The organism is gamma proteobacterium symbiont of Axiagastus rosmarus (assembly GCF_059730925.1).
The window spans coordinates 396,145-1,318,890 of sequence record NZ_AP035925.1 but is presented as its reverse complement, the minus strand read 5'-3'; the positions used below and the strand labels follow the sequence as shown (position 1 = coordinate 1,318,890).

At 57.9% G+C, this 922,746-nt stretch carries 799 protein-coding genes, 24 tRNA genes, 3 rRNA genes, 3 other RNA genes, 7 pseudogenes, 1 riboswitch and 2 other annotated features (2 of these 839 cut by a window edge); of the genes and pseudogenes, 326 read left to right on the top strand and 510 right to left on the bottom strand.

The annotated features are described in order from the left end of the window. The 3 genes from AC6I8F_RS06065 to ypdK form a co-directional block, all read left to right on the top strand. On the top strand, positions 1–741 hold the end of the coding sequence (locus tag AC6I8F_RS06065) for an MFS transporter (protein ID WP_394516004.1). The gene continues 861 nt to the left of window position 1, outside the view; 741 of the gene's 1,602 nt are visible here — the last part of the coding sequence; the start codon falls outside the window, past its left edge; it ends in the stop codon at positions 739–741. A 5-nt stretch (positions 742–746) separates the two neighbouring features. Then, complete coding sequence (locus tag AC6I8F_RS06060; RefSeq protein ID WP_058758369.1) at positions 747–1,775, top strand: HlyD family secretion protein; 1,029 nt, start codon at positions 747–749, stop codon at positions 1,773–1,775. A 202-nt stretch (positions 1,776–1,977) separates the two neighbouring features. Further along, positions 1,978–2,049, top strand: coding sequence for a membrane protein YpdK (ypdK, locus tag AC6I8F_RS06055; protein WP_006120362.1), 72 nt, complete (start codon positions 1,978–1,980; stop codon positions 2,047–2,049). A 42-nt stretch (positions 2,050–2,091) separates the two neighbouring features. Here the strand turns inward: ypdK and alaC are convergent, their stop codons facing one another. Next, positions 2,092–3,327, bottom strand: a complete 1,236-nt coding sequence (gene alaC, locus AC6I8F_RS06050; RefSeq protein WP_058758368.1) for an alanine transaminase — start codon at positions 3,325–3,327, stop codon at positions 2,092–2,094. 119 nt (positions 3,328–3,446) lie between these two features. Further along, positions 3,447–3,971 carry a GNAT family N-acetyltransferase gene (locus AC6I8F_RS06045; protein ID WP_031280018.1) on the bottom strand — a complete coding sequence of 175 codons (525 nt, stop codon included), beginning with the start codon at positions 3,969–3,971 and terminating at the stop codon, positions 3,447–3,449. 426 nt (positions 3,972–4,397) lie between these two features. Between AC6I8F_RS06045 and AC6I8F_RS06040 the strand changes: the two genes are divergently transcribed. From AC6I8F_RS06040 to AC6I8F_RS06030, 3 genes are all read left to right on the top strand, one after another. Next, positions 4,398–5,360, top strand: coding sequence for an IS110 family RNA-guided transposase (locus tag AC6I8F_RS06040; RefSeq protein ID WP_021312959.1), 963 nt, complete (start codon positions 4,398–4,400; stop codon positions 5,358–5,360). A gap of 616 nt (positions 5,361–5,976) precedes the next feature. Next, positions 5,977–7,668 (top strand): LytS/YhcK type 5TM receptor domain-containing protein, encoded by a 1,692-nt coding sequence (locus AC6I8F_RS06035; RefSeq protein ID WP_498028786.1) that lies wholly within the window; start codon positions 5,977–5,979, stop codon positions 7,666–7,668. Beyond that, the gene (locus AC6I8F_RS06030; protein WP_021508252.1) at positions 7,665–8,393 is read left to right on the top strand and encodes a LytR/AlgR family response regulator transcription factor; all 729 of its coding nucleotides are present in this window, start codon (positions 7,665–7,667) and stop codon (positions 8,391–8,393) included. The genes AC6I8F_RS06035 and AC6I8F_RS06030 overlap by 4 nt, the downstream gene beginning before the upstream one ends. Before the next feature lie 35 nt (positions 8,394–8,428). Here the strand turns inward: AC6I8F_RS06030 and glk are convergent, their stop codons facing one another. Both glk and AC6I8F_RS06020 read right to left on the bottom strand, forming a co-directional pair. Beyond that, the gene (glk, locus tag AC6I8F_RS06025; RefSeq protein WP_058781785.1) at positions 8,429–9,394 is read right to left on the bottom strand and encodes a glucokinase; all 966 of its coding nucleotides are present in this window, start codon (positions 9,392–9,394) and stop codon (positions 8,429–8,431) included. Between the two features lie 154 nt (positions 9,395–9,548). Further along, a complete protein-coding gene (locus AC6I8F_RS06020; RefSeq protein WP_498028618.1) occupies positions 9,549–11,210 on the bottom strand; it encodes an alpha-keto acid decarboxylase family protein in 1,662 nt (553 codons plus the stop codon). A gap of 213 nt (positions 11,211–11,423) precedes the next feature. On the opposite strand from AC6I8F_RS06020, the gene mgrA reads away from it, so the two are divergent. Together mgrA and AC6I8F_RS06010 are read left to right on the top strand one after the other, a co-directional pair. Further along, positions 11,424–12,413 carry an L-glyceraldehyde 3-phosphate reductase gene (gene mgrA, locus AC6I8F_RS06015; RefSeq protein ID WP_021508249.1) on the top strand — a complete coding sequence of 330 codons (990 nt, stop codon included), beginning with the start codon at positions 11,424–11,426 and terminating at the stop codon, positions 12,411–12,413. 157 nt (positions 12,414–12,570) lie between these two features. Then, positions 12,571–12,915 carry a DUF2502 domain-containing protein gene (locus tag AC6I8F_RS06010; protein ID WP_288422156.1) on the top strand — a complete coding sequence of 115 codons (345 nt, stop codon included), beginning with the start codon at positions 12,571–12,573 and terminating at the stop codon, positions 12,913–12,915. Positions 12,916–12,965: 50 nt separating this feature from the next. On the opposite strand, the gene AC6I8F_RS06005 is transcribed toward AC6I8F_RS06010, so the two are convergent. Beyond that, on the bottom strand, positions 12,966–14,207 hold the full coding sequence (locus AC6I8F_RS06005) for an Nramp family divalent metal transporter (RefSeq protein ID WP_021508247.1): 1,242 nt from the start codon (positions 14,205–14,207) through the stop codon (positions 12,966–12,968). A 370-nt stretch (positions 14,208–14,577) separates the two neighbouring features. Here AC6I8F_RS06005 and AC6I8F_RS06000 point away from each other — a divergent pair, with 370 nt between their 5' ends. The 5 genes from AC6I8F_RS06000 (at position 14,578) to AC6I8F_RS05980 (ending at position 20,228) form a co-directional block, all read left to right on the top strand. Continuing rightward, entirely contained in the window at positions 14,578–15,768 is a 1,191-nt protein-coding gene (locus tag AC6I8F_RS06000; RefSeq protein WP_031279840.1) for a NupC/NupG family nucleoside CNT transporter, read from the top strand. Between the two features lie 192 nt (positions 15,769–15,960). After that, on the top strand, positions 15,961–17,049 hold the full coding sequence (locus tag AC6I8F_RS05995; protein ID WP_211727347.1) for an LLM class flavin-dependent oxidoreductase: 1,089 nt from the start codon (positions 15,961–15,963) through the stop codon (positions 17,047–17,049). Further along, entirely contained in the window at positions 17,049–18,032 is a 984-nt protein-coding gene (locus AC6I8F_RS05990) for an ABC transporter substrate-binding protein (RefSeq protein WP_132464867.1), read from the top strand. Before AC6I8F_RS05995 ends, AC6I8F_RS05990 begins: the two co-directional genes overlap by 1 nt. Then, complete coding sequence (locus tag AC6I8F_RS05985; protein WP_494260394.1) at positions 18,029–18,619, top strand: cysteine dioxygenase family protein; 591 nt, start codon at positions 18,029–18,031, stop codon at positions 18,617–18,619. The genes AC6I8F_RS05990 and AC6I8F_RS05985 overlap by 4 nt, the downstream gene beginning before the upstream one ends. After that, on the top strand, positions 18,612–20,228 hold the full coding sequence (locus AC6I8F_RS05980) for a rhodanese homology domain-containing protein (RefSeq protein ID WP_498028617.1): 1,617 nt from the start codon (positions 18,612–18,614) through the stop codon (positions 20,226–20,228). Before AC6I8F_RS05985 ends, AC6I8F_RS05980 begins: the two co-directional genes overlap by 8 nt. A 125-nt stretch (positions 20,229–20,353) precedes the next feature. Here AC6I8F_RS05980 and AC6I8F_RS05975 read toward each other — a convergent pair. Then, positions 20,354–20,429: transfer RNA gene (locus tag AC6I8F_RS05975), tRNA-Ala, on the bottom strand. A gap of 44 nt (positions 20,430–20,473) precedes the next feature. Continuing rightward, positions 20,474–20,549 (bottom strand) — tRNA-Ala (locus AC6I8F_RS05970). 361 nt (positions 20,550–20,910) lie between these two features. Between AC6I8F_RS05970 and AC6I8F_RS05965 the strand changes: the two genes are divergently transcribed. Both AC6I8F_RS05965 and AC6I8F_RS05960 read left to right on the top strand, forming a co-directional pair. After that, positions 20,911–21,699 carry a formate/nitrite transporter family protein gene (locus tag AC6I8F_RS05965; RefSeq protein WP_021508241.1) on the top strand — a complete coding sequence of 263 codons (789 nt, stop codon included), beginning with the start codon at positions 20,911–20,913 and terminating at the stop codon, positions 21,697–21,699. A gap of 111 nt (positions 21,700–21,810) precedes the next feature. Continuing rightward, positions 21,811–22,164: a YfeC-like transcriptional regulator gene (locus tag AC6I8F_RS05960; RefSeq protein WP_058758359.1), complete on the top strand. Its 354-nt coding sequence runs from the start codon at positions 21,811–21,813 to the stop codon at positions 22,162–22,164. A gap of 83 nt (positions 22,165–22,247) precedes the next feature. On the opposite strand, the gene gltX is transcribed toward AC6I8F_RS05960, so the two are convergent. Next, positions 22,248–23,669 (bottom strand): glutamate--tRNA ligase, encoded by a 1,422-nt coding sequence (gltX, locus tag AC6I8F_RS05955; RefSeq protein ID WP_021508239.1) that lies wholly within the window; start codon positions 23,667–23,669, stop codon positions 22,248–22,250. Between the two features lie 273 nt (positions 23,670–23,942). On the opposite strand from gltX, the gene AC6I8F_RS05950 reads away from it, so the two are divergent. The 5 genes from AC6I8F_RS05950 to AC6I8F_RS05930 all read left to right on the top strand — a co-directional run bounded on the left by AC6I8F_RS05950 (position 23,943) and on the right by AC6I8F_RS05930 (position 25,408). After that, positions 23,943–24,018: transfer RNA gene (locus AC6I8F_RS05950), tRNA-Val, on the top strand. Between the two features lie 41 nt (positions 24,019–24,059). Then, positions 24,060–24,135: transfer RNA gene (locus AC6I8F_RS05945), tRNA-Val, on the top strand. A 41-nt stretch (positions 24,136–24,176) separates the two neighbouring features. Next, positions 24,177–24,252 (top strand) — tRNA-Val (locus AC6I8F_RS05940). Between the two features lie 4 nt (positions 24,253–24,256). Beyond that, positions 24,257–24,332: transfer RNA gene (locus AC6I8F_RS05935), tRNA-Lys, on the top strand. Between the two features lie 719 nt (positions 24,333–25,051). After that, positions 25,052–25,408 (top strand): FlxA-like family protein, encoded by a 357-nt coding sequence (locus AC6I8F_RS05930; RefSeq protein ID WP_021508090.1) that lies wholly within the window; start codon positions 25,052–25,054, stop codon positions 25,406–25,408. On the opposite strand, the gene AC6I8F_RS05925 is transcribed toward AC6I8F_RS05930, so the two are convergent. Next, the gene (locus AC6I8F_RS05925; RefSeq protein ID WP_021508089.1) at positions 25,405–26,325 is read right to left on the bottom strand and encodes a LysR family transcriptional regulator; all 921 of its coding nucleotides are present in this window, start codon (positions 26,323–26,325) and stop codon (positions 25,405–25,407) included. The genes AC6I8F_RS05930 and AC6I8F_RS05925 overlap by 4 nt on opposite strands. A gap of 101 nt (positions 26,326–26,426) precedes the next feature. Between AC6I8F_RS05925 and AC6I8F_RS05920 the strand changes: the two genes are divergently transcribed. Beyond that, positions 26,427–27,428 (top strand): bile acid:sodium symporter family protein, encoded by a 1,002-nt coding sequence (locus AC6I8F_RS05920; RefSeq protein WP_021508088.1) that lies wholly within the window; start codon positions 26,427–26,429, stop codon positions 27,426–27,428. Between the two features lie 31 nt (positions 27,429–27,459). On the opposite strand, the gene AC6I8F_RS05915 is transcribed toward AC6I8F_RS05920, so the two are convergent. From AC6I8F_RS05915 to zipA, 3 genes are all read right to left on the bottom strand, one after another. Next, entirely contained in the window at positions 27,460–27,678 is a 219-nt protein-coding gene (locus tag AC6I8F_RS05915) for a DUF3820 family protein (RefSeq protein WP_021508087.1), read from the bottom strand. Position 27,679: 1 nt separating this feature from the next. Continuing rightward, a complete protein-coding gene (gene ligA, locus AC6I8F_RS05910) occupies positions 27,680–29,698 on the bottom strand; it encodes an NAD-dependent DNA ligase LigA (RefSeq protein WP_058781777.1) in 2,019 nt (672 codons plus the stop codon). A 72-nt stretch (positions 29,699–29,770) separates the two neighbouring features. Then, positions 29,771–30,754 (bottom strand): cell division protein ZipA, encoded by a 984-nt coding sequence (zipA, locus tag AC6I8F_RS05905; RefSeq protein WP_498028616.1) that lies wholly within the window; start codon positions 30,752–30,754, stop codon positions 29,771–29,773. A 217-nt stretch (positions 30,755–30,971) separates the two neighbouring features. Here zipA and cysZ point away from each other — a divergent pair, with 217 nt between their 5' ends. The 6 genes from cysZ to crr all read left to right on the top strand — a co-directional run bounded on the left by cysZ (position 30,972) and on the right by crr (position 35,925). Continuing rightward, positions 30,972–31,733, top strand: a complete 762-nt coding sequence (gene cysZ / locus AC6I8F_RS05900) for a sulfate transporter CysZ (protein ID WP_058781776.1) — start codon at positions 30,972–30,974, stop codon at positions 31,731–31,733. A 140-nt stretch (positions 31,734–31,873) separates the two neighbouring features. Then, complete coding sequence (cysK, locus tag AC6I8F_RS05895; RefSeq protein ID WP_021508083.1) at positions 31,874–32,845, top strand: cysteine synthase A; 972 nt, start codon at positions 31,874–31,876, stop codon at positions 32,843–32,845. Between the two features lie 16 nt (positions 32,846–32,861). Beyond that, on the top strand, positions 32,862–33,056 hold the full coding sequence (locus AC6I8F_RS05890; RefSeq protein WP_021508082.1) for a hypothetical protein: 195 nt from the start codon (positions 32,862–32,864) through the stop codon (positions 33,054–33,056). Between the two features lie 178 nt (positions 33,057–33,234). Continuing rightward, on the top strand, positions 33,235–33,492 hold the full coding sequence (gene ptsH / locus AC6I8F_RS05885; RefSeq protein WP_007889063.1) for a phosphocarrier protein Hpr: 258 nt from the start codon (positions 33,235–33,237) through the stop codon (positions 33,490–33,492). Between the two features lie 159 nt (positions 33,493–33,651). Beyond that, a complete protein-coding gene (gene ptsI, locus AC6I8F_RS05880; protein ID WP_021508081.1) occupies positions 33,652–35,379 on the top strand; it encodes a phosphoenolpyruvate-protein phosphotransferase PtsI in 1,728 nt (575 codons plus the stop codon). A gap of 42 nt (positions 35,380–35,421) precedes the next feature. Continuing rightward, the gene (crr, locus tag AC6I8F_RS05875; protein ID WP_010617547.1) at positions 35,422–35,925 is read left to right on the top strand and encodes a PTS glucose transporter subunit IIA; all 504 of its coding nucleotides are present in this window, start codon (positions 35,422–35,424) and stop codon (positions 35,923–35,925) included. Between the two features lie 244 nt (positions 35,926–36,169). On the opposite strand, the gene AC6I8F_RS05870 is transcribed toward crr, so the two are convergent. From AC6I8F_RS05870 to AC6I8F_RS05825, 10 genes are all read right to left on the bottom strand, one after another. Next, positions 36,170–37,531 (bottom strand): ATP-binding protein, encoded by a 1,362-nt coding sequence (locus tag AC6I8F_RS05870; RefSeq protein ID WP_021508080.1) that lies wholly within the window; start codon positions 37,529–37,531, stop codon positions 36,170–36,172. After that, complete coding sequence (locus AC6I8F_RS05865; protein ID WP_021508079.1) at positions 37,528–38,208, bottom strand: response regulator transcription factor; 681 nt, start codon at positions 38,206–38,208, stop codon at positions 37,528–37,530. Before AC6I8F_RS05865 ends, AC6I8F_RS05870 begins: the two co-directional genes overlap by 4 nt. Positions 38,209–38,381: 173 nt before the next feature. Continuing rightward, positions 38,382–39,266, bottom strand: coding sequence for a cysteine synthase CysM (cysM, locus tag AC6I8F_RS05860; protein ID WP_058758351.1), 885 nt, complete (start codon positions 39,264–39,266; stop codon positions 38,382–38,384). A gap of 72 nt (positions 39,267–39,338) precedes the next feature. Then, a complete protein-coding gene (cysA, locus tag AC6I8F_RS05855; protein ID WP_282996160.1) occupies positions 39,339–40,427 on the bottom strand; it encodes a sulfate/thiosulfate ABC transporter ATP-binding protein CysA in 1,089 nt (362 codons plus the stop codon). Beyond that, positions 40,417–41,289: a sulfate/thiosulfate ABC transporter permease CysW gene (gene cysW, locus AC6I8F_RS05850; protein ID WP_021508076.1), complete on the bottom strand. Its 873-nt coding sequence runs from the start codon at positions 41,287–41,289 to the stop codon at positions 40,417–40,419. The genes cysA and cysW overlap by 11 nt, the downstream gene beginning before the upstream one ends. Further along, positions 41,289–42,122, bottom strand: a complete 834-nt coding sequence (gene cysT / locus AC6I8F_RS05845) for a sulfate/thiosulfate ABC transporter permease CysT (protein ID WP_021508075.1) — start codon at positions 42,120–42,122, stop codon at positions 41,289–41,291. Before cysT ends, cysW begins: the two co-directional genes overlap by 1 nt. Then, on the bottom strand, positions 42,122–43,138 hold the full coding sequence (locus AC6I8F_RS05840; protein ID WP_132464837.1) for a sulfate ABC transporter substrate-binding protein: 1,017 nt from the start codon (positions 43,136–43,138) through the stop codon (positions 42,122–42,124). The genes cysT and AC6I8F_RS05840 overlap by 1 nt, the downstream gene beginning before the upstream one ends. A 220-nt stretch (positions 43,139–43,358) precedes the next feature. Further along, positions 43,359–44,261, bottom strand: coding sequence for a Dyp-type peroxidase (locus AC6I8F_RS05835; protein WP_498028615.1), 903 nt, complete (start codon positions 44,259–44,261; stop codon positions 43,359–43,361). A gap of 97 nt (positions 44,262–44,358) precedes the next feature. Further along, entirely contained in the window at positions 44,359–44,979 is a 621-nt protein-coding gene (locus AC6I8F_RS05830) for an RpoE-regulated lipoprotein (RefSeq protein WP_058758347.1), read from the bottom strand. 114 nt (positions 44,980–45,093) lie between these two features. Further along, positions 45,094–45,519, bottom strand: a complete 426-nt coding sequence (locus AC6I8F_RS05825) for a GNAT family acetyltransferase (protein WP_021508071.1) — start codon at positions 45,517–45,519, stop codon at positions 45,094–45,096. Between the two features lie 209 nt (positions 45,520–45,728). On the opposite strand from AC6I8F_RS05825, the gene amiA reads away from it, so the two are divergent. Both amiA and hemF read left to right on the top strand, forming a co-directional pair. Beyond that, the gene (gene amiA, locus AC6I8F_RS05820; protein WP_021508070.1) at positions 45,729–46,586 is read left to right on the top strand and encodes an N-acetylmuramoyl-L-alanine amidase AmiA; all 858 of its coding nucleotides are present in this window, start codon (positions 45,729–45,731) and stop codon (positions 46,584–46,586) included. A 47-nt stretch (positions 46,587–46,633) separates the two neighbouring features. Further along, positions 46,634–47,554 carry an oxygen-dependent coproporphyrinogen oxidase gene (hemF, locus tag AC6I8F_RS05815; RefSeq protein WP_021508069.1) on the top strand — a complete coding sequence of 307 codons (921 nt, stop codon included), beginning with the start codon at positions 46,634–46,636 and terminating at the stop codon, positions 47,552–47,554. A 72-nt stretch (positions 47,555–47,626) separates the two neighbouring features. Here the strand turns inward: hemF and maeB are convergent, their stop codons facing one another. Further along, positions 47,627–49,906, bottom strand: a complete 2,280-nt coding sequence (maeB, locus tag AC6I8F_RS05810) for an NADP-dependent oxaloacetate-decarboxylating malate dehydrogenase (protein ID WP_058781769.1) — start codon at positions 49,904–49,906, stop codon at positions 47,627–47,629. A gap of 352 nt (positions 49,907–50,258) precedes the next feature. Between maeB and tal (AC6I8F_RS05805) the strand changes: the two genes are divergently transcribed. The 3 genes from tal (AC6I8F_RS05805) to ampH all read left to right on the top strand — a co-directional run bounded on the left by tal (AC6I8F_RS05805) (position 50,259) and on the right by ampH (position 54,602). Next, the gene (gene tal / locus AC6I8F_RS05805) at positions 50,259–51,209 is read left to right on the top strand and encodes a transaldolase (RefSeq protein WP_021508067.1); all 951 of its coding nucleotides are present in this window, start codon (positions 50,259–50,261) and stop codon (positions 51,207–51,209) included. 69 nt (positions 51,210–51,278) lie between these two features. Continuing rightward, complete coding sequence (tkt, locus tag AC6I8F_RS05800) at positions 51,279–53,288, top strand: transketolase (protein ID WP_498028614.1); 2,010 nt, start codon at positions 51,279–51,281, stop codon at positions 53,286–53,288. 144 nt (positions 53,289–53,432) lie between these two features. Beyond that, the gene (gene ampH / locus AC6I8F_RS05795; RefSeq protein ID WP_166711959.1) at positions 53,433–54,602 is read left to right on the top strand and encodes a D-alanyl-D-alanine-carboxypeptidase/endopeptidase AmpH; all 1,170 of its coding nucleotides are present in this window, start codon (positions 53,433–53,435) and stop codon (positions 54,600–54,602) included. A 162-nt stretch (positions 54,603–54,764) separates the two neighbouring features. Here ampH and AC6I8F_RS05790 read toward each other — a convergent pair whose 3' ends face one another. Beyond that, positions 54,765–55,691: a DUF1176 domain-containing protein gene (locus AC6I8F_RS05790; RefSeq protein ID WP_498028613.1), complete on the bottom strand. Its 927-nt coding sequence runs from the start codon at positions 55,689–55,691 to the stop codon at positions 54,765–54,767. Then, positions 55,666–56,070: a hypothetical protein gene (locus AC6I8F_RS05785; protein ID WP_223815650.1), complete on the bottom strand. Its 405-nt coding sequence runs from the start codon at positions 56,068–56,070 to the stop codon at positions 55,666–55,668. The genes AC6I8F_RS05790 and AC6I8F_RS05785 overlap by 26 nt, the downstream gene beginning before the upstream one ends. Positions 56,071–56,306: 236 nt before the next feature. On the opposite strand from AC6I8F_RS05785, the gene AC6I8F_RS05780 reads away from it, so the two are divergent. The 8 genes from AC6I8F_RS05780 to rbsK are packed head-to-tail and all read left to right on the top strand — an operon-like array spanning position 56,307 to position 64,245. Next, positions 56,307–57,137, top strand: a complete 831-nt coding sequence (locus tag AC6I8F_RS05780) for a DeoR/GlpR family DNA-binding transcription regulator (RefSeq protein WP_021508063.1) — start codon at positions 56,307–56,309, stop codon at positions 57,135–57,137. A gap of 12 nt (positions 57,138–57,149) precedes the next feature. Then, positions 57,150–58,133, top strand: a complete 984-nt coding sequence (locus tag AC6I8F_RS05775) for a substrate-binding domain-containing protein (protein WP_058758342.1) — start codon at positions 57,150–57,152, stop codon at positions 58,131–58,133. Position 58,134: 1 nt separating this feature from the next. Then, on the top strand, positions 58,135–59,640 hold the full coding sequence (locus AC6I8F_RS05770; RefSeq protein WP_021508061.1) for a sugar ABC transporter ATP-binding protein: 1,506 nt from the start codon (positions 58,135–58,137) through the stop codon (positions 59,638–59,640). Continuing rightward, the gene (locus AC6I8F_RS05765; protein WP_021508060.1) at positions 59,633–60,622 is read left to right on the top strand and encodes an ABC transporter permease; all 990 of its coding nucleotides are present in this window, start codon (positions 59,633–59,635) and stop codon (positions 60,620–60,622) included. Before AC6I8F_RS05770 ends, AC6I8F_RS05765 begins: the two co-directional genes overlap by 8 nt. Positions 60,623–60,639: 17 nt before the next feature. Beyond that, on the top strand, positions 60,640–61,689 hold the full coding sequence (locus tag AC6I8F_RS05760) for an ABC transporter permease (protein WP_021508059.1): 1,050 nt from the start codon (positions 60,640–60,642) through the stop codon (positions 61,687–61,689). Then, positions 61,689–62,381 (top strand): D-allulose 6-phosphate 3-epimerase, encoded by a 693-nt coding sequence (gene alsE, locus AC6I8F_RS05755; protein ID WP_336698540.1) that lies wholly within the window; start codon positions 61,689–61,691, stop codon positions 62,379–62,381. Before AC6I8F_RS05760 ends, alsE begins: the two co-directional genes overlap by 1 nt. Further along, complete coding sequence (alsK, locus tag AC6I8F_RS05750; protein WP_021508057.1) at positions 62,378–63,274, top strand: allose kinase; 897 nt, start codon at positions 62,378–62,380, stop codon at positions 63,272–63,274. Before alsE ends, alsK begins: the two co-directional genes overlap by 4 nt. Further along, positions 63,271–64,245, top strand: a complete 975-nt coding sequence (rbsK, locus tag AC6I8F_RS05745; RefSeq protein WP_498028612.1) for a ribokinase — start codon at positions 63,271–63,273, stop codon at positions 64,243–64,245. The genes alsK and rbsK overlap by 4 nt, the downstream gene beginning before the upstream one ends. Positions 64,246–64,316: 71 nt before the next feature. Here rbsK and nudK read toward each other — a convergent pair whose 3' ends face one another. From nudK to AC6I8F_RS05705, 8 genes are all read right to left on the bottom strand, one after another. Next, positions 64,317–64,895, bottom strand: a complete 579-nt coding sequence (gene nudK / locus AC6I8F_RS05740) for a GDP-mannose pyrophosphatase NudK (protein WP_021508055.1) — start codon at positions 64,893–64,895, stop codon at positions 64,317–64,319. A gap of 418 nt (positions 64,896–65,313) precedes the next feature. Then, positions 65,314–65,898 carry a cytochrome c-type protein NapC gene (gene napC, locus AC6I8F_RS05735; RefSeq protein WP_031279803.1) on the bottom strand — a complete coding sequence of 195 codons (585 nt, stop codon included), beginning with the start codon at positions 65,896–65,898 and terminating at the stop codon, positions 65,314–65,316. 7 nt (positions 65,899–65,905) lie between these two features. Further along, positions 65,906–66,337 (bottom strand): nitrate reductase cytochrome c-type subunit, encoded by a 432-nt coding sequence (napB, locus tag AC6I8F_RS05730; RefSeq protein ID WP_058758336.1) that lies wholly within the window; start codon positions 66,335–66,337, stop codon positions 65,906–65,908. Positions 66,338–66,348: 11 nt separating this feature from the next. Further along, complete coding sequence (gene napA / locus AC6I8F_RS05725; RefSeq protein ID WP_498028611.1) at positions 66,349–68,835, bottom strand: nitrate reductase catalytic subunit NapA; 2,487 nt, start codon at positions 68,833–68,835, stop codon at positions 66,349–66,351. Further along, positions 68,832–69,110 carry a chaperone NapD gene (locus AC6I8F_RS05720; protein WP_021508051.1) on the bottom strand — a complete coding sequence of 93 codons (279 nt, stop codon included), beginning with the start codon at positions 69,108–69,110 and terminating at the stop codon, positions 68,832–68,834. The genes napA and AC6I8F_RS05720 overlap by 4 nt, the downstream gene beginning before the upstream one ends. Continuing rightward, positions 69,100–69,570 carry a ferredoxin-type protein NapF gene (gene napF / locus AC6I8F_RS05715; RefSeq protein WP_282954667.1) on the bottom strand — a complete coding sequence of 157 codons (471 nt, stop codon included), beginning with the start codon at positions 69,568–69,570 and terminating at the stop codon, positions 69,100–69,102. Before napF ends, AC6I8F_RS05720 begins: the two co-directional genes overlap by 11 nt. Positions 69,571–69,733: 163 nt before the next feature. Further along, on the bottom strand, positions 69,734–71,236 hold the full coding sequence (gene ansP, locus AC6I8F_RS05710; RefSeq protein WP_031279802.1) for an L-asparagine permease: 1,503 nt from the start codon (positions 71,234–71,236) through the stop codon (positions 69,734–69,736). A 290-nt stretch (positions 71,237–71,526) separates the two neighbouring features. Further along, positions 71,527–71,799, bottom strand: coding sequence for a YdgH/BhsA/McbA family protein (locus tag AC6I8F_RS05705; RefSeq protein WP_058770823.1), 273 nt, complete (start codon positions 71,797–71,799; stop codon positions 71,527–71,529). Positions 71,800–72,038: 239 nt separating this feature from the next. On the opposite strand from AC6I8F_RS05705, the gene narQ reads away from it, so the two are divergent. The 3 genes from narQ to acrD all read left to right on the top strand — a co-directional run bounded on the left by narQ (position 72,039) and on the right by acrD (position 77,713). Continuing rightward, a complete protein-coding gene (gene narQ / locus AC6I8F_RS05700) occupies positions 72,039–73,727 on the top strand; it encodes a nitrate/nitrite two-component system sensor histidine kinase NarQ (protein ID WP_127834420.1) in 1,689 nt (562 codons plus the stop codon). 41 nt (positions 73,728–73,768) lie between these two features. Then, positions 73,769–74,401 (top strand): response regulator, encoded by a 633-nt coding sequence (locus AC6I8F_RS05695; RefSeq protein WP_031279800.1) that lies wholly within the window; start codon positions 73,769–73,771, stop codon positions 74,399–74,401. A gap of 195 nt (positions 74,402–74,596) precedes the next feature. Then, on the top strand, positions 74,597–77,713 hold the full coding sequence (acrD, locus tag AC6I8F_RS05690) for a multidrug efflux RND transporter permease AcrD (RefSeq protein WP_498028610.1): 3,117 nt from the start codon (positions 74,597–74,599) through the stop codon (positions 77,711–77,713). A gap of 108 nt (positions 77,714–77,821) precedes the next feature. Here acrD and ypfM read toward each other — a convergent pair whose 3' ends face one another. Continuing rightward, positions 77,822–77,881, bottom strand: coding sequence for a protein YpfM (ypfM, locus tag AC6I8F_RS05685; RefSeq protein ID WP_104085366.1), 60 nt, complete (start codon positions 77,879–77,881; stop codon positions 77,822–77,824). A 394-nt stretch (positions 77,882–78,275) separates the two neighbouring features. Between ypfM and AC6I8F_RS05680 the strand changes: the two genes are divergently transcribed. Genes AC6I8F_RS05680 through AC6I8F_RS05670 form a run of 3 tightly spaced genes read left to right on the top strand, consistent with a single transcriptional unit; the run spans position 78,276 to position 79,985 of the window. After that, positions 78,276–78,644: an ArsC family reductase gene (locus AC6I8F_RS05680; protein ID WP_498028609.1), complete on the top strand. Its 369-nt coding sequence runs from the start codon at positions 78,276–78,278 to the stop codon at positions 78,642–78,644. A 1-nt stretch (position 78,645) separates the two neighbouring features. After that, entirely contained in the window at positions 78,646–79,773 is a 1,128-nt protein-coding gene (dapE, locus tag AC6I8F_RS05675) for a succinyl-diaminopimelate desuccinylase (RefSeq protein WP_058775673.1), read from the top strand. Between the two features lie 23 nt (positions 79,774–79,796). After that, positions 79,797–79,985, top strand: a complete 189-nt coding sequence (locus AC6I8F_RS05670; protein ID WP_021508042.1) for a YpfN family protein — start codon at positions 79,797–79,799, stop codon at positions 79,983–79,985. A 67-nt stretch (positions 79,986–80,052) separates the two neighbouring features. Here AC6I8F_RS05670 and ypfH read toward each other — a convergent pair whose 3' ends face one another. The 6 genes from ypfH to dapA form a co-directional block, all read right to left on the bottom strand. Then, entirely contained in the window at positions 80,053–80,748 is a 696-nt protein-coding gene (gene ypfH / locus AC6I8F_RS05665; RefSeq protein ID WP_021508041.1) for an esterase, read from the bottom strand. Positions 80,749–80,821: 73 nt separating this feature from the next. Continuing rightward, a complete protein-coding gene (locus AC6I8F_RS05660) occupies positions 80,822–82,798 on the bottom strand; it encodes a tRNA(Met) cytidine acetyltransferase TmcA (RefSeq protein WP_498028608.1) in 1,977 nt (658 codons plus the stop codon). After that, positions 82,798–83,661: a KPN_02809 family neutral zinc metallopeptidase gene (ypfJ, locus tag AC6I8F_RS05655; protein ID WP_498028607.1), complete on the bottom strand. Its 864-nt coding sequence runs from the start codon at positions 83,659–83,661 to the stop codon at positions 82,798–82,800. Before ypfJ ends, AC6I8F_RS05660 begins: the two co-directional genes overlap by 1 nt. A 206-nt stretch (positions 83,662–83,867) precedes the next feature. Continuing rightward, positions 83,868–84,581, bottom strand: a complete 714-nt coding sequence (gene purC / locus AC6I8F_RS05650; protein ID WP_031279423.1) for a phosphoribosylaminoimidazolesuccinocarboxamide synthase — start codon at positions 84,579–84,581, stop codon at positions 83,868–83,870. A 144-nt stretch (positions 84,582–84,725) separates the two neighbouring features. Then, a complete protein-coding gene (gene bamC / locus AC6I8F_RS05645) occupies positions 84,726–85,757 on the bottom strand; it encodes an outer membrane protein assembly factor BamC (protein WP_021506605.1) in 1,032 nt (343 codons plus the stop codon). A gap of 14 nt (positions 85,758–85,771) precedes the next feature. Next, complete coding sequence (gene dapA / locus AC6I8F_RS05640) at positions 85,772–86,650, bottom strand: 4-hydroxy-tetrahydrodipicolinate synthase (RefSeq protein ID WP_021506604.1); 879 nt, start codon at positions 86,648–86,650, stop codon at positions 85,772–85,774. 143 nt (positions 86,651–86,793) lie between these two features. Between dapA and AC6I8F_RS05635 the strand changes: the two genes are divergently transcribed. Continuing rightward, complete coding sequence (locus AC6I8F_RS05635) at positions 86,794–87,360, top strand: glycine cleavage system transcriptional repressor (protein ID WP_081049393.1); 567 nt, start codon at positions 86,794–86,796, stop codon at positions 87,358–87,360. A 142-nt stretch (positions 87,361–87,502) separates the two neighbouring features. After that, positions 87,503–87,970: a thioredoxin-dependent thiol peroxidase gene (gene bcp, locus AC6I8F_RS05630; RefSeq protein ID WP_021506602.1), complete on the top strand. Its 468-nt coding sequence runs from the start codon at positions 87,503–87,505 to the stop codon at positions 87,968–87,970. A 57-nt stretch (positions 87,971–88,027) separates the two neighbouring features. On the opposite strand, the gene AC6I8F_RS05625 is transcribed toward bcp, so the two are convergent. The 9 genes from AC6I8F_RS05625 to AC6I8F_RS05585 form a co-directional block, all read right to left on the bottom strand. Further along, positions 88,028–89,623, bottom strand: a complete 1,596-nt coding sequence (locus AC6I8F_RS05625; RefSeq protein ID WP_021506601.1) for a sensor domain-containing diguanylate cyclase — start codon at positions 89,621–89,623, stop codon at positions 88,028–88,030. A 166-nt stretch (positions 89,624–89,789) separates the two neighbouring features. Beyond that, the gene (locus AC6I8F_RS05620; protein WP_498028606.1) at positions 89,790–90,620 is read right to left on the bottom strand and encodes a phosphodiesterase; all 831 of its coding nucleotides are present in this window, start codon (positions 90,618–90,620) and stop codon (positions 89,790–89,792) included. A 12-nt stretch (positions 90,621–90,632) separates the two neighbouring features. After that, positions 90,633–91,619 (bottom strand): ABC transporter ATP-binding protein, encoded by a 987-nt coding sequence (locus tag AC6I8F_RS05615; protein WP_058770829.1) that lies wholly within the window; start codon positions 91,617–91,619, stop codon positions 90,633–90,635. Further along, entirely contained in the window at positions 91,616–92,428 is an 813-nt protein-coding gene (locus AC6I8F_RS05610) for an ABC transporter permease (protein ID WP_264442268.1), read from the bottom strand. Before AC6I8F_RS05610 ends, AC6I8F_RS05615 begins: the two co-directional genes overlap by 4 nt. Beyond that, positions 92,425–93,282, bottom strand: a complete 858-nt coding sequence (locus tag AC6I8F_RS05605) for an ABC transporter permease (RefSeq protein ID WP_498028605.1) — start codon at positions 93,280–93,282, stop codon at positions 92,425–92,427. The genes AC6I8F_RS05610 and AC6I8F_RS05605 overlap by 4 nt, the downstream gene beginning before the upstream one ends. Next, positions 93,282–94,304 (bottom strand): ABC transporter substrate-binding protein, encoded by a 1,023-nt coding sequence (locus AC6I8F_RS05600; RefSeq protein WP_498028604.1) that lies wholly within the window; start codon positions 94,302–94,304, stop codon positions 93,282–93,284. The genes AC6I8F_RS05605 and AC6I8F_RS05600 overlap by 1 nt, the downstream gene beginning before the upstream one ends. Beyond that, a complete protein-coding gene (locus tag AC6I8F_RS05595; protein ID WP_498028603.1) occupies positions 94,291–95,313 on the bottom strand; it encodes a substrate-binding domain-containing protein in 1,023 nt (340 codons plus the stop codon). Before AC6I8F_RS05595 ends, AC6I8F_RS05600 begins: the two co-directional genes overlap by 14 nt. A gap of 124 nt (positions 95,314–95,437) precedes the next feature. After that, the gene (locus AC6I8F_RS05590) at positions 95,438–96,046 is read right to left on the bottom strand and encodes a DsrE family protein (RefSeq protein ID WP_021506594.1); all 609 of its coding nucleotides are present in this window, start codon (positions 96,044–96,046) and stop codon (positions 95,438–95,440) included. A 27-nt stretch (positions 96,047–96,073) separates the two neighbouring features. Continuing rightward, positions 96,074–96,679: a DsrE family protein gene (locus AC6I8F_RS05585; protein ID WP_021506593.1), complete on the bottom strand. Its 606-nt coding sequence runs from the start codon at positions 96,677–96,679 to the stop codon at positions 96,074–96,076. A gap of 697 nt (positions 96,680–97,376) precedes the next feature. Between AC6I8F_RS05585 and bepA the strand changes: the two genes are divergently transcribed. Continuing rightward, entirely contained in the window at positions 97,377–98,840 is a 1,464-nt protein-coding gene (gene bepA, locus AC6I8F_RS05580; protein ID WP_021506592.1) for a beta-barrel assembly-enhancing protease, read from the top strand. A gap of 148 nt (positions 98,841–98,988) precedes the next feature. Continuing rightward, positions 98,989–99,336, top strand: a complete 348-nt coding sequence (gene arsC / locus AC6I8F_RS05575) for an arsenate reductase (glutaredoxin) (RefSeq protein ID WP_127834429.1) — start codon at positions 98,989–98,991, stop codon at positions 99,334–99,336. Here arsC and hda read toward each other — a convergent pair. The 3 genes from hda to upp all read right to left on the bottom strand — a co-directional run bounded on the left by hda (position 99,333) and on the right by upp (position 102,255). Next, positions 99,333–100,034, bottom strand: coding sequence for a DnaA inactivator Hda (gene hda, locus AC6I8F_RS05570; RefSeq protein ID WP_031279417.1), 702 nt, complete (start codon positions 100,032–100,034; stop codon positions 99,333–99,335). The two genes, arsC and hda, sit on opposite strands and share 4 nt — an antisense overlap. Before the next feature lie 92 nt (positions 100,035–100,126). Beyond that, positions 100,127–101,410, bottom strand: coding sequence for a uracil permease (gene uraA, locus AC6I8F_RS05565; RefSeq protein WP_031279414.1), 1,284 nt, complete (start codon positions 101,408–101,410; stop codon positions 100,127–100,129). 218 nt (positions 101,411–101,628) lie between these two features. Then, complete coding sequence (gene upp / locus AC6I8F_RS05560) at positions 101,629–102,255, bottom strand: uracil phosphoribosyltransferase (RefSeq protein WP_010617600.1); 627 nt, start codon at positions 102,253–102,255, stop codon at positions 101,629–101,631. Positions 102,256–102,495: 240 nt separating this feature from the next. On the opposite strand from upp, the gene purM reads away from it, so the two are divergent. Further along, positions 102,496–103,536 (top strand): phosphoribosylformylglycinamidine cyclo-ligase, encoded by a 1,041-nt coding sequence (gene purM, locus AC6I8F_RS05555; protein ID WP_104094092.1) that lies wholly within the window; start codon positions 102,496–102,498, stop codon positions 103,534–103,536. After that, on the top strand, positions 103,533–104,171 hold the full coding sequence (gene purN / locus AC6I8F_RS05550; protein WP_104094091.1) for a phosphoribosylglycinamide formyltransferase: 639 nt from the start codon (positions 103,533–103,535) through the stop codon (positions 104,169–104,171). The genes purM and purN overlap by 4 nt, the downstream gene beginning before the upstream one ends. 84 nt (positions 104,172–104,255) lie before the next feature. Here the strand turns inward: purN and pstB are convergent, their stop codons facing one another. From pstB to AC6I8F_RS05535, 3 genes are read right to left on the bottom strand one after another with little or no spacing between them, the layout of a single operon-like run. Then, positions 104,256–105,023 (bottom strand): phosphate ABC transporter ATP-binding protein PstB, encoded by a 768-nt coding sequence (pstB, locus tag AC6I8F_RS05545; protein ID WP_021506586.1) that lies wholly within the window; start codon positions 105,021–105,023, stop codon positions 104,256–104,258. Positions 105,024–105,035: 12 nt separating this feature from the next. Beyond that, on the bottom strand, positions 105,036–106,634 hold the full coding sequence (pstA, locus tag AC6I8F_RS05540) for a phosphate ABC transporter permease PstA (protein ID WP_059011377.1): 1,599 nt from the start codon (positions 106,632–106,634) through the stop codon (positions 105,036–105,038). Continuing rightward, positions 106,631–108,724 (bottom strand): ABC transporter permease subunit, encoded by a 2,094-nt coding sequence (locus AC6I8F_RS05535; protein ID WP_262257413.1) that lies wholly within the window; start codon positions 108,722–108,724, stop codon positions 106,631–106,633. Before AC6I8F_RS05535 ends, pstA begins: the two co-directional genes overlap by 4 nt. A 183-nt stretch (positions 108,725–108,907) precedes the next feature. Here AC6I8F_RS05535 and ppk1 point away from each other — a divergent pair, with 183 nt between their 5' ends. The 6 genes from ppk1 (at position 108,908) to AC6I8F_RS05505 (ending at position 115,357) form a co-directional block, all read left to right on the top strand. After that, entirely contained in the window at positions 108,908–110,968 is a 2,061-nt protein-coding gene (gene ppk1, locus AC6I8F_RS05530; RefSeq protein ID WP_021506583.1) for a polyphosphate kinase 1, read from the top strand. A 5-nt stretch (positions 110,969–110,973) separates the two neighbouring features. Beyond that, positions 110,974–112,497 carry an exopolyphosphatase gene (gene ppx / locus AC6I8F_RS05525; RefSeq protein ID WP_021506582.1) on the top strand — a complete coding sequence of 508 codons (1,524 nt, stop codon included), beginning with the start codon at positions 110,974–110,976 and terminating at the stop codon, positions 112,495–112,497. 27 nt (positions 112,498–112,524) lie between these two features. Next, positions 112,525–113,124 (top strand): tellurite resistance methyltransferase TehB, encoded by a 600-nt coding sequence (gene tehB, locus AC6I8F_RS05520; RefSeq protein WP_021506581.1) that lies wholly within the window; start codon positions 112,525–112,527, stop codon positions 113,122–113,124. Positions 113,125–113,383: 259 nt separating this feature from the next. Further along, positions 113,384–113,569: a YfgG family protein gene (locus tag AC6I8F_RS05515; protein WP_021506580.1), complete on the top strand. Its 186-nt coding sequence runs from the start codon at positions 113,384–113,386 to the stop codon at positions 113,567–113,569. Positions 113,570–113,693: 124 nt separating this feature from the next. Further along, positions 113,694–115,130, top strand: coding sequence for a magnesium transporter (gene mgtE / locus AC6I8F_RS05510; RefSeq protein ID WP_021506579.1), 1,437 nt, complete (start codon positions 113,694–113,696; stop codon positions 115,128–115,130). A 47-nt stretch (positions 115,131–115,177) separates the two neighbouring features. Continuing rightward, the gene (locus AC6I8F_RS05505; protein WP_010617609.1) at positions 115,178–115,357 is read left to right on the top strand and encodes a GDFGVC terminal motif YodC-like protein; all 180 of its coding nucleotides are present in this window, start codon (positions 115,178–115,180) and stop codon (positions 115,355–115,357) included. A gap of 54 nt (positions 115,358–115,411) precedes the next feature. Here AC6I8F_RS05505 and AC6I8F_RS05500 read toward each other — a convergent pair whose 3' ends face one another. From AC6I8F_RS05500 to AC6I8F_RS05485, 4 genes are all read right to left on the bottom strand, one after another. Continuing rightward, on the bottom strand, positions 115,412–116,188 hold the full coding sequence (locus AC6I8F_RS05500) for a DUF3750 domain-containing protein (protein WP_104188660.1): 777 nt from the start codon (positions 116,186–116,188) through the stop codon (positions 115,412–115,414). A 122-nt stretch (positions 116,189–116,310) separates the two neighbouring features. Then, the gene (locus AC6I8F_RS05495) at positions 116,311–117,075 is read right to left on the bottom strand and encodes an SDR family oxidoreductase (RefSeq protein ID WP_498028602.1); all 765 of its coding nucleotides are present in this window, start codon (positions 117,073–117,075) and stop codon (positions 116,311–116,313) included. Positions 117,076–117,085: 10 nt separating this feature from the next. Continuing rightward, positions 117,086–118,273, bottom strand: coding sequence for an arabinose transporter (locus AC6I8F_RS05490; RefSeq protein ID WP_072209712.1), 1,188 nt, complete (start codon positions 118,271–118,273; stop codon positions 117,086–117,088). Positions 118,274–118,326: 53 nt separating this feature from the next. Next, positions 118,327–119,643: an amidohydrolase family protein gene (locus AC6I8F_RS05485; RefSeq protein ID WP_498028601.1), complete on the bottom strand. Its 1,317-nt coding sequence runs from the start codon at positions 119,641–119,643 to the stop codon at positions 118,327–118,329. Between the two features lie 140 nt (positions 119,644–119,783). On the opposite strand from AC6I8F_RS05485, the gene AC6I8F_RS05480 reads away from it, so the two are divergent. Further along, positions 119,784–120,692 carry a LysR family transcriptional regulator gene (locus tag AC6I8F_RS05480; protein ID WP_136546898.1) on the top strand — a complete coding sequence of 303 codons (909 nt, stop codon included), beginning with the start codon at positions 119,784–119,786 and terminating at the stop codon, positions 120,690–120,692. Between the two features lie 6 nt (positions 120,693–120,698). Here the strand turns inward: AC6I8F_RS05480 and AC6I8F_RS05475 are convergent, their stop codons facing one another. The 3 genes from AC6I8F_RS05475 to AC6I8F_RS05465 form a co-directional block, all read right to left on the bottom strand. Beyond that, complete coding sequence (locus AC6I8F_RS05475) at positions 120,699–121,067, bottom strand: hypothetical protein (protein WP_498028600.1); 369 nt, start codon at positions 121,065–121,067, stop codon at positions 120,699–120,701. A 125-nt stretch (positions 121,068–121,192) separates the two neighbouring features. Further along, the gene (locus tag AC6I8F_RS05470) at positions 121,193–122,113 is read right to left on the bottom strand and encodes an NADP-dependent oxidoreductase (RefSeq protein WP_127834435.1); all 921 of its coding nucleotides are present in this window, start codon (positions 122,111–122,113) and stop codon (positions 121,193–121,195) included. 20 nt (positions 122,114–122,133) lie between these two features. Beyond that, a complete protein-coding gene (locus tag AC6I8F_RS05465) occupies positions 122,134–122,577 on the bottom strand; it encodes an ester cyclase (RefSeq protein ID WP_498028599.1) in 444 nt (147 codons plus the stop codon). Between the two features lie 95 nt (positions 122,578–122,672). Between AC6I8F_RS05465 and AC6I8F_RS05460 the strand changes: the two genes are divergently transcribed. After that, complete coding sequence (locus AC6I8F_RS05460; RefSeq protein WP_211727083.1) at positions 122,673–123,584, top strand: LysR family transcriptional regulator; 912 nt, start codon at positions 122,673–122,675, stop codon at positions 123,582–123,584. 113 nt (positions 123,585–123,697) lie between these two features. Here AC6I8F_RS05460 and guaA read toward each other — a convergent pair whose 3' ends face one another. Together guaA and guaB are read right to left on the bottom strand one after the other, a co-directional pair. Next, positions 123,698–125,278, bottom strand: a complete 1,581-nt coding sequence (guaA, locus tag AC6I8F_RS05455) for a glutamine-hydrolyzing GMP synthase (protein ID WP_021506569.1) — start codon at positions 125,276–125,278, stop codon at positions 123,698–123,700. Between the two features lie 72 nt (positions 125,279–125,350). Continuing rightward, a complete protein-coding gene (guaB, locus tag AC6I8F_RS05450) occupies positions 125,351–126,817 on the bottom strand; it encodes an IMP dehydrogenase (RefSeq protein WP_021506568.1) in 1,467 nt (488 codons plus the stop codon). Between the two features lie 168 nt (positions 126,818–126,985). Here guaB and xseA point away from each other — a divergent pair, with 168 nt between their 5' ends. The 4 genes from xseA (at position 126,986) to AC6I8F_RS05430 (ending at position 130,103) form a co-directional block, all read left to right on the top strand. Continuing rightward, a complete protein-coding gene (gene xseA / locus AC6I8F_RS05445; protein WP_104094134.1) occupies positions 126,986–128,353 on the top strand; it encodes an exodeoxyribonuclease VII large subunit in 1,368 nt (455 codons plus the stop codon). A gap of 125 nt (positions 128,354–128,478) precedes the next feature. Further along, the gene (locus tag AC6I8F_RS05440; RefSeq protein WP_498028598.1) at positions 128,479–129,492 is read left to right on the top strand and encodes a M4 family metallopeptidase; all 1,014 of its coding nucleotides are present in this window, start codon (positions 128,479–128,481) and stop codon (positions 129,490–129,492) included. Next, entirely contained in the window at positions 129,489–129,818 is a 330-nt protein-coding gene (locus tag AC6I8F_RS05435) for a protealysin inhibitor emfourin (protein ID WP_021314501.1), read from the top strand. Before AC6I8F_RS05440 ends, AC6I8F_RS05435 begins: the two co-directional genes overlap by 4 nt. A 102-nt stretch (positions 129,819–129,920) precedes the next feature. Next, positions 129,921–130,103 (top strand): con-10 family general stress protein, encoded by a 183-nt coding sequence (locus tag AC6I8F_RS05430; protein WP_071813581.1) that lies wholly within the window; start codon positions 129,921–129,923, stop codon positions 130,101–130,103. A gap of 86 nt (positions 130,104–130,189) precedes the next feature. On the opposite strand, the gene AC6I8F_RS05425 is transcribed toward AC6I8F_RS05430, so the two are convergent. The 13 genes from AC6I8F_RS05425 to AC6I8F_RS05365 form a co-directional block, all read right to left on the bottom strand. Next, the gene (locus tag AC6I8F_RS05425) at positions 130,190–132,628 is read right to left on the bottom strand and encodes a glucose/quinate/shikimate family membrane-bound PQQ-dependent dehydrogenase (RefSeq protein ID WP_282954681.1); all 2,439 of its coding nucleotides are present in this window, start codon (positions 132,626–132,628) and stop codon (positions 130,190–130,192) included. Positions 132,629–132,957: 329 nt separating this feature from the next. Then, positions 132,958–133,185 (bottom strand): zinc ribbon domain-containing protein, encoded by a 228-nt coding sequence (locus AC6I8F_RS05420; protein ID WP_058758301.1) that lies wholly within the window; start codon positions 133,183–133,185, stop codon positions 132,958–132,960. Between the two features lie 84 nt (positions 133,186–133,269). Continuing rightward, a complete protein-coding gene (gene der / locus AC6I8F_RS05415) occupies positions 133,270–134,760 on the bottom strand; it encodes a ribosome biogenesis GTPase Der (RefSeq protein WP_021506563.1) in 1,491 nt (496 codons plus the stop codon). A gap of 176 nt (positions 134,761–134,936) precedes the next feature. Beyond that, entirely contained in the window at positions 134,937–136,118 is a 1,182-nt protein-coding gene (gene bamB / locus AC6I8F_RS05410; RefSeq protein WP_058758300.1) for an outer membrane protein assembly factor BamB, read from the bottom strand. Between the two features lie 19 nt (positions 136,119–136,137). Next, positions 136,138–136,755 (bottom strand): YfgM family protein, encoded by a 618-nt coding sequence (locus AC6I8F_RS05405; RefSeq protein ID WP_021506561.1) that lies wholly within the window; start codon positions 136,753–136,755, stop codon positions 136,138–136,140. Positions 136,756–136,794: 39 nt separating this feature from the next. After that, on the bottom strand, positions 136,795–138,069 hold the full coding sequence (gene hisS, locus AC6I8F_RS05400) for a histidine--tRNA ligase (protein WP_413675810.1): 1,275 nt from the start codon (positions 138,067–138,069) through the stop codon (positions 136,795–136,797). A 105-nt stretch (positions 138,070–138,174) separates the two neighbouring features. Beyond that, positions 138,175–139,296 (bottom strand): flavodoxin-dependent (E)-4-hydroxy-3-methylbut-2-enyl-diphosphate synthase, encoded by a 1,122-nt coding sequence (gene ispG, locus AC6I8F_RS05395; RefSeq protein WP_021506559.1) that lies wholly within the window; start codon positions 139,294–139,296, stop codon positions 138,175–138,177. Positions 139,297–139,334: 38 nt separating this feature from the next. Next, positions 139,335–140,357: a cytoskeleton protein RodZ gene (gene rodZ / locus AC6I8F_RS05390; RefSeq protein WP_058758298.1), complete on the bottom strand. Its 1,023-nt coding sequence runs from the start codon at positions 140,355–140,357 to the stop codon at positions 139,335–139,337. After that, positions 140,347–141,081: a type IV pilus biogenesis/stability protein PilW gene (gene pilW / locus AC6I8F_RS05385; RefSeq protein ID WP_058770850.1), complete on the bottom strand. Its 735-nt coding sequence runs from the start codon at positions 141,079–141,081 to the stop codon at positions 140,347–140,349. Before pilW ends, rodZ begins: the two co-directional genes overlap by 11 nt. Positions 141,082–141,156: 75 nt before the next feature. Beyond that, positions 141,157–142,326 carry a dual-specificity RNA methyltransferase RlmN gene (rlmN, locus tag AC6I8F_RS05380; protein ID WP_021506556.1) on the bottom strand — a complete coding sequence of 390 codons (1,170 nt, stop codon included), beginning with the start codon at positions 142,324–142,326 and terminating at the stop codon, positions 141,157–141,159. A 187-nt stretch (positions 142,327–142,513) separates the two neighbouring features. Further along, positions 142,514–142,945, bottom strand: a complete 432-nt coding sequence (ndk, locus tag AC6I8F_RS05375) for a nucleoside-diphosphate kinase (protein WP_021506555.1) — start codon at positions 142,943–142,945, stop codon at positions 142,514–142,516. Positions 142,946–143,114: 169 nt separating this feature from the next. Next, positions 143,115–145,433 (bottom strand): peptidoglycan glycosyltransferase PbpC, encoded by a 2,319-nt coding sequence (gene pbpC / locus AC6I8F_RS05370; RefSeq protein WP_498028597.1) that lies wholly within the window; start codon positions 145,431–145,433, stop codon positions 143,115–143,117. Positions 145,434–145,439: 6 nt separating this feature from the next. Next, the gene (locus AC6I8F_RS05365; RefSeq protein WP_498028596.1) at positions 145,440–150,320 is read right to left on the bottom strand and encodes an alpha-2-macroglobulin family protein; all 4,881 of its coding nucleotides are present in this window, start codon (positions 150,318–150,320) and stop codon (positions 145,440–145,442) included. 146 nt (positions 150,321–150,466) lie between these two features. Here AC6I8F_RS05365 and sseA point away from each other — a divergent pair, with 146 nt between their 5' ends. Beyond that, positions 150,467–151,306, top strand: a complete 840-nt coding sequence (gene sseA, locus AC6I8F_RS05360; RefSeq protein WP_141496580.1) for a 3-mercaptopyruvate sulfurtransferase — start codon at positions 150,467–150,469, stop codon at positions 151,304–151,306. 232 nt (positions 151,307–151,538) lie between these two features. Here sseA and sseB read toward each other — a convergent pair whose 3' ends face one another. The 5 genes from sseB to trmJ all read right to left on the bottom strand — a co-directional run bounded on the left by sseB (position 151,539) and on the right by trmJ (position 156,338). Further along, a complete protein-coding gene (gene sseB / locus AC6I8F_RS05355) occupies positions 151,539–152,306 on the bottom strand; it encodes an enhanced serine sensitivity protein SseB (RefSeq protein WP_498028595.1) in 768 nt (255 codons plus the stop codon). Between the two features lie 52 nt (positions 152,307–152,358). Beyond that, a complete protein-coding gene (gene pepB, locus AC6I8F_RS05350; RefSeq protein WP_058758293.1) occupies positions 152,359–153,645 on the bottom strand; it encodes an aminopeptidase PepB in 1,287 nt (428 codons plus the stop codon). A gap of 57 nt (positions 153,646–153,702) precedes the next feature. Beyond that, the gene (locus AC6I8F_RS05345; RefSeq protein WP_498028594.1) at positions 153,703–154,872 is read right to left on the bottom strand and encodes an IscS subfamily cysteine desulfurase; all 1,170 of its coding nucleotides are present in this window, start codon (positions 154,870–154,872) and stop codon (positions 153,703–153,705) included. An 89-nt stretch (positions 154,873–154,961) separates the two neighbouring features. Then, entirely contained in the window at positions 154,962–155,459 is a 498-nt protein-coding gene (gene iscR / locus AC6I8F_RS05340) for a Fe-S cluster assembly transcriptional regulator IscR (RefSeq protein WP_031279392.1), read from the bottom strand. A gap of 135 nt (positions 155,460–155,594) precedes the next feature. After that, the gene (gene trmJ, locus AC6I8F_RS05335; RefSeq protein WP_031279390.1) at positions 155,595–156,338 is read right to left on the bottom strand and encodes a tRNA (cytosine(32)/uridine(32)-2'-O)-methyltransferase TrmJ; all 744 of its coding nucleotides are present in this window, start codon (positions 156,336–156,338) and stop codon (positions 155,595–155,597) included. A gap of 122 nt (positions 156,339–156,460) precedes the next feature. Here trmJ and suhB point away from each other — a divergent pair, with 122 nt between their 5' ends. Beyond that, positions 156,461–157,264 (top strand): inositol-1-monophosphatase, encoded by an 804-nt coding sequence (gene suhB / locus AC6I8F_RS05330; protein WP_058758291.1) that lies wholly within the window; start codon positions 156,461–156,463, stop codon positions 157,262–157,264. A gap of 47 nt (positions 157,265–157,311) precedes the next feature. On the opposite strand, the gene AC6I8F_RS05325 is transcribed toward suhB, so the two are convergent. From AC6I8F_RS05325 to AC6I8F_RS05315, 3 genes are all read right to left on the bottom strand, one after another. Continuing rightward, positions 157,312–158,325: an MFS transporter gene (locus AC6I8F_RS05325; protein ID WP_021506545.1), complete on the bottom strand. Its 1,014-nt coding sequence runs from the start codon at positions 158,323–158,325 to the stop codon at positions 157,312–157,314. A 201-nt stretch (positions 158,326–158,526) separates the two neighbouring features. Beyond that, on the bottom strand, positions 158,527–159,504 hold the full coding sequence (locus AC6I8F_RS05320) for a nickel/cobalt transporter (protein ID WP_058775651.1): 978 nt from the start codon (positions 159,502–159,504) through the stop codon (positions 158,527–158,529). Beyond that, positions 159,495–160,121, bottom strand: a complete 627-nt coding sequence (locus tag AC6I8F_RS05315) for a DUF1007 family protein (RefSeq protein WP_166719564.1) — start codon at positions 160,119–160,121, stop codon at positions 159,495–159,497. Before AC6I8F_RS05315 ends, AC6I8F_RS05320 begins: the two co-directional genes overlap by 10 nt. A gap of 158 nt (positions 160,122–160,279) precedes the next feature. Here AC6I8F_RS05315 and csiE point away from each other — a divergent pair, with 158 nt between their 5' ends. Beyond that, complete coding sequence (gene csiE / locus AC6I8F_RS05310; protein WP_058770857.1) at positions 160,280–161,548, top strand: stationary phase inducible protein CsiE; 1,269 nt, start codon at positions 160,280–160,282, stop codon at positions 161,546–161,548. Here csiE and AC6I8F_RS05305 read toward each other — a convergent pair. After that, on the bottom strand, positions 161,545–162,681 hold the full coding sequence (locus tag AC6I8F_RS05305) for a 3-phenylpropionate MFS transporter (RefSeq protein WP_058758286.1): 1,137 nt from the start codon (positions 162,679–162,681) through the stop codon (positions 161,545–161,547). The genes csiE and AC6I8F_RS05305 overlap by 4 nt on opposite strands. A gap of 124 nt (positions 162,682–162,805) precedes the next feature. After that, positions 162,806–164,059: a serine hydroxymethyltransferase gene (gene glyA / locus AC6I8F_RS05300; protein WP_021506540.1), complete on the bottom strand. Its 1,254-nt coding sequence runs from the start codon at positions 164,057–164,059 to the stop codon at positions 162,806–162,808. Between the two features lie 336 nt (positions 164,060–164,395). Here glyA and hmpA point away from each other — a divergent pair, with 336 nt between their 5' ends. Beyond that, positions 164,396–165,580: an NO-inducible flavohemoprotein gene (gene hmpA, locus AC6I8F_RS05295; RefSeq protein ID WP_498028593.1), complete on the top strand. Its 1,185-nt coding sequence runs from the start codon at positions 164,396–164,398 to the stop codon at positions 165,578–165,580. 51 nt (positions 165,581–165,631) lie between these two features. Here hmpA and glnB read toward each other — a convergent pair whose 3' ends face one another. From glnB to purL, 5 genes are all read right to left on the bottom strand, one after another. Beyond that, the gene (glnB, locus tag AC6I8F_RS05290; RefSeq protein WP_007886217.1) at positions 165,632–165,970 is read right to left on the bottom strand and encodes a nitrogen regulatory protein P-II; all 339 of its coding nucleotides are present in this window, start codon (positions 165,968–165,970) and stop codon (positions 165,632–165,634) included. 77 nt (positions 165,971–166,047) lie between these two features. Continuing rightward, on the bottom strand, positions 166,048–167,379 hold the full coding sequence (gene glrR / locus AC6I8F_RS05285; RefSeq protein WP_058758284.1) for a two-component system response regulator GlrR: 1,332 nt from the start codon (positions 167,377–167,379) through the stop codon (positions 166,048–166,050). Positions 167,380–167,381: 2 nt separating this feature from the next. Next, positions 167,382–168,053 carry a two-component system QseEF-associated lipoprotein QseG gene (gene qseG, locus AC6I8F_RS05280; protein ID WP_498028592.1) on the bottom strand — a complete coding sequence of 224 codons (672 nt, stop codon included), beginning with the start codon at positions 168,051–168,053 and terminating at the stop codon, positions 167,382–167,384. A 3-nt stretch (positions 168,054–168,056) separates the two neighbouring features. Beyond that, complete coding sequence (locus AC6I8F_RS05275; protein WP_058770860.1) at positions 168,057–169,484, bottom strand: sensor histidine kinase; 1,428 nt, start codon at positions 169,482–169,484, stop codon at positions 168,057–168,059. Positions 169,485–170,125: 641 nt separating this feature from the next. After that, positions 170,126–174,016 (bottom strand): phosphoribosylformylglycinamidine synthase, encoded by a 3,891-nt coding sequence (gene purL, locus AC6I8F_RS05270; RefSeq protein WP_498028591.1) that lies wholly within the window; start codon positions 174,014–174,016, stop codon positions 170,126–170,128. 270 nt (positions 174,017–174,286) lie between these two features. Between purL and mltF the strand changes: the two genes are divergently transcribed. Then, on the top strand, positions 174,287–175,744 hold the full coding sequence (mltF, locus tag AC6I8F_RS05265; protein ID WP_021506534.1) for a membrane-bound lytic murein transglycosylase MltF: 1,458 nt from the start codon (positions 174,287–174,289) through the stop codon (positions 175,742–175,744). On the opposite strand, the gene tadA is transcribed toward mltF, so the two are convergent. Both tadA and yfhb read right to left on the bottom strand, forming a co-directional pair. After that, complete coding sequence (gene tadA, locus AC6I8F_RS05260) at positions 175,741–176,235, bottom strand: tRNA adenosine(34) deaminase TadA (RefSeq protein ID WP_071813580.1); 495 nt, start codon at positions 176,233–176,235, stop codon at positions 175,741–175,743. The two genes, mltF and tadA, sit on opposite strands and share 4 nt — an antisense overlap. 57 nt (positions 176,236–176,292) lie before the next feature. After that, positions 176,293–176,931, bottom strand: coding sequence for a phosphatidylglycerophosphatase C (yfhb, locus tag AC6I8F_RS05255; protein ID WP_010618503.1), 639 nt, complete (start codon positions 176,929–176,931; stop codon positions 176,293–176,295). Positions 176,932–177,147: 216 nt separating this feature from the next. Between yfhb and AC6I8F_RS05250 the strand changes: the two genes are divergently transcribed. From AC6I8F_RS05250 to AC6I8F_RS05230, 5 genes are all read left to right on the top strand, one after another. Next, on the top strand, positions 177,148–177,987 hold the full coding sequence (locus AC6I8F_RS05250) for a MurR/RpiR family transcriptional regulator (RefSeq protein ID WP_021506531.1): 840 nt from the start codon (positions 177,148–177,150) through the stop codon (positions 177,985–177,987). A 182-nt stretch (positions 177,988–178,169) separates the two neighbouring features. After that, positions 178,170–178,532 (top strand): GtrA family protein, encoded by a 363-nt coding sequence (locus AC6I8F_RS05245; RefSeq protein ID WP_058781808.1) that lies wholly within the window; start codon positions 178,170–178,172, stop codon positions 178,530–178,532. Further along, complete coding sequence (locus tag AC6I8F_RS05240; RefSeq protein ID WP_152390556.1) at positions 178,529–179,440, top strand: glycosyltransferase family 2 protein; 912 nt, start codon at positions 178,529–178,531, stop codon at positions 179,438–179,440. The genes AC6I8F_RS05245 and AC6I8F_RS05240 overlap by 4 nt, the downstream gene beginning before the upstream one ends. After that, a complete protein-coding gene (locus AC6I8F_RS05235) occupies positions 179,437–180,858 on the top strand; it encodes a glucosyltransferase domain-containing protein (RefSeq protein WP_227746453.1) in 1,422 nt (473 codons plus the stop codon). Before AC6I8F_RS05240 ends, AC6I8F_RS05235 begins: the two co-directional genes overlap by 4 nt. Positions 180,859–181,154: 296 nt before the next feature. Continuing rightward, a complete protein-coding gene (locus tag AC6I8F_RS05230; protein ID WP_010617759.1) occupies positions 181,155–181,403 on the top strand; it encodes a YfhL family 4Fe-4S dicluster ferredoxin in 249 nt (82 codons plus the stop codon). On the opposite strand, the gene acpS is transcribed toward AC6I8F_RS05230, so the two are convergent. The 11 genes from acpS to rpoE form a co-directional block, all read right to left on the bottom strand. Then, on the bottom strand, positions 181,400–181,780 hold the full coding sequence (gene acpS, locus AC6I8F_RS05225; protein WP_010617758.1) for a holo-ACP synthase: 381 nt from the start codon (positions 181,778–181,780) through the stop codon (positions 181,400–181,402). The two genes, AC6I8F_RS05230 and acpS, sit on opposite strands and share 4 nt — an antisense overlap. After that, positions 181,780–182,511 carry a pyridoxine 5'-phosphate synthase gene (gene pdxJ / locus AC6I8F_RS05220; protein ID WP_058770863.1) on the bottom strand — a complete coding sequence of 244 codons (732 nt, stop codon included), beginning with the start codon at positions 182,509–182,511 and terminating at the stop codon, positions 181,780–181,782. Before pdxJ ends, acpS begins: the two co-directional genes overlap by 1 nt. A 60-nt stretch (positions 182,512–182,571) precedes the next feature. Beyond that, entirely contained in the window at positions 182,572–183,309 is a 738-nt protein-coding gene (recO, locus tag AC6I8F_RS05215) for a DNA repair protein RecO (RefSeq protein WP_058775641.1), read from the bottom strand. A gap of 3 nt (positions 183,310–183,312) precedes the next feature. Continuing rightward, complete coding sequence (gene era / locus AC6I8F_RS05210; protein WP_058758278.1) at positions 183,313–184,215, bottom strand: GTPase Era; 903 nt, start codon at positions 184,213–184,215, stop codon at positions 183,313–183,315. A 48-nt stretch (positions 184,216–184,263) separates the two neighbouring features. Continuing rightward, complete coding sequence (gene rnc / locus AC6I8F_RS05205; protein WP_021506523.1) at positions 184,264–184,944, bottom strand: ribonuclease III; 681 nt, start codon at positions 184,942–184,944, stop codon at positions 184,264–184,266. A gap of 118 nt (positions 184,945–185,062) precedes the next feature. Beyond that, positions 185,063–186,034: a signal peptidase I gene (gene lepB / locus AC6I8F_RS05200; protein ID WP_021506522.1), complete on the bottom strand. Its 972-nt coding sequence runs from the start codon at positions 186,032–186,034 to the stop codon at positions 185,063–185,065. 9 nt (positions 186,035–186,043) lie between these two features. Next, positions 186,044–187,843 (bottom strand): translation elongation factor 4, encoded by a 1,800-nt coding sequence (gene lepA / locus AC6I8F_RS05195; protein WP_031279376.1) that lies wholly within the window; start codon positions 187,841–187,843, stop codon positions 186,044–186,046. Positions 187,844–188,061: 218 nt separating this feature from the next. After that, positions 188,062–188,526: a SoxR-reducing system protein RseC gene (gene rseC / locus AC6I8F_RS05190; RefSeq protein ID WP_021506520.1), complete on the bottom strand. Its 465-nt coding sequence runs from the start codon at positions 188,524–188,526 to the stop codon at positions 188,062–188,064. After that, positions 188,523–189,479 (bottom strand): sigma-E factor regulatory protein RseB, encoded by a 957-nt coding sequence (rseB, locus tag AC6I8F_RS05185; protein WP_031279374.1) that lies wholly within the window; start codon positions 189,477–189,479, stop codon positions 188,523–188,525. The genes rseC and rseB overlap by 4 nt, the downstream gene beginning before the upstream one ends. After that, positions 189,479–190,135 carry an anti-sigma-E factor RseA gene (gene rseA / locus AC6I8F_RS05180; RefSeq protein WP_166712016.1) on the bottom strand — a complete coding sequence of 219 codons (657 nt, stop codon included), beginning with the start codon at positions 190,133–190,135 and terminating at the stop codon, positions 189,479–189,481. The genes rseB and rseA overlap by 1 nt, the downstream gene beginning before the upstream one ends. 27 nt (positions 190,136–190,162) lie before the next feature. Next, entirely contained in the window at positions 190,163–190,741 is a 579-nt protein-coding gene (gene rpoE, locus AC6I8F_RS05175) for an RNA polymerase sigma factor RpoE (RefSeq protein WP_010617748.1), read from the bottom strand. A gap of 442 nt (positions 190,742–191,183) precedes the next feature. On the opposite strand from rpoE, the gene nadB reads away from it, so the two are divergent. Further along, on the top strand, positions 191,184–192,791 hold the full coding sequence (gene nadB / locus AC6I8F_RS05170; RefSeq protein WP_058758275.1) for an L-aspartate oxidase: 1,608 nt from the start codon (positions 191,184–191,186) through the stop codon (positions 192,789–192,791). Here the strand turns inward: nadB and trmN are convergent. Next, the gene (trmN, locus tag AC6I8F_RS05165) at positions 192,788–193,537 is read right to left on the bottom strand and encodes a tRNA(1)(Val) (adenine(37)-N(6))-methyltransferase TrmN (RefSeq protein WP_058758274.1); all 750 of its coding nucleotides are present in this window, start codon (positions 193,535–193,537) and stop codon (positions 192,788–192,790) included. The two genes, nadB and trmN, sit on opposite strands and share 4 nt — an antisense overlap. Positions 193,538–193,674: 137 nt before the next feature. Between trmN and srmB the strand changes: the two genes are divergently transcribed. Next, the gene (gene srmB / locus AC6I8F_RS05160; protein ID WP_021506515.1) at positions 193,675–195,003 is read left to right on the top strand and encodes an ATP-dependent RNA helicase SrmB; all 1,329 of its coding nucleotides are present in this window, start codon (positions 193,675–193,677) and stop codon (positions 195,001–195,003) included. A 187-nt stretch (positions 195,004–195,190) separates the two neighbouring features. On the opposite strand, the gene grcA is transcribed toward srmB, so the two are convergent. Continuing rightward, a complete protein-coding gene (gene grcA, locus AC6I8F_RS05155; protein WP_021506514.1) occupies positions 195,191–195,574 on the bottom strand; it encodes an autonomous glycyl radical cofactor GrcA in 384 nt (127 codons plus the stop codon). A 263-nt stretch (positions 195,575–195,837) separates the two neighbouring features. Here grcA and ung point away from each other — a divergent pair, with 263 nt between their 5' ends. Further along, positions 195,838–196,515, top strand: coding sequence for a uracil-DNA glycosylase (ung, locus tag AC6I8F_RS05150; RefSeq protein ID WP_058781713.1), 678 nt, complete (start codon positions 195,838–195,840; stop codon positions 196,513–196,515). Between the two features lie 45 nt (positions 196,516–196,560). On the opposite strand, the gene grpE is transcribed toward ung, so the two are convergent. Continuing rightward, positions 196,561–197,139: a nucleotide exchange factor GrpE gene (gene grpE, locus AC6I8F_RS05145; protein WP_031279366.1), complete on the bottom strand. Its 579-nt coding sequence runs from the start codon at positions 197,137–197,139 to the stop codon at positions 196,561–196,563. Between the two features lie 122 nt (positions 197,140–197,261). Here grpE and nadK point away from each other — a divergent pair, with 122 nt between their 5' ends. The 3 genes from nadK to bamE all read left to right on the top strand — a co-directional run bounded on the left by nadK (position 197,262) and on the right by bamE (position 200,419). Beyond that, positions 197,262–198,140 (top strand): NAD(+) kinase, encoded by an 879-nt coding sequence (nadK, locus tag AC6I8F_RS05140; protein WP_058758272.1) that lies wholly within the window; start codon positions 197,262–197,264, stop codon positions 198,138–198,140. Positions 198,141–198,225: 85 nt separating this feature from the next. Then, positions 198,226–199,887 (top strand): DNA repair protein RecN, encoded by a 1,662-nt coding sequence (gene recN, locus AC6I8F_RS05135; protein ID WP_278426618.1) that lies wholly within the window; start codon positions 198,226–198,228, stop codon positions 199,885–199,887. 184 nt (positions 199,888–200,071) lie between these two features. Continuing rightward, positions 200,072–200,419 carry an outer membrane protein assembly factor BamE gene (gene bamE, locus AC6I8F_RS05130; RefSeq protein WP_021506509.1) on the top strand — a complete coding sequence of 116 codons (348 nt, stop codon included), beginning with the start codon at positions 200,072–200,074 and terminating at the stop codon, positions 200,417–200,419. Positions 200,420–200,469: 50 nt separating this feature from the next. Here bamE and AC6I8F_RS05125 read toward each other — a convergent pair whose 3' ends face one another. Then, positions 200,470–200,760, bottom strand: a complete 291-nt coding sequence (locus AC6I8F_RS05125) for an RnfH family protein (RefSeq protein WP_159378631.1) — start codon at positions 200,758–200,760, stop codon at positions 200,470–200,472. After that, positions 200,753–201,187: a type II toxin-antitoxin system RatA family toxin gene (locus AC6I8F_RS05120; RefSeq protein WP_021506507.1), complete on the bottom strand. Its 435-nt coding sequence runs from the start codon at positions 201,185–201,187 to the stop codon at positions 200,753–200,755. Before AC6I8F_RS05120 ends, AC6I8F_RS05125 begins: the two co-directional genes overlap by 8 nt. 159 nt (positions 201,188–201,346) lie before the next feature. Here AC6I8F_RS05120 and smpB point away from each other — a divergent pair, with 159 nt between their 5' ends. The 6 genes and pseudogenes from smpB to AC6I8F_RS05090 all read left to right on the top strand — a co-directional run bounded on the left by smpB (position 201,347) and on the right by AC6I8F_RS05090 (position 206,444). Next, the gene (gene smpB / locus AC6I8F_RS05115; RefSeq protein ID WP_021506506.1) at positions 201,347–201,829 is read left to right on the top strand and encodes an SsrA-binding protein SmpB; all 483 of its coding nucleotides are present in this window, start codon (positions 201,347–201,349) and stop codon (positions 201,827–201,829) included. 43 nt (positions 201,830–201,872) lie between these two features. Beyond that, positions 201,873–202,237, top strand: a transfer-messenger RNA (tmRNA) gene (gene ssrA, locus AC6I8F_RS05110). A gap of 323 nt (positions 202,238–202,560) precedes the next feature. Further along, a pseudogene (locus AC6I8F_RS05105) lies at positions 202,561–203,502 on the top strand (DNA primase family protein); the annotation flags it as partial. Positions 203,503–203,838: 336 nt separating this feature from the next. After that, positions 203,839–204,195, top strand: a complete 357-nt coding sequence (locus tag AC6I8F_RS05100; RefSeq protein WP_498028590.1) for a hypothetical protein — start codon at positions 203,839–203,841, stop codon at positions 204,193–204,195. Positions 204,196–204,302: 107 nt separating this feature from the next. Then, a complete protein-coding gene (locus AC6I8F_RS05095; RefSeq protein ID WP_498028589.1) occupies positions 204,303–205,133 on the top strand; it encodes a DUF5677 domain-containing protein in 831 nt (276 codons plus the stop codon). A gap of 219 nt (positions 205,134–205,352) precedes the next feature. Then, on the top strand, positions 205,353–206,444 hold the full coding sequence (locus AC6I8F_RS05090; protein ID WP_498028588.1) for a hypothetical protein: 1,092 nt from the start codon (positions 205,353–205,355) through the stop codon (positions 206,442–206,444). 521 nt (positions 206,445–206,965) lie between these two features. Here the strand turns inward: AC6I8F_RS05090 and AC6I8F_RS05085 are convergent. From AC6I8F_RS05085 to AC6I8F_RS05070, 4 genes and pseudogenes are all read right to left on the bottom strand, one after another. Beyond that, on the bottom strand, positions 206,966–207,265 hold the full coding sequence (locus tag AC6I8F_RS05085; protein ID WP_498028587.1) for a DUF1493 family protein: 300 nt from the start codon (positions 207,263–207,265) through the stop codon (positions 206,966–206,968). Then, positions 207,259–207,717 (bottom strand): annotated as a pseudogene (locus tag AC6I8F_RS05080) (STM2901 family protein). The gene AC6I8F_RS05085 and the pseudogene AC6I8F_RS05080 overlap by 7 nt, the downstream one beginning before the upstream one ends. A 264-nt stretch (positions 207,718–207,981) precedes the next feature. Then, positions 207,982–208,410, bottom strand: coding sequence for a tautomerase family protein (locus tag AC6I8F_RS05075; RefSeq protein WP_498028586.1), 429 nt, complete (start codon positions 208,408–208,410; stop codon positions 207,982–207,984). Between the two features lie 68 nt (positions 208,411–208,478). After that, on the bottom strand, positions 208,479–209,234 hold the full coding sequence (locus AC6I8F_RS05070; protein ID WP_498008050.1) for an SDR family NAD(P)-dependent oxidoreductase: 756 nt from the start codon (positions 209,232–209,234) through the stop codon (positions 208,479–208,481). 230 nt (positions 209,235–209,464) lie between these two features. Between AC6I8F_RS05070 and AC6I8F_RS05065 the strand changes: the two genes are divergently transcribed. Then, positions 209,465–210,379 (top strand): AraC family transcriptional regulator, encoded by a 915-nt coding sequence (locus AC6I8F_RS05065; protein WP_498028785.1) that lies wholly within the window; start codon positions 209,465–209,467, stop codon positions 210,377–210,379. 105 nt (positions 210,380–210,484) lie between these two features. Here AC6I8F_RS05065 and AC6I8F_RS05060 read toward each other — a convergent pair whose 3' ends face one another. Continuing rightward, the gene (locus AC6I8F_RS05060; RefSeq protein WP_498028585.1) at positions 210,485–210,874 is read right to left on the bottom strand and encodes a hypothetical protein; all 390 of its coding nucleotides are present in this window, start codon (positions 210,872–210,874) and stop codon (positions 210,485–210,487) included. A 449-nt stretch (positions 210,875–211,323) separates the two neighbouring features. Between AC6I8F_RS05060 and AC6I8F_RS05055 the strand changes: the two genes are divergently transcribed. The 4 genes from AC6I8F_RS05055 to AC6I8F_RS05040 all read left to right on the top strand — a co-directional run bounded on the left by AC6I8F_RS05055 (position 211,324) and on the right by AC6I8F_RS05040 (position 213,545). Then, the gene (locus AC6I8F_RS05055; RefSeq protein WP_021506488.1) at positions 211,324–211,677 is read left to right on the top strand and encodes a KPN_00521 family repetitive protein; all 354 of its coding nucleotides are present in this window, start codon (positions 211,324–211,326) and stop codon (positions 211,675–211,677) included. Positions 211,678–211,822: 145 nt separating this feature from the next. Beyond that, positions 211,823–212,302, top strand: coding sequence for a hypothetical protein (locus AC6I8F_RS05050; RefSeq protein WP_498028584.1), 480 nt, complete (start codon positions 211,823–211,825; stop codon positions 212,300–212,302). Positions 212,303–212,493: 191 nt separating this feature from the next. Then, positions 212,494–212,679: a YegP family protein gene (locus tag AC6I8F_RS05045; protein ID WP_021506487.1), complete on the top strand. Its 186-nt coding sequence runs from the start codon at positions 212,494–212,496 to the stop codon at positions 212,677–212,679. A 209-nt stretch (positions 212,680–212,888) separates the two neighbouring features. Further along, the gene (locus tag AC6I8F_RS05040; protein WP_031279356.1) at positions 212,889–213,545 is read left to right on the top strand and encodes an epoxyqueuosine reductase QueH; all 657 of its coding nucleotides are present in this window, start codon (positions 212,889–212,891) and stop codon (positions 213,543–213,545) included. Positions 213,546–213,582: 37 nt separating this feature from the next. Here the strand turns inward: AC6I8F_RS05040 and AC6I8F_RS05035 are convergent, their stop codons facing one another. Further along, positions 213,583–214,260 (bottom strand): SDR family oxidoreductase, encoded by a 678-nt coding sequence (locus AC6I8F_RS05035; protein ID WP_058770884.1) that lies wholly within the window; start codon positions 214,258–214,260, stop codon positions 213,583–213,585. A gap of 159 nt (positions 214,261–214,419) precedes the next feature. Then, the gene (gene mgtA / locus AC6I8F_RS05030; protein ID WP_349844258.1) at positions 214,420–217,143 is read right to left on the bottom strand and encodes a magnesium-translocating P-type ATPase; all 2,724 of its coding nucleotides are present in this window, start codon (positions 217,141–217,143) and stop codon (positions 214,420–214,422) included. Between the two features lie 751 nt (positions 217,144–217,894). On the opposite strand from mgtA, the gene AC6I8F_RS05025 reads away from it, so the two are divergent. From AC6I8F_RS05025 to AC6I8F_RS04990, 8 genes are all read left to right on the top strand, one after another. Beyond that, positions 217,895–219,463 carry an ABC transporter substrate-binding protein gene (locus AC6I8F_RS05025; protein ID WP_059009972.1) on the top strand — a complete coding sequence of 523 codons (1,569 nt, stop codon included), beginning with the start codon at positions 217,895–217,897 and terminating at the stop codon, positions 219,461–219,463. Further along, complete coding sequence (locus AC6I8F_RS05020; RefSeq protein ID WP_021506482.1) at positions 219,463–220,515, top strand: ABC transporter permease; 1,053 nt, start codon at positions 219,463–219,465, stop codon at positions 220,513–220,515. Before AC6I8F_RS05025 ends, AC6I8F_RS05020 begins: the two co-directional genes overlap by 1 nt. Continuing rightward, the gene (locus AC6I8F_RS05015; RefSeq protein WP_031279350.1) at positions 220,512–221,369 is read left to right on the top strand and encodes an ABC transporter permease; all 858 of its coding nucleotides are present in this window, start codon (positions 220,512–220,514) and stop codon (positions 221,367–221,369) included. Before AC6I8F_RS05020 ends, AC6I8F_RS05015 begins: the two co-directional genes overlap by 4 nt. Next, positions 221,359–222,192, top strand: coding sequence for an ABC transporter ATP-binding protein (locus tag AC6I8F_RS05010; RefSeq protein ID WP_058781693.1), 834 nt, complete (start codon positions 221,359–221,361; stop codon positions 222,190–222,192). Before AC6I8F_RS05015 ends, AC6I8F_RS05010 begins: the two co-directional genes overlap by 11 nt. Then, complete coding sequence (locus AC6I8F_RS05005) at positions 222,185–222,850, top strand: ABC transporter ATP-binding protein (protein ID WP_498028583.1); 666 nt, start codon at positions 222,185–222,187, stop codon at positions 222,848–222,850. Before AC6I8F_RS05010 ends, AC6I8F_RS05005 begins: the two co-directional genes overlap by 8 nt. 89 nt (positions 222,851–222,939) lie before the next feature. Continuing rightward, positions 222,940–223,485: a spermidine N1-acetyltransferase gene (speG, locus tag AC6I8F_RS05000; protein ID WP_021506478.1), complete on the top strand. Its 546-nt coding sequence runs from the start codon at positions 222,940–222,942 to the stop codon at positions 223,483–223,485. An 80-nt stretch (positions 223,486–223,565) separates the two neighbouring features. Beyond that, positions 223,566–224,435: a helix-turn-helix domain-containing protein gene (locus AC6I8F_RS04995; RefSeq protein ID WP_262257351.1), complete on the top strand. Its 870-nt coding sequence runs from the start codon at positions 223,566–223,568 to the stop codon at positions 224,433–224,435. Between the two features lie 4 nt (positions 224,436–224,439). Next, the gene (locus AC6I8F_RS04990) at positions 224,440–225,300 is read left to right on the top strand and encodes an FRG domain-containing protein (RefSeq protein WP_262257350.1); all 861 of its coding nucleotides are present in this window, start codon (positions 224,440–224,442) and stop codon (positions 225,298–225,300) included. 338 nt (positions 225,301–225,638) lie between these two features. On the opposite strand, the gene AC6I8F_RS04985 is transcribed toward AC6I8F_RS04990, so the two are convergent. The 4 genes from AC6I8F_RS04985 to AC6I8F_RS04970 form a co-directional block, all read right to left on the bottom strand. Further along, the gene (locus AC6I8F_RS04985; protein WP_058758247.1) at positions 225,639–226,061 is read right to left on the bottom strand and encodes a hypothetical protein; all 423 of its coding nucleotides are present in this window, start codon (positions 226,059–226,061) and stop codon (positions 225,639–225,641) included. A 99-nt stretch (positions 226,062–226,160) separates the two neighbouring features. Then, positions 226,161–227,093 carry a homocysteine S-methyltransferase gene (gene mmuM / locus AC6I8F_RS04980; RefSeq protein WP_498028784.1) on the bottom strand — a complete coding sequence of 311 codons (933 nt, stop codon included), beginning with the start codon at positions 227,091–227,093 and terminating at the stop codon, positions 226,161–226,163. Next, entirely contained in the window at positions 227,083–228,498 is a 1,416-nt protein-coding gene (mmuP, locus tag AC6I8F_RS04975) for an S-methylmethionine permease (RefSeq protein WP_166719519.1), read from the bottom strand. The genes mmuM and mmuP overlap by 11 nt, the downstream gene beginning before the upstream one ends. A gap of 133 nt (positions 228,499–228,631) precedes the next feature. Next, on the bottom strand, positions 228,632–228,970 hold the full coding sequence (locus AC6I8F_RS04970) for a DUF2002 family protein (protein WP_021506475.1): 339 nt from the start codon (positions 228,968–228,970) through the stop codon (positions 228,632–228,634). Between the two features lie 149 nt (positions 228,971–229,119). Between AC6I8F_RS04970 and AC6I8F_RS04965 the strand changes: the two genes are divergently transcribed. The 11 genes from AC6I8F_RS04965 to emrB all read left to right on the top strand — a co-directional run bounded on the left by AC6I8F_RS04965 (position 229,120) and on the right by emrB (position 241,686). Beyond that, entirely contained in the window at positions 229,120–229,437 is a 318-nt protein-coding gene (locus tag AC6I8F_RS04965; RefSeq protein ID WP_021506474.1) for a DUF883 family protein, read from the top strand. Between the two features lie 343 nt (positions 229,438–229,780). Further along, positions 229,781–230,023 carry a glutaredoxin-like protein NrdH gene (nrdH, locus tag AC6I8F_RS04960; RefSeq protein ID WP_021506473.1) on the top strand — a complete coding sequence of 81 codons (243 nt, stop codon included), beginning with the start codon at positions 229,781–229,783 and terminating at the stop codon, positions 230,021–230,023. Positions 230,024–230,027: 4 nt separating this feature from the next. Further along, positions 230,028–230,432, top strand: a complete 405-nt coding sequence (gene nrdI / locus AC6I8F_RS04955) for a class Ib ribonucleoside-diphosphate reductase assembly flavoprotein NrdI (RefSeq protein WP_021506472.1) — start codon at positions 230,028–230,030, stop codon at positions 230,430–230,432. Next, positions 230,411–232,549, top strand: coding sequence for a class 1b ribonucleoside-diphosphate reductase subunit alpha (nrdE, locus tag AC6I8F_RS04950; protein WP_498028582.1), 2,139 nt, complete (start codon positions 230,411–230,413; stop codon positions 232,547–232,549). The genes nrdI and nrdE overlap by 22 nt, the downstream gene beginning before the upstream one ends. Before the next feature lie 8 nt (positions 232,550–232,557). After that, positions 232,558–233,517 carry a class 1b ribonucleoside-diphosphate reductase subunit beta gene (nrdF, locus tag AC6I8F_RS04945; RefSeq protein ID WP_498028581.1) on the top strand — a complete coding sequence of 320 codons (960 nt, stop codon included), beginning with the start codon at positions 232,558–232,560 and terminating at the stop codon, positions 233,515–233,517. 607 nt (positions 233,518–234,124) lie between these two features. Further along, on the top strand, positions 234,125–235,321 hold the full coding sequence (gene proV, locus AC6I8F_RS04940) for a glycine betaine/L-proline ABC transporter ATP-binding protein ProV (RefSeq protein ID WP_021506469.1): 1,197 nt from the start codon (positions 234,125–234,127) through the stop codon (positions 235,319–235,321). Continuing rightward, the gene (gene proW / locus AC6I8F_RS04935; RefSeq protein WP_021506468.1) at positions 235,318–236,508 is read left to right on the top strand and encodes a glycine betaine/L-proline ABC transporter permease ProW; all 1,191 of its coding nucleotides are present in this window, start codon (positions 235,318–235,320) and stop codon (positions 236,506–236,508) included. The genes proV and proW overlap by 4 nt, the downstream gene beginning before the upstream one ends. Positions 236,509–236,571: 63 nt before the next feature. Then, positions 236,572–237,567 (top strand): glycine betaine/L-proline ABC transporter substrate-binding protein ProX, encoded by a 996-nt coding sequence (gene proX, locus AC6I8F_RS04930; RefSeq protein WP_058770893.1) that lies wholly within the window; start codon positions 236,572–236,574, stop codon positions 237,565–237,567. A gap of 713 nt (positions 237,568–238,280) precedes the next feature. Beyond that, on the top strand, positions 238,281–238,811 hold the full coding sequence (gene mprA, locus AC6I8F_RS04925; RefSeq protein ID WP_021506466.1) for a transcriptional repressor MprA: 531 nt from the start codon (positions 238,281–238,283) through the stop codon (positions 238,809–238,811). 149 nt (positions 238,812–238,960) lie between these two features. Beyond that, positions 238,961–240,133, top strand: coding sequence for a multidrug efflux MFS transporter periplasmic adaptor subunit EmrA (gene emrA, locus AC6I8F_RS04920; protein ID WP_058770894.1), 1,173 nt, complete (start codon positions 238,961–238,963; stop codon positions 240,131–240,133). 17 nt (positions 240,134–240,150) lie between these two features. Then, positions 240,151–241,686 (top strand): multidrug efflux MFS transporter permease subunit EmrB, encoded by a 1,536-nt coding sequence (gene emrB / locus AC6I8F_RS04915; protein WP_021506464.1) that lies wholly within the window; start codon positions 240,151–240,153, stop codon positions 241,684–241,686. Between the two features lie 42 nt (positions 241,687–241,728). Here the strand turns inward: emrB and AC6I8F_RS04910 are convergent, their stop codons facing one another. Next, positions 241,729–242,871, bottom strand: a complete 1,143-nt coding sequence (locus tag AC6I8F_RS04910; RefSeq protein WP_021506463.1) for a tRNA/rRNA methyltransferase — start codon at positions 242,869–242,871, stop codon at positions 241,729–241,731. 156 nt (positions 242,872–243,027) lie between these two features. Here AC6I8F_RS04910 and trxC point away from each other — a divergent pair, with 156 nt between their 5' ends. From trxC to AC6I8F_RS04885, 5 genes are all read left to right on the top strand, one after another. Further along, positions 243,028–243,447, top strand: coding sequence for a thioredoxin TrxC (gene trxC, locus AC6I8F_RS04905; RefSeq protein WP_021313847.1), 420 nt, complete (start codon positions 243,028–243,030; stop codon positions 243,445–243,447). 76 nt (positions 243,448–243,523) lie between these two features. Next, complete coding sequence (locus tag AC6I8F_RS04900) at positions 243,524–244,216, top strand: tRNA-uridine aminocarboxypropyltransferase (RefSeq protein ID WP_058758237.1); 693 nt, start codon at positions 243,524–243,526, stop codon at positions 244,214–244,216. Positions 244,217–244,302: 86 nt separating this feature from the next. Beyond that, positions 244,303–246,990, top strand: a complete 2,688-nt coding sequence (locus AC6I8F_RS04895) for a bifunctional acetate--CoA ligase family protein/GNAT family N-acetyltransferase (protein WP_498028783.1) — start codon at positions 244,303–244,305, stop codon at positions 246,988–246,990. A gap of 83 nt (positions 246,991–247,073) precedes the next feature. Then, positions 247,074–248,432, top strand: coding sequence for a CDP-diacylglycerol--serine O-phosphatidyltransferase (gene pssA / locus AC6I8F_RS04890; RefSeq protein ID WP_176428114.1), 1,359 nt, complete (start codon positions 247,074–247,076; stop codon positions 248,430–248,432). A gap of 3 nt (positions 248,433–248,435) precedes the next feature. Further along, a complete protein-coding gene (locus AC6I8F_RS04885) occupies positions 248,436–248,756 on the top strand; it encodes a YfiM family lipoprotein (protein WP_125310799.1) in 321 nt (106 codons plus the stop codon). On the opposite strand, the gene AC6I8F_RS04880 is transcribed toward AC6I8F_RS04885, so the two are convergent. The 9 genes from AC6I8F_RS04880 to rluD form a co-directional block, all read right to left on the bottom strand. Beyond that, the gene (locus AC6I8F_RS04880) at positions 248,757–250,058 is read right to left on the bottom strand and encodes an MFS family transporter (RefSeq protein ID WP_021506458.1); all 1,302 of its coding nucleotides are present in this window, start codon (positions 250,056–250,058) and stop codon (positions 248,757–248,759) included. It abuts the gene before it with no gap. Positions 250,059–250,269: 211 nt separating this feature from the next. Further along, positions 250,270–250,385, bottom strand: a 5S ribosomal RNA gene (gene rrf, locus AC6I8F_RS04875). Positions 250,386–250,608: 223 nt separating this feature from the next. Further along, positions 250,609–253,513: ribosomal RNA gene (locus AC6I8F_RS04870) — 23S ribosomal RNA — on the bottom strand. Between the two features lie 198 nt (positions 253,514–253,711). Then, positions 253,712–253,787: transfer RNA gene (locus tag AC6I8F_RS04865), tRNA-Ala, on the bottom strand. A 149-nt stretch (positions 253,788–253,936) separates the two neighbouring features. Further along, positions 253,937–254,013: transfer RNA gene (locus AC6I8F_RS04860), tRNA-Ile, on the bottom strand. A gap of 74 nt (positions 254,014–254,087) precedes the next feature. Next, positions 254,088–255,629: ribosomal RNA gene (locus tag AC6I8F_RS04855) — 16S ribosomal RNA — on the bottom strand. Together the 16S, 23S and 5S rRNA genes with 2 tRNA genes alongside form the textbook arrangement of a ribosomal RNA operon. Before the next feature lie 472 nt (positions 255,630–256,101). After that, the gene (clpB, locus tag AC6I8F_RS04850) at positions 256,102–258,675 is read right to left on the bottom strand and encodes an ATP-dependent chaperone ClpB (RefSeq protein ID WP_021507314.1); all 2,574 of its coding nucleotides are present in this window, start codon (positions 258,673–258,675) and stop codon (positions 256,102–256,104) included. A gap of 125 nt (positions 258,676–258,800) precedes the next feature. Further along, the gene (yfiH, locus tag AC6I8F_RS04845) at positions 258,801–259,529 is read right to left on the bottom strand and encodes a purine nucleoside phosphorylase YfiH (RefSeq protein ID WP_498028580.1); all 729 of its coding nucleotides are present in this window, start codon (positions 259,527–259,529) and stop codon (positions 258,801–258,803) included. Beyond that, positions 259,526–260,506 carry a 23S rRNA pseudouridine(1911/1915/1917) synthase RluD gene (rluD, locus tag AC6I8F_RS04840; RefSeq protein ID WP_021507316.1) on the bottom strand — a complete coding sequence of 327 codons (981 nt, stop codon included), beginning with the start codon at positions 260,504–260,506 and terminating at the stop codon, positions 259,526–259,528. The genes yfiH and rluD overlap by 4 nt, the downstream gene beginning before the upstream one ends. A gap of 129 nt (positions 260,507–260,635) precedes the next feature. On the opposite strand from rluD, the gene bamD reads away from it, so the two are divergent. After that, positions 260,636–261,376 (top strand): outer membrane protein assembly factor BamD, encoded by a 741-nt coding sequence (gene bamD, locus AC6I8F_RS04835; RefSeq protein WP_058759616.1) that lies wholly within the window; start codon positions 260,636–260,638, stop codon positions 261,374–261,376. Between the two features lie 11 nt (positions 261,377–261,387). On the opposite strand, the gene AC6I8F_RS04830 is transcribed toward bamD, so the two are convergent. After that, complete coding sequence (locus AC6I8F_RS04830) at positions 261,388–261,579, bottom strand: hypothetical protein (protein WP_132467019.1); 192 nt, start codon at positions 261,577–261,579, stop codon at positions 261,388–261,390. Positions 261,580–261,643: 64 nt separating this feature from the next. Here AC6I8F_RS04830 and raiA point away from each other — a divergent pair, with 64 nt between their 5' ends. The 3 genes from raiA to pheA all read left to right on the top strand — a co-directional run bounded on the left by raiA (position 261,644) and on the right by pheA (position 263,378). Next, positions 261,644–261,970: a ribosome-associated translation inhibitor RaiA gene (gene raiA, locus AC6I8F_RS04825; protein ID WP_021507319.1), complete on the top strand. Its 327-nt coding sequence runs from the start codon at positions 261,644–261,646 to the stop codon at positions 261,968–261,970. Positions 261,971–262,067: 97 nt separating this feature from the next. Further along, positions 262,068–262,192 (top strand) — a sequence feature (Phe leader region). After that, positions 262,069–262,116 (top strand): pheA operon leader peptide PheL, encoded by a 48-nt coding sequence (gene pheL, locus AC6I8F_RS04820; RefSeq protein ID WP_121497579.1) that lies wholly within the window; start codon positions 262,069–262,071, stop codon positions 262,114–262,116. (Overlaps the previous feature by 48 nt.) A 22-nt stretch (positions 262,193–262,214) precedes the next feature. Further along, positions 262,215–263,378 (top strand): bifunctional chorismate mutase/prephenate dehydratase, encoded by a 1,164-nt coding sequence (pheA, locus tag AC6I8F_RS04815; protein WP_338670853.1) that lies wholly within the window; start codon positions 262,215–262,217, stop codon positions 263,376–263,378. Positions 263,379–263,411: 33 nt separating this feature from the next. Here the strand turns inward: pheA and tyrA are convergent, their stop codons facing one another. Together tyrA and AC6I8F_RS04805 are read right to left on the bottom strand one after the other, a co-directional pair. Continuing rightward, complete coding sequence (gene tyrA, locus AC6I8F_RS04810; RefSeq protein ID WP_021507321.1) at positions 263,412–264,533, bottom strand: bifunctional chorismate mutase/prephenate dehydrogenase; 1,122 nt, start codon at positions 264,531–264,533, stop codon at positions 263,412–263,414. Positions 264,534–264,539: 6 nt separating this feature from the next. After that, on the bottom strand, positions 264,540–265,619 hold the full coding sequence (locus tag AC6I8F_RS04805; protein ID WP_275028201.1) for a 3-deoxy-7-phosphoheptulonate synthase: 1,080 nt from the start codon (positions 265,617–265,619) through the stop codon (positions 264,540–264,542). A 304-nt stretch (positions 265,620–265,923) separates the two neighbouring features. On the opposite strand from AC6I8F_RS04805, the gene AC6I8F_RS04800 reads away from it, so the two are divergent. Next, positions 265,924–266,445, top strand: a complete 522-nt coding sequence (locus AC6I8F_RS04800; protein WP_058780253.1) for a GNAT family N-acetyltransferase — start codon at positions 265,924–265,926, stop codon at positions 266,443–266,445. A 57-nt stretch (positions 266,446–266,502) separates the two neighbouring features. Here AC6I8F_RS04800 and rplS read toward each other — a convergent pair whose 3' ends face one another. From rplS to ffh, 5 genes are all read right to left on the bottom strand, one after another. Beyond that, entirely contained in the window at positions 266,503–266,853 is a 351-nt protein-coding gene (gene rplS, locus AC6I8F_RS04795; RefSeq protein ID WP_021507324.1) for a 50S ribosomal protein L19, read from the bottom strand. Between the two features lie 42 nt (positions 266,854–266,895). Beyond that, positions 266,896–267,660, bottom strand: a complete 765-nt coding sequence (gene trmD, locus AC6I8F_RS04790) for a tRNA (guanosine(37)-N1)-methyltransferase TrmD (RefSeq protein WP_021507325.1) — start codon at positions 267,658–267,660, stop codon at positions 266,896–266,898. Between the two features lie 35 nt (positions 267,661–267,695). Next, positions 267,696–268,244, bottom strand: a complete 549-nt coding sequence (gene rimM, locus AC6I8F_RS04785) for a ribosome maturation factor RimM (RefSeq protein WP_021507326.1) — start codon at positions 268,242–268,244, stop codon at positions 267,696–267,698. 18 nt (positions 268,245–268,262) lie between these two features. After that, positions 268,263–268,511, bottom strand: coding sequence for a 30S ribosomal protein S16 (gene rpsP, locus AC6I8F_RS04780; protein ID WP_007893313.1), 249 nt, complete (start codon positions 268,509–268,511; stop codon positions 268,263–268,265). Between the two features lie 142 nt (positions 268,512–268,653). Next, a complete protein-coding gene (gene ffh / locus AC6I8F_RS04775) occupies positions 268,654–270,015 on the bottom strand; it encodes a signal recognition particle protein (RefSeq protein WP_021507327.1) in 1,362 nt (453 codons plus the stop codon). 166 nt (positions 270,016–270,181) lie between these two features. Between ffh and AC6I8F_RS04770 the strand changes: the two genes are divergently transcribed. Beyond that, positions 270,182–270,976, top strand: coding sequence for a cytochrome C assembly family protein (locus AC6I8F_RS04770; RefSeq protein WP_010617128.1), 795 nt, complete (start codon positions 270,182–270,184; stop codon positions 270,974–270,976). 13 nt (positions 270,977–270,989) lie between these two features. Next, on the top strand, positions 270,990–272,276 hold the full coding sequence (locus AC6I8F_RS04765; protein WP_058776006.1) for an HlyC/CorC family transporter: 1,287 nt from the start codon (positions 270,990–270,992) through the stop codon (positions 272,274–272,276). Positions 272,277–272,333: 57 nt separating this feature from the next. Here the strand turns inward: AC6I8F_RS04765 and luxS are convergent, their stop codons facing one another. From luxS to mltB, 17 genes are all read right to left on the bottom strand, one after another. Next, positions 272,334–272,849, bottom strand: a complete 516-nt coding sequence (gene luxS / locus AC6I8F_RS04760; RefSeq protein WP_010617126.1) for an S-ribosylhomocysteine lyase — start codon at positions 272,847–272,849, stop codon at positions 272,334–272,336. Positions 272,850–272,999: 150 nt separating this feature from the next. Beyond that, positions 273,000–274,604: a glutamate--cysteine ligase gene (gshA, locus tag AC6I8F_RS04755; RefSeq protein ID WP_021507329.1), complete on the bottom strand. Its 1,605-nt coding sequence runs from the start codon at positions 274,602–274,604 to the stop codon at positions 273,000–273,002. 31 nt (positions 274,605–274,635) lie between these two features. Continuing rightward, positions 274,636–275,064, bottom strand: a complete 429-nt coding sequence (locus AC6I8F_RS04750; protein WP_021507330.1) for a YqaA family protein — start codon at positions 275,062–275,064, stop codon at positions 274,636–274,638. Further along, the gene (gene yqaB, locus AC6I8F_RS04745) at positions 275,061–275,627 is read right to left on the bottom strand and encodes a fructose-1-phosphate/6-phosphogluconate phosphatase (RefSeq protein WP_058771641.1); all 567 of its coding nucleotides are present in this window, start codon (positions 275,625–275,627) and stop codon (positions 275,061–275,063) included. The genes AC6I8F_RS04750 and yqaB overlap by 4 nt, the downstream gene beginning before the upstream one ends. A 270-nt stretch (positions 275,628–275,897) precedes the next feature. Further along, positions 275,898–275,974: transfer RNA gene (locus AC6I8F_RS04740), tRNA-Arg, on the bottom strand. A 55-nt stretch (positions 275,975–276,029) separates the two neighbouring features. Then, positions 276,030–276,106, bottom strand: a tRNA-Arg gene (locus AC6I8F_RS04735). Positions 276,107–276,164: 58 nt separating this feature from the next. Then, positions 276,165–276,241 (bottom strand) — tRNA-Arg (locus AC6I8F_RS04730). Between the two features lie 233 nt (positions 276,242–276,474). Then, a tRNA-Arg gene (locus tag AC6I8F_RS04725) sits at positions 276,475–276,551 on the bottom strand. A 9-nt stretch (positions 276,552–276,560) separates the two neighbouring features. Further along, a tRNA-Ser gene (locus tag AC6I8F_RS04720) sits at positions 276,561–276,653 on the bottom strand. A gap of 307 nt (positions 276,654–276,960) precedes the next feature. Beyond that, a complete protein-coding gene (gene csrA / locus AC6I8F_RS04715; RefSeq protein WP_058759760.1) occupies positions 276,961–277,146 on the bottom strand; it encodes a carbon storage regulator CsrA in 186 nt (61 codons plus the stop codon). Between the two features lie 249 nt (positions 277,147–277,395). Beyond that, positions 277,396–280,023, bottom strand: a complete 2,628-nt coding sequence (gene alaS, locus AC6I8F_RS04710) for an alanine--tRNA ligase (protein ID WP_215481437.1) — start codon at positions 280,021–280,023, stop codon at positions 277,396–277,398. 135 nt (positions 280,024–280,158) lie between these two features. Beyond that, positions 280,159–280,674, bottom strand: coding sequence for a regulatory protein RecX (locus AC6I8F_RS04705; protein ID WP_394521451.1), 516 nt, complete (start codon positions 280,672–280,674; stop codon positions 280,159–280,161). Between the two features lie 107 nt (positions 280,675–280,781). Beyond that, positions 280,782–281,852: a recombinase RecA gene (recA, locus tag AC6I8F_RS04700; protein ID WP_021507334.1), complete on the bottom strand. Its 1,071-nt coding sequence runs from the start codon at positions 281,850–281,852 to the stop codon at positions 280,782–280,784. Between the two features lie 93 nt (positions 281,853–281,945). After that, positions 281,946–282,440, bottom strand: coding sequence for a nicotinamide-nucleotide amidase (pncC, locus tag AC6I8F_RS04695; RefSeq protein ID WP_132467015.1), 495 nt, complete (start codon positions 282,438–282,440; stop codon positions 281,946–281,948). A gap of 102 nt (positions 282,441–282,542) precedes the next feature. Continuing rightward, on the bottom strand, positions 282,543–283,319 hold the full coding sequence (gene tam / locus AC6I8F_RS04690) for a trans-aconitate 2-methyltransferase (RefSeq protein ID WP_498028579.1): 777 nt from the start codon (positions 283,317–283,319) through the stop codon (positions 282,543–282,545). 213 nt (positions 283,320–283,532) lie between these two features. Beyond that, entirely contained in the window at positions 283,533–283,868 is a 336-nt protein-coding gene (locus AC6I8F_RS04685) for a zinc ribbon domain-containing protein YjdM (protein ID WP_498028578.1), read from the bottom strand. A gap of 86 nt (positions 283,869–283,954) precedes the next feature. Then, positions 283,955–285,037 carry a lytic murein transglycosylase B gene (gene mltB / locus AC6I8F_RS04680; protein WP_498009025.1) on the bottom strand — a complete coding sequence of 361 codons (1,083 nt, stop codon included), beginning with the start codon at positions 285,035–285,037 and terminating at the stop codon, positions 283,955–283,957. A gap of 471 nt (positions 285,038–285,508) precedes the next feature. On the opposite strand from mltB, the gene mutS reads away from it, so the two are divergent. Then, complete coding sequence (gene mutS, locus AC6I8F_RS04675) at positions 285,509–288,052, top strand: DNA mismatch repair protein MutS (RefSeq protein ID WP_059010927.1); 2,544 nt, start codon at positions 285,509–285,511, stop codon at positions 288,050–288,052. A gap of 93 nt (positions 288,053–288,145) precedes the next feature. On the opposite strand, the gene rpoS is transcribed toward mutS, so the two are convergent. The 17 genes from rpoS to cysG form a co-directional block, all read right to left on the bottom strand. Further along, positions 288,146–289,138 carry an RNA polymerase sigma factor RpoS gene (rpoS, locus tag AC6I8F_RS04670; protein WP_021507339.1) on the bottom strand — a complete coding sequence of 331 codons (993 nt, stop codon included), beginning with the start codon at positions 289,136–289,138 and terminating at the stop codon, positions 288,146–288,148. A 51-nt stretch (positions 289,139–289,189) separates the two neighbouring features. Further along, positions 289,190–290,314 (bottom strand): murein hydrolase activator NlpD, encoded by a 1,125-nt coding sequence (gene nlpD / locus AC6I8F_RS04665; RefSeq protein WP_058776000.1) that lies wholly within the window; start codon positions 290,312–290,314, stop codon positions 289,190–289,192. Positions 290,315–290,480: 166 nt separating this feature from the next. Beyond that, positions 290,481–291,107 (bottom strand): protein-L-isoaspartate(D-aspartate) O-methyltransferase, encoded by a 627-nt coding sequence (locus tag AC6I8F_RS04660; protein ID WP_021507341.1) that lies wholly within the window; start codon positions 291,105–291,107, stop codon positions 290,481–290,483. A 385-nt stretch (positions 291,108–291,492) separates the two neighbouring features. Continuing rightward, the gene (locus AC6I8F_RS04655; RefSeq protein WP_058780259.1) at positions 291,493–293,337 is read right to left on the bottom strand and encodes a glycoside hydrolase family 9 protein; all 1,845 of its coding nucleotides are present in this window, start codon (positions 293,335–293,337) and stop codon (positions 291,493–291,495) included. Between the two features lie 11 nt (positions 293,338–293,348). After that, positions 293,349–294,740 (bottom strand): OprD family outer membrane porin, encoded by a 1,392-nt coding sequence (locus AC6I8F_RS04650; RefSeq protein ID WP_498028577.1) that lies wholly within the window; start codon positions 294,738–294,740, stop codon positions 293,349–293,351. Positions 294,741–294,819: 79 nt separating this feature from the next. After that, entirely contained in the window at positions 294,820–296,187 is a 1,368-nt protein-coding gene (locus tag AC6I8F_RS04645; RefSeq protein WP_125310172.1) for a PTS transporter subunit EIIC, read from the bottom strand. A gap of 30 nt (positions 296,188–296,217) precedes the next feature. Continuing rightward, on the bottom strand, positions 296,218–297,288 hold the full coding sequence (locus AC6I8F_RS04640; protein ID WP_058771484.1) for an SIS domain-containing protein: 1,071 nt from the start codon (positions 297,286–297,288) through the stop codon (positions 296,218–296,220). A 158-nt stretch (positions 297,289–297,446) separates the two neighbouring features. Beyond that, the gene (locus AC6I8F_RS04635) at positions 297,447–298,490 is read right to left on the bottom strand and encodes a LacI family DNA-binding transcriptional regulator (RefSeq protein WP_166710913.1); all 1,044 of its coding nucleotides are present in this window, start codon (positions 298,488–298,490) and stop codon (positions 297,447–297,449) included. Between the two features lie 15 nt (positions 298,491–298,505). Continuing rightward, positions 298,506–299,549 carry a tRNA pseudouridine(13) synthase TruD gene (gene truD, locus AC6I8F_RS04630; protein WP_166710915.1) on the bottom strand — a complete coding sequence of 348 codons (1,044 nt, stop codon included), beginning with the start codon at positions 299,547–299,549 and terminating at the stop codon, positions 298,506–298,508. Continuing rightward, positions 299,546–300,028 (bottom strand): 2-C-methyl-D-erythritol 2,4-cyclodiphosphate synthase, encoded by a 483-nt coding sequence (gene ispF / locus AC6I8F_RS04625; protein ID WP_031279680.1) that lies wholly within the window; start codon positions 300,026–300,028, stop codon positions 299,546–299,548. The genes truD and ispF overlap by 4 nt, the downstream gene beginning before the upstream one ends. Then, a complete protein-coding gene (ispD, locus tag AC6I8F_RS04620) occupies positions 300,028–300,744 on the bottom strand; it encodes a 2-C-methyl-D-erythritol 4-phosphate cytidylyltransferase (protein ID WP_021507349.1) in 717 nt (238 codons plus the stop codon). The genes ispF and ispD overlap by 1 nt, the downstream gene beginning before the upstream one ends. Positions 300,745–300,747: 3 nt before the next feature. Next, positions 300,748–301,065, bottom strand: a complete 318-nt coding sequence (gene ftsB, locus AC6I8F_RS04615; protein ID WP_021507350.1) for a cell division protein FtsB — start codon at positions 301,063–301,065, stop codon at positions 300,748–300,750. 170 nt (positions 301,066–301,235) lie between these two features. Beyond that, positions 301,236–301,556, bottom strand: a complete 321-nt coding sequence (locus tag AC6I8F_RS04610) for a DUF3561 family protein (protein ID WP_021507351.1) — start codon at positions 301,554–301,556, stop codon at positions 301,236–301,238. Positions 301,557–301,610: 54 nt separating this feature from the next. Then, positions 301,611–302,216: an adenylyl-sulfate kinase gene (gene cysC, locus AC6I8F_RS04605; protein WP_104189662.1), complete on the bottom strand. Its 606-nt coding sequence runs from the start codon at positions 302,214–302,216 to the stop codon at positions 301,611–301,613. After that, positions 302,216–303,643: a sulfate adenylyltransferase subunit CysN gene (cysN, locus tag AC6I8F_RS04600; protein ID WP_058775992.1), complete on the bottom strand. Its 1,428-nt coding sequence runs from the start codon at positions 303,641–303,643 to the stop codon at positions 302,216–302,218. The genes cysC and cysN overlap by 1 nt, the downstream gene beginning before the upstream one ends. 10 nt (positions 303,644–303,653) lie before the next feature. Then, positions 303,654–304,562 carry a sulfate adenylyltransferase subunit CysD gene (gene cysD / locus AC6I8F_RS04595; protein ID WP_498028576.1) on the bottom strand — a complete coding sequence of 303 codons (909 nt, stop codon included), beginning with the start codon at positions 304,560–304,562 and terminating at the stop codon, positions 303,654–303,656. 9 nt (positions 304,563–304,571) lie between these two features. Then, a complete protein-coding gene (cysG, locus tag AC6I8F_RS04590; protein WP_498028575.1) occupies positions 304,572–305,987 on the bottom strand; it encodes a siroheme synthase CysG in 1,416 nt (471 codons plus the stop codon). A gap of 248 nt (positions 305,988–306,235) precedes the next feature. Between cysG and AC6I8F_RS04585 the strand changes: the two genes are divergently transcribed. Continuing rightward, positions 306,236–307,255, top strand: coding sequence for an aminopeptidase (locus AC6I8F_RS04585; RefSeq protein ID WP_058780265.1), 1,020 nt, complete (start codon positions 306,236–306,238; stop codon positions 307,253–307,255). 67 nt (positions 307,256–307,322) lie between these two features. On the opposite strand, the gene AC6I8F_RS04580 is transcribed toward AC6I8F_RS04585, so the two are convergent. Genes AC6I8F_RS04580 through cysJ form a run of 3 tightly spaced genes read right to left on the bottom strand, consistent with a single transcriptional unit; the run spans position 307,323 to position 311,580 of the window. Next, positions 307,323–308,057 carry a phosphoadenylyl-sulfate reductase gene (locus AC6I8F_RS04580; protein WP_058759741.1) on the bottom strand — a complete coding sequence of 245 codons (735 nt, stop codon included), beginning with the start codon at positions 308,055–308,057 and terminating at the stop codon, positions 307,323–307,325. After that, positions 308,054–309,778 (bottom strand): assimilatory sulfite reductase (NADPH) hemoprotein subunit, encoded by a 1,725-nt coding sequence (gene cysI / locus AC6I8F_RS04575; RefSeq protein WP_021507358.1) that lies wholly within the window; start codon positions 309,776–309,778, stop codon positions 308,054–308,056. The genes AC6I8F_RS04580 and cysI overlap by 4 nt, the downstream gene beginning before the upstream one ends. Next, the gene (cysJ, locus tag AC6I8F_RS04570; RefSeq protein ID WP_059010908.1) at positions 309,778–311,580 is read right to left on the bottom strand and encodes an NADPH-dependent assimilatory sulfite reductase flavoprotein subunit; all 1,803 of its coding nucleotides are present in this window, start codon (positions 311,578–311,580) and stop codon (positions 309,778–309,780) included. The genes cysI and cysJ overlap by 1 nt, the downstream gene beginning before the upstream one ends. A gap of 293 nt (positions 311,581–311,873) precedes the next feature. Here cysJ and queD point away from each other — a divergent pair, with 293 nt between their 5' ends. Continuing rightward, positions 311,874–312,236 carry a 6-carboxytetrahydropterin synthase QueD gene (gene queD, locus AC6I8F_RS04565; protein WP_176428100.1) on the top strand — a complete coding sequence of 121 codons (363 nt, stop codon included), beginning with the start codon at positions 311,874–311,876 and terminating at the stop codon, positions 312,234–312,236. Between the two features lie 207 nt (positions 312,237–312,443). Here queD and queE read toward each other — a convergent pair whose 3' ends face one another. From queE to rlmD, 6 genes are all read right to left on the bottom strand, one after another. Then, positions 312,444–313,115, bottom strand: a complete 672-nt coding sequence (queE, locus tag AC6I8F_RS04560; protein ID WP_021507361.1) for a 7-carboxy-7-deazaguanine synthase QueE — start codon at positions 313,113–313,115, stop codon at positions 312,444–312,446. A gap of 149 nt (positions 313,116–313,264) precedes the next feature. Next, on the bottom strand, positions 313,265–314,563 hold the full coding sequence (gene eno / locus AC6I8F_RS04555; RefSeq protein WP_021507362.1) for a phosphopyruvate hydratase: 1,299 nt from the start codon (positions 314,561–314,563) through the stop codon (positions 313,265–313,267). 77 nt (positions 314,564–314,640) lie between these two features. After that, positions 314,641–316,278 (bottom strand): glutamine hydrolyzing CTP synthase, encoded by a 1,638-nt coding sequence (gene pyrG, locus AC6I8F_RS04550; RefSeq protein ID WP_021507363.1) that lies wholly within the window; start codon positions 316,276–316,278, stop codon positions 314,641–314,643. 259 nt (positions 316,279–316,537) lie between these two features. Further along, complete coding sequence (gene mazG, locus AC6I8F_RS04545; protein WP_394515923.1) at positions 316,538–317,320, bottom strand: nucleoside triphosphate pyrophosphohydrolase; 783 nt, start codon at positions 317,318–317,320, stop codon at positions 316,538–316,540. A 109-nt stretch (positions 317,321–317,429) separates the two neighbouring features. Then, a complete protein-coding gene (gene relA, locus AC6I8F_RS04540; RefSeq protein WP_021507365.1) occupies positions 317,430–319,664 on the bottom strand; it encodes a GTP diphosphokinase in 2,235 nt (744 codons plus the stop codon). Positions 319,665–319,696: 32 nt separating this feature from the next. Continuing rightward, a complete protein-coding gene (gene rlmD / locus AC6I8F_RS04535; protein ID WP_021507366.1) occupies positions 319,697–321,013 on the bottom strand; it encodes a 23S rRNA (uracil(1939)-C(5))-methyltransferase RlmD in 1,317 nt (438 codons plus the stop codon). Between the two features lie 90 nt (positions 321,014–321,103). Between rlmD and barA the strand changes: the two genes are divergently transcribed. Next, positions 321,104–323,833: a two-component sensor histidine kinase BarA gene (barA, locus tag AC6I8F_RS04530; RefSeq protein WP_498028574.1), complete on the top strand. Its 2,730-nt coding sequence runs from the start codon at positions 321,104–321,106 to the stop codon at positions 323,831–323,833. 180 nt (positions 323,834–324,013) lie between these two features. Here barA and AC6I8F_RS04525 read toward each other — a convergent pair whose 3' ends face one another. The 6 genes from AC6I8F_RS04525 to AC6I8F_RS04500 form a co-directional block, all read right to left on the bottom strand. Next, positions 324,014–325,153: a glycerate kinase gene (locus tag AC6I8F_RS04525; RefSeq protein WP_021507368.1), complete on the bottom strand. Its 1,140-nt coding sequence runs from the start codon at positions 325,151–325,153 to the stop codon at positions 324,014–324,016. An 85-nt stretch (positions 325,154–325,238) separates the two neighbouring features. Continuing rightward, the gene (gene garR, locus AC6I8F_RS04520) at positions 325,239–326,123 is read right to left on the bottom strand and encodes a 2-hydroxy-3-oxopropionate reductase (RefSeq protein WP_127834493.1); all 885 of its coding nucleotides are present in this window, start codon (positions 326,121–326,123) and stop codon (positions 325,239–325,241) included. Between the two features lie 19 nt (positions 326,124–326,142). Then, a complete protein-coding gene (gene garL / locus AC6I8F_RS04515) occupies positions 326,143–326,910 on the bottom strand; it encodes a 2-dehydro-3-deoxyglucarate aldolase (RefSeq protein ID WP_021507370.1) in 768 nt (255 codons plus the stop codon). 52 nt (positions 326,911–326,962) lie between these two features. Then, positions 326,963–328,294 carry a glucarate dehydratase gene (gene gudD / locus AC6I8F_RS04510; RefSeq protein WP_125310155.1) on the bottom strand — a complete coding sequence of 444 codons (1,332 nt, stop codon included), beginning with the start codon at positions 328,292–328,294 and terminating at the stop codon, positions 326,963–326,965. Positions 328,295–328,304: 10 nt separating this feature from the next. Further along, complete coding sequence (locus tag AC6I8F_RS04505) at positions 328,305–329,651, bottom strand: enolase C-terminal domain-like protein (protein WP_104189651.1); 1,347 nt, start codon at positions 329,649–329,651, stop codon at positions 328,305–328,307. A 10-nt stretch (positions 329,652–329,661) separates the two neighbouring features. After that, entirely contained in the window at positions 329,662–331,008 is a 1,347-nt protein-coding gene (locus AC6I8F_RS04500; protein ID WP_058771607.1) for an MFS transporter, read from the bottom strand. A 507-nt stretch (positions 331,009–331,515) separates the two neighbouring features. Here AC6I8F_RS04500 and garD point away from each other — a divergent pair. Continuing rightward, on the top strand, positions 331,516–333,075 hold the full coding sequence (gene garD, locus AC6I8F_RS04495; protein ID WP_498028573.1) for a galactarate dehydratase: 1,560 nt from the start codon (positions 331,516–331,518) through the stop codon (positions 333,073–333,075). Positions 333,076–333,208: 133 nt separating this feature from the next. Here the strand turns inward: garD and AC6I8F_RS04490 are convergent, their stop codons facing one another. The 4 genes from AC6I8F_RS04490 to syd all read right to left on the bottom strand — a co-directional run bounded on the left by AC6I8F_RS04490 (position 333,209) and on the right by syd (position 335,910). Beyond that, on the bottom strand, positions 333,209–333,655 hold the full coding sequence (locus AC6I8F_RS04490) for a flavodoxin (protein ID WP_021507375.1): 447 nt from the start codon (positions 333,653–333,655) through the stop codon (positions 333,209–333,211). Between the two features lie 12 nt (positions 333,656–333,667). Continuing rightward, positions 333,668–334,447, bottom strand: coding sequence for a tRNA pseudouridine(65) synthase TruC (gene truC / locus AC6I8F_RS04485; protein WP_058780276.1), 780 nt, complete (start codon positions 334,445–334,447; stop codon positions 333,668–333,670). After that, positions 334,447–334,773, bottom strand: coding sequence for a YqcC family protein (locus AC6I8F_RS04480; protein WP_136547242.1), 327 nt, complete (start codon positions 334,771–334,773; stop codon positions 334,447–334,449). Before AC6I8F_RS04480 ends, truC begins: the two co-directional genes overlap by 1 nt. A 588-nt stretch (positions 334,774–335,361) precedes the next feature. Then, positions 335,362–335,910: a SecY-interacting protein gene (gene syd / locus AC6I8F_RS04475; protein WP_159377841.1), complete on the bottom strand. Its 549-nt coding sequence runs from the start codon at positions 335,908–335,910 to the stop codon at positions 335,362–335,364. Between the two features lie 62 nt (positions 335,911–335,972). Between syd and queF the strand changes: the two genes are divergently transcribed. From queF to xni, 3 genes are all read left to right on the top strand, one after another. After that, a complete protein-coding gene (gene queF, locus AC6I8F_RS04470; RefSeq protein ID WP_498028572.1) occupies positions 335,973–336,818 on the top strand; it encodes an NADPH-dependent 7-cyano-7-deazaguanine reductase QueF in 846 nt (281 codons plus the stop codon). Positions 336,819–337,004: 186 nt separating this feature from the next. Further along, the gene (ppnN, locus tag AC6I8F_RS04465; RefSeq protein WP_021507381.1) at positions 337,005–338,369 is read left to right on the top strand and encodes a nucleotide 5'-monophosphate nucleosidase PpnN; all 1,365 of its coding nucleotides are present in this window, start codon (positions 337,005–337,007) and stop codon (positions 338,367–338,369) included. A 38-nt stretch (positions 338,370–338,407) separates the two neighbouring features. Next, positions 338,408–339,175: a flap endonuclease Xni gene (xni, locus tag AC6I8F_RS04460; protein WP_498028571.1), complete on the top strand. Its 768-nt coding sequence runs from the start codon at positions 338,408–338,410 to the stop codon at positions 339,173–339,175. A 402-nt stretch (positions 339,176–339,577) separates the two neighbouring features. On the opposite strand, the gene rlmM is transcribed toward xni, so the two are convergent. From rlmM to AC6I8F_RS04440, 4 genes are all read right to left on the bottom strand, one after another. Then, a complete protein-coding gene (gene rlmM / locus AC6I8F_RS04455; RefSeq protein ID WP_021507383.1) occupies positions 339,578–340,678 on the bottom strand; it encodes a 23S rRNA (cytidine(2498)-2'-O)-methyltransferase RlmM in 1,101 nt (366 codons plus the stop codon). Next, entirely contained in the window at positions 340,671–341,066 is a 396-nt protein-coding gene (locus AC6I8F_RS04450) for a DUF423 domain-containing protein (RefSeq protein ID WP_021507384.1), read from the bottom strand. Before AC6I8F_RS04450 ends, rlmM begins: the two co-directional genes overlap by 8 nt. 50 nt (positions 341,067–341,116) lie before the next feature. Then, positions 341,117–342,034 carry a transcriptional regulator GcvA gene (locus AC6I8F_RS04445; protein WP_010616414.1) on the bottom strand — a complete coding sequence of 306 codons (918 nt, stop codon included), beginning with the start codon at positions 342,032–342,034 and terminating at the stop codon, positions 341,117–341,119. Positions 342,035–342,376: 342 nt separating this feature from the next. Further along, positions 342,377–342,601, bottom strand: coding sequence for a YgdI/YgdR family lipoprotein (locus AC6I8F_RS04440; protein WP_010616412.1), 225 nt, complete (start codon positions 342,599–342,601; stop codon positions 342,377–342,379). Between the two features lie 208 nt (positions 342,602–342,809). Here AC6I8F_RS04440 and csdA point away from each other — a divergent pair, with 208 nt between their 5' ends. Together csdA and csdE are read left to right on the top strand one after the other, a co-directional pair. Continuing rightward, positions 342,810–344,015, top strand: a complete 1,206-nt coding sequence (csdA, locus tag AC6I8F_RS04435; protein WP_104093651.1) for a cysteine desulfurase CsdA — start codon at positions 342,810–342,812, stop codon at positions 344,013–344,015. Between the two features lie 4 nt (positions 344,016–344,019). Next, on the top strand, positions 344,020–344,472 hold the full coding sequence (gene csdE / locus AC6I8F_RS04430; protein WP_104188437.1) for a cysteine desulfurase sulfur acceptor subunit CsdE: 453 nt from the start codon (positions 344,020–344,022) through the stop codon (positions 344,470–344,472). On the opposite strand, the gene tcdA is transcribed toward csdE, so the two are convergent. Together tcdA and mltA are read right to left on the bottom strand one after the other, a co-directional pair. After that, on the bottom strand, positions 344,460–345,266 hold the full coding sequence (gene tcdA / locus AC6I8F_RS04425; protein ID WP_021507387.1) for a tRNA cyclic N6-threonylcarbamoyladenosine(37) synthase TcdA: 807 nt from the start codon (positions 345,264–345,266) through the stop codon (positions 344,460–344,462). The two genes, csdE and tcdA, sit on opposite strands and share 13 nt — an antisense overlap. Before the next feature lie 60 nt (positions 345,267–345,326). After that, complete coding sequence (mltA, locus tag AC6I8F_RS04420) at positions 345,327–346,475, bottom strand: murein transglycosylase A (protein ID WP_021507388.1); 1,149 nt, start codon at positions 346,473–346,475, stop codon at positions 345,327–345,329. A 207-nt stretch (positions 346,476–346,682) separates the two neighbouring features. Here mltA and AC6I8F_RS04415 point away from each other — a divergent pair. The 3 genes from AC6I8F_RS04415 (at position 346,683) to AC6I8F_RS04405 (ending at position 347,017) form a co-directional block, all read left to right on the top strand. After that, positions 346,683–346,759: transfer RNA gene (locus AC6I8F_RS04415), tRNA-Met, on the top strand. A gap of 52 nt (positions 346,760–346,811) precedes the next feature. Then, positions 346,812–346,888 (top strand) — tRNA-Met (locus tag AC6I8F_RS04410). 52 nt (positions 346,889–346,940) lie between these two features. Further along, positions 346,941–347,017: transfer RNA gene (locus AC6I8F_RS04405), tRNA-Met, on the top strand. Positions 347,018–347,105: 88 nt separating this feature from the next. Here AC6I8F_RS04405 and amiC read toward each other — a convergent pair. Next, a complete protein-coding gene (gene amiC / locus AC6I8F_RS04400) occupies positions 347,106–348,341 on the bottom strand; it encodes an N-acetylmuramoyl-L-alanine amidase AmiC (protein WP_498028570.1) in 1,236 nt (411 codons plus the stop codon). Between the two features lie 232 nt (positions 348,342–348,573). Here amiC and argA point away from each other — a divergent pair, with 232 nt between their 5' ends. Beyond that, positions 348,574–349,902: an amino-acid N-acetyltransferase gene (argA, locus tag AC6I8F_RS04395; RefSeq protein ID WP_021506712.1), complete on the top strand. Its 1,329-nt coding sequence runs from the start codon at positions 348,574–348,576 to the stop codon at positions 349,900–349,902. 52 nt (positions 349,903–349,954) lie between these two features. On the opposite strand, the gene recD is transcribed toward argA, so the two are convergent. From recD to rppH, 12 genes are all read right to left on the bottom strand, one after another. Then, on the bottom strand, positions 349,955–351,802 hold the full coding sequence (gene recD, locus AC6I8F_RS04390) for an exodeoxyribonuclease V subunit alpha (RefSeq protein ID WP_058757057.1): 1,848 nt from the start codon (positions 351,800–351,802) through the stop codon (positions 349,955–349,957). Continuing rightward, positions 351,799–355,338, bottom strand: coding sequence for an exodeoxyribonuclease V subunit beta (gene recB, locus AC6I8F_RS04385; protein ID WP_127834500.1), 3,540 nt, complete (start codon positions 355,336–355,338; stop codon positions 351,799–351,801). Before recB ends, recD begins: the two co-directional genes overlap by 4 nt. Continuing rightward, entirely contained in the window at positions 355,335–358,232 is a 2,898-nt protein-coding gene (gene ptrA / locus AC6I8F_RS04380) for a pitrilysin (protein ID WP_498028569.1), read from the bottom strand. Before ptrA ends, recB begins: the two co-directional genes overlap by 4 nt. Before the next feature lie 107 nt (positions 358,233–358,339). Next, a complete protein-coding gene (recC, locus tag AC6I8F_RS04375) occupies positions 358,340–361,720 on the bottom strand; it encodes an exodeoxyribonuclease V subunit gamma (protein WP_498028568.1) in 3,381 nt (1,126 codons plus the stop codon). Positions 361,721–361,781: 61 nt separating this feature from the next. Then, the gene (locus AC6I8F_RS04370) at positions 361,782–362,072 is read right to left on the bottom strand and encodes a prepilin-type N-terminal cleavage/methylation domain-containing protein (protein ID WP_230857086.1); all 291 of its coding nucleotides are present in this window, start codon (positions 362,070–362,072) and stop codon (positions 361,782–361,784) included. A gap of 1 nt (position 362,073) precedes the next feature. Then, a complete protein-coding gene (locus AC6I8F_RS04365; protein ID WP_021506707.1) occupies positions 362,074–362,502 on the bottom strand; it encodes a DUF2509 family protein in 429 nt (142 codons plus the stop codon). Continuing rightward, entirely contained in the window at positions 362,499–363,038 is a 540-nt protein-coding gene (locus AC6I8F_RS04360; protein ID WP_159377848.1) for a prepilin peptidase-dependent protein, read from the bottom strand. The genes AC6I8F_RS04365 and AC6I8F_RS04360 overlap by 4 nt, the downstream gene beginning before the upstream one ends. Continuing rightward, positions 363,029–363,499: a prepilin-type N-terminal cleavage/methylation domain-containing protein gene (locus AC6I8F_RS04355; protein ID WP_058780284.1), complete on the bottom strand. Its 471-nt coding sequence runs from the start codon at positions 363,497–363,499 to the stop codon at positions 363,029–363,031. Before AC6I8F_RS04355 ends, AC6I8F_RS04360 begins: the two co-directional genes overlap by 10 nt. 202 nt (positions 363,500–363,701) lie before the next feature. Then, positions 363,702–364,496, bottom strand: coding sequence for a thymidylate synthase (thyA, locus tag AC6I8F_RS04350; RefSeq protein WP_498028567.1), 795 nt, complete (start codon positions 364,494–364,496; stop codon positions 363,702–363,704). Further along, a complete protein-coding gene (gene lgt, locus AC6I8F_RS04345; RefSeq protein WP_021506703.1) occupies positions 364,493–365,374 on the bottom strand; it encodes a prolipoprotein diacylglyceryl transferase in 882 nt (293 codons plus the stop codon). Before lgt ends, thyA begins: the two co-directional genes overlap by 4 nt. Positions 365,375–365,486: 112 nt before the next feature. Further along, positions 365,487–367,733 (bottom strand): phosphoenolpyruvate--protein phosphotransferase, encoded by a 2,247-nt coding sequence (gene ptsP, locus AC6I8F_RS04340; RefSeq protein ID WP_058757064.1) that lies wholly within the window; start codon positions 367,731–367,733, stop codon positions 365,487–365,489. Positions 367,734–367,745: 12 nt separating this feature from the next. After that, entirely contained in the window at positions 367,746–368,276 is a 531-nt protein-coding gene (gene rppH / locus AC6I8F_RS04335; RefSeq protein ID WP_031279497.1) for an RNA pyrophosphohydrolase, read from the bottom strand. A 684-nt stretch (positions 368,277–368,960) separates the two neighbouring features. On the opposite strand from rppH, the gene mutH reads away from it, so the two are divergent. From mutH to AC6I8F_RS04315, 4 genes are all read left to right on the top strand, one after another. Beyond that, positions 368,961–369,647, top strand: a complete 687-nt coding sequence (gene mutH / locus AC6I8F_RS04330) for a DNA mismatch repair endonuclease MutH (protein WP_031279494.1) — start codon at positions 368,961–368,963, stop codon at positions 369,645–369,647. 97 nt (positions 369,648–369,744) lie between these two features. Then, the gene (locus AC6I8F_RS04325; protein ID WP_021506699.1) at positions 369,745–370,455 is read left to right on the top strand and encodes a TerC family protein; all 711 of its coding nucleotides are present in this window, start codon (positions 369,745–369,747) and stop codon (positions 370,453–370,455) included. Between the two features lie 116 nt (positions 370,456–370,571). After that, positions 370,572–370,790, top strand: coding sequence for a YgdI/YgdR family lipoprotein (locus tag AC6I8F_RS04320; RefSeq protein ID WP_021506698.1), 219 nt, complete (start codon positions 370,572–370,574; stop codon positions 370,788–370,790). 143 nt (positions 370,791–370,933) lie between these two features. Next, positions 370,934–371,974, top strand: a complete 1,041-nt coding sequence (locus tag AC6I8F_RS04315) for an NADP(H)-dependent aldo-keto reductase (protein ID WP_498028566.1) — start codon at positions 370,934–370,936, stop codon at positions 371,972–371,974. Between the two features lie 188 nt (positions 371,975–372,162). Here the strand turns inward: AC6I8F_RS04315 and lplT are convergent, their stop codons facing one another. From lplT to AC6I8F_RS04275, 8 genes are all read right to left on the bottom strand, one after another. Continuing rightward, on the bottom strand, positions 372,163–373,353 hold the full coding sequence (gene lplT / locus AC6I8F_RS04310) for a lysophospholipid transporter LplT (RefSeq protein WP_498028565.1): 1,191 nt from the start codon (positions 373,351–373,353) through the stop codon (positions 372,163–372,165). Next, on the bottom strand, positions 373,350–375,500 hold the full coding sequence (aas, locus tag AC6I8F_RS04305) for a bifunctional acyl-ACP--phospholipid O-acyltransferase/long-chain-fatty-acid--ACP ligase (protein WP_498028564.1): 2,151 nt from the start codon (positions 375,498–375,500) through the stop codon (positions 373,350–373,352). Before aas ends, lplT begins: the two co-directional genes overlap by 4 nt. 90 nt (positions 375,501–375,590) lie before the next feature. Continuing rightward, the gene (locus tag AC6I8F_RS04300) at positions 375,591–376,982 is read right to left on the bottom strand and encodes an efflux transporter outer membrane subunit (RefSeq protein WP_498028782.1); all 1,392 of its coding nucleotides are present in this window, start codon (positions 376,980–376,982) and stop codon (positions 375,591–375,593) included. A gap of 12 nt (positions 376,983–376,994) precedes the next feature. Next, the gene (locus AC6I8F_RS04295) at positions 376,995–380,096 is read right to left on the bottom strand and encodes an efflux RND transporter permease subunit (protein WP_498028563.1); all 3,102 of its coding nucleotides are present in this window, start codon (positions 380,094–380,096) and stop codon (positions 376,995–376,997) included. After that, positions 380,093–383,242 carry a multidrug efflux RND transporter permease subunit gene (locus AC6I8F_RS04290; protein ID WP_498028562.1) on the bottom strand — a complete coding sequence of 1,050 codons (3,150 nt, stop codon included), beginning with the start codon at positions 383,240–383,242 and terminating at the stop codon, positions 380,093–380,095. The genes AC6I8F_RS04295 and AC6I8F_RS04290 overlap by 4 nt, the downstream gene beginning before the upstream one ends. Next, the gene (locus AC6I8F_RS04285) at positions 383,239–384,444 is read right to left on the bottom strand and encodes an MdtA/MuxA family multidrug efflux RND transporter periplasmic adaptor subunit (protein ID WP_127834511.1); all 1,206 of its coding nucleotides are present in this window, start codon (positions 384,442–384,444) and stop codon (positions 383,239–383,241) included. Before AC6I8F_RS04285 ends, AC6I8F_RS04290 begins: the two co-directional genes overlap by 4 nt. A 443-nt stretch (positions 384,445–384,887) precedes the next feature. Then, positions 384,888–386,618 (bottom strand): penicillin-binding transpeptidase domain-containing protein, encoded by a 1,731-nt coding sequence (locus AC6I8F_RS04280; RefSeq protein ID WP_021506690.1) that lies wholly within the window; start codon positions 386,616–386,618, stop codon positions 384,888–384,890. A 311-nt stretch (positions 386,619–386,929) separates the two neighbouring features. Then, entirely contained in the window at positions 386,930–389,203 is a 2,274-nt protein-coding gene (locus AC6I8F_RS04275) for a molybdopterin-dependent oxidoreductase (protein WP_498028561.1), read from the bottom strand. A gap of 196 nt (positions 389,204–389,399) precedes the next feature. Between AC6I8F_RS04275 and galR the strand changes: the two genes are divergently transcribed. Further along, complete coding sequence (galR, locus tag AC6I8F_RS04270) at positions 389,400–390,401, top strand: HTH-type transcriptional regulator GalR (protein ID WP_031279486.1); 1,002 nt, start codon at positions 389,400–389,402, stop codon at positions 390,399–390,401. 202 nt (positions 390,402–390,603) lie between these two features. Here galR and AC6I8F_RS04265 read toward each other — a convergent pair whose 3' ends face one another. After that, positions 390,604–391,056 carry a GNAT family N-acetyltransferase gene (locus AC6I8F_RS04265; protein WP_058757074.1) on the bottom strand — a complete coding sequence of 151 codons (453 nt, stop codon included), beginning with the start codon at positions 391,054–391,056 and terminating at the stop codon, positions 390,604–390,606. Further along, positions 391,056–392,309, bottom strand: coding sequence for a diaminopimelate decarboxylase (lysA, locus tag AC6I8F_RS04260; RefSeq protein WP_021506686.1), 1,254 nt, complete (start codon positions 392,307–392,309; stop codon positions 391,056–391,058). Before lysA ends, AC6I8F_RS04265 begins: the two co-directional genes overlap by 1 nt. Positions 392,310–392,419: 110 nt before the next feature. Between lysA and AC6I8F_RS04255 the strand changes: the two genes are divergently transcribed. Continuing rightward, the gene (locus AC6I8F_RS04255) at positions 392,420–393,340 is read left to right on the top strand and encodes a LysR family transcriptional regulator (RefSeq protein WP_058775880.1); all 921 of its coding nucleotides are present in this window, start codon (positions 392,420–392,422) and stop codon (positions 393,338–393,340) included. Here AC6I8F_RS04255 and AC6I8F_RS04250 read toward each other — a convergent pair. After that, entirely contained in the window at positions 393,337–394,500 is a 1,164-nt protein-coding gene (locus AC6I8F_RS04250; RefSeq protein ID WP_058775879.1) for an MFS transporter, read from the bottom strand. The genes AC6I8F_RS04255 and AC6I8F_RS04250 overlap by 4 nt on opposite strands. Positions 394,501–394,891: 391 nt before the next feature. Here AC6I8F_RS04250 and AC6I8F_RS04245 point away from each other — a divergent pair, with 391 nt between their 5' ends. Continuing rightward, positions 394,892–395,518 (top strand): hypothetical protein, encoded by a 627-nt coding sequence (locus AC6I8F_RS04245; protein WP_021506683.1) that lies wholly within the window; start codon positions 394,892–394,894, stop codon positions 395,516–395,518. 213 nt (positions 395,519–395,731) lie between these two features. On the opposite strand, the gene lysS is transcribed toward AC6I8F_RS04245, so the two are convergent. Next, complete coding sequence (gene lysS, locus AC6I8F_RS04240; protein WP_498028560.1) at positions 395,732–397,252, bottom strand: lysine--tRNA ligase; 1,521 nt, start codon at positions 397,250–397,252, stop codon at positions 395,732–395,734. Positions 397,253–397,261: 9 nt separating this feature from the next. Continuing rightward, positions 397,262–398,360, bottom strand: a protein-coding gene (gene prfB / locus AC6I8F_RS04235) for a peptide chain release factor 2 (RefSeq protein WP_104093670.1) whose coding sequence is annotated in 2 segments (ribosomal slippage) — positions 397,262–398,284 and positions 398,286–398,360 — 1,098 coding nt in all. Because the reading frame shifts where the segments join, the coding sequence is not laid out codon by codon here. A gap of 551 nt (positions 398,361–398,911) precedes the next feature. On the opposite strand from prfB, the gene AC6I8F_RS04230 reads away from it, so the two are divergent. After that, positions 398,912–401,674, top strand: coding sequence for an autotransporter domain-containing protein (locus AC6I8F_RS04230; protein WP_498028559.1), 2,763 nt, complete (start codon positions 398,912–398,914; stop codon positions 401,672–401,674). 3 nt (positions 401,675–401,677) lie between these two features. Here AC6I8F_RS04230 and recJ read toward each other — a convergent pair whose 3' ends face one another. Genes recJ through xerD form a run of 3 tightly spaced genes read right to left on the bottom strand, consistent with a single transcriptional unit; the run spans position 401,678 to position 405,044 of the window. Next, the gene (gene recJ / locus AC6I8F_RS04225) at positions 401,678–403,405 is read right to left on the bottom strand and encodes a single-stranded-DNA-specific exonuclease RecJ (RefSeq protein WP_104188409.1); all 1,728 of its coding nucleotides are present in this window, start codon (positions 403,403–403,405) and stop codon (positions 401,678–401,680) included. A 9-nt stretch (positions 403,406–403,414) separates the two neighbouring features. Further along, a complete protein-coding gene (dsbC, locus tag AC6I8F_RS04220; protein ID WP_088517215.1) occupies positions 403,415–404,128 on the bottom strand; it encodes a bifunctional protein-disulfide isomerase/oxidoreductase DsbC in 714 nt (237 codons plus the stop codon). Positions 404,129–404,150: 22 nt separating this feature from the next. Then, a complete protein-coding gene (xerD, locus tag AC6I8F_RS04215) occupies positions 404,151–405,044 on the bottom strand; it encodes a site-specific tyrosine recombinase XerD (protein WP_058757089.1) in 894 nt (297 codons plus the stop codon). A gap of 100 nt (positions 405,045–405,144) precedes the next feature. On the opposite strand from xerD, the gene fldB reads away from it, so the two are divergent. Next, a complete protein-coding gene (gene fldB / locus AC6I8F_RS04210) occupies positions 405,145–405,663 on the top strand; it encodes a flavodoxin FldB (RefSeq protein WP_021506675.1) in 519 nt (172 codons plus the stop codon). On the opposite strand, the gene AC6I8F_RS04205 is transcribed toward fldB, so the two are convergent. Together AC6I8F_RS04205 and sdhE are read right to left on the bottom strand one after the other, a co-directional pair. After that, positions 405,660–406,079, bottom strand: a complete 420-nt coding sequence (locus AC6I8F_RS04205) for a protein YgfX (RefSeq protein WP_498028558.1) — start codon at positions 406,077–406,079, stop codon at positions 405,660–405,662. The two genes, fldB and AC6I8F_RS04205, sit on opposite strands and share 4 nt — an antisense overlap. Then, the gene (gene sdhE / locus AC6I8F_RS04200; protein WP_010616925.1) at positions 406,054–406,320 is read right to left on the bottom strand and encodes an FAD assembly factor SdhE; all 267 of its coding nucleotides are present in this window, start codon (positions 406,318–406,320) and stop codon (positions 406,054–406,056) included. The genes AC6I8F_RS04205 and sdhE overlap by 26 nt, the downstream gene beginning before the upstream one ends. A gap of 228 nt (positions 406,321–406,548) precedes the next feature. Here sdhE and ygfZ point away from each other — a divergent pair, with 228 nt between their 5' ends. Further along, positions 406,549–407,532, top strand: a complete 984-nt coding sequence (ygfZ, locus tag AC6I8F_RS04195; RefSeq protein WP_021506672.1) for a tRNA-modifying protein YgfZ — start codon at positions 406,549–406,551, stop codon at positions 407,530–407,532. 52 nt (positions 407,533–407,584) lie between these two features. On the opposite strand, the gene trhA is transcribed toward ygfZ, so the two are convergent. Continuing rightward, positions 407,585–408,238 (bottom strand): PAQR family membrane homeostasis protein TrhA, encoded by a 654-nt coding sequence (trhA, locus tag AC6I8F_RS04190; protein WP_021506671.1) that lies wholly within the window; start codon positions 408,236–408,238, stop codon positions 407,585–407,587. 176 nt (positions 408,239–408,414) lie between these two features. Between trhA and AC6I8F_RS04185 the strand changes: the two genes are divergently transcribed. Together AC6I8F_RS04185 and AC6I8F_RS04180 are read left to right on the top strand one after the other, a co-directional pair. After that, entirely contained in the window at positions 408,415–409,146 is a 732-nt protein-coding gene (locus AC6I8F_RS04185) for a MurR/RpiR family transcriptional regulator (RefSeq protein ID WP_498002008.1), read from the top strand. A 124-nt stretch (positions 409,147–409,270) separates the two neighbouring features. Continuing rightward, positions 409,271–410,710, top strand: coding sequence for a 6-phospho-beta-glucosidase (locus AC6I8F_RS04180; RefSeq protein ID WP_275028172.1), 1,440 nt, complete (start codon positions 409,271–409,273; stop codon positions 410,708–410,710). A gap of 60 nt (positions 410,711–410,770) precedes the next feature. On the opposite strand, the gene AC6I8F_RS04175 is transcribed toward AC6I8F_RS04180, so the two are convergent. The 8 genes from AC6I8F_RS04175 to AC6I8F_RS04140 all read right to left on the bottom strand — a co-directional run bounded on the left by AC6I8F_RS04175 (position 410,771) and on the right by AC6I8F_RS04140 (position 420,974). Then, on the bottom strand, positions 410,771–411,514 hold the full coding sequence (locus AC6I8F_RS04175; protein ID WP_498028557.1) for an SDR family oxidoreductase: 744 nt from the start codon (positions 411,512–411,514) through the stop codon (positions 410,771–410,773). Between the two features lie 72 nt (positions 411,515–411,586). Continuing rightward, positions 411,587–414,460 carry an aminomethyl-transferring glycine dehydrogenase gene (gene gcvP / locus AC6I8F_RS04170; RefSeq protein ID WP_498028556.1) on the bottom strand — a complete coding sequence of 958 codons (2,874 nt, stop codon included), beginning with the start codon at positions 414,458–414,460 and terminating at the stop codon, positions 411,587–411,589. Positions 414,461–414,558: 98 nt separating this feature from the next. Then, positions 414,559–414,945: a glycine cleavage system protein GcvH gene (gene gcvH / locus AC6I8F_RS04165; RefSeq protein WP_058781308.1), complete on the bottom strand. Its 387-nt coding sequence runs from the start codon at positions 414,943–414,945 to the stop codon at positions 414,559–414,561. A 23-nt stretch (positions 414,946–414,968) separates the two neighbouring features. Continuing rightward, positions 414,969–416,066 carry a glycine cleavage system aminomethyltransferase GcvT gene (gene gcvT / locus AC6I8F_RS04160; protein ID WP_498028555.1) on the bottom strand — a complete coding sequence of 366 codons (1,098 nt, stop codon included), beginning with the start codon at positions 416,064–416,066 and terminating at the stop codon, positions 414,969–414,971. A 555-nt stretch (positions 416,067–416,621) separates the two neighbouring features. Then, the gene (gene ubiI, locus AC6I8F_RS04155; RefSeq protein ID WP_059011499.1) at positions 416,622–417,824 is read right to left on the bottom strand and encodes an FAD-dependent 2-octaprenylphenol hydroxylase; all 1,203 of its coding nucleotides are present in this window, start codon (positions 417,822–417,824) and stop codon (positions 416,622–416,624) included. Positions 417,825–417,844: 20 nt separating this feature from the next. Then, entirely contained in the window at positions 417,845–419,023 is a 1,179-nt protein-coding gene (ubiH, locus tag AC6I8F_RS04150; RefSeq protein ID WP_136546687.1) for a 2-octaprenyl-6-methoxyphenyl hydroxylase, read from the bottom strand. Then, complete coding sequence (gene pepP, locus AC6I8F_RS04145) at positions 419,020–420,342, bottom strand: Xaa-Pro aminopeptidase (RefSeq protein ID WP_127834523.1); 1,323 nt, start codon at positions 420,340–420,342, stop codon at positions 419,020–419,022. The genes ubiH and pepP overlap by 4 nt, the downstream gene beginning before the upstream one ends. 50 nt (positions 420,343–420,392) lie before the next feature. Continuing rightward, positions 420,393–420,974 carry a YecA/YgfB family protein gene (locus tag AC6I8F_RS04140; RefSeq protein ID WP_125309830.1) on the bottom strand — a complete coding sequence of 194 codons (582 nt, stop codon included), beginning with the start codon at positions 420,972–420,974 and terminating at the stop codon, positions 420,393–420,395. A 170-nt stretch (positions 420,975–421,144) separates the two neighbouring features. Here AC6I8F_RS04140 and zapA point away from each other — a divergent pair, with 170 nt between their 5' ends. The 3 genes from zapA (at position 421,145) to AC6I8F_RS04125 (ending at position 422,373) form a co-directional block, all read left to right on the top strand. After that, positions 421,145–421,474: a cell division protein ZapA gene (zapA, locus tag AC6I8F_RS04135; RefSeq protein WP_021506660.1), complete on the top strand. Its 330-nt coding sequence runs from the start codon at positions 421,145–421,147 to the stop codon at positions 421,472–421,474. A 39-nt stretch (positions 421,475–421,513) separates the two neighbouring features. After that, positions 421,514–421,697: non-coding RNA, 6S RNA (gene ssrS / locus AC6I8F_RS04130), on the top strand. 70 nt (positions 421,698–421,767) lie between these two features. Further along, a complete protein-coding gene (locus tag AC6I8F_RS04125) occupies positions 421,768–422,373 on the top strand; it encodes a 5-formyltetrahydrofolate cyclo-ligase (RefSeq protein ID WP_058757099.1) in 606 nt (201 codons plus the stop codon). 30 nt (positions 422,374–422,403) lie between these two features. Here AC6I8F_RS04125 and serA read toward each other — a convergent pair whose 3' ends face one another. Beyond that, on the bottom strand, positions 422,404–423,642 hold the full coding sequence (gene serA, locus AC6I8F_RS04120) for a phosphoglycerate dehydrogenase (protein WP_021506658.1): 1,239 nt from the start codon (positions 423,640–423,642) through the stop codon (positions 422,404–422,406). 279 nt (positions 423,643–423,921) lie between these two features. Next, on the bottom strand, positions 423,922–424,581 hold the full coding sequence (gene rpiA, locus AC6I8F_RS04115) for a ribose-5-phosphate isomerase RpiA (protein WP_127834524.1): 660 nt from the start codon (positions 424,579–424,581) through the stop codon (positions 423,922–423,924). Between the two features lie 182 nt (positions 424,582–424,763). Here rpiA and AC6I8F_RS04110 point away from each other — a divergent pair, with 182 nt between their 5' ends. Further along, positions 424,764–425,669: a LysR family transcriptional regulator ArgP gene (locus AC6I8F_RS04110; RefSeq protein ID WP_021506656.1), complete on the top strand. Its 906-nt coding sequence runs from the start codon at positions 424,764–424,766 to the stop codon at positions 425,667–425,669. 115 nt (positions 425,670–425,784) lie between these two features. Here the strand turns inward: AC6I8F_RS04110 and AC6I8F_RS04105 are convergent, their stop codons facing one another. Next, positions 425,785–426,516, bottom strand: a complete 732-nt coding sequence (locus AC6I8F_RS04105) for an oxidative stress defense protein (RefSeq protein ID WP_021506655.1) — start codon at positions 426,514–426,516, stop codon at positions 425,785–425,787. Between the two features lie 219 nt (positions 426,517–426,735). Between AC6I8F_RS04105 and AC6I8F_RS04100 the strand changes: the two genes are divergently transcribed. After that, on the top strand, positions 426,736–428,043 hold the full coding sequence (locus AC6I8F_RS04100; protein ID WP_166710971.1) for an MFS transporter: 1,308 nt from the start codon (positions 426,736–426,738) through the stop codon (positions 428,041–428,043). Here AC6I8F_RS04100 and AC6I8F_RS04095 read toward each other — a convergent pair. Then, positions 428,030–428,728: an IclR family transcriptional regulator gene (locus AC6I8F_RS04095; protein WP_136546694.1), complete on the bottom strand. Its 699-nt coding sequence runs from the start codon at positions 428,726–428,728 to the stop codon at positions 428,030–428,032. The two genes, AC6I8F_RS04100 and AC6I8F_RS04095, sit on opposite strands and share 14 nt — an antisense overlap. A gap of 61 nt (positions 428,729–428,789) precedes the next feature. On the opposite strand from AC6I8F_RS04095, the gene AC6I8F_RS04090 reads away from it, so the two are divergent. Further along, positions 428,790–431,066, top strand: a complete 2,277-nt coding sequence (locus AC6I8F_RS04090) for an FAD-dependent oxidoreductase (RefSeq protein WP_371815465.1) — start codon at positions 428,790–428,792, stop codon at positions 431,064–431,066. On the opposite strand, the gene argO is transcribed toward AC6I8F_RS04090, so the two are convergent. From argO to tkt (AC6I8F_RS04060), 6 genes are all read right to left on the bottom strand, one after another. After that, entirely contained in the window at positions 431,045–431,668 is a 624-nt protein-coding gene (gene argO / locus AC6I8F_RS04085) for an arginine exporter ArgO (protein ID WP_166710975.1), read from the bottom strand. The two genes, AC6I8F_RS04090 and argO, sit on opposite strands and share 22 nt — an antisense overlap. A 129-nt stretch (positions 431,669–431,797) precedes the next feature. Beyond that, a complete protein-coding gene (gene mscS, locus AC6I8F_RS04080) occupies positions 431,798–432,673 on the bottom strand; it encodes a small-conductance mechanosensitive channel MscS (RefSeq protein ID WP_021506650.1) in 876 nt (291 codons plus the stop codon). Positions 432,674–432,861: 188 nt separating this feature from the next. Further along, positions 432,862–433,941 (bottom strand): class II fructose-bisphosphate aldolase, encoded by a 1,080-nt coding sequence (fbaA, locus tag AC6I8F_RS04075; RefSeq protein WP_058757103.1) that lies wholly within the window; start codon positions 433,939–433,941, stop codon positions 432,862–432,864. Between the two features lie 104 nt (positions 433,942–434,045). Further along, positions 434,046–435,209 carry a phosphoglycerate kinase gene (gene pgk / locus AC6I8F_RS04070; protein WP_021506648.1) on the bottom strand — a complete coding sequence of 388 codons (1,164 nt, stop codon included), beginning with the start codon at positions 435,207–435,209 and terminating at the stop codon, positions 434,046–434,048. Positions 435,210–435,260: 51 nt separating this feature from the next. Beyond that, entirely contained in the window at positions 435,261–436,280 is a 1,020-nt protein-coding gene (gene epd, locus AC6I8F_RS04065; protein WP_166710977.1) for an erythrose-4-phosphate dehydrogenase, read from the bottom strand. Between the two features lie 398 nt (positions 436,281–436,678). Then, entirely contained in the window at positions 436,679–438,670 is a 1,992-nt protein-coding gene (gene tkt, locus AC6I8F_RS04060) for a transketolase (RefSeq protein ID WP_059011510.1), read from the bottom strand. Positions 438,671–438,943: 273 nt separating this feature from the next. Here tkt (AC6I8F_RS04060) and loiP point away from each other — a divergent pair, with 273 nt between their 5' ends. Next, the gene (gene loiP, locus AC6I8F_RS04055; RefSeq protein ID WP_021506645.1) at positions 438,944–439,699 is read left to right on the top strand and encodes a metalloprotease LoiP; all 756 of its coding nucleotides are present in this window, start codon (positions 438,944–438,946) and stop codon (positions 439,697–439,699) included. A 136-nt stretch (positions 439,700–439,835) separates the two neighbouring features. Here the strand turns inward: loiP and speB are convergent, their stop codons facing one another. The 7 genes from speB to speA form a co-directional block, all read right to left on the bottom strand. Next, positions 439,836–440,756: an agmatinase gene (gene speB, locus AC6I8F_RS04050; RefSeq protein WP_021506644.1), complete on the bottom strand. Its 921-nt coding sequence runs from the start codon at positions 440,754–440,756 to the stop codon at positions 439,836–439,838. 133 nt (positions 440,757–440,889) lie between these two features. Beyond that, positions 440,890–442,113: an HlyD family type I secretion periplasmic adaptor subunit gene (locus tag AC6I8F_RS04045; protein WP_369974314.1), complete on the bottom strand. Its 1,224-nt coding sequence runs from the start codon at positions 442,111–442,113 to the stop codon at positions 440,890–440,892. Then, positions 442,113–444,296, bottom strand: coding sequence for a type I secretion system permease/ATPase (locus AC6I8F_RS04040; RefSeq protein WP_498028554.1), 2,184 nt, complete (start codon positions 444,294–444,296; stop codon positions 442,113–442,115). The genes AC6I8F_RS04045 and AC6I8F_RS04040 overlap by 1 nt, the downstream gene beginning before the upstream one ends. Beyond that, complete coding sequence (locus AC6I8F_RS04035; protein WP_031279469.1) at positions 444,293–445,744, bottom strand: TolC family outer membrane protein; 1,452 nt, start codon at positions 445,742–445,744, stop codon at positions 444,293–444,295. Before AC6I8F_RS04035 ends, AC6I8F_RS04040 begins: the two co-directional genes overlap by 4 nt. 71 nt (positions 445,745–445,815) lie before the next feature. Continuing rightward, the gene (locus AC6I8F_RS04030; protein WP_498028553.1) at positions 445,816–458,799 is read right to left on the bottom strand and encodes an Ig-like domain-containing protein; all 12,984 of its coding nucleotides are present in this window, start codon (positions 458,797–458,799) and stop codon (positions 445,816–445,818) included. A gap of 200 nt (positions 458,800–458,999) precedes the next feature. Then, complete coding sequence (locus AC6I8F_RS04025) at positions 459,000–459,695, bottom strand: EAL domain-containing protein (protein ID WP_127834529.1); 696 nt, start codon at positions 459,693–459,695, stop codon at positions 459,000–459,002. A 706-nt stretch (positions 459,696–460,401) separates the two neighbouring features. Further along, entirely contained in the window at positions 460,402–462,381 is a 1,980-nt protein-coding gene (gene speA, locus AC6I8F_RS04020) for a biosynthetic arginine decarboxylase (protein WP_071813582.1), read from the bottom strand. 796 nt (positions 462,382–463,177) lie between these two features. On the opposite strand from speA, the gene metK reads away from it, so the two are divergent. From metK to ruvX, 8 genes are all read left to right on the top strand, one after another. After that, complete coding sequence (gene metK, locus AC6I8F_RS04015; protein ID WP_058771539.1) at positions 463,178–464,329, top strand: methionine adenosyltransferase; 1,152 nt, start codon at positions 463,178–463,180, stop codon at positions 464,327–464,329. Positions 464,330–464,850: 521 nt separating this feature from the next. Beyond that, positions 464,851–466,245 carry a sugar porter family MFS transporter gene (locus AC6I8F_RS04010; RefSeq protein WP_498028552.1) on the top strand — a complete coding sequence of 465 codons (1,395 nt, stop codon included), beginning with the start codon at positions 464,851–464,853 and terminating at the stop codon, positions 466,243–466,245. A gap of 104 nt (positions 466,246–466,349) precedes the next feature. Beyond that, positions 466,350–466,862: a SprT family zinc-dependent metalloprotease gene (locus AC6I8F_RS04005; RefSeq protein ID WP_088517903.1), complete on the top strand. Its 513-nt coding sequence runs from the start codon at positions 466,350–466,352 to the stop codon at positions 466,860–466,862. A 78-nt stretch (positions 466,863–466,940) separates the two neighbouring features. Further along, entirely contained in the window at positions 466,941–467,648 is a 708-nt protein-coding gene (endA, locus tag AC6I8F_RS04000) for a deoxyribonuclease I (RefSeq protein WP_058757110.1), read from the top strand. 73 nt (positions 467,649–467,721) lie between these two features. Continuing rightward, positions 467,722–468,453 (top strand): 16S rRNA (uracil(1498)-N(3))-methyltransferase, encoded by a 732-nt coding sequence (gene rsmE / locus AC6I8F_RS03995; RefSeq protein WP_021506632.1) that lies wholly within the window; start codon positions 467,722–467,724, stop codon positions 468,451–468,453. Between the two features lie 96 nt (positions 468,454–468,549). Then, a complete protein-coding gene (gshB, locus tag AC6I8F_RS03990; RefSeq protein WP_021506631.1) occupies positions 468,550–469,494 on the top strand; it encodes a glutathione synthase in 945 nt (314 codons plus the stop codon). A gap of 85 nt (positions 469,495–469,579) precedes the next feature. Beyond that, positions 469,580–470,143: a YqgE/AlgH family protein gene (locus AC6I8F_RS03985; protein WP_021506630.1), complete on the top strand. Its 564-nt coding sequence runs from the start codon at positions 469,580–469,582 to the stop codon at positions 470,141–470,143. Then, positions 470,143–470,559, top strand: a complete 417-nt coding sequence (gene ruvX, locus AC6I8F_RS03980; protein WP_058757113.1) for a Holliday junction resolvase RuvX — start codon at positions 470,143–470,145, stop codon at positions 470,557–470,559. The genes AC6I8F_RS03985 and ruvX overlap by 1 nt, the downstream gene beginning before the upstream one ends. A gap of 66 nt (positions 470,560–470,625) precedes the next feature. Here ruvX and AC6I8F_RS03975 read toward each other — a convergent pair whose 3' ends face one another. After that, positions 470,626–471,618 carry a type IV pilus twitching motility protein PilT gene (locus tag AC6I8F_RS03975; RefSeq protein ID WP_498028551.1) on the bottom strand — a complete coding sequence of 331 codons (993 nt, stop codon included), beginning with the start codon at positions 471,616–471,618 and terminating at the stop codon, positions 470,626–470,628. Positions 471,619–471,634: 16 nt separating this feature from the next. On the opposite strand from AC6I8F_RS03975, the gene AC6I8F_RS03970 reads away from it, so the two are divergent. From AC6I8F_RS03970 to hemW, 4 genes are read left to right on the top strand one after another with little or no spacing between them, the layout of a single operon-like run. After that, positions 471,635–472,342: a YggS family pyridoxal phosphate-dependent enzyme gene (locus tag AC6I8F_RS03970; protein ID WP_021506627.1), complete on the top strand. Its 708-nt coding sequence runs from the start codon at positions 471,635–471,637 to the stop codon at positions 472,340–472,342. A gap of 12 nt (positions 472,343–472,354) precedes the next feature. Beyond that, complete coding sequence (locus AC6I8F_RS03965) at positions 472,355–472,909, top strand: YggT family protein (protein WP_021506626.1); 555 nt, start codon at positions 472,355–472,357, stop codon at positions 472,907–472,909. Between the two features lie 20 nt (positions 472,910–472,929). Continuing rightward, positions 472,930–473,523: an XTP/dITP diphosphatase gene (locus AC6I8F_RS03960; RefSeq protein WP_021506625.1), complete on the top strand. Its 594-nt coding sequence runs from the start codon at positions 472,930–472,932 to the stop codon at positions 473,521–473,523. Continuing rightward, positions 473,516–474,646, top strand: a complete 1,131-nt coding sequence (hemW, locus tag AC6I8F_RS03955) for a radical SAM family heme chaperone HemW (protein ID WP_021506624.1) — start codon at positions 473,516–473,518, stop codon at positions 474,644–474,646. The genes AC6I8F_RS03960 and hemW overlap by 8 nt, the downstream gene beginning before the upstream one ends. A gap of 70 nt (positions 474,647–474,716) precedes the next feature. On the opposite strand, the gene AC6I8F_RS03950 is transcribed toward hemW, so the two are convergent. From AC6I8F_RS03950 to trmB, 4 genes are all read right to left on the bottom strand, one after another. Further along, positions 474,717–476,972: an Ig-like domain-containing protein gene (locus tag AC6I8F_RS03950; protein ID WP_498028550.1), complete on the bottom strand. Its 2,256-nt coding sequence runs from the start codon at positions 476,970–476,972 to the stop codon at positions 474,717–474,719. A 210-nt stretch (positions 476,973–477,182) separates the two neighbouring features. Continuing rightward, positions 477,183–477,899, bottom strand: a complete 717-nt coding sequence (locus AC6I8F_RS03945; RefSeq protein WP_104188379.1) for a YggN family protein — start codon at positions 477,897–477,899, stop codon at positions 477,183–477,185. A gap of 212 nt (positions 477,900–478,111) precedes the next feature. Continuing rightward, positions 478,112–478,438 carry a YggL family protein gene (locus AC6I8F_RS03940; protein WP_021313105.1) on the bottom strand — a complete coding sequence of 109 codons (327 nt, stop codon included), beginning with the start codon at positions 478,436–478,438 and terminating at the stop codon, positions 478,112–478,114. Beyond that, a complete protein-coding gene (trmB, locus tag AC6I8F_RS03935) occupies positions 478,438–479,157 on the bottom strand; it encodes a tRNA (guanosine(46)-N7)-methyltransferase TrmB (protein WP_021506621.1) in 720 nt (239 codons plus the stop codon). The genes AC6I8F_RS03940 and trmB overlap by 1 nt, the downstream gene beginning before the upstream one ends. 154 nt (positions 479,158–479,311) lie before the next feature. Here trmB and mutY point away from each other — a divergent pair, with 154 nt between their 5' ends. The 3 genes from mutY to mltC are packed head-to-tail and all read left to right on the top strand — an operon-like array spanning position 479,312 to position 481,803. Beyond that, a complete protein-coding gene (gene mutY / locus AC6I8F_RS03930; RefSeq protein ID WP_498028549.1) occupies positions 479,312–480,397 on the top strand; it encodes an A/G-specific adenine glycosylase in 1,086 nt (361 codons plus the stop codon). Continuing rightward, the gene (locus AC6I8F_RS03925) at positions 480,397–480,669 is read left to right on the top strand and encodes an oxidative damage protection protein (RefSeq protein WP_010617014.1); all 273 of its coding nucleotides are present in this window, start codon (positions 480,397–480,399) and stop codon (positions 480,667–480,669) included. The genes mutY and AC6I8F_RS03925 overlap by 1 nt, the downstream gene beginning before the upstream one ends. A 54-nt stretch (positions 480,670–480,723) precedes the next feature. Then, positions 480,724–481,803 (top strand): membrane-bound lytic murein transglycosylase MltC, encoded by a 1,080-nt coding sequence (gene mltC / locus AC6I8F_RS03920; RefSeq protein WP_021506619.1) that lies wholly within the window; start codon positions 480,724–480,726, stop codon positions 481,801–481,803. Positions 481,804–481,871: 68 nt separating this feature from the next. On the opposite strand, the gene AC6I8F_RS03915 is transcribed toward mltC, so the two are convergent. Then, the gene (locus AC6I8F_RS03915) at positions 481,872–484,019 is read right to left on the bottom strand and encodes an ornithine decarboxylase (RefSeq protein WP_150059346.1); all 2,148 of its coding nucleotides are present in this window, start codon (positions 484,017–484,019) and stop codon (positions 481,872–481,874) included. A gap of 560 nt (positions 484,020–484,579) precedes the next feature. Here AC6I8F_RS03915 and acuI point away from each other — a divergent pair. Further along, the gene (gene acuI / locus AC6I8F_RS03910; protein WP_275028147.1) at positions 484,580–485,572 is read left to right on the top strand and encodes an acrylyl-CoA reductase (NADPH); all 993 of its coding nucleotides are present in this window, start codon (positions 484,580–484,582) and stop codon (positions 485,570–485,572) included. A 17-nt stretch (positions 485,573–485,589) separates the two neighbouring features. Here acuI and AC6I8F_RS03905 read toward each other — a convergent pair whose 3' ends face one another. The 5 genes from AC6I8F_RS03905 to AC6I8F_RS03885 are packed head-to-tail and all read right to left on the bottom strand — an operon-like array spanning position 485,590 to position 491,632. Continuing rightward, the gene (locus AC6I8F_RS03905) at positions 485,590–486,369 is read right to left on the bottom strand and encodes a heme ABC transporter ATP-binding protein (RefSeq protein ID WP_498028548.1); all 780 of its coding nucleotides are present in this window, start codon (positions 486,367–486,369) and stop codon (positions 485,590–485,592) included. Then, on the bottom strand, positions 486,366–487,364 hold the full coding sequence (locus tag AC6I8F_RS03900) for a FecCD family ABC transporter permease (RefSeq protein ID WP_498028547.1): 999 nt from the start codon (positions 487,362–487,364) through the stop codon (positions 486,366–486,368). Before AC6I8F_RS03900 ends, AC6I8F_RS03905 begins: the two co-directional genes overlap by 4 nt. Continuing rightward, the gene (locus AC6I8F_RS03895) at positions 487,357–488,181 is read right to left on the bottom strand and encodes a heme/hemin ABC transporter substrate-binding protein (RefSeq protein WP_127834538.1); all 825 of its coding nucleotides are present in this window, start codon (positions 488,179–488,181) and stop codon (positions 487,357–487,359) included. The genes AC6I8F_RS03900 and AC6I8F_RS03895 overlap by 8 nt, the downstream gene beginning before the upstream one ends. Next, positions 488,178–489,215: a hemin-degrading factor gene (locus AC6I8F_RS03890; RefSeq protein WP_058781611.1), complete on the bottom strand. Its 1,038-nt coding sequence runs from the start codon at positions 489,213–489,215 to the stop codon at positions 488,178–488,180. Before AC6I8F_RS03890 ends, AC6I8F_RS03895 begins: the two co-directional genes overlap by 4 nt. Before the next feature lie 50 nt (positions 489,216–489,265). Then, positions 489,266–491,632, bottom strand: coding sequence for a TonB-dependent receptor domain-containing protein (locus tag AC6I8F_RS03885; RefSeq protein WP_127834539.1), 2,367 nt, complete (start codon positions 491,630–491,632; stop codon positions 489,266–489,268). Between the two features lie 342 nt (positions 491,633–491,974). Between AC6I8F_RS03885 and AC6I8F_RS03880 the strand changes: the two genes are divergently transcribed. Then, positions 491,975–492,262, top strand: coding sequence for an Rdx family protein (locus AC6I8F_RS03880; RefSeq protein WP_127834540.1), 288 nt, complete (start codon positions 491,975–491,977; stop codon positions 492,260–492,262). A 5-nt stretch (positions 492,263–492,267) separates the two neighbouring features. Here AC6I8F_RS03880 and AC6I8F_RS03875 read toward each other — a convergent pair whose 3' ends face one another. The 4 genes from AC6I8F_RS03875 to dnaK all read right to left on the bottom strand — a co-directional run bounded on the left by AC6I8F_RS03875 (position 492,268) and on the right by dnaK (position 497,260). Then, positions 492,268–492,807, bottom strand: a complete 540-nt coding sequence (locus AC6I8F_RS03875; RefSeq protein ID WP_127834541.1) for a PadR family transcriptional regulator — start codon at positions 492,805–492,807, stop codon at positions 492,268–492,270. A gap of 85 nt (positions 492,808–492,892) precedes the next feature. Next, the gene (locus AC6I8F_RS03870; RefSeq protein WP_498028546.1) at positions 492,893–493,666 is read right to left on the bottom strand and encodes a siderophore-interacting protein; all 774 of its coding nucleotides are present in this window, start codon (positions 493,664–493,666) and stop codon (positions 492,893–492,895) included. A gap of 443 nt (positions 493,667–494,109) precedes the next feature. Next, positions 494,110–495,246, bottom strand: coding sequence for a molecular chaperone DnaJ (gene dnaJ, locus AC6I8F_RS03865; protein WP_021508663.1), 1,137 nt, complete (start codon positions 495,244–495,246; stop codon positions 494,110–494,112). Positions 495,247–495,349: 103 nt separating this feature from the next. Continuing rightward, on the bottom strand, positions 495,350–497,260 hold the full coding sequence (gene dnaK / locus AC6I8F_RS03860; RefSeq protein WP_021508662.1) for a molecular chaperone DnaK: 1,911 nt from the start codon (positions 497,258–497,260) through the stop codon (positions 495,350–495,352). A gap of 297 nt (positions 497,261–497,557) precedes the next feature. Here dnaK and satP point away from each other — a divergent pair, with 297 nt between their 5' ends. Continuing rightward, positions 497,558–498,118 carry an acetate uptake transporter gene (satP, locus tag AC6I8F_RS03855; protein WP_211725043.1) on the top strand — a complete coding sequence of 187 codons (561 nt, stop codon included), beginning with the start codon at positions 497,558–497,560 and terminating at the stop codon, positions 498,116–498,118. Between the two features lie 39 nt (positions 498,119–498,157). Here the strand turns inward: satP and AC6I8F_RS03850 are convergent, their stop codons facing one another. The 3 genes from AC6I8F_RS03850 to tal (AC6I8F_RS03840) all read right to left on the bottom strand — a co-directional run bounded on the left by AC6I8F_RS03850 (position 498,158) and on the right by tal (AC6I8F_RS03840) (position 501,247). Continuing rightward, positions 498,158–499,468: an MFS transporter gene (locus AC6I8F_RS03850; protein WP_058757129.1), complete on the bottom strand. Its 1,311-nt coding sequence runs from the start codon at positions 499,466–499,468 to the stop codon at positions 498,158–498,160. Positions 499,469–499,581: 113 nt separating this feature from the next. Then, complete coding sequence (gene mog / locus AC6I8F_RS03845; RefSeq protein WP_058771520.1) at positions 499,582–500,169, bottom strand: molybdopterin adenylyltransferase; 588 nt, start codon at positions 500,167–500,169, stop codon at positions 499,582–499,584. A 124-nt stretch (positions 500,170–500,293) separates the two neighbouring features. Continuing rightward, positions 500,294–501,247, bottom strand: a complete 954-nt coding sequence (gene tal, locus AC6I8F_RS03840; RefSeq protein WP_058757131.1) for a transaldolase — start codon at positions 501,245–501,247, stop codon at positions 500,294–500,296. A gap of 213 nt (positions 501,248–501,460) precedes the next feature. On the opposite strand from tal (AC6I8F_RS03840), the gene yaaA reads away from it, so the two are divergent. Continuing rightward, positions 501,461–502,234, top strand: coding sequence for a peroxide stress protein YaaA (gene yaaA, locus AC6I8F_RS03835; RefSeq protein ID WP_058757132.1), 774 nt, complete (start codon positions 501,461–501,463; stop codon positions 502,232–502,234). Positions 502,235–502,353: 119 nt separating this feature from the next. Here the strand turns inward: yaaA and thrC are convergent, their stop codons facing one another. The 5 genes from thrC to AC6I8F_RS03810 form a co-directional block, all read right to left on the bottom strand. Further along, complete coding sequence (thrC, locus tag AC6I8F_RS03830) at positions 502,354–503,637, bottom strand: threonine synthase (protein WP_021508656.1); 1,284 nt, start codon at positions 503,635–503,637, stop codon at positions 502,354–502,356. Positions 503,638–503,640: 3 nt separating this feature from the next. Continuing rightward, positions 503,641–504,570 (bottom strand): homoserine kinase, encoded by a 930-nt coding sequence (thrB, locus tag AC6I8F_RS03825; RefSeq protein WP_104093879.1) that lies wholly within the window; start codon positions 504,568–504,570, stop codon positions 503,641–503,643. 2 nt (positions 504,571–504,572) lie between these two features. Next, entirely contained in the window at positions 504,573–507,035 is a 2,463-nt protein-coding gene (gene thrA / locus AC6I8F_RS03820) for a bifunctional aspartate kinase/homoserine dehydrogenase I (protein WP_021508654.1), read from the bottom strand. Between the two features lie 26 nt (positions 507,036–507,061). Continuing rightward, positions 507,062–507,185, bottom strand: a sequence feature (Thr leader region). After that, positions 507,121–507,192 carry a thr operon leader peptide gene (gene thrL, locus AC6I8F_RS03815; protein WP_128601299.1) on the bottom strand — a complete coding sequence of 24 codons (72 nt, stop codon included), beginning with the start codon at positions 507,190–507,192 and terminating at the stop codon, positions 507,121–507,123. It overlaps the preceding feature by 65 nt. 171 nt (positions 507,193–507,363) lie before the next feature. After that, positions 507,364–508,083 (bottom strand): tRNA/rRNA methyltransferase, encoded by a 720-nt coding sequence (locus AC6I8F_RS03810; protein WP_150361804.1) that lies wholly within the window; start codon positions 508,081–508,083, stop codon positions 507,364–507,366. Positions 508,084–508,692: 609 nt separating this feature from the next. On the opposite strand from AC6I8F_RS03810, the gene arcA reads away from it, so the two are divergent. Continuing rightward, positions 508,693–509,409: a two-component system response regulator ArcA gene (gene arcA, locus AC6I8F_RS03805; RefSeq protein WP_021508652.1), complete on the top strand. Its 717-nt coding sequence runs from the start codon at positions 508,693–508,695 to the stop codon at positions 509,407–509,409. Between the two features lie 50 nt (positions 509,410–509,459). Here arcA and creA read toward each other — a convergent pair whose 3' ends face one another. After that, positions 509,460–509,933, bottom strand: a complete 474-nt coding sequence (creA, locus tag AC6I8F_RS03800) for a protein CreA (RefSeq protein ID WP_022548913.1) — start codon at positions 509,931–509,933, stop codon at positions 509,460–509,462. 193 nt (positions 509,934–510,126) lie between these two features. Here creA and robA point away from each other — a divergent pair, with 193 nt between their 5' ends. Then, a complete protein-coding gene (gene robA / locus AC6I8F_RS03795) occupies positions 510,127–511,002 on the top strand; it encodes an MDR efflux pump AcrAB transcriptional activator RobA (protein ID WP_021508651.1) in 876 nt (291 codons plus the stop codon). A gap of 250 nt (positions 511,003–511,252) precedes the next feature. Here the strand turns inward: robA and gpmB are convergent, their stop codons facing one another. Continuing rightward, entirely contained in the window at positions 511,253–511,900 is a 648-nt protein-coding gene (gene gpmB / locus AC6I8F_RS03790; RefSeq protein ID WP_058781605.1) for a 2,3-diphosphoglycerate-dependent phosphoglycerate mutase GpmB, read from the bottom strand. A gap of 51 nt (positions 511,901–511,951) precedes the next feature. Between gpmB and yjjX the strand changes: the two genes are divergently transcribed. Next, the gene (yjjX, locus tag AC6I8F_RS03785; RefSeq protein ID WP_141496366.1) at positions 511,952–512,470 is read left to right on the top strand and encodes an inosine/xanthosine triphosphatase; all 519 of its coding nucleotides are present in this window, start codon (positions 511,952–511,954) and stop codon (positions 512,468–512,470) included. On the opposite strand, the gene trpR is transcribed toward yjjX, so the two are convergent. Both trpR and sltY read right to left on the bottom strand, forming a co-directional pair. Beyond that, on the bottom strand, positions 512,471–512,779 hold the full coding sequence (gene trpR, locus AC6I8F_RS03780) for a trp operon repressor (RefSeq protein ID WP_021508685.1): 309 nt from the start codon (positions 512,777–512,779) through the stop codon (positions 512,471–512,473). Between the two features lie 43 nt (positions 512,780–512,822). Then, positions 512,823–514,742, bottom strand: a complete 1,920-nt coding sequence (gene sltY / locus AC6I8F_RS03775; protein ID WP_498028781.1) for a murein transglycosylase — start codon at positions 514,740–514,742, stop codon at positions 512,823–512,825. 256 nt (positions 514,743–514,998) lie between these two features. Here sltY and atzF point away from each other — a divergent pair, with 256 nt between their 5' ends. The 10 genes from atzF (at position 514,999) to ettA (ending at position 529,442) form a co-directional block, all read left to right on the top strand. After that, entirely contained in the window at positions 514,999–516,795 is a 1,797-nt protein-coding gene (atzF, locus tag AC6I8F_RS03770; protein WP_498028545.1) for an allophanate hydrolase, read from the top strand. A 2-nt stretch (positions 516,796–516,797) separates the two neighbouring features. Continuing rightward, a complete protein-coding gene (gene uca, locus AC6I8F_RS03765) occupies positions 516,798–520,415 on the top strand; it encodes an urea carboxylase (protein ID WP_282954882.1) in 3,618 nt (1,205 codons plus the stop codon). A gap of 9 nt (positions 520,416–520,424) precedes the next feature. After that, positions 520,425–521,126 carry a GntR family transcriptional regulator gene (locus AC6I8F_RS03760; RefSeq protein WP_104093707.1) on the top strand — a complete coding sequence of 234 codons (702 nt, stop codon included), beginning with the start codon at positions 520,425–520,427 and terminating at the stop codon, positions 521,124–521,126. Between the two features lie 30 nt (positions 521,127–521,156). After that, a complete protein-coding gene (gene urtA, locus AC6I8F_RS03755; RefSeq protein ID WP_031279577.1) occupies positions 521,157–522,425 on the top strand; it encodes an urea ABC transporter substrate-binding protein in 1,269 nt (422 codons plus the stop codon). Positions 522,426–522,654: 229 nt separating this feature from the next. Further along, positions 522,655–524,220, top strand: coding sequence for an urea ABC transporter permease subunit UrtB (gene urtB, locus AC6I8F_RS03750; RefSeq protein WP_498028544.1), 1,566 nt, complete (start codon positions 522,655–522,657; stop codon positions 524,218–524,220). Continuing rightward, positions 524,220–525,296 (top strand): urea ABC transporter permease subunit UrtC, encoded by a 1,077-nt coding sequence (gene urtC, locus AC6I8F_RS03745; RefSeq protein WP_498007997.1) that lies wholly within the window; start codon positions 524,220–524,222, stop codon positions 525,294–525,296. The genes urtB and urtC overlap by 1 nt, the downstream gene beginning before the upstream one ends. Continuing rightward, positions 525,289–526,080 (top strand): urea ABC transporter ATP-binding protein UrtD, encoded by a 792-nt coding sequence (urtD, locus tag AC6I8F_RS03740; protein ID WP_058771510.1) that lies wholly within the window; start codon positions 525,289–525,291, stop codon positions 526,078–526,080. Before urtC ends, urtD begins: the two co-directional genes overlap by 8 nt. Position 526,081: 1 nt before the next feature. Beyond that, the gene (urtE, locus tag AC6I8F_RS03735) at positions 526,082–526,780 is read left to right on the top strand and encodes an urea ABC transporter ATP-binding subunit UrtE (RefSeq protein WP_021506813.1); all 699 of its coding nucleotides are present in this window, start codon (positions 526,082–526,084) and stop codon (positions 526,778–526,780) included. A gap of 113 nt (positions 526,781–526,893) precedes the next feature. Beyond that, positions 526,894–527,658: a DNA-binding transcriptional repressor DeoR gene (gene deoR / locus AC6I8F_RS03730; protein WP_058757230.1), complete on the top strand. Its 765-nt coding sequence runs from the start codon at positions 526,894–526,896 to the stop codon at positions 527,656–527,658. A gap of 116 nt (positions 527,659–527,774) precedes the next feature. Then, positions 527,775–529,442, top strand: a complete 1,668-nt coding sequence (ettA, locus tag AC6I8F_RS03725) for an energy-dependent translational throttle protein EttA (RefSeq protein ID WP_071813584.1) — start codon at positions 527,775–527,777, stop codon at positions 529,440–529,442. A 49-nt stretch (positions 529,443–529,491) separates the two neighbouring features. Here the strand turns inward: ettA and nadR are convergent, their stop codons facing one another. The 3 genes from nadR to serB all read right to left on the bottom strand — a co-directional run bounded on the left by nadR (position 529,492) and on the right by serB (position 533,315). Then, entirely contained in the window at positions 529,492–530,718 is a 1,227-nt protein-coding gene (nadR, locus tag AC6I8F_RS03720) for a multifunctional transcriptional regulator/nicotinamide-nucleotide adenylyltransferase/ribosylnicotinamide kinase NadR (RefSeq protein WP_058781598.1), read from the bottom strand. A 223-nt stretch (positions 530,719–530,941) separates the two neighbouring features. Further along, positions 530,942–532,324, bottom strand: coding sequence for a DNA repair protein RadA (radA, locus tag AC6I8F_RS03715; protein WP_021506810.1), 1,383 nt, complete (start codon positions 532,322–532,324; stop codon positions 530,942–530,944). A gap of 13 nt (positions 532,325–532,337) precedes the next feature. Beyond that, entirely contained in the window at positions 532,338–533,315 is a 978-nt protein-coding gene (gene serB / locus AC6I8F_RS03710) for a phosphoserine phosphatase (protein WP_021506809.1), read from the bottom strand. A gap of 107 nt (positions 533,316–533,422) precedes the next feature. Between serB and AC6I8F_RS03705 the strand changes: the two genes are divergently transcribed. After that, complete coding sequence (locus tag AC6I8F_RS03705) at positions 533,423–534,097, top strand: YtjB family periplasmic protein (RefSeq protein WP_238561547.1); 675 nt, start codon at positions 533,423–533,425, stop codon at positions 534,095–534,097. 154 nt (positions 534,098–534,251) lie between these two features. Here AC6I8F_RS03705 and AC6I8F_RS03700 read toward each other — a convergent pair whose 3' ends face one another. The 34 genes from AC6I8F_RS03700 to AC6I8F_RS03535 form a co-directional block, all read right to left on the bottom strand. Next, positions 534,252–534,572, bottom strand: a complete 321-nt coding sequence (locus AC6I8F_RS03700; RefSeq protein WP_058771506.1) for a hypothetical protein — start codon at positions 534,570–534,572, stop codon at positions 534,252–534,254. Positions 534,573–534,576: 4 nt separating this feature from the next. Continuing rightward, on the bottom strand, positions 534,577–539,004 hold the full coding sequence (locus AC6I8F_RS03695; RefSeq protein WP_498028543.1) for an RHS repeat-associated core domain-containing protein: 4,428 nt from the start codon (positions 539,002–539,004) through the stop codon (positions 534,577–534,579). A gap of 2 nt (positions 539,005–539,006) precedes the next feature. After that, positions 539,007–539,447 carry a DcrB-related protein gene (locus tag AC6I8F_RS03690; RefSeq protein ID WP_058771505.1) on the bottom strand — a complete coding sequence of 147 codons (441 nt, stop codon included), beginning with the start codon at positions 539,445–539,447 and terminating at the stop codon, positions 539,007–539,009. Positions 539,448–539,728: 281 nt separating this feature from the next. After that, positions 539,729–540,295, bottom strand: coding sequence for a hypothetical protein (locus AC6I8F_RS03685; protein ID WP_278707414.1), 567 nt, complete (start codon positions 540,293–540,295; stop codon positions 539,729–539,731). 13 nt (positions 540,296–540,308) lie between these two features. Then, complete coding sequence (gene tssI / locus AC6I8F_RS03680) at positions 540,309–543,008, bottom strand: type VI secretion system tip protein TssI/VgrG (protein WP_058757148.1); 2,700 nt, start codon at positions 543,006–543,008, stop codon at positions 540,309–540,311. Positions 543,009–543,316: 308 nt separating this feature from the next. Further along, a complete protein-coding gene (locus AC6I8F_RS03675; RefSeq protein ID WP_058780954.1) occupies positions 543,317–544,381 on the bottom strand; it encodes a hypothetical protein in 1,065 nt (354 codons plus the stop codon). A 20-nt stretch (positions 544,382–544,401) separates the two neighbouring features. Continuing rightward, positions 544,402–544,839 carry a hypothetical protein gene (locus tag AC6I8F_RS03670; RefSeq protein WP_498028542.1) on the bottom strand — a complete coding sequence of 146 codons (438 nt, stop codon included), beginning with the start codon at positions 544,837–544,839 and terminating at the stop codon, positions 544,402–544,404. Between the two features lie 23 nt (positions 544,840–544,862). Then, complete coding sequence (locus tag AC6I8F_RS03665; protein WP_058780952.1) at positions 544,863–545,921, bottom strand: PAAR domain-containing protein; 1,059 nt, start codon at positions 545,919–545,921, stop codon at positions 544,863–544,865. Positions 545,922–545,945: 24 nt separating this feature from the next. Further along, positions 545,946–547,904, bottom strand: a complete 1,959-nt coding sequence (locus AC6I8F_RS03660; protein WP_498028541.1) for a type VI secretion system Vgr family protein — start codon at positions 547,902–547,904, stop codon at positions 545,946–545,948. 16 nt (positions 547,905–547,920) lie between these two features. After that, on the bottom strand, positions 547,921–549,378 hold the full coding sequence (locus tag AC6I8F_RS03655; RefSeq protein ID WP_498028540.1) for a serine/threonine protein kinase: 1,458 nt from the start codon (positions 549,376–549,378) through the stop codon (positions 547,921–547,923). Between the two features lie 29 nt (positions 549,379–549,407). Further along, the gene (gene tssH / locus AC6I8F_RS03650; RefSeq protein WP_498028539.1) at positions 549,408–552,017 is read right to left on the bottom strand and encodes a type VI secretion system ATPase TssH; all 2,610 of its coding nucleotides are present in this window, start codon (positions 552,015–552,017) and stop codon (positions 549,408–549,410) included. Positions 552,018–552,071: 54 nt separating this feature from the next. Then, entirely contained in the window at positions 552,072–553,118 is a 1,047-nt protein-coding gene (gene tssG, locus AC6I8F_RS03645; RefSeq protein WP_498028538.1) for a type VI secretion system baseplate subunit TssG, read from the bottom strand. Beyond that, on the bottom strand, positions 553,115–554,989 hold the full coding sequence (gene tssF / locus AC6I8F_RS03640) for a type VI secretion system baseplate subunit TssF (RefSeq protein WP_498028537.1): 1,875 nt from the start codon (positions 554,987–554,989) through the stop codon (positions 553,115–553,117). Before tssF ends, tssG begins: the two co-directional genes overlap by 4 nt. Before the next feature lie 2 nt (positions 554,990–554,991). Beyond that, positions 554,992–555,567, bottom strand: a complete 576-nt coding sequence (gene tssE / locus AC6I8F_RS03635; protein WP_021506795.1) for a type VI secretion system baseplate subunit TssE — start codon at positions 555,565–555,567, stop codon at positions 554,992–554,994. Then, a complete protein-coding gene (locus tag AC6I8F_RS03630; RefSeq protein ID WP_021506794.1) occupies positions 555,557–556,381 on the bottom strand; it encodes a type VI secretion system accessory protein TagJ in 825 nt (274 codons plus the stop codon). The genes tssE and AC6I8F_RS03630 overlap by 11 nt, the downstream gene beginning before the upstream one ends. Positions 556,382–556,397: 16 nt before the next feature. Continuing rightward, positions 556,398–557,375, bottom strand: coding sequence for a hypothetical protein (locus tag AC6I8F_RS03625; RefSeq protein WP_021506793.1), 978 nt, complete (start codon positions 557,373–557,375; stop codon positions 556,398–556,400). A 10-nt stretch (positions 557,376–557,385) separates the two neighbouring features. After that, positions 557,386–558,177: a PP2C family protein-serine/threonine phosphatase gene (locus AC6I8F_RS03620; RefSeq protein ID WP_021506792.1), complete on the bottom strand. Its 792-nt coding sequence runs from the start codon at positions 558,175–558,177 to the stop codon at positions 557,386–557,388. Further along, complete coding sequence (gene tagH, locus AC6I8F_RS03615; RefSeq protein ID WP_498028536.1) at positions 558,174–559,994, bottom strand: type VI secretion system-associated FHA domain protein TagH; 1,821 nt, start codon at positions 559,992–559,994, stop codon at positions 558,174–558,176. Before tagH ends, AC6I8F_RS03620 begins: the two co-directional genes overlap by 4 nt. Positions 559,995–560,510: 516 nt before the next feature. Further along, positions 560,511–560,924 (bottom strand): hypothetical protein, encoded by a 414-nt coding sequence (locus AC6I8F_RS03610; protein ID WP_498028535.1) that lies wholly within the window; start codon positions 560,922–560,924, stop codon positions 560,511–560,513. A 100-nt stretch (positions 560,925–561,024) separates the two neighbouring features. Then, positions 561,025–561,432 (bottom strand): hypothetical protein, encoded by a 408-nt coding sequence (locus tag AC6I8F_RS03605; protein ID WP_481657358.1) that lies wholly within the window; start codon positions 561,430–561,432, stop codon positions 561,025–561,027. Then, a complete protein-coding gene (locus AC6I8F_RS03600) occupies positions 561,429–562,421 on the bottom strand; it encodes a hypothetical protein (protein WP_481657357.1) in 993 nt (330 codons plus the stop codon). Before AC6I8F_RS03600 ends, AC6I8F_RS03605 begins: the two co-directional genes overlap by 4 nt. Positions 562,422–562,570: 149 nt before the next feature. Continuing rightward, positions 562,571–563,053, bottom strand: a complete 483-nt coding sequence (locus tag AC6I8F_RS03595) for an Hcp family type VI secretion system effector (RefSeq protein WP_021313206.1) — start codon at positions 563,051–563,053, stop codon at positions 562,571–562,573. A gap of 314 nt (positions 563,054–563,367) precedes the next feature. Further along, a complete protein-coding gene (tssC, locus tag AC6I8F_RS03590) occupies positions 563,368–564,864 on the bottom strand; it encodes a type VI secretion system contractile sheath large subunit (protein ID WP_021506787.1) in 1,497 nt (498 codons plus the stop codon). A 2-nt stretch (positions 564,865–564,866) separates the two neighbouring features. Beyond that, positions 564,867–565,394 carry a type VI secretion system contractile sheath small subunit gene (tssB, locus tag AC6I8F_RS03585; RefSeq protein ID WP_021506786.1) on the bottom strand — a complete coding sequence of 176 codons (528 nt, stop codon included), beginning with the start codon at positions 565,392–565,394 and terminating at the stop codon, positions 564,867–564,869. Positions 565,395–565,473: 79 nt separating this feature from the next. Beyond that, positions 565,474–566,490, bottom strand: coding sequence for a type VI secretion system protein TssA (tssA, locus tag AC6I8F_RS03580; RefSeq protein ID WP_421039796.1), 1,017 nt, complete (start codon positions 566,488–566,490; stop codon positions 565,474–565,476). Between the two features lie 11 nt (positions 566,491–566,501). Further along, positions 566,502–567,215: a type VI secretion system-associated protein TagF gene (gene tagF / locus AC6I8F_RS03575; protein ID WP_021506784.1), complete on the bottom strand. Its 714-nt coding sequence runs from the start codon at positions 567,213–567,215 to the stop codon at positions 566,502–566,504. A gap of 14 nt (positions 567,216–567,229) precedes the next feature. After that, positions 567,230–570,859 (bottom strand): type VI secretion system membrane subunit TssM, encoded by a 3,630-nt coding sequence (gene tssM, locus AC6I8F_RS03570; protein ID WP_498028534.1) that lies wholly within the window; start codon positions 570,857–570,859, stop codon positions 567,230–567,232. A gap of 3 nt (positions 570,860–570,862) precedes the next feature. Further along, positions 570,863–572,104 carry a DotU family type VI secretion system protein gene (locus AC6I8F_RS03565; protein WP_498028533.1) on the bottom strand — a complete coding sequence of 414 codons (1,242 nt, stop codon included), beginning with the start codon at positions 572,102–572,104 and terminating at the stop codon, positions 570,863–570,865. 19 nt (positions 572,105–572,123) lie between these two features. Further along, on the bottom strand, positions 572,124–573,464 hold the full coding sequence (gene tssK, locus AC6I8F_RS03560; RefSeq protein ID WP_372771823.1) for a type VI secretion system baseplate subunit TssK: 1,341 nt from the start codon (positions 573,462–573,464) through the stop codon (positions 572,124–572,126). Positions 573,465–573,472: 8 nt separating this feature from the next. Beyond that, positions 573,473–573,970 (bottom strand): type VI secretion system lipoprotein TssJ, encoded by a 498-nt coding sequence (gene tssJ, locus AC6I8F_RS03555; RefSeq protein WP_021506780.1) that lies wholly within the window; start codon positions 573,968–573,970, stop codon positions 573,473–573,475. A 22-nt stretch (positions 573,971–573,992) separates the two neighbouring features. Beyond that, on the bottom strand, positions 573,993–574,589 hold the full coding sequence (locus tag AC6I8F_RS03550; RefSeq protein ID WP_031279568.1) for an SH3 domain-containing protein: 597 nt from the start codon (positions 574,587–574,589) through the stop codon (positions 573,993–573,995). An 865-nt stretch (positions 574,590–575,454) separates the two neighbouring features. Continuing rightward, positions 575,455–576,135: a pyrimidine 5'-nucleotidase gene (yjjG, locus tag AC6I8F_RS03545; RefSeq protein ID WP_498028532.1), complete on the bottom strand. Its 681-nt coding sequence runs from the start codon at positions 576,133–576,135 to the stop codon at positions 575,455–575,457. Between the two features lie 20 nt (positions 576,136–576,155). Next, positions 576,156–576,596, bottom strand: a complete 441-nt coding sequence (gene rimI, locus AC6I8F_RS03540) for a ribosomal protein S18-alanine N-acetyltransferase (RefSeq protein ID WP_058776442.1) — start codon at positions 576,594–576,596, stop codon at positions 576,156–576,158. Next, positions 576,568–576,978, bottom strand: a complete 411-nt coding sequence (locus AC6I8F_RS03535) for a DNA polymerase III subunit psi (protein ID WP_031279565.1) — start codon at positions 576,976–576,978, stop codon at positions 576,568–576,570. Before AC6I8F_RS03535 ends, rimI begins: the two co-directional genes overlap by 29 nt. A 106-nt stretch (positions 576,979–577,084) precedes the next feature. Here AC6I8F_RS03535 and rsmC point away from each other — a divergent pair, with 106 nt between their 5' ends. The 4 genes from rsmC (at position 577,085) to AC6I8F_RS03515 (ending at position 578,580) form a co-directional block, all read left to right on the top strand. After that, positions 577,085–578,116, top strand: coding sequence for a 16S rRNA (guanine(1207)-N(2))-methyltransferase RsmC (rsmC, locus tag AC6I8F_RS03530; RefSeq protein ID WP_152390458.1), 1,032 nt, complete (start codon positions 577,085–577,087; stop codon positions 578,114–578,116). A 144-nt stretch (positions 578,117–578,260) separates the two neighbouring features. After that, a tRNA-Leu gene (locus tag AC6I8F_RS03525) sits at positions 578,261–578,347 on the top strand. A gap of 31 nt (positions 578,348–578,378) precedes the next feature. Further along, positions 578,379–578,465 (top strand) — tRNA-Leu (locus AC6I8F_RS03520). 28 nt (positions 578,466–578,493) lie between these two features. Beyond that, positions 578,494–578,580, top strand: a tRNA-Leu gene (locus tag AC6I8F_RS03515). An 89-nt stretch (positions 578,581–578,669) separates the two neighbouring features. Here the strand turns inward: AC6I8F_RS03515 and AC6I8F_RS03510 are convergent. Continuing rightward, complete coding sequence (locus AC6I8F_RS03510; protein ID WP_058757170.1) at positions 578,670–578,954, bottom strand: DUF1435 domain-containing protein; 285 nt, start codon at positions 578,952–578,954, stop codon at positions 578,670–578,672. A 229-nt stretch (positions 578,955–579,183) separates the two neighbouring features. Here AC6I8F_RS03510 and AC6I8F_RS03505 point away from each other — a divergent pair, with 229 nt between their 5' ends. The 3 genes from AC6I8F_RS03505 to AC6I8F_RS03495 all read left to right on the top strand — a co-directional run bounded on the left by AC6I8F_RS03505 (position 579,184) and on the right by AC6I8F_RS03495 (position 581,780). Further along, complete coding sequence (locus AC6I8F_RS03505) at positions 579,184–580,278, top strand: GGDEF domain-containing protein (protein ID WP_498028531.1); 1,095 nt, start codon at positions 579,184–579,186, stop codon at positions 580,276–580,278. Between the two features lie 147 nt (positions 580,279–580,425). Further along, positions 580,426–581,220 (top strand): siderophore-iron reductase FhuF, encoded by a 795-nt coding sequence (gene fhuF, locus AC6I8F_RS03500; RefSeq protein WP_222951628.1) that lies wholly within the window; start codon positions 580,426–580,428, stop codon positions 581,218–581,220. Positions 581,221–581,315: 95 nt separating this feature from the next. After that, positions 581,316–581,780, top strand: a complete 465-nt coding sequence (locus AC6I8F_RS03495) for a YbaK/EbsC family protein (protein ID WP_058757173.1) — start codon at positions 581,316–581,318, stop codon at positions 581,778–581,780. Here AC6I8F_RS03495 and AC6I8F_RS03490 read toward each other — a convergent pair. The 4 genes from AC6I8F_RS03490 to AC6I8F_RS03475 all read right to left on the bottom strand — a co-directional run bounded on the left by AC6I8F_RS03490 (position 581,777) and on the right by AC6I8F_RS03475 (position 586,709). Beyond that, positions 581,777–582,997, bottom strand: a complete 1,221-nt coding sequence (locus AC6I8F_RS03490) for an MFS transporter (protein ID WP_021506769.1) — start codon at positions 582,995–582,997, stop codon at positions 581,777–581,779. The two genes, AC6I8F_RS03495 and AC6I8F_RS03490, sit on opposite strands and share 4 nt — an antisense overlap. Positions 582,998–583,226: 229 nt before the next feature. Next, positions 583,227–584,210: a nucleoside hydrolase gene (locus tag AC6I8F_RS03485; protein ID WP_166711096.1), complete on the bottom strand. Its 984-nt coding sequence runs from the start codon at positions 584,208–584,210 to the stop codon at positions 583,227–583,229. A gap of 12 nt (positions 584,211–584,222) precedes the next feature. Then, positions 584,223–585,245 carry a LacI family DNA-binding transcriptional regulator gene (locus AC6I8F_RS03480; RefSeq protein WP_477530640.1) on the bottom strand — a complete coding sequence of 341 codons (1,023 nt, stop codon included), beginning with the start codon at positions 585,243–585,245 and terminating at the stop codon, positions 584,223–584,225. Positions 585,246–585,320: 75 nt separating this feature from the next. Then, the gene (locus AC6I8F_RS03475) at positions 585,321–586,709 is read right to left on the bottom strand and encodes an MFS transporter (RefSeq protein ID WP_498028530.1); all 1,389 of its coding nucleotides are present in this window, start codon (positions 586,707–586,709) and stop codon (positions 585,321–585,323) included. A 585-nt stretch (positions 586,710–587,294) separates the two neighbouring features. Here AC6I8F_RS03475 and AC6I8F_RS03470 point away from each other — a divergent pair. Further along, positions 587,295–587,849: a histidine phosphatase family protein gene (locus AC6I8F_RS03470; protein WP_021506764.1), complete on the top strand. Its 555-nt coding sequence runs from the start codon at positions 587,295–587,297 to the stop codon at positions 587,847–587,849. Positions 587,850–587,864: 15 nt separating this feature from the next. On the opposite strand, the gene AC6I8F_RS03465 is transcribed toward AC6I8F_RS03470, so the two are convergent. Next, positions 587,865–588,818: a YncE family protein gene (locus AC6I8F_RS03465; protein ID WP_211725793.1), complete on the bottom strand. Its 954-nt coding sequence runs from the start codon at positions 588,816–588,818 to the stop codon at positions 587,865–587,867. A 415-nt stretch (positions 588,819–589,233) separates the two neighbouring features. Between AC6I8F_RS03465 and AC6I8F_RS03460 the strand changes: the two genes are divergently transcribed. Beyond that, positions 589,234–590,253 (top strand): glycosyltransferase family 32 protein, encoded by a 1,020-nt coding sequence (locus AC6I8F_RS03460; RefSeq protein WP_262265063.1) that lies wholly within the window; start codon positions 589,234–589,236, stop codon positions 590,251–590,253. Here AC6I8F_RS03460 and AC6I8F_RS03455 read toward each other — a convergent pair. Further along, on the bottom strand, positions 590,227–591,150 hold the full coding sequence (locus AC6I8F_RS03455; RefSeq protein ID WP_275028065.1) for a LysR family transcriptional regulator: 924 nt from the start codon (positions 591,148–591,150) through the stop codon (positions 590,227–590,229). The two genes, AC6I8F_RS03460 and AC6I8F_RS03455, sit on opposite strands and share 27 nt — an antisense overlap. Before the next feature lie 120 nt (positions 591,151–591,270). Here AC6I8F_RS03455 and AC6I8F_RS03450 point away from each other — a divergent pair, with 120 nt between their 5' ends. The 3 genes from AC6I8F_RS03450 to AC6I8F_RS03440 all read left to right on the top strand — a co-directional run bounded on the left by AC6I8F_RS03450 (position 591,271) and on the right by AC6I8F_RS03440 (position 595,174). Continuing rightward, complete coding sequence (locus tag AC6I8F_RS03450) at positions 591,271–591,660, top strand: tautomerase family protein (protein ID WP_021506760.1); 390 nt, start codon at positions 591,271–591,273, stop codon at positions 591,658–591,660. Between the two features lie 210 nt (positions 591,661–591,870). Next, positions 591,871–594,171 (top strand): phosphatidylglycerol--membrane-oligosaccharide glycerophosphotransferase, encoded by a 2,301-nt coding sequence (gene opgB / locus AC6I8F_RS03445; protein WP_211725797.1) that lies wholly within the window; start codon positions 591,871–591,873, stop codon positions 594,169–594,171. Between the two features lie 196 nt (positions 594,172–594,367). Beyond that, complete coding sequence (locus AC6I8F_RS03440) at positions 594,368–595,174, top strand: hypothetical protein (protein WP_481657351.1); 807 nt, start codon at positions 594,368–594,370, stop codon at positions 595,172–595,174. 25 nt (positions 595,175–595,199) lie between these two features. Here AC6I8F_RS03440 and AC6I8F_RS03435 read toward each other — a convergent pair whose 3' ends face one another. Next, the gene (locus AC6I8F_RS03435) at positions 595,200–595,910 is read right to left on the bottom strand and encodes a GNAT family N-acetyltransferase (protein WP_104093737.1); all 711 of its coding nucleotides are present in this window, start codon (positions 595,908–595,910) and stop codon (positions 595,200–595,202) included. Between the two features lie 105 nt (positions 595,911–596,015). Here AC6I8F_RS03435 and pdxR (AC6I8F_RS03430) point away from each other — a divergent pair, with 105 nt between their 5' ends. Next, complete coding sequence (gene pdxR / locus AC6I8F_RS03430; protein ID WP_481657349.1) at positions 596,016–597,467, top strand: MocR-like pyridoxine biosynthesis transcription factor PdxR; 1,452 nt, start codon at positions 596,016–596,018, stop codon at positions 597,465–597,467. Here pdxR (AC6I8F_RS03430) and AC6I8F_RS03425 read toward each other — a convergent pair. From AC6I8F_RS03425 to AC6I8F_RS03410, 4 genes are all read right to left on the bottom strand, one after another. Beyond that, positions 597,457–597,951 (bottom strand): RcnB family protein, encoded by a 495-nt coding sequence (locus tag AC6I8F_RS03425; protein ID WP_031279558.1) that lies wholly within the window; start codon positions 597,949–597,951, stop codon positions 597,457–597,459. The genes pdxR (AC6I8F_RS03430) and AC6I8F_RS03425 overlap by 11 nt on opposite strands. 39 nt (positions 597,952–597,990) lie before the next feature. Continuing rightward, a complete protein-coding gene (locus AC6I8F_RS03420) occupies positions 597,991–599,328 on the bottom strand; it encodes a serine hydrolase domain-containing protein (RefSeq protein ID WP_498028529.1) in 1,338 nt (445 codons plus the stop codon). A gap of 111 nt (positions 599,329–599,439) precedes the next feature. Then, on the bottom strand, positions 599,440–600,222 hold the full coding sequence (locus tag AC6I8F_RS03415; RefSeq protein WP_498028528.1) for a MetQ/NlpA family ABC transporter substrate-binding protein: 783 nt from the start codon (positions 600,220–600,222) through the stop codon (positions 599,440–599,442). An 18-nt stretch (positions 600,223–600,240) separates the two neighbouring features. After that, entirely contained in the window at positions 600,241–601,260 is a 1,020-nt protein-coding gene (locus tag AC6I8F_RS03410) for an isopenicillin N synthase family dioxygenase (protein WP_498028780.1), read from the bottom strand. A 206-nt stretch (positions 601,261–601,466) separates the two neighbouring features. Between AC6I8F_RS03410 and AC6I8F_RS03405 the strand changes: the two genes are divergently transcribed. Continuing rightward, positions 601,467–602,150, top strand: coding sequence for a YecA/YgfB family protein (locus AC6I8F_RS03405; protein WP_058776430.1), 684 nt, complete (start codon positions 601,467–601,469; stop codon positions 602,148–602,150). A gap of 48 nt (positions 602,151–602,198) precedes the next feature. Here AC6I8F_RS03405 and AC6I8F_RS03400 read toward each other — a convergent pair whose 3' ends face one another. Then, complete coding sequence (locus tag AC6I8F_RS03400; RefSeq protein WP_498028527.1) at positions 602,199–603,167, bottom strand: alpha/beta fold hydrolase; 969 nt, start codon at positions 603,165–603,167, stop codon at positions 602,199–602,201. Positions 603,168–603,222: 55 nt separating this feature from the next. Beyond that, positions 603,223–604,452, bottom strand: a complete 1,230-nt coding sequence (locus tag AC6I8F_RS03395) for an MFS transporter (protein ID WP_498028526.1) — start codon at positions 604,450–604,452, stop codon at positions 603,223–603,225. 233 nt (positions 604,453–604,685) lie between these two features. On the opposite strand from AC6I8F_RS03395, the gene AC6I8F_RS03390 reads away from it, so the two are divergent. Beyond that, positions 604,686–605,306, top strand: a complete 621-nt coding sequence (locus tag AC6I8F_RS03390) for a TetR/AcrR family transcriptional regulator (protein ID WP_498028525.1) — start codon at positions 604,686–604,688, stop codon at positions 605,304–605,306. Between the two features lie 33 nt (positions 605,307–605,339). Here AC6I8F_RS03390 and AC6I8F_RS03385 read toward each other — a convergent pair whose 3' ends face one another. From AC6I8F_RS03385 to AC6I8F_RS03370, 4 genes are all read right to left on the bottom strand, one after another. Further along, complete coding sequence (locus AC6I8F_RS03385; RefSeq protein WP_498028524.1) at positions 605,340–606,386, bottom strand: DUF1176 domain-containing protein; 1,047 nt, start codon at positions 606,384–606,386, stop codon at positions 605,340–605,342. Positions 606,387–606,465: 79 nt separating this feature from the next. Continuing rightward, the gene (locus AC6I8F_RS03380; RefSeq protein WP_498028523.1) at positions 606,466–607,644 is read right to left on the bottom strand and encodes an arabinose transporter; all 1,179 of its coding nucleotides are present in this window, start codon (positions 607,642–607,644) and stop codon (positions 606,466–606,468) included. Between the two features lie 44 nt (positions 607,645–607,688). Further along, positions 607,689–608,558 (bottom strand): SDR family oxidoreductase, encoded by an 870-nt coding sequence (locus AC6I8F_RS03375; RefSeq protein ID WP_498028522.1) that lies wholly within the window; start codon positions 608,556–608,558, stop codon positions 607,689–607,691. A gap of 160 nt (positions 608,559–608,718) precedes the next feature. Next, the gene (locus AC6I8F_RS03370) at positions 608,719–609,609 is read right to left on the bottom strand and encodes a LysR family transcriptional regulator (RefSeq protein WP_498028521.1); all 891 of its coding nucleotides are present in this window, start codon (positions 609,607–609,609) and stop codon (positions 608,719–608,721) included. A gap of 90 nt (positions 609,610–609,699) precedes the next feature. Here AC6I8F_RS03370 and AC6I8F_RS03365 point away from each other — a divergent pair, with 90 nt between their 5' ends. Next, positions 609,700–610,479, top strand: a complete 780-nt coding sequence (locus tag AC6I8F_RS03365) for an NAD(P)H-dependent oxidoreductase (protein WP_498028520.1) — start codon at positions 609,700–609,702, stop codon at positions 610,477–610,479. A 37-nt stretch (positions 610,480–610,516) separates the two neighbouring features. On the opposite strand, the gene AC6I8F_RS03360 is transcribed toward AC6I8F_RS03365, so the two are convergent. The 3 genes from AC6I8F_RS03360 to AC6I8F_RS03350 all read right to left on the bottom strand — a co-directional run bounded on the left by AC6I8F_RS03360 (position 610,517) and on the right by AC6I8F_RS03350 (position 612,427). Continuing rightward, the gene (locus AC6I8F_RS03360; protein WP_058757234.1) at positions 610,517–610,846 is read right to left on the bottom strand and encodes a DUF1493 family protein; all 330 of its coding nucleotides are present in this window, start codon (positions 610,844–610,846) and stop codon (positions 610,517–610,519) included. Positions 610,847–610,989: 143 nt separating this feature from the next. After that, a complete protein-coding gene (locus AC6I8F_RS03355) occupies positions 610,990–611,868 on the bottom strand; it encodes an AraC family transcriptional regulator (protein WP_498028519.1) in 879 nt (292 codons plus the stop codon). A 199-nt stretch (positions 611,869–612,067) separates the two neighbouring features. After that, a complete protein-coding gene (locus tag AC6I8F_RS03350; protein ID WP_498028518.1) occupies positions 612,068–612,427 on the bottom strand; it encodes a DUF1493 family protein in 360 nt (119 codons plus the stop codon). 263 nt (positions 612,428–612,690) lie between these two features. Here AC6I8F_RS03350 and AC6I8F_RS03345 point away from each other — a divergent pair, with 263 nt between their 5' ends. After that, positions 612,691–613,419, top strand: a complete 729-nt coding sequence (locus tag AC6I8F_RS03345) for a YuaM family protein (protein ID WP_498028517.1) — start codon at positions 612,691–612,693, stop codon at positions 613,417–613,419. 1,296 nt (positions 613,420–614,715) lie between these two features. Here the strand turns inward: AC6I8F_RS03345 and AC6I8F_RS03340 are convergent. From AC6I8F_RS03340 to AC6I8F_RS03305, 8 genes and pseudogenes are all read right to left on the bottom strand, one after another. Next, positions 614,716–615,675 (bottom strand): hypothetical protein, encoded by a 960-nt coding sequence (locus AC6I8F_RS03340; protein WP_498028516.1) that lies wholly within the window; start codon positions 615,673–615,675, stop codon positions 614,716–614,718. 461 nt (positions 615,676–616,136) lie between these two features. Beyond that, the gene (locus AC6I8F_RS03335) at positions 616,137–619,199 is read right to left on the bottom strand and encodes a type I restriction endonuclease subunit R (RefSeq protein WP_498028515.1); all 3,063 of its coding nucleotides are present in this window, start codon (positions 619,197–619,199) and stop codon (positions 616,137–616,139) included. Between the two features lie 4 nt (positions 619,200–619,203). Then, complete coding sequence (locus AC6I8F_RS03330) at positions 619,204–620,358, bottom strand: restriction endonuclease subunit S (protein ID WP_261460108.1); 1,155 nt, start codon at positions 620,356–620,358, stop codon at positions 619,204–619,206. Then, entirely contained in the window at positions 620,355–621,809 is a 1,455-nt protein-coding gene (locus AC6I8F_RS03325) for a type I restriction-modification system subunit M (RefSeq protein WP_498028779.1), read from the bottom strand. Before AC6I8F_RS03325 ends, AC6I8F_RS03330 begins: the two co-directional genes overlap by 4 nt. Before the next feature lie 5 nt (positions 621,810–621,814). Next, positions 621,815–623,314 (bottom strand): type I restriction-modification system subunit M, encoded by a 1,500-nt coding sequence (locus AC6I8F_RS03320; RefSeq protein WP_498028514.1) that lies wholly within the window; start codon positions 623,312–623,314, stop codon positions 621,815–621,817. Then, positions 623,314–623,541, bottom strand: coding sequence for a helix-turn-helix domain-containing protein (locus tag AC6I8F_RS03315; protein ID WP_050295921.1), 228 nt, complete (start codon positions 623,539–623,541; stop codon positions 623,314–623,316). Before AC6I8F_RS03315 ends, AC6I8F_RS03320 begins: the two co-directional genes overlap by 1 nt. A 110-nt stretch (positions 623,542–623,651) precedes the next feature. Continuing rightward, positions 623,652–623,935: pseudogene (locus tag AC6I8F_RS03310) on the bottom strand (integrase); the annotation flags it as partial. 100 nt (positions 623,936–624,035) lie between these two features. Further along, positions 624,036–624,120, bottom strand: a tRNA-Leu gene (locus AC6I8F_RS03305). Positions 624,121–624,369: 249 nt separating this feature from the next. Here AC6I8F_RS03305 and AC6I8F_RS03300 point away from each other — a divergent pair. Continuing rightward, positions 624,370–624,885 carry a YjjA family protein gene (locus AC6I8F_RS03300; RefSeq protein WP_021506733.1) on the top strand — a complete coding sequence of 172 codons (516 nt, stop codon included), beginning with the start codon at positions 624,370–624,372 and terminating at the stop codon, positions 624,883–624,885. A gap of 107 nt (positions 624,886–624,992) precedes the next feature. Here AC6I8F_RS03300 and pdxR (AC6I8F_RS03295) read toward each other — a convergent pair whose 3' ends face one another. Further along, complete coding sequence (pdxR, locus tag AC6I8F_RS03295) at positions 624,993–626,372, bottom strand: MocR-like pyridoxine biosynthesis transcription factor PdxR (RefSeq protein WP_498028513.1); 1,380 nt, start codon at positions 626,370–626,372, stop codon at positions 624,993–624,995. A gap of 120 nt (positions 626,373–626,492) precedes the next feature. Between pdxR (AC6I8F_RS03295) and AC6I8F_RS03290 the strand changes: the two genes are divergently transcribed. From AC6I8F_RS03290 to AC6I8F_RS03270, 5 genes are all read left to right on the top strand, one after another. Beyond that, on the top strand, positions 626,493–626,918 hold the full coding sequence (locus AC6I8F_RS03290) for a GNAT family N-acetyltransferase (protein WP_059011143.1): 426 nt from the start codon (positions 626,493–626,495) through the stop codon (positions 626,916–626,918). Positions 626,919–626,929: 11 nt separating this feature from the next. Further along, positions 626,930–627,535 carry an FMN-dependent NADH-azoreductase gene (locus AC6I8F_RS03285; RefSeq protein WP_498028512.1) on the top strand — a complete coding sequence of 202 codons (606 nt, stop codon included), beginning with the start codon at positions 626,930–626,932 and terminating at the stop codon, positions 627,533–627,535. Positions 627,536–627,547: 12 nt separating this feature from the next. Then, positions 627,548–628,027 carry a carboxymuconolactone decarboxylase family protein gene (locus AC6I8F_RS03280; RefSeq protein WP_058781936.1) on the top strand — a complete coding sequence of 160 codons (480 nt, stop codon included), beginning with the start codon at positions 627,548–627,550 and terminating at the stop codon, positions 628,025–628,027. Positions 628,028–628,122: 95 nt separating this feature from the next. Further along, complete coding sequence (locus tag AC6I8F_RS03275) at positions 628,123–628,758, top strand: hypothetical protein (RefSeq protein WP_021506729.1); 636 nt, start codon at positions 628,123–628,125, stop codon at positions 628,756–628,758. Between the two features lie 634 nt (positions 628,759–629,392). After that, complete coding sequence (locus tag AC6I8F_RS03270; protein ID WP_021506728.1) at positions 629,393–630,070, top strand: MarC family NAAT transporter; 678 nt, start codon at positions 629,393–629,395, stop codon at positions 630,068–630,070. Between the two features lie 112 nt (positions 630,071–630,182). Here AC6I8F_RS03270 and AC6I8F_RS03265 read toward each other — a convergent pair whose 3' ends face one another. The 3 genes from AC6I8F_RS03265 to AC6I8F_RS03255 are packed head-to-tail and all read right to left on the bottom strand — an operon-like array spanning position 630,183 to position 633,971. After that, positions 630,183–631,433, bottom strand: a complete 1,251-nt coding sequence (locus AC6I8F_RS03265) for a c-type cytochrome (protein WP_283342716.1) — start codon at positions 631,431–631,433, stop codon at positions 630,183–630,185. A gap of 4 nt (positions 631,434–631,437) precedes the next feature. After that, on the bottom strand, positions 631,438–633,207 hold the full coding sequence (locus tag AC6I8F_RS03260) for a GMC family oxidoreductase (protein WP_021506726.1): 1,770 nt from the start codon (positions 633,205–633,207) through the stop codon (positions 631,438–631,440). 32 nt (positions 633,208–633,239) lie between these two features. After that, positions 633,240–633,971 (bottom strand): gluconate 2-dehydrogenase subunit 3 family protein, encoded by a 732-nt coding sequence (locus AC6I8F_RS03255; protein ID WP_031279537.1) that lies wholly within the window; start codon positions 633,969–633,971, stop codon positions 633,240–633,242. 525 nt (positions 633,972–634,496) lie between these two features. On the opposite strand from AC6I8F_RS03255, the gene AC6I8F_RS03250 reads away from it, so the two are divergent. The 3 genes from AC6I8F_RS03250 to AC6I8F_RS03240 all read left to right on the top strand — a co-directional run bounded on the left by AC6I8F_RS03250 (position 634,497) and on the right by AC6I8F_RS03240 (position 639,045). After that, entirely contained in the window at positions 634,497–636,071 is a 1,575-nt protein-coding gene (locus AC6I8F_RS03250) for an ABC transporter substrate-binding protein (RefSeq protein ID WP_498028511.1), read from the top strand. A gap of 170 nt (positions 636,072–636,241) precedes the next feature. After that, positions 636,242–637,744, top strand: coding sequence for a helicase HerA-like C-terminal domain-containing protein (locus AC6I8F_RS03245; RefSeq protein ID WP_498028510.1), 1,503 nt, complete (start codon positions 636,242–636,244; stop codon positions 637,742–637,744). 23 nt (positions 637,745–637,767) lie between these two features. Next, positions 637,768–639,045: a DUF445 domain-containing protein gene (locus tag AC6I8F_RS03240; protein WP_498028509.1), complete on the top strand. Its 1,278-nt coding sequence runs from the start codon at positions 637,768–637,770 to the stop codon at positions 639,043–639,045. A 115-nt stretch (positions 639,046–639,160) separates the two neighbouring features. On the opposite strand, the gene lptG is transcribed toward AC6I8F_RS03240, so the two are convergent. Both lptG and lptF read right to left on the bottom strand, forming a co-directional pair. Next, positions 639,161–640,237, bottom strand: a complete 1,077-nt coding sequence (gene lptG / locus AC6I8F_RS03235) for an LPS export ABC transporter permease LptG (RefSeq protein ID WP_021506721.1) — start codon at positions 640,235–640,237, stop codon at positions 639,161–639,163. Further along, on the bottom strand, positions 640,237–641,337 hold the full coding sequence (gene lptF / locus AC6I8F_RS03230; RefSeq protein WP_031279533.1) for an LPS export ABC transporter permease LptF: 1,101 nt from the start codon (positions 641,335–641,337) through the stop codon (positions 640,237–640,239). Before lptF ends, lptG begins: the two co-directional genes overlap by 1 nt. Positions 641,338–641,604: 267 nt before the next feature. Between lptF and pepA the strand changes: the two genes are divergently transcribed. The 4 genes from pepA to AC6I8F_RS03210 all read left to right on the top strand — a co-directional run bounded on the left by pepA (position 641,605) and on the right by AC6I8F_RS03210 (position 647,267). Then, complete coding sequence (pepA, locus tag AC6I8F_RS03225; protein WP_021506719.1) at positions 641,605–643,116, top strand: leucyl aminopeptidase; 1,512 nt, start codon at positions 641,605–641,607, stop codon at positions 643,114–643,116. Between the two features lie 261 nt (positions 643,117–643,377). Continuing rightward, entirely contained in the window at positions 643,378–643,836 is a 459-nt protein-coding gene (locus AC6I8F_RS03220) for a DNA polymerase III subunit chi (RefSeq protein WP_021506718.1), read from the top strand. 5 nt (positions 643,837–643,841) lie between these two features. Further along, positions 643,842–646,697, top strand: coding sequence for a valine--tRNA ligase (locus AC6I8F_RS03215; protein ID WP_058757216.1), 2,856 nt, complete (start codon positions 643,842–643,844; stop codon positions 646,695–646,697). Between the two features lie 63 nt (positions 646,698–646,760). After that, positions 646,761–647,267, top strand: a complete 507-nt coding sequence (locus tag AC6I8F_RS03210; protein ID WP_370586218.1) for a GNAT family N-acetyltransferase — start codon at positions 646,761–646,763, stop codon at positions 647,265–647,267. A 12-nt stretch (positions 647,268–647,279) separates the two neighbouring features. On the opposite strand, the gene AC6I8F_RS03205 is transcribed toward AC6I8F_RS03210, so the two are convergent. From AC6I8F_RS03205 to AC6I8F_RS03190, 4 genes are all read right to left on the bottom strand, one after another. Beyond that, entirely contained in the window at positions 647,280–648,710 is a 1,431-nt protein-coding gene (locus tag AC6I8F_RS03205; protein ID WP_498028508.1) for an aminotransferase-like domain-containing protein, read from the bottom strand. A gap of 255 nt (positions 648,711–648,965) precedes the next feature. After that, complete coding sequence (locus AC6I8F_RS03200) at positions 648,966–651,056, bottom strand: putative bifunctional diguanylate cyclase/phosphodiesterase (RefSeq protein WP_498028507.1); 2,091 nt, start codon at positions 651,054–651,056, stop codon at positions 648,966–648,968. A 162-nt stretch (positions 651,057–651,218) separates the two neighbouring features. Further along, entirely contained in the window at positions 651,219–653,318 is a 2,100-nt protein-coding gene (locus tag AC6I8F_RS03195) for a putative bifunctional diguanylate cyclase/phosphodiesterase (RefSeq protein ID WP_498028506.1), read from the bottom strand. A 488-nt stretch (positions 653,319–653,806) separates the two neighbouring features. Further along, a protein-coding gene (locus tag AC6I8F_RS03190; protein ID WP_117111563.1) for an IS3 family transposase occupies positions 653,807–654,954 on the bottom strand; the annotation gives its coding sequence in 2 pieces (ribosomal slippage) (positions 653,807–654,717 and positions 654,717–654,954; 1,149 coding nt in all). A 143-nt stretch (positions 654,955–655,097) separates the two neighbouring features. Between AC6I8F_RS03190 and AC6I8F_RS03185 the strand changes: the two genes are divergently transcribed. Genes AC6I8F_RS03185 through AC6I8F_RS03165 form a run of 5 tightly spaced genes read left to right on the top strand, consistent with a single transcriptional unit; the run spans position 655,098 to position 660,307 of the window. Beyond that, the gene (locus AC6I8F_RS03185; protein ID WP_021509578.1) at positions 655,098–655,667 is read left to right on the top strand and encodes a spore coat protein U domain-containing protein; all 570 of its coding nucleotides are present in this window, start codon (positions 655,098–655,100) and stop codon (positions 655,665–655,667) included. 22 nt (positions 655,668–655,689) lie between these two features. Further along, positions 655,690–656,193, top strand: a complete 504-nt coding sequence (locus tag AC6I8F_RS03180; RefSeq protein WP_021509579.1) for a Csu type fimbrial protein — start codon at positions 655,690–655,692, stop codon at positions 656,191–656,193. A 24-nt stretch (positions 656,194–656,217) separates the two neighbouring features. Continuing rightward, positions 656,218–656,916, top strand: a complete 699-nt coding sequence (locus AC6I8F_RS03175) for a fimbrial biogenesis chaperone (RefSeq protein ID WP_370445701.1) — start codon at positions 656,218–656,220, stop codon at positions 656,914–656,916. Beyond that, positions 656,916–659,348: a fimbria/pilus outer membrane usher protein gene (locus AC6I8F_RS03170; RefSeq protein WP_498028505.1), complete on the top strand. Its 2,433-nt coding sequence runs from the start codon at positions 656,916–656,918 to the stop codon at positions 659,346–659,348. Before AC6I8F_RS03175 ends, AC6I8F_RS03170 begins: the two co-directional genes overlap by 1 nt. Further along, on the top strand, positions 659,345–660,307 hold the full coding sequence (locus tag AC6I8F_RS03165) for a Csu type fimbrial protein (RefSeq protein WP_215481556.1): 963 nt from the start codon (positions 659,345–659,347) through the stop codon (positions 660,305–660,307). The genes AC6I8F_RS03170 and AC6I8F_RS03165 overlap by 4 nt, the downstream gene beginning before the upstream one ends. 840 nt (positions 660,308–661,147) lie before the next feature. Here AC6I8F_RS03165 and AC6I8F_RS03160 read toward each other — a convergent pair. Then, complete coding sequence (locus tag AC6I8F_RS03160; RefSeq protein WP_021509584.1) at positions 661,148–662,470, bottom strand: MFS transporter; 1,323 nt, start codon at positions 662,468–662,470, stop codon at positions 661,148–661,150. A 401-nt stretch (positions 662,471–662,871) separates the two neighbouring features. Between AC6I8F_RS03160 and AC6I8F_RS03155 the strand changes: the two genes are divergently transcribed. From AC6I8F_RS03155 to AC6I8F_RS03140, 4 genes are all read left to right on the top strand, one after another. Beyond that, positions 662,872–664,716, top strand: a complete 1,845-nt coding sequence (locus tag AC6I8F_RS03155) for an Ig-like domain-containing protein (RefSeq protein ID WP_498028504.1) — start codon at positions 662,872–662,874, stop codon at positions 664,714–664,716. A 193-nt stretch (positions 664,717–664,909) separates the two neighbouring features. After that, positions 664,910–668,329: an Ig-like domain-containing protein gene (locus AC6I8F_RS03150; protein WP_498028503.1), complete on the top strand. Its 3,420-nt coding sequence runs from the start codon at positions 664,910–664,912 to the stop codon at positions 668,327–668,329. 12 nt (positions 668,330–668,341) lie between these two features. After that, on the top strand, positions 668,342–670,147 hold the full coding sequence (locus AC6I8F_RS03145) for an Ig-like domain-containing protein (RefSeq protein ID WP_215481558.1): 1,806 nt from the start codon (positions 668,342–668,344) through the stop codon (positions 670,145–670,147). A 197-nt stretch (positions 670,148–670,344) separates the two neighbouring features. After that, the gene (locus AC6I8F_RS03140) at positions 670,345–672,678 is read left to right on the top strand and encodes an Ig-like domain-containing protein (RefSeq protein WP_498028502.1); all 2,334 of its coding nucleotides are present in this window, start codon (positions 670,345–670,347) and stop codon (positions 672,676–672,678) included. Positions 672,679–672,790: 112 nt separating this feature from the next. Here the strand turns inward: AC6I8F_RS03140 and exbD are convergent, their stop codons facing one another. Continuing rightward, positions 672,791–673,213, bottom strand: a complete 423-nt coding sequence (gene exbD, locus AC6I8F_RS03135) for a TonB system transport protein ExbD (protein WP_021509588.1) — start codon at positions 673,211–673,213, stop codon at positions 672,791–672,793. 5 nt (positions 673,214–673,218) lie between these two features. Then, positions 673,219–673,947: a tol-pal system-associated acyl-CoA thioesterase gene (gene exbB / locus AC6I8F_RS03130; RefSeq protein ID WP_215800629.1), complete on the bottom strand. Its 729-nt coding sequence runs from the start codon at positions 673,945–673,947 to the stop codon at positions 673,219–673,221. 900 nt (positions 673,948–674,847) lie between these two features. Here exbB and metC point away from each other — a divergent pair. Further along, positions 674,848–676,038 (top strand): cystathionine beta-lyase, encoded by a 1,191-nt coding sequence (gene metC, locus AC6I8F_RS03125; protein WP_498028501.1) that lies wholly within the window; start codon positions 674,848–674,850, stop codon positions 676,036–676,038. Positions 676,039–676,143: 105 nt separating this feature from the next. Then, positions 676,144–676,803 (top strand): DedA family protein, encoded by a 660-nt coding sequence (locus tag AC6I8F_RS03120; protein WP_021509591.1) that lies wholly within the window; start codon positions 676,144–676,146, stop codon positions 676,801–676,803. Positions 676,804–676,824: 21 nt separating this feature from the next. On the opposite strand, the gene AC6I8F_RS03115 is transcribed toward AC6I8F_RS03120, so the two are convergent. Continuing rightward, positions 676,825–677,742 carry an AraC family transcriptional regulator gene (locus AC6I8F_RS03115; RefSeq protein ID WP_058771382.1) on the bottom strand — a complete coding sequence of 306 codons (918 nt, stop codon included), beginning with the start codon at positions 677,740–677,742 and terminating at the stop codon, positions 676,825–676,827. Positions 677,743–677,948: 206 nt separating this feature from the next. On the opposite strand from AC6I8F_RS03115, the gene dkgA reads away from it, so the two are divergent. Further along, the gene (dkgA, locus tag AC6I8F_RS03110; protein WP_021509593.1) at positions 677,949–678,776 is read left to right on the top strand and encodes a 2,5-didehydrogluconate reductase DkgA; all 828 of its coding nucleotides are present in this window, start codon (positions 677,949–677,951) and stop codon (positions 678,774–678,776) included. 183 nt (positions 678,777–678,959) lie between these two features. On the opposite strand, the gene ftsP is transcribed toward dkgA, so the two are convergent. The 3 genes from ftsP to parC all read right to left on the bottom strand — a co-directional run bounded on the left by ftsP (position 678,960) and on the right by parC (position 683,666). After that, positions 678,960–680,387, bottom strand: a complete 1,428-nt coding sequence (gene ftsP, locus AC6I8F_RS03105; protein WP_031280127.1) for a cell division protein FtsP — start codon at positions 680,385–680,387, stop codon at positions 678,960–678,962. 229 nt (positions 680,388–680,616) lie between these two features. After that, positions 680,617–681,354, bottom strand: a complete 738-nt coding sequence (locus AC6I8F_RS03100) for a 1-acylglycerol-3-phosphate O-acyltransferase (protein ID WP_498028500.1) — start codon at positions 681,352–681,354, stop codon at positions 680,617–680,619. Positions 681,355–681,392: 38 nt separating this feature from the next. Beyond that, a complete protein-coding gene (gene parC / locus AC6I8F_RS03095; RefSeq protein WP_021509596.1) occupies positions 681,393–683,666 on the bottom strand; it encodes a DNA topoisomerase IV subunit A in 2,274 nt (757 codons plus the stop codon). 408 nt (positions 683,667–684,074) lie between these two features. On the opposite strand from parC, the gene AC6I8F_RS03090 reads away from it, so the two are divergent. The 6 genes from AC6I8F_RS03090 to AC6I8F_RS03065 all read left to right on the top strand — a co-directional run bounded on the left by AC6I8F_RS03090 (position 684,075) and on the right by AC6I8F_RS03065 (position 689,388). After that, a complete protein-coding gene (locus tag AC6I8F_RS03090; protein ID WP_498028499.1) occupies positions 684,075–685,634 on the top strand; it encodes a BglG family transcription antiterminator in 1,560 nt (519 codons plus the stop codon). Between the two features lie 17 nt (positions 685,635–685,651). Continuing rightward, the gene (locus AC6I8F_RS03085; RefSeq protein ID WP_498028498.1) at positions 685,652–686,122 is read left to right on the top strand and encodes a PTS sugar transporter subunit IIA; all 471 of its coding nucleotides are present in this window, start codon (positions 685,652–685,654) and stop codon (positions 686,120–686,122) included. A gap of 23 nt (positions 686,123–686,145) precedes the next feature. Continuing rightward, positions 686,146–686,460 (top strand): PTS fructose transporter subunit IIB, encoded by a 315-nt coding sequence (locus AC6I8F_RS03080; RefSeq protein WP_058771378.1) that lies wholly within the window; start codon positions 686,146–686,148, stop codon positions 686,458–686,460. 11 nt (positions 686,461–686,471) lie between these two features. Next, complete coding sequence (locus AC6I8F_RS03075) at positions 686,472–687,563, top strand: PTS fructose transporter subunit IIC (protein ID WP_058771377.1); 1,092 nt, start codon at positions 686,472–686,474, stop codon at positions 687,561–687,563. A 9-nt stretch (positions 687,564–687,572) separates the two neighbouring features. Further along, on the top strand, positions 687,573–688,424 hold the full coding sequence (locus AC6I8F_RS03070; protein WP_498028497.1) for a class II fructose-bisphosphate aldolase: 852 nt from the start codon (positions 687,573–687,575) through the stop codon (positions 688,422–688,424). Positions 688,425–688,524: 100 nt separating this feature from the next. Then, positions 688,525–689,388, top strand: a complete 864-nt coding sequence (locus AC6I8F_RS03065) for a ketose-bisphosphate aldolase (RefSeq protein WP_021509600.1) — start codon at positions 688,525–688,527, stop codon at positions 689,386–689,388. 169 nt (positions 689,389–689,557) lie between these two features. Here AC6I8F_RS03065 and AC6I8F_RS03060 read toward each other — a convergent pair whose 3' ends face one another. Then, entirely contained in the window at positions 689,558–690,322 is a 765-nt protein-coding gene (locus tag AC6I8F_RS03060; RefSeq protein WP_498028496.1) for a transporter substrate-binding domain-containing protein, read from the bottom strand. Between the two features lie 162 nt (positions 690,323–690,484). Here AC6I8F_RS03060 and AC6I8F_RS03055 point away from each other — a divergent pair, with 162 nt between their 5' ends. Both AC6I8F_RS03055 and AC6I8F_RS03050 read left to right on the top strand, forming a co-directional pair. Next, complete coding sequence (locus AC6I8F_RS03055; protein WP_166712086.1) at positions 690,485–691,066, top strand: NAD(P)H-dependent oxidoreductase; 582 nt, start codon at positions 690,485–690,487, stop codon at positions 691,064–691,066. Positions 691,067–691,102: 36 nt separating this feature from the next. Further along, positions 691,103–691,411: a putative quinol monooxygenase gene (locus AC6I8F_RS03050; protein WP_021509602.1), complete on the top strand. Its 309-nt coding sequence runs from the start codon at positions 691,103–691,105 to the stop codon at positions 691,409–691,411. A gap of 72 nt (positions 691,412–691,483) precedes the next feature. Here AC6I8F_RS03050 and AC6I8F_RS03045 read toward each other — a convergent pair whose 3' ends face one another. The 9 genes from AC6I8F_RS03045 to nudF form a co-directional block, all read right to left on the bottom strand. Further along, positions 691,484–694,612 carry an Ig-like domain-containing protein gene (locus AC6I8F_RS03045; protein WP_498028495.1) on the bottom strand — a complete coding sequence of 1,043 codons (3,129 nt, stop codon included), beginning with the start codon at positions 694,610–694,612 and terminating at the stop codon, positions 691,484–691,486. A gap of 205 nt (positions 694,613–694,817) precedes the next feature. Beyond that, positions 694,818–695,696, bottom strand: a complete 879-nt coding sequence (locus tag AC6I8F_RS03040; RefSeq protein ID WP_498028494.1) for an OmpA family protein — start codon at positions 695,694–695,696, stop codon at positions 694,818–694,820. 47 nt (positions 695,697–695,743) lie between these two features. Beyond that, on the bottom strand, positions 695,744–697,867 hold the full coding sequence (locus AC6I8F_RS03035) for an Ig-like domain-containing protein (protein ID WP_498028493.1): 2,124 nt from the start codon (positions 697,865–697,867) through the stop codon (positions 695,744–695,746). A 258-nt stretch (positions 697,868–698,125) separates the two neighbouring features. Continuing rightward, positions 698,126–699,025 (bottom strand): LysR substrate-binding domain-containing protein, encoded by a 900-nt coding sequence (locus AC6I8F_RS03030; protein ID WP_059009799.1) that lies wholly within the window; start codon positions 699,023–699,025, stop codon positions 698,126–698,128. A gap of 271 nt (positions 699,026–699,296) precedes the next feature. Further along, a complete protein-coding gene (gene parE / locus AC6I8F_RS03025) occupies positions 699,297–701,192 on the bottom strand; it encodes a DNA topoisomerase IV subunit B (protein WP_059009801.1) in 1,896 nt (631 codons plus the stop codon). 46 nt (positions 701,193–701,238) lie between these two features. Further along, on the bottom strand, positions 701,239–701,820 hold the full coding sequence (gene yqiA, locus AC6I8F_RS03020; RefSeq protein ID WP_058771368.1) for an esterase YqiA: 582 nt from the start codon (positions 701,818–701,820) through the stop codon (positions 701,239–701,241). A 3-nt stretch (positions 701,821–701,823) separates the two neighbouring features. Next, on the bottom strand, positions 701,824–702,651 hold the full coding sequence (gene cpdA, locus AC6I8F_RS03015) for a 3',5'-cyclic-AMP phosphodiesterase (protein ID WP_031280131.1): 828 nt from the start codon (positions 702,649–702,651) through the stop codon (positions 701,824–701,826). A gap of 64 nt (positions 702,652–702,715) precedes the next feature. Continuing rightward, a complete protein-coding gene (locus AC6I8F_RS03010; RefSeq protein ID WP_021509611.1) occupies positions 702,716–703,141 on the bottom strand; it encodes a DUF1249 family protein in 426 nt (141 codons plus the stop codon). Continuing rightward, positions 703,138–703,773 (bottom strand): ADP-ribose diphosphatase, encoded by a 636-nt coding sequence (nudF, locus tag AC6I8F_RS03005; RefSeq protein ID WP_058776538.1) that lies wholly within the window; start codon positions 703,771–703,773, stop codon positions 703,138–703,140. The genes AC6I8F_RS03010 and nudF overlap by 4 nt, the downstream gene beginning before the upstream one ends. A 213-nt stretch (positions 703,774–703,986) precedes the next feature. Between nudF and tolC the strand changes: the two genes are divergently transcribed. The 3 genes from tolC (at position 703,987) to AC6I8F_RS02990 (ending at position 707,447) form a co-directional block, all read left to right on the top strand. Then, complete coding sequence (gene tolC / locus AC6I8F_RS03000; RefSeq protein WP_021509613.1) at positions 703,987–705,459, top strand: outer membrane channel protein TolC; 1,473 nt, start codon at positions 703,987–703,989, stop codon at positions 705,457–705,459. 141 nt (positions 705,460–705,600) lie between these two features. Continuing rightward, complete coding sequence (locus tag AC6I8F_RS02995; RefSeq protein WP_021509614.1) at positions 705,601–706,275, top strand: DUF1190 family protein; 675 nt, start codon at positions 705,601–705,603, stop codon at positions 706,273–706,275. Positions 706,276–706,283: 8 nt separating this feature from the next. Further along, on the top strand, positions 706,284–707,447 hold the full coding sequence (locus AC6I8F_RS02990) for a glutathionylspermidine synthase family protein (RefSeq protein ID WP_150059422.1): 1,164 nt from the start codon (positions 706,284–706,286) through the stop codon (positions 707,445–707,447). Between the two features lie 35 nt (positions 707,448–707,482). On the opposite strand, the gene ygiD is transcribed toward AC6I8F_RS02990, so the two are convergent. After that, positions 707,483–708,253 (bottom strand): 4,5-DOPA-extradiol-dioxygenase, encoded by a 771-nt coding sequence (ygiD, locus tag AC6I8F_RS02985; RefSeq protein WP_370445707.1) that lies wholly within the window; start codon positions 708,251–708,253, stop codon positions 707,483–707,485. 210 nt (positions 708,254–708,463) lie between these two features. Between ygiD and zupT the strand changes: the two genes are divergently transcribed. Next, positions 708,464–709,231 carry a zinc transporter ZupT gene (zupT, locus tag AC6I8F_RS02980; RefSeq protein ID WP_021509618.1) on the top strand — a complete coding sequence of 256 codons (768 nt, stop codon included), beginning with the start codon at positions 708,464–708,466 and terminating at the stop codon, positions 709,229–709,231. Between the two features lie 144 nt (positions 709,232–709,375). Next, a complete protein-coding gene (locus AC6I8F_RS02975) occupies positions 709,376–709,759 on the top strand; it encodes a cell wall hydrolase (RefSeq protein ID WP_021509619.1) in 384 nt (127 codons plus the stop codon). 53 nt (positions 709,760–709,812) lie between these two features. On the opposite strand, the gene ribB is transcribed toward AC6I8F_RS02975, so the two are convergent. Then, positions 709,813–710,469 carry a 3,4-dihydroxy-2-butanone-4-phosphate synthase gene (ribB, locus tag AC6I8F_RS02970; protein WP_010618704.1) on the bottom strand — a complete coding sequence of 219 codons (657 nt, stop codon included), beginning with the start codon at positions 710,467–710,469 and terminating at the stop codon, positions 709,813–709,815. Between the two features lie 109 nt (positions 710,470–710,578). Further along, a riboswitch (FMN riboswitch) is annotated at positions 710,579–710,728 on the bottom strand. Between the two features lie 171 nt (positions 710,729–710,899). Here ribB and ubiK point away from each other — a divergent pair. Further along, complete coding sequence (ubiK, locus tag AC6I8F_RS02965; RefSeq protein ID WP_010618705.1) at positions 710,900–711,205, top strand: ubiquinone biosynthesis accessory factor UbiK; 306 nt, start codon at positions 710,900–710,902, stop codon at positions 711,203–711,205. Positions 711,206–711,244: 39 nt separating this feature from the next. On the opposite strand, the gene hldE is transcribed toward ubiK, so the two are convergent. The 3 genes from hldE to AC6I8F_RS02950 all read right to left on the bottom strand — a co-directional run bounded on the left by hldE (position 711,245) and on the right by AC6I8F_RS02950 (position 716,939). Then, entirely contained in the window at positions 711,245–712,669 is a 1,425-nt protein-coding gene (gene hldE, locus AC6I8F_RS02960; protein WP_021509620.1) for a bifunctional D-glycero-beta-D-manno-heptose-7-phosphate kinase/D-glycero-beta-D-manno-heptose 1-phosphate adenylyltransferase HldE, read from the bottom strand. A 67-nt stretch (positions 712,670–712,736) separates the two neighbouring features. Continuing rightward, the gene (glnE, locus tag AC6I8F_RS02955; RefSeq protein ID WP_498028492.1) at positions 712,737–715,595 is read right to left on the bottom strand and encodes a bifunctional [glutamate--ammonia ligase]-adenylyl-L-tyrosine phosphorylase/[glutamate--ammonia-ligase] adenylyltransferase; all 2,859 of its coding nucleotides are present in this window, start codon (positions 715,593–715,595) and stop codon (positions 712,737–712,739) included. Positions 715,596–715,628: 33 nt separating this feature from the next. After that, on the bottom strand, positions 715,629–716,939 hold the full coding sequence (locus tag AC6I8F_RS02950) for a CYTH domain-containing protein (protein WP_498028491.1): 1,311 nt from the start codon (positions 716,937–716,939) through the stop codon (positions 715,629–715,631). 205 nt (positions 716,940–717,144) lie between these two features. On the opposite strand from AC6I8F_RS02950, the gene AC6I8F_RS02945 reads away from it, so the two are divergent. Together AC6I8F_RS02945 and AC6I8F_RS02940 are read left to right on the top strand one after the other, a co-directional pair. Continuing rightward, entirely contained in the window at positions 717,145–717,768 is a 624-nt protein-coding gene (locus AC6I8F_RS02945; protein ID WP_010618709.1) for a TIGR04211 family SH3 domain-containing protein, read from the top strand. A gap of 141 nt (positions 717,769–717,909) precedes the next feature. Next, on the top strand, positions 717,910–719,142 hold the full coding sequence (locus tag AC6I8F_RS02940; RefSeq protein WP_104188250.1) for a multifunctional CCA addition/repair protein: 1,233 nt from the start codon (positions 717,910–717,912) through the stop codon (positions 719,140–719,142). Positions 719,143–719,160: 18 nt separating this feature from the next. On the opposite strand, the gene bacA is transcribed toward AC6I8F_RS02940, so the two are convergent. Then, on the bottom strand, positions 719,161–719,979 hold the full coding sequence (gene bacA, locus AC6I8F_RS02935) for an undecaprenyl-diphosphate phosphatase (protein WP_031280132.1): 819 nt from the start codon (positions 719,977–719,979) through the stop codon (positions 719,161–719,163). Positions 719,980–720,170: 191 nt separating this feature from the next. Then, on the bottom strand, positions 720,171–720,530 hold the full coding sequence (folB, locus tag AC6I8F_RS02930; protein WP_021509625.1) for a bifunctional dihydroneopterin aldolase/7,8-dihydroneopterin epimerase: 360 nt from the start codon (positions 720,528–720,530) through the stop codon (positions 720,171–720,173). Positions 720,531–720,637: 107 nt separating this feature from the next. Here folB and plsY point away from each other — a divergent pair, with 107 nt between their 5' ends. After that, positions 720,638–721,237 carry a glycerol-3-phosphate 1-O-acyltransferase PlsY gene (plsY, locus tag AC6I8F_RS02925; RefSeq protein WP_021509626.1) on the top strand — a complete coding sequence of 200 codons (600 nt, stop codon included), beginning with the start codon at positions 720,638–720,640 and terminating at the stop codon, positions 721,235–721,237. Between the two features lie 30 nt (positions 721,238–721,267). Here plsY and tsaD read toward each other — a convergent pair whose 3' ends face one another. Next, positions 721,268–722,281: a tRNA (adenosine(37)-N6)-threonylcarbamoyltransferase complex transferase subunit TsaD gene (gene tsaD, locus AC6I8F_RS02920; protein WP_031280133.1), complete on the bottom strand. Its 1,014-nt coding sequence runs from the start codon at positions 722,279–722,281 to the stop codon at positions 721,268–721,270. A gap of 281 nt (positions 722,282–722,562) precedes the next feature. Between tsaD and rpsU the strand changes: the two genes are divergently transcribed. The 3 genes from rpsU (at position 722,563) to rpoD (ending at position 726,865) form a co-directional block, all read left to right on the top strand. Continuing rightward, on the top strand, positions 722,563–722,778 hold the full coding sequence (gene rpsU / locus AC6I8F_RS02915) for a 30S ribosomal protein S21 (protein ID WP_001144069.1): 216 nt from the start codon (positions 722,563–722,565) through the stop codon (positions 722,776–722,778). 118 nt (positions 722,779–722,896) lie between these two features. Then, complete coding sequence (dnaG, locus tag AC6I8F_RS02910) at positions 722,897–724,642, top strand: DNA primase (RefSeq protein WP_215787145.1); 1,746 nt, start codon at positions 722,897–722,899, stop codon at positions 724,640–724,642. Positions 724,643–725,020: 378 nt separating this feature from the next. Continuing rightward, the gene (gene rpoD / locus AC6I8F_RS02905) at positions 725,021–726,865 is read left to right on the top strand and encodes an RNA polymerase sigma factor RpoD (RefSeq protein WP_021509630.1); all 1,845 of its coding nucleotides are present in this window, start codon (positions 725,021–725,023) and stop codon (positions 726,863–726,865) included. A 48-nt stretch (positions 726,866–726,913) separates the two neighbouring features. Here rpoD and AC6I8F_RS02900 read toward each other — a convergent pair whose 3' ends face one another. The 3 genes from AC6I8F_RS02900 to AC6I8F_RS02890 all read right to left on the bottom strand — a co-directional run bounded on the left by AC6I8F_RS02900 (position 726,914) and on the right by AC6I8F_RS02890 (position 728,863). Then, positions 726,914–727,675: a substrate-binding domain-containing protein gene (locus AC6I8F_RS02900; protein ID WP_282954820.1), complete on the bottom strand. Its 762-nt coding sequence runs from the start codon at positions 727,673–727,675 to the stop codon at positions 726,914–726,916. A gap of 88 nt (positions 727,676–727,763) precedes the next feature. Continuing rightward, on the bottom strand, positions 727,764–728,279 hold the full coding sequence (gene mug, locus AC6I8F_RS02895) for a G/U mismatch-specific DNA glycosylase (RefSeq protein ID WP_141496450.1): 516 nt from the start codon (positions 728,277–728,279) through the stop codon (positions 727,764–727,766). Continuing rightward, positions 728,276–728,863 carry a TetR/AcrR family transcriptional regulator gene (locus tag AC6I8F_RS02890; protein ID WP_264250501.1) on the bottom strand — a complete coding sequence of 196 codons (588 nt, stop codon included), beginning with the start codon at positions 728,861–728,863 and terminating at the stop codon, positions 728,276–728,278. The genes mug and AC6I8F_RS02890 overlap by 4 nt, the downstream gene beginning before the upstream one ends. A gap of 136 nt (positions 728,864–728,999) precedes the next feature. Between AC6I8F_RS02890 and AC6I8F_RS02885 the strand changes: the two genes are divergently transcribed. From AC6I8F_RS02885 to AC6I8F_RS02875, 3 genes are all read left to right on the top strand, one after another. Further along, a complete protein-coding gene (locus AC6I8F_RS02885; protein ID WP_498028490.1) occupies positions 729,000–729,782 on the top strand; it encodes an SDR family NAD(P)-dependent oxidoreductase in 783 nt (260 codons plus the stop codon). Between the two features lie 196 nt (positions 729,783–729,978). Next, positions 729,979–730,054, top strand: a tRNA-Ile gene (locus AC6I8F_RS02880). 157 nt (positions 730,055–730,211) lie between these two features. Next, on the top strand, positions 730,212–730,619 hold the full coding sequence (locus tag AC6I8F_RS02875) for a hypothetical protein (RefSeq protein ID WP_498028489.1): 408 nt from the start codon (positions 730,212–730,214) through the stop codon (positions 730,617–730,619). A 47-nt stretch (positions 730,620–730,666) separates the two neighbouring features. Here AC6I8F_RS02875 and AC6I8F_RS02870 read toward each other — a convergent pair whose 3' ends face one another. The 26 genes and pseudogenes from AC6I8F_RS02870 to AC6I8F_RS02745 form a co-directional block, all read right to left on the bottom strand. Next, positions 730,667–730,885 (bottom strand): ogr/Delta-like zinc finger family protein, encoded by a 219-nt coding sequence (locus AC6I8F_RS02870; protein WP_498028488.1) that lies wholly within the window; start codon positions 730,883–730,885, stop codon positions 730,667–730,669. Positions 730,886–730,954: 69 nt separating this feature from the next. Beyond that, positions 730,955–732,127 carry a phage late control D family protein gene (locus AC6I8F_RS02865; RefSeq protein ID WP_498028487.1) on the bottom strand — a complete coding sequence of 391 codons (1,173 nt, stop codon included), beginning with the start codon at positions 732,125–732,127 and terminating at the stop codon, positions 730,955–730,957. Further along, the gene (locus tag AC6I8F_RS02860; RefSeq protein WP_498028486.1) at positions 732,124–732,651 is read right to left on the bottom strand and encodes a phage tail protein; all 528 of its coding nucleotides are present in this window, start codon (positions 732,649–732,651) and stop codon (positions 732,124–732,126) included. The genes AC6I8F_RS02865 and AC6I8F_RS02860 overlap by 4 nt, the downstream gene beginning before the upstream one ends. 3 nt (positions 732,652–732,654) lie before the next feature. Next, the gene (locus tag AC6I8F_RS02855; protein WP_498028485.1) at positions 732,655–735,117 is read right to left on the bottom strand and encodes a phage tail tape measure protein; all 2,463 of its coding nucleotides are present in this window, start codon (positions 735,115–735,117) and stop codon (positions 732,655–732,657) included. Next, the gene (locus tag AC6I8F_RS02850) at positions 735,107–735,232 is read right to left on the bottom strand and encodes a GpE family phage tail protein (RefSeq protein WP_071778604.1); all 126 of its coding nucleotides are present in this window, start codon (positions 735,230–735,232) and stop codon (positions 735,107–735,109) included. Before AC6I8F_RS02850 ends, AC6I8F_RS02855 begins: the two co-directional genes overlap by 11 nt. A gap of 32 nt (positions 735,233–735,264) precedes the next feature. Next, positions 735,265–735,543 carry a phage tail assembly protein gene (locus AC6I8F_RS02845; protein ID WP_498028484.1) on the bottom strand — a complete coding sequence of 93 codons (279 nt, stop codon included), beginning with the start codon at positions 735,541–735,543 and terminating at the stop codon, positions 735,265–735,267. 62 nt (positions 735,544–735,605) lie between these two features. Further along, positions 735,606–736,115 carry a phage major tail tube protein gene (locus AC6I8F_RS02840; RefSeq protein WP_498028483.1) on the bottom strand — a complete coding sequence of 170 codons (510 nt, stop codon included), beginning with the start codon at positions 736,113–736,115 and terminating at the stop codon, positions 735,606–735,608. A gap of 12 nt (positions 736,116–736,127) precedes the next feature. After that, positions 736,128–737,297: a phage tail sheath protein gene (locus AC6I8F_RS02835; protein WP_498028482.1), complete on the bottom strand. Its 1,170-nt coding sequence runs from the start codon at positions 737,295–737,297 to the stop codon at positions 736,128–736,130. A 309-nt stretch (positions 737,298–737,606) separates the two neighbouring features. Next, the gene (locus AC6I8F_RS02830) at positions 737,607–737,999 is read right to left on the bottom strand and encodes a tail fiber assembly protein (protein ID WP_498028481.1); all 393 of its coding nucleotides are present in this window, start codon (positions 737,997–737,999) and stop codon (positions 737,607–737,609) included. Then, complete coding sequence (locus AC6I8F_RS02825) at positions 737,999–739,231, bottom strand: phage tail protein (RefSeq protein ID WP_498028480.1); 1,233 nt, start codon at positions 739,229–739,231, stop codon at positions 737,999–738,001. The genes AC6I8F_RS02830 and AC6I8F_RS02825 overlap by 1 nt, the downstream gene beginning before the upstream one ends. Beyond that, the gene (locus tag AC6I8F_RS02820) at positions 739,228–739,836 is read right to left on the bottom strand and encodes a phage tail protein I (protein WP_411672562.1); all 609 of its coding nucleotides are present in this window, start codon (positions 739,834–739,836) and stop codon (positions 739,228–739,230) included. The genes AC6I8F_RS02825 and AC6I8F_RS02820 overlap by 4 nt, the downstream gene beginning before the upstream one ends. Next, a complete protein-coding gene (locus AC6I8F_RS02815; RefSeq protein WP_498028479.1) occupies positions 739,829–740,737 on the bottom strand; it encodes a baseplate assembly protein in 909 nt (302 codons plus the stop codon). The genes AC6I8F_RS02820 and AC6I8F_RS02815 overlap by 8 nt, the downstream gene beginning before the upstream one ends. A gap of 4 nt (positions 740,738–740,741) precedes the next feature. Then, the gene (locus tag AC6I8F_RS02810) at positions 740,742–741,092 is read right to left on the bottom strand and encodes a GPW/gp25 family protein (RefSeq protein WP_498028478.1); all 351 of its coding nucleotides are present in this window, start codon (positions 741,090–741,092) and stop codon (positions 740,742–740,744) included. Beyond that, a complete protein-coding gene (locus AC6I8F_RS02805) occupies positions 741,089–741,679 on the bottom strand; it encodes a phage baseplate assembly protein V (protein ID WP_429278532.1) in 591 nt (196 codons plus the stop codon). The genes AC6I8F_RS02810 and AC6I8F_RS02805 overlap by 4 nt, the downstream gene beginning before the upstream one ends. Before the next feature lie 69 nt (positions 741,680–741,748). After that, entirely contained in the window at positions 741,749–742,198 is a 450-nt protein-coding gene (locus AC6I8F_RS02800) for a phage virion morphogenesis protein (protein WP_498007933.1), read from the bottom strand. Then, a complete protein-coding gene (locus AC6I8F_RS02795) occupies positions 742,195–742,662 on the bottom strand; it encodes a phage tail protein (RefSeq protein ID WP_498028477.1) in 468 nt (155 codons plus the stop codon). The genes AC6I8F_RS02800 and AC6I8F_RS02795 overlap by 4 nt, the downstream gene beginning before the upstream one ends. After that, positions 742,595–742,915 (bottom strand): Rz1-like lysis system protein LysC, encoded by a 321-nt coding sequence (gene lysC, locus AC6I8F_RS02790; RefSeq protein ID WP_498028476.1) that lies wholly within the window; start codon positions 742,913–742,915, stop codon positions 742,595–742,597. The genes AC6I8F_RS02795 and lysC overlap by 68 nt, the downstream gene beginning before the upstream one ends. Continuing rightward, positions 742,836–743,186 (bottom strand): annotated as a pseudogene (locus tag AC6I8F_RS02785) (Rz-like lysis system protein LysB); the annotation flags it as partial. The gene lysC and the pseudogene AC6I8F_RS02785, both read right to left, overlap by 80 nt. Then, positions 743,183–743,557 carry a DNZ54_00345 family protein gene (locus tag AC6I8F_RS02780; RefSeq protein WP_498028475.1) on the bottom strand — a complete coding sequence of 125 codons (375 nt, stop codon included), beginning with the start codon at positions 743,555–743,557 and terminating at the stop codon, positions 743,183–743,185. The pseudogene AC6I8F_RS02785 and the gene AC6I8F_RS02780, both read right to left, overlap by 4 nt. Before the next feature lie 4 nt (positions 743,558–743,561). Beyond that, entirely contained in the window at positions 743,562–744,071 is a 510-nt protein-coding gene (locus AC6I8F_RS02775) for a lysozyme (protein WP_411672553.1), read from the bottom strand. After that, positions 744,052–744,267: an HP1 family phage holin gene (locus tag AC6I8F_RS02770; protein WP_411672586.1), complete on the bottom strand. Its 216-nt coding sequence runs from the start codon at positions 744,265–744,267 to the stop codon at positions 744,052–744,054. Before AC6I8F_RS02770 ends, AC6I8F_RS02775 begins: the two co-directional genes overlap by 20 nt. 9 nt (positions 744,268–744,276) lie before the next feature. Continuing rightward, a complete protein-coding gene (locus AC6I8F_RS02765; RefSeq protein ID WP_371221637.1) occupies positions 744,277–744,483 on the bottom strand; it encodes a tail protein X in 207 nt (68 codons plus the stop codon). Continuing rightward, on the bottom strand, positions 744,480–744,947 hold the full coding sequence (locus AC6I8F_RS02760; protein ID WP_498028474.1) for a head completion/stabilization protein: 468 nt from the start codon (positions 744,945–744,947) through the stop codon (positions 744,480–744,482). The genes AC6I8F_RS02765 and AC6I8F_RS02760 overlap by 4 nt, the downstream gene beginning before the upstream one ends. 91 nt (positions 744,948–745,038) lie before the next feature. Next, the gene (locus AC6I8F_RS02755) at positions 745,039–745,707 is read right to left on the bottom strand and encodes a phage terminase small subunit (RefSeq protein ID WP_498028473.1); all 669 of its coding nucleotides are present in this window, start codon (positions 745,705–745,707) and stop codon (positions 745,039–745,041) included. 3 nt (positions 745,708–745,710) lie between these two features. Next, positions 745,711–746,823: a phage major capsid protein, P2 family gene (locus AC6I8F_RS02750; RefSeq protein ID WP_498028472.1), complete on the bottom strand. Its 1,113-nt coding sequence runs from the start codon at positions 746,821–746,823 to the stop codon at positions 745,711–745,713. 52 nt (positions 746,824–746,875) lie between these two features. Beyond that, entirely contained in the window at positions 746,876–747,724 is an 849-nt protein-coding gene (locus AC6I8F_RS02745; protein ID WP_498028471.1) for a GPO family capsid scaffolding protein, read from the bottom strand. 144 nt (positions 747,725–747,868) lie between these two features. Here AC6I8F_RS02745 and AC6I8F_RS02740 point away from each other — a divergent pair, with 144 nt between their 5' ends. Together AC6I8F_RS02740 and AC6I8F_RS02735 are read left to right on the top strand one after the other, a co-directional pair. Then, positions 747,869–749,632, top strand: a complete 1,764-nt coding sequence (locus tag AC6I8F_RS02740; protein ID WP_498028470.1) for a terminase ATPase subunit family protein — start codon at positions 747,869–747,871, stop codon at positions 749,630–749,632. Beyond that, positions 749,632–750,660 (top strand): phage portal protein, encoded by a 1,029-nt coding sequence (locus tag AC6I8F_RS02735; protein WP_498028469.1) that lies wholly within the window; start codon positions 749,632–749,634, stop codon positions 750,658–750,660. Before AC6I8F_RS02740 ends, AC6I8F_RS02735 begins: the two co-directional genes overlap by 1 nt. A gap of 44 nt (positions 750,661–750,704) precedes the next feature. Here the strand turns inward: AC6I8F_RS02735 and AC6I8F_RS02730 are convergent, their stop codons facing one another. The 14 genes from AC6I8F_RS02730 to AC6I8F_RS02665 form a co-directional block, all read right to left on the bottom strand. Then, a complete protein-coding gene (locus AC6I8F_RS02730; RefSeq protein WP_498028468.1) occupies positions 750,705–751,538 on the bottom strand; it encodes a hypothetical protein in 834 nt (277 codons plus the stop codon). After that, positions 751,531–753,780 (bottom strand): AAA family ATPase, encoded by a 2,250-nt coding sequence (locus tag AC6I8F_RS02725; protein WP_498028467.1) that lies wholly within the window; start codon positions 753,778–753,780, stop codon positions 751,531–751,533. Before AC6I8F_RS02725 ends, AC6I8F_RS02730 begins: the two co-directional genes overlap by 8 nt. A 225-nt stretch (positions 753,781–754,005) precedes the next feature. Beyond that, on the bottom strand, positions 754,006–754,800 hold the full coding sequence (locus AC6I8F_RS02720; protein WP_498028466.1) for a hypothetical protein: 795 nt from the start codon (positions 754,798–754,800) through the stop codon (positions 754,006–754,008). Between the two features lie 3 nt (positions 754,801–754,803). Then, on the bottom strand, positions 754,804–755,001 hold the full coding sequence (locus tag AC6I8F_RS02715) for a hypothetical protein (RefSeq protein WP_022549167.1): 198 nt from the start codon (positions 754,999–755,001) through the stop codon (positions 754,804–754,806). Positions 755,002–755,266: 265 nt separating this feature from the next. Beyond that, on the bottom strand, positions 755,267–755,458 hold the full coding sequence (locus tag AC6I8F_RS02710; protein WP_498028465.1) for a hypothetical protein: 192 nt from the start codon (positions 755,456–755,458) through the stop codon (positions 755,267–755,269). 202 nt (positions 755,459–755,660) lie between these two features. Then, complete coding sequence (locus AC6I8F_RS02705) at positions 755,661–757,910, bottom strand: replication endonuclease (RefSeq protein ID WP_498028464.1); 2,250 nt, start codon at positions 757,908–757,910, stop codon at positions 755,661–755,663. Next, positions 757,900–758,292, bottom strand: a complete 393-nt coding sequence (locus tag AC6I8F_RS02700) for a hypothetical protein (protein WP_498028463.1) — start codon at positions 758,290–758,292, stop codon at positions 757,900–757,902. The genes AC6I8F_RS02705 and AC6I8F_RS02700 overlap by 11 nt, the downstream gene beginning before the upstream one ends. Next, positions 758,289–759,152 (bottom strand): DNA adenine methylase, encoded by an 864-nt coding sequence (locus tag AC6I8F_RS02695; RefSeq protein ID WP_498028462.1) that lies wholly within the window; start codon positions 759,150–759,152, stop codon positions 758,289–758,291. The genes AC6I8F_RS02700 and AC6I8F_RS02695 overlap by 4 nt, the downstream gene beginning before the upstream one ends. Next, positions 759,149–759,376: a TraR/DksA family transcriptional regulator gene (locus AC6I8F_RS02690; RefSeq protein ID WP_058771671.1), complete on the bottom strand. Its 228-nt coding sequence runs from the start codon at positions 759,374–759,376 to the stop codon at positions 759,149–759,151. The genes AC6I8F_RS02695 and AC6I8F_RS02690 overlap by 4 nt, the downstream gene beginning before the upstream one ends. Continuing rightward, the gene (locus AC6I8F_RS02685) at positions 759,376–759,603 is read right to left on the bottom strand and encodes a DUF2732 family protein (RefSeq protein WP_498028461.1); all 228 of its coding nucleotides are present in this window, start codon (positions 759,601–759,603) and stop codon (positions 759,376–759,378) included. Before AC6I8F_RS02685 ends, AC6I8F_RS02690 begins: the two co-directional genes overlap by 1 nt. Before the next feature lie 70 nt (positions 759,604–759,673). Then, on the bottom strand, positions 759,674–760,015 hold the full coding sequence (locus tag AC6I8F_RS02680; RefSeq protein WP_498028460.1) for a DUF5347 family protein: 342 nt from the start codon (positions 760,013–760,015) through the stop codon (positions 759,674–759,676). Further along, entirely contained in the window at positions 759,952–760,155 is a 204-nt protein-coding gene (locus AC6I8F_RS02675) for a phage filamentation protein Fil family protein (RefSeq protein WP_498028459.1), read from the bottom strand. The genes AC6I8F_RS02680 and AC6I8F_RS02675 overlap by 64 nt, the downstream gene beginning before the upstream one ends. 9 nt (positions 760,156–760,164) lie before the next feature. Beyond that, positions 760,165–760,674 (bottom strand): phage regulatory CII family protein, encoded by a 510-nt coding sequence (locus AC6I8F_RS02670; protein ID WP_498007917.1) that lies wholly within the window; start codon positions 760,672–760,674, stop codon positions 760,165–760,167. Positions 760,675–760,704: 30 nt separating this feature from the next. Beyond that, positions 760,705–760,968, bottom strand: coding sequence for a hypothetical protein (locus AC6I8F_RS02665; RefSeq protein ID WP_411672535.1), 264 nt, complete (start codon positions 760,966–760,968; stop codon positions 760,705–760,707). A gap of 127 nt (positions 760,969–761,095) precedes the next feature. Between AC6I8F_RS02665 and AC6I8F_RS02660 the strand changes: the two genes are divergently transcribed. From AC6I8F_RS02660 to AC6I8F_RS02650, 3 genes are all read left to right on the top strand, one after another. After that, positions 761,096–761,686, top strand: coding sequence for a phage repressor protein CI (locus AC6I8F_RS02660; protein WP_498028458.1), 591 nt, complete (start codon positions 761,096–761,098; stop codon positions 761,684–761,686). Next, positions 761,686–762,714, top strand: a complete 1,029-nt coding sequence (locus AC6I8F_RS02655) for a phage integrase (protein ID WP_498028457.1) — start codon at positions 761,686–761,688, stop codon at positions 762,712–762,714. The genes AC6I8F_RS02660 and AC6I8F_RS02655 overlap by 1 nt, the downstream gene beginning before the upstream one ends. 541 nt (positions 762,715–763,255) lie before the next feature. After that, positions 763,256–763,414 (top strand): hypothetical protein, encoded by a 159-nt coding sequence (locus AC6I8F_RS02650; RefSeq protein WP_498028456.1) that lies wholly within the window; start codon positions 763,256–763,258, stop codon positions 763,412–763,414. Positions 763,415–763,536: 122 nt separating this feature from the next. Here the strand turns inward: AC6I8F_RS02650 and AC6I8F_RS02645 are convergent, their stop codons facing one another. Together AC6I8F_RS02645 and AC6I8F_RS02640 are read right to left on the bottom strand one after the other, a co-directional pair. Continuing rightward, positions 763,537–763,755, bottom strand: a complete 219-nt coding sequence (locus AC6I8F_RS02645; RefSeq protein WP_262264709.1) for an ogr/Delta-like zinc finger family protein — start codon at positions 763,753–763,755, stop codon at positions 763,537–763,539. Between the two features lie 63 nt (positions 763,756–763,818). Continuing rightward, positions 763,819–764,754, bottom strand: a pseudogene (locus AC6I8F_RS02640) (phage late control D family protein); the annotation flags it as partial. Between AC6I8F_RS02640 and AC6I8F_RS02635 the strand changes: the two are divergent. Together AC6I8F_RS02635 and AC6I8F_RS02630 are read left to right on the top strand one after the other, a co-directional pair. After that, a pseudogene (locus AC6I8F_RS02635) lies at positions 764,755–765,360 on the top strand (phage terminase large subunit family protein); the annotation flags it as partial. After that, positions 765,361–766,404 (top strand): phage portal protein, encoded by a 1,044-nt coding sequence (locus AC6I8F_RS02630; protein WP_498028455.1) that lies wholly within the window; start codon positions 765,361–765,363, stop codon positions 766,402–766,404. A 57-nt stretch (positions 766,405–766,461) separates the two neighbouring features. Here AC6I8F_RS02630 and AC6I8F_RS02625 read toward each other — a convergent pair whose 3' ends face one another. From AC6I8F_RS02625 to AC6I8F_RS02610, 4 genes are all read right to left on the bottom strand, one after another. Beyond that, the gene (locus AC6I8F_RS02625; protein ID WP_498028454.1) at positions 766,462–767,607 is read right to left on the bottom strand and encodes an RES family NAD+ phosphorylase; all 1,146 of its coding nucleotides are present in this window, start codon (positions 767,605–767,607) and stop codon (positions 766,462–766,464) included. Between the two features lie 69 nt (positions 767,608–767,676). Continuing rightward, a complete protein-coding gene (locus AC6I8F_RS02620; RefSeq protein WP_498028453.1) occupies positions 767,677–768,426 on the bottom strand; it encodes a hypothetical protein in 750 nt (249 codons plus the stop codon). Positions 768,427–768,428: 2 nt separating this feature from the next. Then, positions 768,429–769,247, bottom strand: a complete 819-nt coding sequence (locus tag AC6I8F_RS02615) for a hypothetical protein (protein ID WP_498028452.1) — start codon at positions 769,245–769,247, stop codon at positions 768,429–768,431. Positions 769,248–769,533: 286 nt separating this feature from the next. After that, on the bottom strand, positions 769,534–769,722 hold the full coding sequence (locus AC6I8F_RS02610) for a hypothetical protein (RefSeq protein WP_215481585.1): 189 nt from the start codon (positions 769,720–769,722) through the stop codon (positions 769,534–769,536). A gap of 289 nt (positions 769,723–770,011) precedes the next feature. Between AC6I8F_RS02610 and AC6I8F_RS02605 the strand changes: the two are divergent. The 5 genes and pseudogenes from AC6I8F_RS02605 to AC6I8F_RS02585 all read left to right on the top strand — a co-directional run. Next, positions 770,012–770,761 (top strand): annotated as a pseudogene (locus AC6I8F_RS02605) (phage integrase); the annotation flags it as partial. A 10-nt stretch (positions 770,762–770,771) separates the two neighbouring features. Beyond that, positions 770,772–771,293 carry a hypothetical protein gene (locus AC6I8F_RS02600; RefSeq protein WP_498028451.1) on the top strand — a complete coding sequence of 174 codons (522 nt, stop codon included), beginning with the start codon at positions 770,772–770,774 and terminating at the stop codon, positions 771,291–771,293. 578 nt (positions 771,294–771,871) lie between these two features. Further along, the gene (gene yjjJ, locus AC6I8F_RS02595; protein WP_498028450.1) at positions 771,872–773,176 is read left to right on the top strand and encodes a type II toxin-antitoxin system HipA family toxin YjjJ; all 1,305 of its coding nucleotides are present in this window, start codon (positions 771,872–771,874) and stop codon (positions 773,174–773,176) included. Positions 773,177–773,303: 127 nt separating this feature from the next. Then, positions 773,304–773,837 carry a TetR/AcrR family transcriptional regulator gene (locus AC6I8F_RS02590; protein ID WP_498028449.1) on the top strand — a complete coding sequence of 178 codons (534 nt, stop codon included), beginning with the start codon at positions 773,304–773,306 and terminating at the stop codon, positions 773,835–773,837. Continuing rightward, on the top strand, positions 773,834–774,979 hold the full coding sequence (locus AC6I8F_RS02585; RefSeq protein WP_498028448.1) for an MFS transporter: 1,146 nt from the start codon (positions 773,834–773,836) through the stop codon (positions 774,977–774,979). Before AC6I8F_RS02590 ends, AC6I8F_RS02585 begins: the two co-directional genes overlap by 4 nt. Here the strand turns inward: AC6I8F_RS02585 and AC6I8F_RS02580 are convergent. Genes AC6I8F_RS02580 through AC6I8F_RS02570 form a run of 3 tightly spaced genes read right to left on the bottom strand, consistent with a single transcriptional unit; the run spans position 774,976 to position 780,385 of the window. Next, positions 774,976–776,829 carry a TolC family protein gene (locus AC6I8F_RS02580; protein ID WP_498028447.1) on the bottom strand — a complete coding sequence of 618 codons (1,854 nt, stop codon included), beginning with the start codon at positions 776,827–776,829 and terminating at the stop codon, positions 774,976–774,978. The genes AC6I8F_RS02585 and AC6I8F_RS02580 overlap by 4 nt on opposite strands. A 5-nt stretch (positions 776,830–776,834) precedes the next feature. Then, positions 776,835–778,076, bottom strand: coding sequence for an HlyD family type I secretion periplasmic adaptor subunit (locus AC6I8F_RS02575; protein WP_021509681.1), 1,242 nt, complete (start codon positions 778,074–778,076; stop codon positions 776,835–776,837). Continuing rightward, positions 778,073–780,385: a type I secretion system permease/ATPase gene (locus tag AC6I8F_RS02570; protein ID WP_498028446.1), complete on the bottom strand. Its 2,313-nt coding sequence runs from the start codon at positions 780,383–780,385 to the stop codon at positions 778,073–778,075. The genes AC6I8F_RS02575 and AC6I8F_RS02570 overlap by 4 nt, the downstream gene beginning before the upstream one ends. Positions 780,386–780,654: 269 nt before the next feature. Between AC6I8F_RS02570 and ddlA the strand changes: the two genes are divergently transcribed. Continuing rightward, positions 780,655–781,749, top strand: a complete 1,095-nt coding sequence (gene ddlA, locus AC6I8F_RS02565; RefSeq protein ID WP_021509683.1) for a D-alanine--D-alanine ligase — start codon at positions 780,655–780,657, stop codon at positions 781,747–781,749. A gap of 16 nt (positions 781,750–781,765) precedes the next feature. On the opposite strand, the gene AC6I8F_RS02560 is transcribed toward ddlA, so the two are convergent. From AC6I8F_RS02560 to AC6I8F_RS02545, 4 genes are all read right to left on the bottom strand, one after another. After that, complete coding sequence (locus tag AC6I8F_RS02560) at positions 781,766–783,190, bottom strand: GGDEF domain-containing protein (protein WP_058776404.1); 1,425 nt, start codon at positions 783,188–783,190, stop codon at positions 781,766–781,768. A gap of 292 nt (positions 783,191–783,482) precedes the next feature. Further along, positions 783,483–784,958: a SulP family inorganic anion transporter gene (locus AC6I8F_RS02555; protein ID WP_498028445.1), complete on the bottom strand. Its 1,476-nt coding sequence runs from the start codon at positions 784,956–784,958 to the stop codon at positions 783,483–783,485. Next, the gene (locus AC6I8F_RS02550; protein ID WP_159378467.1) at positions 784,955–785,596 is read right to left on the bottom strand and encodes a carbonic anhydrase; all 642 of its coding nucleotides are present in this window, start codon (positions 785,594–785,596) and stop codon (positions 784,955–784,957) included. The genes AC6I8F_RS02555 and AC6I8F_RS02550 overlap by 4 nt, the downstream gene beginning before the upstream one ends. 580 nt (positions 785,597–786,176) lie before the next feature. Further along, positions 786,177–786,986 carry a 5'-nucleotidase, lipoprotein e(P4) family gene (locus tag AC6I8F_RS02545; protein ID WP_058771313.1) on the bottom strand — a complete coding sequence of 270 codons (810 nt, stop codon included), beginning with the start codon at positions 786,984–786,986 and terminating at the stop codon, positions 786,177–786,179. A gap of 109 nt (positions 786,987–787,095) precedes the next feature. Here AC6I8F_RS02545 and AC6I8F_RS02540 point away from each other — a divergent pair, with 109 nt between their 5' ends. Further along, the gene (locus AC6I8F_RS02540; RefSeq protein ID WP_498028444.1) at positions 787,096–787,806 is read left to right on the top strand and encodes a purine nucleoside phosphorylase YfiH/LACC1 family protein; all 711 of its coding nucleotides are present in this window, start codon (positions 787,096–787,098) and stop codon (positions 787,804–787,806) included. Between the two features lie 31 nt (positions 787,807–787,837). On the opposite strand, the gene AC6I8F_RS02535 is transcribed toward AC6I8F_RS02540, so the two are convergent. The 4 genes from AC6I8F_RS02535 to AC6I8F_RS02520 all read right to left on the bottom strand — a co-directional run bounded on the left by AC6I8F_RS02535 (position 787,838) and on the right by AC6I8F_RS02520 (position 791,913). Next, positions 787,838–789,157, bottom strand: a complete 1,320-nt coding sequence (locus tag AC6I8F_RS02535; protein WP_058771315.1) for a gluconate:H+ symporter — start codon at positions 789,155–789,157, stop codon at positions 787,838–787,840. Positions 789,158–789,236: 79 nt separating this feature from the next. After that, the gene (gene idnO, locus AC6I8F_RS02530) at positions 789,237–790,001 is read right to left on the bottom strand and encodes a gluconate 5-dehydrogenase (protein WP_262257052.1); all 765 of its coding nucleotides are present in this window, start codon (positions 789,999–790,001) and stop codon (positions 789,237–789,239) included. A gap of 9 nt (positions 790,002–790,010) precedes the next feature. Beyond that, positions 790,011–791,042 carry an L-idonate 5-dehydrogenase gene (gene idnD / locus AC6I8F_RS02525; RefSeq protein ID WP_262257050.1) on the bottom strand — a complete coding sequence of 344 codons (1,032 nt, stop codon included), beginning with the start codon at positions 791,040–791,042 and terminating at the stop codon, positions 790,011–790,013. Between the two features lie 169 nt (positions 791,043–791,211). After that, positions 791,212–791,913, bottom strand: coding sequence for a response regulator (locus tag AC6I8F_RS02520; protein ID WP_058759838.1), 702 nt, complete (start codon positions 791,911–791,913; stop codon positions 791,212–791,214). Between the two features lie 500 nt (positions 791,914–792,413). Here AC6I8F_RS02520 and AC6I8F_RS02515 point away from each other — a divergent pair, with 500 nt between their 5' ends. The 3 genes from AC6I8F_RS02515 to AC6I8F_RS02505 all read left to right on the top strand — a co-directional run bounded on the left by AC6I8F_RS02515 (position 792,414) and on the right by AC6I8F_RS02505 (position 799,136). Further along, the gene (locus AC6I8F_RS02515) at positions 792,414–796,088 is read left to right on the top strand and encodes an ATP-binding protein (protein WP_498028443.1); all 3,675 of its coding nucleotides are present in this window, start codon (positions 792,414–792,416) and stop codon (positions 796,086–796,088) included. A gap of 99 nt (positions 796,089–796,187) precedes the next feature. Next, complete coding sequence (locus tag AC6I8F_RS02510; RefSeq protein WP_021509694.1) at positions 796,188–796,811, top strand: response regulator transcription factor; 624 nt, start codon at positions 796,188–796,190, stop codon at positions 796,809–796,811. Between the two features lie 318 nt (positions 796,812–797,129). After that, a complete protein-coding gene (locus AC6I8F_RS02505) occupies positions 797,130–799,136 on the top strand; it encodes a 2,4-dienoyl-CoA reductase FMN-binding domain-containing protein (RefSeq protein ID WP_498028442.1) in 2,007 nt (668 codons plus the stop codon). On the opposite strand, the gene rlmG is transcribed toward AC6I8F_RS02505, so the two are convergent. Beyond that, positions 799,137–800,255, bottom strand: coding sequence for a 23S rRNA (guanine(1835)-N(2))-methyltransferase RlmG (rlmG, locus tag AC6I8F_RS02500; protein ID WP_058771320.1), 1,119 nt, complete (start codon positions 800,253–800,255; stop codon positions 799,137–799,139). A gap of 81 nt (positions 800,256–800,336) precedes the next feature. Between rlmG and AC6I8F_RS02495 the strand changes: the two genes are divergently transcribed. After that, the gene (locus tag AC6I8F_RS02495) at positions 800,337–800,837 is read left to right on the top strand and encodes a M48 family metallopeptidase (protein WP_021509697.1); all 501 of its coding nucleotides are present in this window, start codon (positions 800,337–800,339) and stop codon (positions 800,835–800,837) included. On the opposite strand, the gene AC6I8F_RS02490 is transcribed toward AC6I8F_RS02495, so the two are convergent. Continuing rightward, on the bottom strand, positions 800,834–802,522 hold the full coding sequence (locus tag AC6I8F_RS02490; RefSeq protein WP_058771350.1) for a chloride channel protein: 1,689 nt from the start codon (positions 802,520–802,522) through the stop codon (positions 800,834–800,836). The two genes, AC6I8F_RS02495 and AC6I8F_RS02490, sit on opposite strands and share 4 nt — an antisense overlap. A 137-nt stretch (positions 802,523–802,659) precedes the next feature. Here AC6I8F_RS02490 and AC6I8F_RS02485 point away from each other — a divergent pair, with 137 nt between their 5' ends. The 3 genes from AC6I8F_RS02485 to sstT all read left to right on the top strand — a co-directional run bounded on the left by AC6I8F_RS02485 (position 802,660) and on the right by sstT (position 806,336). Further along, positions 802,660–803,646 carry a Gfo/Idh/MocA family protein gene (locus AC6I8F_RS02485; protein WP_498028441.1) on the top strand — a complete coding sequence of 329 codons (987 nt, stop codon included), beginning with the start codon at positions 802,660–802,662 and terminating at the stop codon, positions 803,644–803,646. A gap of 255 nt (positions 803,647–803,901) precedes the next feature. Further along, positions 803,902–804,873 carry a TerC family protein gene (locus AC6I8F_RS02480; protein WP_104188223.1) on the top strand — a complete coding sequence of 324 codons (972 nt, stop codon included), beginning with the start codon at positions 803,902–803,904 and terminating at the stop codon, positions 804,871–804,873. 227 nt (positions 804,874–805,100) lie between these two features. Further along, complete coding sequence (gene sstT, locus AC6I8F_RS02475; RefSeq protein ID WP_104188221.1) at positions 805,101–806,336, top strand: serine/threonine transporter SstT; 1,236 nt, start codon at positions 805,101–805,103, stop codon at positions 806,334–806,336. Between the two features lie 46 nt (positions 806,337–806,382). Here the strand turns inward: sstT and AC6I8F_RS02470 are convergent, their stop codons facing one another. Together AC6I8F_RS02470 and AC6I8F_RS02465 are read right to left on the bottom strand one after the other, a co-directional pair. Continuing rightward, complete coding sequence (locus AC6I8F_RS02470) at positions 806,383–807,873, bottom strand: UxaA family hydrolase (RefSeq protein WP_282955092.1); 1,491 nt, start codon at positions 807,871–807,873, stop codon at positions 806,383–806,385. Positions 807,874–807,877: 4 nt separating this feature from the next. Then, the gene (locus AC6I8F_RS02465) at positions 807,878–809,326 is read right to left on the bottom strand and encodes a tagaturonate reductase (RefSeq protein WP_498028440.1); all 1,449 of its coding nucleotides are present in this window, start codon (positions 809,324–809,326) and stop codon (positions 807,878–807,880) included. 298 nt (positions 809,327–809,624) lie between these two features. On the opposite strand from AC6I8F_RS02465, the gene exuR reads away from it, so the two are divergent. From exuR to AC6I8F_RS02420, 9 genes are all read left to right on the top strand, one after another. Next, entirely contained in the window at positions 809,625–810,377 is a 753-nt protein-coding gene (gene exuR / locus AC6I8F_RS02460) for a transcriptional regulator ExuR (protein WP_058759846.1), read from the top strand. 335 nt (positions 810,378–810,712) lie between these two features. Beyond that, positions 810,713–811,387 (top strand): DedA family protein, encoded by a 675-nt coding sequence (locus AC6I8F_RS02455; RefSeq protein WP_021509705.1) that lies wholly within the window; start codon positions 810,713–810,715, stop codon positions 811,385–811,387. Continuing rightward, positions 811,387–811,755 carry an EnvZ/OmpR regulon moderator MzrA gene (gene mzrA / locus AC6I8F_RS02450; protein WP_031280145.1) on the top strand — a complete coding sequence of 123 codons (369 nt, stop codon included), beginning with the start codon at positions 811,387–811,389 and terminating at the stop codon, positions 811,753–811,755. Before AC6I8F_RS02455 ends, mzrA begins: the two co-directional genes overlap by 1 nt. A gap of 173 nt (positions 811,756–811,928) precedes the next feature. Beyond that, the gene (locus AC6I8F_RS02445; protein WP_031280146.1) at positions 811,929–812,303 is read left to right on the top strand and encodes a DUF1090 domain-containing protein; all 375 of its coding nucleotides are present in this window, start codon (positions 811,929–811,931) and stop codon (positions 812,301–812,303) included. Positions 812,304–812,337: 34 nt separating this feature from the next. Continuing rightward, entirely contained in the window at positions 812,338–812,643 is a 306-nt protein-coding gene (locus tag AC6I8F_RS02440; protein ID WP_021509708.1) for an ElaB/YgaM/YqjD family protein, read from the top strand. A 1-nt stretch (position 812,644) separates the two neighbouring features. Further along, a complete protein-coding gene (locus AC6I8F_RS02435) occupies positions 812,645–813,040 on the top strand; it encodes a phage holin family protein (RefSeq protein ID WP_021312955.1) in 396 nt (131 codons plus the stop codon). Continuing rightward, positions 813,037–813,321, top strand: a complete 285-nt coding sequence (locus tag AC6I8F_RS02430; protein WP_010618800.1) for a YqjK-like family protein — start codon at positions 813,037–813,039, stop codon at positions 813,319–813,321. Before AC6I8F_RS02435 ends, AC6I8F_RS02430 begins: the two co-directional genes overlap by 4 nt. A 206-nt stretch (positions 813,322–813,527) precedes the next feature. After that, positions 813,528–813,938, top strand: a complete 411-nt coding sequence (locus AC6I8F_RS02425; RefSeq protein WP_010618799.1) for a DoxX family protein — start codon at positions 813,528–813,530, stop codon at positions 813,936–813,938. An 80-nt stretch (positions 813,939–814,018) separates the two neighbouring features. Further along, positions 814,019–814,993 carry a glutathione S-transferase family protein gene (locus tag AC6I8F_RS02420; RefSeq protein WP_021509710.1) on the top strand — a complete coding sequence of 325 codons (975 nt, stop codon included), beginning with the start codon at positions 814,019–814,021 and terminating at the stop codon, positions 814,991–814,993. 70 nt (positions 814,994–815,063) lie between these two features. Here AC6I8F_RS02420 and mdtI read toward each other — a convergent pair whose 3' ends face one another. The 4 genes from mdtI to rsmI form a co-directional block, all read right to left on the bottom strand. Continuing rightward, complete coding sequence (gene mdtI / locus AC6I8F_RS02415) at positions 815,064–815,393, bottom strand: multidrug/spermidine efflux SMR transporter subunit MdtI (protein ID WP_021509711.1); 330 nt, start codon at positions 815,391–815,393, stop codon at positions 815,064–815,066. Continuing rightward, positions 815,380–815,730, bottom strand: coding sequence for a multidrug/spermidine efflux SMR transporter subunit MdtJ (gene mdtJ / locus AC6I8F_RS02410; protein ID WP_058759849.1), 351 nt, complete (start codon positions 815,728–815,730; stop codon positions 815,380–815,382). The genes mdtI and mdtJ overlap by 14 nt, the downstream gene beginning before the upstream one ends. 559 nt (positions 815,731–816,289) lie before the next feature. Further along, an RNA gene (gene rnpB, locus AC6I8F_RS02405) (RNase P RNA component class A) lies at positions 816,290–816,666 on the bottom strand. A gap of 33 nt (positions 816,667–816,699) precedes the next feature. Beyond that, a complete protein-coding gene (gene rsmI, locus AC6I8F_RS02400) occupies positions 816,700–817,563 on the bottom strand; it encodes a 16S rRNA (cytidine(1402)-2'-O)-methyltransferase (RefSeq protein ID WP_058759850.1) in 864 nt (287 codons plus the stop codon). Between the two features lie 62 nt (positions 817,564–817,625). Between rsmI and AC6I8F_RS02395 the strand changes: the two genes are divergently transcribed. The 4 genes from AC6I8F_RS02395 to dolP are packed head-to-tail and all read left to right on the top strand — an operon-like array spanning position 817,626 to position 821,213. Further along, complete coding sequence (locus AC6I8F_RS02395) at positions 817,626–819,671, top strand: penicillin-binding protein activator (protein ID WP_498028439.1); 2,046 nt, start codon at positions 817,626–817,628, stop codon at positions 819,669–819,671. Further along, positions 819,629–820,024 (top strand): YraN family protein, encoded by a 396-nt coding sequence (locus AC6I8F_RS02390; protein WP_021509715.1) that lies wholly within the window; start codon positions 819,629–819,631, stop codon positions 820,022–820,024. The genes AC6I8F_RS02395 and AC6I8F_RS02390 overlap by 43 nt, the downstream gene beginning before the upstream one ends. A 14-nt stretch (positions 820,025–820,038) precedes the next feature. Continuing rightward, positions 820,039–820,626, top strand: a complete 588-nt coding sequence (diaA, locus tag AC6I8F_RS02385) for a DnaA initiator-associating protein DiaA (RefSeq protein WP_021509716.1) — start codon at positions 820,039–820,041, stop codon at positions 820,624–820,626. 14 nt (positions 820,627–820,640) lie between these two features. Then, positions 820,641–821,213: a division/outer membrane stress-associated lipid-binding lipoprotein gene (gene dolP, locus AC6I8F_RS02380; protein ID WP_021509717.1), complete on the top strand. Its 573-nt coding sequence runs from the start codon at positions 820,641–820,643 to the stop codon at positions 821,211–821,213. A 30-nt stretch (positions 821,214–821,243) separates the two neighbouring features. Here the strand turns inward: dolP and AC6I8F_RS02375 are convergent, their stop codons facing one another. Continuing rightward, complete coding sequence (locus AC6I8F_RS02375) at positions 821,244–821,945, bottom strand: pirin family protein (RefSeq protein ID WP_498028438.1); 702 nt, start codon at positions 821,943–821,945, stop codon at positions 821,244–821,246. 129 nt (positions 821,946–822,074) lie between these two features. Here AC6I8F_RS02375 and AC6I8F_RS02370 point away from each other — a divergent pair, with 129 nt between their 5' ends. Then, positions 822,075–822,974, top strand: a complete 900-nt coding sequence (locus AC6I8F_RS02370) for a LysR family transcriptional regulator (RefSeq protein WP_021509719.1) — start codon at positions 822,075–822,077, stop codon at positions 822,972–822,974. Positions 822,975–823,181: 207 nt separating this feature from the next. Here AC6I8F_RS02370 and AC6I8F_RS02365 read toward each other — a convergent pair whose 3' ends face one another. The 11 genes from AC6I8F_RS02365 to pmbA form a co-directional block, all read right to left on the bottom strand. Then, entirely contained in the window at positions 823,182–825,092 is a 1,911-nt protein-coding gene (locus AC6I8F_RS02365; protein ID WP_021509720.1) for a BglG family transcription antiterminator, read from the bottom strand. A 24-nt stretch (positions 825,093–825,116) separates the two neighbouring features. Beyond that, entirely contained in the window at positions 825,117–825,854 is a 738-nt protein-coding gene (gene dagF / locus AC6I8F_RS02360) for a 2-dehydro-3-deoxy-phosphogluconate aldolase (protein ID WP_021509721.1), read from the bottom strand. Continuing rightward, positions 825,851–826,972, bottom strand: a complete 1,122-nt coding sequence (locus AC6I8F_RS02355; protein ID WP_498028437.1) for a DgaE family pyridoxal phosphate-dependent ammonia lyase — start codon at positions 826,970–826,972, stop codon at positions 825,851–825,853. The genes dagF and AC6I8F_RS02355 overlap by 4 nt, the downstream gene beginning before the upstream one ends. Beyond that, complete coding sequence (locus AC6I8F_RS02350; RefSeq protein WP_260641951.1) at positions 826,956–828,089, bottom strand: amidohydrolase/deacetylase family metallohydrolase; 1,134 nt, start codon at positions 828,087–828,089, stop codon at positions 826,956–826,958. The genes AC6I8F_RS02355 and AC6I8F_RS02350 overlap by 17 nt, the downstream gene beginning before the upstream one ends. A gap of 92 nt (positions 828,090–828,181) precedes the next feature. Next, the gene (locus tag AC6I8F_RS02345; RefSeq protein WP_021509724.1) at positions 828,182–828,829 is read right to left on the bottom strand and encodes a DUF4310 family protein; all 648 of its coding nucleotides are present in this window, start codon (positions 828,827–828,829) and stop codon (positions 828,182–828,184) included. A 12-nt stretch (positions 828,830–828,841) separates the two neighbouring features. Then, complete coding sequence (locus AC6I8F_RS02340) at positions 828,842–829,618, bottom strand: DUF4311 domain-containing protein (protein ID WP_021509725.1); 777 nt, start codon at positions 829,616–829,618, stop codon at positions 828,842–828,844. A 25-nt stretch (positions 829,619–829,643) separates the two neighbouring features. Continuing rightward, on the bottom strand, positions 829,644–829,940 hold the full coding sequence (locus AC6I8F_RS02335; protein ID WP_021509726.1) for a DUF4312 family protein: 297 nt from the start codon (positions 829,938–829,940) through the stop codon (positions 829,644–829,646). A 2-nt stretch (positions 829,941–829,942) separates the two neighbouring features. Next, on the bottom strand, positions 829,943–830,299 hold the full coding sequence (locus tag AC6I8F_RS02330) for an SFCGS family glycine-rich protein (protein WP_021509727.1): 357 nt from the start codon (positions 830,297–830,299) through the stop codon (positions 829,943–829,945). 19 nt (positions 830,300–830,318) lie between these two features. Further along, entirely contained in the window at positions 830,319–830,657 is a 339-nt protein-coding gene (locus AC6I8F_RS02325) for a glycine dehydrogenase (protein ID WP_010617110.1), read from the bottom strand. 263 nt (positions 830,658–830,920) lie between these two features. Next, on the bottom strand, positions 830,921–831,307 hold the full coding sequence (gene cybC, locus AC6I8F_RS02320; RefSeq protein WP_021509728.1) for a cytochrome b562: 387 nt from the start codon (positions 831,305–831,307) through the stop codon (positions 830,921–830,923). 72 nt (positions 831,308–831,379) lie between these two features. Next, on the bottom strand, positions 831,380–832,720 hold the full coding sequence (gene pmbA / locus AC6I8F_RS02315; protein WP_058775743.1) for a metalloprotease PmbA: 1,341 nt from the start codon (positions 832,718–832,720) through the stop codon (positions 831,380–831,382). Positions 832,721–832,835: 115 nt separating this feature from the next. Between pmbA and yjgA the strand changes: the two genes are divergently transcribed. Next, the gene (gene yjgA, locus AC6I8F_RS02310; RefSeq protein ID WP_058759857.1) at positions 832,836–833,378 is read left to right on the top strand and encodes a ribosome biogenesis factor YjgA; all 543 of its coding nucleotides are present in this window, start codon (positions 832,836–832,838) and stop codon (positions 833,376–833,378) included. Between the two features lie 242 nt (positions 833,379–833,620). Here the strand turns inward: yjgA and mpl are convergent, their stop codons facing one another. Next, a complete protein-coding gene (gene mpl, locus AC6I8F_RS02305) occupies positions 833,621–834,976 on the bottom strand; it encodes a UDP-N-acetylmuramate:L-alanyl-gamma-D-glutamyl-meso-diaminopimelate ligase (protein WP_031280149.1) in 1,356 nt (451 codons plus the stop codon). 168 nt (positions 834,977–835,144) lie between these two features. Between mpl and fbp the strand changes: the two genes are divergently transcribed. Both fbp and AC6I8F_RS02295 read left to right on the top strand, forming a co-directional pair. After that, positions 835,145–836,152, top strand: coding sequence for a class 1 fructose-bisphosphatase (gene fbp, locus AC6I8F_RS02300; RefSeq protein ID WP_021509731.1), 1,008 nt, complete (start codon positions 835,145–835,147; stop codon positions 836,150–836,152). A gap of 219 nt (positions 836,153–836,371) precedes the next feature. Beyond that, positions 836,372–837,499 (top strand): DDE-type integrase/transposase/recombinase, encoded by a 1,128-nt coding sequence (locus tag AC6I8F_RS02295; RefSeq protein WP_498028436.1) that lies wholly within the window; start codon positions 836,372–836,374, stop codon positions 837,497–837,499. A gap of 127 nt (positions 837,500–837,626) precedes the next feature. Here AC6I8F_RS02295 and AC6I8F_RS02290 read toward each other — a convergent pair whose 3' ends face one another. Beyond that, positions 837,627–837,890 (bottom strand): helix-turn-helix domain-containing protein, encoded by a 264-nt coding sequence (locus tag AC6I8F_RS02290; RefSeq protein ID WP_021509732.1) that lies wholly within the window; start codon positions 837,888–837,890, stop codon positions 837,627–837,629. Between the two features lie 91 nt (positions 837,891–837,981). Between AC6I8F_RS02290 and AC6I8F_RS02285 the strand changes: the two genes are divergently transcribed. Continuing rightward, entirely contained in the window at positions 837,982–838,272 is a 291-nt protein-coding gene (locus tag AC6I8F_RS02285) for a helix-turn-helix domain-containing protein (protein ID WP_021509733.1), read from the top strand. Positions 838,273–838,369: 97 nt separating this feature from the next. Here AC6I8F_RS02285 and AC6I8F_RS02280 read toward each other — a convergent pair whose 3' ends face one another. Then, positions 838,370–839,929, bottom strand: a complete 1,560-nt coding sequence (locus AC6I8F_RS02280; RefSeq protein WP_498028778.1) for a methyl-accepting chemotaxis protein — start codon at positions 839,927–839,929, stop codon at positions 838,370–838,372. Positions 839,930–840,101: 172 nt separating this feature from the next. Here AC6I8F_RS02280 and AC6I8F_RS02275 point away from each other — a divergent pair, with 172 nt between their 5' ends. From AC6I8F_RS02275 to ppa, 3 genes are all read left to right on the top strand, one after another. Beyond that, entirely contained in the window at positions 840,102–840,515 is a 414-nt protein-coding gene (locus AC6I8F_RS02275) for a lysozyme inhibitor LprI family protein (protein ID WP_338670694.1), read from the top strand. A gap of 67 nt (positions 840,516–840,582) precedes the next feature. Beyond that, positions 840,583–841,032, top strand: coding sequence for a DUF441 domain-containing protein (locus tag AC6I8F_RS02270; protein ID WP_021509736.1), 450 nt, complete (start codon positions 840,583–840,585; stop codon positions 841,030–841,032). A gap of 100 nt (positions 841,033–841,132) precedes the next feature. After that, complete coding sequence (gene ppa / locus AC6I8F_RS02265) at positions 841,133–841,663, top strand: inorganic diphosphatase (RefSeq protein ID WP_021509737.1); 531 nt, start codon at positions 841,133–841,135, stop codon at positions 841,661–841,663. Positions 841,664–841,743: 80 nt separating this feature from the next. On the opposite strand, the gene AC6I8F_RS02260 is transcribed toward ppa, so the two are convergent. Genes AC6I8F_RS02260 through tamA form a run of 3 tightly spaced genes read right to left on the bottom strand, consistent with a single transcriptional unit; the run spans position 841,744 to position 847,606 of the window. After that, entirely contained in the window at positions 841,744–842,097 is a 354-nt protein-coding gene (locus AC6I8F_RS02260; protein WP_031280151.1) for a gamma-glutamylcyclotransferase family protein, read from the bottom strand. A gap of 2 nt (positions 842,098–842,099) precedes the next feature. After that, on the bottom strand, positions 842,100–845,870 hold the full coding sequence (gene tamB / locus AC6I8F_RS02255; protein WP_498028435.1) for an autotransporter assembly complex protein TamB: 3,771 nt from the start codon (positions 845,868–845,870) through the stop codon (positions 842,100–842,102). Next, positions 845,867–847,606 carry an autotransporter assembly complex protein TamA gene (gene tamA, locus AC6I8F_RS02250; RefSeq protein WP_498028434.1) on the bottom strand — a complete coding sequence of 580 codons (1,740 nt, stop codon included), beginning with the start codon at positions 847,604–847,606 and terminating at the stop codon, positions 845,867–845,869. Before tamA ends, tamB begins: the two co-directional genes overlap by 4 nt. Positions 847,607–848,060: 454 nt before the next feature. Between tamA and paeA the strand changes: the two genes are divergently transcribed. Further along, on the top strand, positions 848,061–849,404 hold the full coding sequence (paeA, locus tag AC6I8F_RS02245; protein ID WP_021509741.1) for a polyamine export protein PaeA: 1,344 nt from the start codon (positions 848,061–848,063) through the stop codon (positions 849,402–849,404). A gap of 56 nt (positions 849,405–849,460) precedes the next feature. Here the strand turns inward: paeA and AC6I8F_RS02240 are convergent, their stop codons facing one another. Beyond that, positions 849,461–849,667, bottom strand: a complete 207-nt coding sequence (locus AC6I8F_RS02240; protein ID WP_031280153.1) for a DUF1107 domain-containing protein — start codon at positions 849,665–849,667, stop codon at positions 849,461–849,463. Between the two features lie 313 nt (positions 849,668–849,980). Between AC6I8F_RS02240 and AC6I8F_RS02235 the strand changes: the two genes are divergently transcribed. Next, the gene (locus AC6I8F_RS02235; RefSeq protein ID WP_498028433.1) at positions 849,981–850,538 is read left to right on the top strand and encodes a YtfJ family protein; all 558 of its coding nucleotides are present in this window, start codon (positions 849,981–849,983) and stop codon (positions 850,536–850,538) included. A gap of 31 nt (positions 850,539–850,569) precedes the next feature. Here AC6I8F_RS02235 and cysQ read toward each other — a convergent pair whose 3' ends face one another. Continuing rightward, positions 850,570–851,316, bottom strand: coding sequence for a 3'(2'),5'-bisphosphate nucleotidase CysQ (gene cysQ / locus AC6I8F_RS02230; RefSeq protein WP_498028432.1), 747 nt, complete (start codon positions 851,314–851,316; stop codon positions 850,570–850,572). 281 nt (positions 851,317–851,597) lie between these two features. On the opposite strand from cysQ, the gene AC6I8F_RS02225 reads away from it, so the two are divergent. Continuing rightward, the gene (locus tag AC6I8F_RS02225) at positions 851,598–853,556 is read left to right on the top strand and encodes a bifunctional 2',3'-cyclic-nucleotide 2'-phosphodiesterase/3'-nucleotidase (RefSeq protein WP_498028431.1); all 1,959 of its coding nucleotides are present in this window, start codon (positions 851,598–851,600) and stop codon (positions 853,554–853,556) included. Between the two features lie 34 nt (positions 853,557–853,590). Here AC6I8F_RS02225 and bamJ read toward each other — a convergent pair whose 3' ends face one another. Then, complete coding sequence (bamJ, locus tag AC6I8F_RS02220) at positions 853,591–854,211, bottom strand: BamJ family beta-barrel-assembly machinery protein (protein WP_021509746.1); 621 nt, start codon at positions 854,209–854,211, stop codon at positions 853,591–853,593. 184 nt (positions 854,212–854,395) lie between these two features. Between bamJ and AC6I8F_RS02215 the strand changes: the two genes are divergently transcribed. Continuing rightward, positions 854,396–855,055, top strand: a complete 660-nt coding sequence (locus tag AC6I8F_RS02215; protein WP_150360361.1) for an OapA family protein — start codon at positions 854,396–854,398, stop codon at positions 855,053–855,055. 55 nt (positions 855,056–855,110) lie between these two features. Here the strand turns inward: AC6I8F_RS02215 and rplI are convergent, their stop codons facing one another. Genes rplI through rpsF form a run of 4 tightly spaced genes read right to left on the bottom strand, consistent with a single transcriptional unit; the run spans position 855,111 to position 856,551 of the window. Further along, positions 855,111–855,560 carry a 50S ribosomal protein L9 gene (rplI, locus tag AC6I8F_RS02210; RefSeq protein ID WP_021509748.1) on the bottom strand — a complete coding sequence of 150 codons (450 nt, stop codon included), beginning with the start codon at positions 855,558–855,560 and terminating at the stop codon, positions 855,111–855,113. 39 nt (positions 855,561–855,599) lie between these two features. Beyond that, the gene (gene rpsR, locus AC6I8F_RS02205; protein ID WP_000135199.1) at positions 855,600–855,827 is read right to left on the bottom strand and encodes a 30S ribosomal protein S18; all 228 of its coding nucleotides are present in this window, start codon (positions 855,825–855,827) and stop codon (positions 855,600–855,602) included. A gap of 4 nt (positions 855,828–855,831) precedes the next feature. Further along, positions 855,832–856,149, bottom strand: coding sequence for a primosomal replication protein N (gene priB / locus AC6I8F_RS02200; protein WP_031280155.1), 318 nt, complete (start codon positions 856,147–856,149; stop codon positions 855,832–855,834). Positions 856,150–856,155: 6 nt separating this feature from the next. After that, the gene (gene rpsF, locus AC6I8F_RS02195; protein ID WP_021509750.1) at positions 856,156–856,551 is read right to left on the bottom strand and encodes a 30S ribosomal protein S6; all 396 of its coding nucleotides are present in this window, start codon (positions 856,549–856,551) and stop codon (positions 856,156–856,158) included. A gap of 386 nt (positions 856,552–856,937) precedes the next feature. Between rpsF and AC6I8F_RS02190 the strand changes: the two genes are divergently transcribed. Beyond that, the gene (locus AC6I8F_RS02190) at positions 856,938–857,144 is read left to right on the top strand and encodes a hypothetical protein (RefSeq protein WP_021509751.1); all 207 of its coding nucleotides are present in this window, start codon (positions 856,938–856,940) and stop codon (positions 857,142–857,144) included. A 52-nt stretch (positions 857,145–857,196) separates the two neighbouring features. Here the strand turns inward: AC6I8F_RS02190 and yjfP are convergent, their stop codons facing one another. Next, positions 857,197–857,946: an esterase gene (gene yjfP, locus AC6I8F_RS02185; protein ID WP_021509752.1), complete on the bottom strand. Its 750-nt coding sequence runs from the start codon at positions 857,944–857,946 to the stop codon at positions 857,197–857,199. A 159-nt stretch (positions 857,947–858,105) separates the two neighbouring features. Here yjfP and AC6I8F_RS02180 point away from each other — a divergent pair, with 159 nt between their 5' ends. Then, on the top strand, positions 858,106–860,037 hold the full coding sequence (locus tag AC6I8F_RS02180) for a methyl-accepting chemotaxis protein (protein WP_058759865.1): 1,932 nt from the start codon (positions 858,106–858,108) through the stop codon (positions 860,035–860,037). A gap of 55 nt (positions 860,038–860,092) precedes the next feature. Beyond that, positions 860,093–860,419 (top strand): biofilm peroxide resistance protein BsmA, encoded by a 327-nt coding sequence (gene bsmA / locus AC6I8F_RS02175; RefSeq protein ID WP_498028430.1) that lies wholly within the window; start codon positions 860,093–860,095, stop codon positions 860,417–860,419. On the opposite strand, the gene AC6I8F_RS02170 is transcribed toward bsmA, so the two are convergent. From AC6I8F_RS02170 to nnr, 15 genes are all read right to left on the bottom strand, one after another. Then, positions 860,393–862,021: an isovaleryl-CoA dehydrogenase gene (locus AC6I8F_RS02170; protein ID WP_372771752.1), complete on the bottom strand. Its 1,629-nt coding sequence runs from the start codon at positions 862,019–862,021 to the stop codon at positions 860,393–860,395. The genes bsmA and AC6I8F_RS02170 overlap by 27 nt on opposite strands. A gap of 95 nt (positions 862,022–862,116) precedes the next feature. Then, entirely contained in the window at positions 862,117–862,851 is a 735-nt protein-coding gene (gene rlmB / locus AC6I8F_RS02165; protein ID WP_021509756.1) for a 23S rRNA (guanosine(2251)-2'-O)-methyltransferase RlmB, read from the bottom strand. A 138-nt stretch (positions 862,852–862,989) separates the two neighbouring features. Next, positions 862,990–865,428 (bottom strand): ribonuclease R, encoded by a 2,439-nt coding sequence (gene rnr, locus AC6I8F_RS02160; protein ID WP_021509757.1) that lies wholly within the window; start codon positions 865,426–865,428, stop codon positions 862,990–862,992. A 16-nt stretch (positions 865,429–865,444) separates the two neighbouring features. Then, complete coding sequence (nsrR, locus tag AC6I8F_RS02155) at positions 865,445–865,888, bottom strand: nitric oxide-sensing transcriptional repressor NsrR (protein ID WP_021509758.1); 444 nt, start codon at positions 865,886–865,888, stop codon at positions 865,445–865,447. Between the two features lie 195 nt (positions 865,889–866,083). Next, positions 866,084–867,382: an adenylosuccinate synthase gene (locus AC6I8F_RS02150; protein ID WP_058759868.1), complete on the bottom strand. Its 1,299-nt coding sequence runs from the start codon at positions 867,380–867,382 to the stop codon at positions 866,084–866,086. 175 nt (positions 867,383–867,557) lie between these two features. Next, positions 867,558–867,758, bottom strand: a complete 201-nt coding sequence (locus AC6I8F_RS02145; RefSeq protein WP_031280157.1) for a DUF2065 domain-containing protein — start codon at positions 867,756–867,758, stop codon at positions 867,558–867,560. Between the two features lie 56 nt (positions 867,759–867,814). Further along, positions 867,815–868,819 (bottom strand): protease modulator HflC, encoded by a 1,005-nt coding sequence (hflC, locus tag AC6I8F_RS02140; protein WP_021509761.1) that lies wholly within the window; start codon positions 868,817–868,819, stop codon positions 867,815–867,817. Between the two features lie 3 nt (positions 868,820–868,822). Further along, positions 868,823–870,058: an FtsH protease activity modulator HflK gene (gene hflK, locus AC6I8F_RS02135; RefSeq protein ID WP_021509762.1), complete on the bottom strand. Its 1,236-nt coding sequence runs from the start codon at positions 870,056–870,058 to the stop codon at positions 868,823–868,825. 79 nt (positions 870,059–870,137) lie between these two features. Further along, positions 870,138–871,418, bottom strand: a complete 1,281-nt coding sequence (gene hflX / locus AC6I8F_RS02130) for a ribosome rescue GTPase HflX (RefSeq protein WP_021509763.1) — start codon at positions 871,416–871,418, stop codon at positions 870,138–870,140. Positions 871,419–871,498: 80 nt separating this feature from the next. After that, positions 871,499–871,813, bottom strand: a complete 315-nt coding sequence (gene hfq, locus AC6I8F_RS02125; protein WP_010618006.1) for an RNA chaperone Hfq — start codon at positions 871,811–871,813, stop codon at positions 871,499–871,501. Positions 871,814–871,923: 110 nt separating this feature from the next. Beyond that, complete coding sequence (gene miaA / locus AC6I8F_RS02120; RefSeq protein ID WP_031280158.1) at positions 871,924–872,865, bottom strand: tRNA (adenosine(37)-N6)-dimethylallyltransferase MiaA; 942 nt, start codon at positions 872,863–872,865, stop codon at positions 871,924–871,926. Further along, positions 872,858–874,729: a DNA mismatch repair endonuclease MutL gene (mutL, locus tag AC6I8F_RS02115; RefSeq protein ID WP_498028429.1), complete on the bottom strand. Its 1,872-nt coding sequence runs from the start codon at positions 874,727–874,729 to the stop codon at positions 872,858–872,860. The genes miaA and mutL overlap by 8 nt, the downstream gene beginning before the upstream one ends. Before the next feature lie 42 nt (positions 874,730–874,771). Continuing rightward, entirely contained in the window at positions 874,772–876,427 is a 1,656-nt protein-coding gene (amiB, locus tag AC6I8F_RS02110) for an N-acetylmuramoyl-L-alanine amidase AmiB (protein ID WP_498028777.1), read from the bottom strand. Beyond that, a complete protein-coding gene (tsaE, locus tag AC6I8F_RS02105; protein ID WP_059012451.1) occupies positions 876,427–876,903 on the bottom strand; it encodes a tRNA (adenosine(37)-N6)-threonylcarbamoyltransferase complex ATPase subunit type 1 TsaE in 477 nt (158 codons plus the stop codon). The genes amiB and tsaE overlap by 1 nt, the downstream gene beginning before the upstream one ends. Before the next feature lie 3 nt (positions 876,904–876,906). Continuing rightward, entirely contained in the window at positions 876,907–878,424 is a 1,518-nt protein-coding gene (gene nnr, locus AC6I8F_RS02100) for a bifunctional ADP-dependent NAD(P)H-hydrate dehydratase/NAD(P)H-hydrate epimerase (RefSeq protein WP_072217103.1), read from the bottom strand. Between nnr and queG the strand changes: the two genes are divergently transcribed. Continuing rightward, positions 878,423–879,562: a tRNA epoxyqueuosine(34) reductase QueG gene (gene queG / locus AC6I8F_RS02095; protein ID WP_058771352.1), complete on the top strand. Its 1,140-nt coding sequence runs from the start codon at positions 878,423–878,425 to the stop codon at positions 879,560–879,562. The two genes, nnr and queG, sit on opposite strands and share 2 nt — an antisense overlap. Positions 879,563–879,993: 431 nt before the next feature. Here queG and AC6I8F_RS02090 read toward each other — a convergent pair. The 4 genes from AC6I8F_RS02090 to orn all read right to left on the bottom strand — a co-directional run bounded on the left by AC6I8F_RS02090 (position 879,994) and on the right by orn (position 881,296). Next, positions 879,994–880,069, bottom strand: a tRNA-Gly gene (locus AC6I8F_RS02090). Between the two features lie 199 nt (positions 880,070–880,268). Then, positions 880,269–880,344, bottom strand: a tRNA-Gly gene (locus tag AC6I8F_RS02085). Between the two features lie 91 nt (positions 880,345–880,435). Next, positions 880,436–880,511: transfer RNA gene (locus AC6I8F_RS02080), tRNA-Gly, on the bottom strand. Positions 880,512–880,747: 236 nt separating this feature from the next. Further along, entirely contained in the window at positions 880,748–881,296 is a 549-nt protein-coding gene (gene orn, locus AC6I8F_RS02075; RefSeq protein WP_021508132.1) for an oligoribonuclease, read from the bottom strand. Between the two features lie 102 nt (positions 881,297–881,398). Between orn and rsgA the strand changes: the two genes are divergently transcribed. From rsgA to mscM, 3 genes are all read left to right on the top strand, one after another. Continuing rightward, positions 881,399–882,448, top strand: a complete 1,050-nt coding sequence (gene rsgA, locus AC6I8F_RS02070) for a small ribosomal subunit biogenesis GTPase RsgA (RefSeq protein WP_031279822.1) — start codon at positions 881,399–881,401, stop codon at positions 882,446–882,448. A 93-nt stretch (positions 882,449–882,541) separates the two neighbouring features. Next, positions 882,542–883,438, top strand: coding sequence for an archaetidylserine decarboxylase (gene asd / locus AC6I8F_RS02065; RefSeq protein WP_021508134.1), 897 nt, complete (start codon positions 882,542–882,544; stop codon positions 883,436–883,438). A gap of 17 nt (positions 883,439–883,455) precedes the next feature. Next, positions 883,456–886,791: a miniconductance mechanosensitive channel MscM gene (gene mscM / locus AC6I8F_RS02060; protein ID WP_498028428.1), complete on the top strand. Its 3,336-nt coding sequence runs from the start codon at positions 883,456–883,458 to the stop codon at positions 886,789–886,791. A 46-nt stretch (positions 886,792–886,837) separates the two neighbouring features. Here mscM and mdh read toward each other — a convergent pair whose 3' ends face one another. After that, positions 886,838–887,773 (bottom strand): malate dehydrogenase, encoded by a 936-nt coding sequence (gene mdh / locus AC6I8F_RS02055; protein WP_498028427.1) that lies wholly within the window; start codon positions 887,771–887,773, stop codon positions 886,838–886,840. A gap of 420 nt (positions 887,774–888,193) precedes the next feature. On the opposite strand from mdh, the gene argR reads away from it, so the two are divergent. The 4 genes from argR (at position 888,194) to yhcN (AC6I8F_RS02035) (ending at position 890,147) form a co-directional block, all read left to right on the top strand. After that, positions 888,194–888,664 (top strand): transcriptional regulator ArgR, encoded by a 471-nt coding sequence (gene argR / locus AC6I8F_RS02050; protein ID WP_021508137.1) that lies wholly within the window; start codon positions 888,194–888,196, stop codon positions 888,662–888,664. A gap of 492 nt (positions 888,665–889,156) precedes the next feature. Then, positions 889,157–889,420: a peroxide/acid stress response protein YhcN gene (yhcN, locus tag AC6I8F_RS02045; RefSeq protein ID WP_021508138.1), complete on the top strand. Its 264-nt coding sequence runs from the start codon at positions 889,157–889,159 to the stop codon at positions 889,418–889,420. Between the two features lie 90 nt (positions 889,421–889,510). After that, positions 889,511–889,777: a YdgH/BhsA/McbA-like domain containing protein gene (locus AC6I8F_RS02040; RefSeq protein WP_021508139.1), complete on the top strand. Its 267-nt coding sequence runs from the start codon at positions 889,511–889,513 to the stop codon at positions 889,775–889,777. Between the two features lie 103 nt (positions 889,778–889,880). Further along, positions 889,881–890,147, top strand: coding sequence for a peroxide/acid stress response protein YhcN (yhcN, locus tag AC6I8F_RS02035; RefSeq protein WP_021508140.1), 267 nt, complete (start codon positions 889,881–889,883; stop codon positions 890,145–890,147). Positions 890,148–890,206: 59 nt separating this feature from the next. On the opposite strand, the gene AC6I8F_RS02030 is transcribed toward yhcN (AC6I8F_RS02035), so the two are convergent. The 5 genes from AC6I8F_RS02030 to aaeX all read right to left on the bottom strand — a co-directional run bounded on the left by AC6I8F_RS02030 (position 890,207) and on the right by aaeX (position 895,163). Then, positions 890,207–890,476 (bottom strand): barstar family protein, encoded by a 270-nt coding sequence (locus tag AC6I8F_RS02030; protein WP_021508141.1) that lies wholly within the window; start codon positions 890,474–890,476, stop codon positions 890,207–890,209. Between the two features lie 15 nt (positions 890,477–890,491). Further along, positions 890,492–891,946 carry an NAD-dependent succinate-semialdehyde dehydrogenase gene (locus AC6I8F_RS02025; RefSeq protein ID WP_498028426.1) on the bottom strand — a complete coding sequence of 485 codons (1,455 nt, stop codon included), beginning with the start codon at positions 891,944–891,946 and terminating at the stop codon, positions 890,492–890,494. Between the two features lie 111 nt (positions 891,947–892,057). Beyond that, complete coding sequence (gene aaeB / locus AC6I8F_RS02020) at positions 892,058–894,010, bottom strand: p-hydroxybenzoic acid efflux pump subunit AaeB (RefSeq protein ID WP_498028425.1); 1,953 nt, start codon at positions 894,008–894,010, stop codon at positions 892,058–892,060. 11 nt (positions 894,011–894,021) lie between these two features. Next, on the bottom strand, positions 894,022–894,951 hold the full coding sequence (gene aaeA, locus AC6I8F_RS02015) for a p-hydroxybenzoic acid efflux pump subunit AaeA (RefSeq protein ID WP_125310645.1): 930 nt from the start codon (positions 894,949–894,951) through the stop codon (positions 894,022–894,024). A gap of 8 nt (positions 894,952–894,959) precedes the next feature. Next, the gene (gene aaeX / locus AC6I8F_RS02010; RefSeq protein ID WP_021508145.1) at positions 894,960–895,163 is read right to left on the bottom strand and encodes a p-hydroxybenzoic acid efflux pump operon protein AaeX; all 204 of its coding nucleotides are present in this window, start codon (positions 895,161–895,163) and stop codon (positions 894,960–894,962) included. Between the two features lie 258 nt (positions 895,164–895,421). Between aaeX and aaeR the strand changes: the two genes are divergently transcribed. Further along, positions 895,422–896,339 carry an HTH-type transcriptional activator AaeR gene (gene aaeR / locus AC6I8F_RS02005; protein ID WP_031279824.1) on the top strand — a complete coding sequence of 306 codons (918 nt, stop codon included), beginning with the start codon at positions 895,422–895,424 and terminating at the stop codon, positions 896,337–896,339. A 150-nt stretch (positions 896,340–896,489) separates the two neighbouring features. Here aaeR and tldD read toward each other — a convergent pair whose 3' ends face one another. The 8 genes from tldD to csrD all read right to left on the bottom strand — a co-directional run bounded on the left by tldD (position 896,490) and on the right by csrD (position 909,016). After that, positions 896,490–897,935, bottom strand: a complete 1,446-nt coding sequence (gene tldD, locus AC6I8F_RS02000) for a metalloprotease TldD (protein ID WP_021508147.1) — start codon at positions 897,933–897,935, stop codon at positions 896,490–896,492. Between the two features lie 64 nt (positions 897,936–897,999). Further along, positions 898,000–901,818, bottom strand: a complete 3,819-nt coding sequence (gene yhdP, locus AC6I8F_RS01995) for an AsmA2 domain-containing protein YhdP (protein WP_282996000.1) — start codon at positions 901,816–901,818, stop codon at positions 898,000–898,002. 47 nt (positions 901,819–901,865) lie between these two features. Then, on the bottom strand, positions 901,866–903,335 hold the full coding sequence (gene rng / locus AC6I8F_RS01990; protein ID WP_021508149.1) for a ribonuclease G: 1,470 nt from the start codon (positions 903,333–903,335) through the stop codon (positions 901,866–901,868). Then, a complete protein-coding gene (locus AC6I8F_RS01985; protein WP_088516100.1) occupies positions 903,325–903,918 on the bottom strand; it encodes a Maf family protein in 594 nt (197 codons plus the stop codon). The genes rng and AC6I8F_RS01985 overlap by 11 nt, the downstream gene beginning before the upstream one ends. Before the next feature lie 8 nt (positions 903,919–903,926). Further along, positions 903,927–904,415: a rod shape-determining protein MreD gene (gene mreD, locus AC6I8F_RS01980; RefSeq protein WP_031279826.1), complete on the bottom strand. Its 489-nt coding sequence runs from the start codon at positions 904,413–904,415 to the stop codon at positions 903,927–903,929. Further along, positions 904,412–905,446, bottom strand: a complete 1,035-nt coding sequence (gene mreC, locus AC6I8F_RS01975; RefSeq protein ID WP_021508152.1) for a rod shape-determining protein MreC — start codon at positions 905,444–905,446, stop codon at positions 904,412–904,414. Before mreC ends, mreD begins: the two co-directional genes overlap by 4 nt. 268 nt (positions 905,447–905,714) lie before the next feature. Beyond that, positions 905,715–906,758 carry a rod shape-determining protein MreB gene (mreB, locus tag AC6I8F_RS01970; protein WP_003855260.1) on the bottom strand — a complete coding sequence of 348 codons (1,044 nt, stop codon included), beginning with the start codon at positions 906,756–906,758 and terminating at the stop codon, positions 905,715–905,717. A 311-nt stretch (positions 906,759–907,069) separates the two neighbouring features. Beyond that, complete coding sequence (gene csrD / locus AC6I8F_RS01965) at positions 907,070–909,016, bottom strand: RNase E specificity factor CsrD (protein WP_058759881.1); 1,947 nt, start codon at positions 909,014–909,016, stop codon at positions 907,070–907,072. Between the two features lie 306 nt (positions 909,017–909,322). Here csrD and msrP point away from each other — a divergent pair, with 306 nt between their 5' ends. From msrP to AC6I8F_RS01890, 15 genes are all read left to right on the top strand, one after another. Then, positions 909,323–910,327 (top strand): protein-methionine-sulfoxide reductase catalytic subunit MsrP, encoded by a 1,005-nt coding sequence (gene msrP, locus AC6I8F_RS01960; protein WP_058759882.1) that lies wholly within the window; start codon positions 909,323–909,325, stop codon positions 910,325–910,327. Beyond that, positions 910,328–910,930 carry a protein-methionine-sulfoxide reductase heme-binding subunit MsrQ gene (gene msrQ / locus AC6I8F_RS01955; RefSeq protein WP_021508155.1) on the top strand — a complete coding sequence of 201 codons (603 nt, stop codon included), beginning with the start codon at positions 910,328–910,330 and terminating at the stop codon, positions 910,928–910,930. A gap of 232 nt (positions 910,931–911,162) precedes the next feature. Continuing rightward, positions 911,163–911,615 carry a type II 3-dehydroquinate dehydratase gene (gene aroQ, locus AC6I8F_RS01950; protein ID WP_059011527.1) on the top strand — a complete coding sequence of 151 codons (453 nt, stop codon included), beginning with the start codon at positions 911,163–911,165 and terminating at the stop codon, positions 911,613–911,615. Between the two features lie 21 nt (positions 911,616–911,636). Further along, complete coding sequence (gene accB / locus AC6I8F_RS01945) at positions 911,637–912,104, top strand: acetyl-CoA carboxylase biotin carboxyl carrier protein (RefSeq protein WP_058759883.1); 468 nt, start codon at positions 911,637–911,639, stop codon at positions 912,102–912,104. 11 nt (positions 912,105–912,115) lie between these two features. Further along, positions 912,116–913,465 (top strand): acetyl-CoA carboxylase biotin carboxylase subunit, encoded by a 1,350-nt coding sequence (accC, locus tag AC6I8F_RS01940; protein ID WP_088516096.1) that lies wholly within the window; start codon positions 912,116–912,118, stop codon positions 913,463–913,465. A gap of 71 nt (positions 913,466–913,536) precedes the next feature. Next, positions 913,537–913,779, top strand: coding sequence for a YhdT family protein (locus tag AC6I8F_RS01935; protein ID WP_058771470.1), 243 nt, complete (start codon positions 913,537–913,539; stop codon positions 913,777–913,779). Then, complete coding sequence (panF, locus tag AC6I8F_RS01930) at positions 913,769–915,214, top strand: sodium/pantothenate symporter (RefSeq protein ID WP_498028424.1); 1,446 nt, start codon at positions 913,769–913,771, stop codon at positions 915,212–915,214. The genes AC6I8F_RS01935 and panF overlap by 11 nt, the downstream gene beginning before the upstream one ends. Positions 915,215–915,226: 12 nt before the next feature. Beyond that, a complete protein-coding gene (gene prmA, locus AC6I8F_RS01925; RefSeq protein ID WP_058759886.1) occupies positions 915,227–916,108 on the top strand; it encodes a 50S ribosomal protein L11 methyltransferase in 882 nt (293 codons plus the stop codon). 195 nt (positions 916,109–916,303) lie between these two features. Continuing rightward, on the top strand, positions 916,304–917,032 hold the full coding sequence (locus AC6I8F_RS01920; RefSeq protein ID WP_498028776.1) for a carbonic anhydrase: 729 nt from the start codon (positions 916,304–916,306) through the stop codon (positions 917,030–917,032). Between the two features lie 309 nt (positions 917,033–917,341). Beyond that, entirely contained in the window at positions 917,342–918,307 is a 966-nt protein-coding gene (gene dusB / locus AC6I8F_RS01915) for a tRNA dihydrouridine synthase DusB (protein ID WP_040679767.1), read from the top strand. 24 nt (positions 918,308–918,331) lie between these two features. Further along, positions 918,332–918,628, top strand: a complete 297-nt coding sequence (gene fis, locus AC6I8F_RS01910) for a DNA-binding transcriptional regulator Fis (protein WP_003855228.1) — start codon at positions 918,332–918,334, stop codon at positions 918,626–918,628. Positions 918,629–919,165: 537 nt separating this feature from the next. After that, positions 919,166–920,191 carry an amino acid ABC transporter substrate-binding protein gene (locus AC6I8F_RS01905; protein ID WP_058759887.1) on the top strand — a complete coding sequence of 342 codons (1,026 nt, stop codon included), beginning with the start codon at positions 919,166–919,168 and terminating at the stop codon, positions 920,189–920,191. A 66-nt stretch (positions 920,192–920,257) separates the two neighbouring features. Further along, positions 920,258–921,436: an amino acid ABC transporter permease gene (locus AC6I8F_RS01900; protein WP_021508165.1), complete on the top strand. Its 1,179-nt coding sequence runs from the start codon at positions 920,258–920,260 to the stop codon at positions 921,434–921,436. A gap of 15 nt (positions 921,437–921,451) precedes the next feature. Beyond that, complete coding sequence (locus AC6I8F_RS01895) at positions 921,452–922,552, top strand: amino acid ABC transporter permease (protein WP_058759888.1); 1,101 nt, start codon at positions 921,452–921,454, stop codon at positions 922,550–922,552. An 8-nt stretch (positions 922,553–922,560) separates the two neighbouring features. After that, positions 922,561–922,746, top strand: the beginning of a protein-coding gene (locus AC6I8F_RS01890) for an amino acid ABC transporter ATP-binding protein (RefSeq protein ID WP_283342576.1). Its footprint extends 576 nt past the window's final position; the window shows 186 of its 762 coding nt (coding positions 1–186); it begins with the start codon at positions 922,561–922,563; its stop codon lies off the right edge, out of view.

The window sequence follows — 922,746 nt, the reverse complement described above, 5'->3', positions numbered from 1 at the left end:
CTGATTCTGGCGCTGTCCGGTTCGGCGCTGCCGTCGGCCTATTTTGGTCAGGTGGAGGGGTTTCGCACGCTGCAGTTCGCGCCGCTGGCGTTGACCATCGGCCTGCCACAGCTGCTGATTGCACCGCTGGTCGCCAGCCTGCTGAATATCCGCTGGATTGACTGCCGCTGGGTGCTGAGCGTCGGTGTGCTGCTGCTGGCGACCGCCTGCCTGCTCGGCATGCAGATCACCACCGACTGGGCGCGGCAAAACTTCTGGCTGATGCAGATCTTGCAGGCGTTTGGTCAGCCGATGGTGATTCTGCCGGTGCTGATGAGCGCCACCAGCGTGGTCGCGCCGCCGGAAGGGCCGTTCGCCTCCGCCATGTTCAATACCGTACGCGGCTTTGCCAGCATTGCCGCCAGCACGCTGGTGGAGTGGTTTATCAGCCATCGTGAGCAGTTTCACTCCAGCGTGCTGGTCGATCAGGCTGCCAGTCGCAGCTGGCTGATGACCGCAGCGGATAGCCAGCAGGCCAGCAGCAGCCTGCCGCTGTTGGCCGACGGCAGCGCCAGCAGCGCGGCCAATCTCAGCGGCTTCGCCACCCTGCTGAAGCATCAGGCCATGGTGCTGAGCCTGAGCGATGCGTATCTGATGCTGATCGCCTTCGCTGCCGGGCTGTTAGTGCTGACGCTGTGCCTGGCGAAACGCGTCTGGCCACCGCAAACCCTGATTCAACCTGTTACCAAAACTCCGGAATAACTGTTATGCACGCTTTTGCTATGAAACGAACAATCCTGCTGAGCGCCCTGCTGCTGGTTTTGCTGGCGATGGCGTTCTGGCTCTGGTCAGCCATGACCGGCAACGACCATCGCACTGATGATGCCTGGGTGAATGCCGATTACACGCTGGTGGCCCCGAAGGTGTCCGGCTATATCGCCCACGTCAACGTGCAGGATAACCAGCGCGTGCGGGCTGGCGACGTGCTGGCGACGCTCGACGACCGCGACTATCGCGTGGCGCTGGAGACCGCGCGGGCGAATCTGCAGGTCAGCGACGCCAAACGGCTGAGCGCGCAGGCGCAGCTCGACCAGCAGCAGTCCACCATTGCCGAGGCCCGCGCCACGCTGGCCGCCAGCCAGGCATCGGCACAGTATGCCGGACAGAGCGCGGCGCGCTATAACCAGCTGTACAAGAGCGGCACCATAGCCGCTGACGATCAGCAGAAAGCCAGCTCAACCCAGCGTTCCGCCGCCGCTACGGTGCGCCAGAGCGCAGCGGCGCTGGCGGCGGCCGAACAGCAGGTGAAGGTGCTTGAGGCCGCGCTGCGTCAGGCGGAGGCTGATGTCGCGGCGGCGCAGGCCAGCGTCGACCAGGCCGGACTGAATCTCTCTTATACGCGTATTATTGCGCCGGTGGATGGCATGGTGGGTCAGCGTTCGGTGCGCGTGGGAGCCTGGGTCAGCGCGGGTACGCGTCTGCTGGCCGTGGTGCCGCTGCAGCAGACATACATCACCGCCAATTATCTGGAGACGCAGCTGGCGGATGTACGCCCGGGCCAGAGAGTGGTAGTGAAGATTGATGCATTGCCCGGCAAGACCTTCACCGGTCACGTTGACAGTATCGCGCCCGCTACCGGCGCCACGTTTTCCGCGATTGCCCCCGATAACGCCACCGGCAACTACACTAAAGTGGTTCAGCGTTTGCCGGTGAAAATTGTGCTGGATCCGCATCAAAGCGATCTGGCGCAATTACGTGTCGGCATGTCGGCGATTCCGCAGATTGAGACCCGATGAAAATGTGAGCAACTTCTCAGAAGTGACCTATTTATTTTCGGATCGATTCCGCGTAAATTAGCGCTCGATCCTGTTTCGGGGCAGCCCGAAGCGACCTGAGTAGAAAGCGTGTAGCGATGATGAACTCCACCTTTCTCTTATTCTGTTCGGGTTACGCTGGTTTGGGATCGCCATCATTGTAACCGCTCAGAGGAGTTGTTTTGTGAAATACGCCTTGATGGGAATCTCTTTCTTCGTCTTACTTTGGGTCGGCACCTTCGTGCTGATGCTGTAAAGACGCCAGCCGGGGCGACCGCTCAGTCGCCCCGATTTGTAGTTACTCTGCTTCTTCCACCGCTTTTACCGTTCCCGGCAAAATACCGTCGGCGCGGAACATCGCTTTAATGCCACGCACCGCCTGACGAATACGATCGCTGTTTTCAATCAGGGCAAAACGCACGTGGGTATCGCCGTAGTCACCGAAGCCAATGCCCGGCGAGACGCACACTTTCGCCTCCTGCAGCAGCAGCTTGGCAAATTCCAGTGAGCCCAGATGCGCGTAATGGTCGGGGATTTTCGCCCAGACGTACATGGACGCTTTCGGCAGATCGACCATCCAGCCCGCTTCATGCAGCCCTTTCACCAGTACGTCGCGCCGGCGTTTATACTGCTCGGCGATATCGCGCACGCACTGCTGATCGCCCTCCAGTGCCGCAATCGCTGCCACCTGCAGCGGTGTGAAGGTGCCGTAATCGTGATAGCTTTTGATGCGTGCCAGTGCCGCCACCAGCTCTTTGTTGCCGACCATAAAGCCGATGCGCCAGCCCGCCATGTTGTAGCTTTTTGACAGGGTAAAGAATTCCACCGCCACATCGCGCGCGCCCGGCACCTGCATGATCGACGGCGCTTTCCAGCCGTCATAGGTGATGTCGGCGTAGGCCAGATCGTGGATGACCAGCACGTTGTACTGTTTCGCCAGCGCGATGACGCGCTCGAAGAAGTCCAGCTCCACGCACTGCGATGTCGGGTTGGACGGAAAGCCGAGGATCATCATCTTCGGTTTCGGGTAGCTTTCACGGATGGCGCGTTCCAGCTCATTGAAGAAATCGACCCCCGCGACCAGCGGTACCGAGCGCACCTGCGCGCCGGCGATCACCGCACCGTAGATGTGAATCGGGTAGCTGGGATTGGGCACCAGCACGGTGTCACCGTGATCGAGCGTCGCCAGCATCAGGTGCGCCAGGCCCTCTTTCGAGCCGATGGTAACAATGGCTTCAGATTCCGGATCGATATCCACCTGATAACGCTCGGCGTACCAGCGCGAAATGGCGCGGCGCAGGCGCGGAATCCCTTTGGAGGTAGAGTAGCCGTGCGTGTCTTCACGCTGTGCCACCTGACAGAGCTTTTCCACGATGTGCGGCGGTGTCGCGCCATCCGGGTTGCCCATGGAGAAATCGATGATGTCTTCGCCGCGCCGGCGCGCAGCCATCTTCAATTCAGCCGTGATGTTAAATACATAGGGGGGCAGACGTTCAATACGCGAGAAACGACGGGGTGTGCTGTTATCAGCCATGATGTCCTCTGGATTACGTTAGCGCCCGGACCGTCCGAGCGACGCTGGTCACTGCCGTGACCGAAACAAGAACATAACGCGCTGATAACAATATTGTCGAGGGGGGACGGCAAATTTTCTTAGCCTGCTTCGTTTAAGCGCCCAAATACCCAATCGTTTACCCACTGGCCGTTGAGCCGGTAGTTATCGCGCAGCGTGCCTTCCAGCGCGAAACCGTTCTTTTCCAGAATGCGCCGCGACGGCCAGTTGCCCTCAATCACCAGCGCTTTGAGTTTGTGGAAGTCGGCCTGCAGCAGGAACGTGCACAATGCCTGCAACGCTTCGCTGCCGTAGCCCTGACCGGTACAGGCGTGGCGCAGCATGTAACCCACTTCGGCCTGACGATACGGATGCCACTCGGCGCTGCAGCCAAACAGGCCAATCGCTTCACCGCTGTCGCGCAGGCGCGCCACCAGGCACAGCATGTGAAAACTGCTCGGTTGCCACGGTGCCAGCCGCTCGTTAAAGCGCTGGCGGATGTCGTTTTCATCGGGGATCTCGCTCACCCAGGTCATGGTCGCGGCATCTTCATGAACCGCTTTGAAAATCTGCCAGTCTTCCGGCTGTAACCGGCTGAGGGACAAACGAGGGGTGAGTAATTGCATGGCCACGCTCCGCTGTTGTGCTTACGGCAACATAGCAAACCGCATCCGTGACAACCAGTGACCGCTGCACGCTTTGAGCAATCCTCTTTTTAGCACTCAGGATTTCCTCTTTTAAGGTTTTGTACTGGATAATCTGCGTTGCTTCCCTTCAGGGTCGGATGTTACGGGGGGATCTGGTCGCCATAAATGGCGCCCATAAATGGCGCCCCTTATATCCCGATCATTCTCCTCCGGGTATGATGATCCCCGACTGATCATCGGGAAGTTGCTGGTGAGATGGGGGCGCCCCCTGGGCATAAAGCCTGCTTCGTAGATTCATCCCCGGCAACTTAACTCCCGCCTTCAAGACCGGACGGTATCCTGTGCCCCGAGCACGCATCCATAAGGATGGTCATGGCGGTTTCCCTGTGCTGTTAAGGAGAATCTATGCAAACCCGTATGCCTGTCGGCATTGATGTTGCCTCCGGAAAGTTTGATGTGGCCGTCTGGAAAGGCGACACGTCTTACAAAACCAAAGTCTTTCCCAACACCCCTAAGGGCTTTATCGCCCTGAAAAAATGGCTGGAGCCGTTCGGCTGCTGCCATATCTGCATGGAGGCTACCGGCGCGTACAGTGAGCCGCTGGCCACCTTCCTGCACGACGAAGGCTATGATGTCAGCGTGGAAAATCCCGCGCGCATCAGGCGCTTCGGACAGGCGGAGCTGAGCCGTAACAAGACGGATAAAGACGATGCGCGCATGATAGCGCGCTACTGTAAACTGCACGGCCCGTCGCTGTGGCAGCCGGCGCCGCTGAATGAACGCAGGCTGAAGGCGCTGGTGAAGCGCCTGACGAATCTTCAGGAAATGCGGCAGATGGAAGAGAACCGGCTGGAGGTCTCGGATGCGGTGGTGCAGCCCTCAATCCGCGTGGTCATTGCGGCGCTGGATGCGCAGATAGACGAAACGAAGCGGGCAATAAACGACCATATCGACAATGATCCGGGCCTTAAAAAGAACAGGGAACTGCTGGAGTCCATCCCGGGCATCGCGGGCGTGCTGAGCAGCACGATGCTGGCGTATCTGGGGGACATGTCGAGGTTCAGCAGCAGCAAGGCGCTTGTGGCGTGGGTGGGTCTGAATCCGATGCGGCAGGAGTCCGGTGAGTGGAAGGGCAAAAGCAGGATATCGAAGATGGGCAACAGCGCGATGCGCAAGGCCCTGTACATGCCTGCGATAGTGGCGATGAAGTGGAATCCGGCGGTGAGTGCGCTGAAGAAACGGCTGGATGCGGGTAAGAAAACGGGAAAAGTCGTGGTGTGCGCGGCGATGAAGAAGCTGCTGCAGCTGGCTTATGGCGTGCTGAAATCGGGTCGTCCGTTCGATGCCGAAATATGTCTTGCCAGGTAACCGGCAAGACGGTATCTACGGTGTGTCAGTGGCCCATTTTACACGGCCCGCACCTTCATATCTGGTCGCCATAGATGGCGCCCCTGCAGTGCATCCGCGGTCTTGCAGGTTGCGCATTGATGCGCACCGGCAGTGCGCACCTTCATATCTGGTCGCCATAAATGGCGACCCTACGGTGCATCTGCGGTCCTGTAGGGTGCGCATTGATGCGCACCGGCAGTGCGCACCTTCATATCTGGTCGCCATAAATGGCGCCCCTGGAGTGCATCTGAGGTCTTGCAGGTTGCGCATTGATGCGCACCGGCAGCGCGCACTTTCATATCTGGTCGCCATAAATGGCGCCCCTGCGGTGCATCTGCGGTCCTGTAGGGTGCGCATTGATGCGCACCGGCAGCGCGCATCTTCGTATCTGGTCGCCATAAATGGCGCCCCTGCGGTGCATCTGCGGTCCTGTAGGGTGCGCATTGATGCGCACCGGCAGCGCGCGCCTTAAAAATTGATCCAGGCTATGAGAAACGTCTGCAGCTTGCCGGGACGCTGGCGGATCGCGATCACATTTTTTATCATGTCCGCAACCTTGCCTGCTCCGGAGAACACCGTGCCTTCCCATTTCGACATGCTGCTGGCGGTGTTTGACCGCGCCGCGCTGATGCTGATCTGCCTGTTCTTCCTGACCCGCACCCGCGTATTTCGTCAGCTACTGCAAAAAGATGAGCACTCAATCGGCGAAAAAGCCGTGGTGACCGCCATCTTCTCGCTGTTTGCGCTGTTCAGCACCTGGTCCGGCATCAACGTTGACGGCTCACTGCTCAACGTCCGGGTGATTGCGGTCATGGCGGGCGGCATTCTGTTCGGGCCGTGGGTCGGCATTGCAACCGGCGTGATTGCCGGCGTGCACCGCTTCCTGATTGATATCGACGGCATCACCTCGGTGCCCTGTCTGGTTACCAGCATCATCGCCGGTATCGCCGCCGGTGCCATCAACCGCTTCGTCAGCAAAGAGCAGCGCTGGCGCGCCGGCATCCTCGGCGGCATGCTGTGTGAAAGCCTGACCATGCTGCTGATCGTGCTGTGGGCGAAACCGATGTCACTTGGTTTAACCATCGTGTCGGAAATTGCGCTGCCGATGATTCTCGGTGCGTCGAGCATTGGTTTGATTGTGCTGCTGGTGCAGAGCGTCGAAGGGGAAAAAGAGGCGATTGCCGCGCGTCAGGCCAAGCTGGCGCTGGAGATTGCCAACAAAACCCTGCCGCTGTTTCGTCAGGTTAATAGCGACTCGCTGCGCAAAGTGTGCGCCATCATTCGCAACGATATCCATGCCGATGCGGTGGCGATCACTAACACCAAACAGATTCTGGCTTACGTCGGCTACGGCGAGCAGAACTACCACAACGGCGACGACGGCATCAGTCCGACCACCGCGCAGGCGATCGCCAGCGGTAAAATTATCATTAAGAATAATGATGAGGCACACCGCACCAAAGACATTCACTCAATGCTGGTGATTCCCCTTTGGGAAAAAGGGGAAGTGACCGGCACGCTGAAAATCTACTATCGCCGCGCCCATCGTATTACTGGTTCGCTGAAAGAGATGGCGGTCGGTCTGTCGCAAATCATCTCGACGCAGCTGGAAGTCTCGCGTGCCGAGCAGCTGCGCGAGATGGCCAATAAAGCCGAACTGCGCGCGCTGCAAAGCAAAATCAACCCGCACTTCCTGTTCAACGCGCTCAATGCCATCTCCTCATCGATTCGCCTGAATCCGGACACGGCGCGCCAGCTGGTGATTAATCTGTCGCGCTACCTGCGTTACAACCTGGAACTCAACGACGATGAACCCATCGACATCAAAAAAGAGCTGTGGCAGGTGAAAGATTACATCGCCATTGAGCAGGCAAGGTTTGGCGACAAGCTGTCGATGATTTACGACATCGATGAGGATCTGCACTTTTCGCTGCCCAGCCTGCTGATCCAGCCGCTGGTGGAGAATGCCATCGTGCACGGTATCCAGCCGTGTCGCGGCAAAGGCGTGGTCACGCTAAGCGTGAAAGATCTGGGCGATCGCGTGCGCGTGGCGGTGCGCGATACCGGTGCCGGCATCAGCGAAGAGGTGGTCAGCCGGGTGGCGCGCAACGAAATGCCGGGCAACAAAATAGGCCTGCTGAATGTGCATCACCGGGTGAAACTGCTGTCCGGCCACGGCTTAACCATCACCCGTCATCAGCCCGGTACGGAAATCGCCTTTACCCTCAGCAAAAGTGGTCAGCGGCTGTCCGGCCCGCTCACCCCGTTAGCGGAAACCTCAGCGTGAAAGCCATTATTGTCGAAGACGAATTCCTGGCGCAGCAGGAGCTAAGCTGGATGATCCAGCAGCATAGCCAGATCAGCATCGAAGCCTGCTTTGATGATGGGCTGGAAGTGCTGAAGTATCTGCAGACTCATCGGGTGGACGTGATTTTTCTCGATATCAACATCCCGTCACTGGACGGCATGTTGCTGGCGCAGAACATCAACCAGTTTATCCATAAGCCGCTGATTGTGTTTATCACCGCGTGGAAAGAGCACGCGGTCGAGGCATTCGAACTGCAGGCGTTTGACTACATCCTCAAGCCGTATCACGAGTCGCGCATCATCACCATGCTGAACAAGCTGGAGGCCAGCGCACAGCAGCAGCAGGCGCAGCAGCACAACCCGGCAGCCAGCGCGCCGCAAACGGTGAATTTAGTCAAAGATGAGCGCATTATCGTGACCGATATCAACGATATCTATTACGTTGAAGCGCATGAGAAGCTGACGTTTGTCTACACGCGGCGCGAAGCCTATGTGATGTCGATGGCGATCAGCGAGTTTTGCAGCCGTTTGCCTGAATCGATGTTCTTTCGCTGCCACCGTTCGTACTGCGTTAATCTGAGCAAGATTGGCGAGATCGAACCGTGGTTTAACAACACCTATCTGGTGAAGCTGCGCGATATGGATGCGCAGGTGCCGGTGAGTCGCAGCAAGGTAAAGGCGTTTCGCCAGCTGATGCATCTTTGAAGGCGAACGGCACGGGAAGCCGTTCGCCCGTCAGATTACAGCACGCGCCCCAGCGCCTGGCGCAGATGGGCACCGGCGCCAAGCAGGCCCGGCTGGTCATGAGTAATCATGTAGACCGGAATATCCACGAGGTAATCGCGGAAGCGGCCTTTGTCTTCAAACGCCGCGCGGAAGCCGGACGCTTTAAAGAACTCGAGGAAGCGCGGCACGATGCCACCGGCAATGTAGACGCCGCCAAAGGTGCCCAGGTTCAGCGCCAGGTTGCCGCCAAACCGTCCCATGATGACGCAGAACAGCGTCAGCGCGCGGCGGCAGTCAATGCAGCTGTCCTGCAGTGCCCGCTCGGTGACATCTTTTGGCTTGAGGTTTTCCGGCTCGCGCTGATCGGATTTCACAATCGCGCGATACAGGTTAACCAGTCCGGAACCCGACAGCACGCGCTCGGCAGAAACGTGACCCAGTTCGGCGCGCAGCACTTCGAGAATCGCGTCCTCTTCTTCGCTGTTTGGCGCGAAGTCAACGTGACCGCCCTCACCCGGCAGGCTGACCCAGCGCTTATCAACGTGCACCAGATGGCTGACGCCGAGCCCGGTGCCAGCACCGTAGATGGCAATCGGTTTATCCTGCACCGGCGATTTGCCGCCGAACTGCAGGACGTCCTGCGCCGTCAGCATTGGAATCGCCATGGAAACCGCGGTGAAATCGTTAATGATTTCCAGCGTAGTAAAGCCCAGACTTTCCTTCATCTGACGCGTTGAGAAGGCCCAGTCATGGTTGGTCATCTCCACCCAGTCGCCGGTGATCGGACAGGCGATGGCGATGCAGCCGTCGGTAATGTCCTGTTTTTGCTCATCCAGATAGTGACGGATAACTGCTTCAAGGTTGTCGTAGTCTGATGTTGAGAATGTTTTGGCCTGGGAGATGGCGCCGGTCTCCACCTCACACAAGGCGAGACGAGCGTTAGTGCCGCCCACATCGCCGACCAGGGCGTATTTTGTCATTCTTCTGCTGCTCCGCTTGGGTCATAAACAAGTGCAGGACACTATAAAAGCCTGCCAATAAAACAACAACGCTCACCTTGCACGATGAGCGTTGGTCATTCAGTGCGACGCACAGCCTGACTGTCGCCAGCCCAACTGTACAGAGGCAACTGTCCTAAACTTTGTGGCTATTGCGCTGGTGCAGCGCCGCCGTGACGGTGCGCAGCAGCGGCGGCAAATCCTGTTTCTCCATCACCACCTCAATCAGTGACAGGCAACGCGCCTGGCTGAGCAGCGCCATCACGGCGTCGAGCTGCGCCGTTTCACTGATGCGCCAGCTCTGAGCCGCACAACTCAGGCTCATTGCCTGCGGCAGCGCGGTCCAGTTCCACTGCGCGATGTCGTTGTAGCGCTGTTCCGCTCCATGGATCGCGCGTTCGACAGTGTATCCCTCATTATTCAGCAGAAAAATGATCGGGCTTAAGCCGTCGCGCTGGATCGATCCCAGTTCCTGAATGGTCAGCTGCGCCGATCCATCGCCGATGATCAGAATGACGCGCCGGTCGGGCTGCGCCGTCTGGGCACCAAAGGTGGCGGGTAAAGTATAGCCAATGGAACCCCATAAAGGTTGTACCAGCAGCTGCGCATCATGCGGTAAACGCAGCGCGGCAGCACCAAACGCCGCCGTGCCCTGATCGGCAAGGATAATATCACCGGGCTGCAGGAAACGCTGCATCGCCTGCCAGAAAGCCTGCTGACTGATTACGGCGGCAGCAGCGGGCGGTGCATCGTCCGGCATGTCGGCCTCGCCCGTGGCCCAGTGCGCGCAGTGGCGCTGATAAACCGGCAGCAGCGCGGCCAGCGCCTGCGCCATACTCAGCGGTGCGAAGGTTTCTCCGGCGACGCTGGCATGAAACGGCTGCAGATCAATCACCCGCTGCGCCGACAGCTGCTGGGTAAACCCGGCGGTCAGGGTGTCGGTAAAACGCACGCCGACGCACAGGGTGACATCGGTGTCTTCAATTGCCGCGCGCACGGTTTCGCGGCTGCCGCTGGCGGCGTAGGTGCCGACGAAGCCCGGTTGCTGCTCATCCAGTACGCCCTTGCCCATCAGTAGCGTGGCAGCCGGAATGGCGCGCAGCGCACGCAGCTCAGCCAGCGGTGCCTGCAGCTGCCAGCGGGCAGCGAGAAAATCGGCCAGCAGCGCCACGCGCTGCGCCGGTGCCAGCAGGGGCTCCGCCGCTGCGGCAAACGCCTGCGCCACGTCGCGGTTTTCAGCCGGTGCCGGGCTGGCGCTGGCGGACGGCAGCGTTACCGTGGCGGCGGCGACATCCACCGCCAGCAGCAAATAGCCCGGACGGTGCTGCTGTAGCGCGCCAGCGATGACCCGATCAATTTCAGCCACGGCGTTGTCGGCGCTCAGCACCGCGCTGGCGGCACTGACTTCCTGGGCCATGCGCAGAAAATGGCCGAAATCGCCGTCGCCGAGCGAATGATGCACGCAGTCGCCCTGCTGCTGGGCGTGGCTGGCGGGAGCGCCGACGATGTGAATCACCGGCACATATTCGGCGTAACTGCCGGCGATGCCGTTAATCGCGCTGAGTTCACCGACGCCAAAGGTGGTCAGCAGCGCGGCCGCGCCGTTGCAGCGACCGTAACCATCGGCCGCATAGGCGGCATTGAGTTCATTAGCGCAGCCGACCCAGGTAATGCCGGGATGGTCAATGACGCTGTCGAGAAATTGCAGGTTGTAGTCGCCGGGTACGCCGAACAGATGGCGGATACCCGCCTGGTGCAAACGATGCAGTAAATAGTCGCCAACGTTAAGAGTGTTCATCGACCGCTCCTGTGAAGGGGAATGATCAGGAGTATTAGCGATGTGGCTGAACTGGCGAGATTTTCACCATCATCGCGCTGTCATGCATGGCAAGCATTCGTTACGACGACAGAAAATTCTGTAAGTTGCGATCTTTGCCGCGTTACGGCGCAGTGTAAACGCATACACTGCTATGCTGATGCCACTTTCTCCCACCTGAGACAGGAACGCTGCATGAGTACTTTTCCCCACGCCGAACGTTATCACCAGATGCAGTATCGCCGCAGCGGCCGCAGCGGCCTGAAGCTGCCGGCGATTTCGCTGGGTCTATGGCACAACTTTGGCGACAGCACGCGCGTCGACAACAGCCGCGCGCTGCTGCGTCACGCATTTGATCGCGGTATTACCCATTTTGATCTGGCCAATAACTACGGGCCGCCGCCCGGTTCTGCGGAGAGCAACTTTGGCCGCATTCTGCGCGAAGATTTTCACGGCCTGCGCGACGAGCTGGTGATCTCCACCAAAGCGGGTTACACCATGTGGGACGGTCCGTACGGCGACTGGGGCTCACGCAAGTACCTGATTTCCAGCCTCGATCAAAGCCTGAAGCGCATGGGGCTGGAGTACGTGGATATCTTTTATCACCATCGTCCGGATCCGGAAACGCCACTGGAAGAGACCATGCGCGCGCTCGATCAGGTGGTGCGTCAGGGTAAAGCGCTGTACGCGGCGATTTCGAACTACCCGGCGGATAAAGCCGCCGCCGCTATCGCCATGCTGCGCGATCTCGGCACCCCCTGCCTGATCCACCAGCCGCGCTATTCGATGTTCGAACGCACGCCGGAACAGGGTCTGCTGGATGTGCTGGGCGACAATGGCGTCGGCTGTATTGCTTTCTCGCCGCTGGCCGGTGGCGTGCTGACCGACCGCTATCTGCAGGGCATTCCGCAGGATTCGCGCATCGCCAGCGGCAGCAAATTCCTTAACGAAAACCAGCTAACGCCAGAGAAGATGGCGAAAGTGCAGCAGCTCCAGGCGCTGGCGCAGCAGCGCGGTCAAAAGCTGGCGCAAATGGCGCTGCGCTGGGTGCTGCGCGACACGCGCGTCACGTCGGTGCTGATTGGCGCCAGTAAAACCGCGCAGATTGATGATGCCGTCGACATGCTGAGCCAGCCTGAATTAACGGCGGACGAGATCGCCGCCATTGAGCAAATTCTGGTGTAACCGTTTACCCGCCCGGAATTTTCCGGGCGCTGTCTTTAGCAGAAAACGCTGCACAACCTTTCGCTGACACTTTTTCAGACTAAATCTCAAGGCGTGTCTGGTCCGATATGGCACACTAGCGCCACGGTAGCCTCGATGCTATCGATGAGGAGAAAGTATGAAACGTGCAATTTTGTTTGCCGCTTTGCTGGCAACGTTATCCCCTCTGGCGCTGCACACAGCTGAAGCCAGTAGCGCTACCATCAATCTGGCCCCTGGCGTCACGCTGCATCTCGGCGATCGCGATCGTCGCGGCTACTACTGGGACGGCGGTCGCTGGCGTGAACCGCGCTGGTGGCACGATCGCTATCAGTACAACGATCATCGCTGGTGGCGTCACGAAGAGTGGAAACGCCATCGTGCCTGGGAGCGTGAACGTGAGCGCCGCTGGCACGAGCGCGAACGCCGCGAACACTGGCGTCACGATCGCCGGCACGACCGCCACGACCATCATCACCATTAAAAAAAATCCCGGCGCAGACGCAGCCGGGATTTTTTTATTCAGTCATTTGCTTACCAGCCGAGCGCTTCGCCCACCAGCAGATAGATATTCAGCGCCACCACCAGCACCACAATCAGACGTCCGGCATTTTGCATCAGGCGTGAGTTCACCAGTTCATCGCCCATGATGTCACGGTTCCCGGTGAACGACAGCAGCGGAATCAGCGCCAGCGCAATACCGAAGCTCAGCAGCACCTGGCTCATCACCAGAATGCGCGTCGGATCCCAGCCCGCCCAGATAACAATAAAGGACGGCAGCATGGTAATGGTACGACGGAACCACAGCGGAATGTGGAAGCGGATAAAGCCCTGCATCACCACCTGGCCGGCCAGCGTGCCCACCACGGTAGAAGAGAGGCCGGCCGCTACCAGACTCAGCCCAAACACAATCGCCGCCGCGTGACCCAGCAGCGGCTGCAGCGTCAGATAGGCCTGGTCGAGATCGACAATGCTGGTGTGACCGCTAAAGTGAAACGCGGCCGCTGCGGTGGCCATCATCGCCAGGTTAACGAAACCGGCAATGGTCATGGCGATCGCCACGTCGAGCTTGGTGGAGGAGTAGCGCTCCGCCTTGCTGCCTTTATTACCGTACTGCGTCAGCGCCGAGTGCAGATAAATGACGTGCGGCATAATGGTCGCGCCCAGCACGCCAGCCGCGAGGAATACCGCGTCCGAAGTGGGCAGGCTCGGCAGCGCCATGCCTACAACCAGATCGCTGACGCGCGGCTGCGAGAAGAACAGCTCAACGATATAAGCGGCGGCGACAAACAGCAGCAGCCCGCCAATCACCAGCTCCAGCGGTTTCTGTCCACGGTTCTGCAGCATCAGAATCAGGAACGTGGCGATACCGGTTAACACCGCGCCCTGCAGCAGCGAGATGCCAAGCAGCAGCTTAAAGCCGAGCGCAGCCCCGATGAATTCCGCCAGATCGGTGGCCATGGCGATGATCTCCGCCTGTACCCAGTAGAACCATACCGCCGGGCGCGGGAAGCGATCGCGAATATGCTCGGCGAGGTTTTTACCGGTGGCAATGCCCAGCTTGGCGGACATCAGCTGGATCAGCATCGCCATGATGTTGGCCCACACCACCACCCACAGCAGTTTGTAGCCGTACGCGGCCCCCGCCTGGATGTTGGTGGCAAAGTTGCCGGGATCGATATAACCAATGGCCGCGATGAAGGCCGGTCCCAGCAGCGCGAGCTTGATCTTTCTGGCTCCGCGAGCGGCGCGCTCGGCGGTGCGACTTTCTGACATAGTTTTGACCCTGTCCTAACGCTTGTCTGACCCATCCAGCTTACGGGGCATTCAAGGCAAGTGAAATTTGGTTATAGTTATCGCATTGATAGATGGTGCTATAAAGTATAGCCATTGCTATACCACAAGGTAAAGTTAGCGCTTGCTAAAAATTATGCAACAGGTTTCACTCTACTCCCGGGTCAAATTATAGACAATCTCTTTGTGGATATTTCTTGTGATCGATTTGTAAACAGGTTGTGAGCGGTGAGACTAATCTGAGAAATAAAGCGATACCGAATACTTATATTGTGGTTTTGATCTCGTTTTTAAGTAACGCGTTACATAGAATACGCAGCAAAATACAACCCTCCTCAAATTTGGAGCCGATATGTCCCATATTTTGCACTTCCTTTTAGCATTGGTGGTGGTAGCCGTGCTGGCGTTACTCGTCAGTCACGATCGTAAGAGTATCCGGATTCGCTATATCGTTCAGCTGCTGGTGATTGAAGTGCTGCTGGCGTGGTTCTTCCTTAACTCCGAAGCAGGCCTTGGTTTTGTTAAAGGTTTCGCCGGGCTGTTTGATCATCTGCTCAAATATGCAGCAGAAGGCACCAATTTCGTGTTCGGTAACATGAACGAGAAAGGCCTGGCCTTCTTCTTCCTCAATGTTTTGTGCCCTATCGTCTTCATCTCGGCCCTGATCGGTATTTTGCAGCATTTCCGCATCCTGCCGTGGGTGATTCGCGCTATCGGTACCGTGCTGTCGAAGATCAACGGCATGGGCAAACTGGAATCCTTTAACGCCGTCAGCTCTCTGATTCTGGGACAGTCAGAAAACTTTATCGCCTATAAGGATATCCTTGGCAAAATGTCACAGCGCCGCATGTACACCATGGCAGCCACCGCGATGTCGACGGTGTCGATGTCGATTGTGGGCGCCTACATGACGATGCTGCAGCCAAAGTACGTAGTGGCCGCACTGGTGCTCAACATGTTCAGTACCTTTATCGTGCTGTCGCTGATTAACCCGTACCGCGTGGACAGCGAAGAAGATCTGCAGCTGCAGGATCTGCATAAAGGTCAGAGCTTCTTTGAGATGCTGGGTGAATACATCCTGGCCGGTTTCAAGGTGGCGATTATCGTTGCGGCGATGCTGATTGGTTTTATCGCGCTGATCTCCGGTCTTAACGCGCTGTTTGATACCATCTTCGGCATCAGCTTCCAGGGCGTGCTGGGCTATGTGTTCTATCCGTTTGCCTGGGTAATGGGCGTACCATCCAGCGAAGCGCTGCAGGTGGGCAGCATCATGGCGACCAAGCTGGTTTCTAACGAATTCGTTGCAATGATGGACCTGCAGAAAATCGCCGGTCAGCTGTCGCCGCATGCGGAAGGCATTCTGTCGGTGTTCCTGGTCTCCTTCGCCAACTTCTCCTCCATCGGCATTGTCGCAGGCGCGATCAAAGGTCTGCATGAAGAGCAGGGTAACGTGGTATCACGTTTCGGCCTGAAACTGCTGTACGGCTCGACGCTGGTGAGCGTGCTCTCCGCCGCCATCGCCGGTCTGGTGCTGGGCTTCTGATCTATAGGGCGGGCTGCGGCTCGCCCTTCTCTTCTTTTATATACCTAAGCGTTATATCCCGCGCCAGTCAGCCTGCCGCCGCGTCACGCCCTGCTTCACCGTTTCCCGCAAACCCTTTGCACAATATCGAATTTCCGTTGTTGCCGTCTGCGCCCGTAGCTTTTCCTTCTGACCTCACCTCAGGAGAATCGCATGAGCATTCAGTTCCTTGGCATGATTGGCCACCGGCTTGCCTCAGAAATCATTCCCGCATCCGGCACGTTGTTCGATAAAGATTACATTGCCCGCTTTGCCCGCGCCCATGAAGCGGCCGGTTTCGACCGCATCCTTGTCGGCTACTGGTCCGATCAACCCGATGGCTTTCTGGTCACCGCTCACGCAGCGGCGCATACCCAGAAGATTAAATTCCTGCTGGCGCACCGTCCGGGGTTTGTCGCGCCCACGCTGGCGGCCCGCAAACTGGCTTCGCTCGACCATCTCACCGACGGCCGCCTGGCCGTGCACATTATCAGCGGCGGCAGCGACAGCGAACAGCGCCGCGACGGTGATTTTCTCAGCAAGGCTGAACGCTATGCGCGCACCGACGAATTTCTCAGCGTGCTGAAACAGAGCCTTGAATCGCCGCAGCCTTACGATCATCAGGGCCGGTTTTACCAGGCTGAGCAGGCTTTCTCTGCCATTAAACCGCTGCAACATAAGCTGCCGATCTATTTCGGCGGATCGTCACCGGAGGCGATTGACGTGGCGGCGCGGCATGCCGATGTCTTCGCGCTGTGGGGCGAACCGTTAAAAGGCGCGGCCGAGACGGTACGTAACGTGCGTGCGGCGGCGGCCGCGCAGGGGCGCCAGATTGCGTTTAACATCTCCTTCCGGCCTATTCTGGGTAACACCGAAAAAGAAGCCTGGGAGCGCGCCGAACATATCCGCGCCACCGCAGAGAAGCAGCTGGCGGAGACCGGCTATACCTTTGGGTTGCCGAAGCCGCAGAGTGTCGGTGCGCAGCGTCTGCTGGCGGCGGCGCATGAGAGCGATCGCCACGACAAAGTGTTGTGGACCGGCGTGGCAAAACTGGTGCAGGGCGGCTACAACTCCACCGCGCTGGTCGGCACGCCGGATCAGGTTTCTGAGGCGCTGCTGGATTATTATCGCCTCGGCATTCATAGCGTGCTGATCCGCGGATTTGACCCGCTGAATGATGCGGTGGAATACGGCCGTGAACTGCTGCCGCTGACGCGTGAAAAAGTGGCTGCGCTCAGCGCAACTGAAAAAAGGAGCGCCTGATGCGTCTCGCCGCTCTGTTTGCCGGTGTTGCGCTGGCCCTCGCGTCACTCCAGCCGCTGCTGGCGGCCGATAAAGTCACGCTGCGCCTTGGCGATGTTAAGGGCGATCGTTTTGCCGCCCTGAAAGCCTCGGGCGAACTGAACAATCTGCCTTACGATCTTAAGCTCACCGCCTTTGACTCCGGCGCGCCGGTGCAGGAAGCGCTCAATGCCGGGGCGCTCGACGTTGGCTTTACCGGTGATTTGCCGTTTCTGTTTGTCTATGCGGCAGGCGCGCCGGTGAAAGCCGTGGGTGCCTGGCAGAATAACCCGGACAGCATCGCCCTGCTGACCCGCCCCGACGCCGGCATTCACCGGCTGCAGGATTTGAAAGGTAAGCAGATCGCGGTCAACCGCGGCGGCTGGGGACACTATCTGCTGCTTGGCCTGCTGGAGCGCGCGGGCCTGACGCCGCAGGATGTCACGCTGCGCTTTCTCGGACCGGTGGATGGCCGCGCGGCGCTGACGTCCGGTGCGGTCGCGGCCTGGGCGCCGTGGGAGCCCTATATCGCCACCTCGACCGCCATCGACGGCACGGTGCGCGTACCGGACGGCGGGGGTAAAGGCATTATGTCCGGTTACTCCTACGCGCTGGCCCGCAATGAAGCGTTGCAGGACGCCGGCAAGCGGGAAGCGATTGCCGACCTGCTGGCGCGACTGGCGAAGGCGCAAATCTGGGCGCAACACCATCCGCAGGAATTCGCCGGCGTGCTGAGCAAAACCCTGAATATGCCCACCGCCATTACCCGCAGCTGGATTGACGATGCGCGCATCCGCCCGCTGGTGTTTGATACGCACCTGATTGCCACGCTGCAGAAATCCGCCGACTTTTTCCATCGTTATCAGGTATTGCCAAAACAGGTCGATGTCAGCCAGGCGTTTGACTTCAGTCTGTCCGCCGCCGCTAACCGCATCGCCCAGCACGCGCCGGGAGACAAATCATGAGTGATTATCAGCACCATCGCCTGCGCACCTTCGTCGCCCGGCTGGCCACCCTGCTCGACAGCCAGCCGGACGAAGCGACCATTTTGCGGCAGGGCAGCGGCTGGCTGGCCGAACTGATTCGCCACGATGACTGGCTGGATGAGGCGTTTACCCAGCCCCATCCGCAGCACTATCAACAATATCTGCTGTATGCCGATGCGCAGCAGCGCTTTTCCGTGGTGAGTTTTGTCTGGGGGCCGGGTCAGCAGACGCCGATTCACGATCACCGCGTCTGGGGCCTGATTGGCATGCTGCGCGGCGCCGAAATTTCACAATCGTGGCAGCCGGGCCCGCACGGTTTACAGGCAGAAGGTGCGCCGGTGCGGCTTGAACCCGGCAGCGTGGAGGCGGTGTCGCCGACGGTCGGTGATATCCATCGCGTCAGCAACGCCTTTGACGATCGCGTCTCCGTCAGTATCCACGTGTATGGCGCGAATATCGGCGCGGTTGAGCGCGCGGTCTACACCGCCGACGGCCACCAAAAACGCTTTATTTCCGGCTACAGCAACCGTTATCTACCTAACATTTGGGACCTTTCACATGACTAAACCGGTTTTCCCGTTTCGCCAGGCGGCGGAACTGCTGACAGCGCTGCGTCAGCAACAGGAAGTGGCGATCATTGACGTGCGCGATGAGGCGCTGTTTGCTACCGGGCATCCGCTGTTTGCCGTCAACATTCCGCTGTCAAAGCTGGAGCTGGAGCTGCTGGACCGCATTCCCCAACGTCACACCGCCATTACGCTGTATGACAACGGCGAAGGCCTGGCGCAGACCGCCGCTGAACGTCTCGCCGCACTGGGTTATCAGCAGGTCACGCTACTGGCCGATGATTTAGCCGGCTGGCAGGCGTCTGGCGGTGAGCTCTTTATCGATGTCAATTCACCCAGCAAAGCGTTTGGCGAACTGGTGGAACATCATGCCCGCACGCCTTCGCTCTCCGCCGATGAGGTACAGGCGCTGATTAGCAATGATGCCGACGTGGTGGTGCTGGATGCGCGGCGCTTTGATGAATATCACACCATGAGCATTCCGGGCGCCACCAGCGTACCCGGCGGCGAACTGGTGCTGCGCGTGCGCGATTTAGCCCCATCACCGCGCACCACAGTGATTGTGAATTGCGCCGGACGCACGCGCAGCATTATTGGCACGCAGTCGCTGGTCAATGCCGGTATTCGTAATCCGGTATTCGCGCTGCGCAACGGCACCATTGGCTGGACGCTGGCCGGTCATGCGCTGGAGCATGGGCAGAGCCGCCGCTATGGCAACGCCAGCGAAACCGCGCAACGTCAGGCCGCGAGCCAGGCACGCGCCATTGCCGATCGCGCTGGTGTGACACGCATTCCTCTGGCGACGCTGACGCGCTGGCAGCAGGAAGCACGCACCACCTACCTGTTCGACGTGCGTGATGCCGAAGAGTACGCCGCCGGTCATCTGCCGGGCAGCCGCCACGTGGCGGGCGGCCAGCTGGTACAGGAGACCGATCATTACGCCAGCGTGCGCGGTGCGCGTATCGTGCTGGTGGATGATGATGGTGTCCGCGCCAGTATGACCGGCTCCTGGCTGGCGCAGCTTGGCTGGCAGGTGGCGGTGCTTGACGCATTGCAGGCCAGCGATTTCAGCGCTGTCGGTAGCTGGCAGCCGCAGGTCGCGCCGGTTGCTGCGCCGGAATCGATCTCCCCCGCTCAGCTGGCCGAGTGGCTGGCGGCTGGCGACACGCAGGTGCTGGATTTCACCACGCTCGCCAATTACCGCAACAGCCATATTCCCGGGGCGGCCTGGCTGCTGCGTTCCACCCTGCAGCAGCAGGGCAAGGCACTACTGCCCGATGCTGGCCGCTATGTGCTGACCTGCGGCAGCAGCCTGCTGGCCAGCTATGCCGTGGAGCAAATTGCCACGCTGACCGGCAAACCGGTGCGGGTGCTGGCGGGAGGCAATGCAGCCTGGCGCGCCGCCGGTCTGCCCACCGAACAGGGCGAGCAGCGCCTGCTCTCGCCGCCCATCGATCGTTATCGCCGCCCGTACGAAGGCACCGATATTGAACCGGACGTGATGCAGGCCTATCTTGACTGGGAATATGGTCTGGTGGCGCAACTGGATCGCGACGGTACCCACGGTTTTCGCGTGCTGCAGTTGCAGCCACAGGCCGTGACGGTTTAACACGGAAAGGCGCTGCAAGTCAGCGCCATTGCACGCAGCCATTCGGCGAATGCAACGTCACACTGCGCAAACGGGCAGTATTATTATCGGGTTTTAAGTACGTTTGTTCTGAACGAACAGAGAATTGGTGGAGATAAGCGGGATCGAACCGCTGACCTCTTGCATGCCATGCAAGCGCTCTCCCAGCTGAGCTATACCCCCACATCTGGAATTCGTTTTTTCAGTGCAAACCGTTGGGAGCGGTTTGGTGGAGCTAAGCGGGATCGAACCGCTGACCTCTTGCATGCCATGCAAGCGCTCTCCCAGCTGAGCTATAGCCCCGTACCGAAAAAACCGCCGAGTTACCTCGACGGACGGCATAATATGAGACCGCTGTTTGAGTGTCAACGGCAAATTCTCGTTCTGCGTGCGATCGCTGAAAAAGGCGGCAACCCTGTGTCGCCGTGGCTTTTTTTTCAGCGCAGCGCGTGCTCGTCATCCCTGCCCTCAGCCGTTATCTCAACGCCGCCTCAACGGTGGGCCACGCCGAGGTTAACTTTAGGTTAAAGATGTTAGCGTCAGGCTTGTTTTCGTTAATGGTGCGTGTAAAACTTAGCGCGCTAATTAACCGGTTAGCCGTCCAGGGTATTCACTCGCTAACCGGCCAGCACGTCCTCCTTGTTTAATAAAAGAAAAGTGAACTATGTCGCTGCATACACCTAAAGAGATCGCGCAACTGGCGATTCAGGCCGGCGTGGCTAAAAGCCGTCTGCCGGTTTCCACCTTATTAATTCTTGGCTTTATGGCTGGCGCGTTTATCGCGACCGGCTTCCTGCTCGATCTGCACGTTATTAACCAGCTGCCTGCTGAATGGGGCTCGTTTGCCGGCTTCCTCGGTGCGGCGGTATTCCCGGTCGGACTGATTCTGACCGTGCTGGCGGGTGGCGAACTGCTGACCGGCAACATGATGACCCTGCCCATTGCCTGGTTCGCGCGCCGCATTAGCGGTTTCAGCGTGCTGCGTAACTGGTTTTGGGTCACCATCGCCAATTTTATTGGCAGCGTTGCGGTAGCATGGTTCTTCGGCCATCTGCTCGGCATGACCGAAGGCGACTATCTGAAGAAAACCGTGGCGATCGCGCATGCCAAAGTGAACGCCGATTTCATGCACGCGTTCATCTCCGGCATCGGCTGCAACTGGCTGGTGTGTCTGGCGGTATGGCTGGCCTTCGCCAGTAAAGATATGGTCGGCAAAATCTTCGGCATGTGGTTCCCGGTGATGGCCTTCGTGGCAATCGGTTTCCAGCACGTGGTGGCCAACATGTTTATCGTGCCTGCCGCAATTTTTGCCGGTCAGATGAGCTGGGCAGAATTTGCACCTAACGTGGTTGCGGTATTTTTAGGCAATGGTGTGGGCGGTGCGATCTTTGTCGGCCTCACCTATTTCCTCGCCTTCCGTCCGGCACAGGCGGCGGTCAGCGAAGCGCAGTAAACCGATTTTGCCTTTTGTCGCACAGCAAAAGGCATTTTCTGCCTTGATTACTTTTCCCCGTAACGTTTTGTTGTAATATGTAGAGCTAATGTATTTAACAGGGACAGCATCGTGAAAAAGGAATGGCTCACTCCCGAAGAGCTCGCGCTGGAAACGGGCTACAGTCGGCAGACGGTGAATAAATGGATCAAGCGTGAAAACTGGACGACCACGCCCAAGCCCGGTGTACAGGGCGGTAAGGCGCGATTAATCCACATTGATGAGCGTGTCAAAAGCTTCATTCAGTCCACCCGCCATGCAAACGAACCGGCGGCGAATTACGGCGCTCAGCAAAATACGTTACCTGCGTTATTAATAAATTCTGTCCAGCAAATGACGGCCACCGAACAGGAACAACTGGCGGCGCTGTTATTGCGGGAAGGGATCAGGGGCGTATTACAGCGGTTAGGAATCCAGGAAGAATAGAAAAGCCGGAAGCAGTGAGATGCTTCCGGCTTTTTTGTTGCCTGCCTCATCACAGCAGCCTGACAGGCCGCTGTTCAGCTCAATCAGGCCTGTGCTTCACGCTCCGCGATGAACGCCAGCGCTTTTTCGATACGCGCCACGCTGCGGCTGCGGCCGATGGCTTCCACCGTCACGTCGAGTCCAGGCGACTGACCGGCACCGGTTACGGCAACGCGCAGCGGCATACCGACTTTGCCCATGCCGAGCTCGAGTTCATCCGCAGCAGCCTGGATGGCGTGATGCACGTTTTCCGCATTCCAGTCGCTGTCGCTGATGGCCGCCAGCTTGTCGCGTACCACTTCCAGCGGCTGACGCGCCACCGGACGCAGATGCTTTTTCGCTGCATCCGCATCAAACGCGTCAAACTCTTCATAGAAGTAGCGGCAGGACGCGGCGATTTCGACCAGCGTTTTGCAACGCTCACCCAGCAGCGTCACCAGCTTCGCCAGCTCCGGTCCGGTGCGGGTATCGATATTCTGCTGCTCAATGTGCCACTGCAGCTGGGTCGCGACATATTCCGGCGGCAGCGTATTAATGTAGTGGTGGTTGAGCCACTGCAGTTTCTCGGTGTTGAAGGCGCTGGCCGACTTGCTTACCGCATCGAGGGTGAACAGTTCGGTCATTTCCGCCACGCTGAAAATCTCCTGATCGCCATGTGACCAGCCGAGGCGCACCAGATAATTAAGCAGCGCTTCCGGCAGGTAGCCGTCGTCGCGATACTGCATGACGCCCACTGCGCCGTGACGCTTGGACAGCTTTTTACCGTCATCGCCAAGGATCATGGATACGTGCGCATAAGTTGGCACTTCCGCACCAATCGCTTTCAGGATGTTGATCTGACGCGGCGTGTTATTGATATGGTCTTCACCACGAATAACGTGCGTGATGCCCATATCCCAGTCGTCGACCACCACACAGAAGTTGTAGGTCGGTGAACCGTCGGTACGGCGGATGATCAGATCATCCAGTTCCTGGTTGCTGAATTCGATCGGACCACGAATCTGATCGTCAAAAATCACCGAACCGTCCTGCGGGTTGCGGAAGCGCACCACGCACGGCTCATCGACAGCATGATGTTCATGGCTGTCGCGGCAGCGGCCGTCATAACGGGGCTTCTCGCCTTTTTCCATCTGCTCTTCACGCAGCGCTTCCAGACGCTCTTTCGAGCAATAGCATTTATAAGCAGTACCGGCTTCCAGCATTTCGTCGATAACGTCGTTATAACGGTCGAAACGTTTGGTCTGGTAGTACGGGCCCTCATCCCAGTCGAGATTCAGCCAGTTCATCCCATCCATAATGGCTTCGATCGCTTCCGGCGTGGAGCGCTCCAGGTCGGTATCTTCGATACGCAGGACGAATTCGCCCTGGTTATGGCGAGCATAAAGCCATGAGTAAAGCGCAGTACGCGCACCACCGACGTGCAGGTAGCCCGTCGGGCTGGGTGCGAAGCGAGTTTTGATTTTCATTCAGCATTGCCTTAAATGCGCAGGTTTCGTTGTCTGGATGACAAAAAAACGGGTTAACGCGGAAAAACAGTGCGCATATTCTAGCAGGTGAGGCTGATTCCTCAATCACTGTCACGCTGGCGGCGCGGGCAGAAGTGCGTTTTTCTGCTAATAAAACCAGCACATTGGCTAAAAGCGCTGCATGATGTCTAAATTTAAAGCGAACGCACATTTATGTTTTAAAAAGCGTTGACTCACTTCGAAGGATCCCTATAATGCGACTCCACACAGCGGGGGTGATTAGCTCAGTTGGTAGAGCATCTCCCTTACAAGGAGGGGGTCGGCGGTTCGAGCCCGTCATCACCCACCACTCTTAATGAGATGGCCCGCAGTGAACAAGAGATAAGATATGGGTGATTAGCTCAGTTGGTAGAGCATCTCCCTTACAAGGAGGGGGTCGGCGGTTCGAGCCCGTCATCACCCACCATATCTTAGTCAGATGACACTCTTGTTAAGCAGTACCGAAGTGGGTGATTAGCTCAGTTGGTAGAGCATCTCCCTTACAAGGAGGGGGTCGGCGGTTCGAGCCCGTCATCACCCACCACTTCGGGTCGTTAGCTCAGTTGGTAGAGCAGTTGACTTTTAATCAATTGGTCGCAGGTTCGAATCCTGCACGACCCACCAAATTCAGAAAAGAGCGCCCTCAGGGCGCTTTTTTCGTTTCTTCACATCCCACTCCCCAGGCTGACAGTGAAGCTGAAACTGCATTCAACTACGGTTGCACGTTTGGTAGCGGCGCAATTTATTGCGCGATGAATCGCGCCGCTACGAATAATGTGCGATTTGCGATTGCTATATCTGAGCGCTCTTACGTTCTCACGGCGCCTTTTTTCGTTTCTTCATATCCCACTTCCCAGGCTACCAGTTAAGCTGCAACTGCGTTAAACCATGGTTGCACGTTTGGTAGCGGCGCAATTTATTACGCGATAAATCGCGCCGCTACGAATAGGGTGCGACTTGCGGTTGCCTTACCTGGTTGCCCTTACGCCATCAGGGCGCTTTTTTCGTTTCTTCACATCCCACTCCCCAGGCTGCCAGTTAAGCTGTAACTGCATTCAATCAAAGTTGCACATGTGGTAGCGGCGCAATTTATTGCGCGATGAATCGCGCCGCTACGAATAATGTGCGATTTGCGATTGCCTTACCTGACCGCTCTTACGTTCTCAGAGCGCTTTTTCGCTTCAGCTGTGAAGAAAGAACCCGCTCAGCCTGAGGCCGTGCCCGCCCTATCCCCTTCCGCCCTCGTTCCTGACGAAACCTTTTCGCAAATTTAACACCTCTCACCCTCAAGCCGCAGCGGCTGCGTTCCGATAACGAAAGGGCACATTTGCAAGGAGAACGTTATGACCACCATTTCGACCAATACCAATATTGGCAGCAGCAGTACTTCCGGCTCCGGAAGCGCATCCGGCAGTAGCGATAGCGCCTCGAAAATCGCCAGCCTGACCAAACAAATCGCCAGTTTGAACGATGAACTGAAAGACATCGCGAAGGACAAAAGCCTGACCGAGAAGCAAAGAAAGGATAAGCAGGAGACGATTAACGCGCAGATTCAGCTGCTGCAGGCGCAAATCCAGCAGTTGCAGAAGCAGGAAAAGGAGAAAGCGGAGCAGAAGCAGGAGAAACAGGAGGTTACTGCAGTGAAAGCGGATGGTATCAACCGTCCAACCGACAGCAACCAACTTGACGTTTATGTTTAAAACGCCGGATTAAGCGCGCGATCCTGCGTCAGCAGCGCCGCCTGCTGACGCACTTCCTGCCAGATAGCCTCCGCTGCCGGGGTGAGTGACCGGTTTTTGCGTTTAATCAGCATCAGGCTGCGATTGATCTCCGGATAGAGCCGGCGCACCGTTAGCTTACGTCCGGACGGCAGCGGCAGCGCCAGTGCCGGTAAGATACTGATGCCAATGCCCGCTTCCACCATCGGATAAAGCGTGGCCGGATGGCCAATCTCCTGCACCACCTGCACGTTCAGCGCCAGCCGCTGCAATGCGGCATCGACCAGCAAACGGCTGCCCGACGCGTAATCCTGCAGCACCATAGCGCGACCAGCCAGCATTGACCACTGAGCCTGCGGCACCTGCGCCAGCGCATCATCCTGATGGCACAACAGTAAAAACGGCTCCTGCAGAATCTCCTCGCTATCGAAATCCGCATCCTGCAGCGGACCGATGACGATGCCAAAATCGACTTCCGCATTGCGCACGCTCTGCAATACCCACTGCTGCACGCGGTCGTGCAGAATCACCCGAATGTCGGGGTAGCGCAGTTGGCTGCTGGCCAGACATTGCGGCATCAGATGCGCCGAGGGCGTCTGGCTGGCCGCCACGCGCACCGTGCCGCTGCGCTGCTCGCCATAGCTGCGCACATCGAGCAGGGTGGTATTGAGCTCCTCCAGCAGTCGTTCCAGCCGCGTTGCCAGTTGCTGTCCGGCTTCGCTCAGTAACACCTCTCGCGTGGTGCGATCCAGCAGCCGTACGCCCATCTCCGCTTCCAGCTCTTTAATACTGTGACTGACAGCCGACTGGCTCAGCCCAATCGCCTGCCCTGCCTGGCTGAAACTGCCGTGCTGCGCCACCGCCACAAAGGTGCGCAACTGTCGTAAGGTGTAATTCATCGATTGTGCTCATAGATTAATGCAATAAATCAATTTTATTTCTAAACGCGTCTGACGCACAATCAGCAGCATCATTTATTACATTTAACCGGATTGTAACAATGGGCTTTTTACGACTTGACCCGATGATGGTCAAACTCATCATCACCGTGCTGCTGGCCAGCTTCTTCCCGGCCAAAGGCGGGTTTGTCGATTTCTTCGAATACCTGACCACCGCGGCCATCGCCCTGCTGTTCTTCATGCACGGTGCCAAACTGTCGCGCGAGAAGATCATCGCCGGCAGCAGCCACTGGCGGCTGCATCTGTGGATTATGTGCAGTACCTTCGTGATTTTCCCGATCCTTGGCCTGCTGCTGGTGTGGTGGCATCCGGTTAATGTCGGCGCGGAGATTTACACCGGTTTCCTCTACCTGTGTATCCTGCCGGCGACGGTGCAGTCCGCGATTGCTTTCACCTCCATGGCGGGCGGTAATGTTGCCGCGGCGGTGTGTGCTGCCTCCGCCTCCAGTCTGCTGGGCGTCTTTATTTCGCCGCTGCTGGTTAACCTGGTGATGAATGTGCACAGCGATGCGCCGGGTAACGGCCTCGAGCAGATTGGTAAAATCATGCTGCAGCTGCTGGTGCCCTTTGTACTGGGACACCTGGCACGCCGCTGGATTGGTGGCTGGGTGGAGAAGCATCGCAGCCTGATTGGCAAAACCGATCAAACCTCGATTCTGCTGGTGGTCTATTCGGCGTTCAGTGAAGCGGTGGTTAACGGCATCTGGCACCGCGTCGGCGTTGATACTCTGCTGTGGATTTTGGCTGGCAGCCTGCTGATTCTGTTCGTCGCACTGGCGATCAACCTTGGCGCTTCCCGGCTGTTTGGCTTTAGCCGTGCGGATGAGATTGTGGTGCTGTTTTGCGGCTCGAAAAAGAGCCTGGCAAACGGCGTGCCGATGGCTAACATTCTGTTCCCGGCCAGCGCGGTGGGGATTATTGTCCTGCCGCTGATGATCTTCCATCAGGTCCAGCTGATGGTGTGCTCGTTCATTGCCCAGCGCTATAAAGCCGGCAATGAGAAGAAGCTGGCGAAGCAACAGATAGAAGCGCAGAAGTCATAAAACATCAGGCCCGCAATTGCGGGCCTGTCACTTATTCACTGCGCTTGAGCGGTTTAACTAAGCCCTGTAAGCCTTCGATTTTGATCGCCAGCGTCAGCTGCATCAGCTCACCCAGTTTGCCGGCGGGAAACTCATTTTTACGCGCAAACCACAGCAGATACTCTTCCGGCACATCGATCAGCATCCGCCCTTTGTATTTGCCAAACGGCATCGCGGTATTGGCAATCTCAACCAGCTGCTGCTTATCCATCTCAGGCGCCCAGTAAGCGAATCATTTCGGCTTCATCGATCACCGCAATCCCCAGCTCCTGCGCTTTTGCCAGCTTGGAACCGGCGGCCTCACCGGCGATCAGCAGATCGGTTTTTTTCGATACGCTGCCGCTGACTTTGGCTCCCAGCGCCGTCAGCCGCGCTTTGGCATCGTCACGGTTCATCTGCGATAGCGAGCCAGTCAGTACCACGGTTTTTCCGGCGAACGGGCTGTCGATCTCTTCGGCTTTGACCACCACCACCGCCGGCCAGTGCACGCCCACCTCCTCCGTCAGTTGGCGGATCACTTCACGGTTACTCTCCTCTTCCATGAAGTTGCGCACGTGCGCTGCCACCACTTTGCCGACGTCCTGTACCGCAATCAGCGCATCAAGGTCAGCGTTCATGACCTTTTCCAGCTCGCCAAAGTGGTTCGCCAGGTTGGCCGCCGTCGCCTCGCCCACTTCGCGGATGCCGAGCGCATACAGGAAGCGCGGCAGCGTGGTGAATTTGGCTTTTTCCAGCGCGTCCACCACGTTTTGCGCCGATTTGGGCCCCATGCGGTCCAGTCCGGTCAGCTTGCCGGCGGTGAGACGGAACAGGTCGGCCGGGGTTTTGACGTACTCTTTTTCCACCAGCTGGTCGATGATTTTATCGCCCATGCCGTCCACGTCCATCGCACGGCGTGAGACAAAGTGCTTCAGCGCCTCTTTACGCTGCGCGCCGCAAATCAGCCCGCCGGTACAGCGCGTTACGGCTTCGCCTTCCACACGCTCTACGTCAGAGCCGCAAACCGGACAGTGGCTGGGGAACACAATCTCGCGCGCATCCGCCGGACGTTCGGATTCCACCACGTTGACCACCTGCGGAATCACGTCACCGGCGCGGCGAATCACCACTTTGTCACCGATACGCAGCCCCAGCCGGGCGATTTCATCGGCGTTGTGCAGCGTCGCATTACTGACTATCACACCCGCGACCTGCACCGGTTCGAGGCGCGCCACCGGCGTAATCGCGCCGGTACGTCCAACCTGAAACTCAACGTCGCGCACGATCGTCATCTGCTCCTGCGCCGGGAACTTGAATGCCACCGCCCAACGCGGTGCGCGCGCCACAAAGCCCAGCTGCTCCTGCAGCGCCTGCGAATCGACTTTGATCACCACGCCGTCAATATCAAAGCCGAGTGACGGGCGGTCCTGCTCAACCTGGCGATAAAATGCCAGCACCTCATCCGCGGTGTGCACCAGACGAATCCGATCGCTGACCGGTAATCCCCAGGCCTTAAACTGTTGCAGACGCTGCCAGTGGCTGGCAGGCATTTCGCCGCCCTCCAGCAGGCCAAAGCCGTAGCAGAAGAAGGTCAGCGGACGTTTCGCGGTGATACGCGGATCGAGCTGGCGCAGCGAGCCGGCTGCCGCATTACGCGGGTTGGCGAACACTTTGCCGCCGGTGCGTCGCGCTTCCTCATTCAGCTTCTCAAAGCCGCTTTCAGTCATGAAAACTTCGCCGCGCACTTCTACCCGCGCCGGAATATTGTCGCCATGCAGGCGCAGCGGAATGGCGTGAATGGTGCGCACGTTCGCCGTGATGTTTTCGCCGGTGGTGCCATCGCCGCGCGTGGCGGCACGCACCAGCAGGCCGTTTTCATACAGTAAACTTACTGCCAGACCATCCAGCTTCAGCTCGCAGCAATAGGTGAGATCGTCAGTGCTTTTCAGGCGATCCTGCACGCGCTTATTGAAGGCAAGAAATCCGGCTTCATCAAAGGTGTTATCGAGCGACAGCATCGGCACTTCGTGGCGCACCTGTTCAAAGGTGGCAAGCGGTGCCGCGCCCACGCGCTGGGTGGGAGAATCCGGGGTGATTAAATCTGGATGTGCACTCTCCAGCTCACGCAGTTCGCGCATCAATCGGTCATATTCTGCATCCGGGATTTCCGGCGTATCCATCACGTGATAGAGGTATTCGTGGTGGCGTAACGTGGTGCGCAGCGCGGTGATCTGCTCCTGAACCGATGTCATATTCTCTCGTCCGATAAAAAACCCCCGGCAAGCGGGGGTTATTTAGTTAAAGGGTGATACTGCTGGCGGCGCTTAGCCAATAACCTCGCGGATGCGTGCTTTATAGGTTTCCAGCTTTTGTGGTGTCATCATGCGACGCTCATCATCCAGCACCACGCCACCGACATCATCGGCGATGCGCTGTGCCGATTGCAGCATCAGCTTAAAGTTCTGATTGGCGTCACCGTAGGACGGCACCATCATAAAGATTGAGACGCCCGGCGTGGTGAAATCGCCCATTTCATCCGGATTGAACGAACCCGGTTTGACCATGTTTGCCAGGCTGAACAGCACCGGACCGCTGCCGGCCGGGCTGAGATGGCGATGGAAAATGTTCATTTCACCAAACTGGAAGCCGGCCTGCAGAATGCCCTGCAGCAGCGCTTCACCGTTCAGTGCGCCACCGGCATGCGCGGCAACGTGCAACACCAGCACCGCTTCTTTTTTACTGCCCGGCGCAGCGGGCTGCGGTTGCGGTGCAGCTTCCTGCACAGGCGCAGGTTCAGGTTGTTTAACCTCCGGCTCGGCGGCGGTAAACTCCGGTGCCGGCTGGGTGGCGGACAGCGGTTCATTATCCAGCAGCGGATCGGCCTGAATCGGTTGTGGCTGTGGCACGGGATGCACCACCGGCGCCTGCGGTTGTGGCGCAGGTGCAGACTGACGTACCGGCGCATCGTCCAGCAGCGGATCGCCGCTTAACGGCGTTTCCTGGCGTGGGAACGGCTGACGCACCGGTTCCGGCGCACGCGGAGCAGCAGGTTTGGTGACCGGCGCATCGAACTGCGGCTCGTCTTCGGCATCACGCTGACGACGCACGCGTACTTCGCCGACGCCATCGTCTTCGCTGTTCAGCAGATCATCGTCATCCGCTTCTTCACGCTGTTTCAGACGTTTGTGCGGGCGATCGCGAAACACGGAAGAGCGCTCTTTACGGCTGGTCCACAGTCCGTGAAGAAGCAGCGCTATTATGGCGATCGCGCCAACAACGATTAATATCAGACGCAAATCCTGCATCATTGTATTCTCTGTTGTTCCAATACCTTGCCACCACGGCAAACTTTATCCTCTAACTGTATTTGCCCAGCTACACAAGTGCAAGTCTGTGCAGTATTTTCTGACAAATAAGATAGCTGCCCCACGCTTTTTTGCTGTTTTTTCGCGCAAAGTGCGCCTGTCACCGATAAAAAGCCAGGTTATGATGTTGGCGCCGCTACATAAAGGAGAAAGGCTCGCTATGCCCGCTGAGAATTCGGTCTCATCCATGAATGGTATTCATTATTTTGCCCAGGGCTGGAAACTGGTGCGTCTGCCCGGTATCCGCCGCTACGTCATCATCCCGCTGCTGGTGAACATTGTGCTGCTGGGCGGTGCGTTTATCTGGCTGTTTCAGCGCCTCGGCCAGTGGATTCCACAGCTGATGTCGCACGTGCCGGACTGGCTGCAGTGGCTGAGCTATCTGCTGTGGCCGCTGGCGGTGATTTCGATTGTGCTGGTATTCAGCTATTTCTTCTCCACCATCGCCAACTGGATTGCCGCGCCGTTTTGCGGCCTGCTGGCGGAGCAGCTGGAAGGGCGTCTGACCGGAAAACCGCTGCCGGACAGTGGCTGGCTCGGCATGATGAAAGACATCCCGCGCATCATGAAGCGCGAGTTACAGAAGCTCGGCTACTATTTGCCGCGCGCGCTGGGCCTGCTGCTGCTCTATTTTATCCCCGGCTTTGGCCAGACCGTGGCGCCGGTGTTGTGGTTTCTGTTTAGCGCCTGGATGCTATCAATACAATATTGCGACTATCCGTTCGACAACCACAAAGTCAGTTTTCCTCAGATGCGTAACGCGCTGCGTCAGCATAAAACCGCCAATATGCAGTTTGGCGCGCTGGTCAGTCTGTTCACCATGATTCCGATCCTCAATCTCGCCATCATGCCGGTCGCGGTATGCGGCGCGACCGCCATGTGGGTCGATCGCTACCGCAGCCAGCATGCGCGTCATCTATAATGCATCAAAAAGCCTTATGCATTTTTGCATCAGGCTTATGGTCGCAGGCTATATAGATATACGATTTCTTTCCTTCCGCCGGGGGTCAGAACAGGTATGCTCTGAGGGTTCCCAATATTTCATACAGTTAAGGACGGGCTATGAGTAAGATCTATGAAGACAACTCTCTGACAATTGGTCATACGCCGCTGGTTCGACTGAACCGCATCGGTAATGGACGCATTCTGGCGAAGGTCGAGTCGCGTAACCCGAGCTTCAGCGTTAAATGCCGTATCGGTGCCAATATGATTTGGGACGCAGAAAAACGCGGTATTCTGAAACCGGGCGTTGAGCTGGTAGAGCCAACCAGCGGCAACACCGGCATTGCGCTGGCCTATGTCGCCGCTGCGCGCGGCTACAAGCTGACGCTGACCATGCCTGAGACCATGTCGATTGAACGCCGCAAGCTGCTGAAAGCGCTGGGCGCCAATCTGGTACTGACCGAAGGGCCAAAAGGCATGAAGGGCGCCATCGCTAAAGCAGAAGAGATTGTTGCCAGCGATCCGGACAAATATGTGCTGCTGCAGCAGTTCAGCAACCCGGCCAACCCGGAAATTCACGAAAAGACTACTGGCCCGGAGATCTGGGAAGACACTGACGGCGCCGTAGACGTTTTCATTGCCGGCGTGGGCACCGGCGGTACGCTGACCGGCGTGAGCCGCTACATCAAGAACACCAAAGGCAAGCAGGATTTGATCACCGTGGCCGTTGAGCCAACAGATTCCCCGGTCATCGCGCAGGCGCTGGCGGGCGAAGAGATCAAACCGGGCCCGCACAAGATTCAGGGCATCGGTGCCGGTTTTATTCCGGGCAACCTTGACCTGAAACTGATTGACCGCGTGGTGGCCATCACCAATGAAGAAGCGATCAGCACCGCGCGTCAACTGATGGAAGAGGAAGGCATTCTGGCCGGTATCTCTTCCGGTGCAGCAGTGGCGGCTGCCCTTAAGCTGCAGGAAGATGAAGCCTTCGCCAATAAAAATATTGTGGTGATTCTGCCCTCTTCCGGCGAACGCTATCTCAGTACCGCACTGTTTGCCGATCTGTTCACCGAAAAAGAGCTGCAACAGTAAACGACAGAGTCTGAAAATGATGAAAAAAGCACCCAAATGGGTGCTTTTTTGTGGCGCAGATCTCACTTTTACCACCGGGCAGATTGATTTCAGTGATGCGGCTCTGGTATTTAAGCAGCCAATTATTTCGGTGCCTGAAATTAATCTGCCTTTGAAGTGGATCAAGCTGAATCGATTTACTGATTTGGTGAAACGGCGAATCACGGCATAATCAGCAGAGTGACGTATTGCAGCAGTTTTGATCCGTCATCGAAAAAATGACTTTTTCATTCAAGCGCATTTTTTGGTCAGCGTGATGCCGTACCAGCGCACCTACACAGGCTAAAGTTACGGCTCCAGGCTAGACTTTAGATCCATAACACCAAACCTGATAAAGTTGGGGAAATAGAATGTTCCAGCAAGAAGTTACCATTACCGCACCTAACGGCCTCCATACCCGTCCTGCAGCTCAGTTCGTGAAAGAAGCGAAGGCTTTCCAGTCTGAAATCACTGTTACTTCTAACGGCAAATCTGCCAGCGCGAAAAGCCTGTTCAAACTGCAGACTCTGGGTCTGACTCAGGGTACGGTTGTTACGCTTTCTGCAGAAGGTGAAGACGAGCAGCAGGCGGTTGAGCATCTGGTCAAACTGATGGCTGAACTGGAGTAATTCCGCTCCGGCAAGCCATTAAACCGACTCCTTTGCCCCATTGAGTGCAATTATGTTGATCGCGGACAACCTGTCCGCGTTATTGCTTCCTTAGAGTACTGCTCCGCGACAGTGGCAACGCATTGGGTCAATGAGCCATCGTGATTAAAAGGTAGGGTTATGATTTCAGGCATTTTAGCATCACCGGGTATCGCTTTCGGCAAAGCACTGCTGCTGAAGGAAGACGAGATCGTCATCAGCCGTAAAAAGATTACTGACGACCAGGTTGAGCAGGAAGTTCAGCGCTTCCTCGACGGTCGCAGCAAAGCAGCCGGGCAGCTTGAAGCCATCCGTGTGAAAGCCGGTGAAACCTTCGGTGAAGAGAAAGCGGCGATCTTTGAAGGTCACATCATGCTGCTCGAAGACGAAGAGCTTGAGCAGGAAATCATCGACCTGATTAAAAAAGATCACGTAACCGCTGACGCCGCCGCCCACTCTGTGGTTGAAGGCCAGGCGAAAGCGCTGGAAGAGCTCGACGACGAATATCTGAAAGAGCGCGCGGCTGACGTACGTGACATCGGCAAGCGTCTGCTGCAGAACATTCTGGGTCTGCATATCGTTGACCTGAGCGCCATTGCTGACGAATCCATTCTGGTGGCGAAAGATCTGACGCCATCCGAAACCGCACAGCTGAACCTGAAAAAGGTGCTGGGCTTCATTACCGATCTGGGTGGCCGTACTTCACACACCTCGATCATGGCGCGTTCGCTGGAGCTGCCTGCGATTGTCGGCACCGGCAATGTGACCGCTACCGTGAAAAACGGTGATTTCCTGATTATCGATGGCGTGAACAACAAGATTTACGTCAATCCGACCGACGACGTGCAGGAAGAGCTGAAAGCGATTCAGACGCAGTATCTGTCTGAGAAGCACGAGCTGGCGAAACTGAAAGATCTGCCAGCGATTACGCTGGACGGCCATCAGGTTGAAGTGTGCGCCAACATCGGTACCGTGCGTGATGTCGCCGGTGCTGAGCGCAACGGCGCAGAAGGTGTAGGTCTGTACCGTACTGAATTCCTGTTCATGGACCGCGATTCGCTGCCAAGCGAAGAAGAGCAGTTCCAGGCTTACAAAGCCGTGGCGGAAGCAATGGGTTCCCAGGCCGTGATCGTGCGTACCATGGACATCGGCGGCGACAAAGATCTGCCGTACATGAACCTGCCAAAAGAAGAGAACCCGTTCCTCGGATGGCGTGCGATTCGTATCGCCATGGACCGCAAAGAGATTCTGCATGCCCAGCTGCGCGCCATTCTGCGTGCGTCTTCCTTCGGCAAACTGCGCATCATGTTCCCGATGATCATTTCGGTTGAAGAAGTGCGCTTCCTGAAGGCTGAGCTGGAGATGCTGAAGGCACAGCTGCGTGAAGAAGGTAAAGCCTTTGATGAGTCCATTGAAGTGGGCATCATGGTGGAAACCCCGGCTTCCGCAGTGATTGCCCGCCATCTGGCGAAAGAAGTCGACTTCTTTAGTATTGGGACAAATGACCTGACGCAGTATACTCTGGCGGTCGATCGTGGTAATGATTTGATTTCACACCTCTATAACCCAATGACGCCATCTGTACTGGGCCTCATTAAGCAAGTGATCGACGCATCACATGCCGAAGGGAAATGGACCGGCATGTGTGGTGAGCTGGCTGGTGATGAACGTGCTACACTACTGTTACTGGGAATGGGGCTGGACGAATTCAGCATGAGTGCCATTTCAATCCCAAGCATCAAGAAGATCATTCGCAATACCAATTTCGAAGATGCGAAGGCACTGGCAGAGCAGGCTCTGGCTCAACCCACAGCGGAAGATTTGATGAACCTGGTGAACAAGTTCATCAAAGAAAAAACGCTCTGCTGAGCCACGAGACGCTGGCCCCAAATTACTGCTTAGGAGAAGATCATGGGTTTGTTTTCTAAACTTTTTGGCGATAAATCAGAGAGCGCGTCAGGGACTATCGATATCGTTGCGCCTCTGTCAGGCGAAATCGTGAATATCGAAGACGTACCTGATGTGGTATTCGCAGAGAAAATCGTCGGTGATGGTATCGCCATCAAACCTACTGGCAACAAAATGGTTGCACCAGTGGATGGTACTATCGGCAAGATTTTCGAAACCAACCACGCATTTTCTATCGAGTCTGATAACGGCATCGAACTGTTCGTGCACTTCGGTATCGACACGGTAGAACTGAAAGGTGAAGGCTTCAAACGCATCGCTGAAGAAGGCCAGAAAGTGAAAAAAGGCGATGTGGTGATCGAGTTTGATCTGCCGCTGCTGGAAGAGAAAGCCAAATCCACGCTGACCCCGGTCGTGATCTCGAATATGGATGAGATCAAAGACCTGGTGAAACTCTCCGGTCAGGTTACCGTGGGCGAAACGCCGGTTATCCGCATCAGGAAGTAAACCGCGCTGATTGCGTGAAAACGGCACCCAATGGGTGCCGTTTTTGTTTGTTTCACACGCTGATGAATGATTTGCAGGCGAGCGCTTCTGGCAAAGCGCACCGTGCCTGTTTGAGGGCGGGACGACCGGGCAGAGGAGCGAAGCGTCCCGCGCCATGGATGGCGCGGGACGAGGCCCAGGGACGGTTTATGCCGTCTTTGCGATCTGTCCGGTCGTCCTGACCGCCTGCGCCTGGCATGATGATTTACGCCTGCTTCCAGCGCGGCAGCCGCAGTGTCACTTCCAGCCCGCCTTCCGGACGATTCACTGCCTGAACTTCGCCGTGATGGGCCAGAACCACTTTGCGCACGATCGACAGCCCCAGCCCGTAGCCTTTGCCCATTAGCGGTGAATTCACCCGAACGAACGGATCGAAGATACTCGACAGCTTCTCATCATCCACGCCCGGCCCCTGATCGCGCACGCGAATTGCCAGCCACTGATTCTCCGCCTGCAACTGCACGCTAATGTGCTGCCCCTGATGCGAGAAACGCAGCGCGTTGCGCAGCACATTCTCCACGCCGCGGCGGATCAGCTCAGCATTACCGCGCACGGTGTAATCTGCGTTCTCATCCACCAGAAAATCTACGTGCACACCGGGGATCTGCGCTTCGTAGCGCACATCGGTTACCACCGCATGCAGCAGGCCGGTCAGGTCAAAATACTGCTCGCCAGGCATGCTCTCATGTTCAGCGCGCGACAGCGTCAGCAGTTCGCCGATCATCTTATCCAGACGGCGCGCCTCCTCGTCGATGCGATTGAGTGAGGATGCTACCGACTCCGGCGTCTGACGCGCCAGACCGGTGGCTAATTGCAGGCGCGCCAGCGGGGAGCGCAGCTCGTGGGAGATATCGTGCAGCAGCTCCTCGCGCGCTTTCACCAGCGTATCCAGCCGTTCCACCATCGCATCAAAATCCTGGGCCACAATCGACAGCTCATCATGGCGGCGGCGCATCACCGGATAGAGCCGCACCGACAAATCACCGCGCGACACGCGGGCAAACCCCTCGCGCAGCTGACGCATTGGCCGCGTCAGGTTCCACGCCAGCAGCAGACTGAACAGCAGCCCCAGCGCGCCGGCAAAGGTAAACATCGGCTCGGGGATATTCAGAATACGACGCGGGCCTCCGCCACCCATTGAACTGTCTTCGCGCAGTCCTTTGACGTCATAGCGCAGTTCGTACTCTTTACCGTCAGCGCCCTTCACCCAGCGCACAATCACCTGCGGAAACGGGCCGTGAAACGGCTGATTAAAGGTCTCCGGCGGCGCATTGTCCGGCGTAGTGGCCGGTCTGGCGTGCTGAATCACTGAGAAAAACTGGCGATCGTTCGGCTCCCAGTCGGCCATCATATCGTCGAGCGAGCTGGGGCCGCCGCGCTCCAGTACCGACACCGCCGAAGCCATTTGCAGATTAACGATCCGACGCACCGCCACAATCTCCGGCGGCTCGTGACGGTTTCCTGACAAGGTAAAGCCCAGCCACAGCAGCTGGCTGATAATCACAAACACAATCCAGAAGCCCAGCAGGATCTTCCAGAACATGCGGCCACGGTAGCTGTGTTTCATCGAATGCGATAACCAATGCTGCGCACGGTTTCAATATTCACGCTGTCTGCGGTTAGCGCAGCCAGCTTCTGGCGGATGTTGCTGATGTGCACATCCACGCTGCGATCGTAAGCTTCACGCGGACGGCCCAGCCCCTTTTCCGACAGCTCATCTTTGGACACCACGCGGTCCGGTGCGCGCAGCAGCAGATCCAGCAGATTGAACTCCGACGCGGTGAGATCAAAAGCTTTGCCCTGCCACTCCGTGATACGCGTAGCCGGGTTCAGGCTGAGATCGCCCCAGCGCAGGACCTCTTTCTTATCCGGCACCGGTGCCTGATCTTCAAAGCGACGCAGCACCGCGCGCAGACGCGCCACCAGCTCGCGCGGATAGCAGGGTTTGGGCACGTAGTCGTCCGCGCCCATCTCCAGGCCGATAACGCGATCGATATTGTCGCCCTTCGCCGTCAGCATAATCACCGGCAGGCGGCTGTTCTGCCGCACCTGACGCAGCACATCAATACCGCTCATATCCGGCAGCATGATGTCGAGAATCATCGCGGTGTAGTGTCCGGATAACGCCCCTTCAATCCCGGCGCTGCCGGTCAGCACCAGCTGGGTTTCAAAACCTTCGGCAATCAGGTACTGGCTCAGCATGGTGCCAAGTTCAACATCGTCATCAACAAGCAGGATTTTCATCTTTTTCTCTCGTACAAAATTGCCGCTATTTTGTCCTGAGTGCCGCGGGAAAGCAGCCGGTTTTACGCGATCCTTACAGTGACCGCGTCAGAACATGCTTAGGGAGACTATAGACAAAAATGGCCCGTACGCCGCGTCACAAGGCGCACGAAGCCAGAAACAGGCGGGGGGAACTAGCGGTGAAAAACGCCGGTGGAGAGATAGCGATCGCCGCGATCGCAGACAATGGCGACAACCACACTGCCCGGCTGCGCCGTCGCGATGCGCAATGCGCCAGCCACAGCCCCACCTGAACTGACGCCGCAGAAAATGCCTTCGCGCTGCGCCAGCGCGCGCATGGTCTCTTCTGCCTCCTGCTGCGCCATATCTATCACTTCATCCACCAGTTCCGGACGAAAAATCCCCGGCAGATAGGCCGCCGGCCAGCGACGAATACCGGGAATACTGCTGCCCTCCTGCGGCTGCAAACCAATCACTTTCACCGCCGGAGCAAACTCTTTCAGATAGCGCCCGACGCCGCTGATGGTGCCGGTGGTGCCCATGCTGGAGACAAAATGTGTCATACGACCGTGGCTTTGCTGCCAGATCTCCGGACCGGTGGTGAGATAATGGCCGAGCGGGTTGTCGGGATTATTAAACTGATCCAGCACTTTGCCTTCACCGCGCTGCGCCATGGCCTGCGCCAGATCGCGTGCGCCCTCCATGCCCTGCTCGCGTGTCACCAAAACCAGCTCAGCCCCGTAGGCGCGCATCGCATCCTGACGCTCCTGGCTCATGTTCTCCGGCATCAGCAGGCGTAACCGGTAGCCTTTCAGCGCGGCAATCATCGCCAGCGCAATGCCGGTATTGCCGCTGGTGGCCTCGATCAGGGTGTCGCCGGGCTGGATTTCACCCCGCAACTCAGCGTGGTGGATCATCGACCAGGCCGCGCGATCTTTCACCGAACCTGCCGGATTGTTGCCTTCCAGCTTGAGCCAGATTTCGCTGCCGTTATCCGGCGTCAGGCGCTGCAACTTAATCAGCGGCGTATTGCCGATGGTGTTTTCCAGAGTGGTCACGGTGTCATTCCAGCCGAAAGGAGTACAAATAAATCGGGCGGGAAAATCCCGCCCGAAGGAGTGACAAAAATATCAGGCGCTTTCGGCAAAGGCAACCGGGCGCAGCGGCGTGGTGCCCTGATAGATACGTGCCTGTTGCAGACCAACAAACAGCCGTTCGCCGCGGATTGGCGCCGTCTGTTCACCGGCGAATACCACCGAGATTGGCTCGCTCTGCCAGCCGACGGGCTGAACCACCAGCTGCCAGAAGTGGCCACGCGGACTGATCTCCAGCACCTGCACCGGTAACGGCGTCTCCAGGCTACTCTGGCGTGACACGTCCACTTCCCACGGACGCAGGAACAGCTCCACATCGCCCTGATGCGCTGGCGTATAGCCCAGCGGCCAGCGATGTGCGCCAACATGGAACTGCGAGCCGTGCACTTCGCCGTCAAAGCGGTTCACTTCGCCAAGGAACTCCAGCACGAAGCGGGTCGCGGGCTCGCGCCACACGTCATCCGGTGCGCCCACCTGCTCAATATTGCCCTGACTCATTACCACCACGCTATCCGCTACTTCCATCGCTTCTTCCTGGTCGTGGGTCACAAACACGCTGGTAAATTTAAGCTCTTCATGCAGCTGACGCAGCCAGCGGCGCAGCTCTTTACGCACCTGGGCATCCAGCGCGCCAAAGGGTTCGTCCAGCAGCAGAATCTGCGGCTCAACCGCCAGCGCACGCGCCAGCGCCACGCGCTGTTTCTGCCCACCGGAGAGCTGTGCCGGGTAGCGGTTGGCCAGATGTGCCAGCTGCACCATCTCCAGCAGACGGGTAACGCGCTGGTTAATTTCGGCGCTGTTCGGACGCTCGCGGCGCGGCAGCACCGTCAGGCCAAAGGCAATGTTGTCGAACACCGTCATATGGCGGAACAGCGCATAGTGCTGAAACACAAAGCCGACCTGACGATCGCGGGCGTGCGTGCGGCTGACGTCTTTGCCATGAAAATGGATCTGCCCGCTGTTCTGGTGCTCCAGCCCGGCGATAATGCGCAGCAGCGTGGTTTTACCTGAACCGGACGGTCCGAGCAGCGCCACCATCTTGCCGGAAGGAATATCCAGAGAGATATCGTTCAGCACCGGCGTGCGGCCAAATGCTTTATTAATGTGTTTAATCTCAATGCTCATGATTTTCCTCCTGTTGGCGCTTCTGCTGATGCTCTAATCGCCACTGCACCACGCTTTTCAGAAACAGCGTCACAATTGCCATCAGGGTCAGCAGCGCGGCGGCGGTAAAAGCGCCCACGGTGTTGTAATCCTGATGCAGTAATTCAACCTGTAAAGGTAAGGTATAGGTTTCGCCGCGAATGGAGCCGGACACTACCGATACCGCACCAAATTCGCCGATGGCACGCGCGTTGGTCAGTACCACGCCGTATAGCAGCGCCCAGCGGATATTTGGCAGCGTCACGCGGCGGAACATCTGCCAGCCAGACGCGCCCAGCAGCACGGCGGCTTCATCTTCGTGGCTGCCCTGGCTCAGCATCACCGGCACCAGCTCGCGCACCACAAACGGACAGGTAACGAAAATCGTCGCCAGCACCATACCTGGCCAGGCAAACATCACCTGGATGTTGTGCGCATCAAGCCAGCCGCCAGCCGGGCCGTTCACACCCCAGAACAGCAGATACATCAGACCGGCCACCACCGGCGACACGGCAAACGGAATATCGAACAGCGTCAGCAGCAGCTGGCGACCGGGGAAAGTAAAGCGCGTCACCAGCCAGGCCAGCAGCGTGCCGAACACCAGGTTAACCGGCACGGTAATCAGCGCCACCAGCACCGTCAGCCAGATGGCATGCAGCATGTCACCATCCTGCAGGTTGCTAAAAGCCTTGCCGATGCCCTGCCCCAGCGCCTCCCAGAAGATGGAGACCATCGGCACCACCAGCAGGCCAATCGATACCAGCACGCCAATGCCGATCAGCAGCCATTTGCCCCAGTTCACCGGCTGACGCTCGGCATGATTGATCTGTGAAATCTCAGCCATCAGTGACCTCCCAGACGGCGGCCAAAGCGGCTCTGCAGGGTGTTAATCGCAAACAGCAGCAGCAACGACGCCGCGAGGATCACCGAAGCGATGGCGCTGGCGGCCGGATAATCAAACTCCTGCAGGCGAACAAAAATCATCAGCGAGGTCACTTCAGTTTTCCAGGCGATGTTACCGGCGATAAAGATCACCGCGCCAAATTCACCGAGGCTGCGGGTAAACGACAGCGCGGTCCCGGCCAGCAGCGCCGGCGCGACTTCCGGCAGCACCACGCGCCGGAAACTCTGCCACGGTGTGGCACCAAGGGTTTCCGCCGCTTCCTCATACTCCGGGCCTAACTCTTCCAGCACCGGCTGCACGGTACGCACCACAAACGGAATGCTGGTGAAAGCCATCGCTACTGCGATACCGAGCCAGGTGTAAGACACTTTGATATCAAAATGCGCCAGCCACTGACCGTACCAGCCGTTAACCGAAAACAGCCCGGCCAGCGTCAGGCCGGCCACCGCCGTCGGCAGCGCAAACGGCAGGTCCATCAGGCCATCCAGCAGCGTACGGCCGGGAAAACGATAGCGGGTCAGGATCCACGCCATCAGCATGCCAAACACCGCGTTAAACAGCGAGGCCACGCCCGCTGACAGCAGCGTGACTTTATACGCCGCCACCAGTTGCGGATTGCTGATCACCTGCCAGTACTGCGCCAGCGTCATCTGCGACAGCTGCATGATTAGCGCGCTGATCGGCAGCAGCAGAATCAGGCAGGTAAACAGCAGGCTGGTGCCGAGGCTGAGGCCAAAGCCGGGCAGAACGCGTTTCTGTGCAGAAGCCAACATCAGCCGCGCCCCGCTGCCAGTAATTTATCCAGCTCACCGCCGCTGGCGAAGTGGGTTTTCATCACCTGCGGCCAGCCGCCAAACGCGTCATTAACATTGAACAGCGCAGTCTGCGGGAAGCGATCTTTCTGCTCCGCCATCAGCTGCGGGTTGTTCACGCGATAGTAAAAGCCGGTGATGATTTTCTGCGCCTGCGGCGTGTAGAGGTAGTTAAGATAGGCTTTCGCCGCTTCCGCCGTCCCGTTGTGTTCGACGTTCTTATCGACCCACGCGACCGGGAATTCAGCAAGGATGTTGGTTTTCGGCACAATCACTTCGTATTGGTCTTTACCGTACTGGTTACGGATATTGTTCACTTCCGATTCAAAGCTGATCAGCACATCACCCAGCCCGCGCTCGGCAAAAGTGGTGGTGGCACCACGGCCGCCGGTATCAAACACTTCGACGTTCTTCAGGAACTTCGTCATAAACGCTTCGGTTTTGGCCTGATCTTTGCCGTCCGCCTGGTCGGCAGCGCCCCACGCAGCCAGATAAGTGTAACGGCCGTTACCGGAGGTTTTCGGATTCGGGAAAATCAGCTTCACGTTATCGCGCGCCAGATCGGCCCAGTCATGAATCTGCTTGGGATTCCCCTTGCGCACCAGGAAGGCCATGGTGGAATAAAACGGTGAGCTGCTGTTGGGCAGACGACTCTGCCAGTCGGCCGGGATCAGGTTACCTTTGTCGTGCAGCACCTGCACATCGGTCACCTGATTATAGGTCACGACATCGGCACGCAACCCCTGCAGAATGGCCAGCGCCTGTTTTGAGGAGCCCGCATGTGACTGTTTAATGGTCAGCTTGTCGTCAGGGTGCGCCGCGTTCCACTGCTGTTCAAACGGCGCATTCAGGGCAACAAACAGTTCACGTGACACATCGTAAGAGCTATTGAGCAGCTCTGTTGCCTGTGCCGCGCCCGCTAAACTCAGCGACAGCGCTATACCGCCAAGCCATTTTTTCGAAACCGAACGTGTCATGCTGCACCCTGAGAAATGGAGTTCGAGCCTATGCCATTAGATGCTGTCAGTGTATTTATAACTCTGGCGAAAGCTGTAACGGTTTTATATATCGTTTAGGGATTTCAAAGTCTAAAAAGGCATAAGCCAGCGGCAGAGTTTATGCGCAGGGCGGGATTAACTGAGCCGCGTCAAGCGGGGATGTGGTGCGCACGGCGGCGCACCGGTAAAACGCGATGGATTAACGTGACAGCGCCTGCAGCGCCGTCAGCGAAGGGGCAAAGAAGTAGCTGCCGCTCACCGGTTTGGTGAACCGTAACATGGCATCCATCTTGCCGTCGCGCTCGCCAAACATGCTCAGCAGCTGCTGCTCAATGTTATACAGACGATGACAGTACGAAATAAAATAGAGACCGTGGCGACCGCTGGCGGTGCCGTACGGCAGGCTCTGGCGCAGAATCTTCAGGCCTTTGCCCGCTTCTTTCAAATCCACGCGACTCAGGTGCGACGTCGCCGGCCGCTGATCGCCCGGCAGCTCTTCATTGTCCTGTTTGGTGCGGCCAATAATCGCTTCCTGCTTATCAATCGCCAGCCGGTTGAACTGCGGCAGGTTGTGCTCCCAGCGCTGGGTAAACACATAGCTGCCGCCGGCATCCGGGCCGTCAGCAATGATCGCCACCTGCTGGCGCGCCTCGCCCTGCGGGTTTTCGGTGCCATCAACAAAACCGGAAAGATCGCGATCTTCGACCCAGCGGAAACCGTGCGTCTCTTCTTCAATGGCGACCGCGCTGGCAAACGCCGTCAGCGCCGCCTGCGCCAGCGAAAAGTTCACGTCGTGACGCAGCGACTGAATATGGATCAACAGATCGCGCTGGGTCGCCGGTGCCGCACCTTTGCCGAGCGGCGTGAAAGCTTTGAGTTCGGGAGCTGAGTCGGTGCCCTGCAGATCGCGCCACAGCGCATCACCAAAGGCGATGACCGCACCAAGGCCGGCGTCCGGGAATTGCTGCTGTAGCGCAGCCAGCTGTTGCAGAAAGGCGTGGCAACCCTGACGCAGCGCAGCGAGGTCGCCGGTGGCGCGGGCTTCCAGCCAAATGGCAAAACGGCGGTGCTCCAGCAGGATCCCGTTCTGAAACTGAGACATGACAATGCTCTCCGGCATAAAAGTTAACGGCGTTTTTCGCCGGTATCATACCGGAAAGCCCTGCGCAGAAGATGCGTTAACGCAATTTTTTCGCCAGTTAACGCTGCCAGACGATCTTACTGATTTTCCAGCTTTTTAACGTATCATCTGACGGCATCAGCCCGGTCGGACCGTGCCACTCGCCGCTGTAGATATAGGCGATATGCTGACTACCCGGCGCGCGGCACTCAACATCGCGCACATCCAGCCCGGCAACCATTTTGCAATTATCAAACGCTTTGCTGAATTTATCGCTGAACGCATCACCGATTTTACTGCCGTCGGCGCTGCGCGCATCGCTATCGAGCACTTCAATGCGCTCGACGCTACGCTGGCCATTAATCACCAGCTTAACCTTACCGTCATCCAGCGCCTGCCAGAAATCCACTACCTGCCCGTTCTGCGTGCGCATGCCCTGACGCAGCTGATAATCATTGTTCAGCGCGGCGCTAATGGCGGACTCCGACATTGCCGTGTTGCTGTTCAGCCCGGCGACGCCCTGCTCGGTGACGGTGAGCGAACTGCCAAACCAGCTAAACGGATTGAGCGCCGACCAGTGATAGCTGAGCGGATTGTACCAGTGACTTTCGCTGGTGCTGGCAGGGGAAGAGGAACCGGAACTGGCGCAACCGGCCAGCACCAGGGCGCTGACCAGCAGGGCGGGACGAACAACTTTCATGCAAACTCCTTTCTTTTGTGCCGACTGGCGTGCCTGTTGGAGTCGCAAACCGGCAAAAAGTTTATTCGCTGTTGCTGCATGGCGGGCAGAAACCCGGCCGCGCGACGAGTGGAATCAGTATTCACGGTCTTCAATCAGGCGTTTGCCCAGCAGCAGTGAGTCGACCGGCTCGTAATCCAGCTTCTCGTAGAAAGCCACCACCTGATCGTTCTCTTCGCGCACCATCAGATGGATTTTCGGGCAGCCGCGCGCAATCAGCTTTTTCTCCAGCCGGTTCATCAGCGCATTGGCAAATCCCCGGCCCTGATAATCAGGGTGCACCGCCAGATAGTAGGCGGAGCCGCGATGGCCATCGTAGCCGCCCATCAGCGTGCCCACGACCTCGCCGCCTACCTCAGCCACCAGAAACAGCTCCGGGTCATGGTTCATTTTGCGTTCGATGTCGAGTTCCGGATCGTTCCACGGCCGTAACAGATCGCAACGCTCCCAGAGCGTAATGACTTCTTCAAAATCTTCCTGGCGGAAGGAGCGAATTTCCATCGGCGTTACCCTGCAATGAGGCACAATTCGCTGATTATCACGCATTCTTTGCCAGGCGCAACCCTCGCAGGGCGCAACGGCTGAAAAAAACGGCTAAATAGCGATTCGCGGCCTGAAATACAAAGTAATGTCCTGAAATGGTTCGGCAGTCGCCGCCGGACGGCGCTTAAGCTATAACACGGGGCAGGTTTACTCTCAGGGACATGTTAATGAACAAGATTTCACTGTTGCGGCGCCTGACCAATCGCCGCCAGCTGATCCTCTCCGGCCTGGCGCTGGCGGTGCTGTCGCCGCGCGCGGTCCAGGCGCAGGAAACGCGCGCGGCAGTGCCCGTCAGCGCACGCCATACACCGCCGAAACCGGCCACCAGCGGCAAGCGCATTGTGATGATCGATCCCGGTCACGGCGGCATTGATTCTGGCGCGGTGGGTCAGGAAGGCTCAGAAGAGAAGCACATCGTACTGGAGATCGCCAACACCGTGCGTACGCTGCTGCAGAACCACCCGAAGGTGGAAGTGCGGCTGACGCGCGACAGCGACCACTTCATTCCGCTCTACCAGCGCGTGGAGATTGCGCATCAGCACGGCGCCAACCTGTTTATGTCGATTCACGCCGACGGCTACACCAGCCCGGAAGCCAACGGTGCATCGGTGTTCGCCCTCTCCAATCGCGGTGCCAGCAGCGCCATGGCGCGCTATATGTCGCAGCGCGAAAACGACGCCGATAAAGTGGGCGGCGCGGCGGTGCAGGAAAAAGATAATTACCTTAACCAGATCCTGTTCGACCTGGTGCAGACCGATACCATCCGCAACAGCCTGACGCTGGGTAAACACGTGCTGGACCAGATTCGCCCGGTGCATCATCTGCACAGCCAGCACACCGAGCAGGCGGCGTTCGCGGTGCTAAAATCCCCGTCGATCCCGTCGGTGCTGGTGGAAACCTCGTTTATCACCAACCCGCGTGAAGAACAGCTGTTGGGCACCACGGCGTTCCGCCAGAAAATTGCCCGGGCGATTGCTGACGGTATCGTCAATTACTTTGATGAGTACGATCGTCGCCAGGCCTGATAGCGTTTTGTGCTAGAATCGCGGCAAATTTTTGCAATGAGTGAGCCATGAGCAATCCCGATATTTCGCGCGTCAAAGCCTATCTGCTGGCGCTGCAGGATGACATTTGCGCCGGTCTGGCGGCGGAAGACGGCAGCGCCAGCTTTGCCGAAGACACCTGGCAACGCCCCGGCGGCGGCGGTGGACGCAGCCGCGTGCTGCGTAATGGCAAGGTGTTCGAGCAGGCTGGGGTTAATTTCTCCCATGTTTATGGCGAGCAGATGCCCGCGTCAGCCACCGCGCACCGCCCGGAGCTGGCAGGCCGCAGCTTCGAAGCGATGGGCGTGTCGCTGGTGGTACACCCGGAAAATCCGTATGTGCCAACCAGCCACGCCAACGTGCGCTTTTTTATTGCCGAAAAGCCGGGCGCCGATCCGGTCTGGTGGTTTGGTGGCGGTTTCGATCTCACCCCTTACTACGGTTTCACAGAGGATGCCCGGCACTGGCATCAGACCGCGTTCGATCTGTGCCAGCCGTTTGGCGACGACGTCTATGCGCGCTACAAAAAGTGGTGTGATGACTACTTCTACCTGAAACACCGCAACGAGCAGCGCGGCATTGGCGGACTGTTTTTTGATGATTTGAATACGCCGGATTTTGACCACTGCTTTGATTTCATGCAGGCGGTCGGCAACGGTTTCATGCAGGCCTATCAGCCGATTGTAGCGAAGCGCAAAGAACTGGCTTGGGGCGAACGCGAGCGTCAGTTCCAGCTTTATCGCCGGGGCCGCTACGTTGAGTTTAATCTGGTGTGGGATCGCGGCACGCTATTCGGTTTGCAGACCGGCGGTCGCACCGAATCGATTCTGATGTCGATGCCGCCGCTGGTGCGCTGGGAATATGATTATCAACCCGCCGACGACTCCCCGGAAGCCGCGCTGACTCGCGATTTCCTGCCGGTGCAGGACTGGCTGGGGCTGGAAAAATAAGCCAGGTGCGCATTCATGCGCACCCTGCGGAATAACCCGATAAAACGCGCCCCCGTGGGGTTGCCCTGCCGGTCACAACGGCTCGGTCTGCGCCTCCACCACCGCCAGCGCCACCATGTTAACAATGCGCCGCACCGAGGCGATGCGCGTCAGCACATGCACCGGCTTGCGGATGCCCATCAGCACCGGCCCCACCGTCACCCCTTCCGAGCAGGACACGCGCAGCAGGTTGTAGCTGATGCGTGCGGCCTCAACGTTCGGCATGATCAGCAGATTGGCGGTACCTTTCAGCGGGCTGTCCGGCATCAGCTCGCGACGAATACTCTCCACCAGCGCTGCATCGCCGTGCATCTCGCCGTCAATCTCCAGTTCCGGCGCTCGCTGCTGAATCAGCGCCAGCGCCTCGCGCATCTTCCGCGCGCCGGGGGCATTCGAAGTGCCAAAACTGGAGTGCGACAGCAGCGCCACGCGCGGTTCGATGCCGAAACGCCGCACGGTTTCTGCCGCCAGCAGCGTGATATCCGCCAGCTGCTCAGCGCTGGGATCCTCATTCACATAAGTATCGGCAATAAACGTGTTGCCGCTCGGCAGCAGCAGCGCGTTCATCGCCCCGGCGACCTTGACGTCATCGCGGAAGCCAAACACCTTCTCCACCACGTCGTAATGTTCGCGGTAGTCGCCGATGGTGCCGCAAATCATCGCGTCCGCTTCGCCGCGATGCACCATGATGGCGCCGATCAGCGTGGGATTGCCAATCACCGCGCGCTGGGCGGTTTCCGGCGTAACGCCGCGCCGCTTCATCAGCTGATAATATTCATTCCAGTACTCCTTAAAGCGCGGATCGGACTCGTTGTTCACGATCTCAAAATCACGCCCGGCCTCGATTTTCAGCCCCTGCTTCTGTAAACGCATGGCAATCACGTTGGGACGGCCAATCAGGATCGGCTTCGCCAGCCCGAGCGACACCAGCTCCTGGGTAGCGTGCAGCACCCGCACCTCTTCACCTTCCGCCAGCACCACGCGCTGCGGCGCTTTGCGCGCCTGCGAGAAGATCGGCTTCATGAACAGATTGGTTTTATACACGAACTCGGTGAGCTGCTCGCGGTAGGCGTCAAAGTCAGCAATCGGTCGCGTCGCCACGCCGGAATCCATCGCTGCTCTGGCGACGGCCGGGGCTATCTGCACAATCAAACGCGGATCGAACGGTTTGGGAATAAGGTATTCCGGGCCAAAGCTCAGATCCTGATCGTCGTAAGCGGACGCTACCACGTCGCTCTGTTCCGCCTGCGCCAGGGCGGCAATCGCATGCACCGCCGCCAGCTTCATCTCTTCGTTGATGGCGGTGGCACCGACGTCCAGCGCGCCGCGGAAGATGAACGGGAAGCACAGCACGTTATTCACCTGATTAGGGAAATCCGAGCGCCCGGTACAGATAATCGCATCCGGCCGCACCTGCTTCGCCAGCGGCGGCATGATCTCCGGCTCCGGATTGGCCAGCGCCAGAATCAGCGGATTCGGCGCCATCTTCTGCACCATCGCTGGCGTCAGGGCTTTCGGACCGGAGCAGCCAAGGAAAATATCCGCGCCGCCAATCACCTCATCCAGCGTGCGCGCCCCGCTATCTTCCACGGCATAGGCGGCTTTGGTCGGCGTCATGTCCGCTTCGCGATCGCGGTAAATCACCCCTTTTGAATCACACACCACGATATTTTTCTGCTGCATGCCAAGCGCCACCAGCAGATTGAGGCAGGCAATGGCCGACGCGCCAGCGCCCGACACCACCAGCCGCACGTCGGCAATCGCCTTATTCACGATGGTCAGGCCGTTAAGCACTGCCGCGGTACAGATGATGGCGGTGCCGTGCTGATCGTCATGAAACACCGGAATCTGCATGCGCTGCCGCAGTTGCTGCTCAATGTAAAAACACTCCGGCGCTTTGATGTCCTCAAGGTTGATGCCGCCGAACGTCGGCTCCAGCGCGGCAATCACCTCAATCAGCTTGTCCGGGTCGTGCTCGTCGATTTCGATGTCGAACACATCAATGCCAGCAAACTTTTTGAACAGCACGCCCTTGCCTTCCATCACTGGCTTGCCGGCCAGCGCGCCAATATTACCGAGCCCCAGCACCGCCGTGCCGTTGGAGATCACCGCCACCAGATTGCCGCGCGCGGTGTATTTGTGCGCGGCCAGCGGATCGGCGGCAATTTCCAGACAGGGTGCCGCCACACCGGGCGAATAGGCCAGTGCCAGATCGCGCTGCGTCGCCAGCGGCTTAGTGGGTGACACCTGAATTTTTCCGGGGGTGGGATATTGGTGAAAATCGAGCGCGCTTTGCTTGAGTTGATCGTCCATCAGACATCCTTTTGCACGGCTGAAAAGCCCTCAGTATAAGAACGCGCGGCGCAAAAGAGGGTGAAGGCGCTCAAAGAACGCACAGTCGCCAGGGCACGGATTGCCACGGCTTCGCCTGCGGCTTTGGGACAGCCTGCTATGCTTAAGGGTGGCAAAACGCTGAGCTGAACCGATCAGGCAGGCCTGACTATCAGAAACGCGCCCCGACGTCACAATCAGAGAAAACGCATTTTCTTCATCCGGCGTCTGTTGCACTGTGTGGAACCTCCCTTCCCCGATAAGGGCGCACCTAAGACGATGACTGCCCGGGTGCCTGTTTTGCCCACATTATTGCTAATGAAGGAGTTAAGCGATGAACCAGCTAGATGCATTAAAACAGTTCACCACCGTGGTGGCGGACAGCGGCGATATCGAATCCATTCGCCATTACCATCCGGAAGATGCCACCACTAACCCATCCCTGATCCTCAAAGCTGCCGGCCTCGACGCTTACAAACACCTTATTGATGACGCCATTGAGTACGCGAAAAAACAGGGCGGCAGCAAAGAGACGCAAATCATCAACGCCAGCGATAAAGTGGCGATCAACCTCGGTATGGAAATCCTGAAAAGCGTACCGGGCCGTGTTTCGACCGAAGTGGATGCGCGCCTCTCTTTCGATCGTGGCATGTGTGTGACCAAAGCGGAGAAACTGGTCCGCCTGTATGAAGAGAACGGCATCGACCGCTCACGTATTCTGATCAAACTGGCGTCCACCTGGGAAGGCATCAAAGCGGCGGAAGAGCTGGAGAAGAACGGCATCAACTGTAACCTGACGCTGCTGTTCTCCTTCGCCCAGGCGCGCGCCTGTGCCGAAGCCGGCGTGTTCCTGATTTCGCCATTTGTCGGCCGAATCTACGACTGGTACAACACGCGCAAACCGCTCGATCCGTATGTGGTCGACGAAGATCCGGGCGTTAAATCGGTGCGTCGTATTTACGACTACTACAAAAAGCACCGTTACAACACCGTCATCATGGGTGCCAGCTTCCGTAAAGTGGAGCAGATTGTGGCGCTTGCTGGCTGCGATCGCCTGACTATTTCCCCGAACCTGTTGGAAGAGCTGGCCAACAGCGAAGCGCCGGTGGAGCGCAAACTGGAGCCATCAACCGAGGGCTTCCACCAGCCGGCACCGCTCTCCGAAGCGGAGTTCCGCTGGGAGCATAATCAGGATGCGATGGCGGTGGAGAAACTGTCCGACGGTATCCGCCAGTTTGCCGTTGACCAGCAGAAGCTGGAAGACGTGCTGGCCGCCCGCCTGTAATCCTGAACTCACCTTCTGCCGGACGGGTTGCGGCCCGTCCGCTTTTGCCCAATTACAAGGGAGAACCCTATGTCTTCACGCAGAGAGTTGGCTAACGCGATCCGCGCCCTGAGCATGGATGCGGTACAAAAAGCAAATTCCGGCCACCCAGGTATGCCGATGGGCATGGCTGATATCGCCGAAGTGCTGTGGCGCGACTTCCTGAAGCACAACCCGACCAACCCGGCCTGGGCGGATCGCGATCGCTTCATTCTGTCTAACGGGCACGGCTCGATGCTGCTGTATAGCCTGCTGCATCTCACCGGCTATGATCTGCCGCTGGAAGAGCTGAAAAACTTCCGCCAGCTACACTCAAAAACGCCGGGCCACCCGGAAATTGGCTACACGCCGGGCGTTGAAACCACCACCGGCCCGCTCGGCCAGGGGCTGGCCAACGCTGTCGGTCTGGCGATTGCCGAGCGCACGCTGGCGGCCCAGTTTAACCAGCCTGACCACGATATCGTCGATCACTTTACCTATGTGTTTATGGGCGACGGCTGTCTGATGGAAGGCATCTCACATGAAGTCTGTTCGCTGGCCGGCACGCTGGGCCTCGGCAAACTGATTGGCTTCTACGATCACAACGGTATCTCCATCGACGGCGAAACCGAAGGCTGGTTTACCGACGACACCCACAAGCGTTTTGAAGCTTATAACTGGCACGTGGTGGGCAGCGCCGAAGGCATCGACGGCCACGATCCGGACGCCATCGCGGCGGCCATCAAAGAAGCGCAAAGCGTCACCGACAAGCCTTCGCTGATTATCTGCCGCACGGTGATCGGCTTTGGCTCGCCAAACAAAGCCGGCAAAGAGGAGTCGCACGGGGCCGCGCTCGGCGAAGAAGAAGTGGCGCTGACGCGTAAACAGCTCGGCTGGAACTACGGTCCGTTCGAAATCCCGCAGGATATTTATCAGCAGTGGGATGCCAGAGAAGCCGGGGCCGCGCAGGAGAAATCCTGGGAAGATAAGTTCACGGCTTATCAGCAGGCGCATCCGCAGCTGGCGGACGAATTCAGCCGCCGCCTGAAGGGCGAAATGCCGGCTGACTGGGAAAACAAAACCAGCCAGTTCATTCGCGATCTGCAGGCTAACCCGCAGAAAATCGCCAGCCGCAAAGCCTCACAGAACACGCTGGAAGCCTTCGGTAAACTGCTGCCGGAGTTCCTCGGCGGTTCCGCCGACCTCGCGCCCAGCAACCTCACCATCTGGTCCGGTTCGAAGCCGATCAAAGAGGATCACGCCGGTAACTACATTCATTACGGCGTACGCGAATTTGGCATGACGGCCATTGCCAACGGTATCGCGCATCACGGTGGCTTTGTGCCTTATACCGCCACCTTCCTGATGTTCGTCGAATACGCGCGTAACGCAGCGCGCATGGCCGCCCTGATGAAAGCGCGCCAGATTATGGTCTACACCCACGACTCAATTGGTCTGGGCGAAGATGGCCCGACGCACCAGCCGGTTGAACAGCTGGCCAGTCTGCGCGTGACGCCAAACTTCAGCACCTGGCGACCGTGCGATCAGGTCGAGACCGCCGTGGCGTGGAAAGCGGCGATTGAGCGCCATCACGGTCCGACCGCGTTGATTCTGTCGCGTCAGAACCTGCTGCAGCCGGAGCGCAGCGCGCAACAGGTAGAGAACATCGCGCGCGGTGGTTACATCCTCAAGGATTGTGACGGCACGCCGGACGTCATCCTGATTGCCACCGGTTCCGAAGTGGAGATCACGCTGGGCGCCGAAGCGAAACTCAGCGCCGACGGCCACAAGGTGCGCGTGGTGTCGCTGCCGAGCACCGACGTGTTCGATAAACAGGACGTGGCCTATCGTGAATCGGTGCTGCCTTCCACCGTGCGCGCGCGCGTGGCGGTTGAAGCCGGTATCGCCGACTACTGGTACAAATACGTCGGCATCGACGGCAAAATTGTCGGCATGACCACCTTCGGCGAATCGGCGCCAGCCGGCAAACTGTTCCCGGCCTTTGGCTTTACCGTCGAGAACGTGGTGAGCCACGCCGAATCGCTGCTTAAGCCTGCCTGAGTGTCTGGCCCTTTCCCGCTACCGGGAGAGGGCCGTTTTATTTCACAGCCTGATACAGAAAAAAATCCGCCCCGCCCCCTTCCCGCTTTGCGCAAACTGATTACTATAGGTTTTCCTCCGATTCCTATAGCGGACGCTTTCCCGTTGAAAAAACGTACTCCTTTTTTACTGGCCTTAATGGTTGCCGTGCTGCCCTTTACCAGCGCGGCGCAGGTATCGACCGATCCGCTGCTGGCCTCGCAGATTGTTGATCGCTATGCCGAACATATCTTTTATGGCAGCGGTGCGACCGGTATGGCGCTGGTGGCAATTGACGGTAATCAGCGCGTGTTCGCCAGCTTTGGCGAAACCCGTCCCGGCAATAATGTGCGCCCACAGCAGGACTCACTGATCCGTATCGCCTCGCTGAGCAAACTGATGACCAGCGAAGTGATGGTGAAGATGGCCGAGCGCGGCCAGATTCGCCTTGACGATCCGCTGAGCAAATACGCGCCGCCAGGTGCCCGCGTACCGACTTACAACGGCCAGCCGATTCGGCTGATCAATCTCGCCACCCACACCAGCAGCCTGCCGCGCGAGCAGCCGGGCGGCAAACCGCATCGTCCGGTGTTTGTCTGGCCAACCAAAGCGGATCGCTGGCAGTGGCTGCGTGGCGCGCAGCTAAAAGCCGCGCCGGGCACGCAGGCGGCTTACTCCAACCTCGCCTTCGATCTGCTGGGCGACGCGCTGGCTAAAGCCGCCGGTATGCCTTATCCGGCCCTACTGCAGCAGCTGGTAACGCGTCCGCTCGGCATGAAGGACACCACCTTCACGCCATCACCGGATCAGTGTCAGCGCCTGATGATTGCCGAAAAAGGGGCCAGCCCGTGCAATAACACGCTGGCAGCCATCGGCAGCGGCGGCGTGTATTCCACGCCGGACGATATGGGACGCTGGATGCAGCAGTTTCTCAACTCGGCGGTGAATCACCGCACGCCGCAGATCGATCGGCTGCAAACGCTGATTTATCGCCGCGACCAGCTGACCAAAGTGGAAGGCATGGACGTGCCAGGACGCGCCGACGCGCTGGGCATGGGCTGGGTTTACATGGCACCGAAGGCGGGCCATCCGGGCATCATTCAGAAAACCGGCGGCGGCGGCGGCTTCATCACCTACATGGCGATGGTGCCACAGCACAACGTCGGCGTATTTGTCGTGGTGACGCGCTCGCCGCTGACCCGCTTCACCCCGATGAGCGATGGCGTCAACAACATGCTGGCTGAGCTGGTGGGCAACCAGACGGGCTCACCGATGATGATCGGCAATATCCGCTAAGCCTTTGACCAACAGCTAGTGATTTCTTGCTGCGAACCCTCCCCTAAATCATTCGTGCTGCAGGAAGGCGGCAAGGATGGGCATCCCCGGGAGCTTACTCAGGTAAGTGACCGGGGTGAAAGAAGGCGGCCAACGCCCCTGCAGTGCGAAGGATGACGGGGATTACTGAGTGACCCAGAGGGTGGGCCAGTCATCACTACTATGCCAGGCGTCACAGGTCTTTTCTTCCGCATACTCCGCCAGCACGAAAGCATTACCATTAAACTGCCAGCGTGTGGCCACACCGCAGTCGCCTAAACCGCGCCCTTTACTGAAGGTATACAGCTGGCCGTTACTGGCATCGAACTCGGCGTTCACCAGCTCCAGCTGATTATCAGTGCGCGACGGCGGGGTAAACGGCAGGTTGAGCGTGATGCCGCGCGACACATACGGCTGGCTGCGCGTGACTTCAAACGCCAGATCGATCACGTTGTAGGCCCCGGTTTCGCAGCTTATCAGCAGCAGCGCTTTGCTGTCGGTGAGTGGCGCAACGCTGACTTCCCGCCGCAGCGGATCGAGCGAGCAGTTATCGGTATTGACACGCCAGGTTCCGTAATCGATCAGGCCGGTGGTTTCCTGCTGCGTCAGCGGCGCGGGTGCGGGCAGCGCTGCCGGCAGCTGCGGAATTGAGGGCGGCGGTGGCACATCCCACTGCACGCGATCACCGCGCTTTACCCAGGCGCTGGCCCCGTTAACCCGCCCCTGTACGTCATCCATCAGCAGCAGCGCCGCTTTCATACCGCGCAGCGGAATACTGGCGCTGGCTTTATAGGTGAGCTGTAAATTGCTGGCATCCAGCGTCTGGGCGAGAAATTCGTCGATGGCGATGGCGTTGCTGGTGGCCAGATGATGCGGCTCCACCGTCCAGTGTTTGAGGTCCGGATTGAGGCGACGCTGATCAAGCAGCAGGTTGTCTTTAAGCGCCGCGCCCGGCAATGCACCGCTATAGGCGCTGCCGTAATCAATGCGCAGCAGCGGCCGATCGTTGACCCCGGCGTGACGCGAAATCGTCATCACCAGGCCATTATCGCCAGGAAAACTGCGTGCCACGCAGAACGCCGCGTTGTTGCAGGTGATCTGCCAGTCGGAAAACGACTTTTGCAGCGGCTCGGCCTGTACGCTGGCGATCAGCAGAAAGGGCAATAAAAGCAGCGACTTCATCCAATACGACATGAAAAAAAACGATCCCCGATTCCTGGAAAGAAAATGATAGCGCAATGCATGCGCGGTCATCAGGCCGAAACTGTGAAGTGGCCTGAAAAGCGAAGTTAACTGCTGAAAAAGCCGTCGCCTTATGGGCGATCTGTGTGGAATAGCGCAACAGCTCCATCATCCGGTGCGGCTGATTTCTGCTCAATCGGATTCGTCGGACAATTTTTACCCCCTTCACAAAACGGTCAAATACACATAAACGGTCATAAGCGGTCATGCTATGGTGCTGGCAGAGCGTCAACGTTGTGCACGGACTCTCTCATTCCCTCGCGTAATAACGCGCATTTATGTGAATGCGATCACTCAAATTTGAAATAAATAGATCTCATTTACATAAAAAATCCAGTGAAAATCACCTTAATGTCGCCGGGCCAGTTGGTCGCTGCGGACTCGTGCCCAGCCCACATTTTCACATTCCGGCATCCAGTAATTTATAGCCATCGGAGGGAAGTCATGTTGCCGATTGAAAGACAGCAGCGAATTATTGACGAGCTTAATTTAAATGGTCGGGTCATTGTCGCTGAATTAGTCACGCTGTGTCAGGTTTCGCAGGAAACCATTCGCCGTGATTTAACGCAGCTGGAGAAACGTGGCGTATTACAGCGCAGTCACGGTGGTGCAGTACCAGCCAAACGACAGGCCGCCAACATTCAGGGAAATACACGCGGTATTAACGAGTATGAATTATCTTTTCGCCAGCGCATGAATGAAAACGTCGAGGCCAAGATGGCGATAGCCAAACGAGCACTCGATTTTATCAGCCCCGGTGATTGTTTATTACTCGACAGTAGTACCACCTGCTGGTATCTGGCACGACAGCTACCGGATATTGAATTAACGGTGTTAACCAATTCTATCAGAATCGTCCAGACCCTTGCAGCGCGCGGCAGTATCCGCACCATCTGCCTGGGTGGAGAATATTCTGACCGTTATGAAGATTTCCACGGCGTCGTCGCAGAGCAGCCGCTACGGGAATTTCAGATCAATAAGATCTTTTTTTCCTGCAGCAGTTTGGGCAATGACGGTTATTTACGCGAAGGTAACGAAAACAACGCACATTTAAAACAGCAAATGTTGTTAGCGGCAGAAAGAAAACATCTGCTGCTGGACGGCAGTAAATTTCTGCGCCCCTCATTCGCGCGTATTTGTCATTACCGCGATGTGGATTTTCTCATCACTGACCAATTAAAAGACAAAGAGCTGGAACAAGAACTGGCGTGGAACGGCGTCAATATTATTGATTGCTCGCAACGCAGCCATTCGATGCAGCTAATAAAAAATTAATCCGGAGTCTTTATGAAAAAACATCTTATCGCCTGTTCTCTGCTTGCCCTGTTTGCCGCCGCTGGCGCGCAGGCCGCTGACAAAATCCGCATGGGCATCGTGGTAAAAATTGGCGGTATTCCGTGGTTCAACGCCATGGAAGCGGGCATCAAAAGTGAAGCGGCAAAACGCGGCATCGACGCGTGGATGGTCGGGCCAACCGCCGCTGACCCGGCGCTGCAGGTGCGCGCGATTGAAGATTTGATTGCGCAGAAGGTCGATATCATCGGCGTGGTGCCAAACGACCCGAAAGTGCTTGAGCCGGTACTGAAGCGCGCGCGTGAAGCCGGGATCATGGTGATTACCCACGAATCGCCCGGCCAGAAAGACGCTAACTGGGATTTCGAGCTGGTCGATGCACCGACCCACGGCATCAACCATATGAAAGCACTGGCGAAATGCATGCATGAAGAAGGCAAATACGCCATGTATGTCGGCAGCCTGACGGTGCCACTGCATCAGGAGTGGACCGACGCCGCGCTCAACTACCAGAAACAGCACTATCCGAAGATGCAGCTGGTGACCGACAAGTTCGGCGTCGGCGAATCGCTGGATGACTCCATCCGCACCACCAACGAGCTGATGTCTAAATACCCGGATCTGAAAGGCATTATGGCCTTTGGTTCTCAGGGACCGATTGGCGCCGGCCGCGCGGTCATGAACCGCAACAAGATCGATCAGGTGTGCGTCATCGGTGCCTTCAGCCCGGGCCAGGGCGCGTCGCTGGTACAGCGCGGTGCTATCAAGGGCGGCTATATCTGGAATCCGCAGACCGCCGGTGAAGTATTTGTGCGTATCGCCGACATGATGGAGAAGAAAGAGCCAATCACCGACGGCATGACCATTGAAGGGCTGGGCAAAGTGAAGGTGGATGAGGCGACGCACACCATTCTCGGTAACAACACCGAAAGTCTCGATAAAGAGAACCTGCCAAAACTGGTGAAAATGGGGCTGTAACATGCAAGAGGTCACTCCACAGACGCTGATTGCGCTCGACAACCTGTCGAAAACATTTGGTGGCAACCGCGCACTGAGCGATATCTCGCTGACCCTGCTGGCCGGCGAAGTGCACTGTCTCGCTGGCACCAACGGCTGTGGCAAGAGCACCTTAATTAAAGTCATTTCCGGGGTGCATGCCCCGGACAGTGGCAGCCGCATTACCCTCGGCGACGGCCAGAGTTTCCCGCGTCTGACCACCCGTCAGGCGCGCGACTTCGGTATCCAGGTGATTTACCAGGATCTGTCGCTGTTCCCCAATTTGAGCGTGGCGGAGAACATCGCCTTTGAGCATAACCTCAACGGGTTGCTCGGCTGGCACCGTCAGGCCCGGCTGCGCGACACCGCGCGCGGCATTATTGATGAGCTGAAATTCGATCTCGATCTGAATGAGAAAGTCGCTGCGCTGTCGATTGCCCAGCGCCAGCAGGTGGCGATTTGCCGCGCGCTGGTGGCCGATGCACGACTGGTGATCATGGACGAACCCACCGCGTCGCTGACGCGTACCGAGGTCAATCAGCTGCTGCGCACCGTGCGCTATCTGAAAGACAAAAACATCTGTGTGGTGTTTGTCAGTCACCGGCTGGATGAAGTGCTGGAGATTTCGGATCGCGTGACGGTGATCCGCGACGGCCGCAAGATGGGCTGCTGGCCAGCCAGAGAGATGACGCCGCATCACCTGACCGAACTGATGACCGGCCTGAAGCTCGACTACCAGTTAAAAGCGCCAACGCGCAACGCCGATCGGGCGATTCTCGAAGTAGAGAAGCTGACGCGCGCCGGTCAGTATCATGACGTCAATTTCAAACTCTACGCCGGTGAAGTGCTGGGCCTGTGCGGCCTGCTCGGATCCGGCCGCACCGAACTGGCGCTGTCGCTGTTTGGCATGACCAAACCGGACAGCGGCAAAATCTGGCTCGACAGCAAGCCGGTGCGTTTTCGCGGGCATGAAGACGCCATCAAAGCCGGTATCGGCTACGTTTCGGAAGATCGCCTGACGCTCGGCCTGGTGCAGCAGCAGTCGGTGGCCGACAACATGGTGCTGCCGATCCTCGATAAGCTGCAAAACCGTTTCCACCTGATCGATGAATACCGCAAGAACAAGCTGATCCTGCAGTGGATTCAGCAGCTCGGCGTGCGCGTGGCCGATCCTAACCTGGCGATCTCCACCCTGTCCGGCGGCAACCAGCAAAAAATCGTGCTGGCGAAATGGGTGCTGACCCAGCCGCGCATTCTGATCCTCGACTCGCCGACCGTCGGCGTGGATGTCGGCGCCAAGGCCAGCATCTATCAGCTGATCCACGAGCTGGCGAAAGAGGGACTGTCGATCATCCTGATTTCCGACGAAGTGCCGGAGGTCTGGTACAACTGCGACCGCATCCTGCACTTCCGCGACGGCACCATCCATGCCGAATACCAACCCGATACCGTGGCGCAGGAACAGCTGGCGGAGGTGATTAATGCCTGATTTCTCTCGTTTACGTCCGCACTCCAGCCAGGGCTGGCTCGCCTGGGTGCTGCTGGCTTTCATGGTGTTCTTCTCGCTGGCCAGCGATCAGTTCCTGACGGTGCAGAACCTGCTGGATCTGGCGGAAAGCTACGCCGTTACCGGCATTTTCGCCCTCGGCCTGTTTGTGGTGCTGGTGACCGGCGGTATCGATATCTCCTTCGCCGCCGTGGCGTCGGTGGTGCAATACCTGATCGCCTCGCTGTTTGTGCAGTTCCAGTTTGATAACGCGCTGCTCAGCATTCTGCTGGCTATCGTCTGCGGCACGCTGTTTGGCGTGATCAACGCCCTGCTGATCACCTCGCTGCGTGTGGTGTCGATCATCATCACCATCAGTATGCAGTCGCTGCTGTTTGGTCTGCTGATGTGGGTTACCGGCGGCAAAAGCCTCTACTCACTGCCGGACTGGTGGATCACCCTGCGCAGCGTGCTGCCGTTTAGCGTACAGGGCAACAGTTTTCAGATTGGCTTACCGCTGGCGATCATGCTGGTGATTGCCGCCCTCACCGCGCTGCTGCTCAACAAAACCAATCTGGGCCGTCAGCTGTATGCGGTGGGCGGCGATGCGGAATCGGCGCGGCGCATTGGCATCCGCGTGGGATTGATTCACGTGTTTGCCTACGGCTGGCTCGGGGCGATGGCGGCGATTGGCGGGCTGGTGCAGGTGTACCGCATGGGTGAAGTAGTGCCGAACGCGCTGGTCGGCGGTGAGCTGGATGTGCTGGCTGCGACGGTGCTGGGCGGTGCCAGCCTGATGGGCGGCAAAGGCACGGTCAGCGGCACGCTGATGGGCGTATTCCTGATCGCCATCCTGAAAAACGGCCTCAATCTGATCGGCGTCTCCAACTACTTCATGAACATTGTGGTCGGCGGCACGATTATGGTGGCGATTGCCGTCACCCACTACAAAAAACGTAAAGAAACCGACGTCAGTTTCGTCTGACGGGAGGAGCCATCATCATGAAATCTCTCTCTGCGCTGCGGCCGGACGGCACCAACATCGGCCTGATGCTGTTGATTGCGCTGGCGCTGGCCACCTTCAGCGTCATGCTGCCGGGCCGCTTTCTCACTGATTCGACCTTTATGAGCATGGCGTTTCAGCTGCCGGAGCTCGGCCTGTTAACGCTGGCGATGTTTATCGCCATCCTCAGCGGCGGCCTGAACCTCGCCATCATCGCCACCGCTAACCTGACGGCGCTGTTCATCGCCTGGACCCTGATGAGCGCCCTGCCCGCTGATGCCGGTACCGGTCAGCAGCTGCTGTGGCTGTTTATCGCCATCGTCGGCGCGATGGTGATTGCCGCCGTGATTGGCGTGATCACCGGCGTGATGGTAACGCGCATCGGCGCGCACCCGATTCTGGTGACGCTGGCCACCATGATGACGCTCAACGGCATCGGCATCTGGCTGACCAAAGGTGCGGCGGTGAGCGGTATGCCGCCGGTGGTGCAGTCGCTCGGCTCAGACACGCTGCTGGGCATGCCGCTGCCGCTGTGGGTATTCCTGGTTGCCGCCGCGCTGCTGGCGCTGTTCCTCGGCAAAACCCGCGCCGGCAAATGCATCTACATGGGCGGCAGCAACATCAACGCCACCTGGTTCAGCGGCATCAATACCCACCGTATGGTGATGCTGGTGTACGTCATCTCCAGCCTGCTGTGCGTGCTGGCCGGCCTGATCATGATGGCGCGCTTTAACTCGGCGCGCATGGGTTACGGCGATGCCTACCTGCTGCTGACCGTACTGGCCATTATTCTCGGCGGCACCGATCCCAACGGCGGTTTTGGCCGCGTGACCGGCGTGGTGCTGGCGCTGATTGCGCTGCAGGTGCTCTCCACCGGCTTCAACCTGATGAACATCAGCCAGCACGTCAGTCTGGCGATGTGGGGTGCCGTGCTGGTGGTGGTGCTGGCCTTCAAACAACTCAAAGCGCGCTTTAACGATCACCGTGCCGTCAGGCTCAGCAAGCTGGCCGCGGCGCTTAATCCTCTGACCGAAAAAAAGGAAGTATGATGCGTATTCAAGTCTCCCCGTCGTTGATGTGTATGAATCTGATGGAGATCAAGCACCAGCTGGCCGTGCTGGACTCCCGCGCTGACTTCCTGCACATCGACATCATGGACGGTCACTACGTTAAAAACATCACCCTGTCGCCGTTCTTTATTGAGCAGATCCGCCCGCATACCCAGGTGGCGATCGATGTGCATCTGATGGTGGAAGAGCCGACCGACTTTATTGAAGCGGTGGCCAACGCCGGCGCCGATTACATTTGCCCGCACGCTGAAACCATCAATCGTGATGCGTTCCGCGTTATCAACCTGATTCGCAGCTACGGCAAAAAAGTGGGCGTGGTGCTCAACCCGGCCACGCCGGTCTCCTTTATGCATCATTACATTCATCTGCTGGATAAAATCACCGTGATGACGGTGGATCCTGGCTATGCCGGTCAGCCATTTATTCCGGAGATGGTGCAGAAGGTGCAGGAGCTGAAGGCGCTGAAACAGGCGCACGGCCACCGCTACCTGATTGAGATCGACGGTTCCTGTAATACGCGCACCTACAACACGCTGGTCGGTGCCGGTGCCGAAGTGCTGATTGTAGGTACTTCCGGCCTGTTTAACATTCACGAAGATCTCGCCACCGCGTGGAACATGATGCGTGAGAGCATTGATGAAGCGCAGGGCCTGGCGCAGGTGTCGGCATGACAACACGCTGGCTCGGTATCGACATTGGCGGCACCGGCACCCGTCTGCAGTTGATGGAGGCGGGCCGCATCTGGAGCAGCTTTCGTAAAGTGCCCACCGCCAGCTGGGCGCAGCAGCCCGATGCGCTGGCCGCACTCGGGCAGCTGATTGCGGAAACGCTGGAGCAGCAGCCAGTCAGCGGTGTAATGCTCGGCCTGCCGGGCATTCTCAGCCGCGATCGCCAGCAGGTGATTTCACTGCCGTTCATTCAGGCGCTCGATCATCAGCCGGTAGCGGCGCTGCTGAGTGAACGACTGGGCGTGCCAGTGGCGATGGATAAAGACGTTAACCATCTGATGCTGTGGGATTTAATGCAGCTGGAGCAGCTGCCGGAAAATGCGGTAGGTCTGTATCCTGGCACCGGCATGGGCAACAGCCTGTGGATCAACGGCCGCTTCTACCATGGTCAGCATGGCGGAGCTGGTGAACTCGGCCACGTGCCGGTGGCCGGTAACGCGCTGCCCTGCCCGTGCGGCAACCACGGCTGCGCGGAAACCGTGACCTCCGGCCACTGGTTGAGCCACTGGGCGCAGGCCAATGCGGCGCAAACGCCGATGTCGGCGCTGTTTACCCATCATGGTTCTGACCCGGCGCTGCAGGCGTTTGTGCAGCGGCTGGCACAGCTGATCGCCACCGAGATGAACATTCTCGATCCGGAGTACCTGATTCTGGGCGGCGGCGTGCTGGCGATGGCAGATTTCCCGCTGGCGCAGCTGCGCAGCCAGATTCAGCAGCATTTACGGCCGCCGGCCACGCGGGATGGTTTGAAAATCATCTTCAGTCAATCCACCGATCACACCGGCTGTCGCGGCGCCTGCCTCGCCGCAGAACGGCTGTTCAGGAGCGCGCAATGAAAGGAAAAGTGTGTGTGTTTGGCTCGTTCAACCTCGACGTGGTCGCGGTGATGAACCGTTTCCCCCTGCCGGGCGAATCGCTCACGGCGCACAACAGCATGATGGGGCCCGGCGGCAAAGGGGCCAACCAGGCCACCGCCGCGCTGCGCGCCGGGGCGCGCGTGCACTATATCGGTAAGGTGGGTAATGACGATTTTGGCACGTTTGCCCGCCGCCATCTGGAGAAGACCGGTTTCGACGCCATTACGCTGTTTACCTGTAAAGAGAAACCCACCGGCAACGCGCTGATTTACGTGGCGGGCGATGATGCCGAGAACATGATATCGGTCTATCCCGGCGCAAATACCACCGTGACCGCGGCCGAAGTGGCGCGCTGTCAGCCCACCGTGGCTGCCGCCGATATTCTGCTGGTGCAGCTGGAGAACAACCTCAGCGCCATTCAGCGCATGATCGACAACGCGCGTGCCGGCGGCACGTTTGTCATTCTGAATCCGGCACCGTGGCAGAAAGTCAGCGATGCGCTGCTGGCTAAGGTGGATCTGTTAACGCCCAACAGCACCGAAGCGATGCAGCTGAGCGGGATAAAAGTGACCGATTTCGCCAGCGCGCAGCGCGCCGCCGAAGTGCTGCACCGTAAGGGCGCGCGTCAGGTGATTATTACGCTTGGCACCGCAGGCGCCCTGCTTTCCAGCGCGGAGCAGCAGCTACGTGTTCCGCTGTTTCCTGCCCAGCCGCTCGACACCACCGGTGCCGGCGATGCCTTCAACGGTGCGCTGGCGGCGCGCCTGGCGTCCGGCGATGCGTTACCGCAGGCGGCGCTGTTTGCAGCGGCGTTTGCCTCGCTGTGCGTCGAGCGTTCCGGCGCGGCCAATTCCATGCCCTCCTACGCCGAAGCGCTGGCGCGCATCCAGGCTCATCCGGAGTGTGAAGTGACGCCGTTAAATGCTCCGGAAATAACGCACATGGCGTAGTGGCGCAATGCATTGCGCCCTGGCATCTGCAGAGTCGGCATTCGTGCCGGCCCTGCGAATTACCGCCGCGGTTATGCCTGCAACCAGCCCATCAGCTGCGCATAGTGCAGTAACATAATGGTTTTGCCGTCGCGAATGCGCCCCTCTTTCACCATCGCCAGCGCCTGGGGAAACGGCAGCTCGAGTACGGTGATCTCTTCATCTTCCACGCCGCCGCCGTCGTTAGCGCGCTGCGCATCGCTGTATTCAGCGGCGAAAAAGTGCAGCAATTCGGTCACGCCGCCCGGCGACATGTAGGCCTCAAACAGCTTTTCGACCTTACCAACCTGATAGCCGGTCTCTTCCACCGCTTCTTTACGGATGCAATCTTCCGGCGTGTCGTTATCCAGCAGCCCGGCGCAGGTTTCAATCAGCTCACCGCTGGCGTTGTCATTAACATAGGTCGCGATGCGGAACTGACGAATCAGCACCACGCTGTTTTTTTCACGGTTGTAGAGCAGGATGGTGGCGCCGTTGCCGCGATCGTAGACTTCACGTTTGTGACGTACCACGTCGCCATTACTGCGGGTGAGTTCGTAGGTGTAGTTGCGCAGAATGAAATAATTATCAGACAACAACTTATCTTTGATGATGTTGATCTTTAACGACATAGCCGCTCCACTGCGTAGCTGAGGGAGCCTGAGATAATAGGCCGAAGCCGCAGGGAAAACTATCTGAATTGTGGAGCAGGTTGCCCGCGATGGCGTAAGGCTAACAGTTGAGCATTACGCCTTTTCAACCTTCATAGCACGTGTCGTAGCGGCGCTATTCATCGCGCATCCGGGCAGCTGTGCAGTGATTAACTTAGCGCGATAAATCGCGCCGCTACGATGTGTGCAGGATGAGGGTGAAGAAATAAAATGCCGCACGAATTGTAGCGGCGCCATTCTTTGCGCATCCGGGCAGCTGTGTAGTGATTAACTTAGCGTGATAAATCGCGCCGCTACGATGTTGTGTGGTTTGCGGCTGCCTCAACCGGTCGGCACGAAAACCCTGATACCGCACCGGCAGGCGCGGCCAGGGTCGCGATTAGAAACCGTTTGGCTGGTCTTTCATATCCGGCAGATGGTGGGCAATGCCTTTATGACAGTCGATACAGGTTTGTCCGTCCTGCACCGCTTTGCTGTGCATTTTGGCGGCGACCGTTTTCTGCGCGGTGAAGTCCATGTAGTCGAAGTTGTGACAGTTACGACACTCCTGCGAATTGTTGTTCTTCATCCGGCGCCACTCGTTCTGCGCCAGCTCAATACGCGTCTCTTCAAACTTCTGCGGCGTATCAATCAGGCCGAAGATCTTGGCGTACACCTCTTTACTGGCCTGGATCTTACGAATCATCTTCGGCCCCCACTCGTGCGGCACGTGACAATCCGGACAGGTGGCGCGCACGCCGCTGCGGTTGTTGTAGTGCACCGTCTGCATATATTCCTGATAGACGTTGTTGCGCATTTCGTGACAACCAATACAGAACTGCTCGCGGTTGGTCATCTCCATCGCGGTGTTAAAACCGCCCCAGAAGATGATGCCGCCAGCAAAGCCAAGAATCAGCAGCGTGCCGAGCGCCAGACGGCTGGGGCGTCGCCACCAGCGCCAGATACGTATAAGTTTCTGTTTCATCGCCACCTCACTGCCCAAAGCCGTCAGCCGGCTTAAAGGTGTTTTCCACCACCGGTTTGGCATCGGTCTGCGGCACGTGACACTGCAGGCAGAAGTAGCGACGCGGCGATACCGTGCTGCTCACCACGCCGTCGCGGTCGGTAAAGTGCGTCGGACTGACGCGCGGCGCGCCGGTGGTCAGATAGCTCTGGGTGCCGTGACACTGCAGGCAGCGGTTCACGTTCTTCGTCACCTGGTAGCCCTCCACGCTGTGCGGGATCACCGGCGGCTGATTAACATAGTTCAGCGGCTTGCGGCTCTGCTCTTTGGGCTGATGAATGGTGCCCTGCTGCGTTGCCGTCACTTCCGGTGACTGATTGAGATCGACGCCGTTATTAGCGTACACCACGCCGCCCAGCATCAGGGCGGCAACGGTTACAAGAGTGATAAAAGGTTTCATTGCATCCTGCCTCAGATTTTCACCAGCTTAACGGCGCATTTTTTGTAATCGGTCTGCTTCGACAGCGGATCGGTGGCGTCCAGCGTGATGTTGTTGGCCAGCACGCCGGCATCAAAGAACGGCATAAATACCAGCCCCTGCGGCGGCTGATTACGCCCGCGCGTTTCCACGGTGGCGAGGGTTTCGCCACGACGCGATACCACGCGCACCTTCTCACCGCGACGGAAACCGCGATCTTTGGCGTCCAGCGGATGGATATACAGCAGCGCCTGCGGCACCGCGCGGTGCAGTTCCGGCACGCGGCGCGTCATGGTGCCGGTGTGCCAGTGCTCCAGCACGCGACCGGTGCAGAACCACAGGTCATATTCGGCATCCGGCGCTTCCGCTGGCGGCTCGTACGGCAGGGCAAAAATGGTGGCTTTGCCGTCCGGCTTACCGTAAAAACGTACGCCCTCACCGGCTTTCACGTAGCTGTCGAAACCTTCACGGTAGCGCCAGCGCGTCTCTTTGCCGTCCACCACCGGCCAGCACAGACCACGCGCCTCGTGATAAGTATCGAACGGCGCGAGATCGTGACCGTGGCCGCGGCCAAAGCTGGCATACTCCTCGAACAGGCCTTTCTGAATATAGAAGCCAAACTCACGCGCTTCATCGTTGAGGCGATCGTCGGCCACTTCGCTCAGCGGGAACTGATTCACCTGGCCGTTGGCATACAGCACGTCGTACAGGGTTTTGCCTTTCAGCTCAGGCTGCTGAGCAATCAGCGCCTCTGGCCACACGTCCTCAACGCGGAAGCGTTTGGCAAAGGTCACCAGCTGCCACAGATCCGATTTCGCCTCGCCAGGCGCTTTCACCTGCTGATGCCAGAACTGGGTACGGCGCTCGGCGTTGCCATAGGCACCCTCTTTCTCTACCCACATCGCCGTCGGCAGAATCAGGTCGGCAGACAGGGCGCTGACGGTCGGATACGGGTCGGATACCACCACAAAGTTGCGTGCATCGCGCCAGCCCGGCATGCGCTCCTGCGTCAGGTTCGGCCCGGCCTGCATGTTGTTGTTACACATCACCCAGTAGGCATTCAGCTTGCCGTCTTTCAGCGCGCGATCCTGCGCCACGGCGTGCAGACCGACTTTGGCTGGCACCGTGCCCTGCGGCAGCTTCCACAGTTTTTCAGCTAAAGCGCGGTGTTTGTCATTGTTCACCACCATGTCGGCTGGCAGACGGTGCGCAAACGTGCCCACTTCACGCGCGGTGCCACAGGCCGATGGCTGGCCGGTGAGCGAGAACGGTCCGGTGCCCGGACGGGAAATTTTGCCGGTCAGCAGGTGGATGTTGTAGCACAGGTTGTTCGCCCACACGCCGCGCGTATGCTGGTTAAAGCCCATGGTCCAGTAAGAGACCACCTTGACGTTCGGATCGGCGTACAGCTCCGCCAGCGCGATCAGCTGATCCTGCTCTACGCCGCTCATGGCGCTGGCTTTTTCCACCGTGTATTCCGCGACAAATTTCGCATACTCATCGAAGCTGATCGGCGTCGACTCGCCGTTGTCCGGATTTTTCGCCGCCGCCTGCAGCGGATTGGTCGGGCGCAAACCGTAGCCGATATCCGTCACGCCTTTACGCAGCGTGACGTGATTCTGCAGGAAGGTTTTATCGACTTTATTGTTCTGAATGATGTAGTTAGCGATGAAGTTGAGGATCGCCAGATCGCTCTGCGGCGTGAAGACGATGGCGTTATCGGCCAGCTCGAAACTGCGGTGGCGATAGGTCGACAGCACCGCCACTTTGACGTTGTCATTGCTGAGACGACGCGCGGTCAGGCGTGACCAGAGAATCGGGTGCATCTCGGCCATGTTCGATCCCCACAGCACAAACGCATCGGCCTGCTCGATGTCATCGTAGCAGCCCATCGGTTCGTCCATACCGAAGGTACGCATAAAGCCCACCACCGCAGACGCCATGCAGTGGCGCGCGTTCGGATCGAGGTTGTTGGTGCGGAAGCCGGCTTTCATCAGCTTTGATGCGGCGTAACCTTCCCATACGGTCCACTGGCCGGAGCCAAACATGCCGACCGATTCCGGGCCGTTGGCTTTCAGCGCCGCCTTAAACTTCGCTTCCATGATGTCGAACGCCTGATCCCAGCTTACCGGGGTAAACTCGCCGTTCTTATCGAATTTGCCGTCGGTCATGCGCAGCAGCGGCTGGGTCAGACGATCTTTGCCGTACATGATCTTCGGCAGGAAGTAGCCTTTGATGCAGTTCAGACCGCGATTAACCTCCGCCTGCGGATCGCCCTGCGAGGCGACCACGCGGCCATTCTGCGTGCCGACCAGCACGCCACAGCCGGTGCCGCAAAACCGGCACGGCGCTTTTTCCCAGCGAATCGGCTCAGCCAGGCTGGTGGCCGCTTTGGTCACGGTCGGAATGGTGAGACCAGCAGCCGTTGCAGCAGCCGCCGCCGCATTGGCCTTCATAAAATCACGACGACTCAGGTTCATGATGCTTCCTTACAGGGTTCTTCAATTTCGTCTTGCTGGTGATAAACCAGCGATACCGCCAGCACATCCGGGATGTTGCGGGTGGCTTCAATGTTGCTCAGCAGCGTGGCGCTGTCGGCCGCGCCCAGCGTTAGCGCCAGCGTGCCGCGTGCGGCATCTTCCGCCGCGATGTCGCTGTCGGCAAAGTTCAGTAGCGCCTGCCGCACCGCCGCGATCGCGGTCGGACGTGCCTGAATCACCAGGCCACATACGTGCCAGCTGTCGTTATTCGTCATGATGCAGTCCTGTGGCTGAGACCGGACACGGCGCGATACAGGCGCCACAGCCGGTGCAGTGTTGCGGAAGGGTTTCCGGCTGACCGATGCCGTTGGGCATCAGGCGAAAACGGATCGCCTGCTGCTCACAACTCTCCTGGCAGCTGCGACAGTTAACGCCGAGAAAAGCGATACAGCGGCTGTCGATGCGGATGCGCCGGCTAAAAGGTTCAGTGTCGCGCGGCTGAAACAGCGGCTGCGGGCAGACGTCGGCACAGGCGGCGCAAAAGGTGCATTCCCCCTGCAGAAAGTCGAGCTGCGGCGCTTCGCCAGCGGCGATGCGGATAATGCCGCTCTCGCAGGCTTGTACGCAGCGGGCGCAGCCGTCACAGCCGCTCTCTCCCCGCCACCACGGCAACGCGATACCGCCGGCAGGCATGACGCGCTGCCCGGTAAAGAGTTCACGTCGCGACAGCGCCATCGGCTCACCTCAATGCGGGGATGTAGAGATGGTGCGTAAAATAACCTGAGGTTATGAAGGGCTATATCACCCGAAAGGTGTAATTCCCGATGCGGGATCAAGAGAAGGAGAATTGAAATAAAAACGGGGGCCGACTGGCCCCCGCAGGTGAGCATCGCTGCGATTAACGCGCGTTGTCTTCCGCCAGTTTAGGTGCCGCATCATCCTGATCGTCATGATGATGCTCGTGCTCTTTCATCGCTTCCGCCTGCACGCGCTTACGCACGCCAAACCAGCCGAGCACCAGCAGCACGGCAATCAGCGGAATTGAAGCAATGGTGTAAGTGCCGTTCGGGTAGTCAAACGCCATCAGCACCAGCACGCTCACCAGGAACAGCAGCGTCAGCCACGAGGTAACCGGCGCCCACGGCAGCTTGAAGCTGACATCTTCCGCTTTGCCCTCTTTGATGGCTTTGCGCAGACGCATCTGGCACACCACGATGAACGCCCACGAGGAGATAATCCCCAGCGACGCCACGTTCAGGACGATCTCAAACACCTGCGACGGAACGTAGTAGTTGAGCACCACGCCGATCACGTACACGCCGATGGTCACCAGGATACCGGCGTACGGCACCTGCTGCTTACTCATCTTCGACATGAACTGCGGCGCCGAGCCGCCCATCGACATTGAACGCAGAATACGTCCGGTAGAGTACAGGCCCGAGTTCAGGCTCGACAGCGCCGCGCTCAGCACCACGATGTTCATCACGCTGCCAATGTAGGGCACGCCCAGTTTGGAGAAGAAGGTGACGAACGGGCTTTGTCCGGCCTGATAGGCGTTCCACGGCAGCAGCAGTACCAGCAGCACCACGGAACCCACATAGAACAGGCCGATACGCCAGATCACGCTGTTAATGGCTTTCGGCAGCATGGTTTTCGGGTCTTTACACTCGCCCGCCGCCGTGCCCACCAGCTCAATCGAGGCGAAGGCAAACACCACGCCCTGTACCAGCACCAGCGCCGGCAGCAGACCGTGCGGGAACAGCCCGCCGTTGTCGGTGATCAGGTGGAAGCCGGTGGTGTTGCCGTCCAGCGGTTTACCGCTGCCGAGGAACACCACGCCGACAATCAGGAACACCACGATGGCCAGCACTTTCACCAGCGCGAACCAGAACTCCATCTCGGCGAACCACTTCACGCCGATCATGTTCATGGTGCCGACAATCGCCAGCGCGCCGAGCGCAAATACCCACTGCGGCACATCACCAAACGCGCCCCAGTAATGCATGTAAAGCGCTACCGCGGTGATATCGACGATACCGGTCATCGCCCAGTTAACGAAATACATCCAGCCCGCGACGTAGGACGCTTTTTCCCCGAGGAATTCACGCGCGTACGAAACAAAGCTGCCGCTGGAAGGGCGATGCAACACCAGCTCGCCCAACGCACGGAGAATAAAGAAGGAGAAGATACCGCACACCAGATACACCAGTGCCAGTGCCGGACCGGCCATCTGCAGACGCGCGCCGGCACCGAGGAACAGACCGGTACCGATAGCGCCGCCAATGGCGATCATTTGTACCTGACGGTTACCCATCGCTTTGTGGTAACCCGTGTCGTGAGAGTTAAGCCAGCGCCTTCTCGCAGCACGCTGTTCGGCTGGCGTTTTTTTAGTAGATTTCATAGCTTTCCTGTTTGTCCTGTCCATCAATCACCGCGTAACCAATCGATTGCGCCGGGCAGTGCGAAATGGGGTAAAACCGGCCCATGAGCGGCGGAACGATGCCGCGCGGCGAGCCGGGAAATTACGGCGATGAATCCTACCCGTTCTGCATGAACGAAGCAAAATATACTGGCTGACTGCACGGGTTGATTTGTAATAATCCGTCGCGACGCACAAAAAAACCGGCCAGTGGGGTGGCCGGTAATCGGTGGCTACAGGAAAAAACTACCAGAGGGGAATAATGAAGGGCATTAACGGTAAATCTCGGCGCTGCCGCTCCACATGCTGGAATCACCCGGATTCTGCATGCCAATGACGCGATAGTGGCTGGCGCCCATCTCTTCCGCTTTTTGCGACAGCTGACGGGTGGCGTCATCCAGCGAACCGCGCACGCCGCTCACCGAAACGGTGCCGCTGCTTTGCAGGTCCTGGGTTTGTGCCTCGCTCAACGGCGAGGCGGCAAAGGTAGTAAACGATGCGCTGGCAAGCAGTGCAGCAGTCATTACGGCATAACGTGTCTTCATGAGGTGCTCCTGTTGTCGTGCGGGAAAAGGGTTACGCGTCAAAGTATCGGCAAGCCAGTGCAAACCAGGCTGCGCGAGCGGTAAAAGCGTTCAATATTTCGCCAGCCAAACGCTGTTAATCCAGGGAAACGTAAAACGTGGTGAGTTTCTCTGGTAAAAGTAACCAGATGTGTCAATTTCGCGCTCGCACCCGCGCTGCGGCTGACTTATAATCCCCCGCTCTTGTAAGGGTTATTATTGTGATAGTGAAACGTCCCGTTACCCGCACCATTGCCCGCGCGCTGAGCGCGATTGTGCTGCTGTCGCTGTTAACCACCGGCCTGGCGCTGATGACGCTCTCCAGCAGTTTGCGCGATGCCGAAGCGGTGAATGTCGCCGGCTCGCTGCGCATGCAAATCTACCGGCTGGCGTGGGACAGCACGCGCGATCCGCAGCAGCTGGCGCACCATATGCAGCAATATCAGCAGACGCTGGAGTCACCGGCGCTGCAGCATCTGGAGCGTCCATGGGTGCCGATTGAAGTCAGCAGCCGCTATCGCTATCTGCGCGACAGCTGGCCGGTACTGCAGGAGACGCTGCAGCCGGCGCGGGCGCAGGTGTACCAGCAGCGCGTGGCGGGCTACGTCAGTGAGATTGACCGCTTCGTGCTGGCGGTGCAGCACTACGCCGAGCTGAAAATGCATCTGGTGGCCGCCAGCAGCCTGTTCGGCTTTCTGGCGATTGTCGCGCTGGCGCTGTGGAGCATTGGTTTTATCCGCCGCAACGTGGTGCGCCCGCTCGATTCGCTGGTCACCGCCAGTCAGTACGTCGAACAGGCCAACTTCAGTTTTCCGCCGCTTTCCGTGCATCAGCCCAACGAGCTGGGCGTGCTGGCGCAGGCGTTTACCACCATGGCGGAGCGGCTGCATTCGCACTATCGCCTGCTGGAGTGCGCGGTACGCAATAAAACCGAAGATTTAACCCAGGCCAACCGTACGCTGTCGCTGCTGTATGAAAGCTCGCAGATTCTCACCGGCAGCCCGCTCAATCCCGAGCTGATTCAGGGCCTGCTGCGGCTGGTGCAGCGGCGGGAAGCGCTGGAGGTGCTGCAAATCGCCAGCGAGGATATCGCCTTTCAGGCCGGCGTGCCCGCCGACGATCTCAGCTGGCAGCGGCTGCCGCTGCAGCAGGAGGAGCAGCGCCTCGGCGAACTGTGCTGGCAAACCCGCCGCGCGCCGCCGGCCGATGAGCTGATGCACAGCCTGGCCAACATGCTGGCGCGTGCACTGTGGATCTGGCAGACGCAGAAGCAGTATCAGCAAATGCTGCTGATTGAAGAGCGCGCCACCATTGCGCGCGAGCTGCACGATTCGCTGGCGCAGTCGCTCTCTTTTCTGCGTATCCAGCTGACGCTCCTGCGGCGCACAGTTGATAGTAGCCAGCCGCAGGCACAGGCGATCATCGCCGATTTCGATCGCGCGCTGGCCGAGGCGTATCAGCAGCTGCGCGAGCTGCTCACCACCTTCCGCCTGAGCATTGAACAGGCCGATTTAGTGCAGGCGATGCAGGCGATGATCGCCCCGCTGCAGGAGCAGTCGCAGGCGGCGATTACCTTTGACTATCAGCCTGGCCTGCAAACGCTGGATGCCCAGCAGCAGGTGCACGTGCTGCAGATTGCGCGCGAGGCGCTGCTCAATGCAATTCGTCACGCGCAGGCGCAGCAGATTCAGATTCGCTATCAGCGTGTCGCTGATGATGAGCACCTGCTGACCATCGAAGATGACGGCTGCGGTATCAATAGCGTAGAAGAGCCGCCGGGCCACTACGGGCTGACCATCATGGCCGAGCGCGCGGCGCGTCTCGCCGGCAGCTTACTGATTACCCCGCAGGCGCAGGGCACCTGCGTCACGCTGCGTTTTCCCGCCCGCCCCGCGCACCGGCTGGCTTAACGCATTACACTTAGCAAATGGATTGAAACTCTGGAGAACCTATGGCTCACCCTTCCCTGTCTATTATGATCGTTGACGATCATCCGCTGATGCGTCGCGGTATCCGCCAGTTGCTGGCGCTGGAACCGCGTCTGGAAGTGGTGGCTGAGGCGAATAACGGTACCGAAGCACTGGCCGAAGCGCGCCGTCTGGCACCGGATGTGATTCTGCTCGATCTGAATATGAAGGGCATGTCCGGGCTGGATACGCTGAAAGCGCTGCGCCACGAGGGCGTCGCGGCACGCATTCTGGTGCTGACGGTCTCCGACGCGCGCAGCGATATTTACGCCATGGTGGATGCCGGCGCCGATGGCTATCTGCTCAAAGACAGCGAACCGGAACTGCTGCTGGCGCAGGTAATGCGCGGCGCACAGGGCGAGAACGTGTTCAGCGAGGTGGTGGCAGAATATCTGGCGACCCGCCAGCCCAGCGTCAATCCGTTCAGACAGCTGACCGAGCGCGAACTGGATGTGTTGCAGGAAGTGGCGCGCGGCTTATCCAACAAAGAGATTGCCGCCACGCTGCACATTTCGGAAGAAACGGTAAAAGTGCACATCCGCAACCTGCTGCGTAAGCTCGACGTCCGTTCCCGCGTTGCGGCAACGGTGCTGTGGCTGGAGAGTCGCAATGTGTGATTGCGCACATAAAGCTGCTGCGACTTTTACACTTTCTCCATAATTTATCCACGATTCCCTAATTTGCCCCGCGTACAGTAAGCAGCAGCCGGAGTTTTCAGGATCGCCCTTGCACTCCGCCAGCGTGAAGCGCAGCGTGCGACACGCTTTTACTAATAACAAGTACAAAGTACGCAGCTGAGGAGTGTCGGTTTCATGTCGAACTTTTTTATCGACCGCCCCATTTTTGCCTGGGTGCTGGCTATTTTGCTGTGCCTGTGTGGCACGCTGGCCATTATCTCGCTGCCGGTGGAACAGTATCCGGATCTCGCGCCGCCTAACGTGCGCATCACCGCCAACTATCCCGGCGCATCGGCGCAGACGCTGGAAAACACCGTCACCCAGGTTATCGAGCAGAATATGACGGGAATCGATAACCTGATGTACATGTCCTCGAACAGCAGCAACACCGGCCAGGCGCAGATCACCCTCACCTTTACCGCCGGCACTAACCCGGATGAAGCGCGGCAACAGGTACAGAATCAGCTGCAGAGCGCGCTGCGCAAACTGCCGGCGGCGGTGCAGTCGCAGGGCGTCACGGTAAACAAAACCGGCGACAGCAACATTCTGATGATCGCCTTTGTTTCCACCGACGGCAGCATGGATAAACAGGATATTGCCGATTACGTTGCCAGTAACATTCAGGATCCGCTCAGCCGCATCGACGGCGTCGGCCAGGTCGATGCCTACGGCTCGCAATACGCCATGCGCATCTGGCTCGATCCCAACAAGCTGATTAACTACGCGCTGACCACCGACGATGTGGTCAGCGCCATCGAATCGCAGAACACCCAGGTGGCGGTCGGCCAGGTCGGCGGGTTGCCGTCGGTGGACGAACAGGCGCTGAACGCCACGGTTAACGCCCAGTCGATGCTACAGACGCCCGCGCAGTTTCGCGCCATTACGCTAAAAACCAACACCGACGGTTCAGTGGTGACGCTCGGCGACGTGGCCACCATCGCCATGGGTGCCGAAAAGTATGACTTTCTGAGCCGCTATAACGGCCAGCCGGCCTCCGGTCTCGGCATCAAGCTGGCCTCCGGCGCTAACGAGATGAACACCGACAAGCTGGTGCGCGCCCGCGTTGCCGAACTGGCGCAATACTTCCCGCACGGACTCGAAGCCAAAGTGGCGTTTGAAACCACGCCGTTCGTCAAAGCCTCCATTAAGGACGTGGTGAAAACCCTGCTGGAAGCGATCCTGCTGGTGTTTCTGGTGATGTACCTGTTCCTGCAAAACTTCCGCGCTACGCTCATTCCCACCATTGCTGTGCCGGTGGTGCTGCTCGGTACCTTTGCGGTGCTGTACGCCTGCGGCTTCAGTATTAACACCCTGACCATGTTCGCCATGGTGCTGGCCATCGGGCTGCTGGTGGATGATGCCATCGTGGTGGTGGAGAATGTCGAGCGCATCATGAGCGAAGAGGGACTATCGCCGCGGGCCGCCACGCGTAAATCGATGGGGCAGATTCAGGGTGCGCTGGTGGGTATCGCGCTGGTGCTGTCCGCAGTGTTTGTGCCGATGGCGTTCTTTGGAGGCACCGTGGGCGCTATCTATCGCCAGTTCTCCATCACCATTGTCTCGGCGATGGTGCTGTCGGTGCTGGTGGCGATGATTCTGACGCCCGCGCTGTGCTCCACGCTGCTCAAACCGCTGGCACAGGGCCAGCACCATGGCCGGCGCGGCTTTTTCGGCTGGTTTAACCGTCACTTCAATGCCAGCGCCGAACGCTACGAGCGCGGCGTAGCGCGCATTCTGCTGAAGAGCGGCCGCTGGCTGCTGCTCTACCTGGCGATTATCGGCGTGATGGCGTTCCTGTTTATTCGTCTGCCTACCTCCTTCCTGCCGCTGGAAGATCGCGGCGTATTTCTTACTCAGGTACAGCTGCCGCCGGGCTCGACGCTGCAGCAAACCTCGCAGGTGGTGGCCAAGGTTGAAGATTATTACCTGACTGCCGAAAAGGACAATGTGCTGTCGGTCTTCTCCACCATCGGTGCCGGTCCGGGCGGCAACGGACAAAACGTGGCGCGCCTGTTTGTGCGCCTGCAGGACTGGGAGCAGCGGCCAGGTCGCGATCGCACCTCGTTTGCCATCATCGATCGCGCCACCGCAGCCTTTAAAAAGATCAAAGAGGCACGCGTCATCGCCAGCAGTCCACCGGCGATCACCGGCATGGGCAGCTCCTCCGGCTTTGATATGGAGTTGCAGGATCACGGCGGCATCGGGCACACCGAGCTGATGGCGATGCGCGATCGGCTGCTGGCGCTGGCCGACAACAATCCGGCGCTGTCGCGCGTGCGCCACAACGGGCTCGACGACAGCCCGCAACTGCAGATTGATGTCGACCAGCGCAAAGCGCAGGCGCTCGGCGTGTCGCTGGACACCATCAACGACACCCTGACCACCGCCTGGGGCTCAACCTACGTGAATGATTTTCTCGACCGCGGCCGCGTGAAGAAAGTCTACGTCCAGGCCGCACCGGAATTCCGCATGCTGCCGGGCGACATCAACAAATGGTATGTGCGCAACAACAGCGGCGGCATGGTGCCGTTCTCCGCCTTCGCCACCAGCCACTGGGAGACCGGTTCACCGCGTCTTGAACGCTACAACGGCTATTCGTCGCTGGAGATTGTCGGCGAGGCGGCCAACGGCGTCAGCAGCGGCACGGCGATGGATGAGATGGAGAAACTGGTGGCGCAGCTGCCGCTCGGCGTTGGCTTCCAGTGGACCGGTGCCTCCTATCAGGAACGTCTCTCCGGCTCGCAGGCACCGGCGCTGTATGCGATTTCGCTGCTGGTAGTGTTCCTGTGCCTCGCGGCGCTGTACGAGAGCTGGTCGATTCCGTTCTCGGTGATGCTGGTGGTGCCGCTGGGCGTGGTGGGCGCGCTGGTCGCCACCTGGCTGCGCGGACTGGAGAATGACGTCTACTTTCAGGTCGGCCTGCTGACGGTGATTGGCCTGTCGGCGAAGAATGCGATCCTGATCGTCGAGTTCGCCAATGAGATCAACAGCAAAGGGCGTGAACTGCTGGAGTCGACGCTGGAGGCATCGCGGCAGCGCCTGCGGCCGATTCTGATGACGTCGCTGGCCTTTATTTTCGGCGTGCTGCCGATGGCGATCAGCAGCGGTGCCGGTTCTGGCAGCCAGCATGCGGTCGGTACTGGCGTGATGGGCGGCATGATCTCCGCCACGGTACTGGCGATCTTCTTTGTGCCGCTGTTCTTCGTGCTGGTGCGCCGCCGCTTCCCGCTGCGGGCAAAGCCGCACGACTGAGGCTAAATCCGGGCAAATAAAAAGCCGCCATGATGAATGGCGGCTTTATTGATGTGTGCGGTAAGAATAACAGCAAGTTGGGAAGTGCCCTGCTTTTCTCTTCACGAATTACTTACGTAACATCGCTTCGATAAATTCTTTCCAGTTCCCCAGTTCGTGTTCAACCATAATACCCTCTCTTCTTGTAGTGGCGATTTTACGCCGTTTTTTTCTACATGTGAATACGTTTCCACCTCTCATCACTATCGGCAACTACCGCAGAAAGCTTGAATTTGCTGAAACTGCGGAGTGACGCACATTTCAGCAACCTGTTAATGCGACTCATAAAAGCGCGGACTTAATCCGTCAGGCCCGTTTTTGCCGCCTAAGATAATTCTTAGATCACTAATGATGCCGCAGGCGACAATTTCGCAGGTAAGTGAAAGCGTTTACTGGCCCTGATTAGCGTCGTTTATTGGCGTCGCGGCGAGATGAAAAACAGCGCTGCTGAGCGTCTGACCTCACAGCCCACAGCGCGCTATGGTAAACTCGCGCTTTATTTAACACAGGACGGGAATACGCGATGACAGCGCAGTGGGTGATGTACGGAATTAAGAATTGCGACACCATAAAAAAAGCACGCAACTATTTGAGCACTTCCGGCATCGACTTTCATTTTCATGATTATCGCGCTGACGGGCTGGATGCGGCGCTGCTGCAATCCTTTATCGACCAGCTGGGGTATGACGTGCTGCTGAACACGCGCGGCGCCACCTGGCGTCAGTTGCCGGAAGCGGAACGCGATGCCATCCGCGATGCGGCCAGCGCCAAAGCGCTGATGCTGGCGCACCCGGCGCTGATCAAACGTCCGGTGCTGGCGGCGCCAGACGGTACATTGCTGGTGGGTTTCAAAGAACCCGTTTATCACGCCTTTATCCAGGAGAAGTCATAACATGTTCTGTCCGGTCATTGAGCTGGCTCAGCAGCTTATTCGTCGCCCCTCGCTTAGTCCGGATGACGCCGGTTGCCAGGCCATGTTAATTGCGCGCCTGGAGGCGATTGGTTTCCACGTCGAGCCGATGCACATTGGCGATACGCTTAACTTCTGGGCCACGCGCGGCCAGGGCGAAACGCTGGCCTTTGCCGGGCACACCGATGTGGTGCCGCCGGGCGATGCCAACCGCTGGATCAGCCCGCCGTTTGAACCGTCGATTCGCGACGGCATGCTGTTTGGCCGTGGCGCTGCAGACATGAAAGGCTCGCTGGCGGCGATGGTGGTGGCGGCCGAGCGCTTCGTTGCTGCCCATCCCAATCATGCTGGCCGGCTGGCGTTTCTCATCACTTCCGATGAAGAAGCCAGCGCCGTCAACGGTACGGTAAAAGTGGTTGAGCGCCTGATGGCGCGCAATGAACGTATGGATTACTGCCTCGTCGGTGAACCGTCGAGCACCGAAGTGGTCGGCGACGTGGTGAAGAATGGCCGTCGCGGCTCCATGACCGCCAATCTGACCATTCACGGCGTACAGGGCCACGTGGCTTATCCGCATCTGGCTGATAACCCGGTACATCGCGCAATGCCGGCGCTCAACGAGCTGGTGGCGACCGAGTGGGATCAGGGCAACGAGTTCTTCCCGCCGACCAGCATGCAGATCGCCAACGTGCAGGCCGGCACCGGCAGTAACAATGTGATCCCCGGCGAGTTTTTCGTGCAGTTTAACTTCCGCTTCAGCACCGAACTGACCGATCAGATGATCAAAGATCGCGTGGCGGCGCTACTCGATCGCCACCAGCTGCGCTATACGCTGGAGTGGAATGTGTCCGGTCAGCCATTCCTGACTTCACGCGGCAAGCTGGTGGATGCGGTCGTCAACGCCGTGGCGCACTATAATGAGATCAAGCCGCAGCTGTTAACCACCGGCGGCACCTCTGACGGGCGCTTTATTGCCCGCATGGGCGCACAGGTGGTGGAGCTCGGCCCGGTGAATACCACTATTCATAAGATCAATGAGTGCGTGAAAGCCTCGGATTTGCAGCTGCTGAGCCGGATGTATCAGCGCATTATGGAACAGCTGATCGCCTGATGGCACCTTGAAGGAGAAACCTCATGGAATGGTTAAAAGAGTACTGGTGGGTGATTGTGATTCTGCTGATGGTGGGCGTGCTGATGAACGTCTACAAAGACCTGAAGCGCATCGATCATAAAAAATATATGGATAACAAACCGGATCTGCCACCGCATCGCGATTTCAACGATAAGTGGGACGATGACGACGACTGGCCGAAGAAGAAGTAGTCGCCGCCGATCGTTTAGCGTACAAGGTCGCCCTGCACGGCGACCTTTGTTTTATGGCGCGCCGGTCTCACACCATCATCACCACATCATCGTCGCCCGGCTTCGCCCCGCTCAGCGCCTCATCAAAATAGCGGCGCGGCACGGTATAGCGCAGGTGATTCAGCGCCAGCTGCATGCTGCGTTCATCAATTGCGTGCGGCAGATCGTCAACGATATCCAGCGTCACATCGCCGCCCAGCGCGGTTAAGCGCTGCATCGCCGCTTCCGCATGCTGCATCGGCACCTGCTCGTCATAATCGCCGTGAATCAGGTGGATAGTGTTGCGCGTACTGGCCTGCTCCGGCAGCGTGACGTAGCGGCCGCTAAAGGCCACCACGCGTCCCGCCAGATCCGGCTGGGCTTTTACGCCTTCCAGCACCATGGTGCCGCCCTGCGAAAAACCGACCAGCGCGGTGGCTTCCGGCCGCACGCCGCTCTGCTGCTGCCAGTGACGCACCGACTCGACAAAGGACGGCATCACCGCATCCACGCCCTGCTGCTGCGAGCGGTCGTGTTCCGGTATCTCGGCATACCACTGGCGGCCCTGCGGCGCGCTGGCCGGATAAGGTGCGCCCACCGACACCACCTGCGCCTGCGGAAACGCCTGCGCGAACCAGCTGCCAATCTGCGCCATCGAATCGGGGTTGTCGTTCACGCCGTGATACAGCAAAAACAGCTGCGCGGCGTTATCCGGTTGCTGAACAATTACATATCGTAGTGCCATAACGTCCTCCTCAAATCACTATACGCCGCTGACGGCAAAGTGATATTGGGAAAATTTGAACGAGATAATGGATTTATTGCAATGTGCCGAGGCGCTGCTGCCAGTGCTGCGCGGCAGCGGCATCCAGCATGATGAGTGCGTCAGCCGCCTCCGCGCGCAGCCTGAGCATCAGCGCTTTACGCCCGCTCACGCCGGCCAGCCGTGCCGCTTCACTCAGCGTTTGTTTTTGTTGCAGTATGGCACACAGCAACGGTGGCGATGCGACACCCGCCAGCCGCTGCAGCACCGGATAGCTGGCTTCAAACGGCCGCTGCGCCCAGGCAAACGCGGCCAGCAGCGGCCAGTCGTCGGCACTGAGGGATTGATGGTCGGTGGACGACAGGGTCAGCGGCACCGCGATCAGCTTTTGCAGCCACGGCCAGTCGCGCGCCAGACGCTGCGCGGCGCGCTGCTGCAGGGCTTCACCGGCTGGCGTCAGCGCACAAATCGCCATCGCCGCATAGCAACCGCTACTGGCTTCGCGCTGTGAACCGATACGCACCAGCGTAAAGCCGCAGGCGCGCCAGAACTGCCACAACGCTGCGGTGTAGCCAAAGCTCACCGACAGATAATCCGCGCCCTGTGCCTGCTGCCGCGCCGTCGCCACCAGCGCGCGACCGATGCCGCGCTGGCGCTGCGCGGCCTGCACGGCGATGCGGCTGATGCGCAGCGAACGTAACGTCGCCGCTTCAGTAAAACCGGCATGTGCCGCTAATGACTGCGCCACCAGATTGCCGCGCGGACGACGTAAGCCGGCCCATACCGCCTGCGCCAGCGCAGCATCCAGTCCGCCCTCTTCCACCAGCCACAGCGCGCCGGTGACCTGCTGTGGCTGCCCGGCCAGCCAGAAATGCATGCCGGGTGCATCCAGCATACGTCGCAGGTCGAGCGGCGAGGTGCGATAGTGGGCGCTCGCCAGCAGACGATAGCCAGCCTGTAAGGCACCGGCGTGCTGCGCGGGCGTGGCGGCAAAAATCGTTGTCTGCGCGGGTGCGTCGCAGGCTTCGGCCTCAGCAAACAGCAGCGCCGCGCTCAGCCACTGCTCCAGCGGATCCTGCGCCGACCAGCGCAGCGGCTCATCCAGCTGGAAGTAGCGCACCTGCGGCAGCGTGGCGCAGAAGCGCAGCATGAAACCGCGCCCGGTACCTTCGTAGCCCTGCACCGTGGTGGTCAGCAGAACGCGCGGAAAACGCTGCACCAGCTGCTGTAACAGCGGCGCGGGGATGGCCGCGGCCTCATCCACAATCAGCCATTCTGCCAGCGGCTGAGCCTCCTGCGGCTGAGCGAGAATCGCATCCGGGGCCATAAAGCTAAACTGCTCAGCGGCGAACTGCGCCAGCACCTCCGTCGCGGCTTTGGCCGGCGCCGTCACCAGCGCGCTTTGCGTCTGGCGCGCCAGCATCCCCGCCAGTGCCGATTTGCCGCGACCGCGCGGGGCGATGATCACCGCGACACCGGGCGGCATGGCGCACAGCTGACGGACAATCTGCGCCTGCTGCTCGGGGGCGCGACACTGCCACGGCGCGAAGGACTGCGGTGCCGGCAGGCGCGGCGTCTGGTGCTGACGCAGCAGCATCACCTGCGCATCCTGCAGGATATGCTGTTGCAGATGGTGGATGAAATGCGGCGTGGCGATGGGCTGGTCGACATCGGCCCAGCGCAGGCTGTCGCGATCGGGCTGCGCCGGCCAGGCGTTCCAGTCTGGCGTCAGTAACAGCAGCCAGCTGCCGGCCCGCAGCGTCCCGGCCAGCGCGGCGAACGCTTCCGCATGAAAGCCGTGGCGCGCATCGAAAATGGCATGCCGGAATTCCCGGCCCAGCAGGGTACGCAGCGCTGCAGGCGCGACGCGCTGCGGGAAGTCATCGCTGTCGCTGACCGTTAACCAGTCACCGGGCAGTGCGGCCTGCCATGTGGCCGCCTCCTGGCGCGCCCAGCCAGCTTCACCGGCTATCACGCACAGACGGCGGATACCGGCTTGCTGCATCGCCGCCGTCAGTTCAGCGTGCAACATCAGTTACTGGCGAAGGTGTTGCACTGGCCTGGATTGCCACTGTCAAAACCGCGTTTGAACCAGGTGTAGCGCTGCTGAGAAGTGCCGTGAGTGAAGCTGTCCGGCACTACGCGCCCCTGACTTTGCTGCTGCAGACGATCGTCGCCAATCGCCTCGGCGGCGTTCAGCGCTTCCTGCAAATCGCCCACCTCAAGAATGTTCTCCTGCTGCATATAGTGACCCCAGACGCCAGCAAAGCAGTCCGCCTGCAGCTCCATCTTCACCGACAGCTGGTTCACCTGAGACTGCGTGGCGCCCTGCTGCATCTGGCGCACTTTCGGTTCGATCCCCAGCAGTTTCTGCACGTGATGCCCCACTTCGTGGGCGATGACGTAACCCTGGGCAAAATCCCCCCCGGCTCCGAGTTTGGTTTTCATGTCGTCATAGAAGGAGAGATCGATATACACCGTCTGATCGGCCGGGCAGTAGAACGGCCCCATTGCCGACTGGCCGGTACCGCAGTTAGTGCGCGTCGCACCGCGATACATCACCAGCTTTGGCGGCGCGTATTGTTTGCCCATCTGCTGGAACAGTTTGCCCCAGGTATCTTCGGTGGTGGCGAGGATCACCGAGGTGAATTTGGCCGCCTCGTTATCCTGCGCCGAATTGACCTGACGCTGCTGCTGCTGCGACACCGGCGCGCCGCCTTCCAGCAGCGCGGTGAGGTCGTAGCCGTAATAGCCAGCGACCGCGACCACAATCAGCAGAATAATGCCGCCCTTGCCGCGCGGCAGACGAATCTGGCGTCCGCCAGAACTAAAACCCGGCGAATCGCCGCGACGATCTTCCACATTGTCGCTTTCACGACGCCCTTGCCAGCGCATGGCCTGCTCCTGTTATCAATGACTTTTGCATGATTTTAGTTGGCGGCAGAGGTTAGTACCAGCAATGCGATGCCAGCGGAGCGAGATTGCGCGCAGGGCGCAGCGTGAAGGCCGTAAACAGACAATAAAAAAGGCCGCCAGCCAGGGCGACCTTCATGCGCTGAAAGGTTTGCGTCCGAACTACCGTGACGCACACCGGCAGAAGCTTAGTCCAGTTTGACACCCAGACGGTGTGCCACTTCTTCGTACGCTTCGATCAGGCCGCCGAGGCTCTGACGGAAACGGTCTTTGTCCATCTTGTCCATGGTCTCTTTGTCCCACAGACGCGCGCCGTCTGGCGAGAATTCGTCGCCCAGCGTCACTTCACCTTTGAACAGACCGAACTCCAGCTTGAAGTCCACCAGAATCAGACCGGCATCATCAAACAGTTTGCTCAGCACTTCGTTGGCTTTGAAGGTCAGCTCCTGCATGCGCGCCAGGTTAGCCTTGCTCACCCAGCCAAAGGTTTCGCAGTACGATTCGTTGACCATCGGGTCGTGTTTGGCGTCATCTTTCAGGAAGAGATCAAACAGCGGTGGATTGAGCAGCATGCCCTCTTCCACGCCCAGACGTTTCACCAGCGATCCGGCCGCCCGGTTGCGCACCACGCACTCTACCGGCACCATCTCCAGCTTTTTCACCAGCGCTTCGTTATCAGAAAGCAGCGCTTCCATCTGGGTCGGAATGCCCGCTTCCTGCAGTTTGGTCATGATGAAATGGTTGAACTTGTTGTTCACCATGCCTTTACGATCAAACTGCTCGATTCGTGCACCGTCTCCTGCTGACGTATCGTTGCGGAATTCAAGTACCAGCAGATCCGGATTGTCGGTGCTGTATACGGTTTTCGCTTTACCGCGATACAACTCAGCTCGCTTTTGCATCTTGTTAACTCCAAACATGAAAGAACCCGTGTTCAGCGGTGTTTCACCGCGCGATGACTGCCTGACGCAATCGTTTACCTCGCCGGGCGCTATTATGCCAAAACCAAAACAAAAAGGCCGGAGAATCTCCGGCCTTTATTGCATTTATTTGTTCAGCGCGCCCTGCAGGACCGCCACCAGCGCATCATTCTGCGCCTGGGTGAGTACGTGTCCTTTCGGATCGATGAACTGCAGGCTGCTGCGGTTATCGAGATCGCCCACCTGCAACTTGTAGTCGCCGTTTGGCAGTTCCGGATCTTTCGCGCCGATGGCGTCAAACGCGCTGCTGCCCGGCTGCTTGTAGGTCACTTTCAGACTGCCCTGCGAGCGGTTGTCATCGGTAACTTCCATGCCCATACGCTTCAGTGCCGCCGGCAGACGCTGCCAGGTGACGTTAAACGGTGAGCGCAGCACCAGCAGTGGCAGACCGGTGTCGTCCGCGCCGCTCTGGACATCAATCTGTCCGCTGGCACGTCCGGCAGCCGCATCCTGGCTGGCGGTATCGATCTTATCCAGACCGGTGCTGATGTCATTCAGCATCTGACCGGTATAGCGCTGAACCTGGACCGGCGTGGTGACCGTCTGGCCCTGCTGCTGCAGTTCCAGCAGACGTACGGTCAGCACCTGCTGATAGCCCTGGTTCTGCACGCTGATCTGGTAACGGCCGCGATACTGGTTATCTTCGTCAGCACGGTTCCACTGCACCCAGTCGGTGGTGAGCTGCTGCGCCGCATCATCACGCTGGGCAACCGGGAATTTGTACGACTGCACCACGTTCACCACCTGCGACCAGATGGAGCCACGGCTGCTGTCAACCGCCAGCACGCCGGTGTTACCGGTGAACTGCGCGCGGGTGCCGTTCATCAGCGCCAGCGGCTGCGCCGGTGGACGGATGTCGAGCTCTTTACCCAGCGCGCCTTTCGCCACGCTGTGCGGCACATCGTAATCACCATTCTGCAGCGGCAGAATCATGCCCGCCGGGGCTTTTAAATCATGCAGTTCAGGCGCCTGCAGGTAAGATTCATCACCGCTGACCTGGCGCTTATAACGCTGATCGCTGGAACAAGCTGTTAGCAGCATCAGGGTGGAGAGGCCCACCACGGTTGCCAGCGTCGAGCGCTTAACTGAATAACTCATTGATTCTCCCTAAATTATCGCAGACCCGCCTGGATCAGCGCCTGCGCGGTTTTCGCCTGACCGGCTTCGGTCAGCGGCGTCATCGGCAAGCGCAGCGTGTCATCGGCGATTAATCCTAGCTGTTTCGCGGCCCATTTCACCGGGATAGGATTCGGTTCACAGAAAAGCGTCTGGTGCAGGTGCATCAGACGCTGATTCAGGCGACGCGCTTCGGCAAATTTGCCCTCTTGTGCCAGCGCACAGAGTTCAACCATTTCACGTGCTGCAATGTTAGCCGTGACCGAAATAACGCCTTTGCCGCCCAGTTGCATGGAGTCCAGCGCTGTCGCGTCATCACCGCTGACAATAATGAACTCATCTCCAACCAGCTGTTGGATCTGCGAAATACGCGATAAGTTCCCGGTGGCCTCTTTGATTCCGATAATATTTTTGATTTCAGCCAGGCGGGCAACGGTTTCCGGCAGCATGTCACAGCCGGTACGTGACGGGACGTTATACAGCATCTGGGGCAGATCGGTGCTTTCGGCGATCGCTTTGAAGTGCTGGTACAGACCTTCCTGCGTCGGACGGTTGTAGTACGGGGTCACGGTGAGGCAGCCGACTACGCCGGTGCCGGTAAAGCGTTTTGTCAGAGAGATCCCTTCGGCGGTGGCATTCGCGCCGGTCCCGGCAATCACGGGAATGCGGCCATCGGCCAGCTCCAGGGTTTGCATCACCACATCGCCATGCTCTTCATGGCTGAGGGTCGCGGATTCGCCGGTGGTGCCAACAGAAACAATCGCCGCCGTACCGCTGGCGACATGATAATCAATCAGTTTTTTCAGACTTGCGCGGCAGACATCACCTTTTTCATTCAAAGGCGTAATGAGCGCAACAATACTTCCGGTGAACATGGGCTATCCCCTCGACAAACAAGTGCCTCATGTTACGTTTTCCGCCGAAAGAAAAGCAAGCGAGCCACGCCATTACCGCGCTTGTCAGCAGTTTTTTTTATGTTTACCTTATGGTTATTAGCGAACGTACAGGAAACGCCATTTTGCCGCAGTCACAGCCGCACCATCTGGTGATCACCGCTCTGGGCGTTGATCGTCCGGGTATCGTCAATACTATTACCCGCCACGTCAGCAGCTGCGGTTGCAATATTGAAGACAGCCGCCTGGCGATGCTGGGCGACGAGTTTACCTTTATTATGCTGCTCTCCGGCAGCTGGAACGCCATTACCCTGATTGAATCGACCCTGCCGATGAAGGGTGCCGAGCTGGAACTGCTGATCGTGATGAAGCGCACCAACGCGCGCGTGACGCCGCCGATGCCTGCTACCGTCTGGGTACAGGTAGAAGTGCCGGATTCACCGCATATCATCGAACGCTTCACCGATCTGTTCGATAAACATCAGATGAACATCGCCGAGCTGGTGTCGCGCATTACGCCCGCCCAGGACGACGAGCCGCCGGTGCTCTATATTCAGATGACCGCGCACAGCCCGGCGAATCATGCCAGCGCACCGTTTGAGCAGGCTTTCCATCGGCTGTGCGAAGAACTGCATGCACAAGGTTCAATTCGCCTCTATAGTGTCACCGACGACGCGCACAGCGCCGTCTGAATCAGGCTCCGGGTTATTCCGCCACACACTCTGCCGCGCCGGCATACCGTGTAGTGAAATAACCCTGAGGTAAACTCCACCTGGCGCTTTTGCCGCTGATGGTGTATTACCCACAGCATGAAGAAAAAAATGGAGAGTTGTGATGAATCCACTGAAAGCCGGTGACACCGCACCGAAATTTAGCTTGCCCGATCAGGATGGCGAACAAGTAAATTTGGCCGACTTCCAGGGACAGCGCGTTCTGGTCTATTTCTACCCGAAAGCCATGACGCCGGGCTGCACCACGCAGGCCTGTGGTCTGCGCGATAACATGGATGATTTAAAGAAGGCGGGCGTGGAAGTGCTGGGCATCAGCACCGACAAGCCGGAAAAACTGTCTCGCTTTGTCGAGAAAGAATTGCTCAACTTCACCCTGCTGTCGGATGAAGATCATCAGGTTTGCGAGCAGTTTGGCGTCTGGGGTGAGAAAACCTTTATGGGGAAAACCTACGACGGCATTCACCGCATCAGCTTCCTGATTGGCGGCGATGGCAAAGTGGAGAAGGTGTTCGACGATTTTAAAACCTCGAACCACCACGATATCGTGCTCGATTACCTGAAATCAGCCTGATTACCAACGGGTGCCAGCCAGGCACCCGTTTTTTTATCCTGCTGTGACGCTGCCCGGTTAATAGCGCGAAACCGTGCTGGCCAGCGCTTCCTGCCCGGCGATCACCACGCAGTTACGTCCGGCGTTTTTCGCCTGATACAGCGCATCATCGGCCTGCTTCAGAATCTGTTCCTGACTGCCGTGCGTCGGCTGCCAGCTGGCGATACCAATCGAAATCGTGATCTGCCCGACCGGATCAATCCAGCCGCCGGCAATGCTGGTGCGCACGCGCTCCGCAATCACCCGCGCTTCATCAGGGGCGGTGGCGGGAAGCAGCATCAGAAACTCTTCGCCGCCGTTACGGCACACCACGTCGGTCTGACGCGCGCTCTGGCGCAGCGTGCGCGCCACCTGTTTGATCACCTCGTCGCCAACGTCATGACCGAAGTTATCATTCACCCGCTTGAAGTGGTCAATATCCAGCGCCAGCACGGCAAACGGCTGCTGCATGGTATCGAAATAGTCGAGCACCGCGCTCAGGCCGCGGCGATTGAGCAGGCTGGTCATGGGATCGCTCTGCACCTCTGACTTGAGCCGGCCGATTTTATCCTGCACCAGACCAATGCCGGTGAGCAGCGCGCGCTTCACCTGCGCCGCTTCAAAGTACCAGGCGCGAATCACGCCAATTTCACCGGAAACGCCCTGGGTATCCATCTGGCTGGCTTTGCGCGCCAGCTGCCACAGCGGCAAGGCAATCAGCCGGGCCAGAATCACCGCCACCAGCAGTGTCAGCAGCGCAAACGGCACCGAATTCTTCAGCACCTGTAGCAGCAGCCCGGAGAGCGGCGCCAGCGTGACGTTTGTCGGCTTGAGCGCCACCACCATCCAGCCGGTGGTGGGCACCACAGCGTAGCCCGCCAGCTTCGCCGTACCCTCTTCCGTCAGCTGAACTTCGCCATTGCTGTGCTCCTGGCGCTGACGATCGCTGACGATGCCCGGCACGTTTTTGCCAATCAGCTGATTGTTCTGGTGATACAGCACGCGGTTTTCGCGATCCAGCACATAAACATGGGTGCCGTCACGATAGTACTGCTCGCCGAGCAGCACGTTGAGAATGCTCTTTTTCTTCAGATAAATAGTGCCGCCGACGTAGCCAAGATAGCGCCCATCGGTGCTCCACACCGGCCAGGAAACAAACACCAGCAGGTTATTGGTAGCAGAAATGGTGGGCCGGCTGACCATCGGCTGGCGCTGCGCCAGCGCTTCGCGCGAAGACTGGCTGGTGAGCTGCATGCCTTTCAGCATCAGCGATTCCGGCGAAATGGCTTTAATCACGCCGTTGCTGTCGACAATCGCCACCGAGTTAAAGCTGCTGGTCTGTTCGCGCAGTCGGTTCACTTCCTGCTGCAGCAGTTCGGGATTATCGAAATCTTTACCCAGCTGATTGGCGCTGTAGTGCAGCTGCGACTGCGCCAGCTGGAAAAACACTTCGGTGGTGGCCGCCAGCTTGGTGGCGTAAGCGCGATTGGCTTCGAGGGTGCTTTCGATCAGCACCATGCGCTGTACGCGCCAGGTAGCGTACAGCGTATTAGCCAGTGTGATGACGATACTGGTGATCGCCAGCAGCGCAATCAGCGTGCGCAGATCAGTTTTTGGCCGGATGCGCGTTAACATGGCGCAACCGCCCTGGTGAGTAGCTTCATAAGTTAGCGTGCCTGACTATCTTGTTATAATTGGAGGTGTTTACCCTGGTGAGGTAACAGACAATTGTACACCTCTGAGCCAAATTGACTACGACGCAGACCCTCAGGAACGCTTTTTTATTGTGCTATTACTGGTGCTAATCAATTAAACCCTGCGCATCGTAAAACGGCCACGGTCCTGGATAATCGCCGATTGCGCACAGATGCGTAGTCATCCCCTGCTGCGGCTGCCAGCGATGCAGCAGAAAACCGGGCGGCTCCAGCACAAAGTTCGCCGGACCGTGGTCACGCAAATCCAGTGCCACCTGATGCGACACACCGGGCGCCACGCAGGCCAGCGTGCCGGCAAAACGCGCCTGCACCGAGCGGTGCAGGTGGCCGCTCAGCACCCGTTCCACCTGGGGATGCTGACCAACGATGGCAGCCAGCGCCGCCGGATTGCGCAGCGGCTGCCGATCCATATGGCCAATGCCGCTCAGGAACGGCGGATGATGCAGCAGCACCAGCGTCGGCAAATCAGGCTCACGCGCCAGTTGCTCTGCCAGCCATTGCAGCTGTGCGTCATCGACGTAGCCCCACGGCTGATGCGGTACGCTGGAGTCGAGCGCCAGCAGCTGCAGATGATTCACACGCATCTGCCAGTTGAGCGTTTCGCCGTGCTGCAGGTAGTGATGCTCCGGAAACGCGGCGCGCAGCTGCTGGCGATCGTCGTGATTGCCCGGCATCAGCAGGAACGGCAGCTGCAGATGGCGCAGCGCCTCGCGCAGCGTCTGATACTCTTCTGCGGTGCCAAAATCCACCAGGTCGCCGGTAATCACCACCGTATCCGGGCGCGGCACCAGCTGATTCAGCGTGTCGATCACCCGCAGCAGCGCGGCGTGCGTATCGACTTTTTTATAGGACAAACGGCCATGGGCCTTGATGTGTAAATCACTGATTTGCGCAATCAGCGTGATAGCGTCAGACACAACAGCTCCTTATCAGGCAGAAAAATGCAGCGCAGCATCCTGCGCCAGCGTCCAGCTTACCGGCTGGCCGGCGTGCCAGGCTTCGCGCGCGTGGCGATCAACCTGGATCGGTGCCGCCAGACCGATATCAATGCTCAGCCGCTGCGCTGCGCCGAGAAAGGTGGTGCCGAGGATAAAACCAGGGCGTGCGTAGCGCTGGTCCGCCGCCAGCAGCACATCCTCAGGGCGGCAGAAATGCTGCGGATTGCCACGCGCATCGACCCCGACACAGTTAATCGCGCCGACAAAATCCGCGACAAACTGTGACGCCGGGCGCTGGTAAATATTTTGCGGCGTATCAATTTGCACCAGACGCCCCTGCTCCATCACCGCAATGCGATCGCCCAGCGCCATCGCTTCCTGCTGATCGTGCGTGACGTAGACGGCGGTGATCGCCAGCTGTTTCAGCAGCGCGCCAATCTCCAGCCGCAGCCGGTCGCGCAGGCGCGCATCCAGCGCCGCCAGCGGCTCATCAAACAGCAGCACCTTCGGACGCGCCGCCAGCGCACGAGCCAGCGCTACGCGCTGCTTTTGACCGCCCGACAGCTTGTCGATGCTGCGCTGCGCCAGCGCGCTGAGATCCACCAGGGCCAGCATCTCCTGCACGCGCGCGTCGCGTTCGGCGCGCGCCACACCCTGCACTTTCAGGCCGTAGGCGACGTTCTGCGCCACGTTGAGATGGGGAAACAGCGCGTAGTTCTGGAACACCATGCCCACGTTGCGTTTCTCGATCGGCAGCGCTGTCACGTTACGATCGTCAAACCACACTTCGCCGCCGTCGTCACAGCGCTCCAGGCCACTGATGATGCGCAGCGTGGTGGTTTTGCCACAGCCGGACGGACCGAGCAGCACCAGGGTTTCGCCAGGCTGCACCGTCAGATCGAGCGGCTGCAGCGCCAGCTGGTGATTAAAGTGCCGCGCACAGTGGCGCAGCGTAACGGTTACGGCCGCAGGGTTCATGCCGCCTCCTTATTAGCACGCGTCAGCGTACGGTTGAGCCAGTGATTGACCGCGTTGAGCATCAGCAGCAGCGGCAGAATCAGCAGAATAAAGATCAGCGTGTAGGCCGATCCCACTTCCAGTCGCATTGAGGCATAACTGTCTGCCAGCCCCACCGGCAGCGTTTTTGTCAGCGGCGTATGCAGCATCCAGGTGATGTTGAACTCACCCACCGACAGGGTGATCACCATAAACGCCCCGGCGAGAATGCCGTTGCGACAGTTGGGCACCACCACGGTAAAAAAGCGCTGCCACAGGCTGGCACCGAGACTGGCCGCTGCCTCTTCCAGTCGCGGCATCTCCACCGCCTGCATCACCGCCAGCACCGGGCGCAGCATAAACGGCAAGGTAAACAGCACGTGACCGATCAGAATGAACAGCCAGCTATCGCGCAGGCCGGAGAACTGGCCGTACAGCAGGATGATGCCCAGCGCGGTGGCGAGGCCCGGCAGCGCGACCGGCAGCATCAGGCACTCTTCGATGCGCGCCGCCCAGCGCTGCGGCGCTTTTAACAGCCCCCACGCTGCCGGCACGCCGATCAGCAGCGTGATCAGCAGGCAGGCCAGCGCAATCAGCAGCGACAGCCAGAAGGTGTCGGCGTAAAGCTGCCACACCTGGGTCACCCACTTCAGCGTCAGGCCGCTGCGCAGGCCGGTAAAGTAGTTGTTGGTCACGCCGGCCAGCATCGACAGCACCACCGGCACGATCATGAACAGCGCGGTGAGTAGGGTGACCAGCAGTTGCAGGCTGAACAGGCCGCGACGTCTCATGTCACCTCCTGATGGGCCAGTCGGCGCGCCAGCATCAGTGCCAGCCAGGCGACGCCGCCCATCACCACCGACAGCGCGGCGGCGGTGGCGAAATTGGCGTAGTTGGTGAATTCGCCATAAATGGTCAGCGGCAGCACCGCCAGATCGGTGCCCAGGGTAAACGCGGTACCGAAGGCACCCATGCTGGTGGCAAAACAGAGCGCGCCGGTGGAGAGTAGCGCCGGCTGCAGCCCCGGCACAATCACATCCCAGGTGATGCGCCACTGACTGGCGCCCAGCGAACGCGCCGCCTCTTCGAGAGAGCGGTCGAGTTTTTCACTCGCCGCCACCAGCGTGATGATGGCGCGCGGCAGTGAAAAATAGAGATAGCCAATAAACAGGCCGGTAAACGAATAGGCCAGCATCCAGCGCTCGTGGAACAGCGCCAGGCTGATTTGCGCCAGCAGTCCCTGACGGCCCGCCAGCATCACCACCAGAAATCCCACCACCACGCCCGGAAAGGCCAGCGGAAACGTCAGCAGCGCCAGCAGCGTGCTGCGTCCGCTGAAGCGCTGGCGTGCCAGAAAGCAGCCGACTGTCGCGGCGATGGCCAGCGTCACCAGCGTGACGGCGAGCGACAGCAGCACGGTATTCAGCAGGCTGAGCAGGTAGTGCGGCTGGGTCAGTACCGTCCAGTAGCCGCTGTGCCGGGTGCTGCGGTCGTCCTGCATTGCCATCTGCAGCAGACGGACAAACGGCAGCAGCCAGAAGGCGCAGAAGAACAGCAGCGCCGGCAGCGTCAGCCATAGCCAGCGGCTGCAGGCCAGGCGCGGTGTCCGGCGGCACGAAGCCGCCAGGGTGTCCGTCATCGCCATCAGCGAATCTCACTCAGATAGCGCGCCGAGAAGGTTTTCTGCGCTGCCGCCATCTGCTGATAGTCAACGGTGTGCGCACGCGCATAGTCGCTGTCCGGCAGGAAATATTTCTTCGCTTCTGCGCTCATGGCGCCGGTGCGCACCGGGCGCAGGAACGCGCTGGCCCAGATGGCCTGCCCTTTGTCCGACAGCACATAGTCGATCACTTTTTTGCCGTTTGCCGCGTGCGGTGCATTCTTCACCAGGCTGATGACGTACGGCACCGTTACCGTGCCCTCTTTGGGAATAACAAAGGCGACGTTAGCGTGATCTTTGTAGCGGGCGCGGTAAGCATTGAAGTCATAGTCGAGCAGAATCGGAATCTCGCCGGAAATCAGGCGCGCATACGCGGTCTGCTTAGGCACGATAGGCTGATTCGCCTGCAGCTTTTTGAACCAGTTCAGCGCCGGCGTGAAGTCCTGCATGTTGCCGCCCTTCGCCTGGTTGACTGCCACCGCCGCCACGTAACCGACAAAGGCGCTGGCCGGATCGAGATAACCAATCATGCCTTTGTATTCCGGCTTCAGCAGGTCGTCCCAGGATTGCGGCACCGGCGCGCCGCCCAGCGCATCGACGTTGACCATAAAGCCCATGGTGCCCGAGTGCAGCGCCACCCATTTGCCGTTGCTGTCTTTCATGCCGGCAGGAATGTCATTCCAGTGCGCCGGTTTGTAACTGGCGACCACGCCGGCGCTGTCGGCCTGAATGCCGAAGCTGACGCCGTAATAGACCACGTCGGCCACCGGATTGCCCTGCTCCGCCACCAGCTGCGCCAGCGCCTGGCCGGAGTTTTTGTTGTCCTGCGGCACCTGAATGCCGGTGTCTCTGGCAATCGCTTTGAGCTGAGTGCCCCAGTCGGCCCACTCAGGCGGACAGTTGTAACAGATGGCGGTTTCCGCCGCCTGCGTCAGGCTGGTAAACAACGCGCTGGCGCTGAGCGCGATGGCGCCGGCGTAAATTTTTACTTTTTTATGCAGCATCATGAGGTTCCCTGGTGGTGGCAATAAACGCGGGGGCAGCAACACTCTCACCGCTCCGCAACTGATGTGGCAGCACGCGGGTGCCGCGGCTGACGTTATGCAACAACATATCGATGGCGCAGGCGCCGAGCCGTTCGGCGGGCTGCGCTACGCTGGCCAGCGACGGGGCCATTTGTGCCCCCATCGCAATCCCGTCAAAGCCCATCACCGCCAGCTGCTGTGGCACAGGCACGCCCGCGCGCGCTGCCGCGCCAATCAGGCTGATGGCCAGCAGGTCGTTGGTGCAGATCACGGCGCTGAGCGGGGTGGCACCGCCGAGCATCGGGGCCAGCAGCGTAAAGTCTGATTGGGTGTGGCTGGCCATCTCAATCACCGGCAGCGCCGTCAGGCCCGCGTGCTGCATGGCGTCGCAATAGCCCTGATAGCGCAGGCGTGCACGGTCTGACTGCAGCATCGGTCCGGCGACCATGGCAATGCGGCGATGACCAAGCGCCAGCAGCTGTGCGGTGGCTTCGCGCATCGCGTGGCGGTTATCCACGCACACCGCCGGCCAGTGGCTGTGCTGCGGCACGTTATGCGCCAGCACAAACGGCAGACCAGCCGCCTGCAGCGTGCTGAGCACCGCGCTGTTATCCGCGTCGGCCACCGTCAGGACCAGGCCCGCCACGCGCTGACGCAGCATATGTTCAACGATGGCGGCTTCGCGCTCGGGCTGGTAATCGCTGGTGGCCACCAGCAGGCCATAGCCGGCGTCGCGCGCCTGGCGCTCCATCGCCTGTAACTGGCAGGAGAAGATCGGGTTAAGCAGCGAGGGCAGCAGCACGCCGAAGGTGGTGGAGTGCTGCGTGCGCAGCTGGCGCGCGATGTGGTTAGGACGAAAGCCGAGCTGCTCCGACGCCGCCAGCACTCTCTCCAGCGTGTCGTTCCGCAGCAGATGGGGATCGGAAAAGGCGCGCGCGGCCGTGGCGCGTGAAACGCCTGCCAGCTTTGCCACCGTGAGTAAGTCGGACATGTTCGCCTCGTAAAGTGCCGATGAGATCGATCTCATTGGCGCCTAAACTAACGGCGAACTGTGACAGTGACATCGCGAAGGGATGACGAAAAGATGACAGCAGCCTGCACTGCTGTCGGCAGGATTACAGCATCAGGAAGGCGTACCCTTCGTTTTGCAGCGACGCGACGGTGGTGCCGCTGGAGAGCGTATGCGTGACGCGGGTATCAATCCAGTCGCGCTCCAGCTGATGGAAGGCCACCGACTGGTCGCAAATGGTCACTTTCACCCCGGCTTTCTTCAGCTCATCAATCAGCTTCAGGTTAGGGTTATCGCTGCCGTATGCTTTACGGAACTGATCGTTATTGAGCGCGGCCGGCACCGCATCGCTGTTGATCGACACCACAAAGTTGAGCTGATTCAGCGGCACGCCGGCCGCGTAATAGAGGTTAGTGACGCGTGCCACGCGCTCAAGGCCGAGGTTCGGCTGATGGATATCCCCTTCGCTGCGGTTGATCTGAAACACAATCTTATTGCTCAGCCCGGGCGTGTTGGCCGGGTTGTAATCCGGCGTGTTAACAAAGTGAATTTTACCGTAACCGGCAATCGCCGGCGTGCTCCAGAAATCCGCCGGTTCGGTTTTCTGGTCAGCGAATTTCCCGCTGACTTTATCCACCAGTTCCGGCAGCTGCAGCACATTTCCACCGACAAAGCCCGCCAGCGCGGCGATAACAATATAGGATGCTGGACGCATGACACTTCTCCTTAACCAAAGACGCGATTACATCTGTAAAAAGGCATAGCCCTGATTTTCCAGCGTCGACACCGTGGTCGGGCTGGATAATGCATGAATCACCGACCGGTCGATCCAGTCGCGCGGATAGTGATGGAACGCCACCGACTGATCGCACACCGAGACTTTGACGCCCAGCTTGTTCAGCGCGCCAATCAGCGCGAGGTTGGGGTTATCGACGCCGTAAAACTGCTTAAAATGCGCGTTATCCAGCGTGGCGGGCGTGGCATCGCCGGTCATCGACACCACAAACTGCAGCTGTTCGGCCGGTACGCCAGCGGCGATGTACAGATTGACCACGCGCGCCACGCGCTCCAGCCCGAGGTTAGGCCGTTTGATATCGCCTTCATTGCGGGTCAGCTGGAACACCACTTTGTTGCTCAGCCCCACCGCCGGTTTAAACGCGGCGTCGGCTTCATAATGAATTTTGCCGTAGCCCGCGACCGCCGGCGTGCTCCAGAACCCGTCCGGATCGGCAGGTTCAGCGGAAAAATGGCCCGCGATACGCTGATACAGGTCATCGCTTTTGATTACGGCGGCACCGACCATCCCACCCACGATGGCAATCAGGGCATAGGAAACAACAGAACGCATAGAAACTCTCCGGCATGCACTGCGCGTTAATTCACAGTCCGTTTGAAAAAGTGCTTTATCTATACCACAGCGCGCGGCGGGCAAAACGCCTGTACTGGCGGGCTGTCCGGCGTTTGGCTGCCAGCAGAAATCATTGCGCCAGGTGATTGAATAAGGCTGTTAATTGAGCTGTGCAGGCGAGTTGAAAAATAGCTGGCCGGAAAAACCAGCAGTCACCAGGGAAAGGGATGCACAGCAGATGACAGCGCCTCATCGTGTGGGTTAATGCTGTCATCGCGCGCCGCCAGTTGACCAGTGAGCAAAACCTGACCATTCATTTCTGGGCTGGTGATGCACGACCAGAGCATCACGATAAAAATCACTGATGGATAAAGCGGGCCAACCGTGGGATTTCAGACGTGTTTTTCAGAGTAAACCTGGAAAAAACCATGCCAGATTCAATTATTTTGAGCAACTTTACGTAACTTTAATTTCATCAGTGCGCTGCGCCTTTTTCTTTTGCCTTTTCGCTATTCAATTTTTTGCTACAAATTTCGCGTCAGTCAGCCATTCTTTGCCATCACGTCAATGTGACGGCGGCATTTGCTTGTATCCTCACTGTGGTTAAGATAGAGCCGCGGCAGAAAAGGAAACGCCGCCACAGAACATTGGCATGACTTTCCTGTCCAATGGCAGGAGACTTTTACAGGATCAAGGCATGTTTAACCGGTTGAAAAAATCAGTGCTGGCGGCCCTTATTCCTGCGCTGCTGCTCACGCCTGCGGTCGGTGTCCGCGCCGATTTGAGCGACAATTTGCCCGACATGGGCACCACGGCAGGTTCTACGCTCTCCATTAATCAGGAGCTGCAGATTGGCGACTTCTACGTGCGCCAGCTGCGCGCCAGCGCGCCACTGATCAACGATCCGCTGCTTAATCAGTACATCAATGAACTCGGCCAGCGGCTGGTGGCACACGCCCATTCAGTGCGCACGCCGTTTCACTTTTTCCTGATTCAGAATGACGAGCTCAACGCTTTCGCCTTCTTTGGCGGCAATGTGGTGCTGCACTCGTCGCTGTTCCGCTATACCGATAACGAAAGCCAGCTGGCGTCGGTGATGGCGCACGAAATTTCGCACGTGACGCAGCGCCATCTGGCGCGCGCCATGGAAGAGCAAAAGCGCAGCGCCCCGCTCACCTGGGTCGGCGCGCTGGGTTCGATCCTGCTGGCGCTGGCCAGCCCGCAGGCCGGGATGGCGGCACTGACCGGTACGCTGGCCGGTACACAACAGGGCATCATCAGTTTCACCCAGGGCAACGAACAGGAAGCAGATCGCATCGGCATTCAGGTGCTGCAGCGTGCCGGTTTCGATCCGCAGGCGATGCCCGCATTTCTGCAAAAGCTGGCCGATCAAAGCCGTTTCTCGTCAAAACCACCGGAAATTCTGCTGACGCACCCGCTGCCCGACAGCCGCCTGGCCGACGCGCGTAACCGCGCCAACCAGATGCGCCCGGTGGTGGTGCAGTCGTCGCAGGATTTCTATATGGCGAAGGTGCGCGCGCTGGGTATGTACGCCACCGGCCGCAATCAGCTGACTGACGATTTGCTGAATGAGTACGCCAAAGGCAACACGCGGGAACAGCAGGCGGCGCAGTACGGCAAAGCGGTGCAGTTCCTGCAGGCGAAAGATTTTGCCAACGCGAAAAAGATCATCGCGCCGCTGCTGGCGAAGCAGCCGGATAACCTGTGGTTCCTTGATATCATGACCGATATCGACATCGGTCTGAACCAGCCGCAGCAGGCCATCAGCATGCTGAACGCCGCCCGCGGCAGCCAGACCAGTCCGGTGCTGCAGCTTAACCTGGCGAACGCCTACGTCGAGGCGAAGCAGCCGGCCAACGCCAGCCGCATCCTTAACCGCTACACCTTTGCGCACCCTGACGATCTCAACGCATGGGATTTACTGGCGCAGGCCTCAGCCGCGCAGGGGCTGCGCGATGAGGAGCTTTCGGCACGGGCTGAAAGTCTGGCGCTGAACGGCCAGCTCGATCAGGCCATCACCACCCTGAGTAGCGCCAGCGCCCAGGTGCCGCTCGGCAGCCTGAAGCAGGCGCGTTACGATGCGCGCATCGACCAGTTCCGCGAGTTGCAGCGGCGTTTTAAGCAGTATGCAAAAGGGTAAATAGCCGGTTACGCGGGTGGATGGCCGGCAGGATTTCGGTGCGCACCAATGGTTATTCGTAGGGTGCATATTGATGCGCACCAGCAGTTATTCGTAGGGTGCGCATTCATGCGCACCTGGCAACAATGGATTACCCAGGATAAAAAACATGGTCCGTATTTATCACAATCCGCGCTGCAGCAAGAGCCGCGAAACCCTCGCGCTACTGCAGCAACAGGGCATTGAACCGCAGGTGGTGCTGTATCTCGACACGCCGCCGGACATCGACACGCTGAAAACGCTGCTGCAACAGCTGGGCATGCACAGCGCGCGCGAGCTGATGCGTCGTGGCGAGGAAATCTATAAAACGCTGGGGTTGGCCAGTAACGATCTCAGCGAACAACAGCTGTTACAGGCGATGGTGGAGCATCCAAAACTGATCGAGCGGCCGATTGTGATTCAGGGCGACCGCGCCCGCATTGGTCGTCCGCCGGAAGCGGTGCTGGAGATACTCTAAAGCCCCAGCGCCTCTTTCACGAAGGGAATGGTCAGCTTGCGCTGTGCGCTGATCGAGGCGCGATCGAGACGATCAAGCGTGTCAAACAGCGTGCGCATTTCGCGGTCGAGGCGTTTCAGCAGGAAACGCCCAACGTCTTCCGGCAACTCAAAGCCGCGCAGGCCGGCACGCAGCTGCATCGCCTGCAGTTTGTCCTCGTCGGACAGCGGCTGTAAGCGGTAAATTTGTCCCCAGTCGAGACGTGACGCCAGATCCGGCAGGCCCAGATTGAGCTGACGCGGGGGACGATCGCCGGTGATCAGCAAGCGAGTTTTGCCGGTTTCCAGAATGCGGTTGTAGAGATCAAAGATCGCCATCTCCCACTCGGCTTCGCCGGCAATGCACTCAATATTATCAATGCACACCAGCGCCAGATTCTCCATGCCTTCAAGCACTTCCGGCACGAACCAGGTGCGCTTATCGAGCGGCACATAACCCACCGCTTCGCCGCGCGCGGACATTTCGGCGCAGGCTGCGTGCAGCAAATGGCTGCGGCCACCGCCTTCGCGCGACCAGAAGTAGAGATAGCTGCCGTGCTGTTGTGCCAGCGCGCCCTGCAGCGCCGCCAGCAGTGACGGATTTTCCCCCGGCCAGAAACTGGCAAAGGTTTCATCATCGGGTAGATAGAGTGGCAGTGAAAGCTGTGCCGGCGTGTTCAGAAGTACCTCAACGGATGAGCGGGCAGAAAACCGGGCAAGTTTATCACGATCCTCCGCAGAGATGAACCGGGCTTCCCTGCCCGCAGGATCCTTTAAAGCTCGCGTTTTTCTTCCGCGTCCAGCACCACCTCTTCCGGACGTAACAGACTGATTACGCGGAAAATCAGCGCCAGGCCAACGCCGACGATGGTGGCCAGCGCCATGCCCTTCAGCTCGGCGGCGCCCACGTGCACCTTCGCGCCGCTGACGCCAATGATCAGGATCACCGAGGTGAGGATCAGATTCTGCGCTTTGTTGTAGTCAACTTTGGATTCAATCAGCACGCGAATACCGGAAGCGCCAATCACGCCATACAGCAGCAGCGACACCCCGCCCATCACCGGTACCGGGATCGCCTGAATCGCAGCCGCCAGTTTACCGACGCAGGAGAGCAGAATAGCGAAGATTGCCGCGCCGCCGATCACCCAGGTGCTGTAAACGCGGGTGATAGCCATGACGCCAATGTTTTCACCGTAGGTGGTATTCGGCGTGGAACCAAAGAAGCCGGAGATCATGGTCGAAAGGCCGTTGGCGAACATCGAGCGATGCAGGCCGGGATCGCGAATCAGATCCTTCTTCACGATGTTGGCGGTGACTACTAAATGGCCCACGTGCTCGGCAATCACCACCAGCGCTGCGGGCAGGATGGTCAGCATCGCGGCCCACTCAAAGCGCGGCGTGTAGAAGGTCGGCAGCGCAAACCACGGCGCGTTTTCCACCGCGCTCCAGTCAACGATACCCATGGCCGACGACAGCGCGTAGCCGACCAGCACGCCAATCAGGATCGGGATAATGGCAAAGAAGCCACGGAACAGCACCGAGCCAAACACCGTCACCGCCAGCGTCACCAGCGAAATAATGATGGTTTTACTGTCCGCTGTGGTGCCGTCAGCGGGCAGCAGCCCGGCCATATTCGCCGCTACGCCAGCCAGTTCGAGACCAATAACCGCCACGATGGCCCCCATCGCCGCCGGTGGAAACATGACATCGAGCCAGCCGGTGCCGGCCTTCTTTACAATCAGCGCCACAATGCAGAACAGCGCGCCGCACAGGATAAAGCCGCCGAGCGCCACTTCATAACCGAGCGGCAGCAGCAGCAACACCGGCGAGATAAAGGCAAAGCTGGAGCCAAGATAGGCCGGGATTTTGCCTTTACAGATAAACAGATACAGCAGCGTGCCGACACCGTTGAACAGCAGCACGGTCGCCGGGTTGATGTGGAACAGAATCGGCACCAGCACGGTGGCGCCGAACATGGCGAACAGGTGCTGCAGGCTGAGCGGAATGGTTTGAAGAAGCGGTGGGCGTTCGCTAACGCCTATGGCTCTGCGAGTCATCATTTATCCCCTATACGTTTATTTTTATGCTCGTTCGTCAACACCGCACCTTATCGTAGTGGCGCAATTCATTGCGCCTTGTCCGGACGGGCGCCATAGCTTGCCCGGCATCAGCGCGATAAATCGCGCCGCTACAAAATGTGCATCCTGTCGATACGGTGTCTGACTGAACGGTATTTTTGCCAAAAAAAAGCCGACTCTCTGGCCGGCTGGTTTATTTATTTGGTTCCGAAAATCTTGTCGCCGGCGTCGCCGAGGCCCGGGATAATGTACCCCTTCTCGTTCAGGCCCTGATCGATCGACGCGGTGTACAGCTCAACGTCCGGATGCGCTTTCTCCAGCGCGGCAATGCCTTCCGGCGCGGCCACCAGCACCAGCACTTTAATGCTGTTGCAGCCGGCTTTCTTCAGCAGATCGATGGTGGCGATCATCGAGCCGCCGGTCGCCAGCATCGGGTCAACCACCAGCGCCATACGCTCTTCGATGTTTGACACCAGCTTCTGGAAGTAAGGCACCGGCTCCAGCGTCTCTTCGTCACGGTAAACGCCCACCACGCTGATGCGCGCGCTCGGTACGTGTTCCAGCACACCTTCCATCATGCCAAGGCCAGCACGCAGAATCGGGACGACGGTAATTTTTTTGCCTTTGATTTGATCGACGTCGACCGGACCGTTCCAGCCTTCAATGGTCACGCGCTCGGTTTCGAGATCGGCGGTGGCTTCATAGGTCAGTAAGCTGCCCACTTCCGAGGCCAGCTCGCGGAAGCGCTTGGTGCTGATATCATGCTCACGCATCAGGCCCAGTTTATGTTTGACCAGCGGGTGTCTGACTTCCACGATCTTCATGATTATTCTCCCGGAATTGAGTTGAGCTAAAAAAAAATCGCCGGATTATACCGCCTTTTTACCGCCGCGCCACCGGTGATTGGTCAGGTAACGTGCACAAATCGCCTGAGAATAAGGATTAGCGAAAAATCAGCACGCTGCAAAGGTGCCCTGAGATGGGACTCGCAAACGTTTGCCTGCGCTGGTAGAATTGCCGCGCTTAATTTTTGCCACCAACCGCAATCGCGTGGGGATTCCGCAGTGACCGACAAAACCTCTCTCAGCTACAAAGACGCCGGTGTTGATATTGATGCTGGTAACGATCTGGTTGACCGTATTAAAGGCGTAGTAAAGAAAACCCGCCGCCCGGAAGTGATGGGTGGACTGGGTGGCTTTGGCGCGCTGTGTGCGCTGCCGCAGAAATACCGCGAGCCGGTGCTGGTCTCCGGAACTGATGGCGTCGGCACCAAGCTGCGTCTGGCGATGGATCTCAAACGCCACGACAGCATCGGCATCGATCTGGTCGCGATGTGCGTGAACGATCTGGTGGTACAGGGCGCTGAGCCGCTGTTCTTCCTCGACTATTACGCCACCGGCAAGCTGGATGTGGATACCGCCTCCGCGGTGATCACCGGTATCGCTGAAGGCTGTCTGCAGTCGGGCTGTGCGCTGGTGGGCGGTGAAACCGCTGAGATGCCGGGCATGTATCACGGCGAAGATTACGACGTGGCCGGTTTCTGCGTCGGCGTGGTGGAAAAGTCTGAGATCATCGACGGCAGCAAAGTGCAGGATGGCGACGTGCTGATCGCGCTGGGTTCCAGCGGTCCGCACTCTAACGGCTACTCGCTGGTGCGTAAAATTCTTGAAGTCAGCCAGACCGATCCCACCACTAAACAGCTGGAAGGCAAACCGCTGGCCGATCACCTGCTGGCGCCGACCCGCATCTACGTGAAAAATATCCTTAGCCTGATTGAGCAGGTGGACGTGCATGCCATTGCTCACCTGACCGGCGGCGGCTTCTGGGAAAACATTCCGCGCGTACTGCCGGATAACACCCAGGCGGTGATTGACGAGAAAAGCTGGCAGTGGCCGGCGGTATTCAGCTGGCTGCAGCAGGCCGGTAACGTCAGCCGTCACGAGATGTACCGCACCTTTAACTGCGGCGTGGGCATGGTGATTGCGCTGAGCCCGGCCGACGCCGACAAAGCGGTACAGCTGATGACCGCGGCTGGCGAGCAGGCGTGGAAAATTGGCGTGATTAAGGCGTCAGATGCCGAAGAGCGTGTGGTTATTAACCCATGAAGAAACTGGTTGTACTGATCTCCGGCAACGGCAGCAATCTTCAGTCCATCCTCGACGCCTGCGAGAGCGGGCGTATCAACGGCAGCGTGGCTGCCGTTTTCAGTAATAAAGCCTCGGCCTATGGTCTGACGCGTGCGCAGCAGGCCAGCGTGCCTGCTCACGCGCTGTCCGCGCAGGATTTCCCCGATCGCGACGCCTTTGACCGCCAGCTGATGCAGCAGATCGACGCTTATGCACCGGATCTGGTGGTGCTGGCCGGTTATATGCGCATTCTGAGCCCGGCGTTTGTCGCGCACTATCACGATCGTCTGCTGAATATTCATCCGTCGCTGCTGCCGAAATATCCCGGTTTGCATACGCATCGCCAGGCGCTGGCGAACGGAGACGCGGAACACGGTACGTCGGTGCATTTTGTGACTGATGAGCTGGACGGTGGACCGATCATTCTGCAGGCGCGCGTGCCGGTATTTGCTGACGATGACGAAGCTGAGATCAGCGCCCGCGTGCAGCATCAGGAGCACGCGATTTACCCGCTAGTGATCAGCTGGTTTGTCGAAGGTCGCTTGCAGATGCGCGCGGGCAAAGCGTGGTTAGATGGCGAACCGCTGCCGCCGGAAGGTTATGCGCACGATTGATTGACCAGGTGCGCATGAATGCGCACCCTACGGGGCATCTCGTGAGATCGCCATTCACGGCGACCACGTGAACAACGTCCCTCTCTATCCAAACCGGCCGGTAATATAATCCTCGGTGCGCCGCGCCTGCGGTGCGGTGAAAATCCGGTCGGTTTCATCAAACTCCACCAGCTGCCCGTTATGCATAAACGCGGTGTAATCGGATACACGCGCTGCCTGCTGCATGTTGTGCGTCACCAGCACCAGCGTGAAATGCTGCTTCAGCGTGGTCATCAACTCTTCAATTACCAGCGTCGAGATCGGATCCAGCGCCGAGGTGGGTTCATCCAGCAGCAGCACTTCCGGCTCGATGGCGATGGCGCGCGCAATCACCAGACGCTGCTGCTGACCGCTCGACAGCGTCAGCGCATTCTGCCCCAGCTGATCTTTCACTTCGCCCCACAGCGCCGCCGCCCGCAGCGCACGCTCACAGGCCTCATTCAGCACGCGACGATCGCGCACGCCCTGCAAACGCAGACCGTAAACCACATTCTCATAGATCGACTTGGGGAACGGATTCGGGCGCTGGAACACCATGCCGATGCGCCGCCGCAGCGCCGGCAGATCCTGGTTCGCCTGCATCACCGCGTGGCTATCGAGCAGAATCTCGCCTTCGATGCGGCAGCCATCAATGACGTCGTTCATGCGATTGAAGCAGCGCAGCAGCGTCGATTTACCGCAGCCGGAAGGCCCAATCAGCGCCGTGATGCGATGCTTTGGGATCTGCAAATCAATGTTATTCAGCGCCTGGCGTTCGCCGTACCACAGCGACAGCTGGTTAACGGTGAGCGCAATAGCGTAATCGGGCGTCATGTGTAAACCTTATTAGTGCGTCATAAGCCGGTAGCGCTCGCGCAGCCGATGGCGCAGCACCATCGCCAGCAGGTTAAGCGACAGAATGATCGCCACCAGCAGCAGTGCCGTGGCATACACCAGCGGTCGATCGGCGTCGATGTTCGGGCTCTGGAAGGCCAGATCGTAAATCTGAAAACCGAGATGCATAAATTTACGGTCAAGATGCAGGTAAGGAAACACCGCATCGACCGGCAGCTCTGGCACCATTTTGACCACGCCCACCAGCATCAGCGGTGCGGTTTCGCCGGCGGCGCGCGCCACCGCCAGAATCAGGCCGGTGAGCATCGCCGGTACCGCCAGCGGCAGCACCACGCGCCACAGCGTTTCCGCCTGGGTTGCGCCCAGCGCCAGCGAGCCCTGACGCAGATTGTCCGGAATACGCGACAGCCCCTCTTCGGTGGCGACGATCACTACCGGCAGCGTCAGCAGCGCCAGCGTCAGCGCCGCCCACAGCAGGCCAGGCGTGCCGAAGGTAGGATTGGGCAGCGAGCGGGAGAAGAACAGCTGATCGAGGGTACCGCCAATCAGCCAGACAAAAAAGCCGAGGCCAAACACGCCATACACAATCGACGGCACGCCAGCCAGATTCACCACCGCAATGCGCACCAGCCGGGTGAGCGCGTTGCGCCCGGCGTATTCGTGCAGCCAGACGGCGGCCACCACGCCCAGCGGCATGACAATCACCGACATCAGCAGCACCATCAAAACAGTGCCGAAAATCGCCGGCAGCGCGCCATTTTCACTGCCGCCCGAGGTGGGCGAGTCACTGACAAACTGCCAGATCTGACTGAGGAAATGCCCGATTTTCTGCCCGAGGCTCAGGCTGTTTGGATACCAGGCGGCCACCACCTGCGCCAGCGGAATCAGATGATCGTCGCCCTGCACGTCGCGCAGCACCAGCGTATCGCGCTGGCTTTCATGCTGCAGATGCGCCAGCTGCTGCGCCAGCGCGCCGAAGCGTTTATGCAGCGCCGCGCTGTTGGCATCCAGTTCTGACTGATCCTGCAGGCTGAAGTGACCACCGCGCCGCTGCTCGTCAGCCTGCTGTTGCAGACTCTCCAGCTGCGCGTTAAGGCGCGCCATTTCAATACGCCGGATGTTGCTCGCCTGGCGCAGCTGCTCATGCACCTGCTTCAGCCGCTGCTGCAGCAGTGCATCGCGGTCGCGCGCGGTCAGCACCTCGTTGTCTTCACGCAGCTCCACCAGCCAGCCGTAGGCATTGCCGCCACTGCGTCGCTGTAGCACCAGCGCCTCTGCCGGGCGTCGGGTTTGCGCTTCGCCCTGACTGACGATGACGCGGAAATCCGGCGCGGCAAAATCGCGGTTGCCGGTTTTCACTACGTAGCGCCAGCGATCGCCCTGCTGCTGGCGATCCAGCGTTTCACCCAGCACCATCAGCGGTGCCCCCTGCGGCGGCTGGAACTGATACTGATCGACCGGCTGCGGCCAGAACGCCCTGACGCCCTGCCAGCCCAGCAGGCCGATTAATAAGGTAAATGCCAGCAGGCAGACGGCGACCGCACCGGCAGTCAGCCAGCGCCAGCGATCGTTTTGACGCAGCGCGCTCATGCCTGCCCCTCATGCTGACTGTAGCGCTGGCGCAGCCGCTGACGAATCAGTTCCGCCACGGTGTTGATCGCCAGCGTGAATATCAGCAGCAGCAACGCACTGAGAAACAGGATGCGATAATGGGCGCTGCCCGCCGCAGCTTCCGGCATTTCAATGGCGATATTGGCCGACAGCGCGCGCAGCCCGGCAAACAGTCCGCCTTCGCTCACCGGCGTGTTGCCGGTGGCCATCAGCACAATCATGGTTTCGCCCACCGCACGACCAAAGCCGATCATCAGCGCGGCAAAAATGCCTGCCGACGCGCCCGGCAGCACCACGCGCGTCAGGGTTTGCCACGGTGTCGCACCCAGCGCCAGCGAGCCCTGCCCCAGCGCCACCGGCACGCTGAACAGCGCATCTTCCGCCAGGGTAAAGATCAGCGGCACCAGCGCAAAGCCCATCGCCAGCGCCGCCACCAGCAGGTTACGCTGCTCATAGTGCGCCAGCTGTTCGCCCATCTGCGGCCACCACAGTGTCGGCAGCCATAGCGTCAGTAACGTCACCAGTAACAGCAGCGGCATCAGCAGCAGCACTTCAAACCCGGGCCGCCGCCAGCGCGCCGGCAAACGCGGACTGAGCACGCCGCACACCAGCAGCGTGGCGGCCAGCACCAGCGGCAGCAGCATCACGCCAGGCAGGGCGAAGCTGATGTGCGGCGCCAGCCACACGCCAGCGATCAGGCCAATCACCACGCTCGGCAGCGCGCCCATCATTTCAATGCCCGGCTTGACCCAGCGGCGCAGGCCCGGCGACATAAACCATGCGGTATACATCGCCGCCGCCAGCGCCAGCGGCGTGGCAAACAGCAGCGCCAGCGACGCCGCTTTCAGCGTGCCGATCACCAGCGGCATCAGGCTGAATTTGGCCTGATAGCTGTCGCCAGCGGCGGTGGACTGCCATACCCAGTCCGGCTGCGGATAGTTTTCATACCAGATTTTCTGCCACAGATTGCGCCAGCTGAAATCGGGCCACGGATTATCCAGCGCGAACTGCTGCCACTGTCCGGCACGCTCGACGATCAGGCTATCGCCGCGCGGAGACAACGCCAGCGCGCTGATGCCCGCGGCCAGCTGGCGCGTGACAATCGGGCCTGCCTGCTTGCTGGCGAACAGGCGCACCACGCCCTGCGCGTCAAAGCTGGCAAAAACGCGCCGCTGCGCCTCAGGCACGATGCCGAGCACACCCGCGCTGTGCGTGAAGGTGTGAATCTGCTGCAGCCGTGGCCCGTGGTCACCGGTGATGGCAAACCATTGCTGAATGCCACGCGCATCCTGAATCAGTAAGCTGCGCCCGCCCGCCAGCAGTTGCAGGCTGCGCGGTTGCTGAGTCAGCGTCTGGGTTTCCCGCAGCTGCGCGCCCTGCGGCGTAATCTGCCACACCCGCAACAGCCGTCCGGCACTGGTGTACAGCAGCGTGCCGTCCGGCGACAACCGCATCAGGTCGGCCTGCTCACCGGGCAATACAATCAGGTCGACGCGTTTCTGGCCGGCAAAGGTCAGCAGGCTGATACCGGCCGGCGTTTGTGCGGCGATGCGCCACTGGTGATCGCCCGGCACTGTCAGCGCCATCTGGCTGACCGCGCCCTGCGGCAGATGCAGCGGCCGATCGCCCAGCGGGAAATACCATTCACCGTGCTGGCCGTGGATGAGCGGTTGCATCAGCAACAGATCGCCCTGCATATTGAGCAATACGCTGCTGCCGTCACTGCTGGTCACCGCCGCCTGCGGCTGGCCGTTCAGCGCCAGCGCGTCGCCCGCTGGCTGGCCGTCGAGCGGAATAAAGCGCGCTTCGTTGCGGCTGATGCGCCAGCCGAGCTGGCCTTCGCTGCCCAGCGCCAGCGCCGGGGCTTTGTCCCACAGCTGCTGGCTGAGCGTCGGCTGCATGCCCGGCGCGCTGAACAGCGGCATCACCACCCAGATCAGCCAGAAGAACAGCAGCAGCATCAGCAGTAAAATTCCCACACCGCAGGCCGTGACGATGCGGCGCACGAACTGATCGATGGCGCGTCGACGACGGTCACTAAAGTGGACAGGAATACGATTTATGCTCATGCAGGCCAGAGTTACCCTTGAAGTTATGCCGCTATGTTGCCCGTAGCTGATTGATAAGACAACTGTTGAGGTTGGACAAGGCTGCCATACTCTCGCCATAATGGTGGAGGACACTGAGCGGAACCGCAATTATGCGTTAATTCCGCCGGACATTCCGTCCAGCAACAGCATCACGGAGTCAGAATGGGTCAGGAAAAGCTGTATATAGAAAAAGAACTAAGCTGGTTAACCTTTAACGAACGCGTGCTGCAGGAAGCCGCTGATAAAAGCAATCCGCTCATTGAGCGCATGCGTTTTCTCGGCATCTATTCCAATAACCTGGAAGAGTTTTACAAAGTGCGCTTTGCCGATCTCAAGCGCCGCATTCTGATTGGCGAAGAACAGGGGACGCCCACCACCCTGCGCCATTTGCTGAAAAAGATTCAGCTGCGGGTACAGAAATCGGATCAGGAGTTCGATGCGCTGTATAACGATCTGCTGCTGGAAATGGCGCGCAACCAGATTTTCCTGATCAACGAGCGCCAGCTGTCACCCAATCAGCAGGAGTGGCTACGCTACTACTTTAAGCATCAGCTGCGCCAGCACGTCACGCCAATTCTGATCAACCACGACACCGACCTGATTGAGTTCCTGAAAGACGATTACACCTATCTGGCGGTAGAGATTATCCGCGGCGAAGAAATCCGTTACGCCCTGCTGGAGATCCCGTCCGATAAAGTGCCGCGCTTTGTGAATCTGCCGGCAGAATCGCCGCGCCGTCGCAAACCCATGATTCTGCTGGATAACATTCTGCGCTACTGCCTTGATGAGATTTTCAAAGGCTTCTTTGATTACGACGCGCTGAACGCCTATTCAATGAAAATGACGCGCGACGCCGAGTACGACCTGGTCACGGAGATGGAATCCAGCCTGCTGGAACTGATGTCCTCCAGCCTGAAACAGCGCCTGACCGCCGAACCGGTGCGCTTTGTCTATCAGCGCGATATGCCCGATGCGATGGTGGAAATGCTGCGCCATAAGCTATCGATCTCCAGCTACGACTCGATTGTGCCGGGCGGCCGTTATCATAACTTCAAAGATTTCATCGGCTTCCCGAACGTGGGCAAAGCCAATCTGGAAAATCGTCCGCTGCCGCAGATTCGTCATATCGGTTTTGATGGCTTCCGCAACGGCTTTGATGCCATCCGCAACCGCGATGTGCTGCTTTACTATCCGTACCACACCTTTGAGCACGTGCTGGAGCTGCTGCGTCAGGCGTCGTTTGACCCGAACGTGCTGGCCATCAAGATCAACATTTACCGCGTGGCCAAGAATTCGCGCATTATGGATGCGATGATCCACGCCGCCTACAACGGTAAAAAGGTCACGGTGGTGGTCGAGCTGCAGGCGCGCTTTGATGAAGAAGCCAACATTCGCTGGGCGAAGCGGCTGACCGAAGCGGGCGTGCATGTGATCTTCTCAGCGCCCGGCCTGAAGATTCACGCCAAGCTGTTCCTGATCTCCCGCCGCGAGGGTGAGGAAGTGGTGCGTTACGCCCACATCGGCACCGGCAACTTCAACGAAAAAACCGCGCGTATTTACACTGACTATTCGCTGCTGACCGCCGATGCGCGCATCACCAACGAAGTCCGGCGCGTATTTAACTTTATCGAAAACCCGTATCGCCCGGTAACGTTCGAACACCTGATGGTGTCGCCGCAAAACTCGCGCGCCATGCTGTATCAGCTGATTGATAACGAGATTGCCAACGCGCAGCAGGGCAATCCTTCCGGCATTACGCTGAAAATCAATAACCTGGTGGACAATGGTCTGGTGGATCGGCTGTATGCCGCCTCATCGGCCGGCGTGAAGATCAACCTGCTGGTGCGCGGCATGTGCTCGCTGATCCCCGATTTGCCGGGCATCAGTGAAAATATTCGCATCACCAGTATCGTTGACCGCTACCTTGAGCACGACCGCGTCTATATTTTTGAAAGCGGCGGCGATAAAAAAGTATTCCTGTCGTCGGCGGACTGGATGACGCGCAACATCGATTATCGTATCGAAGTGGCGGTGTCGGTGCTCGATCCGCGCCTGAAACAGCGCATACTGGATATCATTGCCATTCTGTTAAGTGATACGGTAAAAGCCCGCATCGTAGACAAAGAATTGAGTAACCGTTATGTTCCGCGCGGCAATCGCAAGAAGGTGCGCTCGCAGCTGGCGATTTACGATTACATCAAGAAACTGGAACAACCCGAATAACGCCTATGCCAATCTCCCATAAAAGTACGCCGAAACCGCAGGAATTTGCCGCCATCGATCTCGGCTCGAACAGCTTCCACATGGTGATTGCCCGTGTGGTGGATGGCGCCATGCAGGTGCTGGGACGCCTGAAACAGCGCGTGCACCTCGCCGACGGGCTGGATGCGCAAAATCGCCTGAGCGAAGAGGCGATGGAGCGCGGGCTGAGCTGCCTGGCGCTATTTGCCGAGCGCCTGCAGGGGTTCAGTGCCGCCAACGTCACCATCGTCGGTACGCACACGCTGCGCATCGCGTCCAACGCGGAAGAGTTTCTGCAGCGCGCCGCGGAAGTCATCCCGTATCCGATCGAGGTGATCTCCGGCAATGAAGAGGCGCGCCTGATCTTTATGGGCGTTGAGCACACGCAGCCGGAGAAAGGCCGCAAGCTGGTGATTGATATCGGCGGCGGTTCAACCGAGCTGGTGATCGGCGAAGATTTTGAGCCGCAGCTGGTGGAAAGTCGCCGCATGGGCTGCGTCAGCTTCGCCAACCTCTACTTCCCGAAAGGCGAGATCAGCCAGGAGAATTTCCGCCGCGCCCGGCTGGCCGCCGCGCAAAAGCTGGAAACGCTGGCGTGGCAGTACCGTCTGCAGGGCTGGCAGTATGCGCTGGGCGCGTCCGGCAGTATCAAAGCGGCCTGCGAAGTGCTGCTGGCGATGGGCGAGAAAGAGAAGCGCGTGACGCCGGAAAACCTCGACATGCTGGTGAGCGAAGTGCTGAAGCACAAATCCTTTGCTGCCCTGAGCCTGCCGGGCCTGTCGGATGAGCGCAAGGCGGTGTTTGTGCCGGGGCTGGCGATTCTGTGTGGCGTGTTTGACGCGCTGGCCATTCGCGAGCTGCGCCTGTCAGATGGCGCGCTGCGTGAAGGCGTGCTGTATGAGATGGAGGGCCGCTTCCGCCATCAGGATATCCGCAGCCGTACCGCGCAGAGCCTGGCAAATCATTACGCCATCGACAGCGACCAGGCACGCCGCGTGCTGGAAACCACCGAACAGCTGTACAGCCAGTGGCTGGAGCAGAACCCGAAGCTGGCCAATCCCCAGCTGACGGCGCTGATGAAGTGGGCAGCGCTGCTGCACGAAGTCGGGCTGACCATCAACCACAGCGGTATGCAGCGTCATTCGGCCTACATCCTGCAGAACTCCAATATGCCGGGCTTTAATCAGGATCAACAGATGCTGCTGGCCACGCTGGTACGCTTCCACCGTAAAGCGGTGAAGCAGGATGAGATGCCGCGTTTCACCTTGTTTAAAAAGAAACAGTTCCTGCCGATGATCTTCCTGCTGCGGCTCGGCACCCTGCTGAACAATCAGCGTCAGGCCACCACGCGCCCCGACACGCTGAAGCTGAGCACCGACGATGGTCACTGGACGCTGACCTTCCCGGCCGGTTTCCTCAGCCAGAACACGCTGGTTCAGCTGGATCTGGAGCGGGAGCAGGCTTACTGGAATGACGTCACCGGCTGGAAACTGATGCTGGAAGAGGAGTAACGCGGGCTTCAGGCCCGCAATAGCACTATGACAACACGCCCCGATAACTATTTTGCGGAGAAATACGGCCTGACGCCGCCCCACTCCGAAGTGCTGGCCGCGCTGCCAAAACTGGCAGTGGGTAACGCGCTGGACCTCGGCTGCGGCCAGGGCCGCAACAGCCTGCTGCTTAATCAGCACGGTTTTACGGTGACCGCCTGGGACAACAATCCGCAGAGCCTGGAGCGCCTTAACAGCATCATCGCGGAAGAGCAGCTACAGCAGATACATACCGAACAGTGCGACCTGAATCAGGTGCGTTTCAACGGTGATTATCAGTTTGTGTTTTCCACCGTGGTGATGATGTTCCTGCAGCCGGCGACCATTCCGCAGCTGATCGCCGATATGCAGGCCAGCACGCGCAAGTACGGTTACAACCTGATTGTGGCGGCGATGAGCACCGACGATTATCCCAACACGCAAAACTTCCCGTTTACCTTTAAATCGGGCGAGCTGAGCCATTATTACCGTAACTGGCACATCGTGAAGTACAACGAAGAGGTCGGTGAACTGCATCGCCGCGATGAACACGGTCAGCGCATTAAGTATCGCTTCGCTACCCTGCTGGCGCAGAAAGCCAGCTACTGATGTCTGGCAACAAGATGGTCCGGTCGCCATCAATGGCGACCCTACAACGGATTAGTGCGGTTGGTGAAAGTATGCGGCTTTCGGTCGCCATCAATGACGCCCCTGCAGAGTCGATGACGCACGCTTCGCCCGCCGGCTGATATCGATCAAGGCAATCTTAACCTTTTCTGCTCATTTTTCACGCAGCGGTTGACCTCCCGGTCGGGTTGTGACTAAATGTTGCCACCGCCCAGCCGGGCTTTGACAGGAACCACCCCGCGTGAATAACGCCATCTCTGCACGAAGACGTCCCAAAACCGGTACCATGACCCGCATCGTTTTGCTGATCAGTTTCTTTATTTTGGTTGGCCGTCTGATTTTCATTATTCCCGGTGCCATCGAGCATCATCAGCAAAAGAAAGCCGCACCTGAACCGGTCACACTGAGCACCAGCGAGACGCGCTAAGGAATTTGCGGGTCATCGTCGCTCTGCCATCACATTGTCCGCCGCGGCAATGCTGCTTGTTACGTCCACTTTACCCGCAACGCGCTACACTTTGACCTGACTTTACAGACACAAAGGACGCGTTATGTCTGCTTCGCACGCACAACAACTATCAGAAACCCGCCAGCGAATTCTGCACCTTCTGCTCAGCGAGCACGATTTAGTCGATGTGCTGCTGGATAAATCCGTCGACCTCAATGCCGCCGAACTGCGCAAAATCACCGGCTGGCGTCAGCAGCTGGAGCATGAACTGCCGCAGCTGCACGCCGCCGACCTCGCGGACATTCTCGAAGCGCTGCCGGAAGAGGAGCGTCTGGCACTGTGGCGGCTGGTGCCCTACGAGCAGCGCGGTCGCGTGCTGGTGGAGGCCTCCGAAACCGTATGGGCCAGCCTGACGGAAGAGATGACCGACCGCGAAATCCTGCGCGCCATCGAGCCGCTGGATATTGACGATCAGGTCTATCTGGCGCGTTATCTGCCGCGCGATCTCACCGGCCGCCTGCTCACCACGCTCGATCCCAGCCTGCGCGCCCGGCTGCTGGACGTGATTGAGCTGGATCGCGATCGCGTCGGCCAGGTGATGGACTTCAATATCCTGACCGTGCGCTCAGACGTGACGCTGGCGACGGTGCAACGCTTTCTGCGCAAGCGCAAAAGCATGCCGGACGGCACCGATAAAATCTTCATCACCGACGAACACAATCAGCTGCTGGGTGAACTGGCGCTGACCGATATCCTGCTCAACAAGCCTAAAACGCTGGTGGCTGAGGTGATGAACGCGCGCCCCACCACTTTCCAGCTGGATGACAAAGCGGAAGAGGCCGCCAGCGCCTTCGAACGCTATAACCTGATCTCTGCTGCGGTGACCGATGCCAAAGGCAAGCTGATTGGCCGTATCACCGTGGAAGATGTGATTGACCTGGTGAACGAAGAGAACGAAAGCAACATCCGTAAGATGGGCGGCATCAGCCAGGGCGAGGACGTGTTTGCACCGGTGCGCAAAGCGGTGAGAAAGCGCTGGACCTGGCTGGCCGTCAACCTGTGTACGGCGTTTATCGCCTCGCGCGTCATTGGCCTATTTGAGGACACCATTTCGCAGCTGGTGGCGCTGGCCACGCTGATGCCGATTGTCGCCGGCATTGGCGGTAACACCGGCAATCAGACCATCACCATGATCGTGCGCGCGCTGGCGCTGCATCAGGTTGAACCCGGCAACTTTTCGTTTCTGATTGCGCGCGAACTGGGCGTGGCGCTGCTTAACGGCCTGTTCTGGGGCGGCATCATGGGCGGCGTGACCTGGCTGATGTACGACAACCTGCAACTGGGCGGCGTGATGATGCTGGCGATGGTACTGAATCTGCTGCTGGCGGCGCTGATGGGCGTGCTGATTCCGCTGATTATGACCAAACTCAAACGCGACCCGGCGGTCGGCTCCAGCGTGCTGATCACCGCCATCACCGATACCGGCGGCTTCTTTATCTTCCTCGGTCTGGCCACGCTGTTTCTGCTGCACGGCCACTAAAGCGCAGCTACAATCAGCGTTGATCCCTAATCAGCTGGAGAGCAGTGATGTTTAACGTGGATGATTTTGTGCAGGCGAAAACCGGTGGGCCAAAAATGCAGGTGCTGCGCGTTGCGGGCGATACGCTGTGGTGCGCCCGCGTTGACGATCCGATCAAAAAAGAGATCGAGGTGAAGGCCGACAGCGTCAATCTCTATCATGAAGACGGGGATTTCGGCGTCTGTTAACGGCTGCGAGCCCGCGCCGCCCGCGAGCAGATGCTGTCGCGGCGCGGCGCTGTCTCAGGGCTTATCCTTCTGTAAATTATCCTGCCCCACCCCGCCGATAAACGGCAGCCGCAGACGCAGCGGGGTGAAATCCAGCCCCAGATTCAGTCCCAGCAGATTCACCTCCACGCCCTCTTCCGCTCCCAGCGTCACGCCCAGCACGCCGAGCAGCGACAGCTGCACGCCGCGCCCGGATGGCGGCAGACCAAGCGGATGCAGCAGCGAACGGAAATCCTTACCGATAGCATTGGCGGGCAAATCGAGCTTCAGCGCCGGCACTTCACGGCCAATGTGAGCGAGGAAGGTGTTGCTGTTGGGGCCCGGCCACGCATGATAGGTGTTGGGCCACGGATAGGATTGAATCGCCGCTTCAATCTGCGGGATCATCGCCTGCGCAGCCGTACCGCGATGTGACACCAGCAAACGCGGACGCGCACCGTACCAGTAGCCGTCCGGCAGATTGCTGTTGCGCCGCACTTTATCGCCGCTGCCCCAGCTGATCACCTCATAACGGTTGTAGCGGGTTTCTCCGGCGCGCTTAAAGATAATCCACGGATGCACGGCCACCGCGCCTTTCCAGCCGTAGGTCGGCGCGGCATACACCTGCACAATCGCCTCACTGGCGAAGCGCTGCGGATCCGGTGCCAGCCCGGCCGAATCACGCCGCGCCGTCGCCCAGCCACCGCGTTCGGTGGTGAACTCACCGCTGCGCGTCGCCTGCGCCAGGCTGGCCGCCAGCGACAGTAACACCACACAGAGAAAAGAGAGTAAAACAGCTTTAACAGGCAACATGCATGGACATCCCGGTGGTGAAAAACGCTCCCGCCATGATGCGCCGAAACGGCAGCGTCTGTATTCACCAACTATGCGGTGGACAAAAAATGCGTTGCGGTGCCCGGTCAGCTGATTTTTCCTTAGTCAGGCAGGGCGATACCGCTGATATCGGCGCATATCGCCAGCAACTGCTGCTGCAGCCGTGGATTGCGCGCCTGCGGATTAGCCGCCAGCGCCTGACGGTGATAAAAATACTCCCCGCTGACCCGCGCCTCATCGGCGGTGGCTAACCACACCTGGGTACGATGCGCCTGATCAAGATCGTCGGGTGCCCCGGCACCGCCCATTTTGGTCGGCACCCAGCCTGGCTCCAGCGCATTGCTGTATACCTGCGGCCAGCGCCGGGCGATGGCAAACGCCAGTATGGCATCATGCAGTTTACTCTCAGCATAAGCCTGCGAAGCGTGCCAGCGCCGCCGCTGCCACAAAATATCATCCAGGTTAGCTTCGGCATGATGATGCATGCCGGAGCTGAGGTAAATCAGCCGCTGCGGCCGTTCAATCAGCGCCGTAAGAATATAGGGTGCCAGCGTGTTGATGGCGAACAGATGCGGCAGGCCATCTGCGGTTAACTGATAAGGCTCGCGATAGCCAACCGCCACGTTATGGATCACCGCATCAAATCTGCCGAGCGCATTAACCTGCTGCGCCACACTGCGGGCGCCGGCGATGGTTATCACGTCGCCGCTGACCACGGCTTCAGCCTGCGGTAGCGCCTCCTGCGCGGCGCGGGCACGCGCGGCGTTGCGTCCGTGCAGCACCACCTGATGGCCCTGCTCAACCAGCAGTTCAGCCGCCATCAGTCCGAGGCCGGTGGATGAACCGGAAATAAAAATACGTAACATGGAAAACTCCTTAAGCGTGAAGTGAAGCGGCGCGCGATGTCAGCGCCAGCAGCGCACCGAGCAGCGCACAGGCCGCACCAAACAGATAGACAGCGGCATAGCTGAAGTGGCTGGCGATGGCACCGGCAATCGGTCCGGAAATACCATAAGCGATGTCGAGAAAAGCAACGAACGCGCCCATGGCGCTGCCGCGACTGGCCGGCGGCACGCGCTTCAGCGCTTCCACGCCGAGGGCGGGAAAGATCAGCGCACAGCCAAGACCGGTAATCAGCGCGCCGGTGAGTGCCAGCGTTTCGTCAGGCGCAAACCACAGCAGCATCTGCCCCAGCGCCTCCACCAGCAGTGAATAAGCCGCCACGCGGTAGCCACCAATGCGATCCGGCAGATGTCCCAGCACCAGGCGCACGGCGATAAAACCAATGCCAAACGCGGTCATCACCCAGCCGGCCAGCTGCCAGTGGCGCGCGGCGAAGTAGAGCGAGGCGAAGGCCGTCAGGCCGGCCAGTCCGACGCCCTGCAGCATCAGGCCACAGCCTTCACGCCAGATGCGGCCAATCACCCGATAGAACGGCAAACGAGCCCCTCCGACCGCGCGATAACCGCTGGCAGCCGTGGCGATGAGCGCCGCCAGCAGCGGAGCCGCGATGCAGGCCAGCATCGCCGCCGCTAAGCCGACGTGCTGATACAGCATCATACCGGCAGGGGCACCGAGCGACAGCGCGGCAAACATGGCGATACCGGTCCAGGACATCGACAGACCGGCACGCTGTGGCCCGACCGAGGCGATTGACCAGGCCACGCAGCCGGTGACGAACTGGCTTTCGCCCATACCCGCCGCCAGCCGTCCGGCAATCACCAGCGCCAGACTGACCGCCGGTGAAAAGCCCGGCAGCGCGGCCAGCCAGTAGAGCACGCCAGCCAGCGCACACACCGCCGCGCCCTGCAGCGCCGAGCGCTTACCGCCAACGCGATCGGTCAGTTGACCGGCGTAACCGCGCGTCAGCACGGTGGCAACAAACTGTATCCCGATCACCAGCCCGACCCACAGGTTGCTGAAACCGAGATGCTGATGGATAAACAGCGGGATTACCGGCAGCGGCAAGCCGACCGCCAGATAACCGCAAAACAGCGCGGCAATCACGCCGGTCGCTGGTCGCGACAAATGCGCAGCTTCAGCCTGCGCGCTTAATGCAGACATAACAGCCTCCATAAATGAACAGACAGCGCGGCAGGCCGCCGCGCTGCGGAAAATCAGGCAAACAAAGAATGGTGATAGCCGCTGGCATTCAGCAGATAGTCGCGCGAAGCGGTGACTTCCGCGTTCAGCTGTGCCACATCGACGTTGAGCAACTGACCATGACGTTTACGCAGTTCACCCGCCACCATCACGGTATCAACATCGGCGCGTTGCACCGCCTGCACCACCGTTGCCGTCACGCTGGTCAGCGGGAAAACGCCGATACCATCGGTGCGCAGCATAATAACGTCGGCCTGTTTACCTGGCGTCAGCGTGCCCGTTTGCTGCTCCAGCCCGGCCGCACGCGCGCCGTTAATCGTTGCCGACTGCAGTACGGCTTTCACGCTAATCGGTGCCGGTACGTCGCTTTCGCCCCGGAAGCGGCGATAGCGCATCGCTGAGCGCTGCTGGTTAAACAGCGCCTGCATTTCACCGAACAGATCGCTGCCGAAGGCGGTATCGAGATCGATACCGAGCGCCGGCGTCATTCCGCGATCGACCGCCTGCTGCCAGGCAAAGCTGTCGTCGTCGAAACCAAACAGCGCATCCGAACGCGGATTCACGGTAATGTTGACGCCCGCGTCCGCCAGCTGCTGCCAGGTGTGCGCCGGTACGCGCGTACAGTGATTGAAAATGTTGTGCGGACCCAGCAAGCCGGGTTCGGCAAACTCCGCCGGCAGCTGCGCCAGGTCACCAATAAACTCGGTGAGAATGCGCATATCCAGCTCGCGCGCCACGCGCCACCACGCCAGATTGAGCTGACCAAACAGGCCAACCTGCACGCGACTGCCGGCGTGGTTCCAGCGGCTGGCGAGACGGGCCAGATCGCCCGGCAGATGATCGCTGGAAGCCTGCTTATCCATTGCTGCGCCAACCATGTGCAGCGCACGAATCCCGCTCTCCTGCAGCGCGTCGAGCGCCGCATCGGTATGCGCCGGACTGCGTGAACTGTGGCAGGCATCAATCACCGTGGTGATGCCGGCATCCAGGCATGCCAGCGCCGTCAGCCGGGTGCTGAGGTACATATCCAGCGGACGGTAATGCGCGCCGAGCGTTTCTGCCACCACATCGATATAGGCAAACAGGTCGTCAACGTTGGGCATCAGGCGGCGCATCGCGCCGAGCCACATATGGTGATGCGCATCCACCAGGCCCGGCATCACGATATGGCCGCAGGCATCAATCACCTGCGCATCGTCGGCGGAAAGGTTTTCCCCCACGGCGGCAATACGATCGTCCTCAATCAGCACATCGCCACAGACGAGGTCGGGCACGCTGGCGTCCAGCGTCAGGATAGTGCCGCCTTTAAAAAGGGTGCGCCGTACAGTCATAACATTCTCCTCAAAAGGGATCAGGAATCCGGCGGTCAGTGCCGGTCGCGTTTCGGGGCACACAATAAGTTGCAGCGCATTTTTGATAAAGGTAGGCTCAGGCAAATGATCTTTGCTAAAAATCAAAGATGGAGAACAGGATGAGTTTTGATGGCCGACTATTATCCGGCATGAGCGTGCTGGCAGCCGTGGTTGAAGCCGGCAGCTTCAGCCGCGCCGGTGAGGTGCTGGGGTTGTCCGCCTCGGGCGTCAGCCGGGCGATTTCACGACTGGAACAGCGTCTCGGCGTGCGCCTGCTGGATCGCACCACCCGCACCCTGCATCTCACCAGCGAAGGTGCCAGCCTGTATGAGCGGGCGGCGCCGCATCTGGAAGGGATTGAAGAAGCAGCAAACTACGTCTCCGGCGCCGCCGTGACGGTGCGCGGTACGCTGCGCGTGAGCCTGAATCCGCTGTTTTCCCGCTATGTGCTGGCGGCAAAGCTGCCGCTGCTGCGTGCCCGTTATCCGCATCTGGAACTGACGATTTTGCAGCAGCCCGATGTGGGCGATCTGGTGGCAGAAGGTATTGATGTGGCGGTGCGTTTCGGGCCACAGCCGCCGTCCACCATGACCTCACGCCTGCTGTTACAAACGCGCGTCCTGACGGTGGCCGCCCCGGACTATCTGGCACGCTGTGGTCGCCCGACGCAGCCGCAGCAGCTGACTGAGCACAATTGTCTGCAATACATCGATCCGCGCAGCAATAAGCCCTTTAGCTGGGAGTTTCATCGTGGCACGCAGCGGCTGACGGTCGCCACCCACGGCCATCTGACCACCACCGATCCGGATTTAATGGTACAGGCGTGCGTCGGCGGTGCCGGCGTAGCCCAGGTGCTGGCGCTGAGCGTGCAACATCTGATCGCCAGCGGTGAACTGGTCGAACTTTTCCCCGACTGGCCTGACGAAACCTATCCGCTGTTTATCACCCGGCCTTCGCGCCGTCTGGCCCCGGCGGCGGTGGAGGCATTTCTCGGTTTTTGCCTGGAGATTTGTGCGGAACAGAGCTGACGCAAATTACCGATTAGCCTCAGCGCGTGTTTGCCGATAATAGCCCACCAGCTGAACGATGAAGGTGAGCGTCGCGAGTAACAACAGTATCCCACCCAGGGGAATGGTGCCGAGCAGGAACCAGCCCATGACGCCTGATTCATACAGCAACTGGCCGCGATCTTCTCCCAGGATGTAACAGGGATGCACGTTGCCTTCGTCCAGCTGGCAGCCTGCCAGACTGGCGACATATCCCGCGCCCATCGCGCAGATCAGCGGCAGAAACGCGAGAAAAGCCGTACCGCACAGCATCGCAAGATAGAGAATGATGATGGATGTCAGCGAGCGTTTGCCAGGTGGTGCGCGCTTGCCCGCGGCTCTGAAATTAAACAGCACGTTTCCTCCTGAAGCCTCTGCCGTTAACGCCAGATTATTAACATATCCTTATCCCCTGCGACAAACCGGTAAACAAACGCCCGCGGGGTAGCGGGCGCATTTTTACTGCGACATGACGCCAGGCGTTAAGGGTTGGCGCGGATAATCACTTTGCCGCGTGCATGGCCGGTCGCCACCTTCTCCAGCGCGGAGCGCGCATCATCCAGCGAAAAGATAGCGTCGGTGATGACCTGTAACTGCCCGGCCTGGAACAGGCCGCTCGCCCGGGCAAGATACGGCGTCGCGCTGGCGAAGAAGACAAACTCGCCGTGATGGCCGCTGGCAGGCGTGATGCCGAACTCCACCAGCGTGGCAATGCGCCCGCCGGCGCGCAGCACGGACCAGGAGCGGCTCAGCGTTTCGCCGCCGACGCTGTCTATCACCAGGTCGATATCGCGCGTTGCTGCAAAGTCCTGCGTGCGGTAGTCAATCACCTCATCGGCACCCAGACTGGTCACCAGCGCGTGGTTTTTCGCCGACGCCGTGGCGATGACATAAGCGCCCGCCTGATGCGCCAGCTGAACCGCCATGCTGCCGACGCCACCCGCTGCGGCGTGAATCAGCACGCGCTCGCCGCGCTGCAGCTGGCCCACATCGAACAATGCCTGCTGCGCGGAGCCAAACGCGGTAGGCAGCGCCGCGGCCTGTTCGGCGCTCATCGCTGCCGGGACAAGGCATACGTCATCGGCGGCGATTACCAGGCTTTGGGCAAAAGCCCCGCCTGCACCCGGTGGCGTGCGCCCGAACACGCGATCGCCCGGTTTTAAATGGCTCACGCGCTCGCCAGCTGCCGTAATCACGCCGCAGAAATCCATGCCCGGCACGTAAGGCAGATCCACCGGGAAAACCTGCTGCATGTGCCCTGAGATGATTTTCACATCCAGCGGGTTAACGCTCGCCGCTTCAACCTGCACCGTCACCTCATCCGGACTGGCGGCGCGTAATTGACGTTCGCCAATCGTCAGCACATCGGCGGTGCCAAACGTATCAATCAATGCTGCTTTCATTATCAACTCTCCGGTCTGATTCAGGCTTGTGGCGGAAACTGGCCAAGCTGGAGGAACAGGCCAAACCAATCTTCCATGTGCCAGGTGGTGATCAGACGACCGTCCTCCAGCGCATGGAACTCATGCAGACGGAAGCTCACTTTCTTACCGGTCGGCGCGATACCGAAAATTTCGCCGAGATGGGTGCCGCTGATTTCCGCCCGCGCCGCGATGCGGCCAGGCTCCTGAATCATGTCATGCACCACGATCTGCACGTCCGGAAAAGCCTGCGCCAGCATGCGAATGATCGGCTTGATGCCTTCCGGTCCGGCAACTTGTCCTGGCGCCAGCGGAATGTCTTCCCATGACGGTGCCAGCACGCTATCGACCAGATCGGGGTTGTTGTCGCTGAAGGCCTGATAGAGCGTCTCTGCCGCCTGTCGTTCAATTTTGAGCCGTTGTACGTATTCTGCTGCTGGATTCATCGTTATTCACTTTCAGGTGAGGGTTGGTTGTGGAATTTTGCGCAGCGCCCTACAATTCGTCCAACAAATATTCAATATGAGTGATTATTTGCCGTATGGATTTTCATGGCATCGATCTCAATCTGTTAGTGGCTTTTGACGCGCTGATGAACGAGCGCAACGTCACGCGGGCGGCAACCCAGGTGGGCGTCAGCCAGCCGGCGATGAGTGCCGCTTTGTCGCGATTACGCACCCTGTTCGGTGACCCGCTGTTCATGCGCAGCGCGGAGGGTTTACTGCCAACAGCGCGTGCGCGCGATCTGTCCGGCCCCATCGCCGGGGCGTTGCGCCAGCTCGAAGCGACGCTGGTGGCAAAGCCCGCATTTGCAGCGGAAAAAGCGCAAATAAATTTCAAACTGGGCGTGTCGGAGTATCCGGCTTTCGTGTTGCTGCCTTCGTTAATGCAGGCGCTACAGGACGTCGCCCCCGGCGTGTCATTGAATGTGCAGGCGTTTACCAACCGCGATCACGCGGTCGATTTGTTAGATGCCGGCGCGATTGATGTCGCCATCGGCGTCATGCCTACGCACAGCGATAGCCGCATCATCTCCCGGCCGGTATTGCGCGACGAATTCGTCACCATCGTTGCCAGCAACCATCCGGCGGCCAGACGCGGCATGGACATGGAGAGCTACCTGGCGCTGCCGCATATTCTGGTCTCGCCGGAAGGTGAACTGTACGGCCTGGTTGATCAGGTGCTGGCGCAGCAAGGTAAAAAGCGCCGACTGGGGCTGACGGTCCAGCAGATGTTTACGGTGCCGTCTATCGTGGCGCAAACCCACATGACGGCGACCGTGATGAAGCGCGTGGCGCTGCATGCGCAGGCCAGTCGCCAGCTGGTACTGTTCCCTCCCCCGCTGTCGTTGCCCGAAATGGTGTTCAACCTGATCTGGCACCGGCGCAGCGACGCGCATCCCGCCCAGCAGTGGTTCAGGGAATTTATTGAACAACAGGCGGCACGGCTGTAGGCGCTGTGTGTGGGTTCTGCGCGGATAAGACGATGCGAAAGATGGCAGGATAAAAAAGCCCGCAGTTACGCGGGCTTTGAAGCTTCAGGTGCTGGCGGTTGCCAGTGCGGGCGTTATTCCCACTCAATCGTCGCAGGCGGTTTACCTGAAATGTCATAAACCACGCGTGAGATGCCGTTCACTTCGTTGATGATGCGATTAGAGACGCGGCCGAGGAAGTCGTACGGCAGGTGCGCCCAGTGGGCCGTCATGAAGTCGATGGTTTCGACAGCACGCAGGGAAACTACCCAGTCGTATTTACGGCCATCGCCCATTACGCCAACGGAGCGCACCGGCAGGAACACGGTAAAGGCCTGGCTGACTTTGTTGTACAGATCGGCTTTGCGCAGCTCTTCGATAAAGATGGCATCGGCACGGCGCAGCAGGTCGCAGTACTCTTTCTTCACTTCACCCAGTACGCGCACGCCCAGACCCGGGCCCGGGAAGGGATGACGGTACAGCATGTCGTAAGGCAGGCCGAGTTCCAGACCGATTTTACGCACTTCATCTTTGAACAGCTCTTTCAGCGGCTCAACCAGGCCCATCTTCATCTCTTTCGGCAGACCGCCCACGTTGTGGTGCGATTTGATCACGTGCGCTTTACCGGTAGCTGAAGCCGCCGACTCAATCACGTCCGGATAGATGGTGCCCTGCGCCAGCCATTTCACGTCGGTCAGCTTCAGTGCTTCTTCGTCGAACACTTCCACGAACACGCGGCCGATGATTTTACGTTTGGCTTCCGGATCGTTCTCGCCCGCCAGTGCGTCGAGGAAGCGCCCTTCTGCCGCAACGTGCACGATGTTCAGACCAAAGTGGTCGCCGAACATGTCCATCACCTGCTCAGCTTCATTCAGACGCAGCAGTCCGTTATCAACGAACACACAGGTCAGGCGCTCGCCAATCGCGCGGTGCAGCAGCATCGCGGTCACGGATGAGTCCACGCCGCCGGACAGGCCGAGAATCACACGGTCTTCACCCACCTGCTCACGGATGCGCTCTACCGCATCTTCGATGATTTTGGCTGGCGTCCACAGCGCTTCACAGCCGCAGATGTCGCGCACAAAACGCTCCAGCATGCGCAGGCCCTGACGGGTGTGCGTCACTTCCGGGTGGAACTGCACGCCGTAGAAACGCTTCTCTTCGTTAGCCATGATGGCAAACGGGCAGCTTTCGGTGCTGGCAACCGTCACGAAGTCTGCCGGGATCGCCGTGACTTTGTCACCGTGGCTCATCCACACGTCGAGGAGCGGTTTGCCCGCCGCGCTGATGGCATCTTCGATATCACGCACCAGCGCGCTCGGGGTTGTCACTTCAACCTGCGCATAACCAAATTCACGCTCGTTCGAGCCTTCAACCTTACCGCCCAGCTGCATCGCCATGGTCTGCATGCCGTAGCACACGCCCAGCACCGGCACACCGGCATTGAACACATATTCCGGCGCGCGCGGGCTGTTGTGCTCGGTGGTGCTTTCCGGGCCACCGGACAGGATGATGCCGTTCGGGTTGAACTGGCGGATTTGCTCTTCGGTGACATCCCACGCCCAGAGTTCGCAGTAGACGCCCAGCTCACGCACGCGGCGCGCGACCAGCTGCGTATACTGAGAACCAAAATCGAGGATCAAAATACGATGTTTATGAATATTTTCAGTCGTCATTGAGGCGTTTCCATTGGGATGGACTTAATAATAAAAGCGCCCGGCTGGAGCCGGGCGGGAAATCTTACGGGATTATGAACCCATGCGGTAGTTCGGTGACTCTTTGGTGATGGTCACATCGTGCACGTGGCTTTCGTTGATGCCGGCGCCGCTGATGCGCACGAACTCGGCTTTGGTGCGCAGATCGTCGATGGTCGGGCAACCGGTCAGGCCCATGCAGGAGCGCAGGCCGCCCATCTGCTGGTGCACGATCTCTTTCAGGCGGCCTTTATAGGCAACGCGCCCTTCGATACCTTCCGGCACCAGTTTGTCGGCGGCGTTATCGCTCTGGAAGTAACGGTCAGACGAGCCTTTGGACATCGCGCCCAGTGAACCCATCCCGCGGTAGGATTTGAACGCACGTCCCTGATAGAGTTCGATTTCGCCCGGTGATTCTTCGGTACCGGCCAGCATGGAGCCAACCATTACCGCCGACGCACCCGCAGCGATGGCTTTGGCGATGTCGCCAGAGAAACGGATACCACCGTCAGCGATGACCGGAATACCGGTACCTTCCAGCGCTTCAACCGCGTCGGATACCGCCGTGATCTGCGGTACGCCAACGCCGGTAACGATACGGGTAGTACAGATGGAGCCCGGGCCGATGCCCACTTTCACCGCGCTCACGCCCGCGTTAGCCAGCGCCAGTGCGCCTGCACCGGTCGCCACGTTGCCGCCGATGATTTCAAGGTCCGGATATTTTGCGCGGGTTTCACGGATACGCTGCAGCACGCCTTCGGAGTGGCCGTGCGAGGAGTCGATCAGCAGTACGTCAACGCCCGCAGCGACCAGCGCATCAACGCGCTCTTCGTTGCCGGCACCGGCACCCACTGCGGCACCGACGCGCAGACGACCCTGCGCATCTTTACAGGCGTTAGGTTTACGCTCGGCTTTCTGGAAATCTTTAACGGTAATCATGCCCAGCAGGTGGAAGCTGTCGTCAACAACCAGCGCTTTCTCGACGCGTTTTTCGTGCATTTTCTGCAGCACGACTTCACGCGCTTCACCCTCTTTCACCGTCACCAGGCGCTCTTTTGGCGTCATGACCGCGGTCACCGGCAGCGTCATATCGGTCACGAAGCGCACGTCACGACCGGTAATGATGCCCACCAGCTCGTTGTCGGCGTTAACCACCGGGTAACCGGCGAAGCCATTACGTTCGGTCAGCTCTTTCACCTCGGCCAGCGTGGTGGTTGGCAGCACGGTCTGTGGCTCCGTTACGACGCCGCTTTCGTGTTTTTTCACCTTGCGAACTTCATCCGCCTGGCGCTCAATCGACATGTTTTTGTGGATAAAGCCCAGACCGCCTTCCTGCGCCAGCGCAATCGCCAGACCGGCTTCGGTCACGGTGTCCATCGCTGCAGACAGCATAGGAATGTTGAGACGGATGTTTTTGGTCAGCTGGGTGCTGAGATCGGCCGTGTTGGGTAAAACAGTGGAGTGAGCGGGAACGAGCAGGACGTCGTCAAATGTGAGGGCTTCTTTCGCGATTCTTAACATTGCAATATCTCCACCTGGGGCGTTTAAAACAGATAAAATATTGCCGCGGCATTATACAGGCCGAAATCGGTTGCCTCCAGTGTTTTTTCGGAAAAAGTATTGATCCTCCGGGGCAGGCATGTAGTATCGGTTAATTAACCCTCTGATTTGAAATTTGATCCTCATCACATGTCGCTACCGCCAACCGCCAATATTTTTACTGTCAGCCGCCTGAACACCACGGTGCGCCAACTGCTGGAAAATGAGATGGGCCTGGTGTGGCTCAGCGCTGAAATTTCCAATTTCACTCAGCCCGCTTCCGGTCACTGGTACTTCACCCTGAAGGACGATGGCGCGCAGGTGCGCTGTGCCATGTTCCGCAACAGCAATCGACGCGTCAGCTTTCGCCCGCAGCACGGTCAGCAGGTGCTGGTGCGTGCCAGCATCACGCTGTATGAGCCGCGCGGCGACTATCAGTTGATTATCGAAAGCATGCATCCGGCCGGTGAAGGGCTGCTGCAGCAACAGTTTGAGCAGCTGAAAGCCCGGCTGGCGGCGGAGGGGCTGTTCGACCAGCAGTTTAAACAGCCGCTGCCGGAGCCGGCGCGCCAGGTGGGTGTGATCACCTCCGCCACCGGCGCGGCATTGCACGATGTGCTGCGCGTGCTGCATCGCCGCGATCCCTCGCTGCCGGTGGTGATCTATCCGACGGCAGTGCAAGGCGTTGATGCGCCCGCCGCCATCGTGCGCGCCATCGAGCTGGCCAACCAGCGTGACGAGTGCGACGTGCTGATCGTCGGGCGCGGCGGCGGTTCACTGGAAGATCTGTGGAGTTTTAACGACGAGCGCGTGGCGCGGGCCATCTTTGCCAGCCGCCTGCCGATCGTCAGCGCCGTTGGGCATGAAACCGATGTCACCATCGCCGACTTTGTTGCCGATCTGCGCGCGCCGACGCCTTCTGCCGCTGCCGAGCTGGTGAGCCGCAACCAGATCGAGCTGCTGCGCCGTTTGCAGTCTCAGCAGCAGCGCATGGAGATGGCGATGGATTATTACGTGGCGCAGCAGCAGCGCCGCTTCACCCGGCTGCAGCATCGTCTGCAACAGCAGCATCCGCAGCTGCGCCTGGCACGCCAGCAAACCACGCTGATTCAGCTGCAGCGACGTCTGCAGGAAGCGGCCGACCAGCGGCTGCGCCTGGCGCATCGCCAGCAGGATCGCCTGCTGCAGCGCCTGCAATCCCAGCAGCCGCAGGGACGTATTCTGCGCGCTCAGCAACAGTTACAGCAGTGGCACTACCGGCTGCAGCAGGGCATGGAAAAACAGCTCAATCACAGCCGGCAGCGTTTTGGTACGCTGGCAGCACAGCTGGAAGGCGTGAGTCCGCTGGCGACGCTGGCGCGCGGCTTTAGCGTCACCACCGATGCTCAGGGCCAGGTGGTGAAAAAGACCCGTCAGCTGCATGCCGGCGATCTGCTGCGTACCCGGCTGGATGATGGCTGGGTGGAGAGTCAGGTGACGGCGTTACAACCACAGAAGACGCGCAGCCGTAAGGCGTGATAATCTTTTCAGCCGCATAAATGGTTGATAAAACCCCTTAAATCGCGCGGGCTGCAGACGCAGCGGCGCGCGATTGATAAGCGGGTCTATACTTTCTGACATACCCATCCGTCAGGGAGTTCGACATGCCTTACAGCGTTATTCCTCCGTATATTCTGCGAAACATCATCGATAACTGTTCCGGCGCACAGCAGGATTACGCGCGGCGCACCCTCACCCACGTGCAACAGCTGATGGCGGAACATCCTCACACCGCCAGCGCAGCCAGCACTGCGCAGTCCGGCAGTGTTTTGCGTGCTATCTACGATGCGGGTAATACGCAAAATCTGCCCGGCACCCTGATCCGTGAGGAAGGCCAGCCCGGTAACGGTGACGTCGCCGCCGACGAAGCGTGGAACTATCTCGGCATCACCTATGATTTCTACTGGCAGATCTATCAGCGCAACTCGCTGGACAACAAAGGCCTGAAACTGGATGGCACCGTGCATTACGGCAAGGAGTACCAGAACGCCTTCTGGAATGGCCAGCAGATGGTATTTGGCGACGGCGACGGTGAGATCTTCAATCGCTTTACCATTGCCATCGATGTGGTCGCGCACGAGCTGACGCACGGCGTGACCGAAACCGAAGCCGGGCTGATTTACTTCCAGCAGGCAGGTGCGCTCAACGAATCGATGTCCGATGTGTTCGGCTCGCTGGTGAAGCAGTATCACCTTAAGCAAAGCGCCGATCAGGCCGACTGGATCATCGGCGAAGGGCTGCTGGCGGCGGGTATTAAGGGCAGCGGCCTGCGCTCGATGTCCGCGCCCGGTACCGCCTATGATGATCCGCTGCTCGGCAAAGATCCGCAGCCTGCCGATATGGATCACTATATCGACACGCGCGAAGACAACGGCGGCGTGCATCTTAACTCCGGCATTCCTAATCGCGCCTTCTATCTGGCGGCGACCGCGCTGGGTGGCTTTGCCTGGGAACGGGCCGGTCAGGCATGGTACGACACGCTGTGCGATAAGGAACTGCCGCAGGATGCCGACTTCAGCACCTTTGCGCGCTTTACCGTACAGCATGCCGCAAAACGTTTTGATAATACGGTGGCACAGGCGATCCAGTCCGCGTGGCACGAGGTAGGTGTAAGGTGAATATTCAGCTGACCGATGACGCCATCATTGAGCTGGCGCGTGAAGGCGGCATTGCATTTATCCCCGGCCTGCGCAGCGAGCGGCGATTTGCGCTGGCGCAGCTGCCGGAACCGCAAAAGCAGCGCGTGTGCAACGTGCTGGAGCAGGCGCTGCCGCTCGGCGAACCGGAGGAACAGGCCGCCAGCATCGGGCGCGGCGACCAGCGCTATTTCCGCATCCAGATTAGCTACGCGACCCACCGCGAAGCCGGAACGATTGTGATCCTGATTCCGGAAAACGTTGCGCCTCCTGAACTGCAGGCGCTGTGGCGCGATGGCGAAGAATAACTTAGACAGTTCCCACAGCATCGCCGTAACTAACTGACTATACTGGATAACGTGGCTAGCTAGTCCACATCAAAGAAAATACCCTTAGATGAGGTCTCTGCTATGACACAAACCAAGCAACGAGGCGGTGCCGGGAACTTTGCAGAGGACCCGGAGCGCGCCAGGGAAGCCGGTAGCGCGGGCGGCAAAGTCAGTGGGGGCAATTTCAGGAACGATCCTGAGAGAGCCAGGGAAGCTGGAAGAAAAGGAGGTCAAAAAAGCCGTCGCCCCTCCAAGCAGAAGTAAGTAAGGATCCTTACAGGAAGGAGTACGCCACGGAAGGTTAATAAAAAAGGCCGACATCATGATGTCGGCCTTTCTTTTACTGCGGCTTACTTGCTGTCGGGCAGCGCGTAAGCAATCACGTAATCACCGCGATCCGGCGACTGACGCGCACCGCCTGCAGAGATCAGGATGTACTGTTTGCCGGTTTTCGGCGAAACATAGCTGATTGGTCCGCCCTGGCTGCCCACCGGCAGACGTGCTTTCCACACTTCTTTACCGGTTGAGCTGTCGAAGGCGCGCAGGTAGTAATCCTGGGTGCCGGCAATAAATACCAGACCGCCCTGCGTTGCCAGCGTACCGCCCAGCGTCGGCATACCGACCGGCATCTGCGCATGCATTTTGATACCAAACGGACCGGTATCCTGCACCGTACCCACCGGCACCTGCCACACAATCTGACGGGTCTTCATGTCGATGGCCGACAGCGTACCGAACGGCGGTGCCTGGCATGGAATGCCCAGCGGCGACATGAAGCGGTTTTTGTTTACTGCGTACGGCGTGCCTTTCAGCGGTACCGCACCCATGCCGGTGTTAATGGCTTCACCGCCGTTGCTGGCAGCCGATTTGGTGGTGTCCTGCGGAATCATCTGCACCCACAGGCCGAGACGCATATCGTTAACGAACATGTACTGGTTGTTCGGATCGAACGAGATGCTGCCCCAGTTCATGCCACCGAGCGAGCCCGGGAAGCTGAGCGAAACATCGGTGTCCGGCACGGTGAACAGGCCGTCATAACGCATGCCTTTAAAAGCAATACGGCAAGCCAGCTGGTCAAACGGCGTAGCACCCCACATGTCTGACTCGGTCAGTTTCTGATTGCCAATGTTTGGCATTTCTACCGAGTGCGGCTGAGTTTTGGTGTACTGCTCGTTCGGGATATGGCCCTGCGGCATCGGCAGCTCTTCAACTTTGGTTAAAGGCTTGCCGGTCAGGCGATCCAGCACCCAGATCATGCCGGTTTTCCCGCCGATCACCACCGCAGGTTTGGTGGTACCGTCCTTCATCGGGAAGTCCACCAGGCTCGGCTGCATTGGCAGGTCGAAGTCCCACAGGTCATTGTGGACCGTCTGATACACCCACTTCTCTTTACCGGTGGTCGCGTCCAGCGCCAGCACCGACGCGCCATATTTGTGATCCAGCGCGGTACGGTTGGCACCCCACAGGTCCACCGACGAGCTGCCCATCGGCAGGAACACGGTGTTCATCGCCGGATCGTAAGAGATTGGCGCCCATGAGTTTGGCGTGCTGCGGGTGTAATCCTGACCCGGCATCAGCACGGCATTCGGATCTTCATTGCCCGGGTCAAACGCCCAGCGCATCTGGCCGGTGATGACGTCGAAGCCACGCAGAACGCCGCCAGGCATGTCTGTCTGGACGTTATCCGCGACGCGACCGCCCACCACGACCGTGGTGCCCGCTACCTGCGGCGGCGAGGTCAGCTGATACTGCGGGTCCGGCGCGCTGCCAAGACCTTGCTTCAGATCGACCACACCGTGGTTACCGAAGTTTTCACACAGTTCACCGTTATCGGCGTTGATGGCAATCAGACGCGCATCGATGGTGTTCATCAGGATGCGACGCTGGCAGCTATCGCCCGCCGCCAGCGTTACCGCTGGCACCGGCGTGGAGCCCGGCTGCGTTGGCTGCTGTACCGGTTTGGTGGCATCAAAGTACGCCAGCCCACGGCAGCGGTTCCACACCTGCGCCTGCGCATTGATTTCACGCTTCCAGATCTGCTTACCGCTGTCGGCTTCCACCGCAATCACGTTGTTGTGCGGCGTACACAGATACAGGGTGTTACCCACCTGCAGTGGCGTTTCCTGATCTTCTGCACCGTTACCGGTCGGGCTGATCGGAGTGTCGCCGGTATGGAACGTCCAGGCAACTTGCAAGTCTTTAACGTTGTCGCGGGTAATCTGGTCGATAGCAGCAAAACGGTCGCCCTGCGGCGTACGGCCGTAGCTGCTCCAGTCCTGCTGCGGTTTGCTTTTATCTACCGGGATCAACGGCAGCTGCTTGCCGGTGAAAGCAACAGTCGGATGCGGCTGGAACATCTGGACAAAGGTGACCACCATACCAACGGCAATCACTGCTGACAGCGCATACGAAAGCTTCGCCAGCGAGGCCTTGCCTTCACGCTTACGCAGCGCCGGCCAGGTAATAAACGCCAGCACCATCAGGCCGGCCGGCACCATCAGGCGCGACACCAGCGGCCAGAACTGCCAGCCAGCATCGTACAGCGCCCAAATCAGCGTACCGGCGAAGACCAGAATGAACAGCGTAACCGCCGAGGATTTACGGCGAAGGAACTGAATCGCCGACAGTAACATGACGATACCGGCAATAAGGAAGTACCAGCTGCCGCCCAGGGCCACCAGTTTACCGCCACCGATCGCGAAGAACAGGCCGATCGCCAGCAGGACCAGTCCGAATAACACGGACCAGAGACTCAACCCTTTACCGGGACGAGCGGAATTTTCTGCCATAACACAAACTCTCCTGAAAAAATAACGCGTGGCGGCCGGAATGCGGGAGCAGCCGGTCAATGTCTTCCTGACTGAGCAGGGACAGGAAGTTATCCGTTACGCTTTATTTTATATCTGTTGGTACGGGAGCTACGCCCGTTATGCAGCGCTTGTGAGCGAGGCCGCAGGATCAATATCCGCAGGCATTCGCGACAAGGCGGGCAGGATTGTACCATCCGGTACAATTAAAAGTGAACATCCATAACGTGGTAGTTACTGGGCAATAGCATTTTTGCTACAAACGCAGCGCGAAGCGAGCAGCCAGCACCACTTCGCGCTATCGCAAACCCTCATTCCATGACGTCTTCCGGGCGATAATGCACGCGCCTGCTGGAGATCAGGCCGTGACCGTGGGTACAGAAATAATCTATGGCACCGCACGCCTTCAGCACCTGCAGCGGCTGCTGGCAGTCGGGACAGCAGGCCAGCGCGGTGAAATGACGCTGGCAGTGCGGGCAATCGAAGCGTTGTTCGCTGTAAGTGAGCGGTTGCTGACAGTGAGGGCATGGGGTGAGCATGATGACTCCGGAATCGTGGCTGAGGATCGTGATAAACCGGATGTTACGCCAAAAAAAGAGGGCCCATCCGGGCCCTCATCATGTTTAGCGTTTGTTTTTCTTCAGATGCGATATCAGACGCTTACGCTTACGCTGCTGGGTTGGCGTCAGCAGGTTGCGTTTGCCCGCATACGGGTTATCACCCTCTTTAAACTGGATGCGAATCGGCGTTCCCATCACGTTCAGCGAGCGGCGGAAGTAGTTCATCAGGTAACGCTTGTAGGAATCCGGCAGATCCTTCACCTGATTACCGTGAATCACCACAATCGGCGGGTTATAACCACCGGCATGCGCGTATTTGAGTTTCACGCGACGGCCACGCACCAGCGGCGGCTGATGGTCGTCAGCAGCCATGTTCATGATACGCGTCAGCATGGAGGTATTTACGCGTTTGGTCGAGCAGTCGTACGCTTCGGTCACGGATTCGAACAGGTTGCCCACGCCGCTGCCGTGCAGTGCCGAGATAAAGTGCACGCGCGCGAAGTCGATAAAGCCGAGACGGAAGTCCAGCGTCTCTTTCACTTCATCTTTAATCTCCTGCGACAGGCCATCCCACTTGTTGACCACAATCACCAGTGAGCGCCCACTATTCAGGATAAAGCCGAGCAGCGACAGGTCCTGATCGGAAATGCCCGCGCGCGCGTCAATCACCAGCATCACCACGTTGGCATCTTCAATCGCCTGCAGCGTTTTGATGACGGAGAATTTTTCCACCGTATCAGTGATTTTGCCGCGCTTACGCACGCCCGCGGTATCAATCAGAATGTACTCGCGGTCATCACGCTCCATCGGAATGTAGATGCTGTCGCGCGTGGTGCCCGGCATGTCGTACACCACCACACGGTCTTCACCGAGGATACGGTTGGTGAGCGTTGACTTACCTACGTTGGGACGCCCGACAATCGCCAGTTTGATCGGCAGACCTGTCGGATCGAAGGCTTCTTCCTCTTCTTCCTCCAGCGCTTCACCGTTCTCTTCGGCGGCTAACGCGGCCCAGTAGGCTTCGTTTTCGTCCTCTTCGCTGACTTCCCGCGGCGCGATATCATCCATCCACGGCAGCAGCGCGGTTTCCAGCAGGCTGGTGACGCCACGACCGTGCGACGCGGCAATCGGGTGAATCTCACCCAGGCCGAGCGCGTAGAAGTCCAGCACCGCAGCATCCGGATCGAGACCATCAGTTTTGTTGGCAACGAGGAACGTCGCTTTATCGCGCGAACGCAGATGATTGGCGATCTGCTGATCCGCCGGCATGACGCCAGCACGCGCATCAACTAAAAACAGCACCACATCGGCCTCTTCAATCGCCAGCAGCGACTGCTCTGCCATGCGGTTTTCCACGCCTTCCTCGGTGCCATCAATACCGCCGGTATCGATAACAATAAATTCGCGCCCTTCCACTTCGGCGCGACCATATTTGCGATCGCGAGTCAGTCCAGGGAAATCGGCCACTAACGCATCACGTGTGCGCGTTAAGCGGTTAAACAGCGTGGATTTCCCCACATTGGGACGCCCAACCAGCGCGACCACAGGTACCATAACACTTGCCTCAGTTTTAAAAATAAATCGCCCGAATGGCGTGATTATAACGGCATTTGCCGTCAGGTTCAGGCCGCAGGCGCCAAGAATATCATGCCTGACTAAAAACAGAACGGCCCCTGACGAATCAGGAGCCGTATCAATGCGTGCGAAACGCTGCCCGTCGGGCCATCGCCTTAACGGGTGATGGCGTAGACCTCACCGCCTTTCGCCTGGATCAGCAGCTTGTCACCGGCCACGACCGGCTCGGTCTGGAAGCCATCGCTGTCCAGTTTCTGCTGCGCCACGAAGCGGCCGTCCAGGGTGTTGATCCAGTGCACATAGCCTTCGCTATCGGCGACCACCAGGTAACCGTTGAACAGCACCGGCGACGTCAGGTTACGGTGCAGCAGATCGCTCTGACGCCAGATCGCCACGCCGCCATCGGCGTTGAGCGCAATCACGCGGTCATCCTGATCCACCAGATAGATGCGACCGGCATCGACGATCAGATCTTTGACGCCGCCGATTTCACGCTTCCACAGAATCTGACCGGAACGCAGATCCAGCGCCGTCAGGTTACCGTTGTAGGCCAGCGCATAAACCACGCCATTGACGATCACCGGCGTGGTGTCGACATCGTTAAGACGATCGATCTCGGTCGCACCGCTTGGCTGGGAGATACGCTGCTGCCAGATCAGCTGGCCCTGGTTCATGATCACCGCGCTGACGCGACCGTTATCACCGCCAACAATCGCGCCGCCGAACGCCACCGCAGGCGCCGATTCACCGCGCAGCGACAGCGCTGGCATATCCAGATTCACGCTCCATTTCACCGCGCCGCTGCTCTGATCGAGCCCCTGCAGCATACCGTTGCTGGTGTGAATCAGCACCAGACCATCGCTGACCACCGGACGCGACAGCGCTTCACCGGCCACTTTGGTCTGCCAGGCAATGCTGCCGTCGCTGCTGTTCAGGGCAAATACCTGCCCCCGCTCGCTACCGATGTAGAGGCGATCGCCATTGGCCGTGATACCGCCAGACAGCAGTGCCGAAATGTTTTTCGAGAAGAAGCCGGTCTTCTCAGAGAGGTTCACTTTCCACTTCTCTTTGCCGTTGCTGGCGTCGAGCGCTTTCACGATACCGAAGCGGTCGGCGGCATACACGGTGCCGTCCTGCCAGGCGGGATGCAGATTGGAGTAGAAATCACCCACGCCGTCACCGACCGAGGTGCTCCACGCGGTTTCCGGCGTGAACTGGTTTTCAACCTTCGGCAGCGGGGCCATTTTCACTACATCTTCTTCGCCGCTGAACAGCGAGCAACCGCTGAGCAGAGTGACTGACATCAGCCCTGGCAGCAGGTATTTACGTAATTCCATGTGCGCTCTCTTGACTGGCTTAACTTAAGTTATTCATCTTCATCTGCAGCATCTGCTTCAGCGCAGGAGATGCCTGCGATTCCGCACCTTTGCTCCAGGCATCACGGGCGCCCTGCTTATCGCCTTTGCTCAGCAGTGCTTCGCCACGAATGTCCGCCACAATAGCTGTCCAGCCATCACCCTTCACATTGTTCAGGGTAGTAAGGGCGGCATCGGCCTGATTTTGCTGCAGTTGAATGCGTGCCAGACGCAGGTTGATCACCGCCTGCAGATTGGCATCTTTGGTGTCTTTCAGCCCGCTCTGTAACAGCGTGATGGCTTTGTCTAACTGGTTGGCGGCAACGTACTGTTTAGCCAGATCCAGCGCGGCCAGCGCACCGTAGGTGTTGTTGTTCTCGCTGGCGAAGCTGGCGACCGCTTCCAGCGTCTGCGGCTTGTCTGCCTGCATGGCGCTGGTCAGCTGCTGATACTGCGCCGACGCGGCTTTGTCCGCTCCTTCCTGATGGCTGCTCCAGAAACGCCAGCCACCCAGCGCAGCGATACCGACGATAACCCCGACCGCCAGTGCTTTGCCATTATTGGCAAAGAAGCGACGCAGCGCATCAACCTGTTCGTTTTCGTTGCTGTAAACTTCCACGCAATCCCTCTCCTTAAAATGCCTGTTGCAGTGCTGCGCTTACTGCAGCAGCGTGTGCAGCGTCGCGGCGGCGTCGCTCTGCGCCAGCGTCTGCTGATCGCCGGTGCGCAGGTCTTTAATCACCACCTGGCCCGCTTTCACTTCGTCTTCGCCCAGCACCAGCGCAATGCGTGCGCCCCACTTGTCTGCACGGGCAAACTGCTTCTTGAAGTTACCGCCGCCGAAGTTGGTCATCAGCTTCAGCGCCGGGTTGGCATCACGCAGTTTTTCCGCCAGTTGCATCGCGGCGGACTGCACGCCCTGCCCCGAAGCGATAACATAGACATCAACAATGCGCGTCGGTTCAAATTCCGGATTCACCGCCTGCACCAGCAGTACCAGACGCTCGAGCCCCATGGCAAAACCGACCGCCGGCGTTGCGCGGCCGCCCAGTTGCTCCACCAGACCATCATAGCGACCGCCGCCGCACACGGTGCCCTGCGAGCCGAGGCTGCTGGTCACCCATTCGAACACGGTGCGGTTGTAGTAGTCGAGGCCGCGTACCAGGCGCTGATTGATGCGGTATTTGATGCCGGCATCGTCGAGCAGCGCGCACAGGCCGCTGAAGTGTTCACGTGACTCCTCGTCGAGGAATTCACCCAGCGTCGGCGCGTCGTTCAGCAGCGTCTGAATATCCGGATTTTTACTGTCCAGCACGCGCAGCGGATTGGTATACATGCGGCGTTTGCAATCTTCGTCCAGCACCTCTTTATGCTGTTCGAGGAAGGCCACCAGCGCGCTGCGGTAGTTGGCGCGTGCTTCCAGTGAACCGATGGAGTTCAGTTCCAGCTCAACGTGGTCAGCAATACCCAGGGCTTTCCACCAGCGATGGGTCAGCATGATCAGCTCGGCGTCCACGTCCGGCCCCTGCAGGCCAAACACTTCCACACCCATCTGGTGGAACTGGCGATAGCGCCCCTTCTGCGGACGCTCGTAGCGGAACATCGGACCGATGTACCACAGGCGCTGCTCCTGATTGTACAGCAGACCATGTTCGATACCGGCGCGCACGCAGCCTGCGGTGCCTTCCGGACGCAGGGTCAGGCTTTCGCCGTTGCGGTCTTCAAAGGTGTACATCTCTTTTTCAACCACGTCGGTGACTTCACCGATCGCGCGGCTGAACAGTGGGGTTTGCTCGACGATTGGCAGACGGATTTCACTGTAGCCGTAGCTGGCCAGCACCTGCTTCAGGGTGCCCTCAATACGCTGCCAGATGGCGGTATCTGCCGGCAGGTAATCGTTCATCCCGCGAATCGCTTGAATATTCTTCGCCACGTTAGAATCTCTTAATACAAAAAAACCTGTCCGGCATCATACCTTATGAGGATGAAACCGCACAGGTTCAATCACAACTGGCGTGCGCCGGGCGCACACCGTCCTTTATTTTTCCAGCTGCTGCACGTTGATGCGGCGACTCTCGTCCAGCATGGTGGCTTTTGCACGGATGCGCGCTTCCAGCTGATCGATCATGTCATTGTTGTCGAGGCGATCGCGCTGGCGCACGCCATCTTCGTAGAAACCGCTTTTCTTGTTGCCGCCGGTGACGCCGAGCGTCGAGACCGTGGCTTCGCCGGGACCGTTCACCACGCAGCCAATGATCGAGACGTCCATCGGCGTGATGATGTCTTCCAGCCGCTCTTCCAGCGCGTTCACCGTGCCAATGACGTCAAACTCCTGGCGCGAACAGGTCGGGCAGGCGATGAAGTTGATGCCGCGTGAGCGGATGCGCAGTGATTTCAGGATGTCGTAGCCGACTTTGACCTCTTCAACCGGGTCGGCGGCCAGTGAAATACGCAGCGTATCGCCAATCCCTTCCGCCAGCAGCAGACCAAGGCCGATCGCTGATTTCACCGCTCCCGCACGCGCGCCACCGGCTTCGGTGATGCCAAGGTGCAACGGCTGATCGATGGCTTTTGCCAGCAGACGGTAAGATTCCACCGCCAGGAACACATCGGAGGCTTTGACGCTCACTTTGAACTGGTCAAAGTTGAGGCGATCGAGGTGATCAACATGACGCATCGCAGATTCGAGCAGCGCCTGCGGCGTTGGCTCACCGTATTTTTCCTGCAGATCTTTTTCCAGCGAACCGGCGTTAACGCCGATACGGATCGGAATATTGTGGTCACGGGCGCAATCCACTACCTGGCGAATACGCTCGTTGTTACCGATGTTGCCCGGGTTAATGCGCAGGCAATCGACGCCGTACTCGGCCACTTTCAGAGCGATGCGGTAGTCAAAGTGAATGTCCGCTACCAGCGGCACGTTGACCTGCTGCTTAATCAGTTTGAAGGCTTCCGCCGCATCCATAGTGGGCACGGACACACGCACGATATCCACGCCGACGCGCTCCAGCTGACGGATCTGATTCACCGTGGCTTCGACGTCCGTGGTACGGGTGTTGGTCATTGACTGAACGGCGATAGGCGCGCCATCGCCAACCGGCACCTTGCCGACGTAAATACGTGTAGATTTGCGACGGATAATGGGTGCTTCGTTATGCATATTCTCTCTCCACAATTACCCGGAAAGCGCGCTGCGCGTTATTGCGCACCCAGCGTCAGACGGGCAACCTGGTTATTACGGATAAAACGACTTAAATCAACGGGCTGATTCTGATATTGCACGTCAACCGCACCCGGAGCGCCAATTTTCAGACGATACGGAGCGGTGCCGGACAGGCTGAGTTTACCGCCGCTACGTTGCAATCCGCTGAACAGCTTCTTACCGGTCGCATCGGTGACTTCCAGCCAGCAGTCAGCTTTGAAGTTCATCACCACGGCGTTAGGATCGCCCGCGGGCTGGCTGACGGCCGCGGTACCGGTTGGCATTGAACCTGCCGGCACGCTGTTGGCCGGAGCCGGTGAGGTGGCCGCTGGCGGTGCGTTATCAATCGGCGCCTGGCTCGGTGACACCACTGCGTTGTCGCTGCTGGTTGCCGTGTTGCTGCTGGTCGCTGCTGGCGCAGAGTTAGTGCTGCCCGCGTTGTCTGGCGTGCTGACCGCACCGGCACCGGTGTCAATCGGCGTACCGGCCGCGTTAGTGTCGCTGTCGGTAGTGCTGTCCGTGCTGTTGTCACCCAGCGGAATCGACTGGCTGTTGTCGCTGCTGCTGCCGTTCTGGTCAGCCATCGACACCAGATCCGCCTGCGAGGCTTTATGGTTCTGCCACCACCAGGCGCCGGTCAGGCCGACCACCACGAAAATCACCAGCCAGGTGAAGATCATCAACCAGCCGTCACGCTTTTTACGACGCTTACCCAGTGAGAAGCTCTGCATAGGCTCAATTTTCGCCGCACGCACCGGAGCCTGCTTTGCCATCATCGGCAGCAGGTCATCTTCAGGTACATGCACCAGACGCGCATAAGAGCGAATGTAGCCGCGCAGGAAGGTCGAGGCCAAATCCGCCGGGGATTTATCCTCTTCAATATCACGCACGGTAGAAAGTTTCAGGCACAGGCGCTCAGCGACGTTTTGCTGGGTCAGCCCCATCTGCTCACGGGCCAGACGCAGGCGTTCACCTGTGGAATGTACTGCAGAATTCTCTTGAGTGGCTTCAGTATTCATTAGCTAAATAACGCTGGTACTGTATCGATTGTGGAAAACTTCGCGCCAACCGGTCGCCATAACGTGTAACGTCAGCAGCGTTTCCCTGTTGCGCGGCGAAACGTATCTGTAACCCCAGACTCTCTGCCGTTGCCGGCAAATGCTGATGGTAAACTTCTAAAAGCAGCGGCACTGAAGCCCACTGCTGCTGTTCAAGCCGTCGTTCCACTTCCGTCAGCAGCATACTGCCCTGCTCCGGTGCGGCATCCAGCGCGAGATCGAACTGCTGGCGCGCGGCGCGATCCTCTCCCGCCTGCAGGTAACAATAGCCCGAAAACAGCAGGGCATCCTGAGCGGCGTCGCTGTGCTGCGCTTCAGTTGCCAGCTTAAACTGTTGATGCGCTTCGTCATACTGCCTCAAACCGCAGAGAAACGCACCGTAATTGTTAGCCACATAACCATTCAGCGGCGCTAACTGCTGCGCGCGCTGGTAGTAATGGCGCGTCCGGGCGTTATTCTGCTGTGCCTGCGCGACGCGCGCAAGCGCCAGCGGCACCCGGTAATCGCGCGGCGCGGCCTGCTGCGCGCGCAGCAAATTGCGCTGCGCCGCGGCATAATCCTTCACCGCCAGATAGTGCAACCCCAGCTGCAGCCGGATATCAGCCGCGCCGTGCCGCGCCGGTGCTTCGACACACCCGGTTACAACAAAGCCGGCCAGCAGCGCGGCGGGTAATCCTTTACGCATCTCAGTCTCTCCCTGTCAGTTCAGCGCAGAGACTGCCACGCCTGACGCCCGATGCGTAGCAGCGGGCGCGATCTTTCAGAGCGCCTTCACAGAGATGGCTTCACCGGCCATTTTTTTACGCAGCGTACGCTTGGTGCGGTCGATAACATCGCCGGCCAGCTGACCACAGGCGGCATCAATGTCGTCGCCGCGCGTTTTACGCACGATGGTGGTGAAACCGTACTCCATCAGTACTTTGGAGAAGCGGTCAATACGGCTGTTCGAGCTGCGGCCATACGGCGCGCCCGGGAAGGGGTTCCACGGAATCAGGTTGATCTTGCACGGCGTCTCTTTCAGCAGCGCCGCCAGCTCATGCGCATGTTCGGTGCTGTCGTTGACGTGATCCAGCATCACGTACTCAATCGTCACGCGGCCCTGATTGGCGTTGGATTTGCCAATGTAGCGCTTCACCGCCGCCAGGAAGGCTTCGATGTTGTACTTTTTGTTGATTGGCACGATGTCATCGCGGATGGTGTCGTTCGGCGCGTGCAGCGAAATCGCCAGCGCCACGTCGATCATATCGCCGAGCTTGTCCAGCGCCGGCACTACGCCCGAGGTCGACAGCGTCACGCGACGTTTGGAGAGGCCGAAACCGAAGTCATCCAGCATGATCTCCATCGCCGGCACCACGTTGGTGAGGTTAAGCAGCGGCTCGCCCATGCCCATCATGACCACGTTGGTGATCGGACGCTGGCCGGTCACTTTAGCGGCACCGATAATTTTTGCCGCACGCCATACCTGACCGATGATTTCAGACACGCGCAGGTTACGGTTAAAGCCCTGCTGCGCGGTCGAACAGAATTTACACTCCAGCGCACAGCCTACCTGCGAGGAGACGCACAGCGTGGCGCGGTCGGCTTCCGGGATATACACGGTTTCCACCAGCTGATCGCCGACGCGAATCGCCCACTTGATGGTGCCATCGCTGGAGCGCATCTCTTCCGCCACTTCCGGCGCACGAATTTCAGCGCGCTGCATCAGCTTGCCACGCAGCACTTTATTGATGTCTGTCATCTGCTCGAAATCATCGCAGCAGTAGTGGTACATCCACTTCATGACCTGATCGGCACGGAACGGTTTTTCGCCCATCTCAACAAAGAATTCGCGCATCTGCTGACGGTTAAGATCCAGCAGGTTAATTTTTTCGTTTTTCGGGGAAACAACCACGGGGGAAGCGGACGACGGCGTCACAATCTGTTCGGACATAATGTTCTCTGGCCTCGTTGTTACACGTTACGGCTCTGGTTAAGAATAGGAAAAAAACAGCGCCCTCGCTGAGCCGGGCTCAACAAGGGCGCATAATTGTACTACATCTGCTGCGTGATGCCAGGGGAACGTCTTAGCCACCGGTTACAAGGTGTAAAGACGCCTGTCCGCATCCGCTACCGCGCACTTAGCGGGTACGTGGGCAGACTTCGTTTTCTGCGAAGAAGTAAGCGATTTCGCGTGCCGCAGATTCTGCAGAGTCAGAACCGTGGGTGGCGTTTTCGGTGAAGCTGTCTGCGTAGTCAGCACGCAGCGTACCGGCCAGCGCGTTGTCCGGGTTAGTTGCACCCATCAGATCGCGGTGACGCTGGATAGCGTTTTCGCCTTCCAGAACAGATACCACAACCGGGCCAGAAGTCATGAACTCAACCAGACCATCAAAGAACGGACGGCCTTTGTGCTCCGCGTAGAAGCCTTCAGCCTGCTCTTTGGTCAGGTGCAGCATTTTCGCACCAACGATTTTGAAGCCAGCGCTTTCGAAACGGTTGTAGATAGCACCAATCACGTTCTTAGCGACGGCGTTTGGTTTGATGATGGAGAAAGTGCGTTCGATTGCCATGATTACCTCTGATTAGCATCCTGAAGAAACCGGGAACCCGCTCCCGGTAAGAAAACGCGCCGATTATAGGGAGATCGGCGCGCCTTGCCTATGAGTGAAGAGAGGAATTATTGAAAATAATTGATTTCTGTCGGGGCAAACACGCAAAAAATATGCCATAGCGCTGCGTTTAGCCGCGCGTGAAAGACACCGAAGCCAGCTGCCCGGCCTCATCCATCACCACCAGCTGATAACGACCGGGCTCGCGCAGCACCAGCGAGGCGCTGCTTTTTCCCGCCGCCAGCTCCACCGGCTGCCCGTTTAAAAACCACCAGCGCTGCGTACCCTGCCCGCCCTGCACCGCCACCGGCAGCAGCAAGACGGCCTTACCGGGCAGCGGCTGCACGCGCTGGTCATTGATCACGCCGGTCACCAGCAGCGGCGCGCTGTCCCCCTGATTCAGCGGCGGGCAGGTCGCATCCACTGGCGGCAGGCGCTGCGCCCGCCGTTCGCCCGGTGGCAGCCACGGCTCAAGCGGCAGCGGCCACATCACGCGTTCCCGGCTTTGCGCATCCGGACAATCCGCCGCCACGCGCAGCCCTTTGCTGTTTTGCCAGAAGCGCTGGCGTAAGCCATTGACGCCTTCCTGACCCGGCGCCAGCAGCGTTGGCGGCACGGTCTGATTCAGCACCCAGCTGTAACGCCGCTGCCGGCAGTTCTCGTCGCCGGCGGGCAACGGCTGGCCGCCGGGCCAGCAGATACTGACGGCGCTGACCGTCGCCGGGCGCGCATCGCCGGGTACGCCGCGCGCCGGCAGGTGTCCCGCCAGCAGGTGATTAACCTGCTGCATCACCGGCACCGCCGACGCGTAACCGAACTGGCCGGCAACCGGCGTGGCATCCGGCCTGCCCACCCAGACGCCAATCAGATAGCGCGGCGTGATACCGACGCTCCAGGCGTCGCGATAGCCGTAGCTGGTGCCGGTTTTCCACGCCAGCGGCACGATATCGGCGACCGCCCCGCTGGCGGCAGGCTGCGCCTCACCGGCGAGGATGCGGCGTACAATCCACGCCGCGCCGGGCGACAGTAACGGACGCTGCAGCAGCGGCTGCTGCGGCAGCCAGCGCAGCTGCGCAGCATTACCGTGGCGGGCAAAGGCGCTGTAGGCGGCGACAATGTCGTCCAGCCGCGCGCCGGTGCCGCCCAGCACCAGCGACAGATTCGGTTCACCGCCCGCCGGAAAGCGCAGATTCAGGCCGACGTTGCGCAGCCGCGCGGCGACGTTTTTCGGTCCAAGCGCCTCCAGCAGCTGCACCGCCGGCAGATTGAGCGAACGCTGCAGCGCTTCGCTGGCGCTGACCGGGCCGTGAAAGCCGCTGTCGAAATTGCCGGGACGATAGTCGCCAAAGCGGCGTGGCACATCCTGCAGCAGCGATTCGCCATGAATCAGGCCATCATCCAGCGCCATGCCGTAGACAAACGGCTTGAGCAGCGATCCCGGCGAACGAACGCTGGCAATCATATCCACATGGCCAAAGCGGCTATCGTCATTGAAAGACACCGAGCCGACGTAGCCGCGCACCTTCATGGTGCTGTGGTCGACAACCAGCAGTGCCAGCGAGGTGCGCGGCGGCAGCCGGGTTTGCAGCGACGCAGCGAGGTTCTCCAGCTCACGCTGCAGCGACACATCCAGCGTGGAGGTAATTTTGCTGTCGGGCGACAGCGACAGCAGCCGGCGCGCCAGCAGCGGTGCCAGCTGCGGCAGCTGGCGCGGCGGCAGCCATACCGGCTCCTGTTTGATTTCGGCGACGGTATGCGCCGGCCACACCTGATACTGCGCCAGGCGATCCAGCACTTTATTGCGGGCAGCTTCAGCGCGCTGCGGCCAGCGGTCCGGGCGCAAACGGCTGGGTGCCTGCGGCAGCACCGCCAGCAGCGCCGCCTCGCCGCGGGTAAGCTGCGACGCCGGTTTGCCCAGCCACATCCAGCTGGCAGCGCCGACGCCCTCAACCGTGCCACCAAACGGGGCGCGGTTGAGATACAGCGTGAGGATCTCGCGCTTTGACAGATGCCACTCCAGCTGCAGCGCACGCCACGCCTGCACCACTTTGCCACGCAGGGTACGCGGCTGCGGATCAATCAGCCGCGCCACCTGCATAGTCAGCGTGCTGCCGCCGGAGACAATGTCGTGCTGCAGCAGGTTTTGCCCGACGGCGCGCACTATCGCCAGCGGGTTAATGCCAGGATGGTGCCAGAACCAGCGGTCTTCGTAGGTCAGCAGCGCCTCAATATAAGCCGGTGACACCTCGTCCAGCGTCACCGGATAGCGCCACACACCCTGTCGATCGGCAAAGCGCCACAGCGGCGTGCCATCTTCCGCTACCACCACCCGCGCCGGCTGTAACTGGCGCAGCGGCAGCGGATCGAGCCGGTCCAGCAGCCATACTGCACCCACCAGCAGCAGTAACAGCAGCGCCAGCCCGCACAGGCGTGGGTGGCGCTGCGTCACGGGCGCTTAACGCACATGAAGTTTTTCCGGCGTGGTGCCGATGGCGCGCCACGCGGGCACATACATCGACTCCACCTGCGGTGGCGGCAGACGATAACTGCCCGGCGTCACCGCGCGCGCCAGATACAGCAGCGTGCCGGGCGTGTAGCCATCCAGCGCCAGCGCGGCGACAAAGCGGTCGTCGCGGAACTCAAGATGTTTAATGTTGGCCTGCTGCATGTCCATCATGCTCTCTTTCAGCGCATCGGCACTGTCGCCCAGGCTGGCGCTGCTGTCGCTCAGGTTTTGATTTTCCAGCTCCAGTCCGGCCGGCAGCAGATCCACCACCAGCGCATCGCTGACGCGCTGACTGGCGCCCACCTTCAGCCGCACCACCAGCAGCTCGCCGCTCTTAAGGTTATTGAGATCGGCCGGTTTGCCGTCCAGCGTGAAGTATTCGCGACTGATGCTGAGCACGTTGCTGACCGGTGACGGCGCAGTGCGCGGATAGCCGACCACATTGAGCGTGCCGTACAGCGGCGACGGCGTGTCGCTGGTCAGCGTCAGGCCCTGCTGCAACTGCGGCGCGCTCAGCCCGAGACTCAGCGGCCGATCGCTGCGCAGCGGCTGGTCCTGCAGCGTGGCCCGCCAGGCTTCACCCGGATGCTGCTGCAGCGTCCGCGCGGCGAGGAACAGCGCATTGTTCTCCTGCGTAGAGAACCAGCGCTGCCCGTGCAGCGTTTGCGCCAGTCCAATCAGCAACGGCCCCTGCTGCGCCGGCAGCAGCTGATTTTCCGTCAGCAGCGCCAGCGTCAGCGCGCGGTCACGCAGCGGGCTGCCGTAATCGCCCAGCCACATGTCAGGCTGGCGTTGCAGCGCGATGCCCTGCATCAGCGCCAGCTGCGCGCGCTGCGTATCTCCCATCTGCTGCAACGCCACACCAAGCTGCACCAGCGCCAGTCCGGACTTCGCCTGGGCGCGTTGGTCATACAGCGCCCGCAGCGCGCCGAGCGGCGCCTGCTGCTGACGCGCCAGCACCAGCCCCGCGTAGGCCTGCACGCTAAAACGCAGCGCATCGGCATCGCTACTCCAGCTGGTTTCGATTTGCGCCGGATCCTGCAAATAACGCAGCAGGCGCTGGTCGGCGCGATTAATCACGCCCTCCGGCACGCTGTAACCCGCTTCGCTGGCGCGCAGCAGGAAGTCAGTGACGTAAGCGGTGAGCCAGAACTCCTCGCTGCTCTCTTTGCTCCACAGGCCAAAGCTGCCGTTACCGCGCTGCATGCCGGCCAGGCGCGCAATGCCGGTGTCAATTGCCGCGCGGCGCGCCTCATCACTGCTGGTTTTGATGCCCATCGCGCTGAGCTGGGCGTGATTGGTGAAGAGTGAAGGCCAGATACCGCTGGCGGTCTGCTCCAGACAGCCATAGGGATAAGCGTAAAGCTGGCTGATGTAGCTGGCGATATTCAGCGGCGGCTGAGAACTTAGCGACAGCTGGCCGCTCAGCGTGCTGGCCTGCAGGCCGTTGAACGCGCTTGCCATCACCTGCCAGCGCTGTCCGCTGTTCATTACGTTATCGAAACTCAGGGTTTGCGCCGGATAAGCCGGACGCACGCCAATCTTCCAGCGGCGCACGCTCGGTGCCAGCGTCTCATTCGGCAGGCTCAGCCCCGAAACGGTCACCTGCACGTCGCCCTCACCAAAACCGTCCTGCGCTTTAACCGGAATCGCCAGCGTGGTTCGCGCCCCCTTCGCCAGCTGCACCCTGGCCGGGATTTGGCCGTTGAGTGCAATCAAGCCACTTGCGTTGACCGCGACGTTCAACGTTTGAGGTTGATCGGTGAGGTTGGTCAAATCCAGCGCCAGTGTTGATTGATCGCCGCTGGCAAGAAAGCGCGGCGTCGCCAGTTCGCTTACCAGCGGTGCGGCGACCACCATTTTACGATCCGCCGCGCCGAAACTGTCTTCGCTCCACACCTGCGCCATCAGCCGCAGCTCGCCGTTGAAGGCCGGTACCGGCAGTTCCAGCGTGCCCTCGCCGCTGGCATCCAGCGTCACCGGTTGCAGCTGCTGCGCCACAATCTGCGCCTCGGTGACCGGCTTTTTACCGCCGCGCGACAGCGCATCGGCATCATCCCCGTCACCGCCAAAACGCAGCGCCGCCAGTTTGCCACCGCCCTCAATCAACTGTCCGAATACGTCATATTGATCGGCGTTGTAGCGCTTGCGGCCAAAGAAGCCGTTCCACGGATCGGGGGTGGCATAGTCGGTAATGCTCAGCACGCCGCTGTCCACCGCCGACAGCAACACCTGTACCTGCTGCGGCAGCGCACCGCCCTCGCGGCGGGCTTTAACCTTCACTTGCACAGTTTGTTCCGGCCGAATCCTGTCCGGTGCCTCAAGCGCCAGCGTCAGGCGGCGCGCGGCGGTTGCCATCGGCAGATGCAACAAGCCGACCGCGCGTTTTGGCGTAGTGCCGTTCGCTTTGTCGCCGTCGCGCACCACAATCGCGCTAAGATACAGATCGTGGCGTTTCCACTCCGCACTGACTGGCACATTAATGGTAGCGCCGCCCGCTGGCACATCCAGCGGTTGCCACCACAAGGTGCCGCTGCTCGACTCCACCAGCAAATAGCCTTTGCCAGCCGCCGGGGATTCCACCGTGACACGCGCGGTGTCGCCGGGTTGATAGGCGGCTTTGTCGATCTTCAGTTTGACCTGATCCGGACGCAGCGCGCCGGTGCCGTTGGTGTTGTCCTGCCACCAGTAACCTGCCTGGAAACGCACGCTGCTGACGATGTTGTCACCGGCATGCACTTCAAGACGATAGGTGCCCCACTCTACCGGGAAACTGACTTTCTGGCTGCCGCCCGCCGCAATGCTGATGCGCTGCTGCTCTTCCTGCAGATCTTTTTCATCGTAACGTGACTGCCAGCCTTCGCTGTCGGAGAAGCTCCAGAAGTAGTCGCGACGTTCGTGGATCAAACGCACATCAAGATCCTGCGCCGCCAGCTTTTCGCCCTGCGCATTGGCGTACACCACGTCAAATTCGGCGAGGCTGTTTTCCGGCACGGTTGGCTCATCGTTATAACGATCGGTGCGATAGTCGTACACCGATTCGCTGTTAAACAACGGACGAATGCCCGGCAGCGCGGCCGCAGGCCAGATCGCTTGCGTGGCGCGCCGCGTTACCGGACGACCGCCGGTCTCCAGCAGGCTGGCCTGCAAAATCAGGTTGAGCGGAGAGTGGCTCTCCGCCCAGCTGCTTTCGACCTTAAGCTGCAACCTGCCGCTGTCGTCCAGCTTTTCATCCACATCATCAAGGCTTCGTTTCAGTTCTTCAGTGATGTCGCCAAATTGGTAACCTGGCAACGCAGCGACCGCTTCACGCGCCGGACGCAGGAACAGCTGGCCTTGAAGTTCGTTGCCTGCCGCTGGCGCACCATACAAATAGCGACCTTCGATATCAAAGGTGACGTCGGCATCTGGCGACAGTGGCTGAGTGTTGCTTTTAAGCGACAGCGCCATCCGTTCGGGCAGGAAATCTTCTACATTGAACGGCCAGCTGCGCGGCTGGTTGTCGCCGCTGTTAATACGCAGCGTCCATTTACCGGTCATCGCCGAGGCCGGTAAGGCAAAACGTTGTTGATAAACGCCGTTCTCTGGTTGCCAGACGAAGGTTTGTGCCACTTCACCATTCGGCTGCACCACTTCAGCTTTCACCGGCTGCGGCGGCAGTGGTTTGCCATCGGCATCGCGCAGCAGCGCATTAACGATGACCGTTTCGCCGGGGCGATAGAGATCGCGCGGGCTAAAAATGAAGAACTGTTTGTCGTAGCCTTGCGGGCCATCAATCGGGAATTCGGCCAGATCCAGCGCCGGGCGATTAAGGTCGATGAGCGAAGTCTGGCCTTTACTGGTCGCCAGCAGCAGCTTGCCTTTGGCGTTAGCCGCTAAACGCAAATGACCCTCGCTGTCGCTGCTGCCAGTCGCCAGCTGTTGGCCTTTCTCATCCAGTAGCTGAATGGTGACATCTTCTAACGGCGCACCGCTGGCAAGACTTTGGCTAAAGAGTTCGAGCTGGCCCGGGAAGCGATGCAGCGACAAACCAATGTCACTTAACGTGAACAGTGTCGCCGGTTGCGTGTAGTTGTAGGTGCCGGCCTGTTTCATCACCGCCAGATAGACACCCGGCTGTTTCAGCGCCGCGACGTCGCCGAGCGGCAGCTGCATTTTTTCCCGCGTATTGCGTGCCGGGTTGAGATCGAAGCGGCCGCTGTAAACCAGATCGGCGTTTTTCAGCAGATCGCGCGATTCCCAGTACGACAAATTGTTGCCGTAATTCCACTGGGCGAGAAAATCTGCCAGTGAGGCATTTTTCACCCGGAAGAAATCAACATCGATCTGGTTAACGTTGAGCGCCAGCACCGGCAGTCCCTGCGCCAGGCGCAGCGGCAGCAGCGAGCCACGACTGGCGAAACCGACCATCGGCTGGATGTCGCGCGTGGTGAGTGTCTGGCTGAATGGGCTGGCTAAGGCACTGCCATCCGCGGCCTTCAGGCCGGCATTGACGGTGACGGTGAGCTTGCGCGCCGGCTGCGGATGACGGAAGCGCAGCACTTTGCCGTTCTGCGCCAGCTCCCAGCCTCCGTCGACCTTGCCGCTGCTGTCATCGGTGAGGCTGATCCAGTGGTTGAAATCCTGCTGACCGTCGAGCGCGCGGTTGAAGGTCAGTACCAGCGCCGCCGCGCCGTCCAGCTGCAGCTCGGAAAGGTCGATCACCGCGAGAGCGCGTGTCGCGGCCTGCGGCGCAGGCGTATCAGCCGCCTGCAGCGACGGCTGCGCGCCGCCCAGTAATGCGCCGCCGATCAGCACGCTGAACAGCAGTCGTTTTACACATCTTGCCATGGTAATTCCCTCACCAGCCCCAAAAGGTTAAACGTGTTGTGCTGCGCAATTTCACATCAAGCCGCCAACTTTAGCAATGTTACCCTTGAGATAGCCTTCACATTCCCGGACACTGGGCCTTTGCCGCTGATGGAGAAGAGGTTGCTATGACAGCCATGTTTGTGTCCGCTGATTGGTTGAATGAACATTACCACGAAGAGCGTTTGCAGGTGCTGGATGCCCGCATGCTGCCGCCAGGTCAGGAAGCGGTGCGCGATATCACGGCGGAGTATCTGGCCGGGCATCTGCCAGATGCGCCTTTTTTCAACATCGAAGCGCTGTCCGATCACACCAGTCCGTATCCGCATATGATGCCGCGCGCAGAGACCTTTGCCGTGGCGATGCGCGAGCTGGGCATCAGCCAGGATAAGCATCTGGTGGTGTACGACGAAGGTAATCTGTTCTCCGCGCCGCGCGCCTGGTGGATGCTGCGTGCCTTTGGCTGTGAACAGGTGTCGATTCTGGCGGGCGGCCTGCAGGGCTGGAAAGCCGCTGGCTTCAGCCTGGCTACCGGTCCGGTAAATCTGCCTGAAGGCGAGTTCGACGCGCAGTATGACAGCAGCCAGGTAAAGCGCCTGACCGATGTCCTGCTGATCAGCCACGAGGGCGGCGCGCAGATTGTCGATGCGCGCGCGGCCAACCGTTTCAATGCCGAAGTGGATGAGCCGCGTCCCGGCCTGCTGCGCGGCCATATCCCGCACAGTCTGAATATGCCGTGGAACAATCTGGTGGCCAACGGTGAGCTGAAACCGGCCGCCGAGCTGCGCGATCTGTTTGCAAAGGCAGGCATTAAGCTGGATCAGCCGATTGTCGCCAGCTGCGGCTCCGGCGTGACGGCGGTGGTGGTGATTCTGGCGCTGACCGCGCTGGGCGTGCGTGACGTGACGCTGTACGACGGTTCGTGGGGAGAATGGGGCAGCCGCGACGATTTACCGATTGAGAAATAAGTGTATCCGGTCGCCGTGAACGGCGACCCTACACGTAGGGTGCGCATTTATGCGCACCTGGGTGAAATCGGTGCGATTTTGATGACGCATTTATGCGCACCTGGGTGAATCGGTGCAATGTTGATGACGCATTAATGCGCACCTGGGTGAAATCGGTACAATGTTGATGACGCATTTATGCGCACCTGGGTGAAATCGGTGCGATTTACCGGCGCACTGATGCGCACCGGCACTAAATAATCCGCTGGCTGCCTTTGAAATCGCGCAGGAAACTGCCCCAGCGGCGCTCATAAAACGGCGTAATGTGCGCGGTGAAGAAATGACTGACACCCTGCTCATTACTGACCACTTCACAGATATCAATTGGCGCGTCATCGGGCAGCGTATCAGTCGCCACGCTGCCGGCCGCCTGAATAATCGCATCAATATCGCTGTCGGCTTCAATCCCAATCAACAGATTCGCCTGTTCATCGGCACGCTCACGAATGCTGGCAACGTAGGCGCGACGCACCTGTTTGTATTTCGCAAACAGCTGGGTCAGCGAATCGATCATCTGCGCTGGCGGCTCGGCCACTTCGGACAGCAGCAATGCATGACCGCCCTCCAGCACCGTTTGCTGGCTCAGCGCACTGCCCTCTTCGCCCAGCAGATGCGCGATCTCGCCGGGTGAAAACTCTTTGCCGGTCGGCAGTTTCGGATTGAGGAACAGCGTTTCGCCCAGCGTCATTTCAAACAGCGTGCGCGTCGGTAAACGCAGGTACGGCTGCTCACCCTGGATGGCTTCGCTCATCGCTGCTTCTGAGGTAAAGAAAGGGATCACGCTGCCGCCGCCCTCTTTCTCCCAGTGCTGTAATTCTACCGGCGAGGTGGCATCAAACTGCTCCGCGGGACTTTCGCCCGGCACCCAGACATCGGCCTCCAGCAATAGCTGAAAAAATTCCGGACGGTGCGCAGGCTCGGTGGCCGCCAGCTTCAGCACCTCTTCAAGACGGTTACTCATAAGGGATAGGCTTCCAAAAAAGACGGCAGGTTGCAGCCTGCCGTTGTCGGGATTATTTCAGTAACAGATTGGCAATGGTACGCACGCCAAGGCCTGTCGCACCGGCAGACCACTGATCCACCGCGCTTTTGCGATAGGTCGCGGAGCAGTCAATGTGCAGCCAGCCCTGCTGATAGTTGCTGACAAACCACGAGAGAAACGCTGCCGCGCTGCTGGCGCCCGCTGCATGTGCCGCGCTGGCGATGTTATTCAGATCGGCAAAGTTTGACGGCAGATGGTTGCGGTGGAATTCGGCCAGCGGCAGACGCCAGAAGGCTTCATTCTCGCTGGTGGCGCTGCCCAGCAGCGACTCCGCCAGCACGTCGTCAAAGGTAAACAGCGCATGGTAATCGTTGCCCAGCGCGGTCTTCGCGGCACCGGTCAGCGTGGCCGCATCAATCAGCAGCTGCGGACGCTGTTCGCTGGCGTCGATCAGTCCATCGGCCAGTACCAGACGCCCTTCGGCGTCGGTGTTCATCACTTCAACGGATTTCCCGTTGCGATAGCGGATGATGTCGCCAAGGCGGAACGCGTTGCCGCTTACCATGTTATCGGCGCAGCACAGGAACAGCTTCACGCGCTTATCCAGGCCGCGCGCAATCGCCAGCGCCAGCGCACCGGTTACCGTTGCCGCGCCGCCCATATCGGATTTCATCGAATCCATAAACGCGCTCTGCTTCAGGCTGTAACCGCCGGTATCAAAGGTGATGCCTTTGCCCACCAGGCAGGCGTACACCGGTGTGCTGTCGTCGCCGCCGGGGTTGAAGTCCAGCGTCAGCAGCACTGGCGGACGCGTCGAGCCGCGGCCCACGGTATGAATCCCGGCATAGCCCTGCTCACGCAGATCCTCACCTTTGATGATGCGATAGCTCACCGCGTCACCGCCTACTTCGCTGATCAGATCGATGGCGCTGTGCGCCAGCTGCTCCGGACTGAGATCTTCCGCAGGCAGGTTGATGGTGTCGCGCACCCAGTCAACGATCTTCAGGCGCCGATCGAATTCGGCCTGATCGGCCTCACTCAGCGTCGGCCATTCGACCTGACGCTGGCCTTTCGGGCTGCGGAAACCCTGCCAGAACGCCCAGCATTTCTCCAGATCCCAGCCTTCGCCGCTCAGCGCGACGTGGCGGATGCCCTGGCCGTCCAGCTTGCGTCCGGCACGTTGAATGCTCATCAGCGCATCGGCACCGGTCAGGTGAACGGTCATGCCACTTTCATTGCTGCTCAGCAAGGCTTTCTCGCCCCAGCGCGCGTCGGCGGCCTGGGAGCTGAGCGTAATCGTCATGGGTTGTGTTGTCATCGCGTGGCTCCGTTTGCGTTTGTTATCCCTGCGCACTGACCGGCGCAGGGCGAAAATTTAGCGGGAAGTGGCCGGCGTCAGCGCCCGTAAGCGCATTACCGCCTTATGTACCACCCCGATGGCATAATCGATCTCTTCCTGCGTGGTAAAGCGACCCAGCGAAAAGCGCAGCGAGCTGTAAGCCAGCTGCTGATCCACGCCCATGGCGCGCAGAACGTAGGAAGGTTCAAGGCTGGCAGAGGTACAGGCGGATCCCGACGACAGCGCCAGATCTTTCAGCGCCATGATCAGCGATTCGCCATCGACGTGGGCAAAACTGATATTGAGGATATTCGGCGCGCCCTGTTCGAGTGAACCGTTGAGCTGTACGTCGCTTAGCGTGCTGATGCCCTGCCACAGACGATGGCGCAGCGTAGCCAGGCGCGCACTCTCGTCCGCCATCTCTTCGCGCGCGATGCGATAGGCTTCGCCCATGCCGACAATCTGGTGCACCGGCAAGGTCCCCGAACGCATGCCGCGCTCGTGACCGCCGCCATGCATCTGCGCGTCGATCTGCAGTTTTGGTTTACGCCGCACCCACAGCGCGCCGATGCCTTTCGGCCCGTACAGCTTGTGCGCTGAGAACGACATCAAATCCACCGGCAGCGCGCTGACATCGAGCGGCAGTTTGCCCACGCTCTGCGTGGCGTCCACGTGGAACAGGATGTCGCGCGCGTGACACAGCGCACCCAGCGCGGCGATGTCCTGAATCACGCCGGTTTCATTATTGACGTGCATCAGCGACACCAGCACGGTGTCGTCGCGAAGTGCCGCTTCCAGCATCGCAGGCGTGACGATGCCGTCCGCGCCAGGCTGCAGAAAGGTGACCTCAAAGCCTTCGCGCGCCAGCTGAGCACAGCTGTCGAGCACCGCTTTATGTTCGGTCTGACTGGTGATGATGTGTTTACCGCGCGACTGATGCTGCTGCGCCGCGCCTTTGAGCGCCAGGTTATCGGCCTCGGTGGCACCGGAGGTAAACACGATTTCGCGTGGATCGGCGTTGATCAGTTCGGCAACCTGGTTGCGCGCCACGTCAACGGCCTCTTCAGCCTGCCAGCCAAAACGGTGGGAACGGGAAGCGGGGTTACCGAAGGTGCCATCCAAAGTGAGGAACTGCATCATTTTGCTGGCGACACGCGGATCCGCAGGCGTTGTCGCTGCGTAATCCAGGTAGATCGGTAATTTCATTGCGCTAAAACTCCGTATAAAAAATCATACGTCTTTATAGCACGATTCAGCCTCTCCTGGGTTAACAGCAGAGGCTGAACGGGAGAGGATCAGGCGCGCAGATTGACGTTGATGGTTTCCTGCACGCGATGCTGCTGGAAGCGACGGTTATCAACGCTGTTCTGGCGATCGGCCACGTCGAGGATCTCCTGGTTATTCACCAGTTCCGCCAGCGTGATGTTGTTGAGGAAATCGCTGATGCGCTCGCTCAGGTCGCGCCACAGAACGTGGGTCAGGCAGCGCTCGCCGCCCTGGCAACCCTCTTTACCCTGGCATTTGGTGGCGTCAACGGATTCGTCCACCGCGGTAATCACCGCGCCGACCGCAATCGCGCCGGCGTCTTTGCCTAACAGATAACCGCCGCCCGGACCCCGCACGCTGGCCACCAGACCGTGCTTACGCAGACGCGAGAATAACTGCTCCAGATAGGAGAGCGAAATGCCCTGACGCTCTGAAATATCGGCCAGCGGTACCGGGCCCTCGTGCGAGTGCAGGGCAACGTCCAGCATAGCGGTTACGGCATAACGTCCTTTGGATGTCAGTCTCATAGCATACAACCTCGTAAGCGTCCGCCAGCGAGTCGGCGGGTTATCTGAAGAATGGAGGCCAGTCTGACATTCCCGAGTATTTTGGTCAACTATTTAACCGAGTATTTCGCTCAACTATTTAACCTGGTGTTTTACTCAACTATTACCCTTGTCGTTTTTGGGTTTTTCAAACGACGACAGCATGCCGCGCAGAATGTTGAGTTCGTCGCGCTCCGGACGCGCACGGGTATAGAGGCGACGCAGTTTGCTCATCACCTGGCTCGGTGTGCCCTGGCGGATAAAGCCGCTGTTCAGCATCATCTGCTCGATGTGCTGATAGAAGCGCTCCAGATCGTCAACCAGCGGATACGGTGAGGCTTCATACTGCGGCTGCGGACTGGCTTTCTCCTGCGCGTCCAGCCACGCCATGCGCACTTCATAGGCGATAATCTGCACCGCCATCGCCAGGTTGAGCGAGCTGTACTCCGGGTTGGCCTGAATGGCGACATGATAGTGGCACTTCTGCAGCTCTTCGTTGGTCAGGCCCACGCGCTCGCGACCAAACACCAGCGCCACCGGCGCCTGCTGGCCCTCTTCCACGCTTTTGATGCCGCATTCACGCGAGTCAAGCATCGGCCACGGCAGAGAGCGCGAACGGGCGCTGGTGCCCACCACCAGGCTACAGCCGGCAATCGCCTCATCCAGCGTATCGACGATCTTCGCCTCACCGATCACATCGCTGGCACCGGCTGCCAGTGAAATAGCCTGCGAGTCCGGTTTCACCAGCGGATTGACCAGATACAGGTTGCTTAAGCCCATGGTTTTCATGGCGCGGGCAACGGAACCCATGTTGCCGGTGTGCGAGGTTTCTACCAGTACGATTCGGATATTTTGCAGCATAATAGATAGCGATAAGGAAATGATGGCGCGCATCCTAACATAAAAGCAGGACATTTGCTGAACACCCTGATATACTCCGCGCCGTTTTCACCCCGTTCTTTAACATCCAGTGAGAGATACCGATGCATCCGATGCTCAACATCGCCGTGCGCGCAGCGCGCAAGGCCGGAAATTTAATTGCCAAGAATTATGAAACCCCGGACGCCGTCGAGGCCAGCCAGAAAGGCAGCAACGACTTCGTTACCAATGTTGACCGTGACGCAGAACGTCTGATTGTCGAAGTGATTCGCAAATCCTACCCGCAACACACCATCATCACCGAAGAAAGCGGTGAGCTGGCGGGCGACGATCAGGATGTTCAATGGGTAATCGATCCACTGGATGGCACCACCAACTTCATCAAACGTCTGCCCCACTTTGCTGTTTCTATCGCCGTGCGCATCAAAGGTCGCACCGAAGTGGCGGTGGTTTACGATCCAATGCGTAACGAACTGTTTACCGCTGTACGCGGTCAGGGCGCGCAGCTTAACGGCTATCGCCTGCGCGGCAGCACGGCGCGTGACCTCGACGGCACCATTCTGGCTACCGGCTTCCCGTTCAAGCTGAAGCAGCACGCCACGCCGTTCATCAACATCGTGGCAAAACTGTTTACCCAGTGCGCTGATTTCCGCCGTACCGGCTCTGCTGCGCTGGATTTGGCCTATGTGGCCGCAGGTCGCGTTGACGGTTTCTTTGAGATTGGCCTGAAGCCATGGGATTTCGCTGCCGGTGAACTGCTGGTGCGTGAAGCGGGCGGTCTGGTGACCGATTTCACCGGTAACCACGGCTATATGCTGTCTGGCAACCTGGTGGCCGGTAACCCGCGTGTGGTGAAGGCGATGCTGGCCAGCATGCGCGAAGAACTGAGCGAAGCGCTGAAGCGCTAAGCAAAAAAAGGCGGCTAAATCAGCCGCCTTTTTTATTACTGACTTTGTTACCGACGCTCGTGGGTTAACACGGTGCGCGGCTGGGTACGCCGACCGACACCACCGAGGACCGCTGCCAGCACCGCCTCGATCAGCATCATGAAGAAGGCAAACCAGCTGGCTTTCGCCGTTGCCGCCGCGGCTTTCTCTGCGGCTTCACGCGCTTTCTGCTCCGCTTCCTGCTTCAGTTGCTGATATTTCTGCATCGCCTGTTGATAGCTCTGCTCAGTCTGATTAACGATCTGCTCCGCTTCCTGATCGCTTTTTCCGGTCCGCGCTTTAATAATGTTTTTCAGCGCATCACGGTCTGCAGCCTGCAGCGTATCGGCATGACGACTCAGTACACCACGGATCCAATTGGCAATATCATTGTCGGCATTCTGTGGATTCTGTGCCGTCTGTTTCGCCTGGTTTTGCGCATTATTCGCTTCGCTATTTACATCCTGCTGTAAATTTTCCGGCTGCAGTTCCGGTTTGCCGGTTTGACGCAGCGTGGTTTGCAATTCATTTTGCAAATCATCCAGGTTGATATTATTTTCCTGCAGCTTCTCTTTCGCCATATTGGTCACCGATGGCGCTACCGCAGAAATACCGTTCCCCAGGGCATTAAAACCGGAGCCTAAAATATTAAAGGCGCCGCCGATAATACCGCTGGCAAGTGAAATCGCCAGCCACAGCGTAATCAGGGTACTGACACCAAACATCAGCAGACCGTGCAGCGCACCTTCGCGCTGAGCCAGCCGTCCGGCAACGTAGCTACCGACCGCCAGCGCAATCAGCATGCTGGCCCCGGTCCAAATCAGCGCCCCTGTCCCCAGGTGTTCCAGCGGATTTTGTTCCTGCTGGGGATCGATGGTCGTGGCGCCGATCGCGGTTCCCAGCAGCCCCAGTAAAATATGAATGATTAATGCCGCAATCACCCCTGCAAATACGGCACTCCAGGAAATGCGTTTCAACGGTAAACCGCCGTGCGTTTCCACCACCGTTTCCGTGTTGCCATTATTAGTCCAGGTTTCAGGCATATTTATTTCCTCACAAACATTGACGATAAAGAGTAACGCATATAAGAGCACACCCTGTCCTTTTTGATATTATCTAGCGTAGACAGAGAAAACTCTTTTCACCAGATCGTCGGGCAAGAGAAATTAAACTCTGCGTCGCGGGCAAAAAAAAACGCAGCATATTCAGGGAACATGCTGCGCTTATTTTTTAAAGCGTATTAATTAAAAAGGACGCAGACCGCCACCGAAGCCGGGCGTAGCACTGTGCCATAAAATAAAGCCGGCCAGCAGCAACAGCAGGCTGCCAGCCAGCATCACGGCCGGCAACAACCACTGCGCAGTCCCTCTGTTGCTGACCCTGCCGAGGCGCACCGCCAGCACGCGCGAGCGCTGCACCAGCAAACCCAGCAGCGACACGGTGAGCGCGGTGCCCAGCGCCATGGTCAGCGCCGAGGCCACGCCCCAGCCATATACGCCAATCACTTTGGCAAACAACAGCATCATGATGGCACCAGAACAGGGCCGCAGCCCCATCGACAGCACCACCAGCGCCTGGGTTTTGCCGCTCACCGCACCGGCCAGCTGTTGCGCGCTCGGCAGGTGGGCATGACCGCAGCCGCAGTCAGCATGGTGCTGATGATGCGGCCGTACCGCGCGAATCTGTAGCCCGGTCGCCGGACGGAACGCGCGGCGTAACCCCTGCAGCGCGCGCCAGCCCACCCAGACGCCGAGCGCCATCACCAGCAAATAGCTACCTTTCTCCAGCCAGTAACTGGTGAGATGCAGCTGGCGCGACGAGGTTTGCAGCACTACCAGCATCAGCGTCACCAGAGCAATCGCCACCGTGCCCTGCAACAGCGCCGCCAGCAGCGTCAGCTTCATGCTGGTTTTCAGCTGCGCCGGATGGGTAGCGAGAAAGGTGCTGATCACCACTTTGCCGTGGCCCGGCCCCAGCGCATGCAGCACGCCGTAGGCAAGGCTGAACAGCATCAGCGTGACACCGGCCTGCTGCGGCTGCTGCGCCACCTGTTGCAGGAGCTGCGTCATCTCACGGTGCAGAACCTTCTGCCACAGTACGCTTTGCAGCAGAATCTGCGGCCAGTGCAGCCACAGCAGCGCGCCCGCGGTAATCAGCAGCGCAGCCAGCAGCCACAGCGGCCACCAGCGACGGGAAGCGCCAGGCAGTGAAATCAACGACATGTCAGGGTTACCGTCTGGGCAAACTGCTGGCCGAGATCCATATCCTCGGGCGGTGCGTCAGCTTTATCCAGCGACAGCGCGTACTGTTTTAGCGAGTCATCCGGTTTGGGCGTGTGTAAGTCAAACTGGCAATGGGCTTTCACGGTCTCATCCATGGTGATGGCTTGCGGATTGTCATAATACATATCAACAAAGTAACTGGGATCGAAGGTCTGGATGCGGTACTGCCTGGCGCTTAACGACTGCGGTTCACCGAACGGCACAATGAACTCCAGCACCGCTTTATTACCCTTGCGCGACAGCTGATACTCCTGCGGCAGGTTGAGAAATTTCACCCGATTTTTATCCTGCCACACTTCGGTAAAATAGTGCTGGCCCAGCACATTGGCCATTACCTGCGCCGCCAGCTTTTTCCACACCACCTCGCCGGGTTTGGCGTTGCCGGCATCGTACAGCAGATCGGCGGAGGTGATTTCATCCATGGTCCATACCATCTTCATCGCGCTGAGATGATCGTCCTTACCGAGCAGTTCGGTCTGCATATCAATAAAGCTGTGTGGATGCGCCCACACGGCGCCGCTGAACAACAGCGTAAAGCTAACGAGCGCAATTTTCATATGTTATAAAGTAACAAATTTTAAAGTCAGAAGGATACCGGGCCAGAAAAAACTGTGACCCGCCCTGAAGCTCTGAACAAAAGTCATGACAAAGGCCAGGGTCAGCGCGTGGAGTTGGCTATTCTTAGCTGAAAAATGACCTGCGGATAACACGATTGATGAGTTCAGCGCATTCTACTGCTCCCCTCTTCAGCCGCGCCCAGCGTCGTTGCCATCTGCTGTTGCTGCTGTTTCTGCCTGCTCCCGCGTTAACGCTTGAAAAGCTCTGCCAGTTGAATGGCGTGGACCCTGTTGTCGCCCGACAGGATATCGCGGATGTCGGAGATGAGATACAGCGCTTTCACCAGCTGGAATTACACCAGATGGTGGATGGCAGCTTTCGCATTCATGGCACGGAACTGGACCGGCGCCTGTGCCTGCTGCACTGGCTGCGCCGCGCGCTGCGCCTGTCGCAGGATTTCGTCTGCACCCATTTTGCGCCGGCACTGCGCCAGCGGCTGAAGGTGCTGAAAATCGAGAAAGCGCTGTGGGATGAAACCAATCTGCAGGCGCTGATACAGCACTGCAGCCTGCGGCTGGCGCGCGATTTCACGCCGCGCGACCGGCTGTTTCTGCAAATCTTCATGAAATATGCGCTGTGTCAGCGTCAGACGGCGCTGTTCAGCGAGCGCCAGCGCGCCTGGCTGGCGGCGAAGATTGAACGTAGCGCAGCGGATGACGTGATCCATCACTGGCAGAAACGTTGCCATCTGGCACCGGACGTCAGCGAAACCGATTTCTGGACGCTGCTGTTCAGCCTGATTCACGCGCCCGACGGCAGTCAGCTGGCGGACAGTCAGGCACACAAGCTGATGGCCGCGGTGGAAGCGCTGATTGCCCGCTTTGAGCAACTGGCGCAGACGCGCATCAAAAATCAGCAGCAGCTGAAGCTGCAGCTCTATACTCACCTGGCGCAGGCGCTGGATCGCAGCCACTTTGCCATCGGCATTGATAACAGCGTGGCGCTGGACGTGGCGCGTCTCTATCCGCGCCTGCTGCGCACCACGGCGCGCGCGCTGCAGCACTTCAGCAGCGATTTCGGCACGCAGTTTAGCGCGGAAGAAGTGAGCCTGGTGGCGGTGCAGTTTGGAGGCTGGCTGATGCAGGAGAGCGCGCTACAGGAGAAACAGGTGCTGTTACTGACCGGCGCTGACGCGGCGCTGGAACAGCTGCTGGAGCAGCAGCTGCGGGAAATGATGCTGCTGCCAATCAATATTACCTATCAGGATATGCTGCACTTTCAGCGTGAGGGCGCACCGCGCGATGTGGCGCTGGTGGTGACGCCCTACGCCACCGCCCTGCCGCTCTACTCGCCGCCGCTTATCCACGCTGAGCTGCCGCTGAGCGATCACCAGCAGCAGCGCATTCGTCAGCTGCTGGAGTCTTAAGCCGCGCGTGGCCGCAGGAATAGCGCCGGCAGCGCCACCAGCGCCATCACCCAGAACAGCTGGCCGTGCAGGTGAGTAAACAGCACGCCGCACACCATCGTCATCACCGCGATGCCGCCGCCCATTGCCAGCGCCGAATAGAGCGACTGCAGACGAATCACTTCTGCGCCTTTGCGCGCGGCAATAAAGCGCATCGCCGCCAGATGGCAGACGGTAAAGCTGCCGCAGTGCAGGATCTGCGCCACAATCAACAGCGGTAGCGTTGTGCTGGCACCCAGCAGCGTCCAGCGCACCAGCGCGCACACGCCGGATAGCAGCAGCAGATCGCGCGCGCTCCAGCGGCGAAACAGCCGGTTACTCAGGGCAAAAATCACGATTTCGGCCACCACGCCCAGCGACCACAGGTAGCCCACGACCGACGCGGAGTAGCCCGCTTCCTGCCACCAGATGGCGCTGAAGCTGTAATACGCGGCGTGTGCGCCCTGCATCAGCGTTACGCACAGCATGAAACGCCAGACGCTGTTCTCGCGCAGCAGGTCGCGCCACGCCGCCCAGCCACCGCTCGCGCCCTGGCGTAGCTCACCCTGCGGTCGGGTTTGTGGCGGCAGCAGCATGCCTGACAGCATCGCCAGCGCGCCTGCGCTCAGCAGTAGCAGAATCACCTGCGATGACCAGGCGCTGACCAGCATACCGGTAAGCGCCGAGCTGATAACAAACGCCAGCGAGCCCCACAGCCGTACCGGACCATAGGCCAGCCCGATTTGCTGTGTCCAGGTGGCCGCCAGCGCATCACTCAGCGGCACCAGCGGCGAGAAGAACAGGTTAAAACCAATCATCACCAGCAGCAGCCATAGCCACTGACTGCCCAGCCAGAAACCGAGCGCGAACAGACAGGTCGCCAGCGCCAGCAGGCGCAGCGCAACAATCAGCTGCGCTGGATTTTTCACCTGCGAAGCAATCAACAGGCTGCCGGCAAAGCGCGCCACCATGCCACAGCCGAGCAGCAGGCCAATTTTTTCCGCATCCAGCCCGTTGCCTTTCAGCCACACGCTCCAGAACGGCAGATAGATGCCATAGCAGAAAAAGTAGGTGAAGTAGCTCAGTCCCAGCCACCTGGCCGATCCGATGGTCATGTTTCCTCCTGTTGACGCTCCGCCGTGCGCGGAATGGCCGTTACTTTCTCAAAGCCGCCTGCGAAAGGGAATAAAAAAAGGATGGCTTGCGCCATCCTTCTTCACACTGCGGGTTTAGCGCTTATCAGGCATAAACCGGCAGACGGGCACAGATATCCAGCACTTTCTGTTTGGTGCGCTCGATAGTGGCTTCGTCGTTGATATTGTCGAGAACGTCAGCGATCCAGCCCGCCAGTTCGCGCACTTCCGCTTCTTTGAAACCGCGACGGGTCACTGCTGGCGTACCGATACGCACACCGGAGGTCACAAACGGGCTCTTCGGATCGTTAGGTACGCTGTTTTTGTTCACGGTGATGTTAGCGCGGCCCAGAGCGGCATCCGCCTCTTTACCGGTCAGACCTTTGCTCACCAGATCGATCAGGAACAGGTGGTTGTAAGTACCGCCTGAGACGATGTTGTAACCGCGCTCCAGCAGCACTTCCACCATCGCTTTGGCGTTCTTCGCGACCTGCTGCTGATAAGCCTTGAACTCCGGCTCCATGGCTTCTTTGAACGCCACGGCTTTGCCGGCGATAACGTGCATCAGCGGGCCGCCCTGACCACCCGGGAACACCGCGGAGTTCAGTTTCTTGTACAGCTCTTCGTCGCCGTTTTTCGCCAGGATCAGGCCACCGCGCGGGCCGGCCAGCGTTTTGTGCGTGGTCGAGGTCACGATGTGCGCGTGCGGTACCGGGTTCGGGTAGACATCAGCAGCGATCAGACCGGCAACGTGGGCCATATCAACAAACAGCCAGGCGCCGATGCTGTCGGCGATTTCACGCATTTTGGCCCAGTCGCACACGCCAGAGTAAGCAGAGAAGCCGCCCACGATCATTTTTGGCTTGTGGGTCTGCGCCAGTTCGGCCAGCTCTTCGTAATTGATTTTGCCGGTTTCATCGATGCCGTAAGGGATAACGTTGTACAGTTTACCGGACAGGTTGACCGGCGAACCGTGGGTCAGGTGACCACCGTGTGCCAGGTTCATGCCCAGAATGGTGTCGCCCGGCTGCAGCAGCGCGGTATACACCGCGAAGTTAGCCTGGGAGCCGGAGTGCGGCTGCACGTTAGCGTAATCCGCGCCGAACAGCGCTTTGGCGCGATCGATCGCCAGCTGCTCAACGATATCCACATATTCACATCCGCCGTAGTAGCGTTTGCCCGGATAGCCTTCGGCATATTTGTTGGTGAGCTGTGAACCTTGCGCCTGCATAACGCGTGGGCTGGTGTAGTTTTCCGAAGCAATCAGTTCAATGTGCTCTTCCTGACGCACCTTCTCCTGCTCCATAGCCTGCCACAACTCGGCATCATAATCGGCAATGTTCATATCACGCTTTAACATCCGCATCTCCTGACTCAGCAACTTTTTAACGGCAGTTTAAGCCCCGGCTGGGGGCGAAGGCCAACAGTGTAAACGGTTTTGCCAGGGGACGGTAGCGCCAATCCCCTCTTTTTACGCAAACGATTGGCAAGGCGCTGGCACGGGATTTTTACGCTTTTTAGCCGGGGAAGAAAACCGGATATTTGTTCATCAGCAGCGGGAAAATTTTTCAGCTTTGCGCGCCCGCCAGCAGATTGGCACTCGTCACCCCAGACAAAACGGGGGATTTACAGTGCGCGGCAACAGGCATAACATGCATTTAAAATACATGTTTAAAATTACTCTGAGGATCAGCCCATGCTTGACGCACAAACCATCGCCACCGTGAAATCTACCCTGCCCGCGATTGCTCAACTCGGCCCGCAGCTGACCGGTCACTTTTATCAGCGGATGCTGACGCAGCATCCCGAGCTGAAGAACGTGTTTAACATGAACAACCAGCGCAGCGGCAATCAGCGTGAAGCGCTGTTTAACGCGATCTGCGCGTACGGCAGCAACCTGGAAAATCTTGAGGCGCTGCTGCCGGCGGTGGAGAAAATTGCGCAGAAGCATGCCAGCCTGAATATTCAGCCGGCGCAGTACGCGATTGTCGGGGAAAACCTGCTGGCGACGATTAAAGAGCTGCTCAATCCAGGCGATGAAGTACTGGCGGCGTGGGGCAAAGCCTATGGCGTGCTGGCTGAGGTGTTTATCCAGCGTGAAGCAGCGATTTACCGTGCGTCGGAAGAAAAGGTCGGCGGCTGGCGCGGCGCGCGCGATTTTCGTATCCGTGCGATTACCGCGCAGAGCTCGGTGATCAAAAGCATTGAGCTGGTGCCGAATGATGGAGAGCCGGTGGCGGACTTCCTGCCCGGCCAGTATCTGACCCTCAGTCTGCGCCCGGCGGACAGCGACTACATTCAGCACCGCCAGTATTCGCTGACGCATCTGCCGGATGGCAAAGCCTATCGCATTGCAGTGAAGCACGAAGCGCAGGGCAGCGTCTCCGGCTGGCTGCATCAGCATGCGAAGGTCGGCGATATCGTGCAGTGCGCCGCGCCGGCCGGGGATTTCTTCCTGCAGGCAGCAGCGCAGACGCCGGTGACGCTGATCTCAGCAGGCGTCGGGCAAACGCCGCTGTTAGCCATGCTGGCCAGCCTGGCGGAGCAGCAGCATTCGGCCGCGGTATGCTGGCTGCACGCCGCCGAAAACGGCGCGCAGCACGCGTTTGCTGATGAGGTCGCGGCGCTGGGCGCGCAACTGCCGCGCTTTAGCCGCCACGTCTGGTATCGCCAGCCGCAAGCTGACGACGCGGGACGTTACGACGCGCAGGGTCTGATGGATTTAGCCACCGTCTCAACCGCACTGACCCAGCCCGAGGGTCAGTTCTGGATTTGCGGCCCGCTGGCTTTCATGCAGTTTGTTGCGCGCCAGCTGACCGACGCCGGCATCAGCGCCGACCGTATCCACTACGAAGTGTTCGGTCCGCACAAAGTGCTGTAAATGAAAAAGCCTGCACGCGGCAGGCTTTGTGTCTGGTGAGGAGCGAAGGGCTCAGATGGCCTCTTCGTCTTCCTCGCCGGTACGAATACGCACGACGCGCGCCACGTCAAAGACAAAGATTTTGCCGTCGCCGATTTTACCGGTCTGCGCGGTTTTCATGATGGTTTCTACGCAGGTATCGACGATATCATCGCCCACCACCATCTCGATTTTCACTTTTGGCAGAAAATCGACCATGTATTCGGCACCGCGATACAGCTCGGTGTGGCCTTTCTGACGTCCGAAGCCTTTCACTTCGCTGACCGTCATCCCGGTGATGCCCACTTCCGCTAAGGCTTCACGCACATCATCGAGTTTGAATGGTTTGATAATTGCATCGATCTTTTTCATCACAGATCCTTTTTTCGCTCCCTCCATGATGGACGGGTAACAATGAGTATAAGTGTTCCTGACGCTGCCGCAGCAAGCTACTCTTTAAATTCGCTGGCGTCCAGTTCGTGGCGCGACAGCAGCTTATAAAACTCGGTACGGTTGCGTCCAGCCAGACGCGCCGCATGCGTCACATTACCTTTGGTCATCTGCAGCAGTTTGCGCAGATAGTTAAGCTCAAACTGGTTGCGTGCTTCGACAAAGGTCGGTAGCGCCGTGTTCTCGCCAGCCAGCGCCTGCTCTACCAGCGCGTCACCAATTACCGGCGACGTAGTAAGCGCCACGCACTGCTCAATCACGTTAACCAGCTGGCGCACATTTCCCGGCCAGCTGGCACTCACCAGCCGTTTCATCGCATCGACCGAGAAGCTGCGCACAAACGGTTTGTGGCGATCGGCCGACTGGCGCAGCAGATGGTTGGCCAGCAGCGGGATGTCTTCGGCGCGTTCGTGCAGTGCCGGGATCCTGAGATTCACCACGTTGAGACGATAGTAGAGATCTTCGCGGAAGCTTTTCTTCTCCATCGCCTTCGGCAGATCGCGGTGCGTGGCAGAGATGATGCGCACGTTGATGTCGAGATCGCGGTTGCTGCCCAGCGGGCGCACTTTGCGCTCCTGCAGCACGCGGAGAAGCTTCACCTGCAACGCCTGCGGCATGTCGCCAATCTCATCGAGAAACAGCGTGCCGCCTTCCGCCGCCTGAAACAGCCCTTCGCGCGCACTTACGGCACCGGTGAAGGCGCCTTTAGCGTGGCCAAACAGCTCCGACTCCAGCAGCTGTTCCGGCAGCGCGCCGCAGTTGATGGCAATGAAAGGTTTGCCGGCGCGCGGACTGGCAGCATGAATCGCCTGCGCCAGTACCTCTTTGCCGGTACCGCTCTGGCCGTTAATTAATATACTGACGTCAGATTGCGCCACCATATGCGCCTGCTCCAGCAACCGCAGCATCAGCGGATTACGCGTGACTATCGCTTCGCGCCAGCCGTCATCGCTGACCGGCGCGCGCTGCGCCAGTGCTTCGTCAATCGCTTTGTATAGCGCATCGCGATCGACCGGTTTGGTCAGAAAGCTAAACACGCCCTGCTGCGTGGCGGCTACCGCGTCCGGAATCGAGCCGTGCGCGGTCAGGATGATGACCGGCAGTCCGGTATGGCGCTTCTGGATTTCAGCAAACAGCGCCAGGCCATCCATTTCATCCATGCGCAGATCGCTGATCACCAAATCGACTTTCTCTTTCTGCAGATGACGCAGGGCTTCCGGCCCGCTGGCCGCGGTCGCTACCTGATAGCCTTCACTGCTGAGACGCATACCGAGCAGCTTGAGTAAGCCCGGATCGTCATCCACCAGCAGTAAGCGTGCGGCCTGTTTCATGGTTACTGCTCCTCGCTTTGGGCATCGCTGGCACCGTGTGTGCTGTCGCCGCTGTCCGGCGCTTTGCGCGATGACAGCTGACGCTCGATGTCAGTCAGTCGCTGCAGTTTACGCTGGGTATCGTCCAGCGTTTGCCGCAGTTGCGTTTGCTGCTGACGCAGGCGATCCAGTTCGGCGTCATTGCTTTGCTGCAGCGCGGCGTAGCGGCCGCGCGCCTCGCTCAGCTCCAGCTGCGCGGCCTGGCTACTGCGCCACAGCTGCAGCAGCGGACGCACCGCCGCCGGATAATCCGCGCTGTAGCTGTCGAGCGTATCAACGTACTGACGGCGCTCCACCGGCGTCACGTTGCCGTTCGCCAGCAGGATGCCCTGCTTAAAGGCGCGCGCCCAGTTCTGTACCGGCCAGCGCCGCGCTTCCGCCCGCGCTTCGGCCGCCGACAGCCGCTCACCGCAGTCGATAGCGCGCTGCCAGTAAAGTGGATTGCTCATGGCCGCCGGTGCTTCAATCTGCCAGACATTCTGGCAATCGGTGGCCAGATAATCCGCCAGGCGCACGTCCGGCTCCGGCAGGTTCACCGCACCGCGCGGCGTACTGCTCTGGGGTGGCGCCTGACAGGCGCTCAGGCCGATGGCGATCAGTGCGCCGACGAGAAATCGGCTGGATGTGAGTTTCATTAATCAGGCATTCCCGGCGCTGGTAGTCAAAATGATACGAAAACAGACGTCCGCGTCCGTGCGCGTGACCAACTGCAAATCACCCTGCATCCTGCGCAGGCAATCTTTGGCGATGCTTAATCCCAGCCCGCTGCCTTTCACCGGCCCTTTGCGCTGCTGGCTCCCCTGATAAAAGGGCTCAAAGATCATCGCCTGCTCTTCAGCCGGAATCGGCGTGCCGGTGTTGGCCACCTCAATCCACACCTGGTTGCCCTTCTGCTGGCTCTGCAGCCAGATGTTACCGGATTCGCTACCGTAGTTCACGGCGTTCGAGTAGAGGTTATCAATCACCCGCTGCAACAGCGTCGGTTCCGCCAGACAATAGCGGGCCTGCAGATCGATATGCGTATGCATCTGGCGCGCGCTGGCGGGCAGTGAGTGCACCCTGACGACGCTATCAATGATAGCGTCGATAGCCACCGGTTCCAGCCGCATTGGACTCTCCGCCAGCCGGCGATTGTAGTCGAGCAGCTGTTCAATCAGCCGCTGCAGATGACGGCTGCTGGTGTCGAGAATGGCGACAACTTCCTGCTGCTCCGCATTGAGCGGGCCGGCAACCTGGTCGGCCAGCAGTTCGGTGCCTTCGCGCAGGCTGGCCAGCGGCGTTTTGAGTTCGTGCGACAGGTGGCGCAGAAACTCATGCCGCTGTGCCTCCAGCCAGCTAAGACGTTCGCTGAGCCAGACAATGCGCTGTCCCAGCGAGCGAATTTCGCGTGGCCCGCGAAAACTGACGCTATTGCCCAGCGTTTTGCCCTCACCCAGCCGGTTGATCATGCGTTCGACGCGCTTAACCGGGCCGATAATCATGCCGGTGAACAGCAGCACCAGCACCAGACTGATTAAAAACAGTATCAGCGCCTGCCAGCCAAAAAACTGGCCGCGATCGGCAATTTCGCGCTGCAGTTGCAGGCCGCGTGAAAACACCACTTCACGCGTGGCCTGCACCATGCGGGTGTTGGCGGCGGAGAATGCCTCCAGCGCGCTCGCCGCCGGTGCCAGCAGATTGCCGTTATCACACTGCAGCTTTTCCAGCTGCGGCAGCGCGCTCTGCAATATTTTGAACGTTGGCAAATCGGGCAGGCTGGCGGCATGGCTGCTGAGCATCTGGCCATAGCGACTCCACTGCGTTTGATACAGGCGTGCCAGACTGGCATCGCCCAGCACGCAATACTGGCGATAGCTACGCTCCAGCTCCAGCGCCGTGCGCGCCATCGCCTCGCTGCGACGCACGTCGGTGAAGGTGTTGCGGTTGGTGTCCGCCGCCTGATTACTCAATGCTGAAAGGCTTTCCCACGCCTGCCATGCCAGCACCAGCAGCGGCAGCAGCACCAGCAGAAAGGCCATTAGAACCAGTTGCCGCAGGGATCGGGGAAACAGACGCCATCTCTTCACAACCGCGCTTCCTTTGAGGTGAGTTGCAGGCATGCTAGCGAAGTCCGGCAAGGTTAGAAAGGCTGAAAACGAAAACGGCAGGCCTTTTGGCCTGCCGTGAGAGCGACGCCGCAGCATCGCCTGCAAAATAGGTGGAGCCTAACTCAACGTTGCGTCCGGTGCTTGATAACGTTGCAAAGCAAGCGATTATCGGTTGGGTGGACGGCAGGCTCCGTTTGGTGCGTCATTCGATATTTTATGAGCTCAACCGCAGTGCGGGGCAATCATAGACAGGAGAATGAGCAACATAATGAGTATAGCAACTATCGTGCCAGAAAATAAATAGCCTTGTTAATCAGCATACTGCCAGCTCAGAGAGGGAATTAACGACGCTTTCGGACCGGCTGGTCTGGAAAAAGTGTCGCCGATTAGCAACGGCTTTAACGCGCTAACTTCGCGCCCATAAAAAACAACGATTTAAATGTCACCTTTTAGCGACAGTTCAGTTATGGGATTGTCGTCATTTTCCGACATGCCACAGATGTCAGCGAATCACAGCGGATCGAGAGCAGTGCCCACGCGACAAAAAATAAAAAAGGCCGCGTTGAGCGGCCTTTGCACGGTGCCCGTGAATGGGCACCGGTAAGAGACAGGATTCAGGTTTAACCCAGCTGCTTGCGCGCGTTGCGGAAAATCCGCATCCACGGGCTGTCTTCGCCCCACTCCGCCGGGTGCCACGAATTGCTGACGGTCCGGAACACGCGCTCCGGATGCGGCATCATGATAGTGACGCGACCGCTTTCGTTGGTCACGGCGGTGATACCGTTTGGTGAGCCGTTCGGGTTCGCCGGATAGGTCTCGGTGACTTTACCGAAGTTATCGACGAAGCGCAGCGCCACCAGCCCTTTCGCTTCCAGCTCAGCCAGATGCGCACCGTCACGCACTTCAACAAAACCTTCACCGTGCGAGACGGCAATCGGCATGCGAGAACCGACCATGCCGTCCAGCAGCAGTGACGGGCTGGCGGCCACTTCCACCAGGCTGAAGCGTGCTTCAAAGCGCTCGGACTGGTTACGCACAAAGCGTGGCCACAGCTCGCTGCCCGGAATCAGTTCACGCAGATTCGACATCATCTGGCAGCCGTTACACACGCCCAGCGCCAGCGTCTGCGGACGATGGAAGAAGTTTTCAAACTCGTCACGCACGCGGCTGTTAAACAGAATTGATTTCGCCCAGCCTTCGCCCGCACCCAGCACGTCGCCGTAGGAGAAGCCGCCACAGGCGACCAGTGCGTGGAATTCCTCCAGACCACGACGGCCCGCCAGCAGATCGCTCATGTGCACGTCAACCGCGGTGAAACCTGCGCGGTGGAAGGCAGCGGCCATCTCAACGTGCGAGTTTACGCCCTGCTCGCGCAGCACGGCAACGCGCGGACGCGCGCCAGTGGCGATCATCGGTGCCGCCACATCCTCTTCCGGACGGAAGGTCAGCTGCACGTTCAGGCCAGGATCGTTATCGTCTTTCTTCGCTTCATGTTCCTGATCGGCACAGGCCGGGTTATCGCGCAGGCGCTGCATCTGCCAGGTGGTTTCAGCCCACCAGGTACGCAGGGTGGTACGGCTTTCGCTGTACACCGCGCTGTCGCCGGAGCGGATAACAAAACGGTCGCCCGGCAGCGCTTTACCGATGACGTGAACATTGCTGCTCAGACCGTGATCGGCAAACACTTTTTCCACGGCCGCGTGGTCGGCAGCGTTAATCTGCAGTACTGCGCCCAGCTCTTCCGTAAACAGTGCTGCCAGCGCATCGCTGCCCAGCGCGGCGATATCCGCCTCAATACCGCAGTGGCCGGTGAAGGCCATCTCAGCCAGCGTGACCAGCAGACCGCCATCCGAGCGGTCGTGGTAAGCCAGCAGTTTCTGCTCGCTGACCAGCGTCTGAATTGCATTGAAGAAGCCAGCCAGCTGCGCGGCATCGCGCACGTCGGCCGGCTTGTCGCCCAGCTGGCGATACACCTGCGACAGCGCCGTAGCGCCGAGGGTGTTAGCACCGTTGCCGAGATCCACTAGCAGCAGCAGGTTGTCGCCTTTCGGCTGCAGCTGTGGCGTCACGGTGCGACGCACATCTTCAACGCGTGCAAAAGCCGTAATGACCAGCGACAGCGGCGAGGTCATTTCGCGCTGTTCAGTGCCCTGCTGCCAGCGGGTTTTCATCGACATGGAGTCTTTACCCACCGGAATGGTGATCCCCAGCGCCGGGCACAGCTCTTCGCCCACCGCTTTCACCGCAGCGTACAGGCCTGCGTCTTCGCCCGGGTGACCGGCTGCAGCCATCCAGTTTGCCGACAGCTTCACGCGCTTCAGCGGACCGATCGCGGTCGCGGCCAGGTTGGTCAGCGCTTCGCCCACCGCCAGGCGGCCGGACGCAGCGAAATCAAGCAGCGCTACCGGCGCACGTTCGCCCATGGCAAACGCTTCACCGTGGTAGCTGTCAAGGCTGGCAGTGGTCACGGCGCAGTTCGCCACCGGGATCTGCCACGGCCCGACCATCTGATCGCGCGCCACCATGCCGGTTACGCTGCGGTCACCGATGGTCACCAGGAAGGTTTTCTCCGCCACGGTTGGCAGGTGCAGCACACGGTTTACCGCATCGGCAATGGTAATGCCGTCCCGCACCAGCGCGTCACCTTTAGCCTGCTGGCTGGCCACGTCGCGCGTCATTTTTGGCGTTTTACCCAGCAGCACGTCGAGCGGCATGTCGATCGGTTTGTTATCGAAGTGGCTGTCGGCAAGGTTCAGGTGCTGCTCTTCGGTCGCTTCACCAATCACCGCGTACGGCGCACGTTCGCGCTGGCACAGCTCATCGAACAGCGCCAGTTTGTCCGGCGCAACCGCCAGCACATAACGCTCCTGCGACTCGTTACACCACACTTCCAGCGGGCTCATGCCTGGTTCATCGCTGAGGATGTCGCGCAGGTTGAAGTTGCCACCGCGGCCACCGTCGCTCACCAGCTCCGGCATGGCGTTAGACAGGCCACCGGCACCGACGTCGTGAATAAACAGAATCGGGTTGGCTTCGCCCAGCTGCCAGCAGCGGTCAATCACTTCCTGACAGCGACGCTCCATCTCCGGGTTGTCACGCTGCACCGAGGCGAAGTCGAGATCGGCATCCGACTGGCCGGACGCCATAGAAGACGCCGCACCGCCGCCAAGGCCGATATTCATTGCCGGACCGCCCAGCACGATCAGCTTCGCGCCAACCACGATCTCACCCTTCTGCACGTGATCGGCGCGGATGTTACCAATGCCGCCGGCCAGCATGATCGGCTTGTGATAGCCGCGCAGCTCAACGCCGTTATGGCTGTTGACCTGCTCTTCATAAGTACGGAAATAGCCGTTCAGCGCCGGGCGACCAAATTCGTTGTTAAACGCGGCGCCGCCTAACGGGCCTTCGGTCATGATATCCAGCGCGGTAACAATGCGATCCGGCTTGCCGAAATCCTCTTCCCACGGCTGTTCAAAGCCGGGAATACGCAGGTTGGAAACCGAGAAGCCGACCAGACCCGCTTTCGGCTTCGCGCCGCGTCCGGTGGCGCCTTCGTCACGGATTTCCCCGCCGGAACCGGTGGCGGCACCTGGCCATGGCGAAATGGCCGTCGGGTGGTTGTGGGTTTCCACCTTCATCAGGATATGCGCGGCTTCCTGATGGAACTCGTATTCGCCCTGCTGCGCATCCGCGTAGAAACGCCCGACCTCGGAGCCTTCCATCACTGCGGCATTGTCTTTATACGCCGACAGGACGTGTTCCGGATGCTGCTCAAAGGTGTTTTTAATCATTTTAAACAGCGATTTCGGCTGTTTTTCGCCGTCGATAATCCAGTCGGCGTTAAAAATCTTGTGACGACAGTGCTCGGAGTTCGCCTGGGCGAACATATAGAGCTCGATGTCGTTCGGATTGCGGCCCAGTCTGGTGAAGGCATCAAGCAGGTAATCAATTTCGTCATCGGCCAGCGCCAGGCCGAGCGTGCGGTTAGCCTGTTCCAGCGCCTCGCGCCCACCGCCCAGCACGTCTACGCTTTTCAGCGGCTGCGGCTCATGATGCGCGAACAGCTGTTCTGCCGCGCTGAGCTCCGTGAACACGGTTTCCATCATGCGATCGTGCAGCAGGCTGGCCAGCTGCTGCCACTGCGCGTCAGTCAGCTGCGGTGCCTGTACATAGAAGGCCAGACCGCGCTCCAGGCGCAATACCTGTGGCAGGTCGCAGTTGTGGGCGATATCGGTGGCTTTCGATGACCAGGGAGAAATGGTGCCGGGACGCGGCGTCACCAGCAACAGACGCCCTTGTGGCGCATGTTCGGCGAGAGAAGGACCGTATTTCAGCAGACGCTGCAGGCGGGCTTGCTGTTCCGCGCTGAGCGGTGCGCTGACATCGGCGAAATGGACGTACTCGGCGTAAATATCACTCACCGGCAGATGAGCGTCCTGAAAGCGGGTCAGCAGTTTGTTTACACGAAATGCCGACAGAGCGGGCGAACCACGCAGAATTTCCATCATTAAAGATCTCTCGTCTTCGAAGCGCCGGGCGACGCTTCATGGGGCGCAACAGGGAAAACGGGCGGTATTATAGAGAAATGGCACGGGTTACGAAACCGTTTGCGCAGAAAAACTGAGCCTCAGGATTTGCCTGAATTTTGCGCAAATCTTGCTATATAAGTTGCCCTGTTGCGCTTTGTTGCGCAAAATGCCCCTCGCTCTGGGAGTGCAAAACAACATAAATACTGCCTTTAAAAGACAGAGGCCTGTGAGCCATTACGAGACAACTATTTGAAACGCCTGAAATTAAATTATCTGTTTATCGGTCTGATCACCGTGCTGCTTGCGCTGGCGCTGTGGCCGTCCATCCCCTGGTACGGGGGCGGAAAAGACGCGTTATCACAGATCAAATCGCGGGGAGTGTTGCGCATCAGTACCGTCAACTCGCCGCTGACTTACTACACCATCAATAATGCACCAGCCGGTATGGACTACGAGCTGGCGAAGCGTTTCGCCGATTATCTTGGCGTGAAGCTGGAAGTCACGGTGCGGCCCAACCTCGGCGACCTGTTTGACGATCTCGACGACGGCAAAGCCGACCTGCTGGCTGCCGGGCTGATCTACAACAGCGAGCGCCTTAGCCGTTATCAGAGTGGCCCGAGCTACTATTCGGTGTCACAGCAGCTGGTGTATCGCATCGACAAGCCGCGGCCCAAAAACCTTGGTGATCTGAAAGGCCGGCTGATTGTGCAGTCCGGTTCGGCCTATCTGTCAACGTTACGTTCCGCCAAAGCGGACAGCTATCCCGATCTCGACTGGGCCATTTCCACCGATATGGGCCAGAAAGCGCTGCTGGAAGCGGTTGCCGACGGCAAGCTCGACTATACCGTGGGAGATTCGGTGACCATCGGCCTGCTGCAGCGTATCCATCCACAGCTGGCGGTGGCGTTTGATATTACCGATGAAGAGCCGGTGACCTGGTATCTGCCGCGTAACGATGACGATAGCCTGAACGCCGCCATGCTCGACTTCTACAGTCAGATGGGGGAAGAAGGCACCATGGCGCGGCTGGAAGAGAAGTATCTCGGCCACGTCGGCACCTTTGATTATGTCGATACCCGCACCTTCCTGCGGGCGATTGATAACACGCTGCCGGATATCAAGCCGCTGTTTGAGAAGTACGCGTCCAGTATCGACTGGCGCCTGCTGGCGGCGATTTCCTATCAGGAGTCGCACTGGAATCCGCAGGCGACCTCGCCCACCGGCGTGCGCGGCATGATGATGCTGACGCGCAATACCGCTGACAGCCTCGACGTGAACGATCGTCTCGATCCGGAACAGAGCATTCGCGGCGGCAGCGAATACCTGCGGCGCATGATGGAAAAAGTGCCGGAGACCATCCCGGAAGATGAACGCATCTGGTTTGCGCTGGCGGCCTATAACATGGGCTACGCACATATGCTGGATGCACGCCGGCTGACGCTTAAACAGGGCGGCAATCCGGACAGCTGGGCCGACGTTAAGCTGCGCCTGCCGATGCTGAGCCAGAAGCGCTATTACGCGCAGACCACTTACGGCTATGCGCGCGGCCACGAAGCTTATAACTACGTTGAGAATATCCGTAAGTATCAGATCAGCCTGGTAGGCTATCTACAGGAGCAGGAGAAACGGCTGGCGCAGCAGTCGGCGCTGGAAGCGGAACTCGGTGCCGGTTATCCGGCCGTCGAACCGAAGATTGCGATGAACTAATCGGCGCGCAGCGCCTGCCGCTGCGCGCGCTTCTGTTCGCGCCGCATGCGGAAAAAGTCGCTCAGCAGCGTGGCGCACTCCTCGGCCAGCACGCCATGCGCAATCTCGATCTGATGATTCATGCCCGGATGGCCGATCACATCCAGCAGCGAACCGGCGGCACCGGTTTTCTCATCCTTTGCGCCATAGACCAGACGGGTAATCCGGCTGTGCACCATGGCACCTGCGCACATCACGCACGGCTCCAGCGTTACGTATAAGGTGGTGTCGAGCAGCCGGTAATTATCAATCACTTTTCCGCCCTGACGCAGCGCCATAATCTCGGCATGCGCGGTGGGATCGCACTGGCTAATCGGCCGGTTCCAGCCCTCGCCAATCACTCGGTCACCCTGCACCAATACCGCACCGACCGGCACTTCGCCCTGCTCCCACGCACGCCGCGCCAGTTCAAGCGCGTGGCGCATCCAGTATTCATCAGTTTGTGGGTTCAACGGGCAACTCCTGCGGATTAACAAGGCGGCGCATTATAGACGGAATCCAGCTGCGATTCACTCCAGCTGTTGCAGTTCACCGCGCGGCGTCACGCGCCATCGATGCTGGCAGAAAAACAGCAGCGGGTTATCCTGCTTACTGTCGCTGTAGCCGCTGTAAAGCTGCAGCGGCGTACCGATTTTTTCCTCGAGCTGCGCCACTTTTTCATGGCCGAGACAGCGCATGGCTAATACCCGGCCGCCACGGCCCGGTTTCATCTGGCTGGCGATCAGCTTCACGCGCGGCAGAAACGCGGAATCAAAATAGACCTGCTCCACCAGCGACTGCGGCGAGCCGGTAATCAGCCAGACATCGGCGTCTTCACTGCTGAGGTAGTCAGTCAGCCGCTGCTGCACCACCGGAAACGCGGTGACGCGCTCGCGAAACCAGCGGGCAAATTCGGCCTCACGCTGGCGCAGCGTGGCCTCACGATGGCCAAAGGTGATAGCCCACAGCAGCAGGCTCATCGGCCAGCGCGCGGCGCGGCCCTTTATCAGCATACCCATACCGATGACCGGTAGCAGCGGCACCACCAGCACCAGATTGAGCGGCTGGCGGCGCAGCAGATAACGCATAAACGTGCCAAACATGTCCTGCTGATGCAGCGTGCCGTCCAGGTCAAAAAATACCACGCGGCGATGCGAACCCTTTGTCAAACCCGACTCCTTTTTCTAAACGCGGCGATACCTGCTCTACAGTGTAGCCAGCATCGCGCGCCGGGGCGAAAGCTGTCATTTTTAATTCCAGTGGCTACAATGCCATTTGAATAGTTTATTCTCTGCGTCGGCGCAATGTCATCTGACATTCCTGGCCAGACATTTCCTTCCGCGAGCGGCTAAGCTGTGTGCGGGACTATGGATTAAGGATCGGACATGAGTTCATTGCTGCGAATTCGCCAGCTCTACCCACGCCTGGCGCTGAACGAGCGTCGGCTGGCGGATTTTTTGCTGTCGCAGCCTGATCGGGCACGGCATCTGAGTTCACAAAAACTGGCGGAAGAGTCAGGCGTCAGCCAGTCGAGCGTGGTGAAGTTCGCCCAGAAACTGGGTTACAAAGGCTTTCCGGCGCTGAAGCTGGCGCTGAGTGAGTCGCTGGCCGACCGCGATGCCATCACCGTGCACAACCACATTCTGAGTGACGATCCGCTTAAAGTTGTCGGCGAAAAGCTGCTGACGGAAAAAATTTCGGCGATTCGCGCCACGCTGGATATCAACAGCGAAGAGAAACTCACGGAAACGCTGCAGCTGCTGAAAAACGCCAACCGCATTCTGCTGGTCGGCATTGGCGCTTCCGGGCTGGTGGCGAAAGATTTTTCGTGGAAGCTGATGAAGATTGGCATCAACGCCGTCGCCGAGCAGGACATGCACGCGCTGCTGGCCAGCGTTCAGGCGATGGCACCCGGCGATGTGCTGCTGGCAATCTCCTACACCGGCGAACGTCGCGAGATCAACCTCGCGGCACAGGAAGCCGCAGCCATTGGCGCCGATGTGCTGGCGTTCACCGGCTTTACCCCGAATTCGCTGCAGCAGTGCGCGACGGTCTGCCTGTACACCGTCGCCGAGGAGCAGAGCACGCGCAGCGCGGCCATCTCCTCCACCAGCGCCCAGCTGGCGCTGACCGATCTGCTGTTTATGGCGCTGGTGCAGAACGATCCGGAACGCGCCTCCAGCCATATTCGTCACAGCGAGGAGCTGGTGAAAAAGCTGGTCTGATTGCCCCATGATCAGGGTATTCCCCACCCTGCCTTAGCCCGAAATTGATCATCGGGCGGGGCAATGCTTTTGTTGCCTGTCGCTATCCTTGTTTTGGCCCGATTAAACGCATTTTCAGCATCGGGCTTGCAGGATAATTTCCGATGTATATGATCAGGGCAAATTTACTCATCTCTCTCGTCATGCTGAAACTTATTTCCCGTTATGCAGGAATTGGCGTTATCAACACCGCGATTCACTGGACGGTGTTTGCGCTTATTCTCAAGCTGTTCGAGTCAGGCCAGGCTATGGCAAACTTTGGAGCATTCTGCGTTGCGGTGACGTTTTCCTTTTTTGCTAATGCCCGCTGGACCTTCTCTTCTGCAGCCACGCCCTTGCGTTACCTGCTTTATGTCAGCTTTATGGGAGGCATGGCGGCGCTGGTTGGCTGGATGGCCGACGCCTGCACGCTTTCCCCGGTGGTTACCCTGATACTCTTTTCCTTTATTAGCCTGGGTTGCGGCTTCATCTACTCAAATTACATCGTTTTCAGGGAAGTAAAATGAAATTGTCTCTCGTCGTGCCCGTCTTCAATGAAGAGGAGACCATTCCACTCTTTTATCAGGCGGTTCGTCATGAATTAGCCGGCTATCAGGTGGAAATTGTTTTTATCAATGACGGCAGTAGCGATGGCAGCGAAAACATCATCAATGCCCTGGCCATCTCGGATCCGCTGGTCATTGCGCTGTCATTCACCCGCAATTTCGGCAAAGAACCCGCGTTGTTTGCCGGACTGGAGCATGCCACCGGTGACGCGGTTATTCCGATTGATGTTGATCTGCAGGATCCCATCGCCGTTATCCATCAACTGGTTGAACGCTGGCAAGCGGGTGCCGATTTGGTTCTGGCTAAACGGAAAGATCGCAGCGCCGATGGGCATGTCAAACGTAAAACAGCCGAGTGGTTTTATCACTTTCACAACCAAATCAGCTCGCCGAAAATAGAGGAAAACGTTGGCGATTTTCGTCTGCTGTCGCGCGAGACGGTAGAACATATAAAAAGCCTGCCGGAAAGAAATCTGTTCATGAAGGGCATTTTATCCTGGGTGGGCGGTAAAACAGCGATTGTGGAATATGATCGGGCTGAACGCGTCACAGGGGTGTCGAAATTTAATGGCTGGAAATTGTGGAATCTGGCATTAGAAGGATTAACCAGTTTTTCCACCTTCCCCTTGCGCATCTGGAGTTACATCGGCGGTAGCGTCGCGTTACTCTCCTTTCTTTATGGATTCTGGATGATCATCGATAAACTGCTCTGGGGCAATCCGGTGGCGGGTTACCCTTCGTTGCTGGTTTCCATTCTGTTTTTGGGTGGAGTGCAACTTATCGGCATTGGTGTTCTGGGCGAATATATTGGCCGAATCTACATTGAGTCCAAACAAAGACCACGCTACGTGATTAAGAGCAGGAAATGAAAAAAACAGTTTTTGAGCGTCATCCCTCCGCCATGTATCTGATACTGGCCATCGCTTTACTCATCGGTTATAGCCCGGTTTATTTATCAACATACGGATTTTCCGACGACTGGTTCTATTTATACGCATCCACTACCGATGCATTCAGTATTTTCAAATGGGATATCTTATCGGGCCGACCTTTTTATGGTGCTATCCGCTACTTCTTCGCTTTCCTGATCGATGACGTGCAGGATTTGACGTATCTCAGGGTGCTTTCTTTATTCAGTCTGATTTTACTGGGCGGGTACATCATCCGTTTCCTTGAGCGTCGCAGCATTTTTGCCAGCGCGGTCCAGCGTCTGACGTTTGCCACGTTGATTTGTTTGCTGCCCTCATTTCAGGTTTTTGTCGGCTGGACAGTCTGCTTTCCTTATGTCCTGTCCGTGCTGCTGGCGGGCATCAGTTATTCAACACTGGCGGAAAACAAAGGCCTGGGCCGGGTGCTACTGTCGGCTATTTGCCTGACGCTTTCCTTTGCGATTTACCAACCCGCAGCCATGAGCTTTTTATTCTTTGCCCTGCTCGATCTGGGCATGACCCGGAATAATTATCAGCGCAGCGCGGTGATCAAGCTGATGTTGATGCTGGGATTTGGCATGGTGATGGCGCTGGTGCTGGCGAAAGTTCTGCCGCTCGTGCTGTTTAATGAAGTACTGGCCAGAACCAATATCACCTTAGCGCCGCTGAAAAAAATCACCTGGTTTATCGCTGAGCCGCTCAGAAATGCGCTGTGCAACTTTGATACCGGGCGCTCGATTGTCAGCATTATCATCTCCTGCTCACTGATCATCGTGGGCATTGTGAAGGCACCCGATTTCAAACCGCATAAAGCTTTTCTGTTCCTGTTTTTCCTGGTCGCGGCGGGCATTCCTAATCTTTTGGTGAGCGAAGACTGGGCAGCCTATCGCACGGTTATCGCGCTGTCGTTAATCACTACCTCAGCCTTCATTGCTGGCTTATTCGTGATCTTTAATAAGCTGAAGATAACCACGTCTGCCAGTATCGTTTGCCTCGTTATTGCAGTGCTCTCATGCATGCTGAATATTAAGAAGGGCTTTTCTACGCCTCAGCAGCGCGAGTATCAGTTGTTAAGCAACGCAATCATAGAGAACGTGCCTGCAGAATATTCTGGCCAGCTTTATTATCGTATCGATAGTGACAACTTACCTGCTGTCGCAAAATCCAAAAAATACGATGAGTTCGGTTCGCTTTCGCTGGGTATGCCATGGTCCTTTGCCGGTATGGCCGACGCGATTAAAAAAGAGCACGCGATGAAGTTTTCCTTGCCAAAGGCGCCCGTTATCTACGGCAGCGATCAATGTCCAGGTGACTGTCTGACGCTGGATGCCACCCACGTGCTGGCACCGGTAAAATAAAGGCCAGCGCCGCCACTATTTCGCTTACCACGCAACGGCTCTGCTTACCGTTGCGTGGTTTACTGGCTATGGCGCGACATCAGATCGGCTGGCGGCTGAATACTACGCTAAGTCATTTTTTGAACGCCACCCGGCGTGATAATATGCGTGCCGCTCAGCGGAACGCCCCGCTGGTTTACGCCTGCATCGATTGAACAATCACACTGCAAAGCGCTATTTCAGCAGGCGTTTTGCGCCAGAGAGCGGAATTAACCAAGAAACATGCAATGAAAACAAGCAACTGATGAGCTTATGCAATGGCACTGATAATTACTGAGCGCTGCATTAACTGCGACATGTGCGAGCCTGAGTGCCCGAACCAGGCGATTAGCATGGGTGAATCGATCTATCAGATCGACGCTGACCGCTGCACCGAGTGCGTGGGTCATTATGATGAGCCGACCTGTCAGAGCGTCTGCCCGATTGATAACACTATCCTTTCAGACCCGCAGCACGTGGAAAGTCGCGACGCGCTGTGGGAGAAATTTGTGCTGCTGCACGCTTAATCTTCGATAATCACCGTGGCGCAGGCGTAGTGGCGCTCGTCGGCCAGCGTGACGTGCACATGCTGCACGCCCAGCTGGCTGGCAATCACTTTGGCCTGTTCAAAGAAACGCAGGCCAGGCTTCCCCAGCGCATCGTTGTACACTTCAAACTGATTGAACGCTAAGCCGCCGCGAATGCCGGTGCCGAAGGCTTTTGCCGCCGCCTCTTTCACCGCAAAACGTTTGGCGAGGAAGCGCACCGGCTGCTGATGCGCCTGATACTGCTGCCACTCAGCTTCGCTCAGCACGCGGCGCGCCAGACGATCGCCGGAGCGTTCAATCACGCCGGCGATACGCTCGATCTCGACGATATCGCTGCCCAGCCCCAGAATGGCCATTAGCGGCGCGCTTCCCGCATCAGCGCTTTCATATCGCTGACCGCTGCTGCAAGACCGCTGAACAGCGCACGACCGATAATCGCGTGACCAATGTTCAGCTCATGCATTTCCGGCAGCGCAGCAATCGGCTGGACGTTGTGATACGTCAGACCGTGGCCAGCATTGACCTTCAGGCCGCGGCTGGCGGCAAAGGTCGCAGCGCTGGCGATACGCGCCAGTTCGGCATCGCGCGCCAGCCCTTCCGGTGCTTCAGCATAGGCGCCAGTATGGATTTCAATGTAAGGCGCACCGCTGGCGACCGCCGCTTCAATCTGGCGCTGATCGGCATCGATAAACAGCGACACCAGAATGCCCGCCTCGCTCAGCTGTTTGACTGCCGCGTTGACCTTGTCCTGCTGACCGGCCACATCAAGGCCGCCTTCGGTGGTCACTTCCTGGCGCTTTTCCGGCACCAGGCAGACAAAATGCGGTTTGATGTCGCAGGCGATGCCCACCATTTCGTCGGTGACTGCCATCTCAAGATTCATGCGGGTATGAATGGTGTCGCGCAGAATCCGCACGTCGCGGTCGGTGATATGACGGCGGTCTTCACGCAGGTGCACGGTAATGCCGTCTGCGCCCGCCTGCTCCGCGACAAACGCGGCCTGTACCGGATCGGGATAGTTTGTGCCACGCGCGTTACGTACGGTGGCGATGTGATCGATGTTGACCCCTAACAGCAACTCAGCCATGACAATCCTTAAATGTGTTCAGTATGTTTGCAGTGTAACGCGCGGAGCCTGTCAGGTGCATCACCCGCGCTCGTCGTTTGCCACGTTCGGTCGTTTTTTCGGCACAAACTGACGGAACAGCTCCTGGCTCTTCAGCGGCTTACCGCCCAGATAAGGTTTCAGCGCCATGCGCGTGAAGCGTTTGGCGGCACGCAGCGTATCAGCATCGGGAAATTCGCGCTCCCACAGCGCACGCAGCTGGCGGCCGGTGAAACTGCGCTGATTGACCACCAGACTGGCGATAAAGCCTTTCTCTTCGCGATAGCTGTAGGTCATGCTGTCGTCGACCGCCTCGCCGCTGCCGGCGCAGTGCAGAAAGTCAACGCCGTAGCCCAGATGGCCCAGCAGTGCCAGCTCAAAACGGCGCAGCGCTGGCTCGGGCGAACCATTGGCCGCCGCCAGCGTCTGGATACAGGAGAGATAATCGAAGAACAGTTCGGAGAAGGGAATTTCCTGCTCCAGCACCCGCGACAGCAGCTCGTTAACATACAGGCCGCAGTAGAGCGTGATGCCGCTGAGCGGCAGCGCCAGCGACACCGCTTCGGCGTTACGCAGGGTTTTGACTTCGCCACGGCCGCCCCAGCGCACCAGTAGCGGTGTGAAGGGTTGCAGTGCGCCTTTAAGCTGTGAACGGCGCGAGCGTGCGCCCTTGGCAAGGACGCGGACGCGTCCCTGACTTTCGCTGAACAGGTCGAGCAGCAGGCTGGTTTCGCTGTAAGGGCGACTATGCAGCACAAAGGCGCGTTGCCAGCCTTCCATCAATTAGTCGTCTGTATAACCCAGGCTGCGCAGCGCACGTTCGTCGTCCGCCCAGCCCGATTTCACTTTGACCCACAGCTCGAGATGGACTTTCGCCTCGAACATCTCTTCCATGTCTTTACGCGCTTCGATACCGATGGTTTTGATTTTGGCACCTTTGTTGCCAATCACCATCTTCTTCTGCCCTTCGCGCTCGACCAGAATCAAACCGTTGATGTCATAGCCGCCGCGCTCATTAGAGACGAACTGCTCGATCTCCACAGTTACCGAATACGGTAACTCGGCGCCGAGGAAGCGCATCAGTTTTTCACGGATGATTTCTGAGGCCATGAATCGCTGCGAGCGATCGGTGATGTAGTCTTCCGGGAAGTGGTGATCCGACAGCGGCAGGCGCTTGCGGGCGATCTCCGCAATCGCATCCACGTTTTTACCGGTTTCGGCGGAGATCGGCACGATCTCGAGGAAGTTCATCTGCTGGCTGAGGAACTGCAGGTGCGGCAGCAGGATGCTTTTATCCTGGATGTTGTCTACTTTGTTCACCGCCAGCACCACCGGCACTTTGCCATCACGCAGCTTGTTCAGCACCATCTCATCGTCAGGCGTCCAGCGCGTGCCTTCCACCACAAAAATTACCAGCTCAACGTCACCGATGGAGCTGCTGGCAGCACGGTTCATCAGGCGGTTGATCGCCCGCTTCTCTTCCATGTGCAGGCCGGGTGTATCCACGTAGATCGCCTGATAAGCGCCTTCGGTATGAATACCCATGATGCGGTGGCGCGTGGTTTGCGGCTTGCGCGAGGTGATCGACACCTTCTGCCCCAGCAGCTGGTTCAGTAAGGTGGATTTGCCGACGTTAGGCCGGCCGACAATCGCGATAAAGCCGCTGTATGTTTCGAGTTCGCTCATTCGGGTCCTGATTGGGCAGCCTCACTGCTGAGGCTGCGAAATGACAATTTATTCGAGGCCGAGCTTGATTAACGCCTGTTCGGCGGCGGCCTGCTCTGCTTTACGGCGGCTGGAGCCCACGCCCACCACCGGTTCAGCCATCCCACTCACCTGACAGTGAATGGTGAATTCCTGATCGTGCGCTTCGCCACGCACCTGTACCACCAGATAAGACGGCAGCGGCAGATGACGGCCCTGCAGATACTCCTGCAGGCGCGTTTTCGGATCTTTTTGCTTATCGCCCGGGCTGATCTGCTCAAGGCGATTCTGGTACCAGTCGAGAATCAGCTTCTCGACCGTCTGAATATTGCTGTCGAGAAAGATGCCACCGATCAGCGCTTCCACGGTATCCGCGAGGATGGATTCCCGGCGGAACCCACCGCTTTTCAGCTCGCCCGGCCCCAGACGCAGACATTCGCCCAGCTCAAACTCGCGCGCCATTTCGGCCAGCGTGTTGCCGCGTACCAGCGTGGCACGCATGCGGCTCATGTCGCCTTCGTCCACGCGCGGAAAGCGGTGATACAGCGCGTTGGCAATCACATAGCTGAGGATAGAATCGCCAAGAAATTCAAGACGCTCGTTATGTTTGCTGCTGGCGCTGCGGTGAGTCAGAGCCTGCTGCAGTAATTCCGGATGAGTAAAAGTGTAGCCCAGTTTGCGCTGCAGCTTGTTAATGAGGATGGGGTTCATGCGATTCCAGTTGTTCTGTGCGTCTGTGACTCTGCATACCAAACAGGGCTGAAGGTCCAGCTCGTTCTGTTTGGTGTGCAGTGGCTCCCTGACTCGCAGGAAGCCAACCGTTTTTAAATCAGTGAATACCGCCAATGCGACTCAGTCGCACGCCGGTCGGCCACTGTCCTTCCTGTTTCTCAAAGCTCATCCAGATAGCAACCGCTTTGCCGACCAGATTCTTCTCGGGCACAAAGCCCCAGTAGCGGCTGTCGGCGCTGTTATCACGGTTATCGCCCATCATGAAGTATTGCCCCTGCGGCACAATCCACGTGGCCTGCGGCTGACCCGGCTGCTGATAATACATGCTCGCCTGGCTCTGCGCTTCGTTCACCAGCAGGATATCGTGCGTGACGTTGCCCAGCGTCTCTTTGCGCGTGCCAAGACGCAGGCCGCCCCGCAGCGTTTCGCCCTGCGGCACCTGGTAGAAACCGTTGCCGGTTTCGTTACCATCAAAGCCGCTAAAGGTCTGGATGAAATCGCTCGGCTCAATGTTGGTATAGGTCACCGGCAGCGCCGTGTCACACTTGCCCGTACCGCAGCCTGGGTTGATGGTCAGCGTTTTGCTGTAAGGATCAAACACCACTTTGTCGCCCGGCAGACCGATCACGCGCTTGATGTAATCCACGCTCGGATCTTTCGGGTATTTGAACACCGCGACATCTCCGCGCTGCGGATGGCCGGTCGGGATCAGCGTGGTTTGCGTGATCGGATCTTTGATGCCGTAAGCAAATTTCTCCACCAGGATGAAGTCGCCAATCAGCAGCGTCGGCATCATCGAGCCAGAAGGGATCTGAAACGGTTCGAAGATAAACGAGCGCACGATCAGTACCACCGCCAGCACCGGGAACACCGACGCTGCGGTTTCAACCCAGCCCGGCTGCGCGGCCACTTTGGCCAGCGTTTTGCTGTCGAGCGAATTACCTGCCTGAGCCTGTGCCGCCGCCTGCTTTGCCCGGCGCGCCGGGGCCCACTTAAAGCGATCGATACACCAGATGATGCCGGTTAACAGAGTGGCAATCACCAGAATCAGGGCGAACATGTTAGCCATTAAAGTTCCTTATTTGCTGTCTTTACCGACATGCAGAATGGCAAGGAATGCTTCCTGCGGCAGCTCAACGTTGCCGACCTGCTTCATTCGCTTCTTACCTTCTTTCTGCTTCTGCAACAGCTTTTTCTTACGGCTGACGTCACCGCCATAGCATTTCGCCAGGACGTTTTTACGCAGCTGCTTCACTGTTGAGCGAGCGATAATGTGGTTGCCGATTGCTGCCTGAATCGCAATATCGAACTGCTGGCGCGGGATCAGATCTTTCATCTTCTCCACCAGCTCGCGGCCACGATACTGTGAGTTATCACGGTGCGTAATCAGCGCCAGCGCATCAACGCGTTCTGAGTTAATCAGGACGTCGACGCGCACCATGTCAGAGGTCTGGAAACGTTTGAAGTTATAGTCCAGCGACGCATAGCCGCGCGACGTTGATTTCAGACGGTCGAAGAAGTCGAGTACCACTTCTGCCATCGGAATCTCATAGGTCAGCGCAACCTGTTTGCCGTGGTAAACCATGTTAGTCTGCACACCGCGTTTTTCGATACACAGCGTAATGACGTTGCCCAGAAACTCCTGCGGCAGCAGCATATGACACTCAGCGATCGGTTCGCGCAGTTCAGCAATATTATTCAGCGGCGGCAGCTTCGATGGGCTGTCGACGTACACCACTTCTCCGTCAGTGGTTTCCACTTCGTACACAACCGTTGGCGCGGTGGTGATCAGGTCGAGATCGTATTCACGCTCCAGACGCTCCTGGATGATCTCCATGTGCAGCAGGCCGAGGAAGCCACAGCGGAAGCCAAAGCCCAGCGCTGTGGAGCTCTCTGGCTCATAGAACAGTGAGGCGTCGTTCAGGCTCAGCTTGCCTAATGCATCACGGAAAGCTTCGTAGTCGTCGGAGCTTACCGGGAACAGACCGGCATACACCTGCGGCTTCACTTTTTTGAAGCCCGGCAGCGCTTTATCCGCTGGATTGCGCTGCAGCGTCAGGGTATCGCCCACCGGCGCGCCGAGGATGTCTTTGATGGCGCACACCAGCCAGCCTACCTCGCCACACTTCAGCTCGGTACGGTCAATTTGTTTTGGCGTGAAAATGCCGAGGCGGTCAGCGTTGTACACCTGGCCGGTACTCATTACCTTGACTTTGTCACCTTTGCGCAGCGTGCCGTTTTTAATACGGATCAGCGACACCACACCGAGGTAGTTATCAAACCAGGAGTCGATGATCAGCGCCTGCAGCGGGCCTTCCGGATCGCCTTCCGGCGGCGGAATGTCGCGCACCAGACGTTCCAGCACATCCGGCACGCCGACGCCGGTTTTCGCCGAGCAGCGCACCGCATCCGCGGCGTCGATGCCGACGATATCTTCAATCTCTTCCGCCACGCGCTCAGGGTCAGCCGCAGGCAGGTCGATCTTGTTCAGTACCGGTACCACTTCCAGATCCATTTCCATGGCGGTATAGCAGTTCGCCAGCGTCTGCGCTTCAACGCCCTGACCTGCATCAACCACCAGCAATGCCCCTTCACAGGCCGCCAGCGAGCGGGAAACTTCATAAGAGAAGTCAACATGGCCTGGGGTGTCGATAAAATTGAGCTGGTAAGTTTCACCGTTTGGCGCGTGGTAATCGAGCGTAACGCTCTGCGCTTTAATGGTGATGCCGCGCTCGCGCTCCAGATCCATCGAATCCAGAACCTGCGCCGCCATCTCACGATCGCTCAGGCCACCGCAAATCTGAATCAAACGGTCAGAGAGCGTTGATTTGCCGTGGTCAATGTGAGCGATAATGGAGAAATTTCGTATGTGCTTCATTTATATGAATATCTTCACGTAGAAAATCAGTTGAAAACGTGAGCACAGACACATTCAGGCAAGTGAGCTTTACCCGGAACCCTGTCAGCCTCATTAATGACGACGCATATTACACTGTTAACGCCGCGCGTTAAAGAATGGAACTGCGGGGAATCGCAACAGAATTCAGCGATTAAGACGAAATGAAAAGGCCGCGCAATACGCGGCCTGAACGGGGATCAACTGTGGTTTTCCACTCGTAGCGCATCAGGCGGGAGCGCAACGCTGAGAATCACCGGCTGGAACGCTTCGCGATCGCCAAACCGGCTGGAAACCCCTTTGGCAACAATGAAGCCGCCAACGCCACCCAGCAGCGCACCGCAGGCCGCCGCCAGATCGCTGTGGAACAACATCTGGAACAGGCCCGCGACCAGGAACAGACCAAACAGTGGCGTCATATACACCAGCAACGCAGAACCGAGCAGGCTGCTTTCGCGAATGCCCAGCTCAATGCGCTGGCCCGGCTGTAGCGGCTCCGGACTGGCGATAGTCATCACATGGGCGTTTTTCGGTCCCAGCTGGTTGAGCGCATGGCTGCCGCAGCCTTTACGCGCTGAACAACTGTTGCAGGAGGTTTTCGCTTCCGAATGCAGAGTAGCGACGCCCTCTTTCCATGCCACCACGGTGGCCCATTCTCTCATCATTTTGTGGCACCTGAATCTATGCTGTCCGCGATACGTTTGGCAGTAGTCGGCGGCAATTCGCCCACCACGGTAATTTCACGATTATCGCGCACTTCGGTCTGCACCGTACGACGCCCAGTGCGCAATGACTGTGGCGAACTGCTTTTATCGGCAGGCGTGATGTTAATAGCGAAGCTGAACAGGCCATCGCTGTACAGACGGGATTCTACGGTTTTGTTCATCGCCGGAATATCACGCCGGCTTTGCGAAATCAGCTTCATGCCGGCCGGTAACCAGCCAGGCTGCCAGCTGAGCTGCACTTTGTCGCCTGCCGGTAAGGACAGCGACGGCGGCAGGTTGGCTTTTTCCAGCCCCTGCATCAGATTGCGTACGCCTTCATCGACGGCAAAACTGATTACGCGGAACTGCTCCAGCGTCTCACCGTCGCGATCCAGCAAATCAATCCGCAGCGGCAATTTGGTATCGACGTCCAGCCACACTACGTAGCTGTAGCGCGTGCCGTCACGCGACACGATGCGCACCACTTCGCACATCTGATCGGCCATGCGTGAGCGCCCTACCGGAATAAAATCGTAGGCATCGCCGAGGCGCGAGAAGTCAGCGAACATCAGCGCCGGCAGCGCATCAATAATGTGGTTGCCCGGCAGTGAGAACGGATCGAGACCCGGTTCGAAATAGCTGATGTCGTTGCCGCGCTGGATCACCTCACGGCGCGGTCCGTCCATCTGTAATAGCTGAGCGAACACGCGATTGTCGATGACCGCATGGCGGTAACGCAGGGATTCAATGCCCAGACGTGAGACATTGATATAGGCGAATTCGTAGTTGAGGTTCTGGCTGGCCTGCTCCATCTGCTGTAACAACGCCCCGGACGCAGATGTCTGCGCCGGGGCGGTAGATGACCAAAGCAGGCTGCCTGCCAGCAGGCTAACGGCACACCAAAGCTGCTTCATTACTGCTGTTGAGTTCCTAACGACTGAGTTCCGGGAACGTTAGCCTGCGCCTGTTGCGGCGCATTGCTTTCAAACTGCACCTGATCGGCATGCAGACGGCGTTGCAGTTCGTAATCCTGCAGCATGGCATTCACGCGGCGACGCTGCTCCTGCACCTGCTGATTTGAGCTGTTGGTGTCAAAAGCATCAGACGGCACGCCCAGGCTGACCGGTGACGCTTTACCCATCATCGGTAAGGTATTGAAGGCTGGCGCATCCGACGTTTCCGTCGCACTACCCGCTGGTGAGCTGTTGTAGTGCTGCACACCGACGATCACCGCCAGCGACACACAGGCCGCCACACCGATCTGCGTGACCTGAGCAACCCAGCCGCCACCGCGACGCCAGAACGGCATTTTCTGCCAGCGCGACGGCTCCGGCTGTGCTTCCGGGATCAACGAAGTCACTTTGCGCACCGGCTCGTTTTCGATCGCGGCAGCAACGCGTGCGGAGATATCAAAATGCAGCACTTCGCTCACATCGCCCCGCAGGGTGTCGCGGATCAGATGGTAGCTCTCCCAGCTTTTTTGTAGATCTGCATCCTTCGACAACGACGCCAGCAGCTCGTTATCTAAAGTTTCACCATCCATTAAAGCGGAAAGTTTTTCTTTCTGCATGTTTTGGTACCCTTCCAGTAGCCGTTATCACTGACGTTGGATAAGCGGTTGAACTTTATTATCAATGGCTTCCCGGGCCCGGAAGATACGTGAACGTACGGTACCTACCGGACAATCCATGATGGCGGCGATCTCTTCGTAACTCAGACCATCCAGTTCCCGCAGGGTGATGGCCATACGCAGATCTTCAGGCAACGCCTCAATCGTCCGAAAAACAATTTGTTTCAGTTCGTCTGACAACATTAAGTTCTCAGGGTTCGAAATTTCTTTTAGCGCACCCGCACTTTCGAAATTTTCCGCGTCAATCGCGTCCACATCGCTGGACGGCGGCCGGCGCCCCTGAGCCACCAGATAATTCTTCGCGGTGTTGACCGCAATGCGGTACAGCCACGTGTAAAAGGCGCTATCACCCCGGAACGACTCCAGTGCGCGATACGCTTTAATGAAAGATTCCTGAACCACATCAGGCACATCGCCTGACGGGACATAACGTGAAACCAGGCTCGCCACTTTATGCTGGTATCGGATCACCAGTAAATTAAATGACTTTTGATCTCCTTTCTGAACCCGCTCAACGAGAACCTGATCCGTTAACTGCTCGCTCATCCGAGGTAATGTCTCCCCAAATCTCTTTTATGCGTAAGTGAACTGCCAGCACATCTCATTTATTGTGAGCAAGCATGCGCTTAGAGTCCCGTTCTGGCCTGAAGTTCACCACGACCTGATATTTTCTGTACCGGTGCCCTGACATCGTTGTTGTTGATGGTCTTTCAGTGTAGCGACTTACCGCACTGGTGGTGTCGTTGGCGGCACCGATAATCGCTGGCAGAGTACCCTATGACGCCGCATTTTTCACCTTTATTCCCTGAATTTTCAGCGTGTTTGGTATAAAAAACACTAATCGCTTATTTTCAGACATAACTTACTGAAATCGCATTACAATCTGATTATTGCGTCGAATTTTCCCGCGTTTTTTGTTCAAAATACTTCACACCAGCGGCGTCCGGGCTTATGCTCGGGGAACCTTTTGTTTAGTAAATTAAACATCATGAACCCCATTCCCGATCATAGCTGTGATGTACTGATTGTTGGCAGCGGCGCGGCCGGTTTATCTCTGGCGCTGCGGCTGGCACCGCACTATCAGGTAACGGTGCTGAGTAAAGCGCAGATTAGCGAAGGCTCCACGCTGTATGCACAGGGCGGGATTGCGGCGGTGTTTGATGAAAACGACAGCATTGAATCACACGTCGAAGATACGCTGATTGCCGGTGCAGGCCTGTGCGATCGCGAGACGGTGAATTTTATCGCCAGCAATGCGCGCCCGTGCGTACAGTGGCTGATCGATAACGGCGTGGCGTTTGATCGCGAGCCACAGGATAACGGCAATGCGCGCTATCACCTGACGCGCGAAGGCGGTCACAGCCATCGCCGTATCTTACACAGCGCCGACGCCACCGGGCGCGCGGTCGAAACCACGCTGGTCAGCCAGGCGCTCAGCCATCCCAATATTCGCGTTATTGAGCGCGCCAACGCGGTGGATTTAATCCTCTCCGATAAAATTGGCCTGCCCGGAACGCGGCGCGTGGTGGGCGCGTGGATCTGGAATCGCAATCGCGAACAGGTTGAAACCTGCCGCGCCCGCAGCGTGGTGCTGGCCACCGGCGGTGCGGCGAAGGTATATCAGTACACCACTAATCCGGATGTCGCTTCCGGCGACGGCATCGCGATGGCGTGGCGCGCCGGCTGCCGGGTGGCCAATCTGGAGTTCAATCAGTTTCACCCTACCTGCCTGTTTCATCCGCAGGCGCAAAACTTTTTGCTGACCGAAGCGCTGCGCGGCGAAGGTGCCTGGCTACTGCGCCCGGACGGTTCGCGCTTTATGCCGGATTTCGATGCGCGCGCCGAACTGGCACCGCGCGATATCGTGGCGCGCGCGATCGATCACGAAATGAAGCGCCTGGGCGTCGACTGCATGTATCTCGACATCAGCCATCAGCCGGCCAGCTTTGTGCGTGCCCACTTTCCGATGATCTATGACAAGCTGCTGACGTTTGGCCTCGATCTGACACAGCAGCCGATTCCGATTGTGCCGGCCGCGCATTACACCTGCGGCGGCGTGATGGTGGATCAACATGGTCGCACCGATGTCGACGGGCTGTATGCGATTGGCGAGGTCAGCTACACCGGCCTGCACGGCGCTAACCGCATGGCATCAAACTCGCTGCTGGAGTGTCTGGTGTATGGCTGGTCGGCGGCCGAAGATATTGTGCGCCGTCTGCCGCAGATGCACGCCGTCGATCACCTGCCGGCGTGGGATGAAAGCCGCGTCGACGATGCCGATGAACGGGTGGTGATTCAGCACAACTGGCATGAGCTGCGGCTGTTAATGTGGGACTACATGGGCATCGTGCGTACCACCAAGCGGCTGGAGCGCGCCCTGCGCCGCATTACGCTGCTACAGCAGGAGATAGATGAATACTATGCGCACTTTCGCCTCTCCAACAATCTGCTGGAGCTGCGCAATCTGGTACAGGTGGCAGAGCTGATGGTGCGCTGTGCGCTGGCGCGCAAAGAGAGCCGCGGGCTGCACTTCACCCGCGACTATCCGCATACGCTGCCCGAGGCACAGCCAACGGTGCTGCAGCCGGTAGCCTAGCGGAACAGATAGAAATCGGTTACCAGGCTCAGCCAGTCCGCCGAATAGCTTTTATCTTCATCACGAATGGCGAGCCGCTCCTGCACGAGTTCGCCTGCGGCAGGTGAAAAGCCCAGCACCAGCCGGTTCGGCGGTCGCTGCGCGTAAGGTGCCACATCATAGCGATAACGCAGATGCCAGCCTTCGGCACGCGCCAGTGTAATCAGGTTTTCGCCGGCATCCGCGGGCAGCACCACGCAAAACAGCCCCTCTTCTTCAATCAGCTGTGCCGCACAGCGCAGCAGGGTGGGATGATCAAGTGTTGCCGTGCTGCGCGCGGTATCGCGCTCGACGCTGGCCGAGGCCATGCCCGGCGTGAAAAACGGCGGATTACTGACAATCAGCGAGTAGCGTTTTTCTGCCTGCTCACTCCAGCTGACGATGTCCTGCGCGTGTACCGCGATGCGATGCGCCCACGGCGACGCGGCGACGTTCTCCTGCGCCTGCGCGGCGGCGCTGCGCTCCAGTTCGACGGCATCGATACTGACGTCATCCGGCGTGCGCTGCGCCAGCATCAGCGCAATCAGACCGCTGCCGCAGCCGATATCCAGTATGCGCCGTACGCCTGCCACCGGTGCCCATGCGCCGAGCAGCACCCCATCGGTGCCGACCTTCATGGCACAGCGATCGTGCGCGACAAAAAATTGCTTAAACGTGAATCCATCTTTTCTTAACATCGCCCGCGCTGGCGGTTGCGGCTGAGACATACTTAACGACCATTGAATTTGCTCCTGCCGGAAGTGTAACGTGGTCGCGAAGTGAATTCACCTTCACCTGTGCAACACAAACAGATGAAGATTGTGGCTGAACTGTCTATAATCAGCGCCCCAAACTGAGGTAGACCATGACCGTAACCACATTCTCCGAACTCGAACTCGACGAAAGCCTGCTGGAAGCCCTGCAGGATAAAGGCTTCACGCGCCCGACTGCCATTCAGGCTGAGGCCATTCCTGCCGCGCTGGAAGGCCGTGACGTTCTGGGTTCGGCACCAACCGGAACGGGGAAAACCGCAGCCTACCTGCTGCCCGCTTTACAGCACCTGCTCGATTTCCCGCGTAAAAAATCAGGGCCGCCGCGCATTCTGATCCTCACGCCGACGCGTGAACTGGCGATGCAGGTTGCCGACCAGGCGCGCGAGCTGGCCAAACATACCCATCTCGATATCGCCACCATCACCGGCGGCGTGGCCTATATGAACCACGCGGAAGTGTTCAGTGAAAATCAGGACATCGTGGTCGCGACCACCGGCCGTCTGCTGCAGTACATCAAAGAAGAGAACTTTGACTGCCGCGCGGTAGAAACGCTGATTCTGGACGAAGCCGACCGCATGCTGGACATGGGCTTTGCGCAGGATATCGAGACCATTGCCGGTGAAACGCGCTGGCGCAAACAGACGTTGCTGTTCTCGGCCACGCTTGAAGGCGACAACATTAAAGATTTCGCCGAGCGCCTGCTGAACGATCCGGTAGCGATTGAAGCAGATCCGAGCAAAAGCGAGCGCAAGAAGATTCAGCAGTGGTATTACCGCGCCGACAATCTTGAACACAAAACCAAACTGCTGGTGCATCTGCTGAAGCAGCCGGAAGTGAAGCGCGCCATCGTGTTCGTGCGCAAACGTGAACGCCTGCATGAGCTGGTGACCTGGATGCACGAAGCCGGCCTGCGCAGCAGCTACCTCGAAGGCGAAATGGTACAGGCGAACCGTAACGAAGCGATCAAACGCCTGAATGACGGTCGCGTTAACGTGCTGGTCGCGACCGATGTCGCCGCGCGCGGTATCGACATTGATAACGTCACCCACGTCATCAACTATGACTTACCGCGCACCGCCGATGTCTATCTGCACCGCATTGGCCGTACCGGCCGCGCCGGACGCAAAGGTACCGCGATCTCGCTGGTAGAGGCACATGATCATCCGCTGCTGGGTAAAATCAGCCGCTACGTCAACGAGCCACTGAAATCGCGCGTAATCGATGAGCTGCGTCCGGAAACGCGTGCACCGAGTGCTAAAGTCACCGGTAAACCATCGAAAAAGGCGCTTGAGAAGCGCAAAGAGAAGAAAGCGAAAGAAGAAGAGAAACCGCGCGTGAAGAAACGTCACCGCGATACTAAAAATATCGGTAAACGCCGCAAGCCAAGCGGCAGCAGCACACCGGAGAGCGGTGCGGAATAAAACAGCATCGCGGCAATTAAATCGCCTCCCTGAGGCGATTTTTGGCTTTCTGGCCTGCTGAAATCGCAGTTTCGCGGCGTAAAATCCCTCAGTCGGCCCTCTTCTCTCTTCAGTAAATAAAAAAAAGCCGCGCCAGTAAGCACCGGCGCGGCCTGTATTGCTGTGTGCGTTTTCGTCAGCCGATCAATTACAGGCTTTCGGTAAAGGTACGGGTGATAACGTCACGCTGCTGTTCTGGCGTCAGCGCGTTAAAGCGCACCGCATAGCCCGACACGCGAATGGTCAGCTGCGGATATTTTTCCGGATGCTTCACCGCATCTTCCAGCGTTTCACGGCGCAGCACGTTAACGTTGAGGTGCTGACCGCCTTCAACGCGCACCTGCGGTTTCTGCTCCAGTGGAATTTCACGGTAAGCAATCTCGCCAAGGTCGCTGACTGCAACAACCTGATCTTCCGTGAAATCACCTTTTGCGCACAGGCAGCGGGCTTCGGCTTTCTCATTGTCCAGCAGCCAGAACGAGTTCAGCAGCTGCGGATTTTGTGCCTGAGTAATTTGAATACCGGTAATCATAGAGGCCTCCAGGGCTTAGCGCTGCGGCAGGAGCACAGCGCGGTTCTTCGGGTTATGTGATGCTCTGGTATATCACCGCGCTGACCGGCTCGTTTTGACCTGTATCAATTTCGTGCGGCCATGATTTTTGCTTCTACTCTAATAAATTGATTTATAACAACATTCACCATTAACTTTTTCTGCAATTGTTCAACTTATTTTTACCCTTCTGCTGCCCCGCCGGACACGCTAAGCTAAAGGCATCAATTTGCAGGGAGTCAATGATGGCTGAGAAGCTGACCTGGCACGATGTGCTGGCTGAAGAGAAAGAAAAACCTTACTTCGTGGAAACGCTGAAAGCGGTAGCCGAAGAGCGTGCGGCGGGCGTGACGGTCTATCCGCCGCAAAAGGACGTGTTCAACGCGTTCCGTCTCACCGAACTGGGCGATATCAAAGTGGTGATCCTCGGCCAGGATCCGTACCACGGCCCGAATCAGGCGCATGGCCTGGCGTTCTCGGTCCTGCCGGGCGTGGCCATTCCGCCGTCGCTGCTGAATATGTACAAAGAGCTGGAACAGGACATTCCTGGCTTTCAGCGTCCGCAGCACGGCTTTCTTGAAAGCTGGGCGAAACAGGGTGTGCTGCTGCTGAATACGGTGTTAACCGTGGAAGCCGGCAAAGCGCATTCGCACGCGCGTTTCGGCTGGGAAACCTTTACCGATAACGTGATCAGCGCCATCAACTCCCATCGCGAAGGGGTGATTTTCCTGCTGTGGGGAGCGCACGCGCAGAAGAAAGGCAGCATCATTGATGCGCAGCGTCATCACGTACTGAAAGCACCGCATCCTTCGCCGCTTTCGGCCCATCGCGGCTTTTTTGGCTGTCAGCATTTTTCCAAAGCTAATGCGCTGCTGAGCCAGGCCGGCCAGACGCCCATTGACTGGACGCCGGTGCTGCCCTGAAAACACAAACGGCCGCATCAGCGGCCGTTGTTGCACGGGAGCGGCTTAGCCTTTGGCTTTCGATACCGCAACCATCGCCGGACGCAGCAGGCGACCGTTGAGGGTGTAACCGCGCTGCATCACCATCAGCACGTGGTTTGGCGCCACTTCTTCAGACTCCATCATCGACATCGCCTGATGCACATCCGGGTTGAACGGCACATTAGTTTCGCCCACCACTTCCACGCCGAACTTACGCACCGCACCCAGCAGTGATTTCAGCGTCAGCTCGATGCCTTCAATCATCGAAGCCAGCTCGGTGTTCTCTTTATCCGCCACTTCCAGCGCGCGCTCCAGGCTATCAATCACCGGCAGCAGTTCGTTGGCAAACTTTTCCAGCGCAAACTTGTGCGCTTTTTCCACGTCCATTTCGGCACGGCGACGGATGTTTTCAATCTCAGCCTGCGCGCGCAGCTGGGCGTCACGCACGCCACCCTGCGCCTGCGCTAATTCCGCTTCCAGCTGGGCGATACGCTCATCACGCGGATCCACCTCAGTTGCTGTCTCCGCTTCCGGCTGCTGTTGTTCCTGTTGAATTTCGTCTGAGACTTGCTCGTTTGGGGTGTTCTGTTCTTTACTACTCATGAATTTCTCCGCGTTTTGCACATTCATCTCGCTGGTTGGCTTATTATGGGGATCAGTTTGACGGTTTCAAGTGAACCCATCACATTGCCTGGCCGTTTTGGCTTATGAGGAACACCCGCTAAATGAACAAACACTTTAACTGCATTGGGATCGTCGGCCATCCACGCCACCCCACTGCGTTAACCACCCATGAAATGCTCTGGCGCTGGCTGACTGACAAAGGCTATGACGTGATCGTGGAACAGCAAATCGCCCGCGAGCTGAACCTGCAGGATGTGCGTACCGGCAGCCTGGCGGACATCGGCCAGTATGCCGATCTGGCGGTGGTGGTCGGCGGCGATGGCAACATGCTGGGCGCCGCGCGCGTGCTGGCTCGTTACGACATCAAAGTGATTGGCATCAACCGCGGCAATCTCGGCTTCCTCACGGACCTCGATCCGGATAACGCGCAGCAGCAGCTGGATGACGTGCTGCAGGGCGATTATTTCGTGGAAAGCCGCTTTTTGCTGGAAGCGCAGGTATGCAAAGAAGAGTGTTCGCCGCGCATCGGCAGCGCCATCAATGAAGTGGTGCTGCATCCGGGCAAAGTGGCGCACATGATTGAATTTGAAGTCTATATAGACGAAGTGTTCGCCTTTTCCCAGCGCTCGGACGGGCTGATTATTTCCACGCCAACCGGTTCAACTGCCTATTCGCTGTCGGCGGGCGGGCCGATATTAACGCCGTCACTCGATGCGATTGCGCTGGTGCCGATGTTCCCGCACACGCTGTCGGCGCGTCCGCTGGTGATCAACAGTAGCAGCACCATTCGCCTGCGTTTTTCCTCGCTGCGCAGCGACCTGGAGATCAGCTGTGACAGCCAGATCGCTCTGCCAATTCAGGAAGGGGAAGATGTGCTGATTCGCCGCAGCGCCAATCACCTCAACTTAATTCATCCCAAAAATTATAATTATTTTAACACCTTAAGCTCAAAACTCGGATGGTCAAAAAAATTATTCTGAAAAGGCCTGCTGGCTACTTTACTGGATAAAAAACCAGTTTATACTGTATGAAAAACCATATCTGTTTTTACATACAGGTGATTGTATGCTGGCACAACTGACCATCAGTAATTTTGCAATCGTTCGTGAACTGGAGATCGACTTTCATCGTGGTATGACAGCGATCACCGGCGAAACCGGCGCAGGGAAATCCATCGCGATTGATGCGCTGGGCCTGTGCCTTGGCGGCCGTGCTGAAGCAGACATGGTGCGTCAGGGGGCCAGCCGCGCGGATATCTGCGCGCGCTTCCAGCTGAAAGCGTCACCCTCTGCCCAGCGCTGGCTGGCGGAGAACCAGCTCGACGACGGCAACGAATGCCTGTTGCGCCGCGTGATCAGTGCCGATGGCCGCTCACGTGGCTTTATCAACGGCACCTCTGTTCCGCTGTCGCAGCTGCGCGAACTCGGTCAGTTACTGATTCAAATCCACGGTCAGCATGCGCATCAGCTGCTCCTCAAAACCGATCACCAGAAACACCTACTGGATGCCTACGCCGCACACGACGATCGGCTGGCGGAGATGCGTCAGCACTATCAGCGCTGGCATCACAGCTGCCGCACGCTGGCACAGCATCAGCAGCTGTCGCAGGAGCGTGAAGCCCGCCGCGAACTGCTGCAGTATCAGCTGAAAGAACTCAACGAATTTGCGCCGCAGCCAGGCGAGTTTGAGCAGATTGATGAAGAGTACAAGCGCCTCGCGAACAGCGGTCAGCTGCTGTCCACCAGCCAGCAGGCGCTGCAAATTCTTGCCGACAGTGATGACACCAACCTGCAAAGCCTGCTCTACAGCGCGCGTAATATGCTGAGTGAGCTGGTCTCGCTGGACGATAAAGTCAGCGGCGTATTTAACCTGCTGGAAGAAGCCGCGATTCAGCTGAGTGAAGCCAGCGATGAGCTGCGCCACTACTGTGAACGGCTCGACCTGGATCCTAATCGCCTGTACGAGCTGGAGCAGCGTCTGTCGCGGCAGATTGCGCTGGCACGCAAGCACCATGTTTCACCGGAAGCGCTGCCGGTGCTGTATCAGCAGCTGCTGGATGAAGCGGAACAGCTGTCGCAGCAGGAGAGCGATCAGGAAAGCCTGCAGAGCGACGTCGTGGCTCATCATCAGGCCGCGCTGGCCTGTGCTGAAGCCCTGCATCAGCAACGCGTCACCTCGGCGCAGGAGCTGAGCCAGTTGATTACGCAAAGCATGCGCACCCTCGCCATGCCACACGGTGAGTTTGCCATTATGCTGGAATTCAATGCCGATCAGCTGACGGCTGAAGGTGCCAGCCGCATTGATTTCCGTGTCACCACCAACCCGGGCCAGCCGCTGCAGCCGCTGGGTAAAGTGGCCTCAGGGGGTGAACTGTCACGTATTGCGCTGGCGATTCAGGTGATCACCGCACAGAAAATGGAAACTCCGGCGATGATTTTCGATGAGGTTGACGTCGGTATCAGCGGTCCGACGGCCGCTGTTGTTGGCCAGATGCTGCGCCAGCTGGGCGAATCGACTCAGGTAATGTGCGTGACTCACCTGCCGCAGGTGGCGGGCTGTGGTCATCAGCACTTCTTCGTCAGCAAAGAGACCGACGGTGCGATGACCGAAACCCACATGCAGCCGCTGGATAAGCGTGCGCGTCTGCAGGAACTGGCGCGCCTGCTTGGCGGCAGCGAAGTCACACGCAACACGCTGGCGAACGCAAAAGAACTTTTAGCAGCCTGACACCGCACTTTTTTGCGGCCTGGTGGTCATATGCTTGCTCTGTAGAGGTTTCCAATAGCTCAAAGGTTTATTATCATCGGCAGTCATATCGCCATAATAAAGCCTGCCGTATGCAGAGTTCAGAATTTGATGGCAACAAAACTGCCTGATGAAAGGCGTTTGGCCCCAGAAAAGGAATGTATAGATGCGCTGTAAAACGCTGACTGCCGCGGCAGTGGTAATGTTGATGATGACCGCCGGATGTTCCACCCTTGAGCGCGTTGTGTATCGTCCGGATATCAATCAGGGGAATTACCTGGTCGCCAACGACGTTTCGAAGATTCACACCGGCATGACGCAGCAGCAGGTTGCTTACACGCTCGGTACGCCGATGATGCACGACCCGTTTGGCAGCAACGTCTGGTATTACGTGTTCCGTCAGGAGCCAGGTCATGAGAGCGTGAAGCAGCAGACGCTGACGCTGACCTTCGACAGCAACGGTACGCTGACTAACATCGACAACAAACCGCGCCTCACCGGCACTGAAGACTGAGTGAGCCGCAACAAAAAAGGCGCCTGAGCGCCTTTTTTAATGCCTGTAATTTACTTTTTCGTTGCCGCGCGCTCTGCCCGCTGCCGGCGCATCTCTTTTGGATCGGCAATCAGCGGGCGATAAATCTCTACCCGATCGCCATCCTGCAGCGTATCGCCCAGCTTGACCGGACGGCTGAAAATGCCGACCTTGTTGCTGCTCAGGTCAATATCTTTGCGCAGCGTAAGCAGTCCGGATGCCTGAATCGCCTGCTCAACCGTGGCGCCCTCTTCCAGGCTAACCTCACGCAGATACTGTTTATCCGGTAGCGCGTACACCACTTCAACGCTGATGTCAGCCACGGTAAACCTCTTTGGCGCGCTGGGTAAACGCCTGCACCATGCTGTTGGCCAGCTCTTTGAAGATGCGTCCAAACGCCATCTCGACCAGCATGTTGGTGAACTCAAAGTCGAGGCTGAGCTCAACCTTGCAGGCATCGTCGCCGAGCGAGATAAATTTCCAGCCACCGGTCAGCTTGCGGAACGGCCCATCGACCAGCTGCATATGAATGCTCTGGTTATCGGTCAGGGTGTTACGCGTGGTAAAGGTTTTACTGATGCCGGCTTTGGAGACATCCACCGCGGCGGTCATCTGGTTACCGCTGTTATCCAGCACGCGGCTGCCGGTACAGCCCGGAAGAAATTCAGGATAAGCATCCACATCATTCACGAGCCGGTACATCTGCTCAGCGCTATACGGGACCAGCGCTGAACGGCTAATCTGGGCCATAATGGTTCCTGTTGGTCACAAAACCGTTGAATTATACCATTTTAAGCTACCAAACAAAAATTCACGCCTTTGCCAGCTGTGCTAAAATAGTGTGTTTTTTACCGCCCCGCAGGACAGGGGATGCGCCCACAGACTGAGTGATGTAGACTACGCCGCACTATGACAAAGAAAAAAGCTCACAAACCCGGTTCAGCCACTATTGCCCTCAACAAACGCGCTCGCCATGAATACTTCATTGAAGAGGAGTTCGAGGCCGGCATGGCGTTGCAAGGATGGGAAGTCAAATCACTGCGCGCCGGTAAAGCCAACATCAGCGACAGCTATATTTTGCTGCGCGATGGCGAGGCCTATCTGTTCGGTTCCACTTTTCAGCCGCTGGCGGTGGCATCAAGCCACGTGGTGTGCGATCCCACGCGCAACCGCAAACTGCTGTTGAACCAGCGTGAACTGGATTCCCTGTACGGCCGTGTTAACCGCGAAGGTTACACCGTGGTCGCGCTGTCGCTTTACTGGAAAAACGCCTGGGCCAAACTGAAGATTGGGGTGGCACGCGGTAAGAAAGAACACGACAAGCGCGCGGACATTAAAGATCGCGAGTGGAAGATGGACAAAGCACGAATTATGAAGAATGCCAGCCGTTAACCACTGGAATCTTTTATAATTTTTTGCTAGAGTAAGAAGTCTTGGGGCTGATTCTGGATTCGACGGGATTCGCGAAACCCAAGGTGCATGCCGAGGTGCGGTAGGCCTCGCTAAAAAACCGCAAAAAAATAGTCGCAAACGACGAAAACTACGCTTTAGCAGCTTAATAACCTGCTTAGAGCCCTCTCTCCCTAGCCTCCGCTCTTAGGACGGGGATCAAGAGAGGTCAAACCTAAAAGAGATCGCGTGGATGCCCTGCCTGGGGTTGAAGCGTTAAAACTAATCAGGCTAGTTTGTTAGTGGCGTGTCTGTCCGCAGCTGGCAAGCGAATGTAAAGACCAGACTAAGCATGTAGTACCGAGGATGTAGGAATTTCGGACGCGGGTTCAACTCCCGCCAGCTCCACCAAAATTCTCCATCGGTGATTACCAGAGTCATCCGATGAAGTCCTAAGAGCCCGCACGGCGCAAGCCCTGCGGGCTTTTTTGTGTCTGTAATCTTCCGGGATAACCCGCCTGAATACTGAGAAATTGTTGTACGTTTGGTACATGCTATGGCGTAAGAAAAATGAGTACCAGGTTGAACGTAAACAATTCATCCTCACGCCGAACTTGATCGCGCCACTAATGGGAGAACAATCCCGCCGCCTGACTGGCTGACATATTGGCGTGTTCGATATTGCCACCGGCACGTTTAGTTCGCACAGTGTTCGGGCGAAAACCTCACAGGCGTTCCGGCGCTCATTGACGCGGTCCGCCGGGCATAATCACGACAAAGAGGATCGTATCCTCGCGGCGTTATTTATGGTGCTGGCAAACCGTTACGACTGGCAGATGTTTTTGGAGGTGACTGGTCCAGGTGGAAGCGGGAAAAGCGTTTTAGCGTCGATCGCCACGCTGCTCGCTGGCCGCGATAACACCACGTCAGCCACCATTGATACGCTGGAATCATCGCGGGAACGCGCCAGCGTTGTAGGCTTCTCGCTGATTATTCTGCCCGATCAGGAGAAGTGGAGCGGCGACGGTGCGGGAATTAAGGCGATTACCGGCGGCGATGCAGTAGCCATCGATCCCAAATATCGCGATCCCTACTCAACACAAATCCCGGCAGTAATTCTGGCGGTGAATAACAATCCGATGCGTTTCAGCGATCGCAGCGGTGGCGTTTCGCGTCGTCGGGTAATCCTGACGTTCCCGGAGGTGATACCGGCGAAAGAGCGCGACCCGCAGCTGTTGGATAAAATCAGCGCCGAGCTGGCCGTCATTGTTCGTCATCTGATGCAGCGCTTCGTATCACCTGATGAAGCCCGCGAGTTGTTGCAGACCCAGCAGTCATCTGGCGAAGCGCTGGAGATAAAGCGACAGGCTGATCCGCTGGTCGATTTCTGTGGCTATTTGATGCCGTTAAGCACACCGAACGGGCTGTTTATTGGTAACGCCAACATTCGCCCGATTAACCCAAAGCGCTATCTCTACCATGCGTATTTGTCGTTTATGGAATCGCGCGGACATCAGCACCCGCTAAGCCTGACCGCTTTCGGACAGGCGGTGCCGCAGACGCTGAAAGAGTACGAGCGCGTGCTGCTCAAGCGCCGGACGAATAACGGCATTCAAACCAATCTGACGTTGCATGAGGATAGCGAGGCCGATTGGCTGCCAGCATGCAGCGCCTGATTAATCATTTTAAAAAAACCGGCTTAGGCCGGTTTTTTACATTTGATGTAATTACCAATGCCAGCTAAGGTTAGATTTGAGCGAGTGCGGACGCTAGATCTATGTAAAAATGATATTTTGTAGCTGAATTAAAGAGTGGGAGCGCCTAGCAATTCAAGGTTAATATAAACTATAGTCTATCCTGACAGGCTATAGTTTGAAGCTGGTTGAACGAGTGCTTCCGCCCAATTGTTGTCAGTTAGCCGCGGTCGGTATGCCGGGATGGTTTCACAAACCCGTGTGCTAAAACTTTACTCGCAAGCAGGCTGGTTATCCAACAGTAAACTGAGGAATCTCATGGAAACGTTTCGAGTAGAAAGCAAAAAAATCACTTCGTATGGTATGTTTCTCAAGGAGTCATCACGACCTCCAAGCCGAGGCGGTAATACTAGAGCACTACATTCCCATGTTTTGGAGATCGAAGGTGAAAAGTTTAGCTTTTTAGCGCTTGGCTCTCAAAAATGGGTATTCAAATCGGATGTTGTTTCCTTTGAATATAAAATAGAAAATGGATACAAAAACATAATTAAAGATACTATTGTCACGACTGATCATAATGGCAATGTAGTATCTAGAGGAAATAGAGCGTTTAAGACGCACCTTCGGTCTGCTCCTGCAAGACTCCCTGGCAGCAGAAGAGAACAAAAAGATTGATTATTTACCTGACGCACGCATTAAGTCCATGCAAAGATGCCAATATTTGAATCAAACTAGTTATTTATTATGCAAAAATTAAATTTATTTTCTATTATCGGTGAATTATGAGTGGCGACGCCGACCTTTCCGAACTCATGCGCTTATGTTTTCTTTTAATAGAATCCAAAAATGGTGAGCAACTCCCTCTAGGGGATGAATGGAAAAATGATGCTCAAATTTTGAGTATAAAAATTTTTAGACATATTGCAACAGCTCAGCAGATTAGCGCAGGAATTAGCTTTGATTTTGGCATGGGGCAGGTTTTTTCTCATATCGATCACTCCTCAGTGGCTGTAGTCGTAAGGGCTGCCATCGAATCATATTTAGCCTTTAACTATATATTTGTGAATCAAGAAGAAAGCTTGTCTATTTATCGACATAAGCTTTGGTGCCGAGGCGGACTTATCGATAGAAGCAAGTTATTAGCAAATACTCCAGAGAGTAAACATGTTCTTTCACAGGAAGCCGAGTCTATAAAAGAACTTTATAATGATATATCTCGCGACCCACACTTTCATACAAACAACCGCGAACAAAAAAAAGAAATTGAAAAAGGAAATTGGAAACCAAAGGGAGGTTGGCACGCCATCAATAACAAGACCGATATTCATCAACGATACTTCAATGATATTTATAATCACTTAAGCGGTCATTCTCATGCAAGCTTTATAAGTGCTATACAAATTAGAGATGCAAGGAGTATTGAGCAACAAGCAATGCTGGCAGGTGGAGCGCGCCAAATACTGTGCATGGTGATTTCACACTTTATATTTTCCTACGTAAAGTTGTTTCCCGATGCAAAAACAGTAATGGCTAGAAATCCTGAACTAACAAAAATTGCGGAAAGATGGCACATACTTAAAGAGGAAGTAACTGCCTTCTATGGGCCTACCTAATGATAAAATATCACACAATATCAAAAAGTTATATTGATTCGAAAGCGAGTCAGGTATTGTTCCATACATTGGTTGCTTCTGGCACGAAGCGGACATATTCTATGTGGCCTGCTCTTTTTGTCACAATCCAAATAATAATGCACTTAATTTGTGGTATTTTCTCTTAGTGAGTCATAGATCATTTTATTTACAACTAATTAATGAAGGCTGGAAATAAGCATGGGTTTAACTAAGAATGGAATGAATTTCAAAGCAGTCATGCCTGATAAGTATCAATCTGCTCACAACCTGTGTTTTTTAATACATGACATTATGCTACAGGCGTTGAAGTCTGGAGAGACCGCAGGTATTTTTAATACCTCCCTAAAAATCTCTCATGAAGATGAAGAATTCCTCAAATCATCTAATAATATCTTTGATTTGTTAGATGCTAAAGATAGATCTCAAGATAAAGTAAAATTAATAAGGGCGACCGTTCTTCGAGCCGTTTTATCTGATGCACTACATTGTATATACGAAGCACTTAAGTGCTCAGAGAAAGGAAAGTTAAATATTACATACATGTTGATAAGAAAGCCAATTCAAGAAACTCTTTACTTGATTGAATCATTATTCATGGATGGCATTGAATTTTCAAAATCACTATCAGAAAACCCTCTAACACTCCGCCCCAAGAATGCCGGGGGAATTGAGAGTCATATACGGCGGATTTCTAACATAGTAACATTGCTAGGAGATGATCCGAGGTTTAGTGCGGATTATATAGCACGACTAAGATATGATAAGAATAATGAAGATAATTTTGATGGAATATGTAATTTAGCCATGCATCTTTTCACTGAACATAAAGCCATCAAGACTGAAAAGCTTAACGTGAATTTCATATTTTCTGATTGGAATAGTAAGCTTTCACAATGGTCATACTTATATAGTAGATTGCCATATTTGCTTTACTATTTCCACGTTATTATTGAATGCATATTTTCAGAAGTTGCTCAGACTCCAAGCGCATATATATTAGATATGCAAAGGCGCATTATATCTTCAGTATGTCTGTGGTGGAAAGATGTCGACGAAAATTATCAGTCTGATGAGCTAGTTAAATTTTATACAATATCTAAAATATGGCTAGACCGCCATTGCATAAAAAATGGATTTAAAGAACCAAATGAAGAAGAGCTAATAAAAATGGCGAATAGTGGTGCTTTTCCTAATGAAGATGAAGGCTCAGTAAAAAAAAGATACCATGATTTTACTTCTATGCATGAGTCGAACATAAATAAAAAAGATGACCTTTCCTCTATGGATTGACACTCTGTTGTATGGATAGCGTCCGCCCTAGAACGAGGCGAACCATTGTCAATGTGTAACGCCTGAAAAATTTGCATCATGCACAGTGGCTTCGCTCGCTTATCATCTTGGCTAAGGTGATCACCCTTAGTGCACACTAGTGTACATCCCTCCTCAAACCATTCACCATCTAAAATCATGAATTTAAAGGACAAAAATCAAAAGTGAACAGTGTGAACACTTTTCCTTAAAATCATTTTATTTTGGATTTAGCGCCGAGCATTCGGTATCCTAACGCAGCCGTTCCGGGGTATGAGATCCAATAATTGGTACACGTTTAGGTACACGGAACAAAGTTGAATTAGATAATAACACCCAAATACATGAGTTTGCGGTGTTTGTTCAGATTCCGCCAGCTCAAAAGCGGCCTTCAGACCTGAAAGCGATTTGCAGAATGCGCATCAACTCACCGCTACGTCAATTGGTAATAGTCAATGTCTGAATCCAGGGCTCACAACAACGAAACACCTTAAGATATTCGATCATTTATCCAGCCATCGCCCGGCTTCAGCAGAATCGATCAGGAGCTGAACAGTAAGTGGCTTATGCGCTTCGCTGAAATCATCTGGAAAGTATCGCTGAAAATTAATTGATTTGGGATCAATGCCAAACCTTTCAGAATACCTTTCAAGTAGCTCATAGGCATCAAGAGGATCCATACGAAAATCTTTATTCAAATCAGTAGAATGCTTTAAAGGATAACGTCGAAAGGTAAGAAGGCTTCTACCATTGTACTCGGCCAGAAGTGAATAAACTGCCTGCTCAATATCCTGCCTTACCATATCTTATCTTCCTCTGTAACAATGCGATTGTAACGTACCATAGACTGATAACCTATTTGCGCCACATCGCCCGCCAGGATCACCCAGCCAATCACAGGAATAGCACGCCCTACAAACGTCGAAAGCTTTGATGTCATTATTCTTTTAACTTCAAAAGGATTTGCGGGATTTTGAATCCAGGTAGGTAAGCGGAAAGGGAGCTGAATATCCCTAAGCAGTTTCCTTGAATACTTTGAGGCATAACTTGTGCCGGGCGTAGCATTACCCAGCTTGCCTCTGACGGTTATAGTGTTCTGACCGCTATAAATTGCTGCTGCCGCCAGAACATCCTTCGCGCCAGTGAAATGTTCTGCGGTTACGTCTACCATAATCCAGAAGAATAATTCTCCCGCACTGAGATTTGTTAGTCCACCATAAAAGTATGTTCCATTTAGCTATTCGGTGGTATCCATTACCTTCTCCTTTCGCTTTATACGAGTCAAATCTTAAACCCAGGGCCGGGCAATTACCATTCCTGTTTCATTCTATCCCTTATCTTCTTATGCTCTGCCGATTGTCAACTCAGCCAGCTTAGCTCAGGCAATCACATCTGATATTGATGTACATCTTTCCTTCAGCATGCGTAAGTAACATCAGACATACTCAATAGCCGCAACACTGTAATCTTCACGCCATTCCCTGAGACTTTCCTGCCACCCCTATCAAAAATATTTCCTTCAAATCGCCTCAGCATTGTCATCGCTGGCGCGAAGCGCTGCCAGATCGGCCTGCTGACCGAATATGCCCCAGTTTGCTTCTTCAATTTCCTGTATCACCACATAGACAGGCGCGACAGAAGTGCCTGACGGACGACGATCCAGAATCGCGGTCGCTCCCTCAATCAACTTCTTCTTTGCTACCTCATCCAGGCCACCTTTGATGACATATATCTGAAGGGACACAACCGGCAACCATGCGGGTTTTTCTCCCATAAAGACGGCAGCAGAAGAGTATTCGGCAAAGTAGGTCCATACCGTACTGCGAACCAGTGGGGAGTCTGGCAGCGCCTCGCAATTAAGTCCTAACTGCGTCAGATCTCTGGCAACCTGTTGACGCTCAGCCGCATCAAAGGTACCTGCTGGCGCATGAATGATCATTTTAGGCATCAAATATATCTCATTGCATCAGGGGAACAGGATGGATTCCGCACCGGGCGGAATCCATCATCGGGCAACTAAATTGACTGCCCACCGGAGACTTCAATACGCTGACCGGTGACCCAGCGGTTGTCCGGTCCCAGCAGGCTGGCAATCATCGGACCGATGTCATCAGGCAGGCCCACGCGACCCAGCGCGGTCATGCCAGCAAACGCCTGGTTGTAATCGGGGATGTCACGCACCGCGCCACCCAGAAAGTCGGTCTCAATCGCTCCCGGGGCTACGGTATTCACGGTGATGCCGCGGCTGCCCAGTTCTTTCGCCATATACACGGAAAGAATTTCAACGGCGCCCTTGGCAGCCGAGTAGGCCGAGAAACCCGGAAACGACACGCGGGTCAGCCCCGAAGAGAAGTTGACGATGCGTCCGCCATCGACCAGCAGCGGCAGCAGCGACTGCGTCAGAAAAAACACTCCTTTGACGTGTACGTTAAATAACGCGTCGAACTGCTCTTCCGTGGTTGCGCTAAAGTCGGCCATTTCCCCATGCCCGGCGTTGTTGATCAGATGGTCGAACGTGTCGCGTCCCCAGTCACCTTTCAGGATATTGCCCACGGCGGCGACGAAACCCGGGAAGGACGATACGTTGCTGGTGTCCAGTTGCAGCGCAACTGCCTTACGGCCAAGCGCCTGAATTTCATTCACCACGGCATCCGCCGCCTCTTTACCCGTACGATAAGTCACGATGACATCACCACCATGGCGGGCAATGCTCAGTGCGGTATTACGGCCAAGACCCCGGCTGGCGCCAGTTACAAGAGAAAGGGTTGTCATGAAATATCTCCTCAATAGTGGGAGAGTGATTCTAACAATCAACAGACTTCCAGGGTTGCCCAATAATTTTTAATTATTGCCTGATTATTTTTATATTTTTATTTAATGCCTTATTTACTAGAATGGCTGCATCTTAAATTATTAATTAATTGCCTGATAATATGAAAAAGCATCTTCACTCGTATGAGGAACGTCCTGCTGGGGACGACGAGTTTCAATCTGCCGGGAGGATGGCGGCTTTGCTGCAGGCGGCAAGGCATTATGCTGATGAACACCACAACGGAGCGGGCGTTGCTGCAACGCCAGTTGATGGGGTGTTCATTCTGCGCGAGACCGCGCCTACCGCGTTGCAATTCGCGATCACTAAGCCGTTGATCGCAATGGTGCTGCAAGGCAGCAAACGCGTAACCATGGGCAGCGATCGTTTTGATTTTGGTGCGGGTGAATCCTTGCTGATCACCATGGATGTGCCAACCGTGAGCCAGGTTATCAGCGCCAGTGCCGACACCCCTTATTATTCTCTGGTCGTGGAACTGGATGCGGCGGTAATTAGTGAACTGATGGCAAATATGGTCGGGCTGGAGGCTGCTACGGATTTGCCCGTAAGCATTGATCAGATCGAAGAAGATGTGGCAGAAGCCGCTTTGCGTCTGCTGAACATGCTCAGCAGGCCACGCGCACTCGCCGTGCTGGGCAGCCAGTTGGTGCGGGAGTTACATTACTGGCTATTGTCAGGACGGCACGGCAGTGCGCTGCGTGCCCTCGGCAGCACTGACAGCCATGCCCGCCGGATTGCGCGGGCAGTCGCGATCATTCGGGCCAATTATGCGCAACCGCTGCGCATGAAAACCCTCGCTGACGCCGCCGGTATGAGCCTCTCGGTGTTTCATACGCATTTCCGCCATGTCACCACGCTCACCCCGCTGCAATTCCAGAAACAGCTACGCCTGCTTGAAGCGCGGAGACTGATGCTGACGGAAGGGACAGCCATCGGCATTGCTGCTAATGCGGTGGGATATGAGAGCGTGACGCAGTTTACCCGTGAATATTCACGGCTGTTTGGTTCACCACCAGCCCGGAATATTCGGGAAACCCGCGCACTCGAGCGTTCAGCCCTGTCTGGTGAGCCTGCGTGGCGCAGTTGATTTTTCGCACAATGCTGTGTCAACATTCACGGTTAACGACGTCTCAAACAGGCAATAAATTATTCGAGTCTGTCGTTTCCGGAGAGAGGGTGACAAGAAGGATTTTTAAAAAACACTTCTAATATAGAGATTAACCAGCTTCACTTGGGTGAAGAGTCCTAACTTATTTTTCCTGGCCGTGTAAATGAAATGCTCTACCGCAGCAATACCTATCATGCCAAAAAATAATCCTGCACCTTCTGTTTCACCGACAAAAGAAAAAGCCGCCGTTAAAAAGATCAGTATATAAAGATAAATAACGACAACTGAAGACACTTCATTGGATAAGATCGCGATGACTGAACGCAGGTTAATATCCGAGGTGATTTTCTTTGTAAAAACCGAATTTATCTCTTTATAACCGGCTCTGAAACTAAGTAACTCAGCCTTGTTAAAATCATCACCCCGAATTTTTGATTGAATCTTCTTCAACTTCTTGTTGGTTTTTTCATCCATAATTCTTACCTCCCTAGCCTGACTCAGATAGACATTATAATGACCGTGTCTGCATTATTTGAAGCTTTTGAGTCAATCAACCTACTGCTCAGGGCTTCGGTAATCTCAATCAAAGTCATGCCTGATCGGCTATGGCGAGATTCGAGCTGTCTTTTACGTCTTACTTCCAGTACCTGCACAAAAAATCGCACGACTTTTAGGCTTGCGCTGCTGCCCCGCCTTTTCTCTAGCCGACTATGGCACTTAGCACTCATCGTTTCCTTATCCTCTGCGTTGCGCCAGCATTACGCATGCATGGCTCCTACGGCACACGGCTGCGCATTTATGCCAGAAACGCCCACAGAAACGGTACGATTCACTTACAGTTTATTCCTAATGCCCTGCGTTGCGCTCTGTGCCACTCTTAACTACGCTCATAACACTTATGATGCTTAATGAGGGAATATATTATGAAAAAGACGATTATTGCGTTATCCGCCATTCTTCTGACTTCTACGGCGTTTGCCGCCACACACGCAACCGATGAAACCGTCGCTGACGCCAAAGCGGGCGCCAATACGGCGAAAGAGAAACTGCATCAGGCGCAGCATCAGGGTGAAGAGCAGCAGCTCAAAGCCAAACATGCTGCCGAAGGCAAAAGCGATAGCCTGACCAGCAAAGCGAGCGAAAACTCGCAGAAAGCCTGGAACAGCACCAAAGAAGGTACTGAAAAAGGTTGGGACGCCACCAAAGAAGGCGCGCAGAAAGGCTGGAACAAAACCAAAGAAGGTGCCAGCGATCTGAAGAAGAAAGTCTCTGAGTAATTTCTTCTGATGTAGACAGCGATTGCTCTGCATTCATTTGATTAAAAAAACGCCTGGTGCACTGCATCAGGCGTTTTTACATCATAAGCATATTAATCCGCAGCGAACTTAGTTAAATTTCATTTGCAGGAGCTGCTCTCGCGGCATGGCAAATGGGATGGATTTGGCGCTGATGCAAATAGTTAATGATGTATCTCTGGTTGAAGTGCAACACGCGACGGACCGCGAACAGGCGAAATCAGAGGTATTACTCAGCGGTAGTTCTACCGGCATAATCATCCCCGGAAAAATCCTTGAGGCAGCAGTCAAAGTCACTGATAACCGCTATGTGCTGTTTGTCACGGATGACGTGCTCTACGAGGAATCACTGACTATTGTGCTGATTGATTCCTCTCAGGGCATTCAGGAAATTGTCACTATTGGCAATGAGTATAACTCCGGCACATTTGAGCAGTTGCATATCAGTGACCATTCACTTCAGTTTCGTTTTATCGGTGATTATATCTGGAGCCTGACACTGGAAGATTCACCGAAATTCCAGCTGCCATTTTTCAGCGATCCGAAAGGTGTGTCCCGCAGTAAAGCATTTACCCGATTCATGAACATCACGGCTTTACCCACGTGATAAACACGAACTCATTACCCCAAAAGTCCGCGATGCGGCCTTTTTTGTGCCTGCCAGCAACCGGATTGATACAAAACGCTGCGATCCCGCTCCTGGATTCGGGCAAATTCCTAATCAGTGATTGATTAATAAGCAGACTGCGCGAATAGTAAGCGAACCGGCCATCGGGTGCCGGCACAAGGAAAAAGCACATGGGATATTACGTACTGAGAAAAAGTGATACAGCATTGTCGCAGAAATACTGGTTTGTGCTTAAAGCCAGCAACGGCGAAACCATCGCCACCAGCGAGATGTACAGCTCTAAACAGGCGGCGGAAAACGGCATCCGCTCGGTGCAGCAGAACGGTGCGTCAACCACCATTCACGACGAGACCTGACCTCGCGCAGCCTGCGCAGTGATGCGCGAAGGTGGGTCATTGACCCTGCAAGCGGCGCAATGTTTTACGCGATCAATCGCGCCGCTAAGCATCTCCGGCAAGCGGGTACCACGCAGTACCACAGCCCCCCTAAAACGCCACCGGCGCTTTGCATCGGACGGCCTTTGCCCCTACACTTGCCGCATCGCCCTTAACCATTAATTAACTTTATGTCCGATACATTTCAACGCCAGCCGCTGCCCTTGCCGAATGGCCACAATAAAGTGCTGCTGCACTCCTGCTGCGCTCCCTGCTCGGGAGAAGTGATGGAAGCGATGCTGGCTTCCGGCATCGATTACACCATCTTCTTCTACAACCCGAACATCCATCCGCTGAAAGAGTACGAGCTGCGCAAAGAGGAGAACATCCGCTTTGCCGAGCAGTTTGGCGTGCCTTTCGTTGATGCCGATTACGACAAAGACAACTGGTTCGAGCGCGCGCGTGGCATGGAGTGGGAGCCGGAGCGCGGCGTGCGCTGCACCATGTGTTTCGACATGCGCTTCGAGCGCACCGCGCTGTACGCGCATGAACACGGCTTCCCGGTGATCACCAGTTCACTCGGCATTTCGCGCTGGAAGAATATGCAGCAAATCAACGACTGCGGCGTACGCGCGGCGGCGCGCTATCCGGATATGCTGTACTGGGAGTTTAACTGGCGTAAAGGTGGCGGTTCGTCGCGCATGATTGAGATCAGCAAGCGCGAGCGCTTCTATCAGCAGGAGTATTGCGGCTGCATCTATTCGCTGCGCGATACCAACCGCCACCGCGTGGCGAGCGGTCGCGAACGTATCGAAATCGGCGTGCAGTATTATTCGCCGGATGAGTAAGAAAAAAACCTGCTGGCGCTAACCAGCAGGCTAAGCATTACCAGTTCAGCAGCTGGCCGCGGTAATCCACGTAATGATGGCCACCACGCCCGCTAAACTGCTGCAGTTGCGTGACCATGCCCTGCGCACTCTCGGTGACGCTGATATCCGCGCCCTCACCGCCCATGTCGGTTTTTACCCAGCCCGGATGCAGTGACAGCAGCGTGCTGCCCTGCTGGTGCATCTGCGTCGCCAGCGCGCGACTCAGCATATTCAGCGCCGCTTTGCTGGCTGCGTAGAACGGCATCGCCGCGTCACGGTTCTCGTTGAGGCTGGCGAGACGCGACGTGGTCAGGCCCAGCACGCTCTGTTTATCGCGCAGCAGTGGCAGCAGGCTCTCCGCCAGGCGCACCGGCGCCACCGCATTGGTGAAGAACAGCTCGCTGAGCTGCACATCGTCCACGTCGCGCAGCTGTGACGCGTGCGGGCCGAGAATCCCGGCGTTGATCAGGATGCAATCAAAGGGTGCGTCGCCGAGCTGCCGGACCAGCGCGTCACGCTGCGCGCCATCGGTGATATCCAGCGCCAGCCACTGCAGCTGCGGATGCTGAAACGAAACCGCCGTGGAACGGTAGGTGGCGGTCACCTGCCAGCCCGCCTGCAGCAGTTGCTGCACCACGGCCAGGCCAATGCCTTTTGACGCCCCAATAATCAATGCTCGCTGTTGTTGGCTCATCTGTCTCTCGCTGGTTGGTGTGCCACGAAAAAGGGCAGGATACCCTGCCCTGTTGTCCTTACCGGAACACTAACGTTAGCACGACGATGACCACCATAATTATCAGCAGGTGGCACACCGTTTTATCCAGGTTGCGTTGTTTCATGACGCCTCCTGCACTCAGAACCACTGGCCAAAGCGCTTGATGTACAGCGTTTTCATGCCCTGCGCCACCAGGCAGTAACCGAGCAGCGTGGCCAGCAGCCACGGGAAATAGCTCCATGGCAGCGGCACCAGGCCGACCATTGCGCCGAGCGGCGAGAACGGCAGCAGAATGCCGGCAATCATTACGCAGGCAGTGGTCAGCAGCACCGGCAGCGCCGCGCGGCTCTGGATAAACGGAATTTTGCGCGTGCGCAGCATGTGCACCACCAGCGTCTGCGACAGCAGCCCTTCCACAAACCAGCCGGACTGGAACAGTGACTGCATCGCTGGGGTATTCGCCGCGAACACGTACCACATCAGCGCAAAGGTGGTGATGTCAAAAATTGACGACGTTGGCCCAATCCACAGCATAAAGCGTTTGATGTTGCGCGCGTCCCATTTGCGTGGTTTGCGCAGGAACTCGCGATCCATTTTGTCCCACGGCAGCGCCAGCTGTGACAGATCGTACATCAGGTTCTGAATCAGCAGGTGAATCGCCAGCATCGGCAGGAACGGAATGAACGCGCTCGCCACCAGCACCGAGAACACATTGCCGAAGTTCGAACTGGCGGTCATGTTCAGGTACTTGATGATGTTGCCGAACGTCTCGCGCCCCTTCATCACGCCCTCTTCCAGCACCATTAAATCCTTTTCCAGCAGGATGATGTCAGAAGACTCTTTGGCGATGTCCGCCGCGCTGTCGACCGAGATCCCCACATCGGCGTCCCGCAGCGCCGGCGCATCATTAATGCCGTCACCGAGAAAACCCACCGTATGGCCCTGCTGCTGCAGCGCACGCAGAATGCGTGACTTCTGCAGCGGCGTCAGTTTGGCAAACACCGAGCTGCGCGCCGCGGCCTGCGCCAGTTGCTCATCGCTCATCGCGGCAATCGCCTCGCCGGTGAGGATCTCGCCACAGTCGATGCCCACCTGCTGACAGATGCGCGCCGTCACCACTGGATTATCGCCGGTCAGCACTTTGACCGTTACGCCGTTATCATTGAGCGCGGTGATTGCCTTCGCCGCGCTTTCCTTCGGCGGATCGAGGAAGGTCAGCAGCCCTTCAATGGTCAGCCCCTGCTCATCTGCAACGCTCAGCGCCTGTTGCAGGCCCGGCTCCGCCAGCGCACGGCTGGCCACCAGCAGTACGCGGAAGCCCTGCTGATTGTACTGATGCGCCAGCGCCAGCAGCTCCGCGCGACGGGTCTCATTGAGCGGCTGAATCAGTTTGCCTTCGCGTTCGGCGCTGGCAATGCTCAGCATCTCCTCGACCGCGCCCTTACAGATCAGCATCTGCTGGTTGAGGCGGCGGTCACGCACCACCACTGAAACGCGACGACGCACAAAATCAAACGGCAGCTCATCCACTTTGCTGTAGTAGTCGCTCATGTCCGCGCTGATGCGTCCTTTGCCGTAACGCAGGATGGCGCGGTCCATCAGGTTAGGCGTGCCGCTCTGGTAATGGCTGTTGAGCCAGCTCAGCATCAGGACGCGCGAATTCTCTACCCCGGCACAATCGAGATGGTGCTCGAGGATAATGTTGTCCTGTGTCAGCGTGCCGGTTTTGTCGGTACACAGAATGTCCATGGCGCCGAGGTTCTGGATCGCGTTCAGGCGTTTGACGATCACTTTTCGGCGCGACATGGCAATCGCCCCTTTGGCCAGATTCGAGCTGACAATCATCGGCAGCATTTCCGGCGTCAGCCCCACCGCCACCGCCAGCGCGAACAACGCAGCATCCAGCCAGTCGCCTTTGGTCAGACCGTTAATCAGCAGCACCACCGGCACCATCACCAGCATGAAGCGAATCAGCAGCCAGCTGACGCTGTTCACGCCGCGATCGAAAGCGGTTTGTGTGCGGTTACCAACAATCGATTTCGCCAGGCTGCCGAAGTAAGTTTCCCCGCCGGTCGCCACCACCACCGCTTTGGCGCTGCCGCTGGAGACATTAGTGCCCATCAGGCATACGCTGCCCAGCTCCAGCAGCGATGCATCTTTGTCGCTGGCGCTGGCCTGCTTGCTGGCCACGTGACCGGTGACGTCATATTTCTCCACCGGCAGCGATTCGCCGGTCAGAATCGCCTGACTGATAAACAGATCGCGTGAGTCGAGCAGCCGCACATCGGCGGGTACCAGATCGCCCGCCGAGAGATAGATAATGTCGCCGGGCACCAGGCTGGTGATGTCCACTTCCTGTTTCTGCGGCGCCTGCTGTACCGATTCCCGGCGCAGCACGGTGGCGGTGGTGCGCACCATCGATTTCAGCGCCTGTGCCGCTTTGTTGGTGCGAAACTCCTGCCAGAAGCGCAGCAAACCGCTGAGCGTTACCATCGTCACAATGATGATGACACCGGTCAGATCGGTCTCCTCGCCATGGCGCAGCGGCATCCAGTAGTCGGTGAAAAAGCTCACCAGCGCCAGCGCCAGCAGCACATAGATGAACGGATTATTAAAAGCCTGGATCAGCTGTACCAGCGCCGGTGGCGCTTTATCATGCTCTACCTGATTACGACCATAAATCTGCAGCCGCGCTTCCGCTTCGCGTTCGACCAGCCCCAGCGCATCGCTGCGCAGGCGCAGCAGCGTTTCGTCGGCGGTAAAAGCGGCTTCGTCTTCAATCAGATAGCGTGCGGTTTTCTGACGTGCCGGACGCACGGTGTTCCAGGCTTTTTTTTCCTGGTTGAGTTTCATGTCAGTCATGATGACATTCCTCGTTTATTTTTTTACGGCAATAACGATCCCTGCGCGCCAGGCGCACAAGTCGAAAACATTAATTGTCACGGCGTGACCGGATTAAATTAAAAATAACCTGTCGGGAATTTCCATATTACCTCCCGGAAATAATGGGCGAAGAAAGTCGCTCGCTGAATAACGAGTGAAATAACATAATCCTGGATAACGCTGCGCGCAGCAGCAGCCTGAAGCGGCTTAACGCGCAGGGAAGCTCAGCACGCTGAAGATCAGCGCGCGCATCGAGGTGGAGGAAAAAGTGCGTTTAAAATCATGTGCATGATGCTATTCCCACGGGCATCAGCCCGCTGTGGTGTCATTATCAGGGAACAATCATCAGAAACAGGTGAGGATTGCTGCCCGCCATGTTGGCAAGCAGCGAAAAAAGAATTCGCGCGTCAGCTTGCCTTGTATTGCCATCGATAAGGGTGACTGTCCAACTGAATTCTCCTGTGTGAAGTTGCGGCTATTATAGGAGGGCGAAAAGCGAAGTAAAGTTAATTATCCTGGGGTTCAGGTTGATTTAATTTTCGTTGCGATTTGGTTGATAAAACGCGCGGGAATAAGGTGCGCCAGATTAATCCGATCGCGTTACGCCCTCTTGCTTATAACTGAAGCGCACCGCTTAGAACCTTACGGCATATGCATAGCCATAAATTGACTATTCTTCACTGTAACGCTCTCGTAAACTCGCGTTACTTTTTTAAGGCAAGGAAACAACATGAAAAAAATTATTCCCTCACTGCTGGCGCTGTCGCTGGTAGCCGCCTTCTCTGCGCAGGCCGCCACGCCGAAAGATACGCTGGTGATTGCGCAGTCTACGGATGATGCGGACAGCTTTGATCCGGCCCAGGGCTTTGAACTGACCACGGTGCAAGCGTTCACTAACATTTATCAGCGCCTGGTGCAGTCCGATCCGGCCAATCCGACCGATCTTAAGCCAACGCTGGCCACGTCGTGGCAGCCGGGCAGCGATAACCGCAGCCTGACGTTTGCGCTGCGCAAAGACGCGAAATTCGCCAGCGGTAACCCGCTGCGCCCGGAAGATGTCATCTTCTCGCTGGGCCGCGTGGTGAAACTCAACCTCGATCCGTCCTTTATTCTGACCCAGCTCGGCTGGAACAAAGACAACGTCGACAGCTTCCTGAAAAAGGTCGATGAAGACCACGTACAGATTAGCTGGAGCGCCAACGTCAGCCCGGCCTATGTGCTGAGCCTGCTGTCCGCGCCGGTCTCCTCGATCGTTGATGAAAAAACCGCGCAGGCCAACGCCAAAAACGGTGATTTCGGCCACGCGTGGCTCGGCACCCACTCGGCCGGCAGCGGCCCGTTCCAGATTCGCAAAGTGGTGCTGCATGAAGCGATACTGCTCAGCGCCAACCCGACCTCACCGGCCGGTGCACCGAAGCTGAAAAACATTCTGATCAAAAACGTGCCGGAGCCGGCAGCGCGCCGTCTGCTGCTGGAACAGGGCGATGTCGATATCGCGCGTAACCTCGGTGCTGACCAGATCGCTGCGCTGAAGGGCAAAGCCGGCGTGAAGACCGAAGCGATTCCGATGGCGTCGCTCTACTACATTCAGTTCAACGTCGGCGCCAGTCCGGTACTGAAGAACCCGGCGCTGTGGGAAGCGGCACGTTACCTGTTCGACTATAAAGGTATCGCCAATGACCTGCTGAAAGGCCAGTTTGAAGTGCACCAGACCTTCCTGCCGAAGGGTTTCCCCGGTGCGCTGAACGACACGCCTTACAGCTACGATCCAGAGAAAGCCAAAGCGATTCTGCAGAAGGCCGGCCTGACCAACGTCAGCTTTAAGCTCTCCACCAGCAATCAGCCGCCGTACCTTGATATCGCGCAGGCGCTGCAGGGCAGCTTCGCCAAAGGCGGCGTGAAGGTGGAAGTGCAGCCGGGCTTAAGCTCTGAAGTCTCCACCCGCGTGAAGGCGCATCAGTATGAAGCTACGCTCAACGCCTGGGGCGCGGATTATTTCGACCCGAACACCAACGCCGCGTCCTTCGCATACAATCCGGAAGATGGCAGCAAAACCATTGCTTACCGTTCAGACTGGCACATTCCGGAGCTGAGCAAACAGACGCTGGCGGCGACGGCCGAAGCCGACAGCAATAAGCGCGTTGCGCTTTATCAGGCGATGCAGCGTGAAGTGCTGAAGAACTCGCCGTACGTGATTGGCCTGCAGGCGCGTAACCTGATTGCGCTGCGCGACAATCTCCAGGGCTATGTGCAGGGGATCAACCCGGACATGGTGTATTACGCGCAGGTTTCGAAGTAATGGCAGCGTCAGCGTCATCGGCCGGGTTCGCCCGGCCACTCTGGCAGCGCTTCAGCCGCCTCGTCACCAGTCTGCTGTCGCTGCTGGTGACGCTGGTGGGTTTGTTAGCGTTTACTTTCATGCTGTCGCACCTGTCGCCAGTCGACCCGGTACAACAAATCGCCGGCGATCACGCCAGCGAGGCCACCTATGCTCAGGTGCGTCACGACCTGGGGCTGGATCAGCCGGTGCTGGTGCAGTTCTGGCGCTATATCAGCCATCTGGCGCAGGGCAATCTCGGCCTGTCGCACCTGACCAATCAGCCAGTCAGCGCCGACCTGATGCGCACCTTCCCCGCCACGCTTGAGCTGGCGACCTGTTCGATGATTTTCGCTGCGGTGTTCGGCGTGACGCTCGCGCTGCTGGCGGCGTGGAAACCGGGCAGCGTCATTGATAACGTGGCGCGCTTTATCTCGCTGCTGGGCTACTCGGTGCCGGTGTTCTGGCTCGGCCTGCTGGGCCTGCTGCTGTTTTACGCCGTGCTGCACTGGTCCGCCGGTCCGGGCCAGCTGGATGATATCTGGATTTATACCCTCGAACCGAAGACCGGCTTTGTACTGATTGATAGCTGGCTCTCCGGCGATGCGGAAATGTTTCGCAACGCGATTGCCCATCTGTGGCTGCCGGTGGTGATTCTCGGCCTGCTGGCGATGGCAGGCATTACGCGCCTGCTGCGCGCGGCACTGCTGGAAGAGAGCAGCAAAGAGTATGTGGTGCTGGCGCGCGCGAAAGGCGCTGGCCGGGCGCGCATTCTGCTGCGTCATATTTTCCCCAACGTGCTGGGCACGCTGATCACCGTTATCGCCCTCTCCTACGCCACGCTGCTGGAAGGGTCCGTGCTGACGGAAACCGTATTCGCCTGGCCGGGCGTCGGTCGCTATATGACCAACGCGCTGTTTTCCGCGGATGTTCCGGCGATTCTCGGCGCTACGTTGCTGATTGGCAGCTGCTTTATCCTGCTCAATGCCGTGGCCGACGCCCTCACCTGGTTAACCGATCCGAGAACCCGATGACTCAACAACTTCATGAACTGGAAACCGTGCGCCCGCGCCGGCGCCGGGCGCGTATCACTTCGCTGACCATCGGCCTGACGCTGGTGATCGTGCTGGTGGCCATGGCGCTGCTGGCGCCGCTGCTGGCGCCGTTTGATCCTAACGCGCAGGTGATTGAACAGCGTCTGCTGGCACCGTCGGCGCTGCACTGGTTCGGCACCGACGGCTTCGGCCGCGATTTATTGTCGCGCGTGATTTACGGCGCACGTCCGACGCTGCTGCTGGTGTCGCTGATCCTGGTGCTGACCATCCCGGTTGGCCTGTTAGTCGGCATCACCGCCGGCTACGTCGGCGGCTGGACCGAACGCGTGCTGATGCGCATCACCGATATTTTTCTGTCGCTGCCCAACCTGGTGATTGCGCTGGCGCTGGTGGCAATGCTGGGTCCGGGCCTGATGAACGGCGCACTGGCGCTGGCGCTCACCAGCTGGCCGCCGTTTGCCCGGCAGGCACGCGCGGAAACCCTGGCATTGCGCCGCAGCGATTACCTCGCCGCCGCGCGCATGCAGGGCATTACCGGCCTGCGCCTGATGTTTGGCCACATTCTGCCGCTCTGCCTGCCGACCGCCGTGGTGCGTGCCGCGCTGAGCCTCGGCGGGATTATTCTTTCTGCCGCCGGGCTGGGCTTCCTCGGCATGGGCGTGCAGCCGCCAACCGCCGAATGGGGCTCGATGGTAGCAGAAGGCAGTAAAGTGATTTTCGACCAATGGTGGGTGGCGGCAGCACCCGGCGCAGCCATTCTGTTCGCCAGCCTGGCGTTTAACCTGACAGGCGACGGCCTGCGTGACCGACTGGATACCCGCCATGCCAAATGATCTGTTAATTGATGCGCAGGGGCTGACGATCCGCAGCCACGACGCGCTGCTGGTGGATAACATCAGCTTTACTCTCGGCCGCGAACGCGTGGCGCTGGTCGGCGAATCCGGCTCGGGCAAATCCCTGACCGCGCGTGCGCTGATGGGCCTGCTGTCGCCCGCGCTGCAGCTGCAGGCTGACCGGCTGCAGGTGGCGGGCGCAGACGCCCTGCACCTGCGCGAGCGCGACTGGATTGGCCTGCGCGGCGGCAAAGTGGCGATGGTCATGCAGGATCCGAAATACGCGCTCAACCCGACGCGCACCATTGGCTGGCAGGTTGAAGAGCCGCTGGTGCTGCACCGCAAGCTGAGCCGTGCCGAGCGCAAAGAGAAAGTGTGCGAGATGCTGGACGCGGTGGGCCTGCCCGATCCGCGCCAGCTGATGAAGCGCTATCCGCATCAGCTCTCCGGCGGCATGGGCCAGCGCGTGATGCTGGCGATCGCACTGATTACCGATCCCGATCTGCTGATTGCCGATGAGCCGACCTCGGCGCTCGATCACGCCATGCGCGATCAGGTGCTGGCGTTGATTCGTCGCCTGGTGGAGCAGCGCAATATGGGCCTGCTGCTGATCAGTCACGATCTGCAACAGGTTTCCGAGCACTGTCAGCGGGTGATGGTGATGTACAAAGGCCGCCTGCTGGACACGCTGCCGGCGGCGCAGCTGTCAGACGCCAGCCATCCTTACACCCGCACGCTGTGGGCCTGCCGTCCGGGTAAAGCGACGCACGGCGAACGCCTGCCGGTGCTGGATCGCGCGGCGCTGGAGAAGATGCATGATTGAATTAGCCAACCTGAGCGTCTCGCACAAACAGGGTTATGAACTGCGCACCGTGGTGCACGATGTGAACCTGCAGGTGGCAGCCGGCGAGTGTTTCGGTCTGGTGGGGCCTTCCGGCTGCGGTAAATCCTCGCTGCTGTGGGTAATGGCCGGACTGAATCCGCACTGGCGCGGCCAGATGACGCTGGCGAATACCGCCGTGCAGCCGGGCAAACCCTTTACCGGCCAGCAGCGGCGCGATGTGCAGATGGTGTTTCAGGATCCCTACGCATCGCTGCATCCGCGCCACCGGCTGCGCCGCACGCTGGCGGAACCGCTTAAGCTGCTGCGACGCGATAACATCGACGATCGCATCAACGCGGGCTTCCGCCATGTCGGGCTGGATCCGGCGCTGGCGGATCGCTATCCACATCAGCTGTCCGGCGGACAGCGTCAGCGCGTGGCCATCGTGCGCGCCCTGCTGCTGGAGCCTAAGATCCTGCTGCTGGATGAGCCGACGTCGGCGCTGGATATGTCTGTGCAGGCCGAGATCCTGAATCTGCTTAACGATCTCAAACAGAATGATGGCCTGACGATGGTGCTGGTCAGCCACGATCCTGACGTGATCGATCATATGTGCGATCGTGCCGCGCGCATGGCGCAGGGCCGGATTGTTGGTTAGCATGGCATGAGCGCAACGCGGCGCGGTTTATCCCGAAGGTAGATTGCGCCGCTGCCCAACAGCCATTCAGTCATCTAAAGGAACACCGTATGACGGTAAAATTACGTCCGCTGGAGCGGGAAGATCTGCACTTTGTCCATCAGCTGGATAACAATGCCAGCGTGATGCGCTACTGGTTTGAAGAGCCGTACGAAGCGTTTGTGGAGCTTTCTGACCTGTATGACAAGCACATCCACGATCAGACCGAGCGGCGCTTTGTGGTGGAACACGACGGGCAAAAAGCCGGGCTGGTCGAGCTGGTGGAGATCAACCACGTGCATCGCCGGGCGGAGTTTCAGATCATCATCGACCCGGCGCATCAGGGCAAGGGCTTAGCCAGCAGAGCGGCAAAGCTGGCGATGGATTACGGCTTTTCGGTGCTCAATCTCTACAAGCTGTATCTGATTGTCGATCAGGAGAACGAGAAGGCGATTCATATCTACACCAAGCTCGGTTTCGAGGTGGAAGGCGTGCTGAAGCACGAGTTTTTCATCAACGGCGAGTACCGCAACACTATCCGCATGTGCATTTTCCAGCAGCAGTACCTGGCGCAGCATAAATCCGGTAATGCGATGGTGAAACCTACCGCGCAATAGGTTTAATATAAGTCGCAGGCTAAGATTTGAACCTGCCGATAATTTTGAAAATGTATTCAGATTATTTATGGAATAAACACATGGAAATACTCAAGGAGTTATGCCAGGCTTTTAACTACACAGTCAATGACTTATCAAGAATGATTGGTGTTGATGAAAAAGAAGTAAACGCTTGGATAAATAATAAATCCGAACCCGAGCTTAAATATTATCGGGATATGGCCTTGATTTTTGGAACAAGTGTATTTCATCTAAAAAACAATACAGGAAGGATAGTTACTACATCTGCTCATTATTGGATAACACAAGGCGTAATGGATGGTTTCTGGGGACATGCAGGAATAATATTAAACCAATCAAACTACACAAAGTGGTATCCTATCTCAGCTTACGAAAAAGTAAAGATTGAAGATGCCCTCGTCAGTGATTCACTATCGTTATCTTTAGAGACGTTAAATAATCGGCTACTATTAATCCGCAAAAAATCGATAAAACTACTACGTACATTGGACGATGCTTCTGATGGTACTGACGATTGGGAAATAGACTGGGATGATTATCAGGGTCTTGGTTGCGGTGAAATATATAACTTACTACATGAACATTTTGATCTAAACGATTATGATCCAGATTCGTTTTTGGACAATACTTCTGAAAAAGCTCGAGAAGTCATTTCGGCAATAATAAATGAATATAACCTTAATAGCGATAATTACAAAGAGTTAATATATGAAAGCATAATTCATCACACTGATGGCAAGAAAACCAAGATTATAATAAATGAAAACTGCATTCTTGACTTGGTTGAACAATTTGAAGATGAACAGACGTTCATAAGAATCGAGAATTATTTGGGTGATAAACTCTACTTTAATTTTGAGAAACTAGAAATGATTGAGATCCCCTTGTTTTTGTATCATAACAATCAACTAAATGATCAGGAAAAATAATAAAATGAAAAATAAAGAGATAACTACACTGCGTGGTTTTATAGGAATAATACTGGATAACGAAAATGACGAACAATACGATTATTTTTTCAGAGGTCACGCTAACAAGCATTACAAACTTGAGCCCTCGGTCTTTAGAAAAAATGAAAATGGTCAATATAAATGGGAAACCACAGAAGATATATTATTTAGAGAAATGATAATTTCCCACCCTGAAGAATTTGCATCTTCTAAACATACGATTGAAAAGCTTATTAAGATGCAACATTTTTCACTTCCAACAAGATTACTTGATATCACATCAAATCCTCTCATCGCCCTTTACTTTTCATGTAAAAACACAAATCAAACTGAGCTAGATAATAACGGAGAAGTTATAATCTTTAAAGTTAAAAAAGAAATAATAAAATATTATGACTCCGATTCTGCTAGTTGTTTATCAAATCTTGCAAAACTGTCAATCAGAGACAAAAGAAGTATAAGCTTTAATAAAAACACTGAAAACTTCAATGATCAGTTAGTTATCAAAAAGTTAGTTGGATTAGTGAGAGAAGAAAAAGCTCACTTTGAAAATAGGATCTCTCCCAGTACAATTAATGGGATTGTTTGCATAAAAGGAATAAAAAACAATACAAGAATAACATCCCAATCTGGTGCATTTTTCCTTTTTGGCCACCAAGTATCTTTTGATGAAGAGGGAATTAATGAAATTCACATTCAGAGGATCACTATTAAAAACAAACACTCAATATTAAAAGAACTAGACCTTCTTAACATTAACGAAAGCACTGTCTTCCCTCAAACTGATAGCTCAGCTAAATATATAGCTCAAAAATTCACCAGTGAGTTCAAGAAGCATAATTAATATATCAATTAAGAAATTGGCTCAGTATGAAAGTTATTCGGGTGTTAAAAGTCAGTTTATAGTTGGCTTTGAATTTTTATATTATTCAGCAGTACCTGGCGCAGCATAAATCCGGTAATTCGATGGTGAAACCTACCGCGCAATAAGTCAGTGCCCGTCATGAAACGGTGCGCCTGAAGGCGCACCCTACGAAAACGGTGAAACGCACCACGTGAGTGTAGTTCAGGTCTGTAGGGTCGCCATTCATGGCGACCTGGCGTTGTCTCGGCAATATGAATGCGAAGGCCCATCTGCCTGTAGGGTCGCCATTCATGGCGACCAGGTATCATGACAGCGCGTTATCCGCCGCGTGCGCCGACCACGTTGAGATGCGGCTGCGGGTGCGCTGGCTTCAGGTCATACATGCCGCCATAAAACGGATCGACCACCAGCCAGCCGGGGAAACCGAGCAGCGGAATATTGCCCAGCACGTACCACAGGTTGGCGCTGGCTTCGATGGGCAGCGTCAGCGGCACGTAGCCCGGACTCTCCAGCATCACCTGATAATGTTTCTTACCGAAATAGGTGCCATTGGATTTCGCCAGATCCACCGTCTGCGGCGTATAGCCCTGCGCCACCGCGCGGCCGGTTTCATCCTGCACGGTGAAACGCGCGCCCTGCGGCACAGAGTCAATTTTTACCGGTTGCGTTTCGGTGCCGACAATGGTGGCACAGCCGCTCAGCAGCAGCGCACAGGCGGGAAGAAGATGTCGCAGGTTCATAGCAGGTCCGCTTCAGAATCAGAAAGGACAGTCTAAACTGCCCTCTCTGCCTTTTCACCCGCCTCAATCGCGCTATCAGTGGCGCTTTTCTGCGCTTTATTACGGTTGACAACAGGCGGCAATCGCCGCGATATCCTGTGGCGTGGTGCGACAGCAGCCGCCTATCAGCCGTGCGCCCGCCTGTTGCCATTCGGGGAATTTATCGTGCAGCGTGCAGCCAGACGGCGCCGAGTGCCAGCTTTTGCTGACCGCATCATACTGCTCGCCGGAGTTAGGATAGACCAGCAGCGGCTTGTCCGTCAGCGCCTGTAGCGTTTGCAGCGCCGGCGTCACGCTCTCCAGCGCCACGCAGTTGAGGCCGACAGCGACCACCTGCGGCGCGGCATTGATGACTTCCGCCACCTTGCTCAGCGGCGTGCCGTCACTCAGGTGTTGCGCATCGCGCAGCGTGAAGGAGAACCACGCGCTGCTGTGCGGGAACTCCGCCAGCAGGCTAATCAGCGCCTGAATTTCACCAAACGACGGCAGCGTTTCACACGCCAGCAAATCCACGCCCGCCTCCAGCAGCGCCGCCACGCGCGGACGGTGGAAATCTTTCATTTCGGCAGCCGGCAAGGCGTAGTCGCCACGATACTCGGCGCCGTCGGCCAGATAAGCGCCGTAAGGACCGACCGATCCGGCCACCAGCAGCGGTGCCTCGCTGCCAGAAGCAGCACGATAATCGTCGCGCGCGCGCTGGGCCAGCGCCACGCTCTGGCGGATCAGCGCGCTGGCCTGGCCGCTATCCAGTCCGCGGGCGGCGAAGCCCAGCGGCGTCGCCTGATAGCTGGCGGTGATCGCCACATTAGCGCCGGCGGCGAAATAGTCATAGTGCACCTGATAAATCAGCTCGGGATTTTCCATCAGCACTTTGGCTGACCACAGCGTATCGGCCAGATTACAGCCGCGCGCCTCCAGCTCTGTCGCCAGCGCGCCATCCAGAATCAGGGTATCAGTGTGGGTCAGGGCCGCAGCGATGGGGTTACGCGACATCATCGGTCTCCTTAGCGTTGAAAGCGTGTTGGCGTTTTTGCGTCAGATAATAAGCAGCGTAGCAGAACAGTACAAAAGGAATGCCGCACCATAGTGCGATGCGCTGTGACGGGTCAAAGGCCAGCCCGATGCACGCCAGCAGACACAGGGTAAATCCGAGGATCGGCACCAGCGGATAGAACGGCGCGCGGTACGCCAGCTGCTGCGGCGTATTGCCCGCCTGCAGATAGCGACGACGGAACATGTAGTGTGAGGCGCAAATGCTCAGCCACACCGCTACCACAGCAAAGCCGGAAATCGCTGACAGCGCCACAAACACCGTATCCGGCGCGATCACGCTGGAAAATAGCGCCAGCAGGCCGCCGAGCATACTCACAGTGATGGCCAGCTGCGGAATGCCGCGCCGGTTCACCCGGGCAAAGCAGCGCGGCAGCGTGTTTTCATTGGCCAGCGACCACAGCATCCGTCCTGAGGCGTACAGTCCGGAGTTCGCCGCTGACAGGATCGCGGTGAGGATCACGAAGTTGAAAATATCCGCCGCGTACGGGATGCCGATCTTTTCGAACACCAGTACGAACGGACTTTTAACGATGCCCGCCTGATCCATCGGGATCAGCGCGGCCAGCACAAACACCGTGCCGATAAAGAAGATGATCAGGCGCGCCACGGTGGTGCGAATCGCCAGCGGCAGCGCTTTCTGCGGCTGCTCGGTTTCACCCGCCGCAATGCCGATCAGCTCGGTCCCGGAGAAGGCAAAATTCACCGCCACCATGGTCATCAGAATCGGCAGCGTACCGTGCGGCAGCCAGCCGGAAGCGGTCAGGTTATGTAATCCCGGTGCCGCGCTGCCGTCCTTCATCGGGATGAACCCCAGCATCGCCGCCGCGCCCAGCACGATAAAGGCAATGATGGTGATCACTTTAATGATGGAGAACCAGAACTCTCCTTCGGCAAAGAAGCGCGTCGAGACACTATTCAGCAGATAGATGGCGACACAGAACACCAGGCACCACAGCCACACCGGCACCGTCGGAAACCAGTACTGCATGCAGAAACCGGCGGCGGTGAGGCTGGAGCCGAGCGCCACCGTCCAGGTGAGCCAGTAGAGCCAGGCCACGGTGTAACCGGTCGCCGGACTGAGGTAGCGCGCGGCGTAGACGTGAAATGCGCCGGTTTCCGGCATCGCCACCGCCAGCTCGCCAAGACACACCATCACCAGCCATACCACCAGCGCACCAATCAGATAGGCCAGCAGCGTGCCCGCTGCGCCGGTGGTGGAGATGATGTAGCCGGTGTTGAAAAACAGCCCGGTGCCAATCACGCCGCCGAGCGACAGCATCACCAGATGCCGCACCTTCATGCTGCGCTTGAAGTTTGCCTGCGAAGGCGTCGGTTCAGTTTGCATTCTTTATATCCATATGGACGTCTAAACTTCTATATGGACACAGAGTTATACGCATCCGCGCGGCAATTTGCAACGTGGGAAAGGGTAAGGATTGGGAAAGCGTGTGCGGCCCCGCCGCGACGGGGCACACCAGTCAGGCGCCGAAGACGCCCTGCAGATAACGCTCAAGCGCCATGCGCGAGCTAAAACCGTGGGGAATACCGTAATGCTCCTGCGAATCCCCCATCAGGTAGAGAGGGAACTGCGTGTAGTGGTCGCAGGTTTTCATCTCTGATGCGGGTTCAGCGAAGTGCTGACTTTTTTCTTTCAGGGTGGGATGAATGATCAACGCTGTGCGCCCCATGCGGGCTTCGCGATTCACATAGACATAGTTTTCGCCACGGCGATAACCATAAGTTTTGGGTGTCAGGACGTCCATTTCGAATCCTGCTTTTTCCAGTACGCGCGCTACCTCATCCGGACGTAAATACATGCTTGCTCCTCTCTTCTCACAGCCCCGCAACCTTACATCAGCACGACAGCACAGGACATTCGGAATTTCCCTAAAGCCTGGCACACGGCTGCGTTTAGTCACGTTTCGTCTACACTTAGTATTACGTTTTAAGTCAAAGGGAGCGAAAAATGTTTAATCGAACCAGCAAAAACGATGACATTGATATCAATCAGGATGTAAACGAACTGGCCGATTCGCTTGAAGCCTTACTGAAATCTTACGGCAGCGAAGCCAAAGATGAAGTGGATAGCGCACGCAGCCAGGCGCAGGCCCTGCTGAAACAGACGCGCGCTAAACTCAACGGCAGTGGCAACCGCGTGACTCAGGCCGCGCGCGATGCGGGTTATCAGGTGGATGCTTACGTGCATGACAAACCGTGGTACGGCGTGGGTGTCGGTGCCGCCGTCGGTCTGGTGCTGGGCGCACTGCTGATGTCACGCCGCTAAATCGCTAAAAATCATCAGGAGCCTCGCGCATGCGGGGCTTTTTTTTTGCGCGTCACTCCGCATTAGCGCGCCGATGCGGCGGCTGTCAGCTGGTTAAAATTGCCGCAAAACCCTTTACAAAAATTTTTTCCCTGCGCCAGGGCGCATCATCGCTGGCATTCGCCCTAATCTGACTACTTAAATCACAAAACCCTATATCTGGTGGGCTTGACCACCAATACCACTACATCTAGTATTCAACACATCAACTCGCTACCAGATGTCAGCAGGGACGACGTTCGCAGCAAAAGGGTTTTTGCTTCGTATCTCGCAACCTGACCACAACCAGAGGGAAATACGAATCATGCGCATTATTATTTACACCAAGAGCCAGTGTGTCCAGTGTGACGCGACCAAAAATGCCATGGATCGCAGTGGCATCGACTATCAGCTGATTAACCTCGATAGCCAGCCGGAAGCCATCGATCAGCTCAAATCGCTTGGCTATCGCCAGGTGCCCGTGGTGATGACGCACAACGACCACTGGAGCGGCTTCCGTCCCGACAAAATCGCCGGCCTGCGCCAGCTCGCTGCCGTCGGGGGATAAAGCGATGTTTCCACTGGTCTATTTTTCCAGCCAGTCGGAAAACACGCACCGGTTTATCACCCGTCTCGGCCTGCCTGCGCGGCGTATTCCGCTCGACGCCACGCAGCGCCTGCACATCGACCAGCCCTACATTTTAGTGGTGCCGAGCTACGGCGGCGGCAGTGCGCGTGGGGCAGTGCCGAAACAGGTGATTCAGTTCCTTAATGATGACGCCAACCGGCGCGGTATTCGCGGTGTGATTGCTGCGGGCAATCGCAACTTTGGCGCGGGCTTCTGCCTGGCGGGCGACATCATTGCGCAGAAATGTCAGGTTCCCTATCTCTACCGCTTTGAACTGATGGGAACCGCCGACGATATTGCCCATGTTAAAGCGGGAGTGACCCAATTTTGGCAACGACAGACACCCTGAACAGCACACAGCTGGACTACCACGCGCTCAACGCGATGCTGAACCTGTATGACGCCGAAGGCCGCATCCAGTTCAGCAAAGATCATGAAGCCACACGCCAGTTTTTCCTGCAGCACGTCCAGCCCAACAGCGTGCCATTCGACTCGCACGGCGAGCGTCTGCGCTATCTGGTGGCCGAAGGCTATTATGAAGCCGGGGTGCTGAACCAGTACGATTTCGCCTTCCTGTGCCAGCTGCACGAAGAGGCTGACGCCTGGGGCTTCCGTTTTCACACCTTCCTCGGTGCGTGGAAATTTTATACCAGCTACACGCTGAAAACCTTCGACGGCAAACGCTATCTGGAAACCTTTGAGCAGCGCGCCTGTATGGTGGCGCTGACGCTGGCGCGCGGTAATGAAACGCTGGCGCGGGAACTGCTGGCCGAGATGCTGAGCGGTCGCTTCCAGCCGGCTACGCCCACGTTCCTAAACTGCGGTAAACAGCAGCGCGGCGAGCTGGTCTCCTGCTTCCTGCTGCGCATTGAAGACAATATGGAGTCGATTGGCCGCGCGGTGAATTCGGCGTTGCAGCTGTCGAAGCGCGGTGGCGGCGTGGCGTTTCTGCTCTCCAACCTGCGTGAATCCGGCGCGCCGATCAAGCGCATTGAAAATCAGTCGTCCGGCGTAATTCCGGTGATGAAGATGCTGGAAGATGCATTCTCCTACGCCAATCAGCTTGGTGCGCGTCAGGGCGCGGGCGCGGTGTGGCTGAATGCGCACCATCCGGATATCCTGCGCTTCCTCGATACCAAACGTGAAAACGCTGACGAGAAGATCCGCATCAAAACGCTGTCGCTCGGCGTGGTGATTCCGGATATCACCTTCCAGCTGGCCAAAGAGAACCGCGATATGGCGCTGTTCTCGCCTTACGACGTTGAGCGTATTTACGGCAAGGCGTTTGCTGATATCAGTATCAGCGAGCACTACGAGGCGATGCTGGCCGACGATCGCATCCGTAAAACCTTCATCAAGCCGCGCGACTTCTTCCAGACGCTGGCGGAAATTCAGTTTGAGTCCGGCTATCCCTACATCATGTATGAGGACAGCGTGAACCGCAGCAACCCGATTGCCGGTCGCATCAACATGAGTAACCTGTGTTCGGAGATCCTGCAGGTTAACAGCGCCAGCGAGTATCACGACGACCTGAGCTATCGTCGCGTCGGTAAAGATATCTCCTGTAACCTCGGCTCCCTGAATATCGCCCACGCCATGGACTCGCGTAATCTGGCGCAAACCGTGGAAGTGGCGGTGCGTGCGCTGACGGCGGTTTCCGAGATGAGTGACATCACCTCCGTGCCGTCGGTGGCGGAAGGCAATCGCCGTTCGCACGCTATCGGTCTCGGGCAGATGAACCTGCACGGCTATCTGGCGCGTGAGGGTATGGCTTACGGTTCGCCAGAGGCGCTGGATTTCACCAACCTCTATTTCTACTGCGTGACGTATCACGCCCTGCGTACCTCCAACCTGCTGGCGCAGGAGCGCGGCACGAGTTTTGACGGCTTTGCGCAGTCGCAGTACGCCAGCGGTGCCTATTTCGACAAATATACCCAACACAGCTGGCAGCCGCGCACTGCCCGGGTGGCGCAGATTTTTGCCGATGCCGGCATCGCCCTGCCCGACCAGGCGGACTGGCAGGCACTGCGTGCGTCGGTAATGCAGCACGGTTTGTATAACCAGAACCTGCAGGCGATCCCGCCGACCGGCTCCATCTCTTATATCAACCACGCCACGTCGAGCATCCACCCGATTGTGTCGCGCATTGAGATCCGTAAAGAGGGCAAAACCGGCCGCGTGTATTACCCGGCTCCGTTTATGACCAATGACAACCTTGCGCTGTATCAGGATGCTTACCAGATTGGTCCCGAAGCGATTATCGATACCTACGCCGAAGCCACCCGGCACGTCGATCAGGGCCTGTCGCTGACGCTATTTTTCCGCGATGACGTCACGACGCGCGATATCAACAAAGCGCAGATCTACGCCTGGAAGAAAGGCATCAAAACCCTCTATTACATTCGACTGCGTCAGATGGCGCTACAAGGCACGGAGGTACAGGGCTGCGTTTCCTGTGCACTGTGATGATGACTATGCAACTTAAACAGATTCAGGCGATTAACTGGAACCGCATCCAGGACGAGAAAGATCTCGAAGTGTGGAACCGTCTTACCAGCAACTTCTGGCTGCCGGAGAAGGTGCCGCTGTCCAACGATCTGCCGGCATGGCAGTCGCTCGACCCGCAGCAGCAGCAGCTGACGATTCGGGTATTTACCGGTCTGACGCTGCTCGACACCATTCAGAACGTCATTGGCGCACCGGGACTGATGGAAGATGCGCTGACGCCGCACGAAGAGGCGGTGCTGTCGAACATCAGCTTTATGGAAGCGGTACATGCGCGCTCTTACAGTTCGATCTTCTCCACGCTGTGTAACACCGCCGACGTGGATGCCGCTTACCGCTGGAGCGAGGAGAATGCCGCCCTGCAGAATAAGGCGAAAATCGTGCTGGATCACTACCGCGCCAGCGATCCGCTGAAGAAGAAAATCGCCAGCGTCTTTCTGGAGTCGTTCCTGTTTTACTCCGGCTTCTGGCTGCCGATGTACTGGTCAAGCCGCGGCAAGCTGACCAACACCGCCGATCTGATTCGACTGATTATCCGTGATGAAGCGGTGCACGGTTATTACATCGGCTATAAGTACCAGAAAGCGCTGGAAACCGTTGACGACGCGCGCCGCGCTGAGCTGCAGCAGTTCGCCATCAATTTACTGCTGGCGCTGTATGAAAACGAGGTGGTGTACACCGAAGCGCTGTATGCCGACGTGGGCTGGGCCGAAGAGGTGAAAACCTTCCTGCATTACAATGCCAACAAGGCGCTGATGAACCTGGGTTACGAAGCGCTGTTCCCGGCGGAGCTGACGGCGGTGAATCCGGCGATTCTGTCGGCGCTGTCGCCCAACGCCGATGAAAACCACGATTTCTTTTCGGGTTCCGGTTCATCGTATGTGATGGGCAAAGCGGTTGAAACCGAGGACGAGGACTGGAATTTTTAGTCGCGTGCGGTGCGCGGTAAAGGGTTGCGCATTTGCACTGTAAGCGGTGCGCATCAATGCGCACCCTACGGTTGGGTTAATGATGTCGCCTGAAATGCCCCCAGCGGTTAGGTTGATGCATCTGTAGGGTCGGCATTTATGCCGACCGGAACCCGCCCCAGCGGTTAGGTTGATGATACATCCACAGGGTCGGCATTTATGCCGACCAGGTTAATTTCATGCCGATCCCACCATGTTCTGCTCATTCATTTTCCTCTCCTGCATTCCCGCCGTTCCCCTGAAATAAGGTTAATTCCGCGCGTGATTATTTTACCTATTTAGCGCCATTCATCGCCGGAATATTTCGCCTGACTAAGCGTGATTTATCCGCCTTCCGGCAATAATTCTGGCCGAAACCGGTTTAATTTCACAAAAAATTCAGAAAAAATTTATCCCGTCTCATCCCTTGCAGGCACTGGAATTAGCCACTGTCGCACCATACGTGTCACGCCAGATATTTCCGTCAAGGGTTGTCAGATAATCTCACTATGCTACGGTATAGGCGCTTAAATTTACGCAGGGTACAACAAGAAATAGTCAGACATTTAACCAGGAATTTCATTACTGCATGGCAATTAAACTCGAAGTAAAGAATTTATATAAGGTATTTGGCGATCATCCCGAAAAGGCATTTAAGCTGATTGAAAAAGGCGAGAGTAAAGAGAGTATTCTGGCGAAAACCGGCCTCTCACTCGGCGTCAAAAATGCCAGTCTGGCCATTGAAGAAGGCGAGATCTTTGTCATTATGGGGCTGTCCGGCTCCGGCAAGTCCACTATGGTTCGCCTTCTCAATCGTCTGATCGAGCCGACACGCGGCCAGGTGATTATTGATGGCGTCGATATTGCCAAAATATCCGACGCAGAATTGCGTGATGTGCGCAGAAATAAAATCAGCATGGTATTCCAGTCATTCGCACTGATGCCGCACATGACGGTACTAAATAATACCGCGTTCGGCATGGAATTAGCTGGCGTGGCGCTGCAGGAGCGGCAGGAAAAAGCGCTCGACGCGCTGCGTCAGGTTGGACTGGAAAATTATGCTCACGCCTGGCCTGATGAACTCTCCGGCGGAATGCGTCAGCGTGTTGGATTAGCCCGCGCACTGGCGATTAATCCGGATATATTGCTAATGGACGAAGCCTTTTCCGCACTTGATCCATTAATTCGCACGGAAATGCAGGATGAACTGGTAAAACTGCAGGCGAAACATCAGCGCACCATCGTGTTTATTTCCCACGATCTGGATGAAGCGATGCGTATTGGCGACCGCATCGCCATCATGCAGGGCGGCGAAGTGGTGCAGGTCGGCACGCCGGATGAAATCCTCAATAATCCGGCCAACGATTATGTGCGCACCTTCTTCCGCGGCGTGGATATCAGTCACGTCTTCAGCGCCAAAGATATCGCCCGCCGCAGCGCCGGCGCGCTGATTCGTAAGGCCGCCGGTTTCGGTCCGCGTTCGGCGATCAAACTGCTGCAGGATGAAGACCGCGAATATGGCTACGTGCTGGAGAAACAGAAATTCATCGGCGTCGTCTCCACTGACTCGCTGAAAGCGGCACTCGCCGCCGGTGAAGGGCTGGATAACGCGCTGCTCGACGCACCGCTGGCGGTTCCTGCCGATACCTCGCTTAACGATTTGCTCTCTCATGTCGCGCAGGCGCCCTGTGCGGTGCCGGTGATCGGCGAAGATCAGCAGTACGTCGGTATCATTTCCAAAAGCACGCTGTTACGCGCTTTAGATCGTGAAGGAGCCCAGCCATGAGTGCACAAAACGCCAATCCATGGGAAAGCGCCAGCCAGACCAGCGCACCACCCGCCACCAGCAACGCCGCCGCAGCCAGCAGCGATCCGTGGTCCGCGACAGGCAGCAGCACACCGGCTGACAGCAGCGCCAGCGCCGCCGATGCCTGGGGCAACGCCGCCGGCAGTACATCGGATGCTGCCAGCAGTGGTGGACACGATGCCGTCAGCAGCGCCGCCAGCAGCAGCGACTGGCTGAGCAGCGCACCGGCCGCGGCACCGGAGCACTTCAGCCTGCTGGATCCGTTCCACACCACGCTGATTCCGCTGGATCGCTGGGTCACCGAAGGCATCGACTGGGTAGTTACCCACTTCCGCCCGCTGTTTCAGGGCATTCGCGTGCCGGTGGATTATATCCTCAGCGCCTTCCAGCAACTGCTGATGGGTCTGCCTGCGCCAGTGGCGATCGTGGTGTTTGCGCTGATTGCCTGGCAGATTGCCAGCCCGGCGATGGGCCTCGCCACGCTGATATCGCTGGTGCTGATTGGCATGATCGGTGCCTGGTCCCAGGCGATGGTGACGCTGGCGCTGGTGCTCACCGCCCTGCTGTTCTGCGTACTGATTGGCCTGCCGCTTGGCATCTGGCTGGCGCGCAGTGAGCGCGCGGCGCGCATCGTGCGGCCCCTGCTGGATGCGATGCAAACCACGCCGGCGTTCGTCTATCTGGTGCCCATCGTCATGCTGTTTGGTATCGGCAACGTGCCGGGCGTGGTGGTGACGATTATCTTTGCCCTGCCGCCGGTGGTGCGTCTCACCATACTCGGTATTAAGCAGGTGCCGGCTGACCTGATCGAAGCCAGTGAATCTTTCGGTGCCAGCCCGCGCCAGATGCTGTTCAAGGTCCAGCTGCCGCTGGCGATGCCGACCATTATGGCTGGCGTCAATCAGACGCTGATGCTGGCGCTGTCGATGGTGGTCATCGCCTCGATGATTGCCGTTGGCGGTCTGGGCCAGATGGTGCTGCGCGGTATTGGCCGTCTCGATATGGGGCTCGCCAGCGTGGGCGGCGTCGGTATCGTGATCCTCGCCATCATTCTCGACCGCCTGACGCAGTCGGTAGGTCGCGACAGCCGCAGCCGTGGCAGCCGCCACTGGTACAGCAGCGGGCCGCTGGGTTTGTTGCTGCGTCCATTCAGTAAAAAAGCCTGATTTCTTTGGGCGGCCCGCTGCGGTCGCCCGTCTCCGACGTCACACGTAAAATAAGGAATGACTATGCGCAAGACAGCTCTATTCGCCGCCGTCCTGACCACGGTTGCCGCGACGCACGTGTCCGCCGCCGACCTTCCGGGCAAAGGCATTACCGTTAAACCGGCTCAGAGTACCATTTCCGAAGAGACCTTCCAGACGCTGTTGGTGAGCCGCGCGCTGGAGAAGCTGGGCTACACCGTTGAGAAGCCGAGTGAAGTGGATTACAACGTGGCTTACACCACCATTGCCGGCGGTGATGCCACGTTTATCGCTACCAACTGGCAACCGCTGCATGACGACATGTACAAAGCCGCCGGCGGTGATAATAAATTTTATCGCCAGGGCACCTACGTCAGCGGTGCCGCGCAGGGTTACCTGATCGACAAGAAAACCGCCGATCAGTATCACATCACCAACATTGAGCAGCTGAAAGATCCAAAGCTGGCCAAACTGTTTGATACCAATGGCGATGGCAAAGCAGACCTGACCGGCTGTACGCCAGGCTGGGGCTGTGAAGCGGTGATTAACCATCAGATCGAGGCCTACAAACTGAGCGATACCGTGGTACACAACCAGGGTAACTACTCGGCGATGATTGCCGACACCATTACGCGCTTCAAACAGGGTAAACCGATTCTCTATTACACCTGGACGCCATACTGGGTCAGCGACGTGCTGAAGCCGGGTAAAGATGTGGTGTGGCTGCAGGTGCCGTTCTCCTCACTGCCAGGCGCGCAGAGTAAAGTGGATACCAGACTGGCCAACGGCGCCAACTATGGCTTCCCGGTGAACACCATGCATATCGTGGCCAACAAAGCCTGGGCGGAGAAAAATCCGGCGGCGGCAAAACTGTTTGCTGAAATGAAGCTGCCGATTGGCGACATCAATGCCGAGAACGCCGCGATGCATGCCGGTCACGCCTCAGAAGCGGACATCAACGGCCACGTTGACGGCTGGATCAAAGCTCATCAGGCGGAATTTGATAAATGGGTTAGCGACGCCATGGCGGCGGCGAAATAAGCCCACGCGGCACCTCGTCTCAGCCACGTGGTGCCGCCATTTTCCGCCCTCCCGCCCTGTCAGTAAGCGAAGCGTGCGCTATAGCGCACTGGTACGTCCTGTTAATTAACACAACATTGAAATAATTTTTTGGGTTACTATTACCCACATATGATTATTTACCCGCTTTTCCCACCAGCTATGTATCCTTTCCACCGCCCGCATCGGGTCGGCCGCGCCAGGATGAGTCTGCGTTATCGCTGGCATTCACCCTGCCACGTGCCGGTTATACCGCAGACGACGAACGGAATTCATCACGCCGCTGATGCTGGCGCGTTACCCGGACTAACCGGTGCCTTGTCGATTAACCCATTGATTTACTCCGGCAAAGCCAGCCGGGAAAAGTGTTTAGAAAACGTAAAGATCAATGCAAAGTGGTGAGCGATACTGTTCATTAATGATTGGCTTTGTTATGGTTAGCCACACAGTTATTCACCTAAGTTATTTTTACTCGCGAAATTATTCAATCCACTGAAGGTTTCGCTTAGCGAATTGATGACGATGGCGGCTTTGTCTGCAAAGCGGCTGGTCAGGGCGCAGAGCCCAGGGTTATGGACCGACCTGGAACGCCAGGTGCTGACAGTGTGACGGTGCAAACAATCACAGGCGGAAAATATGACTACGCTTAATCTGTCACCCTCATTATTATATTTGTTGCAACTAAGAGGTTTTTAATGGAAAGCTCGTTTACTCCCATTGAGCAGATGCTAAACATCCGTGCTAATCGCCACAAAGATTTTCCGCTGCAGGAGATCATCCTGACCCGTCTGTGCATGCACATGCAGGGTAAGCTGCTGGATAATCGCAACAAAATGTTGAAGGCGCAGGGAATTAACGAAACTTTATTCATGGCGCTGATTACGCTGGACGCGCAGGAAAACCAGAGCATTCAGCCTTCTGAGCTGAGCTCGGCGCTGGGTTCTTCCCGCACCAACGCGACGCGTATCGCTGATGAACTGGAAAAGCGCGGCTGGATCGAGCGTCGTGAGAGCGATAACGATCGCCGTTGCCTGCACCTGCACCTGACGGAAAAAGGTAACGAATTCTTACGTCAGCTGCTGCCACCACAGCATCAGAGCCTGCAGTATCTGTGGTCCTCGCTGACCGATACCGAGCAGGAGCAGCTGGAAGCCATCACGCGTAAGTTGCTTAACCGTCTCGATAAAATGGACGAAGATCAGGTTATCGCTTCCCTGTCGCGTTAATAGCAAGAACTGCGACACAATCACCCACCGAAATCGCTATTTTAATCCCCTTTTATCCGGCCAGCGTTGCAAACGCTGGCTTTTTCGACTCGGGCGACCGTGTTGATGGATCAACACATCCCGACTAAATGGCAAACGTGGAGAACGACATGAGTGCGACAGCGGAAGCTCAAAGCCCGCAACAGCCCGCGAACAAAAAGAAGAAGCGCAAAGGTGCGCTGATCCTGCTGGCTATCGTGTTTATCGTGATTGGTGTGGGTTATCTGGCTTACTGGTATCTGGTGCTGCGCCACTTCCAGGAAACCGATGACGCCTACGTGGCAGGCAACCAGGTGCAGGTGATGGCCCAGGTTTCCGGCAGCGTGAATAAAGTGTGGTTCGAGGATACGGATCGGGTAAAAAAAGGCGACATTCTGGTGTCGCTGGATAAAACCGATGCGCAGCAGGCATTCGAGAAAGCGCAGACCGCGCTGGCCACCAGCGTGCGCCAGACGCACCAGCTGATGATCAATGGCAAACAGTATCAGGCCACCATCAAGCTGCAACAGACCGCGCTGGATCAGGCCGAATCCGACCTGAAACGTCGCGAGCCGCTCGGTGCCGCCAATCTGATTGGTCGCGAAGAGCTGCAGCACGCGCGTGATGCCGTGGCCACGGCGAAAGCTCAGCTGGACGTGGCGATTCAGCAGTACAACGCGAACCAGGCGATGATCCTGAATACCGACCTCGAAAACCAGCCGGCGGTGAAACAGAGCGCCGCTGAGCTGCGCGATGCCTGGCTGGCGCTGCAGCGCACCGACATCCGCAGTCCGATGGACGGTTATGTCTCGCGTCGTAGCGTGCAGGTCGGTTCACAGATCTCCACCAGCACACCGCTGCTGGCGGTGGTGCCGGCCACCAACCTGTGGGTTGACGCCAACTTTAAAGAGACGCAGCTGGCAGGCGTGCGCATCGGTCAGCCCGCCACGGTCATCAGTGATATCTACGGCGATGATGTGGAGTATCACGGCAAAGTGGTTGGTCTGGATATGGGCACCGGTAGCGCCTTCTCGCTGCTGCCAGCGCAGAACGCCACCGGTAACTGGATCAAAGTGGTACAGCGCCTGCCGGTGCGTATCGAACTCGATCCGCAGCAAGTGGCGCAACATCCGCTGCGTATCGGCCTGTCCACGCTGGTGAAAGTAGATACCCAGAACAAAGATGGCGCCGCGCTGGCCAGCAATGTCCGCACCCAGGCCGCGTATGAAAGTAACGCGCTGGCAATCGACCTTGCGCCGGTTAACCAGCTGATCGCTGACATTGTCCGTGCCAACGCGCAATAACCTCGCGGGAGGCTGTTATGGCACAAAAGCCGCTTGAAGGTGCGCCGTTAGTTCTGATGACCATCGCCCTGTCGCTGGCGACGTTCATGCAGGTACTCGACTCCACCATCGCTAACGTGGCGATCCCGACCATCGCCGGTAACCTCGGGGCGTCCAACTCGCAGGGCACCTGGGTGATCACCTCGTTCGGGGTGGCGAATGCCATCTCGATCCCGATCACCGGCTGGCTGGCAAAGCGCGTCGGTGAAGTGAAGCTGTTCACCTGGTCGACCATTCTGTTCGCGCTGGCCTCATGGGCGTGCGGCATGTCCGAAAGCCTGGAGATGCTGATCTTCTTCCGCGTGATTCAGGGCGTGGTGGCCGGTCCGCTGATTCCGCTGTCGCAAAGTTTGCTGCTGAACAACTACCCGCCGGCCAAGCGCAGCGTGGCGCTGTCGCTGTGGGCGATGACGGTGATCGTTGCGCCGATCTGCGGTCCGATTCTCGGCGGCTGGATCAGCGATAACTATCACTGGGGCTGGATCTTCTTCATCAACGTGCCGATTGGCGTGGTGGTGGTGATGCTGACGCTGCAAACCCTGCGCGGACGCGAAACCAAAACTGAGATCCGCCCGATCGATATGGTCGGTCTGGTGCTGCTGGTGGTGGGGATTGGTTCTCTGCAGGTGATGCTTGACCGCGGTAAAGAACTCGACTGGTTTGGCTCAACCGAAATCATCGTGCTGACGGTGGTCGCGGTGGTGTCGCTGGCCGTGCTGCTGGTGTGGGAGCTGACCGACGATCACCCGATTGTCGATTTGTCGCTGTTTAAGAAGCGAAATTTCACCATCGGCTGTCTGTCGATCAGTCTGGCTTACATGCTGTACTTCGGCTCGATCGTCCTGCTGCCGCAACTGCTACAGGAGGTATACGGCTATACCGCCACCTGGGCAGGGCTGGCATCGGCGCCGGTGGGGATCATTCCGGTGATTCTGTCGCCGATCATTGGTCGCTTCGCCCATAAGCTGGACATGCGAAGGCTGGTGACCTTTAGTTTTATCATGTACGCGGTGTGCTTCTACTGGCGTGCGTATACGTTTGAGCCGGGGATGGATTTCGGTGCCTCCGCGTGGCCGCAGTTTATCCAGGGGTTCGCGGTGGCCTGCTTCTTTATGCCGCTGACCACCATTACGCTGTCCGGCTTGCCGCCAGAGCGTATGGCGGCGGCCTCCAGCCTGTCGAACTTTGTGCGTACGCTGGCGGGTTCAATCGGAACGTCGATCACCACCACCATGTGGACAGACCGCGAATCGATGCACCACAGCTACCTGTCGGAATCGGTTAATCCATTCAATCCGAATTCGCAGCAAATGTATGACCAGCTGCAAAGCATGGGTATGACGCAGCAGCAGGCGTCGGCTTATATCGCCCAGCAAATTACTAATCAGGGCCTGATTATCTCGGCTAACGAGATCTTCTGGGCATCGGCGGGGGTGTTTCTGGTCCTGCTGGTTCTGGTGTGGTTTGCCCGACCGCCGTTTGGCGCGGGCGGTGGCGGCGGTGGCGCGCACTGAGTGACAGAAACAAAAACGGGCCACAGCGGCCCGTTTTTTTATTTATGCGTTCTGACGCCACCACTCGGCGAGCAGGATACCGGTCGCGACCGAAACGTTGAGGCTTTCAACATTGCCGGTACCGCCAATCGACAGGCTGATATCGCCCTGCTGGAATGCGCTGTCTGACAGACCTTCACGCTCCTGACCCAGCACCAGTACCATTTTGGCTGGCAGCGCCGCCTGCGCCAGCGGCGTACCGGCGTGGCTGGATGTGGTCACGATGGTGTAACCGGCTTTGCGGAACGCTTCCAGACCCGCAGCAAAGCTTTCACCGCTGATCGCCTGAACGTGCTCTGCACCACCTTCAGCCGTGCGAACTGCGGCACCCGACTCCAGCAGCGAGGCATCATTGACCAGCAAACCTTTGACGCCAAAGTGTGCGCAGCTGCGCATGATACCACCAAGGTTGTGCGGGTTGCTGACATCTTCCAGCGCCAGTACGCAGTCTTTGCTCTGCGCCTGCTGCAGCCATTCCGCCACCGGCATGCCCATGCGCTTCTTAATAATGAAGCACACGCCGCCGTGGTGTTCAGTCCCGGACGCTTTCGCCAGCTCGGCGTCGTCCACCACGTGATAGGCTTTGCGGTTTGCCGCCAGCCAGCGCAGGGTTTCGCGGAAGCGCGGCGTGACGCTTTGCACAAACCAGGCACGGACGATGCTTTCGGGACGGCTCTGGAACAGCGCCTGGCAGGCGTTTTCGCCATACACGCGCGTCTCTTCCTGACGCTGACGGCGAATCAGTTCCGGGTCGATAACCGGCTTGCTGCTGGCCGCTTCGTCACCCGCATCCGCTTCAGCGGCGACAGGCGGACGTGACACGGTGCGCCACGGTGAATCACTGAAGCCGCGATCGTCCCGATCGCTGCGACGACCGCGCGCGCTATCGTCACGCGGACCGCGCGAACGGCCAGCATCGTCACGTGGACCACGCGAACGCCCGGCATCGTCACCACGAGCGGTGCGCGGACGACCGCTCTCTTCATTATTACGGGTGCTGCGAGGACCAGAGCGACGATTCTCTTCCTGGCGCGCAGCAGGACGGCCGCCTTTGCCGGTACGGGGATTTGGCTTCTGACCGCCCTCCTCATCACGTACATACATCACTTTTACCTTGCCGCTTTTGCCTTTAAATTCGTCGTTCATCTGTTCCTCCAGCATTGAGAGCGCGAAGATTACCTGATGTGTCGGCGCTTAGCTATCAACTATTGAACCTATTGCTTAATCCAGATTGAGCATAGCATTCAACCTTTTCATAATGTTCACCAATCCTAAGATTTACAGGTCCGGTTTGAGGTGACGATGAATACTGTATGTGCCTCCTGTCAGGCAACTAACCGCGTTCCCGAGGAACGTCTGGCCGACGGAGCCAAATGCGGTCGCTGCGGCGATGCGCTGTTTAGCGGTGAAGTGGTGAATGCCACGGCGGCCACGCTGGATAAATACCTGCAGGACGATCTGCCGGTCGTGGTCGACTTCTGGGCGCCATGGTGCGGCCCGTGCGTGAACTTCGCGCCGGTGTTTAAAGACGTCGCCGACGAGCGGCGCGGCAAAGTGCGCTTCGTGAAAGTGAACACTGAGGCGGAACCTGCGCTCAGCACGCGTTTTCGCATCCGCAGCATCCCAACCATTATGCTGTTCAAAAACGGTGAGATGGTGGACATGCTGAACGGTGCGATGCCGAAAGCGCCATTCAACGAATGGCTCGACGAATCACTCTAATCCCCCTGGGCCAGCCACGCGCTGGCCTTGTTTTTGCCCTTCTATTACACTGGCGTTTTTCCCTGTCCGCGATGCTATGTCTGAAAATGCCGTTCTGCGCCTGCGTGCGCAGCGTTTAGCGCGTGCCACGCGCCCGTTTCTCGCCCGAGGCAACCGCGTGCTGCGCTGTCAGCGCTGCCTGCTGCCACATAAAAACTGTCTGTGCGCGACCCTGCAGCCGCAACAGGCGCGCAGCCGGTTTTGCCTGGTGATGTTTGATACTGAACCAATGAAACCCAGTAATACCGGCCGGCTGATTGCCGACATTCTGCCGGAAACCCAGGCCTTTGGCTGGTCACGCACCGAACCCGACGCCGCGCTGCTGGCGGCGGTGCAGACGGCGGATTATCAGCCGATGGTGGTGTTTCCCGGTGCCTACGCCGATGCCGATCGCCAGGTGCTGACCACTCCACCCACCGGCGGCAAACCCCCGCTATTTATTATGCTCGACGGTACCTGGACCGAAGCGCGCAAAATGTTCCGCAAAAGCCCGTGGCTGGATAGCTTTCCGGTGATGTCACTGAATGTGGCGACACCGTCGCGCTACACGCTGCGCGAAGCTCATGCGCCGGGCCAGCACTGCACCGCCGAAGTGGCCGCCGCGCTGCTGGAACAGGCAGGTGATGTCCCGGCGGCGCAGGCGTTGCAGCAGCACTTTGAACGCTTTCGTCAGGCCTATCTGGCCGGCAAACCCCACCATCCGATACACGCACAAACAGACAATTTCTGAAGCTGGCTCGCAGCCTGACATCGACAAATCGGCAACCGGCGTAAAAGCGTTTACAATCATGCCAATCCCGAGAGCAGGAGCGAATGATGAGCCAACGTGGACTGGAAGCGCTGTTACGACCGAAATCAATTGCGGTGCTGGGTGCGTCGGTAAAACCGGGCCGCGCTGGCTATCTGATGATGCGCAACCTGCTGGCGGGCGGCTTTGGCGGTCCGGTGTTGCCGGTCACTCCCAAATACAAGGCGGTCAGCGGCGTGCTGGCCTGGCCGGACGTGGCCAGCCTGCCCTTCGCCCCCGACCTGGCGATTATCTGCACCCACGCCAGACGCAATCTGGAACTGTTACAGCAGCTGGGAGAAAAAGGCTGTAAAGCCTGCATTATTCTCTCCGCGCCGGCCAGCCAGCTGGAGGCGCTGAAAGCCTGTGCCAGCCAGTGGCAGATGCGCCTGCTGGGCCCCAACAGTCTGGGCCTGTTAGCCCCCTGGCAGGGACTGAATGCCAGCTTCTCACCGGTACCGATTGCAAAGGGCCGCATCGCCTTTATTTCGCAATCGGCGTCGGTGTCCAACACCATTCTCGACTGGGCGCAACAGCGCAACCTGGGCTTTTCGTGGTTTATCGCCTTAGGCGATAGCCTGGATATTGATGTCGACGACCTGCTGGATTTTCTTGCACGCGATGGCAAAACCAGCGCCATTTTGCTCTACCTGGAACATCTGAGCGACGCCCGGCGCTTCGTTTCTGCCTCGCGTAGCGCAGCGCGTAATAAACCGATTCTGGTGATCAAAAGCGGTCGCAGCCATCAGGCACAGGCGATGATCGGCACCGCCAGCGGGCTGGATGCCGCCTGGGATGCCGCCATTCAGCGCGCCGGTCTGCTGCGCGTGCAGGACACGCATGAGCTGTTTTCCGCCGTGGAGTCGCTCAGCCACATGCGCCCGCTGCGCGGTGAGCGCCTGATGATTATCAGCAACGGCGCCGCCCCGGCAGCGCTGGCGCTGGATGAACTCTATGCGCGTAACGGCAAGCTGGCGACGCTGGATGAGTCCACACTGCAGGCGCTGGCGGCCCTGCTGCCGGAGGGCATCGGGCGCGGTAATCCGCTGGATTTGAAAGATCATGCAACGCCCGCGCTGTACGTGGCCTGCGTAACACAGCTGCTCGACAGCCATGAACTGGATGCACTGATGGTCATCCATTCACCCAGCGCCGTCTCTCCGGCCAGTGAAACCGCCGCGCAGATTATTGCGGCGGTGGCCGCGCATCCGCGGGGTAAGCAGGTGACGCTGCTGACCAACTGGTGCGGCGAACACTCTTCGCAGGAAGCCCGCCGCGCATTCACCCAGGCCGGCATTCCGACCTGGCGCACGCCAGAAGGCACGGTGACGGCATTTATGCACCAGGTTGAGTATCGGCGTAACCAGAAACAGCTACGCGAAACGCCAGCGCTGCCGCTGGGCCTGACGCAAAACAGCGCCGAGGCACATCAGCTGCTGCAACAGGCACTGGATAGCGGCATTACCACGCTGGATACGCACGAGGTGCAGCCCATACTGCAGGCTTACGGGCTGGCGACGCTGCCAACCTGGATCGCCAGCGACAGCCAGTCTGCCGCTAAGATTGCCGACCAGATTGGTTATCCGGTGGCGCTCAAGCTGCGCTCGCCGGATATTGCACATAAGTCGGATGTACAGGGCGTGATGCTCTATCTGCGCAGCGCGGCAGAAGTTGAACAGGCAGCAGACGCCATCTTCGATCGCGTGCGTGAAACGCATCCGCAGGCGCGCATTGACGGTCTGCTGGTGCAAAGTATGGCCAACCGCGCCGGTGCACAGGAGTTGCGGGTGGTGGTTGAGCATGACCCGCTGTTTGGCCCGATCATCATGCTGGGCGAAGGCGGTGTGGAGTGGCAGCCGGACAAGCAGGCCGCCGTAGCGTTGCCGCCGCTGAATATGACGCTGGCGCGTTATCTGGTGATTCAGGCCCTGAAAAGCGGCAAAGTTCGCAGCCGCAGCGCGCTGCGCCCGCTGGACATCACCGGTCTGAGCCAGCTGCTGGTGCAGGTATCAAACCTGGTGGTCGACTGTCCGGAGATTCAGCGGCTGGATATTCATCCGCTGCTGGCATCCGCCAATACCTTTACCCTGCTGGACGTGACGCTGCAGCTGGCTCCGTTTCATGGCGACAGTGAGGCGCGGCTGGCGATTCGTCCCTATCCGCACCATCTGGAAGAGCAGGTACAGCTTAAAGATGGCCAGCGCTGCCTGTTTAGACCAATTCTGCCGGAGGATGAACCGCAGCTACGCGCCTTCATCGCCCAGGTCACCAAAGAAGACCTTTACTATCGCTACTTCAGTGAGATCAATGAGTTTACCCACGACGATTTGGCGAACATGACGCAGATCGATTACGACCGGGAGATGGCGATTGTCGCAGTACGCCAGCATAACGGTGCCGATGAGATCATCGGCGTGACGCGCGCGATCTCCGATGCTGACAATATCGACGCAGAATTTTCGGTATTGGTGCGTTCCGACCTGAAGGGTCTGGGCATGGGCCGGCGGCTGCTGGAAAAGATGATCCGCTATACGCGCGATCACGGCCTGCAACAATTGAACGGTATCACCATGCCGCACAATACCGGCATGATTACCCTGGCGCGAAAACTCAATTTTCGTGTGAATATTCAAATGGATGATGGCATTGTCAGCCTGAATTTACCGCTGGCTGACACCGGTGACCTGGCTGTAGAGAAAGGTAAAAATCCTCCTTAACCGGCCGGTTGATGTTATTATTTACCGTTAGGATCATGATTTGATGGCAAAAGGCCATACAATGAACAGAGAAGAAGTGCACTGTGATGTTGTCTAAATTCAAACGCAATAAACACCAACAACACCTCGCACAGCTGCCTAAACTGTCACAGTCCGTGTCGGATGTGACCACGCTTTACTCGCCCGCCGAGTTTCGTGAAACCCTGCTGACGAAAATCGCCACGGCAGAAAAACGCATCTGCATCGCCGCGCTGTATCTGGAAAATGATGACGGCGGACGCAGCATCATGCAGGCGCTGTATGCAGCGCGTCAGGCGCGCCCGGAACTGGATGTCAGCATTCTGGTGGACTGGCATCGTGCGCAGCGCGGCCGTATCGGTGCCGCGCGCGGCCTGACGAACGCCGACTGGTATTGCGAAATGGCGGCGCAGCATCCCGATATCGCGATTCCGGTGTATGGCATTCCGGTGAACACCCGCGAAGCGCTCGGTGTGCTGCATCTGAAAGGCTTTATCATTGACGATACGCTGCTCTACAGCGGTGCCAGCCTGAACGATGTTTATCTGCATCAGCATGACAAATACCGTTATGACCGTTATCAACTGATCCGTAATCCGCAGCTGGCGGACACCATGTTTCAGTGGATTGGTGAGAATCTCAAACATTCTGAGGCCGTCAACCGTCTCGACCAGGCCGAACGTCCCTCCAGCCCGGAAATCAAGAATGAAACCCGCCAGTTTCGCCAGGAGCTGCGCAGCTTCAACTATCAGTTTACCGGTGATGCCGGCAACGAATCACTGGCCGTCACGCCGCTGGTCGGGCTGGGTAAACGTAGCCTGCTGAACAAAACCATCTTCCATTTAATGCCCTGCGCCGAGCGTAAGCTCACACTGTGCACGCCGTACTTTAACCTACCGGCCATTCTGGTGCGCAATTTGATCCAGCTGCTGCGTCAGGGCAAAGAGGTCGAGATCATCGTCGGCGATAAAACCGCCAACGATTTCTACATTCCGCCACACGAGCCGTTCAAGATTATCGGTGCGCTGCCCTATCTGTATGAAATCAACCTGCGTCGCTTCCTCAGCCGGTTGCAGTATTACGTCAACAACGGCCAGCTGACGGTGCGTTTGTGGAAAGATGGCGACAACAGCTATCACCTGAAAGGCATCTGGGTTGATGACGAGTGGATGATGATCACCGGTAATAACCTCAATCCGCGCGCCTGGCGACTCGATCTGGAAAATGCGGTGCTGATTCATGATCCGCTCAACCAGCTGGCAGAGCAGCGCGATAAGGAACTGGCGCTGATCCGTCAGCACACCACGGTGGTGAAACATTTCCGCGAGCTGGAGAGCATCTCTGATTATCCGGCAAAGGTGCGTAAGCTGATTCGTCGTCTGCGTCGCATCCGTATCGACCGCCTTATTAGCCGTCTGCTGTAGCCGATGCGTGCGCTCATCCTCTGTGCGGTATTACTGTGTAGCGGATGTGCGCATGTGGCGCAGGATAGCTGGACCGGCCAGGATAAAGCACAACACTTTTTCTCCTCTGCCGCCCTGGCTGCCGCGGGCAGTGAGATCTCTCAGCATCAACATCAGGGCCGCGGGCAAAATCTGCGCTTCGGCCTGCTCTTTTCGCTAAGCTTCGGCGTGGCCAAAGAAGCCTGGGACAGCCGCCCAGCCGGGAGCGGCTGGAGCTGGAAAGATCTTAGCTGGGATGTCGCCGGTGCGGCCAGCGGCATTGCCTTATGGAACCTGAGCCAGTAATCACAGCGCAATCCCCTTGCCTTTGCGGTGCAGCATCAGCGATACCAGAAATGCCAGCGCGCCCATTGCCGAGACATACCAGAAGAAGGTGGTTTCGATGCCGTGCTTCTTCAGTAATAGCGCCACGTACTCGGCCGAACCGCCAAAGATAGCATTAGCTACCGCATAGGAAAGCCCCACGCCAAGCGCCCGCACTTCCGGCGGGAACATCTCCGCTTTAAGGATGCCGCTGATGGCGGTGTAGAAACTGGTAATAATCAGCGCCAGCATCACCAGCACGAACGCCAGCCCGCTACTTTGCACATTCTGCAGTAACATCAAAATCGGCACGGTACAGATAGCCGCGCCAGCGCCAAAGATCATCATTGATGCCCGCCGGCCAATCTTATCTGACAGCGCGCCCACAATTGGCTGAATCAGCATGAATACCAGCAGCGCGCCGGTCATCAACGCACTGGCGCTGCGCGCATCCATACCCGCCGTGTTCACCAGATATTTCTGCATGTAGGTTGTGAAGGTATAGAAGCTCAGCGATCCGCCAGCGGTAAAGCCAAGCACCATCAGGAAGGCACGTGAGTGGTTACGCAGCAGGCCCAAAATACTGCCGGCATCGCGATGTTCCCGGTGCTTTTTCTCGGAGGTTTCATTCAGTGAGCGACGCAACCACAGAGCGACCACTGCCAGAACCGCGCCAAGAAAGAACGGGATACGCCAGCCCCAGCTGCGCAGCGCTTCATCACTGAGGATTTGTTGCAGCACCACGACCGTCAGCACGGCTAACAGCTGACCGCCAATCAGTGTGACGTACTGGAACGACGCGTAGAAGCCTTTGCGCCCTTCCAGTGCCACCTCACTCATGTAGGTAGCGCTGGTACCATATTCACCGCCCACCGATAAGCCCTGAAACATGCGCGCCAGCAGTAAAATCACCGGTGCCGCAATGCCTATTTCGCCATAGCCGGGTAAACAGGCGATGACCAGAGAACCAAAACACATCATGCATACCGAGATCAGCATCGAACTTTTTCGGCCGTGACGGTCCGCGATGTAGCCGAATAGCCAGCCACCGATAGGACGCATTAAGAAGCCCGCCGCAAAAACGCCGGCCGTTTGCAGCAGCTGGGTGGTAGTGTCGCCGGCCGGGAAAAATACATGGGCAAAATAGAGCGAGAAGAACGAGTAGACGTAGAAATCAAACCATTCGACCAGATTGCCGGACGACGCGCCGACAATGGCCCAGATGCGTTGTTTACTGACGGCTGCCGCTTCCGGCTGGGCCGATTTTTGTTGTAAGTCGGTCATCTTTTACCTCATTTCCTTGCGAAGAACATCGCTAAAGCAATGAGTAAAGCATCTGGGAGCAGCGCGGGGGAATCAGAGCCCGTTCAGGATGACAAAATGTGACAGAGCTGGAGTTTTAGGGAGAGATTTTGCAAGGGGTGAAGTGGATTTGGCGATCGCCAGACATAAAAAAGCCCCGGACTCTCGTCCGGGGCTTTTTTACTGGTTTGATGCCTGGCAGTTCCCTACTCTCGCATGGGGAGGCCCCACACTACCATCGGCGCTACGGCGTTTCACTTCTGAGTTCGGCATGGGGTCAGGTGGGACCACCGCGCTGTTGCCGCCAGGCAAATTCTTTGTGCCCTGTCCCGCGTCTTTCGCACTGATGCCGCGTTGGCCGCGCTCGCAAAGTCAGTCACATACTCGTGTATGCTCCTTCCTTTCCTTCGCTTGCCGCCTCGCCTCAGCGCGAAATCCTCCGGACTCGCGTCCGCAGAACAAAGCTGATTCTTTATCCGTCACAGGCTGAAAATTCTTTCGGTCTCTCAGACCAAAACGCCTCTGGCGTTGTAAGGTTAAGCCTCACGGGTCATTAGTACCGGTTAGCTCAACGCATCGCTGCGCTTACACACCCGGCCTATCAACGTCGTCGTCTTCAACGTCCCTTCAGGACCCTTAAAGGGTCAGGGAGAACTCATCTCGGGGCAAGTTTCGTGCTTAGATGCTTTCAGCACTTATCTCTTCCGCACTTAGCTACCGGGCAGTGCCATTGGCATGACAACCCGAACACCAGCGGTGCGTTCACTCCGGTCCTCTCGTACTAGGAGCAACCCCCCTCAATTCTCCAGCGCCCACGGCAGATAGGGACCGAACTGTCTCACGACGTTCTAAACCCAGCTCGCGTACCACTTTAAACGGCGAACAGCCGTACCCTTGGGACCTACTTCAGCCCCAGGATGTGATGAGCCGACATCGAGGTGCCAAACACCGCCGTCGATATGAACTCTTGGGCGGTATCAGCCTGTTATCCCCGGAGTACCTTTTATCCGTTGAGCGATGGCCCTTCCATTCAGAACCACCGGATCACTATGACCTGCTTTCGCACCTGCTCGAGCCGTCACTCTCGCAGTCAAGCTGGCTTATGCCATTGCACTAACCTCCTGATGTCCGACCAGGATTAGCCAACCTTCGTGCTCCTCCGTTACGCTTTGGGAGGAGACCGCCCCAGTCAAACTACCCACCAGACACTGTCCGCAGCCCGGATCACGGGCCTACGTTAGAACATCAAACATTAAAGGGTGGTATTTCAAGGATGGCTCCACGCAGACTGGCGTCCGCGCTTCAAAGCCTCCCACCTATCCTACACATCAAGGCTCAATGTTCAGTGTCAAGCTATAGTAAAGGTTCACGGGGTCTTTCCGTCTTGCCGCGGGTACACTGCATCTTCACAGCGATTTCAATTTCACTGAGTCTCGGGTGGAGACAGCCTGGCCATCATTACGCCATTCGTGCAGGTCGGAACTTACCCGACAAGGAATTTCGCTACCTTAGGACCGTTATAGTTACGGCCGCCGTTTACCGGGGCTTCGATCAAGAGCTTCTCCTTGCGGATAACCCCATCAATTAACCTTCCGGCACCGGGCAGGCGTCACACCGTATACGTCCACTTTCGTGTTTGCACAGTGCTGTGTTTTTAATAAACAGTTGCAGCCAGCTGGTATCTTCGACTGGCCTCGGCTCCGGGAGCAAGTCCCTTCACCTACGCGCCAGCGTGCCTTCTCCCGAAGTTACGGCACCATTTTGCCTAGTTCCTTCACCCGAGTTCTCTCAAGCGCCTTGGTATTCTCTACCTGACCACCTGTGTCGGTTTGGGGTACGATTTCGTGTTACCTGGAGCTTAGAGGCTTTTCCTGGAAGCAGGGCATCAGTTACTTCACCGCCGTGGCGGCTCGTCATCACGCCTCAGTGTTAAAGAAGACCGGATTTGCCTGGTCTTCACACCTGCACGCTTAAACCGGGACAACCGTCGCCCGGATAACCTAGCCTTCTCCGTCCCCCCTTCGCAGTAACACCAAGTACAGGAATATTAACCTGTTTCCCATCGACTACGCTTTTCAGCCTCGCCTTAGGGGTCGACTCACCCTGCCCCGATTAACGTTGGACAGGAACCCTTGGTCTTCCGGCGAGCGGGCTTTTCACCCGCTTTATCGTTACTTATGTCAGCATTCGCACTTCTGATACCTCCAGCATGCCTCACAGCACACCTTCAGCGGCTTACAGAACGCTCCCCTACCCAACAACACATAGTGTCGCTGCCGCAGCTTCGGTGCATGGTTTAGCCCCGTTACATCTTCCGCGCAGGCCGACTCGACCAGTGAGCTATTACGCTTTCTTTAAATGATGGCTGCTTCTAAGCCAACATCCTGGCTGTCTGTGCCTTCCCACATCGTTTCCCACTTAACCATGACTTTGGGACCTTAGCTGGCGGTCTGGGTTGTTTCCCTCTTCACGACGGACGTTAGCACCCGCCGTGTGTCTCCCGTGATAACATTCTCCGGTATTCGCAGTTTGCATCGGGTTGGTAAGCCGGGATGGCCCCCTAGCCGAAACAGTGCTCTACCCCCGGAGATGAGTTCACGAGGCGCTACCTAAATAGCTTTCGGGGAGAACCAGCTATCTCCCGGTTTGATTGGCCTTTCACCCCCAGCCACAAGTCATCCGCTAATTTTTCAACATTAGTCGGTTCGGTCCTCCAGTTAGTGTTACCCAACCTTCAACCTGCCCATGGCTAGATCACCGGGTTTCGGGTCTATACCCTGCAACTTAACGCCCGGTTAAGACTCGGTTTCCCTTCGGCTCCCCTATGCGGTTAACCTTGCTACAGAATATAAGTCGCTGACCCATTATACAAAAGGTACGCAGTCACACCCTAAAGGTGCTCCCACTGCTTGTACGTACACGGTTTCAGGTTCTGTTTCACTCCCCTCGCCGGGGTTCTTTTCGCCTTTCCCTCACGGTACTGGTTCACTATCGGTCAGTCAGGAGTATTTAGCCTTGGAGGATGGTCCCCCCATATTCAGACAGGATACCACGTGTCCCGCCCTACTCGTCGGACTCACAGCTCATGCATCTTCGTGTACGGGGCTGTCACCCGGTATCGCGCGACTTTCCAGACGCTTCCACTGATGCACAAGCTGATTCAGGTCCTGGGCTGCTCCCCGTTCGCTCGCCGCTACTGGGGGAATCTCGGTTGATTTCTTTTCCTCGGGGTACTTAGATGTTTCAGTTCCCCCGGTTCGCCTCGTTTGACTATGTATTCATCAAACGATGATGCACAGAGTGCACCGGGTTTCCCCATTCGGACATCGACGGCTGTAGCGGTTCATATCACCTTACCGTCGCTTTTCGCAGATTAGCACGTCCTTCATCGCCTCTGACTGCCAGGGCATCCACCGTGTACGCTTAGTCGCTTAACCTCACAACCCACAGGCGTTTTGCAACGCTGTCTGTTGTAAGCATTTGAGAGACCCGAACGCATCGCCATTTCATTCTTATTACGGAGAATGAACACGACGCGTCGTTTCAAATTTTCAGCTTGTTCCGGATTGTTAAAGAGCAAATACTTCGCAGCACACCGTCGCCGGTATACTCTGAAGTAAGTTTCAGTACTGTAATGGTGGAGCTAAGCGGGATCGAACCGCTGACCTCCTGCGTGCAAGGCAGGCGCTCTCCCAGCTGAGCTATAGCCCCATACAGTCACTGCAGAGACCATCTACATCCACTCACCAGGAGTCACGTTTCTCACACGGGAAATGTGATTTCGTCTCAGGCAAGGCATGTTTTCGCGAAGCATAGTGAACTATGCGAGCCGGAAACATAACGCGGCATGAGAAGAAATCTGGTAGGCCTGAGTGGACTTGAACCACCGACCTCACCCTTATCAGGGGTGCGCTCTAACCACCTGAGCTACAAGCCTGTAGAGGTTTTTTCTGCTCGTTACTTTTCTATCAGACAATCTGTGTGAGCACTTCGCGGGAAGGTATCTTCAGGTAAGGAGGTGATCCAACCGCAGGTTCCCCTACGGTTACCTTGTTACGACTTCACCCCAGTCATGAATCACAAAGTGGTAAGCGCCCTCCCGAAGGTTAAGCTACCTACTTCTTTTGCAACCCACTCCCATGGTGTGACGGGCGGTGTGTACAAGGCCCGGGAACGTATTCACCGTAGCATTCTGATCTACGATTACTAGCGATTCCGACTTCATGGAGTCGAGTTGCAGACTCCAATCCGGACTACGACGCACTTTATGAGGTCCGCTTGCTCTCGCGAGGTCGCTTCTCTTTGTATGCGCCATTGTAGCACGTGTGTAGCCCTGGCCGTAAGGGCCATGATGACTTGACGTCATCCCCACCTTCCTCCGGTTTATCACCGGCAGTCTCCTTTGAGTTCCCGACCGAATCGCTGGCAACAAAGGATAAGGGTTGCGCTCGTTGCGGGACTTAACCCAACATTTCACAACACGAGCTGACGACAGCCATGCAGCACCTGTCTCAGAGTTCCCGAAGGCACCAAAGCATCTCTGCTAAGTTCTCTGGATGTCAAGGCCAGGTAAGGTTCTTCGCGTTGCATCGAATTAAACCACATGCTCCACCGCTTGTGCGGGCCCCCGTCAATTCATTTGAGTTTTAACCTTGCGGCCGTACTCCCCAGGCGGTCGACTTAACGCGTTAGCTCCGGAAGCCACGCCTCAAGGGCACAACCTCCAAGTCGACATCGTTTACGGCGTGGACTACCAGGGTATCTAATCCTGTTTGCTCCCCACGCTTTCGCACCTGAGCGTCAGTCTTCGTCCAGGGGGCCGCCTTCGCCACCGGTATTCCTCCAGATCTCTACGCATTTCACCGCTACACCTGGAATTCTACCCCCCTCTACGAGACTCAAGCCTGCCAGTTTCAAATGCAGTTCCCAGGTTAAGCCCGGGGATTTCACATCTGACTTAACAGACCGCCTGCGTGCGCTTTACGCCCAGTAATTCCGATTAACGCTTGCACCCTCCGTATTACCGCGGCTGCTGGCACGGAGTTAGCCGGTGCTTCTTCTGCGGGTAACGTCAATCGGCAAGGTTATTAACCTCACCGCCTTCCTCCCCGCTGAAAGTACTTTACAACCCGAAGGCCTTCTTCATACACGCGGCATGGCTGCATCAGGCTTGCGCCCATTGTGCAATATTCCCCACTGCTGCCTCCCGTAGGAGTCTGGACCGTGTCTCAGTTCCAGTGTGGCTGGTCATCCTCTCAGACCAGCTAGGGATCGTCGCCTAGGTGAGCCATTACCCCACCTACTAGCTAATCCCATCTGGGCACATCCGATGGTGTGAGGCCCGAAGGTCCCCCACTTTGGTCTTGCGACGTTATGCGGTATTAGCTACCGTTTCCAGTAGTTATCCCCCTCCATCGGGCAGTTTCCCAGACATTACTCACCCGTCCGCCACTCGCCACCCAAAGAGCAAGCTCTTCTGTGCTGCCGTTCGACTTGCATGTGTTAGGCCTGCCGCCAGCGTTCAATCTGAGCCATGATCAAACTCTTCAATTTAAGTTTGATTTGCTGCAACGAGTGCAGCGATGCTCTGTGAATTAAACTTCGTAATGAATTACGTGTTCACTCAGCAAAGACTTGATATTTTTTTACGTCCGGAGACGCTGATATCAATCCTGCGAGTGCCCACACAGATTGTCTGATAAATTGTTAAAGAGCGGTGCGACGCGGCGTTCGGCCTGCTGTCGCGAGGTGGCGTATATTACGCTTTCCTCCTTCAGAGTCAAACACTTTTTTCAGCGTTTTTCTCCGGCGGGGTGAATCGCTTCACGCCCTGCTGAGCCGCCTGCGTTGCCGCTTTGCCGTCTCAGTGGTGGCGCATTATAGGGACTTCGTTTCGCCTGACAAGCGCTAATTTGCAGTTTTTGCGCAACCGCTCACTTTCCAGGCAACACGTTGCAAAAACCAGCTAATTCTTGCGAAACAGCATAAAAAAACGGGCCCTGAGGCCCGTTTTTGTCACGTTGCGTTATTGGTGCGCGACGATGGCATCGTCCTGCACATCCATTTCGATGGTTTTTCCCGGAACCAGCGCGCCAGACAAAATCTTCTGCGCCAGCGGGTTTTCAATCTGCTGCTGAATAGCCCGTTTCAATGGCCGCGCGCCGTAAACCGGATCGTAACCATTTTCGCCCAGCAGTTTCAGCGCCGCGTCGGAAATGTGCAGCTGATAACCGCGCTCTTCCAGACGCTGATACAGCCGCTGCAGCTGAATCTGCGCAATCGAGGCAATATGTTTTTCACCCAGCGGATGGAATACCACCACCTCATCAATACGGTTGATAAACTCTGGACGGAAATGGTGTCCGACGACCGTCATCACCACATCTTTCATTTCCGCGTAATCAAGCGCGCCGAAACGTTCCTGAATCAGATCCGAACCGAGGTTAGATGTCATGATCACCACGGTATTACGGAAGTCCACGGTGCGCCCCTGACCATCGGTCAGTCGCCCGTCGTCCAGCACCTGCAGCAGAATGTTGAACACATCCGGATGCGCTTTTTCCACCTCATCCAGCAAAATCACCGAGTAAGGGCGACGACGCACCGCCTCTGTCAGGTAACCGCCCTCTTCATAACCGACGTAGCCCGGAGGTGCCCCGACCAGACGCGACACCGAATGTTTCTCCATGAATTCCGACATATCGATACGCACCATCGCGTCGTCGCTATCGAACAGGAAATTAGCCAGCGCCTTACACAGCTCGGTTTTACCGACACCGGTCGGTCCAAGGAACAGGAACGATCCGATTGGCCGGTTCGGGTCAGACAAACCGGCGCGGCTACGGCGAATGGCGTTCGATACCGCTTCAACCGCTTCGTCCTGGCCGATAACCCGGGCATGCAGCTCCTGCTCCATCCGCAACAGTTTATCGCGCTCGCCTTCCATCATGCGGGCCACCGGAATACCGGTCCAGCGCGCCAGCACATCGGCGATCTCGACATCCGTTACGCGGTTGCGTAACAGCTTCATGGTTTTACCTTCAGCCTGCGTGGCGCTTGCCAGCTGTTTTTCCAGTTCCGGAATTTTGCCGTACTGCAGTTCCGACATCTGGCCAAGGTCACCCACACGCCGTGCCTGCTCCATAGCCAGACGCGCCTGCTCCAGCTCGGCTTTGATGTTTTGCGTGCCGGTCAGCGAGGCTTTTTCCGCTTTCCACTCTTCTTCGAGCTCAGCATATTCGCGCTCTTTCTGATCCAGCTCGCTTTCCAGCATCTCCAGACGCTTAACGCTGGCGTCATCCGATTCTTTCTTCAGCGCCTGCTGCTCCAGTTTGAGCTGGATGATGCGCCGTTCGAGACGATCGAGCGGTTCCGGCTTGGAGTCAATCTGCAAACGAATACTCGACGCCGCCTCATCAATCAGGTCGATGGCTTTATCCGGCAACTGGCGATCGGCAATATAGCGGTGCGACAACGTTGCCGCAGCCACAATCGCCGGATCGGTAATTTGCACATGGTGATGCAGCTCATAACGCTCTTTCAGGCCACGCAGAATGGCGATGGTGTCTTCCACGCTCGGTTCGGCGACGAACACTTTCTGGAAACGGCGCTCCAGCGCGGCATCTTTCTCAATGTACTGGCGATATTCATCCAGCGTGGTGGCACCCACGCAGTGCAGTTCACCGCGTGCCAGCGCCGGCTTCAGCATGTTGCCGGCATCCATCGCGCCGTCGGCTTTACCGGCGCCGACCATGGTATGCAGCTCATCGATAAACAGAATGACGTTGCCTTCCTGCTTGGCGAGGTCGTTCAGTACGCCTTTCAGGCGCTCTTCAAACTCGCCGCGATATTTCGCGCCAGCCACCAGCGCGCCCATATCCAGCGCCAGTACGCGCCGGCCTTTCAGCCCTTCCGGCACTTCGCCGTTAATGATGCGCTGCGCCAGCCCTTCAACGATGGCGGTTTTACCGACGCCCGGTTCACCGATAAGCACCGGGTTGTTTTTGGTACGGCGCTGCAATACCTGAATGGTGCGGCGAATCTCTTCGTCACGCCCGATAACCGGATCTAACTTGCCGAGCTCAGCGCGCTCCGTCAGATCGATGGTGTATTTTTTCAAAGCCTGGCGCTGATCTTCAGCCCCCTGATCGTTCACGTTTTCCCCTCCCCGCAGTTGCTCGATGGCCTTAGCGAGTTTGTCCGCCGTGGCACCGGCAGACTTCAGTAAGTCCGCCAGCGAGCCGCGCGATTCGAGGGCCGCCAGAACAAATAATTCAGATGAAATAAAGTTGTCGCCGCGCTTTTGCGCCAGCTTGTCGCACAGATTCAGTACCCGGACCAAATCCGCTGATGGCTGAACGTCGCCGTCGGTCCCTTCGACCTGTGGCAAACGATTGATGGCTTGTTCGATGCTGGTACGCAGGTTAGCGACATCCGCTCCCGCCGCGCTGAGCAGCGGACGCACCGATCCACCCTCCTGGTTGAGCAGCGCGCTCATCAGGTGCAGGGGTTCGATGAATTGATTATCGTGTCCCAGAGCAAGGGACTGTGCATCGGCCAGGGCCAACTGGAATTTGTTGGTAAGACGATCCAGACGCATGATTCCTCCCATTACAGGTCAAAATGCTACTGGAGATTAAATGAGGTCATCCCTCAAATTTTCAAGGTTAATGACCTGAGTTGTGAGCAAAAAATACGCTTACTGGATCGTCTTGCGGCGTAAGGTTATCTCAGCCAAATCAAAGTTGCCATACGCCCGGTGATTCCGTCGCGTCGGAAGGAGAAAAAATCGGCGCTTTCCTGATAGGTACAGCGCGTCTCAGCCGTGACAGATCGCACGCCAGCGGCCTGCAGACGCTGGGTTGCCAGCAGCCAGATATCGGCAAAATATTTCTCGCCGGCCGGGCGAAAAGCCGCATCGGCAGCGGCATCCTGCGCCAGGAACGCACTGCGCACCTCGGCCCCCACTTCAAATGCCTGCGGACCAATCGCCGGACCGAGCCAGGCATGAATCTCGCTCGCCGGGCAGTGAAACTGTGCCAGCGTCTGCTCCAGCACCCCATGACACAACCCGCGCCAGCCGGCATGTGCCGCGGCAACTTCGCTGCCATCATGGCTGCAAAACAGCACCGGCAGGCAGTCGGCGGTCATCACTGCACAGACCACGCCGCTTTCCCGCGTTATCGCCGCATCGGCTCGCGGCAGGGACGCAGCCGCCGGCAGACGCGCCACCGTCTGGCCGTGTACCTGCTCCAGCCACTGCGGCATCGCCGGTAGCGCCAGCTGCTCTACCACGCGCTGACGATTGTGCATCACGCGATCCGCCTCGTCTCCGACGTGCGCGCCGAGGTTGAGGGAATCCCATGGTGCCGCGCTAACGCCGCCGTGCCGCGTGGTCGAATAAGCCTGCACGCGCGCCGGCGCCGGCCACTGCGGCACGATCCAGTCACTCATAGCCAGTCCAGCTGATCGCGGAACTCGTCGGTATCGGCTTTCAGTGCCTCAATCAGATCAACCATGTCCTGCGGCAGTGGCGCGTGCCACTCCATCTCAATCCCGGTGATCGGATGATAAAGACGCAGCATAGTGGCGTGCAGCGCCTGGCGGTCAAAACCGCGCAGCGTACTGATGAAAGCCTCAGAAGCGCCCTTTGGCGGACGCGGACGACCACCGTACAGCGGATCGCCCACCAGCGGATGATTAATGTGCGCCATGTGCACGCGAATCTGGTGAGTACGGCCGGTTTCCAGGCGCAAGCGTAAACGCGTATGAGCGCGGAAATGCTCCATGATGCGATAGTGGGTTGTCGCTGGCTTGCCCATCGGATGCACTGCCATGTGGGTACGCTTGGTAGAGTGACGCGCCATCGGCTCATTCACCGTACCGCCGGCGGTCATGGTGCCAATCGCCACCGCTTCATATTCGCGGGTGATTTCACGCAGCTGCAGCGTTTCAACCAGATGCGTCTGCGCCGGTACCGTTTTGGCTACCACCATCAGTCCGGTGGTGTCTTTATCCAGACGGTGCACGATGCCGGCACGCGGCACGTCGGCAATCGCCGGATAGTGGTAAAGCAGCGCATTCAGTACCGTACCGTCCGGATTACCGGCGCCAGGGTGGACCACTAAGTCGCGCGGTTTGTTGATCACCAGGATGTGGTCATCTTCATAAACGATATCCAGCGGAATATTTTGCGCTTCCCAGCGCTGCTCCTCTTCGATCTCGGCATCAATCGCCACCCGCTCACCGCCGAGTACTTTCTCTTTCGGTTTATCGATGATGGTGCCGTTGACGCTGACCCGACGCTCAAGGATCCACTCTTTTATGCGGGAACGTGAATAATCAGGGAACAATTCCGCCAAAGTCTGATCTAAGCGTTGTCCAAGCTGTGCTTCGGACACCGTTGCGGTGAGTTGAACTTGTTGTGCCATATACAGCTTCTTCGTTAACGTTGGGTTTTCACGGCGATGCCGTTTAATATAATGTGCTATCGTACTGGTCATTACCGGGAGCTATACGGACAGCTTCCGCCATAACACTTTGAGGATAATCATTTCGTCATGACGCGTATGAAACATCTGGTGGCTGCTGCCACACTGAGCCTGAGCCTGGCACTGGTGGGCTGTTCCGGCTCATCGGACCCGGTCCCGGACAGCCCGCCGTCTGAAATTTACGCCACAGCGCAGCAAAAGCTGCAGGACGGTAACTTTAAAGCGGCGATTAAGCAACTGGAAGCGCTGGATAACCGTTATCCGTTTGGTCCTTACTCGCAGCAAGTGCAGCTGGATTTGATCTACGCGTACTACAAAAATGCCGATCTGCCACTGGCGCAAGCCGCCATTTCCCGCTTTATGCGCCTGAACCCGACGCACCCTAACATTGATTACGTGATCTATATGAAGGGCCTGACGGACATGGCACTGGATGATTCCGCGCTGCAGGGCTTCTTCGGGATCGATCGTTCCGACCGCGATCCTACCCATGCGCGTGATGCATTCCGTGACTTCTCTCAGCTACTGCGCGGCTATCCGAACAGCCAGTACGCGGCAGATGCGCAGAAACGTCTGACGTTCCTGAAAGATCGCCTGGCGAAGTATGAGCTCTCCGTGGCGCAATTCTATACCAAGCGCGGTGCCTATGTCGCCGTTGTTAATCGGGTTGAAGGTATGATGCGCGATTATCCGGACACCCAGGCCACGCGTGACGCGCTGCCGCTGATGGAAAATGCCTATCGTCAGCTGCAGCTGACGACGGAAGCTGACAAAGTTGCGAAAATCATTGCGGCGAATAGCGCGTCCTGATTTTCGTGCCATTAAAAAAGCAGCCGCTGTGGCTGCTTTTTTTTGGTCAGAAAACCGTCTGAAATGGTTTTTTCCGCTACGGTTAACTCATCAATCTTGCCCCTATCCCCGCTGTGCATCAAGCTTTTTTCGCCCTTTTCCCAGCCTTTCTCACAATTCGCTGGCATTGACAAAAAGTGACATTCCAATGTGATCCAGATCACATATTTTCCTGATTTGCGCGGTATGCTGGTCCTACCCAGACGGAAATGACAGAGAGGTTTAACTATGATTCTGAACATTACCAGCAAACAAATGGAAATCACTGCGGCAATCCGCAACCATGTCGAAGACCGTCTCGCCAAGCTGGAAAAATGGCAAACCCACCTGATAAATCCGCACATTGTGTTATCGAAAGAGCCGAAAGAATTTGTGGCCGATGCCACCATTAACACGCCAAACGGCACGCTGGTCGCCAGCGCGAAACACGATGATATGTATACGGCCATCAATGACCTGATCGCCAAGCTGGAGCGCCAGCTAAATAAAGCACAGCACAAGCCTGAAGCACGACGTGCCACCAGCAGTGTTAAAGATTTCACCCCTGCCGGGTAATTTATTGCTTTTCAGCAACGCGCCTGCGGGCGCGTTTTTTATTGACAGCTTTTAAGCTGTGCGGTTACTCTCAGTTCACTTTATTGCCGGAATTGATCATGAAACTGCTGCCGTTCTTCTTCGCATTCTTTTTTACCTTCCCCTGATTGGGAGGCGATTCGTCGTGTGAAAATGAATGCGAAGACGAACAACAAAGCCTCCCAACCGGGAGGCTTTTTTATTGGACATTTTACAGGTGAGCCCTATGAATCCCGAGAATCCGCTGCTGGCGTTACGCGATAAGATCAGCGCCGTCGATGCCAGGCTGTTAACGCTGCTGGCTGAACGGCGCGCGCTGGCCGTTGAGGTAGCGCAGGCCAAGCTGGCCACCCATCGCCCGATTCGTGACGTCGAGCGCGAACGCGCCCTGCTGGAAAATCTCATCGCGCTGGGTAAAAAACATCAGCTGGATGCGCACTACATCACGCGCCTGTTTCAGTTAGTGATTGAGGATTCGGTGCTGACCCAGCAGGCGCTGCTGCAGAAAAACCTGAATCATCCACATGCGCACGCGCCGCGCATCGCTTTCCTCGGCCCAAAAGGCTCCTATTCGCACCTTGCCGCCCGTAAATACGCCGCGCGCCACTTCGATTCGATGGTGGAAATGGGGTGTCTGAAATTCCACGACATCATTCAGCAGGTTGAAAGCGGTCAGGCGGATTACGCGGTGATGCCGATTGAGAACACCAGCTCCGGCTCGATCAATGACGTGTACGATCTGCTGCAGCAAACGTCGCTGTCGATCGTCGGCGAGCTGACCATTCCTATCGAACACTGCGTGCTGGTCAGCGGTAATACCGATTTGCAGCAGATTGAAACGGTGTATAGCCATCCGCAGCCGTTCCAGCAGTGCAGCCAGTTCATCAACCGCTTCCCGCAGTGGAAAATCGAATACACCGAAAGTACGGCGGCGGCGATGGAGAAAGTAGCCGCGATGAACTCGCCGCACGTGGCCGCGCTGGGCAGCGAAGCCGGCGGTGAGCTGTATGGTCTGCAGGTGCTGGAGCGCAACCTGGCGAATCAGCAGCAGAACCATACCCGCTTCATTGTGCTCGCGCGTAAACCGATTGAAGTCTCCAGCCAGGTGCCTGCCAAAACCACGCTGATTATGGCGACGGGCCAGCAGGCCGGCGCACTGGTTGAAGCACTGCTGGTGTTGCGTAATCACAATCTGATCATGAGCAAGCTGGAAAACCGGCCTATCAACGGTAACCCGTGGGAAGAGATGTTTTACATTGATGTGCAGGGCAATCTGCAGTCGGAGAACATGCAGCAGGCGCTGGAAGAACTGCGTGCGCTCACGCGTTCACTGAAGGTGCTGGGCTGTTATCCGGGTGAGAATGTGGTGCCGGTAGAACCGCGTCTGTAAAACAAAAAGGCATCCTCACGGATGCCTTAATCATTACTGGCGACTGTCGTTGGCGGAGCGCAGCATGCTGCGGCTCTCGACTAGGAAGCGTTTCGCGTAGTCACCAAACCAGTGTTCCACACGCTCAAAGCTGTTGATGAACGCCTGTTTATCGCCCTGCTCCAGCAGCGTGATGGCTTCACCAAAACGCTGATAGTAGCGTTTAATCAGCGCCAGATTACTTTCCGACGACATGATGATGTCGGCGTACAGCTGCGGGTCCTGCGCAAACAGCCGTCCTACCATCGCCAGTTCGAGGCGATAGATAGGCGAGGACAGCGCCAGCAGTTGATCCAGATTGACGTTCTCTTCCGCCAGATGCAAACCGTAAGCAAACGTGGCGAAGTGGCGCAGCGCCTGAATGAACGCCATATTCTGATCGTGCTCAACCGCACTGATGCGGTGTAAGCGCGCGCCCCACACCTGAATCTGCTCCAGGAACCACTGATAGGCTTCCGGCTGACGGCCATCGCACCATACCACCACCTGCTTCGCCAGGCTGCCGCTGTCCGGACCGAACATCGGATGCAGTCCCAGTACCGGGCCGCTGTGCGCCGCCAGCATCGCCTGCAGCGGACGGTTCTTCACCGACGCCAAATCCACAAGAATGCAGTCATCAGGCAGCGCTGGCAGATCGGCAATAATCTGTTCGGTCAGATGGATCGGCACGCTGATGATCACCATGCCCGCATCGTGCAGCAGTTCATCCGCGCGCGGCCAGTCATCTTTATCGAGAATACGCACCTGATAGCCGGAGAGCGTCAGCATCTTCTCGAACAGACGTCCCATCTGACCGCCGCCGCCGACAATCACCACCGGACGCAGTTCAGGACACAGCGTTTTGAAGCCTTTGTCATTTTCATGCGCATAGGATTCACGCATCAGACGACGCAGTACATCTTCGATCAGGTCCGGCGACACGCCGAGCGCTTCCGCTTCCTGACGACGCGACGCCAGCATACTGGCCTCGCGCTCAGGCACATAAATCGGTAAACCGTAGCGGCTTTTGACTTCGCCGACTTCGGCCACCAGCGCCAGTCGTTTCGCCAGTAGCCCCAGCAGGGCTTTATCTACTTCATCAATTTGATCGCGCAGCGCGGTCAGTTCAGCCACCATGACTCATTACACCTCGTGTGACAGACGCGCCGACAGCACTCCCTGCAGATCCCGATGGATTTCACGCAGCAAAGTTTCAGTGGTTTCCCAGTTGATGCAGGCATCAGTGACGGAAACCCCGTACTTCATCTCGCTACGCGGTTGCTCAGAAGACTGGTTGCCTTCGTGAATATTACTTTCCAGCATCAGGCCAATGATGGAGCGGTTTCCATCTTTAATCTGCGCGATAGCCGATTCGGCTACGCCAGGCTGACGGCGATAGTCTTTGTTAGAATTGCCATGGCTGCAATCTATCATTAAGGCCGGACGCAGTCCCGCTTTCAGCATCTCTTTTTCACACTGCGCGACATCTTCCGGGCCGTAGTTTGGCGCTTTGCCACCGCGCAGAATCACGTGACCATCCGGGTTGCCCTGAGTTTGCAGCAGGCACACCTGACCGGCCTGGTTAATGCCGACGAAGCGGTGCGGCATCGCAGCGGCGCGCATGGCGTTGATTGCGGTGCCGAGGCTGCCATCGGTGCCGTTTTTAAAGCCTACCGGCATCGACAGGCCAGACGCCATTTCACGGTGCGTCTGCGATTCTGTGGTACGCGCCCCAATCGCCGACCAGCTAAACAGATCGCCGAGGTATTGCGGGCTATTGGGGTCGAGTGCTTCGGTGGCCAGCGGCAGGCCCATCTCCACAAGATTGACCAGCAGCTGACGCGCAATGTGCAGGCCGGCTTCCATATCAAACGAGTTGTTCATGTAAGGATCGTTGATTAACCCTTTCCAGCCGACGGTGGTACGGGGTTTTTCAAAATAGACGCGCATAACGATATACAGCTGATCCTTCAACTGTGCTGAGAGTGTTTGTAACTGACGAGCGTAATCCAGTGCGGCTTCGGTATCGTGGATCGAGCAGGGACCGCACACCACCAGCAGACGCGGATCGCGACCCGCGATGATATCCGCGATGGTCTGGCGGGAAGCGGCAATTTGCGTTTCCTGCGCCGCAGTCAGCGGGAACTTCGCTTTCAGTTCCTGTGGCGTAATTAAAATCTGTTCGTCGGCGATATGCACATTGTTCAGCGCGTCTTTTTGCATGATGGCGATCCTTTTTTCATTCGTTATGCGGTTTTACGATCCTCACTGAGGATGACGCTTACTTTACCACAGCATGTAAATCATGCAATCCATGTATGTACACTTTTATTACCACCATCTTTTAAACCACAAAATAAAATTTAATTAAAATATATAAATCATTAAGTTAACAACCTTAAAGCCTGTAAGATCCATCAAACAAAAATGTAAAGTTATAATTACAGCCATCTGGCCAGGTCAGATGTTTTTTCCTTACGATATCGTTAACATGCTGTTATCCATTTAATTAATTCAGGATCGCTCTATGTCCATCCATGAAGTCGCGCTGCGTCCCTTTACTCTGCAGGATGCCGAAGCGTTTACGCATGCCGTTAATCAGTCTCTGGGCAGCCTGCAGCCGTGGATGGTATGGGCACATGCGGATTACAGCGTTGATGAAGCCGTGAGCTGGATCAACTTCACCCATCTGCAGCGTCAAAAGGGTGAAGCTGAAGAGTTCGCGATTGTCGATGGCAACGATCGGTTGCTGGGCGGTGCTGGCTTACGTTTTGCGCGTCAGCCCGGTGAGTTCAGCGCGCTGGGCTACTGGGTTTGCAGCGAGGCGCAACAACAGGGCGTTGCCCGCCGGGCGGTGGCACAGCTGGTGAATCTGGCGTTCGCCCAGCCACATATTGCTGTGCTGGAAATTCTTGCTGCAGAAGAGAATCACGCCAGCCGCGCTGTGGCCCTGCGCAGCGGCTTCTCGTTTGTGGATTACCGCTACGGGTTGATTGTGCTGGAGAGCGGGCCGGTCAACACGGCGATCTATCACCTCAGACGCCCATAAAAAAAGGGGCTGGCCTTATGGCCAACCCCTTGTTTGCTATTAACTTTGGGATGTCGCTTACGCGCCAAGACGCTCTTTGATACGAGCTGACTTACCGGTACGCTCACGCAGGTAGTACAGTTTGGCTTTACGCACAGCACCACGACGTTTGACAGTAATGCTGTCAATTACCGGAGAGTGAGTCTGGAAGACACGCTCAACGCCTTCGCCGTTAGAAATCTTGCGAACAGTGAATGCAGAGTGCAGACCGCGGTTACGAATAGCGATAACCACGCCCTCGAATGCCTGCAGACGTTTCTTAGAACCTTCAACGACCCATACTTTCACTTCCACGGAATCACCCGGACGGAAGGAAGGTACGTCCTGTTTCATCTGCTCTTGTTCAAGTTGCTTGATAATGTTGCTCATAATTAAATCTCTTATCCTGGGTAAACTGATAGTCAGGGAAGATTACTCTTCCACCTCATCGTTTTGTTGCTGCTGATGTTCCCGCTGGAACTCACTTAGCAACCTTGCTTGCTCTTCAGTCAGAGCCAGGTTTTCCAGAAGTTCAGGTCTTCTTAGCCAGGTACGGCCCAGCGACTGTTTCAGGCGCCAGCGGCGAATATCGGCATGGTTGCCCGACAGCAGAACTGGCGGAACCTCCATCCCTTCTAACACTTCAGGTCGGGTATAGTGCGGGCAATCCAGCAAACCTTCCGAGAACGAATCCTCATCGGCTGACGCCTGTTTCCCCAGCACGCCAGGAATAAACCGGGCGACCGAGTCAATTAACGTCATCGCTGGCAGCTCACCGCCACTGAGCACGTAATCACCGATTGACCATTCTTCATCAATCTCAGTGTGAATCACACGCTCATCTATCCCTTCATAACGACCGCAAACCAGAATTAACTTCTGGCTGGTCGCCAGTTCGCAAACGCCTTGCTGGTCAAGTTTGCGACCCTGAGGTGAAAGATAAATCACCTTAGCGCCTTCTCCCGCCGCCGCTTTCGCTGCGTGGATAGCATCCCGTAAGGGTTGCACCATCATCAACATACCCGGTCCGCCGCCGTAAGGACGATCGTCCACGGTACGGTGCCGGTCGTGCGTGAAGTCACGTGGACTCCAGCTCTCTATGTTGAGCAGGCCATTCTTTACTGCCCGGCCAGTTACCCCGTACTCGGTAATAGCGCGAAACATCTCAGGAAACAGGCTAATTACACCAATCCACATCGCGTTCGCCGTTACGTTACCGGATTGTCCGGAGATCAAAAACCAGGATCCCAGTCTACTTCAATGGTGCCAGTAGCGAGATCGACTTTCTTGATAACCTGTTCATCAAGAAACGGTATTAACCGCTCCTGTACACCGAATGCATCTTTCAGGTTTGCCTTTACGACGAGAACGTCGTTCGAGCCGGTCTCCATCAAATCAATGACTTTGCCCATCTCGTAGCCGTCGAGGTTTACCACTTTGCAACCCATCAGGTCTTTCCAGTAGTAATCGCCCTCTTCCAGCGCCGGCAGCTGCGTGGAGTCAACCGTAATTTCGCAATTGGTCAACTGTGCTGCAGCGTCCCGATCGTCAATGCCTTTGACTTTGATGATCAGGTCCTGATTGTGGTGCTTCCAACCCTCAAGCTCGACCTGCTGCCATTGACCGGCGCGCTGGATAAACCAGGGTTGATAGTCGAAGATGCTTTCAGCGTCTTCAGTGGAGGAAAACACTTTGAGCCAACCCCGAATTCCGTAAGCGGCACCCATTTTGCCCAGAATGATTGGGTTAACGGGAGGCTGTGCGGCAGGTTTACTGCTCATGCTCACCACCGTGACAGATTAAGCTGCTTTTTTTGCTTCTTTGATCAGCGCGTTAACGCGATCAGAAAGCGTTGCGCCCTGGCCAACCCAGTGCTCAATACGGTCCAGATCCAGACGCAGACCTTCAGCCTGACCAGAAGCGATCGGGTTGAAGAAACCTACGCGCTCGATGAAACGACCGTTGCGAGCATTGCGGCTGTCAGTGACGACGACCTGATAGAACGGACGCTTTTTAGCGCCGTGACGTGCCAAACGAATGGTTACCATAACATCCTCTTTAGTTAATAAAACAACCGGGCCCCATCGAGGAACGGGGCCCGGGTGCAATATAAAAAGCCCGAAAATTTTACTCATTTTGGCGCAAAAAGCAACCTGAGTGTCTCACTTTTCTGGTTCGGGCTGTGTCGCCTTAGCGGCCGGGGAATCCTGGCGGCATCATGCCTTTCATGCCACGCATCATTTTGGCCATGCCACCCTTCTTCATTTTCTTCATCATGCGCTGCATATCATCAAACTGCTTCAGCAGCCGGTTGACGTCCTGCACCTGCATACCGGAACCGGTAGCGATACGGCGCTTGCGCGAACCTTTGATGATCTCTGGCTTCTCACGCTCTTTGCGCGTCATCGAATTGATGATGGCTTCCATGCGCACCAGCACTTTGTCATCCATCTGCGATTTAACGTTATCCGGCAGCTGGCCCATGCCCGGCAGTTTGCCCATCAGGCTGGCCATGCCGCCCATGTTGCGCATCTGCTTAAGCTGCTCCAGGAAGTCGTTGAGATCAAAGCCGTCGCCGGTTTTCAGCTTCTTCGCCAGCTTTTCCGCCTGCTCGCGGTCAACTTTGCTCTCGATATCTTCAATCAGCGACAGCACGTCGCCCATGCCGAGAATGCGCGATGCAATACGGTCCGGATAGAACGCTTCCAGCGCATCGGTCTTCTCGCCCATCCCCATGAATTTGATTGGCTTGCCAGTGATGTGACGAATCGACAGCGCCGCACCGCCGCGCGCATCGCCGTCGACCTTGGTCAGGATCACACCGGTGAGCGGCAGCGCTTCGTTGAACGCTTTCGCGGTATTGGCGGCATCCTGACCGGTCATGGCATCGACAACAAACAGCGTTTCAACCGGATTGATCGCGGCGTGCACCTGTTTGATCTCATCCATCATCGCTTCGTCAACGTGCAGACGGCCGGCGGTATCCACCAGCAGCACATCGTAGAACTGCAGTCGGGCTTCTTTCAGCGCGTTGTTAACGATATCCACCGGCTTCTGGCTGAGGTCGGACGGACAGAAATCCACACCGACCTGCTGCGCCAGGGTTTCCAGCTGTTTGATCGCCGCCGGGCGGTAGACGTCCGCAGACACCACCAGCACCTTTTTCTTGTGCTTTTCGCGCAGGAATTTACCAAGCTTACCGACGCTGGTGGTTTTACCGGCACCCTGCAGGCCCGCCATCAGCACCACGGCCGGCGGCTGAGCATTAAGGTTCAGCGCGTTATTTTCGGCCCCCATCGCCGCAACCAGTTCGTTGCGCACGATTTTGATAAACTCCTGACCCGGCGTCAGGCTTTTGTTTACATCCTGCCCCACCGCGGCTTCTTTCACGCGGTTAATGAAATCGCGCACTACCGGCAGCGCAACGTCGGCCTCCAGCAGCGCCATACGCACTTCGCGCAGCGTATCTTTGATGTTGTCTTCGGTCAGCCTTCCGCGGCCACTGATATTGCGCAGGGTTTGCGACAAACGATCGGTTAAATTATCAAACATGCTCTCTCACTTAATAGCGTAGCGAGGCCGCCAGGGCGACACAATGCGGCGGATTATAACACGAAGCCAGGCCGATCTCTGCAATTGACCGTGAGATCGTTTGGAGCCTGCTGCCGCTGGCGCTATACTGCTTTTTTCCTTATCTGACCGACACCTGAAAGGATCTATGTTCGTTTTCGCGATCGTGGCGCTGTTCGCCTACTCTCTCAGTCTTGCATTGATCATTCCGAGCCTGCTGAAACGCAACAGCGGCTGGCGGCGTTTTGCCGTGTTATCCGCCTGCGTGGCGCTGATTGCCCATGCGGTAGCGCTGCAGCAACGCATATTTGCCGTCGATAATGGACAAAACCTTAGCCTGCTGAATATTGGTTCGCTGGTCAGTTTGCTCATCTGCGCCATCATGACTATCGTCGCGTCGCGCAATCGCGGCTGGCTGCTGCTGCCGATTGTTTACAGTTTTGCGCTGATCAATCTGGCCTTCGCCACCTTTGTGCCAAACGCCTTTATCACCCATCTTGAGACCACGCCTGGCATGATGGTGCACATCGGTCTGTCGCTGTTTGCCTATGCCACGCTGATCATCGCGGCGCTGTATGCGCTGCAGCTGGCGTGGATCGACTATCAGTTAAAGAACAAAAAGCTGACGTTCACCCAGGATATGCCGCCGCTGCTCAGCATTGAGCGTAAGATGTTCCACATCACGCAGATAGGCGTGGTATTGCTGACGCTGGTGTTGTGCACCGGCCTGTTCTTTATGAATAACCTGTTCAGCCCGGAAAACATTGATAAAGCGGTGCTGTCGATTATCGCCTGGTTTGTCTACATCGTGCTGCTGTGGGGCCACTATCATGAAGGCTGGCGCGGTCGCCGTGTGGTGTGGTTCAACTGCGGCGGTGCGCTGCTGCTGACCATGGCCTATTTCGGCAGCCGCGTTCTGCAGCACCTGCTCACCTCTCACTAAAGGAATTTTTGCGTTGGAACATGTTTCAACCACCACGCTCATTATCACGCTGATCATTATGGTGCTGGTCTCGGCCTACTTCTCGGGTTCAGAGACCGGCATGATGACGCTCAACCGCTACAAACTTCGCCACAAAGCCAAAAGCGGCAACCGCAGCGCGCGTCGCGTTGAGAAACTGCTGCGTCGCCCCGACCGTCTGATTAGCCTGGTGCTGATCGGCAACAACCTCGTGAATATCCTCGCCTCGGCGCTCGGCACCATTGTCGGTATGCGCCTGTACGGCGATGCCGGCGTAGCCATCGCCACCGGCGTGCTGACCTTCGTGGTGCTGGTGTTTGCCGAAGTGCTGCCTAAAACCGTCGCGGCGCTCTATCCGGAAAAAGTTGCGTATCCCAGCAGTTTTCTGCTGGCGCCGCTGCAGTACGTGATGCTGCCGCTGGTGTGGCTGCTCAATACCATTACCCGCATTCTGATGCGCATGGTGGGCATCAAGACCGAAGGGTCGATTAACTCCGCTCTCAGCAAAGAAGAGCTGCGCACCATCGTGTATGAATCCCGCTCGCTGATGTCGCGCCGCAACCAGGACATGCTGCTATCGGTGCTGGACCTTGAGAAGGTCAACGTTGACGACATCATGGTGCCGCGCAATGAGATCGTCGGCATCAATATCAACGATGAGTGGAAGTCGATCGAGCGTCAGCTAAGCAACTCACCGCATGGCCGTATTGTGCTGTTCCGCGACTCACTGGACGATAGCGTTGGCATGCTGCGCGTGCGCGAAGCGTGGCGTATGATGGCCGAGAAAAAAGAGTTCAATAAAGAGCGACTGCTGCGCGCTGCCGATGAAATCTACTACGTGCCGGAAGGTACGCCTCTTAACGTGCAGCTGGTAAAATTCCAGCGCAATAAGAAGAAAGTGGGGCTGGTGATCGATGAGTACGGCGACATCAAAGGACTGGTTACCATCGAAGATATTCTGGAAGAGATCGTCGGCGACTTTACCACCTCCATGTCACCGTCACTGGCCGAAGAAGTGATGCCGCAAAACGACGGTTCGGTACTGATTGAAGGCAGCGCCAACGTGCGGGAAATCAATAAGGCCTTCAACTGGACGCTGCCGGAAGAGGAAGCGCGCACCATCAACGGTATGCTGCTGGAAGCGCTGGAAGAGATCCCGCAGATGGACACGCAAGTACAGGTTGGCCATTACAACATTGATATTCTTGATGTGCAGGACAACATGGTGAAGCAGGTGCGCATCACGCCGCATCAGCCGCTGAAAGCGTCCATCGGTTCCTGAGACGATAAAAACAAAACGCCGCGATAATCGCGGCGTTTTTTATGGCTGAAGCGGCAACTAGAGTTGCAGCTCTTTCAGCTTTTCAGCCGGCAGCTTCAGATCTTCGTTACGGTTGACGCCAATGTCGTGCGCCAGCACGTTGCGCGCAATCTGCTGCGCTTCGTCCAGCGAGTGCAGCTTGTAGCTGCCGCACTGGTATTCGTTCAGTTCCGGAATCTGGTTCTGATCTTTTACCTTCAGCACATCTTCCATCGCGCCTTTCCACGCTTTTGCCACGCGCTGCTCGTCTGGCGTACCAATCAGGCTCATATAGAAGCCGGTGCGGCAGCCCATCGGTGAGATATCGACGATTTCCACGCCGTCACCGTTGAGGTGGTTACGCATGAAGCCCGCGAACAGGTGCTCCAGCGTGTGGATGCCGCGTTCGGTCAGGATGTCGATGTTCGGACGGCAGAAACGCAGATCGAAAACGGTGATGGTATCGCCATGCGGAGTGTTCATGGTCTTCGCCACGCGTACCGCTGGCGCGCCCATGATGGTGTGATCAACAGTAAAACTATCCAGTAGTGGCATACGTCACCTCCTGTTTTGAGATTTTTTTTAAAACGATGAAACTTTTCTGTTCGCCCAACGTCTGAATATATGAAAGACGCGCATTTGTTATCATCATCCCTGACAACAGAGATGTTAATTTAGGCCACAGTGATGTGGCCATTTTCTTTTCTAGCCTTCGCGACCTGCCAGATAGCTGGCAAAATCCAGTGTATCACTCTGCTCCAGCTGCTGCTGTTTCAGCACCGACTCCTGCGCCTGACGGCTAAAATCGGCTTCGGTGAGAATTTCCAGCGGCTCTTCGCACAGCAGATGACGATACTGCTCGGCCAGCGCCACGCCAGCTCCGGTCAGCCCCTGCTCTTTAATGGCTTGCAGAATGCGCGCCGAATAGGTTAGCTCAGGATCGTCAAACGACGCTACCAGTTGATCGCAAACCTGTTGATATTGCGTGCTGCCGTCGTTGCTATCCAGCACTTCAGCCACCCGGCGCAGATCGGCAAACAGCGCTTTACCGACATCAACCAGCAGATGTTCCGTATCACTGCAGCCCACGCCGATCACCTGACCCGGCTTGCGCCCTTCCAGCACCACGCGGTTCCAGTTTTTCCGGCTGCACAGCAGCTCATCTGCGCTCATCTCCGGCGCATCGGCCAGCGTACACCAAATCAGGAACAGGTCGAGGAAGCGCGCCTGATCGGCATCCACACCAATGGCAGAGAACGGGTTGATGTCCAGTGAACGCACTTCAATATACTCAATGCCGCCGCGCAGCAGCGCATCGGATGGCGCCTCACCCGAGCGGGTCACGCGTTTCGGACGAATCGGTGCGTACAGTTCGTTCTCGATTTGCAGCACGTTGGTATTGAGCTGCAGCCAGTTGCCTTCCGCGTCCTTGGTGCCCATCGCCGCATATTCGGCAGACGGCGTTTTGATCGCCGCTTTCAGCGCAGCGACATACCCTTCCAGCGAGTTGAAGGTAATGCCCAGCCCGCTTTGTGATTTATTGGTGTAGCCCAGATCGCTCAGGCGCAGCGACGTGGCATACGGCAGCCACAATGTTCCTTCGCCGTTGGTTTCGAACGGCAGCTTACTTTCCCGTCCCTGCAGGAAGGAAGAGCAGATGGCTGGCGAAGCGCCAAACAGATAAGGAATCACCCAGCCGTAGCGATAGTAGTTGCGAATCAGGCGCAGATAGCCCGCCGAGATGGTCTCTTTGCCGCTCTCCGCGTCTTTGACATCCGCCCACTCCTGCCAGAACGACAGCGGCAGCGAGAAGTTATAGTGCACGCCAGAAATAATCTGCATCAGCGCGCTGTAGCGGTTTTTCAGCCCCTGACGATACAGGGTTTTCATTTTGCCGATATTGGAGCTGCCGTACTGTGCCAGCTCAATGTTGTCCACATCTTCAACATAGCCCGGCATACTGAACGGCCACATGCGCTCGTCGCCCAGCTCGCGCGCCACGTGACGGTGGATGTCACGCAGAAACGCCAGGGAGCGATCGATGTTCTGATCCACCGGGGTGATGAACTCCAGCAGCGTTTCAGCAAAATCGGTGGTAATCCAGTCGTGCTTCAGCGCAGAACCCAGCGATTCAGGGTGGCCAGTGGTCGCCAGATGACCATTCGGCTGGACGCGAAGTGTTTCACGTTCAATGCCACGGCCGATACCCTTTAACGCGTCGGGATGCGCTTCCAGCCAGGAGAGCGCTTTTGATACGTCCGGGATCACATTAACCTCCCGCTGTGTGAATAATTTATTTTTGTTCAGCATAATGTTAACCGTAGCCTCGAATCTGTGCGAATCAATGCCACCATTGCATACCTTGTAAAGTGGCGGTCGCGATAACGATATAACGCAGCGTTTTACCCAGGGCGAGAAACAGCACGCAGGGCAGCCAGGAGAAGCGCAACCACCCTGCGAGCACGCAGAGTAAATCGCCCACCACTGGCAGCCAGCTAAACAGCAGCGCTGCGGGTCCCCATCGTTGTAGCCACGTCATTGCTGTGTCGTGCCATCGCCCCTGCCCTGTTGCTGGCATCAGGCGACCAAGAAGAATGTTGGTCAGGCCGCCCAGCGTGTTTCCCACTGATGCAGCCAGTAACAATCCATAGACCGACCCTTTCTGGGCGATCAATAACGCAATCAGCACCGCTTCTGAGCTGCCCGGAAGCAGCGTTGCACTCAGAAAGCTACTGCCGAATAACGATCCATACGTCAGAAATTCATTCACAGTAAACGGACATCAACCACATCCATGCCCGCCGCTTTAGCCGCCTGCACGCCAAAGTCAGCATCCTCGAATACCACGCAGCGCGCAGGCGCAACCCCCATCAGCTCCGCACAGCGTAAGAAGGTATCAGGCTGCGGCTTATGACGCTGGACATCGTCCGCGCCGACTACCGCATCAAACAGATGATAAACGTTGAGCGCTTCCAGCAGCGCTTTGGCTAAGCTGTGTTCGCTGCCGGTGCCAACCGCCATCGGACGGCGACCGTGATAGGCTTTGACCACCTGCATCAGCGGCAGCGGACGCACGTCTTCCAGCAGCATCGCTTTCAATGCCGCCGTTTTCTCTGCCGCCAGCTGATGCGGATCGTGCTGCGCCTGATTCTGTTCCAGAATGTAGCGGGCCAGTTGCCAGGTGGGTGCCCCGTTGAATGCCACCATCTTTGCTTCGTCCATGGTGAAACCATAGCGGCTCAGCACCTGCTGCCAGGCTTTTCGATGTGTCGGCTCGGTATCAAGAATGGTGCCGTCCATATCGAAAATCAGGGCGTCATAGTGGTCGTACATTGTGACTCCATTAACACCACAAAATGAGCCATTACTTTAGCGTAATGCGCTCAGGTTGTCGCCAGGCAGGCTTAACCGCAAATGCTTTGAAAGCATTAGCAATTTTCGTTTTCAGAATAAGGTCAGAGCGCGCGACCGGCGATAAATGGCGGTAAATGCAGTGATTTTTTGATGGAGACGGCGCGTGAGAAAATCTTTCGGAATGCGGATGTTGAATCGGGTCAGGAATCAAGCGGAACAGCGCACAAGGGCAGTTTGCTTTTTATTTGATGGTGCATCCAGGAGGATTCGAACCTCCGACCGCTCGGTTCGTAGCCGAGTACTCTATCCAGCTGAGCTATGGATGCATTGAGATTTTCTTTCGATGAACAAACTGAACAGACTTGAGAATAACACAGAGAATGGTGCATCCAGGAGGATTCGAACCTCCGACCGCTCGGTTCGTAGCCGAGTACTCTATCCAGCTGAGCTATGGATGCATTGAGAAATTTTCTTACGATGGACTAACTGAAATCAACCTGGGAATGATACAAAGAATGGTGCATCCAGGAGGATTCGAACCTCCGACCGCTCGGTTCGTAGCCGAGTACTCTATCCAGCTGAGCTATGGATGCATTAAATGATTCTTGTACAACGCAGGGTGCTAACAACTCACCATGAAAGGAACTACTCGTTCACTCTTACTACTCTGAAGTAAATACCATATCCGAAGATGGTGCATCCAGGAGGATTATTCGGCTTGCGCCTCACCCTGCGGGTCGTTGCTGAAGCAACGTTATCCTCCTTAGTACGTCCTGAACGATTATCGCATCATGACACACTGAGGCACTTTCCATCTTGCAGAAGATGGTGCATCCAGGAGGATTCGAACCTCCGACCGCTCGGTTCGTAGCCGAGTACTCTATCCAGCTGAGCTATGGATGCATCGGAAAATGGCGGTGAGGCGGGGATTCGAACCCCGGATGCAGCTTTTGACCGCATACTCCCTTAGCAGGGGAGCGCCTTCAGCCTCTCGGCCACCTCACCTTACGCGTTCTTGCGAACCGTGCTTTTGAACTTTGTTTCCGCTCATCGGCACTGCGTGGCGCACATATTACTTTCCCGGACTTATAAGTCAAACAATTTTTCCCGACTTTTTACCGATTCAGGTTTGATTGCGCAAATGACGTGCAATCCGCATGTTTTGCCGACAAAAAGAGTGATTTATCAACAGTAAAAGCGTGCGGCAGCCGACATAATTCGCGTAAAAATCAGGAGAGCGTGAACGGATAAAAACAACGACGGGAGGAAGAGAAGCGGTAGCGCCTCGCCACATAGCGAGGCACTGAATACGTTATTGAGGTGTAATCTGTGTTTTTTCAGCCTGGATGCGCTGATAGATCTCTTCACGGTGAACCGACACTTCTTTTGGCGCGTTTACGCCTATGCGGACCTGGTTACCCTTAACACCCAGCACCGTTACAGTTACCTCATCACCAATCATGAGGGTTTCACCAACTCGACGAGTTAGAATAAGCATTCTTTGCTCCTTGAAAGATTAAAAGAGTCGGGCCTGTTCGGTCTCCCGGCCATATCCATCATATAACGCTGAACAATGCCTATGACAAATACACCATTGTGTTCTGCCATGCCAATACATTCTGCTGATAGTTAGTTTAGCCGAAATACACTACATCAACCGGACTTTGTCATTACCTGGTGCACACCGCGTTAAAAAGCGCCGAAACAGATGTTCCTGGCGCTCTTCACGATGCTTAATTTTATTTCGTTACAGCCGGTTACTCACCCACTCCGGCACGCCAGCCAGCGCGCCAGAAAGTGCCTGGGCGTCGGTTCCGCCAGCCTGCGCCAGGTCCGGACGCCCGCCGCCTTTACCGCCGACCTGCGCAGCCAGTTCGCCAATCAGCTCACCGGCCTTCACCCTATCGGTCAGATCTTTGGTGACGCCAGCAATCAGCGACACCTTACCTTCTGCAACGGTTGCCAGTACGATGACAGCAGAACCAAGCTGATTTTTCAGATCGTCCACCATCGTGCGCAGCATTTTTGGCTCGACATTGCTGAGTTCGCTTACCAGCAGTTTCGCGCCCTTCACCTCAACCGCTTTGCTACTCAGTGAAGCGCTTTCCTGCGCCGCTTGCTGATCGCGTAGCTGTTGCAGCTCTTTCTCCAGCGCACGCACGTTTTCTACCAGTCCGCGCACTTTCTCGTTCAGATTACTGTGGTTGGCTTTCACCACCTGAGCAATGTCGGTTAGCTGATCGCTCTGCGCGTGCAGTTGTGCAATCGCGGCTTCACCGGTCACCGCTTCGATACGGCGAATACCCGCCGCCGTGCCGGCTTCGCCCTGAATGCGGAACAGGCCGATGTCACCGGTGCGTGCCGCATGCGTACCGCCGCACAGCTCAATGGAGTACTCGCCCATGCTGACCACGCGCACACGCTGATCGTACTTCTCACCGAACAGCGCGGTGGCGCCCAGCGCTTTCGCCTCTTCCAGGTCCATCACGTTAGTAGTGATAGGCAGGTTGCGGCGAATCTGGGCGTTAACGATATCCTCAACCGCACGAATCTGCTGCGGCTTCATGGCTTCGCCGTGTGAGAAGTCAAAACGCAGGTACTTGTCGTTGTTAAGCGAGCCTTTCTGGCCAACGTGATCGCCCAGCACTTCGCGCAACGCTTCGTGCATCAGATGCGTCGCGGAGTGGTTGAGGATGATGCGCGAACGACGCACTTCATCGACCTGCGCCTGCAGGCGATCGCCCACCCGCAGCTGACCCTGGCGTAGCTTACCGATATGACCAAAGGCTTTGCCATATTTTTGCGTATCCTGCACGCTAAATTCAGCATTTTGCCCGGTCAGAACGCCGGTATCACCCACCTGGCCGCCAGACTCACCGTAGAACGGGGTCTGATCCAGAATCACCACCGCATCCTGCCCGGCTGTGACCTGCTCAACCTGCTGGCCGTCCACAAACAGCGCCTGCACCGTCGCCTCGAGCGACAGGTGGTCGTAACCTTTGAATTGAGTCGGCGTATCAAAGCGGATAACCGTGTTGTAATCGGTACCGAAGCCGCTGGCTTCACGCGCACGCTGACGCTGCTGCTCCATCGCCGCTTCAAAGCCCGCTTCGTCAATCTTCAGATTGCGCTCACGGCATACGTCAGCAGTAAGGTCCGCCGGGAAGCCGAAGGTGTCATACAGACGGAACACCGTTTCGCCGTCGAGGGTGTCGCCTTTCAGCTTCGCCAGCTCGTCGTCCAGCAGTGCCAGGCCACGCTCCAGCGTTTTAGCAAACTGCTCTTCTTCATTTTTCAGGGCGTTCTCAACGTGCTTCTGCTGACGTTTGAGGTCCTCACCTGCTGCGCCCATCACCTCGATCAGCGGAGCCACCAGTTTGTAGAAGAACGCTTCTTTCGCGCCCAGCATGTTGCCATGACGCACCGCGCGACGAATGATGCGGCGCAGCACATAGCCACGGTTTTCATTCGACGGGATGACACCATCGGCAATCAGGAAGGCACATGAACGGATGTGGTCGGCGATCACGCGCAGTGATTTGTTGTTCAGATCGGTGGCGCCGGTTACCTGCGCCACCGCGTTAATCAGCTTCGCGAACAGATCGATTTCATAGTTGGAGTTCACATGCTGCAGTACCGCGGCGATACGCTCAAGGCCCATACCGGTATCCACCGACGGTTTCGGCAGTGGCTGCATGGTGCCGTCGGCCTGACGGTTGAACTGCATGAACACGATGTTCCAGATTTCGATATAGCGATCGCCATCCTCTTCCGGACTGCCCGGAGGGCCGCCCCAGATGTGGTCGCCGTGATCGTAGAAGATTTCGGTGCACGGACCGCAAGGGCCGGTGTCACCCATCTGCCAGAAGTTGTCAGAGGCGTAAGCACCGCCTTTATTATCGCCAATGCGGATAATACGTTCGCGCGGTACGCCGATGTCATTGGCCCAGATTTCAAAGGCTTCGTCATCGGTTTCGTATACAGTTACCCACAGACGCTCTTTCGGCAGCTTAAACCACTGCTCGCCCGTCAGCAGTTCCCAGGCGTAGGCAATGGCTTCTTTCTTGAAGTAGTCGCCAAAGCTGAAGTTGCCCAGCATTTCAAAGAAGGTGTGGTGACGCGCGGTGTAGCCGACGTTTTCCAGGTCATTGTGCTTACCGCCGGCACGCACGCAGCGCTGCGACGTGGTGGCACGCGAATAATCGCGCTTATCCTGACCAAGGAAAACGTCTTTAAATTGCACCATGCCGGCGTTAGTAAACAGCAACGTCGGATCGTTGTTTGGTACGAGGGAGCTGCTGGCTACAACCTGATGTCCCTTGCTATGAAAAAAGTCGAGAAACGCTTGACGGATCTCAGCAGTGCTCTTGCTCATAAAATTCCTGGAATCACGCTAACGAACGTTCCCTTTCGCTGGCAAACCGCATGCGCCCGGCCCGCCACTGACTGAGGAACAAAAAGTGGGAATAAGATAAATTTTCTTCAATGGGAAGTAAAATCCCATCGCCTTTCAGTCGTCAATATTTCTGAAAATCGCCTGAATGTCTTCCATCATAAAGCCTTTCGACATCAGAAAGCGCTGGACTTTGCTTTTTTCCGCCCAGCTTTGCGGCAGCGGTTCGCCGAATTTACGTTTAGCGACCTCGCCCGCGCACTGGCTCCAGTCAACCTCGCTATCGAACAGCGCCTGGTTTATCTCATCGCGGTCGATGCCTTTTTGCTGCAGCTCCATGCGCACCCGCTGTGGACCATAGCCTTTGCGCGCGCGACTCTGAATAAAGCGTTCGGTAAAACGCTGGTCGTTGAGCCAGCCATTCTCCTGACACCAGTCGAGCACTTTCTCCAGCAGCGCTTCCGGTATCGGCTGGCTCTCCTGTTGCTGTAGCCAGGCCGCACGCTGATTGTTCAGCTGCAGTTTGCGTTTCAGCTCGTCGCGGCTATGGTCGCGCTGCGACAAAATACGCATGGCACGATCGAGTACCCGGGAAAAGGTAGGCTCCGGAGCCTGTGATGAGGTCGATGACATAGGATTACCTTGTTGTGACTGTTGCGCAGGGTAAAGCAAGAAGGCAGAGAGGAAAAGCACGGGCGGGAAAAAGCAAAACGGGAGCATTGCTGCTCCCGTGGGTATGGTTAGAAATCTTCGTTGGTTTCGCTGGCTTCTTCGTATTTATCAGCCGCGCTATCCGCTGTCGCCGCTTCTGCCGTTGCACCGGTCAGCAGCATGTCACGCAGCTTAACGTCGAGCTCGTTGGCAATCGCCGGGTTCTCTTTGAGGAAGTTGGTGGCGTTCGCTTTACCCTGGCCGATTTTATCGCCGTTGTAGCTGTACCACGCACCGGCTTTTTCCACCAGTTTGTGCTTCACGCCGAGGTCAACCAGCTCGCCGAAGGTGTTGATGCCTTCACCGTACATGATCTGGAACTCAGCCTGCTTAAACGGTGCTGCCACTTTGTTCTTCACCACTTTAACGCGGGTTTCGCTCCCCACCACTTCGTCGCCCTCTTTAATGGCGCCGATACGGCGGATATCCAGACGCACGGAGGCGTAGAACTTCAGGGCGTTACCACCGGTGGTGGTTTCCGGGTTACCGAACATCACACCAATCTTCATACGAATCTGATTGATGAAGATCAGCAGCGTGTTGGACTGCTTGAGGTTACCCGCCAGCTTACGCATCGCCTGGCTCATCATACGCGCAGCCAGACCCATGTGCGAATCACCGATTTCACCTTCGATTTCCGCTTTCGGCGTCAGCGCCGCCACGGAGTCAACGATGATCACGTCTACCGCACCAGAACGGGCCAGCGCATCACAGATCTCCAGCGCCTGCTCACCGGTATCCGGCTGCGAACACAGCAGGTTATCAATGTCGACGCCCAGTTTCTTGGCGTATACCGGATCCAGCGCGTGCTCGGCATCGATAAAGGCACAGGTTTTGCCTTTACGCTGCGCAGCAGCAATGACCTGCAGGGTCAGCGTGGTTTTACCGGAGGACTCAGGTCCGTAGATCTCAACGATACGGCCCATTGGCAGGCCACCCGCGCCCAGCGCGATGTCCAGCGACAGGGAGCCGGTAGAGATGGTTTCAACATCCATCGAGCGGTCTTCACCCAGGCGCATGATGGAGCCTTTACCAAATTGTTTCTCAATCTGGCCCAGCGCGGCAGCTAAAGCCTTCTGTTTGTTCTCGTCAATCGCCATTTCCACTCCTAATCATGCCGGGTGAGCGGGCACCGTGTATGCCTGCTCGTTCTGTTGCCGCTAATTATACTGTATAGTCATACAGTATCAAGTTTAATTTGTCAGAAATTCATCCAGCAGCGTCTGCAGCGCCCAGCTAACCGACTGACGCCGGACAGCATCACGATCGCCGGCAAACTGCTGGCGCTGCGCCAGCACGCGGCCCTCCGGACCTGCCAGCGCAAACCAGACGGTACCGACCGGCTTTTCTGCCGTGCCGCCATCCGGCCCGGCGATGCCGCTCACCGCAATACCGTAGCCGGCGCCGGCCGCGGCACAGGCGCCGGTCACCATTTCGCGTACCGTTTGCTCACTGACGGCACCGTGCTGCGCCAGCGTCGCCGCCTGCACGCCAACCATCTGCTGCTTGGCCTCATTGCTATAGGTAACAAAGCCGCGCTCAAACCACGCAGAACTGCCGCTGATGTCGGTAAATACCTTGGCAATCCAGCCGCCGGTACAGGACTCCGCCGCCGTCACCGTCGCCTGACGATGCCTGAGCTGTTCGCCAATACGTCGGCTGAGCTGCTGAAGTTGTTCGTCGTTCATCGCCTTCTCCTGTTGTGGCGCTTCACGTTAGCAGTAAATGGTGCGGCAACAAGCCCTTTTCAACCGCCACCGTCGCATTTTGCGCGCTGCGTTCCGGTGAGGTCAGTGCGTTTTCACCGCCACCATAAATAAACGCGGAAAGGCCAGCAAAACCTGTCCATTACTGCGCGTCGGGTAAGCGGGCAGCAGCGCCTGATGATAGTCGCGTAAAAAGTCAGCCTGCTGCGCCTCATCCAGCGCGGCAAGGAACGGACGCAGCCCGGTGGCACGCAACCAGCTGATAATCGCCTGCGCATCCGCCATCGGATGATAGTAAGTGGTGCGCCAGATATCGACCTGACAGCCTGCATCGCCTAATAAATCATAGTAGCGATCGCTGCTCAGCAGGCGTTTGCGTTCTGCCGCCTGAGGCGAAATATGCGCCTGCCAGCGTGAGCTGGCCGCCACCTCACGCATCAGACGATGCGACGGCTCCTGCAGGTTATCCGGCATTTGCACCGCCAGTGCTCCGCCCGGTGCCAGCTGGTTTACCAGATGCGGCAACAAGGTGTCGTGGTCGGTCAGCCATTGCAGCGACGCGTTGGCATAAATGACCTGTTGCGGCTGCTCAGGCTGCCAGCTGCGGATATCGGCCTGACGAAAATCACAGTCCGGCAGGCGTTGCCACGCCTGTTCCAGCATCGCCTCAGAGCTGTCGATGCCGGTGATGTGCGCCTGCGGCCATGCCTGCGCCAGCAGTTCCGTGCTGTTGCCCGGGCCACATCCCAGGTCCGTAGCAAAGCGCACTTCGTTGACGGGAATACGCGCCAGCAACTCCTGTGCCGGACGCGTACGCTCAGATTCAAACTGACGATACAGCTGGGGATTCCAGTCTTGCATAGCAACGCTCCTGTCTGTGTGGAAGAGTCACACACTACCTGTTTTGCTGCGCGAGGCGCGAAGAGAAAAGTGCGGTTGCCGAAAAAGTGTGGATGGCGCAGCGGAGTCAGGGCTGCAGGCTCAGGCGAGGTGATAGCGCGCACGGGCGCGGATGTCATTACTTCCGCATCCTGCGGGGGAAAAGCAACAGGACGGCGCATCGCCGTCCTGCAATTAGTTCTTTTTCACAAACTCAGATTTGAGTTTCATCGGACCGAAGCCGTCGATTTTGCAATCGATATTGTGGTCACCTTCAACCAGACGGATGCTTTTCACTTTAGTGCCGATTTTCAGGGTGGAAGAGCTGCCTTTCACCTTGAGATCTTTCACTACGGTTACGCTATCGCCATCTGTCAGCAGGTTACCGTTGGCATCGCGCACTACCAGCCCTTCGCTGCTGTCATCCGCGCTGGCGGACCAGATATGGCCGCAGGAGGGGCAGTTCAGGTTATCACCCTCCTGCCAGGTGTAGTCTGCCTGGCAGGCCGGGCAGGCAGGTAAAGTCGTCATACATATTCCTCAGTGGTCGGTATGCGATGAAGAAGGCACCGCAAAACGGGCGCCATCTTATACCCTCATACTTTATAAGGACAGTATTAAAGCATGTTGCCCTGACGCGCCTGGGCGACCGCCTGCCCCAGCTGCCACACCGCCATGGCATAGTGCGTGCTGTGGTTGTAGCGCGTGATCACGTAGAAATTAGGCAGACCGTACCAGTATTGATAGCTGGTGCCGAGATCCAGCCGCAGCAGGCTGACCTGGCTGTTGCCATCCAGCGAACCCTGCGGTGCCAGACCGCTGGCCGCCAGCGTATTCACTGAATAAGAGGTTTTGAAACCGTTCTCCAGCGCCGGTGCCTGACCGCTGGCGGGCACGGCGACGTTTTCACCGGAACGCCAGCCGTGCGCTTTGAAGTAGTTGGCAACGCTGCCGATGGCATCCACCGGATCCCACAGATTGATATGGCCGTCGCCGTTAAAATCGACCGCATACTGCTTATAGGAGGACGGCATAAACTGGCCGTAGCCCATGGCACCGGCGAAAGAGCCGCGCAGATCCAGCGGATCGTCCTGCTCGGTGCGCGCCATCAGCAGGAAGGTCTCCAGCTCGCTGCTGAAGTAAGCGGCACGGCGCGGATAGCTAAACGAGAGCGTCGCCAGCGCATCCAGCAGACGGGTTTTGCCCATTACCCGACCCCAGCGTGTTTCCACCCCGATAATCCCGACGATGATCTCCGGCGGTACGCCATACACCTGCTGGGCGCGCTGCAGCGCATCCTGATACTGATTCCAGAAGGCGACGCCGTTCTGCACGTTATCCGGGGTGATGAATTTATTGCGATAGCGAATCCACGCGCCGTTCGGCCCGGTCGGCGGCGTATAGCTCGGCGCCTGCTGATCCATCAGGCGCAGCACGTAATCCAGTCGCTTCGCCTGGCCAATGACCGCATGCAACTGGTCGCGGTTGAAACCGTGCTTCGCCACCATCTGATCGACAAATTGTTCCGCCGCCGGATTACCGGCAAAGTCGCCAAACATCGGCTGAATGGCGTGAGAAGGTTCCAGTAAAAACCCCCCTTTCGGTGCAGGCACAACGGCGGATTGCTGCTGGGGGGCAGGCTTACTGCTGCAGGCAGCAAGCAAACAAATAAGCGGAAGAAGAGCAACCTTAAAACGCATCGGATATCCATAAGCCAGATGAAACACGAATGCTCATGGTAATCGTTCAACGAAGCGACTTACAGAGCAATGTCGTAAATTTACGCCCGTTGTGATTCTGCAGTTATGACCAGCCATATCTCTGCTCAGGTAATGAAAACGCCGCAGAGGTAAGGGGTGCACTGACCGAACTGACACTCACCTGTAGCGCGGCAGCGGCAGCGCCCGGCCGCGCTAAGCGCCGAATTTGCGTGCTGGCTCCACAGTTTTCCCCGCCGCGTAAAATTTGCTTTTTACCGCCTGTCGCAATTTGATATGGTCGCCAGCCAGAAACATCGGCTGGCGGATGAAGCGGGCTGCGCAAAAATGCTAACATCTGCCCTTTCGTTATCCGCCAGTGTGATAACCATCCATCCCCGGCTGCCCCTGTCCAGCCAGCGGAAATCAAAAGAGTGAATCCTGAGTGAGAATGAGATGAAAGGAGCAGAGCAAATGGACTTCAGTGGCCACACCCCCATGATGCAGCAATACCTGCGCCTGAAGGCCGATCATCCTGACATCCTGCTGTTTTATCGCATGGGCGATTTCTATGAGCTGTTCTACGACGATGCCAGACGCGCATCGCAGCTGCTGGAGATCTCGCTGACTAAGCGCGGTGCGTCCGCCGGTGAACCAATCCCGATGGCCGGCGTGCCCTATCATGCCGTTGAGGGCTATCTGGCGAAGCTGGTGCAGCTGGGCGAATCGGTGGCGATCTGCGAGCAGATTGGCGATCCGGCGCTGAGCAAAGGGCCGGTTGAGCGTAAAGTGGTGCGCATTGTAACGCCCGGCACCATCAGTGATGAAGCGTTACTGCAGGAGCGCCAGGATAACCTGCTGGCAGCCATCTTCCAGAGCCAGCGCGGTTTTGGCTATGCCACGCTGGATATCAGCTCCGGGCGTTTCCGCCTTGGCGAGCCGGGCGATGTCGAGACCATGGCGGCCGAACTGCAGCGCACCAATCCGGCAGAGCTACTTTATCCGGAAGATTTGCAGGCCATGACGCTGATCGATCAGCGCCGCGGGCTGCGGCGGCGTCCGCTGTGGGAATTCGAAATCGACACCGCACGTCAGCAGTTAAACCTGCAGTTTGGCACGCGCGATCTCAGCGGCTTTGGCGTCGAGCAGGCGCATCTGGCGCTGCGCGCGGCGGGCTGTCTGCTGCAGTATGTCAAAGATACGCAGCGCACCTCGCTGCCGCATATTCGCTCGCTGAGTATGGAGCGCCAGCAGGACAGCGTCATCATGGATGCGGCTACCCGGCGCAATCTGGAAATCACCCAGAATCTGGCGGGCGGCAGCGAAAATACGCTCGCGGCGGTGCTGGATAAAACCGTCACGCCGATGGGCAGCCGCATGCTGAAGCGCTGGCTGCATATGCCGCTGCGCGACGTAGCCACCATCACGCGCCGCCAGGAATCAATTGCCGAACTGCAGTCGCTGAGCGAAGAACTGCAACCGGTGCTGCGCCAGGTGGGCGATCTGGAGCGTATTCTGGCACGTCTGGCGCTGCGCACCGCGCGTCCGCGCGATCTGGCACGCATGCGTCATGCCTTCCAGCAATTACCAGAACTCAATACCCAGTTAGCGGGCGTGGCCGCGCCCCATCTCAACGCGCTGCGCGATCGGATGGGGGATTTCAGCGAACTGCGCGAACTGCTGGAAAGCGCCATTATTGAATCGCCGCCAGTGCTGGTGCGCGACGGTGGTGTTATCGCGCCCGGCTATAACGCCGAGCTGGACGAGTGGCGCGCGCTGGCCGACGGCGCCAGCGACTATCTTGACCGCCTGGAGATTCGCGAGCGCGAAAAACTGGGGCTGGATACTCTGAAGGTTGGCTTCAACGCTGTGCACGGCTATTACATTCAGGTCAGCCGCGGACAGAGCCATCTGGTGCCTATCCATTACGTCCGCCGCCAGACGCTGAAAAATGCCGAGCGCTATATCATTCCCGAACTGAAAGAGTACGAAGATAAGGTCCTTACGTCGAAAGGCAAAGCGCTGGCGCTGGAAAAGAGCCTGTATGACGAGCTGTTCGATCGCCTGCTGCCGCACCTCGAAGCGCTGCAGCAGAGCGCCGCGGCGCTGGCAGAGCTGGACGTACTGGCCAACCTGGCCGAGCGCGCCTGGACACTCAACTACTGCCGCCCGGTGCTGCAGGAGAAAGCCGGGATTCGCATCACCGCCGGTCGCCATCCGGTGGTGGAACAGGTGCTGAAAGAGCCGTTCATTGCCAACCCGCTGTCGCTTTCGATGCAGCGTCGCATGCTGATCATTACCGGCCCCAACATGGGCGGTAAGAGTACTTATATGCGGCAGACGGCCCTGATTGCACTGATGGCCTGGATCGGCAGCTATGTGCCGGCGGAAGAGACAGTGATCGGCCCCATCGATCGCATCTTTACCCGTGTCGGTGCCGCCGACGATCTCGCCTCCGGTCGCTCTACCTTTATGGTCGAGATGACCGAGACCGCCAACATTCTGCATAACGCCACCGAAAACAGCCTGGTGCTGATGGACGAAATCGGCCGCGGGACGTCCACTTATGATGGCCTGTCGCTCGCCTGGGCCTGTGCCGAAAGCCTGGCGAATCGCATCAAAGCCATGACGCTGTTTGCCACCCACTACTTCGAGCTCACGACCCTGCCGGAGAAAATGGAAGGCGTGGTGAATGTGCATCTTGATGCGGTGGAACACGGTGACACCATTGCCTTTATGCACAGCGTGCAGGATGGCGCCGCGAGCAAGAGCTACGGCCTGGCCGTGGCGGCGCTGGCCGGTGTGCCAAAAGAGGTGATTAAGCGTGCGCGCCACAAGCTAAAAGAGCTGGAAGCGCTGTCAGGCAGTTCTGCCGGCTCAACGGTGGAAGGCTCACAGCTGCCGCTGCTGGTGGCGGAAACCTCGCCGGCAGTAGAGGCGCTGGAAGCGCTCGATCCGGACAGCCTGACGCCCAAACAGGCGCTGGAGTGGATTTACCGTCTGAAAACCCTGATGTAATCAGTCACCGGCGCGTTCGCGGCGCGCCGGCCTGAATGACAGGCATAAAAAAACGGTGACCTTATGGTCACCGTTTTTATTGCCAGCTACGGCTTATTCGCGGAACAGTGCTTCGATATTCAGACCCTGCGTCTGCAGAATTTCGCGCAGACGACGCAGACCTTCAACCTGAATCTGACGGACACGCTCACGGGTTAAACCGATTTCGCGGCCCACATCTTCCAGCGTTGCCGCTTCATAGCCTAACAGGCCGAAACGACGTGCCAGCACTTCACGCTGCTTGGCATTGAGTTCAAACAACCACTTAACGATGCTCTGTTTCATATCATCGTCCTGCGTGGTGTCTTCCGGACCGTTGTCTTTCTCATCGGCCAGGATATCCAGCAGCGCTTTCTCGGAATCACCGCCTAACGGCGTATCAACCGACGTAATGCGCTCGTTGAGACGCAACATACGGCTTACGTCGTCAACTGGCTTGTCCAGCTGCTCGGCGATCTCTTCCGCACTCGGCTCATGGTCCAGCTTATGCGACAGTTCACGCGCGGTACGCAGGTAAACGTTCAGCTCTTTAACAATGTGAATCGGCAGACGAATAGTACGGGTTTGGTTCATGATAGCCCGTTCAATGGTCTGACGAATCCACCAGGTGGCATAAGTTGAGAAGCGGAACCCGCGTTCCGGGTCAAACTTCTCTACGGCGCGAATCAGGCCGAGATTCCCCTCTTCAATCAGATCCAGCAGCGCCAGACCACGATTGCTATAACGGCGGGCAATCTTTACCACCAGGCGTAAGTTACTTTCGATCATGCGACGACGAGAAGGAATGTCACCGCGTAATGCGCGACGGGCGAAGAACACCTCTTCTTCCGCCGTTAACAGTGGTGAATAACCAATCTCGCCGAGGTAAAGCTGCGTCGCATCCAGAACGCGTTGCGTCGCACCTTGTGACAGCAACTCTTCTTCAGCTACTTCATTATCACCAGGTTCGTTCTCAACGAGAGCCTTCTCATCAAAAACCTCAGCTCCGTTCTCCTCGAATTCCGCATCATCGTGTAACTCATTAACTTTCAGCGTATTCTGGCTCATAAGCGGCTCCTACCCGTGATCCAAGGGCAGAACACCTAAGGTTCTGCCGGATTATCGCTGCGGTAAATAACGCAACGGGTTTACGGATTTCCCCTTGTAACGAATTTCAAAGTGCAATCTTACTGAACTGGTTCCGGTGCTACCCATGGTAGCGATTTTTTGCCCCGCCTTAACTTCCTGTTGTTCCCGGACCAGCATGGTATCGTTGTGGGCGTAGGCACTCAGGTAATCATCGTTGTGTTTGATGATGATTAAATTACCGTACCCGCGGAGCGCGTTGCCTGCGTATACCACTCTTCCTGATGCAGTGGCGACGACAGGTTGTCCACGCGACCCGGCGATATCGATCCCTTTGTTTCCGCCTTCCGCAGCGGAGAAGTTATCGATGATCTTCCCATCAGTCGGCCAACGCCAGCTTCCCACTGGTGTTGTGCTATTAGTTGTGCTGCTAACTGTGGGCGGTGCGGTAACCGGAGCTGTGGTCGTTGCCACATTATTTGCCCCTTTCGACGGCAGCATTTTCCCGCCTGTCGAACCCGAATCATCAGAATACGTAATAACAGGTTGCTGTGCAACAGGGGTGGATTTAATTTGCGTCTGATTCGATGCCACCGGAACGCCGCCCTGCGTGGCATCCGCTGCGGTTATCGCGTTACCACCGGTGATGGTCTGACCGTTACCGTTACCCACCTGTAACGTCTGCCCGGCGCTCAGGCTATAGGGCGCCGCGATATTATTGCGCTGTGCCAGATCGCGGAAATCATTGCCGGTAATCCAGGCAATATAGAACAGCGTATCGCCTCGCTTAACGGTGTAGGTTTCACCGCCGTAGCTGCCTTTAGGAATATTCCCATAATTGCGATTGTACACAATACGACCATTTTCGGTGGTCACATTATTATTGCCACTAACCATTCCACCTGCAGGCGCGGCTGATGGTGTACCACCGCTTAACATTCCACCACGCGGCATCGCCGGCACGGTGCTGTTCTGCGCGGCGATCATGCCGCCGCCTGTGGTGGGAGCTGCAGCCATACCGCTATCACCGCTGTTGCTGCCAATCTGGCTGATGGGGGCTTGTGTGTTGTCGCCAGAGCTACAGCCTGCCAGCCAAAAACCGACCAGTGAAAGTGCCGCCAGACGGCGTAATTGAAATACTGTGCTTCCCGTGCTCATTGATCCCCCGTGATGGCAATCCTGGATAAAACTGTGTGTCGACGTTGACCGCATGATTCACTAGCTGTGCCGTCAAAAACGCGCTTTCGCATTGATTAACAAGGATAGTAACAATATCAACTGCGCCATGCCATGTAACGATTGTGAAGAAATACGTAAGATGGCTTTATGCCAGATCGCCCTGAACCAGCGGCACAAAGCGCACCGGCTCAATCGTTTCTTCAATGATTTCACCACCCTGACGACGCAGGCGCTTAAGTACCTGCTGGTCCTCACCCACCGGCAGCACCATTTTGCCGCCTTCTCCCAGTTGCGCTATCAGCGCAGTCGGAATTTCTGGCGGTGCGGCAGTCACAATAATGGCATCAAACGGCCCCCGCGCGGCCCAGCCCTGCCAGCCGTCGCCGTGGCGTGTGGAAATGTTATGCAGATCGAGCTGCTTCAGGCGGCGTTTCGCCTGCCACTGCAGCCCTTTGATGCGTTCAACCGAGTAAACGTGGTTAACCAGATGCGCGAGAATGGCGGTCTGATAACCCGAACCGGTGCCAATTTCCAGCACGCGCGAAGTCGGGTTCAGCTCCAGCAGCGCCGTCATGCGCGCCACCATATAAGGCTGAGAAATGGTCTGGCCGTTGCCAATCGGCAGCGCCACATTTTCCCAGGCTTTATGTTCAAAAGCCTCGTCAATAAAGCGTTCACGCGGGACATCAGCGATGGCTTTCAGCAAATGCTCATCGTGAATACCCTGCGTGCGCAGTTGGGCCAGAAGCGTTTCGATGCGCCGGTTTACCATGCCGGGTTCACCTCAGCCTGGTACAGCCCGTCGCCTGCCCTCTTCCGCGCCGCGCCGGCGCCAGGATCAACCTGTCGTAATGTCTTCACGCCAGGGAACACGCCAATGCCGGGAGTCTGAATTCCATCATCGTTGCTGAGCCGTATCCGCATCTGATTCTGACCTTTTTCATTAACCGGTCCACCGACCGCCGCGCCCGTTTTGCGCCTTCAGCGGCGCAAGCGGTCCTGCGCTGGCGGCACAAGGATGTTTGCATTCTAGCGGTGAGGCGCGGGAAGTGGTAGGCGTAAATCACGCAACCGTCGGCAGTTGTCGCATCAATAAGCAGTCAAACGCAATGGCACCCAGTAAAAAGCCCGGCGAAAAGCCGGGCTGATTTATCACCTCAGTGACGATCCGGTAAGCTCACCGCATACAGATACCAGGCCGAGTGCGGCAGCCAGCCTTCCGCCCAGCGCCAGTCGTCATCCTTCCGTGTGACCGCATAACCTTCGTCAAAGGCGATACCGTCCGCCACCTGATTCGACGCGCCGGTGATGCCGTTGACGATACCGCCCGGCAGCGTGGTGTATTTCCACGAATTGAAGAACAGATAGCTGATGTGACGATAGCCGCTGCCGGTCAGCATACTGACGTCGTACGGATTATGACCGAGGATCCAGTTGAGCTGATCCCAGGCATAGCTCTGCAGCTGCTGCGTAAAGGCTTTATCGTCCGCGAACAGCGGCATCGCCTGACGGGCGGCGGCGGCCAGCGACGCGATACGCGCGTTTTCGCCCTGCCACCACGGCGCAGCTTCGCTGTCGTGCGGGAAGAAGAAGCTGGTGCGCTTCACGCCGTCTTTCAGCTGAATCAGCTGGCGCGCATAGCCAAACGGGTTATTGCTCTCTTTGGTGACCGCCAGCTCAAAGCCCAGCGAGCGTTTTACCGTCTGGCGGATGTTCGCCTGCTGCGCCTGCGGCGCGATGCGCGCGTACTCCAGCAGCGCGATCACCGGCAGACCGGCATCGGACGGATGGAAGAACGGGCGTTTTTCGCCGTCGGCACGCCAGTAGTCATGCCAGTTATCCAGCGACGTCAGTCGCGCCATCAGGCTCTCCGCGCGCTGCTGCGCCGCAGCCAGATAGACCGCTTTTTGCGAGGCGCGATACAGCTCGGTAGCCGCCAGCAGCGCGGTATAATCATCCACAATGTTCTCTTTGCCGTCATTCACCATGCGCAGGTTATTTTTCTGCAGGAAGGCGAAGGCATCTTCTGCGGTTTGCAGATACTGCTGCCGCGTGAAATTGCCGTCATTCTCCATGGTGCTGGCCAGCGCCAGCGCGGCAATTGACATGCCGGCACCGGATCGGAAGCTGGCCTGCCACGCCAGCGGGCCGACCGCCTCTTCTTCAACAATGGTGGAATCTGACTCCTTCTCTTTAATCTGCGTGCGCCAGTTGGGATTGGCGATCACCCGGTCCTGAGCCAGCTTCTCTTTGCCCGGCGACGAGATCGCCTGGAAGAAGGATTCACCCGGCCGCTTCATGCGCACCAGGAAATCGGCACCGTACAGCCCTTCGTCGAGCATGCGCCGGCGATACTCATCAAAGTTCGGGTTATCCCGCGCCCCGAGATTTTGATAACCGCGCAGTAAACTCCACGCCACCAGCGGCGCCTGCTGCGGATTGAAGTAAGAGGTCAGATTCTGGTGCGACAGGTGCACGCCGTAATCGCCGGTGGCGTCATACCAGCCGCCGTGGACGTCAACCGTACCGCTGCCGGTGCCCGGTGGCAGCGGCAGTTTGCGGTCCGCCTTATCGAACAGGCCGGTGACGCGCTGGCTTTTGAAATAGGCAATCACATCGGACAGCGTATAGCGCTCGAGCAGATCGGCACCAATAATGAACGGCCCGGAGCGCACATCGCCGTCGCTGCTGGTGGTTTGCAGCACGTAGCGGCCCGGTGTTTGCCAGCCGGAGAAATCGGCACGATAGAAGGTGCGATCGCCCCAGCCCGGCACGTCTCCCTGCGGCTGCAGCGTGCCGCTCAGCACCGCTTTATTGGTCTCATTATCCAGCAGGGTAAATTTCACCGGCGGTTTAGCGCGCGAGTCGCCGGTAAGCTGCACGATAGCGTTTTTCGGCGCGGCAACATCGTAGCCGACCTGATTGATTAAAACGTGGGTTTCGGCGTGCGCCAGCCCGGCCAGTAACAGCGCTGCGGTCAGCGCGGAGAAGCGAATCCTCATGGTCATCATCCTTAGTGTCGTGAGTGATTGAACAGGCTAAAAGGGGCAATCATCATGAATTTGACGTCCTTTTCATCCTGGAAAACGTTGCCATAGCCGCCGCCCCAGCTGGGGTTATCGCTATGATTGTTGTAGGCGGTGAGATGCAGCTTGAATACCGTGTCTTTGGCCCAGCCGGACTGCACCTGCCACACCAGATCGCCATTGATGGCGGTTTCCGTCAGGCGCTGCTGCTGCGACCAGTCGCCGCCGCGCGCCGGTTTACCGTCGCAGCCCCAGGCAAACGAGCCACCGATGCTGACGCCCGGCCAGACGATGTCGCTGAGATCGATCATCAGGCCTGCAAACTGCGCTTTTTCGCCGTCGGCGTTGAAGTCAGAGCGCGAATCCCACCACATATCGATGCGGCCTGCGGAGTTGGGATAGATCGGCGTCATCGCCACGGTGTAGTAACCTTGTTTCCCCGGTGCGTGTACTGCGCTGCCCTCGAGCCGGAACTGGTAGCGATCCCACTGGTACGCCAGCGTCAGGCCCTGCTGCCAGGCAAACTCATCGTAAACATCATGGCGGCCGGTACGATCCTGCGAGCCGTAAAACTGCCAGCTGACGCTTAGCGGGTTATCCCACAGCGTGGTCTGGCGTGCCGCTTTGGCGAAATATTTGTCGAGATAATGCGGAGATTCACCCCACGCCAGCTCCAGCGTGTTGCCGTTTTTGAAGTCATACTTCGCGCCCAGCGAGTGCAGATAAGGAATGCGTGTTTGCCGGTCGATTTCGCGAAACTCGTACATTTTGCGATACCACGGTGCTTTGTACTTGTTGGCGCCCATCCACGACAGCGACAGCGCGCCGGCAGCGCCATAGTCATAGACCGCTCCGACTTCCACGCCCTGGTAGGTGCCGGGCAGAAATCCCCATTGGGTGCCAAGCAGCGTCTGACCGCTCGGCTGGATATAACCGGCCCGCAGCCAGTAGTCGCCGGCTTTGAGTTTCAGTGCGGCACGGTAGAGATCCAGTCCGCTACGTTCGCCAACGCCACGGTCTTCCCACATCGAAGGCCCGTGACTGAAGCTGATCTCGTTGGGATGCGCCGGGCTGCCTTCAAACAGATCCCAGGTGGCGAAGGCCGCCACATCAATGCCCACGGTATCGGCCAGATAGCCGGACTGATAATCGAGCGCGCCGGTCAGCGTGCTGTGATGCAGGTTGGTCTGATAGTGCTGATAGTGCGTGCTGTGCGGATCGAGATCTTTACGCTCACGGTGGCGCTGCCAGTAATAGACGGTGCCCTCCAGCGTGCTGTCTTCAACAAATCCTTCCGCCAGCGCCGGCGGTGCCGCGCCCAGCATCAGGGTGGCCAGCGGCAGCAGCGCTGCCTTTTTTCTCCTGGTGAATGTGTTCATGACCTTTCCTTAAGGTGCACGCGGCCCTGCGAAGCAGCCGCATGCGATTTCCCTGTTTTGGTGTTAACGAATCAGCGCATCAGGCGCCGGTTTTATTCACGCTGCGCAGCGTCCAGCGGCCGTAAATCAGCGTCAGAATGAATGGGGTGAGGAAAGCCACGGCAATTGCCGCCACTTCATAGATCATCTTCGACTCGGGGCCTTCGAACAGGCCGAGTTCAAACACGTTCAGCACCGGCAGGAAACTGTAGGTTTTTACCTGCAACAGCCCGGTGATGCCACCGCCGAGCGCCGCGCCGATGCAGCCGAAGATAAACAGCATGCGGTACTTGAGATTGACGCCGTACAGCGCCGGTTCGGTGATGCCAAAGAACGCTGACAGCGACGCCGAGATTGCAATCTGCCGGTCGCGCAGGCTGCGGGCGATGAAGATCGCGCCGGTAACCGCGCCAAACTGCCCCATCACCGCCGACATAAACATCGCCATGATGGTGTCGTAGCCCTGCACCTGAATATTGATCAGCGCCAGCGGGATGATGCCCCAGTGGACACCAAACACCACGAACAGCTGACCAATGCCCGCCAGCAGCGCGCCGGAGATCATCGGGCTGAGCTGATAGAGCCAGCTGTAGCCGCTGGCGATGCCGACGCCAACGTAATCTGCCAGCGGGCCAATCACCGTGAACACCACAAAGCCGCAAATCAGCAGCGACAGGCACGGCACAAACACCAGCGCTGCCACCTCGGGGATCCACTGTTTCAGTCGGTGCTCAACCTTGCTCAGCAGCAGCACCGCCAGAATCGCCGGAATCACCGCGCCGCCGTAAATCTTCAGGCTGATGCTCAGGCCGAACAGCGTAAAGTGCGCCGGCAGATCCGGCTGGGTGAGCGGAAACACCATCGCCGCCGTCAGCGCCAGCGCGGTGAAACGGCTGGCACCGAAACGGTCTGCCGCGGTAACGGCAATAAACAGCGGCAGGAAGACAAACACGCCGCTGGCCAGCGCGTTGAACATGGCGAACAGCAGGTCATCGTCCGCCACCCAGCCCTGCGTCTGCAGCAGCACCATGATGCCTTTGATCACCCCGATGCCGGCCAGTACGCCAATGTAGGGCGTAAAGATAGCGCCGAGCGTGGCCAGCATTTTGCCCGCAACGCCGCGCTCGTCTTTGCCGGGCTTCACCGGCTCGGCCACCGGCGCTGCGCCCTGCTGCATCGCCTGATACAGCTGTTCGACCTGCGGCCCGACCACAATCTGCAGCTGTCCGGACGCGTTCACCACGCGGATGACGCCCGGCAGGTTACTGATGGCCGGCATATCGACACTGGCCAGATCGTTTATCGTCAGCCGCAGTCGCGTGGCGCAGTGTGAAATATGGCTGATATTATCGTCGCCGCCGACCTGTTCCCTGATGGCCTGCGCCAGCTTCACGTAATCGAGTTTCATTGTTGTTATCCTTATGGCTCGCGCCCGGCGTTAGTCGTAATCACCCGGTTTGGTTTTGCTCTTCATCGCCACGCCAAAATCAGTGAATATGCGCTGCGGCAGATTATTGCCTTTGGCTTCAGCGATGTGATGCGCGAGGATCTGGAACGGAATCACCATCAGCAGCGGCGCCATCCATTCGCTGACCTCCACGCCGAGTGCCAGCGTGCGCGCATCATCGCTCTCCCCGAGACACAGACTCCAGACGTGCGGTGTCACGCGCTGCTCATACTGGCGCAGCAGCTGCAGGCGTTCGCGCACCGGCGCCTCGACGTCGATGAAGAACAGCCGGTGCTGCGGATTGATTTCGAAATAGGGGCCATGCATAAACGCTTCCAGTTCAATGCCCTGCGACGGCACGCGCACCGTTTCGCTGAATTTGGTCTCCATCTCTTTGATCACGCCAATCGCCGGACCAAAGCCAATCGAGATAAAGCGTGGCGCCGCAGTGAGATCGTCCTGCCAGCGCTGCCAGAAGCGCTCGGTGCGGGCGATGATGTCCGGAATCGCGTCGACGCCGCGCTGCAGTTGCGCCAGCGCCTGCTGCTCCTGTTCTGCGCTGAGGCGACCGCTGTGGCGCGCGCTGTGCACGCCAATCAGCATCAGCGTCAGAATCGTGGCGACATAGCCTTTAGTGACATAACCGACACGCTCCTCGCCGTTCATGATGTCTACGGCGTGATCCACCGCCTGCGCCAGCGGACTGGTGATTTTGCTGGTGATGCCCCAGGTTGCCACGCCGTGCTGTTTTTTCAGCGCGTCGATCGCTGCCAGCGTCGAAGTGCTCTCGCCGCTCTGTGAAATCGCGATCACCAGATCGGTCGCCGGATCCCACTGCTCGTAGTGCTGAAAATGAAACGGCTCCTGCACGCTGATGCGTACGCCGGTCAGTTGCTCAACGTAATATTTGGCGCTGAGCGCGGCGTTGATGCTGGAGCCGGTGGCCAGAATCAGCACTGTTTTCGCCTTGCCCAGCACCGGTAATCCCTGCGGATAGCACGCCAGCAGATGGCTCAGCACCTCGGGTTGCTGGTGGATGTAGGTCATCATGGTGGGTTTCATTACCGCTCCTTAAACTGTTTTCCCGCCAACCTGAAAACGTTTTCAGGTTGTGAGCCAACTTATTTAATGGCGCATATTAAGTCAACGTGAGGATCGTGAAATTGCGATCGCGCTAACAAAGCGCAACGAAAGCAGGCGGAACGTTTAAGGGGAGAAGATCAGGCGGATTCGCCGGGGATCAATACCGGCTTTAGCGGTGTGCTGCAGCGCGCGTGCGGGCTTAAGCTGCCGTCCAGCTGCGCCATCATCATGGTGATAATGTTTTGCCCCAGCTGCGGATTCTGGTGATCGACACTGGTCAGGCGCGGGATAAAATACTCGCTGCCGGGGAAGCGCTCGCAGCTGATGACCGCTACCTGCTCAGGCACGTCAATGCCGCGATCGCGTAACGCGCGGATCGCGCCCATCGCCACGCGATCGTTGATTGCCACCAGCGCCTGCGGTTGCTCTGCCTGCTGCCACAGCGTATCAATCGCCTGATAGCCGTGTTCAGGATAGAAGTTATTCAGGCAGATCCAGCTGTCGCGCGGCGTAATGCCGGCCTGCTGCAGCGTGGCGTGGAAATGACTGACGCGCTCGCGCGTCACCCACACTTTGCGCGAACCGCCAATAAACGCGATATCACGCAGGCCGCGCGCCAGCAAATGATTCACCGCCAGCCCGACGCAGTGCTGCTGGTCGCGCATCACGCACGGCCATCGGCCAGCAGGATGCGGCTGCCCCACCACCACCACCGCCATTTTGTCCATCAGCGATTCCAGCAGCGTCAGGTAGCCGGCCGGAATCGGCGCATAGTCGCTGTGGCCGCCGAGCACGATCACCCCATCGATCTGGCTATCGATAATCGACTGAAAAATCGCGCTTTCGTCATCGTCGTGCTGAGGGCTGCGGTTGGCCGACTGGGTATCGTACAGGGTGATTTTGTAACCGATGGCCAGACAGGCCTGCTGAATCTGCGCCACCAGCGTGACGAAGTAAGGGTTAGTGATGTCAGAGACAATCACCGCGAGGGTGTAGCTCTGGCGCGATATCATGCCGCGCGCCATCAGGTTGGGGCTGAACTGATGCTCGGCGATCACCTGTTCCACCCGCGTGCGGGTTTTTTCCGATACCCACGCATGCTTGTTGAGCACGCGCGAGACGGTAGTGATCGACACACCGGCGAGTACGGCAATATCCTTGATGGTGAGATTTTTGCTCATCGTCGCCGGGTTCGCTTATTCGTCGCCGAGCGGGGCCGCCGCGCCGTTGCTCAGCAGCTCACGCACTACGCTGGTGGCAAAACTGCCGGCCGGCAGCCAGAACTGCAGCTCGAGCGTGACGTCATCCCACCAGTTCCATTGCAGATCTTTCGGCACCACCAGCATGGCGCGCCGCGCCGCATCGACGCGTTCACGCTCCAGCAGGCCCAGCAGATCGGCCACGCCCGCCAGCTGCTGCTGTTCAAACGCCAGCGTTTCGCCCTGAGTGCCCAGCTCGCCGCGTCCGGCCAGCGGTGCGGTGATGCGCAGCTCGTGGTTATCCAAACGCTGCTGCAGCGCAGGTAACTCGTCCGTCTGGGCAACAAACCAGCTGCCGCGCCCGCTGAGCTGCAGCGCATCGCCGGGCTGCACGCGATCCAGCGCACCGTCACGCTGCAGGCGCGCGCTGGTCAGCTGATTGAACAGCTGGCTGCGCGCCGCCGACAGCAGAATGCCTTTCATACTGCGGTCGCGTGGACGGAATTTCTCCTCTGCCCACAGGCGCGCCTGCGTCAGGTTATTGCCGCCGCGGCCAAAGCGCTGTTCGCCAAAGTAGTTGGGCACACCCTGCTGCTGAATTCGCTGCAGCCGCGATTCCACCTGCGCGCGATCGGACACCTGACGTACCACCAGACGAAACGCATTGCCCGCCAGCGCGCCGGTGCGCAGTTTACGCTTGTGGCGAATCACCTGCAGGATCTCCACGCCTTCCAGCTGGAAGCCGGCAAGGTTGGGCATCGCCGTGCCCGGCACGCGGAAGCACAGCGTCTGCTCGGTGACTGCATGGCGATCTTTCATGCCGGCATAGCTGAGATCGCGCTGATGCACGCCGAGAAATTTGGCGATTGCCTCAGCGACAAAACGCGTGTTGCAGCCAATTTTACGGACGCGCACCAGCAGCTGCTCGCCTTCGCCGTCATAGGGATAGCCGAGATCTTCAATTACCACGAAATCTTCGGGACTGGCTTTGATCACCCCGGTAGCAGCGGGCACGCCGTGCAGGTAGAGCAGCTCACTCATGCCCGATCGGCCTTCACCAGCAGCGCCACGGCTTCGCAGGCAATGCCTTCACCGCGACCGGTGAAGCCCAGCTTCTCGGTGGTGGTGGCTTTGACGTTGACATCATCCATGTGGCAACCGAGATCTTCGGCGATGTTGACGCGCATCTGCGGCACGTGCGGCAGCATTTTCGGTGCCTGAGCGATGATGGTGACATCGACGTTGCCGATGCGGTAGCCCTTCTGCTGGATGCGACGCCAGGCTTCGCGCAGCAAACCGCGGCTGTCGGCGCCTTTGAATGCCGGATCGGTGTCCGGGAACAGTTTGCCGATGTCGCCCATCGCCACCGCGCCCAGCAGCGCGTCGGTCAGCGCATGCAGCGCCACATCGCCGTCAGAATGCGCAATAAAGCCCTGTTCGAAGGGAATACGCACCCCGCCAATCACCAGCGGACCTTCGCCGCCAAACGCGTGCACGTCAAAACCGTGACCGATACGCATCATGCGTGCTCCTTTAACTGAATCTGAGTGAGATAGAAGGCCGCCAGCGCCAGATCTTCCGGCCGCGTTACCTTAATATTGTCGCTGCGTCCGCTGACCAGCTCAGGATGATAGCCGCAATACTCCAGCGCCGAGGCTTCATCAGTGATGGTCGCGCCTTCATTGAGCGCGCGCGTCAGGCAGGCGGTCAGCAGCGCATGCGGGAAAAACTGCGGCGTCAGCGCATGCCATAAGTCATCGCGTTCGACGGTATGCGCAATGGCACCTTTGCCGGGCTCCGCGCGCTTCATGGTGTCGCGCACCGGTGCCGCCAGAATCGCGCCGACTTTGCTGTGCTCACGCACCGCCAGCAGACGCGCTAAATCATCAGGATGCAGACACGGCCGCGCCGCGTCGTGCACCAGCACCCAGGCGCTGTGGCGGATGGTCTGTAATCCGGCCAGCACCGACTCGGCGCGGGTTTCGCCGCCGGTGACGCGCAGCACGCGGGCATCCTGCGCCAGCGGCAGGCTATCGAACCAGCCGTCATCCGGGCTGACTGGCACCACCACCTGCTTTACCGCCGGATGCGCCAGCAGGCGCGCCACGCTGTGTTCGAGCAGGGTTAATGGACCGATAGTGAGATACTGCTTCGGACAGGCGGCCTGCATGCGGCTGCCGATACCGGCAGCCGGCACCACGGCAATCACATCCGCAGAGGAAGAGAGCTGATTCATGGTTTATCGTTGTTGGTTCTGCGCCGCTTGTTGCGCATTACGTTTGTTTTGGTCTGGCACCAGACGATAGAAAGTCTCGCCAGGCCTGATCATGCCCAGCTCGCTGCGTGCGCGTTCCTCAATCGCCTCTGAACCGCCATTGAGATCGTCAATTTCGGCAAACAGCTGATCGTTACGCGCTTTGAGTTTGGCGTTATTCGCCTGTTGTGACGCCACGTCTTCGCTGACGCGCGTGTAATCATGGATACCGTTCTTGCCCAGCCACAGGGAGTATTGCAACCATCCCAGCAGCACGAGCAGCAGTAACGTCAGTTTTCCCATCCCCGCCCCCTGAAAAACGGCTCAATCATCCCATAACTTGACGCCGGACTCCACTGCGGCAGCGAAAATGGCGCGCAAGCAGATTTGTCTGGACAAATAATGACGGGGAAAGCGCCGGACGGCAGGTAAAGTTTTGTAACCTGCCGATGCGTTTGCACATCAGCGCCGGATTACCAGCCGGAGAGAAAGGAGAACAGCAGCCAGAACAGGCACACCACCACCAGGGCGGTGATCAGGCCGCTCCACCACAGCCGGCCACGCAGCATCAGGCTGAGCACGATGCCAATCAGCACCGAAACCGGCAGCAGCGCAAGGAAAAAAGGCCAGGTGTAGAGAAAGAAAAACAGCGTGTTAGAGCCGTACAGCAGAAACGGGATGCCCAGCGCACACCAGTACGAGAGAAAGCCGATCACGCCGCCCGGCAACGATGAGCGTGGCTCATCCGGGGTGCGTTCATCTTTGCGTGCCAGCATGGGGGTAACGTTCTGCATAGAGATCCTGTTGACGCTAAAGCGCGGCAAACCGTGAGATTTGCCGCTGTCGGTTCAGGATCTGATGATATCGTGGTGGCGCAGCAGGTCTAACAATTGGCCGGTCAGTTTTGTAACCAATTGTTCACCATCCAGCTGGATTTCCGGCGCGTCTGGCGCCTCGTAAACGCTGTCGATACCGGTGAAGTTACGCAGCTCGCCGGCACGGGCTTTTTTATACAAGCCTTTCGGATCGCGCGCTTCGCACACCGCCAGCGGCGTATCGACGAACACCTCGATAAACTGTCCGTCACCGAGCAGATCGCGCACCATCTGGCGCTCGGCACGGTGCGGCGAGATGAACGCCGTCAGCACCACCAGTCCGGCATCCACCATCAGTTTCGCCACTTCACCCACGCGCCGGATATTCTCTTTGCGGTCTTCATCGCTGAAACCGAGATCGCGGCACAGGCCGTGACGCACATTGTCGCCGTCCAGCAGATAGGTGCTGACGCCCAGCCGGTGCAGTGACTGCTCCAGTACACCGGCCACGGTAGATTTACCCGAGCCAGAGAGCCCGGTAAACCACAGCACCACGCCACGATGGCCGTGCTGCTGTTCGCGTTCAGCGCGCGTGACCGGATGGTCATGCCACACCACGTTTTCGTCATGCTGCGCCATTACTGACCGCCCAGCAGGTCGCGTGCGTTCCAGTGCGGGAAGTGACGGCGCACCAGCGCGTTCAGCTCCAGCTCGAAATCACTGTACTGGCCAGCCTGACTGCGCGCGGCGCTCAGCGGCTGATGGATCATGCCGGCACCGACGGTCACGTTGCTCAGGCGATCGATAAAGATCATGCCGCCGGTCACCGGGTTCTGCTGGTAAGCATCCAGCACCATCGGTTCATCAAACGTCACTTCTACCAGACCGATGCCGTTGAGCGGCAGGCTGTCGACCGCGCGTTTTTCCAGCGTATTGATCTCCACCTGATGGAGAATCTTTTCGACGCGGCCACGCGCTTTCTTACCGGCAATTTTCACTTCATAGCTTTGCCCCGGCTGCAGCGGCTGTTCCGCCATCCACACCACGTCGACGGTCGCAGACTGCACCGCCTGCAAATCGGCTGCGGCATCCACCAGCAGATCGCCACGGCTGATGTCGATCTCATCGTTCAGCACCAGGGTAATCGCCTCACCGGCGGCCGCCTGCTGCAGGTCGCCGTCAAAGGTGACGATACGCGCAACGCTGGATTCCACGCCGGACGGCAGCACTTTCACCCGCTGGCCGACGCTGACCGTACCTGACGCCAGCGTACCGGCATAGCCACGGAAGTCGAGGTTCGGCCGGTTAACATACTGCACCGGGAAGCGCATCGGCTGCGTGTCGACCACGCGCTTCAGCTCTACCGTCTCCAGCACGTCGAGCAGCGTCGGGCCGCTGTACCATGGCATGGTTACGCTCGGGGTGGCGACGTTATCGCCTTCCAGCGCCGACATCGGCACAAAGCGGATATCAAGATCGTCCGGCAGCTGCGCGGCAAAATCGAGGTAATCCTGTTTGATCTGCTCGAAGGTCTCCTGGCTGTATGCCACCAGATCCATCTTGTTGATCGCCACCACCAGATGTTTGATGCCCAGCAGCGTGGCGATAAAGCTGTGGCGACGGGTCTGATCCAGCACGCCTTTGCGCGCATCGATCAGCAGGATCGCCAGATCGCAGGTTGAGGCACCGGTCGCCATGTTGCGGGTGTACTGCTCGTGCCCCGGCGTGTCGGCGATGATGAATTTGCGCTTCTCGGTGGAGAAATAGCGATAGGCCACATCGATAGTGATGCCCTGCTCGCGCTCGGCCTGCAGGCCATCAACCAGCAGCGCCAGATCGAGTTTCTCGCCCTGGGTGCCGTGGCGTTTGCTGTCATTGTGCAGCGACGACAGCTGATCTTCATAAATCTGGCGCGTATCGTGCAGCAGACGGCCAATCAGCGTACTTTTGCCGTCGTCGACGCTGCCGCAGGTGAGGAAACGCAGCAGGCTTTTGTGTTGTTGCGCGGTCAGCCAGGCTTCAACGCCGCCCTGCTCGGCAATCTGTTGGGCAATAACGGTATTCATCGGCGTCTCCTTAGAAATAACCCTGACGTTTTTTCAGTTCCATCGAACCGGCCTGGTCGCGGTCAATCACGCGCCCCTGACGTTCACTGGTGGTGGAGACCAGCATCTCTTCAATGATTTCCGGCAGCGTCTGCGCCTCGGATTCCACCGCGCCGGTCAGCGGCCAGCAGCCGAGGGTACGGAAGCGCACCATACGCTGCTTAATCACTTCTCCCGGCTGCAGGTTGATACGATCGTCATCAATCATCATCAGCATGCCGTCGCGCTCCAGTACCGGGCGCGGTGCAGCCATGTACAGCGGCACGATTTCGATGTTTTCCAGGAAGATGTACTGCCAGATATCCAGCTCGGTCCAGTTGGAGAGCGGGAACACGCGAATGCTTTCGCCTTTGTTGATCTGGCCATTGTAGTTGTGCCACAGCTCCGGACGCTGGTTCTTCGGATCCCAGCGGTGGAAACGATCGCGGAACGAATAGATACGCTCTTTGGCGCGCGACTTCTCTTCGTCACGACGTGCACCACCGAACGCCGCATCAAAACCGTATTTGTTCAGCGCCTGCTTCAGGCCCTCGGTTTTCATGATGTCGGTATGTTTGGCGCTGCCGTGCACGAACGGGTTAATACCCATCGCCACGCCTTCCGGGTTACGGTGCACCAGCAGCTCTGCGCCCATCGCTTTTACGGTGCGATCGCGGAACTCGTACATTTCACGGAATTTCCAGCCGGTATCAACGTGCAGCAGCGGAAACGGCAGCGTGCCCGGATAGAAGGCTTTGCGCGCCAGATGCAGCATCACCGAGGAGTCTTTACCGATGGAGTACATCATCACCGGATTGCTGAACTCGGCCGCCACCTCGCGGATGATATGGATACTCTCTGCCTCCAGCTGGCGCAGATGAGTGAGACGATTTTGGTCCATAATTTTTCCTCAAGCCAAATTGACAACGGCGGACTCGCGAGCCCCCTGCTGTGCCGAATGTTGGAACCAGGCAAGTTGCCCGTGCAGATTCACCACTTCGCCAATCACTAATAGCGCTGGCGTCGGCGCGGCAGCTGCCAGCGCCTCGAGTTGTGCTAAGGTGCCGGTCAGCACCTGTTGATCCTGGCGCGTGCCGCGACCAATCACCGCCACTGGCGTTGACGGCGCGCGGCCGTGTTCGATCAGCCCGGCGGCAATTTCCGCCGCTTTCACCGTGCCCATGTAAATTGCCAGCGTCTGACGCGCGCGCGCCAGCGACGGCCAGTCGATACCGTCGCCGTCGGCGCGGCAGTGACCGGTAATAAACAGCACGCTCTGGGCATAATCGCGGTGGGTTAACGGAATACCGGCATACGCGGTAGCACCCGCGGCCGCGGTGATGCCCGGCACCACCTGGAACGGAATGCCCGCCGCCTGCGCCGCCTGCAGCTCTTCGCCGCCGCGGCCAAAAATAAACGGATCGCCGCCTTTCAGGCGCACCACGCGCTTGCCCTGCTGCGCCAGCGTCACCAGCAGCTGATTGGTCTCTTCCTGCGGCACCGAATGGGCGCCGGCGCGTTTGCCGACGCAGATACGATCGGCATCGCGTCTTACCAGCTCCAGCACCTCGTCGCTGACCAGATGGTCATACAGCACCACATCGGCCAGCTGCATCACCTGCAGCCCGCGCAGCGTCAGCAGACCACTGTCGCCCGGGCCGGCACCGACCAGCGTGATTTCACCCTGATTATCGGAGGTGTTTTCCAGTTCGCGATCGAGCGTGCGGCGCGCCTCGTTGACGTTACCCGCCGCCATCTGGCTGGCAAACAGGCCATTAAAAGCCCGCTCCCAGAAGCGACGACGGTCAGACATTTTGTGGTAGCGCTGTTTGACTTTGTCGCGCCACTGACCGGCCACTTCGGCCATCTGCCCGAGATTGGCGGGCAGCAGCGCTTCGATTTTTTCACGCAGCAGACGCGCCAGCACCGGCGCGGTGCCGCTGGAGGAGATCGCCACCACCAGCGGTGAGCGGTCAACAATCGACGGGAAGATAAAGCTGCATTTCGGCTGGTCGTCGACCACATTCACCAGCTTGTGGCGCGCATTGGCGGCATCAAACACCTGCGCGTTGAGGGCGTTATCGTCGGTGGCGGTAATCACGAGGAAAACATCGTCCAGCTGCGCCGCGTCGAAGTGCTGAGCAATCCACTCGATGGCGTTAATGTCGCGCAGCGCCTGCAGTTCATGGCCGAGCTCGCGCGCGGCCACCCGCACGTGCGCACCGGCACGCCGCAGCAGCTCAATTTTACGCGCAGCGATTTCGCCACCGCCGACCACCAGCACCGGACGGTTTTTGAGATCGGCAAAGAGAGGCAAGTAATCCACGTTAACCTTGTTAGTTTTACAATAAGTTAACGCGACTATACGTCCCCGCCTTCTGGCAGATGAAATTACGAATTAGCATGAGTAGTTACCAAATGGAATAACGCACCGGGATTGCTGATAACAATTTGTGCTTAACAAATGATATTGCTGGTGTTTCGGAGCGATACAAATTGTGCAGGCGGCGTCACAGTTTCATACTAACTCAGAATTTTTTTACCCTGACGGGATGTCAGAAAAGGACAACCACTATGTTTGCCACTCTCCGCCGCAGCGTGCTGGCAGCACTGATTGCCGGCGGTTTGCCTCTTTTGGCGCAGGCTGCAGCGAGCGCACCTGGCCACTTTGCCGAACAGCAGCTGCGCCACATTGCCACCTATTTCCCGGGTCGCATGAGCGGCAGCCCCGCCGAGCTGATGACGGCAGATTATCTGCAGCAGCAGTTCACCCAGCTTGGTTATCAGAGCAATACCCGGCAGTTTAATACCAGTTATAACTGGCTGGAGAAACAGGGCATCACGCGCCGCCATAAAGTGACGGCGACCTCGGTGATCGCCGCACGCGCCGGCAGCGTGCCGCAGGAGATTCTGATCGTCACCCATCTGGATACCTGGACACCGCTCAGCCAGCACGAGGCAGACAATAATCTCGGCGGCCTGCGATTGCAGGGCGTGGACGATAACGCTTCCGGGCTGGGCGTGATGCTGGAGCTGGCGCAGGCGCTGAGTCAAACGCCGCTGCACTATGGCGTGCGCTTTGTGGCACTGAGCGCAGGCGAAGCCGGTTTACACGGTATGGATGATTATCTGGCGCGCATGAGCGTGCAGGAGAAGAAAGATACGCTGCTGGTGATCGATCTGAATAGCCTGATCGTTGGCGATCGCCTCTACTTTAATAACGGCATGAATACGCCAGCGGCGGTACGCAAGCAGACCAGCGCGCGCGCCCTGCAGATTGCGCACCGTTACGGCATCACGGCTGCCAGCCACGTGCTGACCGCACGCGACTACCCAGGCGTTAATCCGTTTGATAAAGCCGGGATTCCGCTGCTGGACGTTACCGCAGCCAACTGGGCGCTGGGCAATAAAGCCGGTGAGCAGCAGCGCGCCCGTTCACCGCATTTTCCGGAGGGTACGGTGCGCCACCAGACCGGGCGCGATAATCTGAATTACATCGACCACTGGCTGCCGGGGCGCATCCATCAGCGCACGCGCGACAGCGTACGTATTTTGCAGCCGCTGCTGACGGAGCTGGCTAATCCGACGTTGTAAGATCCTGCCGATTTTTGCGGGTGCGCACTGCTGCACACCCGCAGCACACCCGCAGCAATTGCGCCCGTCAGCCTTCGTGTAACCCGCACTCGCGTTTGAGGCCGAAAAAGCGCGTCTCTTCCTCAGCCATCCCCGGCTCCCACTTGCGCGTGGTGTGCGTGTCGCCCACGGACAGATAACCTTCGTCCCACAGCGGATGGTACTTCAGCCCATGCTGCTTCAGATACTGGTGCACCTGACGGTTATCCCAGTCGATGATCGGCAGGATTTTGAACACGCCACGCTGCACGGCCAGTACCGGCAGGCTGGCACGGCTGCCAGACTGATCGCGGCGCAGGCCGGCAAACCAGGTCTGCGCACCCAGCGTTTGCAGCGCGCGGTTCATCGGCTCGACTTTGTTAAGCTGGTTGTACTGCTCGATCCCTTCAACGCCCTGCTCCCACAGCTTGCCGTAGCGCGCTTCCTGCCACGCCGGTGAGGTTTCAGCGCGGAAGATCTGCAGATTCAGGTTCAGCTGCTGCGTCAGTTCATCAATGAAGCGGTAGGTCTCAGGGAACAGATAACCGGTATCGGTGAGGATCACCGGAATATCCGGGCGCTGCTGCGTGACCATGTGCAACAGCACCGCCGCCTGAATACCAAAACTCGACGACAGCACAAAGGCGCCCGGCAGCTGCTCCAGCGCCCAGCTGACGCGCTGTTCGGCAGAGAGTTTTTCCAGCTGGACGTTGCTTTCCGCCAGCGCCATGATGCGATCAACTTTGCTGCCGCTGTTCAGGCTGGCGAGATCGGGTAGTGTCATACTGCCTCCGGGTCCCAGAAATCACGGGCGGGATCGACCACCGGCTGCACAATGCCCGCGCGAATCACGAAGTCACCAAACCCTTCATCCGCCGTGCGCTCGCTGGCCCAGCGCGCCACCAGCTCATCGATGCTGGCGAGGATTTCGTTTTCCGTGATGTTTTCGCGGTACATGCGCGGGATGCGCGTGCCGATGCGATTACCACCAATATGCAGGTTGTAACGGCCCGGTGCTTTGCCCACCAGGCCCAGTTCGGCCAGCATGGCACGCCCGCAACCGTTCGGACAACCGGTAACGCGTAACACTATGTGCTCTTCGCCGACGCCGTGGCGGTGCATGATCTCCTCCACTTTGCTGACGAAAGACGGCAGGAAGCGTTCTGCTTCAGCCATCGCCAGCGGACAGGTCGGGAAGGCCACGCAGGCCATGGAGTTTTCACGCTGCGGCGTGACCGCTTCCATCAGGCCGTGCTCACGCGCAATGGCTTCGATCTGCGCTTTCTGCGCCTCCGGTACGCCGGCCACAATCAGGTTCTGATTGGCGGTCAGGCGGAAATCGCCCTGATGCACTTTGGCAATCTCCGCGATACCGCGCTTCAGCGGACGGCCCGGATAATCCAGCAGGCGACCGTTTTCGATAAACAGCGTCAGGTGCCATTTCTTGTCGATGCCCTTCACCCAGCCGATGCGATCGCCACGGGTGGTAAATTCGTATGGGCGAATCGGCTCGAAGGTCAGGCCGGCACGCTTCTCGACTTCGGCTTTAAAGGTCTCGACGCCGACGCGCTCCAGCGTGTATTTGGTTTTGGCATTTTTACGATCGGTACGGTTACCCCAGTCGCGCTGCGTGGTGACCACCGCTGCAGCCACATCAAGGATCTTCTCCACCGGCAGATAGCCAAACTCGCTGGCGGTGCGCGCGTAAGTGGCTTTGTTGCCGTGCTCAATCGACAAGCCGCCGCCGACCAGCAGGTTAAAGCCAATCAGCTTGCCGTTCTCCGCAATGGCGATGAAGTTCAGATCGTTCGCGTGCAGATCGACATCATTGTGCGGCGGCACCACCACGGTGGTTTTAAACTTACGTGGCAAATAGGTCTCACCGAGGATCGGCTCCTGATCGGTGGTGGCGACCTTCTCCTGATCCCACCAGATCTCGGCGTAGGCGCGCGTCTGCGGCAGCAGGTGCTCGGAAAGCTTTTTCGCCCACTCATACGCTTCCTGATGCAGCTCTGACTCCACCGGGTTCGAGGTACACAGCACGTTACGGTTGACGTCGTTAGCGGTGGCCAGCGCGTCCAGTCCGACTTCATGCAGCATCTGGTGAGTTGGCTTGACGTTCTTCTTAAGAATGCCGTGAAACTGGAACGTCTGACGGTTAGTCAGGCGAATGCTGCCGTACAGCGTTTTGTCGGTGGCAAATTTATCAATCGCCAGCCACTGCGTTGGCGTGATGATGCCGCCCGGCAGACGGCAGCGCAGCATCATGGCATGACGCGGTTCCAGCTTCTGCGCAGCGCGCTCGGCGCGGATGTCGCGGTCATCCTGCTGGTACATGCCGTGAAAACGGATCAGCAGGAAGTTATCGCCGGTAAAGCCGCCGGTCAGGCCATTGTCGAGATCTTCTAAAATGGTGCCGCGCAGGTAGTTGCTCTGCTTTTTCAGACGCTCGGCGTCGGAAAGTTTGCCTTCAACCACCAGCGGTCCAGGATGTTTTTCGCTCATTAGTAAACGTCTCGCTGATAACGGCGCTCAATGCGCAGCTCACTTAAAAATTCGTCAGCGGTTTCACGATCCATGCCGCCGTGTTCGACCACCACATCCAGTAATGCCTGTTCAACGTCTTTCGCCATGCGATTGGCGTCGCCGCAGACGTACAGGTGCGCGCCCTCTTCAATCCAGCGCCACACTTCCGCTCCTCTGGCGCGGATTTTATCCTGTACGTAAATCTTTTCGGCCTGATCGCGTGACCACGCCAGATCGATATGGGTCAGCAGACCGTCTTTAACGTATTTCTGCCACTCTACCTGATAGAGGAAATCTTCGGTGAAGTGCGGATTACCAAAGAACAGCCAGTTTTTACCGCTGGCACCGTCGTTTTCACGCTGCTGCATGAAGGCGCGGAACGGAGCAATACCGGTGCCCGGGCCGATCATGATCACCGGCGCATCCGGATTGGCCGGCAGGCGGAAATTATCGTTATGCTCGATGAACACGCGGATTTCGCCATCTTCTTCCAGCCGATCGGCTAGCCAGGTGGACGCGCCGCCGCCGCGCTGACGGCCGTCAATTTCATAACGCACCGCGCCGACGGTAATATGCACTTCGGTTTCGCTCTCCGCCTGCGACGAGGCGATGGAGTAAAGCCGCGGCGTCAGCGGACGCAGCAGGCCAGTCAGCTGGCCAGCGTTCAGTTCGGTGGGCGCCTGGCGCACCATGTCGACAATCGGGAAACTCTGCGCGAAGCTTTGCAGCTTCGGCTTGTCGCCCGCCAGCGCCAGCAGCGCCTCATTGCGCGACAGGGCTGCATACTGCTCGACGATCTGCGGCGTGTTGACCGTCAGCTCAAAATGTTTCTGCAGCGCCTCGGCCAGCGGCAGGGTTTCTCCGCGCACCTCGACCTGCTCATCGCCTTTCAGCCATACCAGCTGCAGCAGCTCCTGCACCAGTTCCGCATCGTTTTCATACCATACGCCGAGCGCATCGCCTGGCTGGTAACGCAGACCGGAATCACCCAGATCGATTTCGATATGGCGCACGTCTTTATCTGAGTTGCGACCGGTAATTTTCTGGTTCAGCGCAAAGCTGGCGGTGAGCGGCGCTTCTTTGGTGTAAGGACTGCTGTCCACCTGGTTGACGCTGCCAGCCGCGCTGGCTGCCAGCTGCGCTGCCGGTTCCGCCGGCACGCGCGCTTTGAGAATATCGGTGAGCTGCAGCCGCCAGGCGCTGGCCAGCTCGCTGTATTCAACATCGGCATCCACGCGATCCAGCAGGCGTTCGCCGCCCAGTTCGGCCAGACGCTGGTCGAAGTCTTTACCGGCCTGACTGAAAAATTCATAGGAGGTATCGCCAAGACCAAACACGGCAAAGGCGGTATCGCTCAGCTTCGGCGCTTTCTTCGACAGCAGGAATTTATGCAGCGCTACCGCCTCTTCCGGCGGTTCGCCCTCGCCCTGCGTTGAGGTCACGATGACCAGCAGTTTTTCCTGACCGATCTGTTTGAATTTATAGTCGCCGGCATTCACCAGGTTGACGCTCAGTTTCGCCGCCAGCAAATCGTCACGCAGCTGCTCGGCCAGCCGGCGCGCATTGCCGGTTTGGGAGGCGGAGATCAGCGTAATGCCCGGCACCTCAGCGGCGACTGGCGCAGGCGCGGCAACGGTGCCCGGTGCCTGATTAACCATGCCCCAGAAGTAGCCAGAGAGCCATGCCAGCTGCGTTGGATTGAAATCGGTGGTCGCGGCCTGTAAGCGCGCAATTTGCTCCGGGGATAGCGGAAGCATCGCTGGGGGTGCCTGAGTCGTCATCGCGTTAAAAATTCCAGTGTCAGAAATCCGTACCGGGAAGCGGCGGAAGAGTGGGTAGGTTACCGGCCTGTATATTAACGATTAAATAAGGCTTCGACATAATAAATAACCAAAATGACTAAGTGGTTTTTTGGGTCAGGCTAACCAGTAAAAGTGGTAAATAAAGTCTTACTAATTCAATCAGTTAATTTATGGCATAAGCGGCAGATCAGCAGAAATGCCCTTTTCAGCGCTGGCGGGTGCGAAAAATCTGCTTTTCAGGTAGACTTCAGCGGTTTTTACGTCTGAGAGCCATTATGTCTACCACGCTGTTTAAAGAGTTCCAGTTTGAAGCGGCCCACCGCTTACCTCACGTGCCGGAAGGGCATAAATGCGGTCGTCTGCACGGCCATTCATTTCTGGTGCGACTGGAAATTACCGGTGAAGTGGATGCGCATACCGGTTGGGTAATGGATTTTGCCGAACTAAAGGCGGCGTTCAGGCCGATCTACGATCGCCTCGATCACCATTATCTCAACGATATTCCCGGTCTGGAGAACCCGACCAGCGAAGTGCTGGCGAAATGGATCTGGGATGAGATGAAGCCGATTCTGCCTGAGCTGAGTGCAGTGATGATCAAAGAGACCTGCACCGCAGGCTGCGTCTATCGCGGCTGACAGTCGCGGTAAAGGTCAGAAGGTCGCCATCAATGGCGACCCTACGGTGCAGTGCGGATTTTTACTGGGTGCGCATTAATGCGCATCGGCTACCATTGGCCAGGTCGCCATCAATGGCGACCCTACGGTGTAATGAGTTTTACAGGGTGCGCATTGATGCGCACCAGCCACAATTGCGTTGATTTTGCCGGGTGCGCATCGGGTGAATCAGGCGATATTCAGGTATTTGTGCGTCTGCATCGAAAGCCGCCAGTTGCGGGCAATGCAGGTTTCGATACACAGTCTGGTCGCCGCCTCGCCACGGCTGATGGGCTGCAGCGCCACAATGCGTTTTTTCTCATCCTGCAGGCCAGCCAGCAGCGCATCCAGCGCTTCCACATCCCGCTCGCGCGCCACCGGATGTTTAATCTCATCGGCACGCTGCAGCGCCTGCGGCAGCACATCGTAGCCACCCCGCATGTTCACCTTCGGCGACACCGTCACCCAGGTGGCAGCGGAACAGTGCACTTCATGCGTGCCGCTGGTTTCAATCTGACACTGAAAACCGGCCGCTTCCAGCGCTTCGGTCAGTGGACGTAAGTCAAAAATTGCCGGCTCACCGCCGGTGATTACCACATGGCGGGCGGTCCAGCCCTGACGCTGAATGCTCTCAATCAGCGTGGCCGCATCGGCGCTGCCCCAGGCATCGCTCTCCACGGTTTTGACCAGAATGTCCCCCAGCGACGTCTCCCGATCCGCCCGCGTTTCCCAGGTATGTTTGGTATCACACCAGCTACAGCCCACCGGACATCCTTGTAAGCGGATAAAGATGGCCGGCACGCCGGTGTAAAAACCTTCGCCCTGCAGCGTCTGGAACATTTCGTTAATCGGGTAGAACATTTTTTACTCACGTCAGAAATTCGAGGCGCAGATTATGGCAGATTTTGTGCGTCGCTTCACAGCTGCTTCGTGCCATAAAAAGCAAAAGCCCCGCACGAGGCGGGGCTTGATGTCAGGCGATGTGGCCGTTTAGCCACATCCGCAGGCGATTACGCCTGGCCTTTAACTTCTTTCAGACCGTTGAACGGCGCTTTGTCACCCAGCGCTTCTTCGATACGAATCAGCTGGTTGTACTTAGCAACGCGGTCAGAACGGCTCATAGAACCGGTTTTGATCTGGCCAGCGGCAGTACCGACCGCCAGGTCAGCGATGGTCGCATCTTCAGTTTCGCCAGAGCGGTGAGAGATGACCGCGGTGTAGCCAGCGTCTTTCGCCATCTTGATCGCAGCCAGGGTTTCGGTCAGAGAACCGATCTGGTTGAATTTGATCAGGATAGAGTTAGCGATGCCTTTCTCGATGCCTTCTTTCAGGATTTTGGTGTTGGTCACGAACAGGTCGTCGCCCACCAGCTGAATTTTGTCGCCCAGCACTTTGGTCTGGTAAGCGAAGCCATTCCAGTCAGACTCATCCAGACCGTCTTCGATAGAAACGATTGGGTACTGTTTGGTCAGGTCTTCCAGGAAGTGGGTGAACTCTTCAGAAGTGAAGGCTTTGTTGCCTTCGCCAGCCAGCACATATTTGCCGTCTTTGTAGAATTCAGATGCTGCGCAGTCCATCGCCAGGGTGATGTCTTTGCCCAGCTCGTAGCCTGCTGCTTTAACAGCTTCGGCGATAACGGCCAGCGCTTCGGCGTTTGAACCCAGGTTTGGCGCGTAGCCACCTTCGTCACCCACCGCAGTGTTCATGCCTTTGGCTTTCAGGACTTTAGCCAGGTGATGGAACACTTCAGAACCCATACGGATGGCTTCTTTCACGGTTTTCGCGCCAACCGGCTGAATCATGAACTCCTGGATATCAACGTTGTTATCCGCGTGCTCACCACCGTTGATGATGTTCATCATTGGCAGTGGCATAGAGTATTTGCCCGGGGTGCCGTTCAGTTCTGCAATGTGTGCGTACAGTGGCAGACCTTTAGAGGCTGCTGCTGCTTTCGCCGCTGCCAGGGAAACCGCCAGAATGGCGTTTGCACCGAAGTTGGATTTGTTGTCAGTACCGTCCAGCTCGATCATGATCTTATCGATGTTCGCCTGGTCTTTGGCATCTTTGCCTTTTACCGCGTCAGCGATTGGGCCGTTAACCGCAGCAACCGCTTTGGTTACGCCTTTGCCCAGGAAACGAGACTTATCACCGTCACGCAGCTCCAGTGCTTCGCGTGAACCGGTTGATGCACCTGATGGCGCAGCAGCCAGACCAACGAAACCGCCTTCCAGATGCACTTCTGCTTCTACAGTCGGGTTGCCACGGGAGTCGATGATTTCGCGACCGATGACTTTAACGATTTTGGACATTCGATTTTCCTCAGTACAAGTTAGTCAATCCTAAGACAAACAACGCGCGAAAAGTTCGCGCGCTGTTCGTTAAACTCTTACTTCGCTAAACGCTTCTGGTGCTCCTGCGCGGCTTTCACAAAGCCAGCGAACAGCGGATGACCATCACGCGGGGTCGACGTGAATTCCGGGTGGAACTGGCAGGCTACAAACCATGGATGATTCGGGATCTCAATGATCTCCACCAGTTGATCGTCGCCGGAACGGCCTGCAATGTGCAGACCCGCCGCTTCAATCTGCTTCAGCAGCAGATTGTTTACTTCGTAACGGTGGCGGTGACGCTCAGTAATGACGTCAGAGCCGTACAGCTGGCGCACTTTGCTTTCCGGCGTCAGCTGGCACTGCTGGCTTCCCAGACGCATGGTGCCGCCCAGATCGCTCTGCTCGGTACGCTGTTCAACGTTACCGTTTTCATCGCGCCATTCGGTGATTAACGCAACCACCGGGTACTTACAGTCTGGCACAAATTCAGTGGAGTTGGCGCCTTCCATCCCGGCCACATTGCGCGCGAATTCCATCAGCGCAATCTGCATGCCAAGGCAAATGCCGAGGTACGGAATGTTGTTTTCACGCGCGTATTGCGCGGTCAGCAATTTTCCTTCCACACCGCGGTAACCGAAGCCACCAGGAATCAGGATAGCATCAAGATCTTTCAGAATTTCGACGCCGCGCGTTTCCACATCCTGCGAATCGATCAGCTTGATGTTAACGGTGACGCGATTTTTCAGGCCGCCGTGCTTCAGCGCTTCAATCACGGATTTGTAGGCATCCGGCAGTTCGACATATTTGCCGACCATACCGATGGTGACTTCGCCGCCCGGATTGGCTTCTTCGTAAATCACCTGCTCCCACTCGGCCAGATTGGCTTCCGGCGCGCTCAGGTTGAAACGCTTGCAGATGTAATCATCCAGACCCTGCGATTTCAGCAGGCCCGGGATCTTGTAGATCGAATCAACGTCTTTCAGCGAGATAACCGCTTTTTCCGGCACGTTACAGAACAGGGCGATCTTCGCGCGCTCGTTAGCGGGCACCGCGCGGTCTGAACGGCAAATCAGCACGTCAGGCTGAATACCAATCGACAGCAGCTCTTTAACCGAGTGCTGGGTTGGCTTGGTTTTCACTTCACCCGCCGCCGCCATGTAAGGCACCAGCGTCAGGTGCATATACATGGTGTGTTCACGGCCAACATCGACCGCCATCTGGCGAATCGCTTCCAGGAACGGCAGGGATTCGATATCACCCACGGTTCCGCCGATTTCCACCAGCACGACGTCATGACCTTCGCCACCTTCAATGATGCGCTCTTTGATGGCGTTGGTGATGTGTGGGATAACCTGAATGGTCGCGCCCAGATAGTCGCCGCGACGCTCTTTGCGCAGCACTTCTGAGTAGATACGGCCGGTAGTAAAGTTGTTGCGGCGCGACATTTTGGTACGGATGAAGCGCTCGTAGTGACCTAAATCCAGATCGGTCTCGGCCCCGTCATCGGTGACGAACACTTCACCATGCTGCGTAGGGCTCATGGTACCCGGATCGACGTTGATATACGGATCGAGTTTCATGATGGTCACATTCAGACCACGTGCTTCAAGGATGGCTGCGAGGGAGGCTGCGGCAATGCCTTTGCCCAGAGAGGAAACGACCCCGCCGGTCACAAAAATATAATTCGTTGTCATGCTGAACCTGAGAGTTTAGGTTTAAAGACGGTGGAATAACCAGGACGGGAAAACAGTATACCCGAAGTCGTCCGCAGCCACAATTGATGAATCACACCATCCTCCTCGCATTACAGCCTGTAACATAGCGGAGAGTGCCGGGTGAAATGTTGACGTACGTCACAAAGTTGCCGACTGGCTGAATCGAGTAAGCTCAGGCGGTGATTTTATGCGCAGTGCTGGAATAATCACCTGCGCTGCGCGGTGAGGCTTAACAAGGTTATTCGCCGGCTTTGACCTGCTGCCAGGCGGCTTCCATCTGCGCCAGCGTGGCCTGTTCCATGCTCAGCCCCTGGGCCTGAATAATATTCTCTACCTGACGGAAGCGGCGCTCGAACTTGTCGTTGGCCTTCTGCAATGCGGTTTCCGCTTTGCTGCCGAGATGGCGTGACAGATTGACGGTAGCGAACAGCAGATCGCCAATCTCCTCTTCCAGCTTGTCGCTGTCCACCACGGCCTGCTGGGCTTCATGCATCACTTCGTCGATCTCTTCATGCACTTTATCCAGCACCGGCCCGAGGCTGTCCCAGTCGAAGCCTACGCTGTGACAGCGCTTCTGGATTTTATAGGCGCGCATCAGCGCCGGCAGCGCTTTAGGGATATCGTCCAGCACCGAGTGCTGCGACTTCTCCGCACGCTCGCGCTGCTTGATCGCCTCCCAGTTTTTCAGCACCTCGGCCGTGGAATCGACCTGGACTTCGCCGAAGATGTGCGGATGGCGACGCTCCAGTTTGTCACTGATGGCGTTACAGATGTCATCGAAGTTGAAACGCTGCTGCTCCTCGGCCATGCGGGCGTAGAACACCACCTGAAACAGCAGATCGCCCAGTTCGCCGCGCAGATCGTCAAAGTCTTCGCGCTGGATGGCGTCGATAACTTCATAGGTCTCTTCCAGCGTATACGGCGCGATAGAGGCAAAGGTCTGCTGGCGATCCCACGAGCAGCCGCGCACCGGATCGCGCAGGGTTTGCATGATGGTGAGCAGGCGGTTTAAAGCAGTCATGAAAGTCCCCGGAACAACAAGATAAAAAGCCGCCATTAATGGCGACCCTGCAGGGTAATTACGCGGTTTTGCCTGGGTGCGCATTGCTGCGCACCGGTCTCAGCAGGGCTTAATGTAAGCGGCGCGCATCGATAATATCCGGCACCTGATTAAGGCGCGCCAGCACGCGACCCAGCACCTGCTGGTTATAAATCTCGATATCCATATCGATGGTGGCGAGCTGCTTTTTGGTGTCGCTGCGGCTGGACACGCCCAGCACGTTGACCTTTTCATTGGCCAGAATGGTGGTGATGTCGCGCAGCAGCCCGCTGCGATCGTTGGCCGTCACGCGTACCACCAGCGAATAACCGCTGGAGTAACTTTCGCCCCACACCGCATCGACAATCCGTTCCGGCGCATGCGAAATCAGTTCGCTGAGCTGATCGCAGTCGGCGCGGTGAATCGAAATGCCGCGCCCCTGGGTAATAAACCCGACAATATCATCGCCCGGAATCGGCTGGCAGCAGCGCGCAATGTGGTGCAGCAGATTGCCGACGCCCTCCACCACCACGCGGCCACTCTCTTTGCGCGCCGACGACGGCTGATGCGATTTTTGCGTCAGCTGACGCAGCGCCTCGCGATCTTCCTCTTCAGCGCTCGGCTTGTTGAGCTTCGCCTGCAGGAAGTTAACCATCTGGTTAAGACGGATATCCCCGCCGCCAATCATCGCCAGCAGCTCATCCTGCGAGCTGACGTTATAACGCGGCAGCAGCAGCTTCTCGGCTTCGCGCATGCTGATATCCAGCTGGCCCAGCTCGCTATCGAGAATCTGCCGGCCGGCCGCGATATTTTTGTCGCGATCCTGTTTACGGAACCAGGCATGAATTTTCGAGCGCCCGCGGCTGGTGGTGATATAGCCGAGGTTGGGGTTCAGCCAGTCGCGGCTCGGGTTCGGCTGCTTCTGGGTGATCACCTCAATCTGATCGCCCATCTGCAGCTGATAGGTAAAGGGCACGATACGGCCGCCGATTTTGGCACCGATGCAGCGATGACCAATATCACTGTGAATGTGGTAGGCAAAGTCGAGCGGCGTGGAACCGGCCGGCAAATCGACCACGTCGCCCTTCGGGGTAAACACGTACACGCGATCATCAAATACCTGGCTGCGCACCTCTTCCAGCATCTCGCCGGAATCCGCCATCTCTTCCTGCCAGGTAATCAGTTTACGCAGCCAGGCGATGCGCTCTTCGTGCCCTGCGGCACCGCGCGCGTTGCTGGCCGTCGGTCCTTCTTTGTACTTCCAGTGTGCCGCGACGCCCAGTTCAGCGTCCTCGTGCATCTGGCGGGTACGGATCTGAATCTCGACCGTTTTGCCCTGCGGTCCCAGCACCACGGTATGAATCGACTGATAGCCGTTTGGCTTGGGATTGGCGACGTAATCGTCGAATTCGCTAGGCAGATGACGATACAGCGTGTGGACGGTACCGAGCGCGCCGTAGCAATCCTGCAGACGTTCAGCGACGATGCGCACTGCGCGCACGTCGAACAGCTCATCAAACGCCAGCGACTTCTTCTGCATTTTGCGCCAGATGCTGTAGATATGCTTGGGACGGCCGTAAACTTCCGCACGCACGCCCTCTTTTTGCATCTCTTTACGCAGGTTATCGACGAAGTTATCAATGTATTGTTCACGATCGATGCGGCGTTCGTGCAGCAGTTTGGCGATGCGTTTGTATTCGTCAGGATGCAGGTAGCGGAAGCAGTAATCTTCCAGCTCCCATTTGAGCTGGCCGATACCAAGACGGTTGGCCAGCGGCGCATAAATGTTGGTGCTCTCTTTCGCCGCCAGCACGCGCTCATCTTCCGGCGCATCTTTCATCTCGCGCAGATGGGCAATACGTTCTGCCAGCTTGATGACCACGCAGCGGAAATCTTCCACCATCGCCAGCAGCATGCGGCGCACGTTATCCACCTGCTCCGAGGCCATCGAGTCGTTGTGAATGGCTTTCAGCTGACGGATGGCATCCATATCGCGCACGCCGTGCACCAGCGAGACGATGCTTTTGCCAAAGGCCTTTTCCAGATCCTCTTCGCTCACCACGCCCGCATTGGCCAGCGGGAACAGCAGCGCGGCGCGCAGACTGTCGATGTCCATACTGAGCATGGTGAGAATTTCCACCATCTCAATACCGCGCCACAGCAGCAGAGCCTGATCTGGATGGTCGTGCGTTTCGGCTTCACAGTAGCGCCATGTTTCCGCCAGTCGTTCGCAGGATTGCGGATTACTGATACTCAAGCTGGCGATCCACTGGTCAAGGGCAAATTCCCCGGCCGTATTTAAATGCGCACTTCTAACCGCAACCATATCCTCTCCTGCCACAGCGACTTAAACATCGCTTATGTTTTGCTAAACAGCACCATGGATTCGAGATGGCTGGTATGAGGGAACATATCCAGCATCGCGACCCTTTCCAGATGGTAGCCCGCCGACAGTAATGTCTGACTGTCGCGGGCAAGTGTTGTCGGGTTACAGGAAACATAGACCACGCGTTGCGGCGCAAGTTTAACGATATGCGACATCACGCCCGCGGCCCCGGCACGCGCCGGATCCAGTAACACCTTATTAAATCCCTGCGCCGCCCAGGGCTGGCGCGAAACATCTTCCTCTAAATTGTGCTGGAAGAAGCAGACATTTCTGAGATTGTTAAGCTGAGCATTATACTCTGCCTGGCGCACTAATGCTGCAACGCCCTCCACACCCACCGCATTTTGTACGAACTTTCCTAGCGGCAATGTGAAGTTGCCCATGCCGCAGAACAGATCGAGCACCCGATCGTCCGGCTGCAGATCCAGCCAGGCAATCGCCTGTGCCACCATCTGCTGATTCACGCCATCGTTGACCTGTATGAAATCCTGCGGGCTAAAGGTTAGCTGCAAATCAAACGAGCGGTAGTAAGGCTGCTCAGCACCGAGCGCCTGCAGCGCGTCACTGCCGTCCGCCAGCCAGATCATCAGCCGGTGCTCATGCGAAAAACGTTCCAGTTTTGTCCGGTCCGCAGCGGAGAGCGCATCAAGATGGCGCAGCACCATTAGCGGACCGTTATCCGCCAGCACCAGTTCCACATGCCCCAGCCGTTTCACTGCGTGCAGGCTGCTGAGACAGTGGTGCAGCGGCTGCAGCAGCGCCTCAAGCTCGGGCACCAAAACGGGGCATTGCGTCACATCAATCAGATCGTTACTGCCCGCCTGACGGAAGCCCATCTGCAGGCGCTGCTGCTTCGGCAGCCACTGCAAACCGAGACGCGCGCGCCGGCGATAGCCCCAGGGCGCAGCGCTGATGATCTCATCCACCTGCACCGGCAGCGCCGCTTCCTGACTCAGCATGCGGCCCAGCGCCCGCGCTTTGCTCTCCTGCTGCAGCGCCACGGACACGTGCTGCTGCTGGCAGCCGCCGCACACGCCGAAATGGATGCAGCGCGGTTGCTGGCGCTGCGGGCTCGGTTGTGTAATCTTTTTGGCTTTGCCGCGCGCAAACTGACGCTTATCTTCGGTCAGGATCACCTCGGCCTGTTCGCCGGGCAGCGCGCCGCTGACAAACAGCGTTTTACCGTTATGGCGCGCCACGCCCTGACCAAAGGGATCAAGCTCGTCAATGGTGACGCTGAGACGTTGCTTCGTCGTCACGCGCTGTTTTGCGGAGTAAAATTGCGCCATAGTATTGTGAATTCTCAGTTTTCATTAGGTGTGCAGCCGTATGCGGTTTTTGCACAGGGATAAAATGCCAGGAGTCGCCAGGCCACAATTATGACCAAATACAGCCTGCGGGCGCGAATGATGATTCTGATACTGGCGCCGACGCTGATGATTGGCCTGCTGCTCAGTACCTTCTTCGTGGTGCACCGCTACAACGAACTGCAGCACCAGGTGCGCGATGCCGGCGCTAACATTATCGAACCGCTGGCGGTGTCGAGCGAGTACGGCATGACGTGGCATAATCGTGATGCGATTCGCGAGCTGGTCAGCCTGCTGCATCGCCGTCATTCCGATATTGTCCGTGCCATTACGGTTTTCGACAACAACAATCACATCTACGTCAGCTCCAATAACAACCAGAACCTCGCGCTGCTGCAAAAAGCCGATATTTCCACGCTGGCGGATGGCGTGTCGGTGGAGCGACACGGCAACCTGATGGTGCTGCGCACGCCGATCATCTCTGAACGCTATTCGGTGGACGAACTGCCGGGTGAAGACGCCAAGCCGGCAGGCAATCCGCTGGGTTATGTGGCGATTGAGCTGGATCTGCAGTCGGTGCGGCTGGAGCAGTACAAAGAGGTGTTTGTCGCCACTCTGCTGCTGCTGTTTTGCCTGTGCATCGCCATGCTGTTTGCCTATCGACTGATGCGCGACGTCACCGGCCCGATTCGCAACATGGTTACCACCGTGGACCGCATCCGGCGTGGCCAGCTCGACAGCCGCGTGGATGGCTACATGCTGGGCGAGCTGAGCATCCTGAAAAACGGCATCAACGCCATGGCGATGTCGCTCACTGCCTACCATGAAGAGATGCAGCAGAACATCGATCAGGCAACCTACGATCTGCGCGAAACGCTGGAGCAGCTGGAGATTCAGAACGTCGAGCTGGATCTGGCGAAAAAGCGCGCCCAGGAAGCGGCCCGCATCAAGTCAGAGTTCCTCGCCAATATGTCGCACGAGCTGCGCACGCCGCTCAATGGCGTGATTGGCTTTACCCGCCAGATGCTGAAAACCGGGCTGAGCACCAACCAGCGTGATTACATGAGCACCATTGAACGTTCGGCCAATAACCTGCTGAGCATCATTAACGACGTGCTCGATTTCTCCAAACTGGAAGCCGGTAAGCTGGTGCTGGAGTCGATCCCGTTCCCGCTGCGCGCCACGCTGGATGAAACGCTGGTGCTGCTGGCGCCGTCCGCGCATGAGAAAGGCCTCGAGATCACCGTGTGCCTCGGGAAACAGGTGCCGGATAATGTGATTGGCGATCCGCTGCGTCTGCAGCAAATTCTGATCAACCTGATTGGCAACGCCATCAAATTCACCGAGCGCGGCCACATTGATCTGCGCGTCGAGCTGCGTCATCTCAGCATCACGCGGGCGGAACTGGAGATTCAGGTGCACGATACCGGCATCGGTATCTCTGAGCAGCAGCAGTCGCAACTGTTCCAGGCCTTTCGTCAGGCGGACGCCAGTATTTCACGCCGTCACGGCGGTACCGGTCTTGGCCTGGTGATTACGCAGAAACTGGTACACGAAATGGGCGGTGAGATCGCCTTCCACAGCCGGCAGAATCAGGGCTCCACCTTCTGGGTACAGGTACATCTGGATCTCAATCCTAACGCACCGGCGATTCCACGCATGCTGGACGATCTGCACGCCACGCCGCTGGCTTATATCGAACCCCATCCGGCGGTGGCGAAAGCGGTTCAGGAGATGCTGAGCATTACGCCTCTGCAGGTGCAGCACTTTGCCAGCCTTGACGATCTGCCCGACGCCCATTTCCCGCTGCTGCTGATGGGGCTGCCGGTCAGCGATCCGCATCCGGCTACGCTGTCCGATGCGCTGATTGCCCGCCTGCGCGCACACGCCGACTCGGTGCTGCTGGCGCTGCCGAGCGAAATGATGCTGTTCGCCGATGATTTGCGCGCGCGCGGTATCGCCGGCTGCATTGCCAAACCGGTGTCGCTGACGCGATTGCTGCCGATGCTGCTCGATCTCAACATGCGTCATAGCGACGCCGCCCCGCGCGGCGTAAGACAGCCGCTGACGGTGATGGCGGTGGATGATAATCCGGCCAACCTGAAGCTGATCGGCGCATTGCTGGAGGAGCTGGTCCAGAACATCATTCTGTGCGACAACGCCAGTCAGGCGATTCACCAGGCGCGGCAGCAGCGGCTGGACGTGATCCTGATGGATATTCAGATGCCGGACATCGACGGCATCCGCGCCAGCGAGATCATCCGCAGCCTGCCACAGCACGCCAGCACGCCGATTGTCGCGGTCACGGCGCATGCGCTGGATGGCGAACGTGAGCAGTTGATCGCCGCCGGCATGAATGACTATCTCGCCAAGCCGATTGATGAGGACAAGCTGAAGCAGCTGCTGCAGCGCTATGCGCCGGGCAGCGTGGCGAGCGCGGTGCGACAACCAGCGATCGCGCCCTCACTCGACTGGGCGCTGGCGCTGCGCCAGGCGGCGAATAAAGCCGAGCTGGCGCGCGATCTGCTGCAGATGCTGCTGGATTTTCTACCGGAAGTGGAGCAGCGCGTGGCGCAATGTATGGCGCAGAATGACGTCGATGGGCTGCGCGAGATTATCCACAAGCTGCACGGCAGCGCCAGCTACAGCGGCGTGCCGCGGCTGAAACAGCTGTGTCAGCAGCTGGAGAAGAGTCTGCATCAGGAGAGCGATATCGCAGCGCTGGAACCAGAGCTGCTGGAGCTGAGCGACGAGATGGCCAACGTGGCGCGCGAGGCACGCCAGGTGCTGGGCGTGGCGTAGTGAGGGTTGTGGGGTGTGCGCTGGGCGCTGGGCCCTCACCCCAGCCCTCTCCCGCACGCGGGAGAGGGGGCTGATGGTGCAAGGATTTGGATTTCGCGCTGTTCCTCTGGATCGCGCCGGACGGTTCCCTCTCCCGCCGGGAGAGGGTTAGGGTGAGGGGAAAACCGCACCGCCTCCCCTCTACAACCCCTGCCCCACCTTGATCGTGGCAGCGACGTTCCTTGCCGTCAGGCGGACATTCTGCGCGGCATTGGCCAGCGCCTCTTCCAGCGAACAGATACCCGACAGCACGCTGTACACCGCGTCGATCCCGTGCTGATGCACCACACCGACATCCGCCGTCAGGCTGCCGGCAATACCGATCACCGGCTTATTGAACTGCTTCGCCACCTGCGCCACGCCAACCGGCACTTTGCCGTTGACTGACTGACTGTCGATGCGCCCTTCACCGGTAATCACCAGATCGGCATCCTGCACCTGCTGCGCCAGCCCCAGCGCTTCGGTGACAATCTCAATGCCGCGCCGCAGTTCCGCGTGGCAAAACGCATGCAGCGCCGCGCCCATGCCGCCGGCTGCGCCACCGCCGGCGATGTGCAGCACATCAATATCCAGGTCGCGCTGAATAATTGCAGCGTAATGGCCGAGCGCGGCATCCAGCTGCTGCACCAGCTGCGGCGTGGCGCCCTTCTGCGGGCCAAAAATCGCTGACGCACCCTCTTCGCCAATCAGCGGATTGGTCACGTCGCACGCCACTTCAATGCGGCACTGCAGCAGGCGCGGATCCAGATCGGCGATCTCAATCTTCGCCAGTTGCGGCAGTGCCCCGCCGCCGTAGCCAATCCCGCTGCCGTGGCTGTCCAGCAGCCGGGCACCGAGCGCCTGCACCATGCCGGCACCGCCGTCGTTAGTGGCGCTGCCGCCGATGCCGATGATGATGTGATCGACGCCGCGATCCAGCGCGTTTTTGATCAGTTCACCGGTACCGTAGGAGGTGGTGATCAGCGGATCGCGCTGTGCCGCAGGCACCAGCTCCAGCCCGCTGGCCGCCGCCATCTCAATAAAGGCGGTACGCGCATCACCGGATAATCCGTAAAACGCGTCGACCGGCTCGCCGAGCGGCCCGGTCACCGTCAGACTGACGATGTTCCCCTGGGTTGCCGCCACCATTGCTTCAACCGTGCCTTCTCCGCCGTCAGCGACCGGTATTTTGACATAGTCAGCGGCGGGGAAAATTTCGCGAAATCCCGCTTCTATCGCGGTAGCCACTTCCAGGGCAGACAAACTCTCTTTGTATGAATCCGGTGCGATGACAATTTTCATAGGCAATCCGAGCGCGGTAGATGACGGAAATCCGTCTGGCTAAGGCAGTACAGCGTCCGGCATCCGCAGACACCGGACGCGGGCACTACCGGGTGATCTCAACTTTGGCTAATTTTTCATAATAGCAAGCCAGCGCGCTATGATCGGACGTACCCTGCCCGTCGACTTTTAGCGCCTGCATCATCTCCATCACCGCTGCGGTCAGCGGCAGATGTGCGCCAATGCCGTGTGAGGTATCAAGCGCATTGGCTAAATCCTTGATATGCAAATCGATACGGAAGCCAGGCTTAAAGTTGCGATCCAGCACCATGGGCGCTTTGGCATCCAGCACGGTGCTGCCCGCCAGACCACCGCGAATCGCCTGGTAAACCAGTTCCGGATTGACGCCGGCTTTGGTGGCCAGCGACAGCGCCTCTGACATCGCGGCAATGTTGAGCGCCACAATCACCTGGTTGGCCAGTTTAGTGACGTTGCCCGCGCCAATATCGCCGGTGTGCACCACCGAACCGGCCATCGCCTTAAGAACATCGTAGCACTGATCAAACAGCGCTTTATCGCCGCCGACCATTACCGACAGCGTGCCTTCAATCGCTTTTGGCTCACCGCCGCTCACCGGCGCATCCAGCATTCTGATGCCTTTTTCTGCCAGCGCATCATGCACTTCGCGGCTGGCCAGCGGCGCGATGGAGCTCATGTCGATCACTACCACCCCCGGCTTCGCCCCTTCGATGATGCCGTTCTCGCCCAGACACACCTCTTTCACCTGCGGTGAGTTCGGCACCATGGTGATCACCACGTCAACCTGCGCGGCCAGCTCTTTCGGCGTTTTCGCCACGGTGGCACCCAGCTCCACCAGTTCGGCTTCGTTGCTGGCGTTGTGGTCGCGCACCACCAGGGTGTAACCGGCTTTCACCAGGTTTTTACTCATCGGTTTGCCCATGATACCGAGGCCGATAAATCCAATTTTCATTGCCTTTCCCCTTCGTCAGTTACTGCTTAAATTTGTCGCACAGCGCCTGCGTGGCGTGGCGGAAAACACCCAAGTCGCTGCCGACGGCAACAAAGCTGGCACCCCATTCGAGATAACGGCGTGCGTCAGCCTCCACCGGCGCCAGAATCCCGCTCGGCTTACCGGCGGCTTTGGCGCGCTCAAGGATGTAACGGATCACTTTCAGCACTTCCGGATGCGCCGGCTGGCCGAGATAGCCCAGCGCCGCTGACAGATCGCCCGGGCCGACAAAGATGCCGTCTACACCGTCAACCGCCGCGATGGCGTCAATGTTGTCCACCGCCTGCTGGGTTTCGATTTGCACCAGCACGGTGATGTTGTCATTGATGGTGGCGTTGTAGTCCGCCAGCGTGCCGTACATGTTGCTGCGATGCGAAACCGACACGCCGCGTATACCGGCTGGCGGATAGCGGGTCGATGCCACCGCGCGCGCCGCCTCTTCTGCAGTTTCCACAAACGGAATCAGGAAGTTATAGAAGCCAATATCCAGCAGACGCTTGATGATGATCGGCTCATTGCACGGCGGTCGCACCACCGGCGCGCTCGGGCTGCCTTTCAGCGCCATCAGCTGCGGAATAAAGGTGGTGATGTCGTTCGGCGCGTGTTCGCCGTCCAGCACCAGCCAGTCAAAGCCCGCCAGCCCCAGCACTTCCGTGGTGAGAGGATTGGCAAGGGCGCACCAGCTGCCAATCAGGGTTTCCCCTGCCAGCAAACGACGACGAAAAGGGTTGGGCCAGGCATTGCTCATGATCTCTACTCCTGTTATTTAGCACCGCCGCCCGCGGGCGCGCGGAATAAAATCAGCGCACCAGGCACGGACGCTTGTTATCAAATGTCCAGTTCGGCACGAGGAACTGCATCGCCTGCGCATCGTCGCGCGCGCCCAGTCCATGCTGCTGATACAGCGCATGGGCCTGCATCACCTGATCCATGTCCAGTTCGACACCGAGACCCGGCTTCTGCGGCACCTGCACCATGCCGCCCTTGATCTGCAACGGCTCTTTGGTCAGGCGCTGGTTGCCCTCCTGCCAGATCCAGTGGGTGTCGATGGCGGTAATGGCGCCCGGTGCGGCGGCGGCCACATGGGTGAACATCGCCAGCGAAACATCGAAATGGTTGTTGGAGTGCGAACCCCATGTCAGGCCGAAGTCGTGACACATCTGCGCCACGCGCACCGAGCCCTGCATGGTCCAGAAGTGCGGATCGGCCAGTGGAATATCGACCGACTGCAGCGACAGCGTGTGGCCCATCTGACGCCAGTCGGTGGCGATCATATTGGTGGCGGTAGGCAGACCGGTGGCGCGCCGGAACTCGGCCATCACTTCACGTCCGGAGTAACCCTGTTCAGCGCCGCACGGATCTTCTGCATAAGCCAGCACGCCTTTCAGCTGTTTACCGAGCAGGATGGCCTCATTCAGCGACCAGGCCCCGTTGGGATCGAGCGTCACGCGCGCCTGCGGGAAACGCTTCGCCAGTGCGGTTACTGCTTCGGCCTCTTCACCGCCGCGCAGTACGCCACCTTTCAGTTTGAAATCGTTAAAGCCATATTTTTCATAGGCGGCTTCTGCCAGGCGCACCACCGCGTCCGGCGTCAGCGCTTCCTCATGCCGCAGACGATACCAGTCGCACGGATCATCGGTCTGGCTCTGATACGGCAGTGACGTTTTGCGGCGATCTCCGATGTAAAACAGGTAGCCGAGCATCTCGACACGGTCACGCTGCTGTCCTTCGCCCAGCAGCGACGCCACGTTGACGCCCAGATGCTGGCCAAGCAGATCCAGCAGCGCCGCTTCGATGCCGGTCACCACGTGAATGGTGGTGCGCAGGTCAAAGGTCTGATTGCCGCGCCCGCTGGCATCGCGATCGGCAAAGGTAGTGCGCACCAGGGTGAGGATATTTTTGTACTCGCCGACGGTTTTTCCGGTTACCAGCGCTGCCGCGTCTTCCAGCGTCTGACGAATTTTCTCACCGCCGGGGATCTCGCCCACGCCCGTGTGGCCGGCGTTATCTTTCACAATCACGATATTGCGGGTAAAAAACGGCGCGTGGGCACCGCTCAGATTCAGCAGCATGCTGTCGTAACCGGCCACCGGAATGACCTGCATTGCTGTAATTTTCGGGGTGTGACTCATTTCCTGCTCCTTATGCATGGCGGCGTCCAAAAGCCGGACGCTTGCGGTCGAACGACCATCCGGGAACCAGATATTGCATTGCCGTGGCGTCATTACGTGCGCCTGCAGGCAGCGATTGATACAGGGCGTTAGCCTGGCGCAGGCGATCCCAGTCCAGTTCAACACCGAGGCCGGGCTTGTCCGGCACGGCAATTTTGCCGTTGCGGATCTGCAGCGGCTCTTTGGTCAGGCGCTGGTCGCCCTCCTGCCAAATCCAGTGGGTATCGATGGCGGTCGGTTTACCCGGTGCCGCCGCGCCGACGTGGGTAAACATCGCCAGCGAAATGTCGAAGTGATTATTGGAGTGGCAGCCCCAGGTCAGCCCCCACTCATCACACAGCTGCGCCACGCGTACCGCGCCGCTCAGCGTCCAGAAGTGCGGGTCGGCCAGCGGAATATCGACTGCGTTGAGCATCACCGCGTGGTTCATCTCACGCCAGTTGGTGGCGATCATATTGGTGGCGACCGGCAGACCGGTGGCGCGGCGAAACTCGGCCATGACTTCGCGCCCGGAATACCCCTGCTCGGCACCGCACGGATCTTCGGCATAGGTCAGCACCTCGTGCAGGCCTTTGCACAGCGCGATGGCTTCATCCAGATGCCAGGCGCCGTTGGGATCGACGGTGATGCGCGCGTCCGGGAAACGCTGCTTCAGTGCCACCGCCGAGGCAATCTCCTGCTCGCCCGGCAGCACGCCGCCTTTCAGTTTGAAATCTTTGAAGCCGTACCTGTCCTGCGCCGCTTCGGCTAAGCGCACCACCGCGTCCGGCGTCAGCGCCTCCTGATGGCGCAGGTGATACCAGTCGTGACCGGCCGCGTCGCCGCTCTGATAGGGCAAATCAGTTTTACGCCGATCGCCAATGTAAAACAGGTAGCCCAGCACCGTGACCTCATCGCGCTGCTGACCTGGCCCCAGCAGCTCGGCCACTGGCACGCCGAGGCACTGGCCGAGCAGGTCGAGCAGCGCCGCTTCCAGCGCCGCCACCGCATTGACCCGCAGCTCAAACGTCCAGGCACCGTTGCCGAAGGTATCGAAATCCGCCGACTGGTTACCTTTGTGCACCTGCTGCACCAGCCGGTTCATGCGCGCCACCTGCTGCCCTTTCACCTGCGGTATTGCCGCGACCAGCGTCTGATAAATGGTTTCACCGCCCGGCGCTTCGCCGACGCCGGTGTGGCCGGCGCTGTCGGTCAGCACCACGATATTGCGGGTAAAGCAGGCGCTGTGCGCGCCGCCGATGTTGAGCAGCATGCTGTCGTAACCCGCCACCGGGATTACCTGCATGTCGGTAATCACCGGGGAACTTTGCGTATTCATATTTGGTTCCTTATGACCGGGGTTTGAGTTCGACACGTTTGATATCGCCGGTTATCACCAGGAAGCTGAACGCCGCCACAAACGCATGGATGCCGACATAAATCAGCGCCCCTTCAAACGAACCGCTGGTGGCGATGATGTAACCAATGGCAATCGGCGTGACGATGCCAGAGAAGTTACCGAACATATTGAACAGACCGCCGCTCAGGCCGCTGATCTCTTTGGGTGCGGTATCGGCCATCACCGCCCAGCCCAGCGCACCAATGCCTTTACCAAAGAACGCCAGCGCCATAAACAGCACCACCACCCATTCGGTTTCGGTGTAGTTACACATCACCATGCTGATGGAGAGCAGCATACCGATGACAATCGGGGTTTTACGCGCGATGTTCAGCGAGCCGGTTTTACGCATCAGATAATCTGAAATCACGCCGCCCAGCACGCCGCCGAGGAAGCCGCAGATGGCGGGAATCGAGGCGATCATGCCGGCTTTAAGAATCGACATGCCGCGCGCCTGCACCAGATACACCGGGAACCAGGTAATAAAGAAGTAGGTCAGGGCATTAACGCAGTACTGACCGAGATAGATCCCCCACATCATGCGGGTGGAGAGCAGTTGCTTAATTTGGAACCATTTCTCATCCCAGCTCACTTTACGCTCGGCTTTCTTCGCATCCATGTTGATCAGCGCACCGCCCTGCTCCATGTACTCCAGCTCGGCTTTGTTCACGCCAGGGTGATCGTTCGGGTCATGAATTACTTTCAGCCAGATAAAGCTGAGAATGATGCCCAGCCCGCCCATGAACCAGAACACGTGCGCCCAGCCCACCTCGGCCACCAGCCAGCCCATGATCGGTGCGAAAATCACCGTGGCGAAGTACTGGGCGGAGTTAAAGATGGCGACGGCGGTACCGCGCTCCTGCGCCGGGAACCAGGCAGCAACAATACGGCTGTTACCCGGGAAAGACGGCGCTTCCGCCAGTCCCACCATGAAGCGCAGCAGGAACAGCGACACCACAATGCCGAAGCCGCTAAAGATGTCGACAAAGCCCTGCAGCAGGGTAAACAGCGACCACAGGAAGATGCTCCAGAAATAGACGCGTTTGGAGCCGAAGCGGTCCAGCAGCCAGCCGCCAGGAATCTGACCGATAACGTACGCCCACGAGAAGGCGGAGAAGATGTAGCCGAGGCCGACGGAATCGAGACCGATCTCCTTCGACATCGCCGAACCGGCAATCGAAATGGTGGCCCGGTCACCGTAGTTGAACGAGGTGACGATAAATAACATCACCACAATCCAGTAACGGGCGTTGGTGCGCTTCTGCACCGCTGCCGCTGTCTGGCTGTAACTATTCATGATGCACTCCTGAAATATAGCGAACGCTACATTCACTCTGACTGCATACACATCGCGTTGGGTATCAGAATGATGTTGGGTTAAACACGGCGATTGTTGTTATGGCAAAACGATGATGCGTCGTGACGAATAACCAAACGTTGAAGAACGGCAATCAGTATAGGAACAGCATCGCCGCGAAACACTGGAGGAACGCCCGAGGATAATCCCCAATCCGGCACGATTTTCTGGCATTTGCCCATAACGCTGCGGCGTGGCTCACGGAACCCGCCATTCAGCCGCCAGATTGCTGCAAAAGCGAACAGCAAGCGTACGCTTTGTGAGGCTCTTCACTTGCGTTTGGTAAAACGAACCAAACTGCGCGCCGATCGCGGCACAAAGCCAGTCAGTTGCACAATGCGCGGGTGAATACCCCTGCTTATACTGAGGCTGGCAAATAACGATGATGTGACGGACGTGATTTCAACCGCACCGCTATGACCGGTGCGACGAACCGGAAGGTGAGCAATGAACCGACCTCTGACAGACAAACCGCGCTACATTAAAGTGCACGACGCCGATAACGTGGCGATAGTGGTCAACGATCAGGGATTGCCCGCAGGCAGCCGCTTTGATGACGGTCTGCAGCTGACTGAGCATGTGCCGCAGGGGCACAAAGTGGCGCTGAGCGATATCGCCCTGCATGGCGACATCGTGCGTTACGGTGAAGTGATTGGCACAGCGCTGCGCCCGATTGCGCGCGGCAGCTGGATTGAGGAGTCGCTGGTGGCACTGCCCGCCGCCCCGCCGCTGGCCAGCCTGCCGCTGGCAACTAACGTGCCGCCGCCCCTGCCACCGCTGGAAGGATACATCTTTGAAGGCTATCGCAACGCCGACGGCAGCGTCGGCACGCGCAATCTGCTCGGCATCACCACCAGCGTGCACTGCGTGGCGGGCGTGGTGGATTACGTGGTGCAGCTGATTGAGCGCGATCTGCTGCCGCGCTACAGCAACGTCGACGGCGTGGTGGCGCTCAACCATTTATATGGCTGCGGCGTGGCGATCAACGCACCGGCGGCGGTGGTGCCCATTCGCACCATTCACAACCTTGCACTGAATCCTAATTTTGGCGGCGAAGTGATGGTGGTGAGCCTCGGCTGCGAGAAATTACAGCCGGAGCGCCTGCTCACCGGTACACCGGACGTACAGGCCATTTCGCTGGATGAGCGCGATATCGTGCGCCTGCAGGATGAGCGTCACGTGGGTTTTGGCGCGATGGTCGATGAAATTCTGCAGGTGGCCGAGCGCCATCTGAAAAAACTCAACCAGCGTCAGCGCGAAACCTGCCCGGCGTCAGCGCTGGTGGTCGGCACCCAGTGCGGCGGCAGCGATGCGTTTTCCGGCGTGACGGCCAATCCGGCGGTTGGCTTTGCCTCGGATCTGCTGGTGCGCTGTGGTGCGACGGTGATGTTCTCGGAAGTGACCGAGGTGCGCGATGCGATCCATCTGCTGACACCGCGCGTGGTAAACGAAGCGGTGGGCAAACGGCTGCTGGAGGAGATGGCGTGGTACGACGATTATCTGAGCCAGGGGCAAACCGACCGCAGCGCGAATCCGTCGCCGGGCAATAAAAAAGGTGGCCTGGCCAATGTGGTAGAAAAAGCGCTGGGCTCAATTGCTAAATCCGGCCGCAGCCCGATTGTCGAAGTGCTGTCACCCGGACAGCGCCCGACGCAGCGCGGGCTGATTTACGCCGCCACGCCGGCCAGCGATTTTGTCTGTGGCACCCAGCAGATGGCTTCCGGCATTACGCTGCAGGTGTTTACCACCGGGCGCGGCACGCCTTACGGCCTGGCGGCAATTCCGGTGATCAAGATGGCGACGCGCAGCGCGCTGGCGAACCGCTGGCATGATCTGATGGACATCAATGCCGGCACCATCGCTACGGGCGAAGAGAGTATTGAACAGGTCGGCTGGCGGCTGTTTGAGCTGATTCTGGATATCGCCAGCGGACGTAAACAGACGTGGTCAGATCGCTGGGGAATACGTAACCAGCTGGCAGTATTCAATCCGGCACCGGTGACGTGATGTGCGCAAACCTGGCGGAAGAGGAAGCTGTTCGGGTGAACCATTAAGTTTCATCCCTGCAGCCCCCGCGCACAGGCTGTTCCCTCTCCCGCCAGCGGGAGAGGGTTAGGGTGAGGGCGTGAACCAGGCCAAACTACAACAACTTACCCCAGCTCTCCACCCACGGCGTGGTCACTGACTCGGGCTCCGGATTTTCCGTCGCATCCACCAGCAGCACCTCGCCAATACGCTGCGCCTGCTGCTCCTGCAGCGTGGCATCAAAAGTCTTTCCAGCCCCGCAGAAATGGTCGTAACTGCTGTCGCCTAAAGCGATCACGCCATAGCGCAGCTCAGGCTGATAGCCCAGTTCATCGCGCACCTGCACATACAGCCGCGCGATATTGTCCGGAAAATCGCCCTGCCCGGTGGTCGAGGTAACAATTAACGCGACCTCTTTGCTGTAAGCCTGCCAGTCGGCCAGTGAGGGATCTTCAAACACCTTCACCTCATGCCCCTGCGCTTCCAGCACCGGCTGCGCCTCTTCGGCAACCAGCAGCGCGTTGCCGTACACCGTACCTGTAAAAATGCCAATCTTTGCCATTTTGCCGCTCCTTTATTCTGTCGGCTTATCCTGGACTGCCTCAGCGGCAAACTCAACCCTCGGCACCTCGGGCAGTTGCTGCTGCCAGCCAAACGATTGCAGCATCTGCTGCCAGACGCGATCCAGCCCGGCGCGAATCACCAGCGGTTCGCCGGTCACCGGATGCGTTAGCGTCAGCGCACTGGCGTGCAGCATCAGGCGATCCATGCCAAAGTGGGCTGCGGCACCGCGGTTCTGCCGCAGATCGCCGTGCGAGCTGTCACCAATAATCGGATGACGCAGGTGTGCCATATGGCGCCGCAGCTGATGCTTGCGCCCGGTGTGCGGCGACAGCTCAACCAGCGTATAACGTGCGCTGAGGTACTTGCCGATGGCCACCGGCAGTTCTGCCTGCGCCAGCGCGCGATAATCGGTGACCGCCGGCTGTGGCGCGCGCGGTTCCGTGACAAACTTGTCCGCAATTTTATCCAGCTCTTCCACCAGCGGATAATCCAGCGTTGCGCTACCGTCCAGCCAGCCGCGCACCACTGCGTGATAGGTTTTCTGAATCTGATGCTGCTCAAACTGCTGCGCCAGCAGCCGCCCGATTTCGCTGGAGAGCCCCATTAGCAGCACGCCAGACGTGGGACGATCGAGGCGATGCGCGGTAAATACGTGCTGACCAATCTGATCGCGCACCGTCTGCATCACCACCACTTTCTCTTTGCGATCGAGCCAGCTGCGGTGCACCAGCCAGCCCGCCGGTTTATTTACCGCAACCAGCCATGCATCCTGATAAATGATCTCCAGCATCAGGCGTCCGGCGGCGCAAACAGCGCATCAAGCTGGCTGAGCGTCAGCAGCAGCGCTGCATGGCCCGGCGTGGTGGGCGGCAGGGCCATCTCATAATAAGGCGTAACGGCGAAGTTTTGCGGCAGCGCGGCGCCGGCGTCAAGCAGCGCCTGCATGCGCGGCAGCAGGACCCACTGCAGCCATTCGAGCGGCTGCAGGGTATCAAGACAGAAAGGTTGCGTGCTATTAAAGGCTTCCGCCGTCGGGGCGTGCGTCTGCCAGTGGCCGTGTTCGCGCATCACCGCTTCGACCTGCTGCAGCCGCTGAATAATCAGGTGCGTCGACATACGCTACCTCCGCGTCAAAAAGGGGCGGCAAGCATATCATTAGTGGGTGCGCGCGCAAAAACGGCATAAAAAAAGGGAGCACTGTGATTACAGTGCTCCCGGTTCGTTTGCAGCATTCCCGCCACCGCTGTGCTCCCTGCTCATCCTTGACAACTGTTCCTGCGCTTTCCGTCGCCCGTCATCGTGACATTGGTCCTTAGCATCCTGGCCCGCCACATCCCGCGTGGCTCTCATTCTCCATCCTGGAGGTGTCCTTTACTCACTCCGGAGTGTCCTGCTTCATCCTGAAGCCTTCCCTGTGACGTAAACTCCGTTACGTTCCTGCCGCCTGGCTGACATTCTCCTGAACGTCTCTCAATCCGTGGCTTCCTGCCAGTGGTGACTATTCTGGCAGAAACCATCGCAATAACAAGTCAGTAAGCGCCGTTAAACGATTAAGCCATGTCTGTATTTTCGGATTGATGCCATAACTGCATGATTCACAATATTTTTACATTGCGGACTTCCGGAAGTCTGCGCAATGTTCTGGCGATCTCGCACAACAGTTGTGAGAGATCTCTTACAGGGACTGCGAGAAAAGTCTGCAACTCAGGAACTAACCGGTTGTAAAGCATTAAGAAATGTCTGAATATCCACCGCCAGTTTCTGCCGCTTCTTCGTACCCGGCTGCTCCAGGATCACTTCGCCGGTCAGATTACACACCGCGATAACATCCTGCTCCGAATCTGTGGTGGCGATAAACAGCGTCGGGCTCTGTTTCAGACGGCGCTTCATCACCAGATGACCAATCAGGTTCTCCTGCAGGCGGGTAAAATCGTCCTCGCTCCACACCTGCAGCAGCGTCAGCGGCTGCTGTGTAAACTGCGCGTGCATGTCGCCGGCAAATTGCGTGGTATAGAACATGGTGAGGTCCGGCTGCAGCTGAATATCCAGTGCGCGCTCAACGGCTGCCAGCGAGGCTGGCAGGGTAAAGTCCTGCGGCTGCCACAGGACGCGCTCATCCAGTTCACTGATGATGCAGGGCGACGGCACGCCGTACAGCTCTGCGCTGGCGGGAAAATGGCCGTGCTGCTGCTGCCAGTGCGCTACATAACGGGCGGTAAAATCGCGCAGGGCCTCTGCGGTTTGCTGCATCATTCATCTTCTCGCTGGTGATCGGTTACACTGACTCCCTTTGATGGATTTTAGTGGTAACCGTTATGTCTTCTGAAAACCGGGATACGGCGCTGAGCGGCCTGACTTTGGGTAAGCCCACCGCGTATATTGATCGCTACGATAACACGCTGCTGCAGGCGGTGCCGCGCAGCCTGAATCGCGAGCCGCTCGGGCTTTATCCCGATAACCTGCCGTTCCACGGCGCAGATATCTGGACGCTGTATGAACTCTCCTGGCTTAACAGCAAAGGCGTGCCGCAGGTCGCGGTCGGCGAAGTGGTGCTAAGCGCCGACAGCGTGAATCTGATCGAGTCCAAAAGCTTCAAACTCTATCTTAACAGCTTTAACCAGACGATTTTCGCCGACTGGGGCGCCGTACGGCAAACGCTGGAGCGCGATCTCAGCGCCTGCGCTAACGGCCAGGTCAGCGTGGCGCTGTTTCGTCTGAGCGAAGTGGAAGGTCAGCCGATCGGGCACTTCGCTGGCGATGTCATCGACGAGCAGGATATCACCATCAGCGATTACGGTTTTAACGCTGATTACCTCGCCAGCGCAACGGGCAGCGAAGTGGTTGAAGAGACGCTGGTCAGCCATCTGCTGAAATCGAACTGTCTGATCACCAATCAGCCGGACTGGGGCTCGGTGATGATTCGCTATCAGGGCCCGCGTATCGATCGCGAAGCGCTGCTACGCTATCTGATTTCGTTCCGCCAGCACAATGAGTTTCATGAGCAGTGCGTCGAGCGTATTTTTAACGATATTCAGCGCTTTTGTCAGCCAGCAGCATTAACCGTCTACGCGCGCTACACGCGGCGCGGCGGGCTGGATATCAATCCTTGGCGCAGCAATGTCCCCTTCACGCCGGGCTACTCCCGCCTGGTGCGCCAGTAGCAGATTGCGAGATGTCTCGCAGGCCGCCGCACGGATGCGCGGTTCCACTTGAGCATTCGCGGCCGACAACGGTACTCTGGTACAGGCGCGAGGGCGACAGCGTGCTTACCGAAGGATTTTCGTCACTGCGCTCAACGGGTTAAGCGCAGCGTCATCAGTCACGCATTTGCGTGTAAAGGAGTTCTCTTGATTACACATATCAGCCCGCTTGGCTCAATGGATCTGCTCTCCCAGCTGGAAGTCGACATGCTGAAGCGCACTGCCAGCAGCGATCTCTACCAGCTGTTTCGTAACTGCTCGCTGGCGGTACTCAACTCCGGCAGCCAGACCGACAGTAGCCACGAACTGCTTTCCCGCTTTGAAAACTTTGACATCAACGTGCTGCGCCGCGAGCGCGGCGTGAAACTGGAGCTGATCAACCCGCCGGAAGAGGCGTTTGTTGACGGCCGGATTATCCGTTCGCTGCAGGCGAACCTGTTTGCCGTACTGCGCGATATTCTGTTTGTTAACGGTCAGCTCTCGGCGGCGGATCGTTTACAAAATCAGGACGTCACCGACTCCGCGCACATCACCAATCAGGTGTTCTCCATTCTGCGCAACGCGCGCGCGCTGCACGTGGGCGAATATCCCAACACCGTGGTGTGCTGGGGCGGTCACTCCATCAACGCGGTCGAATATCAATATTGCCGCAATGTCGGAACCCAGATGGGCCTGCGCGAACTGAACATCTGTACCGGCTGTGGTCCGGGCGTGATGGAAGCGCCGATGAAAGGGGCGGCGGTAGGCCATGCACAGCAGCGCTATCACGACAGCCGGTTTATCGGCCTGACCGAACCGTCGATCATCGCTGCGGAGCCACCTAACCCGCTGGTGAATGAACTGATCATCATGCCGGATATTGAAAAGCGTCTGGAAGCCTTTGTGCGCATCGCGCACGGCATCGTGATCTTCCCGGGCGGCGTGGGTACAGCAGAAGAGCTGTTGTATCTGCTGGGCATTCTGATGAATCCGCAGAACAGCGATCAGGTCCTGCCGCTGATCCTCACCGGGCCGAAAGAGAGCGCCGATTACTTCCGCGTGCTGGATGATTTCATCGTTAATACGCTGGGTGAAGCTGCGCGCCGGCATTACAAAATCATCATTGATGATGCTGCGGAAGTGGCGCGTCTGATGAAGAAAGCCATGCCGCAGGTGAAAGAGTACCGCCGCGAAACCGGCGATGCCTACAGCTTCAACTGGTCGATTCGCATTGCGCCGGATCTGCAGGTGCCGTTCCTGCCAACCCACGAAAATATGGCCAACCTCAAGCTGTTCCCGAATCAGCCAGCGGAAAAACTGGCGGCGGATCTGCGGCGTGCCTTCTCGGGCATCGTGGCCGGTAACGTCAAAGAGATGGGGATCCGCGAAATCCGGGAAAAAGGTCCGTATCAGCTGCAAGGCGATGCCGATCTGATGCACCGCATGGACGAACTGCTGCAGGGCTTCGTCGCGCAGCAGCGCATGAAACTGCCCGGCAGCGCTTACATCCCCTGCTACGAAATCATCAAATAACCCATCAGGAAGGCAGCCTGCGGGCTGCCGGTATCACTATGTCGCTTCATCTGCTTATTATCGACGCGCTCAATCTGATCCGCCGCCTGCACGCCGTGCAGGGTTCGCCCTGTCGCGAGGCCTGCGTGGCGGCGCTGCATCAGCTGCTGGGTCACACGCGGCCAACGCACGTGGTGGCGGTGTTTGACAGCCATGACCGACAGCCTGGCTGGCGTCATCAGTTATTGCCGGACTACAAAGCGGGTCGCCCGCCGATGCCGGACGATTTACAGCAGGAGATGGCCTCGCTGCAGGCGGCCTTTGAGGCCAGCGGTGTCAGTTGCTGGGTTGCCGAACAGGATGAAGCGGACGATCTGGCCGCGACGCTGGCAGTGAAGATGGCCGACGCCGGTCATCAGGCCACCATCGTTTCCACCGATAAAGGTTACTGCCAGCTGCTGGCGCCGAGCATCCGCATCCGCGATTATTTTCAGAAGCGCTGGCTGGACGTGCCGTTTATCGAACAGGAGTTCGGCGTCGCGCCGGCCCAGCTGGCGGATTACTGGGGCTTATGCGGTATCAGCAGCAGCAAAATTCCAGGCGTGCCCGGCATCGGGCCGAAAAGCGCGCGGGAACTGCTGCTGCAGTTTGGTTCGCTCGAGGCGCTGTATCAGCAGCTGGATCAGGTACCTGAGAAGTGGCAGAAGAAGTTACGCGATCACCGCGCGACCGCGGAGGTGTGCCGACAGGTGTCAACGCTGAAGCGGGATTTGGTGTTGCAGGGGAATTTAAATACCCTGCGGTATCAGGGTCCGTTGCGTCACTGAGGTCGCCATGAATGGCGACCCTACAGCAGCACGGCAAGCCTGAGCTGCTCCGGGAAGTTTCAACCCTACTCATTGCGCGATGAATCGCGCCGCTACGGGCTAGTGCAGCTAATTTCTGCGAAATAATTTGTGCCACCGCAGGACGGCAAGCCCGAGCTGGTCAGGCAGGTTTCAGCCCCATTCCACACCGGTTGCGGTTTTGGTAGCGGCGCAATTTATTGCGCGATGAATCGCGCCGCTACAAATGTTATGCGGCCTGCAGTTACCTGCATTAATACGAAGCAGCCAATCTGCGAAATAATTTGTGCTAGCGCAAGGCGGCAAGCCTGGGAGTCCCCGGGAGCATACATCAGTATGTGACCGGGGCGAGCAGGCGCAGCCAACGCAGCGATTGAAGCAGAACTAGCGTTCGTCGCGCCGTCCGCCGACTGCCGCCCAGATCCGGCGCACATGCACGGTCACTTCTTCGCGGTCGTGATACAGCTGGCGCGCCTGGATCTGCGCGTTTACGCCCTTCTCCTTCAGCGCCGCGTCCATCATCGCCAGGTTCTGCGTGACTTCTTCATAGCGCTTTTTCATTGGCAGCTTGAGGTTGAAGATCGCCTCACGGCACCAGCCGTTAACCAGCCATTCGGTCATCAGGCTGGCGACGCGCACCGGTTTTTCCACCATGTCGCACACCAGCCAGCTGATGTTGCTGCGCGGCGGGCGGAATTTGAACCCGTCTTCGCGGCAGTGCGTAACCTGTCCGGTATCCATCAGGCTCGGCGCCATCGGGCCGTTATCCACCGCGTAGACCCACATGCTGCGCTTCACCAGCTGATAGGTCCAGCCGCCGGGGCAGGCACCAAGATCGACCGCATACATGCCGCTGCCCAGCCGTTCGTCCCACTCATCGGCCGGCACGAACACATGGAATGCTTCTTCCAGCTTCAGCGTAGAGCGGCTTGGCGCATCGGCCGGGAACTTCAGGCGCGGAATGCCCATGTAAAACGGCGAGTTGTTGTGCGGCAGCGAATAACCAACGTAGCAGGTGCCCGGCGCGATAAAGAACACATGCACCACCGGACGTTTATTGCTCTCATAATTCAGCAGGATTTTGCTGTCGCGCAGGCTGGCGCGCAGCGGTACCGTCAGCTTGCGGCAAAATTTGGTCAGCTCTTTGGCTTCATTGGTGTCGGGCACTTCAACGCGCAGCTCGCCGCCTTTCTCCACCACGCCGCTCAGCATGCCAACGATCGGGGTAATACGATCTTCCGGCGGGAGATCGCGCAGCAGCTCGCCCACCACCAGCATTTGCCGGGCAAAAATCAGCTCTGCGAACGGCAGCGTGGCGATCAGTTTTTCCGCCTCTTCTGGCTGATAGCACTCAAACAGCACGTAACCGGCGTCATCTTTAACACGCGGAAAACCGTAGATTTCACGTTCCGCTGCTTTGGCACTGATTTCTGCCGCACACTCTTTCTCAAATCCCGGACGGCAATAGAGTAAAACTTTATTCATGGCGATCTGCCTTTCGTTTCAGACGCAGCGCGCCAATCAACATCAAAAACCAGCCAATCAGGAAGCACAGGCCTCCAACCGGCGTAACAAACACCCAAAACTTCAGGTGCGACAGCGCCAGACAATACAGGCTGCCGCTGAACAGGACGATACCCAGCGCCATCGCGGCGCTGCTCCAGTAAAACCAGATATTGGCGCGACGCAGCATCGCTGCGCCAATACCGATAATCGCCAGCGTATGATACGCCTGATATTCAAGGCCGGTATGGATCCACGCCATCTCGGCCGCGCCGAGCGCTTTGCTCAGCACGTGCGCCCCAAAAGCACCAAACGCCACCAGCAGAAAGCCGCTAATGGCGGCAAATATAAACATGGCACGACTGGACATTCATTTATCCTCAAGGTGAAACCGCACATCACTGTGCGGCAGGCAACGCGTTAGTGATCGTAGCGGAAGCGGAATTTTTCTTGTTCAGTTGCGGCTTTTTCCAGAATCCACTGCCGAAAGGCGGCTATTTTACCCAGTTCTGCCTGGCTGTCATGACAAACCAGATAAAAAGCATTTTTACTCACTAAGACATCGTTGAAAGGACAGACCAGACGTCCGGCCTCAATTTCACTCTGCGCCATCACATTATTGGCCAGCGCCACGCCCTGGCCGTGGATCGCCGCCTGCAGCACCATGGCGCTGTGGCTGAAGATCGGCCCCTGCTGAACATTGATGTGCTGCAAGCCCAGCTGACGGATATAGGATTGCCAGTCACGGCGCGAGGCGTCATGCAGCAGCGTGAAATGCGCCAGATCGGCCGGTGATTTGAGCGGATTGTCGCCGGTCAGCAGCAGCGGCGAGCACACCGGCAGCAGATATTCGGCATACAATTTCTCTACCCGCAAACCGGGCCAGTTGCCGCGGCCGTAAAAAATCGCCACGTCGACATCGTCGGCCAGCTTCTCCTCATCACGGTCCACCGCCTGGATACGCACATCAATGCCCGGATAAGCCAGATTAAAGCTGGAGAGGCGCGGAACCAGCCACTGAATGGCGAAACTCGGCAACAGGCTGACGGTGAGTGCCCCTTTGGCACTGCGCGCCTGCAATTTGCGCGTGGCATCGTTCAGTGCCGAAAAAATTTCTTTGATATCGAGATAGTAGCTTTGACCCTCTTCGGTCAGTAACAGCGAACGATTGCGCCGGCGAAACAGCTTGAGACCGAGAAAATCTTCCAGCGATTTAATCTGATGGCTGACAGCCGCCTGGGTCACAAACAGCTCCTCAGCGGCTTTGGTGAAGCTCAAATGACGGGCCGCAGCGTCGAAGACGCGAAGAGCATTAAGCGGCGGAAGGCGTTTTGACATGGTTTTCCGTACCCGGATTGGCAGCGTAACACTGCAACTTATACAAAGTCGTTACGTATTAGATTTTTTAATCCGAGACATTATAATTTGTCCGTTGAGGAAGCTCCAGCAAATACCTATAGTTGCCGCACTTCCTGAGCCGGAACGAAAAGATTTCTGGAAACGTGCGAGAGATCGCAGACTTTTAGAGAGCTTTTGGCTTGTGGTCGTGATGTTGTGTTTGCATTTTGATCTGACGATTGCAGATCAAACTTTTAATTCCTGTAGATTTACCCTGTCTGTCCATAGTGATTTTAAATAGCACCGCAAATTGCGGTGCTTTTTTTTACCTGCTAACCGGGCTTACTGGCCCATTTCCACCATCTCTTTCACATCTGAGCGGTTAATCTGCTGCTCGTTGCCATTGGCATCTTTATAGCTGATCATACCGGTTTCATCGTCAACTTTTGGTTTGCCATCCGCAACAATGGTGCGACCATCATTGGTATGCATGACGTAGTTGCTGGAACAGGCGGCCAGGGTAAAGGCCATGGTGCACACGGCCAGCACTGCGGCGAGTTTATTCATCTTCTATCTCCTTGCAGATTGATTGCATTAAACCACCCGCGTGCGCTGACCAGTGGCAGCAAACAGAGCGATCGACTGGAACAGACCGATTCGTTATGCGGGTTTCGGTTCAAACCTTGCAATAATTAGCATAACGCGCTTTTCCAGCTTTGCCAGGCCACGGCGTGGCTTTCAGCCTGGTCCTAACATCCAAGTAAGTGAGCTGAGTATGACCCATTTCTCTCCTGGCGAGTTTCGTCAGCAGTTTCCCGCGCTGAGCGATGCGGGTGTCTATCTCGACAGCGCTGCCACCGCGCTGAAGCCGCAGGCGGTGATTGACGCGACCGCGCAGTTTTATTCGCTGAGCGGCGGCACCGTCCACCGCAGCCAGTTCGCCGCTGCCCGCGCGCTGACGGCACAGTATGAACAGGCGCGCGCGCGCGTGGCGCACTGGCTGCAGGCGGCGGACGATCGGCAAATCGTCTGGACGCGTGGCACCACGGAAGCCATCAACCTGGTGGCGCACAGCTGGCTGGCACCGCGTCTGCAACCGGGCGACGAGATTGTGGTAAGCGAAGCCGAGCACCACGCCAATCTGGTGCCGTGGCTGATGGTGGCGCAGGCCAGCGGTGCGAAAGTGATAAAGTGGCCGCTTGGCGCTGACCGGCGGCCGGATATCGCCCTGCTGCCGCAGCTGCTCAACGCGCGCACCCGTCTGCTGGCGATAGGTCAGATGTCTAACGTGACCGGCGGCTGTCCGGATCTGGCGCAGGCGATTACGCTGGCGCACGGCGTCGGGGCGAAAGTGATGGTGGATGGCGCGCAGGGCGTGGTGCACTGCCCGCCGGATGTGCAGGCGCTGGATATCGACTTCTACGCCTTTTCCGCGCACAAGCTGTACGGCCCGATGGGCACTGGCGTGCTGTACGGCAAAGCGGAGCTGCTGGACGCGATGCCGCCGTGGCAGGGCGGCGGCAAAATGCTGACGCAGGTCGATTTCAGCGGCTTCACGCCGCAGCCGGTGCCGTGGCGCTTTGAAGCAGGCACGCCGAACGTGGCGGGCGTGGTCGGGCTGAGTGCGGCGCTGGACTGGCTGGGGCAGTACGATGCGGAAAAAGCCGAACGCTGGAGCCAGCAGCTGGCCAGCCTTGCCGAAGAACAACTCAGCGCTATTCCCGGCTTCCGCAGTTTCCGCTGCGGCAGCGCCAGCCTGCTGGCGTTTGATATCGCCGGCATTCACCACAGCGATATCGTGACGCTGCTGGCGGAACAGGGCATCGCGCTGCGCGCCGGCCAGCACTGTGCCCAGCCGCTGATGGCGGCGCTTGGCGTCAGCGGCACGCTGCGCGTCTCATTTGCCCCCTATAATAATCTGCAGGACGTGGACGCGCTGGTGCGCGCCATGCACCATGCCGTGGATTTACTGAGTGAGTAACGTAATGACATCAGCCCTGCTTGCCCCCCATCCGTTTGGTGATCTGATTACCGCAGCCAGCCTGACGGAGAAGTTTGCCCATTTTCATCAGTGGGAAGATCGCTACCGCCAGCTGATTCAGCTCAGCCGCCAGTTGCCGGTGCTGCCGGAAGCGCTGAAAACGGCGGAAATTGAGCTCTCCGGCTGCGAAAACCGCGTCTGGCTCAGCAGCCAGCAGCGGGCCGACGGCACGCTGCATTTTTACGGTGACAGTGAGGGACGCATTGTGCGCGGATTGCTGGCGGTGCTGCTGACAGCGGTGGAAGGAAAAACGCCCGCGGCCCTGTTAGCCACAGACCCGCTGGCGCTGTTTGATACCTTAGGGCTGCGCGCGCAGCTGAGCGCCTCGCGCAGCAGTGGTTTACAGGCGCTGGCTGAGGCGGTACAGCGCGCCGCCCGCGCGCATCAGGCAGACTGACGCGCCGCGCGCGCGAGAAATTTTTTCAGCGCGTGCGACACCGCAACAAAACCAAAGGTGGCGGTCACCATGGTGGCCGCACCAAAGCCGGCGGCACAGTCCATGCGCTTTGGCCCTTCCGCCGTGCTGCGCGAAGCGCATACGCTGCCGTCCGGCTGCGGATACACCAGCGCCTCGGTAGAGAACACGCAGTCGATCCCCAGTTTACCCTTGCTGTTTTTCACTACGCCAAAATCACTTTTCAGCCGCTCGCGCAGTTTGGCAGCCAGCGGATCCTGAATGGTTTTGGCTAAGTCACTGACCTGAATCTGCGTCGGATCGATCTGTCCGCCGGCGCCACCGGTAGTGATCAGCGGGATCTTATTGCGCCGGCACCAGGCAATCAGCGCAGCCTTAGGGCGCACGCTATCAATCGCGTCAATCACATAGTCGAACCCTGCAGCCATCAGCTCAGCGGTATTGTCCGGCGTGATAAAGTCATCGATGCAGATCACCTCACACTCCGGATTGATGGCGTGAATACGCTGCGCCATCACCTCAGTTTTGGCCTGACCGACATGCCCCTGCAACGCATGAATCTGACGGTTGGTATTGGTAATACACACATCGTCCATGTCGATCAGGGTAATTTTACCGATGCCGGTGCGCGCCAGCGCTTCGGCCGCCCAGGAACCGACGCCGCCGATGCCGATGACGCAGAAATGCGCGTCGGCAAAACGCTGCAGTGCTTCCTGCCCGTAGAGACGCGCCGTGCCGCCAAATCGCTGGCGCCAAGCGTCGCTGACAACTTTCATAGCTAACCTTTTAGTACGATGCGCGGACGCGCACCCGACAAACCCAGGGTGCGCAGCCTATCAATTTGCGCCGATAATCAATGAACCATTATTGCCGTTTTGCGGATTGCTGAACAGCGGCTGGCCGGTTCCCGGTGCGGCTTTCAGCACCCAGACGCGGCCATAATGGTTGTAGAAGCCCGCCAGATGCGCCGCATCCGGGCCGACGCCCTGGTAGATATCGAAGTGCTGGCCTTTGATCGCGCCGCCCACGTCCAGTGCGACCATCAGGCGCATCTCATATTTGCCGTTGAATTTGCCCTTCTCATTCAGCTGCGGCACTTCAGCCAGCAGCGCCGTACCGGCGGGAATCAGCGAACGATCGGACGCCACCGAGGCTTTGGCAATCAGCGGTACCGCACTGGCGCCGCGCACCGGCACATACTCTTCCGGCTTGAAGAACACGAACGACTGGTTGGTTTCCAGTACGTTGCGCACTTCCTGCGGCGAGTGCTCCTGCGCCCACTGCCGAATCGCCTGCATCGACATGTCTTCGCGCTTCACTTCACCGCGATCGATCAGCTCTTTGCCAATACTGTGGTAAGCCCAGCCGTTCTTGCCGCCGTAGCCGAAGAAACGCAGCGGACGGCCATCGCCGAAATCGACATAGCCGCTGCCCTGCACGTCCATCATAAAGTTGTCGATCAGCGAATTGCTCCAGGCAATCACATAACGCTCATCCAGTGCGCCACTATAGATAGAAGCGCGGCTTGGCAGCTTCTGTCCGCGCGGACGCGGCGGCATGCGGTAAATCGGATACTGGAATTCGCCCTGACGGGTATAACGCGCTTCCACCACCGGTGTGTAGTAACCGGTAAACTGTACGTTGCCGTAGCTGTCGGTGCCTTCCATCTGATAGGCGTTCAGGCCGAACTGGCGCAGCTGACGCGTATCGGCGCCGGAGAGCAGCCAGTTCTGAATCGCACTGTAAGTGCCGAGGTTGCGGCCATACAGACCGGACGACGCCGACTGGATCTGCTGCACCTGCAGGCCGAAATCACGGCCATTGACCGGACGCCCTTTGGCGTTCGGCTCATTCACCAGCCCGAGCGGTTGCTCCAGCTTGCCATCAATATATTGCTGACCGCGATCGGTCGGCTTAGAGCTACAACCGGCTAACAGCGCCAGAAATGCGCCAGTAAGTGCATACTTCGCCCAATGTCCTTTCATTACCTTCTCTTTTTAAGCTGGTTGTTTGCACGGCGACGATAGCAAAGGGGCAGACAGAATGAAATCTGCCGCAGGCTAGCGCGCTCACATCTGTATAATAAATCGCCCAATGGCCAAATAATTCAGCAACTGTTTGTCTATTTAGCGCTTTAACGCAAAAAAGGGGTTGCATCATCATACGCCCGGTGTATAGTGCGCATCCACGGACGCGGGGTGGAGCAGCCTGGTAGCTCGTCGGGCTCATAACCCGAAGGTCGTCGGTTCAAATCCGGCCCCCGCAACCAATTCTTCGTGATGAAGAGACAATGTGGCAAGTCGCTTAGCGCGACAGACGGACGCGGGGTGGAGCAGCCTGGTAGCTCGTCGGGCTCATAACCCGAAGGTCGTCGGTTCGAATCCGGCCCCCGCAACCAATTGTCTTAACGAAGAATACAATGTGCAAAGTCGCTCAGTGCGACAGACGGACGCGGGGTGGAGCAGCCTGGTAGCTCGTCGGGCTCATAACCCGAAGGTCGTCGGTTCGAATCCGGCCCCCGCAACCACTTCTTCTGACGAAGAACATCACAACACCCTGACGGGTGTTTTTTTGTTTCTGCGCCCGGTAAAAAGCGGCATCGCTGCCGCCCTGCCCTAACGCCGTGCCAGCACGCCGCCTTTGTCAAAATACGCCTTAATACCGTGCAGAATGGCTTCCGCCACCTGATGCTGATAGCGCGGCGTACGCAGCTTCCGCTCTTCTTCAACGTTACTGATAAACGCCGTTTCCACCAGAATCGACGGGATATCCGGCGCTTTCAGCACCGCAAAGCCGGCCTGATCCACCGTGCGTTTATGCAGGTGGTTAATGTGGCCCATGCGCGTCAGCACTTCTTTGCCAAACTTCAGGCTGTCGCTGATGGTCTGCCGCTGCACCATATCGAACATGGTGTGGTCGAGATAGCGATCGCCGCTCATGCTGACCCCGCCGATCAAATCCGCTTCGTTCTGCGTCTGGGCGAGAAAGCGCGCGGCGGCCGAGGTTGCGCCGCTGGTGGAGAGCGCGAAGACCGAAGAGCCGCGCGCCGCCCGGCTGGTAAAAGCATCGGCGTGAATCGAGACAAACAGATCGGCGCGCTGTTTGCGCGCTTTCGCGACCCGCACGCGCAGCGGTATAAACACATCTTCGTTGCGCGTCATGTAAGCCTTCATATTACGTTCTTTGTCGATCAGCGCTTTCAGATAGCGTCCAATCTTCAGCACGATATCTTTCTCGCGCGTTTTGTACTTGCCGTGCGCGCCGGGATCTTCCCCGCCGTGACCGGGATCGATCATGATAATAATCGGTCGATCGCGCCCGGCTTTACCCGGTAGCGGCGCCTGCGCCGGTTGATCGCGCTCCAGTTCACCCTGGTTGTAATCCTTCAGTAACGCCAGCAGCGGATCCTCTTCCTGTGACGACTGGCTGGGATAGAGATCGACCACCAGCCGGTGGCGAATACCCGCGACCGGATCGAGGGTGAAGGTTTTTGGTGCCACGCTGCGCTTCAGCTCCAGCACCACGCGCACCGTGGTGGGATCGAACTGACCGACGCGCGCGGTTTTAATGTAGGGATCGTCCATCCGCACCAGCTTATCAATGCCTTTCAGCGCGCTGTTGATATGCAGGTTCTGGATATCGATCACCAGCCGTTCGGGATTGCTCAGCGTGAACTGCTTATAGTGCAGCGCGACGTTGGATTCCAGCGTCACGCGCGAGTAAGTCGAGGATGGCCAGATGCGCACGGCCACAATGTGCTGACTGGCCGCAAAACCGCTGCGCGTCACGCTCAGCAACCACAGCGCACCTGCGCCCTGTAAAAGTCGTCTTCGGGTAAAAGCTTCGGACATGCCGCTCCAGCTACTGTGTTATGTCTAAAAAATCGTCAGTTGACGAGCAGAAGGCGAAAACTTTATTCAATGAGGAATGTCTTGTCTTGCCGGAAAAACCAGATAATGCAGTCTGTTAGCGTGGCTTGCATCAGGAAAATCGTAAAGTAACGTCAGGTCCGATGCTTGCAAAAAGTGGCGAAAGAGCATAAAAATACATAAATTTCGAATAACCATTCACAGAGGGTTTGCCGTGAAGGAACGCAGTACCGAACTGGTTCAGGGTTTTCGCCATACCGTTCCCTATATTAATGCCCACCGTGACAAGACGTTTGTCATCATGCTGGGTGGCGAGGCCATCGAGCATGAGAACTTCTCCAGCATCGTTAACGATATCGGCCTGTTGCATAGTCTCGGCATTCGCCTGGTGGTGGTTTATGGCGCACGGCCGCAGATCGATGCCAGCCTCGCGCAGCAGCAGCTGGAGCCGATTTATCACAAACACACCCGCGTGACCGATGCCCAATCGCTGGAGCTGGTGAAGCAGGCGGCCGGGCGTTTACAGCTCGATATTACGGCGCGTCTGTCGATGAGCCTGAATAATACGCCGCTGCAGGGCGCGCATATTAATGTGGTGAGCGGTAACTTCATCATCGCTCAGCCGCTGGGCGTGGATGACGGCGTCGATTACTGCCACAGCGGCCGCATCCGCCGCATTGACGAAGAGGCGATCCATCGTCAGCTGGATAACAATGCCATTGTGCTGCTGGGTCCGGTGGCGGTCTCGGTGACCGGCGAAAGCTTTAACCTGACCTCGGAAGAGGTGGCGACGCAGCTGGCGATCAAGCTAAAAGCCGAGAAGATGATCGGTTTCTGCTCCGAACAGGGCGTAACCGATCGCGAAGGCACCATCATTTCCGAGCTGTTCCCGAACGAGGCGCAGACGCGGATTGATGAAATGGAGAGCGACGGTGATTTTCTCTCCGGCACCGTGCGCTTCCTGCGTGGCGCGGTCAAAGCCTGCCGCAGCGGCGTGCGCCGCAGCCATCTGATCAGCTATCAGGAAGATGGCGCACTGCTGCAGGAGCTGTTCTCGCGTGACGGTATCGGTACGCAGATTGTCATGGAGTCGGCCGAGCAGATTCGCCGCGCCAACATCAACGACATCGGCGGGATTCTCGAACTGATTCGTCCGCTGGAGCAGCAGGGCATTCTGGTGCGCCGTTCACGCGAGCAGCTGGAGATGGAGATCGACAAATTCACCATTATTCAGCGCGACAATATGACCATCGCCTGCGCAGCGCTCTATCCGTTCCCGGACGAGCAAATCGGCGAGATGGCCTGCGTGGCGGTGCACCCCGACTATCGCAGCTCTTCGCGCGGCGAGCTGCTGCTGGAGCGCGTGGCGCTGCAGGCGCGGCAGATGGGGCTGAAGAAGCTGTTCGTGCTGACCACGCGCAGTATCCACTGGTTCCAGGAGCGCGGCTTCACGCCGGTGGATATTGAGTCGCTGCCTGAAAGCAAAAAGCAGATGTACAACTATCAGCGTCGTTCCAAAGTGCTGATGGCAGACTTACGCTAAGCGCCACTGCTCATCAAAGCGCCGCTGAGGGCTATTCCCCGCGGCGGCGCAATCATCTGCCCTCTTCTCCCCCTAAGCGATCCAGCAACCCGCTGCGCCGCTGCGTGCGCAACTGCACCGCGCGCCGGAACACCGCTTCATCACTGAAAAGCGTCAGCTGGCTGCGCGCCCGGGTAATAGCCGTGTATATCAGCTCGCGCGTCAGTACTGGCAGGAACTGAGCCGGCATCACCAGCGCGGTGTGGTCAAACTCTGAACCCTGTGATTTGTGCACCGTCATCGCCCATGCCGTGTCATGGGCCGGCAGGCGACTTGGCTGTACCGCTTTGATGCTGCCATCAGGCAGCGGGAAGAACACCTTGAGCAGCCCTTCCTCATCGAACAGCGTAATGCCGATGTCACCATTGAACAGGCCGAGCGCGCTGTCGTTACGCGTCACCATCACCGGACGCCCCTGATACCAGCGGCTGCCCCCTGCCGGACGCCGAATCAGCTGCAACTGCATCAGCTTGTGCTCAATACGCTGATTGAGCCCCTGCACGCCAAATGGCCCTTCGCGCAGCGCACACAGCAGCTGATAACGGCCAAACGCAGCAATCACCTCGGCCGGTGCGGCACGCTGATTAATCAGCTGGAGAAATGGCCGATAGCCTTCGGCAATCTGCGTCAGCATCGCCTGATACGCTTCGGCATCGTTGAGCGGCTGGCGCACGATATCACTGAAGCCCGCCTGAAAGGCCGCCTCGACCGCCTGCGCTTCGCCGGCGTTGACCGCCGCAGCCAGCTGACCGATGCCGGAGTGCGCCGCGAAACGGTAGCTTTTGCGCAGCAGGCAGATGGCATCACGCACCGCCGGGGCCACCGCATCATCGGTGCCGGCAACCTCGCAGCCGGTCAGCGTGGTGAGCTGCAGCGCACGCACCGGACTGTAGCCCGCCTCGGCACAGCGGCAGATATCCCCGAGCACCGCACCGGCTTCAACCGAGGCCAGCTGGTCGCGATCGCCGAGAAAAATCACCCGCGCGTGAGCGGGCAGCGCGGCGATCAGGTTTGCCATCATGCCAAGATCGACCATCGAGGCTTCATCGACCACCAGCACGTCGAGATGCAGCGGGTTACCGGCGTGGTAGCGCAGGCGCTGCGTCTCCGGCTGGGCTCCAAGTAAACGGTGCAGCGTGGTGGCTTCTGCCGGAAAACGCTGGCGCTCCGCATCGCTGACGTCGAGACTGCGCAGCGCCTTACCCAACGACTCGGTGAGCCGCGCCGCCGCCTTGCCGGTAGGGGCGGCCAGCTGAATGCGCAGGGTTCCCTCACTGAGGCGAATCAGCGCCGCCAGCAGCTTCGCCACCGTGGTGGTTTTGCCGGTGCCGGGCCCGCCGGAGATCACCGCAGTTTTTTGCGTCAGCGCCACCGCCGCCGCAATTTTCTGCCAGTCCTCAGGCTGGCTGCCGAAAAAGGTATCCAGCACGCTGCGCACCTGTTCGGGCGCAAACAGCTGCGGCGCCGCCTGTGGCTGGAAGAAGCGCGCCACTTCCCCTTCGTGATGCCAGAGCCGGTGCAGATAGAGCCGGTTATCACGCAGCACCACCGGTGCCGGGCGATCGCTGGCGCTGAGCGCCTGCCAGTCCGCCAGCAGTGTCGGCCAGTCCTGCGGCTCGCCGGCGGCCTGCCAGATGGCGTGCGCCAGCTCCGGATGACGACCGCTGAACAGCCCTTCGCGGGTAAGCTGCGACAACGGCAGGCAGACGTGACCGTCACCGGCTTCCGCGCTGAGACAGGCAGCCGCCAGCAGATGCGCGGGCCGATCGTCGTCGGCCAGCAGCCGGGCAAACTGAATATCCAGCGCCCGCAGCAGGCGCAGTTCTGCCGCCTGTGCCAATAGCGTACTCATGCTACTCATGCTGCTGCTCCCGGCCCGCGAAACAGGCTATCCAGTTGTGAAACGAAATCTGACGTCGGTCGGGTATGGAACACCCCGTTATCTGGCGAGCTGCCATCCATGCCGCGTAAAAACAGATAGAATACGCCGCCAAAATGCTGTTCATAATCGTAATCCGTCAGGCGGTGCTGCAAATAGCGATGCAGTGCCAGCGTATACAGCTGATACTGCAAATCGTAACGGTGGTCGATCATCGCCTGCGCCATCGCCTGCGGTGTGTATGCCTGATGGCTCTCGCCCAGCCAGTTAGATTTGTAATCCAGCAGATAGTATTTGCCCTGCCAGCGAAATACCAGGTCGATGAAGCCTTTCAGCATGCCCTGCACCTGACGGAAGTCGAGCGGCGGCGCCTGACGCGACAGCGGATCCTGCCGCATCAACGCGTCCAGCGCCGGTGCCGTCAGCAGTCCATCAATCGGCAGATAGAACTCCATCTCGATCAGGCGATTGCCCGGTGTGATGTCGCTCAGCCGGATCCCTTGAGTGTTGAGCGGCGTGTTCACCACGCGGGTAATCCACTCGCTCAGCATCGGCTGCCAGTGCAGCGGATAGCCGCTCTGCTGTAACTGCTGTTCCAGCTGCGGCGCTGACGGCGGCTGGGTGAAGTCGAGCGATTCAAACAGCGTATGCAGGAAAGTCCCGGGCGCTGCGCCACGCGGGAAATGGTGCGGCGTCAGCGCGGTTTCCAGCACTTCCGCCTCGCGATCTTCCCCGACCGCTTCCGCATCGAAGCCCGGCATTACATCCAGCAGACGGTGACTGCCGTGCTGCTGCAGCCCGGAGTAGCTGGTGACACGCCACGGATCGGCCAGCGCGCGCGTGACGCTGCGCGCATCCAGCGCATCGTCAACCTCGTCCAGCGCCTGCCAGCGTTCATGGCCCTGCGGCTGCGCCAGCACCACTTCGGTTCCGGTCACGCTGATGTCGTGCAGTAAACTCGCCAGCTGTTCTGCGGTGGCCGGCTCGCCGCGCTGCAGCAGGAAACCCAGCGCGCTTTTATGTAAATCGCTCTCGCCCTCTTTCTTGCGCGTGCCGCGAAACAGCGGTGCCACGCCGACGCTGCAGTGATACACCGAACGCGTCAGCGCCACGTACAGCAGGCGTAAATCCTCTGCCAGCCGCTCCTGCTCTGCCAGCGCCAGACTTTGCTCATCATTCTGCAAATCCAGCACCGCGTTGTAATGCTCGCGGTCGTGATAGAGCGCGATATCGGCCTCGCGGAAACCGGCGGCAAACGGCAGCCACACCAGCGGATACTGTAACCCCTTGGATTTATGGATGGTGACAATCTGCACCAGGTGGCGGTCGCTCTCCAGCCGCAGCTGCTGGCTGGCCGACTGGCTGTCCGGTCGGGCAATTTGCTGCGCCAGATAACGCACCAGCGCGTGCGGACTGTCGAGCTGGGCCGCCGCCTCCTGCAGCAGTTCGCCGAGGTGCAGCAGATCGGTCAGGCGACGCTCGCCATTCTCTGAGGCCAGCAGGTTTTCTGCCAGCTGGCGCTCCAGCATCAGCTGACGCAGCATCGGCAGTACGCCACGCTGGTGCCACAATTGCTGCCAGCGGGCAAAGGTATCCACCAGCGCATCCCAGCCGCGCGCATCCTGATCCAGCGCGTCCAGCTGCGCGGCATCAAAGGCAAACAGCGACGTGGCCAGCGCGGTGCGCAGCATCCGCTCCTGCTCGGGCGCGAGGATCGCCTGCAGCAGCCACAGCAGTTCTCGCGCCTCGGGCGTGGTATACACGCTGTCGCGGTTGGAGAGATACACCGAAGGGATGCCGAGCTGATTGAGCGCGGCGCGAATCAGATTGGCTTCGTTCCGGCTGCGCACCAGTACCGTGATGTCCGAGGCCTGCACCGGCCGCTGATCGGGGGTTTTGCCCAGCAGCGCGCGCTGTTGCTGACCCGCCTGCAGCCAGCGGCTGATATCAGCGGCGCACTGCTGCGCCATCAGCTGCTGGTATTCGCTGACGCTGCAGCCTGCGCCCGGCTGTAGCCAGAAGCGCAGCGCAGCCTGCTCCTCGCCGTCGATACTCAGCGACAAACGCTGATTGGGCGGCGCGGCATTGACCGGCAGAAACGGGATGTCCGCAAACAGAAACGGGGCGGGCTGGCGCATAAACAGCTGATTGACGCTCTCCACCATCGCCGGTGACGAGCGCCAGTTGGTATCCAGCGTGTAATGCGCCTGAACTTCACTGCGCGCGCGGATATAGGTAAAGATGTCCGCACCGCGGAAGGCGTAGATAGCCTGTTTCGGGTCGCCAATCAGCAGCAGCGCATGCTGCGGCTGCTGTAAATAGAGCGTGCGGAATATACGGTACTGCAGCGGGTCGGTATCCTGGAATTCGTCAATCAGCGCCACCGGAAAGCGCTGGCGAATCGCCTGCGCCAGCTGCTCGCCGCCGGGCTGTTGCAGCGCCTCGTCCAGCCGGCTCAGCAGATCGTCAAACCCCAGCAGCGCCTGCAGGCGTTTCTCTTTACGCACCGCGTGACGCACCTCCACCAGCGCGCGTGCAATCACCAAATCGCGCAGCGACAGCGGCTGCGCCAGGAATGTATCAATGGCGGCAAACAACGGGTGCTGCGGTGGCGCGCCCTTTTTGGTTTTTTCATTGAGCACCTGCTGACCGAAACGCGCCAGCTCGGTGGGAATCTGGTAATCCGCGGTCTCGCTCTGCGCCCAGGCGCTGACTTTGCTGACCCACAGCGGCAGGTTTTTACTGCTGTAGCTGCGCTTATCAACATCAGACTGCCCGACCAGCGTCAGCACCTCTTCGCCCAGCGCCCGCCACTGCGCTTTCATTTCGGCAATGCGTGCCAGGTTGCTGCTGTGGCGCGATGTCAGGGTTTCACTGTCGTGCGGCGCCAGGCGCAGGCTGGGCGACTCGCCCTGCAGCCACGGGCGCAGCGTCGACAATAGCTGTTCCGGCCCGCTCCATTCCGCAACGATGACGCGCGCAATATCCAGCGTCAGCGGATAGCAATGGCGCCGCCAGAAATCCGCCGTCGCCTGACGCAACAGCTGCTGTTCATCTTCAATCAGCTGCTGCTCGAACAGCATACCAGACTCAAACGCATTGAGATTGAGCATGCGCTGGCAGAAGCCGTGAATGGTGAATATCGCCGCCTCGTCCATCTGCCGTTCCGCCGCCAGCAGCAGCGAGGCCGCCTCAGCGGGCTGGGCAATGTCGGCCAGCAGCTGCATCAGCATCGGATTTGCGCTGACGCCGCGCAGACAGGCCAGCCGCAGCTCATGAATATTTTCCCGGATACGGCCGCGCAGTTCGGCGGTGGCGGCTTCGGTAAAGGTCACCACCAGAATCTCTTCCACCGACAGCGGGCGCGCATAGGCATTCGGTCCGCCAAGTCCCAATAGCAAACGCAGGTAGAGCAGACCAATGGTAAAGGTCTTACCGGTGCCGGCGGAGGCCTCAATCAGACGCTCACCCTGCAGCGGCAGCGTCAGGGGATTGAGCGATTCAGGGCGCTGACTCATGGCGCATCACTCTTCACGGAGAGCGACTGCTGCAGGCGGGCGACTTCATCCCAGGTGGTAAAGCCCGGCAGCGGCGCGTAATCCGCATCGTGGGTGCCATCGTGACTGCCGCCAATCTGCGAGATCATCGCCATGCCCTGCTGCGCCAGCACGGCCTGATGGAAAAAGTCAGCCAGGCTGGCCGGTGTCAGCTGCTGAATTTGCGCAATGGCTTTTTCGCGCGTATCAAACGCGAAGTTCTGGCGATTGAAATCACGGCTGTAACGGTTGGCTTCTTCATCCAGCGTTTGCGGGCGCTGTTTCAGATCGTTGATCAGTGCCTGCTGATACTGGGCGAAATCTTCCGCTTTCATGCTGCGCAGACGCTGTTCCGCCTGCGGATAGAACGCCTGGAAACGCTGCAGCAGATAAGCGGGCGCTTTACTGTTGCTTTGCAGCAGGAAGCCAATGCCCCACTGGCGACCAATCGGCATCTGATAAGCGAACACCGCATAGCCCAGCTGCTCCTCGGTGCGCAGCTGATTGTAGAACCACGGCTGCACAATCTGGCTCAGCATGGTGCTGTTAGCCATACTTTGATACTCGCTGTAGCCGAGCGGCACATACAGCGTCGCCAGCGCTGAGTCGGTGCTGCTGCCGGTTTTCTGCAGGTTGGCTTTGATCGGCTTATCCACCACCACATAATTGCTGTGCCAGTAACCGTGCCCCGTGCTGTGCAGCTGCTGTTTAAGCTCTTCGCCCAGCTGCCTGACGCGATCGGCCGACAGGTTGCCGACCACCATCATTTCCGGCGTGGCGTGCTGGATCAGCGCATCGCGGTAATCCATCACCTCCTGCAGCGTGATCTGTTTCACCAGCTGGCGTCGCGCCTCACGCTGGGTGTAGGGCAGCTGGGACAGCATTTGCATCGGCTGAATCGCCTGTTCAAACGCTTTGCCCTTTTCCGCTGCTTCCAGCCGATCCAGATACCAGGATTTCGCCTGCTCGAGCTGCTGCGCATCCGGCTGGAAGCTGGCGTAGCCTTCAACCAGCTTTTTCAGCAGCTCCGGCAGGCGCTGGGTGAAGCCGCTGGCATTGAACACCAGCCCGTCGTCCTCACCGGTAGAGAAGCTGATGCCGCCCACCGAAGCCTGCGAATTCAGCTCATCCAGCGCCAGGCTGGAGAGGTAGTCGTTGAGTCCAAACAACACCTGCTGGCGCGCATCGCTGATCGCGGATTTGTTTCGCAGTGCGAGCGTAATAGCGGCCTTCGGCTCGCTGGCGTAGAACTGGCTCGGCATCCAGTAGATGCGCATGCTGTCGCCATTGGTCAGCGCCACCGGATGATCGTAATGCTTACCGTCAGACGGGATGAGGGAGAAATCCGACGGAATGTAGGGATTCAGGGTCGGCAGCGACAGCGGAATCTGCTGCGCCTGCTGCTGCCAGGCGCTGAACTGCGCGGCGCTGATTTTATCCACCTGATAAGGCGCATTCACAAAGTAAGCCTGTTTGTTGTGCGGCTCAGCGGGACTGATGTACCAGATGCGGGCGTTCTGCGGCGTCATCTCAGCCAGACGGGCGCTGATCGCGGCCGCATCATAGCGGTCGGTCAGATAAGGCGCATCCAGCGTGTGCGTCACCGGCACGCGCAGCATGGTATCCACCAGCCACTCAATGTAATCCATATCGCGGGTAATCGACGGATAGCGGAAATCCAGCGCCAGCACGTGCGCGACTTCATCGAAATAGCGCTTGTCGATGCCTTGCTTGCGCAGCATATCAAGGTAGCTGAATACTGCAGCCACCACGCGATCGCGCTGCGCCAGACCTTTGTCGGTCAGCGAAACCGAGATGGCAAACACGCCGCTGTTGCGCTCGGTCATCGGATCCGCGCCGGCATTGACGCCATCCGCCAGTCCCTGCTGCTGCAACCAGTCGTTCAGGGTATTTTTACTGCGGTTGCCCAGCAGATAGCTGATTAAGGTGTCGGTTTTGCTGCGGAACTGGTCGCTGTCGTTGGCGATGCGAAACTCAATTTTCAGCTGCTTGCGCGGCTGCGCTGGCACGTAATGAATGATGATGCCTTTCTGCGCATCGGTGACCACCGGCACGGTAATATCCGGCACGCTGGCCTGATGATTGGCCACGCGGCCAAAGGTCTGTGCAGCGATCGTCGCCATCTCCGGCAGCGGTTTGTTACTGTAAATCACCGCTTTCATCAGATTCGCCGAATAGTGGCGGTGATAGAAGTCGAGCAGCGCCTGATGCAGGTTGCTGTCGGGTTTGTCACTCAGGGTATCAAGGTTACCGCCCGAATAGCGCGAGCCGGGGTGCGCCGGATTGAGGGTTTCCGCGCCAACCTGCGCCATACGCAGCCCATCGCGCGAGCGTGCCATCGTCAGCTCAGCGTTAACCGCATGCCGCTCGCGGTCCGCGTTGGTCGGGTCGAGCAAGGGTTGTGCAATCGCATCCGCCAGACGATCCACCGCCGGTTGCAGCGCATCGTTTTCGACTTCCAGGTAAAACGCGGTGCGGTACGAGGCTGTGCTGGCATTGTGGCTACCACCGTGCTTCTTGAGAAACTCCGCCAGGTTATCCGGCTGCGGATAATTTTTTGACCCCATCAGCACCATGTGTTCCAGATAGTGTGCCAGGCCCAGCTGACTGTCGGGATCGTCCAGAGAACCGATCGGTAACGTCAGCGCTGCCAGCGATTTCGGCGCGGCAGCATCTGACACCAGCAGCACCGTCATGCCGTTGCTCAGGGTAATGGCCTGATAACTGCGCGGATCGTGATCGCTCTTGCGGATGGTTTCATCAATCGGCTGCCAGCCGCGCCCGTCGTCGGCAAAGGCATTCAGCGCCAGCATGCTCAGCAGCAGCGCTCCTATCCAGCGTGCGTAAATCCGCATTTCAACCCCTTAACGTTACCCTTATCCGCCGGCGTTGCGTCGGTCGGGATACTCAAACACTTTCTTATAAGACGGTGGCTGCCAAGGTACAGGCCGCACTTCCGTTGCTATACATCATCCTGATGCGCGAGGCGCACCGGTAAATACCACTGACGCGCCGCAGCGATGATCTGCTGCTGCGTCGGCTCGTCCAGCGTGCGGCACAGGCGCTGCAGATAGGGATCGCTGCCCTCGCCTTCAACCTGGTAGCCGCCCTGCCACGCCTGCAACAGCTTGCTGATCGCCTTTTTCTGCGTGGCGTCATCTTCCTGAAGCTGGCCAGATTTGCTGTCAAAGCTGGCGTCCAGCCAGGCGCCGCCGGATTTATTCAGCAGCAGCAGCGGCTGCGCCAGACCCGCCTCACAGGCGGCCACATATTCAGCCAGCTGCGCCTGCGCCTGGGCGGGAGCCACCGCCGCGAAGCGCCAGCGGCTCTGTTTGCGACCGTACATGCGGCTGGTGCCGTTACCGCCCAGCGCGCAATACACCAGATGTTCCAGCCACAGCAGCAGGCCATCGTTGATGTTGAGCACGCCCGGACGCCAGCGTAGCAGCCCATCAGCTTGCACCTGAGTCAGCCAGCCGGTCAACTGCGTTGCGCCCAGCGTCAGGTTGACTTCCCAGCTCTCCGCCGGCAGCCGCTGCGCGCTCACTTCCGCCGCCACTTCCTGCATCTCTTCGGTCTGGCTTTGCCAGAAAAGTTCCCCGAAGGCGCCGTAAGGCAGATTACCGGCGGCGCGATGGTGCGCATACAGCTGGGCCGGATCGTCACCGTTGACCAGCGTATTGAGTAGTTCAGCGTTGATCTGATAGCGCTCCAGGCTGTCCGGTGCGAACGGTTCGCTGTCCGGCAGCTCGCTCTCCTCCATCCAGAAAGCCACGCCGAGGCGCTGCTGGAACCACGCCCGCACCGGATGACGCCAGAAGCGCAGCAGCTGCTCCAGCGACAGCGTGGTCAGCGGCTGAACCGGCAGCGGCTGGACAAACCCGGGCTGCGCCACGCCGCTGCCGGTCGCCGCCGGCAACCATTCTGCGGCGAAGCTCTGCACGTGGCTTCCCGGCTGGAAATTTTCCGCCGCAAACGGCATACGGCTGTGCAGGCGTTGCAAATGTGCCCGCACCCGCTGCTCACTGACGTCCGGCTCACAGGCTTCATCGCCCGGCAGACAGAAGCTTTGCGCCAGATAATCCACCAGTTCAGTCACCAGTACCGAGGGATAGCGCTCGGTGTTGTCCTGAATCGCCCGGCCAATGTAGCTGATGTACAGCTGCTGCTGCGCCGAGATCAGCGCTTCAAGGAACAGATAGCGGTCATCATCACGCCGGCTGCGATCGCCTTTCCGCGTCTGCTGCTGCATCAGGTCAAAACCGAGCGGCGCCAGGGTGCGCGGATAGACGCCGTCGTTCATGCCCAGCAGGCACACCACTTTAAACGGGATGGAGCGCATCGGCATCAGCGTACAGAAGTTGATCGGCCCGGCCAGGAAGCGCTGGCTGATGCGCTGCTGATCGAGGCGCGAACGCAGCTCATCGCGCAGCAGCGTGACCGGAATCGGCTGCTGATAGGCGGCCTGCATCCCCTGCTCAATGATCTCCTGCCACTGCGTTTCGACCAGCAGCAGCGCCGCCTCGCTGTCGGCATCGCCGCTGAAGAAGCTGTCGATCAGCTCGCGGCACAGCGGCAGCCAATCGGCCAGGGTGCGCGTCTGCGCAAGGCGCGTGCGCCAGCTGTCGAGCCGCGCCAGTAGCTCGGCCAGATGACCCGCCAGCTCGGCGATCAGGCCGCTGGATTCGTCATACGGCAGAATGCCCTGCCAGTCGCCGTTGCGGCTTTCCAGCGCGTAGCCCAGCAGCATACGCTGCAGGCCGAAGCGCCAGGTGTGCTGGCCGGTGACCGGCAGCGCCAGCGCTTCCACGCTGGCGTCATCCAGTCCCCAGCGGATGCCGGATTCCATCACCCAGCGGCGCAACAGGCGCAGGCCGCTCTCCTCGACGGAGAAACGCTGTGCCAGCGCCGGCACCTCCAGCAGCGCCAGCACCTCTTCTGAGGCAAAGCGACTGTCCGGCAGAGCCAGCAGGCTGAGCAGCGCGAGGATGGCCGGATGCGCCTGACTGGCGCGCCGGTCAGAAATGGCGAACGGCAGATAGCGCTCAGGCGGCGCACTGGCAAAAGCCGCCTGAATAAAAGGCGCGTAGCTGTCGATGTCTGCCACCATGACGATGATATCGCGCGGCTTCAGCTCCGGATCGGCTTCCATCAGCGCCAGCAGATGATCCTGCAGCACTTCCACTTCACGCTGGGCGCTGTGACACACCTGGAGCGTGATGGAACGATCGTGCGGATCGAGCCGACGCTTGTCCATGCTATCTGCCAGCTCGCCAGCGCTGAGCCCAATCACCGCGCGATCGTCAAGATTGAGCAGATCGGCCTGCAGGCAGTGCAGCAGATTGTCGGGTGACATCTCCACAAACGCATCGATGTCGTTGGCGGCTGACTCCATCTGGCTCAGCAGAAACAGGTTGTCGCGGCCCAGCTTGCCCCACGAGGCCAGCAGTGGATTGGTCAGCTGCTGCTCGCCCAGTTCGTTAAACAGCGCTGGCGCGGCATCCGGGTCGCGGAACAGCGGCTGCGTCTCCTGCGAATGCAGGCGCAGCCGCTGGCGGCTCTGCAGCTTCGCGAGGAAGGCGTAATCCTGAATGTCGCCCCAGTAGTGACGACAGGGATTGGTAAACAGCAGGTGAATATCAATGTGGCGGCCCAGCGCTTCCAGCGCCTGCAGATAAACCGGCGGCAGCGCAGAGATACCGCAGATGAAGACGCGCTGCGGCAGCCCCGGCGGCGGCGTTGACGCCTGCTCCAGCGCCTGGATAAACCGTGCATAGAGGTTGGCACGGTGCCACATCGGCTGACCGAGGCTGCGCGTGAATTCGACCAGATCGCGCCACAGCGCCGCCTGCCACTGCTGAGCGTCGCTCAGCCCGTCCACCTGTTCGCCGCGCTCCCAGCGGTTCAGCCAGTCGGAGCGGTAAACCAGATACTGGTCGAACAGATCCGCCACGCGCGCGCTGAGCTGGTAAAGTTTGCGCTGATCGTCGTCGTCATGCAGATAACTGCGCAGCGGCTGAAACGCCTCCTGCTCCAGCAGCACCGGCAGCCGGTGCATCAGCTTCCAGCTCATACTGGCTTTGGTGAAAGCACTCTCTTCCGGGATATCCGGCAGCACTTTAACGAACATGCTCCAGATAAAGCTGGCGGGCAGCGGAAAATCAATGTTGGCGGCAATGTTGAAGCGGTTAGCCAGCTCCATCTGCAGCCACTGCGCCATGCCCGGGCTCTGTACCAGCACCTGCTCAGCCGCGAGCGGATCGGCCAGCGGCTGGAGTTTTATCAGCTCTACCGCTAAGTCTTTCAATAAATCTAACCGATTGGAGTGGTAAACCCGGAACATAAAACTCCTTAAAGAAGGGAAAGCGCAGCCCGGTCACTCTACCCTTAATCGTCTGGCCTGCCTACCCGCCGGCATCACCTTCGCGGCAATTGAGCCGCGCCAGCGACGCCGTGCGCTGATGGGGTCCGGTGACGGTAACGCGATCCAGCACGCAGCCGCCAGGTAAACTCTGCGGCTGGTGCACAATGTGCCAGCCGGCGGTATCACGCCCGAGCAGCGCCTGCCCGGCTACCTGCCACGCCTGGCGCTGCTGCCACTGCTGGCTAAATCCCAGCGCCAGTGCGCGATGATACTGCAGCAGCGTGCTGATGGTCATCGCCAGCAGCAGCATCGCGACCAGCGTTTCCGCCAGGCTAAAACCCTGCTGTCGTCTCTGGCAGCTGACACTGCTCCGCCTTTGCCAGCGGGCAGTAGTCGATCCAGCCATGCGGCTGTGGCTGCAGCTGACCGTTGCGCAGCGACACCCACTGATAGAGCACGAGCGCGCGTCCGGTGCCGCGCGCCGATAATAAGCCATGATTCTCCTCCTGCCGCAGCAGACAGCTTTGCCACGCGTCGGCCTGAGCGGTCTGACACTGCCAGCCCGCGGCCTGCGGCCAGTTTTGCTGCCGGCCCCACGTTAAAGCGGCCTGCGCCTGCCAGAAATCCTGCTGATGCTGCTGCTCGTCGGCGACCAGCGCCATGCCCTGCGCCAGTTGCGTGCGCGCGGCGTGCAGCGTGAGCCCGCCCATCAGCAGTAACATCACCACCATGCCAAGCGTGCTGTTGCCCCGCTGCTTCACAGATTCAGCCCCTCAATCATCATCGTCAGCTCTGCCTGCTGGCGGCCCGCCGTGGCGGCCATCTGCAACAGCAGCCGCGTGCCCTGGCGCTCAACCCGGAAGGTGCTGAGGGTGAGGAATGCCGGATCGGTGATGCGCTCCCAGCCGTTGCTGTTGCACTCGTCCACTCCGCGCTGCATCTCCAGCTGTCCGTTGCGCAGACGATAGCCGTAATAATCGCTTTCACTGTGACCGACACCTTCCCAGCGTCCGTTACTGTTTTCGTCCCAGCGCAGCAGTACACAGCTGCCGCCGCTCACCAGCGTGAGCGCCGCACCGCTGCACTGACCGTGACAGTAACCGGCACGGCGCAGCGCTTTGGCCAGCGAGCCGGCAATCTGCTGCAGCTCCTGTTGCAGCTGGACCCGCTGCTGCAGGCGCAGGTTCTGTTCCAGCAGCAGCGGCAGAAAGCGGCCGACGCTGACCATCAGCACCGCGCCAATCGCCATGGCGATCAGCATCTCCAGCAGACTGAAGCCCCCCTGCGTTATTCGCATCCCTTCTCTCCCGGCTGGCAGACCCGGATGCGCGCCCGGGCGGAGAGGATGACGCGCCAGCGGCCAGCCGCGCTCTCCAGTTCGATACTGCCGGGCCGGGCCACATCGCGTCGGCCGTAAAAGCCCGGCTCGCCGATCAGCGCGGTGATGTGCACTTCGCGATAAGGCGGCCGGAACAGCCAGCGCGACGGCAGCTGACACCCTTCTGCGGGCTGCGGCCCGGTGCCGAGGCAGCCGTTTTCGCCCGGTTGCAGCCACAGGCTGAGGTCGCGGTTGTGCCAGCTGGCGTGCGCGCGCAGCCGCAGCAAAAAGCTCTGCAACTGCAGTACGCTCTCACGCAGTTGCTGATACTGTTGCCAGCGCTGCCAGCCCTGTAAGGCGGCGATGCTGAGGATGCCGGCAATCACCATAACCAGCAGCAGTTCCGGCAGCGTAAAGCCGGCGTTTTGGGTTCTGTTCATAACCGGCACTCTGCGCCTGCCGGACGAAAAGCAACAGCGGCAAACAGAGAAGATGGAAAGCGTGCCGCAGGAAAGTTATGCCCGGTGCAGACAACACCCTTTTTTTGCGCGTCGGATTCAGAAAATCCCCGCAGAAGCGGACGGAGGCCGGGCAAAAAAAAGCCCTGCGCGATGGCAGGGCCTGATGCTAAAGAGCGGCAGATTACACGGCGACCGGCGCTTTGATCGCCGGATGCGGATCGTAGCCTTCGATCTCAAAATCATCGAACTGGTAATCAAAAATCGACGCGGGCTTACGCTTAATCACCAGTTTCGGCAGCGGTCGCGGTTCACGCGTCAGCTGCAGCCGCGCCTGTTCGAGATGGTTGCTGTACAGGTGCGTATCGCCGCCGGTCCAGACGAAATCACCCACCTCAAGATCGCACTGCTGTGCCACCATATGCACCAGCAGCGCATAGCTGGCGATATTGAACGGCAGGCCGAGGAAGATATCGCACGAACGCTGGTACAGCTGGCACGACAGCTTGCCATTCGCCACGTAGAACTGGAAAAACGCGTGGCACGGCGCCAGCGCCATCTGATCCAGCTCACCGACATTCCATGCCGAAACGATAATGCGGCGCGAATCCGGATCGCGTTTCAGCTGCTCAATCACCTTGCTGATTTGATCGATCTCTTCGCCGGAAGCATTGCCCCAGCTGCGCCACTGCTTGCCGTAGACCGGTCCCAGATCGCCGTTTTCATCCGCCCATTCGTCCCAGATGGTGACCTTGTTCTCTTTCAGGTAGCCGATGTTGGTGTCGCCTTTTAGGAACCACAGCAGCTCATGAATGATTGAGCGCAGATGCACCTTCTTGGTGGTGACCAGCGGAAAACCGTCCTGCAAATTGAAACGCATCTGGTGGCCAAAGATGGAGAGCGTGCCGGTACCGGTACGGTCGGCCTTTTCTGCGCCTTCATTCAGCACATGTTGCATCAAATCCAGATACTGTTTCATTTTACCTCACGCGTTTGTTGCTGCGGGCGACGACGATACGCCCAGACCATCATAATCACTCCGGCCAGAATCATCGGGATCGACAGAATCTGGCCCATACTGATACCGCCTTCGAACAGGCCAAGCTGGGCATCCGGCTGGCGGAAAAACTCCACGATAATGCGGAATGCGCCGTAGCCAATCAGGAACAGGCCGGAGACGCTGCCCATCGGGCGCGGCTTGCGAATAAACAGGTTGAGGATGATAAACAGCACGATGCCTTCCAGACACAGCTCATACAGCTGTGACGGATGGCGCGGCAGCACGCCGTACGTGTTCAGCAGTTCCTGATACTGCGGGTTATTGGCCGCCAGCGCGAGGTCTTCGCTGCGCGAACCCGGGAACAGCATGGCGAATTTGAAGTCAGGTGCCACGCGGCCCCACAGTTCGCCGTTGATGAAGTTGCCGAGACGGCCAGCACCGAGGCCAAACGGGATCAGCGGCGCAATGAAATCAGAGACCTGGAAGAAGGTGCGTTTGGTACGGCGGGCGAAGATCAGCATCACCACGATCACCCCAATCAGGCCACCGTGGAATGACATGCCCCCGTCCCACACTTTGAACAGATAGAGTGGGTTGTCGAGGAACAGCGGCAGGTTATAGAACAGCACGTAGCCGATGCGGCCGCCGAGGAACACGCCGAGGAAGCCCGCGTACAGCAGGTTTTCAACTTCTTCTTTTTTCCAGCCGCTACCGGGTTTGTTGGCGCGGCGCACCGCCAGCCACATAGCAAACACAAAGCCTACCAGATACATCAGGCCGTACCAGTGCAGCGAAACCGGTCCGATGGAGAAGATCACCGGATCGAATTGGGGAAATGAAATGTAGCCGTTAGTCATCTTTCACCATGTTTTTTCTGCCCGCAAAAGGGCGTGGCTAAAGGGCCATACAATAAAAGGCTGCGCATCATAGCACAGCCGCTTTTCACAATTTCCGCAGAAATGTAAACAGTTAACGTCCGCCGCGAATCAGTCCGCCCAGGCCGCGCCGCTCCATGAAGGCCGACACCAGATGGCGCACTTCCGTTGCGGTGTGCGCCATCACGCCCTGCTGGCTCAGTTTCTGCGCCTCTTCATAATCGAGGTGGCGCAGCAGGTATTTGACGCGCGGAATGTTCTTGCCGTTCATGCTGAGATGGTGATAACCCAGACCCACCAGCAGCGCGACGCACATCGGATCGCCCGCCATTTCACCACACAGGCACAGCTCCAGTTTGGCCTGGCGGGCTTCACTGGCAATAGTTTGCAACGCCCGCAGCATCGCCGGATGCAGCGAATCGTAAAGGTTGGCGACGCGGGTATTGTTGCGATCGACCGCCAGCAGATACTGGGTGAGATCGTTGGTGCCGACGGAGATAAAGTCCACGCGTTGCGCCAGATGCGGGATCAGGAACAGCATCGACGGCACTTCAATCATCACGCCAATACGCGGTTTTGGAATGGCATAACCGAGCATCTCTTCCACTTCGCGACCGGCGCGATCGATCAGGCGCCGCGCCTCTTCGATCTCGTCAATATGACTGATCATCGGCAGCAGAATGCTCAGGTTGCCCGAGGCAACGTTGGCGCGCAGCATGGCGCGCACCTGCACCAGGAAGATCTCCGGCTGGTCGAGCGTCAGGCGAATGCCACGCCAGCCGAGACAGGGGTTCTCTTCACTGATCGGCATGTAAGGCAGCTGTTTGTCAGCGCCGACATCCAGCGTACGCAGCGTCACCGGTTTGTCGTAAAACAGTTGCAGCATGCCCTGATATTGCGCCACCTGCTCCTCTTCCGACGGGAAGCCGCTTTGCAGCATGAACGGAATTTCGGTGCGATACAGGCCGATGCCGTCAACCCAGTTGTCGAGTGCCTGTTCGTGTTCCGGGCTGAGACCGGCGTTGAGCATCACCTGCACGCGCTCGCCGCTTTTCAGCTCGCCGGGCTGCTCCACCACGTCTTCGGCCATTTTACTCAGCGCGTTCTCTTCGCTGATCAGCCGCTGATACTCCTGCACCAGCACCGGCTCCGGATCGATCAGCACTTCGCCGCGATAGCCGTCCACGATCAGCAGCCGCTTATTGAGCTGCGACGGCAGGATATCCGCGCCCATCACGGTCGGAATACCCATGGCGCGCGTGAGGATCGCCGCGTGCGAGTTGGCTGCGCCATCGCGCACCACTACGCCCGCCAGCCGCTCCTGCGGCAGCTCCGCCAGCGTGGTGGCGGTGAGTTCATCGGCCACCAGCACAAAGCGTTCCGGCCAGGCATTGGTGCCCACCAGCGTGTCGTCAAGGTGGAACAGCAGGCGCTGGCCGAGCACGCGCAAATCCCCGGCGCGCTCGCGCAAATAGTGATCCTGCAGGCTGGCAAACTGTGCGGCAAACTTCTCGATCACCGTTTTAACCGCCCACTCGGCTACCGATCCGCGCTCGATCTCGGCAAACAGGTCTTTTTTCAGTCGCGCATCGGTGAGCAGGTGCGAGTAGAGATCGAAGATCGCCGCGCTCTCTTTCTGCACGCTGGCCGCGAAACGCTTGCTGAAGCGACGAAACTCGTTGCCCGCCTCGCCCATGGCGACAATCAGGCGCTCGCGTTCACGCTGTGGATCGAGCGTAGAGGCGGCGGACACCTGGTCGAGCAGCGGCTGCGTTTCATCAACCCAGCCAGGTGCAACGGCGACGCCCGGCGCAGCGGCAATCGCTTTGACGCGCGTCTGGCGGAACTGACCGAACAGCTGGCCAAGCTGCGACTGCGACAGCAGCGCGGCCATCTGCGTGGCCAGCGTAACCAGAAACGACTCTTCGCTTTCGTCGAACTGACGATGCTCTCGCTGTTGCACCACCAGCACGCCGAGCAGTTGACGCCGGCTGATGATTGGCACACCCAGAAACGAGCGGTAGCGCTCTTCTTTGACGGAGGGAATGTATTTGAAGCTGGGATGACTTTGCGCATCGGCGAGGTTGATCGGTTCGGCCAGGCGGCCCACCAGCCCGACGATACCTTCGTCGAACGCCAGCGTAACCGTGCGGCCGCGCGGCTTTTTCAGGCCGCGCGTCGCCATCAGGTAGTAGCAACGCCGATCGTGATCGGCGAGGTAAACCGAGCAGACCTCGGTCTCCATCGCCAGGCATATTTCGTTGACCAGAATGTCGAGTGCTTCATTCAGACGCGGTGCACTCGCCACTTTTTCTACAATTTCGCGCAACTGAGTGAGCATAAAGGGCGTGGCCTATCCTCTTTTACGTCGATGGGCGGCGTTGTTATTGCGCTGCCCCGCACTCTCCTGCATAGACATCACCACGCCAGCGAATTCCTTCATCACGCGGCGATACACATCGCGCTTGAAAGAGACAACCTGACGCACCGGATACCAGAAGCTGACCCAGCGCCAGCCATCGAACTCCGGCGTGCTGCTGTGTTGCACATTGATATCCGCGTCACTACACATCAACTGCAGAAGAAACCACTTTTGTTTCTGGCCGATACACACCGGCTTTGTGTCCCAACGCACCAAACGTTTTGGCAACTTGTAACGTAACCAGTTACGGGTTGAAGCAAGTATTCGAACATCTTTGCGGTGTAAACCCACTTCTTCGAACAGTTCGCGATACATCGCCTGTTCAGCGGTTTCACCCGGATTGATGCCTCCCTGAGGAAACTGCCAGGAGTGCTGTCCAAAGCGCCTGGCCCATAACACTTGTCCTTGCCTGTTACAGATTACGATACCAACATTCGGGCGGTAGCCATCATCATCGATCACTGGACTACCTCAAAGCTAAATTTGAATAGCCTGATTGTTTCATACTCCTTACAGGCGGTAAACCACTGGATATCCGCGCCGCTGACCGGATAACAATGGGATAACTCACAGATAATAGCCATGTTATAAACAGACAGGGGCATTTAACGGCGATCTTATTCACCTTTTCTGTGGATAGCTTTGTGCAGAACACGGGAATGAGTTGAATAACCGCTTCGGAAAATTCTCATGCACACCGGGGAGAATAGCACTAAAACCCCCATTTATCATAGTGATACCCAATCAACGCGTTCAGATACACAGCGTGAAAGCCGGTTATTCTTCCCCACGCGCTTACCGCTGCTCAAAGATCCATCACCGTTGATTTTACCCACAGAGAATGTCCTAAACCTGGGCAGAGAATGGAAAAAAAGCGCGCAGTTCGGCAAAGTCAAGGCTGTAAATGGAAACAGGGGTGGGCAAAACGTGGGGTTATCCCACTTTTCTGTGGATAACTGGGTTTAAGATCCTGTTCATTGTCGATAACAAACCGGGATAACCGCCTCTTACCCTGGTGAGCGCCTGGTCAATCGCGCTAAAAAAGCATGCTGAATCATGCTATTATCACGTTTACATTGTCCGGCACGATGTGGACAACACGCGCTGACCTTTACTGACCAAATTTTGACCAATGCGAGTTTTATCATGAATTGCCCTGCCGCCTTGCCTGCTGCGCCCCGTAACGAAGCCGAACTGCTTCAGCGTGCCCAACAGCTGGCTGGTCAGAGCTTTGCCGCGCTGGCCGCGCAGCTTGGCCTGCCGATGCCCGCCGATTTACGCCGTGACAAAGGCTGGGTCGGTATGCTGCTGGAGCTGCTGCTGGGCGCCAGCGCCGGCAGTAAAGCCGAGCAGGATTTTGCGCATCTCGGTATTGAACTCAAAACCATTCCGGTCGACGCGCTGGGTAAGCCGCTGGAAACCACCTTTGTCTGCGTGGCACCGCTCACCGGCAACAGCGGCGTTACCTGGCAAACCAGCCACGTGCGCCACAAGCTGGCGCGGGTGCTGTGGATCCCGGTGGAGGGCGATCGCGCCATTCCGCTGGCCGAGCGCCGCGTGGGTTCGCCACTGCTGTGGCAACCGAATGCGCAGGAAGAGCAGCAGTTACGTGAGGACTGGGAAGAGCTGATGGACATGATCGTGCTCGGCCAGGTGGAGCGCATCAGCGCCCGCCACGGCGCGTGGCTGCAAATCAGGCCAAAAGCGGCCAACAGCAAAGCGCTGACCGAAGCCATCGGCGAACACGGCGAGCCGATCATGACGCTGCCGCGCGGTTTTTACCTCAAGAAGAGCTTTACCGGACCGCTGCTGGCACGGCATTTTCTGCTGTAATTCCCGGTACAACCTCGCCCTTGCAGGATCACTTTAGGCAGCGCCGCCTGCGCCGTGTATAATTCCCGTTTACTTTTCGTTTAGGAATGAAGGATTCATGTTTGACTGGATTGCTGATCCCAACGCCTGGCTGGCGCTGGGAACATTAACCATTCTGGAAGTGGTGCTGGGTATCGATAACATTATTTTCCTGTCTCTGGTGGTCGCGAAACTGCCGCAGCACCAGCAAAACCGGGCGCGCCGGCTGGGTCTGATGGGGGCGATGTTGATGCGCCTTGGGCTGCTGGCCTCCATCGCCTGGGTGGTGAGACTGACGCAGCCGTTGTTTTCCATCATGGACCACGCCTTTTCCGCGCGCGATCTGATTCTGCTGTTCGGCGGCCTGTTCCTGCTGTGGAAGTCGAGCATGGAGATCCATGAAACCATCGAAGGCGGCGAAGAGGAGCACAAAACCAATGTGCACTCTTTCTTCGGCGCCATCGTGCAGATCATGCTGCTCGACATCATTTTCAGCCTGGATTCGGTGATTACCGCCGTCGGTCTGTCCGATCACCTGTTCATTATGATGGCGGCGGTGGTCATCGCAGTGCTGATGATGATGGTGGCCGCGCGCGCGATTGGCGAGTTTGTTGAGCGGCATCCGTCGGTCAAAATGCTGGCGCTGGCGTTTCTGATTCTGGTCGGCTTTACCCTGATCCTCGAGAGTTTTGGTATGCATGTACCAAAAGGTTACATTTATTTTGCGATGTTCTTCTCCATGGCGGTAGAGTGTCTGAACCTGATGCGCAGCAGGAAAAACAAAGCGTAACCTGTCAAGGGCGAGCGCATCTCGCCCTGTTATTTTAGGAATGATGCGATTACTCCAGCTGGCAAAAGCATTTATTACTACACTTTTGCTGTTGAAGTGGCTTGAGGGAGCTGAGAATGAAAGGGTTGGTAAGTGCAGTGGGCCTGCTGTTGGCGGCGCTGGCATTAAGCGGTTGCAGCAGTGATTACGTTATGGCCACCAAAGATGGCCGCATGATTATGACCGAAGGTAAGCCGTCGATTGATAAAGAAACCGGTCTGGTGCAGTACACCGACGAACAGGGCCATGTTATGCAAATTAATGGTGACGAGGTTTCCACCATCATTGAGCGTTAAGTGCCAAATTGCCTCGCCTGTACGCGTTTTCCCCCTGTGCAGGCGATTTCCCGAACTTTCCCCCCTTCCTTCTGCGCCACTTCACAGGCTATAGTCCCAGAGAACACAACATTCCGTTTCATAATGAAAAAAGGAAGCCGGCAATGCATTATCACCGTATCCCCCATAGCACGCTGGAAGTCAGTCAGCTGGGGTTAGGCACGATGACGTTTGGTGAGCAGAATAGCGAAGCCGACGCCCACCAGCAGCTTGATTACGCCGTTAGCCAGGGTATTAACCTGATTGATACCGCCGAGATGTATCCGGTGCCACCGCGTCCGGAAACCCAGGGCCTGACTGAAAAATACATTGGCAGCTGGCTGCAAAAGCGTGGCAGCCGCGACAAAATCATTCTGGCGAGTAAAGTCGCCGGCCCGGTGCGCGGCAGCGATGCGCTGATTCGCCCCAACCAGGCGCTGGATCGCAAGAACATCCGCGAAGCGCTGGACGCCAGCCTGAAGCGCCTTAATACCGATTACCTCGACCTCTACCAGCTGCACTGGCCGCAGCGCCAGACCAACTACTTTGGCAAGCTCGGTTATCAGTACAGTGATAACACCGCCACTGTTACGCTGCTGGAGACGCTGGAAGCGCTGACCGAACAGGTACGCGCGGGCAAGATCCGTTACATTGGCGTCTCGAACGAAACAGCCTGGGGCGTGATGCGCTACCTGCAGCTGGCGGAGAAGCACGAGCTGCCGCGTATCGTCACCATTCAGAATCCGTACAGCCTGCTGAACCGCAGTTTTGAAGTGGGTCTGGCAGAGATTAGCCAGCATGAGGGCGTGGAACTGCTGGCTTATTCCAGCCTGGCCTTTGGTACGCTGAGCGGCAAATACCTCAACGGGGCGAAACCGGCCGGCGCGCGCAATACGCTGTTCAGCCGCTTTACCCGCTACAGCGGCGAGCAGTCACAGCAGGCGATTGCTGCCTACGTGGCACTGGCGAAACAGCACAACCTGGATCCGTCACAGATGGCGCTGGCCTATGTGCGGCAGCAGCCGTTTGTGGCCAGCACCCTGCTCGGTGCCACCACCATGGAACAGCTGAAAGTTAACGTGGAGAGTTTCAATCTGACGCTGAGCGGCGAGGTGTTAGAGGAGCTGGAAGCGATTCACCGTCAGTACACGTATCCGGCACCGTAATCTCCCTGGTGCGCGTTAACGCGCACCCTACAGGGTTTATGGACCTGGCGTACGTGCTGCGGTTTCGGTGCGCGTTAACGCGCACCCTACAGGGTTCGTTACTCTCGCGTACTTGCTGTGGTTTTGGCGTACGCGCCGGGCCAGGGTAGGGTCGCCATTCATGGCGACCTGGTCCCTTTCTGCGCCGCTCAGCGACGCGCTTTCCACCACAGCACGGCAATCGCCATGGCGAACAGCGCGCCGAAGCCCACGCCCGTCGCGACCGCCGGCGCACCCAGCTTAATCGCCACGGTATACAGCCCCAGCATCAGCAGCATCGCGCTGTTCTCACCCAGGTTTTGCACCGCAATCGCGTTGCCAGAACCCACGGTATCTTTGCCGCGCTCCTGCAACAGCGCGTTGAGCGGCACCACAAAGAAGCCGCCGAGCGCACCAATCAGCATCAGCAGCAGATACGCATTCAGCAGGCTATGCTGCAGCGAGAACAGCACCACCATCACGCCAATCAGCACGCCGGCTGGCATGCAGCGCCGCACCGTTTGCAGCGTGACCAGTTTTGCCGCCGCGGCCGCGCCGATCACGATACCGATCGCCACCATGGCATTCAGCGTGGTCGGCGTCTTGTTGTCCGTGATGCCGAGCGCCACCGGCACCCACAGCACCAGCAGGAAGCGCAGCGTGACGCCGGCACCCCAGAACAGGCTGGTGCCGAGCAGCGAGAAACGCGTTTCACCGTTACGCCACAGCAGCTGTGCCGAGGCGATAAAGCTGCGCAGCATCACGCCAGCGTGCCAGCTCTGGCCGGGGCGCGCTGGCTGCAGACGCGGAATGAACAGGTTCGCCACCACCGCCAGTGCGTAAGTGAGCGCACACACCACCAGCGCCGCCAGCAGATGCCAGTCGGCGAGCACGCCGCCTGCCACCGAGCCGAGCAGAATCGCCGCGATAGTCGACGACTCCATCAGCCCGTTGGCTTTCACCAGCCGCGCGCCGCTGGTGATCTCCGTCAGGATGCCGTATTTCGCCGGCGAATACGCCGCCGCGCCGACCCCTACCAGCGTGTAGCCGAGAAACGGATTAAAGCCGAAGCAGATCACCAGCGCACCGAGCAGCTTAAGGCTGTTGGCAAACATCATCACCCGCCCTTTGGCAAAGCTGTCGGCCATCTGTCCGACAAACGGCGCGAGCAGAATGTAAGTGGCCACAAACAGCATCTGCAGGATCGGCTGGCTCCAGTCCGGATAGAACTGACTTTTCAGCAGCGCCAGCGTGGCGAACAGCAGCGCGTTGTCGCCAAAGGCAGAGAAAAACTGTGCCACGATCACCGCCAGCATACTGCGCGACAGCAACGGGGCGTCCGGATTCACCGACTGACTCATGCCCGCTCCTCTTCTGCCAGCTGTTTCAGGCTGACGTAGTCAGGTTTACCGCTGCCCAGCATCGGCAGCTGTTTCATGTAGCGAATGTCGCGCGGCACGGCCAGCTCTGGCGCCCCCAACTCACGCGCGGCCTGCTGCAGCCGGTCGCGGCTGAGTTCACTGTCGGTGGTAAACAGCACCAGCGCTTCGCCACGCTGGCCATCGGGCCGCAGCGACGCCGCGTGCTGTTTCTCCGCCGAGGCTTTCAGGGCAATCTGCTCCACGCTCTCCAGCGACACCATCTCTCCGGCGATTTTGGCGAAGCGTTTAGCGCGCCCCTGAATCTGACAGAAACCGCCCTCGTCAAAGCTGACAATATCCCCGGTATCGTACCAGCCAGCTTCCTGTTCGCCTTCGCCGTTATCCGCCACCGGTGGCTCCAGCACGCCGGGGTTTTCCACCCGCAGGTAGCCGTTCATCACATTCGGACCGCGCAGCTGCAGCCGTCCGCCCTGCTCAATACCGGGTACCGCAATCAGACGTGAATCCATGCCCGGCAGAATACGGCCTACGGTATGCGATTTGGCGGCCATTGGTACGTTGATTGCCACCACCGGTGCACATTCGGTCACGCCGTAACCTTCGAGGATGCGAATGCCGTACTTCTCCATGTAGATCTGGCGCGTGCCTTCCTGCAGCTTCTCGGCACCGGCGACGACGTAGCGCAGCCGGGCGAAATCGTACGGGCTGGCAAAGCGCGCATAGTTGCCGAGGAAGGTGGAGGTGCCGAACAGCACGGTGCAGTTACGGTCATACACCAGCTCCGGCACGATGCGATAGTGCAGCGGGCTGGGATAGAGGAACACCTGCGCGCCGGTCAGCAGCGGCGTGAACAGCCCGACGGTGAGGCCGAAGGCGTGGAACAGCGGCAGCGCCGACATAAAGCGGTCGCGCGGGGTGAAATCCGCCACGGTGCGAATCTGCTCCACATTCGCCAGCAGGCTTTTATGCGAGTGCACCACACCTTTGGGATTGCCTTCCGAGCCGGAGGTAAACAGCACCATTGCCGCGTCTTCTGGCTGCTGGGCAACCTGTGCCCAGCGTGGCAGCAGCAGGTGCGCGAGGATCCACAGTTTGTCCTGCAGCGTGACGGTATCTTTCAGATCCTCCAGATAGATCCACTGCACCTCCGTCAGCCCCTGCGGCAGGTGCCACAGGTTGCCCTTCTCGAGGAACTGGCGCGAGGTAAACACGGTTTTCACCTGCGAGGCGGTCAGCGCCGCGCGCATGCCGTTGATGCCGGCGGTGTAGTTGAGCATCGCCGGCACGCGCCCGCGCAGTGAAGCCCCCAGAATCGCCGCCGCGGTCACCGTGGCATTCGGCAGCAGCAGACCTACGAATTCGCCCTGCTGGCTGTAGCGCTCCAGAATGCGTCCGACACCGAGCGCTTTTTTCAGCAGCCCGGTGTAGCTGTCCGGCTTAAAGTTGATGTCTTCGATGCAGGCTTTGCTCAGCCCGTAACGGGTGCGCGCATTGAGAAAAGCGTCGAACAGCGTTTCGCGCGGGCGCACCGCCATGCGTGCTTCCATCATCACATGATGTAAATGCTCACCGGCCAGCACGCGGCGGTCGCGCGCGCGTTTCGCTTCCGGCATGGGAATCACCGTGGCCGGCAGCACCGTCAGGGTAATGCGCGGGAACAGGCGACGTTTAAACACCCCGGCCAGGCGGCCAAACGGCGTGTACTCTGCGCCTTCAATGCGCATCGGCACCACGGTGGCGGCGGATTTCGCAGCGACGAAGCCAGCGCCGCTGTAGATTTTCATCAATGAGCCGGTGACGGTAATGCGCCCTTCCGGAAAGATCACCACCGGACGCCCTTCGTTGATCATGCGCACCAGATGTTTGATCGACATCGGTTTGGTGGGGTCGAGCGGCACGAAGTCGATGATCGGCCTGAGCAGGCGCATATACCACTGTTCGCTGATCGAAGAATAGACGGCGAACACCGGTTTGATGGGCAGAAACAGCGCCAGCAGCACGCCATCGAGAAACGACATATGGTTTGGCGTGATCAGCACTTTTTCTTTGTGCAGGGCAGTCAGATCGCCACGCAGCTCAACGCGCCATAACAGGCGACAGAGGAAACGCAGAACGGTAAATAACATGCCAGCTCCTTAGCAGCGGTAAAAAATGGTTCTTACCTTGCAGGATCCGGGGATGTTCGACAAGTAGCGCAGTGATTTATCGTGATGAATTCAGGGTGATTCGCCCTGCCAGCCGCCGCCCAGCGCGGCGATCAGCGCCACGCTGCTCACCCACTGGCTGCTCTGCAGCGACAGCAGGCTCTGCTGCTCGCTCAGGCTGCTGCTTTCCGTGGTAGCGACATCAAGGTAATCAATCATGCCGGCGTCATACTGGTTGCGCGTTACGCGTGCTGACGCCTGTGCCGCCACGGCGGCGCGCTGCTGCGCGGCGATTTCCCCCTGCAGGGTATTCAGTTCCACCAGGTTATCTTCCACTTCTCCCAGCGCGCTCAGCACCGTCTGGCGATAGGTGGCCACGCTGGCATCATAGGCGGCACGCGCCTGCGCCACTTTCGCCGAGGTCGCGCCAAAGTCGAGCAGCGTACCGCTGAGCTCCGGCCCCAGCGACCAGGCGCGATTCGGCAGCGACAATAAACTGTGGATCGCTGAGGCGGTCACGCCACCGCTGGCGCTGAGCGTCAGGTCGGGATAATAACCGGCAACCGCCACTCCGACCGCCGCGTTGGCGGCCGCCACGTTACGTTCGGCATAGGCGATGTCCGGACGGCGCTGCAGCAGCGCCGAAGGCAGGCTCTGTGGAATGGACGGCAGCGTGGCATCCAGCTTCGCCACCGGCAACGTAAAGTCGGCTGGCGCCCGCCCCAGCAGCAGCGCCACCGCGTGCTCCAGTTGCGCGCGCTGCCACTGATAATCCTGCGCCGAAGCGCGGGCGCTCTCCAGCTGCATCTGCGCCTGCGCCAGGGTGGCGCGGGATTCGCTACCGGCGCGGTACTTGTTGTCGATCACGCTGAGATAGCGCTGATAAGCTTCAATGCTGCGCTGATAGAGCGCGATCTTTTCGTCGATGATGCGCAGCTGAAAATAGTCCTGCGCCAGCTCTGACTGGGCGCTCAGCGTGACATTGGCCAGTTCCGCCTGGCTGGCCTGCGCGCTGGCCTTATCCTCTTCCTGGGTGCGGCGCAGTTTGCCCCACAGATCCAGCTCCCAGCTGGCACTCAGCGTGGCGCTGTGGCTGTTGCTGACGCTGCGCTGACCGCTGGCGCTGGCACGGCTGCCGCTGCGCGTGCTGCTGACATCGTAGTCGAGTGAGGGAAACAGCGCCGCGCGCGACTGCGCGCTCAGCGCCTGGGCTTCGCGATACTGCGCCGCATAACTGGCGACGTTCTGGTTAGAGATGCTCACCTGGCGCAGCAGGCTGGACAAGGTGGCATCGTGATACACCGTCCACCACTCCCCTTTGCGACTGGCGTCCTGCGGCGTAGCCTGCGTCCAGCCTTTGGCCTCTTTATAGTGCGTCGGCAGCGCCATCGCCGGACGCTGATAATCGGGGCCAACGCTACAGCCAGCAACCAGTAGCGCCGCCGTCAGCGCGCCAATGTTCATCATTTTCATCAATCAGGATTCCATATGACGCACGCGCCGCCACTGACGCTGGGTAGCGCGGCTGAGACGATCCAGCCAGAGATAGACCACTGGCGTGGTAAACAGGGTCAGCAACTGGCTCAGGGCCAGACCGCCGGCAATCGCAATCCCCAGCGGACTGCGTAAATCAGCGTCGCCACCGCTGCCCAGCGCCAGCGGCAGAGCGCCGAAGAAGGCGGCCAGCGTGGTCATCATGATCGGCCGAAAGCGCATCAGGCACGCCTGCGTAATCGCCTGCTGCGGCGACAGCCCCTGGCTGCGCTCGGCGTGCAGGGCAAAATCGATCATCATGATGGCGTTTTTCTTGACGATACCGATCAGCAAAATGATGCCGATCAGCGCAATCACCGTCAGCTGCGTATTGGTCAGCAGCAACAGCAGCAGCGCCCCGACGCCTGCCGACGGCAGCGTGGAGAGAATGGTCAGCGGGTGAATGTAACTTTCATACAGCACGCCCAGGACGATATACACCGCCGCCAGCGCCGCAATAATCAGCCACGGCATAGTGGCAGTGAGCTGAGAGAACGCCGCGGCGGTGCCGGCAAAGCCCGCCTGAATGCTGGAGGGCAATCCCAGCTGTGCCATCGCTTGCTTAATCAGCGTCTGCGCCTGCTCCAGCGACACGCCGTCGTTGAGGTTGAAGGCGATGGTGCTGGTCGCTGACTGGCCCTGATGCGCAACCGACAGCGGCGCGTTGCCGCCGCTGAAGCGGGCAAAGGCCGCCAGCGGCACGCGATCGCCGCTGTCGTTAATCACATACAGTTGTTGCAGCATGGCCGGATCGCGCGTGTCGCTGTCCTGCAGGGCCATCACCACATGGTACTGATTGAGTGTGTGATAGAGCGTGGCAATCTGTCGCTGGCTAAAGGCATTGTTCAGCAGCGTGTCCAGCATCTGCACGTTAACGCCCAGCCGCGTGGCGCGGTCGCGATCGATGTTGATCACCACCTCCTGTCCGCCGGTTTGCGCATCGGAATCCACGCTGTTGAGTTGCGGTATCGCGGCCAGCGCCGCCTGGACTTTCGGCGTCCAGCGGCGCAGCAGGTCGAGATCGTCAGCCTGCAGGCTGTACTGATAAGTGGCGTTGGCGCTGCGCCCGCCGATGTGCAGATCCTGCGCGGCCATCAGGAACAGCTGCGCCCCGGCAATATGGCGGGTTTTCAGGCTCAGCCGGTTAGCCACTTCGGTGGCACTGGCGCTGCGCTGGTCAAAATCTTTCAGCCGGACAAAAAAGTTGGCGCTATTGCGCGAGCCAAACATGCCGCTGCCCATTGACGACATCACGCTGTCTACCGCCGGATCGGCCTCAATGATTTTGGTGAACGCCAGCATCTTTGGCTTCATCGCCTGGAAGGAGATGTTCTGGTCAGCGCGCAGGGCGCCCATCAGCAGGCCGGTGTCCTGATTGGGAAAAAAGCCCTTTTGCACCACGCTAAACAAAAACAGATTGAGCAGCACGGTGAGCAGCAAACTCAGCAGGGTAATCTTCTGGTGCGCCATCACCCACGCCAGGCCACGCGCGTAAGCGGCCAGTAGCGCGTTGAGCGCATTTTCAATCAGCTGATAGAGCGGATGTGGTCGCCGGGTGACCTGCGGCTTCGGCCGCAGCAGCCGGGCGCACAGCATCGGGGTCAGGCTGAGCGAGACAAACATGGAGATCAGCAGCGAGACCGTCAGCGTCACCGCAAATTCGCGGAACAGGCGGCCAACAATGCTGCCCATCAGCAGAATCGGGATAAACACCGCCACCAGCGACACCGTCATCGACAGCACCGTAAAGCTCACCTCATGGGCACCGCGCAGGGCGGCACGCAGCGGACTCAGACCGGCTTCGATATGCCGGGTGATATTTTCCAGCACCACGATGGCGTCATCAACGACAAAGCCCGTGGCGATGATCAGCGCCATCAGCGACAGGTTATCGAGACTGTAGCCGAGCAGATACATCACCGCGCAGGTGCCAATCAGCGACACCGGCAGCGCCAGCGCCGGAATCACCACCGCCTGCAGATTACGCAGGAAGACAAATACCACGGCAATCACCAGCAGCATCGCCACCAGCAGCGTCTCTTCGGTGTCATACAGGGAGGCGCGCACCGTTGGCGAACGGTCCACCACCACTTTGAGCTGGGTATCGGCAGGCAGATCTTTCTCCAGCTGTGGCAGCTGCGCTTTGATGGCGTCAATGGTGTCGAGCATGTTAGCGCCGGCCTGACGCTTGATGGCGATCATCACCGACGGCTGTGAATTGAGAAAGCCGGCCTGATACTGATCCTCCACCGAGTCATACACCGTGGCGACGTCATGCAGTCGCACCGCCTTACCCGCGTGGTAGCTGACGATCAGGTCGCGGTACTGTGCCGCTTTGTCCAGCTGGCCGTTACCGTCCACCATCCAGGACTGGCTGCTGCCCTGCAGCATGCCTTTCGGCAGATTGGTGGTGCTGCTGGCGACGGCGCTGCGCACCGTATCCAGCGCTATGCCATAGTGCGTCAGCTGTTGCGGCTGCAGATCAATGCGGACCGCCGGCAGCGCGCTGCCCATCAGCGACACCTCGCCCACGCCCCTGACCTGCCCCATCGCCTGTTCAATTTTGCTTTCGGCGAGGTCATACAGTTCACCCGGCGTGCGCGTGGCGGAGGTAAGCGCCAGCATCACAATCGGCGCGTCCGAGGGATTCGCTTTGCGATAGGTCGGCAGCGACTCCATAGCACTCGGTAACAGGCTGCGCGCCGCGTTTATCGCCGCCTGTACGTCGCGCGCCGCGCCATTGATATCGCGGTCAAGTTCAAACTGCAGTATCACGCTGGTCGAGCCCTGCGAGCTGGTCGACGTCATCTCCGTCACACCGGCAATCTGGCCGAGCGAACGCTCCAGCGGCGTCGCCACCGTGGCCGCCATGGTTTCCGGGCTGGCACCGGCCAGGCTGGCGCTGACCATAATGGTAGGAAAATCCACCTGCGGCAGCGGCGCGACGGGCAGCAGCCGGTAGCCCAGCGCCCCGAGCAGCAGGATCGCCAGCGTCAGCAGCAGCGTGGCAACCGGGCGAAAGATAAACAGCCGGGTGATGTTCATGGCTCGCCCCGCGCCTGCTGCTGCCGGCGCTGCACGTAGCGCTTACCGCGCTGCGCCAGCCCATCAAACCACAGATAGATCACCGGGGTGGAGAACAGCGTCAGCACCTGGCTCACCAGCAGGCCACCGACAATCACCAGCCCGAGCGGCTGACGCAGTTCGGCACCGGAGCCGGAGGCCAGCATCAGCGGCAGCGCCCCAAGCAGCGCCGCCATGGTGGTCATCAGAATCGGCCGGAAACGCAGCAGGCAGGCCTGATGGATCGCTTCGCGCGGCGTCATATGCTGCTTATGCTGCGCCTCCAGCGCGAAGTCGATCATCATAATGGCGTTCTTTTTAACGATGCCAATCAGCAGAATGACGCCAATCAGCGCGATCAGGCTGAATTCACTGCCCGCCAGCATCAGCGTCAGCAGCGCCCCGACCGCCGCCGACGGCAGCGTGGAGAGAATGGTCACCGGATGGATAAAGCTCTCATACAGAATGCCCAGCACCACGTACATGGTGATCAGCGCCGCCAGAATCAGCCACAGCGTGTTGCCGGTAGCACTCTGAAACGCCGCGGTTTCACCCTGATAACGCAGCGTTATGCTGGCGGGCAGTTTAAGCTGCTGCGTGACCTGCGCAATCGCCCGCTGCCCCTCCTCCAGCGAATAACCGGGGTTAAGATTGAACGACACCATCACCGCCGGGAACTGATTCAGACGCATGTGCATCAGCGCTCCGGTCCGCGCATGCACGCTGGCGATGGCGGTGAGTTTCACCATGCCGGTGGTGGTGGTCTCACTGTCGCTGTCGCTGCCGGTTGATGCACTGCTGCTCACCGGCAGATAAACGTCATCAAATGACGCCGGCGACTGCTGATACTGCGGCGCCACTTCCAGCACCACGCGATACTGATTCGCCTGGGTAAAAATGGTGGAAACCAGCCGCTGACCAAAGCTGTTGTACAGCGCGGTGTCGACGTCAGCTGCCGTGATGCCGTAGCGCGCCGCTTTATCGCGATTCAGCTCCACATAGGCCACGCGCCCCTGATCCTGCAGGTTGCTGACCACGCCATTAAACTCCGGGCGCTGCTGCAGCGCAGCTATCAGTAGCGGCGTCCAGCGCACCAGGTTTTCGCTGTCGGCATCATCAAGGGTGAACTGGTACTGGCTCGGCGTCACCTGATCGTTGACCGTCAGGTCCTGTGAGGGCTGCAGATAAAGCTGAATGCCGGCGACCTGGCGCGCCGCCTGCTTTAGCTGCGCAATCACCTCATCGGCTTTGACGTCGCGCTGGTCAAACGCTTTCAGGTTGATCTGCAGGCGCCCGCTATTGAGACTGGTGTTATTGCCGTCGATACCAATGGTTGAGGACACACTCTCGACCGCCGGATTTTGCAGGATCACCGTTGCCAGCGCCTGCTGACGCTGCGCCATCGCCGTGAAGGAGACATCCTGCGACACCACGGTCACCCCCTGAATCAGCCCTGTATCCTGCGTGGGAAAGAACCCTTTCGGGATGGCAAGATACAGCAGCGCGGTGAGTGCAAAGGTTGCCAGCGCCACCAGCAGCGTCAGCTTCTGATGGTTGAGCACCACGCTGAGCAGGCGGTCATAGCCGCGGACCAGTTTGTCAAACAGCTCGCCGCCTTTGCGCGCAAAGCGTGACTGCTGCGCCTCAGGAATATGCCTTAACAGCCAGGCACACAGCATCGGCGTCAGCGTCAGCGACACCACCATCGACACCAGAATCGACACGGCCAGGGTAATGGCGAATTCGCGGAACAGCCGTCCGACCACATCGCCCATAAACAGCAGCGGAATCAGGACCGCAATCAGGGAAAACGTCAGGGAAATAATGGTGAAGCCAATCTGCTGCGAGCCTTTTAACGCGGCCTGCATCGGCGTTTCGCCCTGCTCCAGCCGGCGCGAAATGTTCTCCACCACCACAATCGCGTCATCAATGACAAACCCGGTGGCGATGGTCAGCGCCATCAGCGACAGGTTGTTGAGGCTAAAATCGGCGAGATACATCACGCCAAAGGTGCCAATCAGCGACAGCGGTACTGCCACGCTGGGAATCAGCGTCGCCGCCACGTTGCGCAGAAACAGGAAGGTCACCATCACCACCAGTGCGATCGACAGCATCAGTTCAAACTGTACGTCGCTGATTGAGGCGCGGATGGTTTGCGTGCGATCGGCGAGCACACGCATTTTCACGCCATCCGGCAGCGCCGCCTGCAGTACGGGCAGCTGCTTTTTAATGCTATCCACCACCTGAATGACGTTGGCGCCGGGCTGGCGCTGCACGCTGATGACAATCGCCGGACGGTTATTGGCCCACGCCGACTGAAAGCGATTCTCCGGCCCCTGTTCGATATGGGCGATATCTTTCAGCCGCAGCGCCGCACCGTTCTGCCAGGTGAGAATCAGATTGCCGTATTCGGCTGCGGTGCGCAGCTGGTCGTTGGCGTCGATGGTCACCGAGTGATATTTGCCGTCGAAGCCGCCTTTCGAACCGTTGACGTTGCTGTTGGCGATCAGCGTATTGACGTCTTCCAGCGACAGCTTGTGCGCCGCCAGCGCTTTTGGATCCATCTGCACGCGAATCGCCGGCTGATTACCGCCCGCCAGGGTCACCATCCCCACGCCGTTGATTTGCGACAGCTTCAGCGCCACGCGCGTGTTCACCAGATCCTGCACCTCAGTCAGCGGCAGCGTGTCGGAACTGGCGGCCAGCGTGATCACCGCACTGTCGGCCGGATTGACCTTTTTATACGTCGGCGGATTGGGCAGATCGTCCGGTAACAGATTATTCGCCGCGTTGATTGCCGCCTGGACTTCCTGTTCGGCGACGTCAAGTGACAGATCGAGGCTGAACTTCAGGGTGATAATCGATGATCCGCCCGAGCTGGCAGACGTCATCTGGCTAAGACCGGCCATCTGACCGAGCTGACGCTCCAGCGGCGAGGTCACGGACGAGGCCATCACGTCCGGGCTGGCGCCAGGATAAAGGGTGGTAACCTGAATGGTCGGATAATCCACCTGCGGCAGCGCCGAGGTGGAGAGAAAGCGATAAGCGAACAGGCCGGCGATCAGCACGCCGACCATCAGCAGAATCGTCGCCACCGGGCGCAGGATAAACAGACGAGACGGATTCATGGCTGGGTACTTTTGCTGTCGTCAGCCAGCTGGACTTTGCTGCCGTTAGTCAGACGATCGATCCCCTCGGTCACCAGACGATCGCCTGGCGCCACGCCCTGCAGGATCGCCTGACGATCTTCCCCCAGTGCCGGTCCGGCGGTGACCGCTTTGCGCGTCACGCTATTATCTTTGTTGATAATAAACACAAAGCTCCCGTCGCTGCTCAGCTGCAGCGCCTGCGCCGGGATCACCGTCGCGTTTTTCAGCGTGCCGGTTTGCAGACGCAGATTAACGAACTGGTTGGCAAACAGCGCTTCGTCCTGGTTAGGAAAGCTGGCTTTCAGTTCGATGGTGCCGGTGCTGGTATCGATCTGATTGCTGATGTACTTCACCTCACCCTGCGCCAGTACGCTGCTGTTGTCCTGATCGAAGGCCGTCGCGGGCAGGCTCTGGCCGTTGCGCAGTGCGCGCGTCAGCTGCGCGATGTAGCTCTGCGGCACGCTGAACGTCACGGCGGCAGGCTGCATTTGCGTCACCACCACAATGCCGGTGGTGTCGCTGGTCTGCACCATATTGCCGGGATCGACCAGCCGCAGGCCTACGCGACCGCTGATCGGCGAGGTGATGCGGGCATACTCAATATCCAGTTTTGCGCTGGCGATTTGCGCCTGATCCGCCGCCACCGCGCCCTGATACTGGCCGACGGTAGCAATCTGGCTATCCAGATCCTGGCGCGACAGCGAGTCCTGCGCTGCCAGCTTTTTGTAGCGTGCCAGCGTCAGTTGCGCACTGTGCAGCAGTGCCTGGTTCTGGCTGAGATCGCCCTGATACTGCGCCAGCGTCGCCTGATAACTGCGCGGATCGATCTGCGCCAGCAGCTGACCGGCGCTGACTTTCTGCCCTTCAGTAAAGAACACCTGCTGCAGCTGCCCGGCCACGCGGCTGGTGACGGTGACGCTGGCGTTGGGGATCACCGTGCCGAGCGCATTCAGGTACACCGGCACGTCGGCCGTCGCGGCAATGCCGCTGTGCACCAGCGTTGCCGGGCCGCTCATCTGCGCCGCGCCGCGATGACCGCCTGGCGGCAGGTCGCCGGGTACTGCGCCCCGCTTGCCGCCTGCCACACGCCAGATCACGCCTGCCGCGATCAGCAGCACCAGCAACACAAGCAGCCATTTCAGCCAGCGGGAGAAACCAGAACGGGGAGCATGGATAGTCATCAGCGTCTTCAGATCAGCAAAAGTGTGGGTAAAAACCCCGGTAAGCAGGGGATTATTTCAGCGAAAATCATCACGACGCGCATTATCGGCGGATCGCCAGAACGTTTTCTATACGCAAACCGTAAGCGTTTCGTTAAGAGATGCAGGATTTAAACCGCGCCCGGAAGCGGCCGGTGATGGCGCGCGCAGGCGCTATAAACGGGAGAGGAGGACAACTTACAGGCAAAAAAAACCCACGCATCCGCGTGGGTCGGTGCAACCGAACAGGGTGAATACCACAAGGGTATCGCTGCCGCAGCAGCCGATCTTCACACCAATCAATACCTCTGGGACCTTTATCGTCGCGCAATGGCGGCACGGATAACAGCCGCAAATCGCAACGGAGTTCGGCGAAATGCAACGAGGTGTGAAAAGCTCGACTGCGCGTTTACATCCTGATTTCGTTAAGATTTATCTGATGCCGGTTTACTGTAAATCGCGTCGGGTGCCACGTTCATGTGTTTCAGCACCGGCCCCATGATGTTGCCAAATACCGGCGCGGCCACCGAGCCGCCAAAGTGATCGCCAGCGGTAGGATGGTTAATCATCACCACCAGCGCCACTTCCGGATGGCTGGCCGGCGCGATGCCGGCGGTGTAGTTAACGTAGCCGCCGTCATATTTGCCGCTGCTGCCCATCTTCTCCGCGGTGCCGGTTTTGGTCGCCAGCCGGTAGCCCGGAACCGCTGCTTTCACCCCGGTACCGCCCGGCAGCACGTCACTCTCCAGCATGTGCACCACGGTTTGCACGATCTGCGGATCCGCCACCTGCCTGCCCAGCACCGGTGGCGTCACTTTGGTGATCGACAGCGGGCGATAGACGCCATACGAACCGAGCGTGGCGTACTCACGCGCAATCTGCAGCGGCGTTACGCGCAGACCGTAGCCGAACGAGAAGGTGGCGCGCTCGATGTCCGCCCAGCGCTGGCGATGCAGCGGGAAGTAGCCCACGCTCTCACCGGTCAGTCCCAGCCCGGTCGGCTTGCCGAGACCAAACGCCTGGTAAGTGTTCACCAGCGCTTCCGCCGGCATTGCCAGCGCGATGTGCGACACGCCGATGTCGCTGGATTTCTGCAAAATGCCGGTCATGGTCAGGCGCGGCCAGTGGCCGACATCGCGGATCAGGTGGCCATTGACGCTGTAGGGCGTGGTGTCGATTACCGAATCGGGGCGCACCAGATGACGCTGCAGCCCTTCCATCACCACCAGCGGCTTCACCGTCGAACCGGGCTCGTAGCTGTCGTTGATGGCGGTATTGCGCATTTGCGCTGGCGTGGCGTTGTCATAATTGTTGGGGTTGAACGACGGATAAGACGCCATAGCGAGGATCTCGCCGGTGTCGATCTTCACCAGCACCGCCGCGCCCGAGTCTGCCTTGTTGAGCAGCACGCCGTCGCGCAGCTTGCTGTACAGCGTAAACTGGTCAAATTTGTCGATACTGAGCTGCACCGTCGGCGGCTGCTTCGGCGGCTCGTAATCGATCATCGCAATAATGTTGCCGTCCCCATCCTGGCGATACACCTCTTTACCCGGCTCACCCTGCAGTACCCGGTCAAAGCCCTTCTCCAGCCCGTTAAGCCCGTTATTGTCCGCCCCGACGATGCCAATCAGCGGCGCCGCGGCTTCACTCATCGGATAAAAACGGCTGTCGTCATACACCGAACTGATGCCTTTCAGATGCAGCTCAGCAATATCTTTGGCAATGCCCAGCTCGATTTTGCGCCCGAGATAGAGGAAGCGCTTTTTCGGATTGGCGGTGATCTGCGCGCGCAGCTCGTCCGGTCGCAGATTCAGCGCCGCCGCCAGATAGCTCCATTTGGCGCTGGTGAAATCGGGATTGGCCTCCAGCACGCGCAGCGGATCGGCGATGATATCGCGCGATGGCACGCTGAGCGCCAGCGCCTGGCCGTCGCGGTCGAGCAGCGTGCCGCGGTTGGTCGGCAGCGTCACGGTTCGCAGCGAGCGCTGGTCGGCCTCGTGCTCCAGCATCGGATGATTGATCAGCTGCAAATCGCCGACGCGCGCCAGCAGCAGGCCCATGCAGCCTAATACGCCCAGACAAATCAGACGAAAACGAAACGGGTTAAACGGGGCTTTAATCTGGTCTTTTCCCAGAAATTTTTTAATCGGGGGCATGGCGATCCGCTGCGATAAAAGATAAATCCAAAGGGGTTAGCTGCAGTTATAAAGAAAGGTAAAGCGAGTTGACAGGAAAACAATGTATCAGTTCGTTTATGCCCGATTGAGGTCACCGCAACGGGACGCATCACACCGGCAGATCGCAGGCAAAAAAAACCTGCGCATCTGCGCAGGTCGGTGTAATCAAGAAAACTGTTGATGTTCACCCATCAATACCTCTGGGACCCTGACTTTAACAAGTTGCTCAGCGCAGAAACTATCACTCAAACGCAACAGTTACCGGCAAAATGTAACCAGCGGTGAGATTGTTAGCCGATTGTGCAACTGGCGTGTTTTTTGATTTCCACCAGGCAGCTCATGGCGTTTGGTCCCTGGGTTAACGACGAAGTTCCGATGTCGAGCGTCAGCACGTTAGGGTTGCCGGCGCGGTCCCACGGCTGCCACGCTTTGCCAAAACCGGGATCGAACCAGGCACCGGTGGCGATGATCACCACGCCGGGCGTCAGGCCGTCCGTCAGGCGAACGCCAGCCAGCATACGGCCACGCGCATTGCTCACTTCAATCTCATCGCCGTCACTGATACCGCGCGCAGCGGCATCGTCAATGTGCATATACAGCGTTTCGTGACCGGCGGTTTTGCCGGCCTGCACCGTGGCGGTGGCATCCAGCTGGCTGTGCAGGCGATCCGCAGGCTGCACCGAAATCATGTGCAGCGGGAACTGTGCGCTGAGCGCTGCGCCAAGCCACTCCTGCGGCGCGCGCCACTCCGGATGCCCGGCGAAATCCGCCAGCTGGTAATCGGCGATGGTCTGGCAAAACAGCTCAATTTTGCCGCTGGCGGTGTGAATCGGATGCGCCTGCGGGTCGGCGCGGAAATCATCCATAAACACGTACGGCTTGCCGCCCTGCGGAATCTCAACAAAGCCGCGCTGCCAGAATGCCTCAAACTCCGGGAACGCGATGTCCAGCTGCGCATGCGCCTGCGCGCACTGCTGGTAAAGATGCTCAATCCACTGCATCTCGTTGCGTCCTTCGGTAAAGCGCTCGCGGTAGCCGAGGCGATCGGCCAGATCGGCAAAAATATCAAAGTCGTTACGCGCCTGATGCTGCGGTTTAATCGCCTGGTGCATCGCCAGCACGAAGCGGTCACGCGACGAGCCGCCAATGTCGTTGCGCTCCAGCGTGGTGGTGGCCGGCAGCACGATGTCCGCCATCTGCGCCGCGGGCGTCCAGACGATATCCTGCACGATGACCGTATCCGGGCGCTGCCAGCCCTCGACCAGCCGGTTGAGCTGCTGGTGATGGTGAAACGGATTGCCGCCTGCCCAGTGCACCAGGTGAATGTCGGGATAGTGCAGCGTCTCGCCCTGAAACGCATACGGCTGGCCGGGATTGAGCAGCATGTCGCTGATGCGCGCCACCGGGATCGACAGGTTCGCCGGATTCGGGCCGGTGCTCATCAGCGGCGCCGGGCCTTCCTGGCGCGGATTGCCGACGCTGTTCATTGAACCATGGCCAAAAGAGAAGCCGCCGCCCGGCAGTCCCGGCTGGCCCAGCATCGACGAGAGCGCAATCATCATCCAGTACGGCTGCTCGCCGCGATGGGCGCGCTGCACCGCATAAGCACAGGTGATAAAGCTGCGTTTGCCCGCCAGCTGCTGCGCCAGCAGCGCGATACGCGCCGCCGGGATACCGGTTATCGCACTGGCCCACGCGGGCGTTTTTGCCACGCCGTCGCTTTCGCCCAGCAGATAGGCACGCAGCTGCGGCCAGCCGGTGCAGTGGCTGGCGAGGAAAGCCTCATCGATAGCGTTCCGCCGGGTAATTTCATGGCCGAGCGCCAGCATCAGCGCCACATCGGTGTTCGGGCGAATCGGAATCCACTCGGCGTTAACGAATGCCGGGCAGTCATCGCGCATCGGGCTGATGTTAATGATCGGCGTGCCTTTGGCGCTCAGCTGCTGCAGCGCCGGTTTCAGGCTGTGCTCGCCGGCGCCGCCGGAGGCCACCTGCGCATTTTTCAGCGCCAGGCCGCCAAAGGCGACGAAAATTTCTGCATGCTCCACCACCTGCGGCCAGTCGGTGACGCGGCCGGTGAGCGGCATATAAGTGCCAATCACATACGGCAGAAAGAACTGGGCCGCGCCCCAGCTGTAGTTACCCTGCTGATCAACGCCACCGCCGCCCTGGAAATAGAAGCGACGAATCAGGGTGCGCGCGTGGTTAACGCGACCGGCTGAGGACCAGCCGTACGAACCGTTGAAAATGCCGGAAGCGCCGTAGCGGTCGCGCACCCGGCGGTTCTCTTCCGCCACCAGATCGAGCGCGGTGTCCCAGTCCACGGCGACAAAATCTTCCCGGCCGCGCAGCGTGCGATCGCTGTTTTCACGCGACTTCAGCCACGAACGGCGCACCATCGGCTGACGGATGCGTTTATCCGAGTACACCAGTTCAGGGATAGTGTGGATCATCGGGGAAGGATCGGCATCGGCGAAGAAAGGTTCGCAGGCAATCAGGCGCTGATTTTCGGTGACGGCGGTAAACGCGCCCCAGTGCGCAAGGTGCGGCACACGAGTTTTCATGGTTATGGGTCCGGCAGGCAGGTGTGATTCAGGCTGGCAGCATAGCACGGTGCCGTTACCGGGCTAAAGCCTCACCGTGAACGTCTGATTTTCCGCACTTTTGCGACAGCGCTGACATTCTGGCGGGTTGCGGCTGCCGGGCTTTTCCGTAACACTGAGAGCATGTGTAAACGTTTTCCCGGATGTCGACCATTGCATGGCTACTATTAAGGATGTTGCCCGCATGGCGGGGGTGTCGGTCGCGACCGTGTCCCGCGTCATCAATAATTCGCCCAAAGCCAGCGAGAGTTCGCGCCTCGCCGTTACCCAGGCCATGGAACAGTTGCAGTATCACCCGAACGCCAATGCCCGCGCGCTGGCGCAGCAATCCACCGAAACGCTCGGGCTGGTGGTAGGCGATGTGTCAGACCCGTTTTTTGGCGCGATGGTGAAAGCGGTCGATGAAGTCGCCGGGCAAACCGGCAACTTTCTGCTGATTGGTAACGGTTACCATAATGAGCAGAAAGAGCGTCAGGCGATTGAACAGCTGATGCGCCATCGCTGTGCCGCGCTGGTGGTGCACGCCAAGAAAATTCCCGATGACGATTTAGAGCTGCTGATGAAGCAGGTGCCGGGCATGGTGCTGCTGAACCGGCTGCTGCAGGGGTTTGAGTCGCGCTGCATTGCGCTGGATGACCGCTACGGCGCCTGGCTGGCCACGCGCCACCTGATTCAGCAGGGTCATACGCAGATCGCCTTTATCTGCTCGACGCACACCATTTCTGACGCCGAAGATCGGTTGCAGGGCTATTACGATGCGCTGAAGGAGCACGGTCTGCCGTGCAACGACCGGCTGGTGGCGTGGGGAGAACCGGATGAGGTCGGTGGCGAGCAGGCAATGACGGAACTGCTCGGACGCGGCAAGCAGGTGAGCGCGGTGGCGTGCTACAACGATTCGATGGCCGCCGGTGCGCTGGCGGTGCTGAGCGATAACGGCATTCGCGTGCCGGAAGAGATGTCGTTGATTGGCTTTGATGATGTGCTGGTGTCGCGCTACGTGCGTCCGCGCCTGACCACGGTGCGCTATCCGATTGTGACCATGGCGCAGCAGGCCGCGCAGCTGGCGCTGGCGCTGGCCAACGGCACCGCGCTGCCGGAGGTGACCAATATGTTTAGCCCGACGCTGGTCAGGCGGCATTCGGTGGGTGGACCGGGTTAAACGGGTGAGGGCTTTCCCTCACCCTAACCCTCTCCCTGAGGGAGAGGGAACGTTCCAGAGCGCGGTCAGCCCTGACGGGAGAAGAACGTTCCAGAGCGCGCGGTCAGCCCTTGCGGCAAGGGGACGTTCCAGAGAGCGCGGTCAGCCCCCTCGCCCGCTTGCGGGAGAGGGTTGGGGTGAGGGCCAGCGCGCCCCCAGCCCACTATAAATCCTGCGAATACACCTTCACCTGCACCTCAGGAAACTCCAGCGCATCACACTGATACTGCCAGCCGAATCGCTCGTAGTAGCCGCCAAACGTCGACCACAGCCACACCGTTGCATAGCCGCGCTGGCGGGCATAGTCCAGCACGTGCTGCTGCAGGGCGGCGCTCAGCCCCTGCCCGCGCGCCGCTTCATCCACATACAGCGCGGCAACCCACGGATAGAGATCCTGACGGCTAATCAAATCACAGCGCCAGAACCCTACCGTGCCGTGCGGCACGTCATCGTCGTCCAGCGCGACAAAGGTCACCGGAAACGCGGCACCGTTCAGGCTACTGCGAACAATGCTGTCGTAAAACGCGCGCGAGGTGCCGTCACCAAACGCCTGCCACAGCCAGTCGGTGATCTGGCTGGCGTGATGCGGCACGCTGCTGAGCGGCACGATGCGCATCAGTTCAGCTCCAGCGCCAGCAGTTCCTGAATGGTCTGCGCACGGCGAATCTCACGCGGCACGCCCTGCTCAAACAGCACTTCCGGGATCAGCGGACGGCTGTTGTAGTTGGAGGACATTGATGCGCCGTAAGCGCCGGTATCATGGAACACCAGATAATCGCCGACCTGTGCCGCTGGCAGCGCGCGGGTTTCCACTTTGCCCCCTTCCAGCTGGGTAAACACATCTCCCGACTCACAGAGCGGCCCGGCCACCACGCTCTCCACATGCGCCTCACCCGGCGCGCTGCCATCGGCAGGCAGCAGCGAAATATGGTGATAGCTGCCGTACATCGACGGACGCATCAGATCGCTGAAACCGGCATCCACCAGCACAAAGTGACGGCTGCCCATCTGCTTCACCGCCCGCACCTGCGACACCAGTACGCCCGACTCTGCCACCAGGAAGCGGCCCGGCTCGATCTCCAGTTTCACCGCATGGCCGAGGTGCGCCGCGATACGCTCGCGCGCGCCGTTCCACAGGCCGTAATAGTGCTGCGTATCAATCGCCTCCTCACCAAAGCGATAAGGAATCGATAACCCGCCGCCCGCTGAAATGGCCTGCAGGTCCTGGCCAAAGGCCACTACCTGATCGACCATCGCGTCGCACACCTGCTGCAGATGGCCGTAATCGACGCCGGAGCCGATGTGCATATGTAAACCTACCAGCTGCAGGCCGTGTTGCTGAATCGCCGCCAGCGCCAGCGGCAGATCGCTGTGCCAGATGCCGTGCTTACTGTTTTCGCCGCCGGTATTGGTTTTCTGGCTGTGACCGTGGCCAAAGCCCGGATTAATGCGCAGCCAGACGCTGTGACCCGGCGAAACCGCGCCGAGCTGATGCAGCATATCCACGGATCCGGCATTCACCGGCACCTTCAGCTCGGCGATGCGCGCCAGCGTCGGTGAGTCCAGCACATCGGCGGTGAACACAATATCCTCGCCGCCCGGCTGAAAACCGGCAGCCAGCGCACGTTCGATCTCGCCGAGCGAGACCGAATCGACCTTGACGCCGGCAGCGCGCATCAGGCGCAGAATATGAATATTCGAGCAGGCCTTTTGCGCAAAGCGCACCACGTCAAACGCGCTGAGCTGCGCAATACGCTGCTGAATGATTTCGGCATCGTAAGCCCAGAACGGGCCGCTGTAGCGCTGCGCCAGCGGCAGTAGATTTGTGGCGTTAAGCGCCGTCTGGGAATCGTTAAGTGGACGTGGCATGAGTATTCTCCTGAGTCGTTGCTGTCATTTAGCCACAGCACAGTGATGCAGAAAAATATCTGTTTAAGCATCAGCTATGCAAATATGATATGGATGACACGGAGGCGACGATGGCAAAAATCAACTGGCGGCATATCGAAATCTTTCACGCGGTGATGACCAGCGGCAATCTGACCCAGGCCGCCACGCTGCTGCACACCTCGCAGCCAACGGTGAGCCGCGAACTGGCGCGGCTGGAGCAGCAGCTGGGCTTACAGCTGTTTGAGCGGGTGCGCGGCCGCCTGCAGCCCACCGTGCAGGGGCTGCGGCTGTACGAAGAGGTGCAGCGCTCGTGGTACGGTCTGGATCGCATCATGGATGCCGCCGAAGGACTGCGCAATTTCCGCCAGGGCGAGCTGTCCATCGCCTGCCTGCCGGTCTTTTCCCAGTCGCTGTTGCCGCCGCTGCTGCAGCCGTTTTTACAGCGCTATCCGCAGGTGAGCCTGAATATTATTCCGCAGGAGTCGCCGCTGCTGGAGGAGTGGCTGTCGGCGCAGCGCTACGATCTCGGTCTGACCGAAACCCAGCATGCGCCCGCCGGGACTGAACGCCTGGCACTGCTGACCAGTGATGAAGTGTGCGTGCTGCCGCCGCAGCATCCGCTGTGTCAGCGGGCGGTGCTGACGCCGCAGGATTTCCACGGTGAAAACTATGTCAGCCTGTCGCGCAGCGATAGCTATCGTCAGTTACTGGATGCGCTGTTCCATGAGCAGCAGGTGGAGCGGCGGCTGGTGCTGGAGACGCACAGCGCCGCGTCGGTGTGCGCGATGGTGCGCGCCGGGGTGGGCATTTCGATTGTTAATCCGCTGACGGCGCTGGATTACGCCGACAGCGGCGTGGTGATGCGCCGCTTCAGTATTGCCGTGCCGTTCACGGTGAGCCTGGTGCGGCCACAGCATCGGCCGGCATCGGCGCTGGTCGATCACTTCTGCGACCACCTGCAGCAGCAGGTGGCCACCTTTCCGCAGCGCATCGCCCAGCGTCTGGCTTAAGCGCGCACCGTCTCGCGCTGACCGCCCGATTTGCGGAAGGTCAGCAGACAAACCACTAATCCCGCTGCCGCCAGCGCTGCCGCCGCGACCGGCACCGCCGTCAGGCCATAGCCTTTGTCGATCACAGCGCCGCCCACCCACGCACCGAGTGCGTTACCGACGTTAAAGGCCGAGATGTTGAGCGTCGACACCAGGTTTGGCGCGTCTTTACCGTGGCGCACCACGTTGATTTGCAGGCCCGGCACGGTGGCGAAGGTCGCCATCGCCCACAGGAACAGGGTTACCTCTGCCAGCCACAGCGCATGGCTGGTCCAGCTGAACAGCAGCGAGAACACGGCGATCAGCGAGAAGCTGAGGATCAGGCTGAACGACACTTTCCAGTCCGCCAGTTTCCCGCCAACAATGTTACCCACCGTCAGGCCAGCGCCAATCAGGAACAGCGTCCAGCTGACACCGCGATCGCTGATGCCGGTCACCTGTAACAGCAGCGGCGCAATGTAGCTGAACAGCGCAAACATCGCGGCGGCAAAACACACCGTCATCAGCAGCGACAGCCACAGTTTGCCGTTGGCTAGCGCGCTGATTTCGCTCGCCAGGTGCACCGGTTTTTCATCTTTGTTAGTCGGCAGGCTGACAATCAGCGCGATGAACGCGAGAATGCCGATAATCGCCACGCCCCAGAAGGTGGCGCGCCAGCCAAACAGCTGACCAAACCAGGTGCCGAGCGGCACGCCCAGTACGTTGGCCAGCGTCAGACCGGTAAACATCAGCGCCACCGCCGACGCCTGACGGCTCGGCGCCACCAGGCTGGCCGCGACCACTGAACCGATGCCGAAGAACGCACCGTGACACAACGCGGTAATGACGCGCGCCAGCATCAGCAGGTTATAGGTATAAGCCAGCGCACAGAGTACGTTGCCGATGATGAAGATGATCATCAGCAGAATCAGGGTACGTTTACGCGGCAGTTTCGCGGTCAGCAGCGCCATGATTGGCGCGCCGATGGCCACGCCCAGCGCATAGCCGCTGATCAGCCAGCCCGCAGAAGGAATCGACACCTGCAGGTCACCCGCCACTTCCGGCAGTAACCCCATAATGACGAACTCCGTGGTGCCGATGGCGAACGCACTCAGCGCCAGCGCCAGTAATGCAACAGGCATAACACACTCTCCCAAAATAATTTTGCAGGCGGGCCGCACGACGAACGCCGTACGGTTAAGACAGACGCGTATCCCTCCGACAGTGCGGGGATGTTTATTTTTGAACTGCGTCACAGTCTGCTATTAAAGCACAGCCTCTGACTCTCAACCACCCGGGCGGCAGCAAGGCTATTTTGCCTGCGCGGCAATAATCCCGGCGCTAAAAAGTGTCGCTTATGCATCACTGAGACAGGACGGCGATAACAGACTACGCTTGATAACAGGTTGTGATCGCTGTCACAGCGACGGCGCTTTCTGGCGTTAAATCAGGCAGTAAAGGATGGTCGCACATTGCCGATACCCCAATGGATTGCCCGGTAATGCGGCGTCAACACAACAGGGGGACAGAGTTATGCGATGGATCATCGCGCTGGCGATCGGCGGCTTAAGCGGCTGCTCGGTCGGGCACTATGAATACAGCTCAGAAGCGGCCAGGCGCGTCGATATGACCGTCACCGGCATCCCCACCGTGCTCGGCATGGGTGCGCTGGGCACCACTATCCCCCTGACGCGCGAATACAGCCTGACGGCGGCGCACGTGGCCAAATATTCGCTGTATCGGGTGAAGGCCTGGCATCCGGAGTGCGATATCGCCGTGGTTTATCATGCAAATAAAGAAGCCAACCTGCCCCCGCAGTTCCGCAACAGCCATATCGGCGACAACGTAAATCTGTATGGGTATAGCTTTATCTCCGCGCTGCCGGTGGCATCAAGCGGCAAAAACCTGATCAATACGACGCTGAGCAATGACTGGAATAAGGCCAGCTGCGTGGTGGTGGCGGCCAATGCCGGCGTGGTGAAAGGCATGTCCGGCGGCGCGGTGTATAACGCCAGCGACGACACGCTGGCCGGGGTGATTGTCGGCTATAGCAGTCGGATTGATGATAATAAGAGCGGCAAAACGCTGTTTAAAGATGTGGCGCTGTATGTGCCTTATGCGCGGTTCCAGGCGTGGCTGGATGGCGTGGTGAAGTCTTAGGTTGGGTGCGCGCTGATGCCCTCACCCCGGCCCTCTCCCACAGGGAGAGGGAGAATACCACAGCGGTCCTCTGCCACAGGGGGAGGGAGAAAACCACAGCGGCCCTCTGCCACAGGGAGAGGGAGAAAACCACAGCGGCCCTCTCCCACCGGGGTACAGGCAAGTCCCCTCTCCCCATGGGAGAGGGTTAGGGTGAGGGTGAAGGCAACCTGATTACTTACCGGTCGGGCGCAGAGCCGGGAACAGGATCACGTCACGAATGGTGTGGCTGTTGGTGAACAGCATGACCAGACGATCGATACCGATGCCCAGACCCGCAGTCGGTGGCAGACCATGCTCCAGCGCGGTGACGTAGTCTTCGTCGTAGAACATCGCTTCGTCATCACCGGCGTCCTTCGCGTTAACCTGCTGCAGGAAACGCTCGGCCTGATCTTCCGCATCGTTCAGCTCGGAGAAGCCATTACCGATTTCACGGCCGCCGATGAAGAACTCAAAGCGGTCGGTGATTTCCGGGTTCTCGTCATTACGACGCGCCAGCGGTGACACCTCTGCCGGATACTCGGTGATGAAGGTTGGTTGAATCAGGTGCGCTTCTGCTGTCTCTTCGAAGATCTCGGTCACCACGCGGCCCAGACCCCAGCTCTTCTCCACTTTAATGTGCAGCGCGTTGGCAATCGCCACTGCTTTATCAAAGTCATCCAGATCGGCGAGGTCCGTTTCCGGACGGTATTTCTTGATCGCTTCACGCATGGTGAGCTTCTCAAACGGCTTGCCGAAATCGAAGGTGTGCTCACCGTAAGGCACTTCCGTCGTGCCCAGCACGTCCTGCGCCAGGGTGCGGAACAGGCTCTCGGTCAGTTCGATCAGATCTTTGTAATCCGCATACGCCATATAGAGTTCCATCATGGTGAACTCTGGATTGTGGCGCGGCGAGATCCCTTCGTTACGGAAGTTACGGTTGATCTCAAACACGCGATCGAAACCGCCAACCACCAGACGCTTGAGGTACAACTCCGGCGCGATACGCAGGTACATGTCGATGTCGAGCGCATTATGATGGGTGATGAACGGACGCGCGGAGGCGCCGCCCGGAATCACCTGCATCATCGGTGTTTCCACTTCCATAAAGTCGCGGTTAACCATGAACTGACGAATGCCGGCCATGATTTGTGAGCGAATTTTGAAGGTCTTACGCGAATCGTCGTTGGAGATCAGGTCAAGGTAACGCTGACGGTAACGGGTTTCCTGATCGGCGAGGCCGTGGAATTTGTCCGGCAGCGGACGCAGCGCTTTGGTCAGCAGGCGCAGCTCAGAGATGTGGATCGACAGCTCGCCGGTTTTGGTTTTGAACAGCTTACCGCGCGCGCCGAGGATATCGCCGAGATCCCATTTTTTGAACTGCTCGTTGTAGACGCCTTCCGGCAGATCGTCACGGGAAACGTAGATCTGGATCTGACCGCCCACATCCTGCAGGGTGGCGAACGACGCCTTACCCATGATGCGGCGGGTCATCATACGACCGGCTACGCTCACCTCAACGCCGAGCGCTTCCAGCTCGTCGTTCTCTTTGCTGTCATAGTCGGCATGCAGACGATCGGAGGTGGTGTCACGGCGGAAATCGTTAGGAAACGCCACGCCCTTTTCACGCAGCGCGCTGAGTTTTTCGCGACGCGCTTTCAGTTCGTTGTTTAACTCAAGGGCGGCATCAGCGCTCTGCGGTTGTTGTTCAAACATGTCGGTTCCTTATAGCCCTGCTTTTAAACTTGCTTCAATAAAACGGTCAAGATCGCCATCCAGTACGGCCTGGGTGTTACGCGTTTCTACGCTGGTACGCAGATCCTTGATGCGCGAATCGTCAAGAACGTATGAACGGATCTGGCTGCCCCAGCCGATGTCCGACTTGTTCTCTTCCGCCGCCTGCTTGTCGGCATTCTTCTTCTGCATTTCGTATTCATACAGCTTGGCACGCAGCTGTTTGAAGGCCTGATCTTTGTTCTTATGCTGCGAGCGGTCGTTCTGGCACTGCACCACAATGTTGGTCGGCAGGTGGGTAATACGCACCGCTGACTCGGTTTTGTTAACGTGCTGACCACCGGCACCCGAGGCGCGATAGACGTCGATACGCAGGTCGGCCGGGTTGATTTCGATGTCGATGTTGTCATCCACTTCCGGGTAAATAAATACCGAACTGAATGAGGTGTGACGACGACCGCCGGAGTCGAACGGGCTCTTACGCACCAGACGATGAACGCCGGTTTCGGTACGCAGCCAGCCGTAAGCGTAATCACCGATGATTTTGATGGTGGCTGATTTGGTACCGGCCACTTCGCCTTCGGACTCTTCGATGATCTCGGTTTTGAAGCCTTTGGCTTCCGCCCAGCGCAGATACATACGCAGCAGCATGCTGGCCCAGTCCTGCGCTTCGGTGCCGCCGGAGCCGGCCTGAATATCCATGTAGCAGTCGGCGCTGTCGTATTCGCCGGAGAACATGCGGCGGAACTCCAGTTCACCCAGCTTCACGTCCAGCGCGTCCAGCTCGACCACGGCTTCGTTGAAGGTCTCTTCGTCGTCGGCTTCAACCGCCAGCTCCAGCAGACCCTGCACATCTTCCAGCCCCTGCTGCATCTGGTCGAGCGTTTCAACCACCGCTTCCAGCGAGGCGCGCTCTTTGCCCAGCGCCTGCGCGCGTTCAGGTTCGTTCCAGACGTCCGGCTGTTCCAGCTCGGCGTTTACTTCTTCGAGGCGTTCTTTCTTGGCATCGTAGTCAAAGATACCCCCTAAGAACGCTGCTGCGCTCGCTGAGGTCCTGGATACGATTTTTGACCGGATTAATTTCAAACATGGCTTTTCAGTCTTTTTTGACGATTCGGTGAGAGGAGATAAAAGTAACGCGCTAGTTTACCCGAAAGCGCGCCTGGTTTGTAGCTTTGCACATCAATGGCTATACCGCGTATGAACCGGCAGAAAATAATTGCGCCAGTTCTGGAAACCGGCAGGTATGGCGGTTGCCAGAAATCCCGCTGTCACTCGCCATCCACGCGGTGCGCCTTCAGAATTTTCCTACATAATCACGGCAATAAACGCCAGCTGGCGTCATTAAAACCCATGATTTCTCAGACAAAATCATTAAAACTCCACCATCAGAAATGTCTGGTTCGAAGCGTGATATAGCGTGATTAGCCTGCGCAATGCTGCGCTGTCCTGGCCATCAACCGGCCAGTACGCACCTTATCCTTTCTGCACCCTGGCGGAATCTCAGGGGTTCGTGCTTCATCTATTGCGTTCTGTCTGTCAGCCACGTTGCTCAGGAGTATTCGTGACAGGGAAAGACTGCATTCAGGCCCGTTAACGTGAACGGGCGACAACATGCCCTGAGAGGCATGAGGAGTTGCCATGCATTATCCTGTTGTTACTTTTCGATCCTCACCGCGCCTGCTGGCGCTGATCATCCCGTTTCTGCTGAGCGCCTGTGGTGGCGGAGGCGGCGGCGGTGGTGGTAGCGGCGGCGGCAGCACCTTAACCCCGGTCACGCCCGTTATTGAACCCACAGTGCCGGCCATCGCTGCCAGCAGTAAAGTGGGCATCATTGACTCCGGTCTGGCCCCGGGCCGCAGCGAAATTAATTACGCCAACGTGAATTTCTCCAGCTATGTCGGCAGCAACACCGCGCTTAACGACAACATGGGAATCAACGGCCACGGCACGCTGGTGGCGATGACGCTGCTGGGGCTGTCGCCTGACAGCGCGCTGTATGTGGCGCAGGCGTCACAAAATAATATTTTCAGCTACGACAATACTGCGCGCGCCGTGCAGGGCTTAGTGGCACAGGGCGTACGCATCTTCAATATGTCCTACGGTTCGCAGGAGCGCCTCACCAGCCAGCAGGCGTTAACCGATGCGCGCCAGCGCTATCAGTCACTGTATCAGGGGCTCAACGCGGTGGCTGCGGCAGATGGGCTGGCGGTGATGATCACCGGCAACAACAGCGGCGCCACGCCGGCACCGGACGTGCTGACACCGCTGATGTATAACGACCCGCAGCTGGCGCGTAATCTGCTGGCGGTGACCGGTATCCTGAGTCATACCGGTTATGACCTGCCAGGCCGCGCAGCCGGCACCGGACCGTTTGACGCCTGCGGCGCGGCCGCCGCGTGGTGCCTGACCGCGCCGGGCTATACAGATTACCTGTATCAAAACTCCGACGGCAGCTGGGTGCAGGCGCGCAGCTACGGCACCTCGTTTGCCGCACCGCGCGTGACGGCTGCGGCCTCGCAGCTGCTGCAGCGTTTCCCGTGGATGAGCGGCCATAACCTGCAGCAAACCCTGCTGACCACCGCCACCTACCGCAGTGATGCGCACGATAACGTCGCCGACAGCGCCAACGGGCGGCCATACAATGAGACGTTCGGCTGGGGCGATCTTAACGCCGCTAAAGCCTTAAACGGGCCGGGACAATTCTGGGCAGAGGACTTCCACGCGCGCCTCGACGGCGGCCAGTATGTGTTCAGCAATGACATCAGCGGCGATCGCGGGCTGGTACTGGACGGCAGCGAACGCGGCGGTACGCTGCAGCTGACCGGCAACAACAGCTATCAGGGCCTGACGCAGGTCTCCGCCAATAGCCTGCTGATTGACGGTGCGATTGCCGGCAATGCGCTGGTGAACGGCAGCGGCAAACTGGGTGGCAGCGGACGCATCGGCGGCAATCTGGTCAACCAGGGATCGGTTAACGGCGGCCTGCAGGTGGCGGGCAACTATCAGCAAAGCGCCGACGGTACGCTCAACGTCACGCTGAACAATCCGCTGCGCGTGACCGGCAACGCGGCGCTCGACGGCACGCTGAATCTCGCGCCGCCCTCCGCCAGCTACGTGGTGAAACAGCAGGAAACGCTGCTGACCAGCGGCGGCGGCGTGAGCGGTCAGTTTAGCCAGGTCAATACCGGCGTATTTCTCGACGGTTCCGTCAGCTATGACGCCCACAGCGTTACCGGCCAGCTAACGCGTAAAAACACCGCCGCGGCGGCACAGGCGATGGGAATCGATAGCACCAGCGCGCAGCAAACCAGCCGCAACCTGGAGCAGGCGTTTGAGCTGGCGGACCGCTGGCAGGGTCAGGCGACGCTGAGCAGTGCGCAGCAGTCAGCGCTAGCGGCCGCAGGCGCCTTCCAGACGCTGGCGGACACCCGCAGCGCACAGGCGGCGATCAACTCCCTGTCCGGCCAGGCGCATGCCTCCGGCAATGCGGTGCTGTTCAACGCGCTTGATTATCAGACGCGCCTGCTCAACAACCGCATCGATGATGCCAGCGAACAGGGGCGCTTCGGCTTCTGGCTGGAGAGCGGTCAGCTGCGCGGTTCGCTCGATCAGGACGGCTATCTCGGCAACCGCTATCGCAACACCCTGACCGCGCTGGGTGCCGACAGCGATTTTGGCCTGCCCGGCCTGCGCCTCGGCATCGCCTGGACGCACACTCAGCTTGATGCCACCTATGACGACACCGGCGGCAACAGCCAGAACAGCCTGCAGGGCGTAATGCTGTATGGGCGCTATGCGGTGACGCCAGCCTGGTACTGGCAGGCCAATCTCAGCTATCAGCATGGACGCGACAAACTGCAGCGCCTGGTGCTGCTGGACGAGGCCGCGCCGGTCTCCTCTTCCGCCCGCACTGACAGCTGGCAGGCAGCGTTACAGAGCGGCTATCGCTGGACGCTGCAGGAGGATTATCGCATTGAGCCCTATCTCGGCTGGCGTGAAACCGGCCTGCAAACCGGCAGCTTCAGCGACAGCGGCAGCGCGTTTGGTCTGCAGGGCGACGGCGACAGCTATCGCCGCAGCGTCGGTTACGGTGGCCTGAATCTCAGCGCGCGCCAGGACTGGTCGGCGGGCTGGTGGAGCATGCTGAGCCTGTACGGCGAATACCAGTACGCGTTCAGCAATCCGTCGATGGACGTCAGCGCGCGCTGGAGCGGCTTCGGCAGCGGTCAGCAGAGCTTTACCATCCCGGGTATGCAGCTCGATCGCCGCTCGCAGTGGTTTGGTGTGCGGGTTGATCTGGTGCAGTCGGCACGCGCGCGGCTGTTTCTGCGTGCCGACCGCCACGTGGCCGATAGCGGCGATGAGAAGGTGCTGCGCGGCGGTGTCGACGTCACGTTCTAAAGGTTACGACTGCGGCCAGATATGGTCGATGATCAGCTGTACCGAGCGATTGCCGCGGTATTCGTTGATATCCAGCTTGTAGGCCAGCTGCACCTGACGCACGCTGCTGTCTGGCCACAGGCTGGTGTCGACGTTAAAAGCGATACCATCCAGTAACGGGCCGCCGCCCAGCGGCTCGACCATCACCTTAAGGTGACGCTCGCCCACCAGACGCTGCTGCAACAGCTTAAACTGACCGTCGAACACCGGCTCCGGAAACGCCTGGCCCCAGGGGCCGGCTTCCCGCAGCATTTCCGCGGTGTGCAGGGTAAACTCCTGCGCATGCAGTTCGCCATCGGACCACATCACGCCCTGCAGCGCCTCGCCTTCCAGCCATTCGTCGATCAGCGCGGCAAAGCGCTGGCGGAACTCATCGTACTTCGCCTCTTCCAGCGACAGCCCCGCCGCCATGGCGTGCCCGCCAAATTTGATGATCAGGCCAGGATAGAGCGTGTCGATGCGTTCCAGCGCGTCGCGCAGGTGCAGCCCGGCAATCGAACGGCCAGAGCCCTTCAGCGTGCCGTCACCGGCGGGCGCGAAGGCGATGACCGGGCGGTGGAAGCGCTCTTTCAGGCGTGACGCGAGAATGCCAACTACGCCCTGATGCCACTCCGGGTGATAAAACGCCAGCCCGAGCGGCAGATCGCGATGCTGGCGCTCCAGCTCATCGCACAGCGCCAGCGCCTCGCTCTTCATGCCCTGCTCAATCTCTTTGCGCGTCTGATTAAGCGCATCAAGTTCGCTGGCCAGCATGCGCGCCTGGGCAATATCTTCTGTCAGCAGCAGCGCAACGCCAACCGACATATCGTCCAGCCGGCCGGCAGCATTGAGGCGTGGCCCGACGGCAAAACCGAGGTCGCTGGCCGCCAGCTGACGCGCATCGCGGTTAGCAATCTCCAGCAGCGCGCGGATGCCGGCACGGCATTTGCCGGCGCGGATGCGGCTCAGCCCCTGCCACACCAGAATGCGGTTGTTGGCATCCAGCGGCACCACGTCGGCCACGGTACCGAGCGCCACCAGATCCAGCAGTTCGGCCAGATTGGGTTCACTGCGTCCGTCGCTGAACCAGCTCAGCTGACGCAGATGGGCACGCAGCGCCAGCATCAGATAAAACGCCACGCCCACGCCTGCCAGCGAACGCGACGGGAATGCGCTGTCGCTCAGGTTAGGGTTAACGATGGCCTCTGCCGCCGGCAGCGTTTCGCCCGGCAGGTGGTGATCGGTGATCAGTACCGGAATACCGTGCTGGTGCGCGGTGTCGACGCCCGCGTGCGACGAAATACCGTTATCCACGGTGAGGATCAGCTCCGCGCCGCGCGCGCGCGCCTGCTCCACCACTTCCGGGCTCAGGCCATAGCCGTCCTCAAAGCGGTTCGGCACCAGATAATCGACGTTGCCGCCCATGCTGCGCAGCGCCAGCACGGTGAGCGCAGTGCTGGTGGCACCATCGGCATCGAAATCACCTACCACCACGATGCGGCGTTGCTGCTGCAGCATCTGGTGCAGCAGCGTCACAGCGCGCTCAATGCCGCCAAGGCTTTGCCACGGCAGCAGGAATTTCGCGCCGCGTTCCAGTTCGGCGGCGTCTTTGACACCGCGTTGCAGGTAGAGACGACGCAGCAGCGGCGGTAAATCATCGGGTAACTGCGCGTCGGCCTGGGCTTCACGCCGACGTAATTCTACAGAGTGCATCACTGTGTCTTAACCACCACGCTTCTGGCCGTCCAGCACCTGCTTCAGCTCCTGCGGTCCCTGGTAGCCAGGAATCATCATGCCGCTGTCGGTGAGGATGGCGGGCGTGCCCTGAATACCAAACAGAATGCCCAGCTTGTAGTGCTGGTCGAGATTGATTTTGCAGCTCGCCGGCGCATCCATTTGCGGTGCGTCGCCTTTCATTGCGGCATCAAACGCCTTGTTGCGATCGGCGCTGCACCAGATGGCGGTCATGGCTTTCTCCACCTGGCCGTGCAGGCCTTCACGCGGGAACGCCAGATAGCGCACGGTGATGCCCAGCGCGTTGTAGTCAGCCATCTGCTCGTGCAGCTTGCGGCAGTAGCCGCAGGTGATGTCGGTAAATACGGTGATCACGTGCTGCTCTTTCGGCGCTTTGTAGACAATCATTTCCGGTGCCAGCGCGGCGACTTTTTTCTCCAGCAGCTGATTGGTGACATTCACCGGCTGCGCGCCGCTGACATCGTACAGCGGGCCCTGAATCATGTGTTTGCCGTCTTCGGTGACGTACAGCACGCCGCTTTCGGTCATCACCGTTTTGATACCCGGTAGCGGCGACGGCTGGATTTCCGCCTGCTGCATACCCAGTTTTTTCAGTGATTGCTGAATCGCGCTGTCATCGGCATAGGCCAGCGCAGAAAAGGCGCTGACCAGCAGAGCCAGCGTCGTAATAGTTTTTTTCATCTCAAATCCTTGTTGCCGCTGCTCAGGCGCGCGGATGATGCTGTTGATGTAACTGACGCAGGCGCTCAGTCGCCACGTGCGTGTAAATCTGGGTGGTCGACAGGTCGCTGTGCCCCAGCAACATCTGTACGACGCGTAAATCGGCACCATGGTTCAGTAAATGTGTGGCAAATGCGTGGCGCAGCACGTGCGGTGACAGCTTTTCGCTGTCGATGCCGGCAAGGGTGGCATAGTGTTTGATGCGATGCCAGAAGGTCTGGCGTGTCATCTGCTGCGCGCGGTTGCTGGGGAACAGCACATCAATGGTCTGCCCGTTCAGCAGCCACGGCCGCCCGTGTTCCATATAGTGCTCCAGCCAGTAAATGGCTTCTTCACCTAATGGCACCAGCCGCTCTTTATTGCCTTTACCGATGACGCGCACCACGCCCTGACGCAGGCTGACATCACTCAACGTCAGACCGACCAGCTCAGAGACGCGCAGCCCGGTAGCGTACAACAGCTCCAGCATCGCTTTGTCACGCAGTTCAAGCGGTATGTCCGTCGCTGGAGCCTGTAACAGGCGCTCGACCTGATTTTCTGACAGGTCTTTTGGCAGGCGCTGCGGCAATTTCGGCGCTGATAACAGCGCGCTGGGATCGTCACTGCGCAGCTTTTCGCGGTACAGATACTGAAACAGACGGCGCATCGCGCTCAGAGTACGCGCTGAGCTGGTGGCTTTGTAACCGCCCTCAATCCGCTCAGCCAGAAACTGCTGTAAATCAGCGGCTTCCAGCGTCAGCAGCGTGCGCTCATGGTGGTGCAGCCAGGCAGTGAGCGTCTGCAAATCCTGACGATAGGACGCCAGCGTGTTCTGCGCCAGGTTGCGCTCAATCCAGAGCGCGTCGAGAAACTGTTCTATCAGATCGCTGTCCTGCACTGTTGCCCCTCGCCGTGTGAAATCGTGCTCATTATGCCTGAAACTGGCCTGCTTCTGGTACAATTGCGCCAGAGTGAGTTTCAGTCAGAGCATTAATTGCATGAATATCGGTCTGTTTTACGGTTCCAGTACCTGTTACACCGAGATGACGGCGGAGAAAATCCGCGACTTTATCGGTGAAGAATTAGTCACGCTGCATAACCTGAAAGATGACGATCCGTCGCTGATGGAGCAGTACGATTTACTGATTCTCGGTATTCCGACCTGGGATTTCGGCGAGCTACAGGAGGACTGGGAAGCGGTGTGGCAACAGCTGCCGGCGCTCAACCTGCAGGGCAAAATTGTGGCGCTGTACGGCATGGGCGACCAGGTCGAGTACAGCGAATGGTTCCTTGATGCGCTGGGTATGTTGCACGAACTGCTGCTGCCGATGGGCGTGCAGTTTGTCGGTTACTGGCCGCTCGACGGCTACCAGTTCACCAGTAAAAAACCGCTGACCGCCGATGGTCAGCAGTTTGTCGGTCTGGCGCTCGACGACGTTAATCAGTTTGAGCTGAGCGAAGCGCGCGTCGAGCAGTGGTGCGAACAGATTCTGACCGAAACCGCCGCGCTGCTTTAATGCGGCGTCGCGCCATCCAGTAAAAAACAGCGGGCGCGTAACGCGCGCCACGCGTCGGGCGGCATACTGTCGTGCAGCAGCCACAGCCGCCAGCGCTGCCCGCGACGGTTACGCAGCACCAGCAACACGCCCCAAGGTAGCCAGTCCGGCTGCCGTTGCGCCTGCCAGCGTTCACCGCGCCAGTACCAGTCCCCCTTGTCATCCAGCATGATCGCTCCGCAGCGCTGCTGCAGGCGACGCGCGTTACGCCAGCACTGCGGTGTCAGCAGGATCACTACCGCGATCTGAACCCAGGCCCAGCCCGCCGGCCAGCGACAGCTCAGCAACAGCGCGCCACACAGCCCGAACAGCGTCACATTCAGCACCCGCGCGCTGCGTGACGCGTGCAGATTACATTGCCACCGGCCCGCGTTCACGGTTGCGCTGCTGAATCAGTTTCACCATGCGTTTGAACTCGGGATCGGCCGGTTCGCCGTGGTTCATCATCCAGTTAAACAGGTCCGGATCGTCGCTCTTCAGCAGCGCGACAAACACCTGCTTGTCGCTGTCGCTCAGCGAATCATACTCATATTTAAAGAACGGCATGATCGAGACATCCAGCTCCAGCATGCCGCGACGGCATGCCCACTGGACGCGCGCTTTGTCATGAATATCCATGTGTCTTCTTCCACAGCTGATAACAGTGGCGCTCAGTGTACCTGCTTTTTCGCCGCGCTGCAGGCGTGCAACCCGACGCTGCGCGCGGTGACGCACAGCAATGCCACCGGTTACAGGGTTATCACGCGATTTGTGCGCCAGATTCCGCAAACAGGTTGCAATGGCGCACTGCTCTTTTAACATTGGTAAGCATATTACTGGATAAACCTTATTGATCAGGACGGACTCATGCCGATTTTCACCCTTCCGCCTCGCCAGCCCGCTGCGGCGTCGCGCCTGCCTTTAACGCTAATGTCGCTCGACGAGTGGGCGCTGGTATCGGTGCAGGGCAAAGATAGCACCTCTTATCTGCAGGGTCAGCTGACGCTGGACGTGGCGGCGCTGGACGCAGCGCAGCATCGCCCGGCAGCGCACTGTGATGCCAAAGGCAAAATGTGGAGCAATCTGCGTCTGTTCCATCGTGGAGAAGGTTATGCCTATGTTGTGCGGCGCAATCTGCGCGAGCAGCAGGTGACCGAACTGAAGAAGTATGCGGTGTTCGCCAAAGTGACCATTGCGGCCGATGATGACGCAGTCCTGCTCGGCGTTGCCGGTTTTCAGGCGCGCGCCGCGCTGGCTAACGTTTTCGCCACGCTGCCGGATGCCACAACCCCAGTGGTACAGCAGGATGACACCACCCTGCTGTGGTTCGCCGAGCCAGCCGAGCGTTTTCTGCTGATCACCACGCCGGCGCAGGCCGAAGCGCTGCAGCAGAAGCTGGCCGGGGAAGCGCAGCTGAATGACAGCACGCAGTGGCTGGCGCTGGATATTGCGGCGGGCGTGCCGGTGATCGACAGCGCCACCACGGCGCAGCTGATTCCGCAAGCCACCAACCTGCAGGCGCTGGATGCCATCAGCTTTAAAAAAGGCTGTTATACCGGCCAGGAGATGGTGGCGCGCGCCAAATTCCGCGGCGCCAATAAACGTGCGCTCTACTGGCTGGCGGGCAGCGCCAGCAAAGTACCGGACGCGGCCAGTTCGCTGGAGTTGCAGATGGGCGACAAATGGCGTCGTACCGGCACGGTGCTGAGCGGCGTACAGCTGGATGATGGCAGCGTGTGGGTGCAGGCGGTGCTGAACAACGATCTGGAGCCGGATAGCGTGCTGCGCGTTGAAGGCGATGAAAGCGGTAAGCTGACCATTCAGCCGCTGCCCTATTCGCTGGAGGAATAACGGTTACGGCTGGTACGCTGCAGGGTCGCCATCAGTGGCGACCCTGGCCTTGTTACATCACGTAAAAATAGATGGCGCAAAAGTGCAGCACGCTGCCGCCCAGCACGAAACCGTGCCAGATGGCATGATTGTACGGAATACGGCGCGACACATAGAAAATCACCCCGAGCGAATAGACAATCCCGCCCGCCGCCAGCAGCCAGACGCCGCCCGCCGACAGTTTGGTTGCCAGCTGATAAATCACTACCAGCGACAGCCAGCCCATGCTGAGATAGGTCACCAGCGACAGCACTTTAAAGCGATGCGCAATGGTCAGCTTAAAGATGATGCCCGCCAGCGCCAGACTCCAGATCACCACCATCAATCCCTGCGCCAGCGGCGATTGCAGCCCGACCAGCAGAAACGGCGTGTAAGTCCCGGCGATCAGCAAATAGATGGCGCAGTGGTCAAATTTCTTCAGCCAGTATTTGGCGCGCTGGTGCGGAATGGCGTGATACAGCGTCGAGGCGAGGAACAGCAGAATCATGCTGCCGCCGTACAGGCTATAGCTGGTAATGGCGGTGATATTCGCCTGCATTTCAACGGCCTGGGTCAACAGCAACACCAGCCCCACGATGCCAAACACACAGCCCAGGCCGTGGCTGATGCTGTTGGCGATCTCTTCGGCCAGTGAATAGCCCTGGGCAATAAGTCGGTTCTGTACCATGGCGTCGGATTCCTGAACATCGTAACGAAAGTTGTGCTTTTTCTGTGCACCAGAGTAGCGAAGAACAATTTCAGAGTACACATGTACGCTAAAATTATTCTGTGAAGAGGTGTGACAACCCAGCGGCAAACCAATCTGTTACACTGAGGCTTCTTTTTGCCGTGAGCGCCGCCCGAATGTTTTCACACAGCGACCTGTCCCGTTTGAACGACCTTGAGATGCAGGTTTATCACTTCATCATCAAACACCGGGAAAGTGTCAGTTATATGACCATCCGCGAACTGGCGGCGCAGGCAGGCGTCTCGACCACCACGGTGCTGCGCTTCTGCCGCAAAATGCACTGTGACGGCTGGTCAGAATTCCGCATCCGTTTTCGCCTGGCGCAGGAGCAAAGCGCGCCGGTGCTGCTGCCCTCCAGCGTCGGAGAAATGCTGAGCTTTTTTAAAAGCATCAATAACGCAGAATTTGATCAGCAGATTGCCACCGCGGCGCAAATGATTATTGAGGCTGAGCACATTTTCTTTATTGGTGCCGGTACTTCAGGCAGTCTCGGCAAATATGGTGCACGCTATTTTTCTAATATTGGTAAATTCAGCCATCATATTGACGACCCTTATTACCCGGTGAGTAAGAGCGCCTGGGAAAATGCGCTGGCGATTATTTTATCCGTTTCTGGCGAAACCGAAGAGATCCTGCGCTTTGCCAGCCAGTTCAGTCTGCATCACTGTAAAATCATCTCCATCACCAATCACGACAACTGCTCGCTGGCGAAAATGGCGGATTTCAATCTCTCCTATCATGTGCCGCAGGAGAAACTGCCTGACCGCTACGATATTACCACCCAGGTACCGGTGATTTATATTCTGGAGACGCTGGGCCGTTATATTGCCCGCCTCACGCAGGTATAAAACAGCCTGTTTTTCGGCGGTAACAAGTCACATTTCCGCGCCGGTGTTATAGCGTGACTTTGCTATTTCAGTTGTTACACTGCGGGCAGTATTATTTTCGCCAACAGCGTGACGAGGTATTGAAATGAGTGAAGGATTGCAGTTACCCAGCGGATTTCTCTGGGGCGGCGCGGTGGCAGCCCATCAGGTTGAGGGCGGCTGGGATCAGGGCGGCAAAGGCGTCAGCATCGCCGATGTTCTCACCGGCGGCGCACACGGCGTTGATCGCGTCATCACGCCCGGCGTTCAGCCCGGCCAGCACTATCCCAACCATCAGGCGGTGGAATTCTATTCACACTACAAACAGGACGTGGCGCTGTTTGCTGAGATGGGTTTCAAATGCTTCCGCACCTCGATTGCCTGGACGCGCATTTTCCCCAACGGCGACGAACTGCAGCCCAATGAAGCCGGCCTGCAATTTTACGATGACCTGTTTGATGAGCTGCTGAAATATGGCATCGAACCGGTGATTACCCTGTCGCACTTTGAGATGCCTTATCATCTGGTTAAAGAGTACGGCGGCTGGGCTAATCGCAAAGTGGTCGATTTCTTTGTGCGCTTCAGTGACGTGGTGATGACGCGCTATCGCCACAAGGTGAAGTACTGGATGACCTTCAATGAAATCAATAACCAGCGCAACTGGCAGTATCCGCTGTTCGGCTACTGCTGCTCCGGCGTCGTGTTCACAGAGCATGAAAAGCCGGAGCAGACAATGTATCAGGTGATGCATCACCAGTTCGTTGCCAGTGCCAAAGTGGTGAAGCGCGGCCACGAAATCAACCCGGATTTCCAGATTGGCTGCATGATCGCCATGGTACCGGTCTATCCGTTCTCCTGCCATCCGGACGACGTGATGCGCGCGCAGGAGTCGATGCATCAGCGCTACGTGTTCAGCGACGTGCAGATGCGCGGCGCGTACCCGGCTTATACGCTGAAAGAGTGGGCGCGCAAGGGCTATAACATTGAGATGGAAGCCGATGACGCCGAAACGCTGCGTCAGGGCTGCTGCGATTACATCGGTTTCAGCTACTACATGAGCAATGCGGTGGACACCAAAGCCAGCGGCGTCGACGATCCGATCACCGGCTTCGACGGCGTAGTGCCCAACCCGCATGTGAAAGCGTCCGACTGGGGCTGGCAGATTGATCCGGTCGGCCTGCGCTACGTGCTGAATGCGCTGTATGAGCGCTATCAGAAGCCGCTGTTTATCGTTGAGAACGGCTTTGGTGCCATTGATAAAGCCAATGCTGAGGGCGTGATTGAAGATGACTACCGCATTGATTATCTGCGCGCGCACATCGAAGAGATGAAAAAAGCGGTGGCGCTGGATGGCGTTGATCTGCTGGGTTATACGCCGTGGGGCTGCATCGACTGCGTCTCCTTTACCACCGGCCAGTACAGCAAGCGCTACGGCTTTATCCACGTCGATAAAAACGATGACGGCAGCGGCAGCTTTGCCCGTTCGAAGAAGAAGAGTTTCGCCTGGTATCAGCAGGTGATTGCCAGCAATGGTGAAGTGCTGTAACCGCTAATGGCGCGCGACGTATAGATGTGCGCCGCGCGCAGACAGGCTGTGAAGTGCGACTCAACGGCCGCCTGATGCATCAATAAAGCTGCCGGTGACGTAGGAAGCGGCGTCACTGGCCAGCCAGACGATGGCGGCAGCGATCTCTTCCGCCTGGCCGCCGCGCTGCATCGGCAGCGATGCCGCGAGACGATCAACGCGCCCCGGCTCACCGCCGTCGGCATGCATATCGGTGTAGATCAGCCCTGGCCGCACGCTATTGACGCGAATCCCCTGCGCCGCCACTTCCAGTGACAATCCTCTGGTCAGCGTGTCCATCGCGCCTTTCGACGCCGCATAATCGACATACTCATTAGGCGAGCCGGTACGCGCAGCCGCTGACGAGACGTTAACAATGGCGCCGCCCTGACCGCCGTGTGCGGTGCTCATGCGTTTTACCGCTTCGCGGCAGCAGATAAACGTGCCGGTGACGTTGGTTGCCAGCACGCGCTGAATGCGCGCAGCATCCAGATCCTCAACCCGGCACTGGGAGAAGAGAATACCGGCGTTATTCACCAGCACGCGCAGCGCGCACGGCTGCTGATCCAGCTGGCGGAACATGCGCACCACCTGCGCTTCATCGGCAATATCCGCCTGTAAGGCAAACGCGCTGCCGCCCTGCGCTTCGATATCTGCTACCACCTGCAACGCTTCTGCTGCGCGCTGCCGGAAATTGATTGCCACGCGATAACCCGCCTGCGCCAGCAGCAGCGATGTTGCTCGTCCAATTCCGCGGCTACCGCCGGTGACCAGTGCCAGATCCATATGCTTCTCCCATAAAAAAGGCCGACAAATCGGCCTTGAGTATTATTGCAGGGTTTGAATTACGCCTGCTGACTACTGGTATTCGCTCATCGGAACGCATGAACAGAACACATTGCGATCGCCAAACACATCGTCGAGACGCTTAACGGTCGGCCAGTATTTGTTGGCGCTGCCGGCCGGGAAGACCGCCAGCTCGCGGCTGTACGGATGAGTCCAGTCGCCGACGATTTCCATCTGGGTATGCGGTGCATTCACCAGTGGGTTGTCGTCAGCCGGCCATTCACCGTCGGCCACGCGATCGATTTCCATGCGGATCGCCAGCATCGCGTCAATAAAGCGGTCCAGCTCGATTTTGCTCTCGGATTCGGTCGGCTCGACCATCAGCGTGCCGGCGACCGGGAAGGACATAGTCGGCGCATGGAAGCCATAGTCGATCAGGCGTTTTGCGATATCCAGCTCGCTGATGCCGGTCTGCTCTTTCAGCGGACGAATGTCGAGAATGCACTCATGCGCCACGCGGCCGTCGCGGCCGGCGTACAGAATCGGGTACGCCGACTGCAGCCGGCTGGCGATGTAGTTGGCGTTGAGAATCGCCACCGAGCTGGCCTGCTTCAGCCCTTCTGCGCCCATCATGCGAATGTACATCCAGCTAATGGGCAGAATAGATGCGCTGCCGAACGGCGCCGCAGAAACCGCGCCCTGCTGGGTCAGCACGCCGTCAATCTGCACCACGCTATGGCCCGGTACGAATGGTGCCAGATGCGCTTTTACCCCGATGGGCCCCATGCCCGGACCGCCACCGCCGTGCGGAATGCAGAAGGTTTTGTGCAGGTTGAGATGCGACACGTCAGCGCCAATGTAGCCAGGCGTGGTGATCCCGACCTGCGCGTTCATGTTTGCGCCGTCGAGGTACACCTGGCCGCCGTACTGATGCACGATCTGGCACACTTCGCGAATGGTCTCTTCGTAGACGCCGTGCGTCGACGGATAGGTCACCATGATGCACGACAGCGCGTCACCGGCCTGCGCTGCTTTTTCACGCAGATCGCCGAGATCGATGTTGCCCTGCTTATCACAGGCCACCACCACCACCGCCATGCCCGCCATCTGCGCGGACGCCGGGTTGGTGCCGTGCGCCGAGCTCGGGATCAGACAGATCGTGCGGCCCGCTTCATTACGGCTCTCATGATAGCGACGGATGGCCAGCAGACCGGCGTATTCGCCCTGCGCACCAGAGTTCGGCTGCATGCACAGCGCATCGTAACCGGTGAGCTGGACCAGCCACTGTGACAGCTGACCGATCATCTGCAGATAACCGCTCGCCTGCTCTGCCGGGCAGAACGGGTGCAGTTCAGCGAATTCCGGCCAGGTGATCGGAATCATTTCGGCGGCGGCATTCAGTTTCATGGTGCATGAGCCGAGCGGGATCATTGCCTGATTCAGCGCCAGATCCTTTTTCTCCAGGCTGTGCATGTAGCGCATCATCTCAGTTTCGCTGTGATGACGGTTGAACACCGGATGGGTAAGGAATTCGCTGGTACGTTGCTGGCCTGCCGGAATGGCGCTGTTTTCCGCCGCCACCGCGGCGTCCAGCGCCTCGATATCCTGGCCGTGCGCGTCGCCCAGCAGAATGGCAAACAGCGCCAGCACGTCTTCACGCGTGGTGGTTTCATCCAGCGTGATACCGACCGCATTGAGGATATCGCTGCGCAGGTTGACGCCGAAGCTCAGCGCACGGTTCAGCACCGCCGCTTTGTCCGCGACTTCAACGGTCAGCGTATCGAACCAGCTGTGATGGCGCAGCTTCAGGCCGCCGTTTTGCAGGCCTGCTGCCAGAATCGAGGTCAGACGGTGAATGCGCGAGGCGATGCGCTTCAGTCCGGCCGGGCCATGGTAAACCGCGTACAGGCCGGCGATATTCGCCAGCAGCACCTGTGAGGTACAGATGTTGGAGTTGGCTTTCTCACGGCGGATGTGCTGTTCGCGCGTCTGCATCGCCATGCGTAGCGCGGTGTTACCGGCGGCATCGCGTGACACACCGATGATACGGCCCGGCATGGAGCGCTTGTGCTCATCACGGCTGGCAAAGAAGGCCGCGTGCGGACCGCCGTAGCCCATCGGTACGCCAAAGCGCTGGGCGGAACCGAAGACGATATCAGCACCCTGTTTGCCCGGCGCCTCCAGCTGCACCAGCGCCATGAAATCCGCCGCCACGCTCACCACCACTTTGCGGCTTTTCAGCTCAGCAATCAGTTCACGGTAGTCGTGCACTTCTCCGCTGGTACCAACCTGCTGCAGCAGCACGCCAAACAGATCTTCGTGCTCGCGGGCTTTTTCGGCGCGATCGATAATCAGCTCAAAGCCAAAGGTTTCGGCGCGGGTGCGCACCACATCCAGCGTTTGCGGATGGATGTCATCGGCGATAAAGAATTTTGTCGCGTTTTTCAGCTTGCTGACGCGTTTAGCCATCGCCATCGCTTCGGCGGCCGCGGTGGCTTCATCCAGCAGCGAAGCTGAAGCAATATCCAACCCGGTGAGATCGAGCGTCAGGGTCTGGAAGTTGAGCAGCGCTTCCAGACGGCCCTGCGACACTTCCGGCTGATATGGCGTGTACGCCGTGTACCAGCCCGGGTTTTCCAGCATGTTGCGCAGAATCACCGGCGGGGTGATCACGGCGCTGTAACCCATTCCAATCCAGGATTTATAACGCTGATTCTGGCTGGCAATGGCTTTCAGCTCTGCCAGCGCCTGCTGTTCAGTCGCGGCATCGCCTACCGCCGGCGGGCCTGGCAGCTGGATATCAGCAGGCACAATTGAAGCGATCAGCGAAGCCAGCGAGCTGGCACCAATCGCTTCCAGCATGGTGGCCTGCTGCGCGGCATCAGGACCGATATGGCGCTCAATAAAAGCACCGTTATGTTCGAGCTGGCTGAGAGTCTGGGTCATTTACAGTACATCCTGAATCGGGCTGGGTGACAAAATGGCATTAAATCAGGCAGATAAAAAAGAAGGCGCCGCAGTGCAGCACCTTCAGAGACTACCGGTTACTCGTCGATGGACGCTTTGTAGGCAGCGGCATCGAGCATCGCGTCGAGCTCGGACTCGTCGCTGGCTTTGATGCGAAACAGCCAGCCGGCGGCATACGGTTCGCTGTTAACCAGCTCCGGGGCATCGCCCAGCGCTTCGTTGACCGCCACGATTTCACCGCTCAACGGGGCATAGATATCCGATGCCGCTTTCACGGATTCGGCTACCGCACAGTCGTCACCGGCGGCAAAGCTGGCGCCCACGTCAGGCAGGTCGACAAACACCATGTCGCCCAGCAGTTCCTGCGCGTGTTCGGTGATGCCCACGGTAAACGTACCGTCAGCTTCTTTACGCACCCACTCGTGGCTATCACGGTACTTCAATTCATTTGGCACATTGCTCATCGCCATTTCTCCTGAAAAAAAAATTACTGAGCGACCGGCTTGCCGGCGCGAACAAAAATAGGTTTAGTCACTTTCACCGGCATTTCACGATTGCGGATTTCAACAATCGCCTGCTCACCGATACTGGCCGGCACGCGCGCCAGCGCAATGCTGTAGCCCAGCGTTGGCGAGAAGGAGCCGCTGGTAATGATGCCCTGCTGCGGCTGTCCCTGCGCATCGGTAAAGCGCACCGTCAGACCGTTACGCAGCACGCCTTTTTCGGTCATCACCAGCCCGACCAGCTTTTCCGTGCCGTTCTCGCGCTGCACTTCCAGCGCCTCACGGCCAATGAAATCACGGTCGGCGGGCTCCCAGCTGATGGTCCAGCCCATGTTGGCAGCCAGCGGCGAAACGCCTTCATCCATCTCCTGACCATACAGATTCATGCCAGCTTCGAGACGCAGCGTATCGCGTGCGCCCAGTCCGGCTGGTTTCACGCCTGCGGCCAGCAGCTGCTGCCAGAAATCTGCGGCCTGAGCGGCAGGCAGAGCGATTTCATAACCGGCTTCACCGGTATAACCGGTCGTGGCGATAAACAGATCGCCGGCCTGTACGCCAAAGAACGGCTTCATGCCTGCCACCGCGTCACGCTGTGCCGCGCTAAACAGGCTCTGTGCTTTATGCTGCGCGTTCGGTCCCTGTACGGCGATCAGCGCCAGATCGTCACGCTCGGTGAGCGCAACCCCAAACGGCTGCGCATGCTCAGCGATCCACGCCAGATCCTTCTCGCGCGTGGCGGAGTTGACCACCAAGCGGAAGAAATTCTCGCTCATAAAGTAAACAATTAAATCATCAATGACGCCAGCTGAAGCATTCAGCATGCCGGTATAGAGGGCTTTGCCGGGCTGGGTCAGTTTGGCGACGTCGTTGGCCAGCAGGTAACGCAGAAATTCACGGGTGCGCGCGCCGTGCAGATCGACAATGGTCATGTGGGAAACGTCAAACATTCCGGCATCGTTGCGCACCGCATGGTGCTCATCCATTTGCGAGCCGTAGTGCAGCGGCATCATCCAGCCGTGGAAGTCCACCATGCGGGCACCGCAGGCCTGATGCTGTTCGAATAGAGGCGTTTGCTGAGTCATAACCATCCTGTGAAGACAAGTGAGTGTGACGCGCCTGCGCCGTCATTGGTGAGCGACGCAAACGTTCTCTTTACGCTGAAGTTACCACCGAATACGGCAATTAACCATAAGGAAAACGAGGGTGAAACCTTATCATCCTTTGTGCTGCCCCGGCAGCCACGCCAGCACATCTCACTGCATTTATGTGATTTACCGCGCATATAATTCACCTGTTGCGCGGTAATTCAGCCGAATAATGGAAGCTGTGCCGCAGACAAGGGAAATGGTTCGGGGGCGAAAAGCATTTTGGATTAGTTAAAGTAATGCGAATTGAGGCCTGAAATTAGAATAAATCAAATGAAGGGCAATTCGGGTGCAGCGATGCACAATAATGGTGCCGGGGCGGGTTTTGCAGTGGCGTTACCGGGTGCGCACAGGGTCGCGATGGATGGCGACAACGCTGTGCAGTTCGGTGATTCATGAGCGGCAGCCGACTGCCACGCCCACCCTTGAGGGCGATCGCGTAACGTCAGTGCAGGAAAAACGGCACCTGAAACGGTGCCGTAATAAGGAGGGTTAGCGGATCCAGCCGGGCAGGTCGTTGAGGCCCATGGCCTGCTTCAGCAGTAACGGCTTCACGCCAGGCAGCGTGTCGGCCAGCTTCAGCCCGACGTCGCGCAGCAGTTTTTTCGCCGGATGGTGCCCGGCAAACAGCTCACGGAAACCCTGCATGCCGGCCAGCATCAGCGCTGCGCTGTGCTTGCGGCTGCGTTCATAACGCCGCAAATAGAGATGCTGGCCGATATCTTTGCCCTGCTGATGCAGACGGCGGATTTCGCCAATCAGCTCGGCGGCATCCATAAAGCCGAGGTTAACCCCCTGCCCGGCCAGCGGATGGATGGTATGCGCCGCATCGCCCACCAGCGCCAGTCGGTGCGCAGCAAAGTTGCGGGCGTAACGCGCCATCAGCGGGAAGGTTTTCCGTTCGCTTTCAACCTGGCACAGACCAAGGCGCATATCGAATGCCACCGACAGCTGCTGGTTAAACAGCGCTTCCGGCATGGATTGCAGTCGCGCCGCTTCCTGCGGTGACAGCGACCAGACGATGGAGCACAGGTGCGGATCCTGCATCGGCAGGAAGGCCAGAATGCCGTCGCCGTGGAACACCTGGCGCGCGATGGCATCGTGCGGCATATCGGTGCGTACATTGGCCACCAGCGCGTGATGTTCGTAATCCCAGAAGGTGATCGGGATATCCGCTTTATCACGCAGCCACGAGTTGGCCCCGTCCGCAGCAATCAGCAGGCGCGCGCTCATCATGCTGCCGTCCTGCAGGGTAATAAAAGCTTCGTTATCGCCAAACGCTACCTGCTGCAGCTGAGCCGGCGCAATCAGCGTCACGTCGCTGCACTGGCTGGCGCGCTGCCACAGCGCACTGTGGATCACCTCGTTTTCAATGATATGTCCGAGGTGCGACAGTCCCTGCTGCTCGTCATCAAAGCTGATCGAGCCAAAGCTGTCCTGATCCCACACTTCCATGCCGTGATACGCGCTGGCGCGCAGCGCGAGAATGGTGGACCAGACATCAAGTTTTTGCAGCAGACGCTCGCTGGCGGCGTTGATGGCCGAGACGCGAACCGACGCTGGCGCCGCCGCATCAAATTGTGGCTCAGGCGCTTTTTCCAGCACCGCAACGCGCAGGCCGCTGCCCTGTAAGCCACAGGCCACCGCCAGACCGACCATGCCGCCACCGGCTATCGCCACATCAAATGTTTGCATTGCTGCCCCTTAATTCATGCTTAACGCTTAACCCAGCCGAGCGTGCGCACGGCAAGTGGGTTTCGCAGCCATGGCAGGTGGTCCATTGCCACCAGCCCAAGATTTCGTCCTGCCACCAGCGGGGCATAACGGTTGGCGAACAGCCGCACCAGACCGTCGGTGACGCCAATGGTCGCCGCGCGATCCGGCTGGCGGCGCGCAGCAAAATGGTGCAACACCGCGTGGCTGCCCGGATCCTGCTGGTGACGATGCGCCGCCGCAAGGGTTTCCGCCAGCGACATCACATCGCGCAAACCGAGGTTAAAGCCCTGCCCGGCGATCGGATGCAGCGTCTGCGCCGCATTGCCGACCAGTGCCAGCCGGTGCGTCACCTGACGCTCTGCGGTCTGCAGCGCCAGCGGATAGATTTCGCGCTGGCCGGCGTGAGTAAAGCGCCCCAGCCGCCAGCCAAAGGCGCGCTGTAATTCATGCAGGAAGGTGGCATCGTCCCACTGCTTAACCGTGGCTTCGGCAGCCGCCGGATGACACCACACCAGCGACAGACGGTTGCCGGACATCGGTAGCAGCGCCAGCGGGCCATGCCGGGTGAAGCGCTCAAACGCGCGACCCTGATGCGGCAACTGCGTCGCGACGTTGGCAATCACCGCCAGCTGCTGGTAGTCGTCGCGCTGCCAGCGAATGCCGCAGGATGCCGCCAGCGGCGAGCGTGCGCCGTCAGCGGCCACCAGCAGCGCGCCCTGTAACGTTGCGCCGCTGCTGAGCGTCGCCTGCACGCTATCAGCGCTGCGGGTTACTGAGGTCACGTGATCCGGACAGCACAGCGTCACGCCGGGTGCCTCACGCAGACGTTTAAACAGGCGCTGTCCCACGTCATACAGCTCGACCACGTTGCCCAACGCCGACAGCTGATAATCCTCAGCCTGCAGCTGAACAAACCCGCTGTGCCCGCGATCGGAAACGTGGATGTGGGTAATGGGCGTGGCGCAGTCCGCCAGCGAACGCCACAGGTCAATTTCCGCCAGCTGCTGACAGGTGCCCGCCGCCAGCGCGATGGCGCGCCCGTCAAAGCCCGGGTGCGCGCGGCTGTCCGGCTGATGACGTTCAATCAGCGTCACCGGCAACTGGCCCTGCGTCAGATGCGAAATCGCCAGTGCCAGCGTGGCGCCGGTCATGCCGCCGCCTGCAATCAGGATACTCATACGCCGCGCGCCGCCGCCATCAGTGCTTCAATCGCCTCAGCGTCTTTTACCACGCTGTCGGTCAGGTTTTCATTACCGTCGGCGGTGATGACGATGTCGTCTTCGATACGGATACCGATGCCGCGATACTGCGCCGGCACTTTGGCATCCGGCGCGATATACAGGCCCGGTTCAACGGTGAGCACCATGCCAGGCTCAAGCAGGCGGTCGCGGCTGGGCGTGCCGTAGTGGCCGACGTCATGCACGTCCAGCCCCAACCAGTGACCAAGGCCGTGCATAAAGAACGGACGGTGCGCCTGCTCTTCAAACAGCGTATCGATATTGCCTTCCAGAATGCCCAGATCGACCAGACCGGTGATCATGATACGCACCACTTCGTCGTTGACTTCATGGATGCTGATGCCCGGGCGGAACATCGACAGCGCCTTATACAGCGAGGCGAGCACGATGTCGTAGATCTCGCGCTGCGGCTGGCTGAATTTACCGTTAACCGGGAAGGTGCGGGTAATATCGCCGGCGTAGCCATGGAATTCGCAACCGGCATCAATCAGCACCAGATCGCCGTCGCGCATTTCGCTTTCGTTTTCGGTGTAGTGCAGAATGCAGCCGTTCTCACCGGAGCCCACAATGGTGTTGTAAGACGGAAAGCGCGCGCCGTGGCGGGTGAATTCGTGATGGATTTCGCCTTCCAGCTGATACTCAAACATGCCGGGACGGCACGCCTGCATCGCACGGGTATGTGCCAGCGCGCTGATTTTTCCTGCGCGGCGCAGAATGGCGATCTCGTCTTCGCTTTTAAACAGGCGCATCTCATGCACCCAGGGACGCCAGTCGGTCAGCGTCGACGGCGCGCTGAGGTTTTGCCGGAAACCACGGCGCAATTTCTCCAGCGCGCTGAACACCAGCGTATCCGCTTCCGCGTATTCACCCTGTGCGTGATAGACCACATCGAGTCCGTTGAGCAGCTGGTGCAGCTGCTCGTCAATCGCATCCCACGGCAGCGCGCGGTCAACGCCCAGCTTCGCCGGTGCGGCTTCCTGACCAAGCCGACGCCCGAACCAGATCTCGGCCGTCAGGTCGCGTACGCGGTTAAACAGCACGCTGTGGTTATGATTGTCATCGCTCTTAATTAATACCAGCAGCGCCTGCGGCTCGTTGAAACCGGTGAAGTACCAGAAGTCGCTGTTCTGGCGAAAGGGATATTCGGTGTCGTTGCTGCGCGTCACTTCAGGTGCAGCAAAAATCAAAGCCGCGCTGCCGGGCGCCATGCGGGCGATCAGCGCCTGACGACGTTGCCGGAAAGTTTCCAGTGTAATCATATTTGCACTCCCTGTAGAAAACGGGCAGCGACCTGCCCACGATGACGCGCTTAGTGTAGCGTAGGTTTTTGCACTTCCGGTGCGGTCGGCGTGCGTGGCCGGGTGAAGGTGTCATGGCACAGCAGCGCGGCAACGCGCACGTACTCAATCACCTCTTCCAGCGACTGTTCGAGCTCTTCCTGATCTTCATCTTCATCGTAGCCAAGTTGCGCAATGGTGCGCAGATCGTCAATCGCTTCGCCGGTCTCACCGGTCACTTTGTCCAGCTTCGGCTGCGTCACGCCCAGGCCCAGCAGGAAGTGATTGACCCAGCCGGCTAGCGCGTCAGCACGATCGAACACCGTGATGTCATCCTCATCCGGCAGCATCAGTTGGAACAGGAATCCCTCTTCGTCCAGCGTGTTGGCCAGGTTTTCATGCAGCGCCTGCAGCGGCTGCGACAGGCTTTGCGAGAACGCCATGCCTTCGTTAGTCAGGTCATGCACCAGGGTTTTCCAGCTGCTGTCCTGATTGCCGCCGCACAGAATGCCACACAGCAGTCCGTGCATCTCGGCGGGCGTCATGCCTACGCCCTGCTGGGAAAGTGCCGCGGCCAGCGCGTTGTAAGTGGGTGTTGCGTTCTGTAAAGACATAAGCTTTGGTCGTCGTTGGCAGAATAAGTTCGTGTTATGCTACCACCAGGTGCCTCAGGGTTTCCAGAAAAGGGGTTGTAACTTATCACGCGGGTCTATATAGTTGCGCACCTCCCAACCCATTGACAGGTAAGGGAGATGCGAACGAAGTAATCAGTCAGGATGGTGGCATGTCTGCACAACCGGTAGATATTCAGATTTTTGGTCGTTCATTGAGAGTGAATTGTCCGCCTGAACAGCAAGATGCGCTGAATCTGGCCGCAGAGGATCTCAATCAACGGTTGCAAGATTTAAAAGTTCGCACTAGAGTCACAAATACAGAGCAGCTGGTGTTCATCGCCGCGTTAAACATTTGCCACGAGCTGGCACAAGAGAAAGGTAAAACGCGCGATTACGCAGCCAATATGGAACAACGCATCCGTATGCTGCAGCAGACCATTGAGCAGGCATTAGTTGAGCAAGGTCGCATAACTGAACGTCAGGGCCCTAAATTCGAATAACACTTCATGGTACTCGTGTTAGAGTAACGGTGAAGTCAATTTTCTCTGAGATGTTTGCAAGCGGGCCAGTCCCCTGAGCCGATATTTCATACCAACAGAGTGTGACGCTCTGTAACCTGTGAGCATGCTCGGTCCGTCCGAGAAGCCTGATGGTTACGACGGCATACTCACCTTGAACCAAGGGTTCAAGGGTTACAGCCTGCGGCGGCATCTCGGAGATCTCCTCTTAGTTCCACCCTGTTATTCCCGGTGTGATAATGTGGCTATCAACAGCCTTATCAGCCGGGGACATCATGCCAGCACTCTCTCTTCTCGACCGTCAGGATATTCGTCAGCATGTGCGCCATCTGCGCCGCAATCTTACGCCTGAGCAACAGGTTGAGGCCGCCGATCTGCTGGCTGAACATGCCATCAATTTTGCCCCGCTGGCCAGCGCACAACGCATCGCGCTGTTTCTCTCCGTCGATGGCGAAATCAATACCCGACCGCTGATTGCCAAACTGTGGCAGCAAAAGAAGCAGGTCTTTCTGCCGGTGCTGCATCCGTTTGCGCCCGGTCACCTGCTTTTTTTGCGCTACACGCCAGAAACCCCGCTGCGACCTAACAAGCTGCGCATCCCTGAGCCGCCGCTGGATATTACGCAGCTGGCCACACTCGATCAGCTGGATGTGATGCTGGTACCGCTGGTGGCGTTTGACGCGCAGGGACAACGCTTAGGCATGGGCGGGGGTTTTTACGATCGCACGCTACAGCACTGGCAGCAGCATGGCTTTTTACCGCTGGGTATTGCGCACGACTGCCAGCGCGTGGATGCGCTGCCGGTGGCGGCCTGGGATGTGCCATTGCCGGCGATTCTCACGCCGTCAAAGCTGTGGCAGTGGGAAACGCTGGCGGGATAAAGACAGGGCGCCCAGCGGCGCCCTGCACTGTCAGTACAGCAGACGGGCGCGCATGGTGCCCGGAATCGCCTTCATCAGCTGCAGCGCTTTCTCCGCCACATCCTCTTCGGCATCAATATCGATAACCACATAGCCCATCACTGGCGAGGTTTGCAGATACTGAGCGGCAATGTTGATGCCCTGCTCGGCAAAGATCTGGTTGATGGCGGTCAGCACGCCCGGGCGGTTTTCATGGATGTGCAGCAGGCGGCTGGCGCTGGCAGCGTGCATCGGCAGCGAAACTTCCGGGAAGTTTACTGCGGAGAGCGTCGAGCCGTTGTCAGAGTACTTGGCCAGCTTGCCAGACACTTCCAGACCGATGTTCTCCTGCGCTTCCTGCGTTGATCCGCCGATGTGCGGCGTCAGGATCACGTTGTCGAATTCGCACAGCGGCGAGTTGAACGGATCGCTATTGGTTGCAGGTTCAACCGGGAAGACGTCGATGGCGGCACCAGCCAGGTGCTTGCTGGCCAGCGCATTACACAGCGCCGGGATGTCGATCACGGTACCGCGCGCGGCGTTGATCAACAGCGCGCCGGGCTTCATCAGCGCCAGCTCTTCGCTGCCAATCATGTTCTGCGTGGACGGCGTTTCCGGCACGTGCAGGCTGACCACATCACTCATGTTCAGCAGGTCAGAGAGATGGCGCACCTGGGTGGCATTGCCCAGCGGCAGCTTGTTTTCGATATCGTAGAAAAATACGTGCATGCCGAGGCTTTCCGCCAGCACGCCGAGCTGCATCCCGATATGGCCGTAGCCAATGATACCCAGCTTCTTACCACGCGCTTCGTACGAACCGGTGGCGATTTTATTCCAGATGCCGCGGTGTGCTTTGGCGTTGGCTTCCGGAATGCCGCGCAGCATCAGCAGCATTTCGCCGATCACCAGTTCCGCGACCGAACGGGTATTGGAGAAAGGGGCGTTGAACACCGGCACGCCGCGTTTCGCTGCCGCGCTGAGATCAACCTGGTTAGTACCAATACAGAAGCAGCCCACCGCCACCAGCTTTTCAGCTGCCGCGAAGATCTCTTCAGTCAGTTGGGTACGGGAACGGATACCAATGAAGTGGGCATCGCGGATGGAGGACTTCAGCGTCTCAGCATCCAGTGCGCCTTTGTGGAACTCGATGTTGGTGTAACCTGCGGCGCGCAGATTATCCAGCGCACTCTGGTGAACGCCTTCCACCAGCAGGAACTTAATCTTGTCTTTTTCCAGTGATACCTTTGCCATTTCCCGACCCTATTCAGAATTCAACGAGGACTACCATAAGGTAGCCTTCTGTCAAAATATCAAAATTTTCCGGCGCGGCAATACAAACGATTGCCTGCACGCCAGCACGCGCCCACGTGCAGACAACACAAATCCACACAAAATCGTGAGATGACGAGAGCGCAAAGTACGAACCTGCTGTTGATGAATCATTTGTGACATAAGTCACCAAATTTCACTGCAGCAAGAAAAGATGTTTTGCGGATGGAAATAACCGGCGCTGGCGGCGCGCCGGTGAGATCAATTGGTGATGGTTTTCACGCCGTCCGGCGTACCAATCAGCGCGATATCCGCTCCGCGTGCGGCAAACAGCCCCACGGTGACGACGCCCGGCAGCGCATTGATGGTTTTTTCCAGCGCAATCGGGTCAAGGATGCGCAGATTATGTACGTCGATAATAATGTTGCCGTTATCCGTAACCACGTGCTGACGATACTCCGGCAGGCCGCCCAGCTTCACCAGCTCCCGCGCCACATAAGCGCGCGCCATCGGAATCACCTCCACCGGAAGCGGGAAGTTGCCCAGCACATCGACCTGTTTGGACGCATCCGCGATGCAGATAAATTTCTGCGCCACCGCCGCAACAATTTTCTCGCGCGTCAGCGCCGCGCCACCGCCCTTGATCATCTGCATCTGTGGATTGATCTCATCAGCCCCGTCGACATACACCGACAGCGCATCCACGTTGTTGAGATCGAACACCGGAATGCCCAGCGATTTGAGCTTTTCGGTTGAGGCTTCCGAACTGGAAACCGCGCCCTCGATCTGATCCCTGATGGTACCAAGCGCGTCAATAAAATGCGCCGCCGTTGAACCGGTGCCTACGCCAACAATGGTGCCTGGCTGCACGTACTGCAGCGCTGCCCAACCTACCGCTTTTTTCAGTTCATCCTGGGTCATGGTATGTTTAAAACCTGTGCGACATCGAAGTGCGCGTAGTATAAAACAAGGCGCTGTCAAAAAGCGCGGCTGACGGACGTTGGATGTAAGCCTTTGGAAGCCAGCCCGCAAAAACGCGTCGGCCGCACAGCTTCGCCGTTTTATGGCATAGTAGTTTCCACCCTGAACGAGAGAGAACAACAATGAAACGCCCGGATTATCGAACGCTTCAGGCGCTGGATGCTGTGATTCGCGAACGCGGCTTTGAGCGTGCGGCCCAGAAGCTGTGCATCACGCAGTCTGCGGTGTCGCAGCGCATTAAACAGCTGGAAAATTTATTTGGTCAGCCGCTGCTGGTGCGTACCGTGCCGCCGCGCCCGACCGAGCAGGGACAAAAATTGCTGGCGCTGCTGCATCAGGTGGAGCTGCTGGAAGAGGAGTGGCTGGGCGATGATAACGGTGGCACCACGCCGTTGCTGCTGTCGCTGGCGGTGAACGCCGACAGTCTTGCTACCTGGCTGCTGCCGGCGCTGAAAGATGTGCTGGCTGACTCGCCGGTGCGCCTGAATCTGCAGGTGGAAGATGAAACCCGCACGCAGGAGCGTTTACGGCGCGGTGAGGTGGTCGGGGCGGTGAGTATCCAGCCGCAGCCGTTGCCAAGCTGTCTGGTGGATCAGCTGGGTGCGCTGGACTATCTGTTCTGCGCCTCGCCGGAGTTTGCCGCGCGCTATTTCCCCAATGGCGTGACGCGCTCGGCGCTGCTGAAAGCCCCGGCGGTGGCGTTTGATCACCTTGACGATATGCATCAGGCCTTTTTGCAGCAGAACTTTGATTTATCGCCGGGCAGCGTGCCGTGCCACATCGTGAACTCGTCAGAGGCTTTTGTGCAACTGGCGCGTCAGGGATCGGTGTGCTGTATGATTCCGCACCTGCAGATTGAGCGCGAGCTGGCGCAGGGAGAGCTGGTCGATTTGACGCCGGGTCTGTATCAGCGCCGGATGCTGTACTGGCACCGTTTCGCGCCGGAAAGTCGCCTGATGCGCAGCGTGACCGATGCACTGATTGCCCACGGCCACCGCGTATTGCGCCAGGATGAAGTTGCGGCCTAGCGCCGTTCAGATTAGCGCACAACAGTCGTAGCGGCGCGATTCATCGCGCGTTTTAACAGCGGTTCTGCTGCTGGAAAGCGCGATGAATCGCGCCGCTACAATTTTACAGGCTAACTTACTGCGCCGTATTCGGTTTGATTTCGAATACCACATCCACCTGATCGTCAAAATGGATGCTCTGCTGCTCGTAGGTCTGCTGCGCGGTGGTGTCCGCTGCGGCACCGGCCGCTTTGTACATGCGCGCCATCGGCATCGGCTGGTAGTTAGCCACGTGATAGCGAATGCTGTACACCGAGCCCAGTTTGGCGTTGAAGCCTTCCGCCAGGGCACTCGCCTGCTGTGTGGCATTGGCAATCGCCGCTTTACGCGCCTGATCTTTGTAGCTGTCTGCGTTAGCCACGCCCAGCTCAACAGAACGAATCTCATTCAGGCCCGACTTCAGCGCGCCGTCCAGCAGCTCATTCAGCTTGTCCAGCTGGCGCAGCGTGACTTCCACCTGACGCACCGCACGGTAGCCTTTCAGCACCGATTTACCCTCTTTGGTGTAGTCATATTCCGGCTGGGTGCTGAGATTAGCCGCATCAATATCTTTCTTCTCGATGCCGTTCTTTTGCAGGAAATCAAAATATTGCGCCACGCGGTCGTCAGCCTGTTTTTTTGCATCCGCCGCGTCTTTCGACGAAACATTCACCACGATGGAGAGCGTAGCCATATCCGGACGGGCATCCACGCTGGCCTGTCCTGATGTCACCACGTGCGGTCCGTTCGGCACTTCTCCCGCCTGGACCAGACCGGACAGTGCGCCCGTGCTCATTACGGCGGCCAGCGCCAGTGCTTTCAGTTTCACGAAAGTCCTCCTTGAAGGGTTCAATTTGCAGGTCGCCACTATGGCGAAACCCAAAACACATTACTATGCGTGATGGTCTGAGTTTGAAATTAGCAAAAAGTTCGGCTTTGCTCAGGTTTAACGTATCCGCGATCGCAAATTTATCGCTACAGATTCGCTGAAAAGCGCCGCCTGCGTTTCTATTAAAGAAACACTTCTGCCCCTCGGGAGAGTTGTATTATGACAGAACAGCCACTTAGCCAAAGCGCGGTCAGCGTGCGAGCCGGACGCACACGCTTTATGATGCTGGCACTGGTGTTTATCAACATCATCATTAACTACATGGATCGCACCAACCTGTCGGTGGCCGCCACGCAGATGGCCGGTGAACTGCGCTTCTCGCCGCTGGAGATGGGGCTGATCTTCTCGGCGTTCGGCTGGATCTATGCGGCGCTGCAAATTCCCGGCGGATTCCTGATCGATCGTCTCGGTGCGCGGCTGGTATACGGCGCGGGGCTGTTTGCCTGGTCGCTGATCACCGCACTGCACGCTTTTGCCAGCAGCTTCGGCGCGCTGTTCGGTCTGCGCCTCGGCGTCGGCGCCTTCGAGGCACCGGTGATGCCGGCTAACAATCGGGTGATTTCCAGCTGGTTCCCCGAGCAGGAGCGTGCCAGTGCAATTGGCATCTACTCGTCCGCACAGTTTGTTGGCCTCGCCTGTATGACGCCGCTGCTGTTTCACGTGCAGGCTGCGTTTGGCTGGCGCGGGCTGTTTCTGATTACCGGCGTGGCGGGCATGATTTGGGCGCTGGTGTGGTATCTGCTGTATCGCGAGCCGCACCAGCACAAAGGTGTATCAGAGGCTGAACTTAACTATCTGCGTGACAACGGCGCACTGCTGGAAAATCGCCAGGGCAGCCAGGCGCCGCGTGCACGCTGGGCCGATCTGGCGCAGATGTTTCGCAGCCGCAAGCTGGTCGGCATCTATATTGGCCAGTTCACCATCTCTGCCACCTTCTGGTTTTTCCTAACCTGGTTTCCCACCTATCTGGTGGAGTATCGCCACATGGACTTTATCAAGAGCGGCTACGTGGCGTCGCTGCCCTACTTCGCGGCGTTTTGTGGTGTGCTGCTGGCTGGCTTTGCCTCAGACCGCATGATCCGGCGCGGCGTGTCAGCCAGCGTGGCGCGCAAGCTGCCGGTGATCCTCGGCCTGTTCCTCACGCTGTTTATTCTGGGTGCTAACTACACCGAAGATTCACGGCTGATCATCCTTTTTATGTCGCTGGCGTTTTTTGGTAATGGCCTGGCGACCATCACCTGGGTGTTTGTTACCGCGCTGGCGCCGCGCCATCTGATCGGTCTGGCCGGCGGCGTATTTAACTTTACCGGCGCGCTGTCATCAATCGTGGTGCCGATCGCCATCGGTGCCCTGATTGACGGCAGCAACTTCGCGCCGGCGCTGGCCTTTATCGCCGTGCTGGCCGCTATTGGCATCTGCAGCTATCTGTTTGTGGTAGGAAAAATTGACCATGTCAGCGCGCGCTGATGAGCCGTTTCGCCAGCGCGTGCAGCTGTTGCAGACGCTGCGCCAGCTGGGCTTCATCGGCCTGCCAGATTTTGGCGAAGGCCAGCGCCGCGCGGTTGTTATTGATCGGCTGCGCCATACTGATTTCGCCGTCCTCGCGATGCCACATCAGATAATCCTGCGCACGCTTCTGCGCCAGCAGCGGGGCAATCTGCGCCCACTGTTCGTCACTGAAGCGTGGCCGCAGCACCTCGTCACTCTCCGCCGCCAGCAGCGCGACGCCAATCACCGACTGCCACGCTGGCAGCATGCGGAATCCGGCCAGCGCCTGGCTGGTACTGGTGCGCTCGCCGGGCTCCGAGTGCCAGATGTAGATGACCTGGTCCTCCCACAGCACGCCAAGCGCCACCACGATGTCGCGCGGCGCGTGCGCCTCCAGCTGCGGCAGTGCCGAAGCAAACAGCGACGATCCACGAATGGCCTGCGCCGCCAGCGCATGAATGCCCGGGCCCGGCAGATAACGCCGGTGTTCATCCTGAATCGTCAGGCCGATGGACGCCATGGTCATCAGCAGACGGTTTACCCGCGTGCTGTTCATCCCCATCTGGCGCGCCAGTTCACGGCCGCCGACCGCTTTGTCACTGGATACCAGATATTGCAGGCAGCGAATTCCGTCAATCAGGCTCTGGTTGGGTTGCGAAGACATAAATCACCTTGTGACGGTAAAAATTCAATCTTAGCAGCCTTCAGGCGGGAGTAACCTCATGATGCAAACTTTCTCTTCTCAGGCCGCGCGTGCCTTTCCGTTGCAGTCGTTACACGCCGATGTGCTGGTCGCCGGCGGCGGTCTGGCTGGCGTGTGCGCCGCGCTGGCTGCGGCACGCGCGGGCCAGCAGGTGGTGCTGATTCAGGATCGCCCGGTCCCCGGCGGCAACGCCTCCAGCGAAGTGCGGCTGTGGGCCAACGGCGCGACGTCGCATATGGGTAATAACAACCGCTGGGCGCGTGAAGGCGGCATCATGGGCGAGATCATGGAGGAGAACCTGTGGCGCAACAAAGAGGGCAACCCGGTGCTGTTCGACATGGTGCTGCTGGACATCGTGCAGGCGCAGCCGCGCCTGACGCTGCTGCTCAATACCGTAGTCAGCGACATCGAAAAATCCGCACAGCGCCTGCAGGCGGTTCAGGCTTTCAACGCCATCAATCAGACCCGCTATCGCGTGACGGCCGACCAGTTTATTGATGCCAGCGGCGACGGCGTGCTCGGCTATCTGGCCGGGGCCGCGCACCGTGTGGGCGCAGAATCACCGCAGGAGTTTGGCGAAAAAATGGCGCCGGGCGAGCAGTTTGGCCACAAGCTCGGCCACTCAATTTATTTTTATACCAAACGCAGCGCGCAGCCGGTGCGCTTTGTACCGCCCTCCTTTGCGCTGAAAGAGATCACCGCCATTCCGCGCTATAAACGCCTGAGCTCCGATCTCAACGGCTGCGATCTGTGGTGGCTTGAGTGGGGCGGCCGGCTGGATACCGTGCATGAAAGCGAAACCATCAAGTGGGAGCTGTGGAAGATTGTCTGGGGCGTGTGGGATTACATCAAAAATTCCGGCGAGTTTGCCGATGCCGACACGCTGACCATTGAATGGGTTGGGCTGATTCCCGGCAAGCGCGAGAGCCGACGCTTTCTCGGCGATACTCTGCTGTGTCAGCAGGATATCATCGCGCAGCGCGACCACTACGATGCGGTGGCCTACGGCGGCTGGTCGATTGACCTGCATCCCGCCGACGGCGTGTACAGCGCTCACGACGGCTGTCGCCAGTTCCACAGCAAAGGCACTTACACCATTCCGTTTCGGGCGCTGTACAGCCAGTCGCTGGATAATCTGCTGCTGACCGGTCGGCTTATCTCTGCCACACACGTTGCCTTTGGCAGCGCGCGCGTGATGTGCACCTGTGGCGTGCTGGGCGAAGTGGTGGGCCGCGCGGCGGCGCTGTGTCAGCAGCATAACCAGACACCGCGTCAGCTGGCGCAGCCGGAGCATATTGGTCAGCTGCAGCAACAGCTGCTGCGCCACGGCGCGTACATTCCGCGTCAGCAGCTGGCGCATCCGGCCGGTGCCGCTCAGGTCAGCGCCAGCAGCACCTTCGCGCTGCACGCCCTGCCCGCGGATGGCGGCTGGCACGCCCTTACCTCACGCTGCGCCCTGCTGCTGCCGCTTAAAGCCGGAGAACGCCTGCCGGCGCTGACGGTGCGGCTGCGGGCGTCATCCGCGCAGACGCTGCAGGTTTCACTGCTGACCAGCGACAATCCGGCCAATACCTGCGGCGATCGGCTGCTGGCCACACACAGCCTGCAGATTAGCGGTGAAGAGGCGTATTCGCTGCCGTTTGACTACCGTGCGGAGTGCGATCGCTACCTGTTTATCGCCTTTGAAGAAAATCCGGCGGTTGAAGTGGCGCTCACCCGCCAGCGCCTGCCGGGCATTATGATGGTCTTCAACAGCCTCAATCCGCGCGTCGCGAAACGCACCCGGCAGATAAACGACGGCGATTACGGCGTGGAAGAGTTTGATTTCTGGCTACCGCGCCGCGCGCCCAATCAGATCCTGATCGCGTTTAGTCTGGCGACACCGCTGCGGCTGTGGCACTGCGACTATTTGCTCAACGGTAAACTGCGGCCGGAAAGTCACACCAACGGCTGGCTGCCGGCAGCGGACGATTGCCAGCCGTGGGTGTGCTGGCAGTGGCCGGACGCGCAGCGCGCCAGCCAGATTACGTTGCTGTTCGATAACGATTTCGATCATGCGATGGAAACGGTGCAGATGGGCCATGCGCAGGCGGTGACGCCGCACTGCACTATCCACTATCGCCTGTGGCTGGATGACAGGCTGCTGGCCGAGGTCAGCGATAATCATCACTCGCTGTGCCATCATGCGCTGCCCCCGGATACCGCGTTCCGCCAGATTCGGCTGGAGCTGCTGGCCAGCGCAGGCGCCCTGCCCGCGCTTTACGGCCTGCATGTGCATCACCAGCCGGCGATGCCCTGACGCGCCAGCTGCAGGGCGATAAACCACATCACGCCGCCCACCAGCAAATTAATGATGCGCTGCGCGCGCACGGTGCGCAGGCGCGGCGACAGCCAGGCGGCCAGCAGCGCCAGACCGAAAAACCACAGCAGCGAGGCGCTGGCGGTGCCGAAAGCAAACCAGCGGCGCGCCTCCGCCGACGGCAGCTGACTGCCGAGGCTGCCGAGCACCACGAAGGTGTCGAGATAGACATGCGGATTGAGCCAGGTCACCGCCAGCATAGTAGCGACAATGCGCCAGCGCCCCTGCTTCAGCGCCGCCTCTGACGCCAGCGTGACATCGCCCTGCCAGGCACTGCGCAACGCGCCCCAGCCGTACCACAGCAGAAACGCCACGCCAGCCCAGGTGATCAGCATCAGCAGAACCGGCGACTGCTGCAACAGCGCGCTGCCGCCAAATATTCCGCCATAGATCAGCGCAATGTCGCTCAGTGTGCACAACGACGCGGTCATCAAATGGTAGTGGCGCTTAATGCCCTGGTTCAATACGAAGGCGTTCTGCGGGCCTAACGGCAGGATCAGCGCAGCACCAAGGGCAAGCCCTTGTAAGTAAACAGATAACACAGAAGAGTTCCTGAAAAAGGGGTGTTGCTGTGCAGTATAGTGAGGCGCGGATATTAGCGGAAATGGAAAGAATTAATCGGTCATTAGCGTAGCTGATAAAACAAGGGCACCCGCAGGTGCCCAGATAATTTACTCGCTGCGCGCAGGCTGCTGCGCCTCGCTCTGCACCTGATGCAGGTGCACGTCCATCTGCGGATAAGGAATACCGATACCGTGCGCATCCAGCGTGCGCTTGAAGTTCTTCATCAGATCCCAGTAGACGTTCTGCAGATCACCGCTTTTGCTCCAGCAGCGCACCACAAAGTTCAGCGACGATGCCGCCAGTTCGTTCAGGCCAATCTGAATACCCAGATCTTTCAGTACGCGCTCGTCAGCTTCCACCACTTCACGCAGCAGATCGATCACCTGATCGACATCCGCATCGTAGGCGACGCCAATAATGAACTCGTTGCGGCGGATAGGTTCGCGCGAAAAGTTAACGATGTTGCCGGCGATGATTTTGCCGTTTGGCACCACCACGATTTTGCCGTCAGCGGTTTTCAGCGTGGTCGAGAAGATCTGTACATTCTGTACGGTCCCCATTACGCCACCGAGATCGACGAACTCACCGGTGCGGAATGGACGGAAGGTCACCAACAGTACGCCTGCCGCCAGGTTGGAGAGCGACCCCTGCAGTGCCAGACCGACGGCCAGACCGGCAGCACCGAGCACGGCAATCACCGAGGCGGTCTGCACACCGACGCGGCCCAGCGCGGCAATAATCGTGAAGGCAATGATACCGTAGCGCACCAGCGCCGAGAGGAAATCAGCCACGGTGGCATCAATATGACGCGCGACCAGCAGGCGATTGACGCCGTTCGATACCACGCGCGCGATAATCATCCCGACAATAATGATGGCGATAGCCGCCACGATGTTCACCGCATAGCTGAGGATCAGCGCCTGGTTGCGCACCAGCCAGCCACCTGCATTGTTAATGCCGTCAACGACGTTAAGATCTTCCATTTGTTAGCCCTGTTGTTGAGTTTCCCGCAGGAAAGTACAAAAACTGCCAGATTCAATCCGACACTCCCGAGTACAAGGGTAAACAATAATGGGGCGAAGCGCCAAAAATGTGCTGTATAAACCGGGATTTCCAGACGGGACGCATAAAAAAAGGCCCTTTCGGGCCTTTTTTGTACGGTAAGCAAAAATTACAGTACGTCGACAGCGTTCAGCTCTTTGAAAGCCTGCTCTAAGCGCACAACCATGGAAGATTGTGCCGCACGCAGCCAGACGCGTGGGTCGTAGTATTTTTTGTTCGGGCTGTCAGCGCCGTTAGGGTTGCCAAGCTGACCCTGCAGGTACGCTTCGTTGGTTTTGTAGTACTGCAGGATGCCGTCCCAGGTTGCCCACTGGGTATCGGTATCGATGTTCATCTTGATCACGCCGTAGCTGATAGACTCTTCGATTTCTGCAGCAGAAGAACCGGAACCGCCGTGGAATACGAAGTCCAGCGCGTTGTGCGGCAGGCCGTGTTTCTCTGAAACGTATTTCTGCGAATCACGCAGAATGGTTGGAGTCAGTTTCACGTTGCCTGGCTTGTACACGCCGTGCACGTTACCGAAGGACGCAGCGATGGTGAAACGCGGGCTGATTTTGCTCAGCTCGGTGTAAGCGTAATCTACGTCTTCTGGCTGAGTGTACAGTGCAGAAGCGTCCATGTGGCTGTTGTCCACACCATCTTCTTCACCACCGGTGCAGCCCAGTTCGATTTCCAGCGTCATATCCAGTTTCGCCATGCGCGCCAGATATTTAGAAGAAATCTCGATGTTCTCTTCCAGTGACTCTTCAGACAGGTCGATCATGTGTGAGGAGAACAGTGGCTTACCGGTTTTTTTGAAGTGCTCTTCACCAGCATCCAGCAGGCCGTCGATCCACGGCAGCAGTTTCTTCGCACAGTGGTCGGTGTGCAGGATTACTGGCACGCCGTACTGTTCAGCCATCAGATGCACATGGTGTGCACCAGCGATTGCGCCGAAAATCGCAGCGCCCTGTGGTTTGTCGGTTTTGAAACCTTTACCGGCGATGAAGGCAGCACCACCGTTGGAGAACTGAACGATGACCGGCGCTTTAACTTTAGCCGCAGCTTCCAGTACTGCGTTGATGGAATCCGTGCCGACGCAGTTAACGGCTGGCAGAGCGAATTTGTTTTCTTTCGCTACTTTGAAGATTTTCTGAACGTCATCACCAGTGACAACGCCGGGTTTTACGAAATCAAAAATTTTAGACATGGTTGTGTCCTGTTTCGTTTATCGTCCACTCCCCAATGGGAATGCGATCTGTTCGCCCACAGCGGGCAAGCCTTCAGACAGCGCCGAAGCGCTGCCCCCAAAAATTACTGCTTCGCGCGCTCTTCCAGCATGGCTACTGCCGGCAGTTTTTTGCCTTCCACGAACTCGAGGAACGCACCGCCACCGGTAGAGATGTAGGAGATTTTGTCCTCGATACCGAACAGGTCGATAGCCGCCAGGGTATCACCGCCGCCGGCAACAGAGAACGCGTCGCTGTCTGCGATAGCGTTGGCAACGATTTCGGTGCCCTTACGGAAGTTCGGGAACTCAAACACGCCAACCGGACCGTTCCACAGAATGGTTTTTGCGTCTTTCAGCAGTTTCGCCATGTTCTGTGCGGTTTCGTCACCGAAGTCCATAATTTCTTCGTTATCCGCTACTTCGGAAACCTTTTTCACGGTTGCCGGGGCAGTTTCGGAGAATTCCGTGCCGACGCGTGAATCGGTAGGTACCGGAATGCCGTACTGGTCGCGCAGGCCCTTAGCGGCCTCAACGAAGTCTGGCTCGTACAGCGATTTGCCGACGTTGTTGTCGATCGCCACGAAGGTGTTAGCGATACCGCCACCGACAATCACGGTGTCAGCGATTTTCACCAGCGACTGCAGCACGTCGAATTTGGTGGACACTTTAGAACCACCCACCACGGCGACCAGCGGACGCTGTGGATTGCTCATCACTTTGCCCAGCGCTTCCAGTTCGGCAGACAGCAGCGGACCGGCACAGGCGATAGGAGCGAATTTGCCCACGCCGTGAGTAGACGCCTGCGCGCGGTGCGCGGTGCCGAATGCATCCATGACGAACACGTCACACAGCGCGGCATATTTCTTCGACAGGGTTTCGTCGTCTTTTTTCTCGCCTTTGTTGAAGCGAACGTTTTCCAGCACCACCAGTTCACCCGCGCCCACTTCAACGCCGTCGAGGTAGTCTTTCGCCAGGGTCACGTTAGTGCCGTTCAGTTTTTCTTTCAGGTAGTTAACAACCGGCAGGAGGGAGAACTCTTCGTTGTATTCACCTTCGGTCGGGCGACCCAGGTGAGAGGTAACCATCACTTTCGCGCCCTGTTTCAACGCCGCTTCGATGGTAGGCAGAGAAGCACGAATACGTGCATCTGACGTCACTTTCCCTTCTTTCACTGGTACGTTGAGATCGGCACGGATCAGAACGCGTTTACCAGCAAGATCCAGATCGGTCATCTTAATTACAGACATGGTGAACCCTCTCGTTGATTCTCATAAGTTTTGCCAGACGCAGTCCGCGTCTTACCTGAAACCGCTTGCGGCCATTGCTAACGTGGTGTCGATCATGCGGTTAGCAAAGCCCCATTCGTTGTCACACCAGACCAGGGTTTTGATCAGGTGGTGACCGCTGACCCGCGTTTGCGTGCCGTCCACTATGGCACTGTGCGGATCGTGGTTAAAATCTACTGAGACTAACGGTAATTCCGTATAGTCAACTATACCACGAAATGCCCCCTCTGACGCGTTTTGCAGCAACGCGTTGACCTCACACGCCTTCACCGCCTGGCGCACCGAAACGCTCAGATCAATGGCGGTCACGTTGATCGTCGGCACGCGCACCGCGATAGCCTCGAAGCGATCGTTAAATTTCGGAAAAATACGGGTAATGCCAGCGGCAAGACGCGTATCGACCGGAATGATCGACTGACTGGCGGCACGGGTACGGCGCAGGTCGCTGTGATACGCGTCAATCACCTGCTGATCGTGCATCGCCGAGTGAATGGTGGTCACGGTGCCCGACTCAATGCCAAAGGCGTCATCCAGCAGCTTGATCACCGGAATAATGCAGTTGGTGGTGCAGGATGCGTTGGAGACAATGCGGTCAGTTTGTTTAAGAGCCTGTTCGTTAACGCCGAACACTACGGTGGCATCCAAATCGTTGCCGCCGGGATGCGAGAACAACACTTTCTTCGCGCCAGCCTGCAGATGCGCTTCACCATCGTCGCGGCTGCCGTACACGCCGGTGCAGTCCAGCACGATATCGACATTCAGCTCGCGCCACGGCAGCGCGGCAATCTCAGCCTGATGCAGGATACGGATGGTATCGTCACCAACCCACAGCTGATCGCGCTCCTGGCGGACGTCAAAGGCAAAGCGGCCGTGGCTGGTGTCGTACTTCAGCAGATGCGCCATGCCAGCCGCTTCCGCCAGTTCGTTAATCGCCACTACGGTGATTTCCGCCCGGCGACCGGTTTCATACAGCGCACGCAACACGTTGCGCCCGATACGACCAAAACCATTTATTGCGATACGAATGGTCATCTCACTTCCTGCAGCCACACCTGAAAAAACGTGCCAAATACCTTGAGCGTTTCGCTGCGTTTTGTACAGGGAATTCTTGCCCGGTTACGGTTGCTGACGGCGAGCATATGGCCGCAACTGAAACGGTTCAGCGAGAATAAAGCATGGAAGGAATAACAGGAATGATTGCGATCAACTGTGCTGCTGATTATTGGATCTGCGTCACAAATTCAGGCAATGACAATTATTACTGCAGGAATAATTGAACCGTTTCAGGTTCAGGCGATAACAGGGCCGCCGATCTGCACATCGGTGTCGCGGCGCAATTTATTGCGCGTGGTAAAGCATGAGGATGGCAGCAGAAATGCGCGATGAATCGCGCCGCTACAATGCGCAGCGGCGCGACGCATTACGCGAAATTACAGAATCGATTTCGCGGTTTTCACCACGTTGGCCACGGTGAAGCCGAACTCTTCGAACAGCTTCTCAGCTGGCGCTGACTCACCGAAGGTGGTCATGCCAACGATGGCACCGTGCAGGCCGGTGTATTTGAACCAGTAATCCGCAATACCGGCTTCGATAGCAACGCGTGCGCCAACTGCTTTCGGCAGCACAGACTCACGATAAGCCGCATCCTGCTTATCAAACGCATCGGTAGACGGCATGGACACCACGCGCACCTTACGACCTTCCGCGCTCAGCTGCTCGTAAGCGCCGACCGCCAGCTCAACTTCAGAACCGGTCGCAATCAGAATCAGCTCCGGCGTGCCGTCGCAATCTTTCAGCACGTAACCACCGCGCGCCACGTTAGCCAGCTGCTCAGCGCTACGATCCTGCTGCGCCAGGTTCTGACGCGAGAAGATCAGGGCTGATGGACCGTCAACGCGCTCGATAGCGTATTTCCACGCCACCGCAGATTCTACCTGGTCACACGGACGCCACAGGCTCATGTTCGGGGTGGTGCGCAGGCTGGCCATCTGCTCAACCGGCTGGTGCGTCGGGCCATCTTCACCCAGACCGATAGAGTCGTGGGTATAAACCATCACCTGACGGATTTTCATCAGCGCCGCCATGCGTGCCGCGTTACGCGCGTACTCGACGAACATCAGGAAGGTTGCGGTGTACGGCAGGAAGCCACCGTGCAGCGCAATACCGTTAGCGATGGCAGTCATACCAAACTCACGCACGCCGTAATGAATGTAGTTGCCTGCGGCATCTTCATTGATCGGCTTCGAGCCGGACCACATGGTCAGGTTGCTTGGCGCCAGGTCAGCCGAGCCGCCCAGATATTCTGGCAGCAGCTTACCGAAAGCTTCGATGGCATTCTGCGACGCTTTACGGCTGGCGATTTTTGCCGGATTAGCCTGCAGCTGCTCGATGAACTTCTGCGATTCCGCCTGCCAGTTAGCAGGCAGCTCGTTGTTCACGCGGCGTTTGAATTCGGCGGCCAGTTCCGGATGCGCAGCGGCGTAAGCAGCAAACTTCTCGTCCCAGGCTTTCTCTTTCGCCTGGCCAGCTTCTTTGGCATCCCACTGTGCGTAGATTTCAGAAGGAATTTCAAATGGCGCGTAGTTCCAGCCCAGCTGTTTGCGGGTCAGCGCGATTTCGTCGTCACCCAGCGGGGCACCGTGCGAATCGTGCGTACCGGCTTTGTTCGGGGAACCGAAACCGATGATGGTTTTGCACATCAGCAGTGATGGCTTGTCGGTGACCGCTTTGGCTTCTTCCACCGCTTTCTTGATCGCGTCGGCGTCGTGACCGTCTACGCCACGCACCACGTGCCAGCCGTACGCTTCGAAGCGTTTAGCAGTGTCGTCGGTGAACCAGCCATCCACGTGACCGTCGATAGAGATGCCGTTGTCGTCATAGAACGCCACCAGCTTGCCGAGTTTCAGGGTACCGGCGATGGAGCACACTTCGTGCGAGATGCCTTCCATCATACAGCCGTCGCCCATGAACACGTAAGTGTGATGGTCTACGATGTCATGACCCGGACGGTTGAACTGCGCCGCCAGCGTGCGCTCAGCAATGGCGAAGCCCACGGCATTCGCGATGCCCTGACCCAGCGGGCCGGTGGTGGTTTCTACGCCTGCGGTGTAGCCGTATTCCGGGTGGCCTGGGGTTTTAGAGTGCAGCTGACGGAAGTTCTGCAGCTCGCTCATCGGCAGGTCATAGCCGGTGAGGTGCAGCAGGCTGTAAATCAGCATCGAGCCGTGGCCGTTGGACAGCACGAAACGGTCGCGATCTGCCCACAGCGGGTTAGTTGGATTGTGGTTCAGGAAATCACGCCACAGCACTTCAGCGATATCGGCCATGCCCATTGGGGCACCCGGATGTCCCGATTTCGCTTTCTGTACTGCATCCATACTTAACGCGCGAATGGCGTTGGCAAGCTCTTTACGAGAGGGCATCTTCTACTCCAGGTCGGATTAATGCTCCGCCACGCTTAACTGATTGTAATTAATGAGTTATAAGGCGAAGCGAGAAAAAAGTCGCACATCAATGTACATGAAAATCGGGGCAAAAGTACATGTATCAGGATGCTAAATCTGCGGTTCAGGGTTGCATTTCGGGGCCTGTCTGCTAGCCAATCCGCCCCTGGCACGCTATAACCAATGCGTTTAAACACCTGCGTGGTTTTTCAGGTGTTTGTTTTCTCTACTTGTTACTCAAAGGATGCTGATATGAAAATTCGCGCCATGGTTGTCGCGCTGGGAATGGTTTCGCTGCTGAGCGGCTGCGAAGGAATGGATAATAACGCACTGTTGCAGTCTGGCGCGCAGGCGTTTCAGGCTTACTCGCTGAATGATGCCCAGGTTAAAGAGCTGAGCGATCAGTCATGTGCCCAGATGGATAAAGAGAACCAGCTGGCACCGGCCAACAGCAGCTATCAGCAGCGGCTGAACAAAATCGCCGCCGCGCTGGGCGATAACATCAACGGCGTACCGGCCAACTACAAGGTGTATCTGACCAAAGACGTCAACGCCTGGGCGATGGCCAATGGCTGTATCCGCGTTTATAGCGGTCTGATGGATATGATGAGCGACAACGAAGTGGAAGGCGTGCTCGGCCATGAAATGGGCCACGTCGCGCTCGGCCATACGCGCAAAGCAATGCAGGTGGCTTTCGCGACCACGGCGGCACGCAACGCTGCGGCGTCGGTGGGCGGCGTGATTGGTTCGCTGTCGCAGTCACAGCTGGGCGAGATGGGCGAGAAACTGGTTAACGCGCAGTTCTCACAGACCCAGGAGTCGCAGGCGGATGACTATTCGTACGATCTGCTGAAGAAGCGCGGCATTAACCCGCTTGGTCTGGCGACCAGCTTCGAGAAGCTGGCGAAGCTGGATCAGGGCCGCCAGAGCTCAATGTTTGACTCGCATCCAGATTCTGAGTCGCGCGCGCAGCATATTCGCGACCGCATCGCGGCGGATGGTAAGTAGTCGCCGTTTTCCCCTCACCCCAGCCCTCTCCCGCACGCGGGAGAGGGAGCAGTCCGTGCTGTTATCACCGCCCGCTCGATCGGTTCCCTCTCCTGGGGGAGAGGGTCAGGGTGAGGGCAGCCGTCCGCACCGCCGCTTAACCTTTATTCGCCGCCTGCACGTGCAGCATATCCAGCGCCAGCGTCGCAGCGGCCAGTGAGGTCAGGTCGGCGTGATCGTAGCCCGGTGCCACTTCCACCAGATCCATCCCCACAATGTTCATACCCTGCAGGCCGCGGATCAGCTTGGTGGCTTTATCGCTGGTCAGGCCGCCAATCACTGGCGTACCGGTGCCTGGCGCGTGGGCCGGATCGAGGCAGTCGATATCAAATGTCAGGTACACCGGCAGATCGCCCACGGTGCGCTTCACTTCGGCCAGAATGTCGTCCACGCTGCGGTCATTAACCTGCGCGGCGTCCAGCACGTTGAAGCCCAGGCTCTTATCGAACTCGGTACGGATACCAATCTGCACCGAATGCTGCGGATCGATCAGCCCTTCCTGCGGCGCAGTGTAGAACATGGTGCCGTGGTCAAAAGTCGGGCCGTTGGAGTAGGTATCGGTATGCGCATCGAAGTGCACCAGCGCCATCTTGCCGAAGTGTTTAGCGTGCGCGCGCAGCAGCGGCAGTGTGACATAGTGATCACCGCCAAAAGTCAGCATGCGCTTGCCGTTCGCCAGCAGCTTTTCCGCGTGCGCCTGCAGCTTGTCGGACAGATCCTGTGAATCGCCGAAGGCGTACACCAGATCGCCGCAGTCCACCACGTTGAGGCGCTGACGCAGATCGAAATCCCACGGCCAGCGGCAGCCTTCCCACGCCAGGTTAGTAGAGATCTGACGGATCGCACCCGGCCCTAAACGGCTGCCCGGCCGGCCTGACGTTGCGGCATCAAACGGCACACCGGTAATCACCCACTCGGCGTCGCTGTCGTAAGGCTGGAAGTTCAGCGGAAAGCGCATGAAACCGAAGGCGTTAGAAACCAGGGAGTTGTCGTACTGATTGCCCAGCGTGTTGTACATAACGAGTCCTCTTAAATCCTTAAATCGGTTAGCCAGTTAAGGTATAGATGAAAAAAATCCCCTCCGCGTCGTTAGGCCCGACGAGGAAGGGATTGATGGGCGTGATTATCGCCGAGATTGCCGCGCATCGCAATTAGCGCTCGCGCATCGCCTCTTTGGCCTTGTTAAACGGTTTGACCAGATAATCCATGATGCTCTTCTCGCCGGTTTTGATATCCACGGTGGATACCATGCCCGGGCTGATGGCAAAGCGCCGGCCAGCCTTGTTCTGCACATAGTCGTTATCAGTACGAATAAACACGCGGTAGTAGTAAATCTCCGGTTTGACTTCGTCCTGGATGGTATCCGGCGAAATGCTTTCCACCACGCCGTTCAGGCCGCCGTAGATGGCGTAATCGTAAGCGGAGATTTTTACCACCGCGCGCTGGCCGGGATGGATAAAAGCAATATCGCGCGGCGACAGGCGTGCTTCAATCAGCAGCCGATCGTTCATCGGTACGATGTTCATCAACTCACCGTTGGGCGGAATCACCCCGCCCACCGTCGAGACTTTGATGTTTTTCACGATGCCGCGCATCGGCGCGCGGATAGTCAGACGCGTTACGGTATCTTCGCGTCCTTTAATCACCTGCGCCAGGCTGTCGGCTTCGGCGCTGGCCTTCGCCAGCTCTTCGCGCGCCTGCACGTAATACTGCGAGCGCATATCGGTAAGTTTCAGCTCCAGGTCGGACTTATCGCGCTGTAAGCGCAGCACTTCCACGCTGCTGGCGGCACCGGTTTTCGCCAGCCGCTGGGTGATCGCCAGTTCGCGATTAGCCAGCGCCAGCGACTCCTTAAACTGCCGGGTTGCATCATTAAGCTGGGCGCGTTTGGTGTTATACAGCCGGGTTTCCGCCGCGATAAGATCCGGGTAGCCCTTCAGCTCGGCGGGAAACGTGAGCGGATCATCGTTTACTTCCGCACGCAGGCGCGAGGCCGCTGCCAGTGCGGCCCGGTAGCGCGCCGCACTCTCGCCGACGCTGGACTGTGAGCGTGTGGCATCCAGTTTCGCCACGATCTGCCCGGCCTGCACGCGATCGCCCTCATGCACGTACAGTTCCGTGAGAATGCCGCCCTCCAGCGACTGCAGCACCTGCTCGCGCGAACTGGGGATCACCTTCCCGGTGCCGGTTGAGACCTCATCCAGCATGCCAAACCACGCCCACACCAGCGCCACCACGATCAGCGCCGTGCTGATGACGATCAGCCGCACTGCGCCGGTGTAGTGGCTTTCCGATTTCAGTTCGCCGAGCAGATCGTCGGACGAATCCACTTCCGCGGCGGTCACCAGCCGCAGTTTTGCCGGCAATTGTTTCATCATGCCTGTCCCTCCCCCGCCGCTCCGCTGGCGCGCGGTGCCGGCAGCGCGTTCTCTTTCGGGCTATCCATTACCAGCTGCCCCTCTTTCAGCACCAGTATGCGATCGACCAGCGACAGAATCGCCGCGCGGTGCGTCGCCACGATCAGCGTGCGGCCATTCAGCCAGGCGCCCAGCCGCTCAATAAAATCCTTCTCGGTATGATCGTCGAGCGAAGCGGTCGGCTCATCCAGCAGCACGATATTAGGATCGCGCAGCAGCATGCGCGCCAGCAGCAGCGACTGGCGCTGACCGCCGGACAGCCCGACGCCGCCCTCCATTATCGGATGATCGAGCCCGAGCGGCAGACGGCGAATAAAATCGGCCCCGCCACTGACCGTCAGCGCGGCAAAAATCGCTTCGTCGGTGGCGTGCGCCGCGCCCATGGTGAGGTTTTCCCGCAGCGTACCGTGGAACAGCCGCGCGTTCTGCGTCAGCAGCCCGACGTTGCGCCGCACGTCCGCGACATCAATATGCGGCAGGCTGAGGTTGTCCAGCCGCAGCTCGCCGCCCACCAGATCCATGCCGCCGGCCATCGCCTGCAGCAGCGTGGATTTACCGGAGCCGTTGCGCCCCAGCACGGCGATGCGCTCACCCGGCTTGATGGTCAGCGTCTTGATGCGTAGCGCCACCGTCAGCGAATCGCTGTAGTAGCGGAACATGGCATCGGTGAACTGATAGTGGCCAAACAGCACCGGACAGTGAATGCGCGTTTCGTCTTTACTGTTCTCCACCGGCAGATTCATCAGCGCATCGAGGCTGCTCTTCGCCGCTTTTACCTGCTGCCAGCGCGCCAGCACGCCACACAGCGTCGCCATTGGCGCAATCATGCGCGAAGACAGCAGCGACGCGGCGACAATCGCCCCGGTGGTGATATCGCCGTTGATCACCATCGGCGCCCCGACCACGATCACGCTGGCGTACACCAGTCCCTGAATGGTGACGCCCCAGCTGATCAGCGCATGCGTCACTTTGCGCATCTCGACGCCCGACTGCGCGGTGATGCGGATATAGCTGTTCCACTGCTGCAGAAAGCGGTCCTCCGCCTGCATCAGCTTGATATCTTCCAGCCCCTGCACGCTCTCCACCAGCACTGCGTTGCGCAGCGTCGACTCTTTCAGGTTTTGCTGCGCCAGCTTCGCCAGTTTTTTCTGGCTCAGCACGCCGGGCAGGATCATCAGCAGCACCGCCACCGGCGCGATCCACGCCAGCTGCGGCGCGATGATCGCCATCACCAGCATAAACAGCAGGAAGAACGGCATATCGACGATCGCCGTCACCGTGGTCGACGTCACCATTTCGCGCACCGCTTCCAGCTCGCGCAGCTGCGAGATAAAGGTACCGGTCGATCGCGGTACCGCGCTGTTACGCAGCCGCAGCGCGTGGCCGAACACGCGGTCGGAGACGCGCATATCGGCGCGCTTGCCGAGCAGATCGGTGACGTGATCGCGACCGACGCGCAGAATATAGGTGAACACCACCGAGAGGATCACCCCGATATACAGCACGTACAGCGTGGGGTACGACTGCGCCGGGATCACCCGATCGTACACCTGCATCGAGAAGATGATGCCGACCAGCGCCAGCAGGTTGATCAGGAACGATCCCAGCATCACGTAGCCGTAAGGACGCATGTCATGCAGCACCAGACGGCGCAGCCAGTCGGGCCTGACCGTGGCGAGATAGCGATCGACACGGCTATCTTTGGCGGCCGTCACCGGACGCAGCGCCGCGGCGTAGCGGATCTGCGGCAGCAGCGTGTTCAGCGCGATCGGCGCCGGTTGTTCATCGCCGGCCAGGTGCACGCGCACCGTGTCATCGCCATCAAAGCTGGTGATGACGCCGACCTGGCCGTCGCTCAGTTCCACCGCCAGCGGCAAGCGCCAGCTGCTGATCTCCCACTGATGCTCTTCATACAGCTGCAGCGACAGCCCGGCCTGACGCGCCAGATGGCGCAGCGCTTTATCACGTGACTGTTTGCCCTGCCATTCGCTGGCAGCCATGATCATGCCCGGCGAGCACGGCAGACGATAATGGGTAGCGATGAGAATAATGGCGGTGGCCCAGCCGTGCAGCGGCACCTCGCCACCGGCGGCGCTGGCGGGATTGCCATTGGGTGCGTCCGGAATCTGTAATTGCGTCATGGCTGGATCTCCACGGACTGGATGCGCTGGTTATTTAGCGCAAACGCTGACCGCATCTGCCCGGTGCTGTATAAGCAGTCGAGCTGCAGTGAACGTAACTGACTGATGGTTTGCTGCATGGCGAAGCGCGTCTGAAACACTTCCTGTTCGGCGTTGAGCACGTCCAGCAGCGGACGGGTGCCGAGCTGCAGATACTGGTCCTGATAAAGCTGCTGCGTCTTTTCGCCCAGCGTCTGCTGACGCGACATGATCGCCAGGCTCTGCGACAGGCTCAGCGCTTCGGTTTGCGATTCGCTGAGCTGCTGCTGCGCTTTGAGGCGCGCCGAGTTCACCGCCGCATTGGCCGCCTGCAGCGCGCTGGCCGCCGCATCGCGCGCCGCGGTAATGCCGCCGCCCTGATACAGCGGCATCTCAACTTTGACGAACGCGGAATACTGGGTGCGGTCGAGCGTTTCGCTGCCGGAGTAGTGATTGTTGAGGTAATGCGTGACCTGCGGTTCCAGCGAAATGGTGGGTAAATTCTGCGCGTTGGCGTTATCCAGTTTGGCTTGCGCCTGCCGCGCCTGCGCCCACGCCGCCAGCACCGCCGGATTGGATTTGTCGTCAGCTTTGCCCACCGCGCAGGCGCGCGTCAGGCTGGGCGGAAACGCATCGCTGACCTTTTTCACCAGCGGCCAGCCGAGATAGCTGGCCAGCGTGGCACGCCAGCGGTTGAGGCTGGCCTGATACTGGGTCAGCGTGGTGCGCGCGCCTTCGATACGCGCGTCGGTCTGGGTGGCGTCCGAGAGCGATGCCGCCCCCTCTTCATTGCGCTGACGCGCCAGATCGCCAATCTTACTCAGCGCCGTCAGCTGATCCTGGGCGATCTTCACCAGCTGCTGATAGCCCTGCACCTGCACCAGCGCAGCGGCGGTGTCGTGCGCGACGGTATCAATACTCACCAGCACGCTGGCCTGCTCCTGCGCTACCCCGGCTTCGGCGGAGCGCACCGAACTGCTGACTTTGCCGAAGTCATACAGCATCTGCGATACCGACAGCACAAATGACGGGCTGAAGCCTTTCTCGCTGTAGGCGTTGCTGTAGCCGTTGTTCATACCGGCGCTGATTTGCGGATAGTATTTGGCCTGCGCCACATCGACCTGGCTGGCCTGCTCCAGCATTTTGCCAATCGCCTGGGCGATGTCCGGATGCCACTGGATGGCACGCTGCACTGCCTGGTTAAGGGTTAAGGTATCCGGCACGTTAGCCAGCGCGGGTTCGGCCACCTGACCGGTTAAGGAGGGAAGATCCTGCTGCTGCGCCAGACCGGCTGAGGTTATGCGCCCCGCCTGCGTCACGGCATCACTGGCAGCCATAAGATGAGAACTGTGAAAAAACACAATGCCAGCACACAGGGCGCTGAGCTTACAGGTACGGCGAGTTGTTGCGCCTGATTGCATCAGATCCATCGATTGTTCACCAGTAAAAGAGAGAAAGGGGCACCTCCCTGTGCCCGTTATGCTTCCCTGCGTTACCCCCACTAAGCCGTGTGGTTTTGATGCGGTTGCTGCAGCAACTCCTCCAGTGAGACGTTTACGCCTTCCAGGGTAATCAGCTGCGTACTGCTGTACCCCGTGCCGCTGCCGTCACGGTCAATCGACAACACCGTATTACCGTCCGCGGTATGATCCACTTTCACAAAGTCATTGATATTACTGGTGGAATCATTCCAGCCGATCAGCAGACTGCTGACGTCGATCTTGTCACCCTGCGCGACGCTGAAGTCGGTCCAGGTGTCGTGACCGTTGCCGCCGGTGGCATCTGCGCTGCTCAGCAGGTGGTAAACCAGCGTATCTGCGCCGGCACCGCTGGTAATGGTGTCGTCGTAGGCGCTGCTGGTGAGGCTGTCAGCCGCGGCGCTGCCCGTGATGGTCGGGTGGAGCTCAATGGTAAAGGTGTTGCTGGTGATGGTGCCGTCGGACGACGCCAGGGTGTAGGTAAACACCTCCTTATGCGTGATGTTCTGGATATTCACATCCGCGTTCAGGGTATAGGTATAGCTACCGTTGGCGGCGATGGTCAGCACACCAAAGTCCCCGGCCACCGCCGTGCTGCCCACGCTGCTCACGGTGGTGAGATCGCCGTGCTCATTGAGGATGCTCAGCGTGCCGCTGTGGCTGACGTTGCTGTCTCCCCAGATGCTGCCGCTGGCATCGTGCTCGCTGCTGGTGGTGGTTTCCGCCGCCAGACTGGTGGTGGCGAACAGCGCGGTGGCCGCACCGTTATGCAGCGTCACCGTCAGCGTCGCCGAGGTCACTGCACCGCTGGCATCCCGCACCGAGTAGGTGAAGGTGTCCGCTGATGGCAGGGTATCGATATCCTGCCCGGCCTTCAGCGTGTAGGTGTAGTTACCCTTCGCATCAATGGTCAGCGTACCGTAGGTGGTGTTGATCACCGTATTGCCGCTGGACGCCACCGTGCTGCTGCCCACCGACGCCACCGCCGTGCCGGACGGAATCGTCCCGGCGATGGAGCTGGTGTCGTTGGTCAGCAGGTTACCGGTGACCGTCGCGGCGGTGGTGACCGCCAGCGTGGTGAAATCCGACACCGTGCTTACCGTGGTGGTTGGCAACACGCTAATGTTGGTGGTGGCTGCGACCACCACCGCATAGTTGCCGGTCCCCAGTCCGGTGTAGGTGACGTTTGCCCCTTTCAGCGTACCGATCGTCAGCAGCGCGCTGATGTAGTTGGTCTTGATACTGATCAACTGCCACGAGCCGTTTGCCTGCTGTTCGTACAGGTTTAACGAATAGTTGGCGGCCACGCCGAGACTGGTCACCGAACCGTTGAGCGTCACGGTACGGCTGTCATCGTTACCCACGCTGAACAGGTAAGCATTACCGTTGTTCAGTACGCTGGCATTGAGCACCGTACCCAGCCCCACGGTCAGCAGCGCGGTGTGCGACGAGTTGACCGTACCGTTGTTCACCGTTGCCTGCGTGCTGGTGTAATCCACCTCGTTGCTGTCGTTGGTCGCCACGATGCGAATCGCACCGGTCAGCGAAGCCCCCGGCGAGACGTTACCGGCGCGATCCGTCTGGATCACCGAGAGCGGCGCACCGGTGATCTGCGCGGTGGTGAGCGTCACCGACCAGTTGCCGCCGCTGCCGACCGTGGTGGTGCCGAGCGCGTTGCCGCTGGCATCGCGCACCGTCACCGTGGCTCCGACTTCACCGCTACCGGTGACAAGGGTACCGGCGCTGTTGATCGCCAGCCCGCTTACCGCCGCCGGAGGCAGGGTATCGACGTTCACCGTCGCCGTGATGTTGCCGGTGCTGACGTTACCCGCCGCATCGGTCACCGTGGTGCTCAGCGTGTGCGCGCCGTTCGCCAGCGTGGCGGTAGTGAAGCTCCAGCTGCCATCACTCCCCGCGGTCACAGAACCAATGGCGCTGGCACCGTCGTAGATAGTGACCACGGCACCCGCTTCCGTGGTGCCGCGCAGCGTTGGTGTGGTATCACGCGTGAAGGCACCGTTCGCCAGCGTCACCGGCGTACCGCTGATGTCATCAATGATGGTCAGCGTACTGGCGACCGGCACCACGGTGTCGACGATCAGCGTGGTCGACACCTGCGGGCTGACGTTGCCCGCCGGATCGGTCTGCGTCACGTTCAGCGTGTGGCTGCCGTTGCTCAGCGCGTTACCTACCACGAAGCTCCAGCTGCCGTTGCTGCCCACCGTGGTGGTGCCCAGCAATGTGGTGCCGTCGTACACCGTGATGCGCGCGCCCGCCTCGCCGTTGCCGCTCAGCAGCGGCGTGCTGTCGTTGGTGACGCCATTATTCGGAATGGTCACCGCCGTGCTGCCGTTGTTGTTGAGCGCCAGCAGATTGGTGATGGCCGCCGGTGCCGTGGTATCGATGATCACCGTGGCCGCGGTGGTGCCGCTGACGTTACCTGCCGCATCCGTTACCGTCACCGTGATCGGGTGCGGACCGGCGCTCAGCGCCGCCAGTGGCGTGAAGCTCCAGCTGCCGTCCGCCTGCACAATCGCCGTGCCCAGTGCCAGACCGTTGTCCAGAATGGTGACGCGTGCCCCGGCCTCCGCCGCGCTGACGCTGCCGCGCAGCGTTGGCGTGGTGTCGTTGGTCGCACCACCGTTGACGATGGTGGCACCGGTCGCATCATTAATAATGGTGAGACTGGTGTTCGCTGGCGCCACCGTATCCACGGTGAGGTTAATCACCTCAGAACGGGGACTGACGTTGCCCGCGCTGTCGGTCACCGTCACGCTCAGCGCGTGGGCGGCATTACTCAGCGTCGGCGAGACGAAGCTCCAGCTGCCGCTGGCGTTAGCCTGCACCGTTCCGAGCAGCGTGTTGCCATCGTAAACCGTGACAATCGCGTTCGCTTCCGCCGTGCCCTGCAGCGTCGGCGTGCTGTCGTTGGTGACTCCGTTATTAACGATAGCCACACCGGTGACGTCGTTGGTCAGCGTCAGCCCGGTTGCCGCCAGCGGCGGCGCGGTGTCGACGGTCAGCGCCAGGGACGCTGCGGGACCGGTATTGCCTGCCGCATCGGTGGCCGTCACGCTGAAGGTGTGTAAACCGTCAGACAAGGTGCCGGTGACGAAGCTCCAGCTGCCGTTGCTGGCCGCGGTTACCGAACCCAGCACCGTATCACCATCGCGGATGGTCACGATGCTGTTGGCTTCCGCCGTACCGCTCAGGCGTGGCGTGCTGTCATTAGTGACGCCACCCGCCGCAATCGCCACCGGCGTGCTGCCGTTGTTGTTCACCGCTGCCAGCCCGGTGATGGCCACCGGCGGCGTGGTGTCGATCACCAGCGTGGCGCTGGTGGTGGCACTGACGTTACCGGCCGCATCGGTGACCGTGACGTTGAGCGTATGGAGCGTTTCGCTCAGCGCCGTGGCTGGTGTCAGCGTCCAGTTACCGTCACTACCCACCAGCGCGGAACCGACCAGCGTGGTGCCATCCAGCACGGTGACGATGCTGCCCGCCTCCGCCCGACCGCTCAGCACCGGCGTGGTATCGCTGGTGACGCCGCCATTCGGGATGACGCTGCCGCTGACGTCGTTGGTGACCACCAGCGTGGCCGCGCCCGGCGCAACGGTATCGACGGTGATAGTTACCGGCGTGGTGCGCGGGCCGGTATTGCCCGCCGCATCGGTGACCGCCACGCTCAGCGCATGCGCGCCGTTACCCAGTGTCGGCGAGACAAAGCTCCACGCGCCGCTGCCGTTCACCTGCACCGTGCCGAGCAATGTGTTGCCGTCATAAACGCTAACCGTGGCGTTGGCCTCGGCGCTGCCGCTCAGCGTTGGCGTGGTGTCGTTAGTCGCGCCGCCAGCCGGTATGCTGACGCCGGTAACATCGTTAGTGATGGTCAGGTTGGTGGCCACCAGCGGTGGCGTCGCATCAACGATCAGCGTCACGCTGAGCGCCTCGCCGGCGTTACCCGCCGCGTCCGTTTCCGTGACGCTGAAGGTATGGCTGCCGTCGCTCAGTGCCGCAGAGGTGTAACTCCAGTTACCACTGCTGCCGACCGTCAGCGAGGCCACCACATCGCCATCGAGGCGAATGGTCACCACGCTGCCTGCCTCAGCTACACCGCGTAACAGCGGCGTGTTGTCATTAGTGGTATCGCCGTCAGCAATCGTCACCGGCGTGCTGCCGTTGTTGTTGCTGGCCGTCAGCGTCAGATCGTCCGGCGCCAGGGTATCAACGATCACCGTCGCGCTGGTGCTGGTGCTGACGTTGCCCGCCGCATCAGTCACCGAAACGCTCAGGGTGTGCGATCCTTCACTCAGCGCTGTCGCTGGCGTGTAGCTCCAGTTGCCGCCGGACGGCACGGTCAGCGTGGTCAGCACATCACCATTGTTGAGGATGGTGACCGTGCTGCCCGCTTCCGCTACGCCGCTCAGGGTTGGCGTGGCATCGCTGCTGTAGCCGCCGTTGAGCACCGGTTGTGCGGTATCATCGTTGGTGATGACCAGCGTCGAAGCGTTCGGTGCGATGCTGTCCACAGTGAAGCTAAGCGCCGGGGTGCGGTCGCTGCTGTTACCTGCTGCATCGCTGACGCCCACGCTCAGCGCGTGCGCCCCTTCGCTCAATGCAGGCGTGGTCAGCGTCCAGCTTCCCCCTGCGCCCACCACCACCGACGCGATAGCGGTGTTGCCATCGTACACCGTGACCAGGCTGCCCGCATCGGCGCTGCCGCTGAGTACCGGCGTGTTGTCATTGATGACGCTGCCGTCGCTAATCGGCACCGCCGTGCCGCTGCGATCGTTGCTGATCACCACATCAGCGGCCACCGCCGGCGCGGTGGTATCCACGGTGAAGCCGAGGGTAGCCGATCGCGTCCCCTCATCACCGCCAGGGTTTTGCGCAGTGATGTAGTATGCGTAGCTGCCTTCAGCCAGCGTCGGCGTATAGCTCCACTGGCCGTTAGCATCCGCCGTAACGCTGGTGATTACCACATCCGTATTAGCGTCATAAATACGAATCAGCTGACCGGCTTCGGCAGAGCCGCTGAGCGTTGGCGTGGTGTCGCGGGTTACCGCGCCGTCTGCCAGCGTCACCAGCGTCGTGCCCGTGTCGTCAGTGATTTGCAGCGTCGAGGTGGCTGGCGGCAGATCGGCCTGCACGTCAAGGCTGAACGCAGGCGTTGCCGTACTGACGTTGCCCGCCGCATCGGTGACGGTCACGGTGAAGCTGTGAGGTCCGTTGTTGAGCGCCGCGGTCGTAAAGCTCCAGGCACCGCCAGAGCCGGCCAGCGCAGTGCCCAGCAGCGTGGTGCCATCGTAGATGTTCACCGTGCTGCCGGCTTCTGCCGTGCCGCTCAGGGTTGGCGTGTTGTCATCGGTTGACGCGCCGTTGTCCAGCGGGCCCGTCGTGCCGCCCACGTTATCGGCAACCACCAGGTCTGGAACCGCGTCTGGCACCAGCGTATCGACGGTGATATTCACCGGCCCAACCGGCTCGCTGACGTTGCCAGCGGCATCCACCACCTGCACCGAGAAAGCGTAGCTGCCATCCTGCAGCGCGCTGGTTTCAAAGCGCCATGCGCCATTGGCATCGGCGACCACCGAGCCAATCACCGTATCATCCTGCAGCAGATTGATGATGGCACCGGCCTGCGCCGTTCCGCTCAGTACCGGCGTGGTGTCGTTGGTAAAGCTGCCATCCACCAGCGGCAGAGCGGTCGGACCGTTATTGGCGTTGACCTCAAACGACAGCACCGGATCTGGCCCGACGGTATTAACCGTCACGCCAATGCTCACCGGGTCGCTGACGTTACCCGCGTTGTCACTGACGACGACCGTCAGCGTGTAGCTGCCGTTATCCAGCGGCAAGGTGTTCAGGCTCCAGTTGCCTTCGCTGTCCACCGTCGCCGACCCCACCAGCACGTTGCCGTTGTACACGTTGACGAGGCCACCCGCCTCACCGCTGCCGCTCAGCAGCGGCGTGTTGTCGTTGGTGGCGCCACCGTTGGCGATGGTGACTGGATTATCCGGATCGTTGTCATTCTGCAGCAGCACGGCGCTGACCGGCTGCGGCGGCGTAGCATCAACCTGAACGGTGAAGCTGGAAGACGGCGCACTGACGTTGCCGAGGCTGTCCGTCACCGTGGCCGTCAGGGTGTGCTGACCATCGGTGAGCACGGGCGACAGGAACACCCATTCGCCGTCCGCATTGGCGGTGGTCGAACCCAGCACCACATTACCATCGTAAATGGTCACCAGGCTGTCAGCCTCCGCCGTACCGCTCAGGCGTGGCGTGTTGTCATTGGTAAAGGTGCCATCGGGTACCAGTACCAGATCGGTACCGTTGTCGTTATTCACTTCCAGCGTGGCCTGGGCCGGAGCCTGGTTATCCACGGTAAAGGTAATCGGTGCCGACGCCGGCCCGGTGTTACCGGCCGCATCGGTGACCGTCACCGTCAGGCTGTGCGCCGCGTTGGTGAGGGTTGGCACGTTGAAACTCCACGCGCCGTCACTGCCCGCAATCGCCGTACCAATCGGCGCGCCATTATCCAGAATGTTCACCGTGCTGCCCGGCTCAGCAACGCCCGCCAGCAACGGCGTGGTATCGCTGGTGGTCGATCCCGACGGAATATCTACCAGCGCACTGCCGTTGTCATTGGAGAGACTGATTTCCGTCACCTGATCCGGGGCGGTGGCATCAATCACCAGCTGTGCCGTGACCGGCGCGCTGACGTTGCCCGCCGCGTCGCGCGCCACAACGGTTAAGGTGTAGCTGCCGTCACTCAGCGCACTGGCCGGCGTGAAGCTCCAGCTGCCGCTGCTGCCGACAGTGACGCTGCCCACCGGACCGTTCTGCGAGGTAATCACAATCAGGCTGCCCGGATCGCCGCTGCCGCTCAGCACCGGCGTGTTGTCACTGGTTAAGCCGCCGTTCGGGATGGTGACCGGATCGCCGTTGCCATTGTCGCTGGCGACGCTCAACTGGGTGACCGCCGACGGTGCTATGGTATCGACGGTGATCGCCACGCTGGCGCTCGGTGCACTGACATTGCCGGCGACGTCGGTGACCGTCACGCTGAGGCTGTGCGAGCCATCGGTCAGTTCAGGTGAGAAGCTCCATGCGCCATCGTTATCTGCCGTCGCCGTGCCAATCGGCGTCTGCCCGTCATAGACGATGATGGTGCTATTCGGCTCTGCCGTTCCGCTGAGCAGCGGCGTGCTGTCATTGGTGTTGCTGCCTGAGGTGATTGGCGTGGCCGGATCGACATTGTTGTTCACCAGCAGCAGATCGACGACCGCGTCCGGCGCCGTGGTATCCACGGTAAAGCTAATCGGCGCGGAAGGATCGCTGACGTTACCCGCCGCATCAGTCACCGTTACCGTCAGGCTGTGATCGCCCTCGTCCAGCGTACCGGTAACAAACTGCCAGCTGCCATCGGCGCCCACGGTCACAGAACCGATCGGCGTCGTGCTGTCGCCATCGTAGACAGTGATGATACTGCCCGCCGTGGCGCTGCCGGAGAGCTGCGGCGTAGTGTCGTTGGTCGCGCCATTGGCGGCAATCGCCACCAGCGTGCTGCCGTCGTTATTGCTCAGCACCACGTCCACTGGCGCTGCCGGTGGCGTGAGATCGACGGTGAAGGTGTACGGCGCGGACTCCGGCCCGACGTTGCCTGCCGGATCGGTGACGCTGGCCGTCAGGCTGTGACTGCCCGCTTCCAGGGCGGTATCTGGCGTGAAGCGCCAGCTGCCGTCATTGCCGGCGGTAACCGAGCCGATGATCACGCCGTTGTCGCGCACGATCACCACGCTGTCAGGCTCGGCGCTACCGCTCAACACTGGTGTGGTGTCGTTGGTCGCCCCGCCAGAGGCCACCGGTACGGCCGGATCAACCTCATCGTTCACCAGCAGCAGGCCGGTCGGCTCGGCCGGTGCCGTGGTATCCACGGTAAAATCAATCGCCGCGGACGGTGCGCTAACGTTGCCCGCCGGGCTGGTAACCGTCGTGGTCAGGCTATGTTCGCCCTGGCTCAGCGTCGGTACCGCATAGGTCCATGTGCCACCGGCCCCCACCAGCACGCTGCCCAGTACCGTGTTGCCATCGAGGATGGTGACGGTACTGCCGGCATCGGCGGTGCCGCTCAGCTGCGGCGTGGTGTCGTTGGTCGCGGTGCCGCTGTTGATCGGCTGCGGCGTCTCGCCGTTATCGTTGTTCAGCACGACATCAACGGCGGCAGACGGCGTGGTGAGATCGATTGTGAAATCAAACGCATCAGACGCCGGCCCGCTGTTGCCCGCCGTGTCGGTGACAATGGTGGTCAGGCTATGCGTGCCCGCCTCCAGTGCCGGATCCGGCGTAAAGCTCCAGTTGCCGTTTGCATCGGCCTGCGCCGAGCCAATCACGCTGCCATTGTCGTAAATCGCGACGAGGCTGCCCGGCTCCGCGCTACCGCTGAACAGCGGCGTGGTGTCATTAGTGACGCCATCCGCCGCGATCGGCAGCGGCGTTGCGCCCTGATCGTTAACCAGCAGCAAGTCTGCGGCGGGCGCCGGATCGGTGAGATCGATGTTCACCTCCAGCGGAGCAGAAGGTGCGCTGGTATTGCCAGCCGGACTGGTTTCGGTCGCCGTCAGGCTGTGCTGCCCCTCGCCCAGCGCAGTGGCTGGCGTGAAGCTCCAGCTGCCGTCGTCGTTGACCGTGGTGGTGCCCAGCACGGTATTGCCATCCAAGACGGTGATGGTGCTGCCGGCGGTGCCGCTGCCGCTCAGGACCGGCGTGGTGTCGTTAGTGGCACCGCTGGTGATCAGCACCGGCGTGCCGCTCTGATCATCACTGAGCTGCACATTGCCCGGCGCGGCTGGCGTGGTGGTATCAATGGTAAAGCTGAGGGCGGCCGAGGGTTCGCTGGTATTGCCAGCGGTATCGGTCACCGTCGCCGTCAGGCTATGGTCGCCCGCTGCCAGCACCGGTGCGGTGAAGCTCCAGCTGCCGTCGTTGCCGACGGTGGCGGTGCCCAGTACCGTATCGCCATCGGAAATGGTCACGGTGCTGCCCGGTTCCGCGCGGCCACTGAGCACCGGCGTGGTGTCATTGGTGAGGCCATTGCTGACCGGCACCGGTGTGCCGCTCTGGTCGTTGCTGAGCAGCAGCTCGCTGGCCACAGCGGGTGCGCTGGTATCGACAATAAAAATCACCGCCGTACTGCCCGGCCCGGTATTGCCCGCCGTGTCGGTAACGGTGGACGTCAGGTTATGTTGCCCTTCGCTCAGCGGATCGGTCGGGGTGAAACTCCAGCTGCCGTCGCTGCCTGCCGTCGCCGTGCCCAGCACCGTATCGCCATCGCTGACGGTCACCGTGCTACCGGGTTCAGCGGTACCGCTCAGGGTTGGCGTGGTGTCATTGGTGCTGCCGCCCGCGGCAACCGGTGTGCCGTCGCCATTGCTAAGCTGCAGATTGCCTGCCGCCGCCGGTGCCTGCGTATCGACGGTGACGGTTACCGGTGTTGACGCCGGTCCGGTGTTGCCGGCCGCATCGGTCACGGTGCTGGTCAGGCTGTGGCTGCCATCGCTGAGAGGCGACGTGGTGAAGCTCCAGTTGCCATCGTTGCCCACCGTGGTGCTGCCAATCACCGTACCGCCATCGGAGATAATGACCACACCGCCGGCTTCACCGCTGCCGCTCAGGGTTGGCGCAGAGACGTTAGTGCTGCCTGTGCCCAGCGGATCGCCATCATCGTTGGTCAGCTGGATGCCTGTCGGTGCTGCGGGCGCGACGGTGTCGATGGTGATGGTGATTACCGGCGAATCCGTCACCGTGCCGCTGCCGTTATCGGCGCTGGCGCGGAATGCGTAGGTGCCGTCGGCCAGCGCCGCTGGCGTGAAGCTCCACTGTCCGTTGCTGCCCGCGACCACGCTGCCCAAAACCGTGCTGCCGTTGTACAGGGTGACGAGATCGCCCGCCCCGGCCTGGCCGCTGAGAATCGGCGTGCTGTCGGTGGTGCTGTCGTTATTGGCCAGTTCGACCAGCGTGCTGCCGTTATCATCGGTGACAATCAGCAGGCTGCTGGTGGCCGGCACGCCCGCCTCAATGTTGACCGTGAACACCGGCGATGCCGGGCTGACATTGCCGGCCGCGTCAGTCACTGTGGTGGTCAGGCTGTGCTGCCCGTTGGTGAGCGCATCTGGCGTAAAGCTCCAGCTGCCGTTGCTGCCGGCGGTAACGCTACCGAGCAGCGTGGTACCGTCATAGATACGCACCACCGCGCCCGCTTCTGCCGAACCGCTCAGAGTTGGCGTGCGATCGTCGGTGGTCTGGCCGGAAGCCAGCGCGCCGGTGGCGCTGCCCGCGTTATCGGTCACCTGCAGGCCGCTGACGGCGGCAGGCGCGGTGGTGTCAACGCTAAAGGCGATCGGCGTTGATGCCGGGCTGACGTTGCCGGCGGCATCGGTCACCGTAGTGCTCAGGCTGTGATTGCCCTCGCCCAGCGCTGGCGTGGTGAAGCTCCAGCTGCCGTTACTGCCCACGCTGACGCTGCCGAGAACGGTGTTGCCATCGCGAATCGTGACAATACTGCCGGCTTCCGCCGTGCCGCTCAGCAGCGGTGTCGCATCGTTGATCGCGCTGCCGCCTGTCACCGGCTGTGCGGTACTGCCGGCATCGTTCAGCAGTGCCAGATCGCTGGCTGCCGCCGGTGGCGTGATATCAACCGTGATGTTCAGGGTGACGGTGTCAATCACATTGCCGTCAACGTCGGTAATGGTGGCGCTGAACGCGTGGCCGCCCTCACTCAGGTTGCTCAGGGCAAAGCTCCACTGCCCATTGCCATCGGCGGTGGTGCTGCCGAGCAGATCGCCGCCGTCAAAGATGCGAACGAGGCTGCCCGCCCGGGTCAGCCCGGCGAGGATCGGGCTGTCGTCATTGGTGACGGCGCCGTTTTGCAGTGAGACAAGGGTATTGCCGCTGTCGCCCACCAGCTCAATGCTGGCGCTGGCGGGCGGCAGCGCAGCGTCCACATTGACCACAAATTCCGCGGTCGCGCTGCTGACGTTGCCCGCCGCATCAGTTTGCGTAACGGTCAGGCTGTGGCTGCCGTTGCTGAGCGCTGGCGTGGTAAAGCTCCAGCTGCCGTTGGCCCCGACAAGGGTATTGCCCAGGAGCGTGCTGCCATCGTAAATGCTGATCAGCGCACCGGCTTCGCCGCTGCCGCTCAGGGTAAGTGTGTTGTCATCGGTGGTAGCGCCCGACGTCAGCGGGCCCTGGCTGGCACCCACGTTGTCGATCACCTGCAGATCGCCGATCGCCGCCGGTGCGGTGGTATCGACGGTGACCACGATAGCCGCTGACGCCGGACCGGTATTACCGGCGCTGTCGGTTACCGTGGTAGTCAGGCTGTGATTGCCGTCGCTGAGCGCTGGCGTGGTGAAGCTCCAGCTGCCGTTACTGCCGACGATAGCCGTGCCGAGCACGACGTTGCCATCGCGTACCGTAACGGTGCTGCCGGCCTCTGCCGTGCCGCTCAGCGACAGCGTGTTGTCATTGCTGCTGCCGCCGGCGGCAATCGGCGTCACGGTGCCATTGCTGTCACCGGTCAGCAGCAGATCGCCTGCCGCGCCGGGCGCCACGGTATCAATGGTGACCGTCAGGGTGACGGAGGTGGTGACGTTACCGGCGGCGTCGGTGGCAACTGCGCGGAACGCGTAAGTACCATCTGCCAGCGTGGCGGGAGTGAAGCGCCACTGACCGCTGCCGTCGGCAATAGTACTGCCCAGCAGCGTGGTGCCGTTGTACAGCGTGATGACGGCGTTAGCGCTCGCCAGGCCGCTCAGCACCGGCGTGCTGTCTTTAGTACTGGCGCCATCGCTCAGCGTGCGCAGCGTGGCATCGCTATCGTCGGTAATTTGCAGCGAACTGCTGGTTGACGGCAGGCCCGCCTGAATCGTCACCACAAACGGCGAGGACGCAGCGCTGACATTGCCGGCAGCGTCCGTCAGCGTCACGGTCAGGCTGTGGCTGCCATTGCTCAGCGCTGGCGTGGTAAAACTCCAGTTGCCGTTCGCGCCCACCAGCGCGGTGCCGAGCAGCGTCTGACCATCGTAAACGCTGACGACAGCGCCCGCTTCACCGCGGCCGCTCAGGGTCGGCGTGTTATCATCGCTGCTCGATCCGTTTGGTACCGGCGTGTTGCTGCCACCGCTGTTGTTGGTCAGGGACACGTCCGTGGCCACTGCCGGTGGCTGCGTATCGACAGTGAAATCAACCGGGCTGGTGGCCGGACTGGTGTTGCCGGCAGCATCGGTGACGGTAACCGTCAGGCTGTGCTGCCCTTCACCCAGGGCAGGTGTCGTGAAGCTCCAGCGGCCATCGGCACCTACGGTGACCGTACCCAGCAGCGTGGTGCCGTCGTAAATACTGACAATGGTCCCCGCTTCAGCCGTGCCGCTCAGCGTAGGCGTGTTGTCATCGGTGCTGGTGCCGCCCGTGATAGCGCCCTGCACGCTGCCCGCGTTATCCGTGATCAGTAGATCGCTGACCGCCGCCGGTGCCGTGGTATCACCGCCGCCGCCATTGTCGCCGCCGCCGTTATCCCCACCGCCGCCACCGCCACCGCCGTTGTTACCGGCGATCAGCGCACCGATACCGGCCAGCGCGGCGCCGGCGATACCAAAGGCGGTCAGTGTGCCGTCACCCGTGACGTTTTCCGCTAACAGCCCTTCCGTGCTGTCGATAGAGACAAACTGGAAGCCTTCTGTGCCGGGATCTTCCACCCACCACAGCGCGCCTTTGTCGTCCTGCAGCACCAGATCGCTGTCGCCGTTAACATCGTAGAATTTATGAATAACAACGACTTCACCGGATTTAGTGGTGACCACTAAATCACTACCATTGCGTGTGAAAGACTTAATATCAGCCTGGTTAAGGTTGAGCTTAACCACACTGGGAGCAGTCAAATTAACCTGATTACCGCTCACTTCAGTAGCAATCGTTCCGCCTTTAGGCGTTACAGAGATATTGTTCATTTTATCGATATCCCGCGCAGTTATAAGCTTAATGGCATCCATAAAAACGCCCGGTATCGCCAGACACCGGTATTCTTCGCGAATAATTCAATGAATTACTCACATCCTCTCCAGGCCGGTTTCATCTGCCAGAGGCACAGTGAAAACGCGCTGAGTCGTTATTTGCCGCCCGCCCGAAAAACAGCTCTGCCGAACTCTTTTCAGACTTGCGCCAACAAATCAGTGAGATAGACGCTCTTCCAGTGGTAGCCTTGCATGCCGTAAATTGATTTTTGCGACAGCAAATCAACCTGACGTTGATGTTCAACGCCCTCAATAATCACGCCGCGACATAATTGGTTGAGGTGGTCGAGCAGAATGTCGAAAGTGCGATCTTCGCCAAATTGCCAAAAAAAATTTTTATCAATCTTGACGATGTCGAATATTCCGCTATCGAGCATGGTCAGGTTGGAATAACCCGGACCAAAGTCATCGAGCCATAACGGGGCCGGCGTGATTTTGGCTACGCCTTTCAGGATCAGCAGGTCGGCACTATTAAAACGTGCGGTGAAGAAGGCAGAGATTTCCAGCCGTAATCGCGTCAGCGCGGCCAGTTTTCTTTGTATTTCAGCATCTTTAAAAATGCCTGAAACAATATCTCTGTCTACATTAACGCTGATGACCTGCTCAAACCCCGCATGGTAAAGCTGAATAAGTTTTTCGACCTGGTGGAGGAATAACTGCCATTTTTCGTCAGCAGAAAGCCGACTGAAGAACCCTGCATCCCTGTCAGGGTTACGCTTATTATTGGTATCTGCATCATCTGCGAAACGCGTCAACAATTCCCATGCCACCACTTCACCGGAAATAGTGTGAACCGGCTCCAGCATCAGAATGTAGTCGGATTTGCAGCGCATTTTACGATCCTTACACTGGCTGATAGCGCGTTAAACCGTCAGCTTTTCTCATGTGATTCGTAAGGGAAACATCGATAAAACTTAACACCTTAACTGAAGGTTAACTTACAACTTACATTTTGAAAAATAGATTTCAGTGAACAACAGCGTGAACTTTAATCGTTTAAACCAATCAATAAATCTTCATTTTCACTGCATGTTTCATATAAAGATCAGATAATTCTTAGATTTCAGATTTTACTTATCGGCCCTGACAAAAAAATAAAACCAATAATCAATTGATTAATAAGCAATTAATTATAAAGCATTGGTATAAATTCTGGCTTTGTGCTTAAGATGGGATATTGCACTGCTTAAAGCGGGATTCCAGAAAGCGTCAAAAAACCGACAGTCTGCACATCGCTCACCCACCGCCTTATGCTTAAATTTTTATTATAGATAGTCAGAAACTCATAAAAGAAAGATTGGTCATTTGCGGGCAGGTACAACACTAAGCCACAGATTTAAAAAACGTTTTTTTCGCTGCCGATGCGCTTTCGCTGCTGAATTAAGCAGATAGCTTTTGTTAATAAACGGTTTGAATTTGCTGTTTCGGCCGGGATAATTTCAGAGTGATAGCGATCACGAATTGAATAAATGGCAGGAAGGATTGTCAGGGAAGGTGATAATAACGGGCTCCAGCCGGAGCCCGTTGCGGGAAATACACTTACTCGTCTTCGAGATAGGTGTAGCCGTAAAGCCCACTCTCAAACTCTTCAAGGAACTGCGCCCGCAGCTCTTCGTCAATATCCTGCTGCTGTTTTACCTGATCGCGGAATAACGTCATCAGATCGTTAGGATTGAGCTGCACGTATTGCAGCATATCCGCCACGGTATCCCCTTCATCAGACAGCTGCACTTCTACGCTGCCATCCGGGAAGGCGAAGACGTCAACCGCTTCGGTATCGCCAAACAGGTTATGCATATTGCCGAGGATTTCCTGATACGCCCCGACCATGAAGAAGCCCAGCATCGGTGGATTATCCACATCGTACTCCGGCATTGGCATGGTGGTGGCAATACCGTCGCCGTCAACGTAGTGATCGATGGTGCCATCGGAATCACAGGTGATATCCAGCAGTACCGCACGACGCTGCGGAGTTTTGTTCAGCCCTTCCAGCGGCAGCACCGGGAACAGCTGATCGATGCCCCACGCATCCGGCATCGACTGGAACAGCGAGAAGTTGACGTAAATCTTATCCGCCATGCGCTCCTGCAGCTCATCAATGATCGGCCGATGGGCGCGGTTGCTCGGGTCAAGGTGCTGCTGAATATAGTGGCAGATGCTGAGATACAGCTGCTCTGCCCAGGCGCGCTGACCGAGATCGTAGGTGCCTGACGAATAACCGGTGTGGATGTCGAATAGGTCCATCTGGCTGTCATGCAGCCATTCGCGCAGCGAACGGCGTACGCTTGGCTCGTGCATCTCCTGCCAGGTATCCCACAGGCTCTGAATCGGGCGCGGTGAGTCGGCATCCGGTGCGACCGGCGTGCTGAATTCATTGCGCTCAACGCCGATGATGTTGGAGACCAGCACGGTATGGTGCGCGGTCACCGCACGCCCCGATTCCGTAATCACGGTCGGATGCTCCAGACCGTGCTCTTCACAGGCGTCACCGATGGCCCAGATCACGTTGTTGGCGTATTCGTTCAGGCCGTAGTTGACCGAGCAGTCTGACTGCGAACGCGTGCCTTCGTAGTCAACCCCAAGCCCGCCGCCGACGTCAAAGCACTTGATGTTGACGCCCAGCTTCGCCAGCTCAACATAGAAGCGCGCCGATTCACGCACGCCGGTGGCGATATCGCGAATATTGGACATCTGCGAGCCGAGGTGGAAATGCAGCAGCTGCAGGCTGTCGAGACGACCCGCTTTGCGCATGATATCGACCAGCTGCAGCACCTGCGATGCCGCCAGACCAAATTTGGATTTCTCGCCGCCACTCGACTGCCACTTACCGGAGCCCTGCGATGCCAGACGGGCGCGAATGCCGAGACGCGGCACCACATTCAGCCGCTCGGCTTCTTCCAGCACCAGGCGCACTTCGGTCATCTTCTCAATCACCAGATAGACTTTATGGCCGAGCTTTTCACCAATCAGCGCCAGACGGATATATTCGCGGTCTTTGTAGCCGTTACACACAATCACCGAGCGGGTTTTCCCGGCGTGCGCCAGCACCGCCATCAGCTCAGCTTTGGAACCCGCCTCCAGCCCCAGCGGCTCGCCGGAGTTGACCAGCGATTCAATCACGCGCTTATGCTGGTTAACTTTGATCGGGTAAACCAGGAAGTAGTCGCCCTTATAGCCGTAGGATTCACGCGCGCGTTTAAAGGCGGCATTAATCGAACGCAGACGGTGCTGCAGAATTTGCGGGAAGCAGAACAGCGCAGGCAGGCGCTGGCCGTCGGCCTCGCGCTCTTTAACCAGCTTCGCCAGGTCAACGCGCACTTCCGGCTGATCCGGATCCGGGCAGACGCTGATGTGGCCGAGTTCGTTGACGTCGTAATAGTTGTTTCCCCACCAGGCAATGTTGTAGGTGCGCAGCATTCTGCTTGCGTCCTGATCGTTCATCGCCACCTCCTGCATCGAGCGGAGTACACCCTGTTCGCCAGCTGACGAACCCTTGATATTCTTCATGTCGTCAGACATCACGAACCTCAATTTTCCGTTGAAATATGAAAAAGTTGCCGGATTTTGCTGCTACTGCGCCGGATGGAAATTTCCTCATTCTGCTTATCTTGCCTCAGCAGGTTACCGTGCGCCTTACTGAGGTTAAGTGTAAAACACCGTGCCGGAAGCGGTGCACAACGGGGCAAAATCGTCCCGCATCACCTCACCACAGGCGAGTGAAACACAGCAGAGAAACTGGGGGAATAGCTTAGCCGGCGCTCGTGTCGGGATAATTACCGCAGCGCAGAAAACTTCGACGAGAGAAAAGAGCAGAACTGGAAATGGAAAGGCGTGCCAGCGCGCCAGAACGGCGCCGTGAACCGAAGAGAGCGAAAATGTGGTTCATTGTTTTTATCACCTCCAGCGCCTGCTAACAGCATGCGGAAACGGAGTGGATGAAAATCAGATCAACAGCCTCTGACAGCGCGACGCACGGGGGCGTCATCCATGGGACAACTGCGGCGTTTTATACAGTCTGACGCGGCAAAATGCAAAATCTTTGTCGGCGCGCTGCGGCGGGTGTCAGGAAAATATTCCAGTTGATCTGTAGCGATAAATGCGGATGGCGAAAAAGCACTGGAAAAACGCGCACTGAGTGACCTAAAATAGCCGTCCAGATGGTTTTCCATCTAAACTGATTAACATCCAGGCGGTGTGAGCCTGGTACGCTGACACTTCCTACTGCTTGCGGCTTTGCCTGAAGGGGCGTCGAGCTGGCATCATCCCGCTTACGCTATGCAGTCGAATTCAAACCATTTGCAAGGTAAAGAACAGAATGGCTAAACACCTTTTTACATCCGAGTCCGTATCAGAAGGACATCCTGATAAAATCGCCGATCAGATTTCCGATGCCGTGCTGGACGCCATCCTTGAACAGGATCCCAAAGCACGTGTCGCCTGCGAAACCTACGTAAAAACCGGTATGGTGCTGGTTGGCGGTGAGATCACCACCAGCGCCTGGGTCGATATCGAAGAGATCACCCGTAATACCGTACGTGAAATCGGCTATGTTCATTCCGATATGGGCTTTGATGCTAACTCCTGTGCGGTGCTGAGCGCGATTGGTAAACAGTCGCCGGACATCAACCAGGGCGTAGACCGTACCGATCCGCTGGAACAGGGCGCGGGCGACCAGGGCCTGATGTTTGGTTACGCCACCAATGAAACCGACGTGCTGATGCCGGCACCGGTGACCTACGCGCACCGTCTGGTGCAGCGTCAGGCTGAAGTGCGTAAAAACGGTACGCTGCCATGGCTGCGCCCGGATGCCAAAAGCCAGATTACCTTCCAGTACGACGGCGGCAGGATCGTCGGTATCGATGCGGTAGTACTGTCAACTCAGCATTCAGAAGAGATTTCACAGGCCGATCTGCGTGAAGCGGTGATGGAAGAGATCATCAAGCCGGTACTGCCGACCGAGTGGATCAACGCCAGCACCAAATACCACATCAACCCAACCGGTCGTTTCGTGATCGGCGGCCCGATGGGCGACTGCGGCCTGACCGGTCGTAAAATCATCGTCGATACCTACGGCGGCATGGCTCGTCACGGCGGCGGCGCATTCTCTGGTAAAGATCCGTCGAAGGTTGACCGCTCAGCGGCTTACGCTGCGCGCTACGTGGCAAAAAACATCGTTGCCGCTGGCCTGGCCGATCGCTGCGAAATCCAGGTTTCTTACGCGATTGGCGTGGCAGAACCGACCTCAATCATGGTGGAAACCTTCGGTACCGAGAAAGTTTCAACCGAACAGCTGACGCTGCTGGTGCGTGAGTTCTTCGACCTGCGTCCATACGGTCTGATTCAGATGATGGATCTGCTGAAGCCTATCTACAAAGAAACCGCTGCCTACGGTCACTTTGGTCGTGAACACTTCCCGTGGGAACAGACCGACAAAGCCGCCCAGCTGCGCGAGGCCGCAGGCCTGTAATCAACGCGGGTGCGGGCAACGGCTCTCACCCCGAACTTCTCTTACGGGAGAAGGTAAAATCGAGCCCGCGCAAGCGGGCTTTTTTACCGGCGAAATTTCCACGCTTTCGTCCCTGACCGCTTCCCCTATCCCGCCTTTGCACCATCACACTTTTTGTCTATACCACCGCAGGCGCATTTTTCAGCGCTGTCTACACTGTTAGCACTGCGCTTACAACAAAGTGTTAACGATTACATTTTGAAATCCTTTTAATATCTTCAATTTAGAGATTTTTCAGCGTAGTAACGGTGATGAAAATGCGTTATTTTCAGCGTCGTCTGATAGCCGATATTTATAGTGATGTCAGAAACTTAAAGGGTGCTATACCTTACTGGTTATGTGACTGATTCGGGCAAAAAATGCTGGATTACAGGGTTTCAGCGTGTGTAACCGATTACATCGATGTGATCGCACTCACTTTTTCCCGCAGGCAGCTTACTTAACATTGATAAAAACAAAGATGGATAAACTTCGGAGGCAATATGCCTGGTAATACTCACAAAAGCAGAACCTCAAACAAGGCGATGACCCTGTTTGTCTGCTTTCTGGCCGCTCTGGCGGGCCTGCTGTTCGGTCTGGATATCGGCGTTATCGCCGGTGCCCTGCCCTTCATCGCGAAAGATTTCAACGTTACCGCACATCAGCAGGAGTGGATCGTCAGCTCAATGATGTTCGGTGCTGCGGTCGGTGCTGTGGGCAGCGGCTGGATGTCTTCGCGTCTCGGCCGTAAAAAGAGCCTGATGGCCGGTGCCATCCTGTTCGTTATCGGTTCACTGTGGTCGGCGATGGCGCAAAACCCGGAAATGCTGATTGCCGCACGCGTTGTGCTCGGCCTTGCCGTCGGTGTTGCCTCTTATACCGCCCCGCTGTATCTCTCGGAAATCGCACCGGAGAAGATCCGCGGCAGTATGATTTCCCTGTATCAGCTGATGATCACCATCGGTATTCTCGGCGCTTACCTGTCGGACACCGCGTTCAGTGCCTCGGGCGACTGGCGCTGGATGCTGGGCATCATCACTATTCCGGCGGTGCTGCTGCTGGTTGGCGTGGTGTTCCTGCCAAACAGCCCGCGCTGGCTGGCGGCGAAAGGTGACTTCCGCGATGCACAGCGCGTGCTGGACCGCCTGCGTGACACCAGCGAGCAGGCGAAACGCGAGCTGGATGAGATCCGCGAAAGCCTGAAGATCAAACAGTCCGGCTGGCAGCTGTTCCAGAGCAACAGCAACTTCCGCCGCGCGGTGTTCCTCGGCGTGCTGTTGCAGGTGATGCAGCAGTTCACCGGCATGAACGTCATCATGTACTACGCACCGAAAATCTTCGAAATCGCCGGCTTCGCCAATACCACGCAGCAAATGTGGGGCACGGTGATCGTAGGTCTGGTGAACGTGCTGGCCACCTTTATTGCTATCGGTCTGGTGGATCGCTGGGGCCGTAAACCAACGCTGGTGCTGGGCTTCCTGGTGATGGCAGCCGGTATGGGTATCCTCGGTACCATGCTGCACATTGGCATTAACTCTGCCGGTGAGCAGTATTTTGCCATCGCCATGCTGCTGATGTTCATTGTTGGCTTCGCGATGTCAGCCGGTCCGCTGATTTGGGTACTGTGTTCTGAAATTCAGCCGCTGAAAGGGCGTGATTTTGGTATCACCGTCTCTACCGCGACCAACTGGATTGCCAACATGATCGTTGGTGCCACCTTCCTGACCATGCTGAACTCGCTGGGCAACGCGCCGACTTTCTGGGTCTACGCCGCGCTGAACGTGTTCTTTATTCTGCTGACGGTCGCGCTGATTCCGGAGACCAAAAACGTCTCGCTGGAGCACATCGAGCGCAACCTGATGTCGGGCAAAAAACTGCGCGATATCGGCCAGCAGTAAGGCCAGATGCGTTAACCGGGGCTGCCGCAGGGCGGCCCTTTTTTTATCTGCCGCCTGTGCGCATGCAGTTGCGTACCCCGCTGCAACGCCTTATGCTGCCGCACATGAAAACGCCACGTCTGCCCATCGCCCTGCAACAAGCCGTCATGCGCTCGCTGCGCCATTTTTTGCAGCTGGCTCAGCAAAAACTCGAACGTCATTTCGAAGAGCCGACGCTGGTTTATCAGCAGCGCGGCACGGCCGCAGGCACCGCTTGGCTGGAGCAGTGGCAAATTCGCCTCAACCCGGTGCTGCTGCTGGAAAACCAGCAGGCTTTTATCGATGAAGTGGTGCCGCATGAGCTGGCGCATCTGCTGGTGTGGAAAACTTTCGGCCGCGTGCCGCCGCACGGCAAAGAGTGGAAGTGGATGATGGAGGACGTGCTGGGCGTGCCCGCCCGCCGCACCCACCAGTTCGCAATCACTTCGGTGCGCAGCAATACCTTCCCCTATCGCTGTCGCTGCCAGCAACATCAGCTGACGGTACGCCGCCACAACCGCGTGGTGCGTGGTGAGAGCGAATATCGCTGCGTGCATTGCGGTACGCTGCTGCAACCCGGTGAATACGCAGCGGATTAGTCCGCGATTCTCATTCCCCGCGCCCGGCCATTCTGTTACCCTGCCGCCCTTTTTCGGTACCAGGTTATTTTTTGGAATATGTCTCGCAAAACGCTGTTATTACTCTCTCTGCTGGTCGCGCCGCTCAGCGCGTACAGCCTCAGTCTCACCCATTACAACCAGAACAATTTTCAGCAGGCGAAAGTGGTCGCGGCAAAGATCAACGCGGATGCGCCGGCGGATTTTTACTGCGGCTGCAAAATCAGCTGGCACGGTAAAAAAGGCGTGCCGGATCTGAGCAGCTGCGGCTATAGCGTACGCAAGAACGCCAACCGCGCGGAACGCATCGAGTGGGAACACGTCATGCCGGCGTGGGAGTTTGGTCATCAGCGTCAGTGCTGGCAAAATGGCGGACGGAAAAACTGCAGCAAAGACGCAGATTACCGCCGCATCGAAAGCGATCTGCACAACCTGCAGCCAGCCATCGGCGAAGTGAACGGCGACCGCAATAACTTCCAGTACAGCCAGTGGAACGGTGGCGAGCAGCAGTACGGTCAGTGCAGCATGAAGATCGATTTTAAGCAGAAGCGCGCCGAGCCTCCCGAGCGCGCGCGCGGTGCCATCGCCCGCACCTACTTCTATATGCGCGACCAGTATCATCTGCGCCTGTCACGCCAGCAAACCCAGCTGTTCACCGCGTGGAACAAGCAGTATCCGGTCACGCCGTGGGAGTGCGAACGTGACCAGCGCATCGCTGCGGTGCAGGGAAATCACAATTCCTGGGTACAGCAGGCTTGCCAGCGCTGAAAGCGCTACCCTACACTAGCTTTTTTCGATTGGGCCGCATCGCGCGATGCGGCATAACGCCGGCAGGAACCGCATGCGCATACCCCGCATTTATCACCCCGAAGCTCTAACCGTTAACAGTGAAGTTCTGCTTGATGAGGATGCCGCCAACCACGTCGGCCGCGTGCTGCGCATGAGCGCCGGACAGCAGATCGAGCTGTTTGATGGCAGTAATCTGACTTTTAGCGCCGAAATCACCCAGGCCGACAAAAAGCGTGTAAAAGTAAAGGTCCTTGCCAGCCAGCCTGACGATCGCGAATCCCCGCTGCACTTACATCTCGGTCAGGTGATGTCACGCGGTGAAAAAATGGAATTCACTATCCAGAAATCGATCGAACTGGGCGTGAATGTGATTACGCCCTTGTTTTCTGAACGCTGTGGCGTAAAGCTGGATGCCGAACGCCTGGCGAAAAAGATTCAGCAGTGGCAGAAAATTGCCATCGCCGCCTGCGAGCAGTGCGGTCGTAATCGCGTGCCGGAAATCCGCGCCGCGATGACGCTCGAAGCCTGGTGCGCCGAAGCGGATGACGGTCTGAAGCTCAACCTGCATCCGCGCGCCAGCCACAGCATCAATACGCTGCCGCAGCCGGTTGAACGCGTACGGCTGCTGATTGGCCCGGAAGGCGGCCTGTCGGCAGAGGAAATTGCCATGACGGCGCAGCACGGCTTTACCGATATCCTGCTCGGTCCGCGCGTTTTGCGCACCGAAACCACGGCGCTCACCGCCATCACGGCACTTCAGGTGAGGTTTGGTGACCTCGGTTAAGGGATACTTTCAGCCCGAAGACACACGCAGATAACTGACCAGCACAACGCTTTCGCACGGAACGGGGTGGCTGAATTCCCCTTTGAGGAGAGAATAATGATTAAGCTTGGCATCGTTATGGACCCGATTTCGTCCATCAACATTAAAAAAGACTCCAGCTTCGCCATGTTGCTGGAAGCACAGCGCCGCGGTTATGAAATTCACTACATGGAGATGGGCGATCTGTCGCTGCGCGGTGGCGTAACTTACGCGCGCACCCGGCTGCTGAGCGTCGAGCAGAACTATGATCAGTGGTACACGTTTGGCAGCGAGCAGACTATCCCGCTGGCCGATCTTAACGTGGTGCTGATGCGTAAAGACCCGCCGTTTGATACCGAGTTTATCTACGCAACCTATCTGCTGGAGCGCGCGGAAGAGCAAGGCACGCTGATCGTTAACAAACCGCAGAGCCTGCGTGACTGCAACGAAAAACTCTACACCGCCTGGTTTGCCGACCTGACGCCAGACACGCTGGTGACGCGCAACAAAGAGCAGCTGCGCGCGTTCTGGCAGGAGCATGGCGATGTGATCTTCAAGCCGCTCGACGGCATGGGCGGCGCGTCGATTTTCCGCATCAAAAAAGATGATGCCAACTTCGGCGTGATCACCGAAACACTGACCAACCACGGTCAGTTCTTCTGCATGGCGCAAAATTATCTGCCGGCGATCAAAGACGGTGATAAACGCGTGCTGGTGGTCGATGGTGAACCGGTGCCATACTGCCTGGCACGCATTCCGCAGGGCGGCGAAACCCGTGGCAACCTCGCCGCCGGTGGCCGCGGCGAAGCCCGTCCGCTGAGCGACAGCGACTGGGAAATTGCCCGCCGCGTAGGTCCGACATTGAAAGCCAAAGGGCTGATTTTTGTCGGCCTCGATATTATCGGTGATAAACTGACAGAAGTTAACGTCACCAGCCCAACCTGCATCCGCGAAATCGAGGCGGCGTTCCCGGTCTCCATCACCGGCATGCTGATGGACGCGATTGAAAAACGTTTGGGCTGAGGATGCCGCAGGAGTGAGAGCTCCGTGAACCACCCAAAGCCGGTGCAGCCGTTCAGCACCGGCTATTTTTGGTAAACGAGTGAGAATGAATTTACAGCACCATTTCTTGATTGCGATGCCGTCGCTGCAGGACCCTTTCTTCAAACGCTCGGTGGTATATATCTGCGAGCATAACGAAGAGGGTGCCATGGGTTTGATCGTTAACAAGCCGATGGACAACCTGACGGTCGAAGGCATCCTGAAAAAACTTAAAATCAGCCCATCAGAACGCGATCCTGCCATCAAACTGGACAAACCGGTGTTTGCCGGTGGTCCGCTGGCGGAAGATCGTGGCTTTATTCTGCACTCGGCCCAGCGCGTGTTCTCCTCCAGTATCCGCATTTCTGACAATACGGTGATCACCACTTCACGCGATGTGCTGGAAGCGATCGGCACGCGTGAACAGCCAGAGAACGTGCTGGTAGCGCTGGGTTATTGCGCATGGGAGAAGGATCAGCTGGAAAATGAGCTGCTGGAGAATGCCTGGCTGACCACGCCGGCCAATACGCAGATCCTGTTCCAGACGCCGATTGCCGAACGCTGGCGTGAAGCCGCGCGCAGCATGGGTGTGGACATCCATAACATGACCAGCGATGCAGGGCACGCCTGATGGCCAGTGAAACGCTGCTCGGCTTTGACTTCGGTACCAAAAGCATCGGCGTTGCCATCGGGCAACAGCTGACCGGCACTGCCCGCCCGCTCACCGCGCTGAAAGCGCAGGACGGCACGCCGGACTGGGAGCTCATTGGTAAGCTGCTGAAAGAGTGGCAGCCGGATTACGTGGTGGTTGGCCTGCCACTCAACATGGACGGCAGCGAACAGCCGCTGACGGCGCGCGCGCGTAAGTTTGCTAACCGGCTGCACGGCCGCTTCGGCGTGCGTGTGGAGCTGCAGGATGAGCGCCTGAGCACCGTTGAAGCGCGCGCCGACCTGTTCGAACGCGGCGGCTATCGCGCGCTGCAGAAAGGCCATATCGATTCGCAGTCCGCGGTGATTATCCTGCAGGACTGGTTCGAGACGCATTAAATCAGCCCGGACACGGCCGCGCGGTTTCGCGCCGCCGTGTCGGCGGTTCTCAGGGCAAGTCCCTGCTCAAATCAATCCCGCCTCGCGCCGGGCCTGCTCGCTCTGGGCGAAAGTCTGCATCCCTGCCTGCGCGCCAGTCTGCAACACACCGGGCAGCTGATGCATTTTGCCTTCGCGGATCAGGTTAGCGACCGCCGGCGTCGCCACCAGTACTTCAAACAGGCCAATGCGGCCGCCGGCTTTGGCGGCGACTAAACGCTGCGCCAGCACCGCTTTCAGGCTGCCGGCCAGCTGCGTGCGCACGAGGTTTTTCTCCTCGGCCGGAAACACATCCACCAGCCGGTCCACCGCCTGCGTCGCGCCGCGCGTATGCAGCGTGGCCAGCACCAGATGGCCGGTCTCAGCAGCGGTCAGCGCCAGCCGGATGGTTTCGCTGTCGCGCAGCTCACCCAGCAGGATCACATCCGGATCTTCACGCAGCGCCGCTTTTAATCCGAGCTGAAACGAAGCGCAGTGTGCGCCGATTTCGCGCTGCTGAATCAGCGAACGCTGGCTGTGGTGGACGAACTCGATCGGATCTTCCAGCGTGATAATGTGGCGCGCCTGCTGACGATTGAGGCTATCCACCAGCGCCGCCAGCGTGGTGGATTTGCCGCTGCCGGTCGCGCCGGTGATGAGGATAAGCCCTTCCTCCTGCTGCAGCAACGAGCGCACCACGTCCGGCAGCTGCAGGCGCGCCATATCCGGTGGCTGACTGGCAATCAGCCGCAGCGCCAGCGCCAGTCCGTGACGCTGGCGGAACAGATTGGCGCGCAGCCGGCTGCCGTTGCCGAGCGTGATGGCGAAATCGACGTGACCGCTGCCAGCTAACTCGCTGCGCTGCGCGGCGCTAAGCCACTGCTCGCTAAAGGCCTGCAGCCAGCGCTCAGGCAAGCTGTGCTGTTGCGGTATTGGCTCCAGTACGCCCTGCCGGCGCCAGTGCGGTAAATGTCCGCTGCAAAGGTGCAGATCGGCCGCATTATGCTTTACACTAAGCGCCACAACGTCATCCAAATCCATTTAACTTCTCCTGACTATGACTTCCATTGAGCACAACTTACAGCAAGTGCGCGAGCGTATCGCTGCTGCTGCCGCGCGTTGCGGCCGCGCGCCAGAAGAAATTACGCTGCTTGCAGTGAGCAAAACCAAACCTGCGAGCGCTATCGCAGAAGCCATTGCCGCCGGACAGCGCGCCTTCGGTGAAAATTACGTGCAGGAAGGGGTTGAAAAAGTTGCCGAACTGGCCGCACATCCTGATCTGCAATGGCACTTTATCGGGCCGTTACAATCCAATAAAAGCCGTCTGGTGGCGGAAAACTTTGCCTGGTGCCACACCGTTGACCGCCTGCGTATTGCGCAGCGGCTGAACGATCAGCGTCCGGCCGCGCTGCCGCCGCTCAACGTGTTAATTCAGGTAAATATCAGTGACGAGCACAGCAAATCTGGCATCATGCTGGAGGCCGTCGCCGGGCTGGCACAACAGATTGCCGCCCTGCCGCGTTTGCGCCTGCGTGGACTGATGGCAATTCCGGCACCCGAGCAGGATTACGCGCGCCAGCTGGCGGTGTGCCAGCAGATGGCCAGCGCGTTTCGCGCCTTGCAACAGGACTATCCAGGCGTCGATACGCTTTCTCTGGGAATGAGCGACGATATGGATGCGGCGATTGCCGCAGGCAGTACGATGGTGCGCATCGGCACCGCGGTATTTGGCGCGCGGGATTATGCACGCCCTTCACAACAATAATTGAGGAACCTCATGTTAACACTGACGTTTTTAGTCAAAACGCTGATTGATCTGTACGTGATGGTGCTGCTGCTGCGCATCTGGATGCAGTGGTCACGCTGTGACTTTTACAATCCGCTGGCGCAGTTTGTCGTGAAGATCACCCAGCCGATTGTTAAACCACTGCGCCGCATTTTGCCGGCGCTGGGACCGATTGACACCGCGTCACTGCTGCTGGCATTCGTGCTGACCACGCTGAAATATCCGATTCTGCTGCTGATTCAGGTCGGGGTGTTCTCCGTCGATCCGACCAACCTGCTGGTGGGCCTGCTGTCACTGGTCAAATCCGCCGGCTATCTGGTGTTCTGGGTGATCATCATTCGCTCGCTGATGAGCTGGATCAGCCAGGGACGCGGTGCGATGGACTATGTGCTAATCCAGCTGACCGAACCGCTGATGGCACCGATTCGCCGTATCCTGCCGGCGATGGGCGGCATCGATTTCTCGGCGATGATCGTGATTCTGGTGCTGTATGCGCTGAACTTCCTCGGTATGGACCTGTTCCCGGGTCTCTGGTACCTGCTCTAATTCGTTAATCTGGAACTGTTATGCAAAAAGTTGTGCTCGCCACCGGTAATCCGGGCAAAGTACGTGAACTGGCCGATCTGTTAGCGGCCTTCGGCCTGGATATCGTGGCGCAAACCGAGCTGGGCGTAGAGTCTGCCGAAGAGACCGGGCTGACCTTTATCGAAAACGCCATCCTGAAAGCGCGTCACGCGGCGCAGATCACCGGCCTGCCGGCGATTGCCGATGACTCCGGGCTGGCGGTCGATGCGCTGGGCGGCGCGCCGGGCATTTACTCGGCACGCTATGCCGGCGTTGATGCCAGCGACCAGCAGAATCTCGACAAACTGCTGCAGGCACTGGAGCAGGTGCCGGACGACGAGCGCCAGGCACAGTTCCACTGCGTACTGGTGTACGTGCGTCACGCCGCCGACCCGACGCCGCTGGTGTTCCACGGCAGCTGGGCCGGGGAGATTACCCGCGCGGCCGCCGGTGAAGGCGGTTTCGGTTATGATCCGATCTTCTACGTGCCGGCGCTGGGTAAAACCGCCGCCGAGCTAAGCAAGGATGAAAAGCGTGCCGTGTCGCATCGGGGTAAAGCATTGACGCTACTGCTGGAAGCGATGCGCAATGCCTGAGTTACCACCGTTAAGCCTTTATATCCACATCCCGTGGTGCGTGCAGAAATGTCCGTACTGCGACTTCAACTCGCACGCGCTCAAAGGCGAAGTGCCGCACAGCGAGTATGTGCAGCATCTGCTCAACGATCTTGACCAGGATCTGCCGCTGACCGCCGGGCGCGAAGTGCGCACCATCTTCATTGGCGGCGGCACGCCCAGCCTGCTGAGCAGCGAGGCGATGCAGCAGCTGATGGACGGCGTGCGCGCGCGCCTGCCGCTGGCGGCGGACGCCGAAATCACCATGGAAGCCAATCCGGGCACGGTGGAAGCCGATCGCTTCAGCGGCTATCAGCGGGCGGGCATTAACCGGATTTCGATTGGCGTGCAGAGTTTCAGTCCGCAAAAGCTGACGCGCCTGGGGCGCATCCACGGTCCGGACGAGGCGGTCCGCGCGGCACAGCTGGCGGCCGGTCTCGGCCTGCGCAGCTTTAACCTCGACCTGATGCACGGCCTGCCGGATCAGTCGCTGGAAGAAGCGCTGGACGATTTGCGCCAGGCGATTGCCCTCAACCCGCCGCATCTGTCGTGGTATCAACTGACCATTGAGCCCAACACGCTGTTTGGTTCACGCCCGCCGGTTTTGCCGGATGACGATGCGCTGTGGGATATCTTTGAGCAGGGTCATCAGTTGCTGAGCGCCGCAGGCTATCAGCAGTATGAAACCTCGGCCTACGCCAAACCGGGCTATCGCTGCGAGCATAACCTGAACTACTGGCGCTTCGGTGATTACCTCGGCATCGGCTGTGGTGCGCACGGCAAGCTGACGCAGCCGGACGGGCGCATCGTGCGCACGGTGAAAACCCGTCATCCGCGCGGTTTTATGAAGGGCAACTATCTGGATAAGCAGCATGACGTGCCGGACGAGGACAAGCCGTTCGAGTTCTTTATGAACCGTTTCCGCCTGCTGGAAGCCGCGCCGCGCGCCGACTTTGAGCGCTACACCGGACTGAACGAGGCAGTGATTCGCCCGCAGATCGACGCAGCCATCGCCGCCGGTTATGTGCAGGAACAGCCAGAGCACTGGCAGATCACTGAAAAAGGCAAACTGTTCCTCAATTCGCTGCTGGAGCTGTTCATGTAAATTCAGCGGAGAAGGCACGCGCCTTTTCCGCTGGCAGCCGTACTAAACCGCACGGCTGCATCTGTTACGCTCAGGCGACCATCACCTCATTATTGATTAACAGCGTCGCGCTGTGGTCGAGACTCTCAAACACCTGCCACACTTTGCCACCGCTCTGCTGCGTCCCCTGCTGCTGCCACTGCTGATAAAATTGCGTGCTATCGCTGAGCTGCACCACGTCGCCGGCATCACCATCAATCAGCCAGCTGCGCGTGCGCTCTGGCAGCAGCACATGCTGGTGCGCCTGCTGCAACAGCTGCTGCGCATCCAGCTGCAGCAGATTGTCTCCGGAGCCGGTGAGATCGATATGCTGCAGGCCGCTGATATGCTGCGTCAGCTGCTGATAATCAAGCTGCTGATGTTCTCCTTCCAGCACCAGCGCAGAGAAGCCCTGCAGCGGTTGTCCACTGTGCGCCGCCAGCCACTGCTGCACATCATTCAGATGCAGCTGCGCGCCCTCCTGTTCCTGCGTTTCCGGCAGCGTATGGTGCTGTACCAGGCTCTCGTCTTTGCCCCAGCGCACAGTATCAATAATCCAGCCGACATCGCGCTTCACCAGCACGTTCCAGCACAGCACTTTTTTATAGGTATCCGGATCTTCGCCCGAATGGACGTCAATATAGCTAATCTGCTGGCCCGCCGGAGCCTGCCAGCTAAAGGTGTTCAGGCCCTGCTCAGACCGGCTGGCGCCACCGGGCTGCAGGTATTCGCGCCCCAGCAGCTCGCCGCTGGGGGAGAAGATATCCACGTAGGTATCGCAATTGTGGAGATAGCCATAATTGAACTCCACGTAATTGGTGGCGCCAAAATCAAACTGCACGACCGAATGATCCAGCATCTCAATCGCTTTGCTTTCATAGCCATCTGGCCGGTTCATGATGCCGGTATAGAAACAGTTGTTGGTGGTGCCATGTTTCAGTTCGGTGACTTTCAACCCGCCGTACTGATACACACGGCCGGTTTGCCAGCTGGTATTGGCGCGACAGTTCCAGTTCTCTTCGCCAGAACTGTGCTTTACGCCAGAGTCATAGTTAATCGCCCAGTTGGGCGCATAGTCACTGACGTTACCCGCCACATCGACCGCTTTTACCGTAAAGTTGTTGCTGCCCGGCTGCATGTCGCGGTCCGGGGTAATCTGCCAGCGCCCATCGGCCCCCACCGTCGCGCTGCCGGCTGCCACGCCGTTCTGGTACAGCGTCACCTGACTGTAAGGCTCGGCCTGTCCGGAAAAATCGAGCCGCTTATCGTCGGTGGTCTGGCCCGGCAGCACCGGCTGGATGGTGCCGACGTCATCGATAGCCTGCAGGATGGTGGGCGTGTTGATACGGGTGTCGATGGTCAGCGTCCAGCTGTCGCTCCATTGACTGACGTTGCCGGCTTTATCGCTGCTGCGGCTGCGAAAACGCCAGTCGCCGTCCGGCAGCAGATCCTGCGGCGGCGTCCAGTGCCAGTGGCCGCTGCTGTCGACAGTGGCCGTACCGCCGACAACCCACTTTCCGCCCGGTGCGGCATACTGAATGCGCACCACGCTGCCGGGCTCGGCTTCACCGTGCAGTTCCGGCCGGACATCATCGGTGGGTTGGCCGCGGCCAAACTGGCCCTGATACAGCCCGCGATTGTCGTCGTAATAGCTGAACGTCGGCGTTTCCGGGGTAAGCGTATCGAGATGAAAGGTCCACTTCGGCGACGGCTGACTGCGGTTGTCGGCGCGGTCCTCAGCCTGCGCCGTCAGGTTATAGGTTCCGTCCTGCGGCAGATCGAGCTGCGCCTGCCAGTTGCCCTGCGCATCGGCACGGACAGAGGCGAGAAGTTGATTGCCATTATAGAGATAAACCAGCGCGTTGGCTTCCGCCTGCCCGCGTACCACCGGCTGATCATCGTTGGTATAGCCGTTACGGCGGATGCTGTTACCGTCCTCCACGCCGCCGGCAACGTGATCCTCTATCGCTTCGATGATCGGTCTGGCGGGCGGATGAGTATCGATATTGTAATCCACGCGCGTAGGTGCGCTGTGATTGCCGGCGGCATCCACGGCGGTGAAGGTTAGCTGGTATTCACCATCGGCCATCGGCTGCGGCGGCATCCACTCGAAGTGGCCATTGATCACCGGCACGCGTAGCGGATTGCCACCGTTAACCGTCACGATGACTTCAACGGCGTCCGGCGTTTGTACCGTTCCCTGCCAGCGTTTTTGCGGATCGTTGTACCAGCCGCGTTCGGCAACGATAACCACAGGGGGTGATAAAACCGGGTGTGAACTGGAAGCAGAGGTGTCAGAAAATAACATAAAATTTCCTTAAAAATTAATAATTTCAACAGGCTGAATGCCCGTTGATATAGTTATTAATGCGGAAATTTTGCCGTTATCAGATTCGTCCCGAATCTAAGACAATCTGTTAAATCACGGCTTAAAAGCTGCGGGGATAAAAAAGGCGCCACTGTTCAGAAGAACAATGACGCCGTGATGTTCCGTGCATTCAGCGGCAACGCGGCTGGCTTAGCCCTTTACGTTCTGCATCAGCGTCTTGCGCTGGCTCTCCAGTGCGGTCACCCGGTTACACACTTCATGACCGAAGTTCTGGAAATCCTGCTCCTGATTGTTCCATTCAGTCTGAATCGACTGCTGTAGCCCGCCGAGGTTGCCCATCAGCGCCTGTAGCGGATTGCTGCCGCTGGCGGCCTGTTTGGTGCCCATCTCGTTCAGACTATCCTGCAACACCCCGCCCAGCGTGCTCTGCACCAGCTTCTCGCCGTCGGCGCGCACCTGCTCAATGGCCTGATGATGGAAGGTCAGGCCATCCGGGCGATGCTCGATGATGCGGTTCATCTGCTGCTTGAGCTGGCCGTTCAGCGTGGTCAGGCGATTGCGCACATTGCTGTCCGCCCCGAGTTTTTCGACGATCACTTTATCCAGCGCCACGCGGCCCCGCTCCAGACGGGTGGTTGCGCCGCTGTCGACCCACGGCAGATCGCGACGCAGCGCGTTCTGGTAGTCAATCGCCTGCTGGCGCGTGGCGTTATCGACGCTCACCGCCTTGCCATTGAACTGCACATCGCCCTGCGGCGTGATTTCAAGGTTGCCGTTGCTGCCCACCACCTGCACGCTCTGGGGTTTGATGATCACATCATCCTTTGGATTGACGCTGCACTGATAGTCAGCATGCGCCTGAGCTGCCGCCAGCAGCAGCGCGGCGAGAAGAGCCTTACGAACCATGAAATCTCCTGAGTATTCTGTGCGGGAAAGAGCAAGACAGTTAGCGGTTGTTACCAGGTCACCATAAATGGCGACCCTACAAAGGACCATCCACCGCAGGGTACGCATTTATACGCTTCAGCATGCGGTCCAGGTCGCCATAAATGGCGCCACCGCTAGGGCAATCCCCTGTAGGGTGCGCATTTATGCGCACCAGCATACTGCAATAAAACTTAGTCCCACCAAACGTCGAAGAGTTCAGTGACCTGAATATCGGCGAGATTTTTCTTTTCCAGCCAGTTACGCACCAGCTCGCGGTGCGCGTCGGTGCATTTGCCGGTCTGCTGCAGACACACCAGCCCTTCCCACACCAGATAGCCGCTGCCGTCATAGGCCAGACCATTCGGATCGATCACCTCATTGATGAACTGATCGAGCGTGGCATCCACCTCTTCCTCACTGGTGCCTTCGGCAAAACGCCAGGCAACAGAGAAGCCCAGCTCCTGAAACTCATCAACATGCAACTTTTTACGTAAACGGCGGCTACGTTTTACAGCCATTATTTCACCCTCTCAAACATCAGATCCCATACGCCATGGCCCAGTCGCTGCCCGCGCTGCTCAAATTTGGTTAACGGACGCGTTTCCGGACGCGGCACGTAATTCTGGCTCTCCGACTGATTGCTATAGCCATCGATGCTGCTCATCACTTCCAGCATGTGCGTGGCGTACTCTTCCCAGTCGGTTGCCATGTGGAACACGCCGCCCAGCTTCAGCTTGCGCAGCACCAGCTCGGCAAACGGTACCTGGACAATGCGGCGCTTGTTGTGGCGCGCCTTATGCCATGGATCCGGGAAAAACAGCTGCACCATGCGCAGCGAATTGTCCGGCACCATGTTCTCCAGCACTTCCACCGCATCGTGACACATCACGCGCAGATTCTGCACGCCAGCCTCTTTGGCCGAGGCCAGACAGGCACCGACGCCCGGCGCATGCACTTCAATGCCGAGGAAGTTCTGATGCGGATTGTTCTGCGCCATGGTCACCAGCGAGGCGCCCATGCCAAAACCAATCTCCAGCACCAGCGGCGCTTCGCGGCCAAACAGCGCAACCATGTCCAGCGGCTGCGGCTGATACTCGACGCCCATCTCCGGCCAGTAATTGTCGAGCGCGAGCTGCTGTCCTTTCGTTAAGCGCCCCTGGCGGCGCACAAAACTGCGGATACGGCGTAAAGGCCGCCCGTTCTCATCAAATTCCGGGGTGATGACGTCATTAATCATGTTGAAACCTGCTGGTTAGCCTGTTCAGGGAAACGGGCATTATGCAAAGTTAAGTAACAGAAGCAAGCCTTTGCAATCTTCCGGTTTACACCCTGATGTCTCTGTGCTGGAATTCCTGCCTGATTGTAGAGTAAACACGGAAAATTTCCTTCTTATGATGCAGGCGCCGCAGTTCGCGCAACAGGTGCTGGAGTGGTACCAACGCTTTGGCCGTAAAACTCTGCCGTGGCAGCTGGAGAAAACGCCCTATAAGGTGTGGCTCTCCGAAGTGATGCTGCAGCAGACGCAGGTTGCCACCGTTATTCCCTATTTCGAACGCTTTATGGCGCGCTTCCCCACGGTTGCCGACCTGGCCGCCGCGCCGCTTGATGAAGTGCTGCATCTGTGGACCGGCCTCGGCTATTACGCACGGGCGCGTAACCTGCACAAGGCGGCTAAACAGGTGGTTGAGCTGCACGGCGGCGTATTCCCGCCCCATTTTGATGATGTCGCGGCGCTGCCGGGCGTCGGCCGCTCCACGGCGGGCGCGATTCTGTCGCTGTCGCTTGGCCTGCATTTCCCGATCCTCGACGGCAACGTCAAACGCGTGCTGGCGCGCTGCTATGCGGTGAGCGGCTGGCCGGGCAAAAAAGAGGTGGAGAAGCGGCTGTGGCAGATCAGCGAAGACGTCACGCCAGCGGAAGGCGTCAGCCAGTTTAATCAGGCAATGATGGATCTCGGCGCGTTAGTGTGTACTCGCTCCCGCCCGAAATGCGAAATCTGCCCGCTTAACAGCGGCTGCGCGGCCTATGCACAGGGCAACTGGGCCGATTATCCCGGTAAGAAACCGAAAGTCACGCTGCCAGAGCGCAGCGGCTGGTTCCTGATGCTGCAGCACGGCGACGAGGTGTTTCTGGAACAGCGTCCGCCGGTGGGTTTGTGGGGCGGCCTGTTCTGCTTCCCGCAGTTCAGCAGTGAGCAAGCGCTGACTGACTGGCTGGCGGCGCGCGGCATCACCGCGAAGCCGCAGCAGCTCACCGCGTTTCGTCACACCTTCAGCCATTTCCACTTAGACATTGTGCCTATGTGGCTGGCGTGGCCTTCCTCCGGGTCGCTGATGGATGAAGCCGGCGGTCTCTGGTATAACTTAGCGCAACCACCGTCAGTGGGGCTGGCCGCGCCGGTAGAGCGCCTGCTGCATGAGCTGCGCCATCCCCGGCAGCTTCAACTGCGAACCAGTTTGACCGAAGAGGAAGAGTAATGAGCCGCACTATTTTTTGTACTTATCTGCAACGCGACGCTGAAGGCCAGGACTTTCAGCTCTATCCTGGCGAACTGGGTAAGCGCATCTACAATGAGATTTCCAAAGAAGCCTGGCAGCAGTGGATGTCCAAGCAGACCATGTTGATCAACGAGAAGAAGCTCAACATGATGAACCCGGAAGATCGCAAAGTGCTGGAGAAGGAGATGGTGAATTTCCTGTTCGAAGGCAAAGATGTGCACATTGAAGGTTACACCCCGCCAGAAAAATAAACGTTCAGGGCCTCCCTTTGAGGCCCTCTTTTTCGAGTCAGGCACGCATTCACAATGAATAAAAAACTGATAGCACTGCTGGTCATCGCACCCCTGTTAGTCTCCTGCTCCGGACAAAAAAAATCGCAGTACCATGAAGAGTGGGTTAAGGACACCAACGGTTTTGACATTCTGATGGGGCAGTTTGCCGCCAACATCGAGAATATCTGGGGAATCAATGAGGTTCTGATCGCCGGACCCAAGGACTACGTCAAATACAGCGATAACTATTACACCCGCAGTCACATCAACTTCGACAGCGGTAGCATCACCATTGAGACCATTTCCGGCACCGATCCGATGGCCAGCCTGCGTCAGGCCATCATCACCACGCTGTTGATTGGTGACGATCCGGGCAACGTCGATCTCTACTCCGACGCCAACGATATTCAGATCAGTAAAGAGCCGCTGCTGTACGGCCAGGTGCTGGATAATACCGGTCAGCCGATCCGCTGGCAGGGACGCGCCGGTAACTTTGCTGATTACCTGATCCAGAACAAACTGCAGAAACGCACCTCCGGGCTGCACGTTATCTGGTCGGTGACCATTCCGATGGTGCCTAACCACCTCGACAAGCGTGCGCATAAATATCTGCCGCTGGTGCGCAAAGCGGCCGAACAGTATGGCGTTGATGCCTCGCTGATTCTGGCGATCATGCAGACCGAATCGAGCTTCAACCCCTATGCGGTAAGCAACGCCGATGCGCTGGGTCTGATGCAGGTGGTGCAGCATACTGCCGGGGTCGATGTGTTCCGCATGAAGGGCAAATGGGGTAAACCGAGCCGCAGCTATCTGCTCGATCCGGCCAATAACATTGATGCCGGTACCGCATATCTGTCGCTGCTGCAGAAGAGCTATCTCGGCGGGATTCAGGATCCGCTGTCGCGCCGTTACGCAGTGATCACCGCTTATAACGGCGGGGCGGGCAGCGTGCTGCGCGTGTTCTCCAGCGATAAAGACCGCGCCTTCGCCACCATCAACGGCATGTCACCGAGCCAGGTGTATCAGACGCTGACCACTAACCATCCGTCGGCCGAGTCGCGCCGCTATCTGTACAAAGTGAGCCAGGCACAGCGCAGCTACCACCGTTATTGATTCGCGCTCATCGCCACCTTCTCCCGCCTGCGGGAGAAGGTGGCGTGCGATGGGGGAACAGCCCCCTCCTACAACATCATATTCGCCACTAACCGCTTGTGCCCGCTGTCATCCTCCTCGGTGTAAACCCCCTGCAACTCCGGTGAAAAGCCCGGCAGCAGATTGATACCCGCTTCCAGCGCGAGGAAATAGCGCTGCACTGCCCCGCCCCAGGTTTCTCCTGGCACCACGCACAGCACACCCGGCGGATACGGCAGCGCTCCCTCAGCGGCAATGCGCCCTTCGGCGCTGGCGATCGGCACCAGCTCAACGTCACCGCGAATATACGCCTGATGCGCATCCTGCGGATTGACCTCGACTTTCGGGAAACACGCCTGACGGAACATGTCGCGCTGCAGATCCTTAACGTCGTAGCTGACGTACAAATCGTGCATCTCCTGGCACAGGCGACGCAGCGTGTAGCCCTGATAGCGCTCGACGTGCCTGCGATACACGCTCGGCAGCACTTCGGCCAGCAGCGCATCCTCACGCACGTGCTGTTCAAACTGCTCCAGCATCGCCACCAGATGCGCCATTTTTTCCGGCGTTTCCGCTGGGGTCAGCAGGAACAGGATTGAGTTGAGATCGCACTTCTCCGGCACGATACCGTTCTCGCGCAGATAGTTGGCGAGGATGGTAGCCGGAATGCCAAAGCGGGTGTATTCGCCGCTGGTGGCATCGATGCCTGGCGTGGTGAGCAGCAGTTTGCACGGGTCCACCAGATACTGTCCGGCATCGTAACCGGCAAAACCGTGCCACTTCGCGCCCGGTTCGAAGCTGAAATACGCCGGATCGGCGGCGATGGTGGCGGTTTCTGCCGCCTGCCATGGCTTGCCGTGCACCTGCTCCGGCAGGAAAGGCTGAATCAGGCTGCAGCGCTCGAGGATCGCTTTGCGTGCCTCAATGCCCAGCGTGACGCAGTCGTGCCACATGCTGCGCCCCGCTTCGCCCTGATGCATTCTGGCGTTGATATCCAGCGCAGCGAACAGCGGATAGAACGGGCTGGTTGAGGCGTGCAGCATAAACGCGTTGTTCAGCCGCTTGTGTGGGCAGAAGCGCTTCTGGCCGCGAATATGGTTATCTTTCTTGTGAATCTGCGAAGTCTGCGAGAAGCCCGCCAGCTGCTTATGCACCGACTGGGTGACAAAGATCCCCGGATCGTTCTCGTTAAGCTCCAGCGTCAGCGGCGAGCAGCCGGCCATCAGCGGAATAAACTGCTCATAACCCAGCCATGCCGAATCAAACAGAATGTAGTCACACAGATGCCCGATGCGATCCACCACCTGGCGCGCGTTGTATACCGTGCCATCGTAGGTGCCAAGCTGGATGATCGCCAGCCGGAACGGGCGCGGCTGATCCGCACGCTGTGGCGTGACCTGGCGCACCTGCTCGCGCAGATACGTCTCGTCGAAACAGTGCGCATCGATGCCGCCAATAAAGCCAAACGGGTTACGCGCCGCTTCCAGATAAACCGGCGTGGCGCCTGCCTGGATCAGCGCACCGTGGTGGTTAGATTTATGGTTATTGCGGTCAAACAACACCAGATCGCCGCGCGTCAGCAGCGCATTGGTCACCACTTTGTTGGCGCTGGAGGTGCCGTTCAGCACGAAGTAGGTTTTATCGGCGTTGAACACGCGCGCGGCATATTTCTGCGCATCCTTGGCCGAGCCTTCGTGGATCAGTAAATCGCCCAGCTTCACGTCCGCGTTACACATATCGGAGCGAAAGACGTTCTCGCCGTAGAACTCATAAAACTGACGTCCGGCCGGATGGCGGCGGAAAAACGCCCCGCCCTGATGGCCCGGACAGGCAAAGGTGCTGTTCTGCATATCGACATAGCGCGTCAGGGTGTCGAAAAACGGCGGCAGCAGTTCCGCCTCGTACGCCTGCGCCGCCTGCTCCAGCGCCTGCCACTCTTCCGCTGCGCCGTTGATCTCTCCGGTCACGCCCGGCAGCGTCAGCACCGCGTCATCAAAGGCGTTCGCGACAAACACCGGCAGATTGAAGCCAGTCTGGCGTAGCAGCGTCAGCACGCCGCTGCGTGTATCGGCCAGCGAGACCACTACCGCGGCTACGTCGGTGAAATCGGTATTATCCAGCGTTACCACGTCGCGCGCGGTGTTGAGACTCAGGCTTGGCGCTACCGCTACGCTGGCAGCAATTTTCAATGGGTTCATAACACAAATCCCCGTAATGAAGGATGAGTGGGTGCCAGAGGCACAGCAATGAGGAAATTTCCCCGGCGAATAACGTCCGGCGGCCGCAACCGATAGACATCAGTAAAGCCAGATCGCGTCTGTCTTTACTCATATCCAACAGCGAACGGGGCGTAGCCTCACCGCATGGTGAGCGGGAAATGCGAACAACAGATGACAGAGGCGCGCTTGTCATGAAGCGCACGGCGACAAGTGCAGATGTGCATTGTACCGGACATGGCGGCGTCCTCAGCGATGAAGATGGGGAATAAATTCGGGCGACATGATGGCATCTTTTTTTACCGGGAACAACCAATCAGGGCGGAATTTTGATGCAGAACGCCAACGCGCTACTTCATTGATTTACATGAACAATAGTTAAGGCGTCTATTTTTAACTGCCTGAATAGTCGAAGGTTATGCAAAGTTATGCAGAATGTAACGCCGGTGCGATAGCGACCGCCTGCCGCGCCCATCCGCCTGGCACTCCCTGCGGCAGAAGCGTACTATGGAGCGCACTTCTCCCAACCAGCCGGAGGCTGCATGTTCAAGGCACTGGTCATTGAAAATGATGAACAGGGATACCGCACATCCCTGCAGGATCTGTCAGAACAACAATTGCCCGATCAGGATGTTACCCTCGAAGTAAGTTACTCCACCCTCAACTACAAAGACGCGCTGGCCATCTGCAATAAAGGGCCGATTGTGCGCCAGTTTCCCATGGTGCCGGGCATCGATTTTGTTGGCCGGGTGATCCACAGCCGTCATCCGGAGTGGCAGCAGGACGATGTTGCGCTGCTCACCGGCTGGGGCGTGGGTGAAAAACACTGGGGCGGGCTGGCGCAGAAAGCCAGCGTCTCCGGCGACTGGCTGGTCAAGGTCCCGGCGGCGCTCAACCCGCTGCAAACCATGGCGATTGGTACCGCCGGCTTTACCGCAATGCTGTGCGTGCTGGCGCTGGAAAAACAGGGCATCACACCGCAGCACGGTCCGGTACTGGTTACCGGTGCCAGCGGCGGCGTGGGCAGCTTCAGCGTGAGCCTGCTGGCGCGTCTCGGCTATGAGGTGGTGGCATCCAGCGGCCGCGCCAGCGACAGCGCCTACCTGCTCGATACGCTCGGCGCCTCCGCGATTATCGACCGTAACGAACTGAGCGCGCCCGGCAAACCGCTGGCGAAAGAGCGCTGGGCCGCCGCGATCGATAGCGTCGGCAGCCACACGCTGGCCAATGTGTTAGCCGGGATCCAGCGCGACGGCGTGGTCGCCGCCTGCGGCATGGCGCAGGGCCTCGATCTGCCCACCAGCGTTGCGCCGTTTATTCTGCGCGGTGTTACGCTGGCCGGCGTGGACAGCGTGATGTGCGCCAAACCGCTGCGTCAGCAGGCGTGGCAGCGTCTGGCGGAGCTGGTTGACGGCGCGCTGCTGGAGCAAATGACCAAAGTGATTCCACTGAGCGAGGCGCGCGCAGGCGCAGAACAGCTGCTGGCAGGCCAGGTGCGTGGGCGGCTGATTGTCGATTGCCGCCAGGCGCCCTGACCCGGTGCAGGGTGCCGTTATGGCCGCAGCTGTATCTGCGGCCGATCCTGCGCTGGCGGCGTAACCACCTGCAGGTCGGCCTGATACCAGCGCGTCAGGATCGGTTCGGTCATTACCGCGTGCGGCGTGCCCTGCGCCACCAGCTGGCCGTGGTGTAACAACAACACCCGATCCGACCACAGTGAGGCCAGATTCAAATCGTGCAGCACCGCGCAGACGCTAAAACGGCCATTGCGCGTCAGCCGGTGCAGCAGGCGCAGAGTGGACTGCTGCCAGTAGAGATCGAGCGCGGAGGTGGGTTCATCCAGCAACAGCCAGCCGCGCGGGCCGTCGTCATGCCACAGCTGCGCCAGCACCCGGGCCAGCTGCACGCGCTGCTGCTCCCCGCCCGACAGCGACCGATAGTCGCGCTGCGCCAGCGGCGCGCTGCCGGTTAACTGCATCACCTCCTGCACCACCGCCTGGCAGTTACCGGCCGGCCAGGGTGCGCGCCCCATCGCCACCACGTCGGCAGCCGGCAGCGGAAAGGTGACGCTGTTTTGCTGGCGCATCACCGCGCGGCGCTGCGCCAGCGGTTCGCGTGGCCAGGCCGCCAGTGGACGATCGCCCAGCCAGCATTCGCCGGCGTCCGCGTGCAGAAAGCCGGTCAGCAGCCGCAGCAGCGTCGACTTACCGGCACCGTTAGGACCGATCAGGGCAACCATTTCGCCCGGCGGCAGCGTCAGGGAGACATCATCGATTAAGGTACGCGTTCCCCGGCAAAACCGCAGGCCGCGCGCCTGCAACTGCTCACTCATTCAGCCCCCCTTTGCTGGCGCAGAATCTGCCATAGGAACCACGGCCCGCCCAGCAGACTGGTTAGCAGCCCGACCGGCATTTCGGCCGGAATCACCACGGTGCGCGCCAGCGTATCCGCCAGCAACAGCAGAATCGCTCCCGCCAGCGCCGCGCCCGGCAGCAGCCAGCGGTGGTCACTGCCGAGACAAAAACGCATCACGTGCGGCACCACCAGCCCGACAAAACCGATAATGCCGCTGACCGCCACCGCCGTGCCCACCAGCAGCGCACTCAGCACCAGCAGCTGGCGCTGCGTGCGTTTAACATCGACGCCCATATAGTGCGCGTCCTCTTCGCCCAGCTGCAGCAGATTGAGGCGACGCGCGCGCGTCTGCACCAGCAGCAGCGCCGGAACGATCAGCAGCGCACACACCAGCAGGCTCGGCCACTGGGCACCCGTCAGGCTGCCCATGCCCCACAGCGACAGCTGACGCAGCTGCTGGTCGTTGCTCAGCCACGACAGCACGCCAACCGCCGCGCCGCATAGCGCATTAATCGCAATGCCCACCAGCAGCAGGCGCGCCAGCTGGCCCTGCGCCAGCCGGCTAAAGCTGAAGATCAGCAGCGTCACTACCAGGCTGCCGGCAAACGCTGCCAGCGAGGGCAGCCACAGCGTCAGCAACGGCGGCAGGCTGACCGGCAACACCACTGAGAGCGCCACCGCCAGCCCGGCACCGCTGCTGATACCCAGCAGTCCGGGATCGGCCAGCGGATTACGAAACAGCCCCTGCATCACCGCGCCGGACACCGCCAGCGCCATGCCAGTCAGCACCGCCAGCAATACGCGCGGCAGGCGAATTGTGAGCCAGATTTGCCAGGCCAGATCGCTGAGCGGCGCCTGCCACAACGTGCGCAGCGACAGCGGCATCGCGCCGAGGTTGGCCGCCAACAGCATGCACACCAGCATGCTGATACTCATTAACATCAGCCAGCGCATCATCAGGCGGTTAATCATGCTGCACGGCTTCCGCCGCATGGCGCAGACGCAAAATCGCGCCCGGCGTATCGAGGCCGAAACTCAGCAGCGCCATCTCATCAATCACCAGCAGCGCGTGATGCTGGCCGGCCGGCGTCAGCTCCAGGCCCGGCAGCGCCCACACCGCCTGTTCGCCTCCCAGCGTGCGCAGCCCTTCTTCGCCGACCACCACCAAATCCGGTGCTGCCGCCACGACGCCCTCCTGCGACAGCTGCTGATAATGCGGCACCGCGCCCATGGCATTAACCAGGCCGGCAGCGCGAATTGCGCCGTCAGCGCCGGTCTGCGCACCAGCCGCCTGGGTGCGTAAGCCGCCGTGCGCCATGATAAACAGCACTTTCACCGGCAGCGGCTGCTGCGGTAGCTGCGCACGCTGTTTGTTGACCTTGTCGATCAACGCGCGGGCCGCCTGTTCACGCTGCAGCGCGTTGCCAATGGTGGCGATTTTGTCCGTGATGGCATCAAGGCGGTTATCCCCACTGACCTCCACCACCGTTACCCCGGCGTCCGCCACCTGCTGTAACACCAGCGACGGTTTAGCCAGCGCGCTGGCCAGTACCAGCGTCGGTTTCAGTGCCAGAATGCCTTCCGCGTTGAGCTGGCGCATATAACCGATATCCGGCAGCCTGGTGGCCGCCGCCGGATGCTGGCTGGTGCTGTCGCGCGCCACCAGCTGCGCCTGCGCATCCAGCGCATAGACGATCTGCGTTACATCGCCCCCGATAGTAATGATGCGCTGCGCCGCCCACGCCGGCAGCGTCAGCACAGCAAGCAGTGTCAGGATCAGCGCTTTCATGCGGCGGCTCCTGTCGGCGTCAGCGCCATCACCTGCTCGCGCCAGCGTGCCTGTTCCGGCGTGCCCTCGCTGCGCTGGCCGTACAGCTGGGCAATCTGCGTGCCATCGGCAGCGAACAGCTCCAGACTGGTAACGAAGCCATCGCCGCCCGGCTTGCGCGTCACCCAGCTCTCGTGAATGCGATCCGCCATCAGATGCAGCGTGAACGTGGGATTAAAAACGTTAATCCAGTTATCCAGCGGCACCACTTTCCCGATAGTGCCGGTAAAGATCTGGGTACAGCCGCGATTGCCGACGAAAATCATGATTTCATTGCCATCCTGCTGTACCTGGGCCAGCAACGTTGCCAGCGCGGTGTTGCTCACCTGACGCGCTAAATCATCCGGCACCGCGCGAAACGCCTGCGGCCGCGAGAGATGGTGACGCTTCAGCAGGCCAAAGAACTGATGCACATCGGTCATGGCACGCCACTCCGCTTCGACAGTGCCGGCATCCACCCTGTCGCTGAACGGCGTGGCGCTGACCGGCTGCGGCTGCAGCTGCAGCTGAGGCGCGTGCGCCAGCCGGAAGCGCTCAATCAACGCCTGCCACGCCGGCATCTCCGTTTGCGCGGTGGTGTAAATTTTCAGCACCGCATCAGCGTGACGATCGAAAATCTGTATGCTCTGTCGTTCGCCGTGCGCGGTCTGCTCGTGCAGGAAGAAAGCACTGTGCCACTGCGCGGGAAACAGACGCTGGTCGAGCGCACGCGGATTAAGCACCAGCCCGCCATGTTCGCCGAGATGCAGATTGCTGTAGGTTCCCACCTGTTCGTGCACCGCCCAGGCATTGCGCGTAATACTTTTGGTCTCACCCACTGCCGCCAGCGCCGTCAGCAGCGCCGGAAAATCGGCGCGCAGCGGCTGCGCGTCGTGGCCCACGCGCGCTTCGCACAGCTGTGCTTCCCCTATGCCCATCAGCGCGGCTAAATCACGCGCGTACATTTTTGGCTGCTGGCCTTTCAGCGCCAGATAGTGTTGATAGCGTTGATGCATTGCGCTTGCTCCCGTGAAAATGCCCTGCGCCACCGCAGGGCGAAAAGTGATTAGAAGTCGACGTTCACGCCCAGTTGCCAGGTGCGTCCCGGCATCACGGCTAGATTGATGTCGTTGCGCTCCTGCGCGCTGGCGCTGGTCAGCGTGCGGCTGCTGAGGTAATCCCAGTATTTACGATCGGTAATGTTGTAGACACCGCCGCTCAGCCTGACGTTTTTCGTCAGCTGCCAGTACGCGGTGGCATCGATCAGGCCGTAGCCCGGCACGCGCATGTATTCGCTGCTGGCGTCGCTGATGGCCGCCCCGCTGTTGCTGTAGCTCTCACGGTTGGTGGCGCTGGCCTGTTTGCCTTTGACGAAGGTGGCGGTGAGCGCCGCGCCGTAACCGCGCGCTTTGTCGTCCCACGCGACGCCGACAATCGCTTTTAGCGGCGCGACACTGTCGAGATCGATGTATTTGTCGCCCAGATAGCGGGATTTCGCTTTACCCTCGCTGTAGCCGAGCGCGAACGTGCTGCTCAGGCCATCCACGGTCGGGAACCAGCTGCCGTAGTTGACGCGGGTGCTGATCTCCGCCCCATAAATGTAGGCTTTGTCGCGGTTCTCAGCCTGATAGCTGGTGTAGATGTTGGCCGGAACATTGACGAACATCGCCGGGTTGGTGGCGCGGCGATAGCGGGTGTAGGCAATAAAGTTTTTGTAGGTGTTGTAGAACACCGAGGTATTGAGGGTGATGCCGTCGGTCGGCTGTCCTTTCAGACCCCACTCAAAATTGTTGCTGGTCTCGGTTTTCAGATCGGCATTACCAATCAGCGCATACTGCGCGCTGCCGGCGTAGCTTGAACCAAGGTTCCACGAGCCGTACAGCTGGCTGGTGGTCGGATACTCCACGCCGCGCTTATATTGCAGCCAGGTGGTGAGCGCCGGGTTGATATCGTACTGGAAGGTCAGTGACGGCAGCACTTCGGTGTCTGAATTGGTCTTGCCGTACAGTTTTTCCACCTGCTCTGCGGTCAGCACCGTGCTGCCGTTGGTCAGATCGCCGAGGTTCTTCGGTTTAGTGCTTTGATGAATAACGCGCACGCCGGGAATCACCGCGAAATTGTGGCTATCGAGATCGAAATTGATTTTATCCTGCAGATAACCGGCCACGGTCCAGGAACGGCTGTCCGACTGCGGCTGGGTGATGGTGCCGAAGGTGCCTGGGTTCGGCTCCTGGCGGAACGGACGCTCGCTGTTCTCCACACGCGCGTTGACGCCGCCGCTCAGCTCGTGGCGGCCGAGGGTTTTGCTGGCGCGCGTGTCAAACCCTAAGGTATCGACGTTGTAGTCAGAGTAGACGAAACCGTACTGACTGGCGCTGGTCGGTAACCAGGTGGTGTCGTGCGCCTCGGTTTGCTGCCAGTAAACCCGCGTGGTCAGCGTATCGATCATCTCGTTATACGGCGTCCACTCATCGGCAAGGTTAATGCCCCAGCGGCGCGAATCGCTCTGCTGTTGCGCAGTGCCCCAAATAGTGTTGCCGCTGCTGCTGTCCCAGGTATCGTAGTGGGTGTGATTGGTTTTGTGGTAGTAGTCGAAGGTGGCGCTCAGCTTGTGCTGATCGTTTGGCTGCCAGATGCCCGACGTCATAAAGGCATCCGAGTGCCAGTTGGCCGGGTAGGCGTCTTTTACGCCGCTGTTGTTGCGCGTCTGCTGGCCGTCGCGGCGGCTGTAAACAAACAGGCCGCGCAGTTCATCATCCCCTGCCGCCGCAGTGATGCCGTTGTGCCAGCTGCGGTCTGCCGAACTGTAGTCGCTCTGATAACCGAAATAGTGGGTTTTATCGCTGCTGAGATAGTCGTCCGGCGACTTGTTATGAAACGATACGTTACCGCCGATTGCGGTGTTAGGTTGTTCCACCGATGTAGCGCCCTTCTCAATTTCGACGCTACCAAACATATACGGGTCGATGTAGTCGCGACCAATACCGAAGGTATTGTTACCGGCGCGACTGACGTACGGACGACCGGTGGCGTCCGGTACCGGAATGCCATCAATATCCAGACCGACACGGTTACTTTCCAGCCCGCGAATGTTGTAGCCGGTATAGCCTGCACGGTCAAAGCCGCTTTTACCGGCTGACGAACCGCCCGCCGCGCCAGTGGCGCTGACCAGCGGCTCATAACGCATGATCGAACCGAAGTCATTGGCGCCGCGTTTTTGCAGATCGCTGGCGGTGAGTGTGGTTTTGCTGCCAGCCTGCTGCTTAGGTGCGGTAACGGTCATTACCGGTTCGTTGCTGCTGTTGTTCTCTGCGGAACGCGCCAGCGTACTGCTGTCGCTGGCGGCATAGCTGCAGGCTGCGTGAATGGCTGAAGCAAGGACAGCGACGTTAAACAGACGCTGCCGGAAATTTCCCTGAAGGTGTAAAGACATGCGCGAAATACCTGGTTAATTGTTAGTATTCGCTCACTTATTTGCTGCCAGAAAACCACGGCTTTATGCTAAAAACCGTGAAACAGCGCGTTACGCTGGCCAGATAATGTTATCGATCCCGGCACCTGTGGCACAGTGTCATGCGCGCTTCAGTGCACAGCTGCCGTGTATAACTGGCAGCGGCGCCGCAGGGATGCCTGTGGGATTTATAGAGAGTCAAATGATGGCGAAAACAATTTAATGCAATTGGTAATCATTATCAATATCATTTGCATCAAGATGTATCTTTGTGCGCACAATTTGTTAACCCATGATTAATCAAGCACTAACAGGAGGGATAGGATGGCAGATAAACCGGTAGTAACCATTCACTACTGTACCCAATGTAACTGGCTGCTGCGTTCGGCATGGATGGCGCAGGAGCTGCTGCATACCTTTGCCAGCGATCTCAGCGCGGTCACGCTCCAGCCCGGCAGCGGTGGCGTGTTCGAGATTAGCATTGATGGTCAGGTAATTTGGGAACGCAAACAGGAAGGCGGCTTTCCCGATGCGGCAGCACTGAAGCAGCGGGTGCGCGATGTCTGCTGGCCGGATCGCGAACTGGGGCACGTGGACAAGAAGAAACCGTAACGCGCTTAGCTGTTGGCGATCTTCTCTGCCGCGTCCTGCAGCGCCGCCACAACAATGTCCACCGTGGCCGGTGAAATCTGCTCCTGCGATAACCGGTGATTGAGCGTATAGCGAAGCGTATGGATCGCCTGCTCTACCTGCGGAATGCTGCGGTTGTTGACCAGGATCGCCAGCGAAGTGAGCCGCCCGATAATCACCGCCACGTTTTCGCCATTTTCTGCCAGCAGCACGCGGCCCGCATCGTTGAGCGCGTAGGCTTTGCGCGTGGCCTGGGCATCCACCACGCGAATGGCGTCCATCTCTTCCAGCAGCGTCAGGTTGGGATAAATAATGCCGGGGCTGGGGGAATATTCGCCTTTCGACAACTCTTCCACCGATTTGATCAGCTCATAACCGTGCGCCGCGCCGCTGGCCAGAAAGTGCAGCATCAGCAGGCGAATATCACTGGCATCCAGCATCCTTTCGCGCCGCTTTCTGCGTGCGCCGGCACAGCTGGCACGCTGTGCCGCATCGGCGTGCTCTGGAACATCCCGCTGCTGTTTCATCGCCTTCCCGGGGTCAGTTGAGGGAGGTTGATAGTAGTCTGGTGCCTGGTAAAATTCAACACAGGCGGCAGCGGGTGGGCGCCGGTTATTTCTGATGCCAGTAAGCGACGGCGCGCACCAGCTCGCTGTGCGCCGCACGTTGCTGAGTAAAGTAATCGCTCAGCTGTTTCACCGCCGCGCCTTCGCCGGTCAGCCAGATAAAGTAGTCATCAGCAGGCAGCATAATCGGGTCAAGCAGCGGCGTCAGCGCCTCAGCCTGCATGTTGCCGCTGCCGAGCCAGCTCACCGTGACGTCCGGCAGGTCGCCAAGATACGCGCGGCCGACTGGCTCATCAACACAGGCCAGCAGATGAATCTGCTGTGCCTGCATTTCCTGATAGCGGCGCTTAAATGCCGGCAGACCGGTCTCATCACAGACATAAATCTGACAGACATAATCCACCGGCACGACGCATGAGCCGCGCGGGCCGCCCATCGCAATGCGATCGCCCGGCTGAGCGGCACTCGCCCAGCTGCTGGCGACGCCGCCGTCGTGGATGTAAAAATCCAGCGTCAGCGAATCGCTGCCGTTAAAGGCCAGCGGCGTATAGTCGCGCGCCGCCGGACGCACGCCGTCAGGCCAGACGATGCCTTCGTCGGTCATGTGTGGCAGCGCCAGCGCACCGCGCGGCGTATCCGGGAAAAACACTTTGATGTGGTCGTCAAAAGAGGGCGAGTGGAAACCCGCCAGATCGCTGCCGCTAAAGACGATGCGCCAGAAGGCATCGGCCACCCGCGTTTTGCTGGCGACGGTGATGTGACGGAAGCGTAATTCATTGCGCACGCGTTGTGGAGCGCGATAGTGAGTCGGGTTTGGCAACGTTTCTCTCCCTGCAGCGACGGTCCCGCGCTACTGCGCTACCGCACACCGCTGATGGTGCATGTTATCGAAAATCATTCTCATTAAACGCCTTGCAAGATACCTATGATATATTTTCGACGCAATGCCGAAAAATGCTATTGGCGAAAACGGAACCGGTTTTTGCAAGGTGAGGAAGCGTTTTTTTGGCGAGGATTTTCACCGCTTCAGGTCGCCATAAAGGGCGACCTGTTGAAGTAGTCGCAAGCCGCACGATATTTGTAGCGGCGCGATTTATCGCGCAATAAATTGCGCCGCTAGCGAAAATGCTGCCGTTATGACAGGAGATGAGCTGTTAAAGCGTTGAATGACGAAAAACAATGCCGTTGAATATCTGCACGGCAGAACTGCGCATAAAAAAAGCGGAGAGTTGCCTCTCCGCTTGTTACTGTCTGCGCACCCGATTAGCGGGTCAGATCGTCAAAGAACTTCTTTACGCCATCGAAGAAGCTTTTCGAACGCGGGCTGTTTTTCTCACCGGTGGGTCCGCCGAAGCTCTCTTCCAGCTCGCGCAGCAGCGCTTTTTGCTTGTCGTTGAGGCTGACCGGGGTTTCCACCACCACGCGACACAGCAGATCGCCGACCGCACCGCCGCGCACCGACTTCACGCCTTTGCCGCGCATGCGGAACAGTTTGCCGGTCTGGGTTTCTGCCGGCACTTTCAGCTTCACGCGACCGTCGAGCGTCGGCACTTCAATCTCGCCGCCCAGCGCTGCCATGGCAAAGTTGATCGGCACTTCGCAGTACAGGTTGTTATCTTCACGCTCGAAGATCGGGTGTTTCTTCACCGAAACCTGCACGTACAGATCGCCAGCCGGTGCGCCGTGTTCGCCCGCTTCACCTTCTCCGCTGAGGCGGATACGGTCGCCGGTATCGACGCCCGCCGGGATTTTCACCGACAGCGTTTTCTGGCGCTCAACGCGGCCATGGCCGTGACAGGCGTTGCACGGATCTTTAATCACCGAGCCGCGACCGTGACAGGTCGGACAGGCTTGCTGCACGGTAAAGAAGCCCTGACGCATCTGTACCTGGCCCGCACCGTGACAGGTCGGACAGGTCTGCGGCTGGGTGCCCGCTTTGGCGCCGCTGCCGTGGCAGACATCACACTCTTCCAGCGTAGGAATGCGGATCTCTTTGGTCACGCCGCGTACCGCTTCTTCCAGCGTCAGTTCCATGTTGTAGCGTAAATCGGCGCCGCGTGAGGCGCGCTGACGGCGACCACCACCAAAGATATCGCCGAACACGTCGCCAAAGATATCGCTGAAGTCGGCACCGCCGCCACCAAAGCCGCCGCCGAAGCCGCCACCACCGCCCTGCTCAAACGCCGCATGACCGTACTGATCGTAAGCTGCACGCTTCTGCGCATCGGTAAGGATCTCGTAGGCTTCCTTGACCTCTTTGAATTTCGTCTCGGCCTCTTTATCGCCCGGATTACGGTCCGGGTGATACTTCATCGCCAGGCGCTTATAGGCCTTTTTGATTTCGCGCTCATCGGCGGATTTTGAGACGCCTAAGATCTCGTAAAAATCACTCTTAGCCATTTTTCTCTGCCCTTAACATGATCGCACGGGCGTGGAGAAATCTCCGACGCCCGTGCTGGTTTCAACGGCTGTCAGGCCAGCCGTCGCGCCCGGTCAGGGGCAATTATTTTTTATCTTTCACTTCTTCGAATTCAGCGTCGACAACGTCGTCATCTTTCTTCGCCGAAGCGTCGCCGGCATCCGCTGCGCCGGCCTGAGCCTGTTGCTGCGCCAGTTCCATCAGCTTGCTGGACACTTCCATCAGCGCCTGCATTTTGGCTTCGATTTCTGCTTTATCTTCGCCTTTCAGTGCGGTGTTCAGCTCGTTCAGGGCAGACTCGATCGGTGCTTTGTCTTCCGCTGACAGTTTGTCACCGGCTTCGTCCAGCTGCTTACGCGTGCTGTGCGCAATCTGGTCGCCCTGGTTACGCGTCTGCACCAGCTCTTCGAATTTACGGTCTGACTCGGCGTTAGCTTCCGCGTCACGAACCATTTTTTCGATCTCTTCCTCGTTCAGGCCAGAAGAAGCTTTGATGGTGATCTTCTGCTCTTTACCGCTGTTTTTGTCCTTCGCAGACACGTGCAGAATACCGTCAGCATCGATGTCGAAGGTCACTTCGATCTGTGGCATACCGCGCGGCGCAGGCTGAATACCGTCGAGGTTGAACTGGCCCAGCGATTTGTTATCCGCTGAACGCTTACGCTCACCCTGCAGCACGTGAATGGTCACGGCAGACTGGTTGTCTTCAGCAGTCGAGAACACCTGGCTGTGCTTGGTTGGGATCGTGGTGTTCTTGCTGATCAGCGACGTCATCACGCCACCCATGGTTTCGATACCCAGCGACAGCGGGGTCACGTCCAGCAGCAGAACGTCTTTTACTTCACCGGCCAGCACGCCGCCCTGTACCGCAGCACCCACAGCGACTGCTTCGTCCGGGTTCACGTCTTTACGTGGCTCTTTACCGAAGAACTCCGCCACTTTCGCCTGCACCATTGGCATACGCGTCTGACCACCGACCAGGATCACGTCGTTGATGTCAGAAACCGACAGGCCAGCGTCGTTCAGCGCCACTTTCAGCGGCTCAATCGAGCGGGTAACCAGATCTTCAACCAGTGATTCCAGCTTCGCGCGGGTCACTTTAATGTTCAGGTGCTTAGGACCAGTCGCATCCGCCGTGATGTACGGCAGGTTAACGTCGGTCTGCTGCGCAGAAGAGAGCTCAATTTTCGCTTTCTCTGCCGCTTCTTTCAGGCGCTGCATCGCCAGCGGATCGTTGTGCAGATCGATGCCCTGATCTTTCTTGAATTCGGCAACCAGGTAGTTGATCAGACGGCTGTCGAAGTCTTCACCACCCAGGTGGGTATCACCGTTGGTCGCCAGTACTTCAAAGGTTTTCTCGCCGTCGACTTCGTCGATCTCAATGATAGAGATATCGAAGGTACCGCCACCCAGGTCATATACCGCGATGGTGCGGTTGCCCTGACCTTTATCCAGGCCGTACGCCAGTGCCGCTGCGGTCGGTTCGTTGATGATACGTTTTACGTCCAGACCAGCGATACGGCCGGCGTCTTTAGTCGCCTGACGCTGCGCATCGTTGAAGTAAGCTGGAACGGTGATAACCGCTTCGGTTACCGGCTCACCGAGGAAATCTTCCGCGGTTTTCTTCATTTTTTTCAGCACTTCTGCAGAGATCTGCGGCGGTGCCATTTTCTGGCCCTTTACGTCCAGCCATGCGTCACCGTTGTCAGAACCGATGATTTTGTACGGCATGATTTTGATATCACGCTGCACTTCTTCGTCCTGGAAACGACGGCCGATCAGGCGCTTGATTGCAAACAGGGTGTTCTGCGGGTTGGTCACCGCCTGACGTTTAGCCGGTTGACCGACCAGAGTTTCGCCATCCCCGGTATATGCAATGATTGACGGTGTGGTGCGATCGCCTTCGGCGTTTTCAAGCACGCGTGCTTTGCCACCGTCCATAATCGCCACACATGAGTTGGTTGTACCCAGGTCAATACCAATAATCTTACCCATCTAAACGTCTCCCACTTAAATTCTTTGCCAAATTGGGTTGTGAAGCAGAGATGCGGTCACGCTGACCACTTTCAACTGCTGCGGCAGATTTTTTTGCTGCCTCACAATGCTTGATGACAACTAAATGGGGCCGCTTCGAAGCGCATCAAGGGTTAAAACTAAAAAAAATTTAGATTCTCTTACCGCGTGAGATCAAAGTGCGGCAAAAGCCACCTGATTATGATGCAGCGCCCCGCGCCCCACCGCTGTTGGCGCGGGCGTTAAACCAATAAACAATAACGCTGCTGCTGAGGAATTATGGGCAACACCACGCTGGCGAATCCCGCCCCACTGGGCCTGATGGGTTTTGGTATGACCACCATCCTGCTCAACTTACACAACACCGGTCTGTTTGAAATGGATGTGATTATCCTGGCGATGGGCCTCTTTTACGGCGGCATCGCGCAAATCCTTGCCGGGCTGCTGGAGTATAAAAAAGGCAACACCTTCGGCCTGACCGCCTTTACCTCCTACGGCAGCTTCTGGCTGACGCTGGTGGCGATTCTGCTGCTGCCAAAAATGGGACTGGCCGCGGCCGCCGATGGCCATTTCCTCGGCGCTTATCTGGCGCTGTGGGGTATCTTCACGCTGTTTCTGTTCTTTGGCACGCTGCGGGCCGCAAAAGTGCTGCAGTTTGTGTTTGCCAGCCTGACGCTGCTGTTTGCGCTGCTGGCTATCGGCCATCTGCTGGATCACGCGGCGCTGCTGCGCATCGCCGGCTGGGTGGGCATCGTCTGTGGTGCCAGCGCCTTTTATCTGGCGATGGGCGAAGTGCTGAACGAGAAGTTTGAGCGCAGCGTGTTGCCGATTGGCGAGTGATCAACTGCGCGCGGAGCCGTGCCGCTCCGCGCGCTGCCATTACGATGAATGCAGCGAGACATCCAGCTGCGCATTAGCCTGGCGGCTGTCATGCCATAACCACAGCGCCACCAGCATGCCGATCAGCGCCAGCGCCAGCACGTACCAGGCCGGCGCCATCGGCGTCAGCGACATCATCAGCGTCACACTAATCGGCGTCAGACCGCCAAAGATGGCATACGACACGTTGTAAGAGAAGGAAATGCCGGTGAAGCGCACCGCCGCCGGAAACGCCCGCACCATAACAAACGGCACCACGCCGACCACGCCCACGCTCAGTCCCGCCAGACCGTACCAGATGAACAGCATCTGCGGTGTGCCGCCAAGCTGCTGGAAAAAGCTCCAGCTGCACAGCGCCAGCAGCAACGAACCAATCAGTAAGGTACGCGCCGCACCGTAGCGATCGACAATCCAGCCCGCTAGCACGCAGCCGATCAGCAGCATCACGGTCGCGAAACTGTTAGCCTGCAGACTGAGCGCCGCCGGCACGCCATGCTGCTTCTGCATCAGCGTCGGCGCCATCAGAATCACCACCACTATACAGGCTGATAATAGCCAGGTAAGCAGCATCGACACCGCAATGCCGCGCTTATGGCTGGCGAGAATGGTCTGTAGCGGCAGCTTTTCCGCCAGCGCTTTGCGCTGCTGCATCTGACGAAATACCGGGGTTTCATGCAGCCAGCGACGCAGATACATCGCCAGCAGGCCAAACAGGCCGCCGAGGAAGAAAGGAATGCGCCAGCCGTGATCGCGTATCGCCGCCGGCGAGAGCGAAGTATTCAGCACCGTCGCCACCAGCGAACCGAGCAGAATGCCGGCGGTTAAGCCTGCAGTCAGCGTGCCGCAGGCAAAGCCGATGCGCTTCTCCGGCACATGCTCCGCAACAAACACCCACGCGCCCGGCACCTCGCCGCCAATGGCCGCGCCCTGCAGCACGCGCATCAGCAGCATCAGTAACGGTGCGGCAATGCCAATGCTGGCGTAGGTGGGCAGCGCGCCCATCGCCAGCGTCGGCAGCGCCATCAGCAGAATACTCAGACTGAACATCTTCTTGCGCCCGACTTTGTCGCCAAAGTGCGCCATGATGATGCCGCCCAGCGGGCGCGCCAGATAACCGGCGGCGAAGATGGCAAAGGTCTGCACCTGACGCAGCCATTCCGGGATGTCTGGCGGAAAGAACAGCTCGCCAATTACCGCAGCGAAGAAGACGAAGATGATAAAATCGTAGAATTCCAGCGCCCCGCCCAGGGCAGCCAGCGCCAGGGTTTTGTAGTCCTGGCGGTTGAGTCGACGCGTTGTCAGCGAATCCATAAGAGTGCGGTATCCAGAGGCCATGTCAGTATAGTTGTAAAGCTGCGGTTACTATACCGTCAATATTTTGCCACACCAGTCACTCTGCATTTTATGCCTGAAAACGGCAATTTTCAGACGTTTGTCTCACGCCGTGCGCTTTTCGGGCGAAAAGCTGCTACCACCTCCGGGTGGGTTTCGACGTAAGGCCCTTCCAGCAGCTGTAAACAATAGGGTACAGCCGCGAAAATCCCTGGCACTTTCACCGTACCGTCATCCGCTTTCAACCCTTCCAGCGTCTCTTTAATCGATTTCGGCTGTCCTGGCAGATTGAGGATCAGCGACTGCTTGCGGATCACGCCCACCTGGCGTGACAGAATCGCGGTCGGCACAAACTGCAGGCTGATCTGCCGCATCTGCTCGCCAAAGCCGGGCATCTCGCGGTCGGCTACCGCCAGAGTCGCATCCGGCGTGACGTCGCGCCGGGCCGGACCGGTACCGCCGGTGGTCAGCACCAGGTGGCAAAAACGTTCATCGACCAGCTCGCAAATCGCCTGCTCAATCATCGGCTGTTCATCCGGAACCAGGCGGGTTTCAATCTCAAACGGTGTCGCCAGCGCAGCGCTAAGCCAGCTTTCCAGCGCCGGAATGCCCTGATCCTGATAGATGCCGTTAGCGGCCCGATCGGACACGGAAATTAAGCCAATACGTAAAGTATCCATAGAGTTATCGCTGTGTTGACCGCGGGGCGGTGAGAAAAAGGGGAATGGCAGAAAGGATAATACAAAGCATCAGCGAGGGAAACGCGAAAACCGTGGCGACCGGCAGCCGCCACGGCATATCACCTTACAGCAGTTCGGCGATCATCTTCTCAAGTTTGCCCTGGTCGATGGCAAAGTTGCGGATACCTTCGGCCAGTTTGGTCACCGCCATTGGATCCTGGTTGTGCTGCCACAGGAATTCCGCTTCGGTCATTTTAGCCGGACGCGCTTTCACTTCGCCGCTGTAGCTCAGTTTACGCTCTACGCTGCCTTCGCTCTCGGCCAGCTCTTTCAGCAGGCCTGGGGAGATAGTCAGGCGGTCGCAACCGGCCAGCTCAATGATTTCGCCGACGTTACGGAAGCTGGCGCCCATCACCACGGTTTCATAGCCGTGCTGCTTGTAGTAGTTGTAGATCTCAGACACGGATACCACGCCTGGATCTTCATGCGCTGCGTACTCTTTCTTGTCGGTGTTCTGCTTGTACCAGTCGAGGATACGGCCAACAAATGGCGAAATCAGGAACACGCCCGCTTCGGCACAGGCACGCGCCTGGGCGAAGGAGAACAGCAGCGTCAGGTTACAGTTGATGCCTTCTTTCTCCAGCTGCTCCGCCGCGCGGATGCCCTGCCAGGTTGAGGCCAGTTTGATCAGGATACGATCGTTGCTGATGCCGGCATCGTTGTACAGTTTGATCAGGCTGCGTGCTTTCGCGATGCTCGCTTCGGTGTCGTAAGAGAGACGCGCGTCAACTTCAGTAGAGATACGTCCCGGGATCAGTTTGAGAATTTCCAGACCAATGTTGACGGCCAGCTTGTCAGAAACCAGCGCCAGCTGCTCTTCTTTGTTGCTGCTCTGCTGACGTGCCCAGCTAATGGCTTCGTCAATCAGTTTGCGGTATTCAGGGATTTGCGCAGCGTTGAGGATCAAAGAAGGGTTAGTAGTGGCATCCTGCGGTTGGTAGAGTTTCATTGCCGCGATATCACCGGTGTCGGCGACCACAGTAGTCAGCTGACGCAAGGAAGTAAGTTTGTCCGTCATGGTTCTCTTTTCTCTTAAGTTGACTGTCAGGGTGTAAAAGGCTGTTGCGATAATATCACGCAGGCTAAGCGGCGCAACATCGCCGCGTGCCCTTTACGATAGCGCTAACAAATGGGAGCGATTTGCCGATCCGTGCAGCTTTTTTGCTACACTCGTCGCGACATTTTTCCCCATCTATCCCCTGAAAACAGCGGGTCAACGAGGACAGACACAATGCTGATGGTTATCTCGCCAGCCAAGACACTGGATTATGAAAGCCCGCTGGCAACGTCACGGTTTACCCAACCGGCGCTGTTAGAAAAATCACAGCAGCTGATTGACGTGGCGCGCGATCTTTCTCCGGCGCAAATCGCTTCGCTGATGGGCATCAGCGACAAACTGGCGCACCTCAACGCCGACCGTTTCAGCCAGTGGCAGCCGCCCTTCTCACCCGATAATGCGCGGCAGGCAATTCTGGCCTTTAAAGGTGATGTTTATACCGGTTTGCAGGCAGAGACCTTCAGCGAAGCCGACTTTGATTTTGCCCAAAAACACCTGCGTATGCTTTCGGGCTTGTATGGCCTGCTGCGCCCGCTGGATTTGATGCAGCCGTACCGCTTAGAGATGGGCATCAAACTGGCGAATCCGGCCGGCAAAGATCTCTACAGCTTCTGGGGCGACCTGCTGACGCAAAAGCTCAACGACGCGCTGGCGGAACAGGGCGATGACGTGCTGATCAACCTCGCCTCCGATGAGTATTTCAAAGCCATCAAGCCGAAGCAGCTGAATGCCGAGCTGGTTAAGCCGGTGTTCCTCGATGAGAAAAACGGTAAGTTCAAGGTGATCAGTTTCTACGCCAAGAAGGCGCGTGGCCTGATGAGCCGTTATGTGATTGAGAAGCGCCTGACGAAACCGACGCAGCTGAAGAAGTTTGATGTTGACGGTTATTTCTTTGATGCGGCGGAGAGTAAGGGTAACGAGCTGGTATTTAAGCGCCGCGAGCAGTAACGCCAGTTTTACCTGAATCGTAGCGGCGCAAATCATTGCGCGTCTGTTAAAAACCCGCGCGTTAAATCGCGCCGCCAGAAAAATGCATAACGGGCCGATGTGACCGGCCCGTAGGGGATTTACTTCAGCAAAAACGCCCGCAGCGCGGCGAAATCCGCCTTCATGGCATGCGACAGCAGCGGCAAATCGGCGCGCGCGGCCAGCGCTTCCGGCAGCGGCAGCGGCTGGCCGAGAATCTCTTCCACGCTCTCCTTAAACTTCGCCGGATGCGCGGTGCCGAGGAACAGGCCAAACTCCCCTTCCTGCAGCTGATCGCGCAGCAGACGATAGGCAATCGCCGCGTGCGGTTCTGACAGGTAACCCAGCTCTGCCAGCTCGCGCATGGTGGCTTTGGTGGTCTCATCCGACACCGCGCCGTAGGCCAGATCGGTCAGGCGCCAGGTTTTGCGGCGGAACAGCTCTTCCACACGCGGCCAGTTGTTAGGCTGGCTGACATCCATCGCGTTCGACAGCGTTGCCACGGTCGCGTTCGGCTGCCACTGACCGTCGGCAAGGAAGCGCGGCACGGTATCGTTGGCGTTGGTCGCGGCGATAAAGCGCTTGATCGGCAGACCGAGCGATTTCGCCAGCAGGCCGGCCGTGAGATCGCCAAAGTTACCGCTTGGCACCGACACCACCAGCTGATTGCGTTTCTCCTGCGGCAGCTGCGCCACCGCCTCAAAGTAATAGCAAATCTGTGCCAGCAGACGGCTGATATTGATGGAGTTAGCCGAGTTCAGGCCGATGGCTTTTTTCAGCTCTTCGTCATCGAACGCCTGCTTAACCAGCGCCTGACAGGCATCGAAGTCGCCGTCGATCGCGATGGTTTCGATGTTGCCGCCCAGCGTACAGAACAGCTTCTCCTGCAGCGGACTGATTTTGCCCTGCGGATAGAGGATGACCACGCGCACGTTTTCCATGCCGTAGAACGCGTGCGCCACCGCTGCGCCGGTATCGCCGGAGGTCGCGGTCAGAATGGTGATCTGCTCATCCGCGCCAGACACGTACGACAGCATCTGCGCCATAAAGCGCCCGCCGAAATCTTTAAACGCCAGCGTCGGACCGTGGAACAGTTCGAGGCAGGCCACATCGTCGCTCACCTGGCTCACCGGTGCCGGGAAAGCAAAGGCGTTCTTCACGCGCTCGGCCAGCTGGTGCGCGGCAATTTCATCGCCGATGTAAGCAGAGAGAATCTTGCTGCTGCGGCTGACGAAATCCATCTCCAGCATCGCATCAATGTCGGTCAGCTCGAATTCCGGCAGTTCCAGCGGGAAAAACAGCCCCTGCTGCGAGCCGAGGCCCTGTTTCACGGCCTGCGCGAAGCTAACCTGCTCGTTATGATCCTTAAGGTTGTAGAGTTTCATGCGTTATCCCAGTTTACGTGCGCCAGCCGTATCAAGACGGCAGATATGGACGAAGCCTTCCTCATTCTGCAGATAGTGCTGGCTCAGCCAGTCCGCCATCCGCTGTGCCGTTGCCATCTCGTTGCAAACGGCGAAAAGTGTCGGGCCAGAGCCCGAAATACCGCAGGCCAGCGCGCCAATGTCGCTGGCCGCCTGACGCGCCTCCGCAAAGCCCGGCAGCAGTTTGGTGCGATACGGCTCGGCGATGACATCCTGCATCAGTTTAGCCGCCAGCAGCGGCTGACGGGTGTGGCAGGCGTGAATAAAGCCGGCCAGCAGACGACCATGTTTGATGGCATCCTGCTTGCGATACTGCGCCGGCAGGATGGCGCGTGCTTCCGCCGTGGAGACTTTGATGCCCGGATAAGCCATTACCCATAGCCAGTCATCAAAGCACGGCACCTCCTGGCTGATGATCCCGTTCTCTTCAATCATCAGCTGTACGCCGCCGAGGAAGCACGGCGCGACGTTGTCATAGTGCACGCTGCCGGAGATGCGCCCTTCCAGCTCGCCCATCAGTGCCAGCAGCTCGGTGTCGTTAAGCGGCTGGCCGCAGAACTCATTCATCGCCATCAGGCCGGCCACCACCGAGCAGGCGCTGGAACCGAGGCCTGAGCCAATCGGCATGTTTTTCTCCAGCGTCATCGCCACCGGAACGTCTTTACCAATCGCCTGGCAGAAACGCTGCCAGCACTGGTAAACGATGTTTTCCTGCGGATCGGCGGGCAGTTTGCTGACAAAGCGCCCTTTATTCTGCAGGCTAAACTGCTCTGCCGCTTCGACCGACACGCAGTCGCCCAGCAGCGAGCCATCCACCGGCGAAACCGCCGCGCCCAGCACATCAAAGCCGACGCTGACGTTACCTATCGAGGCCGGTGCATAAATTTTTACCATCATTAAACTCCCAACTTCCACGTCAGCGTGCGCAGCAAATCGGCAAACACACCCGCCGCGGTGACATCATTCCCCGCGCCATATCCGCGCAGAACCAGCGGGATCGGCTGATAATAACGGCTGTAAAACGCCAGTGCGTTTTCGCCGTTCTTCACTTTGTACAGCGGATCGTTGCCGTCCACCGCATCGATTTTAACTTTGCAGGCGCCGCCCTCTTCAATCGCGCCGACGAAGCGTAACACTTTACCCTCATCACGCGCTTTGGCAACGCGCGCGGCAAAGGCGTTGTCCAGCTCCGGCAGCCGCGCCATAAACTGATCGACGTCGGCGATGTCCGTCAGGCTGGCGGGCAGCAGCGGTTCGATGTCGATGTCGCTCAGCTCCAGCTGATGACCCGCCTCACGCGCCAGAATCAGCAGCTTACGCGCCACGTCAGTACCGGACAGGTCGTCGCGCGGATCCGGTTCGGTAAAGCCCAGCTCGCGCGCCATGCGGGTGGCTTCGGACAGCGTCACGCCCTCATCCAGCTTGCCAAAGATAAACGACAGCGAGCCCGACAGGATGCCGGAGAACTTGATCAGCTCATCGCCGGCGTTCAGCAGGTTCTGCAGGTTTTCAATCACCGGCAGACCGGCACCGACGTTGGTATCGTAAAGGAACTTACGGCGCGATTTCGCCGCCGCCGCACGCATCTGCTGGTAGTAATTCCACGACGAGGTATTGGCCTTTTTATTTGGCGTGACCACATGGAAACCTTCGGCGAGGAAGTCCGCGTACTGATCGGCCACCGCCTGGCTGGAGGTACAGTCGACGATCACCGGGTTGAGCAGATGGTACTCTTTCACCAGACGAATCAGCCGCCCGAGGTTAAACGGCTCTTTGGCTTCCGCCAGCGCCGCTTTCCAGTTGCTGAGGTCGATGCCGTGCACGTTGGTCAGCAGCGCATGCGAATTGGCAATGCCGCACACGCGCAGATCGATATGCTTGCCCTTCAGCCACGCCTGCTGACGGTGCAGCTGCTCAAGCAGCGCGCCACCGACGCCTCCGACGCCCACCACAAACACTTCGATCACCTGATCGGTGGCGAACAGCATCTGATGCACCACGCGCACGCCGGTGGTGACGTCATCGTTGCTGACCACGACGGAGATGGAGCGCTCAGAGGAGCCCTGAGCAATCGCCACGATATTGATGTTGGCGCGTGCCAGCGCCGAGAAGAATTTAGCGGAGATGCCGCGCAGCGTGCGCATGCCGTCGCCCACCACCGAAATCACCGCCAGCTGCTCCAGCACGTCGAGCGGATCGAGCAGGCCATCTTTCAGTTCGAGGTAGAATTCCTCTTCCAGCACGCGACGCGCGCGCGCCTGCTCGCTCTGCGGCACGCAGAAGCTGATGCTGTATTCGGAGGAGGATTGGGTAATCAGCACCACGGAAATGCCGGTGCGCGACATCGCGGCAAACACGCGCGCCGCCATGCCCACCATCCCTTTCATGCCCGGACCGGAGACGTTAAACATCGCCATGTTATTCAGATTGGTGATGCCTTTTACCGGATTTTCATCCACTTCGCCTTCGCCGCCAATCAGAGTGCCTGGCGCCTGAGGATTGGCGGTATTTTTGATTAAGCACGGAATCTGGAACTGGGCAATCGGCGCGATGGTGCGCGGGTGCAGCACTTTGGCACCAAAGTAGGAGAGCTCCATCGCTTCCTGATAAGACATCGACTTCAGCAGACGCGCATCCGGTACCTGACGCGGATCGCAGGTGTAAACGCCATCGACATCGGTCCAGATTTCACAGCAGTCCGCGCGCAGACACGCCGCCAGCACGGCCGCCGAGTAGTCTGAGCCGTTACGCCCCAGCACCACCAGCTCGCCCTTCTCATTGCCGGCGGTGAAGCCCGCCATCAGGATCATGTGGTCGGTCGGGATCTGGCTGGCCGCGATACGCCGTGTGGATTCGGCGATATCCACGGTCGATTCAAGATAGTGGCCCACCGCCAGCAGTTTCTCGACCGGATCGATCACCGTCACTTTGTGGCCGCGCGCCTGCAGCAGCGCCTCCATGATGGCAATCGACAGTTTCTCACCGCGACAGATAATGGCGGCGTTCACGGCATCCGGGCACTGACCCAGCAGGCTGATGCCGTGCAGCACCTGTTTCAGCTGCGCAAACTCCAGCTCAACGCGGGTTTTCAGGCCATCGTAATCGAAACCAGGCTGAGCGTCGGCCAGCCCCTGCAGCAGTTCGGCAAAAATGCGTTCGGCATCGCTGATATTCGGCAGCGCATCCTGGCCGCTGATGGTTTTCTCAATCATCGCTACCAGATGATTGGTGATTTTCGCTGGCGCAGAGAGCACGGTGGCAACCTGTCCCTGTTGCGCATTGCTTTCCAGAATATCTGCCACGCGGAGAAAACGTTCCGCATTGGCTACCGAGGTTCCGCCGAATTTCAGCACTCGCATGATTGAAGCTCTCCTGAATTTTTGCCGAAAAAAAAGCCCGCACTGTTGAGGTGCGGGCTTCTTTCTTTTGTTTTTCCTGTATGCGTCAGCCCGCACCGTTACCTGTGGTAATGGTGGTGGTAATAATAATGGTGGTGTTCAGGCTGTGGTTACGCATTGAGATTTTTTCTGTCTGTCTTTGTCTTGTCCATCTGCCTTCCAGAAGTAAAGCAAAGCGCACGTTAAGTCAACGAATTTGTCTTTGCACCCGAATGGTGCTGCTGCGCAGTGCTGCGCCGCAGACGCCGAAACGGATTGCGATCGTTCAGGCAGCGCCACAGACGCCCGATCACTCACTGTCCGGCGCCGGTTTTCCCGAGCAATTATCTATAAGTTTTTTTTCTACGTCGTGCAGCAAACGGTGCAGCATGGCGCTGTCGCGCTGCTCCAGCAGACCGATGCGCTGATCGATCCAGTCCGCCAGCTTGGCATCATTGCTGACTTCCAGCGTCACCAGCAGCTGATGAAAGCGCTGACGCAGCGCCTGCAGCTGCTGCGCGTTAGCCGCCTCAACCGGCGCGGCTGCCACCTGGTGCAGCGCCGACAGCTGATAGCAGTACACCATCACCGCCTGGCCGAGATTCAGTGAAGGATAGTCCTGCGCCATCGGAATGCCGGTCAGCAGATCGACCTGTTCCAGCTCCTCATTAGTCAGCCCACTGTCTTCACGGCCAAACACCAGCGCGATGCGATTCAGCCACTGACGCTTCTCCTGCAGGATGGTTTCGACCTGCGCCGGCGTGGCGTAATAGCGAAACTTCGCCCGGCTGCGGGCGGTCGTGGCCACGGAAAAATCGACATCCGCCAGCGCGGCGCTCAGCGTGTCATAGGTTTGCACGTGGTCGAGAATCTCACCGGCGCCGTGGGCCACACGCCGCGCGGCCGGATCCTGCCAGGCGTCACTGGCGACAATACGCAACTCGCTAAATCCCATGGTTTTCATGGCGCGGGCGGCCGCGCCGATATTCTCCGGGCGAGCGGGTGAGACAAGGATCAGGGGGAAATGCATGATTTTTCCATCGAACGGTTAATAACCCGACCTATGTTGGCATGCAGGCGACAAAATACCAACCGCACGGGCCTGAGAAAATAAGATGTTAAGGATGTTAAAACAGGGCAAAAGTGCCGGGCAGGCGCAATTATGCGTAATAAGCAAAATTTATGCGCCAAACCCATATTAAAACATTATTTTTCATGCAATTGAAAAGTTATTACCTGCAGGTTTTACTTTTGCGCTGATGCAGCTGAAATGTAGCGAAAATGCTGCTTTTTGTGAGCTAAGCTGGCATTCCAGTAGAAGTTTTTCATAAAAGTGTTAACGTGCTACACTTGCATTTGATATAAGTCAACGAAGCGTTGTTTTTATGCTTATCGGTTGTTGTTGGTGCTGTTAGGTTGCTGTTAATACGGTTAGGATAAGCGCCAGTCCGATACCCACGGGGCACGCAAATATTCATCCTGACTGGCTGAGCTAACACTGAAGTTGACGTAGATGGATGGTGTATTCCGAAGATCATTTCGTACACCGGTTGCGAACGGCCCACTGTTCAGTGGAACAGTTATGGCAACCGCCGTACGCCCTGTTTTCGATTTGTTGGCAAATTTTAGGTAGCGAAACATGCAGACCCCGCACATTCTTATCGTTGAAGACGAACTGGTCACGCGTAACACCCTCAAAAGTATTTTTGAGGCCGAAGGTTACGTGGTCTATGAAGCCACCGACGGCGCCGAGATGCATCAGGTTTTGACCGATAACGACGTCAATCTGGTGATTATGGATATCAACCTGCCGGGCAAAAACGGTCTACTGCTGGCGCGTGAACTGCGCGAACAGGCTAACGTCGCCCTGATGTTCCTCACCGGCCGTGATAACGAAGTGGATAAAATCCTCGGTCTGGAGATCGGTGCCGACGACTACATCACTAAGCCGTTCAATCCGCGTGAGCTGACGATTCGTGCGCGCAACCTGCTGTCGCGTACCATGAATCTGGCGATGCCGAGCGAAGAGCGCCGTCAGGTCGAGAGCTATCGCTTCAACGGCTGGGAACTGGATATTAACAGCCGCTCGCTGATCAGCCCGAACGGCGATCAGTACAAGCTGCCGCGCAGTGAGTTCCGCGCCATGCTGCACTTCTGTGAAAACCCAGGCAAAATCCAGACGCGAGCTGACCTGCTGAAGAAGATGACCGGTCGCGAGCTGAAGCCGCATGACCGCACGGTGGATGTCACCATTCGCCGCATCCGCAAACACTTTGAGTCGACGCCGGATACGCCGGAAATCATCGCCACTATCCACGGCGAAGGCTACCGCTTCTGCGGCGAGCTGCAGGATTAAGCGTCCGTCGCGAAACAAAAAAACGCCCGTCAGGGCGTTTTTTTATCGGCTCAGTGCCACGGCATAATCGGCACCGCGCTCAGCGCATTTTTCGGTGAGCCATCGACCACTTTATCCGAATAGCTCAGGTACACCAGCGCATGACGTTTCTGGTCAAAGAAGCGCACCACCTGCAGCTTTTTAAACACCAGTGAAGTGCGTTTGCGGAACACCACTTCACCCTGCGCCTTGCCCTGCGCGATTTTATCGCTAAGCTCTATCGGTCCCACCTGCTGACAGGAGATGGCCGCGTCGGAAGTATCTTCCGCCAGACCCAGTCCGCCCTTAATACCGCCGGTTTTCGCCCGGCTGATATAACAGGTTACATTTTTAACGTCGGGGTCGTCGAAGGCTTCCACCACGATCTTATGATCGGGGCCAAACATCTTGAATACGGTGTCAACGGAGCCGATCTCCTCGGCCAGCACGCTCTGACTCAACATAAATGTTGCCAGCGTGACTATAAGATTGCGAGCTATTGTCATTGAGTTACCATTGCAAACGGAATAGATGTGAATGTAATGTACTGTTAATCGAACCGAGAACCAAACCTAACGGGTCACAACCCGCATTGATGTAGCACAGTTAACTGGCAAACCACCCCCGCGCCGTTGTGCAATTCGTGCTACTATTCGGTGACTTCATCGTTGCGCCACCAGAGAGTTATGAGGATGTTTTATGGACCAAGCCGGTATCATTCGCGATTTGCTTGTCTGGCTGGAAAGCCATCTGGATCAACCCCTTTCGCTCGATAACGTTGCGCTAAAAGCGGGCTATTCCAAGTGGCACCTGCAGCGAATGTTCAAGGAAGTTACTGGCCACGCCATCGGCGCGTATATCCGCGCCCGCCGGCTGTCCAAGGCCGCCGTCGCGCTGCGTCTCACCAGCCGGCCGATCCTCGACATTGCGCTGCAGTATCGCTTCGATTCGCAACAAACCTTTACCCGCGCGTTTAAAAAGCAGTTCAATCAGACACCTGCGTGGTATCGCCGCTCGTCGGAGTGGAATTCGTACGGCATTCGCCCGCCGATTCGCCTCGATGATTACCCGATGCCGCAAGCGCAGTTCGTCACGCTGCCGGAAACGGTGCTGGTGGGGCAAACGCAAAGCTATACCTGCACGCTGGAGCAGATCTCCAGCTACCGCGACGAGATGCGCATCCACTTCTGGAAGCAGTTCCTGCTGGAGACTGATACCGTGCCGCCGGTGCTGTACGGCCTGCATCAGGTACGCGCCAGCCATGAGAAGGATGATGAGCAGGAGATTCTGTACACCACGGCGGTGCCGGCCGACCAGCAGGCGCTGAGCATGCAGTCAAACCAGAGCGTGATTCTGGAAGCCGGGGATTATGTGCAGTTCAGCTATCAGGGACCGCGCACTGCGCTGCAGGAGTTTATTCTGCTGCTGTACGGCACCTGTATGCCGACCCTCGGCCTGGTGCGCCGTCAGGGCCAGGATATTGAGCGTTTCTATACGCACGGTGGCAAGAAGCGCAGCGAGCCGCCAATGGAGATTCGCTGCGAATATCTGATTCCGATTCGTCCGCAGCAGTAACGGGCGTTGTCGACGGTCGCCATGAATGGCGACCCTACAGAAGCATCACCGTATGTCGCCGATGCGCATTGCCCGTGCACCCCGTAGGGTGCGCATTCATGCGCACCGATTCAACCGCAGCAACAAGCCCCTACCGTTTGTCGCCGATGCGTACTGACCGTGCTCCCGTAGGGTGCGCATTGATGCGTACCGATACGCGATCATTGATACGCACCGATACGCGGTCATTCTGCGCCGTGCGCTAGCGCGCTTAACGCTGCAGCTCATCCAGCGCCGGGGCATCCAGATGCGACACATCGCCAGCCGTCTCCACCACCCAGCCGGCGGCGAGCCAGGCGCTTTGCTGATGATCGACGCGCGAAATCGAGCAGTTACGCAGACGCAAACGGCGCTCCGCATGGGCCGGCAGCCCGAGAATGGTACTCACCAGCACGCCCAGCGCCATGCCGTGGCTCACCAGCAGCGGACGGCTACCCGCCGGCAGATCGAGACAGGCGTTGAGCGCGGCATGCATGCGCGTCGCCATCTCTTCCATCGACTCGCCACCCGGAATCCGGCCGCCTTCGGTGCCATCCACCAGCGCTTTACGCCAGCTTTCCTCTTCCGCCGTCAGGCCGTCGAGCGGACGCTGCTCCAGACAGCCCATATTGAGCTCGCGCAGGCGGGCATCCAGCGTCACCTTACAACCGCAAGCATCAGCAATAATCTCCGCGGTGCGCCGGGTACGTCCTAAATCGCTGGCAATCACGTGAGTAATGCCCAGCGATTTCACGCGCTCGCCCACCTGATGCGCCTGCTGCTCACCTTTATCCGTCAGCGGACTGTCGGACTGCCCCTGAATGCGTCGGGCCGCATTCCAAACCGTTTCACCGTGACGAACAAGATAGACCTGTAACATGCTTAATTTCCGTTATACTGCGACAAATTTGTCTTGAGGGTTCAGGTAATTATGTACCATGTTGTCGCAGCCACCATCAATCCGGCAAAAATCCGCGCAATTGCTCAGGCGTTCAACGACGTTTTCGGCGAAGGATCCTGCCATATTGAAGGGGTCGAGGTCGAGAGCGGCGTCGCCGCGCAGCCCTTAAGCGATGCCGAAACGCGAACTGGCGCACGCCAGCGCGTGGCGAACGCGCGTCATGTGCGGCCACAGGCGGATTACTGGGTGGCGATTGAAGCGGGCATCGAGGGCGACTGCGCCTTTGCCTGGATGGTGGTGGAGAATGCGCAGCAGCGCGGTGAATCCCGCTCTGCCAGCTTTACACTGCCGCCGGTGGTGATGGCCGGTCTGGCTGCCGGGCATGAGCTCGGTGACGAAATGGCGCGCTTAACCGGCGTGGAGAATATCAAACACAAGGGCGGTGCGATTGGCGCCGTCACCCACGGCCTGCTGAGCCGCTCCAGTGTCTATCATCAGGCCCTGATTCTGGCGCTCTGTCCATTCACTCACCCGCTGTATCAGCAGTAATCAGCTGCGCCCGAGGCGCGCTTCCAGCCAGCGTTTCAGCTCGGGCGGCGCCTCTTTCAGGCTATTGGATCCGCGGGTGATGGTGGCAATCCCGACGCCCAATTCGTTTTTCAGCTCGCGCTGACTGATATCACCGTTGATCAACGCTTCGATAATGCGCAGGCGCGTGCCTAAGGCTTCGCGCTCATCCGGCGTCATCATCAGCTGCAGCAAGGGCAGCGCTACGTCATCGGAAAACGCGTTGTGCATCAGGTCGATGAAACGCAGCCAGTTGTCTTCAACCGGCTGCGGGGAAAGGGGTTGGCTCATGAAGGCTTCCGTACTCATTAACGAGTACGGAAGCATAACACAGTCAGTAACGGCGATTCCACTCGCCGTCGGCGAGAATCTTATCCGGCTTGCCCATGAAGTAGCGGTAATAGGCATCGTAGGCCAGCACGTTTTTCACGTAGCCACGGGTTTCCGAGAAGGGAATGGTTTCGATAAACGCCACCGCATCCAGTTTGCCGCCGCTGGTATTCAGCCAGCTACGCACCCGCCCCGGGCCGGCATTATAGGCGGCAGAAGAGAAGATGCGGTTCTGACCAAACTGCTGATAGACATACTCCAGATACTGCGTACCAATCTGAATATTGGTCTGCGGATCGAGCAGCTGGCTGCTGTTAACGTAACCCGGAATGTTGTACATCTTCACGGTATGGCTGGCGGTGCCCGGCATCACCTGCATCAGGCCACTGGCGCCAACCGGTGAGCGCGCTTTAGGGTTCCACGCGCTCTCCTGGCGGGAAATCGCCATGGCGTAGCTTGGCGTGATGCCCTTATCGCTGGTGTATTGCTGATACAGATTGCGCCACGCCAGCGGGAAACGCTCTTTCAGGCTATCCCACATTTTCGCGGTGATGGTGGCCTGCACGCTGAGATCCCACCAGTCCTGCTCATTGGCGTAGCGCGCCAGCATCTGCTGCTGGGTACGGGTTTTACTGCTGATCAGGTTGGCCCACTCGCTGCGCGCCAGGTTATCCAGTCCCCAGTACATCAGCTCGCGCACGCGCGCCATCTCCGGCCCCTGCACCACGCTATTGTCCGCCGCCGGCGCCTGATCCACCTGCAGCGGATACTCGACGCCCAGCCGCTGTGCCGCCACCATCGGATAGAAGCCGCGCTGCTGCATTAGCTTACGCAGAATCTCTTCCGCTTCCTCTTTGCGCCCCTGCGCCATCAGTAAATCGGCCTGCCAGTACTGCCACTCATCTTTCTCTTTGGCTTCCACCGGCAGCCGGGCAATCCAGGTGTTCAGGCCGCGACGGTCGTTTTCACTCAGCGCCAGCCGCACGCGCCGCTCAATCAGCGCGGTGGATTCGCTGTTCATCACCACCGCATCGCGCCAGCGCGCCTGCTCCGAGGTGAGATCGGCGCCCATCATGCGCCATACCACCGTCTCTTTCAGATCCTGCTCTTCCGCCGGACTCGTCTTCTGCGCCTGAACCAGCTGCGGGATCATCATGCGCGCGTTGTCCATATCCTGACGCGCCACGCGGGCAAAGGCGTAGCTGGTGGCCATGCGGGTAAAATCGGTCGGGCCGAGGGTGCTGGCAAAGGTGGTGACGGTCTGGGGATTTTGCTGCAGCGCAATCAGCGCGCTGGCGGTGGTTTGATAATCCGCCGGCAGCATTTTCGCCAGGTAATTAACCAGGCTGTCGTTGCCGGCTTTCATCGCCAGGCGGATGCGTTCGAGGATGGTGATCGGCGACAGCTGCCCTGACGCCTGCCACACCGAGAACAGCTTGTCGCAGTCGTTCGGTAACGCGGTCCCGCGCAGCCAGATGGCTTTGGCCCCGTCAAACGCCGCCTGCTGCTGGCCGGTCGCCCATTTGGCGTAGTACCAGTTACAACGCGCCTGCACCGGCTTCGGCTCATCCGGGCTGAAGCTGAGCACGCCCGGCCAGTCCTGGCGGTGCGCCAGCACGTTAACAAAGCGCGTCTGCAGCGAGCGCGCCGGCGGCAGCGTCGGATACTGCTGAATAAAGTTTTTCACCGCCAGCCCGGTCTCCTGATCGAGATCCTGCGCCAGCAGGCGGTACTGCAGGTACGGATAGAGCGGATAATCCTGCAGCGTTGGCATCAGCTGCTCAACCTGGTCCATCTGTTTGTTGTCCCAGGCCTGTTTGATCTGCGCATAGCGCTGTCGTTGCTGATCCAGCGAATCGGCCCACACGCTGCCGGCCGTGCTGACCAGACAGATCCCTATCATCCAGTTACGCCACTTCTCCACTCCGCTCTCCTCATTGCTGCGCTCCAGCTTATGCCGGACTCCCTTCATGCTAACCAGGCCAACCGGCTCTTGCCACGTTCTTCACAAAATTTACCCAGGCGCACCGTGATTGTTCAGCGTCTGCGCCGCAATTGTGCAAATAATCATCAGAAAAACTTATTACCCATCAAATAGCTACGTGTTTTCATTCAGTTACAACTCTGGCACGTGCTTTGCTCTGTTGAATGCCATCTTGTATACCAGCTGGAATTCACTCATGGCATCGACCTTCGGTTTTACGCTTCAGGATTGGCAACGTTGCGCACAGCAGGATGCACAGCAGATCCCTGCACTGCTGGCCGCACATCTCGACGCACTCGATAACCAGGATAATGCCTGGCTGTACCTCGCTTCGCCGGCCCAGCTGCTGGCGCAGGTTGAACCGCTGCTGGCGGCGTATCAGCGCAATCCGGCCGCCCTGCCGCTGTTTGGCGTGCCGTTTGCCGTCAAAGACAACATCGACGTGGCAGGCTGGCCGACCACCGCCGCCTGCCCGGCGCTGACGTATCAGGCCGCAGCCGATGCCTTCGTGGTGGCCAGGCTGAAAGCGGCAGGCGCTATCGTCATCGGTAAAACCAACCTCGACCAGTACGCGACCGGTCTGGTTGGCACCCGCTCGCCGTATGGCGCGGTGAGCAACACCTTTAATCCGACCTACGTCAGCGGCGGCTCCAGCTCCGGCTCCGCGTCCGTGCTGGCGCGCGGCCTGGTCGGCTTCTCGCTCGGCACCGATACCGCCGGCTCCGGCCGCGTACCGGCAGGTTTTAACAATATCGTCGGGCTGAAGCCGACCAAAGGCTGGTTCTCGGCCAGCGGCGTGGTACCGGCCTGCCGTCTCAATGACACCATCTCGGTGTTCGCCCTGACGGTTGCCGATGCCTTTAGCGTCGCCAGCATCGCGGGCGGCTACGACGCCGGTGACGCCTACGCGCGCCAGTCGCCACGCAGCGCACCGGCCAGTTTCCAGCCGCAGCCCTCGCTGGCGATCCCTGCCGCGCCGCAGTTTTACGGTGACCAGCAGGCGAAAGCGGCGTGGCTCAGCGCGCTGGAGCAGCTCACGGCGAGCGGTGCGACGCTGCACCCTATCGACTTCGCCCCTTTCCACCAGCTGGCAGAGCAGCTCTATTACGGCCCGTGGGTGGCTGAGCGCACCGTGGCGGTCGGCGAGATGCTCGACCGCCCGGAAGAGATGGATCCGGTGGTGTACGGCATCGTCAGCAGCGGCCGCCAGTACAGTGCCGTCGAGGCGTATCAGGCGGAATACCTGCGTGCCGAACTGACGCGCCAGATCCAGCAGACGCTGGCCCGGTTCGATGCACTGGTGGTGCCGACCTCGCCCACCATTCATACGCTGGAAGAGATGCAGCAGGAGCCGGTGCACTACAACTCGCAGTTCGGCACCTATACCAACTTCACGAACCTGGCTGACCTCAGCGCGCTGGCGCTGCCTGGCCCGTTCCGCGCCGATGGGCTGCCTGCGGGCATCACGCTGATCGCCCCGGCGTGGCACGACCGCGCGCTGGCGACGTTTGGCCTGCGCTGGCAGCAGCAGCTGGCGCTGCCGCTCGGGGCCACCGGCAAAGCGCTGCCGCCGCAGCCCGCCGCGCTGCCGCCGTCGCCTGACCACGTGCGCGTGGCGGTGGTCGGCGCCCATCTCACCGGCATGCCGCTGAATTTCCAGCTCACCACGCGTCAGGCGGTGTGGGTCGAAGAGACGCAAACCGCCAGCCACTATCGCCTGTTCGCCCTGCTTGATGGCCCGATCAAAAAGCCCGGCCTGCTGCGCGGCGACAGCGGTGCCGCCATCACCGTCGAACTGTGGGACATCCCGCTGGCGCGTTTTGGCGAATTCGTCGCGGAAATCCCGGCGCCGCTCGGCATCGGTTCGCTGACGCTGGCGGATGGACGCATCGTGAAAGGCTTTATCTGCGAACCGGCAGCGCTGACGCAGGCGCTGGAAATCACTGAATTCGGCGGCTGGCGCAACTGGCTGACGTCACAGGGGAATCACTAATCATGTTCAGCACCGTTCTGATTGCTAACCGTGGCGAAATCGCCTGTCGTGCCATCCGCACCCTGAAGCGCCTCGGCGTAACCAGCGTGGCGGTCTATTCGGATGCCGACCGCAATGCGCGTCACGTTACCGAAGCCGATGTGGCTATCGCCCTTGGCGGTGACAAAGCCAGCGACAGCTATCTGCGCATCGACAAAATTCTGGCCGCTGCGCAGCAAAGCGGCGCGCAGGCCATCTGGCCCGGCTACGGTTTTCTCTCCGAGAGCCTGCCGTTCGCCGCCGCCTGCGAAGAGGCCGGCATCGCGTTTGTCGGCCCGACCGCGCAGCAGATTGGAGAATTTGGTCTCAAGCATCGCGCCCGTGAGCTGGCCGCCAGCGCCGGCGTGCCGATGACGCCGGGCACGCCGCTGCTCAGTTCGCTGCAGGACGCACTCAGCGCGGCGGAAGATATCGGCTATCCGGTGATGCTGAAAAGCACCGCCGGCGGCGGCGGCATCGGTCTGACCCGCTGCGCCGACGCCACGGCCCTGGAGAACGCATGGGAGAGCGTGCGCCGTCTGGGCGAGCAGTTTTTCAGCGATGCCGGCGTGTTTCTTGAACGCTGCATCGATCGTGCGCGCCACGTGGAAGTACAGATTTTTGGCGACGGCAAGGGCAAGGTGATTGCGCTGGGCGAACGCGACTGTTCGCTGCAGCGCCGCAATCAGAAGGTGGTGGAAGAGACGCCGGCCCCTAATCTGCCGCAGGCCACGCGTGAAGCGCTGCTGGCTTCAGCGGTGCGGCTGGGCGAGCTGGTTAATTACCGCAGCGCCGGCACCGTGGAGTACATCTATGACGCCGCGCAGGACGCGTTTTATTTCCTCGAAGTGAACACCCGCCTGCAGGTGGAGCATCCGGTGACCGAGTGCGTCACCGGCCTTGACCTGGTGGAGTGCATGCTGCAGGTGGCGGCGGACGATGCCATCGACTGGGATCGTCTGCAGCAGGCACCGCACGGCGCATCGATTGAGGTGCGGCTGTACGCCGAAGATCCGCTGAAAAACTTCCAGCCGAGCCCGGGCGTGTTAACCCACATCAGCTTCCCGCCGGGGGTGCGCGTCGACGGCTGGATCGAGACCGGCAGCGAAGTGACGGCGTTTTACGATCCGATGGTAGCCAAACTGATCGTGCATGGCGAAACGCGCGACGCCGCGCTGGCGAAGCTGCAGCAGGCGCTTGACGCTACCCAACTGCACGGCATCGCCACCAATCTCGATTATCTGCGTCAGATCGTGGCGACCGACGCCTTCCGCAGCGGTAACGTCTGGACGCGCTTCCTTGACGGCTTTACGCCGGCGGCCAGCGTCATCGAAGTGCTGCAGCCCGGCACCTTCAGCAGCATTCAGGACTTTCCCGGCCGCCTGGGCTACTGGGACATCGGCGTGCCGCCGTCCGGCCCGATGGATGACTTCGCCTTCCGCCTGGCCAACCGTATCGTCGGCAACCACGCCAGCGCCGCCGGGCTGGAGTTCACCCTGCAGGGCCCGACGCTGCGCTTCCACAGCGATGCACTGATCGCGCTGACCGGTGCCGACTGTCCGGCCGATCTCGACGGCAGCGCGGTCGACTACTGGCAGCCGGTGGCGGTGAAAGCCGGACAAACCCTGACGCTGGGCCGCGCGCAGAGCGGCTGCCGCGCCTATTTAGCGGTGCGTAATGGTTTCGATGTGCCGGAGTATCTCGGCAGCCGCGCCACCTTCTCGCTGGGCCAGTTTGGTGGCCACGCCGGACGCACGCTGCGCGTCGCCGACATGCTGCCGATCTCTCAGCCGGCGCTCGCCGCCTGCACCACGCCAGCCCCGGTCAGCGAACCTGAAGCGCTGGATCGCGCGCTGGTGCCGCACTATGGCAGCGAATGGCGCATTGGCGTGCTGTACGGCCCGCACGGCGCACCGGATTTCTTCACCCAGGCCGCCATCGATGAGTTCTTTGCCAGCGACTGGCAGGTGCATTACAACTCCAACCGTCTTGGCGTCCGTCTGGTCGGGCCGAAACCCAGCTGGACGCGCGCTAACGGCGGTGAAGCCGGGCTGCATCCATCAAACGTACACGACTGCGAATACGCCATCGGCGCGGTGAACTTTACCGGTGACTTCCCGGTGATCCTGACGCACGACGGCCCAAGCCTTGGTGGCTTCGTCTGCCCGGTCACCATCGCCAAAGCCGAGCTGTGGAAAGTCGGCCAGGTCAAACCGGGCGATCGCATCCGCTTTCACCCGATCAGCGCCGACGAAGCGGTCGCGCTTGAGAAAGCCCAGGCGCACAGCGTAACCACGCTGCGCAGCCAGCACGCACCGGCCTTCGCGGTGCCTTCGCTGGCGGCGAGCGACATCGGTTCTGCCACTCTGTTAGCGGCGCTGCCGGCGACCGCCACCACGCCTGCGGCGGTCTACCGTCAGGCGGGCGACAAATATGTGCTGATTGAGTACGGCGATAACGTGCTGGATCTGGCGCTGCGCCTGCGCGTACACCTGCTGATGCAGGCGCTGCGCCAGCGTGCAGAGCCCGGTATCGAAGAGCTGTCGCCCGGCGTGCGCTCGCTGCAGGTGCGCTATGACAGCCTGGTGATCGGTCAGCAGCAGCTGATGACGCTGCTGCTGGAGCTGGAAGCCGGGCTGGGCGACGTCAGCGCGCTGAAAGTGCCGTCGCGCATCGTCTGGCTGCCGATGGCGTTTGAAGACAGCGCCACACTCGGTGCGGTGGAGCGTTACAAAGAGACGGTTCGCGCCAGCGCGCCGTGGCTGCCGAATAACGTTGACTTCATTCAGCGCATCAATGGACTGGCGAGCCGCGAAGCGGTACGCGACACCCTGTTTGCCGCCAGCTATCTGATTCTCGGTCTCGGCGATGTCTATCTCGGCGCGCCGTGCGCGGTACCGATCGATCCGCGCCATCGCCTGCTGAGTTCCAAATACAGCCCGGCGCGCACCTTTACCGCCGAAGGCACGGTGGGCATTGGCGGTATGTACATGTGCATCTACGGCATGGATTCACCGGGCGGCTATCAGCTGGTGGGGCGCACGCTGCCCATCTGGAACAAGTTCCTGCAAAACGATCAGTTTGCCGCCGGCGAACCCTGGCTGCTGCGCTTCTTTGACCAGGTGCGTTTCTATCCGGTGAGCGAAGCGGAACTGACGCAGCTGCGCGACGATTTCCGCGCCGGTCGTGCCCGCATCCGCATCGAGCAGAGCGAGTTTGATTTCGCGGCCCATCAGCAGTTCCTCGCCGACAACGCGCCGGAAATCAGTGCCTTCCGTGAACGTCAGGCCGCGGCGTTTGAGCAGGAAGTGACGCTGTGGGCGCAGGAAGAGCAGGAAGCGCCGCTCACCAGTGAAGAGACGCTGGTGGTTGCCGACGCAGAGGACGATGCGCTGGCAGTGTGCGCTGACATGAACGGCAACATCTGGAAAGTGCTGGTTGCGCCGGGCGATACGGTGCAGGCCGGCCAGACGCTGATCATCGTGGAAGCGATGAAGATGGAGCTGGCGATTGTCGCGCCGCAGGCCGGCACGGTGAAACGCATTGCCTGCCAGGCGGGCCGTCCGGTAAGTCCGGGCGACACCCTGCTGTGGCTGGCTTAAGGAGCAGGTATGAACAGTAGCGCGCCCCGCAGCAAAGGCCGTCCCGAAGCGCTGGCCGAAAAGGTTTATCAGGCGCTGAAGCAGGACATCTTTGAATTCCGTCTGATGCCGGGTGACCGCTTCAGCGAAAACGAAATCGCCGATCGGCTGGCGGTGAGCCGCACACCGGTGCGTCAGGCGCTGTTCTGGCTGGAGCGCGAAGGCTACGTCGAGGTGTGGTTTCGCAGCGGCTGGCAGGTACGGCCGTTCGATTTCGCCTACTTCGAGGAGCTGTACGACTTCCGCACCGTGCTGGAACGCGAAGCGGTGCGCCGCCTGTGCGCGCTGCCGCCGCTGGCCTGCGCGGAAACCCTGACCGCGCTGAAAACCTTCTGGATCGACGATGCCCGGCTGGAAGATGGCAAAGCGGTATCAGCGCACGACGAAGCGTTTCACATGGCGCTGGTGGCGGCGGCGGGCAATCAGGAGATGGCGCGCATCCACGCCGAGCTGACAGAAAAAATCCGCATCATTCGCCGTCTCGACTTCACGCGGGATGACCGGGTCGATGCCACGTACCGCGAGCACGCTCAGATCTTACGGGCGATTTTTCAGCAACACACCGAGGAGGCACAGCGCATTTTAACCGACCACATTGCCGTCAGTAAGGCCGAGGTCAGGAAGATTACGTTGCATATGTTACAGCAGGCTCGGCTTCAACCCATTGAATAACAACAGATAACACAGTTAGGGGTTTAAATGATGAAACGACGTTCGTTGCTTAAAGCTTTCGCGCTCTCCGCTACCGTTGCCAGCATGGGCTTCGCCTTTACCGCACAGGCGGCAGACACCATCAAAGTCGGCATTATGCATTCGCTGTCCGGCACCATGGCGATTTCCGAAACGCCGCTGAAAGATGTGGCGCTGATGACCATCGATGAGATCAACGCCAAAGGCGGTGTGCTGGGCAAGAAGCTGGAACCGGTGGTGGTCGATCCGGCCTCTAACTGGCCGCTGTTCGCCGAAAAAGCGCGCCAGCTGCTGACTCAGGACAAAGTGGCGGTGGTGTTTGGCTGCTGGACGTCGGTCTCGCGCAAATCGGTGCTGCCGGTATTTGAAGAGCTGAACGGCCTGCTGTTTTATCCGGTGCAGTACGAAGGCGAAGAGATGTCGCCGAACGTGTTCTATACCGGCGCCGCGCCGAACCAGCAGGCGATCCCGGCGGTGCAATATCTGATGAGCGAAGATGGCGGCAGCGCGAAACGCTTCTTCCTGCTCGGCACCGACTACGTCTATCCGCGCACCACCAACAAGATTCTGCGCGCCTTCCTGCATAGCAAAGGCGTGCAGGATAAGGATATCGAAGAGGTGTACACGCCGTTTGGTTACAGCGATTACCAGACCATCGTGTCGAATATCAAAAAATTCTCCGCCGGTGGCAAAACCGCGGTGATCTCCACCATCAACGGTGATTCCAACGTACCGTTCTACAAAGAGCTGGCGAACCAGGGCATTAAAGCAACCGACATTCCGGTGATCGCCTTCTCGGTGGGGGAAGAAGAGCTGCGCGGCATCGACACCAAACCGCTGGTCGGTCAGCTGGCGGCGTGGAACTACTTTGAGTCAGTGGATAACCCGACTAATGCGAAGTTCGTGGCCGACTACCGCGCTTACGCCAAAGCGCACAACCTGCCGAACGCCAGCACCGTAGTGACCAACGATCCGATGGAAGCCACCTACGTTGGTCTGCACATGTGGGCGCAGGCGGTAGAGAAAGCTGGCACCACCGATGTGGATAAAGTGCGCGCCGCGATGGCCGGACAGACGTTCAAAGCACCGGACGGCTTCACGCTGACCATGGACAAAACCAACCACCATCTGCACAAGCCGGTGATGATTGGTGAAGTGGAGGAGAACGGCCAGTTCAACGTGGTGTGGCAGACCGAACAGCCGGTACGCGCCCAGCCGTGGAGCCCGTATATCGCCGGGAATGATAAGAAGCCGGACTACCCGGTGAAGTCGGCGCAGTAAGGGGAGGCTGATGGTCCTCGCCCTCTGGCCCGCTGGCCCTATGGCCCTCACCCTAACCCTCTCCCGCTTGCGGGAGAGGGAACCGATCGAGCCAGCACGCCGCTACCGAACTCACCTGTAGCAGCGTCTCCCTCTCCCTGTGGGAGAGGGCCGGGGTGAGGGCCAGACAACGCCCTAACCCTGATGAGGGCCACACCGCACCCAATGTAACCATAACAGGATGATCACCATGACACTCCGCCGTATTCTCAGCTGCCTGCTGTTACTGCTGCCGTGGCTGGCGCAGGCCGGTGATGGCGCTGATTTCGCCGCTGCCAGCCGCACGCAGCAGGCGACATTGCTGCAGCAGTGGGCTGCGGCGCCGCAGGCCAGCCGCTTGCCGCTGCTGCAGGCGCTGCGCAATGAAAGCGTGGTTATCGACCAGAACAAACAGCCGTTCAGCAAACAGGCTGACCAGCTTCTGCCGCTCGACAGCGCCCGGCAGCCGGACGGCGAAACCAAAAAACTCTTCATGAACAACCGGCTGCGCGTGCTGATTGCCAGCGCCCTCGCCGCCCACCAGCTGGTGAGTGACGATGCGGCGATTCGCCTGCGCGCAGCGCAGCAGTTACAAAACGATGCCGCGCCTGACCAGCTGCCGCTGATTGAACAGCGCCTTGCCGCCGAACAGGACAGCAAAGTACGCGCGGTGCTGGCGATGGCCGCCGCGAATCTGCAGCTCGCCAGCCCGGACGCCGCGCTGCGCCTGAAAGCGGTCACGCTGCTCGGAGAATCGGGCGATCCGGCGATGCAGGCCAGCCTGACGCGCTTAACCCAGGCCAGTAACGAACCCGATGCGCAGGTGCGCGCCGCTGCGGCCGCCAGCCTGCAGCACATACAGCAGCGCCTGATGTGGGGCGACTGGCTCGGGCAGGCGTTTACCGGCCTGTCGCTCGGCTCCATTCTGCTGCTGGCCGCGCTTGGCCTGGCGATCACCTACGGCCTGCTGGGCGTAATCAACATGGCGCACGGCGAGATGCTGATGCTCGGCGCCTACGCCACCTGGCTGGTGCAGAATCTGTTCCAGCAGTTTGCGCCGCAGTGGCTGGCGTGGTACCCGCTGCTGGCGCTGCCGGTGGCCTTCGCCGTCACCGCCGTAATGGGCATGCTGCTGGAACGCACCATCATCCGCCACTTATACGGTCGCCCGCTGGAGACGCTGCTCGCCACCTGGGGCATCAGCCTGATGCTGATTCAGCTGGTGCGCATGCTGTTTGGCGCGCAGAACCTCGAAGTGGCCAACCCGGGCTGGCTGTCCGGCGGCTGGCAGCTGCTGCCGAATCTGGTGCTGCCGTATAACCGCATCGCGGTGATCCTGTTTGTCATCGCGGTACTGGCGCTCACCTGGCTGCTGCTGAATAAAACCCGGCTGGGGCTGAATGTGCGGGCGGTCACGCAGAACCGCGCCATGGCCGACTGCTGCGGCGTGCCGACCGGGCGCATCGATATGCTGGCGTTTGGCCTGGGTTCCGGCATTGCCGGACTCGGCGGCGTCGCGCTGTCGCAGCTGGGCAACGTCGGGCCGGAACTGGGACAGGGCTACATCATCGACTCATTCCTCGTGGTGGTGCTCGGTGGCGTCGGTCAGCTGGCCGGCACCGTGGTGGCGGCTTTTGGTCTCGGCATCCTTAACAAAGTGCTGGAGCCGCAGATTGGCGCAGTGCTCGGCAAAATCCTGATCCTCGTGCTGATTGTGCTGTTTATCCAGAAACGTCCCCAGGGTCTGTTTGCCGTTAAAGGGAGGGTGATTGACTGATGAGCCAGCCACTGACCTTACGCGCGGTGCGCAAAGCGCCGCGCCTCAGCCTGATTCTCGGCGTCATCGTGACCGTGCTGCTGCTGGTGCTGCCGTTCTGCGCCCTGCTGCCCGCCAGCCATCCGCTGGCGATCTCCACCTATACGCTGACGCTGGTCGGCAAAATCCTCTGCTATGCGATTGTCGCGGTGGCGCTGGATCTGGTGTGGGGCTACGCCGGGCTGCTGTCGCTCGGCCACGGGCTGTTTTTTGCCCTCGGCGGCTATGCTATGGGCATGTACCTGATGCGCCAGGCTGCAGGCAGCGGTTTGCCGGCGTTTATGTCGTTTCTGTCGTGGAATGAGCTGCCGTGGTTCTGGGCCGGCAGCCAGCACTTTCTCTGGGCGCTGTGCCTGATTGTACTGGTGCCGGGCTTGCTGGCACTGCTGTTTGGCTTCTTCGCCTTTCGCTCCAGAATCAAAGGCGTCTACTTTTCCATCATGACGCAGGCGCTGACTTACGCTGGCATGCTGCTGTTTTTCCGCAACGAAACCGGCTTTGGCGGCAACAACGGCTTTACCGGTTTTACTACCCTGCTCGGTTTCAGCGTCACCGCCACCGGCACGCGTATCGCACTGTTTATCGCGACCGTGCTGTTGCTGCTGTTCAGCCTGGCGCTGGGCTTTGCCCTGGCGCGCAGTAAGTTTGGTCGCGTGCTGACGGCGGTGCGCGATGCGGAAAACCGCCTGATGTTTATTGGTTACGATCCGAAGGGCTTCAAGCTATTCGTCTGGACGCTCTCCGCCGTGCTGTGCGGGCTGGCCGGTGCGCTGTACGTGCCGCAGGTCGGCATCATCAACCCGAGTGAAATGTCACCGACCAACTCGATTGAAGCGGCGATTTGGGTGGCGCTCGGTGGACGCGGCACGCTGATTGGCCCGCTGCTGGGTGCGGCCATCGTCAACGGTGCCAAAAGCTGGTTCACCGTCGCCTTCCCGGAATACTGGCTGTTTTTCCTGGGCCTGATGTTCATCCTGGTCACGCTGTTCCTGCCGCGTGGCGTAATTGGCCTGCTGCGCCGGAGGCGTCATGACTGAGCAACTGTTTACCCAACCGCACCCGGCGGATCGCCATCGTCAGCAAACCGATCCGGTGCTGCTGCTGGAGAACATCAACGTCTCGTTTGACGGCTTCCGCGCGCTGACCGATCTGTCATTGCAGATTGGCGTCGGCGAACTGCGCTGCGTGATCGGCCCGAACGGCGCGGGAAAAACCACGCTGATGGACGTGATCACCGGCAAAACCCGCCCGGACAGCGGCCAGGTGATCTACGACCAGGATACCGATCTGCGCCAGCTGTCGCCGGTCGAAATCGCCCGCGCCGGCATTGGCCGCAAGTTTCAGAAACCCACGGTGTTTGAAGCGCTGACGGTGTTTGAAAACCTCGAAATCGCGCTGAAAAACGATAAATCGGTGTGGGCCAGCCTGCGTGCCCGGCTTAGCGGCGAGCAGCGCGATCGCATCGACGAGGTGCTGAAACTGCTGCGGCTCGGCGGCGAACGCCAGCGGCAGGCGGGTCTGCTGTCGCACGGGCAGAAGCAGTTTCTCGAAATCGGCATGCTGCTGGTGCAGGAGCCGCACCTGCTGCTGCTGGACGAACCGGCAGCCGGCATGACCGATGCCGAAACCGACTACACCGCCGAGCTGTTCCGCAGCCTGGCGGGCAAGCACTCGCTGATGGTGGTGGAACATGACATGGGCTTTGTGGAAACCATTGCCGACCACGTGACGGTGCTGCATCAGGGCCAGGTGCTGGCTGAGGGATCGCTGCGCGAGGTACAGGCGGACGATCGGGTTATCGACGTATATCTGGGGCGCTGAGATGTTACAGGTAGCAGAACTGCATCAATATTACGGCGGCAGCCATATCCTGCGCGGTCTGTCGTTTGAGGCTCGCCCGGGCGAGATCACCTGCCTGCTGGGGCGCAACGGCGTGGGCAAAACCACGCTGCTGAAGTGTCTGATGGGGCTGATTCCGGTCAAATCCGGCGAGGTTCGCTGGCAGAACCAGCTGATTAACACGCGCAAGCCACACCAGCGCGTACAGGCCGGTATTGCTTACGTGCCGCAGGGGCGCGAAATTTTTCCGCGTCTGACGGTGGAAGAGAACCTGCTGATGGGGCTGGCGCGCTTCTCCGGCACCCAGGCCAGCCGGGTACCGGAAGAGATCTACCAGCTGTTTCCGGTGCTGCGCGAGATGAAAACGCGGCGCGGCGGCGATCTGTCAGGCGGCCAGCAGCAGCAGCTGGCGATCGGCCGGGCGCTGGCCTGCCAGCCGCAGCTGTTGATCCTCGATGAGCCGACCGAAGGGATCCAGCCGTCGGTGATCAAAGAGATCGGTGCGGTGATCCGCCAGCTGGCACAGCGCGGTGACATGGCGATCCTGCTGGTCGAGCAGTTTTACGATTTCGCCGCCGAACTGGCCGACAGCTATCTGGTGATGTCGCGCGGCGAAATTGTGCAGCGTGGCGCAGGGGCGAATATGGAGAGCGAGGGCGTGCGCGGGCTGGTGGCGATTTAGCCGTGCGGCGGGCGGGCAGGCAGAAGACAGGTTGTTAATCTGCAAGAAAAAACTTATGTTTACCCTCCACCCGGCCATTCCGGCCGCAGCGAAGGTTGAGCGAACTGTTACTGATGGAAACCCGCCGCGACGAACGAATCAATAAGCTGGCGCAGGCGCTGAAACACAGCGACACCCTGCACTTAAAACAGGCCGCGCAGCTGCTGGGCGTGTCAGAAATGACCATCCGCCGCGATTTAACCGGCGCGACGCAGGGCGTGGTGCTGCTGGGTGGCTATGTGATGCGCGACCCGCGGCAGAACGTGGCGCACTATTTTGTCAGCGACCAGCAAAACCTCAACGTCAGCAAGAAACGTCTGCTGGCACAGCGGGCTGCCGCGCTGGTACAGGCCAACGACACGGTGTTTTTCGACTGCGGCACCACATTGCCGCTGGTGATAGAAGCGATCGATAACGATCTGCCCTTCACCGCCATCTGCAGCGCGATCAACACCTTTCTGGCGTTAAAAGAGAAGCCGCACTGTCGGGTGATTCTGTGCGGCGGCGAATTCCACGCCGATAACGCCGTGTTTACCCCGCTCGAGCAGGTCACGGTGCTGGATGCGCTCTGCCCCAATAAAGCCTTCATCTCTGCCGCCGGCATGGACGCCGCGCAGGGTGCCACCTGTTATAACCTCAATGAACTGCCCATCAAGCATCTGGCGCTGCAGCGGGCGCAGACCAAAATCGTGGTCGGCGACAGCAGCAAGTACGGCAAGGTACTGCCGGCGCGCATTGGCGACTTCTCGCTGTTTGATATGCTGGTCAGCGACAGCCCGCCTCCGCCCGCGCTGCTCGCCGTGCTGCAGGCGGCCAGGCTCACCCTGCACTGCGGCTAGCATTATTCCGCCGCTGCGGAAGATTGCGCGCAATGCGGCTGTGATTGCCGGGTGAAAACGGCTAAACTTCAGCATCTGACGTTCCACCCATTACAGACCAAGAGGCTCATCACAACGTGGCTCAATTCGTCTATAGCATGCATCGCGTCGGCAAAGTGGTTCCGCCGAAGCGTCACATTCTGAAGAATATCTCCCTTAGCTTTTTCCCTGGCGCCAAAATTGGCGTACTCGGCCTGAACGGCGCGGGTAAATCGACCCTGCTGCGCATCATGGCCGGCATTGATAAAGATATCGAAGGGGAAGCTCGCCCGCAGCCGGGCATCAAAGTCGGCTATCTGCCGCAGGAACCTCAGCTGAACCCTGAACACACCGTGCGTGAGTCGGTGGAAGAAGCGGTCGCGGAAGTGGTTGGCGCGCTGAAGCGTCTCGACGAAGTGTACGCGCTGTACGCCGATCCGGATGCCGACTTCGACAAGCTGGCCGCTGAGCAGGGCCGTCTGGAAGAAGTGATCCAGGCACACGACGGGCACAACCTGGAAACCCAGCTGAACCGCGCTGCCGATGCCATGCGTCTGCCGGAGTGGGATGCCAAAATCGCCAACCTGTCCGGTGGTGAACGCCGCCGCGTCGCGCTGTGCCGTCTGCTGCTGGAAAAGCCAGACATGCTGCTGCTCGACGAACCGACCAACCACCTGGATGCCGAATCCGTCGCGTGGCTGGAGCGTTTCCTGCACGACTTCGAAGGCACCGTGGTAGCCATCACCCACGACCGTTACTTCCTCGATAACGTTGCCGGCTGGATTCTGGAGCTGGACCGTGGTGAAGGCATTCCATGGGAAGGCAACTACTCCTCATGGCTGGAGCAGAAAGATCAGCGTCTGGCGCAGGAGGCTTCTCAGGAAGCGGCGCGTCGCAAATCGATCGAGAAAGAGCTGGAGTGGGTGCGTCAGGGCGCGAAAGGCCGTCAGTCTAAGGGCAAAGCCCGTCTGGCGCGCTTTGAAGAGCTCAACAATACCGATTATCAGAAACGTAACGAGACCAACGAACTGTTCATTCCACCTGGCGCGCGCCTCGGCGACAAAGTGCTGGAAGTGAAGAACCTGAGCAAAGCGTATGGCGATCGCGTGCTGATTGACGATCTGTCGTTCTCGCTGCCGAAAGGCGCTATCGTCGGCATCATCGGCCCTAACGGCGCCGGTAAATCGACGCTGTTCCGCATGATGTCAGGCCAGGAGCAGCCGGATTCCGGCAGCATTGAGCTGGGCGAAACCGTGAAGCTGGCGTCGGTCGATCAGTTCCGCGATGCGATGGATAATTCAAAAACCGTGTGGGAAGAAGTTTCTGGCGGTCAGGACATTATGCGCATCGGCAACACCGAAATGCCAAGCCGCGCTTATGTCGGTCGCTTTAACTTCAAGGGTACCGATCAGGGCAAACGCGTCGGCGAACTGTCCGGCGGTGAGCGTGGTCGTCTGCACCTGGCGAAACTGCTGCAGGTGGGCGGCAACCTGCTGCTGCTCGATGAGCCAACCAACGACCTGGATATCGAAACCCTGCGCGCACTGGAAAACGCCCTGCTGGAGTTCCCGGGCTGCGCGATGGTGATCTCGCACGACCGCTGGTTCCTCGACCGTATCGCCACCCACATCATCGACTATCAGGATGAAGGTAAGGTGGAGTTCTTCGAAGGTAACTTTACCGAGTACGAAGAGTACAAGAAACGCACCCTCGGCGCCGAAGCGCTGGAACCGAAGCGTATCAAGTACAAGCGCATGGCGAAGTAATCGCTGTGATAACAAAAAGGCGCCGCGGCGCCTTTTTTGTTGTGCTGCGCTAGCTGCCCAGCATCTGCTTCACCAGCTCGACGCAGCGCAGGAAGCGTGTGTCGTAGTCATCCTCTTTGACGTGCACATATTCAATGTGATTTTCACGCAGCATGGTGACCAGCATCGACTGGAACTCGCGGCGATCCATCGAACTGCCGAGGCTGCGCAGGCCGTCGGCCACCCACGGCACATTATTTTCCAGCAGAATCACCAGGTCAAAGCGGTACTCATCGATCAGCGCCTGCACGAACGGGTGCTCGCGCCCTTCATACTTGAGGCAGAACGCTTGAGTAGTGATGAAGTCGGTGTCGATAAACGCCACTTTGTTGGCGTATTTGACGGCAAAATCGATGTACTGCGCCTGGCCGAGCGCGATTTTGTCGTAGTCGGAGTATTGCAGCGCCATCTCGTCGCCGCCGAGGTGCGAGAAGACATAATCGCGGCCATACTCCCACGCGCTGGTGGTGTTGAAGATGTTGGCCAGCTTGTTGACCAGCGTCGATTTGCCGCTCGATTCACCGCCGAGCACCGCCACGGTGCGCACGAAGAACGGCTTCACTTCAGTCGGGATGTACTCCCAGTAGCGGAACGGATCCTGACGAATCTGGCTGCCGCTGATGTTCATAAACGATCGATGCGGATCGATCACCACCGCCGGAATACCCAGATGCTGCTGATACATCGGCGCATCCGGTTCTTCGCTGGTGTAGACGCAGTCGGGCTCAATACCCTGCTCCGCGAGGAAGGTTTTCACACCGGCGCTCCACACGTCCCAGCCGTGCGGATAGGGCTCAATGCCCTCTTCGTCGAACGAATGGATGCGGATGTTTTTCTGGTACTTGAAGGTCTGCAGCAGCCAGCGCAGACGATCGCTGATGGTGGGCTGCTGCGACATGGCGCTGTTCTCAAACAGCTGGCGATCGCGCGGATCGTCATGGCCCATGATGATGTGCAGCTCATCGACCTGGCTACAGGCGCGCTGGATCAGGTAGATGTGCCCGGTGTGCAGCGGATAGAACTTCCCGAACACCACACCCACGGTTTTGTCGCGACGCGGGAATTCCAGCCCGAGAAAACGGTGCAGCGCTTCCAGCTTCTGCGCGCTCGGGCTTTTGATTTTGGCATTCAGCAACTGGCTCAGATAGCCTTTGGTCATCCCGCTGGCATCAGCCACCTGCTGCAATGTATGCCCCTGCTGGCGAATCGCGGTTTTCAGATAGTCAAACGATGACATGTGGTGCCTCCTGCATGGAATTAGAGGGATGGTGCGCGCGGGCCCTCACCCCGGCCCTCTCCCGCCCGCGGGAGAGGGGGAAAATCCTGAACAGAGCGATAAATGGCAGAACAACGCCGTACTTTCCGCCTCTCCGATCGGTCCCCTCTCCCGCAAGCGGGAGAGGGTTAGGGTGAGGGAAAAGGTGGAGCCACAAGCCAAACCCCCTCCCCAACAACCCGCCTTACAGCTCGTCCAGAATCGCCAGCGCGTCCGCCAGTTTCTTCGCGCTATACACCTTCATACCGTCAATCGCCTTCTTCGGCGCATTTCCTGCCGGCACAATGGCGCGCTTAAAGCCGTGCTTGGCCGCTTCGGAAATGCGCTCCTGGCCGCTCGGCACCGGCCGAATCTCCCCGGCCAGCCCGACTTCGCCAAAAATCACCAGATCCTGCGGCAGCGGGCGATCGCGCAGGCTCGACACCATCGCCAGCAGCAGCGCCAGGTCTGCACTGGTCTCGGTGACTTTGACGCCGCCGACCACGTTCACAAACACGTCCTGATCGGCCATCTGCAGGCCGCCGTGACGGTGCAGCACCGCCAGCAGAATCGCCAGACGGTTCTGCTCCAGCCCAACCGCCACACGGCGCGGATTGCCCATCATCGAATGGTCCACCAGCGCCTGAATCTCAACCAGCAGCGGGCGCGTGCCCTCCCAGACCACCATCACCGAACTGCCGGAGGTGATCTCATCGCCGCGTGACAAAAAGATAGCAGACGGGTTACTGACTTCGCGCATGCCCTGCTCGGTCATGGCAAATACGCCCAGCTCATTCACCGCGCCAAAGCGGTTTTTGTGGCTGCGCAGCGTGCGGAAGCGCGAATCGGCATCGCCGTCCAGCAGCACCGAACAGTCGATGCAGTGCTCCAGCACCTTCGGCCCGGCCAGCGAGCCATCTTTGGTGACGTGACCGACCATGATGATCGCCACGCCGCGCGTTTTGGCGAAGCGCGTCAGGTAAGCGGCGGTTTCCCGCACCTGCGCCACGCTGCCCGGCGATGACTGGATCTCCGCCATGTGCATCACCTGGATCGAGTCGATCACCATCAGCTTCGGCTGCTCCTGCTCGGCGATCAGGCAGATCTGCTCAATGCTGGTTTCCGACAGCATATTGAGGTTTTCCGTCGGTAATCCCAGACGATGGGCGCGCATCGCTACCTGCTGCAGCGACTCTTCGCCGGTGACGTACAGGGTTTTCATCCCTTCCGCCAGCTTACACATCACCTGCAACAGCAGCGTTGATTTACCGGCACCAGGGTTACCGCCAATCAGTATCGCGCTGCCCGGCACCACGCCGCCGCCCAGCACGCGGTCAAACTCTTTAAAACTGGTCGAGAAACGCGGCAGCGCTTCCAGACTGATCTCCGACAGCTTCTGCACCCGGCTGGTGCCGGCGCTACCGGCATAGCCGCTCAGGCGCTCATTGCGCGCGGCCGCAGGCGAGGCGGCAATGCGCACCTCGGTAATGGTATTCCAGGCGTGACAGGCGCTGCATTGCCCCTGCCAGCGCGGATAGTCAGCGCCGCATTCGTTACAGACGAAGGCGCGTTTTGCCGCTTTGGCCAAATCAAGTCCTCAGTTAACGCTCTTCGTGAATCAGGCTGCCGGTGAGAATGCAGAACACTCCCATCAGGTCAGCGTGGCGGATAATCACTTCCGTCTGCTCATTCACTTTGGGTTTAGCATGATAGGCGATACCCAGCGCCGCCGTTTTAATCATCGGCAGATCGTTAGCACCATCGCCAATCGCCACGGTTTGTTCCGGTGCGATGTCAAAGCGCTGGGCCAGACTGTTCAGGGTATCGGCTTTAAATTGCGCGTCGACGATTTGCCCTAGCACTTCGCCGGTCAGCTTACCGTCACGCATTTCCAGTTCGTTGGCTACCGCAGCGGCCAGATGCAGCGTCTGCCGCAGGTGATCGGCATAGAAGGTGAACCCGCCCGAGGCAATCGCCACCTGCCAGCCCAGCGCCTGCAACTTGTGCACCAGCGTGGTCAGGCCCGGCATCAGCGGCAGCGTGTCGCGCACCTGCTTCAGGATGTTGGCGTCAGCGCCGGCCAGCTTCGCCACGCGCTCGCGCAGGCTGGCTTTAAAATCCAGCTCGCCGCGCATCGCGCGTTCCGTCACTTCCGCCACCTGTTCGCCACAGCCCGCCAGTTTGGCGATCTCATCGATGCACTCGATCTGGATGGCGGTGGAATCCATGTCCATTACCAGCAGCCCTGGCGTTTTCAGATGGGGAATTTTGCCAAGCGGCGCCACATCAAAGCCAGCCTCATGCGCCAGCTTGCTGGCACGCGGTGTCAGCGAGCCCGCCAGCCGGATTACCTGATACTCATCGACATTCCACGCGCTGACGATCACCATCGCCGCGCCCAGCTGATGCTGATAATCGGTCAGTTTTTGTTTATCGAGCCCGCGCCCATACAGTAACCAGCCAGTCCGACCGGCACGGTAATCCAGCGGCATCACTTCATCACCGCTCAGGGAAAGGGGTAAACCCGGCCAAAGAGAGACATCGGCGGGCAGATCGCACCAGGTAAGACGATTTGGCATTACAGCTCCTGTAGGGACAACAAAACCACGCAAGAGGCTACCTTGTCTGCGCGGGTTCTGGCAACATAATTGCCAGCCTTTCTGCTGTTACGTCACACGGGTTTCTGATGGTCAAAACCACACTGAAATTTCGCCTGCATCGCACGGTGATCGTTCTTATCTCGCTGGCGCTGTTAGTGGTGCTGATGCAGGGCGCGTCATGGTTTAGTCTTGGCCATCAGATGGCCCGTTCCGAACAGGTTGAGGAGCTGGCGCACACGCTGACGCGCCAGGTGGCGTTCAGCCTGAAACCGCTGATGGACAACAGCGACGATAACCGCACGCAGATTGAAGCCATCCTGAATCAGATGACGGATAACAGCCGCGTACTGGATGCTTCGGTCTATGCCGACGACGGCAGCCTGGTGGCCCACAGCGGTGAGAGCATTAATGTGCGCGACCGCCTGGCGCTCGACGGTAAACGTGCCGGTAGCTATTTCAATCATCAGATTGTCCAGCCGCTGGAAGGGAAAGAGGGTCCGCAGGGTTTTCTGCGTATTACGCTGGATACCCATGTGCTGGTGACGGAATCGCGTCAGGTGGATAACACCACCAATATTCTGCGCCTGATGATGCTGCTGGCGCTGGCGATCGGCATTATCCTGACCCGTACCCTGCTGCGCGACCGCCGCACCCGCTGGCAGCAATCACCGTTCCTGCTGACGGCCAGCAGAACGGTGAAAGAAGATAAAGAGGAAGAGACGGCGGCGGAGAGTGTGGTGACGGAGAGGAAAGAGGGTTGAGTTCATTTGGGCGGTGCGGTCTGATCGCTTGCTGAAACAAGGTTTGACACCGGTCGGGCGGTGACAGTCAGGATAGAGGCGGCTGCCTGATTCTGACGGCGGGCGGCTAAAGAGAAAAGCCGGGAGGATCATTGAGATCGCTTCCGGCTTAGAGTTAATTGTTATTCACAATATTCCATATGTTATCCTTTATCTTTTGATATATTTTATTTAACCGGACTCTTTCATCAAAATCATCCCGCCATATAAAATATTCAGAAAAAGAACCATTTCCTTTATCCATCGTTTTCCATGTGTCACAAGCACTGTAAAAAAAACACTCTGGGTCATCACATCTGTTATCATTAGACCATTCTAGTTTTTCTATTATTGACTCGACACCGCGAATCCAGTTAATTTCCTTCTCACTTATGAGAATGTCTCTCAACTTTTTAAATTCATTTAATAGATCTTCTGACAATATCTTACTATGCATATCACTACCTTAAAGGCCAGCTATCCATTATCTTAACCCCTGCCAGTTGCCAAGGCTGCTCAACAAATATCTGAGTAACATTTTGACCACCAAAATAAGAGCCTCCCTGATAACCCACTGGCCCCTCGTATATAGTTGTTCCTTTAGGTATTAAAACTTTGTATACAGATTCTAAAGGAGAAGTACCAGTTAATACCCCTTCGTTATCAATCCATTGAGGTTTAACAGCTAAATCAACACGAACTTTTGCTGCTGACTCAGCAGGGTCTCTCGTGAACCACTGGCCAAAAGCATTTTTCCCACCGCCAGCCTTTCCTGCTCGATATAAAACAAGATCTTCTTTTAAGATATTCTTATTATATTTACCACCTGCAAAATTTGCAGCTGGATTATTTCTTAATTTAGCAAGTGGGCCAGGGTTATTAACCATATCATATTTATAATCGCCCTTGCACCTGCTTAGGCCTAATGGATCCACCCACCCCAGCGCATTCGGCGCATACTGGTACAGATTCAGCCCACCCGCCAGCCCTATCGGGTCCTGCTGCGTAAACCGCGCACTGTCCGGATCGTAGTAACGAAACAGATTGTAGTGCAGTCCGGTTTCACGGTCCAGGTACTGGCCCTGCATACGCAGGTTCTGGTCGTAGCCGGGCAGTTGCTGATGAGTTTCGCGCAGCAGTTTGCCCCATGCGTTATTGATGCCTTCCCAGTTGAGGCGGCCTTCGCTGTCTGTCAGGCGTTCCGGCATGCCGTTAGCGGCATTGTGGAACCAGAAAATCTCCGCGCCCTCATTGCCGTCAATACGCGCCAGCGGTTCATAGCTGTTTGCGTCGCTGTATACGTAGGTCAGTGGCACATCGTCGTGTATTTCCTGCAGCAGACGAAAACCGTCCCAGACGAAGCGGGTGAGGGTCGCTGCTCCGGCCGGCTTGCCGTGCAGCAAACGCTGCACGCGCTTGCTGATGCGGCGCCCGAGCGGATCGTAGCGGAAACTCACCTGCACCTGAGGCTTGTTGCGATCGCGCGGTTCGCTGACGACTTCGATCAGGCGATGCTCGTCATCATAGCGGTAGCGCCAGCGCGTCTGACCGTCATCCTTTTCACTGGTGCGACCGTGCACGTCATAGCGCCAGCGGATGCCGTTCAGCTGCGTAACACGGTTGTGCGTTACCGCTGCTGCCGCGCTGCGGTCCAGCGGATTACCCGCGCCATCCCACTGCCACGTATCATTACCGGGCTGTGCACCTTCCTGCGCCAGCAGACGGCCCGCGCTGTCGTAGTGCCAGAGCGTCTGGCTGAAAGGATTGTCGTCGCGCTGTTCGCGAATCAGGTTGTTGCCGTAGTCGAAATCACGCCGGCGTGACCAGCGGCGCGGTGCCGGGCGCTGTGCCTCACCGTCGAACACATCGCGACGCACCAGCCGACCCAGCCGATCGTAATCGCTGCGCGTGGTCAGTCCGCCCTGACTGCGGCTCAGCTCGCGGTGCAGTGTATCGCGCGTAAATTCGCTGACCGGCAGGTTATCCAGCGCAATGCTCAGCAGATGGCCACTGCCGTAATACAACTGTTTCAGCTGGCGGCCATCCGGCAGCGTCAGCGCAGTGCAGTTGCCCAGCGCGTCGTACTGCCACGCCAGGCTGCCCTGATCGCCCTGCTCCGCTATCACGCGACCAGCCTTGTCATACGCGAAGGTAATCGCCTGCTCGGCTTCACGGCTCCACTGGTTTTCCCCCAGTGGCAGATGCTGCGCCACGCTTGCCAGCTGGCCCGCCGCGGTATAGTCATAGCGCGTCTGGCCTTCCGGGGTGATGCGCGCCATGAGTTGCCCTGCCGGGCTGAAGGCGAAGCGGTGCGTAATGGCCTGCGGGTGACCGGCGGCGAAAGTGCGGGCAACTGCGCGTCCGGCGGCATCATAGTCGTAGCGTGTTGCCACACCGTCCAGCCCGACCTGCGCCAGCAGCAGCGAATCTGCGCCCCATTCAAAGTGGTAGCTTTCACCGTTCTGATTTTGCAGCGAAATTAAACGTCCACGGCTATCCCAGCGGCGCTGCACCTCTTCGCCCTGCGCGTTTCGCGAGAGAGTCAGTCTGCCGGCCTGGTCGTAAGCGAATTCGCTGCGTTTACCGTATGCCGAGGCATACGCCACTGGCAGACCACGTTCGCTCCACTCCAGACGTTCTTCCCAGCCTTCAGCACGCTCCATCTGCCGGGGCCGCCCGGCGGCATCATAGTAGTATCGCGTTTCTTCGCCATCGGCTGCTGTAACACAACTCAGCCAGCCCAGCGGATGATAACGGTAACGCGTAGTCTGGCCGGAGCAGTCCGTCTCGCGAATGACCTGCCCGGCATCGTTATACTCACGGCGATAGCGATTGCCCGCCGCATCAATCTCTTCAGTGATCAGCCCAAACTCATCGCGCAGATAACGCGTGCTGTACCCGAGCGCATCGACCACCCGTTCCAGTCCGTGATGGATATCGTAGTAATAACGGATGGCAGCGCCGCCAGGCTGGGTGATGACGCTGGGCAGGGCACGATGCGTTAACCACTCTGTGGTCTGCGCATTGCCATCGGCATCCTGCTCTTCAATGCGGTTACCGAGCTCGTCGTAGTTAAAGTTCACCGCATGGCCGAGCGGGTCAATACGGCGCGTCAGCAGTTCTTTGTCATCCCACTCGTAGCGCCATTGCTCGCCGCGCTCGTCGATGTAGCAGGTAATCAATCCCTGTGCATTCCAGTGATGCTCGCGCTGCTGTCCATCGTAGGTAGAAACGCGGGTAATACCTGCCGTGAGATCGTACTGCATACGGCAGCCATCGCCGCTGCTGGTGCGGTTTTCAATCACCCGCCAGTGATCAAACAGCTGCCAGCGATACTCGCTCTCCAGCCCGCCCGGCAGGCGGTGCCACACCATCAGGCCATCCACGTTATAACGGAAACGGCGCGTCTCAATGCCTGCCGCATCGGTGACGCTGGCCAGCTGGCCGTGATCATCAAAGCTCCAGCGCATCAGCGGCCAGTGCTGTTCACCGTCAAAGTGACTGGCAGCGGTAACGCGGTGCGGATGGCGTTCATCGTTGTAGTGCAGCGTCACGTCAATCGCCAGCGGTTCATCATGGATGCGCACCAGCCGGCTCTGCTCATCCCAGCCCATCTCCAGCGCGTTGCCGTACTCGTCGCTCAGCGAGGCGAGACGCAAGAGCTGCGGGTTTCTGGCGGTGGGTTTGTACAAGCGCCAGACCGCGCCGTCATCGTCAGCGATTGCCACGTCACCGTGCGCATTGCGTCGCACCATCAGTCCTTCGCTGATGCTGTAAAGCACCTCTTTTTCACCGGGCAAGGCAAAACGCAGTTCGCGGCCGTTGTCATCAAACCAGGTGGCCTGATTGCCTTCCAGCGTCAGATAGCTGTCGAACACCGTCGACCAGCCACGGCCAAACAGGCCGGCGCGCTGCGTCAGGCTGTTATAGCTGCGCTGCCAGCGCAGGGGAAAACGTCCCGGCAGCAAGAAATCACGCTCGGCATCATCATTCAGCACTTTCACGCCGGTAGCTGCATGTACCGGGTGCAGCGCGGAAAATATCGCGTTGATAGACATATCGGCCAGCATGCCGCCGCCCGCCATTGCCAGCGCACACGGCATATTTTTCAGGATCTGGCCGGGACGACCGCGGATCAACGACAGGCCGATCATCGCCAGCGCCAGACCGGGCTGTTTGCCGCTTTTGATATCCCGCACCGTTAGCGTTTCACCGCCAATGATGACGTTGGCTGAAACATCATCGCTGATGGTCGCGCCACAGGTGGTGCGATCTTTAGCACGTGCCGCCGGCTGGCCGTTGATGAATACGCTTTTAGATCCTTCAGCGAGATACTGTGGCCCGCTGTGTTTCTCGCACGCAACTTTATCCTGTTCCAGTGGCGAGGTACCTGCGGCAGCGGAGGCAATCGTCGGCTGCCACATCGCCCCGGCGAACTGGTCGGCAACCGCCAGCAGTTTGCCGGCATAGTCGGCAAAAAATCCGGCCGACTGCGCTTCCGGTGGTGGCGTATCGCCTGCCGTCAGTTCTCCTGCCGCGCGAGCCGCCGCTAAGCCATTGATGATTACATTATCCGAACCGCTGGCAATGACACCCGCAGGCGACGGCGGGAACAGCATGTCGCCAATGCCATCCGCAGCCGCGCTGATGTCGTCCGTGATACCTGCCACATTCGCCACCGCACCCGCGATGATACCGCTCAGCAGACAGCTACTGCCTACCGCCGCCAGCGCACCCACGCCAACCAGCGGAGCAGCTACGGTAGCCACACCGGCAACAATCGCGCCCATCGCGGCGTAGACCGCACCTTCAGCGACGATACTGGTGATATCGGCGAAAATACTGGAATGAATGATGTCATCGCCCTGGCGGGCCGCGTGCTTATCCATAATTATCCCTTCCGTGGGGCGTTCAGTGTCAGGCTCTGTTTGAAGGCATGCCAGCGTGCCCCGTCTTCTTCATCAAAAGGCCGCATGGCTGAAAAAGTAAATATCATCAACGTATTGGTTTCAGGCACGTTTACTGCCAGCTGACGTTGCCACAGTGCCTGCCCGTTGCGATCAAAAGCCGTTTCCACTTCGATGGCGCGCAACGTGTTGTCGGCTCCCGCCAGCACGCGTGTAAATTCGCTCTGCTCTACATGGCCCATCTGGCTGCGCAACGTATCCCACTGACGGTGAAACTCCTGCTCAAAATCGCTGCCTTCGGCGATTGGCCCACGGCTGACGATCAGCGCCAGCCCGGTGGCCTCATCGCGCAGAATATTCATGCTGGTATCCTGCCAGCCAGCCGGAAACAGGGCGAACGCGCCCTCGTTGAATTGGTAGTGCATGTTGGATATCCGTTAGAGGAAATAAGTAGAAGTTGTGGGAAATATTGGCCGGTGAGTTTTTGAATACTCAGCTTAACGTTTATTTTTCGAAAAAATATACTTCACCACAAATGGAAAGCAAAGAGTAATCTAAAAAGATTAGAATAAGGCCGAATGTTTGAGCAGATCTTTCGATTATTTTACTCACACCTCAATCTCCTTGTACCTAAAAAGACACTGCTCGGTTTGCACAAGCAGCGCCTTTATTCTCAACCCACTGATAAAATACAGGAAAATGAAATTCAGTCATCTATATTAAAGACCATCATGATATGACTAACTTTGCCGCGTTCAATTTGGAATAAAATACGTTTTCCATCACCGTCATAATAGAGCCAGTATTGATTATCACTATCATCCACCGCGCCATTTCCATACTTACTTTCCAACTGCACCTTGCTATCGCCAACTGAAATGCCTCTGGCCGTTTTGACACCCGGCTTATTAAGGGTTATCTGTGCAATTATGTAACTATCTATATCACGATTCTGCTTATCCCATAGTAAATTAGAAGAATAAACATCGTAACCATCGTAATGGTGTTGGTAATATTTGTAACTACTTTCGCCGGAAGGTATTTCCCCCGTAAAGCTCTCGCTGAGTTGAACCCCTGCATTTTTCTTTGCAGATTCATTCCACGTAGCCCCTAATGCAAAAGGATGATTGTTAATTTGCACGGTAAAATCTGAAGATGAGATAGGTGAAATTGCACTTGCATGATTAATAATTGTCTCAGCAGCATTTGCAGTTGACATTGATGCTGAGACAATAAAAATCAGTAAATACATTTTTTTAAAAAAAGAAATCATCCAACCATCCTTCTTATTTAAATTCCGGAACATCATATGAGAGATTTGCATTCGGAAAACTATCAAACATTCTCTTCATACTTTTAGTTTGCGCTGTCGCCCAGTTAACATCAGTTGCATATTGGTGTGTACCTGGAGATGCAGGATTCCAGCGCATTTTATACAATGTATTTTGACCTGATCCAACAAATTTATCTGATATCCACTTTGCGCCGCCATCAATAGCTTTTTCTGGAGTTGTCCAACCTTGTTTATACGCGTAATTTGCTCCTGTATTTACAGCGTTACCATCAAGCGCACCAATGCCATACATATTGTAAACTTTGGTACCATTAACCATTACACCTTTAGCAAGCTCACTTGTGCCATTACCGGTTTCCAGTGCAGAGTGTGCTGCCAGGTAAGCCTCGTTTATATTATATTTTTTTGCCGCGTCAAGGTAAGTTTGCTCCTGTCCGGCAAGAGTTCCTTTGCCTTTAAGGAAATTACTCATATCATCTTTACTAATCCCAGAAGATGATGATAAATCAACAAATTGATATTTGTCTGTTCCATCCATATGGTTGGCAGGATCGACATACTTTTTGATGTCAGCTTCAGTTGCTGGGACAAAACCTTTTTTGGTATTGCTCCACTTAACTGGAGTTGCTTTAAGTCCCTTTTGTTTCTTGACCATATCATCTACAGAATAATCATACTTACTCTTTTTATCGGTGGAACCCTCTGTTTTACCTACACTAGTATCTTTAGATTTTTCTGCAGCTTTCGGCGCAGCCGGAGCCGCCTGTCCTTTCTGTTTAGGGGGGAACAGGTTCTCCACCGCTTTACTGATATTCTGTTTGTGATCGGCACCAGGCGCACCGGTGCCGGGCTTTGCACCGTCAGTATTCAGGTTCAGCTTGCCGCCAGACGTTGTAATGTGGCCATCGCCCTGCACGAAAATATTGAAGCCTTTACCGACAATATTAATGTGACCGTTAGCGTTGAGTTCAATGGCGCTTTCACCGCACTCCAGACGCAGTTTGGTGCCGGATCCCAGAACATAGGTATCAACTGCTGCATCCAGCTTGCCTTGTCCGGTCAGGAGCTCCTCGCCGCCTTTGATACCGTGTACACGGTTGGTCTCAACGCGGTACAGCTCATTGCCGCCAGCATAATGGCTGTGGTTATTGGCGACCGAGTGGCTGGCATCGTTTTTAACGTGCGTATCCATGTTTTTCTGCGCCTGGATCCAAAGATGCTCCTCGCCCGCCTTGTCCTCGAAGCGCAGCGCGTTTGCCGTGTCCGCCGTGCCGTCCTTCGAACGGCTTAAAAACCCCATCTGCGTCGCCGCCGCCGGCAGCGCCCACGGCGGCATGCTCGCCTCGTTGTACACGCGACCGATGATCAGCGGTCGGTCCGGGTCGCCGTTGATGAAGTCCACCACCACCTCGTCGTTCACCCGCGGGATCTGCACGCCGCCGAACCCCTGGCCCGCCCACGCGCTCGACACCCGCACCCAGCACGAGCTCGTGTCGTCGCCCTTCGCCAGGCGGTCCCAGTGGAACTTCACCTTCACCCGGCCGTAGCGGTCCGTCCAGATTGACTCCCCCGCCGGGCCCACCACCTTCGCCGTCTGCGGCCCGTGCGTCTTCGGCCACGCCGTCGCCGGCTCCGCGCGGTACGTCACCGACGACGGCAGCACCGTGAACGCGATGTTGTGCCGCGCACCGCCGCCGCCGCTCGCGTACCCGTTCTCCTCGAAGTCGTACCGCGCCGACGTCACCAGGTACTCTCCGTTGTCGCTGAAGTGCGGCGCGTTCACGATGCCGAACCGGTACCCCGGCGCGATGCCCGTCGCCGTCCCCGTTCCGCTCACGCTGTGGTGCGCAACCTGCCACACCTCCTGCCGGATGCGCGTGTAAAACTCCCCGTGGCTGTGGTCGACAAAATGGCCCGGCCAGTCGTACACGTCCACCGCCCCCGGCACCGGCGACACCGGATTCTGCCGCGCCTGCAGCATCCACGCGTTCGGCTTGCGGAAGTCGTAGTCGTCCGTGCTGTACATTCCCGGCGTCACGCTCTCGCACAGCGACCACTGGCTGATGCCCTCCTCCGTCACGCTCCCGCCCGACGCCGTCACGTGGTACGGTATCGTCTCGTAGCCCGCGAACGCCTCGTGCTGGTCCGCCCCGTCGCACAGCACCATCACGTGACGCTCCGCCTCGTGGCGGAACCAGTAGTAAATCCCCTCCAGCTCCATCAGCCGGCTGATGAAGTCGAAGCTGCTCTCCTGGTACTGCACGCAGTACTCCCACACCCGGTAGCTGCTGCCCAGCCGCGTCTCCACGTTCACCCCGTTCTCCTGCAGCAGCGTCTGCACTATCTGCGGCACCGTCTGACCCTGGAATATCCGCAGGTTGCGGTCCCGGCGCATCGGCCACAGGTCCGGCTCCACCCGCAGCTGGTACACCGCGTAGCGCGTCCCGCTCAGCTCCTCGCTGCGCACCGCCACCCGCGTGATTTTCCCGTTGAGGTAGCGCGGCGACAGCAGGCTCTGCGTCGGCAGCGTGAACGTGACCGGCTGCCCCAGCAGCGCGTGCCGGTCGATGCGCGCGTCCGTGGCCAGCAGCTCGGCGTTCAGCTCAAACGACTGCGACAGCGCCTCGGCGCCGGTGAGTTTCCAGAACAGCAGGCCGTCCATCGGCAGCTGCGCGGTGATGCGTGAGAACATAAGCAGATTCCGTAACTTATTTAAGTGATTGAGTCATCGGGGAAGGTTAAACGCCAGGGAATGAAATCCAGCATATAAGCATTACGCTAAAAATTAACGAGCGGTCTTATAGTGCTTTTTTCTTATTCCATATTCGGGAAGTGTTCGATGACCAGAGTATTGACCGCTACCAGGTAATACCCATAGGTCAGACAAGCGTCTTTTACTGTTGCAGCGGATCACATAGCGAGTTTAAAACAGGTGCCGTTATACTTATTTCTAAGAGGCGAAATGACAGCTAAAACATGATTAATCGACAGTAATTTCCATTATTTAACGTTGATTTTTAGTGTTGCCAGAATAATTTCCAGGCAGCGTTTATTCGCTTCATAGTAATAATTTTTATCATTCCTGTGCTGCCCCACCAGCTCAACGTAGCACCACAATCCTGAACAATTGAATATGTAGCTCTGGTAGAAGGCGCGCATTTTCTCTTCGTCGCTGTAGAGTTCACCTGTACAGGTCAATATCGAACCAAGCGCAGCATTAATATCATTAGGAATGGGTTCCAGCTCGTTTGCCGCCAGCGTGACGGAATGCTCATGCTCCTTGAAACGTAGCGTCGATTTTTCAAAAGCATCTTCTGCGGAATAGCATACCGCACCAGAATAAAAGTAAAAATTAATGACCCCATAGTTTACGCCATCTATAGTATGATCAACGATAAGTCTGTTCTCAGCAATAACCTTGGCATTCCATGAAACCGGTATTCTAAAAGCGCTTTCCCCATCCAGGTTCACCGAGGTTAGCAACTCCGCCATGGCTAAGTTACTGCGATGCAGCAGATCCCAGTTAACCACTGTAAAATAGATGTCATTGGCAAGCGAAGGATAGTCGCGTTCCGCACATGACGCTTTTAATAAGAAGTAGTTCCCACCGCCACTGTCCCGGTTGTAATCTTTTTGAACAGTGTATCGTGAGATCACGTCGTCACCGGAGGCGTGCGTTTTTAGGGTTAATACATCCGCGAAAATACCGTTTTCTGATGCCTTACCGACAAGACGGCGGTTCAGCACTTTTTCGCCCATCATGGCAAGTTTTTTAAACAACCAGTCAGACGCATTCATTTCCCACTGGCAGCGTTCATACGCGGCCCAAACTTCCAGATAGGGTGAGTCATCCGTGGTTAAGTAGCGTCCGATATTGGTTAAACTGATATCAGGGAAGGCAACCGGTTCCAGTTCCGCTGGCTTGAGGCTTTTTGGCAGCACAACCCAGTAATGCAGCATTGCTTCTCTGGCCGAAGTATAAAGGCATTTCCAGAAGCGCAGTTCAATCTCTTCTTTAGAGAAACCCGGCGTAAGGGGAAAAGCATAGTCCGTATCAATATTCATAGCCTGTTTCCCTTCTTAATTTAATTCGTCAGCCAAATACCGTAATAAATAACTATAGACCCAAGAGAAAGAATGATTTTTGAGAAAATAAACAGCCCTGGCGCCAGTTTATTGGTAGCCGGTGAAAATCTCTTGTAATTATCAGCATTATATTTCTTGTGAAAATCCATAATACTGCCAAACATATTACACAATGCAACTAGTATAAACCTCATCCCCCATATAAAAAGTAATGAAGCACCTAGCTCCTCCATTAAATCTCCTGCGGCGTCCTTGGTAAAACCTGGGATTATCGCAGCCAGTCCTTTAAGCACGAAACCAATAGCGATGATGGCGATAAAAATCCCGATAAAAGCTTTACCTATACCAGCCAGAGTTTTTTTTCCATAGGAAATCTTACTACTCCAGATAAAATATACCGTCACTAACCAGAAGAATAAAAATGCTACAATTTCCATGTTGTTGCCGCCCTTTTAAAAAATCAATTGCCAACCAGAACCGTTTTACAGCCGCTAATGATAGCACCATCACCACCGCCTCCCTTCTCGGAATTATCTGAACTCCCTTCCTTGCCAATAATTAAATCACGCAGAGGCTTTATGACAACTTTCAAATCCACCTCACCTGCTAACCCCAATAATACAGCAAATCTGCCGTTAGCTTTTAGCGTGACTGAATAATCTGTTTTATCAAAATAAGCAGCAGCGCCCGCTGACGCCCCTACCGCCCCCAAATGCGCTTCAGCTTTCGCTTTTGCTATCACCAGGCCAAACAGGCTTACCTTTGCGCCTACTTTCTCTTTGACTGCTGCAAGCCCTCCACCGCCGCCAAGATTGAACCCATAGCGACCTTTATTTCCGGTATAAACTTCTGCAGTGGCTTTTGCATCAGCAGTAGCTATGGTTACATCGCCGGTAGCATTCGCATACAAAGTACCCTCACTCCCTGCCGCTCCTGTAACACCATATTGCATACCCGTCGCTGTGGCTGTACCATTTATCCCATAAATATTGCTGTCGCCGTTGTAAAAAGCTCCGGTTGCATCAGCGTCCGCTATTTTATTGCGGAATTCGCCTCTAAACAGATCGTGACTTTTAATATTTCCCATCGTAAGGTTTTCCAGTGAAAACCCTGTCGACACAGTGTCATAACTGCCATCATTAGTACTGTCTTTCAGGCTGGCATACGCTCCTAAAATTCGCGCATCGTAGTGCTCACCATGCAACATCCCATCCTCACCAGCCTTCTTCGCCAGCGAGCCCCCCCAATATTGCGGGGGTGCAGGTTTACATTTCGCAGGTGCCGACGCCCCGCCTGCATGACACTGTGTCTTATCACCCTGACGGGCCAGCGCCATACCGTTAACGAATACGCTGCCGGAGCCGCTGACGATAATACCGCCACCATGTTGCTTACAGGAAAATTCATCACCTTTTCGGGCGGCGGGAAATCCACCAATGATAACGTCAGGACTGCCACACTGAATTGGGCCATCGTGAGCCGCTTTATCCACAAAAGCTCTGGCCGCAGGCATACCCATACCGATGTTCCTTCCAATAAGCGATTAACTGTTAATTTTGACGACCGCGCTTTTGATGTCGGTGATGTTCGTGCCGGTAATGCTTACCGTATCATTTGCCTTTAATTCAGCATCTTTACCAGTACCTAAAGTGGTCAGCTCATTGCCCTTAAACAATGCCTGCAACTCGCTCTCAGCATGGATATTTCCCGTATTCACCTGGATTTGAATGGCGTCGGGGGTGATCAGGAGGTAATTCTCTTTCACCTTTAACTTGATGCTTGTGTTGGCTTCAAGCAGCGCATTGCCCTCTTTATCCATAGTCAGCACCGTTTCGCCTTCGCCAACATTTATAACGTGCTGGACGCCCGTATTGCTTAGCGCATGTTCACCCACGTCTGCCTGACGATTGCGCTTTATTGAGACCTTCTCGTCACGGCCTATAGTTTTATGCCGATCCATCCCAACATGGTGCGTCTCACAGCTTTCCACTTCCGTATCCATATTTTTTTCGGCGTGAATCCAAATCTGCTCATGCCCCGCTTTATCCTCAAAGCGCAGCGCGTTCGCCGTGTCCCTGTGACCACCTTTGCTGCGGCTGTAAAAGCCCATCTGCGTCGCCGCCGCCGGCAGCGCCCACGGCGGCATATTGCCATCGTTGTAGACACGACCGGTTACGATGGGCCGGTCCGGGTCGCCGTTGATGAAGTCCACCACCACCTCATCGCCCACGCGCGGGATCTGCACACTGCCGTACCCCTGGCCCGCCCACGCGCTCGACACCCGCACCCAGCACGAGCTCGTGTCGTCGCCCTTCGCCAGGCGGTCCCAGTGGAACTTCACCTTCACCCGGCCGTAGCGGTCCGTCCAGATTGACTCCCCCGCCGGGCCCACCACCTTCGCCGTCTGCGGCCCGTGCGTCTTCGGCCACGCCGTCGCCGGCTCCGCACGGTACGTCACCGACGACGGCAGCACCGTGAACGCGATGTTGTGCCGCGCCCCGCCGCCGCCGCTCGCGTACCCGTTCTCCTCGAAGTCGTACCGCGCCGACGTCACCAGGTACTCTCCGTTGTCGCTGAAGTGCGGCGCGTTCACGATGCCGAACCGGTACCCCGGCGCGATGCCCGTCGCCGTCCCCGTTCCGCTCACGCTGTGGTGCGCAACCTGCCACACCTCCTGCCGGATGCGCGTGTAAAACTCCCCGTGGCTGTGGTCGACAAAATGGCCCGGCCAGTCGTACACGTCCACCGCCCCCGGCACCGGCGACACCGGATTCTGCCGCGCCTGCAGCATCCACGCGTTCGGCTTGCGGAAGTCGTAGTCGTCCGTGCTGTACATTCCCGGCGTCACGCTCTCGCACAGCGACCACTGGCTGATGCCCTCCTCCGTCACGCTCCCGCCCGACGCCGTCACGTGGTACGGTATCGTCTCGTAGCCCGCGAACGCCTCGTGCTGGTCCGCCCCGTCGCACAGCACCATCACGTGACGCTCCGCCTCGTGGCGGAACCAGTAGTAAATCCCCTCCAGCTCCATCAGCCGGCTGATGAAGTCGAAGCTGCTCTCCTGGTACTGCACGCAGTACTCCCACACCCGGTAGCTGCTGCCCAGCCGCGTCTCCACGTTCACCCCGTTCTCCTGCAGCAGCGCCTGCACTATCTGCGGCACCGTCTGTCCCTGGAATATCCGCAGGTTGCGGTCCCGTCGCATCGGCCACAGGTCCGGCTCCACCCGCAGCTGGTACACCGCGTAGCGCGTTCCGCTCAGCTCCTCGCTGCGCACCGCCACCCGCGTGATTTTGCCGTTGAGGTAGCGCGGCGACAGCAGGCTCTGCGTCGGCAGCGTGAACGTGACCGGCTGCCCCAGCAGCGCGTGCCGGTCGATGCGCGCGTCCGTGGCCAGCAGCTCGGCGTTCAGCTCAAACGACTGCGACAGCGCCTCCGCGCCGGTGAGTTTCCAGAACAGCAGGCCGTCCATCGGCAGCTGCGCGGTGATGCGTGAGAACATAATAAATCCCTGATGATTAACTGTGTGGATCGAGCAACCAGACGCCTTCTTCGCTGATGGTCAGCGTTTGCTCGCGCGTGCCGCCCTGGCCGCTGATGGCAAAGGTATAATTGCCTGGCGCCAGCTGCAGCGCGGCAAAACCGTTGGCGGCAGGCACCAGCGCCTGCGGTTTGCCATTCACCTGGACGCGTTCGCCCTGCTGCAGCTTGATGTAAACCTGCGCGACCGGCTCCGGCGGCGGTGCAGGCTGCGGCTCCACTTCGCGCGGTTTTTCCGGCGTTACCGCTGCCGTTGCGGCTGGCGCTGACGGCGCTGACGGTGAAACTGCCGGATCAGCAGCTGGCGCGCTGTTTTGCACCGTCTCTGCCGGCGCCGCAGGCTCATCGCCCCCGGACATCAGCAGCCCTACGCACAATCCCACCAGCACGCCCGCGGCCACCAGCCCCGGCAGCGCAAAGCGATGGCGCAGCAGCGATTTCACCGGCGAAAGCGTTTCAGCTTCGTTCGCCTCTTCCACCGGCACCAGCATGGTGCCCGGTCCGCTGATTTTGGCGCTCAGCAGCGGTTCCGGTTCGCGCTCTGGCAGCGCCATCAGCGCGGCAAAGGCATCAATATCCTGCGGCCGATCTTCCGGTTTGAGCGCCAGCGCGCTGTCCACCGCCGTCAGCAATGCCTGGGAGTAGCCCGGCAGGCGGCGCGCGGCCAGCGGCTGGTAGTTATCTTCGATGCTGCGCACCACGCTCACCGGCGGTGGCGCCCCGGTGATCAGCGTATGCAGCACCGCGCCCAGCGCGTAAATATCCGTCCACGCGCCCTGTTCGCTTTCGTCGTTATCGCTGTATTGCTCGATGGGCGCATAGCCCGGACGCAGCATGGTTTCGCTCTCATCCGAGAGGTTGCCAATGGTTTTACGCGCAGAGCCAAAATCCAGCAGCACCGGCTCACCGCTGCTCTGAATCTGGATGTTATCCAGTGAGATATCACGGTGCAGATAACCGGCGTCGTGGATGGTTTTGATCGCACCCAGCAGCGGCGGCAGCAGGCGACGAATCCAGGCTTCATCCACCAGTTGCGGATTGCGCTCGCGCAGGTTCGATAAGGTGGTGCCGCTGTAAAACACCGTGCCCATATAAGCGGTGTCGTTCTGCACCCAGAAACGCAGCACGTGCAGCAGATTAGGATGGTTGAAGCGGGCCAGCAGGCGCGCCTCCTGAATAAAGCTGTTCAACCCGGCATGAAAGGTTTTGCTGAAGCGTTCGCTGCGCAGCACCAGATTCAGATCATCGCTGCGTACCGCCAGCGAAGCCGGCATAAACTCTTTGATGGCGATATCACGCTCCAGCTGATGATCCCAGGCACGATAAACAATGCCAAAGCCGCCACCACCGATCACTTCTTTAATTTCAAACTCATTGAAACGGTAACCCACCGGCAGAGCGTTGGGTACGTTGAGGGGATTATCGTGTTCCGACATTTTCGAAAACTCTCTGATCACTAACGGCTTTAGACATCGAACTGGCAAACAAACTCGCCCTGCTCACAGCGTACCTGCACGCGACGATAGCGTTCATCGCGGGCGTGGGCGCTGAGCAGCATCTGGCTCATCTGCGGCAACAGGGTATTGGTAAGGATGGCGTCGACCATGCGGCCACCGGACTCCACTTCCGTGCAGCGCTGCACGATCTGGCTGATGACCGAATCGTCAATCTGCGCGCTGATGCCGTGGTTGTCGGCGAGGCGCTGAACGATACGGCCCAGCTGCAGCCGGACGATTTCCGCCAGCATCGCGTCGCTCAGCGGGTAATACGGCACCACCAGCAGGCGACCCAGCAGCGCTGGCGGGAAGACCTCCAGCAGCGGTTTGCGCAGTGCGGTGCTCAGCGCTTCCGGATCCGGCATCAGCTCCGGATCGGCACACATCGCACTGATCAGCTGCGTACCGACGTTGGAGGTCAGGATAATGATGGTGTTACGGAAGTCGATGTGGCGCCCTTCGCCATCCTCCATCCAGCCTTTATCGAACACCTGGAAGAACAGCTCGTGCACATCCGGATGCGCCTTCTCAATCTCATCCAGCAGCACCACGCTGTAGGGACGACGCCGCACCGCTTCGGTCAGCACGCCGCCTTCGCCATAGCCCACGTAGCCCGGCGGTGCGCCTTTCAGGGTGGAAACGGTGTGGGCTTCCTGAAACTCGCTCATGTTGATGGTGATGATGTTCTGCTCGCCGCCGTACAGCGACTCGGCCAGCGCCAGCGCGGTTTCGGTTTTGCCGACGCCGGAGGGACCGCACAGCATAAAGACGCCGACCGGTTTGTTCGGATTGTCGAGGCGCGCGCGTGAGGTGCGCACGCGTTTGGCGATCAGATCGAGACCGTGCCGCTGGCCAATCACGCGCTGGTTCAGCGTATCCGCGAGATTGAGCACCGCGTCGATTTCGTTTTTCACCATGCGCCCCAGCGGAATCCCGGTCCAGTCTGCGACCACGGCGGCCACCACGCTGGCATCCACGGCGGCAAACAGCAGCGGCGCTTCGCCCTGCACCTGCTGCAGCTGCTGTTGCGTCGCGTCCAGCTCATCGCGCAGCGCGGCTTCGCCCTCCGTCACGCAGCGCGCCCGCAGGGCAATCAGCTGATCGACCAGTTCACGCTCCTGCTGCCAGCGCTGCTGCAGCGCATCGCGCTCGGTTTCCAGCGTCGCGCGCTGGGCGGCAACCGCCTGCGAACGCGCCGCATCGCCCAGCCCGACTTTGCTTTCGCGCTCAATGATCTCCGCTTCAATCTCCAGCGCGGCCAGACGATGCAGGCAATCTTCCAGTGCCGCAGGCTGTGCGCCCTGGCTCACCGCCACGCGTGCGCAGGCGGTGTCCAGTAGCGCCACCGCTTTGTCCGGCAGCTGGCGCGCCGGAATATAACGATGCGACAGCTTCACCGCCGCGCTGACCGCCTCATCCAGCAGCAGTACCTGATGGTGCTTCTCCAGCGCGCTGACGGTGCTGCGCAGCATCAGAATCGCTTTGGCTTCATCCGGCTCCTGCACCTGCACGGTCTGGAAACGACGTGTCAGTGCCGGATCTTTCTCAATGTACTTTTTGTATTCGGCCCAGGTGGTGGCACCGATGGTGCGCAGCTGGCCGCGCGCCAGCGCGGGTTTCAGCAGGTTGGCGGCATCGCCGGTGCCCTGCTGGCCGCCGGCACCGACCAGCGTGTGGATTTCGTCGACGAACAGCACAATCGGCGTCGGGCTGGACTGCACTTCATTAATCAGCGCCTGCAGGCGCGCTTCAAATTCGCCTTTCATGCCGGCACCGGCCTGCAGCATGCCGATATCCAGCAGCCACAGCTGCACATCGCGCAGCGGAGCCGGTACGTCGCCAGCGGCAATACGCAGCGCCAGGCCTTCAACCACCGCGGTTTTGCCAACGCCCGCTTCGCCGGTCAGCAGCGGGTTGTTCTGCCGGCGACGCATCAGAATATCCACCATCTGGCGGATCTCTTCATCACGGCCGGTGACCGGATCGATGCGTCCTTCGCGTGCGCGTGCGGTGAGATCCTGCGCGTACTGCGCCAGCGTGCTGGTGCTGGCTGCCGGTGCGGCACTCTCCGCGCCCGGCTGCGCGACCAGCGCCTGCTGTGCTTCTTTGCTGCTGGCGAGCAGCGTGTCGAACTGCTCCAGCAGCGCATCAGCATTGATACGGCCAAACTGGCCGGAAATGCCTTTCAGCACGCTGGCGAGGTTGAAGGTTTTGAGCATGCCAATCAGCAGATGGCCGCCGCGAATGCGCGTCGCACCGTACTTCAGCGAGGCGTAGACCCAGGCGCGCTCGACGGCGCTGTCGATGTGTTCGGCGAGATCGGAAACCGCGCTCGCACCGCGCGGCAGGCGGTCGAGCGCCGCGACGATATCCCGCGTCAGCCCGTTTTCATCCAGTGAAAAATGGCTGATCACCCGCTGTAAGTCGCCATCCTGCTGCTGCATCAGCTGGTGCAGCCAGTGCACCAGCTCAACATAAGGATTGCCGCGCAGTTTACAAAAGGCGGTGGCGCTTTCCAGCGAGGTAAATAACAGCGTATCCAGTTTGCCGAATAACACGGCACGGCTGATTTCTGACATATCGGGTCTCTTTAATGAAAGAAGCAGGCTGTGTAACAGGGAAAAGCGATTGGGCTAGCTTGCGGCTGCCTCAACCTCAAACATGAAATCTTCGCGATCCTGCGGCTGTGGCGCGTGTCCCAGCCAGCTGGTGTAGCCCAGCCGGGCATTGCCTCCCAGCGTGACGCTCTGCACCTCTTCCGCCGCCAGGATCAGGCTGAGGTCCCACTGCATCTCAATGCCGAGATAGTGACGCACCCAGTCGCGCACTTCGCGCGCGCCCGGCGCATCTGGCAGAAAGTGGGCATACTGCTGCGCGCTCAGCGGACCGAGCCGCAGGCGAAAACGGTGCTGCACATCGCGCACCGCCACACCAAGGAACGCCGATTCGCCCAGCCGCGGCATCTGGCGTCCGGCTCCCAGCCGCGCCTGATCGCGCGCGTCCAGCGTCAGCCACTGCGGCACGTTCTGTGCCAGCTGCACCGGTACGCCAAAGTAGTGACGCAGAATGCGTACCAGCCCTTCGGCATCGTGACCGTGGCGGCTGAGGTGGCCGACCAGCATCAGCCGCGCATGCAGGCTAAGCGAACTGGCCTGCTGCTGCGCCGGTAAACCGATGCCGGCCAGACAGGCAAGGTAATCGACAAAGCGACTGTTATCGGCGCGATCCAGCGAGACGGCCGGCTGCGCATCGGCCCAGGCGCGATAAAACAGCAGCGTGGCGCGATGGTGAAAGATGTCGGCAAACGCCGCCAGGCTGTGATCCTGATGGTGCACGATGCGCTCGTGCACATATTCCGTCAGATGGGTCGGCAGCGGACCGTTGGGGCCAAACAGGCCAAAGCTGTATATCGCCACGTCATGGCGCGCGTCCTCTGCGCGCGGCTGCACGCTGGCCAGGGTTGCCGGGGCAAACGCCAGCGACGGTTGCTGACCAATGCGCAGCGCTTCGAACTTCGGCAGCGGCGCACGTCCCAGCGGATAGCGCTGGCCGCCCTGCGCATCCAGCCGGCGCAGCAGCTGAAACAGATCGTAGCGCCACGGTGTCGCCATCACTGCCTGCCAGAAATCGTCCGGCAGCCGCTGGGCGCGCTGCAGCGGAATGATCTGCGCCTCGCTCATAGCAGCGCCTTCCTGCCCATGCGCGGCGGCCAGTAGCCCACCTCGCCGCGCTGCTGGCTGTTGAGGGTGAATTCGGTAAAGCTATTCAGCGCCACCAGCCGGCTGCACACGCGTTCCAGCACGCTGCCGAGCAGCCACGGGCTGGCACCGGAAAACGCCTGTTCGTCGACCTCCAGCGTGATGCTGACGCCGCGCGCAAACACCACCGGGCCCGGTTCCGGCACCCGGCGATTGACCGCGCTAAGCTGGCAGTGGCGAATACCGTCAATCTGGCGCGCCACCGCCGCTTCGGCGAGATTAGCGTACAGGCTCAGCAGCTGGCGCAGCGCGGCGGCGCCCTGGCCGTCGCTGCTGTCCATCAGGCTCAGGTAGTTCATCTGCAGGTGGCTGATCAGACGCCACGCGGAGAGCCCTTCGGCCAGCGCCGGACGCGGCGGCGTCGGACCTTTACACAATTTCAGCTGACCGACCGGGATCGAATCCGGCATGACGAAATTGCCCTGCTCCTGCTGCAACAGCATCAGCGGCAGATCGCGGCTGGTGCAGAGCACGTCTGCCGACAGGTAGCGCATGTCGTCGCGCCACGGCGTGTGATGCTCATCCACCAGCGACAAAAACACTTCCGAGCCGATATAGCCAGTGCGCGTGCCGTAACGTTGCGCCTGCTCAGACAGCGTGCGCGGCTCGCGGCGCAGCGAGAAATAGGCACCGTAATCGCCGTCGTCGCCGCTGAAGGTGCTCCAGAACGGGCGGAATAACTGCTCTTCGCGCTTGCCCTCAACGGTGGCGAACAGCCGCTGCACCGAGTGCACTTCGTAGTCCAGCGGCCGGATGTTATCCACCACCAGATGATATTCGTGCTGGCTGTCGCTGACCTTCAGGCGCTCGGCCGTTTTGGGAAACAGGTTGATCACCGGCGTGCAGTGCAGTGCCAGATGGCTGCTGTCCACCACGCTTTCCAGCGCGCTGTCGGCCTTATCCAGCAGGATGATAATGTCGAATTCCTGCGCGTTATCGCAGCGGCGCAGAAACTGTGCCAGCTGGCTCAGGCTGATGAACTGGAAGCGCGCCGGAAAGGCAAAATACTCCTGCAGCAGCCGGTAGCCGTCGAAGTTACGCAGATCGTCCGGCAGCAGCGCCTGCTCTGGCGCAAAGCCTTCCTGCTGTAACGCGTCATCCGGCAGCACCTGGCGCAGCGGTTTCTGTTCAACCGATTGCAGCACGATGCCGACACGGTGCTGCATCAGCAGCTCCAGCAGTTTCTGCGCCTGAATGTCCGGGCCGCTGAGATACAGCATTAAATCGGCGACATTCAGCTGGCTGAGCGACGAAATGCCTTCGCAGGCGATACGCACGCGCAGCGCGCTGGCGGCACCGCGACCGCTGAGCTTCAGTTCGCCCAGCGGCAGATCGCCCGGCACACCGCCGAGTGAAACGTCGCTGATGCGCAGCGGATGCAGCGTGACATCATGCGCCGTGGTGTAGCTGCAGGTGACGCCGCTTTTTTTCAGGTGCTGGCTCTCCATCATGGTGCCGCGCGGCACGTGGAAGCCATTGCTAATGTCGCCTTTGCGGCTGTCCGGCGTGAGCTGTGCAATCGCCATCGACGGCGTAGGTGACAGATAAGACGGCGCAATCATCTCCAGCAGCCGCTGTGAAAAGCGCGGGAATTCGGCGTCCATTTTGAGCTGCACGCGCGACGTGAGGAAAGCAAAGCCCTCCATCAGCCGCTCAACGTAAGGATCGGCGACTTCGATGCCGCGCATCCCCAGCCGCCCGGCGACTTTCGGATAGCGTGCAGCGAACTCCGCGCCCAGCTCACGCAGATAGGCCAGTTCGCGGTTGTAGTAGTCGAGCAGTTTGCTGTCCATGATTAACCTGCATCCAGTAGTTCAAAATGACCGCTTTCCAGATCAACCTGAGTGCGGAACAGAAACTCCAGCGGATAAGGCACGCACCACAGGCGGCCTTTGATCTCAATCGATAACACGTTGTGCAGGCTGAGCGACTTCAGATCGCTGACGCAGCGTACCTGCAGCCCCTGCGGCAGAATGCGCGGCTCGAAATGCAGAATGGCATCGGTCATTTTGCGCTGCATATCCTGCCATTCGATGTCGGAGATGTTCTGTCCGGCCAGCGGCGCCACGCCAAAATTCCACACCGAGCGCTGCACTTCACCAAAGGCGCTGAGATCCTGCTGGGCTTCGTTGTTGATGGTGTTGAACAGCCACTGCAGATCGCGCAGCACGTGGCGGCGCAGCGTGCTGTGGGAAATCAGCGTGGTGTTGCTGGCTTCGCTCTGCTTGTCCGGCGCGTTGTCAGTCAGACGATCGAGTAACGAGGATTGCAGCTTGTCGCGCGCGGTTAGCGCATCGCGATTTTTACGCGCGCGGAAACCGCCATGCAGCTGGGCATAGCCGTCGTTGTGCGAGCTGTTATCACGGCTCATCGCTGCCGCCTGGCTGGAACGTCAGCTGCTGCAGCGTCAGCAGCGGATACTCGCCGCTGTCGCTCAGCCACAGCTTCTGGCCATGGCCGGTAAACTGGCTGTCATCGTGGCCCAGCGGCTGCCATTCCGTGACGCTGGCGCGCAGATAACGCTCATCCGCCCCCGGCAGCAGCGGATAGCGCACCGGGATCTGGCAAATCTGCTCGCTGCCATCCACCAGCTGCACGCGCGTATGGCGCCAGACCAAATCGGTCACGCTGGCGGGTGCCTGAAATTCCATCTCGCGGATCGCGGCGAACGGAATCCAGTAGTAGCGGCCGTTGGCAATGGCTTCGCACACCGGCCCGAAGCGGCTGTCGCCGTCCATCAGCCACGCGAAGTCTGCCGTCTGTTCCTGCTGCTGCAGCTGACCCGGATTGGCTTCGGCCTGCGCCAGCGCGGCGGCACGTTGCTCAGCCCCCTGCGCGAAGTCACCGCGGATGTCGGCGCTCAGCGCAGCCAGCAGGGTTTCACACCACGCCCACGCGCTGCCCGGCAGCTGCGGCTGCGCCGCGCCGCGCAGTACCGCTTCACGCTGCTGCTCACCGGCAATGGCCTGCTGCAGTAAGGTGACGGTCGGCTGCGCCTGGGGCGTCAGCGCCAGCCACGATTGCAGCTGGGTTTGCGCGCGCGTCCAGTTGCCCGCCAGGCACAGCAGCTGCACAAACGCCGCGCGCAGGTCGGCATTGGCCGGGCTGGCCTGAATCTGGCGGGTGATATCGGCGAGGTTATCGGCCAGTGAGGCTCTGGCCAGGCGCGATTGTAACGACTCCATGCAAGCTCCTTTTGCGTTAGTTGATGGTGCGGTAAACCGCGGCGGCGGGATCTTTCAGCTCCGGATGCAGCTGTTCTACCAGCTGGACTTTCAGCGGTGCGCTGGCGCTCAGCCACGGCGACCACACTTTGCGCACTTCCTGCAACCGTGCACGCAGCGCGCTCTCATCGGCGGCATCGCTGGCGGGCATCTGCACCACCACCTGATCCGGTGCCTGCCAGCCATTGAACTGGCTGCTGAACGGCAGCACCAGCCAGCTGTCTGGCGACTTCTCGTTGCTCAGCACCATGCGTTCGCTGTTGACGGTAGTGATGCTGAGCTCGGCGCTCTGCTGTTTGTTATTCAGGCCGGCAATCGGGAAGCCCTGCAGGAACGTCACCACCACGCTTTTCGCCGCACCGTTGCCCATCTGCGTCAGGCTGCTGCGGCCGCTCAGCCAGCCATCCTGACCGCAGCTCAGCCCCTGTTTGGACGGCACGAACAGCGCGCTGGTCTGCGCCGGATGCTGCCACCAGGTGCGGAAGTGACAGCCGTCGAGCAGGCTGAACTGCAGCCACGGCGTGGTATCGGCCTGCGGCGAGTTGAGCACCGGCGCGGCAGGTGCAGCCGTAGCGGTCTCTGGTTGCTGCACGGGCGCGGGCGGCGGCGTTACCACCGTTTGCCACTGCTGCGCTTTAGCAGCGCTGCCGCTGGCGATCGGGTTGCCGTCATCATCATTGAGCGCCCAGTTGAGCTGCTGCAGCGCTTTACACTGCGATGCCATCAGCCCGGCGACGCGCGGCAGAAAATCCTCCAGCGCCGCGACGTTTTTCGCGCCGTGGGTGACGATGCGCAGATCAACATTGCGCTTACACCAGCTCGCCAGCTGGTTATCTTTCACGTCATCAATCCAGACATCCAGTTTCTGTGCCGGGGACTGCACGATGCGATAGTTCTCAGCAAATGCGTGCGTGCTGAGCAGCAGCGCAGCCAGACCCAGTAATCCATGTTTCATGTTGGCGTTCTCAATCTCGAAGAGGGAAAAACTGCGCCGCTTCGGACAGCGAGTGCAGTAAGGTGGTGTCCTGCGGTGAGCCAATCCAGACGGCCAGCGCGCTGAAGTTATCCTGCTGACCGTTATCCGGCTGACCGTTGCGGATGATTTGCTGCATCAGCGTCAGCCACTCTTCCGGCGTGTTGACCATGTGCAGCGACTGCTGCATCTGCTCCAGCGTCACGCCGTGCCAGAAGCCATCGGTGCACAGTAAAAAGGCGTCGCCGTCTTCTATTTCCACCACATCGCTGTAGCTGGCGTCGCGCTGCTCATCGCCCATGCCGAGGGCAAAATAGAGCAGGTTACTGTTGATACCTTCGGTCTGGTGACCGGCATCTTTCATCTGCTGCACCAGGCTATGGTCGGTCGTCACGTGATAGAGGTAGCCGCGGCGAAACAGATACAGCCGGCTGTCGCCCGCGTGCGCCCAGTAGGCCAGCTCGTAGTCGCGGTCGACAAACAGGCTGACCAGCGTAGTGCCCATGCGGCTGTGCTCGCTGCTGGCTTTCTGCTGCTGGCGAATCGCGTGATTCGCGTGGTTGACGTAGTTGCGAATCGACTGCGCATCCAGGTGCGCGTTACCGTCGAACGCCTCCATCAGGCTGCTGCGCGCGATGCGGGCGGCCACGTCGCCGCCGGGAAATCCTGCTACGCCGTCGCACACCACGAAGCAGGCTGAGCGTTCACCGATTACCTCACCGGTTTGATCCTGATTGCTGGCGCGGTCGCCCTGATTCGACGTGGAAGCAATGGTGATATTCATGCGTCATCCGTGTGGGTTTGTGAATCTTTGTACTGATTAACTTCCAGGTCGTAGGCATGCAGGAAAGCTTCGCCGAACAGGGTATGGAAATCGTCCTCAATCTCGCCCGCCGTCTCGCCGTAGCGCTCAACAAAATGCTCCCACAGCGCGGCTTTGCGGCTGCCCGGCAGGCCGAGGCGCGACAGCGATCCCGCCTGGCGTGCTTCCTCTTCCAGCTGATCCGGATTAAAGGATTGCAGCATCGAAGCGATAATGGCGCGGATCCCGGCGATCATGCCGAGCTGATGCGCCTGCAGATCGATCAGCGCATCACGCACCGCCTGACGCGGCGGCATGAAGCCCGGCATGCGGCTGCCAAACATCTGCATCAGCACGGTTTTGCCGGACGGCAGCAGTTTGAACGGGTTGTTGGCGTCATCGAGGATCACCGTCATATCCGCTTTAACGCCACGCTTAAGAATCGAGCGTGACGACAGCAGCGCAACGGTGCCCTGCGAGAACATGCTCAGCATCTGGCCAAACTGCAGCATCTGCTCGCGGTCGAACTGCGGCGTGGGTTGCAGATCGCGCAATCCCATGCCTTCCAGCAGTGCATCCAGCAGTTCGCCTTTCAGCGCGTCGCCGCTGTTGTGGCTGGCAGTTGCCTGGCTGGCGGGTGCCGCGTTCTGATGGCTGGAAGCCACCGGATCGATACGCAGCCGCCCTTTCGGCGTCGGCGACGGTACACGTTGCACCGCCTGCGGCGTGGGCAGCGTAATGCCGCCGTAATCCATCTGCGGCGCGACCGTCTCCGGCTGCTCCGCCTGCGGTTCGATCAGCGGTGACGTGGCCTGGGTTTCGGTATCATCAAACAGTGGCGAACTGCTGAGATCCGCCAGCTCGACCGGTGCCGTCTCCGGCGAGGGTTCACTGGGCGTTTCCGGCTGGGCGACGGGCTGCGGTTGAACCGTCTGTGCCGGCGCGATCTCCGGCTGCGCCAGCGGAACCGCATTGCCCATCATCAGGGCGAGTGGATCGTCGTGGTTGCGCACGTCGCTGCTGCTCTGGCTGCCAAACAGGCTGAGCGGATCGAGCTCGGTGGCACTCTCAACCTGCGGCTGCGCGGCGGCATTCTGCTGCGCCGATAGCGTGCTGGGGGTGCGATCGTCGAAGATACTTTCCTGCGCGAACAGCGCATCGCCTTCATCGAACAGGCTGGTGTTTTTCGGCTGCTGGCCAATATCCAGCGGCGCATCGTTCACCAGCTGAGCCAGCGGATCCTCCGGATTGCGATCGAGGCTGGCCGGCGCGGTGAGCGGATTGGCCTCCGGCAGCACCTCGGCCGCTGCTTTGCGCTTCGACAGATCGTCAGAGATCGAGAACTCTTTGGCGAGGCTGTCCCAGATCTCGCTGGGGATCGCGGCGGTGCTGGCATCCTTTTCCGCCGGTGGCGCATCAGCCATTACCGCCGCCTGCACCACCGGCTGCGGTGCCTGCGTGGCGGCCTGCGGCTGCTGCGCGCCGTTGAGATCGTTGACCAGCAGCTGGTAATCATCGATGCCCAGCACGTCGCCATCCTGTAATTCCACCTGACGCCCGCGCTCCAGCGGGATGTCATTGAGCAGTACGCGCGTCACGTTGCCCCGGTTGGTGAGGCGGCATTCGCCAGCGGCGGTGATGTGCACAATCGCCTGCAGGCGAGAAATGGTGCGATCGTCATCCGGCAGCACCAGATTGTTGTCCACTCCGCGGCCAATGGTGCCGCCGGGCGGCATAAAGTCACAGCGGGTTTGCGGCGGCTGGTGGCCGGGTTTAGTCGTTATTATCGTAAAGCGCATAACGGGTTCCTGCGGTTAGCGGTTCGGCATCTATATTGCGCGGCTCTCCGGGAAAGACGCGGAATATAGGAAGCGGGTAATACGATGCTGCGGGTGATATAAGATGATTGATGCTGTGCTTTATAGCGCGATGCGCTGTGTCATATTTGTCATTTAGAATTTTCGTTGGCTTAGAAATCATTGCAATTTTGTAGCGTTACTATGGATTGCGCGATGAATCGCGCCGCTACAATATGTGCGCGGTGCTTTGTCAGTACACCGGTTCAAGACGATTAGCCGGGATGTAGCGACAACTGATTTATTCATTATTAATAATGAAAGCAGAAATAGATAATTCTGAAAACTTCATTCAGTATCCTGAAGAAATCAGTTTATATACTTATGAATTTAAATAGTCGCAGCACCCACAGATAACACCAGCAAACCTGTTATTGATAGTAATTTATCTACAGTGGCTTCTATAATCATTGTCTTCGCAACTTCAGAAACTATGCTCATCAAAGATGATGCAAGTGATTAACTATAATAGTGCCTCCAGATTATAAACCCCACGCCTCCCCCAATCATAAAAAAGGCAGTAACCAGGTTTAAAGTATGCAGACGCAGCAACCAGTTTATTTTTTCTTTAGGCAGGGACTGAATGAAATCATAGGTTTCCTTGTTTACCCTTTCATTTCTTTTATGATAGAGCATGACACCTTTATAAAGATAAGCAAAATAAGCTATTTTAAGCGGATGAAAGGATGCGCTAAAGTAAGAGGAAATGTTCGTCGTGATGTCTAGCTGAAGATTTCTCTGTCGAAATTCAGACAAAATAACTTCGAATTTTTTGATATTTTTTCTAAAAATCACATAACCAGCAATTTGGAGAGCGATCGATAACAGGAAAGAAAATACAGATAGAGAAATTAAAACATCTGAAAGACTCATAAAGCATAATTCATTATTTATTCCGTTGCTCACTATACAAACGTCAGAAGTTTTTTTCGGTATTATATTATAAAAAATCGCGGAAAAAAATTTTAGCTTATTAAATAAAGCCAATAATAAAACCGATACCCACGCCTGAAAACAAAAGAAAAAAACTGATAAGATTTAAATTATGAAGCCTCAGCATCCATGATATATTTTCTTTAGGCTGAGACTGGATGAAATTGTATGTATTCTTACTTACAGGCTTTCCTTTCGCTAAATTCATCGCTTTCCCATTATAAAGATCAATAAAATAGACTATCTTATTGGCATTAAATAGAGGCCCCAAAAAAGAATAGATATTCGTTACTATATCCAGGTCGAGATCACGGCGTCTAAACTCACTGATCAACTCAACGTATTTACGTTCATTCTTTTTAAAGATGTAGTATGAAAAAACCTGCATAATTAACGCAAAGAAAATCAATAGGAAAGCTAAATAAAGAAAAAAATCAGCTCCATTCATAGGATTTTCTCCATAACCTTTTTTACTATTTTTTCAGTGCCTTTAGACGCAATTAACCCGCCAGCAACGGAGCTTACCACATTACACGTTAAAAAACCTACCGGCCCTGTAGCAACACCAAACGCCAGACAAGCACCTCGCATAGCGATACTTGCACCCATAGCACCGTATAATCCGGCAAATGTGCTACCAACAAAAGCAGAGTATTCGGTAACTGCAACTTGCAAACACTCGTTTTTACGGTTAACTGTACATGCATCATACACGGTGTTTGTGGTATTCAAAGCGCTGAAACCTACCGCTATCCAACCGCCTGTCTTGATAATCCTTGCGGCTTTTGCAGCACCGTCTACATATGTTGAGTAACCACGAATAGCACCAACCCCCGCAGTTTGCCAATCATGTACAATCGAAGAACTCGAAAGGTTGAGGGCACTTTTAAGCTTATCGTAGGGTCTTAAATTAATAATCAATCTTGAAAATCTATTTAATAAACTATCAAGCTCTGAAAACAATCGACTTCTTTCCGCATAAAACTGCTCACTGATAAGCGAACCCGAAGTTATATATTGATTTTGATAAGCGACTTCTATAGCGGTTAACTTTTTGCTAATTTCATTGAAATACTTTTCGCCTGCATCACTAATTAAACCAGACGCTGTATCCATGAAATTTGTAATTGCTGCGATGGATTTATAATGTTGATGAAAAAAACTCGCCTCATCAACGGATAGATGCGCCAGACTATTGTTGGTTGTCGCTTTTGCCGTTGCCAGGGCACTCATTGCCGCAGGATGATTGTTTCCTTCCGGATCAGCAACGATCAGGATTTGTCCCGGTTTAGCCCATGCGACATCAGCATTTAACTGCAAAAAGTAATTTGCCGCCGGCATGTTGCGCGTACCGTACAGCCACATCGCTTGCTCGGTGAGGCTTCCAGGGCGTTGCACTACACAAAATCCCGGTTCGATGGAAGTTTTACCTGTCATCACAATCTCCTTTTGCAGTTAAATATTTATTTAGTTAAAAGATAATCTTATTAACATCTCTTCTGTAAGTTGTATCCCGCTCAATTATATTTTCAGATAAGTATTCTGAAATATTTATAGCGGCCCCACAGGGCCGCTTAATAAAGCAATTACGCTTCTTTATTTTCTTTGATGTTCCAGCCAGCGCTGCTTTCAGCGCCTTTACCACCTGAAGAGCTCTGCTCCCAGTATTGCTGCTTCACTTTGGCAGCCTGGAACGCGTAAGTCACGCTCAGGGTATCGCCATTAGCAGCACCGGTATAATCAACTTTTGACACCAGCACATCTTCCAGTGTGATACGTGCGTATTCAATCTGTGTGCCGCCTGCTTTGCATACGGACAGCTCTACTTTGCTGATATGCTTACCGCTGGCGCAATTTTTCAGGATTGCAGTGGTGGATTTGTCAATCAGTGCATTTACGCTCAGGTCAGCAAAATTTACTTTACCTGCACCACCGCCGCCGCCAACAGACATATTACCCGGCTGGTTAGCACCCCAGTTGAAAGAGGTAATATCAGTCCAGCCGGTGTGGTTGGAGTCTTTAGACTCGCCGGTCACACCATCAACTTTTAAAAACATATCAATAGCCATAATTATCTTCTCTTGCTTGATTTACGTTCTGCTTTGATAAAGCATCGTTATGGCAAACAGGAAAGCATGGGGCTGAATAAAACAGTCCATATTTTACCTCTGCCTCGTTTTCTGAATATCGCTACATGGTTTATTCAGAGAGTGTTTTTATTGTCCCACTGGATGGAGCAATAAAAAATAGTGAATCCTTTAGTTCCTCGATATTAATATCGAAACGTGGAGCCGGCTCGCAAATAAGCGTTTTGCGTCTGCACGTTAACTGCAAAGCTTTGTGAGCATTAAGACCGCCATACATGACGGCCTGATGCAGTTAATCAATTCTCATTCGATTTGAGTGAAGGCAGTTTCGATACCAGACGCAGTGACACCGTCAGGCCTTCCAGCTGGTAGTGCGGACGCAGGAAGAATTTCGCGGCGTAGTAGCCCGGGTTATCTTCCTGCTCTTCCACGCTCACCTCGGCGGCAGCCAGCGGCTTACGCGATTTGGTTTCCTGTGACGAGTTCGCCGGGTCACCGTCGACATAGCTCATCACCCAATCGTTCAGCCAGCGCTCCATTTCATCACGCTCGCGGAATGAACCGATCTTGTCGCGCACGATGCACTTGAGGTAGTGCGCGAAGCGGCAGCAGGCAAACAGATACGGCAGGCGTGCAGCCAGACGTGCGTTGGCGGTCGCATCGGCATCATGGTATTCCGCAGGCTTTTGCAGCGACTGCGCACCAATAAAGGCAGCAAAGTCGGAGTTTTTGCGGTGCACCAATGGCATGAAGCCGTTTTTCGCCAGCTCGGCTTCACGACGATCGCTGATGGCAATCTCCGTCGGGCACTTCATGTCTACGCCGCCGTCATCACTCGGGAAGGTGTGGCACGGCAGGTTTTCAACCGCACCGCCAGACTCGACGCCGCGAATCGCAGTGCACCAGCCGTACTCTTTGAACGAACGGTTGATGTTGGCTGCCATGGCGTAGGCGGCGTTGCTCCAGGTGTAGCCGTTGTGATTTGAGCCATCGGTCTGCTCTTCAAAATCAAAGCTATCCACCGGATTGGTGCGAATGCCATACGGCAGGCGCGCCAGGAAGCGCGGCATGACCAGGCCGAGATAACGGGCATCTTCCGATTCACGCAGGCTGCGCCAGGCGGCATATTCGGTGTTCTGGAAGATTTTGGTCAGATCGCGCGGGTTTGCCAGCTCCTGCCATGACTCCATCTGCATGACGGTCGGCGCGGTACCGGTGATGAACGGGCAGTGTGCCGCCGCGCTGATACGCGCCATTTCGCCCAGCAGCTCCACGTCCTGCGGGCTGTGATCGAAATAGTAATCGCCCACCAGGCAGCCAAACGGTTCGCCACCGAACTGACCGTACTCCTGCTCATAAATCTTCTTAAACAGCGGACTCTGATCCCAGCCAGCGCCTTTAAAACGCTTCAGGCTGCGTCCCAGCTCCTGCTTGGATATGCTCATGAAACGGATTTTCAGCATCTCGTCGGTTTCGGTGTTGTTCACCAGGTAGCTCAGACCGCGCCACGCGCTCTCCAGCTGTTGAAACTCTTCATGATGAATAATCTGGTTGATCTGCTGTGACAGCTTGTCGTCAATCTCAGCGATCAGCGCCTGAATGGTGCGATAGGTATCGTTCGAGATGGTGACGGTGTTTTCCAGCGCCTGCTGCGCCAGCGTCTTCACGGCACTTTCGACGGCTGCACGCGCCTGATCGCTGGTTGGACGAAATTCTTTGTTCAGCAGGGCGCTGAGTTCATTCTCGCTGTAGTGCGAGGCGCCCTGTTGCTGCTGATGCGAAGACTGGGTCATGATTACTCCTCCTTACCTTCAGCGCTTTCATCCTGCTTCGGCAGATGGGTCAGCGCTTTCAACAGCGTTGGATCCTGCAGAATCTTACCGATCAGCTCTTCCGCACCGTTTTTGCCGTCCATATAGGTCAGCAGATTCGAAAGCTGGGTACGCGCTTCCAGCAGGTTGCTCAGCGGTTCGACTTTGCGGGCAATCGCATCCGGTGAGAAATCGTCCATGCTCTCAAAGGTCAGTTCGACGTTAAGCTTGCCTTCGCCGTTGAGCGTGTTATCCACCTGGAACGCCGCGCGCGGCTTCAGCGCTTTCATGCGCTCATCGAAGTTATCGATATCAATTTCCAGGAATTTACGCTCATCAAGGCTCGCCTGCGGCTCGAGTGGTTTACCGACCAGGTCCGCCATGACGCCCATCACAAACGGCAGCTGGATTTTGCGTTCCGCGCCATAAATTTCCACGTCATATTCAATCTGAACGCGAGGCGCGCGATTGCGGGCAATGAACTTCTGCCCACTGGATTTCGTTGGTGCCATGGTTTTCTCCATTAAGGGTGCGCGGGTAAAGTTTCGCAGGAGGCGCGCAGGTCTCGCTGCGTTGAGTTGTTACGCTCGCTTAGTCGCGGCGTCCAAAGATATTTTCCAGCTGATGCACGCCGTCTGGCGCCAGATCGCGGATGATGTCCATAAAATCGAGCTCAATCAGCCGCTGTACGCGGTCGATCATCAGCGGTGCCGGATGGCTGGGTTCGTGCTGAGCAAAGTAGTGCTTCACCTTCTCCAGCATCAGCTGCGCATCGGCGCGCGAACTGAGCTGCACGCTGCGCCAGTCAGCCGTGCGAACCGCTGTGGCGGGCGCGGCGACGCTCGGTTCCGGTGGCTGTTCTGTTACCGCGGCCGGCTGCAGCGTGCTGAGGTCAGTGGCCTGACAGCGTTCGGCGATCATGGCGATCTGCCTGCGCAGCTGCGACAGCTCCGGCACCGCCGCTTCACCCAGCTGTTCGGTCAGGGTTTCGGTAATGGTTTGCAAACGCTCACTTATCTGTAGCACCGCTTCAATACCGGGCTGCTCGCCGCGCGCCAGCTCATCGGTCAGGCGCGGCAGACCGCCAGGATAGTCCGCGACTTCGGTCTTGCTGCCGTCGCACAGCGCTGCGGCATCGCGCAGCGTGATGCCATCCGAGGCGTAGCGCAGCAGCCAGCTCTGGCGTACTGCGCTGCTCAGCGCCGATTTATCGCCCAGCAGCGCCACCGCGTTGATGCGGTAAAACGGATCCTGTTCGCCGTACTCTTCCAGTCGCGGCCACAGCGGCTCCCAGTACAGCAGCAGCGCCTGCTCAATCAGCTTCAGCCCCTGCGCATAGCCCGGCAGCCCTTTCAACTCGGTCCAGGCGTGAGTAAGCGCTAACATCACTCGCAGGTCTTTGCTGCGGCTGAGCAAGTCAATCGCCAGCTTTTCGACTTTATTCCAGTCGGCTGATTCAGCCGGGATAATGGTTTCGCCAAACTGCTGTTCAGCTTTACCGGTACTGGCCTGCTCCATCGCCTGGTAATCCGCGTGATACTCCAGGTTGTCGCCGCAGGGGTTATCACTGCTGACCGGCGCCAGCAGCGCGTCAATATTTATCGTCATAGCAGTTGGCCTCAGGATTCAAACATCGGAGGATAAAGTCCGTTTCGTCCGGGTTTTGCCCCGCCGGCCGGGTCGAACAGCAGTGAGAACAGCTGTGCGGTGAAGTTGCCGCTGTGCACCTGGGTGTAAAGCGGGAAACCGTCGCTCTGGTTTGTCCACCAGAAGCTGGTGTAAAACTGCGGGTCGAAGCTGTCACCCGGCAGTTTCCAGTTGAGCGTTGACGGCTCGCCGTCGCCAATCACCTGTAAAATGTCCGATTGTTCGCCGTCAGTTTGCGGCTGCTGGGGCTGCGGGATGCTCAGCAGCGCCTGGTCAAGCTGCTCTGGCGTACCGCCGTTTTGCACCACGCGCAGCAGCATATTGCCGACTTGCTGATACCACTCGCCCGAGCGGGCCAGCAGCGCTGGTGACCACTCGGCGGGCGTAAAATGGCGCAGCGCGCACAGCGGATAGTTGCGGCCGACGCTATCGCGGGCAGCAATCAGGCAGCCCATCTGGATCAGCTGACTGCCGAGCATCGGCGGCACGACAAAATTCCACACCGGCGCTTTGAGAAAGGCGCGCGACGGGGCGTTTTTACTCTCTTCACTGGTTTGCCAGTGATGCAGTCCGACCTGAAACCAGTTCGACCACTGCCGGTACAGCACATCGGGGAAGCGTCGCTTCACAAAGTCACCCGAGCTGGGCAATTTGCCGTACCAGCCGGGTGCTGCGTAATGAGTCATTATCAGGTCCTGTTTCAGGGGCAGCTAAAGCCGGGAAGCTGGAACGGGTTACGAATACTGCCAGGGGTGAACGACAACGTGACCTGATGGCCATCGACGTTAAAACTGGCCTCGCGGGTCAGGCCACCGACCGCGGTTACACGAGCGCGATCGAAGAAGCGGTTCAGCGCCCACGGACCGCTGGTCACCAGCGTTGAGGTGGTGCCGTTGGTCAGGCCAAGCTGCATGCGCACCTGGCTGGTGCCACCCGGTCCGGGCCAGCTCACCATCTGCACCGCCTGCGGGCCATGGCTGTAACGCAGAATCTGGCCATCGACGTCGAGCGTCAGGTTGAGGATGTCGTTATCCATTTTCACCGTACGCAGCGTGACGCGGAACGACGGCGTGGTCGCCCCGTTAGCAAAGAAGGCATCACGAATCGACTGCGCCTGCTGGAACGGACGCAGCAGCGCCTCACCGCCCGGCAGCGTTTTGCCGTCGATGCCTGGCGTGAAACGCCACGCCGCGTTGGTGGTATCCACTTTGCTGGCCAGATTGTCGCGGAAGAAGCTGTCCATCAGCCCGCTGCCCGGCGCGAACATGCGCGCCAAATCGTCCGGCGTCACTTCGCTGCGCGCATTGCGCACCAGCGGATAACGGCCGGCAATCGCCTGGCGGCAGAAGCTGCCCACTTCCATAGTGATGCGCTTGCGCACGTTATCCATATCGCGGCGCTGTGCATCGCTGCTGGCGCCCACGGCCATGCTGGAAACCATATTCTGCAGCGAACCCGGTAAGCGACCGGCGCTGGCCTGCAGACGACTGATGGCATCGCCGGGCGGCGGTGGCATGCCGCTATTGGCAGCGTCCTGCACCGCCGTCAGATAGCGGTAGAGATCGTCGATCTGATGCAGAAAATCATCCACCGCCAGCACTTTACTGCCCTGCTGCAGCGGCTGTGCCAGCTCCAGCACAGGCGCAAAGTGCACCGCCACCGCCTGCTCCGGCGCCTGCTGGGCTGCGCCCTGGCCCGGCGCCGCGCTGGCTTTGGAGGAACTGAACAGCGCTTCTAAAGTGCGCGTGGCGCTGTTGCCCGTCGCCGGCTGTGCCTGGGTACTTTGCTCATCCGGCTGTGCGCGGTTCAGCGTCAGCAGCTTACTGAGGTTAACCACCAGCTGGCGCAGCGGCGAGTGGTTGCCCGACAGCAGACGTGCGGTGTTGATGCGCTGCGACAAATCCGCGCTGCTGTTGAGCTGGATATCGCTGAGGAACTGCTCCCACTGGCGGATGTAATCCTGCACGTAAAGCTGGCGTACCGCGAGGTCGGTCTGCTGACTGTTCTCCGGCGACGCAACGCCGCCCAGCACCCAGACATCATCCTGGAACAGCGCCTGCGTGACCGGCGCGATTTGTTTATCAACGTGCTGCCAGTAACCGTCTGGCGTGAACAGGCCGGCCACGCCGTCATTGACTGATTTGCCGCTTTTGCGTGAAAACACCAGCTCACTCTGCGGCCCGCCCAGCGCCGCGAGGGTGACCGGTTGCAGGCTGCCGTCACGCTGCAGCAGGCGCTTCAGACGTCCGTAGACGCGCTGCGACAGCGGCATTTGATTAATCAGCGCCTGCTCGCGCTTTACCAGCGCATCATCCTTCGCGTATGGCGAGGACTGAATCTGTGTCTCCAGCAGCTGCTGCAGATGCCACGCCAGCTGTTTCACTTCCTGCTGCGTCACGTTTTGCGGCAGTTCGCGGCTAATATTCAGCATCAGCCAGGCATGCAGGAACTTGCCGTCATAATGTTTTGGCTGATACAGCATCTGGTAAGCTTTCAGCGCTTCGTAGCTGTAATCCGCATCGCTGCCGTTGTCGTTACGCAGCCAGCGGGTGATGTTTTGCGCCACCTGCGGCAGCAGCAGCTGTTTCAGCGCTTTGTCATACAGGGTGCGCGTGGCATCGCTGACTTCGGTACCGCGATACAGGCCCATGCGGCGCGTCAGCGGGGGATCTTCCAGCGAGAAATCGGCGCTTTTCGGCAGCTGCAGCAGCGTGTTGAGATACGGCACCAGCGCAAACAGATCGCCATTGCCCTGCCGTTCCAGCTGTTGTCCCAGTTGCTCCACCTGCGGCGTTTTACCCGCCATCTCCTGTAAATAGGCTTTGTTTTTACTGTAGCTGGTGAGCCACAGCGCTCCGGCAATCAGTACCAGCACCAGCAGCGCCAGATAGCCGGACCACAATCCGGCGCGATTGCGCAGCTCCCACCAGCGGTTACTGCCCGCCAGGCCCGACTCCTGGAAGATGACATTTTCCAGCACGCCTTTCAGGAAGAAGCTCTGGCCTTTGTTCGGCGGGATCGGTGACTCTTTGTCGACCTGGTCCCAGCTGCCGGATTCGCCGCTGCGCTGTCCCGGCAGATGCAGGGCGCGGCTCAGCTCGCCCATCACGCGGTCAAACGGCAGCCCTTCCTGAGTACCGCTGGCGAAATAGATACCGCGCGGCGCGAACTGGGTTTCGAAATCAGAGCGGGCAAACAGCGTATCCAGCGCATCCGCCAGCAGCGGACGCAGCGCGGCGAACTCCTGCGGGAACAGATAGCTCTCCGCCCGCGCCTGCGCATCGCTCTCCGCCAGCAGCGTATCGGCCAGGCCGGCATCCAGACGCTGCTGCAGCAGTGAATACTCCTGCTGAAACTGGCTGTTGAGCTCAAACTCTGCGGTCGACGCCTGCGCCCACGGGAAGGTAAAGCCCCAGATTTGCTCGCGCTGGGTTTTATCCAGCGAAGCGAAGTAGCTGCGGAAGCCTTTGAGCAGGTCGGTTTTGGTGACCAGCACATAAACCGGGAAGCGAATGCCAAGGCGATCGTGCAGCTCCATCAGCCGCTGACGCAGTGCGATCGCCTGATTGCGCTGCGCTTCCGGCGATTGCGTCAGTAAATCGGACACGCTGAGCGTAACAATCACGCCATTGACGGGCTGACGGCCGCGATATTTGCGCAGCAGGTCGAGAAAATGATGCCACTCGCTGGCGTCGCGCTCCTGCTGGCTCTCCTGGGTGGTATAGCGGCCGGCGGTGTCCAGCAGCACCGCTTCGTTGGTGAACCACCAGTCGCAGTTGCGCGTGCCGCCAATGCCGCGCAGCGCCGCTTTGCCGAACTTGTCCGCCAGCGGGAACTGCAGCCCGGAGTTGACCAGCGCGGTGGTTTTACCGGCACCCGGAGCGCCAATGATCATGTACCACGGCAGCTGGTAGAGGTATTGATGGCTGAAGCGCTGCGCCCAGAAAGGCGCGCCCTTGCTGCTGGCGCGCTGGAAGTGCGCTTTTTTCAGCATGTCGGTAGCTTCGGAGAAACGGCTCGCCAGCACCTGTTCTTCATTGGTCAGGCGTTTGCGGTCCTGCTCCGGCGCATCGCTTTTGCTGGTTTCGAGGCTCGACATCAGTTTGCGGTTGAGCCAGAAGTTATACAGGCGCGGAATCGCCTGGCTCAGCCCCCACACCAGATAGAGCAGCGCAATGCTGATGATGCGGTTCTGCTCTGGCTCCAGCGGCCGCGAGTCGACAATGGAAAACACCGGGCCAATCACCCAGATGATAAAGGAGAGCGCGGTAATGCCGACAAAACCCCAGGCGAGGCGGCTGGTCAGCACCGCAAAAAGCATATTCAGCATGGATTAGTTCCCTCTCGCCAGGCCGTTGAGTTCCGCTTGCGTCGCATCCGGCGCGACCAGCAGAGTAATTTCTACGCGACGGTTGCGGGCGCGATTCTCCGCGCTGGTGTTCGGCACCAGCGGATGGCTTTCGCCACGCCCTTCGGCTTTAACCCGCGACGGTTGTGCCAGCTGCTGCTGCAGCAGGGTTTGCACCGACTGTGCGCGCGCCAGCGAGAGTTCATAGTTGGAGGCGAAGCGGGCGCTGCGAATCGGCACGTTGTCGCTGTAGCCAGTCACCAGAATCTTCCCGCTGACGTTATTCATCGCGGCGGCAATGCGCTGAATCACCGCATCGTAGCGACCACGCACTTCGGTGGATGCCGAGGCGAACAGGCCATCGCCCTTCAGGGTGACCACGCTCTGGTCGGCTTCATCGCGCACCGCCACCAGGCCGGCATCAATTTCCGGCTTGAGGAACGCTTTCAGGTTCAGCGTGGCGGGCGGCGGCGGTGCCGGATTGCTGATTTTGACTTCCGGCAGCGCGGTCTGATAGATGCTGGCCAGCACCGGCGAGGTGTAGTCGCCGAGACGCCAGTTCAGGACGATGTAGAACAGGCAGGCAGCAAAGCCGGCCACCGCCGCACAGGCCCACAGTGGAATCATCGGCCGCCACAGCTTGCGCAGCACCGGCTGATCGGTGGGATGCGGTGACAGCGCCGCCGGGTAACTGCCGCGCACGCTTTTGATCATCTGCAGCAGACGCTGTTTGATGGTTTCCAGCTGCGAACGCCCGTTATCCAGCACGCGGTAGCGCCCTTCAAAGCCGAGCAGCAGACAGAAATAGATCAGCTCCAGCAGCAGGATGTGCTGACGCGGGTTTTGCGACAGCTTTGCCAGCAGCTGAAAGAACTTCTCACCGCCCCAGGTTTCATTGTGAAACGTCACCAGCAGGCCGTTGCTGGTCCACACGCCGCGGCTGCCCCACGGCGTCAGCGCCGCCGCTTCATCCAGCGCGGTGCACAGGCAGTAGCGCGCGCCGACGATCACTTCATAACTCAGCCCCGACTGCTGGCAGCTGAGCTCAAAGCGACGGATCTGATCGATCAGCTGCTGGCGCAGTCGCGCCGGATCGTCGTGCGAGACGGAGTGGCGAATCTGCGGGATCGCGTTAATCAGCGGATTCGCCGCGGCGACCAGCACATTCTGATGGCTGACATCCTGCTGTGTGACGTCACTGTTCGGTTTCTGTTGTTCCTGCATCATGCGGCGTGCTCAGTTTTGATTATTCTGACTGACTACGAATGGCCCAGAACTCCATGTTCAGGCCCGGAAACTCACCGGCCAGATGCAGCGCAAAGGCACCTGAGCGCTCCATCTCCTGCCACAGCTCGCTGTTCTTATCGAGCTCAAAATAGCTGTAGCCGGCATGCCACGGGATTTGCGGCGGCGCACCCGGCATGGCTTTCAGCGCCAGTCCCGGCAGCTGCAGCTGCACCAGATCGCGGATTTTGGTGACGGGCGCGACTTTCATCTGCGCCGGGAAGTGGGTTTTCAGCGCTTCGGCTGGCACGCTGGCTTTGACCGCCAGCACAAAGCCGAACTCGCGTACCATACTGCTTTCCGGCACCGTGGCCACGTTGAGGCCGTGCGAGCGCTGCGTCAGCGGCAGCTGGATGGCGCTCTCTTCCATCACCTGCGACAGTCCCTGGCGCAGCAGCAGCGTTAAGCGGGCAAAGCAGCTGTACAGATCGTCATGGTCATACAGCGGCAGCGCGTCCGGGGTGCGCGCCGGCATCCAGCTGCTCAATTCAGCGGCCAGCTGCAGCCAGTGACTGTAGAGCGTTTCCGGGTGCAGCAGCGGCAGATGCTGTAAGTGCGCGTGCAGGCCAAGCTGACGGTTGAGTAAGGTCAGCAGCATAAAATCGACCATGTCGGCACTGTTAAAACGGCCGGTACCCGGCGTGCGCTGGCTCAGCTGCTGGCTGCGCTGCTGAATCAGGCCGTGCAGGTCATTGAGCATGCTTTGCAGCGGCCGGCTGGCGTTGAGCGTCAGCATCGGCGGAATGTAATCGGTGTCGAGGCGCACGTGGTTATCGCTGCGTTTTTCAATCACCTGCGCCACGCCCATCGCCGTCCACTCCGCGGTGAGATCCTGTTCCAGCATCAGGCGCAGGCGCAGTTTGCCGAACTGAACGGTGGCAGAGCCGACCGCCTGAGCGTTGTCATCTTCGACTTCGGCTTCCCACGCCAGATAGCGCGCCAGTGAATCCTGCGTCTCCTGAAACGCCACCGCTTCGCGCCCGTTGCGCCGGGCCGGGATCGCCAGTACCACTTTGCTGCGATCGACATTTGCTGGCAGATCCAGCGGGGCCGGACCGTGCTGTGGCTGGCTGAAAGAAAAGAAGGTGCCGTCAGGCAGACATCCGCTGGCGGCACTCAGCGCCAGTTTTCCCTGCCGCAGCAGCGCTTCATCAAATTCGAGATCAAAAAAACCCCAGGTGTAGGCGCGCTGCGACTGCCCCCATTCGCGCAGGGTGCTGTGTAGAAAATTTTCCGACTGCTGGAAATGGTGAGGGCGCAGGAACATCCCCTCGGTCCAGACAACCTTTTCGGCTCGGTTCATAGGCATCCTTACTGCTTAACCACGCGCAGGCCGTTGATATCCGCCACAACGCGGGCATTCAACTCACCATCGTTATTTTTCCAGAACTGCCAGAATGCGCTGTCGTCGCCATCCGGGAAGGGCAGCGCGAGGCGCCAGACTTTACCGTCCAGCGCCTGATACTCGGCCATGATGCCGATGAAGCGCGCTTCCGGCAGGCTTTTCGCGCTGAGGGTTTTACTCAGCTGACCTGACATCAGGAAGAACTGCTGATTGTTGAGCAGCGTGCTGCCCAACGCGGTGGCGGGCTGGTTCTGCAGGGAGTAGAAATCAGCGGACATGAATTCCGCATCGGAGGTCAGCAACATCACCCGAACTTTGAGCGGCGCACCCGCGTTGATCTGCGGATGCGCCTGAAAGTCGAGATTGTAGCGTGCAACCGGCGCCGGACTGTTGCTGCTGCAGGCGGCCAGCAGGCAAGCCAGCAGCAGTAATCCGGCGCGGCGGAGAGAAATCATCGTCATCATTCAGCCCTCCCTGCTTACCGTGTTAGTTGATGATCCAGGTGCCGCTGTTGCTGTTCTGGCACGCTTTGCTGTCGCCATCCACCGCGACGCAGGTCTTTTTCTTGCTGCTGGCGCGGGCGCGACGCTTCGGCTGGTCCGCTTTGATGGTCTGCTCATACAGCGCGCTTTTCACCACCGCGCGGAACGGGACATAACCGATCAGCTGCACCGCAGGCTGAGCCGCCGGCTGCTGCGCTTTTTTGTCATCGGCCGGTGCAGTCTCAGGCTGCGCTTCGTCTGCGGCCTGCGCCGACTCGCCAAGTGCCAGCCAGTTGTTTTCAACCTGGCCAATCACGGTGTAGGTTTCACCGCTTTTCAGCGTATCCACCACTTTGCCGCCGAAGCTCGGGCGGGTCATGATCGAAGCCGGATAGAGCGCGCGATAAGCCTCGTTCACCGGGCTGAACTGTGCCGGCGGCTGGACGGCATAACGGTGCGACAGCGTGACGCCGTCAACGGTGCTGCTGACAATCGTGTCGTCTGTCATCTTTGGCGGTGCTTTACAGCCAGCCACTGCGAAAACAAACATCAGGCCCAACGCCATACGGAGATTCACCATTTTCTTCATGTTTAGTTCCATTAACGCCTAAAAAGTGGCCAGAGGCCGGTTAAGAGCAAAATGAACCGTGCACACGGCGGGAGCCGGCGTCGATTCAGTACCAGTTAAAAAGTTGACCCTTTAATGAGTGTGGCTAACGCATCGCGCCAGCGAGGCAAAAATTGATCAGTCTGAATTAAGTATTAAAAATGCAACATTAGTGACAGGGATGATGTCGGAAGAATTCTGATCGTTTCACAAACGATCAGCAACATGATCAATTTTTGCTAAGCGAAGGGGTCGGCCACAGCCAAACCTCGGTTTCTCTTATGCCATCCCTGGGTTAAAAACTATCACGTTCAATGAATCTGGTTAATCGGTAACGATTAAGAGGATAACAGCAACAACTTACGGCATTCGCTGACAGTATTGCTATTTATTGAGATATATCAAAAACATATAAAAGACTGGAAACATCATAGCTACCGCACGAGCCAGGTAAAACCTGCCCGTGAGCATGCAATCACAATCCATTTGTTAATGTCTGACGGAAGTTTACAGAAGCCTGACAAAATTTCAACGCGCCGCTAGCAGAGGAAATTAGTTCAGTAAAGGTTAACAAATATTTTTAATGCAAATTTGCGTCACTTTTGCCCGTAAACCTAAGACTATTCTTAGCAATCCATTAAAACTGTGAAAGATTGTAAATGAAAGATGAAATTTTGCTCGCGCGATCATTAAAAATTGTCATAAAAAAAATGGCGCTGAGCGGCACGCATTTTGTCTGAGCGCAATAAAACCCAGGCAGGTGGTAAAAAAGGGGTGATAAAGGCAAACTGGCAGTTAAAAAAACCAGCCAGGCGGACCAGACTGGTTTAATTCGCTAAAATGGCGGGTATCGGGATTGTTAAGCAGTCAGAATAGATTGCAGCTCAGGAAAGGTTTTCACCTGCCAGGTGGGCGTGATGTGCGCCGGCAGCGGACGCGTGCCGTGATCGATCCAGCAGGTTTTCACGCCGGCATTCATACCACCGAGAATATCCGATTCCGGCGTATCACCGACCATTAATACCCGGCGGCGATCGGGATTGCCCAGCAGCTGCAGCGTATGGTCAAAAATCGCCGCATCCGGCTTGGGCACTCCCACCTGTTCGGAGATCACCAGCGCGTCAAAGTAGTCACGGAAACCGGTGCGTTCAAGGCGTGCCTGCTGCAGCGCCGTGAAGCCGTTGGTGATGATGGCGATTTTGACTTTGCCCTTGAGCGTATCCAGCAGGCGGGCTGCGCCATCAAGCGGCAGGCAAATCTCGGCCATCGCATTGAGAAAGTCGCTGTTCAGCACTTCCGGCGCCACGCTGAGTTTTTCACCCCACAGCGTGAAGCGGCGCGTCTGGAGCTGCAACGCTGAAATGGTGCCGTTCTGGTAATCGACCCACAGCGGTTTATTCACCGCCTGATAGTCAGCGTAATCCTGATCGCTAAAGTGCACGTCGTAGCTGGCAAACATGCGCTGCAGGCCGGCAAACGCGTCAAAATGAAAAAGTGTGTCATCCGCATCGAACAGGATGCAGTCCCAGTCGTTTAACATAGTGCTCCTTTTGAATGACGTCAGAGCGTGAGCGCCATAATGATGGCATCCTCGCGCCCGCTGGCGGTGGGATAGTAGTTTGGCCGCACGCTGACCTGATGAAAATCCAGCTGCTGATACAGCGCAATGGCGGGCTGATTGGAGGCGCGCACCTCCAGCCACAGCGTCATTACCGCACGCTGCTCCAGTTCGGCAATCAGCTGCTGTAGTAACTGACGCGCATAGCCGCGGCGCTGGAACGCGGGATCGACCGCGATGTTGAACAGCGACGCTTCATCCAGCACCACCTGGGTGATGGCGAAGCCGGCCAGCTGGCCGTCCGCGTGCAGGCAAAGATTGACGTAACGTTCGCCCTGATTACTGGCAAAGGTCTGCTCGCTCCATGGAAACGCATGCGCGCGGCGCTCGATCTCCAGCAGCCGCGGCTGTAAATCAGGGGTGATGAAAGAGATGGCTGTCATGGTTACACATCTGTTGCCACAGCGCGCGCTTTGCTGCGCCGCTGCTGATTAATTCATTGAAAACGGCGCTGGTGAACGTGATGCCGTTAAAAGGATGATCGCTGGTCACGCCCAGCAGCCAGCCGGCACAGTCGACCTGCTCCGGCAGCATCGGCAGCTGTTCTGGCGTCAGCGTCATTACCTGCCCCGGCTGAATGCTCAGCGTCCTCAGTACGTCACGCACCAGCGGCTCCTGCAGATCCGGCGCCTGCTCAGCGACCAGCACCAGCCGCGTGTCCGGCGTTAGCGTGACGGCAATTTCGCCTTGCAGCACGCGCGGACGTCGCAGCTGATACTGCGTAATCCCCATTTGCTGTAGAAGCCAGTCGCGCCTTGTGCTCATGCTGTTACCTGTAATCCTGCCAGAATGCGACGCTATGCTAGCAAACCCATCGAACATGCGCCAACAAAGCACTATAATCGCCGCTCTGATTTAACAGGAGCGTTCCATGTCTGCTTTTACCCCGGCCAGCGAAGTGATTCTGCGCCACAGTGATGAATTTACCGCCCGCCACGTACTGTTCGCCGGCGACCTGCAGGATGACCTGCCCGCCCAGCTGGAGACCGCGTCGAGCCGCGTGCACACTCAGCAGTACCATCACTGGCAGAACCTCAGCCGTCGCCTCGGTGAACGGGCAGTGTACGGGCTGGTGGCCGGTGCGGCCGACGTAGCCGGTTGCGACACGCTGGTCTATTTCTGGCCGAAGAACAAACCGGAAGCGCAGTTCCAGCTGCAAAACCTGCTGTCGCTGCTGCCGCTGGGCTGCGATATTTTTGTCGTCGGTGAAAACCGCAGCGGCGTGCGCAGCGCCGAAGGCATGCTGGAGAGCTGGGCCACGCTGGAGAAGATCGACAGCGCGCGCCGCTGCGGGCTGTATCACGGTCAGCTGACGCAGCAGGCCAGCTTTGACGCCAGCGCGTTCGGCAATCGCTATCAGCTGGACGATCTCACCATTCATACCCTGCCGGGCGTGTTCAGCCGCGACGGGCTGGATATCGGCAGCGATCTGCTGCTTTCCACCCTGACGCCGCACACCAAAGGCAAAGTGCTGGATATCGGCTGTGGCAGTGGCGTATTAGCCGCCGCGCTGGCGCAGCATTCGCCGAAAGTCCGGCTGTGGCTGTGCGATGTGCACGCAGCCGCCATCGAGGCGAGTAAAGCCACGCTGGCCGCTAACGGTCTGGAAGGCGAAGTGTTTGCCAGTAACGTGTTCTCAGACGTCAGCGGCCGTTTTGATCTGATCATCTCTAACCCGCCGTTCCATGACGGTCTGCAAACCAGCCTTGATGCCGCCCACACGCTGATTCGCGGTGCGGTGAAGCATCTCAACAGCGGCGGCGAGCTGCGCATCGTGGCCAACGCCTTCCTGCCTTATCCGCAGGTGCTGGATGAAACCTTCGGTAACCATGAAGTGCTGGCGCAGACCGGCCGCTTCAAAGTGTATCGCGCCGTATATGGCCGCGGCACGAAAGCGCGCTAAGCGTAGTAAAACCCGCGATGCGACGGGGAAAACGTTGCTTTTTGCAGCAGTCGTTTCACCGTCGCAAAATATGTGTTGACGCAATGAGTAAAATCTCTAAAATGCGCCTCCGTGGTTAGCAATACTGTAATGTATTGCAGGTAGGCGAAGGTGGCGGAATTGGTAGACGCGCTAGCTTCAGGTGTTAGTGTCCTTACGGACGTGAGGGTTCAAGTCCCTCTCTTCGCACCAATAATCACAGAGTTTATATCGCGTGCACTGCGCGAAGGTGGCGGAATTGGTAGACGCGCTAGCTTCAGGTGTTAGTGTTCTTACGGACGTGAGGGTTCAAGTCCCTCTCTTCGCACCATGCGGTGGTATAAACAGACAACTACGATGCGAAGGTGGCGGAATTGGTAGACGCGCTAGCTTCAGGTGTTAGTGTTCTTACGGACGTGAGGGTTCAAGTCCCTCTCTTCGCACCAACGTTGTCACACTTCTTCTGCAGTACATCCCCATTGATTGTTACCGCTGCTATCACGCCTTTGCGTGATATTGTCGTTTCTGCTCACCGTTAAATGACGTGAAAATTCACCGAGATAGCCGCCAGACCGCCCGCCAGCGCCAGGCAGGAAGGCAGCAGCAGATAATGCCGCAGACGATGGTGGAACAGCATCACCACAGTAAGCAGCAGCGCGACGATCATCACTAAGCGCCACTGGCTGAAACTCGGCTCCCACAGCGCAAATACCGGCATGGCCGCGCAGGGCAGCAATACGCCCCAGCCGCTATCCAGACGTTTTCCCATCACCCAGCTCACGCCCCACAAGCCGCAGGCGGCCATCATCGCCATGATCATCGCGCAACCCTTCAAATGATAAATATTCCCATTATCATATGACAACATTTCTCATCTTGCAGCGAATTTTTTGCCCTGCCCGCGCCGGATGACAGAATTACTGGAAAATGATAGATTGCCGCCGATAACTATTTTGATAACACAGCAAAAACGTGCTCACTATCCGCGTTGTGGGATTATTTCCTGCGGGTAGCGCTTTGATATTTCAGGGCTGTCACGAGTAATAATAATGAAATTACAATCTTATGATGAGTTGAAACACAGCAAGTATCGGCTGTCGCTGATGCTATTTTTGTTTTTGAATGTCGCCGTTTCGCTTTTTTGTCTGCTGCCGTTTTTCGGCACGGATAATCCCATCAATTCGCTGCCGGTAACACTGGTGGCGGGCTTTAGCACCACGCTGCTGGCGCTATGTTTAATCGCGCCAAATCTAAAATTCCCGTTATTAAATCCTGTCGCATTGCTATTAGGCGCGCTGTGGGCCTGGCATATCAATCATCGTTACCATCTGGTGTTTTATTTTGACGGTAGCTTTTTAATAATCAGTCTGCTGAGCGTATTTTTTATCAGCGCGATTGCCCTGAGTGATTATTTGCTTGCGTTCTGTTTACATATTACGCCACCGGTATTAACCGTACTGTTACTGGACGATGGTCAGCATTTAATGACCATTCTGTTCACCATTACGCTGCCGCTGATCGGCTTCTCGCTGCACCATTTGATGCGCCGCCGCTTCGACACCTTCACCCTGCGGCTGGTGCGCCAGCTGTATGAGGAGAAGCAAAGTTTTAGCGATTTGAGCATGCTCGATCCGCTCACTGGCCTGTATAACCGGCGCGGGCTGAAGAACCGGCTGGATACCATCATGGAAAATCATGCCGGCAGCCACTTTGTGCTGCTGCTGGATATCGATCACTTCAAGGCCTACAACGATAATTACGGTCATGCCATGGGCGATCAGGCACTGGCGCGGGTGTCGGTTGCGATTCGCGATGCGGTGCGCTCGCGCGATGTGGTGACGCGCTACGGCGGCGAAGAGTTTCTGGTGCTGATGACCAACGTTAATGCCTCGATTGCCATGAAGCTGGCCGAACGCATCCGTCAGTACGTGGTTGATCTGGAAATTCCCCACCGCTTCAATGATAAAGTCTCGACCCACGTGACCATCAGCGCCGGTATCGCACCGATTTTCGCAGAAGACTTCGACCAGGCGGTAGCCAACGCCGACCGCGCGCTGTATGTGGCGAAGAATCAGGGACGTAACACCATTCTGGCGTGGGAGGATTTACCGAAACTGGCGCCGGTAAGCAGCGATATAGTGTAAGCGGTGCGGCGACAACGCCGCGCCCTCTCCGGGGGATTTCACGCAAAATGCGCGGTGGCCAGGCAGTGAGCGCTGCTGGCATCTTGCTCAGTGAATCGGGAACGATTATCATTTGTTTTTCGCTTCCCGTTTTCACTCAGGAGCCGCATGGCCATCATCACGCGTCAGGATCATCGCTTTAGCGCGCATCCGCTGATCTTTATGCAGAGCGATCGCAGCTTAGCCAGCGCGCTGGAAGATCTGATGTGCGACCAGCGCAGCTACATGCGGGAAAACGTGAAGCTGGGCCAGCCGGCCCCCGCAGGCACCCTGACGCTGGCCGAATGGTCCACACCGTTTCACTATCGCCGCCTGACCCAGCGCTACAGCGACTATCTCTATCGCCACCATCCCGATGTTCCGCAGGAAGCCAAACCGCTGCAGTCGCTGTGGGCCCAGTGGTATTTTGGCCTGCTGCTGCCGCCATTAATGCTGGCGCTGCTGCAGGAGCCGCGCGCGCTCGACTGCTCGCCGCAGCGCATCCACGTTGAGTTCCACGAAAACGGCCATCCCTGCGCCTTCTGGATTGATGTGCAGGAGGATGAGGATGCGCGCTATCTCACTCCGCAGCAGCGTATCGAACGCCTGATTCAGCACAGCCTGATCCCCGCCGTCAACGGCATGGCGCAGCACGGTGACATCAACGCGCGGCTAATCTGGAACAACTTAGGCTTCTCGTTTTACTGGTTCCTCGGCGAACTGCAGCAGCAGCTGCCTGCGGCTACCCGGCATCAACTGGAACAGGCGCTGTTTTTCAGCAAATCCCTGTCCGACGGCAGTGATAATCCGCTGTATCGCACCATGATCCCGCGCAACGGCGCGATGGAGCGCCGCAGCTGCTGCCAGCGCTATCGCATTCCGGACGTCGAACGCTGCGGTAACTGCACGTTAAATGCCGTGTAAGCGCGGCGTATTCTGTTACAGATTCTCCGTTTCTCCCGTTTACAGCTTTCCCGCCTTATGGCAGCTTTTACGCTCTGTTTTTACCGGAGAAAAAAATGAGCCTGGAGTCGGTACGGCACTTCTTTGCCGAACACGCACCGGATATCGACATCATCGAGATGCCGGAAAGCACTGCCACCGTAGAACTGGCCGCACGCGTACATGGCGTGACGCCGGGGCAGATCGCCAAAACCCTGTCGCTGAAAGTGAAAGAGAGCGTGGTGCTGATTGTCACACGAGGCGACGCCCGGCTGGATAACCGCAAGCTGAAGGCAGCGCTCGGGGCAAAAGCGCGCATGCTGAGCGTGGATGAAGTGGTGAACTGGACCGGCCATCCGGTCGGCGGCGTGTGCCCGTTCGGGCTGGAAAATCCACTGACCGTCTATTGCGATGTGTCGCTGCGCAGTTTCGATGAAGTGTTACCTGCGGCCGGTTCGATTCACAGCGCGGTGCGCATTTCGCCGCAGCGCATGGCTGAGCTGACGGCGGCGAAATGGATTGACGTCTGCGAGGCGCGTTAACGCGTCTCTTTCGCCACCGCCCCGGATATTTCGATGCCGCGCGTCTCGCGGCCAAACGCCACGAACACGCAAATTAGTACCGCCACCGTGCCGGCGACAATCGCCATGCCCAGCCCGTAGTTACCGCCGTGGGCTTCGGCGATGCGTGACTGCAGCGTGGCGTTGACCGAAGCAATTAAATTCCCCAGCTGGTAAACGAAGCCTGGCAGTACCGCACGCGCATTGGCCGGCACCAGCTCGGTCAGGTAGGTCGGCACCACGCCCCATGCGCCCTGCACCATAAACTGCATCAGGAACGCGCCGATACCAATCGCCCAGGAACCGCTGGAGAACGCCCACAGCGGCAGCACCGGCAGCGCCAGAAACGACGCCAGCATGATGGCTTTTTTACGCCCGATACGCTCGGACAGCGAGCCAAACGTAATGCCGCCGAGCATCGCCGCGATGTTATAGCCGATGGCGATAATGCTCACCGTGTGGGCGTCAAACTGGTGCTGCACTTTCAGGAACGTCGGGTAGAGATCCTGCGTGCCGTGGCTGAAGAAGTTAAAACAGGCCATCAGCAGCACCATGTAAATACAGATTTTCCAGTGCTGGCGGATGATGGGCAGCAGCGCGTGATTCTCTTTACGCTCGCGTGCCGCCAGCCATACCGGCGATTCCGGCACTTTAAAATAGATAAACGGCAGCAGCAGAATCGGCAACGCGCCAATCAGGAACATGCCACGCCAGCCCACCTGTTCGAAGAACAGGCCAAACACTATCGACGCCAGCAGATAGCCGCACGGATAACCGGCCTGGAAGATGCCGGACATCAGGCCACGCGAACGGTCAGGAATGGTTTCCATCGCCAGCGAAGAGGCCACGCCCCAGATGCCGCCCATCGCCACGCCGTAAATCACGCGGAAGGTCAGGAAGGCAGCAAAGTTGGGCGACCATGCCGACAGCAACTCAAACAGCGAAAACAGCACGATGTTGAGCATCAGGATCGGCCGGCGACCATATTTTTCCGCCAGTCGGCCAAAGATTAGCGCGCCCACCGGCCGTACGGCCAGCGTCAGCATAATGGCAATGGAAACATCGGAGACGCTGGTGTTGAAGTAGCGCGCAAGATCGCTGAGCACAAACACCAGAATAAAGAAGTCGAACGCATCCAGCGTCCAGCTGGCGAAACTGGCGAAAGCCACGTTGCGCTGGGTCGCAGTCCAGTTAAACATAAGGGTATCCTGTCTGATTGCTTCCGGCTCGCGGCCAGATTTTTATTGGAACGTTATCCAGCGAATGGTTGCACTGGTTATTATTGTGTTAACCATTTGTATATAGCATGTCAGAAAGGCGCCGCGCGGCGGGGAATTGTCAGCGAGTGATTCGCGATGTAAGGAAGCGTGTCGGCAGGAAAGCGGCGCGCGTTACTCCGGCCGGGAGACCGCGCGCCGCAGCAAAATCTTAGCGTTTCAAACCGTTGAACGTCTGCTCAATCACTTCCAGCAGCAGCGGATTGTTTACGTTCTGCATCACATGCACCAGCGCGCCCGCGTCCGCCGGCACGCCAACGTCCAGCCGCAGCGGCGTGCGGTAGCGCCAGGTCTTGCCGCGCGTGGCACCGGGACGCAGCTCAATATCGACGTGATAATCCACGCCGTCCGCCACGCGCTGGTTGAGCAGCCAGGCAATGACCAGCGCATCGTGGATCCAGCAGCCCGGCAGATGGCGGGTGCGGATGGAGTAATCAATCCACGGTCGCAGCGTTTCGCGCACAAACTGCGGCAGTGGATGATCGCAGGCGGTCAGGCGCGTGAGATCCTGATGGGTCAGCAGCGTCTGCGTGGTGGCATCCATCGGTACCAGCGTGATGGTGGCGCCACTGTGCAGCACCTGATGCGCCGCTTCCGGATCGAGGCCAAAATTGGTGTCTTTGATGTAGTCATCCAGCGCGAATACGCCGCCCATGATGACGATCTCCGCTACGCAATCCGCCATCTGCGGATAGCGCTGCAGCGCCTGCGCCACGTTGGTCAGCGGGCCAATCGCCACCAGCGTAAACTCGCCGGGATTGTCACAAATCAGCTGGCCCATCACGCCCGCCGCATCGTTGCCGTCCGCTGCCACCGTCTGCGGCTGACGCACGCCGCGCCACAGTTCGCCCAGCGCCGGGTCGGCGACGTTATCCAGCCGCGCGCGCCACGGCGCCGGATCTTCGCGCAGCGCCTGTAGCGCGCCCTGCACCACCGGAATGTTCAGTCCGAGCCGCTGCAGCAGATCTTTAGCCACCCGCGCTCCCACCGCGCTCGGCGTGTTGCCGCTCACGGTGGTGATTAGCTCAACGGCTAGCGCGCGTGACGCCAGCGCTAAGGCCAGCGCCAGCCCGTCATCGGTGTTAGCGCCAGCAATACCATTCCCCGGATCACAATCAATAATTAGTCTTTTCATAATGTTATATATTTATTTTTGTTGAGATAGCTGGCAGCCACAGGACTCACCGATCTCCAGATGGTGAGGAAATTCGGCCAGCTGCGCCTCGCCATGACCGTTTTTCAGCATGGCGATGGCGCTGCGTGCCATTTCGCGCAGCGGCTGGCGCACGGTGGTGAGCGTGGGCACATGAAAGGCCGATTGCTCGGTACCGTTGAAACACACCAGCGCGACATCGTGCGGCACGCGCAGACCGTGTTCGGACAGCGCGCGGATACAGCCAATCGCCTGCCCTTCGTTACTGGTAAACAGCGCGCGCGGCACCCGGCTGCTGGCAATCATGCGCTGCCCGGCGTCGTAGCCGCCCTGCCGTGAATAGCCGGCCGGAAAAATCAGCGCTTCATCTACCGTCAGCCCGTGCTGCGCCATGGCGTCGCGCCAGCCCTGAATACGATCCTGCGCGTTAAGCATCTCACGCGGACCGCTGATCATGCCGACCTGCTGATAGCCGTGGCTGAGCAGATGCGCCGTGACCTGACGCGCCGCTTCACGTTCGTTCACGCACAGCATGCTGACGCCGGGACGCGGTTCGATGCGGTCCAGCATCACCAGCGGCGTTCCGCTCGCCTGGATGACATCAATATAGGGATGGCGATCGACGCTGGTGTAAAACAGGCCATCAACCTGACGATTCAGCAAACCCTGAATCAGCTCCAGCTCGCGCTGGCGATCGTCGCCGGCATCGCCCAGCAGCATTACGTGGCCGTGGTTCAGCGACTCCTGCAGCAGCACGTGCGCCATTGAGGCGACAAACGGGTTTGCGATATTCGGCACGATCAGGCCAAAGGTTTTGGTACTGCCGGAGGCCAGCGCGCGTGCCACCGCATTCGGGCGATAGCCGGTTTGCTGGATGGCGGCCAGCACGCGCTGACGCGTGGCTTCGGCCACCGGACGCGGTCCGTTGTTGATCACATAGCTGACCACCGCCACCGAGGTTCCGGCGGCTTTGGCGACGTCACTGCGTGTCACATTTCCGGTTGGGGATTTCGCCAATATTGCCTCTGCGTTAATGCCGCTGGCCGGGAGTACCGGCCAGCGTAATCAAAGAATGTTGCACGATCCTGCGCGTCAGATAGCATCCTCCGGCAGATTCAGATCGCGTCCGCGCGTTTCCGGTGCCACAAAGGTGGTGAGGAAACCGATGGTCGCCATGGCCGAGAAGTACACGGCAATCGGCCACCAGTGGCCGGTAAACGACAGCAGCGCCGCAGCCACCAGCGGTGCGGTGCCTCCTGAAAGAATAGACCCCAGCTCTTTGGCAACCGCCATTTTGGTGTAACGGTGTTTAACGCCAAACATCTCTACGCCCCATGCCGCCTGCACGCCAAAGATGCCCAGCGACGCCAGCGCCATCCCCACCACAATCACCGGAATCACGATGGCCGGCTCGCGGCTGTCCATCAGGCTAAAGGCGGGCCAGGCGTAAACCATCAGTAACAGGCAGAAGCCGCGATAGGTGATGCGTCGGCCAAAGCGGTCCGACAGCCAGCCGGCAAACGGGATGATCAGGAAACCGAGCAGCGAGGCGATGAATACCGCGGTGGTCGGCACCGATTTGTCCAGCATCAGCACTTTGGCGACGTAGCCGACGATAAAGCCCTGTGCCAGATAGGACGGGCCGTTCTCACCGATGCGCAGCCCCACCATGGTCCAGAAGGCGCGGCTGCGCTGCCAGAAGCTGCGGTTGTCGGGTTGCGTCGCCCTTTGCGCCAGCGTTTCATGGCGCTGCGCCTGCAGTTCCGCCTGCTGACGCTCAAACACCGGCGTTTCACGCAGATGACGGCGAATCCACAGCGCGACCGCAGCAATCAACACGCTGCTGAGGAACGGAATACGCCAGCCCCAGTCGAGCAGCGTGGCTTTATCCATCTGAATCACCGCCAGCCACACCAGCGACGCAATCAGCGTGCCGCTGTTGGAACCAAGCGCAATCACCGACGACACCAGGCCACGGCGCTCAACCGGCGCGTATTCACCCAGCATCACCGTGCCGCCCGAGAGCTCTGCGCCGGCGCCCAGCCCCTGTGTGAAACGCAGCAGCACCAGGCAGGCCGGCGCCCACAGACCAATCGTTGCATAGGAAGGAATCAGGCCGATCAGCGTGGTCGAAGCGCCCATCAGAATGATGGTGCTGATCATCACTACCTTGCGGCCCTTGCGATCGCCAATCCAGCCAAACAGCAGCGCCCCGATCGGGCGTGCAATAAAGCCGACCGACCAGGTGGCAAAGCTGGAGAGCAGCGCCATTGCCGGGGTGGCTTCGGGAAAGAACACATCGCCAAAAATGATGCCGGCAGCGAGGCCATACAGGGCGAAATCCGCGTATTCCATCGCGGTGCCCAGCCAGCAGGAGAAGGTGGCGCGCCAGAAATCTTTGCGCCCGGTGGTGGTTTCCAGCCGCGCATCGGCGGCGGAAGCATGTGAACCTTGTTGCGTAACGGAGTGATGTACCGTCATAACCATTTCCCTGAAAGAGGTGAAAACAGTAAACGCCCATCCGTGGGTCGGTTCCCTGGCAACAAGCGGAACTCCCCGGTGGCGACGTTCAGTAGGCAAACCTGGATGAAAGGTCAGTAAAGAATTCCCTGGTGTTGGAATTCATCTATTTGCCTGATTTCGCCGATGTTTTTTTCATCGATCGCATTAGCATGGCAAATGTAACTGGGTCATCTCAAGGCCAACTTCGTCTCTGGCACCGTGAGTTGTCACTGTGAAGACAGTCTATCTACGCGCGTAGATAAATCAAGTGATCAACAGGAAAATAATTAACTTATCTTCACAATGGTGCAGGAGAAAAAGATAAAAACGGCGTTAATTCATGACATTACATTACAGCCAGCGTCATTAAAAAATCCACGCACGCTGCGTGATTAACGACTATTGCTTATCATTGGCAAAAACGGCGACCAAACTTTCACCGCGCCGTTTTCGCACATTTCAGTTAAGTTTTGATGACACCCGGGCATTATTCTTAAAACCGCCCGGGCCGCGCGAAATCCTGCGCGCCTGCAGTAGACTGGATGACCTTCACTCAGGAGTATTATGACCATTATCCTCATGCGACACGGCAAGCCAGACCATCCGGTAAGCGGGCGCTTTACGGCGCGGGCGCTGGCGGACTGGTGTGAAGGCTACGACCAGGCGGTGATTTGTGATGCGCCGCCGCCGCGCAGTATGGCGATTGCGCGCATGGCCAGCGTGATTGCCTGCAGCCCGTTGCCGCGCGCGCGTTCGTCGCTGGCGCGGCTCGGTCTGCAGGCGCAGGACGTGGATGAGGTGTTCAGTGAAGTGGCGATGCCGCTGCTGCCGTTTGCGCGTCTGCATCTGCCGCTGACGCTGTGGCTGGCGCTGCTGCGCCTGCTGTGGCTGTGCGGTTACGCCGGGCGCGTGGAATCAGTGCAGCATGCCCGGCAGCGCGCGCAGCGGGCGGCAGACAAACTGATTGCCCTGTCGCAACAGGGCACGGTGCTGCTGGTGGGCCACGGTATTATGAACAAACTGATTGCGCGCCAACTGCGCAAGCGCGGCTGGCAGGCAGAAAAACACGCCAGCAGCCGCCACTGGAGCAGCGCGATTTATCACCGGCCGTTTATTTGATGGCGGCCTTCGCACTCAGGACGACAGCTGAAAGTAGCTCAGGACTTCGCAGCCGGTGCCAGCCTGCGGCGTGGCGATGACCTTCATCTGCGTCAGATCGATCAGGCTAAGCGAACCGTCACCCTGATTAGCGATCAGCAGGCTGCGGTTATCGGCGCTAAAACAGCCATCCATCGGCTGATTGCCGACCGCAACGTCACCCAATGGATTAAGCAAGTCGTCAAACAGCGTCACCACTCCTTCCCCGTCGCCAATCGCCACCAGCCGCTCACCGCTGGCGCTGAAGCGCACCACCTGGCACGGCTGCTGATGGCCGGGCAGCGTGATGCGCTGGCGGATACGGTGACTCTGACGATCCACCACGTACAGCAGCGGCGCGTCTGCCGCGCTGGCCACCAGATAGGGGTGCTTTGGCGAGGCGGCAATGCCGGCAATCGGTCCCGGCAGCAGGATGTTGTCAATGATGCGCCCTTCCGCCTCGCACAAATCCACCACCGTGATGCTGGCATCCTCTTCGTTTTCAGTAAACAGCTTGCGGCCGCTGGGCGACAGCGTCAGCCGGTGCGCGTTGTGCGACGGCAGCCGGATGGTTTTCTCCAGCGTGTCGCTGTGCGGATCGATCACTGCCACCGCGGCACTGTGTTCACAGCACAGATACACTTTGCCATCGCGCCCCAGCTGGCCGCTGTGCGGTGCCTTGAGCGGTGACAGATCGATAAAGCCGCTAATCTGCCGCCGGCGCAAATCGATAATCGCCACCTTATGCCCCGGATGCGGATTGTCGCCGTGGACGCCATCACCGTAGATCGGCACATACGCCTTATCCAGCGCGGGCAGCATCAGCAGCTCATGCGGTCGCGGCGGTAAGGCATTCAGCTCCTGCTCAACGGCGAAGCTGTCGGGATTGAGAAACAGCACGCGGTTGCCCTGCTTATCAACCGCCAGTAACCCACGCTTGTGTGGCTGCATAGTGCCTCCTTTTTTTCGTTGCCTGCTCTAAGCGTAGCTAACCTGCCTCCGCGTTGGGCAAGCGGCGGCCAGGCCAGGGGAAAATACAGCGCCGTTAACGGACCGCCGATCGCTCATTTTTATTCCGCGCCGCGGCCTGTGCCTGCAGAGGGTTATTTTATTAGGAATAGTCTTAATCGAGCAAAAATAAAAAACGCATTCCCTCATCATTTTATTGATACCTCTTTTTAGCCATCCCGGATCCCGGCGTTTCCGGTAAATCTGAAAGCGAAAAAAATTCGTAGCCTTGCCGCTGCGGATCGATTATTAAGCAAGGGTAGTCTTTTTACACACAGCCGTCAGGACACATAAGCGCGCTCAAGCCGCCAGCATCAGGGAATCCTTGCTCCCCATAATCACAATAATCAGGTGCATCATGACAAAAAAACGTCTCCAGCCAGCCCTTACGCTCTGGCAACACTGGCAGAGAATCGCCTTTACCGGCCAGACATTACTGCAGAAAAAACAGCATACTGCGCTCTGCGCGCCGGAATATGATCCCAGCGAAGAGGACAATATCGTGTTGCTTTCGGGTGAGAAAGCGCTGCCGGAAATACCCAAAAAAGTCTGGATGTACTGGGACAATGAATATTTACCGAAATCGATGGCGTTAAATATCCAGCAGCTGCGTCAGGATAATCCCGACCATCAGGTGTATGTATTAAACCGTTTAACGCTTAAAGAAGTCTTGCCGGATTTTATTTTTACCTCGACACAATTAAGTGAGCAGCAAAAAAGTGAAGTCATTCGCCTCGAATTATTATTACGCTACGGCGGGATTGCGATTGACTGCAGCACGCTGTTATTTGAAGACCTGAGCTGGGTGCACCGTGCGCATCAGGAACGCCGCATGGATGTGATTGGCTATTACCGCGAAATTGCCACCGTCAACTATCTGGCACCGGTGATTGAAAACTGGTTTCTCGCCGCTGCGCCCAATAATCCTTTTATTCGCGAGTGGCAAAAACAGTACGCGCCGATCAAGCATCTGGGGGCGCACAACTATTTTAATGAGCTGGCAAAGCGCGATGATTTTGCCCTGCTGACTCAGAAAATCGCCGAGCCCGCACAGCAGCTGGGTTCGCTGGCGCAGCAGGCGGCGATGCGCGAACATCGCCGCGTGAACCTGTATCTGCGTAAATGTGAGGCCAACGCGTATTACTATCAGCGGCTGAGCAACTGGCAAAGTGACGCCTTTGCGCACACGGTGCTATTCCATCAGCGCCCGCATACGCCGCCGCCGGTGATCAAGCTGAGCGGCATTGAGCAGCTGCATCTCGACTTCAATCTGCGTCTCGGTAACTATAACCGTCGCAGCCTGCTGGGGGCGATGATGCAGCCCACAGCACCGCTCAGCGCGCCGCTGGCCTCACCCATCAACAAAGCGCGTGCGTAGCCAGTGGATAAAGGTGGTGACGGCACGCGGTACCTGCGCTGCGTAAGGCCGCACCACCCACAGGCGGTCGGCAAAGGCATCGACCGCCTGCCACTCCGGCAGCACCTGCTGCAGCGTGCCGCTGGCCAGCGCCGCGCTGGCGCTGAAGTCCGGCAGCATGGCAATGCCCAGCCCCTGCAGCGCAGCGTCACGAATCGACTCGCTGTTATTAGTGGCGAAATTACCCTGAATCTTCACCTGCACCGTTTCGTTGTCATCGCTGTGCAGACGAAAGCGCCACTGCGGCGACTCCAGCCCGCGCGGATAATAGAGGCAGTTATGCTGCTGCAGCGCCTGCGGCGTATCTGGCGTACCGTGACGGGTCAGATAATCCGGCGCGGCCACCAGCAGCGTGCGCGTTTCACACAGCGGCAGCGCGACGTGCGTTTCCGGCAGCTGCTGGCTGTGGCGAATGGCGAGATCGAATCCTTCGCTGCCCAGCGACACCAGCCGATCGCTGACGTTAAGCTGCAACCGCACCTGCGGGTAGTCGCGCAGAAAGTCGCCGATAATCGGCACCAGCTGCTGCCGGGCAAACGCCACCGGCGCGCTGATGCGCACCAGGCCGCGCACCGGCCCGGCTTCGTCACGCACGCTAAAGAAGCTCTGCGCGATGCGCGCAAACGGCTCGCGCAGGTCGTCCACCAGCTTTTCACCGGCCGACGTCAGCCGCACGCTGCGCGTGGTGCGCTGCACCAGCGCCACGCCCGCCATCTGCTCCAGTTCTTTGATTTTCTGGCTCATCGCCGCTTTACTGACATCCAGGCGTTCAGCCGCGCGGGTAAAACTGCCCTGTTCCGCCAGTACCGTCAGCCAGTGCAAATGCACCCAGAGTGCATCGGTTTTAATTTCTTTCATCAGGATTGTTCAAAATAATAAATAATCATTTTAATCAGCGCGCTTTTTCTTTCCGGCAGCAAGCGGCAGCATAGCGTTTCATCCTACTCTTTCCGCGTGGGCAAAAACGAGGATTTATTGATGCCGTTACTGACTTTTGATGTTATTCAGGGCCGTTCTGAAGCAGAGATTCGCACCTTACTCGACGCCGCGCATCGCGCAGTACTCACGGCATTTAAGGTTCCGGCGCGCGATCGTTACCAGATTGTTCATGAAAACAAGCGTTATCAGATGGTCTTTCAGGATACCGGGCTGGGCTTTGCGCGCAGCGACAATCTGGTGATGGTACGCGTGTACACCAGCCCAAGAAGTGAAGAACAGAAAACGCACTTCATGGCAGAGTTAGCGCGCGAGTTGCGGGAGAATTGTGGCGTGCAGGGCAACGATCTGATGATCAGTTTTATCACCAACAGCAAAGGTGACTGGAGCTTTGCCGACGGCGAAGCGCAGTATCTCACCGGTAAGTTGTAACGCCCGCGCCCGCCCTGGCTGGCAGCAGCGCGCCGGTTGCTGCCAGACTAAATCAGACTCCGCCTAAACTCGCCTTAAACGATTCGCAATGCATCGCACAAATCTGGTTGGATGTGTTGCAGCCCTGTGACAGCCAATATAGATTGACGCAAAACCCCCGCAGAGGGCCGCAGACGCAGGTAACGCGTTCTTTTTACTTAATGTGAGGATCTGCCGTTGGAGTTGCTTTCAATAGTGCTCTTTTTGGCTGCGATCGCAGTCTATTCGTATAAAGCCGGGCGAAATAAATTCTGGTTTATCCTGATCTTGCTGCTGCTCACCCTGTTCATCGTGCTCAACGCCACGCTGTATGCCAGCAACTATTTTACCGGCGATGGCATCAACGATGCGGTGCTCTACACCCTGACCAACAGCCTGACCGGCGCGGGCGTGAGCAAATATGTGGTACCGGCGCTTGGCTTGATCATCGGCCTGTTTTTACTGTTCTGTTTTCTCTCCTGGGTGCTGCGCCGGCATAAACGTCCGCATCATCTCGGCTGGAGCCTGCTGGCGATCGCCTGTGCTGCCGGCTCGGTGCAAACCACGCCGGCGTTTCGCCAGGTGAAAGAGCTGATCGCTTCTCACGCGCGCCAGGCTGACTCGGATTTCGAAACCTATTACAAAACGCCGAATAAGCAGATTAACGCGCCGAAGCTCAACCTGGTGTATATCTACGGCGAAAGCCTTGAGCGCACCTACTTCGATCAACAGGCTTTTCCTGGCCTGGCACCGGAGCTGAGCCGCGAAAAAGATCACAGCATTGACTTCAGCAACACCGAGCAACTGCCCGGCACCGATTACACCATCGCCGGCATGGTGGCGTCGCAGTGCGGTATTCCGCTGTTTGCGCCGTTCGACGGCAACGCCTCGGCTTCGCTTTCCAGCTTCTATCCGCAAAATATCTGCCTCGGCGATATCCTCAAACACTCCGGCTATGAGAACTGGTTTATTCAGGGCGCAGACCTGCGCTTTGCCGGCAAAGACACTTTTTTGCTGTCACACGGTTTTGACGCCGCCAACATGTACGGCTCGCAGGAGCTGAAGAGCCGCGTCGCCGACCCCAGCTACCGTAACAACTGGGGCTTTTACGACGATACGGTGATGGATGAAGTGTTTGAAAAGTATGAGGAGCTGTCGCGTCAGCAGAAACGCTTTGCGCTGTTTACACTCACCGTGGACACCCATCATCCGGACGGCTTTATTTCGCGCAGCTGTCAGCGCAAAAGTTACAGCTATGACGGCAAACCCAACCAGTCGTTTAGCGCGGTGGCCTGTTCCCAGGAGCACGTGGCGCGCCTGATTGCCCGCATCAAAGCCTCGCCGTGGTTTAAAAACACCGTGATTGTGGTGAGTTCCGATCATCTGGCGATGAATAACACGGCGCATCAGTATCTGATCAAGCAGCCGCGCCGCGATCTGTTTATGGTGATCCGTGGCGATCAGCCGCAGGCCGAGGTGCTGGACGGCAAGCGCAGCACGCTGGATAACGGCGCCACGGTGCTGGATATTCTCGGCGGGGATAACGCGATTGGCCTTGGCCGCAGCGGGCTGTCTTCGGCCTCGCTCTCCAGCCAGTTCGATGACATGGCGAAGAAGGTGACGGCGTGGAAAGCCGATATCATTCAGCTGTGGAATTTCCCCAGCCAGATGAAGACGTTCACCATCGACCAGCCCAAAAATACCTTTAGCTTCTCGGGCGCGACGTTCAGGCTGCCGATCCTGTTCCGCGTATCCGATCATCAGGTAGAGCCGCTGCCGGAAGGCGAATACGCCGCGCCGCTGCGCTTCCAGCTGGCCGATTTTGCCGCCAGCGATAAGTTTGTCTGGGTCGATCGCTGCTTCAAAATGGGCCGGCTGTGGCAGCCGGCGCTGGCGCTGTCGACCGATCTCTGTCTGGCGATGGGCCAGACCGGCGGACAGCCCACCGTGACGCGCATCGACCAGCCGGTGTGGCAGGGCAAAGCGCAGTTCCCGCAGGTGAAAGTCAGCGCGGCGACCTATCAGCTCAACGAGCAGCAAATGCGCATCGAGGATAATGCCATTCGCTACCAGGCGGACAGCTTCCTGCTGACCGTGCCGGGCGCGCCGGCCAGCGTGAAGCGCTTTAGCGGTATTTCACGGCCGGAAAGCTGGGGACGCTGGTCGAACGCCAACCTCGCGCCGGAGGTGAACATTGAATATGTCGATCCGCTACCGGCGCGTTTTGACGTGGTGATCACCGCACGTGCCTATGGGGCTAACGCCCATCGACCGATTCCGGTGCGCGTCGGCGATCAAGTGCAGCAGCTCAATCTGGGTGACGCGTTCTCCACGCAGACGCTGCATTTCACCAACCCCGGCGCCAGCCGCAACCTGATCATCACGCCGCCAGAACCACAGCTGTCTAATCTCGGCAACATTACCGGTCAGGATCCACGCAAACTCGGTATCGGCATGGCGGAGATAAAAATAATTCCGCAGCCCGAAAATTGATAAAAATGCGTGCCAGACCAGGGCCTGCCAGCGTGCAGGCCCTTTTTATTGCCGCTTAGCGTTACTCATTGTACGAATTGATATTTTTCGAGACGTCGCGCAAAATCCACATCATCACATGGTGCAACTATCACCACCTGGATAACCTTGCAGGCAACAGGAAAGGCGACCAGGAGCAACAGGGATGATACCGACGATGATGAACACCCATAAGGCATTCAAAGCGCTGCAGCAGGCGGGCGTGGCCGATCACCAGGCCGAAGTGATGGTCGACATTTTTGCCGAAATGCAGCAGGAAAACAGCCTGACCAAAACGCACCTTTCGCAGGCCATGGAAGGCGTGATGCGGGCAAATCACGCCACCTCGCAACGTGTCGATAAACTGGCACAGAGCCTCAGGCATTTAGAAAATGAGGTCCGCCATACGTTTAAAGCCATTGAGCTGCGATTTGACAACGTCGATGAGCAATTCAGGAAAATTGATCAACGCTTTGAACAAATCGATCAACGCTTCGAAAAGATGGATGCGCAATTCAAGCAAATCGATAAACGCTTAGAAAAAGTGGATGCGCAATTCAGGACAATCGATCAGCGTTTTGAACAAATCGATGAACAATTCAGGAAAATTGATCAACGCTTTGAAAAGATGGATGAGCAATTCAGGAAAATCGATCAACGCTTTGAACAAATCGATGAGCAATTCAGGAAAATCGATCAACGCTTTGAACAAATCGATGAGCAATTCAGGAAAATCGATCAGCGTTTTGAACAAATCGATGAGCGATTCAGGCAAATTGATAAACGCTTTGAAAAGATGGATGAGCAATTCAGGCAAATTGATAAACGCTTTGAAAAAGTGGATGAGCGCCTGCTGGATCTCGACCATCGCATGCAGCTCGGTTTCAATGAGCTCAAACGCGATAATCTCTGGCATCGGCGGCTGATGATGGCCATGGCCAGCGCCTTTGTGTTGTCAGCCGCCAAATATATTTTTGCCGGTTAGCCGGGTAGCCAGCCCGGCGCGCGCGTCAGGCCTGACGTAATGTCTCCAGCCTGGCGCGTTGCTGCCCACGGGCGTCGAAATTGTCTGCCGCCAGCCAGCGCTCAAAGCCCAGCTTCACCTGCGGCCATTCGCTGTCGATGATAGAGAACCAGGCGGTATCCCGGCTGCGATTTTTATACACCACCACCTGACGAAACGTGCCTTCATAACGGAAGCCCAGCCGCAGTGCGGCGTTGTACGACGGCTGGTTACAGCTGTCGCATTTCCACTCGTAGCGACGATAGCCAAGTTGTTCGAAGGCGTAACGCATCAGCAGATAGTGGGCTTCGGTGGCCATGCGGGTTTGCTTCAGCAGCGGAGAGAACACCACAAAGCCGACCTCCATCACGCCGTGCTGCGGTTCAATGCGCATCAGCGCCAGCGAGCCGACCGCCTGCCCACTTTGCCGGTCAATAACCGCGAAGTGCAGGTAATCCGGACTCTGCTGGCACTGCTGCGCAAACGCCAGATAAGACGCTTCATCGTCAAAGCGCCCGACCGGCAGCCAGGTCCAGTCGCGGTCATCTTCCGCCAGCGCATAAGCCGCATACAGCTCGCGACCGTGACGTGCGGCATCCAGCGGCTCCAGCCGGCAATATTGTCCGGTGAAAATCTGCCCCTGCGGCAGCGGGCGCGGCTGCCACGCCTCCAGCGCCGGGCCGATGGGTTGTCCATAACGATTGGTCTGCGATGACATACGGCGATTCCTTCTGTGTGAGAGTGACAGCGTGCAGCGTGCCACTTTGCTGGTTCAGGAAAAAGCGCCACAATGTGACAAATCGATAGATCCACGGAGGCGCTGATGCGCGCATTAAACCGGCATTCGCTGCTGCTGGCACCGCTAGAGGCCGACGGCAGCCTGACACTGCAACAGCAGCTGTATCAGCGACTGCGCCAGGCGATACTGAATGGTCAGCTGGCGGCGGGCACGCGCCTGCCGGCGACCCGCCAGCTGGCGGCTGAACTGCAGGTGTCGCGCAATACGGTGATCGCCGTCTGGTCACAGCTGCAGGCGGAAGGATTTATCCTCAGCGACCGTCAGGGAAGCCGCGTCAGCCGGCTGGCGCACATGCCACTGCCAGCGCAGGCGTCCGACGACAGCGCCGACTGGCCGGTTTCCGCGCGCGCTGCCGGATTGCACTCGCTGCATCGCCTCTCCAGCCAGGAGCTGGCGCTGCGCCCGAGCACGCCGGCGCTGGCGCATTTCCCGCTGGCGCAGTGGCGTCGCGCGCTCAATCAAACCGCGCAGCAGGCACAGTTGCTGGGCTACGGCGATCCGCTGGGTGAGCTGGCGCTGCGTGAGGCACTGGCGCAGCATCTGGCGCTGGCGCGCGGCGTGCGCTGTGCGCCGCAGCAGATTGTGATTACCGAAGGCGCGCAGCAGGCGCTGACGCTGTGCGTCGCGCTGCTCACCAATCGTGGTGACACCGGCTGGGTGGAAGAGCCGGGCTATCGCGGCGCCAAAGCGGCGATGCGCCTTGGCGATCTGCAGATCGAGCCGATTGCGGTGGATGCGCAGGGACTAGCACCGACAGCGCAGGACTGGCAGCAGCGCCCGCCGCAGCTGATTTACACCACGCCGACGCATCAGTATCCCACCGGCGCGATCATGAGCGCCGCGCGCCGGCTGGCGCTGCTGGCGGCGGCACAGCGGCATCAGGCGTGGATTATTGAAGATGATTACGACAGCGATTTTCGCTACAGCGGCGAGCCCATCGCCGCGATGCAGGGCATGGCGCAGCCGACGCCGGTGATTTACATCGGCTCCTTCAGCAAAACCCTGTTTCCGGCGCTGCGCATCGGCTACATGGTGCTGCCTGCCCCGCTACTGCCGCGGCTGCGGCCGGCCTTGCATGAGCTGTTACGCGGCGGTAACCGGCCGGAACAGCAGGCGCTGGCGCTGTTTCTACGCAGCGGGGATTTCAATCGCCACCTGAGCAAAATGCGCCGCCTGTATCGTCAGCGGCAGGCCACGCTGCGGGCTGCGCTACAGGAGACATTTGGTACTCAGGTGCCGCTGCTGGGCGGTGAATGCGGTATGCATCTGGTGTTGCCGCTGGCGGATACGGTGGATGATGTGGCGCTGACGGCGCAGCTGTTTCGCTATGGCTATGCGCCTGGCGCGCTGTCCGGCTTTTATCTGGGCGAGCAAAAACAGCAGGGACTGGTGCTGGGATACGGTAATACCAGCACCAGTCAGATAATGGCAGGCGTGGCGCAGTTGGCGCGCCTGCTGCCGGGCATTAACCCTTGAAGAAAATGTCGCCGGATTTGCCCATCACGATCTTGCCGCTGTCGTCGGTGATCAGGATGTAGTTAGCGTTGATGTAAGCCCAGTGCGTGCCTTCCTGCGGTGCAGGCAGGTGGCGCGGCTGCCACTCAACGATGGTGTACTGCTTTTTACGGTACTCATCCGGCACGACGTCACCGACTTTATACTCTTTGTAATCGATGATGATGGTGTGCAGATCGTAATTATTGGCGGCGGATGGCGCTTCACCCGGACCGTTTTGTGACGGGCGAATCGGCGCGACATCGCCACTGGATTCTGCCGGTTCACTGCTGGCGGGCGCATCGCTGGTGGCCGCTGGCGCTGAGGCGTCAGGTGCGGTTTGCTGCACCTGCGGCGGCATCGGTACGCTATCGGTTTGCTCACCTTCTGCCAGCGCTGCTGGCGTCAGGCTTAAAGCGCCCAGAAAAATTCCTGCTGAAAGAAGGGTGACGTGTGTCCTGCGCATTGGTGATTTCCACTCTGGTTAATTATTTAACTGTCCCATTTACTGACAAGCGCCACGTGCGGAAGGTTCCCGCGCCGCGCTTGGCGCGTCAAATTTCGCTCCACAGCATACCTCAGGCGGCGCGCTTTGCTGAGCAGCAAAATTGCAAGCAACCGTGTTCAGCACCCGGCGATCTTTACGCGCCAAATCACGCAGCAGCGCAATGCCCAGATAGTTGCTCCAGTTGAAGGCGTTTTGCAGCACCACGATGGCATTGCCGTGGGCGCGATCGTAGCCAATAAAGCTGGCATAACCGCCAATATACCCCACCTGATAAGTGATCTGCTGCTGACCATAGGTATCGGTTACCCAGGCGATATTCTGCGCCTGGTTGCCATGCTGCTCATAAGGATAATTGACCTGCGCCAGCGCCTGACCGAGCGCGCCCTGTGCATCGCTGTGCAGATGCGCATCGAGGTAGCGAATCAGATCGCGCGCATTGCTGTACAGGCTGGCGGCCGCCACCATATTGCCGCGAAAGGCCCAGTCCGGCGTCAGCTGACCACGCGCGATCAGTTTCGGCTGATCGCCGGCGTGGCCCAGCGCGCGCCACGGATAGCCGCGCAGGGTTTGCGGATGGAAGCTGCTGCTGGTCATGCCGAGCGGACCAAACAGCTGATGCTGCGCCAGCGTTTCAATGTCCTGATGCAGGCGATGCTGCAGAATATAGCCCAGCAGCGCATAGCCGAGATTGGAATACTGCGCCGCCGGGTGCGCGGGGGCGCTGAAATCGGCCAGATAACTCAGCACGGCATCGCTATCCAGATTGCCGTAAAAATTTTCGCCGCTGCGCAGGTAAGCCATAAATTTCAGGAACATCGGCAGATCCATATCCTGGCGCGGCAGCCCCGAGGTGTGCGTGACCAGCTGCAGCAGCGTGATGCGTTTTGCATCCTCACTCAGCGGCACGCCGCGCGGCAGCAGCGTGGCCAGCGTGTCGTTCCAGTGCAGCTCGCCGCGATCCACCAGCCCGATAATGACCTCTGCGGTAACGCCTTTGCTCAGCGATCCCAGCGCAAACAGCGTATCCGGCGTGATGGGATAACGCTGACGCGCATCGGTGACGCCATAGCTGTAAAACTGCGGCGCGCCGCGCTGGTGAATAATGGCGATGCTGATGCCCGCTACCTGCTTTTGCTGCATGTAGTGGCGCACAATGTCATCGACGTTTTCATGGAAGGAGGCGTGGGAAAGGTATACGCGATCGCCCACCGGCGCGGACGTTTGCGACAGCGTTCCGCAGCCGCTGAGCAGCAGACACAGGGCTGACAGCCGCAGGTGCAACCATGCGCGAGAAAGCGTCAGCCGCTGAAGCCTGACGAAGCGGGAAATAGCCATCAATTGATAAGTTATTTTTTATGTTATGCAGCAGGTGCCACTGGTGTTGGTGGCGAAATATACCACAGAACAGCGGGTGCGCCACCTGTCAGCCGCAGGTGGCGCCGGGCATTATTGATTAACCGGGATAACCGATCCTTTGTAGTGCTGGTTGATAAATTCAGCAGTTTGCTTTGATTCGAGATCTTTCGCTAACGCCAGAATGCGCGGGTCGCTGGCCAGCTTTGGCGTGGTGACCAGCACGTTGGCATACGGATTATCCTTTGCCTGTTCCAGCGCCAGCGCGTCTTTTGACGGCACCAGCCCGGCCTGCAGGGCATAGTTACCGTTAATAATCGCCAGCTGCGCATCATCCAGCGCGCGCGGCAGCTGCGGCGCTTCAACTTCAATGATCTTCAGATGGTGCGGGTTGTCACTGATGTCCGCCGTGGTCACCAGCGTACTGGCGCTGCGGCTTTTCAGCGTAATCAGGCCTTTGGCCTGCAGCAGATAGAGCGCGCGGCTCAGGTTAGTGACGTTGTTGGGCACCGCAACCTGCGCGCCATCCGGCAGATCTTTCAGAGATTTCACTTTGTGCGAATAAATCCCGAGTGGCTCAATATGCACGGTCGCCACCACGGCAAATTTTTCGCCCAGCGCTTTTTCCTGATCGCGCAGATAAGGCACATGCTGGAAATAGTTGGCATCGATGTCGCCACGCGCCAGCAGCTCGTTGGCGTTTAAATTGCCGTTAAGCTCGATCACCTTCAGGTCGAGCTGTTTGTCGGTTTGTTTGATGTAGTTGAGAATCTCACTGTGCGGCACCGGATCGGCGGCCACGCGCAGTGCCGCGGCGGACGCCACGCTGCTGAACAGGGTCATCAGGGCCAGTGACGCTATCATCGTTTTCTGCATGGGCTTTCCTTACGTTTCTTATGATTTCACTGTGCTTAATGCATCAGCGTAATAGCGCTGCGCCACATCGCGATGGGAACGCAGACGCCCTTTGAGGTAGTTCCAGCCCACTTCACGCAGCAGCGGATTGTCAGGATCGCTGGTCGGGCCGTGGGCTTCTGCCGCCAGCTGCGGCGGCAACTGATACAGCGGTACTTCGGCGTCCAGCTGCGCACCGAGAAAAAAAGCGATCGACACGCGTTCACGATTAGCCGGCGGCGACACCACGCGGTGCACGGTGGCGCGCAGATACCCATTGCTGGCAATTTCCAGCAGTTCACCGATGTTGACCACAAACGCGCCCGGCTTCGGCAACGCATCCACCCAGTGACCGGGTGACACTTCCACCTGTAAACCGGGCTGATCGTCCTGCAGCAAAAAGGTGAGGAAGCCGGAGTCTTTATGCGCGCCGACGCCCTGCTGGCTGGCTTCTGCCGCCTGACCGGGATAACGAATCAGCTTGATGTGCTCATTGGACTGGGTGCCATACAGCGCGTCGAACGCATCCGGCGGCAGCGCCAGCGCTTTGGCAAAGGCCCGCAGCAGGCGCAGCGCGATGGCGGCCATCGCCTGCTGCCAGGCGTGCATCACCGGACGCAATTGCGGTAACGCCTCCGGCCATAAGTTGGGCCCCTGCAGCCGTTTCCACGCCGGATCGCCCGGCTGCAGCGTCAGCGCCGCGCGTTCGGCACCGATATCAAACTGTTCACGCTGATCGCGCTGGTCACGGGTGTATTCCACGCCGGCGTGGTTGTAGCCGCGAAAATGCGGCGAGTGGATCATCGCCACGCGCTGCTTCTCCGCCTGCGGCAGGGCAAAAAACGCCCGCGTGATACTCTCCACGTTGTGCAGCAGTTGCGGGTTGATGCCGTGATTAACCAGATAGAAGAAACCGACGTCACGCGCGGTCTCCCGCAGCTGCGCCAGGTAAGCTGCCTGCTCTGCGTCCGGTAGTTCCAGCAGGGCCAGATCCAGTACTGGCAGGGTATCCGCCATGATGTTGTCTCCTCGCTATCGGTAAATCCTGCGTTTACGCTGACATTTGCCGCCGTTTCCCGCCAATACTGTTGCGCGATAAGTTATGGCGATTCCTTTTTAGGCGCACTTCGGCTATCGATATGCAAAAAGCGGTAAATCAGGCGCGCTGCCGCTATAATCGCGCCCAGCAATTTTTGCCCACCAATGCACACCGCAGGAGACGCCGGATGAATCAGGGTCCGTTAACCGAAAAAGAGCTGAACTGGCTTGATGACATGCTGGAAAAATATGGCAACGAACACTCCGTGGTGGACACCGCCGAACTGGACGGCATGCTGACCGCCCTGCTCTCCGGCCCGAACGATATCGAACCGAGCGAATGGCTGGTGGCGATTTGGGGCGGTGAGAAGAAGATTCCTCAGTGGGCGAACGCGCGCGAAATGGACCGCTTCATGGCGCTGACTTTCCAGCACTTCAATGACATCGCCGAGCGGCTGGCGGAGTATCCGGAGCAGTTCGATCCGCTGTTCGGCGAGCAGGAGATGGAAGGCCAGCTGTTTACCGTGGTGGAAGACTGGTGCTATGGCTATATGCGTGGCGTGGCGCTGGATGCAGACTGGGCGCAGCTGCCGGCGGCACAGCAACCGGCGCTGCAGGCGATTGCGCTGCACGGCAGTGAAGAACAGCTGGCGCAGCGTGAAGCCTTTACCCCGGACGCGTTTGAGGCCAGCATCGAGGCGATTCGTCCGGCGGCGCTGGAACTGCACGAATACTGGCAGGAGCAGCGCATGGCGCAGCCCGATCCGGCCCCGCAGCTGCCGCATTTTGCCGGTGAAAAAACCGGTCGCAACGATCCCTGCCCGTGCGGCAGCGGCAAAAAGTTTAAGCAGTGCTGCCTGAATAAAACCTGAGACGCTCACCTCAACGCAGGCCAGCGCAAAACTGGCCTGCGCACCGCGTTATTTCCCGGACGCGAGAAACGCCATCACCGCCGCATTCAGCGGCGCAGGGCACTCTTCAGGTAACCAGTGACCGCAACCAGGTAACACTTTGCCGGTGACCTGCGAGGCGTAGCGGCTGACCACCTGCTGCTCATAAGCACCCAGTCCGCCGTGACCGCCACCGCCAATCGCCAGCATCGGCACGGCAATTTTCTCGCGGGAGAGCACTTTATTGTCCGCCACTCCCTGATTCAGCACCCGGTAATATTCAAAGGCGGCATTCAGGCTGTGCGGTTTTGCATAGGATTTGCTGTAAAGATCCAGCAGCGCCGGGGTGAACACCGCTTTGTTGGCGGCATGTTCTTTGATGAAATGTTCGAAGAACAGGCGCTCTTTACCGGCGATCAGCTGTTCAGCGAGCTGTCCCTGCGCCGCAAAGAAGCTGAAGTGCCACACCAGGGATTCGCCTTCAGGCGTAAAGGCCGGGAACTGATAGATGCTTTCATCCGGGATCGGCGCTTCCATAAAGATGGCGCGGCGGATGCTGTCCTGATGTTTCACCAGCAGCGGATAGGTATTCCAGATGCCAATGTCGTGCGCCACCAGGTCGAACTTTTTGCCGCCGGCGAACTGTTGTGCCAGCTGATAAAGCAGCGGCGCGACGTCGGTGGCGCGATACGAATGCGGCACGTCAGACTGTCCCAACCCCGGCAGATCCACCGCCACGACGGTGTGGTTTTTTGCCAGTTCCGGCATCAGCTGGTGCCACTCGTACCACGTCTGTCCGAAACCGTGCACCAGATATACCAGCGGTCCGCTGCCGCCCTTCACATAATGCAGGCGCACGCCATCCACAGTTTGATAGCTGCTGGTGAAACCGGCGGGCAGCGGGAATTCATCCGCGGCGGTGCCGGCGGCGGAAAACAGCGCGGCTGAGGCAAGCAGCAGGGTTAACAGTAATTTTTTGAACACGTGATTGATCTCCATTTTGTCATAATGCCATTTAAAACAGTGGGTTAAATTTTTAAGTCAGCCCGGCAGGTCAGTGACCTTGTACGCGCTGGTGCCGCGCGCCGGCCTGGAAACCGTGCTGACGCGCCTGCAGTGCGATGAGGAAGCCAATCGCCAGCAGCAACAGCAGCGCCAGCGGGAAAGACGCCACGCCCCAGTGGGTAAGCAACACGCCACCGGCCAGACCGCCGCCGGCAATCGCGCTGTTCCACACCACCACGTTCATCGACAGCGCCACATCCGCGCCCTCGCCCGCCGCATCCGCCAGTGCCGTTTGCAGCAGCGTGGCCGCCCCGCCAAACGTCAGCCCCCACAGCGCCACGCCGACATAAACCAGCAGCGGCAAGCGCGCCAGCCAGATGAACAGCAGCGAGACCAGCGCAAACAGCGCCAGACTGCCGAGCACGGCGACGCGCAGGTGGTGATCGACGAGGCGACCGGCCAGGCCGATAGCCGCCAGCGCCGCGATGCCAAACACCAGCAGCACGCTGTCCACCTGCCCGGCGAGACCCGCCTGGGTAACGAACGGCGCAATGTAGGTGTAGAGAATGTTGTGTGCCGTCATCCACGCCAGCACCACGCCCAGCACCGGGCGCACGCCTGGCGTCATGAACACCGTGCGCAGCGGCAGACGCTGATCGCTGCTTTGTCCCGGATAGTCAGGCACCCGCAGCAGCACCCAGCCGATCAGCAGCAGCGTCAGCGCTGACATGATGCCGAACGCCGTGCGCCAGCCCACCGCCGTGCCCAGCCAGGTGCCGATGGGAACGCCCAGCGCCAGCGCAATCGGTGTGCCGACCATCGCCACGGCGAGCGCTTTGCCCTGCTGATGCACCGGCACCATGCGCCGCGCATAGCCGGCCAGCAGGCTCCAGGCGAGCCCCGCCGCTGCGCCGGCGAAAAAGCGCGCCACCAGCGTCAGTGCGAAGTGGGTCGAGAACGTGGTGATGGAGTTGAAAATCAGGAAACCGACGATAGCCAGCAACAGCACGTTACGGCGACGCCAGCCCTGAGTGGCGATGGTCAGCGGAATCGCCGCCAGCAGCGAGCCAAGCGCATACACGGTGACGGTCTGCCCGGCCAGCGCGGTGGAAATACCGAGGCCCGCCGCCATCTGCGGCAGCAGTCCGGCAGGTAAGGTTTCGGTGATGATGCAGATAAAACCGGTCATGGCCAGCGCCAGCAGCGCGCCCAGCGGTAGCGGCCGGGTTTTATCCGCGGCGGTATTCAAAGTCGTCACAATCAGCGTTCCCGATGTCATCAGCGTGCAGGTAAGGCGCGCGCCGCTCGTTGAAATTATATGTACCGATCAGTATATAAATTGGCGAAGTGCGATAACTTGTTACGGCTTAAGAACACACTACCGCGGATACGCTATCCGCCGCCCGCCGGCACAAATATATACTGATCGATACATTAGTTGACGTGCGAGACCATTGTCAACGACTTATGTATCGATTAGTATTTAAGCATTGAGATTAATGGAGCACTGAGATGGCCACTATGGGACGGCCGCGTACGTTCGATCGTGATGCGGCCATTGAACAGGCGATGAAGATTTTCTGGCAGCACGGCTATGAGTCGACATCGTTAACGCAGCTGAAGGCGGGAATTGCCGGTGGAATTTCAGCACCGAGCTTCTATGCGGCCTTTGGCTCGAAGCAGGCGCTGTTTCAGGAGTGTGTGCAGCGCTATCTGTCGACTTACGCGCAGGTGGTGGAGCCGCTGTGGGATAACAGCCTGCCGCCCCGTACCGCAATGGAGACCGCGCTGCGGCGCTCTGCCAGCATGCAGTGTGAGTCCGGCCATCCGCTGGGTTGTATGGTCGGCCTGGGCGTGATGAGTGCGCCTTCCGCCGAACACGCGGATGTCACCCAGCCGCTGGCGCGCTCACGCGCCCGCACGCTGGCAGGCATGACGGCCTGCGTGCAGCGCGGCATCGACAGCGGCGAACTGCGCGCCGACACCGATGCCGCCGCCCTCGCCATCGCCCTCGACGCTTTTCTGCTGGGCGTGTCGGTGCTGGTGCGCGACGGCGTCAACGGTGCGCAGATCGATAACGCCATCGCCCATGTCATGGCCGCGTGGGACGCGGCAAAATCCGGGACGGATTAAGCGCCCCAGCCGCCTGGCGACGCACGCTGAACATTACCCCGCCGGTTTGACTTCGGTGATCAGCGTTGGCAGTTGCCATGCGCCGCCGGCGCGGATGGCACGACACATGCCGGTGGTGGCCTCGCTGCTCTGGACAAACTGGCGGCCATCCCACACCCATGCAGCGGTGCTCCAGCAGTCACCAATGCCGCGCCCTTTCTGCGCTTCGCTGATCACGCCGTCGTGATAATCAGATCCGGAATCGGTGATCAGCTGCGGCGTGCCCTGCAGCGCGTTATCCAGCAGCCAGAAACCATAGCCTTCGTTGTAAGCCCCACGCCAGCACAGCGCGGCAATCAGCACGTGCTGCGCATCCACCGGCGTCAGCGTAGGCGGTTCTGCGCCCTCTTCTGGCTGATCGTCGGACGGCGCGAGATTGTCACAGCTGTCATCATCGGTCAGCGAGGCAATCAGCTTTGGCTTGACCTGCGCCAGTTCGTCCGGCGTCAGAGGGCGCGGCGCGGCTTTCAGCACGTGGACCTGCTGGATCACCGGCATTGCCACTGCCGCCGGTACGCTGGCTTCCGGCTGATTACCCTTGCGCACCAGCGCGCCCGGCGTGTTCAGCCGTCCCTGCGCCTCATCCATTTTTAACAGCGTGGCAAACGCCCCGTTGCCGGAGAGCTCAAACGGCTCGGCCGCGCCGCGAAACTCCACTCTGGCACTGCCTTTGATGGCGGCGATCAGCGCCTGGGTCTGCGCGTCGCTTAGCGTCCACTCATCGTTCTCCGCTTTGCTGACCTCGCCCAGCGCGCGATCGTCAATCCACAGCGCCAGCGCATTCACCTGCTGCGCATCATCGTCGCCGGTATCGGCCAGCACCACGCGCCCGTGCGTCAGGCTGTCTGGCCCGCCGGCGCGCGTCAGCAGAACCGATCCGCCCGCGCCCTCTTCGGCGCTGTAGCCGGCGGCGCGGCAGGTCAGCGTATTATCACAAGCCAGCTCCCAGTCTTTATGGCTAAACGAGACGCCTTCGTCGGCCCACAACGGCGTGCTCAGGCTGGCGAACAGCGTCAGCGCCAGCAGCAATCGGCTTTTCATGCCATCTCTCCCTAATGGTAAAGGTGGCTAGTGTGATGATTTTTGCGGCGCGGGAGAAGTGAATTTTTTGCGGCGGATCTTATTCCATCGCTGCCTGTGGTTGTGGCTGACGCGCCATCAGGCTCAGCGCCACCAGCATCGCCAGCGCCACGGCAATTGCGCCAGCGAGATACACCGAAGCCACGCCGCGGTGGGCGGCCAGCGCGCCCGCCAGCGGACTGGTGACTGCCAGCGCGATATCGAGAAACGCCACGTAAGCCCCCATCGCCAGGCTGCGGGTGTGCGGCGGCGCACGGCGCACCGCTTCCACGCCGAACGCCGGAAAGGCCAGCGAATAGCCAAAACCGGTCAGCGCCGCGCCGAGATAAACCAGCGTCGCGCTATCCGCGCGCCAAATCAGCAGCTGACCGCAGGCTTCAATCAGCACGCATACCAGCGCGACGCGCGCGCCGCCCAGCTTATCCGGCAGATGGGCAAAGAACAGGCGAGCCGCGATAAACGCCACGCCAAACGCGGTGAACGCCAGCGACGCGTTGCCCCAGGCCCTGGCCGCAAACAGCAGCGCGATAAACGCGGTGATCATGCCAAAGCCGACGCTGGCGAGCGCCAGACCCAGTCCCGGCCGCCACACCGCGCCCATGACTTTGTAGAACGGTGTCCGTTTGGTCGAGGTCGGCGCAACGGCGCGCACCTGGGTGATAGACATCAGCGGCAGCAGCGGTACCACGATGATCGCCATGGCGATGCCGGTGAAGTGCCAGCCGTGATAAATCGCCACGCCCAGCGGCGCACCCAGCGCCCAGGCGCCATAAATCGCGATACCGATCCACGCCATCACTTTACCGGCATTGGCCGGCCCCACCAGCCCAAGCCCCCAGCCGAGCGCGCCGGTGGCCAGCAGGCTCTCGCCCAGCGCCAGCACCACACGCCCCAGCAGCAGGATGGCCACCGAGCTGGCAGGCCGATCAACGAACAGCAGCGAAATCAGGTAGACCACGCCGGAACTCGCCACCACCAACAGCCCGGCCAGCACCGCGCGTTTTGCGCCGCGCATATCGGCGAAGTTGCCCGCCCACGAACGCGTCAGCAGCGACGCGATAAACTGCGCGCCGATAACCGTGCCGATCGCCAGCGTATCCATGCCGAGGTTCTGCTGCAGATGCAGCGGCAGCACCGGCAGCTGCATCCCCATGGTGAGAAAAGCGATAAACACCGCCAGCGTCACCGGCAGCAAGGTGATAAATACATTATTTTTCATCGATATAATCCAGAAAAACTGCCGCGCGCAGCGGCAGCGTGATATCAGAGATGGGTGTAATAGGCCGGCGTATCGAGCTCGCTCAGCAGGTCCGGGCGGGTTGCAGACCAGTCCAGCAGCGTGCGCGTGCGCTGGCTGGAGACCGCCATGTTGCCCGCCGCCATGTTGGCGAACCAGCCAAAGTGTGCCCGGTCGCGCTCGCCGCTGGGCAATCCGAGCTGGCGTCCGATCGTCTCCGCGATTGCGCGGAACGGCACCGCCTCATCGGCCACCGCGTGATAAACGCGCTCGGTGACGCCCTGCTCCAGCGCCAGCCGATAGACGCGCGCCGCATCGCGACGGTGCACGCCGGACCAGCAGTTCTCACCGCTGCCGCACCAGGCGGAAATCCCGCTCTCACGTGCCAGCCGCACCAGAATCGGCACGAAACCGTGATCGCCGAGGCCATGCACCGACGGCGCCAGCCGTACTGTCGCCACGTGCACGCCGCGCTGCGACAGCGCCTGCGCCGCCGCTTCCGACTGACGCGGTGACACCGGCTGCGGCTGATCCAGCTCCGTCGCCCCGCGCGCCATACCGGACAGGCCGGAGGTCACCAGCAGCATGCGATCCGATCCGGCAATCGCCTCGCCGAGCAACTCGATCACCTGACGGTCCTGCTCGCAGTTCTGCACGAAGCGCGAGAAATCGTGGTTAAAGGCGGTATGAATGATGGCGTCCGCAGAACGCGCGGCGTCACGCAGCACGTCAGCATCCTCCAGCGAACCGCGGATAACCTGCGCGCCAGTGGCGGCCAGCGCCTCAGCTTTCTCCGCAGAACGCGCCAGCCCCGTTACCTGATGGCCCGCTGCGATCAACTCTTCCACTACCGCTGAACCCACCCAGCCAGTAGCCCCGGTGACAAATATCTGCATGATCTTCTCTCCTGCACGTTAAAACGCGAGTGTTTCGTCGTGTTGATATAATGCGTGCTGTGGAGCGGTGGCGCTAATCGCATCAGCAATGCAGGAGCAAGCCTTGTCGGATAAGGCCTGAGGGCATGAAGACCGCGACTTATTCGGCGAGAGTTCAGGTTTACAGCGCCGCGACAATCTGCTGGCGCAGCCATTGCTGGGCGGGATCGCGATGCAGGCGCTCGTGCCACAGCATCAGGATGTCAAACCCTTCAATCTCCAGCGGCGGTGCAAGCACGGTGAGCTGCGGCGCGTTTCGCACCAGGCGCTCCGGCAGTACGGCGACCAAATCACTGCTGGCCAGCGTGTCGAGCATAAACAGAAAATGCGGCACTGAGAGCGCGACGCGGCGCGTGCGGCCGAGCGTTGCCAGCGCGCGATCGGTGGCCGCACTGAAGCCGCCGCCATCCGGCGAAACCATCACAAACTCCAGCTGACAAAAACGGTCCAGCGTCAGGGGCTGCTGCAGCTGCGGATGATCGCGCCGGCCGGCCAGCACGTAGCGCTCGCTGAACAAGCGGCGCTGATGCAGCGTCGGTGGCGCGTTATCGCCGGTGTGAAACACTATATCCAGCTCGCCCTTCTCCAGTTGCTGCGCCACCTGTGGCGGATTGAGCGCGAATACCGCCATGCGGCTGCGCGGTGCCGCTTCTCGTATGAGTTTCAGCGCCGGCAGGATCAGCGCCGATGACATGTAATCGGTGGCGGCAATGCGCCAGGTGAGCTCAGCGCGCGCCGGATCGAACGCTGCCGGTGGTGCTACCGCGCGCTCCAGCGCTTCCAGCGCCAGACGCAGCGGTTCGCGCAGGGCCTCGGCGCGGGCGGTGGGCAGCATGCCGCGCGGACCGGGCAACAGCAGCGGATCGTCAAACAGCACCCGCAGGCGCGCCAGCTGGGCGCTCACCGACGGCTGCGACAGATTGAGGCGCTGCGCCGCGCGCGTCACGTTCTGCTCCACCAGCAACACGTCTAAGGTTTGCAGCAGATTCAAATCCAGCGAGTGCATATTCATGCCATCTATACCTGAGATATCAGTAATTGATTTCTACTATAGCCAGCACTGGCTTAACCTGCAGCGGTTTTCATCTCACAGGATACCGCCATGAATGTTTTGATTGTGTATGCCCATCCGGAACCGCGCTCGCTGAACGGATCGCTGAAAGACTTTGCCGTGAATCATCTGCAGCAGGCGGGCCATCAGGTGCAGGTGTCAGATCTGTACGCCATGCAATGGAAAGCACAGCTGGATGCCGCCGACACGCTGGCATCTCCGGTGGGCGCACATTTTGATGCCACGCTGGATTCGCGTTTCGCCTACGACAACCAGTTGCAGGCAGCGGACATTGCCGCCGAGCAGGAGAAGTTGCGCTGGGCCGACACGGTGATTTTTCAGTTTCCGCTGTGGTGGTTTTCGATGCCGGCGATCATGAAAGGCTGGTTTGACCGCGTGTATGCCAACGGTTTTGCCTATGGCGTCGGCGAGCATAACGATCACCACTGGGGCGATCGCTACGGCGAAGGCACGCTCGCCGGCAAGCGCGCCATGCTGGTGGTGACCACCGGCGGCTGGGAGTCGCACTACGCGCCGCGCGGCATCAACGGCCCGATTGAGGATCTGCTGTTCCCGATCCAGCACGGCATACTGTTCTATCCCGGCTTCAGCGTGTTGCCACCGCTGGTGCTGTATCGCGTGCAGAAGTCGGCGCAGGAACGCTTTGCCGGCTGGTGCGCCGCGCTGGCGCAACGGCTGGATCGCTTAGCGCAGGATCAACCGATTGCCTTCCGTCGTCAGAACGGCGGTGAATATGTGATTCCGGCGCTGACGCTGCGCGAGGATCTTGCGGAAGGTGAAAGCGGATTTGGCGTGCACGTGGCGCGCTGAGCCGCAGGCCGCCAAACCGCAGCGGCGCGCTGCCGCGTCATTCAAACAGCCAGCGCCCCGCCTGCGCCGACGCAATCAGCATGCCCAGCGTGAAATCCGGCACCACCGGCACTTCACGCTTGTTGAACGGGTTGAGGATTTGCGCCAGCGACGGTTCGTCCGGGTAGTAGGTTTCAATAGCGAAATTCGCGCGGTCGACCGCGAACTCGCTGAAAAACTCCTCCATCAGCGCGGCGGCTTCGTCGCGCTCAAAGTTGAGATCGCTGTCGATATCAATCTGCGGCGTGAGCGTTTTCTGCTTGAACAGATATACGCCGTCATAGCGCCGCACCAGTTCATAGATACGCTGTTCGAGTTGCTCAGTCATCGTCGCCTCTTCGCCTGTGCTGATAGGATCGCAGGGCATTTTGCCATGCCTTGCCGCGAGGCAGGAGGAAAAAAATGCCAGCCGTGAATACGTATCGCAATCCTGCATAAAAATCCCGATAGCCATTGCTACCGGGGCCCTTATCACTTAAGCGGCAGATAGATATCCGTCAGCAATTCGTGTTCCGCCACTTCATGCACGAAGTTGTGATAGTGGAAGAACAGCGGGAAATCGCGCAGCTCTTCGCCGCTGGCCGGCAACCATTCGCTATAGAGCGAACGCGCCAGCTCGGTCAACGCAGTGTGCGAACCGTGATGACGCAGCACCGCGCAGCGTCCGCCGGGAATGGTGCTGTTAACGACACCAAAGGCGTTGTCTTCGTTAACCGGTGCAGTCACCGAACCGCAAAGGTGATACTGAAAATCTCCGGCTGGCGTGCTGGCCGGATCGTGCGGCGCGACGCCGAACGTCTGGCTGCTGCGCACCGGCGACGCGCCGCTGCTTTTGCGCCAGGCAATAAACTGCGCCGCCGTTTCGTTGATGCGCTGCGGATCACCGTGATGCGTGAGCATCGCCACCGGCGTGGTGGCAAACATTTTAATCTCAACTGACATACTCTCTCTCCGTTTGACGGGTGGCTGAGGCATGCGCTGATGCCAGGTCATCCACACCGGCTGCTGACGAAATTCACTCGGCGTCACGTCAAATATCTGCTTAAAGGCGCGACTGAATGATTCGGCATGCTGAAAACCGGCATCGAGCGCAATCTCAATGATTTTCTCGTGCGGATTGAATGCCAGCCGGTACGACGCCCGTTTGAGCCGCATCAACTGGATGTAACGCCCCGGCGGCATGCCGCACCAGGCGCTGAACTGGCGGTGAAAGTGGTACGGCGAAAAGTGCGCCACTTCACTCAGTTGCTCCAGCAGCAGCGCTTCATCAAGATGGCGTTCGATGTAGTCGAACACCTTGTCAAAGCGCTTGCGATAGGTCTCGCGGTGATGGTTTTTGTTTACTGGCATAGCATCCTCTCTGGGGAATGAGTATGCCCGTGTGGCGGAGAGTGGGCCTGATGGATCTTGCGGAGTTTTGAGGGAGAGTAAAGAGCGGTGATGGTTTTGGTAGGGAATGAGTGGGGATGATTATGCGCTTACATAGGGCGATTATTTGAGGCCCGGCAGATTTGAGCTTCATGCTTTTAAGCTACTTAAAATTTGCCTCTCAGGCTTCTTTGAGATCATATAGCCAGCGCCCCGCTTTTGCCGATTCAATTAACATCTGAAGCGTTAACGGCTTTGGCGCTTGATCTAAGATCCTCTGCGATTTGGGGCGAAGAAAGTTTGGTAAGAAGCCTTTCTCATAAGGCCAGTATGTCAGGAAGTCAAAACCACGGTTATCGACATCGAAACGCTGAAAATAGTCTTGCATAATTTCATCACCGGTTTCCCGCGCCCAGGGATATTGTCCGGTGTTCAGACTGGTTTCATAGCTCAATTCGGGTTGGCTCTTGGACAAGAATGGTTTGCTATTGCAGTTGTCCTGATACCACTTTATTATAGTGCTATCGATATTATTCGGCATCAGACAAGGCCCTTTGTAATGAGTTCTAAGATGTAAATAACCTTATAGTTCAGTATAAGCTAAAAATAAGTTCGAAAGTCGCAACTATCGTCTCAACCTTGAGTAACAGTGTAACCTTTTCTGGCAGGAGTATCACCTTTAATACTACCAATGTCTTTTGGTTACTACCAGGGGATGTATGTTTTATCCTTGAATAACATCACAAACACATAACGAACTCGCTTAATCACCTTAAAAAATCATTTAGCAATGGAAAAATAAAAATGTTTAGAACAAATCAAATCGTCACAACAATAAGCAAAATGAATCCACATGCTCCTTATAGCAAGGTAAACAAAAAAAGCAAAAACCTCATAAAAATTCAAAAATATTCATTCCTCACCTCCTTATTATCACTCTTCACAATGATTATAATGTTAGCTATTTATAAATCCTTTGACCTTCCTAAAGAGCCATTCATTCCAGCTGCTTTTGTTTTTTATATTTTAAACTTAACCGCAACCACAATATTCATCATTACCCCTATAATCCCAGGTGTTAAATTTATGCTCAATCTCAAACATGAAGTTTTCAACGACCTAATTTGTGAAATTGACAATGATGAACAAAACATAGAAAAACTCATGCCTTACTCTGTGAGTGAGTTAAGCTACTCAATAGATTGGTTAAACATTAAGATGCAAAGATTAAAATCTAGAGTAAATGATTTTTTCGGAGAAAAAACTGCTATCTTATCAATAATTGGATTAGCATATTCAGCAGTTCAGGCTTTTGGTGGTTTAGGGAAACTGGGTGACACCATTTCAAAGGGGCTCTTCAGCTCAGGCACCGCAAATACATTAATAGTATTTAGCTTGGCTTTTTTATTAGGCTTATCTCTTGGGGCGTTGATACTCAAACACATATCCAATCACCTTCAATATCTTAAAGAAATATTAGAGTTAGCTAAAAAACAAAAAGAACAAATCAAAGAACAGCCTTTAAGCCAATGATATGATTGATTTTACATTATAAAAAACACAATATTTTAACTAACATACCATTATGTTAGTTAATGTATGACATGGAGTAAAATTAGAGCCTCCATATCAAACCTCAAGGATTAAATATAACGCCAAGTAAATAATGCAAGTCGATTTTATTAATACTCCCCACATCACCTATTCACCAAATATTCAACTGAATTTTAATAACGCAATAATAAGTGCGGACGGTTCTCTTTATCATACTATCCCAGCCATTAACTCCTCCTCTGAATTGAATCTTTTCCTTAAGTTAACACTAATTCGGGTGTTCATTTTTTTGATCGACTGTTACACCCTTCGGTAATTTGTCATATATTGGCTTGTTCAATCAGATAGGACGCTATGCTAACCCAGGTTCAGCGTTCAAGTTTGTGGCAGTTGAATCCCAAACACTGATAGATTCTTATCGTCGTCGGATTATTTACTGTAACCACGATACTGTTCATGATACGAGTGACCATAGGACCTCAAATTTCGGAAGTATTGATGACCGTTAGGAGCTTCTATGTGAAGTTATCTTAATATGTCAGGAACCTAATATTGAGAGGATAACTAGTGTGCTCAAGAGGAAATCCATCACTCATTTCATTTTTTCCGCATACAAGCAAAAAAGCTAATACCACTTACTCTTTATAACACCACCTGCGTTTACGCTCATACTGTTGTTTTATAGATAAGGTAACCTCCTCGAATCAGCATAAATCCTTCACGATAGACAAGCTGCCAGATACACATTTAACCAAAGTGCCCATGTTCAAGCAAGGATACATTTACCCCCAAAAAGTATAGTCTGATGCTGGGTTGCATGACTACAGGATAAAGTAACCAGACGTTCAACAGGTGTTAATTTTTATCGAGCTATTGCCTTACACATTATTTACCGTTCCAGGTTTGATTTCTAGGTCTTCATTTCAGAATCCCATAAAGTGCCGATTTTCTAGCCTTGCCAAGGCGAGCAGCCTCAGAGGGTAGGTGCTATTTTAAGTTAGGTAAGCATTTCAAGTACATGATTTAATGCCACCATACTTCCTAAGCCATATGTAAGAAGTTGTGTCGGAAATAACATAATTACGGAAGAGTCCTTTGATATTAAATCCGACTTGTGCTCATACAATATTAACGATTTACTCGTCTAAAAAAATCATTATTAGAATGCAATTAATTTACTGTTAAAGGCATTGCCGAAGACGCAGCTTTTTTTTAACATCGACGGATAGCTCACTAATACCAAAGCAGAAATATGCAAAAAACAATCACACTATATTAATGCAAACATGGTAAAATCTTTAAATCATTTTTACTATATACGTACCAGTCTTCCCCTTCAAGAAAACTGTATGCATTCAGCGTTTCTTCTTTATTGAAATCAACAAATACTTTATCTTGATTTGGGCCTAGAAAAATCACGCTTACTTCTATGCCCTTTAAATTTAAACATGGATTATTCTTGTTGAAATCCAGCTGATGAGCCAATGAATATACTTTTTTATTTATTACACCATCATTAAAATTATTACCAACCCACCCTAAAGCAAAGTAACCAAATATACATGTAAAAACAATATAAATTACCCCACCACCAGGAAACTTAACGTCAGTATTCCCACTCAATTTTTCCTTCAAGTATGAAGCGAGATTCAACAGACAAAAAACGCAAAATATAACCAACAGATAGACAAGAATAGAAATTTTCTTGAAGAAAAAATAAGCAACCAAAAAACTTCGTGTGAAAGGAAAAAATGACGGATCAATATTGAAAACATCATTTATCACTGCGGAGGCCTCTGAGGTACAGTATATAACCAAGCCTGTAAATGATAACGATAGTATTATTTTTGCAGTTTTGAATTTCCAGATCTCTTTAAATACCAGCGTTCTTTCAATATTAACACCGATCCATAACGTTGATAGCATTATTGATATGATATAAGCAGGTAGTTTCAACCCTTCAATAAATTCAGAATCAGATTTATTCCCAGTAGAAAACACAAATATTACTATTGCCACAAATGCTAATGCATTGAGCGCAATGGAAGAATCCCATTCCGCATTAAATTTATCATTTTCCTTTTCACTTTTAAGAAACAAAACAGCATCTTTTATATCTTTGATAATTTGCTTGGTGGATTTATTATTCATACTGGCGTAATGACCATTATTGTTTTCGTCGAACTCCGATGCCAATTTTTTTATAGATTCCGCATAACTTTTATCATCAGTCATACTAAGCCTCTCTTTTTTCATTGAAATAAAATATAATCATTTCACTTGCTTAAGTTACCCAGCCCTTTATTTTTAAGGTAACAATCGGAAGAAATGATCATATACAAAATTAGCCATTTTAAACTGCCAGAAAGCCTCATCTCCAAGATATTTTTCCTAACTATAGTTACCATAAACCCTACTAAAAATACATATTTTCATTGAAAATGAACTTGATTAAGTACATACTGTATTAATAGTGAAGAAGCGAAGCAAGGGAATACTGGTGAGCGTTAATGAATAGTAATGAAGCTATAGAACGCAGCCGAGTCGGGATTTCGAAGCAAGGTCACAGCATCTTCAATAGTTAGCTATCGTTACTTTCTGTAATGGGAAAATAACCTCCCCGCATCAACCATTAAAGTAGATAACAAACCACTTCCATAGGAAGTGGTTTGAAATTGATAATTAGTTAAATAAATTCAATAATGCTCCTCAATGTACCCATAAGCTTTCCGGAACAACTCTTTATCTTTCCCTAGTCCAAACTGAGCCAGAGTCAGCAAAAGTGCCTTTTGGATTTCACGCGGGCCACTATTGGAATTTTGCCAGCCATCAAAGCGGGTAGCTTTAACGATTTTATCAATTTGCTCCACAACATCACCGATTAACTTAGGGGTAGTTTCCGGGCGTGTTTCCAGGAAAAGCTTGGTCAAAGCCTGTTTATTATCAGCTTCAGTTACTGGGCGCTCGCCCGTTTCGCGCTCGGCTTGTACGGTGTCTTTCGCAGCATCCAACAGGCCTTTCAACCAGTCGATGGCCTTGATAACACCAGCTTCATAGTCCTGACGCAGTTTTTCCAGACGCTCACCCAATGCCACAAATTTAGGATCATGGCTACCGCGTAAACGCCTCATAAGATCAATCTCCAGGCGTTTTGCGCGTTGTTCCTGTTCTTTAGCCGTCAGGGTAAAAATTGCGTGCTCATCCATGATCAACTCGTCAATATCATCGCGAATACGATTGATATCTGTATGCTCATGGATCATTTTGATGGTTTCAGGACCAAGCGCAGCCCAAACAAGCGCACCTGTCTGCCCCACCGGACGCACCGATTCATAAATTTGCGCCAGCCATTTATAGTCCTGACGATAAGGGGTTAAAAAAGGATCTGGATTGATAGCTGACCATAACTTAGATAACACTCCAAAGCTGGCAGCGAATTCATCACGCTTCTCGTTGGTTGGCAGACATTCTTGCGCGGCCATAATACCTTCAAAACCTTCTAGGGAACGATCCAAACCAGGGAAAAAGGCCAGACATTTATTCAGTTGTAACGGCAATAGCTCTTTAAATGCCTCGATTCCCTCTACAACCCCTTCAATTTCTTCAGGGTTGTAGGCCAGAGCGGTACGCAGATTTTCGAAAACGCCGAGGTAGTCGATAATTAATCCCATGCTCTTGCGTACATCATCGGTTTCATACAACCGGTTGGTTCGGCACATGGCCTGAAGAAGAGTATGATCGCGTAGAGGCTTATCGAGGTACATGCAGTAGCAAATTGGCGCATCAAAGCCCGTAAGCAGCTTGGCGGTAACGATGATAAGCTGTAACGGATGCATAGGATCTTTAAAGCATTCAATCAGATCCTTTTGTACCTGCTCTTCTGCATCAATGTGCTGCCAGCGTTCGAAATCAGCTTGTTTAACAGGTAGCTCCAATTCGTCGTGCCATTTGAGCCAGTCCTTGTTGAGCTTATCTTTTTTACCACCCTCTTCAGCTTTAACCAGAGCCTGGTCAACGTTCATAACCACTTCAACTGCATCAAAACCAAGCTTTTCACCGAGCAAATAATACATTTGCACACAGGCTTCGCGATCGTATACCACAACCATGCCTTTCATCTTTTTCGGCATAACATGGCTGGTAAAATGCTCAACAATATCATTACTTACTGCAGCCATGCGTCTGGGGGATTTCAGCATGATAGCCAGCTTGCCTGCACGCCTGGACAATGCTGCTTTTTCTTCTTCATCCAGGTTGTTTTCGGTAGCCAGTTGCTCGAATTCTTCATTGATAGCATCACGATCCACTCGGAGTTCAGCCAACCGAGGTTCGAACTTCACCGGGTTAGTCGCGCCGTCACGGATCGACTGCTTATAGCTATAGCGGCTCATATAGCGACCAGAATCTTCTTCGGCACCAAACAACTTGAATGTATTACGATCAATGCCAGAAATCGGAGTACCTGTCAGGCCATAGAAGTGGGCATTGGGCAGCGCCCAGCGCATTTTCTCCCCTAACCCACCTTCCTGGGTACGGTGAGCTTCGTCAACCAACACAATGATGTTGTCACGGTTATTCAGACCATTCGGGTTGCTATCGTCAATTTCGATATCTTTAAATTTAAAGATGGTGGTGATTAAAATGCCACGGCTGTCTTGCTCAATGTATTCGCCCAATTTTTTGCAGCTTTGCACTTTAATCAGATTCTTAACATCGGCTCCACCAAAGGTCTCGTTAATTTGGCTGTCCAGATCTCGCCGGTCCACAACGATAAGTACCGTCGGGTTTTTTAACGCATTATCGGCACGCAGCATTTTGGCGGCGTAAAGCATCAACAAAGATTTACCCGATCCCTGGAAATGCCAAATAAGACCTTTTTTTGGATAGCCTCTGCGAACACGCTCAACAATTTGTTTTGCTGCTTCAAATTGCGGATAACGCGGCAGGATTTTAATGCGTTTAGGTGGAGTATTTTTGCCCGTTTTGATGGTTGAAAATAATGCGAAAGATTCCAGTAGCTGCAATAAGGTCTGTGGATTTAACAAACCCTCACAGCTGTTGAGTACCGACGCCAGGCCCGGCAGAATCTCATCACGAAGCTCAGTATTATGCCAGGGCCCCCAGTCTTTAACTCGGGCATTAATTGCACCATAGGCAAAAGTTTTACCTTCGCTGGCAAAGCACAACAGGTTAGGTACAAAGAAAGATTCAACATTTTTCCAATAGTACTTTTTGCCCCCCATGAAGTCGGCGGCGCCGTCTTGCCAGGTCACGCTAGGGCGCGTTGCGGTTTTAACTTCGCCCACTACCAACGGTATGCCGTTCACATACAGGACAATATCAAAATAGACTTCAGTGGCCGCGATATAGTGCACCTGCTGTGCCACCACAAAGTGGTTGTTCTCTATATTGTCAAAATCAATCAGATTGATGGTGATATGGTCGCCATTCTCGCCAAACGGCAAGGTTTTGTCAGCCATCAACCATTCCTGGAAGTTTTCATTGGCCTTTACCAAACCGGTATGACGGGCTTCTAAAACCACTCCTCGCAGTTTGTAAATGACCTCATCGGCATAGTCAGGTTGTCTGCCGATATCAGGGTTTAACGAACAAAGCGCGTCTTTTAGCCACTCATCAACGAAGATATCCTGCGCTTGTTTAGGCAGGTTTTCACCGTGGCAGTAAGTCCACTTGACTCCGCTTAAACCTTTTAAACGGTCGATAATTCCATTTTCTGTAACGGTTTGTTCGTTAAACATATAGTCAAACTCCTAGAAGCTCATATATTAATGCTTGTCTAAGATTAAAATAATGTTCTTTTTTATCTCGCAGCACCTTCAATATTTTCTCGAGCGATTCCAATTTTTTCACTAAAATATCTGAGTCAGTAAATAATTTATTATGAATGAAGATATCATCAAAAACTCTTACTGTTACTCTTTGCCTACCTGAAGTGCCTTCCATGTGATGAAGAGCATAATGCCTAAATTTCTTTGTTTTGATTATGTAATAACCAAGTTTCTTTAGGAAATGATCTTCAAATTTTGATCTCATCACTATAAATTCAGTGGATCCTACAGCTATACTCTCTTCTGTAAGAAAATCAACAAATGCTGCCTTACCATTTTCAAAACAAGGTGTGATTCTAGCCAAAAGGATATCATCTTTTCTAAATTTCATACCAGAAGATTTTCCTGACTTAGTTTCTCCTTTATAGTCTATATATGGAAGCTCAACATCTAAAGATGCCATATCAACATATGGTATTATTTCATCCACTGACCCAATCTTTGGATTAATTAAAAAAGAATCACTTAATGAACTCCAGTCATTCTTTTTCCCAGCTGATGTTGTCGCCAGATAAATACCTACTTCAGCATCTATAACATCCTGATATAACTTTCTTACCGATAATATAGTTTCATTAAGATGCATATAGCATTCATGGAATTTGTCAAGAATAACTAAGGCACTATTTTGTTTTTCTCTATCGAGAATATTAAATTTAAAGCTTACAACATCCTTCCATCTAATATGCTTATTAGTTGAACCAATAGTATTTTTTAACGTATGCTCAGCAAAACTTTCAGATTGAAAGATATATGGAAGCAATCGACTTTCAAAACCATGATATTGCTTTGGCGTACATACAATAACCTTCTCACCACAATATCCTTCTCTATCAGCTATCGCGACTTTTCTTAACTGCGGATTTCTAGTTAGATAAAGTATGTCTCCTGGGCTAAACTTCTTCCCAAAAGTTGGCCCCATATCATCAGGGGCGATTCCGTAGCGAGAGAAAAATATTTCACAATTATCAAAGTCTTCTCCTCTTACACAATATTTAACATTAGGATCTAAATTATTCTTCTCCCATATGTTTTTTTCTTTTACTAAGTCAGAAAGAGTAATCTTCATATCTTTCCTCCATTAAAAAAGTAAGAAGAGTTCATATTCAATTCTTTTCTAAACGATTGCCATTTACTTATCTCCCTTGAGAGATTTAAATCTTTAAATTCTTTTTCTATATACACAGGAACATTTAGATTAAAATCTTTATCTTCGACTTCCTCGATAGAGGCTATATACGTAGTTATATTAGAGACATCCTTCAAACTAATGTAAGAGTTATAGATATTCATTATATTAATATCATTTAAATAAGCATGATTCCTAGTGGTAATAAGTTCATCATAGGCATTTATAAATAATATTTTCCCTTTTAGCTCAGTTCGTTTATTGCAATTCAACAAAATAATACATGCCGGCATAGGTGAATTATAAAACAATCCAGGGCCAAGACTAATTACACATTCAATAATATCTGTTTGAATAATTTTTTCTCTGAGCTGTTTCTCACTTTCTCTGAAGAGAACTCCATTTGGCCAGAGCATAGCTGCGCGACCAGTATCAGGCTTCAGGCTTTTAATTATATGGGTATAAAAAGCATAATCAGCGCAACCCTGCGGTGGTACACCATAAAGATTACGACCATAAGGATCGGCGGCAAATTTATCACGGTTCCATTTTTTTATAGAATATGGAGGGTTGGCAAAAATTACATCAAACTGCTTGAGCCGGTCATTTTCAATAAACTTAGGTTCAGCCAGAGTATCACCGCGCAGTACATCAAATTCTTCAATATCGTGCAAGAACATATTCATACGGGCTATTGCGGAAGTCAGCAGGTTCACTTCCTGGCCATAAAGGTGCACAGAGCGCCACTCTTCCCCTCTTGCGCGGAGATCCATCACTGCATTTAGCAACATCCCGCCAGTGCCGCATGTTGGATCATAGGCCGTTTCACCAGGTTTTAAGCCCATAATGCGCGTCATTAAATGCACCACTGTTCGGTTGGTGTAGAACTCTGCCGCCGTGTGGCCGGAATCGTCAGCGAACTTTTTAATCAGGTATTCGTAGGCTTCACCGAGATCATCCTGGGCAACAGATTTAATGCCAAGAGGAATTTTACTGAAATGCTCGATAAGATCAGCCAGCAGATGATCGGGCAGGCGCTCTTTATTGGTCCACTGTGCATCACCGAAGACGCCATGTAAACGCGGGTTATTGGCTTCGATTAGTCGAAGCGCATTCTGGATAGCTTCACCAATGTTTTTACTGGTATTACGGACCTTTTCCCAAGCTGCCTCAGAGGGAATGTTGAAACGGTGAAACATCGGCATGGCGGCGTATTCTGCATCACCTTCATGGAGTTCCAGTGCTTCGTTATATTCTTCCAGATAGACATCTGACAGGCGTTTGTAAAACAGCAACGGGAAGACATACTGCTTGTAGTCTGATGCGTCAATTTGGCCACGAAGAAATTCGGCAGCTCCCCAGAGCAGCTCTTCCAGCTTTTTATTACTCATAGTACTCATATCTCGAACCCTTCTTTGATAAGCAGGGCTTCCAGCTCCTCTTCTGCTTTTTCCAGCTCAGCCAGCTTCCGTTGAAAATCTTTGAGTGCCTCTTCCACAGTGATGGTTTCTTCTGCGAGTTTTTTTTGCACATAACGCGCAATATTTAGATTGAAGTCATTTTCTTCAATCTCCTTCAGAGGTACCCAGCGTGCAACGCCTTCGATTTCTTTTGCATGTGGCCCTTGTTGAGCCTGGCCATGGTAGATTTGATATATGTCATCAGCCTGTTTGTTGGACAACGTGTTCTGCGCACGTCCCTTTGTATAGATTTCTTCAGCATTGATGATCAATACATGATCTTTATGTGTTGCCGGACGTGATTTGCGCAGCACCAAAATACACGCTGGAATACCAGTGCCGTAGAATAGATTGGAAGCGACACCAATAATCGCCACAATGCGATTTTCTTGCAGCAATTTAGTTCGAATAACTCCCTCAGCTCCGCCACGAAATAGCACACCATGAGGTAACACGACAGCCATACGCCCATTGTCGTTAAGTGAAGCAAACATATGCTGCACCCAGGCAAAATCACCGTTTGTTTTAGGCGCCAGGCCATATTGCTTACGGCCATAGGGATCGTTCGACCACAGATCGTATCCCCATTCCTTCAAGCTAAATGGTGGGTTAGCAACAACACAGTCGAAGGTTTCTAAACGATCGCTTTGTAAAAACTTAGGTTCACGCAGCGTATCCCCGCGAACAATATCGAAATCTTCCTGACCGTGCAGGAACAGGTTCATTCGCGCGATAGCTTCGGTGGTCAGGTTTTTTTCCTGACCTTTAATTTTTAGCAAGCGCGGATCACCGCCGTTTTCTTTTACATGGTGAATAGTCTCGAGCAACATACCACCAGTACCACAAGCAGGGTCGTAAACGCTCTCACCAGCTTTTGGATCAAGAATATTAACCATCAAGCGAACAATAGTTCTTGGGGTGTAGAACTCACCAGCTTTCTTATTAGCTTTATCAGCAAAACGTTTGATCAGGTACTCGTATGCACGCCCCATGTCATCGTCACGGACACTGGCAACACCGAGATTCACCTTGTTGAAATGATTAAGTAACGTAGCCAGTAAATCATCAGAAAGGCGTTCTTTATTGGTCCAGCTGGCATCGCCAAAAATACCATGCAGTTTAGAGTTTGCCAGTTCTATACCACGGAAGGAGTCTTTTAAGGCCTGACCGATGTCTTTGGTCTCAGCGAAAACATCGCGCCAGTGACAATTCTCTGGTATCTGAATACGGTGAAACATCTTACCCTTGGCAAGCTCGGCATCCCCAACGCTCTCCATCGCATCGGCAAATTCTTCGTCATATACGTCACAAATGCGCTTGAAGAACAGGATGGGGAAAATGTACGTTTTGTAATCTGATGCATCGATAGGCCCGGTGATAATATGGGCAGCATGCCAAAGATGGGCCTCTAAATCTTTTAGATTAATCAGTGTCATTAATTTTTCTCTGTACGATTCTGCGAAGCAGAAACCTTTTGCAGTAAATCGTGTATTTCACAGTCAAAAAGCACGCAAAGCCTTTCTAATGTATCCAGGTCAACCTTCTGAGCCGTCTCTTTGTAAAGCAAAGTGATAGTGTTGCGACTCAGGCCAGTTTCCCTGACAACATCGGCTATTCGCATCTTATGTTCGCCCATGAGCCGAGCAAGATGGCAGCGGATCATAATGGTCCTTATCGTTGTGCTTAACGATGCAAATCGTATCCCAATATGCGAAAAAAACAAAAAAATTCAAGCTGAAATGAAATTAGTTCAGTTGGGAACACATTTAAAATACGTTCAGAATGCCTTACACCTTTGAGTGGTTTACGCTGTTTGTGGGTCGTCCACATGGCCGTTTCAAAATCTACCTCTACCCAGCGGGCAAAATACAGTTCACCAAAACGGATGAAAACAAACAAGGTGAGTTCAACTGACTGCCGGGGTAAAAGGTCTTTGTTAGAGTAAAGGCCAATTCGAAGAAATAACTCAGGAATGCGGTTAAGCTCCACAGTGGCACGAGGTGTCTTTCCGCCATGGCCACAGATTTGGTAATTTCCTGGGCAAGGTTGTAATCCATTTAACTGTTCTGAACAGTGAAGCCCCCATTGCGGAATACTCACGGATATAAATCCCAGGCACAAAAAAAGCCGCTCGTAAGCGACTTAAGTTGCATCAGATGGTGCCGAAGGCCGGACTCGAACCGGCACGTATTTCTACGGTTGATTTTGAATCAACTGCGTCTACCGATTTCGCCACTTCGGCACTGAAGAGGATGCGGAAAACGTGGGCGATTATACCGTTACGCGCTTGCGGCGCAACCGGAATCGATGGGGATGTGCGCTAAGCGTCGAAAAAAGCAGCGCTGCTAAAAACGCTGCGCAAAACCCCGGCAGTCGCCTCCGGAACACTCCCAAACTCGCGCGCGGCGGCCACTTCTCCGGAACTTTCTGCCGCCACATGCCTCTTAACCACAACTGACGCAGTCAGACGTATAAGCACAACGAGGTTGAGATGAAAAAAGCAACACAACGGTTAGTTTGGGGATGGGGTATCGCGGCGGCACTGGTGGCCGGTAGCGCATCGGCGGCGAGCTGGCAGGATCAGCTGAGCAGTGCCGCATCGCAGCTGTCGCAGCAGAACAGCGGCAACACCGCCACCAGCAACACGCAGAACGGCGGACTGTCGCTCTCTTCGCTCAGCGGCCTGCTGAACGGCGGCGATAAAGCGGTGAGCGCCAACAGCATGACCAACGCCGCCGGCGTGATGGAATATTGCGTGCAGCACAACGTGGTGGATAACAACGTGAAGTCGGTGAAAGATCAGGTGCTGAGTAAGCTGGGCCTGAGCAGCACCACCGCGCAGCAGCAGAAAACCGATTACCAGCAGGGGCTGCAGGGCCTGCTGAACACCGGCAACGGTCAGCAGCTGAATCTGCAAAGCCTGAGCAACTCGCCGATGGGTGAGAAGCTGAAAACCAAAGCCTGCGATGTGGTGCTGAAGCAGGGCAAAAAATACATCGGCATGTGATCCCTTCGCGCGGGTTCAGAGGCCGCCTTCCTGCCGTCTGAATCGCCACTCACCTTATGCCAGCCGGCGCGGGCTGTCCCCCGCGCCCTCTTCTCTCCTCGTTGCCGCTATATCGCCAGCAACGCCCGCGTCGCATCCGCCACGCGCGCCAGCAGCGCCCTTGCCTGTTCAAACGACTGGATATTGGTGTAGCCAATCACCAGGCCATAGCGCTTTTGCGTCTGCGCGTACCAGCCCGACAGCGGCCGCACGTATAGCGCCTGCTGCGCCCACAGCGTCGCCAGCGCCACGTCCTGCGTGCCGCGCCGCAGAAACGCCACGATGTGCATACCGCCGTCGGTCAGCTCAAAGGTAAACAGCCCCGGAAAGCTGGCTTCGATGGCCTCCAGCATCATGCGGCGGCGCTGCTGATAAAGGATGCGCATCTTCTTGATGTGGCGATAGAAGTGCCCTTCGCTGAGGAACTGCGCGAGAATTTTCTGCGGCAGTAGCGGCTGGCCGGTTTCAAGAATCTCGCCCAGCTCGCCGAACTGCGCCAGCGTGTGCTGCGGCATCACCAGATAGCCGATGCGCATCGCCGGCATCATGGTTTTGCTGAAGGTGCCGGTGTAGATCACCCGGTCGTGCACATCCAGGCTTTTCAGCGCCGGAATCACCTTGCGCGTGTAGTGAAATTCGCCGTCGTAATCATCCTCAATAATCCAGCTGTCATGCTGCTGCGCCCACGCCAGCAGCTGATGTTTGCGCGGCAGCGACAGGCTGACCGCCAGCGGGCTCTGGTGCGTCGGCGTCACCACCGCAAAGCGCGCGTCGGCGTGATAGCGCAGAAGATACTCCACGTCGACGCCCTGCCCATCCACCGGCACATAGTGCAGGTTGGGTGCGATGCGCTTCAGCAGCTGCTGGCCGAAGAAGTAGCCGGGATCTTCGAACAGCACTTTGTCGCCCGGCTGCGCCAGCACCGCCAGAATCAGCCGCAGGTTGGCGCGGTAGCCGCTGGTGATGAAAATCTGCTCCGGCTGGCAGTTGAGGCCGCGCGAAATATTCAGGTAGCTGGCGATGGCCGCCCGCAGCGGCGCATATCCCATCACCGGCGGTATCATCATCTCGTCCGGCCGCAGACTGCGCGCCGCTTTCGCCGACATCAGCCGCCACTTCTTGTGCGGAAACTCGTCCAGCGCCGGGATGCCGAGGCGCAGCTCGCCTTTGCCCTCGGTCACCGGCAGCAGCGCGGGCGTCGTCGCCGGTGCGCGCGTTGGCGTGGCTGCGCTCGCCAGCTTCAGCTGCGGATTGACGCGCGTGCCCTTCGCGCCCTGGCTGACAAAATAGCCTTCGCCGATGAGGATTTCATAGGCAGCCTCCACCGTTTTGCGCGCCACCTGCAGCTCGCCCGCCAGCATGCGGATCGCCGGTACGCGGTCGCCCGGCCGGAGCTGTCCGGCAAGGATCTGCTGCCGGAAGCGCTGGTAAATCTCTTTGTAACCCACGCGTCACTCCTTCCTCAGCCACTGCGCTATGTCCTACCTGTTTTCACGCGTAATGGCCCTGTTCGCTCAGACATAGCAGTTTAAGATGCAGGCATTCGCCCCGCAATACGGATGACAGCCATGAAGATTGTGCATTACGCCACCGCAGAACAACTCGCGCGCTGCTACCCGCTGATGCGTGCGCTGCGCGGGCGGCTGGCGGATGAGGCGCAGTTTATCGCCCAGGCGCAGCGTCAGCAGGCGCAGGGTTATCGCCTCGCTGGTATCGAACATCAGGGACAGCCAGCGGTGCTGGCCGGTTATCGCCTGCTGGAGAATTTTATCCACGGCAGCTTCTGCTATGTCGATGACCTGGTGAGCGATCCCGCGCTGCGCGGTCAGGGCTTCGGCGCCGCGCTGCTCGACGGCTTAGCAGTGCTGGCGCGTGAGTACGGCTGCCACCGTATGGTACTGGATACCGCAATCAGTAATACCCGGGCGCAGGCGTTTTATCAGCGCTGCGGCTATCAGGCGCTCGGCCTGCATTTTTATCGCTCTATCGTATGAGGAATCACTGCATGAATGTGCTGCACATTAAAGTCAGCCCGGATCTGACGGGATCGGCGTCGCGCATCGCCTCAGCGCGTCTGATCGAAAAGCTGCGCAGCCGCCATCACGATCTGCACGAGACGGTGCTGGATCTGGCGCAACAGCCGCTGCCGCATCTGGATGCTTTCACCATCAGGGCTTTTTTTACCCCACCGGAGGCGCGTGATGAAGCGCAGCGTAACGCCATTCGCACCTCGGAACAGCGGGTGGATCAGCTGTTTGCCTGCGACACCCTGGTTATCTCATCGCCGATGTGGAACCTCGGGCTGCCGTCGGTGCTGAAAGCCTGGTTCGACCATATTACCCGCGCCGGCCGCACCTTCGCCTTTACGCCCGAAGGCACCAAAGTCGGGCTGGTGAGTGGCAAAAAAGTTTACTGCGTGATGGCCAGCGGCAGCGTGTTTGCCCACGGGCCCTTTATGCAAGATGACCAGTTCACGCCGTACGTGCGCGCGGCGCTGGCGTACATCGGCATCAGCGATGTGCAGTTTATCCGCGTCGACGGCACGCACGACCCGCTCAGCCGTGCCCGCGCGTTACCCGAAGCACTCGAAACCATTGAACGTCTGTTCTGACGGAGGAAAATCATGACTCAACGCGTTAACCATTTCAAAACCACCCCGGCGCTGGCCAAAGCGATGTCGGATCTGTCGAATAGCGTCGCCAGCACGTCGCTGGAGAAGTCGCTCAGGCATCTGGTGGATATCCGCGCCTCGCAGCTCAACCACTGCGCGTTCTGCCTCGATATGCACATCAAGCAGGCGGCGATTGACGGCGAGCACGAGCTGCGGCTGCACCATGTGGCGATCTGGCGTGAATCGCCGCTGTTCAGCGCGCGCGAGAAAACCGCCTTTGCCCTGACTGAAGCGCTGACGCGCATTGGCGAGCACGGCGTTGACGAGGCGCTGTATGGCGAGCTGCGCGCGCACTTCTCCGAGGTGGAGATCAGCGAGCTGACCTTTAAGATCGCGGTGATCAATACCTGGAACCGGCTGATGATCCTGTCGCAGATGGCACCCGGCGCGCTCGACAGCGCTTACGGGCTGGATCGTGCTGATTTGCGGTAATTTTTATCGTCAGTGGCTGCGGCTGCTGGCGATAGCATGTTTTTCTGCGCGCCCTGACGCTATAGTGAAGTTTTGCACCACACAGGACACCGCGCATGAAAGGCATCAACATTGCGATTTACTTCGATCCCGACCTGATTCGCATCTGCGTTCACCAGCCGGATGACAGCTACCTCAGCCAGACGTTTCATTACGCCGACAGCGTGATTGAGGAGATTTATCAGTGGCTGGAGCAGTTCACGCCGGGTCGCACCCACATTTGCCTGATTGAGCACGACACCGCCGATATCCTCGCCGATGAGCTGGTGGACAATGGTTATCACGTGCATCAGGTGAGCCAGCATGCGCTGCTCAGCTGGTTCGCCAGTGAACCACCCGCCACGCCGGACGGCTCTCCGGTGCGCGCGCTGCTGCGCTATCTGGAGAACGAGAAGCCGGCAGAGTATCAGTCACGCACGCCGCAGATTGAAGCGCTGATGGAGTTGCTGGATGAGCTGGACGATCTGGAAGGCGTAGAGAGTGAGGAAGATGAGGATAACCTGCCGGATAACGTGCTGCGCCTGATGAAGCAGAAGAAAATCAGCGCCAGCGACGCCGCCCAGCGCCTGTTGCCAGACGTGAATGAACGCATTCGCGAGCATTTGATTCATTACCCCGAGCTGATGACGCCGGATCTGCTGGAAGATTTTTTCCCCGAGCTGCTGGAAGCGATGGAAACGCCGAAGCATTGATGCTGTCCAGGTGCGCATGAATGCGCACCCTACGAAAAAAATCGGTGCATTGGGTACTGTCGGGTCGCCATTCATGGCGACCGTTGCGCTGGCAGCTGCGCGCATGAATGCGTAACCAACAGGATTTTCATTGCGTTACGTGGTCATGGCGGTGCATATAAATCCGCCCCCTACGAAAAAATCGGTGCATTGGGTACTGTCGGGTCGCCATTCATGGCGACCGTTGCGCTGGCAGCAGCGCGCATGAATGCGTAACCGACAGGATTTTCATTGCGTTACGTGGCCATGGGGGTGCGCATAAATGCGCACCCTACGAAAAAATCGGTGCACAGGATACTGTAGGGTCGCCATTCATGGCGACCGTTGTGCTGGCAGCTGCGCGCATGAATGCGTAACCAACAGGATTTTCATTGCGTTACGCGGTCATGGCGGTGCGCATAAATGCGCACCCTACGAAAAAAATCGGTGCACAGGATACTGTAGGGTCGCCATTCATGGCGACCGTTGCGCTGGCAGCTGCGCGCATAAATGCGCACCCTACGAAAAAATCGGTGCACAGGATACTGTAGGGTCGCCATTCATGGCGACCGTTGCGCTGGAAGCTGCGCGCCTGATATTAACCAGGGAATAAATCATGCTGGAACTGTTCAAAGCCATCGGGCTCGGCCTGGTGGTGATTTTGCCGCTTGCTAACCCGTTAACCACCGTGGCGCTGTTTCTCGGCCTTGCGGGTGACATGAATTTTCAGGAACGCAATCGCCAGGCGCTGCAGGCGTCGATCTACGTGTTCCTGATTATGATGGTCGCCTGGTACGCCGGTAACGCGGTGCTGCACACCTTTGGTATCTCCATTCCCGGCCTGCGCATGGCCGGCGGGCTGATCGTCGCCTTTATCGGCTTTCGCATGCTGTTCCCCGCCAAACCGGTCGGGCATTCGGTGGAGGCCAAACACAAACTGGATGAACTCGACGCCAGCGACGATCCGCGCGAAACGGTGAATATCGCCTTTGTGCCGCTGGCAATGCCGAGCACCGCCGGACCCGGCACCATCGCGATGATCATCAGTTCGGCCTCGACGGTGAAAGCCGGCGTCGATTTCCCCGCGTGGGTGGTGGCCATCGCGCCGGTGCTGACGTTCCTGGCGGTGGCGGTGATTTTATGGATTTCGCTGCGCAGCTCCGGCGCCATCATGAAGCTGGTCGGCAAAGGCGGCATCGAAGCGATTTCGCGCCTGATGGGGTTCTTACTGGTGTGTATGGGCGTGCAATTTGTCATCAACGGCGTGCTGGAAGTGGCGCACACCTTTCATTAAACAATAAAAAATCGCACCGTACGGTAGCGGTGCGATTCATCGCGCAATGCCCGCCATCACGCGACGCCGGGCATTGCCTTCAGGACAGCGCGCCAGGTCGCGCTGCTACGTTTTAATGCAGCGTTTTCCGCACATCCGCTACCTGTTCTTTCGTCACTGCCGGCGCCTGGTTGCTCCAGCCCTGACGAATAAAGGTGGCCAGCTGCGCCACTTCATCATCGGTCAGACGATACGCAAACGGCGGCATGGCCAGCGTCGACGGCGCTTTCTCCGTTGAGGGCTGCTGCGCACCGGCCAGAATGGTGTGAATCAACCCGCTGGGATCCTGCGCATTGACGATAGTGGCCTGATCCAGCTCCGGGAAGATCCCCGGTGCGCCTTTGCCGGTGACAAAGTGACAGGCACCGCAGTTGTCGAGATACAGACGCTCGCCTTCGCTCAGATTCTTCGCCGCCGTCAGCTTCGCTTCGGTCTTCTGCTGCGCCTGCACGTCGTACGCCTGCAGCGGCGGATTGCCACCGAGGAACTTCAGGTAAGCGGCAATTGCTTGCAGATCGGCATCCGTCATGTGCGAGCTGGAGTGCTCCACCACTGACGTCATCTCGCCGCCCACCGCGGCTTTATCGTTACGTCCGGTTTGCAGATAATCGACAGTCTCCTGCTCGCTCCAGCGTGGCACACCGCGCAGCGACGGCACCTCCCAGTTATTCAGGCTGCCGCCGGCGAGGAAGCGATCGTCGCTGCTGTCCAGCGCCTTCTCGTTCATGCCGAGGCCGCGCGGCGTGTGGCAGCTGCCGCAGTGGCCAAGGCTTTCCACGATGTATGCACCGCGATTAACCTGCGCTGACGCACCGCCAATCGGCTGGAACGGCTTGTCCGAAGTAAACGCCCAGTTCCAGAAACGCATGCCCCAGCGCTGGCTGAACGGGAAACTCAGCTTTGTTTCCGGCGGCTGTTCGCTGTCCGGCTTCACGCCCTGCATGAAGTAGACGTACAGCGCGTGCAGGTCTTCATCGCTGATTTTGGCGTAATCCGGGTACGGCATCGCCGGGTAAAGGCGCGAGCCGTCCGGCAGCACGCCTTTGCGCACCGCGTCCGAGAACTGCTGCTCGCTGTAGTTGCCGATGCCGTGCTGTTTATCCGGCGTGATATTAGTGGAGTAGATGGTGCCGAGGTTCGACTCAATCGCCAGCCCGCCGGCGTAATCCGCTTTGCCCGCCACGGTATGGCACGCCATACAGTCGCCGAGGCGCGCCAGATACTCGCCCTTTTTAATCAGTGATGCGTCATCTGCTGCCTGCGCCTGCACCGCACAGCTGCCCAGCAGCACCGCGTGAGCGATTAACAATGATTTTAATTTCATGTGCTTATGCCTGTACCAGTGGGCCGGGATTCTGCAAATAGTGCTCTTTAATAGCCTGCGCCGCCATCAGGGTAATCGCGCCGATGGTATCGGTCGGGTTCGCCTGGAAGTTTTGCGGGAAAGCGTTACCGCCCGGCACAAACACGTTGTGCACATCCCAGCTTTGCAGGTACTTGTTCAGCGCCGAGGTTTTCGGGTTGTCGCCCATCACCGCGCCGCCCACGTTGTGGGTAGAGACGTATTTGGTCAGGTCAAAGTCAGCGCCCATCGGCAGGAAGCTCATGCTCATGCTGTCCGGATTCAGCTCTTTGGCGATGTCGCCAACGATGCCTTTCAGGTGCTGCTGCAGCTTGAGCTCGTTCTGTTTCCAGTTAAAGGTCATGCGCAGCAGCGGCTGACCGCGATGGTCGGTGTAGTGCGGATCCAGATCCAGATAGATATCGCGGTACGACTGGCAGGTGGTGGTAATACTGATCTTCATCGAATGGTTGTACCACTGCTCCAGCCCCTCTTTGTACCCCATGCCCCAGCTTGGTGTGCCTTTCGGCAGCGCGGTGCCAATCGGCGTACCGGTTGCCTGCGAACTGTGGATTTTGGCACCACCGAGGAAGCCGAGTCCCGGACCGTCGAAGTTGCCAGGCGAGATGTCATTAAACATCTGACCGGTGGCGCCAGCGGTGGCGAAGGCGTTGAAGTTTTTGTCCTTGAAGAACAGCGTGGCGCCGCCGTTGGAGAGAAACGCATAGTTACGCCCGACGACGCCCTCTTCGGTGATCGGGTTGTAGGGCTTGCCGATACCGGACAGCAGCATCAGGCGCACGTTGTACAGCTGGAAGCTGGAGAGCACTACAATCTTCGCCGGCTGGAACACTTCGTTGCCGTCGGCATCGAAATAAAGCACGCCCTTCGCGGTTTTGCCGTCGTCGTGCAGCACCACTTTGTACACTTCCGCATGTACTTCATACGAGAAGTTCGGCATGCGCTTCAGCGCGTCCATCACCGCCGTCTGCGGCGAGGCTTTTGAGTAGTTCAGGCACGGATATTTCGAGCAGTAGCCGCAGTAGTTGCAGGGAGCGATCTGGTTGCCGTACGGGTTTTTCCACGCGCGCGAGACGCAGGCTGACGGGTTCGGGAACGGATGATAGCCCAGCTTCTTCGCCGCCTCTTTGAACATCACGTTGTTCAGCGTATCGTCCAGCGCCGGCAGCGGATACGGCTCGGAACGCGGGCCTTCAAACGGATCGCCGCCTTCCAGAATCTGCCCGCGCAGGTTGCCGGTGGTGCCCGACTGGCCGCAAATCAGCTCAAACTTGTAGAAATACGGCTCGATCTCATCCCAGGTGAACGGGAAGTCCATCACGCGCATGTCATCCTGCAGGATGCCGGGCTTATACGCCTGATCGACGTAGGTTTTCAGTTTGATATCGGTGGGCGTGGGGCGAATCAGTACCGCTGTCCAGTGCATGCCCGCGCCGCCGACGCCAGTACCCGGAGCAAATGCGCCCCATTTGCGGGTTGGCAGCGCCGTCTGGTCCATGTTGTAACGCACGGTGACCGCCACTTCTTTTGGCGTGGCGAACACTTTGTTGCGCACGTTATAGGCGTACTCATCGGCCGGTTTCGGGTAAGCGAAATCCGGGTAGTCGCGCTCGCCGCCGCGCTCAAGGGCGCGCACGTCCAGTCCGGCCATTGCCAGCTCGATACTCATCAGCGAGCCGGCCCAGCCGAGGCCGCACACCACGACGTCGACTTCTTTCTTTGTAATCTGTGCCATGTTTTTCTGTCTCACATACCAAATACGGGGATTCAGGCGCGTTCGCCCATCAGGCTGACCGGTCCGAGCGGATATGGCACGTTGTGCTGCTTCACCCATTCGGTGAAGCTGGCGCGTGCCCCCGGGAAGCCGATGGCGATCCAGGCTTTCATGCCTTTGTTGCCGCCGTACATCGGGTCAGCGAGGTAGCCGTGTTTGGTATCGGAAAGCAGCTGGCTGAAGAACTGCGAGGCTTTCAGGTTCGGTTCGCCCAGCGCGGCGAAGTCGATACCGTCGTTTTTATTCACTTTGGTCAGCACCGCGTCTTTCTCTGCCAGCGTCAGCTGAGAGAACGCTTTGTGGTAGGTGCTCTGCGTCCACTGCTCCACCAGTTTGATGCCGGTGCGATACATCTGCTGCGGCGTGAACGGAATCTGATAGCCCATGGTGGCGGGCGCGTGCACGTCAAACGGCCCCTGCAGGTAGATCTCTGCGCCGAACTCCGGGCTGTGCAGCTGCTGGTCAATGAAGATCGGCACGTTGGTTTCCAGCGCACCCGGCGCTTTGCCGTTGCCACCGGCGGGGATCAGGCGATCGGTCGCGGCCAGAATAAATTGCCACTCCTCAGCGCTAAAAAAGATCGGTTTATAGTCGGCAAGGTCCGGTGCTGCCATTTCCGCAGCCTGGGCTGCAGTCAGTCCTTTTAAAACCAGGTCGCTTAATGGCAAAGCCAGCAACGACCCAAGTAAAAACTTACGTCTGGTGGTCGGTTTTTCTAAAAGCATGGCGCGACGACTCTCACTTGCTAAGAAAGGGAATTATTTTTGTTAATAGATTTATAAATCGGCAAACAAGCTGGCAATCTTATGGATACAGATATTTCAGGATGTAAGCATTAAATTATAAATGTGTTTTGATGAGAAACCATCAACCTGATGAAAAGTCGCCAGGCGCTGTGGACGCGCTTTCGCAGCGGGAATTGCGCTTTTAACCGTACAAATGCCAGGAGATTAGCGCCAGAGACTGGGCAAATGACTGAAACAAATCGGCGTGAGAAATAGTCGCTCAGCTTAATTAATCAGAAAAAATCATACTTCCATACCAGAGCTTATGCTTATCAATAACCGCTTATTGGCTCAATGCGCAACGTCTGAGCGGTTTATTTCCTGAATATGACAGCGCGCGCACAAAATAACCGATTAGTTAATTGCCGGTATTAATTGTTATTTCCGGCACAGCTCAGAACAAACCGGCATTTAGCCAGCAGCGCGACAGCGATAAAGTCGTCGCATCAATTACTCAGGATAATCATGATGCGAGCACTCTTATTGTTCTTCACCTTATTCAGCAGCGCCTTTGCCCTGCAGGCCGCCACGCCAAAAGACACGCTGGTGGTGGCCGTGCCGCTCGACGGCATTATCAGCTTCGACCCGGCAGAAAGTTTTGAGACCGTCAGCAACAGCGTGCAGCGCAACATTTATCAGACGCTGGTAGAGGCCGATCGCGATGCGCCACAAAAACTCGCGCCGCTGCTCGCCACCTCATGGCAGCCAGGCAGCACGCCGCACAGCCTGGTGTTCAATCTGAAACCGGATGCGCATTTCGTCAGCGGTAACCCGGTGACCGCACAGGACGTGGTGTTTTCGCTGACGCGCGCGGTGCAGCTCAATAAAGCCCCGTCGTTTATTCTCGCTGAGTTTGGCTGGACGGCGGACAACATCGCCAGCCAGCTGCGGGTTGTGAACGATCATCAGCTGGAGATTCAGTGGCCGGCGCAGATTGGTCAGGACCTGGCGCTGCGCCTGCTGACCGCGCCGGTGGCCTCGGTGGTGGACAGCAAAACTGTGCAGCAGCACATCACCGCCAACGACAGCGGCAACGGCTGGCTGCACACTCACTCCGCGGGCAGCGGCGCATTCAGCATCCAGCAATATGTGCCGCAGCAGGCGCTGGTGCTGAGCGCAAATCCGCACGCCAGCCCGCAGCCGCAGCTGAAACGCATCCTGCTAAAAGGCGTGGCCGATGCCGGTGCGCGCCGCCTGCTGATTCAGCAGGGCGATGTCGATGTGGCGTACCAGCTGGGCCCGGACCAGATCGATGCGCTGAAAAACGACAAGCAGTTGCGCATCGAGGCCTTCCCGTCGAGCCTGGTCTATTACCTGGCGTTTAATACGCAAAACAAAGCGCAGCCGGCGCTGGGTAATCCGGCGCTGTGGCAGGCGGCGCGCTGGCTGGTGGATTACAACGCCATTTCACGCGATCTGCTGAAAGGCCAGTACCGTATTCACCAGAGCTTCCTGCCGCAGGGCTTTGATGGCGCGCTGGAGAATCAGCCGTTCCATTACGATGTAGCCAAAGCTAAAGCGATCCTGGCGCAGGGCGGTATCAGGCCCGGCAGCAAATTCTCGCTGACGGTGATCAATCAGCCGCCGTACATCGACGTGGCGCAGGCGCTGCAGGCCAGCTTTGCCAAAGCCGACGTGCGGATTGAGCTGCAGCCGGTGGCGGAATCGGAACTGTGGGGCAAAATGCGCGGACGTGATTTCCAGTCGATCTTTATTTACTGGGGCGCCGACTATGTGGATCCGAATACCAACGCCAGCGCCTTTGCCTATAACGTGCCGGACGGCTCGAAAACGCTGGCGTGGCGCGTCGGCTGGGAGATTCCCGAACTGAGCGCGCAGACGCGCACCGCAGCCGGTGAGAGCGACGCCAGCCAGCGCCGCGCGCTGTATACCGCGCTGCAACAGCGCGTACAGCAGGATTCGCCGTTCGTGGTGATGCTGCAGGGCGCGCAGCAGGTGGCGGTGCGCAATAATGTCAGCCACGTGCAGCAGGGCATCGGCGTGAGCCTGCTGTTTTTCGATGCGGTAGAGAAGAGGTAGGTCGGTACGCGCTGCCCCTCATTCCAGCCTTCTCCCGCCTGCGGGAGAAGGGCCGATCGCGTGGGCAGCAACCGGAACTCCCCTTATTTTTCACCCCAATATCCCTCTCTCTCCCGCGCACCGCTTGCTATTCTTTGAGTCATTATGCATTGCCGGAGAGCGCAAAAATTATGACTACCCCACTGCTGATCGCCCAGACGCCTGACCTTCAACTGCATCTGCTGCCCGCCATGGCTAACCGTCACGGACTGATAACCGGCGCGACCGGCACCGGTAAAACCGTGACGCTGCAAAAGCTGGCGGAATCGTTTTCTGCCATCGGCGTACCGGTGTTTATGGCTGACGTCAAAGGCGATCTCAGCGGCATCGCGGTGCCAGGCGACGGTTCAGAAAAGCTGCTGGCGCGGCTGGCGAAGATCGGTGTTACCGACTGGCAGGCGCAGAAAAATCCGGTGATGCTGTGGGATATCTTCGGCCAGCAGGGCCATCCGGTGCGCGCAACGGTGTCCGATCTCGGCCCGCTGCTGCTGGCGCGGCTGCTCAGCCTTAACGAGGTGCAGTCCGGCGTGCTGCAAATTATCTTCCGTATCGCCGACGATCAGGGCCTGCTGCTGCTGGACTTCAAAGATTTGCGCGCCATGACACAATATATCGGTGATAACGCCAAAGCATTTCAGACGCAGTACGGCAATATCAGCAGCGCCTCGGTGGGCGCCATTCAGCGCGGCCTGCTGGCGCTGGAGCAGCAAGGGGCCGAACACTTCTTTGGTGAACCGATGCTGGATATCCGTGACTGGATGCGCTGCGACGCTGACGGCAAAGGCTTCATCAATATCCTGGCGGCGGAAAAGCTTTATCAGCAGCCGAAACTCTACGCCACCAGCCTGCTGTGGCTGCTGGCGGAACTGTATGAACAGCTGCCGGAAGCCGGCGATCTGGACAAACCGAAGATGGTGTTCTTCTTTGACGAAGCGCATCTGCTGTTTAACGACGCGCCGCCGGTGCTGCTGGAAAAAGTAGAACAGGTGATTCGCCTGATTCGCTCGAAAGGCGTTGGCGTGTACTTTGTCACGCAGAATCCGGCGGACATTCCGGATAATGTGCTCGGTCAGCTGGGTAACCGCGTGCAGCATGCGCTGCGTGCCTTCACGCCGAAAGACCAGAAAGCGGTAAAAAGCGCCGCCGAAACCATGCGCGCCAACCCGGCGTTCAATACCGTGGAGGCGATTCAGGCGCTGGGCACCGGCGAGGCGCTAATCTCTTTCCTCGATGAGAAAGGCAGTCCGTCGATGGTGCAGCGCGCCATGGTGATCGCGCCGGGCTCGCGCATGGGGCCGGCCACTCCTGATGAACGCAACAGCCTGATCAACCATTCGCCGCTGTACGGCAAATACGACAGTGCCGTCGATCGCGAATCGGCGTTCGAAATGTTGCAGCAGGGCGTACAGGCCGCGCCGCAGCAGGCCGATGCGCCGCCCAGCAAAGGCAATAGCGTGGCGGTGGATGACGGCATTCTGGGTGGGCTGAAAGAGATTCTGTTCGGCAGCACCGGGCCGCGCGGCGGCAAGCGCGACGGCGTAGTGCAGAGCGTGGCGAAAAGCGCGGCGCGCCAGGTGACCAATCAGATCATCCGCGGCGTACTGGGCAGTCTGCTCGGTGGACGCCGCCGTTAATCGCCCTCTGCTATGATCGTGGTATGGATAAATATCAACAATTAAAACGGAGCAAGCGTCTGGCCCTGTCGCTGCTGCTGATTGCCGCCGCGACCTTTGTCGTGACGCTGTTTCTGCCGCCCACGTTCTGGGTGCTGGGGCTGAAGGCGATTGCCGAAGCGGCGATGGTGGGTGCGCTGGCCGACTGGTTTGCGGTGGTGGCGCTGTTTCGTCGCGTGCCGGTGCCGTTCATCTCGCGCCATACGGCAATCATTCCACGCAACAAAGATCGCATCGGCGAGAATCTTGGCCGCTTCGTGCAGGAGAAGTTTCTCGATACCGATTCGCTGCTGGCACTGATTCGCCGCCACGATCCGTCACAGCTGCTGGCGCAGTGGCTCAACACGCCGGGCAACGCCGATCGCATTGGCCGCCACCTGCTGCAGGTGATGCGCGGTTTCCTCGATCTCACCGACGATCAGCGTATTCAGCGCTTTTTGCGCCGCGCGGTGCATCGCGCACTGGATAAGGTTGATCTGACCCAATCCAGCGCGCTGCTGCTGGACAGCCTGACCAAAAACAATCGCCATCAGGAGCTGCTGGACGCTGCAGTGAAACAGCTGCTGCGTCTGCTGCACAAACCCGGCACGCGCGAGTTTATCGCGCTGCAGATTGTGCGCTGGCTAAAACGCGAACATCCGATCAAAGCCAAAGTGCTGCCGACCGAATGGCTCGGCGAACACAGCGCCGAGCTGGTCGCCAACGCGGTGGATTCGATTCTGGATGAAGTGGCGCGGGACCAGGGCCACGAATTCCGCCTCGGTTTTAACCGTGCGGTACAGCGCCTGATAGAGCGACTAAAAAGCGATCCGGAGATGGCCGAACGGGCTGAGACCATCAAATACTGGCTGAAAGAGGATGAGTCGTTTAACCGTTATATCGGCGAGCTGTGGCAGGACCTGCGCCGCTGGCTGAAGAGCGACCTCAACAGTGACGATTCGCGCGTGCAGGAGCGGGTGCGGCTGGCGGCGCTGTGGCTGGGCGAAACGCTGGCCGCCGATGAAGCACTGCGTACCTCAATGAATCAGCATCTGGAAGACGCTGCGCGCAGCGTCGCGCCGGAGTTTGCGGCGTTTCTCACCCGTCACATCAGCGATACGGTGAAGAGCTGGGATGCGCGCGAGATGTCGCAACAGATTGAGCTGAACATTGGCCGTGATTTGCAGTTTATCCGCATCAACGGCACGCTGGTGGGCGGTACCATTGGCCTGGTGCTGTTTTTGCTGTCGCAGCTGCCGGGCTGGGTGCAGACGTTGCGCTAACGGTGCGGGCATCGACCTGGTTGCCATGAATAAAAAAGGTCGCCATGAATGGCGACCCTACGGTAACGGTGCGGGAATGACAGGGGCGCCCTGAATCGCGCCCCTGCTACTATCACTACCGCCGTTTCAGCAACAGGTACAAACTGATGGCAAAGAATGCACCGCTCGGCAGAATCGCGCCCAGCACCGGCGGTAAACCGTACACCAGACTCAGTGGCCCGAAGATCTGATCCAGCACGTAGAACAGGAAGCCAAAGCTGATGCCGGTGACCACGCGCACGCCCATCGATACGCTTCGCAGCGGACCAAAGATAAACGACAGCGCCATCAGCATCATCACCGCCACCGACAGCGGCTGGAAGATTTTGCCCCACATATTCAGCAGGTAGCGCCCGGATTCCTGGCCGCTCTGTTTGAGATATTTGCTGTAGTTATACAGACCGCTGATCGACAGCGCGTCCGGGTCCAGCGCCACCACGCCCAGCTTGTCTGGCGTCAGATTGGTTTTCCATTCGCCGCTCAGGCTCTGTGAACCGGTAATCTGCTTCGGATCTTTCAGGTCCGACTCATCCACCTGAGACAGCTCCCACAGTTTGCGATCTTTATTCCAGACCGCGGTGGCGGCATAGCGCACGCTCAGCAGACGCCGCTGGTCGGTAAAGCGATAGATACTGACGCCGTCGATCTCGTTGTCGCCTTTAATGCGCTCAATGTAGATAAAGTCGTTGCCGTCTTTCGCCCACAGGCCGTTTTGCGTCGAGACCAGCGAGCCGCCGTAGAGCTGCTGCGCCCGGTAGTTACGCGCCATCTGCTCGCCCTGCGGGGCGACAAATTCGCCCACCGCCATGGTCAGCAGCACCAGCGGAATCGCGGTTTTCATTACCGCCAGCGCCACCTGCAGACGGGTAAAGCCGGAGGCCTGCATCACCACCAGTTCGCTGCGCTGCGCCAGCGTGCCCAGCCCCAGCAGCGCGCCCAGCAGCGCCGCCATCGGGAAGAAGATCTCGATATCTTTCGGCACGCTGAGCAGCGTGTAGTAACCGGCATCCAGCGCGGTATACGCGCCCTGCCCGGTTTTACGCAGCTGATCGACGAACTTAATGATGCCCGACAGCGACACCAGCATGAACAACGTCATCATGATGGTGTTGAAGATAGTTTTGCCGATATAGCGGTCAAGGACCTTAAACATCACACGGATCCTCCACGGCTAAAGCGCGCGCGGAAACGGCGCATCGGCACGGTATCCCATACGTTAAGCGCCACCGCCAGCGCCAGATACGCCAGGTTGACCACCCACATCCAGATCGCCGGATCAAACCGGCCTTTCGCCGCGTTGGAGCGCAGCGAGCTCTGCAGCAGGAAGAAGATCAGGTAGAGCAGCATTGCCGGCAGCATCGACAGCACGCGGCCCTGACGCGGGTTAACCACGCTGAGCGGCACCACCATCAGCGCCATCACCAGCACAGCGAACACCAGCGTCAGACGCCAGTGCAGCTCCGCCTGGAACTGCGGCGTTTTGGTTTTTATCAGCGTGCTGATATCGGCCTGATCGGCATCGTTAGGATCGAGCACCGCCTCTTTGTACCCCACCAGCGCCTGATAATTGACGAAGTCGGTAATACGGAAGTCACGCAGCAATGCCGTGCCTTCGAAGCGCGTGCCTTTATCCAGCGTCACCGTCTGCGAGCCATCTTTGTGCTGCTCCATGTGACCGCTGTCTGCCAGCACCACCGATGGCCGTGCATTGCCCTTTGGCCGCAGCTGCGCCAGGAACACGCTGCCGAACTTGTTGCCTTTCACGTCTTCGACGAACAGCACGGTATTGCCGTCGCTGGAGGTCTGGAACTGCCCCGCCGCCAGCGCCGCCGCGCCCGGGTTGGCTTTAGCATTTTGTGTCACTTCATCCTGATAGCGCGAGGACCATGGGCCAAGCCAGATCACGTTGACCGCCGCCACCAGCGAGGTGAACAGCATCAGGATCATCGCCGCTTTAATCAGGACGCCTTTACCCAGCCCGCAGGCGTGCATCACCGTAATTTCACTTTCGGTGTACAGCCGCCCAAGGGTCATTAAAATCGCCAGAAACAAGCTTAGGGGCAGGATAAGTTGTGCCATTTCAGGCACGCCAAGTCCTAACAATGTCAGAACCAGATTTGTTGGGATTTCGCCATCCACCGCCGCACCCAAAATCCTGACTAACTTCTGGCAAAAGAAGATAAGTAGCAGGATGAACAGGATAGCCAGCTGGCTTTTGAGCGTTTCCCGAACCAGATATCTAATGATGATCACGCTTAGTACGCCTGTGAAAACTTGTCTTTTTGCAGGAAAATCGCTAGTTTCAACGCTTATCAGCCATTTTTCTTCATCAATGGCCGTCTTGGTAGCTAAAATAGTATGACGAACGCGTTAGGGTGGTGAAAAAACAACACATTGTCACCCCACTCATTATGGCCGCCGGCGTTAAATTGTCATGGCGTCGCAACAAATTAATGGGTTACGAACGCGCTACATTCTAACGACAGCTAAGGCCGTTGTCTTTAAGATTCAGGAGAGTGCATGGAGTTCAGTGTAAAAAGCGGTAGCCCGGAAAAACAGCGCAGCGCCTGCATTGTGGTTGGCGTTTTCGAACCGCGTCGTCTGTCACCGATTGCCGAGCAGCTGGATAAGATCAGCGATGGCTACATCAGCGCGCTGCTGCGCCGCGGTGAGCTGGAGGGCAAAGTGGGCCAGACGCTGCTGCTGCACCATGTGCCAAATATTCTGTCCGAACGTATCCTGCTGATCGGCTGTGGTAAAGAGCGTGAGCTGGATGAGCGCCAGTACAAACAGGTGATTCAGAAAACCATCAATACCCTGAACGATACCGGTTCGATGGAAGCGGTGTGCTTCCTGACCGAGCTGCACGTTAAAGGGCGCAATACCTACTGGAAAGTGCGCCAGGCGGTAGAAACCTCTAAAGAGGCGCTGTACAACTTCGACCAGCTGAAAAGCAACAAAGTTGAGCCGCGCCGTCCGCTGCGCAAGCTGGTGTTCAACGTGCCGACCCGTCGTGAGCTGACCAGCGGTGAGCGCGCTATTCAGCACGGCCTGGCCGTTGCCGCCGGCGTCAAAGCGGCGAAAGACCTGAGCAATATGCCGCCGAATATTTGTAACGCCGCGTATCTGGCGTCGCAGGCACGTCAGCTGGCCGATGCGTACAGCAAAAACGTTACCACCCGCGTGATTGGCGAACAGCAGATGAAAGAGCTGGGTATGAACGCCTATCTGGCGGTCGGTGCCGGTTCGCACAACGAGTCGCTGATGTCGGTGATTGAGTACAAAGGCAGCAGCGACGCCGATGCGCGCCCTATCGTGCTGGTAGGTAAAGGGCTGACCTTTGACTCCGGCGGCATCTCCATCAAGCCTGCCGAGGCGATGGATGAGATGAAATATGACATGTGCGGCGCGGCGTCGGTGTACGGCGTGATGCGCATGGTGGCGGAGCTGAATCTGCCGCTGAACGTGGTCGGCGTGCTGGTGGGCTGTGAGAACATGCCGGACGGGCGTGCGATGCGTCCGGGCGACGTGCTGACCACCATGTCCGGCCAGACGGTTGAAGTGCTGAATACCGACGCCGAGGGCCGCCTGGTGCTGTGCGATGCGCTGACCTACGTTGAGCGCTTCGATCCGGAAGTGGTGATTGACGTCGCTACCCTGACCGGCGCCTGCGTGATTGCGCTGGGTCATCACGTCAGCGGGTTGATGTCGAACCACAATCCGCTGGCGCACGAGCTGATCAGCGCGTCAGAGCAGTCGGGCGACCGCGCGTGGCGTCTGCCGATGGCCGATGAGTATCAGGAGCAGCTGGAATCTAACTTTGCCGATATGGCCAACATCGGTGGCCGTCCGGGCGGCGCAATTACTGCCGCCTGCTTCCTGGCACGCTTTGCGCGCAAGTTTAACTGGGCGCACCTGGATATCGCCGGCACCGCCTGGCGCTCCGGCAAAGCTAAAGGCGCGACCGGCCGTCCGGTGCCGCTGCTGTCGCAGTTCCTGCTGAACCGCGCTGGCCTGAACGGCGACGATTAAGAGCCGGGGCGAATGCTGCGACGGTACGTATGGATGCGTTAAATACCGTGCGGCCATTGATACGGTGCGCATTAATGCGCACCCTACGGGTGTGATGGTGCGTATCACTGCGCACCCTACGGTGTAGGGTCGCCATTCATGGCGACCTGATTATCCGCCGCACGGTTTGTGAGGTCGCCGTTCATGGCGACCTTATTATTGGACGCCGCAATCTTACTGTCGCACAATGCGCCCCACTGTCATTGATGGAAATAACCTGCCATGAAAAACGCCACCTTCTTCGTCATGGAGTCTGAAAGCGCCAGCGACGGCTTAAGCGCCATCGAAGCGCTGGTGTGCGATTTGGCCGCCAGCCGCTGGCGAGACGGTAAGCGCATCCTGATTGCCTGCGAAGATGAACAGCAGGCCAATCGGCTGGATGAAGCACTGTGGCAGCGTCCGGCCAACGCCTTTGTGCCGCACAACCTGGCCGGCGAAGGCCCGCGCTATGGCGCGCCGGTTGAGCTGGCCTGGCCGCAACGACGCGGCAGTGCGCCGCGCGATCTGCTGATCAGCCTGCTGCCGCAGTTCGCAGATTTTGCTACCGGTTTCCATGAAGTGATAGACTTCGTACCTTATGAAGAATCCCTGAAACAACTGGCGCGTGACCGCTATAAAGCGTATCGCAGCGTTGGTTTCCAATTGAATACGGCGACGCCACCCCCGCCGCAAACGACATAGCAGATATGGAAAAGACATATAACCCGCAAGATATCGAGCAGCCGCTCTACGAGCACTGGGAACAGCAGGGCTACTTCAAACCGAATGGCGATACCAGCCAGGAAAGCTTTTGCATCATGATCCCGCCGCCGAACGTCACCGGTAGCTTGCATATGGGTCACGCCTTCCAGCAAACCATCATGGATACCATGATCCGCTACCAGCGCATGCAGGGTAAAAACACCCTGTGGCAGGCAGGTACGGACCACGCCGGTATCGCCACGCAGATGGTGGTTGAGCGCAAGATCGCCGCTGAAGAAGGCAAAACGCGTCAGGATTACGGTCGTGACGCCTTTATCGAAAAAATCTGGCAGTGGAAGGCTGAATCCGGCGGCACCATTACTCGCCAGATGCGTCGCCTCGGCAACTCGGTTGACTGGGAGCGCGAGCGCTTCACCATGGATGAAGGCCTGTCCAACGCGGTGAAAGAAGTCTTCGTCCGTCTGTACAAAGAAAACCTGATTTACCGTGGCAAGCGCCTGGTGAACTGGGACCCGAAACTGCGCACGGCGATCTCTGACCTCGAAGTGGAAAACCGCGAGAGCAAAGGCTCAATGTGGCACATTCGCTATCCGCTGGCGGACGGCGTGAAAACCGCCGAAGGCAAAGATTACCTGGTGGTGGCCACTACCCGTCCGGAAACCCTGCTGGGCGATACCGGCGTGGCGGTCAACCCGGAAGATCCACGTTATAAGGATCTGATCGGTAAAGAGGTGATCCTGCCGCTGGTGAACCGTCGTATTCCGATCGTCGGCGACGAACACGCCGATATGGAGAAAGGCACCGGCTGCGTGAAGATCACCCCGGCGCACGACTTCAACGACTACGAAGTGGGCCGTCGTCACAAGCTGCCGATGATCAACATCCTGACCTTTGATGGCGACATCCGCGAGCGTGCGGAAGTGTTCGACACCAACGGTGAAGTCAGCGATGCCTGTTCCGATGAAATTCCGCCGCAGTTCCAGAAGATGGAGCGTTTCGCCGCGCGTAAAGCGATTGTCGCCGCCGTTGACGAGCTCGGCCTGCTCGACGAAATCAAACCACACGATCTGACGGTGCCATACGGCGACCGCGGCGGCGTAGTGATCGAGCCGATGCTGACCGATCAGTGGTACGTACGCACGGCACCGCTGGCGAAAGTCGCGGTGGAAGCGGTAGAAAACGGCGATATCCAGTTTGTGCCGAAGCAGTACGAAAACATGTACTTCTCGTGGATGCGCGATATCCAGGACTGGTGCATCTCGCGTCAGCTGTGGTGGGGCCACCGCATTCCGGCCTGGTACGACAACAACGGTAACGTCTATGTTGGCCGCAGCGAAGAAGAAGTGCGTCAGGAAAACAATCTGGCCGCCGATGTGACGCTGCGCCAGGATGACGACGTGCTTGATACCTGGTTCTCTTCCGGCCTGTGGACATTCTCTACGCTGGGCTGGCCGGAGAATACCGAAGCGCTGCGCACCTTCCATCCTACCAGCGTGCTGGTGAGCGGCTTCGACATCATCTTCTTCTGGATTGCGCGCATGATCATGCTGACCATGCACTTCATCAAAGATGAGAACGGCAAGCCGCAGGTTCCGTTTAAAACCGTCTACATGACTGGTTTGATCCGCGATGAAGAAGGCCAGAAGATGTCCAAGTCGAAAGGCAACGTCATCGATCCGCTGGATATGGTGGACGGCATTTCGCTGGAAGATCTGCTGGAGAAACGCACCGGTAACATGATGCAGCCGCAGTTGGCTGAGAAGATTCGCAAACGCACCGAGAAGCAGTTCCCGGACGGTATCGTGCCTTCCGGCACCGATGCGCTGCGCTTCACCCTCGCCGCGCTGGCGTCCACCGGTCGTGACATCAACTGGGATATGAAGCGCCTTGAAGGCTACCGCAACTTCTGTAACAAGCTGTGGAACGCCAGCCGCTTCGTGCTGATGAACACCGAAGATCAGGATTGCGGCCAGAACGGCGGCGAGCTGAAGCTGTCGCTGGCGGATCGCTGGATTCTGACGGAATTCAACAGCACCGTGAAAGCGTACCGCGAAGCGCTGGATAGCTATCGCTTTGATATCGCTGCCAACATTCTGTACGACTTCACCTGGAACCAGTTCTGTGACTGGTACCTGGAGCTGACCAAGCCGGTGATGAACAGCGGCAGCGAAGCGGAGCTGCGCGGCACGCGCAACACGCTGGTGACGGTGCTGGAAGCGTTGCTGCGCCTGGCACATCCGATCATCCCGTTCATTACCGAGACCATCTGGCAGCGCGTGAAAGTGCTGAAGAACATCGACCACGATACCATCATGCTGCAGCCGTTCCCGCAGTATGACGCGGCGAAGGAAGACGCGGAAGCGAAGGCCGATATTGAGTGGATGAAGCAGGCGATTGTGGCGGTGCGTAATATCCGTGCCGAAATGAACATCGCGCCGAGCAAGCCGCTCGACGTGCTGCTGCGCGACTGCTCGCCGGCGGCGCAGCGTCGTGTTGAAGAGAACCGCAACTTCCTGTCGCGCCTGGCGCGTCTGGAGAGCCTGACCATTCTGCCAGCCGGCGAGAAAGGTCCGGTCTCGGTGACTAAGATTGTTGACGGCGCAGAGCTGCTGATCCCGATGGCGGATCTGGTTAACAAGGAAGCCGAGCTGGAGCGTCTGGCGAAAGAGCTGGTGAAGCTGGATGTCGAGATCGAGAAGATTCAGACCAAACTGGCTAACGAAGGCTTTGTATCGCGCGCACCGGAAGCGGTGGTAGCGAAAGAGCGCGAGCGCGTAGCCGAGCTGGAGCAATCAAAAGCAAAACTGATTGAACAGCAGGGCGTGATTGCGGCATTGTAAGCGCTTCAGTCCTGACGCTTAATCGAAGCCGGGCACTGCCCGGCTTTTTTCTATCGGAAGATTATGATGACCACCGCCACGCCACTTAACCTGCAGGTGCGCCCGATTGTCGCCGCCGATAATCCGCGGATTGCGCAGGTGATCCGCGATGTCTCCGCCGAGTTCGGCCTGACGGCGGATAAAGGTTATACCGTGTCCGACCCGCAGCTCGATCGGTTGTTTGAGCTGTACAGTGCGGCGGACAGCGCTTACTGGATCGTGGAGCATGAAGGTCAGGTGGTCGGCGGCGGCGGCGTGGCACCGCTGGCCTGCAGCGCACCGGATATCTGTGAGTTGCAGAAGATGTATTTCCTGCCGTCGGTGCGCGGGCTGGGTTTAGCGCGCGAACTGGCGCTGCGCGCAATGGATTTTGCCCGCCAGCGCGGGTTCCGGCGCTGCTACCTGGAGACCACCGGCAGCCTGACGCGCGCCATTAAACTCTATCAGTCGCTGGGCTTTGAACAGATTGCGGACGCGATGGGCTGTACCGGCCACGTGGATTGCGAAGTGAGAATGCTGCGGGTGTTGTGAGGGAAAAACCACTCACTTCTCTACCGCAACGCCCTGCGCCAGCTGACCAATCAACGCTCCCAGCGTCTCTACCGCCGCCTCAGCGCGTGCATCCCACGGCCAGGCGGTGTTGAAGCGGAAGCAGTGGCTAAAACTCTCGCTACTGGAAAACAGCTGGCCCGGCGCAATACTGATGCCCTGCTGTAGCGCCAGATGATACAGCTGCGTGGTGTTGATCTGCTCCGGCAAGGTAATCCACAAAAAGTAGCCTCCGGGCGTATCGCTGATGTGCGCCTCGGCGGGCAGCACGCGGCGCAGCGCTTGCTGTGCCAGCTGTTTGCGCTTCGCCAGCGTCTGACGCAGCTTTTTCAGATGCGTATCGTAGCTGCGGGTGCTGAGAAAATCCGCCAGCGCCAGCTGCATCGGCGCGCTGGTCGAGAGCGTACTCATCATCTGAATACGCTGCACGCGCTGCGCGTAGCGCCCCGCCGCGACCCAGCCCACGCGAAATCCCGCCACCAGATTTTTCGAAAAGCTGCCGCAGTGCAGCACGTAACCCTCGCGATCGAACGCTCTGGCCGGCAACGGCTTATCGTGGCCGTGATACAGGTCGCTGTAGACGTCGTCCTCTATCATCGCCACCTGATAACGCGTCAGCAGTGCCACCAGCTGCTGTTTGCGCCCGGCGCTAAGCGTGAAGCCGAGCGGATTCTGCCGGTTGGTCATCAGCCAGCAGGCTTTCACCGGCCAGCGCTGCAGCGCCTGCTCCAGCTCATCAAGATCGATGCCCTGCTCCACATCGCTGGCGATAGCTATCGCGTTCAGCTTGAGCCGTTCAATCGCCTGCAACGCGCCATAGAAGGAAGGGTTCTCGATCACCACCCAGTCGCCCGGTTCGGTCACCGCCTGCAGGCTGAGGTTCAGCGCTTCCATCGCACCGTTGGTAATAACGATGTCATCCGGCGACAGCGTAATGCCCTGTTGCGCATAACGCTGGGCGAGGATTTTTCGCAGCGCTTCATTACCGGGCGGCAGATTATTCAGGGCATCGGTGGGTTTAAGATTGTGCGAGACCTTCACCAGCGAGCGCATCAGCTGGCGCTGGGGAAACAGTTCCGGATCGGGGAAGGCAGAACCAAACGGCATGATGGCCGGATCGCGCGTCGCCTGCAGCACGTCAAACACGAAGCTGTTGGTATCGGCCTGGTCGGTTTTGGCGATCGCCTGGGTTGGCAAACGCGGCCGGCTCTCCGCCGCGCGCGGTGCCACGTAGTAACCCGACTGCGGCTTCGACACTATCCAGCCCTGGCTTTCCAGCACCTCGTAAGCGTGCATCACCGTCATCAGGCTGAGCCCGCTCTGCTCCGCCTGCTGGCGCAGCGATGGCAGCTTTTCACCCGGCGGCCAGATGCGTGCTTCGATTTGCGTACGTAGCTGATCTACCAGCTGCTGGTATTTGGCCATGGCGCCTCCGCTGCGGAAATGTCGCGCGCCAGTTTACATGGATTGGTTCGGAGAGGATATCGCGTCCTCAGAGACATTCAGAACTGATGTTGCACCGTACGACTGGAAGCTGAGCGAAGGTGTCAGGGATGCTGCGGCTTTTTGTTGGGTTGGGTGCGGTCTGGCCCTCACCCCGGCCCTCTCCCGCACGCGGGAGAGGGAGAAAAGACACACTGCGCGCACGCGGGAGAGGGGGAATGCTCTGCCGCTATGCCCCTACTCCGCCGTCAGCGCCGCGGGTTTGTCCTTCACAAAATCCGGTAGCTCGCTGATGCGCTCTGGCGGTAGCGGTTTGCCCAGCAGGAAGCCCTGCAGGGTGTCGCAGCCGAGACCGGTGAGAAACGCCTGCTGATCCTGGGTTTCCACGCCTTCGGCCACCACTTTGAGATCCAGCGACTGCGCCAGCGCGACGATGGCGGAAACGATGGTTGCATCTTCCGATTTCGCCTGCAGCTCGTTAACAAAGGCGCGGTCGATTTTCAGCTCGCTAGCCGGTAAGCGCTTGAGATACAACAGGCTGGAGTAGCCGGTGCCGAAGTCATCAATCGAGGCTTTTACCCCCATGCTGGTCAGCTCGGTGAGAATGCGCACGCTCTCTTCCGGATCGCGCATCGCCGTGGTTTCGGTGACTTCCAGCGTCAGCAGCTCCGCCGGGATCTGGTGCTGTTCCAGCGCCTGCGTCACGGTGTCGACCAGGTTGCACTGCTCAAACTGCAAGGCAGAGAGGTTCACCGCCACCGACCAGTGCGGATGGCCCTGCTGATGCCAGATGTGCAGCTGGCGGCAGGCTTCGATGATCACCCAGTTGCCGATATTAATGATCATGCCGGTCTTCTCGGCGATAGGTAAAAACTTGTCCGGCGTCAGCAGGCCGCGCGTCGGGTGCTGCCAGCGCAGCAACGCTTCGAAGCCAATGATCGGCCCGCTCGGCGCGCAGTACTTAGGCTGATAGAACAGACGCAGCTCGTTGCTATCCAGCGCCTGCCACAGGTCGTTATTAAGCTGCAGCTGCGACTGCGCCAGCGTGTTCATGGAAGGCTGGAAAAAGTTGTAGCCGTTACGGCCGTTGTTCTTGGTGTGATACATCGCGGCGTCGGCGTTAAACATCAGCTCGCGCTCATCCTTGCCATCACCGGGATAAACGGCGATGCCGATACTCAGCGACACCATCAGCTCGTAGCGTGACACGCTAAAGGGGCGATCCACGGCTTTTACCAGCGCATCCGCCACCGCGGCGGCATCATTAGGATCGCCGATCTCAATCAGCAGCACAAACTCGTCACCGCCCAGCCGCGCCAGCGTGTAGTGCCCTTTCATCTGGTCGGTCATGCGCTCGGTTACCGCAATCAGCAGGTTATCGCCGACGTGGTGACCAAAGGCATCGTTGACCGCTTTGAAACTGTCGAGATCCATAAACATCAGCGCAAACTGCGAGCGCTCGCGGTTGGCCTTATTGATCGCCTGCTCGAGGCGATCCTCCAGCAGGATGCGGTTCGGCAGTCGCGTCAGGTTATCGTGCAGCGCCAGCTGGGCCAGCTCGCGATTGGCCTCCGCCAGCGAGCGCGCGAGGATCGAGGTGCGCGCCTGCATACGCGCGTCGAGCATCGAAACCAGCAGCGTAATGCCGAGGATCGCCAGCGTCACTACTGTGACCAGCATCGCCAGCCAGTCGCTGTTCACGCCGTGATGGGTGGCGTGACTGTGCATCGGGAAGTTCGCCGCCGCCATGCCGGTATAGTGCATGCCGGCAATGGCGCAGCCCATCACCACGGCCGCCCCGACGCGCAGTAGCGTGACGCGGCCATGCCCTTCGCGCAGGTTGAACGCCAGCCACAGCGCAGCTCCGGAAGCCACCAGCGCAATCAGCACCGAAACCGCAATCCAGCCCCTGTTCCAGCTGATGCCCGGCTCAAACATCAGCGCCGCCATGCCGGTGTAGTGCATAGCCACCACGCCGGAACCCAGTACCAGCGCGCCGCCCAGCAGCCGTCGCCACGGCAAGTCGCCGGACGAGCAAACCAGCCACAGGGCAAAGATGGAGGCGAGAACCGCCACCACCATTGAGGCGGCGGTGAGCAGCGGATCGTAGCTCATCACCATATCCAGGCTCATCGACAGCATGCCGATAAAGTGCATGGCCCAGATGCCCACGCCCATGGCGAAACCGCCGCCCAGCAGCCAGACCAGCGCCACCCGGCCGGTGGAGGAAGCGACGCGCCCCGCCATATCCAGCGCGGTAAACGAGGCCAGCATCGCTACCAGTATCGAAACGATAACGGTAAACGCATCGTACGAAGTCACTAACATAGTGATTTCCCATATAAAAAAGCTGTGTTAAGTCAGCTGTGGTGTTGTTGAAATGAAAAAGAAAATGTTGGTTTTATAATTGAAATTATCGGCAGACCGGCTGCCGATATGAGTCACTGAACGATGAAAGCTTCCGATGTGAAGGAGAACAAAAATTGCTGGTCAGGCGCCGGTGAGCGGCAGCACGTTATCAGGAAAGTGCGGCGCAATCTGCGTTGATGCAGTGAATTCGCCGATGCGCTCCGCCGGCGTTGGTTTGCCCAGCAGATACCCCTGCAGCGTGTCAAAGCCGAGACCGGTCAGCAGGCGCTGCTGCTCTTCGGTCTCCACGCCCTCCGCCACCATACGCAGATTGAGACTTTGCGCCAGCGTCAGCATGGCGGTCACCACGGTTGCATCCTCGCTGTCGGCACGCAGGCTGTTAATAAAGGCGCGATCAATTTTCAGCTCGCTGGCCTCAAGATGCTTGAGGTGCAGCAGATTGGCGTAGCCAATGCCGAAGTTGTCGATGGCCACTTTGACGCCAAGCCGCTGCAGTTCGGCGATGCGCTGCTGGCTGAACTGCGGATCGCGCATGGCGATGTTTTCCGTGATTTCCAGCATCAGCGCGCCTTCCGGCAGCTGATAGCGCTGCAGCGTCTGGCGCAGCGTGTCGATCAGATCACGCTGATGAAACTGCAGTGCGGACAGGTTAACCGAGACGCTCCAGTCGCGGTTGCCCTCGTTCAGCCACTGCCGCAGCTGGCGGCAGGCTTCGTTGATCACCCAGTTGCCGAGCGCCACAATCTGGCCGGTTTTCTCGGCGCGCGCCAGAAACATATCCGGCATCAGCAAGCCGCGGCGCGGATGCTGCCAGCGCAGTAACGCCTCAAAACCCATCAGAATGGTCCCGCCCGCGCGAAACTTCGGCTGGTAGAACAGGCGCATCTCCTGGCACTCCAGCGCGTTCCATAAATCGTTGGCCAGCGCCAGCTGATGCTGTGCCACCGCGCTCATCACCGGCTCAAACAGGCTCCAGCCGTTACGCCCGCTGTGCTTGGTGTGATACATGGCCGAGTCAGCGTTAAACATCATCTCCTGCGGGCTGCGGCCATGCTGCGGGAAGATCACGATGCCGATGCTGAGCGAGACGCGCAGCGAGTAACGATCCAGCTCAAACGGTGCATCAATGCTGTGCACCAGCCGCTGCGCCAGCGCTTCAGCCTGGGTTGCCGCGTACTGCGGACACAGCATGACAAACTCATCGCCGCCGAGGCGCGCCAGCAAAATGTCCGCTTCCAGCTGGGTGCGCAGCCGTTCCGCCACGGCGACCAGTAAACGATCGCCGACATGATGCCCCCAGGTATCGTTCACCGCTTTGAAGCCGTCGAGATCCATAAACATCAGGGCAAAGGGCTGGTCATACAGCGTCGCCTGTTTGATTTGCATGCTGAGCTGCTGGTCGAGCATGACGCGATTGGGCAGTGCAGTGAGATTATCGTGCAGCGCCAGCTGGCGCAGCTCGCTGTTGGCGCGCCGCAGCCGGGCGGCAAGACGTGCTGCGCGCAGCTGGGCGTCCAGCATCGAGATCAGCAGCGTCAGACCGAGAATGGTGAGCGTGATGATGGTTACCCACACCGCCAGCCCCTCCTGCCCCATGCCGTGGTGCTGCATGCTGCCGGGCGCGCTGAACTGCGCGGCCGCCATGCCGGTGTAGTGCATGCCGGCAATCGCCACCCCCATCGCCAGCGCCGCGCAGGCGCGCATCAGCAGCAGGCTCTCGCCATGGCGCAGATGGAATGCCAGCCACAGCGCGGCACCGGATGCGCCGTAGGCAATCAATACCGACAACGCCACCAGGCGCAAATCCCAGTGAATGGCGGGTTCAATCAGCAGCGCCAGCATGCCGAGATAGTGCATGGCAACCACGCCGCTGCCGAGAATCACCGTGCCGCGCAGCAGCCGGCGGCGCGTCAGATGGCTGCCCTGCAGGCCCTGCGCAAAGGCGAAGATGCTGGTGAGAACCGCCAGCAGCAGCGAGAAGGCGGTGAGCGGAATGTCATAGCGCATGGTCATCGGCATCATCATCGCCAGCATGCCAATGAAGTGCATCGCCCAGATGCCAATGCCCATCGCCGTACCGCCGGCCACCAGCCACAGCTTCGCCAGCAGGCCGCGCGACACGGCGACGCGCCCGGCGGTATCCAGCGCCGTAAACGCCGCGATAAACGCCACAATCAGCGAAACGGCAACCAGAACGCTATCCCAGGTAACCAGCAACATGTGCGCTCCTCAACTCAACCCGCGGCGGCGCAGGTGCGGTATCGTCAATTAACAACAGAAAAAGTGAAAACATCAATGTGAGGCAGGTAATGACCACCAGCGATGCGGCAACACAAAAACAGATCCATAAATAACTGGAGGCATTGCACGGCTATTTTTTATTCTCATCGTCTGTCGCGGCCGGGAAAAGTAATGATATCTGATTAATGCATGAACATAGCATTGAACCTGAAGTCGCGGTAGAGGGGGTAATCACTTGCCGTTTGGTTTTTTTAACAGGCCGCCAGCCCTTGTTATGACTGCATTACCGGGGAAAAGGAGAAATTGATTAGCGAAAATTCTCCGGTGCGTTGTACAAGCGGCAAAAGGGTGTTCTATAGTAAATAAAACTGATATAAATCACTAACTCAGCCTTTAAGAATTTTCTTAGGTGGCAGGGCATTAAGTTCGTTTGCCGATCGCGGCGTCTTTGAATCGCCACGGATAATCTAGACACTTTCGAGCCGTTGATAATATTTGTTTTCGTATTCAGTTGGTGGCATCTGATCGCTCGAGCCATGCCGACGCTTACTGTTATAAAACATTTCGATGTAATCAAAAATATCACTGCGGGCTTCTTCCCGTGTTCCGTAGATCTTTTTCTTAATCCGTTCGCGTTTCAGTAGCTGGAAAAAGCTTTCCGCAACCGCGTTGTCGTGACAGTTACCGCGACGACTCATGCTGCCTTCCAGACCGTGTGATTTCAGGAACGATTGCCACTCATGGCTCGTGTATTGACTGCCCTGATCAGAATGAACCAGTACCTGTTTTTGAGGATTACGCCTCCACACCGCCATTAATAATGCGTTCAGGACAATCTCTTTTGTCATGCGGGGTTGCATTGACCAGCCGACAACTTTCCGGGAGAACAGGTCAACCACCACGGCCAGATACAGCCAGCCTTCGTGAGTTCGGATGTAGGTTATGTCCGTCACCCAACGCTCATCTGGTGAGTCCGGATTGAACTGCCGCTGGAGCCTGTTCGGTACCACGATGCTGGCTTCGCCTTTACGTGCCCGTGGGCTACGGTACCCAACCTGAGCTTTTATACCGGCACGCTTCATCAGCCGCCAGACCCGGTTCACTCCGCACTGCTGCCCGCTATCCCGCAGGTCCAGATGGATCTTGCGATAACCATAGACGCAGCCAGACGCAAGCCAGAACTGTTTGATCTGCCCGGTCAGCATCTGGTCTGCCTGGTGACGCTGTGAATGTGGCTGCTGAAGCCAGACATAAAATCCACTCGGATGGACGTCCAGAACCCGACAGAGCAAACGAACAGGCCAGCAACGGCGGTTGTCGCGGATAAAGGCGTACCTCAGTCGGACAGTTTTGCGAAGTACGCCGCGGCTTTTTTTAGTATGTCTCTCTCGTCGGTAACCCGCTTCAGCTCTTTCTGGAGTCGGCGGATCTCGGCCTGAGCATCTGACTGTTCTTTATTAGTGGATGAGTCCGGGCCGTACTTCTTTATCCAGGCGTAAAGACTGTGGGTGGTGATATCGAGACGTGTTGCAACGCTGGAAACAGAATGACCGCGATCAACAACCTGTTTGACTGCTTCGATTTTAAACTCTTCGGGATAACGCTTACCGCTCATGGGCACCTCTCTTTAAGCCATCTTAAATGACTCCGAGGTGTCTGTTAAAGCCGTGGCGATTCACTTGTTATTTACGGGTTCGTTTCATTAATAAATCACCAGGCGAAAAAGCACTGACATTGGATAATCAGTAAGGATTGATTATGAAACTCAAGCTTTTTCTTTTGGCTACCAGCCTGAGCGCCGCGCTCGCCCCTGCAACGGTTTTTGCTGCCACCACAACGGGAACCATCAATGCCACATTGACGCTCACCACCGGCTGTCTGGTAAACGGTCAGTCCGCCACCAGCGGGGTTAACTTCGGTACCCTGAACTTCGGTAGCAGCGCTGCAACCTTTGATACCTTAAACGCCACCCTGGTGGGGGCATCCGGGAACGGCATTTTTGTCCGCTGTACCACCGGTCAAACCTTCAATGTGCAGGTCACCAGCAGTAATCCGGCACCGGCCACCATTTACGGTACGGTGAGCGGCCAGCCGCGTTACCTGATTCTCGGCTCCAACAATACGCAGGGCATTGCTTACACGCTGTACAGCGACGCCGCGTTTACCACCGCCATCGCCAACAACACCAATATTGCCGCCAGCGGCACCACCGATCCGACGCTCGGCACCAACTATGCCATTTACGGTCGGGTAGTCGGCGGCGGCTTTAACCCACTGATTCCGGCCGGTACCTACACCGATACCATTAACGTGGCGGTGAATTACTGACGCCAGCGGTGGGGTAAGAAGGATGGTCTGGCTGCTGCGTGCTGGCAGCCTGGCCCTGCTGATAGGGAGCGTCCCGGCCTGGAGTTTGCCGACGGCCACCTTCCAGGTCTCTGCGTCAGTGGTGGCAGGCTGCGTGATTTCCGGTACCAATACCGGCGTGTTTGGCACGCTGAATTTTGGTACCCAGTCGGGCGTGGCGAGCAGCAGCGTCAGCGCCAGCTACGTGCAAAGCACCACCCTCACCCTCGCCTGCACACCGGGTACCGCCCTCAGCATGAGTATCAATGGCGGCAGCAATTACACCAGCAGCCGCAATCTCAAACACACCAGCAATACCGATACTGTGGCGTACAGCCTGTACACCAACGCAGCGCACACCACGGCGATCCCGGTTAACTCGCCGGTGGCGCTGAGTTACAGCAACGCCAATAACATCGTGCTGCCGATTTATGGCCTGTTAACCCTGCCCGGCCCGACGCGCGCCGGGACCTATACCGATACGTTAACCGTCACCCTGAGCTGGTGACGGCAGCATAAAAAAGGATGAAAGATGATGAGCCTGCGCGCCCTGCTTCTGTGGTTTCTTCTGGCCCTGTCGCCCGCAAGTTTCGCCGCCAACTCGCTGATGATCTGGCCGATCGATCCCGCCATCAATCCGCAGGAAAAAGCCAGCGAACTGTGGCTGGAGAATCGCGGTAACGCCACCACCATCATGCAGGTGCGCATCTTCAACTGGCAGCAGATTGACGGCCAGGAGCAGTATCAAACGCAGCAGCAGGTGGTCGCCAGCCCGCCGATGGTGCGGCTGGAGCCGGGGCAGAAACAGCTGGTGCGTCTGATTCGCCAGAGCGCGCCGCCCGCCGGCGTGGAGCAAGCCTATCGCGTGGTGCTGGATGAGATCCCGACGCCGCGCTCGCCGGGCGAGAATCAGGCCGGGCTAACCTTTCAGATGCGCTACTCGGTGCCGCTGTTTGTCTATGGCGATGGCCTGACGCGCGACAGCGCCAAAGCCGATCTTAGCTGGCGTCAGGTCAGCCGCGACGGCAAACGCTGGCTGGAGCTGACCAATCGCGGCAACGGCCACGCGCGCCTGAGCAACGTCACCGTCGGCGGTCGCGCGCTCGGCAACGGCCTGTTTGGCTATGTGCTGGCTAACAGCAGCCACCGCTGGCCGCTGAACAGCCCGGTGAGCGGTGAACTCGCGGCCGAGGTGAATAAAACTCACTGGCGCAGCGCTGCCGCGCGCTGATGAAACTGACGCCGCCTCCCTGCGCGCTGGCGGTGACCAGCGTGCTGTGTTTTTCCCCGCTGAGCAGCGCAGAGACTTTCTCTGAGCTGCCACCGCCGCCTGCCGTCAGCCACAGCGCCAGCGGCCAGCAATACATGCTGGAACTGGTGGTGAACCAGCGCGAACGGGGCGAGATTGTGCCGGTCGAGCGGCGCGACGGTGAGTTCTGGCTGCGCAGCGGCGATCTGCAGCGCGCCGGCATTCCGGCGGCGAAGCTGGCTGGCGAACAGGTCGCTCCCGGTCAGTTGGGGGAGGTTAAAGTGGAATACGATGAACGCCGTCAGCGCCTGCTGCTGACGGTACCGCCCGCCTGGCTGCCAGAGCAGACGCTCGGTCAGCCGCAAAACGGTCCGCGCTATCCCGGCCAGGCCAGCAACGGCGCGCTGCTCAACTACGACTTCTACGCTACGCGCACCGACAACGCCGGTTCGCGCCTCTCCAGCTGGAACGAGCTGCGCCTGTTCGGTCCGGCCGGCCAGTTCTCCAGTAACGGTGTCTATATTCAGCAGCTTGCGGGCGATACCAGCGGCCAGCAGCAGGGTTACATTCGCTACGACACCTGGTACAGCAACGAGAACGAGAACGCCGCGCTGAGCTGGCGCGCCGGCGATCTGATTACGGATGCGCTGGGCTGGAGCAACAGCGTGCGCCTTGGCGGCGTGCAGATCGCGCGTGACTTCAGCGTGCGACCGGATCTGGTCACCTACCCGCTGCCGGCCTTTAGCGGCCAGGCGGCGGTGCCGTCGTCAGTCGATCTGTTTATCAATGGCTATCGCAGCGCGCAGGCCAACGTTCAGCCGGGGCCGTGGTCGCTGACCAATGTGCCGTTCGTTAACGGGGCGGGCGATGCGGTGATCACCACCACCGACGCGGTCGGTCGTCAGGTGACGACAACGCTGCCGTTCTACGTCTCCAGCAGCCTGTTGAAAACCGGCCTGTCCGATTACGCCTTCTCCGCCGGGGCGATTCGCGAGAACTACGGCATCAAAAACTTTGATTACGGCGCAGCGGCGGCCAGCGGATCCTATCGTTACGGCCTGCGCGACTGGCTGACGCTGGAATCGCATGCCGAAGGCAGCAGCGACGTGGCGATGGGCGGTGCCGGCGCGCTGGTGAAGCTGGGCAGCCTGGGCGTCATCAACGCCGCGCTGGCGCAGAGCCAGCTGGACGGCAGGCCCGGCACCCAGTACAGCTGGGGTTACCAGTACAACAACAGCTGGTTCAGCCTCGGCACCCAGCACACGCTGCGCAGCGCGGATTTCGGCAACCTGGCGCTGGTCGGCAGCCGCGGCGACAGCGCCAATACCAGCTATTCGCTCGCCAGACGCAGCGCGCAGTACACCGCCAGCCTGTCGCTCAGCCAGTACGGCAGCCTCGGTCTGGCGTATCTGGACATCGCCGGCGGCAGCGGCGATCGCACCCGCCTGTGGAATTTATCGTGGAGTAAAAACCTGTGGGGCAACAGCAGTCTGTACATCTCCGCCAGCCGCGACCAGCAACAGGGCGACTGGAGCGGCGCGATTTCGCTGGTGATTCCGTTTGGCGAACAGAGCAGCGCATCGATCAGCGTCGAGCGCGATCAGCAGGGACAAAGCAATCAGCGCCTGTACGTGTCGCGCGCCATGCCGAGCGACGGCGGTTTTGCTTACGATGCGTCATGGGCGCATCAGGGCGGCGACAGCGGCGATTATCGTCAGGGCAGCCTGCGCTATCGCAACAACAAGATCGATACTTCCGCTGGCTTTTACGGCGACGATGACAACACCACGCAGTGGGCTGATTTCACCGGCTCGCTGGTGCTGATGGACAACCATGTGTTCGCCGCCAACAACATCAACGATGCCTTTGTGGTAGTGAAAACCCGCTATCCGGACGTGACGGTGCGCTACGAAAACCAGACGATGGGCCGCACCGATGACGCTGGCTATTTGCTAGTGCCGTCCATCAGCAGCTATTACGGCGCGAAGTACGATATCGATACCCTCGATCTGCCGGCTGACATGACCGCGCCGAGAGTGGAGCAGCGCTTCGCGGTGAAGCGCAAAAGTGGCTATCTGCTGAATTTCCCGGTGGAGCGCCTGCGCGCCGCCAGCGTGATCCTGCACGACAGCGACGGCCAGCCGCTGCCGGTCTCCAGCCAGGTGTTGCGCCGCGATCGCGCCACTGAATATGTCGGCTGGGACGGCCTCGTGTGGATGGAAGATCTCAGCGCCAGCAACCCGATGCGCGTGGTGACGCCGGACGGCCGCCAGTGCGAGACCACGCTGGCTATCGCTGAGGGGCAGCCTAAAGCGCTGCAGACTTACGGTCCACTCACCTGCCCGCTGCCGCCTGCCGCGCCCGGTACGGCAGTGAATGCCGCCAACAACTCACAGTCAGGGATCTCGCCATGAGGAAATTTCTGTTCTTGCTGCTGTGGCTGCTGCCGGCCAGCAGCTACGCGCTCTGTTCGCTTTCGGCCCCCAGCGCCAGCTTTGGCACGCAAACCACGTTTTACGTGCAGTCGACGGCGGTCAATACTTCCAGTAACACCAACGTTAACTGCGGCACCGGCACGCTCAACCTGCTGGGCAGCGATTACGTCGCCTATGCGTTTACCACCGCCAACTACCTGAGCGGCACGCGCGCCACCATGAAGGCATCGGCCAGCGGCACCGATAACGTGCCGATTCAGCTGTGCATCGACAGCGCTTGTGCCACCGAACTGCGCCAGGGCGGCAGCTATCGCTGGAACTCTTCCGCGCTGCTGGCGCTCGGCAACAGCCTCAATTTTGTCATTCCACTCTATTTCCGCACCGTGCCTGGCCAGGTGATTGCCGCCGGCAGTTACACCACCACCATCACGCTGACGGTGAGTTATAATGTGTGTGCCGGGTTAAATGTGGCCGGCGTGTGCGTCGGCACGGTGCAGAGCAGCAGCGGGACGGCGATGCCGATCACCGTGAATATGGTCATCACCAACGACTGCACCACGATTACGGCGCCGAACGTCAGCTTCGGCAGTGCACCGCTGGTCGGTAGTTTTTCTACTGTGCAGCAGACGATTAACGTGGTGTGTTCAAAGGGCAGCACGTATACGGTGGGACTGAGTAATGGCAGCTATTACAGCGGCACCACGCGCCAGATGGCGAGCGGCACTAACCGGCTGGCGTACGATATCTATAAAGGCACCACCAACACCAATCGCTGGGGCCCGAGCGGCAGCGACCGCTGGAGCAGCGCGACCTCGACATCGCTCAACGCGGATACCGTGACGCGCAACTTTACCTATACGGCGCAGATTCTGACTACGCAGAATACGCCCGCAGCGGGCAATTACAGCGATAGCGTGGTGGTGGATGTGGCGTTTTAGCGGGTGGGTAAGGAGTGGGTGATTCCCTCATCCCCCGCCTTCTCCCGCCAGCGGGAGAAGGGGCCGATCGCGCGGGCGTTGAGGTGAAGTGCAGGTCTGTGAAACCGCACCGAACGGTTCCCTCTCCCGCGTGCGGGAGAGGGTCAGGGTGAGGGCCAGCGCGCAGAGCAGGAGCATGCTTGCCCCCTCATCCCCCGCCTTCTCCCGCCAGCGGGAGAAGGGACCGATTGAGCGGGGGTTGAGGTAAAGCGCAGGTCTGCAAACCGCACTGAACGGTTCCCTCTCCCGCGTGCGGGAGAGGGTCAGTGTGAGGGCCAGCGCGCAGAGCAGGAGCAGGCTTGCCCCCTCATCCCCCGCCTTCTCCCGCCAGCGGGAGAAGGAGCCGACCGGGTGGATGTTTAGGTGAAGCGCAGGTTTGCGAAACCGCACCGAGCGGTTCCCTCTCCCGCGTGCGGGAGAGGGTCAGGGTGAGGGCCAGCGCGCAGAGCAGGAGCAGGCTTGCCCCCTCATCCCCCGCCTTCTCCCGCCAGCGGGAGAAGGGGCCGAACGAGCGGGTGTTGAGGTGAAGTGCAGGTTGGTGAAACCGCACCGAGCGGTTCCCTTTCCCGCGTGCGGGAGAGGGTTAGGGTGAGGGCCAGCGCGCAGAGCAGGAGCAGGCTTGCCCCCTCATCCCCCGCCTTCTCCCGCCAGCGGGAGAAGGAGCCGACCGGGTGGATGTTTAGGTGAAGCGCAGGTTTGCGAAACCGCACCGAGCGGTTCCCTCTCCCGCGTGCGGGAGAGGGTCAGGGTGAGGGCAAGTGAGAGAAAGTTAAAGTGAGGCCCAGCGCATACCAACTCGAACTACAGCGACGCGCCCACTACCGTTGCGCTGTGCCGCGCCTGGTACTGTTTCACCATGCGGCCAATCAGCAGCGTGCCCACCAGGCCGCACACTGCGGCAAACGACAGCCAGACGCCCGGCATCGCTTTATCGCCTGTAGCATGAATCAGATAGCTCGAAATCGCCGGCGTAAAACCACCAAACAGCGCGGTCGCCAGGCTGTAGGCCAGCGAAAAGCCCGAAGCGCGCACTTCAGCCGGCATGATCTCCGCCAGATATACCACCATCGCGCCGTTATAGCTGGCGTACAGGAACGATAACCACAGCTCCGCTTCCACCAGGTGCGCAAAGGTCGGCGATCCCACCAGCCCGTGCAGCACCGGCCAGGTTGTCAGGATCATCAACACGGTAAAGGTAATCAGCAGCGGCCGCCGCCCAACGCGGTCCGACAGCGCGCCCATCACCGGCAGCCAGAACAGGTTAGAGATGCCGACAAACAGCGTAACGAGGAAGCTCTGCTTGTCACTCATCATCAGCACGGTTTTACCAAAGGTCGGGGTGAACGCGGTAATCATGTAGAACATCACCGTGGTGGTGACCACCATCAGCATGCCGGCCAGCACCAGCGCCCAGTTCTGTCCCACGGAACGCACAATCTGGCCCATCGACGGGTGCGATTTGCGCTGGCTGAAGGCTTCGGTCTCTTCCAGCATGCGGCGAATCCAGAACAGGAACGGCACAATCAGACAACCGACCACAAACGGAATACGCCAGCCCCATTCGGTCACCGCGTCCTTCGCCAGCAGATGATTAAGCCCCAGCCCCAGCAGCGCGGCGAAGATCACCGCTACCTGCTGGCTGCCCGACTGCCAGCTGACGTAAAAGCCTTTGCGGCCTTTGGGGGCCACTTCAGACAGATAAACCGAAACGCCGCCGAGCTCCACGCCCGCCGAGAAGCCCTGCAGCAGGCGGCCAAGCAGAATCAGGATCGGTGCCGCCGCGCCCAACGTGGCGTAGCCTGGCACCAGCGCGATAGTCAGCGTACCGAGCGCCATCAGGCCGAGCGTCAGCAGCAGCCCTTTGCGTCGGCCGTGATGGTCAATGTAGGCCCCCAGTATAATCGCCCCGAGCGGACGCATCAGGAAGCCGGCGCCAAAGGTCATCAGCGTCAGCATCAGCGAAGCAAACGGATCGTCGCCCGGGAAAAAGGTTTTTGCAATGGCGGTGGCGTAGTAGCCAAACACCATAAAATCGTACATCTCAAGAAAGTTACCGCTGGTAACGCTAAAGATGGTTTTGGCACCGCCCTGCGATGACTTTTGTAAAGCGTGACTTGAGCTCATATCGTCCTTCCTGGTTTTTCTCCTGTTTTAGCCTGCCGGCGCGTGAATAGATGTGATCCTGTTCACCATTGCACTTTACAAAAGTACGAACAAAGGTAACAAACAGTTAACACGACCGGTCCGATCAGCTTATGAGGAAAGTTAATAATTCTGGGCTTTCCAGGTGACAGGTGCAGCACAGACTATCGACTTTACCAGTAGCATAAATTCAGCGATATCAAGCCTCAGCAAGCAATATCATGAGCCTTACCCCACTCTTTTTAATGCCTTTTTCATTAGCAGAACTTATTAAGATCAGTCTTAGAAACGAGACGATTCTGGTACATGGCGCTATCCCCTCCCCCTTTATGCTGGGCAGGCAACGGTAATCACGCCGTTGTTGATTTTGGTGGAGAATATTTATGCTAACACCTCTCAGCTTTGACCCCTTTTCATCCATTAATACCTTGCGAGTGGGCACGCCTTATCCGCTGCTGAGCGGCAGCCTGCCGGCGCAGGCCGGTGAAGTCATTGAATTCATTATCAACGATCACCGCTACAGCACGCCGATTGCCGCCGACGGCAGCTGGTCATTTCAGCCGCCGTTCTCGCTGAGCGAAGGCAGCCATGACATGGTGGCGTGCATCGGCGACAGCGGTGAGCCGCATCCGTTCTCTGTTGACGTCGCGCTCTCGGTGCCGGACAAACCGGCGATCACCGCGCTGTTTGATGACGTTGGCAGCGAAACCGGCCCGGTCGGGCGCGGTCACACCATTGATGACACCACACCCAAAGTGCAGGGCTATGCGCTGCCGGGCAGCACGGTGCGGCTGTACGATCACGACAGGCTGATTGGCAGCACCGTGGCCAGTAAAAGCGGCGAATGGTCGCTGGAGCCGCTGCTGGGCGCGGGCGGGCATCAGCTAACCGTCACCGCGACCGACGAGTTTGGCCGCGTCAGCGAACCTTCTGACCACTTCGACGTCACCGTGGTTGAGAGCGGACCGGTGCCGCCGACCATCAGCTACGCGATTGACGATGTCGGCACCGTGCAGGGCCAGCTCGCCAGCGGTTCCACCACCGACGACTTCTCGCCGCTGATCGTGGGCCGCGCGGAGCCGAACAGCATCGTTTATCTGTTCGCGCAGAACGATCACGGCGGCATCGGCTATAAAGGCAGCGTTAAAACCGATGCCAACGGCGACTGGGTGATTCAGTCGCGCGCGATGATCAGCGGTGACGGCATCTACACCTTCTACGCCTCCTATGAGAACAGCAAAGACGACTACCGCCCGGATTTCAGCCTTAATATGTCGGCGCTGGAGAATCTGCGTCCGGCTATCGACTGTGCGCGTGACGATACCGGCGCCCATACCGGCCAGGTGTACCATCGCGGCACCACCGACGATAAAACGCCGGTGCTGGAAGGTCGCGGTGCGCCGGGCAGCATCGTTGAGATTGAGTACAACCTGAGTAACAGCGGCTGGCACAGCGCAGGCAGCGTGACGGTCGATGCGCAGGGCAACTGGCAGTTCGCTGGCTTTGAACTGACCTATTTCGGCGAATGGGGTTTCCGCTCGCGCGGCGTGGCCGATGGTAAAGCCAGCGCGTGGAGCGATAAGTTTGAGCTGCTGGTGATCCCCGGCGCGCCGCTGGAACCGACCATCGACTACGCCTGGGACAACGCGGGCCCGCTGCAGGGGCCGGTTTATCAGCACGACTCAACCGATGACACCACGCCAACGCTGCACGGCAGCGGCACGCCGGGCCAGGTGATTGAGATCGAATATGGCGTGCAGGGTGAAGGCTTGCGCCACGCCGGCAGCGTGCTGGTCGATGCCGACGGCAAGTGGAGCTTCACCTCGCCGTATCTGCATCAGCCTGGCGTGTGGGAATATCAGGCGCGCGCCTCGACCGGCGAGATGAAGAGCAACTGGAGCAGCAAATTCGTGCTCGACGTCAGCCCTGACGCCGCGTTCGATCAGCAGGCGCAGGATGAAGCCCAGCCGGACGCGCTGACGCTGCACCAACTGCTGAGCGAAGGTGGCAAAGGGCTGTTCATTGAGGATGACAGCACCCAGCTGCTGGTGAACGGCAAGCCGGGCGACAGCGTGCAGCTGCAGGATATTCTGCCAGCAGGCGAAGCGGTTGATGGCTGGACGCAGCAGACCGGCACCCTGACCATTGCCGGCACGCAATACAACGTCTGGAACCACGGCGACGCCGAACTGCTGGTGCAGGATGGCGTGCAATTACAGCTGGTGTGATCCCCCGATGCCGTGCGCGTAGCACGGCATCACCCCGCTCTCTTTCCCCGGCTTTTAATCCGCTCGGACTTTTCTCCCTTCGGGACAGGTCTCATACAGCGCTTTACGTCATCTATTACAAAATGCGCCCTTTATAACCAGACGCAGCGGGGCTCGCTGCAATAGACCCAACGTAAAACACAGGAAAAATCCCATGGATCTGTTTGATTTTAAAGAGGTGAAGTACCTCGAGCGCGACACCAACACCCCAACGTTTTTCGGTAAAATCGATTCAGAAGTGGGCAAAGGCGGCCAGGTAATGATTACGCTTGGCGACAGGAATTTCTTTGTCGACATCAACCCGCAGGACGGCAGCTGGAAGTGGACGCCACCAGAAGCGCTGGCCGACGGTGAATACAGCATCTCCTTTATGACCATCGACACCGCCGGTAACCTCAGTACGCCGTCGCAGCGCACGCTGATCGTCGACACCACGCCGCCGGCCGCACCGACGCTGCTCAACCTGTACGACGATCAGGGCGCCATCACCGGCAGCTTTGACGCCGGTAAAATGACCGACGACCGCCGCCCGACCCTGACCGGCATCGCCGAAAAGGGCACCGTGGTGTATCTGAAAGAGGGCAACACCGTGATCGGCAGCGCCAAAGCCGACGAGAAAACCGGCCTGTGGACGCTGGAACCGACAGTAGATCTGGCGGATGGCCGTCATAACCTGACGCTGGTGGCGGCGGAAACCTTCGCCGGTAAGGTACGCGAGGGCAAAGTATCCGATGAGTTTAACATTACCATCGGAAAAGACGGCGACGTGCCGAGCGATCCGGGCGGCGTGGCCAAAATCATTGAGGCTATCGATAATGCTGGCAGCCTGACCGGCTCACTGAAAAGCGGCGGCATCACCGATGACACCACGCCAGAGCTGCGCGGCAGCGCGCCGGAAGGCAGCGTGGTGCGCATTCAGTACCGCAACGATAAAGGTGAATGGATCGATGGCGGCAATGCGGTAATGAACGGCACCAGCTGGAGCTGGACGCCAAACCCGGCGCTGGGTGCCGGTAACTGGGAATTCCGCGCCAACGCCGGCAGCGGCTGGACCGACGAATTTAAGCTGGATATCGATCTCGCACCGGCGGCAAAAACGGAAATCACTCACGCTTACGATGACTTTGGCCCGTTCACCGGCACGCTGGGCAACGGCGCGATTACCGATGACCGTACGCCAAACCTGCACGGCCGCGCCGAATCTAACAGCCTGGTATATATTCACTATCGCAACGTGCTGGGCGCATGGGAACTGCTGGACAGCGTGACTGCCGGCGCCGATGGCCGCTGGGAGTATGAGACTGACCGCCTTTCTCCAGGGACGTATGAGTTCCAGGCGGGAACGTCTGGCACACGTGATACGAACGGTAAACCGTTTGGGCTGCAGATTGTGGCGCCGGGCAGCGTCGCCCCAGAAATATCTATGGCCTGGGATGATGTGGGCAAAATCACCGGTGAGGTGAAATCGGGCGGGCTGACCAATGATACTCAGCCGGAGCTGCGCGGCAGTGCCGAGGCGAATGCGGTTGTGCAGGTTGAGTACTCACGCGACGGCAAAACCTGGCATAGCGGGTCAACGGTTGCGGATGCGAATGGTCGCTGGTCGTTTACGCCCAAGGAAGAGCTGGAATATGGTAACTGGGATTTCAGGGCGAAAACCACTAATGGCAATAGCTACAGTGCAAATTATTCGTTAAATATTATTGACAGTGAAACCATTACTCATGTTTACAACTTTGAAGACATTACCCCTGTCAATATCACGAAAAATGTGAATTACGGAAATCTGACATTTATCTATAAAAAGCATGATAATGTCACTACAGCAATAGAAGATCATGAGCGCTGGGGCGGGTTTTTCGTCATCCGAAAAGATAGCAATGTTAATGAATTTGTCCAGAAAGTAAATTTCCAGGAGAAAATAAATCACTTTGAACTCACCGCGCTTGATTGGGAAAGTACCAAGTCATATATCAGTTTCTTTGATGAGAATGGGAAAGAACTTGGACGAGTTTATCCCCATGGTGAAAGAAGTAATACCAGAGAGATATTGCAATTTAGTTCGGGCAACTCAGAGATCAGCTATGCTGAGATTCATATTATAGGTTCACTTACTGCGTATGGTATTGATAACATTATTACTCAAAGATACTCTAATATAAATGTTAGCGATCTCAACCATGGGTTCGAAACTTTCGACACGCTTACAGCAGGTAAAAAGTATGCACTGAACAAAGATGAAACAATAGGTAGTGGACTGATATTTAGAACCTTTTCAGGCTCTGAAGCAGAAGTGTATGAAAATGCAGCAATAAATAGTCATAACTCATTGTATTTAAAAAACAACTCTCATTATCAAATTGATTTCGATAAAACCGATAAGATATCCTTTGATTACAATCATATATTCCATCCTGAGCGTCATAAAATAAAAATATTTTCCACAACAGGAGAATTACTATTCGAAGGTCCATTGAAAGCCACAGATAACACATATGAAAAATTCGAATATATAGCTCAGCCCGGAAAAATGATATCAAAAATTGACTTCATTGTCGGAGATGACTCCGGACCTGAAAATACTAATGATGGAGGGTTCACCATTGATCACATTGCCTGGGGCCTCAATATTGGCTCTGGCCTGGAGTCATTTGACAAATACGACATTGACTTCAAATTCGACATGACGCGGGTTAACGTTTTACTGGGTGGCGTCAGTTTTTCTGGAAAAGCGCATGAGGGTGTAGTTTCAAATATAGGAGCCTCCAGAGTTTTTAATGGCCATGGTGAACATCGTGCATTTGTATTAGGCGATAACTCCACTTACACGTATGACTTTGGCAGCACAGAAAAGATCGAGTTTGCGCTAAGCACTGTTCACTCAGCCAATCAGCATGAGATTATTGTTTATTCAACTACCGGCGAAATTCTCTACCGTGAAATGATTGCACCCGTAGGTTACCGTACTAATACAGCTCCTGACACCTATCAGTTTATTGCACCACCGGGTAAAAAGATCGGTCATATCGATTTGGTGCTGGGCCAGGAAACCACAACGGATGACAATGATGCCGGCTTTACCATTGATGACATCAAGTGGGGCGAATACGTTCATCCGGAGGTCAACACCAACGGCGGCAAACTGTATCTGTTTGACGAAAACGACCTCTATGACCCGATCCAGGTTTTCGACGCCGATAATCAGCTCTATCAGCTGCTGGTCAACAGCGAAGATCAGACGGTGATTTTTGCCGACCAGGTGGAGGACGGCAGCAAAACCAGCGTGATTCAGATGGACAACGCCGGCAATAACGCCCTGACGCTGAGCCTGCAGGATGTGCTCAGGCACGGCAGTGAGAACCTGGCGATTGATGATGCCACTAAGCAAATTATCGTCAACGGCAATCAGGGCGATACCGTGCGCCTCGAAGACATCCTGCCGGAGGGCAGTGAGCAAAACGGCTGGGCCGAGCAGGCTGGAACCGTGACCATTGCCGGCACCCAGTACCACGTCTGGAGCAACGGCGACGCTGAGCTGCTGGTGCAGGACGGCGTGAAAACCGAGCTGGTGTAAGGGAGAGCCATCATGAACCAGATTCTTAACGCCACTTACCGCTACACCGACGACCCGCGCCGCGGCTACAGCGGCACCAGTCCGCAGGCGCGCAACGGCTTTGCGGAAATCGTCATCGACGGCAACAAGCCGTACACAGTCATTGTCGGCCCGGACGGCCGCTGGAGCTGGACGCCGCCCGCCGACTGGACACCAGGCGAACACGTCGTGTCGGTGCGCATGATTGATGCCGCCGGCAACATCGGTGACCCCGCCCAGTTCATTCAGGTGGTCGACTACACGGCGCCGGACGCGCCGCGCCTGCTCAATATGTACGATGACCAGGGCGACATCACCGGCAGCTTCGACGCCGGACGCATGACCGACGACCGCCGCCCGACCCTGACCGGCGTCGCGGAAAAGGGCACCGTGGTGTACCTCAAAGAGGGCGACACGGTGATTGGCAGCGCGCAGGCCGACGCCATCACCGGTATCTGGACGCTGGAGCCGGACGCCGACCTGAGCGACGGCACCCATCAGCTGACGCTGGTGGCGGTCGAAACCTTCAACGGCAAGCTGCGCGAGGGCGAACCGTCTGCGCCGTTTGAGCTGCTGATTGGCCGCGACGGCGCTGCCGCCACGGTGATTTCCCACGCGGTGGATGATGCCGGCCCGGTCACCGGTTCGCTGCTGAGCGGCGCGCTCACCGACGACGCCACGCCGCAGCTGCACGGCAGCGCCCCGGCGGGCAGCACGGTTTTCGTGCAGTACCGTAACGCCAGCGGCGAATGGGTCGACGGCGGCGCGGCGCAGATGGACGGCTCCCGCTGGAGCTGGACGCCACCGGCTGAGCTGGAAGCGGGCAGCTGGGAGTTTCGCGCCGGTCAGGAAGGCAGCTGGAGCGACAGCTTTACGCTCGACATCGCCTTCGCCGGCAGCGACGCGCTGCACGCCACGCTGACCCACGCCACTGACGACTTTGGCCCGGTCACCGGCACGCTGCTGAGCGGCGCGCTCACCGATGACACCACGCCAACCCTTAGCGGGCGCGGCGAAGCCAACAGCACCGTGGTGGTGCGCTACGGTGCCTTCGGCGAGTTCACCCATTCAGCAGTGGTAACGGTGGGCGCGGACAGCAACTGGAGCTTCACGCCGCCGGCGCTGGAGTACGGCGTCTGGTCGTTTGCCGCGCAGGCGCAGGGCGACAGCCAGTGGAGCGATACGTTTGAGCTGGTCCTGATGCCGGGCGGCCAGCACACGCCAGAAATCCTCCGCGTGTATGACGACGTGGCGCTGTATATCGGCGAAGTCAGCAACGGCGGCATCACTAATGACCGCCAGCCGGAGCTGAGCGGCGTCGCCGAGGCCAACAGCGTGCTCAACGTCTACGACGGCAGCACGCTGATCGGCAGCGTGCAGGTCGGCGCAGACGGCAACTGGCGCTTTATCACGCCAGAGCTCAGCGATGACTCGCACAGCCTCAGCGTCAGCTACGGCGCTTACGACGCTGGCCTGCCGGCGTACAGCATCGTCGTGGACGCCACGCCGCCGGGCGAGGTGGAAATCAACGCGCTCGCCCCGCTCGGCCTGACGCTCAGTGACGTGGTGGAAGCCGGTCAGCAGGGCCTGTTCATTGACGACGGCAAAACCCAGATGCGGGTCAGCGGCCAGGCTGGCGACAGCGTGCAGCTCAGCGACATCCTGCCGGAAGGCGAAACGGTCAGTGGCTGGACGCAGCATGCCGGCACCGTCACCATCGCTGGCAGCCAGTACCACGTGTTCAGCCACGGCGACGCGGAACTGCTGGTGCAGGACGGCGTGAAAATCGAGCTGGTGTAATCCCCCGATGCCGTGCGTGCAGCACGGCATCATCTTCTCCTTTTCCTCTGTTTTTAATCCGTTCGGATTTTTCTCCCTTCGGGACGTATCTCATACGGCGTGTTACGTCATCTATTACAAAATGCGCTCTCTGTAACAAGGCGCAGCGGCCCTCGCTGTGGTGGACCCGACGTAAAAAAAACACAGGAATAATCTCCATGGAACTGTTCAATTATGAAGAGGTGAAATACCTCGAGCGCGATACCAACACCCCCACGTTTTTTGGCTATGCAAATTCAGAAATCGGTAAGGGCGGCACCATGCTGATTACCGTCGGCAAAGAGACCTTTACGGTAGATATCGACCCTGCCAACGGCTACTGGAGCTGGACACCTGCAACGCCGCTGGATGATGGTTACTACAACATGTCTTTCCAGTCGGTTGATAAGGCCGGCAACGTCAGTACGCCCAGTCTGCGTACGCTGATTGTTGATACCACGCCGCCAGCAGCGCCGACGCTGCTGAACATGTACGACGATCAGGGTGACATCACCGGCAGCTTCGATTCAGGCAAGATGACCGACGACCGCCGCCCCACCCTGACCGGTATCGCGGAGAAAGGCGTGATTGTTTATCTGAAAGAAGGCAATACGGTTATCGGCAGCGCGAAGGCGGATGAAAATACCGGGATGTGGAAGATCGAGCCGGAGGTTGACCTTACCGACGGTCAGCATGATTTGGCGCTGGTGGCGAATGAAACCTTTGCCGGTAAGGTGCGCGAGGGTGAGGTTTCGGATGAGTTCATCATTATTATTGGTAAAGACGGAGAAGTGCCGGTTGATCCAGGCGGCGTGGCGAAAATTATTGATGCCGTCGATAACGTCGGCAGCGTGACCGGCTCATTGAAGAGCGATGGCATCACCGACGATACCACCCCAGAGCTGCGTGGCAGCGCGCCAGCAGGCAGTGTGGTACGTATTCAGTACCGTAATGCTCAGGGTGAATGGGTTGATGGCGGCAATGCGGTGATGAAGGGCACCAGCTGGAGCTGGACGCCGAATCCAGCGCTAGGCGAAGGAAACTGGCAATTCAGGGCAAATGCCGGTGACGAATGGAGCAACGAATTCAAACTCAATATTGATTTGACGCCTGCAAGCGAGACCACGATTGCTTACGCCTGGGATAATTATGGTCATGCCACTGGCATGTTAGGTAATTCCGCCCGGACAGATGACCGTACCCCCACGTTACACGGACGCGCCGAAGCAAACAGTATTGTTTATATTGAATACGGAAAAGCTGGAGCACCATGGATTCCAGGTTATTCAGTTCAGGTTGGTGCTGATGGTAACTGGGAGTTCACAATACCTATCGAATTAGGTAATGGTAACTGGGAGTTTCGGGCAAAAAGTGGTAACAGTGGCACGTTCACGCCTAAGTTCAAACTCAATGTGATTGATAATAACCTTGCTCCAACTATTGATTTTGCCCTGGATAATGTGGGTAAAACACAAGGCAAATTAGCGTCTGGTAGCGTAACTGACGATACAACTCCCGAGTTACAAGGCCATGCCGAAGCCAACAGCACAGTCTATATAGAATACTATCTTGGAAACAACAGTAAAAACATCGCCTCAGTTACTGCTAATATATATGGAGAGTGGACATTTTCTCCACCAAAACTTAACTATGGGAACTGGACTTTCAATGCTTATACAAACGACAAAGCGCAGAGCTCTTTTGAAATAAAAGTCAGAGAGGCTGATCTTATCAGCCATCGTGAAGATTTTAGTAACGGAACCTATATAATTCAGCAAGGCACTTCAGTTACCCTGGCCTCTGGCATCAAAGTATACAATCAGTATGGAAATGCTTCCCAAAGGAATGAATTTTTAGTCGGACCAGACTTAGGCACTGGGAACCCTTCAAATTCTAAACAAACAGCAGTACATTTTTATATTGATAAATCTAACTACTTTAAGTTTGACGCCCAGGCTCAACAAGCCACTCATAATATGATACGGTTTTATAATGAGAAGGATGAACTTATCGGCTCCATCGAAATCTCAAAATGGGGCGGAATGAAACCCTACGAGTTCATTGCCCCACAAGGTCAGTTAATAAGCAAAGTATCGGCGTTCAATAGTTTTTATGATGACGGCACAGGCAATTCACGCTACGACACTATTTTTTTAGACAATTTCGAATGGGGTATAAAAGATAATGTTGTCAAATCCACTGATATATCAGTGAATGAAATTTCCATATTAGACGCCGATGCGTTTAGCGCACTGGACAATCTAAATGCCAATGAAGTGTTCTCAAAAGGAACTAAAGACCTCTTCATCGACGACGGCAAAACCCAACTAATGGTCAACGGTAACCAGGGCGATAAGGTGCGTTTGGAAGATATCCTGCCTGAAGGCAGCGAGCAGGAAGGCTGGACGCAGCAAACCGGCACCGTGACCATCGCTGGCAACCAGTACCATGTGTTCAGCCACGGCGACGCGGAACTGCTGGTGCAGGACGGCGTAACGGTGAATCTGGTTTAACCGCAGTTTGCCACCGCATAATGACATGGCGGCCTGCTCGGGCCGCCATAATAAAAAAGGTCGTCATGAATGACGACCCTACAGATATGGTGCTGGTATTACGCCGGTGAAACTATTTCTTCACCGTCTCCATGCCCATCAAACCAATCTTCAGATAACCCGCTTCACGCAGCTGATCCATCACCGACATCAGCGTTTCATAATCGACCGATTTGTCCGCCTGGAAGAAGATGGTGGTCTCTTTGTTGCCTTCGGTTTGCGCGGTGAGCGCATTCACCAGCGTCTCTTTGGTCACCGCATCGTTACCGATGTAAATCTGTTTATCCGCTTTGATCGACAGATAAACCGGCTTCTCCGGACGCGGCTGTGGCGCGCTGGTGGAAGCAGGCAGATTGACGCGCACATCCACCGTGGCGAGCGGCGCGGCGACCATGAAGATGATCAGCAGCACCAGCATGACGTCGATAAACGGCGTCACGTTGATTTCGTGCATTTCGCCATCGCCGACCGCATCATCGTTTAAACGCATCGCCATAATACTTATCCTACGCGCAGTTTCTGGGCCGCCGCCGGACGGTTAACTTCTTTTGCGGTATCGACGTTGCCGAGGTCCAGATCGCGGCTCTGCAGCAGCAGCACCTGCGCCGCCACGTCGCCCAGCGAGGCTTTGTAGCTGGCAATCATGCGGGCGAAGACGTTATAGATCACCACTGCCGGGATTGCCGCCACCAGGCCAATCGCCGTCGCCAGTAGCGCTTCCGCGATGCCCGGAGCAACCACCGCGAGGTTGGTGGTCTGGGTTTTCGCGATACCAATAAAGCTGTTCATGATGCCCCAGACGGTGCCGAACAGACCGATAAACGGGGCGACGGAACCGATGGTGGCGAGGAAGCCGTTACCGCGACCGGCGTGGCGGCTGAAGCTCGCGACGCGACGCTCAAGGCGGAAGCTGGTGCGCTCTTTGATGCCGTCGAGGTCTTCGCTGCCAGCGGAGAGTTCCAGTTCGTTACGCGTGTCGGCGAGCAGCACAGCACTGTGGCTGTTGGCTTTGAAGTTTTCGGCAGCGCGATACGCGTCATTCAGTGAGCGCGCTTCGCCCAGCGCCAGCTGTTCACGCTTCAGGCGACGTTTCGCCCCGCTCAGCTCCGCGTATTTGCCAAAGAAAATCGCCCAGGTAACGACCGAGGCCAGCAACAGGCCGATCATCACAATTTTTACCACGATATCGGCATGCTGATACATGCCCCAAACGGAGAGGTCCGTTTGCATCAAGTCACTGGCTACCACGCTGCGTCTCCGACTTCTGTTGCACCGTTCACGATTGAAGCGCGGATCATAGCAAAAAAACCGACCGAAGTGATAGTGGTTCTCATTACTATTTACAAAGCTGCAACCCGCTGAATTGATACGGCGCAATGTTTAGCGCGATAAATCGCGCCGCTACGGTTGGGTGCGGTTTGCGGAATAGAGCAACAGGCACGGTTGCGCGATAAATCGCGCCGCTACGGTTGGGTGCGGCTTGTGGAATTGAGCAGCAGGCACAGTTGCGCGATAAATCGCGCCGCTACGGTTGGGTGCGGTTTGTGGAATTGAGCAGCAGGCACAGTTGCGCGATAAATCGCGCCGCTACGGTTGGGTGCGGTTTGTGGAATAGACCAACAGGCACGGTTGCGCGATGAATCGCGCCGCTACGGTTTGGTGCGGTTTGTGGAATAGAGCAACAAACACGGTTGCGCGATGAATCGCGCCGCTACGGTTGGGTGCGGTTTGTGGAATTGAGCAGCAGGCACAGTTGCGCGATAAATCGCGCCGCTACGGTTGGGTGCGGTTTGTGGAATAGACCAACAGGCACGGTTGCGCGATGAATCGCGCCGCTACGGTTTGGTGCGGTTTGTGGAATAGAGCAACAAACACGGTTGCGCGATGAATCGCGCCGCTACGGTTTGGTGCGGTTTGCGAAATTGAGCAACTAGCGCGAACGAACATCCTGCACGGGTCGTAGCGGCGCAATTTATTGCGCTTTGTTTTTACGCCGCGTAATAAAAGCCGCATCCAGCCTCTTTCCGCGATTGTGCTGGCGTCACTCTGATATTCGGCAAACGGGCTCAACCCCGCGCCGCGATTCGTGGTAAGTTGGATGCTTTGTGAGACGTGTCAGGAAAGGCAGTGATGGCAACGAAAAAAATTGATACCCGGCTTGTCACCGCGGGACGCAGCAAACGTTACACTCAGGGCTCGGTTAACAGCGTCATTCAGCGCGCATCCTCACTGGTTTTTGACTCCGTCGCGGACAAACAACGCGCCACCGCCGGACGCGCCAGCGGTGAACTGTTTTATGGCCGGCGCGGCACCCTCACCCATTTTTCCTTCCAGGATGCGATGACCGAACTGGAAGGCGGCGCCGGCTGCGTGCTCTATCCGTGCGGTGCGGCCGCGGTCGCCAATGCCATCCTCGCGTTTGTCACCAGTGGCGATCATATTCTGGTCAGCGGCGCGGTATACGAACCCACCCAGGATTTCTGCACCAAAATTCTCGCGAAGCTTAACGTCACCACCACCTGGTTTGATCACTGCATCGGCAGTGAAATCGGCGAGCTGGTGCAGCCGAACACTCGCGTGGTGTTCCTTGAATCACCGGCTTCCATCACCATGGAAGTGCAGGATATTCCGGCGATTGTCGCGGCGGTGCGCGCCAAAGCGCCAGATGCGGTGATCATGATTGATAATACCTGGGCGGCGGGCGTGCTGTTTAACGCGCTGGAGCATGGCATCGACATTTCTATCCAGGCCGGCACCAAATACATCATCGGCCACAGCGATGCGATGATCGGCACTGCGGTGGCCAACGAACGTTGCTGGGCGCAGCTGCGCGAAAACTCCTACCTGATGGGCCAGATGGTGGATGCGGACACCGCGTACATGGCCAGCCGTGGCCTGCGCACGCTGGCTACGCGTCTGCGTCAGCACGAAGAAAGCGGTCTGCGCGTGGCCGAATGGCTGGCGGCGCAGCCGGAAGTGGCGCGCGTCAACCATCCGGCGCTGGCGCAGTGCAAAGGCCACGAGTTCTGGCGGCGCGACTTCAGCGGCAGCAGCGGGCTGTTCTCATTCATCCTGCATGAAAAACTCACCCCGGCGCAGCTGGCAAATTATCTCGATCGCTTCCACCATTTCAGTATGGCCTACTCGTGGGGCGGCTTTGAATCGCTGATTCTGGCGAACCAGCCGGAAGAGCTGGCGGCAATTCGTCCGGCGGGCGGCGTGGATTTTGACGGCACGCTGGTGCGTCTGCATATCGGGCTCGAGCACGTTGACGATCTGCTGGATGAGCTGAAAGCCGGTTTTGCCCGCCTGAAAGCGTAAAAAGATAAACCAAACTTAAACCATCCGGTGCGGCGTAGCGGAGATCAACGATTACGCCGTCCCGGACGGTTAAAATACAAGCCTTGTGACTCGATGGGATAGCTGATGGGTGTTTTACATGAGATTGTCCAGGCGCTGTGGCATCAGGATTTTGCCGCGCTGGCCAATCCGGATGTAGTGTGGATTGTCTACGGCGTGATGTTTCTGACGCTGTTCCTGGAAAACGGTTTACTGCCTGCCTCGTTCCTGCCCGGCGACAGCCTGCTGCTGCTGGCAGGGGCGATGATCGCCAAAGGCGTGATGGATTTTGTGCCAACCATGGTGATTCTGACCACCGCTGCCAGCCTCGGCTGCTGGCTGAGCTATCTGCAGGGGCGCTGGCTTGGTAATACTAAAATCGTCAAAAGCTGGCTGATGCATTTGCCAGCGCAGTACCATCAGCGCGCCTGGCACCTGTTCAACCGCCACGGCCTGATGGCACTGCTGGTTGGCCGCTTTCTGGCCTTTGTGCGTACGCTGCTGCCCACCATGGCGGGCATTTCGGGTTTGCAGAACGGGCGTTTTCAGTTCTTCAACTGGCTGAGCGGCGCGCTGTGGGTCGGGATTGTGGTGGCGATGGGCTATGGCATCAGCCAGGTGCCGTTTATCAAGCGCCACGAAGATCAGGTGATGGCGATCCTGATGGTGCTGCCTATTGTGCTGCTGTTTCTCGGCCTCGGCGGCAGCATTGTGGTGATCTGGAAAAAGCGGCGCCAGAAAGCCTGACCTCTGTAAAGCGCCGCCGTTTCAGGCGGCGTCAAACGGCTGCAGCGCCCCGGTCTGGCGCGCGCGGCTCGCCTCTTCTCCCGGCGTCACGCCAAAGTACCGTTTAAACTCCCGCGAAAACTGTGACGGGCTTTCATAGCCGACGCGCACGGCGGCGGCGCTGGCCTTCAGCCCATCCTGCAGCATCATTAACCGCGCCTGATGCAGCCGGTAACGCTTGAGATACTGCAGCGGCGAGGTCTGGGTCACCGCCTTAAAGTTATGGTGAAACGCCGAGACGCTCATGTTGACCTCTGCCGCCAGCATTTCCACGCTCAGGCTTTCGGCAAAGTGGTTCTCGATGCGGCGCAGCGCCCGGGCCACCTGGCTGAACTGCGTCTGGCGATTGACCAGCGACAGCAGCGCGCCGCCAATCGGTCCGGTCAGTACGTAATAGATGATTTCACGCACCAGCTGCGGGCCGAGCACGCGGGCGTCACGCGGTTTATCCATCACATCCAGCAGCCTTTCCGCGGCGCACAGCATCTCCTCGCTAAGAAACGCAGAGTGAATGCCGGAGGTTTGCGGCTGCGGCTGAAACTGCTCGTCATCGCCAATGCTTAACAGCAGATCCTGCAAACTGGCCGGATCCACGGTGAGGCTCATGCCGGCCAGCGGCTGCTGCGGCGTGGCGTCAGTTTCGCACTCCACCGGCAGCGTGACGGTGAGCATCAGATATTTGGTGGCGTCGTAGCGAAACACCGTACTGCCGAGGTAGCCGGTTTTGTGTCCCTGAAACAGGATCACGATGCCCGCCGGATACAACATCGGCGTGCGCGGCAGCGGTTCCTCCGCGTAGATCAACCGTACGTTTTCCACCGCACACAGCGGCTTTTGTGGCTCGCGCATCAGCGTGATCACGCGCTGCGCCAGCTGGCGGCAAAGGGCATCGTTCGGCATGGCACTCTCTCGGGCAGCAAAAAAGCGCAGTGTGCCGCATTGCTGCATAAAGCTCCAGATGGCTGGAGAATCAGGCAAGATTTTTGCAGGATTGCACCGGGCGAAAGTGCCGTTCGGTTGCCACAATGATCCTCAGGTCAGGTTTGTTGACTAGACTTAAGCACATCGTTTCTACGGTAAGTCACTGCAACCGATAAGGAGTCACTATGGCAGAGCAACCCCGGATTAAACTGCACGACGGCAACATGATGCCGCAACTCGGCCTTGGCGTCTGGCAGGCCAGCATTGATGAAGCGCGCAATGCCGTGCTGGAAGCGCTGAAGGTCGGCTATCGTTCCATTGATACCGCCGCCGCGTATAAAAATGAAGAGGCGATTGGCCAGGCGCTGCAGGAAACCGACGTGGCGCGCGATGAGATCTTTATCACCACCAAACTGTGGAATGATGACCAGCAGAACGTTGAACAGGCGATGGAGACCAGCCTGAAGAAGCTGCAGCTGGAGCAGGTGGACCTGTATCTGATGCACTGGCCGTGTCCGCAGAAAGACCACTACGTGGATGCGTGGAAGAAAATGGTGGAACTGCAACAGCAGGGCCTGGCGAAAAGCATCGGCGTGTGTAACTTCCATGAAGCGCACCTCAAGCGGCTGATTGATGAAACCGGCGTGTCGCCGGTAGTGAATCAGATTGAACTACATCCGATGCTGCAGCAGCGCACGCTGCATGCGTGGAATGCGCTGCATCAGATTCAGACCGAGTCGTGGAGCCCACTGGCGCAGGGCGGTGAAGGCGTGTTTGATCAGGAGATCATTCGCGAGCTGGCGAAGAAGTACAGTAAGACGCCGGCGCAGATTGTGATTCGCTGGCATCTGGACAGCGGCCTGGTGGTAATTCCGAAGTCGGTGACGCCGGCACGCATTCAGGAGAACTTCCAGGTGTTTGATTTCCGGCTGGATAAGTCAGAAGTGAGCGAGATCGCGAAGCTGGATAAAGGCAAGCGACTGGGACCGGATCCGGAAGAGTTTAATGGGTGACGTGGGTTAAGGATGCGATGGGTGAAAGGTGCGGTTTGCCCCCTCACCCCGGCCCTCTCCCGCATGCGGGAGAGGGAGATGTCCGCGCGACTCTGAAGCGGTGGGCCTGTGAGTCATACCGCTCAAAACGGTTCCCTCTCCCGCTGGCGGGAGAGGGTTAGGGTGAGGGAAAAGAAACGCACCTCACCCGACCGGATTCACCACCATCTGCCCTGCCGTGCCGCGGTCGGCGAGCTCCAGCGTCTGGCTGTAATAGACAAACGGGAAATGCTCTGACGAACTCTGCGGGAAACTCACCAGCAGTTCGACATCGCCATCCACCCAGACCGTATCTTTCCAGCCGCGATCTTCTCCCATCGACTGCGCGCCGTTGACGCTTTTAATCAGGAACATCACGCCCTGAATATGCAGCGACTGCGGACGGTCGGCGTGAATGATCCAGCGCTCAAAGGTGCCCTGCTGCACCGTCGTATCGATGCGATTCATGTCCCACAGCACACCGTTAATGCCCGGCGTGCCATCGCCGAGGCGGAATTCACGCGTGCGCACCGCCACGCCATCCAGAATCTGATCCGCCAGCAGGCGCATCGGCAGGTTGTCGGTCACCAGCGGCAGCAGGCCGGTTGGACGCAGCGTTAGCACCAGCGTATTGGTCAGAATCGATGACGGCTCAAACAGCCCGCGCAAACGATCCATAATGCCTGCCGCCGTGCCTGCGGTGATCGACACTTCATCGCCCTGCGACATGTCCACCAGCACTTCGCGACGTTCACCCGGTGCAAGCGACAGCGTTTGCACCGCTACCGGCGCGGGCAGGAAGCCCTGATCGCTGGCGATCACCGTAAACGGCCGGTTGTCGCTAAAGCTGAGATCGAAACGGCGCGCATTGGCCGCATTCAGCAGGCGCAAACGCACCCAGCCGCGCGACACTTCGACATACGGATTTTGCACGCCGTTAACCAGCAGCGTATCGCCGAGGAACCCGCCGTCCGACGGTGGGTTATAAACCGGCGTGGCAAAGTTATCGAGGCGCTTGTCCTGAATAATCAGCGGGAAATCATCGACGCCGTAATGCTTCGGCAGTGGCAGCGCTTTGCTGATGTCATCTTCGATCAGCCACATGCCTGCCAGGCCGTTATAGACGTGCGGTGCCATGCGATTCGGCGTGTTGGCGTGATACCACAGCGTGGCTGCGCCCTGACGAATCGGCAGCACCGGTGCCCAGTCAACGCCAGCGGACATCATGCGCGGCGCACCGCCCATCAGCGCGCCCGGCACCTGCAAACCGCTGACGGTCATCGCCACCGGTTCATTGAGGCGGTTGCTGTAGATCAGTTTGACATCATCGCCGCTGTAAACGCGCACCGTCGGGCCAAGGTACAGGCCGTTAATGCCCCATACCGGCACTTTGTTGCTGTTACCGTTGAAGGACCAGTGGCTGCGCTGCAGCGTAAGGAACAGCGGCTGACCGCGGCGTGATTCAATCAGCGGCGGCACCGGCAAAGGTACATCGCCCAGTGGCGCGGCGGCGCGGGCGGCGTAAGGCATAACGCTGGAAGCCAGCGCCATACCGGCAGAAAGCTGAATAAACTGACGTCTGCTGCAAGACATAAAACTTCAGACCTTTTGAGCGTGGCGTGAAGACGCCGTGTCCATGTTGTTATTTTTAATCGTGTTGTGAAGCGCCCGACCGGCGCTGCTGTGTGTCCGGGTCAGGTCAATGCGCATCCGGGACCCGGTGCGCATTCATGCGCACCCGACAAATGGCGGGATCCGCAGCAAATCAATGCACCCGACAGATCGAGCCATTGCGCGCTGCGGGTGAGCCATTTTTTGCCGGCTAGATTTTACCGTTTTTTTCGCGTTCGGCGACTTCAGCGTTCAACTCTTCCAGCTTAGCAGACATTAATTCACGGCAGTGGGTCGCCAGTTTGCGTACCGACGTGGTTTCAAACTGCGTGGTATCCACTGGCGGCAGCATTTCTACGATCACTAAGCCATTGTCCCAGCGATTCAGTTTGATTTTGCCGTGGGTGTTAGAGACCACCACCGGGATGATCGGCACGCCCGCCGCCACCGCCGCATGGAACGCGCCGGTCTTGAACGGCAGCAGACCGCGTCCGCGGCTGCGCGTCCCTTCCGGGAACATCCAGAAGGAAATTTTCTTCTTTTTGAACTGCGCCACCAGCTCGCCGATGGTGCCGTGCGCTTTGGCGCGGTTATCGCGGTCAATCAGCAGGTTACCGGTCAGCCAGTAGAGCTGGCCGAAGAACGGGATCCACAGCAGGCTTTTCTTACCCACCGTGACCGTGGTCGGCTGCACGATATTGGCAGCGGTGATCATGTCGTAGTTGTTCTGATGGTTAGCGATGTAAATCGCGTTACCGTAGCTTTCGGCATCCGCCGGTTTACGCAGTTCGACTTTGACGCCAAACACCGTCGACAGACGACCAAACATGTGACCAAAGGTCGCCACGTGGCGCGGATTACGCGGTGAAAACAGACACCAGATGCTGCCAAACACACAAACCAGAATCGAATAAATCACAACGATTAACGTGCGTAAAATTAGTAACATAGCTTCCTCAAATGTGGCAGTCCTTCGCCTTTTCAGTCTTACTCTTCGCTATTCGCGTCACTTTTTGGCCGCGCTGGCGCATTCACTTCCACGCTATCGATCCGCTGCAGTCCGCGCGATACGCTACCGCGACGGCCGCGCTCAGCACGCACTTTCTGCAGATCTTCATCACGCATGATCAGCTTACGCTTGCCGACATAGATAGTGATGGAACTGCCCGGCGGCAGAATCAGCAGCCACTGCAGCTTGTCCACGCCCGCGGCGGCGTCCGCCGACGGAATCGAGATAATCTTGTTGCCCTTGCCTTTCGACATCTGCGGCAGATCGGCCACCGGGAACATCAGCATCCGCCCCGCCTGGGTGATGGCCAGCAGCATGTCGTCGCCAGAGTGCACCGCCAGCGGCGTCATCACTTTGGCGTTTTCCGGCAGCGTCAGCAGCGCTTTACCGGCGCGGTTGCGCGACACCAGATCGGCAAAGGTACAGATGAAGCCGTAGCCGGCATCGGAGGCCATCAGCAGCTTCTGATCGTCCGCTTCCATCAGCACCTGCTCAATCACCGCACCTGGCGGTGGCGTCAGCTTGCCGGTGAGCGGCTCACCCTGCCCGCGTGCCGACGGCAGCGAGGTCGGATCCAGCGTATAGCTGCGGCCGGTGGAGTCAATAAACGCCACCGGCTGGTTGCTCTTGCCGCGCGCGGCGGCACGGTAGCTGTCGCCCGCTTTGTAGCTTAATCCTGCCGGATCGATATCGTGACCTTTGGCGCTGCGCACCCAGCCCATCTGCGACAGCACAATGGTGACCGGCTCAGCGCTCACCAGCTCGTTCTCGCTCAGCGCTTTCGCTTCTTCACGTTCGTGCAGCGGCGAGCGGCGATCGTCGCCGTAGGTCTGGCTATCGGCCAGCAGTTCTTTCTTCAGCAGGTTACTCATTTTGCGATCAGAGGCGAGGATCGCCTGCAGCTGATCGCGCTCTTTTTCCAGCTCGGCCTGTTCACCGCGAATCTTCATCTCTTCCAGTTTGGCGAGATGGCGCAGTTTCAGTTCCAGAATCGCTTCGGCCTGGGTTTCGCTGATGTCAAAGCGCGACATCAGTACCGGCTTCGGCTCATCCTCGCTGCGGATGATGTGAATCACCTCATCAATATTGAGGAACGCCACCAGCAAACCTTCAAGGATATGCAGACGACGCAGCACGCGTTCCAGGCGATGATTGAGGCGGCGCGTCACGGTATCGCGGCGGTACACCAGCCATTCCGAGAGGATCTCCAGCAGGTTTTTCACCGCCGGACGGTTATCCAGCCCGATCATGTTGAGGTTAACGCGGTAGCTCTTCTCCAGATCGGTGGTGGCAAACAGATGGTTCATTACCTGATCGAGATCCACCCGGTTGGAGCGCGGCACAATCACCAGCCGCGTCGGGTTTTCGTGATCCGATTCATCGCGCAGATCCTCCACCATCGGCAGCTTTTTATTGCGCATCTGGCTGGCGATCTGCTCCAGCACGCGCGCGCCCGACACCTGGTGCGGCAGCGCGGTGATCACCACTTCGCCGTCCTCTTTTTTCCACACCGCACGCTGGCGGATCGAACCACGGCCGTTCTGGTAGATCTTGCGGATCTCGTCGCGTGGCGTGATGATCTCGGCTTCGGTCGGGAAGTCCGGCCCCTGCACGATTTCCAGCAGCTCATCCAGCGTGGTGTTGGGCTTGTCGATCAGGCGCACCGCGGCTTCGGCCACTTCGCGCAGGTTGTGCGGCGGAATATCGGTCGCCATACCCACGGCGATGCCGGTGGTGCCGTTGAGCAGGATGTTCGGCAGGCGCGCCGGCAGCATTTTCGGCTCCTGCAGCGTGCCGTCGAAGTTCGGGATGTAATCCACCGTGCCCTGCCCCAGCTCGCTGAGCAGCACTTCGGCATATTTCGACAGGCGCGATTCGGTGTAACGCATCGCCGCAAAGGATTTCGGATCGTCCGGCGCACCCCAGTTGCCCTGACCATCCACCAGCGGATAACGGTAGGAGAACGGCTGCGCCATCAGCACCATGGCTTCGTAGCAGGCGCTGTCGCCGTGCGGATGGTATTTACCCAGCACGTCACCCACGGTACGCGCCGATTTCTTGAATTTTGCGCTGGCGTTAAGCCCCAGCTCGGACATGGCATAAACAATGCGGCGCTGCACCGGCTTGAGACCGTCACCGATGTACGGCAGCGCACGGTCCATGATCACGTACATGGAGTAGTTCAGGTACGCGTTTTCAGTAAACTTGTGCAGGGCAAGACGCTCTGCGCCATCCTGTGTCATTTCACTCATTAAGCTGGCATCCTCACTTCGTGGCCCGCAACGGCGGGTCATCCGGCGGTCATTTGGCGAGGATAGTACCTTATTCGCGGGATTTAGTCACAGGGAAGCCGTTGAGGACAGAAAGAATCTCCCGACCTTAAATAACGTGACGCCAGTTGAAAAAATAAAAAGGATTGAGAGCATCATCACACTTATTTAGCACTTTATTGTGTGAGCAAAGTCGCATTTAATTTCCTGTCATCGCGGTGTATTAATACTGTCCGCCTGACGGGACAACATTTAGTATTGTTGCTGCCGCCATCCTTTCCTAAATTCATACTCCATAAGACACACCTTTTTCGCGACGGCTTGCTGGCAATGAAATAAATGCCACAAGGAAAAATCCCATTAGGTTTTACCAAAATAAAGGGTGACCGAATGCAAATACTGACTTCGCGACAACACCGGTTAATGAAATTGCTGTTGCAACAGGCGGCGCCGCAGCCGATTGGTCAGCTGGCGTTACAGCTCGGTGTCTCCGGAAAGACCATTCAGCGCGACCTGCAGTGGCTGGAGAGCTGGCTCAGCAACTGGGCGCTGACGCTGGAGAAAACCCCTGGCCGCGGTGTGCGGCTGCGGGTTGAGGATATGCAGCAGCGTTTGCAGCTGGAGCAGCAGCTGAACGGCGACGAGGCCGGCGACGCGCTCAGTCATAACAGCCGACGGATAAAAATCGCCTCCCAGCTACTGAGCGATGCGCCGCGTGCCACGTCAATCAGTAAGCTGTCCGAGCGCTACTTTATCAGCCACGCCTCGATTGTGAACGACCTGAAAGTAATCGAAGAGTGGCTGCAGCCGCTGGGATTAACGCTGCAGCGCGGCCCGGGCGGTACGCATATAGAGGGCCATGAGCAGGCGCTGCGTCAGGCGATGGTGTCGCTGATCAACGATGTGATGCAGCAACAGGTCGCCGGTACGCCGCTGCTGCCGCGGCTCGATCCTGGTAGCCAGCAGGCGCTGGTGCACTATTTTGGCGAAGAGGATGTGGCCTTTGTGCAGGCGCTGCTGCAACAGATGGAGCAGCAGCTGAGTTATCCGCTGGGCGATGCCTGGTATCTCAATCTGTGCACGCACATCCTGATCATGATGCACCGCATGGCGCAGGGCAACGCGCTGGCGCTGGACATTCTCACCACCGCGCACGATCTCGATCAGTCGATTCTCACCATTGCCCGGCAGATGGTGGCGCGCATTGAGCAGCGCATCGGCTGTGCATTGCCGGCCGATGAAGTCGGTTTTATTTATCAATATATCGTCTCCTCCGGCATTGTGGTGGAAGAGCGTGGCGATCAGGTGACGCTGCATAATCAATTTTCCACTGCCGAGTCGGTTAAAATAACCTGCGAATTAATTGATCGTTTCTCGGCGTTTATTCAGCAGGACTTATCTCAGGACCGTTTATTATTTGACGGTTTACTGGTGCACATAAAACCATTATTAAACCGGCTTAAATATCACATTCATATTCGCAATCCGCTGCTGGATGATATTAAACAGGAAATGAAAGAGATATTTTTTCTGACTCAGCAGGCAATGCAGCTGACCGCGCGCACCTTCGCCCTGTCGCCGGTGGCTGAGGATGAAATTGGTTATCTGTGCGTTCATTTCCAGGCGGCACTGGAGCGGCAGATCGCCCACAAACGCATCCTGGTGGTGTGCTCCAGCGGCGTGGGCACCTCACACCTGCTCAAGAGCCGCATTTTACGCGCCTTTCCGGACTGGGAAATTGCCGGCGTGGTGTCAGCCAGCAATCAGGCGGCGTTTTGTCAGCACCACGCGGTGGATTTGGTGATCACCACCATCCACCTCGACGCCGGTGCCATTCCGGCCGTGTATGTCAGCGCCTTTTTTAATGATGACGATATCCGGCGGGTCACTGACGCCATGATTGGCAGCCAGCTGCCCAACGGCACGCCCTGCGCGTTGGCCGCACACTGATTGAATGAGGAGCAACCATGGACATTTCCCGCATTCTGACGCCGCGCCGCGTTAACCTGGCGCTTAGCGCCACCAGTAAAGAAGAGGCGATCAACGAACTCACCGATCTGCTGGTGAGTGACGGCGCCATCAGCGATCGCGCCGCGTTTATTGCCGATGTCTGGCTGCGTGAAGCGGAAGGCTCGACCGGCTTCGAAAACCATATCGCGATTCCGCACGGCAAATCGTCGGCGGTCAGACAAACCACGCTCGCCATCGGCCGCACCCAGCAGGACATTCCGTGGGAAACGCTGGATGGCAGCCAGGTGCGCTGCATCATCCTGTTCGCCGTGCGGCTGGAAGATCAGAACACCACCCATATTCGCCTGTTGTCGCAGGTGGCCAGCGCGCTGGCCGATGATGAGGTGATAGCCCGACTGCTGGCGGAGAATGAGCCCGGCAATATCATCCGGCTGTTTAGTCAGTACGCCGAAACCGACCTCTGTTAACACCCAACACCTTGAGGTGCCACATGAATATCGTCTGTGTAGCGGCCTGCACCGCAGGCATCGCGCATACCTACATTGCGCGCGAAAAACTGATTAAGGGGGCTCACGCGCTGGGCCACACCATCCACGTTGAAACCCAGGGCACCATCGGCACTGAAACGCCGCTGACGCGTGAGCAGATCGACGCCGCTGACGTGGTGATCCTTGCGGTTGACGTCAAGATCAACGGCGAAGAGCGCTTTCAGGGCAAACCCATCGTGCGAGTGAAAACCGAAGTGGTGATCAGGTCACCGGTGAAATTCCTCGAAAAAGTGGCGGATTCACTGGCGCGCGCCTGAGGAGATCGATCATGAGCGATCACAAACGTCAGTACGGCCAGGAGATCAAAGGCCACCTGCTCACCGGCATCTCATGGATGATCCCGCTGATCGTCGCCGCCGGCATCTGCATTGCGCTCGGCCAGGTGATTGGCGGGCCGGACGTCGGCAAGCAGACCGGCAGCATTGCGTGGATGCTGAACCAGATCGGCGGCTGGGGCATGGGGCTGATTGTGCCGCTGATCAGCGCCGCCATCGCCTACTCGATTGCCGATCGTCCCGGCTTTGCGCCTGGCCTGATCGTCGGCTTTATCTGCGGCCAGATCGGCACCGGCTTTATCGGCGGCATTCTGGGCGGTTTCCTCGTCGGCTATACCGTGCTGCTGCTGCGCCGGGTGATCAGGCTGCCGCAGTCGATGCAGGGGCTGATGCCGATCATGGTGCTGCCGCTGCTCAGCACCATCATCGCCGGACTGCTGATGATGACCTTTATCGGCCAGCCGATCGTCTGGCTGCAAAAGACGCTGATTCATCTGCTGGAGTCCATGCAGGGCGGCTCAAAGTTCGTGATGGGCGCCATCCTCGGCGCGATGGCCACCTTCGACTTTGGCGGGCCGATCAATAAAACCATGTCGCTGTTCGCCGACGGCATGCTGGTCGACGGCATTTACGGTCCGGAAGCGGTGAAGTTTGTCGGCTCCATCATTCCGCCGTTCGGCATCACCCTCTCTTATCTGCTGACGCGCCACAAATACACCAAAGCAGAGAAAGAGGCGCTGAAAGCCGCCTTCCCGATGGGCATCTGCATGATTACCGAAGGCGTGATTCCGATTGCGGCACGCGACCTGCTGCGCGTGGTGGCCAGCTGCGTGGTGGCCTCAGCGCTGGCCGGCGGACTGATTATGGTGTGGGGCGTGGAAGCGCCGGTGCCGCACGGTGGCATGTTCGTGGTGCCGCTCTTCACCAAACCGTGGCTGTTCTGCCTGGCGCTCGGCATCGGCACCGTGGTGTGCGGCGTGATGCTGTCGCTGATGAAAAAACCGGTCACGCAGCAGGATGAAGAGTTCGATGACGTGGAAGCACCCGGCGTCCGCGATGAAGAGATCAAATTCACTCTGGAATAAGGAGCCCGCATGTTTGCCATGATGAATGACCTGATTCAGGCCGCCTTCCAGCACAAGTACGCGGTGCTGGCGATCAACTGCTTCAACCTCGAAACCGCCCGTGCGGCGATTCAGGCAGCCGAACAGCAGCGCGCGCCGCTGATTCTCAACGTGTATCAGGGACACAGCGCGCATTTCCCGCCAGCGGTGGCGGCACCGCTGGTACAGGCGCTGGCGGCTCAGGCCGCGGTGCCGGTGGCGCTGGCGCTCGACCACGGCAAAGCTTTTCCGCTGATTGGTCAGGCGTTTCGCGCCGGCTTTACCGGGCTGATGATTGACGCATCGGCCGAGCCGCTGGCGGACAATATTCGTCAGACCGCAGCGGTAGTGAAGATGGCGCATACCGCTGGCGTGTGCGTTGAAGGCGAGCTGGGGCATATCGCCGATGCGCCCACATATGAACTGGCCGATGCCGCCGTGAAGATGACGCAGGTGGAAGACGTACTGCCGTTTATTGAGCAGACCGGCATCGACCTGCTGGCGATTTCGGTCGGTACCGCGCACGGGCTTTATCCGCCAGGCGTAAAGCCGAAGATCGACTTCGAACGGCTGCAGCAGCTGCACGCGGTGACGACGCGGCCGCTGGCGCTGCACGGCGGCTCGGGCACCCCGGCGGAGGATATACGCCGCGTCAGCGCCTGTGGCGTCGCCAAGATCAACGTCGGCGCTGCGGTGTTCGACGCTGGTAAGCACGCGGTGCAGCAGGCGCTGCGCCAGCACCCGCAGGCTGAGCTGGCTGATGTGCTGGCGCTGATGGAATCCGCCTGTCGCGAAGTGGTTATTGAATATCTGAGCTGGTCAGGGTCGGCAAACCGCTACTGACGCCCCGATCGCGGCGCAATTTCCAACTGTTTCTTTTTATCCCTCATCGGGTCGGCGCGTGCGCCGGCTCTGGTAAAACTCACGCTAAGGAAATATAAACATGTTGATTTCAATGAAAGAGATGCTGGCCCCGACCCGTGAACATCGCTTCGCCATCGGCGCATTTAACGTCGCTGACAGCTGCTTTATCCGGGCCGTGGTGGAAGAAGCCGAAGCCACTAACACGCCCGCCATTATTTCTATCCATCCGAGCGAACTGGAATTTGTCACTGATGAATTTTTTGGCTACGTGCGCGAACGCACTCTGAAAAGCCGCGTGCCGTTTACCATTCACCTCGATCACGGCGCTTCAATTGCGCAGGTGCTGCGCGCTATTCAGTGCGGCTTTACCTCGGTGATGATTGACGGCTCGCTGCTGCCGTACGAAGAGAACGTGGCGCTGACCAAAGAGGTGGTGAAGCTGGCGCACGCGGTGGGCGTGTCGGTGGAAGGCGAGCTCGGCACCATCGGCGATACCGGCACCACGGTGGAAGGCGGCGTGAGCAAGGTGATCTACACCGAACCGGCGCAGGCGGAAGATTTTGTGCAGCGCACCGGCGTCGATACGCTGGCGGTGGCGATTGGCACCGCGCACGGTATCTATCCCAAAGATATGAAACCCGAGCTGCAGATGCACATTCTGAAGGATATCTCCCAGCGCGTAGACATTCCGCTGGTGCTGCACGGCGGTTCGGCCAATCCGGACGCGGAGATCGCCGAGGCGGTGACGCTAGGCGTAGGCAAGATCAATATCTCCAGCGACATGAAGTTTGCCTATTTCGCCCGACTGCGCGAGATCCTCGCGCGGGAGAGCTGGTGGGATCCGAATGTGATTTATCCGGACGCCATCGCCGCCGCGAAAGCGGTGATTCGCTACAAGATGAATCTGTTTGGCGGGCTGGGTAAAGCCGGGTTGTATCGTTGATTTCAAAACAATAAATAGGGCCGCTACGCAAGTGCAGGATGTCAGTTGCACATGCCGTAGCGGCGCGATTTATCACACGTATTCACCCGCCGCACTGCTGCTGATTGCGCAATAAATTGCGCCGCTACGGGACGGTAACGCCTGTCGTAATACCCTTTATCGCTAACGATTACTTCACCACGCCCAGCCACTGTCTGGCGATCTGCGCATATTCACCGGTGGCGGTGCTGAGGTGCAGCCACTGATCGACATACAGCTTCCAGCTCATATCATCACGCGGAATCATGTAAGCCTTCTCGCCATATTGCATCGGCTGTTGCGGATTGATGGCACACAGCGACGGATAGTGCTGCTGCTGGAACAGCGCTTCGGAAGCATCGGTAATCATTACGTCGGCTTGGTTATCCACCAGCTGCTGGAAAATGCCGGTGTTCTCCGCCAGTTGCAGGCTGGCCTGCGGCAGATGACTGTGCACAAACGCTTCGTTGGTGCCACCGGCTGGCTCGATTACCCGCACATGCGGCTGGTTGATCTGCTCAACCGTCTGGTACTTCGCTTTATCCGCGCAGCGTACCAGCGGAATCTTGCCATCGACGCCCAGCGGCTGGGCGAACCAGGCAATCTGCTGACGTTTTAGCGTCACGGAGACACCGCCCAGCGCGATATCACACTGTTTCGCCACGAAATCTTCGCTCAGGGTTTTCCACGTGGTTGGTACCCACTGCACCTTTGCGCCGAGGCTGGCGGCCAGCGACTGCGCCATGCTGATGTCCAGCCCTTCATACTGGCCGTCGCTGCGCAAAAAGGTGTAAGGCTTGTAATCGCCGGTGGTGCAGACCTTCAGGATTTTGCTCTGGCGAACGTCATCAAGGTGGGATTGCGCCTGAGCCGCGCCGGCCACCAGAAGTAAAGTACTCAGTATCACAGTTTTCATGGTGTGTTCTTTTTAAGTGGATGTTGGTTTGCGTGCGGATTGTTGCATAAGTGACGGCATTATTGCTTTAAGAGCAAAAGTCTTGTGATCAATCACGCATTTTTTTGCCCCGCGCGCGCGCGTAGAGTGGGCGGCATCTACGAGAAACGGAGCGAATTATCCATGAGCAAGATTTTGATTATTGACGGCGGCAAGACCTTTGCCCATTCCAAAGGCGAACTGAACCATACCCTGACCGAGGTGGCGGCCAGCCAGCTGCGCGATCTGGGCCATGAGGTTCAGGTGACCGTTGCCGATAGCGACTACAACGTGGCAGACGAAGTGCAGAAATATCTCGACAGCGACGTGGTGATTTATCAGATGCCGGGCTGGTGGATGGGCGAGCCGTGGACGGTGAAAAAGTACATCGATGAGGTATTTACTCTGGGCCACGGCGCGCTATACGCCAGCGATGGCCGTTCGCGCAGCGATGCCAGCAAAAAATACGGTTCCGGCGGCCTGATTGAGGGCAAAAAATACATGCTGTCGCTGACCTGGAACGCGCCGCTGGAAGCCTTTACCGACCCCGACCAGTTTTTTGAAGGCGTCGGCGTGGACGGCCTGTACCTGCACTTCCATAAAGCCAATCAGTTCCTCGGCATGGAAAGTCTGCCGACCTTTATCTGTAACGACGTGATTAAACAGCCGGACGTGCCGCGTGATATCGCACGTTATCGGACTCATCTCAGCCAGATCTTTGCTTAACTGTAAGCACACCGGGAAAAAACAGAAGGAAGCGTTATGTTAACTGTGGTTGCAGAAATTTGCGTTAAGCCGGGCCGCCGTCAGCAGGTACTGGAGGCGATTAATAAACTGATCCCTGTCGTGCTGGAAGAAGAGGGTTGCCATCAGTACGATGCGCTGGTCGATCACCAGGCGCAGGTGCCGTGGAAGCAGAACTCGCCAGACTCGATCTTTATGCTTGAGCAGTGGGAATCGCTGCGCCATCTGGAGCAGCATCAGCAGATGCCGCACATGGATGCGCACCGCGCCACCATCAAAGATGACGTGGTGGACGTGAAAATTCTGGTGCTGGAACCGACCGCCTGATTTTCTCCGATGCAGGCATAAAAAAAGCCCCGGTTTTGCGACCGGGGCTTTTGTTTAGCAGCTAATCAATGATCAGTGCTGTTCGTTGTGCAGGTTCTGCACCAGCAGTTCCGCATCACCGTTGCTGTAGACGTTGTACTCGGTGCCGCCGACGGTGACGGTACCGGTCGCCTGCTGCCAGGAACTGGCATCTTCACCGGCTGGCAGGATGTCTTCCAGCGTCAGCGCCTCGCCCTGTTTAGCGTTCACGACCAGCTGTGACTTGCCGTTGTCGATAAACAGTGAATCCTGACCCTGCGTCATGATGTCGTTCAGCGACATGCTCATCAGCCCTTCTACATCCGTGGCACCCGCAGCGAAGATCGAGTTGATCTCTGGCGGCGGCGGCGGGGTGACGTCGACGTTGGTCTTAACGGTATGGTCGATGACCAGTTCGTTTCCGGCTGCATCGCGAACCGTGACGTTAAAGGCATAATCGCCTTCTGCCAGTTTGTCTGACTCATAGCGCCACACGCCGTTTTCTACCACGGTAGAACCGATCAGCTGGGTACGCGCTTCGTCGCCCCAAATCATCACGATAGTACCGTCTTCTGAGCCCTTACCTCTGAAGATCAGCGTGTCATCGTTGGTGTCCGACCGTACAGGAATTTCAGTGCCGGTTTTATCAGCGAAGACGCCTTCGAAGTTAGCCTTGTCGCCGCCTTCTACTGGCACCGGCTTAGTGGTATCAACGTCAAAGTTAATCGCCGCCTCTTTATCGCCTTTCACACCGGACTGGCTCACTGGCTGTACTTCAACTTTATGGTTGCCTTCGCCCAGTTCTGGCAGCTCGTAGCTCCACTTGCCATCCTTAACATCAACCACGACAGGTTCCCGATCGTCGATGTAGATGATGACCTGCGACAGATCCGGTGACGTGCCCTTCAGCGTTGGCTGTTTGTCATCGGTGACCGTGCCATTTTCGATCTCACCCTGGATAGGACCGACGTTATCCTCCAGTATGTACGAACCTTCCATTGAGCCAGGCTTTTTGGTATCGATAATCAGATCGATAGGATCGGATGGCTGCGATTCGTTGCCGGCCGGATCGGTGATCTCGATGATAACCTGATAGTTACCGTCATCGATTGGGTTCTCAGGTTTCACTTCCCACTTGCCGTCTTCGCCCACGATACCGGTACCAATCACCACCGGATTACCTTTACCGTCATCAATGATGACTTCCACTTTGTCGCCAGGGGTACCGCCTTCGCCGCCGAAACCTGGACGGTTGTCATCGATTGGCTTACCTGGTTCAACCGGACCGGTGTTCTCCCCTTCGTTATCGACAATCGTTGGTGGTTTCGGCTGATCCGGTGGCGTAATATCGATAATCACGTTGATTGGATCTGAAGTCGGTGACTCTTTGCCGCTAGCCGGATCTTTGGCGATCAGTTCAATATCGTGTGAACCTTCTGCCAGCTCTGGTAATTCAATTTCCCACTTGCCATCTTTAACAATCGCGGTTGCCACCGGCTCAGTGCCGCCGTCAACAATTACATAGATGATGTCGCCGTCGTTGCCTTCACCGCGCAGCACTGGCGTGGTGTCGTTAGTTGAATCGCCTGGCTGCAGAACACGCTCTTCATCACCGTTGTTGGCGACCATCTCATCCACCACCGGTGCCGGCAGGATGTTGCTGTCGATAACCAGTTTGAACGGATCGGTTTTCTCAGAAACGGTGCCGCCTTTGCTGACGGAATCCACGACCAGCGAGTGCTCACCGTCATCCAGCTCAACGTCCAGTTTCCACTGGCCGCGCTCGTTCGCCACGGTAGAACCAATCAGTTTGTCACCGTCCCACACGCGCACGATCACGCCGGCATCCGCCACGCCCGACAGGGTTGGGGTTTTGTCATCAGTAATGTCACCTGACTTCAGCGGACCGGTAACGCGGCCTTCGTCATCCAACACCTCACTCAGTGATGGCGTGCCTGGCACAGAGGTATCCAGCGTCAGCGCGAAGTTGTCAGAACGCGGGCTTTCGGCACCGAAACGATCGGTGTAGCTGGCGCTGAACACGTGGGTGCCGTCGGTGGTCAGTTCCGGCGTGAAGCTCCAGCGGCCATCGGCGCCGGCTTTTACACTGCCAATCACATTGGAGCGAATATCGTAGATTTTTACTACGCTGTCCGGCTGGGCAACACCGTACAGGGTTGGGGTTTTGTCATTGGTGTAGTTGCCCGGCGTCAGATAGGTATCCGCGCTGCCTTCATTATCGATCACGCGCATAATCTGCGGCGCTTCTGGTGCAGAGGTGTCGATATTGCGGATAAGCTGAGTTGATGGTCCCCAGTTACCCGCACGGTCCAGATAACGAATGCCGGCAACGTGCAAACCCTCTTTCATTTCCGGCGAGTCAAACTGCCATTTGCCGCTGCCATCAGCACGGGTAGTGTAAACTGTTTGATCAATAACGATCTGTACTAATGCATTGGGTTCAGCATTATCAGCACTCAACGAGATAATGTTTTTATTGATGGTTTTAATGGGTTTACCCGGAAACGGATCCGCGTCCATAGTGGTTGATTCTGCTGGTGTTACAGATACCGCTTCGTTAACCGCCTGAGTGACCACACCGTCAGCAATCGTCAGGTTGAAAGCATCAGAGATCGGGCTTTCATGACCAACCGTATCCTTCGCCATCACGGTCAGTTGGTGCTCGCCGTCTGCCAGCTCCGGCGTGATGCTCCATGCGCCCATTTTGTCTGCTACCACTGAGCCGATCTCTTTACCGTTATCGTACAGGGTAACAATGGTGCCAGGCTCTGCCACACCAGCCAGCGCCGGCGTTTTATCGCTGGTGGCTTCACCCGGCGTCAGGTAGTGATCTTCCGCCGCAGCGTCATCAATCACGCGCCAGATTTCCGGTTTTGCCGGAGGCGTCGTATCCATATCAAGAATGAAGATAGCCGGGTCACTCGGGTTAGTCGCTTTATCAATCGATACCAGCTGAATAACATGGGTGCCGTCTAACCAGCTGGTTTCCGGGTCGAATGACCATTTGCCGTCCTCGCTGATATCAACAATGTGCACTCTACCATCGATTGTGATCTCCAGCTTGCCGCCGTTGGCATCGCCTACGCTTTTATCAATCCATTTATAAAACTGGTCTTTGGTCGAGATAACGCGGGCGTTATCTGCTGCTGTAATATTAGCCATGATGTGTATTCCTTTTACGTTAAATAATGTTTCGGGATTTCCAGCCGAATACAGGTTTAATTTCGCTCTTTATGCCTGAAGACAATACGAGAAACGTCTTAATCGATTAAGTTATATGAACCCTTAATAACTTTATCGAGGCACAGCGCCTCACACCTCATCAATATGAGATGTGAGAATGCGCTGCTAAAATAATTAAATCAGATTACTTGTTTTCAACGCTGATAATAACCCGGCGCTCGCTGGCATAGCATGCTTTCTGCTCCTGCAGGCTGCCTGAACAGTTAGTATCAACCTGAGACTCACCCATGCTCTGCGCGGTGATATTGGCCGCATTCATTCCCTGAGCAATCAGCAGTGCTTTCACCGCCTCAGCGCGACGCTGGCCCAGCGCAATATTGCTGCTGTCGCTGCCAATCGGATCGGTAAAGCCGGTGACGATGATGTGGCGTTGAGCAGCATTTTCCTTTTTCAGCATGCTGGCAAAACTGCTGAGTGCTTCGCGCCCCTGTGCGGAGATGTCGTTGCTGTTGGCGCTGCCGAAACGGAACAGCAGGTCAGATGAAAACGCATAGTTATCATAAGCTTCAGTTGTTCCTTCCTGACAGCGCTGTACCGACGATGCGCGTGACAGCAGATGAGCCTGACGTTTGGTGCTCAGCAATTCCTGCTGCGCCTGCTGCTGGCTGACCACCAGCGGACGACCGCTGTCATCGAGGTTAGCGCGAATGTAGTAGGTTTTACCGGCAGCCAGTTTATCAGTCCACGATTGCGCGCGTTTACCCTGATAATCTGGCGCGTCGTTGACATAACTGCCCAGCGAATGCGTTCCCGGCGCAACACAAAACACCGTATAGCCACCGGCCAGTAACGACGTATGGAATTCACCGTCGACATAAATATTCGCCGGTTTTTCCCCGGTTAATGAAGCCGGACGATAATAAACCACCCGCGCCTGCTCTGCCGATACCGGCGATAAACTACGCCATGCGGCACCAAATGAATTTTGCGCCTGGGTTGAAAAAGTCGTGAATACTGGCGCACACACCAGTGAAGCTAAAAGTAATTTTTTTGCAATTTTCATTTAAGTTTCACAGGTGCAATAAATTGCACCTGTATGCTCCAGATAAATTAGAATTGTTCGATTTCGTTCTGTAAGAACAGCGCATCTGATTGGGAATTATTTTCAGCTATCACACCACTCTGGCTTTCCTGATTATTCCAGTCATTAAACGCATCGTTATTAAGCTGCAGTAATTCCGCATTAATCGGCTGCGGCTGATCGTCGGCCTCATTGAACAGTTCATGATTGTCCAGGGAAAGCAGAGCGGAAATATCAAGACCGGCCAGCTCCAGCGCATTAATCTCCGGCGGCGGTGGTGGAATGGTGTCGACTTCCACTTCATAAATGTCCGTTTTGCCGGTCACTTCGCCATCGCTGGAGAACACGCCGCGCAGTTGATAAACATCATCCGCCAGATCCGTCGTCGTCAGCTCCCATTTGCCGTCAGCCCCAATCGTGGTAGTGAAGCTGTAGCTGTTCTCGAGACCGACAATGTAGATGGTTACCAGTTCACCCGGCACGCCTTTACCGGCGACAATGATGCTCGGATCGTTCATCGCGCCGCCGTTTTCGATTGGCGTACGCACGCCGGCGTCGTTATTGTCTTTAAAGATATGCTCAATCATGCCAGAAACCGGAACGTCCGGATCGGGCAGGCCGTCGACAGGATCAGGATCGCCCGGCTCTTGCGTATCGCCTTCAAACCCAATCGTGACCTTTTCTGAGGCCGGCGATTCGTTACCGGCCGGATCGCGCACCACGATTTCCAGCTCGTGCTCGCCCGGTTTCAGATTGTTTTCTGGCGTGAAGGTCCACTTGCCGTCTTCTACAATCACCGAACCAATTGGCTTGCCGTTGTCGATAATGACCACGATATCGCCATCTTCACCGGTACCTTCCAGCGTCGGACGCAGATCTTTTGTGGTGGAACCGTCTTCCAGCGGATTACCTTCGCTGTCTTTAATCACACCGATGCCCGGATTTTCCGGCGCCACGGTGTCCACATCAACGATGAACGGATCGGATGGCAGTGATTTGTTACCCACCTGATCGACCACCACGATGCTCAGCTCGTGTCGCCCATCCTGCAGCGCCGGAGCCGTAAAGGTCCAGTTACCCTCGGCGTCCACCTTTGCGGTGCCCAGCTTCACGCCATCGTTCCAGATTTCTACCGTCGAGCCCGCTTCAGCTTTACCGGTCAGCGTTGGCGTATTGTCTTTCGTCACGCCGCCTTTTTCGATCAGCACCGGCGGATCCTGCATATCGTCCATCACGCTGCCGATGGTGCCTTTGGCTGGCGCCGTCAGATCGATGATGAATTCCCACGGATCGCTCTTTTCACCCACCACGCCTTCGGCGTTACGCTCGGCGGTAACGATGCTGTGATTGCCAGCCGCCAGCGGTTTTTCCGGCGTAAAGGTCCAGTTACCCTCGTCATCCACCAGCACTTCACCCAGCAGCGTCTCACCATCCCATATTTCAATGGTATTGCCTGGCGTACCGGTGCCGTTGAAGGTGGGCATGGTGTCGTCGGTGCGGCCGCCATTTGCTACCGAACCGGTTACGTCGCCGATATCATCAATCACATCGCTGATGGTGGGCTTGCTGATATCGCCGCCGCCGCTGCCACCGCCGCCTTCACCTTTGCCGCTGTGGCTGCCGTCGTTATTGTCGTAGTGGTGTTTCGCCGCGACATAGCCGAGGCCTGCCGCTGCCGCGATAGCCGCCAGGCCACCCAGCGCAATCAGCGCCGGCGACCATTCAAAGCCGCTGGCCAGTGCGTAGCCGGAATTATCATCAACGCTGCCTTCACCCAGCGCCAGCGCGGTGGTTTCGCCGTCGGCCAGCGCGGCCGCTTCGTGGTCGGCATTGCCGTCCGTCGCGACGTAAGCGTGCATTTCGCCGTCTTCCGCTTTACCCACTAAGGTGCCGGATTTAGCGAAGAAATCTTCGATAATCAGATCCGGCTTGCTGGCGTCTGAGCCTTCCAGCATCACCAGCAGGTTTTTCCCTGCGCGTTTAACGGTGATGTTTTCAGGCGCGGTGCCGTCCTGGTTCTGCGTCAGCAGATATTTACCGTTGGTAATTGCCTGAATCTTCACTGCTTTGCCGTCTTTACCGGCGCGCAGCACTTCCGCTTTGGTTATGGTTTTCTTATCGATAACCGCCACACTTACGGGTGAAACGTTCATGATTCTTCCTTCCGTCGATTAATTTTGACTGCGCGTTTGCAGGCAAGCGCCGCAATCTCCCTGGCTCTGCCCACGGGTGGGCTCAAAGTTGCGACATAATCCGGAAAGAGATAAATCCGAGACATAAGAAATGTCCCGTTAGGAAAAAATTCTTAAATGGGCGGCCGAAAGATAGCTAAATCATTAACCGATTGAATTAAAGCGTTTTTATCGATGAGGGCAGAACATAACAGGAAAGGTTATTCAAACAGAACAGGACTATAACAGATGATTTTCCTGAATTTTTTCCCGTAAAAAATCCAGAAAACAGGTGATGCGGGAACTGAGCGACTGGTTGCGATAGTACACCGCGTGAATCGGCAGGCGCAGTTCGCGCGTGTCATTTTCCAGCACCTGCACCAGCCGGCCGCTGGCGCGATCCTCGCGGCTGACAAAATCCGATAGCCGCACAATGCCCTGGCCGGCCAGCGCCAGCTGGCGCAGGGTTTCGCCGCTCGACGCGCACAGCGTGGGTTTGATGCGCAAAAACTCGCCTTCACGCTGCCATACCGGCCAGACATTGTGCGCGTCCAGCTGGCTGAATCCCAGCAGCTGGTGCGTCAGCAGATCTTTCACGCTCTGTGGCGCGCCGGCTTTTTCCAGATAGGCCGGACTGGCCAGCAGGCGAATCGCGCTGCTGCCCAGCACGCGCGCGCGCAGCGTGGAGTCGCGCAGTTCACCAATGCGAATAGCGATATCAGTTTGCTGCTCAAGCAGGTCGATGACAATGTCATCGGTGTTCAGCTCCAGCTGAATTTGCGGATAGCGCGCGCAAAATTCGGCAACCAGCGGCACGATAACATGCAGGGTAAATGGCGTATTGGCGTTGACGCGCAGCCGTCCGGAGGGAATGTCGCGCCGCTGCGCGATATGCTCTTCGGCCTGCTCCACCGACGCGAGGATTTGCCGCGCGTGATCGAGAAAAATCAGCCCCTCTTCGGTCAGCGCCAGGCGACGCGTGGTGCGGTGCAGCAGTGTGGTTTGCAGTTTGCTTTCGAGGCGGCTCAGCGCCCGGCTGATGCCGGAGCTGGTTTGATCCAGCTGTTCCGCTGCGGCGGTAATCGAACCGGTGTCCACCACCGCGACCCAGGCGCGTAACTCTTCCAGTGTGATTTTCACTCTTCCTACCTCAGCGCATTGCTACTTCGAGACCGGTCTTAGCCTCGTTCTCACGGCTGCTGAGGTAGATTGCTCCACGTTCAGCAGCGGCAGGATACCACAATGCAGCAAAACGCAGGGATTATCGCTGACCCGGGTCAGCAGGCGGCCTGGTTATGCCGCGCACACGCGGTTTTTATTAACGGACATGCGGCGATGGGATAGATCGGGACGGGCAGCGATAGCGCGTGTTGCCGGCATAAAAAAGGGACGCCGCAGCGTCCCGTTTGCATCACACTTCGAGGTCGGCGAGGTCGCCTTTTTCCTGTAGCCAGTTGCGGCGGTCTTCCGAGCGTTTCTTCGCCAGCAGCATGTCCATCATCCGTAACGTCTGCTCGACGTCTTCTTCGTCGACCGTCAGTTGCACCAGACGACGGGTGTTGGGATCGAGCGTGGTTTCGCGCAGCTGCAGCGGGTTCATCTCACCCAGACCTTTAAAGCGCTGCACGTTCGGCTTGCCTTTTTTCCGCTTCAGCTGCTCCAGCACGCCCTCTTTTTCGTCTTCATCGAGCGCGTAATACACCTCTTTACCGAGGTCGATGCGGTACAGCGGCGGCATCGCCACATAGACGTGGCCCTGCTGCACCAGCGAGCGGAAGTGCCTCACAAACAGCGCGCACAGCAGCGTGGCAATGTGCAGGCCGTCGGAGTCGGCATCCGCGAGGATACAGATTTTGCCGTAGCGCAGCTGGCTGAGATCTTCACTGTCCGGATCGATACCGATCGCCACCGAAATATCGTGCACTTCCTGCGATGCCAGCACTTCGTCCGACGACACTTCCCAGGTGTTGAGGATCTTGCCTTTCAGCGGCATGATCGCCTGATATTCGCGGTCGCGCGCCTGCTTGGCGGAGCCGCCCGCAGAATCCCCTTCCACCAGGAACAGCTCGGTTTTATTCAGATCCTGCGCGGTACAGTCGGCCAGCTTGCCGGGCAGCGCCGGTCCGCTGGTCAGCTTTTTACGCACCACCTTTTTCGCCGCGCGCATACGGCGCTGTGCGCTGGAGATCGCCAGCTCGGCCAGCATTTCGGCGGCCTGCACGTTCTGGTTGAGCCACAGGCTGAAGGCATCTTTCACTACCGCCGAGACAAACGCCGCGCACTGGCGTGAGGAGAGACGCTCTTTGGTCTGTCCGGCAAACTGCGGATCCTGCATTTTGACCGACAGCACATAGGCGCAGCGATCCCAGATATCCTCCGCCGACAGCTTCACGCCGCGCGGCAGAATATTGCGGTATTCACAGAATTCGCGCATCGCGTCGAGCAAGCCCTGACGCAGGCCGTTAACGTGCGTTCCGCCCTGCATGGTCGGGATCAGGTTGACGTAGCTTTCGGTCAGCAGCTCGCCGCCCTCCGGCAGCCACAGCAGCGCCCAGTCGACTGCCTCCACATCACCGGCAAAGCTGCCGACAAACGGTTTTTCCGGCAGCGTTGGCAGGCCGTTCACCGCTTCGCTCAGGTAATCCGTCAGGCCATCCTGATACAGCCAGGTTTGTTCGGTATCGTTCACCTTGTCTTTAAAGACAATTTCGACGCCCGGGCACAGTACCGCTTTGGCTTTCAGCAGATGCTTGAGGCGGGAGACCGAGAAGCGCGGGCTATCGAAGAAGCTTTCGTCTGGCCAGAAGTGAACGCTGGTGCCGGTGTTACGCTTGCCTACCGAACCAATCACCGCCAGATCCTGCACTTTATCGCCGTTTTCGAAGGCGATCTGGTAAATCTCACCGTTGCGGCGCACCGTGACTTCCACACGCTTCGACAGGGCATTGACCACCGAAATCCCCACGCCGTGCAGGCCGCCGGAGAACTGGTAGTTTTTGTTGGAGAATTTACCGCCGGCGTGCAGGCGACAGAGAATCAGTTCGACCGCTGGCACGCCCTCTTCCGGGTGGATATCGACGGGCATACCACGGCCATCATCGATCACTTCCAGCGACTGATCGGCGTGCAGGATGACTTCCACGCGTTTGGCGTGACCGGCCAGCGCCTCATCGACGCTGTTATCGATCACTTCCTGGCCCAGATGGTTAGGGCGTGTGGTATCGGTGTACATGCCCGGACGGCGACGTACCGGTTCGAGGCCGGTTAAAACCTCAATGGCGTCAGCATTATAGCTAGATTGGCTCATCGTAACAGTCTGATTAGCAATAGGAAAATGGGCCCATCCCGCAGCATCAGGGAGTATTTAGTCCCAGAAAATCAATCATCTGCGCAAAATGGCGTTCGAATCCGATATAGGCATGATTGCCGCCCTCTTCTACCGTCTGACGGCACGCGCTGTAGTAATCCAGCGCCTGGCGATAGTCGAGCACTTCATCGCCGGTTTGTTGCAGCAGCCAGAGTAGATCGGGCGCTTCCAGAGGGTCAATCTGCATCACTTTCAGATCGTAAATGTGGCGAGACTCTAACACATATTGCTGGCCGGTGTAGGGATTCCGGTTTTCACCCAGATAATCCACCAGCAGTTCAAACGGCCGCACCGCCGGATTCACCACCACCGCCGGCAGCATGAAACACTGCGACAGCCAGGTGGCAAAATAACCACCGAGCGATGACCCCACCAGCCCGAGCGGTTCCCCGGCATACTGCATCACCAGCTCTTCCAGCAGCGCAGCAGCCTCAGCGGGAAAAGTCGGCAGCTGCGGCACCAGCACCTCAATGTGCGGATGCTGCGCCTGACACCACTGCTGTAACTGCGTCGCTTTAGCCGACTGCGGTGAGCTGTTGAATCCGTGCAGATAAATCAGCGCCGCCATGGTTTAGTAGCCCTCGGAATCCAGATCCGGACGGAACAGATCGCTCTGCAGACGATTCACTTCGGTGTGCAGCGTGCCATCCGCCTGCAGCGTCAGCCAGCGCCAGCCGGGCGCCACGGTATCAATGGTGAAGTTGGTGCAGTGCGGTTTGAACTGGACGCAGGTTGAAGGCGACGCCAGTACGCGGCGGCCGTGCCAGTCGAGATCCAGCTCCTGATGAATGTGGCCGCACACCAGGTGGCGCGCCAGCGGGAAGTTTTGCAGCACCGCATCCAGCTGATGCGGATTGCGCAGGCTGTGCTGGTCAAGCCAGGTACAGCCAGAGGCCAGCGGATGATGGTGCAGCAGCACCAGCGTGTAGCGATCGGGGAACTGACGCAGCGTGCGGTCCAGCCACTCCAGCTGATAGTCGCTCAGCATGCCGTGCGGCACGCCAAAAACCTGGCTGTCCAGCAGCACCAGTTGCCAGTGCTCGCCGAGCAGCACATGCTTGTCCGCGGCGATGCCGGCCTGCGCCAGCGTATCCACCATCGCTGGCTGAAAATCATGATTACCCGGCAGCCAGACGCACGGCTTCGGCAGACGTGCAATGCCCGCAACAAAATGCTGATAAGCTTCGACGGTGTGATCCTGGGCGAGATCGCCAGTGGCGATAATCAGATCGTAATCGCGCTGTTGCGCCGCGATGGCGTCCAGCACCGCATCAAAACTCGACCAGGTATTCACTCCAAGCAGCGATTGATGTTTTCCCGCGAAAAGATGGGTATCCGTAATTTGTAAAATCCTGATATCGGACCCATTTGCCGCAGGAAGAGTTAGCAGGCTATCCAAAGCGTTTCCTTTCTCTCCACGCTATCGTTGCGTTATATACCCGTGCGGATTCAGGGTATCGCTATCAGCACACCGGCACGGCCATCGCGCCGTGCGCCAGGCAGTACCGCAACCAGTCGGCAAGGAACTGGTTAATCTGATGTTTTTCATCGCGCTGATGCAATTTTTTATTAGGATAATCATAGCGCGCTTTGAAGCGATAGATCTGCTGAGTGGAACACACTTCAGCCACCATCGCATCATGGTAGAGCCGCACCGACATGGACGGCAGGCTCCAGTAGCTCACTGCGGGTGCCACCTGGCGGATCTCCACCAGCGTGGTATAGCGCGTCGACTCTTCAATAGTCAGCTGATAACTGGCGCCGTTCACCTGATACATCACCGACGCACCTGCCTCGTCACTGCGCGGCAGCAGGCGGCGCAGCTGAGCGAAATTGGTTTCGCACAGACGCATCATTTCGGGGAAATCAGGGGTATAGCGCTGTTTCATGTTGGCTTCCACTCTTCTCTTAGTTTCTCATGGTGCAACGCCAGCCATTGCAGAGCGATGACAGATGCCGCGTTATCAATAATCCCCTCTTCCACCCAGCGATAAGCCTGTTCGCGGCTTACCACATGCACAAGAATATCCTCATTCTCTTCCTCCAGCCCGTGATTTCCCTCTGCCTGGCTGGCATCCACTTCGCCCACCAGCACCGACAAACGCTCAGAGGTTCCGCCGGGGCTGGCTAAGTAATTCACTATCGGTTTGACGCGGCCAACCTTGAGGCCAGCCTCTTCGACCGCTTCACGACGCACCACATCTTCCGGCGTTTCGCCCGGTTCAATAATGCCGGCCACCATCTCCAGCAGCCAGGGCGTGGCGCTGGAATCATAGGCCGGGATGCGGATCTGTTCGATCAGCACTACTTCGTCGCGCAGGGGATCATAGGGTAGCAGCACGGCAGCGTGTCCGCGCTCAAAAACTTCGCGCACCACTTCACCGCTCATCTCGCCGTTAAAGCGGCGATGGCGGAAGCGGTAGCTGACGATGGAAAAAAAACCATCGTAGCGAGTATCGCGTGCAATAATTTCTACATCGTTTTTTGTGAAAGTCACAGGGGATTTTTTTTCACCCGCCATCATCTGGTTCCTTATGCAGATTGGGATGGAGCGAAGAAAAGCCAACCCTTGTGCTCCGTCCGAGTGGTTCTTTCTGAATTATTTACGTAAATTAGGGGGAGAAGGCACGTTCAGCCAACTTATCTCTGACGCCGCCTCTGTAGAATCGGCGATTATTTTTTGGCTTACCTGCAGCACACTCTCTGTGCATTTGCTGCAACACAAGGAATGCAAATGAAAAAACTGCTCCCACTTTTTATTGGACTGAGCCTGGGCGGTTTCAGCCTTGCCAGCCAGGCAGAAAACCTGTTGCAGGTCTACCAGCAGGCGCGCCTCAGCAACCCGGATCTGCGTGCTTCAGCCGCCGATCGCGACGCTGCTTTTGAGAAAATTAACGAAGCGCGTAGCCCGTTGCTGCCGCAGCTGGGTCTGGGTGCAGATTATACCTATAACAGCGGCTATCGCGACAACAGCGGTCTCCATTCCAACACGACCAGCGCCTCGCTGCAATTAACGCAGACGATTTTCGACATGTCGAAATGGCGTGCGCTGACGCTGCAGGAAAAAACGGCCGGCATTCAGGACGTTACTTATCAGGTAGCGCAGCAGGATCTGATCCTGAACACCGCAACCGCCTATTTCAACGTGCTGAAGGCCATTGATACGCTTTCTTACACTGAAGCGCAGAAACAGTCGATCTACCGCGAGCTGGATCAGACCACCCAGCGTTTTAACGTCGGTCTGGTGGCCATCACCGATGTGCAGAACGCCCGTGCTCAATACGATAGCGTGCTGGCCAACGAAGTAACCGCGCGTAACGACCTGGATAACGCGGTGGAATCGCTGCGTCAGATCACCGGCATGGATTATCTGTCGCTGGCGTCACTGAATATCGATCGTTTCAAAACGGCGCGTCCGGAAGCGGTATCCAATTTGCTGAAACAGGCTGAGAGCCGTAACCTCAACCTGCTGTCTGCTCGTCTGAGCCAGGATCTGGCGCGTGAGCAGATTCGCTCCGCCGAGTCCGGCCACATGCCGACGCTGGATCTGACCGCCTCTACCGGTCTGTCAAACAGCAAATACGGCGGCAGCCGCGCTAATCAGAGCGCCGGTACCACCGACTCGATCACCGGCTCCAACCAGGTTGGCCTGAGCTTCTCACTGCCTCTGTACAGCGGCGGTTCAGTGACCTCGCAGGTGAAACAGGCGCAGTATAACTTCGTCGCCGCCAGCGAGCAGCTTGAAGGCGCGCACCGTAGCGCGATTCAGACCGTCCGTTCTTCGTTCAACAACGTGAACGCTTCGATTAGCAGCATCGACGCTTACAAACAGTCGGTTATCTCGGCGCAGAGCTCATTAGATGCCTCGGAAGCCGGTTATCAGGTGGGTACGCGTACCATCGTTGATGTGTTAGACGCGACCACCACGCTGTTTAACGCTAAACAGCAGCTGTCGAATGCGCGTTACAGCTACCTGATCAACCAGCTGAACATTAAATATGCGCTGGGCACGCTGAACGAGCAGGATCTGCAACAGCTGAACAGCACGCTGGGCAAAGAAGTGACGACCTCGCCAGAAGTGGTCGCGCCGGAAAACAGCCAGCAGGCCGCGCGCGTGGATAACGGCCCGAAAGCGACCTCCGCTTCCGCCGCCGCTCAGGCCCGTCCGGCCGCGGCACGTAATAGCGCCAATCCTTTCGCTAATTAAGCCTTCAAGGGGCCGCTTGCGGCCCCTTTCGCATTCAAACGTATAACAACGTAAAGATCCCCTTGCCACCCGGCTTCCCGCTTCATTTTCCACCACTCATCACCTATCCTAAGCCCCACCTTTGGGCACAGGATGAAGATAATGAAACGGACAAAAAATATTCGTCATGCCGCTTTCCGTAAAAGCTGGCAGGCACGCCATTTAACGCCGGTCGCACTGGCGGTCACCGCCGTGTTTATGCTGGCAGGCTGCGAACAGAGCGATGAAACAGTTTCGATGTACCAGAACGCCGATGATTGTGCGAAAGCCAATCCGGGCCAGAGCGCCCAGTGCACCACCGCTTACAACAACGCGCTGAAAGAGGCTGAGCGCACCGCGCCAAAATACGCCACGCGTGAAGATTGCGTCGCGGAATTCGGCGAAAACCAGTGTCAGCAAACTCCGGCACAGGCGGGCGTCGGTACCACGGCGAACAACGCTGAAGCGCAGCAGAGCGGCAGCTTCTGGATGCCTCTGATGGCCGGCTACATGATGGGGCGTCTGATGGGCGGCGGTGCCGGCTTTGCGCAGCAACCGCTGTTCTCGCCAAAAACCCCTAATAGCCCTGCTAACGGCCAGTTTGTTGATGCTTCCGGTAAGAACTACGGTGCGGCCACCTCGGGCCGGACGGTGAACGTGCCGAAAACCGCGCTGGCGCCAAAACCGGCCACTACGTCTACCATCACCCGTGGCGGCTTTGGTGAGACGGTAGCCAAACAGAACACCATGCAGCGCAGCAGTGCCACCAGCACCGGCAGCCGCTCGCTGGGAGGCTAAGCCCGCGCATGCAACGTATTGCTATCAGCGAACGTCCTAACTGGCGCGAAAAGGCGACCGAGTACGGCTTTCAGTTTCACACCATGTATGGCGAACCCTACTGGTGCGAAGACGCTTATTACCAGTTTACGCTGGCGCAAATTGAACAGCTGGAAGCGGCCACCGCGGAACTGCACCAGATGTGCCTGCAGGCGGTAGAAAAAGTGGTGAACAGCGAAGCGCTGCTCACCCGTTTCTGCATTCCGAAACACACCTGGGATTTTGTGCGCGAATCCTGGCAGCAGCGTCAGCCGTCGCTCTACTCACGTCTCGACCTGGCGTGGGATGGCACAGGCGAGATCAAGCTGCTGGAGAACAACGCCGATACGCCTACCTCGCTGTACGAAGCGGCGTTTTTCCAGTGGATCTGGCTGGAGGATCAGCTCAACGCCGGCAACCTGCCGCAGGGCAGCGATCAATTCAACAGCCTGCAGGAGCAGTTGATTGAGCGCTTCGCCACGCTGCACCAGCAGCACGGTTTTAACTGGCTGCACTTTGCCTGCTGTCGCGATACGGAAGAGGATCGCGCCACGGTACAGTATCTGCAGGATTGCGCCACTGAAGCCGGTCTGCCGAGTGAATTTCTCTACATTGATGAGATCGGGCTGGGCGAAAAAGGTCAGTTTACCGATCAGCACGATCAGGTGATCAGCAACCTGTTCAAGCTCTATCCGTGGGAATTCATGCTGCGCGAGATGTTCTCGACCAAGCTGGCCGATGCCGGCGTGCGCTGGCTGGAGCCGGCGTGGAAAAGCATTCTCTCCAACAAAGCGCTGCTGCCGCTGCTGTGGGAGATGTTCCCCAACCATCCTAACCTGCTGCCCGCCTGGTTTGCCGACGATGCCAGCGCGCCGCAGATGGACAAATATGTGGTGAAACCGCTGTTTTCCCGCGAAGGTGCCAATATCACCATCGTGGAAAACGGTCAGGAAATCGCGCGCGCCGACGGCCCCTATGGCGAAGAGGGCATGATCGTCCAGCAGTTCTGGCCGCTGCCGAAATTTGGCGACAGCTATACGCTGATTGGCAGCTGGCTGATTGACGATCAGCCTGCCGGTATCGGTCTGCGCGAAGATCGTGCGCTGATCACCCAGGATCTGTCACGTTTCTATCCGCACACCTTTATTGAGTAACGCACGTGCCGCCCGGTCTGCGGGCGGCACAGGTGTCAGCCAACCTGCACTGACAGCATACTGATCGAACCCATCTCCATGCCTTCCACCGGGATGCTCACCGCCTCACCTTCAGCTCGCGCGCCGAGAATATACAGCAGCGGCAGATAGTGCTCCGGCGTCGGGTTAGCCAGCTGCGCGCCTTCATGCTGCTGATAATTCACCAGCGGATGCTGCGCCGCCTCGCCTTCATAGTCCAGATTATCGCGCACAAACTGGTTAAAGCTCTCCGCCCACGGATAAGCGCTTTCCGCACCCTGCCAGCGAATCATGCGCAGGTTATGCACCACGTTGCCGCTGGCCACCAGCATCACACCTTCGTCACGCAGCGCCGCCAGTTTACGTCCCAGCGCAAAATGCCACGCCGCCGGCTGGGTGCCATCGATGCTGAGCTGAATCAACGGAATGTCCGCTTGTGGATACATCTTCGCCAGCACGCCCCACGAGCCGTGATCAAAGCCCCACTGCTGATCGGCCTGCACCGCCACCGGCGCCAGCAGATCGATAACGCGCTGTGCCAGCGCTGGCGAACCCGGCGCCGGATAGCGCACGTCGAACAGCGCCTGCGGGAAGCCACCAAAATCATGGATGGTGCGCGGATTGCTCATCGCCGTCACCGCCGTGCCGCGCGTGTACCAGTGCGCCGAGATGGCGAGAATAGCGCGCGGACGCGGCAGGGTTTCGCCCAGCTGCTGCCATACGCGGGTATAACGGTTGTCTTCTAATACGTTCATCGGGCTGCCGTGGCCGAGAAACAGAGCGGGCATGCGGGTCATTATTCATCCTCTGGCGTCGGGATCGCGTTAATGACTGTCACGATACGCGCTTTCGCCAGGGGAAAAACGCTGATAAGCGTGATGATGTTTATCAGCAAATTTGAACAAGATTTTGCCGACATAACTTTACGCTAAATAACTAGATATTTTATGGGGTTAACTATATTGTAACTGGTAATCATTATCATTAAGGAGCCCATTATGTCAGTACCTTTGCTGCTAACCATCCTGGCTGGCGGTGCCACCTTCGTCGGCGCTATTTTTGGCGTGCTCGGTCAAAAGCCGTCGAACCGCGTACTGGCCTTTGCGCTCGGCTTTGCCGCCGGCATCATGTTGCTGATTTCCCTGATGGAGATGCTGCCCGCCGCGCTGCATGCGGAAGGGATGTCGCCGGTGCTTGGCTACGGCATGTTCATGCTCGGCTTACTGGGTTATTTCGCCATGGATCGCCTGCTGCCGCACCAGCATCCGCAGGACCTGATGGCGGTCAATCGCCGCCCCACCAACCTGAAACGCACCGCGATCCTGCTGACGCTCGGTATCAGCCTGCATAACTTTCCCGAAGGCATTGCCACCTTTGTCACCGCCAGCAGCGACATGGAACTGGGGCTGGGCATCGCGCTGGCCGTCGCGATCCATAATATTCCGGAAGGGCTGGCGGTGGCCGGACCGATGTACGCCGCCACCGGCTCGAAAGCCAAAGCGCTGTTCTGGGCCTGCCTGTCCGGCATGGCGGAGATTCTTGGTGGCATCATCGCCTTTCTGCTGCTGGGGCCGGCGGTCTCACCGGTGATGATTGCGGCGATTATGGCGGCGGTGGCGGGCATTATGGTGGCGCTGTCCGTGGATGAACTGATGCCGCTGGCGCGCGAAATCGACCCGCATAACAATCCCAGCTACGGCGTACTGTGCGGCATGACGGTGATGGGCCTGAGCCTGACGTTGCTGCAAACCAGCGGGGTAGGCTGACGCGAGATTCGTCTCATTCATCACCACTTCGGCCTTATCTCTCAACGGGTTAGGCTTGTTAAGGCGTAGTCGAGACGGGTCTTGTTAACACCCGACGGCGGGCTCATTACACTCCACGCGACTCTTAGAAAGCAGTGGAGTGTTATGTTAATTCAGGGAGCCATTTTATGCCTGGCGATGAATATCTATCATGAAGCGCGCGGCGAACCGGTAAAGGGACAGATTGCCGTCGGCACTGTCACCATGAACCGGGCTAACTGGGACGTCAAAGAGATCTGTCCGGTGGTGTACGCACCCAAACAGTTCTCCTGGACGTCTCTGCACAAACATCCCCATCGCCATCCGCCGCAGCATGACAAAAGCTGGCAGCGCGCGCAGCGCCTGGCCCAGCGGATTGTCGAGGGTAAGCTGGCGGATGTGACAAAGGGCGCGACCTTCTTTCATGCACACAGCGCCAGACCGGCGTGGCGCCACGCCTTCCAGCGTACCGTGGTGATAGGTAATCACGTTTTTTACGCCAGCCGTTAATCATAAAAAAAGGCCGGATGCATCACATCCGGCCTTATTTATTTCACGTCGGCTTAGCTGGCCTGACGGGTTTCATGCTGGCGGCGCCAGGCCACCAGGTCTTCAATGGTCACCACCGGCATGGCGTGCTGCTTCGCAAACGCAATCACTTCCGGCGCGTGCGCCATGCTGCCGTCATCATTGGTCAGTTCGCACAGCACACCCGCAGGTTTGAAGCCCGCCAGCGTCACCAGATCGAGCGTCGCTTCGGTGTGGCCGCCGCGCGCCAGCACGCCGCCATCGCGCGCGCGCAGCGGGAATACGTGGCCGGGACGATTCAGATCGGACGGTTTAGCGTCATCGGCAATCGCCGCGCGGATGGTGGTAATACGGTCGGAGGCCGATACGCCGGTCGTCACGCCGCTGGCCGCTTCAATAGTCACGGTAAAACCGGTGCCGTAAGAGCTGGTGTTGTTCTCTACCATCATCGGCAGATCCAGCTGCTGGCGGCGCGCTTCGTTAATGCACAGGCAGACAATGCCGCTGCCGTGACGAATGCTCAGCGCCATCTGTTCAACGGTCATGGTTTCGGCGGCGAAGATCATATCGCCTTCGTTTTCGCGATTTTCATCGTCCAGCACCATCACGCCGCGCCCGTTGCGCAGCGCATCGATGGCGCGTTCTACACGCTGTTCCGGCGTGCCAAATTCAGAAAGAAGCGTCTGATTCATGGTAAAAAAACCTTATTAATAAAATATGAGTTACCAGAACCAGGGCGAGCTTAGGAGTGCGTAGAAAACACATGGCAATAACGTGACGCGGGCGCAGCCCGGCTGATGTCGTTACCCTCTCCCATCCGGACTTTAACCGTCGGCCCCGGAATTACACCGGATCTGCTGACCTTTCACTGTACAGCGAAAGCGCTCGCGGGCTTTCAGCCGAAGCTGATTTACCGCCGGTGGGGAATTTCGCCCCGCCCTGAGAATAAGCGAAATTACTATAGCGCCAATCACCTGGTCGGGCAATCAACAAAAGTGCAAATGCTTTTGCACTTCATGCGTTGCGGATTTCGGGTTTAACCTTTTCGTTTCTGGCATTACACTTAATGTTTGATGAGTCGGAACACGCGCTGTTATCAGCCACCGTAACCAGGAAACAACCATGATCGACACGAAAAAAATTGAACAACTGGCGCGCCAGGTGCACGAAGCGATGCCAAAAGGTATTCGCGACTTTGGCGACGATGTGGAAAAGAAAATTCGTCAGGTATTGCAGGCGCAGTTAACCCGCATGGATCTGGTTAATCGTGAAGAGTTTGACGTGCAGACCCAGGTGCTGCTGCGCACGCGTGAAAAACTGGCGGCGCTGGAGCAGCGTCTGGCGAAGCTGGAGAGCGAAAGTCCGGCGGCCCCGGCTCCGGCGGTGATCACGCCAGATCCGGCAGGCAAAATCGATACGCCTCAGTAAGGTTTACGCGGCGGGAGTTCGCTCCCGCCGGCTACGTGTTTACTGATTGCGAATGGTTTTGATGATGTTGGTGGTGGAGATACCGTCTTCAAAGTTGAGCACGCGCACGTCACCGCCGTTGGCCCACACCTCTTTACTGCCCGCGATATCTTCCGGCTTATAATCACCGCCTTTCACCAGCAGATCCGGCAGCACTTCGGCAATCAGCCGCTGTGGCGTATCCTCTTCAAACAGCACCACCCAGTCTACGGCTTCCAGCGCACCCAGCACGATCATGCGGTTTTCCTGCGGGTTCACCGGGCGGGTTTCGCCCTTAAGACGTTTGGTGGAAGCATCGCTGTTGACCGCCACGATCAGGCGATCGCCCAGTTTGCGCGCGTTGGCCAGATAAGAGACATGGCCGGCGTGCAGAATGTCGAACACGCCGTTGGTCATCACTACTTTCTCACCGCGCTGGCGCGCCTGCGCCACCGCCACTTTCAGCTCGGCTTCAGTCATCACGCCAAAGCCGCTGTCCGGCCGCGCGTGAATCGCATTCTCCAGCTCCACGGTACTGACGGTTGAAGTCCCGAGCTTGCCGACCACCACGCCAGCCGCAGCATTGGCGAGGAAGCAGGCATCCTCCAGACTTTCACCGGCAGCCAGCACTGCGGCCAGCACGCCGATCACCGTATCGCCGGCACCGGTCACGTCATACACTTCCTGCGCCTGAGTGGGCAGATGCAGCGGCGCTTTGCCCGGCTGCAGCAGCGTCATCCCGTTTTCCGAACGCGTCACCAGCAGCGCGGAGAGATCGTAATCGGCAATCAGCTGCATACCGCGACTGACAATCTCCTCTTCGCTTTTGCACTTGCCCACCACCGCTTCGAACTCGGACAGGTTGGGCGTCAGCAGCGTCGCGCCGCGATAGCGTTCAAAATCGGTGCCTTTCGGGTCGATCAGTACCGGCACCTGCGCCGCACGCGCCAGCTGAATCATGGTCTGCACGCTGCTCAGCGCGCCTTTGGCATAATCAGACAGCACCAGCGCGCCCGCCTGTGCCAGCGACTGACGCAGGCGATCGTGAATCGGCTGCGGATCGACCTGCTCAAAGCCCTCTTCAAAGTCGAGGCGAATCAGCTGCTGGTTGCGCGACAGCACGCGCAGTTTGGTGATGGTCGGATGGCTATCAAGGGCGACGAAATCGCACTCAACCTTCACCTGCGCCAGCGTTTCGCGCAGCACGCGCGCAGCGTCATCTGCACCGGTCAGACCGATAAGGCGCGAGTCCGCACCGAGTGCAGCGATATTCATCGCCACGTTGGCCGCGCCGCCCGGACGCTCTTCAATGGTATCCACTTTAACCACCGGCACCGGGGCTTCCGGTGAGATCCGGCTGGTCGGGCCGTACCAGTAGCGGTCTAACATCACATCGCCGACAACCAGCACAGCGGCCTTGCCAAACGCGGGCAGTGTTACTTTCATGCAGAGACTCCAGACTTCAACGTTCAGTCAAAATAATGCGCGGATAATAGCATAGAAGCCGCCAGGCTCACTGCTCCGTGTCATCCGCGTCGCTCGCGGCCAGCCAGCGCTGCCAGCTGGCGTGCACCACGGCGCGTTCGTCAGCGAACGATGCCGGATCGACATGACCCGGCAGTTCCTGCAGCGCCAGATGGTGCAGCGCATCGCGCAGCGTGACGTAAGCGTGCGTCAGCGCCTGCGCTTCCTCATCGGCCATGATGCCGTGGCGCGCCATCAGTTCGAAAATGCGCACGTTATCCGACCAGCGCGTCAGCGCCGGCTGGCTGGCGGCGTAACCTAAGACCAGATACTGCGCGATGAATTCAATATCGGTGATACCGCCCTCATCGGTTTTAATCTCCCAGCGGCCTTTGTGCTTGTTACTGAGGTGCGCGCGCATTTTTTCACGCATTTCGCGCACCTCGGTTTGCAGCTTCGCGCCTTCACGCGGCAGGCACAAAATACCACGCCGGATCGCATCGAAGCGCTCACACAGCGCCGGTTCGCCAAACACGATGCGCGCGCGCACCAGCGCCTGATGTTCCCACGTCCAGGCCTCATGGCGCTGGTAGTCGTCAAAGGCAGCAAAAGTGCTGACCAGCATCCCGGCCGCGCCAGAAGGGCGCAGGCGCGCGTCCACCTCATACAAAATGCCGGACGAGGTGCGGGTGCTGAACAGGTGCATGACGCGCTGGGCGAGACGCAGGTAAAACTGGCGCCCGTCGATAACGCGTTCACCGTCGGTTTCGGCATCGTCCGGACAGTCATGCAGAAACACCAGATCGAGATCTGAACTGTAACCCAGTTCCCAGCCGCCCAGTTTGCCGTAGCCGACCACGGCAAAGCCGCGCTCGCTGTCGCTGGTGAGGTGCGAGGGACGGCCATAGCGCTGCACCATCATCTGCCACGCCTGCTGCACCACCGATTCAATGATGGCTTCCGCCAGCCAGGTTAAGTGATCGCTCACTTTCATCACCGGCAGGGTTCCGGCGATGTCGGCGGCGGCGATACGCAAATGCTGTGCCTGCTTGAACTGGCGCAGCGCTTCCAGTTGCTGCTCTTCATCATCGGTGGGAATGCGCAGCAGATACTGGCGCAGTTCATCACGATAGGCATCGGTGGCGGTGGGCTGATACAGCGTGGCCGGATCGAGCAGTTCATCCAGCAGCAGTGGATAGCGCGCCAGCTGGCTGGCAATCATCGGCGAAGCGCCACACAGGCGAATCAGATGGCGCAGCGCGCCGTGGTACTCAGTCAGTAACTCGAGATAGGTGCTACGCGTTAATACGCCGAGCAGCAGCGGCGTCAGGCGTGCCAGCACCACATCGGCGTCGTCACGCGCGCACACTTCGCTTAGCAGGCGCGGCATTAATTGATCGAGCGCCAGCCGGCCGCGCGGACCGATGGTGCGGCGACTGACATCCTGACGGAAATCATTCAGCGCCCGATAAAGCGAATGGCGCTGTTCCGCCTGCAGCTGCGGTACCACCGGCAGCAAATCGCTCTCTTCCAGCGCGTCCTGCCACAGGCTGGCGAACTCCGCCAGCTGCGGCTGATCGTCGACATCCGGCGCATCATCGCCTATCAGCTCGTCGAAAATGTGGCGCACGCCGGCCATGTGCTGTTCCAGCTGTGTCAGCAGCGTCGCCCAGTCCGCCATGCCCATCGCCCAGGCCAGGCGCTGGCGGTCGAGCGGATTTTCCGGCAGCGTCTGCGTCTGTTCATCGTTGATGCTCTGCAGCAGATTCTCCAGCCGGCGTAAAAACAGGTAGGCGGCGCGCAGATGGTCAACCTGCTCCGGCGTTAACAGTGCCAGCTCACCGATGGCCTGCAGCGTGGGCAGCAGCGAACGCAGCTGAAGTGAGCGCTCACGTCCACCTCGAATCAGCTGGAACACCTGGACGATGAATTCGGTTTCGCGAATGCCGCCGGCGCCGAGTTTGATGTTGTCCTTCAGGCCGCGCCGCCGTACTTCACGGGCAATCATGCCTTTCATGTTACGCAGCGACTGAATCACGCTGAAATCGATGTAGCGGCGATAGACGAACGGGCGCAGCATCTGCTGCAGCTCCTGGCTCCAGGGGCCGCCGTCGTCGCCCATCAGGCGCGCTTTCACCATCGCGTAGCGCTCCCAGTCACGGCCCTGCTCCTGGTAATAATCCTCCAGCGCGGCAAAGCTCAGCACCAGCGGACCGCTGTCGCCGAACGGGCGCAGGCGCATATCCACGCGATAAACAAAGCCATCGACGGTAGGTTGATCCAGCACCTTGATCAGGCGCTGCCCCATGCGGGTAAAGAACTGCGCGTTGTCGAGCTCGCGCCGGCCGCCGCGGGTGACGCCGTTTTCCGGCCAGGCAAAGATCAGGTCAATATCGGAAGAGAAGTTGAGTTCACCGCCGCCCAGCTTGCCCATACCCAGAATCAGCATCGGCTGCGCTTCGCCGGCGGCGTTGCACGGCGTGCCGAAATCGCGACAGCAATCCTGCCACACCCAGTCGCGCGCGGCGGTAATCAGCACTTCCGCCAGCGTGCTGAGCTGCGTCAGGCTCTGCCCGGTGCTGGCCTGCTCCAGCGCCTGCATCCACGCGATGCGCACCAGCATATGGCGGCGGAACAGGCGCAGTTCGCGCATCAGGGAGGCTTCGTTATCTACCGGCTGCAGCGCCGCTGCCAGCCAGGCCGCATAGTGCTGCCACTCTTCGGGCTGCGGCGGTTGCTGCTGCAGCTGTTGCCACCACGCCGGATGCTGCTGCAGGTTGTCCACGATAAAGTCACTAAAGGTCAGTGCGCCAGCCTGCTGCGGTGTGATCGCCGTCAGCGGCAGGCCCAGACGTTCTGCCACGCTGGCGAGCTGCGCCTGCATCAGCGTCGGTAACGGTAACGACATCTTCCCTCCCTGATGATTGATGGTGCCGTAGCCTTAGCGTTTCGCACCGTTATTCAGCCAGAACGGCGGTTGACGGATCGCCAGATTGACCAGTTGAATCAGACCGCGCTCCTGTTTTTCACGAATGGCGTGCTGCAACTCCTGCCAGCCCGCCAGCCACTGGCTGACCTCTTCAGCCGGATACGCCCCCGCCAGCAGATGCACCGCCAGCAACTGGCGGTTCAGGCGCGTAGCTTTGTCCTGAAATTCATTAAACAGCTGCACGTCGACGAAGGTTTCACGCAGATCCGCGCCGATGCGCCCCAGCATGATGTCGCTGAAGCGTTTAAACGATCCCTGCAGCTTACTTTTGCTCTTCTCGTCCAGCCACGGCTGCCACTGCGACTCCACCAGCCAGTGAGTAAGTGCTAACTGGGCTTCAACTGAGGTCGTTGAGAAGCAGACGGTTTCTGCGCTGGCCTCGCTGTCCGCCAGCAGCTCTTCCAGCCGGGTCAGCTTCTGACGCAGTTCGCTGTTGGCCTTGCGCGGCACCAGCGTGCCAAACAGGGAAAACGCCTGACGCAGCGTTTCCAGCGCTTCAATTACCCGTGCCCGGGCGTCTTCGTTACCGCGCAGCCAGACCTCTTCATGGTATTGCCAGTGGCCGAGCGCCGCGCTCATGGCGTGAACCATGCCCTGCTCCACCGTGGCTTTAGGGGCAATTTTCTGCAGCGGCAGCGCGCGCAATGGTCGCGGCGCGTTGCCCTGCGCCAGCTGATAACCGCGTGCCGCTTTGCTCAGGCTGCCGAGGCGCAGGCCGCCCGTGGCGATCAGCGCACTGGCGAAGGTCAGCATATCGCTGCGCGCTCCACGCTTAAGCTCCAGCTCCACTTCATACAGCGGCTCGCTCAGCTCCCCTGCGGCAACGCTGCCGCAATCGAAAGCCACTTCAATTTCGCTGTCGCCAACGCTCACCAGCCAGGTTTCACGCTGGAAATGGGTGCTGAACAGCGGCTGCAAACGCGACTGCAGCGCGGCAACATCGGTCCCCTGCGGCCAGATCTCTGCCGGCAGGCGGGCAATGTCCAGCTGCGGCTCGCTGAGGTCGACGTTGTATTCCGGACGCTGATGCAGACCGCCCAGCGTTTTGCCGGCGGTTTTCAGCGTCATTTCATAGCGCTGATCCACGCCGCGAATCCGCAGGCCCATATCCCAGCGGCGCAGCTGGTTGTCATCGGTTTCGTAATAGATGTTGGTCAGCTCACGCGCGGCGTGGTACTGATGTGGCCAGGCGGCAAGCGTCTGCGCCAGTTTTTCGGCGGCTTGCGGGGTGGCAATGAACTTTAATTCGATTTCGATGGTCATAATTTTTTATTCAATACGCTGCTGGCACTTACGAGTTTAATCTGGCGAAGAGTAATGCACCGCAAGCCTGCTGTCTCTGCTTTCTTGTGCTTTTACGACCCTTTTCGCACCGCATTGAGACCAGGATAGTTCTCATTCAGATTTATGCGAAGCGACTCCAGACTGTGCCGGTAAATTTACGCCCATCATGAAAAAACGATATCGAATGAAAAAAATCACACTTGCCGCTCTCTCTTTGCTGGCTTTCAGCGCCATCGCACCGGCCCACGCGGCCGATGAAAAACGTTACATCTCCGACGAATTATCCACTTGGGTACGCAGCGGCCCTGGCGATCAGTATCGCCTGGTTGGCAAGCTGAATGCCGGAGAGGAAGTCACGCTGCTGCAAACCAATAATGACTCGCAGTACGCGCAAATCCGCGATGCAGAAGGCAAAACTAACTGGATTCCGCTGTCGCAGCTCAGCGCCTCCCCCAGCCTGCGCACCCGCGTGCCGCAGCTGGAGCAGCAGGTCAAAGAGCTGACCGACAAACTGGCGAACATTGATAACAGCTGGAATCAGCGTACGTCAGAGATGCAGAACAAGGTGGCCAACAGCGACGGCACCATCAACGGCCTGAAAGAAGAGAATCAGAAGCTGCGCAACGAGCTGATTGTGGCGCAGAAGAAGGTCAGCGCCGCTAACGTTCAGCTGGATGACAAACAGCGCACCATCATCATGCAGTGGTTTATGTATGGCGGCGGCGTGCTCGGCGTGGGTCTACTGCTCGGTCTGCTGCTGCCGCACATGGTGCCGCGCCGCAAGAAAAACGATCGCTGGATGAATTAAAGCCGCCACGCCATTTGTGGTTTGCCTGGAGGGGATCGTAAGATGCCCCTTTTGGCATGCCCGCTTTTTCGCCAAAGTATGCAACAATAACGTAACAAGCGTGCACGGCACGCAAAAGTGGATTGCCTCTGGAGTGGTTGAGTGAAGACGTTTCTGGTCGGTGGCGCAGTGCGTGATGCCTTACTGCGTTTGCCGGTAAAAGATAGAGATTGGGTGGTGGTGGGCGCAACGCCCGACAGCATGCTGGCGCAGGGCTATCAGCAGGTGGGCCGGGATTTTCCGGTTTTTTTACATCCTGAAAGCCGCGAAGAGTATGCGCTGGCGCGCACCGAACGCAAAAGCGGCAACGGTTATACCGGCTTCGTGACCCAGTTCGCGCCGGACGTGACGCTGGAGCAGGATTTACAGCGTCGCGATCTGACCATCAATGCCATCGCGCAGGCCGCTGACGGCACGCTGATCGACCCTTATCATGGCCAGCAGGATTTGCAGCAGCGTACCCTGCGTCACGTGTCTGCAGCTTTTAATGAAGATCCGCTGCGCGTGCTGCGCGTGGCGCGTTTTGCTGCCCGTTTCGCCCACCTCAATTTCCGCGTGGCACCTGAAACCCAGGCGCTGATGCGCGAGATGGCGCACAGCGGCGAACTGGCGCACCTCACCGCAGAGAGGGTGTGGAAAGAGACGGAAAAAGCGCTGCTGACGCGCAATCCTCAGGTCTATTTCCAGCTGCTGCGCGACTGCGATGCATTACAGGTGCTGTTCCCGGAAATCGACAACCTGTACGGCATTCCGGCCCCCGTTAAGTGGCATCCGGAGATCGATACCGGCGTCCACGCGCTGATGACGCTGACCATGGCCGCAGCGCTCTCCGACCAGCTTGACGTGCGCTTCGCCACGCTGTTCCACGATGTGGGTAAAGCGCTGACGCCGCCAGAGAAGTGGCCGAGCCATCATGGTCACGGCCCGGCCGGTGTACCGATTGTTGAAGCGCTGTGCCAGCGACTGCGCGTGCCGAACCAGGTGCGCGATCTGGCCCTGGTGGTGACGGAGTTTCACGATGTGGTACACACCATTGAACGCCAGCCGGCTGACGCGCTGGTGGCGCTGTTTGACCGCATCGACGCCTGGCGCAAGCCCGATCGCGTGGAAAAGATGGCACTGACCAGCGAAGCCGACGCTCGCGGGCGCACGACGCTGGAGAGCATGGCTTATCCGCAGGGCGATTATCTGCGGCGCGCGTTTGCGCTGGCGCAGGCGGTGCCCACCAAAGCGGTGGTCGAGGCCGGTTTCAAAGGCGCGGCGGTGCGGGAAGAGCTGACGCGTCGGCGCGTGCTGGCGTTGCAGGAAGGGTTAATCGACGCGCGGCCAGCGTAACCGGCCGCGCCTCGCGCATTACATAAAGATGGCGTAAACCGCTGCCGCGACGATAAAGCGGTAGATGGCAAACGACACAAACGAGATACGTTTGATCAGCTCAAGGAACACTTTGATCGCCAGCAGCGCGACAATAAAGGCGGTCACGAAGCCCACGGCAAACATCGGGAAATCCTGCATCGTCAGGAAGCCCATGCTCTTGTAGAGATCGAGTCCGGTAGCACCGATCATCATCGGTACCGCGAGGATGAAGGAAAACTCGGACGCCGCATAGCGGCTGACGCCCATCAGCATACCGCCGGAGATGGTGGCGCCGGAACGCGAGAAGCCCGGCCACAGCGCCAGACACTGGAAGCAGCCAATCATAAACGCCTGGCGATAGGTGATGTCATCAATGCCCACCGCTTTCGGCTGCTTTGGCTTGAGATATTCCGCCGCCAGCAGCAGCACGCCGCCCACCACCAGCGCGTACATCACGTTGATCGGGTTAAACAGGGTTTTAATCTGGTCATGCAGTACCAGGCCAATCACTACCGCCGGCACCATACCCAGCAGGATGTGAATCAGCGTCAGTTTTCCGCTGCCGACGCCTTCGTGGCGCTCCTGGCCGAAGTGAATGCCGATCAGGCCAAACAGCCTGCGCCAGAACATCACCACTACGGCGAGGATGGAGCCCAGCTGGATTACCACTTCAAAGGTTTCCGCCTTCTCACCCTCGAACCCCAGCAAATGGCCAACAATAATCATGTGGCCTGTGGATGAGACCGGCAGGAACTCCGTAAGGCCTTCCACAACCCCCAGGATTGCAGCTACCCATAGCTGATGAATGTCTGCCATCAAATTTTACCCTCTATCCGTTTTAAACAGTAAAAAGGCGGTCGCGCACCGCTACCGCCTGAAATTATGCCTGCACCTTGCTGAAGGAAACCTTAAGGATTTCGGTCACTTCCCCTTCATCAGCGCAGCGGCCTCCACTGAGACACACCATAATTTGGTTTGGTTTCATTGTGATGGCAATCACGCAGGATTTATTTAGGAATAGTCCCGCGCTCAATTCTCACGCCCACGCTCGCCGCCTGGGCGACAGCCCCCGGTTTACCTACCTTCACGCGTACTCCGGGCGTTTTGAAACGATTCATCAACAGATCGGCGATTTCTTCTGCCACCCGTTCGACCAGCGCAAAACGCTGCCCCTGCAGATGACTGAGGATCGCTTCGGTGACATCGGCGTAGCTCAGACAGTGGTTCACATCGTCGCTCACCGCCGCCTGACGGTTGTCCCACGCCATTTCGACATCGAGCACCAGCTTCTGCTGCATGCCCTGTTCCCAGTCGTAAACGCCAATGGTGGTGAACACGGTGAGTTGTTCTATAAATACGATATCCATGATGTCACTCTCTGTTTTTGGCTTAGCCGGATACCACTTCCGGCGGATTATGCGTATTATCCACGCTTATCGAGAACAAAACGACCCAAAAGGAACGGTACGAAGCTATGAGTGCTATCGCGCTTGGTATGATTATTTTCGCGTATCTTTGCGGCTCGATTTCCAGTGCGATCCTGGTTTGTAAACTCGCTGGTTTACCCGATCCCCGCAGCGCAGGCTCTGGCAATCCAGGCGCCACCAACGTGTTACGTATTGGCGGTAAAGCCGCCGCTGCCGCGGTACTGATTTTCGACGTGGCGAAGGGAATGGTGCCGGTATGGATCGCCTGGTGGCTGCACGTCACGCCGATGTATCTTGGTCTCACGGCCATCGCCGCCTGCCTTGGCCATATCTATCCGGTATTTTTCCGCTTTCGCGGCGGCAAAGGTGTGGCCACCGCGTTTGGGGCCATCGCGCCGATTGGCTGGGATTTGACCGGCCTGATGACCGGCACCTGGCTGCTGACGGTGCTGCTCAGCGGCTACTCATCGCTGGGCGCGATCGTCAGCGCGTTAATTGCCCCGTTTTATGTCTGGTGGTTTAAGCCGCAGTTCACCTTTCCGGTGTCGATGCTGTCATGCCTGATTTTACTGCGCCATCACGACAATATTCAGCGCCTGTGGCGCGGTCAGGAAAACCGCGTGTGGAAGCGTAAAAAGAAGAAATAAAAAAACCGGCGCGCAGCCGGTTTTTTATCATCAGATGGCCGGTAATTCCGCCAGCGGCCAGCGTGGCCGCACGCTGACACCCAGCTCACCGCGCGTGCCGCCTTTCAGCCGCACCATGCCGGCATAGGCAATCATCGCGCCGTTGTCGGTGCAGAACTCCGGACGAGCATAAAACACCTCGCCGCCGCGCGCGCTCATCATGGTTGCCATGCGTTCACGCAGCGTGCGGTTGGCACTCACGCCGCCGGCAATCACCAGGCGTTTGAAGCCGGTCTGCTCCAGCGCACGCTTGCATTTGATCATCAGCGTATCCACTACCGCATCTTCAAAGGCGCGGGCGATATCGGCGCGCGCCTGTTCGTCACCGTCATGTTCGCGAATGGTATTCGCCGCAAAGGTTTTCAGGCCGGAGAAGCTGAAGTCCAGTCCCGGACGATCGGTCATCGGGCGCGGGAACTTAAAGCGATCCGGCGTGCCCTGCTGTGCCATGCGCGACAGCATCGGGCCGCCCGGATAATCCAGCCCCAGCAGCTTGGCGGTTTTATCGAACGCTTCCCCGGCGGCATCATCAATCGATTCGCCCAGCAGCGTATATTCACCAATACCGGTGACGCTGATCAGCTGCGTGTGGCCGCCGGAGACCAGCAGTGCCACGAACGGGAATGCCGGTGGGTTGTCTTCCAGCATCGGCGCCAGCAGATGGCCTTCCATGTGATGCACCGGCACCGCCGGCACGTTCCAGGCGAACGCCAGCGCGCGGCCAATGGTGGCACCAACCAGCAGCGCACCGACCAGGCCGGGACCGGCGGTGTACGCCACGGCGTCAATCTCTCCGGCCTGCAAGCCCGCCTGTTTCAGCGCGGCCTGAATCAACGGCACGGTTTTCCGCACGTGATCGCGCGAGGCCAGTTCCGGCACCACGCCACCGTAATCGGCATGTAATTTCACCTGGCTATATAATTGATTCGCCAGCAGACCGGACGCATCGTCATAAATCGCGATGCCGGTTTCATCGCAGGACGTTTCAATACCCAGAACTCGCATAGCTTTATCACCCTCTTCTTGCGGCGCGCAGTGTAGCACAGGCCGGCTGACGCCTGCCCCCTTCCGCACGCGAAAAAGTGTTTTTCTGTCGCGCAAAGAGTGCGCTATACTCCACGGCCTGAAAAAACCGGCAGCCGCACAGGCAAACGCTCCTGTTGGTTCTAAATTGTCCATGGTGCTTTACAAGCCAGCCGCGCCTGGAGTAAAATGCTGCACCATTTTGAAAAGTGCTGGCGCCGCAGTCAGCAGCAAAAACCGAATTTTATCGAGGTGAGAGTTACATGCCGGTAATTAAAGTACGTGAAAACGAGCCATTCGACGTAGCACTGCGTCGCTTCAAGCGTTCCTGCGAGAAAGCAGGCGTTCTGGCTGAAGTTCGTCGTCGTGAGTTCTATGAAAAACCAACGACTGAACGTAAGCGCGCTAAAGCGTCTGCTGTTAAGCGTCACGCCAAGAAACTGGCTCGCGAAAACGCACGCCGCACTCGTCTGTACTAATTTCTTTCGGAAGTTCGCTTCCGCCGCGTGTTAAACGCAGACAGAGTCAAGTAAGAGGCCGTGCTTTCCGAAAGGAAGCGCGGCTTGTTGCCGTTTATGAGCTGAAAAACCGGGGCTTATGGCTGGACGAATTCCACGCGTATTTATCAATGATTTACTTGCCCGCACGGACATCGTGGATCTTATCGATGCCCGCGTTAAGCTGAAAAAGCAGGGTAAGAACTATCACGCGTGCTGTCCTTTCCATAACGAAAAAACCCCCTCTTTCACCGTAAGCGGTGAAAAGCAGTTCTACTACTGCTTTGGCTGTGGTGCCAAAGGCAACGCCATCGACTTCCTGATGAATCACGATCGTCTGGATTTCGTCGAGAGCGTTGAGGAACTTGCCACGCAGCACGGCTTAGAAGTGCCGTACGAAGCGGGCAATGGTCCGAGCCCGATGGAGCGCCATCAGCGCCAGAGCCTGTATCAGCTGCTGGAAGGTTTAGACAGCTTTTATCAGCAGAGCCTGCGCAATCCGCAGGCAAAATCAGCACAACAGTATCTCGCCACACGCGGGCTAAGCCAGCAGGTGATCGATCACTTTGCCATTGGCTATGCGCCAGCCGGCTGGGACAACGTCCTGAAGCGTTTCGGTCAGCAGAAAGAAGATCGTGAATCGCTGATGGAAGCGGGCATGCTGGTCAGCAATGACAGCGGCCGCACCTACGATCGTTTCCGCGATCGCGTGATGTTTCCGATTCGCGACAAGCGCGGACGCGTGATTGGTTTTGGTGGCCGCGTGCTGGGCAACGATACGCCCAAGTACCTGAACTCACCGGAAACACCGATTTTCCATAAAGGCCGCCAGTTATACGGCCTGTATGAAGCGCAAAAAAATCATCCGCAACCGGCGCGTCTGCTGGTGGTGGAAGGCTATATGGACGTGGTTGCGCTGGCGCAGTTCGGCATTGATTATGCTGTCGCCTCGCTGGGCACCTCGACCACAGCGGAACATATCCAGCTTTTGTTCCGCTCGACCGATAACGTGATCTGCTGCTACGACGGCGACCGCGCCGGTCGTGAAGCTGCATGGCGTGCGCTGGAAACCGCATTGCCTTACATGAATGACGGTCGTCAGCTACGCTTTATGTTTTTGCCCGACGGCGAAGACCCGGATACCCTGGTGCGTAAAGAGGGCAAAGCAGCGTTCGAAGCGCGGATGGAGCAGGCTATGCCGCTCTCCACGTTTCTGTTCGACAGCCTGATGCCGCAGGTGGATCTGAGTACGCGCGACGGCCGTACCAAGCTGGCGACGCTGGCGCTGCCGCTGATTAGCCAGATTCCGGGCGAAACGCTGCGGATTTATATGCGTCAGACGCTGGGTAATAAACTCGGTATTCTGGACGATAACCAGTTAGACAAGCTGATGCCGAAGCAGGCGGAAAGCGGTACCGCACCGGTGGCGCCGCCGATGAAACGCACCACCATGCGCGTGCTGATTGCGTTGCTGGTGCAGAATCCGCAATTTGCCGCCATCGTGCCTGCGCTGGACGGGCTGGAGCAGTCTAAATTAGCGGGATTGCCGCTGTTTGTGGAGTTAGTCCGCCGTTGTACTGAGAATCCTGGCCTGACCACCGGACAGCTACTAGAGTTATATCGCGGGACAGAATTTAGCCAGCCCCTTGAAACACTGGCCACCTGGAACCACATGATCGTAGATGACGAAGCGGAAGAAGTGTTCCAGGACTCGCTGGCAAGCATCTATGATACTGCGCTGGAGCAGCGCCTCGAAGCACTGATTGCGCGCGACCGGACTGAAGGCCTGAGCGCCGCCGAACGCCGTGAATTCTGGGCATTAAGCCAGGCATTAGCCAAAAAATAAGATTTTACCGGGTCAGAATGATGAAGGCTGATAACGCCGCCGTTCTTGCCTGATGTTTCTGGTTTATGGACGCTGTAAGCGAAGCCGGAAGCAATGCATACATACCAGAGGCGTTAACATCGCTGTCAGTTTCAAGGCTGCCAGCGCGCAGCAACCGGAGCGTACTGGCGTACGTGAGGATTGCGAGCACTGCCAGCATTGAAAATGGCAAGTAAGTTAGCCCCGGACAGAATATTAAGCGGCTTGAGTGCCGATTTACGATGGGCCAAAGCCCTGGCCGCGTTGAAGGCAGCGGCAAAAATACAACGCCTTCACTGTTATAGTTGGCTCGCTGCCGACCGACACCAATCTAATTAACAGAAGTGTGGATACCGTCTTATGGAGCAAAACCCGCAGTCACAGCTTAAGCTGCTTGTCACCCGTGGTAAGGAGCAGGGCTATCTGACCTATGCTGAGGTCAATGACCATCTGCCGGAAGATATCGTCGACTCCGATCAGATCGAAGACATCATCCAAATGATCAACGATATGGGTATTCAGGTGGTGGAAGAAGCCCCGGATGCCGATGATCTGATGCTGAATGAAAACAGCACCGATACTGACGAAGATGCCGCGGAAGCTGCCGCTCAGGTATTATCCAGCGTTGAATCTGAAATTGGCCGTACCACCGACCCGGTTCGCATGTACATGCGTGAAATGGGTACCGTTGAGCTGCTGACGCGTGAAGGCGAAATCGACATCGCCAAGCGTATCGAAGACGGTATCAACCAGGTGCAATGCTCTGTCGCCGAATATCCGGAAGCAATCACCTACCTGCTCGATCAGTACGATCGCGTTGAAGCGGGCGAGTCACGCCTGTCTGACCTGATCACCGGTTTCGTCGATCCGAACGCCGAGGAAGATCTGGCACCGACCGCGACCCACGTTGGTTCTGAGCTGTCAGAAGAAGACCGCGACGACGACGAAGAGGAAGACGAAGAGAGCGACGACGACAGCTCCGACGACGATAACTCTATCGATCCGGAACTGGCGCGCGAGAAGTTTAACGACCTGCGTACGCAGTACGAAACCACGCGCACCGTGATCAAAGCCAAAGGCCGCAGCCATGCGGACGCCGTGGCCGAGATTAATAATCTCTCTGAAGTGTTCAAACAGTTCCGTCTGGTACCGAAGCAGTTCGATTACCTGGTGAACAACATGCGTGAAATGATGGAGCGCGTGCGTACGCAAGAGCGCCTGATCATGAAGCTGTGTGTTGAACTGTGCAAAATGCCGAAGAAAAACTTCATCACCCTGTTTACCGGTAATGAAACCAGTGAGAGCTGGTTCAAAGCGGCACTGGCCATGAATAAGCCGTGGTCAGAAAAACTGCAGGAAGTGGAAGAAGATGTCATGCGTTCGCTGCAGAAACTGCTGCAGATTGAAGAAGAGACCGGCCTGACCATTGAGCAGGTGAAAGACATCAACCGTCGTATGTCGATCGGCGAAGCCAAAGCGCGTCGTGCGAAGAAAGAGATGGTTGAGGCTAACCTGCGTCTGGTGATCTCCATCGCCAAGAAGTACACCAACCGTGGCCTGCAGTTCCTCGACCTGATTCAGGAAGGCAACATCGGTCTGATGAAAGCGGTGGATAAGTTTGAATATCGCCGTGGCTATAAGTTCTCAACTTACGCCACCTGGTGGATCCGTCAGGCTATCACCCGTTCCATCGCCGACCAGGCGCGTACCATCCGTATTCCGGTGCATATGATTGAGACCATTAACAAACTCAACCGTATTTCGCGCCAGATGCTGCAGGAGATGGGCCGCGAGCCAACGCCGGAAGAGCTGGCTGAGCGCATGCTGATGCCAGAAGATAAAATCCGTAAGGTGCTGAAAATCGCTAAAGAGCCGATCTCCATGGAGACGCCGATTGGTGATGATGAAGATTCGCATCTGGGCGACTTTATCGAAGACACCACGCTGGAGTTGCCGCTGGATTCCGCGACCTCGGAAAGCCTGCGTTCTGCCACCCACGACGTGCTGGCTGGCCTGACCGCGCGTGAAGCCAAAGTCCTGCGTATGCGTTTCGGTATCGATATGAATACCGACCACACGCTGGAAGAGGTGGGCAAACAGTTTGACGTAACGCGTGAGCGTATCCGTCAGATTGAAGCCAAAGCGCTGCGTAAACTGCGCCATCCGAGCCGCTCGGAAGTGCTGCGTAGCTTCCTCGACGATTAATCGTCCTGGTCAGTAAAAACCCCGGCTAGCTGGGGTTTTTTATTGTCTTCAGTATGGCGTCAGCCCTTTCTCCTGCATCACGCTGCGCGCCTTGTCGCTCTGCAGGTATTTCACGAACTTCGCCGCGGCCTGCTGCTGCTGGCTGCTGCGCGTGATCACCGCACCGTACAGCGTATCCTGCTGTGCCGCCGGCGGAATCAGTCCCACGATAGTAATGCCTTTCACCGCCTTCAGCTCGCTGTTCTGCTGAAAGCCCAGCTCGGCTTTGCCCTGCGCGACCGCCTCACCCACCGGCGTGGCCGGAATCACGGTAATCTTCGCCGCCGTTTTCGGGCCCAGCTGCAGCTTATCCAGCATCTTGCTCTGAATATATTTGCCGCTGGCACTGTCAGACACGGCGATGCTTGAGGCGGAGGTCAGCACCTGTTTGAACTTCGCGACGGTACTGATATCCGGCGGCGTGGTGCCCTGCTTCACCGCCATGGCGATGTACGAGTGCGCCAGCACCTGATGGCTGGCGCTATCCACCCATTTCGCCTGCTCCAGCGGCTTGATGGCGTAATCCACCATCACCAGCACGTCGGCGCTTTCATGGCGTTTAAGGCGATTAGGAATCGCCTGCGGCGTGTCCCCCATCGACGGCGCCGCTTCCAGCTCAATGCAGTCACCGCTCTGCTGCTGATAATCCTGCTTCAGGCTTTCAATCACCGGGTACATACCGCCGGAACTGAATACCTTCAGCGTTGCGGCCTGGACGCCCGGTTGCGCCGCCAGCAGCAGTGCCGCCAGAACCATGGTGCGTTGCTTCATCTCCCTGCTCCTTTTTTTGCGTGGAGCATCCGGTGTAGCCAGAAACAAAACGATGAACAACGTTATTACCTGATGAAACAGAGCCAGCTCACGCCTTATTCTGTAACCAATCATGAAGCTGGCGATAAGCGGCGACCATCTCCTCCAGCGAAGCGCGGTTTAATCCGCTGGGATTGGGCAACACCCATAAGCGGGTTTCGCCCAGCAGCTGCGGCTGCTCGCCCCACGCCACATTGCGCTGACGAAATGCCTTCTGAAACGCATCCTTACCCAGCACCGCCAGCGCGCGCGGCTGAAAGCGCAGCACCTTTTCCTGCAGACGCGCACCGCCGTCGCGCAGCTCCGCGCCCGCCAGCTCGCTGGCCAGAATGGTGGGGCGCTCTACCAGCATGGTGATGCCGCAGCCGGTCTCCAGCAGCCGCTGTTCCTGCTCCGGCAGCAGCTGTTCGCGGGTAAATCCGGCCTGATGAATCACCTTCCAGAAGCGGTTGCCGGGATGCGCAAAGTGAAAGCCGGTATGCGCCGAGGATTTGCCCGGATTGATGCCGCAAAACAGCACCTGCAAATCGGGCGCGATGATGTCGCGGATGTCGTGATCGCTCATGCTGTCACCAGCCCGGCGCGCAGTTTGACTGCCTGACGCGTCACCTCCAGCATCCGGCGCGCTTCCGCCTCGTCAGTGCAGGCGCGCGCCAGCGCCAGCGCACCGACCATTTCGGCCTGCATGCTGCTGGCGATGCTCTCCGCCTGCGCATGCCCCAGCTGCTGCAGCGCCTGCACCAGCTGGCGCCGCACCGCTTCGCGCTTCGTTGAAAACAGCGCCCGCGCATCCGGCGGTAAATGCGCCACTTCACTGACCAGCGCCGGTATCGGACAGCCCTCGCCCGGCGCGCCACAGTGCTGGTCCGACAGATAGCGGTCGATCCACTGGTTCAGCCGTTCAGCCGGATCCTCAATCGCCAGCACGGCGGCAAAACGCTGCGCCGAGTCGGCAAACATCTCGCTAATCACCGCTTCGACCAGCGCTTCACGTGAGGCAAAGTGCGCATAAAACCCGCCGTGCGTCAGGCCAACGCGCTTCATCAGCGCTGCCACGCCAATGCCTTCGGTGCCGCATTCGCGCATCACCACCGCCGCTTCCTCCAGAATGCGCTGCCGCGTGCGCGCCTTATGGCTTAGCTTTTCCATCGGTTGTTACCCTGCTCATCGTTAATGGCAATCAGTGTAATTATTACGATCGTCATATTCCAGCTTGACGATAGATATGATGGTCGTCATATTATCAGCACACTAATATGACGACCATCATACAGAGGGCTTTTCCATGTCACATCAACTGACTTTAATCACCGGCGCTTCCAGCGGTATCGGCGCAACTTACGCTAAACAGCTGGCCGCACGCGGCAACGACCTGATTCTGGTGGCGCGCGATGCAGCACGCCTGAGCGCACTGGCGCAGTCGCTGCACGAAGCGCACGGCGTGGAAGTCAGCGTGCTGGCCGCGGATCTGACGCGCCATGAGGATCTGGCGCGTATTGATAGCGAGCTGCGGGACAATACGCGTATTACCACGCTGATCAACAATGCGGGCATGACGGTGGAAGGCGAGTTTATCGACGCCAGCATCAACCAGACGCAAACCATGCTGGCACTGAACGTGGTGGCGCTGACGCAGCTCTCGCACACGGCCGCACTGGTTTTCCGCAGCCGCAACGCGGGCACCATCGTGAACGTGGCGTCGGTACTGGCGCTGGTCAACGAGCAGGCAAACGGGGCCTACAATGCGACGAAAGCTTTTGTGCTCTCGCTGACGCGTAACATGCAGCGTGAGCTGGCGGGCCACAACGTACGCGTGCAGGCGCTGCTGCCGGGCCTGACGCGCACCGAGATTTTCCAGCGCACCGGGCGCTCGGTGGATGACCTGCCGGCAGAGATGGTGATGGAGGTCGATGACTTAGTCGCCGCTGCGCTGCGCGGTCTGGATGACGGCGAAGCGATCACTATCCCTTCGGTGGAAGATATGGGCCTGTGGCAAAGCTTTGAGCAGGCGCGCGGCGCCATCCTGCCGTTTATCTCGCTGAATAAGCCCGCCACGCGCTATCGCTGAACCTGCGCATCCTGAGACAAGGCAGCAAGCCTTGTCTCAAAAACGCGACAGCAGTGGGCGTTTATTGCGCGCATCTGTCAGGGCTTCGGGATTTTTTGCTGTGAGATCAAGGACTCAGTGATTGCGGGAATTTTCATCAACCGATTGAGCAACGCTGGATCGCCCCACCGAGATACTTTATAATCCCCGCTCCGCTGGCCCCTTAGCTCAGTGGTTAGAGCAGGCGACTCATAATCGCTTGGTCGCTGGTTCAAACCCAGCAGGGGCCACCAAATTTAATCATAAAAAACATATAGTTAAGCCGCTCATCGAAGCGGTTTTTTTGTATCTGGTTTTTTGAGTGGCGGTAAAGTGGCGGTGCATTTTTACCGCCGCCACCCTCCCCCGATCGAATCGCCAGACAAACTCACCTCAAAAGGACGATTGATAATGCGATTACACTTAGCCCTGATCTGCTCTGCGTTAATATTCTCTTCAGTCGCTGCGGCGCAAGCTTCAGACGTGATCACCCTCAAAAAAAAACTTAAGCCCTGGCAACCGACGGAAGTCAGCCAAAAGGAAGATCAGCTAATTATTGTGATACCCGCCGCCAATGTTGATGATGAAACTTATAAAGCAATTACCTCTAGCGGGATATGCGCCCCCATCTGGACAAAAGACGTTCCTGCTAATTACCTAAAAAATATCAAGGCCATCAACGTAACAAACAAATTTAAAGCCAGCGGATATTCCTTTGAAAACCCACTATCGACCTGTAATGAAATGGGTAAGTTAATGGATAAGCCCGCAACAGCGTTGCTGCTTGGCAATACTCACGTTTTCAGGGGGAGCGAATAGCGCCCACAAAAAACCCCGCCAATGCGGGGTTTTATGGGCTGCTCAAATTAATGCAGCAAAGATGGCTGGGATTCATGCCCGGTGAAAATCGGCACACGATTGACCTTGCCGGGCGATACAATAATCATCGCTAACGTTTCGTGCGTTTTGAAAGAACAACTGCAATTGATGTTCTGGCACTGGTGATAGCGCTCTTTTGTTTCTTTTGAAATATATCGACTGCTTTTAGCGTGTGCTGCGGTCTGGCATAACGGACAATGCATCATCGGTGGCGTCTCCCTATAAGCTCGTAGCTTTAATACTCTTAAATACCAAAATGAGCAACAATTTTTCACTTATTGTGAATCATCATCATCTGATTCTGCCTGATACTCAACATCGGATAACAAAACTTCGAAATCAAGCTGCGTTGTGTACCCGCTGCCGCTAAGGTTGTGCGTCACTTTGCTGATGAGCCATGGCTGCGCATCAATTACTGATTTAAAGCCGCGAACTTTCACCGGCGTCTCCGGATAGAGATCGGCGCGCCCCATTGCAAGGGTTAGCGAGAACTCAGCGACGCCTCGCTGCAGCTTTTCCCATTTAGCTTTTGCCGCACGCATCGCCGTTGCTTTGCTGGAATAAACGGTTGTGAGCGTAAACACGTTATTTTCACTGCCGGCCAGATAATCCCCCTCGCGGGCCTCCGGCGTTTTTGTCGTTACCGCTTTTTTCTTTTTTGCAGCGGGGTGCTCAAGTGCGCGCAGGTGTTTTATTTTGGGTTTGCGCTGCAGCTTTACCTTTTTAGGCTTCGGGTCTTTCGTATGCAGCCAGCTCGCCGAAACACCTGTATACGCACCACGATCGGCAATGCTGAAAGTGTGTCGATCACCGTCCTGCCGGGTGATGGTCATCTGAGGAATAGGCTTCCCGCTGGCAGTGACGCCGTTCCCCGGCCTTATAAACAATAGTCGCCCGGCTTTCACAGCTGCCACCGCCCCGTATAGCGTTGCAATTCGGGTCAGAAATTTAGCGTCTGTTTCCTGTGTCTGGTCAATATGGGCTACGGCGATCCCGGCGAATCCCTCCGCCAGCATGGGCTGCAGGTTATTTCGCCCGGCAATCTGCGTCACGATATCGCCTAAAGTGGTATCGTGATAAGACACCTCCCGGCGAGAATTGAGCGTGCCGCGAAAATCAGCGCTGCGGGCGCGGATGGTCATCGTATCCGGCGCACCATGATGCTCCACCTCATCAACAGTAAAGCTACCTTTACCGATCAGCGCCTGCCCTTTCCAGCCAAGAAACAGCGCAACCACTGCACCGCGCACCGGCATGGCAAGCTGCCCGTCGGCGTCGTCCAGCTCAATATCCAGCTGGTCAGCCTCAAAGCCGCGGTTATCAGTGAGCGTCAGCGATATGAGCCGATCACGGATATTGGTCGTAACATCCGTTGAATTAACCGTCAGCATGAAATCAGGCGTAAGCCGTGCGCCTGCCTGCACCGGCAGGCCGATGATACCCGTCATCCCGCAAGCCCTTTTGCAGAAGTAATAAGACTGCCCGCTGCTGACTTAACGCTGCTTATGGCAGACGTAAGCTGCCCCGGCAGATTGCCGGCACCGCTGATAAGCCCGTCCGCCTGTTTTTTCAGATCGCCAAACATAGCTGTCAGCGACTCATCCACACGCTTAAGACTCATGGTAAACATGATTTTACTGGCCGTTCCGTCTGGCAGAAATTCGCTATGCGTGTTGGAAATGCTCTCGATCACGTACATGCCGTAAATCGTGCCGTTTCCGCCAATCAGCGGCCAGGCCATGCCCTCATCGGCCAGTACGCGCACAGTCAGCAATGAAATCGTACCGCCGGTAATCTCCGGGCGCAGCTCCCCGGACAGCGTAATTTTTTCATCACCGGGCCCGATAAACTGCGCGGCCGGCCGCTGTCCAAACCTGCTGTTAGTGGGCCACCGATAGTCAATGTTGTGCTGCAGTTCGCCATAAGGCAGCGTCTGCCGCATAAACGGCATCATGCCGTAAATCATCATCATCGTTTAATCCTCCCAGCCCATTTTGCTGCGGTTCTGCGCCTGACGGTTGCGCTGCTCTTTAGCCTGATGCTGCGCCATAAGCGCCATTGCGTCGTCTTTGGTCATGCCTTCGTGCATGTTAATTTCGTACTGGTAGGTATTCTGGCTGCGGTCGGTATAGCCGCCACCGGCAGACGGAGACGATACAGGGCGATAGGGCGCACCGCCTGTTGCCAGGCTGTACTGCAGCCCACCGGTATCCACGCCCGCACCTCCGGTTGCTATCGGGTCGGGGGATACCACTTTATCTTTGAGACCGTCGGATTTCGTGTCGATGATGCCGAGCTTTTCTAGCACCCAATCGATACCGCTACGCAGTTGGTCCAGCGCATGCCCCGGAATCTTCAGGGCCTCGGCCAGCATATTGCCGAACTTCCTGCCCATGTCACCGGCTGACGCCAGCTCTGCCTGAGTGGATTTTACCGGCTCCAACAGCTTGCCGAACCAGCCCCAAAGCTCTTTGATTTTTTCACCCACAGCCGAGAATATTGGTGTCAGGCTTCCGAACGCATCACCAATCGGCCCCATCGCAGCCGTAAACCCATCGGCAAATCCGCTAATAAAGGCGCTGATGGGCTCCCAGTATTTGCGTACCAGTAGCGCACCGGCCACGATTGCCGCCGCGACTGCCACAACTGGCAGTGTGATAGCGCCGAGCGCTGTCGTAATAGCTCCGCCCGCGATGCTGAATGCCGTACCGAGGAAGCCCACCCCGGCAATCAAGATATTCACGCCCGCAATCACCGGCCAGGCTATTAGCCCGATTGCGCCCAGCGCACCAGCCAGAATCAGCCCGACCATTGCGACTTTTGCAATCCCACCTGCCAGCTCAGGGTTAGCTTTAATCCAGCCATCAACCTTAAGTAGCAGCGCCGCGGTGTCCTGGGTGAGCGTGCGCAGAGCGCCATCGTTCTGATCAAATAGGTCGGTGCCGATAGCCTCATAAGCAGACTGCAGCTCTTTCAGATCGCCGCCGAGATTATCCTGCATCACCTGGACCAGCTCGGCCGTTTTACCATCAGAGGCATTAAACGAAGCGGTCAGCTGGTCGAGCTTGCCGGTTGAGGCGGCGGTCATCAGCACGGCGGCCGATGAGCTGGCCTCCTCGCCAAAGATAGTTTTCATGTACTCGGCGCGCTGACCTGTTCCCAGCCTGTTACGGTCAAAGCTCGCCTGCATTTCTTTCAGAATGGTGAAGATCGGACGGGTATTTCCTTTGCCGTCTGCCGTTTTAATTCCCAGCTCATTGATAGCCTTGAATGACTGACCAGTCGGCGCCTGCAGCCGGCTCAGTACGGCGCGGCTTCCCGTACCGGCCATTGAGCCGGTGATTTTGGCATCGTGCAGAGCGCCGACCATCGCTGCAGCCTGTTCTATGCTGACGCCCGCGTTTTTCGCTACCGGGGCAACGTAGGTCAGCGCATCGCTCAACCCGTCAAAGTCAGCGGCCGTTTTATTCATGGTCATCGACAGCACGTCGCCGATGTGTGCAACCTTGTCATTAGTGAGCTGAAAAGCTGATTTCATCCCCATCAGCAGCCCGGCGTTTTCTTCCATCGTGCGCTTGTTTGCCAGCGCCATATTGAGCGTAACCGGCGTAACCGCTTCGACAGCAGCGGCATCACCACCGCCTTTGGCGATAATGATTTGCGCGCCTGCCGCATCATCGGCAGAGGCGGCGGTTGTATCACCCAGCTGACGCGCCTGCGCGCGCAGTGCGATCATCTCCTTTGAGTCTTTCGCCACGCCGAGCACGGCCTGCAGCTCGGAGTTCTTCTGTGAAAACTCAAAGCCCGGCCTCAGCAGTGACGTCGCCGCCATACCGCCGACCGTGGCGGCACCGATGCCAGCCGCACCCATGTTGCGCACTTTTCCCGACAGCTCCTGTCCTTTCCGGTAGCGATCGCTTATCTGGTTCAGCCGCTCCTGCTGCTGACTCAGGCGCTGCAGCTCCATTTTCTGTCGGCTCAGGCTGACCGTCGCCTGCGCCGAGGCGGATTTAAGGCGCTGCTGCTCGCTACTCAGGCTTTTGGTGGAGATGCCCGCCGCATCTAGCTCATGATTCTGGCGTTTAACCGACTCGGTAAGACTGTTGTATTTCTTCTGCAGACCATCAGCTGCGCGCTTTGCCGATTCAAGCACCTGCGCCTGCGCACGCGTTGGCCGCTCGGTGTTTTTAAACTGGGTAGCAAGCTGTTCGGCCTCGAGCTTCGCCTTTTCAAGCGCATGCCCGGTCACGGCCAGTTGCGCATTTGCTTTACGCAGGCCGTGAATTTTCGCCGCCTGCGCGTCGAGCTCTTTGATGCTGTTCTGCGTTTCGCGGATATCGCCTGACAGCCTGCGGGTTTCTTTGCGCAATGCGGTAAACGGCCGGGTCGCCTGGTCCACCGCTTTCAGCAGCACCTGCACCTTGAGGTTATTGCTCATCCGGGGTTGCTCCGCTGCGGATAAAGGCCTTATGCCGCCAGCCCATCAGCTCGGCCAGCGGCATGTCGTACATCTCGGAGGGTTGCCAGTGAAATATCGTGGCAATGTCGGCCATCAGGTCATTAACCGTCAGACCGGGGGGCCATTCTATTCCGCCGACTTCGACGACAAAAAACCGATCACCTTACCAGCGAGCGCAATCAGGTCGACCGGATCAAGGTTGTTGCACTCGGCTTTCGTCAGCGACGGCTGAGTAATACGCGGCAGCACCATCATCAGCGCGTCCACGTCGGAACCTGCAAGGTCTGACAGGCGCACGCCACGCAGCGCGCCGGCGTTAGGCTTAATCAGCTCAACCAGGCTGATCACGGTATCACCGCGCTTAATCGGAGTTTCAAGTACGACGGTATGTTCACTATTTTCCATGTTCATTATCTCTGTTCACTGTAGTCAGGCAGAGCCAGCGCCTCAGGACGCCGGCGCCGGGGTTATACCAGGCCGATGTTTTTACGGCGCTGCTCAAGGCGATCAACGCCGTTGACCCTCTCCACCATGTTGATAGTGTCGATTTCGATCAGCTCTTTGCCGTTAAACGTCAGCTTGTAATAGGTGTTTTTACTGGTGATTTTGGTTTCGGTATCTTCGCCCTGTTTGGCTTCGCCGAAATCAAACGACTGATGCTTACCGCGCACCTCAATCTCTACCGCGATTTCCTCGCCGGTATCGTCGCGCTGGTAAGAGCCGGTAAAGCGCAGCGGCACGGCAGTCGCACCCCACTGCGTAAGCACCAGGTCATCCATGCCGCCGATGCTCCACTCAATATCAAGCGCGTCATCTTCTAGGCCGTTGTCGATGTGCGCCGCGCCGCTCATGCCGCCCGCGCGGAACGGGTCAAGCTTGCGAGCCAGCTTCGGCAGGGTGACGGCGGTCACGACGCCCTGATAGCTGTTAGCGTCGTTAAAAAGGTTCATGGCCTTCAGTTTGCGTGGCAGTGCCATTTATCCGGCTCCTCAGCTGTTTACGGATGCGGCGAAGTTCGCCAGATAGGTGTCGGTAATGCGCTGGCGCAGGGTTAAATCTTCCAGCGGCGGTACCGGCGTGTAGTCGTAATCGATAAAGAGCTTGCCCGCCTTCAGGGTGTCTTTATCGTTGGCGCTTTCGTCGTACCAGGCGGATGCCCCGATCAGATAACCGGCACTCACCAGCTCGCGGAATTTGGCGTTAATGCCTGCAATGATTTCGCGCACCAGTACCGGCGTCAGCGGCTTGTCTGCCGCCCACATGTGCGCCTCGGCCATGGTATCGGCCAGCACCTGCGCCGTGCGGGTGTAGTTCTCAAACTGGAACAGCGGATCGTCGCTGCAGGTGCGGTTACCCCAGAATCGAAAACCGTCCTTACGGATGAGCGTGGTAACATCCGCCTCGTTGAGCAGGTCTGCGTCGGTTCCGGTCTGCTGCAGATCCCAGAACACCGATGCAGAAATGCCGGTCACACCATTAACGCCGACGTTGGACAGGGTTTTATGCCAGCCGGTGTCATTGTCGATTTTGGCGCGCAGGCCCAGCGCCCGGGCGGTGGCGTAAGCCACGTCGGATTTGTTAGCCGCGGTATTCCAGGCGAGGAAGTTAGGCCAGATCACCATGATTTCACGCTGACTGAAGTTCTGGCGGTACAGGCGGGCGTCGGAAATGGTTTTGCACTCCCATGCTGACACGTAGGCGAAGGCGCGCAGCTGCTGCGCAATGCTCGCCAGCGCGGTTGCCACCTCCAGTGAATCCAGCCCGGGCACGCCGAGGATGCGCGGCTTGACGTCGAGCTGCGTCTGCGCAGCAAGAAGCGCTTTCATGCCGGTGTACTGACCATTCTCGTCGGTGCCGCCAATGATGTTGGACGTTGTTTCGGCTTCGTCCGCGCCTTCGGCCACGCGCACCACAACGGTGACGGGTTTTGACTGGTCAGCAATAGCCTGCAGCGCTGCTGCGAGCGTGCCTTTTTTGCCGGCCTTGCCGACGGCGGCCTGCACGTTGGTGATAAGAATCGGCGTATTCAGCGGGAAGGTTGCCGCATCCGCATCCTGCGCGGTGCAGACCATGCCGACGATTGCTGTTGATACTGTTGCAATGGTGCGCGTGCCGTCGTTGACTTCGACGACACGGACACCATGATGATAATCAGACATCTGATGCACTCCGTTTTGAGGGTGTGCTCAGGGTGTCAGGTCAGGCTTAGCTGTGCATCTGATGGGGGTTTGCTGGTCAGTCAGCAGACAGAATTAATAATCTGCTGCTGCCTATCGGCCAGTATGTGCCGCAGCACAAGCGCAGCGTGCTGCAGCGTCGCGCCGTTCACCAATATGGATAAGGCGTCACTCGTTGCATGGATGAAATACATTCAGGGTGTGCAGGTGGTGAATATTGAGTAAGCGCCGGCCATAATCTGGCCGCAGAAACCGCAATAAAAACTAGCCCGCTGCAATGCGGGCTTTATCTCAGGCGGGCTTTTCAGGCCAGTCAATATCCGGGGCTTTCGTGGTATCAATCCGGTTCAGCATGACGCGATATTCTTTCCACTCATTGAGGCGGGCGATTTCCTCCTGCGTTGCTTTGCCGATATCTACTGCATCCTGCAATGGTGCCATTAACCGGCTGGCCTCCTCCATTTCAGCAGCCTGCCGGCTTGCCGCAAGATAAACGAGATCCTCGGCCTCAATCACTGGCGCCGTGAACACGCCATCGCGATAGATAAAATTAACGTCCGGCGGCGCCTCAACCGCGCTGATATCCACCCAAACCAGCGAAGGGTGATAGAGCTTTTCCGGCTTAACATCCAGCGACACGATCTCCGCGACGCGCTGTTCTTCAATGCGGGCATACGTTTTCATCAGCTGTACTCCTCAAGATAAATCACACCGTGACAACCAAAATTGCCGACAAACGGTGTCGAACGAATTGCTCCGCCACCGCCAGACCCGTAACCAGCCTGACGGAGCGTGTTTGTTGATTCCCCTGAGCGAATGCCACCGCCCCAGTAGCTGACACCGCCATCCCCGGACCCGCCTCGATAGACGTTCGTGGTGTCAGAAATAATGCCAGGCGCATCACTGCCATCACCGCCCTGAATATTCAGGTCTCCACCAACAGCCAGCCCGCCCCGTCCCCCATCACCGCCCGTTGCTGGAGAAGATCCATTTCCGGCAGTCAGAGTGCCATTAAAAGTAGTGCTTGTTGGTGTCACTGTGTCATCTCCCCCCCGACCCACTACCCCCGCATACGTTTTCGTGTCATCGACATTGAGCCAGGCGATCACGGTCCCTCCAGCCCCGCCTCCTGCACCACGCGATGTATAGTTTGACCCCCACCCGAGGAAGCCGTATCCACGCCCGCCACCGCCCGTGAGGATAATCTTGATGCGCTTTGTGCCCTGAGTGGGCTTATAGGAGATGCTGCCCGGCGTGGTGAAAAATTTCCGGTCAATAAACCTGCCGGAAAACTTTTCGCTAATACCGAGGTTTTTGAGAACGTCAGCAACCAGCCCGGCTTCTTTGATTTCTGCCAGGGCGCTTGCGATCTGCAGGTACTGGCTGTGTGGGTTTTTAGCGTCGATATGACTTTTCATTACGCTGTCAGCATAGGCCCTCACCTCGATCACGGCGTCATCAACATACTTGCGCGTTGCCAACACGACTGATGGATCAATTTTCAGCGTGACGGCTGTTGTGCTGTTCACGATTAAAATCATGCGCACGGTCTGCGTTCGGCCACTGCCTTCGGCCAGCTGAGGCTTGTAAGTCTCCGGGCAGTTAGCAACGGCAATCAGCACGCCGTCGGCGTCGTACAGGCCGATTTCACGAATCCAGAAACCGCCCTCACTTTCGGGAATAATCTGTTCGGCAATAATCTGGCTGCTATTGGCCGCATCAACGGTCAGTGAATTAAGCTGCGCACGGCGCTTCTCGCCGATGAGCTTAGTCTGTGCGGCGTCAGGCGTTGGCAGCGTGCCGCCGCCGTCGCCGACACCCATCGAGGTGATATTAACTTTAGTGCCGAGTGCGGCGGCGTTCGCCAGCTTAGCCGCGCCCTGATTGGTCAGCAGGGCAAAATATTTTGTCGTCATGCGCTCACTTCCGTCAGGTCAATAAGATGCAGCGCCACGCCGGAATAACCCGGCCCGCCGACGCTGATAAGTTCAGGTGTGTAGGGATAAACGGTCAGCTCGTCGCCGCTGTAACTGGCAACGGCAACCGGTAGCGCGCCGTTGGCGTCCAGGTTGATTGACAGCCCGATAAGGTGGCGACTGCAGGGCTTCGCGTCGGCTATCAGGCGCTCCAGCTCGTTATACATTTCCTCGGTAATGCCGGTATCAAGCACGCCCACGTCAAGCCTGAACGTGCCTGGTGTCTCATTGGTTTTCCACCACTCGACAACCCGGATGAGATAGCCCAGCGGCTCAACGACGCGGCGGATAGCGCCAATAGTGCCTTTGTGCCGGTGCACGTATTGCGAGGCGGCAACTACGGCGCGTTTTGTCGATTCAGGCCAGGCTGAATCCCAGCGGTCAACCGACCACGCCCACGCCAGATAAGGCAGCAACGCAACCGGGCATGTCTGGGGATTCCACAGCTGGCGCAGCGGCACGTTTATGGCGCCGAGGCTTGCCAGCGCTTCGGCTGCGGCCACCTCAAGCGGCGAGGATCCGGTCGGCAGCAGGCGATCACTCATCCGAGCCTCCCACAGTCAGCGAGTAGCCGGTGCAGTACGCGGCCTGCGTCTTATCCAGCACTACATCGGCGGCAGGCTTAATCAGGTTCACGCGCTGTACGCCCTCAACGTGCATGGCGGCATACAGCGCTGACAGCCGGATATCACGACCGAGCCGCTTCTGTGCGGTGACGTAGGCGGCAAGCTTAGCCTCGGACGCGGCGCGAACAGGCTCCGCCTCCGGCCCCGGATAGAGATAAATCTCCGCCTCAATTTCATAGTTCACGATATCAGCCGACTGCACACTCACCCGGTCGGCAACCGGGCGCACGTCTTCATCGTTGAGCGCAGCGTCGACCACAGCCAGCAGATCAGCCGCCGCCGTTCCGTTACCGTCGCGGGCAAGAATCGTTACGGTCACCACCGCGGGCGACGGACTGATGGCGGACGCATCCGCCACGCGGCCGTCGGCGCTTTTCGCGTGGTACTCATATGCGCCAGTTGGCCCTGCCACGCTCAACCCCTCAAAGGCAGCGGCGATGCGGGCGCGGAAATCATCGTTGCTTTCCATTACCGCCTCCGTCGGGGGAATGGTCGCTTGATCTGCAGGCGTAATCGTCAGGCGCTCAACGCCGTTGTTGGCGCCGAGCTGGTCAAGGTCGCCATCGAGCGCGTACGCCACCATAACGGCCTTTGCCGCCTCGTTGATGCGCTGACGTAGTATCACCTCGCGATAGGCATTCTCCTGCAGCAGCTTAACGATGGGCTCGGACTCCAGCGACAGCGTGCGCGCGATGGCGTCCTGCTGCTCGGCCGGATAGAGTGAAATCAGCGTGGCTTTGCGTTCAGCAAGCAGCGCTTCGTAGTCCAGCGTTTCCACCACGTCGGGCGCGGGCAGCTGACTCAGGTCGATAATTGCCATGTTTTCAGCTCACGGGAACGGTTAAGGAAAATGACTGCGCGGTGTCAGCGCGGTCGCCGGTCAGCACGACCACCATGCTGCCGTTAAAAGAGGTTTCTAAGCTGATGCCGCTCAGCTTTACGCGCGGCTCCCACTGGAGGATCGCCACGTAGCAGGCCGACATAATCTGCAGGCGCAGCGCTGCGTTCTGTGGCTGGTCAATCAGCGCCGACAGCAGCGAACCATAGCGGCGACGCATCACCCTGGAGCCAACCGGCGTAACCAGAATGTCGCGCACCGACTGGCGAATATGTTCAAGGTCGGTGAGCGCCGCGCCGGTCTCCCGGTTCATGCCGGTATATTTAGCGGTTGTCATTTAGGGCCGTCCGTTCTGCTGCCGCCACGCTGTACGCCGCCGTGATCATGGTCATCCACGACGACACCATTAGAACTGAACTTACCGCCGACATGCTCAATATCGCCGCTCATCCTGCCGCCCTGCGTGACTTCCAGCTGCGCGGTTTTAAGCAGCGCCGTGCACTCAACCTCTGGCGAATCGAACAGGATTTTCACTGCTGCCTTGATGGTTGCCGTCTTTACGCCGGTTGCGCTCAGCGCGCCGGTTGCAGGCTCATACTCAATCACTGCGCCGTCAGGGAATGACCAGTGCAGCGCGTCAGCCGATGCAGAGGGGGCAGCACTGGCGTCGGAGTAAACGCCCGGCAGCACAAACCCGGTATCGAGTTCGCCGCCCAGGCATAACACGAGCACCTGCTCACCCACTGACGGTGCGTTCCAAGAACGTGTTTTACCCGCGCGGGCGGTCAGCCAGTGCAGCCAGCCGGTTGTGTTATTTCCCGTATCCACGCGGCATAACCCGGCGTCCAGATTTACGGCGGACACGGTGCCAATGCGGATCAGATTGCGCAGCAGGCGCAGCATTTCGGATAGTTGTTCGTTCATGGAGTTAGTTTCATGCCGGCAGGTTCGGGCAACAATGAATCGCCGCCCGCTCATATATGGCAGAACAGATCAGCCGGATAGCTGCGTCAGAATTTCCTGCTCAATCATTTGCAGGTCACTTTCATTAATCCCCAGCAAAGGTCTCGCCTCATACTGGACTTCTTTACCGTTCCGTGACGGCCGGTCGCGCAGACCGTAATGATGCACCCGCGCCATACGCTGCACGCGGCCGGTAAACGCGATCACCGCTTCATCAGACAAACCCTGCGCTTTCATGTACTTTGCTGTGCGGAGTTTTGCGAACATCTCTCGCTTAACTCTGCCTTTTTTATTGCGCACCGGCTGCGTCTTGCGGGGCTTGAACGGCGTGCCGTCCGGCGCCTGCTGGCGTTTAATATTTTGCTGCTGGCTGGCTCGCAGCTTTTTAGCGATTTTACGCGCCATCTCTTTCCGCGCTGACGGCGACAGGCTGTTAATCAGCGCGCTCAGCCTGTCATTAACCAGTTGCAGCTCACTCATGACCGCCACTCACTGATAAGTGAACCGCCCGCATACAGCCGTACCGGCTGCGCGTCATCTTCCGGCAGTGGGTTTTCGCCGACGTGCTCAACGTGCAGCGCGCCATCAACACGCCTGACGATCACCCGCTCGCTGAGCTGCAGGTCAATGCTGATATCGCAGGCTGCATCACTGATAACGTCAGCCTTGAACGTGAAGCCTTCCTGCTGCTTTTCTTTTGTCGCCATAATGTCTGGCTCATTCACCCGCAGCCATTCCAGCATCGGCACAACCAGCAGGTCGATATCATCGGTGTAATCAGTGATCACCATATTCAGCCGGTACTGATATTCAAAAGACAGCGAGTTAGCGAGCGTGGAGACGATGCGCCCGCTGTCGATGAACACATTCAGGCTATCAGGGTTGCGCTGCAGCAGCGGCACGCTGTCGGCCAGCACCTTTCTCAGCAGTTGGGGTTTCAGCATCGTGTTGCTCCTGACAGTCTTTAATGATTTCTACCTGCAGCCCGCACGAGGCGAGCGCTGCTTCTAACTGACGGTTATCCGCCGCCAGATCGCCGGCCGTTTTCAGGCTGTTTCCCGGCACCGGGCAGCTTGTCACGCGCGGACAGCCAATCCAGATAATCTCTGGCGCTGGCGAAGGCCGGTCGGGCGTGCAGCCGGATAACATCGTCAGGCAGAGCAGCAGCAGACCAGTTACGCAGTATCGGACTTGCATCGGTTTCCCTCTGTATTTGTGCTTCACGGGTCAGGGCGCTGGCGCTGGCGCGGCCCTGCATCATTCGCAGCGCGGCTTCGCGTTTCTGGCCCTGCAGGTTTTCAGCGTTAAGCCGGCTTATCGCTTTGTCGCGGCTCTCAATGCCCGCCGACAGCGTGCCGATGATGCGCTGCGCGCCCGCCAGCTCATCGCTGGCAACCGACCAGCGCCAGCCGGTCAGCGCCAGCGCTATCAGTGCCGCCGCCAGAAGCGTGCCGATAATGCGGCTCATGTGCTGGCTTCCGTTCGCTCACTGCTGAGCAGTGCGCCTGCAATGGCGACAAACAGGCAGGCCAGTGAAGTAATTTTCCAGTCAGCCCCGGATAACAGCCCGCCAATGAAGGTGCGGTGATACCACTGAAGTGGAAGAACGTCGGCAAGCCTGAAGAAGTGATGCAACAACAGATGCATCTTTTGCCTAGCCATCCCTGTGTAAGTTCTGGCATATAAAGTGGTAATGCTGATCGCCACCCACAACGCAAACTCAACCCATACAGCCGCAGCCAGCAGGTAGATTGCATGCGTGACCGGCAGCAGAATGCCAGCAATGACCAGCGAAATGCACAGTCCGATCACAAACCACGTCGTGTTCACAAATTTCATTCAGTCACACTCCCTTTAAGCACCAGGCCAGCTCACGACCGCGCCGGTTATCCAGCCCCTGATTAAATACCCCCTTCACGTACACCCATCGCGGCAGCTGATAGCACGCCTCGCGCCACCGGCTCTGGTTCAGCAGCTTCACCAGCGTTGAACCGCAAGCGTTGCCTGTGCCGACGTTGAAGGCAAACGACACAAGTGCGTCGTACACCTTTTGCGGTACCTGCGAAAACACGCAGCGGGACAGCGCCATCTCAGTGCGCAGAACGTTAGAGATAAACGTGCCAGCCGCCTGCCGTTCCGTAATGTTTCTGCCCGGCACCACGCCAACGGTGTTACCGATGCCGTCGGTCCATTTATCCGCGTCGCACTTGTACGGACTCAGGCGACAGCCTTCATAATCGGCGATCAGCTTCAGTCCCTCTACTGAGGTGTGCAGCTGCTGAAATCCTGGCAGCGTGGCGGCAATCGCCAGCACGAGGCCGACAGAGCAGCGCTTAACGGCTTGCAGATTCATAGTCACCCCGGCTTATCCGACCGCGCTCGAAAAGGAGATAGGTTTTGCGCCGGTAGTACCAGCTCACCAGAAACATGCCCACGCCCAGCACCATGCCGAGGATCGTCGCCACGTCCTGCAAATCCCACTTACCCAGCCAGCCCATCACCACCGCAACGGCGTAGGTGATAAAGGCGCTGATGCGTTCCATAGTGATATTCATGATTCAGTCCCAGAGGTTAACGGTTTCCCCGGTGGAGGACTCCGGCAGGTCTGGCAGCGTGATATCGCATCCGTGCGGCAGCACCGGCCCGCTTTCGGCAAGGCCAGGATTCGCCGCATAGACCAGCTCGACAACCTGCTCAGTGCGGCCGTAATGGCGCTGACAGATTTCATCCACGGTATCGCCCTGCAGCGCGTATATCTGCGTCATAGCAGGCTCACGATGCAGCCGGGGCGCTCAGCAATGCGACTGATACTGAATCGCGCATCGCGCCAGTATTCGTCAGAGCTTGCTTCGATTTCACCGGCCTTTTTCGTGCCGCTGGCGTCATAGCCGCGATAACGCTCCACAATCACCGCGGCAGTCAAAGCGCTGACGGCCGCAAAATACTCCGTGACTTTTTCGCTCTCACCGTCGAGCGCTTCGGCGGGTACGGCGCCGAGGGTTTCAAATCCCGCCGCCATCTGCGCGGCGCGCCAGTCGTACAGCTCCGCGTTCACTTCAGCTATCGCCGACTTCACCGCCAGGCGCAGGCGCTGCGTGGTGACCGTTCCCTCATAGCGCAGCGTTTCCCTTAGCTGCTGCAGGTCGATATCAGGCCAGAAAAAGGTGTTCTTAACCGGCGGCTCGGCAGTCTCTGCCGGTCGCTGTGCTGCTATTACCAGCGTGCTCATAGTTGGCCCTTAAATAGGTGGGCGGTGGAGGACGACGCAGACACTGAAAGTGCGTTGTCGTCCTGCCGCCCGTGCGCGGGGTCGCGTTCGGTCAGCGGCTGGCGATGGCCTGCTTTTTCATCGCCGTTCCCAGCCGCTCAATGTCTTTTTTGACGCCGCAGCCGTCGTGCAACTGCTGCGCCCGTACAAGGTGGGTCATCGCCTCCGAAGCCCTGCCCGCATCGCGAAACACGTACCCGGTTATCTTGTGCAGCTTTGCGCGCACCTGATCGGGCATGTCTTCGGATTCCGTCATCGCAATAGTTGCCAGCAGCGGGCCGACATCGACCGGCTCTGTTGCCGTCCAGGCTCGCGTTGCCGCGCTGGCGACTTCCTCGGCCAGCAGATACGGCAGGCTGGCGCGCTTGAAGCCGTCAGGGGACACAAGGCCGTGCTCCAGCGCGTACCGGGCAATTTCCAGCGCGCCGGGCACGTCGCCCGCATCGAGCCGCCAGATCATGACGGTCATCAGCACGGCATCCTGTGCGCCTTTGCCTTTCTCCAGCACGCCGGACACCCACGGCAGGTACTCAGGCAGCAGCTGACGCTTCATTTCCGCCTTGCGCTCGTTAGAGTGCACTTTCTTCAGGCGTCGCTTGTCGTCGTTGAGCTTGATGAGCATCTGCTCATAGCCGCTGGCGTGGCGCAGCGGATCGTCGGCGTTCTGCGAGGCTTCGATAGCCTGCTGGCGCATGCGGTGACGTCGGGCAGGGCTTAACATGCGTTACGCCTCCGTTTTTTCGGTGCCAGCAGCGCCGCCGCTTTCTGCCGCCGCTTCCTGCATAGTTGCCGCCGGCGCAGCGAACTCACCGACCTCGATGTTTTCAACCAGGCAACCGGCCGCGTAATCCTCGATCACGTAGTCCTCGTTGATGGACTCATAGTTTTCGATGCGGTCGCGCTTCGGCACCTCGTCAATCAGGCGGCGGTGCGTGCCTTCCTGCCAGTAAATCGACAGGTTGTCCGGGCGGGTAATCATCAGCGCGTTGGCCGGGAAGTACGGCACGCGCACCGCTGGCAGGTTGCCGATGCGTTTCTGACTGACGATAAGATCGGCGGCCAGCTGCTCGGTGTTGGCCTGGGACTGGTTGACGATCGGGAAATATTTGTCAGCCAGCAGCTGACGGCCCACGATAACAACCAGCTCTGGGTCTTCCTGATACCACGGCTCGATAAGGGTGTTGGTGGCATCCATCACCAGCGCGTCAAGGTTAGCGTAATCGCCGTTTTTGCCGACGCGGATTTTTTCAGAAACGACAGTGCCATCTTCCTCGGTGATTTTGCTCATCACGCGATCCGGCGCATCATTGCGGTACTTCTGCAACCAGCCTACGGCTACGTCCTGCAGCATCGGGAACTTGGCGCGGTTTGATGTTTTGGCGCGGGTCACGCCGTTGAAGCCGATCATGATGCGGTCAAGTGCCTGGCGCTTCACGATGGCGTCGCGCAGGCGGGCCTGAAAATCTTCATAGCGCGCCCACAGATCGAGGGTGTTATAGCGGATGTGAAAATCGTAGTTGACCTGCACACACTCATAACCCTGCTTATCCAGCACGGCAAAGTCAGCAGTTTCGCGCTCGTCACCGCCTGCCGTGTCGGTCACGCTGGCAATCGAGCCGGACACGCCGATCCCGATTTTCTCGCCCTTCATTTCGGACACCGGCACGATGTTGACGCGGGTCAGAAAGTCGGACGACTCCTGCACGCGGGTCATCAGGGTTTGCGTGACCGACGGCTCTACTGTGAACTTTTTGTTCATGTCGTCGGTTTCTACGCCGTTCAGCTCGGCGAGGCGGGTCATGAACTGGTTAAACTTGAAGCGGGTATTCTTGCGCATTGGCGTTCCTGTTTATCTCTGTGTTGGGTTTTAACGTTCAGGCAACGCCTGATTAGCAGTCGGTCTGCGCGCCGGACTTCGGGTCGCTGCCGGTTGCCGCCGGGCGGCGGGTAAAGCTGCCGTCGGTCTGCGATAGCTGCCCCTGCAGTGCAGCGAAAGCGGCGCGGTCTTCCCCGGCCTGCTGCTCGATTGCCTCAAGGCGTGCGGTGACGGATTGCTCCAGCTCCGACAGGTTTTGTGACTGAGTATCTGCGTTCAGCTGCACCTGCTCGGCAACGGCCGTAATCGCCGCGCCGACGTCGGCGAACTGCTCGCCGCTGGCCTTTTTCTGTCCGGTAAACATGGCGGTGATGCGGGCCAGCAGAGACGGGGCCGGATCGGCAGCTTCCTCAAACTCGATCACGGTTTCTTCAGCGGCGGTAAACAGGTTGTCTTTATCCTGTTTGCGGGACGCCAGCGGGTTAGCTTTAGCCGTGGCGCTGAAGCTCAGGATTTCCGTGCCGAGGCTCGCCGGGTCGTCGGTAACAGCCAGGCCGACCAGATACGCCTCGCCCGTGTCGGCGAATTCAGGATTAACTTCGATGGAGGTGTAAATTTTCTGGCGCGCTTTGGTCAGATCGACCAGCTCAGGCGTCGGGTCAATCCAGCCAAACAGCGCCAGCTTTCCTTTGAGCGGGCCGTCGCCGATTTCTTCAGCCTCGACGGCGGTCACGTCACCAAAGCGGCGGAAAGTGCTGTCAGCGGCATAGCCCCGGATGTGTTCCATGTTGATGCGGGCGCCGTACATTTCCGGGTTGTAGTTTTTCGCCATCTGCGAAATCCAGTCGCGGGAAATAACGCGGCCGTCAGTTGTTGCGCCTTCAACTGCAATACGAAAACGCTTTGATTTGATTGCTGCCATTAATCAGGCTCCGGTCAGGTGTTGGGTCGGTTCGGGGCCAGTTTCCCCGTCGCCACACAATCCCTCAACGAATGCCAGCCCGCTGATGCATCAGCAAACAGGCACAGCAGGCGCGCCATTTTCGGCCCCGGTAGCCTTGCCGGTATGAAAACGACACCGACAACCATCATCAGCGATCCGCGCCGTCAGGCCGCGCTGCTTTACTGGCAGGGTTATTCCGTGCGCCAGATTGCGGAGACGCTCGGACAGAAAACGCCAACCGTGCAGAGCTGGAAACTGCGCGACGCGTGGGACGACGTTGCGCCCATCAGTCGCGTTGAATCCAGCATGGAAGCCCGGTTGATCCAGCTCATCATGAAAGAGGTAAAGGGGAATGGTGATTACAAAGAGATAGACGCGCTCGGCCGTCAGATTGAGCGCCTTGCCCGCGTTGAGCGCTACCGCAGCAGCGGTAACGAGGCCGACTTAAATCCGAACGTGCGCAACCGCAACAGGGGCGAGCGCCAGCCTGTCGTTAAAAACGAGTTCAGCGACGAGCAGATCGACAAGCTGACCGGCGTGTTTATGGATAACTGCTTTGAGTATCAGCTCAACTGGCACCGCGCCGGGCTGACTCATCGCATCCGCAATATTCTGAAGTCCCGCCAGATTGGCGCCACGTTCTATTTTGCCCGCGAGGCGCTGATCGATGCGCTGACCACCGGCCGCAACCAGATATTTCTTTCGGCCAGCAAGGCGCAGGCCCACGTCTTTAAAAACTACATCATCGACTTCGCCCGCCAGGTTGACGTTGACCTGAAAGGCGATCCCATCGTGCTGCCAAACGGCGCACGCCTGATATTCCTCGGCACGAACGTGCGTACCGCGCAGAGCTACACCGGCAATCTGTACCTGGACGAATATTTCTGGATACCGAAATTCCAGGAGCTGCGCAAAGTCGCCAGCGGCATGTCGCTGCACAAGAAGTGGCGCACGACGTATTTTTCCACGCCTTCTGCCCTGTCGCACAGCGCGTATCCGTTCTGGTCAGGTGAGCTGTTTAACAAAGGGCGGCGCAGCAAAGGTGACCGCATTGAGATAGACCTATCGCATTCTCACCTGGCGAAAGGTGCGCTGTGCGGTGATGGCCAGTGGCGGCAGATTGTGACGGTTGAGGATGCGCTGACCGGCGGCTGCAACCTGTTCGACATTGACCAGCTGCAGCTTGAATACAGCCCGGCGGAATATCAGAACCTGCTTATGTGTGAGTTTGTCGACGACGAGGCGAGCGTGTTCCCGTTCGCCGAGCTGCAAAGCTGCATGATCGATAGCCTGGAAGAGTGGGAAGATTTTAACCCATATCTGCCGCGGCCGTTCGCGTACCGGCCGGTCTGGATCGGCTATGACCCGTCGCATACCGGCGACAGTGCAGGCTGTGCGGTTATCGCGCCGCCGCTGGTTGCAGGCGGAAAGTTCCGTGTGCTGGAGCGCCACCAGTGGCGGGGCATGGACTTTGCCGCGCAGGCGAAATCTATCGAGGATTTGACGAAAAAATACACCGTTGAATATATCGGCGTGGACGCCACCGGTATCGGCCAGGGCGTTTTCCAGCTGGTACGCCAGTTTTACCCCGCCGCGCGCGAAATCAAATACTCGCCGGAGGTGAAAACCGCAATGGTGCTGAAGGCAAAGGACACTATCAGTAGCGGGCGCCTTGAGTATGACGCCGGGGCGACGGATATCACGCAATCTTTTATGGCGATCCGCAAAACTATGACGGCCAGCGGCAACCGCTCAACCTATGAAGCGAGCCGCAGCGAAGAAGCCAGCCATGCAGACGTTGCCTGGGCCATCATGCACGCACTGTTAAACGAACCGCTTACCGCTGCCAGCGGCGGCGCAAACCCCTCAATTCTGGAATTTTACTGATGAGCAAACGCAGAGGCCGCAAGGCTCACACCGCTATTGCGCAGCCAGCACAGGCAACCGCACCACAGCAGCACGCCGAGGCATTTACCTTCGGTGAGCCCACCCCGGTTATGGATAAACGCGACATTCTGGATTACGCCGAGTGCATCGGTAACGGACGCTGGTTTGAGCCGCCGGTCAGCTTTAACGGCCTGGCGAAAAGCCTGCGCGCGGCCGTGCACCACAGCTCGCCGATTTATGTAAAGCGCAACATTCTGGCATCAACCTTCACCCCGCATCCGATGATGAGTCAGCAGGAATTCAGCAAATTTGCGCTTGATTATCTGGTCTTCGGCAATGCCTTTGCCGAGCTGCGCCGCAACAGCCTCGGTAAGCCGCTGCGCCTTGAAACCACTCCAGCCAAATTCACCCGCAGAGGCGTGAAGGATGACGTTTACTGGTTCGTGAATGACTGGAAAGAGCCGCATGAGTTTTCGCCCGGCAGTGTTTTTCACCTGCTGGAGCCAGACATCAATCAGGAGCTTTACGGCCTGCCGGAATACCTAAGCGCGCTTAACTCAGCCTGGCTCAATGAGGCGGCTACGCTGTTCCGCCGCAAGTATTACCAGAACGGCGCGCACGCCGGTTACATCCTGTATATGACCGACGCGGCGCAGAGCAGCAGCGACATTGACCGGATGCGCCAGGCAATGCGTGACACTAAAGGGCTGGGTAACTTCCGCAACCTGTTCATGTACGCGCCGAACGGTAAGCCGGACGGGATTAAGATCCTGCCGCTTAGCGAGGTGGCGACGAAAGACGATTTCTTTAACATCAAGAAGGCCAGCCGCGATGACCTGTTAAGCGCTCACCGCGTGCCGCCGCAGATGATGGGAATTATCCCGGACAACTCAGGCGGATTTGGTGACGCGGTGAAAGCGTCTCAGGTATTTGTTCGTAATGAACTGACACCGCTGCAGGAACGTCTGAAGGAGATCAATAACTGGCTGGGCGAAGAAATAATAAAATTTAGCAAATATTCACTTTAGATAATGATTGACTCGCATCTTCAGGACACTGAAGATGCGAATAATCAAAACATGCGAACTATATCATTGCAGACTTGGGATGCAGCTAAATCCCTTGACTTGAAAAAATCAGAATTTTTTATCACCACAATATTACTAGAACCTGAAAACTGCAATTGCCCCATAGTGCTAATTATTGATTTTTTTATCTTAAACTTATTAGCCGCTCCATACCCTTCAACGCCATTTCTAATTCTGAGCTCGCAACAACTTTGGGCTGGAAGTCTATTATCATCAAGGTATTTAGATGCAGCACTAAATATAACGCCATGCCTTACTTTAACTAAATCAAATATTATATCCTCTAAAGTTCCAGTATTTAATCCATTCGCTGAATCATGATAAATATAAGCTCCAAAAGTATCATCATCATGTAACTGCAGCTGACCATTGAGCAAAGTCGGTGTTAACCCAATCTCTGCTGATATTTGCTCGAGGCGGTTATCCACACCGATGTCATCGGCATCAAAAAAATACAAGAACTTATATCCAAAGTCGTATCCAGTTGAGAACCCATCCTTACCTTTAATTTCTTTGTATAAATCAAACACCTCTCTCCTTTCTCTTTCTTTACCGTCCCCATTAAGATTGTGAATAAAGACGAAATCATTATCTTTTTTAAATGCAGCAGAAGGGATCTTATGCGAAGCACCTACATAACCTAACTTTCTTTCAGAGAGGTTTATTTTCTTTAATTCGCTTGAGAATAAGTTATTAAACGGAACAGGGAATTTATGAATTTCTTTATTGTAATCTTCAAAACCCGACCAAAGTAGCAGTCGCGTTAGGAAAGCAATGTCATGACCACCTTCACAAAAAACGATAGTAAGACTATTCATTTTCAGCACCCCCTCTTATATCCACGCCTAAACTATCTATTAAATATTGTAATCTTTCGCCCCCCACATCTTTGTAAGTTATTCTCTTACCATCATTATTTAATTGGAAGCCCGATATAACCTTATTATCAAAACCATTATTGACGAACGCAGATATACATTCATTCGAATGTGTTGTTAAGAATATTTGCACATTAAATGTTTCTGCAAGCTGTTGAACAAAAGCTGTAAACTCAACCAAAAGGGAGTAATGAATAGCCGTTTCAAACTCATCAATTAATATGACACCATTTTTAGCAGCAGCAAAACTCAGAGCGATATAAAATACGCGCTGTAAACCTTCACCATAAGTAGTTATATCAAAATTGCTAAATTTATTTTTTTCTGATTCTACAATAAATCTTTTTAATTCACCCTCATCAGTAAATCTGATATCGGTTATGGAATCATCAATTTTACTGACAAAATCAACAACAAGGCTTATAGCTGTAACAAACTCTGAACTATTAGGGCGCTGACATTTTGTTTCGATAGATTTTGTGTAATTCTTAACCAGATTGTCCAAGCTATAAAAATATGGGCTTTCAATAGATGCTGGGCATAGCTTCAATACTGAGTTACTATTCCTGATCATTTGCTCATGCACAAATGTATGAATTGTTGTAGTGAAATCCTCTCCATCGATTGTAGATGTTACTTTATATGATGAGATGTAATCGTCTTTTTTGTCTATATCAATGGCTTCAAACTTTTCGTACTTAACCCCGACGCCGACATTGTTGTAAATGCCACCAATATACATATTCTTAGTAAATATTTTATTCAACAACAGTGGACTTAAGTCTGAAGATTTATTCTTTGATTTAATCAAATTGAAAAATGAAGAAATATCATTTTGTTGAGTTAATAAATAAATAGCCTCTAGCAAACTGGTTTTACCGCTATTATTAAACCCAGCAATAATGTTTATTTTGTTCAGGTTATCTAAACGAAACTTCTTAAAAGATTTATATTTCTCAATTGATATTTCAGAAAACTGAGTAGGCCTACCGAATTCAAAAGCTACGCTATAATTACCACCTTCTATATTTAAAGTGCTTTTCTTTGGAAGAATTGAACTCAACTTTTCTTTAGCATCAATGAGTGAATCAACATCCTCGTTACTGACATGATTTCTAATCTCTGACAAAGTTTTTACAGAAGAGAATAAATCAGCAAGCGCATTTTGATAATTTTGTTTATCGATTGTTCCACTAACTGCTAAACCTCTAGCAAGACTTCTCTCTCTCTCCATCACCTCAAGAGCAGATTCATTATTAATAAATAAAGCTAACTCACGAATTTCGAGAGACTTAGTGATGATAGCATCACGTTCTTCATAATCGCTTTTGCTTTCGGAAAAATCATCTTCTACTTCATCGTCATCTAAATCTTCTGTCGAGCACGAATATTCATTCCTTGAAATCCATGAAAATAACCTTTCGAGATTAATGCTATTCTTTGCTGCATAAATTTCATCACTCCAGCTTAGCCATTCTCTTATTGCAGGTTTTTTTATGATTTCTTCAAATAGACCATATCGAGCAGGATCAAACTGCTCACTATAGTCGCTTCTTTTATATGCGGAAATGAGGTTGTAGATTCTGATCATCGACCTCAACCTTGCTTTAGATATGCCTAATGAATCGCACAACTCATTCTCTTTAGATAGGTATAAGTCAGTGTTTCTGTAGGGTAAGAGGAAATCATGAACCAGCTTTGACTGATTTAAAGTTGACCATTTTTTATTCCCACTAATATGCTTTAATCCCATCACGATTAAATGTTTTTCAGTGTCATCTGATTCATGCAATTCAAATTTGACACTATGAAATACTTTAGGATCCAAATTACCAATATCCAGACCCTTTTCATATTCTTCCTGCAGATGCTTTAGTGCTGCAACTCGCCTGTTACCTTCTAACACAAGAAAAGCACCATCATGTAACTCTCTTGCTTGAATAATATCTACATCTAAAAAACCATTAGCTTTGAAGCTTGACAATAAATCTCTAATATTTTCTTGTCTAATACCTTCAATAAAATGCCGTGTTCTTTTCTGAATCGAAAAGTCCGTTATGTTATCTGATGAAACCTGCTTGTAATTTTCATTATCGACAAACCGATAGTTATTGGGATCTAAAAATAGATCCCTCAGACTAGCAAAGTCTTTCTTAGAGTTTTTATTGGAAACTTTTGTCATCGACTACTCCTTTAATGATAGCCAGATATGGGGCGGGAACGTCCTCTGCCTACAAGTTGTAAAGATATATGTTTGGCAGCTAGCGCGCAATGCTATCCCCACCACGCCTGCCCGCTTTATGCAGTGGTTTTCATGCATCTGCATAACACAAACAAAAGCCCGCCAGTACTGGCGGGCTGAAGGATAAGCGATCCTTTAAGGATCATGCGGATTCATGCAGCATAGTCATGCACTGCCGGGTTTATCTTCTTTAGCAGGTTCTGGCGTTGAGAAATCGTCGAAAGACTTATAGGTTTCGGTATCAAAAAGTGAAACGCCCTCAACCTGATCCATAGGCATTACGTGCCGGAAATGCCCGAAATTAAGTGGCACAGAATCAGCTGTAATGTCCTGGCTCAGGTAAAGCTCAAAATATCTGTGCTGTTCGTGATATCGCAGCGTATCTTTATCACGGTAGCCGCTGATGTAAGGGATGATGGCAAGGTGCTGTGTGTCGTGATGCTCCATGCGAGGCGCAGCTACATAACCGATATAAACTTTCCGTGATTTCAGAGTGACAAAAATCAGCTGTCCTTCATCGATTGCTTGGAGCAGCAATGACTCAATGCCATCCTGCGCGGCCATTTCACGATATGCCTTTTGCCTTTCTTCGTTGTTTTCCAGCGCGCGCTTAGCGCTGTTTCCCTGATCAATAGCAAGCCATACAGCCATTGCCATTGAAAGAACAAAGAAAAGTGGATAGGACATGACCTTAACATCCGTCAGCCATGAATAATAATCAGCGTGGAGGCTGGGCCATATCATACCCAATATGTTGACTACAGTACTAACCAGAAGGAGGAAAACAAAGAGGGCTGTGATAACGCCAAAGCCCTGGATAGCGAACTTACATCCATGCATAGCCACATAAAAGTAAGCATTCCAGCCATCACTTCGGGCTAATTTTATGCGGGATTGGTAATGATTCTGTGTGTACCAAAACCCGCATACGAGGACAACCATAATGATCAACGGACCCATCAACTATCCCTGTCGTTTAGCTGCCAGTTCTTCCATGCGCGCACGCATTGAGTCGCGTACCTGCTGATTTTTCATGTTAACCGTCGCTGAGCCGTTCAGGTCGGTAATGATTTTACCGTTCGAATTACTGACATCATGACGGATAGCTTCCTGCATGATCTTACCCGGAGCGGATAACATCTTTCTGAGAAGTTCGGTCATATAACCTCCTGATGACACAAACGCCGCTGGCAGCGGCGTTTACAGTGTGCTGCCATGTAACTATAGGACAGCTGCAAGATAATAAAATTCGGTTGGAGCTACTTCTTAACCTACTTACCTGCAGCAATCAACAGAATTTAGGTGTTAGGAAAGAGAGCGCACGCCCTGTCTTGCTGACTTCCTCATGAAAAGCATCCATCACCGATTAGCTTATCTTTTGATTCTTATCGAGCATGATGTCGATGTGCATAACAGTAACCTAAAGTTATTTTTCAAGGGGCACAGCCGAAAACACGACTGAAAATTGCTTATTGGATATGACGGAGGTACTTGCTATCTCAGCTATGAGGCTAAGCGCTATCTCCCTATCGCGTTCTTTACAGATCCCTTCAGTAGTGAGCCTTGCTATCAACTCAACGCGTTCAAGCATTACCCGTTCTTGTAAATCATTATCCATGCATCCTCCCCCCATCAAATCACTGTACATATACACAGTATCATAGCATTCAGATCGAGCGAAAGAAAAATGTCCTCACAACAACTACTTTTTATCCTGCTGATATGAAACATCTTTTCCACGCCATACCAAGCGACACAATAAGGCACACTATCAATACAATCTATGCATAATTAGCCTGTATAATTTTAGTTTTAGAACGTCAGCGAACATTTTTTGCTCTCATCTGTTCAGCTAAACGGTTAAAGCGGGTTAACACCCCCTCCCCTGCCGACTCTGATTTTGGCCGGAACAGATCTCCATCTGCAGAGCTACGGAACATACGCCCGGCAATTACAGTCTGCGTACCGCCAATCAGGCGCACGGCCAGACCGCGGCTGATAGTTTCACCGCTTAAATCTCTCACCTGGCTTATCAGGTTGTCGCAGGCAGCTTCGATTTTGTCCGATCGCCTGAGCTTCTTATGTAGTTTTTGAGGTTGCTGCGCCCTGATTTGCACCAGCAAGCGCCTCCGTTCCTTCCTGCTCATGCTGTCAGGGTCAATTTTTTCGAAACTTTCCGGCGGGCTCGAATCCTCGGATCTCAAACCTCCCGTACAGTTATTGACAGAACTCCGAGAGGACGCGGGCGCGTCCTGAAGGTCAAAAGCAAAATCAACGGCACGCTTCGGAACGATTTTCCACTGCGCCAGCCGGGTTAAAATTGGCGTATCTTCTCCGACTTCAGTAGCAAAAACACCTTTGATGCGCACGGTTTCCTCGCCGTATTCGTTCACGTCTTCGCTGGCCTGATACCAGGTGCGCACGGCCAGTTCATCGCGGCGCACGAACGGGCCGCCCTGCGCATTAACGTAGCCTGCCCAGTCACCCGCATCAGCAGCGTCGTGCGCAGCTGCAAACTCAACGCTGAGCCCGTGCGCGGTTTCGCTGTCGGCCATGCGGCGCAGCTCGCGGTAAACAGTCACCGGCGCGCCGCCCACAAACTGGAACTGGCGAATGTGCCAGCGCGCAGCCCAGGCGGAAACGGCCGGCGCAGTCTCTTTAAGCTCTTTGCCGCTTTCGTCGTCAATTTCACCGTCAAGCGCGTAGCCGTCAATGTTCTTCGAGATGTACTTAGCCACGTAGCCCGTGGCGCTGCCTTTTTCCGGGTCGATGGCTTCGGCGTGAAAACGCGCTTTGCGGGCTTTATCGCTCGTCAGCTCGCCGCTGTCTTCCTGCCAGGCATAGTCGCGCATAATCTGGCGCACGCGATCAACATGTTCGGGACGCATAAACATCAGCATGTGCCAGTGCGGGGTCGCGTCGTGATGAGGCTCGGCAACGCGAATCCCGAAAATGCGGATTTCCTCGCGGTGAAGCTTGGCGCGGATTTTCTGCCAGACGCTGCAAAGATAGCGCTGTGTGTCGGCCGGGCTGGCGCCGTTCCACTTGCGGTTTCGATGGCCGGTCTTGATGGTGGCGTGATAGCGCGACGGGGCTGTAAGCGTGTAAAAATCGCCAACGAAGCCCATTGCGCTGCAGATATTTTCGAAGCCGCGAATGCGCGTCATCAGCTCGCAACGGCGGATCGCCGGGTTGGCCACGCTGCCGTCGTACTTTTCGATCAGACTGATGCGGTTGCCTTCCTCGTCTTCCAGCTCCATGCCCTTCAGGAACTCACGGGTGCGGCGCTTCTGCTCGCGCCACTCTGAGACGGTCATGCTGCTGGCGTAGGGGGTGTGGTTTTTGCTGACGTTAGCCAGGGCAATCTGCAGGTGCTCGCGCCATGACGCGGCGGCGCGGCGCAGGCGGCCCTTCCACCATTTTTCAGTCTGCATGCGCATGATCGCCGGGGTCACTTCTTCCGGGTCGAACAGGCGGGACGTAACCTTTTCCCACAGCGGAGGCATCTGGCCCAGCTCCCGGGTGATAGTGGCGGCGGTCATGTAAACGCGATGGGTGTATTTGTAATCCGACTCGTCGCTGGCCTGCGCGTGCGCCTGTACCAGCTCGGCGAGGATGAAATTAGCCACATCCCCGGCCAGCAGATCGACGTCAGCGCGCGCCATATCCGGCAGGCGGTTAAAGCGGCGCATCAGGTTAAAAAGCTGACCACCTGCGACTGCCGTATTGTCCGCGTCAGTCGCATTCGCACCGAGCAGGTTTAAAGTGCTCCCTTTCATTACGCCGAGGCGATATTGCGCGCTGACAACCTCAACGCGTGGCAATGTGCGCTCTACGAAAGTCTTCGTAAAGTACGCATTGGCACGGGCTGTGCCCTGTGTTTTTTCCAGCTCGGCGATGCGGCGCTTAACGTCCAGCTGGACCAGCGTCGGCTGCTTTTCGAGTAGCTCCTGCGCACGCACTAAAGCCGCAATCATACGATTGCGGCTGTGTATTTCCTCATAAGTGGGGTACGGACTGGCGATTGCTTCCCGTGGGGCATTCCACGGGTAAGCGTATTCAACGATCACTCAACAGCCTCACCGCCAGCGCTTCGTAGCGGGACCGCAACTCTTCATTTTCTTCGTGCGCTTTAATCGCCTCCTCTTTCCATTTGGCGCACAGCTGCTCTGCATTGCGCGCGCGCTGCGCACAGTCTTCCTGCACTGGCAGTGCGGCGTAGAGAAGGCAGCTGCCCGGCCTCACTCCGCCTAGCCACCGACCGCCCACGCTGCCAAATGTAGCGACAGGCTTAGCCTCCAGCGAAGCCAGCGCGATTTTTGCGCTCTTAAGTTCGTTATTTAGGTGAGCCTTTATCCCCGGAACTTTCTCCTTCAAAAAATGCGGTGTAATAGCCTTTATCTTCGCTTTGTTATGCGCAATCAGCGCTTGACGTTGATCTTCGCTAATCATTGCGACACCTCCACAACCACTGAAAGGTCGGCACCTGCCGCCAGGTCAAAACCAGACCACACGCAGCCGGCAGACGGGCGGCGCACCGCGATGATTTCCGCTGCGCGCTTTTTCTCACCGCCGGCAACGCCAACCGAGCGGGCCACGCTGATTTTTGTCAGCTCAAAAGCACGCAGGATGCTGCGGGTAAACAGGGTGTCGCTGTTTGACAGGACAACTGGATTGCGATCAGCAATGCCCAGCAGGTAGCAGACCAGCGAGCACTGGTCATCGTCGTCAAAACCGGCGGTGTGATAGTCGGCAAACGTGCCGTGATACGGCGGATCGCAATACACCACGTCACCGCCTTTAATCATGGTCAGGGTTTCCTGATAACCGGCACAGATGAACGTCGCGCGCTGAGCCTTCACGGCAAACGCCTCGATTTCAGCCAGGGGGAAATAAGGCTTCGCGTAATTCCCGTAAGGAACGTTGAATCCGCCGCGGCGGTTATAGCGACAAATCCCACGGTATCCGTGGCGGTTCAGATAGAGAAAGTGCGCCGCGCGCTCAAGCAGTGGCATTGAGGCGCTATTGTTGAATTCATCGCGCAGCCGGTAATAGCTTTCCTCGCTCGTGTTCTGATTAAAAAGCGACGCTGCGAGCACGATAAACGGTCGCGCGTGCTCTTTTACCTGCTGGTACAGGTTGATTAAATCGGGGTTAATGTCAGCGACCAGATATTCCGGGTAATCAGTATTCATCATTACTGCGCAGGAACCGGCGAACGGCTCGACCAGACGATCGCCGGCTGGCAGGTGAGCCGCCAGCTCAGTCATTACGCCGGCTTTGCTGCCCGGCCACTTCAGGATGGTTTTCATAGTGCGGCCCCTTTGTAATGCGCGCTTTTCAGCTCACCAACTTCCTTACAGGTCACGCACTCAGAAACGCCCGGCAGCGCACGGCGGCGCGCCTCCGGGATTTCATCACCGCATGAAAGGCAGAAAAACTCACTCGCCCCGGCCGGGCGATGAGTTGCGTTTGCCAGATTGCGCGCCAGTTCCTCCTGCACGCGCTGCTGTACCAAATCCATTGAATCGGCCATCAGTGCAGCTCCCTCGCCTGGTTCTCGTAACGCTCGGCCTCTTTGTCCAGCAGCTCGATAATTTCTGCTGCTGACATTTCATTTTTGCGGGCATGAATTGCCAGCGCGGCAATGTGGATAGATACGGCCAGCGCATCGTCTGAGCGCTGCTCGCTTTTAGCTTTACTCAGCAGAGCGGTAAGCGCGTCGTCATCACTTTTAAACTGACGGGTTTCAATATTTCGCATTTTTCACTTCTCCTGTATTTGGGCAAAACAATGCCCGGCGGGTTTACGCCATTTAATTTCGTTTGGTTAATTAATTAGGCAGAGCTAATCTTTTGGGGAATAAACTCACGACTGCTTTTAAATGATTCATTGCACGAACAAGCGCCGTTTTTTCATCAGTAGTCAGTTCACTAAAATCAACATCGTGTCTGTCTTTACCGATGTTTGCCAGGAACAGAATCGCGCTAAGCGCACGCTTGTTTTCCTGATAATTACTGTCTGTCACATCGCGCATTTCAGAAAAAAAACGAGCCATATCTTTTTCACAGTTACCGCCCATCATCTGCGCGCGGATTAAGGCAACGTGATTCAGCGCCGAAACTCTCTGGCCGGCACTAAGCTCAACCAGCATTGAATCGCCTTCGATAGCCATGTTTTACCTCTTTGCTCTTTTACCTGTGCCTGATGGCTTAGTACCGGATGCCAGCGCTTGCCGTTCTCGCCCATGATCCAGCCATGCCCGTATGTCATTGACGGACTCTGGCGCTTGAGGCGTGCCGCAAATGAAATCATCGTACGCCCTCAGCTGATGCCAATCGAAGCACCCAGCCCGCTGATAGCGTCAACAGTTGAGGCTAAAGTAGGGTTGGAGTGAACGCGGTTCTGCACGGCCAGCGCTGCCAGCATAATGCAGCGGATCCCGGTGTTAGCGGCTTCGAGAATGCCGCGGCGGCAGGTTGCCGTAATGCGCTCCGGGTTCGCGGCGTTAGCGGCCATATGCCCGACCTCAGCGGTCGCCTTCAGCACGTACGTCGGAAACTTCTCTTTTGCCAGCTCGTTAACCGGCACACACGGCAGACATTGCAGCTGCGCCAGCATGCCGTCCATCAGCGTGGCGTCTTCGGTCAGATCGGTAAGCAACAGCACTTCTGGAGCGGTCAGTTGATGTATTTGCTCGGGGTTCAGTTTGTTGCGCAGAGTCTGCACTTTCATGCCCGCCCGCTGCGCCAGCTCCGCCATGTTGTGCGTAAGCGCAAACTTGCGGCAGGCGTCGTCATAGTGGTTATGGGTGGAAGTTTTAAAATCAAACATGTGCGAATCTCCCTATTCACTTAATGTGAATTAGCTGCCGATGATGAGCTGAAAACGGGAATGCCCCAACGCTTTACGCAATTGCTCTTCTTTCCAGCGTGCGTAGTAGATACGGATCGGCCCGCCCGCCTTTTTACAGCCTTTGCGGATGGTGCGCGGCTCAATGGGCAGTTGCGGATTGTCTCCGGTCGTCCAGCGGTAGACGGTACGACGGGATACGCCTTCCAGCTCTGCGAATTGCTCAGCAGTTACGACAGGCGCTGGCACTTTGATGATTGCGATTTCAGAAGCCATATTGCATCATTCCCAGTTAGTCAATAGTTGCCACTGATTGCCTAGTTTTGCCAACGTTTGCCATCAGTGATTTTCGATAAGACGAAATCTACTACCGATTATCTAATCGGTCAATACGGAAAAACAAATGAAATTCGATATATCGAAGTTAGACAATGTGCAAATCCTTGACAGAATCTGCTCTGTCTATGGCTTTACCCAAAAAATTCAGCTGGCGAGCCACTTCGATATTGCTGCAAGTTCTTTATCGAACCGTTACTCACGTGACAGCGTTTCATATGATTTCGCTGCAATATGCGCTCTTGAAACGGGCGCTGATCTTCACTGGATTCTGACAGGAGAAGGCGAAAAGCCTGCGAGTAATTCGCCCGGCGGATTATCGAAAAGCGGTATAACTTCGCTTGCAAAATTCACATTATGTGAAGGTGCACTGCAGCCGTCTGGCGACTACAAATTAGACACTCGCACTTTTTCTTTCGATCAAGAAAATCTCAGATGCGTAGCGACCGAGTCTTCCCTTTACTTTGTGGATGAAAGCCCAGCCGTCACAGACGGCCTTAAGCTTATCGATGTGGATGGAGTAATCAGCATTCGTGAGTTAACTGTTCTTCCGGGAAAAAAATTACATGTTGCTGGCGGGAAGGTTTCTTTTGAATGCGGTGTAGATGAGATCAAGGTTTTGGGGCGTATCGTTAGTATTTTCAAAGAGGTTGCTTGATGTCTGTAAGGAAATTGCCCAATGGCGGCTGGATCTGTGAGATTTACCATAACGGTAAGCGCTCTCGCACTAAATTCGCCACTAAAGGTGAGGCAATTGCCTACGAACAGCATAAGGTTCAGCAGCCCTGGCATGAGCAAAAAGAAGACCGTCGTACACTGAAGGACTTGATAACGTCCTGGTATGGCGCGCACGGGATCACCTTGAAGGATGGTGAAAAGCGACAGAAAGCCATGAATCATGCCTTCGAGTGTATGGGTGAGCCGCTGGCTAAGGATTTCGATGCGCAGATGTTTTCTCGGTATCGTGAGCGTCGATTAAAGGGAGATTTTGCTCGCTCAAATCGTGTAACCGAGGTTTCACCCCGCACGCTTAATTTAGAGCTTGCCTATTTCCGCGCCGTGTTTAACGAGCTAAGCCGATTAGGTGAATGGAAAGGTGAAAACCCTCTAAAGCACGTACGGCCGTTCCGTACTGAAGAATCCGAAATGGCCTGGCTGACTCACGAGCAAATTAATTGCCTGTTGTCTGAATGCAAAAATAGCGAATATAGAGACTTGGAACCTTTAGTGAAAATATGTCTCGCAACTGGCGCGCGCTGGTCAGAAGCCGAAGGTCTCAGGAGAAGCCAGATTACAAAATACAAGATCACTTTTACTAAGACAAAGGGCCGGAAAAACAGGACCGTCCCCATTACTGAGGATATTTATAAAACTATTCCTGAAACTAAGACCGGTAGAGTATTTTCTGATTGCTACGGTGCCTTTCGCTCAGCTTTAGAGAGAACTGGAATTGAGTTACCTGCTGGCCAGCTTACGCATGTCTTGCGTCACACTTTCGCAAGTCACTTTATGATGAACGGCGGAAACCTTTTAGTTTTACAGCGCGTTTTAGGGCATACTGATATTAAAATGACAATGCGCTATGCCCACTTCGCGCCAGACCATTTAGAAGAGGCAGCAAAGCTAAATCCGCTGGCTACAAGTGGCGGTAAAGTGGCGGTAGAGATGGTTAATGATGGCAAATAGAGGCTTACATTGTCACAACATGTGCATGATTTTAAAAGAAAACTATTGTTTTTACGTTGCTGCGCATAGTTCTCATAATCGCTTGGTCGCTGGTTCAAACCCAGCAGGGGCCACCAAATTTAGTGATGAAAATCATGCAGTTAAGCCACCTTTTGAGGTGGCTTTTTTGTTTTCGTAATCTGTCATTGGCAGCAAAATGGCAGCAGTTTTTTTCCTTACCTTCATTACCTTCCTCTGTGGATGTCCGAAACGATACCCATAGTTGGCAACATCAACTCTAAAGAGGTGATCAAGCGGCAGAAATGCACGTTGTTTGAGCTAATGTAGATGCTGAAAGTAATGCCTAATAAATAAGTGATTTGAAAAAAGCAGATCATTTAATGTGATCTGAAGTGCCAAATCTTCAGAATCACTAACCGTTTGTTGCCTTAAGCAATTGTTGAGGGTAGCTTAATATAACCAGTTTGCTCTACCATGATTTCAAAGAGCATAAATGGTTGGAAATTTTTTAAATTAATAGTCAGATAATAAGGAAATGTTAATGGCTGATAAACGCTTTGAAGTTAAATTTCAGAATGGTAACAACACTTCAACTACATACGTTACTGCTAGCAGTGCTTCTCAGGCTAAAGAGCAAATCAAATCCAAATTTTATAATGCACCAAATTTCAAAATAATTTCAGCAGTAGAAAAAAGATAAGCAATAGGACTCCGTAAGGAGTCCTTTTCTAACTCATCTCACTTGCTAAGTAGCGCTGGTCACTTTCAAAATCATCGGTTATAAATGCTCTGTATACGAAAGCAATTAATATCTTTTAAAGATTATAACCACAACGGTTGCTGCTGATTTCTTCCCGGATGCGGCGGCACAGGTTTAACGCTACCCGGCTTCATGATGATCTCAGAAACCGTTTCATGAGATTTAAACGTGCAGCTGCAATTGATGTTCTGGCACTGGTTATAACGTTCTTTGGTTGTTGCTGATACCTGAAAGCTGCTGCGTGTGTGTGCGGTATTCCCGCACAAAGGACAATTCATCATCGCGTTGTCTCTATAACCCAATTGAAATGAATGATACTTAATTAAACCATTTTGAGATAGCACTCATTCCATTTCTAGCGAATCTATTTTCACTTCAAACTCAATGCTGGTCGTAAAGCCGTTGTCCGCTCTCAGGCTGTGCGTGAGCGTCGTAATAATCCATTCAGCCGTATCGATCGCCTGCTTAAACCCGCTGACTTTCACCGGCATCTCTGTGTAGAGATCTGCACGTCCGCGCGCCAGCTGCAGCGAGAAAGACGCCACGCCACGCTGCAGCCGTTCCCACTGCATTTTGGCGGCGCGCTCTGCATTGCTCCGGTTGGCATAGGTCCGGCTCAGCACCAGCACGTTTTCATCCGTTCCGATCAGATAATCCCCCTGCTTCGCTTCCGGCTCCTTTTTTCTGACCGTGGCTTTGCGCCGGCGCTTCACCTTCGCTTCCGGCTTTTTTTCCGGCTCACGGGTGTGCAGCCAGCTGGCGATCACGCCGGTATAGGCGTCGCGGTCAGCCAGGGTAAAGCGATGGCCATCACCATCTTTGCGCTGAATGGTTATAACCGGCAGCGGTCTGCCGCTCGCGGTTTTGCCCTGCCCCTGCCGGATAAACAGCAGGTTTCCATTTTTCACGCACGCAACGGAGCCGCACTGCTTCGCAAGCCGCATCAGAAAGCTGGCGTCTGACTCGTTGGTCTGGTCGATGTGATCGATCGCCATTTTCGTCACGTCCTCACCCAGCGCGACCTCCAGCCGGTGCCGGGCGGCGATATCTTTCACCATCTCGCCCACAGTGGTTTTATGCCAGGATTTCTCCCTTTTGATGTTAAGCGTCTGTCGGAAATCGGCGCTGCGGGCGCGCAGCACCAGACGGTCAGGCGTGCCGGTGTGCTCGATTTCGTCCACGGTGTAGCTGCCTTTCGAGAAAAGCACTTCACCCTGCCAGCCCAGCGCCAGCTCCAGCAAAACGCCACGGCGCGGCAACTGCAGCTGGCCGTCGGCGTCGGCTGGGAGGTGTGGTCCGACTTTGAGGCGCTGGCGCTGCGCCCGTTCGGCTGGCGTGAGGTATGGATCGGTTACGACCCGGCAAAGGCGACGCAGAACGGCGACAGCGCCGGCTGCGTGGTAATTGCGCCGCCAGCCGTGCCCGGAGGCAAGTTCCGCATTCTGGAGCGCCACCAGTGGCGCGGAATGGACTTCCGCGCGCAGGCAGAGTCCATTAAAAAACTGACGCAGCAGTATAACGTCACCTATATCGGCATTGACTCCACCGGCGTAGGTCTCGGCGTATACGAGAACGTGAAGATGTTTTTCCCCGCAGTGAAAGAGTTTGTTTATAACCCGAACGTGAAAAACGCCCTGGTACTGAAGGCGTACGACATCATCAGCGGCGGCCGGCTGGAGTTTGACGCCGGCCACCTCGACATAGCGCAGTCATTCATGGCAATCCGCCGCGCCACCACGGCCAGCGGAAACCGCCCCACTTACGAAGCCAGCCGCAGCGAAGAAGCCAGCCACGCAGATTTAGCTTGGGCAACCATGCACGCGCTGGCAAACGAACCGCTGCAGGGCGAATCCGCCAACAGCCGCAACATCATGGAGATTTTTTGAATGAGTAAACGCAGGAACCGCACGCGCACGCAGCCCGTGCAGCAAAACGATATGGCCGGCGGCGCCACCACGGAGGAAGCGTTCACCTTTGGCGATCCGGTGCCGGTTCTGGACCGCCGCGAGCTGCTGGATTACGTGGAATGTGTGGTAACCGATCGCTGGTATGAACCGCCGGTGAGCTTTGACGGGCTAGCGCGCACGTTCCGCGCCGCCGTGCACCACAGTTCCCCGATCAAAGTAAAACGCAACATTTTGACCAGCACCTTCATCCCGCACCCGCTGCTGAGTCAGCAGGCGTTCAGCCGGTTTGTGCAGGACTATCTGGTGTTCGGCAACGCCTATCTAGAGAAGCGCACCAACAGGCTCGGCGGCGTGCTGTCGCTTGAGCCGTCACTGGCAAAATTCACCCGACGCGGCACCGATTTAGACACCTACTGGTTCGTGCAGTACGGCATGAACACGCAGCCTTACGAGTTCACTAAAGGCAGCGTGTTTCACCTGATGGAGCCGGATTTAAATCAGGAGGTTTACGGCCTGCCGGAATACCTTTCGGCAATCCCGTCCACCCTTCTAAACGAGTCGGCAACGTTGTTCCGTCGAAAATACTACCTTAACGGCAGCCACGCCGGTTTCATCATGTATATGACCGACGCCGCGCAGAATCAGGAAGACGTAAACAATATCCGCCAGGCAATGAAGAGTGCCAAGGGGCCGGGCAACTTCCGCAACTTTTTTATGTACTCACCGAACGGCAAGAAAGACGGAATTCAGATCATCCCGCTGTCAGAGGTGGCGGCTAAGGATGAGTTTCTGAATATCAAGAACGTGAGCCGTGACGACATGATGGCCGCGCATCGCGTGCCGCCGCAGATGATGGGGATTATGCCGAATAATGTTGGGGGGTTTGGAGATGTTGAGAAGGCAAGCCGTGTATTTGTTCGTAATGAACTTATGCCTCTTCAGAAAAGGATTGAAGAATTAAACGTATGGCTAGGAGATAGAATCATCTGCTTTAAATCTTACGAACTGAATTTTGAAAATTAAATTGGTATCAAATATTAGCATTTATGAGTGCCGCTTGAGGGCGGCATATCACAAAAATTAATATTCCCCATCTTTATAAACATAAAACTGGTCGTCAACACCCTCAAGTAAGCACCGCTCAAAATGATACTTCACCTCTTTTATCTCACAAGTTTTCATGCTTGAAGGAATATAATTTAATTCATCAGGTTTAAAAAATACGTAGTTCTTCCCCTTACCAACTGTGCTAATGAAAACTATGCCATCAAAACCTTTCCTCCTAATACCTTCGGCGATAAGCTGAGTGACTAAATAGCGCCCTTCAATACTCGGCGGAGTAGATTTATTAAAGAAATAAGCAATAGCAGCATAATCCCTTAAATTTTCCAATTCGGAATCTGTGCTATAGTAATTCAATAAATTAGGACCACTAAGGTCAAAAACTTTTAGTGTCTTATTGGCCCTGAATGAGCCCAGCGAAACAACATCTCCAGGATGCGGTCGTATTTCAGAAATGGCCGTATATTCATCAGTTGCACAATACAAATAGGACACACCCACTCTGTTAGCTCTTCCAGCCTCAGCTTTAATAACAGGGACAGAACCAATATCTTTATCTTGAAAAGGCTTATAGAACGATATATCTTCACCCCAATCACCGTAAGCATACCTAACGGAAGAAACACCTCTCCTTGCTCTGAAAAGAACTTCTCTGGGATCTACATCTATAGAGAACGAGTCTTGATAATTATCTAGCAAATCTGAAAGATGCGATTCAAAAACATGATAATTCTTTGTTTTTATATCATTTTCTATTTCTAAAATATCTCGTGAAGGATTTTTTTTGATCCCTTGCAGTAACATGTTTTGTTGACCATCAGAATACCCTGCATAAATGGAAACTCCGTTATCGTCATAGACATTCATGACACTAAAATCCCCATCTAACTCATCGAAATACCTATCTTCTTTGAGCAGATCATCAAACACCTCCATTTCAAATATCATTGATAAGAAACTATGTTCCCCACCAAAATGACTATTGTATTCATACTCATCAAAATTATACCTTACAATGGCCTTAAGCATAGTATGAATATCTGCATCGTTTGTATCAATAGCAATATCATCATTATTGCATACATCACAAGTGTGATGAAAAGCGTTTCTCTTAGCGAGCGATTTTAAACTTTTATCTTTAATATGCTTCACACAAATGTACATACCAGATCTCCATCACTTCAATTAAAATAAAAATTAACTTTCACAAAGATCTATCCGCTTATGAAACAGTTAATTCTTGTAGCTACTGGTATATCCATTCAGACCAGCAACGTTTAAAATATTACTATTTTTTATGTACTTTATGTTATCCCAGTCGTAGTAGTCAGTCATTATTGCAATCATTGTTAGAAGTTTATCATCTGTTAAGCTAATCAGTAATTCAAATTGTTCTTTTTTATCACCTGAGTATTTTTCATTTATTAATTTGGTTAAAAGAAAAAACCGTCTTACTAAAGAGAATAAATGATCATCAACATCCAAATCTTCTAACCATGAAGTTATGCGATTTTTATCTACCCCTCCCTTAACTAGCACACTCAGACAGTCATCAATATAACTTACAGCGTTGCCAGCCTTATATTCAGTCTGAATCGGTTCATATATAAGATGCTCACCTTGATCGATAACAGAAACATTATCCTGACTTTCTTCAAGAAGAATACGAAATCTTGTGAAATTAGACTGTTGAGCATCAAGTAAACTAAAAAATCTCACTTCAAAACGCTTATAATCTTCTAAATTCTCTTGTCGCTTAATTTCATTACTTAATGTCTTATTTGATTCCAGTTGAAAATTTACAGAGCGAATTAAAAGGCATATAGATGTAAAACTGAGAATTGGGTTAAGGACTCCTCCCATAAAATCACCGAACTGGCCCCAAACATCAGCGCCCTGTTCAACTAAAAAGCTCAGTCCAAACCTTAAAATATACACTCCCCATACAAATCCAATTAGTAGAAAGCATGCTAGTTTAATCATTATTAGCTTACCGAATGAATCAAATACTTGATTGTTTCACCACTATTGATATTAACCCTGCTCACCCTAAGAGTGAGGTAGGTATAACGTCCAGCCTGAGCAGCATTATTAGTATGCAAATTAGCAGAAACCATCCTTTTTTGTTCTAACTGGATTATTCTTAATGGGCTATAAAATCCGAAAGCCACAGTATCATCCTCCCCCTCAAGAACTAATCTACCATTACCCGTGCGGGCATTAAATCTTGTAATATACGCTCTTATTTCTTCCGGGCGCCCCGCTATACTGGAATGAAAAAGATTTGTCGCTGTTGCCGTGGTAAGTTTTATGACTCTCATTTTATCTAAATTTCGTTGTTTATAATTCAACTGTATATCATAATTTTTCTTGATATTTATTTCATGCATACGTTTGAGAGGCGCTCTGATTCTATTAATAAGTTCATCCTCGATATCTGACAAACCTTCAATTACACTTTCAGCTTCGTCTGAAACATCTCCAGCATCCAAATACAAGGATTGAGCAATGAAGTAACCCATTACTTCATTGAAAACAGGTTTTGATATTTTTCTTAATTCCGCAATCAATTCTGGCTCGTTGATGATCAAATCAAAGTTTTGGCCATATGAGCCTGTGAAGTTTTTTTTGAGAACAGCACGAGCAGGATTTACATGAGTTCTTCTTCGGATAATCCTTTTACGTAGTATTGCCTCAGCCAAAAGACATATAACTTCTGATGTGCCACCCAATGTTGTTATTCCGTATTCCATATCTACTTCATCAGTGCCACTTTCAATTATTACGTCATAATTTACGCGCATCGTCTTGTCCTTGAGATCAATAAGAAAAGATTAAGAATTAGGACTTTTCCTAAAAATTACACGCGCTTCTATTTTTTTTCAATCAGTTCTTAAATCGTACCCACTGCGCGCGCTCGTACCCCCGCCACGCCTGCCCGCTTTGCGCAGTGGTTTTCATGCACTGCACGACATAAGCAAAAGCCCGCCAGAACAGGCGGGCCGAGAGAGATGTGATCCTTTTTTGGATCATGCGAATTCATGCAGCGTAGACTTGCACGCTCGCAGTGGCTATCAGGACCACACATTCCTACTCTAATTGTTGCATTGACCGACTGTATTCGTGATTACGTAACCGCGCCATAAGCTCATCAGTTAGCTCTGCAACCCACTCAATTGCCATGCTCTTTTCCAGCTCTGTGCAGTCACTCACAGCAACAAGTTTCAAAAACAAATCAATGCGCTGGAGCTTCACCGACTCCAAAAGAAAATCCTGCATGCTGCCTCCCACCCAATAATTAACTGTATATACATACAGTATAGAAGACTCACATTAATGTGAAACTCTTGTTTATCTTTCAATGGGATTGCTCCAGATTGTCACCGGTCCAATTTAGCCTCCTGAAGCCTTCCGTTCTGGTAAAAAAGCCGTCGCCTCGCCCCCGCATTTAGGCTGCATCCTCTGGAAAGGAGGCTAATTTCTTCCTCGTGCCCCTCAAAACCACGGGCTTTCAACTCCAGCTCTAATCGTCGGCGCTCCGGCCCCGTACAGTTATTGACAGAACTCTGAAGCGATGGGAAATCCACTGGCTACCGAATTCAACGCGAAGATTTTTGCGTCTTATCGCGAGCAGCGGTTAAGCGGGAAAATCACTCGATCCAGCCGAGTGAAGACGGTTACGCCGCGTACGGTGAATTTAGAACTAGCGTATTTCAGGGCGATGTTTAACGAGCTACGTCGGTTAGATGAATGGACCGCACCGAACCCGTTAGAGAACGTTCGCGAATTTAAAATCAGTGAATCGGAGATGGCGTATCTCACCATTGAGGAAATTAGAACCCTTCTCGCTGAATGTGAGAACAGCCGCTCCAAAGACCTGACAACCATTGTGAAAATTTGCTTGGCAACTGGTGCACGATGGAGTGAAGCTGAAGGCTTGAAGGGAAATCAAATCCGCGCCGGTCAGATCATCTACGTGAAAACTAAAGGAAAGAAAAACCGAGCGGTGCCGATAACTGAAAAATTACAGGCTGATTTACCATCCATTAGAAAGGCGCAGTTGCTCTTTAAACCATGTTACTCAGCTTTTAGAAAAGCTATGCAACGTGCTGGCATCGAGACGCCAGCTGGGCAGCTTACGCACGTCTTGCGACACACCTTCGCGTCTCATTTCATGATGAACGGGGGTAATATTCTTGTGCTTCAGCGGATATTAGGGCACACCGATATTAAAGTGACAATGAGGTATGCACATTTTGCACCAGACCATTTAAGTGAGACCAAATATCTCAACCCCTTAACTAAATTAGAAAAGTGAAGAACATCAAATGTTAGATAAAATATCATTAATGCTTCGATTAGTTGCTCCCCAAAAGGGGGATACGAAAAAATACAAAGATGACCACAAACAACTTTCGGGTGAAGTTGGTGAGTTAATAACTCAAGGCTATTTAGATCTATGGAAAACTAGATATTTTTGTATTGAACAAGAATATGAAACAAAACCAGAGTGGTTGAATGATGGAACTCGACCTGATTTTATTGCTTTTACTTCTGACCCATCTGAATTGATTTTAATTGACGCCAAAAACCACACTCCTAAAAACGATAAATTCTTTATTGATAATAAAAGACTCAATGAGTACCAAAATCTACTCTCTAAATTATCTACTGATGGTAGAAAAGCACATCTACTTTTCATAATGCCTATTGGAGGAAACTCAATTAACTATTTTTATTGTTATACTCTTCAAGATTTTCTATCAGGACAAGATAGTGATGACGGTTGTGGCAAAGAGGTTACTCTTTCTAATCCTATCAATGCGTATGATATGTCTGAAGGAAAGTAACTTTTCGGTTTAAGCCTGCTTATTCAAAATTAGGTGTATTGGCAGCAAAGTGGCAGCAGAGCGCAACGCTATGTGCCACTTTTCATCACTATACGGCCTAAAGGAAATATAAAAATCAGCAACTTACTGATTTCTGTCACTTTAAAATGGGACTCATAATCGCTTGTTCAGTGGTTCTAACTTAGCGAATGCCGCCAATCACTTGTTGATCTGATTTACTTGAGTCACCCTTAAACAGGTGGCTTTGCTATTTAGATTTAAACAATAGCGATGCAAGGTCAGCGTTTTTTGCTGATACAGTTAAAACGCCAATGCGCAGCACCCTTCCCATTTTCAACCTGAGATCACCTGTTTTGCCGGCCTTTCCGACTCATACTGCCATTGTGTTAACAACCACCTCTTACAGACAACCTTGCCAGAATCCACCTCGCTAAACCTGCATGCAACCTCAACTCCCCGCAGAACCACACATTTTGCACATCAGGCGCAGTACATCCCAGTGACTCCTCTCTACTTACCTGTTAAATTACCCATTCAAAAATCTATTCATCTATCTATTCATAAAGCGATTCAACACTATGTCCACGCATGCGGAAACCATACGCCAGCTTCTCTATAGCGGGCCGATGGCAGGAAGGCAACTCATTGAAAAAATGGGTATAAGCCAGCCTACGCTTTCCCGTGCGATTAGAGAACTGGGTGATGACATCGTCAAAATCGGGGCGGGTCCATCTATTCAATATGCCCTGCGGGATACGTTTCGCGGATTCCGATCGGCTCCGATTTATCGCGTTACCGATGAAGGGCAAATCAAACCTCTCGGCGAGCTGATTCCTGTTCGTCCGGAAGGGTTTGTGATGGTGCAGGCGGACCAGAAAAGCTTTCACAGTGACGGGCTGCCGTGGTGGCTGTTTGACATGCGACCGCAGGGCTATCTCGGCAGAGCGTATGCCTCAACTTATGCCAGCGGGCTCGGTCTGCCGGCGAATCCCGAACAATGGGCGGACGCAGATGTCGTCAGAGCGCTGCTGGCGCAAGGTCATGATGCGATCGGCAACCTGCTGATCGGCGAGCAGGCGCGCAGCCGTTTCCTGGAAATGCCCGAACCGACTCCCGTGGAGCGCGAGACGGCGTATCCCGAGCTGGCGCGGGCCGCGGGCGCTGGTGAGGTGCCGGGCTCATCTGCGGGTGGCGAGCAGCCAAAATTCTGCACCTATAGCGAACGCGGTCATGTGCTGGTGAAATTCACCGCAGCAGATGACAACCCAGTCAGCGAACGCTGGCGCGATCTGCTGATGGCTGAACATCTGGCCCTGAAAGTACTGGGTGTAGAGACCGAAGTGTTTGATATTGCAGGGCAGCGCTTCCTCGAAATCCCCCGCTTTGATCGGGTGGGCAAAATGGGCCGCATCGGCGTATTTTCGCTGCGGGCGCTTGATGCGGAGTTCGTCGGCAATGCCAGTGCAAGCTGGCCGGTCCTCGTCAACCAACTTGTAGCGGAAAAGTGTGTTCAGCCCGAGACCGCCCAAAGCACGACCCGGCTTTGGGCATTCGGCATGCTGATCGGCAATACCGACATGCACGCCGGTAACCTGTCATTTATCAGTCGCCATGGCCGTCCATACCACCTCGCGCCGGCATATGACATTCTGCCGATGGGCTTCGCACCCAGAGCGGGCGGCGCCATCGTGAATACGCTGCGGCCAGCGTCACTGCCGGAAGTGGTCAGCAGCGATACATGGCGGGAAGCGCTGGCTTTGGCGGAGGAATTTTTGTCTCTGGCGAACAGTTGCGATGGTTTCTCAGCGCGTTTTGCGCCGTGCCTCGCCGCGTTACAACAGCATCTGGATGAGGCCCGAGCGCGCATCGCCCGACTCGGCTAAGCGCGTTTCCTCATTGATAATTCCTTCAAAGCTGTATCCTCGAAACAGGCGGTGATTAACCGCCTCGCACCCGATTTTTGCCCCCGCAACTTTGCAAAAGTAAAACGATCGGTTTACTTTTTAAGGTATGCGTAAAAAACAACATATCCTGAACGCTGCCGAGCGGCTGTTCTACAACAACGGTTTTCATGCCACCAGTACCGATTACATTTGCCGTGAGGCGAAGGTCTCCACGCGTACGCTCTATCAGCACTTCCCGTCGCGCGAGCGGTTAACTGCCGCGGTGATGACCGCGCGTCGGCAGCGCTTTGCCGATTTGTTGTCACAGCCAGACGATCCGGCAGCTATCAGCCAGCTGTTTTCGGTGCTGGAACAGTGGATGCGGGCGGAAGGATCGCTCGGCTGCTTTTTTGCCAAAGCGTACGGCGAGTATGCGGAGCAGGATGCTGAGCTGGCGGCGCAGGCGCTGGATTATCGTTACTGGCAGCGCGGCTATATCCGTGCCTGCCTGGCGCACTCGCACAGGAATTCGCCCTCAGCACTGGCCGAAGCCATCTGGATACTGTTTGAAGGGGCGATTATGGCCGGATTGATTGACGGTCCGCAGGCCGCGGTCACTGCGCGTCTGGCGGCTGAGCAACTGATGGCGAGTGCGTCATGAAAACCTCACTCCGCCTGACGCTAAGCGGCTTCATGCTGATCGCCGTGACCTACGGGCTGGCGCGTTTTGCCTGGGGAATGATGATGCCGCAGGTGGCGCAACAGATCAGCTTCAGCCCGCGCTCCTCGGGTATGCTGGCCGCCTGCAGCTATCTGGCTTACTGCCTGGCCACGCCCGGCGCCACGCTACTGCTGGAACGCTGGGGCGTGCGCAACACCGCCATGCTGGCAGCGCTGACGGCTATGCTCGGCTTACTGCTGCTGGCCGCTGCCGGCAGCGCATGGCTGATTGCCGGTGGACTGTTTATCGCCGGTCTTGGTGCCGGGCTGGCTTCGCCGGCGCTCGCCAGTGCCGTGAGCCTGCGCATTGATGCGTCGCGGCAAACCGCCGCTAACACGCTCATTAACGCTGGCACCGGCGCGGGCATAATTGTGTCAGTACCCATTTTTATGCTGATGCCCGGCGGCTGGCGCGCGGCCTGCTGCTGTTTTGCCGCGCTGGCGTTAATCAGCCTGTTGCTGGCACGCTATTGTCTGCCCGCCGGTCGTGCCGATCCACAGAGATCGCCGGTTGGCTGGCGCGATCGGCTGCACAATCGTGCGCTGCAGCGGGTGATCATCATCGCTTTTCTTAGCGGTGTCGCCAGCGCGGCGTGGTGGTGTTTTGGACCGGATGTGTTACGCCAGCACAGCCACCTGAACGAAGGCCAGGCCAGTATGCTGTGGCTGGTTAGCGGCGCGGCCGGCATTCTCGGCGCGCTGACCGGCCCGCTGGCACGCTGCATCGGTATGCGTCAGGTGTACTGGCTGGCGCAGCTGGCGATGGCCGTACCGCTGCTGTTGCTGGCGGTGCTCACCCACTTTAGCTACTGGCTGGTACCGGCGGCGGCACTGTGCGGCGCGGGATACGTCACGCTGTCGGGTATTCTGCTGGTCGCGGGTGCCGCTGCCACGCCACAGAATGCGGCCTCCGGCGTGGCGGCGGCGTTTCTGACGCTGGCGATTGGGCAAATTGGCGGGGCGATACTCTTTGCGCAAATCTACAGCAGCAGCGCCGCTGCGGCACTGTTGCTGTTCGCTGCCATCCCGGTTGCGCTGCTATTTCTGGTACCGGCTAACCCGCCACAGCGCGCTGACGCTTAACGTCCGGTGGTGAGCCAGCGGCTGAGGATGCCGGCACTGGAGTAGCCGCGAATGATCGCCGCGTAGCTGTCAAAGCGATTGCTCACTTCGCTTACCTGGTTGTTATACAGATCGCTCTCGGCGCTCAGAACATCCAGCAGCGAGCGGCGTCCGAGGTGATACCACTGATCGAAAAAGTCTTTGCGGATGCGGTCAGACTCGACAATCAGACTCTTATAGAGCACGGCGCGATCGGCCATCGAATGTGCATCCTGGCTGGCGGCGCGCACGCGATTCTCCAGATCGCGCCGCTGCTCCTGCACCTGCTGACGACTGGCTTCGGCGCGTTTAATCGCCGCAATCTCTTGCGCGTTGGTTGAACCACCGCGGAACAGGCCCCAGCTAACGTTGATTCCGGTTTGCCACGCCTGCTGGCGACCGAGCTGATCCTCACGCGTGCTTTTGGTTACCGTCCAGTTGAGTTTTGGCAGGCCGGAAGCTTTAATCGCCTCCGCTTCTTTAAACCCCGCTCGCGTTTCCGCATTGGCGCGCAGGATCAGCGGATGATAATCCAGGCTGGCCAGCTGGCGGTTGAGATCGCCAAAATTCATCGCCCAGCGATCGCTGGCTGGCAGCGTCACGCGACTATTGCCCATCAGGCGGTTCAGCGTGATTTCGACATCGCGCGCGCGCGACTCGGCATTCTCCAGATAACTCTGCGCCTGCAGCAATCGGCCTTTGGCCTGTGTCAGTTCGCTGCGACGACCGGTATCTGACTGCACAATGCCGCTCAGCATGGTGGTCAGTTCGGTCATGCGCGCCACGTACTGCTGGCTAATGGCAATGATCCGCTGCTGCTTGTTCCACTCAATCAGCGCGTTGCTGACCTGCATCGCCAGCTCTTCTCGCTGCGCCTGCGCCGCCTGCTGCGCCGAGGTCACGCGCTCTTCGCGGCTTTCAATAGTGCGGCTGGTCTGGCCGAAATCAATCAGGTTGGTCGCCATCGACACGCCGAGCGCCGGCACGTTGCTCTGACTACCGTCGCTTTTTACCCCGCCACCAAACTCTTTGGTGGCCGAGCTGGCGCTGACATCCAGCTGTGGCCAGCGCTGCCCTTTCGCCTCATCCACGCTGGCAGCGGCGGCATCGGTCTGCGCCACGGACGATTTCAGCGCCGGGCTGATGCGCCAGGTGATGCGCGCGGCCGAAAGGAATTTCTGCCGCAGCTCGGATTCAGCCACGGTTTCATCCACCGCGCCGCTCAGGCTGACCGGTGAACGCGCCACGGCGGCATCGGCGGCAGTGGTTCTGGTTTCCGCTACTGGCGGACTGACATAACTGAACTCGCTCTGTGCTTTTACTTCTGCTTCATTCACCGGCACCGGCGCAGGCTGCTGTGGGTTGAAAGTGCGTACCGATTTCAGCAGCGGATTCGTCTGCCTGGGTTCCGGCTGGCGCTGCTCCTCCGTCAGAAAACCGCCGCCCTGTACCGGCTGCACCGGCGGTGGTGCAATCGGCGCTGCTGACGCTGGGGCCGGTGAAGGTGCCGGCGCTGGTGCCGGCTGAGCGCGTGGCGCGGCGACCGGTGGTGCAACCGCCGCGGCCTGAGGTTGCGTAAACATCGCTTGCGGTGCCGGCGCGGTTGCAAAGCGCTGGGCTGGCGCAACGGGCACGCGCTGCACCGGCGCGCTGCGTACCGGTGCCGCAGCGGGGGCGGCCGGGCGATGTCCGCTCATCTCGGCAAACATCATCAGTTCACTGGTCGAATCGGCCATTACGCTGATGGCCGGGGCCATCATGACCGTAATGCAACCGGCAAGCAAAGAGAGGCGCCGCGCCGCTGCGCGACGGTGCATATTATTATTTTTCATGGTTATTAACGCTCGCGGAAGGCTTCTTTCGCCTTGAGTACCGGCTTCAGCAGGTAATCAAGGATGGTTTTCTCGCCGGTGCGGATTTCCACCGTGGCCACCATGCCGGGAATGATCGGCAGATCTTTGTTGCCTGCGTGCAGCGTGCTTTTATCGGTGAGGATCAACACGCGGTAATAAGTGTCATCCGGGCGGCCGGAAGCGGCTTTCTGATCGTCTTTCAGCGTATCCGGACTGATGTATTCCACGTGGCCATCCAGTCCGCCGTAGATGGCGAAGTCGTAGGCGGTGATTTTCACTTTGGCCGGCAGCCCCGGACGCAGGAAGGCGACATCAGAAGGACGGATTTTGCCCTCCACCAGCAGTTGCTCTTCCAGCGGCACGATTTCCAGGATGTGCTCACCGGGCTGAATCACGCCGCCGATGGTGTTGACGCGCACGTTTTTCACCGTGCCGCGCACCGGTGCGGTAATGGTGGTGCGCTCGACCACGTCCGCGCGGCCAATCAGGTTTTCGCTTACCTGGCTGAGTTCCAGCTCCAGCCGCGCCAGTTCGGTGTTGGCATCAGACTGGTAACGGTTACGCCGCTCGACAATCTGCGCCTGGATGTCGTTCGCCTGGCGCTGCATGCGCAGCAGTTCAACCTCAGACAGTAATCCTTTCGCCGCCAGCGGCTCCGCCAGGCGAATTTCACGCATCGACAGGGCATAGCTGCGCTGCAGTGAGTTAATGCTGTCGTTCAGCGCGCGCTTGCGTGATTCATAGGCTTTGGTCTCCTGCGCAACCACGGCGGGATCGCTCTGCACTTGCTCGTCAAACGTCAGCGGCTGCGCGTAGGCTTCGGCACGCAGACGCGCAATGCTGCCCTTCAGGCCAATCACCTTGCTCAGCGCCTCACGATAGCTTGATTGCGCACGCGTCGGATCGATTTTCAGCAGGACGTCGCCCCGGTTGACCACCGTGCCTTCACGCACGTTCATTTCGGCGAGAATGCCGCCTTCCAGACTCTGAATCACCTGCTCGCGGCTGCGGGAAATCACTTTTCCGTCGCCTTTGGTGATCTCCTCCACCCGCGCATAGTTTGCCCATGTGAGACCGATGCCAATTACCGCGATGATGATCCACATCACCAGTTTCGATCCCGGCGTGGTTTGCGACAGCAGGGACGCCTGCACGTCATTCATGAATTCGGCATCCGCAGCGGAGAGATTTTTGCTGCGGCTGCGCCATGGCATTAATTTGATCATACTGCGGCCTCCTCTGCCGCGGCGACGGCGGGCTCTGATGTTGCCGAAGCATCGTTAGCCGGCGCGGGTGCGCGCGCCGCCTGCTCTACCGCCTGACGCGGCGGCTGGCGGGTTTTACCTTTACCTTCCAGCGCGGCCAGCACCTGCTCTTTCGGGCCATCCGCGACAATTTTTCCTTCCTCAACCACGATGATGCGGTCGACCAGCGCCAGAATTGACGGACGATGCGTCACGACGATCAGCGTGTGGCCTTCGCTGGCGCGACGCAGATGCGCAAGGAACTGGCTTTCGGTCATGCTGTCCATGGCGCTGGTCGGTTCATCCATCAGCAGCACTTTGGGCCGCGTCAGCAGGGTTCGCGCCAGCGACACTAACTGACGCTGACCGCCCGACAGCCCTTCACCGCCCTCGCCGACCGACAGGTTGATGCCGCTCGGATGGCGCGCCGCCACGTGATCGAGACCGGTCAGATTCAGCACGCGCAGCAGTTCATTCGCGGTGGCATCCGGCCGGCCAATCATCACGTTCTCGCGCAGCGTGCCGTAGAACAGGCGCGCATCCTGGCTGACGAAGCCCACCGCTTTGCGCCAGTCGGCCGGATCGATCTGGTTAACATCGAGTCCGTCAGCGGAGAGCTGCCCTTTCACCGGCTGATACAGACGCGCCATCACGCGTAACAGCGTCGATTTACCGCTGCCGATGCGGCCAAGAATCGCCACGCGCTCACCGGCCTTGATAGTCAGCGAGATGTCTTTGAGGATTTCCGGATTGGGCTTCATCGGCGGTGCCGGATAAGAGAAGCTGACATTGCTCAGCGAGATCTCGCCGGTCAGCGGCGGATCGGTCAGATAAGTTTTGCTGCTGTCGCGATCGACCGGCATCTCCATCAGCTTATTCAGCGAGGTCAGCGCCGCTTTGGCCTGCTGATAACGCACCGCCAGACCAATCACCTGACCCAGCGGGCCGGTGGCGCGGCTGGCCAGCATCACGGTGGCGATCATCGCACCCATGGTGAAGGTGCCGGCGTTGATCAGATAAACCCCGGCCACCACCAGCATCACGGTCTGAAACTGCTGCAGAAAGGTCACCACGCCGGTTGCCAGCGTCGAATAGCGTTTTGACTTCATTGAGTTAGCCGACTGCAGCGCGCTGAAGTTCTCCCAGCGGCGCTGCATATGCGCCTCACCGCCCACGGCTTTCAGCGTTTCCATGCCTTCAACCGACTCGATCAGCACGCCCTGTTTCAGCGACGCATCGCGCAGGTTCTCCTTCATGATGCGCGCCAGCGGCCACTGGATCGCGGCGCTGACGATGATGATCAGCGGGATCATCATCAACGGAATAATCGCCAGCGGACCGCTGATAAAGAAGATCACGCCGACGAACATCAGGATAAACGGCAGATCCGAAATCGCCGCCAGCGTCGCCGAGGCAACAAAATCGCGCACCGATTCGTATTCACGGATCTGGTTGGCGAAAGTGCCTGATGAGGCCGGTTTGTGCTCCATCTGGATCGACAACGCCTGACGGAACAGCATGCTGCCCAGCACCAGGTCGGCCTTTTTGCCCGCCATGTCCAGCAGATGTGCCCGCACAAAGCGGGTAATGGCTTCGAAGATCATGGCGATGGTGACGCCAATCGCCAGCGACCACAGCGTAACAAACGCCTGGTTCGGCACCACGCGATCGTAGACGTTCATGGTGAAGAAGATGCTGGAGAGTGCCAGCACGTTGATCAGCACGGCGGCAATGGCGGCGCTGCGGTAGTAACGACGGTAGCGCCACAGGGTGCTGAACAGCCAGTGACCTTTGACCTCCGGCAGCATTTCGCTGGCGCGCTCATCCAGTACCGCCGCCGGTTTCGCCATTACCGCAAAGCCGGCGTAAATCTCGTTGAGCTCCGCCAGGCTCATCTCCACCGCTTTATCACTCACCTCCGGCATAATCAGCTGGAAGCGCAGCTCGCGCTGATTCTCCTCATTGGTGTGAATGCGCCGCGACAGCACAATGCAGCCGCCGCCGTTCTGCCGCAGCAGAATCATCGGCATCAGCTGCTCCGGCAGATCCTGCAGGCGGCGTTCAACCATGCCGCCAGTAATGCCAGCGTTCTCCAGAGCGGTCATCGCCTGCGACGGCGACAGCAGCGTCGCTTTTGGCAGGCCGGCGACCAGCGCCTCTTCACTCTTCTCGCGTTTGTAGTGTTTGCAAATCCACGCCACGCTTTTTAACAGCGTGTCATCCACGGTGGTTTCGATACGAGCAACAGAACGCGCATCCTGCTCCACGGCATTCTGCTTCTGGTCCATCATTTCCCGACTCCTGTAAACCTGACAAAAAACGGTGGACGCATCGTCCACCGCAGACTTTTCTTTGAATTGGGAAAATTCTGACAGAAGGCAGCTTTCAGGCCGTCCAAGACTTGTCTCAAACGGTGGAGAATATTTGTGAATAAAGCGGAGAAAGCCCGATTGAATGCGGTCTGGCGACCGATCGATTGCAGAATAATCGCGGCGCTGTTGAGCGCTGTCCTGGGCGTGTTATCTTAGCTGCTCGCTTTACTGCAACCGGACAAAGAGCAATGGCAAAACAGCGGGTAGGTATCGTATTTGGCGGCAAGTCGGCCGAACATGAAGTGTCTTTACAGTCGGCCAAAAATATTCTTGAGGCGATCGATAAAAACAAATACGACGTGGTGCTGCTGGGGATCGACAAACAGGGCGAGTGGCATCTGAATGACGCTTCAGGCTTTCTGCTCAACGCCGACAATCCGGCGCTGATTGCCCTGAACCGCTCCGGTGAAAATGTAGCGCTGGTGCCCGGCAGCCGCGCGGAACAGCTGATTACGCGGCAGCAGGCGCAGCCGCTGTCGCAGCTGGATGTCATCTTCCCGATTGTGCACGGCACGCTGGGCGAAGATGGCTCGCTGCAGGGACTGCTGCGCATGGCCAATCTGCCGTTTGTCGGGTCGGATGTGCTGGGTTCCGCGGTCAGCATGGACAAAGATTTCACCAAACGCCTGCTGCGCGATGCCGGCCTGAAAGTGGCGCCGTGGCTGAGCGTCACCCAGACGCAGCGCGCGGCGCTGGATGTACAGGCGGTGATTGCGCGCTTTGGCCTGCCGCTGTTTATCAAGCCAGCCAATCAGGGATCATCCGTTGGGGTGAGCAAAGTGACGCAGCCGGATGAATTCGACGCGGCGCTGGATCTGGCGTTCCGCTTTGACCGCAAGGTACTGATTGAACAGGGCATCAGCGGCCGTGAAATTGAGTGCGCGGTGCTGGGTAACGAGGCGCCAGAAGCCAGCCCGTGCGGTGAAATTGTGGTGCACGACGCTTTCTACTCGTATGACACCAAATATATCAGCGAGAGCGGCGCGCAGGTGGTGGTACCGGCTGACATCAGTGCGGAAGCCAGCGAGGCCATTCGGGCTGTAGCGATTACCGCGTTCCAGGCGCTGGAGTGCTTTGGCATGGCGCGCGTCGATGTGTTCCTCACCGAAACGGGCGACATTATTGTCAACGAAGTGAATACATTACCCGGCTTCACCAACATCAGCATGTATCCCAAACTGTGGCAGGCGGCCGGCCTGAGCTACAGCGATCTGATCACCCGCCTGATTGAGCTGGCGCAGCAGCGTCATCAGCAATCCAGCCAGCTGAAAAGCAGCGTGTAACCTGCGATGGCGTGGCTCAGGCCACGTCATGCGCCATGCTGCGCGGCGCGATTGCCGGTGAGGTCTGATTGCGGCCATTGCGCTTGGCAACGTAAAGGTGTTTATCCGCCGCTGACACCAGCCGGTTGATTACCCCCGGCCATTCACGTTCGTTAACCGCACCGCCGCGCGCCAGGCCGAGGCTGACCGTCACGGTCACGGTGTTGCCCTGAATCCAGAACTTCTCTTTCACCATTGCCTGACGAATCACTTCGGCCAGCTGAAACAGCTGGCTGTGGGTGTAATCAAATACCACCACCACGAACTCTTCGCCGCCAAAGCGGCACACCAGGCCGCGACTGCCGACCACGTGCTGAATACGGCGCGCAATCTCCTCCAGCACGCCATCGCCGGCATCATGGCCGAAATTGTCATTAATGGCTTTGAAGTAGTCGACATCCAGCATAATCACGCCGGCTTCACGCTGCAGGGAAAACGGCTGCTGGCGCAGGTTTTCATACAGGCCGGAGCGCGACAGTAGCTGGGTGAGGAAATCATAATTGGCGCGCAATGCCAGGCGATGGTTAAGCTGGCGAATGGCGTCCATGCTCACCGCTACCAGCAGCGGGCTGAGCGCCACGGTGGCCACGCCGAGCCGTGCGGAAGTGAGATGGCTGATGGGCAGCAGCGAATCATCGCCCTGAATATTCATCACGCCGTGCGAGACCAGCACGATCTCGGTGATGCCGGTGAACAGAATCACCAGGCTGGTGATCGGAATCGGCAGAACAATGGCACACCAGATCAGCGCCGGCACCGGGAAGGTCAGACTGCCCGCGCCACCAATCAGCGCCCCCACCGTCAGCGACAGCGCCACGGCGAGCAACGGCAGCAGCCTGGCCGGGTGTACCAGCGTCCGCAGCGGCACGCTGCGCAGCGGACGCGTCAGCATCACCGGCAGCAGCATCAGCGAGGTGGAGAACTGCTCGCTGAACCAGTCGGCCCACGCCACCACAAAGCGCGCGTTGAAGTCGATATCCTGCGCCCACGCCCCCCAGGTGGCGCAGGCTGCCGCGCCGAGCAGGCACGCCGGAAAGATGCGCATGGCGTTGAACACCTGGCTGTTTGCGGTTGGCGATTGCAGATGCTTAATCAGCATGCTGACTGACACCAGAATAAACAGGATATTGGCAAAATTAATCGTCACCGCTGGCAGTGCCCAGCCGGAAAAGACCGTATCGTTGAAAATCATGGCGGCAAAACACACCAGATAACTGGAGGTGGTGTGTAAAAACGGGTTGCGCACCATCAAACCGGCGATGAGGGCATTCACCGGCCAGAACAGGGAAAACTCTTCGGGAATACGCAGGTGGCTGCCAATAAAGCAGAAGAACAGCGTAATAAGACACAGCGAAAGAGCATTCTTTTTAACATTATTCTCTTCAAACAGCTTAACGCGCATACGTCTGAACCCTGTAACCTGAAATCGCTGCCATCCGTCGCTGGCATCAGCAATCATTTAACCTGAAAAATCCGTGCGATAATTCGCTAATTAACCCGGTATTCGTCGCCCTGCTCTGCGACTGAGCGGCGCTCACTCTGCCATGAAAGCCAGAGACGAGCTACCAGCCCCGCCGGCAGCATGTGAAACAGGCAGGCGCAGTGAGCGGCAATTATGCCGTATAAATAAAAAAATCGGATATCCGGGATATCCGATTCTGGCGAAAAAAACTGCATGACTGCGCGCGGGAACGTTATTTCACCGCCACCGGCCACTGGCTCAGCCGGATGCCGCGCTCACCGGCGCTATCCCCGAAATCCTGCAGCACCGCTTTCACGTCCGCATCCATATACTCGGCGTTATCGTGATCGACAATTACCACGCTATTTTCCGGGATCTCCGCCAGCAGCCCCTGCAACTTCGGGTTGTGCATAAAGGTCAGGTTTTGCTGAAAGCGCAGCACGTAATGGTCGTCATAGCGGGTAAGCTGCAGCGCGTTGCGATGGCTTTGGTAGATGCTGCACAGAATCTGCGTCGCGATACCGATACCAATCCCGGCCAGCATGCCAAACACAATGATACCGCCGATGGTGGCAAGAAACGGCACGTACTGCTGCGCGCCCATGCGAATCTGTTCGACGAACAGGCGCGGCGTTGCCAGCTTATAGCCGGTATACAGCAGCACCGCCGCCAGGCTGGCGAGCGGAATCGCGTTAAGCAGAGCGCTGAACCACAAGCCACAAATCAGCAGCAGCACGCCGTGCAGCAGAATCGACAGTTTGGTTTGGGCACCCACGCTGACGTTGACCGAACTGCGCACAATCACCGCGGTAATGGGCATCGCGCCGAGCAAGCCGGCGGTCAGGTTACCGATGCCCTGCGCGAACATCTCTTTATTCGGTGACGGCGCCGGGTGCTGCGGACGCAGTTTTTTCAGCGCCTCCTGGCTGAGCAGCGTTTCAAGGCTGGCCACCAGCGCCAGCGTAATCGCTACCACCCACACCGACGGATTCTGCCACGCCAGCCAGTCAGGGGTTTCCAGCTCCGCCACCAGCGCCGACATACTTTCAAACGCCGGCAATACGATACGCGGCAGGCCTTCGCCGAGGATGGGAAACAGGCGATCGCCCAACACCGTGGCGAGGCAGCCAAACAGCACCGCCACCAGCGGGCCGGGGATCCAGCTCAGCGCTTTAACCGCTTTGATCGCGGGCGTGGTCCACAGCCACAGAATCAGCAGCCCGCTACCGGCCACCAGCATCGCGCTGAGCGAAAACGAAAACTCCCCGCTGACCAGCGACTGCAGACCGGCATCGCTTGCTGCGCCCAGCGCCACCGGAATCTGCTGCATAATCAACAGCAGGCCAATGGCCGCCAGCATCCCTTTGATGACGCTACCTGGCACCAGTGAGATAAAACGACCGGCGCGCAGCAGGCCGAGCATGCACTGCAGCACGCCAGCCAGAATCAGCGCGGTGAGAAATGCGGAAAAGCTGCCGAGCGTCTGGATTGAGGCCACAACAATGGTCACCAGCCCCGCCGCCGGGCCGCTCACGGCAAAGCGCGAGGGACTGAGCGCGGTAACCAGCAGACCGCCGATCACCCCGGTGAGCAGACCGGCAAAGGGCGGCAGACCGCTGGCCTGCGCGATGCCCAGACACAGTGGCAGCGCCACCAGAAACACCACCAGACCAGCAGGAATATCCTGACGAAGCGTTTGCAGATTCATGATGAGGGTTCCTCTGACGATTGCTGGATTAACTCTTTCAGATGGCCGGACTGCAGGTCATAAACGCAGCCAAATACATCCAGCTGCTGTCCGGCCTGCCAGGCCTGTTGCACCGGCTCGCAGCGCACCAGCTGGCTAAACTGGGCGATGACATTGGCTTCAACCAGCTGGTTAAGCTTACTGCTCTCCTCTTCCTGCGCGGGACTGGCGTGGTAGGCCACCAGCCCGTGCTGCAACGCGCGGCGCAGCGCGGCAATGCGCCGGGCAAGCGCCGAATCCTCCTGCGCTAACGGGCTGGCAGGCAGACCCAGCGCCGCCTGCACGCCGCCGCAACCGTAGTGACCGCACAGCACAATGCGCTCGACGCCGAGATAAAAAATCGCGTACTGCAGTACGCTGAGAAAGTTGTCATCGTCCGGTAGCACCATATTGGCGATGTTGCGGTGCACGAATAGCTCGCCCGGATGCGAGCCGGTCAGCACTTCTGCCGGTACGCGACTGTCGGAACAGCCAATCCACAGGGAGTGGGGTTTCTGCTGATGCAGATATTGTTCAAAGTAATCTGGATTACGCTCGCGGCGCTGGAGTGCCCAACTGCGATTTTTCGCTAATAAGGGTTTAAGGGTCGTCACAATTATCTTCTCTCTGTATCCGCAAATAGCGCTTCCGGGCAAATAAATGCATGGCGCAGCACGGTTTTGGCGTTCTGTGGCAGGTGAATACGGCGCTTTCTCACAGAAATTGGTTATAGACGCTTATGAATTGATTTGCACCATGAATATTTCAGCCCGGCAGAAGAAGCGACCTTATGTAAAATAAGTGTCAGCAAATGTCACGACAAAGTAAGTTAATGCAAGTGACGCAATCAGCAGGAATTTCATTAAAAATAAATATAATCAGTCTATTAATATGATTTTTTAAAACGCATTTCGGATGCACTGACAAATATATACACGTAAAACTTTTGCGCCTTTATGCTGTTATGGTGGATTACGCTTTGCTCGCTGAGAAAAATCCTAATTACTAAATTTATGAATAGTGTTATCAGCTGGTTTTAACGTTATTTGCGATGATATTTCACTGAAGGCGGCGGAGGGATTAAGTAAGAGATCGGGAAAATGATAAGCAGAATAATAATTACAAAGAAACGTAAATATCACTGGCGCTGACCGCCTGTAATAAGCGCCCGCCAGGGCAGGCGCTATTTCGCTTGACGAATTATTTACCGTTCCAGGCTTTCATGCGGGATTCACGCACCTGCAGCTGCTGTTCCGGGGTTAACTTATTGTAGTTTTCAGCCATGCCGCTCTCCCAGTCGCCGTACAGTGGATTGGGCAGCACAATGAACTGGGTGCCAAAACGCTGATGGTTGAGCGTGACAAACTGCTGGCGCTGCGCGTTGCCCTGATGCCAGGTGGCACCGCCGAAGTCATTCAGGTTATCGCCGATATACAGCACCACGTTGTAGCCGGCATTTTTAATTGCGTCGAAACGCGCCTGTTTATTGGAGTTGCCGGTACTGAGACGCACCGTTTTGTCGCTTACACCGCTGAAGCCCAGCTTGTTGAGGTTATCGACTGTGGCCGCGTAGTCTTTCTGATCGCGGTTCGAGACGTAGAACATGGTGCCGCCGTGGCTATTCACGTAGTTGGCAAATTCGACGGCACCGGGCACCGCGGTCGCCTGACGCGCCTGCGTCCACGCTGACCAGGTTTTACCGGAGAACGGCTGGCCGTTTTTTGCCTGCCACGCGCTGTAGGCGCTGTTATCGATCATGGTTTCATCCAGATCAACAATCACCGCTTTGGGTTTGCCGGTGAGCGAAGGAGCGTTATCAAACGCCATGCGTGCCGTGTTGAACGCCTGCCAGCTCAGCGCCTGATACTCGCCAGACTGCTGGAACCAGTTGACTGCCAGCACCGACTGCTGACCAAGTTGCTGCTGAGCCTGCTGTTTTTGCGGTTGGGCACAGCCGGTGAGCGTCAGGGCAATCAGGCCCGCCGCGGCCAGCCAGGAGGTGTTTTTCATCATGTCGTCCTTAAGTGATTATGGTCAGTTTTTGTAAAGCTTTAAAAATGTAGCAGTTAACGTAAGCTGTGGGCAGAGGAAAACCGGGGTCAGGTCACAGGAGACACTTATGGATAATCGCGGGCCGCGCTCGGCGCTGCTGGAGAGTCAACGCTGGCTGGAGTATGCCTTTCAGCCTGCCGGTCAGCCGGCACCGGCCGCTGCGGCTTACGGACAGCAGCGGCACAGCGCAAAAGTGGTGCTGGCCGGACAAAACCGGCCGCCGAAAAGTTGTGAATCCGATGGAGTGATCAGTGACGATCATCAGCCGGTTGCGGTTTACACCGCTGACTGTCTGCCAGTGCTATTTGCCGATGTGAAAACGCATCAGGTGGCGGCGGTGCATGCCGGCTTGCAGGGTACGCTCGGCGGCGTGCTGAGCAGTGCCCTCGATCAGCTGCTGGCGGGTAGCGCGACGCCGGCATCCCTGCTGGTGGCGATCGGTCCGGCGATCGGCCCGTGCTGCTATGAGCTGGGCGTTGATCGCATCGCACAGATGCAGCAGCGCCCGGACCTGCCGGCGCTAAGCTGGTCACAGCAACAGCCGCATAATCCGCAGGCGATCCGACCTCAGGCACAGGCGCATCATCAGGGAGTATGGTTTGATTTGCCTCAGCTGGCGCAGAGCCTGCTGTTACAGCGCGGCATTCCGGCGGCGCAGATTGATCGCGTGGCGGTGTGTACTTATTGCATGGCGGAGGCGGGTTCGAGCTATCGCTATAACACCCATTTTGACAGCGGCTATCAGTCACGTTTCTCGTGGATTCGCCGCCGCGCGTAAGCACGCTTCACCTCCCTGTGAAGCGCGGGCCTTAGTGAATGATGGCGTTGAGCGCCAGCACACCGGCGAGGCCGAGGATGGAGATCAGCGTTTCCATTACCGTCCAGGTTTTCAGGGTTTCAACCACGCTCAGGTTGAAATAGCCTTTGAACAGCCAGAAACCCGGATCGTTCACGTGCGAAGCGATCACGCTGCCTGAACCAACCGCCAGCACCATCAGCGCCGGATCGGTATGGGTGGCGGCAATGATCGGCGTTACGATGCCGGCGGTGGTGATCGCCGCGACGGTGGCCGATCCCAGCGCGATGCGCAGCATTGCCGCCACCGTCCAGCACATCAGCAGCGGTGACAGCGACGATCCTTTCATCAGATCGGCGATGTAATTACCGACACCGCTATCCACCAGCACCTGCTTAAAGGCGCCGCCGCCGGCAATGATAAAGACGATCATGGCGATGGCGGCAATCGAATCGCCACACATATCCATCACCTGCTCCATTTTGCGCCCGTTACGCAGACCGAGGGTGAACACCGCAATTACCACGGCGATAAACAGCGCCACCGCCGGGTTGCCGATAAATTCAAAGAACTGGCGCAGCGCATTCTCTTTCGGCATCGTCAGTTCGCAAACTGCCGCAATCGCCATCAAAACCACCGGAATCACCGCGGCAAAGATGCTGATAAAGAAGCCCGGCATCTCCTCTTCAGTGAAAATTTTAGGGTTATACAGCCCTTCCGGCGGCGACTTTTCGAAGCTTTTGAGGAATTTTGAGAAGATCGGACCGGCAATGATCACCGTCGGGATGGTAATGATTAAGCCGTACAGCAGCGTGGTGCCGAGATTAGCACCAAAGATGGTAGCAATGGCGGTTGGACCGGGATGCGGTGGCAGGAAGCAGTGCGTCACCGACAGCGCTGCCACCATCGGCACGCCGACGTACAGCAGCGGCAGTCCGGCTGCCGCAACGATGGTGAACACCAGCGGGAGCAACAGTACAAAACCGACTTCATAGAACATCGCCAGACCGACGATCAGTCCGGTGACCACCAGCGCCCACTGCAGCCGCTGTTTACCGAACGCGGCAATCAGCGTGGTGGCCACCCGCTGGGCAGCGCCGGTATCGGACACCAGCCGCCCGAGCATGGCACCAAAGCCGAGGATCATCGCCAGGCCGCCGAGCGTGGAACCAATACCTTTCTGAATCGAGGCCATCACATTGAGCGGCGTCATGCCTTCGGCGATACCTACCACCGCCGAGACAAACACCAACGCAATGAAGCCGTTGACCTTGAAGACAATCATCAGAACCAGCAGCAGTATCACACCCAGCACAATTATGGTTATTGGCATTTTTTATTATCCTTAGGAAGACAGAGGGGTGTTTAAGGTTTAGGCGCGCGCCGGCAATTACGCCAGCCGCGCCACGCCATTACACGGCGACGCGCATACCGCCATCAACAAACAGCAGATGGCCATTGACGAAATCAGATGCGCCCGACGCCAGGAACACCGCCGCGCCAATCAGCTCTTCCGGCTTGCCCCAGCGCGCAGCCGGCGTACGTTTGGTCAGCCAGCCGGTGAAGGCCGGATCGTCAGCCAGCGTCTGGGTCATCTCGGTGACGAAATAGCCCGGCGCAATGGCGTTAACCTGAATATTGTGGCGTGCCAGCTCCACGCACATGCCGCGCGTCAGCATGGTGACCGCGCCCTTGGAGGCGGCATAGGGCGTGATGGTGTCGCGGCCCAGTTCGCTCTGCATTGAGCCGATGTTGATGATTTTTCCGCGCTGACGCTGCACCATTCTTTTCGCCACGGTTTGTGACACCAGAAACACCGCTGTCTGGTTGACGGCAATCACGTCGTTCCAGTCCTGCTCGGGAAACTCGAGAAACGGCCGGCGGCGCTGAATGCCGGCATTGTTCACCAGGATATCAATCGCGCCCCACTGACTTTCAATCTCCTCCACCGCCTGCTGAACCTGCGCCGACTGCGTGACGTCAAAGGCCTTCGCCCGTGCGTGATAACCCAGCTCGCGCAGTTTCGCCGCGCCCTGCTCTGCGCCGCACTCGGTGGTGGCGTTGATGATCACCTCCGCGCCCGCCTCCGCCAGACCGCGCGCCAGCAGAAAACCGATGCCGCGCGCCGAACCGGTGAGCAGCACACGCTTGCCCGCCAGGGAAAATAGCTGACTCATACTGACTCCTTAAAACGTTAACTGGACTTTCGCCGCCCGGGTTTTATCACCGGCAAACTGCAGCGCCGCGTCGATATCCTGTAAGTCATACTCGCCGCTGAACAGCGGCAGCGGATTGACCACGCCGCCTGCCAGCCAGTCAACCGCCGTGTTGAATTCGTGGGTGAAACGGAAAGAACCGACCAGATTGATCTCTTTGGCGATCAGCATCATCAGCGGGAAATCCGGAATCGTACCGCCCATGCCAACCTGTACCAGCGTGCCTTTGGCGCACACCACGTCGAGACAGCGCTGCAGCGAAGATGGATGGCCGGAAGCCTCGAAAGCGACATCGAAGAAGCCTTTATCTGCAAGGTAAGGCATGAAATCACCGTCAGCAGCGTGGATCACCCCGGTCGCGCCCATCTGCTGCGCCAGGCTGAGCGAGCGTTCGCTGATATCGCTGCAAATAATCTCTGCAGCTCCACGGGCTTTGGCAGCGGCGGCAATCAGACAGCCAATCGGCCCGACGCCGGAAATGAACACGGTTTTGCCGCTCAGATCGCCCGCCTGCTGCGTGGCGTGGATGCACACGGCCAGCGGTTCAGCAAACACCATTACGCTGTCATCGGCCTCCTGCGGAAACGGCACGCACTGCACGCTATCGACCACCTTGTATTGCGTGAAGCCGCCATCCACGTGTGGCAGATACATGGCGCTGCCGAAAAAGCGCATTGAGGTGCACTGATTTTGCTGCTCGCGCAGACAGTATTTACAACTGCCGCACGGCTTTGAGGGATTGACCGCCACTTTTTGATTGGGCTGGAGCTGCGGATCGTCGCTCTCCACCACGTAGCCGATCACTTCATGGCCGAGGATCATCGGCATCTTCACTTCAAAGCTGCCGACTTTACCTTCCTGATAGTAGTGCAGATCGGACCCGCAGATGCCGCCGCGCGTGATGCGCACCAGCGTGCCGGTGCCGTCCCACTGCACCTGTTGCTGTGCGACGCTGACCTGTTTTTTGCCGGTAATGACGCAGGATTGCGTTTCAATGTTCATCGTAGCCCCTTCAGTGCTGTAGCAATGGGGGCTATCACAGCGGGATACGGCCGGCGAAACTGTGACGAACATCACTCAAAGCGATGTTACAAAACGGCTGTTACCGGGAACGTGATGCAGAGAGGCGGAAAAGCAGACGGCGGCCATCCCTGACCGCCTTAAAGAAGGATTAGCTGCCCGACATCAGGTCGTGGCTGTATTTGAACAATTCCGAATCTGAGCGCAGGCCGAGCTTTTTCAGCGCCGACTGCTTTTGTCCGCTGACGGTTTTGCGGCTGCGTTTAAACTTCACGGCAATTTGCGACACGCTGAGCCCATCCAGAAAACAGCGCACCACTTCTACTTCGCGCGGGCTGAGGGTTTTGACCTTCTCATACATATTGCCTTTGCTGGAGAGATCGAGGTTTTCGTTGATGGCGTCTTCATTCATCACGTAGAGGTTTTCCACCTCGTACGCCACTTCCTGTGACAGGAATAGCCGCCCCTGCGCCACCTGACGAATCGCCTGGACGATCTCCTGCATATTGTGGCTTTTTCCAATAAAGCCCTTAACGCCGGCGCTCAGCACCATTTTGACAATCGCCGGACTCTCCATGGACGATGAGATCAATATCTTTTGCTGCGGATAGTGATTTCGCAGCTGTTTCACCAGGGCCAGGCCATCCAGTTCCCGCTCGCCCAGCAAAAAGTCCAGCACCAGCACATCCACCGTAGTGCTGCGCAGCTGACTAAACAATTCATTACTTGAAGACCAGGTCCCGACCAGATGAATATCGGGTTCGTGTTTCAGGCATAACTCGAAAACGGTACGAACCATCGGGTGATCATCAAGGACAGCGACACGCACCTGTTTATTATGTGCATATACCATTCTTTTATTCCTTTATTACAGTCTCAATTTTGTCCAGTACTGATAACCACACCAGTGAAAATGACCTGAAAGTATGCGCTGACCGCTGCAGAGAAAATCGCCTGCAACGGTTTAAACCAAACGTCACCAGGTTAACAAAAATTAGAATCTTGCTTACGCGTTTAACTTATTACCGCTATTTAAAAGGTAGTGTTACCGGATGAATGGCCAGCAGCGGTTAGCGGCCCCGGAAAAACTGCGAAAATTCTGACGTAACTCTGCGAAAGGACCACATAAGAATTGTCTTGAAAGGTCATTTTATGGATAAACCGTTGAAATTTTTGAAATCAAAGCAAAAGCAATATCTAAAAAAAACTGCAAATGTTAATAATGAGTTAAACATTCGAGAATGGTCGCAAAATATCCTTAATGCGGCATTAGATCAGGTAGGCGGGAAAAATCTCTTTATACTCCTTTTCCCTTATCGGCATTAATGACTTTATTTTCTTCAGGAACGCACGGTGTTTAATCCTGTTAATTTCATCCGTCTGGCGGGCGTGGTCCTGTTTATTTTTTTTTGCGGCGCGCTACAGGCGCAGATCAAACCGTTGCAGCTTTTAGCGCGTTACGATACCGCACAGCCCGCGCTGCAGCTGGCGGAGCCCATCTCTTCAGCCTTTCGAAATAAAGTGATTAAAGTCGCGGTGGCCGGTAAATCACAGCCACCGATATATATGGATACCGATACGCGCCGCTTCGAAGGCCTGAGCGCCGATTACCTGTCGCTGATACAAAGCATGCTGGAGACCAGCATTGAGCTTTATCACTTCCCCAGCCATAGCGCCGCGCAGCAGGCGGTGCTGAAAGGCGAAATGCATATGCTGGCGATTTACGTCGCCCAGCCGTCGTCACAGTCGCAGCCGCTGCTGGCCAGCGCCCCGTGGATGCTGGATTACAGCGTGATGGGACTAAAGACCGACAGCGACCTTTTTCTCAATAACGGCATGCCCGAGCAAGTCGCCTGGTCAGGCACGCCGCTACAGCGCCAGTACCTGGAAGAGACATACGAAAACGCGCAGCTGGTGCGTTTCCCGGGCTACTATGATGCCGTTGCCGCCACCGTTTATGGTCAGACGGCGCGCGTCTGGGGAAATGCGGCGACGCTGACGCACCTCAACCGCTATCTGTTTGCCAACGCGCTTACTATTCTGGCCGATGAGCATACGATTCCGCTCAACGTCGGTTTCGGCATCAGTCCGCTGTATCCTGCGCTGGCCGACGCCATCAACCAGGCGCTGCCGCAGATTCCGCTGTCTATCCGCATGCAGATTGCCAAACGCTGGCAGCTCGATCCCCATCATGTACTGCAACGCAATCCGCTGGCGCTCACCGCCGACGAAGAGCAGTGGCTGCAAAACAACATTCACATCGAGACCACCTTGCCGCTGGCGCAGGCACCGCTCAGCAGCCGGACGCCGGCAGAGCAGTTTCGCGGCATGGCGCCGGACGTGCTGGAGCTGATCACCAGCCAGACCGGCCTGAATTTTGTGGCGCACGCCAGTCATGAACACCCCGGCGGACGTCCTTTGCCAAAGCTGTTTCCACTGGAAATTCTGGAGCCACAGTTCGAAGCACAACCGGCTCTGATTACGCGTCCGTGGCTGGTTTCGCATTGGGTGATCATCCGCAATCAGCAGCCGGGAAACATTATGGCGCGCGACACCTTTCCGTTTGGTTCGGCGCTTATGCTAAAAAATCCGCTAATGAAAAGCTGGCTGCAGGAGCACTATCCGCACCTGTCGGTCAGCGATACCGATCGTCCGCTGGATGCGCTGCGCCAGCTGCTGGCGCGCAAGGTCGATGCGGTGATCGTGCCGAAAATTTTTGCCGACTATCATCTGCGCAACCATTTTGGCAGCGGGCTGATCGTCGAGGGTACGCTGGGCGCCGATCCCGCACGCTTTGTGATGCGCGTAGAGCCAGGCAATGAGACGCTGATCAGCATTCTCGATAAAGCGTTGCTGGCCATCCCGCCGGAAACGCTGTTTAAGCTGATGGCGCAGTGGCGTCAGGCGGAACCGCCGTTTCTCAGTAGCTCGTGGCAGAACTATAAGCAAACGATTCTGCTGATCGTTTCGGTATCGCTGGGATTGATTCTGTTGATCCTGCTGTGGAACCACCATCTGCGCAAAGTGATTCAGCAGCGTATGCAGGCAGAGAATGCGCTAAAAAATCAGCTCAATTTTACCCACACGCTGTTTAATGACTCGCCGGTGGCAATGTACATCCGCGATAAGCAAACGCGGCTGGTGGACTGTAACAATGCCTATCTGCGCTTTTTGCACATCAAACGCGACGAGGTAATCGGTAAACGACTGTCGGACGTGTTCAACACCAATAACGCCAGCATTCATACCATTGAAGATGGTTACCAGCAGACGCTGCTGGATGGTGAAGCGGTAATGCGCGACGTCCAGCTGATGTTTGGCCAGCAGGCCTTCCATCTGTACCACTGGACGCTGCCGTTTCGCGATCGGCTGGGGGAAGTTGCCGGGGTGATCGGCGGCTGGGTCGATGTCACCGAACGTAACGCGCTGTTGCAGGAGCTGCAGCTGGCCAAGGACACCGCAGACAAAGCCAACCGCTCCAAAAGTGAGTTTCTCGCCAGCATGAGCCATGAGATCCGCACGCCGCTGCACGCCATCATTGGTTTGCTGGAGCTGGAAACCCGCTCGCAGCCGTGTGAGACGCTGTCAGAGAATATTCGCGTCGCCTACAGTTCGGCGCGTGCGCTGCTGTCGCTGATCGGCGATATCCTCGATCTGTCAAAGATCGAATCTGGCCAGTATCAACCCACGCCGGAAACCGTTTACCTGCCGGATGTGATCGATCAGGCGGTGACGCTGTTCCGCAACAAGGCCGAAAGCAAAGGGATCGATCTGCGCGTAGAGATGGACATCGCGGCCTACTGGGTACAGACCGATCCGCTGATGATCAACCAGCTCCTGTCTAACCTATTGAGTAACGCCATTAAATTTACCGATCGCGGCAGCGTAACCGTGGTGCTGATGCAGGGGATTGGCCAGGAAGAGGAAGGTTGTGAGTTCGTCATAGAAGTGAGCGATGACGGCTGCGGCATGACCGAGGAGCAGCAGCAGGCGATTTTTGAGCCGTTTGTCCAGGTCGGTGAACGTCAGCAGCAGCAGATTGGCACCGGTCTTGGCCTGAGCATCTGCCGCAATCTGGCAGAGCTGCTGGATGGCGAACTGATTGTGGAGAGTACGCCAGGTGAAGGATCGGTGTTCTCCTTCTACTTCCGCGCGCCGGCCGGCGAACCGCGCGATCAAACCCAACCGCATCTGTCACAGCCGCTGGTCACCGACAAGCTGTCGGTGCTGGTGATTGATGATCATGCGCCTAATCGCCTGCTGCTGGGTAAACAGCTGGAGCTGGCGGGCCATCAGGTGGTGGTGAGCGAAAGCGCCGTCGAAGCGCTGAAGCTGTGGCAGCAGGATCCGCTGCGCTTTGACCTGATCATTACCGACTGCAATATGCCTGGCATGAACGGGTTTGAATTTGCCCAGGCGCTGCGCCAGCATGAACGCCACTATCATCTGCCGCCGATCACGCTATACGGCCTGACCGCCTCCGCCGAGCAGCACATCATGCAGCGCTGCCTGCAGGCTGGCATGAACGACTGTCTGTTCAAGCCGCTGAATCTGGATACGTTGCTGGCGCAAATCACCCACTGTACGCGCCGCACGCCAAACGCGCCTGACAGCGAGGCAGCAGCCGTGACCGGGCAACCTGTTGCTGATACCGCCGTCGCCGCGCTGCCGGCCCCTGTGGCGGTCCCGACTTTTGCGCCGCTGCTGATGCAACTGGCTGAGCGCGATCCTGCCAGCTGCATCACCCTGCTGGAAAGCATTCGCACCAGCCACGATGAATTGCTGGCAGCACTGCAGCAAACCACTGATACTCACGCGCTGTCACAGCTTGGCCATAAGCTGAAAGGCGGTGCCAGCATTCTTAACGCCAGCGCGCTGATGGAGCTGGGGCGCAAGCTGGAGAAACACCAGCAGGAAGGACACGATGTCGCGCAACTGATTGCCGCCATCGCGTGCGAAATTAACACCGTCAATGAAACATTAATTATCTTTGAACAATATCGGCTGAAAAATCAGCAGGTTTTATAAAAACATAATCTTATCAAGACATTTCTCGGTTCGCCGGGATAAGCCGCCAGACATAATGTCCGCCAGCGCCATCATATCGGTGTCGTAAAAGGGAGATCTATGTTTAATGCAAAAATTCTCATCGTTGATGAGCATCGCCTTGTTGCGGCTGGGGTGCAGGCTTTATTATTAATGAATGGCTTTAATTGTGTCACTACAGCAAACACAATTAATGATGGTATTGACGATGTTATTCATCAGCACATCGACATCCTGATTTTAGATCCTGATTTCAAAGAGAAAAATGGCATCGCCTTTTTACGCGATATCGTAAAATCTAAAACCTGGATGAAAGTCATTCTGCTCAGTCAGAGCAGTAACAATCACCTGCTTATACAATCGCTTAGTCAGGGCGCTAACGGCTTCGTGTCGAAATACGATCCAATTCAGACGCTGATCGCCGCCATTGGCTGCGTATTTAACAATGTAAATTATCTGCCCGGCGATATTCTTGACCGGCGCCAGCGCTATGTTAATGAACAGGATATGCTGTCGCGCCTGACCGAGCGGGAAACGCTTATTTTACGTCAGCTGGCGCAGGGAAAATCCAATAAAATCATTGCCTGTGAATTAGGATTAAATAACAAAACTATCAGTACTTATAAAACTAAAATTTTTCAAAAGCTCGAATCAAAGAATCTGGTCGATATTATCGAACTGGCACGGCGAAATGGTGCCTGCTGATGCCAAAATCAAGACCAGTCTTGCGGATTAATCCGACTGAGGCATGGCATCATCACCTCGTCCTCACCCGGGATTGTTATAGAGATTGAGTCATACAGGAATTTATAACCACAGAGCTAATTTATTAGCCCAATCTTCATGCCATTACAGGGCGCGCAGGTTTCTTCCCGTGCCTGGCGAAAGTGGTCCGATACTTTCGTCTGCGACTTGCCGCCCTGCTTTTTTTTGAGGTTTCTCACAGGCTGAGCGCCGCAAATTTCCAGCCCGCACTTTTCCCGCTAGAGTTCACTCATCCGACCACTCACTGAGTAAGTGATCATGACTGAGCGTTATCCGCATCTGTTTGCCCCGCTGGATCTGGGCTTTACGCAACTGAAAAATCGTTTCCTGATGGGCTCAATGCACACCGGTCTGGAAGAGCATGCCGATGGCGCACAGCGCCTCGCCGCCTTTTACGCCGAGCGCGCCCGGGAAGGCGTTGCGCTGATTGTGACCGGCGGCATCGCGCCCAATGCGCAGGGCGTGGTGGCGCAGGGCGGAGCCATGCTGACGGACGAAACGCAGTGCGGCTGGCACCGCCAGATAACCGATGCAGTACATGCACAGGGGGGCAAAATTGCGCTGCAGATCCTGCATGCCGGACGTTACAGCTATCAGCGCGATCTGGTGGCGCCCTCGGCGTTACAGGCGCCCATCAACCCGTTTACACCGCAGGTACTGAGCGAAGCGCAGATTGAACAAACCATCGCGGATTTCGCGCGCTGCGCCCGGCTGGCGCAGCAGGCCGGTTACGACGGTGTCGAAATCATGGGTTCGGAAGGCTACCTGATTAATCAGTTCCTGGTCGCCCATACCAATCAGCGCGACGACGGCTGGGGCGGTGATGTGGCGCGGCGGCAGCGCTTTGCACTGGAAGTGACGCAGGCGGTGCGCGCCGCCGTCGGCGAAGCCTTCATCATTATTTTTCGCCTGTCGATGCTCGACCTGGTGAATAACGGCAGCTCACTGCAGGAGACGCTGCAGCTTGCCACGGCGCTGGAGCAGCGCGGCGTGACGCTGTTCAACAGCGGCATTGGCTGGCATGAAGCACGCATTCCCACCATTGCCACCTGCGTGCCGCGCGCCGGTTTCGCCTGGGTCACGCAGCATCTGCGCCAGCACGTCAGCGTACCGGTTATCGCTACCAACCGTATAAATCATCCCCAGGTGGCGGAAGAGATTGTGCGCGACGGTATTGCCGACATGGTGTCGATGGCGCGGCCATTTCTTGCCGATGCCGCGTTTGTCAGCAAAGCGCAGGCGGGCCAGCCCGACGCCATCAATACCTGCATCGCCTGTAATCAGGCCTGTCTCGATCAAATCTTTGCCGGCAAGGTCACTTCCTGCCTGGTCAATCCGCGCGCCTGTCATGAAACGCTGATGCCGGTCATCGCCGCCGCGCAGCCAAAACGGCTGGCGGTGGTGGGTGCCGGTCCGGCAGGTATGGCGTTCGCGCTGCAGGCGGCGCAGCGCGGCCATCATGTCACCCTGTACGAAGCCGATGCGCAGATTGGCGGCCAGTTTAATATCGCCCGCCAGATCCCCGGCAAGGCGGAGTTCAGCGAAACGCTGCGCTATTTCCGCCATCAGCTGGCAGCCGCAGGCGTTGAGCTGTGCCTGAATCATCGCGTCAGCGCCGACGAACTGGAACAGGCGGATGAAGTCATCATCGCGACCGGCATCACACCGCGCCAGCTGGCGATTCCGGGCATCGATCACCCCAGCGTGCTGAGCTATCTCGAGGTGATACGCGACAAAAAAACGGTTGGCCAGCGCGTGGCGATTATCGGTGCCGGCGGCATTGGTTTCGACACAGCGGAGTTTCTGCTGCAGCACGCCGATCGCGAGGAAGACTTCTACCAAAGCTGGGGCATCGATCGCAGCCTGCAGGCGCGCGGCGGTTTAGTGCGTCCACAGCCGGCTCCTGCCGACCGCCAGATCTGGCTGCTGCAGCGTAAATCCGGCAAGCCGGGCGCCGGGCTGGCGAAAACCACTGGCTGGATCCATCGCGCCAGCCTGCAGGCGCACGGCGTGCAGATGTGGGGCGATGTCGAGTATCTGAAGATTGATGATGACGGGCTGCACCTGCGCCATCAGGGGGAAGCGCTGACGCTGGCGGTAGATAACGTCGTGATTTGCGCCGGTCAGGAACCGCTGCGTACGCTGGCGCAGGCGCTGGCCGCACGCGGCAAAGCCGTGCGGCTGATCGGCGGTGCCGACGTCGCGCAGGAGCTGGATGCACGGCGCGCCATTGCTCAGGCCACCGAACTGGCGCTCAGCCTGTGATTAACGCAGCTTGACCGAACGCAGCACCACAAATTTGGCGTTAGAGGCCACCAGCTCGCAGTTGCCAAACAGCTTCTTCATTTTCTGATGATAGCCAAGGTGGCGGTTGCCGACGATGCGCAGCTCGCCGCCATACTGCAGGCAGCGTTTGGCGTCACGCAGCATCTGCCACGCCAGGTGGTCGGTCACCGCGTGCTGCTGATGGAACGGCGGATTGCACAGCACCGCATGCAGCCGGTCCGACGGAAAACCGCTCAGCACGTTGTTAACCCGAAACTGGCAGCGCGCCAGATCCTGTGGCCGGTTCAGCTCAACGTTGAGCTGGCTGGAAGCCACCGCCATGTAAGATTCATCGACGAACAGCACCTCGGCCTGCGGATTCTGTTCCAGCGCCTGCAGGCCAATCACGCCGTTACCGCAGCCGAGATCGACGATTTCGCCCTCAATATCGTGCGGCAGGTGTTGCAGAAAGAAGCGCGCGCCAATATCCAGCGCCGCGCGGGCGAACACATTGGCGTGATTGTGGATGTGATACGGCGTCTCGTCGAGCGGCCACACGGTGGTCGCCGGCACGTCCGCCAGCGCCGGGGCGCTGAAATGGCTGTAAATCAGACGCGCTTTTTTCCACGCCAGCGAGGTTTTGCTCTCACCGAGAATGCGTTCAAACAGCTGCAGCGTGGAATTATGGATATCTTTGGCTTTACCGGCCGCCAGAATCAGGGTATCCGGCGTGACGACCGTCCGCAACGCGCGCAGCTGGTGCTCAAGCAGCGCCAGCGCTTTGGGCAGCTTAATCAGTACCGCCGCCGGGGCAGCCGGCAACGGCGCCAGGCTATCAAGAAAGTGTACCGACGCTTCATCCAGACCGTTGAGACGCAGATTCTGCCGGGCGGCCTGCTGGCTGAGCCACGAGTCGCTGACGTGCCAGATTTCCCGATCGTTCAGCCCGCAGGTCAGCGCGCCAAAGCTGTCATTGAATACCAGCACCGGGCCTGCCGGCAGCGCCTGCTGAAGCAAATATTCATCTGCGGCGTCCCACGCCTGTAGCGGGCTCTCTTCGCGCATCGGCGGGAAGCGCTGAAGCGTCAGCGTGCGATCGGTCAGTTCAAGTTGGCTCATGGAATCTCCGGCGTGGTACACTTTGCGCGATTTTCGCCCTGAAAAGGGGGCGCAGTATACTGTCTTTCGTCGGGAATCCCAATGTCATTAATCTATCTGCAGGGTTACCCTGAAAACATCCTCGAACAGGTGCAAGTGCTGATTGATAATCAGCGATTAGCCGCCTTTTTGCAGCAGCGCTATCCCGATACGCACGACGTCGTCAGCGACCGCGCGCTTTATGACTACACGCAGGCGCTGAAAAACCGCTATATGCGCAGCGCACCGCCGGTGAGCAAGGTCATCTGGGATAATAAAATCAAAGTGATGAAGCATGCACTTGGCCTGCATACCGCCATTTCCCGCGTACAGGGCGGTAACCTGAAAGCCAAGGCCGAAATTCGCATCTCGACCTTTTTCCGCCTCGCGCCGGAACCCTTTCTGCGCATGATCGTGGTGCACGAACTGGCGCACCTGAAAGAGAAAGATCACAGCAAAGCCTTTTATCAGCTGTGCTGCCACATGGAGCCGGACTATCACCAGCTGGAGTTCGACGCGCGCCTGTGGATGACCGAACAGGCGCTGCGCGGCAACGCGGCCTAAAGAAACTCCTGCGCTTTCTGAATCAGACTGGTTTTGGTCAATGCCCCGAGGAAGCGACGCTCCTGCGCATTATTCAGCACCGGTAAACGCTCCAGCGTCACGCGCGCAAACGCCTCCCAGCCTTCACGCATGCTCTGGTGCTGGTAAATGCAGGGGAAATTATCATCCATCACGCTGCTGACCGGCGAATCCAGCGTGATCTCCTGTGCCAGCACTTTGCGCGAAATGTCATGAATTGATACTACGCCGAGAAACTGACCGGCCTGATTAATGACGTAGACGTAGCGCTCGCGCTTGAGCGAACTCACCGCCAGCGCCTGCCCGACCGATTCCGCCGGCTGCAGCGCCGCGCCGGGGATGATCAGCTGATCAACCCGCATATTATCAAAATCATATTTCGCTTCTGAACGATTAAGGTGATGGCTTACCACCGGATAGGTACTGGCAGACTGCAGCCGGTAGACCAGCATTGACGCCAGCACCGAGGCGATCATCAGTGGGAACAGCAGGCTGCTGTTGAGCGTCATCTCCAGCACCATCAGCATCGCCATCAGCGGCGCCTGACTGACCGCTGCCAGCACCGCCGCCATGCCCACCGCCGCATACAGCAGTGTATTGCCCACCGGCAAATGCAGCAGCACGCCAGTCTGCGCCAGCGCCACGCCGAGCAGCGCACCAATCAATAATGAGGGCGTGAACAGGCCGCCTACCGCGTTGGAGCCGACCGAGAGCGTGGTCGCCAGCATTTTCAGCACCAGCAGGCCGAGCAGACCCGCCAGCAGATAGTTGCCTTCAATGATTTTCACGATCACTTCATAGCCGTTACCGAGGATATCGGTGGAGATCAGCGCCAGTAAGCCAACCGCAAAGCCGCCTGCGCCCAGCCTGAACGGCAGCGAGTGCACGCGGCTGAATAACGCTTTGCTGCGCGCAATCAGCTTGATTAACAGCCAGCCTGCCACGCCCGCAGCAAACCCAATGATTACCGTCATCAGCAGGCTGGTGAGATCCATTTGAAACAGCGTGTCGGAGAGCGGATAGAGCGCGCTGCGAAAGCCCAGTGACCACATGGTCATCACCGCCACTGCCGAGGCGACAATCAGCGGAATCAGCCGCTGTAGCGCAGAGATACCAAACGCAATTTCCGCGACAAAAATCGCCGACGCCAGCGGGGCGTGATACACCGACGACAGACCGGCGGCGGCGGCCATCGCGACGATGTCGCTGTTGCGCATATTGAGGGACGCTGGCAGCCAGCGCCCCAGCAGGCTGCCGCTCAGCGCCGACAACTGCACCATCGGCCCCTCTTTACCAATCGACGCCCCGCTGCCGATACTGGCAATCGACGACAGTGCGCGAAACAGCGAGGTTTTGGTGGGCACCGCATCCAGCCGCGCGTTAATCACTTCAAGGTAATCGGTTTTCACCGTCTCCTGCTGCTCAATCGCCACCGCGTAGCGCAGGAACCAGCCGGCCAGCAGCCCGCCTGCGCCCACCAGCAGCGGCCAGAAGATCCACGGCCAGACGTGCATCGCGACCGTGATTTCGCTGTCGCTGTGAAACAGCAGATGATTGATGAGATCGATGATGCCGCGAAACGCCAGCGTGACCAGTGAGGCCACCAGGCCCACCGGAATGGCGATCAGCAGTGTGGTCCAGTTCAGTGCGTGTTTGCTTCCGCTCACCCGGCGTCCCCGCATGTCGGTTAAAAAAGGGTTTGGCATCATCATATTGGAATGCGGATCGCAGGATCAAATTTCGCCTGCCTGCGCCGCCAGGGAACATGCTACTCTGCCGCTTTCAGAGTGCAGGAGAGCCAGCCGTGATACGTTTTGCCATTGTGGGAACCAACTGGATTACCCGCCAGTTTATCGATGCCGCGCATGAGAGCGGCAAAATGAAACTGAGCGCCGTCTATTCACGCAGCCAGCAGCAGGCCGACGCCTTTGTCGCGGATTATCCCTGTCCGCTGACCTTTACCTCACTGGAGGCGCTGGCGGCAAGTCCGGAAATCGACGCGGTGTATATCGCCAGCCCCAATGCGCTGCACTGTGAGCAGGCGCTGCTGTTCATGTCGCACGGCAAACACGTCATCTGCGAAAAACCGCTGGCCTCTAACCTGCGTGAAGCTGAGGCGATGATTGCCTGTGCGCGTCAGCATCAGGTGGTGCTGTTTGAGGCGTTCAAAACCGCCAGTCTGCCGACGTTCCTGCGCCTGCAACAGGCATTGCCGCAGCTGGGCACACTGCGCAAAGCGCTGTTCAACTACTGTCAGTACTCATCACGCTATCAGCGCTATCTCGACGGTGAGAACCCGAATACCTTTAACCCGCGCTGGTCCAACGGTTCAATCATGGATATTGGCTACTACTGTCTCGCCGCTGCCGTTACCCTGTGGGGTGCGCCGCAGCAGGTGAAAGCGGAGGCCTCGCTGCTGGCAAGCGGCGTCGATGCGCACGGCGTGGTAGTGCTGGACTACAGCGATTTCGACGTCACGCTGCTGCACTCGAAAGTCAGTGATTCCCTGATTCCCAGCGAAATCCAGGGCGAAGCCGGCTCGATAGTGATTGAGAAAATTTCCGAGTGCCAGCAGCTGCGCCTGATTCCGCGCGGCGGCGAGAGCCAGAACCTGACGCAGCCACAGCACATCAATACTATGCTGTATGAAGCAGAGACCTTCGCCCGGCTGGTGGAAACGCGCCAGGTGGAGCACCCTACGCTGGAGGTGTCACGCATTACCGCCCGGTTGCTGACAGAGATTCGTCGCCAGACCGGCGTGGTGTTTCCGGCGGATCGGAAAGAAGTGTAAATATTGCAAAATATTACAGCTCCCCCATTGAATCTGCTCGCGGTTGCACGTATGTTGGCCGCAGCAAAGGGGAGTAACTTGTAAGCTGACCGATCGTCATTACGATGCGTAGCGCATCCGGTCGTCAGGCAACCCGGAATTGATTCTGTGTTGTAAGTGAGACCTTGCCGGAAGGCGAGGTTTGCTTGCAGCTCTATAAAGCGGCTGACGTCTTCTGACTCAGCCGTTTTTTCATTTTCAGGACAGGATACGACTATGCACTCTGTAGGCACACCGTTACTCTGGGGCAGCTTCGCTGTCGTCGTGCTCATCATGCTGGCGATCGATCTCTTCTTACAGGGACGACGCGGCGCACAAACCATGTCATTCAAACAGGCCGCCGTCTGGTCGCTGGTGTGGATCTCCGTTTCTTTGCTGTTTGCCGCCGCGTTCTGGTGGTATCTCGACGGCAGCGCCGGGCGCGAAGTCGCGACGGCACAAACCCTGGCGTTCCTCACCGGTTACGTGCTGGAAAAAGCGCTGGCGGTCGATAACGTCTTCGTCTGGCTGATGCTGTTCAGCTACTTCGCCATTCCGTCTAATCTTCAGCGCCGCGTGCTGATTTACGGCGTGCTGGGCGCGATTGTGCTGCGTACCATCATGATCTTTGCCGGCAGCTGGCTGGTCACACAGTTCAGCTGGATCCTCTACATCTTCGGCGCTTTCCTGCTGTTTACCGGCATCAAAATGGCCTTCGCGAAAGAGGACGATGATGCTGCTGTCGGCGATAAGCCGGTGGTGCGCTGGCTGCGTAAGCATCTGCGCATGACCGATGAACTGCACGGCGAAAAGTTCTTCACCCGCAAAAACGGCGTGCTGTTTGCCACACCGCTGCTGCTGGTGCTGATTATGGTGGAGCTGAGCGATGTTATTTTCGCTGTCGACAGTATTCCGGCTATTTTTGCCGTCACTACCGACCCGTTCATCGTGCTGACCTCTAACCTGTTCGCCATCCTTGGCCTGCGCGCTATGTACTTCCTGCTGGCCAACGTGGCAGAGCGCTTCTCGATGCTGAAGTACGGTCTGGCGATCGTGCTGGTGTTTATCGGTATCAAGATGCTGATTGTCGAGTTCTATCACATTCCGGTGGCGATCTCGCTGACGGTGGTCGGCGTGATTCTCGGCGGTACGCTGCTGATTAACGCCTGGGTAAACCACAGAAACGACCAGAAAGGCATCTCACAATAATCTTCTGCAGGGGCGCTAATCGCCCCTGCTTTGTTTCGCCAGCGCCAACCTTCGCGTTTCATATCTCTGTCACACTTCCCGTCATCAGCAGATCAAAAAACCGATCTGGCGCGCACCGACAGAATTATCTCTTTTCTCGCCAGGACTTTTCCTTATACTCCGCCGGGCAAACCGTTTGGCGCGGAGCAACCGCGCACAACACTCATACCGCAATAAAAGACCGTAATATGCTAAATAATCTTCTTCGACCGCTGGGCATCCTGTTCTCAGGCAGTCTGGTAAAACAAATCATGATCGGCCTAGTTGCCGGCGTGGCGCTGGCGTGGCTTTCACGCGATGCCGCGTTAGCCGTCGGTCTGCTGGGCGAACTGTTCGTGCGCGCGCTGAAAGCCGTGGCACCGCTGCTGGTGCTGGTGCTGGTGATCTCTTCGATTGCCAACCATCAGCAGGGGCAAAAAACCAGAATTCGCCCGATCATTATGCTGTATCTGCTCAGTACCTTCTTCGCGGCGGTGGTCGCGGTAATTTTCAGCCATCTGTTCCCGCAGACGTTATCGATGAATGTCGGTACGACCGAAATCACCCCGCCGTCCGGCATCACCGAAGTGCTGCACGGCCTGCTGATGAGCATGGTCGCCAATCCGATTGAAGCGCTGATGAACGCCAACTACATTGGCATTCTGGTGTGGGCGATTGGTCTTGGCCTGGCGTTTCGCCATGCCAGCCCGAGCAGCAAAGCCTTCCTGAATGACGCGTCGAATGCCGCGACCTGGGTGGTGCGCTGTGTGATTCGCTGCGCGCCGCTGGGCATTTTTGGCCTGGTGGCATCGATTCTGGCCTCAACCGGCTTCGGCGCGCTGTGGCAATATGCCCACCTGCTGACGCTGCTGATTGGCTGCATGCTGATTATGGCGCTGGTGGTCAACCCGATGCTGGTGTTTCAGAAAATCCGCCGCAATCCTTATCCGCTGGTGTTTACCTGCCTGCGCGAAAGCGGCGTAACGGCGTTCTTTACCCGCAGCTCGGCCGCGAATATTCCGGTCAACATGGCGCTGGCGAAACGCCTGAATCTGGATGAAGACACCTATTCGGTATCGATTCCGCTCGGTGCCACCATCAGCATGGCGGGCGCGTCAATCACCATTACCGTACTGACGCTGGCTGCGGTGCACACGCTGGGCATTGCCGTGGACGTACCCACCGCTATTCTGCTGAGCCTTGTCGCCTCGCTGTGTGCCTGCGGTGCGTCCGGCGTGGCGGGCGGTTCGCTGCTGCTGATTCCGGTTGCCTGCAACATGTTTGGCATCCCTAACGATCTGGCGATGCAGGTGGTTGCGGTCGGTTTTATCATCGGCGTACTGCAGGATTCCGCCGAAACCGCACTCAACTCCTCGACCGATATTCTGTTTACCGCCGCCGTATGTCAGGCGGAAGCGGAACGTCAGCCTCGCACCGCCGGTTAACCCGCGTCGCGGCACCCACCGGTGCCGCGCTTTAACCGCTGCCGCTTTAAAGCGTCACGCCACTCTTGAAGATCGCCAGCTCGCGGAAATCATTAGCTTCATTGCGCGCCGGCTGGCCGTTCGCAATCGCCACAATAGTCTCAACAAACTCCGCCAGCAGCGCCTCCATGCTGGTGCCCTCCAGCAGCCGTCCGGCATTGAAATCAATCCAGTGCGGCTTTTTCTCCGCCAGCGGCGTGTTGGTGGCGATTTTCACGGTGGGCACGAAGCCGCCGTACGGCGTGCCGCGCCCGGTGGTAAACAGCACCATATGGCAGCCGGCTCCGGCCAGCGCGCTGGTGGCGACCGCATCGTTACCGGGCGCGCTGAGTAAATTGAGCCCCGGCGTGCGCAGCCGCTCACCGTATTTCAGCACATCCACCACCTGACTCTGTCCGGCTTTTTGCGTACAGCCCAGCGACTTCTCCTCCAGCGTGGTGATGCCGCCCGCCTTGTTGCCAGGCGATGGATTTTCATAAATCGGCTGCTGATGATCGATAAAGTAGCGCTTGAAGTCGTTAATCATCGCCACCGTTTTGTCGAAAATCGCCGCATCACGGCAGCGGCTCATCAGGATGCGCTCGGCACCAAACATCTCCGGTACTTCGGTCAGCACCGTGGTGCCGCCGTTGGCGATCATCTGGTCAGAGAAACAGCCGAGCAGCGGATTGGCGGTGATGCCGGAAAAGCCGTCCGAGCCACCGCATTCGAGACCAAACTTCAGCTCGCTCAGTTTGCCCGTCTGGCGGCGGTCGTGACGCATCACGTTGTACAGCGCATGCAACCGCTGCAGGCCGGCTTCCACTTCATCATCCTGCTGCTGACATTCCATAAACTGCACGCGCTGGCTGTCAAAGTCGCCCAGCGTGTCGCGAAAGATATCGACCTGATTGTTTTCGCAGCCGAGTCCAATCACCAGCACCGCGCCGGCATTAGGATGACGCACCATATTTTGCAGCATGGTGCGGGTATTTTCGTGATCCTGCCCCAGCTGTGAACAGCCGAAGGGATGGCTGAACAGGTGCACACCGTCGATGCCGGCCGCGTCGTCACTCTCCCGGAGAAAGCGTGACACAATCTGCCGGGCGATGCCGTTCACGCAGCCGACGGTCGGCAAAATCCACAGCTCGTTACGAATGCCAACCTCGCCCGTGGCGCGACGATAGATCTGTACCTCACGATCCGCCGCCTGCGGTGGCAGCGTGAGGTGTTCCGGCTGATAGTGATAGTCATCGACATCGCTCAGATTGGTGCGCGCGTTGCTGGAGTGAATCAGCTCGCCAACGGCGATCGGCTGAGTGGCATGGGCAATCGGCAACCCATACTTAATCACCTGCTCGCCACTGTTGAGCGGTTGCAGCGCAAACTTGTGGCCGCGCCCGATATCCTGATGCAGCGTAATCCGCTGTTCTGCGACGATAACCTGGGTGCCGGCCGCCAGATCCTGCAGCGCGACGGCGACGTTGTCGCGTGAATGTATTTTGATTGCCTGTTGCATCGCGTTATCTCAGTTGGCTAAGGGCCGTCCGCATGCCGTGGACGAGAATGTTGTGCAGTTGCTGGCTGACCGCCGGGACCAGGCCGGGCCGCTGGGTTAAATCTTCGCCCCAGTGCTGCGCGTCGCTCAGTACTTCGCTCACCAGCTGCTGCGGGGTGAGTTGATCGGTGAGGACCGCCGGCCACAGCCGGGCAAAACGCTGCAGCCAGTGCGCGTCATCCTGCAGCGGCCACTGCCGGTCATCCTGCTGGCCGCGATAAAACGCCAGCAGCGCGGCAAAGGCAAAGATGAGGCGCGGCGGCCAGTCGCCACACTGCTGCTGCGCCTGCAACAGCGCCGGCAGCAGGCGCGTACGGAATTTGGTCATGCCGTTGAGCGCAATCGCCAGCAGCGCATGGTGAATAAACGGATTGCGAAAGCGGCGCTGCACCGCATCGGCAAAGGCGTGCAGCTCGGCACGCGGCAAATCCAGCGTCGGGATCACCTCTTCGCGCAACAGGGCGTCGACAAAAGCGGCCAGCTGCGCATCGTTCATTGCCTCGCCCACGCTCGCCAGCCCGGCCTGAAACGCCACCGGCACCAGCGCAGTGTGCGCCCCGTTGAGGATCGCCACCTTCTGCGCTTTGTACGGCGTGATGTCATCCACCCGCCTGACGGCAGGTGCCAGCGCCGTCAGCTGCAGCTCGTGCATCAGCGTATCCGGTCCCTGAAGCACCAGCTGATAGTCGCGCTCCCCGGCCACCAGATAGCGGTCGACATAGCCCAGTTGCGCTGCAATCTGTGCGCCATCCGGCGGATAGCCGCTGACAATGCGATCCACCAGCGTGTTGTAAAAGGCGCAGTGCTGCGTCACCCACAGCGCAAAGGCCGCTGGCAGCTGCCACTGCTGGCAATAACGCAGCACTAACGCGCGCAGCGTGTCGCCATTATGGTCGATCAGCTCACACGGCACGATCAGCCAGCCTTTATCGGCGGCACCGGCAAAGTGCTGATAACGCGCCCACAAAAGCTGCGTCAGTTTGCCGGGAAACGACGACGCGGGTTGATCCTCCAGCCGATCCTGTTCGGCATACGCGATGCCGGCCTCGGTGGTGTTGGAGAACACAAAACGCATCTGCGGCGCGCGTGCCAGAGCCAGGAATTCATCGAACTGCTGATAAGGCTGGATTTCACGATTAAGGCTGCGGATCAGCCGGGTTTCACTGAGCGGTTGCCCCGCTTCATTCAGGCCGCGCAGCAGCGTGGTGTAGAGGCCATCCTGCTGATTGAGCGTCTCCGTCTGCATCCGGTTGCGCGGTCGCACCACCACCACGCCGGCATCGGTGCCCTGATGTTCATTGAGCCAGTCGAGCTGCCAGTCGATAAAGGCACGTAAAAAGTTGCCTTCGCCGAACTGGATCACGCGTTCGCTATAGCGTGCGCCGGGGAAATCGCGGCGGTTGAGTCGCAACATGTCGCTTCCTTGAAGATGAAATCGGTCAGCTAATGCGCAAAAGTTATCATACCAATTTCAGCGAAAGGGAGATTTGTTTGCCAACTGCGTCACATTATCCATCATTGCCATACGGCGAAAGCCGGCGTGCCTCTTATTCCCACCAGCTTAACTATATGTATATTCTATCAATTAAACATCAAACCTGAGCAGGCGCGCAGGTTCTTAACTTGCCAGATGGTATAACAGCTTCAGCGCTTTGCGACATCGCAGGGTAAGTGGTATAACAACTTACCGTTTTTCACAGAACCGAAAAATCATGGACCTGAACGAATCCCGCCGCCTCTACCAGCAACTCGCCAGCGAACTCAAACAGCGCATCGAAGCGGGCAGTTATGCCGTGGGGGCAAAGTTACCGGCAGAGCGGATGATTGCGGAGGCGCACCAGGTGAGCCGCACCGTGGTGCGGGAAGCGATCATCATGCTGGAGGTGGAAGGCTACGTCGAGGTGCGCAAAGGGTCGGGCATTCATGTGATCAGCGACCAGCCACAACCGCGCGACAGCGCCGCCGATCAGCTGGAGTTTGCCAGCTATGGCCCCTTTGAACTGCTGCAGGCGCGCCAGTTGATTGAGAGCAATGTCGCCGAATTTGCCGCCACGCAGATCCGTCCACAGGACATCGTGGCGCTGCTGGCAATTCAGGAAAAAGCCCGGCAGGAAGATCATGCGCGCGATTCGACATGGGACATGGAGTTTCACGTGCGCATTGCCCAGGCCACCCAAAACAGCGCGCTGGCTGCTATCGTAGAGAAAATGTGGCGGCACCGGCTGCATAATCCTTACTGGCTCAAGCTACATGAGCACATTGATGCGCGCCATATCACCAGCTGGTGCGACGATCACGATCAGATTTTAAAAGCACTGATGCGCAAAGATCCCGCTGCCAGCAAACTGGCGATGTGGCAGCATCTGGAAAATACTAAACAGATGCTGTTCGACGCCACCGCCGATGATTTCGAATTCAACGTCGACCGCTACATGTTCGCAGAAAATCCGGTGATCCTGCCCTGAAGCCGCAATGGCAGAAACGCTGCATTTTCAGGCTAAAAAGTCAGTTAATCTGCAATAGTGTCAGCTCGTGTAAAGCTCCTTTTGACCATCTGCGTCAAAAGGTAAAACTCCTGTGCGACCGCGACTTTACACTGTCTGAATCCCGCGATTTTTGTTACAGTTATCGCCCTTTTCTTACCCTTTGCGACAGGGCTATAAAAAGTCGCTGATTTAACAATCAATTCTGGATGGATCCGGAAATCCTGCTCAGGTGGCATACCTAAAATGTATAACTTAACCCGCCTGCGCCTAAGCCCCTCACGGGCACGTTTAACAATGATGTTCAGGAATGATTGATGGATATTTTGCAAGCATTGCTGCATGCCCTGTGGCAGCAGGATTACGAAATGCTCTCCGACCCCACGCTGGTGTGGGCGATTTATGGCGTGTTGTTCATGATTCTGTTTCTCGAAAATGGCCTGCTGCCCGCCGCGTTTCTGCCTGGTGACAGTCTGCTGATTCTGGTCGGCGTGCTGATCGCGAAAGGCACCATGAGCTTCCCGCTGACCCTGCTGGTGCTGACCACCGGCGCCAGCCTTGGCTGCTGGGTCAGTTACATTCAGGGCCGCTGGCTTGGTAATACGCCGACGGTGCAGAAATGGCTCTCCCATCTGCCCGCGCAGTATCATCAGCGCGCCCACAGTCTGTTCCATCGCCACGGCTTGTCTGCGCTGCTGATTGGCCGCTTTATCGCCTTTGTCCGTACCCTGCTGCCGACCATTGCCGGCCTCTCTGGCCTGAGCAATGCCCGCTTCCAGTTCTTTAACTGGATGAGCGGCTTCCTGTGGGTGCTGATTCTTACCGTGCTCGGCTTTGCGCTGGGGAAAACCCCCATTTTCCGCCGCTATGAAGATGAGCTGATGTTCTGCCTGATGCTGCTGCCGCTGGTGCTACTGGTCATCGGTCTGGTGGGTTCACTGGTGGTGCTGTGGCGTAAACGTCAGGCGGGTCAGAACGGGAAGTCACAGTAATGACAGGGTTGCGTAATTTTCCCAGGCGTTTACTCCCCTGGCTGTGCGCTGGCGTGCTGGCGCTGCTGGCTATCGGCATTGTGCCCAAACTGATGCAGCATGAAACGGTGGTGAAGATCCGCGTGGCACACAGCGGCACCAATCTGCCGGACGGCTTTTATCTCTATCAGCAGCTTTCGGCGCAGGGCGTGCGGATTAAAAGTATTACCTCGGCAGGCGATGCGCTGGTCATTCATTTTGAGAATGAAGAGCAGAGCCTGGCCGCGCAGAAAGTACTGCGCCGCCTGCTGCCACAGGGCTTTGTCGTGGCGGCGGGTCCGCAGGCGTCACAGCAGGTGGTGGACGCTAATCGCCCCACCTATAGCTGATCCCCGCCGTCGGGTTCACCGCCCGGCGGCACCTCAATCCTCGCTATCCCCGCGTGTTTTTTGAATTTTTTCGTCTGCTGTCTATTCTTAAGTAAGCGCGAGCAGACGACAAGCTGGGATGCCCCTCCTGTCCGGTTTGCGACAGGTCGTCAACAATGGAAGGTAAAAACCTGATGAAACAACAACTACTGCTGGGTGCGATTCTTTTCTCTCTCTCGGGTTCACTGCTGGCAGCGGAATCGCTGTGTCAGCAAAAACAGCAGGATATTCAGCGCGAAATTGAGATGGCGAAACAGCACGACAACCAGCGCCGGGTCACCGGACTGGAACGCGCGCTGACTGAAGTCCGCGCCAACTGCACTGACGAGAAACTGAAATCCGCCCACGCTGAACGCATTGAAGCCCAGCAGCATAAAGTGGCTGAGCGCGAGCACGAACTGCAGCAGGATCGCCAGGAAGGCAAAGACCAGGAGAAGATCGGTAAGCGCGAACGGAAGCTGGAAGAGGCACGCCAGGAGCTGAAAAAGCTGCAGGCCGAGCCTTATTAATCGGACTTAAATAAATGATGTAATGGAGAACACCATGGCTAAAGACACCACATCTGAACATCTGCGTGCGGAACTGAAAAACCTTGCCGACACCCTGGAAGAAGTGCTGAGCAGCTCGGCTGATAAGTCGAAAAGCGAGCTGGACAAACTGCGTCACAAAGCACGCGGTGCCATTGAGAGTTCACGCGAGCGGCTGGGCGAATCCGGCGAACGCATCGCGCAGACCACGCGTGAAGCGGCGGAAAAAGCGGATGTCTACGTGCGTGAAAATCCGTGGCACGGCGTGGGTATCGGCGCAGCGGTCGGCGTGCTGATCGGCATCCTGATTTCACGTCGTTGATATGAGCGAGAATCAGAGCCACGGCCCAGGCAAAGGGGTCTTCAATGTAGGTCAGCGCGTGGTGACAACGCTGGTTGGCATGGTCGAGACACGCGTGCGGCTGGCCGTTGCCGAGCTGGAAGAGGAAAAAGCCAATCTGATCCAGATGCTGATCATGATAGGCCTGACCATGCTGTTTACCGCTTTCGGATTGATGAGCCTGATGGTGCTGATTATCTGGGCGGTGGATGCGCAGTACCGGCTGATGGCGATTGCCATCACCACCGGCGTGCTATTCGCGCTGGCGCTGATTTTTGGTTTGTGGACGTTGCGTAAATCCCGGCAGTCCACGCTGTTGCGCCATACGCGCAAAGAGCTGGACACCGATCGCACCTTACTCGAGGAGCATCGCTCATGAGTCAGCGTGAACGTGAAGCACGCATTCATGAATTGCTTAATCAGGTACAGCAGCAACGGCTGGATCTCAGCGCTGCGCGCCGCGACTGGCTGGAAAGCACCGCGCAGTACGATCGCGGCTGGCTGACGTTTCTCAGCCTGCGCCGCTATCTGGCGATTGGCAGCAGCGCGCTCGCCATCTGGTCGATCCGCAGCCCCAACCGCATCATGCGCTGGGCCAAACGCGGACTCGGCCTGTGGAGCACCTGGCGCATGATCAAATCGGCGATGCCGCCACGCTAACTTCCCCACTTTAAACCGGATCGAAAAGGTTCGGTTTTCCTCCTTCAGAATTCCTGAATAACATCGACAGTTTATCTCGCTTACAACTATTGCTGCGCGCGACTATCATCTCCCTCCATCAGCCCGACGAACTGTTTAACGCGGTTTAAAGGGAAAATAACCCCGCAGGCCAACAACCTGCGCCAAAAACCTTGTTGGAGTAAATGATGAAAAAATTCGAAGACTCAGGCCTGCTGCTGGCACGCGTATTAATGACCATCCTGTTTATTACTGCCGGCTGGGGCAAAATCACCGCCTATGCGGGCACCGCACAGTACATGCAGGCGATGGGCGTGCCCGGCTTCCTGCTGCCGCTGGTGATTCTGCTGGAACTGGGCGGCGGCCTGGCGATTCTGTTCGGCTTCCTGACGCGCTTCACCGCGCTGTTCACCGCCGGCTTCACGCTGCTGACCGCGTTCCTGTTCCACAGCAACTTTGCGGAAGGCGTTAACCAGCTGATGTTCATGAAAAACCTGTCCATCGCCGGTGGTTTCCTGGTGCTGGGTCTGGTGGGTCCGGGCGCCTACAGCATTGACCGTCTGATTCGTCAGCGCTTTATGCCAGCAACCGCACGCTAAGCACACAAGCCGTGCAACAGCACATATACTGAATAGCAGGGGCGGGGATTTTCCTCGCCCCGTTTTTTTATGGAGGGCTTATGGGACAACTGATTGACGGTGTCTGGCATGACACCTGGTACGATACGAAGTCAACCGGTGGCCGCTTCAAACGCACAGAAGCAGTCTGGCGTAACTGGATCACGGCAGACGGCAGCGCCGGGCCAACCGGGAAAGCCGGCTTTGCCGCCGAGCGCGATCGTTATCATTTATACGTTTCGCTGGCCTGCCCGTGGGCGCATCGCACTCTGCTGATGCGTCAGCTGAAGGGGTTAGAAGAGATGATTTCGGTATCAGTGGTGCACCCGCTGATGCTGGAGAACGGCTGGACCTTCGACGATGATTTCCCCGCCGCGACCGGCGATTCGCTGTATCAGAACGAATTCCTCTATCAGCTCTATCTGCATGCCGATCCGCAGTACAGCGGGCGCGTGACCGTGCCGGTGCTGTGGGATAAAAAGCAGCACACTATCGTCAGTAATGAATCCGCCGATATCATCCGTATGTTCAACAGCGCCTTCGACGCGCAGGGCGCTCGCGCCGGCGATTACTACCCGCCCGAGCTGCGTGACAAGATAGATGAACTCAACGGCTGGATTTATGACACCGTCAATAACGGCGTCTACAAAAGCGGATTTGCCACATCACAGTCGGCCTATGATGAAGCCGTAACCGCGCTGTTCCATTCGCTGGCACGGCTGGAGCAGATTCTGGGTCAGCATCGCTATCTGACTGGCGATCGCCTCACCGAAGCCGATCTGCGCCTGTGGACCACGCTGGTGCGCTTTGACCCGGTCTACGTGACCCACTTTAAGTGCGATCGTCATCGCATCAGCGATTACCGTAACCTGAACGGCTTCCTGCGCGATATTTATCAGATGCCGGGCATTGCCGATACGGTAAACCTGCCGCACATCCGCCATCACTACTACTGCAGCCACAAGACCATCAATCCGAACGGCGTTATTTCGCTGGGACCGGCTTTTGACTGGGATGAGCCGCACGGCCGCGGTTAACGGCTTGCTTACGCATGCCTGCCCTTCTCTCCCACTATTGGGAAAGCAAGGCAGGCAGTATTGCGCTGCCTCAGGCAAATTTGATCAACACCATCCCGGCCAGCAGCAGTGCCACGCCCAGCCAGCCGCGGGTGTTCAGACGTTGTCCGAACAGGATCCAGCCTGCCGCTACGGTAGCCACCAGACCGAAACCGCCCCACAAGGCGTAGGCCACCGAGAGATCGATCCCCTTCACTGCCTGCGACAGGGCACTGAATGCCGCCAGGACAGCCACCAGCGATACCACGCCATACAGCGGACGGCGGAAGCCGTTGGCATATTTCAGCGCGATGTTTGCCACAATTTCCAGCACGATGGCCAGCGCCAGCCAGGCCAGATGCACGACATTAAGCGTGGTCATGACGCAGCTCCTTACGGCTGAATGTCCCTGCTTTGATCAGCGCGATACCCGCGATCAGCGTGATCAAACCCGCCGCCTTCATCACCGACAGCGCCTCGTCAAACAGCATCACGCTGAACAGCGTGATAAACAGAATACCGACGCCTTCCCACATGGCATAAGCCACGCCAAGGGCAATACGTTTAACGGCAAAGGTGAGGAAGATGTATGACAGGGCGATCATCAACAGCATAAAAATATAGCCGGCGCTGCCGCCATTAACGCTGGCCCATTTCATTGACACGGTGCCCGTAATTTCGGCAGCAATCGCTAACGCTAATAAAATCCAGTACAGCATGATTTCTCTCCTGTGAGAAATAAACGCCATTCACGCGCAAACAGCAGCGTGATAGCTGAAAAAGATAAAAAGCTAAGAAGGAGAGAAAAAACTACAGCGCGAAGCGCCAGTGCCGATCGCTCAGTGAGCAGGAGAAAACGCAGGTAGGTGAAGAGGTTAATACGTAAAGTGTAACGAAATGGTTATCCATAATTTTACAACTTATCCACGTTGTTGCTTTTCCCGGTGTGGATGAAAAATTGTCCTCAGTAGTTGAACACGCGCCTATTCTGGCACAGGGAAAAGAATGTTTTTGCGGATTTGCGTTTCTTTACGCAGAGAAATGGGAGTTTTGTGCGGTTTTATCTGGCTACGTGCGGTTTTCTGCCCTCACCCTAACCCTCTCCCACGGGGAGAGGGAATAGTTAAGTGTGGTGTTGGAGGCCGAATACTCAACTCATCCCACGCACAATCGGTCCCTTCTCCCGCCTGCGGGAGAAGGTTAGGATGAGGGACAGCACGCACCTTACCCCAAAAACAAAACGCCCGCAGATTTTCACCTGCGGGCGTCTTTATAAAAAGTCGAAACTGACCGATAAGCCGGGTTCTGTCGTGGACAGTCATTCATCTAGGCCAGCAATCGCTCACTGGCTCAAGCAGCCTACCCGGGTTCAGTACGGGCCGTACCATGTGAACCCCTATTTGGCCTTGCTCCGGGTGGAGTTTACCGTGCCACGGACTGTTGCCAGCCGCGCGGTGCGCTCTTACCGCACCCTTTCACCCTTACCTGATCCCATTACTGGGCCATCGGCGGTTTGCTCTCTGTTGCACTGGTCGTAGGCTTGCGCCCCCCAGGCGTTACCTGGCACCCTGCCCTATGGAGCCCGGACTTTCCTCCCCTCTGCCCGTCTCCCCCGAAAGGGACGACGACAAAGCGGCGACTGTCTGGTCAGCTTCGGCGCGGGATAATAGGCGATCCGCCCGCGTTTGTCACGCCTCTTGCTGCTCCAGCGCATACTTGTACAGGGCGTTTTTCTTAACCCCATGAATTTCCGCCGTCAGCGCCGCCGCCTTTTTCAGCGGCAGCTCGGCCTGCAGCAGCGCCAGCGTGCGCAACGCCTCTGCCGGCAGCGTCTCTTCATCCGCTTTATGGCCTTCGACAATCAGCACCATCTCGCCCTTGCGGCGATTCTCATCCGCCTGCACCCACGCCAGCAATTCACCCACCGGCGCACCGTACAATGACTCCCAGGTTTTGGTCAGCTCCCGTGCCAGCACCACGTAGCGCGCCGCGCCCCATACGCTGACCATATCCTGTAGCGTATCCAGCACGCGATGGGTCGATTCGTAGAAAATCAGCGTGCGCGGCTCGTCACTCAGTGCACGCAGCGCATCGCAACGTCCTTTACTTTTGGCCGGCAGAAACCCTTCGTAACAGAAACGATCGGACGGTAATCCCGCCGCGCTCAATGCTGTGATCGCCGCGCAGGCACCGGGCAACGGCACCACACGCACCCCGGCCTCGCGGCAACGACGCACCAGATGGTAGCCCGGATCGTTGATTAACGGCGTGCCCGCATCGGAAACCAGCGCAATGCTCTGGCCCTCCTGCAGCTTCGCTAACAGCACGTCGGCCTTCTGCTGTTCGTTATGGTCGTGAAGTGCGAACAGTCGCGCATTGATGGCGAAATGTTGTAGCAACAGCCCGGTATGACGTGTATCTTCCGCAGCGACCAGATCGACGCTCGCAAGCACCGTCAGCGCACGCTGCGTGATATCACCCAGGTTACCGATCGGGGTAGGAACGATATAGAGCGTGCTGGCAGAAATCTCTGCCCGATCGAGTTGTTTCATTGTTTCATCCGAATTGCCGATTTAATATTGAGCATCTTGAAAAAAACATCACTGGATACAGTATGCTTCCTTCGAAAGTCGTACGTCATAAAGCAGGACGCCTGGTCCCTGTTTTGCTCGCGGGCCTGATTCTGGCCGCCTGTAGCGGCCAGGGACCGCAGCAAACCTCAAGCGTAAACGTGCAGGGTCCTGCCACGGGCCGCTCTGACTATTATCTGCAGCAGGTGCAGCAAAGCAGCGATGATAGCAAGACCGACTGGCAATTACTTGCCATCCGTGCCCTGCTGAAGGAAGGAAAGTATCCGCAGGCGCAAAATCAGCTCGGTCAGCTGCCACAGCAGCTCTCTGACGTACAACAGCAGGAACTGCTGCTGCTGCGCGCCCAGCTGCAAATTGCCCAGCAGGATTTCAACGGTGCTCAGCAGCTGCTGGGACAGATAAAAGCCGCTGATCTGTCGCAGGATCAGCAGGTGCGCTACTACGCGCTGCAGATTGCCGCTGCGCAAAATCGTCCGTCGCTTCCGCTGCTGCGCGCCTATATTGCTCAGGAACCGCTGCTGAAAGGCGCCGATCACCAGAGCAATATTGACGCCACCTGGCAGGCGCTGACCCAGTTAACCCAGGATCAGCTCAACAGCGTGGTGATCAACGCCGACGAAAATACGCTGCAGGGCTGGCTCGACCTGCTGAATACCTGGCACGCCAACAGCCAGGATGCCCAGATGCTGAAAGCCGCCATTAGCGACTGGCAGACGCGCTATCCGCAAAACCCCGGCGCGAAAACCCTGCCGACCCAGCTCAGCCAGGTGCAGAACTTTACTAAAGCCTCGACCAGCACAATCGCGCTGCTGCTGCCGCTTAATGGTCAGGCGCAGGTGTTCGCCAGTGCCATCCAGAAAGGCTTTAACGATGCGAAAAACGGTGTGCTGACTGCGCCGGCAGCCCCTGCCGCACCGGCCAGCAGCGATGCCAGCGCATCCACGCAGCAGCCCGCCAGCACGGCAACGCCAGCCAATGGCGATGCCAACGCGGTAGTCAGTCCGGCGGCCGCGGCCATCACGCCGTCAGACAGCGCACAGCCGCAGCAGCCCGCCGCACAGCCAGCCGTCGCGCAGCCTGCCAGCAGCGCCCAGGTGAAAGTGTATGACACCAGCAGCCAGCCGATTGCTCAGGTGATGCAGCAGGCGCAGCAGGATGGTGCCACCCTGGTGGTTGGTCCGCTGTTAAAAAATAACGTGGAACAGGTCGCCAACAGTCAGACACCGCTGAACGTGCTGGCGCTCAACGAGCCAGAGCAGATCCAGAACCATCCGAATATTTGCTATTTTGCGCTTTCTCCTGAAGACGAAGCGCGCGATGCCGCGCACCATATCTGGGATCAGGGCAAACGCCAGCCGTTGCTGCTGATGCCGCGCAGCAGCTATGGCGACCGCGTGGGCAAAGCGTTTGCGCAGGAGTGGCAGAAGCTGGGCGGCGCAACCGTGCTGCAACAGCGTTTCGGCGGCGTGGGCGAGCTGAAACAGGGCATCAACAGCGGCGCCGGTATTGCACTGAGCGGCACGCCATTGACGGTACAGCCGGACCAGCCGCAGGGCGTGGCGGTCGCCGGTCTGACGATTCCGGCACCGCAGACCAGCGCTCCGGCACCTGAGAGCGCCAGCAGCAGCGGCAGCGTTGATGCGGTTTACATTATTGCCACTCAGGACGAACTGCAGCTGATCAAGCCGATGATTGCCATGCGCACCAGCAGCCGCAATAACATCGCCCTGTATGCCAGCTCGCGCAGTGCGCAGGCCGGTGCCGGTCCGGACTTCCGGCTGGAGATGGATGGCCTGCAATTCAGCGATATTCCGCTGCTGTCCGGCGCCAATCCAGGCCTGATGCAGCAGGCAGCGCGCAGTTTCAACAACGACTATTCGCTGGTACGCCTCTATGCGATGGGCATTGATGCCTGGACGCTGGCGAACCAGTTTAACCAGATGCGTCAGGTACCGGGCTTCGCCATTGATGGCAATACCGGCAAGCTGAGCGCCGACACGGATTGCGTGATCAACAGGAAGTTGGCATGGAACCAGTATCGTCAGGGACAAATCGTTCCGGTGCAGTAAACCGCCAGCGCCTCGGCGCTGAGCAGGAGCAGCAGGCGCGTCGCTACCTTGAGCGCGCCGGACTGCAGTGGGAAGCCAGCAATGTGCGCTGCCGCAGCGGGGAAATCGACCTGATTATGCGCGACGCGGATTGCTGGGTGTTTGTTGAAGTGCGCTATCGGCGCGATGCACGTTTTGGCGGCGCGGCTGCCAGCGTGACGCGCCAGAAACAACAAAAGCTGCTGCGTACCGCTGCGCTGTGGTTGCTGGCACGCGGCGGCAGTTTTGATACGGTGAATTGCCGTTTTGACATCATCGCCATCACCGGGCGCGAACTGGTGTGGCTGGCCGATGCCTTTCGTGCGGATGGATAGAACCAGGTGGTCTTGTGCAGGACAGAATTAAAGCGTGTTTTACCGAAAGTATTCAGACGCAAATCGCCGCAGCCGAAGCGCTGCCAGATGCGATTTCCCGCGCCGCGATGACGCTGGTGCAGTCATTGCTGAACGGCAACAAAATCCTCAGCTGCGGTAACGGCGCCTCGGCGGCTAACGCCCAGCATTTTGCCGCCAGCATGATTAACCGTTTTGAGACCGAGCGTCCCAGCCTGCCGGCGCTGGCGCTGAGTGCCGACAATGTGATGCTGACGGCAATCGGTAACGACCGTCTGCACGACGAAATTTATGCCAAGCAGGTTCGTGCGCTTGGACAGGCCGGTGACGTTCTGCTGGCCATCTCCACCCGTGGCAACACCCGCGATATTGTTAAAGCGGTAGAAGCTGCGGTTACCCGCGATATGACTATCGTCGCGCTGACCGGCCATGACGGCGGTGAGCTGGCGGGCCTGCTCGGTCCGCACGATGTGGAAATTCGCATTCCGTCACATCGCAGCGCACGCATTCAGGAGATGCATATGCTGACGCTGAACTGCCTGTGCGATTTGATTGATAACACCTTGTTCCCACACCAGGAATGACTGAAGGAGCTCAAATGAAAGCATTGAACGCTATCGCCATTCTGTTAACCGCCATGCTGCTGCAGGGCTGCGTGGCGGTTGTCGCCGGCGGCGCTGCGGTCGCCACCAAAACCGCCACCGACCCGCGTACCGTGGGCACGCAGGTTGATGACGGCACGCTGGAGCTGCGCGTCACTAACGCGCTGGCAAAAGATGAGCAGATCAAAAATCAGGCGCGCGTGGTCGTAACCGCGTATCAGGGCAAAGTACTGCTGACCGGTCAGGCACCGTCAGCCGATCTCGCCAGCCGGGCGAAACAGATCGCCATGGGCGTTGATGGCGCGACAGAGGTGTATAACGAGATTCGCACCGGGCAGAAAGTGAGCCTTGGCACGTCTTCATCGGATACGTGGATCACCACCAAAATCCGCTCGCAGCTGCTGGGCAGCGATCAGGTGAAATCGTCCAACGTGAAAGTCACCACTGAGAACGGGGAAGTGTTCCTGCTGGGTCTGGTAACGCAGGAAGAAGCGAAGGCAGCAGCAGATATCGCCAGCCGTGTCAGCGGCGTGAAGCACGTCACTACCGCCTTTACCATTCTGAAATAATGCCACAGGCGGCCAGCAGGGCCGCCTTTTTTATACCGGAATATCAATCACCAGCGTGCGCAGCGGCGTTTCCGCCTGCAGCGTAATCTGCGCCTCTTCACTGACAAACGCCCCATCGCCACAGCGCAGCTGCTCCTGATGCGCACTGCTGGCCCGTACCTCAAGCGCACCGTGAATCGACTGCAAATAGGCGCGCGGTCCGTGCAGCGCCAGGCTGTACTGCTCGCCTGGTGCCAGCGTGACCTGATGTACCCACACCTGCTGGCGCAGCTGCAAACTGCCGTCCGCGCCATCCGGTGACGCAATCAGCACATGGGTTTGCTGCGGCAGCGCGCGTTTTTGCAGCAGCGGATTTTCCCGTTCCGGACAGGCGGCCAGCCACAGCTGCATGCGCGTCAGTGGGCGATCCTTGCTGATATTGTGTTCGCTGTAATTGACGCCCTGGCGGGCCGACAGCAGCATCGCTTCGCCCTCGCGCGCCACCAGGTGATTGCCTTCGCTGTCGCGGTATTCGGCTTCACCCTGCAACACCAGGTTGAGCACATCCACCTGCGGATAGGTGCGCGGCTGAAATGCCGCACCGGGCGCCAGCACTTCCTGATTTAGCACGCGCAGCGAGGCGTAGCCCATCAGCTGGGGATCAAAATAGTGGCCAAATGAGAAGCTATAGCGCGCCTGCAACCAACCGAAATCGGCCTGGCCACATGCGGACGCGCAGCGGGTTGTCATCATGCTTTACCTCCGACGCACTGCGGTGAGAATCCACCACAGGCTTTATACGTCAATGGTAAAAGGCTGGACGCCGGATTGTTAGCCAGTTAATCTGCCTGGCATATTCAAATTTACTGACAGAGAGTCGGCATGGCTAAAGAGCGCGCGTTAACCCTGGAAGCTTTACGTGTGATGGATGCTATTGACCGTCGCGGCAGCTTCGCCGCTGCGGCCGACGAGCTGGGACGCGTGCCATCGGCGCTGAGCTACACCATGCAGAAGCTGGAAGAGGAGCTGGATGTGGTGCTGTTTGACCGCTCCGGCCATCGCACCAAATTCACCAACGTCGGGCGAATGCTGCTGGAACGCGGCCGCGTGCTGCTGGAAGCCGCCGATAAACTCACCACCGATGCCGAAGCGCTGGCGCGCGGCTGGGAAACCCATCTGACCATCGTGGCCGAAGCGCTGATCCCGACCGAGCTGCTGTTCCCGCTGGTAGAGAAGCTGGCCGAGAAAGCCAATACGCAGATTTCGCTGGTCACCGAAGTGCTGGCGGGCGCGTGGGAACGACTGGAACAGGGGCGCGCCGACATCGTGATCGCGCCGGATTTGCATTTTCGCGCCTCCACCGAAATCAACACGCGCAAGCTGTACAGCATTATGAGCGTGTATGTTGCCAGTCCGGATCACCCGATTCATCAGGAAGCCGAGCCGCTGTCCGAGGTCACGCGCGTTAAGTATCGCGGCATCGCCGTGGCGGACACCGCGCGCGAACGTCCGGTGTTGACGGTGCAGCTGCTGGACAAACAGCAGCGCCTGACGGTAAGCAGCATGGATGATAAACGCCGCGCGCTGCTGGCCGGTCTCGGCGTAGCGACCATGCCCTATCCGATGGTGGAGAAAGATATCGCCGAAGGCCGCCTGCGCGTTGTCAGCGCCGAGTATACCCGTGAGGTGGATATTATTATGGCGTGGCGCCGCGATAGCATGGGTGAAGCCAAAGCCTGGTGCCTGCGTGAGATTCCAAAACTGCTGGCGAAACGCGGCTGATTTTGGGTGCTGGCGGCATTTCGCCCTCACCCCAGCCCTCTCCCGCACGCGGGAGAGGGAGCCGCCCGAACGTGGTTTGAGGGCCAGAATTCAGTCAATCCACCGGGCGCTAAGGATCAGCAACTGAACTCACACGCCGCTGGATCGGTCCCCTCGCCCGCTTGCGGGAGAGGGTTAGCGTGAGGGACAAACCGCACCCATCCCCCATCACAACCGGCTCAGACAATCCATTGCCACCGCTTTAAAGCTGACGAAATCAGCGCAGTCGCGCAATCTTGTCACCGCCCTTTCGCGCAGGAAGGTGACAAACAGATCGTAAATCGCCATCGCCTCCTCATATTCACTCTTACTGATCGCCAGCAGGAAAATCACTGAGGCCGTCTCATCGCCCCAGCTCACGCCGTGCGGTGCCAGCACGGTATAAACCACGGTTTTTTTAGCCAGTAATCCCAGCGAGTGTGGCAGCGCAATCCCTTCGCCCAGCATGGTACTGACAATCGCTTCACGCTCTTCGACTGAAGGATAAAAATCAGCATCGACATAGCCCTCCGCCTCGAGCCGATCGCACAGCAGGCGGAACAGCGCCGACTGGCTCATTGGCCGGTCGAGCACCATGAAATGCTGCGCGTCGAAGTACTTCTCCAGCATGTAAGGCCGGGTGCGGTCCACCAGCACCAGCTTGCCGAGCTGTTCCAGCTGAAACTCCGTAGGGAACGGCGACATCATCACTACCGGCTTGTTCTTCTCGCTGAGCCGCGCGGTTGAAATAACAAAATCTTCATCAATGTGCGCACGCACTTCGTAGTCACGCTGCGACAGCCGCGCCGTCACCACCAGCTGCGGGTATTTGCGCAGCAGCAGCGCCTCGATCATGCGCAGCGTGGAGTTGCCGCTGTCGCAAACCAGCAACACCTGCGGATGTCGCTGGTAGCCGACATCGTAATGTCGCTCCAGCCCGACGCCGATGTGCAGCACCAGAAAGCCAATTTCGTTTTCGCTGATGGTATACGGCGTGTATTTGCCCCAGCTGGTGACGGCCGCCAGCGTCACATCGTAGGCCATCGGATAGTGCTGCTTGATGTTACTCAGCAGCGGATTGGGAATGTGGATCTGATAGCGCACGCGGGTGATCATGGTTTTGATGTGCGTGAGCAGATCGGCGCGCAGCTGCTCATCCTGCTGCAGCCGGTAGTTGTAATGGGTGTTGATGTAATTAAGCAGGTAATCCACCAGCGCATCCGCGTCATCGGCGTTGATGGTGCTGGGGGCCAGCGCCTGAATCTGCCGCGCCGCAATATTAACGCGCAGCCAGTTCTCTTCGGCCTGCGAAATACCTTTACCCACCAGCGGGCGCATCAGATTAACCAGATCGTGCGCCGCCTCGCGTATCTCCTCGCCGACATCCTCCGCGCCGGGATCGCTGAGCGGGAAGCCTTCGCTGATGCGGCGCACCGCCACCGCGCAGTAAATCAGCAGATAGCGCTCGCCTTCATCGCTCAGCCGGATGGCGTGCTGCGTGAAGCACTGCGCCAGCAGCGGCTGCAGCTGCGCCAGCATGCCGCTGTGCAGCGCCTCGACCGTCAGCAGCGGGCTGTCGGGTGTCTGCTGGTCGATTTGCCACAGCAGATCGGTCAGGCAGGTGCGAATCGCCGCCTCGCTACCAAACAGTTTCATACCGTAGCGCGGCTTGGTTTCGATGTTGAGATGATAGCGGCCCAGCCACTCGCGCACTTCCGCCATATCGCTCTGCAGCGTGGCGCGGCTGACGAACCACTCTTCCGACAGATCTTCCAGCTTGAGCGAATACGCGGCGGTGAGAAAGCGGCTCAGCAAATAGCGCACCCGATCCTGCGAGGTGCGCGGCACCCGCAGCGGTGCCGCACTCTCCTGCTGCAGGCGGCCGAAGCGCACCGCGTCGTCGATTTTTAGCTGATAGCCCGCGCCGCGCGCCAGCACGAACTGAGCGCCGTGCTGTTCCAGCAGCGCATTGAGCGCGGTGATGTCGGTGCGCACCGTGCGCGTTGAAACGGAAAAACGCCGCGCCAGCTCATCCTGTGGCAGCGTTTCGCTTTGCAGCGCCGCGAAGAGTTGAGCTAAACGCTGATTGGGAAATCTCACGGAGCCTCACCTGTTACTCATTTGTTACAGCAGTTTCTTGCACGTTGCCAGAAGCTGACGCACATCGTCAATGCGCGTGTCGCCGCTGGCGCTATCAATAATTGAGCTGTAAACGTGCGGGATGACTTTACTGACCCCGGCCTCCAGAGCAATCCGCACAATCTCTTCGAAATTACTGAGATCGATACCGCCGGTCGGCTCCAGCCAGAAATCATGGTGCGCACAGGCGTCCGCCACCGCGCGATACTCCTCCACCGCTTTCAGGCCGCCCATCGGGAAATACTTCACCGAACTGCCGCCCATATCCTGCAGCATGGCGATCGCCGTGGCGATCGGCACAATGCCGTCCGCCGCCTGCGAACTGCGCGGACCGGTGGAGATTTTCACCTTGCCCGGCGTGCCGGTTGGTGAAACCAGACCGTTCACGATGGTGTGTGGCTGTCCGAGCAGCGCGCGGCTGGTGGCCACGCCGGTAAAGACCTGATTAACGTGCTGCGGCTGCAGTTCCGCCGAGATTTCACTGACCATCGCCGACTGATTCGGGTCGCCCGCACCCAGCCCGACCGACAGCGCATTATCAATCAGCGCCGCGTACTCGCGCATATCGGCAATCGCGGCCTCATTCGAGGCGTAGTTTTTCGACAGAACGCCGACCAGCACATGCCCTTCTGCCGCCTGCCAGATCGCCTGCGCATTCTGCTTTGAACCAGCCAGCACGTTGAGGCACAGACGGCCCTGATAGAAATTGGGGTTAAGATTCATGCGCGTTTTCCTCCGCTGAGCAGCGCCTGGATGCGGCTAAAGATGATGTGCAGCTGTTCCGCGCTGACGCTGCGCACATCCGCTTCGATAATGCCTTCGTTGGCTTTATAGCCGCGGAAATAGATGGCGATGTCGCCGTTTTTCAGCGCCTGCACCAGCTCGCCGGTTGGCCAGCCCGTCACCGCTTCATCAAATTTGATCTCGGCGCGGGCGATGTCACGACCGGCGGCATCCCACACCACGCGCGCGCTGACGCCGTTCAGCGTGTTGAGGTTATCGATAAAGGGCGTCATTTTCGCCACCATGTCAGCGCCGCTGGTTTTGCTCTGCAGCAGGTAGTTATCAATCGCCTGAGTCAGACCGAGAATGCCCTCTTTGCCGACTTTCATCGCGCGGCCAATGCCGTTGCTCTGGCGTTTCACCCACTCGACGTACTGGCTGCGGCCAATCACCAGGCCGCTGGTTGGCCCTTCAATCGCTTTGGCACCGCTGTAGATCACCAGGTCAGCCCCCATCTGGTAATAGCACTGCAAATCCTCTTCGGCCGCCGCATCGACAATCAGCGGAATACCGTGTTTGCGCGCGACCACCGCCGCCTGTTCGACGCTGAGATGGCTTTTCTGCACACAGTGATGCGACTTGACGTACAGCAGCGCAGCGGTGGTTGGCGTGATGGCCGCCGCCAGCTGTTCTGGCGAGCACTCATTGCTGTAGCCGGCTTCAATAAGGCGTCCGCCGCCCAGCGCCACCATGCTGCCCACCGGCGCGCCGTAGTTCACGTTATGGCCTTTCGGCACCACAATGTCGTGCGGCACGCTGAGCGGCGCGGCGTGCAGGTTATCCAGCAGCCAGTCGTTATCTTTAACGATCACCGCCGCTACGCACTGGGCAATACCGGCCGAGGCGCAGGACACCACCACCGCGTTTTCGACTTCCAGCAGGCGCGCGATGTAGGCACCGGTTTTGTTGACCAGATCTTTGATCTCAAAGTAGTGATTGAGGCCGTAGCTGACGGTATCCACCACATCGGCAGACGGCGTCGACACGCCAAGAATGGTCATACGGCCGGAGGCGTTGATCACCTCTTTCAGGTCATATTTCTCATAAATCGAAGACATGATGCGCTTTCCCTTCCTCAGTCAGATGCCACTGGCCCGCGATCACCACGGCCAGCGGCAGCAAATGTTGCTCACCCGTGACCCGTTCGCCTTCAGCATCGACGAACGGGCGGGCTTCCTCTTTGACGGTAAAGATGGTCAGATCGGCGTCATAACCGGCGGTCAGATGACCTTTACCGGCCAGACGCAGACCCGCTGCGGCATTAGCGGTGACGCAGGCGATCACCTGCGGCAGCGTCATGCCGATGGAGAAAAATTTCGACATTACGTGCGCCAGGCTGTGCACCGGGCCGTTGATGCGGTTGCGACAATAGATATCGGAGCTGATGGTGTCCGGCAGAATGCCCTGGGCAATCGCCTCGCGCGCCACCGCAAAACTGAAGCTGGCGCTGCCGTGGCCGATATCCAGCTTCACGCCGCGCGCGATCGCCTGCTTAACCGCCGCTTTCAGCTCGCCCTGCGGTGACAGAATGCGGTTCGGCTTGCCGTTAAAGCAGTGAGTGATGATGTCGCCGGAAGTGAGCAGCGCGGCGATCTCCTCCAGCACCGGCGGGTTGTTACCGATGTGCACCATCAGCGGCAGATTGCCCGCCGCCTGCTGAATGGCTTTGGCGCGCACCAGCGGCTGAATGCCGTTGTCGCCGACCACGCTGCTGCTCATGCGCGCCTTCAGGCCGACGATAAAGTCCGGGCGACGCTGTACCGCCTGCACCACCGCTTCGCCGTCGATCTGCGCCATGTCGGCCAGTTCGTTCTGCGTGACGATGCCGGTGCGCGAGATGTTGATCAGCGCGCGCACTTCGGTCTTCGCGCTGCGCGTCAGCTGATAAAAGTCGTCGATATGATCGGCACCGGTGCTGCCCGCATCCACCACGGTGGTGACGCCCTGCGCCACGCCAATCGCGTCGGCTTCGTCGTGGTAAATCGGTGATTTGGGATAGCAGTGTACGTGGCTGTCAATCCAGCCCGCGCTGACGTAGTAGCGGCCGCCGAGATCGCGCTCCTGTTGCGCTGCGCCGTCCACCTTACCGACCGCCGCGATTTTGCCGGCGCGAATCGCGATATCCACCAGCTGTTCATCACACAGACGCGCGCGGCGCAGAATCAGATCAAACATAAAACCCCCAATTACAGAGCGCACATGCCGTAGCGGCGCAATTTATTGCGCGATAAATCGCGCCGCTACGGGATTGTGCAGCCATTTCGCGCTTACAGCGAAACCGGGAAGATAGCGCCGAGCACCATGGCACCGAGAATCGCGCCGCCGGTAATCGGCTTGTTCCACAGGTAAAACAGCAGCGCACCGACCAGCGAACCGAGGCCGATCGGAATTGATGCCGCCATGGCAGACAGAATAATCAGTGGACCAAGGAAGCGACCGGAGGCATTCCCGGCGCCCATCATTACGTCCGCGCCGTAGGTGGAATCGCTCTGGTTGATGGTGAATTTGCGCGCGAGGATAATCACGTAGCCAATCGCCACGCCAATCACCAGCCCGGTTGCCAGCGAGGCGGCAAAGTTCGCCACCGGAAACACGATACCGGCTCCCAGCAGCAACGCCGGCACACCGAGGCCGACGCCGGTCTGAATCGCGCCGCCGATATCCAGAATCCCTACCAGCGAGCCTTCAATGATGCGCGCAAACAGGAAGCTGGCACCAAACGCCGCCACCGCGCCGTACACGCCGGTTTCCATGCCGGAGCGCAGCATCGAAACGAATGCCACTTCGTTAAAAGCACCGATGCCGTACAGGTAGTACATGTGCGTCCCGGCGAATACGCCGGAGGAGAGCAGGCCGACAAACAGCGGGAAAGACCAGTCGGCGTACCAGAACCCTTTGTTTTCGTTCTCGTTCATGCTGAAGGCTCCTTATTTGCCGCTCAGGCTGTTGTGGATCATGTCGAGCCAGCCAGGGATGCCGAGCTGGAAGGATTGCAGCAGTTTCACATCGAAGCCACGGAAGAAGCCGCTCAGCACAAACAGCAGAACAATCGCAGCCATCATCACTTTGGTGACTTTGTTCCAGCCGCTCTCTTCCACGCCTTTACCGATCAGAATGCCCAGCACCAGACCCGGCACGGCGTTACCCATGATCAACTGCGCCAGACCACCAAAAATGGTTGCCCAGAAGCCCGATTTCTTACCGGCATCTATCGCCGCCAGCCAGAAGATCACCGGCATCACCGTGTTCACCAGCAGATTCGCCGCCGGCACCAGCACTTTTACCGCGGTCACCTGCAGCGCAGCCGGTACGGCGGAAGCAGTACTGTTAAGGAAGGCCACCACGATCATGCCGATGATGCCGCAGGCAATCGCCATGCGTTTCGGGTTATGCAGCGTTTCCGCGACGTTGCGGTTCTTTACCATCAGTGCGGCCGCGCCCCAGTTCGGCAGAATGCGGTGATCCACATCCTGCGTGAAGGAGCCCGCGGCAACGGAGGATGCCCAGGCGTTAAAGAAGAAGCCGAGACCAAAGGAGAAGTGCGAAGCCGGATCGCCCTCGCAGGAGTTGAGCTCGCCCAGCGTACGGAAGGCACCCATCCCCTGCGTGACGGGCGCGTGGAACATGCGCGCCGCGCCCGCTCCAACGCCCACGCCGACTAATCCACCTATGATCAACGACTTAAACAAAATGATTAAAAACATATTGTTACCCTTGTTGTCGTTATTCTTACGTTGCTGTGAAGGTCACGCTCTCGGTGTCGATCACAGTGACGCTGACGGTAATTTCCAGCTCCACGCTGTAATTCCGCCGTTCACGCGCGAGGAAGAAGAACAGAAATTTCTCCTTCCGCACGCTCTCCTGCGCGCGCAGCACCCGCACATCGAGCGGTTCAATGCGCAACAGAATTTTCTGGCTGGTGCGCAGCACCTGCTGCTGCACCTTGCTGAGCGCATCGGCGAAGGCTTTTGCTTTGCTGTCGCCTTTGCCCTGCACCGTGACCTGCGTCTCATACTGTTGTTTCATGCTTAGCTGCCGTGTTTTTTATTCCAGGCCTGCACCAGACGCTCACCCAGCTCTTCTTTATCCATGAAGCCAAAACCGAGCACGGTGGCGCCTTCGTTGATGGCGGTTACCCCTTCGTCAACCGAACGCATGCCGTGTTTGGCTTTGTAGCCGTACTTGTTCTGCGCGGTGATGGCACCGGCGCCGCCGCTGCCGCAGAAGGAGATGCCGAAATCAGCGTTTTCCGCCTTCATCACGTCGCCCAGCTTCATATCCGCCGCCACGCCCGGCACCACTACTGCCCGGCCGCCGGCTTTTTCCACGCCAGCTGCCACTTTCTGCCCTTTACCCAGACGATCGCCAATCACTACCGTTACCATATTCCGTTCCTCTCTCAATTCATGCTTCGTTCGATTTCGCCACTTCGATATGCACCGACAGCAGCCAGGCTTCTTCGACAGGCAAATTGCCAAACAGATCCACCACCTGCTGCGCCAGCGCCATGGTCTCAGGCGAGATGTCCTCAAACAGTTCGGCTTCGACGTCCGGCAGCGCCTCTCCGGTGAGAGAGCGAGCCGCCATGGCGCGGACATGTGAGGCCAGCATTTGCTGTTGCACCGCATTGGCTGCAATGTGGTGCGCGGCATACAGCGCCGCGATTTGATTCATCACCTTATCCGCCAGCGCCTGGATTGCCTCCGGCGTGCTCGGTTTCAGCGGGACAGCATCACTCCTCACCTTGTTACTCCTGTTTACAGCGGACAATGTCAGATAATTCGCGTTGAGAAGAAATTACGCTGTCCGCCTGGCGGTGTGGAGACGCAACATTTCCACCTCAAAGTGGAAATCCCACGGGCGACTGTGCGCCAGATCGCACGATGCACGAACTATGCGAGATCGCTCACGAAATGCGTGAAATGAGGTAAAAAACGGGATAAAAACGGTGGAATGACGCGAAGCCGCGGCAGGAATAAGGCCAGCCTGCAGGCTGGCCCGGTTTATCAGCGGAATTTCTTATGGTTGGCGTTACGGATATCTTCCAGTTTCTTCGCTTCGGTTTTCGCCTCGTCCAGCTTGTTAGCCTGCGCCAGCTGGTCGACAACGTCGATCTGGGCAATCAGTGAGTCCAGACCGGCGTGGTAATCCTTGATCTGTGCGCTGTCAGCGCCCTGACCTTCCAGTTTTTCCGGCGTGGATTTTTTTGCATCCTGCGCCGCAGCCCGCATCTTGCCCAGTGCAGCGTGCATTTCCTGCGCGTCAGAGGTTTTCTTCACAACGCTCAGCCCGTCTTTCAGAGTATCCATATCCTGCTCCAGGTCAGCCGCGAACAGGCTGGCTGAAGAGAACAGCAACGACAAAGACAACATAGCAATCACATGCTTACGCATAACGTTTTCCTTTAATTATTATCAGGCGAAAAAAAAGCAGCCGCTGTGGGCTGCTTTCATCAAGCGATGTCTTTATTGTCCGGCGATTTTCATCTCCGGCAGCAGCACCGATCCGCATTGTATATTGCTGCGCGTTTCAATGTCGTTACCGACCGTTACCATATTGAGCCACATATCTTTGAGGTTGCCCGCAATTGTGATCTCGCTCACAGGGTATTGAATTTCACCGTTTTCAACCCAGAAGCCCGCCGCACCGCGCGAGTAGTCGCCGGTCATGGCGCTGACGCTGGAACCCATCATCTCGGTAACGATCAAACCGCGTCCCATCTGCTTCACCAGATCGTCAAAGCTGTGGCCCTGACCGGCGATGCGCCAGTTATGAATGCCGCCCGCGTGGCCGGTGCTTTGCAGGCCGAGCTTACGCGCCGAATAGCTGGTCAGCAGCCAGTTCTGCAGCACGCCATCTTTCACGATTTCGCGCGCTTCGGTGCGTACGCCTTCGCTGTCGAACGGCGTCGACGCCAGCCCTTTCAGGAGGTGCGGCTTCTCTTCAATCGTCAGCCACGACGGCAGAATCTGCTGGCCCAGCGCGTCGAGCAGGAAGGTGGATTTGCGGTAAACGCTGCTGCCGCTGATCATGCCCACCAGATGGCCGAACAGGCCAGTGGCCACTTCCGGCGCAAACAGCACCGGCGCTTTCATGGTTGGCAGCTTACGCGGCGAAAGACGTGCCAGCACGCGGCGCGCGCACTCCGCGCCCACCCAGTCGGCGCTTTGCAGATCGCCCATCGCGCGGCCAATGGTATAGGCGTAGTCGCGCTCCATGTCACCATTGTGCTCGGCAATGACGCAGCTCGACAGCGAATGCCGGCTCGAGCAGTAGCTCTGCAGCATGCCGTGGCTGTTACCAAAGACTTTGATGCCGACGTGGCTGTTAAAGCTGCCACCCTCGGTATTGGTGATGCGTTTATCAGCCTGCAGTGCGGCCTGCTCGGCCTGCGCGGCCAGCTCAATGGCGCGATCGGCGTCGATCTCCCACGGGTGATAGAGATCGAGATCCGGCGCCTCAAACGCCAGCAGATCGCGCTCGGCCGGCGCAGCACAGGGATCGGGCGAGGTGTAGCGCGCGATATCGATCGCCGCCTGCACGGTGCGTTTAATCGCGTCCGGGCTGAGATCGGTCGAGGAAGCACTGCCTTTGCGGTTTTGGTGATAGACGGTGATGCCAAGCGCGCCATCGCTGTTGAATTCGACGTTTTCCACTTCGCCGTAGCGGGTACTGACACCGATTCCGGTGGTTTTGGTGACCGCCACTTCTGCTCCGTCGGTGCTGGCTTGCGCCAGTTCCAGCGCCTGCGCGACAGCCTGTTCCAACACTTTACGTTGTTCTGCAACCTGAGTAGATACGTTCATCGACCTGCCGTCTAATCTTAAGTATGAATTTATTGAGTCTATCAGACTCAGAGAACAATTTCGCAGTCGCCCGATAAACTGGTAGGATTAGCCTCTTTTTTTAGGGAGCCAACAGATGACGAAGCAGCCCGAAGACTGGCTCGACGATGTGCCGGATAATCAGGAAGAAGAAGACGAAGAGATTATCTGGGTCAGTAAAAGTGAAATTAAACGCGACGCCGAGGAGCTGAAACGCCTGGGCGCCGAGTTAGTGGATTTAGGGAAAAACTCCCTGGATAAGATCCCGCTTGATGAACAGCTGCGTGACGCCATTGAACTGGCGCAGCGCATTAAGAAGGAAGGCCGCCGCCGCCAGCTGCAGCTGATTGGTAAAATGCTGCGTCAGCGCGACGAAGAGCCAATCCGCCTGGCGCTGGATAAGCTGAAGAACCGCCACAACCAGCAGGTTGCGCTGTTCCACAAGCTGGAGCAGCTGCGCGATCGGCTGATCGAACAGGGTGATGACGCGGTGGCGGAAGTGCTGAATCTCTATCCGCACGCTGACCGTCAGCAGCTGCGCAGTATGATCCGCAACGCGCAGAAAGAGAAAGCCGCCAGTAAGCCGCCAAAAGCCGCCCGCCAGATTTTCCAGTACCTGCGCGAGCTGGCTGAAGCGTAAGTCCGCTGCGGACGGTTGCCCTGCCCTCACCCTCTCCCGCAAGCGGGAGAGGGGATATAAAGCGCAGTGCTGAGGTAGCTGAAGCGCAGTGTTGGGGTAGCTGAAGCATTGTGCTGAGGTAGCGGAGGACGAGCGCTGAATGTGACGTCCGCACCGGACGGCCCCTTCTCCCGCTTGCGGGAGAAGGCTGGGATGAGGGCAGATCGCCTGTCTGCCCAGGGCCGGCCTGAACCGGCCACGCATTACTTACCTAACCGCTCCAGCAGTTTCTGATGAATCCCGCCAAAGCCGCCGTTGCTCATCACCAGAATCGAATCACCCGGCTGCGCCGCTTTAGCCACCATCTCCACCAGCGTATCAATGTCCGCGCTCCAGTGCGCCGGCTGAATGCAGGCGTCCGCAACGTCCGCGACCTGCCACGGAATGTGGTGCGGCTGGAACAGGAATACCTCATCGGCACGCCCTAACGAAGGGGCCAGTTCGTTCTTGCTCACGCCCATCTTCATGGTATTCGAGCGCGGCTCAAGCACCGCCAGAATGCGGGCGGTGCCGCCGACTTTACTGCGCAGCGCCGCCAGCGTAGCGAGAATCGCCGTTGGGTGATGGGCAAAATCGTCATACACCTTAATCGCGTTCACCTCACCGCGTAGCTCGAGGCGACGACGCGCGTTAATGAAGCTGTTCAGCGCCTCACCGGCATCGCACGGCTTCACGCCAACGTGACGTGCGGCGGCAATCGCCATCAGGCCGTTGTGCATGTTATGTTCGCCGACCAGCGCCCAGTTCACTTCCGCCACTTTCTCACCGTCGAGCCAGGCTTCCCAGCGCGAGGCATCCGGCACCAGCTTCTTCGCCTGCCAGCGACCATTGTCGCCCACGCTCTCCTGCTCGCTCCAGCAGCCCATCGCCATCACCTGCTTTATGTTGTGATCGTGTTCCGGCAGCAGGATCTTGCCCTGACCCGGCACGATGCGCACCAGATGGTGGAATTGCTTCTGGATCGCCCGCAGATCGTCGAAGATGTCAGCATGATCGAACTCAAGATTGTTGAGGATCAGGGTGCGCGGGCAGTAATGTACAAACTTGGAACGCTTGTCGAAAAACGCGCAGTCGTACTCATCCGCCTCAATGACGAAGAATGGACTTTTTCCTAATTTTGCCGATACGTCGAAGTTACCCGGCACCCCACCAATAATAAAGCCTGGTTCCAGGCCGCAGGCCTCGAGAATCCACGCTGCCATGCCGGCTGTGGTGGTTTTGCCATGGGTACCGGCCACCGCCAGCACCCAGCGATCGCGCAGCACGAAATCATGCAGCCATTGCGGTCCGGAGAGGTAAGGAATGTTGCGTTCCAGCACCGCTTCCACGCACGGGTTGCCGCGCGTCATGGCGTTGCCGATGATTACCAGGTCCGGTTCCGGGTCCAGCTGCGAGGCGTCGTAACCTTCAGTTAATTCAATGCCTTGCTGTTGCAGCAGCGTGCTCATCGGCGGATAGACATTGGCATCTGAACCGGTCACTTCGTGTCCGAGCGAGCGGGCCAGCATCGCCAGTCCGCCCATAAAAGTGCCACAAATCCCAAGGATGTGAATGCGCATAAAAAGATCCATTACTCAAAAGTTCGGCGCACAGTGTAACGCCGAGTCCGGAGGGAAGAAACGGATTAGGACTATGGTTTTTGAAGTTCAATCGGCTAAACTGCGTACGCATACGTTGGTAGCTTGTTACAGCTGCTGCCACTCCATCGTAGATTCAGGGAATGTGTTATGAAAACGTTAGGCGAATTCATCGTCGAGAAGCAACACGACTTTCCTCACGCCACAGGTGAACTGACGGCGCTGATTTCCTCCATCAAGCTGGGCGCAAAAATCATCCACCGCGACATCAACAAAGCGGGTCTGGTGGATATTCTTGGTGCCAGCGGCGTAGAGAACGTGCAGGGTGAGCAGCAGATGAAGCTGGATCTGTTCGCTAACGAAAAGCTGAAAGCGGCACTGAAGGCGCGCGGTGTGGTCGCGGGGATTGCTTCCGAAGAAGAAGATGAGTTTGTCATCTTTGAAGGTTCGGAGAACGGTAAGTATGTAGTATTGATGGACCCGCTGGATGGTTCCTCGAACATCGACGTTAACGTTTCCGTCGGCACCATTTTCTCAATTTATCATCGTATTAGCGAGCCAGGCACGCCAATCACTGAAGCCGACTTCATGCAACCGGGCCACAAGCAGGTTGCCGCAGGTTACGTGGTGTACGGTTCCTCAACCATGATGGTGTACACCACCGGCGTGGGCGTTCATGCCTTCACTTACGATCCGTCGCTCGGCGTGTTCTGCCTGAGCCACGAACGCATGACCTTCCCGGAAAAAGGCTACACCTACTCGATCAACGAAGGGAATTACATCCGCTTCCCGCAGGGCGTGAAAAAGTACCTGAAGTTCTGCCAGGAAGAAGATGTTTCAACGAAGCGCCCTTACACCTCGCGCTACATCGGTTCACTGGTGGCGGATTTCCACCGCAACCTGCTGAAAGGCGGCATTTATCTCTATCCCAGCACCGCCAGCCACCCGAAAGGCAAGCTGCGCCTGCTGTATGAGTGCAACCCGATGGCCTTCCTCGCCGAACAGGCGGGCGGTAAAGCCAGCGACGGTAAAAACCGTATCCTCGATATTCAGCCGGAAACGCTGCACCAGCGCTGCCCGTTCTTCTGCGGTAATGATGCGATGGTCGACGACGTGGAACGCTTTATGCGTGAGTTCCCGGACGAACATCAGGCATAAGTAAGCGGGCATTTAAAATGCCTGCGTGTGATGCCTGCCAGTCAATGATTTTCGGTCGCCATTAATGGCGACCCTACAGGTTGATGGCACGGTTTATGTTGGGTGCGCATTTAGGTACAAACCGGCCACATGGGTAACACTTTAGACCGGGCACATGGGTAACAGTTATAAACGGCATAGCAGAGGAGACTCACTATGCCCTGGACTGAGACTGTTACCATGCAACGCCTTGAATTCATCCTCGCCTGCCAGGCAGGCGGGGAATCCATGACGCAGCTGTGTCACCGCCACGGCATCAGCCGCAAAACCGGCTACAAGTGGCTCAGCCGCTTTAACCCCGGCGAGCTCTCCTCGCTTGAAAATCTCTCCCGCGCCCGCCATCTCCAGCCCGATAAAATCGCCCCCGACATCACCGCGCGCCTCGTTCAGTTCCGCCAGCAGCACCCCGATTGGGGGCCAAAAAAAATCCGCCACTGGTTCCTCAGCAACGGCGCTGACTTCAGCGTCCCTGCCGCCAGCACCATCGGCGACCTGCTGAAGGCGGCGGGAATGGTTCAGCCGCGGACGCCGCGCAAGCGAACGCCGGGCAACCTGCGCAGTCTCACGACGCCCGTGAGGAATAACCACGTCTGGAGCGCTGATTTTAAAGGGCGCTTCCGCCTGAAAGACGGCAGCTGGTGCCGCCCCTTCACGCTTACCGATAACCACAGCCGCTACCTGCTGTCCTGCGAGCCGGGCACGTCGGAGACCACGGTGTTCGTGCGCGGCTGCATGGAAAGGGCCTTCCTGGAAGGCGGGCTGCCCGACGTTATCCGCAACGACAACGGCTCGCCCTTCGTTGCGCCGGGCATTCTCGCGCTGACGCAGCTGAGCGTGTGGCTGATAAAGCTGGGGATACAGCCGGAAAGAACCGCGCCGGGCTGTCCGGGGCAGAACGCCCGCCACGAGCGGATGCACCGGTCGCTGAAGGTCGCCATGAGCCACCACGACGTCTTTGGCTCGCTGCCGGAGCAGCAGGCGTGGTGCAGCGGATGGCGGAACGAGTTCAATCAGGAAAAGCCGCATGAGGCGCACGGGCAGCCGCCGCCCGCGAAAATATGGACGCCTTCACCGCGAAGATGGGACGGAAAAGTGCCGGAGGTGGGCTATCCGGAGGGGGCGAAGCTGTACAAAGTCGGTGAAAAAGGCGACCTGAGGCTGAACGGGCGAACCTTCCTGAGCGCGGCGTTACGGGGGGAATACGTGCGGTTCCTGGAAGTGGACGACGGCATTGACGTCATCCTCTTCGACAGGCTCATCCTTGCGTATTATGACCGGGCAGAAAAGCGTATTATCCGGATCGACTGACCACAAAAAGTGTTACCTGTGTGCCCGGTCTGATCTGTTACCCATGTGCCCGGTCGTACCTTTATGCGCACCGGCATACAGAGATTAATTGCAATTAAATCGGCACTACGCCGTTGCCCAGGCTTACTTATTTTTTATTTCTGATTCTTGCCTGACGATTAATTAATTCACCATTCTCCGCATAATAACGACTCGGCCAGATCTCAGCCGGCGAAATACCAATTGCTTCGGCAATAATTAATTCCCCTTTCGGCCACGGACGCGCCAGCGCGTTGGCTAACGTGGTGGAACATAATCCCGCCTGTCGGGATAACGCCGCCATTGAGGTTCCCTTTTTACGCAGCGCCGCAATGATATCGGCCGGATGCCAGTCTGACTTCGCATTATTCACGCAACTCTCCTTAGTTCGCTTATCCATTCCCGTAACGATACTACGTTACTCGTAGTATCTGACAAGCGCTAAATCTACGATTCTCGTAGTCATGAAACCGACCTCCTCGCTGCAAGACACTTTTTGTCGACGCCTGAAACAAGCGCGTCTGGCGAAAGGTTTGTCGCAGAAAGGATTGGGTATTGCCGCAGGGATTGAAGAGTTTTCTGCCAGCGCGCGTATTAATCGCTATGAACTGGGCGTGCATAAACCGGACTTATTAACGCTGCAATTACTGGCGCAGGTGCTGGAAGTGCCGGCAGCCTATTTTCTGGCGGAAGATGATCGGCTGGCCGCCATGATTCTGGCATTTCCCGCCGGTCTGAACAGCGGTGCGCCATAAGGCGCACCGCGTAAATTACCGCTTTACCTTCTCCCGCGTCGCCATCCATCAGGGCGAACACAGGCAACGTTACCGGTCATCCCTGACCACATCATAACTATGCCGCCTGCACGCGGAACTGTGCCATGGATGCCTGCAACTGCTGCGACTGCGCTTCGAGCGACTGCGTAGCGGCGCTGGCCTGCTCCACCAGCGCCGCGTTTTGCTGTGCGGCTTCATCCATCTGCGTCACCGCCTGGTTAACCTGTTCAATACCGCGGCTCTGCTCTTCCGAGGCGATGGAGATCTCCTTCATCAGCGCGGTGACCCGCATCACTTCACTGGAGATCTCATCCATGGTTTTGCCGGCGCGCGTGGCCATGTCACTGCCCTCTTTGACCCGCGTCTGTGATTCGCTGATCAACTCACGAATCTCTTTGGCGGCGCTGGCGCTGCGCCCGGCCAGGGTGCGCACTTCGTTGGCAACCACGGCAAAACCGCGCCCCTGCTCACCGGCACGCGCCGCTTCCACCGAGGCGTTGAGCGCCAGGATGTTGGTCTGGAACGCAATGCCGTCGATCACGCTGAGAATATCGGCGATCCGATCGGAGCTGTGGGTGATCTCACGCATCTTCTCCATCACGTAGCACACCACTTCTGCGCCGCGATCGGCGGTATCGGACACGCTACTGGCCAGCTGGTTGGCCTGCTGCGCGTTGCTGGCGTTAAGCCGGACGGTAGCCGTGAGCTGCTCCATGCTGGCGGCAGTCTGCTCCAGCGAGGCCGCCGACTCTTCCGTGCGCTGCGACAGATGCACCGTGCCCGCGGACAGCTCGCGGCTGCCGACGTCAATCTGCAGGCTGGCTTCACGCACCTGGCTGACCGAGTTGCGCAGCGCCAGCTGCATTCCCGTCAGCGCCTGGTTCAGGCGGCCGATTTCGTTATTGGCCGCTGCCGGCAGCGGCTGCGACAGATCGCCGTCTGCAATCTGCTCCAGATGCTGGATCGCCCCGTCCAGCGGATGCAGTAGCGCGCGGCGCAGCAGCAGCCAGGCCAGCGCAATCAGCAACAGGGTCAGCGCGACGGCGACGCCAATCATGATCTTCATCTGCAGTTCATTGTGCGCCGCTGCCGCCAGACGTGCGGCAGAGACTTCGTCGGCATACAGGCTGAAGTCGTTCACTGCCTTCGAATAGTTAGCCGCCAGCTGCGACAGGTTGCCTTCCAGCACCTGGTAATACTCATCGGTATACTGCTTTTGCAGCGCATCCATCATGGGTGCCATGGCACCTTTCTGATACGCGTTGAACGCGGCCGCGACCGCATCGGCGAGGCTTTTGCCCTGCGCGGTGACGGTACCGGCATCAATAAACGCGGTCAGATGGCGTTGCGAGCTGGCGACATCTGCCTGCGCTTGTTTAGTAATTGTGGCGCCCTCATCCAGCAGGCCGATTTCGATTTTGCGCACCGCCAGCGCGGCGCTGGCGCGGGCACGCATCAGATCGGCGTTGCTCTGATACAGGCTGTTGAGTTCAATGCCCTGAATACGGTTGATGGCGTCAAGTGACTGGTTGCCGGAATTGATGGCGTAGATGCCCATAGCGCTCACTGCCAGCAGCAGCAGCGTCATAAAGGCCAGAAGAGAGAGTAAAGCCGTGCGTATAGATAGCTGTGTGATCATGATAATTCCCGTGCGCTTTAAAAAAGGGAGAATCCAGTAGCCCTAAAACGGAGAGATTATCGGCAGTGACCGGGGGAAACTTTATCCTTCATTGATGGTCAACCTGATTACGATCATCTACGCTTCAGATTTCCTGAAGTTCGTAGCGCTAAAAGCAAGGAATGTAACGATGAAAAAATGGCTTCCGCTCGCCTGTCTGTTCGCGTCCAGCGTGGCAATGGCACAGCAAAACCCTATCGATCAGCAGCTCAATCAATGCCTGAATAAAGAGTCCAGCACCGCCGGCATGTCGCAGTGCTACAGCTCGGCCAATAAGGCGTGGGACAAAGAGATGAATGCGCAATATAGCCAGCTGATGAAGAAATTAACCGGTGAGCCCAAAGACAAACTGCGCAATGCGCAGCGCGCCTGGCTGGCCTTCCGTGATAGCTGGACCGATGCCAGCCGCAGCTATTTCCTCAGCAGTCAGGGCTCCATGGCGGCGCTGTCAGTGGGCGCGCAGGGCGTCAGTCTGGTGCGCAACCAGGCACTGATGCTGCAATCAATCAACAAAGGCAGTTGCGCCAATCCTGATGATTGTTGATAAATGGGGGCGTTAAACACGCTTAGCGCTGGCCACGGTCAGCGCGCCCATTATTCACGGAGAAACCATGGCTGCCTACGCCTCGACCCTCATACTTATCTGCCTCGCCATCCTGAGCTACTTCGTCCACAACAGCGCCGTCACCATTTCGATTCTCATCCTGCTGGTGATTAAGCTCACGCCGCTGGCACAGTTCTTTCCCTACGTCGAAAAGCAGGGCATCCAGATTGGTATCATTATTCTCACCGTGGCCGTCATGGCACCGCTGGCAAGCGGCACGCTGCCAGCCTCGTCGCTGCTGAAATCCTTTGCTAACTGGCAATCCATTGTGGCGATTATCGTTGGTGTGTTTGTTGCCTGGCTCGGCGGTCGCGGCGTCAGTTTAATGAGCGTGCAGCCGTCGGTGATTGGCGGGTTGCTGATTGGCACGGTGATTGGTGTGGCGTTCTTTCGTGGCGTGCCGGTCGGGCCGCTAATCGCCGCAGGGATTGTGTCGCTGTTTGTCACCACGAAGTAGCCTGCTGGACCATTCCGAAACGCCAAAAAGGGGGCATACTTTCAGAGTCAGTTGGCTATAATAGCCGTCACTCAACTTACGACTAATGAAGGAAAGCCAGATGAGTTTGAACCAGGTGCCTGCAGGTAAAGATCTGCCAGAAGATATCTATGTCGTCATCGAGATCCCGGCCAACGCCGATCCGATCAAATATGAAGTGGACAAAGAGTCTGGCGCCCTGTTTGTAGACCGTTTCATGTCTACCGCCATGTTCTATCCGTGCAACTACGGTTACATCAACCACACGCTGTCTCTGGATGGTGACCCGGTTGACGTACTGGTGCCAACCCCGTATCCGCTGCAGCCAGGTTCAGTGATCCGCTGCCGTCCGGTGGGCGTGCTGAAGATGACCGACGAATCAGGTGAAGATGCCAAACTGGTAGCGGTTCCGCACACCAAGCTGAGCAAAGAGTACGATCACATTAAAGATGTGAACGACCTGCCAGAACTGCTGAAAGCGCAGATCACCCACTTCTTCGAGCACTACAAAGATCTGGAAAAAGGCAAATGGGTGAAGGTTGACGGCTGGGACAACGCGGAAGCGGCTAAAGCTGAAATCATCTCCTCTTTCGAGCGCGCACAGAAGAAGTAAGTTTTCTGTCAGCGCTGCCGCATCGCTATGTATGGCGATCGGCAGATAAAAAAACACCGCCCACTGGGCGGTGTTTTTATTTACGCTTCTGCGGCGTCATCGCGCCGTAACCAGTCGCCACTCGCGATGCGGGTGCGACCGGCAATCGAACGCTGATACACGTACAGCCAGGCGCTGCCGTAGGGCGTCTGGATCAGCTGGCGCTTATACTCGCCGTTCTTGCTGCGCAAGGCATCCAGTTCGCCGAGGGTGCTGGCGTCGATGCGATACACTTCGCAGTACACCGTGCCGTCCCCCTCAACCACGCCCGGATAGTGACCGAGATTGTAGAGCGCAAACCCTTCAATCTGATGGTCGCCGAGCCATTGCGCATTGGTCATCCAATGACTATTTCCCTGTTTGCGCCGTAAACTGCCGTAGACAATTATTCGCATTGCTAAAACTCAAACTGATAGAGCAAATCCAGTGCCTGATCGAGACCCGACACGGCTTCCAAATAGAGTTTGGGCATCAGGCGATAACGCAAAGTGAGCGTCGCCAGTGAATCAAATATGCCAACACCGTATTTTACCTGCAGACCCGGCAGCACATAACCACTCACCTGCACCTGCTGGCTGTCGCCGACACCGGTGGTATCAAGCGCAAGGTTACTGACGCCGAAGGTCTCGCCGATTTTACCCATAACCTGACCACTTTGTGCAACCCCCAGTCCAACCAGCGCCGAGGTTAAGGCGTTGCTGTCGCCATCGCTGCTGAGTCCCTGACCGCGTAACAGGTAAGACAGCGCCTCCTGCTGCGACATTGCCGGGTCGGAGAAGACCTCCACCTTCGGCTCGTCGGCCAGCCCGGTGACGCGCAGACCGGCTGTCACATCATCCTCGGTGGCTTCCGGGTTACGAATCGCCTCCAGGTTGACGTACGGCTGATCCGGCGGACCGGCGAACTGCAGCTCGCCTTTACGCACAATCAGATCCTGACCATACGCGTGGAAACGGCCAGAAGGAATATTGATTTGTCCGTTTAAGCCCAGGCCGGTTTTATCCTGCACCAGTTTGAGATCGCCGTTGAGGCGCGCTTTCAGGCCAAAGGCCGAGAGGCGCACATCGTTGCCGACGTGGATCACCAGATTGCTGTTGATTGGGATCGCGGCGGTTTTCGGCTGAATCGGCTTGAGGTTCTCATCCAGCATCACCTCATCCGACGACACGCCGGTAGCGCTCTCCGGCACTTCCTGCACCGTGATGCGCGCCCACGGAATATCAACCTTGCCGTCAAGGTTGAACGCCGCCGGTGTGGCTTCAAACGCCAGGCCCGGCGAAACGTCCATCCGCACCATCGGCGGAACGGTAACGCGAATACGGCTGCCCTGCGCAGTAACGCGCGCGCGCCAGTTATCCAGCTGGCTCCAGTCCGCGTTGCCACCCAGATTGAGGTTACCCTGCTGCGTCTGGATCAGGCCGTTGAGCGTGGAACTCATGCCGTTAAACACCAGGTTGAGATTGGCCGAAGTGAGATCGACTGGCATAAAGCTGCCATCAACATCAACATCGCTCAGTCCCAGCTGACCAAAGATCTGTGGCTGCTGCAGCGTGCCGCCGAGACGCAGATTGCTGTTGAGGTTGCCTTTGATCTTCTCGCCCTGCATCAGCGCCGGGTTGAGCATCGCCAGCGAAATGTTGCTGATGCCGATGTTGCCTGACAGCTGGCGGCGATTCTCCGGATCGGCGATCTGCACGTTGCCGCTCAGCTGACCGTTATTCACGATGTGAATCAGCCAGTCGAGCTGCGCGCGTCCATTACGCAGCGCCGCATTCAGGTTGAGCGTGTCGAAGGCGATCGGCAGGTTATTCCCCTGCACATCCTGCACCACTTTTACGCCGTTTCCTTTAAGCGACACCGTGCCGGTCGGCAGCGCGCCGTCGGCGGTCCAGTTCACGCGCGCATCACCGCTGAACACGCCGTTCAGCTGGGTGGCATCGGTGAGGAACGGCTTGATCATCGCCAGATCGAAGCGGTTCAGCACCACATGCGCATGGCCGCTGGCTCCGGCCTCGATCGGCTCTGGCACGCACAGCTGCGCGTTGGGGTTTTGCCAGCAGTGCGGCCCGATGGTGGCGCTCTGTTTGCTGTTCAGGTAGTCAATCGTCATCGCGCGCGTCAGGCGCCATTCGCCCACCGGCGTGTCAAAACGCGTATTGTTGAGATTGCCCTGCCAGCGCTGCGTCTGGCGGTCAAAGCTGCCGTTGAGCGCCAGCTGGCCGGAGACCGGCTCGCCCTGCACGTTGAGTTTCAGCTGGTGCTGCTTCTCGTTACCGTCGGCGTTGAGCGTCAGCAGGCCGATCTTAAACGCGTCCTGCTGTAGCTGCTCTACGCGCAGCTGCAGTTTACCGGCGACCTGATCGATGGATTTCACATCGCTCTGCAGCGTAACACGGCGGATCTGCAACTGCTGCCAGCGCAGGCCGCTGGCGGTAAGATCGGCCAGCAGCTGGGGCGCCTGCAGCGTACCGCGCGCCTTTATAGTGCCTTTGGCTACGCCGCCGAGGCCCGGCAGCGCGTTATCCAGATGCGGCGCATCGACACTGGCGTCGAGATTTAGCGCGTCGCCCAGTTCGCCCTTCACGTCGAGATGGTTGCGCCCCAGCGCGATGTCAATGCCGGGGATTTTCCACTGGTTGTAACTGTTGCCGGTCAGCGAGCCTTCGGCGCTCACCGCGTTCTGTTTCACATTGCCCTTCAGCGCCAGCTGCGGCACGCTGAGCTGCCAGCTACCGCCGTACAGGCTACCGCGCGTGGTGATTTTACCGTCGAGCTTCGCCGGCCAGTCAGGATACTGTTTAGCGGTATTGATGCCCGCCAGCGTCAGTTCGCTGCGCCAGCTGATGGCTTTGCTCCAGTCCACCAGCGCGCTGAGGTCAATGTTGCCCTGCAGCGCCGCCACGCGCAGTTTATCCAGACTGAACTGCTGCACGTTGCCTTTACCGTCCAGCGTAATGGTGGCCGGCGGCACCGCTTCGCCCTTCACCGCGGTGCGCAGCGACATCACGTAGTCGGTGGCTTTGCCGCTGAACTGGTAGTCGAGATTATCCGCCTGATACTGCACCGGACCGGTCAGCGGCCAGCGCAGCTGCGGGCTGGTGAGTTTGAGCGACAGCGGCAGACCGGCTACCGCCGGCTGCGCGGCGGCGTCCAGCTGAGCACGCACCGGCCCCGAGAGGTTCAGGCCCAGCTTCAGCTCGTCACGCATTGCCCCGGCGAGGTTCAGTTTGATCTTCTCGCCTTTAATCGGATCGAGATTCAGCGAGCCGTTGAGCACAAAATTGATCGGCCAGTTATCCGCCAGCCGGGCATCGCCGCTGGCGTTGATCTGCCCCTGCGGCGAGTCGACGTCAAAGGTCTCCAGCTGCACATGCCGGTCGGTAGTTTTGGCCTTCAGCAGCAGACGCGTAATCGCCACATCCGTATCGCCAGTGATGCGCAACTGCTCACCCAACAGCTGCTGCACATTGATGTCGAGCGGCAGCTGGAAATCCGGCAGTGCCGGCAGCAGCGGCTCGGCAAACATCGCCTGCAGCGTTTCGCCCAGCGGTTTCTCATCCGGCTGCGGCTGCTGCACTTTAGGCTGCACCACCTGTTCGTCCGCCACTTTCGCCGCCTTCGGCAGCGCGATCAGCAGGCTCTGGATATGGGTGGGATTGAGCGTCAGCGCGCGATCCTGCCACTGCAGGCCGCTGGTGAAGTCGAGCAGCGAAATGGCGGTGTCATCAACTTTGACGTTGATGTTATGCAGGCTGACCCGGCTCAGCGTAATCGGGTATGGCGTGCTGAGATTGCTGCTGCCGCTCTCCTCTTCCGGCGGCGGCGCACTGGCGGGCGTCATTTTTTTGCTGTCGACCACCACGCTGACATCCTGCAGCGCGATATCGTTCACGCACACCGAGGAGTGCAGCAGGCAGTTGAGGTTGAGCGCCAGATGGAAGCGCCCGGCATCCACGCTGACGCCCGGCATCTGGTACTTCACGCCGCTCAGCGTCAGATCGCGCCAGCCGCCTTCCACCTTGTTAATCGACAGGCCCGGCACCCAGCGATCGGCACCTTTAAACAACAGATGCAATCCGGGCGTGGTGCCCACCAGAAACGCCACGCTGGCCAACAGCACCAGCAGGAAAATACCGATACCGATCAGGACCTTTTTCCACAGCTTCATAGTTCAGGCCCCAGTCCTACATAAAATTGCAATCCATGCTCCTTGTCGTCACCAATCGGGCGCGCGATATCAAACTTGATCGGCCCTACCGGAGAAGACCAGCGCACGCCGAAGCCTGCACCGGTTTTAACGTTACTCTGCTTGATGTCGTTGACCGCTTCACCGGAGTCGACGAATACCGCGCCCCACCATTTGCCGGAGACGTTGTACTGATACTCAAGCGAGCCGGTGGCCAGCTTTGAGGCACCGGTGAGTTTGCCTTCGTCATCGCGCGGCGAGATATCTTTGTATTTGTAACCGCGAATGCTGCGGTCACCGCCGGCGAAGAAGCGCAGATCGGGCGGCACTTTTTCGAAGTCGTTGGTTTCAATCCAGCCAAGGTTACCGCGCGCCACAAAGCGATGCTTCTCGCCCAGCGTGCGGATCCACACGTTCTGCGCCTGCAGGATCAGGAAGTCGACGTCCGAGCCCCAGGTGGTGTCCGACACGTCTACCGAGTAGCGCTGTGAATCGCCCCAGTTCGGCATCAGGCCGCCGCGCGAACGGGTGCGGTTCAGGCTGACGCCCGGATAGAGCAGCATGGTGGTGTTGGTGACGCTGCCCTGAGTAAAGTGGTCGAGGCTCCAGCGCAGGTTAACCGCGCGCTGCCAGCCGGAGCTGCTGTCCCAGTTACGCGACATCGCCAGCGTGGTGGTGTCCGATTTGGTGTCGTTGAGATCGGTGCGTTTCAGGCCGCCGGAGAAGGTGTAGTACTGCTCCAGCGGACTTTTCAGCAGCGGCACTTTATAGCTGAGATCAAGCTGCTGCTCCGGCGCGGAGATATAGGCGCTGGAGGTCAGGCTGTGGCCGCTGTCGTTGATCCACGGCTTTTTCCACGTGCCTTTCAGCCGCGGTCCGACGTCCGTCGAGTAACCGACGCCGGCTTCGATGGTGTTCTCCACGCGCGGCGACACGGCGGCGCTGAGCGGCAGCACTTTGGTCTGGCGCCCTTTATCGAACTCGGGTGCCACGACGACAGAATTAAACCAGCCGGTGGCGGAGAGGCGACGATTGAGTTCGGCCAAATCGCGTGAGCTGTAGGGATCGCCCTTTTTGAACGGCACCAGATTGCGCAGATAGGCTTCGTTGATTTGCGAGCCTTCAAAGCTGACATCGCCGAAGCGATAGCGCGGGCCGCTGTCGTAGTCAATATCCCAGAACGCTAAGCGCCGTTCGACCGAGACACCAAGCTGGCTCTGCTTAAAGTCACCGTCGAAGTAACCATTACGCAGCGCCAGGCTGGAGAAGCCGTTTTTGAATTTATCGTAGTCGCCGTGATTGAGCTGGCTGCCGACTTTCGGCCTGCCCTGCTTCACCCACGCCTGATAATCAGGATCGTCTTTTGCGGCACCTTCCACCACAATGGTGCTGCCGCCAATCTTCACCGGCTCACCGGCGGTGACGCGGGCAATCAGCACTGGACGGCCACCCTGCGGCGGTGCCGGGCGTGATTCAAAGTCGATCTGCGGCTCGTAATAGCCGAGCGCGCGCAGGCCTTCTTTGATCGCGGCAGCCACGCGCGCCTGGAAACGGCCGTCGTTCGACACCTCGTCACTGCCGATAGTGGACAAGCGCGCCCTGACGTTTTTCTGTAACTCCCCGGTCAGGCCTTCCAGCTGCAGTCGCACTTTGGCTGCCTCAACAGCAGGTGCGGCAAGCAGCAGGCTGGCCAAGCAATAAGCATGAAATCGCGGCACGCGTACTCCTGTTAATAATGCCTGCCCCTATTCCGCAGGGGCGTTAACTCTGGTGGAAAGGGTATCACCACACCTTGCATACCCATCAGCATAGCCGCTCTTTTTTGCGAGCGGCTGCGTAAAAACGGCCGCTAAGCCAAATCGACTGCTATTGTCGGTAAATGTGCGTACCGATACAACAACGAAGCCGCGCTTCTGCGCACCGCCAGCTGCCACTCGGATTAATCCGAGCCGGCCAATCACGCCGCTGGCGGCAGCAATAGCGCTGCTGCTATAATCAGCGACCAGCAGGCCTCGCCTGCACGCATTTCTGCCCCGACGTTAACGTGACTTTGTCGAACTGGCGCAGACATTTTTGGCACGGATAGCCCTGTTTGACGGGTAAGTACCGGATGTACGCCTCTTCGCGCTGCCCAGGCCAAAAATGACAAGTGATTAACCCAACGGATCTTTTATGCTTGATAGCCTGCTTGTCATTCTTTTACTGATCGTAATCAGTTCATTTTTTTCTCTGTCGGAGATCTCGCTGGCGGCTGCCCGCAAGATCAAACTGAAACTGCTGGCCGATGAAGGCAACATCAACGCGCAGCGCGTGCTGAAGATGCAGGAACAGCCTGGCATGTTCTTCACCGTGGTACAGATTGGCCTCAACGCCGTGGCGATTCTCGGCGGTATCGTCGGCGATGCGGCGTTTTCGCCCGCCTTCAGCAGCCTGTTCAACCGCTTTATGGAGCCGGAACTGGCGGATCAGCTCAGCTTTATCTGCTCCTTCACCATCGTCACCAGCCTGTTTATTCTGTTTGCCGACCTGACGCCAAAACGCGTCGGCATGATCGCGCCGGAAGCCATCGCGCTGCGCATCATCAATCCGATGCGCTTCTGCCTGCTGGTTTTCCGCCCGCTGGTGTGGCTGTTCAATGGCCTGGCCAACGTGTTCTTTCGCATCTTTAAGCTGCCGATGGTGCGTAAAGATGACATCACCTCGGATGACATTTACGCGGTGGTAGAAGCGGGCGCGCTGGCTGGCGTGCTGCGCAAGCAGGAGCACGAGCTGATCGAGAACGTATTTGAGCTGGAATCACGCACCGTGCCTTCGTCCATGACCTCGCGTGAAAATATCGTTTGGTTCGATCTGCACGAAGACGAAACCAGCCTGAAAACCAAAATCGCGCAACACCCGCATTCGAAGTTTCTGGTGTGCGACGGCGATATCGACCATATCGTCGGTTACGTTGATTCCAAAGAGCTGCTGCTGCGCGTGCTGGGCAACCAGAGCATGACGCTCAACAGCGGCGTGCAGATTCGTTCGGCGCTGATTGTGCCGGATACGCTGACGCTGTCAGAGGCGCTGGAGAGTTTTAAAACCGCCGGCGAAGACTTCGCGGTGATCATGAACGAATATGCGCTGGTGGTCGGGATTATCACGCTTAACGACGTGATGACCACGCTGATGGGCGATCTGGTCGGTCAGGGGCTGGAAGAGCAGATTGTGGCGCGTGACGAGAATTCCTGGCTGGTGGAAGGCGGTACGCCGATTGATGACGTCATGCGCGTGCTGGATATCGACGAGTTCCCGCAGTCCGGCAACTACGAGACCATCGGCGGCTTTATGATGTATATGCTGCGTAAGATCCCCAAACGCACCGATTTCGTCAAATTCTCCGGCTACAAATTTGAGGTGGTGGATATCGACAGCTACCGCATCGACCAGCTGCTGGTGACGCGCATTGACGATCGCCCGCCAGTGCTGAATGTGTCGAAGAGTACGCTGGATGAGTCTGAAGGGCCTGCCGCGTAGCAGTAATCGTGCGGTTACAGAAAGATTCAGGGCGCCAGCGGCGCCCTTTCTTTTGCTTAGTTGTACTCGGCTTGCAGCCGCAGCACCTGGCGGTTGATTTCTGACATCACGCTAAGGTGCTGTTTATCCTTGACGCGCGGCAACATGACTTTGCCTTTATCGAACTCAAACGCGCCAACATCCTTGATGTACAACCTTCCTTTAAATAGCGTCTTTACATATTTCGCAATTTGCAGCGGATTATAGCGCTGGAAGATCTTCATGCTGTTTAACTCCTGAACAGATGTAATACGCTTCGCCGTTGCCAAATTCGGTACGAGCCCTTGAAGCGCAAATGAGGCATAACTATAGAACATGATTCCTTGCCGGTGTTCCGAAAAAATGGATTTTTTACTGAATTGACACATCATTACAGAGAACTCTGTCATAACGATCACAAAATCCAGTATAAACCTTCATTGGTTAAGGAATTGTGGCATGGGTTACAAAGCTGCTATCTCATCGCGACAGGCGCATCATCCACGCCTAATATTGCAAAAACATGAATAACTGGTCGGATCACTAAGGAGCATTACCATGCGTTTGGCACATTCCCTGATAGCCCTGGCGCTGCTGCTGCCCAGCCTTGCCTCAGCCCACGCGTTTAAGGTTGGCGAGCGCGTGCCGGCAGTCGGCGTTAACGACAAAGGAGAACTGCTATATCAGCAGGAGAAGTTTCGCTACCAGCCCTGGAACAGCGCCCAGCTGAGTGGCAAAGTGCGGGTCATCCTGCACATTGCCGGACGCTCGTCAGCCAAAGAACAGAACGCCGCGCTGATTGAAGCCATCAAAGCCGCCCAGCTGCCGCACGACCGCTATCAGACCACCACGGTGGTTAATACCGATGATGCCATTCCCGGCACCGGGATGTTTGTGCGCAGCAGCATTGAGAGCAATAAACAGCAGTATCCGTGGTCGCAGTTCATTGTCGACAGCAACGGCAACGCGCGCAAGGCGTGGCAGCTGGAGAAAGGCGGTTCGGCGATTGTGATTCTGGACAAGACCGGCCATGTGCGTTACGCCAAAGACGGTCCGCTGACGCAGGATGAAGTGCAGCAGGCGATGAAACTGATCCATCAGCTGCTGCAGGCGTGATCGCGCCACAGCAGGTGGCGCGCATAGCGTATCAGAACAGCGAGACGCGGAAGCCCGGATTCAGGAACGACTCGCGCGGCGCGTAGTCGAGGGTTTTGCCCTGCCAGTCATGCACGTGCGCGCCAGCGGCAATGGCTACCGCATGGCCGGCACCGGTATCCCAGATATTGGTCGGCCCGAAGCGCGGATAGAGCTGCGCCTTGCCCTCTGCCACCAGGCAGAACTTGAGCGAGGAGCCGATAGCGGTGGTCTGGTGCTCGCCCAGCTGGGTCAGATACTCTTTCAGCTCTTCGTCTTTATCAGCGTGCGAACGGCTCACTACCACCAGCAGCGGTCGCGCTTCACGTACGTGGATCTGCGTGGTGTGGCCGCCCTCTTCTTTCCACGCTTTGCCTTCGGCCGCAGAATACATCACCCCCAGCGCCGGCGCGTACACCACGCCCAGCACCGGTTTGCCGTGCTCAATCAGCGCGATATTGACCGTGAACTCGCCGTTACGCTTGATGAACTCTTTGGTGCCGTCGAGCGGATCGACCAGCCAGTATTGCTGCCAGTGCTGACGCACATCCCAGCCGGGTGGATCCTCTTCCGACAGCACCGGCACGTCAGGCGTCAGCGCCGCTAAGCCCTGCACGATAACCTGATGTGCCGCCAGATCGGCCGCCGTGACCGGTGAATCATCCGATTTACGCGTCACGTCCAGCGGTTGTGCGCCATCGTAGACCTTCATAATGGCATCGCCCGCGCTGCGCGCCAGCTGGCAAATTTTATCTAACATTGTTCACCTCATTTCGGCTGATGCTGCCGCTGAAACCCCGGCAGCCCGTCTCCAGATATTTTAGCAGTTGCGCTGTGACAGCCGCAGCTAAGCGTATTCGCTTTGATTATCAATATCATAGTTCGGTCGTGGCGGCTATGGCGCAATGCTGAATGGCCGGCACTCCGACAGCTTGCGCAGAAAAGAGGCAAAATCCCGAGCCCCATCACAAATTGAAATGATAATTCGTCATGGTTTTACATTATTTTGAGAGGCCCATTAAAGCGAACAAGGAGCAAGCCATGTTCAAAGCGAGCATGTCGTTACTGGCACTGTGCGTTGCAGCCGCCACGGTGCAGGCTGCCACGGTGGATTTACGCATTCTGGAAACCACCGATCTGCACAGCAACATGATGGATTTCGATTACTACAAAGACACGCCGACCGAAAAGTTTGGTCTGGTGCGCACCGCTACGCTCATCCAGCAGGCGCGCGGCGAAGTAGCAAACAGCGTGCTGGTGGATAACGGCGACATTATTCAGGGCAGCCCGCTGGGCGATTACATGGCGGCCAAAGGCCTGCAGCCGGGAGAAATCCATCCGGTGTATAAAGCCCTTAATACGCTGGATTACGCGGTAGGCAATCTCGGCAACCACGAATTTAACTACGGCCTGCCCTATCTGCAGCAGGCGATTGCCGGGGCACGTTTTCCCTACATCAATGCCAACGTTATCGATGAAACCAGTGGCAAACCGCTGTTTACCCCCTATTTAATTAAAGAAACCACGGTAAAAGACCGCGACGGCAAGCCGCATACGCTGAAAATCGGCTATATCGGCTTCGTACCACCGCAGATTATGGTGTGGGATCGCAACAATCTGCAGGGTAAAGTGCGCGTTGATGACATCACCGAGACAGCGAAACGCTATGTGCCGGAAATGCGCGCAAAAGGTGCTGAAATAATCATCGCCATTCCGCACTCCGGTCTGAGCAGTGAGCCGTACCATGCCATGGCGGAAAACTCGGTGTATTACCTCAGTCAGGTGCCAGGTATCAATGCCATCATGTTCGGCCATGCGCACGCGGTGTTTCCCGGCAAAGAGTTTGCGGCGATTAAAGGTGCGGATATCGCTCAGGGCACGCTTAACGGCGTACCGGCGGTGATGCCCGGCATGTGGGGCGATCATCTCGGCGTGGTTGACCTGGTGCTGAAAAATGACGGCGGCGGCTGGCAGGTGACCCAGGGTAAAGCCGAAGCACGGCCAGTTTACGATGCGGTGGCGAAAAAATCGCTGGCGGCGGAAGATGCCGATCTGGTGAAAGTGCTGACCGACGATCATCGCGCTACGCGTGAATTTGTGGCAAAACCGATCGGCAAGTCGGCGGATGTGATGTACAGCTACCTGTCGCTGGTGCAGGACGATCCCACCGTGCAGATCGTCAATAATGCGCAGCGTGCTTACGTCGAACGCTTCATTCAGGGCGATCCCGATCTGGGCCGCTTACCGGTGCTCTCGGCAGCGGCACCGTTTAAAGCCGGCGGCCGTAAGAACGATCCGGCCAGCTACGTTGAAGTGGAAAAAGGCGATCTCACCTTCCGTAATGCCGCCGATCTCTATCTCTACCCGAATACGCTGGTGGTGATGAAAATCAGCGGCGCGCAGGTGAAAGAGTGGCTGGAGTGCTCGGCAGCGCAGTTTAATCAGATCGACGTGCATCGTCGTCAGCCGCAGTCGCTGATCAACTGGGATTTCCGCACCTACAATTTTGATGTAATTGACGGCGTGCAGTATCAGATCGATGTAACGCAACCGGCGCGCTACGACGCCGAATGCCAACTGATTAACCCGGCGGCATCACGTATTCAGGATCTGCGCTGGCAGGGCAAACCGATCGACCCCAAAGCGACCTTCCTCGTTGCCACCAATAATTACCGTGCCTGGGGCGGGAAATTTGCCGGTACCGGTGAGCAGTATGTTGCGTTTGCTTCGCCGGATGAGAACCGCTCGGTGGTGGCCGCCTACATCAGCAGCGAAACCCGCACCCACGGCGCGGTGCAGCCACAGGCCGATCACAACTGGCGGCTGGCACCGATCGCCAGCGCAACGCCGCTGGATATTCGCTTTGAGACCGCGCCGGGCGCAAAAGCCACGCAGTTTATTGAGAAGTATGCTGATTATCCGATGAAAGCCGTCGGCAGTGATGAAACGGGCTTTGCAATCTGGCAGGTGGATTTACAGAAGCAGGCAGAGAAGAAGTAGTGACAGGGGCGCCAGACACGGCGCCCGCTGTTTATTACAGGATTTCCAGCAGCTCGACTTCGAAAATCAGGGTGCTGAATGGCGGGATAGAGGCACCCGCGCCGCGCTCGCCGTAAGCGAGATTGTGCGGAATGGCCAGCTCCCACTTCGAGCCTACCGGCATCAGGGTCAGCGCTTCAATCCAACCGGCAATCACGCCGCTGACCGGGAATTCAGCCGGTTCGCCACGGGCAACGGAGCTATCAAACACGGTGCCGTCAATCAGCTTACCGGTGTAGTGCACGCGTACGCGATCCTGACGTGATGGGATCGGACCATCGCCCTGGGTGATGACGCTGAACTGCAGGCCGGATTCGGTGCTGCTCACGCCCTCACGCTGTGCATTCTGCTCAAGGAACTGCTGGCCTTCGGCCGCCATGGCTTCGACGCGCTCACGACGTACACCTTCGGCACGCTCGTGGACTTCACGCAGCGCACGGTGTACCACGTCAACCGGAACTGCCGGTGAGTTCCCTTCCAGCGCGTCGCGCAGGCCCGCAAGCAGCGCTTCTGGCTGCAGACCCTGCAGTCCAGACTCTTGCAGCTGCTGACCAACCTGTAAACCGATACCGTAACTTGCTTGTGATTCGACGCTGTCAAATGAAGGGGTCGTCATCTTGTTTCCTTAATCCCGGAGAAAATAGAACCGGCAGCATAACAGCGCAGGCGGCTGGCGTAAAATCTCGCGCGCCGCGGATGACATTTCCCGGGGAAAGAGAAACAATATGCAGGTCAAATTTTTCAATGCTGGCAGGCACTTCGCGCCCGCTTTGCCCATACTACAGAACAAGAGAGCATCCATGGGCCAAATCGCCCCACGACGTCGCAGGACGCGCGCACCGCGTACCTTATTTTCCCGGTTGCAACGCTGGCTGCCTGACAGGCGCGTCACGACCGCCAGCGAGGAGGAGGAAAGAATGGCTTCTGAAACCCCGTCGCGTATACCCGCTGTGCTGCAGCGCATCTGGCATCTGCTGGATAACGTACGCTGGATGGATCCGCTGCCGCCGCTGCACCGACGCGGTATCGTTATTGCCCTGCTGGTGATGCTGCTGGCGTTTCTCTGGCCTGCCAGCACGCCGCAGTATCCGGTGGAACGTCCGGCAGAGAGCAGCGGCAAAGAGGTGCCGATGCAGGCGGAAATCTACGATAACAATGCGCAGCCGCCGCAGAATACGACGCCGAAAAGTGATGCTCAGGGCGAATGGCACAGCTATACCGTGGCCTCGGGCCAGACGCTGGCACAGCTGTTCCGTGACAACAATCTGCCGGTCAATGATGTGTTTGCCATGGCGCGGGTGGAAGGCGATGGGCAGCCGCTGAGCGCGCTGCAGAGTGGTCAGCAGGTGAAGATTCGTCAGAACGCGCAGGGCGTGGTGACCGGCTTAACGGTCGAGAGCAGTAACGGCCCGGTGCTGTTTACCCGCCAGCCGGACGGCAGCTTTATCCGCGCGCAGTAAGCAACAGAAACAAAAACGCCGGCACAAGGCCGGCGCTTTCAAACTAAGTAAAAAATTACTCAGCTACTACATTCACAACCAGTTTCGCGAATACTTCGCTGTGAACCTGGAAGTCAACTTCGTGCTCACCGGTGGTGCGCAGAACGCCGTTTGGCAGGCGAACTTCGCTCTTCGCCACTTCAACGCCAGCTGCAGTAACTGCATCAGCGATGTCGCGGGTACCGATGGAACCGAACAGTTTACCTTCGTCGCCTGCTTTAGACGCGAGAGTAACGGTGCCCAGTGCATTGATTTTCTCTGCACGTGCGTTAGCAGCAGCCAGAACGTCAGCCAGTTTGGCTTCCAGTTCAGCGCGACGCGCTTCGAAGAACTCAACGTTTTTCTTGGTAGCAGGAACAGCTTTACCCTGTGGAACCAGGAAGTTACGAGCGTAGCCCGCTTTAACGTTAACCTGATCACCCAGGCTGCCCAGGTTTGCTACTTTATCAAGCAGAATAACTTGCATTACCTTATCCTCTTAAAGTCGTTAATGGACAGTTGCCGATTACTGATGACGATCAGTGTACGGCAGCAGAGACAGGTAACGCGCGCGCTTGATAGCACGAGCCAGCTGACGCTGGTATTTTGCACGAGTACCGGTGATACGGCTTGGAACAATCTTGCCGCTTTCAGTGATGTAGTTTTTCAGCGTTGCGATATCTTTATAATCGATCTCTTGAACGCCTTCCGCGGTGAAACGGCAGAACTTGCGACGACGGAAATAACGTGCCATTTGGCTAGTCTCCAGAATCTATCAATTCAATCTGCTCGGCATGTAACACAAGTTTGCTCTGGCCATTGCGTGCCTGATGGCAGCTAATAAAACCTTCGAGTGTGAGTTGCGTGCCGACCGTTATATGTTGAGTAATCGCCTGATGGGCGCTGCCGCTGATAATCACCGGCATCTGACACCAGGCTTGCCGGTGAAACCCGGCTTCCTCCTGCACAGAACGATGCTCAAGCACGAACTGGCAGTGAGGAATCCCTGACGGACTGACTTTTCGAACTGGCGTCTTGCACACGGTGCCAGACAGGCGCAGCCGATTGGCCGTCATCGTGGATTACTCTTCAGAATCCCCAGCATCTGAGTCTTCTGCCGATTCGTTAGCGAAGTCTTCGCGGCGCTCACGACGCTCGTCTTTCGCTTTAACCATCGGAGAAGCTTCAGTTACCGCGTGCTTAACGCGCATAACCATGCTGCGGATAACGGCGTCGTTGAAGCGGAAGTTAGTTTCCAGCTCGTCGATCACTTCCTGCGGTGCTTCTACGTTCAGCAGAACGTAGTGTGCTTTGTGCAGTTTGTTGATCGGGTAAGCCAGCTGACGGCGACCCCAGTCTTCCAGACGGTGGATCGTGCCCTGTGCACCAGTGATTGCACCAGTGTAACGCTCGATCATGCCCGGAACCTGCTCGCTCTGGTCAGGATGGACCATAAATACGATTTCGTAATGACGCATCGATAGCTCCTTACGGATTATTCAGCCTCCTGTCAGGGTCAGCTGCGGCCCACGGAAGCAAGGAACGTTATAGGTTGCGAATCACCCAAAAGATGAAACACACCTCTGAATGCAGCTGAAAAATTGACGCGTAATCATACTGACCTCGCCGGGGAAACTCAAGCGCACAATTCATCAAATTGTCGCTGTCGTGCCAGGCGGGGACACCTTTTGTGCTAAGGATTGAGATTCAGCAGGTTAGTCAGAGATTGTTCAAAATCCCTGAACGAGGCGTTCAGCACGACGATCTGGCGTCGTACTGGTGAAGAACTAAACTCTCTACAGGCGCAACGGTTTGGCTTAATCAGCGCGCCTGAGAGTGAAATCCCTGGAGTGAGGAGTCGATTATGAAAGCTGTCATTATCGCCACTTTACTGGGTCTCTTCCTGTCTACCCCCGCTCTTGCCAGCTCCGCTGACCAGGCGCTGCAGATGAGAAGTAACAGCAGCAAAGCGGCTTCAGGCTATGTCTACGTTAACCGGCTGGATGCGCCAGGCGGTAACCCGGTCAGCGCGAACACCAGCGCCGCCGACCGCTTGTCGTCACAACTGTAGTCCGGCCTGTTATCCCGGGCTGGCGTGCTCCGCACCGCCAGCCCGTTCCGTTTTACAAATGATGTTTAAAGAAACTGACCAGCGCGGTGAGCGCTGGCGGCGTGATTTTGTGGCCGATCTGCTTTTCCGCCAGAAAGGTGAGCCGGCTATCGAGCTGCGCCTCGCGCAACGCCTTCTCCAGTCGTACCGTTTCGGCAAACGGTACGACTTCATCCGCTTCACCGTGCCATAACAGCAGCGGACGGTTAGCCAGCTGCGCCAGCTGCTGACAGGGATCGTAGGCCGCCAGCGGGGCCAGCCGCGCCTGTAACGCCGCTTTTTGCTCTGGCGTGTGCGCCACCAGCGGCGGGAACAGCGTCTGACTGAGCTGCATGAAGTAGCCGGAGCCCATCAGACAGGCAACGCTGTGCAGGTGTGGATAGCGCGCCATCGCGCCCAACGCGGTCATGCCGCCCATTGAGGCGCCGGCAATGGCGAAACGCTCATCCGCCACCCAATCGTTGTCGCGCAGCGCCGCTTCCAGCAGCGGCACTTCATCGATGTTCTGGCGCAAAATCTCCCAGAAGTGCGTCATGCGCGCGTCGGTATCGCCGTTGTAGCGTGCGCCGTGCATCTCTGCATCCGGCATCACCACGCGGAAACCGGCCTGCGCCAGCGCCACGGCAAAGTAGCTGTACACCTCTTTCGACGAGGTAAATCCGTGATAAAACAGGATGGTGGGTAAGCGCGCCAGCCGCTGTCCGGCCGGTGCCGCGTGAATACACTCAATGCCCGCCAGGTTCTCCGTTGCCAACTCAATCATACCGTCTCCGTTGAGAATGATTATCACTGGTCTCAGTGTACGTGCTGCCGGCCAAAACGCGAGCCACATCACATTTATTTCGATTAATTTCTGCCCTAAACATTTGCCGCATTTTGCCGTTGATCCTGTACCCCTCCAGTTATTTATTAAAGGTACTTTATGAAGCGTCTCTCTCTCAGCGCCATGAGTCTCGGAATTAAGCTGTCTGTATTGACGTCTTTCAGTGTGGCAATCGTGCTGTTTGCCCTGACGTTAACGCTCAGCCATAACGCCGCGCGCCAGCTGGAGCAGCTGGCTGTCGACGATATGCAAAACCAGGTGCTCGGCATTAATGAAATGGCCACGATGTTTAACGCGACCTTATCGGAAGAAGTGGCGAATTATACCCGGCTGTTTCAGAGCTTTTTACCTAAGCGATTCAGCCGTGACGACAGCTCACGCATTCAGGTGGGATCGTTCAGCACGCCGACGCTGCGTGCCGGGCTGAAAACCCTCAACCTCGATCAGATCGCCGTGGACGATTTTCTCGATCGTACCGGTGCAGTCTCCACCATTTTTGTGCGCGACGGCGAGGATTACATTCGCATCGCGACCTCACTGAAGAAAGAGGATGGCAGCCGCGCGGTGGGCACCCAGCTTGATCGCAGCAGCGCGGCGTGGCGCAGCGTGAATAAGGGCGAAGTGTATCGCGGCCTGGCGACGCTGTTCGGCCATCGCTATATCACTCAATACCAGCCGGTGCAGGACGACAGCGGCGCAGTGATCGCCATTCTGTTTGTTGGCGTGCAGATTGATAAACAGTACGCGCTGATGCGGGAGAAAGTGCTGGCGCGACGTCTCGGTGACAGCGGCAGCTTCTTCGTGCTGAACGGCACGCCGGGCAGCGCACAGGGCCAGTATCTGTTTGCCCGTCAGTCAGAAGGCAAGCTGCCGGACTGGGATCGCAGCGTACAGCAGCAGATCCTGACGCAGCCGCACGGCCTGCTGGAGATCGCGCATCAGGGCGAAACCCGCCTGCTGGCATGGCAGCAACTGCCGGGCTGGAACTGGATTATCGCCGGTGAAGTCAGCCGCGCCAGCCTGCTGGCACCGATCACCCACAGCCGCAATCTGTTCATGCTGATTGGCCTGGCGCTGGTGCTCGCCTTTGCCATTGGCTTTGTGCTGTATAGCCGGCGCGCCATTACCCGGCCGCTGCAGCAGGTGATCCATCTGGCCGAGCAGTACGCGGCGGGTAATCTGCAGGCGCACCTCGACTCAGCGCGCCGCGACGAGATCGGCCAGCTGGTGAGCGCGATTAACGGCATTGGCGACGGCCTGGAGAAAGTGGTAGGCCAGGTACGCGCCGCCGCGCGTGAGATCAGCGACGGCACCGACACCATTGCGGCCAGCAGTTCCAGCATCAGCGAGCAGATTGGCCGCCAGGCGAGCAGCGTCGAAGAGACCTCGGCCAGCATGGAGCAGTTTGGCGCAACCGTGGCGCAAACCGCCGCTAACGTGCGTCAGGCGATGGCGCTGGTCGGTGAAGCCGCCAGCACCGTCAGCCAGGGCGGCAGCACCGTGGCGCGCTCGGTAGAGACCATGGCGGAGATTCGCATTGCCTCGCAGAGCATCGCCGACATTACCCACGTGATCGAGTCGATTGCCTTCCAGACCAATATTCTGGCGCTCAACGCTGCGGTTGAGGCGGCGCGCGCCGGTGAGCACGGCAAAGGCTTCGCGGTCGTCGCTGCGGAAGTGCGTGCGCTGGCGCAGCGCAGCGCCAATGCGGCGAAGGAGATTGACGGGCTGATTGCCAGTTCGATCGACAAAGTGGCCGCCGGCCATGCGCTCTCGGAACAAACGCGTGACGCCATGAGCCATATTGTCAGCCATATCGAACAGGTGAAAACCCTGATGGGGGAAATCAATATCGCCGCCCAGGAGCAGGCTGCGGGTATTGGTCAGGTCAATCTGGCAATGAACCACATCAGCCATGCGACCCATCAGAGCAGCGACATGATTAACCAGTCCGAGCACACGGCGCAGCACCTGAGTCAGAAAGGCCATCATCTGACCCAGCTGGTGAGTATTTTCCGCCTCAACGACTGATGAGCCGGGGCAGATGGCTTACACTTGAGTCATCTGCCTGTTTTCCGGAGCCACCATGCGTACGCTTATTCTGCTGCTGGGCCTGCTGCTGAGCGGCTGTGCCGCACTGCACACCACGCCACAACCCCCGCCAGCGCCCACCACCCAGGCGCAGGAGATCACTCGCGCGCAAAGCTATGGCCTGCCGAAGCTCGGCACCGTCAGCGCCCATTCACGCGGCTCGCCGGATGATGTGCAGCGTGCAATCGCTGCACGCGCCAATCAGAGCGGTGCGGTTTACTATCAGATCCTGATGGTCGATGAGACCACCATGCCTGGCTTATGGTATGCCACCGCCATTCTGTACGGCGCGCCCTCAGGCGGCAGTAGCACGCTGCAGTAAGCGTGCGTTCAGATCATCACTCAGCGCCTGTGCCGGACGCGATGAGAGATAACGCGCGCACCAGCTGTCCGCCAGCGGCGGTTCTGCCGCTTTCAGCAGCACCGCGGCACTCGCCAGCCGAATCAGCATGTCGCTGACCTGCCGTCCCTGCTCTTCGCGCAGGTTGCCGAGCTGCAGCCGCAGCTGACGCCAGCAGCGATCGAAGTGGCGATTGCTGCCCTTCACCGCATCAAACTCATCCTGCAGCATGCTAAGCACTTCTGCATGCCGTCCCAGTACACGCAGCACATCCAGGCACATCACGTTACCCGAGCCCTCCCAGATGCTGTTCACCGGCATCTCGCGATACAGGCGCGGCAGTTCACTCTCTTCGCAGTAGCCAATGCCGCCCAGCACCTCCATGGCTTCAGCCACAAACGGCATACCGGCTTTGCAGATAACGAATTTGGCCGCCGGAGTGAACAGGCGTGCATACAGCCGTTCATGCGCGCTGGCCGGCGTTGACCAGGCGCGCGCCAGACGCAGCAGCAGTGCGGTTTGTCCCTCCAGCTGCAGTGCCTGCTGCGCCAGCACCGCGCGCATCAGCGGCTGATCGCTAAGGTTTTTGCCCATCACCTGGCGCTGACCGGCGTGATGCAGCGCAATCGCCAGCGCGCGTCGCATCTGGCCATGGCTGCCGAGCGCGCAGTCAAAGCGCGTCATACCGCCCATTTTCAGGATCAGCCGCACGCCATCGCCCTCCTCACCCAGCAACCAGCCGAAGGCATCCTGAAACTCCACTTCGGCGCTGGCATTGGCGCGGTTGCCCAGCTTGTCTTTCAGGCGTTCAAGACGAATGGCGTTGCGCGTGCCGTCCGGCAGCAGGCGCGGCAGAAAGAAGCAGCTCAGCCCGGCGGCGGTCTGCGCCAGAATCAGGTGCGCGTCGCTTTGCGGCACCGAGAAGAACCACTTGTGCCCGGTGATGCGCCAGGGTTCGCCCGGCGCACGCGTGCCAGGGGGTTCGGCGCGTGTGGTGTTGCTCAACACATCGGTGCCGCCCTGCTTCTCCGTCATGCCCATGCCAATCAGCAGGCCGCGCTTCTGGCTGCCGGGCAGATGATGCGCATCATACCGATCGCTCAGCAGCCGATCGTGCCAGTCGGCGTAGGGAGCGGGCAGATGGGTTTGCAGCAGCGGGATCGCGGCGTGAGTCATGGTTACCGGGCAGAGTGAACCGGCTTCCACCTGCGCATGCAGAATGAAACGCGCCGCGCGTGCCACCATGGCGCTGCCCTGCACGTCAGGCTGCCAGCTCAGGTTATGTAACCGGCTGGCGCACACGCCCTGCATCAGCAGATGCCAGGCAGGATGAAAGCGCACCTCGTCGAGCCGCTCACCGCGCGCGTCGTAACGCAGCAGCTCCGGCGGCTGTGCATTGGCCAGGCGACCTAATTCCAGTGACTCCGCGCTGCCGAGCTGCAGGCCGACGGACGCCAGCCATTCGCGGTCCCAGCCGGCCCCTTCACGCACCACCGCCTCGCACAGCGCGCTGTCGCCGGTGAAGAGATTGCTGTTGCTGAGCGGAGATGGTTGATTGAATACGCTGTGAGTGGTCCAGGCCATGGCACTCTCCTCTCCTGTTGCCCGTACTGATGTGGCTATAAGTATGGAGAGGATGTGCAGTTATGCCTGGTACAGCTGAGGTTTTGCGGCGGCGATCACGCCTGGCGCTGACGCACCGCTTCGAACAGACAAACGCCGGTGGCCACCGAAACGTTGAGGGAAGAGACGCTGCCGGCCATCGGGATGCTGATCAGCTCATCGCAGTGTTCGCGCGTCAGGCGGCGCATGCCTTCTCCTTCCGCACCCATCACCAGCGCCATCGCGCCGGTCATTTTGCTCTGATACAGCGTGTGGTCTGCTTCACCGGCCGTGCCGACGATCCAGACGTTGTACTCCTGCAGCAGACGCATGGTGCGCGCCAGATTGGTGACGCGAATCAGCGGTACGTTTTCCGCCGCCCCGCTGGCGACTTTTTTCGCCGTGGCGTTAAGCGGTGCCGAACGGTCTTTCGGCACGATCACCGCATGCACACCCGCCGCATCGGCGCTGCGCAGGCAGGCACCCAGGTTATGCGGATCGGTGACGCCATCCAGAATCAGCAGGAACGGCTGATCCAGTGAAGCCAGCAAATCCGGCAGATCGCCTTCCTGATAGTTTTTACCCGGCTTAACGCGCGCCACGATACCCTGGTGCACGCCGCCTTCGACCTGGCCGTCGAGCCACTGGCGGTTGGCCAGCTGAATCACAATTCCCTGAGCTTCCAGTGCGGCGATCAGCGGCTGCAGGCGGCGGTCATCGCGGCCTTTAAGGATAAAGACTTCCTGAAAACGCTGGGGATCACGCTCCAGCAGCGCCTGCACGGCGTGAATGCCAAAAATTATTTCACTCATTACTTTGCTCAAGGTTGGATGTATATCGTTGAATACAGAACATTAATCAGGCTGCGCGTTGGGGCGCAGCCTGCGAAACAGGGTTGAGCAAGGTGCGTCAGCGCTGACGCACCTGGCCGCTGGCGGGTGAAGAGGCCATCAGGCTTCGCTGGCCTTCTTCTTCACTGCGCGCTTCGCCTTGGTTGCGGCGGCGATTTTACGGGTTTTTTCGGAGACTTTTTTGCTTTTTTTCTCGCTTTTATTCGCCGCAGCCGGCTGCTTCTCACCGCGGAAAGCGGCGTCCGGCTCAAAGTTGCCCTTGCGACCCGCATCGCGACGCCGCTTCGCCGGTGGCTTGCCGCCACGCTTCTCACGCTCGCGCGCGGTTTTCCCTTCACCGCGCGGTACGCGTTTGCTGGAGATCAGCGCGAAATCGATCTTGCGCTCATCCATGTGCACCGCGTCAACGCGCACTTCCACCGCATCACCCAGACGGTAAGTGCGACCGCCGGATTCACCAATCAGACGCTGACCCACCGGATCGAAGCGGTAGTAATCATTGTCCAGCGTGGAGACGTGCACCAGGCCATCAATGAACAGATCGTTGAGGCGAACAAAGAAGCCAAAGCCGGTCACGCTGGAGATCACGCCGTTGAATACGTTACCCACCTGATCCTGCATAAAGTCGCACTTCAGCCAGTCGGCCACATCGCGCGTCGCTTCATCGGCACGGCGTTCGGTCATCGAACAGTGCTGACCCAGCTGCAGCATCTGCTGCATATCGTAGTGATAACCACCAGTTGGCGTGGTGTTGCCTTTTACCGTGCCCTGCTCTTTGGCCAGCAGATACTTGATGGCACGGTGCAGCAGCAGATCCGGATAGCGACGGATCGGCGAGGTAAAGTGCGCATACGACGCCAGCGCCAGGCCAAAGTGACCGCGGTTTTCCGGATCGTACACCGCCTGCTTCATCGAACGCAGCAGCATGGTTTGCAGCATTTCAGCATCCGGACGGTCGGCAATCTGCGTCAGCAGATCGGCATAATCGATCGGCTGCGGTTTCGACCCACCCGGCAGGCTGAGGCCCAGCTCGCCCAGCACGGTACGGAAGCTGGTGATGCTGTCTTCGCTCGGGCGATCGTGATCGCGGAACAGCGCCGGCTCCTGATGTTTCTCAACGAAACGCGCGGAGGCGATGTTGGCCAGGATCATGCACTCTTCGATCAGCTTGTGCGCATCGTTACGTACGGTGCGCTCCACACGCTCAATGCGGCGCTCAGCGTTGAAGATGAATTTGGCTTCGTCGGTTTCAAACGAGATGCCACCGCGCTGTTCGCGGGCGGTTTCCAGCACCTCATACATCCGGTGCAGCTCTTCGAGGTGCTTCACCTGCGCCGCATACTGTTCACGCAGCTCCGGGTTGCCCTGCAGAATGCTCCACACTTTGTTGTAGGTCAGACGCGCATGTGAGTTCATCACCGCTTCGTAATGTTTGAAGCCGGTGAGTTTACCGCTGGCCGAGATGGTCATCTCGCACACCATGCACAGGCGATCCACCTGCGGATTGAGCGAGCACAGGCCGTTCGAGAGGATCTCCGGCAGCATCGGTATCACCTGCGACGGGAAGTAGACCGAGGTGCCGCGCTGCTGCGCTTCGTTATCCAGCGCGGTGCCGGGACGCACGTAATAGCTGACGTCGGCAATTGCCACCCACAGGCGCCAGCCGCCGCCGCGTTTTTTCTCGCAGTAAACGGCGTCATCGAAGTCACGCGCGTCTTCACCGTCGATGGTCACCAGCGGCAGTTCACGCAGGTCGACGCGGCCTTTTTTCGCCGATTCCGGTACCTGCTCTTTCAGTCTGGAAATCTCTTTCTCAACTTCTTCCGGCCATGAGTGGGGAATTTCATGGGTGCGCAGCGCCATATCCACGGCCAGACCGGTGCCCATGTTGTCGCCGAGAATTTCAGTAATTTTGCCAATGGCTTTGCTGCGGCGCGTCGCGCGCTGTACGATCTCCACCACGACCACCGATCCCATACGCGCATTCAGCGTCTCTTCCGCCGGGATCAGAATGTCAAAACTCAGACGGCTGTCGTCCGGTACCACGAAGCCGGTACCGGCATCGGTGAAGTAGCGGCCAACAATCTGGCTATTGCGCGGTTCCAGCACGCGAACCACGCGCGCTTCACGCCGCCCTTTGCGGTCGGAGCCGCCTGGCTGGGCGAGGATGACATCACCGTGCAGGCAGAACTTCATCTGCTCCGCCGAGAGGTAGAAGTCATCTTTCTGACCATCAACGCGCAGGAAGCCGTAGCCATCGCGATGGCCAATCACTTTGCCGCGCAGTAAATCCAGACGCTCCGGCAGGGCGTAGCACTGGCGACGGGTGAACACCAGCTGGCCGTCACGCTCCATGGCGCGCAGGCGGCGACGCAGCGCTTCAAGCTGATCTTCGCTGGTGATGTTTAACTCTTCGGCGATCTCTTCGCGGCTCGCCGGCTTTTCACGCTTTTCTAATAGCGCGAGGATAAATTCCCGACTGGGAATAGGATTTTCGTACTTTTCAGCTTCTCTATCCTGAAAGGGATCTTTTGACATTACGGTTCCTCCGATGTCATTTATGTGGAATTGCCACCGGCGGTTCGGACAATAAGATGTGGTAAAGCGAATCGTTGTTTTGCACCAGGTCGGCGAGCGTATATTTATCCAGTTCCTGCAGGAATAGCTGGACCGCATTATTCAGCGCGCTACGCAGGCGACAGGCGGGATTTATCGCACACTCTTTACAGTTTACCAGCTGCAAAGGCTCCATTTTTCTCACGACATCGCCAATGACGATTTTTTCCGGGTCCATGCCTAAACGAATTCCGCCGTTTTTACCGCGTGTCGCGGCAACAAAGCCGGCCCGGCTCAGTTGATTGATGATTTTAACCATATGGTTACGCGATACCCCGTAGGTATCGGTGACTTCGGTAATGTTGGTCTGCTGACCTTGCGGCAATGTCGCCATGTAAATCAGGGCGCGCAGACCGAAATCGGTAAAACTTGTTAGCTGCACATGTACCTCAGTGAATCATCGATATTGTTGTTATAACGCCCGTGAGCGCTTCGATTAACATTGATGATAAACCAGTGTGGAAAACCCGGAGCGCTTTTTTCCTGCAACTCCCGAAACCAGCAGGAAAAAATGAAGTGAGCGGAGTCAAAGAGCAGATAAACGAAGGCCGGACAGTGTCCGGCCTGCAAAACGTGATTAAGCGTCGAACGGATCGCGCAGAATCATGGTCTCACTACGGTCGGGACCGGTTGAAATAATATCAATCGGCACGCCAGTCACTTCTTCAACACGTTTGATGTAATCACGTGCTGCCTGCGGCAGGCCTTCCAGTGTTTTAACACCAAAGGTGTTTTCACTCCAGCCCGGCAGAGTTTCATAAATCGGCTCGATGCCTTCCCAGCCTTCAGCAGCCAGCGGCGTGGTGGTCATCTCGCGGCCATCCGGCATGCGGTAACCAACGCAGATTTTCACCTCTTTCAGGCCATCCAGCACGTCCAGTTTGGTCATGCAGAAGCCGGACAGGGAGTTGATCTGCACCGCGCGGCGCACTGCAACCGCATCCAGCCAGCCGGTACGACGACGACGGCCGGTGGTGGCACCAAACTCGTTACCTTTCTCACACAGGAACTCGCCGGTTTCATCAAACAGTTCGGTCGGGAATGGACCGGCACCGACGCGGGTGGAGTAAGCTTTGACGATGCCCAGCACGTAATCCACGTAACGTGGACCGATACCTGAACCGGTCGCCACGCCACCAGCAGTGGTGTTGGACGAAGTCACGTACGGATACGTACCGTGGTCGATATCCAGCAGCGTACCCTGTGCGCCTTCGAACATGATCAGGTCGCCACGCTTACGCGCGCCGTCCAGCAGTTCAGACACGTCAACGACCATGCCGGTCAGGATGTCGGCCACCGCCAGCACATCGCTCAGCACTTTATCGTAGTCTACTGCATCTTCTTTGTAGTAGTTCACCAGCTGGAAGTTGTAGAAATCAACGATCTCTTTCAGCTTCACGGCGAAGGTTTCTTTGTTGAACAGGTCGCTGACGCGCAGACCGCGACGGGCAACTTTATCTTCGTAGGCTGGGCCGATACCACGACCGGTGGTACCGATAGCTTTGGCACCGCGCGCTTTTTCACGCGCCAGGTCCATCGCCACATGGTATTGCAGAATCAGCGGACAAGCTTCAGAGATCAGCAGACGTTCACGTACCGGCACACCGCGCGCTTCCAGACCGTTCATCTCTTTCATCAGGGCTTCAGGCGACAGCACAACACCATTACCAATGATGCTGGTGACGTTTTCACGCAGGATGCCAGAGGGAATTAAGTGGAGGACGGTTTTCTCACCGTTGATGACAAGTGTATGGCCTGCATTGTGGCCACCCTGGTAACGCACAACATATTTCGCGCGTTCAGTCAGAAGGTCTACGATCTTACCTTTACCTTCATCACCCCATTGGGTGCCCAGTACGACGACGTTCTTACCCATTTTCTAAAATCACCGATTGCTTAAAAATGGATTCTACCATCGGATTTTCACTCTTTCAGCACTTTTAGCATACGATTGCGCTGTTTTTTGCCTGAGTTTTGATCACTACAACATGTTGGGGGCAATGCTCTGCAGCAGACACAATTTAGCCGTGCGGCAGCGTGCAGATTTTTGCTCAGCCATTCGCGTGCGTGCTCAGCATGGCGTAAATCACCACGCCCGCCACCACCAGCCCGCCGCCAAAACGGTGCAGTATACGGTCCGGTAACTGCGTCATCGCCAGAATCATGCGACGCCACAGGCGCGGCAGCAGCATCGGTCCTAATCCCTCCAGCACCAGCACCAAAGCCAGCGCCATCCAGACGGTTGTGTTCATTCTGTTTTCCAAAAAAAAGGCCGACATCAGTGTCGGCCTCAAGGTTATAACAGTTATTAACGCGAGACGTTAGTTGGCGCCTTCATATAGCGGAAGAAATCGCTATCCGGGCTCAGCACCATCACGTCCTGATTGTCCGCGAAGCTGTTCTCATAGGCACGCAGGCTGCGGATAAAGGCATAGAAATCAGGATCCTGGCTGAAGGCGTCAGCGAACAGCTTGGCCGCTTCACCATCCCCTTCACCACGGCTGATCAGCGCCTGACGCTGCGCTTCTGCCAGGGTACGGGTTACCTGATAATCGGCCTGAGCGCGCAGTTTTTCCGCCTCTTCCTGACCCTGTGAACGCTGGCTACGTGCTACTGCTTCACGCTCGGCGCGCATACGGTTGTAGATCGCGTCCGACACTTCGGTCGGCAGGTTGATCTGCTTGATGCGCACGTCGACCACCTGAATACCCAGCGCCGCCATACTGTTCGGGTTTGGCGCCGGCTCATTGCTGTTGGTCTCGCGCTCAACGCGGGCAGCCGCGCTGGCAATCGCATCGTCAGCGGCTGGCGTCTGCACTTCGTCGTCATTGCCGGCACTGCCGGTGTTCAGCGCATCGCGCACGTCGGTGGTCAGACGGCCACGCGAGTCGGTGACGATGTCTTTCACATCAAGACGGCCCATTTCTGAACGCAGACGGTCGCTGAACTTACGTTTCAGCAGCACTTCCGCCTGAGACACATCGCCACCGCCGGTCGCGAGGTAGTAACGGCTGAAATCGCTGATGCGCCACTTGATGTAAGAGTCAACAATCAGGTCTTTCTTCTCTTTGGTGACGAAACGATCGGCCTGGTTATCCATGGTCTGGATGCGCGCATCCAGCGACTTCACGGTTTCGATAAACGGAATCTTGAAGTGCAGACCCGGTGCGTACACCTGCGGCTTGTTCTCATCATCACGCAGCACTTTACCAAAGCGCAGCACGATACCGCGCTGGCCTTCCTGCACCACGAACAGTGAGGCGTACAGCACCACCAGAACAACAATAATTACGGCGATGATTGGCTTACGCATCGATTACTCCCTCCCTTCGCGCTGGGTATCGTTACGCAGCGCATTGGCGCGACGCTGATCCATGATGCTGTCCGGACTGTAGGATGAAGTGTCGCCGCGGCCGGCATTGCTGCCCGGTGACGACGGTAACTTCATCAGATTGGCATTGTTCTGACCGCTCTGGCCGCCTGCCTGGCCGCCGCGCATCAGCTGATCCAGCGGCAGCACCATCAGGCTGTTGCCACGGTCGTTAACCAGCACTTTGCGGGTATGGCTGAGCACGCGCTCCATGCTTTCAATGTAGAGACGTTCTTTGGTGATCTGCGGTGCGGCTTTGTACTCCGGCAGCAGACGCGCAAACCGCGCCACTTCACCCTGCGCTTCCAGCACGGTACGCTCTTTGTAGGCTCGCGCCTCTTCAAGAATACGCTGCGCCTGGCCATTAGCACGCGGCTGCACTTCGTTGGCGTACGCTTCAGCTTCACGCACGTACTGCTCGCGGTTTTCGCGGGCGGCAATCGCATCGTCAAACGCGGCTTTGACCTCTTCCGGTGGACGCGCCGCCTGGAAGTTGACGTCAAGCAGCGTAATACCCATGTTGTAAGGACGAATGGTTTCGTCGATTTCACGCTGGGTATCGCTACGCACGACGGTACGGCCTTCGGTGAGGATACGGTCCATGGTCGAGCGGCCAATCACGCCGCGCAGCGCGCTGTCAGTGGCCTGACGCAGGCTGTCATCGGCACTGGTCACCGCATACAGGTAGCGCTCCGGATCGGTCACGCGGTACTGCACGTTCATCTCCACGCGCACCACGTTCTCGTCCGAAGTCAGCATCACGCCAGACGCCGCCAGCTCACGCACCGCTTCGACGTTGACGGCCCGCACCTGATCGATAAAGGTCGGTTTCCAGTTGAGGCCAGGCTCAACCAGATGGCTGAATTTGCCGAAACGCGTCACGACCCCGCGTTCCGCTTCTTTGATGGTGTAGAAACCACTGGCTGCCCAGATGACCACTGCCGCCACGGCGACAATGCCAACCAGTTTGCCACCGCTGCCGCCGCTGCGCTGGCCGTTATCGCTCTGTTTGCCACCGCCCAGTCCGCCGAGTTTTTTACTCAGCTTACGGAAGATATCATCCAGATCAGGAGGTCCCTGATCGCGACCTCCTTTATTTCCCCCAGAGTTGCCGCCTTGGTTATTGCTGCTTCCCCACGGGTCGCGGTCCTGTCCGTTATTTCCGGGCTGATTCCACGCCATGTCTCTACTCCATTTATTGTATATAAGTTTACCCTGCCACGTGCCGGGCACGTCTTGGGGTAAATGAGTTGGGCAACGGTCAAACAATATAACTGGCGAGCTGCGGTTCCTGCTTGCACAAGCGGCGCCAGTCAACAATCGGCATTCGCACCTGCAAACCTACGCAGCCATCTTCTTCATTCCACTCTTTTTCAATCGCCTGCAGCTGATAGAAGCGGCTGCGCAGGCGGCCCGCTTCCGGCGGCAGACGTAAATCATACTGCGCCACTTCACCGGCTAAGCGCTCGGACAGCGCCTGCCACAGCAGCGGCAAACCGGCACCGCTCTGCGCCGACAGCCACACGCGCGTCGGCCGGTTTTCTTCGTCGCGATCGATACGCGGCTCAAAGCCATCCAGCATATCGATCTTGTTCATCACCAGCAGCACCGGAATCTCATCGGCTTCAATCTCTGCCAGCACTTCGTTTACGGCGTCGATGTTGTCATTGACGCGCAAATCCGCGGCGTCAATCACGTGCAGCAGCAGCGACGCCTGACGGGTTTCCTGCAGGGTGGCTTTAAACGCCGCCACTAAGTCATGCGGCAGGTGACGGATAAAACCTACCGTATCCGCCAGCACCACTTCGCCGACATCGGCCACGTTGAGGCGGCGCAGCGTCGGGTCCAGCGTGGCGAACAGCTGGTCGGCAGCATACACGTTGGCTGAAGTAATGGCGTTGAACAGGGTGGATTTGCCGGCGTTGGTGTAGCCCACCAGGGAGACGGTCGGCACATCGGCTTTCGCGCGCGCCTGACGTCCCTGCTCACGCTGTTTTTCCACGCGTTCAAGGCGGGACAGAATCTGGCTGATGCGGCCGCGCAGTAAACGACGGTCGGTTTCCAGCTGGGTTTCACCCGGTCCACGCAGGCCGATACCGCCTTTCTGCCGCTCAAGGTGAGTCCATCCGCGCACCAGACGGGTGGCAAGATGGCGTAACTGTGCCAGCTCGACCTGCAATTTCCCTTCATGGGTGCGGGCGCGCTGGGCAAAAATATCGAGAATTAAGCCGGTGCGATCGATTACGCGACATTCGCACAGCCGCTCAAGATTACGTTCCTGAGCAGGGGATAAGGCATGATCGAATAAAACGACCGATGCTCCACTCGCTTTCACCGCATCGGCAATTTCAACTGCCTTTCCTTCACCGACAAAATATTTGGGATGTGGCGCTTTACGGCTGCCGGTAATCACTTGCAGCGCATCGACGCCCGCAGAAGAGACAAGAGTTTCAAACTCCTGCAAATCTTCCAGCTCTTTGTCTTGGGAGAACCAGATGTGTACCAGTACGGCCTGCTCACCGGCATCATAACGGTCAAACAAGCTATAACCTCGCTAAAATAAAATAACCAGGACGGGAAAACGCACTCGCTCCCCAGCCCTGGCTTTACGGCCGTGCAGAATTACTCTGCGTTATCGCCGTCTTGTTGTGGCTGCGACTGAGCGCCCTGGTTGCTTCCGCCATGGTGGTAGTTACTGCCACCGCTGCCGCCCGCGTTGTTGCTATGGTGCGAAACCGGACGAGAAGGAACCACTGTAGAGATGGCGTGCTTATACACCATCTGGCTTACCGTGTTTTTCAACAGAATGACGAACTGATCAAAGGATTCAATTTGCCCCTGCAGCTTAATACCATTCACCAAATAGATCGAAACCGGTACACGTTCACGACGCAATGCGTTCAAAAACGGGTCTTGTAATGATTGCCCCTTAGCCATTCTATCTTTTCCTTATATGCTTGTTGTTTATTACTTTGTGAACCGTGGTTCAGAAAAACTGCGTAAAAATTTGCGCACGATAACGGACCAATTGTACACAATCATCCCTGCTACGCACTAACAACCTGAAGCACCGCATTACGCGCTAATTCTGGCGCGTCACTGTCTAACCAGTGGACGTCGGGCCAGCCACGTAACCAGGTCATCTGGCGTTTAGCGAGCTGCCGGGTGGCGCAAATTCCCCGATAAACCATTTCGTCGTAATCGATTTCGCCAGACAGATAAGACCACATCTGACGGTAACCAACACAGCGAATGGAAGGCATGTCCGTATGCAAATCACCTCGTGCAAACAGTGCCCGAGCCTCCGCTTCAAAACCTGACGCTAACATCTGGTCGTAACGCAACGCGATGCGCTGGTGTAACAGTTCGCGGCTCGCCGGAGCGATAGCAAACTGGTACACATCGTAGGGTAACGCTTCACCGGCCGTTTTTGTCAGTTCCGTTAAAGTTTTACCCGAAATAAAAAAAACTTCCAGTGCTCGCGAAAGTCTCTGCGGATCATTCGGATGAATACGACTACCGGCGACCGGATCGATTTCACACAGCTGGCGGTGCAGGGCTTCCCAGCCTTTTTCCGCCGCCATTTGCTCTATTCGCTGACGCACTTCCGGATCGGCCGAGGGCAGCGGCGACAATCCTTCCAGCAACGCTTTGAAGTAAAGCATGGTTCCACCAACAAGCAGCGGAATCTTACCTTTTTGGGTAATCTCCGCCATTTCTGCCAGCGCATCGCGACGAAACTCAGCAGCGGAATAGCTTTCCGCCGGGTCGCGAATGTCCAGCAAGCGATGGGGTGCCTGCGCCAACTCCTGTGCCGACGGTTTCGCCGTGCCAATATCCATCCCGCGATAGATTAAGGCAGAGTCAACGCTAATAAGTTCCACCGGAAGTTGCTGACGCAGCGCAATGGCTAATGCCGTCTTACCGGAGGCGGTCGGCCCCATCAAAAAAATTGCCTTTGGCCGGCTAGCCTGGTTCAGTTCACTCATGCTTCAACGCGTTTAGCGCGCTCTCAATCTCAAGGGTCTGTAACAGACCTGAAGGCGGCGATTTCAGCAGATGCGGGCAGAGCCGTTCGAGCTCTGCCAGCAGCGTGATCGCCTGCGAGTGATTCCAGTGAGGTTCTGCCGCATCGTCGCGTCGCGCCAGCCACTGGGCCAGTGCGGAAGCAGAAACCTCTTGCTGCCGGGCGAGATAGCCTAACAGGTCTGGAATCAAGATTTGTAAATTTTGTGTTCGTAACGGTAAAGGGACAGCGCGCAGCGTCACATGCTGTCCTTCCCGTTGTAAATCAATGCCCATCTGGCTTAACAGCGCCGCCTGGGCATCAATCACGCTTAACTCTTCGTGAGCGATTTTCAGCCGTACAGGGATCAGCAGCGGCTGCGGTTTGAGCCCCTCATCGCCGGGTTGCAGCTGGGCCTGTTTGAGCCAGCGCGCCGCCACGCTTAATGACAGCAGCTGCAACGTCTCCCCCCGCTCCAGCAGCGCATAACGCTCGCGTACCACGCTGAGCACCCGGCCAAAACTTTGCGTGTGGGCGGCCAGCGGCGCTTCACGCGCGGGTGCCGGGCGTGGCGCGGGCGCGGGCGCGGGTGCGGGTTCAGCGGCCGGTGTGCGTGGCGTCTCCGCCGCCGGTGTTTTTATCAGCTGCTGATAAACTGCCCCTTCACGCGCGCGATAGCCTGGCTCTTTGTGCTGCCACTGGCCGCCCGTGCCGCCGGATGCCGCGCTGCCACCGCTGCGCGCGCCGGTTGCCGGCTGGGCAAAGTGATTCGCCCCGGCGGCCTGGCGGTTCTCTGGCTGCCACTGCGGCGGCGGATCTTCGGCATGGGGCAGCGGCAATTCGGCGCTGCGACTGGCCTGCAGCACGCTCATCACGCCCTGCCAGATAAAGTCATGCACCAGACGCGACTGATGAAAACGCACCTCATGCTTGGCGGGATGCACGTTGACATCCACCTGGTGCGGGTCAATCTCCAGATACAGCACATAGGCTGGCTGCTGATCTTCACCGAGCTGGGTTTGATAGGCCTGGCGGATGGCGTGATTAATCAGCTTGTCGCGCATCATGCGACCGTTAACGTAGCAGTACTGCAGGTCGGTAACCTGACGCGACCCCACCGGATCGGCCACCCAGCCGCGCAGCGTCAGATCGTCGTGCTGCCAGTCAATGCGCAGCGCGTGCTGCATGAAAGGTGTCCCGCAGATGGCGCCCAGACGCCGCTCGCGCTGCGCCTCCTGCGTCACGCCGCGATACTGACGCACCAGCTTGCCGTTGTGCGTCAGCGAAATGGCAACGTCGAAACGCGCCAGCGCAATGCGGCGAATCACCTCATCAATGTGGGTGAACTCGGTCTTTTCGGTGCGCATGAATTTACGGCGGGCAGGCGTGTTGTAGAACAGATCGAGCACTTCCAGCGAGGTTCCCACCGGGTGGGCAGCGGGTTTGACCGTCACCGCCATATCGCGCCCTTCGGCATAGGCCTGCCAGGCTTCCTGCTGATCGGCGGTGCGCGACGTCAGCGTCAGGCGCGACACCGAGCTGATACTCGCCAGCGCTTCGCCGCGAAAACCGAGGCTGACAATCGCCTCCAGGTCATCCAGCGAGGCGATCTTGCTGGTGGCGTGGCGGGCCAGCGCCATCGCCAGTTCATCTCTGGCAATGCCGCAGCCGTTGTCGCGGATGCGGATCAGCTTTGCACCGCCCTTCTCAATATCGACCTCAATGCGCGTCGCTCCGGCATCAAGGCTGTTTTCCACCAGCTCTTTTACGACCGAGGCCGGGCGCTCAACCACTTCGCCAGCGGCAATCTGGTTCGCCAGCTGAGGCGGTAAAATCTGTATTGGCATGGTGGTGATCCTTATCAGGTATGGGCTGCGCGCAGCCCCTCATCAGGATTGTGGAATCTTTAAATTTTGCCCCAGCATCACGTTGCTCGACTTCATGTTATTCGCCTGCATGATGGCTTTCGGGCTGACGCCGTACTTCGCGGCAATCGCCGTCAGCGAATCACCGCGCACCACTTTGTGCCGCGCCGGACGGCTGGCCGCGCTGCTGACGCCGGAACCGGCCGGCACTTTCAGCCGCTGGCCGACCCAAACCACATCGCGCTTCAGGTTATTCAGCTCGCGCAGCGTCGCCATGCTGACCCCGTATCGCGCGGCAATGCCGGACAGCGTCTCGCCGCGCGTCACGGTATGGCGCTGGGTAGCACCGGTGTACTGCACGGTGCCGGTGGCCGGGTTGCTGGCGACGCTAACCGCTGGTGCGCGATCCAGCGGCCGGTTTTCCTCCTTTGGGACCGATTGCAGCGGATGCGCGAGGAAATAGTTACGCAGTCCTTTGTAAATCGACTGGGCAATCTTTTCCTGATACGCGCTGCTGCCTAGCAGCCGCTCCTCCCCGGCGTTACTGATAAAGCCGGTTTCAACCAGTAAAGAAGGGATGTCCGGCGAACGCAGCACGCCGAGGCTGGCATGTTCCGGCAAACGCTTGTGCAACGGCGTCACGCCGCGCAGCTGCTGCAGCACTTTAACCGCCACGTCATAGCCGACGCGCTGTGAATGGCCAAACTGCAGATCCAGCACCGCCTGGCTCAGGTAAGGATCGGCCTGGCTGTTCGCCAGCAGATCGCCCGCACCGCCCAGCAGCTCAGACTGTTTCTCTTTCTGCTCCAGCCAGTTAGCCATTTCGCTGTTGGCACGACGGTTGGACAGCACCCAAACCGAAGCCCCGGTGGCAGAGTGATTCGGTGCGGCGTCGGCGTGAATCGATACCAGTAGGTTAGCGTTCTCTTTACGCGCCACCTCGGAACGGCCCATCACCGAAATAAAGTAGTCGCCGTTACGCGTCAGCACCGGTTTAAACATCGGGTCCTGATCCATCAGCGCCTTGAGCTTCCGCGCGATGGCAATGGTGACATTCTTTTCATGTAAGCCGTGCTGGCCCGACGCGCCAGGATCCTGACCGCCGTGTCCGGCATCAATCGCCACGATCACCGCATCATTACGGCTGACAGTACCGCCCGGACGCACCGTGGTGTTGCTGCTGGTCACCGCCGTCACCGGATTGGCGTTGAACGGATTGCCCTGGCTGGTCGTAGCGCTGTCGCTCTGGCGCGCACGCGTCACCGGTGCCGCCGCGGTGCTGCGTCTGGCAGGCTGGGTGCCGCTGATGGTGAAGACCACGCGGTACTGATTGCCGTCGCGCTGCGTACTGGCGCGCGTTTTCGCCGCCTGGGTCAGCTCAAACACCAGCCGGATGCTCTGCTTATCCTTCGGCTGGCTATTACGAATCCGTTTAACGATATTTTCGCCGCTAAAGTTGAGCGGCAGCCCCTGAATATTGCCGCTCTGGCGAATATCCAGCACCACCCGATTCGGGTTGTGTAGCGGAAAGAAGCCATACACCGGCTGGCCGTTGAAGCTCAGGGTCACCGTCGCCTGGCTGTCGCCGTTATCGACTTTGATATCCGATAGTGTCGCGGCCAGCGCCGACGAGGAGAACAGACACAGCAGGGCGAGCATCATCCCGGTAACGCGTGACATCATGCCGGTTCCCTGCCCTGCTGAAACTGCTGCAGCAGCGTGTCGCCGAGCGGCGAATGCGCGCTGATTTCCGCTGCGCGCGCGCTGGCGACGTAGCTTAGCGTCAGTGCCAGATCCGGCTCTGGCAGCACACCTGCGCCCTGCTGCGGCCACTCAACCAGGCACAGCGCGTCGCCGCTGAAGTAGTCACGGATGCCCATAAACTCCAGCTCTTCCGGGTCGGCGAGGCGATAGAGATCGAAATGGTACAGGCTACGGTCGCCCAGCTGATAGGGCTCAACCAGCGTATAGGTTGGACTTTTGACGTTGCCCTGATGGCCAAGCGCCTGCAAAAAACCGCGGCTGAAGGTGGTTTTACCGGCACCCAGATCGCCATACAGATAGATCACCACCGCGCTGCTGCAAACGCGGGCCAGTTGCGCACCCAGATTCAGGGTTGCCGCCTCATCGGGCAAAGGAATAACACAGGTCTTCATGCTTTATTGTTGGATCATCTCTGGATTAACAAACTGCCACAGCAGTGCGAACAAATCAGTGGCTAACATGCCGCGCGTCCCGCGCTGTCGCGCTACCGCATCCGCCGCGGCACCGTGCGCGACACAGCCCGCACAGGCGGCGTCAAACAGGGTGGCCTGCTGGCCCAGCAGGGCGGCGATAATACCGCTCAGCACATCGCCCATACCGCCGGACGCCATGCCTGCATTGCCGACATCCGCAATCGCCATGTCGCCCGTCGCGCTGGCAATTACCGTACCGGCACCTTTCAGCACCACCACGCCGCCATAGCGGTTTGCCAGGGTTTGCGCGGCGTGTAAGCGGTCACTCTCAATCTCTGCGGTTTTCACCCCGAGCAGGCGTGCTGCCTCGCCGGGATGCGGCGTAATGATGCGATTCTGACGGTTATCTGCATTGATTGCCAGCAGGTTAAGCGCATCAGCATCCCAAAGCATCGGCTTTTCACTCAGTGCCACCTTTTTCAGTGCCTTCTGAGCCCATTCACGCTGGCCAAGACCGGGGCCGATGGCGATGACATCCGCCCACGCCAGCGCGTCGTCCAGCCGCGCGTCGCTCAGGGCATCCACCATTAGCTCCGGTCGTGCGCTGAGAATCGGACCAATATTATCTTCATGCGTTAACACCCGCACAAGCCCGGCACCGCTGCGCAGCGCCGCTTCGCCGGTCATGCGGATCGCGCCGGCCGTGCCGCTGTCGCCGCCGACCACCAGCAAACGGCCGTGATCGCCTTTGTGCGAGGTGGCTTTACGCGGCTTCAGCCAGCGCGGTAAATCCGCTGCCGCGTAGCGATGAATCGGCGCCGGCTCGCCAGCCAGAAACGCGTCCAGACCAAGCGTCGCGCAATGCAGCACGCCGACGTGGTCACGCGCTTTGCCGGTTAGCTGACCGGGCTTCAGCGCAATCATACTTAACGTACAGTCCGCCACGACCGCCGCCCCTGGCGTGGTGCCGGTCGCCGCCACCAGCCCGGAAGGGATATCGACGGCAAACACCGGCGCGGCGTGCGCATTGATCTGTTCGATCAGCGACTGATAAGGCGCGGCAGGCGCGCGATTCAGCCCGGTGCCCAGCAGCGCATCAACAATCACGTCGATGTGTTCCGGCCAGGCAGCGTCGGCGGCATGAATCACGCCGCCAGCCGCCAGCCAGCCGTCGCGCGCCTGCTGTGCTTCTTCCGGCAGCGGACGTTCGCTGTCACAGGCCAGCAGCGTCACGCTCAGCCCGGCGGCCTGCGCCAGCCGCGCCACCACGTAGCCATCGCCGCCGTTATTACCGTGGCCGCATAAAATCAGCCAGTGCTGCGCCTGCGGCCACTGCTGGCGAATCCGTTCATAACTGGCCTGCCCGGCGCGTTGCATCAGTTCATACAGCGTCAGTCCCAGGCTATCGGCGGCGTCGCACTCCAGTTGCGGCATGGCCTGCGCAGGCCAGACAGAGTGTGGTAAACTGCGTGCGTTTGCTTCAATTGCCTGGTCTCTCATGTCATACCCTCTCGATCTTCAACAGCTCGCTCAACAGATTAAACAGTGGGGGCGCGAACTCGGCTTTCAGCAGGTGGGGATTTGCGATACCGACCTGAGCGCCGAAGAGCCGAAACTGCAGCAGTGGCTGGAGAAACAGTATCACGGCGAGATGGACTGGATGGCGCGTCACGGCATGATGCGCGCCCGTCCGCATGAACTGCTGCCCGGCACGCTGCGCGTGATCAGCGTACGCATGAACTATCTTCCGGCCAAAGCCGCGTTTGCCAGCACGTTAAAAAACCCGCAGCTGGGTTATGTCAGCCGCTACGCGCTGGGCCGCGATTACCACAAAGTATTGCGCAATCGACTGAAAAAGCTCGGAGAAAAAATCCAGGCCCACTGCGGCGAACTCAATTTTCGTCCGTTTGTCGACTCCGCGCCCATTCTGGAGCGGCCGATTGCCGTCAAAGCCGGACTCGGCTGGACCGGCAAACATTCGCTGGTGCTGAATCGCGAAGCCGGCTCGTGGTTTTTCCTCGGCGAACTGCTGATTGATCTACCGCTGCCGGTGGATGAGCCGCAGCAAGAGCAGTGCGGCCGCTGCGTCGCCTGCATGACCATCTGCCCGACCGGCGCCATCGTCGAACCTTATGTCGTTGATGCGCGCCGCTGCATCTCCTATCTCACCATTGAACTGGAAGGCGCCATTCCCGAAGCGCTGCGCCCGCTGATCGGCAACCGCATTTACGGCTGTGACGACTGCCAGCTGATCTGCCCGTGGAACCGCTATGGTCAGCTGACCGATGAAGAGGATTTTTCGCCGCGCGCGGTGCTGCACGCGCCGCAGCTGGTCGAACTGTTCGGCTGGGATGAAGCCCGTTTTCTGCGCGTCACGGAAGGCTCCGCCATTCGCCGCATCGGCCATCTGCGCTGGCTGCGTAACGTAGCGGTGGCGCTGGGTAATGCGCCCTGGGCACCCGAGAATCTCACGGCATTAGAACAGCGGCGCGGTGAACATCCGCTGCTGGATGAGCACATTGACTGGGCGATCGCGCAGCAGCGGCAAAAGCGCGCGGCGCAGGCGGTAGAGGTGCAATCGGCACAGCAGCAGCGGCTGGTGCGTGCCGTCGAGAAAGGGTTACCGCGTGATGCATGATTGAGCAATCGCGCAGGATATTATGCTTTTCCACATGCTGTGAATAAAATTATTTCCCCGAATAGTGACGTGGATCGTTATTTCGTCTAAAAGGGGCATTCACAGTCTGAAATATCATTTACCCAATAAAAAACATAGAGTTAGATAATTACTGTAAACATTTACGTCGGGTTTTGCGCGCAGGGGCTTGTCCAGAGCTTGTGGATAACTCTGTTCAAAACGGTTTTGCAGATAGGGTAAAACGCCGTCAGCACGTTGCGGGCGCATTGTGGATAACCTGTAAGATTACTGCAACAGGCGCAGACATCTCAGGCACTCACGCGGCGTGCAAAATTTCCAGATAACAAACGGAACCGCACAGGTAAAACGACTGCAGCAGTTGTATGTCTGATTGTGCCCGGGGGCAAATAACTTTAGTGAATATGAAAATCTGGAGCGGGAAACGAGACTCGAACTCGCGACCCCGACCTTGGCAAGGTCGTGCTCTACCAACTGAGCTATTCCCGCATAATCTTCGTATTTTAGTCTGCCACGGCGTTGGCTGCCTTCGCTCACCCAGGTCACTTACTCGTGTAAGCTCCCAGGGATTCGCTCAGTTGCCGCCTTGTTGCAAACTCAAATACTCGATTATGTACCGGCATTCTTAAGTCACAACAACCGCAAAAAGACTAAATCCGTGATTTGGATGGCGTACTGCAACAGAGACTGGAGCGGGAAACGAGACTCGAACTCGCGACCCCGACCTTGGCAAGGTCGTGCTCTACCAACTGAGCTATTCCCGCATAATCGTCGTCTTTCATTGCGCTGCGGCGTTAACGGCCTGGACGCGGCTGAAATCCTTGATTCTGATGCATTACTTTTTACTGCACGTTCTGGAGCGGGAAACGAGACTCGAACTCGCGACCCCGACCTTGGCAAGGTCGTGCTCTACCAACTGAGCTATTCCCGCATCATTGTCTTTCAATCTGCTGCGGCGTTGACCGCCTTAGCGCAACTGAACTACCTGATTCAGAACATTTGTTACTTTTACTGCTCCGTACCTGTTGTAAATTCTTCACCGGTACGGGGTGCGCATTATACGAGAATTCCTTCCCGCCGCAAGCGTTGCAAAGCAAAATTTTGCGCTTTGCGCGCGTTTGCTGTTTTAATCGGCAAACTGCTGCTTTCCTGCGCACCCGCTGTGGCTTACAGCTGCAGGAAGTGCTCGCGATAATAGGCCAGCTCGGCGATTGACTCGCGAATGTCGTCCAGCGCCTGATGCGTACCGGCCTTTTTAAAGCCAGGCAGAATCTCTGGCTTCCAGCGGCGCGCCAGCTCTTTCAGCGTGCTGACATCGAGATAGCGGTAGTGGAAATAGGCTTCCAGCTCCGGCATGTACTTAAACAGGAAGCGGCGATCCTGGCCAATGCTGTTGCCGCAAATCGGTGAGGTGTTGGCCGGAACCCACTGCTGCAGAAACGCAATCGTCGCCTGCTCCGCCGCACGATCGTCATGCTGGCTGGCCTTCACGCGCGCAACCAGCCCGCTATTGGTGTGGGTGCGTACATTCCAGTCATCCATCAGCGCCAGCTGCGCATCGGACTGATGCACCGCCAGTACCGGACCTTCGGCCAGAATGTTGAGGTTGGCGTCCGTTACAATGGTGGCGATCTCAATAATGCGATCGCGCTCCGGATCCAGTCCGGTCATTTCCAGGTCGATCCAAATCAGATTGTTTTCATTTCCCGCTGTCATGCATTTCCCGCCTGTTGCCAAAGTCGTCATTAGCCTGAATTAAGGTGTATCATAGACGTTTTGCCCAGCGGGGCGAAGCCTGGCGAAAGCGTGAGAGGATGCGTGAGCAAAAATAAATTGTCGAAGGGTCAACAACGTCGCGTCAGCGCCAACCATCAGCGTCGTCTGCAGCAACGGAACGAAAAGCCGGAACCGGACGACAGCCTGTTTGGTGAAGCCTCTGAGGGCGTAGTAATCAGCCGCTTTGGCATGCACGCGGATGTGGAAGACAGCGCCGGCGAGGTGCATCGCTGTAATATTCGCCGCACTATTCGCTCGCTGGTCACCGGTGACCGCGTAGTGTGGCGCGCCGCCGGCGAAAACGGTGGCAAAGGTATTGTTGAAGCCGTGCACCCGCGCCAGACGGTGCTGACGCGCCCGGACTTCTATGACGGCGTGAAACCGATCGCCGCTAACATTGATCAGATCATTATTGTGTCGGCGATCCTGCCAGAGCTGTCGCTGAACATTATCGATCGCTATCTGGTGGCCAGCGAAACGCTCGGCGTGGAGCCGCTGCTGGTACTGAATAAAACCGATCTGCTGGATGACGACGCGCGGGCGTTTGTCGATGAGCAGATGGATATCTATCGCCACATTGGCTATCGCGTACTGATGGTGTCGAGCCGCGCCAAAGATGGACTGAAGGATCTGGAAGCGGCGCTCACCGGCCGGGTCAGCATTTTTGCCGGTCAGTCGGGCGTGGGGAAATCCAGCCTGCTGAACAACCTGCTCGGCCTCGACCTGGCAGGCGATGAGATCCTGACCAATGATGTGTCGGACGTGTCCGGCCTCGGCCAGCACACCACCACCGCCTCACGGCTGTATCACTTCCCGCACGGCGGCGATGTCATCGATTCGCCTGGCGTGCGCGAGTTCGGTTTGTGGCATCTGGAGCCGGAACAAATTACCCAGGGATTTGTCGAATTCCGTGAATTTCTCGGCGGTTGCAAGTTCCGTGACTGCAAGCACGACAACGACCCTGGCTGCGCCATCCGCGAAGCGGTGGAGAACGGGATCATCGACATTTCACGCTTCGATAACTACCACCGTATTCTGGAGAGCATGGCGCAAGTAAAAACGCGTAAAAACTTTTCCGCCAGCGAAGATTAACGGGTACAACGGCACATTCGCCAACTGACCGGGGCGCTGCTACAATCCGCCCCCTTTTGTGTAAACCAAACGTTATTAAGCCAGGAGGCAACGGTGTTTGATCGTTTTAAACTCGGCCTGAATCACATTCTGCCTAAAAAAGCGCTGACCGAACTCGCCGGTTGGGGCGCCAGCCGCCGCGCTGGCTGGCTGACCAAAGCGGTCATCGACATTTTTGTCTGGTTCTACAAAGTGGATATGGCGGAAGCCAGCAAGCCGCACACCGGCAGCTACCGCACCTTTAATGACTTCTTTGTACGCCCGTTAAAAGAGGGTGCACGCCCTATCGATCCGGACGCTTCGCTGCTGGCCTTGCCAGCGGATGGCGCCATCAGCCAGCTGGGCCGTATTGCTGGCGATCAGATCTTCCAGGCCAAAGGCCACACCTACTCGCTGCAGGCGCTGCTGGCCGGCAATGACGATCTGGCGGAAAAATTTGTCGACGGTGAGTTCGTTACCACTTACCTGGCGCCGCGCGACTACCACCGCGTGCACATGCCATGTAACGGCATCCTGCGCGAAATGATCTACGTGCCGGGCGATCTCTACTCGGTTAACCCGCTGACCGCGCGCAACATCCCGAACCTGTTTGCCCGTAACGAACGCGTGATCTGCGTATTTGATACCGATCATGGCCCGATGGTGCAGATCCTCGTGGGTGCCACCATCGTCGGCAGCATCGAAACCGTCTGGGCCGGCACCGTGACGCCGCCGCGCGAAGGGGTGATCAAACGCTGGCGCTACCCATCGGCCGATCATGATGGCGCGGTCGTGCTGCTGAAAGGTCAGGAGATGGGCCGCTTTAAGCTGGGCTCGACGGTGATCAACCTGTTCGCGCCGAACCGCGTTAAGCTGGCTGAAAGCCTTGAAGCCGAAAGCAAAACCCGCCTGGGTCAGCCGCTGGCTATCGCCCTGCCGCAGCCCGGCGACAGCGCTCCGCTCATCGACTAATTCCGGGAAACACCGCCGTGCGCGCCTCTCTTTTTCTGCTGCTGAGCCTGGTTCTCAGCAGCACCGTCTTTGCCGCCACCGTTCCACCCGCCAGCCAGCTGAAACAGGATCTGGAAACGGCGAAATCCGCGAAAAGCTCGCCCAGCCAGGCCGAACAGGTGCAGGCGCTGGAAGCAGCAATTAACTTACTGTCCGAACGCGACGACTCGCTGGAACGGGCCAAACAGTATCAGCAGGTGATCGATGATTTCCCGCGGCTGGCGCGCGAACTGCGTCAGCAAATCGCCACGCTGACCGACAGCAGCAAGCCAGTGCGCAGCAACATGAGCAATGCCGAGCTGGATCAGGAGATCCTGCAGGTTAGCAGCCAGCTGCTGGAGGAGAGCCGCCAGGCGCAGCAGGAGCAGGATCGCGCCCGAGAAATCAGCGATTCTCTGTCGCAGCTGCCGCAGCAGCAGACCGATGCGCGGCGCGCCATGACCGAAAGCGAACGGCGCGCACAGGGCGTGGCGGCTGCCGCTACCCCGCTGGCACAGGCGCAGATTTATGCGCGTCAGACCGAGAGCGCTGCCAGTAAAGCGCGGGTAGATGAGCTGGAGCTGGCGCAGCTGTCGGCTAATAACCGTCAGGAGCTGGCGCGCATGCGCGCGGAAGTGCATCAGCGCAAAGCCACCCAGCTGGATAACTATCTGCAGGCGCTGCGCAATCAGCTCAACAACCAGCGCCAGCGCGAAGCCGAACTGGCGCTGGAGCGCACCGAACAGCTGGCGGAAAACAGCGGCGATCTGCCGGCCTCCATCAGCGATCAGTTCCGCGTTAACCGCGAGCTCTCCGCCGATCTGAATCAGCAGGCGCAGCGTATGGATCTGGTGGCCTCGCAGCAGCGTCTCGCCACCAATCAGACATTGCAGGTGCGCCAGGCGCTGAGCACGCTGCGCGAGCAGTCACAGTGGCTGGGCGTGTCGAATCTGCTGGGTGAAGCGCTGCGCGCGCAGGTGGCGCGCCTGCCGGAGATGCCGAAATCCCAGCAGATCGACAGTGAAATGGGCCAGCTGCGCGTGCAGCGGCTGCATTATGAAGACCTGCTGGAGCGCCAGCAGGCGCTGCGCAAAGAGAAACAGGCGGACGGCACGCCGTTCACCAGTGAACAGACGCGCATTCTGGATGCCCAGCTGAAAACCCAGCGTGAACTGCTTAACTCGCTGATTTCCGGCTGCGACACGCTGATTCTGGAAATCACCAAGCTGAAGGTTTCCAATACGCAGCTGCAGGACGCGCTGAGTGAAGTTAAAGAGGCGACGCACCGCTATCTGTTCTGGACCGCCGACGTCAGCCCGGTTGGCCTGAAATATCCGCTGGACGTGGCAACCGATCTGACGCGCCTGCTGTCGCTGGACACGCTGGGCCAGCTGGGCAAAGCGCTGGCGATGATGTTCACTAACCGCGAAACGGTGCTGCCGATTATTGGCGCCATTCTGCTGGTGGGCTTTAGCATCAGCACGCGTCGTCACTACAACGCCTTTATGGCGCGCGCGGCCAGCCGCGTGGGGAAAGTGACGCAGGACCGCTTCAGCCTGACACTGCGCACCGTCTTCTGGTCGATTCTGGTCGCGGTGCCGCTGCCGGTGCTGTGGGCCGCGCTCGGGTTTGGCCTGCAGCACGCCTGGCCTTACCCGTTTGCCGTAGCGATTGGCGATGGCATCACTGCCACCCTGCCGCTGCTGTGGGCATTCATGATCAGCGCGGCTTTTGCCCGTCCTGACGGCCTGTTTGTCGTGCACTTCCGCTGGCCGCAGGCGCGGGTCGCGCGCGCCATGCGTTATTACTCGCTGACGGTCGGCCTGATCGTACCGCTGATTATGCTGCTGATTGCTTTCGCCAACCTCGACGATCCGCAGTTCTCCGCTACGCTGGGGCGCCTGTGCTTTATTCTGATCTGCGGGGCGCTGAGCATTGTCACCGTCAGCCTGAAACGCGCCGGTATCCCGCTCTATTTAGATAAAGAGGGCGACGGCGACAACTTCGTTAACCGGATTCTGTGGAACCTGATGATTGCCATTCCGCTGGTGGCGGCGCTGGCCTCCTGCATTGGCTATCTGGCCACCGCGCAGGCGCTGCTGGCGCGTCTGGAAACCTCGGTCGGCATCTGGTTCTTCCTGCTGGTGATTTACCACATCATTCGCCGCTGGATGCTGATTCAGCGCCGCCGCATCGCCTTTGACCGTGCGCGCCAGCGTCGTGCCGATATGCTGGCCAACCGCGCGCGCAGCGAAGAGGAAAAAGAGCAGCAGTCTGCCGTCAGCACCGATACCGTGGAAGTCGAAGAGCCGATTATCGATCTGGATGCGATCAGCGCGCAGTCGCTGCGGCTGGTCCGCTCGATTCTGACGCTGATTGCGCTGGTGTCAGTGATTGTGCTGTGGTCTGAGATTCACTCCGCGTTTAGCTTCCTCGACAACATTCCGCTGTGGGATGCCAGCACCACGGTGCAGGGCGTCGAGAGCGTACAGCCCATTACGCTGGGTGCCGTGCTGATCGCCATCCTGATCTTTATCATTACCACCCAGCTGGTGCGCAATATGCCGGCGCTGCTGGAGCTGGCGCTGCTGCAACACCTCAGCCTGTCGCCCGGTACCGGTTACGCCATTACCACCCTGACCAAATACGCGCTGATGCTGGTCGGCGGTCTGATTGGCTTTTCGATTATTGGCGTGGAGTGGTCAAAACTGCAGTGGCTGGTAGCGGCGCTGGGTCTGGGGCTGGGCTTTGGGATGCAGGAGATCTTTGCCAACTTTATCTCCGGCCTGATCATCCTGTTTGAGAAACCAATTCGTATCGGCGATACCGTGACCATTCGCGATTTGACCGGCAGCATCACCCGCATCAATACGCGCGCCACCACCATTACCGACTGGGACCGCAAAGAGATTATCGTGCCGAACAAGGCCTTTATCACCGAGCAGTTCGTCAACTGGTCGCTGTCGGATTCGGTGACGCGCGTGGTGCTGACCATTCCGGCACCGGCCCACGTTAACAGCGAAGAGGTGACGACCATCCTGAAGCAGGCGGCCGATCGCTGCACCTACGTGCTGGATATGCCAGCGCCGGATGTGTTCCTGGTGGACTTGCAGCAGGGCATTCAGCTGTTTGAGCTGCGCGTGCACGCGGCGGAGATGGGCCATCGTATGCCGCTGCGTCATGAGCTGCATCAGCTGATTCTGCGCGGCTTTGAAGAGCATGGCATTGAGATGCCGTTCCCGCCGTTCCAGGTTCGCATGGAAACGCTGGGGCGCAAAACGCCCGCCAGCAACGGTTCGACTGCCAGCCGGACCTTCAAATCCGGTGGCCTGTAAAACAAAACGCCCGGCATGCGCCGGGCGTTTTTTCTTTACGCGCGAGTTACTTCACAAACTCTTCGCCCTGCGCGATATCTTTTTTCAGCGTCTCCAGCATGCCGTTGAGCGCCTGCTGTTCGAAATCACTGAGCGGCCCGAGCGGACGGCGTTCGGCGATACCGTTTTTGCCCAGCAGCAGCGGCTGCGAGAAGAAGCGCGCGTACTCGCCGTCGCCTTCCACATAGGCGCATTCAACGACATTGGCTTCGCCCTGCAGCGCACGAATCAGCGACAGACCAAAGCGCGCAGCCGCCTGGCCCATCGACAGCGTCGCCGAGCCGCCACCGGCTTTGGCTTCCACCACTTCGGTACCGGCATTCTGAATACGTTTCGTCAGGTCGGCGATCTCCTGCTCGCTGAAGCTGACGCCTTTAACCTGCGACAGCAGCGGCAGAATGGTCACGCCTGAATGCCCGCCGACCACCGGCACTTCAATCTCCGTAGGCTGTTTGCCCTTCAGGGCAGCGACAAAGGTGTTGGCGCGAATCACATCCAGCGTTGAGACGCCAAACAGACGGTTTTTATCGTACACGCCGGCTTTTTTCAGCACTTCGGCGGCAATCGCCACCGTGGTATTTACCGGGTTAGTGATGACGCCAATCAGCGCTTTTGGCGCGGTGGTCGCCACCTGTTCAATCAGGTTACGCACGATACCGGCGTTGACGTTAAACAGATCGGCGCGGTCCATGCCAGGTTTGCGTGCCACACCGGCCGAGATCAGCACCACATCGGCGCAGTGCAGAGCCGGCGTGGCATCTTCGCCACTGAACCCTTCGACTTTCACGGCAGTAGGAATGTGGCTGAGATCAACCGCGACGCCTGGCGTCACCGGGGCAATGTCATACAGTGAGAGGGCTGAACCTGCGGGTAATTGGGTCTTGAGCAGCAGAGCGAGTGCCTGGCCAATACCACCAGCTGCACCGAGAACGGCAACTTTCATCCTGAACTCCTTATTAAGGTGGGGCAGAGATATGCCGGAAATCCATCAGGTTACGAGTTTAATCAACTTCTCAGGCGATAGCGACACACCTGTCGCGCAATAACATTACGCCGCAATCGGCTCCCGAGACATCTCCACTTCAGAAGTCGCCTGAATGATCCAGTCGCAGCCAGAAGACTATGGACGGCAATGATCATCGTTTTGTTGTTACCACTTCAATAATATAACAACTTTGCAACCTTCGCTTTGCGCGCCAGCGCGCGATTTTGGTGCAGGATAAAACTCTGTTATCATGCCCGCCCCACACGCGCATGCCGTGAATTCACGCATCCGCTTATTGCATAAAAATTCATCTAAATGCATAATAATTTATCTGCGACGGACCTGTTGCCTGCTGCAACCCTCTTTTATTGGTAGCTTATGCGAAACCCATCTAAACAAGACGATCTGATAAAGGCGTTCAAAGCCTTACTGAAAGAAGAAAAGTTCAGCTCTCAGGGCGAAATTGTCCAGGCGCTGCAGGAAGACGGCTTCGGCAACATCAACCAGTCAAAAGTTTCTCGTATGCTGACCAAGTTTGGCGCGGTGCGCACGCGTAACGCCAAAATGGAGATGGTGTACTGCCTGCCAGCCGAACTGGGCGTGCCCACCACCACCAGCCCGCTGAAGAATCTGGTGCTGGATATCGACTATAACGATGCGCTGGTAGTGATTCATACCAGCCCGGGCGCGGCCCAATTGATTGCCCGCCTGCTCGACTCCCTCGGCAAAGCTGAAGGCATTCTCGGCACCATCGCCGGTGACGACACCATCTTTATTACGCCAGCGCGCGCCTTTACGGTGAAGCAGCTGTATGACGCCGTGCTGGTGTTATTCGAACAGGAACTATAAAACCCTGTCTGTTACCGGCGGTTTACCTGCCGGTAACCTTGCCTGCCCGCCCGCGCTTCTCCCGCTGTTTTACCGCCAACACCTTACAAAATAACTGCTTAGCCATATTCCGCCGGGTTCTCAATGCGCGAAATTATTGGTACGACCTTTTCGCCTGCTTAACCCTTTGCGCTATTTTACGCTGCTTTACAATTAGTGCTTAGCGGTTATCTCTTGCTTTTAGCGCACAGCCAGCTTGATCAACCACATTGTTTCGCACAAAAAGATAATTTGATGCAGATCATTGTTTTTGCATGGAAATACACCCTCCCGGTTAAGATCCAGGCGGTTTTAATAACTTTGCGTTATAAAAATGTGCCATAAGGATAAAGAATTACAACCAATCATTATTAGCGGGATATTAATTTCATGGGTGATTAGATCTATACTTCTTTTCGTGATGCAAATCACACGAAATCAAAAAGAGAAAAACAGAAGACGAGGAAAAATACCATGAACGTTAAAACTACTATCGCCACCCTGAGTGTTCTATCTGCCCTGTCATTTGGTGCTTTCGCCGCAGATTCTATCAACGCCGAACAGGCAGCAAACCTGCAGCCGGTCGGCACCATTAGCGTCAGCGGCATCGGCGGCTCACCGATGGATATCCATCAGCAGCTGAACGCCAAAGCTGAAGCGCAAGGTGCTAAAGCCTATCGCGTTGTTGAGGCTTATAACGACAACAGCTACCACGCAACCGCGGAACTTTATAAATAAGTTTGCCGGAACAAGATGCAGTGTGAACGGCGACCCGTTTGAGAGGCGTTTGCCTCTCAGGTTGCCCACCCCATTTCAGGAGAGTGAATCATGAAAACCAAATTATCTATTGCTGTACTGAGTCTGGCTTCCGTTCTGTCTTTTGGCGCCAGTGCTGCCACCCTGGTAACCAACACCCAGGCTGAAAATCTGCAGCCGCTGAATCAGACCATTAGCGTGAGCGGCGTCGACGGCGACCAGACCAATATCCGTCAGGAACTGTCCCAGAAAGCCGATGCTCAGGGTGCCAGCCATTACCGCATCATTGAGAACAATCAGGACAACACCTTCCACGTGACGGCTGAACTGTACAAATAAACTTTAACTATCGATCCGGCGTTATGCAGTCGCCGGGAGAAGATCGACGACCCGCTTACCCTCTTAGTGCCGCAGGTTGTTGATTCTAATGAGGAGACGAATTATGAAAATCAAAACAACCATCGCAACCGCTACGCTGCTTTCTCTGTTCGCTTTTGGCGCTTCAGCTGCCCAACTGGTAACGGATGAATCCGCGCAGAATCTGCAATCTACCGGCCAGACCATTACCGTTAGCGGAACAGGCGGCTCACCTATGGATTACCGCGCTCAGCTTTCTCAGAAAGCCGATGAGCAGGGTGCCAGCGCGTATAAAGTGATTGAAGCGCGCACCGGTGACAGCTATCACCTGACTGCAGAGCTGTACAAATAATTCCTCGTCAATTCTGACGAACCCTTTGGCCCCGCCTGCCGGGGCCCTTTTTGGTTGTGCTACTGAACATTAAAGCGGAGCTGGCCTTCCAGCTCCTCTTCTGCCTCATCGAATAGCAATATCAGCGCACCATAGCGGCGTTTCTGCCCTTTCCCCAGATTGATGAACGCAATTTCCAGCGGCAGCGGGATCTGCTCGCCGATGATCATTTCCCACAGATCGTCCAGATCGTGAATGGTGCGATCCGCCAGCGCGAAACGTTCGCAAAACTGACGGTAGAAATGAGCCTGATCGACGATTTCATTGAAGTCGAAACGCTCGGTTCTCATGGTGACATCCTCTCGCTACGCCAGACCGCCGAGGTGCAGCGCTTTGACTTCCAGATACTCTTCCATGCCCAGCACCGATCCTTCGCGTCCCAGTCCGGACTCTTTCACGCCGCCAAACGGTGCCAGCTCGGTCGAGACCGCGCACTCATTGATTCCAATCATGCCGGCTTCCAGCGCCGCCGAAACGCGGAACACGCGCTGCAGATTCTGCGTATAGAAGTAAGCCGCCAGACCGTATTCGGTATTGTTGGCGCGCGCGATCACCTCAGCTTCATCGTCAAAGCGGAAGCAGGCGGCCACCGGACCGAAGGTCTCTTCCTGCGCCAGCTGCATCTCTTCATGCGCATCGGCAATCACCGTCGGCTGCCAGAAGTTGCCGCCCAGCGGATGGCGCTCGCCGCCCACCAGCAGTTTCCCGCCTTTGCTCAGCGCATCTTTGACATGCTCCTCCACTTTCTCCACCGCGGACGGCTCAATCAGCGGCCCGACCACCACGCCCGGCTCCACGCCGTTGCCCACTTTCAGTTTGCCCACCGCCTCAGCCAGCTGATGCACAAAGCGGTCATATATTGCGTTGTGGATATAGAAGCGGTTAACACTGACGCACACCTGGCCGGCGTTACGGAATTTGTTGGCGATAGCCCCCTGCACCGCCGCGTCGATATCGGCATCGTCAAACACGATATAGGGCGCGTTGCCGCCCAGCTCCATCGAGACTTTCTTCATGGTTTCGGCCGCGTTCCGCATCAGCGTTTTCCCCACTGCGGTGGAACCGGTAAAGGAGATTTTACGCACCGCGCGGGAAGCCATAATGGCGTCGCTGATGGCGTGCGTGTCGCCAGCTACCGCGTTCAGCACGCCGTCCGGCACGCCCGCTTTTTGTGCCAGCGCCACCAGCGCAAAGGCGCTGAGCGGGGTGTTATTGGCTGGCTTGATGATGCCGGTGCAGCCGGCCGCCAGCGCCGGGCCGAGTTTGCGCGTCAGCATCGCCATCGGGAAATTCCACGGCGTGATGGCAGCGACGACGCCAATCGGCTCGCGCGTCGCCAGAATACGTGAACCGGCTTTGGCCGGCGGGATAATTTCGCCGTTGGCGCGCTTCGCCTGCTCGGCAAACCATTGAATAAAGCTGGCGGCGTACTCTACTTCACCCTCGGCTTCCTTTAGCGGTTTGCCCTGCTCGGCGGTCATCAGCTGGCCCAGCCAGCTTTTGTGCTCAATGATCAGCTGGTACCAGCGATAAAGGATTTCGCTGCGCTGTTTGACGGTTTTGTCGCGCCACGCCGGAAAAGCGCGCTGTGCGGCGGCAATCGCCTGTTCGGTTTCAGCCTTGCCGGCTTTCGCCACCTGCGCCAGTACCTCGCCGGTGGCCGGATTGGTGACATCAAAGGTGCTGCTGGCGGTGTGCCACTGGCCGTCCGCGAAGTAGCCAGTGTTGAACAGTTCGTGTTGTTGCAGGGAAGTGGACATCGTTATTCTCCTGTCAGTAAGCATCCTGTCAGGAAAGTATAGATGGCAATAATCGGGCAATGAGGGTCAGCGTGGCATCAGGCCAGCCGCTGCGCCAGGCAGCGGTCAGTTTCAGATTTGGATGAGGGTGTTCTGGTACTTATCCAGCATCATCGACAGCCGTTTCACCGGTTCCGTCACGCTGGCCGGGGCGGCATAGTGCTGCAGCTTCTGCTGATAAACTTCCAGCTCCTGCAGCAGGCGCTCAAAGTAGTAGCGCCGTTTATCATCGCTGCTGGCCGCAATAATGCGGTCGGCGGTGGCGCGCAGCTGGCGGTGATACGCCGACAGGTCGGCATTGACCGGCACCTCCGCGTTGCGCAGGCGCTGATGACCAATAATCAGCGTGAGCGCGATCCGGTACTTGTCGATATCGCCTGGGAACAGATTAAGTAGCAGGAACAGCTGCTGATAAAGCGCCGGTAAGTGGTTCTCACGCCGGCGCGCCTGATTGGTGGTCAGCGCGGCCACCGCAGCATACATAAAGCGATTCAGCAGCTTGCGTCCGGTGCGGGCTTTGGATTTGTCACGAATCAGCAAAATCACCATCATCGCTACAAAGCTGCCAATCCACTGGCCGAGCGCGTTGTCGAGAAACACGTTGAACTCAAACTTCATCGGGTTATCCAGCACCAGCACGTTGATGGTGCCGATCAGCGCGCCCAGCGTACCAATCTGCCGCCGCTGTACAAAGATGCCGCCGATAAAGCCAAGTGCGCCAATCGCGATACACAACAGCAAGGCACTTTGCTGGGTGCCCGGCAATACCCAGATGAAGTAGAGCATGCCCAGCGGCACCGCAAAGGCCATGCCGTAGAAGAAGTCTTTCGCCATCATCAGCGGATTCGGCATACGCATCGCCAGCGCGGTAATCACCGCCAGCATCACCATGCAGCCGCTGCCGGAAGTCCAGCCGGTATACAGCCAGAACAGCGAACCGAGCGCGGTGGCGACAAAGGTGCGCACGCCATTGATCATCGCATGATGCGTCTCCGCTGAACGCGCCTGGATCACCACTTCACGCTGCAGAATGCTCTCCTCCAGCGTGGTGATACGGCTGTTACTTTTGACGCCATTGATCAGCAGCAGATATTCGGTTGCTGCGCCGACCCAGCTGGCCAGGGTAAACGGCACGCTTTTACTGCTGATGCCAATAACGCGGCGCATCAGCTTCATGCGCTTATGTACGTCGCTGACGCTGGTTACCTCTTTCTCAATCAGCAGGCGATACTGCGGCGGGATGTAATCCGGGCGCGAATTCTGAATCAGGAAGGTCTCAGCGGCCTGAGTAATCAGCGTCAGCGATAGCGTGTTGAGCATTTGCAGCCGGCGGCTGGTGTTGCTCCAGCGCGACGACTCCATCAGCAGCTGGCTACGCATGCCGTTGAGCGCGGTCGTGCGGCGCACCAGCGCGCTCCAGGCTTTGTCGACTTCCTCTTTATCCTCGTGCGCCACGCACAGCTGCAGCAGGCGGTAGTGCGCCACCAGCAGCGCATCCACTTCCGCATCAATCACTTTCTTGATCGAGCGCGGAGAAAACAGCATGTCGGCGAGAATGGCGCAAAGGATACCGAGCACAATTTCACTGCAGCGCTCCACGGCGAACTGTGGCGCCAGCGTCAGGCCGCCGCTGGCATCCGCGGTCACCACGATGATCAGCGCAGTGTAGCCGGCGAGGCCCAGCGCGTAGGAGTTTTCGACTTTAATCAGCGATGAGAGCCAGACGCACATGCCGGCCCACAGGCAGCACAGCAGCAGCATCACCACCGGCGCGCGCACCGTCGCAATCATGATGGTGAGTGCCGCGATACAGCCGATAAAGGTGCCGATAATACGCAGAACGCCACGGTAGCGCAGCGCGCCAGAGTAAGGATCGCCGCCCGCGGCAAAGGCGGTGCCGCCAGCCACGATGCCGGCGGTCATCACCGCCCAGCGCGGCGTTTCCAGATTGAAGTGAAAGCCAATCATCAGCGCCGCCACCAGCGCGAAGGTCAGCTTTACCGGGAAACGCAAAAACTCAATCATATCGCCCCCGCTTAACCAAACTCACGCAGGCGGTTGAACAGCTGCGCCATCGGCGACACTTTGGTCTGGCGGTCTTTGTCACCGGTGATCACCACGGTGGCGGTAGTCCCCGCCGGGAAGCGGTTGCCGGGTTGATCGTCAAGGCGAATACGCACCGGTACGCGCTGCGCCAGACGCACCCACTCAAGGTTGGAGTCCACGGTAGCCATGCCTTTGCTGTCGACGCTGCTGCTGCTGTTGGTCACGCCAGCCGCGATGCTGTCAACCGTGCCGCGCAGCACCGTGTTGCTGCCCAGCGGAGTAATTTCCGCGCGGAAGCCGGGACGCACGCCATCCAGCTTGGTCTCTTCCATGTAGGCCAGCACGTAGAACGAGTGCTGCTGCACCAGCGCCACGGCCACCGAGCCGCGCGTGATGAATTCACCCTGATAGACGTTGAGGTTGGTGACCCAGCCGTCGGACGGCGCTTTGATGGTGGTGCGATCGAGGTCGATCACCGCCAGATCGCGCGTCGCCACCGCTTTGGCCAGCTGATGTTCGCTGGTCTGCAGGTCGCTGTTCGACTGCTCAATGGCTTCACGCGACATCGCGCTGGTACCGAGCTGGTTACGGCGCGCCGCTTCACGGCGTTTTTCGCTGACCAGCGCCTGGTAATATTCGACATCCGCCTGCGCCTCATCCAGCGCTTTCTGGTAGCGCGGACGGTCAACGATAAACAGCGTATCGCCTTTTTTCACCAGCTGGTTGTCGTGTACCGGGACGTCAGTGATCAGTCCGGTCACGTCCGGGGAGATCGCCACCACATCGGCGGAGAATTTGGCGTCACGCGTCCACGGCGACTCGGTGTAGAACACCCAGGCGCGGAAGATGATAATAACAGCGATGATAACCAGCAGGAGCGTAATGGCGTAACGCGCGATTTTTCTTATTAGCGCTTTCACTTAAAACCTCAGACGAATAGACGGGATACAAGGTAAAACACACAGCAATACAGCGCTGTGTTAAAAAGTGCCGGGTGCCACACCAGATCGTAAATCCCGCTGGGCGTCAGCACGCGTTTCACCAGCCAGAACAGCGCCAGCGAAACCAGTAGTTCAATGAAGATGGGCGGAAAAGACAGCCCGAATACGACAAATACCGGAAGCACACTCATTTCGGTTCCTTAGTTCGACCTTGCCGGATTGCACCGATACCTGCCCTCATGCCCTCTGGCACGTCGGGTTGATGATAGTGGGATGACGGATAATCTGATGACAACATTCAGGCCGCGTTGAGCTAATCATAGCGTATCATCGGGTAAACACTGCCGTGTTCAGGTGCGGTGAAGAGACCCAGCGTGCGTATAGTAACGCGCTTGACTATACGTTTTCTACATATTGTGAGCTAAATCACTTTTTAGCCAGAGTAAACAATGGAACGACTCAAAGGCATGTCCATTTTCGCCAAAGTGGTTGAATTGGGCTCATTTACCGCCGCCGCACGCCAGCTGCAGCTCAGCGTCTCGTCAATCAGCCAGATTGTTGCCAGACTGGAAGATGAGCTGCAGGTGAAACTGCTTAACCGCAGCACCCGCAGTCTGGGCCTGACCGAAGCCGGTAAGATTTATTATCAGGGTTGCCGCCGCATGCTGGCAGAGGCCTCGCAGGTGCACGAACAGCTGTACGCCTTCAACAACACGCCGATCGGGATTTTACGCATCGGCTGCTCAACCACCATGGCGCAAAATGTCCTCTCCGCCATGACCAGCGAGATGCTGCACGAATACCCGGGACTGAGCGTCAACCTGATGACCGGCATACCGGCGCCGGACCTGATTGCTAACGGGCTGGATGTGGTGATACGCGTCGGTGAGCTGCAGGATTCCAACCTGTTCTCGCGCCGGCTGGGCGCCATGCCGATGGTGGTATGCGCGGCGAAAAGCTACCTGGCCCAGCACGGCACGCCGGAAAAGCCGGCTGAAATCGACAACTTTTCCTGGCTGGAGTACAGCGTGCGCCCGGATAACACCTTCGAGCTGGTGGCGCCGGAAGGCCAGGTAACGCGCCTGACGCCGCAGGGCCGTTTTGTCACCAATGATTCTCAGACGCTGATTCGCTGGCTGAAAGCGGGCTGCGGTATCGCCTATGTGCCGCTGATGTGGGTGATTGATGAGATCAACGCCGGTGAGATCGATATTTTGTTTCCGCAGTATCACTCGGAGCCGCGCCCGGTGTATGCCGTTTATACCGAGAAGGATAAGCTGCCGCTCAAGGTGCAGGTGTGTATCAATTATCTGACCGAGTATTTCAGGCAGGTGGCGAGGCAGTATCAGCAGCACCGCAAAAGTTAGCCAGGGTGGCGCGCGGGTATTGCCGGCCTTGAGGACGCAGACGGGGAAGTGCAGTTCAGTTATACATGCCAGGTCACCACGAAGGGTGACCCTGCAGGGAGAGTGGCGCGGTTTTGACAGGGTGCGCACTGATGCGCACCAGCATGAACCTTAAGCCGTTCCGCCCACGGTAATTTTATCCAGCTTCAGCGTGGGCTGACCTACGCCGACCGGCACGCTCTGGCCCTCTTTACCGCACACGCCGACGCCCTTATCCAGCGCCAGATCGTTACCGACCATGGAAATCTGCTGCATCGCCTCAATGCCGGAGCCGATCAGCGTCGCGCCTTTCACCGGTTTGGTGACTTTGCCGTTCTCGATCAGATAAGCCTCGGAGGTCGAGAACACAAACTTGCCGGAGGTGATATCGACCTGGCCGCCGCCAAAGTTAGGGGCATACAGACCATACTCCACACTCTCAATGATCTCCTGCGGCGTCGATTTGCCCGCCAGCATATAGGTGTTGGTCATGCGCGGCATCGGCAGGTGCGCATAGGATTCACGACGACCGTTACCAGTAGGCGGCACGCCCATCAGACGCGCATTGAGCTTGTCCTGCATATAGCCTTTCAGCACGCCGTTCTCGATCAGCACGTTGTACTGTCCCGGCACGCCTTCATCATCCACCGCCAGCGAACCACGCAGCCCCTGCAGGGTACCGTCGTCAACCACGGTGCAGAGTTCGGACGCCACCAGCTGGCCCATCTTACCGCTGAAGACGGAAGTCTCGCGGCGGTTGAAATCCCCTTCCAGACCGTGGCCCACCGCTTCGTGCAGCAGCACGCCTGGCCAGCCCGCACCCAGCACCACCGGCAGCGTACCGGCTGGCGCCGCGACGGCGGACAGGTTAACCAGCGCCATGCGCACCGCTTCGCGCGCCCAGACATCGGCCCGTACGTCGCCGCTCTCATCGGCGAGGAAAAATTCGTAGCCGGTACGCGCACCGCCGCCGCTGGCGCCGCGCTCGCGTTTACCCTGATCTTCCACCTGAACGCTAATGGACAGGCGCACCAGCGGGCGAATATCCGCCGCCAGCGTACCGTCGGTGGCGGCGACCAGCACCTGCTCGTAGACGCCGCTCAGGCTGGCATTCACTTCCTGCACGCGCGGATCAGCAGCGCGTGCCACTTTATCAACCCGGTGCAGCAGCGCGATTTTGTCTTCGCGCGTCAGGCTGTCCAGCGGATTGACTGGTGCGTACAGCGAACGGTTAAGCACCGCGGAGAGCGCGTGCGCTTTACCGTTGCCCTGCTCGCGCACAATACTGCGCGCCGCTTCGGACGATTGGCGCAGGGCGTTGAGGCTGATTTGATCGGCATAGGCAAAACCGGTTTTCTCGCCGCTTACCGCGCGGACGCCCACGCCCTGATCGATGTGATAAGAGCCATCTTTAATGATTTTGTCTTCCAGCACCCAGGATTCATGGAAGCTGGACTGAAAATAGAGATCGGCATAGTCCAGACGACGTTCTGAAAGCTGCCCTAACAGGGAAAAAAGGTCCTGCTGATTAATGCTGTTCGCAGCTAGTAACTGCTCACTTACCAGATTCAGAGTCATCGTTTCTCACTCATTATGTGCTCGGATAGTCATAGCCTGCGGCAATTCCCCGACGGCGTCAAATTCACTTCTTATCGGCTTCGCGCGGTTTGCGCAGCACTTCATTGATTTCCGGCTTATCCAGCGGTCCGCTGATGTGATAGCGCAGCAGCGAAATCTTATTCCACAACGGTGCCAGCACCTTGCTGGCGGCAAAAACCGCCGCGCCGACCACCGGGTTAATCACAAACGCGGTGGCCACGCCAACCGAGGCACCGATCTCCGGTGCCACCACCGCTTCCATGTCGATTTGCCGCTGCACAAGATCTATTTTGCCCTGCATGGCGATATCCGCTTCGAGGCCATCCACCAGCAGGTTATCGGTGCGCATCACGCCGTTTTCAATCCACGCCGTGCCGTTAATCGAATCAAACCAGAAACCTTCATTAAAGGTATCGCTAAAATCGAAGCGCAGCTTACGCAGCAGGGCATCGAAGCTCACCAGCCGCAACAACTGTCCGGCACGACCGGTGTTCACATCCGCAATCTGCCCTTTGCCGAAGTGGGTTTTCAGCGTGCCGCTCAGCGTCTTTTCTGAAGGCTGCCACGGTGCGGAGCGCCAGTGCAGGTCATAATCAATTTTAAACGGCGCATCGCGCAGCGGCGTGTTCATGCCAAACCAGTTGGTGGCATCATTGATATTTTTGCCGCTCAGGCTGCCTTTTAACGAGGTGCGCTGCTCGCCCGCTTTGTTCACCCATTCACCCGCGACATTGAGCTTCGAGCTGCCGGTATCGACGCTGCCGTTAGTGAGTGCTAACGTCTCTCCCTGCGGCTGGAGCCTGGCCTGAATGTGGCCGAACTTCTGCCCGCGCAGCCAGCACTCAGCGCAGTTGAGCTGCAGCGCTGGCCAGCTGCGGAAATCAATGCCGCTGTCCCCACTGAACGGCGAGGAGGCCTTGCCCGCTTCGTCGTCACTCCATTGCGGATTGTAATAAAGATAGCTCAGGTCGATTTGCCACGGCGCGTGTTGTGCGGTTCGCAGGCTGCCGCGCGCTTCGCGGCTCTCCAGCTGCAGCTGCGTACTGCCGCCCGCGCCCTGGGTCACCGTGGCATTAACATCGTGCCACTGCTGGCCGCCGAGCGTCAGGGCCGGAGTGCGCAGCGTCACATCGCCCGGCAGCAGTGCGCCGCCGATGTCCGTCTCGCCCTGCGCATTGCGTGAACCCGTCGCGCCGGTCATCAGCCCCAGCCAGGCTTCGCCGTCTAGCGCCGGCAGATTAAGCACCATCCCACGCCGATCCGGTAGCGCCGGCGTGCTTTTGGCATCATTCAGCCAGATACCGCGATCAACGCGCAGCTGCGGCTCCAGCAGCCAGCGGCTGTTAAAGCGATGGTGCTCACGCACGCTGCCGCTGAGGTTAAAACTGTGCAAATCGCCGCTGGCATTAATGGCGATGGGCAGTGCCTCACCGGCCTCTTTATCCAATGGTGGAGGTAAGTGACTGCTCACTGTCTTGCCGTCACCGTTGATATCAACCTTGTAGCGCGCCCCACCCTGATGCGGCAGCGTGATGTCGACATTGCCCTGCCACGCCAGACTGCCGCCCAGCTTACTGCTTACGCTGGCGGGCAGCATGGCCAGTTTTGCCGGCTGCCAGTCGCCCAGCAGTTTGACGTTAACGCCAAAATCATCGGGATTTTCCGTGGTGGTGAAACGCACGCCGGTGGGCTGACCGAACCAGTTGGCCTGCAGCTCTTCACTCTCCAGGTTTCCGTTGTTGTAGCGGAAACGTCCGGTCAGGTTTTTCAGCGTGGTGTTAAGCGGCTTAATGTGCAGGCTGTTGTTATTCAGCACCACGTTACCGCTGGCGTGCACCAGTTCCCCATCCAGCGGAATATCCAGGTTGAGCGAACCACGCACGTTGCCGCTAATCTGCAGCTGCTCCAGCGCCGCACCCAGCGTGGATTTGAGCGGCGTGCGGGCGAAATAGTCGGCGATATCTTTACCTTCGCCGCTCAAATCACCGTCAATGATCAGCTTCTCTTTCAGGTAATCCGGGATTACCGCACTGACGTTGCGCGCGTCCACCGCGCCCAGCCGGGTTTGCGCCGCCTTCATCCACAGACCATCGTTAATAAAATCGAGGTCGATATCGAGGTTTTGCAGCGCCGGCCAGCCCGGCTGGAACTGGAAGGTAGCATTGCGCACCGGCACGGCCACTTCAAACATGCCGTCGTGGTGCTTAAACGGGAACAGACGCGGATCCCCGGCAAACAGCAGCGTGGCATTCTCCACCTGGCCGCCTTTGACCGCTTCGCTGAGATACTGCGTCAGATCGTGGCCCATCAGCGGCTCGGGGAAGTAGCGCCAGGCATCACCGGCGTCGGTGACGCGAATCCCGGCAAGAATGTCGAGGCGCGGCGCTTTACCGACATTTTGCTGATAGCGGAAATCGCCGCGCGCCCATAGCGAACGTGCCTGCACGTCCAGCTGCTGGCCATCCAGCGTCAGGCCGTTGCCATCGCGCAGCCAGTTAATCCTGCCGGTGACCTGCTGAATCTGTAACGGCGCCTGGAACATATCGCCGTACGGCACTTCGGCCTGGCCCATCTGCACATCCAGCTGGCCGTGGTTCAGACTGCCGCTGGCGCTGCCGCTCAGATTGCTGATGCCCGGCAAAAGCTGCCAGTGCTGCCACGCCAGATCGCGCCAGCGCGCCTGCAAACGCGTCTGCTCCGGCTGCGCCAGCGGAATATCCAGCGCCAGCGCGTCGATATAGCCGCGCGGCTGCAGCGCCCGCCAGTTGTCCAGCAGCGTGGGCGAGAGCGGCGCAAACAGCGGCACCAGCGGTGCCAGACGCTGCAGATCGAGCCGGGTGGCACGCACCCGCACTTCTGCTGCACTGTTCGCGCCGATCATCTGTTTATCTTCCGGCTTCCACAGCAGGGCGATATGGCCGGCATCCCAGGCCACGCCGTCAGTCATCAGCCGGGTTTGCGGCACCGTCAGGCTCCAGCCATTCTGGTAGCGCGCCAGATGCGCGGTCAGGCCATCCACCTGCAGCTGATGATCGCCCTGCTCGCCTCGCCAGCGTGCGCCGCCTTTGCTCAGCAGCAGATCGCCCGCGTACACTTCGCCGTCGCGCAGGTTGACCCACGCGGCCAGGCTGAAACGCGCGCTTTGCAGGCTGGTATTATCACGCAGCCAGCGGCCAATCCACGGGCGCACGTCCACATCATCGGCCTGCATCCAGATGCGGCCGTCGTTGAGTAAGCCGTTAGTATCGTTAAGATCGAGCCGTACCTGCACCACGCCGTGCTGGCCGGTGAAGCTGGACAGGCTCACTTCGCCTTCGGCGCGATGGCGGTTGTCCTCGTTCAGCCAGGTAAGGCGGGGAATCGCCAGTTCGGCATGCTGGCCGGAAGGCGTGAGAAAACGGATGCTGCTGTCGCGCAGATCGAAATGGTCAAACTGGCGTAAGAACAGATCGTTGATTTGGGCCGGTTTGAAGCTGTTTTTTTGCTCGTCGCTGGTGAGCAACGGACGGTTGGTTGCCAGCCGCAGCTGCCAGAAGGTGAGATCGCGGAACTGCCAGCGCCAGTGCAGCAGCGACTGCCACACATTGAGCGCCAGCGTAACGCGGCCAATCTGCAGCTCGCCATCTTTTTCCATGTCGATACGCAGATCGCGTACCTGCAGGGTCGGGCCAAAATTCTCCCATTTTCCCTGAACTTCACTGGCATCGATGGTGACGCCGCTGACGCGCGAAAGGGTGTGCAGCACCTCGCCGCGATAGCTGTTGAGATGCGGCATCACAAGGCGCAGCCCGCTGACCAGCAGCGCCACAATGACGATGATTGCGGCGAGCAGCAGTAACAAAATCCCCGGCAACCGCCTCACACACCTCTCCTTGCTTTCCGTTGGGTTACGGCGTTCAACCTCACGACTTACATCATGACGACGTCAAACTGCTCCTGCGTGTAGAGCGGTTCAACCTGTACTTTGACCTGCTTGCCGACAAAAATTTCCACTTCGGCCAGCGCGTGCGACTCATCGCTTTTCAGCGCTTCACCCACTGCGGGCGACACGTACACCAGGAAGCTGTCGGAGTCGTAAGCGTGATGGACGCGGACGATTTCACGCATGATTTCATAGCACACGGTCTCCACCGTCTTCAGCGAACCGCGTCCCTGGCACACCGGGCAATCGGCACACAGCACATGCTCAATGCTTTCGCGCGTGCGTTTGCGCGTCATCTCGACCAGCCCCAGCGCGGAGAAGCCGTTGATGCTGGTCTTGACGCGATCTTTGCTCAGCGCGCTCTCCAGCGAGTGCAGCACGCGCCGGCGATGATCGTCATTATTCATGTCGATAAAGTCGATGATGATAATGCCGCCGAGATTACGCAGCCGCAGCTGGCGCGCAATCGCCTGCGTGGCTTCGATATTAGTATTAAAAATGGTTTCGTCGAGGTTGCGGTGGCCGACAAACGCACCGGTGTTAATGTCCACCGTGGTCATCGCTTCGGTCTGGTCGATAATCAGGTAACCGCCAGATTTCAGTTCCACCTTGCGCTCCAGCGAGCGCTGAATCTCGTTCTCCACGTCATAGAGATCGAAAATCGGCTGCTTGCCGTTGTACAGCTCCAGCTTGCTGGCCATCTCCGGAATATATTCGCTGGTAAATTCCACCAGCAGATCGCAGGTCAGGCGCGAATCGACACGAATGCGATCCAGCGCTGCGCCGGCGAAATCGCGCAGCACGCGCTGCGCCAGCGCCAGCTCGCCGTACAGCAGGCAGCGCGTCTGGTTGCGCTTCTTACGCTCGCTGACTTTGGTCCACAGGCGCTTTAAAAATGCCGCGTCCTGCGCCAGCTCTTCTGCGCCAATGCCTTCTGCAGCGGTACGAATAATAAAGCCGCCGAGATCGTCACAGTAAGCGGCAACCACCGCTTTCAGCCGCTCACGTTCGGCTTCGCTTTCAATGCGCTGTGAGACGCCCACGTGCGAAGCCCCCGGCATAAAGACCAGGTAGCGCGACGGCAGCGTAATATCGGTGGTGAGACGGGCGCCTTTGGTGCCGAGCGGATCTTTCACCACCTGCACCATTAAATCCTGTCCCTGACGCACCAGCTCGGCGATATCGCGCACGATAAAGTTCTTCTTCTCATCACCCGCCACGCATTCGGTGTGCGGCATGATGTCCGAGGCGTGCAGAAAGGCCGCTTTGTCCATGCCGATATCGACAAATGCCGCCTGCATGCCCGGCAGTACCCGGCTGACGCGCCCTTTGTAGATATTGCCGACAATACCGCGCCGCGCTTCGCGCTCAATATGGATTTCCTGCAGAATGCCGCCGTCAATATAGGCAACACGGGTTTCAGAAGGTGTCACATTTACCAGCAGTTCAGCCGTCATCTTGTCCCCTTAACGCACGCAGCGACTGAAAATGGCTCAGCAGTTCGCTGGTTTCCACCAGCGGCAATCCCACTACGGCGTGATAACTTCCATTGATGCGGCGCACAAAGTTGCCGCCCAGGCCCTGAATACCGTACGCGCCGGCTTTATCCATCGGCTCGCCGCTGGCGATATAGTGCGAAATTTCCTCTGCCGTGATAGTGCGGAATGTCACGTCTGTGGTCACCAGGCAATCCAGTTCACCCTGCGCATCGGCCAGCGCCACGGCCGTCATGACCTGATGGGTTTGCCCGGCCAGTTTACCCAGCATCTGTGCGGCATGCGCCGCATCGCGCGGTTTCTCCAGCACTTCGCCATTCAGCACCACGATGGTGTCAGCGCCCAGCACCGGCAGATTCTGCGGTGCTATCCGCACGCCGGCCCGCGCCTTATCGCTGGCCAGACGCCGCACGTAAGACTCCGCCGCTTCGCCCGGCTGACGCTGCTCTTCAACATCGGTAATCAGGCGCTCAAACTGCAGGCCAAGCTGCGTTAATAGCTCGCGCCGACGCGGTGAGCCGGAAGCCAGGTAGAGGGTTATCATTGAATTCCTTATTGCACAGCAAACTGACGGCGAATCTTTCTCATCAGTAAGAATAGCCAGGGCCACAGGATACCGTCGACCACGCTACTCCAGAAGATTTCCGGGCGGAAGGAGACATTGATGACCAGAAATTCTGCCCAGAAAACAATCACATCAACCGCCAGCGACAGCACCATAACCATTAATGCCTGCTGCCACAACGCCAGATTGCGGAATAGCTGAAATTTAAAGGCCACCAGATAGGCGATAATGCTGAACGCCAGCGCACGCACGCCCAGCGTTGAGCCGGCGACCAGATCCATAATGGCGCCGAGGAAAAAGCCGGTGCCCACATTGACCCGGTGCGGCAGCGCCAGCACCCAGTAGATCAGGATCAGCAATAGCCACGATGGCCGGAACATGTAAATCTGATCCGGCCACGGCATGATTTGCAGGATAAGCGCAACAAGGAAGGACAGCCAGATCACCCAACGCCCCTGGCTGCGATATCGACTCAAGGCTGGCCTCCGCGCGAGTTCGCCGGATTACCCTGCGAACGGCTGCTGGCGGCGGGCTGTGGCGGCCCCATCTGCTGATTTTGCTGCATCATGGCGGGTGCCGGCGGCCCCATTTCGCCCGCGGGCGGCAGTACCTGCGGCATCATCTGCATCAGGCGTTCGTTGGCCACGCGATGCACTTCGTCCGGTGCCATCGGCATGTCGCCGTTCTTATCCGCACCCCACAGCAGCAGCAGGTAGCGCAGACGCTGCAGACCGGCGGTCGGACGCGCCTGAATCACGGTATAGGCACGCTGCGTATCCACTTTCACTGACGACACCACGCCGACCGGATACCCTTCCGGGAAGCGTCCGCCCAGGCCTGACGTCACCAGCACATCACCGACGCGAATATCCGTATTGCCCGGCAGATGCTCCAGCTGCAGATCTTCGCTGCAGCCGTTACCGGCGGCGATGACGCGAATATCGTTACGCAGCACCTGAATCGGCAGGGCGTGCGAGGCATCGCAGATCAGCAGCACGCGGCTGGTCATCTGCCCTACCGCCACCACCTGGCCGACCACGCCTTTATCGCTGATCACCGGCTGGCCTTCATACACGCCGTTGACGCTGCCTTTATCGATGATCACCTGATCGGTGTAAGGATCGGTGCCGGTGGAGATCACCTGGGTCACCATTTTGTGCTCATCCTGACGCAGCGGCGAGCCGAGCAGCTCGCGCAGACGCGCGTTTTCCTGCTTGTATTGCCCCAGCATCAGCAGGTCACTGTTTTTCAGGAAGAGCTCACGGCGCAGCGCTTTGTTTTCCAGCTCCAGCTGCTGGCGCGAGGCCAGCGTTTCGGAAACGCCGTCAAGAAGCTGTCGTGGCCCGTTGGCCAGGAAGTAAAATGGACTGACCGACGTGTCCAGGTAGTTGCGGATCTGGGAGAACGTGCTGATCCGGCTATCGGCGACAATAATCGCGATAGCCACAATCACGGCCAGAAACAGGCGCAACTGCAGGGAAGGTCCCCTGCTAAAAATCGGCTTCATAAATTCTGCGAATTCCTCGACATCAGGGAAGAAGCGTGAGTGTCAGCACTCACGCCTCCAGGGCTGGACGCTATACGCCGTCGTGCGCAGCGTCGCCAGTTACCCCGCATCCTGCAAACCGCAGTGACGACGTTGTGCCGCTGCTGCCCGGTGCCTGCTGCTGAGGCTGCCGTGCGGCATGCGATGGCCATCGTCCTGCCGTTGTGCTGATTTTGGGTATCGTCGCTATTCCCTGCGCAATTTGACCACGGTCTCAGCCGGAGAGGAATTACTCCTCGCTGAACAAATCGCCGCCATGCATGTCGATCATTTCCAGTGCTTTACCGCCGCCGCGCGCTACGCAGGTCAGCGGATCTTCTGCGACCACTACCGGAATACCGGTCTCTTCCATCAGCAGACGATCCAGGTTACGCAGCAGCGCGCCGCCACCGGTCAGCACCATACCGCGCTCGGAGATGTCAGACGCCAGCTCCGGCGGGCACTGCTCCAGCGCGACCATCACGGCACTGACGATACCGGTCAGTGGCTCCTGCAGCGCTTCCAGGATTTCATTCGAGTTCAGCGTAAAGCCACGCGGCACGCCCTCAGCCAGGTTACGGCCGCGCACTTCGATCTCGCGCACTTCGTCACCCGGATAAGCCGAACCGATCTCATGCTTGATACGCTCAGCGGTGGCTTCACCAATCAGCGAGCCGTAATTACGGCGCACGTAGTTAATGATAGCTTCATCGAAGCGATCGCCACCAATACGCACAGAAGAAGAGTAAACCACGCCGTTCAGGGAGATAACCGCAACTTCGGTCGTACCGCCACCGATATCCACCACCATCGAGCCGGTCGCTTCTGACACTGGCAGACCCGCGCCGATTGCCGCGGCCATGGGTTCTTCAATCAGGAACACTTCACGGGCACCGGCGCCCTGCGCCGATTCGCGGATGGCACGACGCTCAACCTGGGTCGCACCAACCGGCACGCACACCAGCACACGTGGGCTGGGGCGCATAAAGCTGTTGCTGTGCACTTGCTTGATGAAGTGCTGGAGCATTTTTTCAGTCACGAAGAAGTCGGCGATAACGCCATCTTTCATCGGACGGATTGCTGCGATGTTACCCGGCGTACGGCCAAGCATCTGCTTTGCATCATGACCAACAGCCGCTACGCTCTTTGGGGAGCCGGCGCGATCCTGACGAATGGCAACCACAGAAGGCTCGTTCAGCACGATGCCTTGTCCTTTTACGTAAATCAGGGTATTCGCGGTACCCAGGTCAATGGACAAGTCATTGGAAAACATGCCACGAAATTTTTTAAACATACTAAGGGATAATCCTGCAAGCTGGGGGCGGAAAATAAAATCCGCCTACTTTACCAACCACGCGAAGCCGCTACAAGGCGCAAAAACGTTCTGCTTCGGTGAAAAACCAGGCTGAATAATTTTTCGCGGCGGTGCTGCCGTCCGACACCGGCGTTAAACGGCGCTAAGCTGCCGCTCTAAACGCAAATTCACCCGCCGGTCGCGGGTGAATTCCGACATAAAATCTAACATTTCCCGCCGCCGATCGCGCCGGCTGCGCACGGCATAAAGGCGAAAAATAGCCGCCTGCTGCCGTATCTGTGGCTGACGCGCTAAATCCGGTAACGTTGTGAGTGTTTCTTCACGTTACTGTTCACCGGCAGCGAAGGAGCAAAAAAGTCGCCCTGGCCGCCCGCGACGCCCAGCCCGGCCAGCGTTTGCCACTCCGCGCGCGTGCGTACACCGGCGGCAAAGACTTTGGTGGGCGTGGATTTACACACTTCCAGCAAACTTTGCACGAACAGCTGATTTTCTGTACGGCGCTCAATGTTGCGAATCAGGCCCGGATCGAGCTTGATCAGCTCAATCGGGAACTGCTTGATGTAAGCGCTACTCACCACCGTTAATCCGGCCTGATCTACCGCAATCCGACAGCCAAACGCGGTCAGCATACGGAAAACCGGCACTAAACGATTGATGTGTTGACAAACATCCGCCTCAGCAAGTTCAAATAAAAATCGTTTTCTTTGCGATTTACTGCACTGCAGCAGCAATTTTTGCAGCCAGCGCTGGAACGGCCGTTGCAGCAGCGAATCGATATTTACCGGCAGCGCCAGCGTTTCATCCGGCCAGACCTCCGACAGCGCCGCAATACGCATGACCAGCTGGCGATCCCAGCTGTCGGCCATGCCAAGCTGCAGCACCAGCGGCATGAACTCTGCCGACACCACCTCTTTATCGCCGTCGAACACGCGCGCCAGCATTTCACGGTGATGCACTTTGCCGTCCAGCAGCACCGCCGGTTTCTGGTACAGACGCGGGCCCCCGCGGTTTACGGTGTTTTCCAGCAGGGTGCGCCAGCGCACGCTGCCGCGCCCCATCTCCAGCGTATTGCCCTCGCCCACCGACCAGTTGTTGCCGCCCTGCAGCGCCGCCCGGCGCGTGGCCAGTTCGACGTTCTCCATCACCTGCGACACCGACTCGCCGCTGCGCCAGGCGCTAATGCCAATGTGGATCAGATCATCGCGATCCACCATGCGCATCGGCGGCAGCGAATCCACCGCGTTGATCAGCTGGTCGGCAATGCTGTTGGCCTCTTTCAAAGTGCGGTGCGGCAGCAGTACGGCAAAGTCGCTGCGGAAATAGCGCGCCAACAGCGCCCCCGGATAGCGCAGCACGAAGGTGGAGAGCATGTTTACCAGGTCGAACAGGTATTCATCGACCAGCGTCGGTCCGAGGGTTTCATGCAGGGTATCGAGGTCCGGCAGCCGCACCATCATCACCACACCGTGCGTGCCAACATCTTCCTGGTCTTCCAGCAACGTGGCCAGTTGGTTATCGAAAAACAGGCGATTATTCAGGCCGGTACGCGAATCCTGCGCGGCAAAGGTGCGGATTAAGGTGTCGATACGCAGACGCTGCTCGCCGGCTTCCTGTAAATCCCCCAGCAGCAGATCGATAGCGCGGCTGGCTTTCGGCGGCCATTCGGCGATGGTATCGCTGCGTGGCGCGCGCTCGCCAGCCAGAATGCGCTCCGCGCGCGCCTCCAGCCGCTCCATATGCTGCCAGCGGCGGTTAAGCCAGCGGTGCGTCATCACCAGCAGCGCCGACATGATCGCCACCACCGTCAGCAGGATAATCAGCGTGTAGGCACCGGTGAACGAGCGGAACCAGGTTTTGGCGGGATCGAGCACCACCACGCGCAGCGCCATGCCCGGCGCGTGCACCAGCGGCACATCCAGTTGAATGAAACGGTTGGGCTCGTCTTCCAGCATCGGATTTTCATGGCGCGCGAGGCGGAACAGCACGGTATCATCGTGATGCAGTTCCAGCTGTTCGGCATTGATGACGGGCATCAGGCGCGTCAGCCACTGCGTCAGTTCCTGCGGTGACTGGCTGGCCAGCGCTTTATCGACTTCCGTCGCCAGCGTCTGCACACGGTTCTCTACGCGCTGCTGCGACAGCCAGATAAAACTAAAAGCGCAGCCTACCAGCATCAGTAACATCGCCAGTAAGCTTAATAAGGTAATAAACGCAGAAAACTTGGTTGTTAATCGCATCCCTGTGCCTGTATCACTGCGGTTTATGAACGCCAGCCCACGGTTCGCGCCAGCCGCGCTGGTGCAAACCTGAGCAAATTATCACAATTACCGATCCAAATCAGCGCCCGCCCGGCGCCGGGTTTCGCCACCCTGCGGCGCGAGTATAACGTCAAAGTGTGAAGCGCTGGCTTCCGGGGCGGCTTTTTCGTCCTATTCTCAACAGAACGCACCGGCCAGGAAATTTCACATTTTGCCAGCGAAAGTGGCGCGCCGGGCAGCGTTTGATCATGCTAGCTGCAGTTAATCGATTTGCCGGAGAACGCCATGAAGCGCAAGCACATCCTTACCGAAGCCGATGTTACGCCGGAAAGCATTTTTAATCTGCGCCGCCGCCAGGTGCTGAAAGCGCTGGGGCTTGGCGCTGCCGCGGCCAGCCTGCCCGGCGGCGCACAGGCCGATGTGCTGAGCTGGTTTAAGGGCAATGACAGGCCGCCGGCGCCTGCCGGACGCGATCTGCAGTTCAGTAAACCGGCCCAGTGGCAGGCGGACCTGCCGCTGACGCCGTTTGATAAAGTCGCTGGCTACAACAACTTCTACGAATTTGGTCTCGACAAAGCCGATCCTGCCGCCAATGCCGGCACGCTGAAAACCGACCCGTGGCAATTGCGCATTGAGGGCGAAGTGGCGAAGCCAATGACGCTGGATATGGACGACATCTTCAAACGCTTCGCCATGGAGCAGCGTATCTATCGCATGCGCTGCGTTGAAGCCTGGTCGATGGTGATTCCCTGGGTAGGCTTTGAACTCAACAAGCTGCTGAAGCTGGCTGAACCCACCAGCAATGCCCGCTATGTCGCCTTCCAGACGCTATACGCGCCCGATCAGATGCCAGGACAAAAGGACCGCTTTATCGGCGGCGGGCTGGATTATCCCTATGTTGAAGGCTTGCGGCTGGACGAAGCGATGCATCCGCTGACGCTGCTCAGCACCGGCGTTTACGGCAAAGCGCTGCCGCCGCAAAACGGCGCGCCGATTCGCCTGACGGTGCCGTGGAAATATGGCTTTAAAGGGATTAAGTCGATCGTCAAAATTACCCTGACGCACGATCGTCCGCCTACCACCTGGAGCCAGATCGCCGCTAATGAGTATGGCTTCTACGCTAACGTGAATCCGCACGTCAACCACCCGCGCTGGTCGCAGGCGACTGAGCGCTTTATCGGTGCGGGCGGCATTCTCAAGGTGGAACGCCAGCCGACGCTGCTGTTCAACGGTTATGCTAAAGAGGTGGCCTCGCTGTATCGCGGTCTCGATTTACGGGAGAACTACTGAGTGCGCCTGACATTACGCCACGTTACGCTGCTGAAAGTGGTGCTGCATCTGGCGGCGTTTCTGCCGCTGGTGTACCTGTTTCTGGCGGCAAATCAGGGCTGGCTGAGCGCCGATCCGGCGAAAGATATCCAGCATTTTACCGGCCGCATGGCGCTGAAGCTGCTGCTGGCGACGCTGCTGGTGAGCCCGCTGACGCGTTATCTGAAGCAGCCGCTGCTGATTCGTACCCGCCGGCTGCTCGGCCTGTGGTGCTTTGCCTGGGCCTGTCTGCATCTCACCAGTTACTATCTGCTGGAACTGGGTTACGATCATCTGCGATTACTCGGCAGTGAGATTGTCTCGCGCCCCTATTTGTTACTGGGCATGATCAGCTGGATTATTCTGTTTGCTCTCGCCATCACCTCTTTTCAGCGCGCCCAGCGCAAACTGGGACGCCGCTGGCAAACGCTGCACAACGGCATCTATCTGGTCGCGATCCTCGCGCCTGTCCACTATCTTTGGTCAGTAAAAGTGCTGTCACCGCAGCCGTGGATTTATGCACTACTGGCGCTGGCGCTGTTAGGCTGGCGTTACAATAAGTTGCGTAAACTTCTGCGCCGATAATCCCCGCAAGGTTGTTTTCCTGCTGCGAGATCTGTTAAAAGGTGTGGCCTTCGGGCCTCGCCGGATCAACTTCGCAGATAAGACCAGTATTTTGCTGCGAATTGCCTCGAAACGGATATAATGCCCGGCTTTATTGCAAGCGAAGTCTTCTTTTTCACTCTGAAGAGTGACAAATGAAGGATGTCGCGGTATTTTACGCGATGCCTCACTGATTGCAGGAGATAGCCGCAAGATGGCGCATAAATTTCACATACTGCTGTTAAACGGACCCAACCTGAACCTGTTGGGAACGCGCGAGCCTGAGAAGTATGGTCACACTACGCTGGCGCAGATTGTCAGCGATCTGACGCAACAGGCCGACCAGCACCATGTGAAATTGAGTCATTTGCAATCGAATGCGGAATACCAGCTGATTGATCGTATTCACGAAGCCCGCGGCAACGTCGATTACATCATCATCAACCCGGCTGCGTTTACGCACACCAGCGTTGCCCTGCGCGATGCGCTGTTGGCGGTTAGCATTCCTTTTATTGAGGTGCATCTCTCAAATGTGCATGCACGCGAACCGTTCCGACATCACTCCTATCTTTCCGATGTATCTGCCGGCGTCATCTGTGGACTGGGCGCCGACGGCTACTCGTGGGCTTTACAAACGGCCGTAAAACGCCTGTCACATTCCAATTAAACAGAGTACGGAACCACACTCATGGATATTCGTAAAATTAAGAAACTGATTGAACTGGTTGAAGAGTCCGGCATCGCTGAGCTGGAAATCTCTGAAGGCGAAGAGTCGGTTCGCATCAGCCGTTCACCTGCCAATGTCGGTTACCCTATGATGCAGCAGGCTTATGCTGTTCCGGCTCCACAGCCTGCGCTGGCTGCTGCGGTTGCACCTGCTGCTGCGCCTGTCGCTGCAGAAGCGGCTAAACCTGAAGTCAGCGGCCACATCGTGCGTTCGCCGATGGTCGGTACCTTCTATCGCACCCCAAGCCCGGACGCCAAAGCGTTTGTGGAAGTGGGTCAGAAAGTGAACGCTGGCGACACCCTGTGCATCGTTGAAGCGATGAAAATGATGAACCAGATCGAAGCCGATAAATCCGGCGTTGTGAAGGCGATCCTGGTGGAAAGCGGCCAGCCGGTTGAATTCGACGAGCCGCTGGTCGTCATCGAATAACGAGGCGAAGCATGCTGGATAAAATTGTCATTGCTAACCGTGGTGAGATTGCGCTGCGCATTCTGCGTGCCTGTAAAGAACTGGGCATCAAGACTGTGGCGGTACACTCCACGGCAGACCGCGATCTGAAGCACGTGCTGCTGGCGGACGAAACCGTCTGCATCGGCCCGGCGCAGTCGGTCAAAAGTTATCTTAATATCCCGGCGCTGATCTCCGCCGCCGAAATCACCGGCGCGGTTGCGATCCACCCGGGCTACGGCTTCCTCTCTGAGAACGCCGATTTCGCCGAGCAGGTTGAGCGCTCTGGCTTTATCTTCATCGGTCCGAAAGCCGACACCATTCGCCTGATGGGCGACAAAGTGTCAGCGATCAACGCGATGAAAAAAGCCGGCGTACCGACCGTACCAGGCTCTGACGGTTCGCTGACCGACGACATGGAGAAAAACCGTGCCATCGCTAAGCGCATCGGCTATCCGGTGATCATCAAAGCCTCTGGCGGCGGCGGCGGTCGCGGTATGCGCGTTGTGCGCAGCGACAAGGATCTTGAGCAGTCCATCAACATGACGAAAGCGGAAGCCAAAGCGGCTTTCAACAACGACATGGTGTACATGGAGAAATTCCTCGAGAATCCACGCCACATCGAGATTCAGGTTCTGGCCGACGGTCAGGGCAACGCCATCTATCTGGCCGAGCGTGACTGCTCCATGCAACGTCGCCACCAGAAAGTGGTCGAAGAAGCACCAGCACCGGGCATCACGCCGGAACTGCGTCGCTACATCGGCGAGCGCTGCTCTAACGCCTGCGTGGAGATCGGCTATCGCGGTGCCGGTACGTTCGAGTTCCTGTATGAAAACGGTGAGTTCTACTTCATCGAGATGAACACCCGTATTCAGGTGGAACATCCGGTCACCGAGATGATCACTGGCGTCGACCTGATCAAAGAGCAGCTGCGTATTGCTGCCGGTCAGCCGCTGTCCATCAAACAGGAAGATGTGGTGGTGCGCGGTCATGCGGTCGAGTGCCGTATCAACGCCGAAGACCCGAACACCTTCCTGCCGAGCCCGGGCAAGATCACCCGTTTCCACGCGCCAGGCGGTTTTGGCGTGCGCTGGGAATCGCACATCTATGCCGGCTACAGCGTGCCGCCGTATTACGACTCAATGATTGGTAAGCTGATCACCTACGGCGAAAACCGTGACGTGGCTATCGCGCGCATGAAAAATGCGCTGGCGGAACTGATCATCGACGGCATCAAGACTAACGTCGAGCTGCAGATGCGCATCATGACCGACGAAAACTTCCAGCAGGGTGGTACTAACATCCACTATCTGGAGAAAAAACTCGGCCTGCACGAGAAGTAAGCGCAGCGCAGAGCAATGCAGAGGCCGGTTAAACCGGCCTTTTTCATTTTTGTTGCCTTTGAGGTTGCATGATGGATGGGCGTTTTTTGCAAGCTAACAAAGAGGCGCGCTGGTCGCTGTACCTGACGCTGGCGTACCTCGCCGTCTGGGGCGTGTCCGCATGGCTCGGCGGCACACAAAGCGGTTTCACCGGCTTACCGCGCTGGTTTGAGTTCTCCTGCGTGTTCGCCCCGCTGCTGTTCATCGGCCTGTGCTGGCTGATGGTGCGCGTGGTGTTCCGCGATATGTCTCTGGAGGACCACGATGGAAACTGAAATCATTCTGCCACTGCTGGCCTATCTGGTGCTGATTGCCGGGCTGTCGGTGTTTGCCATGCGCAAACAGCGCCACGGCAACTTTCTGAGTGAGTATTTCCTCGGCAGTCGCTCAATGGGCGGTTTTGTGCTGGCGATGACCATCACCACCACTTACATCAGCGCCAGCTCATTTATTGGCGGGCCGGGCGCGGCGTATAAATACGGGCTGGGCTGGGTACTGCTGGCGATGATCCAGGTGCCGGCGGTCTGGCTGTCGCTCGGCGTGCTGGGCAAAAAATTCGCGATTCTGGCACGACGCTACAACGCGGTGACGCTCAATGACATGCTGTACGGCCGCTACCGCAGCCCGCTGCTTATCTGGCTGGCCAGTATCAGCCTGCTGGTGGCGTTTATTGGTGCCATGACGGTACAGTTCATCGGCGGCGCACGCCTGCTGGAAACGGCCGCTGGTATTCCTTATGACACCGGGCTGCTGATTTTTGGCGGCACCATCGCGCTGTATACCGCGTTCGGCGGCTTTCGCGCCAGCGTGCTCAACGATGCCATGCAAGGGCTGGTGATGCTAATTGGCACCTTCCTGCTGCTGTTTGCCGTCATCCACCAGGCGGGCGGTCTGGCAACGGCGGTCACCAAACTGCGTAGCATCGATCCGCAGCTGGTGTCACCGGAAGGCGTCGGCAACGTCATCAATCCGACCTTCCTCAGTTCGTTTGCCGTGCTGGTGTGCTTTGGCGTGATTGGGCTGCCGCATACCGCCGTGCGCTGCATCTCCTACAAAGACAGCAAAGCGATGCATCGCGGTATCATCCTCGGCACTATCGTGGTGGTGATACTGATGCTCGGTATGCATCTGGCCGGCGCACTCGGCCGCGCGGTACTGCCGGATCTGGCGATTCCGGATCGCGTGATCCCGACACTGATGATCACCGTGCTGCCACCGATGGCGGCTGGCGTGTTCCTCGCGGCGCCAATGGCGGCGATCATGTCGACGATTAACGCGCAGCTGCTGCAATCGTCCGCTACGCTGATCAAAGATCTTTACCTGCGTATCGCGCCGCAGCACAGCGAGAACGAGGCGCGTCTGCGGCTGCTCTCCGGCACCATCACCTTTGTGCTCGGCCTGCTGCTGCTGCTGGCGGCCTGGAATCCGCCAGATATGATTATCTGGCTCAACCTGCTGGCGTTCGGTGGCCTTGAAGCGGTCTTTCTGTGGCCGCTGGTGCTGGGACTGTACTGGGAGCGCGCCAATGCGGCGGGCGCCATCAGTGGCATGGTGGTGGGAGCCGGATGCTATACGCTGCTTGCCAGCCTGAAAATCGGACTGTGGGGTTTTCACCCTATCGTGCCATCGTTGACATTAAGCCTGCTGGCCTTCCTGGTGGGTAATCTGTTCGGCAGCGCGCCTGACGCACGCGATGCTGCCCTGGAATAAAAGAGAAACGCTATGCCATGGATTCAAATCAAAATTAACAGCACCGGCGAGCACGCCGAAACCCTCAGCGACGCGCTGATGGACGCCGGTGCGGTGTCGGTCACCTTTCAGGACACGCACGACAACCCGGTGTATGAGCCGCTGCCAGGTGAAACCCGCCTGTGGGGCGATACCGATGTGACTGGCCTGTTCGACGCGGAAACCGCCATGGACGATGTGGTGGCTGAACTGAGCCAGCATCCGCTGCTGGGATCGGGTTTCCGCCATAAGATCGAACAGATCGAGGATAAAGACTGGGAGCGCGAATGGATGGATAACTTCCATCCGATGCGCTTCGGTGAACGCCTGTGGATCTGTCCCAGCTGGCGCGACGTGCCGGATCCGGATGCAGTCAACGTGATGCTTGATCCCGGTCTGGCCTTTGGTACCGGCACCCATCCCACTACGTCGCTGTGTCTGAGCTGGCTGGATGGTCTCGATCTGCAGGGCAAAACGGTGATCGATTTCGGCTGTGGCTCCGGCATTCTGGCCATCGCCGCGCTGAAACTCGGTGCAGCCCAGGCGATCGGCATTGATATCGATCCGCAGGCGATCCAGGCCAGCCGCGATAACGCGGAGCGCAACGGCGTGGCCGACCGCCTGTCGCTGTATCTGCCGCACCAGCAGCCGGAAAACCTGCAGGCGGATGTGGTGGTCGCCAATATCCTCGCCGGTCCGCTGCGCGAACTGGCGCCGCTGATTAGCGTGCTGCCGAAAGCTGGCGGCCATCTCGGCCTGTCCGGCGTGCTGGCCAGCCAGGCGGAAAGCGTGTGTGAAGCCTATGCGGAGCGTTTTGCGCTGGACGCCGTGGCGGAAAAAGAAGAGTGGTGTCGCATCACTGGCGTGCGCCGCTAACCGACGCATGGGCCAGCGACTGCTGGCCCGATTTTGCCCGCCTGAGACCTGTCTCAAATCCCCGCCAGCCCCGTTTTCCTGCCGTTTCTTTACATTGAAATCAGTAGACTGCTGCACCAGGCGATAGCGCTATCCCTGTTAACCGTGCCGTGCGCGGCACATAACATTGATATATCGCTTAGTGAATAAATGATGATGAAAAGCAAACACACACTGATCGCTCTGCTGCTGGCAGCAGCGCCTTTTGCTCACGTTCAGGCTGCCGCCTGGGATTATGCTCAGCCACAGCAGTGGGGCGACCTGTCCCCTGATTTTCACGTCTGCAAGCAGGGCGTGAATCAGTCGCCGATTGATATTCGCCAGGCGCTGCATGCCAGTCTGCCGGCGCTGACGCTGGAACTGCAGGCGCGCCAGGCCGCGATTGTTGACAACGGCCACACCGTGCAGATCAACCTGCAGCAGGGCGATACGCTGACGCTGGACGGCGAGACCTTCACGCTGAAGCAGTTCCACTTCCATACCCCGAGCGAAAACCTGATCGACGGCAAACGCTATCCGCTTGAGGGCCACTTTGTATTCAGTGACGAGCAGCAGCAGCTGGCGGTCATCGGGGTGATGTTCGAAGCCGGTGCGGCAAATCCGGTACTGACGACGCTGCTGGATACGCTGCCGGCGCAGGTCAATCAGCCGGCTACGCTGCAGCAGGATGTCGATATTACGCCACTGCTACCCGCCGATCGCCGTTACTACCGCTTCAGCGGTTCACTCACCACGCCACCGTGCAGTGAAGGCGTGCGCTGGCTGGTGATGAAGCAACCGGTAACGGCTTCCGCACAGCAGCTGCAGGCCTTCAGCGCGGTGCTAGGTGAACACGGTAACAGCCGCCCGGTGCAGCCGCTCAATGGCCGGCTGGTGGTTGAGTAACGAAATACTCACTAAACGTAAATAAAGCGTTCACTTTTCAATCAAATCACCGCCATTTCTCTTGCCGATTCGCGGAAGTGGCGGTTTTTATGTTGTGATTCAGCGCATATTTTTGGAAAAACTTTTGCTCACAATTTCAGCGTATTTTTTGTAATGCACTGAATTTAAACAAGTAATGATGAATATCCCGCTGCTAAGCCCCATTTCCCTGATCTTAAACGGCGAATTGTTCAAAGTTTGGCCTTTCATCTTCCGGAAAAAATGCGTAATATACGCCGCCTTGCGAACAGTTAGGGTCACTTCTTTTTCATGCGCATTGGACATCACCAGCTACGTAATCGACTCATCGCTGCGCCTATGGCCGGAGTATCCGACAAGCCATTTCGCACCCTGTGTTATGACAACGGCGCCGGTATGACTGTCTCCGAGATGCTGTCATCGAACCCGGAAGTCTGGGCCAGTGACAAATCGCGTTTGCGTATGGTGCATAGTGACGAGCCCGGTATTCGCGCCGTGCAAATTGCGGGTTGCGATCCCGATGAGATGGCCGCCGCCGCGCGCATTAATGTTGCGTCCGGTGCACAGGTTATCGACATCAACATGGGCTGCCCGGCTAAAAAAGTGAATCGTAAGATGGCAGGTTCAGCGCTGCTGCAGCATCCGCAGCTGGTGGAGTCAATCCTCCGTGCGGTGGTGAACGCAGTCGATGTACCGGTTACGCTGAAGATTCGCACCGGCTGGGACAAAGAAAATCGTAATTGTGTAGAGATTGCCCAATTGGCTGAACGCTGTGGTATTCAGGCCCTGACCATTCATGGCCGCACGCGCGCCTGTTTGTTTGAAGGGCAAGCTGAATACGACAGCATTCGGACAGTTAAGCAGAGCGTCGCTATTCCGATTATCGCGAATGGTGACATTACTGACCCGCACAAAGCCAGGGCAGTGCTCGACTACACCGGAGCCGATGCTCTGATGGTGGGACGCGCTGCTCAGGGAAGACCGTGGATCTTCCGGGAAATCCAGCATTATCTGGACACAGGGGAGCTGCTGGCACCGAAGCCGCTGGCTGAAGTGAAGCATATGCTGATTGGACACATACGGGAGCTGCACGACTTTTACGGTCAGCGCAAGGGATACCGTATTGCCCGAAAACACGTTTCCTGGTATTTGCAGGAAAGTGCCCCTGACGACCAGTTTCGGCGCACATTCAACGCCATAGAGGATGCCAGCGAACAGCTGGAGGCGTTGGAGGCATACTTCGAAAATCTTGCGTAAACGAAATAAAGAGCTGAAAGAACTATGTTCGAACAACGCGTAAATTCTGACGTACTGACCGTTTCTACCGTTAACTCACAGGATCAGGTGACGCAAAAGCCTCTGCGTGATTCGGTTAAACAGGCACTGAAGAACTATTTTGCTCAACTGAACGGTCAGGATGTAAGTGACCTGTATGAGCTGGTACTGGCTGAAGTCGAGCAGCCTCTGTTGGACATGGTGATGCAGTATACCCGTGGCAACCAGACCCGCGCTGCCCTGATGATGGGCATCAACCGCGGTACGCTGCGTAAGAAGCTGAAAAAATACGGCATGAACTAAGCGTTCTGGTTCCTTGCTGCGATAACGCCAGCCTCTGGGCTGGCGTTTTTGTTGCTGCTGTTTGTGCGTTAACACCGCGTGAAACGATTATCGTCAAAATGGTAACGATAGTTGCAATCGCCGGCGTGATAACTCATCTCTCTCAGGGCCGCTGCCCTGCCCTGTTTTTGCGCAGAAAAAAACCTCCTGATCGCCCCTCAGCCCGCTTTGTTTGTGATCCTGAACCGCTTCAGCGGTAATTCCACTTTGCCGTACACCTGTTCATGAGCGTTAGCTCACACTGCTTCCATATAGTGAAACTTTTTGCACTATTTGTGATCGTGGCGACTCGTCATGCTGCCTTTTGGTGCGCGATAGTAGCGACAACTTTCCGGATACGTCCGTTTATTAAAAGATCTTTCCAGTGAATTCAGGATTCTGCAAACCTGGCATCAGCTTTGCAGTGTCGTGGATGGCTAAACGCCACAGAAAGAAATAAGCGCACAGTAAAGTGCGCGCAAACATAACAACACACGATCTCGCCACACAGGATGCTTTATGAAAAAGATGATGCTTTCCACCCTGATTGCTGCCGCCTCACTGTTCGCCGTGACCCAGCAGGCGCACGCAGGCACCACGCTGGACGCCATTAAGAAGAAAGGGTTTATACAGTGCGGTATCAGCGATGGTCTGCCAGGGTTCTCCTACGCTGACGCCAGCGGCAAATTCACCGGTATCGATGTTGACGTGTGCCGCGCCGCTGCCGCTGCGGTCTTCGGCGATGCCAGCAAAGTAAAATACACCCCGCTGACCGCCAAAGAGCGCTTCACTGCGCTGCAGTCAGGCGAGGTGGATATCCTGTCGCGTAACACCACCTGGACCTCATCACGCGATGGCGGCATGGGCTTCCTGTTCGCCGGCGTAAACTATTATGACGGCATCGGCTTCCTGACCCATAAGAAAGCCGGTCTGAAAAGTGCCAAAGAGCTGGATGGTGCCACCGTGTGTATCCAGGCCGGTACCGATACCGAGCTGAACGTGGCCGACTACTTTAAAGCTAACAAAATGCAGTACACGCCGGTCACCTTCGACCGCTCTGATGAGTCTGCCAAAGCGCTGGATAGCGGCCGCTGCGATACCCTCTCTTCTGACCAGTCACAGCTGTATGCGCTGCGCATCAAGCTGGGCAAGCCGGATGACTTTATCGTACTGCCAGAAGTGATTTCGAAAGAGCCGCTGGGCCCGGTCGTCCGTCGCGGTGATGATGACTGGTTCACCATCGTGAAATGGTCGCTGTTCGCCATGCTGAATGCCGAAGAGATGGGCATCAGCTCGAAGAACGTCGATGAGATGGCGGCGAAACCTACCACGCCAGATATGGCACACCTGCTGGGCGCTGAAGGTGATTTCGGTAAAGACCTGAAGCTCGACAACAAATGGGCGTACAACATCATCAAACAGGTTGGTAACTATCAGGAAGTTTTCGATCGTAACGTCGGTAAAGACAGCGCGCTGAAAATTGCACGTGGCCAGAATGCGCTCTGGAACCAGGGCGGCATCCAGTACGCTCCGCCAGTGCGTTAATCGTTTTCTGCCAGTCGGGCACCGCATCCTGCGGTGCCCACGCGTATTCTTCACTGAGGTTTTAACATGTCGCAACGCCCAACCGTGAAAAGGGATTTTTCGTTCGGTAATCCTACGGTTCGCGCCTGGCTTTACCAGATTGTCGCGATTGTGGCGGTGTTTGCTGTGGTGGGTTATCTGATCCACAACACGGTGATCAACCTTGCCAATCGCGGTATCACCTCCGGCTTTGGCTTTCTTGAGCGCAACGCCGGTTTCGGCATCGTCCAGCATCTGATCGATTACAGCGAAGGTGATACCTACGCGCGCGTGTTTATGGTCGGGTTAACCAACACCCTGCTGGTCTCCGCGCTCTGTATTGTCTTCGCCTCCATCCTCGGCTTCGCCATCGGTCTGGCGCGCCTGTCGGATAACTGGCTGCTGCGCAAGCTGTCGACCATTTATATCGAGACGTTCCGTAATATCCCGCCGCTGCTGCAAATCTTCTTCTGGTACTTTGCCGTGCTGCGCAATCTGCCGGGCCCGCGTCAGGCGCTGAACGCGTTCGATCTGGCTTTTGTCAGCAACCGCGGTTTGTATATACCGTGGCCGGAGTATGCACCCGGCACCTGGCCATTCCTGATCGCGCTGGCGATTGCCATCGCCGCCAGCGCCGCGCTGTTCCGCTTCAACCGCAAGCATCAGCTGAAAACCGGTCAGCTGCGCCGCACCTGGCCCGCTGCGGCCGGTTTAATTGTGCTGCTGCCGCTGATCGCCCATACGCTGTTTGGTGCCGCCACGCACTGGGATGTGCCCGAGCTGCGCGGTTTCAACTTCCGCGGTGGCTTTGCCATGATTCCGGAACTGGCAGCGCTGACGCTGGCACTGTCGATCTACACCTCTTCCTTTATTGCTGAGGTGATTCGCGCCGGGATTCAGTCAGTACCGCATGGTCAGAGCGAAGCGGCACGTTCGCTCGGGCTGCCCAACCCGGTTACGCTGCGTCAGGTGATCATTCCGCAGGCGATGCGCGTGATTATCCCGCCGCTCACCAGCCAGTACCTTAACATCGTAAAAAACTCCTCGCTGGCGGCCGCGATCGGCTATCCGGATATGGTGTCGCTGTTTGCCGGCACCGTACTGAATCAGACCGGCCAGGCAATTGAAACCATTGCCATCACCATGGCGGTTTATCTGATTATCAGTCTGCTCATTTCGCTGCTGATGAACCTCTATAACCGCAAAATTGCGCTGGTTGAGCGTTAAGAGAACGGAACCATTATGTCTGTGACCACACACGAAACGCCGCCGGTGTCGGGCAATCCACTGGGTAAAGCCTGGCTCTGGGCGCGTAAAAACCTGTTCTCCAGCTGGCTGAATACGCTGCTCACGTTACTCAGCCTGTGGATTATCTGGAGCGTTATCCCGCCGGCGCTGAACTGGTTGATCTTCCAGGCTAACTGGATTGGCGAAACCCGAGCGGACTGTACGAAAGCGGGCGCCTGCTGGGTCTTTATCCACGCGCGCTTTGGCCAGTTCATGTACGGGCTCTATCCGCATGAGCTGCGCTGGCGCATTAATCTGGCGCTGGTGATTGGTCTGCTGTCGATTGTGCCGATGTTTATCAAATCGATGCCGCGCCGTGGCCGCTATATCGCCTGCTGGGCGGTGATCTATCCGGTGGTTGTCTGGCTGCTGCTGTACGGCGGCTATTTCGGGCTGGATCGCGTGGAAACGCGCCAGTGGGGCGGCCTGACGCTGACGCTGATTATCGCATCTGTCGGCATTGCCGGGGCGCTGCCGCTCGGCATTCTGCTGGCGCTGGGTCGTCGCTCTAAAATGCCGGTGGTGCGCACCCTGTCGGTGATTTTCATTGAGTTCTGGCGTGGCGTACCGCTGATTACCGTGCTGTTCATGTCTTCAGTGATGCTGCCGCTGTTTATGGCGGAAGGCACCACGATAGACAAACTGGTGCGTGCGCTGGTTGGCGTGATCCTGTTCCAGTCGGCGTATGTCGCCGAAGTGGTGCGTGGCGGGCTGCAGGCCCTGCCTAAAGGCCAGTACGAAGCGGCAGAGTCGCTGGCGCTCGGCTACTGGAAAACCCAGGCGCTGGTGATTTTACCGCAGGCGCTCAAGCTGACCATTCCTGGTCTGGTGAACACCATCATCGCGCTGTTTAAAGATACCAGCCTGGTGATCATCATCGGCCTGTTCGATCTGTTCAGTAGCGTGCAGCAGGCAACCGTCGACCCTACATGGCTGGGTATGTCGACCGAAGGCTATGTCTTCGCTGCACTGGTTTACTGGATTTTCTGTTTTAGCATGTCGCGCTATAGCCAGTATCTGGAGAAGCGCTTCCACACCGGGCGTAAATCGCACTGAGGTTTTACATGACACAAACAATGACAACGGCGGCTAACGCCATGATGATTACGCTCGAAAACGTGAACAAATGGTACGGTCAATTCCACGTGCTGAAAGATATCAACCTGCAGGTGAAACCGCGCGAGCGTATCGTGCTGTGCGGCCCTTCGGGTTCCGGTAAATCCACCACCATTCGCTGCATCAACCACCTG

Coding starts and splice junctions, on each gene's coding strand:
- AC6I8F_RS06060 (WP_058758369.1), top strand. CDS start 747: ATGCACGCTTTTGCTATGAAACGAACAATCCTGCTGAGCGCCCTGCTG.
- alaC (WP_058758368.1), bottom strand. CDS start 3,327: ATGGCTGATAACAGCACACCCCGTCGTTTCTCGCGTATTGAACGTCTG.
- AC6I8F_RS06045 (WP_031280018.1), bottom strand. CDS start 3,971: ATGCAATTACTCACCCCTCGTTTGTCCCTCAGCCGGTTACAGCCGGAA.
- AC6I8F_RS06040 (WP_021312959.1), top strand. CDS start 4,398: ATGCAAACCCGTATGCCTGTCGGCATTGATGTTGCCTCCGGAAAGTTT.
- AC6I8F_RS06035 (WP_498028786.1), top strand. CDS start 5,977: ATGCTGCTGGCGGTGTTTGACCGCGCCGCGCTGATGCTGATCTGCCTG.
- glk (WP_058781785.1), bottom strand. CDS start 9,394: ATGACAAAATACGCCCTGGTCGGCGATGTGGGCGGCACTAACGCTCGT.
- AC6I8F_RS06020 (WP_498028618.1), bottom strand. CDS start 11,210: ATGAACACTCTTAACGTTGGCGACTATTTACTGCATCGTTTGCACCAG.
- mgrA (WP_021508249.1), top strand. CDS start 11,424: ATGAGTACTTTTCCCCACGCCGAACGTTATCACCAGATGCAGTATCGC.
- AC6I8F_RS06010 (WP_288422156.1), top strand. CDS start 12,571: ATGAAACGTGCAATTTTGTTTGCCGCTTTGCTGGCAACGTTATCCCCT.
- AC6I8F_RS06005 (WP_021508247.1), bottom strand. CDS start 14,207: ATGTCAGAAAGTCGCACCGCCGAGCGCGCCGCTCGCGGAGCCAGAAAG.
- AC6I8F_RS06000 (WP_031279840.1), top strand. CDS start 14,578: ATGTCCCATATTTTGCACTTCCTTTTAGCATTGGTGGTGGTAGCCGTG.
- AC6I8F_RS05995 (WP_211727347.1), top strand. CDS start 15,961: ATGAGCATTCAGTTCCTTGGCATGATTGGCCACCGGCTTGCCTCAGAA.
- AC6I8F_RS05990 (WP_132464867.1), top strand. CDS start 17,049: ATGCGTCTCGCCGCTCTGTTTGCCGGTGTTGCGCTGGCCCTCGCGTCA.
- AC6I8F_RS05985 (WP_494260394.1), top strand. CDS start 18,029: ATGAGTGATTATCAGCACCATCGCCTGCGCACCTTCGTCGCCCGGCTG.
- AC6I8F_RS05980 (WP_498028617.1), top strand. CDS start 18,612: ATGACTAAACCGGTTTTCCCGTTTCGCCAGGCGGCGGAACTGCTGACA.
- AC6I8F_RS05965 (WP_021508241.1), top strand. CDS start 20,911: ATGTCGCTGCATACACCTAAAGAGATCGCGCAACTGGCGATTCAGGCC.
- gltX (WP_021508239.1), bottom strand. CDS start 23,669: ATGAAAATCAAAACTCGCTTCGCACCCAGCCCGACGGGCTACCTGCAC.
- AC6I8F_RS05930 (WP_021508090.1), top strand. CDS start 25,052: ATGACCACCATTTCGACCAATACCAATATTGGCAGCAGCAGTACTTCC.
- AC6I8F_RS05925 (WP_021508089.1), bottom strand. CDS start 26,325: ATGAATTACACCTTACGACAGTTGCGCACCTTTGTGGCGGTGGCGCAG.
- AC6I8F_RS05920 (WP_021508088.1), top strand. CDS start 26,427: ATGGGCTTTTTACGACTTGACCCGATGATGGTCAAACTCATCATCACC.
- AC6I8F_RS05915 (WP_021508087.1), bottom strand. CDS start 27,678: ATGGATAAGCAGCAGCTGGTTGAGATTGCCAATACCGCGATGCCGTTT.
- ligA (WP_058781777.1), bottom strand. CDS start 29,698: ATGACATCGGTTCAGGAGCAGATCACCGCGCTGCGCACCACGTTACGC.
- zipA (WP_498028616.1), bottom strand. CDS start 30,754: ATGATGCAGGATTTGCGTCTGATATTAATCGTTGTTGGCGCGATCGCC.
- cysZ (WP_058781776.1), top strand. CDS start 30,972: ATGCCCGCTGAGAATTCGGTCTCATCCATGAATGGTATTCATTATTTT.
- cysK (WP_021508083.1), top strand. CDS start 31,874: ATGAGTAAGATCTATGAAGACAACTCTCTGACAATTGGTCATACGCCG.
- AC6I8F_RS05890 (WP_021508082.1), top strand. CDS start 32,862: ATGATGAAAAAAGCACCCAAATGGGTGCTTTTTTGTGGCGCAGATCTC.
- ptsH (WP_007889063.1), top strand. CDS start 33,235: ATGTTCCAGCAAGAAGTTACCATTACCGCACCTAACGGCCTCCATACC.
- ptsI (WP_021508081.1), top strand. CDS start 33,652: ATGATTTCAGGCATTTTAGCATCACCGGGTATCGCTTTCGGCAAAGCA.
- crr (WP_010617547.1), top strand. CDS start 35,422: ATGGGTTTGTTTTCTAAACTTTTTGGCGATAAATCAGAGAGCGCGTCA.
- AC6I8F_RS05870 (WP_021508080.1), bottom strand. CDS start 37,531: ATGAAACACAGCTACCGTGGCCGCATGTTCTGGAAGATCCTGCTGGGC.
- AC6I8F_RS05865 (WP_021508079.1), bottom strand. CDS start 38,208: ATGAAAATCCTGCTTGTTGATGACGATGTTGAACTTGGCACCATGCTG.
- cysA (WP_282996160.1), bottom strand. CDS start 40,427: ATGAGCATTGAGATTAAACACATTAATAAAGCATTTGGCCGCACGCCG.
- cysW (WP_021508076.1), bottom strand. CDS start 41,289: ATGGCTGAGATTTCACAGATCAATCATGCCGAGCGTCAGCCGGTGAAC.
- cysT (WP_021508075.1), bottom strand. CDS start 42,122: ATGTTGGCTTCTGCACAGAAACGCGTTCTGCCCGGCTTTGGCCTCAGC.
- AC6I8F_RS05840 (WP_132464837.1), bottom strand. CDS start 43,138: ATGACACGTTCGGTTTCGAAAAAATGGCTTGGCGGTATAGCGCTGTCG.
- AC6I8F_RS05835 (WP_498028615.1), bottom strand. CDS start 44,261: ATGTCTCAGTTTCAGAACGGGATCCTGCTGGAGCACCGCCGTTTTGCC.
- AC6I8F_RS05830 (WP_058758347.1), bottom strand. CDS start 44,979: ATGAAAGTTGTTCGTCCCGCCCTGCTGGTCAGCGCCCTGGTGCTGGCC.
- AC6I8F_RS05825 (WP_021508071.1), bottom strand. CDS start 45,519: ATGGAAATTCGCTCCTTCCGCCAGGAAGATTTTGAAGAAGTCATTACG.
- amiA (WP_021508070.1), top strand. CDS start 45,729: ATGAACAAGATTTCACTGTTGCGGCGCCTGACCAATCGCCGCCAGCTG.
- hemF (WP_021508069.1), top strand. CDS start 46,634: ATGAGCAATCCCGATATTTCGCGCGTCAAAGCCTATCTGCTGGCGCTG.
- maeB (WP_058781769.1), bottom strand. CDS start 49,906: ATGGACGATCAACTCAAGCAAAGCGCGCTCGATTTTCACCAATATCCC.
- tal (WP_021508067.1), top strand. CDS start 50,259: ATGAACCAGCTAGATGCATTAAAACAGTTCACCACCGTGGTGGCGGAC.
- tkt (WP_498028614.1), top strand. CDS start 51,279: ATGTCTTCACGCAGAGAGTTGGCTAACGCGATCCGCGCCCTGAGCATG.
- AC6I8F_RS05785 (WP_223815650.1), bottom strand. CDS start 56,070: ATGACCGCTTATGACCGTTTATGTGTATTTGACCGTTTTGTGAAGGGG.
- AC6I8F_RS05780 (WP_021508063.1), top strand. CDS start 56,307: ATGTTGCCGATTGAAAGACAGCAGCGAATTATTGACGAGCTTAATTTA.
- AC6I8F_RS05775 (WP_058758342.1), top strand. CDS start 57,150: ATGAAAAAACATCTTATCGCCTGTTCTCTGCTTGCCCTGTTTGCCGCC.
- AC6I8F_RS05770 (WP_021508061.1), top strand. CDS start 58,135: ATGCAAGAGGTCACTCCACAGACGCTGATTGCGCTCGACAACCTGTCG.
- AC6I8F_RS05765 (WP_021508060.1), top strand. CDS start 59,633: ATGCCTGATTTCTCTCGTTTACGTCCGCACTCCAGCCAGGGCTGGCTC.
- AC6I8F_RS05760 (WP_021508059.1), top strand. CDS start 60,640: ATGAAATCTCTCTCTGCGCTGCGGCCGGACGGCACCAACATCGGCCTG.
- alsE (WP_336698540.1), top strand. CDS start 61,689: ATGCGTATTCAAGTCTCCCCGTCGTTGATGTGTATGAATCTGATGGAG.
- alsK (WP_021508057.1), top strand. CDS start 62,378: ATGACAACACGCTGGCTCGGTATCGACATTGGCGGCACCGGCACCCGT.
- rbsK (WP_498028612.1), top strand. CDS start 63,271: ATGAAAGGAAAAGTGTGTGTGTTTGGCTCGTTCAACCTCGACGTGGTC.
- nudK (WP_021508055.1), bottom strand. CDS start 64,895: ATGTCGTTAAAGATCAACATCATCAAAGATAAGTTGTTGTCTGATAAT.
- napC (WP_031279803.1), bottom strand. CDS start 65,898: ATGAAACAGAAACTTATACGTATCTGGCGCTGGTGGCGACGCCCCAGC.
- napB (WP_058758336.1), bottom strand. CDS start 66,337: ATGAAACCTTTTATCACTCTTGTAACCGTTGCCGCCCTGATGCTGGGC.
- napA (WP_498028611.1), bottom strand. CDS start 68,835: ATGAACCTGAGTCGTCGTGATTTTATGAAGGCCAATGCGGCGGCGGCT.
- AC6I8F_RS05720 (WP_021508051.1), bottom strand. CDS start 69,110: ATGACGAATAACGACAGCTGGCACGTATGTGGCCTGGTGATTCAGGCA.
- napF (WP_282954667.1), bottom strand. CDS start 69,570: ATGGCGCTGTCGCGACGTGAACTCTTTACCGGGCAGCGCGTCATGCCT.
- ansP (WP_031279802.1), bottom strand. CDS start 71,236: ATGAAATCTACTAAAAAAACGCCAGCCGAACAGCGTGCTGCGAGAAGG.
- AC6I8F_RS05705 (WP_058770823.1), bottom strand. CDS start 71,799: ATGAAGACACGTTATGCCGTAATGACTGCTGCACTGCTTGCCAGCGCA.
- AC6I8F_RS05695 (WP_031279800.1), top strand. CDS start 73,769: ATGGCTCACCCTTCCCTGTCTATTATGATCGTTGACGATCATCCGCTG.
- acrD (WP_498028610.1), top strand. CDS start 74,597: ATGTCGAACTTTTTTATCGACCGCCCCATTTTTGCCTGGGTGCTGGCT.
- AC6I8F_RS05680 (WP_498028609.1), top strand. CDS start 78,276: ATGACAGCGCAGTGGGTGATGTACGGAATTAAGAATTGCGACACCATA.
- dapE (WP_058775673.1), top strand. CDS start 78,646: ATGTTCTGTCCGGTCATTGAGCTGGCTCAGCAGCTTATTCGTCGCCCC.
- AC6I8F_RS05670 (WP_021508042.1), top strand. CDS start 79,797: ATGGAATGGTTAAAAGAGTACTGGTGGGTGATTGTGATTCTGCTGATG.
- ypfH (WP_021508041.1), bottom strand. CDS start 80,748: ATGGCACTACGATATGTAATTGTTCAGCAACCGGATAACGCCGCGCAG.
- AC6I8F_RS05660 (WP_498028608.1), bottom strand. CDS start 82,798: ATGTTGCACGCTGAACTGACGGCGGCGATGCAGCAAGCCGGTATCCGC.
- ypfJ (WP_498028607.1), bottom strand. CDS start 83,661: ATGCGCTGGCAAGGGCGTCGTGAAAGCGACAATGTGGAAGATCGTCGC.
- purC (WP_031279423.1), bottom strand. CDS start 84,581: ATGCAAAAGCGAGCTGAGTTGTATCGCGGTAAAGCGAAAACCGTATAC.
- bamC (WP_021506605.1), bottom strand. CDS start 85,757: ATGAGTTATTCAGTTAAGCGCTCGACGCTGGCAACCGTGGTGGGCCTC.
- dapA (WP_021506604.1), bottom strand. CDS start 86,650: ATGTTCACCGGAAGTATTGTTGCGCTCATTACGCCTTTGAATGAAAAA.
- bcp (WP_021506602.1), top strand. CDS start 87,503: ATGAATCCACTGAAAGCCGGTGACACCGCACCGAAATTTAGCTTGCCC.
- AC6I8F_RS05625 (WP_021506601.1), bottom strand. CDS start 89,623: ATGTTAACGCGCATCCGGCCAAAAACTGATCTGCGCACGCTGATTGCG.
- AC6I8F_RS05615 (WP_058770829.1), bottom strand. CDS start 91,619: ATGAACCCTGCGGCCGTAACCGTTACGCTGCGCCACTGTGCGCGGCAC.
- AC6I8F_RS05610 (WP_264442268.1), bottom strand. CDS start 92,428: ATGAGACGTCGCGGCCTGTTCAGCCTGCAACTGCTGGTCACCCTACTC.
- AC6I8F_RS05605 (WP_498028605.1), bottom strand. CDS start 93,282: ATGGCGATGACGGACACCCTGGCGGCTTCGTGCCGCCGGACACCGCGC.
- AC6I8F_RS05600 (WP_498028604.1), bottom strand. CDS start 94,304: ATGATGCTGCATAAAAAAGTAAAAATTTACGCCGGCGCCATCGCGCTC.
- AC6I8F_RS05595 (WP_498028603.1), bottom strand. CDS start 95,313: ATGTCCGACTTACTCACGGTGGCAAAGCTGGCAGGCGTTTCACGCGCC.
- AC6I8F_RS05590 (WP_021506594.1), bottom strand. CDS start 96,046: ATGCGTCCAGCATCCTATATTGTTATCGCCGCGCTGGCGGGCTTTGTC.
- AC6I8F_RS05585 (WP_021506593.1), bottom strand. CDS start 96,679: ATGCGTTCTGTTGTTTCCTATGCCCTGATTGCCATCGTGGGTGGGATG.
- bepA (WP_021506592.1), top strand. CDS start 97,377: ATGTTTAACCGGTTGAAAAAATCAGTGCTGGCGGCCCTTATTCCTGCG.
- arsC (WP_127834429.1), top strand. CDS start 98,989: ATGGTCCGTATTTATCACAATCCGCGCTGCAGCAAGAGCCGCGAAACC.
- uraA (WP_031279414.1), bottom strand. CDS start 101,410: ATGACTCGCAGAGCCATAGGCGTTAGCGAACGCCCACCGCTTCTTCAA.
- upp (WP_010617600.1), bottom strand. CDS start 102,255: ATGAAGATCGTGGAAGTCAGACACCCGCTGGTCAAACATAAACTGGGC.
- purN (WP_104094091.1), top strand. CDS start 103,533: ATGAAGAAACTGGTTGTACTGATCTCCGGCAACGGCAGCAATCTTCAG.
- pstB (WP_021506586.1), bottom strand. CDS start 105,023: ATGACGCCCGATTACGCTATTGCGCTCACCGTTAACCAGCTGTCGCTG.
- pstA (WP_059011377.1), bottom strand. CDS start 106,634: ATGAGCGCGCTGCGTCAAAACGATCGCTGGCGCTGGCTGACTGCCGGT.
- AC6I8F_RS05535 (WP_262257413.1), bottom strand. CDS start 108,724: ATGAGCATAAATCGTATTCCTGTCCACTTTAGTGACCGTCGTCGACGC.
- ppk1 (WP_021506583.1), top strand. CDS start 108,908: ATGGGTCAGGAAAAGCTGTATATAGAAAAAGAACTAAGCTGGTTAACC.
- ppx (WP_021506582.1), top strand. CDS start 110,974: ATGCCAATCTCCCATAAAAGTACGCCGAAACCGCAGGAATTTGCCGCC.
- tehB (WP_021506581.1), top strand. CDS start 112,525: ATGACAACACGCCCCGATAACTATTTTGCGGAGAAATACGGCCTGACG.
- mgtE (WP_021506579.1), top strand. CDS start 113,694: ATGTCTGCTTCGCACGCACAACAACTATCAGAAACCCGCCAGCGAATT.
- AC6I8F_RS05505 (WP_010617609.1), top strand. CDS start 115,178: ATGTTTAACGTGGATGATTTTGTGCAGGCGAAAACCGGTGGGCCAAAA.
- AC6I8F_RS05500 (WP_104188660.1), bottom strand. CDS start 116,188: ATGTTGCCTGTTAAAGCTGTTTTACTCTCTTTTCTCTGTGTGGTGTTA.
- AC6I8F_RS05495 (WP_498028602.1), bottom strand. CDS start 117,075: ATGTTACGTATTTTTATTTCCGGTTCATCCACCGGCCTCGGACTGATG.
- AC6I8F_RS05490 (WP_072209712.1), bottom strand. CDS start 118,273: ATGTCTGCATTAAGCGCGCAGGCTGAAGCTGCGCATTTGTCGCGACCA.
- AC6I8F_RS05485 (WP_498028601.1), bottom strand. CDS start 119,643: ATGACTGTACGGCGCACCCTTTTTAAAGGCGGCACTATCCTGACGCTG.
- AC6I8F_RS05480 (WP_136546898.1), top strand. CDS start 119,784: ATGAGTTTTGATGGCCGACTATTATCCGGCATGAGCGTGCTGGCAGCC.
- AC6I8F_RS05470 (WP_127834435.1), bottom strand. CDS start 122,113: ATGAAAGCAGCATTGATTGATACGTTTGGCACCGCCGATGTGCTGACG.
- AC6I8F_RS05465 (WP_498028599.1), bottom strand. CDS start 122,577: ATGAATCCAGCAGCAGAATACGTACAACGGCTCAAAATTGAACGACAG.
- AC6I8F_RS05460 (WP_211727083.1), top strand. CDS start 122,673: ATGGATTTTCATGGCATCGATCTCAATCTGTTAGTGGCTTTTGACGCG.
- guaA (WP_021506569.1), bottom strand. CDS start 125,278: ATGACGACTGAAAATATTCATAAACATCGTATTTTGATCCTCGATTTT.
- guaB (WP_021506568.1), bottom strand. CDS start 126,817: ATGTTAAGAATCGCGAAAGAAGCCCTCACATTTGACGACGTCCTGCTC.
- xseA (WP_104094134.1), top strand. CDS start 126,986: ATGTCGCTACCGCCAACCGCCAATATTTTTACTGTCAGCCGCCTGAAC.
- AC6I8F_RS05440 (WP_498028598.1), top strand. CDS start 128,479: ATGCCTTACAGCGTTATTCCTCCGTATATTCTGCGAAACATCATCGAT.
- AC6I8F_RS05430 (WP_071813581.1), top strand. CDS start 129,921: ATGACACAAACCAAGCAACGAGGCGGTGCCGGGAACTTTGCAGAGGAC.
- AC6I8F_RS05425 (WP_282954681.1), bottom strand. CDS start 132,628: ATGGCAGAAAATTCCGCTCGTCCCGGTAAAGGGTTGAGTCTCTGGTCC.
- AC6I8F_RS05420 (WP_058758301.1), bottom strand. CDS start 133,185: ATGCTCACCCCATGCCCTCACTGTCAGCAACCGCTCACTTACAGCGAA.
- der (WP_021506563.1), bottom strand. CDS start 134,760: ATGGTACCTGTGGTCGCGCTGGTTGGGCGTCCCAATGTGGGGAAATCC.
- bamB (WP_058758300.1), bottom strand. CDS start 136,118: ATGGAATTACGTAAATACCTGCTGCCAGGGCTGATGTCAGTCACTCTG.
- ispG (WP_021506559.1), bottom strand. CDS start 139,296: ATGCATAACGAAGCACCCATTATCCGTCGCAAATCTACACGTATTTAC.
- rodZ (WP_058758298.1), bottom strand. CDS start 140,357: ATGAATACTGAAGCCACTCAAGAGAATTCTGCAGTACATTCCACAGGT.
- pilW (WP_058770850.1), bottom strand. CDS start 141,081: ATGCGTAAAGGATTACCCGCCGCGCTGCTGGCCGGCTTTGTTGTAACC.
- rlmN (WP_021506556.1), bottom strand. CDS start 142,326: ATGTCCGAACAGATTGTGACGCCGTCGTCCGCTTCCCCCGTGGTTGTT.
- ndk (WP_021506555.1), bottom strand. CDS start 142,945: ATGGCAATCGAACGCACTTTCTCCATCATCAAACCAAACGCCGTCGCT.
- AC6I8F_RS05365 (WP_498028596.1), bottom strand. CDS start 150,320: ATGGCAAGATGTGTAAAACGACTGCTGTTCAGCGTGCTGATCGGCGGC.
- sseA (WP_141496580.1), top strand. CDS start 150,467: ATGACAGCCATGTTTGTGTCCGCTGATTGGTTGAATGAACATTACCAC.
- sseB (WP_498028595.1), bottom strand. CDS start 152,306: ATGAGTAACCGTCTTGAAGAGGTGCTGAAGCTGGCGGCCACCGAGCCT.
- pepB (WP_058758293.1), bottom strand. CDS start 153,645: ATGACAACACAACCCATGACGATTACGCTCAGCTCCCAGGCCGCCGAC.
- AC6I8F_RS05345 (WP_498028594.1), bottom strand. CDS start 154,872: ATGAAATTACCGATCTACCTGGATTACGCAGCGACAACGCCTGCGGAT.
- iscR (WP_031279392.1), bottom strand. CDS start 155,459: ATGAGACTGACATCCAAAGGACGTTATGCCGTAACCGCTATGCTGGAC.
- trmJ (WP_031279390.1), bottom strand. CDS start 156,338: ATGCTGCAAAATATCCGAATCGTACTGGTAGAAACCTCGCACACCGGC.
- suhB (WP_058758291.1), top strand. CDS start 156,461: ATGCATCCGATGCTCAACATCGCCGTGCGCGCAGCGCGCAAGGCCGGA.
- AC6I8F_RS05325 (WP_021506545.1), bottom strand. CDS start 158,325: ATGCCTGAAACCTGGACTAATAATGGCAACACGGAAACGGTGGTGGAA.
- AC6I8F_RS05320 (WP_058775651.1), bottom strand. CDS start 159,504: ATGTCGTTGATTTCACTGCCTGGCGCTTCCCGTCGCTGGTGGCCGCTG.
- AC6I8F_RS05315 (WP_166719564.1), bottom strand. CDS start 160,121: ATGAAAATTGCGCTCGTTAGCTTTACGCTGTTGTTCAGCGGCGCCGTG.
- csiE (WP_058770857.1), top strand. CDS start 160,280: ATGAGTTCAGCGCATTCTACTGCTCCCCTCTTCAGCCGCGCCCAGCGT.
- AC6I8F_RS05305 (WP_058758286.1), bottom strand. CDS start 162,681: ATGACCATCGGATCGGCCAGGTGGCTGGGACTGAGCTACTTCACCTAC.
- glyA (WP_021506540.1), bottom strand. CDS start 164,059: ATGTTAAAGCGTGATATGAACATTGCCGATTATGATGCCGAGTTGTGG.
- hmpA (WP_498028593.1), top strand. CDS start 164,396: ATGCTTGACGCACAAACCATCGCCACCGTGAAATCTACCCTGCCCGCG.
- glnB (WP_007886217.1), bottom strand. CDS start 165,970: ATGAAAAAGATCGATGCAATTATCAAACCATTCAAACTCGATGATGTG.
- glrR (WP_058758284.1), bottom strand. CDS start 167,379: ATGAAACAGGCCGCACGCTTACTGCTGGTGGATGACGATCCGGGCTTA.
- qseG (WP_498028592.1), bottom strand. CDS start 168,053: ATGAAACTCACATCCAGCCGATTTCTCGTCGGCGCACTGATCGCCATC.
- purL (WP_498028591.1), bottom strand. CDS start 174,016: ATGATGGAAATTCTGCGTGGTTCGCCCGCTCTGTCGGCATTTCGTGTA.
- AC6I8F_RS05250 (WP_021506531.1), top strand. CDS start 177,148: ATGAGTTCATTGCTGCGAATTCGCCAGCTCTACCCACGCCTGGCGCTG.
- AC6I8F_RS05245 (WP_058781808.1), top strand. CDS start 178,170: ATGCTGAAACTTATTTCCCGTTATGCAGGAATTGGCGTTATCAACACC.
- AC6I8F_RS05240 (WP_152390556.1), top strand. CDS start 178,529: ATGAAATTGTCTCTCGTCGTGCCCGTCTTCAATGAAGAGGAGACCATT.
- AC6I8F_RS05235 (WP_227746453.1), top strand. CDS start 179,437: ATGAAAAAAACAGTTTTTGAGCGTCATCCCTCCGCCATGTATCTGATA.
- AC6I8F_RS05230 (WP_010617759.1), top strand. CDS start 181,155: ATGGCACTGATAATTACTGAGCGCTGCATTAACTGCGACATGTGCGAG.
- acpS (WP_010617758.1), bottom strand. CDS start 181,780: ATGGCCATTCTGGGGCTGGGCAGCGATATCGTCGAGATCGAGCGTATC.
- pdxJ (WP_058770863.1), bottom strand. CDS start 182,511: ATGGCTGAGTTGCTGTTAGGGGTCAACATCGATCACATCGCCACCGTA.
- recO (WP_058775641.1), bottom strand. CDS start 183,309: ATGGAAGGCTGGCAACGCGCCTTTGTGCTGCATAGTCGCCCTTACAGC.
- era (WP_058758278.1), bottom strand. CDS start 184,215: ATGAGCGAACTCGAAACATACAGCGGCTTTATCGCGATTGTCGGCCGG.
- rnc (WP_021506523.1), bottom strand. CDS start 184,944: ATGAACCCCATCCTCATTAACAAGCTGCAGCGCAAACTGGGCTACACT.
- lepB (WP_021506522.1), bottom strand. CDS start 186,034: ATGGCTAACATGTTCGCCCTGATTCTGGTGATTGCCACTCTGTTAACC.
- lepA (WP_031279376.1), bottom strand. CDS start 187,843: ATGAAGCACATACGAAATTTCTCCATTATCGCTCACATTGACCACGGC.
- rseC (WP_021506520.1), bottom strand. CDS start 188,526: ATGATGAGAGAATGGGCCACCGTGGTGGCATGGAAAGAGGGCGTCGCT.
- rseB (WP_031279374.1), bottom strand. CDS start 189,479: ATGAAGCAGCTTTGGTGTGCCGTTAGCCTGCTGGCAGGCAGCCTGCTT.
- rseA (WP_166712016.1), bottom strand. CDS start 190,135: ATGCAGAAAGAAAAACTTTCCGCTTTAATGGATGGTGAAACTTTAGAT.
- rpoE (WP_010617748.1), bottom strand. CDS start 190,741: ATGAGCGAGCAGTTAACGGATCAGGTTCTCGTTGAGCGGGTTCAGAAA.
- nadB (WP_058758275.1), top strand. CDS start 191,184: ATGAACCCCATTCCCGATCATAGCTGTGATGTACTGATTGTTGGCAGC.
- trmN (WP_058758274.1), bottom strand. CDS start 193,537: ATGTCTCAGCCGCAACCGCCAGCGCGGGCGATGTTAAGAAAAGATGGA.
- srmB (WP_021506515.1), top strand. CDS start 193,675: ATGACCGTAACCACATTCTCCGAACTCGAACTCGACGAAAGCCTGCTG.
- grcA (WP_021506514.1), bottom strand. CDS start 195,574: ATGATTACCGGTATTCAAATTACTCAGGCACAAAATCCGCAGCTGCTG.
- ung (WP_058781713.1), top strand. CDS start 195,838: ATGGCTGAGAAGCTGACCTGGCACGATGTGCTGGCTGAAGAGAAAGAA.
- grpE (WP_031279366.1), bottom strand. CDS start 197,139: ATGAGTAGTAAAGAACAGAACACCCCAAACGAGCAAGTCTCAGACGAA.
- nadK (WP_058758272.1), top strand. CDS start 197,262: ATGAACAAACACTTTAACTGCATTGGGATCGTCGGCCATCCACGCCAC.
- recN (WP_278426618.1), top strand. CDS start 198,226: ATGCTGGCACAACTGACCATCAGTAATTTTGCAATCGTTCGTGAACTG.
- bamE (WP_021506509.1), top strand. CDS start 200,072: ATGCGCTGTAAAACGCTGACTGCCGCGGCAGTGGTAATGTTGATGATG.
- AC6I8F_RS05120 (WP_021506507.1), bottom strand. CDS start 201,187: ATGGCCCAGATTAGCCGTTCAGCGCTGGTCCCGTATAGCGCTGAGCAG.
- smpB (WP_021506506.1), top strand. CDS start 201,347: ATGACAAAGAAAAAAGCTCACAAACCCGGTTCAGCCACTATTGCCCTC.
- AC6I8F_RS05100 (WP_498028590.1), top strand. CDS start 203,839: ATGGAAACGTTTCGAGTAGAAAGCAAAAAAATCACTTCGTATGGTATG.
- AC6I8F_RS05095 (WP_498028589.1), top strand. CDS start 204,303: ATGAGTGGCGACGCCGACCTTTCCGAACTCATGCGCTTATGTTTTCTT.
- AC6I8F_RS05090 (WP_498028588.1), top strand. CDS start 205,353: ATGGGTTTAACTAAGAATGGAATGAATTTCAAAGCAGTCATGCCTGAT.
- AC6I8F_RS05085 (WP_498028587.1), bottom strand. CDS start 207,265: ATGGTAAGGCAGGATATTGAGCAGGCAGTTTATTCACTTCTGGCCGAG.
- AC6I8F_RS05075 (WP_498028586.1), bottom strand. CDS start 208,410: ATGCCTAAAATGATCATTCATGCGCCAGCAGGTACCTTTGATGCGGCT.
- AC6I8F_RS05070 (WP_498008050.1), bottom strand. CDS start 209,234: ATGACAACCCTTTCTCTTGTAACTGGCGCCAGCCGGGGTCTTGGCCGT.
- AC6I8F_RS05065 (WP_498028785.1), top strand. CDS start 209,465: ATGGCGGCTTTGCTGCAGGCGGCAAGGCATTATGCTGATGAACACCAC.
- AC6I8F_RS05060 (WP_498028585.1), bottom strand. CDS start 210,874: ATGGATGAAAAAACCAACAAGAAGTTGAAGAAGATTCAATCAAAAATT.
- AC6I8F_RS05055 (WP_021506488.1), top strand. CDS start 211,324: ATGAAAAAGACGATTATTGCGTTATCCGCCATTCTTCTGACTTCTACG.
- AC6I8F_RS05050 (WP_498028584.1), top strand. CDS start 211,823: ATGGCAAATGGGATGGATTTGGCGCTGATGCAAATAGTTAATGATGTA.
- AC6I8F_RS05045 (WP_021506487.1), top strand. CDS start 212,494: ATGGGATATTACGTACTGAGAAAAAGTGATACAGCATTGTCGCAGAAA.
- AC6I8F_RS05040 (WP_031279356.1), top strand. CDS start 212,889: ATGTCCGATACATTTCAACGCCAGCCGCTGCCCTTGCCGAATGGCCAC.
- AC6I8F_RS05035 (WP_058770884.1), bottom strand. CDS start 214,260: ATGAGCCAACAACAGCGAGCATTGATTATTGGGGCGTCAAAAGGCATT.
- mgtA (WP_349844258.1), bottom strand. CDS start 217,143: ATGACTGACATGAAACTCAACCAGGAAAAAAAAGCCTGGAACACCGTG.
- AC6I8F_RS05025 (WP_059009972.1), top strand. CDS start 217,895: ATGAAAAAAATTATTCCCTCACTGCTGGCGCTGTCGCTGGTAGCCGCC.
- AC6I8F_RS05020 (WP_021506482.1), top strand. CDS start 219,463: ATGGCAGCGTCAGCGTCATCGGCCGGGTTCGCCCGGCCACTCTGGCAG.
- AC6I8F_RS05015 (WP_031279350.1), top strand. CDS start 220,512: ATGACTCAACAACTTCATGAACTGGAAACCGTGCGCCCGCGCCGGCGC.
- AC6I8F_RS05010 (WP_058781693.1), top strand. CDS start 221,359: ATGCCAAATGATCTGTTAATTGATGCGCAGGGGCTGACGATCCGCAGC.
- AC6I8F_RS05005 (WP_498028583.1), top strand. CDS start 222,185: ATGATTGAATTAGCCAACCTGAGCGTCTCGCACAAACAGGGTTATGAA.
- speG (WP_021506478.1), top strand. CDS start 222,940: ATGACGGTAAAATTACGTCCGCTGGAGCGGGAAGATCTGCACTTTGTC.
- AC6I8F_RS04995 (WP_262257351.1), top strand. CDS start 223,566: ATGGAAATACTCAAGGAGTTATGCCAGGCTTTTAACTACACAGTCAAT.
- AC6I8F_RS04990 (WP_262257350.1), top strand. CDS start 224,440: ATGAAAAATAAAGAGATAACTACACTGCGTGGTTTTATAGGAATAATA.
- AC6I8F_RS04985 (WP_058758247.1), bottom strand. CDS start 226,061: ATGAACCTGCGACATCTTCTTCCCGCCTGTGCGCTGCTGCTGAGCGGC.
- mmuM (WP_498028784.1), bottom strand. CDS start 227,093: ATGTCGCGTAACCCCATCGCTGCGGCCCTGACCCACACTGATACCCTG.
- mmuP (WP_166719519.1), bottom strand. CDS start 228,498: ATGCAAACTGAACCGACGCCTTCGCAGGCAAACTTCAAGCGCAGCATG.
- AC6I8F_RS04970 (WP_021506475.1), bottom strand. CDS start 228,970: ATGTATTTACGTCCGGATGAGGTAGCGCGCGTACTGGAAAAAGCAGGA.
- AC6I8F_RS04965 (WP_021506474.1), top strand. CDS start 229,120: ATGTTTAATCGAACCAGCAAAAACGATGACATTGATATCAATCAGGAT.
- nrdH (WP_021506473.1), top strand. CDS start 229,781: ATGCGCATTATTATTTACACCAAGAGCCAGTGTGTCCAGTGTGACGCG.
- nrdI (WP_021506472.1), top strand. CDS start 230,028: ATGTTTCCACTGGTCTATTTTTCCAGCCAGTCGGAAAACACGCACCGG.
- nrdF (WP_498028581.1), top strand. CDS start 232,558: ATGCAACTTAAACAGATTCAGGCGATTAACTGGAACCGCATCCAGGAC.
- proV (WP_021506469.1), top strand. CDS start 234,125: ATGGCAATTAAACTCGAAGTAAAGAATTTATATAAGGTATTTGGCGAT.
- proW (WP_021506468.1), top strand. CDS start 235,318: ATGAGTGCACAAAACGCCAATCCATGGGAAAGCGCCAGCCAGACCAGC.
- proX (WP_058770893.1), top strand. CDS start 236,572: ATGCGCAAGACAGCTCTATTCGCCGCCGTCCTGACCACGGTTGCCGCG.
- mprA (WP_021506466.1), top strand. CDS start 238,281: ATGGAAAGCTCGTTTACTCCCATTGAGCAGATGCTAAACATCCGTGCT.
- emrA (WP_058770894.1), top strand. CDS start 238,961: ATGAGTGCGACAGCGGAAGCTCAAAGCCCGCAACAGCCCGCGAACAAA.
- emrB (WP_021506464.1), top strand. CDS start 240,151: ATGGCACAAAAGCCGCTTGAAGGTGCGCCGTTAGTTCTGATGACCATC.
- AC6I8F_RS04910 (WP_021506463.1), bottom strand. CDS start 242,871: ATGAACGACGAATTTAAAGGCAAAAGCGGCAAGGTAAAAGTGATGTAT.
- trxC (WP_021313847.1), top strand. CDS start 243,028: ATGAATACTGTATGTGCCTCCTGTCAGGCAACTAACCGCGTTCCCGAG.
- AC6I8F_RS04900 (WP_058758237.1), top strand. CDS start 243,524: ATGTCTGAAAATGCCGTTCTGCGCCTGCGTGCGCAGCGTTTAGCGCGT.
- AC6I8F_RS04895 (WP_498028783.1), top strand. CDS start 244,303: ATGAGCCAACGTGGACTGGAAGCGCTGTTACGACCGAAATCAATTGCG.
- AC6I8F_RS04885 (WP_125310799.1), top strand. CDS start 248,436: ATGCGTGCGCTCATCCTCTGTGCGGTATTACTGTGTAGCGGATGTGCG.
- AC6I8F_RS04880 (WP_021506458.1), bottom strand. CDS start 250,058: ATGACCGACTTACAACAAAAATCGGCCCAGCCGGAAGCGGCAGCCGTC.
- clpB (WP_021507314.1), bottom strand. CDS start 258,675: ATGCGTCTGGATCGTCTTACCAACAAATTCCAGTTGGCCCTGGCCGAT.
- yfiH (WP_498028580.1), bottom strand. CDS start 259,529: ATGAGTGACTGGATCGTGCCGCAGTGGCCGGCGCCGGCGCGCGTGCAG.
- rluD (WP_021507316.1), bottom strand. CDS start 260,506: ATGGCACAACAAGTTCAACTCACCGCAACGGTGTCCGAAGCACAGCTT.
- bamD (WP_058759616.1), top strand. CDS start 260,636: ATGACGCGTATGAAACATCTGGTGGCTGCTGCCACACTGAGCCTGAGC.
- raiA (WP_021507319.1), top strand. CDS start 261,644: ATGATTCTGAACATTACCAGCAAACAAATGGAAATCACTGCGGCAATC.
- pheA (WP_338670853.1), top strand. CDS start 262,215: ATGAATCCCGAGAATCCGCTGCTGGCGTTACGCGATAAGATCAGCGCC.
- tyrA (WP_021507321.1), bottom strand. CDS start 264,533: ATGGTGGCTGAACTGACCGCGCTGCGCGATCAAATTGATGAAGTAGAT.
- AC6I8F_RS04805 (WP_275028201.1), bottom strand. CDS start 265,619: ATGCAAAAAGACGCGCTGAACAATGTGCATATCGCCGACGAACAGATT.
- AC6I8F_RS04800 (WP_058780253.1), top strand. CDS start 265,924: ATGTCCATCCATGAAGTCGCGCTGCGTCCCTTTACTCTGCAGGATGCC.
- rplS (WP_021507324.1), bottom strand. CDS start 266,853: ATGAGCAACATTATCAAGCAACTTGAACAAGAGCAGATGAAACAGGAC.
- trmD (WP_021507325.1), bottom strand. CDS start 267,660: ATGTGGATTGGTGTAATTAGCCTGTTTCCTGAGATGTTTCGCGCTATT.
- rimM (WP_021507326.1), bottom strand. CDS start 268,244: ATGAGCAGTAAACCTGCCGCACAGCCTCCCGTTAACCCAATCATTCTG.
- rpsP (WP_007893313.1), bottom strand. CDS start 268,511: ATGGTAACCATTCGTTTGGCACGTCACGGCGCTAAAAAGCGTCCGTTC.
- ffh (WP_021507327.1), bottom strand. CDS start 270,015: ATGTTTGATAATTTAACCGATCGTTTGTCGCAAACCCTGCGCAATATC.
- AC6I8F_RS04770 (WP_010617128.1), top strand. CDS start 270,182: ATGTTCGTTTTCGCGATCGTGGCGCTGTTCGCCTACTCTCTCAGTCTT.
- luxS (WP_010617126.1), bottom strand. CDS start 272,849: ATGCCACTACTGGATAGTTTTACTGTTGATCACACCATCATGGGCGCG.
- gshA (WP_021507329.1), bottom strand. CDS start 274,604: ATGCTGAACAAAAATAAATTATTCACACAGCGGGAGGTTAATGTGATC.
- yqaB (WP_058771641.1), bottom strand. CDS start 275,627: ATGTACGACCACTATGACGCCCTGATTTTCGATATGGACGGCACCATT.
- csrA (WP_058759760.1), bottom strand. CDS start 277,146: ATGCTTATTCTAACTCGTCGAGTTGGTGAAACCCTCATGATTGGTGAT.
- alaS (WP_215481437.1), bottom strand. CDS start 280,023: ATGAGCAAGAGCACTGCTGAGATCCGTCAAGCGTTTCTCGACTTTTTT.
- AC6I8F_RS04705 (WP_394521451.1), bottom strand. CDS start 280,674: ATGTCATCGACCTCATCACAGGCTCCGGAGCCTACCTTTTCCCGGGTA.
- recA (WP_021507334.1), bottom strand. CDS start 281,852: ATGGCGATTGACGAGAACAAACAGAAGGCTTTAGCTGCCGCGCTGGGC.
- pncC (WP_132467015.1), bottom strand. CDS start 282,440: ATGAACGACGAACAACTTCAGCAGCTCAGCCGACGTATTGGCGAACAG.
- tam (WP_498028579.1), bottom strand. CDS start 283,319: ATGCAAGACTGGAATCCCCAGCTGTATCGTCAGTTTGAATCTGAGCGT.
- AC6I8F_RS04685 (WP_498028578.1), bottom strand. CDS start 283,868: ATGACGACTTTACCTGCCTGCCCGGCCTGCCAGGCAGACTACACCTGG.
- mltB (WP_498009025.1), bottom strand. CDS start 285,037: ATGCGTTTTAAGGTTGCTCTTCTTCCGCTTATTTGTTTGCTTGCTGCC.
- mutS (WP_059010927.1), top strand. CDS start 285,509: ATGGACTTCAGTGGCCACACCCCCATGATGCAGCAATACCTGCGCCTG.
- rpoS (WP_021507339.1), bottom strand. CDS start 289,138: ATGAGCCAGAATACGCTGAAAGTTAATGAGTTACACGATGATGCGGAA.
- nlpD (WP_058776000.1), bottom strand. CDS start 290,314: ATGAGCACGGGAAGCACAGTATTTCAATTACGCCGTCTGGCGGCACTT.
- AC6I8F_RS04660 (WP_021507341.1), bottom strand. CDS start 291,107: ATGGTAAACCGGCGCATCGAAACGCTTCTGGCCCAACTGCGCACGCAG.
- AC6I8F_RS04655 (WP_058780259.1), bottom strand. CDS start 293,337: ATGAGGATTCGCTTCTCCGCGCTGACCGCAGCGCTGTTACTGGCCGGG.
- AC6I8F_RS04650 (WP_498028577.1), bottom strand. CDS start 294,740: ATGAACACATTCACCAGGAGAAAAAAGGCAGCGCTGCTGCCGCTGGCC.
- AC6I8F_RS04645 (WP_125310172.1), bottom strand. CDS start 296,187: ATGAAACTCGATTACGTGAAGCTGGCGCAGGCCATCAGGGAACAGGTC.
- AC6I8F_RS04640 (WP_058771484.1), bottom strand. CDS start 297,288: ATGAAACCCACCATGATGACCTACATCCACCAGCAACCCGAGGTGCTG.
- AC6I8F_RS04635 (WP_166710913.1), bottom strand. CDS start 298,490: ATGAGCAAAAATCTCACCATCAAGGATATTGCCGTACTCGCCGGTGTG.
- truD (WP_166710915.1), bottom strand. CDS start 299,549: ATGAGTGAGCTGCTCTACCTGCACGGCGTGCCCGCTGCTACCGGGGTG.
- ispF (WP_031279680.1), bottom strand. CDS start 300,028: ATGCGTATCGGTCACGGTTTTGACGTGCACGCGTTTGGCGGCGAAGGT.
- ispD (WP_021507349.1), bottom strand. CDS start 300,744: ATGAATCAGCTCTCTTCCTCTGCGGATGTGATTGCCGTGGTGCCGGCT.
- ftsB (WP_021507350.1), bottom strand. CDS start 301,065: ATGGGAAAACTGACGTTACTGCTGCTCGTGCTGCTGGGATGGTTGCAA.
- AC6I8F_RS04610 (WP_021507351.1), bottom strand. CDS start 301,556: ATGCAGAACGTTACCCCCATGCTGGCACGCAAAGATGAACGCACCCCG.
- cysC (WP_104189662.1), bottom strand. CDS start 302,216: ATGGCGCAGCATGACGAAAACGTGGTGTGGCATGACCATCCGGTCACG.
- cysN (WP_058775992.1), bottom strand. CDS start 303,643: ATGAATACCGTTATTGCCCAACAGATTGCCGAGCAGGGCGGCGTTGAA.
- cysD (WP_498028576.1), bottom strand. CDS start 304,562: ATGGACCAAAATCGTCTCACTCATCTGCGCCAGCTGGAGGCAGAGAGT.
- AC6I8F_RS04585 (WP_058780265.1), top strand. CDS start 306,236: ATGTTTGCCACTCTCCGCCGCAGCGTGCTGGCAGCACTGATTGCCGGC.
- AC6I8F_RS04580 (WP_058759741.1), bottom strand. CDS start 308,057: ATGACACTACCCGATCTCGCCAGCCTGAACAGCGGCAGCAAAGTTGAT.
- cysI (WP_021507358.1), bottom strand. CDS start 309,778: ATGAGCGAAAAACATCCTGGACCGCTGGTGGTTGAAGGCAAACTTTCC.
- cysJ (WP_059010908.1), bottom strand. CDS start 311,580: ATGACGACTCAGGCACCCCCAGCGATGCTTCCGCTATCCCCGGAGCAA.
- queE (WP_021507361.1), bottom strand. CDS start 313,115: ATGTTCTACCCGATTAACGAAATGTTCCAGACGCTGCAGGGCGAAGGT.
- eno (WP_021507362.1), bottom strand. CDS start 314,563: ATGTCCAAAATCGTTAAAGTCATCGGTCGCGAAATCATCGACTCCCGT.
- pyrG (WP_021507363.1), bottom strand. CDS start 316,278: ATGACAACGAATTATATTTTTGTGACCGGCGGGGTCGTTTCCTCTCTG.
- mazG (WP_394515923.1), bottom strand. CDS start 317,320: ATGACTGCTTTAAACCGCCTGCTCACCATCATGCAAACCCTGCGCGAT.
- relA (WP_021507365.1), bottom strand. CDS start 319,664: ATGGTTGCGGTTAGAAGTGCGCATTTAAATACGGCCGGGGAATTTGCC.
- rlmD (WP_021507366.1), bottom strand. CDS start 321,013: ATGGCGCAATTTTACTCCGCAAAACAGCGCGTGACGACGAAGCAACGT.
- barA (WP_498028574.1), top strand. CDS start 321,104: ATGACCAAATACAGCCTGCGGGCGCGAATGATGATTCTGATACTGGCG.
- AC6I8F_RS04525 (WP_021507368.1), bottom strand. CDS start 325,153: ATGAAAATTGTCATCGCACCGGATTCATACAAAGAGAGTTTGTCTGCC.
- garR (WP_127834493.1), bottom strand. CDS start 326,123: ATGAAAATTGGATTTATCGGCCTCGGTATCATGGGCAAACCGATGAGT.
- garL (WP_021507370.1), bottom strand. CDS start 326,910: ATGAGCAATGCCTGGCCCAACCCTTTTCGTCGTCGTTTGCTGGCAGGG.
- gudD (WP_125310155.1), bottom strand. CDS start 328,294: ATGAGTCACACCCCGAAAATTACAGCAATGCAGGTCATTCCGGTGGCC.
- AC6I8F_RS04505 (WP_104189651.1), bottom strand. CDS start 329,651: ATGAATACGCAAAGTTCCCCGGTGATTACCGACATGCAGGTAATCCCG.
- AC6I8F_RS04500 (WP_058771607.1), bottom strand. CDS start 331,008: ATGAATAGTTACAGCCAGACAGCGGCAGCGGTGCAGAAGCGCACCAAC.
- garD (WP_498028573.1), top strand. CDS start 331,516: ATGAACCGACCTCTGACAGACAAACCGCGCTACATTAAAGTGCACGAC.
- AC6I8F_RS04490 (WP_021507375.1), bottom strand. CDS start 333,655: ATGGCAAAGATTGGCATTTTTACAGGTACGGTGTACGGCAACGCGCTG.
- truC (WP_058780276.1), bottom strand. CDS start 334,447: ATGCTGGAGATCATTTATCAGGATGCATGGCTGGTTGCGGTAAATAAA.
- AC6I8F_RS04480 (WP_136547242.1), bottom strand. CDS start 334,773: ATGTCGACGCACCTGATTATTCAGCGGCTGCAGCAGGTCGAAGCGGTG.
- syd (WP_159377841.1), bottom strand. CDS start 335,910: ATGATGCAGCAAACCGCAGAGGCCCTGCGCGATTTTACCGCCCGTTAT.
- queF (WP_498028572.1), top strand. CDS start 335,973: ATGTCTTCTGAAAACCGGGATACGGCGCTGAGCGGCCTGACTTTGGGT.
- xni (WP_498028571.1), top strand. CDS start 338,408: ATGTCGCTTCATCTGCTTATTATCGACGCGCTCAATCTGATCCGCCGC.
- rlmM (WP_021507383.1), bottom strand. CDS start 340,678: ATGAATAAAGTTTTACTCTATTGCCGTCCGGGATTTGAGAAAGAGTGT.
- AC6I8F_RS04450 (WP_021507384.1), bottom strand. CDS start 341,066: ATGTCCAGTCGTGCCATGTTTATATTTGCCGCCATTAGCGGCTTTCTG.
- AC6I8F_RS04445 (WP_010616414.1), bottom strand. CDS start 342,034: ATGTCAAAACGCCTTCCGCCGCTTAATGCTCTTCGCGTCTTCGACGCT.
- AC6I8F_RS04440 (WP_010616412.1), bottom strand. CDS start 342,601: ATGAATAAACTCGCCGCAGTGCTGGCCGTGTGCACCATGGCCTTTACC.
- csdA (WP_104093651.1), top strand. CDS start 342,810: ATGACCCATTTCTCTCCTGGCGAGTTTCGTCAGCAGTTTCCCGCGCTG.
- csdE (WP_104188437.1), top strand. CDS start 344,020: ATGACATCAGCCCTGCTTGCCCCCCATCCGTTTGGTGATCTGATTACC.
- tcdA (WP_021507387.1), bottom strand. CDS start 345,266: ATGAAAGTTGTCAGCGACGCTTGGCGCCAGCGATTTGGCGGCACGGCG.
- mltA (WP_021507388.1), bottom strand. CDS start 346,475: ATGAAAGGACATTGGGCGAAGTATGCACTTACTGGCGCATTTCTGGCG.
- amiC (WP_498028570.1), bottom strand. CDS start 348,341: ATGTCCGAAGCTTTTACCCGAAGACGACTTTTACAGGGCGCAGGTGCG.
- recD (WP_058757057.1), bottom strand. CDS start 351,802: ATGAGTAGCATGAGTACGCTATTGGCACAGGCGGCAGAACTGCGCCTG.
- recB (WP_127834500.1), bottom strand. CDS start 355,338: ATGAGTCAGCGCCCTGAATCGCTCAATCCCCTGACGCTGCCGCTGCAG.
- ptrA (WP_498028569.1), bottom strand. CDS start 358,232: ATGCGGATTTACGCACGCTGGATAGGAGCGCTGCTGCTGAGCATGCTG.
- recC (WP_498028568.1), bottom strand. CDS start 361,720: ATGTTCCGGGTTTACCACTCCAATCGGTTAGATTTATTGAAAGACTTA.
- AC6I8F_RS04360 (WP_159377848.1), bottom strand. CDS start 363,038: ATGCGAATAACGCAGGGGGGCTTCAGTCTGCTGGAGATGCTGATCGCC.
- AC6I8F_RS04355 (WP_058780284.1), bottom strand. CDS start 363,499: ATGAACAGAACCCAAAACGCCGGCTTTACGCTGCCGGAACTGCTGCTG.
- thyA (WP_498028567.1), bottom strand. CDS start 364,496: ATGAAACAGTATCTGGATTTGATGCAACATGTGCTGAATGAAGGCGCA.
- lgt (WP_021506703.1), bottom strand. CDS start 365,374: ATGACTAACGGCTACATTTCATTTCCCCAATTCGATCCGGTGATCTTC.
- ptsP (WP_058757064.1), bottom strand. CDS start 367,733: ATGCTCACTCAGTTGCGCGAAATTGTAGAAAAAGTGGCGAGTGCACCG.
- mutH (WP_031279494.1), top strand. CDS start 368,961: ATGAATTGCCCTGCCGCCTTGCCTGCTGCGCCCCGTAACGAAGCCGAA.
- AC6I8F_RS04325 (WP_021506699.1), top strand. CDS start 369,745: ATGTTTGACTGGATTGCTGATCCCAACGCCTGGCTGGCGCTGGGAACA.
- AC6I8F_RS04320 (WP_021506698.1), top strand. CDS start 370,572: ATGAAAGGGTTGGTAAGTGCAGTGGGCCTGCTGTTGGCGGCGCTGGCA.
- AC6I8F_RS04315 (WP_498028566.1), top strand. CDS start 370,934: ATGCATTATCACCGTATCCCCCATAGCACGCTGGAAGTCAGTCAGCTG.
- lplT (WP_498028565.1), bottom strand. CDS start 373,353: ATGAGTCAGTCGGTGAATCCGGACGCCCCGTTGCTGTCGCGCAGTATG.
- aas (WP_498028564.1), bottom strand. CDS start 375,500: ATGTTATTTACCGTTCTGCGTTTCCTCTGTCGCCTGTTATGGCGCGTT.
- AC6I8F_RS04300 (WP_498028782.1), bottom strand. CDS start 376,982: ATGAACATTGGCGCGCTGACGGCGGCGCTACTGGTTGCTGGCTGTAGC.
- AC6I8F_RS04295 (WP_498028563.1), bottom strand. CDS start 380,096: ATGAACATCACCCGGCTGTTTATCTTTCGCCCGGTTGCCACGCTGCTG.
- AC6I8F_RS04290 (WP_498028562.1), bottom strand. CDS start 383,242: ATGAATCCGTCTCGTCTGTTTATCCTGCGCCCGGTGGCGACGATTCTG.
- AC6I8F_RS04285 (WP_127834511.1), bottom strand. CDS start 384,444: ATGACTATCCATGCTCCCCGTTCTGGTTTCTCCCGCTGGCTGAAATGG.
- AC6I8F_RS04280 (WP_021506690.1), bottom strand. CDS start 386,618: ATGCCCCCGATTAAAAAATTTCTGGGAAAAGACCAGATTAAAGCCCCG.
- AC6I8F_RS04275 (WP_498028561.1), bottom strand. CDS start 389,203: ATGAAAACTCGTGTGCCGCACCTTGCGCACTGGGGCGCGTTTACCGCC.
- galR (WP_031279486.1), top strand. CDS start 389,400: ATGGCTACTATTAAGGATGTTGCCCGCATGGCGGGGGTGTCGGTCGCG.
- AC6I8F_RS04265 (WP_058757074.1), bottom strand. CDS start 391,056: ATGCGCATCGTGCCGCTCAGCAGCGTGCCGCATCACGCCAGCCAGATC.
- lysA (WP_021506686.1), bottom strand. CDS start 392,309: ATGCCACGTCCACTTAACGATTCCCAGACGGCGCTTAACGCCACAAAT.
- AC6I8F_RS04255 (WP_058775880.1), top strand. CDS start 392,420: ATGGCAAAAATCAACTGGCGGCATATCGAAATCTTTCACGCGGTGATG.
- AC6I8F_RS04250 (WP_058775879.1), bottom strand. CDS start 394,500: ATGCCTGTTGCATTACTGGCGCTGGCGCTGAGTGCGTTCGCCATCGGC.
- AC6I8F_RS04245 (WP_021506683.1), top strand. CDS start 394,892: ATGCGATGGATCATCGCGCTGGCGATCGGCGGCTTAAGCGGCTGCTCG.
- lysS (WP_498028560.1), bottom strand. CDS start 397,252: ATGTTTGAACAACAACCGCAGAGCGCTGATGCCGCCCTTGAGTTAAAC.
- AC6I8F_RS04230 (WP_498028559.1), top strand. CDS start 398,912: ATGCATTATCCTGTTGTTACTTTTCGATCCTCACCGCGCCTGCTGGCG.
- recJ (WP_104188409.1), bottom strand. CDS start 403,405: ATGCACTCTGTAGAATTACGTCGGCGTGAAGCCCAGGCCGACGCGCAG.
- dsbC (WP_088517215.1), bottom strand. CDS start 404,128: ATGAAAAAAACTATTACGACGCTGGCTCTGCTGGTCAGCGCCTTTTCT.
- fldB (WP_021506675.1), top strand. CDS start 405,145: ATGAATATCGGTCTGTTTTACGGTTCCAGTACCTGTTACACCGAGATG.
- sdhE (WP_010616925.1), bottom strand. CDS start 406,320: ATGGATATTCATGACAAAGCGCGCGTCCAGTGGGCATGCCGTCGCGGC.
- ygfZ (WP_021506672.1), top strand. CDS start 406,549: ATGCCGATTTTCACCCTTCCGCCTCGCCAGCCCGCTGCGGCGTCGCGC.
- trhA (WP_021506671.1), bottom strand. CDS start 408,238: ATGGTACAGAACCGACTTATTGCCCAGGGCTATTCACTGGCCGAAGAG.
- AC6I8F_RS04185 (WP_498002008.1), top strand. CDS start 408,415: ATGTTTTCACACAGCGACCTGTCCCGTTTGAACGACCTTGAGATGCAG.
- AC6I8F_RS04180 (WP_275028172.1), top strand. CDS start 409,271: ATGAGTGAAGGATTGCAGTTACCCAGCGGATTTCTCTGGGGCGGCGCG.
- AC6I8F_RS04175 (WP_498028557.1), bottom strand. CDS start 411,514: ATGGATCTGGCACTGGTCACCGGCGGTAGCCGCGGAATTGGACGAGCA.
- gcvP (WP_498028556.1), bottom strand. CDS start 414,460: ATGACCCAGACTCTCAGCCAGCTCGAACATAACGGTGCTTTTATTGAG.
- gcvH (WP_058781308.1), bottom strand. CDS start 414,945: ATGAGCAATGTGCCAAATGAATTGAAGTACCGTGATAGCCACGAGTGG.
- gcvT (WP_498028555.1), bottom strand. CDS start 416,066: ATGACTCAGCAAACGCCTCTATTCGAACAGCATCAGGCCTGCGGTGCC.
- ubiI (WP_059011499.1), bottom strand. CDS start 417,824: ATGCAAACATTTGATGTGGCGATAGCCGGTGGCGGCATGGTCGGTCTG.
- ubiH (WP_136546687.1), bottom strand. CDS start 419,023: ATGAGTATCCTGATTGCAGGCGGCGGCATGACCGGCGCCACGCTGGCA.
- pepP (WP_127834523.1), bottom strand. CDS start 420,342: ATGATTACACTGGAAACTTTCCGGCAACGTCGTCAGGCGCTGATCGCC.
- AC6I8F_RS04140 (WP_125309830.1), bottom strand. CDS start 420,974: ATGTCTTTACAGAACGCAACACCCACTTACAACGCGCTGGCCGCGGCA.
- zapA (WP_021506660.1), top strand. CDS start 421,145: ATGTCTGCACAACCGGTAGATATTCAGATTTTTGGTCGTTCATTGAGA.
- AC6I8F_RS04125 (WP_058757099.1), top strand. CDS start 421,768: ATGCCAGCACTCTCTCTTCTCGACCGTCAGGATATTCGTCAGCATGTG.
- serA (WP_021506658.1), bottom strand. CDS start 423,642: ATGGCAAAGGTATCACTGGAAAAAGACAAGATTAAGTTCCTGCTGGTG.
- rpiA (WP_127834524.1), bottom strand. CDS start 424,581: ATGACCCAGGATGAACTGAAAAAAGCGGTAGGTTGGGCAGCGCTGCAG.
- AC6I8F_RS04110 (WP_021506656.1), top strand. CDS start 424,764: ATGAAACGCCCGGATTATCGAACGCTTCAGGCGCTGGATGCTGTGATT.
- AC6I8F_RS04100 (WP_166710971.1), top strand. CDS start 426,736: ATGACAGAACAGCCACTTAGCCAAAGCGCGGTCAGCGTGCGAGCCGGA.
- AC6I8F_RS04095 (WP_136546694.1), bottom strand. CDS start 428,728: ATGTCTTCGCAACCCAACCAGAGCCTGATTGACGGAATTCGCTGCCTG.
- AC6I8F_RS04090 (WP_371815465.1), top strand. CDS start 428,790: ATGCAAACTTTCTCTTCTCAGGCCGCGCGTGCCTTTCCGTTGCAGTCG.
- mscS (WP_021506650.1), bottom strand. CDS start 432,673: ATGGAAGATCTTAACGTCGTTGACGGCATTAACAATGCAGGTGGCTGG.
- fbaA (WP_058757103.1), bottom strand. CDS start 433,941: ATGTCTAAAATTTTTGATTTCGTAAAACCCGGCGTTGTCACTGGTGAT.
- pgk (WP_021506648.1), bottom strand. CDS start 435,209: ATGTCTGTAATTAAGATGACCGATCTGGATCTTGCTGGTAAACGCGTT.
- epd (WP_166710977.1), bottom strand. CDS start 436,280: ATGACCATTCGTATCGCAATAAATGGTTTTGGTCGTATCGGGCGCAAC.
- tkt (WP_059011510.1), bottom strand. CDS start 438,670: ATGCCCTCTCGTAAAGAGCTTGCCAACGCCATTCGCGCGTTAAGTATG.
- loiP (WP_021506645.1), top strand. CDS start 438,944: ATGAAAATTCGCGCCATGGTTGTCGCGCTGGGAATGGTTTCGCTGCTG.
- speB (WP_021506644.1), bottom strand. CDS start 440,756: ATGTACAACACGCTGGGCAATCAGTACGACAACTCCCTGGTTTCTAAC.
- AC6I8F_RS04045 (WP_369974314.1), bottom strand. CDS start 442,113: ATGAAACAATTGCCGGCAAAACTGCGGCTGGTGACCGCCGCGGAAGTG.
- AC6I8F_RS04040 (WP_498028554.1), bottom strand. CDS start 444,296: ATGACGCAATTACAGATTCCGGACGCACCCAATGGCAATCCCGCCAGC.
- AC6I8F_RS04035 (WP_031279469.1), bottom strand. CDS start 445,744: ATGGATCTGATGCAATCAGGCGCAACAACTCGCCGTACCTGTAAGCTC.
- AC6I8F_RS04030 (WP_498028553.1), bottom strand. CDS start 458,799: ATGAACAATATCTCTGTAACGCCTAAAGGCGGAACGATTGCTACTGAA.
- AC6I8F_RS04025 (WP_127834529.1), bottom strand. CDS start 459,695: ATGCGCTGCAAATCCGACTACATTCTGATGCTGGAGCCGGTTCACACT.
- speA (WP_071813582.1), bottom strand. CDS start 462,381: ATGTCTGACGACATGAAGAATATCAAGGGTTCGTCAGCTGGCGAACAG.
- metK (WP_058771539.1), top strand. CDS start 463,178: ATGGCTAAACACCTTTTTACATCCGAGTCCGTATCAGAAGGACATCCT.
- AC6I8F_RS04010 (WP_498028552.1), top strand. CDS start 464,851: ATGCCTGGTAATACTCACAAAAGCAGAACCTCAAACAAGGCGATGACC.
- AC6I8F_RS04005 (WP_088517903.1), top strand. CDS start 466,350: ATGAAAACGCCACGTCTGCCCATCGCCCTGCAACAAGCCGTCATGCGC.
- endA (WP_058757110.1), top strand. CDS start 466,941: ATGTCTCGCAAAACGCTGTTATTACTCTCTCTGCTGGTCGCGCCGCTC.
- rsmE (WP_021506632.1), top strand. CDS start 467,722: ATGCGCATACCCCGCATTTATCACCCCGAAGCTCTAACCGTTAACAGT.
- gshB (WP_021506631.1), top strand. CDS start 468,550: ATGATTAAGCTTGGCATCGTTATGGACCCGATTTCGTCCATCAACATT.
- AC6I8F_RS03985 (WP_021506630.1), top strand. CDS start 469,580: ATGAATTTACAGCACCATTTCTTGATTGCGATGCCGTCGCTGCAGGAC.
- ruvX (WP_058757113.1), top strand. CDS start 470,143: ATGGCCAGTGAAACGCTGCTCGGCTTTGACTTCGGTACCAAAAGCATC.
- AC6I8F_RS03975 (WP_498028551.1), bottom strand. CDS start 471,618: ATGGATTTGGATGACGTTGTGGCGCTTAGTGTAAAGCATAATGCGGCC.
- AC6I8F_RS03970 (WP_021506627.1), top strand. CDS start 471,635: ATGACTTCCATTGAGCACAACTTACAGCAAGTGCGCGAGCGTATCGCT.
- AC6I8F_RS03965 (WP_021506626.1), top strand. CDS start 472,355: ATGTTAACACTGACGTTTTTAGTCAAAACGCTGATTGATCTGTACGTG.
- AC6I8F_RS03960 (WP_021506625.1), top strand. CDS start 472,930: ATGCAAAAAGTTGTGCTCGCCACCGGTAATCCGGGCAAAGTACGTGAA.
- hemW (WP_021506624.1), top strand. CDS start 473,516: ATGCCTGAGTTACCACCGTTAAGCCTTTATATCCACATCCCGTGGTGC.
- AC6I8F_RS03950 (WP_498028550.1), bottom strand. CDS start 476,972: ATGTTATTTTCTGACACCTCTGCTTCCAGTTCACACCCGGTTTTATCA.
- AC6I8F_RS03945 (WP_104188379.1), bottom strand. CDS start 477,899: ATGGTTCGTAAGGCTCTTCTCGCCGCGCTGCTGCTGGCGGCAGCTCAG.
- AC6I8F_RS03940 (WP_021313105.1), bottom strand. CDS start 478,438: ATGGCTGTAAAACGTAGCCGCCGTTTACGTAAAAAGTTGCATGTTGAT.
- trmB (WP_021506621.1), bottom strand. CDS start 479,157: ATGATTAATGACGTCATCACCCCGGAATTTGATGAGAACGGGCGGCCT.
- mutY (WP_498028549.1), top strand. CDS start 479,312: ATGATGCAGGCGCCGCAGTTCGCGCAACAGGTGCTGGAGTGGTACCAA.
- AC6I8F_RS03925 (WP_010617014.1), top strand. CDS start 480,397: ATGAGCCGCACTATTTTTTGTACTTATCTGCAACGCGACGCTGAAGGC.
- mltC (WP_021506619.1), top strand. CDS start 480,724: ATGAATAAAAAACTGATAGCACTGCTGGTCATCGCACCCCTGTTAGTC.
- AC6I8F_RS03915 (WP_150059346.1), bottom strand. CDS start 484,019: ATGAACCCATTGAAAATTGCTGCCAGCGTAGCGGTAGCGCCAAGCCTG.
- acuI (WP_275028147.1), top strand. CDS start 484,580: ATGTTCAAGGCACTGGTCATTGAAAATGATGAACAGGGATACCGCACA.
- AC6I8F_RS03905 (WP_498028548.1), bottom strand. CDS start 486,369: ATGAGTGAGCAGTTGCAGGCGCGCGGCCTGCGGTTTTGCCGGGGAACG.
- AC6I8F_RS03900 (WP_498028547.1), bottom strand. CDS start 487,364: ATGATTAACCGCCTGATGATGCGCTGGCTGATGTTAATGAGTATCAGC.
- AC6I8F_RS03895 (WP_127834538.1), bottom strand. CDS start 488,181: ATGAAAGCGCTGATCCTGACACTGCTTGCTGTGCTGACGCTGCCGGCG.
- AC6I8F_RS03890 (WP_058781611.1), bottom strand. CDS start 489,215: ATGCATCAACGCTATCAACACTATCTGGCGCTGAAAGGCCAGCAGCCA.
- AC6I8F_RS03885 (WP_127834539.1), bottom strand. CDS start 491,632: ATGTCTTTACACCTTCAGGGAAATTTCCGGCAGCGTCTGTTTAACGTC.
- AC6I8F_RS03880 (WP_127834540.1), top strand. CDS start 491,975: ATGGCAGATAAACCGGTAGTAACCATTCACTACTGTACCCAATGTAAC.
- AC6I8F_RS03875 (WP_127834541.1), bottom strand. CDS start 492,807: ATGAAACAGCAGCGGGATGTTCCAGAGCACGCCGATGCGGCACAGCGT.
- dnaJ (WP_021508663.1), bottom strand. CDS start 495,246: ATGGCTAAGAGTGATTTTTACGAGATCTTAGGCGTCTCAAAATCCGCC.
- dnaK (WP_021508662.1), bottom strand. CDS start 497,260: ATGGGTAAGATTATTGGTATTGACCTGGGTACAACCAACTCATGTGTG.
- satP (WP_211725043.1), top strand. CDS start 497,558: ATGGGCAACACCACGCTGGCGAATCCCGCCCCACTGGGCCTGATGGGT.
- AC6I8F_RS03850 (WP_058757129.1), bottom strand. CDS start 499,468: ATGGATTCGCTGACAACGCGTCGACTCAACCGCCAGGACTACAAAACC.
- mog (WP_058771520.1), bottom strand. CDS start 500,169: ATGGATACTTTACGTATTGGCTTAATTTCCGTGTCCGATCGGGCCGCT.
- tal (WP_058757131.1), bottom strand. CDS start 501,247: ATGACGGACAAACTTACTTCCTTGCGTCAGCTGACTACTGTGGTCGCC.
- yaaA (WP_058757132.1), top strand. CDS start 501,461: ATGCTGATGGTTATCTCGCCAGCCAAGACACTGGATTATGAAAGCCCG.
- thrC (WP_021508656.1), bottom strand. CDS start 503,637: ATGAAACTCTACAACCTTAAGGATCATAACGAGCAGGTTAGCTTCGCG.
- thrB (WP_104093879.1), bottom strand. CDS start 504,570: ATGGTAAAAATTTATGCACCGGCCTCGATAGGTAACGTCAGCGTCGGC.
- thrA (WP_021508654.1), bottom strand. CDS start 507,035: ATGCGAGTGCTGAAATTCGGCGGAACCTCGGTAGCCAATGCGGAACGT.
- AC6I8F_RS03810 (WP_150361804.1), bottom strand. CDS start 508,083: ATGCATTTCCCCCTGATCCTTGTCTCACCCGCTCGCCCGGAGAATATC.
- arcA (WP_021508652.1), top strand. CDS start 508,693: ATGCAGACCCCGCACATTCTTATCGTTGAAGACGAACTGGTCACGCGT.
- creA (WP_022548913.1), bottom strand. CDS start 509,933: ATGACAATAGCTCGCAATCTTATAGTCACGCTGGCAACATTTATGTTG.
- robA (WP_021508651.1), top strand. CDS start 510,127: ATGGACCAAGCCGGTATCATTCGCGATTTGCTTGTCTGGCTGGAAAGC.
- gpmB (WP_058781605.1), bottom strand. CDS start 511,900: ATGTTACAGGTCTATCTTGTTCGTCACGGTGAAACGGTTTGGAATGCG.
- yjjX (WP_141496366.1), top strand. CDS start 511,952: ATGTACCATGTTGTCGCAGCCACCATCAATCCGGCAAAAATCCGCGCA.
- trpR (WP_021508685.1), bottom strand. CDS start 512,779: ATGAGCCAACCCCTTTCCCCGCAGCCGGTTGAAGACAACTGGCTGCGT.
- atzF (WP_498028545.1), top strand. CDS start 514,999: ATGGCATCGACCTTCGGTTTTACGCTTCAGGATTGGCAACGTTGCGCA.
- uca (WP_282954882.1), top strand. CDS start 516,798: ATGTTCAGCACCGTTCTGATTGCTAACCGTGGCGAAATCGCCTGTCGT.
- AC6I8F_RS03760 (WP_104093707.1), top strand. CDS start 520,425: ATGAACAGTAGCGCGCCCCGCAGCAAAGGCCGTCCCGAAGCGCTGGCC.
- urtA (WP_031279577.1), top strand. CDS start 521,157: ATGAAACGACGTTCGTTGCTTAAAGCTTTCGCGCTCTCCGCTACCGTT.
- urtB (WP_498028544.1), top strand. CDS start 522,655: ATGACACTCCGCCGTATTCTCAGCTGCCTGCTGTTACTGCTGCCGTGG.
- urtC (WP_498007997.1), top strand. CDS start 524,220: ATGAGCCAGCCACTGACCTTACGCGCGGTGCGCAAAGCGCCGCGCCTC.
- urtD (WP_058771510.1), top strand. CDS start 525,289: ATGACTGAGCAACTGTTTACCCAACCGCACCCGGCGGATCGCCATCGT.
- urtE (WP_021506813.1), top strand. CDS start 526,082: ATGTTACAGGTAGCAGAACTGCATCAATATTACGGCGGCAGCCATATC.
- deoR (WP_058757230.1), top strand. CDS start 526,894: ATGGAAACCCGCCGCGACGAACGAATCAATAAGCTGGCGCAGGCGCTG.
- nadR (WP_058781598.1), bottom strand. CDS start 530,718: ATGTCATCGTTTGACTATCTGAAAACCGCGATTCGCCAGCAGGGGCAT.
- serB (WP_021506809.1), bottom strand. CDS start 533,315: ATGCCAAATCGTCTTACCTGGTGCGATCTGCCCGCCGATGTCTCTCTT.
- AC6I8F_RS03705 (WP_238561547.1), top strand. CDS start 533,423: ATGGTCAAAACCACACTGAAATTTCGCCTGCATCGCACGGTGATCGTT.
- AC6I8F_RS03700 (WP_058771506.1), bottom strand. CDS start 534,572: ATGCATAGTAAGATATTGTCAGAAGATCTATTAAATGAATTTAAAAAG.
- AC6I8F_RS03695 (WP_498028543.1), bottom strand. CDS start 539,004: ATGGATAAGCACGCGGCCCGCCAGGGCGATGACATCATTCATTCCAGT.
- AC6I8F_RS03690 (WP_058771505.1), bottom strand. CDS start 539,447: ATGCACTACCAATTCAACGAGGGCGCGTTCGCCCTGTTTCCGGCTGGC.
- AC6I8F_RS03685 (WP_278707414.1), bottom strand. CDS start 540,295: ATGATTTCTTTTTTTAAAAAAATGTATTTACTGATTTTTATTGTCTCA.
- tssI (WP_058757148.1), bottom strand. CDS start 543,008: ATGTTCTCACGCATCACCGCGCAGCTGCCGATGGACGGCCTGCTGTTC.
- AC6I8F_RS03675 (WP_058780954.1), bottom strand. CDS start 544,381: ATGAATATTGATACGGACTATGCTTTTCCCCTTACGCCGGGTTTCTCT.
- AC6I8F_RS03670 (WP_498028542.1), bottom strand. CDS start 544,839: ATGGAAATTGTAGCATTTTTATTCTTCTGGTTAGTGACGGTATATTTT.
- AC6I8F_RS03665 (WP_058780952.1), bottom strand. CDS start 545,921: ATGGGTATGCCTGCGGCCAGAGCTTTTGTGGATAAAGCGGCTCACGAT.
- AC6I8F_RS03660 (WP_498028541.1), bottom strand. CDS start 547,904: ATGTTCTCACGCATCACCGCGCAGCTGCCGATGGACGGCCTGCTGTTC.
- AC6I8F_RS03655 (WP_498028540.1), bottom strand. CDS start 549,378: ATGTCGGAACACGATAATCCCCTCAACGTACCCAACGCTCTGCCGGTG.
- tssH (WP_498028539.1), bottom strand. CDS start 552,017: ATGTCAGAAATCAGCCGTGCCGTGTTATTCGGCAAACTGGATACGCTG.
- tssG (WP_498028538.1), bottom strand. CDS start 553,118: ATGAGCGAGGCGCAGATCATTCCGCTGCAGCGCGCCCAGCGGCTGCCG.
- tssF (WP_498028537.1), bottom strand. CDS start 554,989: ATGGACAGCAAACTGCTCGACTACTACAACCGCGAACTGGCCTATCTG.
- tssE (WP_021506795.1), bottom strand. CDS start 555,567: ATGAGCCGTGATAACAGCTCGCACAACGACGGCTATGCCCAGCTGCAT.
- AC6I8F_RS03630 (WP_021506794.1), bottom strand. CDS start 556,381: ATGGAGTCGTTACAATCGCGCCTGGCCAGAGCCTCACTGGCCGATAAC.
- AC6I8F_RS03625 (WP_021506793.1), bottom strand. CDS start 557,375: ATGAAACATGGATTACTGGGTCTGGCTGCGCTGCTGCTCAGCACGCAC.
- AC6I8F_RS03620 (WP_021506792.1), bottom strand. CDS start 558,177: ATGAATATCACCATTGCTTCCACGTCGAATCAGGGCGACCGCGCCAGC.
- tagH (WP_498028536.1), bottom strand. CDS start 559,994: ATGCGCTTTACGATAATAACGACTAAACCCGGCCACCAGCCGCCGCAA.
- AC6I8F_RS03610 (WP_498028535.1), bottom strand. CDS start 560,924: ATGAGTCTTTCAGATGTTTTAATTTCTCTATCTGTATTTTCTTTCCTG.
- AC6I8F_RS03605 (WP_481657358.1), bottom strand. CDS start 561,432: ATGAATGGAGCTGATTTTTTTCTTTATTTAGCTTTCCTATTGATTTTC.
- AC6I8F_RS03600 (WP_481657357.1), bottom strand. CDS start 562,421: ATGACAGGTAAAACTTCCATCGAACCGGGATTTTGTGTAGTGCAACGC.
- AC6I8F_RS03595 (WP_021313206.1), bottom strand. CDS start 563,053: ATGGCTATTGATATGTTTTTAAAAGTTGATGGTGTGACCGGCGAGTCT.
- tssC (WP_021506787.1), bottom strand. CDS start 564,864: ATGACCCAGTCTTCGCATCAGCAGCAACAGGGCGCCTCGCACTACAGC.
- tssB (WP_021506786.1), bottom strand. CDS start 565,394: ATGGCACCAACGAAATCCAGTGGGCAGAAGTTCATTGCCCGCAATCGC.
- tssA (WP_421039796.1), bottom strand. CDS start 566,490: ATGACGATAAATATTGACGCGCTGCTGGCGCCGGTCAGCAGTGATAAC.
- tagF (WP_021506784.1), bottom strand. CDS start 567,215: ATGACTCATTACGCAGCACCCGGCTGGTACGGCAAATTGCCCAGCTCG.
- tssM (WP_498028534.1), bottom strand. CDS start 570,859: ATGCTGAATATGCTTTTTGCGGTGCTGACCAGCCGCCTCGCCTGGGGT.
- AC6I8F_RS03565 (WP_498028533.1), bottom strand. CDS start 572,104: ATGATGCAGGAACAACAGAAACCGAACAGTGACGTCACACAGCAGGAT.
- tssK (WP_372771823.1), bottom strand. CDS start 573,464: ATGAACCGAGCCGAAAAGGTTGTCTGGACCGAGGGGATGTTCCTGCGC.
- tssJ (WP_021506780.1), bottom strand. CDS start 573,970: ATGATGACGATGATTTCTCTCCGCCGCGCCGGATTACTGCTGCTGGCT.
- AC6I8F_RS03550 (WP_031279568.1), bottom strand. CDS start 574,589: ATGGAACTAAACATGAAGAAAATGGTGAATCTCCGTATGGCGTTGGGC.
- yjjG (WP_498028532.1), bottom strand. CDS start 576,135: ATGTTAAACGACTGGGACTGCATCCTGTTCGATGCGGATGACACACTT.
- rimI (WP_058776442.1), bottom strand. CDS start 576,596: ATGACAGCCATCTCTTTCATCACCCCTGATTTACAGCCGCGGCTGCTG.
- AC6I8F_RS03535 (WP_031279565.1), bottom strand. CDS start 576,978: ATGAGCACAAGGCGCGACTGGCTTCTACAGCAAATGGGGATTACGCAG.
- rsmC (WP_152390458.1), top strand. CDS start 577,085: ATGTCTGCTTTTACCCCGGCCAGCGAAGTGATTCTGCGCCACAGTGAT.
- AC6I8F_RS03510 (WP_058757170.1), bottom strand. CDS start 578,954: ATGATCATGGCGATGATGGCCGCCTGCGGCTTGTGGGGCGTGAGCTGG.
- AC6I8F_RS03505 (WP_498028531.1), top strand. CDS start 579,184: ATGAAATTACAATCTTATGATGAGTTGAAACACAGCAAGTATCGGCTG.
- fhuF (WP_222951628.1), top strand. CDS start 580,426: ATGGCCATCATCACGCGTCAGGATCATCGCTTTAGCGCGCATCCGCTG.
- AC6I8F_RS03495 (WP_058757173.1), top strand. CDS start 581,316: ATGAGCCTGGAGTCGGTACGGCACTTCTTTGCCGAACACGCACCGGAT.
- AC6I8F_RS03490 (WP_021506769.1), bottom strand. CDS start 582,997: ATGTTTAACTGGACTGCGACCCAGCGCAACGTGGCTTTCGCCAGTTTC.
- AC6I8F_RS03485 (WP_166711096.1), bottom strand. CDS start 584,210: ATGAAAAGACTAATTATTGATTGTGATCCGGGGAATGGTATTGCTGGC.
- AC6I8F_RS03475 (WP_498028530.1), bottom strand. CDS start 586,709: ATGACGGTACATCACTCCGTTACGCAACAAGGTTCACATGCTTCCGCC.
- AC6I8F_RS03470 (WP_021506764.1), top strand. CDS start 587,295: ATGACCATTATCCTCATGCGACACGGCAAGCCAGACCATCCGGTAAGC.
- AC6I8F_RS03465 (WP_211725793.1), bottom strand. CDS start 588,818: ATGCAGCCACACAAGCGTGGGTTACTGGCGGTTGATAAGCAGGGCAAC.
- AC6I8F_RS03460 (WP_262265063.1), top strand. CDS start 589,234: ATGACAAAAAAACGTCTCCAGCCAGCCCTTACGCTCTGGCAACACTGG.
- AC6I8F_RS03455 (WP_275028065.1), bottom strand. CDS start 591,150: ATGAAAGAAATTAAAACCGATGCACTCTGGGTGCATTTGCACTGGCTG.
- AC6I8F_RS03450 (WP_021506760.1), top strand. CDS start 591,271: ATGCCGTTACTGACTTTTGATGTTATTCAGGGCCGTTCTGAAGCAGAG.
- AC6I8F_RS03440 (WP_481657351.1), top strand. CDS start 594,368: ATGATGAACACCCATAAGGCATTCAAAGCGCTGCAGCAGGCGGGCGTG.
- AC6I8F_RS03435 (WP_104093737.1), bottom strand. CDS start 595,910: ATGTCATCGCAGACCAATCGTTATGGACAACCCATCGGCCCGGCGCTG.
- pdxR (WP_481657349.1), top strand. CDS start 596,016: ATGCGCGCATTAAACCGGCATTCGCTGCTGCTGGCACCGCTAGAGGCC.
- AC6I8F_RS03425 (WP_031279558.1), bottom strand. CDS start 597,951: ATGCGCAGGACACACGTCACCCTTCTTTCAGCAGGAATTTTTCTGGGC.
- AC6I8F_RS03420 (WP_498028529.1), bottom strand. CDS start 599,328: ATGGCTATTTCCCGCTTCGTCAGGCTTCAGCGGCTGACGCTTTCTCGC.
- AC6I8F_RS03415 (WP_498028528.1), bottom strand. CDS start 600,222: ATGCAGAAAACGATGATAGCGTCACTGGCCCTGATGACCCTGTTCAGC.
- AC6I8F_RS03405 (WP_058776430.1), top strand. CDS start 601,467: ATGAATCAGGGTCCGTTAACCGAAAAAGAGCTGAACTGGCTTGATGAC.
- AC6I8F_RS03400 (WP_498028527.1), bottom strand. CDS start 603,167: ATGGAGATCAATCACGTGTTCAAAAAATTACTGTTAACCCTGCTGCTT.
- AC6I8F_RS03395 (WP_498028526.1), bottom strand. CDS start 604,452: ATGACATCGGGAACGCTGATTGTGACGACTTTGAATACCGCCGCGGAT.
- AC6I8F_RS03390 (WP_498028525.1), top strand. CDS start 604,686: ATGGCCACTATGGGACGGCCGCGTACGTTCGATCGTGATGCGGCCATT.
- AC6I8F_RS03385 (WP_498028524.1), bottom strand. CDS start 606,386: ATGAAAAGCCGATTGCTGCTGGCGCTGACGCTGTTCGCCAGCCTGAGC.
- AC6I8F_RS03380 (WP_498028523.1), bottom strand. CDS start 607,644: ATGAAAAATAATGTATTTATCACCTTGCTGCCGGTGACGCTGGCGGTG.
- AC6I8F_RS03375 (WP_498028522.1), bottom strand. CDS start 608,558: ATGCAGATATTTGTCACCGGGGCTACTGGCTGGGTGGGTTCAGCGGTA.
- AC6I8F_RS03370 (WP_498028521.1), bottom strand. CDS start 609,609: ATGAATATGCACTCGCTGGATTTGAATCTGCTGCAAACCTTAGACGTG.
- AC6I8F_RS03365 (WP_498028520.1), top strand. CDS start 609,700: ATGAATGTTTTGATTGTGTATGCCCATCCGGAACCGCGCTCGCTGAAC.
- AC6I8F_RS03360 (WP_058757234.1), bottom strand. CDS start 610,846: ATGACTGAGCAACTCGAACAGCGTATCTATGAACTGGTGCGGCGCTAT.
- AC6I8F_RS03355 (WP_498028519.1), bottom strand. CDS start 611,868: ATGCCAGTAAACAAAAACCATCACCGCGAGACCTATCGCAAGCGCTTT.
- AC6I8F_RS03350 (WP_498028518.1), bottom strand. CDS start 612,427: ATGCCGAATAATATCGATAGCACTATAATAAAGTGGTATCAGGACAAC.
- AC6I8F_RS03345 (WP_498028517.1), top strand. CDS start 612,691: ATGTTTAGAACAAATCAAATCGTCACAACAATAAGCAAAATGAATCCA.
- AC6I8F_RS03340 (WP_498028516.1), bottom strand. CDS start 615,675: ATGACTGATGATAAAAGTTATGCGGAATCTATAAAAAAATTGGCATCG.
- AC6I8F_RS03335 (WP_498028515.1), bottom strand. CDS start 619,199: ATGTTTAACGAACAAACCGTTACAGAAAATGGAATTATCGACCGTTTA.
- AC6I8F_RS03330 (WP_261460108.1), bottom strand. CDS start 620,358: ATGAAGATTACTCTTTCTGACTTAGTAAAAGAAAAAAACATATGGGAG.
- AC6I8F_RS03325 (WP_498028779.1), bottom strand. CDS start 621,809: ATGAGTAATAAAAAGCTGGAAGAGCTGCTCTGGGGAGCTGCCGAATTT.
- AC6I8F_RS03320 (WP_498028514.1), bottom strand. CDS start 623,314: ATGACACTGATTAATCTAAAAGATTTAGAGGCCCATCTTTGGCATGCT.
- AC6I8F_RS03315 (WP_050295921.1), bottom strand. CDS start 623,541: ATGATCCGCTGCCATCTTGCTCGGCTCATGGGCGAACATAAGATGCGA.
- AC6I8F_RS03300 (WP_021506733.1), top strand. CDS start 624,370: ATGAAAAAAGCAACACAACGGTTAGTTTGGGGATGGGGTATCGCGGCG.
- AC6I8F_RS03290 (WP_059011143.1), top strand. CDS start 626,493: ATGAAGATTGTGCATTACGCCACCGCAGAACAACTCGCGCGCTGCTAC.
- AC6I8F_RS03285 (WP_498028512.1), top strand. CDS start 626,930: ATGAATGTGCTGCACATTAAAGTCAGCCCGGATCTGACGGGATCGGCG.
- AC6I8F_RS03280 (WP_058781936.1), top strand. CDS start 627,548: ATGACTCAACGCGTTAACCATTTCAAAACCACCCCGGCGCTGGCCAAA.
- AC6I8F_RS03275 (WP_021506729.1), top strand. CDS start 628,123: ATGAAAGGCATCAACATTGCGATTTACTTCGATCCCGACCTGATTCGC.
- AC6I8F_RS03270 (WP_021506728.1), top strand. CDS start 629,393: ATGCTGGAACTGTTCAAAGCCATCGGGCTCGGCCTGGTGGTGATTTTG.
- AC6I8F_RS03265 (WP_283342716.1), bottom strand. CDS start 631,433: ATGAAATTAAAATCATTGTTAATCGCTCACGCGGTGCTGCTGGGCAGC.
- AC6I8F_RS03260 (WP_021506726.1), bottom strand. CDS start 633,207: ATGGCACAGATTACAAAGAAAGAAGTCGACGTCGTGGTGTGCGGCCTC.
- AC6I8F_RS03255 (WP_031279537.1), bottom strand. CDS start 633,971: ATGCTTTTAGAAAAACCGACCACCAGACGTAAGTTTTTACTTGGGTCG.
- AC6I8F_RS03250 (WP_498028511.1), top strand. CDS start 634,497: ATGATGCGAGCACTCTTATTGTTCTTCACCTTATTCAGCAGCGCCTTT.
- AC6I8F_RS03245 (WP_498028510.1), top strand. CDS start 636,242: ATGACTACCCCACTGCTGATCGCCCAGACGCCTGACCTTCAACTGCAT.
- AC6I8F_RS03240 (WP_498028509.1), top strand. CDS start 637,768: ATGGATAAATATCAACAATTAAAACGGAGCAAGCGTCTGGCCCTGTCG.
- lptG (WP_021506721.1), bottom strand. CDS start 640,237: ATGTTTAAGGTCCTTGACCGCTATATCGGCAAAACTATCTTCAACACC.
- pepA (WP_021506719.1), top strand. CDS start 641,605: ATGGAGTTCAGTGTAAAAAGCGGTAGCCCGGAAAAACAGCGCAGCGCC.
- AC6I8F_RS03220 (WP_021506718.1), top strand. CDS start 643,378: ATGAAAAACGCCACCTTCTTCGTCATGGAGTCTGAAAGCGCCAGCGAC.
- AC6I8F_RS03215 (WP_058757216.1), top strand. CDS start 643,842: ATGGAAAAGACATATAACCCGCAAGATATCGAGCAGCCGCTCTACGAG.
- AC6I8F_RS03210 (WP_370586218.1), top strand. CDS start 646,761: ATGATGACCACCGCCACGCCACTTAACCTGCAGGTGCGCCCGATTGTC.
- AC6I8F_RS03205 (WP_498028508.1), bottom strand. CDS start 648,710: ATGGCCAAATACCAGCAGCTGGTAGATCAGCTACGTACGCAAATCGAA.
- AC6I8F_RS03200 (WP_498028507.1), bottom strand. CDS start 651,056: ATGTTAGTGACTTCGTACGATGCGTTTACCGTTATCGTTTCGATACTG.
- AC6I8F_RS03195 (WP_498028506.1), bottom strand. CDS start 653,318: ATGTTGCTGGTTACCTGGGATAGCGTTCTGGTTGCCGTTTCGCTGATT.
- AC6I8F_RS03185 (WP_021509578.1), top strand. CDS start 655,098: ATGAAACTCAAGCTTTTTCTTTTGGCTACCAGCCTGAGCGCCGCGCTC.
- AC6I8F_RS03180 (WP_021509579.1), top strand. CDS start 655,690: ATGGTCTGGCTGCTGCGTGCTGGCAGCCTGGCCCTGCTGATAGGGAGC.
- AC6I8F_RS03175 (WP_370445701.1), top strand. CDS start 656,218: ATGATGAGCCTGCGCGCCCTGCTTCTGTGGTTTCTTCTGGCCCTGTCG.
- AC6I8F_RS03170 (WP_498028505.1), top strand. CDS start 656,916: ATGAAACTGACGCCGCCTCCCTGCGCGCTGGCGGTGACCAGCGTGCTG.
- AC6I8F_RS03165 (WP_215481556.1), top strand. CDS start 659,345: ATGAGGAAATTTCTGTTCTTGCTGCTGTGGCTGCTGCCGGCCAGCAGC.
- AC6I8F_RS03160 (WP_021509584.1), bottom strand. CDS start 662,470: ATGAGCTCAAGTCACGCTTTACAAAAGTCATCGCAGGGCGGTGCCAAA.
- AC6I8F_RS03155 (WP_498028504.1), top strand. CDS start 662,872: ATGCTAACACCTCTCAGCTTTGACCCCTTTTCATCCATTAATACCTTG.
- AC6I8F_RS03150 (WP_498028503.1), top strand. CDS start 664,910: ATGGATCTGTTTGATTTTAAAGAGGTGAAGTACCTCGAGCGCGACACC.
- AC6I8F_RS03145 (WP_215481558.1), top strand. CDS start 668,342: ATGAACCAGATTCTTAACGCCACTTACCGCTACACCGACGACCCGCGC.
- AC6I8F_RS03140 (WP_498028502.1), top strand. CDS start 670,345: ATGGAACTGTTCAATTATGAAGAGGTGAAATACCTCGAGCGCGATACC.
- exbD (WP_021509588.1), bottom strand. CDS start 673,213: ATGGCGATGCGTTTAAACGATGATGCGGTCGGCGATGGCGAAATGCAC.
- exbB (WP_215800629.1), bottom strand. CDS start 673,947: ATGCAAACGGACCTCTCCGTTTGGGGCATGTATCAGCATGCCGATATC.
- metC (WP_498028501.1), top strand. CDS start 674,848: ATGGCAACGAAAAAAATTGATACCCGGCTTGTCACCGCGGGACGCAGC.
- AC6I8F_RS03120 (WP_021509591.1), top strand. CDS start 676,144: ATGGGTGTTTTACATGAGATTGTCCAGGCGCTGTGGCATCAGGATTTT.
- AC6I8F_RS03115 (WP_058771382.1), bottom strand. CDS start 677,742: ATGCCGAACGATGCCCTTTGCCGCCAGCTGGCGCAGCGCGTGATCACG.
- dkgA (WP_021509593.1), top strand. CDS start 677,949: ATGGCAGAGCAACCCCGGATTAAACTGCACGACGGCAACATGATGCCG.
- ftsP (WP_031280127.1), bottom strand. CDS start 680,387: ATGTCTTGCAGCAGACGTCAGTTTATTCAGCTTTCTGCCGGTATGGCG.
- AC6I8F_RS03100 (WP_498028500.1), bottom strand. CDS start 681,354: ATGTTACTAATTTTACGCACGTTAATCGTTGTGATTTATTCGATTCTG.
- parC (WP_021509596.1), bottom strand. CDS start 683,666: ATGAGTGAAATGACACAGGATGGCGCAGAGCGTCTTGCCCTGCACAAG.
- AC6I8F_RS03090 (WP_498028499.1), top strand. CDS start 684,075: ATGCAAATACTGACTTCGCGACAACACCGGTTAATGAAATTGCTGTTG.
- AC6I8F_RS03085 (WP_498028498.1), top strand. CDS start 685,652: ATGGACATTTCCCGCATTCTGACGCCGCGCCGCGTTAACCTGGCGCTT.
- AC6I8F_RS03080 (WP_058771378.1), top strand. CDS start 686,146: ATGAATATCGTCTGTGTAGCGGCCTGCACCGCAGGCATCGCGCATACC.
- AC6I8F_RS03075 (WP_058771377.1), top strand. CDS start 686,472: ATGAGCGATCACAAACGTCAGTACGGCCAGGAGATCAAAGGCCACCTG.
- AC6I8F_RS03070 (WP_498028497.1), top strand. CDS start 687,573: ATGTTTGCCATGATGAATGACCTGATTCAGGCCGCCTTCCAGCACAAG.
- AC6I8F_RS03065 (WP_021509600.1), top strand. CDS start 688,525: ATGTTGATTTCAATGAAAGAGATGCTGGCCCCGACCCGTGAACATCGC.
- AC6I8F_RS03060 (WP_498028496.1), bottom strand. CDS start 690,322: ATGAAAACTGTGATACTGAGTACTTTACTTCTGGTGGCCGGCGCGGCT.
- AC6I8F_RS03055 (WP_166712086.1), top strand. CDS start 690,485: ATGAGCAAGATTTTGATTATTGACGGCGGCAAGACCTTTGCCCATTCC.
- AC6I8F_RS03050 (WP_021509602.1), top strand. CDS start 691,103: ATGTTAACTGTGGTTGCAGAAATTTGCGTTAAGCCGGGCCGCCGTCAG.
- AC6I8F_RS03045 (WP_498028495.1), bottom strand. CDS start 694,612: ATGGCTAATATTACAGCAGCAGATAACGCCCGCGTTATCTCGACCAAA.
- AC6I8F_RS03040 (WP_498028494.1), bottom strand. CDS start 695,696: ATGAAAATTGCAAAAAAATTACTTTTAGCTTCACTGGTGTGTGCGCCA.
- AC6I8F_RS03035 (WP_498028493.1), bottom strand. CDS start 697,867: ATGAACGTTTCACCCGTAAGTGTGGCGGTTATCGATAAGAAAACCATA.
- parE (WP_059009801.1), bottom strand. CDS start 701,192: ATGAGCCAATCTAGCTATAATGCTGACGCCATTGAGGTTTTAACCGGC.
- yqiA (WP_058771368.1), bottom strand. CDS start 701,820: ATGGCGGCGCTGATTTATCTGCACGGATTCAACAGCTCACCGCAGTCG.
- AC6I8F_RS03010 (WP_021509611.1), bottom strand. CDS start 703,141: ATGAAACAGCGCTATACCCCTGATTTCCCCGAAATGATGCGTCTGTGC.
- nudF (WP_058776538.1), bottom strand. CDS start 703,773: ATGGCGGGTGAAAAAAAATCCCCTGTGACTTTCACAAAAAACGATGTA.
- tolC (WP_021509613.1), top strand. CDS start 703,987: ATGAAAAAACTGCTCCCACTTTTTATTGGACTGAGCCTGGGCGGTTTC.
- AC6I8F_RS02995 (WP_021509614.1), top strand. CDS start 705,601: ATGAAACGGACAAAAAATATTCGTCATGCCGCTTTCCGTAAAAGCTGG.
- AC6I8F_RS02990 (WP_150059422.1), top strand. CDS start 706,284: ATGCAACGTATTGCTATCAGCGAACGTCCTAACTGGCGCGAAAAGGCG.
- ygiD (WP_370445707.1), bottom strand. CDS start 708,253: ATGCCCGCTCTGTTTCTCGGCCACGGCAGCCCGATGAACGTATTAGAA.
- zupT (WP_021509618.1), top strand. CDS start 708,464: ATGTCAGTACCTTTGCTGCTAACCATCCTGGCTGGCGGTGCCACCTTC.
- AC6I8F_RS02975 (WP_021509619.1), top strand. CDS start 709,376: ATGTTAATTCAGGGAGCCATTTTATGCCTGGCGATGAATATCTATCAT.
- ribB (WP_010618704.1), bottom strand. CDS start 710,469: ATGAATCAGACGCTTCTTTCTGAATTTGGCACGCCGGAACAGCGTGTA.
- ubiK (WP_010618705.1), top strand. CDS start 710,900: ATGATCGACACGAAAAAAATTGAACAACTGGCGCGCCAGGTGCACGAA.
- hldE (WP_021509620.1), bottom strand. CDS start 712,669: ATGAAAGTAACACTGCCCGCGTTTGGCAAGGCCGCTGTGCTGGTTGTC.
- glnE (WP_498028492.1), bottom strand. CDS start 715,595: ATGTCGTTACCGTTACCGACGCTGATGCAGGCGCAGCTCGCCAGCGTG.
- AC6I8F_RS02950 (WP_498028491.1), bottom strand. CDS start 716,939: ATGACCATCGAAATCGAATTAAAGTTCATTGCCACCCCGCAAGCCGCC.
- AC6I8F_RS02945 (WP_010618709.1), top strand. CDS start 717,145: ATGAAAAAAATCACACTTGCCGCTCTCTCTTTGCTGGCTTTCAGCGCC.
- bacA (WP_031280132.1), bottom strand. CDS start 719,979: ATGGCAGACATTCATCAGCTATGGGTAGCTGCAATCCTGGGGGTTGTG.
- folB (WP_021509625.1), bottom strand. CDS start 720,530: ATGGATATCGTATTTATAGAACAACTCACCGTGTTCACCACCATTGGC.
- plsY (WP_021509626.1), top strand. CDS start 720,638: ATGAGTGCTATCGCGCTTGGTATGATTATTTTCGCGTATCTTTGCGGC.
- tsaD (WP_031280133.1), bottom strand. CDS start 722,281: ATGCGAGTTCTGGGTATTGAAACGTCCTGCGATGAAACCGGCATCGCG.
- rpsU (WP_001144069.1), top strand. CDS start 722,563: ATGCCGGTAATTAAAGTACGTGAAAACGAGCCATTCGACGTAGCACTG.
- dnaG (WP_215787145.1), top strand. CDS start 722,897: ATGGCTGGACGAATTCCACGCGTATTTATCAATGATTTACTTGCCCGC.
- rpoD (WP_021509630.1), top strand. CDS start 725,021: ATGGAGCAAAACCCGCAGTCACAGCTTAAGCTGCTTGTCACCCGTGGT.
- AC6I8F_RS02900 (WP_282954820.1), bottom strand. CDS start 727,675: ATGAAGCAACGCACCATGGTTCTGGCGGCACTGCTGCTGGCGGCGCAA.
- mug (WP_141496450.1), bottom strand. CDS start 728,279: ATGAGCGATCACGACATCCGCGACATCATCGCGCCCGATTTGCAGGTG.
- AC6I8F_RS02890 (WP_264250501.1), bottom strand. CDS start 728,863: ATGGAAAAGCTAAGCCATAAGGCGCGCACGCGGCAGCGCATTCTGGAG.
- AC6I8F_RS02885 (WP_498028490.1), top strand. CDS start 729,000: ATGTCACATCAACTGACTTTAATCACCGGCGCTTCCAGCGGTATCGGC.
- AC6I8F_RS02875 (WP_498028489.1), top strand. CDS start 730,212: ATGCGATTACACTTAGCCCTGATCTGCTCTGCGTTAATATTCTCTTCA.
- AC6I8F_RS02870 (WP_498028488.1), bottom strand. CDS start 730,885: ATGATGCATTGTCCGTTATGCCAGACCGCAGCACACGCTAAAAGCAGT.
- AC6I8F_RS02865 (WP_498028487.1), bottom strand. CDS start 732,127: ATGACGGGTATCATCGGCCTGCCGGTGCAGGCAGGCGCACGGCTTACG.
- AC6I8F_RS02860 (WP_498028486.1), bottom strand. CDS start 732,651: ATGATGATGATTTACGGCATGATGCCGTTTATGCGGCAGACGCTGCCT.
- AC6I8F_RS02855 (WP_498028485.1), bottom strand. CDS start 735,117: ATGAGCAATAACCTCAAGGTGCAGGTGCTGCTGAAAGCGGTGGACCAG.
- AC6I8F_RS02850 (WP_071778604.1), bottom strand. CDS start 735,232: ATGGCCGACATTGCCACGATATTTCACTGGCAACCCTCCGAGATGTAC.
- AC6I8F_RS02845 (WP_498028484.1), bottom strand. CDS start 735,543: ATGGAAAATAGTGAACATACCGTCGTACTTGAAACTCCGATTAAGCGC.
- AC6I8F_RS02840 (WP_498028483.1), bottom strand. CDS start 736,115: ATGGCACTGCCACGCAAACTGAAGGCCATGAACCTTTTTAACGACGCT.
- AC6I8F_RS02835 (WP_498028482.1), bottom strand. CDS start 737,297: ATGTCTGATTATCATCATGGTGTCCGTGTCGTCGAAGTCAACGACGGC.
- AC6I8F_RS02830 (WP_498028481.1), bottom strand. CDS start 737,999: ATGAAAACGTATGCCCGCATTGAAGAACAGCGCGTCGCGGAGATCGTG.
- AC6I8F_RS02825 (WP_498028480.1), bottom strand. CDS start 739,231: ATGACGACAAAATATTTTGCCCTGCTGACCAATCAGGGCGCGGCTAAG.
- AC6I8F_RS02820 (WP_411672562.1), bottom strand. CDS start 739,836: ATGAGTGATCGCCTGCTGCCGACCGGATCCTCGCCGCTTGAGGTGGCC.
- AC6I8F_RS02815 (WP_498028479.1), bottom strand. CDS start 740,737: ATGGCAATTATCGACCTGAGTCAGCTGCCCGCGCCCGACGTGGTGGAA.
- AC6I8F_RS02810 (WP_498028478.1), bottom strand. CDS start 741,092: ATGACAACCGCTAAATATACCGGCATGAACCGGGAGACCGGCGCGGCG.
- AC6I8F_RS02805 (WP_429278532.1), bottom strand. CDS start 741,679: ATGAACGAACAACTATCCGAAATGCTGCGCCTGCTGCGCAATCTGATC.
- AC6I8F_RS02800 (WP_498007933.1), bottom strand. CDS start 742,198: ATGAGTGAGCTGCAACTGGTTAATGACAGGCTGAGCGCGCTGATTAAC.
- AC6I8F_RS02795 (WP_498028477.1), bottom strand. CDS start 742,662: ATGCTGAAACCCCAACTGCTGAGAAAGGTGCTGGCCGACAGCGTGCCG.
- lysC (WP_498028476.1), bottom strand. CDS start 742,915: ATGCAAGTCCGATACTGCGTAACTGGTCTGCTGCTGCTCTGCCTGACG.
- AC6I8F_RS02780 (WP_498028475.1), bottom strand. CDS start 743,557: ATGAAATTTGTGAACACGACGTGGTTTGTGATCGGACTGTGCATTTCG.
- AC6I8F_RS02775 (WP_411672553.1), bottom strand. CDS start 744,071: ATGAATCTGCAAGCCGTTAAGCGCTGCTCTGTCGGCCTCGTGCTGGCG.
- AC6I8F_RS02765 (WP_371221637.1), bottom strand. CDS start 744,483: ATGACGCAGATATACGCGCTGCAGGGCGATACCGTGGATGAAATCTGT.
- AC6I8F_RS02760 (WP_498028474.1), bottom strand. CDS start 744,947: ATGAGCACGCTGGTAATAGCAGCACAGCGACCGGCAGAGACTGCCGAG.
- AC6I8F_RS02755 (WP_498028473.1), bottom strand. CDS start 745,707: ATGTTAAGCCCTGCCCGACGTCACCGCATGCGCCAGCAGGCTATCGAA.
- AC6I8F_RS02750 (WP_498028472.1), bottom strand. CDS start 746,823: ATGCGCAAGAATACCCGCTTCAAGTTTAACCAGTTCATGACCCGCCTC.
- AC6I8F_RS02745 (WP_498028471.1), bottom strand. CDS start 747,724: ATGGCAGCAATCAAATCAAAGCGTTTTCGTATTGCAGTTGAAGGCGCA.
- AC6I8F_RS02740 (WP_498028470.1), top strand. CDS start 747,869: ATGAAAACGACACCGACAACCATCATCAGCGATCCGCGCCGTCAGGCC.
- AC6I8F_RS02735 (WP_498028469.1), top strand. CDS start 749,632: ATGAGCAAACGCAGAGGCCGCAAGGCTCACACCGCTATTGCGCAGCCA.
- AC6I8F_RS02730 (WP_498028468.1), bottom strand. CDS start 751,538: ATGAATAGTCTTACTATCGTTTTTTGTGAAGGTGGTCATGACATTGCT.
- AC6I8F_RS02725 (WP_498028467.1), bottom strand. CDS start 753,780: ATGACAAAAGTTTCCAATAAAAACTCTAAGAAAGACTTTGCTAGTCTG.
- AC6I8F_RS02720 (WP_498028466.1), bottom strand. CDS start 754,800: ATGGGTCCGTTGATCATTATGGTTGTCCTCGTATGCGGGTTTTGGTAC.
- AC6I8F_RS02715 (WP_022549167.1), bottom strand. CDS start 755,001: ATGACCGAACTTCTCAGAAAGATGTTATCCGCTCCGGGTAAGATCATG.
- AC6I8F_RS02710 (WP_498028465.1), bottom strand. CDS start 755,458: ATGGATAATGATTTACAAGAACGGGTAATGCTTGAACGCGTTGAGTTG.
- AC6I8F_RS02700 (WP_498028463.1), bottom strand. CDS start 758,292: ATGATTAGCGAAGATCAACGTCAAGCGCTGATTGCGCATAACAAAGCG.
- AC6I8F_RS02695 (WP_498028462.1), bottom strand. CDS start 759,152: ATGAAAACCATCCTGAAGTGGCCGGGCAGCAAAGCCGGCGTAATGACT.
- AC6I8F_RS02690 (WP_058771671.1), bottom strand. CDS start 759,376: ATGGCCGATTCAATGGATTTGGTACAGCAGCGCGTGCAGGAGGAACTG.
- AC6I8F_RS02685 (WP_498028461.1), bottom strand. CDS start 759,603: ATGCGAAATATTGAAACCCGTCAGTTTAAAAGTGATGACGACGCGCTT.
- AC6I8F_RS02680 (WP_498028460.1), bottom strand. CDS start 760,015: ATGGCTATCGAAGGCGATTCAATGCTGGTTGAGCTTAGTGCCGGCCAG.
- AC6I8F_RS02675 (WP_498028459.1), bottom strand. CDS start 760,155: ATGATTTCATTTGCGGCACGCCTCAAGCGCCAGAGTCCGTCAATGACA.
- AC6I8F_RS02670 (WP_498007917.1), bottom strand. CDS start 760,674: ATGTTTGATTTTAAAACTTCCACCCATAACCACTATGACGACGCCTGC.
- AC6I8F_RS02665 (WP_411672535.1), bottom strand. CDS start 760,968: ATGGCTTCTGAAATCGCAATCATCAAAGTGCCAGCGCCTGTCGTAACT.
- AC6I8F_RS02660 (WP_498028458.1), top strand. CDS start 761,096: ATGAAATTCGATATATCGAAGTTAGACAATGTGCAAATCCTTGACAGA.
- AC6I8F_RS02655 (WP_498028457.1), top strand. CDS start 761,686: ATGTCTGTAAGGAAATTGCCCAATGGCGGCTGGATCTGTGAGATTTAC.
- AC6I8F_RS02650 (WP_498028456.1), top strand. CDS start 763,256: ATGGCTGATAAACGCTTTGAAGTTAAATTTCAGAATGGTAACAACACT.
- AC6I8F_RS02645 (WP_262264709.1), bottom strand. CDS start 763,755: ATGATGAATTGTCCTTTGTGCGGGAATACCGCACACACACGCAGCAGC.
- AC6I8F_RS02630 (WP_498028455.1), top strand. CDS start 765,361: ATGAGTAAACGCAGGAACCGCACGCGCACGCAGCCCGTGCAGCAAAAC.
- AC6I8F_RS02625 (WP_498028454.1), bottom strand. CDS start 767,607: ATGTACATTTGTGTGAAGCATATTAAAGATAAAAGTTTAAAATCGCTC.
- AC6I8F_RS02620 (WP_498028453.1), bottom strand. CDS start 768,426: ATGATTAAACTAGCATGCTTTCTACTAATTGGATTTGTATGGGGAGTG.
- AC6I8F_RS02615 (WP_498028452.1), bottom strand. CDS start 769,247: ATGCGCGTAAATTATGACGTAATAATTGAAAGTGGCACTGATGAAGTA.
- AC6I8F_RS02610 (WP_215481585.1), bottom strand. CDS start 769,722: ATGCAGGATTTTCTTTTGGAGTCGGTGAAGCTCCAGCGCATTGATTTG.
- AC6I8F_RS02600 (WP_498028451.1), top strand. CDS start 770,772: ATGTTAGATAAAATATCATTAATGCTTCGATTAGTTGCTCCCCAAAAG.
- yjjJ (WP_498028450.1), top strand. CDS start 771,872: ATGTCCACGCATGCGGAAACCATACGCCAGCTTCTCTATAGCGGGCCG.
- AC6I8F_RS02590 (WP_498028449.1), top strand. CDS start 773,304: ATGCGTAAAAAACAACATATCCTGAACGCTGCCGAGCGGCTGTTCTAC.
- AC6I8F_RS02585 (WP_498028448.1), top strand. CDS start 773,834: ATGAAAACCTCACTCCGCCTGACGCTAAGCGGCTTCATGCTGATCGCC.
- AC6I8F_RS02580 (WP_498028447.1), bottom strand. CDS start 776,829: ATGAAAAATAATAATATGCACCGTCGCGCAGCGGCGCGGCGCCTCTCT.
- AC6I8F_RS02575 (WP_021509681.1), bottom strand. CDS start 778,076: ATGATCAAATTAATGCCATGGCGCAGCCGCAGCAAAAATCTCTCCGCT.
- AC6I8F_RS02570 (WP_498028446.1), bottom strand. CDS start 780,385: ATGATGGACCAGAAGCAGAATGCCGTGGAGCAGGATGCGCGTTCTGTT.
- ddlA (WP_021509683.1), top strand. CDS start 780,655: ATGGCAAAACAGCGGGTAGGTATCGTATTTGGCGGCAAGTCGGCCGAA.
- AC6I8F_RS02560 (WP_058776404.1), bottom strand. CDS start 783,190: ATGCGCGTTAAGCTGTTTGAAGAGAATAATGTTAAAAAGAATGCTCTT.
- AC6I8F_RS02555 (WP_498028445.1), bottom strand. CDS start 784,958: ATGAATCTGCAAACGCTTCGTCAGGATATTCCTGCTGGTCTGGTGGTG.
- AC6I8F_RS02545 (WP_058771313.1), bottom strand. CDS start 786,986: ATGAAAAACACCTCCTGGCTGGCCGCGGCGGGCCTGATTGCCCTGACG.
- AC6I8F_RS02540 (WP_498028444.1), top strand. CDS start 787,096: ATGGATAATCGCGGGCCGCGCTCGGCGCTGCTGGAGAGTCAACGCTGG.
- AC6I8F_RS02535 (WP_058771315.1), bottom strand. CDS start 789,157: ATGCCAATAACCATAATTGTGCTGGGTGTGATACTGCTGCTGGTTCTG.
- idnO (WP_262257052.1), bottom strand. CDS start 790,001: ATGAGTCAGCTATTTTCCCTGGCGGGCAAGCGTGTGCTGCTCACCGGT.
- idnD (WP_262257050.1), bottom strand. CDS start 791,042: ATGAACATTGAAACGCAATCCTGCGTCATTACCGGCAAAAAACAGGTC.
- AC6I8F_RS02520 (WP_058759838.1), bottom strand. CDS start 791,913: ATGGTATATGCACATAATAAACAGGTGCGTGTCGCTGTCCTTGATGAT.
- AC6I8F_RS02510 (WP_021509694.1), top strand. CDS start 796,188: ATGTTTAATGCAAAAATTCTCATCGTTGATGAGCATCGCCTTGTTGCG.
- AC6I8F_RS02505 (WP_498028442.1), top strand. CDS start 797,130: ATGACTGAGCGTTATCCGCATCTGTTTGCCCCGCTGGATCTGGGCTTT.
- rlmG (WP_058771320.1), bottom strand. CDS start 800,255: ATGAGCCAACTTGAACTGACCGATCGCACGCTGACGCTTCAGCGCTTC.
- AC6I8F_RS02495 (WP_021509697.1), top strand. CDS start 800,337: ATGTCATTAATCTATCTGCAGGGTTACCCTGAAAACATCCTCGAACAG.
- AC6I8F_RS02480 (WP_104188223.1), top strand. CDS start 803,902: ATGCACTCTGTAGGCACACCGTTACTCTGGGGCAGCTTCGCTGTCGTC.
- sstT (WP_104188221.1), top strand. CDS start 805,101: ATGCTAAATAATCTTCTTCGACCGCTGGGCATCCTGTTCTCAGGCAGT.
- AC6I8F_RS02470 (WP_282955092.1), bottom strand. CDS start 807,873: ATGCAACAGGCAATCAAAATACATTCACGCGACAACGTCGCCGTCGCG.
- AC6I8F_RS02465 (WP_498028440.1), bottom strand. CDS start 809,326: ATGTTGCGACTCAACCGCCGCGATTTCCCCGGCGCACGCTATAGCGAA.
- exuR (WP_058759846.1), top strand. CDS start 809,625: ATGGACCTGAACGAATCCCGCCGCCTCTACCAGCAACTCGCCAGCGAA.
- AC6I8F_RS02455 (WP_021509705.1), top strand. CDS start 810,713: ATGGATATTTTGCAAGCATTGCTGCATGCCCTGTGGCAGCAGGATTAC.
- mzrA (WP_031280145.1), top strand. CDS start 811,387: ATGACAGGGTTGCGTAATTTTCCCAGGCGTTTACTCCCCTGGCTGTGC.
- AC6I8F_RS02445 (WP_031280146.1), top strand. CDS start 811,929: ATGAAACAACAACTACTGCTGGGTGCGATTCTTTTCTCTCTCTCGGGT.
- AC6I8F_RS02440 (WP_021509708.1), top strand. CDS start 812,338: ATGGCTAAAGACACCACATCTGAACATCTGCGTGCGGAACTGAAAAAC.
- AC6I8F_RS02435 (WP_021312955.1), top strand. CDS start 812,645: ATGAGCGAGAATCAGAGCCACGGCCCAGGCAAAGGGGTCTTCAATGTA.
- AC6I8F_RS02430 (WP_010618800.1), top strand. CDS start 813,037: ATGAGTCAGCGTGAACGTGAAGCACGCATTCATGAATTGCTTAATCAG.
- AC6I8F_RS02425 (WP_010618799.1), top strand. CDS start 813,528: ATGAAAAAATTCGAAGACTCAGGCCTGCTGCTGGCACGCGTATTAATG.
- AC6I8F_RS02420 (WP_021509710.1), top strand. CDS start 814,019: ATGGGACAACTGATTGACGGTGTCTGGCATGACACCTGGTACGATACG.
- mdtI (WP_021509711.1), bottom strand. CDS start 815,393: ATGACCACGCTTAATGTCGTGCATCTGGCCTGGCTGGCGCTGGCCATC.
- mdtJ (WP_058759849.1), bottom strand. CDS start 815,730: ATGCTGTACTGGATTTTATTAGCGTTAGCGATTGCTGCCGAAATTACG.
- rsmI (WP_058759850.1), bottom strand. CDS start 817,563: ATGAAACAACTCGATCGGGCAGAGATTTCTGCCAGCACGCTCTATATC.
- AC6I8F_RS02395 (WP_498028439.1), top strand. CDS start 817,626: ATGCTTCCTTCGAAAGTCGTACGTCATAAAGCAGGACGCCTGGTCCCT.
- AC6I8F_RS02390 (WP_021509715.1), top strand. CDS start 819,629: ATGGAACCAGTATCGTCAGGGACAAATCGTTCCGGTGCAGTAAACCGC.
- dolP (WP_021509717.1), top strand. CDS start 820,641: ATGAAAGCATTGAACGCTATCGCCATTCTGTTAACCGCCATGCTGCTG.
- AC6I8F_RS02375 (WP_498028438.1), bottom strand. CDS start 821,945: ATGATGACAACCCGCTGCGCGTCCGCATGTGGCCAGGCCGATTTCGGT.
- AC6I8F_RS02370 (WP_021509719.1), top strand. CDS start 822,075: ATGGCTAAAGAGCGCGCGTTAACCCTGGAAGCTTTACGTGTGATGGAT.
- dagF (WP_021509721.1), bottom strand. CDS start 825,854: ATGAATCTTAACCCCAATTTCTATCAGGGCCGTCTGTGCCTCAACGTG.
- AC6I8F_RS02355 (WP_498028437.1), bottom strand. CDS start 826,972: ATGTCTTCGATTTATGAGAAATATGACCTGAAAGAGGTGATCAACGCC.
- AC6I8F_RS02350 (WP_260641951.1), bottom strand. CDS start 828,089: ATGTTTGATCTGATTCTGCGCCGCGCGCGTCTGTGTGATGAACAGCTG.
- AC6I8F_RS02345 (WP_021509724.1), bottom strand. CDS start 828,829: ATGAACGAGAACGAAAACAAAGGGTTCTGGTACGCCGACTGGTCTTTC.
- AC6I8F_RS02340 (WP_021509725.1), bottom strand. CDS start 829,618: ATGTTTTTAATCATTTTGTTTAAGTCGTTGATCATAGGTGGATTAGTC.
- AC6I8F_RS02335 (WP_021509726.1), bottom strand. CDS start 829,940: ATGAAACAACAGTATGAGACGCAGGTCACGGTGCAGGGCAAAGGCGAC.
- AC6I8F_RS02330 (WP_021509727.1), bottom strand. CDS start 830,299: ATGGTAACGGTAGTGATTGGCGATCGTCTGGGTAAAGGGCAGAAAGTG.
- cybC (WP_021509728.1), bottom strand. CDS start 831,307: ATGCGTAAGCATGTGATTGCTATGTTGTCTTTGTCGTTGCTGTTCTCT.
- pmbA (WP_058775743.1), bottom strand. CDS start 832,720: ATGAACGTATCTACTCAGGTTGCAGAACAACGTAAAGTGTTGGAACAG.
- yjgA (WP_058759857.1), top strand. CDS start 832,836: ATGACGAAGCAGCCCGAAGACTGGCTCGACGATGTGCCGGATAATCAG.
- mpl (WP_031280149.1), bottom strand. CDS start 834,976: ATGCGCATTCACATCCTTGGGATTTGTGGCACTTTTATGGGCGGACTG.
- fbp (WP_021509731.1), top strand. CDS start 835,145: ATGAAAACGTTAGGCGAATTCATCGTCGAGAAGCAACACGACTTTCCT.
- AC6I8F_RS02295 (WP_498028436.1), top strand. CDS start 836,372: ATGCAACGCCTTGAATTCATCCTCGCCTGCCAGGCAGGCGGGGAATCC.
- AC6I8F_RS02285 (WP_021509733.1), top strand. CDS start 837,982: ATGAAACCGACCTCCTCGCTGCAAGACACTTTTTGTCGACGCCTGAAA.
- AC6I8F_RS02275 (WP_338670694.1), top strand. CDS start 840,102: ATGAAAAAATGGCTTCCGCTCGCCTGTCTGTTCGCGTCCAGCGTGGCA.
- AC6I8F_RS02270 (WP_021509736.1), top strand. CDS start 840,583: ATGGCTGCCTACGCCTCGACCCTCATACTTATCTGCCTCGCCATCCTG.
- ppa (WP_021509737.1), top strand. CDS start 841,133: ATGAGTTTGAACCAGGTGCCTGCAGGTAAAGATCTGCCAGAAGATATC.
- AC6I8F_RS02260 (WP_031280151.1), bottom strand. CDS start 842,097: ATGCGAATAATTGTCTACGGCAGTTTACGGCGCAAACAGGGAAATAGT.
- tamB (WP_498028435.1), bottom strand. CDS start 845,870: ATGAAGCTGTGGAAAAAGGTCCTGATCGGTATCGGTATTTTCCTGCTG.
- paeA (WP_021509741.1), top strand. CDS start 848,061: ATGCTTGATAGCCTGCTTGTCATTCTTTTACTGATCGTAATCAGTTCA.
- AC6I8F_RS02240 (WP_031280153.1), bottom strand. CDS start 849,667: ATGAAGATCTTCCAGCGCTATAATCCGCTGCAAATTGCGAAATATGTA.
- AC6I8F_RS02235 (WP_498028433.1), top strand. CDS start 849,981: ATGCGTTTGGCACATTCCCTGATAGCCCTGGCGCTGCTGCTGCCCAGC.
- cysQ (WP_498028432.1), bottom strand. CDS start 851,316: ATGTTAGATAAAATTTGCCAGCTGGCGCGCAGCGCGGGCGATGCCATT.
- AC6I8F_RS02225 (WP_498028431.1), top strand. CDS start 851,598: ATGTTCAAAGCGAGCATGTCGTTACTGGCACTGTGCGTTGCAGCCGCC.
- bamJ (WP_021509746.1), bottom strand. CDS start 854,211: ATGACGACCCCTTCATTTGACAGCGTCGAATCACAAGCAAGTTACGGT.
- AC6I8F_RS02215 (WP_150360361.1), top strand. CDS start 854,396: ATGGGCCAAATCGCCCCACGACGTCGCAGGACGCGCGCACCGCGTACC.
- rplI (WP_021509748.1), bottom strand. CDS start 855,560: ATGCAAGTTATTCTGCTTGATAAAGTAGCAAACCTGGGCAGCCTGGGT.
- rpsR (WP_000135199.1), bottom strand. CDS start 855,827: ATGGCACGTTATTTCCGTCGTCGCAAGTTCTGCCGTTTCACCGCGGAA.
- priB (WP_031280155.1), bottom strand. CDS start 856,149: ATGACGGCCAATCGGCTGCGCCTGTCTGGCACCGTGTGCAAGACGCCA.
- rpsF (WP_021509750.1), bottom strand. CDS start 856,551: ATGCGTCATTACGAAATCGTATTTATGGTCCATCCTGACCAGAGCGAG.
- AC6I8F_RS02190 (WP_021509751.1), top strand. CDS start 856,938: ATGAAAGCTGTCATTATCGCCACTTTACTGGGTCTCTTCCTGTCTACC.
- yjfP (WP_021509752.1), bottom strand. CDS start 857,946: ATGATTGAGTTGGCAACGGAGAACCTGGCGGGCATTGAGTGTATTCAC.
- AC6I8F_RS02180 (WP_058759865.1), top strand. CDS start 858,106: ATGAAGCGTCTCTCTCTCAGCGCCATGAGTCTCGGAATTAAGCTGTCT.
- bsmA (WP_498028430.1), top strand. CDS start 860,093: ATGCGTACGCTTATTCTGCTGCTGGGCCTGCTGCTGAGCGGCTGTGCC.
- AC6I8F_RS02170 (WP_372771752.1), bottom strand. CDS start 862,021: ATGGCCTGGACCACTCACAGCGTATTCAATCAACCATCTCCGCTCAGC.
- rlmB (WP_021509756.1), bottom strand. CDS start 862,851: ATGAGTGAAATAATTTTTGGCATTCACGCCGTGCAGGCGCTGCTGGAG.
- rnr (WP_021509757.1), bottom strand. CDS start 865,428: ATGTCAAAAGATCCCTTTCAGGATAGAGAAGCTGAAAAGTACGAAAAT.
- AC6I8F_RS02150 (WP_058759868.1), bottom strand. CDS start 867,382: ATGGGTAAGAACGTCGTCGTACTGGGCACCCAATGGGGTGATGAAGGT.
- AC6I8F_RS02145 (WP_031280157.1), bottom strand. CDS start 867,758: ATGAACACAACCGTCTGGATGGCGCTGGCTTTGGTGCTGGTGCTGGAG.
- hflC (WP_021509761.1), bottom strand. CDS start 868,819: ATGCGTAAGCCAATCATCGCCGTAATTATTGTTGTTCTGGTGGTGCTG.
- hflK (WP_021509762.1), bottom strand. CDS start 870,058: ATGGCGTGGAATCAGCCCGGAAATAACGGACAGGACCGCGACCCGTGG.
- hfq (WP_010618006.1), bottom strand. CDS start 871,813: ATGGCTAAGGGGCAATCATTACAAGACCCGTTTTTGAACGCATTGCGT.
- miaA (WP_031280158.1), bottom strand. CDS start 872,865: ATGAGTGAACTGAACCAGGCTAGCCGGCCAAAGGCAATTTTTTTGATG.
- mutL (WP_498028429.1), bottom strand. CDS start 874,729: ATGCCAATACAGATTTTACCGCCTCAGCTGGCGAACCAGATTGCCGCT.
- amiB (WP_498028777.1), bottom strand. CDS start 876,427: ATGTCACGCGTTACCGGGATGATGCTCGCCCTGCTGTGTCTGTTCTCC.
- tsaE (WP_059012451.1), bottom strand. CDS start 876,903: ATGAAGACCTGTGTTATTCCTTTGCCCGATGAGGCGGCAACCCTGAAT.
- queG (WP_058771352.1), top strand. CDS start 878,423: ATGTCATACCCTCTCGATCTTCAACAGCTCGCTCAACAGATTAAACAG.
- nnr (WP_072217103.1), bottom strand. CDS start 878,424: ATGAGAGACCAGGCAATTGAAGCAAACGCACGCAGTTTACCACACTCT.
- orn (WP_021508132.1), bottom strand. CDS start 881,296: ATGACAGCGGGAAATGAAAACAATCTGATTTGGATCGACCTGGAAATG.
- mdh (WP_498028427.1), bottom strand. CDS start 887,773: ATGAAAGTTGCCGTTCTCGGTGCAGCTGGTGGTATTGGCCAGGCACTC.
- argR (WP_021508137.1), top strand. CDS start 888,194: ATGCGAAACCCATCTAAACAAGACGATCTGATAAAGGCGTTCAAAGCC.
- yhcN (WP_021508138.1), top strand. CDS start 889,157: ATGAACGTTAAAACTACTATCGCCACCCTGAGTGTTCTATCTGCCCTG.
- AC6I8F_RS02040 (WP_021508139.1), top strand. CDS start 889,511: ATGAAAACCAAATTATCTATTGCTGTACTGAGTCTGGCTTCCGTTCTG.
- yhcN (WP_021508140.1), top strand. CDS start 889,881: ATGAAAATCAAAACAACCATCGCAACCGCTACGCTGCTTTCTCTGTTC.
- AC6I8F_RS02030 (WP_021508141.1), bottom strand. CDS start 890,476: ATGAGAACCGAGCGTTTCGACTTCAATGAAATCGTCGATCAGGCTCAT.
- AC6I8F_RS02025 (WP_498028426.1), bottom strand. CDS start 891,946: ATGTCCACTTCCCTGCAACAACACGAACTGTTCAACACTGGCTACTTC.
- aaeB (WP_498028425.1), bottom strand. CDS start 894,010: ATGATTGAGTTTTTGCGTTTCCCGGTAAAGCTGACCTTCGCGCTGGTG.
- aaeX (WP_021508145.1), bottom strand. CDS start 895,163: ATGAGTGTGCTTCCGGTATTTGTCGTATTCGGGCTGTCTTTTCCGCCC.
- aaeR (WP_031279824.1), top strand. CDS start 895,422: ATGGAACGACTCAAAGGCATGTCCATTTTCGCCAAAGTGGTTGAATTG.
- tldD (WP_021508147.1), bottom strand. CDS start 897,935: ATGACTCTGAATCTGGTAAGTGAGCAGTTACTAGCTGCGAACAGCATT.
- rng (WP_021508149.1), bottom strand. CDS start 903,335: ATGACGGCTGAACTGCTGGTAAATGTGACACCTTCTGAAACCCGTGTT.
- AC6I8F_RS01985 (WP_088516100.1), bottom strand. CDS start 903,918: ATGATAACCCTCTACCTGGCTTCCGGCTCACCGCGTCGGCGCGAGCTA.
- mreC (WP_021508152.1), bottom strand. CDS start 905,446: ATGAAGCCGATTTTTAGCAGGGGACCTTCCCTGCAGTTGCGCCTGTTT.
- mreB (WP_003855260.1), bottom strand. CDS start 906,758: ATGTTTAAAAAATTTCGTGGCATGTTTTCCAATGACTTGTCCATTGAC.
- csrD (WP_058759881.1), bottom strand. CDS start 909,016: ATGCGATTAACAACCAAGTTTTCTGCGTTTATTACCTTATTAAGCTTA.
- msrP (WP_058759882.1), top strand. CDS start 909,323: ATGAAGCGCAAGCACATCCTTACCGAAGCCGATGTTACGCCGGAAAGC.
- aroQ (WP_059011527.1), top strand. CDS start 911,163: ATGGCGCATAAATTTCACATACTGCTGTTAAACGGACCCAACCTGAAC.
- accB (WP_058759883.1), top strand. CDS start 911,637: ATGGATATTCGTAAAATTAAGAAACTGATTGAACTGGTTGAAGAGTCC.
- accC (WP_088516096.1), top strand. CDS start 912,116: ATGCTGGATAAAATTGTCATTGCTAACCGTGGTGAGATTGCGCTGCGC.
- AC6I8F_RS01935 (WP_058771470.1), top strand. CDS start 913,537: ATGGATGGGCGTTTTTTGCAAGCTAACAAAGAGGCGCGCTGGTCGCTG.
- panF (WP_498028424.1), top strand. CDS start 913,769: ATGGAAACTGAAATCATTCTGCCACTGCTGGCCTATCTGGTGCTGATT.
- prmA (WP_058759886.1), top strand. CDS start 915,227: ATGCCATGGATTCAAATCAAAATTAACAGCACCGGCGAGCACGCCGAA.
- AC6I8F_RS01920 (WP_498028776.1), top strand. CDS start 916,304: ATGAAAAGCAAACACACACTGATCGCTCTGCTGCTGGCAGCAGCGCCT.
- dusB (WP_040679767.1), top strand. CDS start 917,342: ATGCGCATTGGACATCACCAGCTACGTAATCGACTCATCGCTGCGCCT.
- fis (WP_003855228.1), top strand. CDS start 918,332: ATGTTCGAACAACGCGTAAATTCTGACGTACTGACCGTTTCTACCGTT.
- AC6I8F_RS01905 (WP_058759887.1), top strand. CDS start 919,166: ATGAAAAAGATGATGCTTTCCACCCTGATTGCTGCCGCCTCACTGTTC.
- AC6I8F_RS01900 (WP_021508165.1), top strand. CDS start 920,258: ATGTCGCAACGCCCAACCGTGAAAAGGGATTTTTCGTTCGGTAATCCT.
- AC6I8F_RS01895 (WP_058759888.1), top strand. CDS start 921,452: ATGTCTGTGACCACACACGAAACGCCGCCGGTGTCGGGCAATCCACTG.